At 58.0% G+C, this 922,746-nt stretch carries 797 protein-coding genes, 15 tRNA genes, 3 other RNA genes, 16 pseudogenes and 2 CRISPR repeat arrays (2 of these 833 running past the window's edge); of the genes and pseudogenes, 410 read left to right on the forward strand and 421 right to left on the reverse strand.

The window, feature by feature from the left end:
- The 7 genes from LG374_RS08165 to miaA all read left to right on the forward strand — a co-directional run.
- Positions 1-700, forward strand: partial view of a fused MFS/spermidine synthase gene (locus LG374_RS08165; RefSeq protein WP_225757226.1) — the final stretch only. Its footprint begins 3,116 nt before the window's first position; the window shows 700 of its 3,816 coding nt (coding positions 3,117-3,816); its start codon lies beyond the left edge, outside the window; the stop codon is at positions 698-700.
- Between the two features lie 76 nt (positions 701-776).
- Positions 777-1,514 (forward strand): TfpX/TfpZ family type IV pilin accessory protein, encoded by a 738-nt coding sequence (tfpZ, locus tag LG374_RS08170; protein WP_225757227.1) that lies wholly within the window; start codon positions 777-779, stop codon positions 1,512-1,514.
- Between the two features lie 32 nt (positions 1,515-1,546).
- Positions 1,547-5,308 (forward strand): phosphatase PAP2 family protein, encoded by a 3,762-nt coding sequence (locus LG374_RS08175; RefSeq protein WP_225757228.1) that lies wholly within the window; start codon positions 1,547-1,549, stop codon positions 5,306-5,308.
- A 102-nt stretch (positions 5,309-5,410) separates the two neighbouring features.
- Complete coding sequence (locus tag LG374_RS08180; protein WP_225757229.1) at positions 5,411-5,959, forward strand: lytic murein transglycosylase; 549 nt, start codon at positions 5,411-5,413, stop codon at positions 5,957-5,959.
- Positions 5,960-6,110: 151 nt separating this feature from the next.
- A protein-coding gene (locus LG374_RS08185; protein ID WP_225756001.1) for an IS5 family transposase occupies positions 6,111-6,903 on the forward strand; the annotation gives its coding sequence in 2 pieces (ribosomal slippage) (positions 6,111-6,374 and positions 6,376-6,903; 792 coding nt in all).
- Positions 6,900-7,073, forward strand: coding sequence for a hypothetical protein (locus LG374_RS08190; protein ID WP_225757230.1), 174 nt, complete (start codon positions 6,900-6,902; stop codon positions 7,071-7,073). Before LG374_RS08185 ends, LG374_RS08190 begins: the two co-directional genes overlap by 4 nt.
- A gap of 271 nt (positions 7,074-7,344) precedes the next feature.
- Entirely contained in the window at positions 7,345-8,289 is a 945-nt protein-coding gene (miaA, locus tag LG374_RS08195) for a tRNA (adenosine(37)-N6)-dimethylallyltransferase MiaA (protein ID WP_225757231.1), read from the forward strand.
- 30 nt (positions 8,290-8,319) lie between these two features.
- Here the strand turns inward: miaA and LG374_RS08200 are convergent, their stop codons facing one another.
- Positions 8,320-9,486, reverse strand: a complete 1,167-nt coding sequence (locus LG374_RS08200; protein WP_225757232.1) for an NnrS family protein — start codon at positions 9,484-9,486, stop codon at positions 8,320-8,322.
- A gap of 52 nt (positions 9,487-9,538) precedes the next feature.
- Between LG374_RS08200 and LG374_RS08205 the strand changes: the two genes are divergently transcribed.
- From LG374_RS08205 to gltS, 14 genes are all read left to right on the forward strand, one after another.
- Positions 9,539-10,345 carry a hypothetical protein gene (locus tag LG374_RS08205; protein WP_225757233.1) on the forward strand — a complete coding sequence of 269 codons (807 nt, stop codon included), beginning with the start codon at positions 9,539-9,541 and terminating at the stop codon, positions 10,343-10,345.
- On the forward strand, positions 10,342-11,571 hold the full coding sequence (locus tag LG374_RS08210; RefSeq protein ID WP_225757234.1) for a hypothetical protein: 1,230 nt from the start codon (positions 10,342-10,344) through the stop codon (positions 11,569-11,571). The genes LG374_RS08205 and LG374_RS08210 overlap by 4 nt, the downstream gene beginning before the upstream one ends.
- Positions 11,571-12,224: a hypothetical protein gene (locus LG374_RS08215; RefSeq protein ID WP_225757235.1), complete on the forward strand. Its 654-nt coding sequence runs from the start codon at positions 11,571-11,573 to the stop codon at positions 12,222-12,224. The genes LG374_RS08210 and LG374_RS08215 overlap by 1 nt, the downstream gene beginning before the upstream one ends.
- 12 nt (positions 12,225-12,236) lie before the next feature.
- A complete protein-coding gene (locus LG374_RS08220) occupies positions 12,237-12,863 on the forward strand; it encodes a hypothetical protein (protein WP_225757236.1) in 627 nt (208 codons plus the stop codon).
- Between the two features lie 134 nt (positions 12,864-12,997).
- A complete protein-coding gene (locus LG374_RS08225) occupies positions 12,998-13,696 on the forward strand; it encodes a hypothetical protein (RefSeq protein ID WP_225757237.1) in 699 nt (232 codons plus the stop codon).
- Positions 13,697-13,932: 236 nt separating this feature from the next.
- The gene (locus tag LG374_RS08230; RefSeq protein ID WP_225757238.1) at positions 13,933-14,091 is read left to right on the forward strand and encodes a hypothetical protein; all 159 of its coding nucleotides are present in this window, start codon (positions 13,933-13,935) and stop codon (positions 14,089-14,091) included.
- Between the two features lie 18 nt (positions 14,092-14,109).
- Positions 14,110-14,646, forward strand: coding sequence for an AAA family ATPase (locus LG374_RS08235; RefSeq protein WP_225757239.1), 537 nt, complete (start codon positions 14,110-14,112; stop codon positions 14,644-14,646).
- A gap of 147 nt (positions 14,647-14,793) precedes the next feature.
- Complete coding sequence (locus tag LG374_RS08240; RefSeq protein WP_225757240.1) at positions 14,794-14,985, forward strand: hypothetical protein; 192 nt, start codon at positions 14,794-14,796, stop codon at positions 14,983-14,985.
- Positions 14,982-16,388 (forward strand): hypothetical protein, encoded by a 1,407-nt coding sequence (locus tag LG374_RS08245; RefSeq protein WP_225757241.1) that lies wholly within the window; start codon positions 14,982-14,984, stop codon positions 16,386-16,388. The genes LG374_RS08240 and LG374_RS08245 overlap by 4 nt, the downstream gene beginning before the upstream one ends.
- Positions 16,385-17,791, forward strand: coding sequence for a PA14 domain-containing protein (locus LG374_RS08250; RefSeq protein ID WP_225757242.1), 1,407 nt, complete (start codon positions 16,385-16,387; stop codon positions 17,789-17,791). Before LG374_RS08245 ends, LG374_RS08250 begins: the two co-directional genes overlap by 4 nt.
- Entirely contained in the window at positions 17,788-19,194 is a 1,407-nt protein-coding gene (locus LG374_RS08255) for a hypothetical protein (protein ID WP_225757243.1), read from the forward strand. The genes LG374_RS08250 and LG374_RS08255 overlap by 4 nt, the downstream gene beginning before the upstream one ends.
- Positions 19,194-19,853: a hypothetical protein gene (locus LG374_RS08260; protein WP_225757244.1), complete on the forward strand. Its 660-nt coding sequence runs from the start codon at positions 19,194-19,196 to the stop codon at positions 19,851-19,853. Before LG374_RS08255 ends, LG374_RS08260 begins: the two co-directional genes overlap by 1 nt.
- A gap of 394 nt (positions 19,854-20,247) precedes the next feature.
- Positions 20,248-21,633 (forward strand): anaerobic C4-dicarboxylate transporter family protein, encoded by a 1,386-nt coding sequence (locus LG374_RS08265; RefSeq protein ID WP_225757245.1) that lies wholly within the window; start codon positions 20,248-20,250, stop codon positions 21,631-21,633.
- Positions 21,634-21,839: 206 nt separating this feature from the next.
- Positions 21,840-23,090, forward strand: a complete 1,251-nt coding sequence (gene gltS, locus LG374_RS08270; protein ID WP_225757246.1) for a sodium/glutamate symporter — start codon at positions 21,840-21,842, stop codon at positions 23,088-23,090.
- Positions 23,091-23,146: 56 nt separating this feature from the next.
- Here gltS and LG374_RS08275 read toward each other — a convergent pair whose 3' ends face one another.
- The 20 genes from LG374_RS08275 to pheA form a co-directional block, all read right to left on the reverse strand.
- Positions 23,147-24,847 carry an Hsp70 family protein gene (locus LG374_RS08275; protein ID WP_225757247.1) on the reverse strand — a complete coding sequence of 567 codons (1,701 nt, stop codon included), beginning with the start codon at positions 24,845-24,847 and terminating at the stop codon, positions 23,147-23,149.
- Positions 24,848-24,918: 71 nt separating this feature from the next.
- Positions 24,919-27,396 carry a heavy metal translocating P-type ATPase gene (locus LG374_RS08280; protein ID WP_225757248.1) on the reverse strand — a complete coding sequence of 826 codons (2,478 nt, stop codon included), beginning with the start codon at positions 27,394-27,396 and terminating at the stop codon, positions 24,919-24,921.
- 264 nt (positions 27,397-27,660) lie between these two features.
- On the reverse strand, positions 27,661-27,996 hold the full coding sequence (gene rsfS / locus LG374_RS08285) for a ribosome silencing factor (protein WP_225757249.1): 336 nt from the start codon (positions 27,994-27,996) through the stop codon (positions 27,661-27,663).
- Positions 27,997-28,008: 12 nt separating this feature from the next.
- Positions 28,009-28,689 (reverse strand): cold shock and DUF1294 domain-containing protein, encoded by a 681-nt coding sequence (locus tag LG374_RS08290; RefSeq protein WP_225757250.1) that lies wholly within the window; start codon positions 28,687-28,689, stop codon positions 28,009-28,011.
- Entirely contained in the window at positions 28,686-29,702 is a 1,017-nt protein-coding gene (gene holA / locus LG374_RS08295; protein ID WP_225757251.1) for a DNA polymerase III subunit delta, read from the reverse strand. Before holA ends, LG374_RS08290 begins: the two co-directional genes overlap by 4 nt.
- Positions 29,699-30,169: an LPS assembly lipoprotein LptE gene (lptE, locus tag LG374_RS08300; RefSeq protein ID WP_225757252.1), complete on the reverse strand. Its 471-nt coding sequence runs from the start codon at positions 30,167-30,169 to the stop codon at positions 29,699-29,701. Before lptE ends, holA begins: the two co-directional genes overlap by 4 nt.
- A gap of 119 nt (positions 30,170-30,288) precedes the next feature.
- A complete protein-coding gene (locus LG374_RS08305) occupies positions 30,289-32,073 on the reverse strand; it encodes an alpha/beta hydrolase (protein WP_225757253.1) in 1,785 nt (594 codons plus the stop codon).
- Positions 32,070-32,765, reverse strand: coding sequence for a cyclase family protein (locus LG374_RS08310; RefSeq protein ID WP_225757254.1), 696 nt, complete (start codon positions 32,763-32,765; stop codon positions 32,070-32,072). Before LG374_RS08310 ends, LG374_RS08305 begins: the two co-directional genes overlap by 4 nt.
- A gap of 9 nt (positions 32,766-32,774) precedes the next feature.
- Positions 32,775-33,848, reverse strand: coding sequence for an alpha/beta fold hydrolase (locus tag LG374_RS08315; RefSeq protein ID WP_225757255.1), 1,074 nt, complete (start codon positions 33,846-33,848; stop codon positions 32,775-32,777).
- A 57-nt stretch (positions 33,849-33,905) separates the two neighbouring features.
- Positions 33,906-35,402 carry a GntP family permease gene (locus LG374_RS08320; RefSeq protein ID WP_370639335.1) on the reverse strand — a complete coding sequence of 499 codons (1,497 nt, stop codon included), beginning with the start codon at positions 35,400-35,402 and terminating at the stop codon, positions 33,906-33,908.
- Positions 35,403-35,435: 33 nt separating this feature from the next.
- Positions 35,436-36,389 carry a D-erythronate dehydrogenase gene (gene denD, locus LG374_RS08325; RefSeq protein WP_225757257.1) on the reverse strand — a complete coding sequence of 318 codons (954 nt, stop codon included), beginning with the start codon at positions 36,387-36,389 and terminating at the stop codon, positions 35,436-35,438.
- A 508-nt stretch (positions 36,390-36,897) separates the two neighbouring features.
- Complete coding sequence (gene otnI / locus LG374_RS08330; protein ID WP_225757258.1) at positions 36,898-37,674, reverse strand: 2-oxo-tetronate isomerase; 777 nt, start codon at positions 37,672-37,674, stop codon at positions 36,898-36,900.
- 2 nt (positions 37,675-37,676) lie between these two features.
- Complete coding sequence (locus tag LG374_RS08335) at positions 37,677-38,309, reverse strand: aldolase (RefSeq protein ID WP_225757259.1); 633 nt, start codon at positions 38,307-38,309, stop codon at positions 37,677-37,679.
- Positions 38,306-39,556: a 3-oxo-tetronate kinase gene (gene otnK, locus LG374_RS08340; protein WP_225757260.1), complete on the reverse strand. Its 1,251-nt coding sequence runs from the start codon at positions 39,554-39,556 to the stop codon at positions 38,306-38,308. The genes LG374_RS08335 and otnK overlap by 4 nt, the downstream gene beginning before the upstream one ends.
- Position 39,557: 1 nt before the next feature.
- Complete coding sequence (ltnD, locus tag LG374_RS08345; protein ID WP_225757261.1) at positions 39,558-40,454, reverse strand: L-threonate dehydrogenase; 897 nt, start codon at positions 40,452-40,454, stop codon at positions 39,558-39,560.
- Positions 40,455-40,746: 292 nt separating this feature from the next.
- Positions 40,747-41,205: a PTS sugar transporter subunit IIA gene (locus LG374_RS08350; RefSeq protein ID WP_225757262.1), complete on the reverse strand. Its 459-nt coding sequence runs from the start codon at positions 41,203-41,205 to the stop codon at positions 40,747-40,749.
- Positions 41,206-41,517: 312 nt separating this feature from the next.
- Positions 41,518-41,781, reverse strand: coding sequence for a chaperone modulator CbpM (locus LG374_RS08355; protein WP_006987027.1), 264 nt, complete (start codon positions 41,779-41,781; stop codon positions 41,518-41,520).
- A 3-nt stretch (positions 41,782-41,784) separates the two neighbouring features.
- A complete protein-coding gene (locus LG374_RS08360; protein ID WP_225757263.1) occupies positions 41,785-42,744 on the reverse strand; it encodes a DnaJ C-terminal domain-containing protein in 960 nt (319 codons plus the stop codon).
- Positions 42,745-42,775: 31 nt separating this feature from the next.
- Positions 42,776-43,837, reverse strand: a complete 1,062-nt coding sequence (locus tag LG374_RS08365; RefSeq protein WP_225757264.1) for a hypothetical protein — start codon at positions 43,835-43,837, stop codon at positions 42,776-42,778.
- Positions 43,834-44,916, reverse strand: coding sequence for a prephenate dehydratase (gene pheA / locus LG374_RS08370; RefSeq protein ID WP_225757265.1), 1,083 nt, complete (start codon positions 44,914-44,916; stop codon positions 43,834-43,836). Before pheA ends, LG374_RS08365 begins: the two co-directional genes overlap by 4 nt.
- A gap of 148 nt (positions 44,917-45,064) precedes the next feature.
- On the opposite strand from pheA, the gene LG374_RS08375 reads away from it, so the two are divergent.
- The 5 genes from LG374_RS08375 (at position 45,065) to dhaL (ending at position 49,615) form a co-directional block, all read left to right on the forward strand.
- Entirely contained in the window at positions 45,065-45,679 is a 615-nt protein-coding gene (locus LG374_RS08375) for an L-threonylcarbamoyladenylate synthase (protein ID WP_225757266.1), read from the forward strand.
- 239 nt (positions 45,680-45,918) lie between these two features.
- Positions 45,919-46,344 (forward strand): hypothetical protein, encoded by a 426-nt coding sequence (locus LG374_RS08380; RefSeq protein ID WP_225757267.1) that lies wholly within the window; start codon positions 45,919-45,921, stop codon positions 46,342-46,344.
- A 158-nt stretch (positions 46,345-46,502) separates the two neighbouring features.
- Positions 46,503-47,843 carry a dihydroxyacetone kinase phosphoryl donor subunit DhaM gene (gene dhaM / locus LG374_RS08385; RefSeq protein WP_225757268.1) on the forward strand — a complete coding sequence of 447 codons (1,341 nt, stop codon included), beginning with the start codon at positions 46,503-46,505 and terminating at the stop codon, positions 47,841-47,843.
- Positions 47,840-48,904, forward strand: coding sequence for a dihydroxyacetone kinase subunit DhaK (gene dhaK, locus LG374_RS08390; RefSeq protein ID WP_225757269.1), 1,065 nt, complete (start codon positions 47,840-47,842; stop codon positions 48,902-48,904). The genes dhaM and dhaK overlap by 4 nt, the downstream gene beginning before the upstream one ends.
- Positions 48,905-48,991: 87 nt before the next feature.
- Complete coding sequence (dhaL, locus tag LG374_RS08395) at positions 48,992-49,615, forward strand: dihydroxyacetone kinase subunit DhaL (protein WP_225757270.1); 624 nt, start codon at positions 48,992-48,994, stop codon at positions 49,613-49,615.
- 106 nt (positions 49,616-49,721) lie between these two features.
- On the opposite strand, the gene LG374_RS08400 is transcribed toward dhaL, so the two are convergent.
- The 7 genes from LG374_RS08400 to LG374_RS08430 form a co-directional block, all read right to left on the reverse strand.
- The gene (locus LG374_RS08400; protein ID WP_225757271.1) at positions 49,722-50,507 is read right to left on the reverse strand and encodes a ScpA family protein; all 786 of its coding nucleotides are present in this window, start codon (positions 50,505-50,507) and stop codon (positions 49,722-49,724) included.
- 23 nt (positions 50,508-50,530) lie between these two features.
- Entirely contained in the window at positions 50,531-51,439 is a 909-nt protein-coding gene (locus tag LG374_RS08405; protein ID WP_225757272.1) for a hypothetical protein, read from the reverse strand.
- A 1-nt stretch (position 51,440) separates the two neighbouring features.
- Positions 51,441-52,706 carry a hypothetical protein gene (locus LG374_RS08410; RefSeq protein WP_225757273.1) on the reverse strand — a complete coding sequence of 422 codons (1,266 nt, stop codon included), beginning with the start codon at positions 52,704-52,706 and terminating at the stop codon, positions 51,441-51,443.
- A gap of 33 nt (positions 52,707-52,739) precedes the next feature.
- The gene (locus LG374_RS08415; protein ID WP_225757274.1) at positions 52,740-54,647 is read right to left on the reverse strand and encodes an ATP-binding cassette domain-containing protein; all 1,908 of its coding nucleotides are present in this window, start codon (positions 54,645-54,647) and stop codon (positions 52,740-52,742) included.
- A 9-nt stretch (positions 54,648-54,656) separates the two neighbouring features.
- Positions 54,657-55,688 (reverse strand): tetratricopeptide repeat protein, encoded by a 1,032-nt coding sequence (locus LG374_RS08420; RefSeq protein ID WP_225757275.1) that lies wholly within the window; start codon positions 55,686-55,688, stop codon positions 54,657-54,659.
- A 44-nt stretch (positions 55,689-55,732) separates the two neighbouring features.
- Positions 55,733-56,464, reverse strand: a complete 732-nt coding sequence (locus tag LG374_RS08425) for a glutamine amidotransferase (RefSeq protein ID WP_225757276.1) — start codon at positions 56,462-56,464, stop codon at positions 55,733-55,735.
- 123 nt (positions 56,465-56,587) lie between these two features.
- The gene (locus LG374_RS08430; RefSeq protein WP_225757277.1) at positions 56,588-57,190 is read right to left on the reverse strand and encodes an OmpA family protein; all 603 of its coding nucleotides are present in this window, start codon (positions 57,188-57,190) and stop codon (positions 56,588-56,590) included.
- A gap of 289 nt (positions 57,191-57,479) precedes the next feature.
- Here LG374_RS08430 and gyrA point away from each other — a divergent pair, with 289 nt between their 5' ends.
- Together gyrA and LG374_RS08440 are read left to right on the forward strand one after the other, a co-directional pair.
- Positions 57,480-60,056: a DNA gyrase subunit A gene (gene gyrA / locus LG374_RS08435; protein ID WP_225757278.1), complete on the forward strand. Its 2,577-nt coding sequence runs from the start codon at positions 57,480-57,482 to the stop codon at positions 60,054-60,056.
- A 209-nt stretch (positions 60,057-60,265) separates the two neighbouring features.
- Positions 60,266-61,009: a hypothetical protein gene (locus LG374_RS08440; RefSeq protein WP_225757279.1), complete on the forward strand. Its 744-nt coding sequence runs from the start codon at positions 60,266-60,268 to the stop codon at positions 61,007-61,009.
- Between the two features lie 402 nt (positions 61,010-61,411).
- Here LG374_RS08440 and LG374_RS08445 read toward each other — a convergent pair whose 3' ends face one another.
- The 7 genes from LG374_RS08445 to citD form a co-directional block, all read right to left on the reverse strand.
- Positions 61,412-62,872 (reverse strand): anion permease, encoded by a 1,461-nt coding sequence (locus LG374_RS08445; protein ID WP_225757280.1) that lies wholly within the window; start codon positions 62,870-62,872, stop codon positions 61,412-61,414.
- Complete coding sequence (citX, locus tag LG374_RS08450; protein WP_225757281.1) at positions 62,869-64,344, reverse strand: citrate lyase holo-[acyl-carrier protein] synthase; 1,476 nt, start codon at positions 64,342-64,344, stop codon at positions 62,869-62,871. The genes LG374_RS08445 and citX overlap by 4 nt, the downstream gene beginning before the upstream one ends.
- A 179-nt stretch (positions 64,345-64,523) precedes the next feature.
- A complete protein-coding gene (locus LG374_RS08455) occupies positions 64,524-64,925 on the reverse strand; it encodes a VOC family protein (protein ID WP_006986998.1) in 402 nt (133 codons plus the stop codon).
- Between the two features lie 10 nt (positions 64,926-64,935).
- Positions 64,936-65,337: a hypothetical protein gene (locus LG374_RS08460; RefSeq protein WP_225757282.1), complete on the reverse strand. Its 402-nt coding sequence runs from the start codon at positions 65,335-65,337 to the stop codon at positions 64,936-64,938.
- Between the two features lie 131 nt (positions 65,338-65,468).
- Positions 65,469-66,974, reverse strand: coding sequence for a citrate lyase subunit alpha (citF, locus tag LG374_RS08465; RefSeq protein ID WP_225757283.1), 1,506 nt, complete (start codon positions 66,972-66,974; stop codon positions 65,469-65,471).
- Between the two features lie 6 nt (positions 66,975-66,980).
- On the reverse strand, positions 66,981-67,859 hold the full coding sequence (gene citE, locus LG374_RS08470) for a citrate (pro-3S)-lyase subunit beta (protein ID WP_006986995.1): 879 nt from the start codon (positions 67,857-67,859) through the stop codon (positions 66,981-66,983).
- Positions 67,856-68,146, reverse strand: coding sequence for a citrate lyase acyl carrier protein (gene citD, locus LG374_RS08475; RefSeq protein WP_225757284.1), 291 nt, complete (start codon positions 68,144-68,146; stop codon positions 67,856-67,858). Before citD ends, citE begins: the two co-directional genes overlap by 4 nt.
- 259 nt (positions 68,147-68,405) lie before the next feature.
- On the opposite strand from citD, the gene LG374_RS08480 reads away from it, so the two are divergent.
- The 6 genes from LG374_RS08480 (at position 68,406) to LG374_RS08505 (ending at position 74,069) form a co-directional block, all read left to right on the forward strand.
- Positions 68,406-69,356: a factor H binding family protein gene (locus LG374_RS08480; protein WP_225757285.1), complete on the forward strand. Its 951-nt coding sequence runs from the start codon at positions 68,406-68,408 to the stop codon at positions 69,354-69,356.
- Positions 69,357-69,523: 167 nt separating this feature from the next.
- A complete protein-coding gene (locus LG374_RS08485; protein ID WP_225757286.1) occupies positions 69,524-70,687 on the forward strand; it encodes an amino acid ABC transporter permease in 1,164 nt (387 codons plus the stop codon).
- Positions 70,684-71,781, forward strand: a complete 1,098-nt coding sequence (locus LG374_RS08490; protein ID WP_225757287.1) for an amino acid ABC transporter permease — start codon at positions 70,684-70,686, stop codon at positions 71,779-71,781. Before LG374_RS08485 ends, LG374_RS08490 begins: the two co-directional genes overlap by 4 nt.
- On the forward strand, positions 71,778-72,524 hold the full coding sequence (locus LG374_RS08495) for an amino acid ABC transporter ATP-binding protein (RefSeq protein WP_225757288.1): 747 nt from the start codon (positions 71,778-71,780) through the stop codon (positions 72,522-72,524). The genes LG374_RS08490 and LG374_RS08495 overlap by 4 nt, the downstream gene beginning before the upstream one ends.
- A gap of 136 nt (positions 72,525-72,660) precedes the next feature.
- Positions 72,661-73,614, forward strand: a complete 954-nt coding sequence (locus LG374_RS08500; protein ID WP_225757289.1) for a nucleotidyltransferase domain-containing protein — start codon at positions 72,661-72,663, stop codon at positions 73,612-73,614.
- A gap of 8 nt (positions 73,615-73,622) precedes the next feature.
- A complete protein-coding gene (locus LG374_RS08505; protein WP_225757290.1) occupies positions 73,623-74,069 on the forward strand; it encodes a hypothetical protein in 447 nt (148 codons plus the stop codon).
- Positions 74,070-74,429: 360 nt separating this feature from the next.
- Here LG374_RS08505 and LG374_RS08510 read toward each other — a convergent pair whose 3' ends face one another.
- Positions 74,430-76,181: a choline/carnitine O-acyltransferase gene (locus tag LG374_RS08510; protein WP_225757291.1), complete on the reverse strand. Its 1,752-nt coding sequence runs from the start codon at positions 76,179-76,181 to the stop codon at positions 74,430-74,432.
- Positions 76,182-76,347: 166 nt separating this feature from the next.
- On the opposite strand from LG374_RS08510, the gene LG374_RS08515 reads away from it, so the two are divergent.
- Together LG374_RS08515 and LG374_RS08520 are read left to right on the forward strand one after the other, a co-directional pair.
- Positions 76,348-81,423, forward strand: coding sequence for an alpha-2-macroglobulin (locus tag LG374_RS08515; RefSeq protein WP_225757292.1), 5,076 nt, complete (start codon positions 76,348-76,350; stop codon positions 81,421-81,423).
- Between the two features lie 502 nt (positions 81,424-81,925).
- Complete coding sequence (locus LG374_RS08520; RefSeq protein WP_225757293.1) at positions 81,926-83,194, forward strand: O-acetylhomoserine aminocarboxypropyltransferase/cysteine synthase family protein; 1,269 nt, start codon at positions 81,926-81,928, stop codon at positions 83,192-83,194.
- 75 nt (positions 83,195-83,269) lie between these two features.
- On the opposite strand, the gene LG374_RS08525 is transcribed toward LG374_RS08520, so the two are convergent.
- The 4 genes from LG374_RS08525 to LG374_RS08540 form a co-directional block, all read right to left on the reverse strand.
- The gene (locus LG374_RS08525; protein ID WP_225757294.1) at positions 83,270-84,025 is read right to left on the reverse strand and encodes an FKBP-type peptidyl-prolyl cis-trans isomerase; all 756 of its coding nucleotides are present in this window, start codon (positions 84,023-84,025) and stop codon (positions 83,270-83,272) included.
- Positions 84,026-84,096: 71 nt separating this feature from the next.
- The gene (locus LG374_RS08530) at positions 84,097-84,591 is read right to left on the reverse strand and encodes a hypothetical protein (RefSeq protein WP_225757295.1); all 495 of its coding nucleotides are present in this window, start codon (positions 84,589-84,591) and stop codon (positions 84,097-84,099) included.
- Positions 84,588-85,034 (reverse strand): universal stress protein, encoded by a 447-nt coding sequence (locus LG374_RS08535; protein WP_225757296.1) that lies wholly within the window; start codon positions 85,032-85,034, stop codon positions 84,588-84,590. Before LG374_RS08535 ends, LG374_RS08530 begins: the two co-directional genes overlap by 4 nt.
- Before the next feature lie 87 nt (positions 85,035-85,121).
- On the reverse strand, positions 85,122-85,718 hold the full coding sequence (locus tag LG374_RS08540) for a TetR/AcrR family transcriptional regulator (protein WP_225757297.1): 597 nt from the start codon (positions 85,716-85,718) through the stop codon (positions 85,122-85,124).
- Positions 85,719-85,864: 146 nt separating this feature from the next.
- On the opposite strand from LG374_RS08540, the gene LG374_RS08545 reads away from it, so the two are divergent.
- The 3 genes from LG374_RS08545 to LG374_RS08555 are packed head-to-tail and all read left to right on the forward strand — an operon-like array spanning position 85,865 to position 91,804.
- Positions 85,865-87,106, forward strand: a complete 1,242-nt coding sequence (locus tag LG374_RS08545) for an efflux RND transporter periplasmic adaptor subunit (RefSeq protein WP_225757298.1) — start codon at positions 85,865-85,867, stop codon at positions 87,104-87,106.
- Between the two features lie 10 nt (positions 87,107-87,116).
- Positions 87,117-90,296, forward strand: coding sequence for an efflux RND transporter permease subunit (locus tag LG374_RS08550; protein ID WP_225757299.1), 3,180 nt, complete (start codon positions 87,117-87,119; stop codon positions 90,294-90,296).
- A gap of 17 nt (positions 90,297-90,313) precedes the next feature.
- Complete coding sequence (locus tag LG374_RS08555) at positions 90,314-91,804, forward strand: efflux transporter outer membrane subunit (RefSeq protein WP_225757300.1); 1,491 nt, start codon at positions 90,314-90,316, stop codon at positions 91,802-91,804.
- A 120-nt stretch (positions 91,805-91,924) separates the two neighbouring features.
- On the opposite strand, the gene LG374_RS08560 is transcribed toward LG374_RS08555, so the two are convergent.
- The 12 genes from LG374_RS08560 to LG374_RS08615 all read right to left on the reverse strand — a co-directional run bounded on the left by LG374_RS08560 (position 91,925) and on the right by LG374_RS08615 (position 101,897).
- Complete coding sequence (locus LG374_RS08560) at positions 91,925-92,446, reverse strand: hypothetical protein (protein WP_225757301.1); 522 nt, start codon at positions 92,444-92,446, stop codon at positions 91,925-91,927.
- A gap of 271 nt (positions 92,447-92,717) precedes the next feature.
- Positions 92,718-93,164: a thioesterase family protein gene (locus LG374_RS08565; RefSeq protein WP_225757302.1), complete on the reverse strand. Its 447-nt coding sequence runs from the start codon at positions 93,162-93,164 to the stop codon at positions 92,718-92,720.
- Complete coding sequence (locus tag LG374_RS08570; RefSeq protein WP_225757303.1) at positions 93,139-94,083, reverse strand: glycosyl transferase family 2; 945 nt, start codon at positions 94,081-94,083, stop codon at positions 93,139-93,141. Before LG374_RS08570 ends, LG374_RS08565 begins: the two co-directional genes overlap by 26 nt.
- On the reverse strand, positions 94,080-94,808 hold the full coding sequence (locus tag LG374_RS08575) for a glycosyltransferase family 2 protein (protein WP_225757304.1): 729 nt from the start codon (positions 94,806-94,808) through the stop codon (positions 94,080-94,082). The genes LG374_RS08570 and LG374_RS08575 overlap by 4 nt, the downstream gene beginning before the upstream one ends.
- A gap of 45 nt (positions 94,809-94,853) precedes the next feature.
- Entirely contained in the window at positions 94,854-96,428 is a 1,575-nt protein-coding gene (locus LG374_RS08580) for an AMP-binding protein (protein WP_225757305.1), read from the reverse strand.
- Positions 96,425-96,961 carry a hypothetical protein gene (locus LG374_RS08585; RefSeq protein ID WP_225757306.1) on the reverse strand — a complete coding sequence of 179 codons (537 nt, stop codon included), beginning with the start codon at positions 96,959-96,961 and terminating at the stop codon, positions 96,425-96,427. Before LG374_RS08585 ends, LG374_RS08580 begins: the two co-directional genes overlap by 4 nt.
- Before the next feature lie 55 nt (positions 96,962-97,016).
- A complete protein-coding gene (locus LG374_RS08590; protein ID WP_225757307.1) occupies positions 97,017-97,553 on the reverse strand; it encodes a transposase in 537 nt (178 codons plus the stop codon).
- A gap of 100 nt (positions 97,554-97,653) precedes the next feature.
- On the reverse strand, positions 97,654-97,908 hold the full coding sequence (locus tag LG374_RS08595; protein WP_370639336.1) for an acyl carrier protein: 255 nt from the start codon (positions 97,906-97,908) through the stop codon (positions 97,654-97,656).
- Positions 97,901-98,179 (reverse strand): phosphopantetheine-binding protein, encoded by a 279-nt coding sequence (locus LG374_RS08600; protein WP_115610850.1) that lies wholly within the window; start codon positions 98,177-98,179, stop codon positions 97,901-97,903. The genes LG374_RS08595 and LG374_RS08600 overlap by 8 nt, the downstream gene beginning before the upstream one ends.
- The gene (locus LG374_RS08605) at positions 98,176-98,931 is read right to left on the reverse strand and encodes a lysophospholipid acyltransferase family protein (RefSeq protein ID WP_225757308.1); all 756 of its coding nucleotides are present in this window, start codon (positions 98,929-98,931) and stop codon (positions 98,176-98,178) included. Before LG374_RS08605 ends, LG374_RS08600 begins: the two co-directional genes overlap by 4 nt.
- The gene (locus tag LG374_RS08610; RefSeq protein WP_225757309.1) at positions 98,928-99,710 is read right to left on the reverse strand and encodes a beta-ketoacyl synthase chain length factor; all 783 of its coding nucleotides are present in this window, start codon (positions 99,708-99,710) and stop codon (positions 98,928-98,930) included. The genes LG374_RS08605 and LG374_RS08610 overlap by 4 nt, the downstream gene beginning before the upstream one ends.
- A 180-nt stretch (positions 99,711-99,890) precedes the next feature.
- Entirely contained in the window at positions 99,891-101,897 is a 2,007-nt protein-coding gene (locus LG374_RS08615; protein WP_225757310.1) for a site-specific recombinase, read from the reverse strand.
- Between the two features lie 178 nt (positions 101,898-102,075).
- Here LG374_RS08615 and nirK point away from each other — a divergent pair, with 178 nt between their 5' ends.
- From nirK to LG374_RS08630, 3 genes are all read left to right on the forward strand, one after another.
- Entirely contained in the window at positions 102,076-103,251 is a 1,176-nt protein-coding gene (nirK, locus tag LG374_RS08620; protein WP_225757311.1) for a copper-containing nitrite reductase, read from the forward strand.
- 675 nt (positions 103,252-103,926) lie between these two features.
- A complete protein-coding gene (ccoG, locus tag LG374_RS08625; protein ID WP_225757312.1) occupies positions 103,927-105,297 on the forward strand; it encodes a cytochrome c oxidase accessory protein CcoG in 1,371 nt (456 codons plus the stop codon).
- Entirely contained in the window at positions 105,294-105,794 is a 501-nt protein-coding gene (locus tag LG374_RS08630) for a FixH family protein (RefSeq protein WP_225757313.1), read from the forward strand. Before ccoG ends, LG374_RS08630 begins: the two co-directional genes overlap by 4 nt.
- A 163-nt stretch (positions 105,795-105,957) precedes the next feature.
- Here LG374_RS08630 and LG374_RS08635 read toward each other — a convergent pair whose 3' ends face one another.
- The 3 genes from LG374_RS08635 to LG374_RS08645 form a co-directional block, all read right to left on the reverse strand.
- Positions 105,958-108,474 carry a DUF1963 domain-containing protein gene (locus tag LG374_RS08635; protein WP_225757314.1) on the reverse strand — a complete coding sequence of 839 codons (2,517 nt, stop codon included), beginning with the start codon at positions 108,472-108,474 and terminating at the stop codon, positions 105,958-105,960.
- Positions 108,475-108,535: 61 nt separating this feature from the next.
- Positions 108,536-109,624, reverse strand: a complete 1,089-nt coding sequence (locus tag LG374_RS08640) for an anhydro-N-acetylmuramic acid kinase (RefSeq protein ID WP_225757315.1) — start codon at positions 109,622-109,624, stop codon at positions 108,536-108,538.
- Between the two features lie 66 nt (positions 109,625-109,690).
- On the reverse strand, positions 109,691-110,095 hold the full coding sequence (locus tag LG374_RS08645; RefSeq protein ID WP_225757316.1) for a hypothetical protein: 405 nt from the start codon (positions 110,093-110,095) through the stop codon (positions 109,691-109,693).
- Between the two features lie 188 nt (positions 110,096-110,283).
- Here LG374_RS08645 and LG374_RS08650 point away from each other — a divergent pair, with 188 nt between their 5' ends.
- The 4 genes from LG374_RS08650 to LG374_RS08665 all read left to right on the forward strand — a co-directional run bounded on the left by LG374_RS08650 (position 110,284) and on the right by LG374_RS08665 (position 115,943).
- Entirely contained in the window at positions 110,284-112,746 is a 2,463-nt protein-coding gene (locus tag LG374_RS08650) for a PEP/pyruvate-binding domain-containing protein (protein ID WP_225757317.1), read from the forward strand.
- A gap of 143 nt (positions 112,747-112,889) precedes the next feature.
- Positions 112,890-113,072: non-coding RNA, 6S RNA (gene ssrS / locus LG374_RS08655), on the forward strand.
- A 372-nt stretch (positions 113,073-113,444) separates the two neighbouring features.
- Positions 113,445-114,776 carry a hypothetical protein gene (locus LG374_RS08660; protein WP_225757318.1) on the forward strand — a complete coding sequence of 444 codons (1,332 nt, stop codon included), beginning with the start codon at positions 113,445-113,447 and terminating at the stop codon, positions 114,774-114,776.
- 102 nt (positions 114,777-114,878) lie between these two features.
- A complete protein-coding gene (locus LG374_RS08665) occupies positions 114,879-115,943 on the forward strand; it encodes a hypothetical protein (protein ID WP_225757319.1) in 1,065 nt (354 codons plus the stop codon).
- A 156-nt stretch (positions 115,944-116,099) separates the two neighbouring features.
- Here LG374_RS08665 and LG374_RS08670 read toward each other — a convergent pair whose 3' ends face one another.
- Positions 116,100-116,870: a formate/nitrite transporter family protein gene (locus LG374_RS08670; protein WP_225757320.1), complete on the reverse strand. Its 771-nt coding sequence runs from the start codon at positions 116,868-116,870 to the stop codon at positions 116,100-116,102.
- A 24-nt stretch (positions 116,871-116,894) separates the two neighbouring features.
- On the opposite strand from LG374_RS08670, the gene LG374_RS08675 reads away from it, so the two are divergent.
- Complete coding sequence (locus LG374_RS08675; protein ID WP_225757321.1) at positions 116,895-117,125, forward strand: hypothetical protein; 231 nt, start codon at positions 116,895-116,897, stop codon at positions 117,123-117,125.
- Here LG374_RS08675 and LG374_RS08680 read toward each other — a convergent pair.
- The 4 genes from LG374_RS08680 to LG374_RS08695 all read right to left on the reverse strand — a co-directional run bounded on the left by LG374_RS08680 (position 117,115) and on the right by LG374_RS08695 (position 120,060).
- Positions 117,115-117,504, reverse strand: coding sequence for a RidA family protein (locus LG374_RS08680; RefSeq protein WP_225757322.1), 390 nt, complete (start codon positions 117,502-117,504; stop codon positions 117,115-117,117). The genes LG374_RS08675 and LG374_RS08680 overlap by 11 nt on opposite strands.
- A gap of 149 nt (positions 117,505-117,653) precedes the next feature.
- A complete protein-coding gene (locus LG374_RS08685) occupies positions 117,654-118,820 on the reverse strand; it encodes a YncE family protein (RefSeq protein ID WP_225757323.1) in 1,167 nt (388 codons plus the stop codon).
- Entirely contained in the window at positions 118,817-119,359 is a 543-nt protein-coding gene (locus LG374_RS08690; RefSeq protein ID WP_225757324.1) for a TlpA disulfide reductase family protein, read from the reverse strand. Before LG374_RS08690 ends, LG374_RS08685 begins: the two co-directional genes overlap by 4 nt.
- The gene (locus LG374_RS08695; protein ID WP_225757325.1) at positions 119,356-120,060 is read right to left on the reverse strand and encodes an SCO family protein; all 705 of its coding nucleotides are present in this window, start codon (positions 120,058-120,060) and stop codon (positions 119,356-119,358) included. The genes LG374_RS08690 and LG374_RS08695 overlap by 4 nt, the downstream gene beginning before the upstream one ends.
- A 222-nt stretch (positions 120,061-120,282) precedes the next feature.
- Here LG374_RS08695 and LG374_RS08700 point away from each other — a divergent pair, with 222 nt between their 5' ends.
- The 6 genes from LG374_RS08700 to hemN all read left to right on the forward strand — a co-directional run bounded on the left by LG374_RS08700 (position 120,283) and on the right by hemN (position 127,789).
- Entirely contained in the window at positions 120,283-120,672 is a 390-nt protein-coding gene (locus tag LG374_RS08700) for a hypothetical protein (protein WP_225757326.1), read from the forward strand.
- Positions 120,673-120,733: 61 nt separating this feature from the next.
- Entirely contained in the window at positions 120,734-122,011 is a 1,278-nt protein-coding gene (locus LG374_RS08705) for a tetratricopeptide repeat protein (RefSeq protein WP_225757327.1), read from the forward strand.
- An 87-nt stretch (positions 122,012-122,098) separates the two neighbouring features.
- A complete protein-coding gene (locus LG374_RS08710) occupies positions 122,099-122,278 on the forward strand; it encodes a hypothetical protein (RefSeq protein ID WP_225757328.1) in 180 nt (59 codons plus the stop codon).
- A gap of 454 nt (positions 122,279-122,732) precedes the next feature.
- Positions 122,733-125,999 (forward strand): transcription-repair coupling factor, encoded by a 3,267-nt coding sequence (gene mfd, locus LG374_RS08715; protein WP_225757329.1) that lies wholly within the window; start codon positions 122,733-122,735, stop codon positions 125,997-125,999.
- A gap of 207 nt (positions 126,000-126,206) precedes the next feature.
- Entirely contained in the window at positions 126,207-126,410 is a 204-nt protein-coding gene (locus LG374_RS08720; RefSeq protein WP_225757330.1) for a hypothetical protein, read from the forward strand.
- The gene (gene hemN, locus LG374_RS08725) at positions 126,407-127,789 is read left to right on the forward strand and encodes an oxygen-independent coproporphyrinogen III oxidase (RefSeq protein WP_225757331.1); all 1,383 of its coding nucleotides are present in this window, start codon (positions 126,407-126,409) and stop codon (positions 127,787-127,789) included. Before LG374_RS08720 ends, hemN begins: the two co-directional genes overlap by 4 nt.
- A 109-nt stretch (positions 127,790-127,898) precedes the next feature.
- Here hemN and LG374_RS08730 read toward each other — a convergent pair whose 3' ends face one another.
- The 13 genes from LG374_RS08730 to argS all read right to left on the reverse strand — a co-directional run bounded on the left by LG374_RS08730 (position 127,899) and on the right by argS (position 140,232).
- Positions 127,899-129,080, reverse strand: coding sequence for an O-succinylhomoserine sulfhydrylase (locus LG374_RS08730; protein ID WP_225757332.1), 1,182 nt, complete (start codon positions 129,078-129,080; stop codon positions 127,899-127,901).
- Between the two features lie 72 nt (positions 129,081-129,152).
- Positions 129,153-129,878 carry a CvpA family protein gene (locus LG374_RS08735; RefSeq protein WP_225757333.1) on the reverse strand — a complete coding sequence of 242 codons (726 nt, stop codon included), beginning with the start codon at positions 129,876-129,878 and terminating at the stop codon, positions 129,153-129,155.
- A 69-nt stretch (positions 129,879-129,947) separates the two neighbouring features.
- Complete coding sequence (locus LG374_RS08740; protein WP_225757334.1) at positions 129,948-130,613, reverse strand: SPOR domain-containing protein; 666 nt, start codon at positions 130,611-130,613, stop codon at positions 129,948-129,950.
- Positions 130,610-131,869, reverse strand: a complete 1,260-nt coding sequence (locus LG374_RS08745; protein ID WP_225757335.1) for a folylpolyglutamate synthase/dihydrofolate synthase family protein — start codon at positions 131,867-131,869, stop codon at positions 130,610-130,612. Before LG374_RS08745 ends, LG374_RS08740 begins: the two co-directional genes overlap by 4 nt.
- A complete protein-coding gene (accD, locus tag LG374_RS08750; protein ID WP_225757336.1) occupies positions 131,866-132,852 on the reverse strand; it encodes an acetyl-CoA carboxylase, carboxyltransferase subunit beta in 987 nt (328 codons plus the stop codon). The genes LG374_RS08745 and accD overlap by 4 nt, the downstream gene beginning before the upstream one ends.
- A gap of 3 nt (positions 132,853-132,855) precedes the next feature.
- A complete protein-coding gene (gene trpA / locus LG374_RS08755) occupies positions 132,856-133,665 on the reverse strand; it encodes a tryptophan synthase subunit alpha (RefSeq protein WP_225757337.1) in 810 nt (269 codons plus the stop codon).
- 7 nt (positions 133,666-133,672) lie between these two features.
- Positions 133,673-134,875, reverse strand: coding sequence for a tryptophan synthase subunit beta (gene trpB / locus LG374_RS08760; RefSeq protein ID WP_225757338.1), 1,203 nt, complete (start codon positions 134,873-134,875; stop codon positions 133,673-133,675).
- Positions 134,865-135,497, reverse strand: coding sequence for a phosphoribosylanthranilate isomerase (locus LG374_RS08765; protein ID WP_225757339.1), 633 nt, complete (start codon positions 135,495-135,497; stop codon positions 134,865-134,867). Before LG374_RS08765 ends, trpB begins: the two co-directional genes overlap by 11 nt.
- Positions 135,498-135,500: 3 nt before the next feature.
- A complete protein-coding gene (locus LG374_RS08770; protein WP_225757340.1) occupies positions 135,501-135,833 on the reverse strand; it encodes a hypothetical protein in 333 nt (110 codons plus the stop codon).
- Between the two features lie 11 nt (positions 135,834-135,844).
- Positions 135,845-136,621, reverse strand: a complete 777-nt coding sequence (locus tag LG374_RS08775) for an L-threonylcarbamoyladenylate synthase (protein WP_225757341.1) — start codon at positions 136,619-136,621, stop codon at positions 135,845-135,847.
- Between the two features lie 25 nt (positions 136,622-136,646).
- Positions 136,647-137,411, reverse strand: a complete 765-nt coding sequence (locus LG374_RS08780; protein WP_225757342.1) for a sulfite exporter TauE/SafE family protein — start codon at positions 137,409-137,411, stop codon at positions 136,647-136,649.
- 2 nt (positions 137,412-137,413) lie between these two features.
- Entirely contained in the window at positions 137,414-138,454 is a 1,041-nt protein-coding gene (locus LG374_RS08785) for an SPOR domain-containing protein (RefSeq protein WP_225757343.1), read from the reverse strand.
- Positions 138,454-140,232, reverse strand: a complete 1,779-nt coding sequence (argS, locus tag LG374_RS08790) for an arginine--tRNA ligase (protein ID WP_225757344.1) — start codon at positions 140,230-140,232, stop codon at positions 138,454-138,456. Before argS ends, LG374_RS08785 begins: the two co-directional genes overlap by 1 nt.
- Positions 140,233-140,507: 275 nt before the next feature.
- Here argS and glgB point away from each other — a divergent pair, with 275 nt between their 5' ends.
- From glgB to glgA, 5 genes are all read left to right on the forward strand, one after another.
- A complete protein-coding gene (gene glgB, locus LG374_RS12530; protein ID WP_225757345.1) occupies positions 140,508-144,854 on the forward strand; it encodes a 1,4-alpha-glucan branching protein GlgB in 4,347 nt (1,448 codons plus the stop codon).
- On the forward strand, positions 144,851-146,857 hold the full coding sequence (gene glgX, locus LG374_RS08800; RefSeq protein WP_225757346.1) for a glycogen debranching protein GlgX: 2,007 nt from the start codon (positions 144,851-144,853) through the stop codon (positions 146,855-146,857). Before glgB ends, glgX begins: the two co-directional genes overlap by 4 nt.
- Before the next feature lie 11 nt (positions 146,858-146,868).
- Positions 146,869-148,233, forward strand: a complete 1,365-nt coding sequence (gene glgC / locus LG374_RS08805; protein ID WP_225757347.1) for a glucose-1-phosphate adenylyltransferase — start codon at positions 146,869-146,871, stop codon at positions 148,231-148,233.
- 138 nt (positions 148,234-148,371) lie between these two features.
- Positions 148,372-148,890, forward strand: a complete 519-nt coding sequence (locus LG374_RS08810) for a YfbM family protein (protein WP_225757348.1) — start codon at positions 148,372-148,374, stop codon at positions 148,888-148,890.
- 106 nt (positions 148,891-148,996) lie between these two features.
- Complete coding sequence (gene glgA, locus LG374_RS08815) at positions 148,997-150,427, forward strand: glycogen synthase GlgA (RefSeq protein WP_225757349.1); 1,431 nt, start codon at positions 148,997-148,999, stop codon at positions 150,425-150,427.
- Positions 150,428-150,651: 224 nt separating this feature from the next.
- Here the strand turns inward: glgA and LG374_RS08820 are convergent.
- A pseudogene (locus LG374_RS08820) lies at positions 150,652-151,056 on the reverse strand (IS5 family transposase); the annotation flags it as partial.
- A 42-nt stretch (positions 151,057-151,098) separates the two neighbouring features.
- Between LG374_RS08820 and LG374_RS08825 the strand changes: the two are divergent.
- The 3 genes and pseudogenes from LG374_RS08825 (at position 151,099) to LG374_RS08835 (ending at position 152,214) form a co-directional block, all read left to right on the forward strand.
- A pseudogene (locus LG374_RS08825) lies at positions 151,099-151,882 on the forward strand (IS5 family transposase).
- A gap of 143 nt (positions 151,883-152,025) precedes the next feature.
- A tRNA-Gly gene (locus LG374_RS08830) sits at positions 152,026-152,100 on the forward strand.
- A 40-nt stretch (positions 152,101-152,140) separates the two neighbouring features.
- Positions 152,141-152,214 (forward strand) — tRNA-Cys (locus LG374_RS08835).
- Positions 152,215-152,682: 468 nt separating this feature from the next.
- Here the strand turns inward: LG374_RS08835 and ppc are convergent.
- The gene (gene ppc, locus LG374_RS08840; RefSeq protein ID WP_225757350.1) at positions 152,683-155,454 is read right to left on the reverse strand and encodes a phosphoenolpyruvate carboxylase; all 2,772 of its coding nucleotides are present in this window, start codon (positions 155,452-155,454) and stop codon (positions 152,683-152,685) included.
- Positions 155,455-155,602: 148 nt separating this feature from the next.
- Here ppc and deoC point away from each other — a divergent pair, with 148 nt between their 5' ends.
- Positions 155,603-156,286, forward strand: a complete 684-nt coding sequence (gene deoC, locus LG374_RS08845) for a deoxyribose-phosphate aldolase (protein WP_370639337.1) — start codon at positions 155,603-155,605, stop codon at positions 156,284-156,286.
- A gap of 3 nt (positions 156,287-156,289) precedes the next feature.
- Positions 156,290-157,216 carry a ribokinase gene (rbsK, locus tag LG374_RS08850; RefSeq protein ID WP_225757352.1) on the forward strand — a complete coding sequence of 309 codons (927 nt, stop codon included), beginning with the start codon at positions 156,290-156,292 and terminating at the stop codon, positions 157,214-157,216.
- Between the two features lie 202 nt (positions 157,217-157,418).
- On the opposite strand, the gene ccoP is transcribed toward rbsK, so the two are convergent.
- From ccoP to LG374_RS08880, 6 genes are all read right to left on the reverse strand, one after another.
- Entirely contained in the window at positions 157,419-158,567 is a 1,149-nt protein-coding gene (gene ccoP, locus LG374_RS08855) for a cytochrome-c oxidase, cbb3-type subunit III (RefSeq protein ID WP_225757353.1), read from the reverse strand.
- Positions 158,564-158,767: a cbb3-type cytochrome c oxidase subunit 3 gene (locus tag LG374_RS08860; RefSeq protein ID WP_225757354.1), complete on the reverse strand. Its 204-nt coding sequence runs from the start codon at positions 158,765-158,767 to the stop codon at positions 158,564-158,566. Before LG374_RS08860 ends, ccoP begins: the two co-directional genes overlap by 4 nt.
- A gap of 6 nt (positions 158,768-158,773) precedes the next feature.
- On the reverse strand, positions 158,774-159,385 hold the full coding sequence (gene ccoO, locus LG374_RS08865) for a cytochrome-c oxidase, cbb3-type subunit II (protein ID WP_225758014.1): 612 nt from the start codon (positions 159,383-159,385) through the stop codon (positions 158,774-158,776).
- A 23-nt stretch (positions 159,386-159,408) separates the two neighbouring features.
- A complete protein-coding gene (gene ccoN / locus LG374_RS08870; RefSeq protein ID WP_225757355.1) occupies positions 159,409-160,830 on the reverse strand; it encodes a cytochrome-c oxidase, cbb3-type subunit I in 1,422 nt (473 codons plus the stop codon).
- A 313-nt stretch (positions 160,831-161,143) separates the two neighbouring features.
- A protein-coding gene (locus LG374_RS08875) for an IS5 family transposase (RefSeq protein ID WP_225756001.1) occupies positions 161,144-161,936 on the reverse strand; the annotation gives its coding sequence in 2 pieces (ribosomal slippage) (positions 161,144-161,671 and positions 161,673-161,936; 792 coding nt in all).
- Positions 161,937-162,093: 157 nt separating this feature from the next.
- A complete protein-coding gene (locus LG374_RS08880) occupies positions 162,094-162,747 on the reverse strand; it encodes an alpha/beta hydrolase (protein ID WP_225757356.1) in 654 nt (217 codons plus the stop codon).
- A gap of 31 nt (positions 162,748-162,778) precedes the next feature.
- Here LG374_RS08880 and LG374_RS12535 point away from each other — a divergent pair, with 31 nt between their 5' ends.
- The 11 genes and pseudogenes from LG374_RS12535 to LG374_RS08935 all read left to right on the forward strand — a co-directional run bounded on the left by LG374_RS12535 (position 162,779) and on the right by LG374_RS08935 (position 174,913).
- Positions 162,779-162,886, forward strand: coding sequence for a lipoprotein (locus tag LG374_RS12535; protein WP_115612824.1), 108 nt, complete (start codon positions 162,779-162,781; stop codon positions 162,884-162,886).
- Complete coding sequence (gene lysA / locus LG374_RS08890) at positions 162,876-164,123, forward strand: diaminopimelate decarboxylase (RefSeq protein ID WP_225757357.1); 1,248 nt, start codon at positions 162,876-162,878, stop codon at positions 164,121-164,123. The genes LG374_RS12535 and lysA overlap by 11 nt, the downstream gene beginning before the upstream one ends.
- A 114-nt stretch (positions 164,124-164,237) precedes the next feature.
- The gene (leuC, locus tag LG374_RS08895; RefSeq protein ID WP_225757358.1) at positions 164,238-165,641 is read left to right on the forward strand and encodes a 3-isopropylmalate dehydratase large subunit; all 1,404 of its coding nucleotides are present in this window, start codon (positions 164,238-164,240) and stop codon (positions 165,639-165,641) included.
- A complete protein-coding gene (gene leuD / locus LG374_RS08900; protein WP_225757359.1) occupies positions 165,638-166,264 on the forward strand; it encodes a 3-isopropylmalate dehydratase small subunit in 627 nt (208 codons plus the stop codon). Before leuC ends, leuD begins: the two co-directional genes overlap by 4 nt.
- An 11-nt stretch (positions 166,265-166,275) precedes the next feature.
- Positions 166,276-167,361 (forward strand): 3-isopropylmalate dehydrogenase, encoded by a 1,086-nt coding sequence (gene leuB / locus LG374_RS08905; protein ID WP_370639310.1) that lies wholly within the window; start codon positions 166,276-166,278, stop codon positions 167,359-167,361.
- A 102-nt stretch (positions 167,362-167,463) separates the two neighbouring features.
- Complete coding sequence (locus LG374_RS08910) at positions 167,464-170,691, forward strand: FimV/HubP family polar landmark protein (protein WP_225757360.1); 3,228 nt, start codon at positions 167,464-167,466, stop codon at positions 170,689-170,691.
- 8 nt (positions 170,692-170,699) lie between these two features.
- Complete coding sequence (gene truA / locus LG374_RS08915) at positions 170,700-171,497, forward strand: tRNA pseudouridine(38-40) synthase TruA (RefSeq protein WP_225757361.1); 798 nt, start codon at positions 170,700-170,702, stop codon at positions 171,495-171,497.
- On the forward strand, positions 171,484-172,995 hold the full coding sequence (locus LG374_RS08920; RefSeq protein WP_225757362.1) for an NAD(P)H-hydrate dehydratase: 1,512 nt from the start codon (positions 171,484-171,486) through the stop codon (positions 172,993-172,995). The genes truA and LG374_RS08920 overlap by 14 nt, the downstream gene beginning before the upstream one ends.
- 110 nt (positions 172,996-173,105) lie before the next feature.
- Positions 173,106-173,898, forward strand: a pseudogene (locus LG374_RS08925) (IS5 family transposase).
- A 104-nt stretch (positions 173,899-174,002) separates the two neighbouring features.
- Positions 174,003-174,590, forward strand: a complete 588-nt coding sequence (locus tag LG374_RS08930) for a hypothetical protein (RefSeq protein WP_225757363.1) — start codon at positions 174,003-174,005, stop codon at positions 174,588-174,590.
- 47 nt (positions 174,591-174,637) lie between these two features.
- Positions 174,638-174,913, forward strand: a complete 276-nt coding sequence (locus LG374_RS08935) for a hypothetical protein (protein ID WP_225757364.1) — start codon at positions 174,638-174,640, stop codon at positions 174,911-174,913.
- Positions 174,914-175,063: 150 nt separating this feature from the next.
- Here LG374_RS08935 and LG374_RS08940 read toward each other — a convergent pair whose 3' ends face one another.
- The 7 genes from LG374_RS08940 to LG374_RS08970 all read right to left on the reverse strand — a co-directional run bounded on the left by LG374_RS08940 (position 175,064) and on the right by LG374_RS08970 (position 183,833).
- On the reverse strand, positions 175,064-176,155 hold the full coding sequence (locus LG374_RS08940; protein ID WP_225757365.1) for a tol-pal system YbgF family protein: 1,092 nt from the start codon (positions 176,153-176,155) through the stop codon (positions 175,064-175,066).
- 9 nt (positions 176,156-176,164) lie between these two features.
- Positions 176,165-177,718, reverse strand: coding sequence for a tol-pal system YbgF family protein (locus LG374_RS08945; protein ID WP_225757366.1), 1,554 nt, complete (start codon positions 177,716-177,718; stop codon positions 176,165-176,167).
- Positions 177,715-179,283 (reverse strand): tol-pal system YbgF family protein, encoded by a 1,569-nt coding sequence (locus LG374_RS08950; protein WP_225757367.1) that lies wholly within the window; start codon positions 179,281-179,283, stop codon positions 177,715-177,717. Before LG374_RS08950 ends, LG374_RS08945 begins: the two co-directional genes overlap by 4 nt.
- Positions 179,284-179,322: 39 nt before the next feature.
- A complete protein-coding gene (locus LG374_RS08955) occupies positions 179,323-181,134 on the reverse strand; it encodes a tol-pal system YbgF family protein (RefSeq protein ID WP_225757368.1) in 1,812 nt (603 codons plus the stop codon).
- 74 nt (positions 181,135-181,208) lie between these two features.
- A complete protein-coding gene (locus tag LG374_RS08960) occupies positions 181,209-182,045 on the reverse strand; it encodes a PTS system mannose/fructose/sorbose family transporter subunit IID (RefSeq protein WP_225757369.1) in 837 nt (278 codons plus the stop codon).
- A gap of 11 nt (positions 182,046-182,056) precedes the next feature.
- Positions 182,057-182,857, reverse strand: coding sequence for a PTS mannose/fructose/sorbose transporter subunit IIC (locus LG374_RS08965; RefSeq protein WP_225757370.1), 801 nt, complete (start codon positions 182,855-182,857; stop codon positions 182,057-182,059).
- Between the two features lie 10 nt (positions 182,858-182,867).
- Positions 182,868-183,833 (reverse strand): mannose/fructose/sorbose PTS transporter subunit IIB, encoded by a 966-nt coding sequence (locus tag LG374_RS08970; RefSeq protein ID WP_225757371.1) that lies wholly within the window; start codon positions 183,831-183,833, stop codon positions 182,868-182,870.
- Between the two features lie 191 nt (positions 183,834-184,024).
- On the opposite strand from LG374_RS08970, the gene LG374_RS08975 reads away from it, so the two are divergent.
- From LG374_RS08975 to LG374_RS09000, 6 genes are all read left to right on the forward strand, one after another.
- Positions 184,025-184,726, forward strand: coding sequence for a 5'-methylthioadenosine/adenosylhomocysteine nucleosidase (locus LG374_RS08975; RefSeq protein ID WP_225757372.1), 702 nt, complete (start codon positions 184,025-184,027; stop codon positions 184,724-184,726).
- Positions 184,727-184,928: 202 nt separating this feature from the next.
- Positions 184,929-185,213, forward strand: a complete 285-nt coding sequence (locus tag LG374_RS08980; protein ID WP_225757373.1) for a co-chaperone GroES — start codon at positions 184,929-184,931, stop codon at positions 185,211-185,213.
- 37 nt (positions 185,214-185,250) lie between these two features.
- Positions 185,251-186,894, forward strand: coding sequence for a chaperonin GroEL (gene groL / locus LG374_RS08985; RefSeq protein ID WP_225757374.1), 1,644 nt, complete (start codon positions 185,251-185,253; stop codon positions 186,892-186,894).
- A 73-nt stretch (positions 186,895-186,967) separates the two neighbouring features.
- Positions 186,968-188,446, forward strand: coding sequence for a DUF945 family protein (locus LG374_RS08990; RefSeq protein WP_225757375.1), 1,479 nt, complete (start codon positions 186,968-186,970; stop codon positions 188,444-188,446).
- Positions 188,447-188,546: 100 nt separating this feature from the next.
- The gene (locus tag LG374_RS08995; RefSeq protein WP_225757376.1) at positions 188,547-189,173 is read left to right on the forward strand and encodes a DUF6683 family protein; all 627 of its coding nucleotides are present in this window, start codon (positions 188,547-188,549) and stop codon (positions 189,171-189,173) included.
- Between the two features lie 167 nt (positions 189,174-189,340).
- Positions 189,341-190,111, forward strand: a complete 771-nt coding sequence (locus LG374_RS09000; protein ID WP_225757377.1) for an ankyrin repeat domain-containing protein — start codon at positions 189,341-189,343, stop codon at positions 190,109-190,111.
- A 51-nt stretch (positions 190,112-190,162) separates the two neighbouring features.
- Here the strand turns inward: LG374_RS09000 and LG374_RS09005 are convergent, their stop codons facing one another.
- Positions 190,163-191,752: an ABC transporter substrate-binding protein gene (locus LG374_RS09005; RefSeq protein WP_225757378.1), complete on the reverse strand. Its 1,590-nt coding sequence runs from the start codon at positions 191,750-191,752 to the stop codon at positions 190,163-190,165.
- Positions 191,753-191,890: 138 nt separating this feature from the next.
- On the opposite strand from LG374_RS09005, the gene oppB reads away from it, so the two are divergent.
- Genes oppB through LG374_RS09020 form a run of 3 tightly spaced genes read left to right on the forward strand, consistent with a single transcriptional unit; the run spans position 191,891 to position 195,360 of the window.
- On the forward strand, positions 191,891-192,853 hold the full coding sequence (oppB, locus tag LG374_RS09010; RefSeq protein ID WP_225757379.1) for an oligopeptide ABC transporter permease OppB: 963 nt from the start codon (positions 191,891-191,893) through the stop codon (positions 192,851-192,853).
- Positions 192,850-193,737: an ABC transporter permease subunit gene (locus LG374_RS09015; RefSeq protein ID WP_225757380.1), complete on the forward strand. Its 888-nt coding sequence runs from the start codon at positions 192,850-192,852 to the stop codon at positions 193,735-193,737. Before oppB ends, LG374_RS09015 begins: the two co-directional genes overlap by 4 nt.
- A gap of 6 nt (positions 193,738-193,743) precedes the next feature.
- A complete protein-coding gene (locus tag LG374_RS09020; RefSeq protein ID WP_225757381.1) occupies positions 193,744-195,360 on the forward strand; it encodes an ABC transporter ATP-binding protein in 1,617 nt (538 codons plus the stop codon).
- A gap of 52 nt (positions 195,361-195,412) precedes the next feature.
- Here LG374_RS09020 and LG374_RS09025 read toward each other — a convergent pair whose 3' ends face one another.
- Positions 195,413-196,474: a 4-oxalomesaconate tautomerase gene (locus LG374_RS09025; protein ID WP_225757382.1), complete on the reverse strand. Its 1,062-nt coding sequence runs from the start codon at positions 196,472-196,474 to the stop codon at positions 195,413-195,415.
- A 164-nt stretch (positions 196,475-196,638) separates the two neighbouring features.
- Here LG374_RS09025 and LG374_RS09030 point away from each other — a divergent pair, with 164 nt between their 5' ends.
- From LG374_RS09030 to menA, 6 genes are all read left to right on the forward strand, one after another.
- A complete protein-coding gene (locus LG374_RS09030) occupies positions 196,639-197,154 on the forward strand; it encodes a hypothetical protein (protein WP_225757383.1) in 516 nt (171 codons plus the stop codon).
- 604 nt (positions 197,155-197,758) lie between these two features.
- Positions 197,759-198,115 (forward strand): hypothetical protein, encoded by a 357-nt coding sequence (locus LG374_RS09035; protein ID WP_225757384.1) that lies wholly within the window; start codon positions 197,759-197,761, stop codon positions 198,113-198,115.
- A gap of 768 nt (positions 198,116-198,883) precedes the next feature.
- Positions 198,884-199,648, forward strand: a complete 765-nt coding sequence (locus LG374_RS09040) for a DUF815 domain-containing protein (protein ID WP_225757385.1) — start codon at positions 198,884-198,886, stop codon at positions 199,646-199,648.
- Positions 199,645-200,976 carry an MATE family efflux transporter gene (locus LG374_RS09045; RefSeq protein WP_225757386.1) on the forward strand — a complete coding sequence of 444 codons (1,332 nt, stop codon included), beginning with the start codon at positions 199,645-199,647 and terminating at the stop codon, positions 200,974-200,976. The genes LG374_RS09040 and LG374_RS09045 overlap by 4 nt, the downstream gene beginning before the upstream one ends.
- Before the next feature lie 3 nt (positions 200,977-200,979).
- The gene (locus tag LG374_RS09050) at positions 200,980-201,453 is read left to right on the forward strand and encodes a tRNA (cytidine(34)-2'-O)-methyltransferase (protein ID WP_225757387.1); all 474 of its coding nucleotides are present in this window, start codon (positions 200,980-200,982) and stop codon (positions 201,451-201,453) included.
- 16 nt (positions 201,454-201,469) lie between these two features.
- On the forward strand, positions 201,470-202,357 hold the full coding sequence (gene menA / locus LG374_RS09055) for a 1,4-dihydroxy-2-naphthoate octaprenyltransferase (protein ID WP_225757388.1): 888 nt from the start codon (positions 201,470-201,472) through the stop codon (positions 202,355-202,357).
- A gap of 287 nt (positions 202,358-202,644) precedes the next feature.
- Here menA and LG374_RS09060 read toward each other — a convergent pair whose 3' ends face one another.
- The 3 genes from LG374_RS09060 to gdhA all read right to left on the reverse strand — a co-directional run bounded on the left by LG374_RS09060 (position 202,645) and on the right by gdhA (position 204,985).
- On the reverse strand, positions 202,645-203,175 hold the full coding sequence (locus LG374_RS09060) for an IS630 family transposase (RefSeq protein WP_370639325.1): 531 nt from the start codon (positions 203,173-203,175) through the stop codon (positions 202,645-202,647).
- On the reverse strand, positions 203,169-203,477 hold the full coding sequence (locus tag LG374_RS09065) for an IS630 transposase-related protein (RefSeq protein WP_225757389.1): 309 nt from the start codon (positions 203,475-203,477) through the stop codon (positions 203,169-203,171). The genes LG374_RS09060 and LG374_RS09065 overlap by 7 nt, the downstream gene beginning before the upstream one ends.
- Positions 203,478-203,647: 170 nt before the next feature.
- Positions 203,648-204,985: an NADP-specific glutamate dehydrogenase gene (gene gdhA / locus LG374_RS09070; protein WP_225757390.1), complete on the reverse strand. Its 1,338-nt coding sequence runs from the start codon at positions 204,983-204,985 to the stop codon at positions 203,648-203,650.
- A 274-nt stretch (positions 204,986-205,259) separates the two neighbouring features.
- Between gdhA and LG374_RS09075 the strand changes: the two genes are divergently transcribed.
- The 4 genes from LG374_RS09075 to LG374_RS09090 are packed head-to-tail and all read left to right on the forward strand — an operon-like array spanning position 205,260 to position 208,173.
- Positions 205,260-205,532 carry an ACT domain-containing protein gene (locus tag LG374_RS09075; protein WP_225757391.1) on the forward strand — a complete coding sequence of 91 codons (273 nt, stop codon included), beginning with the start codon at positions 205,260-205,262 and terminating at the stop codon, positions 205,530-205,532.
- 31 nt (positions 205,533-205,563) lie between these two features.
- On the forward strand, positions 205,564-206,163 hold the full coding sequence (locus tag LG374_RS09080; protein ID WP_225757392.1) for a hypothetical protein: 600 nt from the start codon (positions 205,564-205,566) through the stop codon (positions 206,161-206,163).
- A complete protein-coding gene (locus tag LG374_RS09085; protein ID WP_225757393.1) occupies positions 206,160-206,756 on the forward strand; it encodes a hypothetical protein in 597 nt (198 codons plus the stop codon). The genes LG374_RS09080 and LG374_RS09085 overlap by 4 nt, the downstream gene beginning before the upstream one ends.
- A gap of 58 nt (positions 206,757-206,814) precedes the next feature.
- Positions 206,815-208,173, forward strand: a complete 1,359-nt coding sequence (locus LG374_RS09090) for a PFL family protein (RefSeq protein WP_225757394.1) — start codon at positions 206,815-206,817, stop codon at positions 208,171-208,173.
- 307 nt (positions 208,174-208,480) lie between these two features.
- Here LG374_RS09090 and LG374_RS09095 read toward each other — a convergent pair whose 3' ends face one another.
- Positions 208,481-209,803, reverse strand: a complete 1,323-nt coding sequence (locus LG374_RS09095) for an MFS transporter (RefSeq protein WP_225757395.1) — start codon at positions 209,801-209,803, stop codon at positions 208,481-208,483.
- 247 nt (positions 209,804-210,050) lie between these two features.
- Here LG374_RS09095 and truB point away from each other — a divergent pair, with 247 nt between their 5' ends.
- Positions 210,051-210,956: a tRNA pseudouridine(55) synthase TruB gene (gene truB / locus LG374_RS09100; protein ID WP_225757396.1), complete on the forward strand. Its 906-nt coding sequence runs from the start codon at positions 210,051-210,053 to the stop codon at positions 210,954-210,956.
- A 103-nt stretch (positions 210,957-211,059) separates the two neighbouring features.
- Here truB and LG374_RS09105 read toward each other — a convergent pair whose 3' ends face one another.
- From LG374_RS09105 to LG374_RS09125, 5 genes are all read right to left on the reverse strand, one after another.
- Positions 211,060-215,034 (reverse strand): glycosyl hydrolase, encoded by a 3,975-nt coding sequence (locus LG374_RS09105; RefSeq protein WP_225757397.1) that lies wholly within the window; start codon positions 215,032-215,034, stop codon positions 211,060-211,062.
- A 262-nt stretch (positions 215,035-215,296) separates the two neighbouring features.
- The gene (locus LG374_RS09110) at positions 215,297-216,235 is read right to left on the reverse strand and encodes an AEC family transporter (protein WP_225757398.1); all 939 of its coding nucleotides are present in this window, start codon (positions 216,233-216,235) and stop codon (positions 215,297-215,299) included.
- 128 nt (positions 216,236-216,363) lie between these two features.
- The gene (locus LG374_RS09115; protein WP_225757399.1) at positions 216,364-216,888 is read right to left on the reverse strand and encodes an HXXEE domain-containing protein; all 525 of its coding nucleotides are present in this window, start codon (positions 216,886-216,888) and stop codon (positions 216,364-216,366) included.
- Positions 216,889-217,057: 169 nt separating this feature from the next.
- Positions 217,058-217,483 (reverse strand): Sbal_3080 family lipoprotein, encoded by a 426-nt coding sequence (locus LG374_RS09120; RefSeq protein WP_225757400.1) that lies wholly within the window; start codon positions 217,481-217,483, stop codon positions 217,058-217,060.
- Entirely contained in the window at positions 217,480-218,667 is a 1,188-nt protein-coding gene (locus tag LG374_RS09125) for a saccharopine dehydrogenase family protein (RefSeq protein WP_225757401.1), read from the reverse strand. Before LG374_RS09125 ends, LG374_RS09120 begins: the two co-directional genes overlap by 4 nt.
- 182 nt (positions 218,668-218,849) lie before the next feature.
- Between LG374_RS09125 and LG374_RS09130 the strand changes: the two genes are divergently transcribed.
- From LG374_RS09130 to LG374_RS09165, 9 genes and pseudogenes are all read left to right on the forward strand, one after another.
- Positions 218,850-220,151: a TolC family outer membrane protein gene (locus tag LG374_RS09130; protein WP_225757402.1), complete on the forward strand. Its 1,302-nt coding sequence runs from the start codon at positions 218,850-218,852 to the stop codon at positions 220,149-220,151.
- 458 nt (positions 220,152-220,609) lie between these two features.
- On the forward strand, positions 220,610-221,314 hold the full coding sequence (locus LG374_RS09135; protein WP_225757403.1) for a hypothetical protein: 705 nt from the start codon (positions 220,610-220,612) through the stop codon (positions 221,312-221,314).
- Between the two features lie 51 nt (positions 221,315-221,365).
- Positions 221,366-222,334 carry a hypothetical protein gene (locus LG374_RS09140; RefSeq protein ID WP_225757404.1) on the forward strand — a complete coding sequence of 323 codons (969 nt, stop codon included), beginning with the start codon at positions 221,366-221,368 and terminating at the stop codon, positions 222,332-222,334.
- Positions 222,316-222,492: pseudogene (locus tag LG374_RS12540) on the forward strand (calcium-binding protein); the annotation flags it as partial. The gene LG374_RS09140 and the pseudogene LG374_RS12540, both read left to right, overlap by 19 nt.
- A gap of 78 nt (positions 222,493-222,570) precedes the next feature.
- A complete protein-coding gene (locus LG374_RS09145) occupies positions 222,571-223,284 on the forward strand; it encodes a hypothetical protein (RefSeq protein WP_255594488.1) in 714 nt (237 codons plus the stop codon).
- Positions 223,185-226,925, forward strand: coding sequence for a putative Ig domain-containing protein (locus LG374_RS09150; RefSeq protein WP_225757405.1), 3,741 nt, complete (start codon positions 223,185-223,187; stop codon positions 226,923-226,925). Before LG374_RS09145 ends, LG374_RS09150 begins: the two co-directional genes overlap by 100 nt.
- Before the next feature lie 347 nt (positions 226,926-227,272).
- Positions 227,273-229,390, forward strand: coding sequence for a type I secretion system permease/ATPase (locus LG374_RS09155; protein ID WP_225758017.1), 2,118 nt, complete (start codon positions 227,273-227,275; stop codon positions 229,388-229,390).
- Positions 229,383-229,916, forward strand: coding sequence for a hypothetical protein (locus LG374_RS09160; protein WP_225757406.1), 534 nt, complete (start codon positions 229,383-229,385; stop codon positions 229,914-229,916). Before LG374_RS09155 ends, LG374_RS09160 begins: the two co-directional genes overlap by 8 nt.
- Before the next feature lie 9 nt (positions 229,917-229,925).
- Positions 229,926-231,359: an HlyD family type I secretion periplasmic adaptor subunit gene (locus LG374_RS09165; protein ID WP_225757407.1), complete on the forward strand. Its 1,434-nt coding sequence runs from the start codon at positions 229,926-229,928 to the stop codon at positions 231,357-231,359.
- A gap of 159 nt (positions 231,360-231,518) precedes the next feature.
- Here the strand turns inward: LG374_RS09165 and speA are convergent, their stop codons facing one another.
- Positions 231,519-233,429: a biosynthetic arginine decarboxylase gene (gene speA / locus LG374_RS09170; RefSeq protein WP_225757408.1), complete on the reverse strand. Its 1,911-nt coding sequence runs from the start codon at positions 233,427-233,429 to the stop codon at positions 231,519-231,521.
- A gap of 253 nt (positions 233,430-233,682) precedes the next feature.
- On the opposite strand from speA, the gene LG374_RS09175 reads away from it, so the two are divergent.
- Both LG374_RS09175 and LG374_RS09180 read left to right on the forward strand, forming a co-directional pair.
- Positions 233,683-233,883, forward strand: a complete 201-nt coding sequence (locus LG374_RS09175; RefSeq protein WP_225757409.1) for a type II toxin-antitoxin system HicA family toxin — start codon at positions 233,683-233,685, stop codon at positions 233,881-233,883.
- A gap of 2 nt (positions 233,884-233,885) precedes the next feature.
- Entirely contained in the window at positions 233,886-234,281 is a 396-nt protein-coding gene (locus LG374_RS09180; RefSeq protein ID WP_225757410.1) for a type II toxin-antitoxin system HicB family antitoxin, read from the forward strand.
- A gap of 102 nt (positions 234,282-234,383) precedes the next feature.
- On the opposite strand, the gene grxB is transcribed toward LG374_RS09180, so the two are convergent.
- From grxB to rapZ, 3 genes are all read right to left on the reverse strand, one after another.
- On the reverse strand, positions 234,384-235,031 hold the full coding sequence (gene grxB, locus LG374_RS09185) for a glutaredoxin 2 (RefSeq protein WP_225757411.1): 648 nt from the start codon (positions 235,029-235,031) through the stop codon (positions 234,384-234,386).
- Positions 235,032-235,475: 444 nt separating this feature from the next.
- Entirely contained in the window at positions 235,476-236,486 is a 1,011-nt protein-coding gene (locus LG374_RS09190) for a hypothetical protein (protein WP_225757412.1), read from the reverse strand.
- Positions 236,487-236,514: 28 nt separating this feature from the next.
- Positions 236,515-237,384: an RNase adapter RapZ gene (gene rapZ, locus LG374_RS09195; protein ID WP_255594492.1), complete on the reverse strand. Its 870-nt coding sequence runs from the start codon at positions 237,382-237,384 to the stop codon at positions 236,515-236,517.
- A gap of 108 nt (positions 237,385-237,492) precedes the next feature.
- Here rapZ and fumC point away from each other — a divergent pair, with 108 nt between their 5' ends.
- Positions 237,493-238,881 (forward strand): class II fumarate hydratase, encoded by a 1,389-nt coding sequence (gene fumC, locus LG374_RS09200; protein WP_225757414.1) that lies wholly within the window; start codon positions 237,493-237,495, stop codon positions 238,879-238,881.
- 75 nt (positions 238,882-238,956) lie between these two features.
- Here the strand turns inward: fumC and LG374_RS09205 are convergent, their stop codons facing one another.
- Positions 238,957-239,112, reverse strand: a complete 156-nt coding sequence (locus LG374_RS09205) for a hypothetical protein (RefSeq protein ID WP_225757415.1) — start codon at positions 239,110-239,112, stop codon at positions 238,957-238,959.
- Between LG374_RS09205 and LG374_RS09210 the strand changes: the two genes are divergently transcribed.
- Positions 239,111-240,484: an anaerobic C4-dicarboxylate transporter gene (locus LG374_RS09210; RefSeq protein ID WP_225757416.1), complete on the forward strand. Its 1,374-nt coding sequence runs from the start codon at positions 239,111-239,113 to the stop codon at positions 240,482-240,484. The genes LG374_RS09205 and LG374_RS09210 overlap by 2 nt on opposite strands.
- A gap of 64 nt (positions 240,485-240,548) precedes the next feature.
- Here LG374_RS09210 and ccmA read toward each other — a convergent pair whose 3' ends face one another.
- The gene (gene ccmA / locus LG374_RS09215) at positions 240,549-241,139 is read right to left on the reverse strand and encodes a heme ABC exporter ATP-binding protein CcmA (RefSeq protein ID WP_225757417.1); all 591 of its coding nucleotides are present in this window, start codon (positions 241,137-241,139) and stop codon (positions 240,549-240,551) included.
- A 397-nt stretch (positions 241,140-241,536) separates the two neighbouring features.
- Entirely contained in the window at positions 241,537-242,676 is a 1,140-nt protein-coding gene (locus tag LG374_RS09220) for a hemagglutinin repeat-containing protein (RefSeq protein ID WP_225757418.1), read from the reverse strand.
- 10 nt (positions 242,677-242,686) lie between these two features.
- Between LG374_RS09220 and LG374_RS09225 the strand changes: the two genes are divergently transcribed.
- Entirely contained in the window at positions 242,687-242,917 is a 231-nt protein-coding gene (locus LG374_RS09225) for a hypothetical protein (protein WP_225757419.1), read from the forward strand.
- A 2-nt stretch (positions 242,918-242,919) separates the two neighbouring features.
- On the opposite strand, the gene LG374_RS09230 is transcribed toward LG374_RS09225, so the two are convergent.
- From LG374_RS09230 to LG374_RS09275, 10 genes are all read right to left on the reverse strand, one after another.
- On the reverse strand, positions 242,920-243,690 hold the full coding sequence (locus LG374_RS09230) for a hypothetical protein (protein WP_225757420.1): 771 nt from the start codon (positions 243,688-243,690) through the stop codon (positions 242,920-242,922).
- A gap of 81 nt (positions 243,691-243,771) precedes the next feature.
- Positions 243,772-244,527 (reverse strand): hypothetical protein, encoded by a 756-nt coding sequence (locus LG374_RS09235; RefSeq protein WP_225757421.1) that lies wholly within the window; start codon positions 244,525-244,527, stop codon positions 243,772-243,774.
- A 363-nt stretch (positions 244,528-244,890) separates the two neighbouring features.
- The gene (locus tag LG374_RS09240; protein ID WP_225757422.1) at positions 244,891-245,253 is read right to left on the reverse strand and encodes a hypothetical protein; all 363 of its coding nucleotides are present in this window, start codon (positions 245,251-245,253) and stop codon (positions 244,891-244,893) included.
- 129 nt (positions 245,254-245,382) lie between these two features.
- Positions 245,383-245,703 (reverse strand): hypothetical protein, encoded by a 321-nt coding sequence (locus tag LG374_RS09245; RefSeq protein WP_225757423.1) that lies wholly within the window; start codon positions 245,701-245,703, stop codon positions 245,383-245,385.
- Positions 245,704-245,706: 3 nt separating this feature from the next.
- Positions 245,707-246,465: a hypothetical protein gene (locus LG374_RS09250; RefSeq protein WP_225757424.1), complete on the reverse strand. Its 759-nt coding sequence runs from the start codon at positions 246,463-246,465 to the stop codon at positions 245,707-245,709.
- A gap of 86 nt (positions 246,466-246,551) precedes the next feature.
- Positions 246,552-247,151, reverse strand: coding sequence for a hypothetical protein (locus tag LG374_RS09255; RefSeq protein ID WP_225757425.1), 600 nt, complete (start codon positions 247,149-247,151; stop codon positions 246,552-246,554).
- 227 nt (positions 247,152-247,378) lie between these two features.
- Positions 247,379-247,660, reverse strand: coding sequence for a hypothetical protein (locus LG374_RS09260; RefSeq protein ID WP_225757426.1), 282 nt, complete (start codon positions 247,658-247,660; stop codon positions 247,379-247,381).
- Positions 247,657-248,850, reverse strand: coding sequence for a hypothetical protein (locus LG374_RS09265; RefSeq protein WP_225758032.1), 1,194 nt, complete (start codon positions 248,848-248,850; stop codon positions 247,657-247,659). The genes LG374_RS09260 and LG374_RS09265 overlap by 4 nt, the downstream gene beginning before the upstream one ends.
- A 787-nt stretch (positions 248,851-249,637) precedes the next feature.
- Entirely contained in the window at positions 249,638-259,015 is a 9,378-nt protein-coding gene (locus LG374_RS09270) for a filamentous hemagglutinin N-terminal domain-containing protein (protein WP_225757427.1), read from the reverse strand.
- Positions 259,016-259,092: 77 nt separating this feature from the next.
- Complete coding sequence (locus LG374_RS09275; RefSeq protein ID WP_225757428.1) at positions 259,093-260,832, reverse strand: ShlB/FhaC/HecB family hemolysin secretion/activation protein; 1,740 nt, start codon at positions 260,830-260,832, stop codon at positions 259,093-259,095.
- Between the two features lie 856 nt (positions 260,833-261,688).
- Here LG374_RS09275 and LG374_RS09280 point away from each other — a divergent pair.
- A protein-coding gene (locus LG374_RS09280) for an IS5 family transposase (protein WP_225757429.1) occupies positions 261,689-262,481 on the forward strand; the annotation gives its coding sequence in 2 pieces (ribosomal slippage) (positions 261,689-261,952 and positions 261,954-262,481; 792 coding nt in all).
- 141 nt (positions 262,482-262,622) lie between these two features.
- On the opposite strand, the gene LG374_RS09285 is transcribed toward LG374_RS09280, so the two are convergent.
- The 7 genes from LG374_RS09285 to def all read right to left on the reverse strand — a co-directional run bounded on the left by LG374_RS09285 (position 262,623) and on the right by def (position 270,407).
- Positions 262,623-264,236, reverse strand: coding sequence for a DUF927 domain-containing protein (locus LG374_RS09285; RefSeq protein WP_225757430.1), 1,614 nt, complete (start codon positions 264,234-264,236; stop codon positions 262,623-262,625).
- Positions 264,237-264,781: 545 nt separating this feature from the next.
- A complete protein-coding gene (locus LG374_RS09290; protein WP_225757431.1) occupies positions 264,782-265,051 on the reverse strand; it encodes an AlpA family transcriptional regulator in 270 nt (89 codons plus the stop codon).
- Positions 265,052-266,100: 1,049 nt separating this feature from the next.
- The gene (locus LG374_RS09300; protein WP_225757432.1) at positions 266,101-267,273 is read right to left on the reverse strand and encodes an integrase arm-type DNA-binding domain-containing protein; all 1,173 of its coding nucleotides are present in this window, start codon (positions 267,271-267,273) and stop codon (positions 266,101-266,103) included.
- Positions 267,274-267,494: 221 nt separating this feature from the next.
- A tRNA-Ser gene (locus LG374_RS09305) sits at positions 267,495-267,584 on the reverse strand.
- Positions 267,585-267,658: 74 nt separating this feature from the next.
- On the reverse strand, positions 267,659-268,918 hold the full coding sequence (gene rsmB, locus LG374_RS09310) for a 16S rRNA (cytosine(967)-C(5))-methyltransferase RsmB (protein ID WP_225757433.1): 1,260 nt from the start codon (positions 268,916-268,918) through the stop codon (positions 267,659-267,661).
- Entirely contained in the window at positions 268,915-269,850 is a 936-nt protein-coding gene (gene fmt, locus LG374_RS09315; protein ID WP_225757434.1) for a methionyl-tRNA formyltransferase, read from the reverse strand. Before fmt ends, rsmB begins: the two co-directional genes overlap by 4 nt.
- On the reverse strand, positions 269,847-270,407 hold the full coding sequence (def, locus tag LG374_RS09320) for a peptide deformylase (protein WP_225757435.1): 561 nt from the start codon (positions 270,405-270,407) through the stop codon (positions 269,847-269,849). Before def ends, fmt begins: the two co-directional genes overlap by 4 nt.
- A gap of 133 nt (positions 270,408-270,540) precedes the next feature.
- Between def and LG374_RS09325 the strand changes: the two genes are divergently transcribed.
- Genes LG374_RS09325 through LG374_RS09340 form a run of 4 tightly spaced genes read left to right on the forward strand, consistent with a single transcriptional unit; the run spans position 270,541 to position 275,691 of the window.
- Positions 270,541-271,719: a LysM peptidoglycan-binding domain-containing protein gene (locus tag LG374_RS09325; RefSeq protein WP_225757436.1), complete on the forward strand. Its 1,179-nt coding sequence runs from the start codon at positions 270,541-270,543 to the stop codon at positions 271,717-271,719.
- Complete coding sequence (gene dprA, locus LG374_RS09330; RefSeq protein ID WP_225757437.1) at positions 271,719-272,840, forward strand: DNA-processing protein DprA; 1,122 nt, start codon at positions 271,719-271,721, stop codon at positions 272,838-272,840. The genes LG374_RS09325 and dprA overlap by 1 nt, the downstream gene beginning before the upstream one ends.
- Positions 272,841-272,863: 23 nt before the next feature.
- Positions 272,864-275,245, forward strand: coding sequence for a type I DNA topoisomerase (gene topA, locus LG374_RS09335; protein WP_225757438.1), 2,382 nt, complete (start codon positions 272,864-272,866; stop codon positions 275,243-275,245).
- Entirely contained in the window at positions 275,242-275,691 is a 450-nt protein-coding gene (locus tag LG374_RS09340) for a MarR family winged helix-turn-helix transcriptional regulator (RefSeq protein WP_225757439.1), read from the forward strand. Before topA ends, LG374_RS09340 begins: the two co-directional genes overlap by 4 nt.
- 137 nt (positions 275,692-275,828) lie before the next feature.
- Here LG374_RS09340 and LG374_RS09345 read toward each other — a convergent pair whose 3' ends face one another.
- Together LG374_RS09345 and LG374_RS09350 are read right to left on the reverse strand one after the other, a co-directional pair.
- Complete coding sequence (locus LG374_RS09345) at positions 275,829-276,974, reverse strand: disulfide isomerase DsbC N-terminal domain-containing protein (RefSeq protein ID WP_225757440.1); 1,146 nt, start codon at positions 276,972-276,974, stop codon at positions 275,829-275,831.
- Between the two features lie 142 nt (positions 276,975-277,116).
- Positions 277,117-279,618: a tetratricopeptide repeat protein gene (locus LG374_RS09350; RefSeq protein ID WP_225757441.1), complete on the reverse strand. Its 2,502-nt coding sequence runs from the start codon at positions 279,616-279,618 to the stop codon at positions 277,117-277,119.
- Positions 279,619-279,734: 116 nt separating this feature from the next.
- On the opposite strand from LG374_RS09350, the gene LG374_RS09355 reads away from it, so the two are divergent.
- Positions 279,735-280,259, forward strand: coding sequence for a hypothetical protein (locus LG374_RS09355; RefSeq protein ID WP_225757442.1), 525 nt, complete (start codon positions 279,735-279,737; stop codon positions 280,257-280,259).
- A gap of 77 nt (positions 280,260-280,336) precedes the next feature.
- On the opposite strand, the gene LG374_RS09360 is transcribed toward LG374_RS09355, so the two are convergent.
- Positions 280,337-280,603, reverse strand: coding sequence for a hypothetical protein (locus tag LG374_RS09360; RefSeq protein WP_225757443.1), 267 nt, complete (start codon positions 280,601-280,603; stop codon positions 280,337-280,339).
- Here LG374_RS09360 and LG374_RS09365 point away from each other — a divergent pair.
- On the forward strand, positions 280,548-281,402 hold the full coding sequence (locus LG374_RS09365) for an EamA/RhaT family transporter (RefSeq protein ID WP_370639311.1): 855 nt from the start codon (positions 280,548-280,550) through the stop codon (positions 281,400-281,402). The two genes, LG374_RS09360 and LG374_RS09365, sit on opposite strands and share 56 nt — an antisense overlap.
- A 7-nt stretch (positions 281,403-281,409) precedes the next feature.
- On the opposite strand, the gene LG374_RS09370 is transcribed toward LG374_RS09365, so the two are convergent.
- The gene (locus tag LG374_RS09370) at positions 281,410-282,153 is read right to left on the reverse strand and encodes a phosphatase PAP2 family protein (RefSeq protein WP_225757445.1); all 744 of its coding nucleotides are present in this window, start codon (positions 282,151-282,153) and stop codon (positions 281,410-281,412) included.
- On the reverse strand, positions 282,150-282,725 hold the full coding sequence (locus tag LG374_RS09375) for a DUF1287 domain-containing protein (RefSeq protein ID WP_370639338.1): 576 nt from the start codon (positions 282,723-282,725) through the stop codon (positions 282,150-282,152). The genes LG374_RS09370 and LG374_RS09375 overlap by 4 nt, the downstream gene beginning before the upstream one ends.
- Positions 282,726-283,102: 377 nt before the next feature.
- Here LG374_RS09375 and LG374_RS09380 point away from each other — a divergent pair, with 377 nt between their 5' ends.
- Complete coding sequence (locus LG374_RS09380; protein ID WP_225757447.1) at positions 283,103-299,164, forward strand: Ig-like domain-containing protein; 16,062 nt, start codon at positions 283,103-283,105, stop codon at positions 299,162-299,164.
- A 132-nt stretch (positions 299,165-299,296) separates the two neighbouring features.
- On the opposite strand, the gene LG374_RS09385 is transcribed toward LG374_RS09380, so the two are convergent.
- Positions 299,297-300,586, reverse strand: a complete 1,290-nt coding sequence (locus LG374_RS09385) for a leucine-rich repeat domain-containing protein (RefSeq protein ID WP_225757448.1) — start codon at positions 300,584-300,586, stop codon at positions 299,297-299,299.
- 201 nt (positions 300,587-300,787) lie between these two features.
- Here LG374_RS09385 and LG374_RS09390 point away from each other — a divergent pair.
- The 5 genes from LG374_RS09390 (at position 300,788) to rbfA (ending at position 305,994) form a co-directional block, all read left to right on the forward strand.
- Positions 300,788-300,864 (forward strand) — tRNA-Met (locus LG374_RS09390).
- A 68-nt stretch (positions 300,865-300,932) separates the two neighbouring features.
- Positions 300,933-301,406 (forward strand): ribosome maturation factor RimP, encoded by a 474-nt coding sequence (gene rimP / locus LG374_RS09395; RefSeq protein ID WP_225757449.1) that lies wholly within the window; start codon positions 300,933-300,935, stop codon positions 301,404-301,406.
- A gap of 11 nt (positions 301,407-301,417) precedes the next feature.
- On the forward strand, positions 301,418-302,908 hold the full coding sequence (gene nusA / locus LG374_RS09400; protein ID WP_225757450.1) for a transcription termination factor NusA: 1,491 nt from the start codon (positions 301,418-301,420) through the stop codon (positions 302,906-302,908).
- A gap of 18 nt (positions 302,909-302,926) precedes the next feature.
- A complete protein-coding gene (infB, locus tag LG374_RS09405; protein ID WP_225757451.1) occupies positions 302,927-305,593 on the forward strand; it encodes a translation initiation factor IF-2 in 2,667 nt (888 codons plus the stop codon).
- Positions 305,593-305,994, forward strand: coding sequence for a 30S ribosome-binding factor RbfA (rbfA, locus tag LG374_RS09410; RefSeq protein WP_225757452.1), 402 nt, complete (start codon positions 305,593-305,595; stop codon positions 305,992-305,994). Before infB ends, rbfA begins: the two co-directional genes overlap by 1 nt.
- Before the next feature lie 60 nt (positions 305,995-306,054).
- On the opposite strand, the gene lpxA is transcribed toward rbfA, so the two are convergent.
- Genes lpxA through bamA form a run of 5 tightly spaced genes read right to left on the reverse strand, consistent with a single transcriptional unit; the run spans position 306,055 to position 311,368 of the window.
- Positions 306,055-306,831 (reverse strand): acyl-ACP--UDP-N-acetylglucosamine O-acyltransferase, encoded by a 777-nt coding sequence (gene lpxA, locus LG374_RS09415; protein WP_225757453.1) that lies wholly within the window; start codon positions 306,829-306,831, stop codon positions 306,055-306,057.
- 2 nt (positions 306,832-306,833) lie between these two features.
- A complete protein-coding gene (fabZ, locus tag LG374_RS09420; RefSeq protein WP_366144689.1) occupies positions 306,834-307,307 on the reverse strand; it encodes a 3-hydroxyacyl-ACP dehydratase FabZ in 474 nt (157 codons plus the stop codon).
- A gap of 7 nt (positions 307,308-307,314) precedes the next feature.
- Positions 307,315-308,289 (reverse strand): UDP-3-O-(3-hydroxymyristoyl)glucosamine N-acyltransferase, encoded by a 975-nt coding sequence (gene lpxD, locus LG374_RS09425; protein WP_225757454.1) that lies wholly within the window; start codon positions 308,287-308,289, stop codon positions 307,315-307,317.
- Complete coding sequence (locus LG374_RS09430; RefSeq protein ID WP_225757455.1) at positions 308,286-309,023, reverse strand: OmpH family outer membrane protein; 738 nt, start codon at positions 309,021-309,023, stop codon at positions 308,286-308,288. Before LG374_RS09430 ends, lpxD begins: the two co-directional genes overlap by 4 nt.
- A gap of 50 nt (positions 309,024-309,073) precedes the next feature.
- Positions 309,074-311,368: an outer membrane protein assembly factor BamA gene (gene bamA, locus LG374_RS09435; protein ID WP_225757456.1), complete on the reverse strand. Its 2,295-nt coding sequence runs from the start codon at positions 311,366-311,368 to the stop codon at positions 309,074-309,076.
- Between the two features lie 138 nt (positions 311,369-311,506).
- Between bamA and LG374_RS09440 the strand changes: the two genes are divergently transcribed.
- Positions 311,507-311,878: a VOC family protein gene (locus tag LG374_RS09440; RefSeq protein ID WP_225758020.1), complete on the forward strand. Its 372-nt coding sequence runs from the start codon at positions 311,507-311,509 to the stop codon at positions 311,876-311,878.
- 6 nt (positions 311,879-311,884) lie between these two features.
- Here the strand turns inward: LG374_RS09440 and LG374_RS09445 are convergent, their stop codons facing one another.
- From LG374_RS09445 to LG374_RS09540, 20 genes are all read right to left on the reverse strand, one after another.
- On the reverse strand, positions 311,885-312,643 hold the full coding sequence (locus LG374_RS09445) for a DUF4261 domain-containing protein (protein ID WP_225757457.1): 759 nt from the start codon (positions 312,641-312,643) through the stop codon (positions 311,885-311,887).
- 18 nt (positions 312,644-312,661) lie between these two features.
- Positions 312,662-313,453 carry a pseudouridine synthase gene (locus LG374_RS09450; RefSeq protein WP_225757458.1) on the reverse strand — a complete coding sequence of 264 codons (792 nt, stop codon included), beginning with the start codon at positions 313,451-313,453 and terminating at the stop codon, positions 312,662-312,664.
- Positions 313,450-313,962 (reverse strand): SMC-Scp complex subunit ScpB, encoded by a 513-nt coding sequence (scpB, locus tag LG374_RS09455; protein WP_225757459.1) that lies wholly within the window; start codon positions 313,960-313,962, stop codon positions 313,450-313,452. Before scpB ends, LG374_RS09450 begins: the two co-directional genes overlap by 4 nt.
- A gap of 129 nt (positions 313,963-314,091) precedes the next feature.
- A complete protein-coding gene (gene gyrB / locus LG374_RS09460) occupies positions 314,092-316,494 on the reverse strand; it encodes a DNA topoisomerase (ATP-hydrolyzing) subunit B (RefSeq protein ID WP_225757460.1) in 2,403 nt (800 codons plus the stop codon).
- 100 nt (positions 316,495-316,594) lie between these two features.
- A complete protein-coding gene (locus tag LG374_RS09465) occupies positions 316,595-317,824 on the reverse strand; it encodes an aromatic amino acid transport family protein (RefSeq protein WP_225757461.1) in 1,230 nt (409 codons plus the stop codon).
- 773 nt (positions 317,825-318,597) lie between these two features.
- Positions 318,598-320,787, reverse strand: coding sequence for a TonB-dependent siderophore receptor (locus LG374_RS09470; protein ID WP_225757462.1), 2,190 nt, complete (start codon positions 320,785-320,787; stop codon positions 318,598-318,600).
- 446 nt (positions 320,788-321,233) lie between these two features.
- Positions 321,234-321,836 carry a tyrosine-protein phosphatase gene (locus LG374_RS09475; protein WP_225757463.1) on the reverse strand — a complete coding sequence of 201 codons (603 nt, stop codon included), beginning with the start codon at positions 321,834-321,836 and terminating at the stop codon, positions 321,234-321,236.
- Positions 321,823-322,239 carry a F0F1 ATP synthase subunit epsilon gene (locus tag LG374_RS09480; RefSeq protein ID WP_225757464.1) on the reverse strand — a complete coding sequence of 139 codons (417 nt, stop codon included), beginning with the start codon at positions 322,237-322,239 and terminating at the stop codon, positions 321,823-321,825. The genes LG374_RS09475 and LG374_RS09480 overlap by 14 nt, the downstream gene beginning before the upstream one ends.
- Positions 322,240-322,256: 17 nt before the next feature.
- The gene (gene atpD / locus LG374_RS09485) at positions 322,257-323,636 is read right to left on the reverse strand and encodes a F0F1 ATP synthase subunit beta (RefSeq protein WP_225757465.1); all 1,380 of its coding nucleotides are present in this window, start codon (positions 323,634-323,636) and stop codon (positions 322,257-322,259) included.
- 32 nt (positions 323,637-323,668) lie between these two features.
- Positions 323,669-324,541 carry a F0F1 ATP synthase subunit gamma gene (gene atpG / locus LG374_RS09490; RefSeq protein WP_225757466.1) on the reverse strand — a complete coding sequence of 291 codons (873 nt, stop codon included), beginning with the start codon at positions 324,539-324,541 and terminating at the stop codon, positions 323,669-323,671.
- Between the two features lie 10 nt (positions 324,542-324,551).
- A complete protein-coding gene (gene atpA / locus LG374_RS09495) occupies positions 324,552-326,093 on the reverse strand; it encodes a F0F1 ATP synthase subunit alpha (RefSeq protein WP_225757467.1) in 1,542 nt (513 codons plus the stop codon).
- A 12-nt stretch (positions 326,094-326,105) separates the two neighbouring features.
- Positions 326,106-326,651, reverse strand: coding sequence for a F0F1 ATP synthase subunit delta (locus LG374_RS09500; protein ID WP_225757468.1), 546 nt, complete (start codon positions 326,649-326,651; stop codon positions 326,106-326,108).
- A 3-nt stretch (positions 326,652-326,654) separates the two neighbouring features.
- Positions 326,655-327,146 (reverse strand): F0F1 ATP synthase subunit B, encoded by a 492-nt coding sequence (locus LG374_RS09505; protein ID WP_225757469.1) that lies wholly within the window; start codon positions 327,144-327,146, stop codon positions 326,655-326,657.
- A 10-nt stretch (positions 327,147-327,156) separates the two neighbouring features.
- Complete coding sequence (atpE, locus tag LG374_RS09510) at positions 327,157-327,432, reverse strand: F0F1 ATP synthase subunit C (RefSeq protein ID WP_006984347.1); 276 nt, start codon at positions 327,430-327,432, stop codon at positions 327,157-327,159.
- A gap of 35 nt (positions 327,433-327,467) precedes the next feature.
- Positions 327,468-328,265, reverse strand: a complete 798-nt coding sequence (locus LG374_RS09515) for a FoF1 ATP synthase subunit a (protein WP_225757470.1) — start codon at positions 328,263-328,265, stop codon at positions 327,468-327,470.
- Between the two features lie 8 nt (positions 328,266-328,273).
- Entirely contained in the window at positions 328,274-328,621 is a 348-nt protein-coding gene (locus tag LG374_RS09520; protein ID WP_225757471.1) for an adenosylcobinamide-GDP ribazoletransferase, read from the reverse strand.
- A 159-nt stretch (positions 328,622-328,780) separates the two neighbouring features.
- On the reverse strand, positions 328,781-329,656 hold the full coding sequence (locus LG374_RS09525; protein WP_225757472.1) for a ParB/RepB/Spo0J family partition protein: 876 nt from the start codon (positions 329,654-329,656) through the stop codon (positions 328,781-328,783).
- A gap of 9 nt (positions 329,657-329,665) precedes the next feature.
- Positions 329,666-330,433, reverse strand: coding sequence for a ParA family protein (locus LG374_RS09530; RefSeq protein ID WP_225757473.1), 768 nt, complete (start codon positions 330,431-330,433; stop codon positions 329,666-329,668).
- Positions 330,430-331,059 (reverse strand): 16S rRNA (guanine(527)-N(7))-methyltransferase RsmG, encoded by a 630-nt coding sequence (rsmG, locus tag LG374_RS09535; RefSeq protein ID WP_225757474.1) that lies wholly within the window; start codon positions 331,057-331,059, stop codon positions 330,430-330,432. Before rsmG ends, LG374_RS09530 begins: the two co-directional genes overlap by 4 nt.
- Positions 331,059-332,510, reverse strand: a complete 1,452-nt coding sequence (locus LG374_RS09540; RefSeq protein ID WP_225757475.1) for a leucyl aminopeptidase — start codon at positions 332,508-332,510, stop codon at positions 331,059-331,061. The genes rsmG and LG374_RS09540 overlap by 1 nt, the downstream gene beginning before the upstream one ends.
- A gap of 84 nt (positions 332,511-332,594) precedes the next feature.
- On the opposite strand from LG374_RS09540, the gene lptF reads away from it, so the two are divergent.
- The 3 genes from lptF to LG374_RS09555 are packed head-to-tail and all read left to right on the forward strand — an operon-like array spanning position 332,595 to position 335,144.
- The gene (gene lptF / locus LG374_RS09545; protein WP_225757476.1) at positions 332,595-333,647 is read left to right on the forward strand and encodes an LPS export ABC transporter permease LptF; all 1,053 of its coding nucleotides are present in this window, start codon (positions 332,595-332,597) and stop codon (positions 333,645-333,647) included.
- Complete coding sequence (gene lptG, locus LG374_RS09550) at positions 333,647-334,702, forward strand: LPS export ABC transporter permease LptG (RefSeq protein ID WP_225757477.1); 1,056 nt, start codon at positions 333,647-333,649, stop codon at positions 334,700-334,702. The genes lptF and lptG overlap by 1 nt, the downstream gene beginning before the upstream one ends.
- A 19-nt stretch (positions 334,703-334,721) precedes the next feature.
- Entirely contained in the window at positions 334,722-335,144 is a 423-nt protein-coding gene (locus LG374_RS09555) for a DUF192 domain-containing protein (RefSeq protein WP_225757478.1), read from the forward strand.
- Between the two features lie 147 nt (positions 335,145-335,291).
- Here LG374_RS09555 and phnE (LG374_RS09560) read toward each other — a convergent pair whose 3' ends face one another.
- The 5 genes from phnE (LG374_RS09560) to LG374_RS09580 all read right to left on the reverse strand — a co-directional run bounded on the left by phnE (LG374_RS09560) (position 335,292) and on the right by LG374_RS09580 (position 339,956).
- The gene (phnE, locus tag LG374_RS09560) at positions 335,292-336,113 is read right to left on the reverse strand and encodes a phosphonate ABC transporter, permease protein PhnE (protein ID WP_225757479.1); all 822 of its coding nucleotides are present in this window, start codon (positions 336,111-336,113) and stop codon (positions 335,292-335,294) included.
- Positions 336,106-336,918, reverse strand: a complete 813-nt coding sequence (gene phnE / locus LG374_RS09565) for a phosphonate ABC transporter, permease protein PhnE (protein WP_115612178.1) — start codon at positions 336,916-336,918, stop codon at positions 336,106-336,108. The genes phnE (LG374_RS09560) and phnE (LG374_RS09565) overlap by 8 nt, the downstream gene beginning before the upstream one ends.
- A complete protein-coding gene (gene phnC / locus LG374_RS09570; protein ID WP_225757480.1) occupies positions 336,915-337,673 on the reverse strand; it encodes a phosphonate ABC transporter ATP-binding protein in 759 nt (252 codons plus the stop codon). The genes phnE (LG374_RS09565) and phnC overlap by 4 nt, the downstream gene beginning before the upstream one ends.
- A 39-nt stretch (positions 337,674-337,712) precedes the next feature.
- Positions 337,713-338,732 carry a phosphate/phosphite/phosphonate ABC transporter substrate-binding protein gene (phnD, locus tag LG374_RS09575; RefSeq protein WP_370639312.1) on the reverse strand — a complete coding sequence of 340 codons (1,020 nt, stop codon included), beginning with the start codon at positions 338,730-338,732 and terminating at the stop codon, positions 337,713-337,715.
- A 454-nt stretch (positions 338,733-339,186) separates the two neighbouring features.
- A CRISPR array of direct repeats spans positions 339,187-339,495; the repeat unit is 35 nt; unit sequence GTCTTAATCCCTTTGAATCAGGGTCTGTTTTTAAA.
- Positions 339,496-339,698: 203 nt separating this feature from the next.
- Positions 339,699-339,956 carry an SWEET family sugar transporter gene (locus tag LG374_RS09580; RefSeq protein WP_225757482.1) on the reverse strand — a complete coding sequence of 86 codons (258 nt, stop codon included), beginning with the start codon at positions 339,954-339,956 and terminating at the stop codon, positions 339,699-339,701.
- 192 nt (positions 339,957-340,148) lie between these two features.
- On the opposite strand from LG374_RS09580, the gene LG374_RS09585 reads away from it, so the two are divergent.
- From LG374_RS09585 to LG374_RS09595, 3 genes are all read left to right on the forward strand, one after another.
- The gene (locus LG374_RS09585) at positions 340,149-340,652 is read left to right on the forward strand and encodes an SMI1/KNR4 family protein (RefSeq protein WP_225757483.1); all 504 of its coding nucleotides are present in this window, start codon (positions 340,149-340,151) and stop codon (positions 340,650-340,652) included.
- Between the two features lie 26 nt (positions 340,653-340,678).
- On the forward strand, positions 340,679-344,203 hold the full coding sequence (gene dnaE / locus LG374_RS09590) for a DNA polymerase III subunit alpha (protein ID WP_225757484.1): 3,525 nt from the start codon (positions 340,679-340,681) through the stop codon (positions 344,201-344,203).
- 637 nt (positions 344,204-344,840) lie between these two features.
- Positions 344,841-345,455: a hypothetical protein gene (locus tag LG374_RS09595; RefSeq protein ID WP_225757485.1), complete on the forward strand. Its 615-nt coding sequence runs from the start codon at positions 344,841-344,843 to the stop codon at positions 345,453-345,455.
- Between the two features lie 76 nt (positions 345,456-345,531).
- On the opposite strand, the gene LG374_RS09600 is transcribed toward LG374_RS09595, so the two are convergent.
- Positions 345,532-345,969, reverse strand: coding sequence for a CopD family protein (locus tag LG374_RS09600; protein WP_225757486.1), 438 nt, complete (start codon positions 345,967-345,969; stop codon positions 345,532-345,534).
- A gap of 105 nt (positions 345,970-346,074) precedes the next feature.
- On the opposite strand from LG374_RS09600, the gene mnmA reads away from it, so the two are divergent.
- Together mnmA and hflD are read left to right on the forward strand one after the other, a co-directional pair.
- Positions 346,075-347,193 carry a tRNA 2-thiouridine(34) synthase MnmA gene (gene mnmA, locus LG374_RS09605; protein ID WP_225757487.1) on the forward strand — a complete coding sequence of 373 codons (1,119 nt, stop codon included), beginning with the start codon at positions 346,075-346,077 and terminating at the stop codon, positions 347,191-347,193.
- The gene (gene hflD, locus LG374_RS09610; RefSeq protein WP_225757488.1) at positions 347,190-347,804 is read left to right on the forward strand and encodes a high frequency lysogenization protein HflD; all 615 of its coding nucleotides are present in this window, start codon (positions 347,190-347,192) and stop codon (positions 347,802-347,804) included. Before mnmA ends, hflD begins: the two co-directional genes overlap by 4 nt.
- Before the next feature lie 66 nt (positions 347,805-347,870).
- Here hflD and LG374_RS09615 read toward each other — a convergent pair whose 3' ends face one another.
- The 8 genes and pseudogenes from LG374_RS09615 to LG374_RS09650 form a co-directional block, all read right to left on the reverse strand.
- Entirely contained in the window at positions 347,871-348,977 is a 1,107-nt protein-coding gene (locus LG374_RS09615) for an alpha/beta fold hydrolase (protein WP_225757489.1), read from the reverse strand.
- 13 nt (positions 348,978-348,990) lie between these two features.
- Positions 348,991-350,628, reverse strand: a complete 1,638-nt coding sequence (locus LG374_RS09620) for a carboxylesterase/lipase family protein (RefSeq protein WP_225757490.1) — start codon at positions 350,626-350,628, stop codon at positions 348,991-348,993.
- Positions 350,629-350,739: 111 nt separating this feature from the next.
- Positions 350,740-351,345: a flavodoxin gene (locus LG374_RS09625; protein ID WP_115612166.1), complete on the reverse strand. Its 606-nt coding sequence runs from the start codon at positions 351,343-351,345 to the stop codon at positions 350,740-350,742.
- A 42-nt stretch (positions 351,346-351,387) separates the two neighbouring features.
- A complete protein-coding gene (locus LG374_RS09630) occupies positions 351,388-352,383 on the reverse strand; it encodes an alpha/beta hydrolase (RefSeq protein WP_115612165.1) in 996 nt (331 codons plus the stop codon).
- A 67-nt stretch (positions 352,384-352,450) separates the two neighbouring features.
- Positions 352,451-352,810, reverse strand: coding sequence for a nuclear transport factor 2 family protein (locus tag LG374_RS09635; protein ID WP_225757491.1), 360 nt, complete (start codon positions 352,808-352,810; stop codon positions 352,451-352,453).
- 24 nt (positions 352,811-352,834) lie between these two features.
- Positions 352,835-353,794 carry an alpha/beta hydrolase gene (locus tag LG374_RS09640; RefSeq protein ID WP_225757492.1) on the reverse strand — a complete coding sequence of 320 codons (960 nt, stop codon included), beginning with the start codon at positions 353,792-353,794 and terminating at the stop codon, positions 352,835-352,837.
- 163 nt (positions 353,795-353,957) lie between these two features.
- On the reverse strand, positions 353,958-354,806 hold the full coding sequence (locus LG374_RS09645; RefSeq protein WP_225757493.1) for an aldo/keto reductase: 849 nt from the start codon (positions 354,804-354,806) through the stop codon (positions 353,958-353,960).
- Positions 354,807-354,831: 25 nt separating this feature from the next.
- Positions 354,832-355,813, reverse strand: a pseudogene (locus tag LG374_RS09650) (aldo/keto reductase).
- Positions 355,814-355,945: 132 nt separating this feature from the next.
- On the opposite strand from LG374_RS09650, the gene LG374_RS09655 reads away from it, so the two are divergent.
- On the forward strand, positions 355,946-356,821 hold the full coding sequence (locus tag LG374_RS09655; protein WP_225757495.1) for a LysR family transcriptional regulator: 876 nt from the start codon (positions 355,946-355,948) through the stop codon (positions 356,819-356,821).
- Between the two features lie 393 nt (positions 356,822-357,214).
- Here the strand turns inward: LG374_RS09655 and LG374_RS09660 are convergent, their stop codons facing one another.
- A complete protein-coding gene (locus LG374_RS09660; protein ID WP_225757496.1) occupies positions 357,215-357,871 on the reverse strand; it encodes an ABC transporter ATP-binding protein in 657 nt (218 codons plus the stop codon).
- Positions 357,872-358,059: 188 nt separating this feature from the next.
- Between LG374_RS09660 and LG374_RS09665 the strand changes: the two genes are divergently transcribed.
- From LG374_RS09665 to LG374_RS09695, 7 genes are all read left to right on the forward strand, one after another.
- Positions 358,060-358,503: a PepSY domain-containing protein gene (locus tag LG374_RS09665; RefSeq protein WP_225757497.1), complete on the forward strand. Its 444-nt coding sequence runs from the start codon at positions 358,060-358,062 to the stop codon at positions 358,501-358,503.
- Positions 358,504-358,575: 72 nt separating this feature from the next.
- Positions 358,576-358,652, forward strand: a tRNA-Ile gene (locus LG374_RS09670).
- Between the two features lie 139 nt (positions 358,653-358,791).
- On the forward strand, positions 358,792-359,163 hold the full coding sequence (locus LG374_RS09675; RefSeq protein WP_225757498.1) for a DUF6394 family protein: 372 nt from the start codon (positions 358,792-358,794) through the stop codon (positions 359,161-359,163).
- 6 nt (positions 359,164-359,169) lie between these two features.
- Positions 359,170-360,870, forward strand: coding sequence for an NAD-binding protein (locus LG374_RS09680; protein WP_225757499.1), 1,701 nt, complete (start codon positions 359,170-359,172; stop codon positions 360,868-360,870).
- The gene (locus tag LG374_RS09685; protein ID WP_225757500.1) at positions 360,867-361,622 is read left to right on the forward strand and encodes an alpha/beta fold hydrolase; all 756 of its coding nucleotides are present in this window, start codon (positions 360,867-360,869) and stop codon (positions 361,620-361,622) included. The genes LG374_RS09680 and LG374_RS09685 overlap by 4 nt, the downstream gene beginning before the upstream one ends.
- Positions 361,623-361,785: 163 nt before the next feature.
- Positions 361,786-362,739 (forward strand): 1-phosphofructokinase, encoded by a 954-nt coding sequence (gene pfkB, locus LG374_RS09690; RefSeq protein ID WP_225757501.1) that lies wholly within the window; start codon positions 361,786-361,788, stop codon positions 362,737-362,739.
- Positions 362,736-363,530: a hypothetical protein gene (locus LG374_RS09695; protein WP_225757502.1), complete on the forward strand. Its 795-nt coding sequence runs from the start codon at positions 362,736-362,738 to the stop codon at positions 363,528-363,530. The genes pfkB and LG374_RS09695 overlap by 4 nt, the downstream gene beginning before the upstream one ends.
- Before the next feature lie 178 nt (positions 363,531-363,708).
- Here the strand turns inward: LG374_RS09695 and LG374_RS09700 are convergent, their stop codons facing one another.
- The 6 genes and pseudogenes from LG374_RS09700 to cls all read right to left on the reverse strand — a co-directional run bounded on the left by LG374_RS09700 (position 363,709) and on the right by cls (position 369,552).
- Complete coding sequence (locus tag LG374_RS09700) at positions 363,709-365,676, reverse strand: sucrose-specific PTS transporter subunit IIBC (protein WP_225757503.1); 1,968 nt, start codon at positions 365,674-365,676, stop codon at positions 363,709-363,711.
- Entirely contained in the window at positions 365,669-366,415 is a 747-nt protein-coding gene (locus LG374_RS09705) for a hypothetical protein (RefSeq protein ID WP_225757504.1), read from the reverse strand. Before LG374_RS09705 ends, LG374_RS09700 begins: the two co-directional genes overlap by 8 nt.
- Entirely contained in the window at positions 366,412-367,380 is a 969-nt protein-coding gene (locus tag LG374_RS09710) for a carbohydrate kinase (RefSeq protein ID WP_225757505.1), read from the reverse strand. Before LG374_RS09710 ends, LG374_RS09705 begins: the two co-directional genes overlap by 4 nt.
- A 102-nt stretch (positions 367,381-367,482) precedes the next feature.
- Positions 367,483-367,752: pseudogene (locus tag LG374_RS09715) on the reverse strand (type II toxin-antitoxin system YafQ family toxin).
- Positions 367,739-368,023 carry a type II toxin-antitoxin system RelB/DinJ family antitoxin gene (locus LG374_RS09720; RefSeq protein ID WP_006985989.1) on the reverse strand — a complete coding sequence of 95 codons (285 nt, stop codon included), beginning with the start codon at positions 368,021-368,023 and terminating at the stop codon, positions 367,739-367,741. The pseudogene LG374_RS09715 and the gene LG374_RS09720 overlap by 14 nt, the downstream one beginning before the upstream one ends.
- A 62-nt stretch (positions 368,024-368,085) precedes the next feature.
- The gene (gene cls / locus LG374_RS09725) at positions 368,086-369,552 is read right to left on the reverse strand and encodes a cardiolipin synthase (protein WP_225757506.1); all 1,467 of its coding nucleotides are present in this window, start codon (positions 369,550-369,552) and stop codon (positions 368,086-368,088) included.
- 73 nt (positions 369,553-369,625) lie between these two features.
- Between cls and LG374_RS09730 the strand changes: the two genes are divergently transcribed.
- Complete coding sequence (locus tag LG374_RS09730; RefSeq protein ID WP_225757507.1) at positions 369,626-370,342, forward strand: endonuclease/exonuclease/phosphatase family protein; 717 nt, start codon at positions 369,626-369,628, stop codon at positions 370,340-370,342.
- A gap of 66 nt (positions 370,343-370,408) precedes the next feature.
- Here LG374_RS09730 and LG374_RS09735 read toward each other — a convergent pair whose 3' ends face one another.
- The 3 genes from LG374_RS09735 to gatC are packed head-to-tail and all read right to left on the reverse strand — an operon-like array spanning position 370,409 to position 373,068.
- Positions 370,409-371,272 carry an endonuclease/exonuclease/phosphatase family protein gene (locus LG374_RS09735; RefSeq protein ID WP_225757508.1) on the reverse strand — a complete coding sequence of 288 codons (864 nt, stop codon included), beginning with the start codon at positions 371,270-371,272 and terminating at the stop codon, positions 370,409-370,411.
- Between the two features lie 47 nt (positions 371,273-371,319).
- Entirely contained in the window at positions 371,320-372,774 is a 1,455-nt protein-coding gene (gene gatA / locus LG374_RS09740) for an Asp-tRNA(Asn)/Glu-tRNA(Gln) amidotransferase subunit GatA (protein ID WP_225757509.1), read from the reverse strand.
- A 3-nt stretch (positions 372,775-372,777) separates the two neighbouring features.
- The gene (gatC, locus tag LG374_RS09745) at positions 372,778-373,068 is read right to left on the reverse strand and encodes an Asp-tRNA(Asn)/Glu-tRNA(Gln) amidotransferase subunit GatC (RefSeq protein WP_115610913.1); all 291 of its coding nucleotides are present in this window, start codon (positions 373,066-373,068) and stop codon (positions 372,778-372,780) included.
- Positions 373,069-373,171: 103 nt separating this feature from the next.
- On the opposite strand from gatC, the gene LG374_RS09750 reads away from it, so the two are divergent.
- The 10 genes from LG374_RS09750 (at position 373,172) to LG374_RS09795 (ending at position 382,556) form a co-directional block, all read left to right on the forward strand.
- Positions 373,172-374,221, forward strand: a complete 1,050-nt coding sequence (locus tag LG374_RS09750; protein ID WP_225758021.1) for a rod shape-determining protein — start codon at positions 373,172-373,174, stop codon at positions 374,219-374,221.
- A gap of 7 nt (positions 374,222-374,228) precedes the next feature.
- A complete protein-coding gene (gene mreC, locus LG374_RS09755; RefSeq protein ID WP_225757510.1) occupies positions 374,229-375,191 on the forward strand; it encodes a rod shape-determining protein MreC in 963 nt (320 codons plus the stop codon).
- On the forward strand, positions 375,175-375,660 hold the full coding sequence (locus LG374_RS09760) for a rod shape-determining protein MreD (RefSeq protein WP_225757511.1): 486 nt from the start codon (positions 375,175-375,177) through the stop codon (positions 375,658-375,660). Before mreC ends, LG374_RS09760 begins: the two co-directional genes overlap by 17 nt.
- On the forward strand, positions 375,657-377,549 hold the full coding sequence (mrdA, locus tag LG374_RS09765; protein ID WP_225757512.1) for a penicillin-binding protein 2: 1,893 nt from the start codon (positions 375,657-375,659) through the stop codon (positions 377,547-377,549). The genes LG374_RS09760 and mrdA overlap by 4 nt, the downstream gene beginning before the upstream one ends.
- On the forward strand, positions 377,542-378,672 hold the full coding sequence (gene rodA, locus LG374_RS09770; RefSeq protein ID WP_370639339.1) for a rod shape-determining protein RodA: 1,131 nt from the start codon (positions 377,542-377,544) through the stop codon (positions 378,670-378,672). The genes mrdA and rodA overlap by 8 nt, the downstream gene beginning before the upstream one ends.
- Positions 378,669-379,682 (forward strand): lytic murein transglycosylase B, encoded by a 1,014-nt coding sequence (mltB, locus tag LG374_RS09775; RefSeq protein WP_225757514.1) that lies wholly within the window; start codon positions 378,669-378,671, stop codon positions 379,680-379,682. Before rodA ends, mltB begins: the two co-directional genes overlap by 4 nt.
- On the forward strand, positions 379,682-380,338 hold the full coding sequence (locus LG374_RS09780; RefSeq protein ID WP_225757515.1) for a septal ring lytic transglycosylase RlpA family protein: 657 nt from the start codon (positions 379,682-379,684) through the stop codon (positions 380,336-380,338). The genes mltB and LG374_RS09780 overlap by 1 nt, the downstream gene beginning before the upstream one ends.
- Positions 380,339-380,346: 8 nt before the next feature.
- Positions 380,347-381,471 (forward strand): D-alanyl-D-alanine carboxypeptidase family protein, encoded by a 1,125-nt coding sequence (locus LG374_RS09785; RefSeq protein ID WP_225757516.1) that lies wholly within the window; start codon positions 380,347-380,349, stop codon positions 381,469-381,471.
- A gap of 5 nt (positions 381,472-381,476) precedes the next feature.
- Positions 381,477-382,088, forward strand: a complete 612-nt coding sequence (gene lipB, locus LG374_RS09790; RefSeq protein WP_225757517.1) for a lipoyl(octanoyl) transferase LipB — start codon at positions 381,477-381,479, stop codon at positions 382,086-382,088.
- A gap of 222 nt (positions 382,089-382,310) precedes the next feature.
- A complete protein-coding gene (locus LG374_RS09795; RefSeq protein ID WP_006985974.1) occupies positions 382,311-382,556 on the forward strand; it encodes a type B 50S ribosomal protein L31 in 246 nt (81 codons plus the stop codon).
- Positions 382,557-382,665: 109 nt separating this feature from the next.
- Here LG374_RS09795 and pgmB read toward each other — a convergent pair whose 3' ends face one another.
- The 7 genes from pgmB to LG374_RS09830 form a co-directional block, all read right to left on the reverse strand.
- Complete coding sequence (gene pgmB, locus LG374_RS09800; protein WP_006985973.1) at positions 382,666-383,328, reverse strand: beta-phosphoglucomutase; 663 nt, start codon at positions 383,326-383,328, stop codon at positions 382,666-382,668.
- Between the two features lie 143 nt (positions 383,329-383,471).
- Positions 383,472-385,736, reverse strand: a complete 2,265-nt coding sequence (locus tag LG374_RS09805; RefSeq protein ID WP_225757518.1) for a glycoside hydrolase family 65 protein — start codon at positions 385,734-385,736, stop codon at positions 383,472-383,474.
- Position 385,737: 1 nt separating this feature from the next.
- Positions 385,738-386,715 (reverse strand): galactose mutarotase, encoded by a 978-nt coding sequence (locus LG374_RS09810; protein ID WP_225757519.1) that lies wholly within the window; start codon positions 386,713-386,715, stop codon positions 385,738-385,740.
- Positions 386,715-388,073 (reverse strand): SLC45 family MFS transporter, encoded by a 1,359-nt coding sequence (locus tag LG374_RS09815; RefSeq protein ID WP_225757520.1) that lies wholly within the window; start codon positions 388,071-388,073, stop codon positions 386,715-386,717. The genes LG374_RS09810 and LG374_RS09815 overlap by 1 nt, the downstream gene beginning before the upstream one ends.
- A gap of 342 nt (positions 388,074-388,415) precedes the next feature.
- On the reverse strand, positions 388,416-389,060 hold the full coding sequence (locus LG374_RS09820) for a hypothetical protein (RefSeq protein ID WP_225757521.1): 645 nt from the start codon (positions 389,058-389,060) through the stop codon (positions 388,416-388,418).
- The gene (gene dnaQ, locus LG374_RS09825; RefSeq protein WP_225757522.1) at positions 389,041-389,736 is read right to left on the reverse strand and encodes a DNA polymerase III subunit epsilon; all 696 of its coding nucleotides are present in this window, start codon (positions 389,734-389,736) and stop codon (positions 389,041-389,043) included. Before dnaQ ends, LG374_RS09820 begins: the two co-directional genes overlap by 20 nt.
- Before the next feature lie 9 nt (positions 389,737-389,745).
- A complete protein-coding gene (locus LG374_RS09830) occupies positions 389,746-390,159 on the reverse strand; it encodes a tol-pal system YbgF family protein (protein ID WP_225757523.1) in 414 nt (137 codons plus the stop codon).
- Between the two features lie 564 nt (positions 390,160-390,723).
- On the opposite strand from LG374_RS09830, the gene LG374_RS09835 reads away from it, so the two are divergent.
- The 6 genes from LG374_RS09835 (at position 390,724) to LG374_RS09860 (ending at position 395,964) form a co-directional block, all read left to right on the forward strand.
- Positions 390,724-392,103, forward strand: a complete 1,380-nt coding sequence (locus LG374_RS09835) for a Na+/H+ antiporter family protein (protein WP_225757524.1) — start codon at positions 390,724-390,726, stop codon at positions 392,101-392,103.
- Between the two features lie 84 nt (positions 392,104-392,187).
- A complete protein-coding gene (locus tag LG374_RS09840) occupies positions 392,188-393,570 on the forward strand; it encodes a M48 family metalloprotease (protein ID WP_225757525.1) in 1,383 nt (460 codons plus the stop codon).
- Between the two features lie 158 nt (positions 393,571-393,728).
- Positions 393,729-394,040, forward strand: a complete 312-nt coding sequence (locus tag LG374_RS09845; RefSeq protein WP_225757526.1) for an H-NS family nucleoid-associated regulatory protein — start codon at positions 393,729-393,731, stop codon at positions 394,038-394,040.
- 85 nt (positions 394,041-394,125) lie between these two features.
- Positions 394,126-394,539 (forward strand): HIT family protein, encoded by a 414-nt coding sequence (locus LG374_RS09850; RefSeq protein ID WP_225757527.1) that lies wholly within the window; start codon positions 394,126-394,128, stop codon positions 394,537-394,539.
- 17 nt (positions 394,540-394,556) lie between these two features.
- Positions 394,557-395,426: a bifunctional methylenetetrahydrofolate dehydrogenase/methenyltetrahydrofolate cyclohydrolase FolD gene (gene folD / locus LG374_RS09855; RefSeq protein WP_225757528.1), complete on the forward strand. Its 870-nt coding sequence runs from the start codon at positions 394,557-394,559 to the stop codon at positions 395,424-395,426.
- Positions 395,427-395,436: 10 nt separating this feature from the next.
- Positions 395,437-395,964 (forward strand): flavodoxin, encoded by a 528-nt coding sequence (locus LG374_RS09860; RefSeq protein ID WP_225757529.1) that lies wholly within the window; start codon positions 395,437-395,439, stop codon positions 395,962-395,964.
- An 88-nt stretch (positions 395,965-396,052) separates the two neighbouring features.
- On the opposite strand, the gene LG374_RS09865 is transcribed toward LG374_RS09860, so the two are convergent.
- Together LG374_RS09865 and LG374_RS09870 are read right to left on the reverse strand one after the other, a co-directional pair.
- Complete coding sequence (locus tag LG374_RS09865) at positions 396,053-396,514, reverse strand: antibiotic biosynthesis monooxygenase (RefSeq protein ID WP_225757530.1); 462 nt, start codon at positions 396,512-396,514, stop codon at positions 396,053-396,055.
- A 35-nt stretch (positions 396,515-396,549) separates the two neighbouring features.
- Positions 396,550-396,999: a hypothetical protein gene (locus tag LG374_RS09870; RefSeq protein ID WP_225757531.1), complete on the reverse strand. Its 450-nt coding sequence runs from the start codon at positions 396,997-396,999 to the stop codon at positions 396,550-396,552.
- Positions 397,000-397,138: 139 nt separating this feature from the next.
- Here LG374_RS09870 and LG374_RS09875 point away from each other — a divergent pair, with 139 nt between their 5' ends.
- On the forward strand, positions 397,139-397,600 hold the full coding sequence (locus tag LG374_RS09875) for a MarR family winged helix-turn-helix transcriptional regulator (protein WP_225757532.1): 462 nt from the start codon (positions 397,139-397,141) through the stop codon (positions 397,598-397,600).
- A gap of 329 nt (positions 397,601-397,929) precedes the next feature.
- Here the strand turns inward: LG374_RS09875 and cmoB are convergent, their stop codons facing one another.
- From cmoB to LG374_RS09905, 6 genes are all read right to left on the reverse strand, one after another.
- A complete protein-coding gene (cmoB, locus tag LG374_RS09880; RefSeq protein ID WP_225758022.1) occupies positions 397,930-398,871 on the reverse strand; it encodes a tRNA 5-methoxyuridine(34)/uridine 5-oxyacetic acid(34) synthase CmoB in 942 nt (313 codons plus the stop codon).
- 104 nt (positions 398,872-398,975) lie between these two features.
- Positions 398,976-399,884 carry a GyrI-like domain-containing protein gene (locus LG374_RS09885; protein ID WP_225757533.1) on the reverse strand — a complete coding sequence of 303 codons (909 nt, stop codon included), beginning with the start codon at positions 399,882-399,884 and terminating at the stop codon, positions 398,976-398,978.
- Positions 399,881-401,116, reverse strand: a complete 1,236-nt coding sequence (locus LG374_RS09890; RefSeq protein WP_225757534.1) for a DUF819 domain-containing protein — start codon at positions 401,114-401,116, stop codon at positions 399,881-399,883. Before LG374_RS09890 ends, LG374_RS09885 begins: the two co-directional genes overlap by 4 nt.
- Positions 401,117-401,321: 205 nt before the next feature.
- Positions 401,322-402,719 carry an MFS transporter gene (locus LG374_RS09895; RefSeq protein ID WP_225757535.1) on the reverse strand — a complete coding sequence of 466 codons (1,398 nt, stop codon included), beginning with the start codon at positions 402,717-402,719 and terminating at the stop codon, positions 401,322-401,324.
- A gap of 2 nt (positions 402,720-402,721) precedes the next feature.
- Complete coding sequence (locus LG374_RS09900; protein WP_225757536.1) at positions 402,722-402,922, reverse strand: type II toxin-antitoxin system HicA family toxin; 201 nt, start codon at positions 402,920-402,922, stop codon at positions 402,722-402,724.
- Positions 402,922-403,146, reverse strand: coding sequence for a DUF1902 domain-containing protein (locus tag LG374_RS09905; RefSeq protein ID WP_225757537.1), 225 nt, complete (start codon positions 403,144-403,146; stop codon positions 402,922-402,924). The genes LG374_RS09900 and LG374_RS09905 overlap by 1 nt, the downstream gene beginning before the upstream one ends.
- A 164-nt stretch (positions 403,147-403,310) precedes the next feature.
- Here LG374_RS09905 and LG374_RS09910 point away from each other — a divergent pair, with 164 nt between their 5' ends.
- The 3 genes from LG374_RS09910 to LG374_RS09920 are packed head-to-tail and all read left to right on the forward strand — an operon-like array spanning position 403,311 to position 405,842.
- Positions 403,311-404,837: an inorganic phosphate transporter gene (locus tag LG374_RS09910; RefSeq protein WP_225757538.1), complete on the forward strand. Its 1,527-nt coding sequence runs from the start codon at positions 403,311-403,313 to the stop codon at positions 404,835-404,837.
- Between the two features lie 49 nt (positions 404,838-404,886).
- Positions 404,887-405,087: a hypothetical protein gene (locus LG374_RS09915; RefSeq protein WP_115610940.1), complete on the forward strand. Its 201-nt coding sequence runs from the start codon at positions 404,887-404,889 to the stop codon at positions 405,085-405,087.
- A gap of 2 nt (positions 405,088-405,089) precedes the next feature.
- Positions 405,090-405,842 (forward strand): DUF4336 domain-containing protein, encoded by a 753-nt coding sequence (locus LG374_RS09920; RefSeq protein ID WP_225757539.1) that lies wholly within the window; start codon positions 405,090-405,092, stop codon positions 405,840-405,842.
- A gap of 113 nt (positions 405,843-405,955) precedes the next feature.
- Here the strand turns inward: LG374_RS09920 and lnt are convergent, their stop codons facing one another.
- A complete protein-coding gene (gene lnt, locus LG374_RS09925; protein ID WP_225757540.1) occupies positions 405,956-407,413 on the reverse strand; it encodes an apolipoprotein N-acyltransferase in 1,458 nt (485 codons plus the stop codon).
- A gap of 201 nt (positions 407,414-407,614) precedes the next feature.
- On the opposite strand from lnt, the gene LG374_RS09930 reads away from it, so the two are divergent.
- The gene (locus LG374_RS09930; protein ID WP_225757541.1) at positions 407,615-408,559 is read left to right on the forward strand and encodes an AEC family transporter; all 945 of its coding nucleotides are present in this window, start codon (positions 407,615-407,617) and stop codon (positions 408,557-408,559) included.
- Positions 408,560-408,642: 83 nt separating this feature from the next.
- Positions 408,643-409,062: a DUF4878 domain-containing protein gene (locus LG374_RS09935; protein ID WP_225757542.1), complete on the forward strand. Its 420-nt coding sequence runs from the start codon at positions 408,643-408,645 to the stop codon at positions 409,060-409,062.
- Between the two features lie 89 nt (positions 409,063-409,151).
- Here the strand turns inward: LG374_RS09935 and LG374_RS09940 are convergent, their stop codons facing one another.
- The 9 genes from LG374_RS09940 to LG374_RS09980 all read right to left on the reverse strand — a co-directional run bounded on the left by LG374_RS09940 (position 409,152) and on the right by LG374_RS09980 (position 414,053).
- A complete protein-coding gene (locus LG374_RS09940) occupies positions 409,152-409,619 on the reverse strand; it encodes a cytochrome b (RefSeq protein ID WP_225757543.1) in 468 nt (155 codons plus the stop codon).
- A 144-nt stretch (positions 409,620-409,763) separates the two neighbouring features.
- The gene (locus LG374_RS09945; protein WP_370639340.1) at positions 409,764-410,369 is read right to left on the reverse strand and encodes a sugar O-acetyltransferase; all 606 of its coding nucleotides are present in this window, start codon (positions 410,367-410,369) and stop codon (positions 409,764-409,766) included.
- Positions 410,366-410,563, reverse strand: coding sequence for a DUF1737 domain-containing protein (locus LG374_RS09950; protein ID WP_006985404.1), 198 nt, complete (start codon positions 410,561-410,563; stop codon positions 410,366-410,368). Before LG374_RS09950 ends, LG374_RS09945 begins: the two co-directional genes overlap by 4 nt.
- A 75-nt stretch (positions 410,564-410,638) precedes the next feature.
- A complete protein-coding gene (locus LG374_RS09955) occupies positions 410,639-411,817 on the reverse strand; it encodes an aminoacetone oxidase family FAD-binding enzyme (protein ID WP_225757545.1) in 1,179 nt (392 codons plus the stop codon).
- A gap of 85 nt (positions 411,818-411,902) precedes the next feature.
- Positions 411,903-412,175 (reverse strand): hypothetical protein, encoded by a 273-nt coding sequence (locus LG374_RS09960; RefSeq protein ID WP_225757546.1) that lies wholly within the window; start codon positions 412,173-412,175, stop codon positions 411,903-411,905.
- Positions 412,175-412,807, reverse strand: a complete 633-nt coding sequence (nth, locus tag LG374_RS09965) for an endonuclease III (RefSeq protein ID WP_225757547.1) — start codon at positions 412,805-412,807, stop codon at positions 412,175-412,177. Before nth ends, LG374_RS09960 begins: the two co-directional genes overlap by 1 nt.
- A gap of 33 nt (positions 412,808-412,840) precedes the next feature.
- Complete coding sequence (locus tag LG374_RS09970) at positions 412,841-413,086, reverse strand: recombinase RecA (RefSeq protein WP_225757548.1); 246 nt, start codon at positions 413,084-413,086, stop codon at positions 412,841-412,843.
- Complete coding sequence (locus tag LG374_RS09975; protein ID WP_225757549.1) at positions 413,086-413,868, reverse strand: TatD family hydrolase; 783 nt, start codon at positions 413,866-413,868, stop codon at positions 413,086-413,088. The genes LG374_RS09970 and LG374_RS09975 overlap by 1 nt, the downstream gene beginning before the upstream one ends.
- Positions 413,865-414,053 (reverse strand): hypothetical protein, encoded by a 189-nt coding sequence (locus tag LG374_RS09980; RefSeq protein WP_225757550.1) that lies wholly within the window; start codon positions 414,051-414,053, stop codon positions 413,865-413,867. The genes LG374_RS09975 and LG374_RS09980 overlap by 4 nt, the downstream gene beginning before the upstream one ends.
- 92 nt (positions 414,054-414,145) lie before the next feature.
- Between LG374_RS09980 and LG374_RS09985 the strand changes: the two genes are divergently transcribed.
- From LG374_RS09985 to LG374_RS10000, 4 genes are all read left to right on the forward strand, one after another.
- Positions 414,146-414,487, forward strand: coding sequence for a hypothetical protein (locus LG374_RS09985; protein ID WP_225757551.1), 342 nt, complete (start codon positions 414,146-414,148; stop codon positions 414,485-414,487).
- A 2-nt stretch (positions 414,488-414,489) separates the two neighbouring features.
- Positions 414,490-415,641, forward strand: a complete 1,152-nt coding sequence (locus tag LG374_RS09990; RefSeq protein WP_225757552.1) for an MFS transporter — start codon at positions 414,490-414,492, stop codon at positions 415,639-415,641.
- A gap of 28 nt (positions 415,642-415,669) precedes the next feature.
- A complete protein-coding gene (ssb, locus tag LG374_RS09995; RefSeq protein ID WP_225757553.1) occupies positions 415,670-416,263 on the forward strand; it encodes a single-stranded DNA-binding protein in 594 nt (197 codons plus the stop codon).
- 198 nt (positions 416,264-416,461) lie between these two features.
- Complete coding sequence (locus tag LG374_RS10000) at positions 416,462-417,136, forward strand: HAD family hydrolase (RefSeq protein ID WP_225757554.1); 675 nt, start codon at positions 416,462-416,464, stop codon at positions 417,134-417,136.
- A gap of 196 nt (positions 417,137-417,332) precedes the next feature.
- Here the strand turns inward: LG374_RS10000 and LG374_RS10005 are convergent.
- Positions 417,333-417,408, reverse strand: a tRNA-Arg gene (locus LG374_RS10005).
- Between the two features lie 262 nt (positions 417,409-417,670).
- On the opposite strand from LG374_RS10005, the gene LG374_RS10010 reads away from it, so the two are divergent.
- The 6 genes from LG374_RS10010 to ilvC are packed head-to-tail and all read left to right on the forward strand — an operon-like array spanning position 417,671 to position 421,993.
- Positions 417,671-417,829 carry a hypothetical protein gene (locus LG374_RS10010; protein WP_225757555.1) on the forward strand — a complete coding sequence of 53 codons (159 nt, stop codon included), beginning with the start codon at positions 417,671-417,673 and terminating at the stop codon, positions 417,827-417,829.
- Positions 417,830-417,844: 15 nt separating this feature from the next.
- Complete coding sequence (ilvB, locus tag LG374_RS10015; RefSeq protein WP_225757556.1) at positions 417,845-419,611, forward strand: biosynthetic-type acetolactate synthase large subunit; 1,767 nt, start codon at positions 417,845-417,847, stop codon at positions 419,609-419,611.
- Positions 419,608-420,114 carry an acetolactate synthase small subunit gene (gene ilvN, locus LG374_RS10020; protein WP_225757557.1) on the forward strand — a complete coding sequence of 169 codons (507 nt, stop codon included), beginning with the start codon at positions 419,608-419,610 and terminating at the stop codon, positions 420,112-420,114. The genes ilvB and ilvN overlap by 4 nt, the downstream gene beginning before the upstream one ends.
- Positions 420,115-420,132: 18 nt before the next feature.
- Positions 420,133-420,552: a hypothetical protein gene (locus tag LG374_RS10025; RefSeq protein WP_225757558.1), complete on the forward strand. Its 420-nt coding sequence runs from the start codon at positions 420,133-420,135 to the stop codon at positions 420,550-420,552.
- Positions 420,553-420,582: 30 nt separating this feature from the next.
- Positions 420,583-420,927: a hypothetical protein gene (locus LG374_RS10030; RefSeq protein WP_225757559.1), complete on the forward strand. Its 345-nt coding sequence runs from the start codon at positions 420,583-420,585 to the stop codon at positions 420,925-420,927.
- A gap of 52 nt (positions 420,928-420,979) precedes the next feature.
- Entirely contained in the window at positions 420,980-421,993 is a 1,014-nt protein-coding gene (ilvC, locus tag LG374_RS10035) for a ketol-acid reductoisomerase (protein ID WP_225757560.1), read from the forward strand.
- 309 nt (positions 421,994-422,302) lie between these two features.
- Here ilvC and LG374_RS10040 read toward each other — a convergent pair whose 3' ends face one another.
- Genes LG374_RS10040 through LG374_RS10075 form a run of 8 tightly spaced genes read right to left on the reverse strand, consistent with a single transcriptional unit; the run spans position 422,303 to position 428,670 of the window.
- Positions 422,303-422,728 carry a hypothetical protein gene (locus LG374_RS10040; RefSeq protein WP_225757561.1) on the reverse strand — a complete coding sequence of 142 codons (426 nt, stop codon included), beginning with the start codon at positions 422,726-422,728 and terminating at the stop codon, positions 422,303-422,305.
- Positions 422,729-422,755: 27 nt separating this feature from the next.
- Positions 422,756-424,186: an undecaprenyl-phosphate glucose phosphotransferase gene (locus tag LG374_RS10045; protein WP_225757562.1), complete on the reverse strand. Its 1,431-nt coding sequence runs from the start codon at positions 424,184-424,186 to the stop codon at positions 422,756-422,758.
- Entirely contained in the window at positions 424,131-425,099 is a 969-nt protein-coding gene (locus LG374_RS10050) for a glycosyltransferase (protein ID WP_225757563.1), read from the reverse strand. Before LG374_RS10050 ends, LG374_RS10045 begins: the two co-directional genes overlap by 56 nt.
- 12 nt (positions 425,100-425,111) lie before the next feature.
- A complete protein-coding gene (locus LG374_RS10055; RefSeq protein ID WP_225757564.1) occupies positions 425,112-425,678 on the reverse strand; it encodes a DUF4240 domain-containing protein in 567 nt (188 codons plus the stop codon).
- Positions 425,675-426,037, reverse strand: coding sequence for a TfoX/Sxy family protein (locus tag LG374_RS10060; RefSeq protein WP_225757565.1), 363 nt, complete (start codon positions 426,035-426,037; stop codon positions 425,675-425,677). Before LG374_RS10060 ends, LG374_RS10055 begins: the two co-directional genes overlap by 4 nt.
- Positions 426,030-427,178: a UDP-galactopyranose mutase gene (gene glf / locus LG374_RS10065; RefSeq protein ID WP_225757566.1), complete on the reverse strand. Its 1,149-nt coding sequence runs from the start codon at positions 427,176-427,178 to the stop codon at positions 426,030-426,032. Before glf ends, LG374_RS10060 begins: the two co-directional genes overlap by 8 nt.
- Positions 427,168-427,896 carry an ABC transporter ATP-binding protein gene (locus tag LG374_RS10070; protein WP_225757567.1) on the reverse strand — a complete coding sequence of 243 codons (729 nt, stop codon included), beginning with the start codon at positions 427,894-427,896 and terminating at the stop codon, positions 427,168-427,170. Before LG374_RS10070 ends, glf begins: the two co-directional genes overlap by 11 nt.
- 3 nt (positions 427,897-427,899) lie before the next feature.
- Positions 427,900-428,670: an ABC transporter permease gene (locus LG374_RS10075; RefSeq protein ID WP_225757568.1), complete on the reverse strand. Its 771-nt coding sequence runs from the start codon at positions 428,668-428,670 to the stop codon at positions 427,900-427,902.
- A gap of 149 nt (positions 428,671-428,819) precedes the next feature.
- On the opposite strand from LG374_RS10075, the gene LG374_RS10080 reads away from it, so the two are divergent.
- From LG374_RS10080 to guaB, 12 genes are all read left to right on the forward strand, one after another.
- A tRNA-Leu gene (locus tag LG374_RS10080) sits at positions 428,820-428,904 on the forward strand.
- 48 nt (positions 428,905-428,952) lie between these two features.
- Complete coding sequence (gene tig / locus LG374_RS10085; protein ID WP_225757569.1) at positions 428,953-430,269, forward strand: trigger factor; 1,317 nt, start codon at positions 428,953-428,955, stop codon at positions 430,267-430,269.
- A 219-nt stretch (positions 430,270-430,488) separates the two neighbouring features.
- On the forward strand, positions 430,489-431,109 hold the full coding sequence (gene clpP / locus LG374_RS10090; protein WP_225757570.1) for an ATP-dependent Clp endopeptidase proteolytic subunit ClpP: 621 nt from the start codon (positions 430,489-430,491) through the stop codon (positions 431,107-431,109).
- A 28-nt stretch (positions 431,110-431,137) separates the two neighbouring features.
- Positions 431,138-432,385, forward strand: coding sequence for an ATP-dependent Clp protease ATP-binding subunit ClpX (gene clpX, locus LG374_RS10095; RefSeq protein WP_225757571.1), 1,248 nt, complete (start codon positions 431,138-431,140; stop codon positions 432,383-432,385).
- A 14-nt stretch (positions 432,386-432,399) separates the two neighbouring features.
- Entirely contained in the window at positions 432,400-434,796 is a 2,397-nt protein-coding gene (lon, locus tag LG374_RS10100; RefSeq protein ID WP_225757572.1) for an endopeptidase La, read from the forward strand.
- A gap of 220 nt (positions 434,797-435,016) precedes the next feature.
- Entirely contained in the window at positions 435,017-435,322 is a 306-nt protein-coding gene (locus LG374_RS10105; RefSeq protein ID WP_006985371.1) for an HU family DNA-binding protein, read from the forward strand.
- A gap of 103 nt (positions 435,323-435,425) precedes the next feature.
- A tRNA-Leu gene (locus LG374_RS10110) sits at positions 435,426-435,512 on the forward strand.
- Positions 435,513-435,595: 83 nt separating this feature from the next.
- Positions 435,596-435,904 carry a PTS sugar transporter subunit IIB gene (locus tag LG374_RS10115; protein WP_225757573.1) on the forward strand — a complete coding sequence of 103 codons (309 nt, stop codon included), beginning with the start codon at positions 435,596-435,598 and terminating at the stop codon, positions 435,902-435,904.
- A 342-nt stretch (positions 435,905-436,246) separates the two neighbouring features.
- Positions 436,247-436,864 (forward strand): hypothetical protein, encoded by a 618-nt coding sequence (locus LG374_RS10120; RefSeq protein WP_225757574.1) that lies wholly within the window; start codon positions 436,247-436,249, stop codon positions 436,862-436,864.
- The gene (locus LG374_RS10125) at positions 436,861-437,442 is read left to right on the forward strand and encodes a GrpB family protein (protein ID WP_370639313.1); all 582 of its coding nucleotides are present in this window, start codon (positions 436,861-436,863) and stop codon (positions 437,440-437,442) included. The genes LG374_RS10120 and LG374_RS10125 overlap by 4 nt, the downstream gene beginning before the upstream one ends.
- Positions 437,439-438,575, forward strand: coding sequence for a VWA domain-containing protein (locus LG374_RS10130; protein ID WP_225757576.1), 1,137 nt, complete (start codon positions 437,439-437,441; stop codon positions 438,573-438,575). The genes LG374_RS10125 and LG374_RS10130 overlap by 4 nt, the downstream gene beginning before the upstream one ends.
- A 196-nt stretch (positions 438,576-438,771) precedes the next feature.
- Positions 438,772-440,223 carry an IMP dehydrogenase gene (guaB, locus tag LG374_RS10135; protein ID WP_225757577.1) on the forward strand — a complete coding sequence of 484 codons (1,452 nt, stop codon included), beginning with the start codon at positions 438,772-438,774 and terminating at the stop codon, positions 440,221-440,223.
- Between the two features lie 144 nt (positions 440,224-440,367).
- Here guaB and gloA read toward each other — a convergent pair whose 3' ends face one another.
- Positions 440,368-440,880 carry a lactoylglutathione lyase gene (gene gloA, locus LG374_RS10140; RefSeq protein WP_255594502.1) on the reverse strand — a complete coding sequence of 171 codons (513 nt, stop codon included), beginning with the start codon at positions 440,878-440,880 and terminating at the stop codon, positions 440,368-440,370.
- A gap of 54 nt (positions 440,881-440,934) precedes the next feature.
- Here gloA and LG374_RS10145 point away from each other — a divergent pair, with 54 nt between their 5' ends.
- Both LG374_RS10145 and LG374_RS10150 read left to right on the forward strand, forming a co-directional pair.
- Positions 440,935-442,020 carry a metallophosphoesterase gene (locus tag LG374_RS10145; RefSeq protein ID WP_225757578.1) on the forward strand — a complete coding sequence of 362 codons (1,086 nt, stop codon included), beginning with the start codon at positions 440,935-440,937 and terminating at the stop codon, positions 442,018-442,020.
- A gap of 216 nt (positions 442,021-442,236) precedes the next feature.
- Positions 442,237-442,830, forward strand: a complete 594-nt coding sequence (locus tag LG374_RS10150; RefSeq protein WP_225757579.1) for a DJ-1/PfpI family protein — start codon at positions 442,237-442,239, stop codon at positions 442,828-442,830.
- 66 nt (positions 442,831-442,896) lie between these two features.
- Here LG374_RS10150 and upp read toward each other — a convergent pair whose 3' ends face one another.
- On the reverse strand, positions 442,897-443,532 hold the full coding sequence (gene upp / locus LG374_RS10155; RefSeq protein ID WP_225757580.1) for a uracil phosphoribosyltransferase: 636 nt from the start codon (positions 443,530-443,532) through the stop codon (positions 442,897-442,899).
- A 119-nt stretch (positions 443,533-443,651) separates the two neighbouring features.
- Between upp and LG374_RS10160 the strand changes: the two genes are divergently transcribed.
- The 14 genes and pseudogenes from LG374_RS10160 to LG374_RS10220 all read left to right on the forward strand — a co-directional run bounded on the left by LG374_RS10160 (position 443,652) and on the right by LG374_RS10220 (position 457,473).
- Positions 443,652-444,956 carry a J domain-containing protein gene (locus tag LG374_RS10160; protein WP_225757581.1) on the forward strand — a complete coding sequence of 435 codons (1,305 nt, stop codon included), beginning with the start codon at positions 443,652-443,654 and terminating at the stop codon, positions 444,954-444,956.
- Positions 444,953-445,402, forward strand: a complete 450-nt coding sequence (locus LG374_RS10165) for a DNA polymerase III subunit chi (RefSeq protein ID WP_225757582.1) — start codon at positions 444,953-444,955, stop codon at positions 445,400-445,402. Before LG374_RS10160 ends, LG374_RS10165 begins: the two co-directional genes overlap by 4 nt.
- Before the next feature lie 151 nt (positions 445,403-445,553).
- Positions 445,554-446,567 (forward strand): UDP-glucose 4-epimerase GalE, encoded by a 1,014-nt coding sequence (gene galE / locus LG374_RS10170; RefSeq protein WP_225757583.1) that lies wholly within the window; start codon positions 445,554-445,556, stop codon positions 446,565-446,567.
- Between the two features lie 230 nt (positions 446,568-446,797).
- Positions 446,798-447,763, forward strand: coding sequence for a tetratricopeptide repeat protein (locus LG374_RS10175; RefSeq protein ID WP_225757584.1), 966 nt, complete (start codon positions 446,798-446,800; stop codon positions 447,761-447,763).
- A 1-nt stretch (position 447,764) separates the two neighbouring features.
- The gene (locus tag LG374_RS10180; protein WP_225757585.1) at positions 447,765-449,843 is read left to right on the forward strand and encodes an ATP-dependent DNA helicase; all 2,079 of its coding nucleotides are present in this window, start codon (positions 447,765-447,767) and stop codon (positions 449,841-449,843) included.
- The gene (gene tsaB / locus LG374_RS10185) at positions 449,803-450,465 is read left to right on the forward strand and encodes a tRNA (adenosine(37)-N6)-threonylcarbamoyltransferase complex dimerization subunit type 1 TsaB (protein WP_225757586.1); all 663 of its coding nucleotides are present in this window, start codon (positions 449,803-449,805) and stop codon (positions 450,463-450,465) included. The genes LG374_RS10180 and tsaB overlap by 41 nt, the downstream gene beginning before the upstream one ends.
- Positions 450,462-450,890: a thioesterase family protein gene (locus LG374_RS10190; RefSeq protein WP_225757587.1), complete on the forward strand. Its 429-nt coding sequence runs from the start codon at positions 450,462-450,464 to the stop codon at positions 450,888-450,890. The genes tsaB and LG374_RS10190 overlap by 4 nt, the downstream gene beginning before the upstream one ends.
- Positions 450,880-452,376, forward strand: a complete 1,497-nt coding sequence (locus tag LG374_RS10195; protein ID WP_225757588.1) for a GTPase — start codon at positions 450,880-450,882, stop codon at positions 452,374-452,376. The genes LG374_RS10190 and LG374_RS10195 overlap by 11 nt, the downstream gene beginning before the upstream one ends.
- Positions 452,312-453,655, forward strand: a complete 1,344-nt coding sequence (locus LG374_RS10200; protein WP_225757589.1) for a GTP-binding protein — start codon at positions 452,312-452,314, stop codon at positions 453,653-453,655. Before LG374_RS10195 ends, LG374_RS10200 begins: the two co-directional genes overlap by 65 nt.
- A 235-nt stretch (positions 453,656-453,890) precedes the next feature.
- A pseudogene (locus LG374_RS12545) lies at positions 453,891-454,079 on the forward strand (helix-turn-helix domain-containing protein); the annotation flags it as partial.
- Between the two features lie 57 nt (positions 454,080-454,136).
- Positions 454,137-454,667: a DUF664 domain-containing protein gene (locus LG374_RS10205; RefSeq protein ID WP_370639341.1), complete on the forward strand. Its 531-nt coding sequence runs from the start codon at positions 454,137-454,139 to the stop codon at positions 454,665-454,667.
- 3 nt (positions 454,668-454,670) lie between these two features.
- Positions 454,671-455,177, forward strand: a complete 507-nt coding sequence (locus LG374_RS10210) for a 3'-5' exonuclease (RefSeq protein ID WP_225757591.1) — start codon at positions 454,671-454,673, stop codon at positions 455,175-455,177.
- A 4-nt stretch (positions 455,178-455,181) separates the two neighbouring features.
- Positions 455,182-456,501, forward strand: coding sequence for a replication-associated recombination protein A (locus LG374_RS10215; protein ID WP_225757592.1), 1,320 nt, complete (start codon positions 455,182-455,184; stop codon positions 456,499-456,501).
- Positions 456,502-456,618: 117 nt separating this feature from the next.
- Positions 456,619-457,473, forward strand: a complete 855-nt coding sequence (locus LG374_RS10220) for an EamA family transporter (protein ID WP_225757593.1) — start codon at positions 456,619-456,621, stop codon at positions 457,471-457,473.
- A gap of 47 nt (positions 457,474-457,520) precedes the next feature.
- On the opposite strand, the gene LG374_RS10225 is transcribed toward LG374_RS10220, so the two are convergent.
- Positions 457,521-458,474, reverse strand: coding sequence for a LysR family transcriptional regulator (locus LG374_RS10225; RefSeq protein WP_370639314.1), 954 nt, complete (start codon positions 458,472-458,474; stop codon positions 457,521-457,523).
- Positions 458,475-458,540: 66 nt separating this feature from the next.
- Between LG374_RS10225 and metE the strand changes: the two genes are divergently transcribed.
- The 8 genes from metE (at position 458,541) to prfH (ending at position 471,603) form a co-directional block, all read left to right on the forward strand.
- Positions 458,541-460,820, forward strand: a complete 2,280-nt coding sequence (metE, locus tag LG374_RS10230; protein WP_225757595.1) for a 5-methyltetrahydropteroyltriglutamate--homocysteine S-methyltransferase — start codon at positions 458,541-458,543, stop codon at positions 460,818-460,820.
- A 67-nt stretch (positions 460,821-460,887) separates the two neighbouring features.
- On the forward strand, positions 460,888-461,679 hold the full coding sequence (locus tag LG374_RS10235; protein WP_225757596.1) for a transferrin-binding protein-like solute binding protein: 792 nt from the start codon (positions 460,888-460,890) through the stop codon (positions 461,677-461,679).
- A gap of 177 nt (positions 461,680-461,856) precedes the next feature.
- Positions 461,857-463,479, forward strand: a complete 1,623-nt coding sequence (locus LG374_RS10240) for an alpha-D-glucose phosphate-specific phosphoglucomutase (protein WP_225757597.1) — start codon at positions 461,857-461,859, stop codon at positions 463,477-463,479.
- A 20-nt stretch (positions 463,480-463,499) separates the two neighbouring features.
- On the forward strand, positions 463,500-465,077 hold the full coding sequence (gene pgi, locus LG374_RS10245; protein ID WP_225757598.1) for a glucose-6-phosphate isomerase: 1,578 nt from the start codon (positions 463,500-463,502) through the stop codon (positions 465,075-465,077).
- A 276-nt stretch (positions 465,078-465,353) separates the two neighbouring features.
- A complete protein-coding gene (gene pflB, locus LG374_RS10250; RefSeq protein ID WP_225757599.1) occupies positions 465,354-467,636 on the forward strand; it encodes a formate C-acetyltransferase in 2,283 nt (760 codons plus the stop codon).
- Positions 467,637-467,876: 240 nt separating this feature from the next.
- The gene (locus LG374_RS10255) at positions 467,877-469,469 is read left to right on the forward strand and encodes a peptide chain release factor 3 (RefSeq protein ID WP_225757600.1); all 1,593 of its coding nucleotides are present in this window, start codon (positions 467,877-467,879) and stop codon (positions 469,467-469,469) included.
- A 404-nt stretch (positions 469,470-469,873) separates the two neighbouring features.
- The gene (locus LG374_RS10260) at positions 469,874-470,998 is read left to right on the forward strand and encodes an RNA ligase RtcB family protein (RefSeq protein WP_225757601.1); all 1,125 of its coding nucleotides are present in this window, start codon (positions 469,874-469,876) and stop codon (positions 470,996-470,998) included.
- A complete protein-coding gene (prfH, locus tag LG374_RS10265) occupies positions 470,995-471,603 on the forward strand; it encodes a peptide chain release factor H (protein WP_225757602.1) in 609 nt (202 codons plus the stop codon). The genes LG374_RS10260 and prfH overlap by 4 nt, the downstream gene beginning before the upstream one ends.
- 114 nt (positions 471,604-471,717) lie before the next feature.
- Here prfH and LG374_RS10270 read toward each other — a convergent pair whose 3' ends face one another.
- Positions 471,718-473,661: a hypothetical protein gene (locus tag LG374_RS10270; protein ID WP_225757603.1), complete on the reverse strand. Its 1,944-nt coding sequence runs from the start codon at positions 473,659-473,661 to the stop codon at positions 471,718-471,720.
- 302 nt (positions 473,662-473,963) lie between these two features.
- Here LG374_RS10270 and LG374_RS10275 point away from each other — a divergent pair, with 302 nt between their 5' ends.
- Both LG374_RS10275 and LG374_RS10280 read left to right on the forward strand, forming a co-directional pair.
- On the forward strand, positions 473,964-474,449 hold the full coding sequence (locus tag LG374_RS10275) for a copper resistance protein NlpE (RefSeq protein ID WP_225757604.1): 486 nt from the start codon (positions 473,964-473,966) through the stop codon (positions 474,447-474,449).
- 355 nt (positions 474,450-474,804) lie between these two features.
- Positions 474,805-475,597, forward strand: a protein-coding gene (locus LG374_RS10280) for an IS5 family transposase (RefSeq protein WP_225756001.1) whose coding sequence is annotated in 2 segments (ribosomal slippage) — positions 474,805-475,068 and positions 475,070-475,597 — 792 coding nt in all. Because the reading frame shifts where the segments join, the coding sequence is not laid out codon by codon here.
- Between the two features lie 145 nt (positions 475,598-475,742).
- On the opposite strand, the gene LG374_RS10285 is transcribed toward LG374_RS10280, so the two are convergent.
- The 8 genes from LG374_RS10285 to LG374_RS10320 form a co-directional block, all read right to left on the reverse strand.
- Positions 475,743-476,519 carry a MetQ/NlpA family ABC transporter substrate-binding protein gene (locus LG374_RS10285; protein WP_225757605.1) on the reverse strand — a complete coding sequence of 259 codons (777 nt, stop codon included), beginning with the start codon at positions 476,517-476,519 and terminating at the stop codon, positions 475,743-475,745.
- A 24-nt stretch (positions 476,520-476,543) separates the two neighbouring features.
- Positions 476,544-477,272 carry a methionine ABC transporter permease gene (locus LG374_RS10290; protein ID WP_225757606.1) on the reverse strand — a complete coding sequence of 243 codons (729 nt, stop codon included), beginning with the start codon at positions 477,270-477,272 and terminating at the stop codon, positions 476,544-476,546.
- The gene (locus tag LG374_RS10295) at positions 477,262-478,290 is read right to left on the reverse strand and encodes a methionine ABC transporter ATP-binding protein (RefSeq protein ID WP_225757607.1); all 1,029 of its coding nucleotides are present in this window, start codon (positions 478,288-478,290) and stop codon (positions 477,262-477,264) included. Before LG374_RS10295 ends, LG374_RS10290 begins: the two co-directional genes overlap by 11 nt.
- 156 nt (positions 478,291-478,446) lie before the next feature.
- The gene (locus LG374_RS10300; RefSeq protein ID WP_225757608.1) at positions 478,447-479,061 is read right to left on the reverse strand and encodes a uracil-DNA glycosylase family protein; all 615 of its coding nucleotides are present in this window, start codon (positions 479,059-479,061) and stop codon (positions 478,447-478,449) included.
- Positions 479,058-479,570, reverse strand: coding sequence for a 5-(carboxyamino)imidazole ribonucleotide mutase (gene purE, locus LG374_RS10305; RefSeq protein WP_225757609.1), 513 nt, complete (start codon positions 479,568-479,570; stop codon positions 479,058-479,060). The genes LG374_RS10300 and purE overlap by 4 nt, the downstream gene beginning before the upstream one ends.
- Positions 479,571-479,596: 26 nt before the next feature.
- Complete coding sequence (locus LG374_RS10310) at positions 479,597-480,721, reverse strand: 5-(carboxyamino)imidazole ribonucleotide synthase (protein ID WP_225757610.1); 1,125 nt, start codon at positions 480,719-480,721, stop codon at positions 479,597-479,599.
- Between the two features lie 15 nt (positions 480,722-480,736).
- Entirely contained in the window at positions 480,737-481,297 is a 561-nt protein-coding gene (locus LG374_RS10315) for an L-threonylcarbamoyladenylate synthase (protein WP_225757611.1), read from the reverse strand.
- Positions 481,297-481,995, reverse strand: coding sequence for a transglycosylase SLT domain-containing protein (locus LG374_RS10320; protein ID WP_315177901.1), 699 nt, complete (start codon positions 481,993-481,995; stop codon positions 481,297-481,299). The genes LG374_RS10315 and LG374_RS10320 overlap by 1 nt, the downstream gene beginning before the upstream one ends.
- A 47-nt stretch (positions 481,996-482,042) precedes the next feature.
- Here LG374_RS10320 and LG374_RS10325 point away from each other — a divergent pair, with 47 nt between their 5' ends.
- From LG374_RS10325 to LG374_RS10340, 4 genes are all read left to right on the forward strand, one after another.
- Positions 482,043-483,689: a glutamine--tRNA ligase/YqeY domain fusion protein gene (locus tag LG374_RS10325; RefSeq protein WP_225757613.1), complete on the forward strand. Its 1,647-nt coding sequence runs from the start codon at positions 482,043-482,045 to the stop codon at positions 483,687-483,689.
- 75 nt (positions 483,690-483,764) lie between these two features.
- Positions 483,765-484,124, forward strand: a complete 360-nt coding sequence (locus tag LG374_RS10330; RefSeq protein ID WP_225757614.1) for a DUF6463 family protein — start codon at positions 483,765-483,767, stop codon at positions 484,122-484,124.
- 41 nt (positions 484,125-484,165) lie between these two features.
- Complete coding sequence (gene nfsA, locus LG374_RS10335) at positions 484,166-484,888, forward strand: oxygen-insensitive NADPH nitroreductase (protein ID WP_370639342.1); 723 nt, start codon at positions 484,166-484,168, stop codon at positions 484,886-484,888.
- Positions 484,885-485,157 carry an alkaline protease gene (locus LG374_RS10340; protein ID WP_225757616.1) on the forward strand — a complete coding sequence of 91 codons (273 nt, stop codon included), beginning with the start codon at positions 484,885-484,887 and terminating at the stop codon, positions 485,155-485,157. The genes nfsA and LG374_RS10340 overlap by 4 nt, the downstream gene beginning before the upstream one ends.
- On the opposite strand, the gene LG374_RS10345 is transcribed toward LG374_RS10340, so the two are convergent.
- From LG374_RS10345 to LG374_RS10395, 12 genes and pseudogenes are all read right to left on the reverse strand, one after another.
- Positions 485,154-486,023, reverse strand: coding sequence for a DMT family transporter (locus tag LG374_RS10345; protein WP_225757617.1), 870 nt, complete (start codon positions 486,021-486,023; stop codon positions 485,154-485,156). The genes LG374_RS10340 and LG374_RS10345 overlap by 4 nt on opposite strands.
- 380 nt (positions 486,024-486,403) lie before the next feature.
- Positions 486,404-487,882, reverse strand: coding sequence for an Lsa family ABC-F type ribosomal protection protein (locus LG374_RS10350; protein ID WP_225757618.1), 1,479 nt, complete (start codon positions 487,880-487,882; stop codon positions 486,404-486,406).
- 37 nt (positions 487,883-487,919) lie between these two features.
- Positions 487,920-488,015: pseudogene (locus LG374_RS12550) on the reverse strand (recombinase); the annotation flags it as partial.
- 14 nt (positions 488,016-488,029) lie between these two features.
- Complete coding sequence (locus LG374_RS10355; RefSeq protein WP_225757619.1) at positions 488,030-488,230, reverse strand: hypothetical protein; 201 nt, start codon at positions 488,228-488,230, stop codon at positions 488,030-488,032.
- A gap of 286 nt (positions 488,231-488,516) precedes the next feature.
- The gene (locus LG374_RS10360) at positions 488,517-489,623 is read right to left on the reverse strand and encodes an MBL fold metallo-hydrolase (RefSeq protein WP_225757620.1); all 1,107 of its coding nucleotides are present in this window, start codon (positions 489,621-489,623) and stop codon (positions 488,517-488,519) included.
- 99 nt (positions 489,624-489,722) lie between these two features.
- Positions 489,723-490,379 (reverse strand): DNA alkylation repair protein, encoded by a 657-nt coding sequence (locus LG374_RS10365; RefSeq protein WP_225757621.1) that lies wholly within the window; start codon positions 490,377-490,379, stop codon positions 489,723-489,725.
- A gap of 4 nt (positions 490,380-490,383) precedes the next feature.
- Complete coding sequence (locus tag LG374_RS10370; protein WP_225757622.1) at positions 490,384-490,707, reverse strand: hypothetical protein; 324 nt, start codon at positions 490,705-490,707, stop codon at positions 490,384-490,386.
- An 83-nt stretch (positions 490,708-490,790) separates the two neighbouring features.
- A complete protein-coding gene (locus LG374_RS10375) occupies positions 490,791-491,957 on the reverse strand; it encodes a phosphoglycerate kinase (protein ID WP_225757623.1) in 1,167 nt (388 codons plus the stop codon).
- A 32-nt stretch (positions 491,958-491,989) separates the two neighbouring features.
- Entirely contained in the window at positions 491,990-493,978 is a 1,989-nt protein-coding gene (gene tkt / locus LG374_RS10380; protein WP_225757624.1) for a transketolase, read from the reverse strand.
- A gap of 27 nt (positions 493,979-494,005) precedes the next feature.
- A complete protein-coding gene (locus LG374_RS10385; protein WP_225757625.1) occupies positions 494,006-496,147 on the reverse strand; it encodes a carboxy terminal-processing peptidase in 2,142 nt (713 codons plus the stop codon).
- Positions 496,148-496,179: 32 nt separating this feature from the next.
- Positions 496,180-496,887: a Sir2 family NAD+-dependent deacetylase gene (gene cobB / locus LG374_RS10390; RefSeq protein WP_225757626.1), complete on the reverse strand. Its 708-nt coding sequence runs from the start codon at positions 496,885-496,887 to the stop codon at positions 496,180-496,182.
- Positions 496,884-497,333, reverse strand: coding sequence for a DUF423 domain-containing protein (locus LG374_RS10395; RefSeq protein WP_225757627.1), 450 nt, complete (start codon positions 497,331-497,333; stop codon positions 496,884-496,886). Before LG374_RS10395 ends, cobB begins: the two co-directional genes overlap by 4 nt.
- A 169-nt stretch (positions 497,334-497,502) precedes the next feature.
- Between LG374_RS10395 and ftsY the strand changes: the two genes are divergently transcribed.
- From ftsY to LG374_RS10475, 15 genes and pseudogenes are all read left to right on the forward strand, one after another.
- Positions 497,503-498,831: a signal recognition particle-docking protein FtsY gene (gene ftsY, locus LG374_RS10400; protein ID WP_225757628.1), complete on the forward strand. Its 1,329-nt coding sequence runs from the start codon at positions 497,503-497,505 to the stop codon at positions 498,829-498,831.
- A gap of 51 nt (positions 498,832-498,882) precedes the next feature.
- Entirely contained in the window at positions 498,883-499,746 is an 864-nt protein-coding gene (rpoH, locus tag LG374_RS10405; RefSeq protein WP_225757629.1) for an RNA polymerase sigma factor RpoH, read from the forward strand.
- A 147-nt stretch (positions 499,747-499,893) separates the two neighbouring features.
- Positions 499,894-500,313 carry a ferric iron uptake transcriptional regulator gene (gene fur / locus LG374_RS10410; RefSeq protein WP_255594514.1) on the forward strand — a complete coding sequence of 140 codons (420 nt, stop codon included), beginning with the start codon at positions 499,894-499,896 and terminating at the stop codon, positions 500,311-500,313.
- Between the two features lie 516 nt (positions 500,314-500,829).
- Positions 500,830-501,497: pseudogene (locus LG374_RS10420) on the forward strand (IS1595 family transposase).
- A gap of 21 nt (positions 501,498-501,518) precedes the next feature.
- Positions 501,519-502,076: pseudogene (locus tag LG374_RS10425) on the forward strand (IS1595 family transposase); the annotation flags it as partial.
- A gap of 56 nt (positions 502,077-502,132) precedes the next feature.
- Positions 502,133-503,428: a phosphatase PAP2/dual specificity phosphatase family protein gene (locus tag LG374_RS10430; RefSeq protein ID WP_225757631.1), complete on the forward strand. Its 1,296-nt coding sequence runs from the start codon at positions 502,133-502,135 to the stop codon at positions 503,426-503,428.
- Positions 503,421-503,801 (forward strand): hypothetical protein, encoded by a 381-nt coding sequence (locus tag LG374_RS10435; RefSeq protein WP_225757632.1) that lies wholly within the window; start codon positions 503,421-503,423, stop codon positions 503,799-503,801. The genes LG374_RS10430 and LG374_RS10435 overlap by 8 nt, the downstream gene beginning before the upstream one ends.
- Before the next feature lie 206 nt (positions 503,802-504,007).
- Positions 504,008-504,463, forward strand: coding sequence for a type II 3-dehydroquinate dehydratase (gene aroQ, locus LG374_RS10440; RefSeq protein ID WP_225757633.1), 456 nt, complete (start codon positions 504,008-504,010; stop codon positions 504,461-504,463).
- A 3-nt stretch (positions 504,464-504,466) separates the two neighbouring features.
- The gene (gene accB / locus LG374_RS10445; protein WP_225757634.1) at positions 504,467-504,934 is read left to right on the forward strand and encodes an acetyl-CoA carboxylase biotin carboxyl carrier protein; all 468 of its coding nucleotides are present in this window, start codon (positions 504,467-504,469) and stop codon (positions 504,932-504,934) included.
- 18 nt (positions 504,935-504,952) lie between these two features.
- Positions 504,953-506,296 carry an acetyl-CoA carboxylase biotin carboxylase subunit gene (accC, locus tag LG374_RS10450; RefSeq protein WP_225757635.1) on the forward strand — a complete coding sequence of 448 codons (1,344 nt, stop codon included), beginning with the start codon at positions 504,953-504,955 and terminating at the stop codon, positions 506,294-506,296.
- Between the two features lie 48 nt (positions 506,297-506,344).
- The gene (locus tag LG374_RS10455; RefSeq protein WP_225757636.1) at positions 506,345-506,896 is read left to right on the forward strand and encodes a toxin-antitoxin system YwqK family antitoxin; all 552 of its coding nucleotides are present in this window, start codon (positions 506,345-506,347) and stop codon (positions 506,894-506,896) included.
- A 16-nt stretch (positions 506,897-506,912) separates the two neighbouring features.
- Positions 506,913-507,794, forward strand: a complete 882-nt coding sequence (gene prmA / locus LG374_RS10460) for a 50S ribosomal protein L11 methyltransferase (protein ID WP_225757637.1) — start codon at positions 506,913-506,915, stop codon at positions 507,792-507,794.
- A complete protein-coding gene (gene dusB / locus LG374_RS10465) occupies positions 507,795-508,745 on the forward strand; it encodes a tRNA dihydrouridine synthase DusB (protein WP_225757638.1) in 951 nt (316 codons plus the stop codon).
- A 116-nt stretch (positions 508,746-508,861) separates the two neighbouring features.
- On the forward strand, positions 508,862-509,122 hold the full coding sequence (locus LG374_RS10470) for a helix-turn-helix domain-containing protein (protein WP_225757639.1): 261 nt from the start codon (positions 508,862-508,864) through the stop codon (positions 509,120-509,122).
- A gap of 12 nt (positions 509,123-509,134) precedes the next feature.
- Positions 509,135-509,548 carry an SMI1/KNR4 family protein gene (locus LG374_RS10475; RefSeq protein ID WP_225757640.1) on the forward strand — a complete coding sequence of 138 codons (414 nt, stop codon included), beginning with the start codon at positions 509,135-509,137 and terminating at the stop codon, positions 509,546-509,548.
- 112 nt (positions 509,549-509,660) lie between these two features.
- Here LG374_RS10475 and LG374_RS10480 read toward each other — a convergent pair whose 3' ends face one another.
- Entirely contained in the window at positions 509,661-511,655 is a 1,995-nt protein-coding gene (locus tag LG374_RS10480) for a hypothetical protein (protein WP_225757641.1), read from the reverse strand.
- Between the two features lie 182 nt (positions 511,656-511,837).
- On the opposite strand from LG374_RS10480, the gene LG374_RS10485 reads away from it, so the two are divergent.
- The 4 genes from LG374_RS10485 to LG374_RS10500 all read left to right on the forward strand — a co-directional run bounded on the left by LG374_RS10485 (position 511,838) and on the right by LG374_RS10500 (position 514,890).
- Complete coding sequence (locus LG374_RS10485; protein WP_225757642.1) at positions 511,838-512,296, forward strand: hypothetical protein; 459 nt, start codon at positions 511,838-511,840, stop codon at positions 512,294-512,296.
- Positions 512,293-513,210, forward strand: coding sequence for an oxygen-dependent coproporphyrinogen oxidase (gene hemF, locus LG374_RS10490; RefSeq protein ID WP_225757643.1), 918 nt, complete (start codon positions 512,293-512,295; stop codon positions 513,208-513,210). The genes LG374_RS10485 and hemF overlap by 4 nt, the downstream gene beginning before the upstream one ends.
- Positions 513,211-513,678, forward strand: coding sequence for a hypothetical protein (locus LG374_RS10495; protein WP_225757644.1), 468 nt, complete (start codon positions 513,211-513,213; stop codon positions 513,676-513,678).
- 243 nt (positions 513,679-513,921) lie between these two features.
- The gene (locus LG374_RS10500; protein ID WP_225757645.1) at positions 513,922-514,890 is read left to right on the forward strand and encodes a dipeptidase; all 969 of its coding nucleotides are present in this window, start codon (positions 513,922-513,924) and stop codon (positions 514,888-514,890) included.
- A gap of 622 nt (positions 514,891-515,512) precedes the next feature.
- Here the strand turns inward: LG374_RS10500 and LG374_RS10505 are convergent.
- The 17 genes from LG374_RS10505 to LG374_RS10585 all read right to left on the reverse strand — a co-directional run bounded on the left by LG374_RS10505 (position 515,513) and on the right by LG374_RS10585 (position 532,076).
- A protein-coding gene (locus LG374_RS10505; protein ID WP_225756001.1) for an IS5 family transposase occupies positions 515,513-516,305 on the reverse strand; the annotation gives its coding sequence in 2 pieces (ribosomal slippage) (positions 515,513-516,040 and positions 516,042-516,305; 792 coding nt in all).
- A 262-nt stretch (positions 516,306-516,567) separates the two neighbouring features.
- Complete coding sequence (locus tag LG374_RS10510) at positions 516,568-517,860, reverse strand: adenylosuccinate synthase (protein ID WP_225757646.1); 1,293 nt, start codon at positions 517,858-517,860, stop codon at positions 516,568-516,570.
- A 65-nt stretch (positions 517,861-517,925) separates the two neighbouring features.
- On the reverse strand, positions 517,926-518,126 hold the full coding sequence (locus LG374_RS10515) for a DUF2065 domain-containing protein (protein ID WP_225757647.1): 201 nt from the start codon (positions 518,124-518,126) through the stop codon (positions 517,926-517,928).
- Positions 518,123-519,142, reverse strand: a complete 1,020-nt coding sequence (gene hflC, locus LG374_RS10520) for a protease modulator HflC (protein ID WP_225757648.1) — start codon at positions 519,140-519,142, stop codon at positions 518,123-518,125. The genes LG374_RS10515 and hflC overlap by 4 nt, the downstream gene beginning before the upstream one ends.
- A 9-nt stretch (positions 519,143-519,151) precedes the next feature.
- Complete coding sequence (gene hflK / locus LG374_RS10525; protein WP_225757649.1) at positions 519,152-520,414, reverse strand: FtsH protease activity modulator HflK; 1,263 nt, start codon at positions 520,412-520,414, stop codon at positions 519,152-519,154.
- A 6-nt stretch (positions 520,415-520,420) separates the two neighbouring features.
- Positions 520,421-521,716, reverse strand: coding sequence for a ribosome rescue GTPase HflX (gene hflX, locus LG374_RS10530; protein WP_225757650.1), 1,296 nt, complete (start codon positions 521,714-521,716; stop codon positions 520,421-520,423).
- 51 nt (positions 521,717-521,767) lie between these two features.
- On the reverse strand, positions 521,768-522,076 hold the full coding sequence (gene hfq / locus LG374_RS10535) for an RNA chaperone Hfq (RefSeq protein ID WP_225757651.1): 309 nt from the start codon (positions 522,074-522,076) through the stop codon (positions 521,768-521,770).
- 112 nt (positions 522,077-522,188) lie between these two features.
- Positions 522,189-522,548, reverse strand: a complete 360-nt coding sequence (locus LG374_RS10540; protein WP_225757652.1) for an iron-sulfur cluster assembly protein — start codon at positions 522,546-522,548, stop codon at positions 522,189-522,191.
- A 67-nt stretch (positions 522,549-522,615) separates the two neighbouring features.
- Entirely contained in the window at positions 522,616-523,056 is a 441-nt protein-coding gene (gene sufU / locus LG374_RS10545; RefSeq protein ID WP_225757653.1) for a Fe-S cluster assembly sulfur transfer protein SufU, read from the reverse strand.
- On the reverse strand, positions 523,056-524,252 hold the full coding sequence (locus LG374_RS10550) for a SufS family cysteine desulfurase (protein ID WP_225757654.1): 1,197 nt from the start codon (positions 524,250-524,252) through the stop codon (positions 523,056-523,058). Before LG374_RS10550 ends, sufU begins: the two co-directional genes overlap by 1 nt.
- The gene (sufD, locus tag LG374_RS10555; RefSeq protein ID WP_225757655.1) at positions 524,242-525,354 is read right to left on the reverse strand and encodes a Fe-S cluster assembly protein SufD; all 1,113 of its coding nucleotides are present in this window, start codon (positions 525,352-525,354) and stop codon (positions 524,242-524,244) included. Before sufD ends, LG374_RS10550 begins: the two co-directional genes overlap by 11 nt.
- Positions 525,354-526,124 (reverse strand): Fe-S cluster assembly ATPase SufC, encoded by a 771-nt coding sequence (gene sufC / locus LG374_RS10560; RefSeq protein WP_225757656.1) that lies wholly within the window; start codon positions 526,122-526,124, stop codon positions 525,354-525,356. The genes sufD and sufC overlap by 1 nt, the downstream gene beginning before the upstream one ends.
- A gap of 103 nt (positions 526,125-526,227) precedes the next feature.
- Positions 526,228-527,670, reverse strand: a complete 1,443-nt coding sequence (gene sufB, locus LG374_RS10565) for a Fe-S cluster assembly protein SufB (protein WP_225757657.1) — start codon at positions 527,668-527,670, stop codon at positions 526,228-526,230.
- Complete coding sequence (locus tag LG374_RS10570; RefSeq protein ID WP_225757658.1) at positions 527,667-528,107, reverse strand: SUF system Fe-S cluster assembly regulator; 441 nt, start codon at positions 528,105-528,107, stop codon at positions 527,667-527,669. Before LG374_RS10570 ends, sufB begins: the two co-directional genes overlap by 4 nt.
- An 86-nt stretch (positions 528,108-528,193) precedes the next feature.
- On the reverse strand, positions 528,194-530,185 hold the full coding sequence (locus tag LG374_RS10575; protein ID WP_225757659.1) for a DUF3488 and transglutaminase-like domain-containing protein: 1,992 nt from the start codon (positions 530,183-530,185) through the stop codon (positions 528,194-528,196).
- On the reverse strand, positions 530,182-531,132 hold the full coding sequence (locus LG374_RS10580; protein ID WP_225757660.1) for a DUF58 domain-containing protein: 951 nt from the start codon (positions 531,130-531,132) through the stop codon (positions 530,182-530,184). Before LG374_RS10580 ends, LG374_RS10575 begins: the two co-directional genes overlap by 4 nt.
- Entirely contained in the window at positions 531,132-532,076 is a 945-nt protein-coding gene (locus LG374_RS10585; RefSeq protein WP_370639343.1) for an AAA family ATPase, read from the reverse strand. Before LG374_RS10585 ends, LG374_RS10580 begins: the two co-directional genes overlap by 1 nt.
- Positions 532,077-532,222: 146 nt before the next feature.
- Between LG374_RS10585 and ubiG the strand changes: the two genes are divergently transcribed.
- The 11 genes from ubiG (at position 532,223) to LG374_RS10640 (ending at position 542,259) form a co-directional block, all read left to right on the forward strand.
- On the forward strand, positions 532,223-532,918 hold the full coding sequence (gene ubiG / locus LG374_RS10590; protein WP_225757662.1) for a bifunctional 2-polyprenyl-6-hydroxyphenol methylase/3-demethylubiquinol 3-O-methyltransferase UbiG: 696 nt from the start codon (positions 532,223-532,225) through the stop codon (positions 532,916-532,918).
- Entirely contained in the window at positions 532,915-533,586 is a 672-nt protein-coding gene (locus tag LG374_RS10595; RefSeq protein ID WP_225757663.1) for an HAD family hydrolase, read from the forward strand. The genes ubiG and LG374_RS10595 overlap by 4 nt, the downstream gene beginning before the upstream one ends.
- Positions 533,583-534,260 carry an SDR family oxidoreductase gene (locus LG374_RS10600; protein WP_225757664.1) on the forward strand — a complete coding sequence of 226 codons (678 nt, stop codon included), beginning with the start codon at positions 533,583-533,585 and terminating at the stop codon, positions 534,258-534,260. Before LG374_RS10595 ends, LG374_RS10600 begins: the two co-directional genes overlap by 4 nt.
- Positions 534,257-535,219: an SIS domain-containing protein gene (locus LG374_RS10605; RefSeq protein ID WP_225757665.1), complete on the forward strand. Its 963-nt coding sequence runs from the start codon at positions 534,257-534,259 to the stop codon at positions 535,217-535,219. Before LG374_RS10600 ends, LG374_RS10605 begins: the two co-directional genes overlap by 4 nt.
- Complete coding sequence (lptC, locus tag LG374_RS10610) at positions 535,219-535,770, forward strand: LPS export ABC transporter periplasmic protein LptC (RefSeq protein WP_225757666.1); 552 nt, start codon at positions 535,219-535,221, stop codon at positions 535,768-535,770. The genes LG374_RS10605 and lptC overlap by 1 nt, the downstream gene beginning before the upstream one ends.
- Positions 535,754-536,395, forward strand: a complete 642-nt coding sequence (gene lptA / locus LG374_RS10615; RefSeq protein ID WP_225757667.1) for a lipopolysaccharide transport periplasmic protein LptA — start codon at positions 535,754-535,756, stop codon at positions 536,393-536,395. The genes lptC and lptA overlap by 17 nt, the downstream gene beginning before the upstream one ends.
- 15 nt (positions 536,396-536,410) lie before the next feature.
- Entirely contained in the window at positions 536,411-537,133 is a 723-nt protein-coding gene (lptB, locus tag LG374_RS10620) for an LPS export ABC transporter ATP-binding protein (RefSeq protein ID WP_225757668.1), read from the forward strand.
- Between the two features lie 8 nt (positions 537,134-537,141).
- Positions 537,142-538,590, forward strand: coding sequence for an RNA polymerase factor sigma-54 (gene rpoN / locus LG374_RS10625; protein ID WP_225757669.1), 1,449 nt, complete (start codon positions 537,142-537,144; stop codon positions 538,588-538,590).
- A gap of 93 nt (positions 538,591-538,683) precedes the next feature.
- Positions 538,684-539,214 (forward strand): inorganic diphosphatase, encoded by a 531-nt coding sequence (locus LG374_RS10630; RefSeq protein WP_225757670.1) that lies wholly within the window; start codon positions 538,684-538,686, stop codon positions 539,212-539,214.
- 99 nt (positions 539,215-539,313) lie between these two features.
- Positions 539,314-541,407: a prolyl oligopeptidase family protein gene (locus LG374_RS10635; RefSeq protein ID WP_225757671.1), complete on the forward strand. Its 2,094-nt coding sequence runs from the start codon at positions 539,314-539,316 to the stop codon at positions 541,405-541,407.
- A gap of 270 nt (positions 541,408-541,677) precedes the next feature.
- Complete coding sequence (locus LG374_RS10640; protein ID WP_225757672.1) at positions 541,678-542,259, forward strand: hypothetical protein; 582 nt, start codon at positions 541,678-541,680, stop codon at positions 542,257-542,259.
- Between the two features lie 128 nt (positions 542,260-542,387).
- On the opposite strand, the gene LG374_RS10645 is transcribed toward LG374_RS10640, so the two are convergent.
- From LG374_RS10645 to LG374_RS10670, 6 genes are all read right to left on the reverse strand, one after another.
- Positions 542,388-543,260 (reverse strand): alpha/beta fold hydrolase, encoded by an 873-nt coding sequence (locus LG374_RS10645; RefSeq protein ID WP_225757673.1) that lies wholly within the window; start codon positions 543,258-543,260, stop codon positions 542,388-542,390.
- Between the two features lie 18 nt (positions 543,261-543,278).
- A complete protein-coding gene (locus LG374_RS10650; protein ID WP_225757674.1) occupies positions 543,279-543,470 on the reverse strand; it encodes a type II toxin-antitoxin system RelB/DinJ family antitoxin in 192 nt (63 codons plus the stop codon).
- Between the two features lie 10 nt (positions 543,471-543,480).
- The gene (locus LG374_RS10655) at positions 543,481-544,530 is read right to left on the reverse strand and encodes an aldo/keto reductase (RefSeq protein ID WP_225757675.1); all 1,050 of its coding nucleotides are present in this window, start codon (positions 544,528-544,530) and stop codon (positions 543,481-543,483) included.
- A gap of 70 nt (positions 544,531-544,600) precedes the next feature.
- The gene (dinB, locus tag LG374_RS10660; protein ID WP_225757676.1) at positions 544,601-545,665 is read right to left on the reverse strand and encodes a DNA polymerase IV; all 1,065 of its coding nucleotides are present in this window, start codon (positions 545,663-545,665) and stop codon (positions 544,601-544,603) included.
- Between the two features lie 24 nt (positions 545,666-545,689).
- The gene (locus LG374_RS10665; RefSeq protein WP_225757677.1) at positions 545,690-546,415 is read right to left on the reverse strand and encodes an HAD family hydrolase; all 726 of its coding nucleotides are present in this window, start codon (positions 546,413-546,415) and stop codon (positions 545,690-545,692) included.
- 16 nt (positions 546,416-546,431) lie between these two features.
- Positions 546,432-547,895: a tol-pal system YbgF family protein gene (locus LG374_RS10670; RefSeq protein WP_225757678.1), complete on the reverse strand. Its 1,464-nt coding sequence runs from the start codon at positions 547,893-547,895 to the stop codon at positions 546,432-546,434.
- Between the two features lie 135 nt (positions 547,896-548,030).
- On the opposite strand from LG374_RS10670, the gene yccS reads away from it, so the two are divergent.
- A complete protein-coding gene (yccS, locus tag LG374_RS10675; protein WP_225757679.1) occupies positions 548,031-550,181 on the forward strand; it encodes a YccS family putative transporter in 2,151 nt (716 codons plus the stop codon).
- Positions 550,182-550,672: 491 nt separating this feature from the next.
- Here the strand turns inward: yccS and LG374_RS10680 are convergent, their stop codons facing one another.
- A complete protein-coding gene (locus LG374_RS10680; protein WP_225757680.1) occupies positions 550,673-554,083 on the reverse strand; it encodes an AAA family ATPase in 3,411 nt (1,136 codons plus the stop codon).
- Positions 554,084-554,103: 20 nt separating this feature from the next.
- Entirely contained in the window at positions 554,104-555,330 is a 1,227-nt protein-coding gene (locus LG374_RS10685) for an exonuclease SbcCD subunit D C-terminal domain-containing protein (protein WP_225757681.1), read from the reverse strand.
- 316 nt (positions 555,331-555,646) lie between these two features.
- On the opposite strand from LG374_RS10685, the gene LG374_RS10690 reads away from it, so the two are divergent.
- On the forward strand, positions 555,647-556,087 hold the full coding sequence (locus LG374_RS10690) for an EVE domain-containing protein (RefSeq protein WP_225757682.1): 441 nt from the start codon (positions 555,647-555,649) through the stop codon (positions 556,085-556,087).
- Here the strand turns inward: LG374_RS10690 and LG374_RS10695 are convergent.
- The 7 genes from LG374_RS10695 to LG374_RS10725 all read right to left on the reverse strand — a co-directional run bounded on the left by LG374_RS10695 (position 556,084) and on the right by LG374_RS10725 (position 564,779).
- Positions 556,084-556,827 carry a class I SAM-dependent methyltransferase gene (locus tag LG374_RS10695; protein WP_225757683.1) on the reverse strand — a complete coding sequence of 248 codons (744 nt, stop codon included), beginning with the start codon at positions 556,825-556,827 and terminating at the stop codon, positions 556,084-556,086. The two genes, LG374_RS10690 and LG374_RS10695, sit on opposite strands and share 4 nt — an antisense overlap.
- 219 nt (positions 556,828-557,046) lie before the next feature.
- Positions 557,047-557,994 (reverse strand): aminoglycoside phosphotransferase family protein, encoded by a 948-nt coding sequence (locus tag LG374_RS10700; protein ID WP_225757684.1) that lies wholly within the window; start codon positions 557,992-557,994, stop codon positions 557,047-557,049.
- Positions 557,991-559,127, reverse strand: a complete 1,137-nt coding sequence (locus tag LG374_RS10705) for a phosphotransferase family protein (protein WP_225757685.1) — start codon at positions 559,125-559,127, stop codon at positions 557,991-557,993. The genes LG374_RS10700 and LG374_RS10705 overlap by 4 nt, the downstream gene beginning before the upstream one ends.
- Before the next feature lie 31 nt (positions 559,128-559,158).
- Positions 559,159-560,973, reverse strand: coding sequence for an ABC transporter ATP-binding protein (locus LG374_RS10710; protein ID WP_225757686.1), 1,815 nt, complete (start codon positions 560,971-560,973; stop codon positions 559,159-559,161).
- A gap of 248 nt (positions 560,974-561,221) precedes the next feature.
- Positions 561,222-562,373 (reverse strand): glycosyltransferase family 4 protein, encoded by a 1,152-nt coding sequence (locus LG374_RS10715; RefSeq protein WP_225757687.1) that lies wholly within the window; start codon positions 562,371-562,373, stop codon positions 561,222-561,224.
- A gap of 64 nt (positions 562,374-562,437) precedes the next feature.
- The gene (locus LG374_RS10720) at positions 562,438-563,622 is read right to left on the reverse strand and encodes a glycosyltransferase (RefSeq protein WP_225757688.1); all 1,185 of its coding nucleotides are present in this window, start codon (positions 563,620-563,622) and stop codon (positions 562,438-562,440) included.
- Complete coding sequence (locus tag LG374_RS10725) at positions 563,619-564,779, reverse strand: glycosyltransferase family protein (RefSeq protein ID WP_225757689.1); 1,161 nt, start codon at positions 564,777-564,779, stop codon at positions 563,619-563,621. The genes LG374_RS10720 and LG374_RS10725 overlap by 4 nt, the downstream gene beginning before the upstream one ends.
- A gap of 121 nt (positions 564,780-564,900) precedes the next feature.
- Here LG374_RS10725 and LG374_RS10730 point away from each other — a divergent pair, with 121 nt between their 5' ends.
- From LG374_RS10730 to LG374_RS10745, 4 genes are read left to right on the forward strand one after another with little or no spacing between them, the layout of a single operon-like run.
- Positions 564,901-565,596, forward strand: coding sequence for a PepSY domain-containing protein (locus LG374_RS10730; RefSeq protein WP_225757690.1), 696 nt, complete (start codon positions 564,901-564,903; stop codon positions 565,594-565,596).
- The gene (locus LG374_RS10735) at positions 565,596-566,285 is read left to right on the forward strand and encodes a response regulator transcription factor (RefSeq protein ID WP_225757691.1); all 690 of its coding nucleotides are present in this window, start codon (positions 565,596-565,598) and stop codon (positions 566,283-566,285) included. The genes LG374_RS10730 and LG374_RS10735 overlap by 1 nt, the downstream gene beginning before the upstream one ends.
- On the forward strand, positions 566,282-567,613 hold the full coding sequence (locus LG374_RS10740; protein ID WP_225757692.1) for a HAMP domain-containing sensor histidine kinase: 1,332 nt from the start codon (positions 566,282-566,284) through the stop codon (positions 567,611-567,613). Before LG374_RS10735 ends, LG374_RS10740 begins: the two co-directional genes overlap by 4 nt.
- Positions 567,614-567,661: 48 nt before the next feature.
- Complete coding sequence (locus LG374_RS10745) at positions 567,662-569,008, forward strand: UDP-glucose/GDP-mannose dehydrogenase family protein (RefSeq protein ID WP_225757693.1); 1,347 nt, start codon at positions 567,662-567,664, stop codon at positions 569,006-569,008.
- 171 nt (positions 569,009-569,179) lie between these two features.
- Here the strand turns inward: LG374_RS10745 and rdgB are convergent, their stop codons facing one another.
- From rdgB to LG374_RS10780, 7 genes are all read right to left on the reverse strand, one after another.
- The gene (rdgB, locus tag LG374_RS10750; protein ID WP_225757694.1) at positions 569,180-569,776 is read right to left on the reverse strand and encodes an RdgB/HAM1 family non-canonical purine NTP pyrophosphatase; all 597 of its coding nucleotides are present in this window, start codon (positions 569,774-569,776) and stop codon (positions 569,180-569,182) included.
- The gene (gene rph / locus LG374_RS10755; RefSeq protein ID WP_225757695.1) at positions 569,773-570,489 is read right to left on the reverse strand and encodes a ribonuclease PH; all 717 of its coding nucleotides are present in this window, start codon (positions 570,487-570,489) and stop codon (positions 569,773-569,775) included. The genes rdgB and rph overlap by 4 nt, the downstream gene beginning before the upstream one ends.
- Positions 570,490-570,576: 87 nt before the next feature.
- The gene (lpdA, locus tag LG374_RS10760; protein WP_225757696.1) at positions 570,577-572,001 is read right to left on the reverse strand and encodes a dihydrolipoyl dehydrogenase; all 1,425 of its coding nucleotides are present in this window, start codon (positions 571,999-572,001) and stop codon (positions 570,577-570,579) included.
- A 78-nt stretch (positions 572,002-572,079) separates the two neighbouring features.
- Positions 572,080-572,916, reverse strand: a complete 837-nt coding sequence (locus tag LG374_RS10765; protein ID WP_225757697.1) for a YwqG family protein — start codon at positions 572,914-572,916, stop codon at positions 572,080-572,082.
- 92 nt (positions 572,917-573,008) lie between these two features.
- Positions 573,009-573,302, reverse strand: a complete 294-nt coding sequence (locus LG374_RS10770) for a YciI family protein (RefSeq protein WP_225757698.1) — start codon at positions 573,300-573,302, stop codon at positions 573,009-573,011.
- Between the two features lie 139 nt (positions 573,303-573,441).
- Positions 573,442-574,596, reverse strand: a complete 1,155-nt coding sequence (gene odhB / locus LG374_RS10775) for a 2-oxoglutarate dehydrogenase complex dihydrolipoyllysine-residue succinyltransferase (RefSeq protein WP_225757699.1) — start codon at positions 574,594-574,596, stop codon at positions 573,442-573,444.
- 8 nt (positions 574,597-574,604) lie between these two features.
- A complete protein-coding gene (locus tag LG374_RS10780; protein WP_225757700.1) occupies positions 574,605-577,433 on the reverse strand; it encodes a 2-oxoglutarate dehydrogenase E1 component in 2,829 nt (942 codons plus the stop codon).
- A gap of 148 nt (positions 577,434-577,581) precedes the next feature.
- Between LG374_RS10780 and rlmB the strand changes: the two genes are divergently transcribed.
- Positions 577,582-578,316, forward strand: a complete 735-nt coding sequence (gene rlmB, locus LG374_RS10785) for a 23S rRNA (guanosine(2251)-2'-O)-methyltransferase RlmB (RefSeq protein WP_225757701.1) — start codon at positions 577,582-577,584, stop codon at positions 578,314-578,316.
- A gap of 313 nt (positions 578,317-578,629) precedes the next feature.
- Here rlmB and LG374_RS10790 read toward each other — a convergent pair whose 3' ends face one another.
- Positions 578,630-578,842: a helix-turn-helix domain-containing protein gene (locus LG374_RS10790; RefSeq protein WP_225757702.1), complete on the reverse strand. Its 213-nt coding sequence runs from the start codon at positions 578,840-578,842 to the stop codon at positions 578,630-578,632.
- Between the two features lie 689 nt (positions 578,843-579,531).
- Between LG374_RS10790 and LG374_RS10795 the strand changes: the two genes are divergently transcribed.
- From LG374_RS10795 to LG374_RS10810, 4 genes and pseudogenes are all read left to right on the forward strand, one after another.
- Positions 579,532-579,891, forward strand: coding sequence for a hypothetical protein (locus tag LG374_RS10795; RefSeq protein WP_225757703.1), 360 nt, complete (start codon positions 579,532-579,534; stop codon positions 579,889-579,891).
- Positions 579,892-579,967: 76 nt separating this feature from the next.
- Positions 579,968-580,306 (forward strand): annotated as a pseudogene (locus LG374_RS10800) (cysteine peptidase family C39 domain-containing protein); the annotation flags it as partial.
- Positions 580,307-580,869: 563 nt separating this feature from the next.
- Entirely contained in the window at positions 580,870-581,283 is a 414-nt protein-coding gene (locus LG374_RS10805) for a hypothetical protein (protein ID WP_225757705.1), read from the forward strand.
- Positions 581,284-581,379: 96 nt separating this feature from the next.
- Positions 581,380-583,485, forward strand: coding sequence for a peptidase domain-containing ABC transporter (locus LG374_RS10810; RefSeq protein ID WP_225757706.1), 2,106 nt, complete (start codon positions 581,380-581,382; stop codon positions 583,483-583,485).
- Positions 583,486-583,903: 418 nt separating this feature from the next.
- Here LG374_RS10810 and LG374_RS10815 read toward each other — a convergent pair whose 3' ends face one another.
- Positions 583,904-585,166 (reverse strand): HlyD family secretion protein, encoded by a 1,263-nt coding sequence (locus LG374_RS10815; RefSeq protein WP_225757707.1) that lies wholly within the window; start codon positions 585,164-585,166, stop codon positions 583,904-583,906.
- A gap of 188 nt (positions 585,167-585,354) precedes the next feature.
- Here LG374_RS10815 and LG374_RS10820 point away from each other — a divergent pair, with 188 nt between their 5' ends.
- From LG374_RS10820 to LG374_RS10830, 3 genes are read left to right on the forward strand one after another with little or no spacing between them, the layout of a single operon-like run.
- Positions 585,355-587,640 carry an NADP-dependent malic enzyme gene (locus tag LG374_RS10820; RefSeq protein ID WP_225757708.1) on the forward strand — a complete coding sequence of 762 codons (2,286 nt, stop codon included), beginning with the start codon at positions 585,355-585,357 and terminating at the stop codon, positions 587,638-587,640.
- A 25-nt stretch (positions 587,641-587,665) separates the two neighbouring features.
- A complete protein-coding gene (pepN, locus tag LG374_RS10825; protein WP_225757709.1) occupies positions 587,666-590,314 on the forward strand; it encodes an aminopeptidase N in 2,649 nt (882 codons plus the stop codon).
- Positions 590,311-592,464 (forward strand): bifunctional (p)ppGpp synthetase/guanosine-3',5'-bis(diphosphate) 3'-pyrophosphohydrolase, encoded by a 2,154-nt coding sequence (locus LG374_RS10830; RefSeq protein ID WP_225757710.1) that lies wholly within the window; start codon positions 590,311-590,313, stop codon positions 592,462-592,464. The genes pepN and LG374_RS10830 overlap by 4 nt, the downstream gene beginning before the upstream one ends.
- A gap of 305 nt (positions 592,465-592,769) precedes the next feature.
- Here the strand turns inward: LG374_RS10830 and LG374_RS10835 are convergent, their stop codons facing one another.
- The 3 genes from LG374_RS10835 to LG374_RS10845 all read right to left on the reverse strand — a co-directional run bounded on the left by LG374_RS10835 (position 592,770) and on the right by LG374_RS10845 (position 595,530).
- A complete protein-coding gene (locus LG374_RS10835) occupies positions 592,770-593,438 on the reverse strand; it encodes an HAD-IB family phosphatase (RefSeq protein WP_225757711.1) in 669 nt (222 codons plus the stop codon).
- A gap of 230 nt (positions 593,439-593,668) precedes the next feature.
- Positions 593,669-594,019 (reverse strand): VOC family protein, encoded by a 351-nt coding sequence (locus tag LG374_RS10840; protein WP_225757712.1) that lies wholly within the window; start codon positions 594,017-594,019, stop codon positions 593,669-593,671.
- 47 nt (positions 594,020-594,066) lie between these two features.
- Positions 594,067-595,530: an efflux transporter outer membrane subunit gene (locus LG374_RS10845; RefSeq protein WP_225757713.1), complete on the reverse strand. Its 1,464-nt coding sequence runs from the start codon at positions 595,528-595,530 to the stop codon at positions 594,067-594,069.
- 174 nt (positions 595,531-595,704) lie between these two features.
- On the opposite strand from LG374_RS10845, the gene LG374_RS10850 reads away from it, so the two are divergent.
- Positions 595,705-595,995, forward strand: coding sequence for a DUF1330 domain-containing protein (locus LG374_RS10850; RefSeq protein ID WP_225757714.1), 291 nt, complete (start codon positions 595,705-595,707; stop codon positions 595,993-595,995).
- Between the two features lie 102 nt (positions 595,996-596,097).
- On the opposite strand, the gene LG374_RS10855 is transcribed toward LG374_RS10850, so the two are convergent.
- The 4 genes and pseudogenes from LG374_RS10855 to glnE form a co-directional block, all read right to left on the reverse strand.
- A complete protein-coding gene (locus LG374_RS10855; RefSeq protein ID WP_225757715.1) occupies positions 596,098-597,219 on the reverse strand; it encodes an ABC transporter permease in 1,122 nt (373 codons plus the stop codon).
- Between the two features lie 2 nt (positions 597,220-597,221).
- Positions 597,222-598,532 carry an ABC transporter permease gene (locus LG374_RS10860; protein WP_225758024.1) on the reverse strand — a complete coding sequence of 437 codons (1,311 nt, stop codon included), beginning with the start codon at positions 598,530-598,532 and terminating at the stop codon, positions 597,222-597,224.
- Positions 598,533-599,291: 759 nt separating this feature from the next.
- Positions 599,292-600,807, reverse strand: a pseudogene (locus LG374_RS10865) (ATP-binding cassette domain-containing protein); the annotation flags it as partial.
- A gap of 650 nt (positions 600,808-601,457) precedes the next feature.
- Positions 601,458-604,199 (reverse strand): bifunctional [glutamate--ammonia ligase]-adenylyl-L-tyrosine phosphorylase/[glutamate--ammonia-ligase] adenylyltransferase, encoded by a 2,742-nt coding sequence (gene glnE / locus LG374_RS10870; RefSeq protein WP_225757716.1) that lies wholly within the window; start codon positions 604,197-604,199, stop codon positions 601,458-601,460.
- A gap of 36 nt (positions 604,200-604,235) precedes the next feature.
- Here glnE and LG374_RS10875 point away from each other — a divergent pair, with 36 nt between their 5' ends.
- Both LG374_RS10875 and LG374_RS10880 read left to right on the forward strand, forming a co-directional pair.
- On the forward strand, positions 604,236-604,394 hold the full coding sequence (locus tag LG374_RS10875) for a hypothetical protein (RefSeq protein WP_225757717.1): 159 nt from the start codon (positions 604,236-604,238) through the stop codon (positions 604,392-604,394).
- 110 nt (positions 604,395-604,504) lie between these two features.
- Positions 604,505-605,110: an apolipoprotein A1/A4/E family protein gene (locus tag LG374_RS10880; RefSeq protein WP_225757718.1), complete on the forward strand. Its 606-nt coding sequence runs from the start codon at positions 604,505-604,507 to the stop codon at positions 605,108-605,110.
- 109 nt (positions 605,111-605,219) lie between these two features.
- On the opposite strand, the gene aat is transcribed toward LG374_RS10880, so the two are convergent.
- The 5 genes from aat to lipA all read right to left on the reverse strand — a co-directional run bounded on the left by aat (position 605,220) and on the right by lipA (position 608,306).
- The gene (gene aat / locus LG374_RS10885; RefSeq protein WP_225757719.1) at positions 605,220-605,876 is read right to left on the reverse strand and encodes a leucyl/phenylalanyl-tRNA--protein transferase; all 657 of its coding nucleotides are present in this window, start codon (positions 605,874-605,876) and stop codon (positions 605,220-605,222) included.
- A 2-nt stretch (positions 605,877-605,878) separates the two neighbouring features.
- On the reverse strand, positions 605,879-606,238 hold the full coding sequence (locus LG374_RS10890; protein WP_225757720.1) for a YbaN family protein: 360 nt from the start codon (positions 606,236-606,238) through the stop codon (positions 605,879-605,881).
- Positions 606,239-606,417: 179 nt separating this feature from the next.
- Positions 606,418-606,564: a hypothetical protein gene (locus tag LG374_RS10895; RefSeq protein WP_225757721.1), complete on the reverse strand. Its 147-nt coding sequence runs from the start codon at positions 606,562-606,564 to the stop codon at positions 606,418-606,420.
- Between the two features lie 48 nt (positions 606,565-606,612).
- Positions 606,613-607,326, reverse strand: a complete 714-nt coding sequence (gene cmoA, locus LG374_RS10900) for a carboxy-S-adenosyl-L-methionine synthase CmoA (protein ID WP_225757722.1) — start codon at positions 607,324-607,326, stop codon at positions 606,613-606,615.
- Positions 607,326-608,306 (reverse strand): lipoyl synthase, encoded by a 981-nt coding sequence (lipA, locus tag LG374_RS10905; RefSeq protein ID WP_225757723.1) that lies wholly within the window; start codon positions 608,304-608,306, stop codon positions 607,326-607,328. Before lipA ends, cmoA begins: the two co-directional genes overlap by 1 nt.
- Before the next feature lie 218 nt (positions 608,307-608,524).
- On the opposite strand from lipA, the gene ggt reads away from it, so the two are divergent.
- Together ggt and azu are read left to right on the forward strand one after the other, a co-directional pair.
- Complete coding sequence (gene ggt / locus LG374_RS10910) at positions 608,525-610,279, forward strand: gamma-glutamyltransferase (protein WP_225757724.1); 1,755 nt, start codon at positions 608,525-608,527, stop codon at positions 610,277-610,279.
- 151 nt (positions 610,280-610,430) lie between these two features.
- Positions 610,431-610,928, forward strand: coding sequence for an azurin (gene azu, locus LG374_RS10915; protein ID WP_225757725.1), 498 nt, complete (start codon positions 610,431-610,433; stop codon positions 610,926-610,928).
- A 64-nt stretch (positions 610,929-610,992) separates the two neighbouring features.
- On the opposite strand, the gene LG374_RS10920 is transcribed toward azu, so the two are convergent.
- From LG374_RS10920 to tsaE, 3 genes are all read right to left on the reverse strand, one after another.
- A complete protein-coding gene (locus LG374_RS10920; protein ID WP_225757726.1) occupies positions 610,993-611,532 on the reverse strand; it encodes a shikimate kinase in 540 nt (179 codons plus the stop codon).
- A gap of 9 nt (positions 611,533-611,541) precedes the next feature.
- Positions 611,542-613,143 carry an N-acetylmuramoyl-L-alanine amidase gene (locus tag LG374_RS10925; RefSeq protein WP_225757727.1) on the reverse strand — a complete coding sequence of 534 codons (1,602 nt, stop codon included), beginning with the start codon at positions 613,141-613,143 and terminating at the stop codon, positions 611,542-611,544.
- A gap of 100 nt (positions 613,144-613,243) precedes the next feature.
- Entirely contained in the window at positions 613,244-613,681 is a 438-nt protein-coding gene (tsaE, locus tag LG374_RS10930) for a tRNA (adenosine(37)-N6)-threonylcarbamoyltransferase complex ATPase subunit type 1 TsaE (RefSeq protein ID WP_225757728.1), read from the reverse strand.
- A gap of 199 nt (positions 613,682-613,880) precedes the next feature.
- Between tsaE and LG374_RS10935 the strand changes: the two genes are divergently transcribed.
- The 6 genes from LG374_RS10935 to LG374_RS10960 all read left to right on the forward strand — a co-directional run bounded on the left by LG374_RS10935 (position 613,881) and on the right by LG374_RS10960 (position 617,877).
- Complete coding sequence (locus LG374_RS10935; protein ID WP_225757729.1) at positions 613,881-614,237, forward strand: roadblock/LC7 domain-containing protein; 357 nt, start codon at positions 613,881-613,883, stop codon at positions 614,235-614,237.
- Positions 614,238-614,320: 83 nt separating this feature from the next.
- Positions 614,321-615,316, forward strand: a complete 996-nt coding sequence (locus tag LG374_RS10940; RefSeq protein WP_225757730.1) for a hypothetical protein — start codon at positions 614,321-614,323, stop codon at positions 615,314-615,316.
- A gap of 24 nt (positions 615,317-615,340) precedes the next feature.
- Entirely contained in the window at positions 615,341-615,874 is a 534-nt protein-coding gene (locus LG374_RS10945) for an ATP/GTP-binding protein (RefSeq protein WP_006985051.1), read from the forward strand.
- Between the two features lie 9 nt (positions 615,875-615,883).
- Complete coding sequence (locus tag LG374_RS10950) at positions 615,884-616,300, forward strand: roadblock/LC7 domain-containing protein (RefSeq protein ID WP_225757731.1); 417 nt, start codon at positions 615,884-615,886, stop codon at positions 616,298-616,300.
- A gap of 63 nt (positions 616,301-616,363) precedes the next feature.
- Positions 616,364-617,401, forward strand: coding sequence for a tRNA (adenosine(37)-N6)-threonylcarbamoyltransferase complex transferase subunit TsaD (gene tsaD, locus LG374_RS10955; protein ID WP_225757732.1), 1,038 nt, complete (start codon positions 616,364-616,366; stop codon positions 617,399-617,401).
- Positions 617,398-617,877 carry a hypothetical protein gene (locus LG374_RS10960; RefSeq protein ID WP_225757733.1) on the forward strand — a complete coding sequence of 160 codons (480 nt, stop codon included), beginning with the start codon at positions 617,398-617,400 and terminating at the stop codon, positions 617,875-617,877. Before tsaD ends, LG374_RS10960 begins: the two co-directional genes overlap by 4 nt.
- A gap of 199 nt (positions 617,878-618,076) precedes the next feature.
- Here LG374_RS10960 and LG374_RS10965 read toward each other — a convergent pair whose 3' ends face one another.
- Positions 618,077-620,104: an OPT family oligopeptide transporter gene (locus tag LG374_RS10965; RefSeq protein WP_225757734.1), complete on the reverse strand. Its 2,028-nt coding sequence runs from the start codon at positions 620,102-620,104 to the stop codon at positions 618,077-618,079.
- 131 nt (positions 620,105-620,235) lie between these two features.
- On the opposite strand from LG374_RS10965, the gene LG374_RS10970 reads away from it, so the two are divergent.
- Complete coding sequence (locus LG374_RS10970; RefSeq protein WP_225757735.1) at positions 620,236-621,024, forward strand: M48 family metallopeptidase; 789 nt, start codon at positions 620,236-620,238, stop codon at positions 621,022-621,024.
- A 126-nt stretch (positions 621,025-621,150) separates the two neighbouring features.
- Here LG374_RS10970 and LG374_RS10975 read toward each other — a convergent pair whose 3' ends face one another.
- From LG374_RS10975 to LG374_RS10995, 5 genes are all read right to left on the reverse strand, one after another.
- The gene (locus LG374_RS10975) at positions 621,151-621,957 is read right to left on the reverse strand and encodes an alpha/beta hydrolase (protein WP_225757736.1); all 807 of its coding nucleotides are present in this window, start codon (positions 621,955-621,957) and stop codon (positions 621,151-621,153) included.
- Entirely contained in the window at positions 621,954-623,075 is a 1,122-nt protein-coding gene (locus tag LG374_RS10980; RefSeq protein ID WP_225757737.1) for an AI-2E family transporter, read from the reverse strand. The genes LG374_RS10975 and LG374_RS10980 overlap by 4 nt, the downstream gene beginning before the upstream one ends.
- 512 nt (positions 623,076-623,587) lie before the next feature.
- Complete coding sequence (locus LG374_RS10985; RefSeq protein WP_225757738.1) at positions 623,588-624,736, reverse strand: mannitol-1-phosphate 5-dehydrogenase; 1,149 nt, start codon at positions 624,734-624,736, stop codon at positions 623,588-623,590.
- A gap of 9 nt (positions 624,737-624,745) precedes the next feature.
- On the reverse strand, positions 624,746-626,749 hold the full coding sequence (locus LG374_RS10990) for a PTS mannitol transporter subunit IICBA (protein ID WP_225757739.1): 2,004 nt from the start codon (positions 626,747-626,749) through the stop codon (positions 624,746-624,748).
- A gap of 116 nt (positions 626,750-626,865) precedes the next feature.
- The gene (locus LG374_RS10995) at positions 626,866-627,246 is read right to left on the reverse strand and encodes a MerR family transcriptional regulator (protein WP_225757740.1); all 381 of its coding nucleotides are present in this window, start codon (positions 627,244-627,246) and stop codon (positions 626,866-626,868) included.
- A gap of 74 nt (positions 627,247-627,320) precedes the next feature.
- On the opposite strand from LG374_RS10995, the gene LG374_RS11000 reads away from it, so the two are divergent.
- Complete coding sequence (locus tag LG374_RS11000) at positions 627,321-627,950, forward strand: cation diffusion facilitator family transporter (protein WP_370639344.1); 630 nt, start codon at positions 627,321-627,323, stop codon at positions 627,948-627,950.
- A gap of 269 nt (positions 627,951-628,219) precedes the next feature.
- Here LG374_RS11000 and LG374_RS11005 read toward each other — a convergent pair whose 3' ends face one another.
- Together LG374_RS11005 and LG374_RS11010 are read right to left on the reverse strand one after the other, a co-directional pair.
- Positions 628,220-628,798 (reverse strand): flavin reductase family protein, encoded by a 579-nt coding sequence (locus LG374_RS11005; protein WP_225757742.1) that lies wholly within the window; start codon positions 628,796-628,798, stop codon positions 628,220-628,222.
- Positions 628,795-629,448 carry an NAD(P)H-binding protein gene (locus LG374_RS11010; RefSeq protein WP_225757743.1) on the reverse strand — a complete coding sequence of 218 codons (654 nt, stop codon included), beginning with the start codon at positions 629,446-629,448 and terminating at the stop codon, positions 628,795-628,797. Before LG374_RS11010 ends, LG374_RS11005 begins: the two co-directional genes overlap by 4 nt.
- 202 nt (positions 629,449-629,650) lie before the next feature.
- Here LG374_RS11010 and glmS point away from each other — a divergent pair, with 202 nt between their 5' ends.
- Positions 629,651-631,468: a glutamine--fructose-6-phosphate transaminase (isomerizing) gene (glmS, locus tag LG374_RS11015; protein WP_225757744.1), complete on the forward strand. Its 1,818-nt coding sequence runs from the start codon at positions 629,651-629,653 to the stop codon at positions 631,466-631,468.
- A 217-nt stretch (positions 631,469-631,685) separates the two neighbouring features.
- On the opposite strand, the gene metK is transcribed toward glmS, so the two are convergent.
- Together metK and LG374_RS11025 are read right to left on the reverse strand one after the other, a co-directional pair.
- Complete coding sequence (gene metK, locus LG374_RS11020) at positions 631,686-632,831, reverse strand: methionine adenosyltransferase (RefSeq protein WP_225757745.1); 1,146 nt, start codon at positions 632,829-632,831, stop codon at positions 631,686-631,688.
- 129 nt (positions 632,832-632,960) lie between these two features.
- Entirely contained in the window at positions 632,961-633,308 is a 348-nt protein-coding gene (locus tag LG374_RS11025; protein ID WP_225757746.1) for a hypothetical protein, read from the reverse strand.
- Between the two features lie 119 nt (positions 633,309-633,427).
- Between LG374_RS11025 and LG374_RS11030 the strand changes: the two genes are divergently transcribed.
- The 6 genes from LG374_RS11030 (at position 633,428) to fbpC (ending at position 641,442) form a co-directional block, all read left to right on the forward strand.
- Positions 633,428-634,624 (forward strand): glycerophosphodiester phosphodiesterase family protein, encoded by a 1,197-nt coding sequence (locus LG374_RS11030; RefSeq protein WP_225757747.1) that lies wholly within the window; start codon positions 633,428-633,430, stop codon positions 634,622-634,624.
- Positions 634,625-634,681: 57 nt separating this feature from the next.
- On the forward strand, positions 634,682-635,704 hold the full coding sequence (locus LG374_RS11035; RefSeq protein ID WP_225757748.1) for an oxidoreductase: 1,023 nt from the start codon (positions 634,682-634,684) through the stop codon (positions 635,702-635,704).
- A gap of 168 nt (positions 635,705-635,872) precedes the next feature.
- The gene (locus tag LG374_RS11040) at positions 635,873-636,907 is read left to right on the forward strand and encodes an ABC transporter substrate-binding protein (RefSeq protein ID WP_225757749.1); all 1,035 of its coding nucleotides are present in this window, start codon (positions 635,873-635,875) and stop codon (positions 636,905-636,907) included.
- Positions 636,908-636,966: 59 nt separating this feature from the next.
- The gene (locus LG374_RS11045; RefSeq protein WP_225757750.1) at positions 636,967-637,992 is read left to right on the forward strand and encodes an ABC transporter substrate-binding protein; all 1,026 of its coding nucleotides are present in this window, start codon (positions 636,967-636,969) and stop codon (positions 637,990-637,992) included.
- Positions 637,993-638,316: 324 nt separating this feature from the next.
- Complete coding sequence (locus tag LG374_RS11050; protein ID WP_225757751.1) at positions 638,317-640,374, forward strand: iron ABC transporter permease; 2,058 nt, start codon at positions 638,317-638,319, stop codon at positions 640,372-640,374.
- A gap of 9 nt (positions 640,375-640,383) precedes the next feature.
- A complete protein-coding gene (gene fbpC / locus LG374_RS11055) occupies positions 640,384-641,442 on the forward strand; it encodes a ferric ABC transporter ATP-binding protein (protein WP_225757752.1) in 1,059 nt (352 codons plus the stop codon).
- 229 nt (positions 641,443-641,671) lie between these two features.
- On the opposite strand, the gene bfr (LG374_RS11060) is transcribed toward fbpC, so the two are convergent.
- The 4 genes from bfr (LG374_RS11060) to LG374_RS11075 form a co-directional block, all read right to left on the reverse strand.
- Entirely contained in the window at positions 641,672-642,154 is a 483-nt protein-coding gene (bfr, locus tag LG374_RS11060; protein WP_225757753.1) for a bacterioferritin, read from the reverse strand.
- 9 nt (positions 642,155-642,163) lie between these two features.
- Positions 642,164-642,628 carry a bacterioferritin gene (bfr, locus tag LG374_RS11065; RefSeq protein WP_006984372.1) on the reverse strand — a complete coding sequence of 155 codons (465 nt, stop codon included), beginning with the start codon at positions 642,626-642,628 and terminating at the stop codon, positions 642,164-642,166.
- A gap of 425 nt (positions 642,629-643,053) precedes the next feature.
- Entirely contained in the window at positions 643,054-644,043 is a 990-nt protein-coding gene (gene lpxK / locus LG374_RS11070) for a tetraacyldisaccharide 4'-kinase (RefSeq protein WP_225757754.1), read from the reverse strand.
- A 299-nt stretch (positions 644,044-644,342) separates the two neighbouring features.
- Positions 644,343-645,566, reverse strand: coding sequence for a cytochrome c5 family protein (locus tag LG374_RS11075; RefSeq protein ID WP_225757755.1), 1,224 nt, complete (start codon positions 645,564-645,566; stop codon positions 644,343-644,345).
- A gap of 151 nt (positions 645,567-645,717) precedes the next feature.
- On the opposite strand from LG374_RS11075, the gene LG374_RS11080 reads away from it, so the two are divergent.
- Together LG374_RS11080 and sppA are read left to right on the forward strand one after the other, a co-directional pair.
- Complete coding sequence (locus LG374_RS11080; RefSeq protein ID WP_225757756.1) at positions 645,718-646,668, forward strand: RluA family pseudouridine synthase; 951 nt, start codon at positions 645,718-645,720, stop codon at positions 646,666-646,668.
- Entirely contained in the window at positions 646,665-647,624 is a 960-nt protein-coding gene (gene sppA / locus LG374_RS11085) for a signal peptide peptidase SppA (RefSeq protein WP_225757757.1), read from the forward strand. The genes LG374_RS11080 and sppA overlap by 4 nt, the downstream gene beginning before the upstream one ends.
- On the opposite strand, the gene LG374_RS11090 is transcribed toward sppA, so the two are convergent.
- Positions 647,562-648,158 (reverse strand): nucleoside triphosphate pyrophosphatase, encoded by a 597-nt coding sequence (locus LG374_RS11090; RefSeq protein WP_225757758.1) that lies wholly within the window; start codon positions 648,156-648,158, stop codon positions 647,562-647,564. The two genes, sppA and LG374_RS11090, sit on opposite strands and share 63 nt — an antisense overlap.
- 142 nt (positions 648,159-648,300) lie before the next feature.
- Between LG374_RS11090 and LG374_RS11095 the strand changes: the two genes are divergently transcribed.
- The 8 genes from LG374_RS11095 to LG374_RS12455 all read left to right on the forward strand — a co-directional run bounded on the left by LG374_RS11095 (position 648,301) and on the right by LG374_RS12455 (position 661,029).
- Positions 648,301-649,227 carry a lysophospholipid acyltransferase family protein gene (locus tag LG374_RS11095; RefSeq protein ID WP_225757759.1) on the forward strand — a complete coding sequence of 309 codons (927 nt, stop codon included), beginning with the start codon at positions 648,301-648,303 and terminating at the stop codon, positions 649,225-649,227.
- Positions 649,228-649,275: 48 nt separating this feature from the next.
- The gene (locus LG374_RS11100) at positions 649,276-650,367 is read left to right on the forward strand and encodes an AI-2E family transporter (RefSeq protein ID WP_225757760.1); all 1,092 of its coding nucleotides are present in this window, start codon (positions 649,276-649,278) and stop codon (positions 650,365-650,367) included.
- Positions 650,368-650,446: 79 nt separating this feature from the next.
- Positions 650,447-651,256 carry a hypothetical protein gene (locus LG374_RS11105; protein ID WP_225757761.1) on the forward strand — a complete coding sequence of 270 codons (810 nt, stop codon included), beginning with the start codon at positions 650,447-650,449 and terminating at the stop codon, positions 651,254-651,256.
- Between the two features lie 673 nt (positions 651,257-651,929).
- Positions 651,930-652,844: a hypothetical protein gene (locus LG374_RS11110; RefSeq protein WP_225757762.1), complete on the forward strand. Its 915-nt coding sequence runs from the start codon at positions 651,930-651,932 to the stop codon at positions 652,842-652,844.
- Positions 652,841-653,407, forward strand: a complete 567-nt coding sequence (locus LG374_RS11115) for a hypothetical protein (protein ID WP_225757763.1) — start codon at positions 652,841-652,843, stop codon at positions 653,405-653,407. Before LG374_RS11110 ends, LG374_RS11115 begins: the two co-directional genes overlap by 4 nt.
- Entirely contained in the window at positions 653,404-654,135 is a 732-nt protein-coding gene (locus tag LG374_RS11120) for a hypothetical protein (RefSeq protein ID WP_225757764.1), read from the forward strand. The genes LG374_RS11115 and LG374_RS11120 overlap by 4 nt, the downstream gene beginning before the upstream one ends.
- A gap of 6 nt (positions 654,136-654,141) precedes the next feature.
- A complete protein-coding gene (locus LG374_RS11125) occupies positions 654,142-655,803 on the forward strand; it encodes a calcium-binding protein (protein WP_225757765.1) in 1,662 nt (553 codons plus the stop codon).
- Between the two features lie 111 nt (positions 655,804-655,914).
- A complete protein-coding gene (locus LG374_RS12455) occupies positions 655,915-661,029 on the forward strand; it encodes a calcium-binding protein (protein ID WP_304518579.1) in 5,115 nt (1,704 codons plus the stop codon).
- A gap of 64 nt (positions 661,030-661,093) precedes the next feature.
- Here LG374_RS12455 and LG374_RS11145 read toward each other — a convergent pair whose 3' ends face one another.
- The 5 genes from LG374_RS11145 to LG374_RS11165 form a co-directional block, all read right to left on the reverse strand.
- Positions 661,094-661,993, reverse strand: a complete 900-nt coding sequence (locus LG374_RS11145; RefSeq protein ID WP_225757766.1) for an AraC family transcriptional regulator — start codon at positions 661,991-661,993, stop codon at positions 661,094-661,096.
- A 539-nt stretch (positions 661,994-662,532) separates the two neighbouring features.
- Positions 662,533-662,847 (reverse strand): hypothetical protein, encoded by a 315-nt coding sequence (locus tag LG374_RS11150; RefSeq protein WP_225757767.1) that lies wholly within the window; start codon positions 662,845-662,847, stop codon positions 662,533-662,535.
- A 2-nt stretch (positions 662,848-662,849) separates the two neighbouring features.
- Positions 662,850-663,686, reverse strand: a complete 837-nt coding sequence (locus LG374_RS11155; RefSeq protein WP_225757768.1) for a hypothetical protein — start codon at positions 663,684-663,686, stop codon at positions 662,850-662,852.
- Positions 663,683-664,528 carry a penicillin-insensitive murein endopeptidase gene (locus tag LG374_RS11160; protein ID WP_225757769.1) on the reverse strand — a complete coding sequence of 282 codons (846 nt, stop codon included), beginning with the start codon at positions 664,526-664,528 and terminating at the stop codon, positions 663,683-663,685. The genes LG374_RS11155 and LG374_RS11160 overlap by 4 nt, the downstream gene beginning before the upstream one ends.
- Positions 664,529-664,541: 13 nt before the next feature.
- Positions 664,542-665,207 carry a thiamine diphosphokinase gene (locus tag LG374_RS11165; RefSeq protein ID WP_225757770.1) on the reverse strand — a complete coding sequence of 222 codons (666 nt, stop codon included), beginning with the start codon at positions 665,205-665,207 and terminating at the stop codon, positions 664,542-664,544.
- Between the two features lie 145 nt (positions 665,208-665,352).
- Between LG374_RS11165 and LG374_RS11170 the strand changes: the two genes are divergently transcribed.
- Positions 665,353-666,042, forward strand: a complete 690-nt coding sequence (locus tag LG374_RS11170) for a class I SAM-dependent methyltransferase (protein ID WP_225757771.1) — start codon at positions 665,353-665,355, stop codon at positions 666,040-666,042.
- Between the two features lie 133 nt (positions 666,043-666,175).
- Here the strand turns inward: LG374_RS11170 and LG374_RS11175 are convergent.
- Positions 666,176-666,969, reverse strand: a protein-coding gene (locus LG374_RS11175) for an IS5 family transposase (protein WP_225757772.1) whose coding sequence is annotated in 2 segments (ribosomal slippage) — positions 666,176-666,703 and positions 666,706-666,969 — 792 coding nt in all. Because the reading frame shifts where the segments join, the coding sequence is not laid out codon by codon here.
- A 518-nt stretch (positions 666,970-667,487) separates the two neighbouring features.
- On the opposite strand from LG374_RS11175, the gene LG374_RS11180 reads away from it, so the two are divergent.
- The 7 genes from LG374_RS11180 to LG374_RS11210 all read left to right on the forward strand — a co-directional run bounded on the left by LG374_RS11180 (position 667,488) and on the right by LG374_RS11210 (position 677,961).
- Positions 667,488-670,370 carry an SNF2-related protein gene (locus LG374_RS11180; RefSeq protein WP_225757773.1) on the forward strand — a complete coding sequence of 961 codons (2,883 nt, stop codon included), beginning with the start codon at positions 667,488-667,490 and terminating at the stop codon, positions 670,368-670,370.
- Positions 670,370-671,380 carry a nucleoid-associated protein gene (locus LG374_RS11185; protein ID WP_225757774.1) on the forward strand — a complete coding sequence of 337 codons (1,011 nt, stop codon included), beginning with the start codon at positions 670,370-670,372 and terminating at the stop codon, positions 671,378-671,380. Before LG374_RS11180 ends, LG374_RS11185 begins: the two co-directional genes overlap by 1 nt.
- A gap of 2 nt (positions 671,381-671,382) precedes the next feature.
- Complete coding sequence (locus LG374_RS11190; protein ID WP_225757775.1) at positions 671,383-672,312, forward strand: hypothetical protein; 930 nt, start codon at positions 671,383-671,385, stop codon at positions 672,310-672,312.
- A gap of 8 nt (positions 672,313-672,320) precedes the next feature.
- Positions 672,321-673,460, forward strand: coding sequence for a hypothetical protein (locus LG374_RS11195; RefSeq protein ID WP_225757776.1), 1,140 nt, complete (start codon positions 672,321-672,323; stop codon positions 673,458-673,460).
- 324 nt (positions 673,461-673,784) lie between these two features.
- Positions 673,785-674,216: a DNA methyltransferase gene (locus LG374_RS11200; protein WP_225757777.1), complete on the forward strand. Its 432-nt coding sequence runs from the start codon at positions 673,785-673,787 to the stop codon at positions 674,214-674,216.
- A gap of 38 nt (positions 674,217-674,254) precedes the next feature.
- Positions 674,255-675,274 carry a YhcG family protein gene (locus LG374_RS11205; RefSeq protein WP_225757778.1) on the forward strand — a complete coding sequence of 340 codons (1,020 nt, stop codon included), beginning with the start codon at positions 674,255-674,257 and terminating at the stop codon, positions 675,272-675,274.
- Positions 675,275-675,303: 29 nt separating this feature from the next.
- On the forward strand, positions 675,304-677,961 hold the full coding sequence (locus tag LG374_RS11210) for a DEAD/DEAH box helicase (protein WP_225757779.1): 2,658 nt from the start codon (positions 675,304-675,306) through the stop codon (positions 677,959-677,961).
- Positions 677,962-678,009: 48 nt separating this feature from the next.
- Here LG374_RS11210 and LG374_RS11215 read toward each other — a convergent pair whose 3' ends face one another.
- From LG374_RS11215 to LG374_RS11260, 10 genes are all read right to left on the reverse strand, one after another.
- Entirely contained in the window at positions 678,010-678,711 is a 702-nt protein-coding gene (locus LG374_RS11215) for an ABC transporter ATP-binding protein (protein ID WP_225757780.1), read from the reverse strand.
- On the reverse strand, positions 678,711-679,472 hold the full coding sequence (livG, locus tag LG374_RS11220) for a high-affinity branched-chain amino acid ABC transporter ATP-binding protein LivG (protein WP_225757781.1): 762 nt from the start codon (positions 679,470-679,472) through the stop codon (positions 678,711-678,713). The genes LG374_RS11215 and livG overlap by 1 nt, the downstream gene beginning before the upstream one ends.
- On the reverse strand, positions 679,469-680,707 hold the full coding sequence (gene livM, locus LG374_RS11225; RefSeq protein ID WP_225757782.1) for a high-affinity branched-chain amino acid ABC transporter permease LivM: 1,239 nt from the start codon (positions 680,705-680,707) through the stop codon (positions 679,469-679,471). The genes livG and livM overlap by 4 nt, the downstream gene beginning before the upstream one ends.
- A complete protein-coding gene (gene livH / locus LG374_RS11230) occupies positions 680,707-681,621 on the reverse strand; it encodes a high-affinity branched-chain amino acid ABC transporter permease LivH (RefSeq protein WP_225757783.1) in 915 nt (304 codons plus the stop codon). Before livH ends, livM begins: the two co-directional genes overlap by 1 nt.
- 57 nt (positions 681,622-681,678) lie before the next feature.
- The gene (locus LG374_RS11235) at positions 681,679-682,782 is read right to left on the reverse strand and encodes a high-affinity branched-chain amino acid ABC transporter substrate-binding protein (protein ID WP_225757784.1); all 1,104 of its coding nucleotides are present in this window, start codon (positions 682,780-682,782) and stop codon (positions 681,679-681,681) included.
- Between the two features lie 367 nt (positions 682,783-683,149).
- Positions 683,150-683,731, reverse strand: coding sequence for a YigZ family protein (locus LG374_RS11240; RefSeq protein ID WP_225757785.1), 582 nt, complete (start codon positions 683,729-683,731; stop codon positions 683,150-683,152).
- A 255-nt stretch (positions 683,732-683,986) separates the two neighbouring features.
- Positions 683,987-684,502 carry a protein disulfide oxidoreductase gene (locus LG374_RS11245; RefSeq protein ID WP_225757786.1) on the reverse strand — a complete coding sequence of 172 codons (516 nt, stop codon included), beginning with the start codon at positions 684,500-684,502 and terminating at the stop codon, positions 683,987-683,989.
- On the reverse strand, positions 684,499-684,996 hold the full coding sequence (locus LG374_RS11250) for a cytochrome b (RefSeq protein WP_225757787.1): 498 nt from the start codon (positions 684,994-684,996) through the stop codon (positions 684,499-684,501). Before LG374_RS11250 ends, LG374_RS11245 begins: the two co-directional genes overlap by 4 nt.
- The gene (locus tag LG374_RS11255) at positions 684,993-686,054 is read right to left on the reverse strand and encodes an FRG domain-containing protein (RefSeq protein WP_225757788.1); all 1,062 of its coding nucleotides are present in this window, start codon (positions 686,052-686,054) and stop codon (positions 684,993-684,995) included. The genes LG374_RS11250 and LG374_RS11255 overlap by 4 nt, the downstream gene beginning before the upstream one ends.
- Entirely contained in the window at positions 686,051-687,376 is a 1,326-nt protein-coding gene (locus tag LG374_RS11260; protein WP_225757789.1) for a replication-associated recombination protein A, read from the reverse strand. The genes LG374_RS11255 and LG374_RS11260 overlap by 4 nt, the downstream gene beginning before the upstream one ends.
- A gap of 171 nt (positions 687,377-687,547) precedes the next feature.
- Here LG374_RS11260 and LG374_RS11265 point away from each other — a divergent pair, with 171 nt between their 5' ends.
- Entirely contained in the window at positions 687,548-687,856 is a 309-nt protein-coding gene (locus tag LG374_RS11265; RefSeq protein WP_225756322.1) for an IS630 transposase-related protein, read from the forward strand.
- 20 nt (positions 687,857-687,876) lie between these two features.
- On the forward strand, positions 687,877-688,380 hold the full coding sequence (locus tag LG374_RS11270) for an IS630 family transposase (protein WP_225758026.1): 504 nt from the start codon (positions 687,877-687,879) through the stop codon (positions 688,378-688,380).
- Positions 688,381-688,464: 84 nt separating this feature from the next.
- On the opposite strand, the gene LG374_RS11275 is transcribed toward LG374_RS11270, so the two are convergent.
- The 3 genes from LG374_RS11275 to LG374_RS11285 form a co-directional block, all read right to left on the reverse strand.
- Entirely contained in the window at positions 688,465-689,265 is an 801-nt protein-coding gene (locus tag LG374_RS11275) for an outer-membrane lipoprotein carrier protein LolA (protein WP_225757790.1), read from the reverse strand.
- A gap of 80 nt (positions 689,266-689,345) precedes the next feature.
- A complete protein-coding gene (locus tag LG374_RS11280; RefSeq protein ID WP_225757791.1) occupies positions 689,346-692,228 on the reverse strand; it encodes a DNA translocase FtsK in 2,883 nt (960 codons plus the stop codon).
- A gap of 122 nt (positions 692,229-692,350) precedes the next feature.
- Entirely contained in the window at positions 692,351-692,803 is a 453-nt protein-coding gene (locus tag LG374_RS11285) for a copper resistance protein NlpE (protein WP_225757792.1), read from the reverse strand.
- Positions 692,804-692,959: 156 nt separating this feature from the next.
- Between LG374_RS11285 and LG374_RS11290 the strand changes: the two genes are divergently transcribed.
- The 7 genes from LG374_RS11290 (at position 692,960) to LG374_RS11320 (ending at position 702,622) form a co-directional block, all read left to right on the forward strand.
- Positions 692,960-696,331 (forward strand): chromosome segregation SMC family protein, encoded by a 3,372-nt coding sequence (locus LG374_RS11290; protein WP_225757793.1) that lies wholly within the window; start codon positions 692,960-692,962, stop codon positions 696,329-696,331.
- Positions 696,332-696,484: 153 nt separating this feature from the next.
- A protein-coding gene (locus tag LG374_RS11295; protein ID WP_225757794.1) for an IS5 family transposase occupies positions 696,485-697,277 on the forward strand; the annotation gives its coding sequence in 2 pieces (ribosomal slippage) (positions 696,485-696,748 and positions 696,750-697,277; 792 coding nt in all).
- A 365-nt stretch (positions 697,278-697,642) separates the two neighbouring features.
- Positions 697,643-698,170, forward strand: a complete 528-nt coding sequence (locus LG374_RS11300; protein ID WP_225757795.1) for a GNAT family N-acetyltransferase — start codon at positions 697,643-697,645, stop codon at positions 698,168-698,170.
- 282 nt (positions 698,171-698,452) lie between these two features.
- Positions 698,453-699,292, forward strand: a complete 840-nt coding sequence (locus LG374_RS11305; RefSeq protein ID WP_225757796.1) for a ferritin-like domain-containing protein — start codon at positions 698,453-698,455, stop codon at positions 699,290-699,292.
- Between the two features lie 817 nt (positions 699,293-700,109).
- Positions 700,110-700,902, forward strand: a protein-coding gene (locus LG374_RS11310; protein WP_225756001.1) for an IS5 family transposase whose coding sequence is annotated in 2 segments (ribosomal slippage) — positions 700,110-700,373 and positions 700,375-700,902 — 792 coding nt in all. Because the reading frame shifts where the segments join, the coding sequence is not laid out codon by codon here.
- Positions 700,903-701,320: 418 nt separating this feature from the next.
- Positions 701,321-702,178, forward strand: coding sequence for a hypothetical protein (locus LG374_RS11315; RefSeq protein WP_225757797.1), 858 nt, complete (start codon positions 701,321-701,323; stop codon positions 702,176-702,178).
- A 120-nt stretch (positions 702,179-702,298) separates the two neighbouring features.
- Entirely contained in the window at positions 702,299-702,622 is a 324-nt protein-coding gene (locus LG374_RS11320; protein ID WP_225757798.1) for a hypothetical protein, read from the forward strand.
- Between the two features lie 295 nt (positions 702,623-702,917).
- On the opposite strand, the gene thrC is transcribed toward LG374_RS11320, so the two are convergent.
- The 4 genes from thrC to rlmH all read right to left on the reverse strand — a co-directional run bounded on the left by thrC (position 702,918) and on the right by rlmH (position 712,818).
- The gene (thrC, locus tag LG374_RS11325) at positions 702,918-704,330 is read right to left on the reverse strand and encodes a threonine synthase (protein ID WP_225757799.1); all 1,413 of its coding nucleotides are present in this window, start codon (positions 704,328-704,330) and stop codon (positions 702,918-702,920) included.
- Between the two features lie 95 nt (positions 704,331-704,425).
- Positions 704,426-707,026 (reverse strand): DNA mismatch repair protein MutS, encoded by a 2,601-nt coding sequence (mutS, locus tag LG374_RS11330; RefSeq protein WP_225757800.1) that lies wholly within the window; start codon positions 707,024-707,026, stop codon positions 704,426-704,428.
- Between the two features lie 132 nt (positions 707,027-707,158).
- The gene (locus LG374_RS11335) at positions 707,159-712,285 is read right to left on the reverse strand and encodes an alpha-2-macroglobulin (RefSeq protein ID WP_225757801.1); all 5,127 of its coding nucleotides are present in this window, start codon (positions 712,283-712,285) and stop codon (positions 707,159-707,161) included.
- A gap of 62 nt (positions 712,286-712,347) precedes the next feature.
- Positions 712,348-712,818 carry a 23S rRNA (pseudouridine(1915)-N(3))-methyltransferase RlmH gene (rlmH, locus tag LG374_RS11340; protein WP_225757802.1) on the reverse strand — a complete coding sequence of 157 codons (471 nt, stop codon included), beginning with the start codon at positions 712,816-712,818 and terminating at the stop codon, positions 712,348-712,350.
- Positions 712,819-712,951: 133 nt separating this feature from the next.
- Here rlmH and LG374_RS11345 point away from each other — a divergent pair, with 133 nt between their 5' ends.
- The 9 genes from LG374_RS11345 to LG374_RS11385 all read left to right on the forward strand — a co-directional run bounded on the left by LG374_RS11345 (position 712,952) and on the right by LG374_RS11385 (position 719,010).
- Positions 712,952-713,644, forward strand: a complete 693-nt coding sequence (locus tag LG374_RS11345; protein ID WP_225757803.1) for a hypothetical protein — start codon at positions 712,952-712,954, stop codon at positions 713,642-713,644.
- Positions 713,645-713,744: 100 nt separating this feature from the next.
- Positions 713,745-714,155 carry a DUF4878 domain-containing protein gene (locus LG374_RS11350; RefSeq protein WP_225757804.1) on the forward strand — a complete coding sequence of 137 codons (411 nt, stop codon included), beginning with the start codon at positions 713,745-713,747 and terminating at the stop codon, positions 714,153-714,155.
- A 44-nt stretch (positions 714,156-714,199) separates the two neighbouring features.
- Positions 714,200-714,622: a DUF4878 domain-containing protein gene (locus LG374_RS11355; protein ID WP_225757805.1), complete on the forward strand. Its 423-nt coding sequence runs from the start codon at positions 714,200-714,202 to the stop codon at positions 714,620-714,622.
- A 48-nt stretch (positions 714,623-714,670) separates the two neighbouring features.
- Positions 714,671-715,090: a DUF4878 domain-containing protein gene (locus LG374_RS11360; protein ID WP_225757806.1), complete on the forward strand. Its 420-nt coding sequence runs from the start codon at positions 714,671-714,673 to the stop codon at positions 715,088-715,090.
- 15 nt (positions 715,091-715,105) lie between these two features.
- Positions 715,106-715,546, forward strand: coding sequence for a DUF4878 domain-containing protein (locus LG374_RS11365; RefSeq protein WP_225757807.1), 441 nt, complete (start codon positions 715,106-715,108; stop codon positions 715,544-715,546).
- Positions 715,547-715,584: 38 nt separating this feature from the next.
- Positions 715,585-716,007 carry a DUF4878 domain-containing protein gene (locus tag LG374_RS11370; RefSeq protein WP_225757808.1) on the forward strand — a complete coding sequence of 141 codons (423 nt, stop codon included), beginning with the start codon at positions 715,585-715,587 and terminating at the stop codon, positions 716,005-716,007.
- Positions 716,008-716,046: 39 nt separating this feature from the next.
- Entirely contained in the window at positions 716,047-716,520 is a 474-nt protein-coding gene (locus LG374_RS11375; protein ID WP_225757809.1) for a hypothetical protein, read from the forward strand.
- 37 nt (positions 716,521-716,557) lie between these two features.
- Complete coding sequence (locus LG374_RS11380; protein ID WP_225757810.1) at positions 716,558-717,115, forward strand: YiiX/YebB-like N1pC/P60 family cysteine hydrolase; 558 nt, start codon at positions 716,558-716,560, stop codon at positions 717,113-717,115.
- Positions 717,112-719,010 (forward strand): ABC-F family ATP-binding cassette domain-containing protein, encoded by a 1,899-nt coding sequence (locus LG374_RS11385; protein WP_370639345.1) that lies wholly within the window; start codon positions 717,112-717,114, stop codon positions 719,008-719,010. The genes LG374_RS11380 and LG374_RS11385 overlap by 4 nt, the downstream gene beginning before the upstream one ends.
- Positions 719,011-719,206: 196 nt before the next feature.
- On the opposite strand, the gene LG374_RS11390 is transcribed toward LG374_RS11385, so the two are convergent.
- Together LG374_RS11390 and LG374_RS11395 are read right to left on the reverse strand one after the other, a co-directional pair.
- Positions 719,207-720,508: a TonB-dependent receptor domain-containing protein gene (locus tag LG374_RS11390; protein ID WP_370639346.1), complete on the reverse strand. Its 1,302-nt coding sequence runs from the start codon at positions 720,506-720,508 to the stop codon at positions 719,207-719,209.
- 15 nt (positions 720,509-720,523) lie between these two features.
- Positions 720,524-721,078, reverse strand: a complete 555-nt coding sequence (locus LG374_RS11395) for a hypothetical protein (RefSeq protein WP_225757812.1) — start codon at positions 721,076-721,078, stop codon at positions 720,524-720,526.
- 175 nt (positions 721,079-721,253) lie between these two features.
- On the opposite strand from LG374_RS11395, the gene LG374_RS11400 reads away from it, so the two are divergent.
- Both LG374_RS11400 and LG374_RS11405 read left to right on the forward strand, forming a co-directional pair.
- Positions 721,254-723,884, forward strand: a complete 2,631-nt coding sequence (locus LG374_RS11400) for a WG repeat-containing protein (protein ID WP_225757813.1) — start codon at positions 721,254-721,256, stop codon at positions 723,882-723,884.
- Positions 723,885-724,041: 157 nt separating this feature from the next.
- Positions 724,042-726,666 carry a WG repeat-containing protein gene (locus LG374_RS11405; protein ID WP_225757814.1) on the forward strand — a complete coding sequence of 875 codons (2,625 nt, stop codon included), beginning with the start codon at positions 724,042-724,044 and terminating at the stop codon, positions 726,664-726,666.
- A 130-nt stretch (positions 726,667-726,796) separates the two neighbouring features.
- Here the strand turns inward: LG374_RS11405 and LG374_RS11410 are convergent, their stop codons facing one another.
- Entirely contained in the window at positions 726,797-727,495 is a 699-nt protein-coding gene (locus tag LG374_RS11410; protein ID WP_225757815.1) for an MBL fold metallo-hydrolase, read from the reverse strand.
- An 8-nt stretch (positions 727,496-727,503) separates the two neighbouring features.
- Positions 727,504-727,974 (reverse strand): SsrA-binding protein SmpB, encoded by a 471-nt coding sequence (smpB, locus tag LG374_RS11415; protein ID WP_006986951.1) that lies wholly within the window; start codon positions 727,972-727,974, stop codon positions 727,504-727,506.
- 40 nt (positions 727,975-728,014) lie between these two features.
- On the opposite strand from smpB, the gene LG374_RS11420 reads away from it, so the two are divergent.
- On the forward strand, positions 728,015-728,455 hold the full coding sequence (locus LG374_RS11420) for a type II toxin-antitoxin system RatA family toxin (RefSeq protein WP_225757816.1): 441 nt from the start codon (positions 728,015-728,017) through the stop codon (positions 728,453-728,455).
- Positions 728,436-728,714: an RnfH family protein gene (locus LG374_RS11425; RefSeq protein ID WP_115611802.1), complete on the forward strand. Its 279-nt coding sequence runs from the start codon at positions 728,436-728,438 to the stop codon at positions 728,712-728,714. The genes LG374_RS11420 and LG374_RS11425 overlap by 20 nt, the downstream gene beginning before the upstream one ends.
- 299 nt (positions 728,715-729,013) lie before the next feature.
- Here the strand turns inward: LG374_RS11425 and LG374_RS11430 are convergent, their stop codons facing one another.
- The 3 genes from LG374_RS11430 to LG374_RS11440 all read right to left on the reverse strand — a co-directional run bounded on the left by LG374_RS11430 (position 729,014) and on the right by LG374_RS11440 (position 730,989).
- On the reverse strand, positions 729,014-729,928 hold the full coding sequence (locus tag LG374_RS11430) for an OmpA family protein (RefSeq protein WP_225757817.1): 915 nt from the start codon (positions 729,926-729,928) through the stop codon (positions 729,014-729,016).
- A 146-nt stretch (positions 729,929-730,074) separates the two neighbouring features.
- Positions 730,075-730,848, reverse strand: coding sequence for a methyltransferase domain-containing protein (locus tag LG374_RS11435; protein WP_225757818.1), 774 nt, complete (start codon positions 730,846-730,848; stop codon positions 730,075-730,077).
- Between the two features lie 64 nt (positions 730,849-730,912).
- A tRNA-Pro gene (locus tag LG374_RS11440) sits at positions 730,913-730,989 on the reverse strand.
- Between the two features lie 179 nt (positions 730,990-731,168).
- Between LG374_RS11440 and LG374_RS11445 the strand changes: the two genes are divergently transcribed.
- Together LG374_RS11445 and LG374_RS11450 are read left to right on the forward strand one after the other, a co-directional pair.
- The gene (locus LG374_RS11445) at positions 731,169-731,840 is read left to right on the forward strand and encodes a hypothetical protein (RefSeq protein ID WP_225757819.1); all 672 of its coding nucleotides are present in this window, start codon (positions 731,169-731,171) and stop codon (positions 731,838-731,840) included.
- Positions 731,819-732,313: a hypothetical protein gene (locus LG374_RS11450; RefSeq protein ID WP_225757820.1), complete on the forward strand. Its 495-nt coding sequence runs from the start codon at positions 731,819-731,821 to the stop codon at positions 732,311-732,313. Before LG374_RS11445 ends, LG374_RS11450 begins: the two co-directional genes overlap by 22 nt.
- Before the next feature lie 247 nt (positions 732,314-732,560).
- On the opposite strand, the gene LG374_RS11455 is transcribed toward LG374_RS11450, so the two are convergent.
- Together LG374_RS11455 and LG374_RS11460 are read right to left on the reverse strand one after the other, a co-directional pair.
- Positions 732,561-733,229, reverse strand: coding sequence for a hypothetical protein (locus LG374_RS11455; protein WP_225757821.1), 669 nt, complete (start codon positions 733,227-733,229; stop codon positions 732,561-732,563).
- Positions 733,230-733,336: 107 nt separating this feature from the next.
- Positions 733,337-733,456: pseudogene (locus LG374_RS11460) on the reverse strand (carbamoyl-phosphate synthase domain-containing protein); the annotation flags it as partial.
- Positions 733,457-733,560: 104 nt separating this feature from the next.
- Between LG374_RS11460 and LG374_RS11465 the strand changes: the two are divergent.
- Both LG374_RS11465 and LG374_RS11470 read left to right on the forward strand, forming a co-directional pair.
- Complete coding sequence (locus LG374_RS11465) at positions 733,561-735,066, forward strand: S41 family peptidase (protein ID WP_225757823.1); 1,506 nt, start codon at positions 733,561-733,563, stop codon at positions 735,064-735,066.
- A gap of 300 nt (positions 735,067-735,366) precedes the next feature.
- Positions 735,367-735,891, forward strand: a complete 525-nt coding sequence (locus tag LG374_RS11470; RefSeq protein WP_225757824.1) for an O-acetyl-ADP-ribose deacetylase — start codon at positions 735,367-735,369, stop codon at positions 735,889-735,891.
- Positions 735,892-735,930: 39 nt separating this feature from the next.
- On the opposite strand, the gene LG374_RS11475 is transcribed toward LG374_RS11470, so the two are convergent.
- The 4 genes from LG374_RS11475 to LG374_RS11490 all read right to left on the reverse strand — a co-directional run bounded on the left by LG374_RS11475 (position 735,931) and on the right by LG374_RS11490 (position 739,100).
- Entirely contained in the window at positions 735,931-736,770 is an 840-nt protein-coding gene (locus LG374_RS11475; RefSeq protein WP_225757825.1) for an ABC transporter ATP-binding protein, read from the reverse strand.
- Positions 736,760-737,620 carry an SDR family oxidoreductase gene (locus LG374_RS11480; RefSeq protein WP_225757826.1) on the reverse strand — a complete coding sequence of 287 codons (861 nt, stop codon included), beginning with the start codon at positions 737,618-737,620 and terminating at the stop codon, positions 736,760-736,762. Before LG374_RS11480 ends, LG374_RS11475 begins: the two co-directional genes overlap by 11 nt.
- A gap of 21 nt (positions 737,621-737,641) precedes the next feature.
- Complete coding sequence (locus tag LG374_RS11485; protein ID WP_225757827.1) at positions 737,642-738,115, reverse strand: OsmC family protein; 474 nt, start codon at positions 738,113-738,115, stop codon at positions 737,642-737,644.
- Between the two features lie 64 nt (positions 738,116-738,179).
- Entirely contained in the window at positions 738,180-739,100 is a 921-nt protein-coding gene (locus tag LG374_RS11490; RefSeq protein ID WP_370639347.1) for a LysR substrate-binding domain-containing protein, read from the reverse strand.
- 128 nt (positions 739,101-739,228) lie between these two features.
- On the opposite strand from LG374_RS11490, the gene LG374_RS11495 reads away from it, so the two are divergent.
- Positions 739,229-739,624 carry a hypothetical protein gene (locus tag LG374_RS11495; RefSeq protein WP_225757829.1) on the forward strand — a complete coding sequence of 132 codons (396 nt, stop codon included), beginning with the start codon at positions 739,229-739,231 and terminating at the stop codon, positions 739,622-739,624.
- Positions 739,625-740,086: 462 nt separating this feature from the next.
- Here the strand turns inward: LG374_RS11495 and LG374_RS11500 are convergent, their stop codons facing one another.
- The 10 genes and pseudogenes from LG374_RS11500 to hemB form a co-directional block, all read right to left on the reverse strand.
- Positions 740,087-741,262 (reverse strand): AAA family ATPase, encoded by a 1,176-nt coding sequence (locus LG374_RS11500; RefSeq protein ID WP_225757830.1) that lies wholly within the window; start codon positions 741,260-741,262, stop codon positions 740,087-740,089.
- A 224-nt stretch (positions 741,263-741,486) separates the two neighbouring features.
- A complete protein-coding gene (locus LG374_RS11505; protein WP_225757831.1) occupies positions 741,487-741,714 on the reverse strand; it encodes an ATP-binding cassette domain-containing protein in 228 nt (75 codons plus the stop codon).
- Positions 741,715-741,795: 81 nt separating this feature from the next.
- A pseudogene (locus LG374_RS12555) lies at positions 741,796-741,891 on the reverse strand (DUF4143 domain-containing protein); the annotation flags it as partial.
- A 93-nt stretch (positions 741,892-741,984) separates the two neighbouring features.
- Positions 741,985-743,066, reverse strand: a pseudogene (locus LG374_RS11515) (ATP-binding cassette domain-containing protein); the annotation flags it as partial.
- A 14-nt stretch (positions 743,067-743,080) separates the two neighbouring features.
- Complete coding sequence (locus LG374_RS11520; RefSeq protein ID WP_225757833.1) at positions 743,081-744,034, reverse strand: zinc-binding dehydrogenase; 954 nt, start codon at positions 744,032-744,034, stop codon at positions 743,081-743,083.
- 1 nt (position 744,035) lies between these two features.
- Positions 744,036-745,550 carry an ABC transporter permease/substrate-binding protein gene (locus LG374_RS11525; RefSeq protein ID WP_225757834.1) on the reverse strand — a complete coding sequence of 505 codons (1,515 nt, stop codon included), beginning with the start codon at positions 745,548-745,550 and terminating at the stop codon, positions 744,036-744,038.
- Between the two features lie 561 nt (positions 745,551-746,111).
- Positions 746,112-747,146, reverse strand: coding sequence for an iron-sulfur cluster carrier protein ApbC (gene apbC / locus LG374_RS11530; protein WP_225757835.1), 1,035 nt, complete (start codon positions 747,144-747,146; stop codon positions 746,112-746,114).
- Positions 747,143-747,940, reverse strand: coding sequence for a shikimate dehydrogenase (gene aroE, locus LG374_RS11535; RefSeq protein WP_225757836.1), 798 nt, complete (start codon positions 747,938-747,940; stop codon positions 747,143-747,145). The genes apbC and aroE overlap by 4 nt, the downstream gene beginning before the upstream one ends.
- Positions 747,937-748,425, reverse strand: a complete 489-nt coding sequence (locus LG374_RS11540; RefSeq protein WP_225757837.1) for a GNAT family N-acetyltransferase — start codon at positions 748,423-748,425, stop codon at positions 747,937-747,939. Before LG374_RS11540 ends, aroE begins: the two co-directional genes overlap by 4 nt.
- A 63-nt stretch (positions 748,426-748,488) precedes the next feature.
- Positions 748,489-749,493: a porphobilinogen synthase gene (gene hemB, locus LG374_RS11545; RefSeq protein WP_225757838.1), complete on the reverse strand. Its 1,005-nt coding sequence runs from the start codon at positions 749,491-749,493 to the stop codon at positions 748,489-748,491.
- A gap of 246 nt (positions 749,494-749,739) precedes the next feature.
- Between hemB and LG374_RS11550 the strand changes: the two genes are divergently transcribed.
- On the forward strand, positions 749,740-750,366 hold the full coding sequence (locus LG374_RS11550) for a PH domain-containing protein (protein ID WP_225757839.1): 627 nt from the start codon (positions 749,740-749,742) through the stop codon (positions 750,364-750,366).
- Positions 750,367-750,915: 549 nt separating this feature from the next.
- Here the strand turns inward: LG374_RS11550 and LG374_RS11555 are convergent.
- Positions 750,916-752,103, reverse strand: a complete 1,188-nt coding sequence (locus LG374_RS11555) for a DUF819 domain-containing protein (RefSeq protein ID WP_370639348.1) — start codon at positions 752,101-752,103, stop codon at positions 750,916-750,918.
- A 373-nt stretch (positions 752,104-752,476) separates the two neighbouring features.
- Here LG374_RS11555 and LG374_RS11560 point away from each other — a divergent pair, with 373 nt between their 5' ends.
- The 11 genes from LG374_RS11560 to der all read left to right on the forward strand — a co-directional run bounded on the left by LG374_RS11560 (position 752,477) and on the right by der (position 762,748).
- The gene (locus LG374_RS11560; RefSeq protein ID WP_225757841.1) at positions 752,477-753,223 is read left to right on the forward strand and encodes a thiol:disulfide interchange protein DsbA/DsbL; all 747 of its coding nucleotides are present in this window, start codon (positions 752,477-752,479) and stop codon (positions 753,221-753,223) included.
- 3 nt (positions 753,224-753,226) lie between these two features.
- The gene (locus LG374_RS11565) at positions 753,227-754,201 is read left to right on the forward strand and encodes an aminoglycoside phosphotransferase family protein (protein ID WP_225757842.1); all 975 of its coding nucleotides are present in this window, start codon (positions 753,227-753,229) and stop codon (positions 754,199-754,201) included.
- The gene (murU, locus tag LG374_RS11570) at positions 754,198-754,857 is read left to right on the forward strand and encodes an N-acetylmuramate alpha-1-phosphate uridylyltransferase MurU (protein ID WP_225757843.1); all 660 of its coding nucleotides are present in this window, start codon (positions 754,198-754,200) and stop codon (positions 754,855-754,857) included. The genes LG374_RS11565 and murU overlap by 4 nt, the downstream gene beginning before the upstream one ends.
- Positions 754,858-754,983: 126 nt before the next feature.
- Entirely contained in the window at positions 754,984-755,406 is a 423-nt protein-coding gene (gene ndk / locus LG374_RS11575) for a nucleoside-diphosphate kinase (protein WP_225757844.1), read from the forward strand.
- A complete protein-coding gene (gene rlmN, locus LG374_RS11580) occupies positions 755,406-756,509 on the forward strand; it encodes a 23S rRNA (adenine(2503)-C(2))-methyltransferase RlmN (RefSeq protein ID WP_225757845.1) in 1,104 nt (367 codons plus the stop codon). The genes ndk and rlmN overlap by 1 nt, the downstream gene beginning before the upstream one ends.
- Positions 756,506-757,294, forward strand: coding sequence for a tetratricopeptide repeat protein (locus LG374_RS11585; RefSeq protein WP_225757846.1), 789 nt, complete (start codon positions 756,506-756,508; stop codon positions 757,292-757,294). The genes rlmN and LG374_RS11585 overlap by 4 nt, the downstream gene beginning before the upstream one ends.
- 2 nt (positions 757,295-757,296) lie before the next feature.
- On the forward strand, positions 757,297-758,235 hold the full coding sequence (locus LG374_RS11590; RefSeq protein WP_225757847.1) for a RodZ domain-containing protein: 939 nt from the start codon (positions 757,297-757,299) through the stop codon (positions 758,233-758,235).
- Positions 758,228-759,499: a histidine--tRNA ligase gene (hisS, locus tag LG374_RS11595; protein WP_225757848.1), complete on the forward strand. Its 1,272-nt coding sequence runs from the start codon at positions 758,228-758,230 to the stop codon at positions 759,497-759,499. Before LG374_RS11590 ends, hisS begins: the two co-directional genes overlap by 8 nt.
- Positions 759,496-760,125 carry a tetratricopeptide repeat protein gene (locus LG374_RS11600; protein ID WP_225757849.1) on the forward strand — a complete coding sequence of 210 codons (630 nt, stop codon included), beginning with the start codon at positions 759,496-759,498 and terminating at the stop codon, positions 760,123-760,125. Before hisS ends, LG374_RS11600 begins: the two co-directional genes overlap by 4 nt.
- Positions 760,122-761,288, forward strand: coding sequence for an outer membrane protein assembly factor BamB (gene bamB / locus LG374_RS11605; RefSeq protein ID WP_225757850.1), 1,167 nt, complete (start codon positions 760,122-760,124; stop codon positions 761,286-761,288). The genes LG374_RS11600 and bamB overlap by 4 nt, the downstream gene beginning before the upstream one ends.
- A gap of 92 nt (positions 761,289-761,380) precedes the next feature.
- A complete protein-coding gene (gene der, locus LG374_RS11610) occupies positions 761,381-762,748 on the forward strand; it encodes a ribosome biogenesis GTPase Der (protein WP_225757851.1) in 1,368 nt (455 codons plus the stop codon).
- A gap of 64 nt (positions 762,749-762,812) precedes the next feature.
- Here der and LG374_RS11615 read toward each other — a convergent pair.
- From LG374_RS11615 to LG374_RS11630, 4 genes and pseudogenes are all read right to left on the reverse strand, one after another.
- A pseudogene (locus LG374_RS11615) lies at positions 762,813-763,595 on the reverse strand (IS5 family transposase).
- A 69-nt stretch (positions 763,596-763,664) separates the two neighbouring features.
- Positions 763,665-764,177, reverse strand: coding sequence for a hypothetical protein (locus LG374_RS11620; RefSeq protein WP_225757852.1), 513 nt, complete (start codon positions 764,175-764,177; stop codon positions 763,665-763,667).
- 36 nt (positions 764,178-764,213) lie between these two features.
- Positions 764,214-765,203 carry an SPFH domain-containing protein gene (locus tag LG374_RS11625; protein ID WP_225757853.1) on the reverse strand — a complete coding sequence of 330 codons (990 nt, stop codon included), beginning with the start codon at positions 765,201-765,203 and terminating at the stop codon, positions 764,214-764,216.
- A 10-nt stretch (positions 765,204-765,213) separates the two neighbouring features.
- Positions 765,214-765,615: a DUF350 domain-containing protein gene (locus LG374_RS11630; protein WP_225757854.1), complete on the reverse strand. Its 402-nt coding sequence runs from the start codon at positions 765,613-765,615 to the stop codon at positions 765,214-765,216.
- 158 nt (positions 765,616-765,773) lie between these two features.
- Between LG374_RS11630 and rsxA the strand changes: the two genes are divergently transcribed.
- The 12 genes from rsxA to LG374_RS11690 all read left to right on the forward strand — a co-directional run bounded on the left by rsxA (position 765,774) and on the right by LG374_RS11690 (position 775,539).
- Positions 765,774-766,349, forward strand: a complete 576-nt coding sequence (gene rsxA, locus LG374_RS11635) for an electron transport complex subunit RsxA (RefSeq protein WP_115611701.1) — start codon at positions 765,774-765,776, stop codon at positions 766,347-766,349.
- A 3-nt stretch (positions 766,350-766,352) separates the two neighbouring features.
- A complete protein-coding gene (gene rsxB / locus LG374_RS11640) occupies positions 766,353-766,913 on the forward strand; it encodes an electron transport complex subunit RsxB (RefSeq protein ID WP_225757855.1) in 561 nt (186 codons plus the stop codon).
- Positions 766,914-766,933: 20 nt separating this feature from the next.
- Positions 766,934-769,435: an electron transport complex subunit RsxC gene (rsxC, locus tag LG374_RS11645; protein ID WP_225757856.1), complete on the forward strand. Its 2,502-nt coding sequence runs from the start codon at positions 766,934-766,936 to the stop codon at positions 769,433-769,435.
- On the forward strand, positions 769,432-770,793 hold the full coding sequence (locus tag LG374_RS11650; RefSeq protein WP_225757857.1) for a DUF6882 domain-containing protein: 1,362 nt from the start codon (positions 769,432-769,434) through the stop codon (positions 770,791-770,793). Before rsxC ends, LG374_RS11650 begins: the two co-directional genes overlap by 4 nt.
- A gap of 18 nt (positions 770,794-770,811) precedes the next feature.
- Entirely contained in the window at positions 770,812-770,961 is a 150-nt protein-coding gene (locus tag LG374_RS11655) for a hypothetical protein (RefSeq protein WP_225757858.1), read from the forward strand.
- Complete coding sequence (locus LG374_RS11660; RefSeq protein ID WP_225757859.1) at positions 770,958-771,878, forward strand: RnfABCDGE type electron transport complex subunit D; 921 nt, start codon at positions 770,958-770,960, stop codon at positions 771,876-771,878. The genes LG374_RS11655 and LG374_RS11660 overlap by 4 nt, the downstream gene beginning before the upstream one ends.
- On the forward strand, positions 771,875-772,471 hold the full coding sequence (locus tag LG374_RS11665) for an RnfABCDGE type electron transport complex subunit G (RefSeq protein ID WP_225757860.1): 597 nt from the start codon (positions 771,875-771,877) through the stop codon (positions 772,469-772,471). Before LG374_RS11660 ends, LG374_RS11665 begins: the two co-directional genes overlap by 4 nt.
- Complete coding sequence (locus LG374_RS11670; RefSeq protein WP_225757861.1) at positions 772,468-773,745, forward strand: hypothetical protein; 1,278 nt, start codon at positions 772,468-772,470, stop codon at positions 773,743-773,745. The genes LG374_RS11665 and LG374_RS11670 overlap by 4 nt, the downstream gene beginning before the upstream one ends.
- Positions 773,742-774,410 (forward strand): electron transport complex subunit E, encoded by a 669-nt coding sequence (locus LG374_RS11675; RefSeq protein ID WP_225757862.1) that lies wholly within the window; start codon positions 773,742-773,744, stop codon positions 774,408-774,410. Before LG374_RS11670 ends, LG374_RS11675 begins: the two co-directional genes overlap by 4 nt.
- An 83-nt stretch (positions 774,411-774,493) precedes the next feature.
- Positions 774,494-774,570: transfer RNA gene (locus tag LG374_RS11680), tRNA-Arg, on the forward strand.
- Between the two features lie 24 nt (positions 774,571-774,594).
- Positions 774,595-774,671: transfer RNA gene (locus LG374_RS11685), tRNA-Arg, on the forward strand.
- Positions 774,672-774,726: 55 nt separating this feature from the next.
- Positions 774,727-775,539, forward strand: coding sequence for a RimK family alpha-L-glutamate ligase (locus tag LG374_RS11690; RefSeq protein ID WP_225757863.1), 813 nt, complete (start codon positions 774,727-774,729; stop codon positions 775,537-775,539).
- A gap of 59 nt (positions 775,540-775,598) precedes the next feature.
- Here the strand turns inward: LG374_RS11690 and LG374_RS11695 are convergent, their stop codons facing one another.
- From LG374_RS11695 to LG374_RS11730, 8 genes are all read right to left on the reverse strand, one after another.
- Complete coding sequence (locus LG374_RS11695; protein WP_225757864.1) at positions 775,599-775,964, reverse strand: VOC family protein; 366 nt, start codon at positions 775,962-775,964, stop codon at positions 775,599-775,601.
- Between the two features lie 57 nt (positions 775,965-776,021).
- Positions 776,022-778,082, reverse strand: coding sequence for a protein-disulfide reductase DsbD (dsbD, locus tag LG374_RS11700; RefSeq protein WP_225757865.1), 2,061 nt, complete (start codon positions 778,080-778,082; stop codon positions 776,022-776,024).
- A gap of 261 nt (positions 778,083-778,343) precedes the next feature.
- The gene (locus LG374_RS11705) at positions 778,344-778,757 is read right to left on the reverse strand and encodes a type II toxin-antitoxin system HicB family antitoxin (RefSeq protein ID WP_225757866.1); all 414 of its coding nucleotides are present in this window, start codon (positions 778,755-778,757) and stop codon (positions 778,344-778,346) included.
- 31 nt (positions 778,758-778,788) lie between these two features.
- Complete coding sequence (locus LG374_RS11710; protein ID WP_255594554.1) at positions 778,789-778,944, reverse strand: type II toxin-antitoxin system HicA family toxin; 156 nt, start codon at positions 778,942-778,944, stop codon at positions 778,789-778,791.
- Between the two features lie 25 nt (positions 778,945-778,969).
- A complete protein-coding gene (locus LG374_RS11715) occupies positions 778,970-779,437 on the reverse strand; it encodes a nitrous oxide reductase accessory protein NosL (protein ID WP_225757868.1) in 468 nt (155 codons plus the stop codon).
- The gene (locus LG374_RS11720) at positions 779,434-780,225 is read right to left on the reverse strand and encodes a Cof-type HAD-IIB family hydrolase (RefSeq protein ID WP_225757869.1); all 792 of its coding nucleotides are present in this window, start codon (positions 780,223-780,225) and stop codon (positions 779,434-779,436) included. The genes LG374_RS11715 and LG374_RS11720 overlap by 4 nt, the downstream gene beginning before the upstream one ends.
- Positions 780,222-781,037: a Cof-type HAD-IIB family hydrolase gene (locus LG374_RS11725; RefSeq protein WP_225757870.1), complete on the reverse strand. Its 816-nt coding sequence runs from the start codon at positions 781,035-781,037 to the stop codon at positions 780,222-780,224. The genes LG374_RS11720 and LG374_RS11725 overlap by 4 nt, the downstream gene beginning before the upstream one ends.
- A 231-nt stretch (positions 781,038-781,268) precedes the next feature.
- Positions 781,269-782,087, reverse strand: a complete 819-nt coding sequence (locus tag LG374_RS11730) for a Slam-dependent surface lipoprotein (protein WP_225757871.1) — start codon at positions 782,085-782,087, stop codon at positions 781,269-781,271.
- 152 nt (positions 782,088-782,239) lie between these two features.
- On the opposite strand from LG374_RS11730, the gene LG374_RS11735 reads away from it, so the two are divergent.
- The 11 genes from LG374_RS11735 to LG374_RS11785 all read left to right on the forward strand — a co-directional run bounded on the left by LG374_RS11735 (position 782,240) and on the right by LG374_RS11785 (position 790,526).
- A complete protein-coding gene (locus tag LG374_RS11735; protein ID WP_225757872.1) occupies positions 782,240-782,902 on the forward strand; it encodes a heme exporter protein CcmB in 663 nt (220 codons plus the stop codon).
- Between the two features lie 3 nt (positions 782,903-782,905).
- Positions 782,906-783,469 (forward strand): DUF2726 domain-containing protein, encoded by a 564-nt coding sequence (locus tag LG374_RS11740; RefSeq protein WP_225757873.1) that lies wholly within the window; start codon positions 782,906-782,908, stop codon positions 783,467-783,469.
- Between the two features lie 71 nt (positions 783,470-783,540).
- Positions 783,541-784,650: an aspartate-semialdehyde dehydrogenase gene (gene asd, locus LG374_RS11745; protein ID WP_225757874.1), complete on the forward strand. Its 1,110-nt coding sequence runs from the start codon at positions 783,541-783,543 to the stop codon at positions 784,648-784,650.
- A 506-nt stretch (positions 784,651-785,156) separates the two neighbouring features.
- The gene (locus LG374_RS11750) at positions 785,157-786,761 is read left to right on the forward strand and encodes an MFS transporter (protein ID WP_225757875.1); all 1,605 of its coding nucleotides are present in this window, start codon (positions 785,157-785,159) and stop codon (positions 786,759-786,761) included.
- Between the two features lie 63 nt (positions 786,762-786,824).
- Complete coding sequence (locus LG374_RS11755) at positions 786,825-787,796, forward strand: bile acid:sodium symporter family protein (protein ID WP_225757876.1); 972 nt, start codon at positions 786,825-786,827, stop codon at positions 787,794-787,796.
- Position 787,797: 1 nt separating this feature from the next.
- The gene (locus LG374_RS11760) at positions 787,798-788,664 is read left to right on the forward strand and encodes an NUDIX hydrolase family protein (protein WP_225757877.1); all 867 of its coding nucleotides are present in this window, start codon (positions 787,798-787,800) and stop codon (positions 788,662-788,664) included.
- A gap of 4 nt (positions 788,665-788,668) precedes the next feature.
- Positions 788,669-789,196 (forward strand): GNAT family N-acetyltransferase, encoded by a 528-nt coding sequence (locus LG374_RS11765; RefSeq protein ID WP_225757878.1) that lies wholly within the window; start codon positions 788,669-788,671, stop codon positions 789,194-789,196.
- Between the two features lie 100 nt (positions 789,197-789,296).
- Positions 789,297-789,371, forward strand: a tRNA-Lys gene (locus LG374_RS11770).
- 37 nt (positions 789,372-789,408) lie between these two features.
- Positions 789,409-789,483, forward strand: a tRNA-Lys gene (locus LG374_RS11775).
- Positions 789,484-789,495: 12 nt separating this feature from the next.
- Positions 789,496-789,571 (forward strand) — tRNA-Lys (locus tag LG374_RS11780).
- A gap of 162 nt (positions 789,572-789,733) precedes the next feature.
- A protein-coding gene (locus LG374_RS11785; protein ID WP_225756219.1) for an IS5 family transposase occupies positions 789,734-790,526 on the forward strand; the annotation gives its coding sequence in 2 pieces (ribosomal slippage) (positions 789,734-789,997 and positions 789,999-790,526; 792 coding nt in all).
- Between the two features lie 72 nt (positions 790,527-790,598).
- On the opposite strand, the gene LG374_RS11790 is transcribed toward LG374_RS11785, so the two are convergent.
- The 10 genes from LG374_RS11790 to dacB all read right to left on the reverse strand — a co-directional run bounded on the left by LG374_RS11790 (position 790,599) and on the right by dacB (position 802,223).
- On the reverse strand, positions 790,599-791,129 hold the full coding sequence (locus LG374_RS11790; RefSeq protein ID WP_370639349.1) for an IS630 family transposase: 531 nt from the start codon (positions 791,127-791,129) through the stop codon (positions 790,599-790,601).
- Positions 791,123-791,431, reverse strand: a complete 309-nt coding sequence (locus LG374_RS11795) for an IS630 transposase-related protein (RefSeq protein ID WP_225756274.1) — start codon at positions 791,429-791,431, stop codon at positions 791,123-791,125. Before LG374_RS11795 ends, LG374_RS11790 begins: the two co-directional genes overlap by 7 nt.
- A gap of 563 nt (positions 791,432-791,994) precedes the next feature.
- On the reverse strand, positions 791,995-792,924 hold the full coding sequence (locus LG374_RS11800; RefSeq protein WP_225757879.1) for a hypothetical protein: 930 nt from the start codon (positions 792,922-792,924) through the stop codon (positions 791,995-791,997).
- Between the two features lie 97 nt (positions 792,925-793,021).
- Positions 793,022-794,050 carry an SPFH domain-containing protein gene (locus LG374_RS11805; RefSeq protein ID WP_225757880.1) on the reverse strand — a complete coding sequence of 343 codons (1,029 nt, stop codon included), beginning with the start codon at positions 794,048-794,050 and terminating at the stop codon, positions 793,022-793,024.
- A 395-nt stretch (positions 794,051-794,445) separates the two neighbouring features.
- Entirely contained in the window at positions 794,446-794,955 is a 510-nt protein-coding gene (locus LG374_RS11810) for a hypothetical protein (RefSeq protein ID WP_225757881.1), read from the reverse strand.
- 123 nt (positions 794,956-795,078) lie between these two features.
- The gene (locus tag LG374_RS11815) at positions 795,079-797,226 is read right to left on the reverse strand and encodes a S9 family peptidase (protein WP_370639315.1); all 2,148 of its coding nucleotides are present in this window, start codon (positions 797,224-797,226) and stop codon (positions 795,079-795,081) included.
- Between the two features lie 6 nt (positions 797,227-797,232).
- Positions 797,233-798,114 (reverse strand): hypothetical protein, encoded by an 882-nt coding sequence (locus tag LG374_RS11820; protein WP_225757883.1) that lies wholly within the window; start codon positions 798,112-798,114, stop codon positions 797,233-797,235.
- Positions 798,115-798,244: 130 nt separating this feature from the next.
- Positions 798,245-799,447, reverse strand: coding sequence for a hypothetical protein (locus tag LG374_RS11825; protein WP_225757884.1), 1,203 nt, complete (start codon positions 799,445-799,447; stop codon positions 798,245-798,247).
- A 25-nt stretch (positions 799,448-799,472) separates the two neighbouring features.
- Positions 799,473-800,798 (reverse strand): murein L,D-transpeptidase family protein, encoded by a 1,326-nt coding sequence (locus LG374_RS11830; protein WP_225757885.1) that lies wholly within the window; start codon positions 800,796-800,798, stop codon positions 799,473-799,475.
- 12 nt (positions 800,799-800,810) lie between these two features.
- A complete protein-coding gene (gene dacB / locus LG374_RS11835; RefSeq protein ID WP_225757886.1) occupies positions 800,811-802,223 on the reverse strand; it encodes a D-alanyl-D-alanine carboxypeptidase/D-alanyl-D-alanine-endopeptidase in 1,413 nt (470 codons plus the stop codon).
- 59 nt (positions 802,224-802,282) lie between these two features.
- On the opposite strand from dacB, the gene yjgA reads away from it, so the two are divergent.
- From yjgA to era, 19 genes are all read left to right on the forward strand, one after another.
- Complete coding sequence (gene yjgA, locus LG374_RS11840) at positions 802,283-802,855, forward strand: ribosome biogenesis factor YjgA (protein WP_225757887.1); 573 nt, start codon at positions 802,283-802,285, stop codon at positions 802,853-802,855.
- A 112-nt stretch (positions 802,856-802,967) separates the two neighbouring features.
- Positions 802,968-804,473 carry a Fe-S-containing protein gene (locus LG374_RS12460; RefSeq protein ID WP_304518582.1) on the forward strand — a complete coding sequence of 502 codons (1,506 nt, stop codon included), beginning with the start codon at positions 802,968-802,970 and terminating at the stop codon, positions 804,471-804,473.
- A gap of 4 nt (positions 804,474-804,477) precedes the next feature.
- The gene (locus LG374_RS11850; protein ID WP_225757888.1) at positions 804,478-805,764 is read left to right on the forward strand and encodes an ABC transporter permease; all 1,287 of its coding nucleotides are present in this window, start codon (positions 804,478-804,480) and stop codon (positions 805,762-805,764) included.
- 4 nt (positions 805,765-805,768) lie between these two features.
- Positions 805,769-806,884, forward strand: coding sequence for an ABC transporter permease (locus LG374_RS11855; RefSeq protein ID WP_370639350.1), 1,116 nt, complete (start codon positions 805,769-805,771; stop codon positions 806,882-806,884).
- Positions 806,885-806,957: 73 nt separating this feature from the next.
- A complete protein-coding gene (cas3, locus tag LG374_RS11860; protein ID WP_225757890.1) occupies positions 806,958-809,228 on the forward strand; it encodes a CRISPR-associated helicase Cas3' in 2,271 nt (756 codons plus the stop codon).
- An 85-nt stretch (positions 809,229-809,313) separates the two neighbouring features.
- On the forward strand, positions 809,314-809,544 hold the full coding sequence (locus tag LG374_RS11865) for a DUF2188 domain-containing protein (protein ID WP_370639316.1): 231 nt from the start codon (positions 809,314-809,316) through the stop codon (positions 809,542-809,544).
- Positions 809,545-809,920: 376 nt separating this feature from the next.
- On the forward strand, positions 809,921-810,595 hold the full coding sequence (gene cas5c, locus LG374_RS11870) for a type I-C CRISPR-associated protein Cas5c (protein ID WP_225757891.1): 675 nt from the start codon (positions 809,921-809,923) through the stop codon (positions 810,593-810,595).
- Positions 810,592-812,487: a type I-C CRISPR-associated protein Cas8c/Csd1 gene (gene cas8c, locus LG374_RS11875; RefSeq protein WP_225757892.1), complete on the forward strand. Its 1,896-nt coding sequence runs from the start codon at positions 810,592-810,594 to the stop codon at positions 812,485-812,487. The genes cas5c and cas8c overlap by 4 nt, the downstream gene beginning before the upstream one ends.
- 10 nt (positions 812,488-812,497) lie before the next feature.
- A complete protein-coding gene (gene cas7c / locus LG374_RS11880; protein ID WP_049254123.1) occupies positions 812,498-813,364 on the forward strand; it encodes a type I-C CRISPR-associated protein Cas7/Csd2 in 867 nt (288 codons plus the stop codon).
- A gap of 13 nt (positions 813,365-813,377) precedes the next feature.
- Positions 813,378-814,025 (forward strand): CRISPR-associated protein Cas4, encoded by a 648-nt coding sequence (cas4, locus tag LG374_RS11885; protein ID WP_225757893.1) that lies wholly within the window; start codon positions 813,378-813,380, stop codon positions 814,023-814,025.
- Between the two features lie 30 nt (positions 814,026-814,055).
- Entirely contained in the window at positions 814,056-816,005 is a 1,950-nt protein-coding gene (locus LG374_RS11890) for a DUF2075 domain-containing protein (protein WP_225757894.1), read from the forward strand.
- Between the two features lie 32 nt (positions 816,006-816,037).
- A complete protein-coding gene (gene cas1c / locus LG374_RS11895; RefSeq protein ID WP_225757895.1) occupies positions 816,038-817,051 on the forward strand; it encodes a type I-C CRISPR-associated endonuclease Cas1c in 1,014 nt (337 codons plus the stop codon).
- 16 nt (positions 817,052-817,067) lie between these two features.
- Entirely contained in the window at positions 817,068-817,361 is a 294-nt protein-coding gene (gene cas2, locus LG374_RS11900) for a CRISPR-associated endonuclease Cas2 (protein ID WP_225757896.1), read from the forward strand.
- A gap of 191 nt (positions 817,362-817,552) precedes the next feature.
- Positions 817,553-828,052: direct repeats of the CRISPR family, unit length 32 nt; unit sequence GCAGCCGCCTTCGGGCGGCTGTGAGTTGAAAC.
- A gap of 282 nt (positions 828,053-828,334) precedes the next feature.
- Positions 828,335-830,140 (forward strand): translation elongation factor 4, encoded by a 1,806-nt coding sequence (gene lepA / locus LG374_RS11905; RefSeq protein ID WP_225757897.1) that lies wholly within the window; start codon positions 828,335-828,337, stop codon positions 830,138-830,140.
- A 14-nt stretch (positions 830,141-830,154) separates the two neighbouring features.
- Positions 830,155-831,177 (forward strand): signal peptidase I, encoded by a 1,023-nt coding sequence (gene lepB / locus LG374_RS11910; protein ID WP_225757898.1) that lies wholly within the window; start codon positions 830,155-830,157, stop codon positions 831,175-831,177.
- 50 nt (positions 831,178-831,227) lie between these two features.
- The gene (locus tag LG374_RS11915; protein WP_225757899.1) at positions 831,228-831,890 is read left to right on the forward strand and encodes a DUF4272 domain-containing protein; all 663 of its coding nucleotides are present in this window, start codon (positions 831,228-831,230) and stop codon (positions 831,888-831,890) included.
- A gap of 117 nt (positions 831,891-832,007) precedes the next feature.
- Positions 832,008-832,676: a ribonuclease III gene (gene rnc / locus LG374_RS11920; protein ID WP_225757900.1), complete on the forward strand. Its 669-nt coding sequence runs from the start codon at positions 832,008-832,010 to the stop codon at positions 832,674-832,676.
- Positions 832,673-833,191, forward strand: coding sequence for a hypothetical protein (locus LG374_RS11925; RefSeq protein ID WP_225757901.1), 519 nt, complete (start codon positions 832,673-832,675; stop codon positions 833,189-833,191). Before rnc ends, LG374_RS11925 begins: the two co-directional genes overlap by 4 nt.
- A 2-nt stretch (positions 833,192-833,193) precedes the next feature.
- The gene (gene era / locus LG374_RS11930; RefSeq protein ID WP_225757902.1) at positions 833,194-834,096 is read left to right on the forward strand and encodes a GTPase Era; all 903 of its coding nucleotides are present in this window, start codon (positions 833,194-833,196) and stop codon (positions 834,094-834,096) included.
- A gap of 1,151 nt (positions 834,097-835,247) precedes the next feature.
- On the opposite strand, the gene LG374_RS11935 is transcribed toward era, so the two are convergent.
- The 5 genes from LG374_RS11935 to LG374_RS11955 form a co-directional block, all read right to left on the reverse strand.
- Positions 835,248-835,622: a YqcC family protein gene (locus tag LG374_RS11935; RefSeq protein WP_225757903.1), complete on the reverse strand. Its 375-nt coding sequence runs from the start codon at positions 835,620-835,622 to the stop codon at positions 835,248-835,250.
- 108 nt (positions 835,623-835,730) lie between these two features.
- Complete coding sequence (locus LG374_RS11940) at positions 835,731-837,221, reverse strand: NCS1 family nucleobase:cation symporter-1 (protein ID WP_225757904.1); 1,491 nt, start codon at positions 837,219-837,221, stop codon at positions 835,731-835,733.
- A gap of 190 nt (positions 837,222-837,411) precedes the next feature.
- Positions 837,412-839,982: a WG repeat-containing protein gene (locus tag LG374_RS11945; RefSeq protein ID WP_225757905.1), complete on the reverse strand. Its 2,571-nt coding sequence runs from the start codon at positions 839,980-839,982 to the stop codon at positions 837,412-837,414.
- Between the two features lie 164 nt (positions 839,983-840,146).
- A complete protein-coding gene (locus tag LG374_RS11950; RefSeq protein WP_225757906.1) occupies positions 840,147-841,205 on the reverse strand; it encodes an HlyD family secretion protein in 1,059 nt (352 codons plus the stop codon).
- A 10-nt stretch (positions 841,206-841,215) separates the two neighbouring features.
- Positions 841,216-841,839, reverse strand: a complete 624-nt coding sequence (locus tag LG374_RS11955) for a TetR/AcrR family transcriptional regulator (RefSeq protein ID WP_225757907.1) — start codon at positions 841,837-841,839, stop codon at positions 841,216-841,218.
- 107 nt (positions 841,840-841,946) lie between these two features.
- On the opposite strand from LG374_RS11955, the gene LG374_RS11960 reads away from it, so the two are divergent.
- From LG374_RS11960 to LG374_RS11985, 6 genes are all read left to right on the forward strand, one after another.
- A complete protein-coding gene (locus LG374_RS11960; RefSeq protein WP_225757908.1) occupies positions 841,947-842,774 on the forward strand; it encodes a YwqG family protein in 828 nt (275 codons plus the stop codon).
- A 97-nt stretch (positions 842,775-842,871) separates the two neighbouring features.
- On the forward strand, positions 842,872-844,083 hold the full coding sequence (gene serA / locus LG374_RS11965; RefSeq protein ID WP_225757909.1) for a phosphoglycerate dehydrogenase: 1,212 nt from the start codon (positions 842,872-842,874) through the stop codon (positions 844,081-844,083).
- A gap of 70 nt (positions 844,084-844,153) precedes the next feature.
- Positions 844,154-846,229 carry an EAL domain-containing protein gene (locus LG374_RS11970; protein ID WP_225757910.1) on the forward strand — a complete coding sequence of 692 codons (2,076 nt, stop codon included), beginning with the start codon at positions 844,154-844,156 and terminating at the stop codon, positions 846,227-846,229.
- A gap of 57 nt (positions 846,230-846,286) precedes the next feature.
- A complete protein-coding gene (locus tag LG374_RS11975) occupies positions 846,287-846,703 on the forward strand; it encodes a hypothetical protein (protein WP_225757911.1) in 417 nt (138 codons plus the stop codon).
- A 14-nt stretch (positions 846,704-846,717) separates the two neighbouring features.
- The gene (locus LG374_RS11980; protein WP_225757912.1) at positions 846,718-847,209 is read left to right on the forward strand and encodes an SMI1/KNR4 family protein; all 492 of its coding nucleotides are present in this window, start codon (positions 846,718-846,720) and stop codon (positions 847,207-847,209) included.
- Between the two features lie 31 nt (positions 847,210-847,240).
- Positions 847,241-848,773: a DUF945 family protein gene (locus LG374_RS11985; RefSeq protein ID WP_225757913.1), complete on the forward strand. Its 1,533-nt coding sequence runs from the start codon at positions 847,241-847,243 to the stop codon at positions 848,771-848,773.
- Positions 848,774-849,265: 492 nt separating this feature from the next.
- On the opposite strand, the gene LG374_RS11990 is transcribed toward LG374_RS11985, so the two are convergent.
- The 3 genes from LG374_RS11990 to pckA form a co-directional block, all read right to left on the reverse strand.
- Complete coding sequence (locus tag LG374_RS11990) at positions 849,266-850,015, reverse strand: MIP/aquaporin family protein (RefSeq protein WP_225757914.1); 750 nt, start codon at positions 850,013-850,015, stop codon at positions 849,266-849,268.
- Between the two features lie 11 nt (positions 850,016-850,026).
- Positions 850,027-851,517 carry a glycerol kinase GlpK gene (gene glpK, locus LG374_RS11995; RefSeq protein WP_225757915.1) on the reverse strand — a complete coding sequence of 497 codons (1,491 nt, stop codon included), beginning with the start codon at positions 851,515-851,517 and terminating at the stop codon, positions 850,027-850,029.
- Positions 851,518-851,811: 294 nt separating this feature from the next.
- On the reverse strand, positions 851,812-853,407 hold the full coding sequence (gene pckA / locus LG374_RS12000; protein ID WP_225757916.1) for a phosphoenolpyruvate carboxykinase (ATP): 1,596 nt from the start codon (positions 853,405-853,407) through the stop codon (positions 851,812-851,814).
- A gap of 421 nt (positions 853,408-853,828) precedes the next feature.
- Between pckA and LG374_RS12005 the strand changes: the two genes are divergently transcribed.
- The 6 genes from LG374_RS12005 to LG374_RS12035 all read left to right on the forward strand — a co-directional run bounded on the left by LG374_RS12005 (position 853,829) and on the right by LG374_RS12035 (position 862,328).
- The gene (locus LG374_RS12005; protein ID WP_225757917.1) at positions 853,829-854,254 is read left to right on the forward strand and encodes a TIGR01244 family sulfur transferase; all 426 of its coding nucleotides are present in this window, start codon (positions 853,829-853,831) and stop codon (positions 854,252-854,254) included.
- Between the two features lie 24 nt (positions 854,255-854,278).
- Positions 854,279-855,214 (forward strand): riboflavin biosynthesis protein RibF, encoded by a 936-nt coding sequence (gene ribF, locus LG374_RS12010; protein WP_225757918.1) that lies wholly within the window; start codon positions 854,279-854,281, stop codon positions 855,212-855,214.
- Positions 855,207-857,981 carry an isoleucine--tRNA ligase gene (gene ileS / locus LG374_RS12015; protein WP_225757919.1) on the forward strand — a complete coding sequence of 925 codons (2,775 nt, stop codon included), beginning with the start codon at positions 855,207-855,209 and terminating at the stop codon, positions 857,979-857,981. The genes ribF and ileS overlap by 8 nt, the downstream gene beginning before the upstream one ends.
- A 154-nt stretch (positions 857,982-858,135) precedes the next feature.
- Positions 858,136-859,176, forward strand: coding sequence for a hypothetical protein (locus tag LG374_RS12020; protein WP_225757920.1), 1,041 nt, complete (start codon positions 858,136-858,138; stop codon positions 859,174-859,176).
- A complete protein-coding gene (creC, locus tag LG374_RS12465; RefSeq protein ID WP_304518583.1) occupies positions 859,173-860,774 on the forward strand; it encodes a two-component system sensor histidine kinase CreC in 1,602 nt (533 codons plus the stop codon). Before LG374_RS12020 ends, creC begins: the two co-directional genes overlap by 4 nt.
- A gap of 282 nt (positions 860,775-861,056) precedes the next feature.
- On the forward strand, positions 861,057-862,328 hold the full coding sequence (locus LG374_RS12035; protein ID WP_225757921.1) for a hypothetical protein: 1,272 nt from the start codon (positions 861,057-861,059) through the stop codon (positions 862,326-862,328).
- 290 nt (positions 862,329-862,618) lie between these two features.
- On the opposite strand, the gene arcC is transcribed toward LG374_RS12035, so the two are convergent.
- The 9 genes from arcC to LG374_RS12075 form a co-directional block, all read right to left on the reverse strand.
- Positions 862,619-863,548 (reverse strand): carbamate kinase, encoded by a 930-nt coding sequence (gene arcC, locus LG374_RS12040; RefSeq protein ID WP_225757922.1) that lies wholly within the window; start codon positions 863,546-863,548, stop codon positions 862,619-862,621.
- A 30-nt stretch (positions 863,549-863,578) separates the two neighbouring features.
- Entirely contained in the window at positions 863,579-864,937 is a 1,359-nt protein-coding gene (allB, locus tag LG374_RS12045) for an allantoinase AllB (protein WP_225757923.1), read from the reverse strand.
- A gap of 18 nt (positions 864,938-864,955) precedes the next feature.
- Positions 864,956-865,078, reverse strand: coding sequence for a hypothetical protein (locus LG374_RS12440; protein ID WP_255594566.1), 123 nt, complete (start codon positions 865,076-865,078; stop codon positions 864,956-864,958).
- Between the two features lie 145 nt (positions 865,079-865,223).
- A complete protein-coding gene (locus tag LG374_RS12050) occupies positions 865,224-866,654 on the reverse strand; it encodes a YfcC family protein (protein WP_225757924.1) in 1,431 nt (476 codons plus the stop codon).
- 78 nt (positions 866,655-866,732) lie between these two features.
- Positions 866,733-867,761, reverse strand: a complete 1,029-nt coding sequence (locus LG374_RS12055) for an aspartate carbamoyltransferase (RefSeq protein ID WP_370639351.1) — start codon at positions 867,759-867,761, stop codon at positions 866,733-866,735.
- A gap of 46 nt (positions 867,762-867,807) precedes the next feature.
- Positions 867,808-868,584: a (S)-ureidoglycine aminohydrolase gene (gene allE, locus LG374_RS12060; protein ID WP_225757926.1), complete on the reverse strand. Its 777-nt coding sequence runs from the start codon at positions 868,582-868,584 to the stop codon at positions 867,808-867,810.
- A gap of 149 nt (positions 868,585-868,733) precedes the next feature.
- Entirely contained in the window at positions 868,734-869,630 is an 897-nt protein-coding gene (locus LG374_RS12065) for a peptidylprolyl isomerase (RefSeq protein ID WP_225757927.1), read from the reverse strand.
- Positions 869,631-869,746: 116 nt separating this feature from the next.
- A complete protein-coding gene (locus LG374_RS12070) occupies positions 869,747-871,312 on the reverse strand; it encodes a peptide ABC transporter substrate-binding protein (RefSeq protein WP_225757928.1) in 1,566 nt (521 codons plus the stop codon).
- 20 nt (positions 871,313-871,332) lie between these two features.
- On the reverse strand, positions 871,333-872,904 hold the full coding sequence (locus tag LG374_RS12075) for a peptide ABC transporter substrate-binding protein (RefSeq protein ID WP_225757929.1): 1,572 nt from the start codon (positions 872,902-872,904) through the stop codon (positions 871,333-871,335).
- A 131-nt stretch (positions 872,905-873,035) separates the two neighbouring features.
- Here LG374_RS12075 and ccoS point away from each other — a divergent pair, with 131 nt between their 5' ends.
- From ccoS to LG374_RS12095, 4 genes are read left to right on the forward strand one after another with little or no spacing between them, the layout of a single operon-like run.
- Positions 873,036-873,209: a cbb3-type cytochrome oxidase assembly protein CcoS gene (ccoS, locus tag LG374_RS12080; protein WP_225757930.1), complete on the forward strand. Its 174-nt coding sequence runs from the start codon at positions 873,036-873,038 to the stop codon at positions 873,207-873,209.
- A complete protein-coding gene (locus tag LG374_RS12085) occupies positions 873,206-873,868 on the forward strand; it encodes a sulfite exporter TauE/SafE family protein (protein WP_225757931.1) in 663 nt (220 codons plus the stop codon). The genes ccoS and LG374_RS12085 overlap by 4 nt, the downstream gene beginning before the upstream one ends.
- Before the next feature lie 41 nt (positions 873,869-873,909).
- Positions 873,910-874,887 (forward strand): biotin--[acetyl-CoA-carboxylase] ligase, encoded by a 978-nt coding sequence (locus tag LG374_RS12090; RefSeq protein ID WP_225757932.1) that lies wholly within the window; start codon positions 873,910-873,912, stop codon positions 874,885-874,887.
- Entirely contained in the window at positions 874,884-875,633 is a 750-nt protein-coding gene (locus tag LG374_RS12095; RefSeq protein WP_225757933.1) for an SDR family oxidoreductase, read from the forward strand. The genes LG374_RS12090 and LG374_RS12095 overlap by 4 nt, the downstream gene beginning before the upstream one ends.
- A 174-nt stretch (positions 875,634-875,807) precedes the next feature.
- Here LG374_RS12095 and LG374_RS12100 read toward each other — a convergent pair whose 3' ends face one another.
- Positions 875,808-877,364, reverse strand: a complete 1,557-nt coding sequence (locus LG374_RS12100) for a glycerol-3-phosphate dehydrogenase/oxidase (RefSeq protein ID WP_225757934.1) — start codon at positions 877,362-877,364, stop codon at positions 875,808-875,810.
- A 175-nt stretch (positions 877,365-877,539) separates the two neighbouring features.
- Between LG374_RS12100 and glmU the strand changes: the two genes are divergently transcribed.
- From glmU to recR, 5 genes are all read left to right on the forward strand, one after another.
- Positions 877,540-878,913 carry a bifunctional UDP-N-acetylglucosamine diphosphorylase/glucosamine-1-phosphate N-acetyltransferase GlmU gene (gene glmU / locus LG374_RS12105; protein ID WP_225757935.1) on the forward strand — a complete coding sequence of 458 codons (1,374 nt, stop codon included), beginning with the start codon at positions 877,540-877,542 and terminating at the stop codon, positions 878,911-878,913.
- A gap of 73 nt (positions 878,914-878,986) precedes the next feature.
- An RNA gene (ffs, locus tag LG374_RS12110) (signal recognition particle sRNA small type) lies at positions 878,987-879,083 on the forward strand.
- Between the two features lie 31 nt (positions 879,084-879,114).
- Positions 879,115-881,049, forward strand: a complete 1,935-nt coding sequence (dnaX, locus tag LG374_RS12115) for a DNA polymerase III subunit gamma/tau (protein WP_225757936.1) — start codon at positions 879,115-879,117, stop codon at positions 881,047-881,049.
- Between the two features lie 9 nt (positions 881,050-881,058).
- A complete protein-coding gene (locus LG374_RS12120; protein WP_006986546.1) occupies positions 881,059-881,385 on the forward strand; it encodes a YbaB/EbfC family nucleoid-associated protein in 327 nt (108 codons plus the stop codon).
- Positions 881,385-881,990: a recombination mediator RecR gene (recR, locus tag LG374_RS12125; RefSeq protein ID WP_225757937.1), complete on the forward strand. Its 606-nt coding sequence runs from the start codon at positions 881,385-881,387 to the stop codon at positions 881,988-881,990. Before LG374_RS12120 ends, recR begins: the two co-directional genes overlap by 1 nt.
- An 85-nt stretch (positions 881,991-882,075) precedes the next feature.
- On the opposite strand, the gene LG374_RS12130 is transcribed toward recR, so the two are convergent.
- Positions 882,076-882,660, reverse strand: coding sequence for an NAD(P)H-dependent oxidoreductase (locus tag LG374_RS12130; protein ID WP_225757938.1), 585 nt, complete (start codon positions 882,658-882,660; stop codon positions 882,076-882,078).
- A gap of 97 nt (positions 882,661-882,757) precedes the next feature.
- On the opposite strand from LG374_RS12130, the gene LG374_RS12135 reads away from it, so the two are divergent.
- The 3 genes from LG374_RS12135 (at position 882,758) to LG374_RS12145 (ending at position 885,492) form a co-directional block, all read left to right on the forward strand.
- Positions 882,758-883,681 (forward strand): LysR family transcriptional regulator, encoded by a 924-nt coding sequence (locus LG374_RS12135; protein WP_225757939.1) that lies wholly within the window; start codon positions 882,758-882,760, stop codon positions 883,679-883,681.
- Between the two features lie 86 nt (positions 883,682-883,767).
- Positions 883,768-884,952, forward strand: a complete 1,185-nt coding sequence (ubiM, locus tag LG374_RS12140) for a 5-demethoxyubiquinol-8 5-hydroxylase UbiM (RefSeq protein ID WP_225757940.1) — start codon at positions 883,768-883,770, stop codon at positions 884,950-884,952.
- A gap of 69 nt (positions 884,953-885,021) precedes the next feature.
- Positions 885,022-885,492 (forward strand): invasion associated locus B family protein, encoded by a 471-nt coding sequence (locus LG374_RS12145; RefSeq protein ID WP_225757941.1) that lies wholly within the window; start codon positions 885,022-885,024, stop codon positions 885,490-885,492.
- Here LG374_RS12145 and LG374_RS12150 read toward each other — a convergent pair.
- Positions 885,479-886,153 carry a transposase gene (locus LG374_RS12150; RefSeq protein ID WP_225757942.1) on the reverse strand — a complete coding sequence of 225 codons (675 nt, stop codon included), beginning with the start codon at positions 886,151-886,153 and terminating at the stop codon, positions 885,479-885,481. The genes LG374_RS12145 and LG374_RS12150 overlap by 14 nt on opposite strands.
- Before the next feature lie 105 nt (positions 886,154-886,258).
- Here LG374_RS12150 and LG374_RS12155 point away from each other — a divergent pair, with 105 nt between their 5' ends.
- From LG374_RS12155 to LG374_RS12165, 3 genes are all read left to right on the forward strand, one after another.
- On the forward strand, positions 886,259-886,942 hold the full coding sequence (locus tag LG374_RS12155) for a hypothetical protein (protein ID WP_225757943.1): 684 nt from the start codon (positions 886,259-886,261) through the stop codon (positions 886,940-886,942).
- Between the two features lie 16 nt (positions 886,943-886,958).
- Positions 886,959-887,366: a hypothetical protein gene (locus tag LG374_RS12160; RefSeq protein ID WP_225757944.1), complete on the forward strand. Its 408-nt coding sequence runs from the start codon at positions 886,959-886,961 to the stop codon at positions 887,364-887,366.
- A gap of 116 nt (positions 887,367-887,482) precedes the next feature.
- Positions 887,483-887,893 (forward strand): hypothetical protein, encoded by a 411-nt coding sequence (locus LG374_RS12165; RefSeq protein ID WP_225757945.1) that lies wholly within the window; start codon positions 887,483-887,485, stop codon positions 887,891-887,893.
- 341 nt (positions 887,894-888,234) lie between these two features.
- On the opposite strand, the gene LG374_RS12170 is transcribed toward LG374_RS12165, so the two are convergent.
- Positions 888,235-888,492, reverse strand: a complete 258-nt coding sequence (locus LG374_RS12170) for a hypothetical protein (RefSeq protein WP_225757946.1) — start codon at positions 888,490-888,492, stop codon at positions 888,235-888,237.
- Between the two features lie 195 nt (positions 888,493-888,687).
- Between LG374_RS12170 and LG374_RS12175 the strand changes: the two genes are divergently transcribed.
- Positions 888,688-893,871: an immunoglobulin-like domain-containing protein gene (locus LG374_RS12175; protein WP_225757947.1), complete on the forward strand. Its 5,184-nt coding sequence runs from the start codon at positions 888,688-888,690 to the stop codon at positions 893,869-893,871.
- Here LG374_RS12175 and LG374_RS12180 read toward each other — a convergent pair.
- The 11 genes from LG374_RS12180 to rnpB form a co-directional block, all read right to left on the reverse strand.
- On the reverse strand, positions 893,775-894,662 hold the full coding sequence (locus LG374_RS12180; protein ID WP_225757948.1) for a hypothetical protein: 888 nt from the start codon (positions 894,660-894,662) through the stop codon (positions 893,775-893,777). The two genes, LG374_RS12175 and LG374_RS12180, sit on opposite strands and share 97 nt — an antisense overlap.
- A 132-nt stretch (positions 894,663-894,794) precedes the next feature.
- The gene (locus tag LG374_RS12185; protein ID WP_225757949.1) at positions 894,795-896,999 is read right to left on the reverse strand and encodes a DUF5682 family protein; all 2,205 of its coding nucleotides are present in this window, start codon (positions 896,997-896,999) and stop codon (positions 894,795-894,797) included.
- A 174-nt stretch (positions 897,000-897,173) separates the two neighbouring features.
- Complete coding sequence (gene mrcB / locus LG374_RS12190) at positions 897,174-899,597, reverse strand: penicillin-binding protein 1B (RefSeq protein ID WP_225757950.1); 2,424 nt, start codon at positions 899,595-899,597, stop codon at positions 897,174-897,176.
- Positions 899,598-899,615: 18 nt separating this feature from the next.
- Positions 899,616-900,392 (reverse strand): thymidylate synthase, encoded by a 777-nt coding sequence (locus tag LG374_RS12195; RefSeq protein WP_225757951.1) that lies wholly within the window; start codon positions 900,390-900,392, stop codon positions 899,616-899,618.
- On the reverse strand, positions 900,376-901,161 hold the full coding sequence (gene lgt, locus LG374_RS12200; RefSeq protein WP_225757952.1) for a prolipoprotein diacylglyceryl transferase: 786 nt from the start codon (positions 901,159-901,161) through the stop codon (positions 900,376-900,378). Before lgt ends, LG374_RS12195 begins: the two co-directional genes overlap by 17 nt.
- A gap of 106 nt (positions 901,162-901,267) precedes the next feature.
- Positions 901,268-902,173 carry a hypothetical protein gene (locus LG374_RS12205; protein ID WP_225757953.1) on the reverse strand — a complete coding sequence of 302 codons (906 nt, stop codon included), beginning with the start codon at positions 902,171-902,173 and terminating at the stop codon, positions 901,268-901,270.
- A gap of 32 nt (positions 902,174-902,205) precedes the next feature.
- A complete protein-coding gene (locus tag LG374_RS12210) occupies positions 902,206-902,844 on the reverse strand; it encodes an endonuclease III domain-containing protein (RefSeq protein WP_225757954.1) in 639 nt (212 codons plus the stop codon).
- Positions 902,845-902,877: 33 nt separating this feature from the next.
- Complete coding sequence (locus LG374_RS12215) at positions 902,878-903,453, reverse strand: rhomboid family intramembrane serine protease (RefSeq protein WP_225757955.1); 576 nt, start codon at positions 903,451-903,453, stop codon at positions 902,878-902,880.
- A 74-nt stretch (positions 903,454-903,527) separates the two neighbouring features.
- Positions 903,528-904,163, reverse strand: coding sequence for a hypothetical protein (locus LG374_RS12220; protein ID WP_225757956.1), 636 nt, complete (start codon positions 904,161-904,163; stop codon positions 903,528-903,530).
- A 109-nt stretch (positions 904,164-904,272) separates the two neighbouring features.
- Positions 904,273-904,349, reverse strand: a tRNA-Arg gene (locus LG374_RS12225).
- 22 nt (positions 904,350-904,371) lie between these two features.
- Positions 904,372-904,708: RNase P RNA component class A (rnpB, locus tag LG374_RS12230), an RNA gene on the reverse strand.
- 102 nt (positions 904,709-904,810) lie between these two features.
- Between rnpB and LG374_RS12235 the strand changes: the two genes are divergently transcribed.
- The 3 genes from LG374_RS12235 (at position 904,811) to LG374_RS12245 (ending at position 908,438) form a co-directional block, all read left to right on the forward strand.
- Positions 904,811-905,392 carry a LemA family protein gene (locus LG374_RS12235; RefSeq protein WP_225757957.1) on the forward strand — a complete coding sequence of 194 codons (582 nt, stop codon included), beginning with the start codon at positions 904,811-904,813 and terminating at the stop codon, positions 905,390-905,392.
- Positions 905,392-907,278 carry a M48 family metalloprotease gene (locus tag LG374_RS12240; protein ID WP_225757958.1) on the forward strand — a complete coding sequence of 629 codons (1,887 nt, stop codon included), beginning with the start codon at positions 905,392-905,394 and terminating at the stop codon, positions 907,276-907,278. Before LG374_RS12235 ends, LG374_RS12240 begins: the two co-directional genes overlap by 1 nt.
- 65 nt (positions 907,279-907,343) lie before the next feature.
- Positions 907,344-908,438 (forward strand): threonine synthase, encoded by a 1,095-nt coding sequence (locus tag LG374_RS12245; RefSeq protein ID WP_225757959.1) that lies wholly within the window; start codon positions 907,344-907,346, stop codon positions 908,436-908,438.
- A 56-nt stretch (positions 908,439-908,494) separates the two neighbouring features.
- Here LG374_RS12245 and clpB read toward each other — a convergent pair whose 3' ends face one another.
- Together clpB and rsmI are read right to left on the reverse strand one after the other, a co-directional pair.
- Positions 908,495-911,068 (reverse strand): ATP-dependent chaperone ClpB, encoded by a 2,574-nt coding sequence (gene clpB, locus LG374_RS12250; protein WP_225757960.1) that lies wholly within the window; start codon positions 911,066-911,068, stop codon positions 908,495-908,497.
- Positions 911,069-911,536: 468 nt separating this feature from the next.
- Positions 911,537-912,364, reverse strand: a complete 828-nt coding sequence (rsmI, locus tag LG374_RS12255; protein ID WP_225757961.1) for a 16S rRNA (cytidine(1402)-2'-O)-methyltransferase — start codon at positions 912,362-912,364, stop codon at positions 911,537-911,539.
- A 12-nt stretch (positions 912,365-912,376) separates the two neighbouring features.
- Between rsmI and LG374_RS12260 the strand changes: the two genes are divergently transcribed.
- Positions 912,377-912,733: a YraN family protein gene (locus tag LG374_RS12260; RefSeq protein WP_225757962.1), complete on the forward strand. Its 357-nt coding sequence runs from the start codon at positions 912,377-912,379 to the stop codon at positions 912,731-912,733.
- 78 nt (positions 912,734-912,811) lie between these two features.
- Positions 912,812-913,102, forward strand: a complete 291-nt coding sequence (gene hpf / locus LG374_RS12265) for a ribosome hibernation-promoting factor, HPF/YfiA family (protein ID WP_363324275.1) — start codon at positions 912,812-912,814, stop codon at positions 913,100-913,102.
- A gap of 57 nt (positions 913,103-913,159) precedes the next feature.
- On the opposite strand, the gene LG374_RS12270 is transcribed toward hpf, so the two are convergent.
- From LG374_RS12270 to LG374_RS12280, 3 genes are all read right to left on the reverse strand, one after another.
- Positions 913,160-913,672, reverse strand: a complete 513-nt coding sequence (locus LG374_RS12270; RefSeq protein WP_225757964.1) for a disulfide bond formation protein B — start codon at positions 913,670-913,672, stop codon at positions 913,160-913,162.
- A gap of 79 nt (positions 913,673-913,751) precedes the next feature.
- A complete protein-coding gene (locus tag LG374_RS12275; RefSeq protein ID WP_225757965.1) occupies positions 913,752-914,903 on the reverse strand; it encodes a hypothetical protein in 1,152 nt (383 codons plus the stop codon).
- A 210-nt stretch (positions 914,904-915,113) separates the two neighbouring features.
- On the reverse strand, positions 915,114-915,644 hold the full coding sequence (locus LG374_RS12280; protein WP_225757966.1) for a copper chaperone PCu(A)C: 531 nt from the start codon (positions 915,642-915,644) through the stop codon (positions 915,114-915,116).
- 278 nt (positions 915,645-915,922) lie between these two features.
- On the opposite strand from LG374_RS12280, the gene LG374_RS12285 reads away from it, so the two are divergent.
- A complete protein-coding gene (locus LG374_RS12285; protein WP_225757967.1) occupies positions 915,923-917,392 on the forward strand; it encodes a DUF4139 domain-containing protein in 1,470 nt (489 codons plus the stop codon).
- 89 nt (positions 917,393-917,481) lie between these two features.
- On the opposite strand, the gene fbaA is transcribed toward LG374_RS12285, so the two are convergent.
- The 7 genes in view from fbaA to LG374_RS12320 are tightly spaced (at most 26 nt apart) and all read right to left on the reverse strand, a layout consistent with a single transcriptional unit that may run on beyond the window.
- On the reverse strand, positions 917,482-918,561 hold the full coding sequence (gene fbaA, locus LG374_RS12290) for a class II fructose-bisphosphate aldolase (protein WP_225757968.1): 1,080 nt from the start codon (positions 918,559-918,561) through the stop codon (positions 917,482-917,484).
- Positions 918,562-918,587: 26 nt separating this feature from the next.
- Entirely contained in the window at positions 918,588-919,253 is a 666-nt protein-coding gene (locus LG374_RS12295; protein ID WP_225757969.1) for a TIGR04211 family SH3 domain-containing protein, read from the reverse strand.
- A complete protein-coding gene (locus tag LG374_RS12300; RefSeq protein WP_225757970.1) occupies positions 919,250-919,906 on the reverse strand; it encodes a hypothetical protein in 657 nt (218 codons plus the stop codon). Before LG374_RS12300 ends, LG374_RS12295 begins: the two co-directional genes overlap by 4 nt.
- Positions 919,906-920,658: a CDP-diacylglycerol--serine O-phosphatidyltransferase gene (gene pssA / locus LG374_RS12305; protein WP_225757971.1), complete on the reverse strand. Its 753-nt coding sequence runs from the start codon at positions 920,656-920,658 to the stop codon at positions 919,906-919,908. Before pssA ends, LG374_RS12300 begins: the two co-directional genes overlap by 1 nt.
- Positions 920,659-920,673: 15 nt before the next feature.
- Positions 920,674-921,372, reverse strand: coding sequence for an orotidine-5'-phosphate decarboxylase (pyrF, locus tag LG374_RS12310; protein ID WP_225757972.1), 699 nt, complete (start codon positions 921,370-921,372; stop codon positions 920,674-920,676).
- The gene (locus LG374_RS12315) at positions 921,369-922,508 is read right to left on the reverse strand and encodes a lipopolysaccharide assembly protein LapB (RefSeq protein ID WP_225757973.1); all 1,140 of its coding nucleotides are present in this window, start codon (positions 922,506-922,508) and stop codon (positions 921,369-921,371) included. The genes pyrF and LG374_RS12315 overlap by 4 nt, the downstream gene beginning before the upstream one ends.
- Positions 922,508-922,746, reverse strand: the 3' portion of a protein-coding gene (locus tag LG374_RS12320; RefSeq protein ID WP_006986687.1) for a lipopolysaccharide assembly LapA domain-containing protein. The gene runs 64 nt beyond the window's last position; only the last 239 of its 303 coding nucleotides appear in the window; its start codon lies beyond the right edge, outside the window — the gene reads right to left on this strand; the stop codon is at positions 922,508-922,510. Before LG374_RS12320 ends, LG374_RS12315 begins: the two co-directional genes overlap by 1 nt.

The raw sequence follows: 922,746 nt of genomic DNA on the forward strand, positions 1-922,746 counted from the left end.
CGACATTGTGGCCTTAGCGAATAAACACTTTGGCGATATTAACGGACTTGTCTCACAGAAAGACAATGTAGATATGTACTACACCGACGGTCGTAATTATCTACTGACGCAGAGCAAGCGTTATGACCTGATTAGTATGGAACTCACCAGTATCTGGTTTGCCGGTGCAGCCAATTTATACAACCGTGAGTTTTACCAACTGGTGAAGACTCGTTTGCATGATGACGGCATTTTGCAGCAATGGGTGCAAATACACCATATGCGCCCGATGGATCTGCTCTATCTTATCAATACCTTGCATCAAGAATTTCGTTACGTCTGGCTCTATGTTATTGGTGGGCAGGGGGTATTAGTCGCAAGTAACGCAGATAGCGCAACTAATTTGTATCACCTTGATGGTACGGCCGTAGCAGGTGACACAATGCTGACAGAAACAGAAAAACGGTTACAAGAAGGTGTACTTCTTGCTCCGGAAGGCGTTGATTATTTGGCGCAAACGCTGCGTAATCCGGCATTCTTTGTCTCAACTGACAACAATCTCTACTTGGAGTACGCAACACCTAAAGGCAACGCAGTATCTTACGATGCTTTTGCTATTAACATCGGGATGTTGGAAAAATTGCAAAATGAGGCAAAAGCCACTCTGATGGGTGACAGTGAAGGACAAATAATGCCTGAGTCCATAACTGCGCCACGTTGATAATGGCGTTATCCCGGTAGTTTGTTGTGTTTCAGTAAATTACCGGGCTTTATTTATTTGTATAGAAGGGAAAGTTATGTTTTTTAAGAATCATTCTTTTCGTGCCCGTTATTTCCTGAATCACCTCTGTTTGTCCTTTGCGATTGGTAGTCTGACTGCATTTACGGTCTATGCTGTATGGTATCCCGGTCTTTTAGCTAAAGCTGTTGGTGTTTCGCATGTTTTTTTATTATTGCTATGTATTGATGTTATTGCGGGTCCCCTAATGACACTATTCCTCGCTAAAGAAGGGAAGAAAGGAGTGTGGTTTGATTTGACTGCTGTCATTATCATTCAATTTATTGCGTTGATATATGGCATTTGGCATATTGCCGAAGGGCGCCCCGCTTGGCAGGTCATCAATATTTATCGGGTCGAACTGGTTTCTGCGCTTGATATGCAGTATGACCATGCCAAGCCGCCTTTCTCCGGCAATTCATGGGGAAGCCCGGGATGGGCATTGGTACGGCCAGCGAAAGATAAGGTGGAGCAATCAGACTGGTTATGGCAAGAACTGGAAGGGCATGGCTCACCTGCGCAGCGAGCCGAGCTATTTATCCCGCTTGATGGGAATTGGCAGCATATTGATAAGGAAGTTAAGCCGCTGGATGAGTTGGAACGTTACAATACGGCGGCAGCCATTGCAGCCATGAAACGTGAATATCCCGATGCAGACGGCTTCATACCGATGATAGGAAGCGATATGGATATGACAGTACTTGTGTCGCGTAAAAAGCAAAAAATTCTGGCTATCGCTGATTTGCGTCCATGGTAGCAACTATTTTTATATAATTTAATAGATAGTTTATGAAAAGCCTAAAATTCTGGTCAATACTATCATTTATTACATTGTTACTCACTGAATATGTATTTTATTCTTTCTATGGTGGTGCATTTCATCTGAGTTTCCCTGAATTAGATATCTCTTGGTTCATATATTTGGGGATGTACTTTGGCCTTCCCGGGATAATTTTATGGATAGGGCGGCAGCATCTGCTATCTGACAGGGTTATGTGGATTGCGCTGGGTATTGGTGTTATTACCTTGCTAATGCAGCAAATTATGGCTCCAATCAATAGTGTGGAAAATATTCTCTTTGCAACAGTATTATGGGCAGTTGGGGTTTTATCGCTCGGCGCATTCCTGTATCACGGTAAAACGCTTTTTCGGCACAATGTCGATATGTTTAGCGCACACCGTTATTGTATTGCTTTTTTGTCTTTGGCTGTTCTACTTGCTGCCTTGGGACTTATCCGCATTAATATGCTATCGGTAACCCATGTGTTGTTGCCAGAAACGCTGGATGTTGATTTATACAAAATGGATGAAGCCTTTTATGAGTTTGCCGCCTCTCTTTACGTGATATTCCGTGACAATGCCCATCCGTTGTGGCAAACGCTTATACTCACGGTGTATGGCTTGCTTATGATGGCGTTGTTCCTTTTGCTGGGTATCGTGTTGCGTGAAGGACGTGCCACACAATTACATATTTTCCGGGTGTTAATCGTCCCTTTCATCCTTGCTTTTGCGCTCTATATGTTTAACCCAGTCGCAGGGCCGCCTGCTTTTGGCGCACATTATCCTGACGATATGCATTGGGTGCTGGAAGCGCAAAGAGGGTGGGTGCAGGTCGTGCCGATGGTGCGTAACGGTATGCCTTCCATGCACTTCACTGGCGCCATGTTGCTGGTACTGGTCACTGCCTGCTTGACGCGCAAGTTGTATTTTTATCTTGCCTGCATTTTCGCGGCGATTACCTTTATTGCTACGATGGCGTTGGGTGAACACTACCTGCTTGACCTGATTGTTGCCATGCCGTTTTGCGTCGCTCTTGGAACGGCGCTGCTTAATCCGCCGCAATGGCTTTTTTATCGGCGCCGTGCGTGGTGGCTGTGTGCCGCACTTTTTGTTATGTGGGAATTGCTGCTGCATATCAATCTGACGCGTTTTGTCCTGATTGACAACCTTTGGCTGGTGCGCCTCTTGGCGCTTGCCAGCGTTGCGGCGTTTGCCTGGTGCCTTGCCATCTTCCTGCGTGCGGTCTGGCGCTTGCCCGCTCCAACAGCGGAAGAATGGCAGGTCGATTTGGTGGAACTCGAACAGCCGCAGCAGCTGGGGCAGGCATCCATACGCTGGGTGTTCGGCCTCTTCATTTGCTCCGGTTTTGCGGGACTGCTTTACGAAGTTGTCTTTGCCAAGCATTTGGGCGTGGTATTTGGCGGTACTTCGCTGGCAGCTTATACGGTCATGGCAACCTATATGGGCGGTATGGCGCTTGGTGCGTGGCTAGGTGGCCTTATTGCTGACCGTGTGCGCTTACCGCTGCGCTGGTATGCCCTGTTTGAAGGGGCCATTGGTCTGTACGCGCTGGCGACCCCGATGCTGTTCAAGCTGATTACACATATTTATGTCGCGCTGGCAACGGATATACGTCCCGATGCGGCGGTATTGACGCTGTGGCGTGTCGCGCTTGGTGCTATCGTCCTTGGGATTCCGACTGTCCTGATGGGAACGACGTTGCCCATCATGTTCAAGTTCCTGCGTGGCTATCTACCGGAGCGTGGCAACATCATCGCCCGTCTGTACACAGCGAATATTATTGGTGCGGCATTTGGCGCCTTGGTCGGCGCTTACCTTATCCTGCCCGCATCTGGATTGTCCGGTGCGACCCATCTGGCTGCCTTATTCAGCTTGATGATTGCTCTGTATGCACTGGTTCGCCTGAAGAACCTGCCGGAAAAGGAGCAATCCGCTGTAGAAACAGGCACAGATGACAGCGCAAACTATGCCTCTTTACCCGCGCTAGACGACGTACAACGCCGTCGCCTCGGTATTGCAGCACTGCTGGTGGTCAGCATCGGCGGTATCGTCACACTGGCGCTGGAAATCGTCAATATGCATATGTTGGCCATTATTGCCGGCAATAGCGTCTATGCCTTTGGCCTGATGCTGGCCACCTTCCTATTTGGTCTTGGCCTGGGCTCGGCCAGTTACGACAAACTGCGCCGTGTGTTGACTGACCCTGCAGTCGCTGCGGTGGCGCAACTGGGCATCTTTTTCAGCATCATCATTTCTGCTTTTCAATGGGATGGCTTGAGTGGCTACTTCGCCAGTTTCGGCTTTATGGAGGCGTATCATCACTTCGGCTTTGCAGCGCGTGAGCTGATTCGTGGCAGCGTATGCGCCGTTATCATGATGCCGCCGGCATTCTTTATCGGTCTGGGTTACCCGGCAACGATGGCGCTAGCTTCCGATTGGCTGAAAAACCGAGGAGAAGCAGCAGGGCTAGGCATTGCCAGCCTGTGCAACACATTGGGCAATATTGCTGGTGTACTTCTTGCCGGATTCCTTTTCCTCAACTGGTGGGGCTCAAACCGCCTGCTGCTAGCGCTGGCTGTGCTTTCATTGCTGCTTGCCTGCTATATGCTCTATGCCGGACGCTTCACCTTTACAAACCGCCGCATGCGGCGTTTCGCCACAACTGGTGTCGCCTTGGCGGTGTTCTTTGCGTTGCTTGGCTACCCGGCACAATGGAATCTGAGTCAAATTGCTACAGGTGCAAACGTATATTTTCATCTATCTCCGCATGGTGATGTTATTGACTCCTTAGAAAGTATCCAGGGAGGGCTTATCACGGTAAACGAGCAGACGGTGGAAGATGATGGCAAGCCGGTCACGATTTTGACCTTGTTAACGAACGGTAAATTCCAGGGTAATAATTCCCGTGAAGTCATTGCGCAAGTCGGCGTCGCTCTGACCCCGCTGCTGCACACGTCGCATCGGGACGATGTGCTGGTGATTGGCTATGGCACGGGCAACTCGGCGCACGTTCTGCATCAAGAAAACTTTGCCCGGGTAGATATTGCAGAACTGGCGCCGGACATGGTTGCTATGGCCGACCGCCACTTCGCGAACATTAACGGCTTAGTATCGCAACAGCCAAATGTCACCCTGTATTACACCGACGGGCGTAATCTCCTGCTGACGCAGAACAAGCGTTACGACCTCATCAGCATGGAGATCAATAGCATCTGGTTCGCTGGCGCGGCAAATCTCTATAACCGTGAGTTTTACCAGCTGGTGGCCACGCGTTTGCAAGAGGATGGCGTTTTGCAGCAGTGGATACAGTTGCACCATATCCGCCCGATAGACCTCATCTATGTGTTAAATACCCTGCATCAGGAATTCCGCTACGTCTGGCTATATGTGGTTGGTGGTCAGGGTGTGCTGGTTGCGACCAATTCTGCGGCTGCAGCACAATTGCATCATATAGATGGCCAGTTGGTAGTTGATGAAAATGCGCTGACGGCGCAAGAGAAAGCCTTGCAGGCAAGTATGATGCTAGAGCCGGAGGATGTAGATTACCTGTCGCGCACTCTGCGTCTGCCGCAAAACTATGTCTCAACTGACAACAACCTCTACCTCGAATACTCAACGCCCAAGGGTAATGCCATTGTTGACGACGTGCAGCAACAAAACATCGAGATGTTCCGCAACTTGCGTCAAGAACGCATGGTGCTGGAAGCCGAAGCCTCGCGCCGGACTGAGGATACCCCGCAACAACCCTAACGCACAGGCGGCCATTGGCCGCCTTTTTATGGACCTGCCTGGAAGCAATCATTACGCCGCTTGGCGGAAGGCAGTGTTTGTCCCACAGTGTGGGATCGGTATTTGCAATGTAATGAATTACCGCCCCGTCTGTCTGCCATTATCCTAACTACTTATTCATTTGCGCCGGATTGCCGTCATGACCCTGTTCCGTTCTATCCTAGTTTTCGCCATTGCCTACCTGCTCACCGCCTGCGGCACGCGTCTGGCGGTAGTGCTCGTCGAACCCGAACACCACCATCGCTTGAGCCGGAAACCCCGCCGCCGCTGGCGCAGCCTGCGAACTTCGCCGAATGGCAGCAGGCATTTGCCCAGCGCGCCGCTGCCGGTATTGCCGATAACGACATCCAGCAACTGCTTGCCCGTACTCATTACGAAGAAAAAGTGGTCAGTGCCGACCGAAAACAGCCGGAGCTGAACAAAATGGTCTGGGCGTACCTCGACAATGCCGTCTCCAATGACCGCATCCAGAAAGGCTGCGCCCAACTTGCCCGCTACCGTAGCCTCTTGCAGCAGATTGAGGCGCAGACGGGCGTCGGCGCGTCCTACATCGTCACCTTCTGGGGCATGGTGCGCCCCGCCAAGGACAAGCAGAGCAGTCGGACTGGTTAATGCTGGAGCTGGAAAAAGGCAAATCTCCTGTGCGGAGAGCCGAGCTTTATCAACCGATAGCAGGGCACTGGCAGGATTTCGCCAAAGAGGTTCTGCCGCTCAGCGACTTAGAACGTGTTCATTGTCTCAGCCTCTGCTGTAAACTATCGGCATGAACAGAAAAACCTACCCAAGCGATATCAGTCGCGAGCAATTTGCGCCTCTCCTCCCCCTGCTGGAAAGTGCCCGTAAACGCACAGCGCCACGTCAGGTGGACTTGTACGATGTCTTTTGTGCCATTCTCTACCTGCAACGCACTGGCTGCTCCTGGCGCGCTTTGCCGGGCGATTTCCCCAAATGGCGCACCGTGCATTCCTACTTCCAGAGATGGACTGAGCCACGCGAGAGTGGCATCAGCATCCTTGAGGAAGCATTAAAAAAATCAGGTAGTTGCGGAGCGCCGCAAGCAGGGGCATCATGAAGCAACCACTTTCCTGATTATTGATGCGCAGAGTGTGAAGAACACGGATACCGCCATGGAAAAAGGCTACGATGCGGGCAAGAAGGTTAGCGGTATCAAGCGGCATATAGCGGTTGACACGCAGGGTTTGCCGCATGCGCTTGCGGTAACGACGGCGGATGTTACGGATAGAAAAGGCTGCCTGCTAGCATTGGAACGTGGGCGGGATAATCTTGGGGCGGTACAAAAAATCCTTGCTGACGGTGGTTACACGGGTAAGGCATTTGCTTCGTCAGTACAGGAGTTGATTGGTGCGGAGGTAGAGATTGCCAAACGAAACGAATTACACCGCTTTGCGGTATTGCCAAAGCGATGGGTAGTCGAGCGCAGTTTTTCCTGGTTGGAAAAGAACAGACGGCTTTGGAAAAACTGCGAGCGTAAGTTGAGTACCAGTCTGCAAATGGTAGCTTTGGCTTTCTTGGGAGTCCTGCTACGAAGACTATGAACACGCTCTTAGGCAAGCACAACCCGCAGGCGGCGGTGGACGAGATCTTGCATCAATATCCGCAGGCCGATGGCTTCCTGCCAATGATGGGCGGCGACTTGGATATGACGGTGCTGGTCTCAAACAAAGAGCAGAAAATCCTGGCGACCGTGGATTTGCGTCCGTGGTAAAAACGCTTTTTTATGGACAAGCGGCGTCAAAACCTCGTCAAGCCGTTAAAAAAACCTTGCTTTCCTGACCATCCTGCTAGCTATCGCTGTTGATACGCAACCCTCTCCGCCTCCGCCGCAACAGCAGCAAGGTTGAGCATCACACATAGTTTCATTGCACGGAATGGCTCTGCCATTCCGTTTCTGTATCCGCATTCTCGCGAAGTCCGGCATAGCTTTCAGGGGAAGCCCGCTATACCATGGCGCACCGCTCTTATCATCCACTGCCCACATGCCTCCCGTTATCTGCATCCTCGGCCCGACCGCGTCCGGCAAGACCGACCTTGCCTTTGCCCTTGCTGACCGTCAGCCCGTGCATCTTATCAGCGTCGATTCCGCGCAAATCTATCGCGGCATGGATATCGGCACCGCCAAACCTGATGCCGCAACCCTCGTTCGTTATCCGCACGCCCTCATTGACATTCTCGATCCGGAAGAAACCTATTCTGCTGCCCGTTTTGCCGCCGATGCGACGCATGAAATCCAGGCAGCTCACCAAGCGGGACAAATTCCCATCCTCGTCGGCGGTACCATGCTCTATTACTACACCCTCTATGCTGGCATGGACGGCCTGCCTGCCGCCGACCCGCATAATCGTGCCGCTATCGAAGCGCGCCTGGACAGTGAAGGTGCCGCCGCCCTGCACGCCGAACTCGCCCGCCTCGATCCGGCCAGCGCGGCGCGTATCATGCCGAACGACCACCAACGCCTCATCCGCGCCCTCGAACTTATCATAACCAGCGGTAAAACCCCGAGCGCACACTACGCCGCACAGCAGCGTGCCGCGCCACCGTGGCAGACTCTCGCCATTGCCTTGAATCCGCCGCGTGCCGAACTGCACCGCCGCATCGCCATACGCTTTCAGCACATGATAGAGGCAGGCTTCATTGACGAAGTGGCCGCACTCAAAGCCCGCCCGCGCCTTAGCGCCGATAGCCCTGCCATGCGCAGCGTCGGCTACCGGCAAATCTGGCAATACCTGGACGGCGTGACCGACCGCACCACCGCCATCGAACAGGGCATCATCGCCAGCCGCCAGTTAGCCAAGCGGCAAATCACCTGGATAAACAACCGCCTCGCCGACGTTCTCGAACTGCACCACTACGATCCGCTGCAAGGGCTGGATGCCGCACTTGGTGCCATCACTGCCTTCATAAACGAAAAGCCCCTGCCGTAGCAGGGGTTTCTTCATACCAGCAGGCAAACATTAGCCCGGCTTGCCATCAATGCGCGGCGAAAACCAGATGCGCGTGTAGCCGTGCAGCAGCAAACAGAAGGCGATGACCCACAACACCTGCGCCAGCGCAATCCACAGCATCATCTGCGCGGGAGCGGCAAGCGGCAGCACAACACGGCAGATAAACGCCAGCGACAGCAGCCATAACCCGATCACCAGCAGACGCGGCGGCTCGTGAATATTACGCCCGGAATGGCCTAGGCTGACCCGCCCCATCATTGAGAGCGTGAGCAGGCCGACGCCGGAGAGCGTCAGCGCGTGCATCGCCAGCGAATCGCTAATAGGCCAAAAAAGCTGGCAGAAGAAGAGGAAGAAGCCAAAAATCATCCCGGCGAAGGACAAAAACATCGACCACAACAGCGGTCGCCGCCAGATACCGAAGGTGTACCAGCCGACGAGGCGCCAGCCGTTAGTAAACGCGGTTGCCAAGGCGAAGACGGATGCCGCCGCTTGCCACGGCGTAAATACCTTCAACGCAAAAAAGACGGTAAACGACACCAAACAGAGACGATCCAGCAGGATGCTGTTCTTCGGCGTGAAGGGATAGCCGACGCCGCGTTCCGTGAAAAACGGCGTGACCCGCCGCCCGATAGTCAGCACGATGGCGAGGATGGTGAACACGCCGAGATACAGACTCCAATAGAGCCCGTGGGCGAAGCCGAGCAGCCCGGCGATAAAGAGCAACTGACCGATGACCAGCAATCCCAGTTTCGATACCAGCCCCATTTGCCGCCACTGCTTGACCGCCAAGACTGGCTTGGCGACGCCATACAGACTGCCGAGAGCAAAGAGCACATCAAAACAAGCAGCGACGAGCTGCCAGCCGGGGGCAAAGGCAAACAGCAGACGGGCGACGAACCACGGCAGCCAATAACAAAACAGCGGCCAGCCATGCGGCAGCGGCAGCCCCGTCCAGTTCTGCACAGCGGTGAAAAGAAAACCGGTGACGACGGCAGCGGCATAGCCATAGACCATCTCGTGCCCGTGCCAGTACGAGGGCGGCAGCGTGCCGCTAAACGCTGTTACCTGAAACTGGTACACCGCCAGCCAGGCAAGCATGGTAAGCACGGCAAAAGCGGACGCGGTGAAGAAAAACAGGCGGAAACCCAGATTGAGAATGGCAGGATAGCGGTGCATAAAACCTCCGGAAAAACGGCACGCAGGATAGCACCGCCACGCGCCGACACCGATGATGGAAATCAACAATGGCGCGGGGCAGGGTAGGGCGCAACTGCTAAAATGCAAAGGCGAGTCTTGGTTTCTTTGCGGGTTGGGATATGGGAAATGGCGTTTTGGTCAAATACGTGGTAACACGAAAAAGGTGCAGCGAATGGTACAAGCGGATGCAACCATGAACCGTCTGCCTGTGATCAGCCGCTTTGCTGCCCTGTGTCTGCTGGTTATTTTTGTCGTCTGCGGCGGTTATGGCCTGAATACTCTGTTCGCACCGCACCTGATTCGTGCCGCCGGTGATCATCTCAGTATCGCCAAGGTTGCGCAAAGGCAGGCGGATTTCGCCGCCACGCCGCTGCTTGTGGTGTCAGGCATGGATAGTGAGCGGGAGTTCAAGTTCATCACGCACCTCAATGCGCCCTGGCGGGGCCTGATGGCGGAAAGTTTCGCCAACGGGTTTCCAGTTGAGGCGATTGTCGGCCTGAAATTGTGGGACGATGCCGCCGCCGATGGCGATATGGTGCAAATCCGTTCGGCGGGCTACACCGAGACCCTGCTGCTTAGTGATGTGCCGCGCAATGTTTATATCCCTATCATCCTCGGTGTGCCGGTCGTCATTCGCGGCGTGCATGCCGGGCGCGGGGGCGGAATTACGGTATCGGTGGCGGCACAGCGCGCCCTGACGGCTGATGAGGCGCTGTGGCAGAATTATCCACGCAAGGGGTTTGTGGGGCAGGAGGGGAAGTCGCTTGCCCTGCCGCTGTTGCGGGAGGGGCAAACGGTGGAATTGCTACTGCGCCCGCAAGGCAAGGAGGATTTATGACAGGCAGACAGGGTGGGTTCGCTTTTTGGCGACATTCGGCGATGTTTCGTCGCTTGGCATATGTGGTCTCGTTGCTGGTTCTGCTGCTGATGGCAGCGGCGCTGTTCATGCCGCGTCCAGCGACGCTGTCGTCGCTGCCCAAGGCAACGGTCAGCAGTATCACCGTGGTGGCGAAGCTCGATAGTTTCCCGCTTGCCGCGAATGCCTGGCGGGATGAACTCGACCTTGATGGTGAAGTCCCCGCCAGTGGCTATGCTGCGTATTATCTTGAGCGTTACCGCCTGGATGACAACAAGCGCCGCCGGATCATCGCCCGTGAACAGGTGCCGCGTGTCGATATTCACTATACCTATGATGGTTTTCACGATATTCCCTCCGAGCAGTTTGATGGCTACTGGGTTAGGCGCTTGCAGGTGCCGCAGCGTGCCGTGTACTCGCTGTTCATGTCGGGTGTTTCAAGCTCAACCGGCCACGTCCGCCTGATTATCGACGGCAGGCAGATTGTGGCGGGCGTGAGCGAGGATCTGCCGGACAATCTGCTGCTGGAAGCGGGCGAGCATATCGTCGAAGTCGAATATAGCAATCTGTGGCACACCACCGATTTCGGCTTCAACATCCGCCCGAGCGTGCCCGTGATGCCGTCGCCGGATGTGCTGGCGCCTTCCCTGCAAGCCTTGCAGCTGCCCGCTGATACGGTTGTCTTCTTGGTATTCGCCTCGCATAACGACGCTAATTATACGGTTCCTCTCTACATCAACGAGACGCGCCCCTATATCCTGCTCTTGCAGGGCGGCGGCCTGAGCTGGGAAATCCACGGCACACCGCTGGCTATCGTCAGCAACAGTATCCATAGCGATTTTTACGCATCGGGCAGCCCGCCGGTGTTCTTCTGGCAGAAATATTTGGAGATGCCCATCGAGCCGTTTTATGCCAGCAATTGCCGCTGCCAAGGTAGTGATCTGGATTGCCCAGACAACTTCGATAAGATAACAGCCATCGTCACCCAGGTGCAGCAGTGGACGGGTTACCCGCTGGCAGGAGCAGGCTTCACCGCTGACAATCGTGTGCCCCATATCCATACCGACAAGGCCTCCCTACAACAACAGCGGGAGGCATTTGCACGCTTTCAGGCGGAAGAAAGCCGCAAGTGCGCCGCCATATATCAGGAGCAGCGCAAGGGTATGCAGCGCCGTTTTGATGATGTGATGCCTCGGGAGGCGCACTGATGGCCAGGGATGAGCTCTACCACCGTTTTGCCGGGCGCAGCGACTGGCAGCGTAATAACGATGGACGTTTTCGTACCCTGTGGAGGCATTGCCGCGCTCTGCGTCGTCACTGTTATTACACCCTACTACTCGCCTGCTTGTGCGCCATTGGCATTGGCTGTGTTTGGTACCCGGATAGTGGCGGTGCCGATTTTAATTTGGATGATGTTGGCCGACCGCCGCGTCATTTCCCGTTGCAATGGTTTCCGCTGGCGGATAATCCTTGGGGCAGGCAGTTCAACCCGCAGCAGCGGGCGCCAGCAAAAGGTTTTGATGCGTACTATTTTGATCTGAAGGCGCCGACCCGTCTTGTCGCCCGCGAACGGGTACAGCAGATTTTTATGGAAGGGGAAGCCGTTCGACACGGCATTGCCCCCAACGATTTTGCTGCTTACTGGGCAGGCACTCTGCATGTTCCTGTTGCTGCCACGTATACGTTCAACCTCCAGGCGCGGGAAGCACGCGTCCTTTTGGACGGACATGTGGTTTACCTCAGTGAAAGCGGAGCTTTCTATAGGCAAAACCGTTCCGTTACCCTGGCAGCGGGCGATTATCTGCTGGAAGTCGAATCCGGTGGCAATGAGACTTTTGCCTTGACCTGGCAAAGCGAATAAGGGGTTAGCACCATGCTGCGTCTTCCCACCCTCTGCTATCCTCTCCTCTTTATCCTCTTCGGTGGTTTCAGCCTGAACCAGTTGCTGGCGCCGGGATGGGTACGCGCCGGCGGCGATCACCTCACGCCGGCGCAAATCGCGCAGCGGCAGGCAGATTTTGTTGCCACCCCGCTACTGCCGGGGGAAAACAATTACCGGGAAGGGGTCCTTAATACTCTTGTTCTGATGAAATTTGCCGCCTCCCGCCTGAGTAGCAAAGAGAGGCGGGCGCTGATTGAGGCATCCTGGCATCACCAGTTTCTTGCCACCGCCGGGCTGAAAATCTGGGACGATAGCAGTGCCGATGGCGATGTCGTGCGCATCAGCTCAATGGGTTTTCACGTCAACGTCCTCCTCAGCTCTACCCCGCAAGACGTGTTTCTGCCGGTAACGCCTGGCGTCCCGATCACCATCACCGCCCTGAGTGATGGGGCGGGCGGCGGTATCACCGCCGCCGTGGTCGGTATTCACTTTCCGGCAGATGACGACGCGTACCGTGACCGTTATCTGCGCCGCGATATGCGTAACGCGCTGGGCAAGCCACTCGTCCTGCCGTTGCTGCGCCCCGGTGAGAACGTGTCCATCCTCCTTAAATACTAAAGTGCGGGAATGCCGCTGTATGCGGACAGCAAGTGTATGTTCTTGCTGACGTAAACAAAGGCAGTGAATGAAAAAGAACCGCCGCTTTACCGCTATAATTACCGTCACATGACCAATAACTTAAAGGAACCACCATGCAACCCGAACGCTTGCCACCATTGCCCGAAGAAGAACGCCGTCTGCGTAAAAAGAACAACCTGCCGGTCTTCTTGCTGGCAGGCGTGGTTATCGGACTGCTCGGCTTTGGCATGAACCGGTTAATGACCTCCCCAGACAGCAGTGGCGCAGGAAATACAGCGGCTGTGGTCGCCCCTGCTACTACTGATCACCTGACACAGTCGCAAATCCATGCCCGTGCGGAACAATTTGCACGGCAGGCCGTGTATGCAGTTCGCAGCGTGCCACCGGAGGAGGTACAGCAGCGAGTTGAGGCTATGCCGCTGGATGCAGCTGCCAAATGGCAGTTGCAAAATCAGCTTTTGCAGCCTGTTTCCGCTACAGAAAATATCGTACCGCAGACAGGTGCTGCACCCGCAACAGCAGCTACGATACCGGCAGGTGCGGGCGCCCGCCTAGTCGAACTCACCCTGTGGGACGACGTGGCGCAGGATGGTGATGTCGTCATGGTGACGAGCGCCGGCTACAGCCAGCAAGTCAACCTCATGCATGCGCCTCAAACCCTCGCTTTTCCCACCATCACCGGCAGCCCCGTCACCATCACCGGGGTTCACGATGGCGGTGGCGGCATTACTCTCGGCTTTACTGGTAGCGGGGTGCCGGTTGCCCTGCCGGTACTGGCGGAAGGACAAAGCATCGACCTCTACCTGCAATAAGCGACCACCATGAACGTCATCTACCGTCTCCTGCCCATCCTGATGTTTGCCTGCATGTGCATCATGCTGTGGCAGTTTCTTTCCGGTGCCTGGGCGCCCCTGCGTGCTTTCTTGAACGCGGCAAGCGGCTACCTGCTGGCACTGCTCTTCGTCATGATTGGCATCATGTGGGCGGCATGGCGGCATGGCGGCACTGGCGTGGTGATGCACCCAACTGGATTTACAGGCTCATTCCCATGGACATACTCGACAGACTCAGCAACCTTGATTACATCGAAAAAGCCGCAGAGCGGCTCGATAAAGAAGCCGTCCTGCTGGACGCAGACAAACTCAGCCAGGACTTGCAGGCTAAAGTCGTCGGTCAGGCGCAGGTCTGTCAGGATCTCGCCCAGTAATTGCGCCGCCGCCTGGCCATGACCCAGCGCAATCGCCCGGTCGGCGTCTTCCTCTTCGCCGGTCCGCCCGGCACCGGCAAAACCTTCCTCGCCAAAGTGCTTGCAGAAACCATGCAGCGCAAACTGCTGCACTTCGACATGACTCAATATGCCGCCGGCGCCTTCAGCGCGGCGCAACTCTTCGGCATGACGCGTGGCTACGTCGGCTCGACCAGCTACGGCGCACTCACCGCCGGTCTGCGCGATCACCCCAACGCCATCGTCCTCCTCGATGAAATCGAGAAAGCCCACCGCGATGTCCTCAAAAACTTCCTCACCGCCTGGAACGACGGATTCGTCACCGAAGCCTCCGACAGCAAGCAGATTGACAGCAGCCACGCTATCTTCATCCTGACCTCGAATGCCGCGACCGACGCACTTCGCCCAGTTGCAAAAAGACTTTGCCGACGATCCGGATGCGCTGCGCAGTGCCTCCGTCGCTACTCTGCGCGAACAGGGCTTTGCCCCGGAAGTGCTGAACCGCATCGACCGCATCTTTGTCTTTGCGCCGTTTAGCGGACTCGACATCGCCCGCGTCTGCGCCCTGGAAATGGAGCGGATGATCAACAGCTACGGCCTGAAAGTTGCAGGTAAAGGCATCGATCCGCAAATCATCGTGCAGCTGATGGAGCGCTACAAAAAACTCGGCCTCGCCGCGATCTGGTGCGGGCGCTGGAAGAATCCATCGCCGATTCGCTCATCCAGGCCCGTGAGCGCGACTACGACACCATCGAACTGCACCTTGAAGATGGCAAAGTCCGGGCGCGGGTCAGCCGGCAGACACCGCCGGGCGGTTACAACAGCGGTACGCCGCCTCACAGCGGCAATACCGGCGGTGGGAACCCGCAGCCATGAGTGGTCGCGCCCGCCGCAACGGTTCTATCCCTGCCCTGTGGCGGCACTCGCGCAATTACCGCCGCTTCGGCTACATCATCCTCACCTTCGCCTTCCTTCTCCTCCTGCTTCACTACGACAAGCCGGCGACGCAAACCGCGGCAGCGGGCAACCCGCAAACGACCACCGCCCATTATCAGCCACCCGCCGCCGTGCCACCTGTCGCCCGTGCCGCCCCCTTGCCTGCGGCGACCCATATCGCCTCTGCTGCGACGCTAACCGCCATGCCGCCGCCAACGGGCACTGCGACCACGGCGGCGGCAGCGGGCAACAACGCCGCGCAGCCCCCGAAAGCGTTGGTCGCGCCGGAGCTGGGCGAACTAGCGAAATATCGTCCCCTGCACGATTCCTGGGGTGAACGACTTAATCCTGATGGCACTATTCCGGCGGATGGTTTCGATGCCTACTACATCGATACCAACGAACCTTCCCGGGTCCATTTCCGCAGCCACAGCAGCTATCCCGCCACTTGGGGGGGGAGCAGCGGCCAGGGTCTGCCTAGCGAGCGCCTCGGCATCTATTGGGTCGGACAACTGCATGTGCCGAAGACGGCGCGTTACCAATTCGCCCTGCACCAGACCGAGCGTGGCCGGGTACGCATCAGCATTGATCACCGCATCATCAAAGAAGGCGAGGGTACGGCAATGCCGGAGATTGAATTGCGCCAGGGGGTGCATATCGTGGAAGTCGAATACCTCAACAACCATGCCGATGGCTACACCTTCTACCTCGCCCTGCAAAAGAAAACCCCTGTTTATAGCGTCGACAACCTCGCCACCGCGCTGAAGGCCCTGCACCTGCCGGCCAATACCGTGGCATATGTGGCGACGACCCGGCGAGCCAAATCCGACCGCAGTGCCGAGCTGTTCATCAAGGACGACAGCCGTCCCTATATCCTGATTCTGCCCACTGGCTGGCGCGCCTGGAACATCCACGCCGGCAACAACCCGCCCCGCGCCATCGTCCGTTACCAGGAAGCGGGCGATGTCTGGGTGGAAGGCGGCGACCCACCGGTGCTGTTGTGGCAACAATTCATCTCTATGGACAAACTGCGCGACGGCGAACCGGACTGCTACTGCGCGGCAGAAAGTCGTACCCTCCAATGCGGGAACAATGGCAACGACGATCTCGGTCTCTTTGCCGAAAATATCCGCCGCTGGACCGGCTATCCGCTGGCCGGCATTAGCTTCGGGGCGCAGGATACCCGCACTACCGTGCCCGAAATCAGCGTGACCCCCGCCACCATCATGACAAACAGGCGGCAGCTCAAAGAAAAAACTGCTGACATGCGCCGCGCTTGCAGCCTTGTGCGCAGCAAAGGGCGGCTGGATTTCAACACCCTGATGAAAGGAGACAAGACATGAAACGCGACAACCCAGGCTCGCTGTGGCAACAGTCGCGCAATTTCCGCCGCTTGGGCTATATCGTCTTCTGTCTCGCTTTGCTCCTCCTGAGCAGCCGATTTTTTACGTCGGGACAACATGCGCCTGTATCTTCTACTTCGCCGCCGGCCCAATACCAAGCTGCTGCTGGCAATTTGGCACCAGCAGCTGTGCCGCCTGCCAGCGTACCGCTGGCGGCTGCGACCATCAGCGAACAGCCTTTGGAACTGCCTCCGAATGCGAAAGGGTTGGGCACGGCGGAGACAGGAAACGTCCCGCCCCATCTGCCCACCCTGCAAAACATCGTCGCCAGCGCAGATCTGGGCGAGCTGGCGCAATACCCCCCGCTGCAAGACCCCTGGGGCGACACACTCAACCCCGGTGGAGGCGTGCCGGACCGGGGGTATGACACCTACTACCTCGATGCCAACGAACCGGCCCGACCATACCTGCGGCGCAACCACCCGTTTCCGGCCATCTGGCACAACCAATCCAGCTACCTCAACATCCCCAGCGAAAACTTCGCCGTTTATTGGATCGGGCGGCTGGAAGTGCCGCAAACAGCCCGCTACCAGTTCGGCGTGGTGCAACGCGGCCAGGGACAGGCACGTGTCAGCATTGACCGCCGCGTCATCAAAAAAAGCGACGATGCCGGCATCCCGGACATCGAACTGCGCCGGGGTTCCCACATCGTCGAAATCGAATTCCTGAACAACGAAGCGGCGCAAATCGGTTTCTACCTGACCACCCGCCCGACCATGCCGCTTTACACCGCGCAAAACCTCGCCGATGCGCTGAAGGCCCTCAATCTGCCCGCCGACACCGTGGTATATGCCGCCATCACCGAATACGTGGACATCAACAGCCGCAGCGAACTGCACATCAGCGCTGACCAGCGGCCCTACATCCTGTTCTTGCCTGTCGGCCCGCGCAACTGGGATATCCGCACGGATAACAACCCGCCGCAAGCCGTTATCCTCTATCACAAACCCTCCACGATCCAGATAGACGGCAAAGAACCGCCGCTGCTGCAATGGGACCAAGGCATCCCTTACGCGGCATTGGCGCGTCTGCACGACGGCACCCCCGATTGCTACTGCACGGCCACAAGCGGCACGTTCAAATGCAACCGCGGCGGCTTTGACGATCTCGGCACCTTTGCCGCCCAAGTCAGGACATGGACGGGCTACCCGCTGGCCGGCATCAGTTTCGGCCGCAGTCACTACCACACCACCGTTCCCGAAATCGCCGTAACCCGCACCAACATAGAGAAAAGCCGCCGCCTGAGCGCACAGCAAATGGCGGAGATGCGCGAAGCCTGCCGCAGTACCGGCAGCAAAGGGCAGCGGGACGTCAACACCCTGATGAAAGGAAGCAAGTCATGAGCCGTAACGACCTGCGCACCCTGTGGCAACAGTCGCGCAATTTCCGCCGCCTGGGCGGGGTGATCGCCCTGCTGTTTTTGCTCTACCTCCTCGGCAAAAGCGCCCCTGTGGCCACCCCGCCGCAGACACCACCGCAGACACCACCGCAGACACCGCCGCAGACACCACCGCAGACACCACCGCAGACACCACCGCAGACACCACCGCAGACACCACCGCAGACACCACCGCAGACACCACCGCAGACACCACCGCAGACACCACCGTCGGCAACGGTGCAGGTCAGCAAACCCTACCAGACGCTTGCCGCTTACCCGCAGGATAACGCCTCTTGGGGCAAGATTCTCAATCCCGACAATCACATATCGGGGCAGGGTTTTGATGCCTATTACCTCAACGCCGACGTCGCCGATAAAACCGTGCACCGTGAAAACAGTCCCTACATAGATCTTAACCTGCGTGGCCGGACAGAACTCCACGGCATCCCTGCCGATAGAGTCGCCGTTTACTGGGTCGGCTACCTTGATATCCCCACCGATGCCCGCTACAAGGCATGGTTCGATGCTGGACACGGCAGCGTCAAAGTCCGCCTGAACGGCCATCTTATCTACAACGACAACTACGAAGACCTGTACAACCCCACCAACAAACAATTCCTCAGACGGGTCAAAGTGAACTACCTCTACGACGACATCTTCCTACCGCGTGGCCGCTATCTGCTCGAAGCCGAATTCATTGCTCAGGCGAGTGGGAACGGCAAATTTCACCTGAACTTTGCCCCCGCCCTGCCGGAAACCGATGTGGAGGACGGTCTGGCTACCATCCTGCAAACCTTGCACCTGCCCGCCAATACCGTCGTCTTTGCCGCCGTTACCAACAAACTCGACGAACAGAACCGCGTCCGCGTGCGGGTAGAGTCCGGTAATCGTCCTTACCTTCTGCTGCTTGATGGTGACGAATACCGAAACTGGGAAATTGACGGCGACCAGCCGCCGCGCGCCGTTGTCGTCAAAAATGCGAGCAATACCGTGCACGCTGTCGGCAGTCCACCCGTCGTCTATGCCCGACGCATGAACCTGGCTGCCCGAGGCATAGAAGGCATCTCTACCCGCCACTGTCATTGCAGCGATACCAGCTTTACCTGCGATGATCGCGATGACTACGACTTTGCTGCGTTCGATATTGATGTTCGCCGTTGGACAGGCTATCCGCTGGCAGGTGTCGGTCTCACAGCGGATAACCGTATCCCGCAACTGCAAGTCACGACGAAAACCCTCCAGCAGAAACAATGGGAGAAAGAACAAAAAATAGCGCAGGAAAGAGCTGATTGCTGGCGTCGCCAGCGACAAAGGGGCGTTGACATGAATAACTTCGATACGGCGATACCCCAGGTAGCGCCCTAATGGCTGAGGATAGACTCTACCGTCGTTTTCCGGGGCGTAGCGACTGGCAGCGCAACAACGATGGCCGCTTCCGCACGCTGTGGCGGCATTGCCGTGCTTTGCGTTACCACGCTTACCATACCCTGCTGCTTGCCTGCCTCTGTTTTATCGCCTTACATAGTGGCTGGAATCCCGGCATCCTCACCGCACACTACAAGACACCGCGGGAAGCGCCCACGCCCACATTCCCCCTGGACTGGTTTCCCTTGGCCGAAAATCCCTGGGGCAGATACTTTAACCCGCAGCGGCAGGCGCCCACCACCGGCTTCACTGCCTACTATTTCAACCTCAAACAGCCGAACCGTGTCATCGCCAGCGAAAACGTCCCCATTGTGAATAGTCGTGGTGTGCCGGAAGCACATAACATCATCCCGGAAGCCTTTGGTGCCTACTGGGTCGGCAGACTGCATATCACTCAAACGCGTCATTATTCTCCACCGCAAAATAGTGACGGCGTCAATATGCGTATCCTGCTCAATGGGCACGTCATCCATCAAACCAGGCGTAGCGATGGCAGCCTGAAAAAACCGCTGCCTGTCTATCTGCAACCCGGCGATTATCTGCTGGAAATTGAACTCGGTGGCTTGCCACCAAGAACCGATTTCTTCCCGTACGAATAACGGCAGGGTAAGCGCTACGCAGAAATTCCCATCAATTCCATGATAATCCACAAGTAATGAAGTGAATATCACGGCAAAATGCACGGATGAGAAGATAAAAAGTTACGAAACCGGTTCTGTATGGAATGTTATCTATTTGAACTGAAACGGTAAATTGTGATGACGTCTTAGTTGTGGTTATGTGGAAACAGGCTTTATCGCCTGCGGTATCTGTACTACAATTCGCGGCGAAGGTTAACGGATTCACATTTTCCGGCAACGCCGGAAGTTTGGCGCGCAATCCGCTGACTTCACCACCGTGCGGCAAGAATCCGCCTCAAAGCGCATCATCCGTGCGCTTTGCTGCGTGTTCTCCGCCGCATGGTCGTCCTTTTAGCTTTTATCGGAGCGCATCATGTCCACAATATTTTACGTGCAGTTTGCCATCGTGCTGCTGTGTATTCTGGTCGGTGCCCGCGTCGGCGGCATCGGCCTCGGTGTTTTCGGCGGCTTGGGTCTCGCCATCCTGACCTTTGGTTTTGGCTTGCAGCCGACCAGCCCGCCGATTGACGTCATGCTGATGATCATGGCAGTCGTCGCCGCTGCTGCTGCGATGCAGGCTTCCGGCGGTCTCGATTTGATGATCCGCGCTGCCACCCGCATCCTGCGCAAGAATCCGAAGTACATCACCTTCATGGCGCCGGTCGTCACCTATGTCTTCACCATCTTCGCCGGTACCGGCCACGTCGCTTATTCCGTACTGCCAGTCATCGCCGAAGTCTCGCGTCGTAACGGTATCCGCCCGGAACGCCCGCTTTCCATGGCGGTCATCGCTTCGCAGTTTTCTATCGTTGCCAGCCCGATTGCCGCTGCCGTCGTCTCTGCGGTCGGTTATCTCGCGGATTATCACATCAGCATCTTCGATATCCTGAAGGTCACCATTCCGTCCACCGTGCTCGGTATCGGTATCACCTGTATCTTTATCAACAAGATGGGCAAGGAGCTGAAGGACGATCCGGAATATCAACGCCGCCTGCAAGATCCCGCTTATCAGGAAATTTTTGCTGCCCAGGAAGTTTCATCCGGCACCGAATCCCTGACCAATGAAAGAAGCGCCAAAATCTCGCTCACCATCTTCCTCTCCGCTGCTTTGCTGGTTGTCCTCCTCGGTTCTATGGAAAAGCTGGGGCAGTATTTGCCGCAAGCTCTGGTTGAACACCTGCGTCCGTCTTTCCCCAATGCTGACGGCAAGATGAAAATGCTCGGCATGGCGCACACCATCGAAATTGTCATGCTCACTGCTGGCGCGCTCATCATCCTGTTCTGCAAACCAGACGGCACCGCTATTACCCGTGGCTCTGTCTTCCATGCCGGGATGCGCGCGGTTATCGCTATTTTCGGTATCGCCTGGCTCGGTGACACTTTGATGCACGCTCACTTGGGCGATTTGCAGGAAGTCGTCAAAGGCCTTGTGCAAAGCGCGCCATGGACCTTCGCTTTCGCCCTCTTCGGCCTGTCGATACTGGTTAACAGCCAGGGTGCAACGGTGGCTACCCTCTTCCCGGTCGGGATTGGCCTCGGTATTCCGCCGGAAATTATGGTCGGTACCTTCGTCGCGGTGAACGGCTACTTCTTCATTCCGAACTATGGCCCGATCATTGCCTCTATCGACTTCGATACCACCGGCACGACCCGCATTGGTCGCTATATTCTGAACCACAGCTTCATGCTGCCCGGCCTGCTCAGTATGGCGTTCAGCCTCGTGTTCAGCCTCACGCTCGCCAAACTGCTGCTGGCCTAAAACGGTTTGTTAGCGCTATGGCATAGCAACAAGGGCGGCCAAACGGTCGCCCTTTTCTTTGGGCCACAGCAATCCTCAAAACATGAGGAAATTAACCATAAGATGAACTGCTCTTTGACAAAGATTAACTTTTGGTCTTAGTATTTGGCCTTCGGGCGTGTCACGACCCGCCTGATTTCTTCCTGCAACTTTGAGAGAGGCCTTCTATGGAACAACCTGTCTTTACCACGGTAACCGTCAACGGTTATTACACCCTGCTTATCGCCTGCATCGTGCTGCTTTTCGGGCGGCAGTTAGTGCGAAAAATCCGTTTCTTGCGTGACTTCAACATCCCCGAACCGGTCGCGGGCGGTCTGGTCGCGGCGGCCATTATCTATATCCTCTATGGCTTCGGCAGCTACATCTTCAAATTTGATGCCGGGCTGAAGAATGCCTTCATGCTCATCTTTTTCACCTCTATCGGGCTCAGTGCCGATTTTTCCCGCCTGAAAGCGGGCGGTAAACCGCTGGTCTATTTCACCGTTATCGTCGGCGTGTTCATCATCGTGCAGGACGCCGTCGGCGTGCTGCTGGCGACAATGCTGGGACAAAACCCGCTCATCGGCTTGGTGGCAGGTTCCATCACCATGACCGGCGGCCACGGCACAGCTGGCGGTTGGGGACCGGAGCTGGAAAAACTCGGCCTGGTCGGTGCGACCGGTCTTGGCATGGCCTGCGCCACTTACGGTTTGGTTGCTGGCGGCCTTATCGGCGGCCCGACGGCACGCCGCCTCATCAACAAAATGGGGCGCAAGCCGGTAGAAACGGCGGAGACCATCGCCAGTGATGACCTCGATAAACCTGAGGAAATTTTTGAACGACCAGGGCGGATGCGCCTCATCACCGCTTCTTCAGCAGTAGATACGCTGGCGATGTTTGCCGTCTGTCTGGTTTTTTCCGAAATCATGAACGATGTGGATACCCGCTATCTGAAAAATATCCTCGCCATCCTTGATTTGCCGCAATTCGTCTGGGCGCTGGGCTGTGGCGTCATCCTGCGCAATATCCTCACTGGTGCCTTCAAGTTCAATATGTTTGACCGCGCCATTGATGTCTTCGGCAATGCCTCGCTCTCCATCTTCCTTGCCATTGCCCTGCTCGATCTGAAGTTGTGGGAGCTGACTGCGCTGGCGCTGCCTGTCACCGTTATCCTGCTGACGCAAACGGTGGTGATGTTCCTCTATGCCACCTATGTCACCTACGCCTTTATGGGCCGTGACTATGATGCAGCGGTTCTTGCCGCCGGGCATTGTGGCTTCGGTCTTGGCGCGACACCGACGGCGGTTGCCAATATGCAATCTGTGACTGAACGCTTTGGTGCTTCGCATAAGGCCTTCCTCATCGTGCCGATGGTGGGCGCCTTCTTTGTTGACCTTATCAACAGTGCTGTGTTGCAGAGCTTCGTCAAGTATCTGTAAAACCGATGAAATATAAAAAACCACCGCTCGCGCGGTGGTTTTTTTGACGACTGCCGTTATTGCCAGAAATCGTCATCCATATGCTGCAAGAACTCCTGCATTTCTTGCGCGGCTTCGCGGATGAGGCGTTCGTCCTGGCTGTTAAGGGCGGCGGTGAAGATGGCGATGCGCTGCCCGATGTATTGGCGGTCTTCGCCGAGGCGCTGGGTATAGAGGCGTTCGGCGCGCGCCAGCAGGGTGCGGTTTTCCGCCTGGTCGCGCGGGTGGATTTTCAGTTTCGCCAGTTTTTCGTGTGCCGCCTGCAAGGCTGCGGCATCGAGGTTGACACCGCTGTTGTGGATGGTGAGCTGGTGGGTGCTGCCGTCAGCGGGCAGGTGCACATCCACTTCGAGCAGGCCGCTGACGTCGTAGGTAAAGCGCACTTCAGCGGGCATTTGTTCGGGGTCGCGGTAGTCTGGCAGCGGGATGTTGATTTCGCCGAGGTAGATGTTGTCGCGCACGAGCCGCGCCTCGCCCTGGTAGATTTTGAAGAGCAGCGCTTCCTGGTTGTTCTGGATGGGGTAGTAGGTTTCCATGCGGCTGACGGGGATGACGGTATTGCGCTCGATGATGGGGCTGAACACGCCGCTTTCGTAGTGCTGCTCGCTGGTCTGGATGCTGGTTTCGACGCCAAGCGAGTAGGGGGCAACATCAGTCATGACCACTTCTTCCAGCGCCTGGTCTTGCGCGACCAACCCCGCCTGGATGGCGGCACCAATAGCGATGGTTTCGTCCGGGTTGAGGCCGGTGGTCGGGAAGCGGCCAAAGAGTCGCGCCATCGCTTTGCGCAAAATGCCCATCCGCGTCGCCCCGCCGACGAGGATGATGTCATCGAGGCTGGCGGCGCGCACCCCAGCGTCGCGCAGGGTCTGTTCGATGGGGGTGCGGCAGCGTTCGAGCAGTGGCGCGCAGCGTTGTTCCCAGTCAGCACCCGTGATGTGCCAGTTGAGTGTCTCACCGCCCACGGTGAGCTGCATGTCGGCGTCGCCGCTGTTTAGCGCCTGTTTGGCGCGCTCGGCGGCGGCGTAGAGTGGTCCTTGCACGCCGGCAAGGTCAGCCTTGGGATGTGCGCTGCCAAAGCCCCGGATGAGCAATTCGGTAAAGTCTTCGCCGCCGAGCATGTTATCGCCCGCACTCGCCCGCACTTCCATGATGCCGCTGAACATATCGAGCAGGGTGACGTCGAAGGTGCCACCGCCGAGGTCAAGGACGAGGAATTTGCGGTCGCCATCGCCCTGGTGCAGGCCGTAGGCCATTGCCGCAGCGGTGGGTTCGTTGAGCAGGCGGCGCACGTTCAGTCCGGCCAGCTCGGCGGCGTGGCGAGTGGCTTTGCGCTGGGTGTCGTTGAAGTAAGCGGGGACGGTGATAACAGCGTCCGTGACGCGCGCGCCAAAGGCAGCTTCGGCATCGGCCTTGAGTGAGCCGAGGACGAGCGCTGAGAGTTCTTCTGGTGAGAATTCGTGGCGGCGGCCAAGACGGTAACGTTTGCTGCTACCCATGTAGCGCTTGAAGGAAGCAGCGGTCGCCTGCGGGTGCGAGATGAGGCGTTCGCGCGCGGCGGCGCCGACGAGGATGCTGCCGTCGTCATCAACGCTGACCACGGACGGGGTGAGGACGCTGCCGAGGGCGTTTTTGACGAGTTGTGCCTTGCCGTCTTGCCAGTAGGCAACGAGGCTGTTGGTGGTGCCGAGGTCAATGCCGAGGATAGGGGTGTCCATATTGTGTGCTCCAAGCGGAAAAATGGCGCGGATTATATAGCGGGTGGTTATTGCCCGCTCTCCCGGCGTTTTTACGCACCGGGCGGTGGGGCGGTGCGCTGGATACGCAGGGCGTTAGCGGTGACGAGCAGTGAGCTGGTGCTCATGCCGAGCGCAGCGATCCACGGGGTGAGGTAGCCGCAGAGTGCAAGCGGCAGGATAAGCAGGTTGTAGGCGGCCGCCCAGGCGAGATTCTGGCGGATGATACGTTGGGTGCGCGTGGCCAGGTCGAAGAGGTAGGGCAGGGCGTCGGGGCCGTTTTTCATGAAAACGATATCGGCGTGGGTCTGCGACAGCGGGTTGGCGCGACCAACGGCGACGGAGACGGCGGCGCGGGCGAGGACGGGCGCGTCGTTGATGCCGTCGCCAATCATCAGGGTATGCGCGGGGTCGTGCGCTTCGAGCAGGGCGAGTTTGTCGCTTGGGCGCAGGTCACCGTGGTAGTCAGTGATGTGGTAGCGCGTGGCGAGGCGGGCGACGTTGGCACTGCGGTCGCCACTGGCGATAGCGAGGTGGTAGCGGGTAGCGAGCGTGGTCAGGGTTGCGGCGAGGTCGGGGCGTTCGGGGTCACCCAGGCGGTAGTGCGCGCGCAGGGTGGTGTTTTCGGCGAGGTAAACGTGGGTGGTGTTGGCGTCGTCGATTGGGTTTTCCTCAGCATCAGTGGCGGTGTTTCCCCCCCTCCGTCGCTGCGCGACATCTCCCCCCGCAAGCGGGGGGAGGGATTTTATGTCGGTGGTTTCGAGGGTGACGACGCCGTTTTCCTGCATGTAGGCGGCGCTGCCGATATGCCAGCGGCTGTCCTGCCAGTCGCCGCTGACGCCTTTGCCGCTGTGCTGGCTGATGTTCGTCATGGGCAGGGTGGCGGTTTCCTGGCGGCTGAAGTACCAGGCGACGGGGTGGGTGCTATTGGTTTCGAGGCTTTTGGCGATGGCGAGCAGGGTATGCGGATCGGCATAGCCGTAGGTTTCGCCTGCGCGCAGTTGGTATTTGCCGGCGGTCAGGGTGCCGGTTTTGTCGAAGAGGATGCGCTTGATGCGGGTGAGGCGGTCGAGGGTGTCGCTGTTTTTGATGAGGATGGCATGTTTGTGTGCGTGGTTGAGCGCGGCGGTAAGCACGGTCGGCGTCGCCAGCGATAGTGCGCAGGGGCAGGTGGCGACGAGTACGGCGAGGGCGATGTCGAAGGCGCGCGCGGGCGCTATCCACTGCCAGATGAGGTAACCGGCGGCGGCGAGGATGAGCACGGCAAGGATGGTGTGGCGGGCGAGGGTTTCGTTGCGGTCTATCTGCGGCGAGCGGTGCTGTTCGGCGCGGGCGCTGATGCGGCGGATGGCGGCGAGGGTGGTTTGTTGTCCGGTTTGGGTGACGCGGATGTCGAGCGGGCTTTCCAGATTGGTGCTGCCGGCGAGGACGATGTCGCCCGTCTGTTTGTACTGCGGGGTGCTTTCGCCGCTGAGCATGCTTTCGTCTACGCGGCTGGTGCCCGCTTCGATGCGTCCGTCCACGGGGATAGTGTGCGTCGGCAGGACGCGGATGTGGTCATCCACGCGGATCGCAGGCAGCGGCACGAGGCGGTATTCACCGTCCGCTGCGCGTTGGTACACGGCGTCAGGCAGGAGGCGGGCGAAGTGGTGCTGGTTGTGGCGGGCGCGGCGGCGGGTGTGCGCTTCAAGGGTGCGGCTGATGGTGATGAAGAAGATGAACATGGTGACGCCGTCGTAGTAGATTTCGCCGTGGCCGAGGATGGTGTGGTAGAGGCTGGCGAGCCACGCCCCCGCGCAGGCGATGGCGATGGGTACGTCCATGTTGAGGCGGCGCTGTTTGAGGGCGAGCCAGGTGCTTTTCAGGAAGGGGTAGCCGGCGTAGAGCATGATCGGGGCGCTGGTAAGCGCGCTGATCCAGCGCAGCAGTTGTTCGTATTCGCGCTCGATGCCGAGCCAGGCGCCGGTGTAGAGGCCGGTCGCGAACATCATCACCTGCATCATGCCGAGGCCGGCAACGATGAGGCGCAGCAGGTCGTGGTTGCGGCGGCGGTGGTCGCGGCGCTCTTCCTGGTCGGGCGTGGTGAGGTTCGGGGTGTAGCCGAGGTCGGCGATGGTGGCGAGGATGGCCGAGAGCGGGGTGTCGCGCCAGCGAATTTCGGCGCGGCCTGTCGTCAGGTTGATGTGGGTGTGCGTGATGCCGTGTGCGCGTTCGAGGGCGCGGCTGATGAGCCAGGTGCAGGCGGCGCAGTGCAGGCCGTCGATGTAGAGGTGGATTTCGTTATTTTCGCCGTCGCGATAGGTGTACTGGGCGGCGATGTCGGGCAGGTCGTAGGCCTGCCAGTGGCTGTGGTCGTAGGCGGTATCAGGTCGCGGTGCGGGGCGGTCGCGCACGGTATAGTACTGGTCGAGGTGGTGCGCGCTGATGATGGCGGCGACGGCACGGCAGGCGGTGCAGCAGTAGGCGTGGCCGGCGTCGTCATGAATGTCAGTGCCGGCAAGGATGGGCTGGTGGCAGTGGTAGCAGGTCATGGGGGTGTGGGGTTTATGGTCGTTTCTTCCGGACGCGACAAGATTTCGTCAAGCGGCGCAAATACGGGGGTTTTGTAGAGACGTCGCCTGCAACGTCTCAAAAACAAAAAACTACGTAGCTATCAAGCGGCATGCCGGTGGGGATAAGGCAAAGGCGGGTTTGCACCCGCCCCCTGCTATAGTCGTTTCAACTGGAACGGATACGGCGAGGCTCGCCGCCTTGTCTCAGTCCTATTGGAAACGGCTATGTCTTGCCGCCTGCGCTCAGCTGCGTGTCGGCGGCAGCGACCACAGTTTTTCCAGCGCGTAGAGTTCGCGCGTCTCCGGGCGCATGAGGTGGACGATGATGTCGCCGAGATCCACCAGCACCCAGTCGCGGCTGTCTTCGCCTTCCATGCCGAGCGGCGGATGGCCGGCGGCTTTGCTGTCGTCATGGACTTTGTCGGCGAGTGCGTGCAGGTGGCGGTCGGAGGTGCCGCTGGCCACGATCATGTAGTCGGCGATGTCGGTTTTGCCGGCGAGATCAATGGTTTCGATGTTGACGGCTTTGAGTTCGGCGAGGCTGTGCTCGACCAGGGTTTTGAGTTCGTTGGCGTTCATGGGGTTCCTTGTTCAGAAGTTGGTCAGCGGGTTGTAGGGCGGCAGGTAGGCAATGAGCAGGTAGAGGATGCCGAAGTTGGCAACGATGCTTGCCCAGAAGAAGCCGCGAAAGCGTTTTTGGTTGAGTTTGTGCCGCAGGAGCGGACGGGCGATGAGCGCGCCCGGCCAGCCGCCGAGAAGGCTGGCAAGGTGCAGGGTGGTGTTGGGGATGCGCTGCCCGCCCTGTTCGGCGGCGCGTTTGTCATAACGGTAGAGAATGACGGTCAGCACGCTCATGATGGCGCTGGTGATGCCGAGCGGCAGCGAGATGAGGGTCAGGCCGAGGAAGTAGAGGATATCGAGCACGGCATAGACGTAGCCTTCGATGCGCTTGGGTTTATTTTTATCGGCGATGTCGTAGGGGTCGCTTTCCATGATGGCGTGCTCGTGCTCGCGCAGGAGGACGCGGCTTGCCTGCCAGCCGCCTTTTTGGGCCGGGGTGGCGAGGAAGGTGACGGCGATGTCCGCCGATGGACGACGGTGGTGGTAGGCGAAGTTGCTGATGTGGAAGAAGAGGTTTTCGTAGCCGGGCTGGATCTGGATGAAGCCGTAGCCTTTTTCGTCGTTCCAGTTGATGACGCGGCCTTGGTAGGCGCGGCCTTCTTCGAGTTTCAGCGGGAGGCGGCGGTTTTTACGGGGTGGTGCGTAAGTCATGTGAGCTGTCGTTGTTGTTGGGCGCGGAGGAGCAGGTGCTGTTTCAGGGTGTGCCAGTAATCGCCGTGTTCTGCGCCTTTGGTGATGCGGTCGAGTCTGGCAGCGAGTTTGAGCAGGGTGCGCTGGGCGGCGCGGCTGTGTTTGCCAAGTGCCGCCTGATAGCGGCGCTGCTGACCGGCAAAGATGTTGTATTGCTGGTAGTGGGCGGCGTGTTCGCCCGGGTTCAGGTTGGCAAGGCCGATGAGAACGCTCATGTCGCGCTGGATGAGCCAGGTGACGAGGGTGGTGTCACGCGGGTTTTCCGCTTCGAGGCGGGCGGCGATACGCCAGGCGTCCAGCCAGTCAGCGCCGAGGATGGCGTCGCTGAGGGCAAAGGTGTTGAATTGCGAGAAGTCGTCCAGCAGTTCGGTGAGCAGGGTTTCGTCGATGATGTTGTGTGCCTGCGGGTGAATGGTGAGGCGTTCGATGGCCTGTTTGGCGGCAAAGAGGTTGCCCTGACAGTTGGCCAGCAGCAGTTCGTAGGCGGCCTCGGTGAGGCGCAGTTTGGCGGCATTCAGGCGGGCGCGGATTTGTTTGGCGAATTGTTCGGGGTAGAGCGTCTGGCTGGCGATGGCGAGGTTGCCTTTACTGAACAGCGCTTTGTACCACGCGGTGGTGTGCGGTTTTTCCAGGTTCGGCGCGTAGATGATGAGACGGGTGTTATCGAGCGGCAGGTCGGCGAGGCGGGTGAGGGTGTCGGCGGTCGCCTTGTCCGCTTTTTTCTGGTCGAGATAGAGTTCGAGCAGGCGGCGCGGTGCAAAGAGCGAGGGGGTTTCGAGTTCGGCGATAAGGGTGTCGATGCGGGTGTCGCCGTAGAGGCGCTGGCGTTCGCTGAAACCGTCGGCGGTGGCACGTGCGCGCAGGGCGTCCAGCGCTTCGGCGTTCAACAGCGCTTCGCTACCGTAGATGAGGCTGATGGCCGGCAGCGGGTGCGCTTTCAGGTGGTGAGCGGTGTCTTGCGCGGCGAGGTTCATCGGATGGTGGCGTTGAGATAGCGGATGAGTTTGTCGGCGTTGTCGCGCGCGAGTTGCTGGTGCGCTTCGGCTTCTTCAGCACGGCTGCCGAGGTAAGCGTTGCTGCGGTAGAGGACGTTGCTGCGTGCGGTGAAGGTCTGGCTACCGCGCGTCTCGCCGTTTTCGCTGATGGTGGCGCGGAAGCTGTCGAAGAGTTCGATTTCCTGGGTGTCGCCGGTGCTGCCGGTCGTGGTGCGCACGCGCTGGTGGTCGATGTCGCTGATGGTGACGCGCACGGCAGCTTCCGCACTTTCGATGATGCCTTGCTGGCGCAGGGCGGCACGAATGGCATCGGCCAGTTCGTCGTTGCCGCCGGGCAGGTCGAGGTAGATGCTGTGGACGTGGTTCGCTTGCTGCGCGCCTTTGAGGTGGAAACCGCAGGCGGCAAGGGCAAAGGGGAGGGTGGCGAGGAGGAGGCGTCTTTTCATGCGGGAAGATGGGCGTTAGGTGTGTGGATTGTAACAGTTTTCCGGGGCAGTGGCGGGCGGCGGCGGGTTACATAAAAAATCCCGCCGGAGCGGGATTTTGCTTGGGCGCGTGGCATGTCTCAAGCCATGAAACGGCCAATGACTTGTCCGCCGACCATCATCCACGCCATCAGGAGTGAGGTGAGGGTGACGCCGAGCCAGATGTAGCCGGTTTTCAGGTAGCACCAGTGGTTGATGATGAGCATTGCGCTGTATTGCGCCATGATGACCGGCAGCATCATCATCCAGCGTCCGCCGTATTGCGGCAGGCCGATGACGTCGAATCCCGGGCCGATTTGCAGGTAGGCAGGAATGAAGTGCAGGCACCACAGCAGGAACAGGCCGCCGACGGCAGCAAGGATGCTGCCTGCGCTCCAGCGCAGCAGGTTGCCGGTGAAGCTGTAGCCGATGGGCTGTTTGAGCTGAACGGTGAGGATGAGGCCGTTCACGGCGGTGAAGGCGATGAGGATAAGCAGCCAGTAGAGCGGGTAGAGCTGCCAGCGTTCGGCGGTCATCGGTTTCAGGAGCGGCCAGAGGAAGCGCAGTTCCTGGGCGAAGAGGTTGTGGATGAGCAGGGTGAGGGCGTAGAGGTAGCCCATCAGCAGCAGGGCCAGGAGCAGGCTGCGGCGGATGACGACGGCGCTGTCGCGGGTCGGCGGAGCGAATACGCCCAGGTATTGCAGCGGCACGCCTTGACGGCGGTACCACAGGCTGAACAGGGCGATGCTCACGGCGGCGCTGACGAGGAGCCAGGTGATGATGCCGTTGCCCATTTCCAGCGGCATCGCGGGCAGGAGTGCGGCGATGGGTTCGTTGGCGCCGCCCCAGCGGGTGAAGAGCGGGTAGAGCAGCAGGGTGAGCAGGACGTTGATGAGGGCGAATAGCCGCCATTGGCCACGTTCCAGACGGTTGTCGTTGTTGAGCGGCTGGCGGGCGGCGGCGAAGTATGGGGTGTCCAGCAGCAATGCAGCCAGGCAGAGGGTGGAGAGCACGGCGGCGATGAGGGCGACGAGGCCGCTGCTTTCTTTGTACCAGTAGGTGAAGCCTTGTGCTTCCTGCGGCTGGCCGAGGGTTTGCGCGAACCAGTCGATGGCGCTTTGGTTGGTCGCGGTGGCAATCATTACGCCGAGGTGGCTGCCCTGTACCAGGTCAGCGCGGCGGGCGCTGCCGTCGGCGATATTGCCGTAGGTGTGGTTCCATTCGAGGGTGCTGTCAGCGGGCAGGCCGAAGGCTTGCAGGCGCGCGGCGTTGTGAACGAGGTTTTTGACGGGGTAGGTTTTTTCGCGGTAGCCGCCGATTTCTTCGTAGAGGCCCTGGGTGAGCAAGTAGTTGTGCAGTCCGTCCATTTCGCCGCCGTTGCTGCTTTGTCCGTTCACCGCGCGGTGATCGGGGTTGGCTTTGGCGACGCGGATGGCGTTCAGGGCGCCGGTGGAGTGGCCGAAGATGCCGAGACGGGTGTTATCCACGAACGGCAGGCTTTTCAGGTACTGGTAGCCGTTGTTGGCGCCGCTCATGTTTTTGTTGGCAGCCGGGGCTTTGGTCGAGTAGCCGTGCCCGAAGTGGTCGATGGCGAGGACGACGTAACCACGCCGCGCCAGTTCGAGGGCGCCGAAGGTGTTGGTGGCTTCTTTGTCGCTCTGGTAGCCGTGCAGGGCCAGCAGTCCCGGTGCGGGCTGTGCGGCGGTTGCGGTTTTCGGGCGGTAGAGTTTGGCCACCATCGGCTGCATTTCTTCGGTCATGAAGGTGATGGTGTTGACGTCGATGCGGCCAAAGTCGCGTTCGATGCGGTTGCCTGTCCAGGCGGCAATCAGGGCGATGAGGGCAAAGATGGCTGCCCACAGGGCATAGCAGCGGCAGGTTTTCATGATCGTTCTCCCGTTGTTTCGCCGACTTCGGCAAGGATGCTCACTTGTGCGCTGTCCACGCCCTGCACGCGCAATGGCATGGCGATGACGCGTTGCAGGCGGTAGGCGTCGATATGGGCGAGCGCCATGTCCTCGATGATGCAGATGTAGTGTTTGCTGTACATGCCGAGCAGGATTTGGTGCGCTTTGACGCCGTGGTCGGGATGCGACGGCGAGGCCAGCGAGATGAAGTCGAAGCCGACGGCTTTGAGGTGTGGGGCGTGATCCAGCAGGTACTGGGCGGCGTTGATGCTGAAGGCGCAGCCGCGCGCGGCATAGGTTTGCGGGTCGCGTTTGCGCAAGGCTTCGAGTCCGGTGCGCAGGATGAGGCAGTCGGCCTTGGCAGCACGCGCCATGTAGGGCGCGAGGTCGGCGGGCTCAATCAGCGAGGCTTCACCTTTGGGCAGGTCGATGAGGAGCGGGTGTTCGTAGATGAAGTGCTCGATCGGCAGTTCGCTGATGGTCGGGCCGTTCGGGTTGAAGTGGGCCGGGGCGTCGTAGTGGGTGCCGAAATGGTTGAAGAGGTGCAGGATGGAGCTGTTGTAGGCGTCGCCGTCGGCGATGCGTGTGCTTTTTTCGATGCGCAGCGTCGGTTCGCCGGGGAATCCGGAATCGGCGACGTTCAGCGGATGGGAGAGAAAGTGGTATTGCATGGTCGTGCCTCAAGGCTGTTGTTTCGGGGCGGTTTGCAGGAGTTGTTGCAGTTCGGCTTTCCAGTGTTTGGCCTGCATCACGGTGCCGTGGCCACGGGTGTTTTCGCTGGCGGGGATGAGGTATTCGCGCCCGTGCGGGATGCGCGGGATTTCCCGTTCCATGATGCCGAGGACACGCGGGTTGCGTTCGTCGTCGGCGGAGTTGATGGCGAGCAGGTGAGCGCGGATGTTTTCGAGATGAGCTGAGGCGTTGTAGTCGTGTGAGGATTCCCACTGGTAGATGAAGTCGTTGGCGTCGCCGTTGAAGGGGGTGGCGAGGCGTTCTTGCAGCCAGGCGTCGCCTGCCGCGCTGCTGCTGCCCGCTTTGTACAGCGCCTGTTCGCCGCCGTTGGTGGCGGTGGTGAAAAAGAGATAGGTGCGGCGGAAATTTTGCGGCTGTTCGCGGTAGTCGCCGTTCTGCCAGCTGGGGTCGCTTTTGATGGCATCGACCAGCAGGCGGCGCATCATCCAGTTGCGCCCCGCCATTTCAGTCGGGTAGGACGCCATCGGCACAGCGATGTCCATCATCTCCGGATAGCGGGTCGCCCACAGCCAGGTGTGCATGCCGCCCATGGAGTTGCCTAGGACGAGGCGCAGGTGCTTGATGCCCAGGTGCTCGGTAATGAGGCGGTACTGGGCATCGACCATGTCGTCGTAGGTGTAGCGCGGGAATTTCATACGCAGGCCGTCTGAGGGTTTGCTGCTTTTGCCGGTGCCGATGGCGTCCGGCAGGATGATGCGGTATTGGGCGGCATCCAGCGGTGCGCCGGCGCTGAAGAGTTCGTCAGCAAAGCCCTTTTTGAGCATGCTGCGTGCGGAGCCGGTGGTGCCGTGCAGGATGAGGACGGGTTCGCCGTCGGGGTTGCCGAGGGTAGTGTAGTGCAGGCGCAGTTCGGGCAGGATCTCGCCGCTGGTGAAGCGGTAGTTCGGGATGACCCATTCGTGCTCTTCCTGGTTCGGGTAGGTGGTTTCTGCCTGGGCGAAGGTGGTGAGGCCGAGTACGCAGAAGGCGGTTTGGAGGAGGCGGCGTAGTGTCAGGTGCATGGTGTTCCCCTGTTTTCTAAAGCGAAAGGGCCCGCAGTAGCGGGCCCTGTGTCGTCGTTAAGCGGTGATTTTCCGGTTCATGTGCATGACGTAGGCCATGACCAGACCGAGGATGACGAGCGGCAGGATCGGGTCGAGGATGGAGCCGCCGTGACCGAAGACGAGGTTGGCAACGGCAACCAGCGCGCCGCCGATACCCCAGGCGATGGTGGTCGGGATAGACCAGACGATCATCTGGGTTTTCACGTCGGCGATGCCCATCATGCGGTTGACCACCCAGTAGAGGCTGTCGTTGAAGTAGCCGAAGAAGAGCGAGCCCATGGTGGCGGCGTTGGCGGCCATCAGCATGTTGATACCTTCGATTTCGGCGAGTATCGGCATGGAGATGGAGGCGCCGGTGACCATGGCGACGGTGCCCGAACCCTGGATGAAGCGCATCAGGGTGGCGATGATGAAGGGGATCATGATCGGCGAGAAGGGCAGGTGCTGGGCGATGTGCTGGGCCATTTCTTTGCCCGCGCCGCTGTCGCGCAGGATGGCGCCGAGTGCGCCGCCGGCACCGGTCACGAGCAGGATGATGCCTGCGCTGGTCACGCCTTCTTCGAGGTATTTTGCGGTGTCATGCACGCTTGTCCGTGGTAGCAGGGTATAGACAGCGACCAGCACGCTGATGGCGAGCGCGATGATGGGGTTACCGACAAAAGCAATGGTTTGGTAGAAGGCTCCGGCCTGGAAGGCTTTCAGGGCTTCTTCGGTCGGGAAGCTGTATTTGCCGACGAGATCAACGATGGCTTTGGCGAAGATGAGGACGATCGGCAGGACGATGGGCAGCATGGAGAGGAACAGGCTGGGCAGGGATTTGGTCTGTTGTTTTTCGATGTAGCCGTCGAGTTTGTCGCGCAGTTCGTCTTCGCTGAAGGCTTGCTGGTTGAACTCGGGGAAGCGTTTGTCCAGCCATTTGGCGTAGTACACCATGCCGATGACGCAGGGCACGGCGAAGCACATGCCGGAGAGCAGCATGGCGCCCAAATCCACGCCGAAGATGCCGGCGACACCGAGCGGGCCGGGGGTCGGCGGTACGGTGTGGTGGGTGACGACCAGGCCGCCAGCGAGGGCGACGCCGAGGGTGAGCAGCGAGCGTTTGCTGTTTTTGGCGAGTGCTTTGGCGACGGGGTAGAGGACAACGAAGGCGGAATCAACGAAGATCGGGATACTGACGATGTAGCCGGTGATTGCCAGCGCCCATTCTTCTTTTTTCTCGCCGAGGAACTTGATGAAGCTGAACGCCATTTTTTCGGCGGCGCCGGAGACTTCAAGGATGCGCCCCATCATCACGCCGAGGCCGATGACGATACCGATGCTGCCGAGGGTGCTGCCGAAGCCTTTGCTGATGGCGCTGATGGTTTCAGTCGCGCTCAGACCGCCGCAGATACCGGCGATGGACGCGGCGATAAGCATGGCGATGAAGGCGTGCACGCGGGTGCGCAGCACGAGGTAGATCAGGACGAAGATGGCAATCAGGAGACCGATGATGGGCAGGGGCATGCCGAGCACGGTGGTCACGGCTTTTTCAGTGGTTTCCATGATTTATCCCCCTTGCAGGTCTTTGTCGATGAATTGGCGGATGACGCTCTGGAAGTCGCTGTCGCAGATGAAACCGCGCGCGAGAGCGCTGGTGTTGTCGATCGCGGCCGGCCAGCTGGCGACGATGGCGTTGATGCCTTCATCGAGTTGCGGCTTGATGTGTTGCAGGATCTCTTTGCCCTTGATCGCGGCGAGGTCGTCGAGCATTTGCTGCACGCTGATGGTGAAGCCGGGCAGGTTGATGACGTGCCAGTCGCGCGGTGGCAGGGAAGGCATATCGAGCGCGTGGATGAAGTTGGCGACGACGGTATCGGGGCTGGACAGCCACAGGCGCAGCGCAGGGCTGACCGGCAGCACGGCGTCTTCGCCTTGCAGCGGTTCGCGCATGATGCCGCTCACGAAAGACGAGGCAGCCTTGTTCGGTTTGCCGGGGCGGATGCAGACGGTAGGCAGGCGCAGGGCGAGGCCGTCGGCGAAGCCTTTGCGGGTGTAGTCGTTAATCAGCAGTTCGCACATGCCTTTTTGTGTGCCATAAGTGGACTGCGGGGTGACAGCGGTGTCGTCGCGGATGACATCGGGCAGTTTGCCGCCGAAGACGGCGAGCGAGCTGGAAAAGATGATGCGGATGGACGGTTTGGTGTGGCGGATGGCTTCCAGCAGGTTGCGCGTGGCCAGGAAGTTGATTTCGTAGCCAAGGTCGGGTTCGGCTTCGGCGTGGCTGCTGACGATGGCGGCGAGATGGAAGACGGCATCGGTCGCCGGCGTGATGACGCTGCCGAGGTGGGCGGGATCGCGCAGATCCATTTCCACGCAGGTTACGCGCGGATCGTTGCCGGGGGCGGTCGGCTTGATGACATCCACCAGGGTGAGGTGGACATCCTGCCGCTTGGCTAGCAGGGTCTTGGCAAGCCGCTGGCCGAGAAAGCCGGCGCCGCCAGTAATGACGATGTTTTTCATGGGTTGCCTCTGTTGTGTGAATGAAAGTGTGTGAAATGACGGGTAAAGCGGGAAGTCAGGTTTTATCCCGCTTGGCGGGTAATCCCCTTCTCCCGCTGGGGGAAGGCTGGGATGGGGGTTGGGCAAATTGCGTTAGCAACAAGCCCTGTCCCGCAAGGCTAGGTTTTATCCCGCTTGGCAGGGTTTTGTCGGGCTTCGCCCGCTTTCTCTAACCCCCACCCCAACCCCTCACCCACCGGGTGAGGGGCTTTTTCCGTCCCGTAAAGCCCTGGTTTTATCTCGCTTGACGGTTTGTTTTCCCCTTCCCCCGCAAGCGGGAGAAGGGATTTTGGGGTTCCGCTTGGCGGCGATGCGAATCGTAGGGTGGTTTTAGCCCACCAAACATCAGCAAGGCTATTGTTCATGGTGGGCCAAGGCCCACCCTACACGACCCCAAGTTTTATCCCGCTTGGCGGTTTGTTCCCCTTCCCGCTGGGGAAGGGATTTGGGGTTCCGCTTGGCGACCTGTTTAACGGTAAGCCGCGAACCAACCCAGCCCATCTTCGGTTTTGCCACGCGGGTTGTATTCGCAGCCGATGTAGCCCGCGTAACCGAGTTCGTCGAGCAGGGCGAAGATGTAGGGGTAGTTCACTTCGCCTTCGTCCGGTTCGTGGCGGTCGGGGACGGAGGCAATCTGGATGTGGCCAATGCGCGCAAACATCGCTTTGGTCATCGCGCTCAACTGCCCGTCCACGTTCTGCGCGTGGTAATAGTCGAACTGGATCCGCACGTTGTCGCGGCCAATGGCTTCGACGGCGGCGAGCGTGTCGTACTGGCTTTTCAGCAGGTAATTGGGTTTGACCTGCGGGCTGAGGGCTTCCAGCACGATGTGGATGCCGTGCGGGCGGAAGCGTTCGCTGGCGTAGCGCACGTTGTCGATGTAGGTGTTGAGATAGGCGTTGCGGTCGGCGCCGGCGGGGACAACGCCCGCCATGATGTGCACGGTCGGGCATTCCAGGGCAATGGCGTATTCCAGCGCCTGGTCAATGTCGCGCCGTGCCTCGCTTTCGCGCCCCGGCAGGGCAGTCAGCCCCCATTCGCCGTTTTTGGTATCGCCCGCCGCGCTGTTAAAAAGCACCTGCTTCAAGCCGTGCTTGTCCAGCAGCGCTTTCAGCTCGGCGGCGGGATAGTCGTAGGGCCACAGGTATTCGACGTAGCGGAAGCCCGCGTCCGCCGCCGCCTTGAAGCGTTCGAGGAAGGGGCGGTCGGCAAACATCATGGTCAGGTTGGCAGCAAATTTGGGCATGGTTATTTCCCCCGGTTTTTCAGATCGTTAACTTCGTCATCCGTCAGATAGCGGATGTTTTCGCCGCGCAGGATGAAATGCAGTCTGGCGGTTTCTTCCAGTTCTTCGGTGTTATCCACTGCGTCGGTGAGATCGCTGCCCGTGACCACCACGCCGTGATTGGCGAGCAGGAAGGCGCGGCCAGTGAGCGCCCGCGCTTCCAGTTTACGCGCAATGTCGGGGTGGCCGGGGCGGTAATACGGGATGACCGGCAGTGCGCCGACGCGCATGACGTAATACGGCGTGAATGCTTTGAGCGCGTTCGCAGGGTCCAGTCCTTGCAGGCAGGATAGCGCGGTGAGGTAGGTGGAATGCAGGTGGACGATGGCGTTGCAGGCCGGGTTCTTGCGGTACAGCGCGAGGTGGAAGACGGACTCCTTGCTCGGCTTGTCGCCGGCGAGCAGATTGCCATCGCCATCCAGCACCGACAGCCGTTCCGCCGTCAGTCGCCCCAGCGAGGAACCGGTGGGGGTGACGAGGAAACGCCCGCCGTCCAGGCGGCAGGACAGGTTGCCCGCCCCGCCGACGCTGTAACCCCGGTTAAACAGCGACGCCGCCAGCGCCACCATCTGGTTTTTTTGCTCAAGTTCGGTCATGCGAACATCCCCTGCGCGTAAGCGAAGAAATCCTCAGTGCCGAAGTTGCCGGATTTCAGCGCGAGATAGACTTCGCCATCGAGTACGCGCAGCCATGGCACGCCGGGGGCAATCTGCTTGCCGATGTGGAAGCCGTCCACGCCGAGACGCTGCACGACGATACTGGACGTTTCCCCGCCCGCGCAGATGAAATTCACCACACCCTGCACGCGCAGCTTTTCCGCGACGGCGGCAAACACCTGCTCAATGGCATGGCTGGATTTCTCCACGCCGAAGCGTTGCTGAATGGCTTTGAGTTCATCCGGTGGCACGGTAGCGTAGAGCAGCGGTGCGTGTTTATCGTCCAAATGGCTGACGACCCAGGCAGCGAGTTCAGCGGCATAGTCCGCGCCCCGCTCGATGCAGGCCTGCGCCTCGACGAAGCGGTGCGGCGCGACGGCCTTATAGGTAGCGACCTGCTTGTTGGTCATCACCGAACACGAGCCGGAGAGCACCACCGTCGCCCCTTTCTTCGGCACAAAAGCGTTATCGCCCTTCTTGCCGCCGGAAAGCAGCGCCGCCAGATACGCGCCCAACCCCGAACCGCCGGTAACCAGGCGCAAATCGCGGCAGGCCTCGGCCAGCACCGCCAGTTGCGCGTTATCGACACTGTCGGCGACCGCATAGCGGTAGCCGTCTGCGCGCAGACGGGCGAAGCAGTCCCTGACGTGCGCCGCGCCCTGCACCATGTCCGGATAGGCGACCAGCCCTGTCTTGCCGCGCGCCTGCGCGTCCATCAGGCGCGGCAGACTGGCGTCGCGCATCGGCGTAATCGGGTGATTCTGCATCCCCGATTCATTGAGTAGCACCTGGCCGACGAACAGATAGCCGTTAAAAATCGTCCGCCCGTTGACCGGCAGCGCGGGGGAAATCACCGTGAAATCCTCGCCCAGCGCATCGAGCAGCGCATCCGTCACCGGGCCTATATTGCCGGCGGCGGTGCTGTCAAACGTCGAACAATACTTGAAGAAAAACTGCTTGCAGCCCGCCGCTTGCAACCACTGCAACGCCGAGAGCGACTGCGCTATCGCCTCTTGCGCGGCAATCGAGCGCGATTTCAGGCTGATCACCACTGCATCGACGCCGTCCGGCAGGGCGCGCGCCGGGATGCCGTTCATCTGCACTGTGCGCAGACCGTTCTCCGTCAAAAAACTGGCGATGTCGCTTGCGCCGGTGAAATCGTCGGCAATTACCCCTAACTGCAACATCTCAGCCCCCTTTTTTCGGCAATTCGATGCCGCTGAAAATCTTGATTACCGCGCTGTCGTCTTCCTTGCCGTGCCCGGCATTACTCGCCTCGGTGAACATATTGAACGCCGTGGAGGCAAGCGGCAGCGGGAAACGCAGCGCCTTGCCCGTATCCGTCACCAAGCCCAAATCCTTGACGAAAATATCGACCATCGATAGCGGTGTGTAGTCGCCATCGACAACGTGCTTCATGCGGTTCTCAAACATCCACGAATTGCCGGCGGCGTGCGTGACCACGTCGTACATCAAATCGAGCGGAATCCCGGCCTTGGCGGCCAGCGCCATCGCTTCCGCCCCGGCGGCAATATGCACCCCAGCGAGCAGTTGGTGAATGATCTTGACCGTCGCACCCTGACCGATGTCTTGGCCGCAGCGGTACACCTTGCCCGCGACCGCATCCAGCACCGGCTGCAACTTGGCGAACGCAGCGTCATCACCGGCTGCCATCACCGTCATCTCGCCCGCTGCCGCTTTCGCCGCACCGCCGGAAACCGGCGCATCCAGCATCAGCAGGCCGCGCGCGGCGAGCGCCTCGCCAAAACGGCGGGCATCCTGAGCAGCAATCGTCGAAGAAACCATCACCGCCGTGCCGGGCTTGAGCTTGTCAGCGAGCTTGCTTTCGCCGAAAAGCACGGCCTCCACCTGCGCGGCATTGACCACGAGCAGCAGCACCGCATCGAGCTTGTCGGCAAAACCATCCGCCGATGCCGCGACCGCTTTCGCGCCGGCGGCTTGCAAAACGTCGCGCGCCTGCGCAGACAAATCCACGCCATACGTATCAAGACCGGCGCGCACAGAGGACTGCGCCGCCCCCATACCCATCGCACCCAAACCGATTACCGCAACTGCATACGACATGATGAACCTCTCGTTATGTGAAAAACGGGTGGATATTAGAGCGGCATTTTGTGTAAAGCAATAGGTTTATTGTGGAGTTTTGGGAAAAATCGTGAGATTGCTAAAAATTGTCAGCGTAGCAATACGTTAAAAAGGCAAAAAAATAGCCGCTCTAAGCGGCAAACAAGGATTTCGGGAGCAGAGGAATGCGGATATGCATGACTCGCCTTCAGATGAGGAATTCCCCAAATGATGTGTTGAATATCTTATAAATGAAGGGTGAGAAGGCACAGCGGAAGGGGCGTACCCCTGCCTAAATCCCGTATTTAGCAGCGATATTGCGCAGGTCATCGTTGCTTTGCGCCGTGAGCAGCTCGGCAATCAGTGCCTCGTTATCCAGCATCGTCGCCAGCATCGACATATTTTCCAGATGCTGCTCGTGATTCTGCGAGGCGAGGGTGAAGAATAAGCGCGCATCCTTGTCGCGGTCATCGGCAGCAAAGGCGACTGCTTCATGCACTTTCATGAAGGACACCGCTGTCTGATGAACACTGGCGGTATTTCCCTGCGCGTGCGGCATGGCAATATCGGGGGCGATGACGATATACGGCCCGTATTGCTCAACGCTGGCAATGATTTCATCTGCATAAGCGGCATCCACTGCGCCGCTTGCGACCAGCGGTTCACATCCGGCGCGGATGGCGCTTCGCCAGTCGGCACAGCGTTCCTTGAAATTGACGTGTCCGGTGTCAAGCATTTGTGTCAGTAACATGGCGTCCTCCGCTTAATACGCAACAAAACCGACAGCACGCAGTGCCTGCCGACCTGCTTCATACCGCCGCTTACCCCATGCAGAATAAGCACCCAAGCGCCTCATTTCACTGACTTTACTCATTTAAAGACTCCAGTAACAACAGAAAAAAACGGCAAACGGAACCCTCCATTTACCTCCACGTAGTGTGCGCTACAACCCCGCATAAAGCGAGGATTGGTTGCCGTACAAACAGCACGCAAGGGTAGGGTGGCTGCCAAGCGGTGTGATGATTGTCGGATAAAAAGAGCGGGCTGTGTTGCCCGCCCGTTCTTATTGTCCCTTGCGCAGCGTGTCGAGTTCGTCGAGGAGTTGCAGGATGAGTGCGGTCGCGGGGGCACTGGCTTCAAAGTCGCGGCTGATGCGGTGAGCGCGGCGAATGCGCGCCAGCTGGTAGCCATCGTAGGTGGCTTGCTGCGGGTCGCCGCTGACGTGGATGATGTCTGCTTCGATGATGCTGGTAAACCAGTTATCGTCGCTGTCGCAGGCGCGGATGATTTCGCGGTAGCTCAGTTGGATGTCGTGTTCGTCGTGCATGGTTCAGCCTCTTGCGCCGTAATGTGCCGCCAGTTGCTCCCAGGCGGCGCGGTCGGCGTCGCTGTTCGCTTGCGGCAGGTCGATGTGGATGGTGAGGTACAGGTCGCCCGGTTCTTTGGCGGGGATGCCTTTGCCTTTGAGGCGCAGGTTCTGCCCGCTTTTGCTGTTCGCGGGGATGGTGACGTGCAGTTTGCCCGCAGGGGTCATGACTTCCAGGCTGCCGCCAAGCGCCGCCGTCCACGGCATGACGCGGATATGCTGGTACACGTCTTTGCGGTCTTTGATGTAGTGCGCCGGGTTTTCATGGAAGCGGATTTTCAGGTAGAGGTCGCCGTTTTCGCCGCCGTTCCAGCCGGGCAGCCCCTGGCCGCGCAGGCGGATTTGCTGGCCTTCGAGGATGCCTTTGGGGATTTTGACGTGCAGGGTTTTGCGGGTGTAGGTCATTTCGCCCTGCGCGGTGAGGGTCGGCATATCGAGGCTGAAGCTGCGCTCGCTGCCCTGGTAGGCGGCGGCGATGTCGATGGCGAGTTCGGCGTGCTGGTCTTCGCCCTTGACCGGGCCGCTAGGGCGCTGGGAACGTCCGCCATGTGCGTGGCCAAAGGCGGAGAAGATGTCGTCGAAGCGGAAATCACCGCTGCCGAAGGGCTGGCCGTCGCCGAAGCGGCTGTCGTCGAAGTGGTATTCGCGGTAGCCGCCCGCCTGACGCGGGTCGAAGCCGCCAAAGCCTGCGCTACCCGCCTGTCCGGCGAAGGGGTTAGCGAGCGCGGCGTCGTAGGCGGCGCGTTTTTCCGGGTCTTTCAGGGTGTTGTAGGCCTGGTTGATTTCGCTGGTTTTTTTGTCGGCATCAGGGTCTTTGCTGATGTCGGGGTGGTACTGCCGCACCAGGCGGTGATACGCCTTTTTGATGTCGGCAGCGCTGGCGTCTTGGGCAACGCCGAGGATGTCGTAGTAGGTCTTGGCCATAGAGGGGTCTCGTTTGGGGTGTAGGGCTATTTTAGCGCGCGGGGTTGCTATGGCGCAGGATGTAGGCGCCGCGTTCGGCGACGCTGGGATTGGGGTCGACGGCGAGTCGGGTGGCGAGGTGTTGTTCGCTGGGGCCAAGGTGGGGCAGGGCGGCGATGATGGCGTCAGCGGCGACGCGGCGGACGATGGGCGAACGGTCGGCAGCGGCCTGTTGCAGGGTGTGGTTGTGCTCAACGGTGATGGTCAGCGGGCGGCTGGCAAGAATGGTGTGCCAGCGGTAGATGTTGTAGCGCTGTTCTATCCACTCTTTTTCTTTGCCGCTGGCCCAGGTGGCTTTGCCGCTTAGCAGGCTTTGGTAGGCCTTGGCGCGCAGGCCAGGCTGGATGGCGTGCGCGGCGATATGGGGCAGATGGCGGTCGATGGTCGCAACTTGGCCGAGTTGGGCGAGGAGGGTGGTCATCGGTCCAGCCGGGCTCCGTGCAAGAGCGGTAGCGAGTTGGGCGGCGACGGCATCGCTGAGGAGCACGGCAAGCGCGTCTTGTTTGCTGGCGGGACTCATCCGCCCCCAGCTCGTCCAATAGCGCAGGATATAGCCAAGGGCGGTCGCGAGGTGCTGCGGCGCGGTCGCGGCGGCAAATGCGGTGAGGCGGCGGCGGGCAGCGTCACGCACCGGTGCCGCCCAGTCATTCAGGCGCAAGAGGACGAGGATGACGCAGGCAGTGCTGGGAATGCGTGCGGGCAGGGCGTGGAGCGCCTGTTCGCGGATGTAGCCATCGGGGTGGCAGAGGTTAAGCCATGTGCGCCATATTGGTGCGGCATTAGGCTCCTGTGGGTGAAAGAGGTTTTTGCCAGCAATCTTTTCAAGGTCCAGAAGGGCGCGGATAAATTCGTCCATATCCGCATAGGGCAGCGGTAAATCCACACGCGGGTTGGGGTCGCTCAAAGCGTGCAGGACCGCTTCTGCGACGAGATAGCGTTCTTTCAGGTATTTGTTTTTGAACCATTGCGAGCGGTTCAGCCACTGCTCCGCCCAGTTCATGGCATCGCTGTTTGCGGGGGCGGACGGCTTCAGCCATTTTTTCAGCCAGTTCACTGCAACACCGACTGCGGATAGCTGCCGAGGATGCGAAACAGGCTGGCGCGGTCGCGGATTTCGTCCAGGAGGACGCGCATTTGCGGTTCGTCGCGGTGGCCTTCGAGGTCGATGAAGAACACGTATTCCCACATGCCCCGGCGGCTGGGGCGGGATTCGATGCGGGTCATGTTGATGCCATGACGGCCGATGGGTTCGAGCAGCTGGTAGAGCAGGCCGGGGCGGTTCTGCGAGGAGACGAGGATGGTGGTTTTGTCGCAGCCGCTGATGCCGCTTGCCTGTTGACCGATGACGAGGAAGCGCGTGGTGTTGTTGCCGTCATCTTCGATATGTGGGAAGCGCACCGGCACGCCGTAGAGTTCTGCCGCCATTTTTCCGGCAATCGCCGCCGCGTCCGCTTCTTCGGAGGCAAGTCTGGCCGCTTCGCCGTTGCTGCCGACCATGATGATGTCCGCATGTGGCAGGTTTTCCGCCAGCCAGCTGCGGCATTGCGCCAGCGACTGGCTGTGCGAATAGACGCGGCGGATGTCCGCCAGCATGGTGGCGTGGGTCATGAGATTCTGCCCGATGCGCAGTAGCACTTCGCCGCAGATGTTGAGGCTGGAGGTGACGAAGCTGTCCAGGGTATGCGTGACCATGCCTTCGGTCGAGTTCTCGACCGGCACCACGCCGTAGCTGCACACGCCGCTTTCCACCGCCTTGAAGATGTCGGGGATGGAGCGCAGCGGGCGGGTGGTGACGGAATGGCCGAACTGTTTCAGCGCGGCGGCCTGGGTGAAGGTGCCTTCCGGGCCGAGGTAGGCGATTTCCAGCGGCAGTTCGAGGGCGAGGCAGGCGGACATGATTTCGCGGAAAAGGCGCATGATTTCCTGATCTGACAGCGGGCCGTCGTTTAACGCGGCGACGCGTTCCAGCACCTGCCGTTCGCGTTCCGGACGGTAGTAAGCGATGTTTTTGCTGCCTTCGGCCTTCTTGATGGCGCCGACTTCGCGGGCGCAGCGGGCGCGTTCCGAGAGGCGGGCGAGAATGTCGGCATCCAGCGCATCAATTTGCGCGCGCAGTTCGTTCAGAGTGGGCATGGGGGTGGACTCCGGTAGGGGCGGGACGTGCTATATTCTCGCACACTCGCCCGCCGCCGCGCGGCGGACGCCATAGTCGTCCCAAATAGAACCCGGTGTTGGCGAGCCTCAGTCCTATCTGAAACGACTATAAACATAGGAACCTGCCATGAGCGATATACTCGAAATTCACCCCGAACGCATCAAGCCGCGCGACATCGACCGCGTTGCCGACATCATCAGAAGCGGCGCCGTGGTCGTCGTGCCAAGCGATTCCGGCTATGCCCTGCTTTGCCGCCTGGACGACAAGGCGGCAGCGGACAAAATCCGCCACATCCGCGAACTGGATCGCGACCACCCCTTCACCATTCTCTGCGCCGATCTCACCGATCTTGGCCGCTACGCGCGGGTGGACAACGTGCAATACCGCCTGCTGAAAACCCTTTTCCCCGGCGCCTACACCTGCATCCTGCCCGCCAGCCGCGAAGTGCCGCGCCGCGTGCAGAACGACAAGCGCAAAACCATCGGCATCCGTGTGCCCGATCATCCCATCATGCAGGCGCTGCTCGCTGCGCACGGCGAAGCGCTGATGGGGGTATCGCTCTTTGACAGCGACGATTACAGCGGCGACATCCACGACCTGCCCGCTTCAGTCACCGGCCTCATCGACCTCATCGTGGACGCGGGCGACCTGCCGCTGCGCCCGACCACCGTCCTTGACCTCACCGAAATGCCGCCGGTTGTATTGCGGCAAGGGGCAGGGGACGTGGATTTTGGGCGGTAGAACATAGACGATAGCGACGCTTCCGCTTGTGGCTGTAGAAAATCGCCTATTTAGCGCGGAACCAAAGCTGAACCTGCGTGGGGCAAAAAGGATTCCTCATTGAGGTTGGATAAATCGTAATCACAGCAAAAATTGGTACTTATCCGCCCATTCCTTCTACAATGCCGTTGCCGCTACGCGGCAACTATCGGCACACCGCTAAATGGTGTGTTAAATACACAAGGAACACAGGAGTTAATATGAGTGTAGCCATCTGTCCCCATTGCGCTGCTGTCCAACGACAACCTGCTGAAGCGGGTAGTGTCGTGCAATGCGAGGCTTGTCATAAATCGTTCACCGTTGGCGAGTCCGTCAATCCAGCAGTGACTCAGCCCCCAGTATCCGCACCAGCCGCGCCAGTTAAGCACATACCGACCGGATACGGCGGCGGCATACTGATCGCCAAAATTGTTGCTGCCATGGGCTGGCTGTTTGCTGCAGCAGGTATCTTTATCATGCTTTCCAGCATTGGAGCCCGATATGGGACGGCAATGCTGGTCTTTTTCTATGGTGCAGGTACGCTGCTGGCTGGCATGATGACAGTGCTACTGGCGCAGACTTGCCAGGCGGTCATGCGTAATACGGATTACACCCGCACACTACTGGAACGCAATCAGAACCGCTAAAAAAGAGGCGCTAACAGGCGCCTTTTTTATGACCGTTCCGCCTTGGCGAGGATAGTCTGCGAGCGCATCATCAAGCTGTGATTAAACACAGCTTTATGCGTGGATAACTGTGGTTTTGCGCGTATAATCCCCACAGAAAACACAGACCCGGAGACATCATGGTCCATCTCATCCTCGTCTCGCACCATCCCGCACTCGCGCAAGCGCTGGCCGAACTCGCGGCGCAAGTGAGCGCCGATCCCGCCACCATTCACACCGCCGCCGGTATCGACGATGCCGATAACCCCATCGGCACCGACGCCGTGCGCATCATGAACGCCATCGACGCTGCCGATAACCCCGACGGCATCCTCATCCTCGTTGACCTCGGCAGCGCCATATTGAGCGCGCAGACGGCGCTGGATCTTGTTGATCCCGACGTGGCGGCGCGCTGCCGCATCGCTGCCGCGTCCTTCGTCGAAGGGGCGCTGAGTGCCGCCGTGGCAGCGGCGAGCGGGGCGGATTTGGCGACCGTCGCCCGCGAAGCCGAAGGCGCATTACTCGCCAAACAACTGGCGCTGGGCGTGACCACGCCCGTCCTCGCTACCGCCGCCGTTCCCGCAGGCGAAGCGGCGACCATTACCCTCACCAACCCGCACGGCCTGCACGCCCGCCCCGCCGCACGTCTTGTCGCCGCGCTGGCGCCCTTCGCGGCCAGCCTTACCCTCGTCAAAGACGGGCAAAGCGCCGATCCGCGCAGCCTGAACCAGCTCACCGCCCTGCAAGCACGGCAGGGCGACAGCCTCACCCTCTACGCCGATGGCGCCGACAGTGCCGCCGCACTTGCCGCCTTCCGCGACCTTGCCGCCGCCAACTTCGGCGATAGCACGACCGAGACGCTAAACCTGCCGACGGCGCCCATCAGCGCTGCCCTCTACCACGACCATCCGCCCGTCATTCCCGCCGACCTGCGCGCCGACCGCGCTGCCTTCACCGCTGCTGTGGACGCCTGGCGCGCCCACCTCGGCGACCTGCGCAAATACACCAGCGCCCGCTACGGCGACGACGTTGGCGACATCTTCGCCGCGCAACAACAACTGCTGGACGAACTCGCGGCCAACACCCTCGCCCGCGCGGAGAACGAAACCGTTGCCGCCTGGCGCGCCGAAACCGCTGCTGCCATTACGCAGTTCGCCGCCATCCGCGACCCCTACCTGCGCGCGCGCGTCCTCGATTTCGCCGACATCGCCGATGGCGTCCTCGCCGCCCTGGCGCACCTGCCCCCGCCCCCTTATCCCGAAGACAGCCCCTTCATCCTCGCCACCGCGCGCCTCTATCCCAGCGCTGCCGCCGTCCTGCCGGATAACTGCGTCGCCGTTATCCTTGACGAAGACGACAGCCACAGCCACAGCGCCATCCTCTGCCGCCATGCCGCGCGTCCGCTACTCTCCGGCATCGACACCAGCGTGCCAGACGGCACCGTGCTCACCCTCAACCCCCAACCCCAGGAACAGCCATGAAAAAACTCATCAACCGTGTGGACACCATCCTCGACGAACAACTGCAAGGCTTCGTCGCCGCCCACCCCGGCCTCACCCTGCACCGTGACCCCACCTACATCACTCGCGCAGACGCGCCCGTTGCCGGCAAAGTCGGCCTCATCTGCGGCGGCGGCAGCGGCCACGAACCCATGCACAGCGGCTACATCGGCGACGGCATGCTCGACGGCGCCGTGCCGGGCGAAATCTTCACCTCGCCCACGCCGGATCAAGTCCTCGCCTGCGCCGAAGCGGTGGATAGCGGGCGCGGCGTGCTGCTCATCATCAAAAACTACACCGGCGACGTCCTGAACTTCGAAACCGCTACCGAACTCCTGCACGACATGGGCCACCCCGTCGCCGTCGTCCTCACCGATGACGATGTGGCCGTCAAAGACAGCCTCTACACCGCCGGACGCCGTGGCGTCGCCGGCACCGTCCTCATCGAAAAACTGCTCGGTGTCGCTGCCCGCCGGGGCGATGACCTAGACAGCCTCGCTGCCCTTGGCCGCAAACTCAACAACCACTGCCACAGCATCGGCATCGCCCTCGGTGCCTGCACCGTGCCGGCAGCAGGCAAACCCTCCTTTACCCTCGCTGACAACGAAATCGAATACGGCGTCGGCATCCACGGCGAACCCGGTATCGAACGCCGTCCCTACACCGACCTCGATACCGTGGTCGGGCAAATGTTCGGCACCCTCATCGAACACGGCGCTTACAGCCGCCCCCTGCGCCAATGGAACCGCGACACCGCCAGCTGGGATGAAGAAACCGTCGCCAAAACCCCGCTGCAAGCGGGCGACCGCGTCATCGCCATGGTGAACAACCTCGGCAGCGTACCGCTCTCCGAATGCTACGGCGTCTATCACCGCCTGGCGCAAGCTTGCGCGGCGAACGGCATCACCATCGCGCGCAGCCTCGTTGGCAGTTACTGCACCTCGCTTGACATGCAGGGCGTCTCCATCACCCTGCTCGCCGTTGATGACGACACCCTCGCCCTCTACGACGCCCCGGTACACACCCCGGCGCTTAACTGGTAACAAAAAAATGGCCGGACAGTCACCCGCCTCGCGCAAACCCAGTTATTACCTCGCTTGGCGGCTGTCCGGAAAGCATAAGGAACCCCTATGAACAGCAGCCAATACCTCGCCTGGATCGAACAAAGCGCCGCCGCCCTCAGCGCCGCACAAGACGAACTCACTGCCCTCGACACCGCCATCGGCGACGGCGATCACGGCCTCAACATCCAGCGCGGCTTCCACAAAGCCGTCGAAAAACTGCACGGCCAAGAAGGACAAGACCTCGGCAGCCTCGCCAAAACCACCGGTATGACCCTGCTGTCCTCCGTCGGCGGCGCCAGTGGCCCGCTCTACGGCACCCTCTTTCTCAAAGCCGCACCCGCACTGAACGGCAAAACCGACCTCGACACCGCCACCCTCGCCCAAGCCATCGCCGATGGCGTCGCCGGCCTGGCCGCGCGCGGTCAGGCGGTAGTGGGCGACAAAACCATGATCGACGTGTGGCAGCCCGCCGCCGCCGCCCTGCAACAAGCGGCAGCAGACGGTGCAGATCTGGCAACGGCTAGCGCCAAAGCCGCCGCCGTCGCGCAGGAAGCGGCAGAAAGCACCATCCCGCTTGTCGCCAAAAAAGGCCGCGCCAGCTACCTCGGCGAACGCAGTGCTGGCCACAAAGACCCCGGCGCGGCATCGAGCGCCATCATCCTGCACGTGCTGGCCGAGGTGCTGGCCTGAAAGGCTACTGACGTGTTTTGCCAGCTACGGCCATAGATAGATGGATAACGCGGCGAATACTGCGCCGCCGCCTGCCCCAGCGGATGGAGCCATGTTTATCGTTTGCTTATGACGACTGGCGCAGGCGCAGGTTGACCGGGGCAAACAGCGCCGCCTGTTGCCATTCGAGTAATTGTGAGCGGTCGAGTTCGAGCATCGCCATCAGGCTGACCACAAAACCTTCACGTCCTTCGCCCGTACCGTAGAAAGCGGTGAGCGGCTGCCAGTCGGGGTGGTTCCTGAGACGCGCCTGCATGCTGTCCATGCGCTCGGCGAGCGAGTAACTTTCGTTTTCGACTTCGTGCGCGCGGCGCAGGTCGTGGCGCAGCCAGAGTTTGCGCAGCACATCGGCCAGTTTGTGCGCGTCCGCCGGTGGTTTGATAACGGGCTGCGCACCCGCCGGCGGCAGGTGGGCCGAGAGGGCCGTGCCGGCGCCGACGCGGGGCAGGGCGGCGAGGTTTTCTGCCGCTTTCCCGGTCTGGATGTAGGCCAGTATCTGTTCGGCGAGCCGGGCGCGCGGATCGGTTTCGGGTTCGTCGTCGTCGCTCTGTGGTGGGCGCGGCAGCATCATGCGCGCTTTGATTTCCGCCAGCGTCGCGGCCATCAGCAGGTATTCCGCCGCCAATACCATGTCCATTTCTTCCATCAGCTCGAGGTAGGCGAGGTATTGCTCGGTGATGAGGGTGACGGGGATATCAAGAATGTCGATGTTTTGCTTGCGGATGAGGTAGATGAGCAGATCAAGCGGGCCGCTGAAGGTATCGAGCAGGACGCGCAGGGCATCGGGCGGGATGTAAAGGTCTTGCGGCAGTTGGGTGACGGGTTCGCCGAAGAGGAGGACGGTCTGTTCCATGCGGCTGTGCTTATGCGGATTAATTACGGGGCGGCGTGGACGGCGCTGTCTGCCGCCGGCAGCGGAGCGGTATTTTTCGGAGCGAGCCACCAGTGCGGGTGGCCGTCAGGCGGGGGAACGGGCTGCTCTTCGCTGCTGATGTGTTCAAGCGAGCGGCTATCGGCGGCGAGCGCCCAGTCGCAGAGGCGTTGCGCGACGGCGAGGCGGGTTTTGGCAGCGATGTCGAGGGTGATGCTGCCGTCGCTGTTAGCAGGGCGCGCTTCGATGCAGGCGATGTCACCGCTTGCGCCGTCATCAAGCAGGGGTTGCAGCTCGGTAGCGTCGGTGCAGCGGACGCGCGCGGTGTAGGTGGGATACGGCGAGGGTTTCAGGCGGGCGAGTTCGCTGTATTCGGGGATTTCCATGCCGTTGTGCTGGCGGTAGCCGGTCGGCACGCTGTCGTGCAGGATGATGTCGCCAAAGCGGTGCCCGCTTGCGGGATGCGGCACGCCGAGCAGGCGGGCGCGCACGGGGTCGATGCGCCGCGCCAGCACGGTTTCGCTGGTTGCTGCCCAGGGGTGCAGACGGATGGCGGCGATGCCGTAGTTACCGCTGATGGGGCCGGTGCCCTCAGGGACGGCGATGCCGCAGGCGCGCCACAGGCGGCGCGCTTTTGCCCAGTCTTCCAGAGCGGTAGCGGCGATGCCCGCGTTCCAGTAGGGGGCGTCGTCGTGTTCGGCAGCGAGTGCGATGGCGCGCAGGTTGTGGGTGAGCGCGCCCGTCCAGTCGCTCCGGTATTTGCTGGCCAGCGCGTACATGTAGTGGTAGTGGCGGTTCTGCGGGGTTTCGCGAATGAGTTTGCTGAAGTAGCGCTGCGCAGCAGCAAGGTCGCCACGATCCATGGCAGCGTAGGCACGGGTGTAGAGGGGGTTGTCGGCGCGGGCTTGGGTCATGTCAGTTGTTTTGTTTTTGACGGTAGTTCCATTCGCTCAGGCTGATAAGGTAGGCCAGGATGAGGTAGCCATAGGCGAGTGGCAGTATGGTTTTATTACCGATTATACAGGTGTTCAGGTACAGGCAACTGCCGATAGTGAGGGTGATGGCGGCGGCAAGCAGGACATGGCACCAGAAGAAAGAGCGCATGGCGGGCGTTGTTGTGGTATAGACGGGGCGGTTGCGGCTGGGCAGCGACGGTAGCGGACGTTGCTGGATAACGGCGGTAACGGCAGCGGCGATTTCCCGGCAGGCGTGTTCGGGTGTTTGCAGATGGTTGGCGCTTATTGTGTAGTGGTTGCTGAGGCGGTCAGTGATGAGCAGGTCGTTTCGGGTGCCATGTCCGGATTTTATTTGCACTTTGATATGGGCAATATCCGCCCAGGGCAGGGTAAATAGCTCGTCGATGATGCCTCCGTCGTTGCTGGTGAGGCTGTGCAGGCCGGTGGCATCGATGGTGATTTGCGAGCGGGTACCGTCGTCGCGGTAGTTGGTGATGAGAAGGGGCAGGAGGATGGGTATCGGGAGGCAGAAAGCGAACAGGGCTTTGCCGAGTTGCACACCATGGCCATAGCGCAAGAGGCCGGGACCGAGGATGCAGAGCACCAGCAGGAGCAGCAGGAAGTTGATGCAGGACAAGAAGTTGGTGTTCTGCGTCTCGTACCAGGTGTAATCGAGGCCGGCGGGTGGGGCAGGCGGCAGGGGTGGTGCTTTACCGTTCAGATAATCGCTGGCGACGGCGATGATGTCGCCATAGTCCGCGTCGCTGATGTGGTGTGGGCCGTATTCCACCGTACCGCCGCGCCGCAGGGTGATGAGGAGGACATCGCCATCGTAGAGGACGCTGTCGAGTTCGCGCCAGCGCCACTGGAATCTGATGCGGCGGTCATCGTAGATGGTCATCCCCTGCGGGTCGCAGACGATAGTGGGCGCGCGCGGGTCGTAGTCTTCCGGGGTGTCATCATTACGTTTCTTGCGGGTTAAGTAGTTGTAGAGCGGCATGATGACGATGTGCAGCGTCAGCAGCAGGCAGATGCCAAAGTAGAAGCGCCATACGCCGCTGTCGCTTTGTATATAGAACCCGATGAAGATGGGGGGTAGGAAATAAATAAAAAACCAGGAGAGGAAGGAAAAGCCGTCGTCAGCGTCCCGGCTGTGGAGCGAGTAAGCGTGCCCGCCCCAGCCACGGGTACGCGGGTCGTCAAGGTCGGGGGCGAAGTCGGACATACGGGCTCCTGTGCTTATTGTGCCGGGCGGCGCTCACACCTCGCCATCTTCAAGCTGCATCCAGCGTTCCACCAGCGCATCAAGCTGCTGCTGCGCCGCTTCCAGCGCGGCAAAGCCCGCCTGTTGTGCTTCCTGCGGTTGCTGGTAAAAATCCGCTTCCTGCACGACGGCGGTGAGGCGGGCGACTTCGGCTTCCGCCGCCTCAATCTGCGCGGGCAGGGCTTCGAGTTCGCGCTGGTATTTGTAGGACAGCTTGTTGCCGCGCTTTTCGGCGGGCGGGGCGGCAGGGGCAGCGGGTTTTTCTGCTGTTTTCGCAGCGGGCGCAGCGGCCTCTTCCAGTTGGGCGATGTCGCCGCCCTGTTGCAGCCAGTCGCTGACGCCGCCGACGATTTGCTCGATTTTGCCTTTGTGACGGTTGAATACCCACAGGCGGGTGACGACGGCATCAAGGAAGGCGCGGTCGTGGCTGACCAGCAGCACTGTGCCGGGGTAGTCCGCCAGCACTTCTTCCAGCAGTTCCAGGGTTTCGATGTCAAGGTCGTTGGTCGGTTCGTCCAGCACGAGGACGTTTGCCGGCTGCGCGAAAAGACGCGCCAGCAGGAGGCGGGCTCGTTCGCCGCCGGAGAGCGCGCCGACCGGAGTACGCCAGCGTTCGGGTGGAAAGAGGAAATCTTGCAGGTAGGCGGCGATGTGCTTGCGCTGGCCGTTCGTTTCGATGTAGTCCCGCCCCGCGCCGACGCTGTCGCGCAGGGTTTCTTCAGGATCAAGCTGGGCGCGCAACTGGTCAAAGTAGGCAACTTCCAGTTTCGTGCCGTGTTTGAGACGGCCTGCCGTCGGCGGCAATTCGCCAAGGAGCAGGCGCAGCAGGGTGGTTTTGCCCGCGCCGTTCGCGCCGACCAGGCCGATTTTCTCGCCGCGCTCGATGATGTCGCTGAAATCCTGCACCAGCGGCGCGCCGCCTGCGTGGGCGAAGCTGATGTTTTCGGCGACGATCACCTGCCGCCCGCTGCGCTCGCCTGCGTCCAGTTGCAGATTTGCCTTGCCCTGCCGCTCGATGCGCGCGGCGCGTTCGGCGCGCATCGCTTTCAGCGCGCGCACGCGGCCTTCGTTGCGGGTGCGCCGCGCCTTGATGCCCTGACGTATCCAGATTTCTTCTTCGGCGAGTTTTTTGTCGAAACGCGCCTGTGCTTCGGCTTCGGCGTGTTGCGCTTCCTCGCGGGTGCGCAGGAAGCGGCGGTAGTCGCTTTTCACGTCGAGCAGGCGGCCACGATCCAGTTCCCAAATGCGGTTCGCGACTTTTTCGAGGAAGGCGCGGTCGTGGGTGACGAAAACGACAGCACCGGCAAAATTGTTGAGCAGGTTTTCCAGCCAGATGATGGCGCCCATATCGAGGTGGTTGGTCGGTTCGTCGAGCAGCAGCACGTCGGGACGGGCAACCAGCACCCGCGCCAGCCAGACGCGCCGCCGCCAGCCGCCGGACAAATCCGCCATCTGCGCCGCGCCGTCGAGGTCGAAGCGTTGCAGGATGCCGTCGATGCGGTTATCCAGCTGCCAGCCATCTGCCGCTGCTACCGCCGCTTCGAGGCGGGCGAGTTCATCGGCATCATGCGCGTCATGGGCGGCAAGCAGGGTTTGGTAACGCTCGACTAATGCAGCAGTTTCAGCCAGCCCGTCGCGCACGACTTCGCGCACCGTGCGCGCGTCCGCAGCGGGCGGGTCTTGCGGCAGATAGGCGATGCGCACGCCTTCGCTGATGCGCAGGCTGCCGTCATCCGGCATCTGCGCCCCGCGCAATACATTGAGCAGAGTGGATTTGCCCTCGCCGTTGCGACCCAGCAGGGCGACGCGCTCGCCGCTTTCCAGCGAGAAGTTGACGTGATCGAGCAAGGGCCGCCAGCCGAAGGCAAGCGAGAGGTCTTGGGCAGTGAGGAGGAGGGGCATGGGGGTTCCTTATTTATTTTCGGGGAGTTCGTCCAATAGGCTTCGTGCGATCTTGTTGCCCTGTGCGGCGGCCTTTTCCAACCATAACCGCGCTTTCTCCGGGTCAGCGGGAAGCCCTTCACCTTTCAGGTAGCTTCTGCCAAGCGTCGTTTGCGCCGCTATATCGTCCTGTGCAGCTGCTTTTTCCAGCCATTCCTGAGCTTTTTCAGGGTTGACGGCAAGCCCTTCACCTTTTAGGTAACTTCTACCAAGAAGGAATTGTGCACCAACATTGCCCTGCTCAGCGGATTTTTCCAGTGTGGGAATGACCCGCCGATACCATTCATCTGCTTTTGCCTGGTCCTTGCTGACACCGTAATAGCCTCCTGTATAAGCACTTGCCAAGTTTAATTGTGCTCCTATATCCCCTTGTGCAGCGGCCTTTTCCCACCATGTCAGCAGTCCTGCCGTATCTTCGTTTTCATCGTACAGAAAATGACCATAAGCGACCTGAGCAGACGGATACCCTTTTTCAGCGGCTTTTTGCAGCCACTGACCACTTTCCTTCTTGCTTTCTACAACATTGATGCCGTCGCGATACATGATGCCCAAAAGATATTGCGCTTCGGCATCTTGGCGGAGTGCGGCCTTGCGCAGATTTTCTTCTGCCTTGGCAAACCAGCGGCCGGATTCTGTATCGTGTTTCTCAACCCCCATGCCATTACGAAAGGCAACTCCCAATAAAAATTGGGCGTAACCATCACCGGCTTCCGCCGCTTTGTCGTAATGAGCAATAGCCTCAGCCATGTCGCGTTTACCGAGTTCGCCAGTGGCATACATCATGCCAATCTTGGCTTCGGCACGAGCGTTGCCCTGGTCAGCAAGAGTTTTATAAATCGCATAGGCCTCCTTGAAATCGGCGTTGCTGCGGGCGGCATCGGCTTTTTGCAGGGCGGCGGCAGTGGCAGCGGTGGCAGAGACTTCCGGCACGGCGGTATCGGCGGCAAGTGCCAGGTCGGCACCCAGTAATGCAGCGGCGAGGAAGAGGGAACGGATAGGCATGATGGACTCCTTGTGGGTGATGAAAAACGGGTGTGGTGTGCCGCTTAAATGATACCGTCGCGGACAGCGGCGTAGCGGGCGAAGCGGCATAGCAGGGCGGCGGCGTCGGGGGTGTCAGCGCGGACGGCGGCACGGATGGCATCCGGGTCGTGGCCGGCAGCGGTGATGGCGTCACGTTTGCCGTCAATATGGGCGCGGATGGCGGCAGCGTCAAATTCGGGGTGGAATTGTACGCCCCAGGCGTGGGCGCCGATGCGGTAGGCCTGATGCGGGTCGTGTTCGTTGGCAGCGAGGAGGGTTGCACCAGCGGGCAAGCGCAGCACGGATTGGTAATGGGTGACGTTGGCGGTGAAGTGCGTCGGCAGGGCGGCAAAGATGGGGTCATCGTCGCAGGCTGGCAGACGGGTGATGGTCGTGCTGCCGATTTCTAGGCCGCGCGGGTTGTCGCCGACTGCGCCGCCGCAGGCATCCGCCAGCAGTTGATGGCCGTAGCAAATGGCAAACACGGGCAGCCTGGCGGGAACGGCTTGTTGCAGCCAGACGCGGGTGGCTTCACTCCAAAGTTGGCGCTCCGGCACCATATGCGCCGAGCCGGTGAGGATGACACCGGCGGCGCTATCCAGTGCAGGCAGAGCCTCACCGCCGATGATGTCGAGCACGCGCATGGGGTGTTGCACCGGCGCGATGGTGCGCGCGATCCAGTCGCTGTACTCGCCGAGGCGGGCGATGATATCGGCTTTGGGGGCACCGAGTTTAAGGATAAGGAGTGGTTTCATACGGCTTCTTTCATATAGTTAACCATCTCAAAAATCGTAACGGCGTTGCGCTTTTTATCTATTCAACGACATATAAAAAACCCCCGTTAGACGGGGGTGGATTAGGCGGCGATAGGGTTGTGCTTATTGGGCAGCAGGTTGAGCTACTTCACGCTCAACGAGACCGTCAACCGTGACGTCTACACGACGGTTTTGTGCACGGCCTTCAGCGGTTTTGTTGGTGGCAACCGGGTTGCGTTCACCGTTACCGTAGGCTTCGATCAAAGACTGCGGTACGCCGTTTTCTACGAGGTAGTTAGCAACGGTGTTGGCACGACGCTCAGACAGTTTTTGGTTGTAGGCGTCAGAACCTTTGGAGTCGGTGTTACCAACGACGGTAATTTTCTGAATGTTCGCACCACGTTGGTTCAGATCGCCTGCGAGTTGTTGCAGGGCTTCTTTACCAGCCGGTTTCAGGTTGTACTTGTCGAAATCGAAGTAGGTATCGGCAGCCAAAGTAATGGTTTCGGTACGTTTTTCCATAACCGGAGGCGGAGCCGGCGGTGCTTCTTGTACGCCGCAACCAGTCAGGCCTTTGTTGGCATTGACGGTAACGCATTCGCCCCAACGGTTTTTGACCAGATCTCCACCAGCGGAAGTCAGGTCTTCATTTGCAGGCAGATCTGCAAATGCCGGAGCTGCACTAGCAGCAAGTACGGCAACTGCAATCAGTTTTTTAAGTTTCATATTTACTTCTCCCATAACAAAACTTGCAAGTTAATGTTAAGAACTTGTGGACGGCTGCCCGTCCAAGATTGACGGCACCCTTGCCCACGAACAGGCAAGAGGTACCCATCCGCGCGGCATGATACGAGTTTTGTTGCAAAAATGCAAAGATAAATGCGGTAAAAGCGACATGTTGGACAGCGTTTTGTTGTGCGAATGACACAAACTGGGGCGACCCCGCATTCATGTTAAAATATGCGCCGTTTGCCCCGTCGTGCGGGCGTTTTTACGCTACAAGGTAGAGAAATACATGAGCGAATTTGCCAAAGAAGTGTTGCCGGTCAATCTGGTGGATGAAATGCGCAGCTCCTATCTGGACTACGCGATGAGCGTCATCGTCGGGCGCGCCCTGCCGGATGCGCGCGACGGCCTGAAACCGGTGCACCGCCGCGTCCTCTTTTCCATGCACAAACAGGGCAACGCCTGGAACAAAAAATACGTCAAATCCGCGACTATCGTCGGTGACGTGATGGGGAAATACCACCCGCACGGCGACAGTGCCATCTACGACACCCTGGTGCGCATGGCGCAACCCTTCTCGCTGCGCTATCCGCTGGTGGATGGTCAGGGCAACTTCGGCTCGATGGACGGCGACCCGCCCGCCGCCTACCGCTACACCGAAGCGCGCATGGCAAAAATCGCGCACAGCCTGCTAACCGATATTGAAAAAGAAACCGTCGATTTCGCACCGAACTACGACGGTAGCCAGCAAGAACCCGTCGTCCTGCCCGCCCGCCTGCCGCATCTGCTGATAAACGGCAGCTCCGGTATCGCTGTCGGCATGGCGACCAACATTCCGCCGCACCACCTCGGCGAAACCCTCGACGCCTGCCTTTACCTGCTTGACCACCCCGAAGCCGACACCGCTGCGCTGATGCGCTACATCCCCGGTCCCGACTTCCCCACCGGGGCGCTCATCAACGGCGCGCGCGGCATCCGCGAGGCCTACGAAACCGGCCGTGGCCGCATTTACATCCGCGCCAAAACCCACATTGAGACCGACGAGCACAGTGGTAAACAGACCATCGTCGTGGACGAACTACCCTACCAGGTCAACAAGGCCAACCTGCTGGGCAAAATTGCCGAACTCGTCAAAGAAAAGAAAATCGACGGCATCACTGCGCTGCGCGACGAATCGGACAAAGACGGCATCCGCATGGTGATCGAACTGCGCCGGGGCGAAGTCGCCGAAGTCATCCTTAACAACCTCTTCCAGCTTACCCAGCTGCAAATCGTCTTCGGCATCAACATGATGGCGCTGGTTGGTGGCCAACCACGCTTGCTCTCGCTCAAAGAAGCGCTGCAAGTCTTCCTGGCGCACCGTCGCGAAGTCGTCACCCGCCGCACCATCTACGAACTGCGCAAAGCCCGCGAACGTGCCCACATCCTCGAAGGCCTGTCCATCGCCCTTGCCAACATTGACGAAGTCATCGAACTTATCAAACAATCCAGCGGCCCTAGCGAGGCGAAAGAAGCCCTGCTTGGCAAAAGCTGGGCGGCAGGGCAAGTCGTGGACATGCTCGCCCGCGCTGGCGCTGAAAACTCACGCCCCGAAGGCCTTGCCAAACAATACGGCCTGCATAATGGCCGCTACCACCTCTCACCCGAACAGGCACAAGCCATCCTTGACCTGCGCCTGCACCGCCTGACCGGCCTCGAACAAGAAAAAATCCTCGACGAATACCAGCAAATCATCCACGAAATCGAAGGCCTGCTCGACATCCTGCAAATCCCCGAACGCCTGCTTGAAGTCATCAAAGAAGAACTGCGCGACATCAAAAACCAATACAACGACGTGCGCCGCACCCAAATCCTCGACACCCATCTCAACCTCTCGCTCGAAGACCTCATCGCCGAAGAAGACCGCGTCATCACCCTCTCGCATGAAGGCTACATCAAAGCGCAGCCGCTCTCGGACTATGAAGCACAAAAACGCGGCGGCAAAGGCAAATCGGCGACCGCCGTCAAAGACGAAGACTTCGTCGAACAACTCATCATCGCCAACACCCACGACACCATGCTCTGCTTCACCAACCGGGGCAAAGTGTACTGGCTGAAAGTGTACGAACTGCCGCAAGCGGGGCGTAACGCCAAAGGCAAACCCATCGTCAACCTGCTGCCCTTCGAGCCGGGCGAGCGCCTGAACGCCGTGCTCACCACCCGCGAATACCCCGAAGACCGCTACCTCATCTTCGCCACCAAAAGCGGCACCGTCAAAAAAACCCCGCTGTCCGACTACTCACGCCCGCGCAGCATCGGCATCATCGCCATCAACCTTCGTGAAGACGACGAACTCGTGGACGTCGCCCTCACCGATGGCAGCCGCGACATCATGCTCTTTTCCGACGCCGGCAAAGCCGTGCGCTTCCCCGAAACGAGCGTGCGCAGCATGGGGCGCGACGCGACCGGCGTGCGCGGCATGAACCTTGACGACGGCCAGCGCGTCATCGCCCTCTGCGTTGTCGCCGACAATGGAGACATCCTCACCGTCACCGAAAACGGCTACGGCAAACGCACCCCGATCGCCGACTACCCGCAAAAAGGACGCGGCACCAAAGGCGTCATCTCCATCGCGTGCAGCGAACGCAACGGCCGCGCCGTCAGCGCCCTGCAAGTCCAGGAAGACGAACACATCATGCTTGTCACCGATAACGGCACCCTGGTCCGCACCCGCGTTGCCGAAATCAGCACCAGCGGCCGCAACACCCAGGGCGTGCGCCTCATCCGCACCAGCGACAGCGAAAAACTGATTGCCGTCGCGCAAATCGTCGCCGACAGCGAAGACGATAGCGGCGAGCCCGTCAATACGGACGATAACGCGGAATAAACAAGGCGGGCGCAAGCCCGCCTTATTCATATGCAAAACAAGAAAATACGGCCATAAAAGCCCCGTTATTGTCCCATTGGGAGAAGACTTTTGTGTGCTAAATTCCAGTTTAGATGGCTGTCAAGCGGGATAAACGCTGGCCCCACCAAGCGGGATAAAATCCACGTTCCGTCTTCACTTACCACAGCAGCACCTCACCGGGAAACGCCATGACACCATTCCAACAGCAATACACGGAGCTTGCCGCCCGCTTCCGCAAGCAGCCGAATCAACATAATCATGCCGCTATTGGCGCGTTATACGACTTGAAAGCCGCATTGGAACGGGCAGAAGCAACACGGGAAACCGCCGATCTCCTCACGTCGGTGAACAGCCTGCTCTGCCTGCACGCATCCGCCCTGCAAACGTTTGCGCCTTTTGCCGATACAGGCGAGCGCAAAGACATCATCCGCCTGCACAAACTGCGTGATCAGGCCGCATGGAAAGGCGACAGATTTGCCCTGAAAAACATCCGTACTTTGCGGGCGACGCTACCGCCCATTCATCTCAGTCCTGCCGATATCACGCCTGATGGTGAAGGTGGCTATTGCCTGCGATGCGGCGTTGTCATCCTCAACAAAACAGTGGCCGATGGTAGCAATATCCGCATCACGCTGGCGGACGGCGCAATAGACGATTACGCCCCCCGTATTATCGCCATCCTCGAAACATTGGCGCAGTATCCCGCCGCCGCACTTATCGACTACTACAATCGTGAATGCAGCGCCTATGTCGAACGCGATGCCGATCAAGATTGGTTCGACACGCTGGAAATCTATTCCGTCAGCATCCACGGTCGCGACGGCGTGTTGTACAGCAACATCAACAGCGGCGACACTTATTTTCTTGATGCTTATCTCACCATTCAGTTTGAGGACGATAAGCTCCGCACCATGCGCTTTGGTATGACATGAATGCCACAAATCCTTTGTTTTTCCGGCACGCGCCAAGCGTGCGTGAATACTGGCCCCACCAGGCGGCGTTGTTACTGGGCTCGCAGGTGGTGTAAATGCGGGTTTTTGAGATTTTTGTTGGAGACGTTGCAGGCAACGTCTCTACATTGTTCTTCTGCCGTGGTGTGTGCTATCCCCATAGCTGCCAAGCGGCGTATAGTTAAACATCTAAAAAATCGTAACGGCGTTGCGCCGCCTTGCCGTACTACCTGTACTGTCTGCAGCGGCGCGCCTTGTTACGCTTTTTTATCTATTCAACTATAAACACTGGGTTCTCGGATGCTCACCAAGCGAATCATCCATACCCAGCCCACAAAAAAAGCCGAACCCGCAGGTTCGGCTTTTTCGTAACAGCGATGCTGTTTAGAAGACGCCCATACCGGAGAGGGCTTGCCACCAGGCGAAGCCGACGGTGACGTGGATGAGCAGGCTGCCGAAGCCGACCACAGCGCCGACGATCCACCAGGATTTGGTGTCGTGGTAGCCGGCGCCGAAGATGACCGGAGCCGGGCCAGAGCCGTAGTGGGTAAGCGCGCCGCCGTAGGAGTTGGAGAAGAGCAGGCCGAGAGCGAGCAGGGTTGGTGAGGCGCCTGCCGCCATACCGACGGCGGAGAATACCGGCACCATCGCTGCCACATAGGCACCACCGGAGGCGAAGAGGTAACGTACACCGACGCTGACGGCAAGAATGGCGATGGTGGCGACGGTGGCGTGTCCTTCCCCGAAGTTCATCACTTGCTTGAGCGTTTCAGACAGCCAGGTGAAGAAGTGTGCCTTGTCGAGCACGGAGGAGAGACCGAGGATGCCGCCGTACCAGATGAAGGTGTTCCAGGCGCCTTTGTTTTTCAACAGGTCTTCCCAGTTGATGACAGCGAGGATGACGAGCAGCGCCATGACGGAGATGGCAATGGTTGAGGAAGATACGTGCAGTTGGTCGGAGAAAATCCAGGCAAGGACGGCGACAACGAAGAGACCGAGCAGGGTTTTTTCCTGTTTGCTGATCGGGCCGATTTCTTCCAGGCCTTTTTTGGCGATGGCGGCGTTATCGACTTTTTTCAGTTCCGGCGGGTAGAGGACGTACACGACCAGCGGGGTAAGCAGCAGGCAGAGCAGGCCCGGCACGCTCGCGGCGAGGAACCATTGCGGCCAGTTGAAGGTGATGCCGGTGATCGGTTTCATCAGTTCAAGGGCAACGGCGTTCGGCGCCATCGCGGTCAGGAACATGTAACCGGTGGTTTTCACGATCATGTAGGTGTTGAGCAGCAGGTAATGGCCGGCTTTGCGCGGGCTTTTTTCCGGATCAGAACCCAGCGAGACGGTGACGGAGTTCATGATCGGGAACATGATGCCGCCAGCGCGTGCGGTGGTGGAAGGCATCGCCGGCGAGAGCAGCAGGTCAAGGCAGGCGTTGACGTAGCCAAGACGCAGGGTGGTGCCGCCGAAGGCACGGATCATCAGGTAGGCGATGCGTTTGCCAAGGCCGGTGGTGACGAAGGCGGTGCTCATCGCGAAGGCGGCGAAGACCAGCCAGGTGGTACCGGATTTGTAGCCATTCAATACGTCGTTTTCTTTGAGAGCTAGTTTGGTGCCGTCTGCCAGTGTCTCGGCGGGCGTCGTGCCGACAACGATGGAAGCCAGCGCCACACCGGCAAGCAGGACGATCGGCAGCGGGAAGGGCTTGAACATGATGGCAAGGATGGTGCCGACATATACGCCGAAGAGGTGCCAGCCGAGGATGGGCAGGCCTTCCGGTGCAGGGAAGAGGTAGGTCAGGATGGGACACGCCAGGATGATAGCGTAGTGGATGAGTTTTTTGGTATTCATGCGGTACCTTTCTGGTTATGCATTAGAGGGACGGCGGGGATGCCGTTGGGGTTGTCCGCCGTGTGAGCGGCGGGTCTTGCTTCTTTGGTGGGAAGCGAAGTCGGGAAATGGCGGCTGAAGTAGGCGGTGAGCGCCAAAAGGTCGGCACTGCCGCCGGCGCTCAGGCGGCGCGCAGTGCAGTCGTAATCGTAGGCGGCGATGGCGGCGCTGAGGCGGTTCTCGTCCATGAGGGTGGTTTCATCTGCAAGCAGCCGTTTGGCCCATTCCTGGTGGGTGCGCAGGCCGTCCAGGCCGACGCGGGCAATGGTGGTGGTGTCGTCGTTTGCGGCGTAGAGGGTGACGAGGGCGGCAAGCAGGGCGTGGCGTTCGCTGCCGCTGGCGCTGAGGATGCGTTGGTAAGCGGGCAGGGCGTGGGCGGTGATGAGGCGGTAGCCGTCTGCCGCTGCGCCGCGCGCGCCGGTGATGTGGTGTTGGCGGTAAGCGCGTTGTCCGGCGCTGTCGCCTGTACCCTGTTCGGCGGCAAGGTTGGCGCTGATGGCGCGGATGTCAGCCAGCGTTTGCGCGAGGGTGGCGCTGCCGCTCGCTGCGAGATTTTTGCCGAGGGCGGCGGCGGTAAGGCCGAAAGCAAAGATGGCGCCCTTGTGGGTATTAACGCCGCCGGTTGCGGCCAGCATGGCGGCTTCGGCCTGGATGCCGATGGGACGGATGGCAGCGAGGATGGCGGGGCTGGCGGCATCAGCGGCGAAGGTCATGCCGCGCGCGGCGCAGGCGGCGAGGTAGGGGGCGATGGCGTCGGCACTGGCGAGGAAGTGGGCGAGGGTCATGTCGTGATGGCCACCGTTGCTGCTGGCGTCCACCAGTCCCGCTTTCGGGGTCAGCGTCGCTTCGGTGATGAGCGCTTGACGCATGGCCGCGCCGATGTGCTCGGCCTGCTGGTGCAGGTGGTAGCGGCGGGCGATGTCGGCGTTGAGGTCGTCGATGCTATGGCGGCGGGCGCGGGCGCAGGTTTTGGCGTCGTCGTCGCAGAGGAGGCAGCGGCGCGGTGGTAGGCCGCAATCGGCGCGGCTGATGGGGCGGCCATTGGCGGCGATGATGTCGATGTCCCACAGGCGGGCGAGCGGTGAGGCCGCTTCCAGCGCGAGCATGGCGCGTTTCCACTCGTGCGCGTCGCCGTCCACACGGTAGAGGGCGTGATGGCCGCAGTCGTCAATGTGGATGTTGACTGCTTGCGGGGTGGGGATGGTGTTTTCGACCGCTTGTTGCGCCGCCTGGAAGACGGCATCCAGCAGCGGGCTGCGTTTGACGGCACCCGGCGCAGCAAGGGTGAGCGAGATGAGGACGCCGCCTGCGGCCTGCATCATCTGCTGCCGCGCGGCACGGGCATCGCGCGCGGCGAGGATGTCATCCAGCGCAACCGCCCGGCCTTCGTAGCTGGGTAGTGGGGGCAGGGTGGCGGTATAGGTGGCGGTCATAGGGGCGGTGGTTGTTTTTTCTTGGGGCGGGAAGCCCCGTGTTGCCTCGCTTGGCGAATGCTGCGGTTTTTTCCACCCCGGTCTTTCCCCGCTTGTGGGGGATGGGACGGTTCGGGGCAGGTATGGCCGGTCTGGGTTGGGTTATATGGATATTTGCGTGGTTGTCTCGCTTGGCGGGATCAGGCGACGTTCCAGGCCATGGCTTCTATTTTGTGGCCGTCCAGGTCGCGGACGAAGCAGCCGTAGTATTCGGGGCCATAGTGTGGACGGCCACCCGGTGCGCCATCGTCCGTCGCGCCGGCGGCGATAGCGGCGGCGTAGAAGGCGTCCACTTGCGCGGGGTTTTCCGCCAGGAAGGCGACATGGGTGCCGTTGGCGGTTTGCGCGGGCTGGCCGTTGATCGGGCTTTGTATCCAGAATTCGGGATAGGCGCGGCCATAGGCGATGGCGTTGTGCTCGCTGAGATCCATGGTGCGTTTGATGCCGAGGGTGGCCAGCACTTTGTCGTAGAAGGCGGCGGCTGCGGCGAAGTTATTGGTGCCAAGCGAGACGTGGGACAGGGCGCTTTGTAATTCAGTCATGGTGTTTCCTTTATGCGGTGATGAAGTAGAGTTGTTGGCCATTTTCGATACGGCGGGCAAGTGCGCAGAGGTTTTCGATGATGGACAACAGGTCTGCGGCATCGCAGTCCAGTTCTTCGCTGGCCGCCCATGCTGCGGCGCAGCGGGCGATATCGGCGGCATTCAGCCTCGCGAAGATGCGGGTGTAGCGCTCGGGGATGGGGTAGATGTCGGCGTTGTCGTCGTCGGTATCATCCAGTGGCAGTAATTCGTGTGCGTCGAAGTCAAAGGTTTCTGTGGCAGCAATGGCAAGCAGGGTGCTGATATCGAGGTCGGTGATGCCGCCAAAGTCGTAATGTGGGCTGTTTTCCGCTTCGCGGTAAGCGCGGACAGTGGCAGGGGTGGCAAGGATGAGGCGGTTGGCGATGCTCAAGGGGTCTTCCGGTTGTTGTTTTTGTATTGCTTTGCAGCGGGGATAGCTCTGTTGGCGAGCAATGGTTATCTCCCTTCGCCGCTTCGCACGCTTCCCCCCGCTTGCGGGGGGAAGATGTGTGCGGAAATGCCTCAGTCAGCGACTTGATAGACGGTGTCGATGACGCTGCCGTCGCGGTAGCGCACGACGGCAACCGGTTTGTCGGTAAAGCGGATTTTTTCCGGTTTGCCGGTCAGCGCGATGGCGCGTTCGTGCAAGGCTTCGATGGTGGTCAGCTCGACTCCGGCCTCGCGCAGGCGTTTGGCCAGTTGCGGGCGACGCGGGTTGACGGCAACGCCGTGGTCGGTGATGAGCACGTCGATGTGTTCGCCGGGGGTGATGCAAGTGATGACTTCATCTACCACGGTTGGGATACGGCCACGCACCAGCGGGGCGACGATGATAGCGAGGCGGGCATTGGCAGCGGTATCGCAGTGGCCGCCGGATGCGCCGCGCAGGACGCCGTCCGAGCCGGTGAGGACGTTGACGTTGAAGCCGGTGTCGATTTCGAGCGCGCTCAGGACGACGATGTCGAGTTGTTCGACGGAAGCGCCTTTTGAGCTGTAATTGGCGTACTGGTTGGCGCTGATTTCGATGTGGTTCGGGTTACGCGCCAGCGATTTGGCGGCGTCGGCATCGAAGCTCTGCACGTCGAGTAGTTTTTTGATGAGGCCTTTTTCGTGCAGGGCGACCATGGTTGCGGTGATGCCGCCGAGGCCGAAGGCAGCGGTGATGTTGTCGCGGCGCATTTTGTCTTCAAGGAAGCGGGTCACGGCCAGCGAGGCGCCGCCGGTGCCGGTTTGCAGCGAGAAACCGTCGTAGAAGTAGCCGGATTTGGCGATGACGTCGGCGCAGTGGCGGGCGATAAGCAGTTCGCGCGGGTTGGTGGTCATGCGGGTGGCGTCTGCGCCGATTTTGGCCGGATCGCCGACGGCATCGACTTGCACGATGTAGTCCACCTGGTCTTGCGCGATGCTGTGCGGTGCGGTTGGGAAGTCTTCGATGGCTTCGGTCAAGAGGACGACTTTGTCGGCGTATTCGGCGTCGGTCATGGCGTAGCCGAGCGAGCCGCAGACGCTTTGTCCGTGCTGGCCGTTGGCGTTGCCGAAGTGGTCGCAGACGGGGACGCCGAGGAAGGCAACGTCAATATGCAGTTCGCCGCTTTTCACGAGGTGGACACGACCACCGTGCGAGTGGATTTGCACGGGTTCTTTGAGGATGCCCGCCGAGATGGCGTCGGCGAGTTTGCCGCGCAGGCCGGAGGAGTAGAGTTTGCTGACCACGCCGTTTTTGATGTGCTCAACCAGGGGTGCATGTACGCCGGTGAGCGAGCTGGAAGCGACGGTGAGGTTTTTGAAGCCCATTTTGGCGAGGATGTCCATCACCATGTTGACGGTGTAGTCGCCGCCCCGGAAGCCGTGGTGGAAGGAGACGGTCATGCCGTCTTTGAGGCCACAGGCGCGCACGGCGTCTTCGATGCTAGCCAAGAGTTTGCGCGGGGCGCGTTCGCCGAAGGTGACTTTTTTCTCACTGGCGGCGAAGGGTTTGAGGCCGGCTGCCACAGCGAGGCCGCCTTTGACGCGTTGTTCTCTGTTCATATTCGTTTATTCCTCTCTGATGCCGGATGCGGCTGCGCGTTGCAGAACCAGTTTGGCGCGTTCGATGATGGGCGTATCCACCATTTTGCCGTTGAGCGAGACAACGCCGGAACCGTTGCGTTCGGCTTCTTCGGCAGCGGCGATGACGCGCGTAGCGTGATCGACTTCTTTCTGCGTCGGCGCGAACAGGTTGTGGATAAGGGTGATCTGGTTCGGGTTGATAAGCGATTTGCCGTCGAAACCAAGCTGCTTGATGAGCGCGGCCTCGCGCAGAAAGCCTTCTTCGTTGCGCGCGTCGGAATAGACGGTGTCGAACGCCATCAGGCCGTTGGCTCGGGCGGCGTGCAGGATGCTGCTGCGGGCAAAGAGCAGCTCAATGCCGTCCGGCGAACGCTCTGTTTTCATGTTGCGCACATAGTCTTCCGCGCCAAGCGCGATACCCATCAGGCGTGGCGAGGCTTTGGCGATGTCGTTCACCGCGAGGATGCCCTGCGCGGATTCAATCGCGGCGAGCAGTTGCGTACTGCCGACTTCGCGACCGCAAGCCTTTTCAATCTCGGTGATAGCCTTGTCCATATCGACGATGTCCTGGGCGCTGTCGGTCTTCGGCAGACGGACGATGTCGGTACCGGCGCGCACGACGGCGTTCAAATCCAGCAGGCCAAATTCGGAAGCAAGCGGGTTGACGCGTACCACGGTTTCCATCTCGCGGTAGAGCGGGTGTTGCAGGGCATGGGCGACCAACATCCGCGCGGTGTCCTTCTCGGCCAGCGCCACGGAATCTTCCAGGTCAAACATGATGGAATCGGGTTTGTAAATAAAGGTGTTGCTGATCATGCCCGCATTCGAGCCGGGGACGAACAGCATGCTGCGGCGAAGTTTCATAATACTTTCCCCCAATCGACAGGTTCATCGGTAGCGCGCAGCAGTGCCGCTTTCAGACGGGCACGCAGGACGCAATCCAGCGCGCCGCGATCATCCAGACGCAGGGCGACCGCATCCACGCCGAGCTGTTTCAACACATCATCCACCGTGGCGCGGATTTGCGCGTCGAACTGCTTGCCGACACTGCTGGTCAGATCCAGCGACACGCCGCCACCGGATGGCGCGACATAAACCATCACGTCGCTGGACTCGACCGTCCCGGCGACACTCTCTTTCGTGATTCGCATACAAATCTCCTCGTTGGACAGGAAAGCAGGCGGGGCATACCCCACCAAGTATGGGGCATCTTAGAGAAATTAAAAAATGATGACAATCTTGTTTTTTTTGCAATTTTTACGGCACCGTTGCAAAGTTTTCATCACCACAACACCTCTTTCTAAGTCTTGGAATACGTTACCATAATCACGATTTTGCGAGGTCAACCACCGTTTGTCGGCAGGGATGCGACAAAATCATCATCTATTCATCTTTTCAGGAGTATGCAAAATGCAGAAAAAACTCGTCCTTTCCGTTCTTATCGCCAGTCTGCTCACCGCTTGTGGTGGCAGCAGCGACAACAGCAACAGCAACCCGCAAATTACACCGCCGCCGCCGAGTGACAATAACAATACGCCGCAGCAGCCGGGCGACAACCAGCAACAGCCGAACAATCCGCAAAACCCACAGCAGCCGGGTAATCCGCAAAACCCGCCGCAACAACCGGAGCCTGTCAAAAGCCTGACTGCCGACTATAGTACCGACACGGATTACGACTGGGATGATGACGTTTACAAGGGCTATGACACCTTTACCCTGACAGTTGGCGGCAAAACCCTGGTAAAAGAAGTACGAGGCGAGAAAAAACAGACCTTTGACCTTACCGCCGTACCGCTGAACACGCAGAACATTCAAACGCTCACTGCGGAAAACAAATACACCGGTAGCAACAATGCCGAATACAAATCGGATGTGACCCTGCGCTCCTATCGCGGCTTCTATGCCGGTGCTCTTGCCTACGGGAAAGACAGCAGAGCCAATCCGCTGGATGATGATTACACCCCCTTCTACTCACCGACAGTAACACTACCTAACAGCGGTACGGCCATCTATGCAGGCAAAGTTTTCAATGATCGTGAAGCCAATGACGCTGATCTCACCTACACCATCCATTTCGGGCAGAAAAAAGGTTCCGGTACGGTCGCAGCGGCGAATGGTCGCCCGGAACTGACCTTGCAGGAAAAGGCGATCACTCAGTTTGCCAGTCCTTTTGGCAAGACGCATGGGGTTGATGATGGTGACGTGAGAAACGCTGATGGCAAGATCACCGGCTCCTATAACCTTTATATTGCCGGACCGAATGCGGAAGAAATTGTCGGCGACCTCAATTATGGGCCCTCTGGCAATAAGCACGAAACCGAACAAGTCTTCTACGGCAAACGCGGTGACATCACTCCCTGATGATTGCTTCCCACGGCCAAGAAAAAACCGGCGTTCGCGCCGGTTTTTTATTATCGCCGGGTGGGGACGGGAAGCCGTTGCGGTTATCACCGCCGCACTTTTCCTTATTGGCATTTCTGCCGGGGGCAGTGTAAGGTTTTGCCCCTTCTTTTCTTGCGGAGGTTTTGATGGATATCGCTGGTCGCCTGCGGCGCTGGTCTGTTCAGGGGCTGCTGCTTTTGGCGGTGGCGGATGTCGCCTGGCTGCTGTGGCGCAACACGGCGGCGAATATGGCAGCACACGGCATGTCGCTCAGTTTTGCGTTTCTCGACAACCCCGCCGGTTTTGCCGTCAGCCAGCATTTGCTGCCTTATCAGGAAAGCGACAGTTATGCCCGTGTGTTTGTCGTCGGGCTGCTGAACACGCTGCTGGTGTCGGCGCTTGCGATTGTCGCCGCCACCATCCTCGGCACGGTCGTCGGTGTGCTGCGCGTGTCGCGTAACTGGCTGATGCGCCAACTCGCCGCTGTGTATGTCGAGCTGTTCCGCAATGTGCCGCTACTGTTGCAGCTTTTTTTCTGGTACTTCGCCGTGCTCGCCGTCCTGCCCGCGCCGCGCGCCAGCACACTGCGCTGGGGCTGCGAGGAAGCGGGCTGTCTCGCTGCGCTCAGTAATCGCGGCCTCGTCCTCGCCGCACCGCTGTGGCAGGCAGCGCTGCAATGGGCGGTTGCCGCCTTTGTGAGCGGCGTCATTGCCGCCTTTCTGCTGCGCGCCTGGAACCGTCGCCGTCAACGGCGAAGCGGGCAGGTGCTGCGCCTGTGGTGGGCGTATGCGCTGCTTGTCGTCGTGTTGCCGCTTGCGGTGTTTTTCACGCTGGTCGAGCCGGCGCAGGTTAGCCGCCCGCTATTGCAGGGTTTTAACTTTCGCGGCGGTCTGACGCTGCTGCCGGAGCTGCTGGCGCTGTGGCTGGCGCTATCGCTGTATAGCGCCTCGTATGTGGCGGAATATGTGCGCAGTGGTATCGCCTCGGTACCGCGCGGGCAGTATGAGGCGGCGGAGTCGCTCGGTCTGCCGCCGGCGCGGGTGATGCGCCTCGTTGTGCTGCCGCAGGCGCTGCGGGTAATGGTGCCGCCGCTGACCAGCCAGTTTGCCAATGTGGTGAAAAATTCGTCGCTGGCAACCGCGATTGCTTACCCCGACCTGGTCTCAGTCTTTACCGGCACGGCGCTCAATCAGACGGGGCGCGCGGTCGAGATTATTGTGATGACGATGGCGGTTTATCTCGTCATCAGTCTGGTGATTTCTTTATTGATGAACGGCTATAACCGCCGTGTCCGCCTGGTGGAACGATGAGTGATTTTTCTTATTTGCCCGACCGCGCCCCGCCCGCGTCCGAATTTGGCCTGTGGTGCTGGCTGCGCCGTAACCTGTTCGCCTCGCCGCTGCACGTCTGCCTGACCCTGCTGGCGCTGTATCTGCTTTACCGCATCCTGCCGCCGCTCTTTCTCTGGGCGGTGTGGCATGCCGATTTTCGCGGCACGACCGCTGCCGATTGCGCCTCCGGCGGTGCTTGCTGGGTCTTCATCAAAATGCGCCTGGCGCAATTCCTCTACGGCTTTTACCCCGAAGCGGAACGCTGGCGGGTGTGGCTGCTTTTCCTCGGCATCGTCCCCGCCACCTTCGCCGCATTGTGGTTTGGGCGCGGGCGGATGCGGCTGTGGACACTGGCCTTCACCCTCTTCATCCTGCCGCCGCTATCGTGGTTCCTGCTGCGCGGTGGCATCCTCGGTCTGCCGCTGGTGCGCAGCAACCAATGGGGCGGGATGATGCTGACCTTCGTCGTCGCCTCTGCCGGGCTGGTCTTCGCCCTGCCGCTTGGCATCCTGCTTGCGCTGGGGCGCACCTCGCGCCTGCCAGTGCTGCGCCTCTGCTGCACTGTTTTCATCGAACTGTGGCGCGGTGTGCCGCTTATTACCGTCCTCTTCATGGCGAACGTCATGCTGCCGCTCTTCCTGCCGCCGCATATCCACGTCGATAACCTCCTGCGCGCGCTGATAGGCGTGGCGCTGTTCGCCTCGGCCTACATGGCGGAAGTGGTGCGCGGCGGCTTGCAGGCCATCCCGCGCGGCCAGTACGAAGCGGCGGACAGCCTCGGCCTCGGCTACATCGCGAAAATGCGCCTCGTCATCCTGCCGCAGGCGCTGGTAACCGTTATCCCCGGTATCACCAACACCTTCGTCGGCCTCTTCAAAGACACCACCCTGGTCTCCATCATCGGCCTCTTTGACTTCCTCGGCATCGTCCACTCGGCGGGGCAAGATCCCGCCTGGCTCGGCCACGGCATGGAAGGCTACGCCTTCTGCGCCCTCGTTTACTTCCTGCTCTGCTACGGCATGAGCCACACCAGCTACCGCATCGAACGCCACTTCACCCCGGAACGCCCATGACAGACGCCATCAACATCCACCACCTCAACAAGTGGTACGGCAAATACCACGCCCTGAAAAACATCGACCTGAACGTGAAAAAAGGCGAGCGCCTCGTCATCTGCGGCCCGTCCGGTTCGGGCAAATCGACGCTGATCCGCTGCATCAACCGCCTGGAAAACTATCAAGAAGGCGAAATCTGCCTGGACGGCGAACTCCTCACCGGTAGCGCCAAACAGACGCGCGATCTCAGGCGCAAAGTCGGCATGGTCTTCCAGCAGTTCAACCTCTTCCCGCACCTCACCATCCTCGACAACCTCACCCTCGGCCCGATCTGGGTGAACAAACAGCCGCGCGCCCAGGCGGAAGCGACGGCGCGGCAATACCTGGAACGCGTCGGTATCCGCGAACAGGCGGACAAATACCCCGGCCAACTCTCCGGCGGACAACAACAACGCGTCGCCATCGCCCGTGCCCTATGCATGGACTGCGAAGTGCTGCTCTTCGACGAACCGACCTCGGCGCTCGACCCGGAAATGATCAAAGAAGTGCTGGACGTGATGATCGAACTCGCAGAAAACAGCCGCATCACCATGCTGGTGGTCACGCACGAAATGGGCTTCGCGCGCACCGTCGCCGACCGCATCGTCTTCATGGACAAAGGGGAAATCCTCGAAACCGCGCCGCCGGAAGCATTTTTCACCAACGCCCGCCACCCGCGCGCGCAGGAGTTTCTCAGTCAAATACTGCAACAGCCGGGGTAGGGGGATGGGTGGATGATGGAAGCAGGATTTTCGCTGCTTGGCGGGTTCCCAATAGTAGGAATTATTAAGGCTAGTTATGCTGGCTAATATTTGAAATTTATCTTAAAATCAAACTTTGACTAGAAAGAGGTTAGTTATGACAATCTTAGAAGAAAGAAAAATTTTTTCGGAAACTAAGCTAAATAAAATTAAAGAGGAAATAAAATTAGATGCTATTTTTCCACCAGATAATAATAGAAGAAGTAATTTGTGTATTTATACAACTGGTTCTCTTGCGCGCCATGAAGCAAATAAAGGATCTGATTTAGATATTTTTGTCATTGGAGATGATGATGAATATTGTTATGGAAAACTTGATGAAATACAGATCTTTTCTACCCTAATAGGAATTAATGGAAGCTTAGGATTTCCACCGTTTAGTAATGATGGGGAGTTTCTTAAAATATTTAATTATAGAGAAGTTGAGAGAATAATTGGCTCACCATCTGATGATCATCATAACTGGTTTACTGCTAGAATGCTTCTTATTTTAGAAAGTAAATGTATCTACAATCAAGATAAATACAATGAAATTATTGAAAAAATCATTGGAGTTTATTTGAGAGACGAGAGACATAATGATTTCAAATTATATTTCTTATTAAATGATATATTAAGATTTTGGAGAACATTATGCTTAAATTACGAATCTAGTAGGATGAATCAAAAAAAATGGGAGAAGAAAAATATTAGTCTAAAATTTAGTAGAAGATTAACAGTTTTTGCTACTATTATATATATTCTAACTTTCAATATTAATTCAAAGGATGAATTAGTGAAAATGGTTAAAAAGACGCCGTGGGAAAGGTTAGAAGATTCTGTTGAATTGTTTAATGGTGATGTGAACATCGGAAATGAATATAAAAAATTCACAGAAGAATATATGAAATTTTTAAGGTTAAAAGAAAGATATGATCTGAATCATGATGATGAAAATCTTAAAGACGAGATTAAGCAGCTAGGAAACAGTCAAGTTTTTAAGAGATTGATTTCAAACATATTATTGCATGATAGAATTAAGGAAGATCTTCGGTTTTTTTTGATTTCTTAGGAGGGCATATGAAGAAACAGGTGCTTGTTCTAGATATAAAAAATGATGAAATAAATTCCTTATTTGAAGGATTGCGAGAAGGTTATTCTAACGCTATACCAAGTTCTCCCCATATTACAATACAAGGGCCTAGAAACAAATTTAAGAAATCAATTATTTATAAAGCTAAGAAAATTATTCGAGGAATATCAATAAAGATTAATGATTTAGATATAATTGAATATAAAAATCTATACTTTTGTATCCTTAAAGTTAATGCCCCCGCGTTAGAAAAAGTTTGGGATAAACCCGATTTTCCCAAAAAAATATTCGGATTCAATCCCCATATAACTTTATATAAAGGGGATAAAGTAATTGCTGAAGAGGTTAAAAAATTAATTAAATCAAAAAATAAACTCGAAGACTTGGTGATAACATCAAAGGATATTGAAGTTAAGAAAAGTATTATTGGGTAGTGAGACTTATCTATTTAATAGCTTATGGCAAGCGAAAGTTGGATAATTCGTTATCTGCTCGGTTTGCGATAAATGTCAATGACCGCCAAGCGGGATAACATTGGCTTTGGACACTTGCGTTTATCCATGTAACGAGGCTGGTACCAATGCCAACAACCAACACCTTTCACCTTAGCGAAAACAAAAAATCCGCCGCTTGTGGCGGTTTTTTTTGGCGAGCACGATAATGACGCCACCAAGCGGGATAAGTCGTTTCAACGAGAACGGATACCGTGTTGGCGAACCTCGCTGTACTCGTTGCACTGTCTTTGGCTCGCCGTCTTGTTTCAGTCCTATTCGAAACGGCTATAAAACCCTGCTCTACACCTCATCCTGCGGCTCACTCAGCGCCAGGATACGCAGCAGTTGTTTGATACCCGCCTGCACTGCCGTGGCGAATTTCTGCATTTCCCGCGTGCGGTTGCGCAGATGGGTGAGGACGAGGTTGATGTTATTGCGGTTGTAGGTGTAGTTGATGGCGATGTTTTCCGCTTTGCCAGCGGTGAAGGCGATGTAGCTGAGGATGCCGTGGCAGCCGAGGCTGATGGTCGAGATGTAGTTTTGTGTGAGGGTGAGGTAGCCAGGGTCGGTAAAGAAGGCGGGGATATCCTGTTTTTGTTCGCGGGCGATGCTTTCCAGGCCGAGCAGGTGGCCGTACACGTCTTCGCCGTGCAGGCAGTGCGCTTTGCGCATCAGGTGTTCTTCGTTGTATGCCTCGATAAGCGGCAGGATGCTACTGCCGTCGGCAAGGCTGTAGATGGCGGTGGCAGCGGCTTTTGAGGTGGCGGTGACGGTCTGCATGTAGCATTTGCGCCCGTTGGTGTAGTGGCGCATGTCGATGTTTTCGCGGCTGCTGCGTATGGTTTTGTGCACTTTGTATTGGGCATATTGCAGAGCGATTTGCATCAGCGCGTCGGGGTCGTTGTGTTTGAGCAGGTGTTGTTCCTGGTCGTTGAGGTAGAGGTCGTAGATGCCGGTGGTGTAGCTTTCGGCGTGGTGGCGGTATTCGGCCAGCGCTTCTTTGATGAGTTTGTAGGTGCCGCTGTCCTGTTCTTTGGTTTCGTGTTTGTCAATTTGCCAGTCCAGCGGGGCGAGGTTGAGGTCGTCCGGCAGGGTGTTTTTGCGCTGGATTTTGCCGTCGTGCTGGTTTTTTTGCGCAAGGGCAAGGATGTCGGCAAGGGTGGCGGCGTCAATCCAGCTGCTTTCGCTGTGCAGGAAATAGCGGTCATCAATGAGGTTGCAGCGGTAGTTGAGCGGTTTGTAGGCCCAGAAGGCGCTGCCGTCGGAAAAGGCGGCATCGTTCAGCGCGTCTTCGTCATCGATGATGTGCGCATCGTCGAGGCTCAGGATAAAGAGGGATTTTTCGATGCTCTGCCAGATGGCGGCGTTTTCGCTGCGGCTGTTGAGCTGGGCGCGGATTTCGCGTGCCTGTTCGTTCGGGAAGACGCTCGGCGCGGCAAAGGGCAGGTCAGGTGCTTCCGCGTCGTCGTGGATGAGGCGGTAGAGGGTATTTTCGATTTGTGCCGGGCTCGCGATGCCGCCTTTGCTGTCAAGGATGTCCATCGTCCAGCCGCGCCCTTTGTAGAGGATGTTGATGTGGCGGGCGGGGCTGTCGTCTTCGTTGAAAAGGTACTGGTCGCACTCCGGCATCGGGCGGCGGCAGGCACCGAGTAGGATGCGCCATTGTTCGCGGCAGGTGTCGCCGCCGCTTGTTATCTCGCCGCGCAGGTAGTCGCGGTGTACTCGTGCAAGGGCATGGACGAAATGGGAGACGCGCTTCAGCCCGCTTTGCGGCGCTTTCCATTCGATTTTCATGGTCTGGTTGCCGGCAAGCGGCAGGCTGCCCCGGTTGGCAAGGCGCAGGTTGCGCCAGTAGTCGATAAGCCAGGAATCGGGGGCGGCCAGCGCAGCGCGTTGTTCGAGCAGGCGTTGCAGTTTGGGGGCTTCGAGGTGGCGGAAGTCGGCGAGGGCTTTTTCGCTGTTGTGGTAGGTCTTGTCGTCCACCAGCGGGCGTAGCCATTGCTGGTAGGTGATGAGGGTGTCGCCGAGGTCGGGCAGGGGTAGGGTGTTCACGGGATGTGGTGGGAAGGGTGATTGTGTCTAAGGCATAGTCTAGCAGGCTTCAAACGGTGCGGATTTTCCGCCATGCCACCGGGGCTCACTTCACGAGATATCCCGAAAAATCAATACATATTTGCTAAAATGCACACCATTTTCCACACACCCAACGGGATGCCCCATGAACTTCAAAAACCACCTCGCTGCCGCTATCGCCGCAGCCCTCGTTTTCACCGCCCACGCTGCGCCGCGTTGGGACGATAAAACCCTCGCTGCCGCCCGCGCCAAAGCCGAAGCTGACATTGACCAATACCTGCAAAAAGGCAGTGGCCCCGTCGCCAAATTCGCCAACGAAGACATCCGCGCCTGGCTGGCCAATGCCAAATACAGCAAAGCCAAAAAAGGAGCACCTGAGATCAAGAGTTATGCCCGCTTGCAAAACAGGGCGGAGTTACTGGGCAAACTTATCAACCGCATCAGCTACAACGATAACGCACAAGAAACTGCCTACCGCGCCCTGCTTGCCGCTTCGCCTGATGTGCGTGGCTCGCAAAGCGCCTATATTGACGACACCCTCGCCCTCTACGAAACCATCATGCGCGACGACAGCGACAGCATCCCCTTTGCCATTGCTGCTCTCGATAAACTGAGCGGCCAGTACAGCGAAGAACAGCGCAAACAATATTCCTATCTGCGCGAGCGTTTTGCCTTCAACCTGAGCAGCATCGACAGCGACAACAACCAGGACAAACCGCGTATCTGCCTTGAATTTAATAACCCCGTCCTCGCCGAGCCGCTGCAAAACTGGAAACAGTACATCAGCGTCACCCCCGCGCCCGAAGGCGAAGGCCGCTATGCTGGCGATAAACTCTGCTATACCGGCCAGTGGCAGACCGAATACACCTTCAAAATCGATCCCAAACTCGCCGCCCAGAACCACATGGAACTCGGCATGGCGATTGAGCGCACCGTCGACACCGGCGACCGCGCGCCGCTGGTACGCTTCGCTACCCGTGGCAAAACCCTCGAACTCACCCCGGACGCCGCGCTGACCATCGAAACCGCGAACACCGGCGGCAAAATCAACGTCGAACTGTGGCAAATTCCCGGTAACAACCTCGCCGGCGACGCGCACAACGCCATTGATAACCCCGACAGCTTCGAAAAATACGACCTTAACGACAACGCCAGCCTTATCTGGCAAGGCAGCTTCGAACCGGAAAAAAGCGAGCGCAACGCCATCACGCAGAGCCGCCTCGCTTTCAAAGACATGGCGGGGGATGATGCCCGCGCAGGCGTGTACGTCCTCAGCGTACGTGACGAAGACAGCTATCAGAGCACCCTGCTTGGCTTCACCGTCACTGACCAGGGCCTGACCGCCTACCAGACCCGCGACGGCATCCTTGCCGAACTGCGCGACCTGAAGACCAGCGCCCCCGTCGCCCATCAGAAAGTCACCCTCTACGCCCAAAACAACCGTATCCTCGGCGAAGCCGAAACCGACGGCCAGGGCATCGCCCGCTTCACCCGCGCGCAAACCAGTGGCAAAGACGCGGACGCCCCCAGCCACATCATCAGCCAAAAAGAACACCACCTCGCCTACCTGCGCGTTGCCGGACAAGGCATCGACCTCTCGGACAAAGGCGCGAATGGCGACAAGCAAGCCAATCCGACCCTCGACCACTGGACCTGGCACGATCGCGGTGCCTACCGCCCGAAAGACACCCTCAACGCCCTGTGGCTCTTCAAAACCCCGGACGGCAAAGCCTTCAGCGACACCCCGCTGTGGCTGGACATCTACCGTCCGGACGGCACCCTCGTGCACAGCCAACTGCTGGAAGCTGACGCGAGCGGCGCCTACCGCTACAGCGCCGAAATCCCCGCCACCGCGCGCCTGGGTAACTGGAACATCCGCATCAGCCTCGGCAAAGGCGGCACCATTGTTGTGGATGAAACCTACCTCGTGGATAGCATCGTCCCGCAACAAATCGAAAACAAACTCGCCGTCAAAGCCGAAGAAAACAAAGCCGAACTCGCTTACAGCGCCGACTGGCTCTACGGGGCGCCTGCCGCCAACCTCCTGACCGACGGCCAATGGAACATCACCAACGACGACTTCGCGAAAACCCACGACGAATGGACAGGCTGGCAGATTGGCCGTCACGACGAAGCCGAGCTCAGTGGCAATAAGCAGAAAATCGAAAACGGCGACACCGACAAAGACGGCAAACGCCGTATCACCATCGGGGCACTGGACCGCCCCGCCGGTACCCGCCCGCAAGCCCTCTACGCCGAGGTTCGCCTCACCGCGCCGGATGGCAGCACCATCAGCGCCAACCAAACCGCGCCGTTGCCGCGCACCGCTCCTTACATTGCCCTCAAAGCAGGCGAAAACGGCGCACAAATCGCCGCCATCGACGACAAAGGTGCCCAACAAGCTGACACCCTCGAATGGACGCTCTACCGCGTCGAACGCAACTGGTACTGGTACAACAGCGAAGGCGAGTGGAAATACGAAAACAACGACAGCCGCGAACCGCTGAAAAAAGGCAGCATCAACACCGACGGCAAAACCCCGGCCAACCTGGACCTGCCCTTTGACGGCGACGGCATCTACGTCCTCGAAGTGCGCGGCAAAACCCCGGCCAGCGCCGCCAGCCTTGAAATTGCGCGCGGCTGGTATGGCGACCCCAACCAGAACAGCCCAGCGACCATCACGCTTGCCACCAACCAGCCGACCTACAAAAAAGGCGACACCCTCACCGTCAACGTACAAGCGCCGTTTGACGGCAAAGCTACCGTCAAAGTCGCCAGCCGTGACAGCATCGCCGAAAACCACGAACTCGAACTTAAAAACGGCAAAGGCCAAATCCAGATCCCATGGCAAGACAAGTGGGAACAAGGCGTCTGGCTGCTGGCGAACGCCTGGAACGACAACGCCAACGATCACAACCGTCGCGCCGTCGGCCTCTACTGGGTCGGTGCCGACCTGGCTGACCGTCGCCTCGTGCCGCAACTCAAACTGCCGGAAAACCCGCTGCCAGAACAACCCTACACCGTTGGCGTCCACGTCCCCGAAGCGGGCGACAACACCTGGGTCAACCTCGCCATCATTGACGACGGCCTCTACCAAATCGCCGCGCCGAGCTTCACCGACCCGCTCGAAGCCTTCTTCGGCAAAAAACAACCCACCCTTGCCCTCTACGACACCTTCGGCAGCATCATCCGCCAGACCGACGCCCGCCTTGCCGCCCTGCGCAGCGGTGCTGACGGTGCTGCCGCCAGTGAACGCGCGGCTCTTGCCGACCTGCCTGATCTCGATATCGACCTCATCAGCGCGTGGAGCGGGCCGCTCAAAGTCGATGCCGACGGCAACGTGAACTACACCATGCCTGTGCCGCACTACAACGGCCGCCTGCGCGTCATGGCCGCCGCCTACAACGCAGACAAAGCCGGTACCGTCGAAGAAACCGCTATCATCAAAGCGCCGGTCGTCGCCGAACTGCACACCCCGCGCTTCCTGAGCGCGGACGACAGCGGCACCTTCACCCTGCGCCTGCACAACACCACCGACAAAGCGCAGAACCTCAAAATCAACCTGACTGCCGATAACCTCGAACTCGCGGGCGAAGCCATTCCGGAAACTACCCTCGAGCCCGACCAGACCGTCACCCTCAGCTACCCCTACCGCGTTACCGCGAGCGGCGATGCCCACATCAAGGCAGAAATCAGCGGAGACAACACCCAGAGCCTCGAACGGCGCATCCCCATCCGTGCAGCTGCCCTGCCGCAAGTGCGTACCCAGTACCAACGCCTGGATGGTGGCGCCACCCTCGAATACAGCGACCTGCGTGACGCCCGCCTCAGTCTGAACAGCGGCATCCCTTACAACCCGACGCCGTACCAGCAACAACTCGCCGACTACCCGCTGGGTTGCAGCGAACAAACCACCGGCAAATTGTGGGGACTCATCGGCGCCGAAAAAGCCGATCGTGACGCCATCCACGCCGCTGAAAACCGCCTGGCCAACCTTGCACACTGGGACGGCAGCTACAGCCTGTGGGGCTACGGCAAAGAAAACCGCTGGCTCACCGCCTACATCGGCGAAGCCCTCATCCAGCTGCAAAAACGCCAGGAACTGCTGAACCCGTCACAACTCACCCGCCTGCTCGGCCAATTGCGCAGCGGCAACGACGGCAGCTATCGCCCCGAAACCGCGCATGAAGACAGCTACGCCTACTACACCCTGGCGTATGCCGAAGAACCCATACGCGGCAACCTCCTGCGTTACCACCGTGAAGCTGGCGACCAACTCAGCCTCAGCGACAGCCTCGACATCGCGACCGCCCTCGCCCTGCTCGGCGAATACCAGACCGCGAGCGAACGCCTGGCTGGCGGCAGCACGGACGATGATGCGACGAGCTATGCCTACGGCAGCGCGACCAGCCTCGCCGCACACAACCTCGTTCGCCTGAAACAACTCGAAATCCTGTGGCAAAACATCAGCAACGACCCGCAGCAAACCCAAGAAACCATCAGCCGCCTGCGCGACATCGAGCGTGACAAACTCGCTACTGCGCTCGCGCATGACCGCTACCACAGCACCCAGGAACTCGCCTGGCTGGTGCGCCTCGCCGCTCTCGCGCCCAAACTTGCCGCTGACACCCCGATCGAAATCAACGGCAAAAAAGCAACTCTCGCCGACCTCGAAAAAGGCGAATACAACGGCGCGGTGCGCATCACCAATCCGGGTAAAGACGCCCTGTGGCTGGATGCACAAGACCTGCACACCCCGCCTGCGGACAAAGCGGACAACAACGGCTGGGAAATCACCCTGCGCTACGAAGATGCAAACGGCACCGTGCTCGATCCGGCCAAACTGCCGAACAACACCGACATCAGCATCACCGCGACCTTCACCCCGAAACTCGCGGATAACAGCGGCAGCCAGAGCGACCTCATCTACACCTACCCCGTTCCGGCAGGCATCAAACTGAGCGCCCTGCGCGATAACCCGAACGACGCCGGTGGGGATGACGAAGACGACAGCGTCATGCGCTACCAGTACCGGGAAAACCGCGACGACCGCCACATTGCCGCCTTTACCGCCTACGGCAAACCGCAACCGTTCAGCTACACCATCTACGGCAGAACGACCGGCGCCGGCACCTGGCACGCCCCTGGCGCGTCCCTGGAAAACATGTACCGCCCGGAAGAACACGCCCGTCAGGCGGCACAAACCATCAACATCCAGTAAGCAGCCGCTTAACAACCCACAAAAAAACCGCCCTCCGGGGCGGTTTTTCCATATCTCACAAACCCGGCAACCACGCCGCTTGACGAGGCCAGTAATGACGCCGCTTGGCGGGCCCAGCAACCGTGCCGCTTGGCGGGCCCAGTAATGACGCCGCTTGGCAAACCCAGTCACCACGCCGCTTGACGGACCCAGTAATGACACCGCTTGACGGACCCAGTAATCACGCCGCTTGACGGACCCAGTAATCACGCCGCTTGGCGATCCCAGTAACGACGCCGCTTGGCGGGGCCAGTACACGTCGCTTGGCAAGCCCAGTAATGATGCCGCTTGGTAGGTTCAGCATTTACGTCGCTTGGCGGGCCCAGTAATGACGCCGCTTGGCGAGGCCAGTATTTATGCCGCTTGGCGGGCTTTTTCCTCCTGCCATGCACTCCCTTTTGACTTGCCCCAGCCGGACGCGTACATTCCCGCTACTTAACATCCCTCGCAACAGGAGCCGTCTATGCACCTCGAAACCCTGGCCATCCATGCCGGTTATCAGCCCGACCCGACCACCAAAGCCGCTGCCGTGCCGGTCTATCAGACCACCAGCTACGCCTTCGACGACACGCAGCATGGTGCCGATCTCTTCAATCTGAACGTGCCGGGCAACATCTACACCCGCATCATGAACCCCACCACCGATGTGCTGGAGCAGCGGCTTGCCGCCATCGAGGGCGGCATCGGCGCGCTGGTTGTGGCAAGCGGCATGGCGGCGGTGACCTATGCGATACAGACTATCGCCGAGGCGGGCGACAATATTCTCGCCGCGAAAACACTCTACGGCGGCACCTTCAACCTGTTCGCGCACGCCCTGCCGCGTCAGGGCATTGACGTGCGTTTCTTTGATCCCGACCACCCCGAAGAAATAACCGCGCTCGCGGATGGGCGCAGCAAGCTGGTCTATTGCGAAAGCATCGGCAATCCGGCGGTGAATGTGGTCGATATCCCGGCGCTGGCCGCTGCCGCGCACGCGCAGAGCTTGCCGCTGGTGGTGGACAACACGGTCGCTTCGCCTGCCTTGTGCCGCCCGCTGGCGTTGGGCGCGGATATCGTGGTCGAATCGTTGACGAAATATATCGGCGGGCACGGCACATCGTTGGGTGGCGCAATTATCGATGGCGGCCACTTCGACTGGTCGGCTGATCCGCGCTTTGCCATTCTGAATACGCCTGACCCTTCATATCACGGCGTGAATTACCGCGAACATTTCGGCGCTGCCGCCTACATCGCCCGTGCCCGTGTCGCCCCGCTGCGCAACATGGGAGCCGCCATCAGCCCGTTCAACGCCTTCCTGATTTTGCAGGGGCTGGAAACGCTGGCATTGCGCATGGAACGGCACAGCAGCAACGCCTTGCAGGTGGCCCGTTTCCTGCAAAATCATCCGCAGGTCGCCTGGGTGAAATATCCGGGGCTGGACGACAGTCCATACAAGCGTTTGATCATGCGCGATTTCCACGGGCAGGCATCCGGTCTGCTCAGTTTCGGCATCCGGGGTGGCAGCGCAGCGGGCGGACGTTTTATTGATGCGTTGCAACTCTTCACCCGTCTGGTCAACATCGGTGATGCGAAATCACTCGCCACCCATCCCGCCAGCACGACACACCGCCAGCTGGGCGAGCATGAACTGGCTGCCGCCGGCGTCAGCGCCGATATGGTGCGCCTCTCGATCGGTATCGAACATATTGACGACCTGCTCGCCGATTTGCAGCAGGCGCTGGCAGCGGCGTGATGATGTTCTGACCGCACCCTGTGGGTATAAAAAAACGGCACCCGTGGATGCCGTTTTTTATGTGCCGGAAGCGGCTTATTTTTTCGCTTCGTCTTTCTTTTCTTCCGCAGGCTTGCCTTCTTCAGCTGCCGCTTTGGCATCAGCGGCGCCAACTTTCAGCAGTTCGACGTCGAAGGTGAGGACGGCATTCGGCGGGATGGTCGGCGGGGCACCGGTTTCGCCATAGGCAAGGTTAGAGGGGATGTAGAAGGTGTATTTGCTGCCTTCGGTCATCAGTTGCAGGCCTTCAACCCAGCCGGGAATAACGTCGGTCACGCTGAAGGTGACGGGTTCTTTGCGCTCCAGCGAGCTGTCGAAGACGGTACCATCGAGCAGGCGGCCTTCGTAGTGCACGGTGACGCTGTCTTTGTCGGTCGGTTTGGCACCTTTGCCTTCTTTTTCGACTTTGTATTGCAGGCCGCTCTTGGTGGTTTTCACGCCATCTTTCTTGCCGTTTTCATCGAGGAATTTTTTGCCCGCTTCGGCATTGGCGGCGATTTCTTTTTCGTATTGGGCCTGCATATCTTTCATGCGGGCTTCAGCGAAGGTTTTCATGGTTTTGTCCATGTCTTCGGCGCTCATCGCTGGCTCTTTGCCGTCGTAAGCATCTTTCAGGCCGGCAATGAGGGCGTCGATGTTGACGTTTTGCCCGCCGATGTCTTTGACGGTGCTGCCCATGTCCACGCCGATGGCGTAGCCAACTTTGTCGGCGTCGGTTTTGAGTTCGATGGCTTGCGCACTGCCGATGACGGCACCGAGTGCGGCTGCCAGCAGGATTTTTTGGTTTGTCATGTCGTTCTCTCCTTGGGAAGATTGGTGAAAAAACGGCGCGCAGTATGCCACAATCGGCGTTACTGTGCGGTTTAAGGTTGGGTAATTCTTTGTCGCGCCGCGTCGATGAGGTGATGTTCTTGCAGCCAACGGATGGCATCGATGGCGTCGCCGTCGAGCCAGGCGTACACGCTGCCTTCGCGGTAGTTGTAGCCCCAGGCGGTCATGTCGGCGAGCATTTGCGCGCGGCCGACGTCGGGTAGGGCTTCGGCAAGCAGGATTTGCAGGTAGTTCACTGCGCATTCTTCTAGCACGGTGCCGCCGGCGTCGGTGTGCAGGTTGGCACGGCGCGCGTCGTCCATGCAGATCCAGTGGCCGGCTTCGTGCAGGGCGGAATGGGTGGGGGTGTCAGGGCGGATGTAGAGGGTGTCTTTGACGAGGCCGGCTTCCGGCGCCCCCCAGTAGCTGCCGGGAATGTCGGCATCCTCGGGCAGCAGTTCGACTTTCAGGCCGTATTCGCCCAGTAATGAGGAAAGCGCCGACAGGTTAATGTCGGCGCACAGTTGGACGTTAGGGGATTGGCTCATACGGGTTCGCCGAGTTTGACGACGAGGACGTCGCAGTTGACGCCGGGCAAGATGTCGTCAGCGGTGGCGCCCAGTAATGAGGCGAGGCCGGTACGGACGTGGCGACCGATGACGATGAGGTCGGGTTTGGTTTTGTTGCAGTAATCAAGGATGCCGCGTCGGGTGGAGAGGGCGGTTTCGACGTGGGCGTCGTCGGCGATGATGTTGTGCCGCGCCAGGAGTTCCTGCATTTTGGCGCGCGCGCCGGAGATGATTTCGTCTTCGTTGTTGTTCAGCGGAATGATGGGGACAATTTCGTAGCCGGCGGTGAGGACGGTTTCTTCCATAACGTGCAGGACGCGCAGTTTGGCATCAGGGCTGTCCAGCATGCATTTGGCACGGCTGGCAACGATGTCGCTGTCTTCACGCAGGTCGGTGACGAGTAGTACTTTTTTGTAGCGCATGACGTTCTCCTGTTGGGTTGATGGGTGTGGCTTTTTGCTGTTTCCACGCTTTTATTTTAACACGTTTCCTCATGGGCGGCGTGAGGTTCACAGGGTTTGCAGCATGGCGGTGGTATTTTTCAGGGTGCGTTCGATGTAGGCGGCAAGCGAGGGGTTGTCGGGCTCTTCGAGGCACATTTCCACCAAGCCCCTGAAGATGACGCCCATGTGGAAAAAGAGGTAGTCGGGATCGGTGTTAGTGCGGAAGCGGCCTTCGGCTTTGCCGCGTTCGACGATTTCGCGGCATTGCTGCTGCCAGATGAGTTTGTAGTCGCGGTGTAGCTGGGCGAGCGGCTGGGTGCAGCCGTGCTGGTTGAAGACGCGGAAGAAGCGCAGACGGGCGGGATGGTGGATGAGGGTTTGGAAGAAGATGATGAGGTTGTCGCAGATGGTCTCCCAGCTGTTCGGTCTGCGCACGGCATCGGCGTTTTGCTGCATCAGGTCGTGGAATTGTGCCTGGGCGAGGGCAATGAGGATTTCGTCTTTGTTTTCAAAATGCCAGTAAATCGCCCCGCGCGTCACCCCGGCCTGGCGGGCGACGCTGCTCAGGGTGGTCTGGGTGTAGCCCTGTTCGTCGAAGAGGGTCAGGGCGGCGTCAAGAATGGAGTTGCGGGTTTGTTCTGCTTCGCTTTTGGTCCAGCGCATGGGAGTGGTGGTGTGGTGGATGCCAGCCGCGCAGTATAGCCAAGCTTGCTGGTTTTACATACAAGCTTGTATATAATACGCCGCTTGCTTTTTCTTAATGGCGCTGCCATGTTGACGCCGTTTTTAAACTTTTACCGGAGGAACTTATGGAGATTCGTTTGAAACACGCGCTTGCTGCTGTCGCTGTCGCCGCCAGCTTGCAATCCGCGCTGGCGCAACAGGGACCGGACGGCGGTGAGCAGAAGCCGCCACAAGCGGGGGTCATTATCGTCAAGCCACAAACGGTGGTGCAGACGAAGAACCTGCCGGCTCGCCTCGAAGCCTCGCGTGAGGCGGTAATCCAGCCGCAGGTGAGCGGCATCGTGCAGAAACGTCTCTTTGAAGAGGGCGCGATGGTGCGCGCCGGGCAGCAGCTCTACCAGATTGATGACGCGGTTTATCTCGCCAATTTGCAAGCGGCCAAAGCGCAACTGGCGCAAGCCGAGGCGAACAAGGCGCTGGCGCAAAGCACCGCCAACCGCTACGCTCCGCTGGTCAAGGAAAAGGCCGTGTCGCGCCAGACCTATGATCAGGCGTTAGCCGAGGTCAAGGTGGCTTCCGCCAATATCATGGCGGCGGAAGCAGGCATCAAGCAGGCGGAAATCAATGTGCAGTACGCCAAGGTGATGGCGCCGATTTCCGGCGTGATTGGCAAGTCCAATGTGTCCGAAGGTTCGCTGGTGTCGCCGAATGGCACAGTGAGCATGGCCAAGATTCAGCAGCTTGACCCGATGTACGTCAACATCACCCAGACTGCCGCCGATTTGCGCCGTATCAAGAAGGAATTTCAGTCCGGCGCGATGAAGGGCGTGGATTTTTCCGTGCAGATTACGTTTGATGACGGCACGCCTTATCCGCACAAAGGCCGCCTGCTCTTCGCTGATCAGACGGTTGATCCCGGCACCGGCGAACTCTTGCTGCGTGCCGAAGTTCCCAACCCCGACGGTGAATTGTTACCCGGGCTGTATGTACGCGCCGATATTCCGCAAAGCCAACTGCAAAATGTTTATGTCGTGCCGCAAAGTGCGGTCACGCGGGGCACGAAAGACACGCTGCGCGTCGTGGCCGAAGACGGCTCTTTTGCCTCGCGTGAGGTGAAAGTTATCGGCGAGCGCAAGAATCAGTGGATTATCGGCGAGGGTCTGAAACCGAATGAAATGGTGATGGTCGACACCCTGTCGCAACTGATGGCAGGTGCGACCCACATTACGCCGGTCATCTACGGTGACGACGGCAAACCGCTGCCGCAGCAGCCCACCGCCAGCCAACCAGTCACGCAGCAATCTGCCGACGGCAAACCTGAGGCCAAGCCCGCCACACCGGTAGGCGAAAAACCGGCTGCGCAGTAACGGGGGGAATATGTCCAAGTTTTTCATTAACCGCCCTGTTTTCGCCTGGGTTGTCGCGATATTTATCGTTATCGCCGGCCTGCTTGCCCTGCAACGTTTGCCGGTCGAGCAGTATCCGAATGTCAGCGCGCCGAAAATCACCGTTAGCATCCGCTATCCGGGTGCGAGTGCCGCCGAAATTGAAGAATCCGTGCTCTCCATCATGGAACGCGAGATGAACGGCATCGACGGCCTCGACTACATGGAAGCCACCGCCGATGCCAGCGGCAGCGGCTCGCTGTCGCTGACCTTCGTCTCCGGCACCGATGAAGACATTGCCCAGGTCAACGTGCAAAACGCCGTGTCGCAGGTGACGTCCCGCCTGCCCGGCACGGTGACGCAAAACGGCATCACCGTCGGCAAACAGAGTGCCAACTTCCTCATGGTCGTTGCCCTGCAACGCAGCGATAATTCCAGCCTGACCGTGCGCGAAATGAGCGACTACGCCCAGCGCAATATCATTCCGGAACTGCAACGGATCGACGGTGTTGGCGGCGTCCGCCTTTTCGGCGCGGAAACCGCGATGCGCATCTGGCTCAATCCGGAAAAGCTGCGCGGCTATAACCTTTCTGCCGCCGATGTATCCGCCGCGATTGCCGCGCAAAACCGCTCCATCCCGACCGGCAGCCTTGGCTCGCTGCCCGCTTTACCAGGACAAAGTTTTTCGGCAGTCATCAACGTCCCCGGCCAACTGCGCAACGTCGCCGAATTTGAAAATATCGTCCTGAAGAGTACCGAAGGCGGCGCTACCGTGCGCCTGAAAGATGTCGCCCGTGTCGAACTTGGTCAGGAATCCTACATGGCGTCTGCCCGCCTGAACGGTGAATCCACTACCGGTATGGCCGTGCAACTGTCGAACAGCGGTAACGCGGTGGCAGTAGCGAAAGCGGTCAAAGCACGCATGGCGGAACTGCAACAATACTTCCCGGAAGGCATGAGCTGGTCAGCGCCGTATGACACCTCGCTCTTCGTCAGCCTCTCCATCGAACAAGTGCTGCACACCCTGGTGGAAGCGATGGTGCTGGTCTTCATCGTCATGTTCCTCTTCCTGCAAAACCTCCGCTACACCCTTATCCCCGCCATTGTCGTGCCGATTTCCCTGATGGGAGCGGTAGCCTTGATGGCGCCGCTGGGGCTATCCATCAACGTGCTCACCATGTTTGCAATGGTGCTTGTCATCGGGATTGTGGTGGATGACGCCATCGTGGTGGTGGAAAACGTCGAACGCCTCATGGCGGAAGAAAAACTCACTCCCTATCAGGCGACGCGCAAAAGCATGGGGCAGATTTCCGGCGCCATCGTCGGTATCACCCTGGTCAACATCGTCGTCTTCCTGCCGATGGCTTTCATGTCCGGCTCGACCGGTGCCATCTACCGCCAGTTCTCGCTGGTCATGGCTGGCTCTATCGGCTTCTCTGGCTTCCTGGCGTTGACCCTCACCCCGGCCCTCTGCGCCACCATGCTCAAGCCCGTGCGTGATGATCACCACGAAAAACGCGGCTTCTTCGGCTGGTTCAACCGCGCAGTCAAAGCCGCCACCCATGCCTATGAAGCGACCGTGGCCAAGTGCATCCGTATCAGCTACCTGATGTTTGTCATCTATCTGGGCGTTGGCGCCGGCGCCGCTTTCCTCTTCCTGCGCCTGCCCACCTCGTTCCTGCCGAACGAAGACCAGGGTTTCGTCATCGCCAGCCTGCAACTGCCGACCGGCGCCACCGCCGAGCGCACCATCGAGAAGCTCAAAGAAATGGAGAACGTCGCTAAAGGCATTCCGGAAATCAAGAACATGTTTGCTGTGCAGGGCTTCAGCTTCAGTGGCTCGGGGCAAAACATGGGGATGTCCTTTATCATCCTCAAAGACTGGAAAGAGCGCACCCGCCCCGATCAGTCCGCCGTCGCCATTTCCGGCAAACTAATGGGCGGTTTCATGAATATTCGGGATGCCACCATCTTTGCCCTCAGCCCGCCCGCCATTCCTTCACTCGGTACATCCAGCGGTTTTGATTTGATGCTGGAAGACCGTGGCGGACAGGGACACGCAGCACTGCTTGCCGCGCGTAACCAGTTAGTTAACATGGCGAGGAAAAATCCCATCATCGGGCAAATCCGCCCCAGTGGTCTGGAAGACGCGCCGCAACTGCGCATCGACATCAACCGTGACGCCGCCTACGCGCAAAACGTCACCATCAGCAGCATCGCCAATATCCTCGGCACCAACTTCGGCTCCGCCTACATCAACGACTTCCCCAACAACGGCCGCCTGCAACGCGTGACCGTGCAGGCCGATGCCGGGACGCGGATGCAGGAAGAAGGGCTGAAATCGCTGGACATCCCCAACACCAAGGGGGGACAGGTTCCGCTGGGTGCCATTGCCAACTTCACCTGGGAACAGGGGCAGATGCAGGCGACCCGCTACAACGGCTACCCGGCGATGCAACTCTCCGGCTCCGCTGCCCAGGGGCAAAGCTCCGGCGACGCCATGAACACCATGGTTGAGCTGACCAAAGCCCTGCCACCCGGCTTCGCCCTCGAATGGACGGGGCTGGCACTGGAAGAACAACGTGCGGGCGACCAGCAAATGTACGTCCTCGGCTTCAGTCTGCTCGCCGTCTTCCTCTGCCTTGCAGCGCTGTACGAAAGCTGGTCTATTCCGTTTGCCGTTATCCTCGTCGTGCCGCTCGGCGTCCTCGGTGCCACCGGTGGTATCTTCGGTCGCAACTGGTTCAATACCGTGATGGCCGGACAAAACGCCGAACTCTTTGCCAACGACGTGTACCTCAAAGTCGGCCTCATCACCATCATCGGCCTGACCGTGAAAAACGCCATCCTCATCATCGAGTTCGCCAAAGACCTGCAAGAAGGCGGCAAAACCCGCATCCAGGCGGCATTACAAGCGGCGCACCTGCGCTTCCGCCCCATCGTGATGACCTCGCTCGCCTTCATCCTCGGCGTCGTCCCGCTCTACTTCGCCAGCGGCGCCAGCTCGGCGAGCCAGCGCGCCATCGGCACCAGCGTTTTCTGGGGAATGAGCATCGGCACCTTCCTCGGTCTCGTCATGATTCCGATCTTTTTCGTCCTCGTTCGCAAACTCTTCCCGGGCAAACTCGGCGTCCACGACAAATACGCCACCCGCGAAGACCAGCCCTACTGATGCACAAGGAACGCACTATGAAAACCCTGCTAAAACCCATCCCGCTGGCCTTGTGGCTGGCGGGCTGCTCCCTTGCCCCCAACTACGAACAGCCTGATGTCGCCCTGCCGCAAAGCTGGATGGAAGTCGCCATCAGCGAACAGGGCAATGCTGCCGCCCCCACCGCCGACACCCTCGGCTGGCGCGAATACTTCCGCGATCCGCAGCTGCAACAACTCATCAGCGAAGCGCTGGCGCATAACCACGACCTGAAAAACGCCGCACTCAGCATCGAAATTGCCGAAGCCCAGTACGGCATCCAGCGCACTGACTACCTGCCTTCGGTGAACGCCCAGGGCGCACGCGCGCGCAGCCGCACCCCGGCTGACCTCACCGGCACCGGCCAGGCGCGCATTGGCGAAACCTGGACCGTAGGACTTGCCACCAGTGCCTACGAACTCGACCTCTACGGACGGGTCAAATCGCTGAACGAAAAAGCCCTGCAAACCTACCTCGCCACCCGTGAAGCCCGCGATGCCGCACAACTGAGCATCATCGGTGCGGTCGCCAAAACCTACTACCAGACCCGCATCAGCGAAGCACAAATGGCACTCGCCAAAGACGTGCTGCAAAGCCGCCAGGAAACCTACCGCCTCTCCAAACTGCAATTCGATGCCGGGCTGATGACGGCGGGCGACCTGCGCGGTGTCGAAGCGCAAATCGAAAGCGCGCGCAGTAGTTACAGCGAGGCTGAACGTAGCCACCAGCAGGCGCTGAATGCCCTGTCGAAACTCGTCGGCAAACCCGTCAGCCAAATCCAGCTGCCGCCGGCGGGCGATTTGCGCAACCAGTTTGCCGACATCCGCCTGCCGTCCGGTATCCCGTCCGCCGCGCTGCAACATCGCCCGGATATTCGCGAAGCCGAATACAAAATCAAAGCGGCGAACGGCGACATCGGCGCAGCACGTGCGGCGCTATACCCCAGCATCGCGCTCACCGGCAACCTCGGCTTCGGCAGCACCGAGCTTGACCGCCTCATCAAAGCGCCGAATCTCAGCTGGAGCTTCACTCCCAGCATCAACATCCCCATCTTCAACCGCGGCAAGCTCAACCGCGCCGTGACAATCAGCGAAGCCCAGCAAAAAATCCTCGTTGAGACCTACCAGAAGGCCGTACAAACCGCCTTCTACGAAATCGCCGACGCGCTCACTGCGCGGCAAACGCTGGCGGAACAATACGAAGCCCAACAACGCGGCAACAGCGCCGTTTCCGACCGCCTGCGTTTGGAAAACCTGCGCTTTGAAGCGGGCATCAGCACCGCGCTGGACCGCCTCGATGCACAGCGGGAAAGCTATGCAAGCGATCAAGGATTGCTCGCCACCGAGCTGCAAATGCTGACCAACAACGTGGACCTCTACATCGCCATGGGCGGCGGCCTGCACGAATACGGCGTGACGGCGCCTGATGTCGCCAAGGACACCACGCCGGCGAAGGCCAATAAAGCCGCTCCCCGGACCAAAAAACGCTGACACGCAGCCATAAAAAGACCCGCCTTCCGGCGGGTTTTTATATGCTTGCCGCCACACAGCGGCATAGGGCGGCTTCAGCCCTCAATCAGGCAAGCGGCGGGATGAACCGCCGCTGTATCGTCAGGCAGCCGGCGGAGCAACCGTTACCAGTGCCAGCAGGCTTTCCCGTCCGCCGCTCATCGGGCGTGGGGCTTTGCCGCTGCTGGCAGCTTTGGCAAGGCCGCTACGCTGTTCGCGCAATTCGCGGATGATGGCCGGGTAGGGATTGTCATCGCCGTCGGTTGTGCTTTCATTGAAGTAGTCGAGGCGGTAGTCCAACGCCTGTTCGGCGTGGCGCAGGGCGCGATCACCGCCGTAGAGGATGTCGCGGCAGAGGCTTTCCACAGCGGAGAGTAGTTCAAGCGCACCTTGCTCGCCGTTATCGTCGCCGCTGTCATGCCAGAGGTAGTCAATCAGGCGGTCGTACAGGGCGGCGGCCTGTTCTTGTGCGTTTTGTCCCTGGGCGAGCCGTTCCAGCAGGGCGCGCACCTGGGCGTGGATGTCGCCGCCCTCGTGGGTGGTGAGGAAGGCGGCGACGCGGTAGTCGTCGCTGAGGGCTTGCAGGTTCCAGGCGGCTAGCGCCAGTTGGTTTTTATGTTTCATCGGTCTTGGGTGTCGTGTTTGCGGAGTGCGCATTGTATAGCCGTTCCCCAGAGAACCAATACGGTATAGTTAAACATCTAAAAAATCGTAACGGCGTTGCGTCGCCTTGCCGTACTATCTGTACTGTCTTCGGCGACGCGCCTTGTTACGCTTTTTTATCTATTCAACTATGTTGGCTTGTCTCGCCGTGCTCATCTCATCTGTACGGTTTTCGGCGCGCTGCCTGGTTTCGATCCTATTGGAAACGGCTATGGCGGAATGCGCCCGTTTTCTACCACTGCCCGTCCGCTGCCTCACGCGCCAGCGCCGCGTGGATGCGGGCCTGCCAGTCGGCGGGGGTTTGGTACTGGGTTTCGCCGTTATCAAGGCGCACCGCGATTTGCATGGTGGACGCTTTGGTGAGCAATTCGCCGCTGTCGCGGTCGTGGATGGTGTAGTCGAGTTTCAGGCAGCTTTCGTATTCGCGCAGGCCGGTGCGGATGATGATGTGGTGGCCGAAGCGTGCCGGGCGGACGTATTTGAGGTTGAGCTGGGCGACGGGCCAGCCGTAGCCTGCTGCCGCCATTTGCGCATAGCCGTAATCCAGGCGGTCGAGCCAGGCGCAGCGCGCCAGTTCGAGGTATTTGATGTAGTGACCGTGCCAGACGATATGCATGCTGTCCACGTCGAAGAAGGGGATTTGGTGCGGGTATTCAAGGATGAGGCGGGCGTTTTTCATCGTCGTTCCAGAAGTCGTAGAAGTTGAACCATTGCAGCGGTGCGCGGCGGCATTCGTCTTCGAGCAGGCGGGCGTAGCGCGCAGCTGCGTCGCGGATGACGGCGTGGCGGGTGCTTTTATGCCAGGTGATGCTTGTGGCGAAGTTGGCGAGATGCAGGTGGTAGCGGCCATGCTCTTTGCGGCAGAATAGGGTGTTGAGGCGGGTGTGCAGCAGTCCGGCGAGCAGCCACGGCCCCTGCGCGAAGGCAGCATCGTCGCCGAGGAAGGGGACGCGCACGGTTTTTTCGCCGCGCAGCGGCACGCGGTCGGCAGCGATTGCCAGCCATTCGCCGCGCTCCACGCGTTGTTGCAGTTCAAGCATGATGGCGGCGTCGAGTTCGCTCACCTGAATCATGCGGATGTCGTCGGCGCCCGCTTTTTGCAGGGCGCGGTTGTAGGCGGGGGCGTGCTTGTTGTGGACGAGGATGTTTAGCGCGAAATGTTGGTGATGGGCGACCAGCGCGCGGCAGATTTCCATGTTGCCGTGGTGGCTGCACAGCAGGATTTCACCGCGCGCCCCAGCGGCGGGGTGATCCATGCGGTGGTAGATGTTGTCCGGGTCGGAGACAGTGAGGTCACGGTAGGTGAGGCGGCGTTGCCACACGGCGAAGCGGTCGGCAATCGCTTCGGCGAAGCTGCGGATTTGCCGGTAGGCGGCAAATCGCGGCAGGTGCAGGCCGGGGGTGCTGGCGACGAGGCGACGCTGGTAGCGGGCGATGTTGCGCCGCGCACGCGGGCTGGTGCCGTAGTAGTAGCCGCTGATGATGGCGACGGCAAGCGGCAGCAGCCAGGCGGGGAAGTGGCGCACGATTTGCGTGGTTAGCCACAGGGCGATCGGGTTACCGCGTTCGTGCTGCGCGGCCCAGTGGTTGTCGTTCATGCTTTGTGCCATAGCTTTTGCAGCCGCCACAGGATACCGCTGAAAAAGAGGCGGGCGTGCATGGCGCTGATGCGCAGATTGTCGCGCCAGAGGTGGAAATGCGAGATACCGTCCGCCTGGTAGCGGACATGGGTATCGAGCCAGACAAGCGGCGTGCCGTGGCGGTAGTGGTGAACGAGGATTTCGATGTCGAAATCCATGCGGTCGCCGCAGCGGTGTCGTTGCAGGAGAGCGGCGGTGCTGGCCACGGGATAGAGGCGGTAGCCGCACATGCCGTCGTGGATGGCGCGACTGCCGGTGTTGACCCACAGCCAGAAGTTGGTGATTTTGCGCCCATAAAGACGGCTTTTCGGTGCATCGTCGCCGTAGGCGGGGCGGCCGCAGACGAGCGCCTGCGGGTTGGTGCGTCCGGCGGCAAGGAAGCGGGCGACGTCGGCGAGGTCGTGCTGGCCGTCGGCGTCCACCTGCAAGGCGTGGCTGTAGCCGTGTGCCGCCGCCCAGCGGATGCCGTCCTTGACGGCGGCGCCTTTGCCGCCGTTTTTGGCGCGGGCGAGGAGGTGGACGGCGGGATTGCCGGTGGCGAGGGCTTGCGCGGCGGCCAGATCGGCAGCGCTTGAGCCGTCATCAACGATGAGGACGGGCAGGTCGAGCGCGCGCAGGGCGGCAGTGACGGCAGCAAGGGTGCCGCCGTGGTTGTAATGGGGGATGAGGGCGATGGGGTGCATGGCGGGAATCACAGTAGTAGCAGGGTCGTGTCAGCGGGAATGCCATCAGGCAGGGGTGTCGTTCAGGCGGTAAACGATGCGGCCGGAGGCGCATTTGCCGTGGCCGTTGTCGCAGGTGAAGTGCAGTTTGCCGCGTGCTGCGTCGTAGCGCAGGGTGAGGGTCAGGAGGTCGTAGGGGCGCAGGAATTGTTGGTATTTGAGTTGTTCGATGGCGCTGATGGTAGCGGTAAGGCCGAGGTCGCGAGCGGCCAGCGCCAGCGCCCAGCGGCATTGCACCACGCCCGGTACGAGGGCGATCCGGTCGAAGTGCCCTTTGCAGTAGTGCAGGTCAAGCGGGACGCGGGCGCGGTAGGTGTGGGTGTCGCCGTCGGTTTCGCCCGGTTGCCAAGCGGGGGCAAGGATGGGTTCGCGCAGGGCGCGTTCCCAGTCGGCGCGGGCGATTTTGCCCTGACTGTTGCGCGGCAGGCGGTCGGTGACGCGGATATGCCTCGGCACGGCGAGGCGGTCGTGCTGTTGCAGGAGCAGGGCGCGCCAGCGGGCGAGCAGGGCAGGGCGGCCTTCGTCACGCCAGGCGCGGATGCCGTCGTCGCTAAGGGCGATCCAGGCGCAGAGGTGGCCGCTGTCGGGGTGCAGGGCGCAGTGGCTGTCGGCGATGGTCGGGTCGCTGTTCAGGCTGTGTTCGAGGGCATTCAGGGCGATGCGTTTGTCGCCGCGCTTGATGATGCGGTCACTTCTGCCGAGGAGGTTGTGCGCTTCGTCCACAAGGTCGCCGGTGGCAATCCAGCCGTGGGTCCACGGGCTTTTGACGTGTAGCGCGCCGTCGGGATCGCGACGGGTGGTAACGCCGGGCAGCGGACGGCGGCCCGTGCCGTCGTCGATGCTGATGACGCCGCTTTCGGTGCTGCCGTAGATGTCGAGCACGGCACAGCCGAGTTGGGCGCGCAGAGTGGCGGCAACGGCGGGGTCGAGCGCGCCGCCCGCACTGGTGATGCAGGCAACGCGGCCGCGCCACGAGGTAAGATCGTGTCCGGCGACGAGGGTATGCAGCAGTGCCGGGGTACTGATCCAGATTTGTGGAGTGGTGCTGCGACGGCTGGCGTCAAGCAGCAGTTCGGGGTAGCGGTGTTGGGCGGGGTCGATGTGCCAACCGGCGAGGAGGCTGTGAATGGTGCGGAAGGTGAGGCCGTAGAGGTGCTGCGGGTGGACGCTGCCGAGGGCGGTGGCGCTGCGGGGCCAGTGCGGCAGGGTGAGCAGGGCCGCGCTTTCGCGCAGCATCGCGCCGAGGGTTTTGGGGACGCGGCTGCCGGTGCCGGTGGTGCCGGAGGTGGAGAGGGTGAGGGGGATGTCATGCAAGGGTGGCAGGGGGGGCGCGCTGTGGGTAGCGGACGTCAGAGGAATGTCGCTGTCGCGCAGGGTATCGGGTGCACCGTCGTCGCGTGGCAGGAGTTCGGCGGGCTCGCCGGCGATGGCGCAAGCGATGAGGGCAGCAGCAAGGGTGAGCGGATTTTCGCAGGCGAGGCGTTGCGGGTGGCGGAGGCGTGGGGCGAGGGCGCAGGCGACAGCGCTGATGGTTGCACCATGCGGGCTGCGGGCGAGGGCTTCTGTGAGGATGATGTTCATGTTTTGAGTCGGTAGCGGCGGTAGAGCCATTCGCCGGCGAGGAGGAGGCCCATGAGAATGTAGGAGATGACGCCGGTGTAGAGCGCCCAGGCGCGTTCGGCGCCGATGAGGCTGAGGGTGGCGATGATGCCGCCGTTCACGATGAAGAAACCGCACCAGATTTGTGTGACGCGGCGGGTGTAGGCGACGCCTGCCGGCGGCAGATCGGGGTGTTGCAGGCGGGCGAGGCGCTCGATGGCGCTCGGCGGGTGGATAAGGCTGGCGGTGAAGGCGATGAGCAGGGTGATGTTGATGATGAGCGGGTAGAGGGTCAGCGCGTTTTTGTTGTCAAGCAAGGTGGTGGCGGTGAAGTAGGCGGCGAGCGCCAGTGCGCCGAGACGGACGGCGCGACGTGGCGCAAGTATGGCGCGCAGCAGCCAGGCAGCGGCCATGAGGAGGGCAAGGGCGCGTGCGCCGCGACCGTAGTACCACAGCCACGGGTAGGCGAGGGTGAGCAGCCAGATGGCGGGGCGGATGAGGCGGCGGATGGGCATGGATGGTATTTGCGGACGTAGGGTGGGCCTTGGCCCACCATGCGGTTGGGAAGGGTTAGTCGTCATAGAGGTTTTGGTTTGACGAGGCGATGGCTTCGCCCCAATCCGGCAGGAAAAGGCCGTTTTTGACGTCGCGGTGGAAGGAGGTGTAAGGCCAGTCGGCAACTCGCCGGACGTAGCCGTGTTTTACTGGGTTGTAGTAGGTGTAGTGGATGTGCCGTTCGAGATCGTGGCGGTCACGGATGCGGTGTTCCCAGAAGCGGCGTTGCCAGATACCGCTTTCCCGCTTGTTTTGTTTGCTGGCGTTTGTTTGACGGCATGTCGGCGGGATGCTGCGGCTGAACAGGCTTTTTAGTGCGCCCAGACGTCGGGAGTAGTCGTGGTCGTTTTCCGGTAGTGTCAGGACGGCATGGAAGTGTTCTGGCAGGATGGTGACGGCGATAGTGGTGAACGGATAGTGCACGGCGACTGCCCGCCAAGTGGCGCGGAAGGCATCTATGTAGCGGATGAGCCAGTCTGCCCGCCGGTCTTGCAGGACGACGGTGAAGAAGTAGCACCCGCCCAAGGTGTAATCTCTGCGGTAGTTGGGCATACGGTGGGGTTTTTATGCTTCGGGTTAGCGGTGGGCCAAGGCCCACCCTACGCCGGAGGTTGTTCTAGGGAGTGGGCCAAGATTCGCCCTGTGCGGGTTGTTACGTTTTGTCCTGCTCTTGTTTGCGCAACACGGCGGCAATGACGTCGCCGATGGTGCGCACGTGGCGGAAGTCTTCGGCGACGAGGCGGTAGCCGGTTTTGCGTTTGACGTGGTCGATGAGGTCGATGGCGTCAATGCTGTCGATTTCGAGGTCTTCGTAGAGGTTGGCATCTTTGTGGATGCGCGCCGGCTCGATTTCGAAGAGTTCGGTCAGGGTGGTTTTCAGGATGTCGTAGATTTGGGCTTCATCCAGCATGGGCTTGTCCTTGTTTGGTTTCGATCCAGGCGGCGAGGGTGTTGACGCTGTAGAAGTGATCGCGCAGGGTTTGGGCGTCGTTTTCCATCGGGAAGTTGTAGGCTTTCTGGATGGCGAGGCCGAGTTCGAGGGCATCGACGGAGTCGAGACCGAGGCCGTCGTCGGCGAAGAGCGCGGTGTCGTCGCCGATGTCGGCCGGGGTGATGTCTTCCAGCCCCAGTTTGTCGATGATGAGGGCTTTGAGCTGTTGTTTGAGGTTGTCTGTCATGTGGTTTCCTTTTGGAAGTAGTGGGTAAGGTCGTCGTTCAAGAGGCGCGCTGCGAGTGGCAGCGGTTTGCGCCGCAGGTAGTCCTCAGGATCAATGTCGTCGCCGACGCGGATGTCGTAGTGATAGGGGCGTGGCGGGATTTTGTACCACGGGTCGCCGCGTTTGAGGCCGGGCGGCGTCATGCGGATAATGACCGGGGTGATGACGCGTGCACCGCGCAGGCCGATGGAGACGGCACCGCGATTTAAGCGGATGATGCCGTCGTAGCCGGTGCGTGTGCCTTCGGGGAAGAGGATGAGGGTCTGGCCTTCGGCAAGCACGGCGGCGGTTTTTTCGATGAGTTCGAGTGAGGCGTCGTTCGGGATATAGCCGCAGGCGCGGATGGCTGGGCGCATGCTGGGGTTCGTGAGCAGTGAGGCTTTGACGACGCAGTTGCCTTCCGGCACGGCGCTGATCATGAAGAGCACATCCATCAGCGAGGGATGGTTGACGAGGATGAGCTGGCCGGGACGGCCAAGGCGTTCGCGGCCATGCCAGGTGACGCGGTAGATGCCGCCCCAGCGCATGGCAGTGAGGTAGCCCGTCCAGATGCGGGCGACGATGCGGCGGGCACGGCGCTGGCCGGCAAGTCCCTCAGGCAGGCGGCGCAGGGCAAACGGCAGGATGAGGGCGAAACTTGCGCCGACCAGGCCAAAGGCGAGGTAGGCGATGAGGGTGCTGATGAGGCGCAAGGTACGGCTGAGCATACTCATAGGCGCTCCCACTGCCAGCATACGCTCTGGCAGGTGACAGTTTGCGCGGCGTCATGGCGGATTTCAGCGCGTATCCAGTTCAGGGCCGTCCAGTATTTGCCTTCGCGTGATGCCAATTCCAGGGAATTATCCGGCTGCATTGGCGCGTCGCCTTGCCAGTCTGTTTTCTGGGATTGGTATAAGTCAGTAGTGTTGCGGTGCAGACGGTGGCTATCGCCGGGGGCGATCAGCAGGGCGAGGGCGAAGGGGAAGGGGGCGCTGCCTGCAAGCGGGTGGGCAGCGTCAGGCGGGTTTTCGACGACGGCGATGCGTACTTGCGGCGCACCATCGGCGAGGGTGGCGCAGGCTTCAATGATGGCGGTTTCCATGCAGGCTTCACGTGCACAGAGGGCGGTTTGTTCGCTCGTGTCGTCGTGCAGGATGGAGTATTGCCCAGGAAGCGCGTTGTGCACGGAGAGGCCGAAGGAGAGCGGCGAGACGGTGTCTGCACGGATGAGTTCGTCCCAAAGGGCGAAGCTGCGGTTGATTTCGCCGTCGTGCGAGATGTAGATAAGCGGAGCGGGGCCGTAGGCGGTAAGCGGTTGCAGGGCGGCGGTCATCAGGCGTGCAGCGGGGGCGAGCCGGCGGCGTTGCAGGGCGGGAATGTGGGTGAGGTCTGGGGCGCGCTCGGGGAGGTCGGCCAGGCTTTCCGGGTGTTCCGCCCACTGCTGCCAGTCGGCAAGGGTATGCAGGCGCGGGGCGACGGCGTGCCACGCGATGAGGCGGAAGGAATATGCCATGAGACGGTGCGGTTAATGCCTGTTAATGATGGGTTTATGCTAGCGGTTTTGCCTTATGGCGGCAAGGCGGGGCGGTGCCCGCTGCCCTTGCTGCCGCGCTCAAGACAATGTTACCGCAGACATAAACGCACCATTGCCCCGTCTGGCGCAGGGTCAGTGTTTATCCCGCTGGACGGGTTTTTAGACTCCCTTGCGTTCCGCCGGAAAGATGAGGCTTTTCGGGTCGCGGCGGATTTCTTCTTTGAGAACGCCGTAGAACTGGCGTAGTTCGGGAAAGCGGCTGTCGCGGGCGCGCAGGGCGATGCGCAGCGCCAGGTAGAAGCTGACCCAGAGGTTGACGAGGCCGATGGCGATGACGGCGATGAGTCCCTGCATGAAGGCCCAAAAGCCAAGCGGTTGACTGGCGGCGGCGTAGGCGAGGTTTGCCGAGGAGAAGGCAATGTGGCGGATGTCCAGCGGTAACTCGAGGATTTTGCCGATCCACGGGGTGATGCCGAGCAACAGGCCAAAGATGAAGTTACTGGCCAACGCGCCCAGGTTATCGTGGATGAAATCGGCGATGCGCGCGCGTATGTTTGCTGTGGTGATGCGGCGCAGTAGCGGGTTGACACGCAGGCGTTCGCGCAGACGCAGGTATTGGGCGCGGTTATCGTAATAGCCGGCGATGATGCCGGAGCAGAAGAGCCACACGGCGGCGATGGCAGCGTAGAAAAGCGCCGCAGGCAGGTTGAGGGCATGCAGTTGTTTGGCGGCAGTCGTGCTGCCAAGCAGGGCGGTACCGTGTCTGGCGGCATACGTCCAGCTGATGAGCGCGGCGACGCTCATGGCGACGGTGATGTTGCCGAGCACGGCGGCGGTCTGCGAGCGGTTCACGTCGATGAGCAGTTGGGCAATTTTCCGCGCCGCCGCCCGTCCGCCGCTGCTTTTTTCCACGGCTTCGGCCATGCGCGCGGCCGTCATTGCCGGCTGTTTGGTGGCGACGGTGCAGTGGCAGAGGTAGATGAGGACGAAGCCAATGCCGTAGTCCAGGCTAGAAAGCATGATGTAGGTGTTGTAGCTGATATTGAGGGTGCCAAGATAGATTTTCAGCCCGGCCATCAGGGCAATGATAATCCCCGCGCCTGCCGCGCTGGCGAAGAGGCGGCCAAGGCTGCGCCAGTCGCGGGCGATGTAGTGTTCGCCGTGTGCGCTTTTGTGCTGGGTGATGGACTGGCTGAGGAGGTAGGCACTGCTGCGCCACAGGTGGCGGATGTTGCGGCGGCGCAGGCCGCTGTCGATGAGCTGTTTGATGAGTTCCAGCCAGCGTCGCGCTTCGTTTTCGCTGCTTTCGGCGGTAAGCACGGCCAGCAGGGCTTCGAGGCGATCAAGGCTTTGTTTGAGGCGTTCTAACAGGTACGCGGTCGCCAGTGAGCTGCCAGAGGCAATGGCACGGCTGCTCAGGTGATGCAGTTGTTGCCGCGCCTGGTCGATGAGGACGTCCGCCTGGGCAAGGATGTCGGCGTCGGGCTGGCTGTCCGGTTCGTTGCGCCAGTTGTCGATAAGCCGTGCCAGTTCGCGTTCAAGCGAGACGAAGGGGGAATCGATGTCGAGCAGGCGTTTTTCGAGACGGATAAGGTCAGGCGCAAGGTCTTCGGCGCTAAGACGGATGGCGAGCATTTCCAGCGCATAGGTGAGTTCGTCGCGCATAAGCAGGCGGGTACGCCGGCTTTGTTCGGCGTCGGGGCTGAGGCGGGTGTAGAGGCCAACCCAATGCAGCGGGCTGATGGTGGCAAGCCATTCGAGGTCTTTGCTGCCGTTGAAGACGCTATCGAGTACGTCTTGCAGCTGGCTTTCGTCAACCGGCAGCGGATTGATGCGGTCATAGAGTAGGGTGCGGGTTTCATGCAGGAAGCCGGTGCGCGCGAAGATGCCGACGTTGACGAAGCTGGCATAGACGTGCATTGCTTGCAGCCATTGATGCAGGGCGCGGCCAATGTGCTCACGCGGGGCGTCGCGTTTTTCGAGGGCGCGGTTGAAGGCAAGCAGGCGGTCGTTGGCTTGTGCCACACCCCCCTGACGCAGCCATTCGGCGAGGTAGCGCAGCATGGTCAGGGCTTTTTCCTCGGCGGCAAGCAGGATGATGAGGCCGTCAGCATCGCAGGCGGTGATGGCACGGCGTTCGCGCAGGGTGAGGGTTTTATCGGGCATGTCCTTGGTCCTCCTTCTATTTTTTGGGGCGGCAATCTTAATGGAAGACCGCGTGGTTGTCAGGTGCGGCTATATTTTCTTCTTATTGATGCAGGTCAATCTCTGTATTTCGATACTTCTCTACAATTTTAAAAAAATTTCACTTTTTATCCACAACAAGCAAGAACAGGAGCGCATTATGCGAAAAACTTGGCTATCCCTCTCCGTCGTAGCATCCATGCTGGCTGCTGCCCCTCTCAGCTATGCCGCAGAAGGCGCCCCGCACACTGGTGGCCTGGAAGGCTATAAAGTCGGCGTACAAGCCGAAGGCCTCGACAAGCTGGAACGCGTCAAGCAGAAACTCGTTGCCCCGCCTGGCGTACCAGAGCACACCCTCGAAGCACCGGCTAAACCACGCATCGTCGAAGTGGAAATGACCATCCAGGAAAAAGAAATTGAGGTCGAGCCGGGCGTGTTCATGTGGGCATTTGCGTTCGATGGCCATGTACCGGGTCCGATGATTGTCGTTCACCAAGATGATTACGTCGAACTCACCCTGAAAAACGACGCCAAGAACCAGCTCATCCACAATATTGACTTCCACGCCTCAACCGGCGCCCTCGGTGCAGGTGATTTGACTCACGTTGCACCGGGTCAGGAAGTTGTGCTGCGCTTCAAGGCAACCAAACCGGGCGTGTTCATCTACCACTGCGCACCGGGCGGCGCGATGATTCCGTGGCACCTGGTGCACGGCATGAACGGCGCGATTCTTGTCATTCCGAAAGAAGGTATCAAGGATAAGAACGGCAACAAGCTGACCTACGACAAGGCCTACTATATCGGCGAGCAGGATTTCTACATCCCGAAAGACGAAAAAGGCAACTACAAACGCTATGACAACCCGTCCGCCTCCTTTGCTGATGACAAGGCCGTAATGGATGGTCTGGTGCCGACCCATATCGTCTTCGGCGAAAGCAAAGGCTCGTTGGTTGGTGATAACGCCATGACCGCCAAAGTCGGCGAGACCGTGATGTTCTACCACTCACAAGCGAACCGTTACACCTACCCGCACATCATTGGCGGCCACGGTGAATACGTCTGGGAACGCGGCAACCTCGCTGACCCGCCGGCACAAGATCTGGAAACCTGGTCTATCGCCGCAGGTTCTGCCGGGGCAGCGATGTATACCTTCAAGCAGCCAGGTACCTATGCCTACGTTAACCACAACCTAATTGAAGCGTTCAACCTCGGCGCCGCTGGTCATGTCCGCGTTGATGGCGAATGGAACAACGACCTGATGGAGCAAGTCAAAGCGCCAGGCCCGATGGCGGGTGGCGAAGAGGCCAAAGCTCCTGCTGAACCGGCGAAACAATAAGCCGCTCACAGCAAGCGAAAAGGAAGGCGTAAGCCTTCCTTTTTTGTTTAGGTGTGATCAGTAGAAAGCGTGTGGTTGGCGTGGCAGCGGGAAGCCGCTAGCTCATACCAAATGCCGCCCGATTTGTGGCTATACAACAACCCTGTTGTACACGCGCAAAAAAATCCCCCTGCCACAGCAGGGGGGAATAACTCACACATTCAGGCGTCTTGCCCCTTCCTCGCAATGCATCCTGCACAAGGTCGTGACCGTAACATTCTCGACCAAAGAATGTGCGCTTGTCCTAAGCTTACTGTCACATCTATATAAATGCGTAAACTGTGCCAACGTCAAAAATATAAATAAAAACAGCGGATAATGTAAAAAATAGTGTTTGCTGTATATTCCTAGACTATCCGCCGTCTGACGGCAGTGGTAAGCGTTATTGTGGTTAAAAACACGCAGTTTCTCCCTGAAAACGTTGCAAAAAAACTACATACCGACAGAAAGGGGAAATATTACGGGTGCCGTAAAAAGTCATTAACTGACGTTAATGAAGCGGATACCTGCCCTTTCCTGTCTCTGTAAAAAAACCGAACAAAAAAATCGGAAAAAAACGCCGCAAAAACAACGACCAACACCCAGTCCGCCACTATAATGCCGCATAAATATACAAAAACAACGGCAGGCAACATCATGAGCACCGCAACAACTGAGGAAACCCTCTACGAAAGACACGTCAAAATCCGCCCGCGTCCCGTCAAGGGACGTTTTGCCAGCTTGCGCAAAACCGCCCTGCTGGTGCTGCTCGGCATCTTCCACATCTTGCCCTTCTTCCAGTGGAACGGGCGTCAGGCCATTTTCTTCGATATGCCGCACCGCCGTTTCTACATCTTCGGCCTCAATATCTGGCCGCAAGATTTCATTCTGCTTACCTTCATCCTGCTTGGCCTTGCGCTGTTGCTTTTCTTTGCGACCGCCCTCTTGGGGCGCGTGTGGTGCGGTTATGCCTGTCCGCACACCGTTTACACCGAAGTCTTCCTCTGGATTGAGCAAAAAATTGAAGGTAACCGTTCCGAGCAGCTCAAACTTGCGCGCGAGCCGTGGCGCGGCAGAAAAGGGCGCAAACGCATCCTTAAATATAGCCTGTGGGCAGGGGTGGCGCTTGCCGCCGGTATCGGTTTCGTCGGCTATTTCACCCCTATCCGCCAGCTTATCCCCGACTTCTTCACCCTGCGCGCCAACCCGCAGGCCTATCTGTGGGTCGCCCTCTACGGCGGCTTCTGCTACCTGCAAGCGGGCATCGTGCGTGAACAATTCTGCAAATACCTCTGCCCCTATGCCCGTTTCCAGGGGGCAATGTTTGACCGCGACACCCTCATCATTGCCTACGACGCCAAACGCGGCGAGCCACGCCGTCGCCTGAAAAAACAGGATCGTGAGCACCCTGAAACGCTCGGTTTCTGTGTGGATTGCACCATGTGTGTGCAAGTCTGCCCGACCGGTATAGACATCCGTGACGGCCTGCAACTCGAATGCATCGCCTGTGCCGCCTGTATTGATGCCTGCGACAACATGATGGATCAGCTCAAGGCGCCGCGCGGTCTCATCCGCTACACCTCGACCAACCGCCTCGCCGGGCTGAAAACGCGTCTGCTGCGCCCGAAAACCCTCGCTTACGGTGCCGTACTCTGCGTTGCTGCCCTCCTCTTTGCCTTGAGCATTACCGGCAAAAGCGACCTCGATGTAAACATCTTGCGCGACCGTAACGTGCTGGCGCGCAAAATTAGCGGCGGCCGCATCCAGAACATCTACACCGTGAAAATCCTCAATAAAACCGAGCACCCGCGCCGCTATACCCTCAGCGTGGCCGGCATTGCAGGTGCGGAAATTGACGGCAAAACCCACCTCAGCGTTGATACCGGCGCCGTGTCCGAAACCGTGCTGCGCGTCAACGTCCCGCGTAGAAACCTGACCAGCACCAACATGAACCTCGAATTTATCGTCACCCCCGACGACAACCCCGCCGCCGCCCACCGCGAAACCAGCAAATTCCTCAGCAAATGAATACTGACAACCGTCCTTGGTACAAAAACCACATCCTGCTGCTCATCATTGCCATCCCGCTTGCGACCGTCTGCGGCAGCATGTACACCATCTACCTTGCGGTGAGCAGCAAAGAAGCACCCGTACTGCCGGATTACTACAAAACCGGCCTCTCGCCACAAAAGCGCGACATGGGGCACACCGCTATCACCGCTACGCTGGACATTGACGGCGGCACGATTACCCTTGAGCGCGAACCGCCGTCAATAGAGCCGCTGACCCTCAGCCTGCAACATGCCAGCAAGGCCGAATACGACCAAAGCCTCACCCTGACGGCCACCGCGCCGAATCATTATCCGCTGCCGTCCGCCGTCCGCGACACGTTAAAACAGGCAACGTGGTACCTCACCCTTGCTCCCGCCGATAAAAGCTGGCAAATCAAGGGCAAACGCCGCCACCCCAAACACGGCGAACCCGCGCCCGCTAGTGAGCCGCTTATCCGCCTCGATAATCCCTGAGCAATCCCGGCAGCGTTATTCCCCGCCTTCTTGCTTGCTCTGCATCGGTGGCTTTCGTCTTATCACGATGGCATATAAAGAAATGTTGCAAACGGCGTCTTTACTTGTTTCCGCTATCGTAGCGATGCCATAGCTATGCCCAGCGGTTGACGCGTACGGTTTTTCAGTAGCAATCCCAGTAGAACCACGCTTTGTCGAAGCGGCGGGCGGCGAGGTCGGCGCGGTCAATGAAGAAGGCGCCGACGCCGTTGTCGCCCCATACTACGTTGACGCAGTTGCCTTCTTCGGAGCTGTCAAGCTGGAAGAGCAGTACGCTGTCGGTGAGTGTGGGGTCATCCAGGCGTGGGTCGCGCTGGGTAAAGAAGGGGTAGCCGCCGAGGTGGTTGCCGTCCTGCGCGCGGCTGATGGCAGCGTGCCATTCGTCGTCATCCGGATCGATACCGTGTGCGGCCGCCCAGTCGTCGCGCGACATGCCGTAGTGGGCGGCGAAATCGGCGCTGTCGTCAAGAAGGTAGTGTTCAGCGGGCGGGCGGAAGGTCATGGCGTATTCGCCGTCGTAGATGGGGAAGTTCCATGTTCTGCCCGTAGCGTATTCGCCGCCGTGGATGGGGAAGTACCATGTTCTGTCCGCAACGTCTGCGGGCACGTTGTTGAGCGCGCGCATCACCGCCAGCAGTACCGGGTTGGCTTCGTGGTAGTGTGCGAGGTGGTGGGCGTTGCTGCCTTGTTGCAGGCTGAAGTTGAGCAGCAGGCTAAGCTGGGCGCGGTTGTCAATGTCGGCAGCGAGCAGTGCGGCGCGGTCTTCTGCCCAGAGGCGGCTGTATTCGTCGTCGTGCAGCGAGGCCACGTAGCGGTCGTTGTCGGCGATGTAGAGGTCGCGGTATTGCTGCGAAGTTTCCCGCTCGGCGGCGGTTTCTTCAGGGGATTCGCCGTCGTGCAGGGTTTGCGCGAGGAGGTCAAGGGCGGTTTGCAGCGGGTCGCTTTCGTCGCCGCTGATGTAGCGCCGGATGGCTGCTTGCGCGGCGGGGTCGTCGCCCAGTTGTTCGCCGAATGCGGCAGCGAACAGGTCGATAGCGGCGTGATCGGGGGCAGGCTGCGCGTCCGGATCGGCATGGAAGCCGAGAGTAGCGAAGTGTGCGGCGAGGCGTTCCATGCGGCCAGCGAGCATGGTTTGTTCCAGGGCGCTGCGGTGCGCCTGGGTCGCGGGGTCGGCGGCGCGAAAGCTGGTGCGGAGAGCGGCGAGCGTGCGCGGGATATGGGTTTCGAGGATGGCATCGAGTTCGGAGGCGTCGTGAACCTGCTCTTCCTGCGCGGCAGCGATGATGGCGGCGGCGTTGTCCCGCATGGCGCGCCACTCCTCCTGCCAGATGGCGCTGAGAGCAGGGTTGTGGTAATGGGCGATGAGTTCGTCCTGCATCGCCCAGTCAACGGTGAGGACGGCCTGCGGGTCATGCCGCCAGTATTGTCGCCAAAGGTTTTGCACGGCGGGGGCGTTGTCAACGGCGTGGCTGTGCAGGTAGCCGAGGACGCGGTTGAGCTCGGCGTACTGACGCGGGTAGTAGGCGGCAGGCATGGCATCAAGATCGTCCCAGCAACTGGCGCGGCTGATCCGGTTGGTGGCGGCGGCGCTGCCGATGATGTCGCGCACGCGTGCCTCGCTGCCACTGAAATGGTCCTGCACGAGGGCGGAGCCGAGGTCAGTGAGGCTGTCCATGCGCAGGCGGCGGTGGTAGCGGTGCGCGCAGCCGCCCTCAAAGCCGCGCAGGGCCTCGCGTTCCTGCTGCCAGAGGTGGCTGAGGGCGGCATCATCAATGTAGGCGACGAGTTTGTCGCGGCGCGTGAGCCAGGCGGTAATTTCGGCGAGGGGGTCATGCTGCCAGCGCGCGGCAAAGGCGGCATCCATGTCGGCAAGCAGGGCATCATCCGTCCATTGGGTGGCGCGTGCGTCATTCAGCGCGGTGATGCGGGCGTGAGTCCTGGGACAGGCGGCACGCAGCGCGGCATGGCAGGCAGCGCGGTCGGTGAAATCACGGTGTGCGGCAAGCCAGGCACTGCTGTTGTTGTAGAGGGCGGTACTTTCGGTGTCCCAGGCGGCGTTCAGCGCGGGGTCATTGAGGGCGCTGACGAGCAAACCGACAGCTTGCAGCCAGCCGTTGAGGCAGGTTTGCGGGTCTTCCTGCCAGTTTTCGGCCCAGTAATCTTCATCATCGGTGTCGTTATCTGCCGTACCGTCGCCGTCATCTTGGTAGGCGGCGGGGTTTTGCGCGCGCCAGTGATCGCGGCTGTGCGGGACTGCGGTGGTGTCAGCGAAGTAGGCGCAGCGATAGCCGCGATGGTTACGCAGGTCGGCGTCGTTCATGCCGAAGGTATCGTCATAACCATCAATGTAGAAAGCAAGCAGACCGTGTTCCGGCAGGCCGATAGCAACGGCGGCTCCGGCGGGCAGTTCGCCAAGGTTGATTTGCGCGAGCAGGGCCAGCGGCTGACCGTGGGCGTTGACCGGCAGCGGCAGGTGCTGTGGCCAGTAGCCGATGCCGCCGACGCGCGAGGCAGTGAGCGGCAGGTCGGCGACGGCCGGGGCGAGGCGGTAAGGCAGGGAGGGGATAGCGCTATCCAGAATTTGCGCAACGGCAGCGGCGGGCAGGCGGCGTTCGAGCAGCGTAAGTAAGGCAGGGGGCATGGTGGTCTCCGTTGAGTAGGGGCGCCATTATGCCTTGGCCTATTGTTTTTATGGACGTTGTTTATGCCGGATAGAGGGCACCGAGGATGCGCGGTTGGCCGCCGGTGGTCGCAGCGAGGGCCAGCGGGCGGCGTTGGACGAATTGTGCGGCGAGCCAGGCAAAGCCCGCTGCTTCCAGTGCTTGGGTCGGGATAGGGCAGGGGGTGCAGCGGTAGCCGTGCGCGGCAAGGTGGGCGTTGATGCGTTCGACCAAAAAGGCATTCTTGGCGCCGCCGCCGGCGAGGATGATTTCTCCGCCCGTCGGCTGGGCAAGGATGGCATCGCTGATGCTGCGCGCGGTGAGTTCGAGCAGGGTACGCTGCACGTCTGCCGCCGCTTCAATGCCAAGCAGGTGGCGATTGAGCCAGTCGTGATGGAAATGGTCGCGGCCGCTGCTTTTCGGCGGTGGGCGGTGGAAATACGGGTCGGCGAGGAAGCGGGCGAGCAGATCGGGCAAGAGTGTGCCGCTGCGTGCCCAGCCACCGTCGGCATCAAAGGGCAGGTCGCGATGAGCCTGTATCCAGCCGTCCATGAGACCGTTACCGGGGCCGGTATCGTAGCCGCTGCTGCCTTGTGCGGTGAGCAGGCTGATATTGGCGATGCCGCCGATATTGATGATGGTGCCGCGTTCCAGGCCGAGCAGGCCGCGCTGGAAGAACGGCGCAAGCGGCGCACCCTGACCGCCGGCGGCGATGTCGCGGCTGCGGAAATCGGCGATGATGTCGATACCGCTCAGTTCGGCGAGGCGGGCGGGATTTTGCAGCTGGATGGTGTAGGGCGGCTCGTGATCGGGTTCGTGGCGCAGGGTTTGGCCGTGGGCACCGATGGCGGTGATGGCAGCAGCATCCAGGCCGGTTTCCCGGAGCAGGGCAGCGACGGCGGCGGCACTTGCGGCGGCGTGTTCCCAGGCGGCGACAGCAGCGCGGTGCAGTTCGTTGTCGCCCGGCTGATAGAGGGCGTAGAGTGCGGCGCGCAGGGCAGGCGGCATGGGCAGCTCGCTATGGGCGAGGTAGGTATAGCGGTCGCCGTCGGCGCGGATGAGCGCGGCATCGATACCGTCGAGACTGGTACCGGTCATGATGCCGATATAGTAGTGGAGTGTCGTGGTCATAAGCGTGAAAAAAGCCCGCAGCGTGAAAAAAGCCCGCTTGCGCGGGCTTTTGGTAGTGATAGCGGATTATTTGCCGCTTTCTGCCGGAGCAGCTTCGGCAGGTTTTTCCGTCTCAGCCGGTGCGGTGGCTTCGTGAACGTGTGCCTTGGCGGCATCAACAGCTTCACCCGCTTTTTCTTTCACAGCTTCACCGGCGGCAGCTGCTTTATCGGCGGCTTCGGCGGCGACTTCTTTCGCTTTGTCGACAGCTTCACCGGCTTTTTCTTTCACGGCTTCACCGGCAGCAGCAGCTTTGTCGGCAGCTTCGCTGGCAACTTCTTTTGCTTTGTCGGTTGCGGCAGCGGCGGTTTCTTTCACGTCTTTGGCTGCAGAAGCGGCGGCTTCTTTGCTCTTGTCTTTGGTTTCATCCGAGCAGGCGGTCAAAACACCGGCGGCGGTCAGAGCAGCCAAAAGGAGTACACGCATTGTCATAAGTACCTCGTTTGTTTAGGGAAGGAATCGGAGCGCAGTATAGCTGTCTGTTGTAATGGCACAACATACGTTCAGGTAATGTTTGTCCCCCATCCTGCATACGCTCGGCAAACTCGCCTGATCGCACGGCTTTCCTGGCGCACCGCTATATAATCCCCGCTTCATCCGCAACCCATAAGGATATCCCCATGCTGCTCGCATTCACCGCCCCCGAAGCGCTTGATGTCGCCCGTGTCGGCGGTAAAGGCTTTGGCCTTGCCCGCGCCACTCAGGCCGGACTGCCCGTACCTGACGGCGTCATCCTACCGACCGACACCTACCGCGCCTGGTTTGCGCCGCATCAGGCGCACATTGCCGCCCTGCTCGCCGAAAACGGCGACGCGCAGGCACAAAGCGCCGCCATCACCGCCTACCTTGCCACCCAACCCCTGCCGGACGTGCTCACCGCGCAACTCAACGTCCTGCAAATCGCCCATCCTGAACGCTATTTTGCGGTGCGCTCCTCCGGCAGCGCTGAAGACCTGCCCGGCGCCGCCTTTGCCGGCCTGCACGACACCCTGCTCAACGTGCATGGCGTGGATGCCCTTGCTGCCGCCGTCAAACAATGCTGGCTCAGCCTGTGGAATGCCGAAGTCCTGCCCTACCGTGAGCGCCTCGGTGTGGCACATGAAAGCGCGGCAATGGCGGTTGTCATCCAGCAAATGGTCGATGTGGCGGCAGACGGTGCAGCAGGCGTTGCCTTCTCCATTGACCCCGTGCGCGGCGAAGTTGACACCGTCCTCATCAACGCCGCCTTCGGCCTCGGCGAAACCGTTGTTGCCGGCGAAGCACCGGTGGACGAATACCGCGTGGATAAAAACGGCAGCGTCAGCGGCCAGAGCATTGCCGCCAAACCGCAGGCGCTAACCCGGGCCGGTACCATCGACCTGCCACCCGCACAGCAAACCCGACCCGCCATCAAACCCGCGCAGGCGGCGCAAATCGCCGCACTGGCGCGTCAGGCTGAAGCCCATTTTGGCTTCCCACAAGACATCGAATGGGCCTACGAAGGGAGCGCGCTCTACCTCCTGCAATCGCGCCCCATCACCCGCTTCGCGCCGAGCTGGACGCGGGACGAATCCGCCGAACGCTTCCCCAACCCCGTCACCCCGCTCACTTGGGGACTCTGCGAAGCGGGCTTCCACCAATCACTTAATTACTCCTTCGCGCTGATGGGGCTGCCGCCGCTGCATGACCCGTGGTTCAGCAAAAAAGACGGCTACATCTACGGCAACCAGAACGCCGTGCGCGTCTATGCCGGACGCCTGCCGCTGGCACCGCTGCGCAACACCGCCAGCCTCAACACCTTCATCGAAAACGGCGGCCTTGCGCGCTACACCTGGATCAGCGAACTGCCGACCCGCTGGATGAACGACCTTGACCACTACCTGCTCGAACTTGGCCGCTATAACGCCATCGACTACACCGGCAAAACCCTCGCCGAAAGCTGGCGCATCCTGCAAGACATTAACGACCTCGGCACCGCCTACTTCCTGCCGAACATCGCCATCTCGCTCACGCAAACCCTGCTCTACCGCGTCCTGCGTCACGTCCTTGACCTGCTTGACCCCGCCAGAGCCCAGGACACCTTCGACCGCCTCATCAGCGTCGTTGAGACTAAAACCGGTGCCGTCAACCGCGCCATGTGGCAACTCTCACGCCGCCTGCGCGCCCACCCCGAACTCATCAATACGCGCTACCACGACGCCGAAAGCCTGAACAACGCGCTTGACGCCTACCCCGACATACGCGATGACTTTGCCCACTTCCTCGCCCAGCACGGCCACCGCGAAGTCGATTTCGACGCCTACCACCCCACCTGGCTGGAAACGCCGCAAACCGTCTTCACCCAAATCCAGATGATGGCAAGCCAGGACGACAGCGCCCGCGACGACCAATACTGGGACAAAAAAAGCGCCATGTACGCCAGCGAACGCGAACTGCTGGCGCGCGCGCCGGCCGGACTGCGCTTCTTCCTGCAAGAACTCATCCGCCTTGCGCGCACCTACACCGCACTGGATGACATCGAACACTACCAGACTACCCGCCTCACCCTGCCATTCCGCCGTGCCGCCCGTGCCATCGGCGAGCACCTTGTCCAACAAGGCGCGCTGGACGAGGCAATGGACATCTACTTCCTACCGCCTGCCGAGCTCGAACACGCCATAACAAGCGGTGATTACCACGACCTCCGCGCCACCGCTGTGCGTGAAAAAACCGCTTATCAGGACGCCTGCGCCCGCGCCCCGGTCTGGGAATACGGCACGGACAGCGCACCTGCGACAGATGGCGCGAACAGCTGGCAGGGACTGGGCGGCAGCCCCGGTAGCATCAGCGGTGAAGTCTTCATCATCACCGACCCGGCGCAATTCGCCGACTTCCCGCAGGGCGCCATCCTTGTCGCCCGTACCACCAATCCCGCCTGGACACCGCTTTTCTACCACGCCGCCGGCGTCATCACCGAAAGCGGCGGCCCACTCTCGCACGGTGCCGTGACCGCGCGCGAACTCGGCATCCCGGCGGTGATGGGCATCCGCGATGCCTGCCACCGCCTGACGAACGGCCAGCGGGTGAAAATCGATGGCAGCCTGGGACGGGTCATCATCCTGTAAAAACAGTGGCAATATTGACAATGCGGAATTGGATAAAAAAATCCTTTTCCGCAATATATTGATAAATTGCCTTTTTTACAGCCGATTATTCCAGATAAAACGGCTTTACAGCGTGAAAACCTCGCGCTATAGTAGCCCGCAAAGCATAACTGCGAAGTTTGCGTTTCCTACAAACCCCTTGACCCTAATTACATCTCGCCTTGGGGGTCAGACGCAACTGGGTGAGCAAGCTTGTTTTCAAGCAAGAAGCCCGAAAGTTTGTTAAGACCCCCACTTGAACCCTGCGGTTCAAGGGCATAAGGTTAAGCGGCTATCGCGGTTATGCTTTCTTTTTTTCTGCAATTCCCTGCAATAGAATTGGCAACGAATCGGACAATACATTTTTTTGCCAATGATCCTCTCCGGATTCCAATAAGTTTCCGCTATCTGCAAAGCGCTTCCCGCTATCAATAAAAACATTGCCAGCCTGCCGAAAATAAAAAGAGCGGCATGGGGGCTTGCCATACCCTTTCCCCATTTCCCGCCACGCGGCACACCTCTTTTTCGTGATCAATTGCTGTCGTGCATTGCTGCAACCGTTTGAAAAAATTATTTTTCTGACGAATTTTCCGTGTGGCTTTCCTGAAAGCCCCCTTATATGATATTCAGATTAAAAAGATTGGGTTTGCGCATTCACATCACTGAGGAGGTTCCTGCATATGAACAGGCAATTACAGCGGCTGGCCTGCGCGGTCGCCATCGGTATCGGCATTTTGAGCTCTGCCCCGGCACTGGCAGCGAGCAAAGAACAGCTGATTGGGCAGGCCGAATACTATTTGAGTGAATTTGAGAAAGAAGTGGCTCGCCAACGCGGCGGCGAAAAAGCGGTATGGCGCAGCAAGCAGGATGCACTCAGCCGCGTGCAGGCGCTCAAAGAGCAATACCCTGACGATGCCAAAGTGGAAGAAATGTTCCAGCGCACCAAGGCCGCGCTGATGAAAAGCAAAGGGGATTTCATCGAAATTACGCCGGAGATGACCGCCTACCTGCAAGCGGAGGACAAATTGCGACAGGAAATCGCGGCGCTGGGCAAAAAAACCTGGGATGACAAACTTGCCGAATATCGCGACAAACTGCTGGAAAAACCCTTCCCCACGCCCGATTACAAGCAGGTCGGGCTCGAAGAGCTGACGGATAAATACGTCGTGCTGGATGATATCCAGTATCCGCAAAAGCAGTTCTACGGCATCACCGGCGAATACGTGGCAACGGGCAAGCCCTCAACGGGCTACTACTTCGTCAATATCGATGGTCGGGACTGGCTGGGGCCCTATGAGGCCGTGAAGCGCTTCCGCCGCCAGGTCGATACTGGTTTGGATGAAGTAAAAAGCTGGTCGGTACTGGCGCGAATCAGCAACATCACCAGCGAGAACCCGGATCCAAGCGAGAAAAAAGTCGGCACCTTCCACTTCGGCTGGGTGGTCACGCCGGTGGCGCTGTACGTGCCTGGGCACGTCATGGCTTACGCCACACCCGACGGCGACCATACCGGGGCCTTTGTCGGCGAAGACGAGGTGGCACGCATCAAAAACAGCCAATACAGCGTGAGCAGCGTGCCGGATAACGCTACGCCCGAACAGCTGATGAACATCTTTGTGACCGCCATCAAGGAGAAAAACTACGCCCTCTATCAGGCCTGCATCTATCCCGAACGCTACAAAGAAGACATAGGCCAGGATGAACTGCGCTATCACTGGGATTTACACCAGGGGCGCTTCCACGGCGAATACGTCCACGTCACCATCGAACAGCCGGCGAAAATCAGCGTCGTCAAAGGGTTTGACGACAAGAACGATGCCGAAAACTTCTTCCTGGATGACAAGCAAAAGGCGGCGCTGAACCAGATCAGCGGTCCGAAAATCGAAGAAGCCGTGGTGGAGACCCGTGCCTGGAACCAATACGGCAAATCCGTCGGTTCACCGAAGCAGCACCGCCTGCGCCGCGAAAATGGCGGCCGTTGGTACATCTATGACTACGCCCCGCGTTTCTAAACCAAGGAGAGCAACATGAAATCACCCGTCCGCAACCCCCTGGTCGCCCTTACCCTTGCCCTGCTGGTTGCCCTGCCCGCCACCGCCCAAGACGAGCCTCTCGTGCCGCAATCCGAGGCAGAACAGCAGCTGCGGGATATGCGCCGCCAACAAAGAGCGCTGGATTTGGACGCTTGCAAACAAGCGCTTGCCTGGGAACTTGATGTCCGCAAGCCGCTGTTGAGCGACAATTGGACCGATGATCCCGTCGGCAGGCGGATGCGGGAATTCGTCAGTTACCTGTATGCGGACAGCCCTTTCCTTGAGGCGACAGAATTTAGCGGCGCCCCGGAAGGAGTCCGGCAATGCAAAGACATGCAGGCCTCGCTCCTTGCTTACAAAGCAGCCCTTCCCGCGCAAGAAATGACGGATCCGTTCTTTATCGCCTACACCAATAGCCTCGGCATCCGGCACAAAAAACTGCGGGATGCCGTGGAATGGTGCAACTCGACCGGCTTAGGCACCAGGTATATCAAGCAACTTGAGGGCTACAACAAAAAATACCTTGAATTCATGGCCATCACCGAGCGGCTGGCGGCCCACCAACCCCTGCCGGGCGTCAAAGCGAAGAGCGAAAAATACCCATGGAATGTGGAGTTTATCGATGTGCTCAAACACACCGAGCTGCTCCCATACTTCACAGAAGAATTCAACAACCAGATGCTGGATTTGAATGACAAAATCGTCGCCATCGACGGGCTTATGAACCATCAGAAAGAGATTATCGAAATTGTGCGGGAACGCTGGACAAAAACCAATGTCCGGCTGACAAACGTGGCGGAAATGATGGAGAAAAGGCGCGACTACGAATACATCGCCCCGCTGATAGCGGCAGACAAGCAGATCCTGCAACACTTCGAAGAGATGCTCAAAGAAGCCGAGGCCGTCCAGAAAGAATTTGAAGATACCGGCACACCGGCTGGCCGACTGCGCACGAGCGAAGGTTTGGCGCCTGATGCGCTGAAAGGCTTGGCGCGCGACTCCAGCAGGCCCCCCGTTTATAGCCGCCTGCTACTCCACAGCAGACACAGGCTGGAAGACGCCTGGAACAAAGCCGCTAAAAAACTGGATAGCGAACATGAGGGCGACCCGGATTGGCATCGCATGACCGTCAATTTCAAGCGATAAAGCGGACGGATGGCGGCTTGCCCGCCACATCGCTTCAAAAAAGACGGGGCGGACTCTCCGGTCCGCCCCGTTTCTTATCGTTGACAAGTCGTACGGCAAGATGACGCAGCGTCGTTACGATTTTTTAGATGTTTAACGCTATCAGCCGACCGCTGCTCAATCGCGATAAGCAAGATGGTACAAAGCGCCGACCATGACCGCGCCGCCCAGGACATTGCCGAGATAGACGGAGACCATGTTCTCCGCGAACTGCGCCCAGGTGATGTCGCCGCCACCCCAAATTGCCGCCGGGATGACAAACATATTGGCCACGACGTGCTGGAAACCGATGGCAACGAACACCATCACCGGGAACCAGCAGCCGAGAATTTTGCCGCTGAACGTGTCCGCGCCGTAGCACAGCCACAGCCCCATGCACACCAGCCAGTTGCAGCCGATACCCGATACCACCGCCTGACCGAAGCTGACGTCCGTTTTGCCGTGAGCGACGGCGACGGTTTCCGCCAGCGCCGCGCCTTCAGTCAGGCCGACATAGTGGCCGAAAAACCAGGCGACGAAGAAGGCGCCCAGGACGTTGGTCGCGGTGACGATGAGCCAGTTGCGTGCCCACTGTCGCAGTTTGATGCGCTTTTGCAGCCAGGCGACGGGCAGCGCCATCATGTTGCCGGTGATGAGTTCGCCGCCGCCGAGGAGGATGCAGACGAGGCCGACGGGGAAAACGGCAGCACCGAGCAATTTGCCGAGGCCGGCGAGTTCGTGCGGCATGGCGGCAACGATGCGGATATAGGCGAGATAGCCCACGGAAATAAAGGCGCCGCCGAGAAAGCCGAGGACGGCAAGACGGTCACAGCGGTTTTCGGCTTTCGCTGTGCCCTTGTCGGCGCTGTACGCAAGGATTTGTTTGGGTTCGAGGCTGGCGCCGGCCATGAGAATCTCCTTTATCGGTTGAAAATGAATGAAAAAATGGTTTTCCATCTGGAAAGCGCCGCCTATTTTACAAGAGCGCCTGGCCGGGAAGCCGCAAGCGATAAAAAGATGGGGGAGCATCCCCTTTGTGCACGGCAGCTTTCGTCAAGCGGCGTCAATGCTGGGCTCGTCAAGCGGCGTCAATACTGGATCCGCCACGATGCGGGCAGCAAAAAGGGCGGGAAAACCCGCCCTGTCGTTGTCGTTATGGTCTGACCGCCATCACTTCAATTTCGACTCCCGCATCTTTCGGCAGGCGGGCGACTTCCACGCAGGAGCGCGCCGGGAAGGCGCCACCGCCAAATTCGGTGAAAAAGGCTTCATAGACGCTGTTCACGTCGGCGAAGTGGTTGAGATCTTTCACGAAGACGGTGGTTTTCACGATGTTGCTCACCTGCAAACCGGCCTGCTCAATGATGGCTTTGATGTTATCCAGCGATTGGCGGGTTTGCGCCTTGATGTCGGCGGGCATTTCGCCGGTTGCCGGGTTGACGGGGATTTGTCCTGAGGTGATGACGAGGTTGCCCAAATCCATCGCTTGCACGTAGGGGCCGATAGCGGCGGGGGCTTTGTCGGTGTGAATGACTTTGTACATGAGTGAACTCCGAATGTTGGAAGGTAAGGCATGGCAGGGGAATTGCCGCGCGGCATGGTAGCACGCGTGAAATCAGGAGGCTTCGTCCGTCATTTTGTACGAAGTCAAAGCCCTTCCGTGCGGAAGGGCTTGATGCGGTGGCGTCGCAATCAGTAGCAGACGTTGTTGGTGCTGCCCATGCGGATGAAGATCGGCTGGGAAATGCCGCTGAGCGGGATGTCCGGCAGGGGTTGCATATGTTGCAGGTCGTATCTGCCAAGCAGCGGTTTGTATTGCCGCCCGTAGATGACGGTTTTGCTATCGCCGCTGATCCACATATCGAGCACGTCTTCGTCGTAGCCGAAATCGAGCTGGGTGCGTTGGCTGAGGTCGGCGAAGGGGTGGATGCTGAGGTGGCGGTCGCCGCCGACGACAAGGTAGCGGTCCAGCCAGCCGGTGCGGAAGACGCGTGGGCGGTAGCCGAGGTCGAGGCGCTGCGGTTCGTCACTCTTGTCAGGTTCGTAGATGAGCAGGCGCCCGCTGGTATCGCCGAAGATGACGTGGCGCATGCCGTTGTCGATAAAGGGCTCCAGCAGCGGTTCGTTTAGTTTGCGCGATTTGTACATCGGCCCGGTTTTGATGATTTTGCCGCTGTCGGCGAAGTAGATGATGCCTTCGTCGGCGTAGTAGGTGTTAAAGGCAATGAGGCGGTCTTCAAAGCTTGGCGCGCCACGCCCCAGGCCACGTGTTTCGCCGATGTCGATGGTTTGCCAGCCCGCCTCCGGGTTTAGGAAGCTGTATTGGTAAATCAGCGGGGTGTTTTCTTGCAGCACCCAAAAGGTCTGGCTATACACGCTGAAGATGGTCGAGAAACGGGTGTAGAGGTTCTGGAAGGTTTTTTCCGGCAAGCTCACTTCGCCGCTGCGGTAATCGACCATGCCGACGCGGTCTTCGAAAACGACGGCGAGTTTGCTGCTTTCCGGCACGAAGATCATGCGCATGGCGCGGCTGGGGATGGGGATTTCCCGCATCTCGCGGTTTTCAAGGTCGTAGAGGACGATGGCGTAGCGACGGCGGTCGCTGACGGCAAGGTAGGGTTTGTCGGTGCTGGACGAGAGAACGCGGATGGCGACCGGCATACGGATTTTGTCGATTTGCCGCCCTTCTTCGAGGTCAACAACAAGGATTTGCGCCACGCCTTCGTCGGCGGCGAAGACGTAGCGGGTCGGGTCATAGAGACTTTCCGGCGTGGCAGCGGGCGTTTCAGGCGCATCTTGCGCCCAGAGTGGGCGGGTAAGCAGCGCCGCACCGCCGAGGACGAGGTGACGGCGCTTCATGGCGTATCTCCTGCCTGCTTGGCGAGGCACTGTGCATAGGCGAGAAGTGCATCACCGTCATGCAGGGCGCCGGTGGATTTAGCGACCATTTTGCCGTCCACATACCAGGCGGAGAGCGGCAGGCCGACGCCGCCGAGTTTTTTCAGGAGGCCGCTGTCACCGCTATTGTCGCGCGGCAGTTTGTGGATTTTCAGGTCGGCGAAGAGATTGTCGATTTGCGCGGCATCATCGCCGAGGTTGAGGGTGATGATGTCAAACGGCGCGTCTTCACGTTGCGCGAGCTGGTCGAGCAGCGGCAGTTCCGCGCGGCAGGGCGCGCACCACAGTGCCCAGACGTTAAGCAGCGCCACTTTGTGCTTGCCGTCGTGTTTGACCAGTTCGTTGAGCGGGGTCGCGGCGGAGGCAGGCAGGAAGCCTTCCGGCGGGATGCATTCCGCCTTGGGCGGCTCCGGCGGGTTAATGGGCAGGATAACTGCCGGCCCTGCTAGCGCCGCCGTGGCGGCGAGCAGCAGGGCGGCAAGGGCGTGACGGGTTTTCATGCCTTGTCTCCCCGGTCTTTGGCGATGGCTTTTTCAATGTCGCGCGCGAGTTTGTCTGCACCGCTTTGGTAGTCGAAGACGTCGATCATTTCGCGCTTCGGCGAGAGCAGGTAAATCATGGTGCTGTGATAGACGGTATAGCCTTCGGGCAGGTCGGGCGGGGTCACTTTTTTGCCTTGGTGGCGGTAGCCGAAGGTGGCGTTGAAGCGCTTGGCGGTCGCCTCGATGGTTGGCATATCGCCGGTGAGGCCGATGATGCGCGGGCTGAAATAATTGGTGTACTGGTTGAGCACTTTTGAATTGTCGCGCAGCGGGTCAATGCTGATGAACACGGGCTGGATGACGTCCGGCTCTTTCACCTTCTTCAGCATTTCGCCGAATTCGTAAAGGGTCGTCGGGCAGACGTCCGGGCAGGAAGTGAAGCCGAAGGCGACCAGCAGGTATTTGTCGGCGAAGGGGGCATCGGCATCTGTCACGGGTTTGTCTTCCGGGCCGGTCAGGGCGAAGTGGTAGGTATCGCCGATGACGGGCGGCGCGGTCGGCACAGCGGTACCGGTCGGCACCGCATCGGCAGTGGGGGCAGCGGCAGGAGCGGTAGTTTCCGAGGCGGCGGCAGGGGCAACCTGTTCCGCCAGTGCGACAGGGGTAGTGAGGGCGGTGAAGAGGGTAGCGGCAAGGAGGGAACGAAGCGGGTGGGTCATGGCTGTCTCCGGTTGAAAAACTGCCTGCATTATAGCGGGATGGGCGCACACTTTGCCGCCTGCGCGGGCAATCCTGCTGCTTTGTCATGCTGCGGTGAAAGCACGCGGTTAACCCGGCGGATGAACGTGAAATGGAACGAATCCTAACCAAGCGTAAAGAACGCCCCGGCGCGAATCCGCTAAGATGCGCCGCCTCAATCCCCACCCGCTAAGGAGACAACCATGAGAAAAACTCTGCTCACGACGCTTGCTGCCGCCCTCGCTGCCAGCGCCGCTTTCGCCGAAGTGCCACTGAAAGCGCTGAAAGACCTGCCAAAAGACGCCTATATCCCTGCCGACGTGACCTTCATCGAAGGCGCGGATGACGAAACCGGCGGCGTCGATTTCACCGTACAAAGCAGTGGCAAACTCGCCGACATCGCCGCCGATATTCAGGCCAAGGCACAGGAACGCGGCTGGACCGAAGCAGCGAATGAAGTCGGCGAAGACAGCGCCAAATTCGAATACAAGAAAATGAACGGCGACGAGCTAGAATACAGCGTCAATTACGTTCTCTTGCCGGAAGGCGGCAAGACGCAGATTGAAGTCGTCTTTCTGGATGAACGGAAATAACCGCTCACGAGCAAAGCCCCACCTGTCGGGGCTTTTTTATATCAACGGCAAACCCGCTGCCATGCCCTTCCTGCCCATCCTGCTCGCCTTCTTCATCGCCATCGCATCCGTCAATGCCAAGGAAGTCCAGCCATCCCCTGCCGATGTCGCACGTCATCAGGCAGAACTGGCGCTGGCCGCCGGTCGCACTGCTGAGGCGCGTTACTGGTATCAGGAGGCGATTGGCTACAACGATGAGTCTGCCAGCATCGGCGGCGACCCCGCCCTCGTGTATAACCTCGCCGTCCTCAACTACGGCGATGGCGTGACCCGTAACCTGCACGAATTGCTAGACTACGCCGCCGCAAGCGGCATCAGCGCTGCCGACGTCCTGCTGGGCGATTTGTACGAGAGCGGACGCAGCGGCTTTCCGCATGACCCCAGCCGTGCCCGCGAGCATTGGCAGCGCGCTGCCGCCGTTGGCGACAATCGCGCCCGTCTACGCCTCGCTGTTGATGACCCCGCTATGCTGGATGCTGCTGCCGCTGCGGGCGATCCCACTGCCTTATGGCTGCTCGCCTCGCAGGAAGAACAGACAGGCGACGCTGCCCGTGCGCTGGCGGATTACCGTCGGGCGGCAGCAAACGGCAGTACCGCCGCGATGACCCGCCTCGGCCTGCACTACCTCAGTCTCAGCCGGCCGCACACTTTTGCTGCGCGGTACTGGCTGGAAAAAGCTGCTGCGCGCGGCGATAGCATTGCGGAAAACTATCTGCGCTACCTCTATCTGCAACAATCGTCTGACAGCCCCGCCGCACGCACCACCGCCCGCTGGCTCGCCCGCCTCGCCGTTGCACAGGCAAAGACGGATGACGACCCCACCCCGCCACGCGCAAACCTGATTAGACATTGCGAGATCTGGGGCGGCCCAAGCTGCATCAAAACCGGCGACTGGTACTACCGGCAGGGGCGTTACGCCGCTGTCCGCTACTACTGGGAAAAATCCGTCAAGGCTGACTACGACGATACCGTCCGGATGCTGCTTGGCAGCATGGATTACGACGCTGGCAACCATGCCGCCGCCTACCGCCATTGGGACAATGCTATCCGCCACCGGATGGCAAATGAATATCTTGCCCGCGCGTGGACGGCATGGCCCTGCTACCCCTACAACGTCCCCGCCCACGATAAAGTGCGCCGCGAATGGTGCCGCCTCGCCGAGCCACTTCTGGATGACGGCACCCGCCCCCGCTATTGGAAAGCTTGCGAAGAGTCGCCCATGGCATCGCGCCTATACATCTCACTCCCTCCGATACCGGCAGGATGCCGGGAATGGGTCCTCCCCAATTCCCACAAATAGGCACTGGTTGCCCGCCAAGCGGCGTAAATCCGGGCTTAGCGGGCAAGCGCCATAATCCCGGCATCACTTCCAGCGCGGATAACGACCATGCCCCACATCACCCTGCCCCTCGACGACGCCACGCAGCAACTGCTCGAACAGGCTGCGCACGCCAGCGGGCAAAGCCCCGCCTGCCGGGGCTTTTTAATGCACAGCCCTTCGTATTCGTACACGACAAAAAGCCTCGCAACGACGCCGCTCGGCGAGCCCAGTATTTATACCGCCTGACGGGCCCAGTAACGACGCCGCTTGGCAGATTTTTGTCGTGTACGAAGGCACAGCCAATACAAACCCCGCCAAGCGGGATAAATGCCGGCTTATCTATTTGAGGTGTTGTCGGCAACGTCTCTACATTTTCCGCGCTGTCGTAGTGCTGCCGTGCTATCCAGAACACTATATCCGCCGGCGGGCTATGAATCGTGTTGCCGCCGCTCTGCGCGGATTTCCGCTGCCGATAACGGTACCAATGGCCGCAAACAGGCAGCATCAAAATCCCACATCATCTTTTTGCTGATGATGCGTGTGCAAACAGATTGACCGCCGTTTCGTGAATGGTGGCGAACGCATCGCTCCTAAATTGCATACAGTTTCCGCCAATGGACAGCCTGTTACGGTAAACCGCCGCCCAGCCCCCACAGGCGCAAGCGCTATAATTGCGCGTCCCACGAACGCTGCACGAACCATGAACCCCCTTTACCTGCCTTACAACCTGCACCGCCACCTCTCCGGCAAACACGTCCACCTCCTCATCGCCGCCGATGCCCGCCAGGCCGAATACTGGTACCAGAACCTCAAATACTGGACGAATGACGCCGCGCACCTCTACTGGTTCAGCGACTGGGAAACCCTGCCTTATGACCAATACACCCCGCATCCCGACCTCATTGCCGAGCGCCTGCGCGTGCTTGCCGAACTGCCGACGCGCGAACGCGGCGTTGTCGTCACCAGTGCCGCCGCACTCAGCCAGCGCCTCTGCCCGCAGACCCACCTCGACCGCTACGGCATCCACCTCAGCGTCGGCGACCGCCTCAAACGCGACGACCTCATCCACCGTCTCGAACAGGCGGGCTACCAGCACACCGTCCACATCACCAGCAAAGGCGAATATGCTGCACGCGGCAGCATCATCGACCTCTACCCGATGAACGCGCCTGATCCCATCCGCCTTGAATGGTTCGACGACGACATTGACAGCATCCGCACCTTCGCGGTCGACAGTCAGCTCACCCTCGAAAAACACCCGCACATCAGCATCCTGCCGCGCAGCGAAATCGACCTCTCCGACGCTGGCCGCGTCTGCTACCGCCAGAACGCCCGCCTGCACTACGGCGAAAAAATCACCAACAGCCCGCTCTACCGGCAAATCAGCGACGGCCAGACCCCGCAAGGCCTCGAATACTACCTGCCACTTTTCTACGACGAAACCGCGACCCTCTTCGACTACCTGCCCGCGCACAGCCGCCACATCGCCTGCGATAACCTCGCAGACACCCTCGCCCAACATGCCGCCTGGTGCGAAAAACGCTACCAGCGCACCAACCCGTTGCGCGAAAACCAACTCCTGCCGCCTGCCGCGCTGTGGCTGCAACCGGACGAAGTCCTTGCCAGACTCGCGCGCATCCCCACCCACCCCTACCCCGAAAAAGCCACGCCCATTGACATCCACGGCAGCGCCGCCGAACGGGAAAAAGCGTGGCTTGCCCTCGCCAAACACAGCAACAACATCACCATCCACTACCCGACGAATGGCGTGCGCGAACAATGGCAAGAACGCCTCGGCGCCTACCCCGCCATCACCCACACCGTCAGCCCGAACCGCCACAGCTTCCGGGACGGCGACACCATCCACCTCGCCGAAGCCGACCTGCACACTAGCCCGCCCGCCACCGACTACCGCCGCCCGCCCGGTCGCGATCCGGCCAGCCTCATCCACAACCTGCACAACCTCACCCCCGGTACCGCCGTCGTCCATGCTGACTACGGCGTTGGCCGCTACCAGGGTCTCACTACCCTCGAAGAAGGCGGTGACGAACTCATCCAGATCGACTACGCCAAAGGCGCCAAACTCTACGTCCCCACCACCGACATTGACCTCATCAGCCGTTACGGCGGCGCCGATCCGGACAACGCCCCGCTGCACGAACTCGGTGGCAAACAATGGCAAACCACCCGCCGCAAAATCCGCGACAACCTGCACGACACCGCCGCCGAACTCCTCGCCCTCTACGCCAAACGCGAAGCAACAAGCGGCATCATCATCCCCCATGACCCTGCCGCACAAGCCGCGCTTGCCGCCGAATTCCCCTACACCGCCACCCCCGACCAGCAGCACGCCATCGACGCCGTCCTCGCCGACCTCGCCAAAACACAGCCGATGGACCGCATCATCTGCGGCGACGTCGGCTTCGGCAAAACCGAAGTCGCCGTGCGCGCCATCCACGCCGTTGCCAGTGCCGGCTACCAGACCGCCCTCATCGCCCCGACCACCCTGCTCGCCGAACAGCACTACCACAACCTGCAAGACCGCTTCGCCAACCACCCCATCACCATCGACAACATCAGCCGCTTCAAAAGCGCTAGCGAGGCCAAAAAAGCCATCGAGCGCCTCAAAGCGGGCCAAACCGACCTCATCATCGGCACCCACCGCCTCCTGCAAAAAGACGTGGCCTTCCACAACCTCGGCCTCGTCATCATCGACGAAGAACAACGCTTCGGCGTTCGCCACAAAGAAAAACTCAAAAGCCTCAGAAGCGACACCAACCTGCTCACCCTCACCGCCACCCCCATCCCGCGCACCCTCAACCTCGCCCTCAGCGGCCTGCGCGACATCAGCATCATCGCCACCCCGCCCGCCGGACGGCAAAACATCCAGACCATCCTCAGCGAATGGGATATCGATACCATCACCGACGCCTGCGAACGCGAACACCGCCGGGGCGGGCAAACCTACATCCTGCACAACGACATCGACAGCATCGAACGCATCGCCCGCCTCATCCAGGAACACCTGCCCGAGCAACGCATCGCCATCGCCCACGGGCAAATGCGCGAACGCGAACTCGAACACATCATGCAGAACTTCCAGAACCGCCACCACGACATCCTCATCGCCACCACCATCATCGAATCCGGAATCGACATCCCCAACGCCAACACCATCATCATCAACCGCGCCGACAAACTCGGCCTCTCCCAACTGCACCAACTGCGCGGACGGGTCGGGCGCAGCCACCACCAGGCCTACGCCTACCTCATCATCCCCAACTGGAACACCCTCGGCAAAGACGCCCAACGCCGCCTTGACGCCTTCACCACCCTCGACAGCCTCGGCGCCGGCTTCCTGCTCGCCAGCCAGGACCTCGAAATCCGGGGCGCAGGTGAAATCCTCGGCGACGAACAATCCGGACAAATCCAGCAAATCGGCATCAGCTACTACCTCGACCTGCTGGAGCGCAGCATCGCCGCCCTCAAAAACGGCAGCGGCGACATCGAGCTGGACGCGCCGCGCATCACCATCGAACTCGGCGCGCCCGCACTCCTGCCCGCTGACTACATCTACGACCCGCAAGAACGCCTCGACCTCTACCAGCGCCTTGCGCAGACAAAAGACGAAGCGGGACTTGCCGCCATCAGCGCCGAACTCACCGACCGCTTCGGCAAACAGCCGGAAGCGGCGAAAAACCTCATCAACCGCACACGCCTGCGCCTGCAAGCCGAACCGCTCGGCGTCGAGCACATCAGCCTGAGTGAAACCGAAACCCGCATCCGCTTTGCCGACCCGACCCGCATCAACCCCGAACCGCTGCTCACGCGCCTGCAAACCGAACCGCACCGCTACCGCCTGAATGGCAACACCGCCGTCACCATCCACCACCCCGACAGCCCCGACCTCACGCACCGCCTCGCCGAACTCGAACAACTGCTCACCGACATCACGCCGAAAAACTGAGGCCAGGAAGAAACCCGCTTGACGCGAGTCGAGAATTTATCCCGCTTAGCGGCGTTTATCTCCTTGCCATTGTGGGAAGGCTGGGATGGGGGTAGCAAACAAGTCGCGCAGAGATAAAACCAGTATTTATACCGCTTGGCGCGCTACCCAAGCCCAAAATTTGCACGGAAAAAATCCCTTCCCCCGCTTGCGGGGGACGGGGCTCCCATGAAAAAAATACTCGCATTTTTTTCATGGGTACCCGGGAAGGTGGCCGAAGGCCGGAAGGGGGGAATAAAAACCCAAGATTTATTCCGCTTGGCGAGTCCAGCATTTATCCCGTTTGCCGTCCTCCTGCCTGAAGTCAACGCCGCGCCGTCTGCCGCTTGCTACAATCGCGCCACTTTTCATCCGACACCCAAATCACCATGAGCCAATACTTTGACGCCGCGCTGATCCAGAAATACAGCCAAAGCGGCCCGCGCTACACCTCCTACCCGACCGCCGTCGAATTTCACGACCGCTTCACCGCCGCTGATTACACCCGCCACCTTGATGCCAGCAACGCGAGCAAACGCGACCTCTCACTCTACGTCCACATCCCCTTCTGCGAACACGTCTGCTACTACTGCGGCTGCAACAAAATCATCACCCACAACCACGGCCAGTCCGACGATTACCTCGATTACCTCGAACGCGACATCGCCCGTCAGGCAGCGCATATCGACAAAACCCGCCGCGTCATCCAGCTGCACCTCGGCGGCGGCACGCCCACCTTCCTTGACCACACGCAGATGCAGCGCCTGCTTGCCATGCTGCACGCGCATTTCCCGCATTTCGCTGCGGATAACGAAGGCGAATTCAGCATCGAAATCGACCCGCGCACCGTCACCCCGGCGGACCTCGGTTTCCTGCGCGGACTGGGCTTCAACCGCGTCAGCTTCGGCGTGCAGGACTTCGACCCGCGTGTGCAGAAAGCGGTAAACCGCATCCAGTCCTTCGAACACGTCCGCGACACCATCATCGCGGCGCGCGAAGCGGGATACCACAGCATCAGCGCCGACCTCATCTACGGCCTGCCGCTGCAAACCGTGGCGAGCTTCCGCCGCACCCTGGAACAAATCGGCGAACTGGCGCCCGACCGCCTCGCTGTTTTTAACTACGCGCACATGCCGCACATCTTTGGCGCGCAGAAACAAATCAACGCCGCCGACCTGCCCGACGCCGCTGGCAAATTACAACTACTGCAAACCACCATCGAACAGCTCACCACGGGCGGCTACGAATTTATCGGCCTCGACCACTTTGCCCGCCCGGAAGACAGCCTCGTCCGCCACCAGCGCGAAGGCACGCTTTACCGCAACTTTCAGGGCTACTCGACCTTCTCCGACTGCGACCTGCTCGGCTTCGGCATCAGCGCCATCAGTATGCTCGGCAGTTGCTACAGCCAGCACGAAAAAGCGCGCAGCCGCTACTACAAAGCGCTGGACGGCGGCGGAATCCCCGTCTTGCGCGGCATTGAACTCAGCATGGACGACCACATCCGCCAGCACGTCATCACCGACATCATGTGCAACTTGCGCCTTGATCTCGATGCCGTCAGCGCACGCTGGCACATCGACGCCCCGGCTTACTTCGCCCGCGAATGGCAGGCGCTGCAACCGCTCGCTGCCGACGGCCTGGTGCAACTGGACGGGCAGCGCCTCAACGTCCTCCCGCTTGGCCGCCTGCTCATCCGCAACATCGCCATGATCTTCGACGCTTACCTGCACAAGGCGGAAAATGCCAAGCGCTTCTCTAAAGTTATTTGACGGGGTAGGTCGCCAAGCGGGATAAACACGGAGCTTGCGGCAAGCACAGGTTCAGCAGGCATGCAAAAACGGCGGGTGTGCCCCGCCGCTTTTTTGTTGTGAAGGTCGTTTAGCGCAGGCCTTTGGCGAGCGCGTTGCAGATGTCGGTGGCGTCTTCCAGGCCGACGGAGAGGCGGATGGCGCCTTCGCCGAGACCGATGCGGGCTTTTTCTTCCGGCGCAACGCGGGCATGGGTGGTGCTATCCGGATGGGTAATGATGGTGCGGGCGTCGCCGAGGTTGCCGGTGACGCTCAGCCAGTCGCAGTTGTCGATGAGGTGCCAGGCCGCCTGTTTGCCGCCTTTGACGTCGAAGCTGACCATGCCGCCGAAGCCGCCGTGCATTTGTTTTTGCGCGAGGGCGTGTTGCGGATGGCTTTCGAGGCCGGGGTAGTACACGCGCGCGATTTCGGGTTGTTGTTCGAGCCAGCGCGCGACGTGCAGGGCGTTTTCGCTGTGACGCTGCGCGCGCACGTGCAGGGTTTCCAGGCTTTTCGCGTAGATCCAGCCTTCAAAGGCGTTCATGGTGGTGCCGATGCCGCGCATGAGTTGGTAGATTTTTTCGCCGTCTTCCGCGCTTTTGCTGATGATGATGCCGCCGAGGGTGCGTCCCTGGCCGTCAAGGTATTTGGTGGCGGAATGGACGCTGTAATCGGCGCCGAGGTCGAGCGGGCGTTGCAGGTAGGGGGTGGCGAAGCAGTTATCTACGGCGAGTTTGGCGCCTGCCTGGTGGGCGATGTCGGCGATGGCCGCGATGTCGCCGATGGCGAGCAGCGGATTGGATGGAGTTTCAAGGAAGAGGAGTTTGGTGTTCGGGCGGACGGCGTTTTTCCATGCGTCAAGGTCGGTCACTTCGACAAGGGTGGTTTCGATGCCGTATTTGGCGAAGGTTTTGCTGAACATGTTGAGGATGGAGCCGAAGCAGTTGCGCGCGCAGATGATGTGGTCGCCCGCTTCGAGTTCGGCAAGGCCGAGGGTGAGGACGGCGCCCATGCCGCTCGCGGTCGCGGTGCCGCGCGCGCCGCCTTCAAGCGCCGCCATGCGCGCTTCGAAGAGTTGCACGGTGGGGTTGCCGAAGCGGCTGTATTGGTAGGCGGCTTCGCGTTCGGCGAAGATGTCGGCGGCTTGTTGGGCGCTTGTGAAGGTGAAGGATGAGGTGAGGTAGAGCGCGGGCGAGTGTTCGCGGTTTGCGCTTTGTTGTTCGTGGGCGCGGATGGCGCGGGTGGCGAAGGCTTTGTCGTTGTGGTCGGTCATGGTGGGTTCCCGGCTGGGATGGCAGGTAGAAACGCCGCCGTTTGACGGGCGGCGTTTTGGCTATGGATTCAGTTATTGCGCGGATTCGAGGCCGTGCAGGGTCGGTTCTTCCGGTTGGGGCACGGCAGGGGCGGTGGCCGGTGGGCTTTTCAGGATGCCGACGTCTTCGCCGCTGGGGCGCAGGGTGGCGGCAGGCGCAGGGTTAGCGCCGTTATCGGCGTTCGCTGTTTCGGGCTTTTTTGGGTCACGACCTTGTTTTTTCAGTTTGTCTTGTATCCAGCTGTCCACGGTCGGGGCGATTTGGTCGTATCCCCATTGGGCGGCGCTTTTGTAATAGGGTGCAAGAACCGAGCTGCCCCATTGTTGGTTAAGCGGGCTGGGCAGTTCATTTTCAGGGTGGCCGTCGCTAAAGAGCAGGGCGGCAAAGGTGATGAGCGCGCCGATGAGGACGCCGCGCACGGTCCCGAGGATGAGGCCGAGCAGACGGTCAAGGAAGCCGAGGCCGGTCATTTTCAGCACTTGTGAGATGAGCAGGTTGACGACGCCGATGAGGAAGAGGGTACCGATGAAGATGGCGCCGAGAGCGGCGATATAGGCGATTTTTTCGTCGTTGAAGACGCGGCTGACGTAGTCTTTGGCTACGGGTTCGGCCAGCATCCAGGCGGCGTAGGCGGCAACGCCCCAGGCGATGAGCGAGAGGATTTCTTTGACGAAACCGCGCATCAGGCCGATGAGCGCCGAGATGATGAGGATGCCGCCGAGGGCAACGTCTATCCAGTTGAGGGTGTCGAGGTTCATAGTGTGGTTTTTCTCCGGTTGGTTTTGGGGTTAGGGGGAGCGAAAGCCCGTGGTTGTCCCGCTTGGCGGTCAGCGGTTGACTTGGCGGGCGTTGGTGCCTTCTTTACCGAGGATGTCGATGTAGGTGCTGGCGTCAGCCGCCGAGAGCGGGCCGATAAAGACGCGGTGCATGTCTTTTCCGTTGATGTTGGCGATTTCGGTGTCAATCGGCCAGCCGCGTTTTTTCAGTTGCGCGATCATTTTGTCCGCGTTTTCTTTGCTGCTGAAGGAGCCGGCTTGGACCCAGGAGCCGCCGCGTCGCGGTTTGGGCTTTTCGGCCGTTTTTTCGACGGCGGGGGCGGCTTCTGCACTGTTTTCGACGAGGGCGTTATTGGCGGGTTTTTCTTGGCTGGCGGCTTTTTGGTTGGCTGCCGCTTGTTCGGCTTCGCGGGCTTTGGCTTTGTCGCTGCCGTTCGGGTTGCTGAGGATGGGCTGGGGTTCGCTGCTGTCTTCGTCGAGTGAAGCGAGGGTGAAGGCGGGCTGTGGCGGCGGCGAGGGGGGCCGGGGATTCCCCCTGTCGTTGTTAGCCGCGGGTGGTGGCGGGCTGATGGTGTGGGTTTCGCCGCCACGCACGCTGAGTTCGATGCTTTGCTGGATGATGGGCGGGATGTCCGGGGTAAACCAGCGGTCGAAGAGGATGAGGGCGGCGGCAAAGAGGATGGCGATGCCGATGAGGCGGACGGTCCATTTGTTCATGGCTGTTGTTCTTTTTGTACGGCGGCGACGGTGACGAAGGAGCCGAAAACGGCGATGGTGTCGGCCGGGGTTGCCAGGGCGCGGGCGCGCTGGCAGGCGGCGGGGATGTCGTCGCAGGGGTGGATATGTTCGCGTGGGATGCCGGCTTCGACGGCATGCGCGGTGAGGGTGGCGCTGTCGCTGCCGCGTGCGCCGGGCAGGCCAGCTAGCACCCATTCGTCGATTTCCGGCGCGAGGTGGCGGTAGATGGCGTGCTGGTCTTTGTCGCGCAGGATGCTGCACAGGGCGATGGTGCGCCCGCCCCGGCGCGGCAGTTCGTGCAGGTAATGGGCGAGGATTTCGGCGCTGTCGGCGTTGTGCGCGACGTCGTAGAGCCAGCGTGGTTCGCCGTCAATCAGGGTGAGGCGGGCGGGGTTTTGCGCGCTTTCGCAGGCAGCGGCGAGTTTGGCGGTATCAAGTGCCAGCCATGGTGCAAGGGCGGTAATGGCGGCGGCGAGGTGGCCGTATTGGTGCGCGCCGTGCATATGGGTTGGGTAGGGCAGAGTGCCGTGGTAGCCGGGCAGGTCGAGGTGCAGGCCGTCTGCCTGGGCGTCCACACGCAGTTCTTGGCCGTAGCGGTATGCGCTTGCTCCCAATGCAGCGGCATGTTCGCAGAGGACGGCAGGCGGGTGGGCATCAGGCAGGTAAACGCGTTGACCGGGGCGCAGGATGCCTGCTTTTTCGACGGCGATGGTGGGTATGTCATGGCCCAGCCAGTCTTGGTGATCAAGGCCGATGCGGGTGATGATCGCCGCGTCGGCGTCGATGATGTTGGTGGCGTCCAAGCGACCGCCAAGGCCGACTTCAAGGACGGCAACGGCGGGTTGCCGTTGGGCGGTGAGCCAGAAGGCGGCGAGTGCTGACCATTCGAAGTAGCTGAGCGAGATGTCGCCACGCGCGGCATCAATAGTTTCAAAGGCGGCGACGAGGGCGTCCGCCGTGACCCATTCGCCGTCAAAGCGGATGCGTTCGCGGTAGTCGTGCAGGTGCGGCGAGGTGAAGCTGGCGACGCTGACGCCATGCGCGCGGCAGATGGCTTCAATCCAGCAGACGCAGGAACCTTTGCCGTTGGTGCCGGCGACGGTGATGATATGCGTGGCGAGGCGCGGCGCACCGAGCGCCTGCCAGACGGTGCTGACGCGTTTGAGGCCGAGATCCCAGGCTTTGTCGTGTGCGATTTCTTGCCAGTCCAGCCACTCGCTCAGGGTGCGTTTCATGGGGTTTCTGTGTTTTCTGCGCTGTGGGCTGTATCGGGAGAGGCGTCTGCGGGGACGTTGGTAACAGCCTCAGGCGCTGTGCTGACCTCGCTTGGCAGGCTTTCTTCGTCTTCTGCGGTGCGCGGCAGCGGGGGTTCTTGCATGAGCATGCCGAGCAGGGTAGCGAGTTCTTCGCGCATGTGGCGGCGGTCCACAATCATGTCGATGGCGCCTTTTTCGAGCAGGAATTCGCTGCGCTGGAAGCCGTCCGGCAGTTTTTCACGCACGGTTTGTTCGATGACGCGCGGGCCGGCAAAGCCGATGAGGGCGCCGGGTTCGGCGATGTTGATGTCGCCGAGCATGGCCAGCGAGGCGGATACGCCGCCCATGGTTGGGTCGGTCAGCACCGAGATGAAGGGCAGGCCGGCGTCGCCCAGGCGGGTGAGGATGGCGCTGGTTTTCGCCATTTGCATGAGCGAGGTCAGGCCTTCTTGCATCCGCGCGCCGCCGCTGGCGCTGAAGCAGACAAAGGGGGTACGTTCGGCCAAAGCATATTCGGCCGCCAGGGCGAAGCGCTCGCCGACGACGGAACCCATCGAGCCGCCCATGTAGTCGAATTCAAAGGCGGCAGCGGTGAGTGGGCGGTCATAGAGCAGGCCACTCATGGCAACGAGGGCGTCATGTTCGCCGGTTTTTTTCTGCGCCTGGGTGATGCGGTCGCGGTAGCGTTTGCTGTCTTTGAATTTGAGGAAGTCGGCGGGTTGCAGGCCGAGGCCGATTTCGGTCGGCATGCAGCCTTCGTCAAAGAGTTGTTCGAGGCGTTTGCGCGCGCTGATGCGCATGTGGTAGCCGCATTTGGGGCAGACTTGCTGGTTGTAGTCGAGGTCTTGCGCGTAGAGGACTTCGTTGCAGCCGTCGCATTTTTTCCACAGGCCGTCCGGCACTTGTTGGTTTTTGTTTTTGGTTTTGATGCGCGAGGGCATCAGGTTATCGAACCAGCTCATGGGTTAGTCCTTTTGGTCAAGGTGGGCGCGGATGTCGGCGGTGAAGGCGCGCGCGGTGTCGGCCAGGTTTTGCCCGTTTTCTGCCGCCTGGTGCAGGCGGGCGACGAGCGCGCTGCCGATGACGACGCCGTCGGCGAGTTCAGCCATACGGCGGGCGGTCACACCGTCGCGGATACCGAAGCCGATGCAGACGGGCAGGTCGGTATCGGCTTTAAGTGCCCGGATGTCGGCAGCGATAGCATCGGCGTCAGCCTGCTGGGTGCCGGTTACGCCGCGCAGGGAGACGAAGTAGAGGAAGCCGCCTGCATGGGCAACGATGGCACGGCGACGCTCAGGGTTGGTGGTCGGGGTGACGAGCAGGATGGGGGTGATGCCGCTGTGTTGCAGGTCAGTGGCGTAGTCCGGCAGGGCTTCAACCGGGCAGTCCACGAGGATGACGGCATCACCGCCTGCGGCGCTGAGTTCGGTCATGACGTGTGCGAAACCGGCACGCTCGAAGCTGTTGAGGTAGCCCATCAGGATGAGTGGGGTGGTCGTGTCGCTGCGGCGGAATTCACGCACGATGGCGAGGGTTTGTTGCAGGGTGACGCCGCGCGCCAGTGCCCGTTCGTTGGCCTGCTGGATGGTTTCGCCGTCGGCAGCAGGGTCGGAAAAAGGGATGCCGAGTTCGAGGGCATCGGCGCCGCCGGCGACGAGGCCATGCAGGATGGCGGCAGTCTGCGCCGGGTCGGGGTCGCCCGCGCTGATGTAGGGGATGAGTGCTTTGCGTTGTTGCGCGCGCAGGGCGGCGAAGCGGTCTGAGAGTCGGGTCATGGCTGCCTCACAGGGTGATGCCGTCGCGTGTGGCGATGGTATTGATGTCTTTGTCGCCGCGCCCGGACAGGCTGACGATGATGCGTTTGCCTTTGCCCAGTTCTCGCGCCAGTTTTTGTGCGTAGGCGACGGCGTGTGCGGATTCGAGCGCGGGGATGATCCCTTCGAGCAGGCAGAGGTCGTGGAAGGCGGCCAGGGCTTCATCGTCGTTGATGGCGACGTAGTGGGCGCGGCCCGTGTCTTTCAGCCAGGCGTGTTCGGGTCCAACGCCAGGGTAATCAAGGCCGGCCGAGACGGAATGGGTTTCGGCGATTTGTCCGTCGGCGTTGCACATGACGTAGGTGCGGTTGCCGTGCAGGACGCCGACCGGTGTGGTGCTGTCGCTTAAAGGAGCGGCGTGTTCACCGCTGGCGAGGCCGTGTCCGCCCGCTTCCACGCCGTAGAGGACGACGGGATCGTTGTAGAAGGGGTAAAAGAGGCCGATGGCATTTGAGCCGCCGCCGACGCAGGCAACAACGGCATCGGGCAGGGCGCCGAAGTGGGCCTGCGCCTGTGCTTTGGCTTCTTCGCCGATGATTTTCTGGAAGTCGCGCACCAGCATGGGATAGGGGTGCGGACCGGCGGCGGTGCCGATGATGTAGAAGGTGTTATCGACGTTGGCCGCCCAGTCGCGCAGGGCTTCGTTCAGCGCGTCTTTCAGGGTACGGCTGCCCGCAGTCACGGGAACGACGGTCGCGCCGAGCAGTTTCATGCGGTACACGTTCGGCGCCTGACGGATGACGTCATCGGCACCCATGTACACGATGCATTCCATACCGAGGCGGGCGGCGATAGTGGCACTGGCCACGCCGTGTTGTCCGGCGCCGGTTTCGGCAATGACGCGGCGCTTGCCGAGGCGCTCGGCGAGCAGGGCCTGACCAATGGTGTTATTGATTTTGTGTGCGCCGGTGTGGTTCAGGTCTTCGCGTTTCAGCCAAATTTCCGCGCCACCGTTTTTATCGCTGAGGCGTTTGGCATGGTAAAGGGGGGAAGGGCGACCGACATAGTCGGCAAGTTCTTGGCGGAAGCGCGCCCAGAAGGCGGGGTCATTTTGCGCGGCGCTGTAAGCGTCTTGTAGTTGCAGGACGGCCTGCATCAGGGTTTCGGCGACGAATTGGCCGCCATAGCGGCCGAAGTAACCGCGCGCGTCTGGGTAGGTGTTAGTCGTCATAGGCGTTATGTACTGCATTAATGAAGCGCTGCATTTTAGCAGAGGACTTTATGCCGGGCGCGCTTTCCACGCCGCTGGATACGTCCACGGCAAAGGGATGGCAGGCCCGGATAGCGGCGGCGACATTGTCGGGGTTCAGGCCGCCGGCGAGGAGGCGAGGTGCGCAATGGGCGGGCAATTTGCCCCAATCAAAGGCCGTACCGCTGCCACCGCTGTGGCTTTTGCCGTAAGTGTCATAAAGGAAACCGCTGCTGTCGGGGTAGGCTGCGAGCCAGTCCGTGACCGCTTGCGCATCGCCAAGGTCGCGCATCGGTACGGCTTTGTACCAGCGACGACCAAATTGGCGGCAGTAGGCGGCGGTTTCAAAACCGTGAAATTGCAGCTGGTCCAGCGGCAGCGCGGCGCAGGTGGCGCGCACGGTATCGGCATCGGCATCAGCGAAGAGGCCGACGACGCTGACCAGCGGTGGTACGGCGGCGATAAGACGCTCTGCCTGGGCGAGGTCGAGGTGGCGTGGCGAGCGTGGATGGAAGACGAAACCGAGCGCGTCCGCACCTGCGTCCACTGCCGCCTGCACATCTTCAAGACGGGTCAGACCGCAGATTTTGACGCGCACCCGCATCGCTCAGTCCTCGAATTCGTCGCTGACGTCTTCCCAGCCATCGGCGGCAAAGGGTTCGTCACGGTAGAACTGCGCGAAGTAGGGCAGGGCTTCCGTCGCGTTCGCGCTGAAGCGGCGATAGTGCCGCCAGCTGCCGTCGCTCTCGTAGCGGCGGGTTTCGATCAGGAAGCAGCTGTTTTCGTCCTGCTCAGGGTTTGCCAGTGTCGCCTGAATGAAGCTATCGTTTTCGTTGTGCCGGTCAAGGATGACGAATTGGGCTTCGCTGTGTGGCAGTTCTTGCAGCAGATCGACGATGTGGGCAAATTCAGGGGCGAGGAAGTCGTCCCATGCAGTCATGACACGTTTCATCAGTAGTATTCACCGTGGCGGTAGTCCCAGGTGTTAAAGCCGTCGGCGAGGTGCATCATGATGCGGTCGATGGCGAGGCCTTTGCGGATGACAACCGGGCAGGGATGCACGCTGCGTTCGCCTTTCTGTTCGGGGACGAGTTTGCCGTCTTTATCGACCATTGACACCATCACGCCCTGCTCGTAGCGGGTTTCCACGGTTTTATCCGGCTGGATGGAAGCAACGTAGTCGTCGGCCTCTATTACTAGATCCACTTTACTCTCGATGCGCTCGCCGATGCCTTCAACTTTGCCGCGATTGCCCTTGCCGGACGGGTTGGCGGATGAGGCGTAGATCATCTTGCCTTCGCTGCGCCACAGGTGTTCGGCCAGTTGTTCGCCCGGCACACCAAATTTGATGACAAAGCAGCTGGTGCCGCGTTTGTCCATCATCAACTCTTCGCGTCCGTCTTTGGTCAACGCCGCTTTGGCGTCTTCCCGCCACGGCAGGATGCAGCCGAGCAGAATGTCTTCGTCCCAGTGTTTTTGGTAGAAGGCTTCGATTTCAGGATTGAGCTGGGCTAGCGCACGCAGTTGCTCCATGCTGCCGCATAGGACGACGCCGGGTTTGTTACGCTTGCGCTCTTTGGCGTCGAATTTACGTTCCAGGCCCGCCTTGTCGGTCGCCATGATGATGTAGCCGACTTTGGTCGGGCAGACGATGACGCCACCCGGTTGTTGCAAGGCGGCAAGGCCTTCGGCGGACAGGGTTTTGTTCCATTGGATGTGCTGGGTCATGGGGACTCCTTGGGTAGGGTTGACGTTATTTTTTCAGGAAAGCGGCAACGACTGCCACGAGGGTCATCAGGAACATGACCCATTTGAGGGTTTTTGGCTGGACTTTGACGGCAAGGCGCACGCCGTAATGGGCGCCAATCATGTTGCCGGCAGCGAGGACGATGCCCGGCAGCCATTCGACTTGACCGCGCGCGACGAAGATGACGAGGGCGGGCAGGGTGAAGAAGAGGGTACAGGCGAGTTTCAGGGCGCTGGAACGGACGATGTCGTAACGCAGGCAGCCGGCAATGGCGGTAATCAGCACGAAGCCGACGCCTGCTTGCACGAAACCACCATAGACGCCGCCGAGCCACAACCAGAACCAGGCGCGCGGGCCGCTTTCTTTGACGGTGAGCGGTACGGTACCGGCCGGCGGCATGACCACGGATGGCACGAAAAGCATGATGCCGGCCATGGCCAGCATGGTGCCGAGCAGGAGCGGCTTGATCAGGTCGTGCGGGGCAAAGGCGGCAATGATGGAGCCGCAGATACCACCAATGATGGTTGGGGCAAGGATACCAGGCAGGTCGTGCGTCGGCAGTTTGCCTGCGCGGTAAAAGCCACGCACGCCAATGATGCTTTGCAGGATGATACCGATGCGGTTGGTAGCATTCGCCACTTGCGGCGGGAAGCCCATCATCATCATGGCCGGCAGGATGATATTGGAGCCGCCGCCCGCCATGACGTTGATAACACCGCAGATAACGCCGAGAACGGCAAGCAGCAGGTAATGCCAGAGTTCCAGTGTCATCGTTATTTGCCGTCGGTGCCGCTGTTAAAGGTTTTCAGTTGGGCGGCCTGTCCGTCCGCTTTCAGTTTGGCCTGGATGTTGGTAGCCTGGCTTTCGCTGGCGTAAGGGCCGATTTGTACGAGGTAGAGCTTGTTGCTGTCGCTTGGCGGACGGATGTCCACCGGTAAGCCACGTTGAGCCATTTTGGCGCGCAGTTGTTCCGCTTGTGCCTTGTTTTTAAAAGCGCCGACCTGGATGCGATAATTTGTCCGCTTGCCGGTAACAGGCTGGGCTTTTTTAGCGTCTTTGTCTTTGCTGTTTGTGGCGGTTTCCTTGCTGTCCTTGGCGACAGGTTTGCCGTCTGTTTTCGCACTGGTTTTGCCGACGGGTTCTGGCGGAGCAGTCAGACGACTGTTGGCGGGTTGTTTGTTCTCCGTTTTGGCTATTTTGGCTGCCGGTTCGGCTTTTGCCGGTTTGGCGTCTGTTTTAGCAGCGGTGTCGGTTTTGCCGGACTTGCTGTCCGCTTTAGCAGTGGCTTTGCCGCCAGGCTCTGGCGGTGCGGTCAGGCGTTCAGCGGCGGTTTTTTTTACCGGTTTTGCGGGTTCTGTCAGTGTTTTCGCCACTTTGCCTGCTGCTGCGGGCTTGGCGGCAGGTGCTTCGGTCAGTTTTTCGGCAGCGGTCTTTTTCGTCGGTTTGGTTTTAGTGACGGTTTCCGGTTGTGTCTTGACCGGTCTGAGGCTAACGGCTTCCGGCACAGGGAGCGGCGGTGGCGGAGGAGCCAAGCGAACTTCGTTGCTACGTTTTTGCAGTTCGTCGTAGAAGGAATATTTGGGCTCGCCGCTGCGGTTGACGGGACGGGCGGCACCGATGGATGGGCGCGGTTGGGTGGCTTTGCCCAGTGGCGATTGGGCACGCGCAGTGGTAGTGTCGTGGCCGTCTTTTTGTCCAAACATGTTGCCAAGGACGAAGCCGAAGACGATGAGCACGACGGCCATCATCGATCCACCGAGCAGGCGGGCAGCGATATAGTTGTCCTTGGTTTGGTTTTTGCGCTTTCTGGCCATTACATCCTTTCCTTGGCGGCAACGCCGATGATGTCGAGACCGTTACGCAGCACTTGGCGCACGGCGTGGGTGAGCAGCAGGCGGGCGTCGCGTACGGCAGGGTCGTCGTGCAGGACTTTGTGCCCGGCGTCGTAGTATTGGTGCCAAGCTCCTGCGAGTTCTTTCAGGTAGTTGACGACGAGATGCCCTGCCATTTGGCTGCCGGCAGCAGCGATGGTGTCCGGGTAGCGGGCGAGTTCGCGCAACAGCGCTTTTTCGGCCGGCTCAGCGAGGCGTTCCCGCTCGGCAAGTGCTGCCTGCGGATCGAAGGTGAGCCCCGCTTCTGCGGCGCGTTCGAGGACGCGGCTGGTGCGCGCATGCGCGTACTGGACGTAGTAGTAGGGGTTATCCTTGCTGTGCGAGACGGCGAGGTCAAGATCGAAATCCAGATGTTGTTCCGGGCGGCGCATGACGTAGAAGAAGCGCGCAGCGTCCGAACCGACTTGTGCACGCAGGTCGCGCAAGGTGACGAACTGTCCGCTGCGGGTGGACATCTGCATTTTTGCCCCGTCTTTGTAGAGCACGGCAAACTGCACCAGGGCGATGGTGAGTTTGTCCGGTTCCAAACCGAGGGCAGCAAGCGAGGCACGGACACGCGCCATGTAACCATGGTGATCGGCGCCGAAGATATCGATCATGTGGTCATAGCCGCGCTCGTATTTATCGTAGTGGTAGGCGATATCGGACGCGAAGTAGGTGGTTACGCCGTTCTCACGACGCACGACGCGGTCTTTTTCGTCGCCGAAGTCGCTGGCACGGAACCACAGGGCGCCGTCTTTTTCGTAGAGGTAGCCACGTGCGCGCAGCACGTCCAGCATTTCCGCGATGCGTCCGCTGGTGACGAGGGAATGTTCGGAAAACCAGCGGTCAAAGCGTACGCCGAATTGCAGCAGGTCTTCGCGGATGTCGGCAACTTCGGCATCAAGTCCGGCTTCGAACACGATGCGGTAATCCGTTTCGCCCAATGTTGCTTTCAGCGCGGCAATGGCGGCGTCAATCCAGGCGTCGCGTTCGCCGTTGTCCACCGCTTCTGCCGTCCATGTATCAGGGTGTGGCGGCACCCAATTTTCCGGGGTGCGGTAGAGCGCTTCGCCCTGTTGAGCGTAGAGTTCGCGGGCGATGTCGATAACGTAGTCGCCCTGGTAGATGCCCTGTGGCAGGGCATAGTTGCCACCGCAGTGCTGCATGTAGCGCCAATAGACAGACAGGGCGAGGATATCCATCTGCCGCCCGGCGTCGTTGACGTAGTATTCGTTGTCCACCTGATGCCCGTTGGCACGCAGGATGTTGGCCAGCGTCGCGCCATAAGCAGCACCGCGTCCGTGGCCGACGTGCAATGGTCCGGTCGGGTTGGCCGAGACGAATTCCAGCAGGATTTTTTGCGGGTTTTCCGCCTGATGGCGGCCGAAGTTTTCGCCTTCTTTGACGATGTTGACCAACACGGCGCTGTCATGACCGCCGCCGAGACGTATGTTAATGAATCCCGGTCCGGCGACTTCCAGTGCAGCGATGCCCGCGTCCTGTGGCATGGCGGCAACGATGGCGTCTGCGAGTTGACGCGGGTTGCTCTTGAAAATTTTGGCGTTTTGCAGGGCAACGTTGCTGGCAAAATCCCCATGATCAGGATTTTTGCAGCGTTCCAGTTCCTTTGGTAAATCAAGTAGTTCTGCGTCAATGGCGCGCTCATGCGCAACCGCTTGCAGGGCGCTGGTCAGTCCCGACAGGATGAGGTCTTTCACGGTATTTCTCTTCTCGCGATGGGTGAGTTGGACATTATGAGGGCAATTATTCTAGCGGCTTAACATTTCATTGCCAAATGCTTTTGCTGGTGTACATGTTCTTAAATAACAGGCGGGTAGCAGTGTTTTCGCACAAAAAAACACGTTAGCTTGGGGATTTAATTGTTGATAAAACAATGTCGTGTGTTTTTTTGTTAGACATTGCATACGGATGTGTTATTTTTACATTATGTGAAATTAACACGACCGTTAGAGAAGACGGCCAGGAGCGCGTCATGAACAGCGAACAGTTCAGGTTGCTGGGAATTGAAACGGATTACTTTGCCGCAGACGGCAGTTTTGTGCGCGTTTCTGATGAAGTGTTGTCCTCGCTGGCAGCTATCCTTACCGCTCCCGGACAGCACCTCTCCACGAGTGTGCATTTCGACGAAGTATTCACGGTGTTGCCAGAAATGGTGGCATTGCTACCGATTGGCGGGCTGTTGCCACGCGTGGCAGCGGTCTTCCTTTTGAATGAACACGGGCAGAGTATTCCCTGTTCGTCCATCATGATGGAGGGTGGACGCATTGAGCTGCCGCCACTGCCCAGCGGCTATTACTCGCTGGAACTGCACAGCGCACACCAAATGCGGCGTTGCCTGCTGATCGTTGCTCCGCATTCCGTGTACCAGCCGGCGGCATTACGGCGCGGCGAGCGGTTGAGTGGAATCAATGTGCAGCTGTACAGTCTGCGTTCACAGCACAACTGGGGCATTGGAGATTTCGGGGATTTACGCCGCTTGGTGGCCGATTTCACCACCGATGGCATCGATTTCATCGGTATCAACCCGCTGCATGCCCTCTTTACCACCCATCCTAATTGGGCGAGCCCATACAGCCCCTCTTCACGGCGTTGGCTGAACCCTATCTATCTCGACATTGACGACATGCGGCTCTTCCACATCTCGCCTTCGGCGCAGGCGTGGTACAACGAAGCTGCGACACAGAAGCAACTAGCCGAACTACGGGCCGCCGAATGGGTGGATTATGCGCAGGTGTTGCCTTTCAAGCTGCGCGCGCTATATCTCGTCTTCCGCGACTTCTGTGATAGCGATGACCCTATCTTTGCCGCCGCACGCGAAGCTTTTGCCAAATTCGTCGAAGAACAGGGGCGCGAGTTGCGTCTCTACGGCACCTTTGAAGCGCTGGATCACTACTTCTACGCGCAGAACGCCACCGTGCCGTTCAGTGAAGACAGTGTCGGCTGGCTGGGCTGGCCGGAGGCTTACCGCTATCCCGATAGTGCCGCGGTCCTCGCTTTCTCCGCTGCGCATGAGGCAGACATCCGTTATTACATGTGGTTGCAATGGCTTTTGGCCGATCAGCTCGACAACCTGCGTCATTACTGCGGTGAACAGGGCATGATTCTCGGCCTCTATGGCGATTTGGCCGTCGGCGTCTCGCGCGGCGGGGCGGATACCTGGATGCACCGCGATATGTACTGCCTACAAGTCTCGGTCGGTGCGCCGCCGGACGAATTCGGTCCCGCCGGGCAGAATTGGGGGCTGCCGCCGCTGCATCCGCAACGCCTGAAACGCAGCGGCTATCAAATCTTCATCAATATGCTGCGCGCCAACATGCGCTATTACGGCGTCCTGCGTATCGACCACGTCATGGCGCTGCACCGCCTATGGTGGATTGCCTACGGCAACAGCGCCAATCTCGGTGCTTACGTGCGCTACCCGCTGGCTGAACTGATGGCCATCCTTGCCCTCGAAAGTCGCCGCGCCCGCTGCGTCATCGTCGGCGAAGACCTCGGTATCGTGCCGGACGAAATGCGCGTCGCTCTCGGTGAATACGGCGTCTATTCCTACGGCGTGATGTACTTCAACCATAACGGCGCGCGCTATCTGTTGCCGGAAGAATATCCGGAACACGCCTTGGCCGTCGTCAGCACACACGATCTCGCGCCGCTCGCCGGTTACTGGGAAAAGAACGATCTCGACACCATGCAGCGTCTTGGCGTCTTCACCAGCGATGCCCAATACCAGAACCTGCTCGCCCAGCGCGAAAGCCGCAAAGGGCAAATCATCGCTGCGCTACACCAGACCGAACTGCTGAATGAAAGTGAAGACGGCGGCAAACTTGATGACACCATCACCCTGGCGCTGCACCGCTTCGTGGCGATGAGTCGCAGTCGCCTTTTTGCCATCCAGCCGGAAAACCTCTTGGGCGTCACCGCCTCCTTCAACATCCCCGGCATCGCCAATACCTATCCCAATTGGCGCTACCGCCTGCCGGAAGACACCGCTGCCATGGGCAAAAACCCCCAACTGCATGACATGCTGCGGCAAATCGTCGCCACTCGTGCCCAACCACGCGAGCCGCTCCCTATCACGGCCGCTACCACCGCCATCACTACTACTACCGGAGGAATCGAAGTGACATCCGTCGATAAATACCTAATAGATCAACTGTTTTCTGGCACCTTTGCTGACCCCTTCTCTTATTTGGGGCCGCATGAAAACAGCAATGGCACTGCCCTGCGCGTCCTCCTGCCCGGTGCCGAGGCCGTGCGCGTGCTTGATCATGACAACCCGAAAAAAGTGCTGGCCGACATGAGCCTCCTGGATGAGCGGGGTTTCTTTATAGCCCGCCTCGAAGCGGATGTGCGCCGTTACCTCCTGCAAGTCCGCTACGGCGACAAAAACACCGTCATCATTGAAGACCCCTACCGCTTCGGCACTACCCTGCACGACTACGACAACTGGCTGCTCGCCGAAGGCACCCACCTACGGCCTTACGAACAATTCGGTTCGCACCTCGTTGAAATCGATGGTGTCGCGGGGGTCAGCTTCAGTGTCTGGGCGCCGAATGCGCGGCGCGTCTCCGTCGTCGGCGACTTCAACCTGTGGGATGGCCGCCGCCACGTCATGCGTTTTCACCCGCAAAGCGGCATTTGGGACATCTTCATCCCCGGCATCGGCGAGCACGCGCTCTACAAATACGAAATCCTGGATGTGAACGGTAACATCCGCCTGAAATCCGACCCCTACGCCTTCGGCGCGCAACTGCGACCGGATACCGCATCCGTCGTTACCCGCCTGCCGGAACGCCAGCCCTATGACCCTGAACGCATCACCGCGAACAGCATTGATGCGCCGATCAGCATCTATGAAGTCCACCTCGGCTCCTGGCGCCGAAACCCCGAAAACAACTTCTGGCTCAGCTACGCCCAGCTTGCCGACGAACTCATCCCCTACGTCAAAGAGATGGGCTTTACCCACATCGAACTGTTACCCGTTGCTGAATTCCCGTTTGACGGCTCCTGGGGCTACCAACCGATCGGACTCTATGCGCCGACCAGCCGCTTCGGTACTCCGCAAGAATTGTGCGACTTCATCGAAAAAGCCCACGATGCGGGCATCCATGTCCTCCTTGACTGGGTTGTTGGCCACTTCCCGACTGACGAATACGGTCTTAACCGCTTCGACGGCACCCCGCTTTACGAGCACGCCGATCCGCGCGAAGGCTACCATCAGGACTGGAACACCCTCATCTACAACTTTGGCCGCCACGAAGTGCGCAACTTCTTGACCGGCAACGCCCTCTACTGGATCGAACACTACGGTGTGGACGGCCTGCGTGTGGACGCCGTCGCCTCCATGATCTACCGCGATTACTCGCGTAAAGAAGGCGAATGGATCCCGAACCGCTACGGCGGGCGCGAAAACCTCGAAGCCATCAACTTCCTGCAACGCACCAACGCCATCCTGCAAAACGAACAGCGCGGCGTTGCCTCTATTGCCGAAGAAAGCACAGCTTTCACCGGTGTCAGCCATCCGACCGAAAGTGGCGGCCTTGGCTTCCAGTACAAATGGAACATGGGCTGGATGAACGACACCCTGCGTTACATGCAAGAAGACCCGGTGCACCGCAAATACCACCACAACCTGCTCACCTTCGGCATGATTTACCAGTACAGCGAACACTTCGTGCTACCGCTCTCGCATGACGAAGTCGTGCACGGCAAAGGCTCGCTGCTCTCGAAAATGCCGGGCGACTGCTGGCAGCAATTCGCTAACCTGCGCGCCTACTACGGCTATATGTGGGGTTATCCGGGCAAAAAACTGCTCTTCATGGGCGGCGAATTTGCCCAGGGTCGCGAATGGAACTACCAGGAAAGCCTTGACTGGTTCCTGCTTGAGCCCCAATACGGCGGCTGGCACGAAGGCGTACAAAAATGGGTGCGCGATCTTAACCACGCCTATCAGGAACACCCGGCATTGTGGAAACAAGACTGCAATCCGGAAGGCTTCGAATGGCTGGTGGTGGATGACGCCGAACAATCCGTCATCGCCTTTGCCCGCCACGGTGGCGACGGCAAACCCGTCATCATCGTCAGTAACTTCACCCCAGTGCCGCGTGAAAACTACCGCATCGGCGTCAGCCAGGCGGGACACTACCGCGAAATCCTCAACTCCGATGACACCCAGTACAACGGCAGTGGCGTCAGCGGCGGCAAACACCTTGTGACGGACGATATTCCCAGCCACGGCAGGGGCCAATCGCTCAACCTCACCCTGCCGCCGCTCGGTACCATCTTCCTGGCCTACGAAGGTGAAAACGGAGCAGAAGCATGAAAATAGAACGCCCGCCGCTGCTCTGCCATCGCGGGCAACCCTATCCGCTCGGCAGCCATCTCACCACCGTTGACGGCAAAAGCGGGGTGAACTTCGCGCTGGTCAGTCGCCATGCCAGCGCCGTGACCCTCTGCCTCTATGGCCGGGATGGGGTGGAGACCCGCATTGACGTGCAGAACCGCAGCGACGACATCTGGCACATCTTCGTGGCAGGTATCAAAGCGGGGCAGCGTTACGGCTGGCGTGTGGACGGTCCGATGGAAGCGGGCAATTGCTACAACCCGCAGAAACTCCTGCTGGATCCCTACGCCCGCGCGCTGAACCACCTGCCCGAATACCGCACGGCGGACGAACTCGCGCTCTATCACCATACGGACCCGCGCGATAACGCGGCGGTAGCGGCGAAAAGCATCGTCGTCGCTCCCAGCGACTACGACTGGGAAGGCGACGTTCCGCTGCGCACCCCGTGGCGCGACACCATCATTTACGAACTGCACGTCAAAGGCTACAGCCAGCGTAACCCCGCTATCCCGCCAGCCATACGCGGTACCTTCGCCGGACTTGCGCACGAAGCCAGCATCCGCCACCTCAAAGAACTCGGCATTACCGCCGTTGAGCTCCTGCCCATCAGCCAGCACCTTGACGAAGTCCACCTGCAACGGCGCGGCATGAGCAACTACTGGGGCTACAACGTTTACGCGCACAACATCCCTGACCGCCGCTACGGCAGCCACGATGACCTGCGCGACATGGTCAAAACCCTGCACCGTGCAGGCATCGAAGTCATCCTCGACGTCGTTTACAACCACACCGCCGAGCAGGATATCCACGGCCCCATGCTCTGCCAGCGCGGCATCGACAACCGCCTCTACTACTGGCAGAACGCGCATGGCGACTACATCAACAACACCGGCTGCGGCAACACCCTAAATGCCAGCGAACCGCACGTCCTGCGCTGGATGCTCGACAGCCTGCGCTACTGGGTCGAAGAATTCCACATTGACGGCTTCCGCTACGACCTTGGCGCCACCCTGGGGCGGAAACCGACCTTCGACCCTTACGCCGCTTTTTTCACCGCCATCCGCCAGGATCCCGTGCTCTCGCGCTGCAAACACATCGCCGAACCCTGGGATACCGGTTCCGACGGCTACAACCTCGGCGGCTTCCCGCAGGGATTTTCCGAATGGAATGGCCGCTATCGTGACGATATGCGCGGCTTCTGGTTGTGGGAAAACGGTTGGCTTGGCGCGCTGGCGCAGCGCCTCTCCGGTAGTGACGACATCTACCGCCACGACTGGCGCGGCGTGTACAGCTCCATCAACTTCAACACCGCCCACGACGGCTTCACCCTGCGCGATCTCACCAGTTACAGCTACAAACACAACGAAGCAAACGGCGAAGACAACCGCGACGGCGACAGCCACAACTTCTCCTGGAACCACGGCATCGAAGGCGAAAGCGACGACCCCGCCATCAACCTCGCCCGCTACCACAGCCAAAAAGCCCTGTTGAGCAGTCTGTTACTTGCCAACGGCGTTCCTATGCTGCTCGCCGGCGACGAACTCGGTCACACCCAGCACGGCAACAACAACAGCTACTGCCAGGACAACGAAACCACTTGGCTGGACTGGGAAAAACCGGCTCCCCTGGTGCCATACGTCCGCACCCTTATCACCCTGCGCCGCGAGCTGGCGCAAGCAGGTGTGTATGACAGCTGGTGGCACCACGACAACGCCCGTTGGTACACCGCAGACGGACAACCGATGCAAGATGCCGACTGGCACAACGAAGCGAGCAAAGCGCTGGTGCTGGCGTTGCAGGACAACTACCTGCTGCTTATCAATGCCAACCGCTGCCCGCAAACCTACTGCCTACCCGAAGGCTCGTGGCAACCGCTGCTCGCTGACGACGGCTATACCCAAGAAAACGACCGCGCTACCCTTGCCCACAAAGGAATCACCATCCTGCGCAAAAACAACGCGAAAACACAACCGGCAACATAACGGAGACAAACATGAGTGCCAAAGAAAATACCCTGCCTTCCACCGAAGAAATCGCCAACCAAACCCTGGTTCTGATCCTGGCCGGCGGACGCGGCTCACGCCTCTACGAGCTGACCGATCAGCGTGCCAAACCGGCCGTGTACTTTGGCGGTGGTCACCGCATCATCGACTTTGCGCTATCTAACTGCATCAACTCGGGTCTCCTCAAAATCGGCGTCATCACCCAATACGAAGCGCACTCACTCTTGCGCCACCTGCAACACGGCTGGTCCTTCCTGCCGCGCGAACGCGACCAGTTCGTCGATATGCTGCCGGCGCGTCAGCAGCTCAATGACCAAACCTGGTACCGGGGCACCGCCGATGCCGTGTGGCAAAACGTGCACATCATGAAAGAACACTACCGGCCCAAATACGTCCTCATACTTGCTGGTGATCACATCTACAAAATGGACTACATGCAAATGCTGCGTGACCACATCGCCTCGGGCGCCAAAGCCACCGTCGGCTGCATCGAAGTCCCGCGCGAACAAGCCGTCGCCTTCGGCGTCATGGCGGTGAACGAAAAACTCAAAGTCAAAGCCTTCGTTGAAAAACCCGAAGACCCACCCGCCATGCCCGACCGCCCCGGCTCATCACTGGCCTCAATGGGCATCTACGTCTTCGATGCCGACTACCTCTACGAAGTCCTCGAACGCGAAGCGACGAGCCCCGACACCTCGCACGACTTCGGTAACGACGTCATCCCGGCCGCCGTGCGCGAAGGTGTGCTCTACGCCCACCCCTTCGAAAAATCTAGCAAGGGCCGCAACACCCAGGGCACCATCTACTGGCGCGACGTGGGTACCATCGACAGCTACTGGAGCGCGAACATTGACCTCGTCAGCGAATACCCGCAACTCGACATGTTCGACGAAAGCTGGCCGATCCGTACCGTGCCGAAACAAACCGCACCGACCAAATTCTTCTACAAGCACAACCATACCCGCACCATCGACAACTCGCTGATTGGCGGCAGCGGCGTGATTACCGATGCGGAAATCAGTAACTCCGTCATCTTTGACCGCGTCCAGGTCGCCGAAGGCAGCCACATCGAATACGCCGTCGTCCTGCCACAAGTGCGCATTGGCAAAAATTGCGTACTGCGCCGCTGCATCATCGACCGCAACTGCGGCATCCCGGATGGCATGCAAATCGGCGTTGATGCCGAGCTGGACAAACAGCGCTTCCGCGTCAGCAAAGGCGGCGTCGTCCTCGTCACCAAAACCATGCTGGCTGCCCTTGCCGCTAAACAAAAACAAGCGGAGGAAGCCGCTAAACAAAAACAAGCGGAGGAAGCCGCCGAACAAAAACAAGCGGAGGAAGCCGCCGAACAATAACTCACCACGCGGCTTCTCGCTGATATAGAAAAACCCCTCCTCCATTGGGGGAGGGGATAGGTAAGAGAACCGCGTAGAGACAACCCCACCAAGCGGAACAACCACACAATTTGAACAAAAACCAATTGGAGATAGACCATGAGCTGCTTAGGTGTACATTTCGCACTCAATGCCGACGACATGGCCGAACTGCGCCAAACGGACTTGCACGACGAAGAAGCACTACAAAACTACCTCGCTAACCTCGAAGCGCGTTACCTCGGCGAAGAAGGCGGGGAACACAGCGCAGAAAGCGCTAAAGCCTGGGACGCCATGCACCGCCTTCTGACGGATGGGCGACTGGAATACCAAAATGGCGAATACCCGCTCAACCACACCGTGATAGGCGGTGAAATCCTTATCGGTGGGGGGGAAGACGACACCTACATCATCAGCCTGAAAACACCGGCACAAGTACAGGACATCGCCCAAGCCCTGATGACCATAGACGAAGAAACCTTCCGCCGCCGCTATTTTGCTCTCGACGAGAAAGCATACGGCTACCCCCTGAGTGAAGATGACTGCGACTATGTCTGGGACTGGTTTCAAAACGTCCGCGACTTCTACCAACGCGCAGCGGCAGCAAATCGCCACGTCATCTTTACCGTTGACCAATAGCCACGCCAAGCGGAACAACCACGCGGATTACCCGTTAATCCCCAGAACAACACAATCCGAACCACCAACCCCACCAACCAAAACCACCTGACAAGAGGAGCCCATCATGAAAATCCTGCATGTATGTTCAGAACTCTACCCGCTCATCAAAACCGGCGGCCTCGCCGACGTTTTGGGCGCCCTGCCTTTTGCCCAACATGCTGCGGGACAAGACGTGCGCGTCGTTCTGCCGCTCTACCCGCAAGTTGCGGAAAAAATCGGCGAAACCGGCCATGTTGGCTACTACCACACCTTCGCGGGCGACATCGAACTGCGCTACGTCAACTACAACGGCGTCGGCATCTACCTTATAGACTGCCCGCACCTCTACCAGCGTCCGGGCAACCCCTACCACGACCAGCACTACGCCGACTACGGCGACAACTACCTGCGCTTCGGCCTCCTCGGCTGGGTCGGTGCCTCACTTGCCGCCGGAGCCGATAGCTGGTGGCGCCCCGACGTCCTGCACTGCCACGACTGGCAGGCCGGACTTTCCCCCGCCTACCTCGCCGCTTGGGAAGTGCCGGTCAAAACCGTCTTCACCATCCACAACCTCGCCTATGCGGGCATCTTCAACAGCCGTCACATGATTGAGCTGGGCCTGCCGCAAAACATGTACGGTCCCTACGGCTTCGAATTCTACGGGCAAATGTCCTACCTCAAAGCAGGCCTCTACTACGCCGACCACATCACGACCGTCAGCCCAACCTACGCGCGCGAAATCACCGTGCCGGAACACGGCTATGGCCTGCACGGCCTGCTCGGCGAACGTGCCGCACAAGGCCGGCTCACCGGCATCCTGAACGGCGTGGACAATACCACCTGGAACCCCGGCACCGACCCGCATATTGATAAGCCCTACACCATGGATTACATGCAGGGCAAACGCACCAACAAACACACCCTGCAACAAACCTTCAACCTGCCGACGGATGACAGCGTGCCGCTGCTGGTGATGATTACCCGCCTCACCGAACAAAAAGGCGCGGACATCCTCCTGGGCGCCGCCGAAAGCCTGCTCTCACGCCCGCTGCAACTCGCCATCCTCGGTACCGGTGCGCCCGATCTCGAAGCTGCCTTCCGTGACCTCGCGGGTCGCCATCCGGAAAAAGTCGGTGTGCGCATTACCTACAACGAAGCCCTCTCGCACCAAATGATCGCCGGTGGCGACGTCATCCTCGTGCCAAGCCGCTTCGAACCCTGCGGCCTCACCCAACTTTACGGCCTCAAATACGGCACCTTGCCGCTGGTGCGGGCGACGGGCGGCCTCGCCGATACCGTCGTTGATGCCAGCGAAGACAGCATCGCCAACCACAGTGCAACCGGCTTTGTCTTCCATCAGCCGACCCCGGATGCCCTGCTTGGTGCCGCTGGCCGGATGCTGGAAAAATGGCAGAGCGCCAAAGAATGGGCGGGCATCCAGCACAACGCCATGCACGCCGATTTCGGCTGGCATAAAGCCGCCAAGGCCTATGATGCGCTTTATGGCACCCTGTGAACTGGCGAACAACATAGCCGCTCCATGAACCCAAGCCCCTCGCCCCGCGTGAGGGGCTTTTTTTGTGCGTGCAAAGACTCCACCTCTTGAAAGGTGGGGTGCCAAGCTAATCAGCTTTTTGTGTGGAGGTAATGGACAAATTCCATGCTGAAAATCTCGGGAGACCTTACGCTGCAAGGATTTCAGGGGTTAAAAACTTTTCAGAGTGAGGTCTTAGAACGTGTTCATAGTCTTCGTAGCAAGATTCCCAAGAAAGCCAAAACTACCATTTGCAAACTGGTACTCAACTTACGCTCGCAGTTTTGCCAAAGCCGCCTATTCTTTTCCAACCAGGAAAAACTGCGCTCTACTACCCATCGCTTTGGCAATACCGCAAAGCGGTGTAATTCGTTTCGTTTGGCAATCTCTACCTCCGCACCCATCAACTCCTGTACTGACGAAGCAAATGCCTTACCCATGTAACTACCGTCAGCAAGGACTTTTTGTACCACACCAAGATTATCCCGCCCACGTTCCAAGGCTAGCAGGCAGCCTTTTCTATCCGTAACATCCGCCGTCGTTACCGCAAGCGCATGCGGCAAACCCTGCGTGTCAACCGTTATATGTCGCTTGATGCCGTTCACTGTCTTAGAACGTGTTTATAGTCTTCGCCTCTGCTGTAAACTATCGGCATGAACAGAAAAACCTACCCAAGCGATATCAGTCGCGAGCAATTTGCGCCTCTCCTTCCCCTGCTGGAAAGTGCCCGTAAACGCACAGCGCCACGTCAGGTGGACTTGTACGATGTCTTTTGTGCCATTCTCTATCTGCAACGCACCGGCTGCTCCTGGCGCGCTTTGCCGGGCGATTTCCCCAAATGGCGCACCGTGCATTCCTACTTCCAGAGATGGACTGAGCCACGCGAGAGTGGCATCAGCATCCTTGAGGAAGCATTAAAAAAAACAGGTAGTTGCGGAGCGCCGCAAGCAGGGGCGCCATGAAGCAACCACTTTCCTGATTATTGATGCGTAGAGTGTGAAGAACACGGATACGGCCATGGAAAAAGGCTACGATGCGAGCAAAAAGGTTAGCGGTATCAAGCGGCATATAGCGGTTGACACGCAGGGTTTGCCGCATGCCATTGCGGTAACGACGGCGGATATTACGGATAGAAAAGGCTGTCTGCTGGCATTGGAACGTGACAAGGATAATCTTGGGGCGGTACAAAAAGTCCTTGCTGACGGTGGTTACACGGGTAAGGCATTTGCTTCGTCGGTACAAGCGTTGATTGGTGCGGAGGTAGAGATTGCCAAACGAAACGAATTGCACCGTTTTGCAGTATTGCCGAAGCGATGGGTAGTAGAGCGCAGCTTTTCCTGGTTGGAAAAGAATAGGCGGTTTTGGAAAAACTGCGAGCGTAAGTTGAGTACCAGTTTGCAAATGGTAGTTTTGGCTTTCTTGGGAGCCCTGCTATGAAGACTATACACATGCCCTAAGAAATCGCTCTATGTGCACACGCGTCTGATAATATGAAAGTTTTTAAAAAACAGCATATTAAAAGAATAATTTAAACATCGCTTGACCCGGTAAAGAATCCCACTATAATGCGCGCCCACAACGCGGGAATAGCTCAGTGGTAGAGCACAACCTTGCCAAGGTTGGGGTCGCGAGTTCGAGCCTCGTTTCCCGCTCCAAATTCCTTCTGAGCCTCAATATAGAGGCTCTTTTAATTCAGGCTGGGTAGCAAAGTGGTTATGCAGCGGATTGCAAATCCGTGGACGCCGGTTCGATTCCGACCCCAGCCTCCACACCTACTTATCAGCCCCTATCAGGGGCTTTCTTTTTGTCTGTAAAAAAACGGCGCTTATCAAAATATTTCCCCTTCGCGGACTATCAGGGAATACCCCCAATCCTAGAAATTAAGGTGAAAAAGCGGTGTACTGCATAGTTACAACGACAATAACCTTGAACGCGAAGGCTCGCACCTACCGCGTTATCGCCGCGGCTGTGCAAGACCAACTACGCAGTATCACATCACCCACCCTGCCTGTTTCGACCGCCTTACTGGATACTGCTGCGACCTCGAACGCGAGCCAGGTAGCTTCATCGGACAGCTACTGACCCCATACCTGCCATTCGGGCCCTGTTGCTCTTGCTGAGCTTTCTCAATCCATTGCAGAACGATCACTATGCACTGTATAAATCCTGACGTCCTCCGTCCGGCGCATGAAAAAGCAGGCTTACGCCTGCTTTTTTCTTGGTGTGTGTGGAGTATTTCAACCCGTGTTGCGTAATCCTGCGGCGAGTGCGTTGATGGAGCGGATGAGCGGGTCGTTCACGTCCGCATCTTCGCCGTTTTTCGCGCGGCTGCGGCGCAAGAGCTCGATCTGGATGTGGTTAATCGGGTCGAGGTAGGGATCGCGCCAGCGCAGGGAGGCGGCAAGGCGCGGCTGGTGTTCGAGCAGGTGCTGCTGTTTGAGTACACCATTCAGGCCGTCCAGGGTTTTTTGGTATTCGTCTTTGACGGCCTGCATCACGGTGGCACGCAGGGCATCGTCCGGGCAGAGCTGGCTGTAGTTTTCCGCAGTTGCCAGTTCGGTTTTGGCGAAGGCCATTTCGATGTTGCTGATGAAGGCGTCGATGAACGGCCATTGTTCGCGCATTTCGTCCATCAGCGGGCGGTCTTCGGCGCGGATGGCGGCGAGTGCGCTGCCGACGCCGTACCAGGCAGGCAGCATGAAGCGCGCCAGCGACCAGCCAAAGACCCACGGGATGGCGCGGATGGTTTCTTTGGTCGGTGTGCCTTTGCGGCGGTGTGCCGGGCGTGAGCCGATGTTGAGCAGGCTCAGTTCGCGTACCGGGGTGGCGTCCACGAAGAATTGGTAGATGCCGTCGGTGCGGTCGGTGAGGTCGCGGTAGCTTTTTTCGCTGGCGTCCGCCATGCGCCCGATGAGGGTTTCGTACTCTGCGAGCCGGGGCGGGGTTTTGGCGAAGCGGGTGCTACTTGCTTTGAGTGCGCCGGTGATGCCCATGGTGAGTTCGTACACGGCGGTTTCGGGGTTGGCGTATTTGGCGTAGAGGACTTCGCCCTGTTCGGTGAATTTGATTTCGCCTTGCAGGGTGCCGGGCGGCTGGGCAGCGATGGCGTGGTGGGTGGAACCGCCGCCCCGGCTGACGGAGCCGCCGCGTCCGTGGAAGAGGCGGGTTTTGATGTGGTATTTGCGCGCGATGGCGAGGATGTTTTGCTGGGCGCGGTAGAGTTGCCAGGCGCTGGTGAGGATGCCGCCGTCTTTGCTGCTGTCGGAGTAGCCGAGCATGATTTCTTGGGTGTCGCCCTGGTTGGCGAGGAGGGCGCGGTAGTCGGGGTTGTCGAGGAGGACGGGCAGGATGTCGTCAATGGCTTTCAGGTCTTCGATGGTTTCGAAGAGCGGCGCGATGGGCAGCGCGGCGTAGGGACGGCCTTCGCTGTCTTGGCCGGAAAGGCCGGCGAAGCGCATCAGGAAGAGGACTTCGAGGATGTGGCTCGCGTGGTGGGTCATGGAGATGATGTAGCTGCCGAAGGTGTGCGGGCCGACCAGGTCGCGCAGGCGGGCGATGGTACGCATCAGCGCGAGTTGTTCGCGGGTCTCGGCGCTGAGGTTGTTCTCGAAGATGAGCGGCACACCGGGGGCGGCAAGCAGCCGGTTCAGGATGTCGAGGCGTGCGGCTTCGTCGAGGCTGTGGTAGTCCGGCAGGTTGGGCGCATGCGCGAAGATGTCGGCGACGACGTTGGTGTGATAGACGGATTCTTGGCGGATGTCGAGCGAGGCCATGTGGAAGCCGCAGCTGCGCACGAGGCGGATGAGGTCCTGGATGTCGCCATCGGCCTGTTCGGGATCGTGCTGTTTGAGCGCGTCGCGGATGAGGATGAGGTCGTCGAGGAAGTCTTTCGGGCTGTGGTAGGCGTGTTCAGCGGCGGCTTTATCCGCGCCCATGCTCTGGATGTAGCGGTTGGTGTGCTGGATTTTGGCGCGCATCAGCACGAGCAGGCGGCGGTAGGGTTCGTTGCTGTAGTCTTCGGGGTTGTATTCGAAGACGGTAACGCCGAGGCGGGCGTAGTGTTCGTTGCGCGCGTTTACGGCAGGGTCTATGGCGGTGATGCTGGCGCAGTGCAAGAGGCGGTTGCGCAGGTGTTTGAGCTGTTTGCTGTAATAGCGCAGGACGTTGTCGGCGTGCATCAGCACGGCCTGTTCGGTGGTTTCAAAGGTGACGAAGGGGTTGCCGTCGCGGTCGCCGCCAATCCATGAGCCAAAGCGCAGGAGCGGCGGCAGCACGGTGTTTTTGAGTTCGGGGTAGATGCGGTTCAGTGCTTCGCGCAGGTTGCGGTAGGTCTGCGGGATGGCCTGAAAGAGGCTGGCGTTGAAGTAGTGCAGGCCGTTGTTGATTTCGTCATAGACGAGGGTTTTACGGGTGCGGATTTCGTCAGACGCCCAAAGCAGGTCGATGAGATCCGCCGCTTCTTTAAGAATGCGTTCGCGCGCGGCGCTGTTTTCGGTAGTGTGGTCGAGGCGGTCGCAGAGGCGGTAGAGGTTTTGTAGGATGCTCATGGTGGTGCGCCGCCGTGCTTCGGTGGGGTGCGCGGTGAAGACGGGGATGAAACGCAGCTGGGTGATGAGTTCGGCGACTTGTTCCGGGGAGAGATCGTTGTCGCGGCATTGTTGCAGGGTGTGGTGGAAGGAGCCTTCCCACAGGCTGCCACTCTCGCGCGCGGCGGCACGTTCCTGGCGCAGGAGGTCTTCTTCGGCGAGGTTGGCAAGGGCAAAGTAGAGGCTGAAGCCACGGATGACGTTTTTCAGGCGGTCGTCATCCAGCGCGGCGATGGTGCGTTTCAGGGCGGCGCGGCGTTCCGGGTTGGGGTTTTGCCGTTCTTCAATGTAGCCCTGGCGCAGGTATTCGATGGTTTGCAGGGTGTCGCTGCCTGCCTGACGTTCAATGGTTTTGCCAAGCAGGTTGGCAAGCAGGCGGATTCTGGCGCGGAGCTGGTCAGCGTTGGGGGCGGTCGGCATCATGATGATGTTTTCTCCTGTTGTTGGATTGATGTCGGGTCGCGATAGTAAACTTTTTTTATTTTTATCGTGCGGGTTTTTGCCTGTGCGCCGCTTGGCGTCGTCTTTGGTGCTATGGTGGTGCCATTATCAGTCCACAATGGAGGTTGCCATGAAGCTGTCCCGCTATATTGACCACACCCTGCTTGCGCCGCAGGCAACAGCGGCGCAGATTACGCAGCTATGCGACGAGGCACGTGAGCATGATTTTTTTGCGGTATGCGTCAACCCGGCTCGCGTCCGACACGCCAAAGCGGTGCTGGCTGATACTGCGGTCAAGGTCTGCACGGTCATCGGCTTCCCGCTGGGAGCCGACACATCCGCCGTCAAGGCTTTTGCGGCAAGGGATGCGGTGGAGAACGGCGCCGATGAGCTGGACGTGGTGATAAACATCGGGCTTGCAAAAGACGGCGACTGGGCGGCAGTGCAGGCCGATATTGCCGCCGTGGTGCAGGCGGCTGCCGGGCGGGCACTGGTCAAGGTCATTCTGGAAACCTGCCTGCTGACGGCGGATGACATTCGCCATGCCTGTGCCGCTGCCATGCAGGCGGGCGCGGATTTCGTCAAAACGTCCACCGGCTTTTCCAGCGGCGGCGCGACGATAGAAGCCGTCCGCCTGATGCGCGCCTGCGTCGGTCCGGATTTCGGCGTAAAAGCGGCGGGCGGTATCCGTACACCCGGAGATTTCCAAGCGATGCTCGCTGCCGGGGCAAACCGCATCGGCTCCTCTGTCGGCTGCAAATTATTAGCGGAACAAGCAAACACTTCTTCTCCCACCCCTTCCATCCAGGAGTAACCCATGGACATCGCCGTCATCGGATCCAACATGGTCGATCTCATCGCCTACATCACCCGTATGCCCGCCGAAGGCGAAACCGTCGAAGCGCCCGATTTCAAAATGGGCTGCGGCGGCAAGGGCGCCAACCAGGCAATTGCCGTCGCCCGTCTCGGCGCGGAGGTACTGATGTTGAGCCGCGTCGGCAACGACATCTTTGCCGACAACACTATCGCCAACTTTCGCGCAAACGGCATCGACACCCGCTACATCCTGAAAAGCCCGGCGGCCAGCGGCGTCGCACCCATTTTCGTTGATCCCGAAGGACACAATGCCATCATCATCGTCAAGGGCGCGAACAAGCTACTGTCTGCCGATGATATTGCCCGTGCCGCCGCCGACATCCGCCAATGCAAGCTCATCGTGTTGCAACTGGAAATCCCGACGGAGACGGTCTATGCCGCCGTGCGCTTTGGCGTGGCTAACGGCATCCCGGTTCTACTCAATCCCGCCCCCGCCCAACCCGATCTCGTACTGGAAAACGTCAAAGCCTGCGAATTCATCGTGCCGAATGAAACGGAGCTGTCGCTGCTGACCGGAATGCCGGTGGACAGCGCAGACGACATCCGCACCGCAGCAGCGGCACTGCGCGATACGGGGGTGAAGAACGTCATCGTCACCCTCGGTAAACGCGGCGCCCTGTGGCTGGCCGCAGACGGTACGGAACAACACTTCCCGCCGGTCAATGTCACTGCCAAAGATACGACCGGCGCCGGCGACGCCTTTATCGGCTGCTTCGCCACCGTGTACGTTAAAACCGGCGACGTGGCACGCGCGATTACCGCCGCTAACCATTACGCCGCCGATTCTGTTACCCGTCTCGGTACGCAGACGTCCTATGCAGGCCGTGAGGCGTTTATTCGTTTTTATCCTGATTTCGCAGAAATGTAGGAACCTTTCTCTGATCAATCCTAGTTGTAAGCTGAAAAGACAACACGGCGAAAACAGCACAGGTGTACGGCGCGATTTTTAGAGCCCTGTGGGAACCCGACGAGGCTCGCCGATACCATATCGGTTCTACCCGGTATAGCTATAAAAAATCCGCTACCTCGCAGTAGCGGATTCCGGGTTTCGTTCTGCTGATACAGAGATTTCAGTTTGCAGGCGGCGCGGCGGTCGGTGCTGTTTCAGCAGTGGGCTGCACACCAGTTTCGGCGGTTACGGGCTCGGTCGTTGCCGGGGTTTCTGTCGCCGGGGTGGTTCCTGTGGCTGGTGCAGGTTCGGTGGTGCTTTCCGCTGCTGGGGTTGCTTCGGTCGCAGGTGCTTTGTTTTCCGCAGCTATTTCTGCTTCGTCTGCCTCGTGGCTGAGGGAATAGACGTAGGCGGCGACAACTTTGATTTTGGCGTCTCCCAGCGTGTCTTTCCAGGCGGGCATCACGTTGTTGCGCGGATGCAGAATTTGCTGCTCGATGAAGGTTTTGAGGGCGGCGGGTTCGTCGTCTTCGGCATAGAGCCAGATTTGGTCGGCCAGTTTCGGGGCACCAAGGATGGGGTTGCCTTCACCTTGGCCACCGTGACAGGCAACGCAGCTGGTGCCATACAGGGCTTTGCCTTTTTCGGCGGCAGCGCTGTCGTGCGTGTAACCACCCAGGGCGAGAACGTAGTTGGCGACTTCATCCAGTTTGCTCTGGTCTTCGCTGCTCGGTGCCCAGGCGGGGTTATTCGGATCAATGGCGACCAGTGCACCGCCGGGCGGCATGGCCCCCGCGTGGCCGTTGGTAATAGTGTTAATGATGGCTTCCGGTGTGCCGCCCCAAATCCAGTCGTTATCGGTGAGGTTGGGGTAGCTACCGGCGACACCGCCGGCGTCACCGGCGTGGCAGACGGCGCAGTTCTGCGCAAAGATGCGGCGGCCTGTCGCAAGAGCTTCCGGGTCTTTCGCCAGTTCTTCGGTGCTTTTGCCGGCGTAGTGGCGGAAGTAGTCGGCGGATTGGGCGTCAATACTGCGGCTTTCTTGCTGGTATTGGCTGATTTGTGTCCAGTTTTTGACGCCTTTAAAGACGCCCGGGTAAAGGACGAGGTAGAGGATGGCGAAGGCAATCATCAGGTAGAAGAGCGACAGCCACCAACCCGGCATGGGGTTGTTCATTTCTTTGAGGTCGCCGTCCCAGGTGTGATCGATGATTTCGCCTTCTTTGGCGTCGCCGCCCGCTTTGATGTGGGTTGTCCAGTAAACGAGGGCGATGTAGCCCAATATGTGCAGGATAGTGACTGCCGCGATGAAGATGCTGACTGTTGTCATGATTCTTGCCTCTTGTGTTCTTCTTGTTCCGGGTAGCGTGGGGTAACAGGCGCGTCGCCATCATCTTTCAGTGCCAGTTTTTCTGCGCCCTGATAGGGTTTGTGGCGCTGTGGCAGGTAGAGCAGGATGACCATCAGGATGAAGGAGATGAAGAGTACGACGGTCGTGAATTTGACCCATGCGATGCTGCCGGCTGTCATGTTCTGTTACCGATTATGTTCTTTGAAGGCGATGCCGAGCCCTTGCAGGTAGGCAACGAGCGCGTCCATTTCGGTTTTGTCTTTGAGTGCTTCGTCCACGCTGTCAATGTCCGCCTGGGTGTAGGGTTCGCCCAGTTTGATTTTGGTGCGGATACTCGCCTTGGTAAGTTCGACGTTGGCCGGACGCTTGTTCAGCCACGGGTAGGCGGGCATATTGGATTCAAGCACAACGCTGCGCGGATCGGTGAGGTGTTTGTGGTGCCAGTCATCGCCATATTTACCGCCAACGCGGGCGAGATCCGGGCCGGTGCGTTTGCTGCCCCACTGGAAGGGGCGGTCGTACATGCTTTCTTCGGCGACGGAGTAGTGACCGTAGCGCTCAGTTTCCCAGCGGAAGGGACGGATCATCTGCGAGTGGCAACCGTAGCAGCCTTCGCGCACGTAGATATTGAAACCGGCAAGGCGCAGCGGTTCATAGGGTTTGACGTAGCCGTCTTTAGGATGCATCTGGTCGTCAAAGAACAACGGCACGATTTGCACCAAGCCGCCCCAGATGACGGCAAAGAAGGTGAGGAGGCCGAGGATGACGACGCTTTTTTCGACGCGTTCGTGGCTCATGATGTTCATGTGGTGTTCCTTCCTTATGCGGGTTGGGCTTCGAGGGTGGTAACGGGCTGGGTTTTCGCACCGAAGGCGGTTTTCCAGCAGTTATAGGCCATCAGGCAGACGCCGCTCAGGAAGAAGCAGCCACCGAGGAAGCGGACAAAGAAGAAGATGTATTTTTTGCTGAGGATTTCCACAAAGGTGTAGGTGAGGGTACCGTCGGGGTAGGTCTCGCGCCACAGGAGTCCTTCCATGATGCCCGCGACCCACATGGAGGTGACATAGAGCACGATGCCGATGGTCGCCAGCCAGAAGTGAATGAAGATGAGGCGGGTAGAGTGCATCTCGGTCTTGCCGTAGAGACGCGGCAGCATGTGGTAGATGGAGCCGATGGTGATCATCGCCACCCAGCCGAGCGCACCGGAGTGGACGTGGCCGACGGTCCATTCGGTGTAGTGCGACAGTGCATTCACTTCTTTGATGGCCATCATCGGGCCTTCAAAGGTGCTCATGCCATAGAAGGACAGAGCAACAAAGAGGAAGCGGATGATGGGGTCGGTGACGAGTTTGTTCCAGGCGCCGGAGAGGGTCATGATGCCGTTGATCATGCCGCCCCAAGAGGGTACCCAGAGGATGACGGAGAAGGCCATGCCCAGCGATTGCGTCCAGTCCGGCAGGGCGGTGTAGTGCAGGTGGTGCGGGCCAGCCCACATATAGATGGAGATAAGTGCCCAGAAGTGGACGATGGAGAGACGGTAGGAGTAAATCGGGCGTCCCGCCTGTTTGGGCACGAAGTAGTACATCATGCCGAGGAAGGCGGCAGTGAGGAAGAAGCCAACGGCATTGTGACCGTACCACCATTGCGCCATGGCATCAACCGCGCCGGAATAGACCGGGTAGGAATGCAGCCAGTCAATCGGCAGGGCGAGGTTGTTGAAGATGTGCAACACGGCGACGGCGATGATGTAAGCGCCATAGAACCACAAGCCGACGTAGATATGTTTTTCCTTACGCTTGCCGATGGTGCAGAAGAAGACATAACCGTAAACGACCCAGACAACGGCGAGGAGAACGTCCAGCAACCAAGGCAGCTCGGCGTATTCCTTGCTTTGCGAATAACCGAACATATAGCTGAGGACACCCAGTACCAAGACTGCCTGGTAGCCGTAGAAGGTGAAGGCGGCGAGCTTGTCGGAGATGAGGCGTACACCGCAGGTGCGCTGCACGATGTAGTAGGAGGTGGCAAAAAGCGCGTTACCACCGAAGGCGAAAATAACGCCGCTGGTGTGCACCGGGCGCAGTCGGCCATAGGACAGGATGTCGATGCCGCCGAAGAGTGTCGGCCAGCGTAATTGTGCAGCAATGATTACACCTACCAGCATACCGATGATGGCAAAGAGGATTGCCGCCCAGGTAAATTGCCGTACCACACGGTAGTTATAGGTTGTATCCGTAGTCATCAGGATTACCTCATCTCGATTATTCAATTACCAATAATTAGAAATCCGGCAAGCCGGATATTGGGTATCAGAATAGCATTCCGGCGCAATATTAACAATCGTCAAGACGGATTTTTTCGGTGCTAACCTGCGGTTATTTAAAGAATAAAGACAGGTAGAGTTCTATTTAGGATTTCTTTTTTAGATATGCTGAAATCAAGAATGACGATGATGAATTTAATATCACCTTATATGCGCTTTTGTTGCATATATGGATTCTTTATGCCATTTCGGATAATTCCGCCATTTTTTGCGGACATGTCTTAGAGCGTGTTCATAGTCTTCGTAGCAGGACTCCCAAGAAAGCCAAAGCTACCATTTGCAGACTGGTACTCAACTTACGCTCGCAGTTTTTCCAAAGCCGTCTGTTCTTTTCCAACCAGGAAAAACTGCGCTCGACTACCCATCGCTTTGGCAATACCGCAAAGCGGTGTAATTCGTTTCGTTTGGCAATCTCTACCTCCGCACCAATCAACTCCTGTACTGACGAAGCAAATGCCTTACCCGTGTAACCACCGTCAGCAAGGATTTTTTGTACCGCCCCAAGATTATCCCGCCCACGTTCCAATGCTAGCAGGCAGCCTTTTCTATCCGTAACATCCGCCGTCGTTACCGCAAGCGCATGCGGCAAACCCTGCGTGTCAACCGCTATATGCCGCTTGATACCGCTAACCTTCTTGCCCGCATCGTAGCCTTTTTCCATGGCGGTATCCGTGTTCTTCACACTCTGCGCATCAATAATCAGGAAAGTGGTTGCTTCATGATGCCCCTGCTTGCGGCGCTCCGCAACTACCTGATTTTTTTAATGCTTCCTCAAGGATGCTGATGCCACTCTCGCGTGGCTCAGTCCATCTCTGGAAGTAGGAATGCACGGTGCGCCATTTGGGGAAATCGCCCGGCAAAGCGCGCCAGGAGCAGCCAGTGCGTTGCAGGTAGAGAATGGCACAAAAGACATCGTACAAGTCCACCTGACGTGGCGCTGTGCGTTTACGGGCACTTTCCAGCAGGGGGAGGAGAGGCGCAAATTGCTCGCGACTGATATCGCTTGGGTAGGTTTTTCTGTTCATGCCGATAGTTTACAGCAGAGGCTGAGACAATGAACACGTTCTTATGCTGCTTCTCCGGCAGTAACACCCTATCGCCGGCACTGCCGTCTGCCGGAAGACGTAAAAAAAGCAGACGCCCGGTCTGCCTTTTAAATAAAGATGGATACCGCCTGGTGGTTCAGTAACCCCGCTCGTGCAGCCATTCGGCGATATCGGCGATTTGTGGCGGGCAGACTTGGTGCTGCATCGGGTAGTCGTGCCACTGCGGCGCGTAGCCTTTGTGTTTCAGTTGTTCGTGCGCGAGTCTGCCGAGGCGGTAGGGGACGACGGGGTCTTGCGTACCGTGCATTTGCAGGATAGGCGGGCAGTGGTCACAGTCAGCGGCCGGAGTGTTGGCGGCGTCGGCAAGGTAGGTGGAAAGGGCGAGGATGCCGCCGCAAGGGTGACGCAGGCCGTGATAGAGCGCGATGACGCCGCCCTGCGAGAAGCCCGCGTAGAGGATGTGGTCGGCGGGAATGCCTTGCGCCTGTTCTTCAGCGGCGATCGCGGCAATGGCAGCGGCACTGTCTTTGATGGCGGCGAGATCTTCGTCGGCGGGGTTGAAGTCGAAACTTTTGATGTCGTACCAGCCGCGCATGTTCATGCTGTTGTTGACGGTGATCGGGCGCACGGGCGCATGTGGCAGGATGACGCGCGTGGTCGGGCGCAGTTCGAGTAGCGGGATGACGGGGGCAAAGTCGTTGCCGTCCGCGCCGAGGCCGTGCAACCAGATAATGCTGTGTGTAGCGGTTTTTGCGGCGGGCAGCGTGATTCGGTCCGGGGCCTGTGTCATAATTTTTTTCCTTTTTTCTGGATGTTTAGTGATGCGCAGAGTGTGTTTTTTGGTCATTGTAGCGATTTTGTTTGCGGGTTGCGGGCAGAAGGGGCCGCTTTATTTGCCTGAACAGCAGGAGGCGTCTGATGCGCGCTGAGTTTTTCTCCGGGGTGGACGAGCGCGGCTGTGTGGACGGGGTGTCGCTCGCGTCTTTGGCAGACGCCTTCGGCACGCCGCTGTATGTGTACCGCGCGGCGGCGATGCGTGCGGCATTGCGCGCCTATCACGCGCACGGTCTTGAGCGGCAGGTGGCGCTGTATTATGCGGTGAAGGCCAACAGCAATCTGGCTTTGCTGCGCCTCTTTGCTGAAGCGGGCACGGGTTTTGATATTGTCTCCGGCGGCGAGTTGGAACGCGTCCTGCGCGCCGGTGGTGCACCGTCCAGCGTGGTTTTTTCCGGCGTCGCCAAGTCGGATGCGGAAATCTCGCGCGCGCTCGCGGTCGGCATCGGCTGTTTTAATGTGGAATCGCCCGCCGAGTTGCGGCGTCTGGCGGAGCTTGCCGCGTCTGCGGGCGTGATCGCGCCGGTGGCGTTGCGGGTGAATCCCGATGTGGATGCCGGGACGCATCCGTATATTTCGACTGGCCTGCGCGGCAACAAGTTCGGCGTGGCGATTGCGGATGCACCTGCGCTGTACCGCGAGGCGTTGCAACTGCCGTCGCTGAAAGTGGTCGGCGTCGGTGGTCATATCGGTTCGCAGATTCGCTCGATTGCGCCGTTCCTGGCGGCGATAGATTCGTTACTGCCGCTGGTGGACGCGCTGCTTGCCGAAGGGGCGCCGCTTGATCATCTCGATATGGGCGGTGGTCTGGGCATTGCCACGGAGGATGCGCCGGAGGTGCCATCAGCAGCGGATTTGTCGCGCGCGTTGTTGTCCCGCTTGGGCGATCGCCCGCTGCGCCTGTGTTTGCAGCCGGGGCGCTCGCTGGTTGGCAATGCGGGGCTGCTGCTGTCGCGGGTAGTGTTCACCAAAGCGCAGTCGGAGCGGCGCTTTTTGATGCTGGATGCAGCGATGAATGACTATATCCGTCCGGCGCTGTACCAGGTGCGGCCGACGATGCTGAATGTCAGCCGTCCATACGATGGGGCGGGGTTGATGGATGTGGTCGGACCGGTGTGCGAGACGGGCGACACCTTCGCGCGCGATTTTCCGATTAACGGCGAACGCGGCGATTTGGTGGCAATTTGCGGCACGGGTGCCTACGGGTTTTCGATGGCGAGTTCTTATAATTCGCGCCCGCGTCCGGCAGAGGTGCTGATTGAGAACGGCAAGGCGCGCCTGATTCGCCGCCGTGAGTCGCTTGAGGATTTGTGGGCGCAGGAGATGTTATGACGGCCGCCAAGCGGGATAAATACTGGGCTCGCCAAGCGGGGTAAAGACTGGGCTCGCCAAGCGGGATAAATACAGGGTTCTTCCCATTAGATAACAAGATAAGAAGGCTTTTTCATGTCAGGGCAAACGTTATACGACAAGATTTGGCAGGCGCATGTGGTGCGCGAGGACGCAGGGCAGGTGCTGCTGTATATCGACCGGCATCTGATACACGAGGTGACCTCGCCGCAGCCGTTCGACGGTCTGCGCAAGGCAAAGCGCGCGCCGTGGCGTACCGCGTCGATTCAGGCGGTGCCGGATCATAATGTGCCGACGCTGCACCCGGAACGCGGCATTGCCGACCCTGTCGCCCGCGCGCAGGTAGAAGCGCTGGAAAGGAATTGTGCCGAGTTTGGGGTGCGCCTGTTTGACCGCCTCGACAAGCGGCAGGGGATTGTCCATGTGGTCGGGCCGGAGCAGGGCCTGACCTTGCCTGGTATGACGTTGGTCTGCGGCGATTCGCATACCTCCACGCATGGCGCGTTCGCCGCGCTGGCCTTCGGCATCGGCACGAGCGAAGTGGAACACGTCCTCGCCACGCAATGTCTGCCGCAGAAAAAGACGAAGGCGATGCGTATCCGCATCGAAGGCAAAATGCCCGCCGGCGTGTTCGCCAAGGATTTGATGCTGGCGGTCATCCGCACCATCGGCGCAGCGGGCGGCACGGGCTACACGCTGGAATTTGCCGGCAGTGCGGTACGGGCGCTGTCCATGGAAGGACGGATGACGATGTGCAACATGTCGATTGAGGCGGGTGCGCGCGCCGGACTGGTCGCGGTCGATGACACGACGGTGGACTTTCTGCGCGGGCGGCCTTTTGCGCCGCAGGGCGCGTTGTGGGATCAGGCGGAAGCATACTGGCGCACCCTGGTCAGCGACGCCGATGCCGTGTTCGACCGCGAAGTGCTGCTGGATGCGGCGGCGATTGCGCCGCAGGTGAGCTGGGGCACCTCGCCGGAAATGGTCATCGATGTCGGCGGCCATGTGCCACATCTTGATGACGCGCGCGACGCCAACCAGCGCGATGCCTACGCGCGCGCACTGGCCTACATGGGGCTGCGCGAGGGGCAGGCGATTGACGACGTACCGCTGGATGCCGTCTTCATCGGCTCCTGCACCAATGCGCGCATTGAAGATTTGCGCGTTGCGGCGCAGATCGTCGCCGGCAAACGCGTGGCCAGCGGCATTGAAACGGCGCTGGTCGTGCCGGGTTCCGGGTTGGTAAAAGCACAAGCGGAAGCAGAAGGGTTGGATCGCATTTTTATGGAAGCAGGCTTTGAATGGCGTTCGCCCGGCTGCTCAATGTGCCTCGCCATGAACGCCGACCGCCTCAGTGCGGGTAAACGTTGCGCCTCCACCTCGAACCGCAACTTTGAAGGGCGGCAGGGACAGGGTGCGCGCACCCATCTGGTCAGCCCGGCGATGGCGGCAGCAGCAGCCGTGGCGGGGCATTTTGTTGATGTCAGGGAACTACTATGAAAGCATTCACCACCGAAAGCGGCATACTCGCTCCGCTCTACCGCAGCAATATCGACACCGACGCGATCTTGCCGAAGCAATACCTGAAACTCATCACAAAAAGCGGCTTCGGCCAGTACCTCTTTGACGACTGGCGCTATCTGCCTGACCGTGCACCCAACCCCGCCTTCGTGCTGAACGAAACGCGCTACCAGGGCGCAAAATTCCTGCTTGCCGGGGCAAATTTCGGCTGCGGCTCCTCGCGCGAACACGCGGTATGGGCGCTGGACGAATACGGCTTCCGCGCGGTGATTGCGCCATCATTCGGCGACATCTTTTACAGCAACTGCTTCAAAAACGGCGTCCTGCCCGCGCAAGTGGAAGAAGCCACCGCCGAAGCACTGTTTGCCGCGACGCAGGCGGCGGAAGCGGTAGAAATTACCGTCGATCTGGACGCACAGCGGATACACTGCGGCGCGAACAGCTACCTGTTCACCGTGGACGATTTCCGCAAACACGCGCTCTACTACGGGTTAGATGACATCGGCCAGACCCTGCAACACGCCGCCGACATCCGTGCATTTGAAGAGCGGCATAAACAGCGGTTTCCGTGGTTATACGCGGGTCATTCTGAGGAAAATTGAGGATATATATTATGAAGAACATCTTGTTACTCCCTGGCGACGGCATCGGCCCGGAAATCATGGCAGAAGCGGAAAAAGTGCTGCGCCTCTTGCAAGAACGCGCCGGGCTGGCTGTAACCCTCGATACCGCCCTGCTTGGCGGCTGCGCGGTGGATGCCAGCGGCGAACCGTATCCGCCGGAAACCCGCGCCAAAGCGCGCGCGGCTGATGCCGTACTGCTCGCCTGCGTCGGCGGGCCAAAATGGGACAACCTGCCGCGTTCTCAACGACCGGAAACCGGACTGCTCGCCATCCGTGCCGACCTCGGCCTGTTTGCCAACCTGCGTCCGGCACGGGTACTGGACACCCTCGTCGAACGTTCCTCACTCAAAGCCGAACTCGTGCGCGGGCTGGACATCCTCATCGTGCGCGAACTCACCGGCGGCATCTACTTCGGGCAGCCGCGCGGCCTGGGGCAAAACGACGCCGGCGAACGCGAGGGTTACAACACCCTGCGTTACAGCGAAAGCGAAGTGCGCCGCATCGCGCGCGTCGCCTTCACCGCCGCCCAGGGACGGCAAAAACGCCTCTGTTCCATCGATAAAATGAACGTGCTGGAAAGCTCGCAACTATGGCGCGACATCGTTACCGAAACCGCTGCCGACTTCCCTGATGTGACCCTCACGCATTTACTCGTGGATAACGCCGCCATGCAACTGGTGCGCAACCCGCAACAATTCGATGTTATCGTCACCGGCAATCTTTTCGGCGACATCCTTTCCGACGAAGCCTCGCAACTGACCGGCTCTATCGGCCTCTTGCCATCCGCCTCCCTGCGCGAAGACGGCGTCGGCCTGTTTGAGCCCGTGCACGGTTCCGCGCCCGATATTGCTGGGAAAGGCATTGCTAACCCGTATGCCATGCTGCTTTCGCTCGCCATGCTCTTGCGTCACAGCCTGCACGACGAAAAACACGCCCGCCTGATTGAGGCAGCTGTAGAAAACAGCATCGCTGCCGGGGTGCGCAGCGCCGATCTTGTTGCAGCCGGGCAACAATCTTCCGGCACCGCCGCTATCGGTGATGCCGTGTGTCGCTATCTTGCGACAGAATTGCCATGAACTGTGGAAAAGATTACTTGCTTGTAAAGCTACGGCTGCATATAATTTCATTGTTGTTTTTATGATACCGCCGTAGTACCCATACGGCCGAAGGAGCACAGTATGAACAGGAAACAAACGCCTGCACGTTTGCGCCATGCCGTTGCATTGGCAGTTGGGTTGGGATGCAGCAGTGTCGCCGCATCCATCGGATTAGGGCCTATCCAAGTCAATTCCAGCATCGGCCAGCCCATGAGCGCCACCATCCGCGTGGACGGCCTGGACGCCGCCACCGCCAAAGGTGCCACCGTACAACTTGCCAGCGCGGCAGCGTACCGCGCGCGCGGCATCGAACTCTTGCCCATCCACCAGAAGCTGCGCTTCAGCTTGGTGCCATCGGGCAAAGGCTACGTTATCCGCGTCACCAGCACCACGGGCATCCGCGAACCCTTCCTCAACTTCCTGCTGACCATCAACAGCAATGGCAGCACCATCACCCGCGAATACGCCGCCTTCTTCAATCAGGACCCGCTCAACCCGGGCTTGGGTAGCGCCCCGACTTTGGCAGAAGTGCCGAAAGGTGAGGCAACGTCGCCTGCAACAAAAGCCAAGTGCAAAAAAGGCAAAAAGTGCAAAGAAACGGCGCAGGAACCGGAACAAATTGCTGCCGTACAGCCCGCAAAATCCAAACTCGATTTCAGCGCGTCCAACCTGAACAACCGGCAAGTAGCGTCCGTTGAAGACGAAACTGTCCGTAACGACCGTATCGCAGCGGAAAAAGAAGCTGCCAAAGCCAAGGCAAAAGAAGCACGGGAAGCGAAAGAACTTGCTGCTCGCAAAGCAAAAGAAAAAGAGCGTCTTGCTCAAAACAGGAAACCGACCCCGCTGCGTGCTGCCAATCCAAACAGCGAAGGCTGGGGCGGGTATGACGTCCTTGCCGGGGGGGCAAAACAGACCCCGCCGCCAAGCAAGCGAAGCGAAGATGGCCGTTATTCCTATTACTCGGCTGACGTCAAACCGGGCAGCATCGCGGTTGGCAGTACCTACGGTCCGGTGCGCGACAACGAAACCCTCTTTTCCATTGCCAACGCCGCGCGTCCGTCCGAGGACGTATCCATCCAGCAGATGATGCGTGCTATCTACAACGCCAACCGGGGTTCCTTTGCCCATAACAACATGGGCAACTTGATGGTCGGCAGTACCTTGGTTATCCCTGATCCGGGTGCGGCAACCGCACCTGCTCCGGTCAAAGCGGCGAAAAATACCGATATCGCGGCGAACGACAAACCGGCGAAAAAAGAGAAAAAAGCTGACAGCGCGCCTGGCAAAACAGGAATTGCCAAAGCAGATATTCCAGCCAAAGCGGAAGAGACTATTGCTGCTGTAACGCCCGGCGCAGAAAACAACATTGCCGCGAATGATGCACAAAACCCGCCCGTCGCTCTCGTACAGAACGACGCCCCGGCTGAGATCGCGACCCCGCCGGAAAACAACGTACAAATGGATGGCAACCAGCTCACCCTGGATAACAGCGAAACCTTGGTCGCCGATAGCGGCAAAGCTGCCGAAAGCCCGGCAGCACCCGCTGCAGAACAAAATCCGGAAGAACAAAGCGCTGCCTTGCCTGCACAGGCAGAAAAAACCATCGAAGTGGCTGCTGCCAACGAACCGGCTGCACCGCCAGCCATCCCGGCAATGGAATCCAAACCTGTGGTTGCCGTCGTCGAAGAACAGCCAACCGACAAAGTCTCAACCGGTATGCCGCTACCGCTCCTGGCCGCTGCCGGTGTGGGCGTGCTCGGCTTAGGAGGCGCTGCTGCCTACTTCATCACCCATCGCCGCCGCCGCGACGACGACAGCATGGAAGAATTCTCGCAAGAAGAAATCGACCAAATGGTGTCGGAAATGGAAGCTCGCGAAGGCATCAAGGCTGGACACGATATGGAAGCGGGCGATCCCAAACCGCGCCGCAAAGCCGAACCCGTGGCGGGGCATGACCCAGTTGCTGACTTGGAAGGCCTGCAACAACTCAACAGCCAGCTCTCCGAACTGGAAAAGCTGAACGAGCAAATCGGTATCCCGAGATTCGTGGACGACGGCGAACCCCATTCCGCCGACGAACTACCGGACGACTTCTTCAAAGATCTCGAACTGCCGGGCGACGAAGAAACCGTCCCTGTTGCAGCTGCACCACAACCTGCGGCTGCCGAGGAAGAACACGATTTCTTCAGCGATCTCGAAGCCTTTGCCGCCGAAGAACCGGCATCGGCTCCCACAAGTCACAGTGCCGCAACCACAGACGACACCGACTTTGACTTGCCTGATTTCGGTCTGGATGAAGCCCCGGCTGCCGCAGCTTCCGCTGCCAAACCCAGTTTGGCTAAAGCCGAGCCCGCCGCACAACCAGCTGCCGCTGAAGCAGACGACTTTGATTTCCTCAACTTCGCCGCCGACGAGCCGGCTGTCAAGGCAGAACCAGCATCGCAACCTGCCGCTGCTGCAGATGATGACCTCGACTTCCTCAGCTTCGCTGCTGACGAACCGGTTGCCAAAGAAGAACCAGCGCCACAGATTGCTGCCACTGATGATAGCGACGATTTCGACTTCATTAGCTTTGCCGCTGAAGAACCCGCAGCCAGCGAACCGGTCGCGGCTGCCAAAGCAGAACCCGCTGCACAGCCAGTAGCCGATGATGGCGACGATTTCGACTTCATCAGCTTTGCCACAGAAGAACCGGCAGCCCCCGCCGTAGAAGAAAAGACTGCCACGGCCAGCGCCAGCACGGGCGATGATGATCTCGACTTTTTCAACAGCCTCAGCCTGGCCGACGATAGCAGCGCGAGCACACCTGACGCCGCAGCCGAGCCGGAGATTGTCGATGAAGATCACAACGTCCTTGATTTCTTCGGCAGTGATGAAGAACCTGCGCCTGTCGTGGCAGAAGAAGCCCCGGTTGCTGCTGAAAAACCGGCTGTCGCACACACTCACAGCGTCGTCAGCGATGCCGTGGTTGTCGCCGCCCCGGCCGCTACCGAAAAAGCCGAGAGCGAAGCCCTCGACTTCTTCTCCTTGCAAGACGAACCGGCTGCCCAACCCGCTGCCGCCGCCCAACCGGCACCTGCTGCCGCACCGCAAGCAGCACCGGTACGCCCTGTTATCACGACCATCGCTCCGGCTTCATCCGACATCGATATCGAAGCGATGGAAATCAACCTCGACATGGCTACCTCCTTCATCGTCATGGGCAAAGCCGAAAAAGCCCGCTCCTGGCTTGATGAAGTGCTGGTATCCGGCAGCGAAGCGCAAAAAATCCGCGCCCGCAGCATGCTAGAACAACTCGAAAAAGCCTGAGGGGCACGATGACCACACGCTACGCCGTCGGCGTCGAATACGACGGCACCCATTACGCGGGCTGGCAGCGCCAGCCCTTTTTTGCGTCCACCATTCAGGAACATATCGAACGTGCCCTGAGCCAGGTCGCCGCCGAAACCATTACCACCACCTGCGCCGGACGCACCGATGCTGGTGTGCACGCCACCGCACAAGTGCTGCATTTCGACACCCGTGCCGAACGCAGTCCCTTCGCCTGGCTGGCTGGTACAAACCGCTACCTGCCCACCGACATCCGCCTGCAATGGATCACCGCCGTTGCTGACGACTTCCATGCGCGTTACAGCGCCACCGCCCGCCATTACCGCTACCTCATCCGCCACCGCGCCCAACCGAGCGCGCTTTGGGCACAACGCTGCCACTGGCACAAAAAGCCACTCGACTCCCTGCTCATGCACCAGGCCGCGCAGCCGCTCGTTGGCGAACACGACTTCAGCGCCTTCCGCGCCGCCGAATGCCAGTCCAAAACCCCGTGGCGCTGCATTCACCGCATCGATATCCGCGAAACGCACGGCTGGATCGCGGTGGACATCAGCGGCAACGCCTTTTTGCACCACATGGTGCGCAACATCGTCGGCACCCTGCTTGCCGTCGGCGATGGCCGCGAAAGCGGCGACTGGCCTGCCGCCGTCCTCGTTGCCCGCGACCGCAAACAGGCCGGCATGACCGCCCCGGCACAAGGCCTCTACCTCAGCGGCGTTACCTACCCGCCCGCCTACCTCCTGCCGCCCACCCCGCACGCCTGGATACCTGATGACTTCCCCTGACCTCATTCCATTGGCCGATGCCGAGAGCATCCGCCGCCTTGACCACCTCACCTGCGAGCGCCAGCACATCAGCTCGCTAGCACTCATGGAGCGCGCCGCCAGCCGCTGCACCGAACGCCTACTCGCCCACTACCCTGATAATCGCCATTGGACCATCGTTGCCGGCGCAGGCAATAACGGCGGCGACGGCCTCGCTATCGCCCGCCAACTGCAACTACGTGGCCACCACATCACCGCCTACCACCCACAACACCGCCCGACCAGCCCCAACCACACCGCAAACGCCGCCCGTCTCAAGCGCCTCATCCCCACGCATGACCTCGCCGCTTACATCCCACCCACACGCGGCATCCAGATTGACGCCCTCTATGGCGTCGGCCTGAACCGCCCGCTTGCTGCTGCCGACACCGACCTCATCCGCGCCATGAATCGTGCTCCGGTGCCAACCGTCGCCATTGACCTGCCTTCCGGCCTGCGCGCCGATGATGACAGCCCCGCCCCCATCATCCGTGCTGCACGCACCCTCTGCCTCGGCTGCCCCAAAGCCGCACTACTCTGGCAAGAAAACGAAGAATACGTCGGCACCTTGGAACTCGTCCCCATCGACCTTGACCGCGACGCCCTCGCCGATACCCCCGCCGCCGCGCGTTGGCTCACTGCCGCCTGGCTGCGTGACCAATACCGCCCCCGCCGGCGCTTTGCGCACAAAGGCGACGCCGGACGTCTGCTCATCGTCGCCGCTAGCCGGGGCATGACCGGCGCAGCCATCATGGCCGCACAAGCCGCACTGCGCGGTGGCTGCGGCCTGCTCACCGCCCATTTGCCCGCCGTGTGCTGCAGCGCCTACCATGCCGCCGTCCCCGAATCCATGACGGATGCCGACGCACACCCCGATCACAACACCCGCCTTGACCACGACATCCCTGCCGATGCCCTGCTCGTCGGCTGCGGCCTCGGCACTCACCCCGACAGCGCTGCCCTCATTGCCGACCTCAACACGCGCTACCACGACCGCGCCATCCTTTGGGACGCCGACGCCCTCAACCTCATCGCCCGTGATTCCGCCTTGCAACAACTACCGCCGCGCAGCATTCTCACCCCGCACCCCGGCGAATTTGCCCGCCTGTATGGCAAAGCACTCACCCACGACCGCGAACGCATCCCCGCCGCACAAGCACTGGCCGCACGCATGGGCGCCGTCATCGTTCTCAAAGGCAAATACAGCATCATCAGCGCGCCGGACGGCACCACCGTCATCAACCCGACCGGCAATGCTGGTATGGCCAAAGGCGGCAGCGGCGACGTCCTCGCCGGCCTCATCGCCGCCCTGCTCGCCCAGGGCTATGCGTCTTTTCCCGCTGCCTGCCTGGGCACCTACCTGCACGGCCTCGCCGCCGACCTCGCTCTGGAAACAAGCGCTATCAACAGCCTGACCGCCAGCGATATCATCGCCGCTATCCCCACCGCCTGGCGCAGTATTGCTTGTACGCCCGCTTGATATAGTTCAATAGATAAAAACGTGCTACCACAGGTAGTACGGCAAGACGCAGCGTTGCCACGTTTTTTAGAACGAGTTCATAGTCTCCGCCCCTGCTATAAACTATCGGTATGAACAGAAAAGACTACCCAAGCGATATAAGTCGCACACAATTTGCTTTTCTTCTTCCTCTTTTGGAAAGTGCCCGCAGACGCACAGCACCGCGCAAAGTGGATTTGTACGATGTCTTTTGTGCCATTCTCTATCTGCAACGCACTGGCTGCTCCTGGCGCGCTTTGCCGGGCGATTTCCCCAAATGGCGCACCGTGCATTCCTACTTCCAGAGATGGACTGAGCCACGCGAGAGTGGCATCAGCATCCTTGAGGAAGCATTAAAAAAATCAGGTAGTTGCGGAGCGCCGCAAGCAGGGGCATCATGAAGCAACCACTTTCCTGATTATTGATGCGCAGAGTGTGAAGAACACGGATACCGCCATGGAAAAAGGCTACGATGCGGGCAAGAAGGTTAGCGGTATCAAGCGGCATATAGCGGTTGACACGCAGGGTTTGCCGCATGCGCTTGCGGTAACGACGGCGGATGTTACGGATAGAAAAGGCTGCCTGCTAGCATTGGAACGTGGGCGGGATAATCTTGGGGCGGTACAAAAAATCCTTGCTGACGGTGGTTACACGGGTAAGGCATTTGCTTCGTCAGTATAGGAGTTGATTGGTGCGGAGGTAGAGATTGCCAAGCGAAACGAATTACACCGCTTTGCGGTATTGCCAAAGCGATGGGTAGTAGAGCGCAGTTTTTCCTAGTTGGAAAAGAATAGGCAGTTTTGGAAAAACTGCGAGCGTAAGTTGAGTACCAGTCTGCAAATGGTAGCTTTGGCTTTCTTGGGAGTCCTGCTACGAAGACTATGAACACGTTATTAGAGTAGTGAACAAAATGGGGGTTAAAAAAAGCGTAATGGACAAAACGGGTACTAAAAAACGCCGCAGCCCTTACGCTGTAAGGCTTTCGGGAGTTGAAAGCCTTTGAACACAAAAAATGCCTTTTTTGCGGCTCCAAACAGGTCAAGAAGAACGGTACCCGTGATGGCAAACAACGCTACAAATGCACCGCTTGCAACAAGCGTTCCAGCGGTGGCGGCAGACTTGACCCTGACACCCTCTGGCAGCTTTACAGCGACGGCAAGCAAAGCGCCGCACAGTACGGATGCAGCCTCAAAACTATCCGCCGCCATCTTGCCAAAGCAGTCACGAAAGCGCCCGGCGTGACCCCGCAGGCGGCAGTTAACCTCATCGTGGACACCACCTACTTCGGGCGGAAATGGGGCGTCATGGCGCTGTATGACGCGATCAGCAAGCGGGCGCTGTCGGTGCTCGAAGTCAAGAATGAGACGATTGAGCACTACCGACAAGAGGTCGCAGCGCTGCAAGAAAGAGGCGTTGTGATACAAAGCATTATCTGCGACGGACGCAGCGGGCTGCTGCAAGCCTTCCCCGGTATTCCGGTGCAGATGTGCCAGTTTCACCAGATCAAGATCATCGTCCGCTACCTGAGCAAAAAGCCGAAAAGTGAGGCGGCACGCGGGTTGCGGGGCTTGCGCTGACGGGTAGCAGCAAAGACCGCTTTATCGAGAACCTGCATGACTGGCTGATGCGGCACGAAGCCTTCCTGAATGAATGCAGCGTGAATGCAGAAACAGGCAGATCGCACTACACGCATAAGAAGCTGCGCAGCGTCTACCATAGCCTGAAGCGATATTTACCATGGCAGTTTACCTTTGAGGATTTCCCTGCGTTGAGCATCCCAAACACAACCCATCTGCTGGAAGGAAAATTCGGCGACATGAAGCGGCTTTTGAAGTGCCATCACGGGCTGAAGAAAGCGAATAAGATACTGTTTATAAATGATTATTTTGCGAAGGGATAGCCTCAAAAGCACCCGTTTTGTCCATTACGCCTTCTTTTAACCCTTTTCGTTGCATGAGCGCTATGAGTCCCTCAAATTCCCCACCGGATATCCGGTGGGGTGTTTTTTTTATTTCCGCACGACACCGCTTGGCGGTACCGTGAGGCGGGTTCATGTCTGCCTGCTACCTTGCAGACGGGCGATGGCCTGCGCAATGATGGCGGCACGCGGGTGATCGGGATAGCGCGTGTGCAGTTGTTGCAGGAGTGGCAGGGCTTTGTCCACCGCACCGGTTTTGGCTAGCGCTAGTGCCGCGAGGTAGTAGTTTTCGACGAGGTGCGGGTGATTGGGGTGGTTTTTCGCGAAGTTGCGGGTGAGTTCCAGCACGCGCTGGTATTGCTCGGCTTTTATCGCTTGTAGTGCCAGCGGCAGGATGCGGTCCGGTGTTATCGATTCTGGTGTGGGGGTATAGGAGCTTTCGTTATCATCGTCTACGGTATGCGGGTAGTACCACGCCATGTAGGTGAGGCCGAATGTGAGGAGCAGTTTGGAGCATATTAGTAACAGGATGATAGTCAGATCAGTGTAGAGAGGCAGGTGTTCGGCGGCACCCGGAATGGTAGCGGTGAAGGCGAGCAGGATTGTGAGGAAAATGGAAAGTAGTACGGAAAAGAAGAGGGGGCCGAGAAGCAGCATCAGGATGGTGATGAGGGTAATGCACAGGTAGCGATGGATACCGATGCTGCTGATGGCGCGAGCGATGCTTACCGGGTTGAAAAAGGCTAGTGGGGTGGGACAGCGCAGGTAGTTTAGGGTCATAGCGGGCACGAGTATCAGCAGGACGGCATCTTGCAGGTAGCTGGTGATGCTACCCAGTCCGACATGATTTAGGGCGCTTTCGGCCAGGTCGGTGAGGTAAGCGAGGGCCACAAAGCAGGCAGCATAGAGCAGGGCAGTCTTGTTACTGATGATGCTGGTGAAGGTAGCGGGGATAGGGGTATCGCCCAGTCCGGCATGGATGCGCGCCATGTTGTCGCAGGTTTTGCCGGCAAGGATAAACACGGATAGCAGGATGAGAGCTTGGGTGATGACGGTTTCTTCCAGGAGGGAGGGATGCTGGTAGTTAGTGAGGCGGGTGAGGAAGGGGAGTATTGCGAGCAGCAACAGGATACTGCTCGCCAGGACATAAAGAAGGTTCCCTGCGCTGAACAGGATGCGCAGGGTGGCCTTAAAGGCTTTGCCGTAGGTGGGCTGGCCGTGCATGGGGTGCGCTTATGGCTTGCTTTGCAGGCGGGCGATGGCCTGCGCAATGATGGCGGCACGCGGGTGGTCGGGGTAGCGGGTGTGCAGTTGTTGCAGGAGCGGCAGGGCTTTATCCACCGCACCGGTTTTGGCTAGCGCTAGCGCTGCGAGGTAGTAGTTTTCGACGAGATGCGGGTGATTGGGGTGGTTTTTCGCGAAGTTGCGGGTGAGGTTGAGCACGGTGCGGTAGTGCTGCTGTTTGCCCGCCTGTTGCGCGAGCGGCAGGATGCTATCAGCGGGAAGTGAGGCGGGATCGCTGTGCTCGAGGGTGTCGTGGATGAGGTCGTAGCTCGGGCGGTGTCCGGTAGCGGCACTATGGATGAGGCGGTGCAGCAGGGCGGGTTGCGGGTCGAGGCGGTAGAGGCGCGCGTAGGCGGGGAAGTAGGCAGCGACATCGCGCTGTTCGTTGGCGTAGGTTTTGAGGAGGGCGATAGCGCTCAGGTTGTCGCCACGGCGGATGAGGGCATCGGCACGGGCAAGGGCGAGGGCAAAGGCTTTTTGCGTTTCGATACCCATGTCGCGGGTGTCAGCATCGGCGAGCAGGCGGAAGTCCGGTTCGGCAGCAGCGGGCTGTGTCGGCGGGGTTTTGTGCAGGCTGGCGGCGGGTTGGGCCGGTGGGGTTTGTTGCTGACGGGAAGCGGCGGGTGATACAGGCTGCGGGCGGGGATTGGTCACTGTATGGAGGGAGGCGGCTATGCGGTCATCCTGGGCGGGGCTTTCGTCGTCTTCGTTAGTGCGCGGATAGAACCAAGCGGGTAGCAAGCCGTTGAAGGTCATGACTAGTGCGGTGAGGAAACCGGTAATACCGCCGTAGAGATAGACGATGGCGGGAATGGTCATTTGTTGTTTGCCGGAGAAGGCCTGCTGCAGCAAATCCCCCACGAGTCTTTTCGCCAGCATGGGGCGGAGGACTTCTGTCTCAATGTAAGAGTAAGTAAAGGCGATGATGACGATGGTAACGAGGAGCAGCAGATAACGTCCTCCGCCTATGTCACTGATGGCTTCGCGGAGATTAGCCGCATTGAACATGGATGCCCCCGTACCGTGATCGAGATAACTGAGGATCATGGCAGGAGCGATAGCGGTGATGATGCAGAGGATGAGTAGAATGATGCCGTCCAGGTATTCTTTTGCCAAGCCCAGCGCGCCAAAGATGAAACCCACAGCAGCGGTGAGCAAAAAGAGGCGCAGCAATCCTGACAGAAATCCTTTGATGCTGTCCAGTTCGCTGAGTAGTGCCAGCGGGACGGTTTCATCACCCCGTCCGGCGCGGATGCGGGCGGCGGTGTCCACAATTTTGCAACCAATCACGATGATAATGGGCAAGAGGATCAGATCGCCCATAGGGGAGGGTGAGGGTGCACCATCGCCTCCTACCTGCGCCATCATGGAGTTGACCCTGATGGCAACCGCCATCAGGTTGAAGATGGCAAATAGGGCGGCGTAGGCAAGCAGGCCCGGGCTGAAAATCAGGCGCAGGGTGCGGAGCATGGCTTCGGGTAGTGTGGGGTTGGAGCGGTTCATGGAGTAGTTTCCTTAGGATTGTTGGGGAGGGATGTTTTCAGTTCTTCAATGAGGCGGGCGATTTGTGGGGCGCGGTTGTGCTGCGGGTAGTGGGTGTACAGTTCTTCCAGCAGCGGCAGGGCTTGCTCGGTTTCGCCGCTGTGGGCGTGTGCCAGTGCCGCCAGATATTGGTTATCCACGAGGTGCGGGTGGGCAGGGTATTTGGCGGCGAAGTCGCGGGTGAGGTTGGCCACGGTGCGGTATTGTTGGCGGCGAGCGGCGATTTGCGCCAGCGGGCGGATGCTGCCGGCGAGGAGTTCGCCGGGGTCGATTTGTTCGAGTTCGGGCTGGATCAGGTCGTAGCAGGCTTCGTCACCACGAGCCGCTGCCTGGGCGATGCGGCGTAGCAGGTCACCGTCGGGTTGCAGGGCGTAATGGCGTTGGTAGGCGGGGAAGTAGGTGATGGGGTCGTGGTCGGCGTCGGTGTAGGGCTTGAGCAGGGCGATGCCGGTTTTGATGTCGCCTTGGCGCAGGTGGTCATCGGCGCGCGCCAGGTCGTGGGCAAAGGTTTCTTGCGGGCCGGCATCGTCGGCAGCGGCAGTGTCAGCGGCGGTTTCTGTCGTTTCCACTGCTTCATCGTCTGCCGCAGGAGCGGTATCCGGCTGGTTTTCTGTGTCTGCGGCGGTTACTGGTGCCGTCGTCGTTAGCGGTGTTGTTTCAGTGGCGGCAAGCGGGGCGATGTCTTTTTCTGCTTCGTCGTCTTCTTCGTCGCGCGGGTAGTTCCAGGCGGCAAGGCTGTAGGTGGCGGTGATGAGCCAGGCGAGGAGGACATTCATCAGGCCGGTGTAGAGGTAGTAGTCAGGCGGGAGGCGGCGGTAGTTGTAATGTTCTTGCAGGCTGAGCTGTTCGATGGCAGTCATGATCTGTGCCAGCGTGTATTGTTGCCAGAGGTAGGTTTCGGCGTAGGAGAAGCCGGTGATCAGCAGGGCGATGAGCGCCAGCAGGAGGAGGTAGCGGAAGAAGCCGATGTCGGCCACGGCGCTGTACAGGGCACTGGTATCCAGCATGGATTCGGTGCCGCTGCCATCAATGTAGGCAAGGGTGATGGCCGGGGCGAGAAGGTAGGCGAGGAGGGCGGCACCGCGATCGGCGTACCAGGTGATGCGCTCGTCCACGTCGAGGTTGGCGCAGATGAAGGGCGCGGCACTGAGCAGTACGCCCCACAGTGCCAGCCCGGTGAGGTACTGGATGAGCTGGTTAAGGTCGGTGTCGCGGAGCAGGGCGAAGCTGCCGCGCTGGTGGCCGTTATAGAGACGGGTGGCGTTGTCGAGGTTTTTAGCGAGCAGGAGGAGCAGGGCAGCCAGGCAGATGGCAATGGTGCTGGGAGCCGGGAGGAGGCGGGGCAGGGGGTAGATGGGCTGCGGTGTTGCGGATTCGTAGTAGATATGGGTGGTGAGGTGGCCGAGGTGGAGGGTGGCAGCCAGGGTGAGGAGGGCGGCGGCGAGCAGGATGTAGAGGAGGTTGCTCGGGCGGAAGGGATGGAGCAGGCCGCGCAGGGTGTTGCCGATGATGGTGCCTGGGTTCATGGGTCGTCCTCTACGGTTGTGTGTGGGTGCCGGTTTGGATCATGGTGTCTGTCCATCTTGCAGTTGGGCAGCGGCGCGGCGGAAGAGGTCGCGATGCGGGTGGTCGGGGTAGCGCGTCAGCAGTTGTTGCAGGATGGTCAGGGCTTTATCCGTTTGGCCGTTGTGAGCGAGGGCGAGGGCGGCGAGGTAGTAGTTGTCGGCGAGGTGCGGGTGTTCGGGGTTGTTTTTGGCGAAGTGGCGGGTGAGGGCGAGGACGGTCAGGTATTGTTGCTGTTTGGCCGCTTGCTGGGCGAGCGGGCGGATAATGTCGGCGGGCAATTCGGCAGGATGGATGCGTTCGAGTTCGGGCTGGATGAGGTCATAACAATGGGTGCTGCCGCGTGCGGCGGCCACCATCAGGCGGTGCAGCAATGTGTCCTGCGGTTGCAGGGCGTAGCGGCGCTGGTAGGCGGGGAAATAGATGGCGGGATCGTGCTGGGTGTCAGTGTAAGGGGCAAGCAGGGCGAGTCCCGCGTCAATCTGGCCGTGCTTGAAGTGTTCGTCCGCTTCTGCCAGGGCGCGGGCGAAGGTTTGCTGTTCTTCGAGGCGCATACGGGTGACGTCGGCTTCTTTGAGCAGTTCGAGTTCGGGCGGGATGAGGTGTGGTTCGCTTTTGTCGGCCACGGCGGCGATGTTGGCTTTGGGGGTACGCAGGAGGCGCGGCGGGGCATCGGGATTGCTGAGTTGCGGCTCTTGTTTGTCGGTAGCCGTGGGTTTTTCGGCGGCGGGAATGTCGCTCAAGCTGGTGCCGCGCAGTAGGGGCGGCGGTGCATCGGGGTCGGTGAGCTGCGGTTCTTGTTTGCCTGGCGGGGCTGTTTTGTGTGCTGCGCGGGCAGCGGCAATGGCGCGGCGCAGGCGGGAAGGTGAGGTTTCTGCGGCTGGGGCGGGGGCTTCTTGTGGGGCGTTGTCGCTAGGAGGCTCCGCTGTGGCAGGCGATGCGGCGGGATGGCCGCTCGCAATGGCGAGGCGGGTGCGTTCGTTCAGGCTCATGGCGGGTTCGTCGTCTTCGTCTTCACGCGGATAGGTCCAGGCGGCGGCGCTGTAAATATAGGTGATGAGCCAGCAGGCGAGGGCGGCGATGATGGCGGCGTTTTGGTAATAGTTGAGCGGAATTTTGCTGTAGTCGTAGCCGTTGGCGGCGATGCTGTCCATGGTGGCGAGGAGTTGTCCGCCGAGGTGCTGTTGCCAGAAGTGTGCGATGGCGTAGCCGACGCCCGCAGTGGCGCCGCTGATGAGGATGAGCAGGATGAGATAGCGCACGATGCCGATGCTACCGATGGCGGCGGCAAGGCTGGGAAAATCGAGCATGGTACTCGCATTGCGTTCGTTCAGGTAGCTGAGGGGGAGCGCGGGCAGGAGGAGGCAGGCGATGAGGGCACAGGCGCCGTTGAGATAGGGGGCGATATTTTTGCCGATGCCGAGGTTGTAGCAGATAAAGGGAGCAGCGCCGAGGAGGATGGCAAAGAAGAACAGGCCGATGAGGTAATGGAACAGGTCGCCGGCGGTGGCTTCGCTGAGTGGCAGAAAGCTGGCGCTTTTGTGTCCGGCGCAAATGCGGGCGGCGTTATCCAGGGTTTTAGCGATAAACAGCAGGAAGATAACGGCCAGGATGCCCCACACACGCGGCGTGGGCGGTATCCAGGTGAAGGTGTCGGTTTCTGCCCGCGCCAGGAAATGGGCGGTGAGGTCACCGAGGTAGAGGGTCCCCGCAACGACGATGAGGGCGGCAGTGAGCAGGATGTAGAACAGGTTGCCCGGGCGCAGGGTATAGAAGAGGCCGCGCAGGGTGTTGCCGATGATGGTGCCGTTCATGGGTATTCCTTTACTGTTGCGTGGGGTGGGGGGAAATGCGGCACCGGAGCGCAAGCGCTCCGGTGCGGGTGGGGTTAAAGACCGAGGACGCCGGCGTAACGTCCAAGGATGCCGAGGGCAAACATCGCAATGATGATGACGATGGCACTGACTTTGCGCTTCAGCAGGTACATGCAGAGGAAGGTCAGGAGCAGCGGCACAAGGTTGGGCAGGAGGCTGTCCAATACCGATTGCACGGTAACGACCACTTCTTCGTTCTTCTGGTTGGTGTAGCGGGCAATTTCCAGCGGGATGTTGAGGCTGGCCCAACGCGCCACCAGTCCGCCCATCACGAAGAGACCAAGAATGGAAGCGCCGGTGGTCAGTTTTTGCAACTGGCCGCCTTCCATGTCGCTCACGATTTCCGTGCCTTTTTCGTAGCCGTATTTCATGCTGTACCAGCGGGTGAGGATACGGATGATGTTGATGCCGATGAAGAAGAGCAGCGGGCCGATGATGCTGCCTGTCGCGGCGAGTGAGGCGCCGAGGGCGGCAAGGATGATGCGCGCGGTACCCCAGTAAATCGGGTCACCGACGCCGGCCAGCGGCCCCATCAGACCGACTTTCACACCGCTGATGGCACCATCGTCAATCGCGGCACCGTTGGCACGCTGTTCTTCCATCGCGGCCGTCACACCCATGATGGCGGAGCCAATCCACGGTTGGGTGTTGAAGAATTCGAGGTGGCGTTTCAGGGCGGCAGCACGTTCTTCTTTGGTGCTGTACAGGCGTTTGATGGCCGGCATCATGGTGACGCAGAAGCCCATCGACTGCATCCGCTCGAAGTTAAACGAGCCAAGGAGGAAGGTCGAGCGGGCGTACATGCGGTAGAGATCGCCCTTGGTCAGTTTTTTAGTTTGGTTTTCGCTCATGGTGGTTCTCCTTATAGTCCTTCGAGTTCGTCATCGGCCAGCGGGGCTTGGCGCGCGACAGGGCCGCTTGCAGCAGCGGATTTGTTGAAGCGCGGGCTGAGCTGGATGTAGAGGATGGCCAGCACGGTGCCGATGATGCCGAGGGCGATGAGGTTGTAGCTGGAGAAAACGGCGACGACGAAGCCGAGGAAGAAGAACGGCATCAGCGCGCGCACGCTCATCATGTTGATAACCATCGCATAACCGACGACGACGATGGCGCCACCGGCGATACGCAGACCTTCGGTCACTTCGACCGGGATTTTGCCGAGGATGGCTTGCACGTTGTCAACGCTGGCGGTGGCAGCAACCAGCGCGGCCGGAATGGCAACACGCAGGCCTTGCAGCAGCATGGCGCCAAAGTGGCAGAATTCGATGCCCCGGAAATTGGCGTCTTTGGCAAATTGGTCTGCCTGGTGCTGGAAGAATACGGCGATGGTACGCACGAAGATGGTCAGCATCTGTCCGGCGACGGCGACAGGGATGGCGACGGAGATACTTTCCGTGACCGGCAGGCCGCCCTTGATGACCAGGATGGCGGAAACGACACTGGCGAGTGCCGCATCCGGCGCCATGGCCGCGCCAACGTTCATCCAGCCGAGGGCGACGAGTTCGAGCGCGCCACCGACCATGACGCCGGTGCTCAAGTCACCGAGGACGAGGCCGACGAGGGTGCAGGCGACGAGCGGGCGGTGCGTTTGCCGTTCATCAACAACGGAACCGATACCGCAGATAAGTCCCACCAGGGAGACGAGGATAATGTCTAAGCCCATGTTTGTTCTCCTAGAATTGAATGTTTGCCAGTTTCGGCATGACGTCTTCTTCGGCGTTAGTCGGCAGCTGTTGCAGCGTCATCTTCACGCCCATCTCGTTCAGTTTCTTGAACGCGGCCAGGTCATCGGCATCAATGGCGACCGCCTGGCTGATGAGTTTGCAGCCTTCGCGGTGCGTCATCCCGCCGACGTTGACCTTCTTGATGTCCACGCCGCCTTCGATGAGGCGGACGATGTCGCCGGGTTTCGTCACCAGCCACAGCACCTTGCGGTCGGCATACATCGGGTTGTGCCAGACCTTGATCGCTTTATCGACCGAAATGACATAAGCCTGCAAATGCGCGGGCGCGACCTGCAACAACAGCTTGGCGCGCAGTTCGTCTTTGGCGACATCGTCGCTGATGGCAAAAATGGCATCGCATTTCACTATCTTGGCCCAGCTGGAGGCGACCTGACCGTGAATCAGGCGGTTATCAATGCGCAGCAGCGGGATTTCCATATGGCCGGAAGTCGGGCGGCCAGCGCGGCGGTCCACCGCAGGTGCGGCAGCGGCGGGCGCAGTGGGGGCGGTAGCGGCAGCAAGCGGGGTGCGGAAGGCCTTGGTGCCTTCGCGCGAGGCGTTATAAGCGCTTTCAACCAGTTGCGGCACCGTGCTGTTTTCATCGCGGCTATCCAGCAGTTCCAGCAGCATCGGCAGGTTGACGCCGGACAGCACGTCCATGCCTTCATGCGCAGAAGCGAGACGTACCGCCGCGTTGTATGGGCTGCCGCCGAACAAATCGACCAGCAACAACACCGCCTCAGGCGAGCCTTCGGCGGCGACAATCTCTTCATATTTGCGCAGCAGGTCATCCGGCCCTTCCCCGGGCATGAACGTTACCGCATGCACGCTCTCCGCTTCGCCGTACACCATCGCAGCGGATTTGACGAGTTCGTCGGCAAACCGCCCGTGGCAGGCAACAATCAATGGAATCATTGTGTTACTACTCTCTTTTTATAGTTACGGATGATAAAAAAGCGGGGTATCGCCCCGCCGCATACCGGCAGACATCCGGCTGTCGCACAGCGCGGAAATCATATAAAAACTTTAATAAACTATCAATGAAACCGCATGGTACGGGCATTCATCGTACAATGCCCGCACAAAGAAACACGGAGACCACAAACATGAACAACGCCCCCATCGCCATCATCGGCGCGATGCAACAGGAAGTGGCCCTGCTGCAAAGCCGCATCAGCCAGGCAAAAACCGATACTGTCGCCCACATCGCCATCACGCGCGGCATGCTCGCCGGTAAACCCGTCCTGCTCGCGCAAAGCGGCATCGGCAAAGTGAATGCCGCCATCACCACCGCGATTCTGCTCGACAAATACAATGCCGCCTACATTATCAATACCGGCAGCGCCGGCGGCCTGCAAAGCGGCATGAAACAGGGCGATGTCGTCATCGGCGTGCAGACCGCACACCACGACGCCGACGCCACGGCTTTCGGCTACGCCATCGGGCAAATCCCGCAAATGCCGCCGCGTTTTGACAGCGACGCGACCCTCATCGAGCACGCTGAACATGCGGCGACCGCCTTCGACGGCGCCGCCGTGCACCACGGCCTTATCGTCAGTGGCGACCAGTTCATCAACAGCGCCGACAAAATCGCGACCATCCGCACCCATTTCCCCGATGCCATGGCGGTCGAAATGGAAGCCGCCGCCATCGCCCAGACCAGCTACCACTTCAGCCGCCCCTGCGTCATCATCCGTGCCCTTTCCGATCTGGCTGACGGCGAAGCCGAATACAGCTTCGAGCAATTCCTGCAAACCGCCTCGGTACATTCCGCCGAGATGGTGGAAAACATCGTGCGGCGGATTTGATCGTTCCTTCATCCGCGCAGAAAAGACGGCAAATGCCGTCTTTTTTTGTGGCTTGTGCGGCTTCCATCGCAATAAAAACAATATCCTACAAAAAAAAATCATCGAATCCTTGAAAGCGGAAACCCCCAACCCTATCTAGGGCCTTGTGTGATTAACACCCCCGCTTCCTAGCGGGCTTTCATTTTTACATTAGGAGAAAAACATGAACCTTCGACCCTTGCACGACCGCGTCATCGTCAAACGTCAGGAAAAAGAAACCACCACCGCTGGCGGTATCGTCCTCGCCAGCAGCGCCGCTGAAAAACCCTCTGAAGGCGTTGTCGTCGCCGTTGGCCCGGGCAAAGTCGTAGACGGCGCCCTCCGCCCGCTGGATGTCAAAGCTGGCGACCGCGTCCTCTTCGGCAAATACACCGGTTCCGAAGTCAAAGTAGATGGCGAAGACTACGTCATCATGCGCGAAGAAGAAATTTTCGCCGTCATCCAGTAACCATCCGATTTCAATAAAATTTTAGGAGTTTAAGCATATGTCAGCCAAAGAAGTCCGCTTCGGTGAAAACGCCCGCAAAGAAATGCTCAAAGGCGTGAACATCCTCGCTAACGCCGTAAAAGTCACCCTCGGTCCGAAAGGCCGCAACGTCATCCTCGACAAAGCCTACGGAGCCCCGACCATCACCAAAGACGGCGTTTCTGTCGCCAAAGAAATCGAGCTGGAAGACAAATTCCAGAACATGGGCGCGCAAATGGTGAAGGAAGTCGCTTCCAAGACCAACGACGTTGCCGGTGACGGCACCACCACGGCGACCGTCCTCGCCCAAGCCATCGTCAGCGAAGGTCTGAAAGCCATCGCTGCCGGCATGAACCCGATGGATGTCAAACGCGGCATCGACAAAGCCGTTGCTGGTGCTGTCAAAGCGCTGCACGACATGTCCAAACCGTGCGAAACCCACGAACAAATCGCCCAGGTCGGCACCATCTCTGCCAACTCCGATAACACCGTTGGCGAAAAAATCGCCGAAGCGATGGAAAAAGTGGGTAAAGAAGGCGTCATCACCGTTGAAGAAGGCCAAGGCCTCGAAGACTCGCTCGAAGTCGTCGAAGGTATGCAGTTCGATCGCGGCTACCTCTCGCCCTACTTCATCAACAACGCGCAGAACCAAAGCGTTGAATTGGATGCACCCTACATCCTCCTGCACGACAAAAAAATCAGCAACATCCGTGATTTGCTGCCGATCCTCGAAGGCGTCGCCAAAGCCGGCAAACCGCTCCTCATCGTCGCTGAAGACGTCGAAGGCGAAGCGCTCGCTACCCTCGTCATCAACAGCATGCGCGGCATCGTCAAAGTCGCCGCTGTCAAAGCGCCGGGCTTCGGTGACCGCCGTAAAGCCATGCTCGAAGACATCGCCATCCTCACCAACGGTCAGGTCATCTCCGAAGAACTCGGCATGACCCTGGAAAGCTCCGACATGACCGTGCTCGGCACCGCCAAACGCGTTGTCGTCGCCAAAGAAAACACCACCATCATCGGCGGTAATGGCGATGCACAAAAAATCGAAGCCCGCGTTGCCAGCATCCGTGCGCAAATCGAAGAATCCACCTCCGATTACGACCGTGAAAAACTGCAAGAACGCGTTGCCAAACTGGCCGGCGGTGTTGCTGTCATCAAAGTGGGCGCAGCAACCGAAGTCGAAATGAAAGAGAAAAAAGACCGCGTGGAAGACGCACTGCACGCTACCCGTGCTGCCGTGGAAGAAGGCATCGTGCCGGGCGGCGGTGTTGCCCTCATCCGCGCCGTCAGCGCCATCGAAAGCCTGAAAGGCGATAACGACGATCAGCAAGTCGGTATCGACCTCGTCCGCCGCGCAATGGAATACCCGCTGCGCACCATCGTCGCCAACGCGGGTGGCGAAGCCGCTGTGGTCGTTGACCGCGTCAAGAGCGGCAAAGGTAACGACGGCTACGACGCCGCGACCGACAAATACGTCGACATGCTCGCCGCCGGTATCATCGACCCGACCAAAGTGACCCGTTTTGCCCTGCAAAACGCCGCTTCTATCGCGGGCCTGATGATCACCACCGAAGCGATGGTCGCCGAAATCCCGAAGAAAGAAGAAGCTGCCGCTCCGGGCATGGACGGTATGGGAGGCATGGGCGGCATGGGCATGATGTAAGCCCCGCTTGAGCCAAGCACTAGCCGGATTCCCACGGGAATCCGGCTTTTTCATAAACAATTCCCTAAAAAACATGAAAAAAATCCTCACTCTCGCCGTCATCCTCGGCATTACCGCCGCCGGTGCCCCCTATCTCGCCGGTCAGCTCACCGAACAACGCCTGTACGACAAAGTTGATGGTTCGCTTGGCGAACAGGCTGCCAAACACCTGGGACTCAAACTTGGTCTGGAAAACTACCAGCGAGGCTACGCATCATCGACTGCTACCCTCACTATCAGCACAGGTGACACCATCCGCCGTTACCCGCTCGACATCCGCCACGCGCCGCTGACCCTCACCGGCTTCGACATCACCCGCATCACCATCAAGCACCCCGCAGAGGCGCAATTACCCGACGGAGATTTGCGCGTCAACCTGCTGCGTAACCTCACCTACACCCAACACATTCCCGCCGAAGAAAAAAACGGCAATACCTTCAAGGGGGCGGACATCACCATCCAAGGCCCGGAGAAAGGCTTCCCGCTCAACAACACCCTCACCCTCGACATGCACGGCGTCCAGCAGGACAAAAGCACCTTCGAACCGGCGCAAATCACCTTCAACTACACCGACAGCGGCCTGACCCTGAACAGCCCGGTCATCAACTACCGCGATGACGACATCCAGGCCATCCTGCGCAACCCGCAAGTCAGCCTGCCTTTCATCACCGTGGATGGCAAACAGCTGCCTGCTCGCGTCGAATACCGCCTTGGCGAAAGCAGCTTCAAAACTGACGACGGCGATATTGACCTGAGCCTGCGCGACAACAGCCTCCTCCTCGGCATCGAAGAAGAAAACAGCACCTACAACCTCATCGCCCGTCTCGACAGCCAGTTCACCATCGCTGGCGAGACCGCAAGCCAAATCAAAATGCTGCTGCCCGTTGTTCCCGACCAGTTTCACTTCGACTACACCCTGAAAAACCTCAGCCCGCAAAGCGTACAAGCCGCTGCCGACCTCTTCCAGCAAGCCAAACCGCTACGTGGCGACAACAGCGCCGCCGCACTCGCGACGGACAGCATTAGCCAGCTCACGCAAAACCTGCCGTCCAACACCCTGGATGCCATGGTGGACAGCAAAGAACGCAGCGAAGTGCTGGTTGACCAACTACAACGCGACCTGCTTGCGCGCGACCTCGGCCTGCACCTCGCCTTCGCCCTGAATGGCGCAGGTAAAGGCATCGGCGTTGACATCACCCTCGCCGAACACATCAAGAGCGAAGCCGACCTCGAAACCTTCAAAAATGGCAGCAAACCGCCGCTCGCACAATACCTGCACGGCAGCCGCCTGCATGCCCACATTGACCGCGCCGTACTCGGCGGCCTGCTCGGTCAGTTCCTCAGCGCGGACGAACTGGCAAGAATGCACTTCGTCGCTGCTGACGACCGCTACACCCTCGATTTTGCGATCAACGCCGACGGCTACCAACTCAACGGCAAACCCCTGAGCGACGACGAACTTGCCGACTTCATGCGCGACCTGTTCGGCGCTGCATTGGGTGCGGAATACTGAATATTGCGGGGAAACCACGCGGTCAGCCCGCTTGGCTGCCCCGCAAACCCAGTAACCGTCCCGCTTGGCAGTCGCCGCAAACCTATAACGGAGAAACCTCATGAAAAAACAATTTCTTACCCTCGCCATCCTCGCCACCCCGCTTGTTGCCAATGCGGATAATGAAGCCGTCGGCACCCCGCTTACTGCGCCGCCGGAGATTGCCGCCGTCTTCGCTGGTTCCGCCGGTACTGCGCGGACAGCCGAAGCCTACGATGTCAGCCCGGCAGAACTGGACCGCGCCATTGCCACCTTCACCAACGGTATGCCGGGCGACAGCGCGCAATGGGCCGTTGCGCTGAAAAAGAGCTTTACTGCCTTCGAAGCCAATCATCCGCATACTTTCGGTGCGGCGCTCGGTGCCTTCCTTTTCAACAATTACCTCGTCTATCACGACTTGCCTCTGGATGACGCCGCAGATGCCGGTATGAAAAGCGTCATCGCCCAGTACGACCGCCTTGTGCGCGAACATCCGGAGGACTATGCCGCCGCTGACAAAGAGAAATACATCAGTATGATCATGGCAGGTTCCTACGCCGCGATGGTGCTGCACGGTCACCATCAGGACAAAAGCCTCGCAGGACAGTACGCCTTCCTGAAAAGTGCCGCCGGGTCCGCCCTCGAAAACTACTTCAAGGTCCCCGTTGACCGCGTTGTCCTCGAAAACGGTCAACTGATTGCCCGCTGACCGTCCCCCCTTTCGCCCTTTGGCGAAAGGGGGCAATTGGAATACGCATGAAGCTGCCTTGGCTCCACCCTTCCGGTTTGGACGCCCTGCGGAAAATACCGAAGGCAGCGATTCTGACATCATCAATGCCTCGCCTCGCACCGCCCTTTGTCCATCAAGGAAACCCCATGAAAAGACCCTCGCTCATCCTCGCCCTCCTTGCCGCCCCGCTTGCTGCAACGGCAGATAACGAAGCTGTCGGCACCCCGCTCACTGCGCCGCCGGAGATTGCCGCCGTCCTCGCCCGTCCCGTGAATCCCACCCCTCAAGCCGAAGCATCCGCACAGGATCAGGCGTTGTTTACTGCTGCCAAAGCGGGCGACAGCGCGCGCTGCCGCGAACTCATCAAGCAGGGCGCAAACCCGAACGCTATCCACAAAGAACTGTCCCTGCTGGACTGGGCGATCAAAGGAGGCAACAAACGTGCCGTGACCACCCTGCTGGAAGTCGGCGCCGACCCCAACTTCCTCGGCCCGATGCGCGATACCCCGATGCACCTCGGTGCTATCGTCCACGACCCGTGGTATCTGAAAACCCTGCTGGCACACGGCGGCGACCCGAACGTACGCAACGTCCTCGGCGAAACCCCGCTCTTTCGCGCCATCGACTGGGGGGAAACCAGCAAAAACATCGACCTGCTGCTCAAAGCCGGGGCAGACATCCACGCCAAGGCGAAAGACGGCCGTACCCTGCTGCACCAGGCCGCACTCGTCCACGCGCATGACGACTTGTGGCGCTTCCTGCAAATGGGCGTTGACCCGCGCGCCAGAGACGACCTAGGCAACACCTTCCAGCGCGACTTTTTCCCCTACCCGCACAAAGAAGCGTTCGGTAAAAAAGTGCGTGCCTGGCTGGAGAAAAACGGCATTCCTGTCGAGAGCGAAGCAGACTGGAAATAGGAAAGAAAAAAAGCCGCCCGCAGGCGGCTTTTTTTATTCACGCAAGGCGCGTTATTTTTCGATCCGCAGGAAGCGGGACGGGTTCAGGTTCATGACGTTGGCGGTATAGCCTTTGACGTAGGGTTTGACCAGGCGTTTGCTGACGTAGCTGTAAATCGGCGCGATGACGTAATCGTCCACCAGTTGTTTTTCAGCAGCTTGCAGCAGTGCAGCGCGTTTGCCTGCATCCTGTTCCTGACTCGCTTGTTGCAGCAGTTCGTCGTATTTGGCGTTGCTGTAGCCGGAGTCGTTTAGCCCCGCCTTGCTGGTGTAGAGTTCGAGGAAGGTGTTGGCATCGTTGTAATCGCCGATCCAGCCCGCGCGGAAGATTTGGGTTTGCTGTTTTTCCTGGCGGGTGGCGAGGAAGACTTTCCATTCCTGGTTGGTCATCTCGGTTTCGACGCCCAGGGTCTTTTTCCACATGGCGGCAATGGCAACGGCGATTTTTTTGTGGTTCACGTCGGTGTTGTAAAGCAGTTCGACGTGCAGCGGTTTGTCTTTGCTATAGCCCGCTTCGGCGTAGAGTTTTTGCGCCCGCTCGTTGCGCTCTTGCTGGCTGAGGTCGGCGTAGGCAGGGTGGTAGTTGTCGTAGCCGTTGATGCCCGGCGGCACCATGCCGTAGGCGGGTTTTTCGCCGACGCCGGTGATTTTGCCGGTGATGATGTCGCGGTCGATGGCAAGCGACAGGGCTTCGCGCAGTTTCGGGTTGTCCTTGAAGGGCGGACGGGTGAGGTTGAAGCCGTAGAAGTAGGTGCCGAGGTAGGTGCCAATGACGAGTTCGTCTTTCAGGTTTTCCCGCAGCCATTTGATCTGGTCGTCGGGGATTTCGTAGGTCATGTCGAGTTCGCCCGCCCGGTAACGCTTGATTTCGGTGTTTTTGTCTTCGGTCGGGTAGTAGATGACCTGGTCGATTTTGACGGTGTCTTTATCCCAATAGGTGTCGGATTTGGCCAGGGTGATGTGCGCGTTCGGCTGCCAGGCGGTCATTTTGTAGGCACCGTTGCTGACGATGTTTTCCGGGCGGATCCAGGCTTTGCCGTGTTTTTCCACGATGTGTTGCGGCACGGGTGCGGTGCTGGCGTGGGTGAGCATGTCAAGGAAGTAGGGGGTGCTGGCTTCGAGTTCGACTTGCACGGTGTATTCGTCCAGCGCTTTGATGCCAAGCTGGCTGAGGTCTTTGATTTCGCCTTCGGCGATGGCCTGGGCGTTTTTCACCGGGTAGAGGAGGAAGCCGTATTTGCCGCCGGCGGCGGGGTCAACGTCGCGCTGCCAGGCATAGACAACGTCGGCAGCGGTCAGCGGGGTGCCGTCTGACCAGGTGGTGTGGCGCAGGTGGAAGGTGTAGGTTTTGCCGTCTGCCGAGATGTCCCATTTTTCGGCGACGCCGGGGATGATGTTGGCGGCACCGTCGCGCGTGGTCAGACCTTCGAAGAGATCCAGCATGATGTTCGCTTCTGGCATGCCTTCGGCGATTTGCGGGTCGATGGTCTTCGGCTCGGAGCCGTTGCCCCGGCGCAGCACGGTTTCGGCATGGGCGCTCTGCATAATGCCGCTTATGGCTACGGCAAGCAGGGTTAGTAGTGTTTTTTGTCGGGTTTTCATGGTTTTGCTCCGGTTTTGCGTCTGTAAGGAGGTTTTTCAGCCTACCACAATCATTTTTCATGCGTTATTATCCGGCGACGCCTGTCGGCGCTTTATTTTTTATCATCATGATTTTGCAAGACTTATGGGAGTCTGCTTATGTTCCGTTATGTGTTGCGCCGCTTGCTGGTGGCGATTCCGACGCTGCTGGTGATTATTTCTCTGGCGTTTTTTATGGTGCGTGCCGCGCCCGGTGGGCCGTTTGATCTGGAGCGTAAGCTGCCGCCGGAGATTGAGGCGAACCTGAACCGCGTCTATCATCTCGACGAGCCGCTTTATCAGCAGTATTTCCGCTATATGGGCAATGTGCTGCGCGGCGATCTGGGGCCGTCGTTCCAGTATCCCGACCGTACGGTGAACGAGATGATCAGCGACGGTTTTGCCGTGTCCTTCCAGCTGGGCATGACGGCGATCGTGATCGCCGTGCTGCTGGGTTCGCTGCTCGGCATCAGCGCCGCCATCCGCCAAAATAGCAACGCCGATTACGGCATCATGAGCTTTGCCATGATCGGTATCACCATTCCGAATTTTGTCATGGCGCCGCTGCTCACGTTGCTGTTCGCAGTTGATCTGCGTGCCTGGTTTTTGCAGCACGGCTGGAATGATGCCTGGCTGCCGCGCGCCGGCGGCTGGGGCGAATACGGCATCACTCAGGCGATCCTGCCCGTGACTTGCCTTGCCCTGCCGCAGATTGCCTATGTTGCCCGTCTGATGCGCGGCTCAATGATCGAGGTGCTGCATACCAATCATGTGCGCACCGCCCGCGCCAAGGGATTGACAGAATGGCAGGTGATTGTCCGCCACTGCCTGAAACCGGCGTTGCTGCCGGTGGTCAGCTATCTCGGCCCGGCCTGCGCGGCGGTGATGACCGGTTCGGTCGTCATCGAGCAGATTTTCGGCATCCCCGGCATTGGCCGCTATTTTGTCCAGGGGGCGCTGAACCGCGATTACACCCTCGTTCTCGGCGTAGTCGTGTTCTATGGCGCGCTGATCATGCTGTTCAACCTGCTGGTTGACCTCGCCTATGCCTATCTTGATCCGAAAGTGAGACTGCAATCATGAGCCAAGCTGTTTCTTTGACCAAATCCGCCACCCCACAAGGGCAGAGCCTGTGGAAACTGGCCCGACGTCGCCTGCTGCGCAACAAGGCGGCGATGATTTCCTTCGCCATTCTCTTTCTTCTCACCGTTCTTGCTCTGATTACGCCGTATCTGCGCCCATTTGCCATTGATGAAGTCTTCTGGGACGACATGGGCACGGCGCCCAGTCTGGAAAACGGCCACTGGTTCGGTACCGACGTCAACGGCCGCGATCTCTTCATCCGTACCATGTTCGGCATCCGTATCTCCTTGCTCGTCGGCCTGTGCGCGACAGTGGTCAGCCTCATCATCGGCGTTACCTACGGTGCCATCGCCGGCTACGCTGGTGGTCGTCTCGACAGTGTGATGATGCGCGTGGTGGATGTGCTCTACGCCATGCCGTTCATGTTTTTCGTCATCCTGCTGATGGTCTTTTTCGGCAAGAACATCTATCTGATGTTTGCCGCCATCGGCGCCATCGAATGGCTGACCATGGCGCGCATCGTGCGCGGCCAGGCGATGAGCCTGCGCCACAAGGAATTTATTGCCGCTGCTGATGCGCTTGGTGTCTTGAGCGAGAGCATCATCAAGCGGCATATCGTGCCGAATACGCTGGGCACGGTGATTGTGTACGTGACGCTCACCATCCCCGCCGTCATCCTCACCGAGAGTTTCTTGAGCTTCCTCGGCCTCGGCGTGCAGGAACCGATGACCAGCCTCGGTGTACTGATTTCCGAAGGGGCGAAACAAATGGAAAGCGCGCCGTGGCTGCTGCTGTTCCCGGCGCTTATCCTCGCCACCATCCTTTTCTGCTTCAACTTTATCGGCGACGGCCTGCGCGACGCCCTCGACCCGAAAGACCGGTGAGTAGCCATGAATAACCCTGCCAATCCCCTCTTGCTGCGGATCACCGATCTCGACGTCAGCTTCCACATCAACGACGATACCGTCCACGCCGTGCGCGGCGTCAGCCTCGACCTGCACAAAGGCGAAACGCTGGCGCTGGTCGGCGAATCCGGTTCGGGCAAATCCGTGACCGCGATGAGCATCGTCCGCCTGCATCCGCCGCATATCACCGCCTATGGCAGCAACTCGCGCATCGAATTCGACGGCGTCTCCGTGCTTGATGCCGACGAAAAGACCCTGCGCCGCCTACGGGGCAACCGCATCGGCATGATTTTCCAGGAGCCGATGACCTCGCTGAACCCGTACATGCGCATCGGCGAACAGCTTGGCGAAGCGATCAGCGCGCACCACCCTGAAACTGCCGCCGCTGACATCCACACCCGCTGCAAAACCCTGCTCGAACGCGTCGGCATCAACGACGTCGAACGCCGCCTGCAACAATACCCGCACGAATTTTCCGGCGGACAGTTGCAGCGCATCATGATCGCGATGGCGCTGATCAACGAACCCGACCTGCTTATCGCCGACGAGCCGACCACTGCGCTGGATGTCACCATCCAGGCGGAAATCCTTGACCTCCTGCACGACCTGCAACGGCAGATGGGCATGGCCATCATCTTCATCACCCACGACCTCGGCCTCGCCCACCACTACGCGGAAAACGTCTGCGTCATGCGTCTTGGGGAAATCGTCGAACAGGGCAGCATCAAGCAGGTCTTCGCCGCGCCGCAGCACGCCTACACCATCGAACTCATCAACGCCAAGCCGGAAGGCATGAAAACGCCGGTCGCGGCAGATGCACCGCTCCTGCTCTCCGCCAAAAACGTGCACGTCGAATTCGTCACCGAACGCAGCTTCTTCGGCAAACCGCGCAAAACCTTCCACGCGGTGAAAGGCATCGATCTCGACCTGCACCGGGGGCAGACCGTCGGCATCGTCGGTGAATCCGGTTCGGGCAAAAGCACCTTCGGCAAAGCGCTCCTGCACATGCTGCCGTACCGGGGCGACATCCGCTTTGAAACGCATGACCTCGGCAACGTCGGCGGCAAAGACCTGCAAAAACTCAAGGCGGATATGCAAATCGTCTTCCAGGATCCCTACGGCTCTCTCTCGCCGCGCCTGACCATCGGCGAAATCATCGGCGAAGGCCTGCTTGTGCACCAGCCGCAGCTCAGCAGCAAACAGCGGCAGGAAAAAGTGGCGGCGATGCTGGAAGAAGTCTCGCTGTCGCCGGCGATGATCAACCGCTACCCGCACGAATTTTCCGGTGGGCAGCGGCAGCGCATCGCCATCGCCCGCGCCGTCATCCTTGAACCCAAATTCATCCTCCTTGACGAACCGACCTCGGCGCTCGACCGCTCGATACAAGTGAAAGTCGTCGAACTCCTGCGCGACCTGCAACAAAAATACCGCCTCTCCTACGTCTTCATCAGCCACGACCTCTCGGTGGTGCGCGCCATGAGCGACGACGTCCTCGTGATGAAACAGGGCGAAGTGGTCGAACGCGGTAGCGCCGAACAAATCTTCAACGCGCCGCAGACAGAATATGCGCAGCGTCTGATGCGCGCGGCGTTTGAACTGTAAAACAGAAGCCGTATAACGAAAAAGCCGCCCGCAGGCGGCTTTTTTTATGACATCATTCCGCCTCGTAATAGGCAAAGCCGGTCATCAGCGGCTTGGCGGTGCGCACCAGCGCGGCGCGGGTGAAGCGGTAACTGTCACCATCCGGCTCGCAGACCATGTCCACACTGATAAAACCGGAGGGATGCTCGATGGTGACGACGCTGCCGCTCGCGCGGTAACAATCATGGGCGACAGTGCCGGGAATATTCGCCGCCGCTGCGACGCAAATGGCGCCGGTAACGGCATGGGCGGCGTGGCACTTATCCGGCACAAAATAGCGCGACGTGATGCTGCCTGCGCCGCGCGGTGCGGAGAGCACGCCCATTTTCGGCACGACGCTACCGCGCACATCGCCCAGCCCCATCAACTCGCCCGCTTGTAACCGCATCGCTTCCATACGCGCAATCAGCCCGCCTTGCGCGTCCAGCTCGGCCTTGCTTTCATCGCCGCGCAGGCCGAGTTCGGCGGCGCTGAACAGCACCATCGGCATGGCGACGTCGATGCAGGTCACGTTCAGACCATCGATGCAGTCGCGCTTGTGGCCAGTCGGGAAAATTTTGCCCGTCTTCGCGCCTTCAATCTGGCTGAAATTGAGCCGCACCGGCGAACCGCTGCCGGCCACACCGGAAATCACCGTGTCGCCGTCATATTTCAGCACCCCGTTCGGCGTTTCGGCGGAGACCTCGATGATGCTGTCGGTATTGACGTTATAAACCTTGACCGTCGTCACGCCGTCTTCCAGGGCAATCAGGCCGCATTCGCTGGCGTAGCAGATGATGCCGGAGAGAATATTGCCGCAGGAAGGGCGGGTGTCGATAGTCTTCTGCTCGATGCCCGCCTGGGCAAAGAGATAATCGAGATCGATGCCGGGGCGCGCCGATTTACTGATGATGCCGATCTTGCTGGTGAGGCTGGTCGCGCCGCCGAGGCCGTTGATTTGCGAAGCCTCGCCGGAACCCATGATGGCGAGCAGCACGCGGTCGCGTGCGGTGGGGTCAGCAGGCAGATCGTCCTGGCGGAAATAGACACCTTTGGAAGTGCCGCCGCGAATAATCATGCAGGGGATTTTTTTCATATATGCCTCTCGGTGGGTGGGGAAGCGGTATTTTCGTATAAAAATGCCCCGGCGTGGCAGCATCACTCGCTGGCGGAAAAACAGAAAATGGCGGACGAATCCCTTACAATCCGCGCCGTCTTGCCGAAAGACAAATTCCCTTTTCCTTTACTTTGGAGCCCTTTATGAAAACCCTGATGAAAAACACCCTCGCCGCCGTCATGCTTGCCGGTCTGGCTGTGAGCGCGTCCGCGCAGAACTTTGCCGGAAAAACCTCGCAAGAACTCGGGCAGAAAATCGCTAACGAAGTCATGATGGAAATCATGACCGAAGTGCAGAAAGCCGGCGATAAACAGCCTTCCCAAGAAGAAATCGGCAAAATGCTGGGCAAAAAAATGGCCGACAAAATGCGTGCCAACCTCGCTGAATTGAAAAAAGGCGCGACGGAAGACTGCACGAACCTCTACGGCCAGGACAAAGCCAGTAACTGTGCCTGCGTGACCGACAAAACCGATTACGAAGGCATGTTCGTCCTCATCGAAAAACAAATGGCTAATCCGCAAACCGAGATGACCGCCGAAATGACCGCGCAGGAAAAGAAAAACGAAGAAGCCTACAAAGCCTGCGACCTTGATATCGCCGTGATGAAAAAAGCATCTGAAGCGATGGCTCAAGAAGCTGCTAAAGCGATGGCGAAATAATCCCCCGCTGCAAATAACAAGAAACCCCGCTGCGGCGGGGTTTCTTGTATGCGGCGTGTAAAAATGGCCTCATCAAACGGCATAAAGACTGGATGCACGTAGGCGAGCCTTGGCTCACCGGGCAGGCGCAACCCGCTTCATCATCTTTCGTCAGGACGACTGGCCGCCAAGCGAGATGACTATGCGGCTTTTTCCATGCCTATCCTGCTCAGTGCTGTTAAATCTCCCGAACACGCGCATATCGCGCCCTGCCCGACAATCGGCGTTGAGCAGAGAGAATCCGGGGTTTTCCTTGTCTGACCGTCGTCGCAAAATGCCAGATAACCCCGTCCGCTGATGGCGATGGGATATAGTTGAATAGATAAAAAAGCGTAACAAGGCGCGTCGCCGCAGACAGTACAGGTAGTACGGCGGGTTCCCATAAAAATCGCGTAGCGATTTTTATGGGGCCCGGTCAGGCGACGCAACGCCGTTACGATTTTTTAGATGTTTAACTATATGACCCGTACGATGGCATGACTTGACCATTTCCTTCATCCTCTCCTACCATGCGCGCCCCCGCCTTCGGGCGGTGTTTTCATCAAAAAATACAAGGAACACCAATATGACCGATACCTGCACCCTGCCACATCACGCCGACCATGCGCATCAGCACGGCGCAAACTGCGGCCACACCGCCATTAAACATGATGGCCACGTTGATTACTTGCACGACGGCCATCTGCACCACCCGCACGAAGGGCATGTGGATGAACACCGCATTGCCGTTAGCGCGGTCAATCCTGATGTCTGCACCCCGGATCACCACTGCAACGGCCATGAAGCAGGCCACGTTCACGGCCCCGGCTGCGGTCACGAAGCCGTGCCACATGGCGACCACGTCGATTATCTTGTGGACGGCCATCTGCACCATCCGCACGATGGCCATTGTGATAACCACGGCCCGATTGAACTCGCTTGAATCGTAGGGAAATAAGGAAGACGGCAACCGCCGTCTTTTTTTATCCGCGACGGAAGGTGGCGGATTCCCGTCAAGCGGGACAAACACTGGCTTTGCTACCAAACGGACATAGGTATCTACCCATCTCGGTAGTTGAAAAGATATCTGAAAAAACAAAGGGAAATCCCTGCCCGCTTGCGGGACTGGAACAGCTCGCGTAGCGAGAAAGGGGTAGGGGTGAGGGCGTTCGTCCGCAGGACGAATCTCGTCAAGCGGGACAGATAGACATTTTTTGCCCTCCTCCGTCGCTTCGCGACACCTCCTCCCGCAAGCGGGAGGAGGGATTATCCACTGTTTTTAAAAAGTTTTTCTCTTGTTGCGAGATGGGTAGATACTTATGGCCAAGTGAGATAAATGCTGGGTTCGCGCCAAGTGGATAAACGCTGGGCTCGTGGCGAACCGCCAAGCGGGATAAATGCTGGGTTAGTGACGGTCGCCAAGGGGAGAAATCCTGGTTTTTATTCCCCCCTTCCGGCCTGCGGCCACCTTCCCCCACAAGCGGAGGAAGGGATTTTTTCGTGCAATGTTCGAACTTGGGCGCACGCCAAGCCGGATAAATACTGGGTTAGTGGACAGCCGCCAAACGGGATAAACACTTGTCTTGCCGCCAAGCGGGATAAATCCTGGGCTGGCAGGGCAGGGCGGTTGTTCTCGCTATCTCACCCAGCCGCAGCCTTCCCCCGCTGATGCGGTATGATTCGCGCCTTTCGTTCCCACCTTCTTATCACTATGTCCGTTTCCCATCCCGTCGCTGCCCGTCTGCTCGATATTTTTGCCGCTGGCGATATGTTTGTCCGTATGCGCTATCAGGGTGAGGCGCATGTGGTGCCGGCTGCCCTGCGCGGCGATGTCGCCCTTGATGACCTGCTCGGTATCGAGACGCAGAAGGCGGCGTTTCTCGCCAATATCGAGCGTTTTCTCAGCGGCGCGCCGTATCAGCACACGCTGCTCTGGGGCGCGCGCGGCACGGGGAAGTCGTCGCTGGTGCGTGCCGCGCTGCGCTTTTTCCGCCCGCGCGGGCTGAAGTGTTTGCAGGTCGCCTGCGATGATTTGCCGGATTTGCCGTTTTTGTTGTGGACGCTGGCGCAGGCGCCCTCACCGTTTGTGGTCTTTATTGATGATTTGTCCTTCGGCGCGGATGACGGCAGTTATCGTGCGCTGAAAGCGGTGCTGGATGGCGCGCTTGGCGGCGTCGCGGCGAATGTGCTGATTTGTCTGACGTCGAACCGTCGTCATTTGCTTGCCGAGTTTCACCGCGATGACCGCGCCCTGCACCCGCAGGAGGATGTGGAGGAGCAGGTGTCGCTGGCGGAACGCTTCGGGCTGCGTCTGGCCTTTCATCCGCTCGATCAGGTACAGTTTCTGGTGACGGTTGCGCACTGGCTGGGGCGCGATTTGTCGCCGGACGAACGCCAGCGTGCGTTGCAGTTTGCCCTCGCCCAGGGCTCGCGCAGTGCCCGCGTCGCCGCGCAGTGCGCACAGGCGCTGTTGTGAAGGCGGTTTTTGCCGAAGGCGGCTTGTGGCGGCATTTGCTGTCAATGACCGCCGCGCGCAGTGTCGGCATCATGGCGACGTTTGTTGTCGATTTTGTTGATGTGCTGTTCATCAGCCGCCTGGGCGATACCAGACTGGTGGCGGCAGTCGGCTTTTCCGCCGCCGCGCTCTTTTTTATCCGCGCGATTGCGATAGCCCTCGGCATTGCCACCACGGCGCTGGTCGCGCAGGCCGTTGGCAGTGGCAACGAGCAGCGCGCGGCGCGTTATGCCTTTAATCTGTCGCTGTTGTCGTTTGTGCTGATGGCGACGATTGCCGCCACAGTGTGGCTGGGGCGGGGCACGGTGCTGTCCTGGGTCGGGGCGTCGGGCGAGACGCTACACTTTGCCAGCGGTTATCTCGGCATCGTCCTGATCGGTCTGCCGCTCCTGGCACTCGGCAACTGCGGCACGGCGACGCTGTTCGCTCTCGGCAGCGCGCGGCTCGCCATGCTGGTCAGCCTGAGTGCGACGCTGACGCAGGCGGCGCTTGACCCTGTCTTCATCTTCGTCCTGGGCTGGGGACTGCACGGGGCAGCGCTTGCGGCGGTGTGTGCGCAGGCGGTGATGGCGGCGGTCGCCTGGTACTGCCTGCTCTGCCGCTACCGCTTGCGCGCGCCGCTAGCGCCACATCTGCTCGCTGCCGATATTCCCGCCATTACCGCCATTGCCTTTCCGGCGATGCTGACCAACCTCACCAGCCCTATCGCTACCGCTTATGCCGCGCGCAGCATGGCGCAGTTCGGCGACGCCGCCGCTTCCGCCTTCGCCGTCATCATGCGCCTGGTGCCGCTTGGCTTTGCCCTGCTGTTCTCGCTGTCTGCCGCTGTCGCGCCAATTGTCGGCCAGAACGCGGGGGCAGCCCGCTTCGACCGCGTGCGCGAGACCTTATATAACGCGCTCGTCTTCAATTTCGCCGTGACCGCCACCGTCTGCCTGCTGCTCTTCGCCGCGCGCGACATTTTGCCGGGCTGGTTCACCCTCAGCGGCGAAGCGGCGGCGCTGCTGTGCTACTTTTGCAGCGGCATTGCCCTGCTCTACGGCTGCAAGGGCATGATTTTCTTCATGAATGCCGCGTACAACAACCTGGGCCGCCCGTTTTACGCCACCGCCGCCAACCTCGCCTGCCTCACCTGCGGCTCCCTGCCGCTGATTAGCCTCGGCGGCCACTACTTCGGCGCGCGCGGCGTCATCAGTGGACAGATGGCCGAAGCGGTGCTGGTCGCGCCCGTCTGCTGGCTTATCGTCCTGCGCCTCACCGCCCGCTGTGCCGCCGTCCAACCCCGCTAAACCATGCCACACATCGCCCTCTACCAACCGCAAATCGCGCCGAACACCGGCAACATCATCCGCCTCTGCGCCAACACCGGCGCCACCCTGCACCTTATCCACCCGCTCGGCTTTGTCTGGGACGACCGCCGCCTGCGCCGCGCCGGCCTCGATTACGCCGAATACGCCCACATCCGCCACCACGACGACTGGGCCGCCTTTTGCGCCGCGACCGCCGGGCAAACCCTGTGGGCGCTCACCACCAAAGGCAGGCGCGGCCTCTACAACGCCCGCTTCGGCGCGGACGACATCCTCCTCTTTGGCAGCGAAACAGCGGGCTTGCCGGAAAACGTTCACGCCGCGCTTGATCCCGCACAAAAACTGCGCCTGCCCATGCAGGAAACCTCGCGCAGCCTCAACCTCTCAAACACCGTCGCGATTGTGCTTTACGAGGCGATAAGGCAGAATCTGCCCGCCGATACCGCTACAAATTTATAAAACGCAAGAAAATCACATGAGCCCACTAATCCAACTGGCCCGCCCGCGCACCCTGCCGCTCGCCTTCGCCGTCATCTGCTGCGGCAACGCGCTCGCCTACCACGATGGCAGCTGGCATCCCCTCGTCTTCATCCTCGCGTTGCTGACCGCCCTCTCCCTGCAAATCCTCTCCAACATCGCCAACGATTACGGCGACGGCATACGCGGCACCGACCGTGCCCGTCCCGCCAGCGCCCCGCTCCGTCTCACTGCCAACGGCAGCGTCAGCCCCGCTTACATGCGCCGCCTGCTCGTTGTCTGCACCCTCGCCAGCCTCGCTCTCGGTATTACGCTACTCAGCGTCAGCGCGCTTGACTGGCGCGGTTTCCTTGTCTTTCTCGGCCTCGGCGCGCTTGCCATCACCGCCGCCATCACCTACACCGTTGGCCGCTGCGCCTACGGTTACCACGCCCTCGGCGAAATCAGCGTCTTCACCTTCTTCGGCCTGCTTGGCGTCCTCGGCAGCTACTACCTGCAAAGCGGCGGCTGGCACCCGACCCTGCTCCTGCCCGCCGCCGGCAGCGGTCTGCTCGCCGCCGCCGTGCTTAACATCAACAACATCCGCGACATCACCAGCGACCGCGCCGCCGACAAACAGACCCTTGCCGTCAAACTCGGCTTCGAGCGCGCCAAACAGTTCCAATACATCCTGTTAAGCGCGGCCAGCTGCTGCTACCTCATTTACGCCCTGCTTAACCAGGCCTACACCAGCCTGCTATGGCTGCTGCTCCTGCCACTCGTGAGCACACACGCCCGCGCCCTGCACCGCGCCGCCGACCAGATGAGCGCCGGCTGTGAACTGAAACGCATCGTCGGCTGCGCCTGCGGGGTAAACCTGCTGTTCAGCCTGGGGCTGTGCTTATAAAAGTCCGCTTACTACCTGCCAAGCGGCCATAGGTATCTATACTTCTCGCAGCGAGAAAAATCCCTTTAGGAAACAGAGGACAATCCCTCCTCCCGCCTGCGGGAGGAGGTGTCGCGAAGCGACGGAGGAGGGCAAAAAAATGCCTGTCTGTCCCGCTCGATAAGGTTTGTCCTACGGACGAATGCCCTCACTTTGTCCCTATCCCGCAAGCGAGCGTGGGGTTTTCCTTTGTTTTCTCGGCTATTTTTGCGACTGCTGAGATAGGTAGATATCTATGGCTAATATACTTAATTATTCACACATATATTAAATAATAGGTCAATATTATTTAATCGAAGTTTATTGCGAATAGATTTAATCCATGCCCATTTATGCTCGATTGGGTTTAAGTTAGGGCTATAAGGTGGAAGCCATAATATCCTATGCCCATTCTTCTTTAATAAATCAGCTATCTCGCTGCTTTTATGAAAAGCTGCATTATCCATCACAACTACACTGTTTTTTGGCAGTTCAGGTAACAAGGTTTGCTCCACCCACGCCTTAAAAATATCAGTATTAATGCTATGCTCGAACAAGCCAACAGCAAATAGCTTGTTCTCATATACCGCACCTATAGCATTAACTTGATTTTTACCATGCCAATCATGCTCAGCGTAACAACGCTGTCCTCTAAGTGAATAACCATATCGCCTGATCCAGTCTTTGCGGAAGCCACTCTCGTCAATATATACCAAAGGTAGTTTGCGCTTACGGAAGCAGGTCTGAAAACGTTGGAACCAATTCCGTTTAATCGGACAAGCCTTGGGGTGTTTCAGTATCGTCTTTTTTTACTAAATTTATTGCGTAGCATAGCCTTTCTGATAGCAGCGGGTGTGCATTTGAATCGTTTGGCACGTTCGCTTAGATAATCTGTTGGATACATCTCAATATCAGCCAGGAGTTCTTCTGTGCGGATCTTTTTCGGTGGTCGTTTTTGTGGTGTTTTGGCTTTTTCAGGATGTTTCTTCCAATTTTGAATGGTTGTGAAATGGATCCCAAATAGTGCAGCAGTAGTTCGAACCGATAATCCACGACTTAATGTTTCCAGGACTTTTTTACGAAAGTCGAGAGAGTAGGCCATAATCATTCTCCTGTATGAAAAAATAAGCATCTTAGCTATATGGTCAAGCGGCGTAAACACTGACCCCGTCAAGCGACACCGTTACCGGGCCTATCAAGGAGAAGAGACCGTCCACAAAAAAACCGCCTGTACGATGCAGGCGGTTTTTTGCAAGCGTTGCGCGCCGGGATTTACACAATCCCCTGCGCCAGCATCGCATCGGCTACTTTCTTGAAACCGGCGATATTCGCGCCGTTCACATAGTTGGTGTAGTTGCCTTCCGTGCCGTTCGCCAGGCAGTTTTCGTGAATGTTCGCCATGATGTCGAAGAGGCGTTTGTCCACTTCTTCACGCGGCCATGACAAGCGGATGTGGTTCTGGCTCATTTCCAGTCCTGAGGTGGCGACCCCGCCCGCGTTCGAGGCCTTGCCCGGCGCGTAGAGGATTTTTGCCTGACGGAAGGCTTCGACCGCTTCCAGGGTGGAGGGCATGTTCGCCCCTTCGGCAACGCAGAACACGCCGTTTTTCAGCAAGGTAGCGGCGTCGTTGCCATCCAGCTCGTTTTGCGTTGCGCACGGCAGGGCGATATCGCAGGCGACGCCCCAAGGCCGTTGCCCGGCGAAATAGGCCAGCCCCTGCTCTTTGGCGTACACCGCGAGACGTTCGCGCCGCCCTTCTTTTAATTCCATCAGCGCGACGAGTTGTGCCTCGCTCATGCCGCTATCGGCAAACTGCACAAAGCCGCCGGAATCAGAAACCGTCAGCACCTTCGCGCCGACCTGAATGGCCTTCTCGCAGGCGTATTGCGCGACGTTGCCCGCGCCGGAAACCAGCACGCGCTTGCCTTCAATGCTGTGCCCCTTCGTGCGCAGCATGGACTGCACGAAATAGATGAGGCCATAACCCGTCGCTTCCGGACGGATCAGACTGCCGCCCCAGGAAAGCCCCTTGCCGGTGAGGACAGAGGTGAACTCGTTGTGCAGCCGCTTGTACTGACCGAAAAGATAGCCGATTTCGCGCCCGCCGACGCCGATGTCGCCTGCCGGCACGTCGGTATCCGCGCCGATGTGGCGGTAGAGCTCGCTCATGAAAGCCTGGCAGAAACGCATCACCTCAGCATCGGATTTGCCTTTCGGATCGAAATCCGCGCCGCCCTTGCCACCACCCATCGGCAACGTGGTCAGCGCGTTCTTGAACGTCTGCTCAAAGGCGAGGAATTTCAGCAGGCCCAAATCCACGGTCGGGTGGAAGCGCAGTCCGCCCTTATAGGGGCCGATGGCGGATGACATCTGCACGCGGTAGCCCCGGTTGACCTGCACCTGCCCTTTGTCATCGACCCAAGAGACGCGGAACATGATGACGCGCTCCGGCTCGACGATGCGTTCCAGCAGACCGTTTCTGGTGTACTGCGGATGCTTGGCGAGAAACGGTTGCAGGCTCATGAAAACCTCTTCCACCGCTTGATGGAAGGGCGCTTGATTCGGATCGCGCTGTTTGATGGATTGAAAAAGCGCAGATAAATCGCTCATTGGTGTTTCCTCTATATGTTATGGATGGGAAGCGCTGAATCTACACCTATTGCAACGCATCGTAAAATATTTCTTTTATTGTTATTTTTCACAGACTTTTCCACGATATAAACCAGGCTGTAACGGGATATGAACATCATCAGGTAAAGACCCAACCGCCATAACATTTCGGTTTGACAGGATGCAGTAGAGGCGATACATTCCACTTCCCGATTTTATGCCTTCCTTCATGCAAGAAGGGGATAAAACCATTCACCGTTTAATGGGGGAAACTATGAGCCATTCCGTTATCTCCGTCGTCGGCAAAGACCGTATCGGTATTGTGTACGACGTATCCAAAATCCTGACTGAAAACCGCATCAGCATTATCAATATCAGCCAGCAACTGATGGGCGAATTCTTTACCATGATTATTCTGGTTGATACCGCGCAATGCCCGAAATCGCGGCAGGAAATGCTCGACATCTTCGCACAGGCCAGCCAGGCACTTGCGCTGGACATCCGCATGCAGAATGAGGAGCTGTTCAACGCCATGCACCGGATTTGATTTTCAAGCTTCTTAAAACAGTAAAATAGTCATGAACAAAATCACGTTATTAATCACCATTTTCTTGCTTTCAGCTTGTACTACCCCCGTATCAGAACAGCAGGATTGCACAGGGTTAACTGCCCTGAATGTCTTGCAGTTCAACAAAGAAAGCCATTTATTTATGAAGCATGATGCCAAATTCTATCGGCGATACGGTATGGAAACTGCTTCAATGCCAACAACAATATTGGTACAGGCATGTCAAAATATACACGATGGCAGTAAAAATATTGTGATGTATAGCAACTTATGGGGCAGAGTTATCTATTGTACCCAATCTGTTTCCGATAGTCTGAAAACGTATGACGCATTTCTACATTGGGCAAAGCAGCCAGCAACAGACCGACAGAAAACCTTGCCTCAAATAAATCAGCAACTTTCAGCTACTCAATGCACGGATTCCACCGCACCGAAATCTGACGCTCCGTGGTATGCGGATATTGAGTGGTCAACACAAGAACCACTGCTGATTTCGAATGCTAGAAATCCCAGTTTGCATGGAATGTTCAGCAATCAAACTGTCGCTTTTACAGCGGACGAAATCGAACATCTGCGTAACCAAATTTTCAAGTATGGAGAACAGAAATGAAGTATGACCAAACCCTTATTATTAGTTTTCTGTGTCTACATCTAGGTGCTTGTGTAGAGGGCGGAGGATATATGGCCTCGCGTATATTCAATAAAAATTCAACGCTTACCTTTCCATCTTTTCAAGACACCCAACTTTCAGAGGATGGTAATGCATTGCTAAAACAATATCTTGGAGATTATCAGGTCAAAAAATCCTGGGGTAATATTGTGGATAACACACAGTTAGTTAAGATCAGATTTGATAATAATAAAGTTAGCCTGTCCGTTTACCCGGAAAATTGGACAGTCCCTCATTACAAGATGGAATTTGAGACCTGTGATATTGTAAAAAAATTGAGCAAATATCACCGACTGCAAAAAGTCAACCAACATTTGGAATGCTACGGAAGAGCCTCAGATGGCTTGATTACTTCAATGGAGCTCGGCAGGCCTACAGCAGATAGCACGGGATTTTCTCCCAATCTTGAATTTCTTACGTCTATATTGATAGACGGCAGGCAAGTTCCTATCAACCAATTCGATTATGTGTTGTCTTATCTAACATGGATAGATGCACCTGAACCGTTGCTGGGGTTGGAAAAAATCCGATAACCCCTGTTTTCAGGCTGCCTTAACTCGATTTTTCACACCCATCCCCACAATAATTCCCATGACGCAAATTCATTCCACCGAAATCCTCGAAACCATCCGCATGGTGTCCGAGCAAAACTTTGATGTGCGCACCATCACCATCGGCATTGACCTGCACGACTGCATCTCGCCCGACATCGATACGCTCAACCGCAACATCTACAACAAAATCACCCGTATCGGCAAAGATCTGGTCGCGACTGCTACGGCACTCTCCGCCAAATACGGGGTGCCCATCGTCAACCAGCGCATTGCCGTCACACCGATCGCGCAAATCGCTGCCGCGACCGGGGCGGACAGCTATGTGAGCGTGGCAGAGACGCTGGACAAAGCCGCCAAAGCCATCGGCGTCTCCTTCATCGGTGGCTTCTCCGCCCTGGTGCACAAAGGCCTCTCACCTGCCGATTGCGTCCTGATCGCCAGCATCCCGGAAGCGATGCGCACGACCGACATCGTCTGCGCCTCGATCAACATCGGCAGCACCCGCGCCGGCATCAATATGGACGCGGTCAAGCTCGCAGCGGACACCATCAAGCACACTGCCGCCATCACCCCAGAAGGCTTCGGCTGCGCCAAAATCGTCGTCTTCTGCAACGCCGTCGAGGACAACCCCTTCATGGCGGGCGCCTTCCACGGCGCGGGCGAAGCGGACGCCGTCATCAACGTCGGCGTCTCCGGCCCAGGTGTAGTGCAAGCGGCGCTGCAACACTGCGACGGCAAGAACCTCACTGAAATCGCCGAAGTCGTCAAAAAAACCGCCTTCAAAATTACCCGCGTCGGCGAACTCATCGGCCAGGAAGCGGCGCGACTCCTCGGCATCCCCTTCGGCATCCTCGACCTCTCGCTTGCGCCCACCCCGGCCGTCGGCGACAGCGTTGCCCGCATTCTCGAAGCGATGGGCCTCAGCGTCTGCGGTACGCACGGCACCACCGCCGCCCTTGCCCTGCTGAACGACGCGGTGAAAAAAGGCGGGATGATGGCCTCATCCGCCGTTGGCGGCCTGAGCGGCGCCTTCATCCCCGTCTCCGAAGACGAAGGCATGATTGCTGCCGCTGCCAGCGGCGTCCTCACCCTGGACAAACTCGAAGCGATGACGGCAGTGTGCTCCGTTGGTCTCGACATGGTTGCCGTGCCGGGCGACACCCCGGCGGCGACCATTGCGGGCATCATCGCCGACGAAGCCGCCATCGGCATGATCAACAGCAAAACCACCGCCGTGCGCATCATCCCCGTACCGGGCAAAGGCGTGGGCGAACGCGTCGAATTCGGCGGCCTACTCGGCTACGCGCCGATTATGCCGGTCAAGACGGGCTCGTGTGCGGACTTCATCGCGCGCGGTGGCCGCATCCCCGCATCGGTACAGTCGATGAAAAACTGATGGAAATCATCCTCTTCGTCGGTGAGTAGGCGGATATAGTCGAATAAATAAAAAAAGCAGCACAAGGTGCGTTACCGCAGGCGGTACGGGCAGTACGGCGGGTTCCCATAAAAATAGCGTAGCGATTTTTTTATGGGGCCCGGTCAGGCGGTGCAACGCCTAGATGTTTAACTATAAAGAAACCGCTGCCCGTGCAGCGGTTTCTTTATGTGCCAAGCGTGATAAACACCGGTTTCCCGGGCGCCCGTCAAGCGGAATAAGCACCGGCTTTGCAGCGATTACCAAAAATGATGCAAGCAGCGGCAACCTACCCCGCGCTGATTTCTTCCAGCGTCCGCCCTTTGGTTTCCTCGCCGAGGACGACAATCACCACGACCACCGCCGCCAGCACAAGGGCAAACATCACAAAAATCCGCGCGAAGCCCGCGCTGCTGCCGCTCATCCCCGCCACCACCAGCGGCGCGATAATGCCGCCGATACGGCCAATTGCACCGGCCCACCCCGCGCCGAAAGCACGGCAACGCACCGGATAGAGTTCCGGCGTATAGGTATAGAGCACCCCCCAGGCACCGAGGTTAAAGAAGGACATCAGACTGCCCCAGAGCATGATGTCGTTCGTGCTCGTGCTGTGTCCGAAGCAGTAGGCGCAGAGCGCGCAGGCGCCGAGAAAACCGGCCAGAGTCGCCTTGCGCCCAATGATTTCCACCAGCACGGCGGCGGCGAAGTAGCCGGGCAGTTGCGCAAGAATCATCACCAGCACATAGCGGAAAGTTTTCACCACGACAAAGCCTTGTTCCGCCAGCAGTTTGGGCAGCCAGGTAAAAATACCGTAGTAAGAAAAAACAATGCCGAACCAGATCAGCCACAGCATCAGCGTGCGTCTGGCAAACGGCGCCTGCCACAGCTCAATAAGGCGGTTACGCGTTTTCGCTGGGGCGGACGGGGCGATTGCGGTCGCGGTAGGTGTTAGCCCCGCCTGGCTTTCGAGGCGGCAGAGCAGGGTGTGCGCTTCATCCAGACGGTTCGCCGCCAGCAAATAAGCCACGGATTCAGGCAGGCGTTTCCACACGGCGAAAGCATAGAACAGCGGCACGGCGCCAGCGAAGAAAGCGCTACGCCAGCCGTAGTGCGGGATGAGGTAGTAGGAAACAAGGGCAGCGGCGAGCCAGCCCAATCCCCAAAAACTTTCCAGCAGGACGATGAAACGGCCACGCAGGCGGGGCGGTGCATATTCGCTCACCAGCGACACCGCAACCGGCAATTGCCCGCCGAGGCCGAAGCCGACCCAGAAGCGGCAGATAAGCAAAAACGGCAGATTGGGCGCCAGCGCGCAAAGACCGGTAGCAGCGCCATAGAGCACCATGGTGACAGCGAAAACATTGCGGCGGCCGAAGCGGTCAGCCGCCCAGCCACTCAATACCGCACCAAGCGCCATGCCGATGAAGCCGACGCTGACAATCCAGCCGGATTGCTGCGCGTCAAGCTGCCATTCACTTGCCAGGGTAACGAGGACAAAGGACACCATGCCGGTATCCATCGCATCGAACAGCCAACCCAGACCAATGAGACCGAGCAGGCGGAAATGGAAGCGGGATAGTGGCAAGGCGTGCAGCCGGCTAAGAATATCCATGAGGAACTCCTTGGGTTTAGTGTGTTTTTACTGATAAGGTGCATAAATTATAACGCAGGCTGAATATTGCTGATGCTGCATGAGAACGTGGCGGTGAATGACAGGGTGGCAGTGGCCCTGTGGCCGGTAAGCGGGAAGATGTTTTTGCCATCCGTTGGTGGCGGAATTTGACCCGAACGAAGATAGACTATCCCGGACGGTAACCATACCGCTTGATGACTCATCCCAACCACAACAACGACAATCTATGGCACGTAAAAAAATCCACGGCGTCCTCCTGCTCGACAAACCCGTCGGCATCAGCAGCAACAGCGCCCTGCAACAAGTCCGCTGGCTTTACCAGGCCGAAAAAGCCGGGCACGGCGGCACCCTCGACCCCTTCGCCAGCGGTCTCTTGCCTGTCCTCTTCGGTGAAGCGGCTAAATTTGGCCGCTACTACCTTGACGGCGACAAAACCTACGAAGCTACCCTTGCCTTCGGTTACGAGACGGACAGCGGCGATCTTACCGGCACGCCTACCCGCCATGCGCCTGTGCCCAATCTTGACTGCGTGGACTGGGCTGCCCTTTGCGCCTGCTTCAGCGGCGCGCAACAACAAACTCCGCCCGCTTACTCCGCGCTGAAAATCGGCGGCGAACGCGCTTACGATCTCGCCCGACGCGGCGAAACCCCAGAACTCGCCGCCCGCCCCATCACCATCCACGAACTGCACTATCTCGGCCCCGATCTCGCCGTGGCGGATAGCGCCCGTTTTCGCGTGCGGTGCAGCAAAGGCACCTACATTCGCAGCCTGCTGCAAGACCTCGCTGCTGCCCTGGATAGCGCTGGGCACACCGCCGCGCTGCGCCGCCTTGCTGTCGCCCAGCACCACGACATGACCCCGCTCGCCACCCTGCGCGATTGGCAGGAAAACGGCGACGAGGCCGCCATGCAGCGCATCCTGCTTCCGCTGGATACTTGCACCGCCCACTTGCCGCGTCTCGACATCCCCGCTGCCAAACAGCGCTTCATCCGTAACGGCAACGACATCGCCTGCGCCAACGCCGGCGGCGAATACGCCCTCTATGCCGACGGCACCTTCATCGGCGTCGGCCTCGGCAAAGACGACCGCATCTATCCCGTGCGTCTCTGTGCCCTACTGCCCATAGGGTAAGTGGCTCGCGGCCAGACGGGATAAAACCCGGTTTGGGAGACAGCAGGCAGCGGTACATAAAAAATCCGACGCCGGGGCGTCGGATTTTGATTTGCTGATGGCATCACATGAGCTGAATATGGTTTTGTTCCAGTTCGCTATTGATGCCGAAGCGGGCGATGCTCACCGCTGCGCTGCTACTATCCGCATCATAGGCGGGTTCGCCTGTCGCCTGGTCGTAAATAAGGCGCTCGTTGGCGTCTTTCGCTTCCGCCTCTTGCACCATGTGTTCCGCACTCGGGTTGTTTTTTAGCAGTTCGCTAAAAGTGTTGTGTTCAAGCTGGATGTGGTTGCCTGTGCCGGCATTAAAGTCGAGCAGGGTATCGAGTGTGCCGTCAAACGGGCTGTGGAAGAGAGAGGGGTCTGCATTTGTGCCGTCGTAATGCTGGGTGGCAGATGCGTTATCGGTATGCCCGGCCGCACTGAGATCCAGGTTGAGGGTTTGTTCGTGTGGGGCGATAGTTCCGAGGTTAACACCTTCACCGCTTGGGTTATATTCACCGTCGCTATTATGGGGTAAGAGTGTGGGGAAAGCGGGCGTCGTGTCTATGACTTGGACTGGATGGGTGAGGTCGCCATTTTCCGGATTTGCAGCGGCTGAGAAGTAAGTGACTGCTCCGGTAGCATTGCTGAGAACGACTTCTTCATGCCCCGCGTTATCGTAGTAATACGCCTGCACGCTGATGACTTTGCCAACATCGGCGGCGGTGATGGTATAGCTGCTACTATTTGCGCCCTCAATGGCCTTGCCGTCTGCCATCCAGGTGTACTGGATAATCTCAGGCATGCCATCGGCATCGCTGACGGTGGTGGTCAGGGTTTCACCGATTGCCGCCCTGCCGTGCAGGGTAACCTGTCCCGGATGGTTCTCGCCGCCATCATTGCCGCTGTCCACGACGGCTGTCGGCGGGCTGATGACGCTTTCTACTTTGCCGGTGTTGTCGGTGTAGGTGATGCGCACCGTGATGCTTTTGCCACTGTTCTCCGGCGTAATCGCATAGTTTGCGCCTGTTGCGCCGGGGATTTCTTTTCCTGCGACCATCCATTGGTAGCTGATATTGCCTTGCACACCGTCGTTATCGTGGATGGCTGCCTGCAAGACTGCACCCGTCGCCGCTGTGCCGCTGATGGCGGCAATGCCGCCGTGATTGGCCGTGCCGGTGATATTGGCGGTCGGGGTCAGGTGGATGTCATCGGCGATGATACGGGCATCTTCGGTATAGAGGCCGATGCTGCCGCCGGTGTAGGGTCTTTCGTCATCGGTAAAGGTGGTGATGACTTTGCCGTTGATGCTGATTTCTACGGTATTGCCGTGTTTGCTGATGACAAAATCCTTGGCCTCCGCTAATGGCCAACTCTCGCTACCGGTTGCCATAAAACGCTGGCCGCCTTTGTAAGCAGGGTCGCGTTTGCCCAGTTCCCAGCCATTGGCACGGGGGACGAAGTAGTAATAGTGGTCGTTGTCGGTGTAATTCCACACCAGCCAGGCGGTTTCCCACGCATGGGGAGGGGCGTTTTGGCGCAGTTGTTCAGGAGTAGCGATGGTGCCGCTGTAGGTGAAGGTATCACCCGTCTGTACGGTGCTAACCACCATGCTGGAAGAGGTGTCTGTCTCGCCGCTGCGTACCATGGGCCCTATTTGCAAGGCCTGGTTACCGCCGCCGTTGTCGATGATTTCAACTTTTCCATAACCGGCATGTGCCACTTTCCAGTCGCCAAAGGTTTCTTGATCGCTATAGGTGCTGTGCAGCTTGTGCGAAGAAAAATCGTCATATAGCAGGTAGCCGCTGTTTCCCACTTTTGTGCTTGGCGCACTGACGGGGGTTTCGGTTACGCCATGCGCATCGGTGTATACCGCCTGCACGGTGATGCTTTTGCCCTGCTGGGCTTTGCCGAGGGTAAGGGTATTGCCGGATACGCCTTCAATGCGGACGTTATCGGCGTACCAGATGTAAAACACATTATCGTGCGCGAAGTTATCGCCGTCGGTAACGTGGGCCGTGAGGGCCTCACCCACTTTGGCCTCACCGCTGATGCTGACATGGCCGACGTGATTATCCGGCAGGCTGTGTTCAGCGACGGTTTTCAGGCTGAGGTCGTCGGCGATGATACGGGCATTGCTGGCTTGCAGGCCGACTTTGCCGCCGATGAAGGGGTTTTGGCTGTCTTCAAAGGTCACGATTTCCTGACCGTTAATCAGCACCCGCATTTTTCCGCCGTTCTGGATGACGGTGAAGTGTTTGTCCGCGCCTGGGGCAAAGCTGGGCTCGCTGCCGGTCGCCAGGTAGCGGACGCCGTCGGGGGCAGTGGCATCGCGTTTGCCCAGCTCCCAGCCATTGGCTTTCGGGATGAAGTAGTAATAGTTATCTACGTCCCGGTAGCCCCACACTGCTCTTGCCGTTTCCCAGGCTTGGGCATTATTGCCGCCCAGCTGTGTGCCGGTGCTGAGAGTGCCGCTGTATTCGAAATTCGCGCCTGCTTCCGGGCCGGTGATAAGCGCCGACACGTTCTTGTCAGAGGTGATTTCCAGCGCTTTGTTGCCGTTACCCCGGTCAATGATTTTCGCGTGGCCGCTGTGGTATGCGTTCTCCCAGCCGCTGTTAGTGTCAGCCGTATAGTCTGAGCCGATGGCACGGTTAGAGAAATCTTCGTGCATGATGTAGTGGCTGTCGGCATCCACGATGGTGGTTTGTACTTCGCCACGACCGATATCAGCCCCCTGCACTTTACTGATTTTGACGGTGTAATTTTCATTACCTTCCGCTTTACCGTCTTTGAGGGCATCAATGGTGAAATCTGCGCCACTCTCGCCTTTGCGGATGGTGACTTGCTGAGTGCTGATATTGAGGTCAGCGCTGTCGCTTGAGCCGTGTTCGATGGTTACGGTGACGGTCACATCTTCGTTGGCGGGATTGGCAAGTGTCAGACGGTTGGCGAAGTTTTTGAAATCCGCTTCCATTTCGTGCCCCGGCCACGGCGTGTAGGACTGGAATTTGCCATCATCCGTGTTATCGCCCCAGTTGGCCCAGGTCATCATGTAGGTAAATTTTGCCGCTTCAGGATTGGCCTGGATGGCATCAAGGAATTGGCTGAAAAAGTGGATATTCTGGTTACCGCTGCGCTGAATAACGCGGTCGTTATTCAGGCCAAATTCGGTGAGCGCGGAGACTTTGCCATGTTCGGCAGCCAGCTGGTTGACCATGACAAGGTCGCGCACAGTATCCTGCATCCAGTCTGCATCGGGCTGATCGTTATCGCTCTGGTAAGCATCGTAGCCCATGATGTCCACATATTTGTCGCCGGGATAAGTGGCAAGGTAATTTTCCTTGCTGCCGTCAAGCGGGTAGTTAGGCGAATAAGCAAAAAGCAGGTTATCCACGCCTTTGGTTTCGGTCAGATAGTCGTGGACGTATTGCCACAGCGCCTTGAAATCATCTGCGCTCATGTGACCTTTGCCCCACCAGAACCAGTCGCCGGTGTTTTCATGCAGCGGGCGGAAGATGATGGGGATTTTGCTGCCGTCGCCACGTACCGAGTTATTGGCTGCCGTCGCAACGGTATCAAGCCAGTCAGTGATTTTGTGGTTCAGGTCGCCACCCGGCAACAGGCGATCAACGGCAACGCTGCTATCAATATCAAAGGCTTCGCCATCGCTAACCGGATTGTGCAAATGCGAGGAAAGGGTCACAACAGAGCCGAGAGAATCCGCTTCGATAAAGGCTTTGGCAAATGCCTTGCCGGTCGCATCCGGGCTGCCGTCGGTTTCTACCGGCGGTTCGTCGGTATCAAAGCCGAATACGGCAGGGTATTTGCCTGTCATGGCATGTACATCTGATCTATGCCCGTGGCTGTCTGCACTGCTGATACCCTCATCAATGGCATGCTGCTGGCCAAATAGGATGCCCTTGCCTTGCAAGTCGGAGAGAGCTTTCAGCAAGGCCGCGCTGCTATTGGCCTTACCGATGGGCGAGAGATCCAGCTCAACGTGATAACGCGCCGCATCACCTTCATGTACCTGTTTGGCACCGCTAAGGTGCACTTTTGTGGTATTGCTGACTGGTGAAGTCGTGGTAGGGACGTATGGCGCGGATGCACTTGGATATTCGCTGTTTGTGCGATTAGTAGGGGTTTTGAACTGTGCCACGGTCGTTGCTCCTTAAAATTTAGGCGGAATTTAAAGGAGTACGATTGTAAAAGGGGTATTGTCGGCAGCATTCTGTCCATTCATTAAGGATTTATCGCCGCTTGAAACAAATTTAGTCTCTCACGGGATCGTCTCTCGCTGGATAGAGCAGCGGTTTTCAGCCGACCAGCCACTGATGCAGCAGGAAGATACCGGAGAGGGTGAAGACGGAAAGAACGTTGGTGGTGATCATGCTGACCGTGCCGCGATGCGGATAGCCGTAGTGCTGCGCGAAGATGGCGACGGTGTTTGCCATGGAGATGCCGCCCATCAGTGCGCCGGCAAAAATCACTTCTTCGCTGCCGCCAAAGAGCCAGATGAAGAGCGTGACTAGCGCCGGCATGAGGAAGAGTTTGCCGATGGTGATTTGCGTGATGGCGATGATGTTGCCCTCGATTCTGATACCGTTCAGACCGCAGCCGATCACGAAGATGGCGACCGGCGCTGCGGCATCGGCGACGAGACTCACCGCGCGGTTGATCGGTGCGGGCAGTTTCCACTGAAACGCCGAGAAGATCATGCCGAGGATGAGTGCCACAATCAGCGGTTTGCGTAGCATATTGAGGAGAATTTTGCCGAGACGCTGGCCGAAGGTGCCTTCTTTGTTGTTACCGTGTGATTCGGCGATAGCGAGAAAGAGCGGGATGAGCATGACGTTCTCGACCAGTGTGTTCAGCGAGAAATAGATGCCCGCGTTGCCGCCGATGACGCTGAGCAGGAGCGGGTAGCCGATGAAGGCACTGTTGGAAAAGGATTGACCAACAGCGCTGACTGCCGCGCCGAGCAGGTTTTGCCCGACCAGGCAGGAAAACACCAGCCCGATAAAGAAGCAGACCAGCGTTGCGGCGGCGTAGCCGAAGAGATAAGAGGGGATGAAAACTTCGCCCAGGCTTTTTTCCGAGAGGGCGCGGAATATCAGGGCGGGCAGGGCGATGCTGATGACGAAGCGCCCCAGCGCGGTCAGCCCTTCGAGCGTGAAGACACCGGCGCGCGTGGCGGCGTAACCGAAGGCGATAACGATAAAAATCGGGATGAGCGAAGTAACGATGTTAAGCATGATGATGGTTGGTTGGTGGATGTGGCTCGCATTCTACGTTCTTTTAAAACGGCTGGCGCAGCGGAGACTGTCAGCGCGCGGGATAAAACCTGGATTTGCGGCAAGCGGTATTGCTTCGCCCGATGATGTCAGCGTTTGCCGGTTTTGTGTATCCAGGCGTCAATATCTCCCGCGCGGCGGTGCAGATAGGCAAGATTGAGCAGGATGGCGGTCAGGAGGAGCAGGGTGAGGGTGAGGAGTAGCGGCCAGGAGAGGGTTTGTTGCTTCAGGTAGGCGGCAAAGAGCCACAGCAACAGGGGGAAAGTGAAGACGGCAGTTATGCCGCCCGGTACAACGCGACGGTAGCGCAGTACTTCGGCAATATGGACGAGTAAATGCAGGGTGTGGCAGATGCCGAAGGCCAGGGCGAGTTCAGGTATGTGCCAGGTGATGGCGATGAGCAATCCGATGGAGGCAAGCAGGTATTCTTCGGCAATCATCACGGCGATGGCTTCGGTGGACGGGTAGTGCGCCTTGCCGGCGATAAAGAACTCTTTCCGGTAGCGCGGGTCATGCTGCTGTTTTTGTATCCAGGGACGAACCAGGATGATTTCGTCGAATTCGTGCAGCATGAAGAGCGACAGGATGATGAGGGAGAGGTGGGCAATGGTCATGGTGGGTGTTAATACGTGCCGGGAATAGCGTTTTCCAGTGGAGGCGCGGCAGGCAATGTCTCTACGTTTTCCTTTTTGCGCAGCACCATCGTGCTAATGGAGACCGCTCAAGCGGCGTAAATACCGGGGTTGCACGCTGGTGCAAAAAGCCCCCTTGCGGGGGCTTGTTTCATTTTTTGCCGAGCAGGGAGTCAATGACCGGGGTCATCTTGGTTTCTGCGGATTGCCACTTGGTGAGCGACAGTCCTCCTTTACCGATCAGTTTGTATTCAGCATCGGCTAGGAGTCCGCCGCCGCTATACAGTTTGAGTTCCGCCCAGGAGAGGTAGGGCGTGACATCCCAAGACTGGCGCGCCGAGTATTCGAGGTAATACGAGCATTGGTCTTTATCCGTTGCTTCTACCATTCGGGTTTCTATGCCATGGTGCCGGAAGCGGTTTTGCAGGACGGTGACGAAGCCCGGCACAATGACTGCCGTGTTGTTCACGATGCAGACCTCTTTCAGTTGCAGGTCATTGGCAACCGGATGGACGTTGACGCTAGTACAGGCGGTGAGCAGCGCCATCGCTGCGGCAAGCGGCAGGAGGCGCTTCATAGTTCTTTCACTTCCCACGGCAGGCCGTAGGCAGCGAGCGCTTCGAGGAACGGGTCGGGGTCGTGCTGTTCCATGTTGCGGACGCCAGCGGTGTGCCAGATTTTTTCCAGCATCATTTTTGCGCCGATCATCGCCGGCACGCCGGTGGTGTAGGAGATCGCCTGCGAGCCGGTTTCTTTGTAGGCTTCTTCGTGGTCGCAGATGTTGTAGATGTACACGGTTTTGTCCTTGCCGTCTTTTTTGCCTTTGGCGACGCAGCCGATGCAGGTTTTGCCTTTGGTGCGCGGGCCGAGCGAGGCAGGGTCGGGCAGGACGGCTTTCAGGAACTGGATAGGGATGATTTCGCGCCCCTCGTACATGACGGGCTCAATCGAGGTCATGCCGACGTTTTCCAGCACTTTGAGGTGGTTCAGGTAATTGTCGGAGAAGGTCATCCAGAAGCGCGCGGTTTTGATTTCCGGGAAGTGTTTGACCAGCGATTCGAGTTCTTCGTGATACATCATGTAGATGTTTTTTTCGCCGATTTGCGGGAAGTCAAAGACGCGTTTGTGCGAAAGCGCCGGGGTGGTCTGCCAGGCGCCGTTTTCCCAGTGGCGGGCGTCAGCGGTGATTTCGCGGATGTTGATTTCAGGGTTGAAGTTGGTGGCAAAGGGCAGGCCGTGGTCGCCGGCGTTGGCGTCGATGATGTCGAGTTCGTGGATTTCATCGAGCAGGTGTTTCTTGATGTAGGCGGTGAAGACGTTAGTAACGCCGGGGTCAAAACCGCTGCCGAGCAGCGCCATGATGCCGCGCTCACGGAAGCGGTCTTCATAGGCCCATTGCCATTTGTATTCGAATTTGGCTTCTTCCGGCGGTTCGTAGTTGGCGGTGTCGAGGTAGTCGATGCCGGCAGCGAGGCAGGCATCCATGATGTGCAAATCCTGGTAGGGCAGGGCGATGTTAAGGACGAGTTGCGGGCGCAGTTCTTCAAGCAGGCGGGTAAGCGCGGGGACGTCGTCGGCATCAATCTGGCGGGTATCAATAGTTACGCCGTGTTTTGCCTTGACGGCAGCGGCGATGGCGTCGCATTTTGCCAGTGTCCGGCTTGCCAGGGTGATTTTGTGGAAGGTGTTTTTGTCTTCGGCGCATTTGTGGGCGACGACGTTGGCGACGCCACCGGCGCCGATGATGAGGACGTGGTTCATGATGGGTTCCTGTGTTGTGTGTAAGCGGTGATTTTAGCGGATTCTGAGGGGCGGGCGTTGCGCGGATTTTGGATTAGATACAGCCAAGGGATAAACAGAATCGTGCCGCTGCTCGACTCACCTATTGGCGTACTTCCTGTTATTACCGACAATAACCACAAACCCCAACAACAGGATCCCATATGTCACCCAAACCCCTGCTCCTCGCCCTGCTCATCAGTCTGCCTGCCCACGCTTACGATCTGAACGAAGCTTGGGCAGCGGCACGCGTCCATTCTGCTCAGTACGATGCCGCCCGCCACGCACGCAATGCTGCCCAAGAGCCGCAAACCCAGGCGAAAGCCCGCCTGCTGCCGCAAGTCTCGGCCAACGCCAACTACAGCGACCGCGCCCAGGACGCCTACGACAAATACCAAAGCCACGGCTGGAACGTACAAATCAGCCAGCCGCTGTATGACCGTGCCCGCTGGGACGCCTGGCGCGCCGAACAAATCACCGCCCGCCTCGGCGATAGCCAGCTTGACAACACCACCAGCGAACTTCTGCTGGATGTTGGCAAAGCTTGCCTCGAAACCCTCACCGCGCGCGACAAACTCACCGCCGTCGCCGCCGAAAAAAATGCCTACCAACTGCAAATCCGCCAGGCCAAAGCGCTTTTTCAATCCGGCGAAGCCACCATCATTGACACCTACGAAGCCCAGGCGGGCTACGACAGCGCCAGCGCCAAAGAAGCCCGCCTGCAAACCGAGCTTGCCGTCGCCGAAAACCGCCTCGCCAACCTCACCGGCCTTGACCCCAGTCGCCTCGAAAGCCTCGCCGGCAAAACATTGCCCGACTACCTCACCGTCGCCGGCCAAAAAGAGTGGGAAGAACAGGCGCTCGCGCACAGCACTGCCGTCCGTGTCCGCACGCAGGAAAGCGAAAAAAGCCACGCCGACATCGCTACCGCCAAAAGCGGTCATCAGCCGCAACTCAGCCTTACCGCCGGTTACCAGGATAACCGCAACGACATCACCTATACCGGCGGTAACAACAGCCGCAGCCGCAACAAAGGCGCTTATATCGGTGTGCAATTCACCATCCCCCTTTACAGCGGTGGCGAAATCGCGAGCCGCGTTCGCCAGCAAGAAGAAACCGCTGCACAAAAAGATGCCGAACTCGAAAACGAAAAAGCCAGCGTGCGCCTGCAAGTGCGCCAGGCTTACGCCACCCTGCGTGGCCAGCAGGCACAAATCAAGGCACAAGAACAACTGCTCGCCACCAGCGACGCCAAACTCGAATCCATCCGCCTGGGCCGCCAAGTCGGCGTGCGCAACAACATGGACGAAATCAAGGCCGAACAAGAAAAAGCCCAGGCGGAAGAACAACTCGCCGAAGCCCGCTACGGCTACATCGAAGCCTACCTGCAACTGTTGCACCTCGCGGGCAAACTGCACGGTGAGGAGGGAAGGGAAGCGGCGCGCAGGCTGTATGGATACCAATGACGAAACCTCTCCGTGGCCGTGTGATAGAGCCAACATTTCCGCTGCTTGGCGGCATTTCCGCCGGCACGGTTATGCCGCGAAATGAGGGAAATGTAGAGACGTTGCCTGCAACGTCTCGAAAGCAAAAGGCACAGCGACAACCCTCTGTATTTATACCGCTTGGCGGGTCTGGTATTTCTGCCGCCTGACGCGAGCCCAACAATCACGCCGCTTGAACGCGAACATAACAACCACACCGCTTGGTAATTTCCATCGCACATGAAGCTTTTTTGATAAAGAAAACCAAATAAAAAAGGAATTTATGCAAGAAAAAACAATTGTACTATCGCCCTGCTGATGGACTACGATGATTTTATGTTGAAGAAGGAATAGTAATCTATGGATAACCTATTGAGACCATACCCATCGAAAGAGATGAAAGTCGCCAGGAAATTATCGGTTCTTATGGAGAAGACCCTATGAAATACGGAAGACACATCGGCGTGTTTATTCTTTTCCTGTTCACGATTTTTACTGCTTCGGCACAAGACGAAGGGAAGGAGGATACTGTGCCTTACAAAGAACTGAAAAAGCATATCCCTGCTGAATGCAGGGGGTTACATAAGGTAAAGGATATTGATGATCTATTGTTGCAAATTTATAACAATATAGATAATCAATGTATGTTTAATATTGCTACAGATAAATTAGAAAAAATCTTAAACATTCCAATAATTATAAGTGTTTGTGGAGAAAATAATAAAAGAAAAGGTTGCAACAACATTAACTCTATAGATAAAATAAATACTCTGTATCTTGTCAAAACTTATGGTTGTAATAATTGCATTTACTTCGAGATAAATTATACTAAAAAATATGAAATATCTCATGATGGATTTGGTTCGTCTATTTCTCTAGGTATTTTTCCTAAAAATTTACCTATGCCTCTTGTTAAAGAGTCCGCAATTTATCCGCAGTTAATTGGTGAGATTCCCAGCTATGTGACTACCGAATTTCTTAAGAGAAAAGATGTGTTTTTTGCATATGGTGACTATATCTGGACTAGTAACTTATGCAAAAAAGATAGGACTGCAATAATCATATCGCCAATCTCTTTTTCTATTAAAAAAGGTAGTATAAAGATATACCGAAATTCAGACAAGTGTAAGATTTTTTGTCACTAAATAAAAATTCTTACAAATATATCAATTACACAATTCAACTTGTGAGGAAAAATGGAAAAGTTATCAAATAATGCTCTAAATCAGTTAGAAGAAGTAATAGCTGAGATGGATTTTTTGAATAAAGACATATATATAAAAGATAAAAAACTAACCGCTCTTGGGATTTCTCAAATTAACAAATCACCAACATTAGTATCTCTTTTGAGTAACTATAAAGGTATATATAAACATGATCCAAGTCATCCAAGTGCGGCTTATAAAGATGGTGTAATTATATTAGGAAATTGTAAGGAGAAGGATTTTTTAGATTTAATAGTAACTATTGGGCATGAACTTGCGCATGCAAATGGTCGTTATCAACATAATCCCGATAAGAATTATTCTGATTATGATAGCGCTGAGTCTTACTCGAGAGCTTATAGGCTAGGAGAAGGAGAGGCTCTTTATGCAGAATATAAAATCACAATTGAACTTTCTATAAATTGGTTAGAAAAATCTAATAATTCTTCCGTATGGGAAGATGGTGCAACGAGCTTTTCTAGTTTTCAAAATAGAGCAGAAGAGTTATCTTTGCTTGCAGATAAAATTGATAACCTGCTAAAAGAACAAGGTGCGGATATACTATCGTATAAGAGTGGAAATAAGAATTTGGAAAATTTATTTGACAGTATTGGAGATATTAATGGAATTATGAAAGCAGGTCCAGACAAAGACTTAGCTTTAACGTATGATGAATTTAATAAAATTCGTTATCTAAACGCTATGACAAATATATATAAAGATTATCAAGATGTTGTAGGCCATTCTTTATATACAAGAAATGAAGTCAGTAAAGAAATAAGTCTACTTCCAGATATTGGAGGGAATGTACTTACTCATACAGATCACATTAAATCTCTTGTGAATAAAGATAATGGTCGCAATGAAAATGGTGATAAAACATTTGGAATGTTTGGAAATGAATTTAATAATATTATAAAAACCATAGGGATAAAAAATACATTACTGGAACACCATTAGCATTACAATTTAATACTCAAGATTTATTATATGGTGGCGAAGGTGATGACTATCTTTATGGAAGTTTTAATAAAGATATTGTCTTAGGGGGATCTGATAGTGACTATTTATATGGAGGAAATGGTGAAGATATTTTAGGTGGTAATTATGGAGATGATTATCTTTATGCTGCGGATAGGGAAGATGGGAAATATCTATTAAATGGTTCTTATAGAGATGATAAAAATAAAAATATTTTGGTAGGTGGTGAAGGCAATGACCATCTATATGGTGGTGCAGGAGAAGATGAGCTTTTTGGAGATGAGAGATTGCCAGAAGGAGAAGAGCTTAAAAGAGAAAGTTATGAATCAGCAGGCGATGATTATTTGCAGGGTAATGCGGGCAATGACAATATGTATGGAGGCAAAGGTCATGATACTTACGTTGTTGAAGATAAAGACACTATTTATGATGTTGATGGGGGTGGTGAAATATGGTTTGTTAAAGAATCGGGCAAAAACATATCTAAAGAAAAAATCTACGGTTACCAAGCTAAAAAATTCATTTCTGATGAAAATAATAAAAATGAGGAGGCATGGATAAGTGCTGATGATAGTGGCAATGCTGATAATATGCTTGTTGCCAAAAGGGTATTTGATGATCTTGTGATAAAATCAAAAATCAGAGAAAACGACATCGCAATTATAAAAGATTATTTTAACAATTATTCGGATGGAAAATTGGGGATAACTTTAGGTAAAAAGAAAGAGCCCCCCCCCCACAATCCGAAGAAACCAAATGGGATTACGACCATAGCAATAAAAATATCGTCTATTCCTACGAAGCAGGCGGGGCAAGTGCCGGAGTGCATGTGCGCGGCAGCGATTTGCGCACATCCCAGTTTCTGGGCAGCCGCTATAACGATACCTTTGTCACGGGTGAAGGGAATTCGCATATCGTCAATACCATGAAGGGCGATGACCTTGTGGTTGGCGGTGGCGGCAATGAATATATCAGGGCCGGTGGGAATAGCTATATACAGCCGGATGCGAAAGGCAAAACCGGCAATGGCGCCACCGTTTCCGGCGGCAGCACTGAATACCTCAGGGCCGGCGGGAATAGCTATATACAGTCGGATGTGGAAGGCAAAACCGGCGATGACGACACCGTTTCCGGCGGCGGCAATACCGACCTTATTGCGGGTGGTGGCGGCAACGATACGCTTTGGGCGGATAAGCGCGATAGTGAAGCCTATAAAACCCCTGTGCGTTTCAACGAGGATGACTGGCGCGGTGACTGGATTAGCGGCGAATACAATAACGACACCATTCATGGCAGCAACAGGGAGGATTTACTCTTTGGCGGTGAGGGTAACGACACCGTTTCCGGCGGCGCTGCCAGTGACATTATCCTGGGTGACGGCAGCTATTTCCCTTCTGTCCGTTCGCGGGTTAATGAAGGCCAGGAAATCAATATTGCCACAGGTGAGACATATAGCTTCGGCGTACCTGTCCCCCTCCCCATCAACTTCAACTGGGAAAAAAGCAGCAGCCACGCCCAGCCGGAAAAAGAAAGGGCGTACATGGATTTTGGTGACCGGCGCATCGTGCTGCAACCGGGTATCCGGCTGTATGACACACATGAACAGACCGCTGCTGGTGGCAGCTACGACGACACCCTTGATGGCGGCGCGGGCAATGACTGGATAGACGGCCAGCGTGGTCATGACACCATTACCGGCGGCACAGGCAGTGACTATATGCGTGGCGGCGAAGGCGCGGATGCCTATTTCATTAGCCGTGCGGACCTGCGCCCCGAAGAAGGCGGCGATGCAGTCCCGACCGATACGATTGATGACGACGGCACGGGCAATATGGGCGAATCGGGCGGTCGTCCGGATGTGATTTATCTGGATCGGCGCAGCATTTCCACGATGCGCTGGATACGCGATGGCAACGATAATATCTGGAATAGCGCCGACGGCTGGCGCATCAGCTACAGCGGCTCAACCCTGCAAATCACGCATAAAGACGAAGTCGGCAAAATCAATGTGCTTAATTACAGCGAGGGCGATTATGGCTTGAAATTGTCGGAGACAGCCGACGATAACACGCAGCCTCAACCACCGCAGCCGGATCCGAATCCCCAGCCGCAACCACCACAACCGGACCCCAATCCGCAACCCGACCCGAACCCACCGAGACCAAATCCGAACCCCAACCCGCCTACTCCGCCCACGCCAGAGGAAAACCACCCGCCGGTCGTCAATGCTGCCATCCCTGCGCAGAAAACGAATGAGAAAGACGAATGGCGCTTCACTATGCCCGAAGATGCCTTCTCGGATCCCGATGGCGACCCACTCGCCTACACCGCTACCCTTGCTGACGGCAAAGTCCTGCCCGAATGGCTGCACTTTGACGCAGAAAAACGCATTTTCAGCGGCACGCCGGGCAATGATGACGTGGGCAACCTTTCCATCCGTGTAACGGCGAACGACGGCAGAGGCGGTAGCGCTACGCAAGACTTCGTGCTGGAAGTGGTGAACGTCAACGATGCGCCGCAGATTGGCACCGCTCTTGCCAATCAGCAGGGTACAGGTGGCAAGCCGTGGCAATACCGCCTGCCGTCGGATGCTTTCCACGATATTGACAAAGGCGACGTGTTAAGCCTTACCGCTGCGCTGGATGATGGGCAACCGCTGCCGTCATGGCTCAAATTTGACGGCAAAACCGGACAATTCAGCGCTACCTTGCCGAAAGAAGCCAAAGCCAGCGCCTACCGCATTACCGTAACGGCAACTGACAAAGCAGGCGCGCAAGCGAAGCAGGTGTTTAACCTCGACATCACCCCGCCTGCCAACACCGCACCGCAGGCAGCGACGACAATCACCGCGCAAAAAGCCAACGAAAAATCCCGCTGGCAGTTCACCTTGCCCGCCAACGCCTTCCGTGACCCTGACGGCGACACACTCACCTACACCGCTAGCCTTGCCGACGGCGAGGCCCTGCCGAAATGGCTGCAATTCGACGCCGCCAAACGCACCTTCAGCGGCACGCCGGGCAACGATGACGTGGGCAATCTCAATATCCGCGTGACAGCGAACGACGGCAGAGGCGGCAGCGCTACGCAAAACTTCGCGCTGGAAGTGGTGAACGTCAATGACGCGCCACAAATCGGCACGACCCTTGTCAATCAGCAGGGTACGGGCGGCAAGCCTTGGCAATATCGCCTGCCGACGAATGCCTTCCGCGATATCGACAAAGGCGACGTACTGACCCTATCCGCCAAGCTGGATAACGGCCAGCCGTTGCCGTCGTGGCTCAAATTCGATGCGAAGAGCGGACAATTCAGCGGCATGCCGCCAAGCAATGAACAAACAAGCGTTTACCGTATCGCCGTCACCGCAGCGGATAAAGCAGGGGCGCAAGCGAAACAGATGTTTAATCTGAGTATTGCCGCTGATATCAGAACTTTTAAAGGCACAGCAGGAAATGATCGGATATCCGGCACTGACGGAAACGATGTGCTAGATGGTGGCGCCGGGAACGACTTTTTATTCCCGCACTTAGGCAAAGATATTATTCGTTTTAGCGGCGATTTTGGACAGGATACCATTTACAATGGTCGCTATAATCATGCGCCAACAGATAATGATTATACCGTTCTGGATTTTACTGATTTAACTTCTGATGATATTATTCTTAAAAATAAAAATGATACGGATTTGGTTATATACACAAAAAATGGAAATAATCAGGTTACTATTGCAAACCATTTCTTTGGTAACGAGATATATGGAACGCGTATTGATGAAATCAGACTTGCTAATGGGGTTAGGCTGGATAGAGCAACTATCAGAAAAATGACCCAGCAAGGCACAAACGATGATGATATCCTTTATGGTCATTCTGATAACGACGCTATTGACGGAGGCTTGGGAAACGATACCATTTGGGCTAAAGATGGTGATGATGTACTGACGGGCGGTTCAGGGAATGACGAGCTTGTTGGTGGGGCAGGCGACGATAAGCTTTTTGGTGGTAAGGATAACGATCATCTCCACGGTAACGAAGGAAATGATTTCCTGGATGGTGGTGAAGGGGATGATAAATTAGAAGGAGGAAAAGGAAACGACATTTATCATTTTAGCGGCGATTTTGGTAGAGATATTATTTACAATAAAGATATCGTTAATTTGCAGCCAAATGAACAGCATGATCGTATTGAGTTCTCTAACTTTCTTTTAAAAGATATTATTCTCCAGCGGAATAATGACAATCTTTATCTGATAAGCAAAAAACAACAGAGCAATACTGTCATCATCTATCATCATTTCGAAAATAACGGTAATACCGCTTATCGCATTGATGAAATCCGCTTTGCCGACGGCAGTAGCCTAGATTACAACGCGATTAACCGATTGGTGCAGCAGCCTACGGGCAACCTACCGCGCGCCAATCTCGTGCAAGACCGCTATGCTGCTGACGCAGCGCGGCAGGCACAGGTGTTGACGCAGGCGATGGCGGCATCCGGTGCACAGCCACTGGATAATCTGATGACGCCGGATAATCCGCCGTTGATGCCGCCGCTTTTGTCCAATCTCAAACCGTAATGGTTAAAAAGCGACCCGCAAGGGTCGCTTCGTTTTGCCGCCAAGTGGGATAAATGCTGGCTTTGCGCTTCAGCGCAACGTCCCTTCCCCGTGGGAAAGGTCAGGATGGGGCAGCAAGGCATAGCCACGACTTCTTGATAAAAGTGAGGGAAAAGCAAGCCCCATCTTGCTACATGGAGTTGTCTCCCCCAGTCCAAACAGCTTATCCCGCCAAGCGGGTCAACCATGCGCTTTTCGCCCTTCCCTTGCCACTTCCCACACTTTCCCCGAAAATCTCACGCTTTCTATCACGTAATAAAAGGATATTTATGAGTCAGCCTCCCGTAACCACGCCGCCCGTGCCTGATATGCCCCATGCCCCGCCACCTGCGCCGGCGCTGAATGCCCTGCTTATCATGGCGCATGTGCACGGTGTGGCGGCAAGCGGCGGCGATTTGCTACACCGCTTTGCCGCCAACGGACGCGATTTGCAGCAAGAGGAGTGGTTGCTTGCCGCCCGTCACCTCGGCCTGAAAGCGCGCCTCGTCTCGCGTGCGGCGTCGCGCTTGCATCTGCTTGCCTTGCCCGCACTGGTGTGGCGTGAGGACGGGCAGCATTTCATCCTGGCACGGATTGAGGGCGAGCAGTTCCTGATTCAGGATTTGGCGACGGGCAAGGCGCTGCATTTGTCAGCAGCAGAATTTGCCGCGCGTTATTCTGGCAAATTGATTCTTGTCGCTTCGCGCGCATCTGTATTGGGTTCGCTCGCCAAATTTGATTTCACCTGGTTTATTCCGGCCGTGATTAAATATCGCCGGATTTTTTTGGAAGTACTGGCAGTTTCAGTCGTCATTCAATTATTTGCCCTGATTACACCGCTCTTTTTTCAGGTGGTAATGGATAAGGTTTTGGTGCATCGCGGTTTCAGTACACTGGACGTGATTACTGTCGCTTTTATTGTAGTTACATTATTTGAGGTGACTCTAAGCGGCCTGCGTACTTATATTTTTGCCCATACCACCAGCCGTATTGATGTGGAATTGGGCGCGCGGCTATACCGCCATTTGCTGCAATTACCAATTGCTTATTTCGAGCAGCGCCGTGTCGGCGATACGGTGGCGCGGGTACGGGAATTGGAGCAAATCCGCAATTTCCTCACCGGGCAAGCGCTGACTTCGGTGCTGGATTTGCTCTTTTCTTTTATTTTTATTGCGGTGATGTGGTTTTACAGCGGTTGGCTGACGTTAATTGTGGTGATCTCCCTGCCGCTATATGCGGCATGGTCGGCGTTTATTACGCCGGTGTTGCGCGCGCGCTTGAATGATAAGTTTGCCCGCTATGCGGATAATCAATCGTTTCTCGTCGAATCCGTGACCGCGCTGGGTACAATTAAATCCATGGCGGTCGAGCCGCAAATGACCCGTCGCTGGGATAAGCAAATGGCCAGCTATGTGCACACCAGTTTCCGCGTGACCAAGTTGGCCACCATCGGCCAGCAGGGTATCCAGCTTATCCAGAAATCCGTAACCATCGCCACACTGTATTTTGGTGCCAAACTCGTCATTGAAGGCAAACTCACCGTTGGCCAGCTTATCGCCTTCAATATGCTGGCGGGGCAGGTTGCCGCGCCGGTCATCCGCCTCGCGCAACTGTGGCAGGACTTCCAGCAGGTCGGTATCTCGGTGGCGCGCCTCGGTGACATTCTCAACACGCCGACGGAAAATCCTTCTTCGCGCCTCAACCTACCGGAGATTCGCGGCGATATCGCCTTCGATCATGTCCATTTCCGCTATCGCCCGGACGCGCAACCGGTGCTGCCCGACCTTAGCCTGAGTATCCGCGCGGGTGAGGTCATCGGTATCGTTGGCCGTTCCGGTTCGGGCAAAAGTACGCTGACCAAGCTGGTGCAGCGTCTTTATGTACCGGAACAGGGGCGGGTACTGATTGACGGCAACGACCTCGCCCTGGCCGACCCCGCCTGGCTGCGGCGGCAAGTCGGCGTCGTTTTGCAGGAAAACGTGCTGATGAACGCCAGCGTGCGCGATAACATCGCGCTCAGTGACCCCGGCATGCCGTTGGAGCACGTCATGCAGGCGGCACGCCTTGCCGGTGCGCACGATTTCATCATGGAACTGCGCGAAGGCTACGACACCATCGTCGGCGAACAGGGCGCGGGACTGTCCGGCGGACAACGGCAGCGCATTGCCATCGCCCGTGCACTGGTCAATAACCCGCGCATCCTGATTCTTGATGAAGCGACCAGCGCGCTGGACTACGAATCCGAGCGCGCCATCATGGAAAACATGGACGCCATCTGTCATAACCGCACCGTGCTCATCATCGCGCACCGCCTCTCAACCGTGCGCCGCGCCCACCGCATTATCGCGATGGACAAGGGGCAAATCATCGAAGAAGGCAGCCATGAGGAACTTTTGCGACGCAAGAATGGTTACTACCGCTATTTGTATCAGTTGCAGAATGGGTAAAATTGAAAGAATGGGGGTATGTATGAATTACTTTTCAAAACTATTTTTAGCAACCACTGCAAGTTATTTAGTGCCGTTAATAATAGCAACTGTGTTATGCAAATTGGCATGTAAAAAATTTAAAAATATTTATATTTATTTTGCCAACACAAGCCAAAAAGATGTAAATTTATTATTCTCTATTGAATTAATTTTGTTAGTAGAAATGGTCATAATAGCTTACGCTGAACAATTTAATATATATCCGATTTGGCAATTCATACTTGCTATTCTTACTTGTGCATCAACTATAAGTATAATGATCTTGTTTGAAAGATATATAGATAAAGAAAATGTAAGAAATACTAAAAATGCAATTATTGCTGTAGCTGTAATTCAAATGTCAATATTTATAACAACCCCCACAGTGAAAGAAATTAATATTTACATAAAGTTTCTAATGAATTGCGGATATTCACTTCCAATATACGTAGCCTATAGAATAGGCGAAGGGAAGAAAAAATGTAATTCTAAGGAAATAATATAAGGAACACACATGGGCATCCACAAACAGGCATGGGGCGACCTGACAAAACGCTACCTCACCGTCTGGCGCAACGTCTGGGCCGTGCGCCACGAACTCGACCCGCCCAACCGCGACCGCGACGAGCGCGACTTTCTGCCTGCGCACCTCGAACTCACTGAAACCCCTGTCAGTCCCGCGCCCAAATGGACGGCGCGGTTCATCATGCTTTTCGCCTTGCTGGCGCTTGCCTGGGCGTGGATCGGGCAACTCGATATCGTCGCCGTCGCCCAAGGCAAAACCGAGCCGGGCGGACAGAGCAAAACCATCCAGCCGCTGGAAAACGCCGAAGTTAAAGCTATCCACGTCAGCGACGGCAAACACGTGCATGCGGGCGACACTCTGCTCGAACTGCGCGCCGTTGGCAGCGACGCCGATGTAACCCAGGCTGAACAGGCCCTGCACGCCGCCCGTCTTGCCAAGTGGCGCAACGAAGCCCTGCTCACCGCGCTCGACAAAAAACAGCCACCGCGCATGGATAAAAAAGCTGCCCTTGCTGCCGGCATTAGCGAGGCCGACTACCTGCAAGCCGAACTGCTGGCAGGCAATCAGTACCGCGCCTGGGCAGCGCAAGACCAGCAAATTCAGGCACGGATCCGCCAGAGCCAGGCCGAAGCGCGCGCCGTGCAGGCTGAAATCGACAAACTTGGCACCCTCGGTAAAATCGAAAAACAGCGCACCGCCGATCTCGACAAACTCGTCAAACAAAATTTCATCGCTAACCACGCCTATCTCGAACAAAAAAGCAAACTCATCGCCAACCAGAATGACCTGAAAAGTCAGCAAAACCGGCGCGAACAAATCCGCGCTGCTATTGACGAAGCGAACGACAGCCGCCAGGTCAACACCCAAACCCTGCGCCGTGACACCCAGGACGCCCTGCGTCAGGCGGACGAACAAATCGCCCAGCTCAGTGCCCAGCTTGACAAGGCTCGGCAGCGGCAACGGCTGATGCGCCTCACCGCACCGGTGGACGGCACCGTGCAACAATTGGCTACCCACACCATCGGTGGCGTTGTTACCGCCGCACAGACGCTGATGGTCATCGTGCCGGATAACTACCAGATGCAGGCCAAAGTCCTCATCCTCAACAAAGACATCGGCTTTATCCGTCAGGGGCAAGAAACCGTCATTAAAATCGAAGCCTTCCCCTACACCCGCTATGGCTACCTCACCGGGCGTGTGCAGACCATCAGCTACGACGCCATCGAACACGAACAACTCGGCCTTGTTTACGCGGCCATCATCGCACTTGACAGCGATACTCTGAATATCGAAGGCCACCCCGTACGCCTGACAGCGGGGATGAACATCACCGCCGAAATTAAAACCGGTAAACGCCGCGTCCTCGACTACCTGCTTAGTCCGCTGCAAACCAAGATCGACGAGAGCCTGCGGCAGCGCTAACGACGGCTTGTCACCATCAAGGGCTCCCACCCGTGTGGGTAACCGTCCGATGGCACCTGCGCCGGGATCCAGGTTTTATCACGCTTGATGGCTGAAAAGCAGGAATAGAAAAAGCCCTTCCAGAGGAAGGGCTTTTGAGATGGGAAAAGGGCTTTCGGCTCACTGTTCGTAGTAGGTATAGCCGCGCAGGCCCGCTTCGAAGGCGTTGACGAGATGCTGGCGTTCAGCGGCGCTGATGGTGCCGTTGCGCACGGCGCGTTCGGCAGTCTGGCGGAATTGCGCGAGCAGGTTATTCGGCTGGTACTCGACGTAGCTGAGCACGTCTGCCACGGAGTCGCCTTCGACTTCGCCGACGAAGTCGTAGCTGCCGTCTTCGTTGATGTAGATGGAGACGACGTGGGTGTCGCCGAGCAGGTTGTGCAGGTCGCCCAGGGTTTCCTGGTAGGCGCCGACGAGGAAGGCACCGAGGTAGTATTCTTCGTCTTCTTTGATGTGGTGCAGCGGCAGGGCGCGGCTGACTTCGCCGTTTTCGGGGAAGCGGTCGATTTTGCCGTCGCTGTCGCAGGTCATGTCGGCGATGATGCTGTTGCGCGTCGGGCGTTCGAGGTGGCGGTGCAGCGGCACGACAGGGAAGATTTGGTCAATCGCCCAGGCGTCCGGCAGGGACTGGAAGACGCTGAAGTTGCCGTAGTAGATGTCGGCGAGCATGGTTTTCAGCACTTCGGGTTCGGAGAGGGCGTCCGGGTTGCGCTCGGCGATTTTCTGCACTTCGGCCATGATGACCATGAAGATTTGTTCGACGCGGGAGCGGGTGCGCAGGTCTAGCTGGCCGCGCATGAAGCCGTCGCGCGCTTCGTCGCGGTAGTACACGGCGTCGTTGAAGCATTCCTGCACGGTTTTGTCCGAAAGCATGCGGTAGCTTTCCATGAGGTTGTGCACGAGTTCGTTGTCTTCGTTGTTGTCGGCGGGCAGGCGGGCGTCGGTGTAGCCGGTCACGTCCAGGATGTTGAACATGAGGACGGTGGAGTAGGCAACGGTGGAACGGCCCGATTCGGTGACGATGGTCGGGTGTTCGATGCCTTTTTCGTCCATCACCGCCTGGATGGTTTCAACCACGTCCACGCAGTATTCTTCGAGGGTGTAGTTGCGCGAGTGGATGGCGGAGGTGCGGCTGCCGTCGTAGTCCACAGCGAGGCCGCCGCCGAGGTCGAGGAAGCGCATCGGTGCGCCTTCTTCGACGAGTTCGACATAGTAGCGACAGGCTTCGCGCACGCCGGTGCGGATGTCGCGGATATTCGGGATTTGCGAGCCGAGGTGGTAGTGCAGGAATTGCAGGCAGTCAAGCATTCCCGCTGCTTTCAGGCCGTCAATGACGCCGACGAGTTGGCTGGCGTTCAGGCCAAACATGGAGCGGTCGCCGCTGGTGGCGTTCCAATGGCCGGAGACGTGCGAGAAGAGTTTGGCGCGCACACCGATAACGGGGCGTACGCCCATCGCCTGCGAGCTTTCGACGATGATGGGCAGTTCTGCCGGGGTTTCGATGACGAAGATGACCTGGAAGCCGAGTTTGGTCATGCCGAGACCGAGTTCGACGAATTCGCGGTCTTTGTAGCCGTTGCAGACGATGAGCGGGCCCGGCTCGGTCAGCATGGAGAGGGCGATCATGAGTTCGGCTTTGGAACCGGCTTCGAGGCCGTGCTGCCAGGGTTTGCCGAAGCGGACGATGTCTTCAATCACTTGCGCCTGCTGGTTCACCTTGATGGGGAAAACGCCCCGGTATTTGCCCCGGTAATGGCTGCTCGCGATGGCGTTGGCGAAGCTTTCGTTGATGAGGCGGATCTGGTTTTCGAGGATGTTTTGCACACGCAGCATCACGGGCATGGTTTTGCCGCGCACTTCCATGCCTTCTATGAGGTCAAGCATGGCAATTTCAGCGCTTTTGCCGCTTGCAAGCGGGGCGTTGATGACGAGGTTGCCGTCGGCGTTCAGGCGGAAGTAGCCCGCGCCCCAGCCGCTGATGCGGTAGAGTTCGTCAGCGTCGGTGATGGTCCAGTCGGTTTGTTGGTTCAATGCGGTTCCTTGGTTGTCAGTGTGAGGAAAAGGGGTGCCATAGATGCGGAGTGCTTTGGCATGGCGCGGCATTTTAAGCCCTTACCCCGTACAAGAAGGGCTTTTTTGTGCGGACGGGGAAACGCGGGTTTATTCCGCTTGAGAGCTACCTGGTAATGCCGGCTTCTTTGTATCCGGCGTCGGCGTAGATACGGCAGGGCGTTTGCTGCGTTTTTCCGTCGTCTAATGTGTAGGACATGTGTATGATGCCGTTATGGACAGCAAGACGCTTATCAAACGATTACAACGGGAGGGCTGGCTATTGGTCGGTGGCCGGGGGGATCACCAGAAATTCAAACATCCCGTTATCCCCGGACAGGTCATCGTGCCTCATCCGCGCAAAGACATGCCGATCGGCACTTTGCGCAGTATTTTCAGACAGGCCGGCTGGCCTTGGCCGCCGGAAGGACGTTAACAATGTTGTATCCCGCTTTTGTGGAATTGGGTGATAAAAACCATGCTTACGGCGTGGTATTGCCGGATTTCCCCGGCTGTTTTTCCGCTGCCGACGAAATGAATGACCTGCCTGCCAGGGTGCAGGAAGCCGTTGAGCTTTATTTTGAGGGGGAGGATTTGCCGCTGCCGCCGCCTTCCGATTTGGCGACTCTACGTACGCGGCCGGAATTTGCCTATGATGGCCTGTGGATGTTATTTGACATTGACACGTCCCGTCTGACTACCCGCGCCAAACGTTTCAATGCCACCCTGCCGGAAAATCTGCTCGCTGCCATTGATGACTATGTCAAAACCCATGGTGGCAGCCGTAGCGGGTTTCTGGCCGAAGCCGCCCGGGAAAAACTGCGCAGCCATTAGGGTGAACCCCGGTATTTATCCCGCTTGGTGCTGGCCCGCGCGACTTGCGCGGGAAGATATGATGACAATGAAAAAGGCGGCTTGAGCCGCCTTTTCGGTTATTCATACCGCCTTGTCGTAATAAAGCGGCACGCCGCTTTGCTTGGCCATGCGCTCAACATAGAAGCGGATTTGCTCCGGATATTGCAGCCCTTTGACCATGGTCAGGTTGCGCAGCAGAGGGAAGGTGATGATGTCTTCATAGCCCAATCTTTCGCCGATGTGTCCCTCGCTGTGGATGAGTGCCGCCAGTTCGGGCAGGTCGGCGTGCAGTTGCGCAAGGTATTCGTCGGTACGGGCGATGTTCTCCGCGAAATCGCCGTAGGCGGCGGTTTTTTTCGCGATGTAATAGGCGCGCGCGGATTCGGTCGCAAATTCCGGCAGACCGATTTGCACGCAGCGTGGTGCGGTCAGGCGGCTGCTGTATTTGCCGACTTTGTCCAGCCAGGCCTGTATTTCTGGACGGATGGTGTCATCCAGGCGTTCTTTGCCGGCGTATTCATCCACGAAGCGCACAATGTCGAGGCTCTCGTCCATCGCCGTGCCGTCCGGCTTGACCAGTATCGGCACTACTTTTTCGCCGATGAGTGCCGTCGGCCCCGCTTCGTCATCGTTGGCAAAGACTTCAAGCTCCACGGGCAGGCCGCGCAAGCCGAAGATCATGCGGGCGCGCACACAGAAAGGGCAGTGGTCATAGATGTAGAGTTTCATGGTTGGCTCCTGGTTTGTGGAATCGGGAAGAATACAGATAATAATCAGGACAATAAAAATAATAACCAAGATAGGGGCACTGGCATAGAGAAATATGCCAACAGCCAGTCCTGTTATTATATCTGTTTTATCATCATTTATAATCCCAAATAAGACTGCCATTGCAAGTATAAAAACAATAAGGCAGCAGCCTGCTCTATCTTTCATGGTTATCCTCTATGTCGCTTCCTGATGGCAGGAAGATTAAAGAAAAGATAAAAACCATAAAGGCGTGATAAGCAGCAGACATTATGTCGTATTTAGAGGGTTCCGAACTAATAATTATATCTAATGCTATAATGCCGACGAAAGGGCATGCTGTCATAATAAATAATCCCTTAATATCTTGATAGGGTTCAATTGCTAAAACAATTATCCCAACAATAAGAAAAAACACTGTATAGATTACAAAAAAGCTATTGGTATTAATGGTGGGATTAAAGAATTTAATATTGAAGTAGAAAAAATAATAGAGGTTATGATAGTTAGTATAATAGGTGCCTTAAATAAAAGATTAAAGAAAGTTTTCCAGTAAATAGGATTGTGAAATTTTTTATACCTTTTATTTGTCATGATAATTTCTTTTTTAGTTTGAATGGTATTCTCGGCCATGCGCTTTTCAGCGGTTGGCAGAAATATGAGTGCAAGAATAAAAGTGGCAAATGTACCAAAAACGATAAATATCGGGGAACCTGTCATAAACGGCAAGCCATAAAAGGTTAGGCCAATACCACCAAACAGATAGGTACTGATGGCGCCTGCGATCGTGCATAGCACTACGCCGACCATATTTTTACGCCAATTCATCATGATGGCGGCAAGCGCAGTCAGTGCTGACGGTATTGCACCCACAATATAATATTCTGCCATAATATAAATAAAAATATCACGACTACCACCTCCCATTCTAAAGAAGAGAAGCAAGGAGATAATTTGCGGCTCAAAAAAAGAAAAAATGAATAAGAGACGCCAGGGACGAGAGAGTTTTTTGCTTATATTATTTGTTGTGGTAATGTTTGTTGGTAAAAGTTTAGAAAGTAAAAAGGCAAAAATTGCGCCATATAAGGCAAAGCATATAATAATGAATATTGAATCCCAGTTTATTTGTGAATAGGGTTTGTAAAAGATAAAAATTACATATATGAAACTAGCGTAAATGCCTACGGTAGATATAATAAAAGTACTTGTCCTATCACGATATAAGCGCATGGCCAAGGCGAAGATTGTAGCAATAATAGTAGTCAACAGGCTGGGCACAATAAGGGTGTAAAAACCAATAATTATGACCAAATTGATTATATCATGGTACTTGAAAAATAAGAGCGCGAACAGCAGTGAGACAAGGACAGGAAAGAGAAATGTCAGTAGTAATGCATTGACAAGAAAGCTCCATTGCCAATAGGTTTGTGGTTTCATCGTCTGTTACCTCGCGGTTTTGATAGCGCTATTCGCCATGCCCCGCTGCGTAGGCTTTTCTGTCGCGGTGCTCGATATGCAGGCCGGGGAAGTCGGGTTTGAGCAGGGCGCCGATTTTTTCAGTGACGTACACGCTGCGGTGCTGGCCGCCGGTGCAACCGATGCCAATGGTGAGGTAAGCGCGGTTGCTGCCCTGGACGAAGGCCGGCAGCCAGTTTTTCAGGTAGGCGGCGGTGTCGGAGACGAAGCGGCGCGGTTCGTCGTAGCGTTCGAGGAATTCGATGATGGGCGTATCGCTGCCGCTGTAGGCACGGATGGCGGGATCCCAGTAGGGGTTCGGCAGGAAGCGCACGTCGAAGAGGAAGTCGGCGTTGACCGGTGTACCGTGTTTGAAGCCGAAGGATTGCAGGGTGATGATGAGCGAGGGGGCAGCGTCGCCGAGGACGGTGCGCAGGCGGTCTTTGAGCTGGTAAACGCTGTAATGGCTGGTGTCGAGGATGATGTCGGCAAGGTTCATCAGCGGGTTTAGGAGGTGTCGCTCGTACTCGATGGCTTCCGGCAGGGCGCGCGGGTTTTCGGCATGGATGTGCAGCGGGTGCGGGCGGCGTGTTTCGCTGTAGCGGCGCACGAGGACATCGGTGTCGGCGGTGAGGAAGAGGATCTGGATGTCCGCCAGCGTGCGCAGGTTGCGGATTTTTTCCGGCAGGGCGGCGAGGTCGGCAGCATTACGCGAGTCCATGGCGACGGCGACGGGCTGCGGCTGTTTGCCGGCGAAGTCGCGCACGAGGCTGTCAAGCAGTGCGCTCGGCAGGTTGTCAATGCAGTAGTAGCCGAGGTCTTCGAGGGTGTCGAGGGCGATGGTTTTGCCCGCCCCGGCCAGTCCGGTGATGATGAGCATTTTGGTGGCCTTTTCTGGTGATTGGTGTGGATATTGTAGGCGCATTGCCGCGACCCTGCACGGCGCAGGTGTTATAATTGTCACACTTTTCAACACGAGGTAAACGCTATGACCACACGCACCGAACACGACACTATGAGTGATGTTCAAGTCCCGTCCGATGCCTACTGGGGCGCGCAAACGCAGCGCAGCTATCAGAACTTCAAAATCGGCGGGGAAACGCTGCCGCAGCCGGTGATTTATGCGATGGCGCTGATCAAGAAGGCCGCCGCGCAGACCAATGCCGGGCTGGGCCGCATCCAGCAGGAACAGGCGGATTTGATTGTCCGCGCCGCCGATGACGTGCTTGCCGGCAAGCTGGATACGCAATTCCCGCTCGTCGTTTGGCAGACGGGTTCTGGTACGCAGTCGAACATGAACATGAACGAGGTGCTTGCCAACCGCGCTAACGAACTCGCCGGTACCGGTCTCGCCGCTTACAAACCCGTGCATCCGAACGATCACGTCAACCACGCGCAATCCACCAACGACAGCTTCCCGACCGCCATTCACGTCGCCGCCGCGCAGGAAATCAACCGCTTGCTGATTCCGGCGGTGAAGAAACTGCGCGACACGCTGGATAAAAAGGCGAAGGAATTTGCCCCTATCGTCAAAATCGGCCGCACCCACCTGCAAGACGCCACCCCACTGACCCTCGGCCAGGAATTTTCCGGCTATGTCAGCCAGCTTGATCATGGCCTCACCCGTCTGCAAGATGCGCTGCAAGGGCTTTATGAACTGCCGCTTGGCGGTACTGCGGTCGGTACTGGCCTGAACAGCCACCCCGACTACGCCGTCAAAGTCGCCAAACAGCTCGCCGACCTGTCCGGCCTGCCGTTTGTCACTGCGCCGAACAAATTCGAAGCGCTCGGCGGTCGTGACGCTGCCGTCTTCGCTTCCGGCGCGCTGAAAACACTCGCCGCCAGCCTGAACAAAATCGCCAACGATGTGCGCTGGCTGGCTTCCGGCCCGCGCTGCGGCCTCGGCGAAATCAAAATTCCGGAAAACGAGCCAGGCTCCTCCATCATGCCGGGCAAAGTTAACCCAACCCAGTGCGAAGCGCTGTCCATGGTCTGCTGCCAGGTCTTCGGCAACGACGTAACTATCAACTTCGCAGGTGCTTCCGGCAACTTCGAGCTGAACGTCTATATGCCGGTCATCGCCTACAACCTGCTGCAATCCATCCGCCTGCTTGGCGACGCTTGCAACAGCTTCAATGACCACTGCGCCGTCGGCATCGAACCGGTGCCGGAAAAGATCGATTACTTCCTGCACCACTCGCTGATGCTGGTCACCGCGCTGAACCGCAAGATTGGCTACGAAAACGCGGCGAAAGTAGCGAAAACCGCCTACAAGAACGACAAATCGCTGCGCGAAACCGCGATTGAACTCGGTCTTCTTTCCGGCGAAGAGTTTGACGAACTGGTCAAGCCGGAAGAAATGGTGCATCCGAAATAAACCTGCACCAACTGAAAAAGCGCTGCCGGAAGGCGGCGCTTTTTTTGTGCTTGCGAGGTGGCGGGGAACAGGCGCTCAAGCGGGATAAATACTGGGTTCGCCAAGCGGGATAAAACCAGGATTTTTGTGAAGATTGCCAGAAGCAAACACAGGAATCCCCAGAAAAGACCTGCATGAACAGATGGCAAGGCGTATCATACGCAAGATTTTTTCATCATCAGGAGGCATCATGTCTTTTTTCCTTGAGCATGCGCTCATTTTTGAGTTCATTCTGCTCATCGGTTTCCTTTACGCGGGCAGCCGTTTCGGCGGCATCGGTCTCGGTGTCGTATCCGGTATCGGTCTGCTTTTTGAAGTGTTGGTACTGCGTATGCCGCCCGGCAAACCGCCGGTCGAGGTTATGCTCGTTATTCTTGCCGTCGTTACCTGTGCCTCTGTGCTCGAAGCTGCCGGTGGCCTGAAATATATGTTGCAGGTTGCCGAAAAAATCCTGCGCAAGAATCCGAAGCGGGTCACCATTTTGGGCCCCATTGTTACCTGGGCAATGACGGTCATGCTTGGCACCGGCCACGCCGTCTATTCCATCATGCCGATCATTGGCGATATCGCCCTGAAGAATAACATCCGCCCAGAACGCCCGATGGCGGCAGCTTCCGTCGCCTCACAGCTGGCGATTACCGCCAGCCCCGTCTCGGCAGTGGTCGCGCTCTATCTGGACGACATCACCAAGATCCACTTCTTTGAAGGCGTGTCGCTGATTCAGATCGTGACCGTCACCATCACCGCCACCTTCTGCGGCACGATTGCCCTCTCGCTGTACAGCCTGCGTCGCGGCAAGGAATTGCAGGATGATCCGGAGTTTCAGCGTCGCATGCAAGATCCGGAATGGCGTGAGCGTATCCAAAACACGACCAGCACCACCCTGAACGAACAGCTGCCGCCTGCTGCGCGTAACTCCGTGCTGCTCTTCATCCTCGCCCTCATCTGCATCGTCTTTGTCGCCATGTACAAACCGATTCGCACCGTGGTCGGCCCCGAAGGCAAGCCGATGCTGATTTCCATGGGCGTGATGATTCAGATGCTGATGCTCGCCTTCGGCGGCGTCATCCTCCTCGCCACCCGCACCAGCGTGTCGAAAGTGCCGAACGGCGTTGTCTTTAAATCGGGCATGGTGGCGACGGTTGCCATCTTCGGTATTGCCTGGATGAGCGACACCTACTTCAACTACGCCATGCCGGTGTTCAAAGAAAGCGTCACGGAAATGGTCAAGAACGCGCCATGGACTTTCGCCTTCGCGCTCTTTGCTGTGTCCGTCCTCATCAACAGCCAGGCGGCAACGGCGAAAATCCTGTTGCCGGTCGGCATTGGTCTCGGCATCCCTGCGCCGACGCTCATCGGTCTCATGCCGGCTACCTACGCCTACTTCTTCATCCCGAACTATCCGTCCGATATTGCGACTATCAACTTCGACGTGACCGGGACGACGAAAATCGGCAAATGGTATTTCAACCACAGCTTCATGGCGCCAGGTTTGGTTGGTGTCGTGACCGCCTGCTTGGTCGGTTTGGCACTGGCCAAAACCCTCATTGTTCCGGGTGCTTAATCTTTCATCCGGCAATGCCACAAAAAAGCCCGCGTAAGCGGGTTTTTTTATTGCGGATGGTGCTTCATTGTCCCACCGCGCATATCGTTAAGCGGGGCAGCGCCAGCGGCTGGTGGCTGGTAATCACCGCTGCACCGCCGCCAGCACGGTGCTGTTCGAGATGTTGCAGCAGGAGGGTGGAGGTCGCTGCATCCAGCGCCGTCAGCGGTTCATCTAGCAGCCACAGCGGCGGCGTATCCAGCCACAGGCGGGCCAGTTGGCAACGCCGCTGCTGTCCTGCCGACAGCAGGCGGCTTTGTCGCCCGTCAAGGTGATCAATGCCGACGGCAGCCAGGGCTGCGTCCAGCCGTGTTTCCAGCCCAGTTCCGCTCATGCCGTGATAGAGGCGGGCGGCATAGCGCAAATTCTCGCGCACGCTCAATGTACCCTTGATACCCGGGCGGTGACCGAGATAGAGCAGCGGTGTATGGCGGTGGATCGTGCCGTATTGCGGCGTGAATAGCCCCGCCAGTGCCTGCAATAGCGTGGTTTTACCGCTGCCGTTCTCGCCGGTAAGGTGGATGATGTCGCCTGCGGCAATGTGCAGATGGTAGCGGCGTAGCAACAGGGTGCTGCCTTTGAGCAAGGTGAGGTTGTCGGCTTCGAGCAGGTTCATGGGCAGATGGAAATGGCGTAAGGCGCGGCATTATCCCTGATTTGGGTGTGTGCCTGGTTTCGTTTGCGCGATTTTGCCGCTGCGGGGAAAGAAATTGACGGATCAGGGAGATAAAAATACGCCGCCGCAACGGGATTTTTTCGGCAATGATGGCGTATGCCTCAAGGGATACGGAGCCCGCCTTGCCAGCGGTACATCAGGCGAAGCGCAGGGGATACTGGGGAGGCAAAAACTGGAGAAATTTGGTGCAAAAAAGTGGCGGAGAGACAGGATGATTTACCATATAGTAATATTAAGTAAAAACATCATGTTACAACGTAGGCAATCTTTCTTTTTACCCCTCTACAAACCCCGTTTTCTCACTTTCGGAGACTTTCTTTCACCTTTGTTTGTTCGATCAAGCACATGCTTGTTGGGCTCGCGAATCCGCCGTACTGCGGCGGATTCTTTTCACTAAGAGCGTGTTCATGGTCCGGACGCGGGCGTTATCGCCATCGCTCAGGGTTTTCATGGTTTGCAAGGCGGTCTGGGCGACGTTGACCACGGCGCCGCCCAGGTTGGCGGTGAAGCCGGTCTGTTTGTAGTGGCTGTGCATTTCGTGGTCTTGGCTGCCGCGCGCCGCGCGCAGACTGCCGCTTTCGGCGCTGAAGTAGATGTTGCCAGCGCGGTTGCGTTCGGCTTCGCTCATCTGCAGCCATTGTTCTTTGGTAAGCGGCCCGCCTTCGCGTCCGGCATGTACCAGGGCGCCCGTGCCATCGTAGTGGCCGCCGGCCTGGATGTGGATGTTGCCGTCGATCGCGCCAACCAGGGTCGGGGCGGGGGCCTTGATATTGAGTTCGGTCTCGCCGCTTTGGCGGCGGCTGCCGAGGAATACGCCCCAGCCGCCGGAACCCATCAGACCGATTTTGTGTTTGCTGTGTTTTTCGACGCTGCGGTAGCTGTTTTTGCCGGCTTTAAGGTTGATGTCGCCTTTGTCAGTATGCAGCATGGTGCCGTGGTCGCTGACGATGTGCATGCCGGTGGCGTTGATGTCGCCTTGTCCCGCCGCAACGACGACGGTATCGCCGGTGATGGTGCCGGCTTTGTTCTGGTGGATTTCGGTTTCGACGTAGTCGCGTGTGTGGGTGCGTTTGAGGAAGCCGCGTTGTTTGCTTTCGCGGGCGCTGATGGTGTGCTCAACGATTTCTCCCGCCTCGGCGTCAACGCCTTTGGCACCGTAGAGGTATACCTGGCTTTTGCCGCTGTCGAGTTCGGTGGCTTTCATGATCAGTTTGCCATCGGTGGCGATGACGGCCAGTTTGCCGTCGCCGCTGGTGTGCACGCCTTTGTGTTCGCCCCGGTAGTGGTAGTCGTAGTTGCCCGCGTCTTTTTTGTCGAGGGTTTGTTCGTAGACAAATTCTGCACCCAGGTCGGTTTTTTTGCCCTGGATGAGGGTGGTGCTGTGGCAACTGGAAAGGCAGGCAAACAAAACCCGCAGCAGCATCGCTATCGCACACAGGCGGTGTTGACGCTGTGTCGGTTCTGCGCTGTTGGTCATGGGAAGAGGAATGAATGCGGGCATTATGCCTGTTATTTCACGTCAAACGGTGTGGTTACGGGGTTTCGCGCAAAAAATTCCGCTGTCTTGCGGCGGATTTTTTTGTTTTCGCCAAGACGAAAGCGTCGGCTTTGGGCATTGTGCTTGCTTCGTCGCATGGGTAAACGGCAAGAAGCCCGTGTTTATCCCGCTTAGCGGGTTTTCCAGCTATCCAAACCGTGTGGATAACACAAATGGCTAATTCTACGCTTGCTCTTCTATATTGAAATTATTTTTAAAAAAATCCAGCCATATTTGTAATGGTTCGGTATTCTCTCGTTCGTTCCAATATAATACTTTTAGCCATGACAATACATATAAAGAACTGCCTGATATTAAGCATCCGTCATTTATATTATGTATCAGTATCTTTTTGGCTGCCAAAAACAATTCTTCTTTATCATATACTCCTTGCTCATTATGCAAGCAATAAGCGTATTCTATTGTCTTCTCATTTTTTGTCCTTTTTATGTTTGGTGTTTGTTTACCATAAGCTCTTTCATAAATCTCTATACCTGTTTTATAGGATTTTGCATGTAAGCAACACAATATAATGTCTTCATTATATAAAGAATTATCATACAAAGGATCAGTATCGGAATCAGGATTATCTAAGAGATCGATCTGATAGAATTCAATTGCCTTATGCCATAAAGAAAAACAGTTTTCTCTATCTCTTATCCAATACGCTAAGGCTAGATTTGCATGTAATTCTTTTTGCTTGAAGCTAATATATTCATCTAGATTAGGCCCCATGCCCTCATTTCTAGCTATGGCAAACTGTAACCAATCTATAACTCTATCTAGCAGAGGTTGATATTCCTGCGCTAGCCCAACTAAGGTCGCTTTTATATAGGCATCAAAATCGTTTATAGCGAAATTACCTATAGGATCATTTTTTAAATCAACCTCTCTATCCATGGCATATTGATAATACCATTCTGCATTATCTTTACTGAGCGGTAACTCAAACATTATTTACTCCTGAAGAACGCCGTTGACAACTTTGTTAATAGTTAGAGTATTTAATTCCACCGCTTGCCGGTGTATATACGGTTACATTTCCTTTATATTGAAATTATTTTTAAAAAAATCCAGCCATATTTGTAATGGTTCGGTATTCTCTCGTTCGTTCCAATATAATACTTTTAGCCATGACAATACATGTAAAGAACTGCCTGATATTAAGCATCCGTCATTTATGTTATGTATCAGCATCTTTTTGGCTGCCAAAAACAATTCTTCTTTATCATATACTCCTTGCTCATTATGCAAGCAATAAGCGTATTCTATTGTCTTCTCATTTTTTGTCCTTTTTATGTTTGGTGTTTTTTTACCGTAAGCTCTTTCATAAATTTCTATACCTGTTTTATAGGATTTTGCATGTAAGCAATACAACATGGCGTCTTCAATGTGTATAAATTTTTTATCGGATAAAGGAGCTCTCTCTAGAAAATCAATTTGATGAAGCTCAACCGCCTTATGCCATAAAGAAAAACAGTTTTCTCTATCTCTTATCCAATACGCCAAGGCTAGATTTGCATGCAATTTCTTTTGCCTGAAGTTAATGTATTCATCTAGATTAGGCCCCATACCCTCATTTCTAGATATGGCAAACTGCAACCAATCTATAACTCTATCTAGCAGAGGTTGATATTCCTGCGCTAGCCCAACTAAGGTCGCTTTTATATAAGCATTAAGATCGCTCATGGCAAAATTGCCTATGGGATCATTTGTCATATCAATCTCTTGATTCATGGTGTATTGGTAATACCATTCTGCATTATCTTTACTGAGCGGTAACTCAAACATTGTTTACTCCTGAAGAACGCCATTGACAACTTTATTAATAGTAGAATATTTAATTCCACCGCTTGCCGGTGTATATACGGTTACATTTCCTTCTTTTATTTCATTCATGGCTTTTGCTTTAAGCGAAGGCGGGAGATTGGAATGCTGAATATAATCTCTTGCTTCTCTCAATGCTGCAGATAAGGTTTTTTGATTACGGAAGGTTGGTGATATTTCACCGGCAGCCGGAGTACTGAGGTAAACCGTTTCGGCGTAGTTGTTTTGGTAGTGTGCTGTAACAGGTTTGTAGGCGGTGTTTTCTATTTTTTCGTCGGCAAATTACAGAAATTCAGTATTTATCCCACTTGGCAGGTTTTCTATTTATCACCAACCGGGTGGGCAATAAGTTGCCCACCCGGTTGGTCTCAGGTTGCATTTTTCGGAGAATCTTGGATCTTCTCTTAATTTATCTAGCACTTCTTTCCAAGGTGATGTTGGTATGCTAGTACTTGTTGATTTTATGAACTTTTCATATGAATAAAAACATGCCAAGTAAAAAGTCATAAAATCTTTATTACTTAGCTCACCTAGATCCATTACATTAAAAGTATCGACATCTGCATATAATTCTTCTATAACTTTATTATCTAAAATTAAATAAGGTTTTATTTTATTTATAATAAGATCAAATGTTAGAGTGCTCATTGAAACGCCACCTGTATCTGATATTGCTATATATCCAGCCATAAAATTACTCACTCCATAATAATAATTCGTGATTTCTGTTCTTTTGTCATTTCTTTATTGATAAAATCTATAACTTTTGTTCTGTATTCAGGTTTTAGATTTCTGAATTCTAAAGGAGCAATATTTGCTTTAGGCTTTATTTTTAGAAAATCTTGGGTCTTTTCTTAATTCTTCTAATACTTCTTCCCAAGATAAATTTCGGCGTTCGTATGATGATCTAAATTCCTCGTATGCCTTATAACAAGCTGAATAAAAACTCATAAAATCATAATCACTTAACTCATCAAGATATAAAGCTGGAATATCACCCTTTTCAAAATCATCATACAAAATATGTATTGTAGATTCGTCAGCAGGTTTAAAATATCGCTTTGTCCATGCTGTAATTATATCAAATGATACTGTACTCATTGATACACCAATCTTTGAGATGCAAATAAAACCGGCCATTATTCACTCCATAATGATAATTCTAGATCTCTGTTCTAATGAAAGATTATTGTAAATAAAGTCTATGATTTTTGCTCTATGCTGCATATCTAAATTTCTTAGGTCTAAAGGAACAATATCAGCCTTCTCGAGATGATAAATAATCTGTTCTTTTGTGCCAGTTTGCCTTCTCCAATTTTTCTCAAAGTGCTTATTAATATAGTAAGAAGCCCCTCTGCTATTACTTGTGAATATAAAATCTATGCTTTTTCCCTTATTAAGGCCATCTTCAATAATAAAGTCAGCTTTTGACATATCGGAATCAGTAACTCTTCTTAATTTACCTCCTAAAATATTCTGTAATTCTGCTGCGGCAGATGCTTCCCCACGATTTTTGCTCAGGCTAGCAATATCTATTGTACCCAATCGTTCAACCTCCGATAAGTTTACAGGCTCTCTTAACTTAACACGAGTTGGCCCATCTACCACAATAGTAGTTGTACCTGCATTCACACCTTTCTGCGGCTGAATCACTATTGGTTTCATGCCGATTTGATAACCGCCAAGCTCATGGGGGGCTGCTATGCCTTTATAAAAATTGACGGGATCGGCTTCTATTTTAGGCGACGCTTTTGTAACAACACTTGTTCCATTTGTCTTACCTACAGAAGAGTTGACAATTTCTTCTACCTGTTTCCAGTTTGATTGTTTGCTAGCAATAGCGGCGGCACCTTGAAAGGATCTAGCCAGATCATCAATGGAAGATCCCCATATTTTGATCAATTCTACGCGGTGTTGCCTGTCTTTTCGTTGGCAAATTATAGAAAAGCCAATGTTTATCCCGCTGGCAGCAGGTTATGACGGATTGATTATTTATAAACCTCTGGGAAATAGGTATTGATTAAATTATTGTCCAATAGCCTGTCCACTTTAAAATCAACAGTTTTAGAAACGGCAACCAGTCCCCTTAATTCTTTGGGAAAATCTTCAATGCTGCCATAAATTGTAGGCTGTAAGAAACGGAAATAATCCCCCATTTTTGACGGACCATCATAGCCGACTGGATAATCATCGCCTTCTTTATAGCCTTCTACGGCTTCGTAAATATAAAACCCTTTGTTTATAGGAATATTTGTATAACTATGTATCCCTAGTTCTTTATAGTCATCCATGATGCCCTTATAAACATCATTTTTTGATGCACCTTTATTAATCCAGAATCCATACATATCTAACAGTACATTACCATTTTTATTAGCTGGAAAATTATTATAATTATTACTTGATTCCCAGATATAGTCACTTATAATATCAAGTTTATCCTCTATGTCATTTATACAAAGTATTACTTTGGGTAAATCACCCCAGTTATTATTGATCATCATTGCAATTTTCCCCTCCTTGTCCATTGCATACCAAGTATATATTAGCCCGAATTCGGGACGCCAGTCTTTGTTTAAATTTACCATATTAATTTACCTCACTTAGGCCATACTACGGAACAATTTTCACATCTAGGAACAATAGCAGTCGGTGGAATTTCTATCTGTTTTCGAATTAATCTGGGGTTCATTGCAGGTGAAAAGTATATATTATTGGGGTCTGACCCATTTCGAATCAGTTTATCTGCCGCAAAATACTCCGCACAGGTTGGTAATTTTTTCAGCTGTCGCGAACTGTATGGACAACAAATTTATCAACTCAACGTTTGTTGACAACATAATTCATATAATTTGGTTCTTAATTCATAAAGTTTATTATTATCATCTTTAGGTATATTACCATCTTTCTGCAAAACAAAATCGTTAAAAGAACCCATTCCACCATATAGATATCTTATATCTCTTATGGTGTTCTTTTGATTTAAATAAAGATTATTCTTTATTCTTTTAAAGACATTAGCCCAGTCATCATCATATTTTTCTAGAATGGCAATAATATCATCTACAGTATTTTGGATTTTATCTAGATAATTCATTTTAATTTCCTCTTAGAAATAATTTCAATTCCTTGTATCTCCCAGGGCTTAACAACAATAATTTGTTGAGTACCGCCTACAAAAGCATGATGTTGACTTCCGACTTCACCAACATATACCTTAGTCCCAGCTGGTACTTTTACAGCAAAAACAGTATCAATTGGTGACTTACCACCATTAGGCCATACAGGCGGAATCGCTTTATCAATTCTACTTTGCATAATGCCCAATGGTTCTTCTAGGCTAAAGTATTGCCCTAAGGGTATTTTATCTGTTCCAGCTCTAAAAAGTATAGTATCTTTGTCTAGAACAACTTCCTTATACCTACTACCAGAAAAAGTCTTTGCCATATCTTCATTTAATGAACCTGGTTTAATAGCAGAATATTCACCAATTACCTTTCCTATCTCTATAGAATGGTTTAAACGAGCTTGAGGATATATTAAATTAACATTTCCTTTCTTTATTGTCCCGTCAGGAAGCGTCGCTTTAAATATATTATCCGATGTAGTGATCACACTGCCTTCGGGTAGCACCTCGCCATTCGCCAATCGCTGCGACTGGTTTAACTGTACTGTAGTTCCAGGCTTTATAACAGAGCTCTGCTCTAAATATGGCTTGCCTACCAATACAAAGTTCGGTGTAGCTAATGCTTGTTCGGCATTACTTGTAACCTTACCCCTTCTTCCATTTCCTACCAATTCCTCTATGGGGTTTCCGTTGGAGTCTGTATATATTTTTTGCGTGGTTACGCCCGTTCCGTTTTTGCCCCCAGCTTTTAGTGATTTGTCAGCAGCACCTGACGATGTCTTACCTACAGAAGAGTTGACAATTTCTTCTACCTGTTTCCAGTTTGATTGTTTGATGGCAATAGTGGCGGCATCATTCGCCGTTTGAGAAATTGGCGCAAGATTGCTGTTTCGCAAGAGATTGGCGGTAGCTTTCTCTTTTATTGCTGCATTAATAATGTCGTTTCCGATGCTTGCATCGGTCGAAACACGCGACCATCTTCCCATTCCTGCCGCAAAGAAATTACCACCGGCCTCTACTGTGGTCTTTTTCCATTGTGGGTCACCTTCCCATGCCTCTTTTATGCCTTTGAGGACACCGCCGATGCCCTGTCCAACCGCAAAGCTACCCGGGGTGGTGTTTCCTTTCCACTGTACCGCGTAGGGTTGGATGAAGACCACAGCCTATCGGGCTGCTGATTTCGTTGCGGGTCAAACGCGATTAGTGAAAAAGCCAGTGTTTATCCCGCTTGGCGGCTCTTCCATCTAGCGTAAGCCACGTGGACAAATAAGTTGCCACCCTACGCTTGCTTAGGATTAAAAAATTAAGACTCCTATAAAAATGATATAGAGAGCTAATCTAGAAAAAAGTAATAAAAATACAAATCCAACCCTTACTATAGAATAAGAAAATACTTTCGATATTCTATTTATACTAAATAAGATAAGTATTACAAAACAAGTGATTAGTATAAATGGAAATATATTACGATTGACGATATCCTAATCTCTTATATTTAAGAAGGAAAAAATTGAGAAGCTAATATATGAATATATATCTATAAGAACAATTAATACTAGAAATTCTTTCTTACTCATTTGTTTTCCTCTCTTTGTCAATTTAGTGTTTACCCCGCTTGGCGACTTTTACCTATTGCAAACCGTGTGGGCAACAAGTTGTCCACTCTACGCATTGCTACGAGATCAATGAAATAATAATGCCTGCACAAAAAAATAAACAATGACTCTGGAAAGAAGTAATAAAAATGCAAATAGCATTCTTACAACAGGATAAGATAATGCTTTGGATGTTTTCTTTATGCTAAACAGGATGATGATTATGAGATATGTAACTATCATAACCGGAATAAAATTATACCTAAAAACATTCCAATAGAAATCTTGAAATAACATACCTGCAAAAAAAATATATGTATATACATCAATCATTATGAACAAACATAAAGTCTCAATCTTTCCCATTTCTTGTTTTCTCCTTATCTATTCTCTGAAATTCATCTATTGCCTTATAATTTGGATCTCCAAACTCACCAAATATATACTTAAGACCACCAGAATTATTTCTTCTACTATCATATGTAGTATTATCTCCTCGTCCACTGCCAAAATCCATCCATGGATCAACGTCATAATCCATATGGTGCATTGAGGCAACTGAAACTTTGGATGCTCCAGGAGGATAATAATTAAATGTTCCTGCATTGGAAGGTAAGCTAACAATTTCACCAGTATCTTTATTAACGATAACTTCGTACTGCCCATTCTTGTGAGAATATTTTGCATTAGGATAGAGTTCTTTTGGAGGAACTGTTGTTCCATCATCACTAAAATTATGGAAAGCGTTTCTATCGTTAGGCTCTAATTTCCAATTGTCTTCTAATTTTCCATTCTTTCTATCCCGCTTAAATTGCTCTATACCAGGTTCGTTTAGCTTATCTCTTAGAGTCACATGCAAGTAATAAAATTGTTCGCAATTAGCATTGTTTCTGCAATTGTCATAGGCTTGATTGAATTCATGGTCTCTCTTTCCACTTAGTTCATCTAAGTCTCTCAGTTCCTTATATGCCTTCAGATATTCATCAGAAGGTAGCTTTCTATTGTAGCTAAAGTTTTCACTGCTCATTTCTTCTATAGTCTTATCAATAAAACTTTGTAGTTCTTTTCTCCGCGCATTCTCTTCCGGTGTTAGCCAGTTATTCTCCACCGCATTCTGTGCGGTTTTCCCTGCGTTGTAAGTCGTGGCGCTGTTGCCGCCCGTCATCGCACCTGCCCCCGTCGTCAGGGCACCGATAGTCTGGCCGAGCGCGCTTTTTTCCGCCACCGTCAGTTGGTCGATGTTTTTACCGTAGAGGAGTTTGGCCAGCTGCGGCGTACTGTATTCGGCGGTACCGGTTATCGCGGCACTGGCCAATACTTCGCCGGTGCTGCCGCCATTCAGCGCAGTCCTCGCCCCTGCCATCACGGCGTGCAGGGCGATGTGCTCCGGTGTGCCTTCTAGTCCGCGTTTTTTGATTTCTTGGCCGATTTTGTGGGTGATGGCCGGCGCCAGGGTGTTGGCTATGCTGCCGGCTACACTGTTCGCCGGCGTCAGTGCGCCGCCGAGCATGTCCACCGCGACGGCCAGTTGTTCTTGTTGCTCGGCGCGTTGCAGTTGGGCAGCCCGCTTTTCCGGGTCTCGTTGGTATATGGATTCTCGGCGATTTTCTTCTGCCCACTTGCGCAGGTCGCCTTTGACGTCTTGTACGGTGCCGGTGAAGGTTTTCATCACTTGTGCGTTGGTGCGCACGCTGTTTTCGACTTTCGCCGCATCAAAGTGGGCATCGGCCGCGCCGCTTTGCTCTTTTGCGGTCGCGAGCGTCATGCCACGGTTGGCGTTACGGATGGTATCGGCCACGCTTTCTCCCGTCAGCGCTTGTTGGCCCGCCGCGTCGTTGATGGTGATGTTCGCGGTGTTGATGCTCGCGTAGGTGGTGCCGCGATCGTTTTTATTGGTGCGGTCATAGCCGAAGCGGCTGCTCATGCCGCTTTCGCCTACGTTGATGGGGCTGAAGTTTTCGCCCAGCCACTGGATTTGTTGTGAGGTGCCGTTGTTTTTGTCGCCACTCAAGACGGCGCTCAGGCCGAGTGCCACGCTTTTGCCTTTGTATTCGCTGTGGTTTTCCAGGTCTTTGCGGATAAGGCGGTCGGTGCTGAAGTGGTTTTTGCCTTCGGCTTCGGCTTTAGCCGTGCTGACAAAGGTCGCGCCTTCGAGGGTGGCAGTGCCGCTGTTTTTGATGCGGAAGCCGTCATCGCCTGCGAAGAAGCCGCTCTGCCCGCCGAGGGTGTCCTGCTGGGCATTGGCGACGGCGTCGTTTTGTTGGACGTCTTTTTTCCAGGCGTTGATGCGCGCGTTGTTGCTGCTGACGCTCGTGATGGCGTCTCTGCCGCCGCTTTCTTTGTTGATGGTTTTTTCGTGGGCGGTTACGCGGGTTTTTTCGTAATCGATGCCAAGGGCGGCGCCGGCGCCGTAGAGGACGAAGCCGGAGAGGGCGAAGTTGTTGCTGTCGTAGTCCATGGTGCCTTGCGGGCTGATGGCGACGAGGTCGCGCGTGTTGCCTTCCAGGCTTTTGCCGAGGATTTGGGCGCCGTTGATCAGGGTTTTGCCGTCGCCGATGTCGGTGTGGCCCTGCAGACCGCCGATGTGGCTCAGGCGGTAGGTGGTGCTGTTGCCGTTGGTTTTGCCTTTACCAATGTTGGCATTGGCGATAACGCCGAGGCCGCCGCCGTTCGAGCCCAGCATGATGGCGATGCCGCCGCCGCCACCGCCGCTGTGCTGGCTGCTTTCGATGGTTTTTTTCACGCTGTCGGCAGCGAAGGTTTTTTTGCCTTCGACGTTGAGGCGGGTGATGGCACTGCCCGCCAGGTCGGAGCTGATCACGTCCAGGGTGCTGCCTTCGCCTTTACCTTTGATGTCGACGTACACGCCGCTGTCGCCGGTCATCTGGCTGGGCAGCAGGGTATCTTCGTGGGCTTTGTGGTGCACGGTGCTGTGCTGGCCGCCCAGGCTGATCTGGATGTTGATGAGATTGCTATCAGGTTTTTCGCTGGTGGAGGTCAGGGCTTTGCGGAGGGCTTCGATGCCTTTGTAGTTGGCCCAGGTGTTGTTGAGCGTGTTCATGGTCCGGACGCGGGCGTTATCGCCATCGCTCAGGGTTTTCATGGTTTGCAAGGCGGTCTGGGCGACGTTGACCACGGCGCCGCCCAGGTTGGCGGTGAAGCCGGTCTGTTTGTAGTGGCTGTGCATTTCGTGGTCTTGGCTGCCGCGCGCCGCGCGCAGACTGCCGCTTTCGGCGCTGAAGTAGATGTTGCCAGCGCGGTTGCGTTCGGCTTCGCTCATCTGCAGCCATTGTTCTTTGGTAAGCGGCCCGCCTTCGCGTCCGGCATGTACCAGGGCACCCGTGCCATCGTAGTGACCGCCCGCCTGGATGTGGATGTTGCCGTCGATCGCGCCAACCAGGGTCGGGGCGGGGGCTTTGATATTGAGTTCGGTCTCGCCGCTCTGGCGGCGGCTGCCGAGGAATACGCCCCAGCCGCCGGAACCCATCAGGCCGGTTTTGTGTTTGCTGTGTTTTTCGACGCTGCGATAGCTGTTTTTGCCGGCTTTAAGGTTGATGTCGCCTTTGTCAGTATGCAGCATGGTGCCGTGGTCGCTGACGATGTGCATGCCGGTGGCGTTGATGTCGCCTTGTCCCGCCGCAACGACGACGGTATCGCCGGTGATGGTGCCGGCTTTGTTCTGATGGATTTCGGTTTCGACGTAGTCGCGTGTGTGGGTGCGTTTGAGGAAGCCGCGTTGTTTGCTTTCGCGGGCGCTGATGGTGTGCTCAACGATTTCTCCCGCCTCGGCGTCAACGCCTTTGGCACCGTAGAGGTATACCTGGCTTTTGCCGCTGTCGAGTTCGGCGGCTTTCATGGTCAGTTTGCCATCGGTGGCGATGACGGCCAGTTTGCCGTCGCCGCTGGTGTGCACGCCTTTGTGTTCGCCCCGGTAGTGGTAGTCGTAGTTGCCCGCGTCCTTTTTGTCGAGGGTTTGCTCGTAGACAAATTCTGCACCCAGGTCGGTTTTTTTGCCCTGGATGAGGGTGGTGCTGGTTTTGTCGCCGAGGTCGAGTGCGGTGGTACCGATGTTGGTTTCATCCGCTTCGCCGAGGATGACGGTGCTGCCTGTGGCGTAGCGTTTGAGCTGGCCTTCGGCAGTGATGGTGTGGCTGTTGTGGTAGCTCTTACCCGCGTCTTTGGCGGCGTTTTCGTTGCGGTCGGCGGTTTTGGGCTGGAAGTTGAACTGTTTGCCGGCAGTGGCTTTGAAGTATTTGCCAGCATTGATGGTGCCCGCGCTGCCGTTGTAGGTGTCGCTGGCATGGACGTCGCCGTGGTTGCTGGTGTATGTACCGCTGTGGTCAATGTTGCGGTAGTAAAGTTTGAGGGCGTCGCGGCCGCCAATGTCGCCGGCGTTGTTGTGGTAGTTACCTTTGAGGGCGATGCGGTTCGCGCCAATGGTTGGGTGGCTGGTGTCGAGGTCGTCCGGTCGTTTTTGTGCATAAACTTGCGGCACCTGGCGCACGATCTGGCGGCCATCGGGCAGGGTGATGGTTTTGTTGACCATCAGCACGACGTCTTCGCTGAGGCTCTTCATGTGCTCGGCTGTCAGGGCAACGCCGGGCGCGAGCTGCAGTTTGGCCCGCAGGCGTTCGCCGGCGTCAACAAGCGCGTTGAATTGGCTGCTGTCATCATGGAAACCTTTGAGATAGCGGTAGCCGGTAAGGCGGGCGATTTGGTTTCTGACGAGCTCCTGGTTGTAGTAGCGGTCGCCGATGCTGCGGCTGAAGTCAATGTAGGGCACGCCCTGCGTGGTACCGCTGTATGCCGCGCCTTTGTCGTTCAGGTCGCTGTAGCGGTCGTAGTGCGGGTTCATCGGCGTGCTTATCAGCTCGCCGTTCTTGAAGAGTTCGGGGCGGTGTTTTTCCAGGATACGGGCAAAGGTCGGATCAAGGGTATAGAGACCCCGGGCCGGGTTGACCGGGATGCCTTCAGGAGCGGCAATGTTGTCCGGGTTGATCTGGTAGAAGCTATCTTGCGGCAGTGTGGGCTGGTAGTCGTTAATGGTTTGGTAGACGACGGTTTTGCCGTTTTTGTCAATGAAGTCCACGATGGTGGTGCCGTTGTTACCACCGCCACCGTTACTGCCGCCGTTACCGCCGGGGAAGGGGATACCGCCACCACCGGTACCGTCGTCGTAGCGGTTGCCATTGTGGTTACCACCGATCTTTAAGTGGCCCAAGGAGATTTGTATTGGTTCAGCAATATTAGGCGGGGTGTAATTGTTAAATAACTGGTAGTCATCGCGAAACCAGCTACCAAATTTGCCATTTACCGCACGGATGGTATGCCACCCGTCCCATAGGCTGCCGTTCAACATGTTTTGCGCTGTGCCGTCAATGCTGCCTGCCGTGATGTGTCCTTCGTTGTTGACACTGTCGGCATTGACGGTGAGGTTGCCACTCACGCTTATGCTGCCGGGGGCAACATTGCGTACTGCACCGCGACTTTCTTCTAATAAATAATGGTATTTGGTGTGGTGTCCACGGGGGGTCTGGCTTCGATATTCTTCCGGAATCCACTCGTTCTTCCTACTTCGGTTGGAATAGAAGGTGACTTCTGTCAAGTTGATAATATCGTTACCGACAAATTTCCGGCTGTCGATGTTTTCGATGCGGGCCGCGTTGATATTGGCATCACCGCCAACCACATTGATTTCACCCTTGTTGTCATTGCGCAGAAGGTCTGCCTGCCCGGTTGCCTGGTGATTGCCATCGAGGGTGCGGCCAACGTGGAGGCCGCCCACGCTTTCGATTCTGGCGCTACCTTCGTTGATGATCTCGCCAGCGGCCAGGTCAATGCGATCGGCGGCAGCGATGGTGGCACCATCGAAGTTTTTCAGGCTTTGCGCCTCCATCGCAACGTGTCCGCCCTGGATTTTTGCCCTGTGTCTGTTTTCGATGGTGGTGCCGGCTTTGAGCAGCAGGGTACCATAGGCGGCAATCTGGCCTTCGTTGCTGATGAAACTGTCACTGGTGATGCTTGCGTTTTCTTTGAATTCAAATTTGGCATCGGGTGTGAAAATCACCTCACTACCACTAATGCGCGCCCAGCCGCCGCTGTAGTGCGGCGCATTGAAGGTGTAGCGTTCCTCGGTCTGGATATCCATGTTGCCGCCGGTGTGCACTTCTTCCAGATCGTCAATACGGCGCGCGCGCATTTGCAGGTCGGCCCAGCTTTCCACTTTACCGCCTTTGACGCTATCGACGTCAACGTTCAGGTTGTTGCCGACGATGTAGCCGCCGCTGCTGTCAATGGTGGTTTTTTTGCCGTCAATGCGCAGTTCGTCCTGGCTGACGATTTGTCCGCCCTGGTTATTCAGTTGTTCGCCGTCGGTCTCTATGTGCAGTTTGTTGCGCCCGATGAGGTGTCCGCCCTGGTTGTTAATGTCGCTGCTTTGCAGGTGGTATTCGCTGCCGTCAATGCTGCCGCCCGTATTATCGAGCTTCGGGGTTTCTATGTGCAGCTTTTTGCCGCTGTGGATGTTACCGCCGTTGTTATTGAGTTGCGGGGTTTTGATGTGCCAGTCTTCTTCGGTGGCCAGCACGCCGCCGCTGTTGTTGATGTTGCCGGCGACATTCAGGGTGAGGCGGCCCCGGCTGGCGATTTGTCCCTGACTGTTATCCAGCTCAGGGGTATTGATGATGACTTCCTGGTCGCTGCCGATGTTGCCGCCTTTGTTCGCAAACTGCGGCGTGTTTACGGTGATACGGGTTTTGCCGGCCAGTTTGCCATTGTTATCCAGCTCGGCGGTATCAATGGTGGTTTCGCCTGAGGCGGCTGCCGTGCCGCTATTTTTGAGGTGGCGGTTGCGCAGGTAGAGTTGTTGTTGGGCGTGGATAAGGCCGCTGTTGTCGAGTTTTTCGCCGCTGATGCGGCTGTTTTGGTTGCTAACGATGCGGCCGCTGTTCGTCGTGCTTTGTGCTTGTAATCCGATGTCACCGCCCGCCTGGAGTTCCCCCCGGTTGTTGACGTTTTGGCTGTTGACGGTGAGTGTCTCTGTCGCGCTGAGCTTGCCGCTGTTTTCGGTGGTATCGCTGTGGATGGTGATGTGCTGCGCACTGGCGGTGGTGCCGCTGTTGCTCAGTGTCTTGCCATGCAGGGCGATGTTGTTGCTGTACAGTTCGCCTTGCTGGTTCAGCTGGGCGAAATTCTGGTATTTCAGTTCGCCGCCCGCCTGGATGCGCCCCCGGTTGTCCAGGGTACCGTCATTTAGGGTCATGTCACCGCCGGCCAGTAGCTGGCCGCTTCCGTTTTCCCAGTGTCCCCGGTTGTAGAGGTGCAGGTTGTTCTGGGCACTGATGCTGCCGCCGTCGTTACTGGTTTTTATGCTGTCAATACGCAGGGTGCCGGCTTTCACCTGGCCGTGACTGTTGTCCCACTGTTTGCTGATGTTGAATTCGGCTTTATCCGCAACTTCTATGCGCCCGAAACGGTTGTCCAGATTTTGGCTTTTCAGGTGTAGGGTGTTGGTTTGCAGGCTGCCGTGCTGGTTGTTAATGTCGCCTGCATCAAAACGCATGCTTTGGCTGCGCAGGGTGCCGTGGCTGTTGTCGAGGTTTGCGCCCTGGGTCAGGGTGAGGCGGGCAAATTCGCTGTCCTGGTGATTGGTGAAACTCTTGCTTGCCGTGACCGAGAGCAGGTTATTGATTTCAAAGACGCCCCGATTGTTGAAGCTGGAGCGGATTTTCAGGCTGCCTTCGGGGCCGGCGGATCCGCCCCCGCTCGTGCCCGTTGCGCTGTTTGCGCCCGCCCCCGGTTTTTGGGTACGGATGCTGTTATACGGGCTGGTCGCAGTGTCGTAGTCGGCGGTATGGATGTTGAGCGAATAGGGGCCGCGCTGGGTGATGGTGCCCCTTTCGCGATTTTCCAGGCTGTCAGCGCTGATATTAAGTAGCTCGCCGGAGATGTTGCCGCTATTGTCAATGGTATTGCCAGCGTTGAGATCGAGGGTGCTGCCCGCATAGAGGGAGCCGCTGTTTTCAATGTTATTGCCGGCATCGAGAGTCAGGGCTTCGCCTGCGCTGATCAAGCCGCTGTTCGTAATATTTTGTCCTGCTTTCAGGTTGGCGCTGCTGCCAGCGCTAATGCTGCCGTCACTCGCGATGTCACGACGGGCGTAGAGACTGAGGGTGGTCGCGCTGCTGATGTTACCCCCTCCAGTGTTGCTGATTTGCCCGGCGCTGATGTCAAGCGGCGCGGTGCTGTTGATGCTACCCCGGTGGTTATCCAGCTGACCCTGAATGATGATGGGTTTTGCGCGTTCGAAGTTGAGGGTGCCGCTACGGTTGTCAAGGTTGCTCGCCCGAATGTCGGCATTTTCAAAGTGGCTTGTGCCGCCGCGATTGTCGAATTTGCCGTCGCGCAGGGTGATTTGGCTGATGGCGACGGTGCCGCTGTTTTGGTAGTCACGAGTATTGAGGTCGATATTGCCACCGCTACTGATGTTGCCCCGGTTATCTATCTTGCCGCTGGCGGTGATGCGGCCAATGGCGTTGCTGTTTTTGTTGTCGGCGTTGTTCGGGGCTTCAGGGGTATTTTTGTTAGCTTGATCTTGTCCAGCTGTGCGCGCTTGCAAGGTGGCTGTGTCACGGTTGCTGAATGCGTTACTGCGCAGGTAGAGGGTGTTGTTGCTGTTGTGCCGCAGTTCGCCGCTGTTTTGCAGGTTTTCCAGCTGGATGTCGAGGGCATTGGCTCTGATGTTGCCGCTGTTTTCCAAGGTGCCGGGTAGCTGGATATTCAGACTCTCTGTCTGGAGGGTGCCGGCATGATGCACGCCGACGCCCTGTTCTGTGCCGATGAGGCGGATGCGGCCTGCGTACATGCCTCCAAGTGCACTGCTGTCCACGGCGAAGCGCGGCGCTGCATGTTGACCGTCCGTATTTTTAGGGGTGATGCTGCCGTCGGCTCCCAGGCTGTTGTTGCCGGTGATGAGATCCACTTGCCCGGCACCTGCCTGGATTTCTCCGTTTAGCTTGATTTGCCGTGCTAGCAGGGTGGTGTAGTCGTGTTGCTGCGCGTTCAGTCCACCGGGGGTGATTTCGATCAGGCCATTCGGCGCACTGTGTTGCACCGGACTGCCCCGTTCGATAGTGACTTGTCCGGCGGTGTATTGCACTTTGCCGGCGTTGATAAATCCTCCGTTCACCATCAGCCCCGCCGGATTCGCTACGATGACGTCGGCTTTTTGTCCGGCAATTTCCACCATGCCCTGCAAGTGGGAGGGGTCTTGGCTGCGTACCTGGTTGACGATAAGCGCCGCTTCGCCCTTGGCCAGATGTGGGTTGCCCGCCACCACGCCGCCACTCAGGGTCGCACTGTCTTTGCGCGCGTTATTCATCACGGCGCCTGCCGCGTCTATGTCAAACCGGCTGTAGCGGTTCATCGAGATGCCGGAGGCGTCCGGAGTCTGGATGTCGATTTGTGGCAGGCCGTTCGCCGTTTTCAGGATGACTGGACGTTCGTGGGCAGGGGCGCGATCATCTTCGCTAATTACGCTTTCTGCCCAGAGTAGTTGTGGGCTGAGGCCACAGGCCAGGGCAATACAGGCCGGTAGCAGACGGATGCGGATTCCTAGCGTCCGTCTGCTATGTCCGCCATGGCTTTTGCCCTTACCGCGTGCGTATTCCCAGGTAACAATAATTTGTTGCAGGGCTGCGCTGTAGATGGTTTTGTAAATTCCTTTGTTCATGGTTGTCCTCTGTGTTCAGGTGGTGCGGGCAAGGCCCGTGGTTGTTGTGCTTGATGGCGGTTATTCAGGCTTCGTCATTACCAGTGGTAGCCGGCGCTGAAGCCAAGTACGAAGCGGTCGGTTTTTTTCCAGTCTCGTGATTTGAGAATCGGGGTACCGATAAAGGCGTCGTATTGCCAGCTCCCGTGGTAATTCACCGCGCCGCGTACGCCCAGTGCCGTACCCATAATGGTTTTGTCTTGCAACCAGGCGGTGTTCTTACCCCATACTTGCCCTATGTCCGCCCCCAGGTAGAGCTGGTGGTTTGGTTGGTAGGCCCAATTCAGGGTGTTGCGCCAGTACCAGCCGCTATCGCCGGAAAGGCTGTTGTTCTCGCTGAAGCCGCGTACGCTGTTGCGCCCACCCAAGGTCAACAGATCCAGGGAGATGAGGCGCCTGTCGCTGTATTGCAGGTGCAGGTCGTTCTGCCAGCTCCAGTTGCGGTTTTTATCCAGCTGAACATGCCAGCTGGAATCCAGCGTCCAGATGCCCGCTTTGGCATTGCCTTCGTTAAAGCCTTCCTCCGGTACAGGGTCGGCACCAAGCATCCGCGTTCCTTTTTTGTAATGGATAGCGCCCTGAAAGACGGCTTGTGGGAAGAGGATGCTCTGCCGTAGGCCCAGCTGCCAGCCAGCCGTGCGTCTTTTTTGCACGTCAATTTCTGCACTGCCGATGTAGTTGCGGTTTTCTCGCCACCACAAGCCGGCATCAAGCGTGGTCTTCTTGTTCTGATCGCGATAAATGGTATTGCTGATGTCGGCGGCAAATTTCTGGTTGTTGCCCTTGTAGTGGTAAACGCGGGCATAGCCGGGGATGACTTGGTCGTAGTGGTAACGGCTCGCACTCAGACCTAGCTGCCAGTCACGGTAGGGGATCGTGTAGTTGAGGTAGTAGTTATCCGTAGAGGTTTTGTGCCGCTTACCCTCGCGGTCGCGCAAGCGTGTACCCGGTTTGAGGGTACGGGTGTAGCTCGCATAAAAACTGTCACTAAAGTTCAGCGGGTTGTCCACCGCAATACTGGCGGTTGCCAGGTATTTGCCCAACGCGTTGCTGCCGCTGTCATCAATGAGGAAACTAAACTGGTAGGGGCGTCCGGTCTTCGTCCAATGCACGATTAGCTCGCTCTCACCTTCACGTGCCGCCGGCGCAATGTCAATGTTGGCGTCCAGACCGCTGAGACGGCGCACGTTATCTAGTGCTTGCTCTAGTTCACGTAGGTTGAGCACTCGTCCGCGCAGGTGAGTAAAGGTTTTTGGTGTCCGCTGTACGCCGTTTTTCTCCTCGCGGATGGCCGTTATTTTTCCCGGTAGTACGGCAAGTTGCAGGATGTCCTGCTGTGCGCCTTGTGTCTGCAAGACAACGCGTGTTGTCACCCAACCGTCGGCAATCAACTGGTTTTGCGCCGCTTTGATGATGTCCATCACTTCCCCGGCGCGGATGCAGCCTTGTGCTTTGCCGTAAGTGTTTGATCCTCTCGCTTGCAGATGCTGGGTGTTCACAGCCCGTTCCAAATAGCGGTAAAAAGCACGACTGGGCGCTTGCAGCGTGAGGTTCTTATAGCTGGTGCAGGCTTCACGTGCTTCTTGCGATAGCGGCGTTTCCTCAGCAGTGGGGGCAGAGAAGTCAAGAGTGGAAAAATCTTGCGGTGTCACGCTTTGGTTGAGGCGCTGCTGTCGTGCCTCGGCACGGCGGTAGATCAGGTCGGGGTCAACGGGAGCGGTTTGTTGTGCCGTGGCAGAAATAGCACCCAGCAGCAAGAAACAGGGGAGGTAGCGCATAGGCCTTCCTTGGATGATGTTCCATCCGTGGTTTGATTGTACGCACGGTATTATACCGTTTTGAACACCCTTGAAAAAATAGGCGATGCCCTGACAAGGGATGCACAATGAATTTGTCAATGGCTTTAGACGGGAAACCCGAGGGAATTTTCCTTGAGTTCAGAGAACGTCCAATACCAAAGAACAATAGGTGGAGAAAGAGGGGAGGGGAGCTTGATAGAAAGAGAAAGCCCCAGTGCCGCTCTGGGTTCTACCGGGCCTTCCACATCACCCGATGCGGGGGTTCCTCGGCCCAGGCGGCACTGGAAGCATTAAACAAACTACGCCAGCGGCTTTGTTCCGTCAAGTTGGGGAAGCGGGGTGGATGACATTCTGAAGCTGGTGAGCGTGGCAGTGGGGAAACATTAACAGCCCAAGCGGTAAACATTACGGTTCATCTTGCGGGGAAGAGCAGGGGGTGATGTAAAAGTGGGCAAAAATCAAAAAACAGCGGGAACCACGGGAACCGCATTGTTTTTTAAAGGAATAGGGTGGGAACGTTGCTGGGAACCTAGCGGGAACCTGCTGGGTGTCATCCGTTTGATCTATATCAAAGTTCCCATCGGGTTCCCGTTAGATTCCCGTTATGGTTCCCGTTGTGCTGGTAATAAAATCAATGGGGTTCCCGTGGTTCCCGCTATCTTTGCCGTTCTCGCATCAGGCGTGCGAGTGCGTGATGCGATCCTTTCTGACTTCTTGCCGTTACCGATTGCCCATATTTTATCCATGTTGACCCGTTTTCCCGGGCAGATTTTGGGGGCATCCTGCGATTCTTAGAACGTGTTCATTATCTCAGCCTCTGCTGTAAACTATCGGTATGAACAGAAAAACCTACCCAAGCGATATCAGTCGCGAGCAATTTGCGCCTTTCCTCCCCCTGCTGGAAAGTGCCCGTAAACGCACAGCGCCACGTCAGGTGGACTTGTACGATGTCTTTTGTGCCATTCTCTACCTGCAACGCACTGGCTGCTCCTGGCGCGCTTTGCCGGGCGATTTCCCCAAATGGCGCACCGTGCATTCCTACTTCCAGAGATGGACTGAGCCACGCGAGAGTGGCATCAGCATCCTTGAGGAAGCATTAAAAAAATCAGGTAGTTGCGGAGCGCCGCAAGCAGGGGCATCATGAAGCAACCACTTTCCTGATTATTGATGCGCAGAGTGTGAAGAACACGGATACGGCCATGGAAAAAGGCTACGATGCGGGCAAGAAGGTTAGCGGTATCAAGCGGCATATAGCGGTTGACACGCAGGGTTTGCCGCATGCCCTTGCGGTAACGACGGCGGATGTTACGGATAGAAAAGGTTGTCTTTTGGCACTAAAACGCGAGCTGGATAATCTTGGTGCGGTACAAAAAATCCTTGCTGACGGTGGTTACACGGGTAAGGCATTTGCTTCGTCGGTACAGGAGTTGATTGGTGCGGAAGTAGAGATTGCCAAACGAAACGAATTGCACCGTTTTGCAGTATTGCCGAAGCGATGGGTAGTCGAGCGCAGCTTTTCCTGGTTGGAAAAGAACAGGCGGCTTTGGAAAAACTGCGAGCGTAAGTTGAGTACCAGTCTGCAAATGGTAGCTTTGGCTTTCTTGGGAGTCCTGCTACGAAGACTATGAACACGCTCTTAATGCTGTCGACCAAGCAGGGGCAATGCTTCTTCCCTGACCTTCCCGCTCGGCTATACCCACCGCTGCCATCGCTATCACCACCGCATAAAAAACCGCCCGAAGGCGGCTTTTTCGGCGTTTTTGGCGGGGTCAGGTGTCCTCCCCTTCCTCCGGCGCTTCGTCGCCTTCTGTGGGCGGCTGGGCGCCTTTGAAGCGGTAAACGCGCAATAAATTGCCCCTGACCTTGCGGCGGTGCTGCCAGCGGCGGTCACCATGGCGGCTGCCTGCCGGGCGCAGCAGCCAGCCCATTTTGTCGCCGAGGATGTCGCAGGCATCGGCGATGCGTTCTTTGTCGCCGTCGCAGAAGTGGGCGACGAAGACGGCGGGCAGCACGTCGTACAGTGCACCGTCTGCCTCGTCCCAGACGTAGCCCGCCCAGTCGTTGGGATAGAACATTTGCCCCTCGCTCAGGCGCACGAAGCGCGGCAACAACAGGGGAAAGCGTTCTGCCGCTTCGCGTATCCGCGCTTCTTCGTAGCTGCCCCGGGGTTGCAAGGCGTACCAGTCGGCGAAAGCTTGCATGACGCCTTCGCGCGCGGCTGCGGCACTGATGCCGCTGATGCCCCACTCACTCGCCTGCATCAACGCGGCGGCGCAGAGGGCGAAGAGACGCGCGCTACGTCCCTGTTGCGCGGTCATGGGGTGACGGTCGTGTGCCTCTCCCAAAAACGCCGTGTACAGCGTTTTCAGCCGTTTTTCCGCCTGGGTAGTGTCCTCCATCAGCTTTTGGATAAAAAGCCGCCCTGCGCAGCCGTAGGTGGTTATGACGGCATGGTTGAGGTGGTCGGTGAAAGCGCGGAAGTCAGGGAAGCCGTGTTTGTCCTCCAACCGGTGCGGGATGGACGGGCAGCGCACCATCTGTCCGGCCATCATCTGCCGCCCCTGTTTGCCGAAGTGGGCTTGCAGGCTGGTTTCACCGCTGGAGATGGCCAGCACGCGGAAGCGCAACTCCGGGCGATTGCCGCCTTCTTTCGCCCCTTGCAGGCGGGCGCGTCCGTTGGCAATGGCGTAGGCGCAGGTTTCTACGGCCTGTTTGCTGTCTTCGCCGATTTCATCGAGGGAGAGCAGGCCGTCGTTGCGCGCGGCGGCGGCGTTGGTCAGAGCATAGCCGGTGGCGTTCCAGCTATGGCCGGCGTCGCGGCCGTGTCCCCACACCGATAGCGCCACGCGTTGCAGGGTGCTTTTGCCACTCGATGACGGGCCGTAGAGGTGCAGGATGCCGCCTTCCAGTCCGAAACGTTGCAACAGCGGGGCGGCAAAGGCGGCGCCCAGCATCAGGCACATGCGGCTGTTGCCGGCGGCGTAACGGCCGATGCTATCGCGCCATTCGGCAAGAGTACCGAGCGGGGTAAAGGCGTCATGACGCGGTGTGGGTTGCTGGAAGAGAATATTGTTCGCGCTACCGAGGGTGTCGCCGTTGGGCAGGATGTAGCCGTGTCCGTGCCAACCGGCGGTATCGGTCAGTGTCCAGCGTTGCGGCAGAGGTTGGGCTTGCAGGTAGTCGGCCAGGCGTTCCTGCTGGCGGCGGGAAGTCGGAATGCGGCGCATGATGCGCCAGCCGTTGCGTTCACCCACTTCCGCCCAGGGTAAGGCAAAGTGCTGACCGTTGTGCTTGAGGATGTAGTGCGGTTCGCCGTTGTCATCGTAGGCATCGCCAACCACCTCGAAGGCATCGCTGATGCGTTGTGGCTCGCCAATTGCCATTGTCGAACCACAAACCGCCGTCGCGGCAGATGAAGCGGGGATCGCTCATGCGGTACCGCCCGCCATTTGGCAGCAAGCGTTGCTTGCGAGAGGTACGCAGACACTAGCGACGGCATTGCTGCGCGGCAGGGGAAAATGGCACGACATGACAGTCTCCTTGCTGATTTCAGAATAACCATTGCCATTGCGGCGAACCCAAAAGGGCGACGGTGTACAGGGAATTTGCATTACCGCTCAACAAGAAAATAGCGTTACCACGCATACCGCCATAAAAACGGGCGCAAGAATAGGGCATTAAAAGAGCGCACATAGCACTCATTACGCTTGTTGAAATTCGGGCTGCACAATTCGATTGCCGTTTCTTACGGCAACGATATTAAATGACACAATCACGATAGCCATGGCAATAATCAAGGGGAAAACATTTATAGTTAAATATCTAAAAAATCGTAACGGCGTTGCGCCGCCTTGCCGTACTACTTGTACTGTCTGCGGCGGCGCGCCTTGTTGCACTTTTTTATCTATTCAACTATATCCTTAATGAATTAACCGGAATGGCCTTGTGCGGTAATAGCAGCAATCCATGCTTGAATATCGCGGCTGTTCCAGGCAATCCGTCGGCTGCCAATACGGATGGGTTTGGGGAAACTCGCATCGTAATAGGGACTATCCGGATTACACCGATGCCAAATTGTGGTGCGCTTCAAGCCCACTATTGCGCTGACTTCATCAACGCGTAACAGGCGCGCTTCACTGTCCTGTGTTGCAAAAGAGGGAGATGGGGGTTCGTTCATGACAGCTTCGCTTTCCTTCATGGCTTCTTCTCGCTGGTTTGGAGGTCAGCGCATCATAGCGGGGTTGCAAAGGGGCGTCGCCCCTTTGGCACGAACGGTTGGGGCAAATCGTCAGATTTGTAAACAACCGCCATCGTGCCTGTCAAAAAACGGTAAATCGGTAATGGCTTGAAAAAGCAGACTTCGAACGCTATTGAAAGAAACAAATAATATAGAATTACCATTTATTCAGAATGGTCAGAAATGGTTTAATTGAACCAATGGCAGCGAAGAATTATTAGCAGAATGGATATAGGGATTGGCACGAAAGTGAGTCAATACTGACGCAAAGTTGAGTCAATACTGACACAGATTTGCGTCAATACTGACACAGATTTGCGTCAATACTGACACAGATTTGCGTCAATACTGACACAGATTTGCGTCAATACTGACACAGATTTGCGTCAATACTGACACAAAGTTGAGTCAATACTGACACAGATTTGCGTCAATACTGACACAGATTTGCGTCAATACTGACACAGATTTACGTCAATACTGACACAGATTTACGTCAATACTGACACAGATTTGCGTCAATATTGACACAGGTTTGCGTCAATACGAATGCAAAATTAGGTCAATTTTGGTACAACACAAGGATAATTAAGGGACTATTGGCACAAAGGAAAAAATATAGGTATGGTGTGTTAATGCTATTTAGCGCGCCGTAATACAGTAGCCAGATGCCAGAATAACTATTGTCATGACATCTGTTCATAACTTGAAGAAAAGGATAGATACGCTGCCAATAGAGAGGATAAAAATAAAACCCGAACGGTTCTTGAAAACCGTTCGGGCTAATCACCGACCGGTGCATAATGACCGGCCCACCGCAGGTTTATACTCCTAAGCGATTAAGTCGCATATTATTCCGCATGATGGCTAAAGGCAATGCGCCTATGGTTTCCACTAGCCCCTACATGGCAAGCGGTAGGCTACTGATGGAAAAGTCATGATATAGGTCGCCATTATCTGTACCAGGATCAACGGAATAACAAATTGGGCAGTTATTATCAATAATCGCTCTATCCCCCGCTGCTAATCTGCGCGCGTAAATAATCGGCATACCATTGCATCATGCGTTGCCGTTCTTCCAGATACTCGGCGCGGTTATAGGCTGCCCTGACCTGATTGCCCTCACGGTGCGCCAGCTGTCGCTCGATGGCATCGGGATTCCATTGCCCGCTTTCGTTGAGGATGCTCGAACCCATCGCGCGAAAACCGTGCGGCACGGCGCGTCCGCCATAGCCCATGCGCTTCATCGCCAGCGACAGGGTTGTGTCGCTAAGGGGCTGGTTGCGGTTGCCGGTGATGAAATAGGGGCTGTTGTAGCGGTTCAGGGCACGCAGTTCGTCCAGCGTTGCCAGTGCCCAATCCGATAGCGGCACCACATGGGCAATGCCCATCTTCATGCGCTCGGCGGGAATATGCCATTGATCGCCGTTCAGTTCCGCCCATTGTCCCAGCCTGACTTCGCCGCTACGGGTCAGGGTCAAGATCAAGAGGCGCAATGCCAACGCCGTTTTACGGTTGGGATAGCGCTCGAGGCGTTGAAAAAATTCGGGGATTTCTGCCGCCGGCAAAGATGGCTGGTGTCGAACCCGGTTTTGCGCGCTGCGTACGGTTTTTGGGGCGGATAAGGCGGGGTTGAGTGTCGCCCTGCCGGTCTGGATGGCGAAGGCGAAAACGGCACTGATGCGCTGTTTGACGCGGGTTCTGGTTTCGGGTCTGTCGGCGAGGCGGTTCAGGATGCTGACGATGACAGGCGGCTGAATCTCGCTGACGGCTTTACTGCCGATATGTGGGAAAACGTACTGCTCCAGGGTGTGGATGACCTGCCAGGCGTGTTTCTCATTCTTCCACGCGGGGCGCTGGTGGGCGTACCACTCGCGTGCGACTTTCTCAAAGTTTTCTTGCTGCTTTTCTGCCTGCTTCCGCTTCTGCTTGTGCCGGTGCGGGTCGGTGTCTTGCGCGAGCAGGCTTTGTGCGTCACGGTGCAGTTGCCGCGCCTGTTTCAGCCTGACTTTTGGATATACACCCAGCGACAGGGTGCAGTCCTGACCGTCGAAGCGGTAACGGTAACGCCAGTATTTGCCGCCGCGTGGGGTAATGAACAGATGCAGCCCGCCACCGTCAAACAGCTTGTAGGGACGTTCGCCTGGCGGGGCATTTTTGATGATTTTTTCGGTCAGTCGCATGGGGTCGGAAGATTGGAGGGTTCGGCGGGATTGTAACCACCGAAAATGAACCCCAAAAGAACCCCATTTTTCTTTCGTTGCGCTTAAACGGACATGAAACTTGACAAACGAAAATAAACAAGAAATTTCTGTTACGGTTTGTTTATCAAGGATTTTTCCCCGAACGCTTGAACGAGCATGGACGAAAAAAAACGCCATGAAACATGGCGTTTTTGAGTAGATGGCGGAGAGACAGGGATTCGAACCCTGGGAGGGCGTGAACCCTCTTCGGCTTTCGAGACCGACGCATTCAACCACTCTGCCATCTCTCCGCGCATTGAGCGGCGGATTATACGCACTTTCTTTTGCCTGACAAGAAAGGCCGCGCCGCTCCGTTATGGCATTTTCAGACGCTTTTATAGAGCAAGGCGTAGTAGAAACCGTCACCGTCGGCATCGGGCAGGTGCAGGCTGCCGTAGCCGGTGTCGCGGCAGGCGGGCAGGTCAAGAGGTTGCAGGCGGGCGTCAGGGTGGGTAGCGAGGAAGGCGCGGATGTTGTCCTGATTTTCTGCCGGCAGGATGCTGCAGGTGGTGTAGAGCAGGCGGCCACCGGGCTTCAGGGTCGGCCAGAGGCAGTTGAGCAGGTGGCGCTGTTGGCCGGGCAGTCGGTGTAAGTCGGCAACGGTGCGCAGCCAGGCGATGTCCGGGTGGCGGCGCAGGACGCCGCTGCCGCTGCATGGGGCATCGAGCAGGATGGCATCAAAGGGGGTGTCGTCCCACCAGGCGGCGGTGTCAGCGGCATCAGCGTGGCTGAGGGTGGCCTGCTGCTGCAGGCGGTCAAGGTTTTCTTTGACGCGGGCGAGACGGGCGTCGTCATGGTCAAGCGCGGTAATGTGCGCATTTGGCGCGAGTTCGAGCAGGTGGCAGGTTTTGCCACCCGGCGCAGCGCAGGCGTCAAGGATGTGTTCGCCGTCACGCGGGGCGAGTATGGTAGCGGCATGTTGGGCAGAGGCATCCTGAACGCTGGTATCGCCGTCGCGAAAGCCGGGGATGTGCGCGACGTTGCTGCCCTGGTGCAGGGTGACGGCTTGCGGGTGCAGCGGGTTGGCGTGGGCCTCGGGGTGTTCGGCCAGCCAGGCGGCGCGGTCATGGCGCGAGTGCAGGCGCAGGGTGAGCGGCGGTGGCAGGGTGTTCACCGCAGCGATGGCGGCGTTTTCGGCAGGGTAATGTGGGCACAGCCAGTGAGGCAGGTTGTGTGTTTGTGCAGCGGTAAGGGCGTGTTGCCAGTGCTCGCGTTCGCGCTGGACGCGGCGCAGGATGGCGTTGATGAGGCCTTTGGCGCGGATTTGGCCGTTATGCGCGGCGAGGTTGACGGTTTCGTTGATAACGCCGTGGTCGCCGAGGTTCATGGTAAGCAGCTGGCAGAGGCCGAGGTTGAGGATGATCGCAAGCGGATGGCCGGGGCGCGCCGGTGGTTTGGTCATCATTTGCGCGCAGAGGTGGCTATAGGCACGGTATTGGCGCAGGGTGCCATAGACCAGAGCCTGGTAGAGGGCTTGGTCGGCGGGTGCGGTGTGGCTTTTGTGCTGGGCGATGAGGGTGTTGAGGGTGCGGTGCTGGTTGATGACGCCGTTGAGGGTGGCGTAGGCGGCTTGGCGGGCTTTCATGTGAGGGTTTTTCCGCTGAGGTTGCGGCCATGACGCAGGGCGGCGGCGTCGGTGGCGGCTTTGCCGGGTAGTTGCAAGCGGGTGACGCGCAGGATGCCGTCAATGCAGGCGATATTGAGGCCGTGTTCGTGGTGGGCGGTGATGGTGCCGGGCGCGGCAGCAGGCGGGGTGGTGCTGTGGATGTGGGCGTCGTAGAGGCGCAGGGGTTCGCCATCCAGGTTTGTATAGGCGATGGGAACGGGGTTGTAGGCACGGATTTTGCGCGCCAGGGTGGCAATGGGTTGTTGCCAGTCGAGTTGGGCTTCGGCTTTGCTCAGTTTGTGTGCGTAGGTGATGCCCTCCGTGGCCTGCGGCGTGGGGACGCGGGTTTGCGTGAGGATGTCGGGCAGGGCGCGCAAGAGGGTGTCAGCACCGAGTTGCATGAGGCGGTCATGCAGGGTAGCGGCGGTGTCGTCCGGCGCGATGGCGAGGCGGCTTTCTTGCCAGACGGCGCCGGTGTCCAGGCCTTCGTCCATTTGCATGATGCCGATGCCGGTTTCTCTGTCGCCCGCTTCGATAGCGCGCTGGATGGGCGCTGCCCCCCGCCAGCGCGGCAGTAGCGAGGCGTGGATGTTGATGCAGCCCAGGCGTGGGTAGGCGAGGAACCACGGCGGTAGCAGCAGGCCGTAGGCGGCGACGATGATGAGGTCAGGGCGCGGCAGTTCGGGAAAGGGCGGCGCGTCGGCGTGCAGCTTTTCTGGCTGGGCGACAGGGATGTGGTGCGCGGTAGCGGTTTGTTTGACGGCGCTGGCAGTGAGTTTGCGACCGCGTCCGGCGGGCCGGTCGGGCTGGGTGAGGACGCCGTCGATGCTGTATCCGGCGTCAATGAGGGCTTGCAGGCTATGCGCGGCGAAGGTGGGGGTGCCGGCGTACCAGAGGCGGGGACTGTTCATGTGTTTTGTTCTTTATGAGCCTGGCTCTTGGCGAGTTTTTTTTCGATGCGTTCGCGTTTCAAGCGGGAGAGGTGGTCAATAAAGAGGACGCCGTCCAGGTGGTCAATTTCGTGCTGGATGCAGACGCCGAGCAAGCCTTCGGCTTCGGCTTCGCAGCGCGCGCCGCCGAGGTCGTAGTAGGCGTAGCGGATGGTTTTCGGGCGTTTGACGTCGGCAAATTGGCCGGGTAGTGACAGGCAGCCTTCTTGCCAAACGGCGGTTTCTGCGCTGTGGCTGATGATTTCCGGGTTGATGAGGACGAGTTTGGTGTGCGGCACCGGGATTTCCGGCGGGGTGTCGTTGTCTTCGTCTTCCTCGCGTTTTTCGGGGACATCCATGACGACGATGCGGCGGTGAATGTTGACTTGTGTTGCCGCAAGACCGATACCGTGCGCTTCGTACATGGTGGCAAACATGTCATCGGTGATAGTTTTCAGGCGGTTGTCAAAGGTGGTGACGGGTTCGGCTATCTGGCGCAGGCGTTGGTCGGGGTGAATGAGGATGTCAAGTAAGGGCATTAGGGCTTCTCTTGATTTTTTTTTACCGAAATATGAAATTTTGGTAGGAAAATAGTTACGAAAAGGCTATTATACGGGAACGGCCCCTTGCGGGTGTAATGGAAACCGATGTGTTCAGATAGGAGTATTTATTGTGTTGAAAACCCATATTACAGGATTGGGCCTTGCCCTTGCCGTCGTCATCGCCGGTTGTTCTTCTGCCCGCGATCCGTTCCAGAACCGGCAGGAGCGCCCGACGGAACTGTGTCTCAACGATGGTAGTTTCCCGAAGGTGCTTGCTAATACGGATGAGGCGTTCCGTCAGGAATCGGAAGTGCCGATGCGTTATGTGGTCAAGAAAGGCGACACGCTGTGGGGTATTTCCAAGCGTTTCCTCGTCCTGCCGTGGTACTGGACCAATATTTGGTATGACAACCCGCAGGTGAAAAACCCGCACATGATTTATCCGGGCGACGTGTTGAGCGTAGTCTCCATCAATGGATCGAAGCGGGTCACCATTGTCGAAGCGAACGAGGAATATCACGGCGTTGAGACCGGTCGCAGAACGCGTGACGGTCTGCCGATTGTCCGCTATTCACCGCATATGCGTGTCGATAATTTCGGTTCACGTCCGGTTTCCATCGCCGCTGATGTGGTACAGGCTCACGCCTTGAAGACACGCATCCTGAGATCAAACGAAATCCAGAATCTGCCGTTCATCCTCGGCGATGCCGGCGATTACCTGACCCTCACCGAGCAGCAGGAAATTTATGCAAGAGGCATAAACAATCCCCAGCAGGATCAGGAATTCGGTGTCTTCCGTGTCGTGGGTGCCCCGATTCTCAAGGATGGCAAGAAAAATCAAGTTGTTGGCTATGAAATGCGCCATATCGGTGACGTTGCCGTTACCGGTTACGACGTGGCAACCGACCTGACCAAGCTGCATATTCTCGAGGCCGTTGAGCCGATGCAGGAAGAAGATGTCATCCTGCCGATCAATGCCCACGAAGAACCTGCCAACTACTTCCCGAAAATGCCGACTGGACAATGCTCGCGCGGTTACATCGTCCGCAGCTCGAACATTTATCCGACCATCAAGGAATTCGATACGGTCATCACCAGCTTCGGCCGTGATAACGGCGCGCAAGTGGGTGATGTCTGGAAGATTGTCCGCGAAGGTCCGGGTCGTGTGATGAAAGGTCAGCCGGTACAAGTGCCGGGTAAAGACATCGGCTATCTGATGATTATCCGTGTGTACGATGATGTCAGTATCGGCTTTGTGCTCGATTCTACCCAGAGCATCTACGAAACCGACACGCTCGTTCATCCCTGATGACGGCGAACCTACGCGCTTGGTGTGCGCTCCTGCGTGCACCAGGCGTCGGCAGCAAGACCTATCAAACGCTTCTGGAAGCTTTTGGCTCGCCGGAAGCGTTTTTTCATGCGCCGACAGCAGAAATCCGCAAACGCCTGCCACAATACCGTGCCGAACAAATCAGCGTCTGGCAGGCGGCAGAACATGATGTAGCGGCGAATGCCGACATGGACTGGCTGGCTGCGGGCAATGATTTGCGTCATATCATTCCTTATGACGATCCCGCTTACCCGCCGCTTTTGCGCGAAATTCCCGACCCGCCGCCGCTACTTTTCGTGCAGGGCAACCCGGCATTGCTCACTACCGCACAAATTGCCATCGTTGGCAGCCGCAACGCCAGCGAACCGGCCTTGCGCACCTGCCACGCCTTCGCCGAAGCCTTTGCACAAGCGGGATTGACTGTCACCAGCGGTCTTGCCCTCGGCATTGACGGTGCTGCGCACGAAGGTGCACTTAGCGGCGGCAATACCATCGCCGTGGTTGGCACCGGCCTCGACCGCGTCTATCCCGCCCGCCATCGTGATCTTGCCCACCGTGTCGCCGCGCATGGCGCTATCGTCTCCGAATATCCTATCGGCACTGGCGTGCGCGCTGGCAATTTTCCGCGTCGCAACCGTATCATCAGCGGCCTTTCGCTCGGTGTCCTCGTTGTCGAAGCCTCGGCGCAAAGCGGTTCGCTCATCACTGCCCGTCTCGCCGCTGAACAGGGGCGGGAAGTCTTCGCCATTCCCGGTTCCATCCACAACCCACTGGTCAAAGGCTGCCACCGCCTCATCCGCGAAGGCGCCAAACTTATCGAAACCGCGCAAGACGTGCTGGAAGAACTCTATCCACTTGCTTGCGCCAACCTGGAATTGCAACAACAACAACCGGAAAACGCTCCGGAGGCTACCGTAGCAGCCGCCGATACTCCCGAAGAACGCCTGCTGCAAGCGATGGGATATGACCCCTGCCGCGTGGACGATCTCGTGCCACGCCTAGAATTGACGAGTGCGGAAATTTCGGCCATGCTGATAATACTTGAGCTGGACGGGCGCGTCGCTGCGCTGCCAGGCGGCATGTTCCAGCGCGTCACCTGAAACCGCAAAAGCGAAAGTATCCCATGAGCAAAAACCTCCTCATCGTCGAATCCCCGGCGAAAGCCAAAACCTTGCACAAATATCTCGGCAAGGACTACGCCGTCATGGCCTCTTACGGCCACGTACGTGACCTTATCCCGAAAAACGGTGCGGTTGATACCGGCGACGATTTCACCATGCACTACGAAATCATCGAGCGCAACGCCCGCCACGTCAACGAAATCACCAAAGCGGCCAAAGCCGCCGAAAACATCTACCTCGCGACTGACCCCGACCGCGAAGGCGAAGCCATCTCCTGGCATCTCAAAGAAATCCTGCACGAACGCGGCGCCCTGCGCGACAAAAACCTCTATCGCGTCGCCTTCCACGAAATCACCAAAAACGCCATCCAGCAGGCCGTTGCCAACCCGCGTCATCTTGAAATGGACCTCGTCAACGCCCAACAAGCGCGGCGTGCGCTGGATTACCTCGTTGGTTTCAACCTCTCACCACTGCTGTGGCGCAAAGTCCGCCCCGGACTCTCCGCCGGCCGCGTCCAATCGCCTGCCCTGCGCATGATCGTCGAACGTGAGCGGGAAATAGAGGCCTTCAACAGCGAAGAATACTGGGACATCGCTGCCGCCCTTAGCCACGCAGGTCAGACCTTCCCCGGCAAACTCACCATTTACAACGGCGAAAAAACCAAAAAATTCAGCTTCACCAACGCCGCCGATACCCAAACCGCCATTGATACCCTGAAAGCTGCCGCCCAGGGCAACCTGCTTGTCGCCGACATCAACAAAAAAGACAGCAAGCGCAACCCCGCGCCGCCCTTTACCACCTCCACCATGCAGCAGGCGGCAGCGAGCAAACTCTACTTTGGTGCCCAAAAAACCATGCGCGTCGCGCAGCGTCTTTACGAAGAAGGCCACATTACCTACATGCGGACCGACTCCGTCAACCTCGCCCAAGAAGCCATCGCCGCCATTCGTGACTGGGTCGCCCAACAATACGGCGCGAACTACCTGCCGGACAAACCCCGCCACTACAAAACCAAATCCAAGAATGCCCAGGAAGCGCACGAAGCCATCCGCCCCACCGACTGCGGCCGGGATGGTGCCTCGCTTGGCCTCAGCGGCGACGAATACAAACTCTACGAACTCATCAGAAAACGCGCCGTCGCCTCACAAATGGCCTCTGCCATCCTCGAAAACATCAGCGCTGAGCTCTACGCCGGCAGCGAGCAACACCAATTCCGTGCCAGCGGCAGCACCGTCAAATTCCCCGGATACATGAGCGTGTACCAGGAAGAACGCGAGGACAACAAAGACGAAGACGACGACAACCGCCTGCTGCCGCCAATGAAAAACGGTGACCGCATCCAGCTGCACGACATCACCGGCAGCCAGCACTTTACCCAGCCGCCGCCGCGCTACTCCGAAGCCGCGCTCATCAAAGAACTCGAAGCCAACGGTATCGGCCGCCCCTCTACCTACGCCAGCATCATCGGCACCTTGCAAGAGCGCGAATACGTCGAACAAGAAAACCGCCGCTTCATCCCGACCACCATCGGCAAAGTCGTCAACGACTTCCTCACCAAACACTTTGAGCGCTACGTGGACTACGACTTTACCGCCCGCCTCGAAGACGACCTTGATGCCGTCTCGCGCGGCGAACGCCAATGGAAACCACTGCTAGGCGACTTCTGGGGCGCCTTCTCCGAACGCCTTGACGAGAAAAAAGACATCTCGCGCGAAGAAGTCATGCAGGCGCGCGAACTCGGCACCGATCCGAAAAGCGGCAAGCCTGTGACCGCCCGCTTCGGCCGCTTTGGGCCCTTCGTGCAAATTGGCAGCAAAGACGACGAAGAAAAACCCCTGTTTGCGAGCATCCCGCCCGAGCGCAGCATGGACACCATCACCCTGGAAGAAGCGCTCGAACTCTTCAAACTGCCGCGCGTCATCGGCATGAGCGAAGAAGACGGCGAACTCGTCGCCAATATTGGCCGCTACGGCCCCTACATCCGCTACGGCAAGCGCTACGTTTCCCTGCCCAAAGACGAAGACCCGTTTACCGTCACCCTCGAACGTGCCCTTGAACTTGTGGCCGCCAAAAAAGAAGCCGATAGCCAAAAATATATAAAAGAGATAAAAAATGGCGAGGAGATATTACAAATATTAAATGGTCGCTTTGGTCCATATGTAACAAATGGTAGTATTAACGCATCTATCCCAAAAACGATAGAACCCGCGACCCTCGAACTGGAAGCCGCGCTCGAACTGCTTGAAAAAGCCAGGGAGCGCAAAGCGAAGCGGGGGGCAACCAACAAGGCGACGGCTGGCAAAACCGCGAAAAAAAGCGGCAGTGCGACAGGGAAAAACAGCCGCAGCAAAGCGACCGCGAAAAAGAAAGAGACCAAAACATGATAGAAGAACAGCACAGCCTGGATGACCTGCGTCACGGCTTCGGCTTCCTGATGCACGATACCACGCGCCTGATGAACCGTTACTACGATCGGCGGGTGCGCAACTACGGCATCACCCGAACCCAATGGACATTGCTCACCTACCTCTCGCGCTACGAAGGTGTCAGCCAGACCAAATTGGCCGAATACATGGACCTTGCGCCGATGACGCTGACGCGGCAAATCGACAAACTTGAAAAAGACGGCCTGCTTGACCGCCGTCAGGACCCGCAAGACCGCCGCACTAACCTCATCTTCCTCACCGAAAAAAGCCAGCCGCTAATGAATCATATGCACGAAATTGCAGTCGAGGCCAAAGAAGCGGCGCTCAAAAATTTCAACGAAGGCGAACGCGAACTCCTGCGCGACTACCTTAGCCGCATGCGGGAAAACATGGCTACCGCTTGAATCCCTAAAAACCCCGCCCCGGCGGGGTTTTTAGGGTCTCTTCTTCCTTGTGTACACGACAAAGCAACCGGCATAAAAAACCCCTTCCTCTGCAAGCAAGGAAGGGTTTTGTTTGTGTTGACAGTCAATCGCACTCTTTACGGACGCGGGCGGATGGGCGGGGCATCAATCTTGACGCGGCCACCGTTTGGATTAGCGGCGGGGGTGCCATTCGGAGCGGGTTGGGCCTGGGCATTGACGGGCTGGTCGGTAGCGGGGGCAGCATCTGCGGCAGGTTCGCGGTCTTCGGCAGTAGGCTGAATATCGGTCGGGGTCGGGTCGCTGTCTTCGCCGCTTGTAGGAGCAGGATTATCGGTAGCGGCTGTCGCGTTGCCGTCCGTGTTTGTTACAGGTTCGGCCTCGGCAGGTTTGTCGTCGCTTTTTGCAGGCTGGTGCATGGTGATCCAGCTGTCGAGTTCTTCGCTGGTAGCGGCGAGGACGCGCGTTTCGTAGCCGTCCGGGAAGGTGAGTACGGGTAGTTCGGCGCGGTCGGCCTCGCCAGTCTCTTCTTTGATTTGTTTGAGTTTCTCGCCTTCGCGCGCGGCGCAGTCTTCTTTCGGCGCTTCTTCACTGTGCAGGCCGTAGAGCAGATGATCACGCAGCGCTTCCGGCGGGTTGTGGTGACAGTTGATGGCCAGCGCACGCTGGCGGGCGGCGTCGCTTGCGGTGTAGAGATAGCGGTAGAGGGTGACGTCGCTGATGCTGCCAAGCTGTTCTTCCAGCGTTTTGCACATGTCGCAGTCGGGCGCGGTGACAATCCACAGGCGACGACTGCCGTCACCTTTTTTCTCTTTTTGCGCGAGTGCGACTGGCAGGGCAGCAAATTGGCCGTCGCCTTTTTGTTTGCCGGCTTTCGGTGGCGGGTCGTCCGGATTTTTCGCGGCGCTTCCTTTTTTATCGTCTTCGCTCGTGATGCCTTTGGCAGCGGCCAGGGTTTCGCGGCGCTCGCGGGTGATGTTCAGCGCGTTCGGTACGGAGATGATGTCGGCCTGGAAGATGTAGCTGCCGTCTTTGTTGACGTAGAGGATTTCGTTGTTTTTGTCTTTGTAGGTGATTTCGTAGATGTCATCTGAGAAGGGGACGCGGTTGATGCTATCGATGTATTCGACCATGGCAGCGGTGTTGCGCCCGTTTTTGAGGTTCTGGATGATGGTGTCAAGGGTTTCCTGCGGCAGCGGCTCGGATTGCTGTGCGGTGGCGAAAGGCGCGGCAAGCAGGGCGAGGGATAAGAGAGTTTTGCGCATGGAGTGTCTTTGGTTGGGGAAAGGCGGACATTGTATAGCGGCGCTGTCGCCAGGGGATTGTGGTTTCGTACGGTGTGGGCGAAAGCCGTGTACTTGATTTGCGTGACAGGCTGTAGCCCGCTCTATATCCGGGGTGATTGTGTTATTCAGCGGCAGCCTGCCCGCACCATCCTTCCGTTATGTACCAGTCAAGCCGCCCCCGCCGCTGTTCGCACCAAATAGCAAGATTTGCTGCCGCATTGCGATGACCTTGTTTTGCAGCGGCTGCCCAGTGGCGGGCGGCGTTGTATTTGTCGCGCGCATTGTCCACCGCGCTTCTTTCGCGTCCGCCCCGTGCGGTGAAGCCTTCGCTGTAAAAATCGAGGTTGCCGACGCTGTATTGTGCTTCCGCCAGTCCCAGGTCGGCAGCCCGTTCCAGCCACCAGCGCGCTTTCACCAGATCGCGCGCCACACCAGCGCCGCTGAGGTAGTGCCAGCCGATGGTGTAGGCGGCGACGGCTTTTTTCTCGTTGTCGTAATCGCGCCCGTCGGATCTTTCTTTATCGTCGAGTATCCGGAGGAGATTTTCTATGATCTGCTTATCCGGTTTTTTGCCGCTTGCCAGCGCATCCACGACGAACAGGGCAGCTCGTGCTTCTTTGACGCCTTGTGCCACCGCCTGTTCGTAGTAGCGGCGCGATTGGGCGAGGTCGCGTGTGTTGCCGCGCCCCCGCGCGTGGAGGCTGGCGAGGTTGTAGGCGGCGATGCCGTCCTGCTGTGCGGCGGCTTTTTCCAGCCAGTAGTGCGCGAGGGCGTAGTTTCGATTGATGTCTGCGATTTCCTGCGCAAGGGCGGTTTTCAGCTGGTTGTCAGGTCGGGAAAAGAGATGCCCCAGGGTGTCTTCGTCTCTCTGCAACTGCGCCATGCGCTCATCCGCTTTTTGGGCGTACAGTGTGCCGAGGTTACCTTGCGCGAGGGTGAAACCCTGTCTAGCGGCTTTTTCATACCACCCTTGCGCGGCTTTTTCGTCTTTTTCACCACCCGCGCCGGTCTGGTAAAGCACGGCGAGGTTGTTTTGCGCTTTGGCGTAACCCTGTTCTGCCGCCCGCTGTAACCATTGCCGCGCGAGGACGCCGTCTTGCGGCAGACCGCGTCCTGCGCGGTAGAAGTCGGCGAAGTTGTTCTGCGCGACGGGATGCCCCGCTTCGGCAGCTTTTTTGTATTGGTACCACGCCCATACATCATGATTTTGCGCTTCTGCCATGATGCCGCTTTGCACCCAGGCGTTCAGGGTAATCTGCGCCGGTTTGTCGTCACTGCGTGGCGGTGCGCAGTCTGCAGTTTGTAGCAAGCCGAACTGTATCAACCCCACAGCGGTTTCTGTTGCCTCTATCTGCCACGGCATACAGCCGCTATCGCCTGCCATGTAATGCAGGCGGGATGGCATCTCTCTTGTTGCGCTGATGTTGCGTGTTTCCCGCGCGATTTCGGCGGCTTTGTCGAACCATTTGGTGGCGGCATCCATATCACCTTGCTTGTGGTGCAGGATGCCGAGGTTGTAGGCAGCGTAGGCGTTGCCGCGTCCTGCGGCGTTTTCCAGCCAAGAGCGGGCTTTTGACTGGCGGAGCTCGTTGGTTTCGTATCTGATGCCGCTCGTTACGGCATTTACCGTCAGATACAGAACGGCAAGATTGTTCATGGCGCCATCATGCCCGTACTCGGCGGCACGCTCGAACCAGCGTTCTGCGGCAGCAGCACTTGCCCCTGTCCCCAGACCGTCACGATAAAAGATGGCGAGGTTGTATTGGCCATCGGGATTATTTGCCGCTGCCAGTCGTGAAAATAGTTCGAAGGCGGTGGCATCATCGCCACGCGTATGTGCTGCCAATCCCGCGCGCAGCAAGGCCTCATGTCCTATAACAAATTGTTGTACTGCCGTGCCGTATCGCGCGGTGAGAGCGGTGGAGATGTCGCCATTTTTTGACGTTGCCGCCTCTTCGAACCAATACTTTGCTTTCCCGCTATCCTGCACTATTCCCCGTCCGTTTTCGTAGAGTACGCCAAGGTTGTACATGGCGTAGGGGTTGCCCTTCGCTGCCGCTTGCTCGAAGTACTGCCGTGCGCGATTGCTGTCCTGCGCGATGCCGAGGCCGTGGTCGTAGAGCACACCGAGGTTGTTCAGCGCGTCGTCGTAGCCCTGTGCGGCAGCGGCCTCGAACCAGCGCCGCGCTGCATCGTAGTCCTGCGCCACGCCGAGACCGTCGCGGTAGTACACGCCGAGGTTGTATTGCCCCAGCGCGTTGCTTGCGGCGGCTAATTGCCGGAACACGCTGAAGGCGGCGGCGTGGTCGCCACGTGTGTAGGCTGCCGAACCTGCGCGCAGCAGGGCGTCGGTTTCTCTTTCACTCAGGGTTAGTGGCGGCAGCATCTCCGGCAAGTGGCGGGCGGTAGTGGGTGGTGGTGCAGCTGTTGTGTCCACCTGTGCCATCAGCGCGGCGGCGTCGGCAGAGGCGGTGCTGATGGGCGGCTGACTGCGGGGGATGAAAGGCTGGCTACGGTCGAAGTTATCCGCCAGGTAACGCAGATAGTAACTGCCGCCCGCCGTGAGGAGGAGCAGGAGGATGAGCAGGAAGAGGATGAAGGGGTTGGCGCGGCGTGATGTCATGACGGTGTCCGATGGTGATGTGCTGCCATTATAAAGGCCGTGTCGCGCAGCCATTTGGACGCACACGCCGGTCAATCGTTACAATCTGCATCTTTTCTATCAATCAAGGAATCTCTATGAAGCCTCGCGCCCTGTTCCCCCTGCTGCTCCTGCTCACCGCCTGCACCGCCATCCACAGCATCGGCACCCAGTTCAAGCCAATGGTTGAGCCGCAGGACGGCGATCGCGCCCGGGTGCGCGTCTCCGCCAATATGCTGGTGCGCGGCTCGCCCAACACCAGCTGCATGGACTGGAACAGCGAGCAGACCGGCACCATCCTCGGCGGCATTGTCGGTAGCAAGGGCTTCCGCGATCGTAATCTCAGTATCCCCGACCCGAATCACAGCAAGGCGCGCGATTACGCCGAGTTTTATGTGCGCGCGGGCGAGCCTTTCACGCTGATGCTGACCAACACGCCGGAAAGCCGCATGTCGTGCGGCGTCGGCGCGACCTTCATTCCGGACAAGGATCATGATTATGAGTTCGTGCTGCTCACCGCAATGCGCGGCAGCCTCTCTTCGCAATGCTCCGTGCAGGCATATGACGTGACCGGCGGACAAAGCACGCCCATCGCCATCAGCGAAGCGCGCAGTTGTCATTAAGCGGGATAGGCACGCGTCTCGCAGTGAGAGGAATTTTTAAGCGGCGATGCTTCGTGCGCGACAAAAATCCCATAACCTTACCGCTTGACGGGCTTAGTGTTTACGCCGCTTGGCGGAGTATCAGTACACGCTTCTTTGGCAAGTGATGATTTTTTGCCGCGTACGAAGGGATAAGCGGGATGGCAGCGGGATTCGTAGAGGAGGGCAGGGCGGTTGCCGGCAAGCGGGAGGGTTGCGCGTTTTGTGGCATGATGCGCCGCCTGTTTTTCTATCCGCTTGGAGATCGTCATGGTTTTTTTGTTGTTGAGTGTCTGTTGCAGTGTCGCGGTGTCGGTATTGCTCAAGGTGGCACGGCGGCGTAGCTGGGAGGTGGCGCTGCTGGTCGCGCTCAATTATCCGACGGCGGCGTTTACGTTATGGCTGGTGGCGCGGCCGTCGTTACCCGATGCTGCTGTTTGGCGGGAAGGGTGGTGGCTGTTTGCCGCGCTCGGTGTGCTCTTGCCGTCGGTGTTTATCGTGATGGGGCGTGCGGTGCAGGCTGCGGGGATTGTCCGTGCCGATGCGGCGCAGCGTCTCGCGCTGGTGATTCCGCTTGTCTCTGCGTTTGTGCTTTTTCGTGAGCAGTTATCGCCGTGGTCGCTCGTCGGGATCGGATTGGTCTTTGCTGCGCTCTTCTGTCTGCTCGCCTATGGTGAGGCAAAGGAAAGTCAGCGCGCGTCATGGCTGCTGGTCGGCGTCTGGGCGGGTTATGGCGTGATTGATGTGTTGTTGAAGGCGTTATCGCAGCAGGCAAAGGTGACTTCGTTGTTGCTGGTCACGTTTGTACTGGCCGGGGCGCTGATGGCGGGTTATGTGTGCTGGCGACGGGTACGGGTATCAGCGGCAGCCTGTGCCGCAGGCGTGTTGCTCGGTGTGCTCAATGTGGGCAATATTGTTTTTTATATCAAGGCGCATACGGCGATGAAGGAGAATCCCAGCGTGGTTTTCGCCGGGATGAATGTGGGGGTAATTGCGCTGGGGACGCTGGTCGGTGCCGGGTTCTTTGGCGAACGTTTGTTGCTGCGTCATGTGGCGGGGCTGGTGCTCGCCGTCGCCGCCATTGGCTGTCTGACGTGGGCGCGTTTGTCAGCGGGGGCCGCATGAAACTCTTTTATAAATTTCGTGGGGAGGCTGTCAGATAACTGAGCAGGCGACGCAGACGTGGCGAGTGATGACGCCGTTGCCAGGCATGCAGCAGCGGTAGGGAGATAGCGCAGGCGAGGAGGATGGCACCTGCGAGGTCGATGGGGTAGTGCAGACCTAGCGTGACGCGGCTCGTCATGACTAGCATCGCCCAAAGAGTGACGGCAGTGCTGACGAGGCGCCGGCGACGGTTGGCGTAGCCGATGATACCGGCGAAGAGTAACGCCCAGCTGGTGGCAAAGAGGCTGTGGCCGGAGGGGAAGCTGTATCCGGTCTCACTGGCGCGGTGTGCGCTGAGATAGGCGGGGGTCGCGCCGTCGGCGTAGTAGTGGGTGACGTAGGCACGACGCTCTGAACGTGGCTGGGCGTAAAAAGCGTGGATGCGGGATGGATCGGCATCCGTCATGGCGACGACGTAGGGACGCGGTTCGGCGATGAGTGGTTTGAGCAGGACTTTGGCGACCTGGGTACTGCCAATGGCAAGGAAGGCAACGAGCAACAGGGCGCGCGCTTCGCCACGGCGGTGCGTCCACCACAGCAAGGCGTAAAGGCCGGCGCTGATAGGGAGAATGCCGTATTTGCCGGCAGTCTGGGTGATGAGGTAGAGCGGGTAGTTGCCGGGGGTGGCTGCCTGCCAGTGCCAGCCGGTAAGCCAAAAGGCAAGCGGAACGGTGAGGAGCAGGGCAGTGGTAGCGAGGAGGCTTTTAGTCATGGTTGGTAGCGGATGTGGGTGGTGATGGGGTAGGCGAAGAGGATGTTTTCTTCCTGGGTGCCACGCCCGATGTTATGGATGATGAGCGGGGTGCCGTCTTCAGCACGGCGGTCGGAAACGATGCCAATGTGTGGCCGGTTACCGGGCAGGCGCCAGGTGACGATGTCGCCCGCTTGGTAACTGTCGCGATCTTCCAGAGACAGGCTTTCGCCGTGGCGGCGCAGGTAGGTTTCCAGGTTGGGGACGCGGCGGTGGTCGATGTTGCGATCGGTGGTTTTTTGACCCCACAGGCGCGGGTAGGCGCTGAAATGCCGCGCCATGTCTTCGTGCACACGCTGTTGCAGGTCGATACCCTGCTGGCGCAGCGCGCGGATAATAACGTCAGTGCAGACGCCGGTTTCAATAGGCACGTCGCCCAGCGGATAGGCTAAATTGCGGTAGCTGCCGTCATAACCAGTGGTAACGCCGATTTGCGCGCGGGCATCCTGTACCAGACGGCTGCTGTCAAGAGGTGCCGCATGGATGGCAAGGGCGAGCGGTAAGGAAAGAAGCAATGTGCAATAGTTACGCATAATCATGGAGATAGCTTTTTTTGGTAAGGTTTTTAGGTAGGCATAATAGCGCTTTTTTCAAGCTATCCTGCGGATTTTGCAAGGAAAGGCAGGGAAGACGGATTGCATAATACTTGATGATTTGTAATAAAGTGGAAAGATAAGGTAGAAATGTAGAACTGCCTAAGTTAAGATTATGGTCACGCCTATCTATAACGCTAAGGAATTTAGCCGTATAGCGTGCGGTATGCCGCAAGGCATAAGTCAAGGAGGTCGGCTTGGCATCGTTTAAGGATGAAGGTCTGGCCGGAATTCAATCAGTCGAATCGCCTGAATCTCAGGGTAGAGATACCCGCCAAAGGGCAATCCCATACAGTTACGTATTTACGAGGTAAATCATGGCTAAACAAATCGTTCTGACACTCGCCAAGGTTAAAGGCAGCAGCAATAGTGCGGACATCGTCGATCAAGTCAACATCAACACCGCCAGCGGCAGCCCCGTACACATCCGAGCAGTGGATAACGTCTACTACCAGCTCACCGACCTCAGCACACAGTACGGGCCGGAAAACATCATGACGCAGCGCGTCGGCAATGATTTGTATATCGCGTTTGAAGGCGAGAGCATTGACAACCCCAGTCTGATTATCGACGGCTACTATAGCCTGAATCCGAACGGTAGCAAGAATCTGCTGGTTGGCCAACACGAAAACGGATCGTTCTATCCCTATATCCCGGAAAGCGCGCAGCAGGCTGATGCGGTGCACATGCTCGCCGATCACGTCGCCGCAGGACAGGCGCTTGGAGGTGAATCGCATTTTGCTGGTATTGTGCCGGTTGGTGCTAGTGGTGGAATAAGCCCATGGGCGATTCTTGGTGGTCTGGTCGCTATAGGGGGGTTAGCAGCTTTAGCCAGCCATAATAGTGATAGCAAGAATGATAATTCCGGCATCCAGCCGGCACCGCCGCCGCCGGTACCTAATCCGCCGAGTGATGACACTAATAACCCTAATAATCCTAATCAACCATCAAACGTTAATCCTGTTGCGAATGCTGATAAGGCGACAGGCGTGAAAGGACAGCCAGTTACGATTGATGTGTTGGCTAATGACACTGATCCGCAAGGTAAAGAAACGCTGAACGCCAAGAGTGTCACTATTTTGAATGCCAGTGGCCAAGGTGTAAAAACTTTGACGGTTGCCGGTGAAGGGACTTGGGTAGTTGGTGAAGACGGCAAGATTACCTTTACACCGGATGCGGGTTTTACCGGTAATCCGACACCAATTAAATATACCGTTGCTGATAAGGATGGTAATGTCAGTCAACCGGCAGAAGTAACACTAACTTATGAGGCTGCACCACAGCCAAATCCTAATCCCAACCCAAATCCTGGGCCGAATCCAAATCCTGGACCCACTCCTGGTCCGGGGAACGGCGTTGTTACCGTCAGCGGTGAACCACAAGTTGGGAAAACCCTGACCGCCAATATTAGCGATGTGGATGGTGTGCCTACCAGTGGTATTTCTTATCAATGGTTTGCTAGCGGAGTAGCCATCCCTGGTGCAACAGGTCCCACTTATACCATTAAGCCGGGTGATAAAGGCAAGAATCTCAGTGTACATGTTGAATACACAGATAATGCCGGTAATCAGGAAAGCACTAATAGCTCTCCGACTTTTGCTGTAACCGATGGTACGACTCCCCCGCAGGGCGCAACGCCTGTCGCTAACCCTGATAGTGTCACTGGTGTTCCAGGTCGCCCAGTAACAGTGGACGTTCTTGCTAACGATACTGATGCCGATGGTAAGAGCACTATTAATCCGGGAGGAGTGCGTTTAGTGGATGCTGCCGGAAATCGAGTACGTTCATTGACAGTTGCAGGCGAAGGTAAGTGGGAAGTTGATACTACGACCGGCAAAGTTACTTTTACTCCTGAGACAGGCTTTACCGGTAATCCAACCCCAGTTAAATACTCCATCACTGACGTTGATGGACACATCAGTCAGCCGGCTACCATCACCATTAATTACAATGGTGTATTCCCACCCGGAGCAGTCAAACCAGTGGCTGCTGACGATGCAGTATCTGCAACAGCAGGCCAGCCAGTTGAAGTGGATGTGCTGGCAAACGACAGCGACCCACAGGGCAACAACACCCTCGACAAGAGCAGCGTCAAACTGCTGGATACGAATAACCGTCCGGTGACCACCCTGACCGTTGCCGGCGAAGGCACCTGGGCAGTCAACCCCACCACCGGCAAAATCACCTTCACCCCGGCTGCGGGCTTCACTGGCAACCCGAAACCAGTCAAATACACCGTGGCCGACGTTGACGGCAACGTCAGCGATCCGGCGAGCGTGACCGTCACCTACGACGGCACCACCCCGCCGCCAACCAACGTCAAACCGGTGGCGGCTGACGACACGGGCAAAGGCACAGCAGGCCAGCCGGTTGAAGTGGACGTGCTTGCGAACGACAGCGACCCGCAGGGCAACCACACCCTCGACAAGAGCAGCGTCAAACTGCTGGATACGAATAACCGTCCGGTGACCACCCTGACCGTTGCCGGCGAAGGTACCTGGGCAGTCAACCCGACCACCGGCAAAATCACCTTTACCCCGGCTGCGGGCTTCACTGGTAACCCGAAACCGGTCAAATACACCGTGGCCGACGTTGACGGCAACGTCAGCGATCCGGCGAGCGTGACCGTCACCTACGACGGTACCACCCCGCCGCCGCCGGCGAACCACGCACCGACCCTAGAAGTCAGCGTGACCCTGCACCCAGAACAAGGACAGGCAACAGAAGGCCAACAAGTCGCGACCAGCCGTGGCGCTGACCAAGATGGCGACAGCCTGACCTACAGCCTGACCCCGAACAGCGACCCGAACGGCTACTACAGCATCGACCCGGCGACGGGCACCGTAAGCCTGACCGCCGCGGGCGCTGCGCACGTCAACGCGGGCGAAGACCTGCCGGCCGTATCCGTGACCGTCAGTGACGGCAAAGAAAGCGTGAACGCGAGCGGCAACGTGGACAAAACCATCGACACCCCGCAAGGCGAGGCGCCGAACGCCAACGACGACAACCTGGACGGCCTCAAAATAGGGGCAACCGCGACGATCAACGTCCTGACGAACGACCGGGATGCCCAGGGCGACATTGACCCGACGACCGTACAACTCCTGGACGGCAGCGGCAACAAAGTGAAGACCCTGGAAGTGAGCGGCGAAGGCACCTGGAAGGTTGCCAACGATGGCACCGTGACCTTCAGCCCGGCTGCTGGCTTTACTGGCAGCCCGACACCGGTCAAATACACCGTAAGCGACAAAGCGGGCCACGAAAGCCAGCCGGCGACCATCACCCTGACCTACGAAAGCGCAGCCGCTGACCCGGCGAAACCCGTCCTGGAAAAAGGCACGGGGGCAGAACAGGGCGGCGTGACCGTCACCCCGGGGGCGAACACCGACAAAGTCGACATCACCTACACCGACGAAGACGACAAAGCGCAGACCATCACCGTGAGCAAAGGCCCGGCGGGCCAATGGCTGGCGACGGGCGTGCCGGAGAACCAGGGCATCACCGTGGATGCCGCCACGGGTGCCGTCAAACTGCCGCCGGATGCGGTGAAAGACAACAGCCCGGTCCAAGCCGTGGCGCACAACGGTGGTAACCCGACGACGGCGAGCGAACAAATAACGTCCGATAACGACGGCATCACCCCGCCGCCGCCGGCGAACCACGCACCGACCCTAGAAGTCAGCGTGACCCTGCACCCAGAACAAGGACAGGCAACAGAAGGCCAACAAGTCGCGACCAGCCGTGGCGCTGACCAAGATGGCGACAGCCTGACCTACAGCCTGACCCCGAACAGCGACCCGAACGGCTACTACAGCATCGACCCGGCGACGGGCACCGTAAGCCTGACCGCCGCGGGCGCTGCGCACGTCAACGCGGGCGAAGACCTGCCGGCCGTATCCGTGACCGTCAGTGACGGCAAAGAAAGCGTGAACGCGAGCGGCAACGTGGACAAAACCATCGACACCCCGCAAGGCGAGGCGCCGAACGCCAACGACGACAACCTGGACGGCCTCAAAATAGGGGCAACCGCGACGATCAACGTCCTGACGAACGACCGGGATGCCCAGGGCGACATTGACCCGACGACCGTACAACTCCTGGACGGCAGCGGCAACAAAGTGAAGACCCTGGAAGTGAGCGGCGAAGGCACCTGGAAGGTTGCCAACGATGGCACCGTAACCTTCAGCCCGGCTGCTGGCTTTACTGGCAGCCCGACACCGGTCAAATACACCGTAAGCGACAAAGCGGGCCACGAAAGCCAGCCGGCGACCATCACCCTGACCTACGAAAGCGCAGCCGCTGACCCGGCGAAACCCGTCCTGGAAAAAGGCACGGGGGCAGAACAGGGCGGCGTGACCGTCACCCCGGGGGCGAACACCGACAAAGTCGACATCACCTACACCGACGAAGACGACAAAGCGCAGACCATCACCGTGAGCAAAGGCCCGGCGGGCCAATGGCTGGCGACGGGCGTGCCGGAGAACCAGGGCATCACCGTGGATGCCGCCACGGGTGCCGTCAAACTGCCGCCGGATGCGGTGAAAGACAACAGCCCGGTCCAAGCCGTGGCGCACAACGGTGGTAACCCGACGACGGCGAGCGAACAAATAACGTCCGATAACGACGGCATCACCCCGCCGCCGCCGGCGAACCACGCACCGACCCTAGAAGTCAGCGTGACCCTGCACCCAGAACAAGGACAGGCAACAGAAGGCCAACAAGTCGCGACCAGCCGTGGCGCTGACCAAGATGGCGACAGCCTGACCTACAGCCTGACCCCGAACAGCGACCCGAACGGCTACTACAGCATCGACCCGGCGACGGGCACCGTAAGCCTGACCGCCGCGGGCGCTGCGCACGTCAACGCGGGCGAAGACCTGCCGGCCGTATCCGTGACCGTCAGTGACGGCAAAGAAAGCGTGAACGCGAGCGGCAACGTGGACAAAACCATCGACACCCCGCAAGGCGAGGCGCCGAACGCCAACGACGACAACCTGGACGGCCTCAAAATAGGGGCAACCGCGACGATCAACGTCCTGACGAACGACCGGGATGCCCAGGGCGACATTGACCCGACGACCGTACAACTCCTGGACGGCAGCGGCAACAAAGTGAAGACCCTGGAAGTGAGCGGCGAAGGCACCTGGAAGGTTGCCAACGATGGCACCGTGACCTTCAGCCCGGCTGCTGGCTTTACTGGCAGCCCGACACCGGTCAAATACACCGTAAGCGACAAAGCGGGCCACGAAAGCCAGCCGGCGACCATCACCCTGACCTACGAAAGCGCAGCCGCTGACCCGGCGAAACCCGTCCTGGAAAAAGGCACGGGGGCAGAACAAGGCGGCGTGACCGTCACCCCGGGGGCGAACACCGACAAAGTCGACATCACCTACACCGACGAAGACGACAAAGCGCAGACCATCACCGTGAGCAAAGGCCCGGCGGGCCAATGGCTGGCGACGGGCGTGCCGGAGAACCAGGGCATCACCGTGGATGCCGCCACGGGTGCCGTCAAACTGCCGCCGGATGCGGTGAAAGACAACAGCCCGGTCCAAGCCGTGGCGCACAACGGTGGTAACCCGACGACGGCGAGCGAACAAATAACGTCCGATAACGACGGCATCACCCCGCCGCCGCCGGCGAACCACGCACCGACCCTAGAAGTCAGCGTGACCCTGCACCCAGAACAAGGACAGGCAACAGAAGGCCAACAAGTCGCGACCAGCCGTGGCGCTGACCAAGATGGCGACAGCCTGACCTACAGCCTGACCCCGAACAGCGACCCGAACGGCTACTACAGCATCGACCCGGCGACGGGCACCGTAAGCCTGACCGCCGCGGGCGCTGCGCACGTCAACGCGGGCGAAGACCTGCCGGCCGTATCCGTGACCGTCAGTGACGGCAAAGAAAGCGTGAACGCGAGCGGCAACGTGGACAAAACCATCGACACCCCGCAAGGCGAGGCGCCGAACGCCAACGACGACAACCTGGACGGCCTCAAAATAGGGGCAACCGCGACGATCAACGTCCTGACGAACGACCGGGATGCCCAGGGCGACATTGACCCGACGACCGTACAACTCCTGGACGGCAGCGGCAACAAAGTGAAGACCCTGGAAGTGAGCGGCGAAGGCACCTGGAAGGTTGCCAACGATGGCACCGTGACCTTCAGCCCGGCTGCTGGCTTTACTGGCAGCCCGACACCGGTCAAATACACCGTAAGCGACAAAGCGGGCCACGAAAGCCAGCCGGCGACCATCACCCTGACCTACGAAAGCGCAGCCGCTGACCCGGCGAAACCCGTCCTGGAAAAAGGCACGGGGGCAGAACAGGGCGGCGTGACCGTCACCCCGGGGGCGAACACCGACAAAGTCGACATCACCTACACCGACGAAGACGACAAAGCGCAGACCATCACCGTGAGCAAAGGCCCGGCGGGCCAATGGCTGGCGACGGGCGTGCCGGAGAACCAGGGCATCACCGTGGATGCCGCCACGGGTGCCGTCAAACTGCCGCCGGATGCGGTGAAAGACAACAGCCCGGTCCAAGCCGTGGCGCACAACGGTGGTAACCCGACGACGGCGAGCGAACAAATAACGTCCGATAACGACGGCATCACCCCGCCGCCGCCGGCGAACCACGCACCGACCCTAGAAGTCAGCGTGACCCTGCACCCAGAACAAGGACAGGCAACAGAAGGCCAACAAGTCGCGACCAGCCGTGGCGCTGACCAAGATGGCGACAGCCTGACCTACAGCCTGACCCCGAACAGCGACCCGAACGGCTACTACAGCATCGACCCGGCGACGGGCACCGTAAGCCTGACCGCCGCGGGCGCTGCGCACGTCAACGCGGGCGAAGACCTGCCGGCCGTATCCGTGACCGTCAGTGACGGCAAAGAAAGCGTGAACGCGAGCGGCAACGTGGACAAAACCATCGACACCCCGCAAGGCGAGGCGCCGAACGCCAACGACGACAACCTGGACGGCCTCAAAATAGGGGCAACCGCGACGATCAACGTCCTGACGAACGACCGGGATGCCCAGGGCGACATTGACCCGACGACCGTACAACTCCTGGACGGCAGCGGCAACAAAGTGAAGACCCTGGAAGTGAGCGGCGAAGGCACCTGGAAGGTTGCCAACGATGGCACCGTGACCTTCAGCCCGGCTGCTGGCTTTACTGGCAGCCCGACACCGGTCAAATACACCGTAAGCGACAAAGCGGGCCACGAAAGCCAGCCGGCGACCATCACCCTGACCTACGAAAGCGCAGCCGCTGACCCGGCGAAACCCGTCCTGGAAAAAGGCACGGGGGCAGAACAGGGCGGCGTGACCGTCACCCCGGGGGCGAACACCGACAAAGTCGACATCACCTACACCGACGAAGACGACAAAGCGCAGACCATCACCGTGAGCAAAGGCCCGGCGGGCCAATGGCTGGCGACGGGCGTGCCGGAGAACCAGGGCATCACCGTGGATGCCGCCACGGGTGCCGTCAAACTGCCGCCGGATGCGGTGAAAGACAACAGCCCGGTCCAAGCCGTGGCGCACAACGGTGGTAACCCGACGACGGCGAGCGAACAAATAACGTCCGATAACGACGGCATCACCCCGCCGCCGCCGGCGAACCACGCACCGACCCTAGAAGTCAGCGTGACCCTGCACCCAGAACAAGGACAGGCAACAGAAGGCCAACAAGTCGCGACCAGCCGTGGCGCTGACCAAGATGGCGACAGCCTGACCTACAGCCTGACCCCGAACAGCGACCCGAACGGCTACTACAGCATCGACCCGGCGACGGGCACCGTAAGCCTGACCGCCGCGGGCGCTGCGCACGTCAACGCGGGCGAAGACCTGCCGGCCGTATCCGTGACCGTCAGTGACGGCAAAGAAAGCGTGAACGCGAGCGGCAACGTGGACAAAACCATCGACACCCCGCAAGGCGAGGCGCCGAACGCCAACGACGACAACCTGGACGGCCTCAAAATAGGGGCAACCGCGACGATCAACGTCCTGACGAACGACCGGGATGCCCAGGGCGACATTGACCCGACGACCGTACAACTCCTGGACGGCAGCGGCAACAAAGTGAAGACCCTGGAAGTGAGCGGCGAAGGCACCTGGAAGGTTGCCAACGATGGCACCGTAACCTTCAGCCCGGCTGCTGGCTTTACTGGCAGCCCGACACCGGTCAAATACACCGTAAGCGACAAAGCGGGCCACGAAAGCCAGCCGGCGACCATCACCCTGACCTACGAAAGCGCAGCCGCTGACCCGGCGAAACCCGTCCTGGAAAAAGGCACGGGGGCAGAACAGGGCGGCGTGACCGTCACCCCGGGGGCGAACACCGACAAAGTCGACATCACCTACACCGACGAAGACGACAAAGCGCAGACCATCACCGTGAGCAAAGGCCCGGCGGGCCAATGGCTGGCGACGGGCGTGCCGGAGAACCAGGGCATCACCGTGGATGCCGCCACGGGTGCCGTCAAACTGCCGCCGGATGCGGTGAAAGACAACAGCCCGGTCCAAGCCGTGGCGCACAACGGTGGTAACCCGACGACGGCGAGCGAACAAATAACGTCCGATAACGACGGCATCACCCCGCCGCCGCCGGCGAACCACGCACCGACCCTAGAAGTCAGCGTGACCCTGCACCCAGAACAAGGACAGGCAACAGAAGGCCAACAAGTCGCGACCAGCCGTGGCGCTGACCAAGATGGCGACAGCCTGACCTACAGCCTGACCCCGAACAGCGACCCGAACGGCTACTACAGCATCGACCCGGCGACGGGCACCGTAAGCCTGACCGCCGCGGGCGCTGCGCACGTCAACGCGGGCGAAGACCTGCCGGCCGTATCCGTGACCGTCAGTGACGGCAAAGAAAGCGTGAACGCGAGCGGCAACGTGGACAAAACCATCGACACCCCGCAAGGCGAGGCGCCGAACGCCAACGACGACAACCTGGACGGCCTCAAAATAGGGGCAACCGCGACGATCAACGTCCTGACGAACGACCGGGATGCCCAGGGCGACATTGACCCGACGACCGTACAACTCCTGGACGGCAGCGGCAACAAAGTGAAGACCCTGGAAGTGAGCGGCGAAGGCACCTGGAAGGTTGCCAACGATGGCACCGTGACCTTCAGCCCGGCTGCTGGCTTTACTGGCAGCCCGACACCGGTCAAATACACCGTAAGCGACAAAGCGGGCCACGAAAGCCAGCCGGCGACCATCACCCTGACCTACGAAAGCGCAGCCGCTGACCCGGCGAAACCCGTCCTGGAAAAAGGCACGGGGGCAGAACAAGGCGGCGTGACCGTCACCCCGGGGGCGAACACCGACAAAGTCGACATCACCTACACCGACGAAGACGACAAAGCGCAGACCATCACCGTGAGCAAAGGCCCGGCGGGCCAATGGCTGGCGACGGGCGTGCCGGAGAACCAGGGCATCACCGTGGATGCCGCCACGGGTGCCGTCAAACTGCCGCCGGATGCGGTGAAAGACAACAGCCCGGTCCAAGCCGTGGCGCACAACGGTGGTAACCCGACGACGGCGAGCGAACAAATAACGTCCGATAACGACGGCATCACCCCGCCGCCGCCGGCGAACCACGCACCGACCCTAGAAGTCAGCGTGACCCTGCACCCAGAACAAGGACAGGCAACAGAAGGCCAACAAGTCGCGACCAGCCGTGGCGCTGACCAAGATGGCGACAGCCTGACCTACAGCCTGACCCCGAACAGCGACCCGAACGGCTACTACAGCATCGACCCGGCGACGGGCACCGTAAGCCTGACCGCCGCGGGCGCTGCGCACGTCAACGCGGGCGAAGACCTGCCGGCCGTATCCGTGACCGTCAGTGACGGCAAAGAAAGCGTGAACGCGAGCGGCAACGTGGACAAAACCATCGACACCCCGCAAGGCGAGGCGCCGAACGCCAACGACGACAACCTGGACGGCCTCAAAATAGGGGCAACCGCGACGATCAACGTCCTGACGAACGACCGGGATGCCCAGGGCGACATTGACCCGACGACCGTACAACTCCTGGACGGCAGCGGCAACAAAGTGAAGACCCTGGAAGTGAGCGGCGAAGGCACCTGGAAGGTTGCCAACGATGGCACCGTGACCTTCAGCCCGGCTGCTGGCTTTACTGGCAGCCCGACACCGGTCAAATACACCGTAAGCGACAAAGCGGGCCACGAAAGCCAGCCGGCGACCATCACCCTGACCTACGAAAGCGCAGCCGCTGACCCGGCGAAACCCGTCCTGGAAAAAGGCACGGGGGCAGAACAGGGCGGCGTGACCGTCACCCCGGGGGCGAACACCGACAAAGTCGACATCACCTACACCGACGAAGACGACAAAGCGCAGACCATCACCGTGAGCAAAGGCCCGGCGGGCCAATGGCTGGCGACGGGCGTGCCGGAGAACCAGGGCATCACCGTGGATGCCGCCACGGGTGCCGTCAAACTGCCGCCGGATGCGGTGAAAGACAACAGCCCGGTCCAAGCCGTGGCGCACAACGGTGGTAACCCGACGACGGCGAGCGAACAAATAACGTCCGATAACGACGGCATCACCCCGCCGCCGCCGGCGAACCACGCACCGACCCTAGAAGTCAGCGTGACCCTGCACCCAGAACAAGGACAGGCAACAGAAGGCCAACAAGTCGCGACCAGCCGTGGCGCTGACCAAGATGGCGACAGCCTGACCTACAGCCTGACCCCGAACAGCGACCCGAACGGCTACTACAGCATCGACCCGGCGACGGGCACCGTAAGCCTGACCGCCGCGGGCGCTGCGCACGTCAACGCGGGCGAAGACCTGCCGGCCGTATCCGTGACCGTCAGTGACGGCAAAGAAAGCGTGAACGCGAGCGGCAACGTGGACAAAACCATCGACACCCCGCAAGGCGAGGCGCCGAACGCCAACGACGACAACCTGGACGGCCTCAAAATAGGGGCAACCGCGACGATCAACGTCCTGACGAACGACCGGGATGCCCAGGGCGACATTGACCCGACGACCGTACAACTCCTGGACGGCAGCGGCAACAAAGTGAAGACCCTGGAAGTGAGCGGCGAAGGCACCTGGAAGGTTGCCAACGATGGCACCGTGACCTTCAGCCCGGCTGCTGGCTTTACTGGCAGCCCGACACCGGTCAAATACACCGTAAGCGACAAAGCGGGCCACGAAAGCCAGCCGGCGACCATCACCCTGACCTACGAAAGCGCAGCCGCTGACCCGGCGAAACCCGTCCTGGACAAAGGCACGGGGGCAGAACAAGGCGGCGTGACCGTCACCCCGGGGGCGAACACCGACAAAGTCGACATCACCTACACCGACGAAGACGACAAAGCGCAGACCATCACCGTGAGCAAAGGCCCGGCGGGCCAATGGCTGGCGACGGGCGTGCCGGAGAACCAGGGCATCACCGTGGATGCCGCCACGGGTGCCGTCAAACTGCCGCCGGATGCGGTGAAAGACAACAGCCCGGTCCAAGCCGTGGCGCACAACGGTGGTAACCCGACGACGGCGAGCGAACAAATAACGTCCGATAACGACGGCATCACCCCGCCGCCGCCGGCGAACCACGCACCGACCCTAGAAGTCAGCGTGACCCTGCACCCAGAACAAGGACAGGCAACAGAAGGCCAACAAGTCGCGACCAGCCGTGGCGCTGACCAAGATGGCGACAGCCTGACCTACAGCCTGACCCCGAACAGCGACCCGAACGGCTACTACAGCATCGACCCGGCGACGGGCACCGTAAGCCTGACCGCCGCGGGCGCTGCGCACGTCAACGCGGGCGAAGACCTGCCGGCCGTATCCGTGACCGTCAGTGACGGCAAAGAAAGCGTGAACGCGAGCGGCAACGTGGACAAAACCATCGACACCCCGCAAGGCGAGGCGCCGAACGCCAACGACGACAACCTGGACGGCCTCAAAATAGGGGCAACCGCGACGATCAACGTCCTGACGAACGACCGGGATGCCCAGGGCGACATTGACCCGACGACCGTACAACTCCTGGACGGCAGCGGCAACAAAGTGAAGACCCTGGAAGTGAGCGGCGAAGGCACCTGGAAGGTTGCCAACGATGGCACCGTAACCTTCAGCCCGGCTGCTGGCTTTACTGGCAGCCCGACACCGGTCAAATACACCGTAAGCGACAAAGCGGGCCACGAAAGCCAGCCGGGTACGATCACGGTGACCTACGACAATGTGACGCCGCCGCAGCCGCAGAAGATAGACCCGCCGACGGTGGCAGCAGATCCGGCACACCAAGGTGGCATGATCGTGACGCCGGTGGACAAGGCGACGACCCTGACGGTGAACTACACCGACGAGAAAGACCAGGCGCAGACCATCACCGTAGTCAAAGATCCGCAAACGGGCGAATGGAAACCGGAAGGCAAGTTGCCGAGCGATGACATCAAAGTTGATCCTGCGACGGGCAAAGTCACCCTGCCGCCGGACGAAGTCAAAGACGGCAGCACCGTGGTTGCGAAGAACGGCGACGGCACCCTGACGAGTGACGAAAAGAGCGGCATAGCACCGAACGATGATGGCAATACGCCGAGCGAAGTCGAGGTAGCGAGCATCACCGGTGACAAGGCAGTGGAAGGCACGGCTCTCACTTACGACGTCACGCTGAACAAAGCGCCGACCGCCGATACCGAAATCACCCTCAAGTTGGCGAACGGTAGTGGCGATGTGGCGACTGACCTTGGCAAAGAAATCGAAGTGAGCGTTGACGGTGGCAACACCTGGACGAAAGTCACGCCAGACGCCGACGGCAACTTCAAAGTCACCGTACCGGCGGGCAGCACGAACGGCATCAAAGTTCAGGTGCCGACGGTTGATGACACGGCAGTGGAAGGTGACGAAACCATCCGCCTCGAGGGCAAGGCAGCCAAACAAGCTGATACCGTCGTCGGCGAAGGCACGATCGTTGACAACGACGTGACCGGTCGCGAACCACCGGCGCCAACTGTGGCCCAAGACCCGGATCACAAAGGCGGCATGGTAATCACCCCGACCGACGGGGCGGACAAACTGGAGGTCAAATACACCGACGAAAGCGACCAGCCGCAGACCATCACCGTGGTCAAAGACCCGGCGACGGGCGAATGGAAGCCGGAAGGCCAGCTGCCGAGCAAAGACATCACCGTTGATCCGGCGACGGGCAAAGTGACCCTGCCGCCGAAAGACGTCAAAGACGGCTCGGATGTGACAGCGACTAACAACGTCGGCCCTGACAGCAGCGTCCCGGCGCACGGCAAGGCTGATAGCAACGACGTCAATCCGAACCCGCCGCAGCCAAACGAGCCGGTCGTTACCATCAGTGGCAGCGACAAAGTCAACGAAGGCGAAACGGCGACCTACACCGTCAAGCTGGACAAACCGGCGGACAAAGACGTCACCGTCACCGTCACCCTGACGCACAAAGGTACAGAAGACGCCGACTTCACCACGGCACCGGATGCGACCAAGACCCTGACCATCAAGGCGGGCGAAACCGAGGCGAAAATCACCCTGGAAGCAGCCAAAGACGGCAAGTTTGAAGGGGCGGAACACTACAACCTCAGCATCAGCAACCCGCAGGGAGCCCAACTGGGTACAGAAACCAGCGTTGATACCCAAATCGTTGATGGCGATACCCCGCCGCCGCCGGCTGTGGCCCAAGACCCGGATCACAAAGGCGGCATGGTAATCACCCCGGCCGACAAGGCGGACAAACTGGAGGTCAAATACACCGACGAAAGCGACCAGCCGCAGACCATCACCGTGGTCAAAGACCCGACGACGGGCGAATGGAAGCCGGAAGGTACCCTGCCGCACAAAGACATCACCGTCGATCCGAAAACGGGCAAAGTGACCCTGCCGCCGGATGCGGTGAAAGACCAGAGCGACGTCATTGCCGAAAACAGCGGCGGTGGCAAGACCTCGGAAGGCAAAGGCACCGCCGGTGAAGACGATGCGAACCAACCGCAGCCGGTCGAGCCGAAAGTCAGCATCAGCGGCGACGAAAACGTCACCGAGGGTGAAAGCGCGACCTACAAAGTCACGCTGGATAAGCCAGCAGACAAAGACATCACCGTCACCGTCACCCTGAAACACGGCGAGACCAGCGATGCCGACTTCAGCCCGGCACCGGAAATCAACAAAACGCTGACCATACCGGCGGGCAAAACCGAAGTAGAGTTCAAGCTGAACACCGTGGATGACAAACAGGCCGAAGGCAAAGAAACCTACAGCCTGACCCTGAGCGAGCCGAAAGGGGCGCAACTGGGCGACCACACCAGCGTGACGACGGCGATCAACGACGCGACCACCCCGCCGCCTGCAACACCGCAAGTGAAGAGCGTGAGTTCGCCGCAGGCGGAAGAAGGCAAGGCGCTGGTCTACGAAGTAGCGCTGGATGCCCCGCAGGCAGACACCCCGGTGGAACTGACCCTGAAAAACGGCACGGCGACCCTGGGTACCGACACCGGCAAACCGGTAGAAATAAGCACCGACGGCGGCAACACCTGGACAGAAGTCACCCCGGGCAGCGACGGTAAATTCAGTGCGACCGTCCCGGCGGGTAGCGACAAAGGCGTACAAGTCAAAGTGCCGACGGTGACCGATACCGACACCGAAGGCGACGAAACCCTGACGCTGGATGCCGCAGCAGCGGATCAAACCACTCCGGCCACAGGCACTGGCACCATCACCGATGTGCCGCCGGTTGCTCCGCAAGCGCCGAATGTTGCCGCAGGAACCGAACAAGGCAGCGTCACCGTGACCCCGTCGACCGGTGCGGACAAACTGACCATCACCTACAAAGACGAAGGCAAGGCAGACCATGAAGTCGTGGTGAACAAAGACCCGGCCAGTGGCGAATGGAAAGGCACCGACCTGCCGGATGGCGTTACCGTAGATGCCAAGACAGGTGTTGTCACCATCGCGGCGAAAGCCGTGCTGGATAACAGCGAAGTCAAGGCTGTGGCCGCGACCGGTACACTCAGCAGCGACGCAGGTAGTGGTACTGCCGGTGAAGATGCCGTCAATAATATGACCGGCAACGCAACCAGCGAAGCCATTGCAGCGGATAAAGTCGGTCTGAGCGGTGAGTATTACGGCTACAATGACAATGGTATTGACCGCTTGGTGCAAAACAATCCAAAAGTCGCCGCTAATGTCCGTTATCACGCTGATGACAAAAAATCCGGTGTCAATATGCCAGGTTTCCCCGCAAATAACCTGTATGATCTTGATTTCACCGAGAAGATGATCAACGGGCGTAATGGCAGCAAGGTTACTGGCGAGATCAAATCTGCAGCCGAAGGCACCCCAGATGCACGCTTCACCGTTACCGATATCAATTATGGTGGTAAAGCAGCGGTGTCCAGCGGTCTCGCCAACAACGAGAAAACCGCTGTGGGTCAAGGCTTAAGCCAAAGCAGTGCACTGCGCAACTTCCTTGACGTCAATGGCGCGGAAGATGCTGATTCCGCCAGAGTCGAAGCGGGCGCGCCATATAATGGTACTTCTGGCCTCGGCTATACCACTGATGCTGCCGTACGGATCGTGGGCCACGTCTATTTCGGTGAAGGCACCTACGACTTCAAGTTTGCACTTGATAACGGAGCAACAGTTCGTATTGATGGCAAAGATATCTACAAAGATTTCTCCATCAGCGAGGCCGATACGCTTGGCAAGCACCCGAATGGTATCCACCTGACTGAAGGTGTACATAGCGTGGAAATTATCTATCTTGAAGAAGGTTCGGTTTCCACCCTGCATATGCAATACAAAGCGCATGGTGCAGCGGATAGCACCTATCAGACTTTGGGGCTGGATAACAATCTCATGCTCAAACCAGAAGCCAGTCTGGATCTAAACCAGTTGCAAGACGTGCACAATACCGGCACGGCAAACAACCCGGCATGGCACGTCCGCACCGGCGCAACGCTGGACGGTAGTGAAGGCAAAGACGATATCACCGGATCCGAAGGTCGCGACTTCATCTATGGCCACGACGGCAACGACAGCCTGACTGGTGGTAAGGGCGGCGATACCTTCATCTACAATACGAAGGCAGCGAATGGCCACGATGTCATCAAGGACTTCAAAATTGGCGAAGACAAAATCTCGCTCACCGATCTATTGGATACCAAGAGCATTGACGCCAAAGCGCCGGGCTGGAAAGGCCTATCGGAAATCCAGAACGCCCAGTGGGACGACAGCGCACACAAACTCAGCTTCGACACCACCGATGGCGTGAAAACCTACCACAACAGCATCACCTTTGAGGGCATGACCCAAAGCTATCACAGCGTGGACGACTTCCTCAGGGAAAATGGCAACGGCATCATCTGATGCGTGCCAGTGGTACAACGACCAAAGCCACCCGTAAGGGTGGCTTTTTTATGGTTGACAGGTTTGCATACAACAAAAAAGCCTCTCCCTGGGGAAGAGGCTTTTATCGCGTATGAAGGTTTTCGGTTAGGGTTATTTGAAATAGCCCGCCATGACTGCGTTACTTTCGATGCGGTTGGCTAGTGCCAGCGGGACTTTCATGCGCGTATTGCGTACATCAAGGATGCATAAATGAGTGAGGTTGGCGATAAATTTTGGCAGGAAGGGGATCTGATTGCCGGAGAGGTTGAGGGTGGTCAGTTTATCGAGTTTGGCCACGCTGTCCGGCAGAGAGCCCAGATCGTTGTTGCTGACGTCGAGAATCTCCAGTTCGCTCAGGTAGCCAATATGCATCGGCAGCATGGTCAGTTCATTGTGTGCCAGATGCAGATTAGTCAAGCGGCTGAAATTGCAGACGAAGTCCGGCAGGGTCATCAGGTTGTTGTGCGAGAGATCAAGGGTACTCAGGCGTAGCAGATGGCTGGTTTGCTCCGGCAGACGGGTCAGTTTGTTATGCGCCAGCGAGAGGCAGCTCAGTCGTTGCAGGTTGCCGATAGATTCCGGCAAGGAAGTCAGGCGGTTGTTGTGTGCGTCAAGGACGTCGAGATTTTCTAAGGCGCCAATGCTTTCCGGAAGGGTAGTAAGCAGGTTACCGCCGATATCCAGGTGATGCAGTTGGTGCAGGTTGCTGATGGATTCCGGCAGGGTGCCAAGCTGGTTGCCGTGAAGTTCGAGCTCGGTCAGGTTGGTGAGTTCGCCGATGAAATCTGGCAGTTGTTTGAGCGGGTTGGCGGAAAGGTTGAGGTGAGTGAGGCGCGTCAACTTGCCGAGGAAGGCGGGTAATTCTTCCAGCTGGTTGCGCGCAAGGTTGAGCTTGGTCAGGTTAGTGAAATTGCTGAGGTAATGCGGCACACGTTCCAAGCGATTATCACCGATGTCCAGTTCGGTGATTTGGGTAAAGCCGGCCAGGGTTTCCGGCAGGCGGGTCAGCCGGTTGTAGCCGAATTCGAGTTTGCTGAGACGGGTAAGGTTTTTCAGGCTATTCGGTAACGCTTCGAGCCGATTCCATTTGAGATCAAGCCGTTTCAGTAGGGTGAGGTTGCCAATGGATTCAGGCAGTGTTTCCAGTTCGTTACCGCGCAGATCGAGTTCGGTCAGATGTATCAGATCGCCAATATTGTCAGGCAGGCTTTGTAAACGGCGAAATGAAAGATCCAGGCGCCCTAATCCGGCAAGTTCTTCGGCATCACGTGGGATGCGGTCTTCACCGATGTTATTTTCTTCCGCCCAGTTGATGATCTCATTGAAGCCTTCCTGTTCTTCATCATCCGGAACGTCATGCCCAGAGAGGCGACGTAAGCCGTTGATTATTCTTCTAATCATGAAAGTTTCCTTGTGTAGAAAAGAGTATGTAACTTTTTTATGGCGTCATTGTAACAATGCCTGTCGCCAAGTTAAATTCAAATACTGTGCCGGAGTTATATATTTATCGTTAAGTCAATGGATTATGTTTTTTGTGGCCATCGTTTTTATGGTGATACTTGCAAGCGGAGCGCTTTTCTCTATAATGGCGCCCCTGTCAGATGCGGGGTGGAGCAGTCTGGTAGCTCGTCGGGCTCATAACCCGAAGGTCGTTGGTTCAAATCCAGCCCCCGCTTCCAAACCGGATTTTTTATCAGGCCCTTTTTTAAGGGCTTTTTTGTTGTATGCGTTTTCATAAGGGGGCGGTATGTCGCGCGAGGAGAAGGTTACGGAGCTGCTAAAACCCGTGGTGGAATCCATGGGTTTTGCGTGGGTGGGGGTGGAATATCACCATAATTCGGTCAATTCGATTTTGCGCATTTATGTGGACCGGCCAGAAGGCGGTATTGATATGGACGGTGTCGTGGCGGTCACGGAAGCGGTGAATCCAATTCTGGATGTAGAAGACCCGATTAATGCGCCATACACGCTGGAAGTGTCGTCGCCCGGTTTGGACCGCCCGCTTTTTGCGTTTGCCGATTTTGTCCGCTTTACCGGGCAGACGGTGAAGCTGAATCTGCACACCCCGCTTGGTAAACGCCGCCGTTTTGAGGGGGTAATTGCTGCGACCGATGAAGCAGTGCAGCGCATCACTTTGCAGATACCAAACGGCAAGGAAACGGAAACGGTGGAAATTGATTTTGCCAATGTGGATAAGGCGCGCTTGGTACCTGTTTTTTGAAGGAGAACATCATGTCCAGAGAATTATTGAACATCGTGGAAGCGGTGGCGAACGAAAAGGAAGTTGATCGCAGCGTCATTATTGAAGCGCTGGAAGCAGCGTTAGCGGCAGCGACGCGCAAACGTTATCCCGATGAGGAAATTGACGCCAAGGTGGTGATTGATCCGCGCAGCGGCGAATACAAGAGTTTTCGTGTGTGGACGATTGTTGATGACGAAGCGATTTTGGAAAATCCCGATGCCGAAATGCGCGAGAGCGTCGCCACTATCGAATATCCTGAACAGAATCTGCATGTTGGGGATGTGCTAGAAATCCCGATTGAGAATGAACCCTTTGGCCGCATTAGTGCGCAGCAGGCGAAGCAAATCATCATTCAGAAACTGCGTGAGGCGGAGCGGCGCAAAGTCTATGACCGCTTTATCGCTGAGGAAGGAACGCTGGTGCACGGCATCGTCCGTCGCCACGAACGTGGCAATGTCATCGTGGATGTGAACGGCGTCGAAGCGACTATCCTGCGTGACGGCATGATCCCGCGTGAAAACCTGCGTGTGGGCGACCGCATTCGTGGTTATCTCGCCAAGGTCAATCTGGAAATGCGCGGGCCGCAGCTGGAAGTCAGCCGCGTTGCCCCGGAAATGCTGAAAGCGCTTTTTACCCTGGAAGTGCCGGAAATCGGCACCGGCATCATCGAAATCATGGGTGTGGCGCGAGATCCCGGCCTGCGTGCCAAAATTGCCGTGCGCACCTTTGACCCGCGCGTGGATCCGGTTGGTGCCTGCGTCGGTATTCGTGGCTCACGTGTGCAGGGCGTGATGAACGAATTGGCGGGCGAGCGTATCGATATCGTGCTGTGGGATGACGATCCGGAGACCTTCGTGCGCAAAGCGATGGCGCCGGCGCAAATCACTGCAACAGCCGCTGATGAAGTGCGCAAAAGTATCGACATCGCCGTACCGGAAAATAAGCTGCCGCAGGCTGTTGGGCGTGGCGGACAAAACGTGCGTCTCGCCAGTGAACTGACTGGCTGGACCATCAACGTGCTGAGCGAAGCCGAATTCCAGGCACGGCAGGAAGCGGCGCAAGATGCGCAAGAGCGCGAGCTGGCCGCTGCACTGGATGTGGATGACGATATCGCCGATATTCTCATCGAAGCTGGTTACAACACGGCGGAAGCCGTCGCCTCGGCCGAACGTGAAGAACTGCTTGCTATCGAAGACTTCGACGAAGAAACCGTTGATGCGTTGATCGAGCGCGCTGCCGATCACCTGCTGCAACAAGCTTTCGTCGAAGAAGTCAAGCCGGAGGAAGAAATGCAGCTGCCGCTTGACAGCGTGGAAGGTCTGGATGAAAGCGTCATCGCTATCTTGCAGGAAAAAGGCCTGCATACCCAGGAAGACTTGGCGGAGCTGTCGGTGGATGAGCTCATGACCTACACCGGCATGAACCAGGAACAGGCCTCAGCGCTCATACTCAAAGCGCGCGAACCATGGTTTCGTGGATAAACACGAGGAACAAAAACAATGACAACAGTCGCAGAAGTAGCCAAACAACTGAAAATACCGGTGGATCGCCTGATGGCGCAGCTTGCCGAAGCGGGCATTAACGTACAAGACACCGGGGATGAACTCAGCCCCGCACAAAAAGTTGCCCTGACCAAACACATGGCGGCAAAAAAAACCGGTGGCAACAAAAAACTCAGCCTGAAAGACAGCAAAGCTGGCAACAAAACCAGCAGTAGCGCCAAACCCGTCGAGAAAAAGAATGCCGCCGAAGGCGCTGCTAAAAAACCGCGTAGTAGCAGTGCGAAAAAAAGTGGCGAGAAAAAACTGAGCCCGCTAGAAATCGCCAAACAAATGGCCGAACAGCAGCGTCTCGCCCAGGGTGAAGCCATGCGTGACAGCGAAACGCGTGCCCGTGAAGAAGCCCAGGCTGCCGAAGCGCGCCGCATCGCCGAAGAAGCGGCACGCAAAGAGCGCAAAGAGCAAGAAGAAAAAGCCGCCATAGCCGCCGAAGAAGCACGCCGCAAGGCCGAAACATCGCTAGCCGCCTCACTCGCCGAGCAAGAAAAGCAGCGGCAACTACGCGAGGCCGAAGAAGCGAAAAAGAACGCCGAAGCGCAGTTGCGCAAGCATGAAGCGCGTGAAAAAGAAGCCGCCAAAGAACACGCCGAGCTCGAACGTCAGCGCCAAGAAGCCCTGCAAGACGTCGCCAAGCGGGAAAACTACGAAGAAGAAGCCGAAAGCCGCTTCCATATTCAGTCGCGCGAACGTGGCGCCAGTAGCAAAAGCAAAACCGAACGCGGTGGCAAACGCGGCGGGCGTGGCGAGGACGAACCGCGCCGTAGCAGCGGTGGTGGGCGCGGCGGACGCGGCAAACCCTCGCGTGAGAACGAGCGCAAAGGCGGCAAATTCGAAAAACCCGTTGCCCCCGTCTCACGTGAAGTGCGTATCCCGGAAACCATCACTGTCGGTGAATTGGCACAGAAAATGAGCGTCAAAGCGGGCGAACTGATCAAAGTCATGATGAAACTGGGTTCGATGGTGACCATCAACCAGTTGCTAGACCAGGAAACCGCTGCGCTTGTCGCCGAAGAAATGGGACACCAGTACATTCTGCTCAAAGAAAACGAACTCGAAGCGCAAGTCATGGCTGAAGCCGACGAAGACGCGGGTAACATCATCCAGCGTGCGCCGGTCGTGACCATCATGGGTCACGTTGACCACGGTAAAACCTCGCTGCTTGACTACATCCGCAAGACCAAAGTCGTCGCCGGCGAAGCGGGTGGTATTACCCAGCACATCGGCGCCTACCGCGTGCAAACCCCGAAGGGCACTATCACCTTCCTTGATACCCCGGGTCACGCCGCCTTTACCGCCATGCGTGCACGTGGTGCGGATGCGACCGATATAGTCATTCTCGTCGTCGCCGCTGACGATGGCGTCATGCCGCAGACCATCGAGGCCATCCAGCACGCGAGTGCCGCCAACGTGCCGCTCATCGTCGCTGTCAACAAAATCGACAAGCCCGATGCCGATCCGGAAAAAGTCAAATCCGAACTGACCCAATACGGCGTTGTCGCCGAAGACTGGGGCGGCGAAAACCTCTTTGCTAACGTTTCGGCGAAAAGCGGCGAAGGCATTGACGACCTGCTCGACAAAGTCCTCATCCAGGCCGAAGTTCTCGAACTCACCGCACCATCGACCGGCATGGGGCGCGGCGTCGTCATCGAGTCCCGCCTTGACCGTGGTCGCGGTAGCGTTGCCACTGTCCTTGTCCAGTCCGGCGTTGTTAAAAAAGGCGACATCATGCTGGCCGGTATGGAATACGGCAAAATCCGCGCCATGCTTGACGAAAACGGCAACGAACTGCAAGAAGCGGGTGCCTCGACGCCGGTGGAAATCCTCGGCCTCTCCGGTACGCCGAACGCGGGGGATGAAGTTGTCATCGTCGAAAACGAACGCAAAGCGCGCGAAATTGCCAACTTCCGCCAGGGCAAATTCAAAGAGATCAAAATTGCCCGTCAGCAAAAGGCCAAACTGGAAAACCTCTTTGCCAACACCAGCAGCGGCGAAGTCCAGAGCGTCAACCTGATGATCAAGGCCGACGTACAAGGCTCGGTGGAAGCGCTGTCCGACTCGTTACTCAAACTTGCAACCGACGAAGTCAAAGTCAACATCATCGCTTCCGGCATCGGCGGTATCACCGAATCCGACGTGCAGCTCGCTATCGCCTCCGAAGCCATCATCATCGCCTTTAACGTCCGCGCCGACGCCAATGCGAAAAAACTGGTCGAAAGCGAAGGGGTGGATCTGCGTTACTACAGCATCATTTACGAGGCTATCGACCAGGTCAAAGCGGCGATGCAAGGCCTGCTCTCACCGGAAGTGCGCGAAGACATCATCGGCCTTGCCGAAGTGCGCGAAGTCTTCCGTTCCTCCAAATTTGGCACAGTGGCCGGCTGTATCGTCGAAGACGGCGTCCTCAAACGCAACAACCCCATCCGCGTCCTGCGCAACAACGTCGTCATCTACGAAGGCGCGCTCGAATCCCTGCGCCGCTTCAAAGACGACGTTAGCGAAGTGCGTGCAGGCACCGAATGCGGCCTCGGCGTGAAAAACTACAACGATGTGCGTATCGGTGACCAAATCGAATGCTACGAACGCGTTTCCGTCGAAAGGACCCTGTGATGCAACACAACAAACACGGCGACCGCACTCGCCGCATCGGCGAACAAATCCGGCGCGACCTCGCGCCGAGCCTCATTGCGCAAATCCTCAATCACCCGCACGCCTCGCTACTGTCGATTACGGCAGTGCGGGTGACGCGTGATCTGTCCTTTGCCAAAGTGTACGTTACTCACGTCATCAGTGATCCGGACGAACGTCAGGATCTCATCCGCGCGCTGAACGAACATGCTGGCCAGTTCCGTCACTATCTCGCGCAAAAGCTCACCACGCGCAAAGTGCCGGAACTCACTTTCGTTTACGACGAATCCGTGGAATACGGCGCGCGCATGGACAATCTTCTGCACGATTTGGTGAAAGACCTGCCACCGGCTGAAGGGGATGATGAAGCCCTGGCGCCATAAGTAATTTTTCCAAGAAAAAAGCCGCAGAGTAACTGCGGCTTTTTTTATCTGACTGACGGTTCAGCGGGTCAGGCCGCGTTTACCGACGATATTGTTGAGGAAGGTGGCGATTTTTTGCGCCGGGGCGGATTCTGCCGCAAGCGCGTTGATTTTGTCGCGTGCTTCGTCCAGCAGCAGGTTTTCCTGATAGAGGTGGTGGTGGCAGCGTTTGATCATGGCGATATCCTCGGCGCTGAAATGATGGCGTTTCAGGCCTTCGAGGTTGATGCCCGCGATGCGCGCCGGGGATTCGACCACAAGCGAGTAGGGCGCGACGTTCTGTTTGACCCCCGCGCAGTAGCCAACCATGGTGTAGGCACCGATGTGCACGAATTGGTACACCAGCGCGAAGCCGCCCATGACGACGTGATCCTCGATGTGGACATGGCCGGCGAGGGTGACGTTGTTGGCGATGGTGGTGTCGTCGCCGATGACGCAGTCATGCGCGAGGTGGACGTAGGCCATGATCCAGTTGTCGTTGCCGAGAATGGTGGTGCCGATGTCCTGCACGGTGCCCCGGTTGAAGGTGGTGTATTCGCGGATGGTGTTGTTGTCGCCGATTTGCAGGGTGGTCGCTTCGCCGCCGTATTTTTTGTCCTGCGGCGCGGCGCCCAGCGAGGCGAAGGGGTAGATGTGGTTGTTTTTGCCGATGCGGGTCGGGCCTTCGATGACGACGTGCGGGGCGATGGTGGTGCCGCTGTCAATGTGCACGTCTGCGCCGATGACGCTGTATGCACCGATGTTGACGTCCGGCGCGAGTTCGGCCTTGGGGTCGATGATGGCGGTTGGGTGGATCATGTTTATCCTCCTCTGCCTGCAGTGGTGCACATGATTTCCGCTTCGCAGACGAGTTTGTCGTCTACGTGCGCTTCGGCGTTGAATGACCAGATGCCGCGCCGTGAGCGGATAATGTTGATGTCGAAATGCAGTTGGTCACCGGGGACGACGGTTTTGCGGAAGCGGGCTTTGTCGATGCCGACGAAGAAGTAGATGTTGTCTTCTTCGGGGATGTCGGGCAGGCCGAGTTCTTTACGGCCGCTTTTTACGCCGAGGATGCCGGCGGCTTGCGCCATGGCCTCGATGACCAGTACGCCGGGCATGACGGCTTTACCGGGGAAGTGTCCCTGAAAGAAGGGTTCGTTAGCACTGACGTTTTTGATGGCTTTGATGTATTTGCCAACTTCGATGTCGGTGACGCGGTCTATCAGCAGGAAGGGGTAGCGGTGCGGCAGGTAGCGGCGGATTTCTTCGATGTCCATGATGGTGGGGTGCATAGGAGGCTCACTTTTCTTTGGCTAGGAGTTTGAGTTTGGCGAAGAATTTTTTCCATTGTAGCGCGGGCATGGCCGGGATACCGGAGGAGTAGGCGCCTGGTTGGTGGATGCTTTTGCTGATGGAGGAGTGTCCGGTGAACTGGGCGCCGTCGCAGATGGTGATGTGGCCAGTGAAGACGCAGGCACCACCGACGACGCAGTATTTGCCGAAGGTGACGGAGCCGGCGATGACGGCGGAGCCGGCGATAACGGTGTGATCGCCGATGTGGACGTTGTGTCCAATCTGGATGTGGTTGTCGAGTTTGACGCCGTTACCGATGATGGTGTCGCTCACCGCGCCCCGGTCAATGGTGGTACAGGCGCCAATTTCGACGTCATCACCGATGCGCACACCGCCGAGCTGGGCGACGGGCAGCCAGCGGCCGTCTTCAAAGTTGTTACCGAAGCCGCGTTCGCCAATGACGGCATTGGCGAGGATATTGGCGCGTGCCCCGATTGTGGTTTTTTCAAGGATGCGCACACCGGAACCGATGTTGCTGTCGCGCCCGATGGTTACGCCGTCCGCGATGTAGGCAAGCGGGGCAATGCGGCAGCCGTCGCCAATGTTTGCGCCTGCACCGATAACGGCACCAGCACCGATGCTGACGTCCGCGCCGAGGATAGCACTGGGATCAATATGTGCCTGCGGCGAGATGGTGGGTGGTGGGAATGGTGGGGCGAAGTCGTCAGCGAGGTGGCGCCAGGCGCGTTTGACGTCTTTGACGATGATTTGGGTTATCGGCGCTTCGGGATAGGCTTCGCTGACGAGAACAGCGGCGAGACGGCTTGTCGGCAGGTATTGGCGGTAGTGCGCGTCGGCAAGGAAGCCGATCTCGCCCGCTTGGCCGTCTTGCAGGGTGCCGACGCCGTGGATGGGGGTAGCGGGGTCGCCGTGGAGAGTGCCGCCAAGCCGGACGGCGATATCGCCTGCGTTGGTCTTCATGGTTTTCCTGCCTTGTTTTGCAGTCGTTTGATGATGAGCGGGCTGAGATCGGCGCGTTCGCTGACGTAGAAGACGCCGATATCGTTCAGGATGATGTCATAGCCCGCTTCTTTGGCGTGGCTGAGGATTTCGTCGCCGATCATTTTTTGCAGTTTAGCCATTTCTTCGTTGCGGCGGACGTTGATGTTGTCGCGGTAGTCGCTGTCGCGGCGGCTGACGTCGCGACGTTTGTTGATGACCTGACGTTCGAGTTCGTTGTAGGCGTCGCCGTGGCGGATGGTTTCCAGACGGCGTTCCATGTCGCGCAGTTCGCTTTGCGCTTGCAGCAGGGCATCCCGCTCAACGCCGAATTCGCGTTCTAGGCGTTCGTTAACTTCGTCACGCTGCGGCGCGGCAGCCATGATGCGGCGGAAATTGACGAAGCCGATGCGCAGGTCGGCGGGGTCAACGCTATCCGTCGCTTGGGCGGAGGGAGTGGGCGGCGTGGCATCGGCGGCGTTGTAGTCACGATTTTTGTCAGCCGGGGCTGCAGCGGCAGGTTGGGTAGGGTGTTCGGGCGGCGTGACATCAGCGGCGTTGTAGTCGCGGTTTTCGCCAGCCGGGGTTGCTGTTGGACTGTCAGCAGTTGGTGTCGCGGGGGCAGGTGTTGCCGCTGAGGCGGTAGATGTATCCGCTTCTTGGGCGTGCAAGGTAGCGGCAAGGACGAGGAGTGCCGCCAGCGGTAGTGTTTTCATGGTGTGGTCGGGTAGGTGGTGCCGCGCCGTCCGTGGCGTGGCAGGATGGTTTAGAAGCCCATGCCGAAGCTGAACTGGAAGGCTTCTTTCTCGTCGCCATCTTTTTTCTTGATGGGTACGGCGTAGCTCAGGTTAAGCGGCCCCAAGGGGGACATCCACTGCACGAAGAGACCGCCGGAATAGCGGAATTCGCCGAGGTCGAAGTCTTTGGGCTTGCTGTACACGTTACCGAAGTCAATGAAGGTGCCGACGCGGACGTTGTTGGATTTTTCGTTGATTTTCCACGGGGTCATCAGCTCAACGCCACCGACGGTACGGAAGTCGCCACCAGAGGTGTCGCCGTTGCTGTAACGCGGGCCGAGCGAGCTGTGCTCGAAGCCACGCACAGTGGTGAGGCCGCCGGCGTAGTAGTGACGGTAGAAGGGCAGGTCATCGGTTTTGCCGTAACCACCACCGTAAGCGATGTCGCCCCGCAGGCCGAGGATGAGGCTTTTATCGTCGTTAAGCGGGAAATAGGTGCGGTTGCGGTAACCGATTTTGTAGTAGGTGTCGTCCGAACCGGGCAGGGTAATTTCGCCGCTGATTTTGTTCAGGCTGCCTTTGGTCGGCAGGTAGGTGTTGTCCTGGGTATCTTTGTTCCAGGCAAGGGTGACGACGCCTTCTTTGTAACGGCGGCCTTTTTTATTGAGGTAATCGGTGATTTCGCTTGCGACGTTATCGCCGGTGTTGATTTTCAGGGTGCGGAAGCCGCCGCCAAAATAGACGCTCTGGTATTCGGTAAGCGGGTAACCGAAGGTGATGGTGGCATCCAGGGTATCCGCCGCCCAGTCGGACAGGCGCTCTTTGCGGTAATTGGTTTTGCTGTAATCAAAGGCGTAGTTGATGCTGACGCCGTCGGCGGTGAAGTACGGATCGGTGAAATCGAAGCCGTAACGCTGTTCGGACGAGCTTTTGCCGAAGTTGATGCCGAGCGAGTTACCGGTGCCGAGGAAGTTGTTGTCGTTGTATTCGAGATTAAACAGCGCACCGCTGCTTTGTCCGTAGCCGACGCCGCCCTGGATACTGCTGGTGCTGCGTTCGGTAATTTTGTATTCGAGGTCAACCTGGTCGGGGGTGCCGGGGACGGGGTGGATGGCTTGTTCGAGGGTTTCCACTTGCGGCAAGCGGCGCAGGCGCTCTTCCGAGCGGGCGACATCAGAACCGGAATAGAGGCTGGCTTCCTGTTGGCGCAGTTCACGACGCAGCACACGGTCGTAGGTTTTGGTGTTGCCGGTGAAGCCGATTTGCCGCACATAGGTCTTGATGCCGGGGGTAACGAGGATGTCAAAGCTCACTTCGCCGCTCAGTTTGTCGGCATTCGGCACGACGTTCACTTGAGCCTGGGCATAGCCTTCGTCAGCCAGGCGGGTGCGCAGGGCGTCGGTGCTCTTGCGTACTTCGCTGCGGTTGTAGCGATCCCCGGGTTTGAAGGTGATGAGCGATTCGAGCTCGGTGCGCGGCACGATGAGATCGCCCTGCAACTGATAACCTTTGACGCGATAGACCTTGCCTTCGTCCACGTTGACAGTGAGGTAAATCCATTTGCGGTCAGGTGAGAGCGAAACCTGGGTCGAAGTCACGGCGAAATCCATGAAGCCCCGGTCGCGGTAGAAGGATTCGAGGCGGTCGATATCCGCTTGCAGCTTGTCGCGGTCGTATTGATCAGACTTGGTCAGCCAGGAATTCCAGCGCGGGGTCGAGGTATCGAAGAGGGAAACGAGCTGTTTGTCGGAATAAATCTTGTTGCCGACGATGTCGATTTGCTTGATGCGGCTGGAACGCCCTTCGCTGATATCGAGATCGATGGCGACACGGCCTCGCGGCAGCTGGCGCACCTTCGGATCAATTTTTACCGCGTATTTGCTGCGTGCCTGATACTGCTCGGTAAGCTCCTGCACCAACTGCTGCAACATCTGCGGATTGTAAGCCTGTCCCTCGCTGATACCGGCGGCGGATAGCGCCTTTTGCAAATCTTCCGATTTCAGGTCGCGGTTGCCTTTGAGATTGACCTCGGCGATGACAGGGAATTCCTCCACCTGCACCACCAGCACATTGCCGTCGCGGGCGAGGCGGACTTGCGAAAAGAGGTTGGATTTATACAGGGCGTCAATGGCCTGGGCGCTGTTTGCCATATCAAACTGCTGGCCAGCGGCGACAGGCAAATAAGTGAAGACCGTGCCGGCGGAAATCCGCTGCAAACCTTCAATACGAATATCGGCGACCCGGAAAGATTCGGCGTGTGCCGAGAGGGAGAAAAAGAGGACTGCGGCACAGGGTAAAACCCGCGTTTTCAGCGTGTTGCGCATAATGAAGAACCATCAAAAAGGGTTGATTTGAAAGGGCGGCATCATAACAAAGGGCAGAAAGGGCGGCAATGGAAGCGCGGCGGGGCAGCGGCTTATAATCGCGGCGTTTTGCCAATCACACAGGGGGAAATTTTGAGGATGCATCATGTGGCGCTGATTGTCGCCGATTACACGCGCAGCAAGCGCTTTTACACCGAAATCCTGGGGCTGGAAATCCTTGCCGAACACTACCGCGCTGCACGCGATTCCTGGAAGCTGGATCTTGGCAGCGATGGGCACTACCTGCTCGAACTTTTTTCCTTTCCTGACCCGCCACCACGCCCGAATAGTCCGGAAGCCTGCGGCTTGCGCCATCTTGCCTTCGTGGTGGACGACGTAGCCGCCCAGCGGGCGGCGTTACAGGCGAAAGGCGTGGATTGCGAAGCGGTACGCATTGATGAATACACCGGCAAGGCCTTTTTCTTCATTAAAGACCCGGACGGGCTGCCGATAGAGTTTTATCAGGGGTAAAGCGGCTTAGTAGGCGATTTTCAGCGTTTCTTCGGCGATGCCAGCGACGCGTGACGAGCGGGTAATCGCCAGTTTTTCATCTTCGCTGAAACCGATGGTCTCGCCGTCGCGCAGGGTTACATCGTTGGCGATGAGGTAATCGCAGATGCCGCATAGGAAAGTGAATAGCTCGTTCGGTTCGTGCCGGCTGGCGAGGATTTCCAGTTCCATTTTGTTGAATTGTTCCAGGCCGATGGTGTAGGCGTTGCTGCCGCCTTCGTCACCATACAGGCCGATGAAAATCCACGCCATGATGGGCAGTTCGCCGTGGCGCAGGGCATTGCACATATCTTGATAGAAGTCCGGTGCGAGAACGGTGCCGGAGGTGTAGATGCCCAGTGCGTTGTCATCGGCAAGACAGGCGCAGACCAGTTTGCTGTACAGACTCATCACGGTGATGGGGGTTGCAGCGTCGTTACCGAGCGGCATGACCACGACCAGCAGATGCGCCTGATGCTGGCGTGCAGCCCCGACAGCATCCCAGCGGAAATAGTGGAAGGCGGCATTCAGTGCGACCCGTTCAGCTTCACCGCCGAGAACGGGCGCGGGCATCAGTGCTACCGAGCAGAGCAGGCCGTTGACGTTAAACATCAGCGAATCTTCCGCGACGGTCGGTGTGTCGCCGCTATCGGGTACGATGCCCCAGTCGCGTTGCAGGGCGTCGAGAATGCGGGCAGGGTCGTAGCGTTTTTCTTTGAGCAGAATGAAGCCTTGGGCGTGTCGCATGGGATTCTCCGCTTGGGTTCAGCGTGGACCGGGGGTGCGGGCCGGGCCTTTTTTGGGGCGGATCGGTTCGAGCAGGGCGTTGGTTTCGCCGGGGGTGAGCAGGCGGTAGCGGCCTTGTGCGAGTTCTTTCGGCAGGGTCACGTTGCCGAAGCGGATACGTTTCAGGCGGCTGACCTGGCAGCCGACGGCTTCCCACAGGCGGCGCACTTCGCGGTTGCGTCCTTCTTTGAGGGTGACGCTGAAGTAGCGGTTGTACTGGCTGTCGTCTTCGTGCAGGGCTTGCAGCGGCATAATGTCGTCGAAGCGGGCGAAGCCGTCATCGAGTTCGATGCCGTGGCGCAGGGCTTCCAGTGTGCTCTCGCTGACGTCGCCGGCGACGCGTACCCAGTATTCGCGCGGGATTTCAGCGCTGGGGTGCATCAGGCGGTGGGCGAGGGCGCCATCGTTGGTGAAGAGCAGGAGGCCGGCGGTGTTGAGGTCGAGGCGGCCGACGCTGACCCAGCGGCCCTGGCGTATTTTCGGCAGGCGGTCGAAGACGCTGGGGCGGCCTTCGGGGTCGTGGCGAGTGCAGATTTCGCCCGGCGGTTTGTGGTACATCAGGATTTGGCGCGGGTTTTTTTGTTCCGGCGAGACACGCAGCGGGCGGCCGTCCAGGCTGAAGCGTTCGTGTCCGCTGACGGCCTGGCCGATTTCGGCGGGTTTGCCGTTCACTTTGAGGCGGCCTGCGCGGATCCAGTCTTCGATTTCGCGGCGCGAGCCGTGGCCACGCGCGGCCAGCCATTTTTGGATGCGTTCTTTGGGTTCTTTCATGCGGGGTCTCCGTCTTCTTCGGGTAGGGCGGGCAGCGCGTCGAGGCTGGCCACGGAAAAGTCGTTCAGGAATTGGGTGGTGGTTGCCAGCAGTTCGGGGCGGCCAGGCACTTCTTTGGTGCCGATGACTTCGATCCATTCGAGGTCGAAGAGTTGGCGGTAGATGCCGCTGCTGGTGGTCACGCCGCGCACGGCGTCGATTTCGGCGCGGGTGACGGGCTGGTGGTAGGCGATGTAGGCGAGGGTTTCCCAGAAAGCGCGCGAGTAGCGCACCGGCTGGGCTTCGGCGAAGGCAGCGACGGCCTCGAAATAGTCGCTGCGCAGTTGCAGGCGCCAGCCGTCTTTGACCTGGACGAGGGTCATTGCCGAGGTTTCGTAACGCGCGGCGAGGTCGTCCAGCGCGGTGCAGACGGCGTCTTCGCTGGTGGCGAGCGCCTGCGCGAGTTGGGCAGTGCTGACGGCCTCGTCACGGGTGAAGAGGATGGCTTCGATGCGGCGGGATAGGTTCAAAAGGATGCCTTAGTGGAAGGTAAATGCGTCAAGCGGGGTAATAGCGCGGTTTATGCGTTGCCGTCGCGCTTGGTAACGGTGGGCTAAAGCCCACCCTACGTTTTTTTTGTGGTACGCGCGCGGTTTGGCTCAGATGTCGATATTGGCACTGTTGGCGTTGTCTTCGATGAAGGCGCGGCGTGGTTCGACTTCTTCGCCCATCAGGGTGGTGAAAATTTCATCCGCGAGGCGCGCGTCTTTGAGCTGGACTTGCAGCATGCGGCGCACGGCGGGGTCGAGCGTGGTTTCCCACAGTTGGTCCGGGTTCATTTCACCGAGGCCTTTGTAGCGCTGGATTTCGTAGGCGCGTTTGCCTTCGGCGAGCAGGGCGGTGATGACCTGGTGGAAGTGTTCGACTTCGATGCGTTCTTTGCTGTTGGTGAAGTAGGCGCCTTCGCCGAGCATGCCGCGCACTTTTTGCCCGAAACTGTTGATGCGGCGGTATTCGTTGCTGTCGGCAAAGTGCGGGTCAATGTAGTTGTGGTGCTGGTTGGCGTGTTGTTCGATGCGGATGTCGATGCGCGGGTTGTCGCCCGGCAGGTAGTCGGCGGTGAGGGTGACGCCGGCCTCAGCGAAGCGGGCAAGTTGCTGGCGGTAGGCGGCAAGCCATGTCTGCATGGCGTCTGCGTCGGCGAAGGTGGCGCGGCTGAGTTCGGGCGCTTCGACGAGCGCACGCAGGACGCGATTATCGTAGCGGTGCGAGAGGCGCTTGATCAGGCCGTCGATCACGGCGTGTTCGCGCGCGAGTGCTTCGAAGGCGCTTTTGCTGATGGCGGGGGCGTCGGCAGAGAGGTGCAGGCTGGCGTCGTCCAGTGCCTGGGTGAGCAGCAGTTCGTTCAGTTCGTGGTCGTCTTTGAGGTATTGTTTGTTGCGGCCTTTGCTGGCGCGGTAGAGCGGCGGCTGGGCGATGTAGATGTGTCCACGCTCAACGAGTTCGGGCATTTGCCGGTAGAAGAAGGTGAGGAGCAGGGTGCGGATGTGCGCGCCGTCCACGTCGGCATCGGTCATGATGATGATGCGGTGGTAGCGCAATTTGGCAGCGTCGAAGTCGTCTTTGCCGATGCCGGTGCCGAGCGCGGTGATCAGGGTGCCGATTTCCGCCGAGCCGAGCATTTTGTCGAAGCGGGCTTTTTCGACGTTGAGGATTTTGCCTTTGAGCGGCAGGATGGCCTGGAATTTGCGGTTACGCCCCTGTTTGGCCGAACCGCCTGCGGAGTCACCTTCCACGATAAAGATTTCGGAGAGGGCAGGGTCTTTTTCCTGGCAGTCGGCGAGTTTGCCGGGTAGGCCTGCGATGTCGAGCACGTCTTTGCGCCGCGTCATTTCGCGGGCTTTGCGCGCGGCTTCGCGGGCGCGGGCGGCGTCGACGATTTTGCCGGCGATGATTTTGGCTTCTTGCGGGTTTTCCAGCAGGTATTCTTTGAGTTTTTCGCCAAGGACGCTTTCCACGGCGCTTTTGACTTCGCTGGAGACGAGTTTGTCTTTGGTTTGCGAGCTGAATTTGGGGTCGTGCACTTTCACGGAGACGATGGCAGTCAGTCCTTCGCGCGCGTCATCGCCGCTGGTCGCGATTTTCGCTTTTTTCAGGAGGCCTTCTTCTTCCATGTAGACGTTCAGGGTGCGGGTCATTGCTGCGCGGAAGCCGGCCAGGTGGGTGCCGCCGTCGCGCTGCGGGATGTTGTTGGTGAAGCAGTAGACGTTTTCCTGGTAGCTGTCATTCCATTGCAGGGAGATTTCGACGTACACACCGTCTTTGTCGGCGCTGCAATAGAAGATGGTGGGGTGGATGGGGGTTTTGTTGCGGTTGAGGTATTCGGTGAAGGCGCGCACGCCGCCTTCGTATTCGTAGGTCTGGGTTTTGTTGGTGCGTTCGTCGCTCAGGGTGATGCGCACGCCCGCGTTCAGGAAGGAGAGTTCTTGCAGGCGTTTGGCAAGGGTGTCGTAGTCGTAAACGACGTTGCCGAAGGTGTCGGAGCTCGCGAGGAAGTTGATTTCGGTGCCGCTCTCTGCCGTGTCGCCGATGACGGCCAGCGGTGCGTCGGGTTCGCCGTGGTGGTAGTGCTGCTGGTGGATATGGCCGTCGCGGCGGATGGTCATGGTCAGGCGTTCGGAGAGGGCGTTGACCACGGAGACGCCGACGCCGTGCAGGCCGCCGGAGACTTTGTAGCTGTTGTCGTCGAATTTGCCGCCTGCGTGCAGCACGGTCATGATAACTTCGGCAGCACTGCGGCCTTCTTCGGGGTGGATGTCCACCGGGATGCCGCGCCCGTTGTCACGCACGGTGATGGATTCGTCCTGGTGGATGATGACGCTGATTTCGCTGCAATAGCCGGCGAGGGCTTCGTCAATGGCGTTATCGACGACTTCAAAGACCATGTGGTGCAGGCCGCTGCCGTCGTCGGTGTTGCCGATGTACATGCCCGGGCGGGTGCGGACGGCTTCGAGGCCTTTCAAAACGCGGATGTTGGAGGAGTCGTATTTTTTTTCGGTCATGGTCGTTCCCGTGGGCTGTACAAAGGCGCGCATTTTAGCATAAACGGCGGTTTTACCGCCGTTTTCTGCTTGCAAATGGGGGGATATTGCCCCCTGTTTTTCAGCCCTGATAGACGGGCAGTTTGTGCAGCATGTTGAGGAAGTGGAAGAGGGCGACGAGGATGCCGTAGAGGAAAACGGCGGCGAGCAGGGCTGATCCGCCCGGCACGGTATAGCCGGTGGTGCCGTGGCGCGCGCGTGTTTTCCACACCAGCGCGGCAGGCACCATACAGGTCCAGATGGTGGCGACTGCGCCGGCGTAGCCTATCGCCATCGTGAAGCCCATCGGCCAGAGCAGCGAGCAGACGAGCGGCGGCAGGAAGGTGGCAAGCCAGGTTTGGCTGCGCCCCAGGCGGTTGTCCGCGAAGTGGAAGGTGTCGGCGAGGTAATCGAAGACGCCGAGGCCGACGCCGATGAAGGAGGAAACGACGGCACCGAGGGCGAAGGCACTGATGATATTGCCCAGTTGGCTGCTGTGCAGGATGGTACCAAGTTTGGCGGTGAGGACATTGACGCTGTCATCGGCGGATGCGATGGGGGCGAGTTCGCTGCGCGGCAGGTTGCCGAAGATGGACAGCGTCCACAGCAGGTAAATGCCCATTGCCAGCAGCGTGCCGTACAGAATGGCGCGCGCCGCCTTTTTCTCTTCGCCGTAATAGGCGCGCATCGAGGTGACGGAGTGGTGGTAGCCAAACGAGGTCAGGCAGACGGGCAGGAAGGCGAGGATGTAGCGGGCATAACTGTCGTCGCTGCCGGCAGGGTGGGGCAGGCGGTTGAGCAGGGTATTCAGATGCACACCGCTGATAAGGCCGTAAATGCTGAACAGGAAGGTCGCGACCATGAAGACGATCAGCAATACCGAAATGCGGTCCACCGCGCGGGTCGAGTGCCAGACGAAAGCGCCACCGACGAGGCAGGCAAGGATGGAGGCGAATTTGCTGTTCAGCGCATTGTCCGTCAATTGTTGCAGCGTACCGCCCATGGTGGTGATGTAGGCATAAAGGAGAATGCCGCCGACAAAATATACGGCGAGGTTGTTGATGATGTTGATCTGTGAGCCAAGCACATCGCGGGTGACGGTGTTAAACGACGCGCGCAGGTCGTAGTGCTTGTAGGCTTCAAGCAACAGCCAGCCGGAGAGCGTCATCATCAGCATGGTGAGGACGATGGCGGCGGTGGCCCACAACGACCAGGCACCGGCTCCGGCAAGCGGCAGGGCAAGCATCCCTGCACCGACGCAGACCCCGGCGATGATGCAGGCACCGCCGATAAGGGAAGGTTGTTTGTTCATGAAGATTCCTGTGGTTGAGAGGGGACGGGGATAATGCCGCGTTGACCGGGGTTGCGCAAGGCGGAACCAGTGTTTGTCCCGCTTGACGGGGGCAAATACGGGCTCGCCAAGCGGCGTCGTTACTGGGCTCGTCAAGCGGCGTCGTTTCTGGGCTCGTCAAGCGGCGTGGTTACTGGGTCCGTCAAGCGGCGTGGTTACTGGGTCCGTCAAGCGGCGTGGTTACTGGCTTCGCCAAGCGGCGTGGTTACTGGGCTCGTCAAGCGGCGTGGTTACTGGGCTCGCCAAGCGGCGTCGTTACTGGGCTCGCCAAGCGGCGTCGTTACTGGGCTCGCCAAGCGGCGTGGTTACTGGGCTCGCCAAGCGGCGTGGTTACTGGGCTCGTCAAGCGGCGTAGTTACTGGGCTCGTCAAGCGGTGTGGTTACTGGGCTCGCCAAGCGGCGTGGTTACTGGGCTCGTCAAGCGGCGTGGTTACTGGGCCCGTCAAGCGGCGGGTTACTAGGTTCGCCAAGCGGTGTGGTTACTGGGTCGGCCAAGCGGCGTCGTTACTGGGCTCGCCAAGCGGCGTGGTTGCTGGGCTCGTCAAGCGGCGTCGTTACTGGGCTCGTCAAGCGGCGTGGTTACTGGGCTCGTCAAGCGGCGTGGTTGCTGGGCTCGTCAAGCGGCGTGGTTGCTGGGCTCGTCAAGCGGCGTGGTTACTGGGCTACGCTCTTGTCTCTAGGAATACGGCTTATGAAAAAGCCCCGCTTGGCGGGGCTTTTGTGGGTGGCGATTCTCAGAGTTCCCAGCGGAAGTTGAGCATGATGTTGCGTGGTTCGCCGAGGTAGTTGTTTGCACCATTCATGCGCGTCGGGTGATTCTCGAAGTAGCGCTTGTTGGTGATGTTTTCCAGGGCAAGGCCAACGTTGAACTGGTCATTGATTTTGTACTGCACGTCCGCATTGAAGAGGGCATAGCCTTTTTGTTCGACGCCCCACAGGCTGCTGGTGCTGCTCTGGTAGTTCATGCCGCCACCGATGGTCCATTTTTCCGCGGCACCCGGCAGGCGGTAGCTGGTGTAGAGGCGCATCTGGTGTTTCGGTGTGTGTTTGCTGGCATTGCCACCTTTCAGGTCGCGGGCGTTTTCGTTTTTCTGGAATTTGCTGCTGTTGTAGGTGTAGCCGGCGTTGATTTTCCAGGCGTCGGTGATGTTGCCGGTGGCTTCGGCATCCAGACCACGGCTGCGGACTTTGCCGTGTGCGGCGGCGTATTCTTGTCCGGAGGCAAGCGCCAGTTGCACGGGGCGGTTTTTTTGTTCGATTTGGTAGAGGGCGATGTTGGTGTTGAGTTTGCCGTCCAGCCATTCGCCTTTCCAGCCCACTTCGTAGCTGTTGCCGGTTACGGGACTCAGGAAGTTGCCTTTGTTGTCGCGGTAGTACTGCGGTTTGAAGATGCTGCTGTAATGGGTGTAGAGGCTGTTGTTGGCGTTTATGTCGTAGGTGATGCCCAGGTAGGGGGTAACGCGGCTGCGGCTTTGTTTGTCATTGCGGTCGGCGGTGTTGTCCGGTTGGTCGTTCCACCAGTTGTAGTCGGTAAATTCGCGTCCGCTCCAGTGGGTGTAACGCGCGCCGCCCAATATGTGCAGGTTGTCAAGCACGTTGACGCGGCTGCCGAGGTTGAAGGCGTGGGTTTTTTGTTTGCTGCCGTAGTAGGTGCGGTCGATGTAATCGCCCCAGCCCGGGTATTGGATTTCGTTACCCTGGAAGGTGTACGGGTCGTAAGCGGTGTTGTTGCGGATGCGTTTCCAGCGGGTGTTGCTGGCTTCTTGTCCGAAGGTGTAGCCGGTGAATACGTCGTGCTCGCGGCCAAAGAGGCGGTATTTGCCATTGAGCGTGATTTGTGCGGCAGCCTGGCGACCTGCGTTGTCGTAGCGGTTCAGATCGTTTATCGGCAGGGTGGCGCCACGGGTAAGACCGCTGTAACCGGGATTTTCGTTGGCCAGTGCACCAAAGGCGCTCATGGAATCGTTACGGGTGTAGCTGACTTTGGTGTTGAGTTTCCAGTCGTCATTGAAGCGGGTTTCCATGCCGGCAAAGACGTTGGCTTTGTTGTAGTCGTCTTTATTCCATTTGAAGCCGAGGCTCTTGTCACGCGGGAAGGCAACGTTGGCTCGCGGCAGGCCGTAGGGATCTGGGTGACCGTGGCTGTTTTGCACCATGCCGCCGAGGGTAACGGTGGTCGTTGCACCAGCATCTTTTTCGGCAACGCCATAGACGAGGTAATGGCTGCCGTCCACGTCGTCCTTGAAGGTTTTGTCTTTGCTGACCACGCTGATGACGCGCGCGCGCAAGGTTTTTTCGGGATCTAGAGCGCCGCTTGCGTCAACGGTGCCATAGACTTTGCCGTAGCGATCCACGCTGATGTCGCCACCGATGCGGCGTTCGGCAGTCGGTTTTTTACGCACAGCGCTGATGGTGCCGCCCGGTTCGGCGTTTGCCTGGGTGAGACCAGTCGCACCACGCACGATTTCTATGCGCTCGTAGATGGCAAGATCGCTCGGGCTTTGTGAATTGTGGTAGGGATTGCCATAGGCGCCGTGCAGGCTGGTAGAGAGACCGTCTTCTTCAATTTGGTCGATATTGAAACCGCGTGTCTGGTAGCGGTAGTGGCCGCCTTCGTCGCGGACAACATTTACACCGCCGGTTTTCAGTGCGCCTGCCATGTCATGGATACCGCGTGCTTTCAGTTCGTCCTGATCAATCACGGTCACGCTTTGCGGGACTTCACGCTGGCGCAGTTCAAGGCCGGTGGTGTTGTGCAGGGCAGAGATGCGGTAGAGGTTGATTCTGCTATCGGTGGAGGTGGTCTTGGGAGCAGCAACATTGACGGCTGCCGGTGCCGTGTTGCCCTGTTGCGCAGCGGCGCAAGTGCAGGCGAGTAACAGGGCAGTGGCCAGGCTGGTACGCGGGAAGGTGCGATGGTTCATGGCAATTCCTTAGTGTTTACGAATGAATAAGGGGTTAACCCGCCGTCATGATAACGGCTTTCCGGCGGGCTTGGAAAGGCTAAGTGTCATTTCTACCACAGTCTTTCCGTCATTTTTTGCCATAAATGGCGTCATTTTCCCGTTAACTAGCTGGAAAAATCGTGAAATCGCCCCGGTCGCCAAACTCACCACATTAGCACGCACCCACAGACAAGAATTGGTGCGAACTGTGTCTCTCGTGTATTACTTGATCAATGACATCGCCAAAAATTTATAGTTAAACATCTAAAAAAATCGTAACGGCGTTGCGTCGCCTGACCGGGCTCCCTGTACTGTCTGTGGCGATTCGCCTTTTACTCTTTTTTATCCATTCAACGATAACCGCCTGCGTTTTACTGGCGGCTGGTGATTTATCCGTGATAGTTGAGGTGGAAGAAAGCGGTAAATTAATCGCTGCGGCGCAGTGCTTCCAGAGCGCGGCGTACGGCGGCGAGTTTTTTCGGTTTGTAGAAGCGGGGGATATTGCGCCAGATGCGGTTATAGCCGTAGCGACGCATTTCTGCTTCTGCGTCTGCGGCGCTCCAGTTCTGGTAAAAGATGCGGTAGAGGCCGATCGTCAAGCCGGTGCGGTCTTCGCCGTGGTAGCAATGCACCAGTACGTTGCCGTATTTTTCGCTTTGTTCGATGGTGTACAGCACTTGCGCCATTTCTTCGGCCTCAATGTCCCAAGTCAGCAGCGGGATGTTGATGATGCGGATGTCGGTATGGCCGAAGTGACGGTGGTCATCGTCGCGGTTGAAGTAGCGCAGGTTGATGATGGTACGGATGTTCAGCGCCTGTAACAGGGCGGTGTCGTCTTGGTCCAGTTGTTCGCTCCGATAGAGGGTCGGCGTGACTTCGTGCAGGTGATTTGTTCTTGCTAAAAGCACCGCACGTTCTTGGGCGGTGATGGCCGGGGATGCCGCGCTTTCCCCATAAGAAACGGTGCTGCTCGCCAGCAGGCAGAGCAGCACCGTGAGGATGGTGGTTAGTCCTTTAATTTTTGGCACGGCGGATGGCGGCAAGTTGGGCCATAGTTTGTGCCAGTTCAGCTTGCGCGCGAGCCAGCTCAAGTTTCGTGCTGGTTTTGTCGCGCATTTTTTCTTCGGCACGCCGACGGGCTTCACGAACGCGTTCTTCGTCGAGCTGTTCGGCACGTTCGGCGTCGTCGGCGAGGATGATGGTCTGTCCTTGCTGTACTTCGATAAAGCCGCCGGAGATGTAGATGACTTCTTCTTTGCCGTCCGGCAGGGTCAGGCGGACTTGCCCTGCTTTAAGAATGGAAAGAAATGGGGCGTGGCCGGCGAGGATGCCCAGTTCGCCGCGTTCAGCGGTCGCGACAAGGCGCTCCGCTTTCCCGCTGTATAGCTGGCGGTCGGCGCTGACCATGCTGACGTGAAAGGTATTCGCCATGTCGGTCCCTCCGCTTTTTATTTTACGGTCTCGGCTTTGGCCAGCACTTCATCAATGGTGCCAACCATGTAGAAGGCTTGCTCCGGGATGTGATCGTATTCGCCGTCAACAATACCTTTGAAGCCACGGATGGTTTCTTTGAGCGGGACGTATTTGCCAGCGGAACCGGTGAATACTTCGGCAACGAAGAAGGGCTGGGACAGGAAACGCTGGATTTTCCGTGCACGATAAACAACTTGCTTGTCTTCTTCTGACAGTTCGTCCATGCCGAGGATGGCGATGATGTCGCGCAGTTCTTTGTAGCGTTGCAGGACTCCTTGGACGCGGCGCGCGGTTTCGTAGTGTTCATCGCCGATAATCAAGGGATCAAGTTGGCGTGAGGTGGAATCCAGTGGGTCAACGGCCGGATAGATACCGAGTTCGGCGATTTGCCGCGACAGTACAACGGTTGCATCCAAGTGGGCAAAGGTAGTCGCTGGTGAGGGGTCAGTCAGGTCGTCCGCCGGGACATACACGGCTTGAATCGAGGTAATGGATCCGGTCTTGGTCGAGGTGATGCGTTCTTGCAGTTTACCCATTTCTTCCGCCAGCGTCGGCTGATAGCCCACCGCCGACGGCATCCGGCCAAGCAATGCGGATACTTCGGTACCGGCCAGGGTGTAGCGGTAGATGTTATCCACGAAGAAGAGAACGTCACGGCCTTCGTCACGGAAGTATTCCGCCATGGTAAGACCAGTCAGGGCGACACGGAAGCGGTTACCGGCCGGCTCGTTCATTTGTCCATAGACCAGCGATACTTTGTCGAGTACGTTGGATTCTTTCATTTCGTAGTAGAAGTCGTTACCTTCACGCGTCCGCTCGCCAACGCCGGCAAAGACGGAATAACCGCTGTGCTCAATAGCAATGTTACGGATCAGCTCCATCATGTTGACGGTCTTGCCGACACCCGCGCCGCCGAAGAGACCGACTTTACCGCCTTTGGCGAAGGGGCAGAGCAGGTCGATAACTTTGATGCCAGTTTCCAGCAACTCGGTAGAGTTGGCCAGTTCGTCATAAGCAGGAGCTTTGCGGTGGATACCCCAATGCGCTTCGGCATCAATCGCTGGACCGTGGTCAATTGCTTCGCCCAAGACGTTCATGATGCGTCCCAAAGTGGCTTTGCCGACAGGCACGGTAATCGGGTTGCCGGTGTTCTTTACTTCCATGCCGCGTGTTAGTCCTTCCGAGGAACCCATGGTAATTGTCCGTACAACACCGTCACCCAATTGTTGCTGCACTTCAAATACGGTGCCGCCTTTTTCTGCAACCAGTGCATCGTTAATTTTCGGCACTGCGTCTTCGGGGAATTCGATATCGACTACCGCGCCGATGACTTGAACGATTTTTCCGGTACTCATCTTCACCTCTTGTTAATTCAATCCGTTTCGTCTTATACGGCTGCTGCGCCGCCGACGATCTCCGTCAGTTCTTGCGTAATCGCGGCCTGACGGGCTTTGTTATATTGCAATTCCAGCTCGCCAATCAGGTTGGCGGCATTGTCGGATGCGTTCTTCATCGCGATCATCCGCGCCGACATTTCACAGGCGATATTCTCCGCTACCGCCTGTTTGACTACGGATTCCAGATAACGCACCGCCAGTTTGTCGAGAATCTGCTCAACACCGGGCTCGTATTCATAAGTCCAAGCGTGTTCGGGCACGTATTTGTCATTAACGACAATGGTCGCTGGCAAGAACTGAACGATGTTTGGCTCTTGCGTCATGGTGTTGACAAAGCGGTTACTGACCAGATAGACGCGGTCAATTTCGCCTGTGCGATAGGCATCAATCATGGAGCTGATGCCGCCAATCAATTCGCGTAACGGCGGGTTATCGCCGTAGGCATCCACACTGGTCATGATATGACCATTTATGCGGTTGATAAAGGCAATACCTTTGCGGCCAAAGACGCTGAAATCTATTTCGCAACCTTTGTTGCTCCATTCCTGCACATGCGCCAGTAAGGCTTTGAACTGGTTAATGTTCAAACCGCCGCACAAGCCACGATCGGTACTGATAACGATATAACCCACTTTTTTGACGTTATCGCGCGTCTCATCAAAAAATGGATGCGGAGTTTCGCCGTGTGCTTTCAGCAAGTGCGCAATAACGCGCAGGATGTTTTCAACATAAGGGCGTCCTTCCAGCATCGCATCCTGCGAACGCCGCATTTTTGATGCCGCGACCATTTGCATGGCTTTGGTAATTTTCTGCGTGCTTTTGATGCTTTTTATCTGCGAGCGGATGTCCTTGGCATTAGACATGGCTGTTTCCTCACCAAGCGCCTTTGTCTTTGAACGCGTTTAACGCAGCGCTAAATCCTTGTTGGATTTCGTCATCATAGACTCCGCGTTCGTTGACTTTATCTAGAAGGGCGCGATGATCGCTATGCATATATTGCAAGAGAGCCTGTTCGTAAGCCTGGATTTTTTCCACTGGGATATCATCCAAGAAACCATTTTCTGCGGCAAACAGCGAGACGCTCATTTCAGCAACGCTCATCGGCGAGAATTGTTTCTGCTTCATCAATTCGGTGACACGTTGGCCGCGTTCGAGCTGTTTGCGGGTGGCATCATCAAGATCGGAAGCGAATTGGGCGAATGCGGCAAGCTCACGGTATTGCGCCAAGGCAAGGCGTACACCACCACCCAGTTTTTTGATAACTTTGGTTTGTGCGGCGCCGCCGACACGCGATACTGAGAGACCGGCGTTGATAGCGGGGCGGATACCAGCGTTGAACAGGTCGGTCTCTAGGAAGATTTGTCCATCCGTGATGGAAATAACGTTGGTTGGCACGAAGGCGGAAACGTCACCCGCTTGAGTTTCGATGATTGGTAGGGCGGTCAGAGAACCCGTTTTACCCTTGACTTCACCTTTGGTCAGGCGCTCGACTTCGTCGGCATTGATGCGTGCCGCGCGTTCTAGCAAGCGGGAATGCAGGTAGAACACGTCGCCTGGATATGCTTCACGACCCGGTGGACGTTTCAGCAGCAAAGAAACTTGACGATAGGCCCATGCCTGCTTGGTCAGATCGTCGTAAACGATCAGCGCGTCTTCGCCACGGTCACGGAAATATTCACCCATGGCGCAACCAGCATAAGGGGCGATATATTGCATCGCGGCGGAATCGGAAGCGGTTGCAGCAACAATGATGGTGTGCTTGAGAGCATCGTGCTCTTCGAGTTTGCGCACGACGGCTGCAATAGAGGAGGCTTTTTGTCCAATGGCAACGTAGATACATTTCACGCCGGTATCACGCTGGTTGATGATGGCGTCAACCGCAATCGCGGTTTTCCCCGTTTGACGGTCGCCAATAATCAGTTCGCGTTGTCCACGTCCGATTGGCACCATAGAGTCAATGGATTTCAAGCCGGTTTGCAACGGTTGGTCAACGGATTGGCGTTCGATGACGCCGGGAGCAATTTTCTCAATGGGCGAGGTCGCATGCGTCTTGATATCGCCTTTACCATCAATAGACTGACCCAAAGCATTGACAACGCGGCCCAAGAGTTCCCGTCCCACCGGGACTTCCAGGATTTTGCCGGTACAGGTGACTTTATCGCCTTCCGACAAATGGTCGTATTCGCCGAGGATAACGACGCCAACACTGTCACGCTCAAGGTTGAGTGCCAGTCCATAAACACCGCCGGGGAATGCAATCATTTCCCCCAACATTGCCTGACGCAGGCCTTGTACACGAGCAACACCGTCATAAAGACTGATGATGGTACCTTCGGCTTTGCTTTCGACTTTGTTGTCGTAGTCGGCTATTTTTTCCTGAATAAAGCCGCTGATTTCAGCAGGATTAAGTTGCATTCTTCGTTTCCCCTAGTCATCGAGTTTCTGGGCAAATTCGGCGATTCTGCCCCGCAGTGTCTGGTCAATGACCAGTCCGTCGTATTCTATTATCACGCCCGCAAGCAATGTGGCGTCTTCATGGATGTCCAATACCACATCGCGCCCGGTCTTTTTCTGCAACAGTATCTGCAAGTTTTTTTCTTCAGCAGACGAGAGCGCCTGCGCGGTCGTGATATGTACCATGCAGACATCGCTTTTGGCGTAGAGCAGTTCGTCGTAGATATCGGCTATTTCCGGCAGTATGGCAATACGGTCGTGTTCTTCCAGTAAACGCAGCAGGTTATTTTCTTCGCTATAAAGGCCATGCCTGCGCTGTTTTTTTAGCAGTTGCTCCAACCAGTCTTGTAACTGGGACAAGAATCCCGGTAGAGCTAAATGTTCCGGTACTTCCGGTGACTGCATAACAGCTTTTGCGGTATGCAGAAATTGTTGCCATTGCTGCTGTGCCTTACCATCGCTTGCGTTAGCAAGAATGGCTTTGGCGTAAGGACGGGCAACGGTTTTTGACTCAGCCATGATTTACAGTTTCTCGCTCAGTTCATTCAGCAGGCGTTTATGGTCATCGGCTTTAACTTCGCGACCAATCACTTTTTCGGTCCCCTGAATCACCAGTTCGGCAACTTGTCCGCGCAGTGCTTCGCGTGCCTTGCGTTTTTCCTGCTCAAAGTTATCGCGTACTGCCGCGATTTCACGTTCACCAGCAGTTTTTGCCTCAATACGCGCATCCACAACCAGTTGTTCTGCCTGTTTTTGTGCACGCCCGACGATTTCGGTCGCCTGTGTCTTGGCCTGCGCGATGATACGGGCAGTTTCTTCTTCGGCGGCGGCAACGCTGTGCTTCGCTTTATCCGCCATACTCAGCCCATCGGCAATCTTTTGGCGGCGTTTTTCCATAGCCTCAGCAAAAAGTGGCCAAATAAATTTGTGGGTAAACCACCACAGAACGAAGAATGTGCCGATCTGGCCAATCAGCGTCAGATTGAGATTCATGTTGCAGACACCTTCCGGCAATTCGCCGTGATTAGCCGTTCAACGCACTCAGCAGCGGGTTGCCGAAAACGAGGATCAATGCGATAACTACACCAATCATGGAAACGGCGTCCAAGAGACCGGCGATGATGAAGAATTTGACTTGCAGCGGGTTCATCATTTCCGGCTGACGGGCGCTGCTTTCGATGTATTTGCCACCAAGCAGACCAAAGCCGAGTGCCGTACCTAAAGCGGCAAGACTGAGGATGATCGCAGCAGCGATAACAGTTGCGCCTTGCAGTTGGGCAATAGCGGCGATTTTTTCCATGGGAACCTCCAGTTAATTAAGTGAAAGGAAAAAAGTTAGTGATGCGGTTCTGTCATCGACAGGTAGACGACAGACAACACCATGGCGACATAGGCTTGCAGCACTACAATCAGAATATGGAAGATTATCCATACTCCGCCAGGGATGAACTGTACAAACCACGGCAGGAAGGCGATCAGGATAAAGACCAGCTCACCAGCAAAGAGGTTGCCGAATAGCCGCAGCGAGAGTGAAATGACCTTGGCCAAATCTTCAACAATTTTCAGCGCCAGGTTGAGCGGATAAAGAATGATTTGTCCTAGAAGGCTTTTTGCTTCAAAAGGATGTCCGCCCAATGCTTTGATGAAGCCAATGGGTTTGTAGTTCTTGAAGAGGTAGATATAGGTCAGGGTAATAACGGTAATGGAAAGCGCGAAGGTAGCATTGGCATCGGTTGAAGGTACGATTTTCAAATGATGGATGCCAAACTGGGCGGCAACACTGGGCAGGAAATCAACTGGAATCATGTCCATCACGTTCCAGAGCAGAACCCAGCAGAAGATAGTGAAAGCGAGTGAGCCGATGTCAGCGCGCGATTTGCCGAAAAAGTCTTTAATGGTGCCGTCAATAAATTCAAAGATTACTTCGGCGACGTTGGCAGCAAAGGATGGTGGTTCGTTATTTTCAACGTGTTGCAGGGAACGCAACGCCATTCTGCGCATCCACCAGCAGAAGAGGCTACCGAGCAGAATGGAAAAGAAGAGAGTGTCGATATGCAGAGAATAGAAACCTTCGCCAATGCTCAGGTTGGTCATATGGTGATTGATGATTTCCGCAGCAGTCTGTCCGGCCATATGTTCCTCTATTTTTTCAAAATCGCCCAAAAATAGGCGGCAGTGTAGGGTATTGCGAAACCGGTGAGTACACCCAATGGTTGCCAGCGTTGCACGAGTATCGTGCCCAAGATGGCAACAATCAGCCATTTCCGTATTTCAGCCTGTTTAACGGCGCGTAGAAACCGTTGTGTGGGCAAGACATCCGGTAATCGGCAAAATATCAGCAGCGCCTGCGCGGTGGTCAATAAGCAAAGTATGCCACCTGATAGTACGGCGGTTACTGCCGTATGCAATGGGCTTAAGAGAACACAAAGTATCAATGCTATCAAGATAATGCTTTGTATTTTCAGAAGATATTTTAGGGTTTCCTTCATTGGTAGGCCGCGGATTATAAGAGCTTGCCCGACAGGGGTCAACGGATTTCCATGTTTTGGTAATGTCTCTAATTTTTTCTTTATTATTTTCTTTATGGCAACCGCCCGGGGCGTTGTATTTCAGCGATAAATTGCGTGGTTATCCCGCTTGGCGGTTATTCAGGGTTGTTTGAACCCCCATTTGGCAAGGATGCCGTCGAGTTCGTCGAGATTGCTGTATTTGAGGGTAACGCTGCCGCGTCCCTGTTTACCATGGCGGATAGCGACCGGGTAGCCGAGGAAATCGCTCAGGCGGTCTTCCAGTGCGTGGATATTGACGTCGCGCGGGGGCGGGTTGGGGGATGCGTCCGGATTTTTCTGTAGTTGTCTGACCCGCGCTTCGATTTGCCGCACGCTGTAGCCGCGTTCCAGAGTTTCTGCCAGCAGGAGTTTCTGCTGGGGCGCTGCCAGGGTCAGCATGGCGCGGGCATGGCCCATTTCGATATCGTTGTTGTAGAGCGCTTCTTTGACCGGTTCGCTCAATTCGAGCAGACGCAGGATGTTGGTCACCGCTGAGCGCGAGCGGCCGACAAGTTCGGCGGCTTTTTCGTGGGTGAGTTTGAAGTCTTGCACGAGTTGTTGCAGGGCGGTGGCAACTTCGAGAATGTTGAGGTCGCTGCGTTGCAGGTTTTCGATCAGGGCGACGGCGAGTGCCTGCTGGTCGGTGTAGTTTTTGACGACGCAGGGGATTTTGGTGAGGCCGGCGATGCGGCTGGCGCGGAAGCGGCGTTCGCCGGCGATGATTTCGTACTGGCCGTCGCTGATGGGACGCACAACGAGCGGTTGCAGGATGCCGTGCTCGGCGATGGATTGGGCAAGTTCTTGCAGGGCGGCATCGTGGAAGACTTTGCGCGGCTGGTACACGCCAGCGCGGATTTTGGCGGCGTCAATTTGTTTCAGGGCTTCGAATTCGGGCTGGGCGATAACGTCGCGGGCGGCTTCGCCCAAGAGGGATTCGAAGCCGCGTCCGAGGCCGCCGCGTTTGGGTTTTTGCATGGTTTTTCCTTATTGTCCGAGGCGTTGTTGGAGTTCGGCGGCAATTTCGCGGTAGGCGACGGCGCCTTTGGCATTGGTGTCGTATTGCACGATGGGCAGGCCGTAGCTGGGCGCTTCTGCGAGACGCACGTTGCGCGGTACCACGGTCGTGAACATCAGGCCTTTCAGGTAGGATTCGAGGCTGTCTGAGACGTCACGGGTGAGGCGCGAGCGGTTGTCGTACATGGTGCGGATGAAGCCGGCAACACGCAGGTCGGGGTTGACGGTTTGGCGCAGTTGGCCGACGGTATCGAGCAGGGCGCTGACGCCTTCGAGCGCAAAGTATTCGCACTGGATGGGGACAAGGACGTAGTGCGCGGCGACGAGGGCGTTCACGGTAAGCAGGTTGAGAGTCGGCGGGCAATCGATGAATACCCAGTCGAAGCGTTCCGCCCAGCCGTGGATGTGTTTTTTCAGCAGGGCGTGGCGCATGTTTTCGCGGAAGAGGGCTTCGTCCGAGCCGGTAAGGTCGGCGTTAGCAGGCATCAGCCAGATGCGCGAGTTTTCGCAGTAGAGACAGGTGTCTTCGACACTGCGTGTGCCGAGCATGACGTCCATCACGCCGTGCTCGACGCCGCGCCGATCCACGCCGCAGGCGACGGTGGCATTGGCCTGCGGATCCATGTCAATCAGTAGCACGTCCGCGCCGCTTTCGGCAAAGACGGCAGCGAGGCTGACAGCGGTAGTGGTTTTGCCGACGCCGCCTTTCTGGTTAGTGATGGCGATGATGCGGCTCATGCATCCCCCCGCCGGATGTCGAGCAGTACCCGTTCGGCGTCAAGATAGGGCACTTGCAGCGGATGGGCGGCGTGCAACGCGAAGCCTGCGGCCTCGACGTTTTCTGCTTCGCGCCCTTTCATCAGTAACCAGCGGCTGTGTGCGCCGCCGAAGTGCGTGGTCATTTGCACAAAGGCGGTTGCCGAGGTGAGGGCGCGGCTGATGATGATGTCTTGTGGTGTGCCTCGCCAGTCTTCGGCCCGCTGAGCAGCGATTTGCACATTCGGCAACTGTAATGCCGTCGCTGCCTGGCGGATGAAGGCGGCTTTTTTGCCGTTGCTTTCGACTGCCAACACGGCAAGCTGCGGCCGCATCACCGCCAGCAGCAGCGCGGGCAGTCCGGCGCCAGAACCAATGTCGGCCAGTGTGTGCGCATCTTCGAGATAGGGAACGACGGCGAGGCAATCCAGCACATGACGCGGCACTTGTTGCAGCGGATCGCGCACGGCGGTGAGGTTATGCACGGCATTCCAGCGGTTAAGCAGGGCCAGGTATTGCGCGAGTTGCGCCCGCTGTTCAGGCGAGACGGCAAACGGTAGTGCGTCCAGCCCGCGTTCCAGCAGTTCCAGGGCAGCTTGTGGCAGCATCAAGCGACCTTGTTGCGGAAGAATTCCAGCAGCAGACCGACGGGGCGACCGGTACCACCTTTCGGCGTGCTGCCCTTGAAGGCACTGCCGGCGATGTCGAGGTGCGCCCAGGGGTAATCCACGAAGGCCGAGAGGAAAGCGGCGGCTGTGACCGCGCCTGCTTCGCGCGAGCCGGAGATGTTTGGCAAGTCGGCAAACGGGCTTTTCAGCATGTCGCGGTAAGCGGGGTCAAGCGGCATTTTCCATGCCAAATCGCGCGCGGCTTCGCCGGCGGCAAAGAGCGCATCGGCAAGCGCGTCATCGTTCGCGAAGAGGCCGCTGCGCACACCGCCGAGGGCGACCACAATCGCGCCGGTCAAGGTCGCCATATCAATCACCGCCTGCGGTTTGTAACGCGCGGCATAGGTCAGGGCGTCGCATAAAATCAGGCGACCTTCGGCGTCGGTATTGAGCACTTCCACCGTCTTGCCGGACATCGAAGTCAGAATGTCGCCGGGGCGGATGGCGTTGCCGTCCGGCATATTTTCAACAGCGGCAACCAGGCCGACCACATACAGCGGCAACTCTGCCTCGCACAGGGCTTTCAACGCGCCAAACACCGCTGCTGCGCCGCCCATGTCGCCTTTCATCTCGTCCATGGCCGCCGACGGCTTGATAGAAATCCCGCCGGTGTCGAAAGTCACGCCCTTGCCAACCAGCACAAACGGCTGCGCGTTCTGCGCATTGGCGGGGCGGTATTCAAAGACGATAAAACGCGGCTCGTTGGCGCTACCCTGTGCCACGCCGAGTAACGCCCCCATACCAAGCGTCTCAATTTCCTTACGTTTCAGCACCTTTGCCGATAGTGGCGCATATGCCTTGGCCAGCGCCTTGGCCTGATCGCCCAGCCATGCCGGGGTGCAGACATTCGGCGGCGTGTTGACCAGATCACGGGTAAACGCGGTGCCCAGCGCCCAGGCATGGGCGAGTTCCAGCGATGCCTGCACCTCAGCCTTTTCCAGACGGTCGCAGACAAACAGCCATTCATGTTTGCGCGCCTTACCTGCATCCGACTTGAACGCATCGAAGCGATACGCCGCGTACGCTGCCGCGCGCGCCATCACATCCACGGCGTGTGCACCATCGCCGAGCAGCAACCCGACCTTGCCCCAGCCGGACTCATCTGCCAGTGCCTGCACGGCAGCCGTTGCGCGTTCCAGCGCCGCATCCGAGCCGTCATGGCGCACCACGATCACACGCGCCGCCGCCACATTGGGCACGTTTACAAACAGACGCGACGTCCCATCCTTGGGCGGGAAATTACCCGCATCACGCTGCGCGGCAAAAAAACCGCCTGACACCGCATCCAGTGCAGCGAGGCGGGCAGAAAACGCACCATCAGCAGCCACAGACACCGCCAACACATCCGCCGCCAACTCGGCAGGCGCACACACCTTCAAAGAAAATTTCATCAACGGAAACCTCGACAATTCGGCTAAACTGCGCGGAAAACGCGCCAAAAAGAGGCGTGAAGCATAGCACAAACCCCGCTCACCATGCCGATACTCTACCGCTACCTCATCCGCGAAACCCTCGCCGTATTCCTCGCTACCAACCTCATCCTCCTCGCCATCCTCCTCAGCTTTCGCCTCTCCTCCCTGCTGGCTGCTGCCGCTGCCGGTAACATGGCACTCAGCGCCGTCTGGCAGCTCGTCGGCCTGCAAGCCGTGCGTTTCCTCGTCGTCCTCATGCCCATCGCCTTCGTCCTCGCTGCCGTGATGACCCTCGGCCGCCTCTACCGCGACCAGGAAATCAGCGCTGTCCTCGCCTGCGGTATTGCCCCCAAACACCAGACCCGCGCCCTCCTCCTGTGTGCCGCTCCCGTCTGTCTGCTGCTGCTCATCCTCAGCCTCACCATCCTCCCCGGTGTCTATCGCGGCCAGGAAGGCCTGCGCCAACAAGCCCAGCAAGAAGCCGGCATGATCCTCTTTACCCCCAACACCTTCCGCCGTCTCGACGACGGCACCGTCGTCCACACCGGCGCCATTGAAAATGGCGAACTGCGCGACTTCTTCATCGCCCACCAAGAACCCGACGGGCACAGCATCATCCTTGCCGACAGCGGCCGACTCGGCGGCAGCGAACAAGAACGCCACCTCTACCTTGAGCATGGCCGCCGTCTTGCCTGGACGGATAACCACAACCCCACCCGCACCACCCTCTTCACCTTCGACAACGCCGACCTGCGCCTACCCGGCGCCAACGCCCTCCCCGGCGAAAACACCCGCCTGCGCAACATCCCGACCAGCGAACTCGGCGCCAGCCCCGAACACCTCAGCGAATGGCAGACGCGCAGCAACCCCGCGCTCGCCCTCATCATCTACACCCTCTGCCTGCCGCTCCTCGCGCGCAGCCAGCCGCGTCAGGGTCGCTATCAGAAAATCCTGCCCGCCTTCATCGGCTTTGCCCTCTATATCAACCTGCTAGACCTCGCGACCGTCGCCATCCGCAAACAGCAACTCGCGCCGCTCCCCGGCAGCTACTGGCTGCACGGTGTCGTCCTCGCCCTCATCATCATCGCCTGGTACCGCCACACAAGGAGAGCCTGATGCTGACCCGCTTCGACCGCTACCTGCTGCGCACCATCCTCATCACCACCCTCATCACCCTCGTCTTCCTCCTCAGCGTTGACCTCATCATCCAAGTCTCGGCTGAAGCGGACGACCTCGGTCGCGGCCACTACACCCTGCGCATCCTCCTCACCCAACAACTTCTCGTCCTGCCGGAAAAACTCATCCTCTTCACCCCGGCCGCTGTCCTCGTCGGCACCATCATGGGCCTCGGCCAACTCGCCGCGCAGAACGAAATCGCCGTCGTCCGCGCCGCGGGCATCTCGCGCCTGCGTCTCGCCCGCGCCGGACTGCTACTCGCCTTCACCATCGGCGTGCTCAACATCATCAACGGCGAAACCCTCGCACCGCAACTCGCCGCGAAAAGCCGCCTCATCCATCACCTCGCCCTCGGCGAAAGCGCAGAAACCACCACCGCCCAAGGCATCTGGCTCAAACAGCGCGACACCATCATCCACATCGGCGCCCTGAACCCCGACGGCAGCCTGCAACACCTGCGTTACTACCAGGCCGATGCCGACCAAATCACCATCACCGAAGCCGAGCGCGCCACCTACGCCGCCCCCGACTGGCAGCACGAAAACCCGCGCCGCTACCGCACCAGTGCGGAAAACACAGAAACCCTGCCTGCGCCTGCGCGCTGGGAAAACGGTGCAACCCCGGCAGACCTCAAAAGCCTTGCCGCCATCGGCTCGGCGGAAACCCTGCGCGAACTGCACACCCTGACCTGCTTCATGGCGGCGAACGGCCTGAACCACCATCAGGAAAGCCTCAAATACTGGCAGCGCCTGCTCACCCCGCTGACCACAGCGGCAATGGTGCTCCTGGCACTGCCCTTCGCTTTTGGCAGCAACCGCAGTGGGCAACAGGGCACCCGCCTCGTCATCGGTATTCTCCTCGGCGTTGCTTACTACGTCACAAGCGGCGTCATCGCCAACCTTGCCCTGCTGCTCCACTGGCCGCCGCTGCTCGGCGCCACCTTGCCTATCCTCCTCTTTACCGTGCCGGCCGTTATCGTGCTGGCGCGACAATAACGCCCCATCCCGACTGCCTATGAAATCTCTCGCCCTCACCGCCCTCACGCTCAGTCTTGCCGCCCACGCCGACCACGTCTGGCTGCACGATGGCGAAGCCATCATCCGTGCCGAAATCGCCGCCGATGACGCCAGCCGCATGCGCGGCTTGATGTACCGCCCCTGGCTGGCGCCGGGAACAGGGATGCTTTTCCTCTTCGACCCGCCGCAGCCTGTTTCCTTCTGGATGAAAAACACCCTGATCCCGCTGGACATCCGCTACTACGATGCGGCGGGCCGCCTCGTCGCCTACCACCTCGCTACGCCTTGCTTAAGCGAACCCTGTGCGCACTACCCAGGACGCGGCCGGGTCGCCTACGTTCTTGAAACTCGCGCCCGCTACCGCCTCATCCCGCCGACTCAACCGTTGCGATTGCTCGCTGTCCCACCCGCACGGCGGTAATACCCATCCCAAGAGCGTTGGCGCGTCTCGCCTCTACTACCCCGTGGATTGGGATAAGCGAGCGGGCCTTGGTCGTCGCTCTGGTGCATAAAAAATCCCTTCCCCCGCTTGCGAGGGAAGGGATTGTTCTTTGTGCCCATTGCTCAATCAGAGCAAGCGGCGGCGGAAGTAGGTGATGACGATTTCGGCGATGACGACGACGGCGAAGATGGTCAGCAGGATGATGGCAACGCGATCCCACTCGAAGAGGTCGATGGCCGAGTTCATGATCATGCCGATGCCGCCAGCGCCGACCAGGCCGAGTACGGAGGATTCGCGCACGTTGATGTCCCAGCGCAGCAGCATGATGGACCAGAAGGCGGGTTTGACGGCGGGCCAGTAGCCGTAAAGGATTTGGCTGCTTTGGGTCGCGCCTGCCGCTTTCAGCGCTTCGATGGCGCCGCGTGGCACTTCTTCCAGCGCTTCGCCGAGCAGTTTGCCGACGAAGCCGACGGAGCGGCAGGCGATAGCGGCGGTACCCGCCAGCGGGCCGGGGCCAAAGACAGCGATGAAAAGTAGCGCCCAGACGAGCGAGTTCACGGAACGGCTGGCGACGAGCAGCGTCTTGGCAAGGAAGTTCAGCCCCCGGTTCGGCGTGAGGTTGTGCGCGGCCAGGATGGAGAGCGGCAGGGCAGCAATCAGGGCGAAGATGGTGCCGAGGGTCGCGATGTGGAAGGTTTCCATCAGCGCCGTGTGCACCGCGACGCGGTAGTAGGCGTAATCCGGCGGGAACATGCGCCGCACCATGTCGAGCATTTGTTCCGGCGCGTCCCAGAGGAATTCCCAGATGACGTTGATGTTACGCAAAGACAGCAGCACAGCGATGCCGATGCCCAGCCAGAAGGCGGTGCGGGCGAGTTTTTGCCCGAGGGTGTGCCGCTGCCACAGGCGTTCGGCAAGCGCGGGGTTGGGGGTGTTCATTTCAGACATTGAAGATCCGTTTTACCGCGTTGGCGGCCAGTTCGCCGAGGAGGACGACCGCGATGATGGTAAGCAATATGGCGAGGACAAAATCGTATTCGAAGCGCTGGAAAGCGGCGAAGAGGGTGCCGCCGATACCACCGGCGCCAACGATGCCGACCATCGTCGAGTTGCGCAGGTTAGCGTCGAGCTGGTAGGTACAGAAGCCGACGAGGCGCGCCATCACTTGCGGCAGCACGCCATAGGTGACGACGGAGATGAAGGGGGCACCGGTCGCGCGCACGGCTTCAATCTGCTTCATCGAAATCTCTTCGATGGTTTCCATGAACAGTTTGCCGACGAAGCCCACGGAGGCAACGATCAGCGCAAGGATACCGGCGAGCGGGCCGAAGCCGACGGCCTTGATGAAGATGATGGCGACGATGACCGGGTTGAAGGCGCGGCAGAAGGTAACGACGAAACGCGCCGGCCAGGTTGCCCAGGCGGGCATCAAGTTGCGCGCGCCGAGGATGGCGATAGGCAGGGAGAGCAGCACGCCGAAGAAGGTCGCCAGCACTGCGATTTGCAGGCTTTCCACCAGACCGGTGAGCAGTTGCTGCCAGTCTTTGAAGTTGGGCGGGAACATGCGCGCGAGGAAGCGGCCACCGTTGTCGATACCCTTAATAAAGCGTTCGGCAGAGAAATCGAGCTGCCCCAGCGCGTAGAAGGCGTAAATGGCAAGTGCCAGCGCAAGCAGGCGCGCGCCCCAGGAGGTGTGGAAGGGGCGAACGCCGGCAGGCGGTGGCGCGTATGTGGGTTTGGCTGGCGCGTTCATTGCAACCAGTCCTTGCCGCCGTAAATCGTGTTCAGGTCGGCCTCGGTCAGGTCGGCGGGAGGACCGTCGAAGACAACTTTACCGCCCGTCATGCCGACGATGCGGTCGGCGTAGCGGCGCGCCAAATTGACATCGTGAATGTTGACCAGCACCGGAATCTGGTTATCAATGCCCTGCGATTTCAGCAACTCCATGATTTCCACCGAAGTTTTCGGGTCAAGCGAAGAAGTCGGCTCGTCGGCGAGCAGGATTTCCGGACGCTGCATCAGGGCGCGGGCGATGCCCACCCGCTGCCGTTGCCCGCCGGAGAGACTGTCGGCGCGCTGGTTGGCAAAAGCCGCCAGCCCGACAATGTCGAGCAGGCGGTAGGCGTAGGCAATATCTTCAGCGGGGAAGCGGCGCAACCAAGCGTTGAGCGGCGATACATAGCCCAAGCGGCCGGTGAGCAGGTTTTCCATGACGGACAGGCGTTCAACGAGGTTATATTCCTGAAAGACCATGCCGATGCGCCGCCGTGCTTCGCGCAGCGCGCGCCCTCTTATATGGGAAAGCTCTTCCCCCTTGAAGAGAATCGAGCCGTCGCTGGGTTCGATCAGGCGGTTGATGATGCGGATCAGCGTCGATTTCCCCGTCCCGGAAGGGCCGATAATCGCTGTCAGGCCGCTGCCCGCAAACGTCAGGTCGATGCCTTTCAGTACCGGCGCACCGGGCTTGTAGGCCTTGGTCAGGCCGCTGATTTGCAACACGGCGCTCATAGTTCTACCCGTTTATTCATAATCCCGTCCGTTTATGGCTTATTTCTTCTTGGCGTTTTCGGCTTCATAGCCGCTGCGGTTCAGGCTCTGCCCAGCGGCAATGGCAACCTTGCGTACCAGTTCCCAGTCTTTCTGATAATTGGCGGGGAGGAAGCGGTCGCCGCCCAAGCCTTTCGCCATTTCCGGCGGAATGCGGTACTCAAAGAAACACTCTTTGATTTTTTCCACCAGTTTCGGATCCAGATCGTGCGCATAAGCATAGGCATCAGTCGGGAAAAGCTCGCTGGTGTAGAGGACATTGAAATCATCAGCACCGACCACGCCGCGTTCCGTCATGTGTTGCAGCACGTCGCTGGCGACCGGAGCAGCGTCATAGTCGCCTGACTTCACGCCGAGAATGGACTGGTCGTGTTTGCCGGAATAGACCACCTTGTAATCCTTGTCCGGCGTAAGGCCGAGCTCTGAAAACAGGGCGCGCGGCGCAAGGTTGCCAGTGTTGGAAGAAGGCGAGGTGTGCGCGATGCGCTTGCCTTTCAGATCGGCCAGCTCTTTATAGGGGCTGTCTTTGCGCACAATCATCTTGATGGCGGCGCCTTCCGGACCATTTTCCGTGCCACGGATGGCAAACGGCACGGCCCCCGCGATATTGACCGCGAAATTGGTCGGGCCCGTTGAAAACGCAGCGATGTGCAGACGGCCGGAACGCATCGCCTCAATTTCTGCCGAGTTCGACTGCACGGCGAAGAACACCGTCTTGCGTCCCACGCATTGCGACAAATGACCCATGAACGGCTGGAAGAGCTTTTCATAAACGGTCGGATCCTCCACCGGCGTGAAAGCAAAAATCAGCGTCTTCGGATCGCGGAATTTCTTCGGATCAGACGGCGGGTCGGCGACCATATCCTTGTCGGCATCGCAATAAATCGCATCGAGATCGCCACGGTGCGGACAGGCGTCTTCTTCTGCCAGCGCGGCGCTGGAAAAAGCCAGCCCTGCAGTCGCTAACAGGCTGAGACGAAACATGGGCAGCACATTTTGCTTGGCATGGAATTGCATCATTAGCTCCAAAAAAGTTGTGGGGATAACCCAAACCTTCAGGATTGCCCGGACAAAAAGTGGCGGCAGGCCCACTTCATGCAAGGCATCTGAAAGGAAGGGGGGGACCGCCTGCAAGACAAACGGCAGTGGTGAAATGTGTGGATACGATTGGTTATTATCAACACATTGCAACACTATATGCACATTATAGCCACAAAGAATTGCAGAAAGGAAGGGGAAAATCCACAGAAAAAGCGCGCCAACCTAACGTCTTGCCACAGCCACACGACAAACACCGCACCAACCCCGCTTGACCGACATCAAAACCGCCGCGTTATTCCGCTTGGCGGGCCCAGTATTTACGTCGCTTAGCGAGGCCAGTATTTACACCGCTTGACGGCTGATGCCTATCCATACCGATGCTCGATACAAATGCCCCACCGCCAAACAAAAAAGACACAGCTTGCGCTGTGTCTGAATTATCCCTTTGCATCAGGGTCTGTTTTTAAACTGCACGATCTGCTCTCTACCGTCGATCCGACGTGTCTTAATCCCTTTGAATCAGGGTCTGTTTTTAAACGCGAATTTAGCCAGGCATGGGAGCCGGATAAGGGGTCTTAATCCCTTTGAATCAGGGTCTGTTTTTAAATAAATTGATCCTGAGAAAGGGATCATCAGATTTGGTCTTAATCCCTTTGAATCAGGGACTGTTTTTAAACAAGAAATTCCCCAAGAAGGCTGGAATGATGTCTTAATCCCTTTGAATCAGGGTCTGTTTTTAAACCTGTGGGGTGCTGGATTTTCTTTTCTTATCAATTCTCTGCAAAACAGCTTTCCAATTTTTTTCTTGTCGCCAAAGCTGTCTCATTTTTTCACTCCTGCCGTATTTTTTATCTTCTGCCGACGCGCCTATGCTACGCCTCTTGTCGGCGGCGTCAATGCGCCGTGTCCTGCCCGACGGTCTTTTCGTCGTTGTCGCTGCGGGGGTTACAGACTGGTGATGCAGGTGATGAGCCCCAATACTACGCCCGGCGAGTTGGCAATGGCGATCGGCCAGTCGCGTTGTTTTTTGAAAAGGCCGTACGCCACCCACAGGGTGCAGTTAATGGCGGCACATAATGGCTGGATCGGATTGCCCTTGTGTCCGGCCAAGTTGGCTTGAATTTGAAAGATATAGGATGTGTACATACAGATGGAAGCGATGGTGGCGACGGTAGCCAAGATACGGATCTGTTTTTCGTTCATAAAGTAGTCCTCAGGTAGTCCTCTAATAGATAGGTGGTAATTTTGGGATGCTCAGTGTAACACTGTGCCCACCCCGTGCAGGGCGTGCCCCGGACGCGTATCATGCCGGCCTTCATTTTCCGGCGGCGACGGTCGCCAAGCGGGATAACTTCGCGCTTTGTTGCCGTCCACAATCCAGTTAAAGAACCCATCATGTTTACAGACATCATCAATGGCCTGTTTGCCGACTATGACGAAAGCTTCCACAGTGCACAGGCGGTGACCCCCGAACGGGTCGCGCAGGTGGAAGCGGCACTCGGCTATCCTCTGCCTGCCAGCTACATCGCCCTTATGACACTGCACAACGGTGGCAGTTTGAGCCGCTATATCTACTGCTACCTTGAAGAAGACGGTAGCGAGAGTGAGCTGCTGGTGCGTGGCATCAGCGGCATCGGTTTCGACGGTAATTCCACCCTGTGTGGCGCCTGCGGCAGCCGCTTTTGGGAAGATCCGGACAACTGGGGCTATCCCCCTATCGGCATTTACTTCGCCGAAGAAGACAGCGGACATGGACTGTTCGCGCTGGATTACCGCAACCTCCCTGCGGATGTTGAACCGCCCGTGGTGAACATCTATCACGGCAGCATGACCATCACCCGGATTGCCGCCAATTTCGCCGAATTCGTGCGCTGCCTGAGCGGCGATGACGATAACTGACACCTGCTAACCGAGACTCCGCCACCATGACCTACACCGCCCTGCACAACCACAGCGAATACTCCCTCACCGACAGCATCCTGCGCATCGAAGACATCGTTGCCTTCGCCAAAGCGCAGGGGGCGGAAGCCGTCGCGCTCACCGACCGCAACAACCTCTACGGCGCGCTCAAACTCTACAAAAAAGCGCGGGCGGCGGGCATCAAGCCTGTCATCGGCTGCGACCTCACCATTCGGGATGCCGACGGCAGCGACAACCAGCTCGTCCTTCTTGCGCAGGATCACGCGGGCTTCATCCACCTCTGCGAACTCGTCAGCGCCGCCTACCAATACGACCAAGATACGCAGGGCATCGCCGTGCACATCGACCGCCTCACCGCCGAACAATGCAGCGGCCTCATCGCGCTTTCCGGCGGCCTTTCCGGCGATCTTGGCCGCTTCCTGCGCCGCAACGATCTCGCCGCTGCCGAAGCCCGCGCCACACACTGGCAGCGCATCTTCCCTGACCGTTACTACCTGCAAATCGCCCGCCACGGCGAAGCGGGCGAGGCGGAATATGAAGAACTCTGCCGGACGCTGGCGGGCAAACTCGGCCTCGCGGCGGTCGCAACCAACCTCGCCTGCTTCGTGAATGCGGACGACTACGACAACCACGACATCCGCGTCTGCATCAGCGGCGGCTGGCAGCGCAGCGACGCCAAACGCCCGCACGACTACAACCGCCGCAACCACCTCAGCACCAACGACGAAATGGCGGAACGCTTTCATGATGCCCCCGAACTGCTCGCCAACAGCAACGCCATCGCCACCAGATGCAACCTCGAACTCACCCTCGGCAAAAACTACCTGCCCGACTTCCCGCTGCCGCAAGGGGTGGCCATTGAAACCCACCTCATCGAACAGGCAAAAAGCGGCCTCGAAGCGCGTCTCGCAAAACTCTTCCCCGACCCTGCCACGCGCGCGGAAAAACGCCCGCCCTACGACGCCCGTCTTGACATCGAACTCGGCGTCATCAACCAAATGGGCTTCCCCGGCTATTTCCTCATCGTCGCCGACTTCATCCAGTGGGCGAAAGACCAGCACATCCCCGTCGGCCCCGGGCGCGGCTCCGGTGCCGGCTCCCTCGTCGCCTACGCCCTGAAAATCACCGACCTCGACCCGCTCGCCTACGACCTCTTCTTCGAACGCTTCCTGAACCCCGAACGCGTCTCCATGCCTGACTTCGACGTGGATTTCTGCATGGAACGCCGCGACGAAGTCATCGAATACGTCTCGAAAAAATACGGTGCACAACGCGTCTCGCAAATCGCCACCCACGGCACCATGGCCGCCAAAGCCGTGCTGCGCGACGTCGGGCGCGTCCTCGGCATCCCCTATCCCACCGTGGACCGCCTTGTCGCCACCGTCCCGCCCGTCCTCGGCGTTACCCTGCCCGATGCCCTCGGCCAGAGCGCCAAAAGCAAAGACAAGCCCGAACTGCGCTCAGACGCCATGCAGGACATCTACAACACAGACGAAGACATGCGCGAAATCATCGACATCAGCCTCGCCCTCGAAGGCCTGACGCGCAACGTCGGCAAACACGCGGGCGGCGTCGTCATCGCCCCAACCAAACTCACCGACTTCTCGGCGCTCTACAGCGAAAGCGCGGGCGCGGCGATCGCCACCCAATTCGACAAAGACGACATCGAAGCCGTCGGCCTCGTCAAATTCGACTTCCTCGGCCTGCGCACCCTTACCGTCATCGACTGGGCGCTTGACCACATCAACCGCCGCCGCGCCCGCGAAGGCGAGCCGCCGCTGGACATCAGCACCCTGCCGCTGGACGACCCCGCTACCTACAAACTGCTGCAATCCACCCACACCACCGCCGTCTTCCAGCTTGAATCCAGCGGCATGAAAGAACTCATCCGCAAACTCAAACCCGACACCTTCGAAGACATCATCGCCCTCGTCGCCCTCTTCCGCCCCGGCCCGCTCGGCTCCGGCATGGTGGACGACTTCATCAACCGCAAACACGGCCTCGCCGAAGTCGAATACCCGCACCCCGACCTCGAAAACATCCTGAAAACCACCTACGGCGTGATGGTTTACCAAGAACAAGTCATGCAAGTCGCGCAAAAACTCGCCAACTACAGCCTCGGCGAAGCGGACAACCTGCGCCGCGCGATGGGCAAAAAGAAAGCCGAAGAAATGGCGCGCAACAAAAACATCTTCGTCAGCCGCGCCGTCGAACGCGGCGTGCCGGAAAAACAGGCGACCGACATCTTCGACCTCATGGCCAAATTCGCCGAATACGGCTTCAACAAATCACACAGCGCCGCCTACGCCCTGCTTTCCTACCAGACCGCCTGGCTCAAAGCACACTACCCCGCCGAACTCATGGCAGCCGTGCTCACCTCCGAAATCGAAAAAATCGACAAAATCGTGCGCTTCACCAACGAAGCGCGCGACATGGGCCTCACCGTCATCCCGCCCTGCATCAACCGCTCCCAATACGCCTTCACCGTCAGCGACAAAGGCGAAATCATCTATGGCCTCGGCGGCGTCAAAGGCGTGGGCGAAGCCGCCATCCACATCCTCCTCGAAGAACGCGAAAAACACGGCGACTACACCTCGCTCGAAGACCTCTGCCGTCGCCTCGATCTCAAAAAACTCAACCGTAAAACCCTGGAAACCCTCATCTGCGCCGGTGCCTTCGACAACATCGAACCCAACCGGGGCGCGCTCTTTGCCGCCGTCGAACAAGCCATCCGCCTTGCCGAACAGCACCACCGCAACCGCGACCAGGGTCAGGGCGACATGTTCGGCCTCTTCGGCAGCGACGACACCCCGCCCGGCCTCATCCTCAACCCCGCCGAACGCTGGGAACTGCGCGACACCCTCACCGCCGAAAAACAAACCCTCGGCCTCTACCTCAGCGCCCACCCCATCGACGAAGCGCGCGACACCCTGCTGCAAATCAGCCGGGGCAAAACCATCGCCGCCCTGCAAGAAAACATGGAAAACTGGCAACGGCCAACCCGACGGGGTGACGCCATCGAAGTCCTGCTCACCGGCGTCGTCATCGAAGCACGACACATGACCAGCAAAAAAAACGGCAGCCCAATGGCGTTCATTACTCTGGACGACCGCAGCGCGCGCCAGGAAATCGGCGTCTTCGGCGAAGCGGCAGAAAAATACCGCGAGCTTTGCCAAAACGACAACATCCTCATCATCCGGGGCAAAGCCGACTACAACCCCTACAAAGAAGAATGGCGCATCAACGCCGACGCCATCTACGACTACTACGAAGCGCGCTACAGCCTGCTGCAAAAACTCGACATCCACCTGAACGCCGCCGACGTCAACCGCGACACCTGGCAACAACTCAAAACCGCGCTCGACCCGCTTGCCGATAAACAGGGCGTGCGCATCAGCATCACCCTGCACGCGGACGACATCCACGCCAAAGGCAGCCTGCACCTGCCCGCGCACTACCGCATCGGCCACGAACAAATGCAGCACCTGAACGCCTTACTGAACCACCCGCCGATGCAGCGGCATTACTGAAACAAGCGCAGGACGAACGCAGGGCGGGCTTCAGCCCGCCAAAAACAAACCCCGCAGCGACAAAATCCCGCAACCATCCCGCTTGGCGGGGTCAGAATTTACCTCGCTTGGCGGCTTTTGCAGACAGCACGGCGACGCAACGACAGCAGAAAAACGTAGAGACGCTGCCTGCAACGTCTCAAAAAACAAGAAGCCCGTGGTTATCCCGCTTGACGGCTGCCCGCGAGGCCAGTGTTCGCCCCGCCTAGCGTGCACCAAATCCTGAACCTTGTACGGAAAGAATCCCTTCCCCCGCTTGCGGGGGAAGGTGGCCGAAGGCCGGAAGGGGGAATACAAACCCAGCGTTTATCCTGCCTGGCGGCCACTCACAAACCCAGCATTTATCCCGCTTGGCGGCCGCCCCAAAACCCAGCATTCATCCCGCTTGGCGGCCATCCACAAACCCAGTAATTATCCCGCTTGGCGGTTTCCACTAGCACGATGATGCTACGCAGAAAGGAAAACGTAGAGACGTTGCCTGCAACGTCTCCAGCCAAAATTTCCGAAGCCCGCATTGATCTCGCTTGACGCGGGTCCAGTATTGACGCCGCTTGGCGGCGATACAATCCCCCTCCTTTTCCATCACCACGGAGCCACCATGACCGAAACCTTCCCCGCCTTCTTCGCTGCCGCCCCGACCCTGCGCGTGCGTGACCCGCTTGCCGCTTTCCTCGGCGCCGCCCAGGACGGTATCCTTGAATACCACTACGCCGATGCAGTGCGTCTTGCCGGGCATTCCTGCCCCACCGTCGCCGGTGCCTATCTGCTCACCCGGCGCGGCCTGCGCGCCCTCTATGGCGACACTTTGCCCGAGCGCGGCGGCATTGCCGTGCAGATGCGCGACAGCCGTGATAGCGGCACAACGGGCGTTATCGCTGCCGTCGCTACCCTGCTCGCCGGTGCGGCAGCGGAAACCGGCTTTGGCGGCATTGGCCCTGCCGCCCGCTTTACCCGTCGCGACCTGCTGGATTACGACGCCCCCATCCGTGGCCTGATGGCCCTGCGCCGCCTTGATAACGGCGCCAGCGTCGAACTCGAACTCAACGCCGCCGTCGTGCCCTTCCCGGCGGAAATGCAAAGCCTGATGCCGAAAGCCGTCAGCGGGCAGGCAACGCCGGACGAACTCGCCCGCTTCGGCGAACTGTGGCAGGGACGCGTGCGTGCCATGCTGCTTGAGCACGCCGATGATCCCGAACTCCTGCAAATCCTCTGAACCTTCGCGCCATCTGCCGCCAGCGCATAAAAAAACGTGCCGGAAATCCGGCACGTTTTTTAACAAGCATCCGTTCTCAAAACGGCTTCAAACTGGCAAGCAGCACAATGCCAATCAGCGCCAGGCTCGGCACCTCGTTGAAATAGCGGTAGAACACATGATTGCGGCGGTTTTGCCCGGCGGCAAACGCGCGGTTCATCCGTCCGCAGACAAATTGATACACGACCAGCCCGGCGACCAGCAGCAACTTCGCATGCAGCCAACCCTGTCCTTTCAGGAAGGCCCAGCCGCCCGCCCACAAGAGCAGACCACCGAAAACCAGCGTAAAGCCCATGCCGATATGGCCGATGATATAAAGCTTGCGCTCCATCACGCAGAAGCGCCGCATCGACGCCGTATCCCCCTCGCTCTGCGCCATCGCGTGATACACATACAGACGCGGCAGATAAAACAGCTCCGCAAACCAGCACACCGCGCCGATAATATGCAGCGCCTTCCAGGTCAAATAAATCATAAAAGCCTCATGGATGAAGTTATAGAAAGGCGCGCAGTGTAACCCTGCCCGTTGCCATAAAGAAGCCGCGTTACAATACCGCCCGTTCCCCTAACCATTACCCCCATGCACCACAACTACCTCCCCCCGAAAACCGCCAAAATCGCCGTCGGCATCTCCGGCGGCGTAGATTCCTCCGTCACCGCTTACCTGCTCAAAGAAGCGGGCTACGACATCTTCGGCATCATCATGAAAAACTGGGAAGAGACATATAGCAGCGGCTACTGCACCCTCGAAGAAGACCTGGAAGACGCCCGCGACATCTGCGAAACCATCGGCATCCCGCTTTACACCGTGAACTTCGTCGCCGAATACCACGAGCGCGTCTTCAAACACTTCCTCGCCGAATACCAGGCCGGGCGCACGCCGAACCCGGACGTCCTCTGCAACCGCGAAATCAAATTCGCCGAACTCGCCCATTATGCCGCTGCTCACGGCGCTGACTACCTCGCGACCGGGCACTACGCGCGGCGCGGCGAACACGCGGGTGCCCCCGCCCTCTACAAAGGCGTAGACGGCAGCAAAGACCAAAGCTACTTCCTGAGCCAAATCACCCCCGGCCAACTCGCGCGCGCCATCTTCCCGCTCGGCGGCCTCGCCAAAAGCGAAGTGCGCCGCATCGCCGAACAAGCCGGACTCGTCACCTACGACAAAAAAGACTCCACCGGCATCTGCTTCATCGGCGAGCGCCCCTTCCGCGACTTCCTCAGCACCTACCTGCCGACCAAGCCCGGCAAAATCATCACCGTACAAGGCGCATGGATCGGCGAACACATCGGCCTGATGTACTACACCATCGGCCAGCGGCAGGGGCTGGGCATCGGCGGCGTCGCTGGCGCCAGCGAAGAACCGTGGTACGTCCTCGACAAAAACCTGGCCGACAACACCCTCATCGTCGGCCAGGGCGAACACCCGCTGCTCTACCACCAGGCACTGACTGCCCGCCAACTCTCCTGGCTGAACGAAGCGCCGCAAGAAAACCACATCTACACCGCCAAAACCCGCTACCGCCAGGAAGACCAACCCTGCCGCATCCAGTGGCGCGGCGACGACGAAATCCACGTCGCCTTCGCCCAGCCACAACGCGCCGTCACCCCCGGCCAATACCTCGTCCTCTATGATGGCGACCGCTGCCTCGGCGGCGGCGTCATCGAAGCCCGCCACCAGACCGCAGAAACCCCATGAAGCACACCGACACCGAAGCCCAGGCCTGGGCACTTGCCGCCCTTTTCCTCGCCATTGACCGCCTGCGTGCCGCTGCCGAGCGTGGCGAGATTGATGACGCTGCCGAACTCACCCTCATCCCCAGCCTGCTGCGCACGAACGCCGCCGACATCGCCGACTACTACGGCGAACCGCATGACCCGCTCACGCGTGGCCGCGACGCCTTCCTGCGCGTCTTTAACGGCAAAAACGACCAGCAGGGCCTGCGCTACAGCGCACAAATCCTGCACGTCGAAAAACGCCTCGCCAAGAATCCCGCCCTGATGGCACTGCTGCAGACCCGCCTGCAAGACGCGCGCCGCCAGGCCGAACACTTCCCGCCGAACCATCCCAACCTCCTCGCCGGCCTCGCCACCACCTATCAGGACACCGCGAGCCAGGCAGCGGGGAAAATCATGGTCATCGGCCGCCCCGAATACCTCCAGCAAACAGAAACCATCAACCGCGTCCGCACCTTGCTCCTCTGCGGCGTCCGCGCCGCCAGCCTGTGGCGCGCCTACGGCGGCAACCGCTGGAACCTCCTCTTCGCGCGGCGCAAACTGGAAGAGGCCCTGCGCGGGCTGGCATTCTGACGGCCTGCACACAGCAAAAGCCCCTCCCCATTATTGGGGAGGGGCTTTTTTATCCCGTCTGGCGGTTTAATCCAGCCCTTTTTCGTGCAGCCAGTGCGCGATGTGGTCGGCGACTTGTGCGTTATTCAGGTCGCTGAACAGGAAGTGGGTGTTGCCCTTGATGCCGACTTTCGGCAGGTGGACGAGTTCGGCCTTGCCGCCGTGTTTGTTGACCGTATCGACGAACTGCTGCGCCATTTTCATGCGGATATGCCATTGCTCGCCGCCCTGCGTGCCGTCGAGGTGGTCGGGAATAAAGTCGCCAAAGTAGATGACGATAGGGATGCGGGTCAGTTTGGCGAATTGTTCCGGTGGCACGGCGAGCGGGGAAACGTCGCCGAATTTACTTTCCAGTTTCGGTGGTGCTTCGCCCTCAGGAAAGTAGAAGGCGCCCGGCTCGATAGCGATGATGCCTTGTACCTTGTCGCTTGCCATTGCCGTCGTCCAGCCGATGATGCCGCCTGCCGAATGGGTCACGAATACGCCGCCGCCGGTTTTGGCGAAGAGTTGGCTCATGCTGTCGGTAATCACGCCAACGTCGAAGCTGCCGGTGTCCGGCGTCATCATGCGGAAGAATTGTGCTTGCGCCGCCGGGTCTTTGGGGAAAGCGACGCCGTCGTTCATGTTGGGGTAGACGCCGATGCGGAATTGCGCGTACCAGAACTGGTCGTCCGGTGTCGCGCTCAGTTCGGCGGCGACGGTGCTTTGTCCCGCCTGCCCGCGTCGCGGCTGATCAACGAGATAGACGGGGTAGTGTTTGCGCAGGAAGAGTTCGTTGAAGCCGGCTCTGCCATCCGGCGTGGTCATCCAGCCGCGTGCCGACTGGCCGTAGCCGTGCAGGAAGACGAGCGGCGTTTTTTTGGCGTCGACCGGGATTTGGTAGAAGACGCTGGCGTGGTCGCCGTGCAGGGTCATGCCGCCGGCGGCCACAGCGGCTTTATGCGCGTCCCAGAATGCCCCGCCGCTGCGCTTGGCAATGCTTTCGGGAATCGGGGTGTAGCTGCCCGGCGAGGTTTTGACGGTGCCGCCAATGGCAAAGCTGCCCTGTTCGGCAAGGGTGAGCGGTGCGGCGGTGGCTTGGATAGCGAAGCCGATAGCGGCAATGGCGGCGAGGAGGGCGGTTTTGGGCTTCATGGTTTTTCCTTGCTTAGAAATTCAGGTTCGGGGCGAGTAAACGCTGCAATTTTTCGTCGTGATGGGCTTTGACTTCCGGCTGGTTATCGAAAATCATCGTTTTGCCGTTTTCGGGTGTGTAGGCGTCCCATTGCGGCAGGCCTTCACCGTTGGGGTTGCCGGTTTTGGCAAAGTTCGTCCACGCACGGCTCATTTTGTCGGCAAGCGCCTGCGCTGCTTGGCCGCCACCGGTGGCTTGTGCCATTTTTTGGATGTTGTTGAACACAAACGCGATTTCCGAGGTGTGGTAGCTCATCGGCACGCCATTGAACACCGGGGTATCCCACGCGAACAGGTAGTTGTATACCGGGGCGCCGAGCTGTTCGGCTTTGATGCGGGCGGTTTTTAATGCAGGGGCACGCAGGAAGCTATCCACATAGAGGGCGTCCGCCTTCAAGCGGTTGGGGTAAGCCGCTTGAAAGGCATTTACGACGGCTTCGGTCTGCTTGCCATATTTGCTTTGCAAACGCTTGTTGACTTCGGCCTCACTCCAGGTGAAGCGGTTGCTTTTTTGTGCGTTTGCCAGATCCAGTTGCAGCGGGAAGCTTTCCCATTCGGCAAAGTTGGAGCCGATGAGCAGCGGTATGTCTTTGGCGATATCGGGATATTTTTCGCCTACCGGTTCTTGCGGAATCAAGCGCCCGTCCAGGCTCGGCGCCCAGGAAAGTCCGTAGCCCCCCGTGCCGCGTACCGGCGTGATTTTTTGTTCTTCGGCGGTTTGTTTCAGGGCTTTGTTGGCCGCATCGTTGATTTGATTCGGGGTAAAGCCATTCAGTTTGGCGAGACTGTTTTTGTCCACGCCCAGGTTTTTCAGCGTCAGCTCGGTTACGCGCTGCGACGTTTTTTGCGGGGTCAGGGTCATCCCTATTTTTTCCACCGCACCGCTTTGCACCACCGCTTTATGGAACAGGCCCTTGGCACTTGGCATGGCCATCAGGGTCAAGACTTTCGCCCCGCCGCCCGATTCGCCGAAGATGGTGACGTTATTCGGGTCGCCGCCGAATTGGTCGATATTGGCTTTTACCCATTCCAGCGCCGCCACCAGGTCTTGCATGCCCACGTTGGTGGAATCTTTGTATGGCCCGCCGTATGCGGATAAATCCAGATAGCCCATCGCGTTCAGGCGGTGATTGACCGATACCACGACCACATCGCCTGTGCGCGCCAGGTTTTCGCCGTCATAGCTGTGCAAGTCGTTGGATGCGCCTGATTGGAAACCGCCGCCGTGAATCCACACCATGACCGCCCGTTTGTCGCCGTCGTTTTTCTTCGGCGCCCAAATGTTCAGGTTCAGGCATTGTTCGCTTTCAGGCATTTCGGAGCCGGCAAAGAAGAAAGAGCGCCCGCCCATCGGCACCTGCGGGCAAACGTCGCCATAGGTCAGGGCCAGTTTTTCGCCCTGCCAGTTCGCCACTTTTTGCGGCGGCATGAAGCGGGCAGCAGTGGCATACGGAATGCCCTTGTAGGTCAGGATGTCGCGGTGGATATAGCCTTGCACCGTGCCGCTTTGGGTTTGCACGACGGCGATGCCGTTGCCGGCCTGTATGGCGTCGGCGTGGGCAAAAGCAGGCAGGGCCAGGGTGATGGCTAGGGTAAGTAGGTGCTTTCTCATAAGCGCTCCTGTCATGGGTAAAGGGTGGAAGCGGCGGGTAGTGCGTGGCAACAGTGGCGGGCCAAGCGCTTTTTCCAGCACGTCGCTGTTTCAGGCAGCCTGGTGAACGTGTCAGGGGGCGGCGAGCCCTGTTTCCATCAGCCATTTTTGCAAGACGCCCTCCAACTGCCCCGGGGCATGGACGACATTCATGGTCAGCGGCAAACCGCTTGTGAAATGGCCGTTGCGGATTTGCTGCGCCAAGGCGTCGCGCATTTTTTCGTCGTGGTCGTAAAAGGTCCAGAACACATAGACGTTTTTGCCTTGGAAATCCAACTGCGACAGCAGGGTCTGCATCGGGTTGGCGATGGTGCGCCCCCACACCGGAATGCCCAGAATCACCTGCTGGTAACGGTCGATATTCGGTATTTTCGTGATAAGTGGCGGCAGGATGCCTTGTTCCTGCTCGGCTTTCGCCACGTCCCACGCTGCCCACATATCGCGGTCGTAGATGGTTTTCGGCTTGATTTCGTAGGTGTCGGCGCCGGTCATTTTGGCCAGCCGTTGGGCGATGCTGTGCACCGTGCCGGTGTGGGAGTAGTAAACAATCAAAGTTTTGCTCATGGTTTTGTGTCCTGTCGGGGCGGGGCGGTCTGCCGCAGCGGCATTGATGCCGAATGCTGCTGACAACGCTGCAATGCCGCCCGCTGTTATGAGGTTTCTGCGTAATTTGTTCATGTGTGTTCCTTTCCTGTCGTCCGCCAAGAGCGACAGGTTTGTTTACAGGTTCTTGCCGAAAAAGTCCTTCAGCTTGGCGCTGATTTCTTTGACGTATTCCGGTTGCCAGTAGGTCTGGATGTGGCTTGCGCCTTTGACGAGGAAGAGTTCTTTGTTGGCTGTGCCGCTGGCGTTTTTGAAGACTTCTTCGCTCATGTAGAGGCTGTCGGCCTTGTCGCCGGCAATCATCAAGAGCGGCTGGTTAATCAAATCCACATTGGTGTTGACGTCGAAGGTCATCAGGTCTTGCAGGCTGCTCAAGGTGTAGTTGGTCTGCGAGTTCGGGTGGGCGTGCGTCTGCGCGTAATACTCGTAGCCCTCGCGGTACATTTCATAGGGCAGTGCGGCGACTTTTTCCTTGCTCATGCCTGCCGCAAAGGCCGGGGAATACTGCACTTCGCCGCCCGCCACTTCCTGAGCGCGGGCGGCAGCGGCCTGTGCCAGGCGCTCCTGAATGGTGTCGGTTTGTGAGCGCATGAAACCGTTGCGCCGTGCGTCGCCACTGTTGAACATCGACACGGTCGCCACCGCCTTGAAGCGCTTGTCGCTTTGCGCCGCCTTGATGGTGTAGCCCCCGCCGCCGCAGATGCCGAGCACGCCGAGGCGCTTTGCGTCCACGCCCTGGTACTGACTGATGTAGTCGGCAGCGGCGCGGATGTCTTCGATGCGGAACTGTGGTTTGTCGATATAGCGCGGCTTGCCGCCACTCGCGCCCTGATAGGCGGCGTCAAAAGCGATGGTGACGTAGCCTGCCTCCGCCAGTTTTTGTGCGTATAGCCCCGCGACCTGCTCTTTCACGCCGCCGTTGGGGTGGGCAACAACGATGGCGGGGTAGCTTTTTGCCGGGTCGAAGTTGGCGGGCGTATAGACGTTCGCCGCCGCTTCGATGCCGTTGGCTGGGTAATGCACGGTGTGCAGGTTGACTTGGCCCTTGACGTTTTCGCGGATGGCGCCGTCGTAGGTGAGGGTGAAGGGGTTGGCTTTGTAATTAGCGGCCATGGTAGCTCCTGTGGTGGTGAGTAAAACAAGGGAAAGCAGGATGGTGCGTAACTGCACGGGGCAATCCTCAGTAGATGATGCGGGTGTAGGCCATCGCCGCCAGTCGCCAAGCGGTGTCCTGTTGCCCCCAGGTTTCGGTAACAACAAAGGGGTTGGTCACGGTTTCGCCGTTCACCACGGCGGTGAGGCGGATTTTGTTGAGCGGGACGGCGGTCGTGCCGATAAGGCGCACGCTCTGCTCTTCCACGTCCAGCTTTTTGAGCCGAATCAGGCTGCCGATGGCGTCGAGTTCCTGCGTTTTGTCGAGGGTCGCGCCCATGTGGACGAACACGGCGGCATCGTCAATCAGCGGCGCGGCGGCGGCTTTGTCGGCTTGCAACAGGGCGTGCCAGAGGCGGGCGGAGAGGTTGGGGATATCCGGTGGCATAAAGATTCTCCTGAAGGGCGTGGATTAGCGCATCTGTTTTTGCCAAAACGCCAGCGCGTCTTTCTCCCAGCCAGCGGCGGATGTGCCGCTGCCGAGGGCGAAACCGTGGCCGAGGCGGGGGTACTCGTGAAATTCGGTGGGCACGCCCATCGCTTTGAGCTGTTCGATACGGTGGCGCATGACGTGTGGTGCGGCAATGCCGTCGTTTGCGCCCACGGCGGCAAAAGTGGCGGGTTCGCCAGCGCGGTTGATATCGCTGTGCCCCGTGTACAGCATGATGACGCTCAAGGGTTTGGACGGTTCGCGTTCGCCGAAAGCCTGCGTGCTATAAGAGCCAATGGCTGCCGCCATTCGCGCACCGGCGGACGCCCCCCAGACGGAATAGCCGTTTGGATTGACCTTGAGCGCGGCGGCGTTTTCGCGCACAAACGCTACCGCCCGCGCCATATCCTGCGTGGCCGCCTGCCCGCCCGCGCCGGCACGGTATTTCACTACGAAGGCGTTATAGCCCTGTGCCGCCACGCGCTTGGCGATGGGGAAGCCCTCGTGCAGCGAACCGACGTAGGCAAAACCGCCGCCCGGCGCAATTATGGCAAAGGGGGCGTTGTCCCTGCCCTTGAACATGAAGATGCCGGTGTGACGTTTGCCCGGGTCGCGGCGTTTGTCGGCTTCGGCATAAATCTCGTAAAACACCGTCTTGCTCCGCGCCCGCTGCGCCGCCATATGGTTGAGCGTTTCGACGATCTCTGCGGGATGAATGTGGCTGTGATACGGCATCAGCTCCGCCACGCGGTTAAGCGGCAGATCGGGCGGCTCGCGGCCGTCGTCCCACGGCAGCAGGCGCTCGGCAAAACCCTGAAAAGCGGGCTGGGCGAGGACATCGCGGATGGTGCTGTCTGTGCTCAGCGGCTGGGCGTGGAGCGGCGCCATGACCGCACTGCCGCACAGCAGGGTGGCGAGCAGCATTGAACGATTTTGTTGCATATAACCTCGTAAAAACCGCCGGCAAACGATGTAGGAAAATAGATTCGGCAAGGATAACCACCGCGTTTGTGCGGGTAAACCGTCTATTCGTGCATGAAGCGTTAAGCAGCAGCGGACAATTGTTGGGTAAAAATGTCAGGCGGATGAATACTGGCGGTCGAACTTATACGCCAAACACCCATTCCTTGAACTGGCGCACCATCGCCGGGTCGGTGTGGCTGATGATTTGGCTTTTGCCCACATCCAGCGTGGCGATTTGCGCCTTGTCGTCAGCGTCCAAGGTGAAGTCGAAGACGGCAAGGTTCTCCGCCATGCGTGCCGGCTTGGTGGATTTGGCGAGCACGACGATGCCGCGTTCGATCAGCCAGCGGGTGATGATCTGGGCGATGCTTTTACCGTGTTTCTTGGCGATGGCGGCGAGCACCGGGTTTTCAAAGATGCCGAATTTGCCTTCGGCGAACGGCCCCCACGCTTCAGGGACGATGCCTTCGGCGCGGAGCGTGTCCACTTGTGCCGCCTGCTGGTGGAAGGGGTTGATTTCAATCTGGTCGGCGACAGGCATGACTTTGTTGAAGATGCCAAGGTCGATGACACGGTCGGCGGTGAAGTTGCTCACGCCGATAGCGCGGATTTTGCCTGCTGCCTGGTATTCTTCCAGCGCGCGCCAGGCGCCGTAGATGTCGTTGAAGGGCTGGTGCAGCAGCATCAGGTCGATGTGGCCGCAGTCAAGGCGCGAGAGCGTGCGGTCAAGCGAGCCTTTGGCGGCTTCATAGCCGTAGTTTTCTACCCAGACTTTGCTGGTGATGAAGATTTCTTCACGCGCCACGCCGCTTTGTTTGACGCCCTGCCCGACTTCGGCCTCGTTCATGTAGGCCTGAGCGGTGTCGATGTGGCGGTAGCCTGCTTTGATCGCCTCCGCCACTGCCTGCGCGGTTTCTGCGGGCGGAATCTGGAAGACGCCGAAACCGAGGACGGGGATTTGTACGCCGTTGTTCAAGGTAAAGGTTTGCATGGTGGTGTTCCCTATAAATGGTCAATTAACGATTCACCATCCGCTGCGAGGCGGCGGTGTAGCGGTGGCCGACGATTTCAATACGGCGCAGGGCATCGTCCAGTTCGCCCAAATCGGCGGCAGTCAGAGCAATGTTTGCGGCGGTAAGGTTTTCTTCCAGGCGGTGCTGCTTGGTCGTGCCGGGAATCGGCACAATCCACGGCTGCTGCGCCAACACCCAGGCCAGCGCAATTTGCGCCTTGGTCGCCCCGTGGCGGCGGGCGACGGCATCCATTACTTCAAGCAGCGCAGCGTTGTGTCGCATGGCATCTTTCTGAAAACGCGGGAGGTTCTTGCGGAAATCATCGTCGGCAAGCGGTGTGTCTGTGGTCATCGCTCCGGTCAGGAAACCCTTGCCGAGCGGGCTGAACGGCACAAAGCCGATGCCCAGTTCACGCAATACGGGGAAAACCGCCGCTTCCGGCTCGCGCCACCACAGCGAGTACTCACTTTGCAGGGCGGAAACGGGCTGCACCGCGTGGGCACGGCGGATGGCGTCCGCGCCCGCTTCGGACAGGCCGAAATAGCGCACCTTGCCGGCGGCAATCAGGTCTTTCACCGCACCTGCCACCTCTTCCATCGGCACGGCGGGATCGACGCGGTGTTGGTACAACAGGTCGATGTAGTCGGTATTCATGCGGGCAAGCGACTGCTCAACCACGGCACGGATGCGTTCGGGGCGGCTGTCCAGGCCGTCGGCGACGATGCCGTTTTTGAAACCGAATTTGGTGGCGATGACGACTTCCTCGCGAAACGGCGCCACCGCCTTGCCGACCAGGCGCTCGTTCGCTTCGCCGTAGGCTTCGGCGGTATCGAAAAACTGTACGCCCAACTCAAAAGCGCGGCGGATCAGGGCGATGCCGTCCGCTTCGGGGATGGCCTTGCCATAGCCGTAAGTCAATGTTCATGCAGCCGAGGCCGAGAGCGGAAACAGAGAGGCCTTGCGTGCCGAGTGTTCTGGATTGCATAAGAAATTCCCTGTGGTTGAAAGATAGCGCTAGGATAACGGCCACGTTTGTGCAGATAAACTACCTAAACGCGCACGAACCGTTAAGCAAACGCGGACAATCGCCAGCCGTATCATCACTACGAGAACCCCCATGCGCCGCTTCAACGACATCTACCTCTTCCTGCACGTTGCCCGCTGCGGCAGCTTCACCGCCGCCGCGCAGCAACTGGGCCTGTCCAAGTCCGCCCTCAGCCAAAACATCGCTAGCCTCGAACAGGCGCTCGGCATCCGCCTCTTTAACCGCAGCACCCGCAGCATTGCCCTCACCGCCGCGGGGGAACGGCTGCTCGCGGCCAGCGCCGCGCCCTTCGCCGCCATCGAAGCGGGGCTGGACCGTCTGCGCGAAGACAGCGACGGCGGCCTGGTGCGCATCAACGCCCCACAACTCGCCTGCGACTGGATACTGCTGCCAAAACTGCAACCGCTACTCGCTGCCACCCCGCACATCCGCGTGGAAATCACGGTGGATAACCGCTTCGTGGATATCGTCGGCGAAGGCTACGACCTCGGCGTGCGCCTTGGCGACGACGTGGCAAAAGACATGGTGGCACTGCGCATCTCGCCACCGCTCACCATGACGCTGGTCGCTTCGCCGCAATATTTGCGGGACAACCCGCCGCCGCAGACGGTGGACGATTTGCAGCATCACCGCCTGATCGGCCTGCGCCTGCGCCACGACGACGGCACGCTGCTGCCGTGGGAACTGACGGTGGACGGCGAGCGGCGGGAATACCGCCCGGCGGCGCAAGTCGTGGTCAACCAGGGCAGAAAGCAGGCGGCACTGGCGCACCTCGGCATCACCCAAGTCTCGCTGCCGCTGGTCGCGGACGAACTGGCGCGTGGCGCACTAGTGGAAGTGCTGCCTGCCTGCGCCGTGCAGTACCCGCCGCTCTACGCCTACTACCCTAACCGCAAAGGCCACCCGGCAGCGCTCTTGCAAGTGTTGGCGGCGATCAGGGAAGAATGAACTGGCGAAGCCAAAGCAAAATTTCGCACGAAAAAAGCCCCTCGCCCCGTGGGAATGGTGAGGGTTTGGGGTGAGGGCTAGACCAATCGGCGAAGCGACGAAAAACCAGGATTTATCCCGCTTGGCAGCTTCCTCGCCAACCCCGATCTGCCAGAACGCCCCACTGAACACGTCCGAACGTGCCACCATGTTCGGCGGTGGTGAGAAAGGCTAAGACTATCCGATAAACGGCAGTGACAAAACCGCCCGTAGGGGCGACTTTTTATAGTGGCGGGGCTCCCGTCTGACTGTTCTTCTTACCAAAGAACCTGCCTCGCTGGGGAAGGAACTTTATATGACAAAACGCCGGTGCAAAAAAGCAGGCAAGTTGCCTGCTTTTGCCGTAATCCGGCGCTATTCGATGATTTTGCCGTGTTGCAGCTGAATAATGCGGTCGGTCTGTTGGCCGAGGTCGGGGTTGTGCGTCACCATCACGATGGTGCGCCCCTGTGCGTGCAGTTCGGCGAAGATGTTGAGGACGATGCGCTCGTTTTCGGCGTCGAGGTTGCCGGTCGGCTCGTCGGCAAAGAGGATTTCCGGTTCGTTGATGAGTGCGCGGGCGATGCAGACGCGTTGCTGTTCGCCGCCGGAGAGTTGTTTTGGCAGGTGGCTGCTACGGTGGCCAAGGCCGACGCGTTCGAGCGCGGTCAGCGCCGCTGCCTTGTCGGTCACGCTGTGGTAATACTGCGCCAGCATGACGTTTTCGCAGGCGGTGAGGTAGGGCAGAAGGTGGAATTGCTGGAAGACGAGGCCGATAGTGCGGGCGCGGAAAGTACGGCGGGCTTCTTCGTCGAGTGCGGCAGCGTCGGTACCGTTCAGGAGAACCTGTCCCTCGCTAGGGGTATCAAGGCAGGTGAGGATGTTCATCAGGGTGGTTTTGCCCGATCCGCTTGAGCCCATGATGGCGACAAATTCGCCGCGCGCGACGGTGATGTTGACATCATCCAGCGCGGTGATGTCGCCAAAGCGTTTGTAGAGGTGGACGGTCTGGATGACGGGTTGTGATGACATGGCAGGATTCCTTGATATAAGGGGAAAAGGGGGGGGCCGTAATATAAACAGAGATGAGAGAGGGAATGAGAGAGAAGAGCGGCGAGTATATATCACGCCCTAATGATGAGCAGCTCTTCATTTTATCGTCTGCCTCCGCTCATCTATCTGGCGCTACAATGCCCGCACTTCAACAACCGGAGCGTATCATGCTGAAAAAACAATGGCTGCTGGCAGCGCTTGCCACAATGGCGCTGGCTATGACCAGTCCGGCAGCACTGGCCAAGAAACACCGCATCAGCGCAGAAGAAGCGGCATTCATCGCCAATTCGGTCGTGCAGGGGCGCGTGGTGGATGTGGATTATGAGCGCCGTGACGGTCGTGGTTATTATGAAGTCGAAATCCGCAAAGGCGGTCGCAATTATGAGGTTTATGTGGATGCTAAAACCGGCCGGATAATAGACAGGTATAACAACGATGATATCGAGGTATATCCGGATGATAATGGCGATGTCTATCCTCATACCGACGATAATGTACGGGTTTACCCCGATAGTAATTACGATCCGCACGGTTATTACGGCTATCACGGCAAACACAGACATGGTGACGGTTATTATCGTGACCGTGACGACGATGATGATGATGACTGATGCTGTGCGGGATAAAAGTGGCGTACCCCATTCACAACGGGCGGCAAATCCCGTATGATTCGCGCCTCTTTCGGGCCTGTAGCTCAGTCGGTTAGAGCAGGCGACTCATAATCGCTTGGTCGGGGGTTCAAGTCCCTCCGGGCCTACCAAACAATCCGCCGTTTGCATTGTGCAAACGGCTTTTTTATTGCCCGTTCAAGGTGTTATGCGGCAGTTGCTGTCCCTTTGCAATCCTCCTGCCCGTCGCTGCTAGAATACCGCCGCTTTCCTTTTGATTACGGAGTCCTCATGCGCAGTGAACGTGTCTGGTTCGGCTTTTTTGTCCTTTTGGCGTTGACCCTCAATTTCGGGTTCGTCTATGGCGAAATTAGCAACCCTGAGCATCACGACAAGCTCGAACTGTTCTTTGCTTTTATCATCAGCCTGGTCTGCACCATCATGAAATTCGGCGACCGCTCGCATCTCGGTTCGCTCATGCTCGCTGCCAGCCTCGTCGCCGATGTCCAGCTTTTCTGCGCCGTCTGCGCCTGGACGTTTTCCGTCTCGCTGCTCGAATCGAGCACGATGGCGACTATTGTTTCTTTCACCGCTGGCGCGCTCATCGCCAATATTATCTCGGTGGTGCTGGTCGTCATCGAAGCCGCCACCCTGCGCCGCTGACGCGCAATGAACGAAGTCGTTTACCTCATCCTGCGGCAGATGCGCCGCCCGGCGCTGATCCTGCTTGTCGCCTACTCCGTCGCCATGCTCGGCATCTCGTTGATTCCAACGATAAACAGCGAGGGCGAGCCTTCGTATCTCACCCTTTTTCAGGCCTTTTACTGGGTCAGCTATACCGCGACCACCATCGGCTACGGCGAGATGCCGCAGCCGTTTTCCGAGTGGCAGCGGATGTGGGTGGCGCTCAGTATCTATTACACGGTGCCGGCGTGGTTCTACGCCATCGGTAAGGTTATCGCCCTGTTGCAGGATCCGACCTTCCAGCACGCCCTCAGCGAGAGCCGCTTTGCCCGCCAGGTGGCAAAGCAGCGGCACAAATTCTGCATTGTCTGCGGTTTCGGCGAAGCGGGGCAGCGCCTTGTCCATCTGCTGCTGAATGCCGGTTACCAGTGCATCGTCATTGATAAAGATCCCGTGCGCATCAGCCGCATGGCGCTTGATCCCGTAATGCACAGCGTGCTTGCCATCAATGGCGACGCGTTCAGCGTCGAACTCTTGCTCAAATCGGGGATTCAGTCGCCTTACTGCCGCGCCGTCATTGCCATCACCGATTCGGAAGCGGTGAACATCAAAGTGGCGCTGGCTGCCCGCCTGCTCACCACTGACCAGACGCGTTTCCAGATTATCTGCCGCACCTACACCCGCGCCGGCAGCGCCAACGCCAAATCTTTTGATACCGACGCCGTCATCAACACCAACCAGATTTTCGCCCTGCGCCTGATTACCGCGCTGCGCCGCCCGGCAATCGCCGAACTCGTCACCCGCCTGCAAGGCCGTCCCGGTGAGCGCCACGAATCCCCGCCGCAGCCGCCCGGCGGGCACTGGATCATCTGTGGCAACGACGCTCTCGGCAAAACCCTGAAACGTTTCCTCGACTACGAAGGGGTGGACTGCACCATGATTGACCCCGGCCTGCCAAGCGCGCCGGGGCAAGTGCGCGGCCTCGGCACCGAAGCCGTCACCCTGCGCGAAGCGCGTATCGACCGCGCCCAGGCCATCGTCGCTGCCTACAAATCGGACTCGGACAACCTTTCCATCGCCGTTACCGCCAAAGGCATGCACCCCTCGCTCTTCGTCGTCGGCAAACAGAACCACAGCGCCGATCAGCGCCTCTTTGCCGTCGCCGGTTTCGACCGCGTCATGGCCGAGGCTGACCTTATCGTCAGCGAAGTCTTCCCGCGTATCGCCCAATCCCTACTCAGCCGCTTCATGAAAGTTCTTTGGCATCAAGACGACGCCTGGGGCCAGCGCCTATTGCAACGCATAACCCAGCTCACCGGTGAACACAACCCGCATCACTTCGTCCTCAAAGTCGATACGCAGCGCGCGCCTGCCATCATGAACGAAATGCAGAGTGGCCGCCTGCTGCGCCTGCAAAGCCTGTGGATGCTGCCAAACGACCCGCAAACCGCCAACGATGCCATCCCGCTGCTACTGCTGCGCAACCAGCAGGAAATCGTCTTGCCTAACGCTGCCACCTCGCTGCAAGCGGGCGACCAAGTGCTCATCCTTTACCATCGTGAAGAAATCGGCTGGCGAATGCAGCGCGCCGCGCGTGACGAACACGAGCTCTACTACGCCACCCACGGCCGCGACAAACCCATTTCCCACTTTATGAACTACCTGCTGAAAAAACTCGACCCATGATCTACTACCAAACCTACGGCCACGAAGCCTCGCAAGCCGTCGTCCTCCTGCACAGCGGCGGCATGGCCGGCGAAGAATGGCAGCCGCAAATCCCCGCCCTCGCACAGCGCTACCGTGTCCTCGTTCCCGACCTGCCCGGACACGGCAAAAGCCCGCTCGACAGCGAACGCCTCACCATCAGCCTAATGGCCGATGCCGTGCTGGAAATGCTCGACGCCGAAGGCATCCGCGAAGCCAACTTCTGCGGCTCCAGCATGGGCGGCGCTGTCGCCCTGTGGCTGACCCTGAAACACCCCGAACGCGTCAAACGCCTCGCCCTCTACCGCATCAGCTACCGCAGCAATACCGACATCCATGCACAAGTACACAGCATGGCCGACCCCGGCTACTGGGAAAACTTCGGACTCGCCGCCTGGCTATCAAAACTGCACAGCCCGCAAGGCGGAGCGGATGCGTGGAAACAAGTCATTGCCCGCGTCGGCGACGCCCTGCATGCCACCAGCAGCGAACACGCGCACCGCCTGCACGACCTTGCCGCCATCACCTGCCCCGTCCTCATCATCACCGGCGACCGCGACCCCATCGCCCCGCTGACGGACGCCTGCGAGATGTATCACACCATCCCCGATGCCGATTTGTGGATTATCCCGCATGCCGCGCATATCACCGCCAGCAACACCTGGCGCGCCCCGGCCTTTGCCGAAGAATTGCGCCGTTTTTACAGCCGAAGCGCCAAGCACAGCGATGGCTAAAACCGCGTGCTGGCTCCATCTGGCGGGCGTCATGCCGGAAAACGGGCACAAAAAGCGCAGCCCCTATAACGAAACCGTATAATGCGCGCAAATTTTTACTAAATTTACCCTTAACCCGCCGCTTGCGGCGTCTGACATCCCCCCAAAGATCTAAGGAGAACCAATGGAAGTCATCACTATCACCGCCAACCCTGCTATCGATATGACCGTTCACGTGGATGGCTGGCAACGCGATGCCGTTAACCGTGCGCAAGCAGTGGATATCACCGTCGGCGGTAAAGGCCTCACCGTCGCCATCAACCTCGCCGACGCCGGCATCAGCACCAGTGCCACCGGCTTCATGGGCGCCGATAACGAAGAACGTTTCGTGCGTACCTTCAAACAGCACGGCGTTATCGACCACTGCATCCGCATTCCCGGCGAAACCCGCACCTGTATCAAAATCGTTGACGGTAGCAACGGCGAAACCACCGACATCAACCCGGCCGGCCTCTTCGTCCCCGAAGAATACCAGCAACAACTGTGGGACTACATCGAGCAAAACGTCGGTACTGCGCGCGTACTGATGATGGGCGGCAGCCTGCCTGCCGGTGTCGATAAAGACCTCTATGCCCGCATCGTCGCCAAATACCACGGCAAATTCGAATACATCGTGGTTGATAGCAGCGGCAAAGCACTGGCAGAAACCATGAAGGCCGACATCCTGCCTGACATGATCAAGCCCAACATCCACGAACTGCAAGAAATGTGTGGTCGTGAACTCAGCAGCGACGAAGACATCATCCGCGAAGCGCGCGGCTTTATCGAACTCGGCATGAAAATCGTCGTCGTCTCCATGGGCGGCCAAGGTGCCTGGTTCGTCACCAAAAAAGAAGCCGTACACGCCAAACCACCACGCGTACGTGTTGCCAGCACCGTCGGCGCCGGTGATGCCATGGTGGCTGGTACCATCCGTGGCCTCCTCCTCGGCCGCGACATGGCGGAAATGGCCCGCACCGCCACCGCTTATAGCGCCTCCAACATCGAACACGTCGGCACTTATCTCCCCGGCCAGCAACGCATCGAACAGCTCAAAGGCTGGGTCGTCATCACCCGCGAAGGCGAACGCCGCGCATGAAGCGAGCCATCATCCATAATCTGTGGACCGCCAGCATCCCCGTGATGCTGGCGGGGTGCAGCATGATGGCGCCGCCACAGCGTGAACAGCCGCTGACAGCGGAACAGCTCGCCTATATCCGCACCCACAGCATCGTCGTTCAGCCTTTACCCGCCGACTACGACGAACCGCTACGCATCTACACCCGGCGCGGCAAAATCGGTACCGAAATCGGCGCCGGCATCGCTCAGGGCATCCTCACCCACAGTTACAACTACACCCCCGAAAAAGGCGATACCCCGCGTGACCGCCTGAACAGCGAAGGTGCAGGTCTCGGCACCACCCTGAAAAACAAAGTCAGAAGTGAAATATCCGAAGAAATTCACACTAACCTGCCCACCCGCGTCCTCAACCGCCTGCTCGCCGAACGCTACCCGGCGACTGTCGCCCCAACCAAAGACAACCTCACCATCAGCACCAGTCCTGTCGCCTGGCACCTTTACTACGCCACCGGCGACACCTATACGCTTGAATATGCTAGCAACATCACCCTGACCCTGTCGGCGGCTAACATCCGCCACACCCTGCGCTGTGACCGCAAAAGCACGGAGGCGTTGAGCCGCGAACAGTGGCAAGCGGACGACGCTGCCCGCATCCGCGACTACGCCCAGGAGACCGCACTGCAATGCGCGAATCAGGCACTGGACTTCCTGCAACTGCCGCGTCTGCCTACACAACAACCCTTGCCGCAAGCTGCCCCGCCGATAGATACGCTACCAACCCAAGCTGACGCTGCGACCACAAAACAATAAACAGCTAGCAGGCATAAACCACGGCGGGCATTGCCCACCTTTTTCACGCATGACGCCCCCGTTTAGCCTCACTTGGCGGGCCAGTAACGACGCCGCCTAATGCGAAGCCCAGTAACGATGCCGCTTGGCGGCCCGGCATGAAAAACGCCCCTTGCGGGGCGTTTTTGTTGGGCACTCGTCAGGCCTTTGTAATCTGCGGTTTGCCGTCTGCGATGGTGACGGTTTCGCCGTCATCGTAAGCGGTGAAGATGATGGGGGTGACAAGGCTCGGCACTTTGTCGCGGATGGCGTCCAGATCTACTTGCAGGATGGCTTGGCCGGCGCTGACGCGTTCGCCTTCTTTGACGAGGGCGGTGAAGCCCGCGCCGTCCAGTTTGACGGTATCGATGCCGAAGTGGATGAGGATTTCCAGGCCGTTGTCGGCTTCGATGCCGATGGCGTGGCGGGTCGGGAAGACGGTGGCGATTTGGCCGTTCACCGGCGAACGTACGGTGCCGTCCGTCGGGTTGATGGCGAAGCTCGCGCCCAGTGCGCCAGCGGCAAAGGCTGGGTCAGGGATGTCGCTGGCGGCGAGGATGTCGCCCGTCAGTGGCATAACCCATTCAGCGGGGATGGGGTCGGTTTGGGTTTGTTTGCCCTCACCCCCTGCCCCCTCTCCCGCAAGCGGGCGAGGGGGTTCTTGGGTTTCAGGCGCGCTTGTAGCGGCTGCCGGGGCGGTTTGCCGTTCCGGGTTGTAGCGGCTGCGTGAGAAGAGAAGGGTGAGGCTGAAGGTGATGGCGAAGGCAATCGCCATGCCGATGATGTACGGCGTGAGGTATTGCGCGCCGATGGAGATGATGCCGGGGATGCCCGCTGCGCCGAGGGCGACGGCTTTGGTGTGGTAGAGGGTGATGTAGGCGGCGGCGCAGGCGGTGCCGATGAGGGCGGCGTAGAAGGGGTAACGCAGGCGCAGGTTGACGCCGAACATGGCCGGTTCGGTGATGCCGAGCACGGCAGAGATGCCCGATGCCGAGGCGACGCCTTTGAGTTTGGCGTCTTTGGTGGAGAAGAGGGCGCCGAAGGCGGCTGCGCCTTGCGAGATGTTGTTCATCGCTGCGATGGGGAAGATGAAGGTGCCGCCGGTTTTGGCGATGTCAGCGATGAGCTGGGTTTCGACCGGGATAAAGCTGTTGTGCATGCCGGTGATGACCACGGGCGCGTAGAGGGCACCGAGGACAGCGCCACCGATGACACCGGCGGTGTTGTACAGCCATTGCACGGCATCGGTGAAGGCAACACCGGCGTCGCGGGTGAACGGGCCAACGACGGTGAAGGTGAGTAGTGCGGTGATGAAGATAGCGAGCAGCGGGGTGAGCAACAGGTCAACGCTGGCGGGGATGATGCGGCGCAGGCTGGTTTCGAGTTTGGCGAGTATCCAGCTTGAGACGAGGATGGGCAGCACAGTGCCCTGGTAGCCGACGCGGGCGATGTCGTAGCCAAGGATGTTCCAGTGTTGCAGGGTGCCTTCTTCGATGGCTTTGGCCAGTGCGTAGTTGTTGGTGAGGTCGGGGTGCACCATGATCATGCCGAGGACGGCGCCGAGGAAGGGGTTGCCGCCGAAGATGCGTGTCGCCGAGAAGGCGATGAGGATGGGCAGGAAGACGAAGGGGGCGTTGGCGAAGGTGTTGATCATTTCCGCCAGCCCTGCCCATTGCGGGTAGGCCTCAATCAGGGTTTTGCCTTTGATGATGAGGTCGTGTGCGGTGAGGACGTTGTTAAGGCCCATCAGCAAACCGCCGGCGACGATGGCGGGGATGATGGGGACGAAGATGTCCGACAGGGTTTTGACGAAGCGTTGCAGCAGGTTGCCTTTGGCCGCGCCGAGGTCTTTGGCTTCCTGGGTGCTGACTTGTTTGACGCCGGTGATGTCGAGCAGTTCGGCGGTGACTTTGTTCACGGTGCCGGTGCCGAGGATGATCTGGAATTGTCCGGCGGTGAGGAAGTTGCCTTTGGCAAGCGGAACGGTGTCGATGGCGGCCTTGTCGATTTTGTTTTCGTCTTTGAGCACCATGCGCAGGCGGGTGGCGCAGTGCGTCGCGGCGGCGATGTTCTCTTTGCCACCGACGGCCGCGATGATGGCTTCAGCGGTCTGGCGGTATTCATTCATGGGGGTTATCTCCTGGTGATGGGTGATGGGGGCGGAAGGCGGCGGTGGCGCCGCGTTTGGCGAGTGCGGCCAGCAGCGGGGCGGCGAATTTGCGGGCGATGTTGTCGTCGCAGGTGATTTCTGCTTTGCGGCTGAGGGCGAGTGCTGCCGCCGGGCTGAGGTTCAGGTAGTGCGCCAGCCATTGCCGCACGGCGGTGGGGTTGGAACCGATGGCGGTGATGACGAGGCTGCCGCGTTCCCAGTCGTAGGGGTCATAGGGCGGATCGTCTTCTTCTGCGGCGGCGTTGGCGGCGGTTTCGCGCAGTTCGGCGCAGACTTCCTGCCAGTATGGATTGTCCGCTGCGCAGTGCTGTTCGATATAGGCAGCGGCTTGTGCCAGGTCGTCCCCGCAAGCGGCGAGGTGGCGCAGGGTGTCGGTAAAGGCAGCGAGACTGGCGGCAACGGGAAAGGGTTGCCAGCTGCCCTGGCCGTGGTAGGCAAAGGCCACGGGATAGCCTGCTGCCGCTTCGTCGAGGTCGATGATGAACGGATCGGCGAAGTCGTTGGTGCAGATGACGTACTGGCTGGGTTTCAGGTAGCCCGCTGTGCCGTCGTATGCGTCGTCTTTGTAGCCGTCCTGAAAGGCGTCTAGCGCGTCGGCGTCGGCATAGGCCTCCGGCAGGCTGCCGCACAGGACGCCATCCTGCCCAATCCGGGCATTGAGGAAGTCACGCAGTGCGGCGGGGCAAGCGATGGTCATTCCGGCTTTCCGGCGGGGAAGTTTTGCAGGCGGGCGCGGTCGGGCATGCTGTTGATGGCGCCGCGTTGCAGGGTGGTGATGGCGCCGACTTTGGCGGCGTGATCGAGCAGGGCATGGATGTGGGCATCGCTCAGGTCGTCGCGCACGCTCAGGCCGAGGTGCGCGATTTCGGCGAGCAGGCCGCCGATGAAGGCGTCGCCTGCGCCGGTCGCGTCCACGGCGCTCACCCGGTAGGCGTTCGTCCGGCCACGTTCGCCGTACTGGTCGTAGATGGCCGCGCCGTTCGCGCCGCAGGTATAGACGATGTATTTGACGTGCCCCTGGAAGAGCTGCGGGATGCCGCGCGCAGGGTCGCTTTCACCGGTGACGAAGGCGAGTTCGTCGTCGGAGATTTTGATGATGTCGGCCAGCGGCAGAAATTCATGCACGGCGGCGTAGAGGTCAGCCGGGTTTTTCCACAGCGGCAGGCGCAGGTTGATGTCGAAGGAAATGGCGGCACCGGCGGCGCGGAATTTGTCGATGGCAACACGGTGCGCTTCGCGTATCGGGCAGGGAATCAGCGACACCGAGCAGTAATGGAGGATGTCACCCGCTTGCGGGGTGATGGCGGCGAGGTTTTCCGGCGCGTAGAGCATGTCCGCCGAGGGATCGCGGTAGAAGGCAAATTCTCGCTCGCCGCCATCGTGCAGGGTGACGAAGGCCAGCGCGGTTTTCGCTTCGCGCGTGCGTTGCAGGTAGCGAGTGTCCACCCCGGCAGCAGCGGCGGTGGCGGCGATTTGCGCGCCGAAGGCATCGTCGCCGACCTGGCTCAGGATGTAGCTGGTGCCGCCGAGTTTGGCGTAAGCGGCAGCGACATTGAGCGGCGCCCCACCAACGGCGGGGGTGTAGTGCATGTCGGCGTCGGGTTTGCCGCTGCGGCTGGGAACGAAGTCGATGAGAGCCTCACCGATGGCATAAAGCGCCATGTTTCCTCCTGTGGCTGGTTGTGGTTTGCCGTTAATGGTAGCGGCTGGGCCAGGGATTGACAATTGGTAAGAAGCGGCGGTTTTGCAGGCGTTTTTAGGAGCTTAGGTGATGCCGAGTTCACTGTGACTACCAAGGCGTATCAGGGTTACGTTTTCTGCTTCCAGGCGGTAGAGCAAGATAAGGTCGGGCTTGATGTGGCAGTCCCTTATGCCTTTGAGATTGCCCGTCAAGGCATGATCCCGATATTTTGTGGGCAGTGTTAGGCCGCTGGACAGGCAATGCAGGACTTCTGCTCAGGCAGGGGTCAGCAATTCCAGGTATTGTTTTTTGGCGTCCCGCTTGAATTGGCCGGTCAGCTCAATGTTCTTCATGCAGTTCCGCCATGAAGTCGTCGAAGCTGGCGTAGCGGGTTACCTTGCCGTCGCGCGCGTCCTGTACGGCTTGCATGGTGATGGGGTTTTTTTCGTACTCGGCGCTATGGTCCTGGTCATCGAGCGCAAGCGGTACGTTGTCGGTTTCCGCAATTTGGGTTAGAAACAGGCGCACGGCCTGGGTCGGGGTCAGGCCAAAGCGCTCGATAACGGCAAAGGCGCGCTTCTTCAGGTCATCGTCCAAGGGAATATGAAAGGTTGTGGTATTCATGTTTGCTCCGTGGTGGTAGTGGATGTCATGGTAGGAGCGATATGAGACGCAGACAAGCCTCTTTACAGCAACGGGCTCACCAATCTTGCGCAGCGTTCGATGAAGCGTTGCAGGCGGCGGCGCTGTTCCCATTTTTTCAGCTCGACCGCTTCGCTCTGTTCAAGGTAGCCGTCGAGCAGGGTGCGGATAGCGGCGACGGTGTCCGGGGTATAGACAGCGAGGCTGACTTCAAGGTTGAGGTAGAAGCTGCGCATGTCCATGTTGACCGTGCCGAAAAGGGCGAAGCGGTTATCGATGACCACGGCTTTGGTGTGTAAAAGGCCAGCGTCAAAGGTTTTCAGGCACACGCCGGCATCCAGCAGCGGGCGGTAGTAGGCGCGGCTGGCGTAGCGCACCAGTCGCGAATCGACGCGGCGCGGCACGATCAGCGTGACTGCCACGCCACGGCGGGCGGCGATAATCAGCGTGTTCAGCAGGGTTTCGTCCGGCACGAAATACGGCGTGCTGATGATGATGCTTTCTTGCGCGATGTTCAGCGCGTTGACCAGCACGTCGTACACCAGCGCGGTATCGCCGCCCGGATGCGAGGGGATGACTTGCAGCAGGGCACCGCCGGTCGCGCGCGGTAGGGTCGCACGGTCGGGCATTTCGTCGGCGTAGCGGTTCAGGCGTTCGAGGGTGGCGCTGAGGTTGTGTTCGTTCTCAACCGCCCAGTCGCCGTAGAACACGGCCGCCAGTTCCTGCGCCACCGCACCTTCGCAGCGCATGACGGCATCGACCCATTCGCCCACGCCCGCGTCTTGCTTGAAAAGGCGTGGGTCAACGAGGTTGTAGCTGCCGGTGTAGGCGATGCGGTAGTCCACGACGAGGATTTTGCGGTGGTTGCGCAAATCGCCGCGTACCCACGGCGCATGCCACAGGCTGAAGGGCAGAGCTTCAGTGAGTTCAACCCCGGCTGTGCGCAGCTTGTCCGGCCAGGCCGAGCGCCAGAAGCCCTGACTGCCGAGTGCGTCGGCAAGCAGCTGGCAGCGTACCCCGCGCCCTGCCGCCCGTATCAGCGCTTCCAATACGGCATCCACGCGGCCGCCGTCTGCGATGATGTAAAACTCCAGCAGGCAGCAGTGTTGCGCGGCGTCAATATCGGCGGTGAAGGCTTGCAGGATGGCGTCGGTGTCGGCGAGCAGACGGGTGTCGTTGCCGCCGGTCGCGACGTAGCCCGCTTCCACCTGCACCAAGCGGGCAATCTGGCGGAAGCGCGTTTCGCACAGCGGCACGGCTTGCGGTGGAAGAAAACGGTCGGCAAAGGCGTCGTGAAAGGCGTGCAATTCCGCCTGCCGCTTGGCGCGCGCCCGCCCCAGTTTCGGCTCGCCAATCAACAGGTATAACAGAAGGCCAAAATAGGGGAAGGCAAAGAGCACCGCCAGCCACGCCAGCGCCGCGCTACTGGAACGGCGCGCGTAAATGACGCGCAGGGCAATGGAAATCGTCAGCATAAAGTGGCAGAGGAAAAAGAGTTCGAGCCAGTGCATAGGCGCCTCGTGGTGGAAAAGAGACGGCAAGTATAGCCGCTATAATGGCCGCATCCCCCCAGTCTCACCGACTATGCGCATCCTCAGCTACAACATCCAGGCCGCCATCAACGCCCGCAGCTACCTCAGCTACACCTACCAATGGCACCGCCAATTCCTGCCCGGCCCGGCCAAGCGCAAAACCCTGGCCCGCATCGCCGCCTACATCCGCGATTTCGACCTCGTCTGCCTGCAAGAAATCGACCTCGGCGGCCTGCGCAACGGCTTCAAGAACCACGTCGAACAGCTGCGCGAGCTGACCGGCTTCCACTACCACCTCGCGCAAGTGAACCGCCGCCTCGGCAAACTCTCGCTGCATGGCAACCTGATTCTCAGCAAGCGACCGCTGCGCGAAGTGCTGAATGTGCCGCTGCCCTCGCGCATCCCCGGCCGCGGCGTGCTGGCGGCAGCAGTCGCCTGCGACGACGGCGAACTCGTCGTTGCCAACGTCCACCTCAGCCTCGGCGCGCTTGACCAGCACAAACAACTGCGCTTTATCAGGAACCGCCTCAGCGCCTATCCGGACGTGCTGATCACGGGTGACTTCAACTGCACCCCGGACGCGCCGCAACTGCAAATCCTCACCCGCCACGGCTACCGCCGCCTCGGCGACGACGCCCCGACTTTCCCCAGCTGGAAACCGCACAAAGCGCTGGATCACGCCCTACTCAAAGGCGCCTTTGCCGGCGACTGCCAGGTCAGCCATCATGCAGACAGCGACCATCTGCCGCTTTTGGTGGAAGTGGAATAGGGCATCGCCAGCGACTGTGCCAAGCGGCGAAAATGCTGGGCCCGTCAAGCGGGGAAATACCCTGGTTCAGCGGTAATCCACGCGCAGCGGACGATGATCGGAATGTTGCCACGGCAGCGGTGTGGTGTCGGCAGTCAGGTTTTTCACGAGGGCATGATCCAGGTTGAGAAAGAGCGGGCGCCAGGTCGGGGTGAGATAACGGGTGGTCGCCGTAGTGCCGCTTGTGTGCAGGAAATCGCGGTAATGTGGGGAATAGGGGCTGCTGTTGAGGTCGCCAACTGCCAAGGCGCGCGGTTCGATGGCGATGCGCGCGGCGGTGTCGTGCAGATAGGTGATGCGGGCTGCGGCGAGGGCGCTGCTGATGGGCGGCGGCGGATGCAGCGCGTAGAGGGCGATGCCGTCGGTAGTCGTGGCGCGGATGTAGGGAAAATTGTCGCTATAGGCGATGTCGCAGCTGGCAAGCGGCTCGGCGCTCCACAGGGCAAGGGCGAACGGGCTGGCTTCCTGATGTTGGCAGCCGTGCGGATAGTGCGCGCGCAGGCGTTGCCAGCCGGGGTTATCTAGATCGATTTCCGCCAGGGCGAGGATGTCGGCTTTTTCTGCCAACAGGGCAGGGCTTTCACCGGCAGCGTCGGGGTTGTTGAGGTGGACGTTGTACCAGATGAGGCGTTCTCCCGTTGGGGGCGCGTTTGCCAGGGAAAGAGGATGCAGCAGCCACAGGATAGAGGCGAGAGTAGCGACCGTCCAAAATCCGCACCAATACTTGCCGCGCGGCAGGCAGGCGGCGAGGAGGAAGACGGCGGCGTAATAGGGCAGGAAATGGCTGAACAGTTCGGCGAACCAGTGCAGACGGCCGAGTTGGCCACAGATAAGCGCGGCGAGACTGAGCAGGGCGAAGGTATGCAGGGTGCGGGTCATAAAGGTTTTCATGGCGGTTTTGCGATATAAAAAAACCGCCTAAGGGCGGTTTTTGTAGTTTAACGGTAAGCAGCGGGGATTTGCCGGTGATGGTCGGTCTGCTGCTGGTACTGGTGTACGCAGTTGAGCAGGCGCGGTTCGGCAAAGTGCGGGCCGATGAGCTGGCAGCCGACCGGCAGGCCGTCAATATTGCCCGCCGGATGGCTGATGGCGGGAAGCCCTGCAAGGTTAACCGGCACGGTGTAGAGGTCGCCGAGGTACATCGCCACCGGGTCATTGAGCCGGCTGCCGAGTTTGAAGGCAGGGTACGGCGTGGTCGGGGTGAGGATGATGTCCACTTCGGCAAAGGCAGCTTTGAAGCCGTTCAGGATGGCGTGACGGGCGCGGCGGGCCTGCTCGTAGTAGGCGTCGTAGTAACCGGCGGAAAGGGCGTAGGTGCCGATGAGGATGCGGCGCTGTACTTCGGCACCGAAGGCTTCGCTGCGGCTGCGGTGGTACATGTCTCGCAGGTCTGCGGGGTCGGCGCAGCGGTGACCGTAGCGCACGCCATCATAACGCGAGAGGTTCGAAGAGGCTTCCGCACAGGCAATGATGTAGTAGCTGGCGATAGCGGCGTCGCTGTTCGCGAGATCGATGTCCACCAGGGTCGCGCCGAGGCTTTCGTAGGTCTTGGCGGCGGCGTGGATGATGTCGGCCATCGGCGATTTGAGGTCGCGGTAGTAGGCTCGCGGCAGGCCGATGCGGATGCCGGTGAGCGGGCGGTCGAGTTCCTGGTCGAAGATGGTGCGAGTTTGCGGGCTGGAGGTGGAATCGCGCGCATCGTGCCCAGCCATGCCGTTCAGGACGAGGGCGAGGTCATCGGCGCTCGCGGCGAAGGCGCCCGCTTGGTCAAGGCTAGAGGCGTAGGCAATCATGCCCCAGCGCGACAGGGTGCCGTAGGTCGGCTTGATGCCGGTAATGCCACACCAAGCGGCAGGCTGGCGGATGGAACCGCCGGTGTCGCTGCCGGTGGTATAGGGCACGAGACGGGCGGCGACGGCAGCGGCGGATGCGCCGGATGAACCGCCAGGGACGTATTCGTGTTGCCACGGGTTTTTCACGGCACCAAAGGCGCTGCGCTCGTTGGACGAGCCCATGGCAAATTCATCCATCGAGAGTTTGCCGGTCATGACGGCGCCGGCGTTGGCAAGGTTTTCGACGATGCCGGCATCGTAGGACGGGATGAAGTTGGCGAGCATTTTGCTGCCGGCGGTGGTGCGGATGCCGTTGGTGCAGAAGATGTCTTTGTGCGCCATTGGAATGCCGTCCAGCGGGCTGAGGGTCTCGCCTTTGGCGCGGCGGGCATCGCTGGCATCAGCGGCGGCGCGGGCATGGGCAAAGGTCGGGGTAAGGTAGGCGTTGAGCGTCGGGTTGTGTTGTTCGATGCGCGCGATGTGGTAGTCGCAGAGTTCGCGCGCGCTGATGTCGCGGGCGGCGAGTTTGGCGGCGAGTTGGCGTAGGCTGAGGGTGTGCATGGGTTATTCGATGACTTTGGGAACGGTAATGTAGCGGTTTTCAGCGGCAGGCGCGTTTTCTTCGATGCTCGGCATCATGTCACGCGCGATGGCAGTGTCGGCACGCAGGCGCTGGGTTTCACCAAGCGGGTGGGAGAGCGGGGTGGTGGCGCTGATTTCCGGGGTGTTGATGGTGTTGAAGAGTTCGAAGATTTGGCCGAGTTCTTGCGCGAGTCGCGGCAGGTCTGTTTCGCTGATTTCGAGCTGGGCAAGTGCGGCTGTTTTCGCGATGGTTGCGGGGTCCAATTGGCTCATGGCGGTTAAAAAATCCTTCAAAAAAACGCTTGGGAAGGTATCATACCGCGCTTTGGTTTGCACCGTTTTCGGTGGTTTTCTATTCGCAAGCAGAGGCTTTTTTATGGGTTTTAATTTGTTTCGCGGGATGTTCTCCAGTGATTTGTCGATTGACTTAGGGACGGCTAACACGCTGATTTATGTGCGTGGCGAAGGACTGGTACTGGACGAGCCTTCGGTGGTCGCTATTGCCGAGGATCCGCAGGACGGGCGCAAGAAGATTGTCGCTTATGGTTCGCAAGCGAAGCAGATGCTGGGGCGGACGCCGGGAAATCTCACCACGGTACGGCCGATGCAGGATGGGGTTATCGCTGATTTCAAGATTACGTCGATGATGTTGAAGCATTTTATTCACCGTGTGCACCGCCGGAAGGGCTTTTTCCGCCCGGCACCGCGCATTTTGGTGTGTGTGCCGTCCGGAGCGACTCAGGTGGAGAAACGCGCGATTCGCGATGCGGCAGAGGGTGCCGGCGGCAGCGAGGTGTTTTTGATTCAGGAGCCGATGGCGGCCGCGATTGGCGCCGGGATTCCGGTTGACGAAGCCTACGGTTCTATGGTCGTCGATATTGGCGGCGGCACGTCGGAAGTGGCGGTGATTTCGCTGAACGGGATTGTGTATTCGACGTCGGTGCGTATCGGCGGCGACCGTTTCGATGGCGCCATTATTGATTATGTGCGCCGCAATTTTGGCATTGTCATCGGCGTGCCGACGGCAGAGCGGATCAAGAAGGAAATTGGCTGTGCTTATCCGTCTTCAGAAATTCGCGAACTGGAAGTACGCGGTACAAACCAGCAGGAGGGCGCGCCGCGCAGCTTCAGCATTAATTCGAATGAGGTGCTGGAAGCATTACAGGAACCGCTGGGCGGGATTGTGCGCGCAATCAAACAGGCGTTGGAGTTGACGCCGCCGGAGTTGGCCGCGGACGTAGCCGATCGCGGTATTGTCTTGACTGGCGGCGGGGCACTACTGCGTGATCTGGATCGTTTGTTGATGGAAGAGACCCGCTTGAAGGTGATTATTGCCGAGGATCCGTTGACGTGCGTTGCGCGCGGTGGCGGCAAGGTATTGGAATTGTTAGATCAGCGTGGCGTGGCATCGTTTTTGATGTCCTGATTGCACGATGTGGTTTGATTTTTCGCCGGATGCGCCGCAGGAATTGCGGCTGCGTCCTGTGTTTGGGGCGCTGTTTGTTGCGGTCTTTTTGTTGGTGCTCTCTCAGCGTGGCTGGTTGACGTATCCCTACGCCTGGTTGCATGACGGGGTTTATGCCCCGGTGCGCACGGTGCTGCACACGCCAATGCGCTGGTCGCAGGCGGGGTGGCAGCAGTTGGCAGCGCATCAGGATGAACACGCGTTGTTGTTGCAGGTGCAGCAGGAAAATCAGGAATTGCGCGCACAGGTGCAACTACTGGGGCATTTTCAAGCGGAAAACCGCCGCTTGCGCATGTTGATGGACTCGCTGCTGGATGTGACGGATCCGGTGCTGATTGCCGAGTTGAGCGATACGTCCATTGACGGCTATCGTGAGCTGGTCACGCTGAACAAGGGCACGCAGGATGGCGTGTATGTCAATCAGGCGGTAATTGATCCGTATGGCCTGGTCGGACAGGTGGTCGAGGTCTTCGCGCATGAATCGCGGGTAATGCTGATCACCGATACGCGTAGCCGGGTGCCAGTCTATGTGGCGCGCACGCAGCAGCGCACGCTGGTCTTCGGCAGTACCGGTTATGGCTCGCTGGAAATGCCCACTCTGCGCGCCGACAGCGATATCAAGGTCGGCGATCGCTTGGTCAGTTCAGGTTTGGGCGGGATTTATCCGCGTGGTTATCCAGTCGCTGAGGTTACCGCCGTTGAGCGGGACAGTCGTTCATCATCCATGACGGTGCGCTTGCGGCCGCTGGCGCATTTGCAATCCATGCTGGAAGTGCTGCTGCTTGACCAGCGGCATATTGCCTATCAGCCGCAGATGGTTGTGCCGGTCGGGCCGCCGCTGCCGGAGACGGTGGCCGCAAAGGAAGAGGCTGGCGAAGGTGATAAGAACGGGAATGTGCCCGAAGGGGGATCCCATGCGAATGCGCAGTAGTTATCCGGTTGGTCTGCTGTTTGTGTTGTTGTGGGCATTGATGGTGGGGGCAGATTTTTATGCGTCCTGGTTTGTCCTGCCGGATGTCGTTGTGATTGTCGCCCTGTATTTCTTTTTGTTTGTGCCGCAGCTACCACTGTGGCGCTGGCTGCTGCCGATCAGTCTGTTGATGGATGTGGCTTCCACCGCGCCTTTTGGTTTTCACGCCCTGTTCTATGCACTGGCGGCATTGATGTCGCTGCCGTTTCCCGGGGTATGGCGTATGGCTGCACCGGCGGTGAGTGTGCTGGTGCTGTGTCTGCTTGCGTTTGCCTTGCAGGTACTGCGTTGCCTGATGCTCTTTGCCTGGCAGGGCGTGCCTGCACCGCCCGGCTGGCTATGGGGTGGGGCGCTGGCGCTGTTCTGTCTGCCTTTTTTACGTTGGCTGGCTGACCGCGCTGTGCGTCGTGTGCTGGGGGATTATGTGTGAAGCCGCAAGATTGGCGCGCCGACCCGCTTAGCGGTGGCGAGCAGGGCGATGAGGAAACCCGCCTGCATCAGTCGTTTTCGCGCCGTATTGTCCTCTCCGCCCTGCTGGTGTTTGCCGGTTTTCTCGGCCTTTTTGCCCGCATGGGGTATTTGCAGGTGCTGCGTTATGATTATTTCCGCACCCGCTCGCAGAGTAACCGGATGCGTCTTAAGGCGATTGTGCCGGAACGCGGCACGATTTTTGACCGCAAGGGACGGGCGCTGACCGAGAATATTCTGCGCTACCGCGTCATCATCAGTCCGTCACAAACGGTGAATGTACGCGAAACGGTGGATGCGGTGGACGAAATCCTGCCGCTCTTGCCGGAAGAACGTGAGCGCTTTTTCCGCTTGTACAAGCAGACACGGCGCTATGAAGCGGCAGTACTGAAAGCCTCTATCAGCGAGCAGGATTACTACCGCCTGGCTGTGCAGCTTTACCGCTTGCCGGGGGTGTCGGTCGAGGAATATTACGAGCGCTATTACCCCTATGGCGAAATCGCCTCGCATGTTATCGGTTACACCAACCGCATTAGCGAGGAAGACTTGGAAACGCTGGATCCTGAGGCATATCGCGGTCTGCAATATATCGGCCGCTCCGGGATTGAGCAACAGTATGAAGACCGTTTACGCGGCATGCCCGGTTATCAGCAGGTTGAGACGGACGCCAACGGCAATATTGTCCGCCTGATGCACGAGCAGCCTGCCGTGCGCGGGCAGGATATTTATCTCAGCCTCGACATTGAGTTGCAGGATTTTATTTACCGCATTCTCGGTGATTATCGCGGCTCGTCGGTGCTGATTGACCCGCAGAGCGGCGAAGTGCTGGCGATGGTGAGCAAGCCCGGTTTTGATGCCAACCTGTTCGCGCGTGGTATTACCCAGCGGCAGTACCAGCGCTTGCTGGACGACCCGCACGGGCCGATGTATGACCGCGCCCTGAAAGGACGCTATCCGCCCGGTTCGGTTATCAAGCCGTTCATGAGCCTCGCCGGCTATCATTATGGCGTGTTTACCCCTTATACCCGCGTGAACTGCCCCGGTTATTTTCGTGTGCCCGGTGCGGCACGGCGCTTTCACTGCTGGAACCGGCGTGGACATGGTTCGGTGAACGCCGACCGCGCCATGGCACAATCCTGCGATGTGTATTACTACACCCTCGGCTACCAGCTCGGTATTGACCGTATCGCCGAGTTTGCCAGCCATTTCCGTCTCGGTATCCCGACCGGTATTGATATGCCGGATGAAGGCAGCGGCATCGTGCCGACGCGCGAGTGGAAGCAAAAGCGTTTCAAAGTGCCGTGGTTTATCGGCGATACCATCAATTGCAGCATCGGTCAGGGCTTTTTTACCACCACGCCGCTGCAACTCGCTTATATGACGGCGCTGATTGCCCGCGACGGCAGCGAATTCACGCCGCGCCTGTTGCAGCGCTATTACGACCCGGAAACGGCAACGTTTACTGCCGTCAAAGCACCGCTCGATACCGGGAAAGTAGCCGTCTATGAATCCGGCATCTGGAACACGGTGCGCCAGGATATGGTCAACGTCATCCACAGTGCCTACGGCACCGCACGCAATATTTCGCGCGGGCTGACTTACCGCATGGCAGGCAAATCGGGCACGGTGCAGGTAGTATCGTTCAAAACCGAGCGGCGGGTACACGCACACGAACTCGGCGCAGAAGAGCAGGATAACGCCATGTTTATTGCCTTCGCTCCCGCCGACAAACCGCGCGTTGCCATCAGCATGGTCGTTGAGCGTGGCGGCGGCGGCAGTTCTACCGCCGCGCCGCTGGTGCGGCAAATTACCGATTACTACCTCAAGGGGCAGAACGATGCTAATGCATGACGTGCGCAAAAAAAACGTCCGGCAACTGGTCGGCGAATGGCTGCGCCGTATCGATATCCCGATGTTGTTCGGCCTGCTGGTATTGATGGCGGCAAGCCTGCTGATTCTGCGTAGTGCGGGCAGTGGCGATGAAGACATCCTGATGCGGCAAACCCTGCGCTTCGCTGCTGCTATCGGTGTCTTGCTGGCCATTGTCGCCGTGCCGCCGCGTTACATCCGCCGCCTCACCGCTCCCGCGTATTGGTTGACCCTGATATTGCTGTTGCTGGTGTTGATCATTGGTACCCGTAGCAACGGCGCGCAGCGCTGGCTCAACTTCGGTATCGTCCGCATCCAGCCGTCCGAACTTGCCAAGCTGACTATCCCGCTGATGGTCGCCTGGCTTGTTACCATTCGCGCCGCTATTCCCAGTATTGGCAGCGTCATTCTCGCGCTCCTTGTTATTGCCGTGCCGGTCGTTCTGATCTTTATGGAGCCTGACCTCGGTACTGCGTTACTGGTCAGTGCCTCCGGCTTTGTCACCCTTTTCCTCGCAGGACTGCCCGGCTGGATTATTGCCCTCAGTGGGGTGCTGGCCGCCATCGGTTTGCCGCTCTTCTGGATGTTTGGTATTAAAGAATATCAGCGTGACCGTGTCCTCACCCTGTTTAACCCCGAAGCGGATCCCTTTGGCAACGGTTACCACATCATTCAGTCGAAAATCGCCATTGGCTCCGGCGGTCTGTCCGGTAAAGGCTATATGCAGGGCACCCAATCCCAGCTCGAATTCCTGCCTGAATCCAGCACCGACTTCATCTTCGCCGTCATCGCTGAAGAAACTGGCCTTATTGGCGTCGGCCTGTTACTGCTTTGCTACGGCCTGATTATTGCGCGCGGGCTCTACCTCGCCCTGCATCTCACGGATCGCTTCGCTCGCATCATGGTGGCCAGCATCCTCCTGACCTTATTTATTAATGTCTTCGTCAACATCGGCATGGTCAGCGGTATCCTGCCGGTGGTTGGGTTGCCATTGGCGATGATCAGTTACGGCGGCAGCTCCATCCTGTCGCTGATGGCGGGTTTTGCCTTGGCGATGAATCTTGCCGGTGGCTTCCGCGAAAAAAAAGATGAGGAACACCTATGACCATACGCCGATTGCTCACACTACTCACTGCCTGCATCCTCAGCAGTCATGCCATAGCCGACAACAGCTACGGCACCAACCCCGCCGCCATCAAAATGATGCAGGAACTCGCTGCCCGCGACGGCTATGACGCCGACTACCTGCAAGCATTGCTATTGGCCGTCGGACGCGATGACGGTGTCCTTGCCAAAATCAGCAAACCGGCAGAAAAAACCAAGCCGTGGTACGAATACCGCAAAATTTTCGAAGATCAGGCGCGCACTGATGACGGCGTCGCCTTTTGGGATGCTAATGCGGCTACTCTGGCACGCGCCGAAGCACAATACGGTGTTGATCCCGCCATCATCGTTGCCATCCTCGGCGTAGAAACCCGCTATGGAAAAGTCACGGGCACCACTCCCGTATGGCAATCGCTACTGACCCTGTGTATTGATTACCCACCGCGCGCTCCGTTTTTCTGCGAACAAACCGATTACTTCCTCCGCCTCGCCAAGCGGGAAAACCGTAACCCGCTTGCCATCAAAGGTTCATACGCCGGAGCGATGGGCATGGCGCAGTTCATGCCAAGCAGCTACTACAACGATGCAGTGGATTTTGATGGGGACGGACGTATTGACCTTTGGTACAGCCCAGCCGATGCCATCGGCAGTATCGCCAATTACCTGCAAGTACGCGGCTGGCAGAAGGGTGGACGCTACAAATATCGCCTGTCCACGGAACCCTCGCTCCCCGCTTTCGACAATAACCACAAACCGCATTACCAAATCCATACACTTTTGACAGATTCCAATTTAAAAAATGACATAGATTTAATAAAAGAAATCGGTGATAATGGCACGGAAACAGTCGGAAGCCTTGTCGTTGACGCATCAGAGCAGGAAAAAGCATGGTGGATAACCTATAACAACTTCTACGTTGTCACCCGCTATAATGCGTCCCCGCTTTATGCCATGGCGGTCGGCGATCTTGCCGACCGAATCAGACACAAAAGAGAGAGCAAATTGAGATAATGAACGTAAAACAACTTCTGGTTCTAACTATCGCAGCGGCTGCACTTACCGCACAAGCGGAAGAAACAGCGGCGGATAAAGCCGAACCCACGTCGGCTACAGCAGAACAGCAGGTGAATATCGTTAAAGTAATCGATTTTACCCAACCGCAAAAAACCCTCGCTTCGCAAGAAGCCAAAACCAAAGCGCTGCTTGCCGGTGAAGACAGAAAAGCCCTGCGCAATATTGACTTTACCCGCCCAAACCTGCGCAACCTCGTAGATAACAACGCCAAAGGTGATGTCATTACCAAAAGCAGTGGTCGCAAAAGCTACAGCTATACCGTTCTTGGTAAACGCTACCAAACCTTGGCTGACAGCAAAGGTTTCGAACAACAAGGTCCCGCTTCTTGGTACGGCAACCCCTTCCATGGTCGCAAAACTGCCAACGGCGAAACCTACAATATGAATGAAATGACAGCAGCACACAAAGAATTACCCCTGGGTACACGTGTTGAAGTCACCAACCTGTCCAACGGACGCAAAGTCGTCGTTCGTATCAACGATCGTGGACCTTTCCACGGCAATCGCGTCCTTGACTTGTCCCGGGCTGCCGCACAAGAACTCGGTACCCTCAATGCAGGTGTTGCCCAGGTTCAAATCCGCGCACTACAATAGGAAACGTGATGCGACAGCTGTTCCGTCAACTTATCCTGATCATTGCCGCTGTTTACAGCGGCTTTGTCTTAGCACAAGGCGCTCCTGAGCTGCCAGTCAAAAGTTACATCCTGACCGATGCGGCAAGCGGGCAAATACTGCTCAGCAAAAATCCCAACGAAAAACTGCCGCCGGCGAGCATTACCAAGCTGATGACAGCTTATCTTGTGGTCGAAGCGCTGGAAAACGGCAAATTGACCCCGGATACGCCGATTACCGTGAGCCAAAACGCCTACAAACAGGAAGGCTCACGCATGTTTATCGAAGTGAACAAACAAGTTCTTGTGCAGGATTTGCTGCAAGGGCTGATTATCCAGTCCGGCAACGATGCGGCTGTCGCCTTGGCGGAATATCTTGGCGGCTCAATGGATGGTTTTACCGAGATGATGAACCGCAAGGCGGCACAGCTTGGTATGAAGGACACCCACTACACCAATCCGACTGGCCTGCCCGACCCCAAGAATTACACTACAGCGGAAGACATTGCCATCCTCTCGCGCCATATCATCAACGACCATCCGCAGTACTACCATCTCTACGGACAAAAAAACTACACCTATAACAAAATCAAGCAGGACAACCGTAACCGTCTGCTGTGGCGTAACTCCAGTATTGATGGCTTGAAAACCGGGCATACCAAAGAAGCGGGTTATTGCCTCGCTAGCTCGGAAAAACGCGGTAACATCCGCTTCATTGCTGTTGTTCTTGGTGCTGACAAAGAGAGTGATCGTTACGATGCATCTCAGGCACTCTTCAACTACGGTTTCGCCCAATTTGAAGAAACCGTTGTCATCAAAGAAGGGCAGAATCTGTCCGCTGTTCCCGTTTACAAAGGCACAGTGAATGAAATCAACGTCCGCCCACAGCACGATGTCAAACTCATGCTGCCGGTGAGCGATAAAAGCAAAGTCGTAGTCTCGCTTGACCTGAATAAGCCCATCATTGCCCCGCTTACTGCCGGGCAAGAAATTGGTACCATCCGCGTCAAAATTGGGGACAAAGTCTATGCCACCCTGCCCGCAGTTGCAGGTGAAGCCGTAGATAAAGCGGGTTTCTTCAAACGTTCTTGGCATAGCATCAAACTGCTTTTCTAAACCCCATGCATATCCGCCATCTTGGTCTGCGCCCATATTTGGAAACATGGGACGCGATGCGGACTTACACCGCTGCGCGCGACACAAACAGTGCGGATGAACTGTGGCTGGTGCAGCATCCACCGGTGTTTACGCAAGGACAGGCGGGTAAGACTGAGCACCTGCTCGCCCCCGGCGATATTCCTGTCATTCACATAGACCGGGGGGGACAAATCACCTACCACGGACCCGGACAAATCATCATGTACCTGCTGCTTGACATCCGCCGTAGCAATATTGGTATCCGTTCCCTGGTCAGCATGATTGAAAACAGCGTCATCACCCTTTTGCAGACGCACGGTATTAACGCTGCAGCTCGTCCCGATGCCCCTGGTGTATACGTTGCAGGCGATAAAATTGCCTCGCTCGGCCTGAAAGTAAGTAACGGTCGTACCTATCACGGTGTTGCCCTGAACGTGGATATGGATCTTGAGCCCTTCACCCGTATCAACCCTTGCGGTCTCGTTGGGATGCACATGACCCAATTGCGTGATCTTGGCATTCCTCTCAGCCCAACAGCAGCGGGCGATGCGCTTGCCGCCGTGTTTACGCAGCAATGGCAGGCTAGAGCCTGCTGATTGCGACTTGCACAGCGGCTTTTTGTAGCAAAAACAGCAGATGCAAGGCAAAAAGTGCAGTAAGGTGTACACGCTTACGAATATTTTTAACGCAGCAGATACCGAATCTAGACTTGAAAAATCACGCGATGGTGGGAGTCGGCAGGTCCTCCTTGCAACAGTAACCGTAAACCGATAAAATCGCGCGGTTTTTTCCATAGCAAACCGAATTTAGGAGATTTCATGAAACCCGATATTCATCCGAACTACCGTCCGGTCGTCTTCAAAGACAACAGCGCCGACTTCGCCATCCTGACCCGTTCCACCGTCGAGACCAAAGAAACAATCACTTGGACCGATGGTAAAGAATATCCGCTGGTGCGCGTTGATATCAGCAGCCAATCCCACCCGTTCTATACCGGCAAACAGAGCATTGTTGATACCGCCGGTCGTGTGGATCGCTTCAAACGCAAATACGGCAAGAAATAAGCCGCTTTCTGCGATAAACAACCGGCGTCAAGCCGGTTTTTTATCGCAAGTTTGGTAGAAGAAAAAGCTCCATCATGGGGCTTTTTATTTTGTTTGCCGCATTGATGCTTCAATGCAGCGCCGCCCAAACTTCATCTAGATAGGCGAGAGTCAGGTGGGCAGTATCGGGGACGAGGGCGATGTCACTGCCCAAGTCTTCTGCTTTGCCCACGCCGACAGGCAGCGCACCGGCGGCTTTGATGGCGGTGATGCCGGCGGCGGCGTCTTCGATGCCGATGCAGTCGCGGATATCCACCCCCACGCCTTGTGCGGCGGCGAGGAAAATGTCCGGTGCCGGTTTGGAGTGGGCGACGGCGGCAGGGTCGGCAATGGCGTCGAAGTAGGCGGTGAGCTGCATTTTTTCGAGCAGGAAGGGGCCGTTTTTGCTTGCCGAGGCCAGCGCGATTTTTTTGCCCGCCGCGCGCAGGGCTTGCAGCAGGGCGAGGATGCCCGGGTACACGTCTTCAGGACGGACGGCCTGAATCATTTCGACGTAGTTGTCGTTTTTGCGCGTGGTCAGGCGGGCAAATTCGGCATCATCCACGCTTTTGCCGCCGTGGGCGAGAATGCGGCGCAAGGAATCGTCACGCGAGACGCCTTTGAGTTGTTCGTTGAAGGCGCGGTCGATGTGGATGCCCTGTTCTTCGGCGAGTTTTTTCCAGGCCAGGTAGTGGTATTCGGCGGTGTCGGTGATGACGCCGTCAAGGTCGAAGAGGACGGCTTGGTAGGTCATGGTTGTTCTCCTGTGTTGTTTTTTGTACGCGACAGAGATTCGTCAAGCGGCGTACGCGGGGTTTGCGCATAGTCTTCCCCCCTTGCGTCGCTGTGCGACACCTTCCCCCGCAAGCGGGGGAAAGGATTTGTCTCTGTGGTTTTTTACCCGTTCTTTTGCAGCGGCGCGCTGTGGCTGTCTTTCAAAGTCAGGGTTTCGCCGTAGAGTTTGAGCGGCAGGGCGTCGCCTTTGAGCAGGCGCAGGGTGACGTTTTTGCCATCCACTTCTATTTTTATCAGGCGGCCACGGTAGTTGATATGGAAGGTGTAGCCCGTCCAGTCTGATGGCAGGAAGGGCGCGAAGCTGAGGGTACCACCCCAGGTTTTCATTTGTGCAAAGCCCTGGACGATGGCCAGCCATGAACCGGTCATGGAGGTGATGTGCAGGCCGTCTTCGGTGTCGTTGTTGTAGTTGTCGAGGTCGAGGCGGGCGGTGCGCTGGTACATTTCCACGGCTTTGGCTTCTTTGCCGAGTTCGGCGGCGAGGATGGCGTGGATGGAGGGCGACAGCGAGCTTTCGTGCACAGTCATCGGTTCGTAGTAGTCGAAGTTGCGCCGTTTTTCGTCGAGGGTGTAGCGGTCGCCGAAGAAGTAGATGCCTTGCAGGACGTCGGCCTGTTTGATGAAGGGCGAGCGCAGGATTTTGTCCCACGACCATTTCTGGTTCAGCGGCAGGTCGTCCGGCGAGAGGGCGGAGACGGGGCGGATGTCTTTGTCGAGGAAGCCGTCGTGCTGGACGAAGATGCCCTGTTCTTCGTCTTCGGGATAGTACATGTTCGCGATGATGTCCTGCCATTTGCCGCGCTCGGCGTCGCTGACGTTGAGGTCGGGACGCGGGTGTTTTTGCAGGGCCTCCAGGGTGTATTGCAGTACCCAGGCGGCGAGGGTGTTGGTGTACCAGTTGTTGTTGATGTTGTTTTCGTATTCGTTCGGCCCGGTCACGCCGTGGATCATGTATTTGCCGTGGCGTTTGGAGTAGTGGACGCGGTCCGCCCAGAAGCGCGAGACTTCGACCAGCACTTCCAGACCTTCTTTGGCGAGGTAACTGTCGTCGCCGGTGTAGTTGGTGTAGTTGTAGATGGCGTAAGGGATGGCACCGTTACGGTGGATTTCTTCGAAGGTGATTTCCCATTCGTTGTGGCATTCGACGCCGGTGAAGGTCACCATCGGGTAGAGCGCGCCGGCGAGGCCTTGCTGTCGGGCGTTGTGCTGGGCCTGCGGCAACTGGTTATGGCGGTATTTAAGCAGGTTGCGGGTGACGTTCGGCTCGGCCAGGGCGAGGTAGAGTGGTACGGCGTAGGCTTCGGTGTCCCAGTAGGTGGCGCCGCCGTATTTTTCGCCGGTGAAGCCTTTCGGGCCGATGTTGAGGCGGGCGTCTTCGCCGTAGTAGGTGGCGAATAGCTGGAAGAGGTTGAAGCGGATGCCTTGTTGGGCTTCGTCGTTGCCGCTGATGACGACGTCGGCGATATCCCAGCGCTGTTTCCAGCCCGCTTCGTGGGCGGCGAGGAGGTCGGCGTGGTTTTGTCCGCTGATGTTCGCGGAGAGGTCGCGTCCGGCTTTTTGTACGGCGGCGAGACCGTCGTAGTCGCGGCTGGTGGTGATAATGACGCGTTTTTCAAAGGTTCTCGGCGTCGCGCCCACTTCGGCTTCGAAGCGGTTGGTCACGCGCCAGTCGCTGCTGTCATGGCCGGTAGCGGTGAAGTCGCCGGCGAAGGTTTGTTCGGCGTTGACGATGAATTGGTCAACGCCGAAGGGGTTGGCGACGGTTTGGGTGGCGATGCTGCCACGGTCGGCGGCAACGTCGCGCGCCAGTACTTGCCAGAATTTTTCTTCGTAGTTGGCGTCTTCGTTTTTCACGTCGGCGTCAATGACGGCGTCAATGCGTACTTTGTGGGTTTTGCCGTCGGTGGCGGTGATGTCCCAGCGGATGAGCGCCAGTTCTTTTTGCGCGACGGAGAGGAATTTGCTGATGCGGAACTGGACGCCGAAGAGGGTGAACTGGCGGTGCAGGACGCCGCTGTGCATGTCGAGTTCAAGGACGAAGTCGGTGGGGGCGTGTTTGCCGAGGTCAACTTCCTGGCCGTCAACGTAGATGGCGACTTTGCTGTAATTCAAGGCATTGATGGCTTTACCGAAGTATTTGGGGTAGCCGTTTTTCCACCAGCCGACGCGGGTTTTGTCCGGGAACCACACGCCGCCGATGTAGGTGCCGAGGTGGCTGTCGCCGGTGTAGGTTTCTTCGAAGTTGCCGCGCATGCCCATATAGCCGTTGCCGAGGCTGGTCAGGCTTTCTTGCAGGCGCTTGTGTTCTTTTTCCAGTTTGGTGCTGCGGATGCTCCAGGGGTGGATTTCCATGATTCTCAGGTACATATCAGTGTCCTCTTTCGGGTTGGAAGATGATGGTGGATTGGTGGCGCGCGCCGTCTTTGAGGCGGATGTCGCCGTATTCGGGACGGTGCAGGCTGTTGGGCAGGGTTTGCAGTTCGGTGGCGAGTGCGTCGTAAGTGCCCGCGTCATGCGCGGTGCCGTCCTGTGGCGCAGCGGTGAAGATAATCAGGCCGTTGCGGTCGCCATAGAGGCGGACGCGGTAGTCGGGGGTGCTCAGGATGGCTGCTGCCTGGCGGATGTCAGCGGGGACGCGGTAGATGTCGTCAAAGCCCCCGCTCGCGCGCACGGCATCATCCAGCGGACGCGCGTGGCGGAAGTCGTAAGCGGGGTTGTCGTCTGCATTGAGCGGCAGTTTTTCCGCATCAACGACGATATGTTCGCCCTGCGGGATGTGCAGGGTGCAGCCATGCAGGCCGCGTGGCAGGCGCCAGTAGATATGCAGGGTCGGGTCAAACACGGTGTCGCCGTGTGCTGTCGCTTCGTAGCGGAGGATGAGGCGATCGTCCGCGTCCAGCTGGTAATCAATGCTGAGTTCAAGGTCGCCGGGGTAGCCGTCCTGCACCGCAGTCACGGTCGTGCTGAGGCGCAGTAACTGCACATCCAGACGCTGCACGGTGAAGAGCCTCCCCGCCAGCCCGTGCGAACCGCCGTGCAGGGCGTTACGCCCTTCGTTCGCCTCCACGCGGCAGGGTTTGCCGAAGAGGTCGAATGCGGCCCCGGCGATGCGTCCGGCGACGCGGCCAATCTGCTTGTTAATCTGAAACGGGTTCTGCACATAATCGGCGGCGTTGTCGTAGCCGATGACCAGCGGCAGGCGGCCATTATCTGTGCGCAGCGAGTAATCCTGGACGATACCGCCAAGATTGAGCACGCACACCCGTGTGCCGCGCGCGTTTTCCAGGTAATAACCGACGACCGGCACCCCGTGCAGGGTGCCGAACGGTTTGGACAGCGCATCCATCAGGCGTGATCCGTCTTGGCGTGCGTTTCCTTAATCAGGAACACCGAAAACGCGCCGGCAAGCAGGATGATCCCGGCGGCAATAAACATATTGGCCTGTGTGCCGCCCAATAACGGGTAGAGGCCGAAACTCATAAGCGAAGCGACAATCTGCGGCAGGCAAATCGAGCCGTTAAAGAGGCCGAGATAGGTGCCCATATGTTTGCCGGAAAGAGCATTGGTCACGATTGTCAGCGGGTAAGTGATAATCCCCGCCCAGGCAATGCCGACCAGGATAAAGGACAGAATCAGCACATATTTATTGCCGACATAGGCGATGGAGAGGAAACCCAGTGCACCCAGCGCCAGACAGGCGAAATAACCGTGCTTATGGAACTGGTTCGGCACCTTCGCCAGCACATACGAGCACGCGACTGCCGCGATGGACTGCACCGCCGCCAGCATCCCGTACCAGTTGCCCGCTTCTTGGTAACCGGCAGAAGCGGCGTCTGTGGTCTGCCAGACATTGGCGGCAATCGCGCCTGCGGAATACGTCCACAAATACTGGAAGGCAAACCAGCAGAAAAACTGCGTCAATGACACCGTCCAAAAGGCCTTGGGCGCGGTTTTCAGCAGCGTCAGCCAGCTCACCTTGTCCTGATTGTCCTGCACCGAAATACCGTGATAACGCGCATAAGTGGCAGGGTCGTACTCCTTCACCTTGAAAATCGTGAAGGCGCTGGTGATGACGAGCAGCGCCGCGCCGACATAAAACGCGACCACCACCGTCTGCGGCACCACGCCCGCCGGTGCCGTGTTGGCGAGACCAACATAAGCGAACACGAACGGCAACACGGCGGCAATCACCGAACCGGCATTGGCGAGAAAACTCTGAATACCGTAGGCATAGCTCTTCTGCTCGTCGTTAACCATATCGCCGACCATCATCTTGAACGGCTGCATTGCCATGTTGGACGACACATCCAGCAGGGCAATCATCAGCGCGCCAAATACCAGTGCGGCAAGCGGGCCAAAGCCGAAACTGCCGGAGTTCGGCATCAAAATCATCACCAGCACGGCAATCAGCGCGCCATAAAGCAGATACGGCAGGCGACGGCCACCGAGACGTGGCGCCCAAGTGCGGTCCGAATAATGGCCGACGATGGGCTGTACCAAAAGACCCGCCAGCGGCGGCAGGATAAAGAACCAGCCGAGACTGTGCGGGTCAGCGCCGAGTGTTTGGAAAATGCGGCTCATCTGCGAGCTTTGCAGGGTGAAGGCCGTCTGCACGCCGAGAAAGCCGAAGCTGATCATCCAGATAGTACTTTGGGGCAGCGTGGGCAGGCCTTGCTGCGCCGTTTGTGGGGTGGGTTCCGACATAAGAAAACTCCTCTGATGGGCGGAATGCCCCTGATTGCGGCATTCCGGTGATTAATCATTCCGTGGGAAAACGCTTTAATAATTCGCAAATTAAAGTTCCGGTAAAAACAAGATTCTCCACCCCCTACGATTGATAAATCTTGAATAAGATTAACGGGAATAGTAAAAAAAATCTAGAAATTCCACGGTTATTTTCACAAAGACAGGAGTGATGCTTATCAGGGGATAACATCTGCATACGTGGCAACAGGCAGGACTAACGCCGCTTGATAGATCCAGTATTTACGCCGCTTGGCGGGATTTTGCAGTCAGGCAGAAAGCCAGAGAGATGACCGGGACGGCTCAGGGCTCGCGTGTGCCGAGGCGTTCGCGCAGCACTTCCATACGGGTTTCAAGGTCGTGCAGGGTGCGGGCGCGCATCCCGGCGTGGCCGTTGCGGATGAGGTCGTGGGTGTCGCTGATCAGTTGTAGCAGTTGACGGCGGTTATGTTCGCCGAGTTCGGCGGCGGGCAGTTGCAGGTAGAGCAGGCTGATATGCGCCAGTTCGGGCAGATAGACGGTGAGCAGCGGGCGGTTGGCGCGGATTTTATCGTCATCATCGCCGAGACCACGCAGGTAGATTTCGCTGTGGTTGCAGAGTTGTTCGAGGAGGAGGCCGATGCGTTCGCCATCGGCACGGCAGCGGTATTGCGCCGCGTTATCGCGCAGGGCAGCGAGGTCGGCCATCGCCCGCGCTAGCAGTTGTTCGCGGATGCTCGGTGGTTTGGCGGCAGGTTGGGGGCGGTAGTGGTGCAGGTAAACCGTCCACAGCCAGGGTAGGGCGGCCAGCGTCAGGCTGGTGATGAGCGCCAGCAGCCATGCACCAACAGGGGCACCGCCGCGCCAGATAACGCCATGCACAAAGGCCGTGCCGAAGTAGAGGCTGATGAGGCTGGCGACGGCGTAGCAGAGCAGACGGGCGTGCCGCTTATTGACGTATTTTTTCAAGGTAGGCCTGATGAGCAGCGGCTTCTTCGCTGCTGATGTTGATGCGCTGCCAGCTACCGCTGCTCGCGCTGATCGTGGTTATGATGGTTTCAGCAGGTGTAGCGGCGGATTGCACGGTAGCGGCAGCGAAGTCGAAGCCGGATTGTTCGGTGGTCAGGCGTAGATAGACTTCGGCGAGGAGCTGCGAGTCAAGCAGCGCGCCGTGCAGGCTGCGGTTGCTGTTATCGATGCCGTAGTATTTGCAGAGTGCGTCCAGATTGTATTTGGCAATGGGGACTTTGTTTTTGGCGAGTTGCAGGGTATCGGTGAGCGGGAAGCGGTCTTCGAGTTTGAAGCCGGCTTTGGCGAGTTTGAATTCGCGGTTAAGGAAGGATTGGTCGAACGGCATGTTGTGCGCGATGAGCTCGTCCGCGCCGTCAAAATAGGCAAGCAGATCGTTGAGGATAGCGGCAAAGGTCGGCTCACCGGCGACGCGTTCGTTGGTGATGCCGTGCACGCGCACGGCGTCAGGGTCAATGCTTTGTTCGGGGTTGATGTATTGGTGAAAGTAGTTTTCGGTCGGGCGGCGGTCGATGAGTTCGACGCAGCCGATTTCGATGATGCGGTGACCTTCGGATTTGTCACGGCCATTGAAGTTCATGCCGGTGGTTTCGGTATCGAAGATGATTTGGCGCATGGGGTTCCCTTAATGAAGAGCGGCGAGATATTTGGGATCTTCGTCGGCAAAGACGGCCTCGCCACCGAGATTATGCGCCTGTTGTAATGCGGCGGTGGCAGCCGTCTGGCCCAGTTCAAACAGAGCTTGGCCGAGGCGCAGATGGATGAAGGCATTGTCGCTGCCGCCGGGGCAGGGCAGGGCGGCCTGGAATTTGTCGCGGGCGCGGGTGTAGTCGCCGTGCAGAAACCAGGCGTCACCAACAGCGGCGAGTATCCAGGTTGCCGCTTCCCAGCGGGTTTTGGGTTCGGGCAGCAGATTCCAGGCGTACTGGTAGGCTTCGATGGCTTGCGGGTATTCGCCCTGCGCAGCGAAGGTGTCGCCGATTTCGCAGAAGCGGTTGATGCGGGTATGCAGATGCGGGTCGAGAGCGATGTCGGTCATTGGATTCCTTGCTGGTCAAGCGGATGTATCTGGTCGCGTAGTACCTGGCGAACGCCAGGCTGGCGGCGTTGGCGTGCAGGCAGCCAGCGCCGTGCAGAGGGTAACAATCAGGGCGGCTTTCAACATGAATGATGGATGGATGGAAAAACGGCGCGGATTGTACGGGGTTTGCGTGGGTAGTGCCATTGTCTATCCCTCTTATCGCTAAAGACATTTGTGCAGCCATAATATGGTATAAAAACCCATGAAATTCATCCGGATATTCGCTGAGAAGAGTCTTGTTTCCACTCATAATGGCAATAAAACGCTATGGACTCCCTGACAGCAGCCGTATCGGTTTTGTTATGCGAGATATTGCCTGTTGAATTGCGGATAGCGTCATAAAAACCATACCACTGTACCGCTTGTCCATAAACCGCATGAAATTCATGGGAAAGCGGTGATGACTATCTCTTATATCAGCAAAATTATTGGCTATTTATGGCCAGACACTTTGCACTCGTTGTTTTCTTGTTTCATAATGCGCCGCCTGCGCATTTTTCCCGTTTTTATTCGGAGTTACCCATGAATCCAGTCGTCCTTGCCGTGTGTTTGATGCTGATTTTATCGCTGGCACGCGTGCATGTTGTGTTCAGCCTGATTATCAGTGCTTTTGTCGGCGGACTTGTCGCCAATATTCCCGCAGAAACTATTCTTGCCGCTTTTCCGCCGGATAAAGTAGCGGGTGTTACGGAGCCGGATACCATTTTGAAACTGAAATATCTGGTCAAAGTCTTTGAAGAAGGCATTGCCGCAGGTACAGCGACGGCCTTGTCTTATGCGGTGCTCGGTGCCTTCGCCGTCGCCATTTCTTATTCCGGCTTATCGCAGGCAATGGCGAATGTGATTGTCAAACGCGCTGCGCACGGCAGTGGTAGTTATCTGAAATGGCTGCTGATTATTGCACTGCTTGCCATGAGTATCATGAGTCAGAACCTGGTGCCGATTCATATTGCTTTTATTCCGCTGATTATTCCGCCGCTGCTGACGGTTATGAACCGCCTCAATCTTGACCGTCGTATGCTCGCCTGCGTGGTCACATTCGGTTTGGTTTGTACTTATATGTTTGTGCCCTATGGTTTTGGCGATATTTTCTTGAACAAGATCCTGCTCGGCAATATCAGTAAATTCGGCATGGATGTATCTGGCGTCAATATTTATCAGGCAATGGCGATTCCAGCTTTGGGTATGGTTGCAGGGTTGGCAACGGCTATTTTTTACAGCTACCGCAAGCCGCGTCATTATGAAAATCTGCCGGTCGAAGGGGTAGCGGAACAGATTCCCATCAAACCGGGCAATATCATCATCGCCATCATTGCCGTTACTGTCGCTTTTTTGACACAAAAATATACCGGTTCGCTGATTCTCGCCGGCCTGCTGGGTTTTGCCATTTTTATGGTCGCACGCGTCATTCACTGGCAGCAGGCAGATACCGTCTTTAATAGCGGTATCCGCATGATGAGCATGATTGCCTTCATCATGATTGCCGCCAATGGTTTTGCCGCCGTGATGAATGCCACCGGCGGTATCGAACCGCTAGTACGCGATAGCGTCGCCTTTTTCGGCAACAGTAAGGCGCTGGTGTCACTGGCGATGCTGGTGGTCGGGTTATTGGTGACGATGGGCATCGGCAGCTCCTTTTCCACCTTGCCGATTATCGCCGCGATTTATGTGCCGATTTGCGTGCATATGGGCTTTTCGCCGCTAGCGACGGTCGCCATCATTGGTACCGCTGGGGCACTCGGTGACGCCGGTTCGCCCGCTTCCGATTCGACTCTTGGCCCGACGATGGGCTTTAATGCCGACGGACAGCATAATCACATCCGCGACAGCGTGATTCCGACATTCTTGCATTACAACGTACCGTTATTGCTGGCCGGCTGGCTGGCGGCGATGGTGCTGTAATTTCTTAAATATAAAGCGTATCTGCCGCGATTGTCTGAAACGGTAGATACGTTTTTTTGGTTTCTTGTGTTAATGGAGTCTGTGATGCGCAAATCATTCATTATGTTATTGGCTGCTTTGGGAGCGTACAGCGTTCATGCCGCTGATATTGAATTGCCCGATCTCGGTAATCCCGAAAAACGTATATTCAGCGGCGATAAAGCACGCAATATCGGCATGGCGGTTGAAGGCCGCCTGCGGCAAAACGGCGAACTGCTTGAGCAGCCGGAAATTACCCAATATGTGCGCGAATTGGGTAATCGTCTCAGCAAATATGCCCCCGCCGCTTCCGGCTATCATTTCTTTGTGATCGATTCGCCCGCCATCAATGCCTTTGCCACCAGTGGCGGCTATATTGGTATCAATAGCGGCCTGATAGCGATGACGGACAATGAAGATCAGCTGGCCGGGGTCATCGCACACGAAATTGGCCACGTCAGCCAATCGCATATCGCGCGCTCTATTGCCAACGCCGAAAAATATACCTGGATGCAGGCAGTTGGAATGCTGGCCGGTATTGCCGCTGCTGCTGCCGGCGACAGTCCGCAAGGTGCGCGCGCAGCCATTATCGGTTCGCAAGCCTATGTGCGCGAAAAACAATTGGAATATTCACGCGCCCATGAACAACAGGCGGATGATGTCGCCGTTAAAATTCTGCGTAAAGCGGGCTATGACGAATCACAAATGGCGGTATTTTTCGAGAAATTGATGGCGCATGGCAGTCAGCCACCGGAATTCTTATTGACCCACCCCTTGCCGCAAAACCGTATTGAGCGCCAATTGGCAAAAGCCGAAAAAAATAAATCCAGCCGTAATCCGCTGGAATACCAACTCGCCAAAGCGGCTATTGGGCGTTATAGCCGTTATAAACAACGCGATTTCCAACCCACCGATCCGCTTGCCGCCCAATACCGTCAGGCGCTGGATGCCGAGCGGCGCTACGACCGCGCCACGCTGGCGGTATTGTTGCCAAGCCTGCCTGCCGATAAAAACGCCGCTTTTGCCCGCTTGCACGGCGAACAGGCATTGGCGGATGGCGACAATAGCAAAGCAGAAGAAATCCTCAGCAAAGCCTGGCAGCGTTGGCGCAATAATGAAAACCTGATTATTCCCTATGCCCGCAGTTTAATAGCCGTCGGTAAATATCAGGAAGCGGAAAAACTCTTACAGGCACAAATCGCCCGCGATCCCGGCGCGGTGCAATATTACGATGTCTATGGCGGTTTGCTTGATAGGCAGCAGCGTAGCGCCGAACAATTCCTGCTTTCCGCCAAATACTATGCCCTGATTGGCGATTACAAACTGGCAGAAGCACAAGTATCGCGCGCCTTGAAAGATCCAACCCTGCCGGTTAACGAACGGCAGAAAGTCGGTAATTTGCAAAAGCGCTACGAGAGGCTGAAAGAAGAGGCCGAAAACGAAAAATAAGAGATAAAACAGGCAGTATGTAAAGCATTTGTTGGGTATGTAAAAAATAAAACCGCAGGCATTAAAATATTTTGCAATAAAGCGGCGGCAATACTTTACAGATAGGCGAATAGCGCTATATAATTCTCCCGCTTTCTAACAACAAACGAGGACAAACAATGAGCCTAGAAGAACTCTTTAATCAAGTTGACAATCTGAACAACGATGACTTTGAAGCGCTGATCAATCATATTGATCGCCAGAAGAAGAAACGCGCCCGCGATATTCTTTCCGAAGCACAACGACAAGCGGCACGATTCATTACCAGTATGGAAGGCAATAAAGGCCCGGTGCAACGCACCGTAATGCCGCCGCGTTACCGCAATCCTGCCAACCCGAAACAAACCTGGAGCGGCATGGGGCGTAAACCACAATGGTTTATTGACCATCTGCAACACGGCGGCAGCGAACACGATCTGCTGATCCAATAAACAGACCGATTAAATGCCGTAAATAACGGACGAAAGGCACGATTAATTACCGTGCCTTTTTTATTTATCCCGCGAGAAAAAAACCATGAGCGACACCATATTTCACAAAATCCTGGCCGGCGAAATTCCCTGCGCCAAAATCTACGAAGACGACAACCTCTTTTCCTTTATGGATGCCTTCCCGCAAAGCAAAGGGCACAGCCTGATTATCCCGAAACGCTTTGCCACCGACCTGCTTGATGCCGACCCCGCATCGCTGCAACACATCATCACCTTCAGCCAGAAACTCGCGCGCGCGCAGAAACAGGCTCTGCAGGCGGATGGCATCCGCGTGGTGCAATACAACGGTGAGGCGGCGGGACAGTCCGTCTTCTATTACCATATGCACCTGATACCGATGTGGGCGGGCAAAACGCTCGGCTCGCACGGCAAGGGAGCGGCGGATCTGGCCGAATTGCGCGATACCGCAGACGCTATCCGCGCCGCATTAACCAACTGAAATACAAGGGAACCCCAATGAGTGCAGACATCATTGACGGCAAAGCCTTTGCCGCCACTATCCGCGCTGAAGTGGCGCGCGATACCGCTCTTTTCCGCGAGAAGACCGGCATCCAGCCCGGCCTTGCCGTCGTCCTCGTCGGCAATGACCCGGCCAGCGAAGTCTATGTGCGCAACAAAGGCATCCAGGCCAAAGAAGCGGGTTTTGCCAGCCTCGAATACAAACTGCCCGCCGACACCACTCAGGAAGCGCTGCTTGCCAAAGTCGCCGAACTCAACGCCGATCCGCAAGTGCACGGCATCCTCGTGCAACTGCCGCTGCCCAAACACCTTGACGCCGATGCCGTGCTGAATGCCATCACCCCAGACAAAGACGTGGACGGTTTCCATCCCGTTAACGTTGGCCGCCTATGGACGGGCAACCCCGTTTCCATTCCCTGCACCCCGCTCGGTTGCTCGCTCATCCTGCGTGACCGCTTGGGCGATCTCGCCGGCAAACGCGCCATCGTCATCGGCCGCTCCAACATCGTCGGCAAGCCGATGGTGGCGCTCCTGCTCGCCGCGAACGCCACCGTTACCGTCGCCCACTCACGCAGCCCCGACCTGCCCGCACTCTGCCGCGAAGCCGACATTGTCGTCGCTGCCGTCGGCAAGGCACAGCTCGTCAAAGGCGACTGGCTGAAACCCGGCGCCATCGTTCTCGATGTCGGCATCAACCGCATTACCGAAGGCGATAAAACCCGCCTCGTCGGCGACGTGGACTTTGCCAGTGCCGTTGAGACCGCCGGCGCCATTACCCCCGTACCCGGCGGCATCGGGCCGATGACCATCGCCTGCCTGCTGCGCAATACCCTCGCCTGTGCCCAAGCCCTGCACGGCCAACCATAAGGACCCCCCCATGAGTCAAGAAATCGGATTCTTCTACGGCAGCACCACCGGCATGACCGAAGACGTTGCCTACCGCATCGAAGCCTACATCAAAGAAAAACACGGTCTGGAAATCGTGCCGATCAACATCATCGACCTCGACGACCCGAACGATATGTTCCTCTACAAGCGCATCATCCTCGGCATGCCGACCTGGAACTACGGCGAATATCAGGATGACTGGGAACAAGTGGTGGACAAAATCGCCTCGGCCAACCTCGACGGCACGGTGATTGCCATGTTCGGTCTCGGCGACCAGATCGGCTACCCCGAATACTACCTGGATGCCCTGGGGATGATCGGCGAACAACTGAGCGCGCAAGGTGCAACCTTCATCGGCGAATGGCCGACCGACGGCTACAAATTCACCTCTTCCAAGGCGGTGAAGGCAAACGGCAAATTCATCGGCCTCGCGCTGGATGAAGACAGCCAGCCGGAAAAAACCCAAGAGCGGCTGGAGGCGTGGGTGGATCAAGTTCTCCCGCAGCTGCTTGCCTGACAGGAAAAAGCTGCCAAGCGGGGTAAACACTGGCTTCCCGCAGACTATAAAAAACCGCCTCACAGGGCGGTTTTTTAGTAGATAGCGTTTATTTACCCGGTCGGCACCCTCTGCCGAAACCGCCGCCAAAGCCCTTGGGCATATCGCTGTCAATCACCTTGAACAGTCCCGGCTGGGCGATAACACCTTCCACCTGATTATCCGGCAAGGCGGCACGCATCTTTTCCGTGGCGGCCTTGAAATCTTCCTCGCTCTGCCAGCGGGCGACATTCACCAGATGATAAGCACCGTTGGGATCAAGGTTCTGGTGCAGGCGGGTGCCGAGATAGCCGGGTTGGGTTTGCAGAAAATCGCGTGCCTTTTGCCATGAAGCCAGTGCAGCGGCCTCTTTGCCCGTCGGGACAGAGAAAGTGTTAATCAGCACCACGGCGTTTTTCTGGGCAGAAGGCCCATCACAGTGAGGGCGGCGGTCACGACCAAGGGCGACGGCGGTCAAAGTCAGGGCGGCCAGGCCGGCGGTAATCAGGAGAGTCTTTTTCGTGCGGTTCATGGTTGTTCCTGGGTTTAAGGGTTGAGGGAAGGAGATCAGGCGGCGCGCGGGCGACGGATAGCGAGGCCATCGCGCATACTCAGACCGAGGAGCAGCAAGTTAGTCGCCCCGGCCAGCAGTTCCAAGGTCTGCGCGGCGTAGAAGACGGCATCAAACTGCCCAGCCGCCGCGCGGTAATAGAGGAAAAAGGCGCAGGGCAGGAGGATGAACAGGCCGTTAGCGGCGATAAACGGCATGCGGCGGCGCTTGGCGGCGATGCGTGGGTGGTTGCTCTTGCCGCCCATCTTCATGCCCGTCGCCCCGGCCAGCGCCATGCAGAACATCAGGGCGAAGAGGGCATAGACGATGACGTGTTTGACAGTGACGACAGTTGCCTGCGAGCCGAAGAGTTCGCTGATGACGGTGGATGTCCAGAAGGAGGCAATCAGCAGGAAGGCAGCAGCACCGGCAATGGCGTGGATTTTGCGTAAAACAGTGCGGTTCATATCGGGTTCCTTGGTATGGGTGAATGGGAACGTTTATAGCAAGCTATACAACGAGGAGAAGTATAGCAAGCTATGTAATAAGATAGCAAGCTATCTTTATGCTAAGATTTACAACCCATTATTTTTGCAGGAATTAAACATGAGCGAATCTTTCCGCGCCCACTCGGCGGGCTATCTCTTGAACCACATTGCGCGCCAATTCGCCCTGCTACTGCACGAACGCCTGAAACCACTCGGCATTGCCCCGGCACAGTTCCCCATTCTGCTGGAACTCTGGCAGCAGGACGGACAAAGTCAGCAGGCACTGGTGGAGCGCGCCGAACTGAGCCAGGCGACCATTGCCAATACCCTGGCGCGGATGGAACGCGACGGCCTGATCCGCCGCGAACCCAACCCGGATGACGCGCGCAGCCGCCTGATCTACCTCAGCGATAGCGCCCGATCCCTGGAAACAGCGGCGGTAGCGGCGGCGGCAGAAATTAACCGCGAGGCGTTGGCGGCGCTGGATGATGATGAACAGACGGCGTTTCTCGATATGGCGGCGCGGGTGGTGGCACAGCAGCAGCGGATGCTGGGCAAAGCACCGCCGGAAGGGGATTAAGTGAGAAGAAAGGTTTTTCGCTGCCAAGCGGGGGAATGCATGCCGTCTGCGCAGAGGTCAGATAAATCGTGATCGCGGCAAGCCCCTGATTTATCCCGCTTGGCGGGGCGTCGGGCAGGCTGCTACTCGCGTATTTGTCCCTCGCCGCAGACGTGATATTGGGTACCGGTCAGGGCTTCCAACATTATCGGGGCGTGCATTAGATAAAGCCGCCGCTGATGCGATGGAGCGGATTGAGGACGTTGATGTCGTCGGTGGCATGCATCAGCGCTGCGGTCAGGAAGGGGAAGGGCAGTCTGTCACGGGCGGAGGCGGCAACGCATACGGCGTCAGCGTTTTTTGCGGGCGATGAGGATAACGCGTTGCGGCGGCGGCAGGCCTTCGATAGTCGCGCTGAAATCGGGCTGCATGAAGTCGGCGAGCGAGCAGTCGGTGCTCCAGGTGGTTTTGCGCTGTTCCGCGCTACTGGTGGGCACGGGTGTGCCGCTGTATTCGAGGTCGAGGCCGAGGCGGTGCAGCCAGCAGGTGAGCGCCGCTACGCTTGGCAGGAACCAGACGTTGCGCATGCCTGCATAGCGTTCCAGCGGCATGAGCACGGTCGTCGCGTCGCCATCAACTACCAGGGTTTCGAGGATCAGGTGACCATCGGGGCGCAGGGTATCGCGCAGTTGGGCGAGATGTTGCAGCGGTTCACGGCGGTGGTAGAGCACGCCCATGGACAGGGTCAGATCGAAGTCGCGCGGGGCGATGTCGTCAAGGGTCAGCGGCAGGTAGGCGCAGTGCTGCGGGCCGAGCAGTTTTTCCAGGGCGAGGTATTGCGCGAAGTAGTGCCAGGAGGGGTCGAGGCCGAGGGCGAAGCGCGCGCCCGTGCCGAGCATGCGGTAGAGGAAGTAGCCGTTGCCGCAGCCGACGTCGAGGATGTGCTTGCCGGTGAAATCTACACCGGCGGCGAGCAGGCGGGCGAATTTGTCGTCGCTGCGCCATTCGCTGTCGATGTGGACACCGTAGAGGTCAAACGGGCCTTTGCGCCATGGCATCAACGCACGCAGTCCCGCTTCCGGTGAAGGTGCGGTGGTGCTACTGGCGCGGACGGCGGCGGTATTGAGTTCGATGGTGGCTGCGGGGTCGTGCGGCAGGGCATGGACGGCGGCCAGCCAGTCGGTGAACTGGCCGTGTGGTCTGGTGGCGGTGAGGGCGGCGCGGACGGTTTCATCTGCGGCGGCCAGTGCCGGTTTTTCGGCGAGGGCGTGCTGCCACTGGGCGAGGCGGATTGCGGGGGGAGATCTTGGGGCATAGGCGGGATTTCAATGGGAAGTCGCCTCATGATACGCGCCACCGCAAATAAACGGGGCGGCTCGCACCGCCCCGTACGGGTTTACAGTGTGACTGCTACGTAGAAGCTGACATCAGCCGCATAAGGCTGCGGTTTGAAGCTGTGGTAATACTCGAAGCAGGGGCGGTTATCCACTTCCAGTTTGGCGTCCACGACCGCTGTCATCAGCTCCTGCCAATATTGGGCGTATTGCGCAGGTTCGGTCACGGTGCGGCGGATGAACGCGTAGCTGCCGCCGGACAGGGTTTGTTTTTCGATGCCGCCGCTAACGACGGTATCCGGTGGCACGCTCAGGCAGATGTCGGTGCGGCAGCGTTCGACCGGGGTGACTTCGGGGTGGTCGAGGTAGATGAAGATACATTCGCCGTCCGCCAGACCGTGTGCGCCTGCCCATTGGTAGAGGCGCCCGGTCGCTTCTTCGTAGCCGACGCCGTAGGCACCGGTGACGCGGATGTAAGCCAGGGTGCGCGGGGCGAACTGTTCGGTATGCAAGGTTGTCATGTTGCTCTCCTGTTTGGGTTCGCGCGCAGTGTAAGCGGCGGTACTGGCCGCCGCGTGTCCGTTTTTGCGCAGGCCGTGTCCGATTTTGCTGTTTTGCAGGGCGCGCCGGTAGCTGGCGAAATCCTGGCAGGTGCGGAGTTCGCTGGCGGTGATGCCGAAGTGGGCGCGGAAGGCTTTGGCCAGCGCCTGCGAGCTGGCGTAGCCGTGTTCGAGGGCAAGCGTGGTGATATCGGCCTTGCCGTAGAAGAGCTGGCGGGCGATGTTTTCCAGACGCAGGCGGCGCAGGTAGGCAGCCAGCGTCTCGCCGGTGACGGCGGTGAAGATGCGGTGGAAGTGATACGGCGAGAGGGATGCCAGTGCCGCGATGGCGGTGAGGTCGGGCGGGTCGCGGTAGTGCTGTTCAAGGTAGCGGATGACGGGTTGCAGGCGGCGGTGGTAGTCGGTGCTCATGGGGCGACGATGTGGCGCAGGATTTCTGCGGTGAAGTAGCCGCCGATGGTGCCGAGGGTGTAGCCGAGGATGCCGAGCAGCACGCCGACCGGGGCGAGGGCAGGGTGGAAGGCGGTGGCGACGATGGCAGCCGATGAGGCGCCGCCGGTGTTGGCATTTGAACCGACGCAGAGGAAGAAAAGCGGAGCGCGGATGAGGCGGGCGACGGCGAAGACGATGGCGATGTGCACGGCGAGCCACAACGCGGCGACGAGCAGCAGGCGCCACTGGTCAAAAATGCCGTGCAGCTGGATTTGCATGCCGATGGCGGCGATGAGAATGTAGATGAGCGCCGTACCGAGTTTGGAGGCGCCGGCGTGGTCGAGGTGGCGGGCGCGGGTGAAGGAGAGGCAGAAACCGGCGAGGGTGACACTGATGACTTGCCAGAAGAAGGCGCTGTTCAGGCTGTATTCGACGGCCCGGGGGAATTGCGCGAACCACGCCGCGAGTGCGCCGCCCAGCGGATGGGCGAGGCCGACCACGGCGAAGGTGAGGCCGAGCATTTTCATCAGGTCAGGCAGGGTGGTGATGCGGGCGTGTTCGCGTTCGTAACGCTCAACGGTGTCGATAACGGCGTTGATGCCGCTGGTGTCGGCGCGCAGCCAGCGGTCGATGCGTGCGGCGTGGCGCGCCATGGCGAGGATGGCGAAGAGCCAGACGGAGGCGAGGGTGGCGTCGATCAGCAGCATGGTGCCAAAGAGGGCGTCATCCACCTGATAGAGTTCTTTCATCGCCGCCTGGTTTGCCGCACCGCCGATCCAGCTGCCAGCGAGGGTGGAGAAGCCGCGCCAGATGTGTTCGCCGTCCACCCAGTCCGGGGCGATGAAGTGGAAGACGGTGAAGCTGATGATGCCGCCAAGCATGATGGCGAGCGTCGCCGTGAAAAACATCGCCAGCACTTTCCAGCCGAGGCCGATGAGTTTCGGTACGTCCATGGAAAGCGTCATGAGAAAGAGGCTGGCGGGGAGGAGGTAGGTCGCGGCGAAGCCGTAAATCTGTTTGCCGAGGCCGGGGGCGAAGACGCCGGCGCTGTTGAGGCCTGCCGGGACGAAGCAGCAGAGGATGATGCCGGGGATGATGGCGTAGAAGCGGCGCCAGAAGGGGTGGGCGCTGTCGCCGGTAGCGAAGATGAGGCCGACGACGCCCATGATGAGGCCGAAAGCAGCGGGCAGGGTGGTGATAAGCGGGGTCATGTGTGAGGTTCGGGTTATAGAAATGGGGCGGCTATTGTAAGGCAAAGTCCTGATACCGGCTCCGCCAAGTGGCGTGGTTGCTGGGGATGCGTAGGGTGGGCTTCAGCCCACCGAGCAGGCTGTTGCATTTCTTGACGCTGGACAGAAAGGAATGCCATCAAGCGACGTGGCAGGCAAACCGGCGAGGCGCGTCAATGCCCCCGGTTTATCTTCCGGGATGGCTATTGCCTTCGAGCAGGCGCTCGCCGTCCTGACTGTGCAGACGGGCGAAGACGGCAGAGGAGGTGAAGGTGATGAGGCCGACAGCGGCGAAGGTGTAGCGGAAAGCGATGTACAGATCGCCGTGGCTGACGGTGGGCAGGCTGAGGGTTTTGAGCAGGAGCGCGCCGATGGCGATGCCGAAACCGGTCGCCAGTTGCTGGTTGATGGCGAGCAGGCTGTTGCCGGCGCTGTTTTGGTCGGGGCGCAGGTCGGCGATGGCGAGGGTATTCATCGCGGTGAATTGCAGCGAGTTGCCAAAGCCGGTGATAAAGAGCAGCACGACCCACACCCAGGCCGGGGTGCCGGGCGGGGGCAGGGCAACGGCCATCATCATCAGGCCGAGCAGTTGCGTGTTGGTGATGGTGATGCGCCGGTAGCCGTAGCGGGCGATGACGGCTTTGGTAAAGGGCTTGGCGATGATGGTGCCCACGACGGTTGGCACCATCATCCAGCCCGCGCTGCTGGCGTCGTAACCGAGGGCGAGCTGGTAGAAGAGCGGCAGCAGGAAGGGCATGGCGCCGATGCCGAGGCGGCTGACGAGGTTGCCCGCGAGGCCGATGCGGAAGGTGCGCACCAGGATGAGGCTGATGGGGAAGAGCGGATAATCGCAGCGGCGGGGGTGGCGCAGGTAGGCAATCCCGCCGGCAAGCGCGAGGAGGAAGAGGAGGGCGGCAGCGACCGGTTCGCCGTGTGGCGCGATTTCCAGCGCCAGCGTCAATCCGGTCGCCATGCCGGCGATGAGGAGGAAACCGCCGGTATCGAAGCGGGTAATCTTGCCGTACACATCGGGCATGATGGGGATGGCGAAAAGGATGCCGAGGATGCCGAAGGGGATGTTGATGAGGAAAATCCAGTGCCAGCTCGCGTATTGCACGAGGTAGCCGCCGACGAGCGGGCCGAGGATGGGGCCGATAAGCGCCGGGGTGACGGCGTAGTTGATGGCAGTAATCAGCCGCTCTTTTTCATAGACTTTGAGAATGGCGAGACGCGGCACGGGCATGATGATGGCGCCGCCCATGCCCTGGATGATGCGCGCGCCGACGAGCATTGGCAGGTTGGTGGAGACGGCGCAGAGCAGCGAGCCGAGCATGAAAACAACAAGCGCGATGATGAAGGTCTTTTTTGTGCCGAAGCGGTCGGCGAGGTAGCCGCTCGCCGGAATGAGCAGGGCGACGGTGAGGGCGTAGGAGATGACGGCTGACTGCATGTTGAGCGGCGAGACGCCGAGGTCGGCGGCAATCGTCGGTAGGGCGGTGTTGAGGATGGTGGCATCAAGCATCTGCATGAAGATGGAGATGGCCATCAACAGCGGTAGCCAGCGGGACGGGGTGGGGGTGGTCATGATCAGAGGTTTTTGTGATTAATGCCCGCCTGTTTGAGGATGCCTTTGGCGGTATGGCGTGAATCGACGGTATAGGGCAGAACGAACTGCCGGTTGCTGATGGGGCTTTGCCAGATTTCGTGACTGCCTTTGCCTTGACGCACAAAGGTGCAGCCATGCGCCAGCAGCAGTGGTTTGATGATGTCGTAGTACCCTTTTCCCATCAGGCGACAGCGTGTGCTTCCTGAGTGTGCCGGAAGGCGAGACGGAAATTATCTGTCTGCGCACCGAAGCCGTTGGCGGCATACATTTCCGGTGCAACGGCCCAGACACGGCGGGTCAGTGCCTCGTAATCCGCTGCTTCGGTGGCAATGCCCAAAGCGTCGCACTGTGCGACCCAAACATCTGCTTCCGCATCAAAAAGGACATCAACGGTAAAGTGGTTCATCTCTTGCTCCGACAGCTTCGTTACCCACATTGTAGCAGCCTGGCATGGGCAGGGCGGGCGGCGCATTTTCCTTTTGCCGTCTGGGTAAATGTTCTAAAATTGCGCCCGCTTACGAGGACGTCATCATTGCGTCATGTGGGCTTCCCTCATTTCCGGACTCTTATATGCAAAAACCGACAACCGCCGAGAATCCCGCCAAGCGCGGCAGCTTCGGCCTGAGCCAGTTTTTGGTTGCCGTGACGATCACCACGGTGGCTTACTTCGTCTATTGGGGGCTGGGTTACACCGGCTTCAATCACACCCTCCTCTTCCTGCTGGCCGGCACCTTCGGGCTGTTCATGGCCTTTAACATCGGCGGCAATGACGTCGCCAACTCCTTCGGCACCTCTGTCGGTGCCGGCACACTCTCCATCACCCAGGCACTCATCGTCGCTGCTATCTTTGAAGTCAGCGGTGCGCTCATTGCCGGGCGGGAAGTGACCGATACGATCAGCACCGGCATCGTCGATCTCTCCGTTATCGACATCCAGCCGCTGCAATTCGTTTACATCATGATGAGTGCGCTGATCGCCGCTGCGCTGTGGCTGCTCTTTGCCTCCTACAAGGGCCTGCCCGTCTCCACCACCCACTCCATCATCGGCGGCATCGTCGGTGCCTCCATCGCCCTCGGCCTCACCCTGCACAGCGACCAGACTTTCTCGCTGGTGTACTGGCACAAAATCTGGCACATCGTCGCTTCCTGGGTCATCTCGCCGGTGCTTGGCGGCATCATGTCGTGGCTGGTCTATGGGCAGATCAAAAAGCACGTTCTCATGCACGGTTCGGTGGCGGATCACATCACCTACTCGCGCCGCATGAAAAGCCTGCGCCCGCGTATCCACCGGCACCTGACCTCGCGCCTGACCCAGTTCCAGAGCATGATGATGGTCAATCCCGATGACGGCGCGCACGCCCCCGGCACCGAAGCGGAAAAAGTCCTCGCCCGTCGCGCCCTGCGTCTGTGGATTCCGCTGATTGCCACCTTCGGCGCGCTGATGGTTTCCTCCATGCTGCTCTTCAAGGGCCTGAAAAACCTCAATCTCGGCCTGAGCGACTGGCAATACAGTCTCATCATCGGCGTCCTCTGTGCCGCCGTGTGGTTCACCGTGCGCCGCTACGCACGCGGCTTCCGCAGCAGCGAAGTCAGCCGCGCTACCTACATTCTGTTTAGCTGGATGCAGGTCGTGACCGCCTCCGGCTTCGCCTTTAGCCACGGCTCGAACGACATCGCCAACGCCATTGGCCCCTTCACCGCCATCATCGACGTCCTGAAAAACCAGAGCATCAACGACGGCGCCGCGCCCGTGCCGACCGTTGCCATGATTGCCTTTGGCGTCGCCCTCGTCGCCGGGTTGTGGTTTATCGGCCGCGAAGTCATCGCTACCGTCGGTACCCACCTCGCCGAAATGAGCCCGGCAGCGGGATTCACCGCCGAACTCTCGGCGGCCATGGTCGTCATGCTGGCGTCTTCGCTCGGCCTGCCCGTCTCCAGTACGCATATCCTCGTCGGCGCCATCCTCGGCATCGGTCTCGTTAACAGAAACGCCAACTGGCGCCTGATGAAGCCCATCGCGCTCGCCTGGCTGATTACCGTCCCCGCCGCCGGCATCTGCGCCGCTATCGCCTTCCTCTGCTTCAACAGCTTCTCCTGAACAAAACCCCGCAGCAGCGGGGGTTCTTCATTCCACCCGGCACATCCCCATGCAAGACCAGACCCAAGAAACGCTTCGCACCATCCGCAAACTGAAACACACCGAGAGCGCGCAAGAACGCCTGCAAGGCTGGCGCAGCGTCAGCGCCGCGCGCGGCCTGAGCGGCGAATATGCCCTCGCTGCGCGCCTGAACGGCAAAGCCTACACCGAAGAAGAAGCCGACATGGTCGCGGCATTATTTGGGCGCTGAACATGGCTACACCGCTTTACCTCTATCAGCCGCTCAACACCCTGAAGCCCTGGGGCGACAACATCTGGATCGCCGATGGCGGCATCATCCGCATGAAATTCCCGCTGGGCCTCACCATTCCGTTCAGTACGCGCATGACCGTAGTGCGCCTGGCTGACGGCGGCCTGTGGTGCCATTCGCCTATCGCTCCCGATCCGGCACTGCTCGCCGCGATTGACGCACTCGGGCCGGTGCGCCACCTCGTCTCGCCCAACCGTATCCATTACGCCCATATCCCCGCCTGGCAGCGCCACTATCCGCAGGCGAAAGCCTGGGCCAGCGCCGGCGTACGCGAGCGGGCGGCGTCGCAGCGTATCAGCATTAGTTTTGCTGCCGACCTCGGCGTAGAAGCACCGCCGGACTGGGCGGAGGACATCGCGCAACTGCCTTTTCGCGGCAGTCGCGTGATGACCGAAACCGTCTTCTACCACCGCGCAAGCCGCACCCTCATCCTCACCGACCTCATCGAAAACTTCGAGACCGCAAAATTCCCCAGCCGTTTCTGGGCGGGCGTGATGAAACTCAGCGGCATCGCCGATCCGGACGGCAAAACCCCGCCCGACTGGCGCGCCACCTTCAAAGATAAAACCGCCGCCCGTGCCGCGCTGGCGCATATCCTCGCCTGGCAACCGGAACGCATCATCCTCGCGCATGGCCGCTGTTACGACAAAGACGGCGTTGCCGAACTGCGCCGCGCCTTCCGCTGGCTGGATTGATGGCAGCGCGGGAAACGTAGAGACATTGCCTGCAACGTCTCCGCAAAAACACCAGCAACTACGCCGCTTGGCGGTCATGAAAGAAAAACCCCGCTGGTGCGGGGTTTCTTCTTTTAGCGCCAGCGGCGCCGTCCCAGTAATAACGCCACGGCGTATAGCGCGAGCAGGGAGAAAACAATCGCATTGCCAAAGCGTGCATAAGGCGTCAGCCCCGCATACGGCTGCACCTCGCCACTGAGCACGCCGCGCTCGAAACGTGGCAGACGCGCCTTCACCCGCCCCGTCGCATCCAGCAGCACCGTGTAGCCGTCGTTCGTTGCCCGTGCCATCTCGCGTCCCATCTCGCGGCAGCGCATCTGGTTCATCTGCAAATGCTGGTCGGCGGCGATAGAATCCTTGAACCACGCATCGTTACTGACGTTAATCAAATAATCCGCCGTCGGCAGGGCATGGCGCACATCACGGCCAAACGCCGCCTCGAAGCAAATTGACACCCCGGCGCGATGCTTGCCGGTGAAAAGCGGCGTCTGCACCGCATCGCCGCGCGAAAAATTGCTGTACGGGATGTCCACATACTTTTCGAAGATGCTTAACCAGTCGCGCAGCGGGATATATTCGCCAAACGGCAGCAGATGGTGCTTGTAGTAATGCCCCTGCCCGTCGCCGAGCGCCACGACCGCGTTGAAAAAAATATCGTTCGCCAAATCGCCCGCCGGAATGCCGGTGACCAGCGTTTGCCCGCGCGCCTTGAAATAGCGGTCAAGCTGGTCCAAATCCGTGCGAAGCTGCTCCTCCATGAAAGTAAAAGCCGTCTCCGGCAACACCACCACACTCTCCTCGTGGTCAATGGCGGTGGCGATATAGTCCTGCAAATGCCGCTCCATCATCCCTGGGGCGAACTTGGTGGATTGCTCGACATTACCCTGTACCAGGGCGACAGAAAACGCAGACCCCGCCGGCGCGACAAAAGAAAAAAGACTGGTCGAGCTTGCCGCTGCATAGAGCGCAACTGCGGCCGCTGCCACCCGCCACGAACGCGTGAGCCAGGCGCGGGCGAGCAGCGAAGCAATAAACATCAACAGCAGCGACAGCACGAACACACCACCAAGCGGCGCAATACCGTCCAGCGGCGTATGCAGCGCGGAATAACCCACCGCGAGCCACGGAAAACCGGTCAACACATAAGCGCGCAACAATTCCGCCGCGACCCAGACAGGCGGAATCAGCAACACCCGCCGCCAGCCGTCCGGCGCACTGCAACGCCGCAGCAGCCAGCCGACCGCGAGACCGTAGAGCGACATAAACAGCACCAGCAGCACATTGGCGAGAATGGCAAACGGCAACGGCGCATTGCCGTAGTAATAAAGACTGATATAGACCCAATACAGACCGCTGGCGAAGAAGCCGAGGGCGAACAGCCAGCCATAAAGCAGCGGACGCTGCCGCGCCGGCTGCTGCCACAGCCAGCAGAGCACGGTGAGCGGCAGGAGTGCCGCCCAGCCAAGCGGAAACGGCGCGAAAGAAAAAGTGAGAAGCAGGCCGGCTAGCGGCGCAAGCAGCAGATACCACATAGGGAAGTCCCGAAGAAGAAAGGCGCGCATTATAGAGGGCTTTGCGCGGGCGACAGCGGGCTCCGCCAAGCGGCATGGTTACTGGGTTCGCCAAGCGGCGTAACTACGGCCCCGCCCGCTGGTTGCCCTTGCCCACGATATACAAGGCAGAGGCGTCCCTGCGCCTTAAAATAGAGTCACATCCATCACCGGAGGCCCGACATGAACCCGCAATTCTGGCACGGCATCGCTTTTTCCGCCGACACCATCATCCCTATCCTCGCCATCATCGTCATGGGCTGGGTGATGAAGCGGCGCGGCGAGTTGAGCACGGAACTCATCGCCGGCATGAACCACATCGTCTATCGCTACGCCCTGCCGATGCTGCTGTTTGTCAGCGTCGTCAACAGCGACACTTCACCGCTTGCCGCCTGGCGGCTCATCGGCGCGGGCTGGCTCGCCATTTTTGCCCTCTACGTCATCGGTGCCCGCCTGGGGCGGCATCTGCCTGCCGCCGATCGCGGCGTTTTCATCCAGGGCGTTTTTCGCGGCAATATCGGCATCATCGGCCTCTCGCTTACCGCCGGCGTGTACGGCAGCAGCGATACGTTTGCCGCTTCCGCCGTCCTCGTCGGCGCGCTTGCCCTGCAAATGAATATCCTCGCCGTCATCTGCCTGACGCAAGACGAAAATCCCTCGCCGTGGCCGCTGGTGAAAAAAGTGCTGCACAACCCGCTGATCATCGCGCTGCTTCTTGCCATTCTGGTGAAGGCGCTGCACATTCCTGTGCCGAAAATCATCACCAACTTCGCCGGTTACTACAAAAACCTCACCCTGCCGCTGGCCCTGCTCGCCACCGGTGCCAGCTTCGACCTGCGCGGCATTTTCGGCGCAGGGCAAATGGCGCTCTGGGCCAGTGCAGGTCGCTTGCTGCTCTCGCCGCTGGTGTTTCTTGCCTTCGGCCTCGTGTTTGGCCTGCGCGGCGAAGCCCTCGGCATTCTCTATCTCATCGGCGCCACGCCGGCAGCTTCCGCCAGTTACATCATGGCGAAAGCGATGGGCGGCAACGCCACCGCTGCCGCCAATATCATCGCCATCACCACCGCGCTCTCGCTTATTCTGATCGCCCCGATCATCGCGCTGTTTCCGCTGCTCGGCTGGGCGTGATGAAGCATTGGCGAGATGCAGGGAACCTCGTAAACTGCACACGCCTTTCACGGCATTCCTCAATAAATCCACAGGATAACCCCATGAAAACACTGTTCCGTTCCTTGCTCATCACCCTCGCTGCTACCGCCATTGGCATTGCCTATGCGTCCGATGATCCGAAAGATACCGCCCAAACCTTTTTCACCGAGTTATTCAACGGTGATGTCAATAAAGCCATCCCCCTCATGCATGTCCCGCCGGAAACCCTGAAAGATACCGGGGTGGATGAAGCGGTCTTCAAAGGCAAAATCAGCACGGTGGCGACGATGATGCGCGAAGAGGCGAAAAAAGCAGGCAGTGAAATCAGCGTTGATGTCGGCGATGTGACCTACACCAATGACGACAAAACCCAAGCCAAGGTTCACGTCACCATCAAAGGGAAGGAAGGCAAAGACAGCGAAGAAAGCGACGATATTCCGCTTATCAAGACGGAGGATGGTTGGAAAGTCGTGTTTGATTAATGGCACCACCTTACCCGTCGCCGGGCAGAAAACTGCGGGAGGCAAACCCCGCGATTACCCACAAAAAAGCAGCCTTGCGGCTGCTTTTTTCATTCGTGCTTGCCCCAGATGCGCGGCAGCAGGTTGTCGCCTTTTAAGCGGTGAACGACCGCCATGCCGATGTGCCCAATGATGAGGACGAGGAAGACCCAACCCAGCTCGCCATGCCAGTTGTTGCCGAGGTCAATCAGTGTCTGGTTTTGCTGCCCGCGTCCGATTTGCCGCGCAATCGCCAGCGCCGGCACGATAAGCATCAGCGCATAGAGCGCCAAATGCCCCGCTTTGGCGATCCACGCATTGGCGGGGCGTTCTTTTTGCCGCAGCATCCAGATGAAGCGCAGCACGGCCAGCGCCATCAGCACAAAGCCGACCGCCTTATGCGGGCCGATGAGGAATTTCAGTTCGCCGTTCAGGTTCCAGACGATGGCGGTGGCGAACATAAAGAAGAAACAGGCGGCCATAAGCCAGTGCAGCAGACGGGTCACGCTGCCGTAGTATTGGGAATTGTCGGTTTTCATAATGTGTCCTTGATGCCGGATGATGATGGGAATAAAGCGGGGGCGGGTAAAGAACCTGCCCCCGCGCGGGATTGTAGTATTGCCGTTGGCCGCGCCAAGCGGCGGCGGAGGCGCCAATATGTCCGGATGATTTTCCGGGAGGGGTCAATCGGCGCGGATGCCCCAGGCGGCGTACTGCTCACGGTCGGCGTCGCTGATAGCGCGCAGGACGCGGCAGGGGTTGCCGACAGCGATGACGCCGGCGGGGATGTCTTTGGCGACAACGCTGCCCGCACCAATCACACTGCCCGCACCGATAGTCACCCCGGGCAGGACGATAACGCCGCTGCACAACCAGACATCGTCGCCGATGGTGATGGGCAGCGCCTGCTCCCAGGCGGCGCGGCGCAGGTCGGGATGCAGCGGGTGGTTGACCGTGTAGAGACCGACATGCGGGGCAAAGAGGACGTTGTCGCCGATGTGCACCGGGGCGCAGTCGAGGATGGTGCAGCCGACGTTGCTGTAGAAGTGTTTGCCGATGTGGATGTGCCGCCCGTAATCGCAGTAAAACGGCGCGCTGATGTGGATGCCTTCCGGCAGTTCGCCGAGCAGTTCAGTGAGCAGCGCCGCGCGTGCCATCGTGTCATGCGGCGGGGTTTGCGTGTTGTAACGCCAGAGGAGGTCGCGGCAGCGCTGACGCATGGCGGCAAGCGCCGTGTCGTAAGGCTGGTGCGGCGCGCCGGCGAGCATCTTTTCGTGTTCGCTCATCAGTATTCGCCAAGCGGTTTGGCGGGGTCATATTCGCCTTCGACTTCTTTGACGACGGCCTGGCCGCAGAAGCGGCCATGGGCGTCGCCGGTCAGTTGCGGGTTGCCGTAGAGTTCCCAGCCGTTTTGCAGGGCTTCGGTAACGCGGCGGCAGAAGGCGGCGTCATCAGCGCCGGTGAGGAAGCGGTAGATTTTCATGGATGTCTCCTTTGTGGATAGGGAAGCGGATGATGCCGCGTTGGCGGCGGCGGTGCAACGGGCAGGGCAGGGCACTTATGCGGCGTCGCCGAGATGCTGCGCGCAGCACCAGGCGGACGACCACGCCCATTGCAGGTTGTAGCCGCCGAGCCAGCCGGTCACGTCCAGCGCTTCGCCGATGATGAAGAGGCCCGGCTGTTTTTTCACGGCAAAGGTTTTCGGGTCGAGCTCGCGCGTATCCACACCGCCGCTGCTCACTTCCGCCTTGTTCATGCCTTCGCTGCCGCTGATGGCAACGGCCTGATGTTGCAGGGCGTGCATGATGTCGCGCAGGGCGGCATCGCTGTAAGCATGCAGATCGCGGTTGCCGTGCGCGTCTGCGAGGTGGTCGGCGACAGCTTTCGGCAGGTGCGGGCGCAGGGCGTGCGCGAGGTTGTGCTGCGGATGGGCGCGTTTGCGGGTAAGCAGGTAGTCGGCGGGCAGGTCGGGCAGGTGGTTGATGAGGATGGGCGCGTCTTTTTGCCGGTAGCTGGAGATTTGCAGCACGGCGGGGCCGCTGATGCCGCGATGGGTGTAGAGCAGGTCGTCACGGAAGCTGGGCGCGCCGGCGGTCGTGATGCTGACTTCGTGGCTGATGCCGACGAGGCCGGCGGGCGGGGTCGCGAGCGCGAGCGGCACTAGGGCGGGACGGAAGGGGTAGTTGCGGATGCCGTATTGTTTGGCGATGCGCAGGGCGTAGTCGCTGGCGCCCAGTTTGGGATAGCTTGGCCCGCCGCAGGCGATGACGAGTTGCGGTGCGCGGAAATCGCCGTGGCTGGTTTCGACGCAGTAGCGGTCACCGTCGTAGTGTTGGCTGTGGATGGCGATGTGATGGTGTGGGTGAACACCGCTGGCGGTGAGGCCGTCATGCAGGGAAGTGAGGATGCCGCGCGCGCGTTCGGCGGCGAATATTTGCCCCTGGTGTTTTTCTTCGGCGGTGATGCCGCGTGCGGCAAACCAGTCCAGCACCTGCCACTGGTTGTGGCGGGCAAGCGCGGAGCGGACAAAGGCAGGGTTGTGGCCGTGGTAGGCCTCGGCGCTGAGGTGCAGGTTGGTGTAGTTGCATCGGCCACCGCCGGAGACGCGGATTTTCGCGCCGATGTCGCGGTTGTGTTCGAGGAGGCAGACGCGCAGGCCGCGTGCGGCGGCGTGGATGGCGCAGTAGCTGCCGGAAGCGCCGCCGCCGATGATGATGGCGTCGAAGGTGTGGGTCATGAGCGGGTGTGCGGGTAGCGGGAGGGGCGGCAATGATAGCGGAAGCCGCCATACGGGTAGACCGAATCTGCCCATCATCCGGTTGTTATATGCTGCTGTCGTCCGTTTGCATGTGTTGGTGGTAGTAGTCCCGACCCTGGGCGGTGAGGCGTACGGCGTCGCCCCGGATGTGCTCGCGCCGGATGAAGGCCAGCAGACGGTAGCGCAATGGCGGGCGGTTAACCATGACGACTTCCAGCCATCCGTTATTGATCGCTTGCAGGATGTCTTCCAGCTTGACGGATGGCGGCACTTCCACAGCGGGGCGGTTGTTGGTCAGGATAAACTGGTCAAAGAGCGGTTTGAGGGTGGTTTGCATCAGTCGTCCAGCTGCGGGTTGTCGCAGAGGTCGGAAATCAGGCAGGCGGTGCAGCGCGGTTTGCGTGCCACGCAGATGTAGCGTCCGTGCAGGATGAGCCAGTGGTGCGCGTCCAGCAGGTATTCGGGCGGAACGCGCTGCATCAGGCTGTCTTCGACGGCGCGCACGTTTTTGCCCGGCGCGATGCCGGTGCGGTTGGCGACGCGGAAGATGTGGGTATCCACCGCCATCACGGGTTGGCGGTAGGCGGTATTGAGGATGACGTTGGCGGTTTTGCGTCCGACGCCGGGCAGTTTTTCCAGTGCGGCGCGGTCGGCAGGGACTTCACCGTGGTAGTCGTCGATAAGGATTTGGCAGGTTTTGAGGATGTTCGCCGCTTTGCTGTTGTAGAGGCCAATGGTTTTGATGTATTCCTTCAGGCCGTCTTCGCCGAGGGCAAGGATGGCAGCGGGGGTGTTGGCAGCAGGAAAGAGGCGGCGCGTGGCTTTGTTCACGCCTTTGTCGGTCGCCTGTGCCGAGAGGATGACGGCGATGAGCAGTTCGAAGGTGCTGTTGTATTCGAGTTCGGTGGTCGGCTGCGGGTTTTCTGCTTTGAAGCGGCGGAAGCATTCGGCGATAGCGGCGGGGGTCATGGTGTGGTCGTGAGTGGTATGGTGCCAGGCGGGTCAACTGCACGCTTTTTGTCGCTGCGCCCAGGCGATGGCAGTCGTGATGGCGGCGCGGGCTTGCGGGCTGTTTCGCCAGCAGGTGCTGCCGGTGAGGTAGGCGCCGTGGGCGAGGATGTCGTCCACGTCGGCTTCCGCGAGGGCGGGAATGTCGTCCAGCCCCATTTGCGCGAGACGCTGGATGATGGTTTTGCCGATGCCTTTTTCGGCGAGCAGGCTTTTTTCTTGTTCTGGGGTGAAGGGCATCAGGAGACTCCAAAGAAGCGGCGGGTGTTAGCCAGGGTTTGCGCGGCGAGGGCGGCAGGGTCTTCGTCGCGGCAGCGCGCGACTTCGTGCAGGACCGCCGGCAGGTAGCGCGGTTCGTTAACGCGCGGTAGGGGGTTGAGGGTTTTGGGGGTGAGGTAGGGCGCGTCGGTTTCGAGCATGAGACGGTCAGCGGGGATGTGGCGCACGGTGTCGCGTAGTTCGGCGCCGCGTTCGGGGTCGCAGATCCAGCCGGTGATGCCGATGTAGAGGCCGCGCTCTGTCATCGCTTCCATTTGTGCGCGTGTGCCGGTGAAGCAGTGCCAGACGGCGCCGGCGAGTTCGGGCAGGGCGTCGCCGAGGATGGCGGCAAAGTCGGCGTAGGCGGCGCGTTCGTGCAGGAAGACGGGTTTTTGTACGGTTTTGGCGATGGCAAGCTGGTCGGTGAAGCAGCGGCGCTGGTTGTCGCGCCGCGCGAGGTTGCGGTGGTAATCCAGCCCCATTTCGCCAACGGCAACGCAGCGTGTTTCGCGGGCGAGGGTTTGCAGGAGCAGGCGGTGCGCGGGGGCGTGCCAGTCGTCGGCGTGGTGCGGGTGGTAACCGGCGGTAGCGTAGAGTTCGCTGTGGCGGTTGGCGAGTTCGAGCGCGGTCTGGTTGCTGGCGGCGTCGCTGCCGGTGATGATCTGCGCGATGACGCCTGCCTCTTGCGCTTCGGCAAGGATGCGGTCGAGATGCGGCAAGAGGCGTTTGCTGGCGAGGTTGCAGCCGATGTCGATAAGCTTCACAGGCGGATCAGCAGGTAAACGAAGGCGATGACGCAGAGGATGATGATGGCAAAGGTGCCCCAGTGCTGCGGCGCGTTGCGCGAGCGTTCCACCAGGGCGCGGTAGCCGCCGCTTTTCACCATGCGGTAGGCGTAGTAGATGACGGCAGCGGCGACGACGACCAATCCGACTTTGTTCCAGTCCATACGGTATTTCCTCTGTAAAATGGGGCTTTCATTGTATCTGATTGGGGGTTCCCATGCCGTTTGTGGACGCTTCGCCCGTAGGGCAGCATTTTATGAATTTTTCCCGGCCTCTTGCGCTGTCGCTGGTCGCGCGCGAGGGTGATTTATTGTCGTTTTTGCTGGTGTACGGCTTCGGCGAGTACCGCTTTACGGCGGATACGGCGCGCCACGATTGTCTGCGCGATATGCAGGCGATGCTGGATACGCTTGCGGGTGGCGGCGATTGTGCCGAGGCGCTGTTTGTCGATGATGCCGGGCAGGTGCGCCTGCTGGTGCAGGGCGGCGGCGATGTGCTGACCTTTGCCTGCTATGCCGATGGCGAGCTGCTGCCGTGGTTACAGGGCGAGGCCGGGCGCAAGGCGTTTACCGCCATACTGTGTGCGTTGCTGGCGTGAGGATGACGATGGTAACTTCCTGGCAGCGCGGTATCGCGATTCTCACGGGGATTTATGTGTCCCGGATGTTGGGGCTGTTTATGGTCTTCCCCGTCTTTTCCCTCTACGCCAGCGAGCTTGCCGGCGCGAACAAGACCTTGGTCGGCGTCGCGCTCGGCATTTACGGCCTCAGCCAGGGCTTGCTGCAACTGCCCTGCGGCTGGCTATCCGACCGTTTCGGGCGCAAGCCGGTCATTGCCGCTGGATTGCTTTTGTTCGTCGCGGGCAGCCTGCTCGCGGCGACGGCGACGACCATCACCATGATGATTGCCGCCCGCGCAGTGCAGGGCATGGGCGCAATTGCCGCTGTTACCCTGGCCTATGCGACCGACATCACCCCCGGCGAAAAACTCGGCAAAGTGATGGCCATCCTCGGCGGCAGCATCGGCATGGCCTTCGTGCTGTCGCTGATTATCGGGCCGCTGGTTGCCGCGTGGATTGGCGTCGCCGGACTCTTTTACCTGATCGCGCTGATAGCAGGCCTTGCCCTCGTCGCCAGCCTGCGTTTGCCACTTGTCCCCACCCGGCCGCAAACCGCTGCCACAGGGCATTACGACAAACGCCAACTGATGCAGGCCGCTGCCGCCATCTTCTTCCTGCACGGCGTCTTCACCGCCACCTTCCTTGTCCTGCCGCCGCTACTGGTGGACGCGGGCATCGCCAAAGCCAACCACTGGTGGCTGTATCTGCCCGCCAACCTCGTCGCCCTCTGCTTCATGCGCGTCAAAGCGACACCACACCCGCTTAACTTCGGCATCAGCTACCTGCTGCTCGCCGTTGGTACCAGCCTGCTCGCCATGCCGTTTGGCACGTGGTGGCTGCTCTTTGCCCTTAGCATCTACTTCATCGCCTTCTACCGCCTCGAAACCGGCCTGCCGCACTGGGTGGCGCATATCGCCTCGCCCGATGCGCGTGGCCGGGCGATGGGCCTCTATTCCAGTGCCCAATTCCTCGGCAGCTTCTGCGGCGGGGCGGTGGCGGGGCGCCTGTGGCACGACCTGCCGCCGGCGACCGTCCTGCTGCCACTCGTCGCCGCCTGCGCCTGCGCCGCGCTCCTTTTGCTGAAAATAGGCAAAACGACTACACTACGCGCCGCAACGCACAGCGACTCTTAACCTTTAACATATTGAAACAGGACAAAAAATGGCAGGCGTCAACAAAGTCATCATCATCGGAAACCTCGGCAACGACCCGGATATGCGTTACATGCCCAGCGGCGAAGCCGTAGCGAACCTCTCCATCGCGACCTCAGAAACCTGGACCGACCGCAACACCGGCGAAAAACGCGAAAAAACCGAATGGCACCGCGTCGTCGCCTTCCGCAAACTGGCGGAAATCATCGGCCAGTACTGCAAAAAAGGCAGCAAAATCTACATCGAAGGCAAACTGCAAACCCGCAAATGGACCGACCAGAGCGGACAAAACCGCTACACCACCGAAATCATCGCTGACGAAATGCAAATGCTCGACAGCCGTGGCAGCGGTGGCGGCGACTGGGGCAACAACCAGGGGCAAGACTACGGTAACCGTGGCCAGGGCGGCTACAACAACGCTAACCGTGGCGGCGGCTACGGCAACCAGGGCGACGACTACGGCTATAACGACTATGGCAACAGCGGCGGTGGCAATCAGCGCAACAGCATGCCGAACAAACCTGTCCCCCCGCAAAACGACAACGGCGGCTTCGGCGGCCCGACGCTTGATCAAGACACCTTCGACGACGACATACCGTTCTGAGTCACCCACAAAACCGCGCCCGGCGCGGTTTTTTACTACGCAGCCGCCAAGCGGCGTCATTGCTGGGTTTTGTAGAGACGTTGCCTGCAACGTCTCAAAAACAAAAACCGTGTCATTACCCCGCTTGGCGGTCGCGTTTGCCGCAAAGTCGGCAAAATCGCCGACCTGCCCTATGGCCTCTATAACCCTCTCAACCCCATGACCTATCGCATCATCCTCTTCGACTTCGACGGCACCCTTGCCGACAGTGCCCAATGCAGCATCCTTGCCACCCAGGCCGCCTTCGCCGCGCAGCATCTGCCCGCGCCAGATGCCGCTGCCATCGTGCACAGCATGGGCATTCCCATTGAAACCGCCTTCCGCAGCCTCGGCGCGGCAACGCTGAGTGACGCGGCCTATGCCGCGTTGCTGGCCGACTTCCGCCGCTATTACAGCGACTATACCGCCGACCACGTCCGTCTCTTCCCCGGTATCTCCGCCCTGCTCGCCGCCCTCAAAGCGCAGCACAAAACCCTCGCCATCGTCAGCAGCAAACGAAACGCCCGTCTGCGTGACAACAGCGCCCGGCTCGGCATCGACGGCTACATCGACGTCTGCATCGGCTCGGACCAGGTGACGCACTACAAACCGCATCCCGACAGCGTCCACGTTGCCCTTGCCGCCCTCGGTTACCACGGCGCACCCGAAGCCGTCATCACCGTCGGCGACGCGACGGGCGACATCCGCATGGGGCAAGCCGCCGGCATCCGCACCTGTGCCGTCACCTGGGGCGCACATGATGCCGTCGCCCTGCGCGCCGCCGCCCCCGACTATCTCGCCGACAGTGTCGCTGCCCTGCAACACATCCTGCTTGCGGGAGGCACCGCGCGGTAACAGAAGGGAGGGAGACGCCAAGCGGCGTAAATACAGGATTTTGTAGAGACGTTGCCTGCAACGTCTCCATCCCAAACCGTCAGCTTGCACCAAATCCTGCCAAGCGGCGTGGCGGCGGGATGTTGTTGGTCCGGAGACGGGCATAAAAAAAGCGCCAACGATGTTGGCGCAAGGAAAAGGAAAAACAATGAAAAACTGGCCCGCCCGAAGGGATTCGAACCCCTGACCTTTGCCTCCGGAGGGCAACGCTCTATCCACTAAGCTACGGGCGGGAAGGTGGCGCATTGTAGCGGAAGCCTTATCCTTCGGCAATTCTTCCGCAGGGGCGCATTGGCTGCACATTCTCACGCGTTATACTGCTTTTCAGCGTAATTTACTTATTTCCTGTTTTCACCATGAAGTGTCTATTATTAACGGCATTATCCTTTTACATCGGTAAAAGTCGCTCAATTTTTCGCTAAAAGCACAAAAATAACGCGCGCGCATAAAATATTTGCGCATTTATGTTTTTGCATATTTTTGGTGAATATCGCTATGGTGAACCGCTTAACAGGCGATGTCCTCCCGCTTGACACGGTGAATATCATCATTTCTGCCGCCGTCTGCCGTCATCCTGCCGCTTGCTGCCCGCCGGAAGCGGCAAAACGCGGCTTGACGCCCTGCAATGTGATGCGTACTGTTACCCGCCCGTAACGAGAAGAAGCAGCTATGGCGAAGAAAAAACATCACATCAGCGGTGCAGACATCATCATTGAGGCACTGCGCGAGGAGCAGGTTACGCACGTCTTCGGTTATCCGGGCGGCGCGGTGCTGCATATCTATGACGCGATTTACAAGCAGAAGGACATCACCCACATCCTCGCCCGCCACGAGCAGGGCGCGGTGCACGAGGCGGATGGTTACGCGCGCGCGTCCGGCAAAGTCGGCGTGGCGATTGTCACCTCCGGGCCGGGACTGACCAATGCCGTGACCGGCATCGCTACTGCCCACGCCGATTCCATCCCGCTGGTCGTCATTTCCGGGCAGGTGCCGTCGGTATTGATTGGTAACGATGCTTTTCAGGAAGTCGATGCGGTCGGCATCACCCGCCCCTGCGTCAAGCACAGCTTTTTGGTGAAGAATGTGGAAGAACTGGCGCTGACCATCAAAAAGGCTTTCCATATCGCGCGCAGCGGCAGACCGGGTCCGGTGCTGATTGATGTCGCCAAAGACGTGACCGGCGCTTTCACCGATTTCAACTACCCCGATGAAGTCTCGCTGCGCTCTTATCAGCCGACGGTAGAAGGGCACGTCGGGCAGATCAAGCGCGCGCTGAAATCGCTGAAAAAAGCGAAGCGTCCGGTGCTGTACTTCGGTGGCGGCGTCATTCTTGATAATGCCCACGCGGAACTGATTGATGTGGCGCGCCGCCTGCACCTGCCCGTGACGGGGACGTTGATGGGCCTCGGCGGTTATCCCGGTAACGACCCGCAATTCCTGGGGATGCTGGGGATGCACGGCACTTATGAAGCGAACATGGCGATGCACCATGCCGATGTGCTCTTTGCCGTCGGCGCCCGCTTCGATGACCGCGTCACCGGCGATGTGAACAAATTCTGCCCGCATGCGGAAATCATCCACGTCGATATCGATCCCTCTTCCATCTCGAAAAACGTCACCGTGCACATCCCCATCGTCGGCTCGGTGCGCGCCGTGCTCGGCGAGATGCTGCACCAGATGGGCGAAGAAACCGCCGATCCCGCGCACACCGCCGACTGGTGGGCGCAAATCGCCAAATGGCGTGCGGTTGACTCGCTCAAATACGAAACCGATGGCGAACGCATCAAGCCGCAGCAAGTCATCGAAACCCTCTACAAACTCACCGGCGGGCGCGCCATCATCGCGTCCGATGTCGGCCAGCACCAAATGTGGGCGGCGCAATACTTCCCCTTCCATGAACCGCGCCGCTGGATCAATTCCGGCGGCCTCGGCACGATGGGCTTCGGCTATCCGGCGGCGATTGGCGCGAAAATCGCCCGCCCCGAAGAAGACGTGTACTGCATCACCGGCGACGGCTCCATCCAGATGATGATTCAGGAAATGACCACCGCCCTGCAATATCAAGTACCGGTGAAAATCCTCTGCCTGAACAACGGCTACCTCGGCATGGTGCGGCAGTGGCAGGAATTCTTTTATGGCCGCCGCTACTCGATGAGCACCATGGACGTGCAGCCCGATTTCATCAAACTCGCGGCAGCCTACGGCCACAGCGGCGTGCGCATCGAACGCCCCGCCGACCTTGAGTCGGCTCTGCGCGACATCATCGCCCAGAAAGACAAAACCATCTTCGTGGACATCATCACCGACCCCGGCGAAAACGTCTATCCGATGATACCGGCGGGCGGCGGCCAGGCGGAAATGCTGCTCGGCAAAAGTTCGCGCCGCAACAAAGACAACGACCAAGACAGCGACAGCCAGGAAATGGTACTGATATGAGCACAAAACGACACGTCATCTCCCTTCTCATGGAAAACCGCGCGGGCGCGCTCTCGCGCGTCGTCGGCCTCTTCTCGGCGCGTGGCTTCAACATCGAAAACCTCAACGTCGCGCCGACGCAGGACGAAACCATCTCGCGCCTGACGCTGGTCACCTACTGCGACGAAAAACTCATCGAACAAATCAACAAACAGCTCAACAAACTCATCGAAGTCATCAAGCTGGTGAACCTCGGCGATACCGAATTTGTTGACCGCGAAATGCTCTTAATCAAAATTAACGTGGACGCGAAAAACCGCGGCCAATACCTGCAACTGGCGGAAGCCTTCCGCGCGCGCATCATCGCCATCACGCCGAGTACCGTCATCTTCGAAGTGACCGGTTCGCAGCGCAAACTGGATGCCTTCATCGGCGTGCTGGAGCCGGAAATCATCGCCGAAATGGCGCGCACCGGCGTTACCGGCCTTGCTGCCACCGGCACGGGCAAGTGCCTCATCCTCTAACCACAACGGAGAACATCCATGAAAAAAATCGTCCTCCTCATCCTCGGCGCCCTGCTGGCAGGCAATGTCCTCGCGCAGTTCGACTATCCCGGGCGCAAACTCAACAGACTGACCCTTGAAATCATCGAAAAAGCCAAACAGGCAGCGGAAAAAGTGCCGGACGAAGCGGCGAAAATCGAAGCCTTTATCGCCTACCTCGAAACCCGGCGGGAAGAATACAAAGAAACCTCGCTGGAAGCCTGCATCGCCGAGCGGGGTGTGGAAAAAGCCGGGGCGTGCAGCTGTGGCGCGGAAAAATCCGACTACCCGCGCCTCTTCCGTTTCTGGGCGCTGCACAACCTCACCGAGCAAGACACCAGCACCGAACTCGACGCACAGACGACGGCCAACGACGCTGTCGCGCAAGAATGCGGCCTGACGGACGAACAGGCGCAATAACTCATTAAGGTGTAACGCAAAAGGAAAAAAATGACGACAGTGAACACAGTCGAAGAACTTAGAGAAGCGTTAAAAAATGGCGAAGAGACAATAGAAATCGAGGGGAAACTCGCCAAAAAAACCATTCAACTGAGGTCAATAGGCGCCATTGCATGGACAATCTACTATGCTTCTTGCGTATTGGACTGTTACTTGGTTCTGACTATGGCCTTAATAGCCCCGACACCCGCCAGAATCATAATGTTGGTAGTATCCAGCGTCATAGGCGGCATAAGCCTTGTCGTTGCCGGTGGCGATATCTATACCCTCATCAAAATGCGCGCATACGAAGAAATCAGCCGCACAGAAAACACCCTCCTCTTGGAGAAAAAATAGCGCTGCTGCCCCCTAGTTCACCCTTTCACCTATCCACAAAACCGGAGAATCCATGAAAGTCTATTACGACAAAGATGCGGACATGAGCGTCCTGCAAGGCAAAACCGTCGCTATCCTCGGCTACGGTTCACAGGGCCACGCCCATGCCAACAACCTCAAAGAAAGCGGCGTGAACGTCGTCGTCGGCCTGCGCGAAGGCGGCGCAAGCTGGAAAAAAGCCGTAAATGCCGGACTTACCGTCAAACCCGTCAAAGACGCCGTTAAAGGTGCGGACATCGTCATGATCCTGCTGCCGGATGAAAACATCGCCGAGGTTTACCGCGACGTCGAAGCGGACATCAAAAACGGCGCGGCGCTCGCCTTTGCTCACGGCTTCAATATCCACTACGGACAAGTCAGCCCCAGAGCCGATCTGGACGTCATCATGATTGCGCCGAAAGCGCCCGGCCACACCGTGCGCAGCACCTACCAGCAGGGCGGCGGCGTACCGCACCTCATCGCGGTTGAGCAGGACAAAAGCGGCAAAGCGCGCGACCTCGCTCTCGCCTACGCCGTGGCGAACGGCGGCGGCAAAGCGGGCATCATCGAAACCAGCTTCAAAGAAGAAACCGAAACCGACCTTTTCGGCGAACAGGCCGTACTCTGCGGCGGCGTGGTCGAACTCATCAAAGCGGGCTTCGAGACGCTCGTTAATGCGGGCTATGCGCCGGAAATGGCCTACTTCGAATGCCTGCACGAAATGAAGCTCATCGTGGACCTCATCTACGAAGGCGGCATCGCCAACATGAACTACTCCATCTCGAATAACGCCGAATTTGGTGAATACGTCACCGGCCCGGCGGTTATCAACGAGGAAAGCCGTTACGCGATGCAAGAATGCCTCGCCAACATCCAGAACGGCGAATACGCCAAACGCTTCATCACCGAATACAAAGTGGGCGCGCCGTCCATGACTGCCCGCCGCCGCCAGAACGCTGAACACCCTATCGAAATCGTTGGTGCCAAACTGCGCGACATGATGCCGTGGATAAAAGCGAACCGCCTGGTGGATCAGGAAAAGAACTGAGTCCGCTATATCACAAAGCAAAGCCCCTTCAACGAAGGGGCTTTTTTTATGCGGGATTCAAGTCCGAACGTGCGTCAAGCGGGATAAACACAGGGCTCGCGGCCTCCCGCCAAGCGGGACGAATACTAGGCATCCGGGCTCACCAAGCGGGATAAACACAAGGTTTTTATTCCCCCTTCTGCTCTTTGGTCACCTTCCCCTGCAAGCAGGGGGAAGGGATTTTGTGTCAAGCGGCGTCAATACTGGGCTTGCCAAACGGCATCAATCCTGAACCGTCAGGCAGGATAAAGATGCTGCCGGTGGTGGGGATTAGGGGTTTTCTCCGTTCTGCCGGAGTTGTGGCTGGAAGATGCTTTGCCAGTAGGCTTCGTCAAAGGGTTGTGTCTGCATGTAGGCGGCGATTTGCGGGTAGGCGGCGCGTACCTGGCGCACAGTTTTCCAGGTTTGCCAGAGCAGTTCCCGGGTCTTTTTGCCGGAGTAGGTGCAGTAGTAGCCGGTGCTGCCATCCGGGTTGTAGAGGAAGTATTGCTGGTAGGGGTAGATGATGGGGAAGTTGCCGTTATCCATCGAAAGCAGCGGGATTTTACCGTTGCTCAACGCCGCTTTTTTCCACGGGATGATGAGGCGGATGGAGGCCAGCATCATGCCGCCGAAGACCCGCTTGGGCTTGGCGATTTGCGCGATAGCGACGGCGCGGTAGATCATTTCCGGCACGAGCAGGATGTCGTCGTCCATGAAAAGGATGTAGTCGCTTTGTAAGTCTTATTGTGCGTGGCGGTCGTGGAAGACGCGCAGGGCGGTCAAGGCGATGATTTTCAGGTCAAGCGCCAGCGACCAGTTGTTGATGTACCACAGGTCGTAGTTGATGCGCTCTTCGAGGTCGGTGTCGCCGCGCCAGCCGTTTACTTGTGCCCAGCCGGTTATGCCCGCTTTGACCATGTGTTTTTGCATGTAACCGGGGATTTGGCTTTTGAATTGTTCGACGTATTGCGGGCGTTCCGGACGCGGGCCGACTACAGACATTTCGCCTTTGAGGACGTTCCAGAATTGCGGCAGTTCGTCAATGCTCAGACGTCTAAGCCAGCGGCCGAGCGGGATGGTGGGTTTTTCCGCCGCCCCACCCCAGGTACTGCCGCTTTTTTCGTTGTCTACCGGCATGGTGCGGTATTTGATGATATTGAAGGTGTCGCCGTTCCAGCCGACGCGTTCCTGCCGGTAAAAGACGGGGCTGCCACTCGTCACGCGTATCCACAGGGCAACAAGGATGAGTAGCGGCGAAAGCAGGATGAGGGCGAGGATGGCGATGGTTTTGTCTTCCAGCCATTTGGCAAAGCGTTTGCCGCCGTGCATTGGAGAGATGCTGAGATCAAGTGCATAGTGGCCGACGAGGTTGGAGGCACGGTAGTTAATAAGGCGGATGTTACGCAGGTCGGGGATGTAGCGGATGTTGGCAGTGCTGTATTTGAGGGTATCCAGGATTTCGCTGACGGCATTGGCATCTGTCAGCGGCAGGCAGATCCAGATTTCGTCGCAGGGCGGTTCGCCGTCGTGCGTTGGGTCGTAAGCGCGGATATCGTCAATGTCGTTATAGTGAGCGGTATCAGCATCGGTCAGGCGGATTTGCGTGATGCGATAGCCTGAAAGCGGTTCACGGCGCACGGAGCGGTAGATGTCGCGACAGGCGTTCTGGCTACCGATGAGGGCGATGTGGCGGGTGTTATAACCCGCGCCGCGCAGGCGGTTGAGGAGAGCGTAGGCGATGAGGCGAGTGATGATGCAGGCGGCACAGGCGGTACTCAACCAGATGCCGAACCACAGGCGCGAGAAATGGTGGCCCGCTTTGGTGAGGTAGAGGTAGGCGACAATGAGGGCGGCGAGGTAGGTGTAGCCACGCATAAGGCGCAGGAAGAGGCTACCGCGCAGGGCACCACGCCAGGAGCGGTACACGCCACCGGCGCTGAAGAGGTACACGGCGGCAAGCGAGGACAGGGTAGTCATCCACTGATAGCGTTCCCACTGCCAGATGGGGTAGCCGAAGTAAGCCCAGAAGGTAAAGGCACCGGCGAGGTAGATGAGAATGGCGTCAACGGTTTTGGCAAGCCAGTGCATGTAGTGCATGGCACCGTTGCGCGCGGGATTAGCGGGCGGTTGGCGCGTCATCGGGGTAGTCGCGGATGATGGTGGCAGGGTCACGACGCAGGTTGCGGCGCAGGCCGTCACCGACTGCCTGACGCCACAGGCGCAGGTAGCGGCGTTTATGTTGGTAATGGCGCACGGCAGCCAGCCAGAGCAGCGCTTTCAGCAGGGCGACGGGGTAGTACCAGATACCCGCCGCCAGGCGGTAAATGAGCAGGCCGTTGCGGTAGGTGTAATAGGCTTTCCACATGGGGTGGTAACCACGGCGCGTACTCTTGAAGGTGGAGCAGTCGTGGATGAAGCGGACGGTCGGCAGGAAGGCGTGGCGCGCGCCCTGTTTGCGCAGGCTGAGGGTATAGAGGATATCGTCGCCGTAGATAAAAAGGGCGGCATCAGGCACGCCGCAACGCCGCACCCAGTCGGCGCGCACAAAGTAGCCGACGAAGGATGAGCTATCGATGGTGACGGGAGTGTTCTGCGCGTAGGCGGCGTGGTCAAGGTGGAAGGCGGCGCGGGCGCGGCCGGTGATGAGGCCAAGAGCGGTCTGCCACAGTTTGCGCGGGTGCCAGAAGGGGTTGTAGCTGGGGCGGTTCATTTCACAGATACGGCCGTCGGGGTAATACACGGCGGCAGCGGCGCTATCGGTATTGCTGAGGTCAAGGGCAGCGAGTTGTTGCAGGGCATCAGGGGCAGGATAGGCGTCGTCGTCATAGCAGACGAGCCAGTCGGGATCGTAGCTGAGGGCGGCGGTCATGCCCTGGGCGAAGCCGCCCGCACCGCCGCTGTTTTTCTCGCTCAGGATGAGATGCAGGCGCGGGTCGTGTTGCCCTGCGAGCCAGGCGCGGGTGCCGTCGGTTGAGGCGTTATCGACAACGATGACGGCGGAAAAGGGTTGAGCGAGGGTCGCTGCCAGGGTGTGTTGCAGTTTTTGGCAGCGGTTGTGGGTGACGATGACGGCAGCGATATTCATGGGTGGAGCAGGTTATTCCCAGAACATGGCGTACAGGCGGGGGCAGAGGCGCTGCATGGTCGCAGGATCGTCTTCTTCCCAGTCAAAAGTGATGTCGGGATAGCCGCGTTCGTCAGGCGAGAGGTATTCGTAGATTTCTGCGCCGCCGGTTTTTTCGGCGAAGATGTCGCGGGCGATGTAGGCGATGTCTTCGCGTTCGTAGTCGTCATTTTCCGGATCGGCGATAGCGGCGAGGCTGTCAGGGTTACTGACGGCGGCTTTGTACACGGCTTCGCCGCGCGAGATGAGCCAGTAGCGGAAGTAGTCAAAGCCATCATCCGAGCAACCACCGCACATAAGGTAAGCGGCGCACCACAGGTGGCTGGTATAGGAAGCGCGGTGCAGGGCGTTAAAGCGGTTTTCGAAGGCGAGAATGTCCTGCCAGTCAAGCTCGCTGAGGAGGGCGGTAAGCGAGGTGTTTTGTGCTTTGTCCTGGGCGTCAGAGTCGTCGCCTGCGGCGGCGGCAGCAGCAAGGGTGGTGGCAATAATGCCCCAGAAGCGCTCTTCGGGCATGTGTGCAGTGATAGGGTGCAGGTTCATGATTTTCCCCTTTTGCGAGGTATTTTCGGCGGCAGGCTGCGGTTATGGGTGAGCGCGATGTCCAGCCAGCGGTAGAGGTCGGCATCGCTGGTGATGATGCTATGAGCAAGGTTGATCCAGCCTGCCCCCATGCGGCGTCCGGCGCCCATTTCTGCCTGACTGACGCCCGTCTGTTGCAGATAGCGGGCATGGTCAGCGGGGGCGACGCGCAGTAGCAGGGTGTTCTTGGCGATGGCGACGCAAGCAAGGATATGTTCGCGCACCATGAAAGCCAGTCCGCCGAACATGTTAACTTCGCGGATGTCGGTTTCGCCGGCGAGGGCGGTACGGATGCGGTCTATCAGAACGGTATCAGTCATGCAGGAAGACGGGCATGGGGCTGCCGTTTGTTTGGGCAGCGAGGTAGGCGCGCGCAGCGTCCAGTGCCTCGCGGATGGTTATGTCCATGTCGAGGTAACGGTAGGTGGCCAGCCGTCCGATGAAGGTGATGCGCTCAAGGCCGCGCGCCGCTTGCTGGTAGGTATCCAGCAGTGGCTGGGCGGCGGTGAGACGGATGGGGTAGTAGGGCAGGTCGTTTTCACCACAGGCACGGCTGTATTCGCGGTAGCAGACGGTGTTGTCGTGATTTTCCCACGGGGCGAAGTATTTGTGTTCGGTAATGCGGGTATAGGGAACGTCCAAGTCGCCGTAGTTCATCACCGCGGTACCCTGGTAGTCCCCTGTGGCGGTGAAGCACTCGAAATCGAGGGTGCGGTAGTCGAGGCGGCCATGCTGGTAGTCGAAGTAGCCGTCCAGCGGGCCACTGTAAAAGGTATGGGCGTAGGCGGCGCTGTCGCTGCGCTGATAGCGGGTGTTGAGGCGCAGATGGATGTTGGGATGATCCAGCATGGCGGCGACAATGGCGGTGTAGCCGTCTTGCGGCATGCCCTGGTAGCGGTGCGCGAAGTAGTTGTCGTCGTAGTTGAAGCGCACCGGCAGGCGCTTGAGGATGGAAGCGGGCAAGGTGCGCGGATCGAGGCCCCATTGTTTTTGCGTGTAGCCTTTGAAGAAGGCTTCGTAGAGGGCGCGGCCAACGTATTTCAGCGCTTGTTCTTCGAAGTTCTGCGGCTCGACGATACTGTTATCCGCTTGTTCGGCGAGGAAGGCGCGAGCTTCTGCCGGGCGCAGGGTTTTGCCATAGAACTGGTTGATGGTGTGCAGGTTGATCGGCAGGGAATAGACCTGGCCGCCCACGGTGCTTTTGACGCGGTTGGTATAAGGCATCATGGTGCCGTAGCGCCGGATGAAGTCCCAGACTTCGCTGTCATCGGTATGGAAGATGTGCGGGCCGTAGATGTGCACCATCACGCCGGTTTCGGCGTCGCGCGCGCTGTGGCAGTTGCCGGCGAGGTGATCGCGGCTGTCGATGATATCCACTGATAATCCTGCTTCGGCGAGGGTACGGGCGATGGTGGCGCCGGAAAAGCCGGCACCGACGATGAGGATGCTTTTATTGGTCATGAGAGTTCTCCGTGTGTTCTTCGCGCACGATGCGGCCGTGTTCGAGAATGAGCATGCGGTTGCAAAGGCGCTTAGCGAGGTCGAAGTCGTGGGTGGCAAAGACGAGGATGCCCGCGTGTTCGATGAAGCGCATCAGCCGTGCCTCGGCTTTTTGGCGGAACGCTTCATCGCCGACGCTCATCCATTCATCCATCAGGAGGATTTCCGGTTGCAGACTGGTCGAGATGGAAAAGGCCAGACGCAGCACCATGCCGCTGGAATAGGTACGTACCGGCATATTGATGAAGTCACCCAGTTCGCTGAATTCGACGACTTCATCAGTGATGTTTTCGATCTTTTTCGGCGAAAGGCCAAGAAAGAGACCGCGCATGCGGATGTTTTCAAAACCCGTCGCCTCGCCGTCCATGCCGAGCATGGCATCCAGCAGGCTGGTCACTTTGCCTTCGACGGCAATATGACCGCTGGATGGCGCATAGACGCCAGCGAAAACGCGCAGCAGGGTGGTTTTCCCGGAACCGTTATGCCCGACCAGGGCGACGCGTTCACCTTCGCGGATATCAAGGCTGATGTGTTTCAGCGCTTCGATTTCGGCAAAGCCTTTGCGGAAGCTGTTTAGTCCGCCGCCCGCCGCCGCCTTGAAGAAAGTTTTTTTGAAAGAACGCTGATGGGCGTCAAAGACGGGAAAGGTGACGCTGACGTCGTCTGCTGTGATACGCATGATTTATAGCCAGTAGGTGATTTTGCGGCGGGTGAGATTGAATACCCACACCGCGAATAGCGAACCGACGACGGCAAAGACCGCCGCTACCTGCCAATAGAGGGTAGCGGGCCGGTGTCCCAATACGGGATCGCGTAGCAGCGTAATCAGCGAGGTGAACGGGTTGATCTGGGCAATATGCAGGCGCGTGGGCGGCAGCTGTTGCAGCTGCCAGATAATCGGTGTGACGAAAAACAGTAGGGTCACGACACTCTGGATGACCGGCAGCATATCGCGGAAACGGGTGCAGAAAATGGCGATGATCAGCCCCAGCCAAAGGATATTGACCGCAACCAGCAGGAAGGCGGGCAGCAACCAGAAGACATTGCCGTTGACGGGAATACCAAGGAAAAGCATCACCAGCGGGTAAATCAGGAGATTGTGCAGGAGAATCAGTAGTTGCCGGTAAAACACCCGCAGCACCAGTGCCGAAAGCGGCAAGTAGGACTGTTTGAGGATATGTTCGTTTGCGGTGAAAGTCTCGGCATATTCCGTCAGTGACCCAGCAATAAAGGCCCAGAAGATCAGGCCCAGTGCCAAATGCGGAACGAAATTCGACAAATCGATAGCAAACAGCGTCCCATATAAAGGCCCCATAGCCGACACCGTGACCGCCATACTCAATGTAATCCAAAACGGCCCCAGGGTAGAACGGCGGTATTTCAGGCGAATATCCTGTTTCGCCAACGCCTGCCACAGGCGGAAAGCGGCGATACCACGACGGATATCCTCCATTGCATCATTTCTTATCAAGGTATAACGCCTCATTATCAAGACAAAACGTCGCAATTATCCATAATTGCCCCGACAAAGCAATGCAAGGCATGGCAAGGCTTCCTTGCATTTCCCCAGACCCTATGCTTAAATGCGCCGCTTCTTTTACTGCGAGAGTGGCGAAATTGGTAGACGCGCTGGATTTAGGTTCCAGTGGGGCAACCCTTGAGAGTTCGAGTCTCTCCTTTCGCACCAGTTTTCTTACATTTTTGGCAGTTGTTGCCACATTGAATCGAGGACAGCATGCAATCATCCGTTGAACATTTGGAAGGTCTAACGCATAAATTAACGGTTGAGGTTCCGGCGGAACGGCTGGATCAGGAAGTTGAAAAACGCTTGAAGGACATCCGTCCACGTATCCGGATTGACGGTTTTCGTCCCGGTAAAGTGCCGCCTGCTGTCGTGAAGCAAAAATACGGCGACAGTGTCCGTCAGGACGTCCTTGGTGAAATCATTGATGAAACCTACCGCGAAGCCATCAAGGATGGCGGTTACGCTCCGGCGGCATCCCCGCAAATTGAACTGGTTTCTGGTATGGCGGCTAACGAGCCGGTCAAATACATCGCTACTTTCGAGGTTATGCCGGAAGTGAATGTGCAAGGATTAGATAGCATCAGCATTACCCTGCCGCATACCACTATCGGCGATAAAGATGTTGATGACATGATTACTACCTTGCGCCGTCAGCAAGGTACCTTTGTCGAAGCCGATAAGGCTGCAGAAGACGGTGACCGCGTGACCGTAGATTTTGTTGGCAGAATCGATGATGTCGCCTTTGATGGTGGCAGCGGTGAAAACGTGAACTTCATCATCGGTAACGGCCAGATGCTGCCGGATTTCGAACAGGGGCTGCGAGGTGGCAAAGCAGGGGAAGAACGTACTTTTGACGTCCATTTCCCGGAAGATTATCACGGTAAAGATGTGGCTGGTAAAACTGCGCAATTTACCGCAACCGTCAAAAAAGTTGAACAGCTCAATCTTCCTGAAGTGGATGGGACCTTCATCCAAGCCTTCGGTATCAAGGATGGGGATGTTAATGCCTTCCGCAAAGCTATTTATGACAACATGGCACGTGAGCTGAAAAATGCTATGTTGCGTATTCGTCGCGCCTATATGTTTGATGCATTGCTGGAAAAAAATGCCGAACAGCCCATCGCTGAAGGTATGGTTCGCAACGAAATTGCCCGTATGGCGCGTGAAATGCAATTAGAGCGGCAAATACCTGACGCCAAAGCACGTGAAGAACTGGCGACCCGAGTCTTTGATGAAGCAGCGCGTGGCCGTGTACGCCTTAGTTTGCTAATCAATAAACTCTTTGAAGAGCGCAAGCCTGAGCTGGATAAAGCCCGCGTTGAGGAGCGCATCCAGTCCATTGCAACAACCTACGAAGACCCGCAGGAAGTTATCAATTTCTATAATAACGACCGCGATGCGCGGACAAATCTTGAAGCGGCGATTCTTGAAGAACAACTGATTGATCAGCTCTACGAACAGGCGCAGGTCAGCGAGGAAGAAAAAACCTTCCAGGAAGTCATGGCACTTGGCCAGCAGCGCGGTTAAGCATTTCGCACACGCAGGGCAGCCTTAGGCTGCCCTTCATTTATTTCTGCCTGTCATACTTGTCGCGCTAAAAAACAGCGCACTTGTCTCGCTTGGACGGATATCACCTTCATAGAAACCGCCTAGTTGCCTCGCTTCAAAGCGTGCTTTACATCCCAGCCTTGAAATTTTTATCAACCACCCGCACATCGGGGACTAGCCTTTTCCAGGAGAAAACACATGGACATTCAAAATAATCTGCTCATCCCGATGGTCATCGAACAGACTGGTCGTGGTGAACGTTCTTACGACATCTATTCTCGTCTGCTGAAAGAACGGGTCATTTTTCTCGTCGGCCCAGTCAACGATGCCTCGGCCAACCTAGTCGTCGCTCAGTTGCTTTTCCTTGAAGCGGAAAACCCGGATCAGGATATTCACCTTTACATCAACTCACCGGGCGGTTCTGTCACAGCCGGTATGTCCATCTACGACACTATGAACTTCATTAAACCCGATGTTTCTACCCTCTGTCTCGGCCAAGCGGCGAGTATGGGCGCCTTTCTGCTTTCTGCCGGCACCAAGGGGAAGCGCTATGCCCTGCCGCACAGCCGCGTCATGATTCACCAACCGCTGATTAGCGGTGGCTTGGGTGGACAGGCATCCGACATTGAAATCCATGCCCGCGAACTGCTCAAAACCAAAGCCACCTTGAATGAATTACTGGCCAAGCACAGCGGTCAACCACTGGAAAAAATCGAGCGCGATACCGACCGCGATAACTTCCTCTCTGCGGAAGAAGCGGTTAATTACGGCCTGGTGGATCATGTGACCACCTCGCGCACTGATCTTGCCGCTTCCTAAGGCCTTATCCCGAATTCCGGAGCCAATTATGACCGACAAACACCACCGCTGCTCCTTCTGCCACAAACCGGATAGCGAAGTCCGCCGCCTGATTTCTGGGCCGGACGGCATCAATATTTGCGACGAATGTATCACCCTCTGCGGTGATATGCTGAAAGACGGCGCTCCTGCTGCAGAGACCCCGTCCTTATTTGAAGGCAAGCCGTTACCGACCCCGTCGGAAATCAAGGCCTTCCTGGACGACTACATCATCGGCCAGCATCAGGCAAAAAAAGCGCTGGCGGTTGCGGTGTACAACCACTACAAACGCCTGTTGCTTAACCAGCAAAAAGCCGACGATGGTGTGGAAATCGTAAAAAGTAACATCCTGATGATTGGCTCAACCGGCTCAGGCAAGACCCTGCTTGCACAGACCCTAGCCAAGTGCCTTGATGTGCCCTTTGCCATCGCCGATGCCACAGCCTTAACCGAGGCCGGCTACGTTGGTGAAGACGTGGAAACCATCGTGCAAAAACTGCTGATGAACTGCGACAACGACGTGACCCGCGCTGAAAAAGGCATCATCTACATTGACGAAATCGACAAAATTGCGCGCAAGAGTGAGAACCTGTCTATTACCCGTGACGTATCGGGTGAGGGCGTACAACAAGCCCTGCTCAAACTGGTTGAAGGTACGGTTGCTGCCGTGCCGCCGCAAGGCGGACGCAAGCATCCGCAACAAGAACTCATCCACGTCAATACCAGCAACATCCTCTTTATCTGTGGTGGAGCTTTTGCCGGGTTGGAAAAACTAATTGCCAAGCGCACCGAACAGGGCGGTATTGGTTTTGGTGCCCATGTCCATACCAAAGCGGAGGCGGATGAAAACAACAATCGCCTGCTGCAACAAATTGAGCCGGAAGACTTGGTCAAATTTGGTCTGATTCCCGAATTTGTCGGTCGCCTACCCATTATCGCCCTGCTGGATACCCTTGACGAAGACGCGCTGGTGCACATCCTGACTGAGCCGAAAAATGCCATCGTGCGCCAATTCGAGAAAATCTTCGGTTATGAAGACGTAGCGCTCGAATTTACGCCAGAAGCGCTGCAAGCCATTGCGCAAAAAGCCATCAGCCGCAAAACCGGCGCACGCGGCCTACGTTCCATCGTTGAGCAGACCTTGCTGGATACCATGTTCGTCCTGCCTGATCAGAAAGACATTAACAAAGTGACCGTTACCGCTGACACCATCCTGCAAGGCAGCGCCCCCCAGACACACCAAAAAGCCACCGCCTGAACTGAAGAAACCTGATGCAAGAAAACAACCTTCCCGTATTGCCACTGCGCGACGTCGTCGTTTACCCGCACGTTATCGTGCCGCTCTTCGTTGGCAGAGAAAAATCCATTGCCGCCCTGGAAGCTGCTAACAAAGAAAACCAGGAACAACTGCTGCTGGTGCCGCAGAAAGACGCTACTGTGCGCGAACCGGAAATTGCCGATCTGCATCCCATCGGCACGGTTGGCCGTATCGTCCAGATGGCGAAACTGTCTGATGGCACCGTCAAAGTGCTCGTAGAAGGCCTGCGGCGTGTTGAAATAGAGCAATGGCAGGACAATAGCAACTATCTGCAAGCGAGCTATCGCGATTATGGACAGCCGGAAGTGGACAATGTCGCTACCGACGAGCAACGGGCGATGGCCAAAACAGCCGTCGAACAATTTACCCGTTTCCTCAAAGAGAACGATAAAAACGCGGATGACCTGCTGCAAAACCTGCGTCAACTGAATAATCCTGGACGCATTGCCGATACCATTGCAGCACATATGGATCTCACGCTGGAACGGCGTATCGCTATTCTAGACAGCGTGATTCTCAGCGAACGCTTACAGCACATCCTGATTATTCTGGAAGAAGAACTCGAAAAAACTGACCTTGACCGCAAAATCCGCAAGCGGGTCAAGCAGCAAATGGAACGCAACCAGCGCGAGTACTATCTGAACGAACAAATCAAGGCCATCCAGAAAGAATTGGGCGAAATGGAAGACGCCTTAAATGACGTTGAGCAACTGGAAAAATCTATTAAAGATGCCGGCATGTCTGCCGATGCTGAGAAAAAGGCCTTATCCGAGCTGAATAAACTCAAACAAATGTCGCCCATGTCGGCCGAAGCGAACGTCATCCGTAACTACCTTGAATGGATGATTGATTACCCGTGGTCAAAACGCCGCCGCAGTCAGTACGACATTGCCCGCGCCGAAAAAATTCTTGATCGCGATCATTACGGTCTTAAAGACGTCAAAGAACGCATCCTCGATTACCTTGCCGTACAAAAACGCAACAGAAACGGCAAAGGGCCGATTATCTGCCTCGTTGGCCCGCCTGGTGTGGGTAAAACCTCGCTGGGTAAATCTATCGCTGAGGCGACCGGACGCGACTTCGATCGCATCTCGCTCGGTGGCGTACATGATGAAGCCGAAATACGCGGTCACCGCCGTACCTACATAGGTTCCCTGCCCGGCAAAATTGTGCAGAAATTGTGCAAACTCGGCAGCAACAACCCGCTTATCCTGCTGGATGAAATCGATAAAATGGGTATGGATCACCGTGGCGACCCTGCTTCCGCTTTACTTGAAGTCCTTGATCCGGCGCAAAACTCCGCGTTTAGCGACCACTATCTGGAGACCGACGTGGACCTGTCCAGCGTACTCTTCATTGCTACCGCCAACACCCTGAATATTCCAGCCCCGCTGCTGGATCGCATGGAGGTCATTCGTTTGCCTGGCTATACCAGCCGCGAAAAAAACGAAATCGCCACGCGTTACATCCTGCCGCGCCAGATCCGCGAACATGGGCTGCACAAAAACGAATTCCAGCTGGAAGACGGTGTCATCAACGATATCATCGAAGACTATACTCGCGAAGCAGGCGTACGGAATCTTGAGCGGGAAATTGGCAAATTAGCACGGAAAAGTGTGCGCAAACTGCTGACTCCGGAGATCAAGAGCATCACCATAGATCGCGCTAACCTGGAAGATTACCTCGGTGTCGCCAAATACCGCCGTAGTGAAGATGACCTGCGCAACAAAATTGGTTGTGTGACTGGTCTCGCTTGGACATCCGTCGGCGGTGAAACCTTACAAATCGAGGCAACCGTCTTCCGGGGCAAGGGTAAACTTAACCTGACCGGGCAACTCGGCGACGTGATGAAAGAATCCATTCAGGCTGCATCGTCCGTCATTCGCAGCTATCTCGAAACCCATTTGCCCGATCTGCGTTACGACGAATACGATATCCATATGCACCTGCCGGAAGGAGCAACCCCGAAAGATGGCCCCAGCGCCGGAATCGGCATGGCAACCGCATTACTTTCGGCACTGTGCAAAATCCCAGTGCGTGGTGACCTCGCCATGACTGGTGAAATCACTCTACATGGACGCGTGCTGGCCATTGGTGGTTTAAAAGAAAAACTGCTGGCCGCCGTGCGTAGTCACATCACAACCGTACTGATTCCGGAAGAAAACCGCAAAGACCTGCGCGATATCCCTGACGAAGTCAAGGATGCGCTGACCATCATTCCGGTCAACCACATTGAGCAAGTCTTTGAACATGCCTTTGAAGCATCGGAAATTCCCCTTAGCCAGCGGTTGGCCACACATAAACAACCGCCTCCGATTAGCACTGAGGCCGTAAAAAACGTGCGTTGCTAGGCAGAAAAACCAGCAAAGCCCTAAAATAGCCACCTTAGCAGGTGGCTTAATAATGTCCATGAAAACATGTAATTAGCAAAAATACCACGCTAACGTGGTAAAAACGCAACAAAAAAGTGAAAAAAAGATTGCGCCCCGCCACTATGACTGTATAGAATTTCGCCGTCGGCGTAGTAAGAGCGCCGTCTAATCCTGTAAAACTCACAAAAAAGGTAGATTTATGAACAAGACGGAATTAGTTGATGCTATTGCTGCCGCTGCGGATATTACCAAAGCACAAGCTGGTAGAGCACTGGATGCCGTACTCGAAAGCGTGACCGAAACCCTGAAGAAAGGCGAGAAAGTTACATTAATTGGCTTTGGTACATTTGAAACCCGTGAACGTGCAGCCCGTACTGGCCGTAACCCGCAAACGGGCAAAGAAATCCAAATTGCTGCCAGCACAACCCCTGCATTCAAAGCAGGTAAAAAATTGAAAGATGCTCTTAATGCCTCTGCCAAAGGGAAAGGCAAAAAAGGCAAATAAATCATCCTAAAAAAGATGGCAATAAATATGCCCGTCTTTTACAAAATAGGGTGTAAAAACGTTGCAAGCAAAAGAAAAAACTTTATAATGCACGCCCTGCCTAGCCTGAGTGGCGGAATTGGTAGACGCAGCGGATTCAAAATCCGCCGGTGGTAACACCTTGAGAGTTCGAGTCTCTCCTTAGGCACCAATTATAAAAAGCCCCGCTTGCGGGGCTTTTCTTTATGTTGTTGCTATACAACACTCTCGATAGACGAGTATCAAGGAGTTCGCATGAAAATTCTCGTAACTTGCGCACACGGCACCAGTACCGGTCCCATCATGAAAAACAAGGTAGAGTTGGTACTGCAAGAATTCGAAATTCCTTTTGAAAAGATTGATTACTGCGCGATCGTCAAGGCAAAGGATATTGCCGAACAATACGATGTCATTTTCTGTGCCACTAGCTTTGCCAGCCTTTTCAAAAATGCGGCAGCGATGGGGACGGTTGTAATCGGCATGCGCAATATTCTATCGTTAGAAGAAATCCGTCTGCGTCTGCAAAATGCGGGGCTTGCGCCTAATACAACGGGTATGGATTAAACGCGCTAAAACGGGCGGTTATCCGGCCTTTCTCTCTATACAGCATTCAACCAACGCATAAAAACCTTATTTGCATGACGCATACAGCTATGCCGTTCTTTGGGAATATGCTTTGTCAAGAGCCCGCAACGGATTTTGGTGTCCATAATTCATGGGCGTTAGCAGTAATAGCTAGAGTTCTCTTTCCCGTAAAATAAGCGGGGCGAAAATAATAGGACGGCGGATATGTCGCATTGCTTGAAAAAATCTTCTCGCCATATCTGCATGCTTTTCATGCGAATCTCTAGGTAGCGTCTTTTTTCGCAGAGTTGGTGCTCTCTTCTTTTCTCTGTATTTTGAATCATGCAGTACCCACCTATCCGAAAACTCAAGACTATCTCTAAAAATGAAAACCGCCTCTTTAACTGCGTGTTTGCCATTGCCGTCGGTGTCTCTTTGTTTGTCTTTGCCGATGATTTGCTCAATGGTCGCCAGCTGGTTGGCTTTGGCAAGATACTGCTGGTACAGGCGGTTATTGTCATGCCACCGCTATATGTTCTGAGCAAATGGAATGAATACCGCCGCCGACGTCTGATAACACAGGCTATTGCTGAATTGGGATTAACCATCCATATGGCGCATTGGGAAAAAGAACCGTTGAGTTTATTAGCGCTTGATACCGCGCAATGCAAAATCGCGCTGTTGCGTGCCGATAACGATTATGCCCCTATCGTCATCGACAAGGTGGACATTCTGCAGTGCCGGATCGTGACAGACAGCAAGGACCGTACCCGTAGCAGCGGCTTTATCTGGGGTAATTATTTCAGTGAAAGTGTCTCAGTTGAGAGCAAAGAAACCTACACGCTGGAAATTCATTATAAAGAAAGGGACAGGACTGTCCATATTCTGCAATTACCCTTCGGCAAAGATCGCATTGCCGCAGAATCTTTATCGCAAACCATTCATCTTTTCGGCATATGAATAAACCTCTAACGGAAATGACGCTTGCTGAATTATGGCAATTATTCCCCATCGAGCTTACCCCGCATAATCCAGCCTGGGCGGATTGGTATCAGGAAGAAGCGGTATTATTACGGCAATATCTCCATCCGGAACATATCCGCATTCATCATATTGGCAGTACGGCAATTCCTGCTATTTGGGCCAAACCAATTATTGATATTCTGCTGGAAGTTACCGACAGGCAAACCATGCAACGCGTTGCTGCCGTATTGGTAGCGCACGGTTATTTGCAAATGTCTGCCAATGAACAACGCATTTCCCTCAATAAAGGCTACACGCCGCAAGGCTTTGCCGATAAAGTCTTCCATATCCATCTTCGCTTGCCGCAAGACAATGACGAACTTTATTTCCGTGATTATTTGCAAACGCATCCTGCCATTGCGCGGGCATATGAAGCCTTGAAATTGTCGCTGTGGCATCGCTACGAACATGACCGGGATGGCTACACGGCTGCCAAAGGCGATTTCATCCGCCGATACACGCAGGTGGCCAAGTCGCTTTATCATGCGCCTATCAACACGGAGGATTCTGTATGAATGACATTGTGCAACGCTGGCGGCTGGTGCTGGGTACTGAAGCACAGGAAACGACCGGCTGTGTGCTGGGCGAGCGCGAGTTGCGGATGGACAAGGCACTGGCGGCTCTTTATGACGAATCCGACAAACGCGAGCGGCGCGGCGGCTTGGGTGCATCCGCGCCGAAGGTCAGCACCTGGCTGGGCGACATCCGCGAGTTTTTCCCGCAGTCGGTGGTGCAGGTAATGCAGCAGGACGCGGTCGAGCGCCTCAATCTCTCCAGTCTGCTCACGGAAAAGGAAATGCTGGTGAATGTCGTACCGGATGTGCATCTGGTCGCCACCCTGATGAGCCTCAGCCGTGTTATTCCCGAAAAAAACAAGGCACTGGCGCGCGAGGTGGTGCGCAAGGTAGTCGATGAGCTGCTTGCCAAACTTGCCGCGCCGATGCAGCAGGCGGTCACAGGGGCGCTGAACCGCAGTGTGCGCAGCCGCAATCCTCGTTTCCGTGAAATCGACTGGCACCGCACCATTCTGAAAAACCTGAAGCATTATCAGCCGGACTACCGTACTGTTATTCCAGAAACCCGCATCGGTTTTGGCCGTAAGCGCCGTGCCCTGCGCGACATTGTTCTTTGTCTTGATCAAAGTGGTTCAATGGGCACTTCGGTCATCTATTCCGGTATTTTCGCTTCGGTGCTGGCGTCCTTGCCCAGCCTGAGTACACGTCTCGTCGTCTTCGATACGTCAGTGGTGGATTTGACGGACGATATGCAGGATCCGGTTGACCTGCTTTTCGGCGTGCAGCTTGGCGGTGGCACGGACATCAACCGTGCCCTCGCTTTCTGCCAGGAGCGCATCACCCGTCCGGAAGAGACAACGCTCGTTCTCGTCACTGATCTCGAAGAAGGCGGCAACAGCCAAGCGATGCGCCGCCGCATGGTCGAACTGGTGCAAAGCGGGGTGCAGTTCATCGTGCTGCTCGCCCTTAACGATGATGGCGCACCGTTTTACGACAAAAGCCACGCCGCCTTCCTGGCCAGCCTTGGTGTGCCCGTCTTTGCCTGCACGCCCGACCGCTTCCCCGACCTGATGGCCGCCGCGCTGAACCGGCAAGATCTGTCACTTTGGGTGTCGCAGAATATCCAGAGCTGACTACCAAGCGGCATAAATACTGGCCTCGCCAAGCGGTATAAACACTGGCCCCGCCAAGCGGCGTCGTTACTGGGCCCGTCAAGCGACGTGGTTGCGGGTCTTGCTATAGGCACAAAGCCGGAAGAAGACGCTTTTTTGTCGTGAACGAAGTCCCGCCTGTTAAAATACGCCGCCACTGTCATTTCAGAGGCACCCCATGCGTATTATTGAAGAAGCTCTCACATTCGACGACGTCTTGCTCGTCCCTGATTTTTCCGATGTTCTGCCGCGCGACGTAGACTTATCCGTCCGCCTCGCCCGCGACATCCGGCTCAACATCCCCCTCTTTTCCGCCGCGATGGATACCGTTTCCGAAGCCCGCCTCGCCATCGCCCTCGCCCAGCTCGGCGGCATCGCCATCATCCATAAAAACATGACGCCCGCGCAGCAGGCAGCGGAAGTGCGCAAAGTGAAGCGCTTTGAGTCCGGCGTCATCCGCGACCCGCTCACCACCACGCCGCTGGCAACCGTTGGCGAAGTGCGCGAATGTACCCACGAACACAAATTTTCCGGTCTGCCGGTGATTGAGAACGGCAAAGTGGTCGGCATCGTTACCCGCCGCGACCTGCGGTATGCCGAAGACCACGAACTCGTGCGCGACTACATGACCCCGCAGGATAGGCTCGTTACCGCCAAAGAATCGGCAAGCACCAGCGAAATCAAACTGTTGCTGCAAGAACGACGCATCGAAAAAGTGCTGCTTATTGACGACGAATACCGCCTGAAAGGTCTTGTTACTGTGAAAGACCTGCGCAGTGCGCGGGACTACCCCTTCGCCTGCAAGGACAGTAACGAAAGCCTGCGCGTTGGTGCAGCCATTGGCCCCGGCGGCGACAGCGAAGAACGCATTGAACTGCTTACCAAAGCAGGCGTGGACGTGCTGGTGGTGGACACTGCCCACGGCCATTCCAAAGGCGTGCTTGACCGCGTGCGCGAATTGCGCCGTCAATTCCCGGAACTCGTCATCGTCGGCGGCAACATTGCCACCGCTGAAGCCGCCATTGCTTTGGCGGATGCTGGCGCGGATGTGGTTAAAGTTGGCATTGGTCCCGGCTCCATCTGCACCACCCGCATCGTCGCGGGTGTTGGTGTGCCGCAAATCTCGGCCATCAGCAACGTCGCCAAAGCCCTTGCCGGACGTGAAGTCAGCATCATCGCCGACGGCGGTATCCGCTACTCCGGCGACATTGCCAAAGCCATCGCCGCCGGTGCACATGCGGTGATGGTCGGCGGTCTGCTCGCCGGTACTGAAGAATCACCCGGCGAAGTTGAACTCTACGAAGGTCGCTCCTACAAAGCCTATCGCGGCATGGGTTCCATCGGCGCGATGGCGGCAGGCTCCTCCGACCGCTACTTCCAGAGCGGGCAAAAAGCGGAAAAACTCGTGCCGGAAGGGATCGAAGGCCGCGTGCCCTACAAAGGCATGGTCTCCGGTGTTATCGAACAACTGATGGGTGGCCTGCGCGCCTCAATGGGCTATACCGGCTGCCACAATCTCGCGGAAATGCGCAGCAAACCGCGCTTCGTGCGTATCAGCAACGCCGGTATGCAAGAATCGCACGTCCACGACGTGACCATTACCAAAGAACCGCCGAACTACCGCCGCTAGGCAGGGAAATAAAAAGGCAGGCTGAGGCCTGCCTTTTTCATTTTTGCCCATGATGCCTACGCCCGCCAAGCGGGTAGTTGCAGGGTTTTGCCGCTGCGCGGGCCGGAGGACGAGGACTTTTGGCGTGTACGAAGGGGACTGGTATCAGCCTTTGATGATTTCCACCCAGTAGCCGTCCGGGTCCTTGATGAAGGCGATGTCGCGCATCGTCCCTTCTTCCGGGCGCTTTTGGTAGGGGACGTGGTTGGCGTCGAACCAGCGAATCGCGGCGTCGAAGTCCGGCACGCTGATGCAGATATGCCCGTAGCCGCGCGGTTCGCTGTTGCCGTTGTGGTAGCTGAATGTAGGATCACTTTCCGTGCCCCAGTTGTGGGTGAGTTCGAGGACGCCGCTTTGCCGCGCGATCCAGCGGCGGCGTTCTTGTTCGTCAGCGGGAATCTGCTCGTCGCCTCTGAGCATCACGAGGAAGTAGAGGCTGAATTTGCCGCCTTCGTAGTCGCTTTTGCGCACCAGGGTCATGCCGAGAATGCGGGTGTAGAAATCCAGCGATTTGGCCGGGTCTTTCACGCGCAGCATGGTGTGGTTGTAGGTGAAGCCTTGGGTGGCCGGGTCATGGTTGTTGCAGGCGCCGTCGGCGCTGATGCCGGTGAAGGTCATGGTTTTCTCCGTTTCATTTATGATGGCGCGCCATTTTAGCAACTGGATGTGTATATGCCGCGCTGGTTTTTTGTTTTGTTCGTTTTTCTTGTGATGCAATTGCTGCTGTGGATGTTCGCCCGCTCGCTGCGTTTTTTGCTGGGTGACCGCCCCCGCCGCCACCTCACTGCCTCGATTTTTGTCCTCGCTGACGGATTACTGCTGGTCACGATGACCCGCCTGTTTCCCGTGCTTTTTATTGTGCAGGCCTGGATGATAGCGTCGCTATGGCTATGGTTCATGGTGGCAGCGGTTGCTTATCCGCTGTACCGCATCGGCAGACGATTTGCCCCGCAGTGGGCGGCACGGTTGCTGCGCGTGTTTTTGCCGACGGGCTTTGTAGCGCTTTTTGCCTGGGGGTTTTTTAACGCCAATGCGACGGTCGTGCGCCATTATCAGGTGACGTTGCCTAAAGCGATGGCGCCGCTGCGTATCGGCGTCGCTTCCGATATTCATCTCGGTGGCAATTTCTTCTACGGCGCACGCGAACTGGACCGCCTTGCTGCGCTGATGGCGCAGGAAAAGGTGGACATCATCCTGCTGCCGGGGGATGTGATTAATGACAATGTGCGCGCCTTCCGCGCAGAAAATATGCAGCCGCATTTGCAGGCTTTGCGTGCGCCGCTCGGTGTCTATGCCACGCTCGGCAATCATGAATTCTATGGCGATGCTGAAGAAAACGCGCAGGCGTTGCGCGATAGTGGTGTGCGGCTCTTGCGTGATGAAGCGGTGGTGGTTGCTGACCGTTTAGTGCTGGTTGGCCGTGATGACGAAATACATGCCAACCGCCCACCGCTCGCCACCCTGCTTGATGGGGTGCGCCGCGACCTGCCCATTATCGTCCTCGACCACCGCCCCAGCGACATTTCCGCCAACGTGCAAACGGCGATGGATATGCAGGTATCCGGACATGCGCACCGCGGCCAGATTTTCCCCGCCAATTTTATTGTGCAAGCGATGTACCGCCTCGCTTACGGCCATGAAAATATCGAGGGAAAAGAGGTGTTTGTTTCTTCCGGCTATGGTTTTTGGGGCGTGCCGCTGCGTCTCGGCTCGCGTTCCGAAATCTTTGTGATAGAGGTGAATGGCATCGAGTCTTAAAAACTTGTCATCCGGGTTGTTGTATGTATAATACGCGCTATCAGGATGATACATAGGTACCGACTCGCAGGGATGCCAGCTTTATTTTTGCCTGTTTTTCGTAAAAATGTAGGGAAAATCGCTCAAAACAGCGCAATAACCGCTCAAAAAACAGCATAAAGATCTTTTTGTTGCACAATGTTTGTTGTATGCCTACCACGCAACGAGGTGACCTGTATGCACATCTATTGTCTGCTCTTTCCTGACTATGAAGCCCTTGATCTGATGGGGCCGGTTGAATTTCTGCATTTCCTGCCGGATGTCCAGCTGCACTACACCTCGTTGACAGGTGGCAATATCACCGCCCACCAACAATTCAGTGTGGCAACGGTGCCGTTATCCGCTCTGCCTGCCGACAGTCTCCTGCTGCTGCCGGGCGGTATGGGCACGCGCGCCCTGGTGCACGACGCTGCCTTTCTTGCCGCTTTGGCCCGTGCTTGTGCGCAAAGCGCGTGGGTGTTGAGTGTGTGCACTGGTGCGGCGCTTCTGGCGGCGGCGGGCGTGCTGGATGGTCTGTCTGCCACTTCAAACAAGCGCGCATTTGCTTGGGTGCGCAGCGTCAATCCACGTGTGGATTGGTGCAGCGTCGCCCGCTGGGTGCGGGCGGGCAAGTATTACACCGCTTCCGGCATTTCGGCGGGGATGGACATGACGCTCGGCTTCATCGCCGATAAGTACGGCGTGGATACCGCGACTGCCATTGCTAACCGCTGTGAATACCGCTGGCAGGGCAATCCCGCGCAGGATGAATTTGCCGCGTTGTACCGCTGAATATCCGTTGTCGCATAAAAACAAAGCCCCTCACGCGAGGGGCTTTGTTGCAAAAATACCGCCGTATCAAGGGGTCATCACCGTGCCGAAAATCTTGTCGCCCGCATCCCCCAGACCAGGGATGATATAGCCATGTTCATTCAAATGACTGTCCAGCGCGGCGGCAAAAATCTTCACATCGGGGTGGCGCTCGTTCACCAGCTTCACCCCTTCCGGCGCGGCGACCAGCACCAGTGCCTTGATGTCCTTGCAGCCCTTGCTTTTCAGCAAATCAATCGTTGCCGCCAGCGAGCCGCCGGTGGCCAGCATTGGGTCGATAATCCAGGCAGGGCGTTCGTGCATGCGGCTGGTGAACTTCTCGAAGTACGACACCGGTTGCAGCGTCTCCTCATCGCGTTGCAGACCGACCACGCTGATCTTCGCCGTCGGGATCAAATCGAGCACGCCATCCAGCATCCCCAGACCCGCACGCAGAATCGGCACGACCGTCAGCGTCTTGCCGGCAAGCCGTCTTCCCGTTACCTCGCCGCACCAGCCCTGCAACACATATTCCTCACTCGGCAGCTCGCGTCCGGCCTCATAAGCCATCAGCCGTGCCAGCTCGCGCGTCAATGTGCGGAAGCTGTATGTGCTGCAATCCGCCTCGCGCATCAGCGACAACTTGTGCGCCACCAGCGGATGATCAATCACCGTCAGATTCATAAAACACCTCAGTCGTGGAAAAAACGGCCGCATTATAAGCTGCTGCCCCCGCCTCCGCAGCGCCTTGCCCGTCCGCCGGGGGCACACTATCATCACCACTTTTCCGCTTCCCCTGCGACATGAACCACTGGCACACCCTCGGCATCCCGCCCACCCGCGACGAAGCCGCCATCAAGCGCGCCTATGCGCAAAAACTCAAGCAGCACCGTCCCGACCGCGACCCGCAAGGATTCATCGCCCTGCGCGCAGCCTACGAAGAAGCCTTGGCATACAGTGCGGGCGAGGCAGCGCCGGTCTATACCCGCCCCGCAGACGACGTGCCGCTGCTTGATCCGCGTACCCTCAGTCGTAGCTGGCGCAAAGCTAAAAGCGACGAGGCCCTGCTTGCTCTCTTCCAGGAACAAAGCCGCTTGCTGCCGACCATTGATGAGCAGCTTGATTACCGCGATATTCTTTCCAGCTGGATCGAAGCGCGCGACCGTCCGCGCCGCTACCCCAAAAGCCTCATCTGGGCGGTGGACAGATACCGTCTGTTGCACGGTCTTGACCCCAACGATCCGCTGCGCGCCGACTACCTGCGCGCCCTCATCATCTACGGCAGGCGCGATAAAGCCCTGTCCCTCCTCGCCGTCCGCTCGCCGGCGCTGGCCCGCTGGCTGCAACAGCCCTTCCCGCTGCAAATGCTCCTGCTCTTTGTGGTTGACCGCGACCTCGCCGAGCTGCAACACGACCTCGATCTTGATGATGACGCCATCCGTGCCGCCTTTCCGGATGTTGCCATGCTGCTGCCCCGCTTCGGTCTGCCGCAACTCGGCCTTGTCCTCGGGGCTGCCCTCGCCTGGTGGCAGGACTGGCGACAGACCGTGGTCTGCCTCGCTATCCTCCTTGCCTATAGCCAATGGCGACACATCCAGCTGCGCATCGCGCGTGGTGGTGCCAATCTGTCGTTTACCGCCCCGGCGCCACTTTTCGCGGGAGCACTCGCCTGCTACGCCGTCCTCGGCTTCTATGCCCCCGCCGCCTGGCATCTGCCCGTCGCGCTCGTCGGCATCCTTACCGCTGCCCTGGCCTACAGCCGCGTCCCCGCTGATGACATTCCCCGCCGTCACTATCTATACAGCGGCATCACCCTTGGCATTCCGCTCAATCTCATCGCGACTAACCCCCTCTATGTCCTCTACTGGTTCATCCCCTGCCTTGCCGATGGCGCTCGCCGCTACCGCGATTACGACCTGCATTTCCTGCGCTTCTTTGCCAATACCGCCTACCTCGCCGTCCTCATCCAGACCGGTTGGCAACTGTGGCGGCTGCGCAGCGATGCGCCCGTCCCCGCTGTCCTTGCTGCCGCCTGCCTTTTTGCCGCCGTGGGCAGCAGTCTCCGGCTAGCCGGCTGGGACATGCCCGAAGACGAGGAAGCCTCATGACCACCCCCATCATCCGTTTCTACGTCCTGCCCGCTGACAGCGGCCTCGAACACCGCCTTGATCTCGTCTGCAAACTCGCCGAAAAAGCCCAGCAGGAGCAGCTGAAAACCCTCATCCTCTGTGCCGATGACAACATGACGGCACAACTTGATCACGCCCTGTGGCACTACCGCGCCGACAGCTTCCTGCCGCACTGCCGCAGCGGCGATCCGCTGGAAAGCGAAGCTGCCGCCGTTCTCACCGTGCCGCCGGAACGCGCCGCCGCCTGCGACGTGCTCATCAACCTCAGCAACGAAACCATCCCAGACCTGCCGCGCGGTTGCCGTCGCGTCTTTGAAATCGTCAGCCCGCAGGCCGACGTGCTGACGAGTACCCGCCACCGCTACGCCGCCTACCGCGAACGCGGCCTTGAACCGCAAACCCACCGCCTGGACGGCAGCAAATAAAGGCATGGATACCTTGCAGACGAAGCGCATGCACGCCCGTCCCGCTTGACGATTGCCTGACGCAAGGCCTGCCCCCGTTCGGTAGGCGAGACAATCAGGCAGATTGCGGCGACAATACCCCCATCCACACATCCCAACACAAGGAGACACCATGATCCTCGTCACCGGCGGCGCCGGCTACATCGGCTCGCACACCGTCCTCACCCTGTTGCAACACGGCCACGACGTCCTCGTCCTCGACAACCTCTGCAACAGCTCGGCCGAAGCCATCCACCGCGTCAACCGCTTAACCGGCAAAAACGCGCGTCTTATCGAAGGCGACATCCGCGACCGCGCATTGCTTGATCAAATCCTCGGCGAACACCCCATCCGCGCCGTCATCCACTTTGCTGGCCTGAAAGCCGTCGGCGAAAGCGTACAAAAACCGCTTGCCTACTACGACAACAACGTCGGCGGCAGCATCACCCTCATCGAAGCCATGCAGGCGGCGGGCGTGAAAAACCTCGTCTTCAGCTCGTCGGCGACCGTGTATGGCGAACAGGGTGGGGCGCGCGAATACACCGAAACCATGCCGCTTGGCGTGCCAAGTAGCCCTTACGGCAAAACCAAAGTCATGATCGAGACCATCCTCGGCGATACTGCTCACGCCGACCCGACATGGACCATCGCCCTCCTGCGCTACTTCAACCCCGTCGGCGCGCACGAAAGCGGCGACATCGGCGAAGACCCGCAAGGCATCCCGAACAACCTCGTACCTTACATCTCGCAAGTGGCGGTCGGCCGCCTCGAACGCCTCGCCGTCTATGGCGACGACTACGACACCCCGGATGGCACCTGCCTGCGTGACTACATCCATGTCATGGATCTCGCCGCCGGTCACGTCAAAGCGCTGGAACACATTGCGGATAAAACCGGCGTGTACACATGGAACCTCGGCAGCGGCACAGGCAGCTCGGTGCTGGACGTCGTCCGTGCCTACGAAAAAGCCTGCGGCAAAACCATTCCCTACACCATCGCGCCGCGCCGCGCCGGTGACCTGCCTGCCTTCTGGGCCAACCCGGAAAAAGCCGCACGTGAACTCGGCTGGCGCACCGAACGCAGCCTGGATGACATGATGGCCGACACCTGGCGCTGGCAGGCGAAAAACCCGCAGGGTTATCGCTGAAATCCGCCGCCCGCGTATCCGTCGCGTATTCCCTAACCGCTTGAAGAAAATCCTTATTCTTGCGGAATACCGCTATGAAAGGTATGGGTTTCCCGCGACAATTCCCGCCCGCTGCCGGGCGGGAAATTTTCGTGCGCGCAAAGCGCGTCCCCGTCTAAATTCAAGGTAAAATGCGCCCGCTTTTCATCCATTTTTTGTAATCTTGGCAAACGATTAAGAGGATCCGGAACATGAAATACCTATGGCTTGGTATCACCACCGCGCTTTTTTTGAGCGGATGCAGCGTCTATGGCGACGGGCAGGCGCCGGTCGTGAACCGCAACACCCAATACGGACAGCAGCCTGCCTTTGGTGGGCAGATGCCGCCGCAGGACGGCGGTTTTGGTTTTAACAACCAGGGCGGCGGTTTCAACAATATGGCGCTCGGCGGGCAGCCGCCCGTTCATCCGCAGCAGGCGCGGCAGCAGCCGCCGATGCGGGCGCCGGTCAATCAGCCCCCAGTGAATCAGCCCCCGGTAAATCAGCCAATGGTGCAGCAGCCGAATATGCCGGTTAACCCGCCGCAGCCTGCCGGGCAGACACAGGTGCAGTCTGCCAGCCCGTATCAGCCTGCCGCCCCAACCATCAAGGCTGCGGCGAACGCCAATAATCCCGCCACGCCGCCGAAGACGCCGCAGGAACCTGGGGTGGTTGCGGTGCGTGAGGCGGTGAAAGAAGCGCCGAAGACGGCGGCAAATACACCTGCTACGCCGCCCGCTGATAACAAGCGCCAGGCGCTGCGTCCGAATAGCGGCGATGTGAACGTCGGTGCGCCGAGCACCCCGGCGGTTGCTGATAACAAAGCCGTCGCCAGTGCCCAGCCCGCCGCCAAGGCCGAAGGCGAGACCGCCGTATCCGCGCTGTTGAAGAAGGCTTCCGGTGCACTCGGCAAGGGTGATCTGGATGGCGCTGCCGCTTATCTGGAAAACGCGCAGCGGCTTGATCCGAAGAACAGCAAAATCCTCTACGACATCGCCAATATCCGCTACCACCAGGGACGCTACAAAGAAGCGGAAAGCATGGCCAGCCGTGCCGTGCAGACCGGTGGCAATAATGCGATGTTGAAGAAGTCGTGGTCGCTGATTTCCAATTCGCGTAACAAGCTGGGCGACAGTCAGGGCGCGGTACAGGCCGCCACCAAAGCCGCTTCTTACTGATTTGCGCGATATTTCCGCCCTGTTTGCGGCAGGCGGCGCCCTGAGCGGCGCCGTCAGCGGTTATCAACCGCGTCAGGGGCAACAGGAACTGGCCGAAGCCGTCGCCGACAATTTGTCGCGCGACGGCATTTTGTTGGCCGAAGCGGGTACCGGCACGGGCAAGACATTTGCCTATTTGCTGCCGCTTCTGGCCTCCGGCCGCAAGGGGCTGGTGTCCACCGCCACGCGCAATTTGCAGGAACAGATTTACGGCAAGGATTTGCCGCTGGTGCGCAAGGTGCTGGGCAGCGTGTCCCGCGTCGCGCTGCTGAAAGGGCGGCGCAATTACCTCTGCCACCATCACTACCATCAGTATCTCGATGATGACTGCACGACGGCGGCGGACAAGCGGCAGCGCCGCGCCATCGAGCATTTTTTTGATACGACGGCTGACGGCGATCTGGTCGGCCTGAAAGAAGTGGCGGAAGATGCGCCGGTGCTGGCGCGCATCACCTCGACGATTGAGAACTGCCTTGGCCGTGACTGCGCGTTTTACGAAGAATGCTATTTGCAGAAGGCGCGGCAGAAGGCGAAGGAAGCGGATGTGGTGGTTATCAACCATCACCTGCTGCTGGCCGATTTCGCCCTGAAAAGCGAGGGATTTGCGGAAATCCTGCCGGATATTCAGGCATTTGTGATTGACGAGGCGCACCACCTGCCGCAGACCGCCATCCATTTTCTCGGTGACCGTTTTTCGGCGCGGCAACTGCTCGGCTTCATCAACGACGGCGAACACGCCGCCTTGCAGGAAGCGGCGGACGCGCTGGAACTGCGCGAATGCCTGCGTGATTTGAAGCTGCAAAACAGCAAAATCCTGCTGACGGTACGCCAGCCGACGGAAACGCGGCTGGACGAAGAACAACTCGCTGCCCTCCCTGATTTCTGGATGGAACTGCGCCGCCTTGCCGAGCTGCTCGCCCGCTTTCAGAGCCAGCTCAACACGCAGAAGATGCGCGGCAAGTTGCTCGCCCACCTCTACGGACGTGGGCAGGATTTGCAGAAACTGATAGCCGCCTTCCTCGCGCAGGCGCCTGTCGTTGAGGATGAAAACGCCGCCAAGCGGGACAACCACGCGCTTCAGGATGAAGACGCCGTCGGGCAAGACAACGACGCAGCGCAGGACGAATCCCCCGGCAGCGAACCCACCCCCCGCGCTGTCTGGCTGGATGTCGGCCCGCGCCACTACACCCTCTGCTCGGTGCCGGTAAATGCCGCCGGCCGCTTCGCCACCTGGATTGCGAACAGCAACGCCAGCTGGGCGTTTCTCTCGGCGACGCTGGCGGTGAACGGCAGCTTCGCGCATTACGCGCGCGAACTCGGCCTGTGTGACTACCAGTCCCTGCTGCTCGCCAGCCCCTTCGACTTCCGCCATCAGGCATTGCTCTACCATCCCGAAGGCCTGCCCGATCCGAACCATCCGCAATATAACGACGCGCTGATTCAAGCCGTCCTGCCCGTGCTGGCGCGCAGCAAAGGCCGCGCCTTCCTGCTCTTTACCAGCTACCGCGCCATGCACGAAGCCGAACGTGCCCTGCAAGACAGCGGCTATCACCTGCTGGTGCAGGGGCGGGCGGGGAAGAACGCGCTGCTCGCCGATTTCCGCCGCCACGACAATGCCGTATTGCTGGCGACATCGAGCTTCTGGGAAGGCGTGGACGTGCGCGGTGACCGCCTCGTCTGCGTCGTCATCGACAAACTGCCCTTTACCGCGCCGAACGACCCCGTCGCCCGCGCCCGCCACCGCCTGCTCACTGACAAAGGCCTGTCGCCCTTCATCCACGACACCCTGCCGCAGGCCATCATCACCCTCAAACAGGGCGTCGGCCGCCTTATCCGCGACCGGGGTGACTACGGCGTCCTCGTCCTCGCCGACCCGCGCCTGACCCGCAAAAACTACGGCACCACCTTCCTCAACAGCCTGCCGCCCATGACCAAAACGCGTAAAATAGAAGTCATTGACCGCTTCTTCGCTTACCACGAAAACAACAACGGAAAACCGCATGAACCTGCCGACCAGACACAGCACCCTGCTCGCCCTTGATACCTCCGGCCCCGCCTGCTCCGTCGCCGTGCAACACGGTGGCGCGGCCAGCCAGGCCTACGAAATTGAAGCCCAGCAACACACGCGCGAGCTGCTGCCGCTTATCGACAAACTCCTGCAAAAAAACGGCCTGGAAAAAACCGCCATCCAGGGCATCATCCTGAGCGCCGGGCCCGGCGCCTTCACCGGCCTGCGCATCGGCGCGGCAGTCGCTACCGGCCTCGCTACCGCCTGGGGCGTGCCACTCCTGCCCATCTCCTCGCTTGCCCTGCTCGCCGCCACCATCCGTCGCCACAGCGGTGCGGAAAAAATCCTCGCGGTGATGGACGCGCGCATGGGCGAAGTCTATGCCGGCCTGTACGAAAACGGCGTCTGCACCGGTGCTGACCGTGTCTGCCCGCCGCAAGACATCCCCGCCGACTGGTTCGACGGCGCCCTCGTCGCCGGCGCGGGCACCGTCTATGCCGAACACTTCCCGGCTGACGCCAACGTCGCCGAAGACGACTACCTCCCCGAAGCCATCGACGCCTTCAGCCTTATTGACAGCGCCGACTGGCAGCCGCCGCAACAAGGCGTCGAACTCCACTACCTGCGTAACGAAGTCGTCCAGCCCCAGCCATGACCACACCCTTTACCGCCGACCACACCAGCCGCCTCACCGTCCGCATTGGCGACATCAACTACGGCGGCCACCTCGGCCACGACCGCCTCATCACCCTGCTGCACCAGGCGCGCATCGAGCTGCTGCACGCCCTCGGCGCGACGGAAACCGACTGCTTCGGCGCGGGGCTCATCATGCGCCACCTGACCTGCGACTATCGCGGCGAAGCCTTTCTGAACGACACCCTCGACATCGCCATGCGCGTGGACAACCTGCGCAACGCCGCCTACACCCTGCAATACAGCGTAACCTGCCAAGGCCGCCCCATTGCGACCGCTGCCGTCGAAATGGTCGCTTACGACTACCAGCGCCACAAAATCATCGCCCTGCCGCCCGCCTTTGCGGACGCGCTGCACTGCCGCCGCGAGAACCACCATGACCAATAACAACAGCGTTTCCCTCATCCGCAAAGCCATCATCCTGCTGACCGTCCTCATCGTCCTGGTCGTCTTCCTCATCATCTTCCAGTTCACCGACATCGCCTTCCGCGTGTGGGACCGCATCCAGCACACCCCGCCCGCCTTCATCGCCATTTACCTCACCATCGTTGCCCTCATCGCCGCCATCGGCCTCGGCCTCATCTGGAAAATCTGGACCGTTGGTCGCAAGCGGCGCGGGCAGGGCAGCACAACCGCCGCCGAAAAAAAACGCCACACCCTCGAAGAACTGCAAGCGCGTGCCGCCGCCGCCCGCGCCCAGGGGGTGGACGTCTCCGCCATCGAAGCCGAGCTCGCCGCCATCGAAGCCGAGCCGCAAGAACTCGAACTCGCCTTCTTCGGCAAAATCAGCACCGGCAAAAGCTCGCTCATCCAGACCCTGCTGCCGAACGCCAGCGTCGATACCTCCATCATCGGCGGCTCCACCACCGCTATCGAGCGCTACCACTACGAAAACAACCGGGGCCTCAGCCTGACCCTGCTCGACATGCCCGGCACCCACCAGGCGGGGGCGGACGGCACCCTGGACCGCGAAGTCATGAACGCCGCGCGCCGCGTGCACATCGTCGCTTACGTCATCGACCAGGACCTCACCGAGAGCGACATCATCTCCATCCTGCGCCTGCATGCCTTCGACAAACCCATGCTTGTCGTCCTCAACAAAACCAACCTCTACACCGCAGACGAACTCGCCGAACTCAAAACCCGCATCAAAAGCCGCCTGCCCGACGGCGTCAACTACATCGCCTGCGCCAGTGCCTACCGCCAGAAAATCCAGCGCATCGCCGCCGACGGCAGCGCGACCTGGGAAGAAGAATACCGGGGTGGCGACATCGCGCCGCTCCTGCAAGCCATCGCACAAATGACCACCGCGCGTGGCACCCTCACCGCGCGCAACCGCGAAGCCCTCTTGAGCCTCGCCCACGAAAATCTCAACCACCGCCTCAGCCACTACCGCCGCGAACGCGGCGAAGCCCTCGTCAAAAACTACGCGCGCAAAGCCATGCTCGGCGGTGTCGCCGCCGTCGGCCCCGGAACCGACATCCTCATCCAGGGCTACCTCGGCATGGACATGTTGAAACACCTCACCCGCCTCTACGACATCCCCGCGCGCGACATCGACCTGCAAACCCTCGTCGAAGCTGCGAGCAGCAAAGTCAAAACCCAACTCACCATCATCCTCGCGCTCGCCGGCAACGTCTGCAAAGCCTTCCCCGGCATCGGCACCGTCATCGGCGGTGCCTCCCACGCCGTCGCCTACGGCCTCATCTTCGAAAGCCTTGGCCGCGCCACCCTGCAAGCACTCGAAAGCGGCAGCGACAACATCAACACCCAGCACATCATCCAAAACTTCGAGGAACAACTGCACAATGAACTGGAAACGCGGGCGCAAAACCTCGTCCGACTCGCCATCGGCCGCGACAAACAAAGCTGATCAGCACCTCGAAAAAGCCCGCGACAGCCTCACCGCCCTGCTTGAAGACAACCGCCTGCCGGAAGACGCCCGCGCCCGCTTGGGAGAAGACTACCGCCAACTGCAACGTCTGCTCGACAAACTCGAAAAAGGCCACGTCCACGTTGCCGCCTATGGCCGCGTCAGCGTTGGCAAATCCGCCCTCTTAAACGCGCTGGCCGGGCGCGACGTCTTCGCCACCAGCGTCCTGCACGGCAAAACCCGCCACAGCGAACAAACCCTCTGGCAAGAATACGACAGCGGCGGCGTGTACCTCATCGACACCCCCGGCATTGACGAAATCAACGGCCAGGAACGCGCCAAACTCGCCGCTCACGTCGCCCGCCAGGCTGACGCCGTCCTCTTCGTCGTCGATGGCGACATGACCCGTGCCGAATACGAAGCCCTGCTGCAACTGCACGAAAAAACCCAGCCGCTCATCCTCGTCCACAACAAAGCTGACCGCCTGAGCGACGCCGATCGCACCACCCTGCACAAACACCTCATCCGCCGCACCGCCGGCATCATCCCGGCCGAGCGCATCGTCTCCGCCAGCGCCCGCCCCGAAGCCTACCGGCAAATCCGCATGGACGCCGACGGACGCGAAGTTGAGACCACCGTCCGCCCCGAACCCGACATCGCCGCATTAAAAAGCGTCCTCTGGCAACTCCTCGAAGCCGACGGCAAAAGCTACGCCGCGCTGAACGCCAGCGTCTTCGCCGGAAAACTCTCCGAACGCGTCGGCCGCGAAATCGTCGCCGCGCGCAAACACCTCGCCGACCACATCATCCGCCAATACGCGCTCATCAAAGCCGTCGGCGTCGCGGTAAACCCCATCCCCGCCGTGGACCTGCTCGCCCTCGCGGCGGACGCCAGCATGGTCGTGCACCTCTCGCGCACCTACGGCATCGACATCACCCGCCACCAGGCGGGCGAACTCGTGCGCACCATCGCCGTACAAACCGGCGTGCTGATGGGCGCGGTGTACGGTGTGCAGGCACTCTCCTCCCTGCTCAAAGGCCTCACCGCCGGCTTCTCCACCATCCTCACCGCCGGCGCACAAGGCGCGGTGGCCTACTACGGCAGCTACGTCATCGGCAAAGCAGCCGAACACTACTTCGCACAAGGGGCGAGCTGGGGCGAAGCGGGCGCCAAACCCGTCATCGAAGAAATCATGCGCGACCTCGACAAAGACCGCCTGATGCAAGAAGCCAAGCAGAGCATCGCCCAATACCTGGGCAAAAAAACAGAAGAAGAGTAGGGCAGGGTAGGGAAGCCAGGTTTTACCCCGCTTGGCGCTAAAACGCGTGCAAGCGATCCCTTCCCCCGCTTGCGGGGGAAGGTGGCCGAAGGCCGGAAGGGGGGCAAAATAACGGCATTTTTCCCGCTTGGTAGTACCCCAAACCCGAAAAGCGCATGCAAAACCCTCGCCTGCCTGTGACTGTCCGGACACACGACGGGTAACACTTACCCCGCCCTAACCGACGGAGGCTCCCATGCCCTGGAAAACCCAAAGCGCAAAAGAACAACGCATAGAACTCGTTACCCTCGCCCGCAAGCCAGGTGCCAATATCAGCGAACTCGCGCGCCGCTTTGGCGTCAGCCGCAAGACCGTCTACAAATGGCTCAAGCGTGATGACATGGACGATCGTTCCCGCCGCCCAAAGAACAACACCAAACGCGTCCCGCCGCAGCAAGGCGCGATACAATCCCGCCCGCAATCCCCTATCCGGGACAATCCCATGATCCCTCCCTACCTCGACATGCTGCTTGATGCCGTCCGCCGCCCGCAGGAACGCCTGCTGCGCACCATGGACGGCCTCAGCCTCGCCCAACTCAACGCCCTGCCCGTGGCAGCGAGCGCGCCGACCATCAAAAGCATCGGCTGGCTCGTCTGGCATACCGCGCGCGAACAAGACCTGCAAATTGCCGCTTTGGCGGGCATGGAAGCACTGTGGACGCGCGACGGCTGGAACCGCCGCTTCGCCTTTGACCTGCCTGATGATACCGAAGACTGGCGGCACAGCCCGGCGGAAGCGGCGCAAGTCATCATCCGCGATGCCGCGCTGCTGCGTGACTACCTCGCTGCCGCCACCCAGGCGGTCATTGACTACCTGCAACAACTGCCGCCGGACGCCTTGCCCGACATCATCGACCGGCACTGGAACCCGCCTGTCAGCCGCGCCGTGCGCCTCATTTCCATCATCGACGATGCCGCCATGCATTCCGGACAGGCGGTGTATGTGCGCCGCCTGCTGGGACTCACGGATTAACCCATGCAAAACTTCGTCGCCCTTGATTTCGAAACCGCCAACCGCAACCCCAGCAGCGTGTGCAGTATCGGCCTGGTGTTCGTCGCGAACGGCCAGCTCGCGGACAGCTACTACCGCCTGATCAAACCCATCCCCGACTACTACAGCGCCTTCAACACCGGCATCCACGGCATCACCGCCGCCGATACCCGCCGCGCGTCGCGCTTCCCCGACATCTGGCAGGAAGTGCTGCCGAAAATCGCCGGCCTGCCGCTGGTCGCGCACAACAGCCCGTTTGACGCCGGCTGTCTGCGCGCAGTGCTCGCGGCTTACGACCTGCCGCCACAAGAAAACCGCTTCTACTGCACCTGCCGCCAGGCGCGCAAAACCTTCCCCGAACTGCCCAACCACCAACTCGCTACCGTTGCCCGCTACCTCGGCATCCCGCTTGACCGCCACCACCATGCCCTCGCCGATGCCGAAGCTTGCGCCCGCATCGCCCTGCGCGTCTTCGCCGACCACCCCCGCTAAAACCATGGAACAAACCACCCTTTTCACCGCTGCCGACGAAAAAAACCAGCCGCTGGCCGCCCGTCTGCGCCCGCGCAGCCTCGACGACTTTGTCGGGCAGCGGCAACTGCTGGGCGAAGGCAAAATCCTGCAACACATGATCACGCACGACGAACTGAGCTCCATGATCTTCTGGGGGCCATCCGGCGTGGGCAAAACCACCCTGGCGCAAATCATCGCCCACCAGACCCGCTCGCGCTTCATCACCTTCAGCGCCGTCGTGAGCGGCATCAAAGACATCAAAAAAATCATGGAAGACGCCGAAAGCCAGCGGCAGCGCGGCGAAAAAACCATCGTCTTTATCGACGAAATCCACCGCTTCAACAAAGCCCAGCAGGACGCCTTCCTGCCCTACGTCGAAAAAGGCAGCATCATCCTGATCGGCGCGACCACGGAAAATCCCTCCTTTGAAATCAATAGCGCACTGCTCTCGCGCTGCCGCGTCTTCGTCCTCGAAGCCCTGACGAATGCCGAAATCATGCAACTGCTCAACAACGCGCTGCACCATCCGCAGGCCTTCCCGCCCCTGCACATCACCGCCGACGAAGCGGCGCTGGCCGCCATCGCCCATCATGCCAATGGCGACGCCCGTGTCGCGCTGAACACCCTCGAACTGGCCGTCAAAAACAGCACCGCGCGGGACAACCGCCTCCACCTCAACGCCAACACCCTCGCCGACATCCTCAGCCGCCGCCAAATCCACTACGACAAAAACGGCGAAGAACACTACAACATCATCTCGACCCTGCACAAAGCCATGCGCAACAGCGACCCCGATGCGGCAATCTACTGGCTGTCGCGGATGCTCGAAGGCGGCGAAGATCCGGTGTACATCGCCCGCCGCCTCATCCGCTTCGCCGGAGAAGACATCGGCTTGGCGGATACCCACGCGCTGACACTTGCTGTCAGCGTCTTCCAGGCCTGCCGCTACATCGGCATGCCCGAATGCGACGTGCACCTGACCGAAGCCGTGGTGTACCTCGCTCTCGCGCCAAAATCCAACGCCATCTACCGGGCGCGCTGCAAAGTGGCGGAAGACATCAAAAAGACCCGCAACGACCCCGTACCGCTGCACCTGCGCAACGCCGCTACCCGGCTGATGAAAGACCTCGGCTACGGCAAGGGCTACCAGCTTGCGCACTACCACGCGGACAAACTGACCACCATGCAGACCATGCCGGACAACCTCATCGGCCGGGAATACTACTTCCCGACAGAAGAAGGCCACGAACAGCGCTTCAAGGCGCGGCTGGAACAAATCAAGCGCTGGAAGGCAGAACATTAGGACGGGGGCAGCCGTTATCCCGCTTGCGGGGAAGGATGCCGCTGCTTAGTCTGCCATCTAGAATTTGCTCAAAACAAAAGTACGCACCGCCCATCCCAACATGAATAACACCTCACCATGACCCGCCTCAGCATCATCCTCACCACCGCCCTTGCCCCGCTGATCTGGGGCAGCACCTACCTCGTTACCACTGAATTCCTGCCGCCGCAGCGTCCTTTCACCGCTGCCCTTCTCCGCGTCCTGCCCGCCGGGATATTGCTGCTGGCCTACACGCGCGAGCGGCCTGAGCGGCATGATTGGGGGAAAATCCTACTACTCGGCGTGCTCAATATCGGCCTGTTTCAGGCCATGCTGTTCATCGCCGCCTATCGCCTGCCCGGCGGTCTGGCCGCTGTTTTGAGTTCGACGCAAACCCTGATGGTGCTGCTTTTCACCTGGCTTATCGGCAAAACCCTGCCACCGCGCGCCGCCTGGCTGTGGGCGGCGGCAGGCGTCGCCGGTATTGCCCTGCTGGTGCTGTCGCCGCAGGCGCATTACGACGCCTTCGGCATCGTCGCTGCGTTAACGGGCGCAGCGGCAATGGCGCTCGGCGTGTATCTCTCCAAGCACTGGCGCATCGGCCTGAGCGTCCTCGCCTTTACCGGCTGGCAACTGCTGTTCGGCGGCTTGTGCCTGCTGCCCGTCGCCCTGCTGACGGAAACCGTGCCCGATACCCTGAGCGCGGCCAACATCAGCGGTTATCTTTATCTCTGCCTGTTCGGCACGGTACTGGCCTATGTCCTTTTCTTTCGCGGGATCAGCAAACTACCGCCGGCTGTCGTTTCCTCGCTGGGGCTGCTCAGTCCCGTCAGTGCCTTCCTCCTCGGCTGGTGCTTTCTCGGACAAGGCATGGACGGCAAATCGCTGCTCGGCTTCGCGCTGGTCTTGGCCTCCATCTTCGGTGTGCAGCGGGCGATGGGCAAACACCGATAATGCCGCCAAGCGGGATAAAATCTGGGCTCTTGGCTGGTCGCCCTGCATCACCCCTGTAATTCTGCCGCGATGCGCGAGAAGCCGGCGATGTAATCCACTTCGCGTTCGTCTTCACGCACGCCGAGGTAGATGTGTTTGAAGATGCCCGCGTCGCCGAGACGCAGGCAGGTGAGCGGCATTTCCGCTGCCTGCTGTTCGATTAGCCAGCGTGGCAATGCGGTCACGCCGCGTCCCGCCGCGACCATTTGCAGAAGGATTTCCGTGGTTTCGATGGTTTTGTGCGCCGCCACGCCGCGGTTGGCGGGGAGCAGGAAGGCCTGATAGATGTCGAGGCGTTCGGTCGGCACCGGGTAGGTGATCAGGGTTTCTTTTTCCAAATCCGCCGGATAGGCAGCGCGTTGTCGTGCCAGCGGGTGATCGCTGGCGACCACCAGCACTTGTTCGTAGTCAAAGACGGGGGTGAACACCAGGCGTTCGCCGAAGACGGGGTCGGGGGTGATCAGCATGTCGATTTCGTAGGCGTAGAGCGCGGCGACGCCTTTGAACTGGTATTGCTGCTTCACGTCCACGTCCACGCGTGGCCAGGCAGCGAGGTAGGGTTTGACCACGCGCAGCAGCCACTGGTAGCAGGGATGGCATTCCATGCCGATGCGCAGCAGGCCCTGGCCGCCGCTGGCGTAGTGGCGCAGCTGGTTTTCGGCATGCTCGAATTGCGGCAGCAGGTTTTGCGCGAGTTGGTGGAGAAAGCGGCCCGCCTGGGTCAGGCGCAGGCTGCGTCCTTCTTTCACCCACAGCGGTGTGCCGACCTGCTCTTCCAGTTTGCGTGCGGCGTGGCTGAGGGCGGATTGGGAGAGGTAGAGGGCGTCGGCGGCGCGGGTCAGGGTGCCGTGTTCGACGACGGCGCGAATCAGCGCCAGGTGGGAGCGTTCCAGCATGGTGGGGGTTCCTTCGGAAAAAACGGCATCATGAATGACTTTCATGAAGTGATGCAAATTTGCCATTTCCCTTCAACTTTACCAACCGTTATAGTGCGCGCGTTTTTTTCATCCAAAACTCTCGGAGAATGTATGACAACCATCCACAACCTTGGTTTCCCGCGCATCGGCGCCAAACGCGAACTGAAATTTGCCCTCGAAGCCTACTGGAAAGGCGAAAGCACCGCTGCTGAATTGCAAGAGGTGGCAAAAGCCCTGCGCGCGCGCCACTGGCAGAATCAGGCCGGTTTTGACCATGTGCCGGTCGGCGATTTCACCCTGTATGACCACATCCTCGACATGAGCGTCACCCTCGGCAATCTGCCGAAACGCGCTTATGAAGGCGGTGGCGACGAGTTGGATGCGTTCTTCCGTACCGCGCGCGGCCGCAGCCCCATCGACAAGGGCGCTGGTGTGGCCGCCGGCGAGATGACCAAGTGGTTCAACAGCAACTATCACTACATCGTTCCCGAATTCGACAAGGACACCCAGTTCAAGCTCAACCCGCAGCGTCTGCTGGATCAGATTAAGGAAGCGCAAGCACTCGGCGTGAAAGGCGTCAAACCCGTCATCGTCGGCCCCGTCACTTACCTCTGGCTCGGCAAGAGCAAGGATGATTCGAACCGCCTCGACCTGCTCGAACGCCTGCTGCCCGTCTATAAGCAACTGCTGAACGAACTGGCGCAAGCGGGTGCGGAATGGGTGCAGGTGGATGAACCCGCGCTGGTCACCACCCTGGATCAGGATTGGCGTCACGCGGTCAAGACCGCTTATCACGAGCTGAACCGCACCGTGCCGAAAATCCTGCTCACCACTTATTTCGGCGATTTCGGCGACAACCTCAACCTCTTGCACGACCTGCCCGTAGATGGCGTCCACCTCGACACCATCAACGCTGCTGGCGAAATCAACAAACTTGTGGACCTGCTGCCAGCGACCAAAGTCATCTCGCTTGGCGTGGTCGATGGCCGCAACATCTGGAAGGCCGACCTCAACCGCCTGCTCGGCACCCTTGAACCGATCCGTGACCGTCTTGGCGACCGTCTCTGGCTGGCACCGAGCAGCTCGCTTCTGCACGTGCCGGTTGACCTCGCCCAGGAAGATACGCTGGATAGCGAAATCAAAAACTGGCTGGCGTTCGCCCTGCAAAAACTCGACGAACTGCGTGTGCTGAAAAAAGCACTCGACGGTGGCCGCGACAGCGTCAAAGCCGAACTGGATGCCAATGCCGCCGCGCTGGCTGCCCGTCGCGCCTCTACCCGCGTCCACAGCGAAACCGTGAAAGCACGCGTCAAAGCCGTCACCCCAGATATGGGCAACCGTCAATCGCCCTACGCCACACGCGCGCCGAAACAGCACGCCGCCATTCAGCAGCCGCTCTTCCCGACCACCACCATCGGTTCCTTCCCGCAGACTGCCGAAATCCGCAAATCGCGCAGCGACTTCCGTAAAGGCGCCATCAGCGAAGCTCAATACATCGAAGACATGCAGGCCGACATCCGTCAGTGCGTGAAAATCCAGGAAGAACTGGATATCGACGTCCTCGTCCACGGCGAAGCCGAACGTAACGACATGGTCGAATACTTCGGCGAACAGCTTGACGGCTACATCTTCACCCGTTTCGCTTGGGTCCAATCCTTCGGCTCACGCTGCGTCAAACCGCCGGTTATCTACGGCGACATCTCGCGTCCGAAACCGATGACCGTCTTCTGGTCACAATACGCGCAATCGCTGACCAAGCGCCCGATGAAAGCCATGCTCACCGGTCCGGTCACTATCCTCAACTGGTCTTTCGTCCGTGACGACCAGCCGCGTTCCGAAACCTGCCTGCAAATCGCGCTCGCTATCCGCGACGAAGTACTCGACCTCGAAAAAGCCGGCCTTGGCGTCATCCAGATTGACGAACCTGCGCTGCGTGAAGGCCTGCCGCTGAAAAAAGACCAATGGCAAGCTTATCTGGACTGGACCGTCTTCGCCTTCCGCGTCTGCGCCAACGGCGTGGCGGATGAAACCCAAATCCACACTCACATGTGTTACAGCGAATTCAATGACATCATCCAGTCCATCGCCGACCTGGATGCCGACGTCATCACCATCGAAACCTCGCGTTCCGACATGGAGCTGCTCAAAGCCTTCGACGACTTCAACTACCCGAACGAAATCGGCCCCGGCGTGTACGACATCCACTCGCCGAACGTGCCCAGCGTCGAAAGCATGGTGGATCTGATGGACAAAGCCATCGCCCGCATCCCGAAAGAACGCCTCTGGGTCAACCCGGACTGCGGCCTGAAAACCCGCGCCTGGCCGGAAACCAAAGCGGCACTCGCCAACATGGTCGAAGCGGCGAAAATCCTGCGCAAAAAATACGCCTGATAAAGCATGTATAAATAGAGCGGTGCTTCGGCACCGCTTTTCACATCAGCCACAAGAGGAAACACACATGCAACACCGCAATTTGCTTACTGCCGCCATCACCCTGAGCCTGCTCACCGCCTGCGGCGGAGGGGATAATGACAGCGGCGTGACCGCCGACCCGCGCCCCACCTCGCTGAACAGCAGCGGCAACACGCCGACCAAGCAAACCCTGTCGTCCGGTACCGCACGCAACGACGACAAAAAATCCTACGAGAGCTTCGATTTCAACGTCCTTGACCTCGGCGCGGGCAAGCCAAAAATTACCATCCTTCCGCCGGGCAAAGTGCAGGGCGCGGACAAAAACCGTCTGCTCACCCTGACTGACGGCCCCTACAAAAGAATTATCGGTAACAACCTGAGCAAAGCCAGCTACGGGCTGATTGATACGACCAGCTACGACAACAAATACCGAACCTTCTATCAAGGTGCCCGCGCCGATCTCACCTCTTCAGCTTCCTTTTTCGGCATGATGCTTGATGGGGTTACGCCCTTACAAGGCAGCGCGCATTACAAAGGCCTCGCTGTGCAATATTCGGATAGAGATGGCATCGAAGAAGGAACCTCGACTTTCGATGCGAATTTTCAGGATAGGAGACTGTCCGGCCGCATCAACGTCGGGCGGCGGGAAATCACAATTGGTTCAATGCTCATAGGCAATACTTTCTCCGGCTTCGGGAAGGACGCAGATAAAAGCGATGGCCTCCTCAGCTTCGAAGGCGCTTTTTTCGGTAAAGATGCTTCTGAAATTGCGGGGACTTACCAAAAAGCGAGCCTTGATGATGGCTATATCGGAGCCTTCGGCGCTCAAAGACAATAGCGGCGACAATTTTGTAGGCAACAAGGCGGGCTGTGAGCCCGCCTTGTTGCTTCTCCGTACTGCCGGCATGATTGTGAACCTCACCTCTTTTTCACACAAAACCCCGTGTGTTAATACTAAATCCACGATATTGCGTTAAAATACCGTTAGTTTTCCCGCCACCCAAGAGGTAATTCCATGAATATCAAGACGATTAAATTCGCAACGTTCGATGACCAACGTCCCGGGACTTCTGGTCTGCGCAAGACCGTGCCGCATTATCAGCAGCCGCATTACACCGAAAGTTTCATCCAGTCCATTTTTACTTCGCTCGGCGGTGTCGCCGGCAAGACGATAGTGCTGGGCGGCGATGGGCGCTATTACGGCGCGGAAGCTGCCGCCATCGTGCTGAAAATGGCGGTAGCACAAGGTGCGAAGCTGGTGCTGGTCGGTGAGAACGGTCTCCTGTCCACGCCTGCTGCCTCGCACGTCATCCGTCACTATCACGCCGATTTCGGCATTATTTTGTCTGCCAGCCACAACCCGGGCGGCAAGGACGGCGATTTCGGCATCAAGTTCAATCTCGCTGCCGGGCAACCCGCGCCGGAACATGCCACGGAAGCGGCCTTCGCCGTCTCCAAGTCGCTCACGGAATACACCATCGCTGATGTCGAATTACCGTCTTTAGCTACACCGGGCAGTTACCGCTTGGGCGACACGGAAATCCGCGTCATCAGCAGCACTGCCGATTATGCCGACCTGATGGAATCGCTCTTCGATTTTCCCGCCATCAAGGCTCACATTGCCAAGCATCCGTTTGTGTTTGACGCGATGCACGCCGCGACTGGCCCGTATGCGATTGAGGTTTTCAGCAAACGCCTCGGCCTGCCGCAGCAATTTTTGCTGAATACCAAGCCTCTGCCCGATTTCGGCGGTGGTCATCCCGACCCCTCACCCGCGCATATTGATGAATTAAAAGCGGCGATTGCGGCCAATCCGGAAGTGGTGATGGGCGCAGCCAGCGATGGCGACGGCGATCGCAACTTGATTACCGGGCGTAAGCATTTTGTGAATCCTTGCGACAGCCTCGCGGTGATTGCCGATAATCATCAATTCATCCCCTGCCTGCGCACACTAAAAGGCGTAGGGCGGACGATGCCGACCAGCCGCGCCGTAGATGCAGTCTGCACCGCGCGTGGGCTGAACTATTATGAAACGCCGACCGGCTGGAAGTATTTCGCCAACTTGCTGGATGCCGACCTGATTCACCTCTGTGGCGAGGAAAGTTTCGGCACCGGCGGCAACCATATCCGCGAGAAGGACGGCATCTGGGCGGTGCTGTGCTGGCTTAACCTGCAAGCCGCTACGGGCAAAACGCCGGATGACATCATCGAGGCGCACTGGAAGAAATATGGCCGCCACATTTTCAACCGCTTCGATTACACCGCGCTCGACAAGGCCACTGCCGATGAAATGCTGAAACAATTTGAAATCCAGCTGGAAAAACTGCGTGGGCAAACAGTAAGCGGGCTGCTGATCACCGATGCGCAGCAGTTCAATTATGTGGATCCGACCAACGGCGAAACCAGCCCCGGTCAGGGCTTGCAAATCCAGTTCGGCGAGCAGGCGCGCATCATCTGCCGTCTCTCCGGCACCGACAGCCGTGGCACCACCCTGCGCATGTATGTTGAATATTGGCAGTCAGACGTAGATACCCCGCCCGCACTCGCTGGTACCACCTCGACACTCGCTACTATGGCGCAAGGCATGATGAATCTCGAACACTATTGCCAACGCACTCAACCCGACAACATCGTTTAAGGTAAAAGGACATGACGACAATGAGCACATTGCATGAAAAACTGAAGTCCCACAAAGATACCATCCAAAGCAAAACCCTGAGCGAATGGTTCGCCGCCGAGCCGGGTCGTGTGCAGGAATGGACGCTACACCACGCCGGTATTTATCTTGACCTCTCCAAAAACCACATCAACGCGCAAACCAAGGCGCTGTGGCAACAATGGGTGGATAGCGCGGGCGTCGCTGAAGGTATCGCTGCCATCACTCGGGGCGACAACGTCAATACCGGCGAACACCGCCCGGCGCTGCACCACCGTCTGCGCGCACCTGCCGATCAGCCCTTCGTCGTCAACGGCGAAGACGTCAGCCCACATATCCGTGACGTGCGGGCGCGCATGAAAAACATCGCCGAACGCGTGCGCAGCGGCGAATGGAAAGGTTTTGACGGCCAGGCGATTACCGACGTCATCCATATTGGCATCGGCGGCTCCGAACTCGGCCCGCGCCTGCTCTGCACCGCCTTTAAACACCTCGCTGACGATCGCATTCGCGTTCACTTCCTCGCGACCCCTGATCCCGTCAAAATCAGCGAACTCAAGCGCCGTCTCAACCCGGCCACCACCCTGCTGATTGCCGCATCCAAGAGCTTCGGCACCGAAGAAACCCTCTCCAACGCTGGCTACATGCGCGAATGGTTACGCGCGGCAGGCGGAGTGAAAGCGGACGAACAAATGATTGCCCTCTCGGCCAACGTCGAAAAAGCCGCCGCCTTCGGCATTGCCGCCGAACGCGTCCTGCCTTTCTGGGATTGGGTTGGCGGGCGCTTCTCGCTGTGGTCAGCCATCAGCCTGCCGTTCATCCTGCAAAACGGTTACGAAGCCTACGAAGACCTGCTCGCCGGCGCGCACGAAATGGACAAACACTTCCAGACCGCGCCGCTGATGGCAAACATGCCGGTGTGGCTGGCGACGCTTGAAGCGTGGTACAACCACTACTACAACTGGAACAACCGCGCTGTCATCACCTATTGCAACCCGATGGAACCCTTCCCGCAATACCTGCAACAGCTTGATATGGAAAGCCTTGGCAAACGCGCCAACCGCGAAGGCAAACCGCTGACCAAACCGAGCGGCATCATTGTCTGGGGCGGTACCGGCACCGAAGCACAGCACGCCTTCTTCCAGCTCATCCACCAAGGGCAGCGCAATATCCCGATTGACTTCGTTACCGTCAAAACCCCGCCGAAAGGGTACGAAGACGCACAGCGCATCATCCACGGCCACTGCACCGCGCAGGCTGAAGCCTTGATGCGTGGCCGTGACGACAGCGACCTGCAAAACATCCCTGAAAACGAGCGCTACCAGCGCACCTGCCCGGGCAACCGCCCCAGCACCACCATCATCCTGGACGAGCTGACCCCGGCGAAACTTGGCGCGTTTATCGCTCTGTACGAACACAAAGTGACCGTGCAGGCCATTCTCTACGACGTTAACGCCTACGACCAATGGGGCGTCGAACTCGGCAAAGTGCTGGCAAAAGGTACCGAAGCGAGCCTCGCGGGCAAAACCGGCGAACACGATCCTTCCACCACCGCCATCATCAACTACCTCAAAAGCTGATAGGCGCTATCCGCACAAAGCCCCCTGAATGGGGGCTTTGTTTTGCATAATTAAAAGCATCGGAATTCGGCAATTAGTTTCTAATAATTTATATAATCGCATCATATTGTAATAAAGGAAGATTTTATTAAATCATTGTGTTGGCCAATAAGTAAAAAATAAATCAATTTGCTATAAATTTATAAAAAAAATATAATATCCGTAGTCAGAAGGCGGTTGCCATAGCATTCGCAGCCGCAGGTAACAGCTTCATTTTTCATGCACATAGGAGTAATCATGCTAACCAAAACAGAAAATCGCCCTGCTGCTTGGGCTAACTTCATCGCTGGGGATTGGGAAAACAGCGTTAACGTACGCGACTTCATTCAGAAGAACTACACCCCGTATGAAGGTGACGGTAGCTTCCTCGCCCCTGCCACCCCCGCTACCACCAAACTGTGGGACAGCGTGATGGAAGGTGTGAAAGAAGAAAACCGCACCAAAGCCCCGCTGAAAATCGACGCTGATATCGTTTCCGGCATCAACAGCCATGCACCTGGCTATATCGACAAAAACCTTGAAGTCGTTGTCGGCCTGCAAACCGATGAGCCGCTGAAACGCGCCATCATGCCCTACGGCGGCATCAAGATGGTCATGGATTCCTGCAAAATCTATGACACCCCGCTCAACGAGCAAGTGAAAAAAGCCTTCACCGAATACCGCAAAACCCACAACCAGGGTGTGTTCGACGTGTATACCCCGGACATCCGTCGTTGCCGCAAATCCGGTGTTCTGACCGGTCTGCCGGACGCTTATGGTCGTGGCCGCATCATTGGTGACTACCGCCGCGTCGCCCTTTACGGTATCGACTTCCTGATGGCTGACAAAGTCAAACAATTCAACTCCTTCCAGGCTGACCTCGAAGCAGGCAAAGACTTGGAAGAAACCATCCGCCGTCGTGAAGAAATTGCCGAACAGCACCGTGCCCTCGGTCAAATGAAAGAAATGGCCGCTGCTTATGGTTACGACATTTCCGGCCCGGCCACCAACGCCAAAGAAGCGGTACAGTGGACTTACTTCGGCTACCTCGCTGCTGTCAAATCCCAAAACGGCGCCGCCATGAGCTTTGGCCGCGTTTCCACCTTCCTTGATATCTATATTGAACGCGACCTGAAAAACGGCGTCATCACCGAAAGCGAAGCGCAGGAAATGATTGACCACCTCGTCATGAAACTGCGCATGGTTCGCTTCCTGCGTACCCCGGAATACGACCAACTTTTCTCCGGCGACCCGATTTGGGCTACCGAATCCATCGGTGGTATGGGTCTGGACGGTCGTACGCTCGTCACCAAGAACAGCTTCCGCTTCCTGCACACCCTCTACAACATGGGACCGTCGCCGGAACCGAACATGACTATCCTCTGGTCCGAACAACTGCCGATCGGCTTCAAACACTTCTGTGCGAAAGTCTCTATCGATACCTCTTCCGTGCAGTACGAAAACGACGATCTGATGCGTCCGGACTTCAACAGCGACGATTACGCTATCGCCTGCTGCGTCAGCCCGATGGTGGTCGGCAAACAAATGCAGTTCTTCGGTGCCCGCGCCAACCTCGCCAAAACCCTGCTCTATGCAATCAACGGTGGCGTTGACGAAAAATCCAAAGAACAAGTCGGCCCGAAAGTTGCCCCGCTCACCGATGAAGTGCTCAACTACGACACCGTCATCACCCGCATGGACAACTTCATGGATTGGCTGGCTACCCAATACGTCACGGCGCTGAACTGCATCCACTACATGCACGACAAATACAGCTACGAAGCCGCGTTGATGGCTCTGCATGATCGCGACGTTTACCGCACCATGGCTTGCGGTATCGCCGGACTTTCTGTTGCCGCCGACTCACTCTCCGCCATCAAATACGCCAAAGTGCGTCCGGTGCGTGACGAAAACGGCATCGCCGTTGACTTCGAAATCGAAGGCGAATACCCGCAATTCGGCAACAACGACGAACGCGTAGATAGCATCGCTTGCGACCTCGTCGAACGCTTCATGAAGAAAGTCGCCAGCCACCCGATGTATCGTGGTGCTACCCCGACTCAGTCAGTACTCACCATCACTTCCAACGTCGTGTACGGCAAGAAAACCGGTAACACCCCGGATGGCCGTCGCGCAGGTGCACCGTTTGGCCCGGGTGCCAACCCGATGCACGGTCGTGATGTGAACGGTGCGGTTGCTTCCCTGACCTCGGTCGCCAAACTGCCGTTTGCCTACGCCAAAGACGGTATCTCCTATACCTTCTCTATCATTCCGGGCGCTCTCGGCAAAGACGACACCACGCGTCAGGCTAACCTTGCCGGCTTGATGGATGGCTACTTCCACCACGACAACGAAATCGAAGGTGGCCAGCACCTGAACGTCAACGTCCTCAACCGCGAAATGCTGATTGAAGCGATGAACGATCCGGAACTCTACCCGCAGTTGACCATCCGCGTTTCCGGCTATGCCGTCCGCTTCAACTCGCTCACCAAAGAGCAGCAAATGGACGTCATTACCCGTACCTTCACGCAAACCATGTAAGACACTGTCGTGTCAAAAAAGTGCCGGGGTTTCCCCGGCACTTTTTATAGTAGCTTCAAATAGAAACGATACCGTGTTGGCGCGTCTTGCCGTATTTACACATCCTGTTTTCGGCATGCCGCCTTGTCTCCTTCCTATTTGAAGCCACTATTGCCTCACACCAAACCATTACAACGCTTATACTAAACTCGTTTCCGCCGCGCCCCGTGCGCGGTTTCTCTTTCAACCAGCCGAAAAACTATGAGCGACATCCTCTCTAACGACTATCGCGACCGCCGCACCTTTGCCATCATTTCCCACCCCGACGCGGGGAAAACCACCCTCACCGAAAAACTGCTGCTCTTTGGCGGCGCCATTGCGCTCGCTGGTACGGTCAAGGGGCGCAAGGCAGCGCGCCATGCCACCTCTGACTGGATGAAAATGGAACAGGAGCGCGGTATCTCCGTGACCAGCTCGGTGATGCAGTTCCCCTATAACGGTCGCGTCATCAACCTGCTCGATACCCCCGGCCACGAAGACTTTTCCGAAGATACCTACCGTACCCTTACCGCCGTGGACTCGGCGCTGATGGTCATTGACTGTGCCAAGGGCGTCGAAGAACGCACCATCAAGCTGATGGAAGTCTGCCGCCTGCGCGACACCCCCATTTTCACCTTCATCAACAAACTCGACCGCGAAGGGCGTGAGCCGATGAGCTTGCTGGATGAAGTCGAAGACGTGCTGAAAATCCGCTGCGCACCCGTCACCTGGCCGATTGGCATGGGGCGCTCCCTGCGCGGCGTCTATCACCTGCTCGAAGACAAAGTCTATTTCTATGAGGCGGGCAAAGGTGCGTTGGTTAATAACGGCGAAGAAGTGCAGGGCCTCGATAACCCGCGCCTGGACGAACTCCTGCCCGACACCATCGCTGCCTTCCGTGACGAAATAGAGCTGCTACGCGAAGCGGGTAATCCCTTTGATCATGATGCCTACCTGCGCGGCGAATTAACGCCAGTGTACTTCGGTTCGGCGATTGGCAACTTCGGTGTGCGCGAAATGCTGAACGGCTTTGCCGAATACGCTCCCGCACCACGCGCGCGCCAGACCACAGTGCGCGCCGTTGCCCCGCAGGAAGACAAATTCAGCGGCTTCGTCTTCAAAATCCAGGCGAACATGGACCCGAAACACCGCGACCGCATCGCCTTCATGCGCATCAATTCCGGCACCTTCACCCCTGGCATGAAACTACGCCAGGTGCGCCTCGCCCGCGACATCAAAATCCCCGACGCACTTACCTTCCTCGCCGCCGAACGTGAACATATCAGCAGTGCCGTCGCCGGCGACATCATCGGCATCCACAACCACGGCACCATCCGCATTGGCGATACCTTCACCGAAGGCGAAGAGCTGCAATTCACCGGCATCCCCAACTTCGCGCCGGAACTCTTCCGCCGTGTCCGCCTGAAAGACCCGCTGAAAATGAAAGCGCTCCTGAAAGGGCTGGAACAACTCTGCGAAGAAGGGGCGACCCAGTTTTTCAAGCCGCTGATTAGCAACGATCTCATCCTCGGCGCCGTCGGCGTGCTGCAATTCGATGTTGTCAAAGAACGCCTGAAAACCGAATACAACGTCGAGTGCCAGTTTGAGGGGGTGAACGTTGCCACCGCGCGCTGGGTAGAAGCGCCGGATGACAAAGCGCTGAAAGCCTTTACCGACAAAAACCAGGCGAACCTCGCGCATGACCACTATGGGCAACTGGTGTACGTCGCGCCCAGCCGCGTCAACCTGCAACTCACGCAAGAACGCCATCCCGACATCGGCTTTGCCGCTACCCGCGACCACTTGGCGCAATAGTCCCGCCTGCGCAAATGGCGTGACCGGTTGCTTTGTAACCAGAACAAAAACCGCCCATAACGGGCGGTTTTTTTGTGCGGCAGCATCAAGCGGCGTAAATACTGATCTCGTCAAGCAGCGCAAATGCTGGGCCCGCCAAACCGCCTCACGTTTTTCATTTTTACAACTACTGGCATGAAAATCGCCGCCATCTGTTGCTGAAGTGCAACAAAAACCTTGCTCACCCGCCCACGCATCCCTATAATCCGCGCCCGTTTTCTCTTGATTTACTTAACCGCAAGGAGGTTCCCATGATGCGCACCAGCACGACTGACATCACCCCTTGCAATCACAACGCCTGAGCGGCTTCCTATTCTTCCGCCCGCTTGTGATTGCGTCTTTCACCGAACAATCACAGGATTCCTATGGGCAATCAAAAAGCCGTGGTCATCATTGCCGACCACAAAACCACCCCCGAAGGCAGCGCCATTCTGCAACTCAACCGCACTGCCGCCCTTGATCACATTGACGCTGCCGCCGGTATGCCTGACCTGCATCCGGGGCGCGGCTATCCCGTTGGTGCCGCGTTTTACAGCCACAGTCACCTCTATCCCGCCCTCATCGGCGCTGATATCGGCTGCGGCATGAGCCTGTGGCAGAGCGACCTTGCCGCGCGCAAGACCAGTGCGGACAAGCTACTACGCCGCATTGGCGAACTTGAGACCCCGCTCAGCGACGACTGGCTGCCGCATATCGCGGCCACGGGCATCGCCGCTGACCATCCCTACCGTCACGCCCTCGGCACCATCGGCGGCGGCAACCACTTCGCGGAAATCCAGCGCGTGGACGCCGTCCTTGCCCCCGCGCAACTGCCGCCGGATTTCGACGCGGATGCCTTGTGCGTCCTCGTCCACAGCGGTTCACGCGGCTATGGCGGCGCTATCCTGCGCGCGCACATTGAGCAGCACGGCCATGCGCCGCTTGCTGCCACAAGTCCGGATGCCGCCACTTATCTCGCCGCGCATGATGCTGCCGTTGCTTACGCCAAAGCGAACCGCAACCTCATCGCCGCCCGCCTTGCGCAAAACCTCGGCGCCACGCTGCACCCCGTCAGCGACACCGCGCACAACCAACTCGTACACACGCACCTGAACGGCGTGGATGGCTGGCTGCACCGCAAAGGTGCGGCAGCAGCGGATGCCGGCCTCGTCGTCATCGCCGGATCGCGTGGCAGTGCCAGCTACCTTGTCCGCCCGACCGGACGGGATGCGGGCAATCTTGCCAGCCTCGCCCACGGTGCCGGACGCAAATGGCAGCGCGGCGCCTGCAAAGCGCGCCTGTCCGGCAAATACCGTCCGCAAGAACTGCTGCGCAACCCCTACGGCGGCCATATCATCTGCGCCGACAAAACCCTGCTCTACGATGAAGCGCCGCAGGCCTACCGCAACATTGAGCACACCATCGCGGCCCTCACCACCTTCGGCCTTATCGAGCCGGTGCTGCGCCTTACGCCCGTCCTCACCTACAAAACGCGGGGGGATGCCGGATGAAACTGCAAATCAGCGCCGCACACGGCCCCGGCGAATGCGAACGCGCCGCCGCCCTCGCCCTGCAACGTCTCAGCGCCGAAGCCACCGCGCATGGCATCCATGTGGAAATCCACGACGAACGCCGCAGCCGGCACGGCATCCAGTCTGCCGTCATCACGTTAAGCGGCGACGGGGTGGCAGCCTTCGCCGCACGCTGGCAGGGTACCATCCAGTGGATCTGGCAAAGCCGCATCCGCCCCAGGCATCCGCGCAAAAACTGGTACATCGGCATCTACCCGCTGGCAGAGACTGCCCCCGTTGTGCGGGGTGACATCCTCATCCAGAGCTGCAAAGCGGGCGGCAAAGGCGGGCAGCACGTCAACAAAACGCGCAGCGCGGTGTGGGCGACGGACAGCGTGAGCGGCCTGCGCGTCAAAGTGCAGGCGGAACGCTCGCAGCACGCGAACCGCCGCCTCGCGTACCAACAACTGGATGCGCGCCATGCCGCACTGGCGTCGGAACGGGAGGCCGTGCAGCGACACGCACAACACTGCCGCCATTTCCAGATTGAACGCGGCAATCCGGTGCGCATCTTTGTCGGCGACGACTTCCGCGAACGCGATTAACCGCATCATCCAAACGGCAAAGCCCCGCTATCGCGGGGCTTTTTTGAGGACGACCGCCAAGCGGGATAAACACTGAGTCTGTGGGCAGCCAGCGGGGGAGGGCCTTGGTATCTTTTATTTCCTGCTGCAGACTTCGCGGTTCCAGAGGCAGATAGAAACCGGGGTATCTTGAGGTGGTGTCCAGCCCTTGACGGCGGTAATGGTCCACACGTCGTCTTTGTCCGGCTTGATGGTGGCGATGATCTCTTCACCGTCCACACCGGCTTTGAGTTCGCGGCTACTGCTCAACCAGCCGGACTTTCCAATGGTAATAGGCATATCCGAGTCGCAGATGAGTTTGCCGATGCTGACTTCCACTTCGCCGCCCTTGCGCCATGAATAAAGGCGGATGCGGTTTTCCGCGATGTCTTTCGCGCCGGATGCGGCGATAGCCGTTTGGCATTTGGCTTCGGCGACGGCGCTGTTGTGCGCTCTGACGCGTGCTACGCAGCTATCGAAGGCACGCTGGATGGTGTCTGGGACACGGTAGGCATCCGGGCAGGCGTCGCTGCTGAGGGCGCTGTCGGGGGATGCGGCAATTTTGGCGTCAATGTCGCTCAGTATCAGTTTGGCGATGCGTTCGCGGGCGGGTTCGAGCGCGGCTTCTGCTTTGGCGATGGCTTCGTCCGAGGCGTTATTGACACGCGGCAGTTGCAGCCAGTCCGCTTGGCGGGCAGCGGCAATGCTGTTAATGCTGTCCGCATTGGCGATGGCTTTGTTGAGGGCGGCTTGTGCCATGTGTGCCGGGGCGATTTCCGTACACTGCTGGACGAGGTCGCGCATACCGGTTTGTTCAAAAAGTTCTTCGCAGAGTTTGTATTGCGAGCGGTACTCTTGCTCCGCCAGCGCTTTGTCAATAATGGCGGGGATATCACCGCTGATTTTATTTTTGATGGCTTCGCGTTTTTGCCCCAGTGCGCCGCCGCTCATCAGGTCGATATCGTCGTTTTCCAATTTGTATTGTTCGCGCAGCGTTTTGTCTAGCGTCAGGCCGCCGGTTTTGACGAGGGTGTCGTGGTCATCCGGCAGGGCGAGCATTTCCTTGATTTTCGGGATGATAGCCTGGTAGGTGTCGGCTGCCTGGGTGATCGTTGGGAAGTTGTCTACAATCCAGTCAGCAGCATCACCCTGCTTGCAATTGCGCAGTTGATCAATGGTTTCTTGCGCTATGTCGCGGGTCCAGAAGGCAAACGGGATGCCCGTAGCGATTTGCAGGCGTTCGGAGGTATTGGCATACCACCCGCTGAACATGTTGAGGCGGTCGCATAGATCTTTTGTAGAACGGCGGGCCAACATCGGATCAAGACCGGTTATAGCCAGGCGGTAAGCGATAAGGGCGTTTTCATATTTTTGTGCGGCAGCGGCATTATCGTAACGGCGAAAAAGTCCTCTGGGTCCCATGTCGGCATTAAGTAGCGGTTGCACGGTAGATAAGTAGTCTTTACCGTCGCCCGTGATGGGCATGGTAGTGACTTTTTGCCGACGGTCAGCGAAAGCGCGCGCCCAATAATCGCTGCGCGCCTGATCAATAGCCTGCTTGGTGGCGGTTCGATCGAGTTCGGGCAGCATATCCGCCGGTGGCACGGCAGTTTCGGCTTCGGCAACGCTGCGCACACCTGTCGCATCGGTGCCGGCAGTTTTCAGGAGTTCCAGCAGGGCTTGCGCTTCTTCCAGTGGAGGTTTCCTTGCATTGAGGGTGAAGGGGGTGCAGTCTTCATTGACTTTGCCGTCCCAGCCCAACCAGGTGGCTTTGTTGTCTTTGACGCGTAACCCGATACTGCCATCGCGAAATTCACCGCCGTTTTTGCCCCATTCAGCTTCGCCTTTGAGGTGGTAGTAACTGTCTTCTTCAACAAGGTAATAGCGAAGATCAATATTGGCAGGTTTACCCTCGCTGACGGCAAGGTTGAGGTATCCCGGTGATTTGCATTGGTACATGCCGCCGTAGTACTGAGTGGCAGCGAAGCTGGCCCCGCTGGTGAGCAGGGCAGCGGTGAGCAAGGTAATGCGTAATTGCATGGTGTGTTCTCCTGTGAGGTTGAGGGTTTTATAGCAAGTCCCTTGGTACGTATTAATCATGCCGAGAGAAGTCTGTGCCCCATTAAGCAGCGCGAGTATGGGAAGCGACTGGTGAGGGGGCTTTGGGGTTATGTGCGAAGCCTACCGGAGTTAACGGGTTGGCATAGTTAAAGCGCAAAAAAATAGTAATAGCAAAATGAACAAAAAATAAAGCGGAAACGGCGTAATTTTTCACATAACACACCCACAGGCGGGGAAAAAACCGATACAGTAGCCCCCCCTACAACACATGAGGAAAAATCATGCAAAAACTCGCCCTTGCCCTGGCCATCGCCAGCGTCGCTCTCACCGGCTGCGAAGACAAGAAAGCGGCAGAACCCGCCAAACCTGCTGCTGCCAGCACCCCTGCGGCTTCCGCTCCTGCCGCTGCTCCCGCAGAAGCCACCCCGGCTGCCGCCCCTGCTGCAAGCCAAGTGGCATACAGCGGCACTTACAAAGGCGTCCTGCCTTGCGCAAGCTGCCCCGGCATTGATACCACCCTCATCATCAACGATGACGGCAGCTACGAACTGACCACGCTGTTCCTTGAAGAAAAAGACGCCAAACCGGAAACCGTACGCGGCAAATACAGCCTGAACGAAGACAAAACCCTGCTGCGCCTCGACGAAGCGGGCAACGGCTACGTTTATTTCATTGGCGACGGCCTCCTGGAAATGCGTGACGACGACGGCACCACCGGCGAACGCAACGCGGACGAACAAGCCAATTACCGCCTGAAAAAACAATAAACGGCGGATAGCAAAATGAAAGGCAGACTGCGGTCTGCCTTTTTTATGCCCAATTAGCGCGGTAACAGTGAGTGTAGAGAGGCTCTTGCGACCATTCACCTGAATCTCCGCTGGGCGGGCTCAGTATTTATCCCGCTTGGTGGGCTCAGTATTTATCACGCTTGGTGGGATTAGTATTTATAGTTGAATAGACAAAAAAGCATAACAAGGCGCGTCGCCGCAGACAGTACAGGTAGTACGGCGGATTCCCATAAAAATCGCGTAGCGATTTTTTGGGGCTCGATCAGGCGACGAAACGCCGTTACGATTTTTTAGAACGTGTTCATTGTCTCAGCCTCTGCTGTAAACTATCGGCATGAACAGAAAAACCTACCCAAGCGATATCAGTCGCGAGCAATTTGCGCCTCTCCTCCCCCTGCTGGAAAGTGCCCGTAAACGCACAGCGCCACGTCAGGTGGACTTGTACGATGTCTTTTGTGCCATTCTCTACCTGCAACGCACTGGCTGCTCCTGGCGCGCTTTGCCGGGCGATTTCCCCAAATGGCGCACCGTGCATTCCTACTTCCAGAGATGGACTGAGCCACGCGAGAGTGGCATCAGCATCCTTGAGGAAGCATTAAAAAAATCAGGTAGTTGCGGAGCGCCGCAAGCAGGGGCATCATGAAGCAACCACTTTCCTGATTATTGATGCGCAGAGTGTGAAGAACACGGATACCGCCATGGAAAAAGGCTACGATGCGGGCAAGAAGGTTAGCGGTATCAAGCGGCATATAGCGGTTGACACGCAGGGTTTGCCGCATGCGCTTGCGGTAACGACGGCGGATGTTACGGATAGAAAAGGCTGCCTGCTAGCATTGGAACGTGGGCGGGATAATCTTGGGGCGGTACAAAAAATCCTTGCTGACGGTGGTTACACGGGTAAGGCATTTGCTTCGTCAGTACAGGAGTTGATTGGTGCGGAGGTAGAGATTGCCAAACGAAACGAATTACACCGCTTTGCGGTATTGCCAAAGCGATGGGTAGTCGAGCGCAGTTTTTCCTGGTTGGAAAAGAACAGACGGCTTTGGAAAAACTGCGAGCGTAAGTTGAGTACCAGTCTGCAAATGGTAGCTTTGGCTTTCTTGGGAGTCCTGCTACGAAGACTATGAACACGCTCTTAGATGTTTAACTATATCCCGCTTGGCGGGCCCAGTATTTACGCCGCTTGGCAAACCCAGTGTTTGCGCCGCTTGGCGGATGTTGCCGCAAAAAACAGGCATCCTCGTGGATGCCTGTGTGCAGTGGTAAAGGGTTTTACCAGCCTTTGACGGCGGCGCCTTTGAAGGATTTTTCGGCGGCCTCTTCGACTTCTTTGCTTTGGTAGGATTCGACGAATTTTTTGACTTCGTCTTTGTCCTTATCAGCGGTGCGCACGACGATGATGTTGACGTAGGGTGAATTGGCGTCTTCCATGAAGAGGGAATCGCGTTTCGGGATGAGGCCCGCGTTCACGCCGTAGTTGGAGTTTATGATGGCGAGGTCAACGTCGGGCAGCACGCTCGGCACTTGTGAGGCTTCGATTTCGCTGATTTTGTAGTTGTGCGGGTTTTCAGCGATATCCATCACGCTTGCTTCGAGGTTGGTGTTGTCTTTGAGTTTGAGCAGGCCCTGTTTGTCGAGCAGGATGAGGGCGCGTGCGCCGTTGGTGGGGTCGCCCGGGATGGCAATTTTGGCACCGTCTTTGAGTTCTTTGATGTCTTTGATTTTTTTGCTGTAAGCGCCGACGGGATAAACGAAGGTGTTGCCGACAGCGACAAGGTCAAGGCCGCGCTCTTTGGTGATGACGTCGAGGTAGGGTTTGTGCTGGATGGCATTGGCGTCAATGGAGCCGTCTGAGAGGGCGACGTTCGGCATGACGTAGTCTTCGAATTCGATGACTTCTACGTCCATGCCGTGTTTTTCTTTGGCGATTTTGGCGGCGATGTGCACGAGTTCGCCTTCGGGGCCGGTCATCGCGCCGACTTTGAAGGGGGCAGCTTGGGCGACGGCGGCAAGGCCGGCGATGAGGGCGGCAAGGGTCAGTTTTTTCATGGGTTTTCTCCGGTTAGGTTTGGATTAGCGGTGATCGAAGCGGCGGGCGAGGGCGTCCCCCAGCCACTGGATGTTCTGCACCAGCACGACGATGATGCAGACGGTATAGAGCATGATATCCGGGCGGTAGCGCTGGTAGCCGTAGGCGTAGGCGACTTTACCGAGCCCGCCCGCGCCGAGGGCGCCGGCAATGGCGGAATAGCCGATGAGGGCGATGAGGGTGATGGTGAGGGCGTTGATGATGCCAGGCAGGGCTTCGGGCAGCAGCACTTTGCGCATGATTTGTGTAGGGCTTGCCCCCATGGCCTGCGCTGCTTCGATGAGGCCGCCGGGGACTTCGTTCAGCATGTTTTCCACCATGCGGGCGATGAAAGGGACGGCGGAGAGGGTGAGCGGGACGATGGCGGCGGTGTTGCCAATGGAGACGCCGACGATGAAGCGGGTGAAGGGCACGATCCACAAGGCGAGGATGATGTAGGGGATGGAGCGGCCAATGTTGACGATGATGCCAAGCGGGTAATAGACGTAGGGGTTCGCCAGAAAGCGGCCACGTCGCGTCGCGTAGAGGATGAGACCGAGCAGGGTACCGAAGATGGCGGCGATGAGGGTCGCGCTCAGGGTCATGTAGAGGGTTTCGCAGGCGCTGACGAGCATGAGCCAGGCGGTGTCGCCGATGAGGGCGTGTAGCCAGGTGGTGAAGGATTCCCACCATCCGCTGATGGCATGCCAGAGTTTGAGGAGGTTATTCAACATAGCCGAGGATTTCCGTGCTGACGGGTTGGGTGGTGAGGTAGGCGAGGGCGTCGCGGGTCTGCCCCGGTTCGCCGATGATTTCGGCGACGAGCAGGCCATGGCGGGTGCTGCTGCCGATGTGTTCGATTTTGGCCTGGATGATGCTGATGTTGACGCCGAAACGTTTGGTCAGCGAGGAGAGGACGGGTTCGTCGATGTGGTGGCCGAGGAAGCCGATTTTGACGACGGGGTGCGTGCCAGCCGCTTTGAGGCGCCTCTGGTAGTCCTCCGGCAGGTCGAAGCGCTGGGTTTGCGCAACGAATTGTTTGCCAAGCGCCGAGGCAGGCGCGGTGAAGAAGGTGCTGACGTCGGCGGTTTCGACCAGTTGTCCGCCGTCAATAAGGGCGACTTTATCGCAGATCTGTTTGACGACTTCCATTTCGTGGGTAATCATCAGGATGGTCAGCCCCAATTTTTCATTGATGTTTTTCAACAGGTTAAGGATGTCTTCGGTAGTTTTCGGGTCAAGCGCCGAGGTGGCTTCGTCCGAAAGCAGCACTTGCGGCTCGGCGGCAAGCGCACGGGCGATGGCGACGCGCTGTTTTTGGCCGCCGGAGAGTTGCGCGGGGTAGTGCCCGGCTTTGTCTTCAAGACCGGTCAGCGCCAGCAGCGGTTGCACTTTGGCGGCGATGGTTTTTTTGTCCGCGCCGATGAGTTCCAGCGGCAGGGCGATGTTGGCATAAACGGTACGGCTGGAAAGCAGGTTGAAGTGCTGGAAGATCATGCCGATTTTGTGACGCGCGCGCAGCAGTCCGGCGGGATCGAGCGCGGTGAGGTCTTCGCCGGCAACGATGACGCGGCCGCTATCGGGGCGTTCGAGCAGGTTGACGCAGCGGATAAGGGTGCTTTTTCCGGCGCCGCTTTGTCCGACGACGCCGTAGATTTCGCCTGCGGCGACGTGCAGGTTGACGTCGCGCAGGGCGTGGATGTCCTGGCCTTTATGGCGATAGGTTTTTTGCAGGTATTGCAGGGTAATCATGGTTCTGTGAATGGGGAAAGGCGGGCGATTATGTGCGCTTGCTATGGGGTGGTCAAGCGGGGAGGGGCGGCGGGGTGAGTGCTATTTGGCATGGGGTGATACGCTTTCGGCATATCGTCGTTCCAAATAAACGACGATATCTTGATGCCGGTGTGTTCAGGCGAGCAATCCCTCTGCGGCGAAGCAGTCGCGGTAGGCCGCCGCTTTTTGTGCCAGCGGCAGCGGGTAGGCGCGCGAGGATGAGGGCAGGCGGTACAGGTGCAGGGGGCGGGCGGCGAAGGTGGTGCTGGCCGGTGCGCCGATACGCGGGGCAGCGGTCGTGGCCGGCAGTTGCGTGAGCAGGGTGGCGGTCGCGAGTGCACCGGTGGTGATGATGGCACGGCAGGCGGGAAGGCGGTCAAGCAGTGCCGCAAGGTTCAGGGGCTCAAGGATGTGCAGCGATTGGTCGGCGGCGTTGCCGCGCAGGCGTTCGACGCGTTGCGCGGTGTCGCTGATGGCGATACCTGTCGCTGCTAGGAAGGTGCGCAGTTCGGCTTCGCGGAAGCCTTTGCCGTCGGCGGTGAGGAAGTGATCGCGGTCGGCAAAGAAGATGAGGCCGAAGATGCGCCACATGTCGTTTTGCAGGTTCGGATAGTAGAACGGCATTTTCCAGCGCGTCTGCGGCGGCGGGAAACTGCCCAGCATGAGCAGGCGGGCCGCAGGCGGCAGGAAGGGGTCAAGCGGGTGGGTTTCGATAACGGCGGGCATATCGGCGAGGGAAGTGTCCGTCATGCACCCTGGTAATCGCAGGGGTATTCGCTTTTTAGTGCCGCTGCTTTGTCGAGCACGCTACGGCGCATTTCGTCCTGGTAGGCGGCGATGCGCTCGCGCAGGGCAGGGTCGTGGCTGGCGCAGATGCGCAGGGCGAGCAGGGCGGCGTTTTTTGCGCCGTTCAGCGCTACGGTGGCGACCGGTACGCCCGCCGGCATTTGCAGGATGGAGAGGATGCTGTCCCAGCCGTCGATGGAGTTGCTGGAATGTATCGGCACGCCGATGACCGGCAGCGGGGTGATGGCGGCGACCATGCCGGGCAGGTGTGCTGCGCCGCCCGCACCGGCGATGATGACGTTGAGTCCGCGTCCGGCGGCGGTTTTGCCGTAGTCAAGCAGGCGTTCCGGGGTGCGGTGTGCCGAGACGATGGTGAGTTCGTAGGCGGTATGGAATTGTTCGCAGGTGCGGGCAGCGTCCTGCATGACGCGGAGGTCGCTGTCGCTGCCCATGATGATGCCGATTTTGTGCATATGCTTCTCTGATGTTTCAGGTAGGGTTATCGGTAGCTCACCACCCGCACGGCTTTGCGGATTTTGTCGATTTTGGCTTTGAGTGCGGGTTCGTGGTCGGCCAGCACGGTGATGTGCCCCATTTTCCGCCCCGGGCGGGTTTCGGCTTTGCCGTACCAGTGGATGAAGGTTTCATCCAGCGCCAAGACTTCGTCCAGGCCTTCGAGGACGGCGGGGCCGCTGTGTCCGTAGGCGCCGATGAGGTTCACCATTGCGGCGAGGCGGTACTGTTGCACGGAGGCGAGCGGCATGCCGGCGAGCAGGCGCCACATTTGTTCGAACTGGGAGTTGGCGCAGGCTTCGATGGTGAGGTGGCCGCTGTTGTGTACGCGCGGCGCGGTTTCGTTGATCCAGATGTCGCCGCTCTGGGTGACGAACATTTCCACGGCGTAGAGGCCCGCCGCGCCGAAGGCCTGCACGAGTTCGACGGCGAGTGCCTGGGCGCGTTTGCGGATGTCGGCGTTGAGGAAGGTCGGCATTTGTACGTAGTCCACGAGGTTGAGGACTTTGTCGAAGATCATTTCCACAACGGGGTAAACGGCGGTTTTGCCGTCGTCATCAGCGGCGACAATGACCGCGATTTCGTGCGCGATGGGGCAGAGGGTTTCGATGACAGACGGGACGTCGCGCAGTTTCGGCAGGTCTTCTTCGGTGACGATGACCTGCACGCCCTTGCCGTCGTAGCCGCCGGTGCGGTTTTTTTGCACGAAGGGCAGCGGGATGCGTTCGAGGTCAACGTCGGCGAGGCTGTCGGCGAGGTAGAACGGCGCGGTGGGCAGTTTGTGGTCGGCATAGAATTGTTTTTGCAGGCCTTTGTCCTGGATGATGCGCAGGACGCGCGGCGCGGGGATGACGCGTTTGCCCGCCGCTTCGAGTTCTTCCAGGGCCTCCACCGAGACGTGCTCGATTTCGATGCCGACGGCGGTGGCGTCCTGGGCGAAATTGAGCACGGTCTGTTTGTCGTTGAAGTCGCCCTGTTTGAAGAGGCCGGTCATGGCGGCGCAGGGCGCGCGCGGGTCGGGATCGAGTACGGCGACCGGCATGGGGTAGTCCGTCGCTTCTTGCAGGAACATTTTGCCGAGCTGGCCGCCGCCGAGGATGGCGAGTTTCATGGTTCTCTCCTTGTATCAGTCGCGTATGAGGGTGGCGTTTGCCACGTCGAGCAGGCGGCTGGGTTTGTCCTCGCCGCCGAGTGCGCCCGCTATGACCGGCAGGGCGGGGAAGTAGTGTTGCACTTCCGCCGCGCTGCGCGCCGGTGGCGCACCGCTGGGGTTGGCAGAGGTGGAGATAAGCGGGCTGTCCGCCCAGGCGCAGAGTTGGCAGACGAGCGGGTGACGCGAGACGCGGATGGCGATGCGCCCTGTGGCTTCGTCGCGCAGCCAGGCGGGGACGTTATCGGTAGCGGGCAGGATGAAAGTGGTGGCGCGGTCGGCGGCTTCCTGTTCGAGACGGGCGATGAGCGCAGTATCCAATCCTGCCACCCAGTCGTGGCATTGCGCCCAGTCGGCGGCGACCAGCAGCATGCCCTGTCCGGGGCGGCGTCCGCCTTTCAGGCGCAGGATTTGCGCGAAGGTGTCGGCATCCTGCGGATCGCCGCCGAGGCCATACACCGCTTCGGTCGGATAAGCAAAAACCTGCCGCGAGTGCAGCAGGTCGAGGAAGACAGTTTTGTCCGGCGCGAGCAGCATCAGTAGGTGCGCATGATCGGGCAGTCGAGCAACTGCGCCTGATAGAGGGCGGCGCGGTCGGCGACTTTGTCGCTGATAGTCATCAGCCAGGGTTTGGCGAGGAAACTGCGGTTCTCGTACCCCCCCAGGCCTTCGTGATAGGCGAGGTACTGGTTTTTTACGTCGTTCAGGTCAACGCCGTTCCTGATAACATTCTGGTTGGCATACCAGCCGATGAAATCCACCGCATCGTCGAAGCGCTCGCGCGAGACGTTCTGCCGGCCACGTTTCAGCTGATACCACTCCCAGGTCGGCTGCTTCACCTGCGCATAGCCATATGCCTGCGATTTGCTCATCGCCGTTGGGTTGAAGCGGGATTCCTGGTGCATGAAGGCGAGCACATACCACGGCTCGATATGCCAGCGCATCCGCGTTGCATCCAGCGCTTCCGCCCAGTGCGGACGCTGATCCAGCAAGACGCAGGCGTTTTCCATGGAAGCCGTGGCAGGTTGCGGTTCATTCTGATAACGCGGGTCGCGCGGCGCGAAATTGTCCCAGGGATCTTGCCCCATATCGGCGCTTGCCGGCTGATGACGCGGCGGGTGGTGATGATGTTGCCGCTGATACGATGAACACGCCGTCAAAACCAGCAAACCAAGAACACATAACAGTCCGTGCAAACGCATTGATGCCCCATATAACCTGATAAAATGCCACATTCTACACCGCCCTATGGCGAACCCAAACAGCAACGCACGAGGACATCATGAGCCAAACTCCGGAAGCCGCCAACTTCATCAAAAACATCATCGAAGAAGACCTGAAAAACGGCAAAAACGATGGCCGCATCGTTACCCGCTTTCCCCCTGAGCCCAACGGCTACCTGCACCTCGGCCACGTCAAATCCATCTGCCTCAACTTCGACATGGCGCAGCGCTTCGGCGGTTACTGCAACCTGCGTTACGACGACACCAACCCCGAAAAAGAAAACGAAGAATACATGGCGAGCATCCAGCGTGACGTGCACTGGCTCGGCTTTGACTGGAAACACCTTAACCATGCCAGCGACTACTTCCCGCAACTGCTGGATTATGCCTTCCAGCTTATCGACAAAGGCCTCGCCTATGTGGACAGCCAGAACGCCGAAGCAATCCGCGAAAATCGCGGCACCCTGACCGAACCCGGCCGCAACAGCCCCTACCGTGAACGCAGCATCGAAGAAAACCGCGCCCTCTTTCAGGAAATGGTGGATGGCAAACACCCGGACGGCAGCCACGTCCTGCGCGCCAAAATCGACATGGCCTCGCCCAACATCAACATGCGCGACCCTGTCATCTACCGCATCCGCCACATGGCGCACTTCCACGCCGGTGACTCGTGGAAAGTCTATCCGATGTACGACTACACCCACTGCCTCTCGGATATGCTCGAAGGCATCACCCACAGCCTCTGCACCCTCGAATTTGAAGACCACCGCCCGCTCTACGACTGGGTGCTGGACGTGCTCGACACCCCCTGCCACCCGCAGCAAATCGAATTTGCCCGTCTCTCGCTCGAATACACCGTCCTTTCCAAACGCCGCCTCATCCAGCTCGTGCAAGAAAAGCACGTGAGCGGCTGGGACGACCCGCGTATGCCGACCATCGCCGGTATGCGGCGGCGTGGTATCCCCGCCGGGGCATTGCGCGACTTCTGCCGCAAAATCGGCATCAGCAAAGCTGACGGCACCATCGCCATCGACTACTTCGAAAGCACCATCCGCGACTACCTGAACGAACACGCTGCGCGCCGCATGACCGTCGTCCGCCCGCTCAAACTGACCATCACCAGCCTGCCGGACGACCATGAAGAAACCTATCAGCTGCCGAACCATCCGCAGGACGACAGCCAGGGCAGCCGCGCCGTACCGTTTGGCAACATTCTCTACATCGAGCAGGACGACTTCGCCGAAGAACCGCCGAAAAAATGGAAACGCCTCGCGCCCGGTCAGGCGGTGCGTCTGCGCGGCAGCTACGTCATCACCTGTGACGAAGTCATCAAAGATGCCGCGGGCAACATCATCGAACTGCGCTGCCACCACGACCCGGATACCCTCGGTAAAAACCCCGAAGGCTACAAAGCGAACGGCGTCATCCATTGGGTTAGCGCCCGCCACGCGCGCGACTGCGAAATCCGCAACTACGAGCGCCTCTTCAGCCAGCCCGACCCGATGGCAGCGGATCACTTCCTCGATACCATCAACCCGCATTCGCTCACCATCATCACCGGCGCCAAAACCGAACCGGCCTCACCGGCGGAAGCAGGCACCGTGTACCAGTTCGAACGTCTTGGCTACTATGCCGTTGATCCGGACAGCACAGCGGACAACCCCATCTTCAACCGCACCGTCGAACTGCGCGACGGCTTCAAATAAAACTCGCCAAACGCTGCCGCCGGCAGCGTTTTTTACATCCATGAACCCACATTCCCACCACGACAGAGGCTCCCTATGCTGAAATGGCTTTCCTTGGCACTGGTCGCAACCGGCATCCTGCACAACGCTCTGGCATTCATCCTGATGGGCGATACCCTGCGGCGGCTGTGGCGCAGCGGCCTGATGGCCGCCGTGCGTGCCGATGACGCCGCTGCGTTCGCCCTGCTGTGGTTCATCGTGGCTGGTTTTGTCCTGATGCTGATTGGCGCGGCATTCTGGCAACTGGCGGATGCAGGTCGCCTTGGCTGGTCGCTAATCCTGGGACTGTGGGCGCTGGCGGCCAGTATTTGCCTGCTCTTCCCGCAGCCGGGGCCGTTTTTGCTGCTCGCGCTTGCCTGCGCCTTCGTGCTTGCGAAGGCGGGCGGGGCGGGATAGGCTGCCATTTCCTTTCTTCCTATTGTGAGGTCATCATGTCCATAAAAAGCCTGCCTGCCCTGGAAACCGCGCTGGCGCACCGCTCCATCCGCAAATTCAGTGACAAACCCGTGCCGCCGGAGATACTGGCTGCGTTAATGGATGCCGGACGGATGGCATCCACCTCAAATCATCTGCAATGTGTGTCCGTCATCCGTATCACGGATGCGGCTATTCGTGCCGGCATCCGCCGCGCGGCGTCGGACATGGCCTATGTGACGGAATGCCCGGAGTTTCTGCTTTTCTGCGTCGATTTCCACAAACACCACCTGCTCCTGCCAGAAGCGCAGACCGATTGGGCAGAAGCGCTGCTGATCGGTGCGGTGGATACCGGCATCATGGCGCAGAACGTGCTCTTGGTCGCAGAATCGCTCGGCCTCGGCGGCGTCTATATCGGCGCGCTACGTAACGATATTGCAGCGGTGGCGGAACTGGTCGGGCTGCCCGCGCATTGCCTGCCGCTGGTCGGCCTCTGCCTCGGCTATCCGGCGCAGGATCCGCCCGTCAAGCCGCGTCTGCCGCAGGAGGTGGTGCTGCATGAGAACCGCTATCGCGAGCCCGACCCGCAGGCGTTCGCCGCTTACGATGAAGAACTGCGCGCGTATTACACGGCGCGGACGGGCGAGGCGCGGGATTGGCTGGATGCGGTGCAAAACACACTGGGCCAGCCACTGCGCCCGCATGTGTTGGCGTTTTTGCAGGCGCAGGGATTTATACGGCGATGAAAACGTGGTGGATGATGGCGGCGCTGCTACTGCTCGCCGCCTGTCAGCGGGAACGCCGACCGTTCGACGGACCGTTGGTCATGGCGGCAAAAACGCCGCTGGAAAGCCCCGGTTGCGCGGCGCGCAGTTGCCCTGAGGGGCATGATCCCGTCTGCGTGACCTTCGATGCAGGCGGGCGGCGGCAGAGACTGACGTTCGTTAATGCCTGCCATATGTGCATTGCGCCCGAACATATCGTCAGCATGCAGGCAGGAGAATGCCCGCGTTAATGAGGATTGCGGGTGATGCTGATGAGTCCGGCGGCGATAATGATGGCGATGCCCGCCATTTCCTGCCAGCCTAGCGTTTCGCGGAAGAGATAGTGGCCGAAAACGACGGAATAGACGACGGTCAAATAAGAAAGCGCGGCGACGGTGAATTTCTGCCCGACGGCATAGGCGCGGGTGAGCGCCAGTTGCGCGGTGAGACCGCTCACTCCGATGCCGAGCAGATAGGGCAGAGAGGCAAGCGGCGGTGCGTGCCAGCCTTGAACGGTAGCCAGCATGGCGCTCATCAGGGTGCTGACCAGCGAAAAATAAAAAACGATGCGCCAGGCGGGTTCGCCGGTGGCGCTCATCTCGCGTAACTGCAAATGGGCGAGACCGGTCGCCGCCGCGCCGAAAAGACCGCAGGAAAGCCCCCAAGCCTGCCCGGCGGAAAAGCCCGGTCGCAGCAGCACGACGACACCCATCAGACCAATGATTAGCACGGCAACAGTGCGGTGGGTGATGTGTTCATGCAGGAGGATGAAAGACAGCAGGGCGAGGAAAATGGCCGAGCTGTAGCCGAGCGTGACGGCGGTGGCCAGCGGCAACAGCGTGAGCGTGTAGAAATAAATGAGGGTGGAGGTACCGCCAGAAACACTGCGGATGACGTGCGCGCGCAGATGCTGGGTGGCAAAACGCTGCCCGCGCAGCAGGGCAAAACCGCCCAGGGCAAGCGTGGCGGGCAGATTGCGCCAGGTGGCGAGTTCGTTGGAAGAAAAAGGAAAATGCTGCGCGCTGGCTTTGGTGATGACGCCCATCAGGGCAAAATTCAGGGAAGAAAACAGCGACCAAAGCACCCCGCGCCAGGCGGGGGAAAGAAAGCGGGACATGACGGCGTGACGGAAGCAAAGAGGCGGGCATTATAGCGGCGCGGTTGCCGGACAGCGGCGGGAAGCACCGCTTGGCGGGGCCGGTATTGATGCGCTTGACGGAGCCAGTAATGACGCCGCTTGGCGTCTCAATACCAGTCATCGTCGCGCCATACCGTTCCTTCGTCATCCACCGTAACATCGGGCGCTTGCAGGCGCTGCAACAGTGCCGCGCTGAATGCGCTGAAGGAGTCGGCGAGCACACCGTCCCGGCAGCTCCAAACCCTGCGGGATTGGTGCGGAATTTAGGGCGAATCTACGTCAGCCCCAAGAAAAAACAGTAAACCTTTTTTTGATTTACTGTTTCTGTGTTAGTCTTTTTCTAAAATTGTTTATTTTATTTATAATTGTATGATTTTATTGACTATATTTTCTACAAATCGCTTATCGTGTTCCACAAATATAAGTGTAGGCTTTGCTTCTTTTATGATTTCCTCAATCTGTATTCTTGATATTATATCTATATAATTTAATGGTTCGTCCCAAATAAATAAATGGGCTGGCTTTGACAAACTTACGGCAATTAAAACTTTCTTTTTTTGTCCATCACTATAATTCTTCATATCCATTTCAAATAATTCTCTTGAAAAATCTAATTTTCTAAGAATTGTTTTACACAATGTTTCATCAACATCTTGCTTATGAATATACTCATTTAGGCTACCCGTTACATCAGATGTATCTTGAGGAATATACGATATTTTCAAATTACTTGCTAATTTTATCTCACCTGTATACTCGTGATTTAGACCTAATAAAATTTTAATCAAGGTCGATTTTCCACTTCCATTACTACCATATATAGCCACTATATCGCCTTGTTTTATCTCAAATCTCACATTACTTAATATCTGTTTTTCTCCATAGTATGATGATAAATCACTAACCGATATTAAAGGATTTTTGCGATGATGTAACGGATGCAATAATAGAATTTCCTTTGTTTCAATATCTTTTAGTAAATTCTTTTTTTCTTCTATTGCCTTATTTTGTCTATTCTCCAAATTCTTAGATCTTTTCATCATCTTGGCTGCCTGATGACCTATACGTCCTTTGTCTGGTTTTATACCTGATACTTTCACACCATTTTTAGTATTTTCAATTTTATCAGACCAAATTTTACTTTGCCTTGCAGCTTCTTTTAATCGTTTAATATCTCTTCTTAATTTCTCGTTTTTACTAATTTCAAATTGGTCTTTCATCAATTTGTTTTCATACCATGATGTAAAATTTCCTGATTGAACATCAATAGAATTCCTGTTAATAGAAATAACATGGTTAATGCAGCCATCTAAAAAATCTCTATCATGAGATATGAGCAAAAACCCTTTTTTACTTTTCAGATATTCACTTACAATTTTTCTTCCATACATATCTAAATGGTTTGTTGGTTCATCAATAAGTAAAAAACCATCTTCTCTTGTAAACAAAATAGCTAAAAGTATTTTTGTTTGTTCTCCTTTAGAAAGCGTTTCAAATTCCCTATAAACAAGGTTCTCATCTACATTTAGCAAATTAAGTTCTCTAAATAATTTCCATTCTTCCTCATCTGATATTAGTTCTTTATATAGCTCAATTCCTAATTTTGAAGTGTCAATTATATTTGGTGGAAATTTAATAAATTCAACATCCTTACTTATTTTACCTTGATAAGTTTCTTGATTTAAAAGTAACTTAAATAGAGTTGATTTACCAATTCCATTTCTTCCTATCAATCCTATTTTCCAGCTTGTATCAAAGGAAAACGATACATTTTTAAATATAGGTTTTACATATCCATAATATGAGAAATTGAGGTTTTCAATTTTAATTGTCGACATAAAAACATCCCCTTATTTATTTAATATTATACCATTTTTAAGCCATTTTTTCTATATCAGCTTTCTGTGGCACTTGACAGTTACCTATAAAATTAAAATATACATCAACTTGTTGTTTTCTTTCTTTACCTTTAGGGCTAATCTACGTCAGCCCCTTTTGTTTTCGCGGAAGCCGGCAAATGCCGCGTCATCGCTGAGTAGATCACGCAATGCCTGGTTGGTGGTGATGATTTCTTCGATCGGCAGCAGTGCCGGGTAGCCGTAGAAACCCCGCGTGAAGTTGCCATGTCGCTGGCCGTTAAAGGTCAGCAGGTAGGCGCAAAAGTCCGGCGGCAGGGTGAGGCGCAAAAGTCCGGCGGCAGGGTGAGGTGGAGCGCCGTCTGTAAGCGGGCAATATAGTTAAACATCTAAAAAATCGTAACGGCGTTGCGTCGCCTTGCCGTACTACCTGTACTGTCTGCGGCGACGCGCCTTGTTACGCTTTTTTATCTATTCAACTATATCCTGCGCAGTCGCAGGCGGATTGAGACTGGCGGCGATGTCGGGCGCCAGCCGCGCCATGTGTTGCTGTATGGCAAACCATTGGGGGGACCTGGTTTTCTCCGCTGAGAAATTGGTGTTACGGCACGTCCTGTCACCACGTCCGCTGCGGCGGTTCGCGGTAGTCGAAGACTTCGCCGATATAGGGCGTTGCCACGGTGAGCGGGGTCTTGGCAGCGGCTTTACGGAAGCGTTCGATCGGTTCTTGCCAGGTGTGGCTGGAGAGATCGAATTTTGCCCAGTGAATCGGCAGCACGGTTTGCGCGCCTACGTCCACGGCCGCCTGCACGGATTGTTCCGGCTTCATGTGGATATTCGCCCAGTGGCTGTTATAGGCACCGTTTTCCATCAGCACGATGTCAAACGGCCCGAAGCGTTTGCCGATGTCGGCGAAGTGCGCACCGTAGCCGCTGTCGCCGTTGTAGAAGAGGCGGTAAGCGGGCGATTGCACCACCCATGAGCCCCACAGGGTTCTGTTGCGGTTGATGAAGTTGCGGCCGCTGAAATGGCGTGCGGGAGCGAGGATCAGGCGGATCTCGCCCAAGGTTGCTGCTTCGAACCAGTCCATTTCGGTGATTTTCTCGTCGGCGATGCCCCAGCGTTGCAGGTGCGCCTTAACGCCAAGCGGAACGTAGTAATGCCCCACTTTTTCGTCCAGTTCGCGGATGGCGCGGTAGTCGAGGTGGTCGTAGTGGTCATGCGAGATGAGGACGGCATCGAGCGGCGGCAAGTCGGCGGGCAGGGTAGGGTGGCTTTGCGGGAATGGTTTGCCGCCGAAGGGCAGGGGCGTGGCGCGGTAGAAAACGGGGTCGGTGATGAGGCGCTTGCCCGCCATCTGGAAGAGTACGGTGGAATGGCCGAACCAGACGAGGCGACCGTCTTCGAGTTTATCCACGCGCAGTGGTTCGCTTGGCAGCGGTGCGGCCGGGTTCTTGCCTTCCGGTGGGGTGAAATAGCCGAGGAGCCAGGCAAGGGTGGAATAGTTTTTGCCTTCCGGTGTGATGAGCTCGGTCGGTTCGAGGTTTTGGAAGAGGGTGCCGTTGTAGTGCTCGGAAGCCCGGATTTTGGCGAGACTGGCCGCATCCGGTTTGCCGCCAAAGGTTGGGTGGAAATGGATATAGGCGGTGACGGTAAGCGTCAGCAGCACGGTGAGGATGAGGAGCCATTTCAGGGTTTTCAGGGCAAGGAACAGGAGGTTCATGAGGATTTTGTTGGCAAAGGGCGGCAATCGCCGCTCGGAGCAGCAGGTTGAGGTGGGCAGGACCAAGGGCTTCGCGCAGGAGATGCGCAGAGGGCGGCTTTAATCCAGGTATTTGCTCGCTTCGCGGATGCTGAGTGTACTCAGGCCGTCCCGGTGCGCGGCGATGTAGTGCCGCACCCAGGCAGCGTCGGTTTTGCTGTATTGACGCAGCGCCCAGCCGATGGCTTTGTTGATGAAGAATTCGCGCTGGTTAAGGTTGTTGTTGATGACGGTTGCGAGCAGGGCGGTGTCGGTTTTGTCTTTGGCGAGCAGTTGGGCGGTGATGGCGGCGCGGCGCAGCCAGTAGTCGTCAGCGCGGCTCATGGCTTCTATGGGCGCCCGCGCTTCCGGACAGCGGCGCAGGATGTCGCCAAGCGGGCGGATGAAGCTGTCCACGCTGTCCCACCAGGCGTTGCGGCTGATGAGGGTTTGCAAGTGAGGGATATCCGCCGCCGTGAGTTGCTTTTGTTTGGCATGCAGGTAGTCCGCCGCGATGTAGTGCATTTCGCGGTAAGGGCTGGCCCAGCAGGTGTCGATAAAGGCCCAGTCCACCGCCCGCCCTTTATTCGCCCGGAGATACGGCTTGCCTATCTGGCGCCGCTCCGGCGTGGCGACGCCGAGAAAGGTGAAGCGATTTTTCATGTAGGCGGCCATTTGTGCCGCTTTCTCAGGTACGGCAATGGCACGCAGGGCGGTGAGGATGGCTGGGGCGTCCATGGTTTTATTCGAGTACGCGTGTTTCGCCGCTGACCGGATCATCGACGCTGACTTTGCCGTCGGCTTTGGCGACCGTCAGGGTGAAGAGGCGCGGCGCAGTGTTCGGGTCGCCGCCGCAGCTGGCGTCATGTTTTTCATGGACGTTGATTTGGTAGTTATCGCCTTCTTCAGCGGCATCGAAGAACAGGCACTCGGTTTTCAGCGAGGTCAGCTGGTGTTTTTCCAGCGCGGCGAGGGCGGCGGCGAAAGCAGCATCTTCGCTGTTAACGGGCGCGGCAAACGCGCTGAAGCTGGCGGCGAACAGGGCAGTGAGCAGGATTTTTTGCATGGTGTTGTCCTCGTGGTGTGGGGAGAGCGGAAGGTTTAATAAAAAACCGCAGACCCGCTGCGGTTTTTGTTGAGAAGCGCGGTTTAGTAGGCGCGGAGAATATCCAGTCCGGGCAGTTTTTTGCCTTCGAGGTATTCGAGCATGGAACCGCCACCGGTGGAAATGTAGTCCACTTTGTCTTCGATGCCGAACTGGCCGATGGCCGCGATGGTGTCGCCACCGCCGGCGAAGGTGAAGCCGGGGCAGGCAGCGATGGCTTCGGACAGCGCTTTGGTGCCTGCGGCAAACGGTGCCATTTCAAAGACGCCGACCGGGCCGTTCCAAACGACGGTTTTCATTTCAGCGATGATACGCGCGTAGTTTTCAGCGGTTTTCGGACCGATGTCCAGGATCATTTCGTTGTCGGCAACGTCTTCGACTTTTTTGGTAATCGCTTTGGCATCCGCCGAGAATTCGGTGGCAACAACGACGTCCACGGGCAGCGGGATGTTGACGCCACGGTCGCGGGCTTTGCTCAACATGGCTCTGGCGTCGTTGAGCAGGTCAGGTTCGTAGAGGGAGGCGCCGACGTTGATGCCTTCGGCGGCAAGGAAGGTGTTGGCGATGCCGCCGCCCGGGATGAGGGTGTCCACTTTTTCCAGGAGGGATTGCAGCACCAGCAGTTTGGTGGAAACTTTGGAGCCGCCAACGATGGCGAGCAGCGGACGGGCCGGGTTTTTGACGATTTTTTCCAGCGCTTCGACTTCTTGCTGGACGAGCAGGCCGGCAACGGCGGTTTTGGCTTTTTCGGCAACGCCGTAGGTGGAGGCTTGGGCACGGTGGACGACGCCGAAACCGTCGCTGACGAAGACGTCGCACAGGGCGGCGTATTTTTCGGCCAGCGCCGCTTCGTTTTTCTTCTCGCCTTTGTTGAAGCGGCAGTTTTCCAGCATGACGATATCACCGGCGGCGACTTGCGGGGCTTTGTCGAGGTAGTCTTTGACAAGCGGGACGTTTTTGCCGAGCAGGTTACCGAGGTAGGCGGCCACCGGGGCGAGCGAGAAGGCTTCGTCGTATTCGCCTTCGGTCGGGCGGCCAAGGTGCGCCATGATCATCACGGCGGCGCCGTGATCCAGGGCGTAGCGGATGGTCGGCAGGGCTGCCTGGATGCGGGCGTCGCTGGTGATTTTGCCGTCTTTGAGCGGGACGTTGAGGTCGAGCCGCATCAGGACGCGTTTGCCGTTGACGTCGATTTCGCTGAGTTTGCGCATGGTTTTTTCCTCTTTTTCAGGGGTTGGGGTGTTCAGAGTAAGGCCTTGCTTTGGGCGACGATGTTTTCCACCGTCAGGCCGTAGAGCGGGAAGAGTTCGTCGGCAGGAGCCGAGGCGCCGAAGGTGTCGATACCGATGACGGTGCCGCGATCGCCGCTGATGCCGCGCCACGGCAGGGTAACGCCGGCTTCGACAACGACGGTCGGCACGCCTTTGGGCAGGACGGCGGCACGGTAGGCGGCATCCTGCTGCTGGTAGAGGTCAAGGCAGGGCATGGAGACGACTTGCACGCGCAGGCCTTCTTCGCGTAGCTTGGCAGCGGCGGCAACGATGAGCGCGACTTCGGAGCCTGTAGCGACGAGGACGAGGTTGGGGTGTTCCGCCGCTTCGAGGATGTAACCGCCTTTGGCGATGGCTTTGCGCGTGGTTTCGTCGCGTTTTTGTTCGGGCAGCCCCTGACGGCTGAGGGCGAGTGCGGTCGGGGTGGTCGGATTCAGGGCACTGCGCCAGGCGACGAGGGTTTCTTGCTGGTCGCAGGGACGCCAGACGTTGAGGTTGGGGATGAGGCGCAGCGAGGCGATGTGTTCAACGGGTTGGTGCGTCGGGCCGTCTTCACCGAGTCCGATAGAGTCGTGGGTGAGGACGTAGGTGACGGGCAGTTTCATCAGCGCGGAGAGGCGTATGCCGTTACGCATGTAGTCCGAGAAGACAAGGAAGGTGCCGCCGTAAGCGCGCAGGCCGCCGTGCAGGGCGATGCCGTTCATGATGGTGCTCATGGCAAATTCGCGCACGCCGTAGTGGAGGTAGTTGCCGCTGAAATCGCCGGGCTTGATGCTTTTTGAAGCGGCCTTGCTCCAGGTGAGGTTGCTGCCGGTGAGGTCAGCCGAGCCGCCGATGAGTTCGGGCAGGTGCGGCAGGAGGAGGTTGATGGCGTTTTCGGAGGCTTTGCGGGTGGCGATATTGCCGCCGGCTTCGTTGTACTGGGTGAGGGTGTTGTCAACAACGCGGTCGAGGTTTTCTGGCAGTTTGCCGCTCATGACGCGGGCAAATTCCTGAGCCTCAGCTGGGTATTGGTCTTGGTATTGTTGCCAGATACGTTCCCAGGCGTCTTGCAGTTTGGCGCCTTTTTCGCGCAGGCTGGCCGCTTGGTAGGCACCCTCAGGCAGTTCAAAATCGCCTTCTGGCAGACCGAGCGCTTTTTTGGTCAGCGCGATTTCTTCTTTGCCAAGCGGGGCGCCGTGGGTTTTTTCGGTGCCTTCGAGGTTGGGCGAGCCGTAGCCGATTTTGGTGCGGCAGATGATGAGCGAGGGTTTGCCGGTTTCGGCTTTGGCGGTGTTGATGGCGGTGTTGATGGCATCGGTGTCATGACCGTCAATGTCGCGGATGACGTGCCAGCCGTAGGCTTCGTAGCGCGCGGCGACGTCTTCACCAAACCACGGTGCGATTTCACCGTCAATGGAGATGCCGTTGCTGTCGTAGAGGCAGATGAGTTTGCCGAGACCAAGAGTGCCGGCCAGCGAGCAGGCTTCGGCAGATACGCCTTCCATCAGGCAGCCGTCGCCGAGGAAGACGTAGGTGTAGTGGTCTATTAGCGGCAGGTTGTCGCGGTTGTAGCGCGCAGCCAGGTGGCGTTCAGCGATGGCCATCCCGACGGCGGTAGCGATACCCTGACCAAGCGGGCCGGTAGTGATTTCGACTCCGGGGGTGTCGCGGTATTCGGGGTGGCCGGGGGTTTTGCTGTGCAGTTGGCGGAAGTTTTTGATGTCATCCAGCGAGACGTCAAAGCCGGTGAGATGCAGCAGGGCGTATTGCAGCATGGAGGCGTGGCCGTTTGAGAGAATGAAACGGTCGCGGTTGTACCATTGGGTGTCGGCCGGGTTGACGCGCAGATGTTCGTGCCACAGGACAGCGGCCATGTCCGCCATGCCCATCGGGGCACCCGGATGTCCCGAGTTAGCTTTTTGCACGGCATCCATGCTGAGGATGCGGATCGATGCGGCGAAGGTTTGAATAGGATTCATACGGGACTCCGGTTGTGGTGAGATGGGTCAGGCGGCGTCTGCGACGGCGTTTTGTTGCGGGGTCAGCAGTTGCAGGTAGTCGAAGAAGATGTGCAGGGTTTCGAACAGGGCAACGTCAGGGACGAAACTTTCTTTTTCGTCTTCGTCATCAACGACGGCGTTGCGTTCTTCGATTTCTTTCAGGGTCTTTTTGTCGGCATTCAGCGAGGGGATGGCTTTTCGCTGCGCCGCTTCGTAGTCGTCTTGGTATTTTTTCCAGTCGGCGTGTTCGTTTTTGCGGGTTTCCAGGTTGAGCGGCCAGGTGCGCTGCCGGTTTTTTTCGAGGACTTTGTCGATGTATTCCTGGTAACGGCGCAGTTCGGGTTTGCCGAGCATACGGGTTTCGTGCAGTTGGCGCAGGGTGCCGAGGGTGCTGTCAGAGATTCTGCCCGCCGGTTTGATTTTTGCCGCTGCAATGGATTTCCACGGCAAGGCGTATTCTTCGGCTTGCTCGCCGACTTCGTCCGCCGAGAAGAGAGCAGGCAAAAGGATGTCGGGCGATACGCCCCGGAATTGGGTGCTGCTGCCGTTGACGCGGTGGAACATGGAAATGGTGAATTTCATCGCGCCGAGGTTGGGGGTGTTGTTGACGACGAAGTCGTTGAGGTTAACCATGGTTTGCACGGTGCCTTTGCCGAAGCTGTTGCTGCCGATGATGAGACCGCGTCCGTAGTCCTGGATGGCGGCGGCAAAGATTTCCGAGGCGGAGGCCGCGTAGCGATCGATGAGGACAGCAAGCGGGCCGTCGTAGGCAGTGCCGGCGTCGTCGTCACTTTCGTTGCGCACACCGCCTTTGGCATCGGAGACGATGACAACGGGGCCTTTATCGATGAAAAGGCCGACGGTTTTTACCGCTTCGTAGAGCGAACCGCCGCCGTTACCGCGCAGGTCAACGACCACGCCATCCACTTTGGCGTTGCGGAATTCTTTGAGCAGACGCTCAACGTCGCGCGAGGTGCTACGGTAGTCGCTTTTTTCTTGTTGTGCACCTTCGAAGTCCATGTAGAAGGACGGCAGTTTGATAACGCCGATGCGGCGGGTGATACCGTCTTCGCTGACTTCTTCGATGGTGGATTGCGCGGCTTGTTCTTCGAGTTTGACTTCGTCGCGTTCGAGGGTGATTTCGCGCACGCCTTTGGCAGCGTTGGCGGGGTCAATCAGGAGGCGCACGAGGGTGCCTTTTTTGCCCCGGATAAGGTCAACGACTTTATCAAGCCGCCAGCCGGTCACATCCACAAACTCGCCGTCATGCCCTTGGGCGATGCCGATGATTTCGTCTTTGACGCTGAGTTTGCCGCTTTTGTAGGCGGGGCCGCCCGGCACAAGTTCGCGGATGGTTACGCGGTCTTCTTCCAGCGAGAGGATGGCGCCGATGCCTTCCAGCGAGAGGCGCATATTGATATTGAAGTCTTCGTTGGTGCGCGGCGAGAGGTAGTTGCTGTGCGGGTCGAAGCGGTTGCTGACGACATTCATGTAGATGTCAAAGACGTCGTTCATGCTGATCTGGTTGAGGCGGCGCAGGGCACCGGTATAGCGGCCGCGCAGCAGTTTCAGGGCTTTTTCTTCGCTTTTGCCGGAAATGCGCAGACGGATCAGCTGGTCTTCGATGCGTTTTTCCTGCTCGGCCTGGGCGACGGCAACGTCCGCCGGCCACGGCTGTTTTTTGCCGGCTTTGGTTTCCGGATAGGTGATAGTGCTGTCGCCGCCAAGGTCAAACGGGCGGGACAGACGCTCCAGCGACCAGCGGTTGAGCGCGTTCGCCCGCTCGCTGTAACGCTGATAGATGGCAAGCAGCGCACTCAGGTCTCCTTTGTTTGCCTGCAACAGGGCGTCGCCGTAGTGCTTGAATTCGTCAATGTCGCTTTGTAGGAAATAAATGTGTGACGGATCCAGCGCTTGCAGGTAGTCCAGGTGGACGTCACTGGCGATGGCAGAGAGTTTTTGTTTGCGGTAGTGGTGGTTGACCAGCAGATTGGTGCCGAGACGGAAGGCTCTTTTATGTTCATTGCTGATAATCAGCGGTTCCGGGGCATAATCAGGGACGGCCTCAGCGGCAGTCTGGCCTGCGTTGCTGTGCACACAGGCAGAAAGCAGGATGGCAAAGAAAATGATGGGCAGTCGTTTCATCATGGAAGTTTCGTATTTGAGATAGTAAGACTACGTTAGTTTAACATGCTTTCCACCCAGCGCGGGACCTCGACCGTCGCCTTGCCACTGTATATATGCTGGAATTTACTGGCGCCGTGACTGGGTTCCAGGTTGATTTCATATGTCTCTGCCCCCCACTCGCGCGCGAGGGCGACGAAGCCGGCTGCCGGGTAAACCTGCCCCGATGTGCCAATGGCGGCGAAGTGGGTGCAGTTGGCGAGGCGCTTTTCAATAATATTCATGTAATAAGGCATCTCGCCGAACCAGACGATATCCGGCCGCATCCCATGCGCACGCTTGCAGACCGGGCAGAGTGTTTCCGTTGAGCAGTCGTCGTGCCAGTTATCCTGCACACTGTCGCAGTAGAGGCAGCGCACACTGAGCAGGCTGCCGTGCATATGCAGCACTTCCGTGGCACCGCCGCGTTCATGGAGATCATCTACATTCTGCGTAATCAGCGTCACCTTGCCGGGCAGCGCCTGTTGCAGACGGGCCAGGGCGATATGGGCGGCATTCGGCTGTACATCGGCATCATGCAGGCGGGCGCGGCGGGCGTTATAAAAATCCTGCACCAGCTTGGGGTTGCGTGCGAAGCCTTCCGGCGTGGCGACATCTTCCACGCGGTGGTTTTCCCACAAACCGTCACTGGCGCGGAACGTTGCAATCCCGGATTCGGCGGAAATCCCCGCTCCAGTCAGCACCACAATTCGCTTTTCCGTCATGACCGTTCTCCTACGCAAGCGGCGATAAACAGCATCGCCCAACCCACTAAAAATGCCACCCCGCCTACCGGCACCAGATAACGTACCTCTTCTGTGCCCAAGAACGCCATCACATACAAGCTGCCACAAAAACAGCACAAACCCAGCAACCAGCACAAACCGGCGGCACGGCAAAACGACAGCGGAAGACGCAAAGGCAAAGTCGCAAGCAGCATTAACGCCAGCGTGTGCACAATCTGATAACGGTGAGCCTTGTCAAAAAAAGACGCATGCAGCCCGCTGAACACCTCATGCCCGGCGATAGCGCCGAGCGAGACCCACAAAAACCCGCTCAACGCGGCGACAAGCAAAAACAGACGTGCCGTGCGGCTATGCGGATACACCGGCGCCGCTTTCGGCATGGCAGGCGGTATCTCACCGCTTGGCGACTTAACCTGATTGACCATAAAAACCTCACAATAACAGCGGGAAACCGCCGCTTGAACCACAAATCACTGCTATAATCCCGCGCCTTCGGCAGGCGCAGACACGCATCTTACCACCGCCCGCAAGACCTTTCGCCGTACCCCAAACAGTGCGGCCATCCCGCCCAACCCCTCACGGAACATCGCCAACATGGTATTCAACTGGTTCAAGAAACGAAATAAAGCCCAAACCACTACTCCGCAAGAACAAGAAAATAACGCCGCCATCACCGAACAACCCGCACCCTCCCCCGAAGAAAGCCCCGCTAGCGATAGCCCAAGCGAGACAACGGCGGCGTCTGTCGTCAGCGAAGAATCAACAACCGTTACCGCAGAAACCGCGTCAAGCGACACAACTACGGCGTTTGCGGCAGAGGAAACGCCCACAAACGACACTGACGAAACTACACCGAGCGAGGAGGTGGCGGTACCTGTCGTCAACGAAGCACCTGCAGCCATTGCCGCTGAAACCGCATCAAGCGACACAACTACGGTGTTTGCGGCAGACCTAATAAGCGAAATCGCCACCGAACACGACAACACACCCCAGCCGCAGGCAAAACCGAAAAGCGAGGGGGGCTACTTTGCCCGCATCCGTCAGGGACTCGCCAAAACCCGGCACGGCTTTGCCAACCTTTTCCTCGGCAAAAAAACACTCGACCAGGACCTTATTGACGACCTCGAAGCGCAACTGCTCACTGCAGACGTCGGCATCGAAGTCACCACCAAAATCATCGACACCGTCACCCAGCAAATCGACCGCAAAGAACTCAAAGACGTGGATGCCGTCAAAGCCGCCGTGCGCGATCACATGCAGCAACTGCTCGCCCCCTTTGCCCAGCCGCTTGATACCAGCAGCGCCAAACCCTACGTCATCCTCATGACCGGCATTAACGGTGCCGGCAAAACCACCACCATCGGCAAACTGGCACGCCACTTCCAGCAAGAAGGCAAAAAAGTCATGCTTGCCGCCGGCGACACCTTCCGTGCCGCTGCTGTCGAACAACTACAAACCTGGGGGGCGCGCCACAACGTCCCTGTCATCGCCCAAGGCACAGGCGCCGATGCCGCATCTGTCGCCTACGACGCCCTGCAATCCGCGACCGCTCGCGGCGTGGATGTCCTTATTATTGACACCGCCGGTCGCTTGCATACCCAGGACCATCTCATGGCCGAACTGCAAAAAATCAAACGCGTCATCGGCAAACTCAACCCCGATGCCCCGCACGAAACCATGCTCATTATTGATGCCGGCAATGGCCAGAACGCCTTGCGCCAGGCCGAACAATTCCATAAAGCCATGCAACTCGACAGCATTACCGTCACCAAACTCGATGGCACAGCCAAAGGCGGCATCCTCTTTGCCATCAGCGAAAAACTGGGCATTCCCATCCGCTACATTGGCGTTGGCGAGCAGCCGGAAGACTTACGACCCTTTAATGCAAACGAATTTGTGCGCGCACTACTATATGCAGAATAAAACGTAAACGTAAAATTGAACAGAAAAATCAAATATAGGAGCCTTGACATAATGACGACAACAGCACTAACCCTCAGCCACCAAAACTGGTTAACCCCCAGCACCGACATCGACCAATACATCGCCAAAGTCCGGCAAATTCCGGCTCTGGATGCCGACGAAGAACGCCGCTTGGCCATTGCCCTGCAAGAAACCAACGATATCAACGCCGCGCAAACCCTCATCGTCCACCACCTCAAATTCGTCGTCCATATCGCACGCGGCTTTACCGGCTACGGCCTGCCGCTCGGCGACCTCATCCAGGAAGGCAACATCGGTCTGATGAAAGCCGTCAAACGCTTCGAGCCGCAACGCGGTGTGCGCCTCGTATCCTTCGCCGTGCACTGGATCAAAAGCGAAATCCACGAATACGTCATCCGCAACTGGCGTATGGTCAAAATCGCCACCACCAAAGCGCAGCGCAAACTCTTCTTCAACCTGCGCAGCATGAAAAAAAGCATCGGCTGGCTCAACGAAGAAGAAGCGCGCGTGATCGCCGACGAACTCAACGTCAGCACCAAAGACGTCTTCGAAATGGAAAGCCGCATCCACGGCCAGGATATCGCTTTCGAACTTGGCGATGACGACGAAGACAACGACCACTTCAGCCCCTCACAATGGCTGGCGGACAGCAGTGTGGACCCGGCAGAAAGCGCGGAAAACGCCGAACACGACAACCTGATGCAGCGCAAACTTGCCAGAGGCCTGCAATCACTGGATGACCGCAGCCGCGCCATCGTCCAGGCCCGCTGGCTGAACGAAGACAACAAAGCGACCCTGCAAACCCTTGCCGATGAATACAAAGTCTCGGCAGAGCGCATTCGGCAAATCGAACAACAGGCCATGCACCAACTGCGTTCGCACATCGAAGCCTGAGTATTTCGGGAAAGCGGGACAACCGCTTTCCCCCTTCACCTCTAATCACACAAAAAATAACAAAACCCGATCATCTACCGGCAAAGCTGCCGAGAGGCAATCCCCAAATAAAAGAACATGACAACATTACACGGAGACGAAAACGACATGAGTTCTCAAATAAAAAAAGCCGGACTGAAAGTGACCGGGCCGAGGATGAAAATCCTTGAAATCATGGAACGCGAGACTACGGACAACGATCGCCACCTCAGCGCGGAAGACGTGTATAAAATCCTGCTCAAAGCGGATGAAGACATCGGCCTCGCCACCGTGTACCGCGTTCTCACCCAATTCGAACAGGCGGGCATCCTCAAGCGGCACAACTTTGAAGGCAACCACAGCGTCTTTGAAATCGACAACGGCGACCATCACAATCACCTCATCTGTGTGAAAACCGGTAAAGTCGTTGAATTCTATGACAAAGCCATTGCCGAACGCCTCAAAGAAGTCGCACGTGAATACGGCTACGAACTCGAAGACCACAGCCTTATCCTCTACGGCGTTTACAACGAAGATCTCGCCAAATAGTTGCAAACCCGGATGACCAAACCAGCGCTTACCCACAAGACGCTTCCGTAAGGAAGCGTTTTTCACGAATAAACGGCGAAAAATGAATAAAGAATCTGCGGCAACCCGCAGGCTTTGTTCTGCATCAACCTTATGCTGCGTTTCCATACCATTCGTGCTCAAGACAAGAGGGAGGGTGGCCGTGTCATCCGCAAAGCCCATCAGGCGACACTTATAGTTGAATAGATAAAAAAGCGTAACAAGGCGCGCCGCCGTAGACAGTACAGATAGTACGGCAAGGCGGTGCAACGCCGTTACGATTTTTTAGATGTTTAACTATACCGCCTATCAGGTTTCCTTCGCAAAAATTTGGGGGCTGTACTAGATTAGCAGATATGTTACCCTCCAAAGATGAAGATAACACACTGCAAATTAAAGAAAAAAGTACAGAAAGAACTACTCCGTTTTTTTGTGCTAGAAGTTACTGCACGTTCCGCCGCCGATATTTTGGGTAGGGGCTGTACTAGATTAGCAGATATGTTACCCTCGAAATATGAAGATAACACACTGCAAATTAAAGGAAAAAGTACAGAAAGAACTACTCCGTTTTTTGTGCTAGAAGTTACTCACGTTCCGCCGCTGATATTTTGGGTATCCATCCCAATTCGGCAGTCCTGTTCTACCGCAAAATCCGTATAGTCATCAGCCATCGTTTGACCTTGGCTGCCGATGAAGTTTTTGATGGTTCTGTCGAATTGGACGAAAGCTATTTCGGCGGACGTCGCAAGGGCAGGCGTGGTCGCGGTGCGGCAGGAAAGGTTGTTGTCTTCGGCATTCTGAAACGCAACGGACGGGTCTATACAGTTGTGGTAGATAATGCCAAATCTTAAAACTTACTACCTGTTATCAAGAAGAAAATTATGCCTGATAGTATTGTTTATACAGACAGCCTGAGCAGTTATGACAAACTGGATGTGAGCGGTTTTATCCATCACCGCATCAACCATTGTAAAGCGTTTGCCAAGCGCCAGAATCATATCAACGGCATTGAAAATTTTTGGAACCAAGCGAAGCGTGTACTGCGCAAATACAACGGCATTGACCGCAAATCTTTCCCGCTGTTTTTGAAAGAATACGAATTTCGGTTTAACTTCGGTACACCGTCCCCGCAGTTTAGAATCCTGCGGGATTGGTGTGCAATTTAGGGCTAATCTAGTACAGCCCCTTTGGGTATCCATCCCAATTCGGCAGCCCTGTTCTACCGCAAAATCCGTATGGTCATCAGCCATCGTTTGACCTTGGCTGCCGATGAAGTTTTCGATGGTTCTGTCGAATTGGACGAAAGCTATTTCGGCGGACGTCGCAAGGGCAGACGTGGTCGCGGTGCGGCAGGAAAGGTTGTTGTCTTCGGCATTCTGAAACGCAACGGACGGGTCTATACAGTTGTGGTAGATAATGCCAAATCTGAGAGCTTACTACCTGTTATCAAGAAGAAAATTATGCCTGACAGTATTGTTTATACAGACAGCCTGAGCAGTTATGACAAACTGGATGTGAGCGGTTTTATCCATCACCGCATCGACCATTGCAAAGCGTTTGCCGATCGCCAGAATCATATCAACGGCATTGAAAATTTTTGGAACCAAGCGAAGCGTGTACTGCGCAAATACAACGGCATTGACCGCAGATCTTTCCCGCTGTTCTTGAAAGAATGTGAATTTCGGTTTAACTTCGGTACGCCGTCCCAACAGCTAAAAACGCTGCGTGATTGGTGTGAAATTTAGGGCTAATCTAGTACAGCCCCTAAATTTGAGTGCGCTATCGTAAAAGACGACATCCCGTGAACAAACCCGCCTTCATTCCCACCCTGCTCAAACTCGCTGCCGTCGCTGCTATCTTCTACCTCAGCTACGGCCTCACCAACCATTACACCGCGAGCCGCGCCAACGTCCCCGAAATTGCCTACGCCTGGGAACACCACATCCCCTTCCTGTCGTGGACCATCATCCCCTACTGGTCGCTCAACCTCTTCTACGGCCTCGGTTTCTTCCTCTGCGCGAGCACGCGCGAACAACACCGCTACATTGCACAACTGCTCGCCGCACAAGCCATCGCTATCAGCGGTTTTCTGCTTTTTCCGTTGCAAATCAGCTGGGCGAAAGACATCGGCGATGGCCTCTTTGCCGCGCTTTTCCGCTCGCTTGCCGCTTTCGATCAGGCTTACAACGAAATGCCCTCGCTGCACATCATCCTCACCCTTATTGTTGGCCGCTTCTACTGGCCGAAACTGCCGCCGTGCTTGCGCCCGCTGTGGTTTGCCTGGTGCCTGCTCATCGGCGCCTCGGTGCTCACTACCTACCAGCATCACTTCATTGACATCCCAACCGCGCTGCTCGCCGGTGCCCTCATTCTCTGGGCACTGCCGTGGCAGGGTACCTCACCGCTACGGGCGCACGAGCCCATGACCCCGCGCCGTCGCCGCTTTGCCCTGCTTTATCTCGCCCTCGCTATCCTCATCGCCCTGCCGGCGCGTTGGGGCGGTGCCTGGCTGTGGCTACTCTGGCCTGCGACCTCCTGCATTATCCTTGCCGCCGGACACGCGCGCCTCGGTGCCGCCATTTGGCAAAAACGGGCGGACGGGCGTCCGACACTCGCCGCCCGCCTGCTACTCACGCCCCTACATCTCGCTTACCGCCTCAACCAGTACGCCTGGTTACGCGGCCATGCACGTGACACCGCCGCCCTCACCCCACGCCTGCACCTCGGCAGCATCCTCGCCGCCGATCAATACCATGCCGTGGTGGATACCTGCGCCGAATGCAGTCCGCGCCACCGCCCTACCCATTATCACAGCGAACCCATGCTGGACATGACTGCGCCTGACCCCGCCGCCCTCAACCGTGCCGCTACGGCCATCGAAGCCTTCCTCAACGCGCAACCTGACCCCGTCCTGATCTGCTGCGCCCTCGGCTATGGTCGTAGTGTCGCTGCTGCCCTTGTTTGGCTGGTGCGCTACGGCGGGGAAAACGATGTGGACAGCGCCTTGCGCCACATTCGCCGTGTCCGTCCACTCGCCCGTCTGCCGGAGGAAACCCGCATAGCCGTCGTACAAGCGCTGGAAGATGCCAATGAATGACCTGCTGTACACCACGACGGCGCTGCTGGATGCGACGCGCCGCCTGCTACCGTTCAATCTGCTCCTGGCCGCACTAAACGGCTGGCGTGCGGATAGCATGCTGACGCTAATCGTGTGGGCACTGCTGACCTTGGCAGCGCTATGGCTGCATTGGCGTATTGCCTTCGATGTTGCCGTCTTTCGCCGCTGGATGAATGAAAACGCTGATGACATTTCCGCCTTTGATACTGCGCTTGCCGACCTGGGTCTGCGTCGTACCCGTCCCCATGTTCCGTTGGCAGAGCGCTGCCGTGGTGCCGCGCGTCTATGCAAGCGACTGCTGCTGCTCACACTGTTGCAAACCGTGGCAACCGTCATTACCGCTTGTACCTGAAAACAGCTGATCGGCCTACGTTTGCAACTGTCACCACAGCAACAGAAACTGCCTGCTACGGTGCTTAAGCGAGCCGTCAAAACAGTACGGCTTTCCCGATGAAGCCGCTATAATGCCCGCCTTTCAAGCGACGCCTGCGGCCTAACCCAAAGCCCCCTTTTCGCAGGCGATACCGCGACCATCCCACCCTGAGAACCCAACACCCTATGGCGCTAATATTTGTCATTAACGGCCCCAACCTGAACCTGCTCGGCAGCCGCGAGCCAAAACACTACGGCAATAACACCTTGGAAGACATCGAACTCCGTCTGAAAGGCATGGCGCAAGACCTCGGCCACCAGCTCGAACACATCCAGCACAATCATGAAGGCACCCTTATCGACCTTATCCACGAAGCGGGTAAACACGAAGTCGATTTCATCATCATCAACCCCGCCGCCTATACCCACACCAGCGTCGCCATACGCGACGCACTGGCTGCTGTTGCCATCCCCTTCATTGAAGTGCATCTTTCGAACATCTACCGCCGCGAAGCTTTTCGCCAACATTCCTATTTCAGCGACCTCGCCCTCGGCGTCATCAGCGGCCTCGGCGCGACCGGTTACGAACTGGCGCTCACCGCCGCCCACCACTACCTAACCCAACCCAAACAAGAGACCTGACCCATGGACATCCGCAAAATCAAAAAACTCATCGAAATGCTCGAAGCGAGCGGCATTGCCGAACTCGAAATCACCGAAGGTGAAGAATCCGTGCGTATCAACCGCTACGGGCAAATGCCGCCGATGATACCGCCGCCTGCGCCTTACCCCATGCCCTATCCGGCCGCGCCGCAAGCGCCCGCCGCGACCCCTGCGCCTGCTGCCGAGGCCGCCCCTGCCGGCAAGCCTGCACCGGATGGCAAACTCATCCGCTCACCGATGGTCGGCACCTTCTACAACGCCCCCGCGCCCGATGCCGACCCCTTCATCAAACTCGGCGACGACATCAAGGCGGGCGACACCGTCTGCATCATCGAAGCCATGAAAATGTTCAACCGCATCGAAGCCGACTTCGGCGGTAAAGTCGTGGAAATCCTCGTCGAGAACGGACAGCCGGTCGAATACGACGAACCCCTCTTCGTCGTCAAATAAGCCCCGGGGGAAACCGCCATGTTCCAGAAAGTGCTGATTGCCAACCGTGGGGAGATCGCGCTGCGTATCCTGCGCGCCTGCCGCGAAATGGGCATCGAAACCGTCGCCGTGCATTCCAAGGCCGATGCCGACCTGAAGCACGTCGTCCTCGCCGACGAATCCGTGTGTATCGGTCCGGCGCCCTCGTCCGAAAGCTACCTCAACATGCCCGCCATTATCGCCGCCGCCGAAGTGACGAATGCCGACGCCATCCACCCCGGCTACGGCTTCCTCTCGGAAAATGCCGACTTCGCCGAGCGCGTCGAACAATCCGGCTTCACCTTCATCGGGCCGCGCGCAGAAACCATCCGCATGATGGGCGACAAAGTCGAAGCCATCAAAGCGATGAAAGCCGCCGGAATCCCCTGCGTGCCCGGCTCGGACGGCCCGCTTAGCACTGATCCGGACGAGATCCGCGCGACCGCCGAACGCATCGGCTACCCCGTCATCATCAAGGCGGCGGGCGGTGGTGGCGGACGCGGCATGCGCGTCGTCAAAAACGCCGACGAAGTCGTTGATGCCGTACGCCTCACCAAAACCGAAGCGCGTCAGGCCTTTGGCAACGACATGGTGTACATGGAAAAATTCCTTGAAACCCCGCGCCACATCGAAATCCAGGTGCTCTCTGACAAACACGGCAACGCTATCCATCTCGGCGAACGCGACTGCTCCCTGCAACGCCGCCACCAGAAAGTCATGGAAGAAGCGCCCGCTCCCGGCATCACCCCCGAACAACGCGCCAAAATTGGCGGCATCTGCGTCGAAGCCTGCAAACGCATCGGTTACCACGGCGCCGGCACCTTCGAATTCCTCTACCAGGACGGCGAGTTCTACTTCATCGAAATGAACACCCGCGTCCAGGTCGAACACCCCGTCACCGAAATGATCACCAGCGTGGACATCGTGCGTGAACAAATCCGCATCGCCGCCGGATTGCCGCTTGCCTACACTCAGGACGACATCCACATCCGGGGGCACGCCATCGAATGCCGCATCAACGCCGAAAACGCCAAAACCTTCATCCCCTCGCCGGGTAAAGTCAGCGAATTTCACGCACCGGGCGGACTTGGCGTACGCGTCGAATCCCACCTCTACGACGGCTACACCGTGCCGCCGCACTACGATTCCATGATCGGCAAACTCATCACCTGGGGCGACACGCGCGAAACCGCCATCGCCCGCGCCAAAATGGCGCTGCGTGAACTCGTCATCGAAGGCATCAACACCAACATCGAACTGCATCAGGATTTGCTGGACGACCCCACCGTCAACCACGGCGGCATGGACATCCACTACCTCGAACACAAACTCGGCCTCGCCTGACAGCACACAGCACTGCCCCCGCTTGCGGGGGCAAAACACATCTGCACCATGAAAACTATCCTGACCATACTTGCCCTGTTCAGTCTCACTGCCTGCGAGAATCTGGATACTGTTCTTGATACCTACGAAGGCATGTACGCCAACGCCCAAATGACCCGTGACATCCGGCAGGCTGAAAAACAGCAACAGGAAATGCAACAAAAAGCCCGGCAAGCCAAAACCCCCGCCGATTGGGCAGCACTCTTACCGCCAAAATCGGCGGTCAATGCTGCTATAAAAAACAAACCTGCCGTACCGGTATGGCATGACAAAGATCTGAAGCTTGGCGAAGGCGAACAGACTATTCACACCAGCTATGGCCGCTACATGAAAACCGTTATCCGTAACGGCATCATGGATAACTACGCCGATGTGTACGAAGCCGACGGCACACTGCAATCGCACACCCCGTTAGTCAATGGTATCCCGCAAGGCTGGTCGGATGGTTATATCGCAACCACCGGTGTCCGCACTCGTCTCTACTATCAAGATGGCAAAATTACCCGCTGGCAGCGCTACGCACCCGACGGACAACTTATCGACGAAGATACTGTCCCATAACTCTAAGGAAAATCCCATGCCCCACCAAACCTGGCTTGAACTCACCCTTACCGCCCATAGCGACGCCGAAGCTGAGCAGCTCGAAGCCGCGCTGGAAGCAAGTGGCGCCATTGCCGTTACCTACACCGCCTCCGACGACGAAGAAATCTTCGAACCCCCTATCGGCACCACCCCGCTGTGGCAGACCACGCGTGTGACCGGCCTTTATCCACTAGACAGCGACCGTGACGCCATCCTCACCGTCCTGCGCGCCGCTCTCGGCGACGACTACCCCATCGCTGAACACCTCCTGCACGACAACGACTGGGTGCGCGCCTGGCTTGACCACTTCCAGCCTATCCCCTTTGGCAACGGCTTTTGGGTGGCCGCGACCGAACACACCATCCCCGAAGCGGATGCCACCGTGTTGCGTCTTGATCCCGGCCTTGCCTTCGGCACCGGTACCCATCCCTCCACCGCCATGTGCCTCAACTGGCTGGTGCATCACGACCTGCACGGCAAAACCGCCTACGACTACGGCTGCGGCAGCGGCATCCTCGGCATCGCCGCCGCCCTGCTGGGTGCAACGCACATCTGGCAGACCGACATCGATCCGCAGGCGCTCACCGCCAGCCACGACAATGCCGAAAAAAACAACGTCGCCGCGCGCATCACCCTCTGTGCCAATCCGGATGATGCGCCACAAGTGGACCTCATCATCGCCAACATCCTCCTCGAACCGCTGTGCGCCCTGCGCCCGCAATTCGAAAAACACCTGCATGCCGCAAGCCGCCTCATCTTTGCCGGTCTGCTCGAACGCCAGGAAGAACGCATCCACGCCGCTTACGCCGACGCCTACCACATCCGCCGTGCCGACGAACGCGACGGCTGGATACTGCTCGAACTCCAGCGCAAATAAATGCTCAGCCTTGGCCGCTTCAGCTACCCCTGCCCCGTCATCCTCCTTGCGCCGATGGCCGGCGTCAGCGACCTGCCTTTTCGCCGCCTCTGCCAGGCGAACGGCGCCGATTACAGCACCGCCGAAATGGTCAGCGCCAAGCCTGACCTGCTGCACACCGACCTTGCGCAAAACCGCCTGCAATTCGATCCCGACCCGCACTACCCAAAAATCGTCCAGCTTGTCGGCGGCGACCCGGCACTGATGGCGGAAGCGGCGCTCCTCATGCAGGCCAAAGGCGCGGACATCATCGATATCAACCTCGGCTGCCCGGCGAAAACCGTCGCCCGCCAGCAGGCAGGCTCGGCGTTGCTCGCTGATCTCGGCCAAGTCGCGAAAATCCTTGCTGCCGTCAGCCGCGCCGTATCCATCCCCATCACCGTCAAAACCCGCCTCGGCTACCACGATGACCAGCCGACCCTGTTTGAACTCGCCGCCATCGCGGAAGATAACGGCGTCGCCGCCCTTGCCGTGCATGGCCGCAGCCGCGCGCAGAAATACAACGGCACCGCCGACCATGCCGCCATCGCCGCCCTAAAAAATCGTACCCGCCTGCCCATCATCGCTAACGGCGACATCCGCGATGCCGCGCAAGCGAAAACCCTTATCGACCGCTACGGCTTCGACGGTCTCATGATCGGTCGCGCCGCCCTCGGCGATCCGTGGCTCTTCGCCCGTTGCCAAGCGGCGGTGAACGGCATCCCTACGCCCGCTGCCGACAAAAATGCGCAAATCCGCACCCATCTGCACGACCTGCACCAGCACTACGGCGCGCAAGCGACACGCATCGCGCGCAAACACCTGCACGCCTACCTGCGGGATCATCCTGCCTATGCCGCGCTGCGCGACGCTATCAATCACGCCGCCGATCTCGCCGCTCAACACGCTGTCCTCAATAGCGCCGCGATATAGCAAGCGCTGGATAGCCATTCCGGAAATCCAGCTGGCAAGATGCACCAACACCGTCAGATTATTTTCCGGGATTGGTTATATACTGCGCGCCCCATGCCGCCCCTTACCCCCTCCCCATGAAAGCAACCACTATCCGTGCTGCCATCGAGCACAGCATTGAGCAGTATTACGCCATGCTCGAAGAAGACGAACACCCGCGCGAAGCCAGCGGTCTCTACCACCTCATCATTCACGAAGCCGAACACGCCGTGATCAGCCATATCATGCTGCGCTGCGAGCACAATCAGAGCCAGGCGGCGAAAATCCTCGGTATCACGCGCAACACCCTCAAGAAAAAGCTCGACGAGCACCGCATTCCCTATCCCAAGCTCAAATAACAAGGCATCCTGATGAACCTCGACACCTACGACCTGCCCGACAGCTATCGCGCCTATATGGCGACGCGTGACCCGGCCGTTGACGCCTACTACACCTTCCGCGAGCGCAAACGCCCGCAGAAAGACATCCGGACCTACTGCCTGTGGTCGCTGCGCACCCTCGAAGAAAAACAGCCCGTTATCCGCACACCCCTCTATCAGGAGTACTGGGTGCAACGGCAGCAGGCCAAACACCTGCGCAGCAAAACCGCGTTTGCCTTCGGTCATGCCACAGACGGCGACGGCATCCTTTTCTTCCATCCTGAAAACCACGGCGTATGGGAAATCGCGACGAACGATAGCGCCCGCTTGCTCGCCGCTACCTTTGCCGATTTCTTTGAGCGGGCGGTGTTTGACCGCGAAGTTGATCTGCGCAATTTCTTCTGAATCCGCCTGCGTTATCCGGCGACCGATTCACCACGGTCGCTTTTTTTTGTTCTTATTGCGAGCACAAGCGGATGCGTAGGGCCTAGGCAGGACAAGCGTCCTGCGCCCGCCGTCAATCTCCCCCTGCTTCCGTCTCCAGCGGCGGCAGGCCGAATACCGCCCGGTAGTAATCCTCGATGGTTGCAGTGGCATCCAGGGTGATATCGCTACCGTGGCGCAAATAATCGTCCGCCGCGCGGCGTGATTGCGCGCCAAAGTGCCCGTCCACGGTGAGCTGGTAGCCCTGGCGGGCGAGGAATTGCTGAATCCGTCGTGCTTTTTCCCGCTCGTCCATAACGGTCGCTTGTGTTGTCGCCGCCTGCGGCCGCACCGTCACTTCCGCTGCCGTCTCTGTCGTTGCCGGTTCCGGTACCGTTTCCGGCTGTGGCGGCGGTTCCGGCGGCAGGCGGAACAGGTTTTCGCAGATCCGCGTCGGCATGTAGGGGCAGATGTCTTCACTCATGGTGCGGCGGATGTTGTTCAGCCACACGCTATCCGTACGCGGCACGAGATCATGCGCTGCCAGCGCGCCATAGAGCGCGGCAGCGATGCCCAGATTGCGCGCCGTGCGCAGCAGGCGGCGCATGATGATGCCGTTGCGCAACTCCTGCCAGTATTCGCGAGGCACTTTGCTGCGCCGATACAGGGTGAGCAGCGTGCTGCTCAGCCAGGCGATGCCGAGCGGTATGACCACCATCAAGACAACGCGCACGGCGGTATCGAATACGGCAAAGAAGGGCCGGTCGGCGAAGTGGGTTTCCATCTGCGCTTCCGCGTACAGGGTCGCGTAAAGCAGGGTAGGCGCGGCAAACAGCCACCAGACTCCGGCGGCATGGGTCGGCGAAACTTTATCGAGAATGCGGTTCAGGTAGGACGCCAGTTCTTCGGCCATTTCCGTGCTGATGAAGCCCTGGCAGGCTTTTTTCATGGCGGCGGCCAGCGCGGCGGCGGAATGATCCGGCGTTCTCGCCATGTCGCGCAGGACGCTGTCCAGCACCGGCTGTCCGGCGTGGCGGTAGAAGAAGGCGACGGCTTTGCTGCGCTTGACGATGCCCGTCAGCGGCACAGCATCCGCCAGCCAGTCCAGTTCCAGGGCAAAGAGGTCGTCGAAAAAGGCGGGGCGCACATAGGGATGGGGCGGGTTGGCGAAGGCGTAGCAGGTGTAGGTGTTGCCCTTCATCAGGGCGCGGTTCAGGGTGAAATCAAGGCGCAGCGCGATGCTTCTGCCCGAATAGGCAAAGAGGTGGCTGCTGACGCCGTTCGGACAATGGCTGGTGAGGTCAAGCGGGATTTTCTGGCGGCAAAAATCCGGCCCTTCCTGCATGAGCAGCGCATCCAGCACATCATGCGCGAAGCGGGTTGTGGTGCCGATGGTGTATTCCGGCGCCGCCCGCGCCGCGATGTCGCGCGTCAGCATGAAAAAACCATGTCCGCCGCAGTGCTCGCAGCGCACCGCACCTGCGCCAACGCAATCGGCACAAGTCATCTGGCCGCTGCCGCTGCATGTCTCGCAGACGTGCTGCACCGTGCGGCTACCGCTGTATTGCCCGTCACGGTATTCCGGCACCTGCTCGCTGTGCTGCCCGGCACCGCCGCAGGTGGTGCAGGTTTGGCGACCGATACCGCCGCAACGGCGGCAGGTCGTCCGTCCCTTGCCCTGACACAGCGGGCAGTCTTCCCGCACGGAAAGCGGCGCGAAGCGGTGAAAGACGGTTTCCTGCAACGACTGCGCCAGCCCCTGCCGCCCCGCCTCGCTGAGGCTATTGATAAACGGTTGGCGCAGCGCAGTGCCCGTCTGCGCCTGGTGCAGCAGCGCCGCCGTTTCCCGCTCGAAAGCCTCCATGTCCTCACCGCAATGCCGCGCGGCCATTTCGCCACCGGCAATGCGCCGCTCCTCGACATCACCGCTGAAACGCCACACCACGTTCAGCTCGACGGTGAACGCCTCGGCCTCATGCGCCACCTCTTGCACCTCCTGCGCATCCACCTGGTTGCCATGCGCCAGATTCTTGAGCTGGCGCAGCAAGGTGGCGGCCAAATCCTCCGAGTCATAACCCTCAATCAACATGCAGAAAATCCCTGAAAAACAAGGCGGCAAGTATAGTCGTTCCGAATGGAACTGATGCGGCGTTGGTGAGCCTGTTTGAAACGACCCTATGGAAACCCCGCCGCCGGGCGATACCCAAGCGGTGTCTGCGTCGATGGCAGTAATGCCACTATAATTCGGCTCTGTCTCCACCGGTCCCGCTCATGTCGCACAAAACCTTCATCCTTCACTTTGCCGTCGCTACCGCCACGCTCATCGCCGCGATTATCGGCGGCGAGTTCTACCTCAGCACCCTGCTTATCGCCAGCCCCGTTTACTTCGTCCTCTACGGTCTCACCCTCGTCATCCGTTACCGCCGCGCGCCGTTTCGCAAAGCCTGGCTGCATTACCCGCTCCTGAGCCTGCTGCTCTACCTGCTGACTTTCGCCTTCGCCTGGCGCATTTATCACGCCATCGACAGTCTCACCGCCGCGCAGATCGCTGCCTTCCCTGTCTGCCCTGCTGGTGAGACCTGTGTGCCGCAGGTTATCCAATACCGCCGTTACCTCGACAGACACTACCTCTACGAACGCGATAGCCGCTGCGTCAGCCTGCGCAGCCCCGGCTACGCCCTGGTAAAGGCCGACATCCGCCATTGCCATCAGACCCCGGAGCAACCATGAACCCCAGCAACGCCGACATCAGCGCCTTCGCTGCCTACCTTGACGACCTGCAACAACGCATCACCACCGCCCTGACCGCGACAGACGGCAGCCCCTTCCGCCGCGATGCCTGGCAGCGCGACGAATCCCGCCTGCGCGGGCACGGGCTGACGATGGTGCTGCAAGATGGCGCCGTCTTCGAGCAGGGCGGCGTCAATGTCTCGCACATCGCCGGCGAAAAACTGCCGGCGGCGGCGACGGAAAAACGCCCCGAACTCGCAGATTGCGCCTACACCGCGCACGGCCTGTCGCTGGTCATCCACCCGCGCAACCCCTACGTCCCGACCAGCCACGCCAACATCCGCCTTTTCACCGCACATGACGGCGAGCGCGTCCGCGCTTGGTGGTTCGGTGGCGGCATCGACCTCACCCCGTATTACCCGTTTGATGACGACTGCCGCGCCTGGCACCGCACCGCCCATGATGCCTGCGCCCCCTTCGGTGCCGATCTCTACCCGCGCTACAAAGCCTGGTGCGACCGCTACTTCTACCTGCCGCATCGCGGTGAAACGCGCGGCATCGGCGGTCTTTTCTATGACGACTACCAGCCCGCCGACTTTGCAGCAGGCGCTGCCTTCACCCGTGCCGTTGGCGAAAGCTGGCTTGCCGCTTACCTGCCCATCGTCGAGAAGCGCAAAGACACCGCTTACGGCGAGGGCGAACGCGCCTTCCAGCTCTACCGGCGCGGCCGCTACGTCGAATTCAACTTGCTCTACGACCGGGGCACCCACTTCGGCCTGCAAAGCGGCGGCCGCACCGAATCCATCCTGATGAGCCTGCCGCCGCTGGTGCGCTTCGCTTACGACTACCAGCCGGCAGCCGGCAGTGCCGAAGCCCGTCTCGCCGATTACCTCAAACCGCGCGAGTGGCTGTAAATGAGGCCCCTTACCCCGCGCCAGGCAGAACGGCGCCGCCGCCGCGCCATCAAAGACGCCTACAAATGGCAACAATACGAGGACGCACGTTTGCAGGAAGAAAAAACCGAAGCCTTCCTGCGCGAACTGGCGGAAAACGAACGTCGCTGGCAGGCGGTCAGCGAAGAACTGGAAAAATACTTTCTTGACGTTGAGTTACGCGAGCAAGAGAGAAACAATGGGCTGGCAGGTTGTGCTGCCCTCAATCTGATTATCGCGACCCTCTACTATCTCGGGAACCCGGGAAAAACCTTCTCCGCTCCCGCCTGCTACTTCTACCTCTCGCTGATCGTCATGCTGGGCTTGGGATACCGCTGCGCGACGGACCAACAACCGCCATTGTCAACGTGGGGAAACCTGTTTTTTGCCGCATTCCTCACCCTATTTTTCCTGCTAATCGCCTATGGCCTGTACCGCCTGTTCACATAGTGTGCAGTCTTGCGATGCAAGGCGGCTGAACAGTGATTGAATGATCGGGCTGATGCACGGTTAGCCGCAAAATATAGTTAAACATCTAAAAAATCGTAACGGCGTTGCGTCGCCTTGCCGTACTACCTGTACTGTCTGCGGCGACGCGCCTTGTTACGCTTTTTTATCTATTCAACTATACATTCCGGCAGCCCGCCCGAAAACATGGCAATATCGCCGCTGAACCCAATCCTGGAGCCCCATATGAATCACTACTGGTACGCCGACGCTCACAGTTGCCTGCCGCTGCACGGCGACACCGACATCAACCAGCTGCGCCTGCACTACGACGCCGGCGTGCGCTACCTCTCCGTCAACGTCGGCATGGATATGAATCCGCTCACGCAAATCATGACCACCATCGCCGGTTACCGTCGCCAGATAGCCGAAGCGGATTGGCTCGAACTTGCCGACACTGCCGCCGACATCGAACGCATCACCGCGAGCGGCAAACTTGCCCTCAGCTTCGACCTTGAAGGCGCGTTGCCGCTTTTGGAAACCCCGGACATGGTCGCGCTCTACCACCGCCTCGGTGTGCGGCAAATCCACCTCGCCTACAACCGCAGCAACAGCGTCGCTGGTGGTGCTCACGACGAAGGCGGCCTGACCCCGCTGGGCGAGCGTATCGTGGACGCCATCCATGCCGCCGGTATCCTTATGGATCTCAGCCACAGTAACGAACAGACCGCGCTCGACATCTGCGCTTACAGCGGCGACCGCCCCGTGCTGTACAGCCACGCCAACCCGCGCGCCCTCGTGCCGCATGGGCGCAATATCACCGATCGCGCCATTCGTGCCGTGGCGGCCACGGGCGGCCTCATCGCCCTGAACGGTGTCGGCAGCTTCATCGGCGATCTTGAGCTCAAACCCGCTTCGCTCATCCCGCACATCGACTACGTCGCCCAACTCGTCGGCGTGGCACACACCGCTATCGGTCTGGATTACTGCTACGATGACGGTGTACCGGACATTCCTGCCGAGGTGAACCGCCAGTACTGGTGGCCGCCGAGCGCGGGTTACGACCCGAAAAAAGGTCTGAGCGGCAAATACATCAGCCCCGCTGCGCTTGATGACATCCGCGATGGCCTCGCCCAACGCGGTTACAGCGATGCGGATATCCGCGCTATCATGCGCGACAACCTGCTGGCGCTCATCAAGCGGGTATGGCTTTAGGCACGTTAGTTACTCTCACCAAGCAGGATAAGCACGAAACCCGCCTGCTAATAGCGTCATACAGCACCATAACACCTCGTTTCTGGCAAAAGTAAATTGTATCTATGATGAATTGCCTACGGCTGTAGGGTTGCATAATGGGCGTCGATGGTGGATTTGTGACGCTATTCCTCTTGACTAACTCTAAGCTACAAAAAGGACACAACGTTTTTTAACAACTATTTTATTCATTATTTTAAGAATAATTTTGTAAAATTATCCTGCGCATTGAGCGCTTATTTATTAACAGGCGATATGGAGAAAATGATGAATTATTGGCATATGCAAATGTTTCCTGGTAATGCACCTGAATTGGATAAGAATGTACCTTGGATTATCCAAAATCGGAAATTTATAGGTTTAGGTGACTGGGATGAAAAGAGAAATCAGATTGGTGATTTTTGTGAAAGAATGCAAGTAAATGATATTGTTGCCATAAAGAATGGTGCTGAATTTATTGCTTTAGTTCAGATTATTGGTGGAGTTTATTCTATTAAAGATGATGAAGATGAGCGGACTTCATGGATTGTTTATCGTCGGCCTGTTAGGGTACTGGATTGGGAGATTGACGGTAAGAGCGTGTTCATAGTCTTCGTAGCAGGACTCCCAAGAAAGCCAAAGCTACCATTTGCAGACTGGTACTCAACTTACGCTCGCAGTTTTTCCAAAGCCGTCTGTTCTTTTCCAACCAGGAAAAACTGCGCTCGACTACCCATCGCTTTGGCAATACCGCAAAGCGGTGTAATTCGTTTCGTTTGGCAATCTCTACCTCCGCACCAATCAACTCCTGTACTGACGAAGCAAATGCCTTACCCGTGTAACCACCGTCAGCAAGGATTTTTTGTACCGCCCCAAGATTATCCCGCCCACGTTCCAATGCTAGCAGGCAGCCTTTTCTATCCGTAACATCCGCCGTCGTTACCGCAAGCGCATGCGGCAAACCCTGCGTGTCAACCGCTATATGCCGCTTGATACCGCTAACCTTCTTGCCCGCATCGTAGCCTTTTTCCATGGCGGTATCCGTGTTCTTCACACTCTGCGCATCAATAATCAGGAAAGTGGTTGCTTCATGATGCCCCTGCTTGCGGCGCTCCGCAACTACCTGATTTTTTTAATGCTTCCTCAAGGATGCTGATGCCACTCTCGCGTGGCTCAGTCCATCTCTGGAAGTAGGAATGCACGGTGCGCCATTTGGGGAAATCGCCCGGCAAAGCGCGCCAGGAGCAGCCAGTGCGTTGCAGGTAGAGAATGGCACAAAAGACATCGTACAAGTCCACCTGACGTGGCGCTGTGCGTTTACGGGCACTTTCCAGCAGGGGGAGGAGAGGCGCAAATTGCTCGCGACTGATATCGCTTGGGTAGGTTTTTCTGTTCATGCCGATAGTTTACAGCAGAGGCTGAGACAATGAACACGTTCTAAGGAAATAAGGGAATGTCCACAACCACGCGGTACACTCAATATCTGCCAGAATGAAGATGTTGAGACCAGTAAAGTTATTAAGAACTGGCATGAGAGAGTTTGTAGTTCGTTTAAAAAACGTGGTATCAATTTAACCGTTTGATGCTAAAAAACTGCCAAACCTCTGAAATTTATCATAACGTCATTGTAAAAAAACCGCCCCGAAGGGCGGTTTTTCATCATACCAGCAGGGTTTGCCGCTGGATGGTATGGGCGCGGTCAGGGCCGGTCGAGATGATGGCGATGGGTATGCCCAATTGTTGTTCGAGGTAAGCGATGTAGGCGCGCGCTTTTTCCGGTAGCTGGTCGTAGGCGGTGATACCGACGGTGTCGCTTTGCCAGCCGGGCAGGGTGTCGTATACCGGGGTGCAGCGGGCCAGTTCATCCGCGCCAACGGGGGCAATGTCAAGGCGGCTGCCATCCATGTCGTAGGCGGTGCAGACTTTGATTTCCGCCAGGGCGTCCAGTACGTCCGGCTTGGTCAGGCACAGGCCGCTGATGCTGGAATTGATGATAGCGCGGCGCAGGGCGGGCAGGTCAATCCAGCCGCAGCGGCGCGCGCGGCCAGTGGTCGCGCCGTATTCGTTGCCGACTTTGGCCAGGTGTGCGCCGGTGTCATCGGTCAGTTCTGTCGGGAAGGGGCCGCCGCCAACGCGGGTACTGTACGCTTTGGCAATGCCGAGGATGTAGTCCAGCGCGCGCGGGCCGATGCCGCTGCCGGTCGCCGCGCCACCGGCGGCGGTGCTGGACGAGGTAACGAAGGGGTAGGTGCCGTGGTCGATGTCGAGCATCGCGCCTTGTGCGCCTTCGAAGATGATGTGCTCACCTTTTGCGCTGTGGCGGGTGATGGCGAGGGTAACGTCGGTGATAAGCGGGCGGACGTGTTCGCCGTAGGCCAGCCATTCGTCACAGACAGCAGCGTAGTCCAGCGGCTCTTGATGGTAGTAGTGCTTGAGCTGGAAGTTGTGGAAATCCATCAGTTCGCGCAGGCGCTCGCGGAAGGTGTCGGGGTGTTGCAGGTCGGCGAGGCGCAGGCCGCGTCGCGCGATTTTGTCTTCGTAGGCGGGGCCGATGCCGCGTCCGGTGGTGCCGATTTTGTTTGCGCCGCGTGCTGCTTCGCGTGCCTGATCCAGCGCGCTGTGCGTCGGCAGGATGAGGGCGCAGGCGGGCGAGATGTGCAGGCGTTCGCGCACGGGAACACCGGCGGCTTCAAGGGCATCGCTTTCTTTTTTGAGGGCACGCAGGCAGAGGACGACGCCGTTGCCGATGTAGCTTTGTACGCCTGCATGCAGGATGCCGGCGGGGATGAGGTGCAGGACGGTTTTTTTGCCGTCGATGACGAGGGTATGGCCGGCGTTGTGGCCGCCCTGGTAACGCACGACGGCGCCCGCTTTTTCGGTGAGCAGGTCGACGACTTTGCCTTTGCCTTCGTCGCCCCATTGGGCGCCGATAACGACGAGTTTGGTGCTCATGTGTTGGTTCCTCGGTTTGTTGGGATGTTAAGGCGTGGGGTTGCGGGGTGGTGTGCGTGATTTTTTTATGGGGTCGCCCAGTAGAGCAGGGCGACGATGAGCAGGGCAACGGTCGCCATGCCCAGCCCGATGCGGCGCAGGGTCTGATCGGGCAGGGCGCTGATTTGTTTGATGGTGCGCCGCCAGGCGGCAGGCGCGATGCCGATGAGCGCGCCTTCGCAGAGCAGCATGAGTGCCAGCGACAGCCACCAGATGGTCATGTTCATGGCAGGGCCGGCTCGTTTTTGGGAGCCGTTGCGGCTGCTTCCGGCGGGATGACGGGTTCGGCAACGGGATTCAGGGGGGGCGGCGGCAGTTGTTCTTGCAGCGGTGCTTGTTCCAGCGGGGCCGCAGGCGCGTTTTCGGCGTCAAGCGGCGGGGTGCTGTCGTTATTGTTGAGGTAGTGGAAGTAGCGGCTGTGCGGGTTGACGATGAGGGTACTGCCGCCGAGGCTGTCGCGGTAGGCGCTGAGGCTGCGCCAGTAGCGGTAGAAGTCGAGGTCGGCACCGTAGGCGGCGGCGTATTGTTTGGCGGCGGTAGCATCCGCCTCGCCGCGCATGATGTCGGCTTCTTCGCGGGCGTGGGCAAGAAGTTCGGCGGCTTCGCGTTCGGCGGTAGCACGGATAACGGAGGATTTTTCCTGGCCGCGCGCGCGGAAGTCTTTGCTGACGCGTTCGCGTTCGGCGCGCATGCGGTCGAAGACACGGTCGCGGATTTCGTCGGAGAAATCCACACGCTTCAGGCGTACACCGAGAACTTCGATGCCGTAGCGGGCTTCTGCCTGACGCGAGATGCGTTCGCTGGCGGCGCCCATGATGGTGCCGCGATCTTGCGAGATGGCTTCTTTGACGGAGCGTTGCACGAATTCGCCGCGCAGGGTTTCTTTGACCATGTTGTCAAGCAGGCGGCTAGCCTGGTCGAAGTTGCCCTGAACGCTGGTGTAGAAGGTGCGGATGTCTTTGATACGCCATTCGACGAAGTAATCGACGATGAGCCATTTTTTTTCGTTGGTCATGAAGCGTTCGGGTTCGACGTCCAGGCGCTGGATGCGCGCGTCAAAGAATTCGACGTTTTGCACGAAGGGGACTTTGAATTTGAGGCCGGCTTCGTCGTCAGTGCTGATGAGGCGCGAGAATTGGGTGACGACGGCGATTTGCCGTTCGTTGATGATGTAGGCGCTGCTGACGAGCAGGACGAGGGCGACGGCGATAGCAGCGATGAGGGTGTTGAGTTTGTGGTTCATGCGGTTTCCTTAGCGGCTGCGGCTGCGTTCGTTGCTGCGGCTGTTCGCCGGGGTGGCGGCAGCAGGGGTTTTGCTGGTCGTGCTGTTGCCGTTTGTCGGGGTGGGCGCGGTCGTGGCGCTGTCTTCTTGTGCGGCGAGTTGTGGCGGAGTGACGGTGGCAGATGTGCCGCTGAGGTTTATGATGGGGCGGCTGTTGTCGGCATCAATCAGCACTTTGTTGCTCTGCGCGTAGATGTTCGCCATGGTGTCAAGGTAGAGGCGCTCGCGCATGACGGCGGGATTTTCGCGGTAGGCAGCGAGCAGGTTGTTGAAGCGGCTGCTGTCGGCGGTAGCGCGGGCAAGGGTTTCGGCTTTGTAGGCTTGCGCTGCCTGAATGAGGCGTTTGGCTTCGCCGCGCGCAACCGGGATGCGTTCGCGGGCGTAGGCTTCGGCTTCGAGGCCGAGGCGTTCTTCGTCTTCACGGGCACGGACGGCATCTTCGAAAGCATCCTGCACTTCAACCGGCGCACGCGCGTCTTGCAGTTCGAAGGCGACGATTTCAAAGCCGAGGTTGTACTGGATGAGGGTTTTTTCGATGATTTGTTTGGCTTCTTGTGGCCACTCGCCGCGTTTGTCGATGAGGATGTCATCGACGGTATTGCTGCCAACGACTTCGCGGATAGCCGAGATGACGATATCGCGCAGCACTTCTTCGGGCTGGTTCGCCTGGAAGAGGTAGTTTTTCGCGTCACGGATGCGGTATTGCACGGCGGCGCCGATTTCGACGATGTTTTCGTCGCTGGTCAGCATTTGTCCGTTGCGCTGGTTGCTGGTGCTGATGCGGCCACTTTGGCTTTTGAGTTCGCCGACTTTCATTGACGAGATGGAGGTCACGTCCACTTTGGTAACTTGGCCGAAGGGGATGGGGAAGTGCCAATTGAGGCCGGATTTGGTGGTGCGGGTGTAGCGGCCAAGGAAGGTTTCTACGCCGTTTTCGCGTTCGCGCACGGTATAGACGCCACTAGCCAGCCAGATGCAGAGGAAGGCGGCAATGACGAGGGTGATGAGTTTGCCGGGCAGATGCAGCGGGGCGCGGCTATTGCCGCCGTTGTCGCTGCTATTGTTATTGCCCCGGTTTGGTCGACGGCCGATGAGCCTGCTGAAAAATTCGTCAAGATCCGGCGGCTGGTCGTTGTTTTTTTTGTCCGGTTCGTTGTTGTTGCCCCAAGGGTCTTGCGCCATGGCGAGGGGGCGGGTGTGTTTTTTGAGCAGGCTGCTGATGAGGATGAACATGTGGTGTTATTCCTGGTCGTCTGTCTGGGTTTGTAGGTCAAGGCGGCGATTATACTGTGATTGTATTTGCTGATAGCGCTTTTCCCGCAGGCTGATACGCAGCCATTGGCTGCCGTCGGCGGCGATGCGCTCCTCGCTGACGGCGTGTTCGGCGTAGAGGGTGGCACGCAGGGCGCCTTCGTGCGGGGCGAGGTGCAGCCAGCCGTTTTTCTGGTCGCGGTTGAAGTAGGCGACGATGGCGTCAGTTAGCAAATCTACGCCTGCGCCAGTGAGCGCCGAGACGAAAACGGCTTCCGCCATGCCGTCGGCGCCGGTTTTGACGTAGGGTGCTTCGCCGCGCAGGTCGATTTTGTTGTACACACGCAGGGTCGGTACGTCGTCCGCTTCGATGCTTTTCAGAACTTCCATCACCACTTCTTCGCGCTCGAGATGGTGCGGATCGGCTACGTCAATAACGTGCAGCAGCAAGTCAGCGCGCGCGGTTTCTTCCAGGGTGGCCGAGAAGGCGGCGACGAGTTCGTGCGGCAGGTCGCTGACAAAGCCGACGGTGTCGGCCATGAGGATGGTCTGTCCGCCCGCCTGTTTGAGGCGGCGCCAAGTCGGATCCAGGGTGGCAAAGAGCTGGTCCTGCGCGTACACATCCGCTTCGGTCAGCATATTAAAAAGGGTGGATTTGCCGGAGTTGGTGTAGCCCGCGAGTGCCACGGTCGGCATGTCACGGCGGATGCGCGCCTTGCGGTTTTCTTCGCGCTGTTTTTGCACTTTGTCGAGGCGGCGTTGTAATTGTTTGATGCGGGCGGCGAGCAGGCGGCGGTCGGTTTCGAGCTGGGTTTCACCAGGGCCGCGCAGGCCGATACCGCCTTTTTGCCGCTCCAAGTGCGTCCAGCCGCGCACTAGGCGGGTGGCAAGGTGGTTCAGCTGGGCGAGTTCGACTTGCAGTTTGCCTTCGTGGCTGCGGGCGCGCTGCGCGAAGATGTCGAGCACCAGGCCGCTGCGGTCAAGCACACGCGTGTTGCACAGTTTTTCGAGATTACGTTCCTGCGAGGGGGAAAGCGGGGCGTTGACGATGATAAGTTCGATGTCGTGCGCTTTTACCGCTGCGGCCAGGGCTTCCGCCTGACCACGGCCGATGTAGTAGCGCGGCTCAACTTCGCCCCGGCTGAAGCGCTCGGCAAGAATAATTTGCGCGCCGGCAGAGAGGGCGAGTTGGTGAAATTCTTCTTCGACGGCGGCATCGGGGATGCAGTTGATGTCCACTTGGACGAGGGCGGCGCGTTCGCCGCTTTTTGGTCGTTCAAACAAAACGCGCCTCCCGTGGGACGGAAAGCGCGGTGCTGTGCGGTTGATGCATTATTAATACAGCGGATCGGTACTCGGACGGGCAGCTTCTGCCGGGGCAGCGGCGTGTTCGCCGTCTTGTTGTTCTTCTTCACCTTCTTCGCCTTCGCCGGGGATGCGCACGTTGCGTGCCGGGACGATAGTTGAGATGGCGTGTTTGTAAACCATCTGCGAGATGTTGTTACGCAGCAGAAGGACGAAGGCGTCAAACGATTCGATTTGTCCCTGAAGTTTGATGCCATTGACCAGATATACGGATACCGGGATGCGTTCTTTGCGCAGGGCATTGAGGTAAGGGTCTTGCAGGGATTGGGATTTACTCATTGTTGTTGTGCTCCGAAAGGTTTGTAGAAACACCGGCTGGCGGTGCGCGCGCAATGTATCACACTTCGCCCGCCACCCGCGCTTTTTGTCGCTTATGTGATACGTCGGCGCTTCAGATCATGTTCAGTTCGATTTTGGCGCGCAGGGTCATCATGTCCATACCCCACGGTGGATCCCATTCCATGTGTACTTCGCATTCTTCGACGCCATCCACTTGTTCGACGCCATCTTTGACCCAGTCCGGCATGACGCCTGCTACCGGGCAGCCGGGCGCGGTGAGGGTCATGTGGATGTCGGCTTTACCGGTTTTTTTGTTGTAGTCGATGTTGTAGATGAGGCCGAGTTCGTAGATGTCCACCGGGATTTCCGGGTCGTAGATGCCTTTCAATGCGAGGATGATGTCTTTTTCGACCGGGCTCAGGGTGGGGTCTTCGGGGTCTTTTTGGTAGGGGACGTTTTCCGGGTCGTACATGGGGAATCCTGTATTTTCTCAATGGTTCGTTATCGGCTTGTTCGCGCGGTTATCCCGCTTGGCGGCTTTATTCGGTCTTCGCTTCGTTTTTGCCGTGCAGCGCGGCATCGAGGGTGTGCCAGGCGAGAGTGGCGCATTTGACGCGTGAGGGGTATTCGCGCACACCGGCCAGCACTTTGAGTTTGCCGACGCTGTCCGGGATGGGGTCTTGCGTGGTCGCGATGTGGTGGAAGTCGTGGTAGAGGTGCGCGAATTCGGCAAGGGTTTTGCCGCGCGCGAGGTCGGTCATCAGTGAGGCGCTGGCTTTGGAGATGGCGCAGCCGTCGCCGACGAAGCTAATGTCGGCGATGGTATCGCCGTCCATGCGCACGAATATTTTCAGGTTGTCGCCGCAGAGCGGGTTGTAGCCGGTGGCGCTGTGGTCGCAGGGGGCAAGCGCGTGGAAGTGGCGCGGGTGTTTACTGTGATCGAGGATGACTTCCTGGTAGAGGTTTTTGAGGTCGTTCATTACTGGAAGAGTTGTTGGGTGGCTTGGACGGCGGCGACGAGGCGTTCGATGTCGTCGTGGTTGTTGTAGGCAGCGAAGGAGGCGCGGATGGTGGCAGGGATGCCGAAGCGGCGCATGACGGGTTCGGCGCAGTGCTGACCGACGCGGACGGCGACGCCGTGCTGGTCGAGAACGGTGCCGGCGTCGTGCGGGTGGATGCCGTCCAGGGTGAAGGAGATGACGGCGGCTTTGTGGCGGGCGGTGCCGATGATGCGCAGGCCGGGCAGGGCGCCGAGGGCGGCTTCGGCGGCGGCACGCAGGGTTTCTTCGTGCGCGGCGAGGTTGGCGAGGCCTTTATCGGTAACCCAGTCCAGCGCAGCGCCGAGGCCGATCACTTCGACGATAGGCGGGGTGCCGGCCTCGAATTTTTGCGGGGCGGCGGCGTAGTGGGTGTGCTCGAAGCTGACGCTCAGGATCATGTCGCCGCCGGTCTGGTAGGGCGGCATGGCATCCAGCAGGTCGTATCTGCCATAGAGAACGCCGATGCCGGTCGGGCCGTAGATTTTGTGTGCGGAGAAGACGAGAAAGTCGCAGCCGAGGGCTTGGACATCGCAAGGCAGATGGGCGACGGCCTGGGCGGCGTCCACGATGGTGTGGATGCCGCGCGCTTTGGCCTCGGCGATGAGCGGGGCGAGGTCGTTGATAGTGCCGAGGGCGTTGGAGACGAGGGTGGCGGAGAAGATTTTGACGCCGTCGAGGTAACGCGTAAAGTTGCTGCTGTCGAGTTCGCCCGCGTCGTTGATGGGCAGCACGACGAGTTCGGCGCCGAAGCGCTGGCAGGCGCGTTGCCACGGCACGATGTTGGCGTGGTGTTCGAGGGCGGTGAGGAGGATTTTGTCGCCGGGTTTCAAGACAAGTTCGCCCAGCGAGCTGGCAAGCAGGTTCAGGCCTTCGGTGGTGCTTTTGGTAAAGACGATTTCTTCGGGGCGGGCGGCATTGAGGAAGTGTGCGGTTTTTTCGCGCACGGTGTCGTAGCGGGCGCTGAGACGCTGCGACAGGGTATGCACCCCCCGGTGGATGTTGCTGTATTCGTGGCGATAGCAGTGATCCATCGCCTCGATGACGGCCAGCGGTTTTTGTGTGCTGGCAGCGTTGTCGAGGTAGGTCAGCGGCTGGCCGTGGATAGTCTGCGCAAGGATGGGGAATTCATGCCGCATCGGGGGCGTCCTCGTTGTTGTCGCCGAGCCAGTCGCGGCTGATGGAGTCGTGGACGGCGTCAAGGATAGCCGGATGCTCGATGACGACGGCTTCGTGCAGGAAGCTGAGGATGAGCATTTTCCGCGCGTTTTCGAGGCTGATGCCCCGGCTTTGCAGGTAGAACAGGGCGTCGGGATCGAGGCGACCAGTGGTGGAGCCGTGCGCGCATTGCACGTCGTCGGCGTAGATTTCGAGGCGCGGCACGCTCTGTGAGCGGGCGTTGTCGTGCAGGAGGATGTAGCGGCTGTTTTGTCGTGCGTCGGTTTTTTGCGCGCCGTGAGCGACGTAGATTGTGCCGTCGAAGTAGCCCTGGGCGCTGTCATCCAGCGCACCGCGCACGATTTGGTGGCTTTCGCTGTTTTCGGTGTGGTGGCGCACGTTGAGGTGGTAGTCGGCGATCTGGCTGCCGCGCAGGTGCTGGATGCCGCCGAAGGCGAAGTGGCTGCCTTCGCCGCGCAGTTCGCTATGCACGTCGAGACGGTGCAGGCTGCCGCCCGCTTGCAGGGCGTTGATGCGGATGCGGCTGTTGGCGGCCTGCTGGCTCGCGATATGCATGAGTTGGGCGGTGTGTTCTGTGCCATGAAACCACAAGGCAAGGTCGAGTTCCGCACCTTCGGCAGCGTCGATACTGAGGACGGGCAGTTGTGCCCCGGCGCGGCCCGCCTGGTAGTCAATCCAGCAGGCGGTGCGGCTGTTTTTGCCGAGGCGCAGGTGGATGCGGCTGTGTTGCAGTCGCGGTGCGGCGAGGTCGATGTTGAGCACGAGCGGGGCGTCAAGCGAGGTATTTTCAGGCACGGTGAGCAGCAGGGCGTCGCGCTGTTCGGCGAGGTTTTGCGCGAGGTAGGGCGCATCCGGCAGGTCGAGCAGGCGGCGGTCAGCATCGGCAAAGTCGCCGTAGTCTTCACCGACGGCGTCCGGCAGGTCATATTGGTAGTCGCTGCCTTCGCTTTTGCGCTCGCGCGCGGTCAGGGTGTCAAGCGGGGTCCAGCGCCAGGCTTCGTGGCGGCGCGGTTCGCCGTAGTTCTCGCGGTAGGCGCGGGCTTGTTCCTGGATGTTGTTCATTATGCGCTCCGTGCTGCGCCGGTTTCTTCGCCCCGGAAGTCGGCATAGCCTTTGGCTTCGAGTTCGAGGGCGAGGTTTTTGTCGCCGCTTTCGACGATTTCGCCGTTGACGAGGACGTGGACGTAATCGGGCACGATGTAGTCAAGCAGGCGCTGGTAGTGGGTGATGACGAGAAAGGAACGCGCCGGGTCGCGCAGGGCGTTGACGCCGTCAGAGACGACGCGCAGGGCGTCGATGTCGAGGCCGGAATCGGTTTCATCCAGCACGGCGAGGCGCGGTTCAAGGACGGACATTTGCATGATTTCGTTGCGCTTTTTCTCGCCGCCGGAGAAGCCGACGTTGACCGGGCGCGAGAGGAAGCTGTCGTTCATTTTTACGGTCTTCATGCGCTGTTGCAGCAGTTCGTAGAATTCCATCGCGTCCATTTCGCCTTTGCCTTCGTAGGCGCGCTTGGCGTTGACCGCGGCTTTGAGGAAGTAGAGGTTGCTGACGCCAGGGATTTCCACCGGATACTGGAAGGCGAGAAAGATGCCGGCGCAGGCGCGTTCGTCCGGCTCCATGTCGAGCAGGTTTTTACCGTTGTAGGTGATGCTGCCTGCGGTAATTTCGTAGTTTTCCTGTCCGGCGATGACGTTGGCGAGGGTGGATTTGCCGGAGCCGTTCGGTCCCATGATGGCGTGGACTTCGCCCGCGCCGATATGGAGGTTGACGCCGTTTAATATTTTTTTGCCGTCGAGGGTGGCGACGTGCAGGTTTTCGATGTTGAGCATGGTGTTTCCTTTTGTTGTTCTGTAATGCAGTGGGGCGTGTGGTTATCTCGCTTGACGCGTCTGGAGGGCGTAAAGCCAGATTTCGCCTCGCTTGGCGGGTGTTTTAGCCGACACTGCCTTCGAGTTTGAGTTCGATCAGGCGTTGTGCTTCAACGGCAAATTCCATCGGCAGTTCCTGGAAGATTTCTTTGCAGAAGCCATTGACGATGAGGCTGACCGCGTCTTCTTCGGACAGGCCGCGCTGCATGCAGTAGAAGATTTGGTCTTCGCCGATTTTGGCGGTGGTCGCTTCGTGTTCGACTTGCGCCGTCGGGTTTTGCACCATCAGGTACGGAAAGGTGTGCGCGCCGCAGTTGCTGCCGATGAGCAGGGAGTCGCATTGTGAGAAGTTGCGCGCGCCGTCGGCTTTCGGCAGGATTTTGACCAGGCCGCGATAAGCGTTCTGCGCGTGGCCGAGCGAGATGCCTTTGGAGATGATGGTCGATTTGGTGTTTTTGCCGATGTGGATCATTTTTGAGCCGGAATCGATCTGCTGGTAGTCGCGGGCGAGGGCGACGGAGTAGAACTCGCCGATGCTGTCATCGCCTTTCAGGACGACGCCGGGGTATTTCCAGGTGATGGCTGAGCCGGTTTCGACTTGTGTCCACGAGATTTTGCTGCGCGCGCCTTCGCACAGGCCGCGTTTGGTAACGAAGTTGTAGATGCCGCCGTTGCCGTCTTTGTCGCCGGGAAACCAGTTCTGCACGGTGGAGTATTTCACTTCGGCGTTTTCGTGGGCGATGATTTCGACGACAGCGGCATGCAGCTGGTGTTCTTCCCGCTTCGGCGCGGTGCAGCCTTCAAGGTAGGACACGTATGCGCCTTTGTCGGCGATGATGAGTGTGCGCTCAAACTGGCCGGTGTTGGCGGCGTTGATGCGGAAGTAGGTAGAGAGTTCCATCGGGCAACGCACGCCGGGCGGGATGTAGCAGAAGGAGCCGTCGGTGAAGACGGCGGAGTTGAGTGCGCTGAAGTAGTTATCGTCCATGCGCACGACGGAGCCGAGGTATTTGCGCACGAGGTCGGGGTGCTCTTTGACCGCTTCGCTGAAGGAGCAGAAGATGATGCCTTCTTTGCCGAGACGCTCTTTGAAGCTGGTCGCGACCGAGACGGAGTCGAAGACGGCATCGACCGCCACGCCCGCCAGCATTTCCCGCTCTTGCAGCGGGATGCCGAGCTTTTCGTAGGTGCGCAGCAGTTCGGGATCGACTTCATCCAGCGACTTGGGGCCGTCTTTCTGGGTTTTCGGCGCGGAGTAGTAGGAAATCGCCTGGTAGTCGATGGGCTTGATGTTGAGATGTCCCCAGTCGGGCTGTTCCAGGGTCAGCCAGTGGCGGTAGGCAGCGAGGCGGAATTCACGCAGCCAGTCCGGCTCGTTTTTCATGCGCGAGATGTGCGCGATGACGCTTTCGTCAAGGCCGGGCGGTAGGGTTTCTTGTTCGATGTGGGTTTCAAAGCCGTACTGGTATTCGGTTTCGGCGATTTTTTTCAGTTCTTCGTTGCTCATGAGGCTTTACTTTGGGTTTGTGCGGGGTGCAGGCGTTCGTAGCGCTGCATATCGGCCAGGGTTTTATCGGCAAGCAGGGCACGGATGTCGTTGTTCAGGGTCAGCCAGAAGGGGCTGAGCTGGCAGTGTTCGGCCAGCGCACAGTTGTTCTCGCTTGCCGCGCATTCGACCAGTTCCGGCGTGCCTTCCATCGCTTCCACCACGTCTAGCGCGGTGATGTCGGCTGCGTCACGGGCAAGCTGGTAACCGCCGTAGGCACCACGGGTGGATTCGAGGATGCCCCGCTGGGTCAGGCGTTTCAGCACTTTGCCGGACATTGGCACGGCAATGCGGGTACGGCCTGCAAGGTAAGCGGTGTTTTTGGCGGTGCCGTCGGCAGCCAGCACCGCACCGAGCAGCATGAAGGCGTATTCGGTTTCTTTGGTGATGCGCAGCATGGGAAAGGGTTTCTGAATCAGGACAGGAAATGTACTTTATCGGGTTCGCGCAGGGCGTGCAAGCCGCACGTTCTACTTTTCTGTTCTTAAAGCCGGATTCGTTTGATTAAATCAATCAGTTGCGAAGCGTTACCATTTTCGCGGTAACGCAAGGCTTCGTAGCCCGCCGCTGCGGCCTGCAACTGCGCCGCTTGCGGCGGCGCGGCGTTCTGCGCGAGGCGGCGGAAGAAGACGGCGACGGATTCGTTGTCGTCTTTTACATAACCGCGCTTCGCCCAGCGCGCGAGACGGCGGCGCAGCAGGCGGGCGACGGCGTCTTCGTCGTGACGCGGGCGGTTGTGCCAGAACCAGTAGAGCAGCGCCGCGCCGATGAGCAGGGCGGGGACGAGGATGAAAAGGAGGCCGATGGCACCAAGGTTTTGCAGGCCGAGGCCGCGCAGGATGCTTTGCTGCTGGTCGCGGTCGAGCTCGATAACCCAGTCCTGCCAGAAGGCCTGTGTCGCTTCCAGGGCGTCGCGCAGCCAGGCGACGGCGCCGAGGGTTTCGGCGATGCGCGAGGTGAGCGAGCGGCTGTCTTCGCCTTCAAGACCGCCACCGGAGATGCGCCCTTGCAGGATGCGTTCCGGGGCGACGGCGGCGGTCGGGTCGAAACGCGCCCAGCCTTCGCCGTCAATCCACAGTTCCGCCCAGGCGTGCGCCGCTTCTTCACGCACTGCCCAGTCGCCGCTGACCGAGTTCGGTTCGCCGCCCTGATAGCCGATGACGACCCGCGCCGGAATGCCGACACTGCGCGCGGCCAGCACCATCGCGTTGGTGTAGTGTTCGCAGAAGCCCATGCGGTTGCCAAAGAGGAAGGATTCCGGGTTGCCCGCACCGGGCGGCGGTTCCAGGGTGTAGTAGAACTCGTTGTTGCGCAGATAGGTGAGAAAGGCATTGGCAAAGCCGCGCGTGTCGCCGCCGGTTTCTTGAAACAGCCGCCGCGCCAGCCCTTCCGTTTGCGGCATCGGATAATTGCGTGGCAGTTGCAGGGCGTCTTTGCGGTCGCGCGCCGGCAGGGCGTCTTCCATACGGTAACTGAGCGCCGAGGACACCTCGAAGCGGTTGGCCGTGACCCCGCGCGGCGATATCGGCATTTGTACCTGCCAGGCATAGCCGGCGCGCGCTTCCGTCGGCAGATTGAGCGGCAAATCCAGCACCGTCAGCCAGCGCAGGGATTTCTTCACCGGCGTCAATTCATAGCGCACCACGCTGTTTTCCCGATAACCGAAACGCGGCGGGCGGTTAAACACCTCGCCCGGACGCTGATGCCACTGAATGCCGTCGAAAAACCACAGCACTGGCCCGCGCCAGTAGAGCTGGTTCAAATCCGGGCGCGAATCGCCGAGGAAGCGGACGCGGAAGGCGATCTCGTTTGACTGCGCCAGCGACGACAAATCGCCCATATGCATCTCTTCCGGCAGGCCCGTCTTTGCGCCGCCCTGCTGCGGCATGCCCCACAGCGGCTGCACGCGCGGGAAGAGGAAAAACATCGCGGCGGCGAACGGCAGGGCGATGGCAAACATCCGCACCACATCACGCCAGCGGGCGAACTGCACCCGCGCCCGCCCCAACTGCTCGAAGCGCAGCAACCCGCGCAGACTGATCACCAGCGTAAAGAGCAGATAGACAAACATCGGAATCGACTGCGAATACATCAAAAACGCCAGCATCAGTAGCATCTGCAACAAAAACAGCACATGCACATCGCGGCGGTTGCGCGCTTCCAGCAACTTGCACACGCTCATCGTCACCAGCATTGCCACAAACGACATCGTCATCCCCACCGAATGCAGACGCGAATACACCAAAGAGCAGCCGGCAAACATCAGCACCAGCGCCGCGCCGAGGGCAAAACGCTCGCTTTTCAGCGCGAGCGCGACAAACTTCAATACCACTCCGGCAGCGAGCAGCATCCCCAGTTCCGACGGCAAAAAGAAAAACAGCGGCAGGGCGACAAACAAAAATGTCGCCGCCACCCGCCGCCACTCGCCCGCATCCAGGCGGTTATGAAAATCCTCGGCACTCACCCAGCGGATCATGCCCCACCTCCAAACAGCGCCAAGGCGCGCAAACAAGCCTCGCGGTGCTCGCGGCCATGGCCAAAATCGAAAAACACATCCGGCGGCAGGCGCAGCGCATACAGCAGCCCCTGCCTGTCGGCATCCATCACCCACTTGGCGAGCTGCGACAAGCGCTGCTCCGTGCCACCTTTGGCGGCAGCAAAATCCAGCAACAAACGCGGCGCGCCCTCACCGGCAAACTGCTTCAACAACAACTCGCCCCGGCCAAAACGCTTCCAGGCGACGCGGGAGAGCGCATCGCCGAGCACATACGGCCGTAATCCGGATAACTCATCATCACCCGCCGCCGCGCCGACCACCTTGCCCTCGCCCGCCATCGACACCCAGGGCAACGGCTGCTCGCCGACCGGACGCGGATACACCAGCACCCGCGCTTCCAGCCGCAACCACGCCCACGTCACAAACGCGCCGAGCGGGTGCAGACAAAACGCCTCAAGCGGCGCCATATACTGCCAGCCGCGCCGCTGCGCCGGTTCACGCAACACCACCTGCGCCGTCGCGCGCGGCAGCACATCCTCACAGCGCGTCTCATGCCACGCATTGCGCAGCGTGAGCAGGCCGCGCAGGCGCCCATCACGTTCCGTGACCGACACCACAAACGCTGCCTCATCGCCCGCCCACACCGGTGCACCGCCGCGCGCAGAAAACGACAAACCGGCGAGCTGCCCTGCCGTAATCGTGCCGCCCAACAAAAACACCGTGAACGCCAAAAACGTCAGGGCATAACCCAAATTGAGCTGATGATTGGCCGACCACAAAAACATCACCGCCAGCACGGCAAAAAACGCCAAACCAAAATACGACGGCACGACCGGCATCCTTAGCGCCGAAGGCAAATCCCGCTGCGCCACCGCCGCATCCAGCCGCGCCATCCAGCGTACGCGCAAACGTTTGACCAGCGCCATCAGAGCGGCACCGCCACCTGCGCCAGCACCCGCGCCAGCGCCGCCGCGTGACCATCACTATCCGCATGCACCGAATGCAGACGGTGCCAGGCCACCGCCGGAAACACCGCCTGCACAAACTCCGGCAGCACCGCCGACTCACCGCGCAGCAGCGCATACGCCTGCGCCGCGCGCACCAGCGACAACCCGGCCCGCGTTGACAACCCGTGGACAAAATCGCCGCACGAACGTGAAAACGCCAGCAAATGCTGCACATACAGCGCCAATGCCTCCGAGACTGCCACCTGCGCCGCCGCTTGCTGCAACGCCAGCACATCCTCGCGCGACAACAGCGGACGGGCAGAAGCGAGCAACTCACTGCGGTCACGCCCGCGCAGCACCTCCACCTCGCTGGCCGCATCCGGATAACCGAGCGAGAGACGCATCAAAAAACGGTCCACCTGCGCTTCCGGCAGGGCAAACGTGCCAATCTGTTCCAGCGGATTCTGCGTGGCAATCACAAAAAACGGCGACGGCAGCGGATGCGTGCGGTGATCCACCGACACCTGCCGCTCCTCCATCGCCTCCAGCAGTGCAGACTGACTCTTCGGCGACGCACGGTTCACCTCATCGGCAAGCAACAACTGCGTGAACACCGGCCCCTGATGAAAGATCAACGCCTGCGACTGCGGGTCTAGCGTCGAAAAACCGACCACATCGGCCGGCAACAAATCGGACGTGAACTGAATACGGCGGAAATCCAGCCCAAGCGTGGCGGCAAACGCCTTGGCAAGCGTCGTCTTGCCCGCCCCCGGTAAATCCTCCAGCAACAAATGCCCGCGCGCGAGCAAACACGCCGCCGCCAGCGAAATCACCTCTTCCTTGCCGACAATAATCGAACCCAACTGGGCAAGCGCCTGCTGCAAACGCTGGCGGACATCGGCGGATAACGGGGACAGCGACATAAAAACCTCCATGAACGAACGTAAAGAAAACGGGCGCGAATAGTAGCAAAAAAGCGGGCTGGACAGCGGTGGCGTCCCGGCCGTCCGCCCCGCCTGCGGCGGCAACATGCTAAAATCCGCGCACTTTTCCTCATGAGAGACCAGTCATGCACACCATTCCGCATTCCGCCGATATTCACAGTTTCGAGCAACACGGCAGCGCGTTTTGGGACAAGAACGGCCCTTACCGCACCCTGCACCACATCAATCCCGCCCGTCTGCAATTCATCACCCAGTACACGGATTTGCAGGATAAGCGCGTCCTTGATTTCGGCTGCGGCGGCGGGATTTTGAGCGAGGTGCTGGCGGATAGTGGTGCGCAGGTGGTCGGCATTGACCTCGCCGCTGCCGTGCTGGAAGCGGCCCGCGCCCATCGTGGCGACAAGACGATCGACTATATTCATGCCTCCGGCGCTGATCTGGTCGCGCGTGGTGAGTCGTTTGATGTCATCACCTGCATGGAAATGCTGGAACACGTTGCCGATCCTGCCGCCATTCTGCGCGATATTCATGCCCTGCTGCGTCCGGGTGGTCTTGTTTTCCTGTCGACGGTGAACCGCACCCTGCCAGCGCGTCTTGGTGCTATCTGCGCCGCTGAGTATCTACTGAATCTCGTCCCCAAAGGCACGCATCAATATGACTGGTTTATCCGCCCGGCCGAGTTGACGCGTATGGTGCGCCGCGCCGGGTTGACGCCGCTGGCCATCAGCGGCATGTCGTATAACCCGCTCACGCGCAGCGCCTGCCTGTCGCGCCGTACGGCGATAAATTATCTGATGGTTGCCCGCCGGGATGCTGTATGAAAGCTCGTTATAAAGCTGTATGGTTCGATCTTGACGGCACCCTGTTTGACACCGCCCCTGATCTCATCGCCACCGTTAACCGTACTCTGGCGGAACATGGTTATCCGCCAGCCCCCGCCGGGGTCATCCTGCCTTACACCGGCCACGGTTCGCGGCAGATGCTGCAACACGCGCTCTCAACCACGGCGGATGACCCGCGTCTGCCTGCCTTGCAGGAAGCGTTTTATGCGCATTATCTGCGCCATGTTGCCGAGGAAACGCGCTGGTTCCCCGGGATGGCGGTGATTGTGGACGATCTTGATGCCTGCGGCGTGCCCTGGGGCATCATCACCAACAAGCTGGAACGCTTTACTTACGCGTTGGCGCGCCATTTTCAGCTGGAACAGCGCGTGGCCGCCATCGTCTGCGGCGATACGCTCGCTACCGCCAAGCCCGATCCCGCGCCGCTTGCCTATGCCTGTGCGCTGGCGGGAGTGCGGCCTGAACAAGCGGTGATGATTGGCGATAGCGCTGCCGATATTCGCGCGGCCGCCCGCGCCGGAATGCCGTCTATTTATTGTGATTACGGCTACACCAGCCGCGCCGATCTCGCAGAAGATGACTGCCCCATCGCTTTTGTTGATAGCCCTGCCGCCCTCGCGCCGCTGCTGTTTGGAGATACGCCATGAAGACCGTCCTGCTCACCGGCGCCTGCGGCGGTATTGGTAGCGCCGTCGCCCGTGCCCTCGATGCGGCGGGGCATCACCTGCTCTTGCTCGACCTCGACCCGCTGGCGCTGGAAGCGCTGGATGACGGTTTGCAGGGCGACCATACCCTTGTCCCTTTCGATTTGTGGCGCAGCGGTTTTGATGCCTACGTCCGCCTTGCCGGGCTGATTCAAGAAGACCACGGCAAACTGGATGCCGTCATCAATCTCGCCGCCGTCTGCGGTGGCCTGCGTCCGCTGGCCCATGCCGACCCGACAGGCTGGCTGCAAGGATTGCAAGTGAACCTTACCGCACCGCTGTGGCTCTTCCAGACCTTGTTGCCGCTGATGCAGGCTGCTACCGCACCGCGTTTTATCGTCAGCCTGCACCGCGAACACCGCACACAAAGCGCCTACTGGCACAGCTACGGCATTGCGCAAGCGGCGCTCACCCAGCTCGTCCACGACCTCTATCAGGAGAAACACGCCTACCCGAACCTCGGCTTTGCCATTGTGGACCCCGGCTGGGTTGATACCCCGCTCAGCCGCAGCGTCTTCCCCGCCGGGCAACCGCACTGGCAGAGCGCTGACGCTGTCGCCCCGTACTATCTCGCTGCCCTCACCGGCGATCCCGACCAACTGGAACACTACCCATGACCGATTCCCGTCTTGCCCACGCCCGTGCCGTCCTTGAGCAGGAAGCCGAAGCCGTGCGCGCGCAAATCGACCACCTCGGCGCTGCCTTCCTCACCGCTTGTGACTGCATCCTCGCGACACGCGGCCACGTCATCGTGACCGGTCTTGGCAAATCGGGACACATTGGCGAAAAAATCGCGGCGACGCTGGCCAGCACCGGCACCCCCGCCTTCTTCGTCCACGCTGCCGAAGCGGGGCATGGCGACCTCGGTATGATTACCGCCGACGACACCCTGCTCGCCATCAGCTATTCCGGCGAAAGCGCGGAAATCCTGATGATGCTGCCCATTGTGCGCGCCCTCGGCGTGAAAACCATCGCCATCACTGGCCGTCCCGCTTCGCACCTCGCGCAAGAAGCCGACATTCATCTGCCTATCCACATCGACAAAGAAGCCTGCCCGCTCGGCCTCGCCCCGACTACCAGTACCACCGCCACCCTCGCCCTCGGCGACGCCCTCGCCATCGCCCTTATGCAGAGCCGCAACTTCGGCGAACAGGATTTTGCCCGCTCGCACCCCTATGGTCGCCTTGGCCGCCGCCTGATGACAAAAAATCGTGACGTGATGCGCAGCGGTGCCGATATTCCCGTCGTCGCCAGTGACGCCAGTGTGCAAACCGCGCTGTTCCAGATTACCGACAAAGGCCTTGGCGTCACCCTCGTCGCGGATAACGATCTACTGCTTGGCATCTTCACCGACGGTGACCTGCGCCGCGCCCTGGAAAAATATCCCGACGCGCTCAACCGCCCGATTAGCGACGTGATGACCCGCTCACCGCAGACCACCACGGCAGACGAACGCGCCGCCGAAGCCCTGCAACACATGGAAAAACGCCACATCACCGCCCTGCCCGTCGTCGCAGATGACCGCATCGTCGGCATCCTGCACATCCATGACCTCTTGCGCGCCGGAGTCGCCTGATGAGTCGATCCCGCCAACTGCGCCTCGCCTGCTGGTTGCTTGCCGCCGTCGCCGTTACCTTGTGGTGGTGGCAGCGCGAAGCGGGCGCAATCAGCCAACAGGTTGCTGCTGACCCCGTCCGCCTCTCGCTCACGGGCGGCGTGCTCTACCAGTACGATGCCGAGGGCAAACGCAGTACCACCGTGCGCGCGCCCTACGCCGAACACCGCAAAGACGGCGAAAACCACCTCGACCACCCTGAGGTACAAACCCTGCTGACAAACGGCGAACGCCGCCTGCGCGCTGATCACGCCATGCGCAACAGCGAAAAAAACCGCATCACCCTGACGGGCAACGTGCGCGGCGAACAGGACGACGGCGGCCACCACTACCGCCTCCGCACCACCCGCCTCGATTACTACCCTGAGCACCGCTACGCCGCAACCGATGCCGCCATTACCTTGGAAAGCGACGACAGCCGCACCGACGCGGACGGCGCACACTGGGACATGAACAACAACCACATCACACTCAAAAACAACGTAAGGAGCAGCTATGACCCGGCAAACTAAAACCCTCATCGCCGCCACCATCCTGCTGGCGCTAATCAGCAGCGGCCATGCCGAAACCCGCAAAAAAACGACGCGTGCCCAAAACAAACCGGCTCCTGTCGTCGTCCAAAGCGGTACAGACAACAAAACCGTGGACAGCAACACCGCCTTCGGCTGGGACGAAAGCGACGCCACCAAAAAAGCCGCCGACAGCGCAGAAAAAAGCGGCAACAAAAAAACCAACAACCCGCAACAACTGCCGATCAACCTCAAAGCCGACAGCGGCGAATACGACGCCAACACCGGCGTTGCCACCTACACCGGCCACGTCGTCATCACCCAGGGCGAAATGAACCTCAAAGGCGACCGCGTCACCATCCGCCTGCAAGACGGAAAAATCCACACCATCGAAAGCTGGGGCAAGCCGACTACCTTCCACTACGTTCCGGCCAGCGAACCGCCGATTGACGGCAGCGGCAACCACATGAAATACACCGTGCCGACCTCAACCGTCGAAATCAACAAAAATGCCCACGTCAAGCAGGACAAAAACGAAACCCGTGCCGACCACCTCACCTATAACCTGAAAAGCGAAAGCGTCAAAGGCCGAGGTGTGAATATGACCTTCCAGCCGAAGACCAAATAAAAGCCGGGATGCGCCATGCTCATCGCCGAAAAACTACAAAAAACCTACCGCAAACGGCGCGTCGTCAATGACGCCAGCTTCCAGGTGGATGCCGCCAAAGTCGTCGGCCTGCTCGGGCCGAACGGCGCGGGCAAAACCACCAGCTTCTACATGACCATCGGTCTGGTGCGCCCCGACCAGGGCCGCATCCTCCTGGACGGCACCGACATCACCCGCCTGCCCGTACACCGCCGCGCCCAGCTCGGCCTGTCCTACCTGCCGCAAGAAGCTAGCGTCTTCCGCAAACTCAGTGTGCGCGACAACATCCTCGCCATCCTCGAACTCGCTACCAACCTCGGCAAACGCGAGCGCGAAGCCCGCGCGCAAGAACTCATGCAAGACCTCGGCATCGCCGACCGCGCGGACATCCCCGGACAAAGCCTCTCCGGCGGGGAAAGACGCCGCTGCGAAATCGCGCGGACGCTTGCCTGCAACCCGCGCTTCATTCTGCTCGATGAACCCTTTGCCGGGGTGGATCCCATCGCCGTCGGCGACATCCGAAACATCATCACCCACCTCACCGATCGCGGCATCGGCGTCCTCATTACCGACCACAACGTGCGCGAGACCCTGAAAAGCTGCGATTACGCCTACATCCTCTCCGAAGGCAGCGTTATCGCCGCAGGCAGCCCGGCAGAAATCGTCGCCAACGAAGAAGCCCGCCGCGTTTACCTTGGCGAAGACTTTGAACTCCACTAAGGACGACCATGAGCAAAGCCAGCAAAGTCGCCCCGGGTACAAGCCAAAGCCTTGACCTCGCCCTCAAACAGACCCTCACCCTCACCCCGCAGTTACAACAGGCGATCAAACTGCTCAACATGGGCAACCTGGATCTGAACGTCGAAATCAGCAACATGCTGGCGCAGAACATCATGCTGGAGCGCAAGGGCGACATCCTCTACGAAAGTCCGGGAAGCGAGAGCGACGGCGGCGACAGCGGCGAAGACGCTGACGGCCTGCTGCAACACCTGAGCGGCGAACTCGAATACGACAGCACCTGGGAAGAACACTACGACCACGACTGGAAAGACCACGCGCCCTACCGCGAAGAAGACGACAACCCCGAACTTTACCTCAGCGCCAGACCAACCCTGGCCGCCTACCTCGAAGAACAAATCAACCAGATGCCGCTGGATGACACACGGCGCCGCGCGGCACTCGCCGTTGCCTTCGAACTGGATGACGACGGCTACTTCCGCAGTGAGACGGAAGCCGTCGCCGCCCAACAACAACTCCGCGTGGCCGACATCGAAGACGGCATCCGCATTGTGCAACAATGCCAGCCGGGCGGGGTCGGTGCACGCGATCTCGAAGAATGCCTGAACCTGCAACTCGCTGCCCTGCCACCGCACACCCCCTACCTGGATGCGCTGCAACTCATCATGAAGCGCTACTACGGCTTCATCGCGCGCAGCCCGCAAATGATCCGGCAGCGTCTGGATATGGACATCGCCACCTACAACCACGCCATGGCGCTCCTGCGCAGCCTTGATCCCCGTCCCGGACAAAAATACAACGCCGGTAGAGTGCAGCACGTCGAGCCGGAAATCATCGTGCGCGAAAAAAACGGCATCAGCTACATCGAAACCACCGATAGCGTCCATCCCGACCTCACTATTAACCAGGCCTACGCCGCGCTGGCGGAAGCGGCAAAAGGCGCGGACAAAACCCTCCTGCAAGCGCAACTGCAAGAAGCACGCTGGTTCCTGACCGCTATCGACAAACGCGCCGACACCATCCGCCGCGTGGCGGGCGTCATCGTTGCCCTGCAACAAGACTTCTTCCAGGAAGGCGAAAGCGCAATGCGGCCGCTGACGCGGCAAAAAGTGGCGGAAATCCTCGACATCCACGAAAGCACCGTCAGCCGCGCGGTCAACGACAAATACCTGCAATGCAAACGCGGCATCTACGAACTGCGCTACTTCTTCTCCGCCCAGTTTGAGAATACCGACGGCGATGACCAGTCGGTCGTCGCCATCAAGGCGCTGATCACCGAAGTGATCGGCGAAGAAAACCCGGATAAACCCTATTCCGACCAAAAAATCACCGACATCCTCGCCGAACGCGGCCACAAAATCGCCCGCCGCACCGTGACCAAATACCGCGAAAGCCTCGGCATCCCTGTTACCACCCTGCGCCGCCACCGCAAGCGCTGATGAAGTACCTGCGGAAAAGGGCAGGGCGACTAAAACCGCCCGGACTTCCCGCTTGCTATAATCCCGCTCCCTTTCAACCAAACAGGAGCCCTTATGGCAGACTTCAACAAAATCCTCGACGCAGGCGACGTGGACGGCGGCATCATCAACGTCGTTATCGAAATTCCGGCCGGCTCGAACCACAAAATCGAGTGGAAACGCAAAATCGGCGCGCTGATGCTCGACCGCGTTGAGCCGCTCATCTTTGCCAAGCCCACCAACTACGGCTTCATCCCGCAAACCCTCGACGAAGACGGCGACGAACTCGACGCCCTCATCATCACCGACACCCCGCTGCCGACCGGCATCTACATGCAGGCGCGCGTTATCGGCGTGATGAAATTCGTGGATGACGGCGAAGTGGATGACAAAATCGTTGTCGTCCCTGCTGACGACCGCCAAACCGGCGATGCCATCAAAACTCTCGCTGACCTGCCTGCGCAGCTCATCAAACAAATCGAATTCCACTTCAACCACTACAAAGCGCTGAAAAAACCCGGCTCGACCAAAGTCGATCACTGGGGCGACATCGAAGAAGCCAAACAAGTCATCCGCGACTCACAACAACGCTGGAAACAGCAATAAACCTGCCGTTCCCGCTTGCGGCACAACCGTAGGGCGGGCTTCAGCCCGCCATTACCATCAAGTGGCGGGCTGAAGCCCGCCCTACATCACATCAACCCCATGAAAAAACTCACCCTCGCCCTCCTTACCCTCATCCACACGAGCACCGCTATGACCGCAACCCAAGACCCCAATCTCTGGCTGGAAGACATTGACAGCGAAAAATCCCTCACCTGGGTACGTGCGCAAAACGCCACCAGCGAGAAAGCCCTCACGCAAAGCCCCGCCTTCAAAACCATCGAGGCCGATCTGCTCGCCATCCTCGATTCCGACGACAAAATCCCCTACGTCGTGAAGCGTGGCGACTACTACTACAACTACTGGCAGGACAAAGACCACCCGCGCGGCATCTGGCGGCGCACCACCTGGGACGAATACCAGAAAACCGAGCCCAAATGGGACACCCTCATTGACCTCGATGCCCTCAACAAAAGCGAAAACGCCACCTGGGTGTGGCACGGCGCGGACTGCCTGCGCCCCGACTACCGCCACTGCCTCATCAGCCTCTCGCGCGGCGGCGCGGATGCGGACGAAACCCGAGAATACGACCTGGAAACCCGCGAGTTCATCAAAGACGGCTTCTACCGCCCCGAAGCCAAAGGCTCAATGGGCTGGATAGACAAAGACCACGTCTTCGTGCAGACCGATTTCGGCGCGGGCAGCATGACCGCCTCCGGTTACCCGCGCGAAGCCCGCCTGTGGCAACGCGGCACACCGCTTGCCGACGCCAAAACCGTCTATCGTGGCGAAGAAAACGACATGCTCATCACCGCCGCTCACGACGACACCCCTGGCTACCACCGCGACTTTGTCAGCCGCGTTATCGACTTCTACCACAACGAGCTCTACGAACGCGCACCGGACGGCACACTGCACAAAATCGACGTCCCCGACACCGCCGACAAAGGCGTCTATCGCGACTGGCTCAACATCACCCTGCGCGAAGACTGGACACTGAACGGCAAAACCTACCCGTCCGGCAGCTACCTCGTCGCCAGCTACGCCGACTGGCAGGCGGGCAAACGCGAACTCACCGCGCTCTTCACTCCCGATGCGCACACCTCGCTGGCGGGCATCACCTGGACCAAAAACTACCTCATCCTCAACAAACTCGAAGACGTGAAAACCCGCCTCGTCGTCCTGGATCCCGCCAAAAACTGGGCGGAAAAACCGCTGGAAGGCGTACCGGCGAACAGCACCGCCAGCGCCGCCGCCGTGGATCCCGACGAAAACGACGACCTGTGGCTGACTGCAAACGACTACACCCTGCCGACCACCCTCTACCACACCCGCGTCGGCGGCACGCCCACCGCGCTCAAATCCCTGCCCGCCTTCTACGACGCGAGCGACATCACCGTCGCCCAGCACTTCGCGAAAAGCGATGACGGCACCGAAATCCCCTACTTCATCGTCCACCACAAAAACATCACCCTCGATGGTAAAAACCCAACCCTGCTTTACGGCTACGGCGGCTTTGAAATCTCGCTCACCCCCGGCTACGCGGCAGGCGTGGGCAAAGCCTGGCTGAACCGCCGCACCCAGGACGGACGGGGCGGCGTGTACGTCGTTGCCAACATCCGCGGCGGCGGCGAATACGGCCCGCGCTGGCACCAGGTAGCCCTGAAAGAACACCGCCACAAAGCCTACGAAGACTTTGCCGCCGTCGCGCGCGACCTCACCCAACGCGGCATCGCCGACCCGGCGCACCTCGGCATCCAGGGCGGCAGCAACGGCGGCCTGCTGATGGGCAACATGCTGACCAAATACCCGGAACTCTTCGGCGCCATCGTCATCCAGGTGCCGCTGCTCGACATGCAGCGCTACAACAAACTGCTGGCGGGCGCCTCGTGGATGGCCGAATACGGCGACCCGGACAACCCCGCCGAATGGGCTTACCTGGAAAAATACTCGCCTTACCATCAGTTTGATGCGGCAAAAACCTACCCGCCGGTGCTCTTCACCACCTCAACCCGCGACGACCGCGTCCACCCCGGCCACGCGCGGAAAATGATGGCGAAAATGCAGGCAGCGGGCAAAAACGCCCTCTACTACGAAAACATCGAAGGCGGCCACGGCGGCGCGGCAGACAACAAACAACGCGCCTACATGAGCGCGCTGGCCTACACCTTCCTCTGGGAACAGCTCGCCAAATAAACACGAAAAGCCCGCTGCTGCGGGCTTTTTTGCGCGTGCCGCCAAGCGGGATATAGTTGGATAGATAAAAAAGCGTAACAAGGCGCGTCGCCGCAGACAGTACAGGTAGTACGGCAAGGTGACGCAACGCCGTTACGATTTTTTAGATGTTTAACTATAAATACTGGCTTCGTGCATGAAGGCAACAAACCCTGGTATGGAATTGCCAGAGCGATGTGGGAAAATAGCCGCGCTGCCTTTGGGCAGCTTCTTTTATTACCAGGAGAAACCATGAAAAGAACCCTCACATTCACCTGCGCCTTGCTGTTAGCACACACCGTTAGCGCGGCAACGGATGCCGGCAAAATTGCCATCGGCGGTATCAAATTGGGCATGACACGTGCGCAAGTAACAAAAACGCTGGATAAAAGCTGCCCCGGCTATCAAGAAGAAAAAAATGCGCAGGCAGCGCAATCCGCCACCTTTAACTGCGCACCGGCGAGCAAACAGCCGCTGTCCGTCAGACTGGATAACACCGTCATTAGCGCAGGCTACCAGCAGCAAGAATCTCTGCCGAAAGGTGCCGATCAAGCTGCCGTGAGCAAGGCGATACAGGCACAGGTGGATAAATTGAGCAAAGAATATGGCAAACCGGATCTCGTCGCCGACAACAGCAGCGTGAAAATGGGCGGCGCAGAGCTCGGCAAAGTCAACAAAGTGCTGTGCTGGGGACAATGCGGCAAAGCCAAAGACGGCGCCATACATCCGGATGGCAAAGTGCTGGTGGTAGGCATTGTTGCCTTGCCGGAAGCGCTGATTATTTCACGCGGTGTCGTGGATGCCGTTGCGTTCGGCAAAGTTGCCACAAAATAAAACCGCAACGCTGAATACAGAAACAGGCTGACCATGTGTCGGCCTGTTTTTTTTTGCGCCGTGCCTTCTTATGCCGTCCCTTTCGCCAAGCGAAATAAAGCCCGCCGAAGCGGGCAGGCACGCGCGTATTACAGCGGTTTTTCCGCCCAGAATTGTTTGATGACGTCTGCGACGGCAGCGGGTTCGTCCATATGCAAATGGTGGCCGCCGTCCAGGCGGACGACGCGGATATCCTGGGTCAGGCGGTAGCGGTCGGGCAGGTAATGCCAGTGCGCGGTAAAGCCGCTGTGGCCTTCGATCATCAAGACCGGCGCGGTGATGCGCGGGATGAATTCTTGCACTTGTTCTTCAGAGAGCATCATCGGCTGCCACACGGTGAGGCGTTTGTCGCTGATGAAGCGGTAGCCGGCGGCCTCGTGGTTGAGGTTGCGCCGCACCAGGCGTTCGGCACTCTCCGGCTTCATCTCCCCGGCCTTGATGCGCGCGGCGATGAGCGGGACAAGATCCTGGTAGTAGCGGTTGCTGCGCGGGTTCATGTAGTCCATGGTCAGCAGGCGTTCGCGCATCCGCTCCGGCAGGTCGTTGTGGTTGGAGACGTAGGGTGTGCCGTAGCATTCGATGCAGACGAGGCGGCTGATGCGGTCGTAGAAGGTGCCGGCCACCATGCTCGCGACTGCCGCGCCGAGGGAATGGCAGACGAAGTCGATTTTGTCGATGCCGAGGGCGTCAGCGGCAAACATGGCGTCGCGCATATGGTCGGTGAAGTGGTAGCCCGCGCCGAGCGGGCGGTGCGCGCTGCGGCCATGGCCGGCAAATTCAAGCGCGATGAGCGAGGTGTTATTGTCGATGAGGTAGGGCGCGAGCGGGGCAAAGCTGGCGGCGTTATCAAGCCAGCCGTGCAGGGCGAGGACGATGTGTTCGCCTTCGCCCCAGCGCTGGCCGGCGAGGCGGATGTGGGGCAGGTCGATGCAGATTTCGCGGGGGGTGATGGGGTGGGTCATGGGGGATGTGGGCAGGTTTCAGGGGTTGCGGTGTTCTTCGTACCGGGCTTCCGGCTGTTCGTCCGCCTCCGGCAACTGGCCGCTGTCGGCGATTTGTTGCAGCAGATGATTGAGTATTTGCGCCGGAGTTTTGCCGTGCTGGCGGATGATGGTGAAGGCTTTGTTTTTGGTTTGGGTCGGGATGTGGAAGGTGTAGGCGGTGCTGTGCATGGCGGGCTCCTTACGGGCAGGGGTTGCTGATTTCCGCATGGATGGCGTTGATCGCAGCGAGGGTGTCATCGCTGAGGGTGATGTCGGCGCTGGCGATGTTTTCCGCGAGTTGTTCCAGGCTGGTCGCGCCGATGATGTTGCTGGTGACGAAGGGGCGACTGGTGACAAAAGCCAGCGCGAGTTGAGCGAGGCTGATGCCGGCAGCTTCTGCCACGGCGGCGTAGCGTTCGACAGCGGCAAAGCCCTGCGGCTTGGTGTAACGGGTGAAGCGGCTGTATTTGGCGATGCGCCAGTCCTGATGCCAGGGCAGGCGGCGGTATTTGCCGGAGAGCAGGCCGAAGGCCAGCGGCGAGTAGGCGAGCAGACCGATGTGTTCGCGCAGCGATATTTCGGCGAGGCCGACTTCATAGCTGCGGTTTAGAAGGTTGTAGGGGTTTTGCACGGAGACGGCGCGGGTTTTGCCGCTGAGGGCAGATTCGTGCAGATGCGTCATCACGCCCCACGGGGTTTCGTTGGAGAGGCCGTAGCTGCGGATTTTTCCCGCTTGCACGAGTTCGTCCAGCGCAGCGACGGTTTCGGCGATGGGCGTCAGGTCGGTAGGGTCGTCAAGGTTATTGAGGCCGAGGGTGCCGAAGTAGTTGACGCGGCGTTCCGGCCAGTGCAGCTGGTAGAGGTCGAGGTAGTCAGTGTGCAGGCGAGCAAGCGAGGCGTCGCAGGCGGCGTGAATTTGCGCACGGGTGAAGCGTGAGCCGCCGCGTATGTAGTCCTGGCCGTCGTTGCCGCGCGAGGGGCCGGCGATTTTGCTGGCGAGGATGATGTCGTCGCGTTTGCCGCGTTTGGCGAGCCAGCTGCCGATGTATTGTTCGGTGCGGGTATAGGTTTCGCGGCAGGGCGGCACGGGGTACATTTCGGCGGTGTCGATGAAGTTCACGCCGTGCGCGCTGGCGTAGTCGAGCTGGGCGTGGGCTTCGGCTTCCGTGTTCTGTTCGCCGAAGGTCATGGTGCCGAGGCAGATGGCGCTGACGCGGATGTCGGTGTTGCCGAGCGGGCGGTATTCCATGGGGTACTCCTGTTGGGATGGGAAAGGGCGCTACTTTACTCCTGTTTGTGCGGGTAGCGCAGGCGGGTGGTTACAGTGGCAGTGCAGCCTGCCGCGTTTCCACCGCTTCTTGCAGGCCGGAATAGGTGACGCCGACGAGGCGCACGGGTTTTGTCGGCGCGATGTCGTGCAGCAGGCGCGCGATCCAGTAGTGCGCGTCGTTTTCCCGGGTGAACGGGGTGGAGACGCTGCGGCTGCGGGTGATTTGCGAGAAGTCGTGGTATTTCAGCTTGATGGTCAGGGTATGCGGATGCAGGTGGCGTTTTTGTACGTCGGCGAAGGCATCCTGGTTTTGCGCGAGGAGCGCCTGATAGAGGGCGGGGATGCCTTCGAGGTCGTGGATGAAGGTGGTTTCGCTGCCGATGGATTTGCGCTCGCGCGTGGGTTCGACGGGGCGCAGGTCGATGCCGCGCGCCATGTGGTAGTAGAAGTCGCCGTGTTTGCCGAAGGCCTGACGCAGGCTTTCCGCCGAGAAACGCAGCAGGTCGGCGCCGGTTTTGATGCCAAGCGCGTGCATATGGGCGGCGGTCGCCTTGCCGATGCCGTGAAAGCGCTCGATTGGTAATGAAGCGGCGAAGGCCGGGCCTTCGGCGGGGGTGATAACGGCGAGGCCGTCCGGTTTGTTCAGGTCGGAGGCGATTTTCGCCAGCATTTTGTTGTAGGAAACGCCCGCCGAGGCGGTAAGCCCGGTTGCAGCGCGGATTTCCGCGCGCAGGCGTTCAGCGATGCGTGTTGCCGAGCCGCGCTCGTGCGGGCTGTCGCTCACGTCCAGATAGGCTTCATCCAGCGAGAGCGGTTCGACCAGGTCGGTGATGGCGAGCATCAGCGCGCGGATTTGCAGGCTGACGGCGCGATAGGTCTCAAAACTCGGCGGCACGAGGATGACGTGCGGGCAGAGTTGCAGGGCGCGGTGCGAGGACATCGCCGAATGCAGGCCATAGCGCCGTGCTTCGTAGCTGGCCGCTGCCACCACACCGCGTTCCTGCGGCGGCCGCGCGACGATAAGCGGTTTGCCGCGCCAGGCAGGGTTGTCGCGCTGCTCGACGGAGGCAAAGAAGGCATCCATGTCGATGTGGATGATTTTGCGGTTGCTCATGACCCGCCCCGGCTGCGCGTTTGTTCAGGCGAAATGGCGGCGGTAGATGTCGAGCACGCCGTAGATTTCCGCTTCCGGGCTGACGTAGTGGCAGAGGTCTTTGATGACGTCAACGGCGTTGGCGGGGCAGGCGGCGAAATCGACCTGGCTGAGGATGGGCAGGTCGCCCTGGGAATCGCCGATGGCGGCGAGGCGGAGCGATGCCGCTTCGCGCCCGGTGTGGTGCAGGAAATGCTGCACGCCCGTCCATTTGTTGACACCGTGCGGGGCGATATCGAGGGCGCGCCCGGAGCAGTGCAGGTCGAAGCCGTCGGTATTCAGGTTGGCCGTAACCACGGCATACACGTCTTCCGCCGTTTTGCCTTTTTCGGCGACAAGCGACACGCAGGCTTCTTTGCCGTGGCTCATTTCCCAGTGTACGTCCAGGCTGTTTTTGTGCGCAGCGAGGTATTGCGCCATCTCCTGTATGCGCAGGCGTACAGCAGGCGTCATTTGCGGCGCGGGGATAACGTCGTCGTTGAGATAGTCGTAGAGCAGTGCGCCGTGGTCGGTGATGGCGTAGCGGCCGAAGCGGACGATTTGTGCCAGCGTTTCGATGTAGGAAAGCGAGCGGCCGGTGCAGAGGACGACTTCGGTCGGCGATTGCTGCACGAGCTGTTCCAGCGTTTGCAGAGCGGCGAGGTCGTAGCGGGCAAATTTGCCACGGGTCAGGCAGCCGTCGATGTCGAGAAAGAGGATGGTAGCGGGCATGGTGTTCTCCTGCGGGTTATTTGCCCTGTTCCGGCTTTTTATTGAGCGAAACGTACCCATCTGCCTGTTTTTGCAGCAGTTCGTAGCTGTGGCGGATTTGCGCGGTTTTCGGGTGGTCGGGGTAGTGGCTGATGAGCTGTGCAAGCAGGTGCAGGGCCTGGTCGCGTTTGCCGGTTTTGTCCAGCGCACGGGCGGCGAAGTAGTAGTTTTCAAGGATGTCTTTGTGCCCCTTGTGACGCTGCGCGAAATTGCGGGTCAGTGCCAGCACAGTGTTGTAATCGTGATGCTCGCCGGCCATACGCGCAAGCGGCTTGATCCAGTCGGCGGGCAAACGGGCGATGTCGTCCAGGGCGATGTTTTCCACCGCTTTGCGCACACAGAGGTAGCAGCGTTCGTTGCCATGCACGGCGGCTTCAATCAGGCGCTGTTCGAGGGCGGGCAGTTCTTCATAGCGGTGATGCACCTGGTAGAACTCGTAAAGAATGCGGTAAGCGGGGAAATACTGGCCGATGTCGCGGTGCATGCTGGTGTAATTGAGCAGCAGCGTCTCGGCCTCGCGGAAGCCGCCTTCCTGCATCAGCACGTCAACAGCGAGCAGGTCTTGCGCAAACTGTTTTTTCTCCTCCTCGTCCATGCGGTAGGTATCGGCTTCGTAGAGCGCGCGCTGCTCGGCTTCGCTCAGTTCCTGCGACTCCTTTTCGCGCATGAAGTAGCCGATGTAGAGATAGGTAAGTGCGGTGGCAAAGGCCTGGATGATGGCGATCATGAACACGACCAGCATGGGGGAATGGGTGATGCCGGCGATGATGCCGACGATGAAACCCAGTACGAAGCCGATACCGATAAGCGTGATGAGCGGAAAGAGCAGGATGGACAGATAATTCCCGATGCCCATGTTGCGGATGACCTGAATCCAGCCGCCGGGGCTAATCATGCTGCCGATGCTGTCATTACCGATGAGGTTCATGATCATCGCCGGAGCGAAGAACCAGGTGACGAGCAAGAAGGGATACAGCCAAGCATGAGGGCCGCCCAGCAGCCCTAGCGGGAGGAGGGTAATGCCGATGATGATCATGCCGACGAGGTATTTAAGCGGCGTCAGGAAGGGGACAAGCGTGACCGGCGCATAGGGCACGGGCTCCTCTTCCAGTCCCTCGGAAATGCGCATGATGCCGTCGAACATCTTGCAGGCAAGGAGGAAACCGGCGGCCATTTGCAGCAGGAAGAAGCCGATATTACCCGAAGTGGCTTTGCTGACATCCAGCATGGCGTCGAAACATTTGGGATCGGTGATGCTGCAATCCGGCGATACCCCCGCGTCAGCAAAAATTTTGTGCGCAATTTCCGCCTGCTGATAGTCGTGGAAACCGTTGATGCAAAGGACAACGGCCAGCAGCCCCCAATAAAGCAGATTGCCTCCCTTGAAAAGATAGCGGATGGCGCGCAGCAGCTTGTCAAAATTGTCTTTGATGTCGTTCATGAAAAATCCCTGTGGTGTTAACAGCGCCGCATTGTATAGCGGGGCCGGGGAATAGGCACGCTTCCCCGGAGCGGTAGCCAACCTGCCGACGCGCTTATACAATCCTGCGCCCAATCACCACCACCGCCCCACCCTGTGAAAATCCCCCTGCCCAACGCCAACCTCATCTCGACCCTGCCCATCATCCTCAGCATCAGCGCTGCCGCCCTCATCATCTGGACGCTCAACATCCCGCATTACGCCATGCCGCTCATCCTCGGCGTTATCGCCGGCGGCCTTGCCGACCTCGACAATCGCCTGCGCGGGCGCATCAAAGACCTCGGCATCGTCCTCGCCGCCTTTGCTGCCACCTCGCTCACCGTGCAGCTTACCCTCGACCACACCGTCGCCTACATCATCGCCATGCTGCTGATGACCTTCACCCTCACCTACATGGGGGCCGCCGGGCTGCGTTACCGCACCATCGCCTTCGGTGGGCTGACCGTCGCCATCTACACCACGCTCGCCTACAACGCCGCCCAGCCGTGGTACGTCAACCCGCTCTTCATCCTCGCCGGTGCCCTCATTTACGGCGGCGGCGCGCTCATCGTGCAACTCGTCTTCCCGCACCGCCAGGTGCAGGAAAACATGGCTGCCGCCTACGCTGCACTTGCCGACTACATCGACGCCAAAGCCTGCTACTTCGACCCGGACGACCACGACTACGGCGGGCGGCAAACCCAACTCTCGCGCGCGAACACCGCCCTCATCCAGGCCTTCAACCAGTGCCGCAGCACCCTTTACTACCGGATGCGCGGCCAGCACCGCCACCCGCGCACCGCACGGATGCTGCGCTACTACTTCGCCGCCCAGGACATCCACGAACGCATCAGCTCGGCGCACATCGACTACCGCGAACTCGCGGAAAAACACAAACACAGCGACCTGCCTTACCGACTCTGGCACCTCATCGAACGCCAGGCACAAGCCTGTCGCGACATCGCAACCGCCTTGCACCAAAACAGCGCCTACCACAGTGACGCCCGCCTCGAACGCGACAGCGACGGCCTAAGCCAGTCCCTGCAATACCACCTCGCACAAGACCCCGCGCGCCGCCCGCTTACCCGCCTGCTCGATAACCTGCGCAGCATCAACTACCAGCTCGCCCACCTCGACACCGCGCAAGAAGACAACGCCGACAGCACCATCGCCGCCCGCCAGGAACCCGGCCTGCGCGAAATCCTGCCCGCCCTGCGCCACCACCTCAGCTTCCGCTCGCCTGCCTACCGCCACGCCGTGCGCCTCAGCCTCGTCGTCCTCACCTGCTGCACCATCGTCGCCGCGCTGCACCTCGAACTCGGCTACTGGATCCTGCTCACCGCCATCTTCGTCTGCCAGCCGAACTACTCGGCGACCAAAAGCCGCGTCAACCAGCGCGTCCTCGGCACCATCCTTGGCGTCATCATCGGCTCCGTTGCGCCGCTCTTCACCCCAACGGTCGCCACCAAACTGTGGCTCATCATCGCGAGCACCACCCTCTTCTTCTACTACCGCAACCGCAAATACAGCATCTCCACCCTCTTCATCACCATCCAGGCCTTCACCAGCTTCTCGCTGGCAGGCTACGACCTCACCGCCGCCATCCCGCTGCGCATCATCGACACCCTCATCGGCGTCGCCATCTCCTGGACCGCCGTCACCTACCTCTGGCCGGACTGGCGCTACCTGACCCTGGACAACACCGCGCGCACCGCCATCAAAAGCGACGCCGCCTACCTGCGCCACATCCTCGGCCAACTGCAAGCGGGCGGCAGCGACGACGTTGCCTACCGCAGCATCCGCCGTGTTGCGCACGAAAACGCCGCCCAGCTCGGCAGCACCGTCTCCGACATCAGCAGCGAACCGCGCAAATACGCAAACCAGCTCGATAACGCCTTCAACCTGCTTAACCTCAACTACACCCTCCTCGCCTACATCTCGGCGCTCGGCGCCTACCGCAAACCCAAAACCTCCCCGTCGGCAGAAGAGAAAGAACGGGAGCCGCAACCAAACGACGCGGATAGCGCCTCCCTGCTGACCGCCTACTACCACCTGGGCGAAAACATCGCCGACCTGCTCGAACAACTCGACACCCTCACTGCCGCCGACTACCAGCAGCGGCACGAGCACATCCGCGCCGAACTTGACCGCCTGCGCCCGGACGAAAACGACCCGCAAGAACAACACAGCCACCTCTGGCAACAACTGCTGATGATCAGCCGCACCATCGAACCCTGCTACCGCGCCCTGCATTCGCAGCAGGCCTGAAAACCGCTCGCCTGAACGACCTGACGATGGCCCAAGGATCTAGCGTTTATCCCGCTTGACCATAGGTATCTACCCATCTCGTAGCGAGAGAAAATCTTTTTGAAAACAGCGGATAATCCCTTCTCCCGCTTGCGGGAGGAAGGGTACCCATGAAAAAAATGCCTGCATTTTTTTCATGGGTACCCGGGAGGTGTCGCGAAGCGACGGAGGAGGGCAAAAAACGCCTGACGGTCCCGCTTGACGAGATTCATCCTGCGGACGAACACCCTCACCCCGCCCCCTCTCCCGCAAGCGGGCGAGGGGTTTTTCTTTGTTTTTTCAGCTATTTTTGCAGTTATTGAGATGGGTATAGTTGAATAGATAAAAAAGCGTAACAAGGCGCGTCGACGCAGACAGTACAGGTAGTACGGCAAGGCGACGCAACGCCGTTACGATTTCTTAGATGTTTAACTATAGATACCTATGTTCACTTGGTGGGTATTGACAGGCGGTCAGTTGCCACGACGGCAGCCGGGGCCGTCGATGCGGCTTCTGCCGCCCTGTTCGGGGGTGATGCGGATTTGTGTCGGGATGCGTTCGGTCAGCGCCGCGATGTGCGAGATGACGCCGATGTGTTTGCCGTCCGCGCGCAGCGCGCTCAGCGTGTCGAGGGCGCTTTCCAGGGTTTCTTCGTCGAGGGTGCCGAAGCCTTCGTCAAGGAAGAGGGTGTCGATGCGGATGTTTTCCCCCGCCATGTGCGAGAGGCCGAGGGCGAGGGCGAGGCTGACGAGGAAGGTTTCGCCGCCGGAGAGGTTTTTGGTGGTGCGGGTTTCGCCGCCCTGGTAGTTGTCGATGATGTCGAGTTCGAGCGGGCGCGCGGGGTCGTGGGTGAGCAGGTAGCGGTCGTTCATCCGCGCCAGTTGGCGGTTGGCGTGGGCGATGACGCTGGCGAAGGTGAGGCCTTGCGCGAAGTTGCGGTATTTTTTGCCGTCTGCCGAGCCGATGAGGTCGTGCAGCGCCTGCCAGCGGCGGGTTTCGGTCTGTTGGGCGGCGATGGCCGCCTGTTTGTCGCGCAGGGCGGCGTGGGCTTTGTCGTTTTCTGCAAGGCGGTAGTTGATGGTGGCGATGGTCTGGTCGTGGGTCTGTTGTTGGGCGCGTTCGGTTTCCTGGCGTTCGCGCAGGGTGGTTTCGTCTTCGTCGGTCAGGGCCTGGGCAAGGGTAGCGTCAAGGCGGGCGGCGCGGTCGTGCAGGCGGCTGTGGTTGTCTTGTTGGCGGCGATCGAGGTCGGCGGCGCGGGCGGCGAGTTGGGCGCGGGCAGCGGCGGGCAGGCGGGCGGCGAGGTAGGCGATTTCGGCGGGAGAGGGCTGGGTCTCGCTGCGCGAGATGCCCTCACCCCCGCCCTCTCCCGCAAGCGGGAGAGGGGGTTTTTCTGTGCGAGCGTCGCTTGGTGTGGCTTCTGTTTGCTGGGCTAAAGCCCACCCTACGTTTTGTGCGCTGGTATCTGCGATGATTCCCGCCGCTTCGCTGTCTTTTTGGAATTGGGCGGCGGCTTTGCTGATGGCGGCGCGGTTTTGGGCGAGGCGTTGGCGCAGGTCGTGGAGGCGGGTTTCGCTGTCGCGCAGGGTGTCGTGCGCTTGCTGGCGGGCGGTTTGGGCGCGTTGGGCGTTGTGTTCGCTGCGGGTTATGGTGTGTTGTGCGGCGCGGGCTTCGGCGTCGGGGTCGCGTGTGCCGTAGTGGGCGCGGCGTTCGTTTTGGGTGTGCTGCCAGGTGGCGAGGGCGGTGTTGTGTTGGGCGACAGCTTGGGTGTGGGCGCTTTGGCAGGCGTCCAGGGTGGCCCGGCTGCCGGCAAGGGCGGTGGTGGTGATGCTGTGTTGTTGCTGGATGTCGCGTTGGCGCTGTTCGTGGTGTTGCCAGTCGTGCAGGCGTTGGCGCAGGGTTTTCAGGATGGCGGCGGGGCCGTCGGGATCGTACGGTGTTGCCGCCGTGGTGGGGGTGTAGGGCGCGAGTTGGCGGGCAAGGGCAGCGTGGGCGGCAGCGAGGGCGTCGTCGCTTTGTTTTTGTTGTTGGCGGGCGGCGGCGTAGTTGGCGCGGCTGTTGGTGTGGTTTTGCGCGGCGAGGTCGCGGTTGTGCGCGGCAGCGGTGGCGTTTTGTGCGGCGGTCCGGGCAGCGCTGGCGGCGTTGTGTTCTTCGTTTTCGCAGGTTTCTGCCTCGGTGATGTAGCGGTTGAGCGCGTCGTATTGGGCGCGGAGGCTGTCCGGCAGCGGGGTCTGGCCGTGGGTGTAGGGGTGTTCGGTCGCGCCGCACAGCGGGCAGGGTTCGCCGTCGTGCAGTTGGGCGCGACGGGTGGCGAGGTCGGCGATGTTTTGCGCGGCGGCGAGTTGGGCGGCAAGCCGGTCTTTGTCGGCGCGGTAGTCGCGCAGGCTGCGTCCGGCGAGGTGTTGCGCGAGGCGTTGGTTGGCGCGGTCGTGGGCAGCGGCGAGGCTGGCGGCGTGGGCGGCGGTTTTTTGGTAGGCGGTTTCAGCGGCGGCGAGGGCGCGTTCGTTTTCTTGGTGTCGGGCAAGGGTGGCGCGGGTGTGGGCAGCGGTTTCGTCGTTTTGTTTTTGTTGGGCGGCGAGGTCCTGGACGCGCAGGGTGATGGTGTCGAGGTCGCGGGCGAGGGCGGCGTCAGCAGCGTGGGCATCAAGCCAGGCGGCGATGGCGGTGAGCTGCCGGGTTTCGTCGTCGTGCTGTTGTTGCAGGGCGCTGTGGCGCGCGGCAGCGTCGGTGAGGGCGGCTTGGGTTGTGGCGACGCGCTGTTCGTGTTCGCGCAGGGTGTGTTGTTGGTCGGCGAGGCGCTGGTCGTAGGCGCGCATGGCCTGCCAGTGTGGCTGGTTGGCGTCGTGTTGTTGTTTCGCGGCGGCAAGGGCGGCCTGGGCGCTGGCCAGGGCAGTGTCGGCGGCGGCAAGCGCGCTTTGTTGGCCGGGCAGGGCAGCGCTGAGGGTGGCGAGGCTGTGTTCGTCGTCGTGTTGTTGTTGGCGCAGGGTGTTGAGGTGGGTGTAGGCAGCGTCGAGGGTGGCGGCGCGATTGGCGCGTTCGAGGCGGGCACGTTCGGGGGCGAAGGCGGCGGCTTCTGCGGCGAGTTGGCCGGCCTGCTCGCGCAGGGCGCTGTGTTCGGCGCGCAAGCGGGCGATGTCGGCCAGCCAGGCGAGGGCGGCGGCGGTTTGTTGTTGTGTCGTGGCGAGGGTGGCGGCTGCGTGTCGGGCGGCGTCCCGCTCGGCTTCGAGGGCGGCGGTTTTGTCGGCAGTGAGCAGGGTGATGCCGGCGGTTTCGGCTTGCAGGGCGTTCAGGGTGTCGCGCGCGGCTTTGTAGTTTTCGTGGGCGCGGATGGAGAGTTGGCTGTAGATGGCGGTGCCGGTGATTTGTTCGAGCAGCGGCGCGCGTTCGTCCGGTGTGGCTTGCAGGTAGGCGGCAAATTCGCCCTGGGCGAGGAGCATGGCACGGGTGAAGCGGCTGTAGTCCATGCCGGTGAGTTGTTCGATGGTGGCGGCGGTGGTTTTGAGGCTGCTGGCGAGGAGTTGGCCGCTCGTGGCGTCGGCGATTTCGTGTTTGGGGTTTTGCAGTTCGCCGTCGGCGCGGCGGCGGGCGCGGTGCTGGCTCCAGTAGCAGCGGTAGCGGCGGCCATGCACGGCGATGGTGGCTTCGGCGAAGCAGGTGCCGGTGTGGCGGCTCATGATGTCGTTCGTGTTTTTGTTGATGCGGGCGAGGCGTGGGGTGCGGCCATAGAGGGCGAGGCAGATGGCGTCAAGGATGGTGCTTTTGCCCGCGCCGGTCGGGCCGGTGATGGCGTAGAGGTTGTCGTCGCGGTAGGCGGGGGCGGTGAGATCGATTTGCCAGGTGCCGACGAGGGAGTTGAGGTTGTGTAGGCGGATGTGTTCGATGCGCATGGGGTAGTTTTGGAGAAGGGTTATTCGGCGTTGTTGTCGGCTTCCTGGATGTCGGTAAGGATTTGCCGGTAGGCGGCGTGCAGGTCGGGGCGCTGTTCTGCGGGGATGTTGTGGGCGTCGAGGCAGCGGCTGAAGACGTCGTTGGGGTCGAGGTCGTCGAGGCGTTCGGCGGCGTGGTCCTGGGCAAGGACGCGTGCGGTGATGCGGTTGTTTTTGATGCGCAGGATGTCGAGCAGGGTGCCCTCGGTTTGTTGTTGCAGGCGTTCGCGCAGGTCGGCGATGTGTTCGGTGCCGTCGTATTCGATTTCCAGCCAGACGGGGGTGGTGCTGGCGGCAAGGTCGTGCAGGCGGTTTTCGATGGTCGGCCAGTCGCCGTGGATGCGGGCTAGGGTTTGCCAGCAGGGGATGGCGAGGGTGTCGATGTGCGGGCGACGGCCGGCAAAGGTGACGAGGGTGAGGCTTTTTTCTTGTCCGGCTTCGCCGAAGCCGAAGGCTAGCGGTGCGCCGCTGTAACGGCGGCTCGGGTCGCCACCGACGGTTTGCGGGCGGTGCAGGTGGCCGAGGGCGAGGTAGTCGATAGCGGCGGGGAAGGCATCGGCGGGGATGTGGGCGAGGCTGCCGATGTAGAGGTCGCGCGTGCCGTCGCCGTCGGTGGTGCTGCCGCCAGCGGCAAAGAGGTGGCCGGTTGCGATAAGCGGGATGTCCGCGCCGTGGGTGGCGCGCAGGGTTTCGGCGTGGGCTATGGTCGCCGCGTAGTGGGCGCGGATGCCTTCGAGCAGTTTGCGCGCTTTGTCGTCGCTGCTTTCGCCAGCGTCAACGCTGCGGATGTCGCGTTCGCGCAGGTAGGGCACGGCGCAGCAGATGGCTTCAACGCTGCCGTCAGGGGCACGCAGCAGCAGGGTTTCGTCCGCCGGGCTGCCTGCGCTGCCGATGATATGGATGTTGAGGGCGCGCAGGAGTTCGCGCGGGGCGTCGAGGAAGGTGGGGGAGTCGTGGTTGCCGGCGGTGATGATGATGTGGCGGCAGGTTGTGGCGGCGGCGCGGCAGAGGAAGTCGTAGTAGAGCGCTTGGGCGCGGTTCGGCGGGTTGCTGCTGTCGAAGATGTCGCCAGCGATGATGAGGGCGTCGGCGTGTTCTGCGCGGAGGGTGGCGAGTAGCCAGTCGAGGAAGGCGCTCTGTTCGTCGTAGCGTTTGCGGCCGTAGAGGGCGCGGCCGAGGTGCCAGTCGGCGGTGTGGATGAGTTTCAAGGGGGATGGGGGGATGGGTGGGGATGGCTATTTTACAGTCGCCCCCAATGGGTCTGATACGGCGTTGTTTCAGGGTTTATCTACTGGAAAATACCTGTTTTCATCATAATGTTATGGAAGAAAGGCTAGGGTCTGTTAACTTTGAATGGAGGCTTTTGCAAAAGCAGGCTTTTGGCGCCAGCTGCATGCAGCTCTGGATAAACAGGTTTTTTCACGATTCACCCGCTTTACGAGCATTTATGAATAAAGATCACCGCACTGAAATTATCACCAGCGTCCCCGTGGACGGCAAAAGGGCGCGCAAGGAAATCTTCTTATGAAATACTGGATCGGCACGGTTTCTCAAGAACACGTCCTGCGCGGCGTGGCAGGCGGATTTTGCCAGGTGTGCCACGGCAAAGCCGCACCTCTCAACCGCATGAAGCGCGGCGACTGGCTGCTCTATTACAGCCCCAAGATCAGTCTGCATGGTCATGAAAAATGGCAAGCCTTCACCGCTTGCGGGCAAATCGCGGACGATACCGCTTACCCGTTCCGCATGAGTGAAGACTTTATCCCCTTCCGCCGTAATGTGGTTTACAGCCCCATCCAGCGTGATTGCCCGCTGGACATTGCCCGCACGCATCCCGAATGGAAAATGTACGCCAGCCAGCTGCGCTACGGACATTTTGAAATCAGCGAAGATTTTTTCTCCTTTGTGCAGGGCTATATGCTCGCGCCGTCTGAAAACGGGCCGCGACAGGAAAGTCTGTTTTAGCAGGGTTTGCGGAAAGTGATGCAGTAGAAGCGGTTATCCCACAGCAGCTGGGTGCGTCGCTCGACCACATCAGCTGGGATGCTGTTTTCTATTTCGCCTAGATCAAAGTGGGTATCAGCAAAGTAGCGGCGGGTGAAGCCGCTTTTTTTATATTGCTGGTCGATGAAATCGCTGGTTTCGTCAGCAATCATGATTTTGCTGCCGGGCTTGGCGACGCGCAGCATTTCCCGGATGGCGCGCGCTTTGTCGTTGAAAAAGTTGATGCCGCCAACGTGAAAGACGATGTCGAAACCGTTATCCAGGAAGGGAAGGGTTTCAGCATTGGCATGCACTAAATCCAGTCTTGGGGCTTTTTTCTGCCAGACCCGCTGACAACGGCGCAGCATGCCGAGCGACAGGTCAAGGCCGGTAATGTCCAGGGTGGCAACGTCGATATCCGCAGGCAGGTAATTCAGGTCGATACCGGTGCCGATGGAAACGTAAAGGGCAGCGGCGTCCTGCTGCCATTCCAGTTCGCGCATCAGGGCACGGCGCGTGGTGATGACGCTGTTGCCGTATTTAATCCGCCCTATCCATTGTTCGCCGAAGTCGTACCAGCGGCCCATCCAGTCGTACATTTTCATGTATTTGGCATTTTCGCCGCTGATTTCAGCAGGTTGCAGGCAACGCAGGATTCCGTTTTGCAGCGGCAAATCCTGATAGGCGGGTTGCAGTTTGGCGCGTAATTTAGGGGATGGCATGGGGTTGTCTCTTTTTTGTTTGGGGAAATGCGGTGTGTTTAACAGTCAGGGTGATTGGCTTAATCAAGGTATTGTATTCCCGTCATCTCGCCAAGCGGGATAAATACTGGGCCCGTCAAGCGGCGTAAATACTGGGCCCGCCAAGCGGGATAAACACTGGGCGCACGGGCAGCCACCAAACGGGATGAAACCTGGGTTCCCGGATGTTCATCACATGGGTTATTGGGCTTGTAATCGGCTTTCACAGGCGGCGAGGAGGGGGGCGGTGGTGTGGTGGCGGTCAGGGAATTGGGTGCTGAGGTAGATGTGGCGGGCGAGGGACAGGGTCGTCCAGGCGGCGATGGCGGCGGGGGCCGCAGCTGTCGGGTTTGCGCTCAGGTAGGCGTCGTGCAGGGCGCGCTCTTGTGTGGCGCAGGCGGCGAGGTCGCCGTGGTGGCGCAGGGCGTGTTCCTGGATGTGGGCGAGGTAGTTGCCTACGTCCAGCGCCGGGTCGCCTTCGCTGTAGAGGTCGAGGTCGAGCCAGTAGAGGTGTGCGCCGTCCACGAGGTTTTGGTCGGGGTAGCAGTCGCGGTGGATGCCGCAAACCGGGCGGTGGTGCAGGGTTTCGGCCAGGGCAGTGGTCGGGGCGATGAGGGCATGGATGCGCGCGGCAAGTTCGGGATGGATGGCGGCGGCTTTGTGCAGGCGGTCGTGCAGCAGGGTGAGTTCGTCTTCGATGTTCCAGCGGCGTGTGGTCGGGATGTGGCTGTGGTGCAGGGCGGCGATGGCGCGGCCGATATCTGCCCACAGGGTGGGCGGGCTATGCGGGCTGAGCAGTTCGGTGGCGGGGCGGCCCGGTACTTGGCGTTGTAGCCACAGGCGTTCGGCGGGCAGGATGGCCAGCGGTTCGGGAACGCTGAGGTTGGGCAGGGTGAAGCCTTGTTGCCACAGGGCGCGCTGGATGGTGTAGCCGTGTTTGTCCACGCTTTTGACGCGCAGTTTGCCGAGGATGGTTTGTGGCGGTGCTTGCGGGGTTTCCAGGGTGTAGGCGATGAGGGCGCGGCGGCCGGGTTTGTGGCGCAGGATGCGCAGGGCGCTGATGTGGCCTGCGGGGGTGTTGAGGGCGGCGAGGATGCGGGGCGCGATGGTCGCGAGGTGGTTGGCGGGGTGAAGTTCGTCGTGGGTCATGGTTGGGCGGCGATTTGGGCGGTTTGTTCGAGGCGCGCGCGCATGGTGTCCGGCCAGGCGGGGTCGCGGCGGCGGTAGGGTTCGGGGATGAGGCGGATGAGGGCGGCGATGGTGCGCCAGTGCAGGCTGTGGCGGTTGATAGGGCGGGCGTAGCCGTCGAGGAGGGCGTCGCGCAGGGTGTGGGCGTCAGCCGTTGGGGTGTGGGCGAGGGTTTTGCCGATGAGGGTGGCGAGGTCGGCGTCCGGCGTGGCGCGGCAGGCGTTGTCCCAGTCGATGAGGTGGTAGGTGCCGTCCGGGCTGTGGATGATTTGGTCCAGCGATAGGTCGCCGTGGCTGAGGCAGGGCGCGGGGTTGTCGTGGGCAAGGGCACGTCCGGTTTGCTGGATGAGTGCGGCCACCGCCGGGGTCAGCTCGGGGTAGATATGGTCGATGGTGGCGAGGGTTTGCGCGAGGCTGTGCTGTTCGCCGGCGGGGGTGGTGTGCGGCAGGTGGTCGGCCGGGCTTTGCTGGATACGGGCGATGCAGGCGCCGATGTGGGCGGCAGTCGCGGCATCGGCATGGTGCAGGGTGTCGCCTTCCAGCCAGGCGGTGGTGATGTTGGCGTGGCTGGCGTCGGTGCTGTGGATGGGCGCGCCGCCGAGGGCGGCGCCGGTGCTGGCTGCACGCAGGATAGCGGGGTAGTCGGCGGCGGTGTGGTAGCGCAGGAGGTGCGCGCCCAGGCGGGCGACGAGGCGGCGTTCGGGTTTGTAGCGCAGGATGGTCGCTTCCGGCGGCAGGTCGGGGTTGAGGCGGCGGTCGTGTTCGGGGCTGGCGATGAGGAGGTGGTGCGCGGCAAGGGCGAGGCGGATGCCGCCGTGGCGTTTGTGCAGGCGGCGCTGTTGCCAGTCCCAGTCGTGGCTGGCGCGCGGCAGGGCTTTGGCGTAGGCGTGGCTTTGTTTGCCGTCGTGGTGTTCGAGGTGCAGGGCGGCGAGGCAGTGGGTGTGCGGTTTGTAGCGCAGGTAGTGGACGCGGGCGCGGTGTATGGTGGGATCGTGGGCGCGCAGTACAGCGCTCAGTGCGTCGTCGTCATGCAGGAGGACCAGGCCGGGCAGCTCGGGGTCTTGGGCGATGAGGCGGTGTTCGAGGGGGTGCATGGTGTGTCGGGTCGCGGTAACGGGGGCTGCTTTATGGTTCTTCGTCCGTCGGCGAGGTGTCGTCGCCGGTGCGTTCGACAGCGGCACGGTGCATGCGCCACAGGGAGGCGTAGAGGCCGTTTTTGGCAAGGAGTTCTTCGTGGCTGCCGCTTTCGCCGATTTTGCCTTGTTCGATGTAGATGATGCGGTCGGCACTGGCGGCGAGGTCGAGGTCGTGGGTGATCATCAGCGCGGTGCGGCCTTTGATGAGGCGCTCGATGGCGTGGCGGACGATGGTTTCGCTGTGGCGGTCGAGACCGGTGGTGGGTTCGTCCAGGACGATGATGGGGCTTTGGCGCAGGGCGGCGCGGGCGACGGCGATGCGTTGTCGCTGGCCACCGGAGAGGGTTGAGCCGCGTTCGCCGATTTGGGTGTCGTAGCCTTCCGGCTGTTTTTGGATGAAGTCGTGCGCATTCGCGAGTTTGGCGGCAGCGGTGATTTCGGCGTCCGTCACGTCTCGCCCTGCCGCGCAGGCGATGTTGTCGCGGATGCTGGTGGCGAAGAGCAGGGCGTCTTGCGGCAGCAGGGCGATGTGGCTGCGCAGGTCGGCGAGGCGGTAGTTGCGGATGTCGCGTCCGTCGATTTCGATGCGGCCAAGATGGGGGTCGTAGAGGCGCAGGAGTAGTGCGGCGAGGGTGCTTTTGCCGATGCCGGAGGGGCCGACGATGGCGGTGTGTTCGCCGGGGGCGAGTTCGAGGTCGAGGCCGTCGAGGATTTTCGGGCCGTCCAGGGTGTAGGCGAAGTGGATGTTGCGGTAGTGGATGCGGCCTTGCGGTTTGGGCAGGGGTTCGCTGTAGGGGGTGTCGGCGATGGCGGGGGTTTCGTCGAGGATGTCGGCGATGCGTTCGGCCGAGGCGAGGGCTTTGGAGAGGCGGCCCGCGTATTTGGCGTATTCGCGCACGGGGCGCATGCTGTTTTTGAGGTAGCTGATGAAGACGAGGAGGTCGCCGGTGCTGATGGCGCCAGCGATGACTTGGCGCGCGCCCTGCCAGAGGACGAGGGCGGTGGCGCAGGCGACGAGGAGGTCGGTGGTGCGTTCGAGGCCGGCGGAGAGGCGTTTGGTGCTGAGGTCGGCGTGCATGGCGCTGCCGTCGCTGCCGCTGAATTGGCGGCGGAAATTCTCTTCGAGGGTGAGGGACTGGACGGTGCGGATGGCGTTCATGCTTTCGGCGGCGGTCGCGGCCAGGCTGCCTTCGCGTTTGCGGGTGCGGCGGCTGGCTTCGTGGATGAGACGGCTGCTGCGCCGCGCGCTGTACCACATGACGGGCAGCGGCAGGAGGGCGATGAGGGCGAGTTGCCAGTTGATGACGATCATGACGCCGAGCATGCCCAGCAGGATGAAGATGTTGGCCAGCATGGGCAGGAGGGCGCTGACGGTGATTTCTTTGAGCTGGTTGATGTCGTTGACGAGGCGCAGGGTGAGGTCGCCGGGGCGCATTTTTTGGTGGTAGGCGAGCGGGAGTTGCAGGAGTTGGTCGTAGAGGTCGCGGCGGACGCGGCTGAGGACTTGGGTGCCGATGCGGGCGAAGCCGATGGTGGAGAGGTAGCCCGCCAGCGCGCGCAGGGCGGCGATGAGGATGACGGCTGCGGCGGCGAGGAGGATGGCGGTGTGCGGGGTGAGGCTGCCGTGCTGGTGTTGTTTGAGGATGTGGTCGACGAGGTAGGCAAGCGGCCAGGGTTCGAGCAGGCGCATCAGGGTGGTGATGAGCAGGGCGGCGAGGGCGCCGATGAGGAGCGGCGCCTGGCCGTGCAGGTAGGGGGCAAAGCGGTGGGCGATGCGGGTGATGGGGCGGTCTTCTTCGGTCATAGTGTGGGTTCGGGTTTTGTTTTGGTTTGTAGGGTGGTGGTTTTTTGTGCTGCAAGCGGGAGAATTCATGGTTGTCCCGCTTGGCGGTTGTTATAGTTAAACATCTAAAAAATCGTAACGGCGTTGCGTCGCCTTGCCGTACTACCTGTACTGTCTGCGGCGACGCGCCTTGTTACGCTTTTTTATCTATTCAACTATATTTTTCTCTTCCGTTACTTTGCGAGCGCTTGCGGGAAAGGGGGTTCCGCTCAGGCGTCGGCGAGGGCGAGGATTTGTTGGGCGACGGCGTCCCAGCTGTGTTCGCGGGCGACGCGTGTCTGGCCGTTTTGTCCCATGCGGCTGCGGCGGGCGGGGTCGCGGGCGAGTTCGAGGAGGGCTTGCGCGAAGGCGGCGGGGTCGTCCGGCGGTACGAGCAGACCGTCTTCGCCGTGGTGGACGACTTCGTGCAGGTGGCCGACACGGGTGGTGACCACGGGCAGGCCGGCGGCGAGGTATTCGTAGATTTTCAGCGGCGAGAAGTAGAAGTTCTCTTGTTGGGGGTAGGGGGCGGTCGCGATGTCGAGCGCGGCTAGGTGCGCCGGTACGTCGCTGGCGGCAATGGCGCCGTGCAGGGTGGCGCAGGCGCTAAGGCCGCGCGCGGCAAGGTCTTGTTCGAGGTCGGCCCGGCCCGGCCCGTCGCCGATGATGTGCAGGCGAGCGCGCGGTTCTGCGGCGTGGACGCGGGCGAAGCTGTCCACGAGTAGCGGCAGGCCGTGCCAGGGTTTGAGGGTGCCAAGGAAGCCGATGTGGATGTGGTCGTCGTGTCGCGTGGCGCTTTCGCGCGCTGCGGCGAAGGGGGCGGGGTCGACGCCGTTGGCGATGGTGGCGATGTGTTGGTGCGGCCACTGCGCGAGGTAGGCGGCGACGCCGGGCGAGACGGCGATGATGCTTTTGGCGAGGGCGAAGTTGTTGGCGGCGATGGCGGCGGCTTGTTCGGGCAGGACGAGTTCGCGGTGGGTGCGTTGTTCTTCGATGAGCGGGGCGTTGGCTTCGAGGATGCCGGGGGTATGGGTGGCGGCGGCGTAGGCCATGCCCGCGTCGCTCCATAGGGAGTAGCGTTCGTAGATGAGGTCGTAGGGGCCGTGCGCGGCGAGCAGGCGCTGTGTTTCGGCACGGGCGGCAAGGGCGGCTTCGGCGCGTTCGAGGGTGCTGCCTTTGGGCGGGGCGGGCAGGGGTACGGTGCGGATGTGTTCGAGGCCGGGCGGGGTCGGGCCGTCGTAGCGGCTGGCGAAGAGGGTGACGCGGTGTCCGGCGCGCAGGTAGGCGCGGGTGATGGCCTGAACGTGGATGGAGGCGCCTTTGTTGCCATAGACGGGGATGCCGCTGTCGGCGCAGATGTAGGCGATGTGTTTGTTTGTCATGGTTTGTTATGGATTCGGGTTTGTTTGGTGTGAGCCCAGTATTTGTCCCGCCTGGCGGGTTTTGTCAGCCGCCGCGCGTGATGTGTTCGCGCAGTTCGGCGGTGTTTTGGTGGATGTCGTAGTGTTGTTCGATGTGGGCGCGGGCGTTGGCGGCGAGGTGTTCGCCGTAAGCGGGTTTTTCGAGCAGGCGGGTGATGGCTGCGGCGAGGGCGTCCGGGTCGTGCGGCGGCACAAGCAGGCCGGTTTCGCCGTCGTGGATGAGTTCGGGGATGCCGACGATGTTGGTCGAGATGCACGGGGTGCCGAGCGCCATGGCTTCGACAAGGATGGTCGGCAGGCCGTCGCGGTCGCCGTCGGCGCTGATGATGCAGGGGGCGACGAGCATGGCGGCTTGGTGCAGGTAGGCTTTGACTTCGGCCTGGGTGCGGTTGCCGATGAGGTGGACTTGGTCGTCAAGGCCGAGGGCGGTGATTTGGGCGGCGAGTTCACTGCGTTTGCCGCCCTCGCCGATGATGGTGCATTCGCAGGCGATGCCGTCACGGCGCAGGCGGGCGATGGCGTCGATGAGGTGGTTGAAGCCTTTTTTTTCGACGAGGCGGCCGACAGCGAGGATGTGCGGCGGGCGGTCGCGCGGGATCTGGTAGGGGAATTGGTCGAGGTCGAGGCCGTTGTAGATGCGGTAGATGGGGGCGCTGCTGTGGTATTCGGTGCGCAGGTGGGCGAGGTTGTAGTCGCTCACGGTGATGGTGAAGGCGGCGTCCTGGATTTTGGTGGCGAGGTTTACGGGTTCGGCGTAGTGGTGGTAGATGTCTTTGGCGTGAGCGGTGAAGCTGTACGGGATGGCGGCGAAGTGGCCGGCAAGGCGGGCAATGGTCGCCGCCTGGGTGCCGAAGTGGGCGTGCAGGTGGGTGATGCCGTGTTCGCGCGCGGTGAGGGCGAGGGTGATAGCCTGGCCGATGGTGGCGGCGTCGTGCTCTTCGCTGAGGGCGAGTTCGGTGTCGAAGTTGGGCAGTTGGGCGTGGGCTTTGCGCAGGTGTTGCCAGTAGAGCAGGGTGTCATGGTATTGGTGGCGGATGCGGTGCACGGGCGCGCGCACGCGGGCGATGGCTTCCTGGAAGTGGGTTTCCTGGACGGGGCCCAAGGCGTAGATGCGGATTTTCGCGCCGGCTTTTTCGTGAGCGAGGATTTCGTTGACGATGAAGGTTTCAGAGAAGCGCGGGTAGCGTTTGAGGACGTAGCCGATGGTCATGGGGTTTCCTTATGGGTGAGGGTGATGGCGGCTTGCACGAGGTTGGCGAGGCCGTGGTAGTCGAGGTGGTCGCGCGCGTCGGGTAGCGGCGGATGGTCGGCGGCAAGCCAGGCGGCAAGGGTGTCGGGGTTGAGTTCGTCCGGATGCAGGCAGGCAGCGAGTCCCATCTCGGCGAGGCGGCTGGCGCGTAGCCATTGTTCCTGGCGCGGGCGGATGCGCGGCACGAGCAGGGTGCGTTTGTGCAGGGCGAGGGTTTCAAGGGTGGTGTTGTAGCCCGCCATGCTGATGATGGCGGCCGCCCCCTGCATGAGGGCGAGCGGTTCGGGGGTGAAGTCGCGGGTTTCGCAAGCGGGGTTTTGTGCAAGCAGTTCGGCGAGGTGGGCGCGTTCTGCCGCCGGCATCATGGCACCGGTAAGGATGATGCCGCGCCAGCCGTCTGGCAGGCGGGTGCGGGCGAAGGTTTCGGCGAGGGTGTAGCCGTCTTGGCCGCCGCCGAGCAGGCAGAGGGCATAGGGGGGCTCGTTCTGTTCGCCGGATGGGCTGGTTTCCTGGCGCGTGAGCGGGTCGGGGTAGCCGAGGTAGGTGATGGCGGTGTTGTCGAGGGTGTCGAGGTGATAGGCGGCAGCGGTGTTGTAGTAGCGCGGGTCGCCGTAGATCCAGACGGCATCGTAGTAGCGGCGGATGGTGTCGAGGGTCGCGAGTTTGTCCCACTGGCGGGCGACGGTTGCGGGCTCGTCGATGATGTCGCGCAAGCCGAGGGCGATGCGGCAGCCGCGCGCGCGTTGGGCGGCAAGCGCTGCGTCGAGTTCGTTCTGCGCGCCGCGTGCGACGTTATCGACGATCAGCAGGTCGGGCGCGAAGGCGTCCAGCGCGGCGGCAATGGTGTGGCTGCGCAGGGCGGTAAGGTCGGCGATGGGGATGTTGAGGTGGCGGGCGCGGTAGTGGCCGTCTGTCTGTTTGTGGTAAGCGGGCAGGGTCAGACTGTCGATGCCGGGCGGCAGCGGGTAGGCACCGCTTTCACGGATGCCGGAGATGAGCAGGACGGTCGCCGCAAGCGGCGGCTGACTGAGGGCGCGGGCAAGCAGGCTGGTGCGGCGGATGTGGCCGAGGCCCATGGTGTCGTGTGAGTAGAGGGCGATGCGGGGGGCTTGGTTCATTGTGTTTTGGCAGGCGTGTTTTTTCGCAGCGCGGATTATGGCAGATGTTCGGTGAATGGTTTTTGACGGTGCGGTTCATCTTCGGTTTAATCGGGTTTCGCTACGATTAGGAGGTATGAATATGAAGTTTTTGTTGTTTCCCGCCGCCGGTTTCGGCCTCGCCATTTGCGCTGCTTTTGCCGCCGATCATGATACGGCGCGCCAGGCGGTGATGGCAGGGCGTTTCAAGCCGCTGGCCGAGATTCTTGCCGCCGTGCAAACGCGTTATGCCGGGCGGGTGCTCGATGTTGAGCTCGACCGCGATCAGGCCGGGCGCAATGTGTATGAAGTGAAGCTGCTCGCCGCTGACGGTTCGCGCCGCGAGATTCATATTGACGCGGTCACGGGCAAGGAAGTTTCGCCTACGGCACCGCCACAGTTTTTGTCGATGCCGGTGCTGCTGCGCCAGGTGTTGCTTGACCATCCGGGGCGGGTCATCGACGTGGATTTGCGCCATCATCAGAACCGCTTTTTTTATCAGGTGCGGGTGATGGACAAGGACGGCCAGAGCGGCGATGTATTCGTCGATGCGGTAACGGGGGCGCCTGTCGCCGAAACCGGTTTCCTGCGCGACGACATGATACCGCTGGCCGATTTGCTGGAAACGCTGCTCAAGCGTTATCACGGCAACGTGCAGGAAGTGGAATTGAAATACGACCGTGACGCCCGTCCGTTCTACGAAGTGGATTTGCAACTCGACAGCGGTATGCTGGTTGAAGTGTCGCTTGACCCGTTCAACGGCCACATCCTCAGCGAAGACGAAATCGAGGTGCGCTGATGCGGGTGCTGATAGTCGAAGACGATCGCGAACTGGCGCAGAGCCTTGCTTCGCACCTGCGCGAGTCCGGCATGATTGTCGAACTCGCGCACGAGGGCAACGATGCCGCCTTCCTCGGCTGTACCGAAGACTACGATGCCGCCGTGCTTGACCTCGGTCTGCCCGGCATGGACGGCGTGTCGCTGCTCACCCACTGGCGCGAAGAAGGGCGCCGTTTCCCCGTGCTTATCCTTACCGGACGCAGCCGCTGGAGCGACAAACTCGCCGGATTCAGCGCCGGCGCAGACGACTTCCTCACCAAACCCTTCCTCTTTGAAGAAGTCGTACTGCGCCTGCGCGCCCTGCTGCGCCGCGCCCACGGTCACGCCGACCCCGTGCTGCAAGTCGGTGCGCTGGCCTACGATACCTTGCAGGGACGCTTTCTCTACGAAGGCCGCCGCCTCGCGCTCACCGCCCAGGAAGAACGCATCCTCGCCTACCTCATGCACCGGCCCGGCGTCGTCATCAGCCGCAGCGAAATTCTCGAACACGTCTATGCCCGCGACAGCGACCCCGATTCCAACGCGCTGGACGTCCTCATTGGCCGCATCCGCCGCAAACTGGGCGCGCCGCTCCTGCAAACCGTGCGCGGACGCGGCTTCCTGCTTGCCGATCCGGCCGACAACCCCGGCGAAGGCGAAGAACCATGAACCCCCGCTTTGGCCTCGCCCAGCGCCTGCTCTGGCTGGGCGTTATCACCACCGTGCTTGTCCTTGGCGTGAGCGGCTTCGTCCTGCGTGACCGCCTGCATGACACCATCCTGCGCAGCCTCGCTGCCTCGCTCAACGAACGCGCCGACCGCATCAGCGCCAGCATGCGCCTTGGCGACAGCGGCCACATCTTCCAGGACGCCGACCTCGTGCCGGACGAATTCCGCACCATCTTCTCCGGCTGGTACTGGCAACTCGAAGCCGGCAAAAACAACAAACACTCGCGCTCCCTGTGGGACAGCAGCCTGCCGCTTGCCCAGGCAAAGGCTTGCAGCGACGACCCCGAACTCTACCGTCTTACCGGCCCCACCGGTGAAGCCCTGCTCGGCATTCGCCGCCCCCTGGACATAGGCGGACAAACCCCAACGCTCTACCTCTTTGGCCCGGCAGACGCCACCCTGGACGAACTCAAACGCATCGACCGCGTCCTCCTCATCAGCCTCGGCATCCTCGCGCTGACCCTGCTCGTCTCCCTGTGGCTGCAAGTGCGCCTCGGCCTGCGCCCGCTGCGCCGCTTGTATCGCGCCCTGCGCGACGTCCAAAACGGCGACGCCAGCCGCGTCGGCAGCGGCTACAGCCCCGACCTTGACCCGCTTGCCGCCGAAATGGACGAAGTATTAGAACGCAACGCCCGCATCGTCGAACGCGCGCGCGGACACGCCGCCGACCTCAGCCACGCCCTGAAAAAACCGCTGGCGCTGCTCACCGCCGAAAGCGGCAACGGCCAAGTTGATGGCGAGAAAATCCGCAACCAGACCGACACCATGCTGCGCCTCATCGAACGCCACCTGGCGCGCGCAGGCAGCGGCGCGGGCGACGTGCGCCGCATCGACACCGCCGCCTGCGTCAAAAACCTCCTCACCCTCATGCGCCAACTGCACGGCGCGCGCAACCTTACCTGGCACATGGACGTGCGCGGCGACACCCACATCCGCGCCGAACAAACCGACATCGAAGAAGTCCTCGGCAACATCCTCGACAACGCCGGCAAATGGGCAAAAAACCGCATCAACATCCATATCCAACACCACGGCGCAGAAAAAGGACGCGGCAGCGTCGAAATCCGCGTCGAAGACGACGGCTGCGGCCTCAGTGACGAAGACATGGCCCGCGCCACACGGCGTGGCTCCCGCTTCGACGAAGGCACAGCGGGCAGCGGCCTCGGCCTTGCTATCGCCGCTGACATCACCGACACCTACGGCGGCAGCCTGGAACTCGCGCGCAGCCCGCTCGGCGGCCTGCAAATCACCCTGCACCTGCCCTGCTGACGGACGCGCACCCCACCAGAATCCCTCACACAACAAAAAGGAACCCACATGAACATAGTCATCATCGGAACCGGATACGTTGGCCTCGTCGCTGGCGGCTGCTTCGCCGAAATCGGCCACCACGTCACCTGCGTGGACATCTGTCCGAAGAAAATCAACGGCCTCAAACAAGGCCAACTGCCCATCTACGAACCTGGCCTGGATGAAATCGTCGCCAGAAACACCGCCGCCGGACGCCTGCACTTCACCACCAACCTCGCTGACGCCGCCCCGGATGCTGACGCCTACTGCATCGCCGTCGGCACCCCGCCGGACGAAGACGGCTCGGCCGACCTGCAATACGTCCTCGCTGCCGCCAGAGAAATCGGCCAGCACCTCGCCCGCCCCGCCGTCATCATCAACAAATCCACCGTTCCCGTCGGCACCGCCGAAAAAGTGCGCGCGGCCGTCAGCGAAAGCCTCACGGCGCGCGGCGCGGACATCCCCTACCACGTCGCCTCCAACCCCGAATTCCTCAAAGAAGGCGTAGCCATCGGCGACTTCATGCAGCCTGACCGCATCATCATCGGCGCAGACAGCGAAGAAGCCCTCAACCAGCTACAAACCCTCTACGCCCCGCTGACCGAACGCGGCGCCCGCCTCATCCACATGGCCGTGCGCGACGCCGAAATGACCAAATACGCAGCCAACGCCATGCTCGCCACCCGCATCTCCTTCATGAACGAAATCGCCGGACTCTGCGAAAAACTTGGCGTGGACGTCGAAAACGTCCGCCTCGGCATCGGCAGCGACAGCCGCATCGGCCACCGCTTCATCGCGCCGGGCGCGGGCTACGGCGGCTCCTGCTTCCCCAAAGACGTGCGCGCGCTGGTCAACATGGCCGAAAACGCAGGTTACGACCCGCACGTCCTGCACGCCGTCGAAACCCGCAACCACCAACAAAAAAACCGCCTCTACCAAAAACTCTGCGCCGAACTGGGCGACGACCTCAGCGGCAAAACCATCGCCGTGTGGGGGCTGGCCTTCAAACCCGGCACCGACGACATGCGCGAAGCACCCAGCCTCGCCCTCATCCACGCCCTGCTTGATGCCGGGGCCAAAGTGCGCGCCTACGACCCCGTCGCCCTGCACACCGCCAGCCGCGCCCTGCCACATGCCGCCCAGGAAAACGGCGACCTGTTGCTACTTGACGACCAATACAGCGCCGTGGATGGCGCCGACGCCCTCATCCTCGTCACCGAATGGGAACACTTCCGCGAACCGGACTTCAACACCCTGCGCGCCCGTATGCACCGCGCGCTCTTCATCGACGGCCGCAACCAGTTCCATCCGGACGACATGCACCGCCACGGCTTCCGCTACATCGGCGTAGGACGCGGCCACGCCATCGCCTGAACCTTGTAACCCTTTCCTGTCACCTCTGCCCTGCAGGCAGCTGCCCCTTCCTCGCGAAGGGGATTTTTTTGCCTGAAACCCACCAAGCGGGATAAACACTGGCCTCGCCAAGCGGCGTAAATATGGGGTTTTCAGGAAAGGGCAGGGCGGCTTGAAAGCTGCCCTGTGTCGTTATTTTTCTTCAGCGATACGCCGATAAGCGGCAGCAAAGGCGGCAAGCGCCTGCGCACGGTGGCTGAGGCGGTTTTTTTCGTCCGTTGTCAGTTCGGCGGCGGTTTGCGTGTAGCCGTCCGGGATGAAGAGCGGGTCATAGCCGAAGCCGCCGTCGCCGCGCGGGGTGTCGGTGATGTGTCCGTGCCACAGCCCTTCTGCGATGAGCGGCAGAGGGTCGTCGGCGTGGCGCAGGTAAACGATGAGGCAGACGTAGTAAGCACGGCGGTCGCTGTGATTGGCAAGGGCGGCGAGCAGTTTGCGGTTGTTGCCGGCGTCGCCTTCGTCGCTGTAGCGCGCCGAGTAGATGCCGGGCGCGCCGCCGAGTGCCGGCACGCACAGGCCGGAGTCGTCGGCAATGGCGGGCAGGCCGCTGATGGCGGCGGCATGGCGTGCCTTGATGAGCGCGTTTTCGATAAAGGTCGTGCCGGTTTCCGCGACCTCTCCGATACCAAAATCGCTTTGCGGCTGGATATGAATGTCGCTGGCGGCGAGGATGGCACCGAGTTCGCGGATTTTTTTGCCGTTGTTGCTGGCCAGCACGATGCGGTTCTTCATAGTCCCAGCGCCTGTTTTTGTATGTCCATAATCTCGCGGATGCCTTGCTGGGCGAGCTGCATCATCGCCTGCATTTCTTCGGGGCGGAAGGCATGGCCTTCGGCGGTGCCCTGCACTTCGATGAAGCCACCGCCGTCGTTCATGACGATGTTCATGTCCGTCTCGGCTTCGCTGTCCTCACTGTATTCGAGGTCGAGCAGCGGCGTGCCGCGATAGATACCGACCGAAACGGCGGCAATCTGGCCGTGCAACGGGTTTTGTTTGAGTTTGCCGCGCTGGATGAGGGTGCGGATGGCGTCAGCAAGTGCCACGAAGCCGCCGCTGATGGCGGCGGTGCGGGTGCCGCCGTCGGCTTGCAGCACGTCGCAGTCGATGGTGATGGCGCGTTCGCCGAGAGCAGTGAGATCCACGGCGGCACGCAGTGAGCGGCCGATAAGGCGCTGGATTTCCACGGTGCGTCCTTGCTGTTTGCCGCGAGCGGCTTCGCGTACGGTGCGTTCATGGGTGGCGCGCGGCAGCATGCCGTATTCGGCGGTGACCCAGCCCTGGTTTTTGCCGCGCAGGAAGGGCGGGAGTTTTTCATCCACGCTGGCGGTGCAGAGGACGTGGGTGTCGCCGCAGCGGATGAGCGCCGAGCCTTCGGCGTGTTTGTTTACGCCGCGCTCGATGATGATGGGGCGGAGTTGGTCGGGGCGACGGTTGCTTGCGCGCATGATGATTCCTTGGTTTTGTTAGCAGGCGGGCATTATGCGGTGCGGCTACTGATGTGAGAAGCCCCCGGCGGAGCGGGGGCCTGGTTTTCAGGAGCGTTTTTTCGGGTTGGCCTTGTGTATCGCGCGGCCGTCCACGGCAAGGGCGGCTTCGTGGATGGCTTCGGCCAGCGTTGGGTGGGCGTGCATGGTGCGGGCGATGTCTTCGCTTGCTGCGTAGTATTCCATCGCCACGGCGAGTTCGTGGATGAGTTCGGAGGCGTTCGGGCCGATGATGTGTGCGCCGAGGATTTCATCCGTGTTGCTGTCGCAGAGGATTTTCACGAAGCCTTCCGCTGCGCCGAGGGCTTTGGCGCGGCCGTTCGCAGCGAAGGGGAAGTCGCCTTTTTGGTAGTCGATACCTGCCGCTTTGAGTTGTTCTTCATTTTGTCCCAGCCACGCCATTTCCGGGTGGGTGTAGATGATGGCGGGGATGAGGTCGTATCTGACATGTCCCGCCTGGCCGTCGATGATTTCGGCGACCATCACGCCTTCTTCGCTGGCTTTGTGCGCGAGCATGGCGCCGCGCACGCAGTCGCCGATGGCGTACACGCCGGGTTCGGCGGTGGCGCAGTGTTCATCCACTTCGATGTAGCCGCGTGCATCCAGGGTGACTTTGCAGCCTGCACCGATGACGCCGACGGTATTGGGTTTGCGGCCGACGGCAACGAGCAGTTTGTTCACGCTGAGTTGTTGTTCGCCGTTTTTGTCCTGGTAGGTGACGGTCACTTGGCCGCCCTGCACTTCGGCTTTGCTGACTTTGGCGCCGAGGCGGATGTCGAGGCCCTGTTTTTTGAGGTGTTTTTGCGCTTCGCGTGCGAGTTGGCGGTCGGCCATTGGCAGGAGGTCGTCCACGGCTTCGAGGATGGTGACTTCGGCACCGGCGGCACGCCAGACGCTGCCAAGTTCGAGGCCGATGACGCCTGCTCCAATGATGCCGAGATGTTCGGGCACGGCGGTGAGCGACAGGGCTTCGTTGGAGCTGATGATGTGGGTGCCGTCCATTTTGGCGACGGGGATGTCCACCGGCACGGAGCCGACGGCGAGGATGACGGCTTTTGTCGCCTGGGTTTGGCTGACGCTGCCGTCCGCGGCGGTGATGGCGACGGTTTTGTTGGCGAGGAGTTGTCCGCGTCCTTGCAGCCAGTCGATGCCGTTTGCTTTGAAGAGTTGGGCGATGCCGCCGGTGAGTTGTTTGACGATGTCGTCTTTGCGGGCAATCATCGTGGCCACATCGAGGGTGGCAGTGCCGGTGCCGATGCCGTGTGCGGCGCTGTCGTACTGGATTTTTTCGTAGAAGGCGGTGCTTTCAAGCAGGGCTTTGGACGGGATGCAGCCGACGTTCAGGCAGGTGCCGCCGAGGGTCGCAGCGGCTTCGACGCAGGCGGTTTTGTAGCCAAGCTGGGCGGCGCGGATGGCGGCAACGTAGCCACCGGGGCCGCCGCCGATGACGATGATGTCGTAGGTTGGGTTCATGGGTGTTGTCCTTAGGTTTTGAGTGATGGGGTGATTGCCGCAAGTCCAGGTTTTATCCCGCTTGGCGGGTGGTTGGTATCAGTAGCATTGCAAGACCAGCCAGCTTTTGTCGAAGGTGCGGGCGGCGAGGTCGTTTTTGCGTATCCACAGGTAGAGGCGGCCGCTGTCGCCCCACATCATGTTGCAGTTGTCTTCGTCGGAATCGATTTGCAGCAGCAATATCCAGTCGGCAGCGCCGGGCGCCAGCGCTTTGCCGCGTTCGCTTTCGTAGGCGTCGCTGTCGCCGCAGTATTCGCCGTGGCTGACCAGTTGGCATTCGAGTTCCATATCGCCCTGGATGTTGTCGGAATGGCCGAGCAGTTTGTGGCGGATGTCTTCGTTCCAGGTTTCCCAGTATTCCCACCAGGCGTCGCTTTCTTCGTCTGTCCAGTTGTAATCGCGCACCAGCCAGCTTGACCAGTTGGGTATTTCCGTCCGGCTGTCGAAGTTGAGGCTGGCGGCGGGGAAGGTGTAATCGCTGTTGGGAACAGGGCGCGGTTGCAGGGCGGCGGGATCGCCGTCGTAGTAGAGGACTTTGAAGCCGCTTTTGTCTTTGGGATCGAAGCCCCAGTTTTCGGCCTCGCAGTCGTAGAAGAGGTAGAGGATGCCGCTGGCAGGCAGGCGGTCGTCATGGTCATGGGGTTTGCTGTCGGCAAAGTTGATTTGCGCGATGAAACTGAGCGGGGTTTTGCCGTTGTAGGGCCAGTCGATGTGCGGCGGTAGGTCGGGGTCGCCACCGAGGCGGGAGGCGCCAAGCGGGATGTGCCCGGCCTTGTGGGTGGTGAGGGTGATGGCGTTGCGCACCAGCGGTTTGACGGTTTGCCAGTAGTGGTGCAGGCCGTGGGCGCTGAGGGTTTGTTCGAGGGTTGTGGTCATGGAGGTTCCTCTTTTTGGACGCGCTTCGCTTAATAAATGGTGGGCTAAAGCCCACCCTGCGGGAAGCCGGTATTTATCCCGCTTGGCGGGTTTCAGGGGATTTCGCGGTAGGCTTCGAGAGCAGGGGCGGTTTTGGTCGGCACGAAGCGGGTGATGTGGTATTCGGCCACGCCCGCCTGATGAAATGGGTCTTCGGCGATGATGGCCTGTACTTCGGCGTCATCGGTGGCGCACAGCAGGATAATGCCGCCGGTGCGCGGTTCTTTGCGACCAGACATAAGGAATTTGCCTGCCGCGTAGTAGCGGTCAAGGTAGGCAATGTGGGCGGGCAAATGTTGTTCGATGTCGCTTAGGGGCTTTATGTAGTGCAGTGAGAGAATGTACATGGTTGGTTTTGGCGAGGTCAGTATTTATCCCGCTTGGCGGTTTTTTTGTTTTTCATCCCCTTTCACCGCAACCCACAAAAACGCAAGCGTTTTTGCGGGTTGCGGTCCCCCGTTTACGGGGGAAGGAATTTCTTGTGTTTTATAGTCCCAACACGAGGCGGGTCGGGTCTTCGATGTGCTGTTTGATTTCGACAAGGAAGCCGACGGCTTCGCGGCCATCGATGATGCGGTGGTCGTAGGACAGCGCGATGTACATCATCGGCGCGATGACGACCTGGCCGTTTTCGGCGATGGGGCGTTCGACGATGTTGTGCATGCCGAGGATGCCGCTTTGTGGCGGGTTGATGATGGGGGTGGACATCATCGAGCCGAAGGTGCCGCCGTTGGTGATGGTGAAGGTGCCGCCGGTCATTTCTTCGATGGTGAGGCTGCCGTCTTTGGCTTTGCCCGCGTAGTCGATGATTTGTTGTTCGATGTCGGCAAAGCCCATGTGTTCGGCGTTTCTCAGGATGGGGACGACGAGGCCGCGCGGTGAGGAGACGGCGATGCCGATGTCGCAGTAGTTGTGGTAGATGATGTCGTCGCCGTCGATGGAGGCGTTCACCGCCGGGTATTTTTTCAGTGCGGCAACGGCGGCTTTGACGAAGAAGGACATGAAGCCGAGTTTGGTGCCGTTTTTGGCGACGAAGGCGTCCTGGTGTTTTTTGCGCAGTTTCATGACGGCGGCCATGTTCACTTCGTTGAAGGTGGTGAGCATGGCGGCGTTATGCTGGGCGTCGAGCAGGCGTTCGGCGATGCGTTTGCGCAGGCGGGTCATCGGTACGCGTTCTTCGTGACGGCGACTGCCGCCGGCGAGGTGCTGGCGGATGTCGGCTTTGGTGATGCGGCCTCCTTTGCCGCTGCCTGCCACATCGCCTGCGGCCACGCTGTTTTCAGCAGCGATTTTGCGCGCAGCGGGGCTCAGGGCTTTGTCGTCGGCGGGAGCGGCGGCTTTGGCAGCAGCCGGGGCGCTGGCAGCGGCTGCTGGAGCGGCTGCAGCGGGGGCATCGGCTATTTCGCCTTCTTCGATGTAGGCGATGGTGTCGCCGCTGGTAACGGTGGTGCCGTCCTGGGCGAGGATTTGTTTGAGGATACCGCTTACCGGTGCGGGCAGTTCGAGGACGACTTTGTCGGTTTCGAGGTCAACGAGATTTTCGCCGGCGCGCACGGGGTCGCCGGGTTTTTTGGTCCAGTTGATAAGGGTGGCGTCGGCGACGGATTCGGGCAGGGCGGGTACGGTTATGGCTGTGGTCATGGGGTTCCTCACGGGGTTTCGGGGATATCGAGGGCTTCGCGCACGAGCGCGGCTTGTTCGGCGTTGTGCATTTTCAGGTAGCCGGCAGCGGTCGAGGCAGAGGCGGCACGGCCGACGTATTGCGGTTTTTTGCCGGCTGGCAGGGCAGGGGCAAGCCATTCGTAGATTTGCCGCCACGCGCCCTGGTTACGCGGTTCTTCCTGGCACCAGATAATTTCGGCGTTGGTGTAGGGGGCCAGCTGTGCGGCGAGTTCTGCCTCCGGGAAGGGGTAGAGTTGTTCGAGACGCAGGATGGCGATGTCGTCGATATTTTCGTCGCGGCGTTTTTGCAGGAGGTCGTAATAGACTTTGCCGCTGCACAGGATGACGCGACGGATTTTGTCTGCCGGTTTGAGGGTGTCCTGTTCGCCGATGACGGGCTGGAAGTGGCCTTCGGCCAGTTCGCTCAGGTCGCTCACGGCGAGTTTGTGCCGCAGTAGCGATTTGGGCGAGATGGCGATGAGCGGCTTGCGGAAGCGGCGCAGGACTTGGCGGCGCAGCAGGTGGAAGATTTGCGCAGGCGTGGTCGGTACGCAGACTTGCACGTTATCTTCAGCGCAGAGTTGCAGGTAGCGCTCGATACGGGCGGAGGAGTGTTCCGGGCCTTGTCCTTCGTAGCCGTGCGGCAGCAGCATGGTGAGGCCGCTGTAGCGTCCCCATTTGGTTTCGCCGGAGGTGATGAACTGGTCGATGATGACTTGTGCACCGTTGGCAAAGTCGCCGAATTGGGCTTCCCAGATGGTGAGGCCTTGTGGCTCGGCAGTGCTGTAGCCGTATTCGAAGCCGAGCACGGCGCATTCGGAGAGGATGGAGTCGATGATGCGCACGTTCGGCTGGCCGTCGTAGAGGTGGGCGAGCGGGGTGTAGCTGTCGCCGGTGGTTTGGTCGTGGATGACGGCGTGGCGGTGCGAGAAGGTGCCGCGTCCGCAGTCTTCACCGGAAACGCGCACGCTGTAACGCTGTTCGAGCAGGCTGGCGTAAGCGAGATTTTCGGCAGCGCCCCAGTCAAGCGGCTGTTTACCATGCGCCATTTCAAGGCGGGCTGCCATGAGTTTTTCGACGATGGGGTGCGGCACGAAGTCGCCGGGCAGGGTGTAGATTTTTTCGCCGAGTCGGGTCAGCGCTTCTCGCGGATAAGCGGTGTTGACGGGTGCGTTCCAGTCCTGGTTGGCAAGGGCTTTCCAGGCGAGGCGTAGCGGGTCGTCGGCGCGGCGCGGCAGGCTGCGGGTGACGGCTTCGCCTGCTTCAAGGCGCGCGCGGTAGTCGTCTTGCAGTTTTTCGTAATCGCCCGCCGCAATCACGCCTGCGGCGACGAGGCGGTCGGCATAGACTTTGGCCGGCACGTCGTGGGCGCGGATTTTTTTGTACATCATCGGCTGGGTGGCGGATGGTTCGTCCGCTTCGTTGTGGCCGAGGCGGCGGTAGCAGACGATGTCGATAAAGATGTCTTTGTGGAAGGTGCGCAGGTAGTCCACGGCGATTTCGCCGGCAAACGCCAGCGCTTCGGGATCGTCACCGTTGACGTGCAGCACGGGTGCCTGGATGAGTTTGGCGGCATCCGAGCAGTACATGGCCGAGCGGGTGTCGAGCGGGTTCGAGGTGGTGAAGCCGATCTGGTTGTTGACGATGACGTGCAGGGTGCCGCCGACGCGGTAGCCGCGCACTTGCGAGAGTTGCAGGGTTTCGAGGTTCACGCCCTGCCCGGCAAAGGCGGCGTCGCCGTGAATCTGGATAGGGACGGCGTAGTTGTCGGCGAAGAGGTGATCCGCGTGGCGCTCTTCCTGGGCGCGCTCAATGCGGGCGCGCATGGAGCCCTGCATGACGGGGTTCACGAATTCGAGATGCGAGGGGTTGTAGGCGAGGGTCAGGTCAACAAGGCCGCCAGCGGTTTCGACGCTGGACGAGAAGCCCATGTGGTATTTGACGTCGCCGCTGCGTCCGCCCTGCGGGGTGTATTTGCCTTCGAATTCGTCGAAAAGGTCGGCGGGGCGTTTGCCGAGGATGTTGATCAGCATGTTGAGGCGGCCACGGTGTGCCATTGCGATGCCGATTTCTTTGCTGCCGCTGGCGCCAAGACGGTTTATCAGGGTTTCGGTAAGCGGGATGAGGCCGTCGCCCCCTTCCAGCGAGAAGCGTTTTTGCCCGACGAAACGTTTGTGCAGGTATTTTTCCAGACCGTCGGCGGCGACGAGTTGTTGCAGGAAGGCGCGTTTTTCTTCGTCGCTGTAGCCGTAGCCGTTTGCCGCTTTTTCCAGGCGCTCTTGCAGCCAGCGGCGCTCTTCGGTGGTGTGGATGTGCAATATCTCCGCACCGATGTGGTGTTTATACGTTTTATCAAGGTAGGCGATGATGTCGCGCAGGGTCATATCGCCGCTGAACATCGTGCCGGTATTAAAGGTGCGGTCAAGGTCGGCGTCGGTCAGGCCGTGCCAGCGGTAATCAATATCCGGCACTTCGCGGCGCGGGCGCAGGTGAATCGGGCAGAGGTCGGCGGCTTGGTGGCCACGAGTGCGGTAGCCGGAAATCAGCCCCAGCACGGCAACCTGTTTCGCAATCGCCTCAGGATCAGCTTCACCGCCCGGCAGGTCGGGCAAATCGGCCATCGCCTCAAAGCGCTCTTGCACCGGCAGGCGCGGTTTCTCGTTGCTGGCACCGGCGCGGATGCCGTCAAAATACGCACGCCACTCGGCAGCAACGCTGTCCGGCGCGTCCAGATATTGCTCGTACAGCGCCTCAATATAAGCGGCATTACCGCCACTAAGCTGACTTGTGGCACGTTGTGTCTGGTAATTTCCCATGTGGTGTCCCCCGTGTAATCTGAATATCAGGCAGGCGTTATAATACGCACTGTTATGGTTAATAACAACGTCAACTCACAGCAAAACCACACAAAGCCACAGAAATATCCCGGCAGCGGGTGGTGCTTTTTTCACAGGATTCAGCTTTATGTCTCGCGAAAAATACACCGGCGGCGTACACGCCGTGCGGCAACTACTCGATGATGGCGCAGTGCGCCGCCTTTTCGTCGCCGATAACAAGAAATCGAAAAACGTCGCCGCGCTGGTCGCCGACGCCCGGGCGCGCCACGTGCCGGTGGAAACCGTCGCCCTCTACGAAATTGACATGATGCTGCCCGGCGTGCGCCATCAGGGTATTGCCGCCCTCAGCGAAAGCCAGGCGCAGGCAGCAAGCTGGCAGGATGCGGTAGCGGGCATCGATAAGCCGCTTATCCTCGTGCTGGACAGCATCCAGGACCCGCACAACCTCGGCGCCTGCCTGCGTAGCGCGCTCGCCGCCGGAGTGCACGCGGTGCTGATTCCGAACAACCGTGCCGCTGACATCACCCCGGCAGTGGCAAAAGTCTCCTGCGGCGCGGCGGATGTGCTGCCCATATATAAAGTCAGCAACCTGCGCCGCGAAGTCGAAGCGATGCAGCGGCAAGGCATTTGGATAGTCGGCGGTGCGGGCGAAGCGGCGCAGACCATTTATGCCACCGACCTCAACCTGCCGCTCGCCATCATCGTCGGCAATGAAGCAGAAGGCATCCGCCACGGTCTGCGCGAACAGTGCGATTTCCTCGCGCGTATCCCGATTGATGCGGCGATGGAAAGCCTGAATGTTTCCGTTGCTTGCGGCGTAATGCTGTTTGAAGCGCGCCGCCAGCGGCTGTTTGCCGGATGAGGATTTGACCTTAAATAAAAGCCCCGCTTGTGCGGGGCTTTTTTATCTAATTCACGAATGCTATTTGCCTTTGCAAATAAAAAATTGACCTAATATGGGAAAGAGAACTGCATAATGAATAATTAAATTTACAACATGTGTAAAACTTTTCCCATATTCCATTTTTATATCTATCGGAATAAAAAACCGATAGAATAAGGCAGCTTCAATAGAAACGAGGAAGATAATTACCCACCATTGTCCATCAGGGCTTAGTTTATTCCATCGCTCCTTAAATATCTTAAACACAAGATCTCCTCTGCAAATAGCGACGTCAATCTAATCCGCTGTCCTGTTGTGCCAATAACGCGGCAACTTCGGTTTGCAGGACTTGGGCAAGCTGCTGCAAGCGGTCAATTCTCGGCGGCACCTGGCCGCGTTCCATGCGGGCATAGGTGGAAGAAGCAATGCCGAGCTTCTCGGCCATGTCTTCCTGCGTGAGATGACGGGCCTTGCGCAAATTTTGGAGGAGGGTGGTATTGATCATGGTGTCTCCTTACTCTGTCGGTTGTTGAAAAAGCCGGTGCTAATGGGGAAAAACGAGAGGAAACAACATCCCTGTCTTCACCCTGTCCAGATGGATGCATGGTAAGCAGAAGCCCCTTTGCGGGGCAAGCGTCAGATGCACTGAGTCGCGCAGTGCAAACTGTTGGGTCGGTAAATATTCTTTTATTATCAGTGGATTGACGATGATCCTGTGAAAAATGGATTTTTGCCCCGCCGCTTTTCTTGCGGTTTTTTAATCCTGCCTACGGCAAGACTGATCAACCGGCAAACAGACGGTTTTCTGTGGAGATTGGATGAAACAGGATGAAAAAAGTGGAAATCGGTCATTTTCGCCCTGTTCTAACCCTGAATTTTTGCCTATGCTAAACCCGTCTTAAACATAATGCTGCTTGGAGTACAAACAAGGCTTGCGGTAGCTTGTATGCGGTAAGATTGGGTTGGATTGTGGGGAGATATTATGTTTAGGATAGTTAAGGGAATATGGATTGAGTTAAATGATAAGGTAAAATTCTTTATCATTATGTGCTTTATGATAGCTGTGATTACTTTTATAGTTGGGTATTCAATGCTGATTATTAGCCCAAACTGGCAGTATGCTAGTATTGTTATTTATACTGCTAATTTTATTTCAATCTATGTTTTTTATTTTTATTTCTGGAGAAAGTAATAATGCGTGAATTATCTATACATGAACAGGATATTGTGTCAGGCGGTAGTGGTAATTTGGCTGGCAATGTTATCGCTCAAAATGCTTTTGCAGGTATGGTAATTTATTCCATTGGTGCTGCCGTTAGTCCATATAACAAAATAACAGGTGAGGGATTATTAGCTGCAGCCACTGCTGGTGCTGCTTTTGGTGCTGTTGGAAAGGTTATCCCTAAATCTTTCCAAGCTAGTCATCCTCAAACCACAGCCTTGGCTCAAGGATCTGCCGCAGCAGCGGCAGGTGGCCTAACAGATCAGGCTACTAACTGGATGAACAACTTAGCTCAAATTCGACAGAAACAACTTGCAGATTTGGGTGAGTAAATCTAATTTTTGATGTAAGGAAGGCTGCCCATCCGGGCAGCCTTCCTTATTTTTATCCCCCAGCAAGGAATCCTTTATGTCCGATTATCTCGCCCGCCTTTCTTTCGGCTTTACCTGCAAGTTGCCCGTCGTCCTGCAAACCGAGGCGGCGGAATGCGGTCTGGCCTGTATTGCCTCCGTCCTCGGTTTCCACGGTTTTCACACCGATTTGCGGCGGCTGCGGGCGCGCTACAACGTCTCGCTGAAAGGGGTAACGCTGGGCGACATGGTGCGTTTTGCCGGTGGGATGAACTTGACCGCGCGAGCGTTGCGGCTAGAGCTGGACGAGCTGGCGAACCTGCGCCTGCCCTGCATCCTGCACTGGGATTTGAATCATTTTGTGGTGTTGCAGGCAGTCAGGCGGGGCGGGATTGTCACCATCATCTGCGTACGGGTGCTTGCGCTGACTAGCCCTTTTTTCACACAGTGGGGGTGATTGAACACGTGATTGTCCAGGATTTTTATTCCACCGTTTTTCTTGCTGTTTTTTAATCCTGCCTACGGCAAGACTAATCAACCGGCAAACACGCGGTTTTCTGTGGGGATTGGATGAAACAGGATGAAAAAAGTGGAAATCGGTCATTTTCGTCCTGTTCTAACCCTGAATTTTTGCCTATGCTGAACCCGTCTTAAACATAACGCTGCTTGGAGTACAAACAAGGCTTGCGGTAGCTTGTATGCAGTAAGATTTGTTTTATTTTTGAGGAAATATTATGTTTGGGATAATCAAAAAATGGTGGGATAAATTAGGCGAAATAAGTCAGTATAACATTATATCTTTTCTAATTATCATAGAAGCTTCACTATGTTATCGATTTTTTATGCCAATGTCTTTAAGAGGCGATCGATATGAATATCTTATCTATATTAATGCGCTTGCTCATTACATTATATTATTTCCTGTTTTAATCAAATTGTTTATGCGTAAAAGGAAATAGCATGAGAGAATTAAACTTAAATGAATTAGAATCCGTTACTGGCGGAGTTGGTCTATCCGTCATTGGCGCTGGCTTGGCCGCAACTGGCCGCGTATTAGCCGCTGTTGCAAGAAGCCCAATTACCCATAGAGTCGCTAGTGATGCTGCATTAGGTGCAGGTATGGGGGCAGCGACTTCTTGGCTAAGCTCAGGAGAAGTATCTGCAGAAGCAGCAGCCGGTGGCGCCCTCGGTGGTGTGGCTGGTGGTGCTATCGGTAGAGGATTGGCGACGGTATTAGGTGTTGGTAAAGCAAGAGCAGCAACTATAGGTTCCAATATGGGTGGATTAACAGGAGCCGCATATACGGGCGTGTTTACTGGGCAAGGCCCATTGTCGCGGACAGAAATAGCCATGCTGGAATCGGGTGGTTGGTAAAAGTATCAACCAAACATACCGTGTTCTATAATTAAATTATCAGGCTGTCCATCCGGGCAGCCTTCTTTATTTTTATCCCCCAGCAAGGAATCCTTTATGTCCGATTATCTCGCCCGCCTTTCTTTCGGCTTTACCTGCAAGTTACCCGTCGTCCTGCAAACCGAGGCGGCGGAATGCGGCCTGGCCTGTCTTGCCTCCGTCCTTGGTTTCCACGGTTTTCACACCGATTTACGGCGGCTGCGGGCGCGCTACAACGTCTCGCTGAAAGGGGTAACGCTGGGCGATATGGTGCGTTTTGCCGGCGGGATGAACTTGACCGCGCGGGCGCTGCGCCTAGAGCTGGACGAGCTGGCAAATCTGCGTCTGCCCTGCATTCTGCATTGGGATTTGAATCATTTTGTGGTGTTGCAGGCGGTCAGGCGGGGCGGGATTGTCATCATGGATCCGGCGGCGGGGCTGCGCTATATCCGTATGGAGGAGGTGTCGCGCCGTTTTACTGGCGTGGCGCTGGAATTGTGGCCGGATACGCGGTTTGAGGAGAAGCGGGAGGCGAGGAAAATCCGCATCCTGCCGCTGTTGCGCGGGGTGGTGGGGCTGAAGCGCTCGCTGGCACAGTTGTTGTTGCTGGCGGCAGCGTTGCAGGTGTTTGCGCTGGCCAGCCCTTTTTTCACGCAGTGGGTGATTGACCGCGCGATTGTCTCTGCCGACCGCGATTTGCTCCTCACGCTGGCGCTGGGCTTCGGCCTCTTGATGCTGGTGCAGCAGCTGGTGTCGCTGTTGCAGGCGTGGGCGGGGATGTTTCTGGCGACGACGCTCAATGTGCAGTGGAAGGCCAATGTGTTCCGCCATTTGCTGGATTTGCCGGCGGCGTATTTCGTCAAGCGGCACCTGGGCGATGTGATGTCGCGTTTCGGTGAGGTGGACAGTATTCAGGGCACGCTGACTTCGACGTTTTTTGTACTGGTGCTGAACAGCCTGATGGCGGTGTTCACGCTGGCGCTGATGCTGCTGTACAGCCCGAAGCTGTCGGCGGTGGTGCTGGTGATGTTGCTGGTGTATTCCGCCATCCGCTGGGTGGCGTATTACCCGCTGCGGCGCGCGACGGAGGAAAACATTGTCCATGCGGCGAAGCAGAGCAGTTATTTCATGGAGACGGTGCGCGGTATCCAGACGGTGAAGCTGTTTGAAAAGGGCGCACAGCGGCATGGCACCTGGATGAACCTTTTTGTGGATACGGTGAATACCGGGCTGACGACGCAGAAGCTGGCGATGCTGTTCGAGTTCGCCAACAGCCTGCTCTTTGGCGTGGCAAATATTCTGATTGTGTACTGGGGCGCGGTGTCGGTGCTGGACGGCGCGTTTACGGTGGGGGCGCTGATGGCGTTCATGTCGTACAAGTCGCAGTTCGAGGGCAAGGTCGGCTCGCTGATTGACCAGTTCGTGCAAATCAAGATGCTCGGCCTGCATGCGGAGCGGCTGGCGGATATTGTGCTGGAAGAGACGGAAAGCGGGCACACGGGCAGCCCGCTTTTGCCGGAGGCGCCGGAACGTTTTGATATTACGGTGGAAAACGTGTCCTTCCGCTATGCGGACAACGAGCCGTATGTGCTGGAAAATTTCAGCCTGCATATTGCGCAGGGAGAGGCGCTGGCGCTGGCTGGGCCTTCAGGCTGCGGCAAATCGACGCTGATTCAGCTATTGACCGGCAACCTGAAACCGGAAACGGGCAAGGTGCTGCTGGGCGGGCACGATATTCACGCCCTGCCGCCTGCTTTTATCCGCCGTTATAGCGCGACGGTGATGCAGGATGATGTGCTCTTTGCGGGCTCGATTGCGGAAAATATCTGCTTTTTTGATGATGCGCCTGATATGGCGAAGATTGAGCAGTGTGCGCGAATGGCGAATATTCATCAGGAAATTGCCGCCATGCCGATGGGCTATGAAACGCTCATTGGCGACATGGGTAGCGCGCTCTCGGGCGGGCAGAAACAGCGGCTGATTCTCGCCCGCGCGCTGTACCGCGAGCCGAAAATCCTGTTTTTGGACGAAGCAAGCAGCCATCTGGATGTGGCGAATGAACGCGTCATCAATGACAACCTGCGCCGCCTGAATATCACCAAGATTATGGTTGCACACCGCCGCGAGACGCTGGATGCGGCAGATCGGGTGGTGTCTTTCGGTGCTACTGCTGTTCCGGCGTGAGCCGCCAAGCGGGATAAATGCTGGGTTCACGCCAAGCGGGGTAAATACTGGGCTCGCCAAGCGGGATAAATACCGGGTTCGCGCTAAGCGGGATAAATGCTGGGTTCGCGCCAGGCGGGATAAAACCTGGGTTTGCGCCAAGCGGGATAAATGCTGGACCCGCCAAGCGGGATAAATGCTGGGCCCGCCAAGCGGGATAAATGCTGGGTTCTTACCAAGCGGGATAAATGCTGGGTTCTTGCCAAGCGGGATAAATGCTGGGTTCGCCAAGCGGGATAAATGCTGGTTTTGTATTCCCCCCTTCCGGCCTGCGGCCACCTTCCCCCGCAAGCGGGGAAAGGGATTCTTTCCGTACAAGGTTCAGGATTTTGCGCGCGCCAAGCGGTGTAAATACGGGCTATGCCGGGTAGCGCGGCATTCACTGCCATTTATCGGCAATGCCGTACAGCGGCTCCAGTATCCATTCATACAGCCGCTTGCGCTCGTGCAGGATGTCTGCTTCTACCACCATGCCGATGTGCAGCGGCTGTTCTTTACCGTAAACTTTGATGGTGGCTTTATCCGGCTTGACGCGCACCAGATAGGCAGGCTCGTTCAGCAGTGCGGGGTTGCTGAATACCACGCCCAGTCCGCTCAATTCCTGCTTGCCCAGCGCCGTCTCTGCAATAGAGAGAATCCGTCCTTCCGCGTGGCCGAATTTTTGATAGGGATAAGCCTGATAGCGCAGGATAACCCTGTCTTCCGGGGCGATAAAACCAATGGCGCGGCTCGGCACATAAAGCTGCACCACCAGCTCTGCGTCTTGCGGCACGATACTCAGCAACAGGCGCGCGGGATCAACCTGCTGCCCTGCTTCGGCATTGAGCGCGTTTACCCTGCCGGACGCTGCCGCGCGGATGGTCTGCTCGCCGCGCAGGCTGTAATCCAGTACCTCCTGCTTGTATGCCGCCGCTGCCCGTTCCAGCTGACTGATTTCCGTTTGCTGCCGCGCAGGCAGGTTGGCCAGGGTGCTTTGCTGCTCACCGATGTCGCGGGCAAGTGCCGCTTCCTCGCGTTTGAAAGTCTCCAAATCGGTACGCAATTCCAGAAGTGCTCCTTCGCTGCGCATCTTCTCAACCTCCGATACCGCCTTTTCCCGCACCAGGCGGCGCTGTTTCGCGACAATCTGCTCTGCCAGCGTCACCCGCTGCGCCTGCGCAGCAATTTTCTGCTTGACGTGTTTACGCTGCTCTTGCAAGCGGGCAAGACTGCCTTGCAGCACTTGGCGCTCGTTCTCATGAATACGCTGCTGCTGCTGGATTTCCTGTTCCGCCAGGGTTTTCTTCAACTCTGCTTCGGCAGCCAGCCGTGCCTGCACATTGCCGCTGCCGTCGTAGCGGGAAGTGGACAGGGTAAAGAGCGCATCGCCTGCATTGACCATATCCCCATCCGCAACATGCACAGCGGTAATGATGCCTGCCTCCGGCGGATAGACGCGTGCCACGCCGAGGCGCGGTAAAAGCTGCCCTTCAACGGAGGTTTTATCGGTATAGCTGCCAAAAATAGTGAATAACACTAGGGCTAACGCCAGCAGCGCGGCGCAAATGGTGAGAAAGGTGAAGGAGAACGGACTCGTCAGGACGATCCGCCCCGTCCAGCGGTTTTGTCTGGCCTGATAGACTTCGGCACGGAAAAGGGACATAAAAACAATGCGGTGGAAAAACTGCATTGTAATGTGGTGCTGCTACGGGTTACAGGGCGGAAAAAGATTATTCCGCTTACAGACTTCCCAACTAGACAGCGGTTGTTTGCCTGAATTGGCACGCCACCCCTGTGGCATTCTGTTAAACTGCCGCAACTTTTCCTCAACCTTAATCGGAGTATTCAGTCATGAGCGATTCGCTAAAAGAAGAAGCACTGCGTTATCACAGTTTCCCCACCGCCGGTAAGGTGTCGGTAACCCCGACCAAGGCCCTCGATAACCAGCGCGACTTGTCGCTCGCTTACTCCCCCGGTGTCGCCTACGCCTGTCAGGCCATCGAAGCCGACCCGCTGCAAGCGGATTTCCTCACTTCGCGCGCCAATCTGGTTGCCGTCATTTCCAACGGCACCGCTGTGCTCGGTCTTGGCAATATCGGCGCGCTCGCCGGCAAGCCGGTCATGGAAGGCAAGGGCGTGCTTTTCAAGAAGTTTGCTGGCATTGATGTGTTTGACATTGAAGTCGATCAGGCCGATCCGGAAAAATTCATCGAAGCCGTCGCTGCGCTGGAACCGACCTTCGGCGGCATCAACCTGGAAGATATCAAGGCGCCGGAATGTTTTGAAATCGAGAACCGCCTGAAAGAGCGGATGAATATCCCCGTTTTCCACGATGACCAGCATGGCACCGCCATCATTGCTTCTGCCGCGTTGTTAAACGCCCTGAACCTGCAAGGCAAGGACATCAGCAAGGTACGTGTGGTTGCCTCTGGAGCGGGGGCAGCGGGCATGGCCTGTCTGGATCTTTTCGTCAACCTCGGCGTGAAGAAGGAAAACATCATCGTCTGCGATTCCAAGGGGCCGATTTATGAAGGTCGCCCCGGCAAGCTGGATGGGCGCAAGGCGGAATTTGTCGCCAAGACGGAAGCGCGTTCGCTTGCTGAAGCACTGGTTGGCGCAGATGTGTTCCTCGGTGTCTCGCAAGCGGGGCTGCTCAGCGGCGAGATGGTGAAGACGATGGCAGACAATCCGTTAGTGCTGGCGCTGGCCAATCCCGTGCCGGAAATCATGCCGGAAGAGGTACACGCCGCGCGCAATGACGCCATTGTCGCTACCGGTCGTTCCGATTTCCCGAATCAGGTGAATAACGTTCTCTGTTTCCCCTATCTTTTCCGGGGGGCGCTGGATGTGGGGGCGACCAGCATCAATGAAGCGATGAAAATGGCCGCCGTGCGCGCCATCGCGGATCTGGCTAAATCCCCGGCGGGTGAAGAAGTTATGGCTGCTTACGGCGGACAATCGCTGGTGTACGGCAAGGATTACGTCATTCCCAAACCGTTCGATCCACGCCTGATTTCCACCATTCCGGTTGCCGTCGCCCAAGCGGCCATGGAAAGCGGCGTTGCCCGCCGTCCGATTGCGGACCTGAAAGCCTATCGTGACAAGCTGGCTGGTCTCTTTAACAAGAGCGGCTTCGTGATGAAGCCCATCATTGAACGCGCCCGCGCCAATCCGCTCAAAGTTATCTTCGCCGAAGGGGAAGACATCCGCGTCATTCGCGCCGCTACCGCCTGCGTACAGGAAGGTATCGCCAAACCGATTCTGATTGGTCGCCGTAAACGTATCGAAGAGCGCCTGGCGGAAAATCAGCAGCAACTTGATCCGGGTGTGGAAATCATCGAACCGATGAACAACCCGTATTACGAAGAATGCTGGCGTGCTTATCATGAACTGCGCGCACGCGAAGGTATTGATCCTGCCGAAGCCCGCCTGCAAATGAACACCAGCACCACCGCGCTGGCTTCCATGCTGGTCAAACTTGGCCATGCCGACACTATGCTTTGCGGTGTTCTCGGCCAGTATCACCGTCACCTGCGCCGTGTGTGCGGCGTCTTTGATATGCAGCCGGACATGAAGCAAGCGGCGGCACTCAGCCTGATGCTGACCCCGAAAGGTCCGATTTTTATCACTGACACCCAGGTGCATGAACACCCGACGGCTGACGAACTCGTTGCGATTACCCTGCGTGCCGCCCGCGCTGTCGAACTCTTCGGCATTACCCCGAAAATTGCGCTGCTGTCAGCCTCCAACTTCGGGACCCGTATGGATCTGCCCAGCTCCACCAATATGCGCGAAGCGCTGGCGAAAATCCGAGCCTCGCACCCCGAACTCGAAATCGAGGGCGAAATGAAGGCAGACTACGCGCTGATTCCACAGTTGCGCGACGAAGTCTTCCCCGGCAACCGTCTGAGCGGTATGGCCAACCTGCTCATCATGCCCGACGTGGAAGCAGGTAACATCAGCCTCAACGTACTGAAAGCCGCCACTGACGCCACCATGATCGGACCGATGCTGCTTGGTGTGGATGCGCCGGTGCATGTACTGACCAACAACTCGACCACCCGCCGTATCCTCAATATGGCGGCGATTGCCGTGGTCGAAGCACAAATGGTAAAAAGCGGAATCAAATCCCTGTAACCCCTCTAAACACGGACGGCACGAGATGACGGCTGCACTCAACACTACCCGACTGGCGGACTACCGTCCGCCGGCTTTTACAGTCAAACACCACGAACTCAAATTTGACCTGCAAAACAACGGCGAAGTGCTGGTCAGCCACGTCCAAAAGATCGTGCGCTGCCAGCCCAGTCACGACGAAAACGGCTGGGAACTGCCGCAAGACAAGCACGTTGTCCTGCATGCCGAACATCTCGCGCTGGAAAATATCGAAATCGACGGCAAACCGCTTGCCGCCGAGCAATACGAGTACGACGGCCTGCTGCTGCACCTGAAAAACGTCAGCAGCAACTTCAACCTGCGTACCGTCGTGCGCCTGAAACCGGACGAAAACAAAGAACTCTCCGGCCTGTACCGCTCAAATGGCATCTATTGCACCCAATGCGAGGCTGAGGGCTTCCGTCGTATCACCCCGACGCTTGACCGTCCCGACGTGCTCGCCACCTATCGGGTACGCATCGAAGCGGATCAAAAAAACTATCCCGTCCTGCTTTCGAACGGCAACCGCGAGGCGCAGGGCGAACTGTCCGGCGGACGGCACTACGCGCAGTGGTATGACCCGCATCCCAAGCCGAGCTACCTTTTTGCTCTCGTCGCCGGCAACCTCGCCAATGTCAACCGCCGCATCACCACCCCGAAAGGGCGGAAAATCAGCCTTGGCATCTACACCGAGCCGGCCTTTATCAACCAGACGGCGTTTGCCTTGCAATCGCTGATTGACGCCATTCACTGGGACGAAGAACGCTTCGGCCTCAGTTACGACCTCAAACAATTCAATATCGTCGCCATCAGCGACTTCAACATGGGGGCGATGGAAAACAAATCGCTCAATATCTTCAATACCCGCTTTGTCCTGGCCGATACCGACACCGCTACCGACGAAGACTATCACGGCATCCGCGCCGTCATCGGCCACGAATACTTCCACAACTGGACCGGCAACCGCATCACCTGCCGCGACTGGTTCCAGCTCTCGCTCAAAGAAGGCCTGACCGTCTTCCGCGATCAGGAATTTTCTGCCGACATGGGTGAACGCTCGCTGGAGCGCATCGGCGATGTCATCCGCCTGCGCAACCTGCAATTCCCTGAAGACGCCGGGCCGATGTCGCACCCCGTGCAGCCGCAAGAGTACGCGGCTATTGACAACTTCTACACCGCTACCGTGTATGAAAAAGGCGCGGAAATCATCCGCATGTATCACACCATCCTTGGCGAAAAAGCCTTCCAGGCTGGCATGAAACGCTACATCGAGCGTCACGACGGTCAGGCCGTGCGTATCGAAGACTTCGCGCAGGCGATGAGCAACGGCGGAGACTACGACTTTACCGGTCAGTTCTTCCAGTGGTACACCACCAAAGGAACGCCGAAAATCACCTTCACCTCCTCCTGGAACCAGCGCGAGCGCAGCATCACCATTGCCGCGATGCAGGACATCAGCGCCGTCACCCCGCCGCGTCCGCTCGTCATCCCCATCCGCTTTGCCCTTATCAGCAAAAACGGCCGCCCCTACCGCTTCCCCGATGGCAGCCACGAGCAAACCCTGCTCCTGCACAAACCCAGTGCCACCTGGACCTTTGAACGCGCCGAAGCCGACCTCATCCCCGTGCTGATGGCGAACTTCTCGGCGCCCGTGTACTACCAACACCGCTACGACAACGACGAACTCGCTGCCATCGTTGCCCACGCGCCGGACGGCTTCGCCCGCTTCGAAGCCATGCAGATCCTCTATCGCCGCCTTTTCGAACAGGCGCTGTACAAACCGCGCGAACTGCGCGAAAACAGCGGCGCGGTGAGCGACATCATGCAGACCGTCCTTAACCACGACAAACGTAGCGAAGCCGAAAAAGCGCTGCTGTTGGAAATCCCGGCACTTGCCACCCTGCTCAACAACCTGCCCGATCCCATCGACATGACGGCCGCTATCGCCGCCTATGACCGCATCACCCGCATCCTTGCCCTGAAATTGCGCCGTAACTGGCTGGACTGGCTCGAAGCCGCGTCCCAACCCGGTTCGCCGAAATACAGCGTCAAAGACGCCGGCATTCGCCGCTTGCGCGGACTGGCAGCCAAAACCCTCGCGCTCTTCGAAGACGACGCCTACCGCCAACAGCTGCTGGAAAAACACAACAACGCCGACAACATGACCGTGCGCATCAACGTCCTGCACGCGCTCAACACCCGTCACGACCAATACCGCGAAGCCGCGCTGGCTGCCTACTACGAACGCTATCGCGCCCAGCCGCTTGTTGTGGACAAATGGTTCGCCATCCAGGCCAAAGACGAAAGCGAAGGGGCACTGGAACGCATCACCGCGCTTGCCGAACACCCCGACTTCCACGTGGACAACCCCAACCGCTTCCGCGCCCTCGTTGGTACCCTGATGCAGGCCAACCCCACCATCTTCCATGCCGCCGATGGCAGCGGCTACCGCTTCGTCGCCGGGCAAATCCGCCGCGTCCTCCTCAGCAACCCGCAAATCGCAGCGCGGATGCTCAACGGCTACGCTATCGTCAGCCGCATGGACAGTGCCCGTAAAGCACTGGTGAAAACCGAACTTGAGGCCCTCGCCGCCGTCGAAAACATCAGCATTGACGTGCGCGAAGTCCTCGAACGCCTGCAACGTGGATTGACATGAATACCACCCAGCAACCCGCATGGTTGCGGGAAGCCGAAGAACACTACACCGACAACGCCGCTCGCGAACAACTCAGCGCCGCCTACGCCATCGCGGCGGCTACGCCCACCCCACCTGACGAACGCAGCCGTACCCTCGTCAAACTCCTGCTCAACCTGCGCAGCGACGCCACCATGCTTGCCGCCGGTCTCCTCGTCGAACCGTGGCGCAAAAAACAACTCGACCTGGAAGCCCTTGCTGCCAGTCCCTGCCACGGCGTCATCGGCCTCCTGCAAGCCCTTGATGACCTCGCCCTTATCGACCAGCTGCACGAACAAGAACAAAGCGACATTGAGCGCTTGCGCAAAATGCTCCTCGCCATGGCCAGCGACATGCGCGCCGTCATCCTCAAACTGGCGCTGCAAGTTGTCCTTATGCGCAACCTCAGCGCTTACAGTGCACAAGAACAACAACGCTTCGCCCTGCAAACCCGCGACCTGCTCGCCCCGCTGGCGAACCGCCTCGGTATCGCCCAACTCAAAAGCGAACTCGAAGACCGCGCCCTGCGCGCCCTCGAACCCGATATCTACCAAGAAATCGCCGGCGAACTCGAAGGCAAACGCGTGGACCGCGAGCGCTACATCAACCGCATCATCGACCTGCTGCGCTACAAACTGACCGACGCCGGTGTACACGTCAAACGCCTCTATGGCCGCGTCAAACACATCAACAGCATCTACCTGAAAATGAAGCGCAAGGGCCTGCGCTTTGAACAGCTCAACGACATCCGCGCCGTGCGCGTTGAAGTCGAAACCGAAGCGGACTGCTACCGCGTCCTCTCCGTCGTCAACGACCTGTGGCAGCCGATCGCCGCCGAATTTGACGACTACATCGCCCACCCCAAAGCGAACGGCTACCAATCCCTGCACACCTCGCTCATCGGCCCGGAAAACCGCGTCATCGAAGTGCAAATCCGTACCAGCAAAATGCACGAACACGCCGAACTTGGCGTCGCCGCGCACTGGCTCTACAAAGAAAAAGGCATCCGCCACAGCAAACAATTCGAACAACAAATCGAGTGGCTGCGCCGCATGATCGAAGGCGGCGACCACAGTCGGGGCGATATCGTCTTTGACCAGTTCAAAAACGAAGCCTTCCGCGACCGTGTTTACGTCGTCTCGCCGCAAGGTCGCGTTGTGGATCTGCCCGAAGGTGCGACCCCGCTGGATTTCGCCTACCACATCCACACCCAGCTTGGTCACCGCTGCCGGGGCGCCAAAATCAACGGTCAAATCGTGCCGCTCACTACCGCGCTGAAAAACGGCGACAGCGTCGAAATCCTCGCCCAAAAAGAAGCCAACCCCAGCCGCGACTGGCTGAACGACCACCTCGGCTACCTGCAAAGTGGTCGTGCCAAAGCCAAAGTGCGCAGCTACTTCAAAAAGCTCGAAAAAGAAAAAAGCGTCCAGGCCGGACAAGAAATGCTTGAGCGGGAAAGCCGCCGCCTCGGCATCACCCTCGACAACAAAATGCTGGAAGACATCGCGCGACAAAGCAACGTCCACAGCATCACCGATCTCTACGCTGGTATCGGCTTCGGCGACATCGGCGTCCTTAACATCATCCACGAACTTAGCGCCCGCCAGCAGAAAAGCGCCGAACAGCCGACCCTGGACGAACGTCTGGCGCGCATCCCGGTCAAAGCGCCGCGCAAACAGAGCCGGCAAAAGATTGATATCGACGGCGTGGACAACCTCCTCGTCAACTACGCCACCTGCTGCCAGCCCGTGCCGCCCGTCGCCATACGCGGCTTCATCAGCCAGGGACGGGGCGTGAACATCCACCGTGCCGACTGCCCCAACCTGCAGCACCTCGCCAAAGCTCATCCCGAACGCATCCTCGACGTACACTGGAACGCCGGCGCAAGCGGCCTCTTCACCGTGGTTATTGCCATCGAAGCCTTCGACCGCCCGCACCTCCTGCGCGACATCAGTCAAATACTGGCCAACGAAAAAATTGCCATCCTCGACGTCAAAATGCAGCAGGACAACCGCAACCGCATCTACGGCACCTTCACCCTCGAAATCACCGACATGGAACAACTCTCGCGTGTCATCGACCGCATCGCGCAAGTCAAAGACGTGGCAAGCGTCCGCCGCAAACAAAAATAGCGGGATTTCCTATTTCCTCCAGCCCGTGCCATAAGCGTGCACCGCCTGTCACCACACGAGGCCATCATGCCCCAGTGCCTGCAATTCTGGGATGAACCCAGCACCGCCGCCAAACACAGCGCCATCCGTAAGAGCGTCGGCTATCGGAAACAGCGATGGAAGCACGGGAAAAACAGGGTGTTTCTGAGCAACTTTGATAGTTGTGCAACGCCATCTTTAGCGTCCATGACACTACTTTGATGAAGAAGGCGGGCATTTAGCCCGCCTTCTTCCTCTCTTCATTCCATGATATGCGCTACTGCCTGCTATGCATCATCCAGGATAAGCGGCAAGAGTTCACGCAGATCGCGGGCGGTGCTGTATTGATCGGCAGCGGCGCGTACGGCGGCGCGTTCGACCACACCGCCGTAACCGATGATGCGGTCGGCAGCGTTTGGGGTGCGGGCGGCAACATCGCTCATGCCGTCACCGACCATCACCACGTGTTTGAGGCCATGCTGCTTTTTCCAGGCAGCGACAACCTCCGCCTTGCCACCAGCGGTGGTGAGCGGGTTATCGAGGTAGCGCAGATAGTTGCCGGCGTCGTCGAATTGCAGGCTGACCGCGAAAGTATCTGCCGCTGCCACGCCAACGGCAGCCGCCAGTGGCAGTACCGCGTCAAGCAGGCCACCGCTGACGATGGCGGTTTTGATGCCGCGTGCCTGCAAGGCGGCGATGATTTCGCGCGCTCCGGGGACGATGGATTCCTGATAGCGGCGGGCGATAGCGGCAAGAGAGGCGCGCGGTGGGCGGATGAGGGCGAGACGTTCGCCATAGATGGCTTCCAGCGGGATGTCACCATTCATAGCACGGTGGGTGAGGGTGCTGACTTCTGCAGCGACGCCCGCTTGTGCGGCAAGTTCGTCGATGCCTTCAAGGGCGGAGAGGGTGGCGTCGCAATCGAAGACGACGCCGTCGGGAGCGGGATAGGGCATGGTTTGTCCTGTTAGTGGGTGTCAGGGCGGGCATTGTATAGTTGTTTTAAATGGAGAGGACACAAGGGAAACGGTATGTGTGATGCTGAGGGTTTCCCAAGAATCGCTGTGCGTTTTTAGGGGGCTTGGGAAATGTCGTGCAGTGGCGGAAGCGGTTGCATTCTGCGGGACTTGCTGTTTCAGACCGTCTTACAGCACAAAAACGCGTAAGCAGCGAGTCCCCCCTGCGTTTATTCATGCTGCAAAATATTCACTAGCCGCCCGAACGGGTCACGCACGAAAAAACGGCGGACACCCCACGGTTCGGTAACGGGGCCGTATTCGGGCGGGAAACCCGCGCTCTTCATGCGTGCCAATAGTTCGTCAAAATTGTCCACTTCAATAGACAGGTCGGGCACGGGCGTACCAGAACCGCCTTCACTGGCAAAACTGATCTGCACCGGCATGGCTGCGTCTTGCCCGTAGGTCTGTATCCAGCCGTGGTTCATCACCAACTCCAGTCCGAGCAAGTCGTGGTAGAAAGCCTTTGCAGCAGCGGGTTGGGGCGCTTTGATATTTGCCACGATACGTTTAACGCTCATTTTTCTCCTTGTCATGAAGCTATTTTCTATAGCCCGCTTGGTGGCGGTTATGGGTTGGGGGTGCTGTCTGCCGTCCAGCCGCCACCGAGGGCTTTGTAGAGGGCGGTGAGCATTTGCGCGTGGGCGAGGCGGTTCTGGATGAGGGCTTCTTCGGTCTGCACGGCATTCAGGCGGGCGGTCAGCGCTTCGGCGAGGGTTTTGTTGCCGTAGCGGTAGAGTTTTTCGGCATCCGCCGCCTGTTGTTCGGCGTTTGCGAGTGCTTCGCTGAGGTGCTGCGCTTGTTCGGCGAGGGCGGCTTCGCCCTGGTAGGCGTTATCGACGTCGGCCAGCGCTTGTAGCAGGGTGCGGTCGTATTGCAGCAGCGCGGTTTTGAGGCGGGCGTCGGCAGCGTCGATGTTGGCCTGGATTCTGCCGTGGGTGTAGATCGGGACCTGGATACCGGCGGTGAGCAGGCTCATCCAGCCTTTGAGGGCGTGGTCGCCGTCAATGTTGAGGATGCCCTGGCCGAGGAAGTCGAGTTTGATGCGCGGCAGGAGGTCGGCTTTGGCGCTGGCGAGTTTCGCGGCGTAGGCCTGGGTTTCGGCGGCACGGGCACGCAGGTCGGGGCGGCGTTCGATGAGGCCTTGCGGGGTTTGGCCACGCGGGGCGGCAGGCGGGTGGGCAAGGGTGTCACGCGGGCTGTCCGGCAGGCGGTAGTGTTGCGGGGTGTCGCCGCAGAGGATGGCGATGGCGCGCACGGCGGCGTTTTTTTCGGCATCCAGGGTGCTGCGTTTGGCTTTGGCAGCGTTGAGGCGGCTCTGGATTTCGTCTTTTTCGTAGGCGGTGGTGTGCCCGGCCTGGTAGCGTGCTTCGATGTAGCGCGCGAGTTGTTCGAGGGTGGTAATGGTGATGTCGGCAGCGCGTTTGCGGGCTTCGGTGGCGCGGGCGCGGTGGTATTGGTCGGCGATTTCGGCGCTGATGAGCAGTTGCGCGGCGTGGGTTTGTTCGGCGGTCGCGAGGGCGGCGTGGCGGGCGGCATCGGCGTCGCTTTGTTTTTGTCCGAAGAGGTCGGGTTCCCAGCTGGCGCTGAGGCCGAGACTGAGGATGTCGGCGTGTTTTTGCAGGCGGTTGTCGCGGATGCTGCCCGCAAGCGGGTTTTGCGCGAGGAGGGCGCGGGTGTCGGCGCTGATGGGGTTTTGCAGGTTGGTGTCGAGGCGGTAGGCGTTTGCGCCGAGGCCGGCGGTCGGGCCGAGGTCGGCGCCGGCGAGACGGGCGATGGCGCGCGCTTCTTGCAGGCGGCTGCGGGCAATGGCGATGTCGGGGTTGTGGGCGAGGGCGCGGGCGATGAGGCGGTCAAGGACGGGGTCTTGCCACTGCTGCCACCAGCGGCTGATGTCGTCGGTTTGGGCGGCTACCGGGGCGCTGTCGTAGGCGGTGGGCAGGGGGACGCGGCTCGCGGTGGTGATGGTGGTGGTTTGGCAGGCGGCAAGCAGCGCGGCGGTGAGGGTGAGGAGGAGGGGGCGAGGGGTCATGGTTGGTTCCTTTTGTGTTGTTTGTTTGTTTTCAGGCGGGTTTTCAGCGGGGTTTTATCCCCTTTCTGTTACCGCGCGACGTAAATGGGGGATGGTTTTGGGGGTTCCCGCATCGGGTCCTGCTGTTGTGCCGCTTTGCGGTAAGATGCGGCTTCCACAAATACGAGGAAATTTATGTCTGCTTACGTTGTTTTTATCCGCGATGAAATGAAAGATCAGGCCGCCTATGACCGCTATCTGCAATTGGGTGTGCCCACTCTCGCCCCGTTCGGCGGCGAAATTCTGGTTGCCAATGGTGCGCACGAGGCTTTGGAAGGTGCCGACTTCGACGGTTCGGTGGTATTGCGTTTTCCCGATATGGCATCGGCAAAGGCGTGGTACGGCAGCCCGGAGTACGGGCAGTTCAAATCTATCCGCCTGAGGGCAACGCTTGGCCGCGCGGTGTTGCTGGAAGGGGTGGATTAAAGCCCGGCAGTTTTCTTCCTGCCATTTGGATCCCTTCCCCTGCTTGCGGAGGAAGGGATTTTTTGTGTACCCGGTTTGGAGGGGGCGTGCGGTGGTCATGGTTCAGTTCTGTTGTTCGAGCATTTTGCGGAAGCGCAGCAGGGCGTAGCCGAGGAAGAGTACGCCGACGACGCCCATGGCGAGGAGTTGCGGCCAGAGGGTGTCGAGGCCTGCGCCGCGAAAGATGAGGCTTTGGCTGAAGAGGGTGTATTGGGTGTGCGGCCAGTATTCGCTGATGATGCGGGTGAAGTCCGGCATGTTGACGCGCGAGGTCACGGCGCCGGAGAAGAGGTTCATGATGATGAAGACGGGCAGCATGAGCAGGCTGTATTGCTGCATGGTGGGGGTGAGGGTGGCGAGCATGATGGCAAGCGAGGCGATGGAGAAGAGGTACACGGCGCTGCCGGCGATGTAGAGCGGGATGCTGCCGTTGATGGGGATGCCGAGGGTGATGTGGACGATGAACCACAGGGAGGCGGTCGAGGTGGTGAGGATGAAGACGCCGTTGGCGAGGATTTTGGCGAGCATGATTTCCGGCGGGGTAACGGGCATGACGAGGAGGTGTTCGAGGGTGCCGTGTTCGCGCTCGCGGATGACGGCGGCGCCGATGAGGAGGAGGAAAAGAAGCAGGGTGGCGGTGCCGAGGGCGGCGACGGGCATTTGGTAGGCGTTTTCGCTGTTGGGGTTGTAGTGGGTGCGCAGGACGGGGCGGATGGGCAGGAGGCTGGCGTCGTCCGGGCGGCCGAGGAAGCGGTTCACTTCGCGGTTGTGGATTTGGCTGAGGTAGGCAGCGCCGACGCCGCCTTGGCTCATACGGGTGGCATCGATGGTGAGTTGTGCCTGCGGGCTGCGGTTTTGCAGGATGTCGCGCTCGTAGTTGGGCGGGATGTCGATGATGAAGGTGTAGTCGCCTTTGTCCATGTGGCTGTCGGCGCTGTCGCGCGTGATTTCCACGGGAGACTGGAAGTAGGGCGGCAGGATGGCGTCGCGGATGCGGTAGGAGAGGGTGCTGTGGTCTTCGTCGATGACGGCGACGGCGGCGTGTTTGAGGTCGGTGTTGCTCTGGCTCATGGCAATGACGACGCCGGTGTACATGTAGAGGGTGAGGATGATAAGGATGGGGTCACCGAGCAGGCTGCGCAGTTCTTTGCCGGCGAGGGTGAGGATGTTTTTCAGGGTGTTCATGGTCATTTTTCCTGCTTTTTCAGGTTGAGGCAGGCGGCGGTGAGGAAGAGGGCGTAGTAGAGCGCGAGCAGCAGGATTTCCCGGTGCAGTTCATGGACGCCGAGGCCTTTGCTGAAGGTGCCGGTGGTGGTCACGGCGTACCAGGTGGAGGGGATGATTTTGCCGAAGATATGCGCGCCGCCTTCAAGCGCCGAGACGGGGACGAGGAAGCCGGAGAAGTTCAGCGCCGGCATGATGGTGGCGATGGCGGTGAGGAAGATGGCGGCGACTTGCGAGCGGGTGAAGGTGGAGAAGAGCAGGCCGATGGCAGTCGAGGTGCAGCTCATCAGCAGGGTGGCGAGGGTGAGGGCGGCGAGCGAGCCTTTCATCGGCAGGCCGAACCAGTAGCGCATCATCAGGTAGAGGATGGCGAAACTCAGCATGGCGGTGGCGATGTAGGGGAGTTGTTTGCCGACGAGGTATTGCAGGCGGCTGGCGGGCGAGGTGTAGTAGTTGGCGATGCTGCCGATTTCGCGTTCGCGGACGACGCCGACAGCGGCCATCATCGCCGGAAAGAGGGTGAGGGCGAGCATGAGGACGCCGGGGGCGATGGCGTTCACGCTTTTGAAGTCCTGGTTGTAGGCGTAGCGGGGTTCGAGCGAGGCAGCGGGCGGCGGCAGGGCGATGCCGCGCGCGCGCGTCTGTTCGTGGGTGTAAGCGGCGAGGATGGCGGGGATGTAGGCGTTGATATTGGCGGCGTTGAAGGATTCGGCGCCGTCGATGTGGTAGTGGATTTCTGGCCGCCGCTCGCGTAGCAGGTCGCGACCAAAGTTGGGCGGGATGTCGATGGTGAGTTTGGCTTCGCGGCTGGCGAGGCGGTCGAGTAGTTGGCTTTCGTCGGTCAGCGGCGACAGTTCGTTGAAGTAACGCGAACCGGCGAGTGGCTCGATGATGGCGCGGCTTTCGGCGCTGTGGTCGTGGTCGAGGACGGCGTAGGTGAGGTTTTTGATATCGAAGGAGACGCCCCAGGTGATGGCGGTCATAAGGATAATCGGGCCAAAGAGGGCAAAGAAGGTGCGGACGTGGTCGCGCAGCAGTTCTGTGCCTTCGCGGCGGGCAAAGGTCCAGGTGGTGGCGAACCAGTAGCGCAGGGTGGAGGTGGAAAGCGGGGTTGCTGGGTTTGCGGCGTCAGGCGGGGTGGTTGCTGGGTTCGCGCCGTCAAGTGAGGTATTTACTGGGTTTGCAGCGTCAAGCGGGGTGTTCGCTGGGTTCGCGCCGTTAAGCGGGATAGTTGAAGCGTTTGTTACGGCGGCGGGATTGTCTGTTACCCCCACCCCACCCCCTCCCTCGTAGGGGAGGGGCTTTTCTGTGTCAGCGGTTGGCTTAGTGGCGGCATCAGGCGGGATGTTTGCCGGGTTTGCTGTTTCCCCCCTTCCGGCCTCCGGCCACCTTCCCCCGCAAGCGGGGGAAGGGATGGTTTCTGTGTCGGCGGCTGGTGCGGTGGCGTTGAGCGGTGTATTTATCGGGTTTGTGCCGTCAAGCGGGATGGTTGTTGAGTTTGCTGTTTCCCCCCTTCCGGCCTCCGGCCACCTTCCTCCGCAAGCGGGGGAAGGGATGGTTTCTGTGTCGGCGGCTGGTGCGGTGGCATTGAGCGGCGTATTTACCGGGTTTGCAGCGTCAAGCGGGGTAGTTACTGGGTTTTCCGCGTGGGCAATATTCTCAACGAAGGTTGCTCCCCCTACGGTTTCTATGGATGGGGTGCCAAGCGGGGTTCTATCTGCTCCCTCCCCCGCTGGCGGGGGAAGGTTGGGGTGGGGGTGTTTTAGACTGGTGGCAGCGATGTCCTGCGGATGCGGGATAGGGTCAGCGGCGTGGATAAAGGCCGTGGTGGTATCAAGCGGGATGTTTGCAGGGTTTGCGGCATCAAGCGGGGTATTTGCCGGGTTTGTGGCATCAAGCGGGGTATTGGCGGGCTTTTCTGGGCTATTGCTGCTTGGTGTGGCGTCTGCGGGATTTGTCTGGTGGGCTGAAGCCCACCCTACGGTTTCGGTGGATGGGGTGCCAAGCGACGTATTTATCGGGTTCTGCTGTTTTTCATCCGCTATCAGGTAGGCGATGAAGGCTTCTTCGAGGTTGGGCGCGCCGCTTTGTGCGGTGAGGGCGGCGGGGCTGCCCACGGCCAGCACGCGGCCCTGGTGCATGAAGGAGATGCGGTCGCACCTAGCCGCTTCGTTCATGAAGTGGGTGGAGACGAAGATGGTGATTTTGTCTTCACGCGACATGCGCAGTAGGTGTCGCCAGAACATGTCGCGCGCGGCAGGATCCACGCCGGAAGTGGGTTCGTCGAGGATGAGCACTTCAGGGCGGTGCAGGCAGGCAGCGGCGAGTTGCAGGCGCTGGCGGATGCCAAGCGGCAGGGCAGCGGGTTTTTGTTCGGCGACGGTGGCGAGGTCGTATTGGGTGAGTGCTTCGCTGATGGCGGCTTTGCTGCCCGCGCCCAAGCGGTAGAGGCGGGCGTGCAGTTCGAGGTTTTGCCGCACGGTGAGTTCTTCGTAAAGGCTGAAGGCTTGCGACATGTAGCCGACGCGCATCCGGGTGGCGACGCTGCCTGCGTCCACCGGTGCACCGAGGAGTTCGGCGCTGCCACTGCTGGCCTGCAAGAGGCCAGTGAGCATTTTCATGGTGGTGGTTTTGCCGCAGCCGTTGCTGCCGAGGAAGCCGAAGATTTCGCCTTTTTCGATGGTGAAGCTGACGTGATCCACGGCGGTGAAGTCGCCAAAGGTTTTGGTGAGGCTGTGTGCTTCGATGGCGGGCGGGGCGTGGATCGGGAACGAAGGGGGTGGGGTTGAGGCCGCCGGTGCCTTGTTGTTTTTCCGGCGGCAGCAGTTTGATGTAGGTTTCTTCGAGGGTGGCGCAGCCGTAGTCGCGCATGGTGGCAGCGGTCGGCGCGTTGATGAGCAGTTTGCCCGCGTCCATCGCCAGCAGTTGCCGGAATTGTTCGGCTTCTTCGATGTAGGCGGTGGCGACGAGGGTGGTCATGCCCGTGGTTTCTTGTTGCAGGTCGTGCACCAGCGCCCAGAACTGGCGGCGCGACAGGGGATCAACGCCGGTGGTGGGTTCGTCAAGGATGAGCAGGTCGGGCGAGTGGACGAGGGCGCAGCAGAGGCTGACTTTTTGTTTCATCCCGCCGGAGAGTTTGCCGGCGGCGCGGTCGGGGAAGGGGGCGAGGCCGGTCGCGTCCAGGAGGCGCTGGATGCGCGCACGGCGTTCGCGGCGTTCAAGGCCGAAGAGGCGGGCGTGGAAGTCGATGTTTTCGTAAACGCTGAGGGTGGGGTAGAGATTGCGCCCCAGTCCTTGCGGCATGTAGGCGATGCGGTGCGAGAGGGCAAGGCGGTCGCGCGCGCGGGTCATGTCGCCGTCAAGGACGCGCACTTGCCCGCTCTGGATGCGGCGCACGCCGGCGATGATGCCGAGCAGGGTGCTTTTGCCGACGCCGTCCGGGCCGATGAGGCCGACGGTCGCCCCGCGCGGCAGGGTGAGGCTGATGTTGTCCAGTGCGGTGGTTTTGCCGTAGCGGTGGGTGAGGTGGTTAATGGTGATGGCGGTCATGGTCAGGTCGTTTGGACAATTGTCCAAGAGTATAGTGCGGCATTGGACGGTTGTCCAACGACGCTTGGACGGTTATTTGCTGTGATGGAGGATGCTTCATGCGGATGGTGGGCTAAAGTCCGCCAAGCGAGGTAATTGCTGGCTCCGCCGAGCGGGATAGATGCTGGGCTCATGGTAGACCACCAAGCGGGATAAAGCTTGGGTTTTGTCGCTGCGCAGTTTGTCTAACCCTCTCCCCAACCTCTCTCCCACGGGGCGAGGGGCTTGTTGGCGCGGTTTTCTGGTTTGTGGACACACGTCAAGCGGGATAGATACTGGGCTCGTGGCAGGCCGCCAAGCGGGATAGATCCTGGGTTTTGTCGCTGCGCAGTTTGTCTAACCCTCTCCCCAACCTCTTTCCCACGGGGCAAGGGCTTGTTGGTGCAGCTTTCTGGCTTCTGGGCTCGTGGCAGGCCGCCGAGCGGGATAGATGCTGGGTTCGTGGTAGACCACCAAACGGGATAAAGCCTGGGTTTTGTTGCTGCGCAGTTTGTCTAACCCTCTCCCCAACCCCTCTCCCACGGGGCAAGGGCTTGTTGGTGCAGCTTTCTGGTTTGAGCGGGATAGATACTGGGTTTGCGGGCGGCCGCCAAGCGGCGTAATACCCGTTTTCAGTTGAGGGCGAAGATGTCGCGCCAGATGGCGCAGATGTGGTCGCGCAGTGCTTGCCAGGGGGCGGCGGGAACGCGTTTGTCGCGGTCGTTCAGCTGGCGGTGGTGGGCTTCCGCGCGTAGTTTGCGGTAGGCGTCACGCAGGGTCATGGCCTGCGATGAGGTGAGGATGCCGGTGGCTTCCAGTGCGGCGAGTTGGCGGATGTTGTCGCTCATGCGGCTGAGGATGGGTTCTGCCTCGCCGTGGGCGAGCAGCAGGTATTGGACGATGAATTCGATGTCGATGAGGCCGCCCGCGCTTTGTTTGAGGTGGAAGGTGTCCGGCGGCAGTGGCGCGGCGTTGTCGTGCATTTTTTGCCGCATGGCGAGGATGTCTTCGCGCAGGGTCGCTTTGGCCGGACGGGTGAGCAGTTCGTGGCGCAGGCGGGTGTAACGTTCACCAAGGGCAGGGCTCCCCGCCACGGCGCGGCTGCGGGTGAGTGCCTGGTGTTCCCAGGTCCAGGCGTTTTCGCGCTGGTAGCGGGCGAATCCCTGGATGCTGACGGCGGGCAGGCCGCTTGCCCCGCCGGGACGCAGGCGAGTATCGATGGTGTAGATGGTGCCGTTGCTGCTAGCGGCGCCGAGCAGGTTGCTGGTGCGTTGGGCGAGGCGGGTGTAGTAGCGCTGGTTGTCGATGGGTTTTTCGCCGTCGGTCATGCCGTCCGTGTCGCCGTCGTCGTAGAGGTAGATGATGTCGAGGTCTGAGCCGTAGCCGAGTTCGAGGCCGCCCAGTTTGCCGTAGCCGATGATGGCGATTTCGGCCGGGCTGCCGTCGGCTTTGCGCGGGATGCCGTGTTTTTCGCGCAGGGTGTGTTCGGCGTGTTCGAGCGCGGCTTGCAGGGTGGTTTCGGCGATGTGGCTGAGTTGGTCGCTCACTTGCATCAGCGGCAGGTGACCGTGGATGTCCGCCCAGGCGGTTTTGAAGGTCTGGACGTGTTTGTAGTCGCGCAGGGCGTGTTGCCAGGTTTCTTCGTCGTCGATGTTTTGCAGGCGCGCGGTGAGGTCTTGTTGCAGGGCGGTGCGGCCCGGCGGCAGGCGGCGTTCGTTGTTGAGGTCGTCGAGGACAAGCGGGTGCGCGGCGATGTAGTGGATGAGCCAGGCGGCGTTGGCGGCGATGTTGAGCAGGTGGTTGGTGAGCGCGGGTTGTTCGGTGAGCAGGGTGATGTAGTTGTTGCGGCCGCTGACGGCGGTGATGAGGTCGAGGATGCCGGCGAGGCCGTCAAGCTGGGCGTTTTGTACGGCCTGGCTGAGGACAGCGGGGATGAGGCGGTGCAGGCGGTTGTTGGTTTGCTGTGGCAGGCGGTGCCAGTTGTTGGCACGGGTGTAGGCGGCGAGGGCGGCGGCGATTTGGGTGCGGCTGTTGTTGTCGCGGATGTTGTCGTCAAGCCAGCGCGCGAGGTGGGCGTCGTCCGGGTCGGCCCAATCCACGGCGGCGAGGTCGTCAGCGATGGGGTCGGGCGCGGGGGTGTCTTCGTCGGCGATGGTTGCAGTGTAGTGCTGGTGGATGGTGTCGCGCGCCTGCTGGATGCGCGTTTGCAGGGCGGGGATGTTTTCGGCGTGGCAGGCGGTGGCGAGGCGCTGCCAGGTGTTGTCGTCATCGTTGTCCGGCAGGCTGTGGGTTTGTTGGTCGTCGCGGTATTGCAGGGCGTTTTCGACGCTGCGCAGGGTGAGGTAGGCGTCTTGCAGGGCCTGTGTGTCGGCGGCGGACATGAGGCCGCGCGCGCGGATGTGGTCGAGGGCGGTGAGGAGTGACGGGGTTTGTAGTGCCGGGTATTGGCCGCCGTAGATCATCTGGATGGCCTGCACGGTGAATTCGGCTTCGCGGATGCCGCCCGCGCCGAGTTTGATGTGGCGTTCCATGCCTTCTTCGCGGATTTGCCGGTTGATGCTTTGTTTCATGTCGGCCAGGGCGTTCAGGGCGGCGTAGTCGAGGTAGCGGCGGTAGGTGAAGGGGCGCAGGGTGGCGAGCAGTTCGCGGCCGCCGTCGATGTCGCCGGCGACGGGGCGGGCTTTCATCAGGGCGTAGCGTTCCCAGTCGCGGCCGTGGATGAGGTAGTACTGTTCCATCGCGGCGAAAGTCAGGGCGAGCGGGCCGGTCTGGCCGAAGGGGCGCAGGCGCATGTCCACGCGGTAAACGTTGCCGTCTTCTGTCACGGCGTCGAGGGTGTGGATGAGGCGCTGCGCGAGTTTGCGGTACCAGGTTTCGTGTTCTTCGGGTTTGCGTCCGCCGCTTGTTGTGCCGTTTGCGCGGTAGGCGTAGATGAGGTCGATGTCGGAGGAGAAGTTGAGTTCGCCTCCGCCGAGTTTGCCCATGCCGAGGATGAGCATGGGCATGGGTTTGCCGTCGCTATCCAGCGGGGTGCCGTAACGGGCGCAGTGGGCGGCGAATTGCCAGTCGTGCGCGGCGGCAATCAGGGTTTCGGCGAGCGCGCTGGTGCGGGCGAGGAAGGTGGGTTCGTCGATGTGGCCATTCACGATGGCGTGGATGTGGCGGATTTGCCGGCGGTGTTTGTACTGGCGCAGTTGCCGCATCAGCGTCGCTTCGTCTTCCGGCGGCGGGTTTTCGGCGGCGTAAGTGGCGCGGTAGTCTTCGCCGGGACTGGCAGCGAGGTCAAGGTCGGCCAGCCAGTCAGGGTGGCGTTCGAGTTGGGCGGCGGCGTAGGGGCTGGCTTGGTAGAGGCGGGCGAGGTCGGGGCGGGTCATGGGCGGCGAGTGGGTTAGAAAAGAGGGGATAGTGTAGTGCGCGCCCGCCTTGTTTGGGCAGGTATTTGGGTCACAGATTTTGTCTATCCTGGCGACAAACCTGGGTTTTATCTCGCTTGGCAGGCGGTTTTCGTGGCTTTTTGTGAAAATGGATATGATATTTCACAAAAAAAAAGAAAAAACATGGAAATTTAACAAAAATATTGGTATATTCAAATTTATCGACAGCGTAATCATCTTAAGTCGATAAATGTGTGCTGAAAGCAAAGCATCAAAAAATAATATGCAAACATTAGGAGCCTACTATGGAAAATAAACACTCTGCCAATACAAACGTTGGTAATAATTCCTCAACCGATAATGTTTCAAAAGTAAGTGAAACTATTTCTGATACTTTTACAGATGTAAAAGACGCTACTGTAGAAAAACTGTCAGATGTGAAAGATGCCGTGGTAGATAAATTCACCGACATCAAAGATGCGGTAGCAGATAAATTGTCTGATGTGAAAGATGCCGTGGTAGATAAATTCACCGACATCAAAGATGCGGCAGCAGATAAGTTATCTGATGCTGCAGATAAGCTGTCTGATGCTAAAGATGCGGCTGCAGATAAGCTGTCTGATGCTAAAGATGCCGTGGTAGATAAATTCACCGACATCAAAGATGCGGCTGCAGATAAGTTGTCTGACGCTAAAGATGCTGTGGTAGATAAATTTACCGACATCAAAGATGCGGCTGCAGATAAGCTGTCTGATGCTAAAGATGCCGTGGTAGATAAATTTACCGACACCAAAGATGCAGCAGCCGATAAGCTGTCTGACGCTAAAGATGCGGCAGCCGATAAGTTGTCTGATGCTAAAGAGGCTGTCGCAGATAAATGGTCTGATATAAAAGATGCCGTAAAAAAATAGTCTCAGATTTATCTCTTATTCTGCAAATTCGTAATACTCAACTGCAAAAGGCCACTTTTTTAGGTGGCCTTTTTATTATGAACTTCTTGAAGAGCGACAAAACCGGTATTTATCCCGTTTCCTGCCACTGCCAGCGGCCACGGTGGGCGTCGGGGTTGTCGGTGAGGCGGGCGAGGTAGTCGCGGCGCGGGATATGGATGCCGCCCATGCTGATGAGGTGCGGCGTGAGGAATTGGGTATCGAGGGTGTCGATGCCGAGGCGGGCGAGGTATTGGCAGAGGCGGACAAGGACGATTTTTGACGCCGACGGACGCAGGCTGAACATGGATTCGCCGCAGAAGATGCGCTCCAGGCCGACGCCGTACATGCCGCCGATGAGGGAATCGCCGTGCCAGAGTTCGCAGCTGTGCGCGCGGCCCTGGCGGTAGAGTTCGGTGTAGCAGCGGCGGATGTCGACGGTGATCCAGCTGTCGCCGTGGACGTTGGCGCAGTAGTCGATGACGCGGACAAAGGCGGTATCGAGGGTCAGGTGGTACGGCATGGTGCGCAGCTGTTTGCGCAGGCTGCGGCTCACGTGCACGCCATCGGTCGGGATGATGCCGCGCGGGTCAGGACTCCACCACAGGACGGGGTCGCCGCTGTCATACCAGGGAAAAACGCCTTCGCTGTGCGCAGAAAAGACGAGTCCGGCGTCAATGCTGTCGCTGTGGGCGAGCAGGCCGTGGTGGTCAGCGCGCTCGGGGTTGGGGAAGCGGTGTTCTGTCATGGTTATGCCTCCGGCAGGCGGCGCACCCACAGCATCAGGGCCAGGATGATGAGGGCGAACGCCAGTTTTAGGTGGTCGTTGTTATTGAGCAGGTAGATGCCGCCGCTGAGTGAGGCAGCGAGCATGAGGATGGCAAGGGTTTTAGCGCGGTAAGGCACGACGCGGCGGGTACGCCAGGCGGCAATCGGCGGGCCGAGGTGAGGATGGGTGGTGAGCCAGTGGTGAAAACGCGGGCTGCCTTTTGCCCAGCACCATGCGGCGAGGATGAGGAAGGGGACGGTCGGCAGGAAGGGGAGCGGGATGCCGATGAGTCCGAGGATGAAGGCGAGACAGCCCGCAAGTGTCCAGAGGTGGCGTTGCATGGTGCAGTTGGCTGGTGGCTTGGCTGCATTTTACGCGCCATATCGGTGATTTTGGAAATTTATTTTTGTTTTTCAAAAGGTTGTGGTTTTTTGATAGGTGATGGGGAAAAGGCCCCGCTGCTGGTGATTTTTTGGGTTTTATCGCGTGTATATGTGCGCCGCTGTTGATACGCCTTGATTTAGTTGCCAAACAGCCAATTGATGATGCCGCCGAGGATGTCGTCCCAAATGAAGCGGAAGATGGCACGGAAAAGGCGCCAGATGCCTTTGAGAACGGCGAGGATGGCGGCGATGAGGAAGGCGAGGATTCGGCGAATGGTTTTCATGGGGTCTCCCTGCGCGTAGGTGGGTGGCAAGGATACGCCTCATCCCGCTTATGCCATAGCCACCCAGGCGCAGAAGGGCAGGGCGCGGAAGCACGGCGTAATGTCGCTGAAGCCGGCGCGGTGCAGGCGCTCTTCTACTGTGGCGTAGCGGTCGGTCTGCATGACGTGTTCCAGCGATTCGCGTTTTTGCGCGATGGCCAGTTGTGAGTAGCCCTGTGAGGCTTTGAAGGCTTCGTGCCAGAGTCGCAGGCGGTCATCATCCGGGCGGGTTTTTTCTGCAAGCAGCAGTGCGCCGCCGGGGCGCAGGGCGCGATGGATGCGGGCAAGGAGGGCGTCGCGTGCTTGCGGCGGGATAAATTGCAGGGTGAAGGTCATGAGGACGAGGTCGGCGGGGGCGAGTTCAAGTGTGGTGATGTCCGCCTGTTCGACGCAGATGTTGGCGATGCCGGCGCCGGCAACGTAGGCAGTGAGGCGGTCGGTCATTGCCGCTGAATTGTCCACGGCGATGATGGTGGCGTCTGCCGTCATCTGCTGTTGCAGGGCAATGCTGGCACCGCCGAGGGCGCAGCCGAGGTCGTACACCCGCCCACCCGGCGGTACGATGCTCGCGCCGATGACGGCAAAGAGTTGCAGCAGCGTCGCATAACCCGGCACGGAGCGGTGGATCATGTCGGGGAAGACGGCGGCGGTGCGTTCGTCAAAGCGGAAATCGACGACTGCCTGTGGGCGATCGTAGAGGTCGTCGCGGTTGTAGCCGCTCATCAGAGGACGGCCTTCGCCGACATGTCGGCATGGAAGGAGGAACGCACCATCGGCCCGGAGGCGACGTGGGTAAAGCCCATTTTCAGGCCTTCGTCGGTGAAGATCTGGAATTCTTCCGGCGTGTAGTAGCGCTTGACCGGCAGGTGGTGTACCGAGGGTTGCAGGTACTGGCCGACGGTCAGCATCTGCACGTCGTGGCGGCGCAGGTCTTCCATCACGGCGAGGATTTCCTCCACTTCTTCGCCAAGGCCGACCATCAGCCCCGATTTGGTGATGACGGGTTTGTTGCTCACTTTTTTGTATGCGCGCAAAAGTTCCAGTGAGTGCTCGTAATTCGCACCGGGGCGCACTTCTTCGTACAGCCGTTTAACGGTTTCGAGGTTGTGATTGAAGATGTCGGGCGGGGTGTGACGCAGGATTTCGAGGGCTTTTTCCATGCGGCCGCGAAAGTCGGGGGTGAGGATTTCCACGGTCATGCGTGGTGCCTGACGGCGGATTTCGCGCACGCAGGCGGCAAAGTGTGCCGCGCCGCCGTCAAGCAGGTCATCGCGGTCCACCGAGGTGATGACGACGTGGTGCAGACCGAGGTTGCGCACGGTTTCGGCGAGGTGGATGGGTTCCATCGCATCCAGCGGGTTGGGGCGGCCATGACCCACATCGCAGAACGGGCAGCGGCGTGTGCAGATGTCGCCCATGATCATGAACGAGGCCGTGCTGTGGCGGAAGCATTCGCCGATGTTCGGGCAGGAGGCTTCTTCGCAGACGCTGTGCAGTTTCTGCTCGCGCATCAGCGCCTTCATCCGCTGCACTTCTTCGCCGCCGGGGAATTGGGCGCGTATCCAGCGCGGCTTGCGCAGGCGTTCTTCGCCGACGTGGTCGGTGTTTTCCGCAATCTGGCGAATCTTTTCCGCGCCTTTTTTCTTGACGCCCATGGCCTTCGGTTTGAAGACGACCGGTTCTGTCTGCTCGTTGTCGCTCATGATGGTTATCCTTGGAAACTGGTTTATGTCGCTTATTTTAACGCAGCCTGTGTATCGCCGTGGGGGATGGCTTGATGTCACGCAAGCGGCTCTGGCAAAAACCACAAGAGGGAAAACGGAACCTGTCGCCTCGCCCGGCGGTGCTTGCCCACGGCGGGTTCACGTCGTAATCTGCTTTGGCCGGGATTGTCCGGCCATCCACCACGAGGAACTGTTTTATGTCTTCTACCCGTATGTTGAAACTGGCCGCGCTGGTCGCGGCGATGTCGCTCTCGCTGCATGTTACGGCACTGCAAGGCCCCGCGCCTGCGTCGCAGGCCAGTGAGGCGATTTTTTCGGAAAACGCCATCCAGCACCCCGTCTGGGCAAAAAATGGCATGGTCGCTTCGCAAGAGGCGCTGGCTTCCGTCGTTGGCCGCGATATTTTGCAGCAGGGCGGTAATGCCGTGGATGCTGCCGTCGGCGTCGGTTTTGCGCTGGCCGTCACTTTGCCGCGTGCCGGTAATATCGGCGGTGGCGGTTTCATGCTTATTCACGATGCGCAGAAGCAGGAAACGGTTGCCATCGATTATCGCGAAAAGGCGCCGCAGGCGGCATTCCGTGACATGTATCTGGACGAAAAGGGCGAAGCGGTTGAGGAACGCTCGCGTTATCACGGTCTTGCTGTCGGCGTGCCGGGTACGGTGGACGGGCTGCTGCTCGCGCTGGAAAAGCACGGCACAATGTCGCGCGAGCAGGTACTGGCCCCGGCCATTCGTCTGGCTGAGGAAGGGTTTGTGGTGACGCCGGGCTTGTCCACCTCGCTCACGGGATTGTCCGAGCGGATGCGCCGCTGGCCTTCCACCGCCAAGATTTTCTTCCACCCCGACGGCAGCGCCTTGCAGCCCGGTGAGGTGCTGAAACAGCCGGAACTTGCCGCTGCCCTGCGCCGCATCGCCAAAGACGGACGCGACGGCTTTTATCAGGGGGAGACGGCCGAGAAGATTGTCGCTGCCGTGCAGGGCGCGGGCGGTAGCATGACCGCCGCTGATTTGCGCGATTACAAAGCGGTGGAACGCGTGCCGGTACGTGGCACCTATCGCGGCTATGAGGTGGTTTCCATGCCGCCGCCGTCATCGGGCGGGATTCACATCATCCAGATTCTGAATATTCTCGAAGGTTATGACCTGCGCGCTTCCGGCGCCAATACCGCACAGACGATCCACCGCCTTGCCGAAGCGATGAAGCCCGCCTATGCCGACCGCGCGGAGTATCTCGGCGATCCGGATTTCGTCAAGGTGCCGGTCGCCGGGCTGATCAACAAGGACTATGCTGCTACATTGCGTCAGCAGATTGACGACAAGAAGGCGCGCCCCGGGGCGGAGATCCGCCACGGCAATCCGCTACCGTACGAAAGCGATCAGACCACGCATTACTCCGTCGTTGATAAAAACGGCAATGCAGTTTCCAACACCTACACCCTGAATTTCAGCTACGGCACGGGGCTGGTTGCGGAAGGCACAGGTATCCTGCTCAATAACGAAATGGACGATTTCTCCGCCAAACCCGGCGTGCCGAACGGTTACGGCCTGATCGGCGGCGATGCCAATGCGGTGCAGGCGGGCAAGCGGCCGCTGTCGTCGATGAGCCCAACCATCGTCTTCAAGGACGGCAAGCCCTTCCTCGTTACCGGCAGCCCGGGCGGTAGCCGCATCATCTCAACCGTGCTGCAAATCATCAGCAACGTCATTGATCACGACATGAATATCGCCGAAGCGACTAACGCGCCGCGCATGCATGATCAGTGGACGCCGGATGAAATCCGCGTCGAACATGCGCTGAACGACGATACCATCCGTTTGCTGGAAGGCATGGGGCATACCGTGGTGCGCAAGGCAACGATGGGGTCAACGCAATCCATCATGGTGACGCCGGAAGGGTTGTACGGTGCCTCCGACCCGCGTATTCAGGATGCAGCCACGCTCGGTTATTAAATGGAAACGCGGCTGTGACAGTGTGTGAACAACGTTGTGCAAAAGTGTGACATTCACGCAATACAAGCGCGAACGGATTGCATTTTGCCGGGTGCCCTCCTACCATGCGCCGCGAATTTTCCTTCCCCCTTCAACTCAAGAGGTACACACCATGAAAAAACTGATGATCCCCGCTATTGTCGCCCTGATGAGCGTCGGCGCTCTCGCTGAAGACGCTGCCAAACCTACCGAAGGCGCTGCTGCTCCGGCCGCTGCCGGTGGTGATTGCAAAGTCGTGCTGAAGGCCGACGATGCGATGAAATTCGACCTGAAAGAATTCAAGATCAACAAAGCCGCCTGCCCGGAATTCACCGTAGAGCTTGACCACGTTGGCAAGCTGCCTGCCGCTGCAATGGGCCACAACGTCGTTATCACCAAAACCGCCGATGTGGATGCTGCCGCACAAGCAGGCATTAAAGCCGGCCCGAGCAAAAACTACGTGGATGAAGAAGGCGGCAAAGTAATCGCTCACACCAAGCTCATTGGCGGTGGCGAAAAAACCGATGTCACCTTCAAGACTGACGTGTTTGAAGCCAAAGGCGACTATGACTTCTTCTGCTCTTTCCCGGGGCACTACGCCGTCATGCGCGGTAAAGTCATCGTCGAATAAATCGGCTTGATGTAAAAAAGCGCCCTGCGGGGCGCTTTTTTATTTAGGGGAGAAGGCGGCAGGTTCAGCGTTCGTGGCGCAGACGGCTTTCCACTTCGTGCAGCAACTGTTTGAAGGAATTGGTGAAGTGGTTGTTGTCGGTATCGATACGGATATCAGCCAAGCCCTCGTAGAGACCAAGGCGTTCGTCGCGCAGTTGCTCAAGTTTGGCTTGCAGATTGTCCGTGTTTTGCACCAGCGGGCGGTTGCGGTCGCGACCGATGCGTAGAATTTGCCGGTGCACGGACACGTCAATAAAGACCACCAAAAATTGTCCGGCGATCAGGCGGCGATTATCGGCATTGATGACGATGCCGCCGCCGCAGGCAACGACGCGTTCACGCGGGTCGGCAAGTTCGGCGGCAAGGGTGGCGTGTTCGCGTTTGCGGAAGCCCGCTTCGCCTTCTTGCGCGAAAATGGTCGGAATGTCCACACCGGTGCGTGCGCACAAGGCATGGTCGGTATCAACAAAATCCCAGCGCAGGCGCGCGGCAAGTCGTTTGCCCAGTGAGGTTTTCCCCGCACCCATTGGGCCAATGAGGACGATTTTGCGGCCTGTCGTCATGTAATTTCCTTATTTTCCCAGCAGCATGTGCTGCGGCAGGTGTTCTTTGTAGTAACTGACCACGCCGTTTGCAATGCCTTGTGCCAGTTGTTCCTGATAGGTGGGCGAGGCGAGTTTGCGCGCTTCGTCGGGATTGGAGATGAAGGCGGTTTCGACCAGCATCGAAGGGATATCCGGCGAGCGCAACACCACGAAGTTGGCACGCTGCACTTGCCCTTTGTGGACTTTACCGATGCGGCCCAGTTCATTCAGGGTTTTTTGCGCAAGGATGTAGCTGGATTCGATGGTCGCTTCTTGCTGCATACCGAGCAGTGCCTGCTGGATGTCGTCATCGTATTTGCTGACGTCCACACCCCAGCGCAGGTCCACCGAATTTTCAGTGCGTTCGAGGTATTTGCCGATGGCGGTGGTCGCGCCCTTGGTGGAGAGGATGTACACCGATGAACCGCTGGGTGCGCTGTTTTCCACGGCATCGGCGTGGATGGAGATGAAGAGGTCTGCGCCACGGCGACGGGCGCTGCCGGGGCGTTCGGGCAACGGGATGTAGGTATCGTCGCTGCGGGTGAGGAAGGCGCTGAAGCCTTTTTTGCTGTTGATGTGTTGTTTCAGGCGGTGTGCGATTTGCAGGACGACGTCTTTTTCGCGCAGGCCGCTGCCGGGGTTGACCGCGCCGGTATCTTTGCCGCCGTGGCCAGGGTCAATGGCGACGACAATGGTTTTCTTCGAGATGGAAGCGGGTGCAATGATGTTGCTCTGTTTTTCGACTTTTCCGGTCGCCGAGATTTTGCGCTCAACGGTAACGGTAGCGGGGCGACTTTCTGGCGGACGCGGTGGCGGGGCCTGGGTGACGATTTTGCTGCTGGCTATGCGGTCTTGCGGGAAAGTGGGCAGCGGAGCGTTTTGCAGGAAGGGTGGTGGTGCGCTGTTACGTGGCGGTGCATCGATAGCGACGGGTACACCCGTGCTACGCGGCGGTGCGTTGATGGCGACGGGAACACCGTTGCTGCGTGGTGGCGCATCGATAGCAACAGGGACACCGCTGCTGCGCGGTGGTGGGGGAGGCTGAATGGCAACTTGTCCGCCGCCGGAAGAAGGAGGGACGTTGCCGATAGACATACTATTGTTAATGCTGATGCCGTTGTCGTGCATATTCTCCAGTGCTGCACCGGCAAAGACGACGTAGGGCGGCTGCGCTTCGCTTTCGAGCGATTCCAAGGTCAGCGCCGGGGCTGCGAGGTTATCGTAGATATCAATCACGATGCGGTTACCGCGACTGCCTTCCGGCGGCATAGTGTAAATATTGGCCTTGGCTGTGTAGCGCAGATCAATAACGACGCGCAGGGTGGTCTCGTTGCTGAAGCCTGTGCGGATGCTGTTTACCGCACCGGCGCCGATGGTAATACCCGCCCGCCCACTGCGGCTGGCATCAGGAATGTCAAGGACGATACGCGGCGGCCCGGCGAGGCTGAATTGCTGAAAGATTGTTGGGCGGTCAAGATCAAGAACGAGCTGGATTTTATCTGGTAGGCGGTTATAGCGTACGTCTTGTAAAACAACCGCCCAAGCGGACGATGGATAACAAAAAAAACTGCATCCCAGCAGAATAAGCAACAAATTGCGCCATAATCGAATAAACAAGAGTCCTTTTCGCAGCACGGGATTTTCCGTTGAATGTGGTCAAGGCGCTATTATGCCCCATCTGTTTCTGAAATCAGTAGCGGCTTTTGCCGCAGGAAACATCTGTAACCGACAATGTACGGCAGCCGTTTTGGTAGGAGAACTGACAGATTACGTCAGCCTTTGGCAGCAGATCACCGCCATTTTGCGCCCATTCGATAAATATATAGGTCGCTCGCGTTTCCCAGTCACGCACATCAAGGTACAAAAGCTCGTCCGCTGTTGCCAAGCGGTATAAATCTGCATGAATAATAGTGTGTTGCCCTATATAATATTCGTGCATAAGGGCGTAAGTCGGGCTCTGTACGGCACCCGGATAACCCGCCTGTCGCAACCAGCTGCGAACAAAAGCCGTCTTCCCCGCCCCCAGCGGGCCTTCCAGATAATAGACTTTGTTTTTAGTATGTTGCCTGATTTCTGCAACAGCCGCATCCAGTAATTCTAGTGTGGCGATGTCAAAATTTTGTTGCATTGACTTTCAAGAGGTTCAAAACTAGGGCAGCATTACAGCAGTATTGCCCCTATCAGGTAAAGGGATGGGGGCTTTGGGACCCCATTTTTGCATCAATTCATTGTTATCAAATGTTTTTTTGGAATAGGTATGATTGAAGCATAGTGGCAGGTGCCTTAGGCGTTATGCAAAATAGTTATATCACTTGGAGTAAATCACAATGGCTAAAATTGATCTTGGCAGTCTGCAAGATATTGACGGTTTCAAAGCAGCAGCACTGGTAGATTCCGACAGCGGCCTCGCGCTTGCTACTGAAGGTTCAGGTATTGACCTTGAGCTGGCAGCCGCTGGTAACACTGAAGTCCTCAATGCCAAACGTCGTGTATCCAAATCTTTGGGTCTGAACGACGGTATTGAAGATATCCTCATCACCCTCACCAAAAGCTATCACCTGATTCGTCCGCTGGAGCGCAACGAAAAACTGTTCCTCTACCTCGTTTTGGATCGTGCCCGTTCCAATTTGGCTATGGCTCGTCACGAGCTGCGCGGCTTCGAAAAAGAACTCGATTTTTCCTGATCGGGGGAATATTATCGCACGCTCCCTACCGCCAAATAGGGAGCGTTATTTTTATGTAACTCAGTGACATGGAAACTCTCGTCATGCCGGATAACCATAATATCTGCCTGCTCGGGTTCTCTCCTGAATCGGAAACCCGTATTAAGAAACTTATCAACAGCGCGCCGCAAGGCTCATCCATTGTGTGGGTCGCTGCCAACCACAAGGGGCTGAACGGCGTGGTCATTAACGCCAGTTTCCTGCCCACCCCCCAGATTCAGAAATATATTTCTCTGGTGCGTTGTCCCATTGTTTGTGCCTATAACAACGATGACGGTGCCGCTCAGGCCAAACAGCACCGTTTCCCTGCCCTGGATTTGCGTGATACCGACAATGGCAACGCCGTTTCGTGGCTGGATCAACTCTTTGGTGGCCACGGCTTACCTGCGGCGACGACTACGACTGCAGCGTCTGCACCGACCCATCACAGCACTACGGATGCTGCACCAAGCAGTAATACACGCGAACTGCTCAATCATATCCGTCGCCGCGATCACATGGTTATCCGCGCTACGCACGAGCGCAATATTACCTGGATCAAGCCGCGTGAAGGGTTGGTGTACATCAACTACCCGCGCGAAGCCGTACCCGGTTTTGATTCCTGGACCTGGGTTGCGACCGACAGTAACGACATTCCCGATAATGCACGCAAACTGCAATTCGATTTGTGGCTCTTCGAAAGCCTGTGGCAATCGAATATGGATGGTCGCCAGGATATTGACGATCAAGCCTATTACCGCCTGATCCGTTTCCCGCAACCGCTTGGCAGACACGGACGGACCGAAGCCTTGCGCCTCGCCACCTGTGCACAGACCCATCCGGTCAACATCGAAACCCTCTTCGAAAAAACCTCCTATTCCTACGACCGTATTCGCCGCTTCCTCTTCGCTACCCTGATGGCGGGACAAGTGCAGAAGCTCGAACAGGGCAGCTTCGTTGCTGAAGAACAAGTCAAACGTGCATACAGCCCGCAAGAAAAAGAAAAAGTGGAACAAAAGCGCAGCCTGCTGCAACGCCTGCGTGAAAAGCTCGGCCTTTAACATTTATCGGATAACCAACACATCATGCAAGAATTCAAAATTATCTTTGCAGGCAGTATGGGTGCCGGCAAAACCACAGCAATCAAGGCGCTTTCAGATAAAGAAGTTGTTTCAACCGATGTCGTCAATAGCGATAAAAAAGCTCATAACAAACTGCTGACCACAGTTGGCATTGACTACGGGCAAATCATTCTGCCGCCGGACACCAAAGTCGGCCTCTATGGCACACCTGGGCAAGAACGCTTCGAACTGGTCTGGCGTGTCGTTACCGAAGGGGCACTAGGCGCCATCGTCTTGGTGGACAGCTCCATGCCGAAAGCAGTGAAAGAACTGCCGTATTACGTGGACTATTTCCACAAACACAAAATGAACAGTATCGTCGTTGGCATCACCCATTGCGACGTCGAACACAACTATCTGACCCTCGCCGAAAGCTTCAAAATCCTCGAAGCGCGCGATTTCAAATTTCCGATATTCGAAGTGGATGCCCGGAAACGGGATGATGTATTATTGCTGGTCGAAACCCTGATAGCTTCCATCGAAGCAGAGATCAACTAAGGAACGCCCATGGCAACATTAGAAGACTACCGCGAAAGCACCTTTGTCAGTTACTGCATCCGCGCACTGGAAACCTTTGCCGCAGACACGCCGGGCGTTAAAAATGTCCTGCTTGCCACGCCGGACGGCTTCGAAATTGCTGCCCACACCGATGACAACAAACACAGTGCCGACAACCTTGCTGCCGTAGGTAGCTCGCTCTTTGCCCTCGGCTCCTCGCTCATCTCCGAATTTGACCTCGGCAACAGCAAGTCCATCACCATTGACAGCGAAAAAGGCAAAGTCTATATCAGCGCCGTCAGCGTTGACGACAAAGCACTCATCATCCTCATCCAGTCCACCCAAAGCGCCATGCTGGCACACATCCTGCATGGTGCGAACAAACTGGCCGATCAGATTGCCAAACGCCTGATGCTCCTCTCCTGACCATTCTCACGAACACCACGGCAGCCCCGTCCCAGTGCGGGGCTGCCGCTTTTTACACCGACCATGACCACACCGCTCATCCTCGCCGTTGAAAGCTCCTGTGACGAAACCGCCGTTGCCCTATATAGCGCAGACGAAGGTATCCTCGCCAACGAAGTCTATTCCCAAATCGAACTGCACCGCGTCCATGGCGGCGTTGTCCCCGAACTTGCCGCGCGCGACCATCTGCGTCGCCTGCCGCATATCCTGCAACAGGCCCTCGAACGGGCGGGCAAAACGCTCACCGACATCAACCTCATCGCCTATACCGCAGGCCCCGGCCTGCTCGGCGCGCTGATGACCGGAGCGGGATACGCACGCGCACTCGCCTACGGCCTTAACATCCCCGCTATCGCCATCCACCACATGGAAGGCCACCTGCTCTCGCCCCTGCTGGATACTGCCGCCCGGCCACAACTGCCCTATATCGCCCTGCTGGTCTCCGGTGGGCACACCCAGCTCATGGCAGTGGATGCACCAGGCAGCTACCGTCTATTGGGGCAAACCCTGGATGACGCCGTCGGCGAAGCCTTCGATAAAACCGCGAAACTGCTCGGTCTGCCCTATCCCGGCGGCCCCGAACTGGCAGCGCTCGCCGCACAGGGTAATGCCGACCGTTTCCCGCTGCCACGCCCGATGACCAACCGCCCCGGCATGGACTTCAGCTTCAGCGGCCTCAAAACCCAAGTGCGCCTGCTCATCGAAGAACAGGGCAATGACCCGCAAACCCATGCCGACATCGCTGCCGCCTTCCAGCAGGCTGTGGTGGATACCCTCGTCATCAAAAGCCGCCGTGCCTGGCAAGAAACCGGTTACCGCGACCTCGTCGTTGCCGGTGGCGTCAGTGCCAACCGCGCCCTGCGTCACGCCCTGCAACAAGAAGCCGATAAGCGTGGCAAACGCGTGTACTTCCCGCCGCTTGCGCTCTGCGGCGATAACGCCCTGATGATCGCCTACGCCGCCGCACAACGCTACGACGGCCACGACAGCCCGCTCAATATCACCGTCAAAGCCCGCTGGGACCTTACCGACCTGCCTCCTCACCCCATTCGTCAACCATGAAAAAAATCCAGCACCGTCCCGTTCTCGAAACCTACCTGCTCGCTGCCGTAAGCGGCATTCTTGCCCTGTGGATGCTGAAACGCCTTTTCGGTAGTGGCCTCAATCTCGCTGCTGCCGGTTGCGCATACGACGCCTCCCTGCCGTACAAAATTGCCTGCGCCACCCTGCACAACAGCGGTTACAGCGGTTTTGCCGCCCTCATTGCGCTTGCGACAGCCATCGCCGGTATCTACGGCGCCGTACAAATCATCCGGGGACAAAAAAGCGGTTACCTCACCCTTATTGTCCTCTACGCCCTGCAAACCGTCCGCTTCGAATACGGCGCTTTCAGCTACTACCTGCCGACTGCACTCAACTTCTACTACCAGCATCCCATTCCGCACGCTGGCGGGATCTTGCTGCTGAACATCAATTTTCTGACCTTCCTCCTTCTCCTCTTCAGCGTAGGCAGATACCGCAATGACTACAATGGCTGACAGTAGGCACAGCCCTTAACTGTTACCGATTCAGCAGCAAAGGGACTTAAGATTGTCTGCGGTAGCCCGCCTTGTTACGCTTTTTATCTATTCAAGCATAGTAATGGGCACGGTGAGGTGCACCAACACAGCCCTGTTTCTTTTCAGACCACTATAAAAAAACGCCCCCGCAGGGGCGTTTTTCATTAATGCCGCGTCATCAGCGCTTGGCAGCGGCGAGGGTGCGGCGGGCGAAGATGAGCATGCCGCCAATAAAGAAGGCGAGACCCAGCCAGGCGGCGGTGGTGCCCCAATTTTCTAGCGGAATCGCGAGTGGTGCGTCCGATCCGCCGTTAGTCACAGATACGACGATGATGAAGGCGAGGATGACGCCAATCAGGCTTTCCCCGACGATAAGTCCGGCAGCGAAGAGTGTGCCGATGCGGTCGGCGGCGGCGACGTGTTTTTCGCTGTCCGCGCCATAGCGGCTGCGGATACGGCTGCGCAGGAAGGCGGCGAGGAAGGCACCGATGATAATCGGCATGTTGATGGACGGCGGCAGATAGATGCCCATGCCGACCGCCAGCACCGGCAGTGCTTTACGGCCACCGCTGCCCTTGCGCAGGAGGACATCAACGACAATCAGTGCCACGCCGATGGCGACGCCGCTCAGGATGTACTGCCATTGCAGGTCGTGCTTGAAGATACCCGTAGTAATGCTTTTCATCAGCGTCGCCTGCGGCGCGGACATCGCCTGAGCGGGATTCATGCCCGCACGCGGCATGGCATCCGGGAAGCCATAGGCCTGATAGAGCAGTTGCAAGACGGGGGCGACGACAATGGCACCGACCACCACACCGATGATGAGCGCGACCTGTTGCCGCCACGGCGTCGCTTGCAGCAGGTAGCCGGTTTTCAGGTCTTGCAAGTTATCGTTGGAGATGGATGCAACGGAAACGACCGCCGTGCCGCAGAAGAGGGTGAGCGCCAGCAGGAATTGGCGGTTGGCCGCGTCGGCGAAGAGGCCGCCAGATTCGCCGATCAGGAGCAGCACTAGCGAGATGATGATGATGGAGATGATGCCGATACCGGAAATCGGGCTGGAGGAGGAACCGACCAACCCTGCCATATAACCGCAGGCGGCGGCGACGAGGAAGCCGATGATGACGGTGAGCAGCACGCAGACGACGACCAGCAACCAGGCGATACCGCTGGGGATCGTTGCCGCATCAATGAAGTGGTAGAAGCTGAAGCCGAGCAGCACCATCATGCCGAGGGTGATGAGGATCATCGCTTGCGGCGAGAGATCCTGCTCAATGCGCGCGGTCGAGACGGTGGCGTTGCCGCTCAGGGTGCGGAAGGACTGCTTCATCCCTTCAATGGTTGGTTTCAGCAGGGTAATCAACGTCCAAATAGCGGCAATACCGATGGTGCCTGCGCCGATGAAGCGCACTTTGTTTTTCCACAGGCTCATGGCAAAGGATGTCATATCCATACCGTCCGGCATCGGCGTAGTCGCGGTAAACCACGGCACCGCACCGCCCCAGGCAAAGGCAATGCCGATGAGGATGGCGATACCGCCGGTCAGGCCGACCAGATAGCCGGCACCGAGCAGCGCCAGCGAATAGCCCATCGGCAACTGGAACACGGCGTTGCCGCTTTTGAACCAGTAACTGGCGCTGTCGCTGATGACGCGCAGGCCGTTGCTCAACAGGCCGAACAGCCCGGCGAGCAGGCCGCCAGCGACGATTTCGCGGATACCGCTGCCTTCACCGCCTGCTGTTTCGCTATGGCTGCCGACCTTGAGGATTTCCGCCGCTGCGACCCCTTCCGGGTAGGGCAAATCACTCTTCACCACCATCGCATAGCGCAGCGGGATGGTGAAAATCACGCCGAGGATACCGCCGGCGGTGCAGAGCAGCGTCGTCTGCCAAAAAGGAAAACCTGCCCAGTAGCCCGCCATTAGCAGGCCGGGCAGGACAAAAATCACGCTGGAAATGGTGCCGGCAGCGGAGGCCTGTGTCTGCACCATGTTGTTTTCCAGAATATTGCTGCCGCTGGCGAATTTCAGCACCGCCATGGAAATGACCGCCGCCGGAATGGAGGAGGCGAAGGTCAGACCGACTTTCAGACCGAGATAAACGTTGGACGCGGTGAACACCACCGTAATCAGCGCACCAAGCACCATCCCGCGCAGGGTCAGCTCGCGCACATTGGCAAGAGGGTCAGAGAGAGTGTGAGTGGACATATAAAACCTCATGAAGAAAGGAAGGCCGAATGTTGAAATTTAGTTAATGAAAAGTCAAGAAACTGCGCAGAAAAAACAGCAGATTCTATGGAAAAATAGTCAATCTCACCCCTCTATCCATTGGAAAACGCATGAAATTCAAAAAAATCCTGTTCATCAGCGCTATCACCGTCATTGCCGGTTGCGAATCCATGGCCGATCTCGCCGGCTACAACTCACAGGCGCTAAATCTCAAAGCCGCACAGAGCTACAACACCCTGCTCTCCGAAGCGCAAAGCGAAAACGCGCTGGATACCCGCTCGCCGACCGCACAGCGCGTACACCAAGTCTTCAACCGCATGGTGCCAATCGCCGACGCTGACAATCGCACCGGCGTTCCCTTCCAGTGGCAGATGAACGTTATTCGCTCAAGCGAGCTCAATGCCTGGGCGATGCCGGGTGGGAAAATGGCGGTGTACAGCGGTCTTGTTGAAAAACTGCATCTCACGGACGATGAACTTGCCGCCGTTATCGGTCACGAAATGACCCATGCCCTGCGCGAGCACACCAAGGCGCAAGTCGGCCAGCAATTGCTGACCGGCCTCGGCATGCAAATCGGCGGCGCGGTGCTGGCCAGCCAGGGCGGCATCGACCCGAACATGATTGATTTAGGCTCAGGTCTGCTCGCCGAATACGGCATTAACAAACCGTTCAGCCGCCAGCATGAAACCGAAGCGGATATCGGCGGGTTGATGCTGATGGCGCGTGCCGGCTATAACCCGCAGGCGGCTATCAGCGTCTGGCAGAAAATGGCGCAGGCAGGTGGCGGCAGCACGCCGACCTTCCTCTCCACTCACCCCAGCGGTGCTGACCGCATCGCCGTTTTGCAGCAATATCTGCCGGAAGCGATGGGTCTCTATCAGCAAAGCGGGGGCCGATAAACATCCCAGTCGCCATTGCCAAAATCCCCCGCTTGCGGGGGATTTTTTATGGCACAAGGTCGGGATTTATCCCGCTTGGCCGAAAAGCATTTCTCTGCGGGAAGACAGCCGCCCGTCATTCAGCGCTTATTGGCGCAGCGTCTCGCCAATGACCTTCCATATCGCCGGATCATTCCAGATATCGCCATGTCCCGCGTCCAGTTCATGCAGAGTGGAGCGGTCAGGGAATTCTTCGCACAGGCGGTAGCTGTGCGCTAGCGGAATCAGGGTGTCGCGTCTGCCGTGGATAAGCAGCAGCGGCGTCTTTGCGGATTGCGTCAAGTATTCGGCGCTGGGCAACGGGTATTTGATGAGCGGCGCGGGCACGATGGGGTATTTTTCCTGAATCAACCCGCGCAGGGTGTAAAAGGGCGAGACCAGGATAAGGCGCTCGACGGGATGATGTGCGGCGGCATAGGCCGCCATGCCGCTGCCGAGGGAGTAACCGATGAGCGTCAGCGGTTTGTCGCCGCTGTCGTGGCGGATGTAGGCCATCATCGACTCCACGTCTGCCAGCATTTGCGCCTCACTGCGGAGGTTGCCGCTGCTTTTGCCGTAGCCGCGATAGTCAAAGAGGTAACAGTCGTAGCCAAGCGCGGCAAGCCGTGCGCCGATATTGCCCCAATGGGCGAGCGAGCCGGCATTGCCGTGGAAGAAGACGATGGCGCCCTGAGGATTTTCGTGGCGGAAATGCAGGCCGTGCAGTTCTGCGCCCGCAACCGGCAGGCGGATTTCCCGGTAAGGCGCGGGGAAATGGAAAACGTAGTCGGCGGCGAGGACTTGCGGGCGGAAAAGCAGGGTTTCCTGCGCAAAGTAGAGCGCGCCCAGTGTCGCGGCATAGAGGGTGGCGAGGATTAGGGCAGCGCGGAGGAGGTGCTTTTTGAGACGCTTCATGGCAGGAACGGTTCATCGGGCGCTGCGGTTTCTGCATGGCTGGCCGTGTCCGTGACAAATTCATCGACGTTTTCGGCGAGCAGCACCGCCAGCGGGCGGGTGGGAGCAAAGGCGGCGAGGATGATGGTGATGATGGAGGTGAGCGGGATAGCCAGCACCGCCCCGGCCACGCCCCACAGCGATGTCCACAGCGACAACGCTACCAGCACCACGAAGGGGGAAAGGTTAACCTGCTTGCCGATCATTTTCGGTTCGAGGACATTGCCGACGTACATCTGCGCCGCAGTGAGCAAAATCAGCACCAGCAGCATCATGTGCAGTGAACCGAATTGCGCCAGCGCGAGCACGACCGGGAAGAGCACGCCGAGGAAGGAGCCAACGTAAGGGATATAGTTCAAGAGGCCGATGACCACCGCCCAGAACAGCGCAAAATCCACACCGCATAGCCAGAGAATGATGAAGGACAGTGCGGCGAGGATGACGTTCACCAGCGTCTTCACCGCCAGATAATCGCCGATGCGGCGGTTGATGTCGCCGATGAGTTTGCGGGTTTGCGCCGCGCTTTCGCCCGGCATGGCAACTTCCAGTTTGTGCGCGAAGTCGTCACGCTCGCCGAGGAGGAACATGGCGTAAACCGCCACCATGATGACGATGCCGAGCAGCGAGCCGACCGAGCCCAGCACCGTCCCCAGCAGCGCGGCAAGATCGATGTTATCGATGGTGGCGGCGCGGATGCTTTGCCAGTCGGGACTTTGCGCCATGCCCAGCCAAGCAGTCACACCGTCCAGCAGACGCTTCAGATTCTCCTGATAGGTTGGTGCGGTGGCGATCATTTTCTCGCCGGTGCTGATGACAATCCCCGTCAGCAACAGCAATACGCCGACGAAACCGCATAGCACCAGCAAGCGCCGCAGCCAGGCGGGGGCGTTGCCGAGACGCGGCACCTTGCGCAGCCAGTCGGCCAGCGCCACCAGCACATAGACGGAAATCAGCGCCATAAAAACGGGCAGCAACAAATTCTTGCCGACCTGCAACAGCCAGCCGCTGAGGATGGCCAAGAGCAGCGACAGTACCAGGGTGTGCAGGGGATGCAGGCGGCGCGGGCGGGATTCGTTCATCGGGACCTCTCTGTGACGGGGCTTGTCATGATAGCGGCTTCACCGGGTGATGTGTCGCTTGCAGGGGGGATTGATGCCGCTTGGCGAGTCCGGTATTGATGCTGCTTGTCGGCTTCCATTAGCAGGATGCTGCTACAAAGAAAGGAAAACGTAGAGACGTTGCCTGCAACGTCTCTATCGTGCTATCCGTTTGCGCCAACGCCGCCAAGCGATATAAACACTGGCCTCACGTAGGATGGGCTGAAGCCCATCAAGCAGGCTGCGCCCGCTTTTTGCATTCTGGGTAAGAACGACGCCAAGCGACATAAACACTGCACCCGCCCAGCGGGATAGATGCCGGGTTTATTGAGACGTTGCAGGCAACGTCTCTACGTTTTTCTTTCTACCGTAGCACCGTCGTGCTATTTAAAACTACGCCAAGCGACATCAATACTGCCCCCCGTCAAGCGGGATAAATACTGGGGTATCCACAAAAAATCCCGCCGGAGCGGGATTTTTGCTTGGGAAACGCCTCAGGCAAGCGCCTGGTAGGCGGCTTCGATTTCTGCTACCACGGCGGCATCGGTGAAGTCGCTGTATTTGGCGAGTGTCGCGGCGATGCCGTGCGCGTGGCGGTAGTACTGCATTTCCACCGCCTGCGGGTCGTCCGGGTTGTGGTAATGCAGGGCGGCGGCGATGGCGCGCACGGTGGCATCATGCGGCAGGCTGTATTCGAGCATGCCGTTAAGCGGCTTGATAAAGCGTTCTTGCGCGCCGAGTTTGCGTAGCGGCTGGCGGCCAACGCGGTCTACGTCGTCGTGCAGGTAGGGGTTGGCGAAGCGTTTGAGGATTTTTTCGATGTAGGCGCGGTGGGTCGCCGGGTCGAAGTTGTAGCGGCGGATGAGCACGGCGCCGCTTTCTTTCATCACCGCTTCGGCTGCCGCACGGATGGCACTGTCCTGCATGGCTGCGCCGACGGTGGCTTTGCCTGCCAGTTTGCCGAGGTAGGCGAGCGCGGCGTGGCCGGTGTTCAGGGTGAAGAGTTTGCGCTCGATGAAGGCCATGAGTTTGTCGGTCGGCAGCATGCCGGCGATGGCGGGCAGCGCGCCTTTGAATTGGGTGCTGTCCACAATCCATTCGCTGAAGACTTCGACGGTAACGGCGAGCGGGTCGTCGCTGCCGCCGGTGACGGGCGGGACGATGCGGTCCACGGCGCAATCGACAAAGCCGGTGTTGGCGTCGATGAGGGCGGCATCCTCGCCTGCGGCGACGAGGACTTTTTCTTTGAGGTAGCTGCTGCCGCGCACCATGTTTTCGCAGGCGATGATGTTGAGCGGCGCGCCGCCTGCACGGTAGCGGGCGGCGAGGGTTTGCGCGAGTTGCGGCGCGATGATTTCCAGCACGGTCGGGCCGACGGCGGTAGTGACGAGGTCGGCTGCCGCGATTTCGGCGGTCATCACGGCAGCGTCGCCGGAGTTGACACCGCGCACGTGGTTGACGGTCTGGTATTCGTCCACGCCGTCGCCGACGACGTGGACGCGGTAGGTGTGATCGCGGTTCAGGCGGTCAATGACGGCGGTGTTGATGTCGGCGAAGGCGACTTCGTAACCTGCATCGGCAAGGATTTTGCCGATGAAGCCGCGCCCGATGTTGCCACCGCCGAAGTGTAGTGCTTTTGGCATGTGTCCCCCTTAGTTGCGGCTGAGGATGTCCAGCACCGCTTGCGGGTCGCTGGTGGTTTTCAGCATGTCGATGTCGTCTTCGCTGTCAAGCGCGTTGGTGAGCGCGGCGATGACGCCGATGTGCTCGTTGTTCTGCGCGGCGATGCCGATGACGAGGTAGGCTTTGTCGCTGTCGTTCGTGCCGAAGCTGACGCCTTCCGGGTATTGGCAGAAGACGATGCCGGTTTTCAGCACGGCGTCTTTGGCGACGAGGGTACCGTGCGGGATGGCAATGCCTTCGCCGAGGTAGGTCGAGCTGTCGTTTTCGCGGGTGATCATCGCTTCGACGTAGTCGGGGGTGACGAAGCCGCCTTCGACAAGTTTGCGTCCGGCGAAGCGGATGGCTTCTTCTTTGCTGAGGGCGCGGCGGCCAAGGAAGATTTGTTCCGGGCCAAAGGCGTAGCGCGGGCTGCCGCCTTTGTTGCCGCGGCTGTCTGCGGCGGCGGTCGGGTGGTGGCCGACTTTCAGTTTGGCGACGACCTGGTCGTAGAAAGCGCGGTCAAGGAAGTTGGTGAGCGAGAGGTGCTCGGCCTCGGGGCGCAGGGCTTTGGCGCGCGGGGTGAGATCCTGGTGGGTGATGACGAGGCGGGCATCGGCGGGCAAGTCGTTGATGGCGCAGTTTTTTACGTCAATGGCAAGGCCCGCATCCTGCACTTTTTTGCGCAGCATGCTGGCGCCGGTCGCGCTGGATCCCATGCCGGCGTCGCAGGCGACGTACACGGTTTTCAGGTCGTCGTACTGGTGCGTGTCGGTGCCAGCGCCCAGTTTCAAGGTCTGCATTTTGTCGCGCGCGGCGGAGAGTTCTTCGTCCCCGCTCGCCGGCATACGGCGCACGAAGAAGCTGGCGACGAGGAAGGACACCGCACAGGCGGCGGCAACGGAACACAGCACACCGAGATAGGTATCTTTCGGGGTCATGGCCATGACGGCGATGATGGAGCCGGGCGAGGCGGGCGAGACGAGGCCGGCATGCATGACGGTGAGGGTGAAGACGCCGGTCATGCCGCCTGCAATCACGGCGAGCAGGAGGCGCGGGTTCATCAGCACGTAGGGGAAGTAGATTTCGTGGATGCCGCCGAAGAAGTGGATGATGGCGGCGCCGCCTGAGGTCTGCCGTGCCGAGCCTTTGCCGAACAGCATGTAGGCGAGCAGTACACCGAGGCCGGGGCCGGGGTTGGCTTCTATCAGGAAGAAGATGGATTTGCCAACGTCGTGCGATTGCTGGATGCCGAGCGGCGAGAAGATGCCGTGGTTGATGGCGTTGTTGAGGAACAGCACTTTGGCGGGCTCAACGAAAATGGAGGTCAGCGGTAGTAGTTCATTTTTGACGAGCACGTCCACCCCCGCCGCGAGCAGGCCAGACAGCCCTTTCACCGCCGGACCGATGGCGAAGAAGGCGAGCAGGGCGAGAATCATGCCGATGATACCGGCGGAGAAGTTGTTGACCAGCATCTCGAAGCCGCTCTTGATTTTGCCGTCCACAGCGCGGTCGAAGGTTTTGATCGCCCAGCCGCCGAGCGGTCCGACGATCATCGCGCCGAGGAACATCGGGATGTCTGAACCGACGATGACGCCCATCGTCGTAATCGCGCCAACCACCGCGCCGCGATCACCGCCGGCGAGTTTGCCGCCGGTGTAGCCGATGAGCAGCGGCAGCAGGTAGGTAATCATCGGGCCGACGATGCCTTTGCCGAGATACTGATCGTAAGTCGTTACGACATGCAGGAACGTTGCCGATATTTGTTGGTAATTAATCAGATTGCCGGAAATATCCTGCACGAATCTGGCTATTGCCTGCTGCAACGCGGCGTCATCACTGAACCCACCGAGCGCAGCCACCGGAAACCAGCCGGTTTTGATAAACAGGGCCGTAATGAAGCCCCAAGCGATAAATGCGCCGATATTCGGCATCACCATATTGGAAAGGAAGCGGCCAAATTGCTGCACCTTCAACTTCGTGGATTCAGAAAACATCAAGCCTCCGCAGGTTATTTTGCATAAATGAACTGAACGTTACGTTCTACCGTCGCGCATCATAGGTTATTTCCCAAAGTGGTTAAACACCTGCCGGGCGTGCTGTGCGCAGCGGCTTACCCGCCCAGGCTACCCAACGCCGGACAATCGGCGGCGTCATGCACCCCAGCGTGTGCGATCGTCTGCAAAAAGGCGCGGATTTCCATGAGCTGCGCAATTTTCTCTTCCACCTGCTGCAACTGCGCCGCCACCAGCGCGTCGGCGCGGTCATGCTCCGCCGGATGACTCTTCAGCCGCTGCAACAGGCGGATGTCGTCCAGCGTGAAGCCCAGCGCACGGCAGGATTTGATGAACGCCAGCGCGTGCAACGTCGCCTCGTCATAAATGCGGTAGCCGTTGGCGGCGCGCTGCGGCGGCGGTAACAGCCCGCTCTTTTCATAAAAGCGCACCGTCTCGGCATTCACCCCGCTGCGCGCGCTCAGTTCGCGGATTTTCATATTACTTGTTACTTGACCTCGTAGTGACTACGGACTTTACCATGCCCATCACAAACCACCACGAGGAAATCACCATGAAAGAGGACACCCTGACCCTGCCCGCCGCGCATGAACATCACCATGCCCATGTGCACAGCCACATCCCGCAGAACCGCAGAATCCTGGCGCTGAGTTTCGCCATCATCACCGCTTACATGGGCGTGGAATTGCTCGGCGGCTGGCTCTTCCATAGCCTAACACTGCTCGCCGACGCCGGGCATATGGCGAACGACAGCTTCTCGCTCTTCCTCGCCCTGCTCGCTCTTTTCCTCCCACCGCGCGGGCAGAAAGGGTTTGCCCTGCTTAACGGCGCCTCGTTGCTGCTGGTGGCCGTGCTAATCCTGCATGAAGCATGGGAACGCTGGACGGCCCCCACGCCCATGCTGGCCGGGCCGATGCTGGCGGTGGCATTCGCCGGCCTGCTGGTCAACCTCATCGTCGCCCGCCTGATGCTGCACGGCGATCATAGCAACCTCAACGTCAAAGCCGCCTACCTGCACGTGCTGGCCGACCTGCTCGGCTCGGTGGTCGCCATCGTCGCGGGCCTTGCCGCCTGGCTGCTCGGCTGGCAGTGGGTGGATACCGTCGCCAGCGCCCTGCTTGCCCTCTTTATCCTGAAAAGTGGCTGGCAGATCAGCCATCAAGCCTGGCAGGAATGGCGCTGAAAAAGAATCGTCGTGTGTATGGCGGATGGTCGGCCGCCAAGCGGGACAAACACGGGCTCCTTGTCTTTTGAGACGTTGCAGGCAACGTCTCTACGTTTTTCTTTCTGCGTAGCATCATCGTGCGAGTGGAAGCCGCCAAGCGGGATAAATACTGGACTCGCAAACCGCCGCCAAGCGGGATAAACACTGGGCTCACAAACCGCAGCCAAGCGGAATAAATACAGGGACGCCACACAACCCAAAACCGCCCCGAAGGGCGGTTTTTGGTATCAGCCTGAACTATGGCCGACATTCAAGCCGCTGCCGATGCGGTAGAACTGCCCGCCAGCGACGTAGTGCAGGGTTTTGAGTTCGTCGCCGACATCATCGAAGTGCCAGTGCCCGTCGCGGAAGACGCGTGCATCCGCCCAGGCGGCGACGGCTTCGGCGAGGAAAAGGTCGTAGTTTTCCTGGTTATGCGGTTCGGGGATGAGGCGGCAGATGAGGTAGGCGGCGCAACCTTTAATGAGCGGGGTGCGGTGCCCTTCCGGATAGAAGGTTTTGATGCTGCAATCTGCCAGTTTGTGCGGATTATCGCGGCCGCTCGTGCTGCCGAGGGCAACGACTTGTGCGACCTGCGCCGCAAACGGCACTTGCACGCCGAGGTAACCGCTTTCTTCGATGAGGCGGCGGGTATAGGCGGCGCGGTCAATGATGGCGGTGATTTTGGCTGGATCGAAGTCAAAGAGGCCAACCCAGGATGCGCTCATGGCACTCTCGCGACCACCGTGGGCGGCAGAAAGGATGACCGTCGGGCCGTGATTGAGGAGGCGGTAGGCTTTGTCGAGGGGAACGGGCTGGAGGTTCATGGATTTTCCTGCAAGTGTTGGCGGATGTCTGCGGGGGAATAGGTTTTCACGCCGTCCTGCGGGTCAAGAGCGGCGACGAGCAGGGCGCGGGCGAGTTCGGCGACGGGTAGCGGGCGCTGGCTGCGCAACAGGCCGATAGCGTTCAGGGCGTGCAGGATGCGGGCGCTGATTTTTTCGCCGGGGCGGTCGCTGTCCGGGCGGATAAGCAATGGCGGACGGAAGATGCGCAGGCGTGGGTAGCCGAGCGCGGTGATCGCTTCTTCCAGCGCGCCTTTCATGCGCGGATAAAAGAAGGGCGAGCGGGCATTGGCACCGGCGGCAGAAACCAGCACCAGTGTGCCCGCACCGTTTTTCCGCGCAGCACGGGCGAAATCGAGCGCGGCCTGGTAGTCGATTTGCCATTGTGCGTCTTTGCTGCCTGCTACTTTCAGGGTTGTGCCGAGGCAGATGAAGACGGTATCGCCGCGCACTTCATCAACCCATTGCTGCGGCTGGCTGAAATCAATAGCGTGGTTATGCAGTTTTTCGTGGCTAAAGGCGGGTTCACGGCGACCGTAGCTGTCGATGCGTTCTACCGCCGGAGCAGCGGCAAGCAGCGGCAGTAGCGCGCGGCCAGTAGCGCCCGTCGCGCCGATGATGAGGGTTTTCATAAATAACCTTGCAGGGTGATGAGGAAGGCGCTGTAATTGGGGCAGCGGCGGGGTTTTCAATTACCAGGGTTAGCCGTCGCGCCCGCCAAGCGGGGGAACGGGTTATTCCGTTACCCGCTTCTTTGTCGCAACGCTTTGGCTTTTGCGATCAAGCGGCTATATTGCGCGCCCTTCATAACTCACACACCCAAGGAGAGAACCCATGTGCGGAATCGTCGCCGGCGTCGCCGAACGCAATATCACCCCCATCCTGCTTGAAGGCCTGAAACGCCTCGAATATCGCGGCTATGACTCGGCCGGACTCGCCGTCTGTCACAGTGGCCGCATCGAGCGCTGCCGTGCCGTCGGCAAAGTGGCGAGCCTCGTCGCCAAAGTGCAGGAAGAACAACTCAGCGGCACGAGCGGCATCGCCCACACCCGCTGGGCGACGCACGGCGTGCCAAGCGAACGCAATGCCCACCCGCATATGAGCGGCGAACGCATCGCCGTCGTCCACAACGGCATCATCGAAAACTACCAGGAAATCCGCGACGAACTGCGCGCGCGCGGCTACACCTTCCACAGCGACACCGACACCGAAGTCATCGCCCACCTCATCGACAGCCATTACCGCGACGACTTGCACGCCGCTGTCCTCACCGCCACTGCCCGTCTGCGCGGCGCTTATGCCATCGCCGTGCTCGCCGCCGACCGCCCCGACGAAATCATCGCTGCCCGCCACGGCTCGCCGATGGTCATCGGCCTCGGTATCGGCGAACACTTCGCCGCCTCCGACATCTACGCCCTCCTGCCCGTCACCCGCCGCTTCATCTCCATGCAGGAAAACGACAGCGCGCGCATCACGAAAGACGGCTACCAGATTTACGACGCGAGCGGCGCCCCCGTCGTCCGCGCCGAAAGCGAAAGCGAACAAAGCGCCGACCTCACCGGCAAAGGCGGCTACAAACACTACATGCAAAAAGAAATCTTCGAACAGCCGACCGCGATTGCCGACACCCTCGAAGGCCGCCTCGCTCACGGCGAACTGCATCTCACCAGCCTGCGCCCGGAACTGCTCGCCAGCCTCGCGCGCACGCGGCAAATCCACGTTATCGCCTGCGGCACCAGCTACCACGCGGGGCTGGTCATGAAATACCACTTCGAAGAAAACGGCATCCCGACCAGCGTCGAATACGCCAGCGAATACCTCTACCGCCCCATCGCCGTACCGGCAGACACCCTGCTCATCACCCTCTCCCAATCCGGCGAAACCGCTGACACCCTCGCCGCCCTGGAAAAAGGCAAACAGGACGGGCGCTACCTCGATAACCTCGCCATCTGCAACGTTCCCGAAAGCGCGCTGACCCGCGCCGCCGCGCACACCATCCTCACCCGCGCCGGGCGGGAAATCGGCGTCGCCTCCACCAAAGCCTTCGTCACCCAGCTTGCCGTGCTTCATCTCGTCAACGCCATCATCGCCGAACTGCAAGGCCGCGCCTACAGCCGCGAACGGCTTGCCGCTTTCGACCGCCTGCCGCGCGAACTGCACGACATCCTCGCCCTCGAACCCGCCATCGCCCAAGCAGCGAAAAGCCTCGAACACCGCCACGGCTGCCTCTACCTGGGGCGCGGCGAAAACTACCCGCTCGCCGCCGAAGGTGCGCTCAAACTGAAAGAACTCGCCTACATCCACGCCGAAGCCCACCCCGCCGGCGAACTCAAACACGGCCCGCTGGCGCTGGTGGACGAACACATGCCCGTCATCGCCCTCATCAAGCACGACGCATTGGCCGAAAAAGTCATCAGCAACCTTGAAGTCGTGCAGGCGCGCGGCGGCCGCCTCATCCTCTTTGCCGACGACCGTGTTGCCCTCGAAGGCTTCCCCGGCGCGCAAATCATCCGCCTCGGCCAGCTCGACGACCTCACTGCCGCCATCGCCAGCATCATCCCGCTGCAACTTTTTGCCTACCACGTCGCCCTGCTGAAAGGCACGGACGTGGATCAGCCGCGCAACCTTGCCAAATCGGTGACGGTGGAATAAGGGCACGCAAAGACCGCCCGGTTAGTAAAACCGGGCGTATTCCACCGTAGCTGGGAGCGAAAAAGGCGACAGCTGCATTCTATGGTTGAATAGATAAAAAATTGTAACGGCGTCGCCTTGTCTCTTTCCTATTGAAGCCACTATAGGAAAGGCGATAGCCGTCAATGAAAACGCCGAATGCTTGCGGCATTCGGCGTTTTGCAATGGAGGGAAATTCTTACCGTTTCAGCGCGTCGGCGCGGTCGGTTTTTTCCCAGGTGAAGTCCGGTAACTCGCGGCCAAAGTGACCGTAAGCGGCGGTTTGACGGTAAATCGGGCGGATGAGGTCAAGCATTTCGATGATGCCGTAGGGGGTGAGGTCAAACACCGCGCGAACGCGTTTGATGATCTCATCGTCCGGGATGGTGCCGGTGCCGAAGGTGTTGACCATGACGGAGGTCGGCTCGGCGACGCCGATGGCGTAAGAGACTTGCACTTCGCAGCGTTTGGCGAGCCCGGCGGCGACGATGTTCTTCGCCACATAGCGACCCGCATAAGCGGCGCTACGATCCACTTTGGAGGGGTCTTTGCCGGAGAAAGCACCGCCGCCGTGGTGCGCGGAGCCGCCGTAGGTATCGACGATAATTTTGCGCCCGGTCAGGCCGCAGTCGCCCACCGGCCCGCCGATAACAAATTTGCCGGTCGGGTTGATGTGGTATTTGGTGTCCTTGTCAAGCCATTCGGCGGGCAGGACTTTGTCGATGATGAGTTCGCGCACTGCTTCTTGCAGGTCTTTTTGCGAGATGTCCGGATCGTGCTGGGTGGAGAGGACGACGGCGTCGATACCGGTGATTTTGTCGTCTTCGTAGCGGAAGGTGACTTGCGATTTGGCATCAGGACGCAGCCACGGCAGCACACCGTCGCGGCGCACTTTCGATTGCCGCTCAACCAGACGGTGCGCGTAGGTAATCGGCGCAGGCATCAGGGTCGGTGTTTCGTCGCAGGCATAGCCGAACATCAGGCCCTGGTCGCCAGCACCTTGTTTGCGTTTTTCTTCGCGATCCACGCCTTGGGCGATGTCGGAAGATTGCTTGCCGATGACGTTCAGCACGGCACAGGTTGCACCATCGAAGCCAACGTCGGAGCTGTTGTAGCCGATGTCGGTGATGGTCTTGCGCACGATGCTCTCCAAATCCACCCAGGCGGAGGTGGTGACTTCGCCGGCGACCATCGCCATGCCGGTTTTGATGAGGGTTTCGCAGGCGACACGGGCATTCGGATCTTGCGCGATGATGGCGTCTAGCACCGCATCGGAAATCTGGTCGGCGATTTTGTCGGGATGTCCTTCGGACACGGATTCGGAAGTAAACAGGTAATGGCTCATGCCGTTCTCCTAGGTGAAAAGAGTGAATGAAATACCGCTGCTCAACCCTCTGCGGCGGACGGTGTTATCGTATCAAAATTAACTGATGGCGATGATAACGGCTGCGCATAACGCTATATCAAGCGGCTCTCAGTGCAATATCCGCTTGATACAGGCACTGACTGTCTTCACGGCAACATTGGCGACCGCCTGATCTCGCGTCGCAGGATTGATGACCTGCAATATCTCCTGATTCGTCATATTCGCGGGCGCTTCCTCGCTGACGCAGCCGCAGATCTTGTTTTCCCACTGTTTTTTTACCTCACTGCCCATTAAGGCGGAGGCGATCTGCCATTCCTGGCGCTTGTTGAGCTGGGTGCGGCATTGCTGGTCAACCAGCGGCGAGACAATTTCCCGCGCCACATTTTCCGAGACACGGCCATCAGCAGCACAACCGGCGAGCAGGACGGCGAAAGAGAACAGCAGCGTTTTTTGCATAAAAATTTCCGATAGATAAGAAGGATGAGCATTATAGCGGCGAAAAGGTGTGAAAAATCTGTGGACATTGTGTGAAATAAGCCTAAAATGCGCGCGGATTTACACATCGGAGTAACAAAATGACACGTTCCCTCACCCTGGCCGTCTGTGCCGCCCTCGCTACTGCCGCTTACGCCGCAGAACCCCTGACCTACGGCGTACGCCCGTTCTACCTCATCGATAACCTCGAAGACGGCGCGCTGAAAGATGAACTCAAAGCCTGCGCCCAGCAGACCCCGAAGAAAAGCGAATTCAGCATCGCCCACCGGGGCGCAGCGCTGCAATTCCCGGAACACACCCGCGATTCCTACCTCGCCGGTGCGCGTGAAGGGGCAGGCATCCTCGAATGCGACGTTGCCTTTACCAAAGATAAAGAACTCGTCTGCCGCCACGCGCAAAACGACCTGCACAACACCACGAACATCCTCGCCACCCCGCTGGCCGCCAAATGTAGCGTACCGTTCAAACCTGCCGAATACGATGCTGACGGCAAACTGGTGAAAGAAGCCGAAGTTGAATGCCGCACCTCGGATATCACCCTCGCCGAATTCAAAACGCTCAAAGGCAAAATGGACGGCGGCAACAAAGGTGCGCGCAGCGTTGAAGAATATATGCAGGGTACCCCCGCCTGGCGCACCGAAATGTATGCGCAAAACGGCGAACTGATGACGCACAAAGAAAGTATCGAACTCTTCAAAAGCCTCGGCGTGAAAATGACCCCGGAACTGAAAGAGCCGGTTGTCGCCATGCCGTATGAAGGCTTCACCCTTGAACAGTACGCACAAAAAATGCTTGACGAGTACGCTGAAGCCGGCGTTGCCCCCAGCGACGTATTCCCGCAATCCTTCCAGCCGGAAGTCATCCGCTACTGGCTAGCCAAAGGCGGCGACTATGGCAAACAGGCCGTCTTCCTTGACGAAACCCTGGATACCGCGCCGCGTATCAAAGAAATGCCTGAATGGCGCAAACTCGGCCTGCAATACCTCTCACCGGCAATGCCGATGCTCGTCAAAAATGACGGCGGCAAATTCGGCGTCTCTGACTACGCCAAAGCCGCGAAAGACAACGGCCTCAAACTCATCACCTGGACACTGGAACGCTCCGGCCCGATTGCCAAAGGCGGCGGCTGGTACTTCACCGGTGTGGAAGACCTCGGCAAAAAAGATGGCGACATCTACAACTACCTCGACGTGCTCGCCAAAGATGTCGGCATCGTCGGCATCTTCAGCGACTGGCCGGCGACCGTTACCTACTACGCCAACTGCAAAGGGCTATAAACCACCCACCCACAAGGCGCTGCACCGGCAGCGCCTTTTCATATCCGGATAACCAACATGATCAACACCGCCATCATCGGCTGCGGCATGTCCGCCCGCACCTTCCATCTGCCGCTCATCGCCGCCAATCCTGCCTACCGCTTGACTGCGCTGATCAGCAGCCGCGAGCAGCCTGATCTCGCCATCCCGCGTTACGCCGATGCTGGCACCATGCTGGCAGAAAGTGACGCCGAACTGGTCATCATCACCGCGCCGAACAGCGTCCACTACGAGCTTGCCGCAGAGTGCCTTGCCGCAGGCCGTCACGTCGTCCTCGAAAAACCGATGGTGAACACCTTTGCCGAAGGGCAAGCGCTCATCCGACTTGCCGCTGAAAACCGGCGCCTACTCAGTGTCTTCCACAACCGCCGCTGGGACAGTGACTACCTCACCCTGAAACAGCTCCTCGCTGACGGCGTTCTTGGCGCCCCGCGCCTTCTTATCTCCCGCTGGGATCGCTACCGCCCGCAAGTGCGCGACCGCTGGCGCGAAAACCCCGGCGCGGGCGCCGGCGTATGGTACGACCTCGGCGCGCACCTGCTCGATCAGGCGATTGACCTCTTCGGCCTGCCACAAGCCGTAACCGGCCACTGCCGCGCCCTGCGTCCCGGTAGCCAGACCGTAGATTACGCCCACGTTCAGCTGCACTACGCCACGCACGAAGTCGTTCTGCATACCGCCCCTTACTGCAACGCGCCAGTCGCCCGCTTCCATCTCGAAGGCGAATGCGCCACCTACGTCAAATACGGCCTTGACCCGCAAGAAGCCCAACTCAAAGCGGGTATGCACCCTGCTGATCCCGCTTACGGCGTAGAACCCGCTGACCAGCACGGCACTCTTTACACCGAAAACGATAGTCGCTGCATCATCACTCTGCGCGGCAATTTCCCCGCTTACTACGCAAATATTGCTGCCGCCATCCGTGGCGAAGCGCCGCTGACTGTTACCGCCGAGCAGGCCCTGCACGTCATCTACCTCACCGAACTGGCGCAGCAGAGCAGTGACGAAGGACGGCGCCTGCCGGTTGCTTTGCCGGCGTGAAAATCACGGTGATTGTGAATTTTTCCCTTCCTTTCCCCAATCACGTGTGGCTATAATGTGCATACGGTGTTGGAATGTGTTGATTCCGCCTAATCCTGTCCACATATTTCACCGCCACCGCTTGTGTTGCAGGCGGTTGTCCCTTCCCACCCATCAGGAGTCAATGTTATGAAATGGTCTCGCTTCACCAAACTTGCCGCCGCAGTTGCCGCCGGTTCCCTCTTGGCCGTCCATGCCCATGCTGCCGGGCGGCTTGTTGTCTATTGCAGCGCAACGAATGCCATGTGTGAAAATGCGGTGAAGGAATTCGGCAAGAAGCACGACGTGAAGGCTTCGTTTATCCGCAACGGCTCTGGCAGTACCTTTGCCAAGGTGGAAGCGGAGAAAAACAATCCGCAGGCCGATGTTTGGTACGGCGGTACGTTTGACCCGCAGTCGCAGGCTGGTGAACTGGGTCTGCTTGAAGCCTATCAGTCGCCCAATCTACCGCAGATTATCGAGCGTTTCCGCGATCCGGGTAAGGTGAAGGGTAACTACACCTCGGCGATTTATATGGGCATCCTCGGCTTTGGTGTGAATACTGACCGCCTGAACAAGCTTGGTATCAAAGAAGTGCCGAAGTGCTGGAAAGACCTGACTAAACCGGAATACAAGGGTGAGGTGCAAATCGCCGACCCGCAAAGTGCCGGTACGGCCTACACCGCGCTCGCTACCTTTGTGCAACTCTGGGGTGAGGACGAGGCTTTCAATTATTTCCGCCAGTTGCACCCGAATATTTCGCAGTACACCAAATCCGGCGTGACCCCGTCGCGCAATGCCGCACGCGGTGAAACGGCCATCGGTATCGGCTTCCTGCACGATTACACTCTGGAGAAGAATAAAGGTGCGCCGCTGGAACTGGTCGTGCCGTGTGAAGGTACGGGCTACGAACTGGGCGGTGTCAGCATCCTGAAAGGGGCGCGCAACATGGATAACGCCAAGCTGTTCGTGGATTGGGCCCTCTCAAAAGAAGGACAGGAATCCGCCTGGAAACAAGGCGAGTCTTTGCAGATTCTGACCAATACCACCGCCGAACAGGCGCCAAATACGCCGGATCCCGCGCAACTGAAATTGATTGACTACGATTTTGCGAAATATGGTTCTGCCGATGAGCGCAAGCGGTTAATCGATAAATGGGTAGAAACGGTCAAGATGGGTAAATAACAGTTTTAAGTACGGTCTGTGTGTCAGGCCGTACTTTTTATTATATTGAGGAGGCGACTATGAAGATTTCTCGAATTGCGCTCGCTATATCGGGCCTTGTATTAAGCAGTGCGGTTTTTGCAGCGGCAGAAAGTCGCCTGGTGGTGTATTGCAGCGCGCAAAATACGATGTGCGAGCAGGAAGTGCTGGCATTCGAGCAGAAGTACAAAATCAAGACGAATTCTATTCGTGGCAGCACCGGCAGTATTTTTGCGCGGATAGAAGCGGAAAAAGCTAATCCGCAAGGCGATGTCTGGTATGGCGGTACATTGGATCCGCATTCACAGGCGGGCGAAATGGGATTGCTTGAAGCCTATAAATCGCCCAATTTGCAATACATCCCCGATGCGCTGAAAGATCCGGCCAAAGTGAAAGGCAATTATTCTTCAGCAATTTATCTGGGTATTCTCGGTTTTGGCGTGAATACGGAACGCCTGCAAAAGTTGAATCTGCCGGTGCCGAAATGCTGGAAGGATTTGACTGACCCGAAATACAAAAATGAAATCCAGGCTGCCGACCCGCAAAGTTCCGGTACGGCTTATACGCAGATTGCCACTTTTGTGCAGCTCTGGGGCGAGGAAGAGGCTTTCAAATTCTTGAAGGAACTCAATAAAAACGTCTCGCAATATACGAAATCCGGCAATACTGCTACTCGCAATACCGCGCGCGGGGAAGCGGCGATTGGTATCGGCTTTTTGCATGAGCACTCCATTGAGAAGGAAAAGGGTGCACCGGTGGAATTAATCGTGCCGTGTGAAGGTACGGGTTATGAAATTGGTGGCGTCAGCATTATCAAGGGTGCAAGAAATCCTGAAAACGCGAAATTGTTTGTTGATTGGGCGTTATCCAAAGAGGCTCAGGAATTGTCGTGGAAGAAAGGGGAATCGCACCAAATCCTGACGAATAGTGAGGCGGAAATGTCGCCCTATTCGCTGGATTTCAAGTCCATCAATTTGATTAACTACGATTTTGATAAATACGGTGCCAGTGATTTGCGCAAACGTTTGATTAAACGCTGGGTCGATGAGGTCAAATTGGGGAAATAGGAGCGCAGTTGTCCCGCTTGGCGGGCCCAGTGTTTATCCCGCTTGGCCCGTACCCCCAGTAAGGAGTTAGATGAAAAAAGCCCTTCCCCCGTGAGGTGAAGGGCGGGATAGGGGCAGCAGATAAATCGCTCCGCGATAAATCCAGTATTTATCCCGCTTGGCGGGCCGGTATTTACGCCGCTTGACGAGCCCAGTGTTTACGTCGCTTGGCGAGCCCAGTGTTTACGCCGCTTGACGAACCCAGTATTTATCCCGCTTGGCGGGCGTTAACAACGTTAAATTGTTTTACCGGTGGGCGTCATCCCACCCTGCAATCGAGGTTTTATGAATCTGTTTTCACGTTTTTTGCAGCGGCCCGTATTTTGGGTCGTGCTGGCATTTGCGGCATTCTTGCTGCTGCCGTCTTTTGCCCTCGATTATGGGCTGTTTGAGGCGACGCGCGATGAGCGCCTCGCCGCGATGGGCTGGCATTCGCTCAATATAAGCTGGCTGTGGTTCGCACCGCTCGTCGGTTTCCTGCTTTTGCCCGCGCTCAAGCTCGCGCCTGCGGTGCAGGCCAAGAGTGAGCTGGCGCTTGCCGCTGTTATCACCGCGCTGGTCGTCATCAGTGCCGAGCTGCGCCATGTCTCGCTTGGCTATGCGGTGATTGGCCTCGCCTTGGCGCTGATTGCGCTGGCAACCCTCGCGCTTGCCCGCTTGAAGGTGTTGCAAGGCGACAAATTCATCATCGCGTCGCTGCTCTTAATCATCTTGCTCATCGCGCTTTTCATCGTCTTCCCGACGATCGCCATTTTCAAGGCGATGTTTTATGACGAAAGCGGCGCGTTCGTGCCCGGTCAGGTGCTCGATATTCTGGGCCGCAGCTACATCGTGCGCGTCATTGGTAATTCGCTGATGCTCTCCGGCTTTGTCGGCCTGATGTCCACGTTGTTCGGTCTCGCTTTTGCGCTGTACACCACCCGTATTGCCCGCCGCACCGCATTTGTCGGCAAGATTTTTTCGATTCTGCCGATTGTCACGCCGCCGTTTGTGGTCGGCCTCGGTGTGACGCTGATGCTGGGCCGTTCCGGTTATGTCACGGAATGGCTGATGCACCTCGGCTTCACCAATACCAACTGGCTCTACGGTTTCAACGGTATCGCCATCGCGCAAATCCTCGCGTTTACCCCGCTTGCCTTCATGATTCTTGACGGTGCGCTGAAATCCATTCACCCGTCCATCGAGGAAGCGTCCTACACGCTGCGCGCCAACCGTTATCAGACGTTCTTCCAGATTATTTTCCCGCTGCTGCGTCCGGCGTTGGCCAACGCTTTCTTGCTGGTCTTCATACAGTCGCTCGCCGATTTCAGTAACCCCCTGGTGCTCGGCGGCAGCTTCGACGTCATCGCCACGCAGATTTATTTCTACATCGCCGGTTCCCAGCTGGATTACGCCTCGGCCAGTACCCTCGGCACCATCCTGCTTCTGTTCTCGCTCGGTATTTTCATCGTGCAGTATTTGTGGATTGGCAACCGCTCCTACATCACCGTTTCCGGCAAGTCCTATCGCGGTGAGGTGCAGGAACTGCCGCGCGGCCTGAAGAACGCGATTACTGCGCTGCTCGCAGTGTGGGTTGTCTTCAACATCGCCCTCTACGGCAGCATTTTCTACGGCAGCTTCACCGTGAACTGGGGTGTGGATTACACGCTCACTGCGAAGAACTACGCCATGCTCTTCGGGCAGGGGCTGAATGATGGTGCCTGGCCGTCCTTGATTAACACCCTGATTTACGCCGGCATCGCCGCTGTGCTCACCGCCCTGCTCGGCCTGCTGATTGCCTACATCGTGGTGCGCAAACAGTTTCGCGGCAAGAAAGCGCTGGAATTCCTCACCATGCTCTGCTTCGCCATCCCCGGCACAGCAGCGGGCGTGTCCTACATCCTCGCCTTCAATAACGCCCCGCTTTATCTCACCGGCACCGGCATCATCGTCATCATCTCGATGGTCATGCGTGACCTGCCGGTAGGGATGCGCGCCGCTATCGCTGGTCTTGGCCAGCTCGACAAATCGCTGGATGAAGCCTCGCTCTCGCTCAAAGGCAGCTCCTTCAAGACCATCATTTACATCATTCTGCCGCTCTTGAAGCCTGCGCTGCTCTCGGCGCTCGTGACCAGTTTCGTGAAAGCCATGACCACCGTCAGCGCCATCATCTTCCTGGTGACTGCCGACACGCGCGTCGCGACGGCCTACATCCTGAACCGCGTCGAAGACGGCGAATACGGCATTGCCATCGCCTACGGCTCGATCCTGATCGTCGTCATGATGAGCATCATCCTCTTCTTCGACTGGATCATCGGCGACACCCGCATCGCCCGCTCGAAAGCCCGCCAACCCGCACAATAAGAGATTCCCATGAGTACAGAAAACAACGCCTTTCTCGTTCTGAAAAACGTCAGCAAGCGCTTCGGCAAGGCCGTCGTCATCGACAACCTCGACCTCAACATCGAGCGCGGCACCATGACCACCCTGCTCGGTCCCTCCGGTTGCGGCAAAACCACCATCCTGCGCCTCGTTGCCGGTCTCGAAAGCCCGACCTCCGGGCAAATCTACATCGACGGCGAAGACGTAACCAAGGCCTCCATCCAGCATCGTGACATCTGTATTGTCTTCCAGTCCTACGCGCTCTTCCCGCACATGAGCATCGCCGATAACGTCGGCTACGGCCTGAAAATGCTGAACGTCGGCAAAGACGAACGCAAACGTCGCATCGAAGAAGCCTTGGCGCTCGTGGATTTGGCCGGATTCGGCGAACGCTACGTCGACCAAATCTCCGGCGGCCAACAACAACGCGTGGCCCTCGCCCGTGCCCTCGTCCTCAAGCCGAAAGTGCTGCTCTTCGACGAACCGCTCTCCAACCTCGACGCTAACCTGCGCCGCAGCATGCGCGAAAAAATCCGCGAACTGCAACAAAGCCTTGGCATTACCTCACTCTACGTCACCCACGACCAAAGCGAAGCCTTTGCCGTCTCGGATCAGGTCATCGTCATGGACAAAGGCCGCATCATGCAAAAAGCGAGCTCGCGCGAACTCTACCAGCGCCCCAACTCGCTTTTCCTCGCCAACTTCATGGGCGAATCCAGCATCTTCGCTGCCGAACTCGCCGGCAACCGCCTCACCGTGAACGGCTACAGCTTCGACCTGCCGGACGCCGCCGCCTTTGGCATTAAAGATGGTGCCTGCCTCGTTGGCATCCGCCCCGAAGCCGTCACCCTCAAAGACACGGGCGAAGCGGCACAGCACTGCACCATCCAGAGCGCGGTGTACATGGGCAACCACTGGGAAATCGTCGCCGACTGGCAGGGCAAACCGCTGCTGGTGAACCTGAAGCCGGAAGAATTTAGCGAAGGCAGCCGCGAAGGCTACGTCCACCTTGCCCGCACGGGGGTGTTCCTATTGCCGCCGCAGGATTGATGACGGTTGCCTTAGGCAACCAGAAAAGTGGGGCAGTGCCTCCTTGCAGGTGCGGCAGGGTAGGGCGGGATTAACTTCCCACGATGCCCTCCGCTCCCTCTTGGTGGGTTTGCAGCCTACCTGACAAACCCCAGCGTTTATCCCGCTTGGTATGCTCTCAACCAAAAATTTGCACAAAAATAAAACCCCTCCGGCAAAGGAGGGGTTTTTACTGCATGATTCACTGAAATCAGTGCGCGTCGTTGTCGCCGACCGCCTGTTGCAGATAATTCGCCTCGCCGATCTCGGCGATCAAATCCTGCTGCGTTTCCAGCCAGTCAATATATTCCTCGACATCATCCAGCAGCTCTTCCACCAGCGTACGCGAGACGAAATCGCGCGCCCCGCCGAGCAGTTTCACCGCATCCCGCAAGTCACCATGCTGGGCGTAGGCCGCTTGCAGGTCGCAGGCAATCGCTTCCGCCACCGTTTCACCGATGAAGAGCTTGCCGAGGTCTTGCAGATTCGGCAGCCCTTCCAGCAGGAAAATGCGGGCAATGAGCTTGTCAGCGTTTTTCATGGCGCGGATGGATTGCTTGTACATGGTATGCCCGACGCTGTCGTAGCCCCAGTTGTTCAGCATCCGCGCGTGCAGGAAATACTGGTTGATGACGGTCAGCTCGTGCCTGAGCAGCTTGTTCAGGCAGGTGAGCACTTCGGGGGCAATCTGCATGATGCCTCCTTAGAGCTGGCTTTGCAGGTAGTTCTGCAAGCCCATCTGCTCGATCTGGCGCAGTTGCTGTTCCAGCCAGTGCGCGTGGTCTTCCTCCGTATCTTTCAGCTGCTCAATCAGCATGTTGCGGGTGACATAATCGTGATGCTGCTCGCAGAGGGCGATACCGGTCTTCAGATTGTCACGCACTGAATATTCCGCTTGCAGGTCGTTTTCCATCATCGATTTCACGTCGCTGCCAACGTTCAGCGGCGCCGGCACCATGTTCGGCGTGCCACCCAGCATCAGTACACGCTTGATCATCTGCGTGGCATGCTCGGTTTCGTGCTCCATTTCGTGATGGTTAGCATCAAACAGCTTGGTGTAGCCCCATTCGTCGTACATGCGGGCGTGGATGAAATACTGGTCGCGTGCGCCGAGTTCGCCGGCAATCAGTTTGTTCAGATAAGCGATAACTTCTGGATTTCCTTGCATGGGATTTCTCCGGTAAATGGTTTAAAGGGATGGTGAGTATTACGGGTGTGACGAAGTACGTCAAAAAATTTTTTGCCGTCATCTGTCGATTTTAGCCAATGAAGCACAACACATTGAAAAACAAACACTATTTAACGTTGAAAAGAACTTTTCCCATTTGAATTCCAAATCATGATACGGGCAAACAAATAAAAATACTTATCGACGGCGGCTTGGTAATACCAAGTCCGGCGTCAGTCAGGTTTTATCTATTCAGCCTTCATACACGACAAAAAACTTCCCGTGGCCACTTGAAGGGCCCAGTATTTACGCCGCTTGGCACAGATAAATCCCTTCTCCCTGGGGAAAAATTGGGATGAGGCGGCAGACAATCTGCGCAGGAACAAACGGTGGAAAGGGCTTTGGCATGCGAAGGAAACCGATGGTTATGCCAGCCCCAGGCGGTGCAGGAGCAGCGGCAGCAGTTCGGGCGGCAGTTCGGCGCGATAATCGGCGATGTAGGTGCGCTGTTTGAGTGTTTCCGGCCAGGCGGTGGTTTTCACTGCATCTTTGCTGCTGATGATGAGGCTACCTTTGGCGGCAAAGTCGGCCGCTGTCGCTGGCAGGGCGGCGTGGTCGGGAAAGCTGCGGCAGGCGGCGAGGTTTGCGCCTTGCGCACGCAGGCTGGCGAAGAAGCGTTCCGGGCGGGCGATGGCGGTTAGCGCGTACAGCGGTGCGGCGAGAGCCGTTAGCGGGCGTCGTTCGCCACCACCAAGTGGGCGCACACCGTCGCTGGTGTAGTGCAGCGGATAACTGTGTGGATGCGGGTAACGCGCCGGGTTGCCGCTCAGTACGATGTCGGCACGGCGCAAGCGGGCGGATGTTTCGCGCATGGGGCCGGCGGGCAGGAGGAAGCCGTTGCCCAGACCAAGATCGGCGGCGATGACGACGATTTCCGCGTCGCGGGCGAGGGCATAGTGTTGCAGGCCGTCATCGGCGATGAGCAGGCGAGTCGCCGGATAGTCGTGCAGGAGTTTTTGCGCGGCGGTGGCGCGTTTTCTGGCGACGACGACGGGCGCGCCGGTTGTCTGCCACAGCAGCAGCGGTTCGTCGCCGACCACAGCCGCATCCGGGCAGGTGGCGACATCGGTAGCGGTTTGCGCACTGCCGCCGTAGCCACGGCTGATGATGCCGACGTTAATACCGCGTGTTTGCAACTCTCGTGTGAGTGCCTGCACCAGCGGGGTTTTGCCGCTGCCGCCGACGGTGAGGTTGCCGACGATGAGGACGGGCACGGGCGACCGCCAACTTTTCAGGACGCCGCAGCGGTAGAGCATGCGGCGGACGGTACTGATCGCAGCAAATAGGGCAGCAAACGGCAGGAGGAGGAGGCTGATGGGGTTACGGCTGCGCCAGAAGCGGGGGATGTCGCTCATGGAGGGAGTCCTGTTGTTGGGGGATACGCAAAAGGGCGGAAACCCGCCCTTTTGTTGTTTAATCAAGCCATTCGGCTTTTGCCGCACGCTCGCAACTCATATTAAAGCTGATACGGCATTGGCGAGCCTCGCCGGACTAATTGGCACGGTCTTCGGTTCGCCACTTTATAGTTAAACATCTAAAAAATCGTAACGGCGTTGCGCCGCCTTGCCGTACTATCTGTACTGTCTACGGCGGCGCGCCTTGTTACGCTTTTTTATCTATTCAACTATATCTCTCTTAGTTGCCTGGAAGGTTTTTAGTGAGCGACTTTGGCGTGGTCCAGCATATAGACGACCATGTCGTGGAATTGCGCATCGTTAAGCGCTGAACCGCCTCTGGGTGGCATGCCGCCTGCCGTGCCCTGGATACCGTTCTTGACCAGAGCATCCAGGCTGCCTGCTTTGTCGAGACGGGCTTGCCAGCCGGCGGTGTCGCTTGGTTTTGGCGCGTTCGGCAGGTTGTCGTGGCAGGCAGCGCAGCTGGCTTTGTAGGCGCCTGCCGCATCAAAGGCAGGGGCAGCGGCCACTGCGGGAGTGCTGTCGGCAGGGGCAGGAGCGGCGGCGTTATCAGCGGGAGCGGCAGCACTATCGGCAGGTGCAGCTGCGTTATCAGCAGCAGCGGGGGCGGCACCGTGTGCGACTTTGGCGTGGTCGAGCATATAGATGACCATGTCGTGGAATTGCGCGTCGTCAAGCGCTGAACCGCCTTTGGGTGGCATGCCGCCCGCTGTACCCTGGATACCGCTCTTGACCAGGGCATCCAGGCTGCCTGCTTTGTCGAGGCGTGCTTGCCAGCCGGCGGTGTCGCTCGGTTTTGGCGCGTTCGGCAAGTTGTCATGACAGGCAGCGCAGCTGGCTTTGTAGGTGCCTGCTGCATCAAAGGCAGGGGCAGCTGCTACTGCGGGAGCGCTGTCAGCAGGGGTGGGAGCGGCGGCGTTATCAGCGGGAGCGGCAGCACTATCGGCAGGGGCAGGAGCAGCGGCATTATCAGCAGGAGCGGGGGCGGCACCGTGCGCGACTTTGGCGTGATCGAGCATATAGACGACCATGTCGTGGAATTGCCCGTCGTCAAGCGCTGAACCGCCTTTGGGCGGCATGCCGCCCGCTGTGCCCTGCATACCGCTCTTGACCAGGGCATCCAGGCTGCCAGCTTTGTCGAGGCGGGCTTGCCAAGCGGCGGTATCGTTGGGTTTTGGCGCATTTGGCAGGTTGTCGTGGCAAGCTGCGCAGACGGTTTTGTAGGTGCCTGCTGCATCAAAGGCAGGGGCATTGTCGGCGGCAGCCACAGCGGTATCACTCGCAGGTTTGCCCACGGTCAGTTCGCCGACGGGGGCAAGTCGCGCCGCTTGCAGGTCTTTGTTAATAGCAGGCGGTGCGGTGTCGCCGCCCCATATCACCAGCGGCAGGACGAGGAAGGCCGGCATAAAGAGGGCCAGGATGACCATGATGAGTTTGGTCTTTTGCGGGATGTTTTGCGTCATGATGGGGTCCTTATGTGTTTGGTTTGCGTCTGCGGCATGCCGCGTCGCTCTTATTTTATAGGAGCGCTGCTGTCTGTGTGCGGTTTATCTGTACATGATGTGGCTTTTTCGCTTGTCGCCTATACTTTGCGCTTTTTCAGTGGAGATTGTGATGGTGGATGCAACGAAGGTGCATTTTGTAACGGTATCGGCGGCGGATAGCGGCCAGCGGCTCGATAATTTTTTGCGCAAGCTGTATCCGGCGCTGCCGAAGAGCCGCATTTATCAGATGCTGCGCCGGGGTGAGGTGCGTCTGAATGGCGGTCGGGTCAAACCGGAATCGCGTGTCGGCGCGGGCGATACGCTGCGTTTGCCGCCGATTGCCGCCGGGCAGCGCGAGGTGCAGACGGTGCCAGCGTTTTGGTGCGAGCGGGTGCAGGCGGCGGTGCTGTTTGAAGACGCGGATTTTCTGATTTTGAATAAGCCTGCCGGGCTGCCGGTGCATGGCGGCAGCGGGCAGGAGTTTGGCCTGATTGATGCGGTGCGGCAGGTGTGGGGTGTGGGTTATGCCGAGCTCGCGCACCGCCTTGATCGCGATACTTCCGGCGTATTGGTTTTAGGCAAGCATCGGCAGGCGCTATCAGGCTTTCAGGCGCTGATGCAGGCAGGCGGGGTGGAAAAACGCTATCTCTGCCTGGTGGACGGCGCCTGGGACGACAAGGTGCGCGAGGTGCGGCTGCGTATGGAGAAGGGGCAGTTGCGCGGCGGCGAGCGCATGGTGGTCAGCGCGGCAACGGGGCAGGAGGCGCGCACGTTGTTTCGCGTCGAGCGGCGTTTTGCTCAGGCAACGCTCCTGGAAGCGCGGCTGGATACGGGGCGTACGCATCAAATTCGCGTCGCCGTGCAGTCGCGTGGACACGGCATCGCCGGCGACGACAAATACGGCAAGCGCGACTTTAACCGCGCCATCCGCCGTCTCGGTTTCAAGGGGATGTTTCTGCACGCGGCCTCAACCCGTTTCGTTTATGATGACCGCCCCGTTGCGGTCAGCGCCCCGCTGCCTGCGGCGGCATCCCAGTTATTAACCACGCTTGATAGTTTCAACACAAAGGAATCTGTATGAATTTTGATGAAGAACGCGCCCTTGCGATTGTCGCCCACGAAGCCATTGTCGAGACCCGCCGCCGTCGCCGCTGGCAAATCTTTTTCCGCTTCTTCTGGATGGGCTATTTCCTGTTGCTCCTGCTGATTTTGCTCGGTTTGGGCAAAAGCGACCGCGACAATACATCCAGCAGCGGACCTTCCAGCAAGCACATCGCCGTCGTGCCGATTCAGGGATTGATCTCTGCCGACAGCGACGCCAACGCTGACGACACCATCCGCAGTCTGGAAAAAGCCTTCAAGAACCCGCACGCCGAAGCCGTCTTCCTCGACATCAACTCTGGCGGCGGCTCACCCGTACAATCCGGCGAAATCTACCGCGCGGTGATGCGCCTCAAAGGCGAACGCAAACTGCCCGTCTATGCCGTGATTGCCGATGCGGGGGCATCGGGTGCGTACTTTATCGCCGCTTCAGCGGATGAAATCTACGCCGACCCGGCCAGCATCGTCGGCTCCATTGGCGTCATCAGCCACAACTTCGGCTACCGCGAACTACTCGGCAAGCTCGGCCTCGACCCGCGCACCTTCACCGCCGGGGAACACAAAAACTTCCTCGCCGGCGACCAGCCGCTCAAACCCGAAGAAGTTGCGCATATGCAGGGACTTCTCGACAACATCCACCAGCAATTCATCAAGGCCGTGCGCGACGGACGCGGCAGCCGCCTGAAAGAAACGCCGGAGATGTTCAGCGGTCTCTTCTGGACGGGCGAACAGGCGTTACCGCTTGGCCTTATTGATGCCCTTGGCGACAAAAACACCCTGCGCGACGCCAAATACAAAGACCTGAAAATGATCGAATACAAACGCGACCGCAACGCCTTCGAGCGCCTGATGCGCGACGTGGGCAGCGAAACCTCAGCCAGCTTGCGTCGTGCGCTCGATCTCAGCGAGCAGGTCAACCCCATGCAGCTCAAATAACCCGCGCAGCGCAATCAGCGGCAAACCAATCAGGGCATTCGGATCGCGCCCCAGCAAAGCGTCGAAAAGCAGAATGCCCAACCCTTCCGACTTGAAACTGCCCGCGCAGTTGAGCGGCGATTCCAGCGCCACATAAGCGCGCACCGCCGCCTCACTGAGCGGGCGAAACTGCACCTCGAAACGCTCCACCACACTGTGCACCACCTCGCCCCGGCGCAGGCACAGCCCCGTCAAAAACAGCACACGCCGCCCGCTGAAGCGCATAAGCTGTGCCACAGCGCGTTCAACCGTATGCGGCTTGCCGAGAATATCACCATCAATCGTCGCCACCTGATCCGAACCAATCACAAACGTCCCGGCATCGGCGGCAACCGCCTGGGCTTTCGCCACAGCCAGCCGCTCGACCAACTGCGCGGGCTCCTCCCCGGCCAGCGGCGATTCATCCACCTCTGGTCGCGCCGTCGTAAAGGGCAGACGTAAAGTCTGTAAAATAGCCGCGCGAAACGGCGACGTACTCGCTAAAAGCAACTGCATAAAACCTCCAAAAAGCACTAGTCGTTTCAAATAGGGCTGAAACAAGTCGGCGAGCCGAAGACAGTACAAACGAGTACGGCGAGGCGGGCCAACACCGTATCAGACCTATTTGAAACGATTAACACATCATAAAGGAAGCCCCTTGCAAGAAGAACACACCCCGCCCCTGGCCCGCCCGCGCTACCTCGGCCACTGGCTGCTCTGCGGCCTGCTGTGGCTTATCGTGCAACTGCCGCAGCCGCTGCGCATGACCCTCGGTGGCTGGCTTGGCCGCCTGTTCTTCCGCCTCACCCCCTATCGTCGCGCCATCAGCGCCGCCAACCTCGCCATCGCCTTCCCCGCGCTTGACGATGCAGCGCGGCAAAAACTGCTGCGCGCCCACGCCGAAAGCATCGGCCGCGGCATCATCGAAACCGGCATGGCCTGGTTTCTCAGCGAAAAACGCCTCCTTGCCCTGTCCCGCTTTGAGGCAGACCCCGCCGCGCTCGCCCTCCTGCGTGACCCGCACACGCCGGTTGTCCTCATCGGCTCGCACAGCACCCTGATGGAACTCGGCGTGCGCCTGCTCGGCCTCTACGTCAAAGCCGGCGGCATGTACCGCCCGTTGAACGACCCCTTCTTCCACCACTGGATCCGCCACCACCGCGCCCGCGCCGCCACCGAACTCATCCACTACAAAGACATGCGCCACACCCTGCGCTTCCTGCAAGCGGGCGGCAACCTCTGGTACGCGCTCGATCAGGACATGGGGCCGCGCGTCAGCGTCTTCGCGCCGTTCTTCGGCCTGGATGCGGCCAGCGTCAACATCCTGCCGAAACTGCGCGAACGCACCGGCGCGCACTGGGTGCCGGTGTACATGTGGCGCGAAGGAAACTGCTACATCGTGCGCGTCGCCGCCGAAATCAAGCCGGAAGAAGGCGAGACGGATACTGACGTCATGCGCCGCGTCAACGCCGACTACGAAGCAGAAATCCGCCGCTACCCCGAACAGTACTACTGGCTGCATCGCCGCTACAAAAACCGTCCGGACGGCAGCCGCTACCCCTATCCGGAACGGCGACGACGCTGAATCCACCCCACCTCCGCTCCTTTCCCCCTCGCAGCCCACCCGAAGACCATGCACACCACCCCTACCTCCCTCTGGGCCCCCTTCCTCCGCTTCCTCAACAACCCGCCGCTAGTCGCCCTCGTCGCCTTCGGTATCAGCCTTCTCGCCATCTTCTACTTCCTCGGCGAATGGCTTTTCCCGGTCATCGTCTCCATTGCGCTGGCCTACCTGCTCGAAGGTATCATCGGCAAACTCGAACGCTACGGCATGCGCCGCATGTTTGCCGTCACCTTCGTTTACGCCCTCTTTATCGCCGCCATCCTCTACCTCAGCATCATCCTCCTCCCGGATATCGTCGCTCAGGCCAAACTATTCATCACCGCCCTGCCGGACTACTTCCGTCTCGCCCAGGAAAAACTGCTACTGCTGCCGCAAAAATTCCCCAACACCTTCAGCGAAACCGACATCAAAAACCTGCTGGACAGCATCAACGGCGAAATCGGCAACTACAGCAAGGCGCTCTCCGGCAAAATCTTCAACTCCCTCTTCGTCGTCATCAAGGCGCTGGTGTACATCATCCTCGTGCCGCTGCTCATCTTCTTCTTCCTCAAAGATAAAGCGCTCATCCTCCGCTGGCTGGGGGGGCGCTTCCTGCCCAAACACGGACAAATCATCCGCGACATCTGGGCGGAAGTGGACATCCAGATCGGCAACTACATCCGGGGCAAATTCAGCGAAATCCTCGTCGTCTGGCTTATCACCTACATCCCCTTCCACATCTTCGACCTGCAATACGGCCTGCTCCTGAGCTTCATGGTCGGCCTCTCCGTACTTATCCCCTACATCGGCGCGACCATCGTCACCATCCCCGTGCTGGTCGTCGCCTACGTACAATACGGCCTGACCCAAGACTTCTACTGGGTGAGCGCACTCTACTTCGTGGTGCAAATCCTCGATGGCAACGTCATCGTGCCGCTCATCTTCTCGGAAGCGGTGAACATCCACCCCATCGGCATCATCATCGCCGTGCTCATCTTCGGCGGCCTATGGGGCTTCTGGGGCATCTTCTTCGCCATCCCGCTCGCCACTGTGGTCAAAGCCTGCATGGAAGCCTGGCGCCGCTACCAGATCAAAGGCGAAGAAAACGGCGAGGCGGCCTGAGCATTTACCAACCCTTGCATCCGTCTTGCCGGAGGACTACTGTCCGCTCAACACCAAGACATCACCGCGAGGAGGAAACATGGCCCGGCTGCAAAAACGGCGGACATTCCTAATGGCCCAACAACAAAGCACCATCACGCACAGCAGTGCTATGGGCGGTGGTAACGCTTTGCTTTTTTTCCGCTACCTACGCTGCTTGAGCATATTGCTTTCCTTGTTGGCCGCGACAAGTGCTTTAACAGTTCATGCGGCGGATGCGGGGAATGAATCGCTCTATCAGCGGATATCCATTCCGGCGGAATGCAGGAATCTGCATAAAGTAACCGATATAGATGACTTGATCCGGCAACTGTACGACAACATTGATAGCTACTGCCTCTTTGACATTGCGCCTGATGCTTTGGAAAAAATTTGGGGATTGCCTGTTTTTGATTTTATTAACAAGGAGTGGAAAGAAATGGATAGATTAAATCTACAGGTGCAAAAACTCTATGCAGAAAATGATAGTCTATTTATAAAAAGACGTATTGATAATATTAATAAGGTCGCCGTCTTAAATATTGCTATGACAGAAAGCTACAATATCAGGAATGATGGCTATGGCGGCAATATTAGTGAAGGAAAATTTCCAGACATACCTCTGGCGCCGGGTATCGTGCGACCAGATACGTTGCCACCACCCCACTCACCACCCATAGCCCGTCCTGATGAGCCTCTCGTCTATATTCCTGAAAATACCGTTTATAAAATTTTCACGACATACTACTGGCTTAATCATGATGGTGATAAAGAGAAACCCGTTCTGATTTTGGATACTTTATATATCCCAAGTCCAGATATTAGATTTTACAAAACGGCAAGGCCATTAGTGGATCTGTTGACAAAATAAATCATATCTGGGATTCAGCAGAATATTCAACAGGAATTAAGGATTTTGCTTTTGCTGATTGCAATAAGGAAAGGGAAATTTAGGTCATGCCAGACTAAAGCTCTCAACAATCCCATCATCATATTCATTCCAAATAGAACGAACGGATACGGTGTTGCCTCGCCTTGCTGTGCGATAAAAAACATAACATGGCGCATTGCCGCAGATAGTACAGGTAGTACGGCAAGACGGCGCAACGCTGTTACGATTTTTTAGATGTTTAACTATACTCGCCGCTGGAAAAATCTTTTCTAAACAGCGGATAATCCCTTACCCCCGCTTGCGGGGAAACCGCTCCCATGAAAACGCAAGGATTTTCACGGGAACCCGTAAGGGGCAAAAGACGCTTACTCACCTTGACTCGCCCCGAATCCGTAGAAAAAACTGCATGAATATCAGCACTCAACGAAAACTAAGAACAACGCAACGATAAAACCCAAACAAAATCTTGCATCTGCCTGACCGCAATGCTACTGTCCTGCCATCGTCAACCGCTTCGCAAGGAGGCAACATGACCCGGCAACGACGGCAGCGGTCGTCCACGGTGACCAAGCAACAAAGAGCACCATCACGTACAGCAGCGCTGTGCGTTGATGGTGCTCTTTTTGCATCCGCGCCGTGAAGGAGGGGTACGGTGTTCACCCTGTCCGACCTTGCCATGCTGCTCTTCATCGCTGCATGGGGCATCATCATTCTGACCATCGTCATATTGATCTGGCTCTTTCGCAAAATGCGCGGCCTGCCCCTGTGGGTCAGGCTGATTCCCACCGCGCTTGTCTTGAGCTTCTTCGTCCTGCCTGCCATTTGGGAAGACTACAAAGAACACCTAGACGAAGAAAAAGACTGGGCGGAATACCGCGAATACCGTGCCGTATTCGACGAACGCTGCAAAAATGCCGGCGAAACCATCTATCAAACCGTGCAAGATGTGGAAGGCATTACCCTGCTTAAAGTATGGGGCGATTCACCTTATAACAATTCGCATACCCAAGGAACCAAACAATGGGAATTTGCGGGATTGCCTAATGAAATGGGTGAAGAAGGATATATTGAAAGCTTCCTATATTGGTGGGTAACCTCGCATATTAATAATGAAGTATTTGTATCCGGCTATCATCCTTTGGTAGATAAGAAACGTATGGACGAATATAAGAAAACACGTTCTGTAAACATGGGTTATTCTTTTGTAGATGTATTGCAACACAATGGAAGTTATCTGCGTTATCGCGTAACAGACGATGAATGGCAAATGAGTAAAGAAACAGTTAATAAGCCTGCCCGCTATGCGGTAACTTTTGATAACCCCATTATTCAAGAAGACCGTAATCGCTGGATTGCGACAACAATCGTCACCATCCTGGATGCCGAAACCAACACCATCCTGGCAAAAAAACAGTGGTATGCTTTCGAAGAAAGCCGAGGACAACGTCCCTTGGAGTCAAGACAGTGGAGTGACTCTATAGTTTGCCCTAAGACTGAGCGAGGATATAATGCGATACCTATTTTTGTGCAACGTATCCTTATTCCTAAACAAGGAGAAATACAATGACCGATACGCAAAAAACTTCAACACAAAATGAGATTAGCACATATTTGGAATATGCTCATTTGCAGATTGCAGCAGAGGCTTTTATCAAAGGCTCAAGAGGAGAAACTTTTGAAATTGGCAAGAATGAAAATAAAGAAGAACGCAAGGGTGAAGATCTAGCTAAAGACCTTATTAAAGGCAACTGGCATTCAAGCAAATTCTCCAAAACGTTGGCTGACGAATTTGTCAAGCGCTGGAAAGTTGTGCGCCATATCGGCAATACCGGTACAGGATTTTCAGGGACACTGTTTGAAGCCATTGCCGACAATCCGGCGGCAGGAATCAAGGAAGGGCAACAAGTACTGTCTTTCCGCAGTACCGAGTTTGTGGATGATGCCGTGCGCGACAGCCGTGCCACCAATGAACTGGAAATTGCAGATAAAGGCTTTGCCTTTGGACAAATATCGGATATGAAAGAATGGATTGACGAACTGCGCAAGGACGGTGTGATGAAGAATGACATAACTGTCACCGGATACAGCCTCGGCGGGCATTTGGCTATTCACGGCAAGGAGGCCGTATGAGCAAAGAACGACTGCAACAAATTCCCTATTTGTTCCGCTTGGGCATATGGCTTGCCCTGCTGGTGTCCGGCGTTTTATCCGCTCATGCTGCGGATGCAGGGAATCCATCGCTCTATCAGCGGCTATCCATTCCTGCGGAATGCAGAAACCTACATAAAGTAACCGATATAGATGACCTGATCCGGCAACTGTACGACAACATCGACAGCTATTGCCTCTTTGACATTGCGCCTGATGCCTTGGAAAAAATTTGGGGATTGCCCGTTTTTGATTTTATTGGCAAGAATGGAAAAGAACTGGATAGATTAAATTTGCAGGTACGAAAATTCCATACAGAAAATGATAGCCTGTTTATAAAAAGACGTATTGATAATATTTATGATATTCCTATTTTAGGTATTGCGATGACAGAAAGCTACAATATCAGGAATGATGGCTTTGGCGGCAATATTAGTGAAGGAAAGTTTCCAGATTTACCTTTGGCGCCGGGTATCGTGCAACCGGATCCGTTGCCACCACCCCACTCACCACGCATAGCCCGTCCTGATGAGCCTCTCGTCTATATTCCTGAAAATACCGTTTATAAAAATTTCACGACATACTACTGGCTTAATCATGACGGCGATAAAGAGAAACCCGTTCTAATTTTGGACACCTTATATATTCCAAGACCAGCTATCAGTTTTTACAAAACAGCAAAACCATTAGGCGACTTATTAACGAGGTAACATACCATGAACAAGATCAATGAAAATTCCCGGCAACAATTAACAAAGATTGGTTTTTCTGATAGAGAAATCAATATTATGGAACTTTCACCCCGAATGGTGAGGCTGATAAATGAATATAAAGGAGAATTTAAAATAAGAGATGATGGATTATCAGGTGCATATTATAGTAAAGGGGAAATACCGGAAGATGACAAGATAGCATTTAGCAATGAATATAGAAAAATTAGCACAATAGCTCATGAATTGGGCCATGCTACAAGAGAATATCAGCATCCAGCTTACCCAAAAGATTATGATACTGCACAAGCATATTCTGAGGCCTATATGTTGGAGGAAGGCAAAGCTTATTATATAGAATGCAAAGTAATGCTTGAATTAAGGCGCGCTGGAGTAAATCTACTTGACATTGATCCTTCTCTTAAGACAAAGGATGGAGAGCAAGTTGTCATTGATGGAGGAATATGGGAAGATAATGAAATATATTCATCACAGTTAAGTAGCTATTCAAAACAAATTGGAAAAACATACTCAAAAGAGATTGAAGACATCGTAAATAACAATGATGAAGGCAAATCTGCCTTTGAAAAAATTTCTAAAATAAATGCCATTATGATTCCCTCGGGGCAGGATATAAAGAAAGAAGGAAAAAATGATAATTCATGGGGTTCATTAGTTCCAACTCCGGACGATCCGCCGCAACTAACGTATGACGAAAAGAACAAATGGAATTATTTAGCCGAAAATGTCTATAAAAAGTCAAATTTAGGTGATTTAAAAGAAGACTATAAGAATGTCATGGGAAAAGAACTTAAAAAGAATTCATTTCATGTAAAATCTCTAATGAACAAGGCTAATAATTTTTATGGGGAGAATGGTAATGATTGGATATCCAAACAAATCGGCATTACGCCTTTGGCAGAATGGAGTAAGCAAGGTGATTTGCTTTATGGTGGTAAAGGGGATGATATTATTATAGGAAACTCAGGAAGGGATATTTTGATTGGAGGTGACGATAATGATACTTTATCTGGAGAAAGTGGTGATGATATCTTAGGCGGCAATAATGGGAAAGATACTCTATACGGAGGTATTGGTGATGATGCCTATGTAGCTGATTATGAAGACACTATTTATGATAGTGATGGAGTGGGAAAAGTTTTCTTGGATGGTGATATAAATAGCCAGCAACTTTTTGGTGGTGTTCGTAGAAATGGACAGGATTTTTATGACGATGGAACACATGAATATTTATGGTCAGGTAATGGTTCAGATTTAATTATTCGGCGTAAAGGTGAAAAAGGCCAAAATGGATTAAAAATTGAAAAATTTGAGAATAAGCAATTAGGTATCACGCTTCGTGAAGAAGGAGAACTTCCTCCATCAGAACCCCCTCCAACTTCACAACGCCCTAAGGACCCCCTTTCTCTGGATTTGGATAGAAATGGCAAGATCGATACCCTCCCGCGTAGTGCCGGTGTACATTTTGATTTGGATAACAGCGGTTTTGCCGAACAGACGTCTTGGCTTGCACCCGGTGACGGTTTCTTGGTGCTTGATCGCAATAATAACGGTCATATTGATGGCGGTGCAGAACTCTTTGGTTCGGAAACGACGCTGAACAGCGGTAAGGTTGCTGAAAATGGTTTTGAGGCATTGGCGGAATAGGATAGCAATACCGACGGCAAAATCACCGCGGAAGACGCGATTTATCACCGCCTGCGTATTTGGCAGGATAAGAACAGCAACGGCATTGTTAATTCCGGGGAATTAAATACCTTGCAAGCGCACGGTGTTGCGGAAATCCATCTAGATTACAAAGAGGGCTTCCTCAATGATTGGAACAATGTCAGACATCGCGAAATCGGGCATTTCATCCGCGCAGACGGCACATCTGGTGAGTTGCATACGCTGTGGTTTGACAACAATACGATTCATAGTGTGCCGGTAGATATTCAGCAGGGGAAAACTATAGAAATTTCGGCAGAAATTGCCGCTCTGCCCGATGCCAAAGGGTTCGGCAATATCTATTCCCTGCATCATGCTATGGCGCTGGATACATCGGGAACACTGCAAAAACTGGTTACGCAATTCGTGCAGGAAAAAAATCCCGCTTCCCGTCATGCGCTAACGGATAAAATCATGGCTCGCTGGGCGGGAAAAGAAGACATTACACCGGGCAGTCGCGGCGAGCTGGTGGATGCCCGACATCTGGCCTTGCTCGAGGCTTTTTGGGGCACGGTTGTCGATAAGGAAAATCCCAATCAGTGGCGTGCTGACTGGCTGAAACTCGCTTACAAACAGCTACACAATATGGTTTACCGCCAGCTTGCTGGCCAGACGCACTATAAAACGCTTTATGGCGTAGTGGATTTTTATAAAGATAAAAATATATGGCGTGCAAATATGGCCAAAGTAAATCAGCAATTATTGCAAGCCTTTGTCAGCGGTATGATGTCGGCAGAAGAAATTCATGATTTTCTAATTAATACGGTTGGTGGCTCTGTTATTGATAATGAAACTTTGCTACATGATATTAAGCAAAGTATTATAAATGATGCAAAAATGTTACCAGATACAAAAATGAATTCATTACTTAACGTAGTGATGCATGATGACGATATAATTACTGGAAATGATGAAGATAACCATATTGCCACTTATGGGGGGGATGATGAAGTTAAGGGTATGGCTGGTAATGACACCATTAATACAGGCAGCGGTAATGACAAGGCGTATGGTGGCCTCGGAAACGATACGCTATATGGCGGCGATGGCGATGATCATCTTGAAGGAGGAAAAGGCAATGATGTGGTAAATGGCGGTGATGGTAATGACACTATAGAAGATGATGGTTCTGATAATGCCGATGATGATGTTTTTAATGGTGATGCCGGAAATGATACGATTATCAGTGCTAGTGGCAATGATATTTTGAATGGTGGCGAAGGTAATGATTACTTATCCGGTGGCTATTATGCCTCTACCAAACATACGATTATGAATGGCGGATCAGGTAATGATACTTTGATAAGTGGACGTGGTTCCAATACGTTTATATTTGGCCGAAATTTTGGGAAAGATTATATTTCTTCCAATCTTATAGCCCCTGTTCATTATTCAAAATCTATACAATCGGTTAATACAATCCGGTTTGACGATGATCAGAAATTATCTGATTTTATATTCAGACGAAAATATGATTCTTTAATTATCTCCGCCAGAGAAAGTGATGATGAAATTATAATATCTGATCAATTTATTGATCATCAATGGAATACCCTTAGTAAGCATACCCAATATCATATTGATCGCATTATATTCAGCGATGGCACTGAGCTGGATCATGCAGCAATCGTCAAATTGATTCGGCAAGGTACCGAAGGGGATGACAAGCTGTATGCCGCAGATGACGGCAATACCTTATCCGGTATGGCGGGAAATGATGTTCTGTATGGCGGTGTCGGTGCAGATGTGCTTGATGGAGGCGCCGGTAACGATACTCTTATAGGCGATGACGGCGATGATATTTTGGATGGTGGTGAAGGTGACGATATTCTCAGTGGTTGGGACGGCGCGGATGTTTATATCTTTAAAGGTAGCTGGGGTAAAGATATAATTTATGATGACCAATCGGAAAACCGTATTCACTTGGAGGATTGCTCTTTAGAAGATATCCGCTTTTCCAGAATAAACGGCAAGGATTTGCTGGTGCGTAAATTGGGCACAGAAAATGAAATCCTAATTCAAGCGCAGTTTTCCGATGAAGGCGTATTGGATGCGTGCTCCATTACGCAATGGGAATTTGCCGATGGTCGTGTGCTGTCCTCCACAGAGGTTAATAAATTACTGCATCAGGGCACGGATGGTGATGATGTTATGGAAGGTGACGCCTATGACAACATTCTTGCGGGCAAGGCCGGGAATGACTCTCTTCATGGCAATGATGGCAATGATGAAATAGACGGTGGTGATGGCGACGATCATCTGCATGGCGATGGAGGCGATGACCGGTTGGACGGCGGTAATGGCAACGACACACTGGATGGTGGTGATGGTGCCGATATTCTTGCCGGCGGCAAAGGTGACGACTCCTATATTATCGGTGATAACGATACGGTTATTCTTGGTGAAAGTATGGGTTCTGATCATCTGCATATAGCCAAGGGTAAGTATGCGCCGCTGAAAAATGTCACCATTCAACTGGATATACCGATCACTCCAGAACAGGTACAAGTTATCCGCAAGGACTTTAATGATGCGGTTACAGGTGCTGATGATTATTCTCTCTTTAATCCAGAGATGCCTCTTTCTACACCGAAAGGAACGTTGAAAGATACATTCAGCGAAATCCGTTATATGTTATCGGCCCACCTTCCTTCTCTTGAAAAAGGAAGGGATTATCTTGTTGGTTCTCTTGGGGATGCTCAAGATTGGAAGCTACCAAAAGATAGAGCTTTTGTTTTGAATGTGGATAGAGGTATTCCGTTTGATAATGCGTTTTCTCAATGGACAAGGCAGGATCAATATTATTTGAAATTTGATACGGTCAGTAAACATTATTTCACCATTACGCCCAAGCCCGGTATCTCGGATGATTTGCTATTAAATTTTGGCAATGCCGGGAAATTAACAATTGATAATGGATTAAGTAGAAACCTGTATGGTGACATTACGCTTTCTTTCAAGAATGGTAGCAAGATGAGCATTTCTGAGTTGTTGCAACGCCAACTAGATGCCGCTCAAACGGATGGGAATGATATGATTCGCGGTTTTGCCGGCAATGATTATCTGCGCGGCGGTGCGGGGAATGACATCCTTCAGGGGGGGGAAGGAGACGATTCTCTGGAAGGCGGTGTGGGTGATGATATTCTTTCTGGCGGTTATTACAGCCTGTACTGGAACACACCGGAAAGTATCTATAAAGGGCACTACCAATACCAATATCAGGCCAGTAAATCTGATAGGAACCTGATATCCGGTCCTGATAAATATTCTTCAACACCTTCTCCCGGTTTAGGCAATGATACCTATATTTTCTCTGGTGCTTTCGGACATGATACGGTTATTGATTGCGATGAAACCAAAGGTAATATTGATACGCTGTGGTTTAAAGACATTGCAAGTCTTGAAGAGTTGAATTTCCGCAAGGTGGAAAATAATTTGGTTATTGCGACCAAAGATAATCGTTCGTCAGTCACAGTCATTAATCAATTCTCCAAGGAACAGCCTCATTGGGGGGTGGAATCCATTCAATTGGGCAATGGGCAGGCCATGAAACTAGACGATGTTTTTTTGGCGCCCCTGATGACCAAAGGCAGCGAACACGATGATGTGCTGGTGAATACGAGTAATCAGGATATTAGGATAGATGGTTATGCTGGGAACGACACTATTACTAGCGGCACAGGGAATGACACGATTAATGGCGGCGATGGTAATGACACGATTGATGCTGGCGGCGGTGACGATATCATTGATGGCGGCAACGGCGATGACAGCATTGACGGCGGAGCTGGCAATGACATCATTACGGGTGGCAGCGGAAATGACAATATGACAGGTGGTGATGGTGACGATGAGTTTATTTTCTCTAAAGGTTGGGGTCAGGATTATATTTGGAGTACATGGACTAGAGATTTGAGTAATGACGTAATCCGCTTTACAGATGTTACCCCTGATGAAATCAGCCTGCGTCAGCAGATGGGCAATATAATTCTTTCACGTAAAGGTAGTAATGATTTTATTAGTCTCCGCGGTAATACAGGCATTATCAGTAAAGTAATTTTTGCAGATGGTAGTGAATGGGATACCACAAAGCTGCTTGAGTTGTCTCTGTCTTCAACGGAGGACGCAGATACCATAGAGACTGACAGCCCTGATGTCACCATTCACGGCGGTGGTGGTGATGACGTCATCATCGCAAGAAATGGGACAAATAATCGCTTATATGGTGACACGGGTAATGACACTATTAGTGGAAATGGCGAGTTGTACGGTGGTGATGGTAATGACAAATTATTTGGCATAGGCAAACTTTATGGTGAAGCCGGAGATGATTCCTTGAGGGGAGGTAGCGCACTCTATGGTGGTGATGGCAATGATTTCCTGTTTTTGTATAGAAAAGAGCCGGGAGATACCCGTCCGCTGTATGGTGATGGTGGCGACGGTGATGACATTCTGCGTACAAGTGGCGACCCGAGCGCTTACGGAGAAGGTGTGGGTACAGTTGCGCCGTCGAAAGGGGAGTCCGTGGTTACCTTACGCGGCGGCAAGGGCAATGACACCATCTATGGTTCTTATGACAACGAAGTTTATGAATTTTCCTTGGGGGATGGCCATGACGTTATCATTGAGAGTGAAGCAGGATTAGAATGGTATTACTCTAATCTTAAGGCTTCTTGGGATGTCCTCCGCTTTGGATCTGACATCAAAGCAGGAGATATTCGCTACCTGCGCCAAGGCAGAGATTTGTTGATTCGCCACAAAAACGGCACCGACAGCATCACCGTGCAGAACTTTTTCTATACCGAAAATGCTGCTTACCATCACTACCGCATCAATGAGGTGCAATTTGCTGATGGCACCACGCATACTGATAGCGACATTGATCGCTTCGTCACGCAAGGGAGCCATCAAGGTAATAACAAAAACAGCAAAATGGCGGCGAATGTTGCCGACTTTTCCGGAGGGCAACATAGCAGACCGATGGCAAACAACGTCGCACCAGCCGGTGTATCGGCGGATGTTATTGATCAAACGGCTTTGCACCATGCGCAGAACCTAGTTCAGGCTATGAGCACGTTTGATCAGCGCGGTATCAATACGAATAGCCTGAACGGCCCGGACGACAGCAACTTGGTCAACAAAATGCCGCTGGCACCGTCTCTTTGAGAAAGGAGCGTTGCCATATAGCGACATGATATAAAGAAACCCCCGCCACAGCGGGGGTTCTTTTTTATGCCGCAGCGTTTTCCTGCCGCCGGTAACCGGCGGGCGTAACTCCGAATTGTGCCTTGAAGGCATTGTTGAAGGCCGCCTCCGATTGGTAACCCGTTTCTTCTGCGACGCGGGCGACCGCTAGGTTGCTGTCGCGCAGCATTTTCGCTGCTGCCGACATTTTCAGCGTCCGGATGAAGGTCTGCACGCCGCAGCCCGCCGCCGCCTGAAATTTACGCGCAAAGGTCGCGCGTGACATGCAGGCGGTTTCAGCCAGTTCTTCCGTGGTGCAGGGGGTGAACGGCGCGGCGAGGATTCGTGCCAGTACCCGAGCCAGCCCTGCATCGGCAAAGAGCGCGGTCAGGCGGTGCTGCTGTGGCAGTTCGCCGGCGCGGCGCAAGGCAAGGAGCAGCAATACTTCGCTCAGGGCGCGCACGATGCCGACGCTGCCCGTATGCCGCGCCAGCGCCTCGTCGTGAATCAGCGCGCACAGCGCCCGCAGTTGCGGCACGTCGCCGAGTGGGACGATCAGCGGTTCAGGCAGTATCCGCCACAGTCCGGCGGCGGCACGGTTGCGCGCCACAAAGGCACCGCACAGCATCCTGAGCGGTTCGCCGTCGCCGTCGTTACGCAGGTGCAGCAGGCCGTTTTCCCGCGCTTCTGTCAGTTTGGAAACGCCTTCTCCGGCGTTAATGCTGTGCGCGCTGCCGTTCGTCCACAGGCAGAAATCCCCGGCATGCAGTGCGTACTGTGTGGCTGCGTGCTGCATGGTGCATTGGCCGTCCAGCAGCAGGTGAAACCATGCGGTGCCGGGAGCATCGGCCTCGTGTTGCAGGCGGAAGGGCGCTTGCAGGTGGCAATAGAGGTCGATGCCGGTTTGTAGGTCGAGCAGGGCGACAAGGCGGTCGATGCTGTCCATATCTATCTCCGAAGGTGTGAGGACGGCATTATCGCCGCGCGGGGAAAAGGCGGGCAAGCGGGCGCGCAATACTGGGTTTACGGCAAAGAGTGAGAGATAACGCAAGAAGCAGGCGATGCCTGTCCGGCGGGCTAAAGCCACTCTACGATGCGGAATGCCGCCAAGCGGGATAATCGCTGGGTTTACGGCGGTGAGTGAGAGATAACGCAAGAAGCAGACGGTGCCTGCCCGGTAGGCTAAAGCCCACCCTACGCCGCCAAGCGGGATAATCGCTGGGTTTACGGCGGTGAGTGAGAGATAACGCAAGAAGCAGACGGTGCCTGCCCGGTGGGCTAAAGCCCACCCTACGATGCGGAACGCCGCCAAGCGGGATAAATGCTGGGTTTACGTTACGGTGGTTAGTGAGAGATAACGCAAGAAGCGGGCGGTGCCTGTCCGGTGGGCTAAAGCCCACCCTACGATGCGGAACGCCGCCAAGCGGGATAATTGCTGGGTTCGCTGCCGGGCTTTCATTAGAAAGCCGCCCGCAGGCGGCTTTTTTATGGCGTGTCCGCAAGCGGCACGATATTGAAGTAGGTGTAGAGGTAACCGCCGGCGCGGTTTTCGCGGAAGGTCAGTTCGGCGTCTTCGGCGACGTAGCCGGAGGCGAGGACGAGGTTCAGCAGTTCTTGCGTGTTCTGTCCCGCTGCTTCTTCGAGGCTGACGGTGATGCTTTCCACGGTAACGCCCGCCGCAGGCACGCGCAGTTTCTGGTAGAGGCCGGTGAGGCCGTAGAGCGGGAAGCGGTGTTCTTCGAGGATTTCTGCGCTATCCGGCAGGCGGATGCGGGTGAAGAGGTCGTCGGCTGGGGTCATGGTCAGAGCTCGGTATTGGCGCGGTAGAGGTGCAGTTGGCCGTCCTGCCAGCGGTAGAGGTGCGGGCTGACGGGGTGGGCGGTTTTGGTGCTGACTTCGTTGACCAGCGTTTGCAGTTCTTGCAGGTTGGCGGGGCTGTCGTCTTTGGCGAAGAGCAGTTCACCGCGCGAGGGCGCGGCAAAGACGGCGCTGTGCAGCCAGCCCGGCGGCAGGATTTCGTCGATGATGAGCAGCAATGAAGCATCGTACACGCCGTCCAGCACGAGGCTGTAAGCGCCGCCTTCGAGGCGGTAGAGTTTGCTGCGGTGTTTGCGTTTGCGCAGGTTTTTGATGGCGCGGGTGCGCAGCAGCAGCGGGTTGCCGTAGCCCAGAGCTTCGCTTTCTGCCTGCGAGAGGTAGCGCAGCCCGGCCGGGCATTCGTACACGTAGCAGATGAAGAGGTCGGCGAGATAGGGCTGGGCGGTGATGAGGTCTTTCAGTTCTTTTTCCGGCTGGCGCTCGGCGAGTTGTTTTTGTAGTTCTTGCAGCCAGCCCGCACTTTTGATTTGCGGCAGGATGGCTTCGGGGTCGTCCGCCGGGGTCTGGCGGATGGTGTGCTCGCTGATGCGTTGCAGTTCGAAGGCGATGAGTTTTTGCAGTTCTTCCGGGTGTTCCTGGTAGCGCCGGTAGAGGTGTTGCAGCGGCAGGGTCAGCGGCTGGGCGAGGTGGACGTGCAGATGGGTGTGCTCAGGCTGGTGGCGGTTGAGCTGGATGGAGACACGCGTCTGGAATTGGCGGCTGATGGTTTCGGCGAGGTCGCGCGCGAATTGTTCGGGGGTGAGCAGGGTGTTGTCGGTCATGGTGTGCTTCCTTGTAGCAGTGTTATGCAGGTGTCAGGTGGGGTTTTTGGCGGTTTGGGCGGGCGCGGCGGTTGCGGTCTGGGGTTCAGGACGGCATCGCTCTGGTCGGCCACCCATTTGCGTAGGTCGGCATCGCAGCCATCGCCTGCCGGAATGGCGGGCTGGGTGATGCATTCGGGGCTGCCGGGCGGGCAGTTCAGGCGGACGTGGAAATGGGCGTCGTGTCCTATCCACGGGCGGATTTTGCGCAGCCAGCGGGTATCGGACTCGCTGTCGCAGAGGTGTTGTTTGATAACGGGATTGACGAAGATACGGTTGGTTTCCGGGAAGGTGGCGGCAGCGTGCAGGGCGTCGCGGTAGGCGGTTTGCCATTGGCCGGGGGCGAGGGTACCGGCGGCGGCGTCCACCATCGACGGCGGCTCGATTTCCGGATCAGGCTGGTGACCGCGCGGCACGGTGTAGAACCAGATATCTACGTCGAGGCCGTTGCGGTGGCTGCCGTGGCCGAAGGGCATTTCCCCGCCGGCGGGCTGGCTGAGGTCGCCGATGAGGATGGATGACTGGTGCAGGCTGGCGATTTCATGGCCGACGTGGCGCACCAGGCGCAGGGTGATGGGCTGGCTGTAATAGCGGTTGCGCCAGCGGCGGATGCTGATGAAGCCTTCGCCTTGTGCTTCCAGGGTCTGCGCACCGAGCTGGCAGCCGTTTGCGGCGCCGCCGATGGCCTGCGGGGTATGGCCGATGGGGGCGGGGATGCGGCTCCATTCGTTGCTTTTGTCGGGGTCTTTGGCGGCGACGGTTGCGCCGAGCAGGGTAATCAACAGGAGGGGCAGGTATTTCATTTGTTGTGCGTTATCAGGTGAATGAAGGGGAAATGATACATGAATGTAATGTGCCGCTTGCGGCGGTGGGGGCGATGACCAGCCCGGCGCCGCTTTGCCAGCGGATGGTGGCACGCGCAGCGCAGAGTTCGTTACGCGCACCGTGGGCACGAAACGGCGTCAGATGGAGGTCTTCCGCTGCCCAGCGCAGGCCGCTGTTGGCAAGGCCTTCTATGGCTGTCAGCGCGAAGACGCTCACCTTGTCGCCCGCCTGGCCGTGTATGTCCCAGGACACGGGGCCATGCGCGAAGGCGTATGTCGCCGTGCGCCCGTAGAGCAAGGTTGGCAGGGCAAAGCGCGGCAGCACCCACAGGTTGGCAAAAGCATGATCCGCCTCGCCGCCCGCTGCACCGATGATTTGCACGGTGCGCGCCTGCGGGTAATGACTGGTAACGTAGGCAAGGGCAAGCTCGGCATCCGTTTCGTCCTTGTCGGCGGGAAAAGCGAGACGCGGCACGGCGGCATATTGCGCAGCAAGCGCGGCATCGCTGCTGTCGAAATCGCCCAGCCACAGCGACGGCACGACGCCAAGCGCGGCGGCATGACGCATCCCGCCATCAACCGCCACGACCACATCCCCCGCCTGCGGCAGATGCGGCGGCGGGGCAAATTCCCCGGCCAGCAGCAACCAGACATTCATCTCGTATCCCTCCGAAAAACCGCTATTTTGCCCGCTTGGCGTCGCGGGCGGCAGTCCAAAAAACGCTATCGGAAAAATTGAAGGAATTTTGACAGTATCCGCCAAACGTCTGACAATCCGTGCAACTCCACCTTGCCAGAACACCATGCCCCTCTACCTGCTCGGCGATCCGCCCGACCCGCCGCCCATTGCCTGCCGCATCCATCACCCCAATGACGCCGCAGGCGGCTATTACCTGCACTGGCGGGATGGCCGCTACCATCTCTGCGACCGCGAGCAGCGCCACCCGCCGTTGACGCTTGATTTCAGCAGTTACCTCAAACGCAGCGGCAGCGAAAACCTGCCAAAAACCCTGCGCGGCATGGCAGGCGCGCAGATGGCAGACGCTACTGCCGGCTGGGGCAAAGATGCCTGGCTGCTCGCCTCACGCGGTTTCTCCCTTACCCTCTACGAGCAAAATCCCTATCTGCACACGCTGCTTGCCGCCGCTCTCGCGGAGGCCCGCGACAACCCTAAAACGGCCGCCATCGCTGCCCGTTTGACGCTTGTCCACGCCGACGCCGCAACCGCCCTGCCGCCGCAAGGTTTTGACGCGGTATATCTTGACCCGATGTACCCCGAGCGGCGCAAAAGCGCGAAAGTCAAAAAGCATATGCAGGCGCTGCAACAGCTTATCGGCCACGACGGCGACGATGCAGCGCTTCTCGCCCGCGCCCGTCTCGCTGCTACCCGCCGCGTCATCGTCAAGCGCCCGCAACATGCGCCGCCGTTGGCGGGCGTCGCGCCGGATTATCGTATTGATGGCCCCAATACCCGCTACGACATTTATAGCTAAACCTCTAAAAAAGCGTAACGGCGTGCGTTGCCTGACTGGGTTCTCATAAAAATCGCTACACGATTTTTATAGGCTGCCGTACTATCTGTACTGTCTGCGGCGACGCGCCTTGTTACGCTTTTTTAGAACGTGTTCACAGTCTTCGTAGCAGGACTCCCAAGAAAGCCAAAGCTACCATTTGCAGACTGGTACTCAACTTACGCTCGCAGTTTTTCCAAAGCCGCCTGTTCTTTTCCAACCAGGAAAAACTGCGCTCTACTACCCATCGCTTCGGCAATACTGCAAAACGGTGCAATTCGTTTCGTTTGGCAATCTCTACCTCCGCACCAATCAACGCCTGTACCGACGAAGCAAATGCCTTACCCGTGTAACCACCGTCAGCAAGGACTTTTTGTACCGCACCAAGATTATTCCGCCCACGTTCCAAGGCTAGCAGGCAGCCTTTTCTATCCGTAACATCCGCCGTCGTTACCGCAAGCGCATGCGGCAAACCCTGCGTGTCAACCGCTATATGTCGCTTGATACCGCGAACCTTCTTGCCCGCATCGTAGCCTTTTTCCATGGCGGTATCCGTGTTCCTCACACTCTGCGCGTCAATAATCAGGAAGGTGGTTTCTTCATGGCGTCCTTGCTTGCGACGTGCTGCTGCCACCTGATTTTTTTTAACGCTTCTTCAAGGAGGCTGATGCCGTTTTCGCGGGGCTCGCTCCATCTCTGGAAGTAGGAATGAACAGTGCGCCATTTGGGAAAATTGCCCGGTAAGGCACGCCAGGCACAACCGCTGCGTAGGAGGTAGAGAATGGCACAAAAGACATCGTACAAATCCACTTTGCGCGGTGCTGTGCGTTTACGGGCACTTTCCAAAAGAGGGAGAAGGGAGGCAAATTGCGTGCGACTGATATCGCTTGGGTAGGTTTTTCTGTTCATGCCGATAGTTTATAGCAGAGGCTGAGACAATGAACACGTTCTAATAATAGGGCTATTTATAGGACTGTATGGCGCAAAAGCGGGCGCTATACTTTCCAAACTCTTTGACGTCGGAATGAGTTAGCGAAAGGATATTGGTAATTAACTGATTTTTCGCGGATTTTGAGGCAGAGAGCAGCCGCCTTCGAGCGGCTGTGAGTTGAAACCGAAAGAAGAGCGTAAACCGCGTGATAACACTCAGGCAGCCGCCTTCGAGCGGCTGTGAGTTGAAACACTGCTCTAGCGTCAGTATTAAGCGGCTATCTGGCAGCCGACTTTGGGCGTTTATGTGTTAAAACAACTAGTGGATCGTTATCACTCCTCTTGAAACCAGACAACCATTCGGTAGATTGCAATATCCAAAACTTATGTCTCTGCCATAGCGAAGAAGCAGCGGTTCTGCGTGACGCTGAGTCTTTTTCCCGACAGCGCATACAGTGCTATAACGGCACCTACCGCATCCAAAATCAGGAAGACCCATGCCTCAATACCCGCTCACCCCACAGCAGGCCCGTTACCACGCCTGGCTGCTCACCCGTCAGGCACGACGCGGCAGCATCGAATCCCTGGCAGGCCCTTTGCTGGACGCGCAAGTTGACCTCAACCCGCATCAAGTCGAAGCCGCCCTCTTTGCCTGCAAAAACCCGCTTGAGCGCGGCGTCATCCTTGCTGACGAAGTAGGGCTGGGCAAAACCATCGAAGCCGGGCTGGTCATCCTGCAACACTGGGCAGAGCGCAAACGCCGCATTCTTATCATCACCCCTGCCAACCTGCGCAAACAGTGGCATCAGGAAATACAAGAAAAATTCGGCCTGGATAGCACCATCCTCGAAAACAAAAACCACACCGCCCTGCGCAAAGCCGGCGAAGACCCGTGGAATCAAGAAGGACCCATCATCTGTTCCTACCAGTTCGCCAAAACCAAAGCGGCCGATATCAAACGCATCCCCTGGGAACTTGTCGTATTCGACGAAGCGCACCGCCTGCGCAACGTCTATAAAAAAGGCAACATCATCGCCAAAACCCTGCAAGACGCGTTGGCTCACGTCGGCGCGAAAATCCTGCTCACTGCCACCCCGCTGCAAAACAGCCTGCTCGAACTCTATGGCCTCGTCAGCATCATTGATGACCGCGTCTTCGGCAGCCTCGACAGCTTCCGCATCCAGTACGGCGGCAAAGCAGAAAAAAGCGCGCTGGAACACCTGCGCCGTCGTCTGTTGCCACTGTGCAAACGCACCCTGCGCAGCCAGGTGCAGCCGTACGTCCCCTACACCGCGCGCCGCCCTATCGTGCAAGAATTCACCCCGTCCGCCCAGGAAAAAGAACTCGCCGCGCTGGTTGCCGACTACCTGCACCGTCCCAGCGTTCTGGCCCTGCCTGCCGGACAGCGGCAACTCATCTCGCTGGTTCTGTGGAAACTGCTGGCATCCAGCAGCCGCGCCATCGCCGGGGCACTGCGCACCATGCAGGCGCGCCTGCAAGGCGAACTTGCCAAAGCCGCCAAACCCGACCTTGCTGCTGCATTGAACGAAGACTACGAAAACCTCGATGAAACCGCCGAAGAATGGGGAGACGCCGATGACGACAGCATCAGCCTCACCCCTGCCGAATACCAGGCCATCGCCAGCGAAGCCGACGAACTCAGGCGCTACTGCGAACTCGCCGAAAACATCCGCGAAGACGAAAAAAGCCGCGCCCTGCTGAAAGCGCTGGAACAAGCCTTCAAAGAACTCAACGAACTGGGCGCGCCGCGCAAAGCCATCATCTTCACCGAATCCCGCCGCACCCAGGACTATCTGCAAGAAACCCTGGCGAACACCGCCTACGCAGGCGAAAACGGCGACGGCATCATCCTCTTCAACGGCAGCAACAGCGACGCCCAGGCACAAAAAATCTACAAAAACTGGCTCAAACGCCACGAAGGCAGCGACAAAATCACCGGATCCAAAACCGCCGACACCCGCGCCGCCCTCGTCGAACACTTCAAAGAGAACGGCACCATCATGATTGCCACCGAAGCGGGCGCAGAAGGCATCAACCTGCAATTCTGCCCGCTCGTCATCAACTACGACCTGCCGTGGAATCCGCAGCGCATCGAACAGCGCATAGGCCGCTGTCACCGCTACGGACAAAAACACGACGTCGTCGTCGTCAACTTCGTTGACCGCAGCAACGAAGCCGACGCCCGCGTTTACGAACTGCTCGACCAAAAATTCCAGCTCTTCAGCGGCGTCTTCGGCGCCAGCGACGAAGTCCTGGGCGCCATTGGCAGCGGTGTGGACATCGAACGCCGCATTGCCGACATCTACCGCCACTGCCGCCTGCCTGCCGACATCAAAGCCGCCTTCGCCGCCCTGCAACAAGAACTGGCGGATGAAATCAACCAGGCCATGCTCAACACCCGCCGCGCCGTGCTGGAAAACTTCGACGAAAGCGTGCAGAAAAAACTTGGCATTGCCGCACAAGACGCGCGCAGCACCTGCGAACGCACCCTGATGCAACTCACCGCCAGCGAACTCGGCCCCCATGCCAAACACCACGCGCACGGCTTCACCCTGCACCACCTGCCCGCCGGCCTCGAATACAGCGGCATCCCGCTTGGCCGCTACGCCCTGCCACAATACAGCGCGGGCGACAAAAACAGCCGCACCTACCGCCTCACGCACCCGCTCGCCCAATGGGTACTCAAACAGGCCAAACAGCGCGCCTGCCCACCCGCGCGCCTCACCTTCGACTACGCCGCCTACGGCAACAAAATCAGCAGCCTCGAACCCTGGCGCGGACAAAGCGGCTACCTCACCGCCCACCTGCTCGACATCACTACCCTCGGCAAGCGCGAACAACACCTGCTCATCGCCGCCTGCACCACGGACGGCACCCCGCTCATCGAGGACGACCCCGAAAAACTGCTGAAAATCCCCGCCCGCAGCAGCGACGACTACACTGCGCCCACCGCCCGGCAGAACGCCGCCCTGCACGACGACCTTGACCGCCGCCGCGCAGCACTGCTCGCCACCCTCAAACAACAAGACCTCGCGCACATCGACCAGGAAGCACAAAAACTGGACGACTGGGCAGACGACCTCAAACAAAACCTCGAACAAGCCATCAAAGAAACCGACCGCGAAATCAAAGAAGTCCGCCGTACAGCCGCCAGCGCTGTAACACTCGACGAAAAACTGCACTGGCAAAAGAAAAAACAAGAACTGGAAAACAAACGCCGCCGCCAGCGCCGCGAACTGTTTGACAGACAGGATGAAATCGATGCACAACGTAATATACTGATCGCACAACTGGAAGCTCAAATGAAGCAGAAAGTGAAAGAGGAAGAGTTATTTATTATTGAATCGGAGATAGTGTGATGAATACCGTGTTAGATTTAGATGCGGCGAAAGTAAAAAAATTAATAGTACACTATGTGGGAAATAAGTTTAGAGATGAGGGAGTGATGCTGTCTGATGCGGAATCAGAGCATGACGCAGTTTTAGATGATCTTTTACTTAAATTCTTCTTATCGCCTGTTGTAAATAGTGAGAATGAATATTTATTAAGTCATGAGTCTGATATTAACCTGAATTTGATTAAACATTATTCATCTTTAATATTTAAAAATGAAAATGAATTTGTTGCCGCTTCATCTGCTATAGCGAAGCATTTATATATATCTTCAACGCATCCTAATATTGGTGGAGGTGAATTTATTGAAATATTGTATGATGGAATAAAGATAAATGATTTAGAGATTCAAGCAATTGGATTATTCAGAATTGAAGCAAAAAGTAGTTATTTAGATATTGAAAATAATCACCATATAATTAATATTGTGGAAAAGAAAGGTATTTCTGTTGAACATATCCAAAAAGGAGCAGTAGTTTTATCGGTTGATAATACGGTATTCATCTTAGATAATCTTGGAAAGAAAACAAAGTATTGGCTAGATAGCTTTATAAAAGCCACTCCTAAAAATACAACAAAAAATTATGTTCAAATTTTAGGTTCTATTACTAAGGTAATATCAAGTAAGATAAATTCACCACAAGAGTATTTAAGTTTTTCTGAAGCGTTAGCTAATGAAGATGTTTTATCCATTAATAAGTTAAGAGAGATATCTAGACCATTTATAAAAAAAAATAACTTTGATTCTATCGTGGATGGTATAGGTGTTAAACGTGGCTTAGTACTTAATACTGATTTTCCGGTTGAAATTCAGAAGTTATCAAAGCAAGTTAGAGAAGTGGTATCTAAGACAAGCATATTTAAAGGCGTAAATATTGTATTATCAGAGCCGGACTTGAAAATATCATCTATTGATGTACAAGATACTGAATTTGGTTTAAGAGCTATCATTGATATTAATAGAAAAGGAGTGTAAATATGTCAGGTGAAAATTCTAAAAATTCTGGAGAAATCGGGGAAAAAATTGCATCTACTCTGTTAGAGAAGGTTGGCTGGGAACATCAGATTCAAAATATTTCTATCAGCTGCAATAATAGTAATCATATAAACGATTCAGGTAACCAAAAGAAAAGTCATGGGGACGATATTGTCTATATATATGACAATCCATTTCATGATGAAACCACAATAGTTGCCCATATTTCAGTTAAACATAATTGGGATGGATACTCTGATTTAGAATCAGTTATTAGAAGAAAATTTAATAATGATATTAAAGAGCTGGAACAAATTATCCAGTGTGCACAATATAACTCGGAAATAAATTCTCTTATTGAATCATATGAAGCAAAGATTAATGTAAAGCACATTGGTGTTCTAGTTTGGCTGCATAATGACAAAGACAATATCGATAGAAATATTTTACCAATTATTGCGAAATCCAAACCGAGTTTAGATGGAGATACTCCGTATTATGTAATAGATAGTGGTAGAGCCAGTTTTCTTTTAAGAGTTATAAATGATTTGTCAAATAAATCAAATGGAAATTATCAATTCTATTACCCTAAAATTGGAACATCTATTTTGGTTGATTCGGATAGAAAGGGAAAATTTTTACCTATTGAACTAATATCATCAGACATTATTACTGCTGTTGTTAACGTTGATGGGAAAAATAAATTCTATCTATATAGTCGGGAAGTTTTTAATGAATTGACTTGTAAGAACATGATGGCTTATACATTAAACTTTTCGGCAGGATTGGTTAATGAGATTTGTATTGGCTTTCCTGATTATAACCCAACGCAGGACAGTAATATTGTCAATAGAGTAAATCTTTCTTTCAAGGAAAGAAGTGAAAGAATTCGAGTTTTTTCTTATAAAGAATCAATATTAGATTTATTTTAGGAGTAAATATGACCAAGCAAATTGACTTGAAAGGATTGATACCTTCAGGGACTGAACTTCGCATTCTCCTGAATAGTAATCACATTTCCTATGGAGACATCAGTTCTACGTTAAAGGAGAAAGGGATATTTTGTGGAAATAGCGATAAGATTATTTCTGTACCGCTACTTACAGCAACGCTTTTAACATCGGACCAATATTCAAAAATAATAGATAACTCAATTTCGAGAAGTTCTAAGCCTAAAAATAAAATATCTAGCTTGGAATTAGTAGACTCAGGTGTTGATTTAAACACACCACTTAAAAATTTATTTTCTTCAGATTTTAATCTATTTGAAGGCATACCAAATATTGAGATAACCAAAAAGCCAAATCCAATATTTGACAAAAATAATATTGCAAGAATTAGATATGAAATAAAAAGAATAGATTTCAGTAAAGATTTTTTAAAACGAGAAATTTCTTTTGAGGGGGAAATTTTAGTACAAAAGAAAGATATTGATCTTAAAATAGAATTTCTATCTACCCATACATCAAAAGAAACTGAAACTATAAATCAAAGAATTTGTGTTGCCATTGCAAAAAAGCTGAAAAACTCTGGAATTGTTAAGAGTGATGTTGAATCAAAAATCACTTTTAATTCCTTTGAGGAAATAGAAAGGGTGAGATTTTTTAAAAGGTTGACAGTTGGGAAGGAAGCATTTTTAATATTAGAAGATGTAAATGAAATAGTTATTAACAGAGAAGCTTCAACAAAGCCATTACCTAATGATCCAGAGGTATCATGGATGAATCAGACTGTAAAGCATATGACTATAGATGGCGATCGGTTACATAATATATTTCTAATATCTGATGAAAAATACTATCAATATTACTTCATTGATGACATGACATTAACATATAAGTATGAATTCGGTATTAACAAAGGCCAAGTTATAATTAATTTTTTCTTTAGTTCTTCGTCAACAAGAAAAAAAGGTTTTGATATAAATTCTGAACTCGTTTTTGAAATTATCAGCATTAAAACTGAAAATGATACTCCGGTCAATATCAAAAAAAATATTGAGAATGATATATTGGAAAAAGTTAGAATATTGATAAAAAGTGAATATGAAAAAATTATTGAAGGACGCAACCAAAAATGATAATTTCTTGAAAGTAATGAAAAATTATCCAAGGAAAAACAAAAATAACCAGATTTATTTGTAGAGAGCAAAAATGACTAAATAAAAATCTAGAACTCACCTGGATAGGCAAACACAAACGCCCGAAGCTGGAAGCTCGGATTTTGCTGGAGGATGCGCATAAAGTCGTATCATGCCGAAGTGCGGTCGGAATCGGCAGCGTTTGGTAACCGATTGATTTTCGGTGATAACCTGCTCGCACCTAAAGCTTTGGAGCAGGAATTCACGGGGCAGGTATTTGAACATTACAATGATGGGATCGAACATTCTATTTAGCTTTCTTTAATGAAAGAGCGTTTTGAAATTTTACGCCGATTACTTAGAACGGATGGAGTGTTTTTCTGTCAGCTTAATGAGGATAAAGCAGCTTATTGCAAAGTGTTGATTGATGAAATATTTAGTAGGAATAATTTTATTAGTCACGTTAGTGTAAAAATGAAGCAAATAGCAGGCACCTCTGGCGGAAGTGAGGATAAAAGACTAAAGAAAAATATTGAATATATACTTATTTATGCTCGAGATAAAGATAATCTATTAAGTTTCCAAAAGTTTAATGATGTTTATAATGAAGAAAATCTATTTTATATTATTGATGAAATGGAGAGTGAGGAAAAAAGCTGGAAATATACAAATATACTACTTAGCATAGGAGATTTTGTCGAAGAAAAAATAGTCTTAGATGGCTCTGGTGGTAAAATAAAAATATTAAATGGGTAGTGAGGGCAAAAATAAATACATTAATAGAGGAAACCCTGATGATGCCCACTGACTATGGGCAATGGCTGGCAGACATTAAAAACCGGGTGCTGACCGCACGGCAGAGGGCAGCACTGGCGGTGAATGCCGAGCTGGTATCGCTTTACTGGCATATCGAGCGGGATATTTTGCAACGGCAGGCAGCGCAAGGCTGGGGCAGCAAAGTGATTGACCGTCTGGGGCGGGATTTGCGCGAGGCGTTTCCTGAAATGAAGGGGCTTTCTACCCGTAATCTGATGTATATGCGGACATTTGCAGAGGCCTGGCCAGATTTTGAAATTGTGCAACAGCCTGTTGCACAATTGCCGTGGGGGCATAACCAATTGTTACTTAATCGGATTAAAACGCCGAAGGCCCGCTTGTTCTATGCAGAGAAAGCGCTGGCTGAAAGCTGGTCGCGTACCACGCTGGAAATCCATATCAAAAATGGTCTGCACGAGCGGCAAGGGAAAGCGGTAACCAATTTCGCCGCCCGTTTACCTGCGCCGACTTCTGCGCTGGCGCAAGAAACCTTAAAAGATCCTTATTTGTTTGACTTTTTGAGCCTGAGCGAGGATGCGCAAGAGCGGGAAATGGAAAACGCGCTGGTGCAACATATCGCCCGCTTTCTGCTGGAATTGGGCAGTGGTTTTGCATTTGTCGGGCGACAATACCGCCTGGAAGTGAACGGCGACGAGTTTTTTATTGATTTGCTGTTTTATCACATCCGCCTGAAATGCTATGTAGTGGTGGAACTGAAAGCCACGGCATTTAAACCCGAACACGCAGGGCAACTGAATTTTTATTTGGCGGCAATCGATGCGCAGGTGAAAGCCCCTGACGATAATCCGACTATTGGCCGGCTGCTGTGTAAAACACAAAACCGCCTGGTGGCAGAATATGCCTTATTGGGTATCGATAAGCCGATAGGCATTGCAGAATACGAATTGGTGCGCGTCCTTCCCGAGCCTTTGCTAACTAATCTGCCAACAGTCGAACAGTTAGAAAACGAATTGTCGGATTGGCAGGAAAGCCAATAATTAAAGAATAAGAGAAAAGAGATAAAACCATGACCACAAGCATTCAAAACCACATTAATGGTCGCCTGTCCTTGCGCCCGCCGCAGGCGGAAAGTCTGGCGCGGTTAAGGCAGGCACTCACCGCCGCGCCGGAAATGCTGAAGAAAAAGCGGGATGTCGCGGCGGTGCTGGCAAAACTCAAAGCGGTATTTCCGGACTTGCGCGATTTCGAGCGGGAATTTCCGTCCCTGTGTTTTGCCCTGGCGACCGGCGTCGGCAAAACCCGCTTGATGGGCGCTTTCATCGCTTATCTGCATTTGGCGCATGGCATCAGCAATTTCTTTGTTCTTGCGCCGAATCTCACTATCTATAATAAATTAATTGCCGATTTCACCCCGAATACACCGAAATATGTATTCAAGGGCATCAGTGAATTTTCTCTGAATAGGCCTATCGTCATTACTGGTGATACTTACGAGAATGAAGGTGCGGCATTAACAGACAGTTTGCCGCAAGGATTTTTGCATGACATTCGCATCAATGTTTTTAATATATCCAAAATTAACAGTGAAGTACGCGGCGGCAAGGAACCTCGCATCAAGCGGATGCGCGAGGTGCTGGGCGACAGTTATTTCAACCATTTGGCGAACCTGCCCGATTTGGTGCTGCTGATGGATGAGTCGCACCGCTACCGCGCGCAAGCCGGGATGCGCGCCATTAACGAACTCAAGCCGTTGTTCGGGCTGGAGCTGACGGCGACGCCGTTCGTGGAAGCGGGCAAGGCGCAGGTTGCGTTCCGCAATGTCATCATGGATTATCCGCTGGCGCGGGCAATGGACGATGGTTTTGTCAAAGAGCCTGCCGTTGCTACCCGCCGCCATTTCCAGGCGGGCGAGCATTCGCCGGAGGAAATCGAGCAAATCAAGCTGGAAGATGGCGTGCGCCTGCATGAAACGACCAAAATCGAGCTGCTTACCTATGCGCGCGAAAACGGCGTCGCAGCGGTCAAGCCGTTCATGCTGGTAATTGCCCGCGACACCACGCACGCGGCGCAGCTCAAGGCGCTGCTGGAGTCGCCGCAGTTTTTTGCCGGGCGCTATGCGGGCAAGGTGATTCAGGTTGATTCAAGCAAGAGCGGCAAGGACGAGGAGGAAATGGTCGCCCGCCTGCTCGCGGTGGAAAGCCGCGACGAGCCGACGGAAATCGTCATTCACGTCAATATGCTCAAAGAAGGCTGGGACGTCACCAATCTCTACACCATCGTGCCATTGCGCGCCGCCAATGCCCGCACCCTGATAGAGCAATCCATCGGGCGCGGCCTGCGCCTGCCTTATGGCAAACGTACCGGTGTGGAAGCGGTGGACTTGCTGAGTATCGTCGCGCATGACCGCTTTCAGGAAATTATTGACGAGGCCAACCGGGGCGATTCCGTCTTGCAACTGAAACAGATCATCCTCGATGCCCCCGGCACCAATGAGCATAAAGCCAGTGTGCAAGTCACCAGCAATGCCGAAACTCTGCTCACCGGGAAAGATGGGGCAATGACGGGTGATGCGTTACCGGTTGCCCGTGCCGTAATGGAAGCTATAGGCCAATATGAATACAGGCCGCAAGAAGTGCCGACATCCCAAGCTTTGCTCAAGCCCGAAATTCAGGCGCAAATCACCGCGAATGTGCAGCAAAGCCTGCAAGCCGCGCAGGGCGAATTATTACCCGCTGACCCGCCGGATATTGCCGCTCTCGTCGCGCAGGCGACGCAAATCCTGGTCGATAACACCATCGACATCCCGCGCATTACCGTGCAGCCCGGCGGTGAAGTCAGCAGCGGATTCCATCCCTTCACCCTCGATACCAGCGGCCTGCATCTGCTACCGGGCGAGCGGGAAATCCTAATTCAGAATCTGCATACCAACGCGCAAAGCAGCCTCTCTGCCGGATTAGGAATCAAAGAAAATCGCCCTGAAGACTATATCGTCCATGCCCTGATGGATTTTGACGATATCGATTATTTCAGCCAGTCCGAACTGCTTTATGACCTGGCCGGACAAATGGTGGCGCATTTGCACAGCTATCTATCCGCAGACGAGGCGCTCGACGTGCTCGATAAAAACCGCCGCCTGATTGCCAAACATATCCACGCACAAATGATGGCGCATTTCTGGGAAAAGGCGACGGCTTATGAAGTGAAAGTCAGCCGGGGATTTAGCGCCTTGAAACCCTGCCATTACACCGTGAATGCCGGTGAGCCCGTCCATCCTGTGCGGGAAACGCCGAAAGACGTGAACCGCATCCGGCAAATGCTATTCGGCAATTTCCAAAAATGCCTGTACCCCCGGCAGAAATTCGATTCCGATACCGAACGCCGCTTCGCCGTTATTTTGGAACGCGATGCCGAAAAATGGTTCAAACCCGCCAAAGGACAATTCCAGATCTATTACCAGCTCGGCACGGAAAACCGCGAATACATTCCCGATTTCGTTGTGGAAACCGCTGATGCTGTCTGGCTCGCAGAAATCAAAGCGCGCGCGGATATGGAAACGCCGGAAGTGCGGGCGAAAAGCGCCGCTGCCGTCGAATGGTGCAAACACGCCGCTGCATACGCCCAGACACACGGCGGCAAACCGTGGCGCTATCTCCTGATTGCGCATGATGAAGTCAACGAAGCGAAAAAACTGGCGGATTTTTCCCGCTTTGTGGTGAATGACTAGGTGGCCGCCAAGCGGGATAGATTCTGGGCTCTCCAACGGCAGCCTGTCTCAGCCGCCGAGGTAGGCTTTGCGGATGGCGTCGCTGCCGAGCAGGTTCGCGCCGGTGTCGCTGTGGGTGATTTTGCCGAGTTCGAGGATGTAGCCCCGGTCGGCGATTTGCAGCGCTTTGTGTGCGTTTTGTTCGACGAGGAAGATGGTGATGCCCTGGGCGCGGATGTCTTTGATGATGTCGAAGATCTGCGCAATGATGATCGGAGCAAGGCCAAGCGAGGGTTCGTCCAGCAGCAGGACTTTCGGCTGCATCATCAGGCCACGACCGATGGCAAGCATTTGCTGTTCGCCGCCGGAGAGTGTGCCCGCGCGCTGGCGGCTGCGTTCTTTGAGGCGCGGAAAGAGGTCGTAGATGTGGGCGAGGTTTTTCTGGTTGGCTTCTTTGCTGTGGTGGAAACCGCCGAGTTCGAGGTTTTCTTCGATGGTGAGCGCCGGGAAGATGCGGCGTCCTTCCGGAACGAGCGCGATGCCGCTTCTGCTGATTTTGTGGGTGGGGGTGTGGGTGATGTCCGCGCCGAGGTAGGTGATTTTGCCGCTGCTGGCGCGCGGGCTGCCGCAGATGGTGTTGAGCAGGGTGGATTTGCCCGCGCCATTCGCGCCGATGAGGGTGACGATTTCGCCTTGTTCGACGCTGAGCGAGACGCCTTTCAGCGCTTCTATCTGGCCGTAGTGGGTGTGCAGGTCGGTGAGGGTGAGCATCAGGATTCTCCGAGGTAGGCGCGCACGACTTCGGGGTTGTTGCGGATGTCGTCCGGACTGCCGTAAGCGATGGGGCGGCCGTATTCCATCACCATGATGTGTTCGGAGACGCGCATGATGAGGCTCATGTCGTGTTCGATGAGCAGCACGCTGATGCCGTGGCGGTCGCGCAGGGTTTCGATGAGGGTGACGAGGGCGGCGGTTTCTTGCGGGTTCAGGCCGGCGGCGGGTTCGTCGAGGATGAGGACGCGCGGCTCGGTCATCATGCAGCGCGCGATTTCAAGGCGGCGTTGCTGGCCGTAAGCGAGGCTGCCCGCTTCGTGGTTGGCAAAGGCGCGCAGTTCGAAGGTGTCGAGCCAGGTCGCCGCGCGTTCTTTGGCGGCCCGCTCGCTGGCACGATAGGCCCGGCTGTGCAGGATGCCGCTGAGGTATCCGGTGTTCAGGCGGTTGTGCCGCGCGATGAGCAGGTTTTCCAGCACGGTCATGTCGCGGAAGAGGCGGATGTTCTGGAAGGTGCGGGTCAGGCCTTTTTGGGCGATGTGGTGGCTGGGCAGGCCGGTGATGTCTTCGCCAGCCAGGGTAACGCGTCCGGCGCTGGGGCGGTAGAAGCCGCTGATGCAGTTGAAGACGGTCGTCTTGCCAGCGCCGTTCGGCCCGATGATGGCGGCGATTTCTTTTTCGCCAAGCGAGAAGTTGACGTTATCGACGGCGACGAGGCCGCCGAATTGCATACGCAGGTTTTCGACGGTAAGCAGGCTCATTCGGGCAGCTCCATTTTCGGGCGTTGCGCGGGGATGAGTCCCTGGGGTCGCCAGATCATCATCAGCACCATGACGAGGCCGAAGATGATCATGCGGTATTGGGAAAATTCACGCGCGATTTCGGGAATGACGGTGAGGGCGACGGCAGCGAGGATGACGCCGGTCTGCGAGCCCATGCCGCCGAGGACAACGATGGCAAGCATGATGGCGGATTCCCAGAAGGTGAAGGATTCGGGACTGACGCCGCCCTGGAAGGCGGCGTAAAAGGCGCCCGCGAGTCCGGCAAAGGCGGCGCCGATGGCAAAGGCCGAGAGTTTGATGGCGGTGGTGTTGATGCCAAGCGAGCGGCAGGCAATTTCGTCTTCCCGCAATGCCTCCCAGGCGCGGCCGATGGGCATGCGCAGCAGGCGGTTGATGACCCACAGGGTGAGCAGGCAGAGGGCGAGGATGATGAGGTAGAGGTAGATGCCGCGCTGTTCGGTATTGAAGGGGATGCCGACGAGTTCGTGGAAGGCAGTCTGGCCTTCAGCGGCTTTTTTGACGAAGACGATGTGAAAGAAGCCGGGTTTGGGGATGTTGTTGATGCCTTGCGGCCCGTTGGTGAGGCTGTCCCAGTTGTTGAGCAGGATGCGGATGATTTCGCCGAAGCCAAGGGTGACAATGGCGAGGTAGTCGCCGCGCAGGCGCAAGACGGGGAAGCCGAGGAGGAGGCCGAAGGCGCCGGCGATGAGGGCGGCAAGCGGTAATACGGTCCAGAAGCCGAAGCCGTGCTGGGCGAGGATGGCGTAGGTATAGGCGCCGATGGCGTAGAAGGCGACGTGGCCGAGGTCAAGCAGTCCCGCGTAGCCGACGACGATGTTCAGGCTGAGGCCGAGCAGGACGTAGATAAGCGCGAGGGTCATGACGTTGACCGCGCCGCGCGAGCCAAAAATGGGGACGAGGAAGGCAGCCACGATCAAGAGCGCCAGCACCCAGCCGCGATGGTTTTCGATAAATTCCGCCGGGCGGAAGGCGCCGGGGCGCGGCGTGCTGCCGCGCAGGCGGTGTTTCATCTGGATGGCGAGCGGCAATAGCAGTTGCAGGATGAAGACGACGACGGCGGCATAGACGCTGTATTGCCACTGTCCGCTCAGGCTGAGGCCCTGCGCACTCTGGTGCAGATGCACGCCGAGAATGGGCAGGGTGATGAAGCAGGTGAGTACAGCGGCAATGACCGCATAGAGCAGGTAGCGCATCAGACTTTCTCCACTTCGGGTTTGCCGAGGATGCCGGACGGACGGATGAGCAGGACGACAATCAGCAGGGAAAAGGCGACCAGGTCTTTGTATTCGCTGGCGAGGTAAGCCGAGGCAAAGCTTTCCGAGAGGCCGAGGATGAAGCCGCCGAGCATGGCGCCGGGGATTGAGCCGATGCCGCCCAGAACAGCGGCAGTGAAGGCTTTCATGCCGGCGACGAAGCCCATGTACGGGGTGATGGTGCCGTAGTAAAGCGCGACCAGGACGCCCGCAATCGCGGCGAGTGCAGCACCGATGACGAAGGTCAGGGCGATGATTTTGTCAGCGTCGATACCGAGCAGTTTGGCCATGCCGATGTCGGAGGCGCAGGCGCGGCAGGCTTTGCCCATTTTCGAGCGCTTGATGAAGTAGTTGAGGCCAATCATGGTGGCGAGCGTGGTCACAAAGATGATGACCTGCAAGGCGGACAGACTGATGCTTTTACCGTCGGCACTGGCGAGCAGCGTCCAGCGCACCGTCAGCACCGGTTGCAGGGCGATGTCTTTGTTGCTTTGTCCGAGGGCGACAAAATTTTGCAGGAAGATGGACATACCAATGGCGGAGATGAGCGGCACCAGGCGCGGGCTGTTGCGCAGCGGCTTATAGGCGATTTTTTCCACGGCAAAGCCGTAGCCGCCGGTAAGCACCACCGCAATCAGTAGGGCGAGGATGATGACCAGCGTCAGCGGCAGGCCGAACGTCGGCAGACCGACCAGGGACACCACGCCGATATAGGCGCCAATCATGTAAATCTCGCCGTGGGCGAAGTTAATCAGGCCGATGATGCCGTACACCATGGTGTAGCCGATGGCGATCAGCGCATAAATGCTGCCGAGGGTCAGGCCGTTAATAATCTGTTGCAAAAAATTGTACATAGTCAACACACGAAAAAGCGGTGCGCCACCATCGGCGCACCGCAAAAGATTAGAGAATTACTGGCTTTTCAGAATCTTGCGCCCGTCGGCGTGCAATTCATAGACGACGGAATGGAAGTCCTTCAAATCGCCGTTTTCTTCAAAGGCAATCTTGCCGATGGCCGTTTCATATTCACCCTTGCGCAATTCCTTGGCGACCGTGTCGGGGTCGTCGCTCTTGCTGCGGTTTGCCGCTTCAGCCAGCACCTGCACGGCGGAATAGGCGGGCATGACGAACGGGCCGTTCGGGTCTTGCTTCTTCGCCTTGATGGCTTCAACAATCGCGGCGTTTTTCGGATCGGCAGAAAAATCCATCGGCACGGTCGCGAGTACACCTTCTGCGGCATCGCCAGCGATGGCGAACAAATCGGCGTTATCAACACCGTCCGCGCCCATGAAGACCGGCTTGAAGCCCTGATCCGCACCCTGACGCAGAATCGCGCCCGCTTCCGGGTGGAAACCGCCCCAATAGACGAAATCGACATTGGCATTCTTCAGCTTGGTAATCAGCGCAGAAAAATCACTTTGCCCCTTGTTCACGCCTTCGATGATGACCGGAGTGATGCCGCGTTTTTTCAGGTCGGCGGCGACCGCATCCACCAGCCCTTGCCCGTAAGCCTGCTTGTCGTGCAAGAGGGCGATAGCCTTCGGCTTGATGACATCGGCGATATAAGCGGCGCTGACCGGCGCGCTCTGCAAGTCCGTACCAATCGTGCGCAGGATGGTGGTGTAACCCTTCTGCGACATTTCCGGCGAGGTGGACGCCGCGGTAATCATCACGATGCCTTCCTCGTTATAAATCTCGGCGGCAGGCATGGTGGAAGCGGAACAGAGGTGGCCGATGACAAATTTCACCCCGTCGGCGACGATTTTGTTGGCAACCGTGACCGCCTGTTTCGGTTCGCAGGCATCGTCGTAGGATTTGGCGACAATCTTCTTGCCGTTCATGCCGCCGTTGGCGTTGATGAAATCAATCGCGGCTTCCGCACCGATCTTCTGAATCGTGCCGTATTGCGTGACCGGGCCGGTTTCGGGACCGGCGAGCGCGACGGTGATGGTGTCATCAGCGGCGTGGGCGGCAGAGGCTGCAGCCAAAGCGAGGACTAACAGGGATTTTTTCATGACAACTCCGTAGGGTTCAGGGGAAAAGGCGGGCAGTTTCAAGAAAGCCCCGGGGCTTGTCAAGCTGCCGGATGGGCGAAAAAGCAGGGAAAAACCGGGGGCAGGATGCGCAAGTGGCATTGAAGGCGTAATTCACTAATCGTTACCGCTTAAGGGTGATGGGAATCGCAGATAAACGATATTTATCGCCAATAACGACCAAAAATAAAAACAGCGTCGCCATAAGTGTAAACAAAGCTCGCTTCACAGCGGAGTCAATGCTTAGGACTTGTTGACGATGAACCTTATGGTGCTGCTCGGCAGTAGCCGTTTTACCGCAAAAATCGGCTGCGCAAGTCAAACGGCGACAGGCTCAAACGCCGTGCTTTCATTCTTCCGCTTGCACTTGAATCTGGTGCTGCACCAACAGGCTTTGCAGTTGGGTAAAGTGTTCCTGCGCCACGCTTGCCCGCAGCCGGCACTGCCAGTCCACCTCCTGTTCCAGAATCTGTGCCCCGGCGCGCTGGCAGTAGTTATAGAGGGTGCTCATCTGAGCGTAGTCAGCGGTGGCGCGGAAGATAATCTGGGGAATCAGTGCTTCCAGTTCGGCCGTCTGCAAGGCGGCGCGGGTGCTTTCTTTATAGGCTTTGATGAGACCGCCGGTGCCAAGCAGAATCCCGCCGAAGTAGCGCACCACAACCGCCAGGGAATTGCTCACGTCAAAGGAGAGTAATTGTTGGTAAATGGGCAGCCCGGCGGTGCCTGAGGGTTCGCCGTCGTCATTGCAGCGGTATTCTTCTGCGCCGAGACGGTAGGCGTAGCACCAATGGCGCGCTTTGGGATGTTCGCGTTTGACTTGAGCCAGCAGGATTTCTGCTTCGGTAACGTCCGCAATAGGGAAGAGGTAGGCGATGAATTTGCTGTTTTTTATGCTGATTTCTGCGGAATGGGGCGCTTTGATACGGTTCATGGGCGATGTCTGGTTGGACGCGGTGGTTTAGGGTGATGAACGCTACTACGGTTTTGGCGTGATGCGAAGGGTAATCCAAAGCTTGTCTCGTTTGACGATGATTCAAGCATCCAGGTTTTATCCCGCTTGATGTTTATCCCTCCTTCCGGTCTGCGGCCAGCTTCCCCCGCAAGCGGGGGAAGGGGTTTCTCCCTCGCTTCGCAACCGCCTGAGAATTTGATGTTTATCCCGCTTGGCGGCGCTTTATTCCTGCCGTTATCCGCTGATTTCCGCCCACCACAGGCGCAGTTTCAGGCCGGTCGCGCTCGTCCAGCCGCTGGTTGAGAGGCGCAGGCGGCCATTTTTGATGATGGCGATGGTCGGCGTGGCGCGGACGTGCAGGGCGGCGCTGATGTGGCCGTCGGCGTCGTTGACCACCGAGAATTGCCAGCCGTGTTCGCGCAGGTAGGCGGCGATGTGGGCATCGTCACCGGATTTGAGGGCGATGCTGACAACGCGGTAGCCGTCGCGGGCGAGGCGGTCGATGGCAGGCGAGGTGTGGCGGCAGTAGATGCACCAGTCGCCCCAGATGTAGAGCAGGGTAGGGCGGTTGTCGTCGAGGTGGAAGGTTTTGCCGTCACTGCTGGTGAGTGCGGGCAGGTTGGCGATGGCGATGCTGTCCGGTGCGCGGTACCAATCAAGCGCCAGGATGGCAGCGAGGATGATGAGCAGATTCAGCAGGATGCTGCGCAGGGTGCGCCACAGGCGGCGCGGGGGGGTGTTCTCGGTCATGGTGTGTTTTCGGGGTGGGCGCGGCGGCCTGCCATACGTTGCAGGATTTTTTCGCCACGATACTGGTGGATGGCGGTCATCAGGATGTGTCCGGCGATGAGCAGGAGCAGCAGCCAGGCGGCGCGGCTGTGCCAAAGATCGCCGAAGCGGGTCGCCACGTTTTCGGCGCTGCCGTCACGACCAGCGGCGGCATCGCGGATGAGGGCGATGGTCGGCACGGTGAGCATGAGGAGGTAAAGCGCAAGATGCCCCAGGCGGGCGGCAAGGCTGGTGGCGCGCGGGCGCTGCTCGGCGGCGACTGCCCATAAGATGCGGGCGAAGACGAGTATGAGGAGCAGGGTGCCGAGGGCTTTGTGCACGGGAATGAGGGTTTCTGTGTGGCCGAAGAGGCGCCAGGCAAGTGCGAGGAGGTACATGCAGGCGATGGCAATGGCCATGCTCCAGTGCAGAGCGCGGCTGATAGTGCCGTAGTGGCTGGGGGTGTCGGGGGTCATTTTTGTCCTTTGTAGTAGTCCATAATTTCTTTCGCTTGTGCTTCCAGTTCGGGGAAGAGGGTGCGTTTGCTGATGCCGAAGGATTCGAGTTCTTGCTTGATGTCGGCTTTGCTTTCCGCTTTGACGAGGATTTTTTGGTTATTTGAGGCGAGGCGTTGCCATTCATCAGGGATGACAGCGGCTTCTGTTTTATTGTCTTTGATGCCGAATATTAGAAAGCAACCTTGTTGCCGTGAAATACGGGCGTTATTGAGTTTGGCACGGACGCAGAGGACGCGATTAAAGTCACTAGGGTTGATAACTGGGCGGAAATGTGGCTTATCTGTACGAATAGTGTGAAGCAACGAAATTATTTCTTTTTCTGCATTAAAAATCGATATGAATTCATCTTCATAATGTACCTCCATACCGTTCATGTAGTGACTAAGTAAGGTGCCTACTTCAGGTTTATTTTCTAGTAACGCCTTATGTAAATCTCCTAGATTTGATAATTCCTTTATAGAGAGAAGAATCTTTCTATCCACACTGCCTTTTGCATTTTTTTCAGATTTTTCTTGTAGTTGAGAGTAATTGAATAAATAAGATTGAAGAGAAATTGCGGATAAGATAGAAATTGTATCGCTATCCCCATATTTAATCTGTTCATCCGGTATATCCAAAATTATCAGCTCGCCATCTTTATCATAGTGTTGTTCATTCCAGGCAGAAAAATACAAAGCGACCAATGCATTTGTCGTTAAATCGAGCAAGCGGGTGCTGTATCCGTAATGCTGCAATTTCACCAGTTTTTCAAAGAGGGTATCGCTGGGTAAAAAATCATCGGGGCAGTAGGTCAAGGCATCTTTGATGATTTTGTCTTCGTTTTCTATCAGATAGGTCTCCCGATAGATACTGGGCAGTAATTTCCAGCTTTCATCGCCATGACCGCGAAAGAAGCGGGTATGTCCTTTTTCAGGTTCGCCAAGTGTTTGCAGGATTTGGGACAGGTCGCTGATGCTGTTGATTTCGTGCGGGATTTCCTTGCTCTCAGATACTTCATTTTGTTTTTTATCCGTCATGGTTTTTCTCCAGTTTTATTTATGGTTGCCGCCACGTCCAGCGCGCGCAGTTGTTCGAGTTTGTCGGCAAGTTTGATTTCAAAGCCGCGCCGGTTTGGCTGATAGAAGCGAATGCCCGCTTGCAGCATGGCGTCCGGCAGGTAGGTTTGGCCGGCGGCGTAGGCTTGCGGTTCGTCGTGGGCGTAGCGGTAGTGTGTGCCGTAGCCTTCGTTTTTGTGCACAGCGGTCGGGGCGTTGCGCAGGTGCAGCGGCACGGGGTGGGCGGGGTTCGCGCGGACGTAGGCGAAGGCGGCTTTCATCGCTTTGTAGCTGGCGTTGCTTTTCGGCGCGAGGGCGAGGTAGGTGATGGTCTGGGCGAGGGCGAGATAGCCTTCAGGGGCGCCGAGGCGTTCGTAGGTCTGGTAGGCGTTCAGGGCGAGGTTAAGCGCGTTCGGATCGGCATTGCCGATGTCTTCGCTGGCGACGCACAGCATCCGCCGCGCGATAATCAGCGGGTCGGCGCCGCCGTCCACCATGCGCGCGAACCAGTACATGGCGCCGTCCGGATTCGAGCCGCGCAGGGATTTGTGGAAGGCGGAAAGGAGTTCGTAGAACCAGTCACCCTGTTTGTCCAGCGCTTTCGGCTGGTCGGCGAGTGCTTGCGCGAGGGCGTCTTCGTCGCTTGCGCCCTGGCTGCGCAGCAGTGCCCATTCTTCGAGCCAGCCGATGGCTTTTCGCGCGTCGCCGCCGGACTGGTAGGCGATGGTGGCGAGGACGCTGTCGGCTGTGTCGTTGAGGTTGAGCGCGGCCACGCCCCGGCGCAGTTTTTCGATGAGTTCGTCTTCGCTGAGCGGTTGCAGGTGGAAGACGCGCAGGCGGGAGAGCAGGGCGTTGTTGAGATGGAAGGCGGGGTTTTCGGTGGTGGCGCCGATGAGGATGAGGGTGCCGTCTTCGACGTAGGGCAGGAAGGCGTCTTGCTGGGCTTTGTTAAAGCGGTGGATTTCGTCGATAAAGAGGATGGTTTTGCGGCCCAGGCGGCGTTCTTGCTGGGCCTCAAGGACGGCTTCGCGCACTTCTTTGACGCCGGAGAAGACGGCGGAGAGGCGGATGAAGCGCGCGGCGAAGCGGTCGGCAAGCAGCAGGGCAAGGGTGGTTTTGCCGCAGCCGGGCGCGCCCCAGAGCAGCATGGAGAAGGGTTTTTGCTGGGCGATGGCGACGGTGAGCGGCATGCCGGAGCCGAGGATGTGTTTTTGCCCGATGTAGTTGGCAAGGGTTTTGGGGCGCAGGCGTTCGGCAAGGGGAACGTCGCCGCTGCGGCTGAAGAGGGAGGGTTGGCCGGTCATGATGGGATGGTGGGTGATAGGATGTCCGCGTGATTGTACGCAAGTTTGCGGGCAGGTTTGGCAAGAGGGCAGGGCGGTTGTTTGGCGGCATAGGTGCCGGATTCATCAAGCGGGGTTGCCGCGCGCTGTTTTATAGCTAAGATGCTTATTTTTTCATACAGGAGAATGATTATGGCCTACTCTCCCGACTTTCGTAAAAAAGTCCTGGAAACATTAAGTCGTGGATTATCGGTTCGAACTACTGCTGCACTATTTGGGATCCATTTCACGACCATTCAAAATTGGAAGAAACATCCTGAAAAAGCCAAAACACCACAAAAACGACCACCGAAAAAGATCCGCACAGAAGAACTCCTGGCTGATATTGAGATGTATCCAACAGATTACCTAAGCGAACGTGCCAAACGATTCAAATGCACACCCGCTGCTATCAGAAAGACTATGCTACGCAATAAATTTAGTAAAAAAAGACGATACTGAAACACCCCAAGGCTTGTCCGATTAAACGGAATTGGTTCCAACGTTTTCAGACCTGCTTCCGTAAGCGCAAACTACCTTTGGTATATATTGACGAGAGTGGCTTCCGCAAAGACTGGATCAGGCGATATGGTTATTCACTTAGAGGACAGCGTTGTTACGCTGAGCATGATTGGCATGGTAAAAATCAAGTTAATGCTATAGGTGCGGTATATGAGAACAAGCTATTTGCTGTTGGCTTGTTCGAGCATAGCATTAATACTGATATTTTTAAGGCGTGGGTGGAGCAAACCTTGTTACCTGAACTGCCAAAAAACAGTGTAGTTGTGATGGATAATGCAGCTTTTCATAAAAGCAGCGAGATAGCTGATTTATTAAAGAAGAATGGGCATAGGATATTATGGCTTCCACCTTATAGCCCTGACTTAAACCCAATCGAGCATAAATGGGCATGGATTAAATCTATTCGCAATAAACTTCGATTAAATAATATTGACCTATTATTTAATATCTGTATGAATAATTAAGTACATTAGCCATAGGTCATCGTCGGGATAAAAAAAGTGGGCACGATGCCCACTTATTTTGTTATCCAGGGTGTCCGCCCATGTTCATTTGCCGACGACGTCCACGCCTTTGGGTGGGGTGAACTCAAATTGGCTGGCGGGGATACCGACGTTGCGCTTCATGTTGGTGAAGTTGAGGATGGTCTGGCTGCTGCCGCCGTCAATCATCACGGCGCTGATGCTGTTGCCGTCAAGGATGACCCAGAGGGCATCGTATTCTTCCTGGCGGGTTTTCGGTTTCAGGCGGTAGGTGACGCCGTTACCCACCCATTTTTGCAGGCGCGGCGGGGTGAGGTTTTTGACGACGCGGTCGATGTTGTAATTGCGCGAGATGTTGTCTTCGCCGTTCAGGAGTTCGACAGCGACGTCGCCGACGAGTTCGTCACGACCACGGATGCTGATTTGTTCGAGGTCGATGTCGTAGTGGTACACCTTTTTGCCGTTACTGATGATTTTTTGCGGGTTCGGGCTTTGGTAGTCCCAGTAGAATTTACCGGGTTTGGCGACCCACATCTGGCCTTTGCTGGTTTCTTCGCCGCGCTTGTTGTACACGGTTTGGGTGAAGCTCGCTTGCAGGTCTTTGGTGCCTTTCATGAAGGTATCCAGCGCGTTACCGCCGGCGGCGCCGGCAGCAGCGGGTTTGTCAGCAGGTTTTTCTGCATTTGCCGCCGGTTGTTCTGTGCTTGCTGCTGGTTTTTTGTCGGCAGCGGGGCGACGCTGGTAGAGGGAATTGGTGGCGGCCTGTTTGGCAGCGGCAGCATTATCAGCGGGTTTTGTCGCCGCTTGCTGGCTGTATGCGGGCAGGGCGAGGGCTATGCTGAGGCTGATGAGCAGGGTCTTTTTCATGTGGGTTCCTTGTGGTTTGGCGGAGGCGGGATTATGCGGGGCTATGGCTTGCCGCCGCTTTGGCGGCAGGTGACGGGCTTTTAATAGTTGTCACCCATGCCGCCGCCGGTGAGGACTTTGCGCACGCCTTTGTGGTCAGGTGGGGAAACAAGGCCGGCGCGTTCCATGACGTCCACCATGCGCGCGGCGCGGTTGTAGCCGATGCTGAGGTGGCGTTGCAGGCCGGAGATGGAGGCTCTGCCGGATTCGATGACGACTTGCACGGCCTGGTCGTAGAGTGGGTCGAGTTCGGCATCGTCGCTGTCTTTGCCGCCGCCGTTGCCATTACCGTTATTCGTGGCGGCAGGGGCGAGGATGGCGTCTTCGTAGTCGGGCTCGCCCTGGGTTTTGAGGTAGGTGGTGAGGCGGTCCACTTCCTGATCGTCAATGTAGGCACCATGAACGCGGCGCGCGCCGCCCACGCCGGGCGAAAGGAAGAGCATGTCACCATTGCCGAGCAGGGTTTCCGCGCCCTGGCCGTTCAGAATGGTGCGCGAGTCGATTTTGGAGGAAACCTGGAAGGCGATGCGCGTCGGGATGTTGGATTTGATAAGGCCGGTGATGACGTCCACAGAGGGGCGCTGGGTAGCGAGGATGAGGTGGATGCCCGCCGCACGTGCTTTTTGCGCGATGCGCGCGATGAGTTGTTCGACGTTTTTGCCGGCGACCATCATCAGGTCGGCGAGTTCGTCAATAACGATGACGATGTAGGGCAGGGTTTTCAGTACGGGCGGCTGGTTAGCGAGGCCGATATAGAGAGCGGGGTCAACTGTCGGATCGGTGATGCGTTCGCCGCGCGCTTCGGCTTCGCGGATGACTTTGTTGAATTCGTCCATTTTGCGCACTTTCAAGGCGACCATGAGCTGGTAGCGGCGTTCCATTTCGGCCACTGCCCAGCGCAGGGCGTTTTCGGCGTCGCTCATATCGGTGACAACCGGGGTGAGCAGGTGCGGGATGTCGCGGTACATGGCGAGTTCGACGGTTTTCGGATCCACCAGGATGAGTTTGAGTTCGTCCGGCTTGGACTTGTATAGCATGCTGGCGAGGATGACGTTGATACCGACGGATTTGCCCGAACCAGTGGTGCCGGCAACGAGCAGGTGCGGCATTTTGCCGAGATTGGTGATGACGGGTTTGCCGCTGATGTCCGCGCCGAGGACGACGGTGAGCGGGGAGGTCTCTTTTTGGTATTGCGGGGATTCAAGAACGCCGCGCAGCGGCACCATTTCCCGCTTGCGGTTCGGGATTTCAAGGCCGATGAAGGGGCGACCGGGGATGACTTCAACAACGCGCACACTAGGCACAGAGAGGAGGCGGGCGATGTCACGGTCAAGGTTGGTGATGGAGCTGACTTTGATGCCGGGGGCGAGCGAGAGTTCGATGCAGGTAACGACCGGGCCGACGGTGATGTTTTCGACGCGCACGCTGAGTTTGTAGTTTTTCAGCGCCTGTTCGACTTGCATCGCCATTTCGTCCAGTTCTTCGTCGCTGTAATCGGCGACGGCGGTGGTGCCCGGATTGAGGAGGTTCAGGTCGGGCAGCCGATAGGAATTGTTTTGCGCAGTGGCGATGGGAGCGGATACCGCGCGAGTGGCAGTCAGGGTGATGGCGCCGCCGTTGCTGCCGGTGGCGACGTTATTCAGGCGGACACGCAGTTGCGGTTCGTGGCGACCGTCTGTGTTTTCTTCGGCTGCATTGTCGGCGGTGTTATCACCGTCGTTATCCAGCGCGGTGAAGTCTTCTTCGTCCATTTCCTCCAGTGCTTCGTCGTTTACCGGGTCGTTGATAGCGGGCGGGTAAGCCTCGTTTTCGTCGCCACGCAGTGGCAGTCCAGCGTTCTGGCGGCGGGCGAAATAGTCGCTTTTCGGGCGGTATTCTTCTTCGTCGCTAGGTTCGGTAGAGGTTTCTGCGGTGACATTCTGCGCTTTGTAATGCGCCCAGCTGATGTTTGGCTCGCTGCGCTGCGGCGTCGCCGAGGCATCATCTTCCGGCGGGGTGTAACGCGGAGGTGCGCGGAATGGCGGCGGTTCGTCGCCATCCAGTTCGGTCATGCCGCTCAGGCCGAAGGGATTGTTGTTTTGCGGCGGGCGCGGCGGCACGGTCTGCATTACCGGCGTGTGCGGCGCGCGCGCGCTACGGCGCTGTTTGCTCTTGTTGACGAGGTTCAGCAGTCGGTCGCGCAGATTGGGGAAGATAGCGGCAGCCGAGGCCATCGCGCCGCCAGTGCCCGCGTTGCTCGCTCCTGCGTCATCGGAGGAAGCAAATACACTGGGACGGCGGGTCGCATCCGCCGTTGCTATCTTGCGCGTATGGAGGAAGTGATGGATTTTGCCATGTACCCAGTTGTAGAGATTGATACCCCATTGCCCGACGGTATCCAGTATTTTTGCCCAGTTCAGTTCCGCGAGCAGGGTGATGCCGATGAGGAACAGCAGGGTGTAGATGCTCATCACCAGCTGCACCGGCCACATTTTCAGCAGTTCAATGGAAATTTTTAGCCCGACCACGCCACCGCCGGTGACAGCAAGCGAGTTGATTTTGACGTCGCAATGCAGCGACAGGATGCCGCACAGCGAGATGATGGCAATTACCAGGGCAAAGCATTTCCAGATCATCAATTCGGCGTCAATTTGCGCACGACACACGCTTTGCCAGCCTATAGTTGCTACGCCAAAAGGCAGCAGATAAGCAGCATAACCGAGCAGGGAAAAGAGCAGGTCTGCGGTATAAGCACCGAGCGTACCGAGGAAATGACGGGTTTCCTGCGCTTCGCCAGATGTACTCCAGCCCGGGTCAGTGTTGTGATAACCGAATAGAACCAAGAGCAGCACAAAGGCGGCGGCAATAGAGAGAATGAACCATAAATCGGAAATGCCACGGCGCAAATGATAACGCCAGCTATCAATCGGGGAGGGAGGGGACATAAGGCGAGTTATTTTGCTAAGACGTAATTAAAGAGCGGCATTGTAAAAAAATACCGGCGGGTTTACCACAGAAAAACCCGCCCGGCAGGCGCGCGGGGCGGGCGGAAAACATGGAAGGAATCTCACATCATCGCATCTTTCATCAGCTGAAACGCTTCCGGATTAGCGGTAGGAATCTGCTCGCCATTGGGCAGACGCATTTCCAGATGATCAGGGTGCACGCGGAATATCTTGCGCTGCCCCTCGCTGTCGATGGCGATATGACTGCCGTCCGGCAACCACTCAAAGCGTCCTTTGCTGGTGCGGTCCTTGTCGTCAATGCCGAGCATCCGGGTGCGCGTCTGATAAGTCATATCCGGCTTGAGGACGATCATCGTAGCCACGCCCTCGCAGGTCGAACACGGCAGAATTCCCTGATACGTCCCCGGCCATTGCACCGTCTGCCGGGCATTATCGACTACCGCTGTATCCCCGCGCATGACCGGGCGCACCACCACATCATCTCCTTTCTTGCCGGAAGATGAACAGCCGCTGAGTACAGCGAGCAGACACAACAGAAAAAAACGATTCAGCATGATGAAAAATCCGAAAAAACAACGGCGGCACATAATAGGAAAAAACCACTGCCGTGCAAGTATCAAAAAGGTCACATCCTGTTGTAAACGCGAAACAAAACCAGCGGAACGGGACGCGTATAATACGCGCCCTTTGACCACGGAAAGCAGACCACCATGCGCCTCACCGCCATCCGCCTCGCCGGATTCAAATCCTTTGCTGATAACACCACCTTTCCGGTAGATGCCCCCGTCACCGGCATTATCGGCCCGAACGGCTGCGGCAAATCCAACATCATCGACGCCGTGCGCTGGGTACTGGGCGAGACCGCTGCCAAACAACTGCGCGGCCAGGCGATGACTGACATCATCTTTGCCGGCGCGGCGAACCGGCGGGCAGCGGGCATGGCGAGCGTCGCCCTGCACTTCGACAACAGCGACGGCAGCGCGGGCGGTGCGTTTGCTGACTACGCCGAGCTCATCATCGCGCGCAAAGTCGGCAGCGACGGCCAATCCCAATACAGCATCAATAACAAACGCGTGCGGCGGCGCGACATCGTCGAACTCCTGCAAGGCACCGGCGTGGGCGCGCGCAGCTACGCCGTCATCGAACAAGGCATGATCAGCCGCATTATCGAAGCCAAACCCGAAGAACTGCGCAGCTACATTGAAGAAGCGGCGGGCATCGCCCACTACAAAACGCGGCGTAAAGAAAGCGAAGCGCGCATGACCGACGTGCGCGAACACCTCACCCGCCACGACGACCGCCTGCAACAACTCGGTAAACAGCGCGACAAACTCGCCCAGGAAGCCGCTACCGCCCGGCAGTGGCGCGAACTCAACCAAAAACAACAACACCTCGCACACCGCCTGCAAAGCTGGCAATACCACCAAACCCAACGCCAGGTGGACGCCGCCCAAAGCCAATACCAGGAAGACCGCGCCGCCCTTGAAGACCTCTTTGCCCACAGCGGCATCGACGAAGCCCAACTCGCCGCCCTCGCCGAACAACACACTGCCGCCAAAGAAGCGCACAAAAACGCTGAAAACCAGACCCTGCAAAGCGCCGCCCAACTGGCCCAACTGCGCCGCGCCCTCGAAAAAGACCGCCAGAGCCAACAACACCTCGCGCAAAACGCGCGCGACCACGAAGCCCGCCTTGCCCGCCTGCGCCAACAAAACGGCGAAGACGACGGCCAGCAACAACAACACCGCGTCGAAATCGGGCGTCTTGAACAACAACTCACCGCCGAACGCCCCGCTCTCGACAAAGCCCGCGCCGCCAGTGACGCCGCCCGCGCCGCCGCCGAAACCCTGCGCCACAAACTCGACGCCAACCGCGAAACCCGTCACCACGCCGAAAACCGCCTCTACACCGCCACCCACCGCTTAAACGACGCCCAAGCCCAATACCAGCGTCTTGAACAGCGCCGCGCCGAACCCATCGGCCAAGAAGATGAAGAAGACGACGACACACTCGAAACCCTCGCTCTCGAACAAGAAACCCTCGCCATCGCTCTGGAAACCGCCGCCGAAACCCTCGCCGCCGCCGAAGAGGCCGTGCAGACCGCCCAAGAACAACACCACGCCAGCGAAAACCGCCTGCGCCAACAACACACCCAGCGCGAACGCCAACAAACCGAACTTGACACCCTGCGCCGCCTGCAACCCCCGCCTGCCGCTGATAGTGCCCAGCCTGATGTTCCCCGCCTCAGCGAACACCTGCGCGTGGACCCCGTCTGGCAAACCGCCATTGGCCGACACCTCGGCGAACGCCTGCACGCCAGCATCGGCGCCGCTCACTGGCAACACGCCCTCACTCACGGCCATCCCCAACTGAGCGGTGGTGGCGTACCGGCGGCCTGGCAACCCTACCTCGCCAGCGACGCCGACCTGCACCCCTGGCTTGGTCACCTACAACCTCTCGCCAAACACGACCACGACATCCGCCCGGACGACCTCGCCGACGGCGTCCAATACCTCACCCTCGATGGCAGCAGCATCAGCCGTAGCAGCGTCCAGCCTGCCCCCGCCGCCGACGACCAACTCGCCCGACAAAGCCGCATCGCCACCCTCGAAGCCGCCCTCGCCGCAGGCGAAACCGCCCTACGCGCCCTCGAAGCCGAACACCAGACGCAGCAAGAAACCCTTGCTGGCGCCATCGCCCAACGCGACAACGCCCGCCGCCAGCACGAACAGCACGAACAACAACAACGCGAACATAGCCACCGCCTCGCCCTCAGCCGCCAACAACAACAACACCGCGCCACCCTGCGCGCCCAACAACAACGCGCCGCAGCCACCCTCGCCGAAGACATCGCTGCCGCCGCGCGCCACCTCGAACAAGCCAGACAAGAACAAACCCAGGCCGAACAAGCGCTTGCCACCCTGCCGCCCATCCAGGCCCTCGAATACGAATACCAGGCACAACACGCCCACTACCAGGAAACCGCGCGCATCACCCAACAACACGAAGAACACATCCGCGCCGCCGAAACCGCCCTCGAACAACATCGCGCCCACCTCGCCGCCGGCGAAAAACAACAAACCCGTCTCGCCGAAGACATCGCCGCCACCGAAACCGCCCTCGCCACGCTACACGAACAACTCGAAACCCTCGCCCTCACCCTCGAAGAAAACCACCTCAGCTTCGAAACCCACGAACAAACCCACGCCGAAAACGAACAACACCGCGCCCTGAGTGCACAAACCCTCGAAAAAATTGCCCACGAACTGCACCGTGAACAAGAAGCCCAGCGTGAACGCGCGCACCGCCGCCAACTCGCTGAAGAACGCCTGCAACACCACCAACAACAAATCGAACAACTGCACCAGCAACAACAGCGCATCATCGCCGAACTTCTCAGCGACAACCACGAACCCCTGCCGGAAGCCGCCGAAGACGAAGCCGCGCTCAGCGCCGACATCCGCACCCTCAAACAACAAAAAGAAGCACTCGGCGCCGTCAACCTCGCCGCCATCACCGACTACGACAGCGCCGAAAACGAATACAGCGCGCTGGAAACCCAATGCCGCGACCTGCGCGACACCCTGGCGCTGCTCGAAGAAGCCATCAACAAACTTGACGACGAAACCCGCAGCCGCCTGCAAGAAACCCTGGACATCGTCAACCGCCACTTCGCCAACCTCTTTCCCATCCTCTTTCGCGGCGGCGAAGCCGAACTCGCCTGGACGGAAGGCGACATACTGGATGCCGGCATCACCATCGCCGTGCGCCCGCCCGGCAAAAAAGTCAAAAACCTGAGCGTCCTCTCCGGCGGCGAAAAAGCGCTGACCGCGCTTGCCCTCGTCTTCGCTCTTTTCCGCCTGAACCCCGCGCCCTTCTGCCTCTTGGACGAAGTGGACGCGCCGCTGGATGACGCGAACGTTGGCCGCCTCAGCAACCTCCTGCGCGACATGGCGACACAAACCCAATTCATCGTCATTACCCACCGCAAACGCACCATGCAAACCTGCGACCACCTCATCGGCGTCACCATGAGCGAACCGGGCGTCTCCCGCCTCGTTGCCGTGCAGTTCGCCGAATGACCCGACACAACCTTGCCGGACAGCGTCAGCAACCACGCCGCTTGATGGCCTCCATTAGCACGATGGTGCGACGGAGAAAGAAAAACGTAGAGACGTTGCCTGCAATGTCTCAGAACGTGTTCATTGTTTCAGCCTCTGCTGTAAACTATCGGCATGAACAGAAAAACCTACCCAAGCGATATCAGTCGCGAGCAATTTGCGCCTCTCCTTCCCCTGCTGGAAAGTGCCCGTAAACGCACAGCGCCACGCCAGGTGGACTTGTACGATGTCTTTTGTGCCATTCTCTATCTGCAACGCACTGGCTGCTCCTGGCGCGCTTTGCCGGGCGATTTTCCCAAATGGCGCACCGTGCATTCCTACTTCCAGAGATGGACTGAGCCACGCGAGAGTGGCATCAGCATCCTTGAGGAAGCATTAAAAAAATCAGGTAGTTGCGGAGCGCCGCAAGCAGGGACGCCATGAAGCAACCACTTTCCTGATTATTGATGCGCAGAGTGTGAAGAACACGGATACCGCCATAGAAAAAGGCTACGATGCGGGCAAGAAGGTTAGCGGTATCAAGCGGCATATAGCGGTTGACACGCAGGGTTTGCCGCATGCCCTTGCGGTAACGACGGCGGATATTACGGATAGAAAAGGCTGTCTGCTGGCATTGGAACGTGACAAGGATAATCTTGGGGCGGTACAAAAAATCCTTGCTGACGGTGGTTACACGGGTAAGGCATTTGCTTCGTCGGTACAAGCGTTGATTGGTGCGGAGGTAGAGATTGCCAAACGAAACGAATTGCACCGTTTTGCAGTATTGCCGAAGCGATGGGTAGTAGAGCGCAGCTTTTCCTGGTTGGAAAAGAATAGGCGGCTTTGGAAAAACTGCGAGCGTAAGTTGAGTGCCAGTCTGCAGATGGTCGTTTTGACTTTCTTGGGAATCCTGCTACGAAGACTATGAACACGTTCTCAGAAAACCAGCAATGACGCCCCTTGGTAAGCTCAGTAACGACGTCGCTTGATGGCCTCCATTAGCGCGATAGCGCGACGAAGAAAGAAAAACGTAGAGACGTTGCCTGCAACGTCTCACAAACCCAGCATTGGTGCCGCTTGGCGGGGTCAGTATTTACGCCGCCTGGCGGCATCCCTGCACACGATGGCGCGACGAAGAAAGAAAAATGTAGAGACATTGCCTGCAACGTCTCACAAAACCAGCAATGACGCCGCTTGGCGGAGCATCCGTATGCCACCTTTGCAAGCAGCGACCATCTGTCGCGTACAAAAGCAAAACACACAGCCCAATTCAAAACCCAACCCGGAAACCCTATGAAAACACCTGCCGCAAACCTCACCCTGAACCACCCGACCGCCGCCGACCTGCCGCACATCATGCAAATCGAGCGGGCAGGCTTTACCGCAGCCGAAGCCGCTAGCGAAGCGGCGATGGCCGAGCGCATCCGCATTATCAACGACACCTTCATCGTCGCTCGCGACGCAAGCGGTACCGTCATCGGCTTTATCGTTGCGGCCATCATCAACGAGCGCTACCTGCACGACGAACTCTTTGCCAAAAGCGTGCCGAACCCGCCGCACGGCGGCTATTGCGCCATCCTCAGTCTCGCTGTCGCTCCGGAACAGCGGGGGCAGGGCATCGCCGGACAACTGCTGCAAGCGCTGATTGCCGCCTGCCGCATCGCCCGTCGCGACGGCGTTACCCTCACCTGTCTGGATGCGCTGATCCCGTTCTACGAAAAAAACGGCTTCACCAACGAAGGCATCTCCGCCTCGCAACACGCGGGCGAACAGTGGTTCAATCTGGTACAGGATTTACCGGCGGCGGAAGCGCACGATTGAACCGCCTGACGGCGGGGTTTTCTGCGGCGTGGTTACTGGGCCCGCTAAGCGGGATATAGTTGAATAGATAAAAAAGCGTAACAAGGCGCGTCGCCGCAGACAGTACAGGTAGTACGGCAAGGCGACGCAACGCCGTTACGATTTTTTAGATGTTTAACTATAAATACCGGGGTTGCGTAGAGTGGGCCTTGGCCCACGCAAAACCATTGCAATGTAAAGGCCGCCCTACGGTTCAAATCACCATCAAGCGGGACAAACACGGGCAAGCCATACATCGTTATCATGCACACCTCCCTTAACCCCAAAGCCATAACCATGACCTGCGAAAACCTCTATCCCGCCCTTTACCGCGCCCTGATGGAAAACGACCCGGCGCGCAAAATCCAGGAAACCTATGCCATTTACTACGGACTGCGCGACGGACTCTATTACCGCGAGCCGACGGAAGTCCTGAGCGTACCCGATGCGGGGCGACCGGCAGCGCCCGCACTGGTTGCGCCCAAAGAAGTGCCACGCCGCCGCCTCGGCACGCGTGAAGGCGTCTGCGCCATGCTGCATGCCATCGCGCACATCGAATTTAACGCCATCAACCTCTCGCTGGATGCCGCCTACCGTTTCCAGCAAATGCCGGAAGCGTACTACCGCGACTGGATCCGGGTCGCCAAAGAAGAGGCCTACCATTTCAGCCTGATCGCCGGACGGCTCGAACAACTCGGCAGCCATTACGGCGCCTTCACCGCACACGGCGGCCTGTGGCAGGCCTGCGTGGATACCGAATACGACGTCATGGTGCGCATGGCGCTGGTGCCGCGCGTCATGGAAGCGCGCGGGCTGGACGTTACACCGCTGATACAGGAAAAACTGCGCCATCACGGCGAGACACACACCGCGCGCCTGCTGGACATCATTTACTGCGACGAACAGGGGCACGTCGCCATCGGCTCGCACTGGTTCAAACATTGCTGCGCCGAACGCAACCTGCCCTATCGCGAAACCTTTGCCGAACTGCTCTCTGGCTACCTCAAAGCGACCATCAAAGGGCCATTTAACGTCGAAGCCCGCCTGCAAGCGGGGTTTGATGACCTGGAAATCGCCATGCTGGAAGAAATCGCCGAACAATAAACAGACTGCCCAACAAGAAACCCCAATAGCGCCTGTTACAGAAAACCTGCCCTGCACACCAGTCACAAGCCTTCCTAAAAGAAGGCTTACGGATCAAGCGACGGCACCCCACCAGCAGGGCAGCGCGGCAGAAACATGCCGCGCACGCAGAACGCGAGAAAACCCTTCGCCGCTTGCGAACAAAGCATCGCTCCCGCAGGAAAAAAACATAACAAATCGGCCTAAAACGTCACCCTATGGCATTCATCAAAAAACAGCCATAGAATGCCCAAAAACCGATCTCTAACAACCGATAACCCCTGCATAAAGATAGACCGGGCGCATAACACCTTGAATGCCCATCCGGATAAAACAAAATACCCCATGCAGATATAGGCCTGACAAAACCCTTGCCTGCCCAGAGACGCTCCCGCTCACAGCAAATAGCCCGGAAACCATCTGTGTGGCAGCAAGACAACAGCTTTCCTGCGTTACAAAAACTTGGAAAGTATCACTCCAACCTATTGAAACAAAGGAGGAAAAACAATAGCCACGGAATAAAAAACGTCCCTGAACCAAAGGGATTAAGACGTTTCAAAATGATTTCTTTCATGACTTTTTCTCGAATAAAAAACGTCCCTGAACCAAAGGGATTAAGACCACCGAACCGTTGCCCGTAGCCGTGTTGTAGTCCGAATAAAAACGTCCCTGAACCAAAGGGATTAAGACCACAGCCGCGCGGCCTTTGGCATTAAGAGCCAGATGAATAAAAAATGTCCCTGAACCAAAGGGATTAAGAACGTGTTCATTGTCTCAGCCTCTGCTGTAAACTATCGGCATGAACAGAAAAACCTACCCAAGCGATATCAGTCGCGAGCAATTTGCGCCTCTCCTCCCCCTGCTGGAAAGTGCCCGTAAACGCACAGCGCCACGTCAGGTGGACTTGTACGATGTCTTTTGTGCCATTCTCTACCTGCAACGCACTGGCTGCTCCTGGCGCGCTTTGCCGGGCGATTTCCCCAAATGGCGCACCGTGCATTCCTACTTCCAGAGATGGACTGAGCCACGCGAGAGTGGCATCAGCATCCTTGAGGAAGCATTAAAAAAATCAGGTAGTTGCGGAGCGCCGCAAGCAGGGGCATCATGAAGCAACCACTTTCCTGATTATTGATGCGCAGAGTGTGAAGAACACGGATACCGCCATGGAAAAAGGCTACGATGCGGGCAAGAAGGTTAGCGGTATCAAGCGGCATATAGCGGTTGACACGCAGGGTTTGCCGCATGCGCTTGCGGTAACGACGGCGGATGTTACGGATAGAAAAGGCTGCCTGCTAGCATTGGAACGTGGGCGGGATAATCTTGGGGCGGTACAAAAAATCCTTGCTGACGGTGGTTACACGGGTAAGGCATTTGCTTCGTCAGTACAGGAGTTGATTGGTGCGGAGGTAGAGATTGCCAAACGAAACGAATTACACCGCTTTGCGGTATTGCCAAAGCGATGGGTAGTCGAGCGCAGTTTTTCCTGGTTGGAAAAGAACAGACGGCTTTGGAAAAACTGCGAGCGTAAGTTGAGTACCAGTCTGCAAATGGTAGCTTTGGCTTTCTTGGGAGTCCTGCTACGAAGACTATGAACACGCTCTAAGACAATAGTCTCTAAACCATCATCGGTTATGTCTTCGGAATAAAAAACGTCCCTGAACCAAAGGGATTAAGACATAATACTGGCGATATTCATAGGTAACTCCGTAGGAATAAAAAACGTCCCTGAACCAAAGGGATTAAGACCCCTGCCGATTGAGGTGTCTATCTTGTAGGGATGAATAAAAAACGTCCCTGAATCAAAGGGATTAAGACTCATCGCATTCCATCGCCACCGCTACCGCCTGCAACAATATCCGCTGGTGACTCAGGCAAGGAGCCACAAGCTTCCTTTTTGTATCCGGCCATCCGCCATACCATGCGGCATGGATACCGATACATCCAACTTCCTTGCTCTACCCAAGACTACGCGCTAGCATCAGGGAAAGTAGCGAAAAACGCGGAGGCATCATGCGATCACCCATCACCCCAACAATCCTGTTCGTCGCACTGCTCTTGGGCGGTTGCGAAGGAAACGGCATGCAGCTCATCGGCAGTGAGAACTGCATCATTTGCATCCGCGATGCGTCAAAACCGCGCGACAAAACCAAGGCAACGGCTAAAAAGCCGCAACAAATGCCACAAGACGGCAGCATGGATGACGACGATGTTTTCGGCTTGGCCGATGTGCCGCAATCCCGCTACGGCACATTCAGCAAGCGGATGAATCCCGGCAATGACGGACAGGTGCTGTTCTTCAACGACAAACTCATCACCGATTCTATGGCACCCAGCGGCTATCAGCACCTGGAAGACAGTCCCTATGGCGGCGTTGGCAGCTACATCCACTTTGACGACAAAGCACCCCGCCAACTCGGCACCTACGACATCTACTCCATCTTCATCTCCAACGGCGGCAACATCCAGCGTCGCTATCCCTACATCCTGCTGGCCATCGGCCCGGATAAAGTGCCGCGCACCATGGGAGGCGGTTTGATGGAATCCCACGAAGCCCACTACCGCATTGAAGGCAATCGCTTTATCGCCGAATACGATGACATCACCGTGACTTTTGCCGACGGGCGATTCATCGACAAGAAAAAAGACCTGTGGAATATCCCCGATAATCTCTGCCGGGAAATGTACGACAACCGCAAAAAACTGGCCGGACTCATCAAAAACAACGAAGATTTGGAAGGTATCGGCTATGTTGCCAAGCGCTATGTCGCTTTCAGCCTCGCTCGCCTCTATCGTGCGGCAAGCCAAAAAAACATCAGCTACTCGGCATTCCAGCAAGAAGCGTGCAGAGAAAGGGTGCACTTAAAATAAATGCAGGAAGAGTAGTGCCGCAAAGCCGTACTTCCCGGCAAATGAGTCGCGATATTTGACTATGTCTCGCAATAGGCATATAACCCATTCACAAGAAAGAAGATTTAAGAGGTGTCTGCCATGACAGAAAAGGTCGTACAAGAAAAAAACATCAGCCTTTGGCAAGTATTGGTCGCACTGATTACCGACCCCGGCAGCCGTGCCGCTTTCAGAGAAGGCTGGAAAAGAGGCACCACTATGTGGGAAGCAGAGCAACAAGCCAAAGCAGCAGAAACTGAGAAACTTCGTTTGCAGAAAGCGGCAGAAACTCGGGATAAAGGCGATGACTCGGATGGGCGCATTAGATGTATTGTGCCTAATGCGATGCTGGAAGATACATGTTATGACAATCCATACACTAATCCCGAAATAGAGCAAAATCCATATGGACTTACCGAACTCTGATACTTCATCTGACCAACATAAGAAAGGGGCTTTACAGCCCCTTAAATTATTCCTTATTCCGCAAACTGACTATTCTGTTTTTATAGTTAAACATCTAAAAAAGCGTAACCGCGTTGCATCGCCTGACCGGGCCACATAAAAATCGCTACGCGATTTTTATGGAAACCCGCGGTACTACTGGTACTGTCTGCGGCGGCACGCCTTGTTACGCTTTTTTATCTATTCAACAAATACCGATCCCGTCAATGCAAGAGACGCCGCAAGCGGCGTCTCTGTGTATGGAGGATGGCGCGTCTCAGGCGAGGGCGGCCGTGATGTAGTCTTTCAGTGCGCTAACGTCGTTCGCCATGACGGTAACACGGCGTGGCGCTTCTTCGATCTCTTCGAATTGTGCGGGGCGCGGGGCGCGCAGGCCGGTCGCTTCGCGCACGGTCGCCTCGAATTTGGCCGGCAGCGCGGTTTCCAGGCAGATGAGCGGACGTTCGCTTTTGTTTTCCGCGCGCCAGTGTTTGGCGACGTACACGCCGTCGGCGGTGTGCGGGTCGATGAGGCGGTTGTAGGCTTGATAGGTCTCGCGGATGGTGGCGAGGCGGGCGGCATGATCACTGCGGCCGGCGGTGAAGCCGGAGGCGCGGATGGCGTCCATGAGCGGTTGCAGGTCAATGGCACCGTCCGCTGCCAGGGCTTTCCAGCGGGCGGCGGTTTGTGCGGCGTTGTTGCCGCTCAGGTTGTAGAGGTAGCGCTCGAAGTTGCTCGCTTTGCCGATGTCCATCGAGGGGCTGCTGGTTTTTTCGACTTCTATCGCCGGACGGGCACGGTAGTGGCCGGTTTGCAGGGCTTCGTAGAGGACGTCGTTTTCGTTGGTGGCGATGATGAGGTGGGCGATAGGCAGCCCCATTTGTTTGGCGAGGTAGCCGGCGTAGATGTTGCCGAAGTTGCCGGAGGGCACGCAGAAATCCACCGCGCTGCCGGCGGGCAGGTCGAGGGCGAGCCAGGCTTTGAAGTAGTACACGCTTTGTGCGAGTACGCGCGCCCAGTTGATGGAGTTGACTGCGCCGATGTGGTGCGCGGCTTTGTAGGCGGCGTCGCTGTTCACCGCTTTAACGAGGTCCTGGCAGTCGTCGAAGACGCCTTCGATGGCGATGTTGTGGATGTTTTTGTCTTGCAGGCTATACATCTGCGCCTGCTGGAAGAGGCTCATGCGGCCGTGCGGCGAGAGCATGAAGACGTTGATGCGCTCTTTGCCGCGCATGGCGTATTCGGCGGCGGAGCCGGTGTCGCCGGAGGTGGCGCCGAGGATGTTGAGGCGCGCGTCGCGGGTTTCGAGGACGTAGGCCATGGCGTTGCCGAGGAATTGCATGGCGATGTCTTTGAAGGCGAGCGAGGGGCCGTTTGAGAGTTCGAGCAGGTAGGTGTTGCTGTCGCCGAGGCGGGTCAGCGGGGTGATGTCTGCGCTGCCGAAGGCGTCTCTGGTGTAGGTACGGCGCAGGATGGCGCGCAGGTCGTCTTCCGGGATGTCGCCGATGAAGGGGTGCATGACGGCGTAGGCGAGATCGGCGTAGTCGAGTTCGCGCCAGCTTTCGAGGGTTTTGCCGCTGATGTGCGGAATTTTGCTCGGCATGGCCAGACCGCCATCGGGCGCAAGGCCTTGCAGGAGGATGTCGCAGAAGCCGCCGAGTTTGGCGCCACGGGTGGATTGGTATTGCATGGGGTTCTCCTTGTGTGTTGTTTGGGTCCGACACGGTACGCCGGTTTCTTGGCGACATTGTCCTCTGCCCCCGTTTGTCCTGCAAGGCAACGGGCTCAGTCTTGCAATTGTTTTTTCCAGCGGTAGATGAGTTCGTGCGCGGCGCGTGGGGTGAGGTCGTCCGGGTTGGTGAGGGCGATTTCGTCCGCGAGTGCCTGCAAACGCGGGTCGGTAGGGGGGGCGGCGGGGGGATTGTCGGCGACGGGTGGGGCGAGAGGCAACAGTTCATGCTGTTGCATTTGCGGGCTGCCGTGGTCGCGCCGGGTTTCGAGTTGGCGCAGTTTGGCGGTTGCGGCGTGGATGGTGTCCAGCGGCACGCCGGCTAGCCGTGCGACTTGCAGGCCGTAGCTTTTGCTCGCCGCCCCTTCTTCGACGTGGTGCAGGAAGACGATGTTGTCGTGGTGTTCGACGGCGGCGAGGTGGATGTTTTTGATGTTTTTGTGCGTTTCGGCAAGTTCGGTCAGTTCGAAGTAGTGGGTGGCGAACAGGGTAAGGGCGCGGTTGTCGCGCGCCAGGCGTTCGGCGGCGGCCCAGGCGAGGGAGAGGCCGTCGTAGGTACCGGTGCCGCGTCCGACTTCGTCCATGATGACGAGGCTGTGCGCGTCGGCGTTGTTGAGGATGTTGGCGGTTTCGGTCATTTCGACCATGAAAGTGCTGCGGCCGCCGGCGAGATCGTCGCTGGCGCCGATGCGGGTGTAGATGCGGTGCAGGCTGCCGATGCGCGCGCTTTTGGCGGGGACGTAGCTGCCGGCACAGGCGAGGATGGTGATGAGGGCGGCCTGGCGCATGTAGGTGCTTTTGCCGCCCATGTTCGGGCCGGTGATGATGAGGACTTGGCGACGTTTGCCGAGTTCGAGGTCGTTGGCGATGAAGGGTTCGCTGTTGTGTTGTTCGACGACGGGGTGGCGGCCTTGTTCGATGGTGAGGATGGGTTCGGGATCGAGGGTCGGGCGGTGGTAGTGATGTTTGTCGGCGAGGTGGGCGAAGGCGGCAAGGGTGTCGGTCTCGGCAAGCGCGCGGGCGCAGGCGTAGAGGGCGTCGCGTTCGCCGTTAAGCGCGGCGAGCAGGGCGTCGTAGTGCTGTTTTTCGAGGGCGAGCGCCTGGTCACGCGCGTTCAGCACTTGGTCTTCGAGGGTTTTGAGTTCGTCGGTGATGTAGCGTTCGCTGTTTTTCAGGGTTTGGCGGCGTATCCAGTGCGCGGGCGCGGTGTCGCTCTGGCTGCGCGGGATTTCAATATAGTAGCCGTGGATGTTGTTGTAGCCCATGCGCAGGTTGGGGATGCCGCTTTTGGTTTTTTCGGCAGCTTCGAGTTCGGCGAGGATGTTTTCGCTGTCGCGGGCGAGGTGGTTCAAGCGGTCAAGTTCGGGGTCGTAGCCTTGAGCGATGATGCCGCCGTCTTTGAGGGTGAGCGGTGGCGCTTCAACCAGTGCTTTTTCGAGGTGTGCGGTCGCGGCGGTGAGTGCGCTCAAGGCCGGGATGTAGGCAGCGAGCAGGCTGCTCTCCCCGGCGGGCGCTTGCAGTTGGGCGGCGATATGGGGGCAGCGTTGCAGGGTGTCGCGCAGTTGCGCGAGTTCACGCGGGCGGGCGCTGCCGAGGGCGATGCGGGTGGTGATGCGTTCGATGTCGGCGCTGTGGTGCAGCAGGCTGCGCAGTTGTTCGCGCGCGTTGTTGTCGGCAAGCAGGGCGGCGACGGCGTCATGGCGGGCGCTGATAGCGTTGTGGTCGCGCAGGGGGCGGTTGATCCAGCGTTTGAGGTTGCGGCTGCCCGCCGGGGTCTGGCAGTGGTTGATGCTGCCGGTGAGGCTGCGTTTGTGGTCGCCGCCCAGGGTGTAGTCGATTTCGAGGTTGCGGCGGCTGGCGGCGTCGATGGTGAGGCTGTCGTCGCCGCTTTCGCGCAGGAGCGGGGCGAGCGGTGGCAGGGTTTGTTTGTGGGTGTCGTAGAGGTATTGCAGGAGGCAGCCTGCCGCGCCGAGGGCGGGGTCGTCGTCGCGGATGCCGTAGCCGCTGAGGGTTTTGATTTGGTAGTGCTGCAGGATGAGGTTCAGCGCGCTGTCGTGGTCGTAGTACCAGTCCGGCTGGCGGCGCGGGCGTTTTTGTCCGGCGAGGGCGGCAGGCAGGCGGGCGCTGTCCGGGATGAGGATTTCCGCCGGTTGCAGGCGTTCGAGTTCGCTTTTCAGCGCGTTTTCATCGAGCGGTTCGCTGATGCGGTAGCGCGCGCTGCTGATGTCTGCCCAGGCGAGGTGGTAGTGCTCTTTGCCGGGGGCGATGCTGGCAAGGATGTTGTCGCGGTTTTCGTCCAGGAGGGCTTCGTCGGTGAGGGTGCCGGGGGTGATGATGCGGGTCACAGCGCGCTCGACTGGCCCTTTGGCGAGCGCCGGATCGCCGATTTGTTCGCAGATGACGGCGCTCTGCCCCTGTTTGATGAGTTTGGCGATGTAGGTATCAATGGCATGCACGGGGACGCCCGCCATCGGGATGGGTTTGCCCGCCGACTGCCCGCGCGTGGTGACGCTGATGCCGAGCAGTTCGCCGGCGCGGCGCGCGTCGTCGTAGAAGAGTTCGTAGAAGTCGCCCATGCGGTAGAGGACGAGGGTGTCGGGGTAGTCTTTTTTGATGCCGAGGTATTGCTGCATCATCGGCGTGTGGGCGCTGTGCATGGTCTTGGACTGGAGGTTGGGATGTGGGCGCGAAGTGTAGCAAGTGATGGGGGTGCCATGTTGGCGTGCTGGGCAATGCTCTTCGCTGTAATCATTAAACCGCCCCGGAGGGCGGTTTGTTTTGGAGAAGGTTTAACGGATATGGATGGTTTGTGCCGCTTGCTGCGCATGTTCTTCGGGGTGGTACATGTTTTCGATGCTCGCCCCCGGCGCATGCCAGGTACCGGCGCGGGTGGTGCGGGCATTGATGGTGTACTTGAAGGAGCCTCTGTCGCGGTATTCGTCGCGGCGGTTGTAGTCAATGGTGAAGGCGGCAATGTGACGGTCGTCGCGGTTTTCGTGATAGCGGTATTGGACGCGGTCGTCTTGTTCGTCCTGTTCCGGGCTTTTGCCGCGTAGCGGGGTAAGGATGATACCTGCCGGGACGGGGTACATGTAGATGAGTTCGCTGTGGTAGTCCGCGTAGTCGCCTTTTTGGGTGAAGGTGGCGGTGATGCGGATATCGGTGTTGTTCGGCAGGGCATCCGGGTCAAGGATGTTGCCTTCGCGGTCTTCGTAGCGGATAGCGATATCCCAGCCGTTGCTGCTCGCCGCTTCTGCCGGCGGGTTATGCAGGTCGTAGCTGTTTAGCCACAGGGACTGTTTGCCGGGATTGGTGATGCGCACGTTGCCGTTGTACTCGCCTTTTTTCATTTCGCCGAGGGTAGCGTTTTTGCCGTCAATCTGGATAAGGGTGTCATCCGGCAACTGGCTGGCAAGGCTGGAGAGCCGCGCCAGCCAGGCGAGTTCCTGGGTGCTGAGGTAATCGTCGCTAGCAAGGACGGTGCGCAGTTTTTCGCTTTCTTCGTCGTGCATCTTTTGAATAAGGCTCATGGTGTTGCGCGGGTCATCCGCCACGCTTTGCCATTGTGTTTGCAGTTGTTTGAGGCGGGTCAGGTTGTGCGCGGCAAGGCTGGTTGGGCTACCGTAGTGGTAGTCGCTGTCGTCTGCTTTTCCGGCGGTATCCGCGAGGCGTCCACTCGCTGCCTGGTATTCACCGAGCAACGCCAAGGCGGCCGCGATATCGAGGCTGTCGGCGCGGTTGAGCTGGTTACCTGCCTGGTGGTGATAGCGCAGGACGAGGCCACGCACGCTTTCGCCAGCGTAGGCGAGAGTGTAGTAGGCGTAGCTATCGGCGTGGGCATGGTCGCTGTTGTAGTCGCCGTTGCTGTTGTTGCGCAGGTAGGTCAGTGTCCGGCCCAGTGCTTCAGGGTTTTTCAGCTGTTTGTTGTGCCGCATTTGGGTGAGGGCTTCGCCAGCGTAGGCGGTGAGCCAGCGGTCTTTTTTACCACTCCACCACAGGGTATAGCTGCCGTCGTAATGGGCACTGATAGCGAGTGTTCTTTCGAGGTCGTGCAGGGCTTTCAGGTCGGTCTTTTTCTGGCTGAGTCGTCCCCACAGTTTGCTGGTGGTTTGTTCGTTACACCAGTAGGGGTAGGCGGCAAGTTGTTCGCCGAAACGATGAGCGTTGTTGGGGAGACCCTGGTCAAGGTTGAGGTGCGCTGCGTTAAGCCCGCTGAGTTCGAGGGTGGCGCCACTGTCGAGGCGTTGGTACTGGCTGCGGATTTGCGGCAGTGTCGGTGCACGCACGGGGATGCGGCGTTCAAGGGTTTCGCTGTAATCGCCGCTGATGCTTGCTTTGATGTGTGCGTCGCCCGCTTTGCCGGCGCGGTAGGGGTAGCGCAGGGTGATGTTTTGCTTGGGAGCGAGGGTTTCCGGCAGGGTGGGAGTATCGGCGAGGGTCAGGCCTTCGCTGCGTAAATCCAGGCGGAGACGCTGAGCGCGGTCTGTGGTGTTGTGCAGGCTCAGGCTGAAGACGCCATCGTCATCTTGGCTGAGGTAGCGCGGGCTGTTGAGTTCGGCGACGACGGGCGCTTTGATGACGGCGGTCTTTTCGGCGGCGCCGATTTGATCGGTGTTGTAGGCGGCAGTCATGATGCGCAGTCTGCCGTTGTAGTGCGGGATGGGGATGGTGTAGCGCACGTTGCCGTCTGCATCGACTTTGAGCGGTCCGCTCCAATGGGCAATGAGGGTAAGGTCGAGGTCGGGCAGAGACGCCAGCGATGCTCGCTCGCTTTCGCTGACGCTGTCGGCACCGCTGCGTAGGGCGGCGAGTTGGGCATCGGTCTGGCGGATGATGCTGCCGAAGGTATCGTAGAGGCTGATATCAGGCTGTTTTTTGCCGAAGAAGGCGGCAAGTGGTTCGGTGAAGCTCGGCGCGGCGAGTTGGTAGAGGCCGTCATCAACGATGGCGAAATTGACCCAAGTGTCGGGGGTGGCATTGGGTACGTGGACGGCAACGGTGTAGGGCGCGTTTTGTTGCGGGTTTTCCGGCAGGGTGAGGTTGGGGTTGAGGCGGCGCGCGCTGAGATCAGCACCGAGCCAGCGCAGGCCGACGGCGCGGCGGTTGCGTGCTTCGCCGTCTTTGTTCCAGGCGTTCGCCATGAGCCAGATGCCGTGCTCCCAGTTTTCTTGCCACGGGATTTGCAGTTGTGCCTGTCCGTCTTTGAGGGTGGTTTGGTAGTTGGCGATGATGTGGTCGCGATTTGCGACTTTGATGGTGGCCTGGCCGTCAAAGGGTGCACGCAGGTTGAGCATGATGGTGTCGCCGGCTTTGTATTCGGCGCGGTCGGCGGTAAGGGTGAGGGCAGACGGGTCGTTTTTACTGTTGCTGCTGTCATCGTTGTACCACCACCAGCCGTTGTTGATGGCGATACTGGCAGCGGTCGCCGGGTCTTCACCTTGTACGGCTAGGATGTAGCGCCCGCTTTCTTGTGGCAGGTCGAGGTTGGCAGGGTTTTTGCCGTCAGTGGTGAGGCTGCCGCTGTCAATGGTTTCGCGCTGTTCTTCTCTTATCCAGCGCCAGTATCCTTCTTTGTCGTAGTTGTAATAGCCGTCGTAGTGGACCCGGTAGAGCGTCCAGTCCAGCGGGGCGCTTTGCTGCTCGCCACGGTCGTCGATGACGGCAATATGTACGCCGCTTTCGCTGCGTTTCAGGGCCGCGTAGGGGATGGCTCGCGGCAGAAGAACGGTGTCACTGGCGGAGATGGTGCTGCCATCCGGCGCGGTCACAATGGTGTCTGTTCGCAATGCTTGCGGGCGGGTATCTAAGGGGCGTTCGAGGTTATCGAGGGTGATGCGGCGTTTGCCTTCAGCATTGGTTTCGGCGTTGGGGATTTTTTGTTCACCACCTGCTACGGCGGCGTCAAAGTAGCCGATTTGCCAGCCCGCCCAGTCCGGATGGGTCTTGCCAAAGTCGCCGGCAATGATGCGCCATTGGCCGCTACTGAGCAGACCGCCCGCCGGAGCGCCGTAGAGCCAGTCGGCTTTAAGCTCAATGTCGGCACGGTCGGCATCGGCTTTTATACGCAGGCTGCTTTCGATTTGCCGGGGAATGATGCTGTCCACGGTGTAGCTTTCATCAACGATGGTCGCGCCGCCTTTGCCGAGACTGAGGCGGATGTTCCAATCGCCTTGTCGGGCGTTGGCGGGGATATCCGTGCTGTAGCGGTAGGCACCGCTGGCGTCTGCTTCAAGTAGCTGGCTATGCATCAGTGCGCCGTCCGGGCGGCGGATTTCCAGCCACAGCGGGTTTTTGCGGAAGGCTTTGCCGTCCGGGGTTTTGACGAGCCAGAGGGCGTTCAGGGTATCTTTCGGACGGTAGATACCGCGATCATGCCACGACCAGTGGGCAAGAGTCGGGTTGGCATAGCCGCTGCCGTTGGCGCCTTTGTTCGAGAGATCGATGCCCTGACCTTCGATGCGAAGGTAAGCAAGATGATGGTCTTTTTCGCTGATGAGGTGGCTGGGGGCATCGCCGTCTTTGCCGTTTGTCTGCGCGGTAGTGAAATGGGCGATACCCTGGCTGTCGGTCTCGATTTCGCCAAGGATGCGGTTATTCCGCGCGTAGAGGGTGACTTTCTGTTTGGCAATCGGTGCGCTGCTACGCAGGTCGCGCAGTTCGGCGAGGATGCCGTGCGGAGTGCGGTAGGCGGTCAGCCCCTGGTCGGTGACGGTGAAGGTCTGGGTGAGGTTATTGTCGAAGCGGTTTTCTTCGTCATCCTCTTTGCCTTGCCGGTCGCCATTTTTGAGGACGAGGACGTACACACCGCTGCGCGCGTCATCACCCGCCATGTCGCGAAAGGCAAGGCGGTTTTGCACTCGGGTATTCGGGCTTTTTTGCTGCGGGGTGAAGCTGCCTTTCCAGATGAGGCTGGTGTCGCTTTTGAGGTAGTAATCGGGAAAGCGGGTGCTATCGATGAGGTCCCGCATATTGTCAACGAGGTTATTGCCCGGTACTTGCCACAACTCGGCCTGCACGGTGTTGATGTTGCTGGTTTCCACGGTGAGCGCAGCTTCAGAGTCAAGCATGAGGGTCTTGCCGCTCGTCGCAAAGCGCATCAGCGGCGGACGGCTGCCGGTGTCGATGTCGCGGATTTGTGCTTCGTAGAGTTCCAGTCCGCCGGTTGTGGCGAGACGCGGGTCGATATGGATGGTGTATTGCTGCTCCCAACGGGCGGCGTAGCACAGTTGGTCATTGGCGTAGCGGCCATTGTTCTCGGCGGCGGGCTCGAAACGGATGAGCTGGCGCCAGTCCTGCTGAGGTTCGGCGGTGATGGAGCGGTTGAATTGCAGGCAGACTTCGGGGGTGTCGCGGCTTTTAACGGTTTCGACGGCTTTGAGATAGAAGCCGTATTCTTTTAATAGACTCTCATAGTCGTAATTATCTTCTTCCATATTCGGCAGGGATTTTATCTGGGCAAGCGCGAAATTGGCGCTTCCGGCATCATCGAAGATAACGTCACGATAAAGCTTGAGCCCTTCTCTCTGATAACCAGATGGATTGACTTCTTTATCAAAATCGAAGACGTGCAAATGCAGCACACCAAACCTAATACGGCGCGCATAATTTTTATCGTCTTCGCCGAATTGTTCAAAAATCTTATCCAGCAAATAGATTTGGTTTTGGTGTTTCAAATGGGCAAAATCTTTCTCTACGGGTGATCCATCCGTGTTTTCAAGGAAGGCATCCCCATCCTGCCATTCTTCATTTGACATCAGATCGGCTACCGGCCCCGTTCCCTTTTGCAGATATTCGTTGATTTCCGCTTCCGCCTGCGCAGCGGCGGCATTGAGGGATTGTTCGTTCCAGCGCGGTTCGGCGTGGACGGTGGCCGCGAAGGCAGCAGCAAGCGCGGCGGCGATGAGCGTTCTTTTCATGGGGACTTCCTTGATGGTTATAGAGAGTGAGGTATAGCCAAATGCCGTGTGTCGGCGGCATTTCAGGCGCGGTGATAGGGATGGTTACGATTGATGCTCCAGGCGCGGTACAGCGCTTCAACGACGATGATACGCACCAGCGGGTGTGGCAGGGTCAGCTTGCCGAGCGACCAGCTTTCATCGGCCAACGCCTTGATTTCCGATGTGATTCCTTCCGGGCCGCCGATGATGAGCGCAATGCGGCGGCTGTTTTCCTGCCAGTGTTGCAGGCGGGCGGCTAGCGCCTCGCTCGTGTATTCGCGGCCGGGAATATCGAGGGTGATGATGCGGTCGCTGCCTTGTAAGGCGGTCTTGATCTGTGCCGCTTCTTTTTGCTGCGCGGCGGCAAGCTGGCCGGCACTGCCACGTTTTTGCAGGGGGATTTCGCTGAGTCCGAGGGAGAGATCGCCGGCGAAGCGGGCGGCATAGTCGGCAAAGCCGTGGTTGACCCAGTCCGGCATTTTCTGCCCGACGGCGATAAGTTCGATGTGCATAAGTGGCTCTCCAACGCGGTAATGCTTGCAGTCATGCCGGTTTTCCTGTGCGGCGGGAAGCGGAAAAACGGCATAAGCGATGATAAACAATGGCGCTACAATAGCGCGCTTTCTTTTTCGGAGCATATTGATAATGAAGAAATTATGGCTTTTGTCCACATGCTTTGCGGCGTGCCTTCCCGCCTTTGCCGCCGACGACAGCCTGAGGGTGGATGCGCAGTCGCGTCTGGAAAACATCCGCCGTAAGGCGCCAGAACTGGCGCGGGGTAGCCGTCAGGTGGTGACGCATGTCAGTGCGTCGTTGCAGGTCAACGATGCCACGGTGCTGGAACTCCTCTGCGAGAAGCCGGAAAGTGACGGACGGACGCTGCGTTTGTGGAGCGGGGCATTGCTGCGCGAAGGCAATGTGCTGCCACCGGCGCGGATACTGGCGCATCTGCTGCTAGGTATGGACGGCAGGCAGGATGCCGCCGCTTATTTCAATACGGCGGACGGGGATTACCGCCGGGCGCGCACGCTGGGCTGCTACCTCGGCATCTTGCAGGCGGCATTGCCGGATGCGGGTGATGCGGCGGCGCAGCGGATGGTGCTGACGCAGTTGCTGCACGAAACCGCCCGGCAGGCGGGGGTAGCAGATGTGTACGCCGTTGCCGATGATAGCCGGGCGGGTGGGCGCTGGGCGCAGGCGCGTCTCAAACCGCTGTTGCAGAGCAGCGATAATCCCGCCGACTGGCCGGAGGCGTTGATTCCACCGGCAGATGCGGCGGATGCGGCAGCATTGCAGTCGTTTCGCCGGGGATTAGAGCAGGGCAGGGCGGTGCGTTGAGCAAGAGCCGCTTGCCACCGGAAAAAATCGGGCAGCCTTTCGGTCAAATCCGTACACTTCGCGTGCCACACGGCATCTCTTTAACTCAATTGGAGAACCCATGAAAAAATTCATCCAGACTCTTACCCTCGTCTTCTTCGCTGCCATTCTTACTGCCTGCGGCGACGGCCCGGACAAAACCGCCAAGACCTTCTTTGAAGAACTGTTCAGCGGCGATGCCAGCAAAGCCGCTGAACTCGTCTATCTGCCGCCAGAAGCTGCGCAAGCCGGCATGAACGAAGAGGCCATGAAAGGCAAGCTCTCCATGGCAGCGGCAGAAATGCAGCAGCAGATTAAAAAGTCAGACGGCAAAATCAGCGTCAGCACCGGTGAAGTCACCTACCTGAACGCCGACAAGACTGAAGCCAGCGTTACCGTCACCCTCAAAGGCAAACAAGGCGACAAAGACCAGGAACAAAGCAACAAAGTCAATCTGATCAAGACCGATAAAGGTTGGAAAATCAAAATGTAACCTGTGGCGCGCAAGCGCCACTTCTCTTGCAACAAGGAATCCACATGAAAAAACTCATTCAGACCCTCACCCTCGTCTTCTTCGCCGCCATTCTTACCGCCTGCGGCGATGGTCCGGAGAAAACCGCCAAGACCTTCTTCAGCGAAATGATCGACGGTGATGTTAACAAGGCCGCTGAACTCGTCTATCTCCCGCCGGAAACCATGAAAAGAATCTCGCAAAAAGACATGAGCGAAGAAGCCGCCAAAAGCAAACTCAGCATGATGATCATCGCGGCGCGAGACAAAATGAAGAAAGAAGGCGGCGTACTCAAAGCCGAAATCGGTGAAGTCAGCTATACCAATGCCGATAAAACCGAGGCCAAGATTGCCGTTATCCTGAAAACACAAAAAGATGGCCAAGAAAGCGCCAGAAAACAGGACTTTGTGCTCATCAAGACGGATAAAGGCTGGAAAATCAAGCTGTAAGCCGTGGCGCGTCAGCGCCCCCTTTTTTTTTCATTTAAGGAATCCGTTATGAAAAAGCTCCTCCTCGCCTTTACGGCCCTCCTCGCCAGCATCGCTCATGCCGCCGACGGCCCGAAAGAAACTGCGCAGACCTTCTTCCACGAACTCTTTGCTGGCGATGCCGATAAGGCGGCTGAACTCATCTACCTCTCACCGGAAGTCATCCAGGAATCCGCACAACAAGGCATCGATGAAGCCATGCTCAAGAACCAGATTATTGAGCTCATCACGATGAGGAGAGAACAGGCGGTAAAAGAAGGCGGCATCCCTACTGCCGAAGTCGGCGATATCACCTACACCAGCAGCGACAAAACAGCGGCCAAAGTCGCCATTACCCTAAAAAAGCCGAAAAGCGGTAAAAGTGGGGGAGAAAGCGACACATTAGACCTGATCAAGACCGATAACGGCTGGAAAATAAACCTGCAATAACCGCAAGGAATCACGATGCAAAAAATCATCCGCGCCCTGGCTCTCATCCTCTTTACCGCTTTGCTCACCGCTTGTGGCGAAAAAATCGACAAAGAGGCCGAAGCCGCGCAAAAAATCACCCAAACCTTCTTCGACGAACTCTTCCAGGGCGATCCTGCCAAAGCCGCCGAATACCTCGCCATCCCGCCCGAAGCCAAACAGGCAGGAATCAACGAAGACACCGCCCGCAAAACTATGGCCATGCTTATGACTCAAGTACGGCAAGAGGCCCAAAAAGAAGGCGAAATCCCCACTGCCCAAGTTGGTAAAGTCACCTACACCAATGCTGCCAAGAGCGAAGCCAAAATTGCCGTTACCCTCTACAAGCACATCAGCGGCAAAAAAGCCCGCCGTGACGCCGAAATCCTGCTCATCAAAGAAGACGGCACGTGGAAAGTGCTGAAACCCGACACCTAACCCCGTTAACCATCCCTTCATTTACCAGGAGTAATCCCATGAAAAACCGCATCCGCACCCTACTGCTTGGTCTTACCGCCGCTGCTGCAACGATCGCCTACGCCGCCGCCGGCCCGAAAGAAACTGCGCAAACCTTCTTCGAATCCCTCATTAACGGTGATGCAAGCAAGGCTGCCTCCCTCGTCTATCTGCCGCCCGAAGCCGAACAGCAGGGCGTCACCGAACAAGTCATGCGAGGTAAACTTGGTGTGATATCGATGGAATTGCGTGAAGAAATCAAAAAAGAAGGCGGCAGCATCACTGTTGTCAGCGGTGAACCCACCTATACCAATGCTGCCAAGACTGAAGCGAAAATCCCTGTCACCCTCAAGATGCGCGATAAAAGCGGCAAAACTGAAGAAGATAAGGAGACGCTCGACCTCATCAAGACAGACAAAGGCTGGAAAATACAACTGCACTAAACCTCAAGACACTATCCCATCCCAAACCTAGGAATCCCCATGAAAAACACCATCCGCAGCCTCTTCCTTGGCCTTGCCGCCCTCATCACCTTCGCCCACGCCGCAGCAAACGACGACCCGGGCGCAGTTGCCGCCGCCTTCGGTTCCGCCCTGCTGAACGGTGATGCCGATACTGCCATCAGCCACATGCAAATCATCACCCCCGAAGAAAGCGAGCAGCTTAAAAAAGAAATGGGCGAAGCCGAATACCAAAAAACCGTCAATCAACTGACACAAGAGCTGAAAAACATGATTGTCAGCGAAGCCGCCAACATACAGAAAACGCTCAAAGAAAAGGGCGGTAAAATCCACGTTAGTGCGGGTAACGTCACCTATACCAACGCCAAGAAAACCGAGGCTAAAGTCGTTGTCACCGTAACAGGTGAAAGAAAAGACGGTGCCACCGCAGGCCTCAACAGCCAAACCTTCTCACTCCGCAAAACCCCACAAGGCTGGAAAGTCACCCCCAACTGACACAATAACGGGCGGCGCAAGCCGCCCAAAACACACTATGCCCCGTCTCCTCCTGCTCCTCCTCCTGCCGCTCGCCGCCCTTGCCGCCGACCCCCCGCCTGACATCGCCGTGGGCGACTGGGTTTTCCGCGCCGGCACGGGCCGCGAAAGTGCCATCATCCGCGAGATCGACCACAGCGAATACTCCCATATCGGCATCGTGACCGCCGTTGAACCGACAGTCCGCATCACCCACGCCACCACCGACGACGACCCTGCCCACCCGAACCAAATCATCGAAAGCGATTACGCCGCCTACACCGCACCGGCAATCGCCGACAAAACCGCTGTCGCTCGCCCCGCCTTTTTGAGTGCAGATGAACGCCGTGCCATCGCCGCCCAGGCCGCAGCACGTCTCGGCGAACCCTTCCGCCTCGTTCCCCGCGAAAAGAACCCCAACTATTGCACCACCCTCATCCACGACGCCCTCACCATCCTGCGTCCCGATCTCCACGCGCGCTGGCGCCACATCGACTTGCCGCTCCTCGGCGGTGACTACCTCTTCCCGCAAGCGCTCGGTGAACTGCCGGGCATACAATGGCTGACCGCACCATGATCGAACTCAACCACCTCACCCTGTCGCGCAATGGCAAAAACCTCATCGAAGACGCCGATGCCCGCATTCACCCCGGCCAGCGCGTCGGCCTCACCGGCCGCAACGGCAGCGGCAAAAGTACCCTGCTCGCCCTCCTGCGCCATGACCTCGAACCCGACAGCGGCGACTACCGCCTGCCGCCCGACTGGCGCATCGCCAGCGTCGCCCAGGAAACCCCGGCGCTGCCCGACAGCGCCCATGACTACGTCCTCGCCGGACACGCGCCCTACCAGGCTACCCTTGCCGCCATCGCTGCCGCCGAAGCGAGCGGCGACGGTCACGCCATTGCCAAAGCGCACGAACAACTCGCCGCTTGCGACGGCTACGCCCAACCCGCGCGTGCCAGCGAACTCCTCGCCGGTCTTGGTTTCCCGCCGGACGAACAGCAACGCCCCGTCGCCAGCTACTCCGGCGGCTGGCGGATGCGCCTCAACCTCGCCCGCGCCCTCATCGCCCCGGCTGAACTCTTACTACTCGACGAACCCACCAACCACCTCGACCTTGACGCCATCATCTGGTTGCAGGACTACCTCAAAACCCTGCCCGTCACCCAAATCATCATCGCTCACGACCGCGAATTCCTCGATGCCCTCTGCACCCGCATCCTCAACATCGAAAACCAGCGCCTCACTGCCTACACCGGCAATTACAGCGACTTCGAACGCCTGCGCCACGAACAACGCCTGCAAGCCGACGCCGAATACCAAAAACAGGCACGCAGCCGTGCTCACCTGCAAGCCTACATTGACCGCTTTCGCGCCAAAGCGACCAAAGCGCGGCAAGCACAAAGCCGCCTCAAAGCCCTCGAAAAACTCGACGCTGCCCCGCCCCCGCCGCCGGAAGCCGATTACCGTCTGCAATTCCAGAGCGCCGAACACCACCCCAACCCCGTGCTGAACGCAGACGCTCTCGCCCTCGGCTACGGCGACCACACCATCCTCAGCGGCATCCGCCTGCGCATCGCCGCCGACGCGCGCATCGGCATCCTCGGGCGCAACGGCGCGGGCAAAAGTACCCTGATGAAAGGGCTTGCCGGCGTCCTGCCGCCGCTTGCCGGGAGTATCGACACCCACAAAAACACCCGCATCGGCTACTTCACCCAGCACCAAATCGACGCCTTGCGCAGCGAAAACAGCGCCCTCTGGCACCTGCAACAAATCCAGCCGGATAAAACCGAACAAGAACACCGCAACTACCTCGGCGGCTACGGTTACCACGGCGACAAAGCCGATGCCCCGGTCGGGCGCAACTCAGGCGGCGAAAAAGCGCGCCTTGCCCTCGCCCTCATCATCGCGCAGCGCCCGAACCTGCTGCTGCTTGACGAACCCACCAACCACCTCGACCTCGCCATGCGTGATGCCCTCACCCTGGCGCTGCAAAACTACGACGGCGCCATGCTCATCATCTCGCACGACCGCAGCCTGCTGCGCGCCACCTGTGACGAATTTCGCCTTGTCGCTGACGGCAAACTGCAACCTTTCGACGGCGACCTCGACGACTATCACCGCTACCTCAACGAACAAAACAGCGCCGCTACCAAAAACACCACAAATACCGACAGCACCCCCAACCGCCAGGAACAAAAACGCCTTGATGCCGAGCGCCGCAGCCGCCTGCGCCCGCTCAAACAGGCGCTCGAAGCCGCTGAAAAAGCCGTCGCGGCTGCTGAAAAAGCCTTGGCAAAACATAAAATCGCCCTCGCTGACGCTGCGCTTTACGACGCTGCCAACAAAGACCGCCTGAAAGAAACCCTTGCCGCCGAAAGTGCGGCACAACAAACCCTCGCCCAGGCCGAAGCCGACTGGCTGGAAGCCGCAGAAGCCCTGCAAGCGGCAGAAGCGGCGGAAGACGCCTGACGCATGATCATCCGTTTAGCGAGATCCCGGCATTTATCCGCTTATATATCCCACATCGCAATGCCAGAATCAGATTGCGCCTGCCCGGTCGCCTGTAACCGCTGGATTCCTCAAGCGGACAAACGACGCTCTTGCCAAGCGGGAGCTCATGAAAAAATCCCGCCACAGCGGGATTTTTTGCGAGGCCATGCAGCGCTCAGAAGTTGTAGTTGAAGCCCAGCCACACGCTGCGTTCGGGGGCGGCGACGGGATTTGGATTGATGGCCGCCGTGTGCGGCTGCTCGTTGTAGGCGAAGTAGCGGCGGTTGAAAAGGTTGTTGACGCCGAGGGTGATGGCGAAGCGGTCGCGCGTTTGCAGGCTGCCGTAGAGGTTCACGGTGGCGTAGCCCGCTGTCGGGTAGTCAAGGCCGAGGCCGGTTGCCTTGTTGCTGTCGCGGCGGCTGTTTTTGTGCGCGTAGTGCAGGTTCACGCCGAGGTTATAGCTGCCGAAAGGGGCGTAGTCGCGCCAGTCAAGGGCGATGTCGGCTGTGAGCGGGCGGACGTGGTAGAGTGCACGGTTGTCGCTGTCGTTTTCGCCGTACTGGTAGCGGATTTTGCTGCGTGCGGCGAGGTTCGTGCTCAGGCTTTTCGCCGCGCCGATTTCCGCACCGATAAGGGTGGCATCGACGTTGCGGCTGATCACGCTGCCATCGTCCTGACGAATGCCTTTTTGCCCGCGCGCGCGATCGAGGGTGATGAAGTTGCTGACTTTGTCGTAGTCGGCTTTGGCTTCGATTTGCCAGGCGCCGCCGAGGTCGCCGTTCGCCACTTTGCCGTATTCGCGCCAGCCCGCGCCCTGCCAGGTAGCGGCGAGGCTGATGCGGTTGTGGCGTTCGGGTTTGAGGTGGGGGTTGCCGATCCAGCCCATGCCGTTTTGTCCGGGCAGGGCGTGGAAGCGTTCGGTGTTATCGGGTTGGCGGATGAGACTGTCCACGGCGAAGCGGTAGGTGTGGTGTTCGTTTGGCCGGAATTCGTAGGCGAGCGCCGCGCCGACGCCGTCGGTTTTTGCTTTGCGGTTGAGCCCCTGGCCGTAGTAACGCTGCCAGAGTTGGTTCGGCGCCGGGATGGTTTGCCCGCCGATGCTGGCACCACGGTTTTTGGCGCGCGGTTCGGCGGTGAGGTGGTCGTAGCTCAGGCCACCGCTCAGTTGGTGCTGCGGGGTGATATCCCAGTAGTGGTCGTAGTAGAGGTGCCAGCGGTCGCTGTGCACGTCCGGGAAGCGGTAGGCGTTGCGCAGCAGGCCTTGCGGGGTGTTGAGGTAGCGCTCGGCGTTGTGGTTGTCGTGGACGTAGGTGAGGCCGATATGGCTGCGCTGGTCGCCGTATTGCAGGCGGTAATCGGCGCTGAGGTCGTAGAGGTTGCGATCCACTTTCATGTTGACACGCTGCGGCCCGGAACGGCGCAGGCTGTAGTTGTCGGCGCGGCGATCGAGGTGGATGTTGCGCGCGCTGAGGTTCAGGGTGTTGCTCTGATCCTAGGCACCGAGGCGGGCCATGCCGTTGACGACGACACGGCGGGTGCGCAGGGCATCCATCTGATCGCCCGGCTGTTTGTCGTTATTGATGCTATCGCGTACGACGCCGAGACGGTATTCCTGTACGCCGTTTGGCACGATACCGGCGACTAATGCTTCGCCGTCGCGGGTGTAACCGGCGTTGACGCGTGCGCCGCTACCGTCTTTGTAGTCGCCGAGATGCTGGCGGTAGGCGTTACCGATGAGGTAGCTGTTGCTGCCGCGCAGCCGCAAGAGAGCGCGTTCGCTGTCGCCGTGGCTGCCGATTTGGGCGCCGAGTTGCAGTGGACGGATGGTGCTGCCGGCGACGTCATTGGCGACGTTCGGGTCAAGCCACGGACGGGCGTAGTCAAACTGGTTTTCCAGCGGGGCGTTGATGTCGGTCTGTGGGGTGATGACGGGTGGTGGACCGAAGTTGTATTGCATGTGGTAGGCGTCGGCGGTGGCGAGGTCAGTCGCTTTTTCAGCATGGGCGCCCGCAATCGCAAGAGCGGGCAGGAGGTAGCGCAGGTGCATGGAGAGATTCCGGTTGAGGTTTAAGTAATGATAGGAATTATTCTTAATAATTAGTATGATTTTTGTCATGTTGTTCTTATAACAATTTGTTTTTGCGTGGTTTGTTTCTTCATGATGCAGGCGTGTTACACTGCGCTTTACTGTTTTTTTGTTAATGTTTATGAGGGAATCGAACATGCTCCGCTCTTCCGCCGCCTTGCTGGCCGTAGCGCTTGCTTTGCCGCAGACGTACGCTGCTGTGAATCACAAGTATCAGCCGATTGATACGAATTATCCCGTCCCGGCTGAAAACGTCCTCTGGGTTGCCGCTGATGCCCCGGCTGGTGGTGATGGCAGTCGCGACAAGCCGCTCGGTTCTATTCGCACCGCCGTGCAGCGGGCGACGGATGGCACGACCATCGTTCTGAAGAGCGGGGCATACCGCGAGCCGCATTTTTTTGTGGACAAGAACCACATCACCCTGCAAGCCGAACCGCATGGTGATGTCTGGCTGAAAGGCAGCACCGTTGTCCCTGCCGAGCGCTTTGAGAAGGAGGGCAATCTCTGGAAGGTGACGGGGGATTTCCAGAATTTCTGCCACGTCTGCACACTTTCTGCAGATCCGGCGCTTGCCAAAATGTCGGCCTATCCGGAGCAGGTGTTTATCAACGATGAGCCGCTGCGCCAGGTACTCAGCAAGAATGAAGTGACGGCGGGGACGTTTTATGTGGAAGACAAAACGCCGACCACACTGAAAGACCCGAAGAATAATCGCGCCGGCTACAACATCGGCGAGCAGGACGAGATTACTTATTACCTCGGCAGCGATCCCGCTTCCGGCACGGTGGAAATCAGTGAACGCAGCCGCGCCTTTAGCACTTATGGTCGCAAGCATCACTTCACCATGCGCGGCATCAACATCTCGCAGTTTTCGCCGAACCATGTCTGGAATTTCAAGGATCCGCGCCTTGATGATAAGAGCGGCCCGGCGGCGTTGGTGGTGGCCAGCAGCAACTCGTTGGTGGAAAACGGCATCTTCGCGCAGAACACCAGCTCTGCCCTTGCCATCATTGAGAATAACGGCTCACGTGTGGCAGGCAACCGCTTCGTCGATAACGGCGGCGCGGGCACTGGCGGCAACTATGCGCACAATGTCATCTTTGAAAACAACTACTTCGCCAATAACAACCTTGACGGTTACCCGACCAACGGCACCATCTGCCAAGCTTACTGCGGCTTCGCCCACCTGAAAATCACCCACGTCGTGAACACGGTTTTCCGTAACAACATCATTGACGACAGCATGCGTCCGCCCACGACCGATCCTGCCAACCGTGACGAACAGTTACCCGGCTTCTGGTGCGATGAAGGCTGCATCGACGCAAAAATCACCAACAACTTCTTCACCAACGTGCCGCTGGCTATCTTCTACGAAGTCTCCGATCGCGGCATCATCGCCTCGAACATCATCGAAAACGGCGCGGTCGGTATCTCACTTTCCGGCTCCAGCAACACCCGCGTGTACAACAACACCATCTCGCGCACCTTCCACCCCATCCGTTTGCGCGAAGACGACCGTCTCGGCGGCTGTAACCGGTTCAGACACGGCAAATGCGAAATCGAAGAAAAATGGTCGAAAGGCAAAAATCTCAGTTGGGCGCAAACCGGCACGGAAATCTACAACAACATCCTCTCCTCGCGCGCCTTCCATCCGCAGGACAGTGGCGGCCCGCACTATGCCTACCCGCTGCGCACCGTCGGCGGCATAGATCAGGATGGGCAGCGCAAAACCTTCACCAACGATATGTTCAAAGGGTTGGACTACAACGCCTATTACCGCAGCAGCCTGGAGAACGAGCCCTACGTCATCACCTGGGATCTGCCCGAAGTGGATAACCCGCTCAACCTGCTCTTTGTGCGCACCGCCGACCTCGCCACGCACGGCAAAGTCAACAAAAAAATCAACGGACTGGAACGCCATGCGCTTGATCTTTTCGGCAGCCGCGCGGAAAACCCCTTCTTTATCCGCGAAGCCGCAGGCAATCAGGACTACAAACAAAGTAACTACCACCTGCGTGCCGACAGTCCGGCCAAAGGCAGCGGTAAAGCCCTGCCGCTTGATATTGCCCGCGCCATCGACCCCAGCGGCAGCATCAAATCGGGCGTGGCAGTAGATAGAGGCGCACTGATGAACATCATGATGGACGCTACCGGCGGTGCAGCCGCCCCTGAGCGGACAACTGCTGCCCATAATCAGCGTCGGCATAGCGCCGCGCCGGCAGCCGCGCATCGCGTAGCGCAGAGCACAACGGTAAACACCGACAGCGGCATTGCCAACGTAGACAGCCGGACGATCAGCGACAATCCCGCGCTTTCCTACTACGGCATGACCGGCAATGCGGGCGATGGCACCGGCAGGCAACGCTTCACTATCAACGTCAGTGACAATGCGTCTGCTATCGTCGCCGCTACGCGCAGCAATATGGGCGTTTTGCCGGACAGCCGCCTGCCACATTACCGCTATGACCGCATCCGCCCGTACAGCGAAGGCATGGCTGCGGTGGAGAAAAATGGCCGCTGGGGTTTCATTGATCAAAAAGGACGGGAGATTGTCAGGCCGCAGTATCAGGACGTGCTGCCCTATGGCGAGTCGCGCGCGGCGGTAAAAAAAGGCAATCAGTGGGGCTTCATCGACAAACGCGGCAAAGAGACCATCAAACCGCAGTACGACACCGTCTGGTCATACAAAGATGGCCGTGCCACTGTGGAAAAAGACGGCAAACGCCACGCCCTTGACATTAACGGCAACCCCATCAATACCCCTTAAAAACTGTTAACGACCTCAGCCTGCCAGGAATTTTGCCCGGCGGGCTATCGTCGTTAACATAACCACGGGCGTGTATACCACGTCTGCATTTGTCAAAACTGTAACTCGGGAGCAATCCATGAAAGGTCGTCTATTATTTCGACGCGTTCTACTATCCATGACGCTGATATCAGCGGCATCACAGGTAGCGCATGCCCGGCTGAATCATCAGTACCAGGCAGCAGATACCAATTACCCCGTCCCCGCACAAAACGTCTTGTGGGTCGCACCAAGCGAGAATCCCAATCTCTGGCGGCCGAAAGGGAAAGGAACACGTAACGAACCATTCGACTCCATCAAGGCAGCCATATCTAGAGCTAGTGATGGCACAACCATCATCCTGAAAAGTGGTATCTATCGCGAACCGCACTTCTTCATCACCAAAAACAACATCACCCTGCAAGCTGAGCCGCATGGTGAAGTGTGGCTGAAAGGCAGCAGGGTTGTACCCAGCAAAAATTGGCAAAAAGAAGGGGGCGTCTGGAAAGTCACCGGCGACTTCCAAAATTTCTGCCACGTCTGCACCCTTTCCGCCGATCCGGCGCTGGCCAAAATGTCCGCCTATCCCGAACAGGTCTTTATCAACGACCGTCCCCTGCGCCAGGTCTTGCGCAGACAGGACGTCGTTGCCGGTACCTTCTACGTGGAAGATAAAACGCCGACTACCCTGAAAAACCCCAAAAACAACCGCTTTGGCTACAACATCGGTGCACAGGACAACATCACCTACTACATCGGCAGCAATCCGGCTTCCGGTACCGTGGAAATATCCGACCGCTCCCGTGCCTTTACCACCGTCGGCAAACATTTCATCATGCGCGGCATCAACGTTTCGCAGTATTCGCCGAATCAGGTCTGGGCCTTCAATGACCCGCGTATGGGCGACATCAGCGGACCTATTGCCGTCAGCATCAATGGCGATAACAGCGTGGTGGAAAACGGCATCTTTGCACAAAATACCAGCTCTGCCCTGGCCGTCTTCCAAAACAGCAATACCCGAATCGTGAACAACCGCTTCGTGGATAACGGCGGCTCCGGTAGCGGTGGCAACTACGCGCATAACGTCGTCTTTGAAAATAACCATTTCGCCAACAACAACCTGGACGGTTACCCGACCCGGGGCTCAGAATGCGGTGCTTACTGCGGCCTTGCACACATCAAAATTACCCACTCGCTCAACGTCGTCTTCCGCAACAACGTCATAGATGACAGCGCCCAATCGCCCGCTATTGAGCCGAACAACCTGCGCAACAACCATCTGCCCGGTTTCTGGTGCGATGAAGGTTGCATCAACGCCCAAATCACCAATAACTTCTTCACCAATGTGCCGACCGGTATCTTCTACGAAGTCTCTGACAGCGGCATCATCGCCTCCAACATTATCGAAGGCGGCGGCATCGGCATCAGCCTCTCCGGCTCCAGCAACACCCGCGTGTACAACAACACCATCTCACGCACCTTCCATCCTATCCGTCTGCGTGAAGATGACCGCATCGGTGGCTGCAACCATTACAAACACGGCAAATGCCTGTCCGAAGAAAAATGGTCGAAAGGCAAAAACCTCAGTTGGGCACAGACCGGCACGGAAATCTACAACAACATCATCTCCTCCCGCCCCTTCATGCCCAATGACGGCTCTGGCCCGTACTACGCCTACCCGCTGCGTACCGAAGGCGGTGTTGACCAGGACGGCAAGCGGAAAACCCACACCAATGACATGTTCAAGGGGCTGGACTACAACGCCTACTACCGTAGCAGTCCGCAGAACGAGCCTCACCTCATCACCTGGGATCTGCCCGAAATGGATTACCCGCTCAACCTGCTCTTCAAACGTGCCGCTGATCTCGCCAAGCACCCGAAAGTAAATCAGAACATCGTTGGCTTGGAGCGTCACGCACTGGATCTCTTTGGTAGCCGGGCGCAAAACCCCTACTTTATCCACGAAGCCCAGGACAACCGGGCCTACAAACAAAGCGACTATCGCCTGCGTGACAACAGCCCGGCACGCCGTAGCGGCAGAATGCTGCCATACAGCGTTGCCCGTGCTATCGATCCCAGTGGCAAAACCGTCAAACCCTGGGAAATCGTGGATCGCGGTGCGCTTATGAACATCAAAAAGAGCGCGATCCCCAGAGCAGCGCTGCAACACCCAGGTATCGCTGCCGCACCGCGTGCATTAAAAGCCACACCGCATAACGCCCGAAATGCTGTAGCGGCAAACAGCGCGATGGATAACGCTGCCCGTGGCAACAGCGCAAGCCTCAAAAGCACGCCAAACCAGCCTTACAGCCTGAGCGGTAGTGGCAAAAATGGCGACGTTAACGGCAATACAGGCGGACAAAATCTCGCCGTCAATAGCACTAACAACGCGCCAGCTATCGCCGCCGCTAATCGCGGCAATATGGGCGTTTTGCCAGACAGCAATCTGCCACATTCCCGCTATAACCGTATCCGCCCGTATAGTGAAGGTATGGCTGCCGTGGAAAAAAATGGCCGCTGGGGCTTTATTGATCAGAAAGGTCGGGAGATCGTTAGACCGCAGTATCAAGATGTGTTGTCCTATGGCGAATCCCGCGCGGCGGTGAAAAAAGATGGTCAGTGGGGTTTTGTCGATAAACGCGGTAAAGAGACTGTCAAACCGCAGTACGACAACGTCTGGTCATACAAAGACGGTCGCGCTACCGTAGAAAAAGACGGCAAACGCCGCGCACTGGATCTCAATGGCAACGAAGTCTCGCCATAAAGTTTGAACCGCTTGACGGCAACCCATGGCAGGGGTTGCCGTCTGGCATCAGTGCTATACGATTTCGCCCCGCTATGCATTTGCTTGGCGGGGCGAATTTTTGTGGCGCGGCATTAACCGCTGATGCTAATTAACTGTGCAACACAGCATCAAGTTCGGCGCGGCTGATCGGGCCGTAGGGCGTGTGGCGGGTTTTGCCCGCAATTTCCATGCGGTAGCGGACAAAATCGGCCTCGTTGTCGATCATCAGGAAGGGGTTACCCGCAAGCTGTTCGCCAAGGGTGCTTGTTTCCGCAATGCCGTAGTTATGGCCGACGTACAGGGTGGTTTCGGGCGGCAGCGTCTTCAGTTTTTGCAAGCTGTGGAAGAGCGCATGCGGGTCACTACCTTTGAGGTCGGCACGGCCGCAGCCGTAGATAAAGAGGGTGTCGCCGGTGATGAGATCGCCGCCAATGTGGTAGCAGCAACCACCGGGGGTGTGGCCGGGGGTTTTGATGATGCCGATGCTGGTGTTGGCAAAGGCGATTTCGTCACCGTCGGTGAGGAGGATGGCATCTTCAGGGCAATCCGGCCAGTGCGGGTGTTCATCCTCGCTGATGAAGAGGCTGACGCGCTCGCCATAGAGTTCGGATACGGCATTGACGTGGTCGTGGTGACTGTGGGTGATGAGGATGCCGGTCAGCGTCAGGCCTTCTTCAGCCAGCACTTCATGGATGCCTTCCGCGTCCCAGGCGGGATCGACCACAAAGGCTTCGTTGCGCTTGCGGTCGGCGAGGATGTGAATGAAGTTGTCATGGTCTTCGACGATGAGGGTGATGATGTCGTACATGGTGGTTCTCAATGGATTTTCATGAGGCGTTCTTTCTGTCGTGACCAGTCGCGGTCTTTCTCGCTGGCGCGTTTGTCGAAGGCTTTTTTACCTTTGGCAATGGCAAGGTTCACCTTGACGTAGCCGTTTTTCCAGTAGAGGTTGACGGGGACAAGGGTGTAGCCGTCGCGCTGCGCCGCGCCGATGAGTTTGGCGATTTCACGGCCATGCAAGAGCAGCTTGCGGGTGCGCGAGGGATCAGCGATAACGTGGGTGGAAGCGGCTGGCAGCGGGGTGATGTAGGCGCCGAAGAGGTAGATTTCCCGATCCTTGACGAGGATGTGGCTTTCCTTGATTTGCACGCGCCCGGCGCGTAGGGCTTTCACTTCCCAGCCCATCAGCGATATGCCGGCTTCGAAATGTTCTTCGAGAAAGTAGTCGTGGAAGGCTTTGCGGTTGGTGATGATGTTGTTGTCGGTCTCTTTGCTTTTCTTGCTCATGGGGTAGAATGCCGCGCAGTTATTGAGATGGGGGCGTATTGTGCCACAAATACACAAGTCAAAAAGACTGCCATACTCGCCCGCCCAGATGTTTGATTTGGTGGCGGATGTTGCACGTTATCCGGAATTTTTGCCGTGGTGTGCCGAAGGGCGGCAGGTCAGTCGCACGGAAAACGAGCTGGTCGGCAAAATTACCGCGCAGAAGGGCGCTTTCCGTAAGTCGTTCACGACGCGCAACCCATTCGATTACCCCCACTGGATGAACATTACTTTGGTTGAAGGCCCCTTCCGCCATCTGCGCGGGCGCTGGGAATTCCGCCCGCTGGATGATGGCGGCTGCGAGGTGCATTACTCAATGGATTTTGAAGTGCCGCTGCTGCTTGCGCCGATTTTTGGTGGCCTGATGGAATATATGACGAACACAATGGTGGACGCTTTCGCCCGCCGCGCGGAAGCGATGTATGGCCACCATCCGCGTTGAAGTCGCTTATGCCGAGTCCGAGCGGCAGAAAATCATCACTCTGACCATGAACGAGGGTGCGACGTTGCAACAGGCGGTAGAGCGCTCTGGTATGGTGCGTTTCTTCCCGCATCTGGATGTGTCAAAAGCGGATTTCGGTGTGTTCAGTCTGCCGCGCTCGCGTGATTATGTGCTGCGCGACGGCGACCGCGTTGAGATTTACCGCCCGCTGATTGCTGATCCAAAGGAGATGCGGCGGCAGCGAGCAAGGAAGCATTAAAAAAGCCGGGGAATCCCCGGCTTTTTTGTGAGCAGAAGAACGTTTCGGGTACATTGCTGCTCGCGTCGGTTCTCTATTCATATAGTTAAACATCTAAAAAATCGTAACGGCGTTGCGCCGCCTGACCGGGCCCCATAAAAATCGCGTAGCGATTTTTATGGGAACCCGCCGTACTACCTGTATTGTCTGCGGCGGCGTGCCTTGTTACGCTTTTTTATCTATTCAACTATACACATGGGCTGCTGTGGAGAAACAGCATCAAAAAAGCGCCCCAGTGGGGCGCTTTTGCAGGCGGCAACTCAGTGCATATTTTTGCCGTACAGTTTGATTTCGACGCGGCGGTTCGGCTGGTCGCAGGCGGCACGGGCCTTGGCGTTACGCGGATAACGGGCGCGGCAGTCGCTGACGACGAGACCGGTTTCGCCGTGACCACGTGCTTTGAGCGAGGAAGGACTGAAACCGTTTTCGACCAGCACGCGTTTGACGGTCTGCGCGCGGCGTTGCGAGAGACGCTGGTTGTAAGCAGGTTTGCCTTCGGGGTCAGCGTAGCCGTCAATGTAGATAACGCTGGTCGCATCGCGATATTGATAGGAGTCAGCGGCGATTTCTTTCAGGCGCTGCTTGCCTTCGGGCAACATGTTGGCGTAGTCGTAGCGGTCGAATTTGAACAGGGTGGAGATGTCGATGTTGTATTGCTGCACGAGTTCCGGCGCACAACTGCGGTTCTGCTCAAGGCGCGGCAGGGTATGAGTCTGTTCGCGCAGTTGGCCAAGTTCTTGACTGGCAGTAGCACGGTTCACCGCTTGCAGGGTCGGCCCCATGCCGCCGTCAATGACGCGGAAGAAGCTGACGTAGCCTTGTGGCAGGTCGTAAAACTCGCCTGCACCCGCTTTGATGTTGTAGGCGGTATCCTGCCCGGTATAGGCCGAGGCCAGACGCTGGTTGTAGGGGCAGAGTTCAGCATAGCGGTAGCCGCCCGGCAGCAGTGAAGCAAGGTATTCGCCGTTGACGTACACGTTCGCCGCCGGACCGCCGGCTCCGGCGGGGCGGTAGAACATGGCGCCCGCCCAGCCGGGGTTGACTGCTTCGTTGGCCGGAGCCGGTGCGCCGAAGGTTTGCCATTGTTCGGCCAGTTCCGGCATCTGCGCTCCGCTTTGAGCGGCAAACAGCCCGGTTATCAGGACGGCGGAGAATATCTTTGCGTTTTTTTTCATCGCGTTTTTCCTTTGTAAACTTTTGTGTCCGTACCGCGGCAGCGGTAATTATTTATTCATGACTATGCAACGTGGCAATACTAAAACTTTCACTACAGCTTGTCAAAAACCCTTTGCAGGCAAATACTTGGGCGGCGGCAAGTCATTCAACCCGTCGTGTTTTTACAGCGTAGTTCATGAATATAGCGGGCGACATTCAGGTAATGCGGCTCTGTGGACAGGGCAAGTTCGCGGGCGGTAATTTCATCTGCGCTGTGGCGGGCGCGATCATGCGGTTTCATATAATCATAAAAACAGCGGATAGCCGAGCGACGGACAGGATACAGCGAAAGATTATCCAATGCCGCCCCAACTTCTTCCGGGGAACGCGGATGCGTGGGCGTCAGTTTCGCTGTTTTCCGGTAAGGTCGAAGATCGCGATCCAGATAGGCAAAGTTGCCGAAAACATGCTGGGCGAAGCGCAGGGCATATGCGTTGTAGTACATCAGCGAAAAATACCCGCCCGGGCGAATGCGGGCGGCGCAGGAAGCAAGCAGTTCTGCACCGTTTTCGACCCATTCCAGCACAGCGTGACAGCAGACAAGATCGTATTGAGCTCCACCCAGTGCCGCTTCCAGAGCGAAAGCATCCGCTTGAACGAAGGTGGCGGACACATTCAGTGCCTGCGCAGCAGCGCGCCCTTCATCCAGCAGCACTTGCGAAACATCGACGACGGTCACGTCGTGTCCCAATTCCGCATACCACAGCGCCATGTGCCCCGCGCCGCCGCCGATGTCGAGGATACGCAACGGTTCTGCCGTCAGCAGCGGTTGCAGGTCGCGTTGCAGTACGGCCAGACGGATACGCCCCTTGACGGTGGCGTAGATGTTTTTCAGGAAATGTGCGCCGATACGGTCAAAAAGCGCGTCGTTTGTCGTCATCTTTCACGTGGCATATCAGGCATAAAAAAATCGGGCCTAAGCCCGATGAGAGAGGAATAAATAGTGGTCGGGGAGACAGGATTTGAACCTGCGACCTCTTCGTCCCGAACGAAGCGCGCTACCAGACTGCGCTACACCCCGAAAGAAGGCGCGGATTATACACGCAAAGAGAGGCATTGCAAGCCGTGATTCGAGGGAAAACGAATCCCCTTGAAAAACCGCATACTGACGCGGGAAAAGCACAAAATGTCGTAAAAACGATACTTGACCACCCACAAAGCAGACGCTACTTTGTGCGCCCCTTCCCGCAGAGCGCATTGATGCAAACAGCCTTTCGATACGGACTCCTCGCCCTCGGCATGTGGCTGTTGGGCGGGTGTAGCAGTTCCCCCGCGCCTTACCAATACGAACACAACAACACCATCGCTCTTGAGTCTATCAGCGGAGACGATAACGTTGACGATTACTACGAATACCCCGCACTTATCAGCATGGAAAATGATGACGCGGGTGCGGCCTTGCCGGTAGAACGCCTGTCGCCACCGCCTGTGCCGGATATCGTTGACCATGACTACGGCAGCGACATCGTCCTGCGCGAAATTCCACGTCCAACTGTCAGTGCCAGCGCATACAGTGGCAGCATCGAGGGTGGTAACGACATCAGCAGCATTGCCCATGCCTACCTCAGCGCCCTTTATCGTGGCGACGGTGAAACTGCCTGGCGCTATGCCTTCGTTCCCTACAATCCCAAGCAAAGCTGGTGGGACGAGAAGACCGCCAAAGGGGCACTCCTGATGAAAGCAGGCAGTAGCGAATACTTCGCTGCCGAAAAACAAGGCGTGCGCGACATTGAAATCACCCCGCAAAGCATCCGCCAGGAAGGTAACGACGCTAGTGTCAACGCCCGCATCCGTTATGGCAATGGCAGCAGCAGCGATCTCAAACTGAAAATGACGAACCAGGGGGGCAAATGGCTCGTTCCACAAGAATAAAAGCACTCATCTGCGCCTGCGCCCTGAGCCTTGCCGCTTGTGCCACCTTGCCGGGCGGTTCGGAAAAAGAAGTTGGCAAAACCGCCGAGCACTTCATGCAAACCCTTGTCCACAGCGCCAAAGGCCTGGAAAAACAGACCATCGCCGATATCGCCTTTCTTGATAACCACACAGCAAACAGCGAAGAAGGCCAAAAACGCCTGCGCCGTGCCTTGCAAATGATGGGGCAATACCTGCGTCAAGCCTTCACCGAAGCAGGGATTGACAGCGACAAAGCCGTGTTCACCGCAAAAAAAATGGATGTTGAAAACAAAGAGGATGACGAACAGGCGCTCGTCATCCTCTACGCCTATCAGCCGGACAAAAGCAAAGTGGTGGATGGCACTGCGCTTATCACCCGCTGGCGCAAAACTGCCGACGGCTGGAAACTGGACATGAACCCCTATCTCGATAACTTCCGCAGCAGTAAATAACTGGGAAGGGTGATGGCGGAAGGTGGGCAGCCGCCACGCAGGAATGATGTCATAACTATTCCCCACATTGCCGACTGGCTGGGGTGCTGATGCGGTGCTGCCAATCTAGCCCATTCAGGTCAGTGGAGAAATCTTTAATGGTCAAAGAAAAATCTCCTCCCTCGCAAGTGGGGAATACTCCCTTTGATTATCAAGGATTTTTTTGCGTACCAAGACAGTTGGATGCCTATGCTTATTGAGCAGGCATTCAAGTATGTTGTCGAATTTCCATTATTTGCTGGCAATCACTATCGCTTGATGTAATGCGGATGGTGCCTGTTCGCCGACATATGGCCAAGTTTAGGTCGCAATGCCACTGCGGCACGCTACAAGGGGTAAATTCTTCAAGGTCAACGTGCAGGTGCAGAATGGCTATATCTTCTGCGGGGAGAGTAATCGCTTGTACATGGATGATTTCATCCGTGCAGCCCGCCTCACGGCAGTATTGCCATGGTTGCAGGAAATATGTCGCGCAATAGTCAGCAATGTGCTGCTTGATGATGGAAGTCGCAGCGTAGATTTCTGTAATCCAACTCATGTAGGGCGTAAATTCGCCGTTCACGGTACTTGGGCAGTAGATCAATACCCTATCCACTTGATGTTCGGTGATACCTGCTATGTCGGACAAGGCGGCGATTTGGGTGGATGCTGCCATGGGTGGCAGAAACCGATCGTGTGATGACAAGGATATGCCCAGCAGATTTTCAGCTGCTGCTATCGCATGCTCGTGTGTTGTCGCACAGGCAAGAGCGATGATGTGGTCGTCGTAGTGCCCTTGCAGTAGTTGTTCATCTGCCCAGTCAATCAGATATGAATAGGGCAGTGTATTTCGCACTGCGCCAATGTAGTGCCGTAGCAGCGGTAGGCGGTTTTTCATTTCTCCTACTTCTCTTTTATCGCCATCACAAAGCGGCCAAACGGGTTTTTCATATCATGCAGGTTGGGGCTCGCTTCGGAAAGCGAAGACAGGGCGGTGAAGATTTACTGGTATCCGGTCACAGCGGTATGGAAGATGAGTTCGTTGCAACGACTGCGGGTAGCAGCGATGGCGTATCCGCGAAATACACTGTTGTCGGCGAGGGCGAGAATAGCGTTGAGTTGCATAATCAGCAGCTCCAGTCGGCGTAATAACGTGCAGATTATACTGCCATGACATTTAGGGGCGACGCTGCTATGCTGACCGCCCATTTTTTCCGAACTGCCGCACTATGTTCCGTTATCTTCCGCTGGCCGCTGTTTTATTGTCCGCATCTACCTTCGCGCAAAATACCCCGGTAACGGCCAATCCCAACCCGAACAACGGTAACGCATTTGACCTCACCCTCACCTCGCTCGACAGCAGCAAGCCCGATGATGAGATCCCCTTTGAAGCGCTGAAAACCTTTGTTGATGTCTTCGATACCGTGAAAGGCAACTACATCGAAACCATCAGCAACGAAGCGCTGATGGAAAAAGCTATACGCGGAATGCTCGTCCGCCTCGACCCGCACTCGGTCTATATGAATGACAAGGAATACCAGGACTTTGAGCAGCAGAGCGACGGTCAGTACGCCGGCATCGGTGTTGTTCTCGACATCAAGGCGGGTTCAATGCGCGTCGTTTCGGCCATCGAAGGCTCACCTGCCGCCCGTGCCGGTATCCAGAGCGGCGACATCATTGCTCAGGTAAACGGACAAAACGTCGCTGATCTCACCCTGAATGAAACTGCCAAACTGCTCAACGGCGAGGCGGGCACCGAAGTCAAAATCATCGTGCAGCGTGGCGATAGCATTATCGAATACAGCCTGCTGCGCGAAATCATCGCCACCAGCAGCGTCAGCTCGCGCATACTGAACGACGAATACGCCTACCTGCGTATCAGCCAATTCCAGGATGACACCACCGAAGCGCTGGAAAAAGAAGTCGCGGCGCTGCGCGTCAAACACACGCTGCGCGGCGCTATCATCGATCTGCGCAACAACCCCGGCGGCTACCTCGACAGCGCCGTAGCCACCGCTGATCTTTTCCTCAATAACGGTCCCATCCTCTACGTGCGCGGCCGTGATCCCGACCAGGAAGAACAATACCTCGCCAGTGATGGTGACATTCTCGCAGGACTACCCATCGTTGTCTTGGTGGACGAGGGCTCGGCATCCGGCTCGGAAATCGTCGCCGGTGCCCTGCAAGATCAGCGTCGCGCCGTCATCGTTGGCCAGCCGACCTTCGGTAAAGGCAGCGTGCAGACCGTCATCCCGCTCTACCACGGCGGGGCCGTCAAACTTACCACCGCGCACTACTACACCCCGTCCGGCAATTCCATCCAGGCAAAAGGCATCACCCCGCAAGTCATCCTCACCCCGCTACGCGTGCAACCGGCAGAAAACGAAGACATTAGCGAGCGGGAAAGCTCGCTGCCTAACCATCTCGTCAACCCCACCGGACAGACGACCGCTCAAAATCCGCAAAATCCTGATCTCGCCAAACAGGATTTCGCCCTCTACGAAGCGCTGAACGTGCTGAAAACCATGGCTATCCTGCAAGCCACCATTGCCCCGGAAACCCAGCTACCCGACAACGCTGTGCCGCCTGCGGAAGGACAAGCGGCGGATAGTGCCCCCACAACACAGGCTGCAAAGACTGCGGATAATGCCACTAATAAAAACACCGGGAAGACGGAAACAAAACCTGCGGATAAAACAGAAGCGCAGAAAATCCCGGCCGGATTTGGTCGCTGATACGGATCCCGGGAATAAAGCTGAGAAGGCAGCGCAGCGAAAACAGCACAGGTAGTACGACGCGGCTTTCCCATACAAATGGCTGCGCGATTTGTATGGGTGCTCGGCGAGGTACACCAACACTCCCGGATTATTTTCAGGATTGGTATGTAGAGACAGGATGAGGCGTTGGTTCACTTAACGCACAATAAAAAGGATGCTTAGGCATCCTTTTTATATATTAAATATCTAAAAATCGTAACGGACGAGACACGCCAATACATCCGGATGATTTCCGGGACTGGTCTAATAGGAGAATCCATGAACAACACCCACCACAATATCACCATCATCGTCGCTGACATCACCACCCTGCATGTGGATGCCATCGTCAATGCCGCCAACGAAACCCTGCTCGGTGGTGGCGGCGTGGATGGAGCCATCCATCGCGCCGCTGGTCCGGAATTGCTCGAAGAATGCCGTGGGCTCGGTGGCTGCGCGACGGGCGAAGCAAAAATCACCGCCGGTTGCCGCCTGCCTGCCCGCTACATCATCCACACCGTCGGCCCCGTTTGGCACGGCGGCGGACGTCACGAAGCAGCACGCCTTGCCGCAGCTTACGCCAATTCCCTGCGTCTTGCCGCAGCACACCACGTGCGCAGCATCGCCTTTCCCTGTATCAGTACCGGCATCTACGGCTATCCGGCAAAAGAAGCGGCAACCATCGCGCTAAATACCGTGCGCGATACCCTGCCGCAATGCCCGTCTATTGAAACCGTAATTTTCTGCTGTTTTAGTGAAGAAGATGCAGAGATATACCGCGGCATGTGTAGTTGGACGGCTTGATATCCCTCTATCTATAAGCAGCTCTAACGCGCCTCGTATTTATCCCGCTTGCCGGGCGCAGTAAGCCCGTATTTTTGCCCGTTCGGCGCTGCTTAACTGCTCAATCATGGCGATAACGCTGGCAGCGTTGTCGTTCGTCTGCGTCGCGCTAAAGAGTGAGCGCACATAGTCATCTGCCGGATGATTCTGGATGTCCTGCGGTGTTGCGACTTGCACCAGCCGCCCCTGGTGCATCACGCCGATGCGGCAGGCGAGTTTCAGCGCTTCCGCCATGTCGTGGGTGACGAAAACGATGGTGGTGCCGAGTTTTTTATGGATCAACGACACGGCTTCTTGCAGGGAGACGCGAGCGAGCGGGTCGAGAGCGGAAAAGGGTTCGTCCATCAGCAGGATGTCGGGTTTGGCGGCAATGGCGCGCAGGATGCCGACGCGCTGTTGCTCGCCGCCGGAGAGTTCGTGCGGATAGCGGTTTTGGTATTGCGCGGGCGAGAGGCCGACGAGTTCGAGCAGTTCGCTGGCGCGCGCTTTGCGTTGCGCCTTGTCCCAGCCGAGGATGTCGGGCATCAATTCGATGTTCTGCGCAACGGTCATGGTGGGGAAGAGGGCGATTTGTTGCAGCACGTAGCCAATGCGGTGGCGTAGCGGGCGGATGTCGTAGTCCTTGATGCGCCGACCGTTGAAGTACACGTTGCCGTCGGTCGGCTCGGTGAGCGCGTTAATCATGCGCAAGGTGGTGGATTTGCCGCTGCCCGAACCGCCCACCAACACGAAAAACTCGCCTTGATAAATGGTGAGGTTCAGTCCGCTCACGGCGGTATGATTGTCGTAGCGTTTGCTGACGTTTTTGAATTTGATCAGCGGGATGTGTTCAGGCTGCATAAATATCGCTCACGACTTCGGCAAAACGGCGTGGTGCGCGACCCAATAGTTGCGGCAGGTCGTCTGAAACAGTGGCGAGTTCGCCGCCCGCGATCGCGGTGTAGGTGGATACCCACGCTTCGATTTGCCAGGCGGGCGTGTCGGAGTAGTCGCGCTCGCGGCTGGCATAGGCCTCACGAAGGGTTTGGTTGTGGTAGCGGTGCGGTTTGCCGGTGACGTCGCTGAGAATGACGGCGACATCGGTGAAGGTCAGCGCTTCGCTGCCGGTGAGGGTGTAGCTGCGATTGTGGTGGCGGTCGTCGCCAGAAGCGGTGGCGGTGAGGATGTTGGCCGCCGCTTGCGCTACATCCTGCTGCGAGACGCAGGCAACGCGGCCATCGCCCGCAGGGCCGGCGATGATGCCGTCGGCGTTGGCAATCGTCGCTATCATTTCGCTGTAGAAGTTGTCGCGCAGGAAGGTGTAGCGCATGGCAGTTTGCTGGATGGCAGCTTCGGTCGCGGCGTGGGTGCGCGCCAAGGTGAAAGTGCTGCTGGCGCTGGCACCAGCGAAGGACAGATACACCAAATGCTGCACACCCGCCGCTGCTGCCGCGCGTACCAGAGTCAGGTGCTCCTGCTCGCGTGTTGGGCTTTCGGCGGCGGACACCATAAAGAGCACATCCACGCCGCTTAACGCCTGCCGGGCCAGTTCGAAATCGCCGTAGGTAAAGGGGCGTGCTTCGCTAGCGGGCAGATCGGGTGCTTTGGCGGGGTTGCGCAGCGGCAAAATCAGCGGCAAACCGCGTGCGCTGAGGTGGCGGGCGACCATGCCGCCGATGTGGCCGCTTGAACCTGTAATGGCAATTTTCATCGGAACTCCTTCTGCTACATCCTATTTAACGGCAATCTCACATTCGCATTCCACTTCAAAATTCAAAGAATTGGCAATGAAACACAAACGATGGGCTTCGTGGTGCAGGGCTTTAGCTTGTTCAATGTGCTGCGCTTGGGTGATAGTTACCTGTGGCCGCAAGGTGGCTTTGATAAACCTGCCCGGCTGGGTGCTGTCGCCTTCGTCCATCACGGCTTCGGCGTTATCGGTGTAGGCGGTTACGGTAATACCTGCGGCGCTGCACAGGTGCAGATACCAGAGCTTGTGGCAGGCGGAAATGGCCGCAAGCAGCATGTCTTCGGGATTGTGGCGGTTTTTGTCGCCGCGAAAGGCGGGGTCTGACGAGCCCAACAGGTCGGGTTTGCCGGCGATTTTGACGGTGTAATTGCGTGAATAGGCGGTGTAGGACGCAGTGCCTTTACCCAAATTGCCCGTCCATTCCACGGTGGTGCGGTAGGTGTGGTGTTTGCTCATGGGGGTCTCCTTGTTGCTTGGTGATGGGTTTCAATTTATTCGAGTGCAGGCTGCTTTTGGCGTTTCAGGTAGCATTTGGACGATTTTCAAACACCGTATCCGGTCCCCATTCCTCCGCCAAAAAATCCACAAATGCCCGGATTTTCGGGCTGACGGCACGTCCTGCGTAATAGACAGCGTTGAACGGGGTCGGCACGGCAAGTCGGCGGTCGGGAAAGAGTTCCGTCAGTCGTCCTGCTGCCAAATCCGCGTCCACCGTGAAATCGGGCAGGCTGGCGATACCTTGCCCGGACAGGCAGAGCCGTTTGACCGTCTCGCAACTGTCGGCGCAGAGTTTCGGGAGGGCGGTGTATGCCTGTCCGTCGTCGCAGGCGATGTCCCACACGTTCAGCACGCTCGGCTCGCAATAGCCCAGGCAGCAGTGCCGTTCCAATTCGGAAGGGTTCTGCGGCATGCCGTGTTGCGCCAGATAATCGGGCGCGGCGACCACTTTGCGGTAGCTGTCGAAAAGGGGGCGCACGCGCAGGGACGAATCGTCCAGCCGCCCCGCGCGGATGGCGACATCGACCCTGCGTTCAATCAGGTCGATGCGGTTTTCAGACGAGGTCAGCGACACGTCCACCTGCGGATAACGGCGGCAAAACGCCCCGATGAGCGGCACAAGGCGGTTCAACACCAGCGCGGTGGCGGCATCGACACGCAGCAAACCCTGCGGCACGCCGCTTGCCGCGCGGATTTCCGCTTCCGCCTGCGCCATGTCTTCCAGAATCTTTTTGGCGCGGCGGAAATACTGCGCGCCTTCTTCGGTGGTGCTGATTTGTCGCGTGGTGCGGTTGAGCAGAGTAACGCCGAGCTTGGCTTCCAGCCGCTTCACACTGCGGCTGACGGCAGAATTGTCGGTTTCCAGCACTGCCGCCGCGCGGGTAAAGCCACCGTTTTCCACCACGGCAACAAAAAAACGGAGGTCGTCTGAATGGGTTTGCAGAGTCATGAAAGCTGCCTGAAATAACGATATTGTTGTGATTTTAGCAGAAGTGTTTTGTATATTGATGGATTTATCGTCAATAAAAAACCGCCGATAATCCTGTTTTCACACCGCAACAGGAGCAAGAAATGACCTTGAACCAAGATTTGATGAACGCCGTCCGCACCTTGAGCGATGCAGGCTGCCATTACCGTTTGGACGAATTGGCGGGCTGTTACGAGCCTGATTTGCAAATCTTTATTATCCAGCCGGACGGCAATGTGCTGTCGTTCGACTACGAACAGAACATGGCATTTTTCCGCGAACGCCGCGATGCGGGCGCGCCGCCGATTAACACGTCCATTCATTTCAATATCGCCGAAGTGCAGGGCGGCACAGGTTTTGTTACCGCCACCCGCCGCATGGACTTGGGCTCCGGCACGGGCGAGCAGGAAATCGTGTTTACCTTGATGCTGCGTATCGGCAACGACGGCAAATGGCGCGTGTTCCGCGAACACGCGGTGATGACTCTGGGGCGGGGGTAGCTTTGTTTTCCCGCATTTTCAGGTAGCCTTTCAGACGGCCTATCAGGCTACCTGAAAGCGCAGCTTCAACGGCGTTAAAACGGATTTATGCTTCGCCTTCCCAGCCGCCGCGCGTATCTACGCCGGTTTCTTCCGCCAAGCGTTCGATTTTAGCCGTTTGTTCGGCGGTCAGTACCAGTTTGGCGGCATTGTCGATGATGTACATAATCTTTCTTTGCGTTACTGTTGATGGATGAACGTATTATTGCGGCTGGGATTTGGTTGAGTAGGCTGTAAATGGCAAAAGGTTTTTTAGGGAAGGCTAATCATCAGGATAAAAAATGTCGGGCTGGAATGCCTGACAGTGTTGTTCGCTATAAGCAAGTCTGAAAAGTGGACATCAACGAAATCGTCTTCCGCTCGATTTATCAGGAAAGTAGAAAGGCCGTCTGAAATATTGAGTTTCAGACGACTTTTAAACTATTAACTTAATTCAGGTAAAACGGCTTTAATAGCTTGTAATAGGCTACTGTTGGGTACTTTCAGCTGTCGCATTAACCAGTTTTCAAAATCAGGTTTACGAGTACTTTTTAATATTAAAGCTGTTTCGTTCAATAAACCTTTATTTTCATAAATATATAGTAATCTGTCTATGTCCTGATTATTAATATATCCTTGAATTTCATCTTTCATTTCAGAAATCCATTCATTGATTTTAGAATCTGTTAAAGTTAGCACTTCTGAAGTAAGTTTATCTTTCATTTCATTGCTATTCTGTGTATTTGATAAATCGATATTTTTTAGATAATTATCAATTCGCCTATGGATTCTCTTAACAATAAACTTCTCAAACTTATCATCAGATAACTCTTTTTTTATATAGTCAAGTAATCTACCTTTAAATTCTTCTTTTTTATTAATTAAGTCATCACCATCAAAACCTTCTATTTTTAATACTTCATTTGCCACAGAGGGAAGGCTAAATATATTTTCAATTTCAGAATATAGTAGTACTTTGATTCCTTCTCCTTCCAACTTTTGTATTTGAGAGTTATCACGCGTATCTCTATCTACAATCCCTGCACACTTTATATTTAATATAGGCATACCTTTATTTAATTTTCGTAATGCTGAAACAGCCTGAATGACATCTTTGCAAGATCCTTTAGGTATAACTGTCCATTCAGGATAACAAAGGCGATAGGTTTCCATATCTAAACTTGTTTTTTCACCCTCTACAAATAAAATGGGTTTTCTGCTACCTAAAATCAAAGTGATCGTTTGCTCATCAAGCTCGCTATCTGGAATTTCTGAAATATCCCAAGCAGGATCAGAATAATAATTACGAATCACATATTTTTTCGCGACTCTCGTTGCTGCAAATTCAATATCATGCGTAATCATCAAAAAAGAGCAATCAGGACGTAATTTTTCAATTTCATCCCATAAATTAGAAATGATTGATTTGTGAATATGCAATTCTGGTTCATCAAAAATTAAAATAGAACCTTCATTAGCAGAAAGTACTTGCCCTAAAATATAAAAAACAGCACGCTCTCCATCGCTCATTTCTGAAGCAGAATAATCAGCACTTTCAATACCGATAGAAGATACTCTTATATCATCTGACGTTATATGTAATTTTTTAAGCGGTAACAATCGTTCCCATACTTCTTGTAAAATGTCTAATTTAGTTTTGCTATTGGTAATTTCTTCACCACGATTGCGTTTTTGGTGATTTTCAACAGCAAGATTATTTTGTTGAGCAAATAAATATTGGAGAAGATAGTCAAAATCATTAAGCAGGCTAGTAGGGGCTTTACCCTCCCATCTTCGACTTGCCCTATGATAAATTGATATATCATCCCATGCGTCACCATAAGTTAAATATTTCTTAGCTTTTGATTCGGGGATTTTTTTACATCAGGATTTAAGTTTAACGCTCTATGCGCCGCAATTCGATGCGCTTTTTCGCCTAACTGTTCTTCTAAATATACAGCAAGCCGAGTTTTGCCTGAACCGTTTGCGCCAATAATAATTGCTGTTTTTCCAGTTTTTAGAGTTAATTCTAAATTTGAATTGTCTTTTCTGGGGATATTTACATTACACATCATTTTTCCTTTTTTAAATAAGATGGAATCTATGATTAGATTTGTTTAAATAGAACAAGCATACAACGGCACATTCACAAGTCAATCCTGTTCCCGATAATCCGCCATCGAAAACCGCACCGCCTGTTCGGGTTCAAACTGTTCTACATAAATTTTCAAGCTCTTCGCTTTCTCCCGAACCTTTTCCGCAGGAGAGGGGATTGGGTGCAGGCTGCTTTGTATTTTTCAGGTAGCCTCCCAAACGCCTTCTCAGGCTACCTGAAACCTAAATCACCCCCCGTTCTGCTTCGCTTCCAGCATTTCCCACCGCTCCAATTTCTCCAGCAGCAGCGTTTCGATTTTTTCCGCACGCGCTTGCAGGCTGCCGGCTTTTTCGTAGTCTTTGAAGATTTCGGGGTCGGAAAGCTGGGCGTTCAAATCGGCCTGTTCGGCTTCCAGCGCGGCGATTTCGTCGGGCAGGGCGTCGAGTTCGCGCTGTTCTTAGTACGACAGCTTGGCCGTGCGGTTGGGCTTGGGTTTGTCTTTTTCAGACGGCCTTCGCCTTCAAATACAATGCTCTGCGTAATCACGTTGTCCAAAAACATACGGTCGTGGCTGACGAGGAACACGGTGCCGGCGTAGTCGCGCAACAGCTCTTCCAGCAATTCCTGCGTGTCGATGTCCAAATCGTTGGTCGGCTCGTCCAGCACCAAAATGTTGGCGAGGCGGGTGAATAGTTTGGCCAGCAGCAGGCGGTTGCGTTCGCCGCCGGAAAGCGACGACACGGGCGACTGGGCGCGGGCGGGGTGGAACAGGAAGTCTTCCAGATAGCCCATCACGTGCCGCTTTTTGCCGCCGATTTCCACATAATCGTTACCCTGGCCGAGCGTGTAAAACACGGTGTCGTTTTCGTTCAGCGCGCTGCGGAATTGGTCGAAATACGCCACTTCCTGCTTGCTGCCGAGGCGGATTTTGCCGCCGGTGGGCGCGAGTTCGCCCAAAATCAGCTTCAAAAACGTGGTTTTGCCGATGCCGTTCGCGCCAATCAGGCCGATTTTGTCGCCGCGCTGAATCACAGCGGAAAAATCGTTCATAATCAGTTTGTTGCCGTACGCAAACGAGGCGTGTTCCAACTCGGCGACGATTTTGCCGCTTTTCTCGCCCGAATCGAGCTTGAACGACACCTGCCCCTGCCGTTCGCGCCGCTCCCCGTCCAGGAGGGCGGTCACCCAGCCCAGTTGATAAGCGAGGTGTTCCGAGGGCGTCTTGCCGCTGTCCGTCGCGCGGGTGTGCCTGGCTGCTTCGGGGATGTCGGCAAATTCGGCGAGGTATTTGTCCAGCGCCGTCTGTATCGCGGCGGTCAGTTCCGCTTTGCTCTGGTAGTGCTTCATTCATTCACCACCACGACTTTGCCGAAGCTGCCCGCGCTTTGCAGGAAGCGGTGCGCGTCGGGCACCTGTTCGAGGGTGTAGCGGCGTTCGATGGGAACGGGCACGTTGTGCGCGTCAATGTCGCGGAACAGTGCCGCCATCCGTTCGCCCGACACCAAGGCGGAATGGAAGGTGGTGAGATAGCTGTTGTGCTTGAGTTCGACGATGGGGTCGAAGTCGTTGAGGTACCACTGGTTGCCGAGTTGCCCCGTTTGGCAGACGATGCCGCCTTCGTTGATATGCGCCAGGCTGTCGCGCAGGGTGGCGGGGCCGACCAGTTCAAGGATTTTGTCGTAGCGCTCATCGGTTTGCAGCACGCCGTTGCTGTCAGCGATGACGGCATCGAAGCCCACCGCCCGAAGGCGTTCCGCTTTCTCCAATTTGCGGCAGGCGCCGTGCAGGGTGATGTGCGGCAGGCGTGCTTTCAGCAGCAGGGCAAAGGCAACGCCAACACCGCTGGCCGCCGCCCGTACCAGCACGCGGTCATCTGGCGCAATGCGCAGTTGTTGCAGTGAGCCAAAGGCGGTGTAGTAGGTTTCGGGGATGGCGGCGAGGGTCGCCCAGTTGCGGTCGCTTTCGATGGGGTAAATCTGTGCGTTCGGCAGCAGGACGTATTCGGCATAGCTGCCGTCGAACGCCCGCCCCATCTCGCCCATGATGGAGACAACTTTCTGTCCCGCCCGCAGGGCGGGTGTGCTGCTTTCTGCAACTTCGCCAACGCACTCGATGCCGAGGATGCGCGGGAACTGCACGCTGGGGCTTTTCCCTTCGCGGGTGAAGATTTCGGAATGGTTGATGCCGAAGCCTTTGACTTTGACCAGCGACCAGCCTTCTTTAACCTGCGGCGTCGGCACGTCTTGGTAAATCAACTTGTCCGGGCCGCCGGGCTCGTAGATAACGATGGCTTTCATGCTATTTCCCCTGTGTTAACCAGCCTTTTTGCTGCAAATACTCTTTGGCGACCGCTGCCGCGCTTTCGCCCTGCGCCTTGACGCGGTAGTTCAGTTCGCTCATTTCTTCCGCGCTGATCTGCCCGGCCAGCACGTTCAGCGCCTGCACGATGCCAGGGTGCGCTTCGGCGAAGGCCGCCTTCATCAGCGGCGCGCCCTGGTAGTGGGGGAAGAGGGCGATGTCGTCCTGCAACACGGTGAGGTGGTATTGGCGCAGCTCGCTGTCGGTAGAGAAGGCTTCGAGCAGGTCGATTTGGCCGCTGTCCAGCGCGGTGTAGCGTAGCGCCGGTTCAAGGCTGACGACGTGGGCGAAGCGGATGCCATGCCGCTGCAAGCCGAGGTAGCCGTCCTGCCGGTTCATGAATTCCAGGGTAAAGCCAGCGCGGACGCTGTTTTGCACGCGCGCCAGATCAGATATGCGTTGTAAGCGGTGCGCGGCGGCGTAGGTTTGCGGCACGGCGAGGGCGTAGGTGTTTTCGTAAGCCATCGGCGGCAGCAGGCGCAGGCCGAATTGTTCATTGAGCAGGCGCGCGCCCAGTTGATAGGTCTCGTCCTGGCTTAATGCACGGCTGTTTTCGCTGGGCGGCATCTGCACCAGTGTTTCCAGCACCGTGCCGGTAAATTCGGGGTAAATGTCGATGTCGCCGCTTTTCAGGGCGTTGAAGAGGAAGGCCGTCTTGCCGAAATTGGGCTTGACCTCAACGCGCAGCTGCGGATCGTGCTGCTCAATCAAGAGCTTGTACATATGAATCAGCAGCTCAGGCTCGCTGCCCATTTTGCCCGCGACCACTACCGTCTGCCGCGTTGGCGCGGCGGCGAATTGCGCCAGCCCGACCGCGCCCAGCCCCAAGAGCAGCGCGCCCAGCAATGCCGCCTTGTGGCGGGATGCTTGCAGCCAAGCGAAGAACGCGCTCATCAGCACCGCCAGCACAGCGGCCAGCGCCGCGCCGGTAAAGGTCAGCACCATGTCGTTGCGGTCGATGCCAAGCAGAATCAGGTTGCCCAGGCCGCCTGCGCCAATCAGCGCTGCCAGCGTCGCCGTGCCAATGACCAGCACGGCAGCGGTGCGGATGCCGGAAATAATCGCCGGCAACGCCATCGGCAGCTCAATCCGCGCCAGCGCCTGCGCGCGAGATAGGCCGAAGGCGGTGTGCGCTTCCTTGATGGCAGGGTCAATCTGGCGCAGGCCCAGCAGGGTGTTCTGGAAAATCGGCAACAGGGCGTAAAGCGTGAGCGCAATCAAGACCGGCGGCGAGCCGATGCCGACCAGCGGAATCAACAACCCCAGCAGGGCCAGCGACGGAATCGTCTGCAACACGCCGGTGCCCTGCAACACCAGCTCGGCCGGGCGGCGCTTCTCGGCCAGCCACACGGCAAGCGGCACGGCAATGACAATCGCCGCCGCCAGCGACAGCGCCGACAGCCACAGGTGTTCCAGCACCGCCTGCCACAGATAAGCAAAAGAAAGAGAGTCCATCGGCCTGCCCCCGTGAGAAGAAAAGGGCATCGTACCGTGCCGCCCGGCGCTTGATAATCCCCGCTAGCGGGAAAACAGTTTGCAGTGGAGCTTCATCATGGCAATCGGCAAATCCGTCATGTATTTACTGCTGGTGCGCCAAGCGGGATAGATGCTGGGCTCTTGGGCGGCCGTCAAGCGGGATGAAACCTAAGTTTTGTCGCCGCGTAGTTTGTCTAACCCTCTCCCCAACCCCTCTCCCACGGGGCGAGGGGCTTGTTGGTGCGGCTTTTTGGTTTTTGGACACACGTCAAGTGGGATGAATGCTGAGCTCGTGGTAAGTCGCCAAGCGGGATAAAGCTAGGGTTTTGTTGCTGCGCAGTTTGTCTAACCCTCTCCCCAACCCCTCTCCCTCGGGGCGAGGGGCTTGTTGGTGCGGCTTTTTGGTTTTTGGACACACGTCAAGCGGGATGAATGCCGAGCTCGTGGTAAGTCGCCAAGCGGGATAAAGCCGGATTTATAGCGGCGGATTAGTCCACCCGATGGGCCGAGGCCCACCGGGCGTGAGGGGTGACGTCCCGTTTATTTTTCGACGACGATGTTGGGGAAGGTCTGCGCGGCGCTTTCTCTTGCGGCGAGTTGCGCCATGGTACGCAGGGCGATGCGGCGGTAGCGGCGGGCGATGTCGCTATCCGGTTCGGCGGCGGTGGTCGGGTTGCCGTTATCGGTTTCTTCGCGGATGCGGATGTCGAGCGGCACGTCACCGAGGTAGGGCATGTGATGGCTGACGGCGAGCAGTTTGCCGCCGTCTTTGCCGAAGATGTGCGCTTCATGGCCGCAGTTCGGGCAGATGTACACGCTCATGTTTTCGACGAGACCAAGGATGGGGATGTTCACTTTGTCGAACATGGTTTTGGCTTTTTTGGCGTCGAGCAGGGCGATGTCCTGCGGGGTGGTGATGATGACGGCACCCGCGACCGGGATTTGCTGGGCGAGGGTAAGCTGGGTGTCGCCGGTGCCGGGCGGCAGGTCGATGATGAGGTAGTCGAGGTTGTGCCAGCGGGTTTCGCGGTAGAGTTGCAGCAGGGTCTGGTTGATCATCGGGCCGCGCCAGATCATGGCGGTGTCTTCGTCCACGAGGTCGCCGATGGAGAGGGTCTGGATGCCGTGGCGGTTGACGGGCTGCATGGTTTTGCCGTCTTCGCTGGTCGGGCGGGTCGCGCCGCCGAGCATTCGCGCCTGGCTGGGGCCGTAGATGTCGGCATCCAGCAGGCCGGTGCGCGCACCAATTTGGTGCAGGGCGATGGCGAGGTTGACGGAGAGGGTGGATTTGCCGACGCCGCCTTTGCCGGAGGCGACGGCGATGATGTTTTTGATTTGCGGGTGGGCTTTGATGCCGCTTGCGTGAGCGCGTACGCGGTAATCGAAGCGGATACGGGCGGTGTCGATGCCGAGCGCGGCTAGTGCGTCGCGCCAGCGGGGTTCTTCTTGTTGCGCGGGAAAGCCGGGGGCGAGGGTGAGGCTGCCGTCGTCGTTCGTCTGGATGGCCCCGGCAGCGGCGAAGGGAGCGAGGTCGAGTTCGGGATCGTGGTAGTTTTTGATGAGGTCGGTATTCATGTGGGGAACCATTGTTGGAAGGAGAGCCAGGCTTGTGCTTGCAGCATGGTGCTGCCGTCGTGGGCGGTGAGGTGGCGTTTGCGCGCCCAGTCGAGGAAGGGGGTGTCGCGGCCGTAGGTCATGTCGTAGGCGCGGGTCTGCGGGTGTGCGATGTTGTCCGGCAGGGTGAAGGCGGTGTTGTTGAACGCCGCCGAGGTGGCGTTGATGATGAGGTCGTAAGCGGGAGCGGCAGCGAGGTCTTCGAGGCTGCCCGCTGTGAGCGGCACGGTGGTGTGCGGTTGTTGTGCGGCGATGATAGCAGCAGCTTTGGCGGCGGTGCGGTTGGCGATGTGCAGGCTGGCCGGGCGGGCGGCGCAGAGGGGGGCGATGACGCCGCGCGCTGCGCCACCTGCGCCGAGGATGAGGATGTGTTTGCCGGCGAGCGGGTAGGCGTGCTTGTGTTCGAGGGCGTGGCGCAAGCCGCGGCCGTCGGTGTTGTCGCCGCAGAGTTTGCCGTTTTCTTGCCACAGGGTGTTGACGGCTTCGGCGAGGCGCGCGTCGGCGCTGGTTTGTTCGCAGAGGCGGTAGGCGGTTTCTTTGTAGGGCAGGGTGATGTTGAGGCCGCGCCCGCCGTCGGCAAAGAATTGGGCAACGATGGCGGCAAAGTTTTCTGCTTCGGCAAGGATGCGGTCGTATTGCAGGTTGATGCCGCGCGCCTGCGCGAAGGCGGCGTGGATGTCCGGCGAGCGGGAATGGGCGATGGGGTTGCCGATTACGGCGCAGCGGTAGGCTGTGGTTGGGGGGGTGTCGGTCATTTCAGCGGTGCGGTTTTTGCGATTTCGATGTCGAAAGTCAAGATGTTTTCGGGGTTGCTTGACTGGCGGTATAGCGCTACGGCGGCGTGATCTTCGGGATGCGCCTGCACGATGATGCTATAAGCACCCATGTTTTGGGCAATGCTTTTGATGTTTTCTATCAACTGGCTGGCGATGCCACGGCGACGCCATTTTTCATGTACGGCAAGGTCATAGATGTAGATTTCCTGGCGCGCCTGTTCGTATTTGCGCCACACGTAGGCCGTCAAGCCGCCAATGGTCGTTTTCCCAGCGCTGGCCGCGAGGGCAATGAAGGTGTCATTGGCGAGCAGTGCGCGCAAATAGGTGTCATCCGGCTGTGCGGCGCAGTAGGTCGGGATGTCTTCAAATACGTGGCCGAAGAGATGCAGCATGTCACGCATGGCAGCGATGTCTTCACCGCGCAGCCGGCGGATTTTTATTTGAGCGGGTGCTTGTGCTTCCATGGATGATGGGATGTTGGTCTCGTTATCTGGATAAACGCTTGATGGCGGCGATGTTTTTTAGCGTTATTTTTGCAGCATCCGCGCCGCTTCTTTGGCGAAGTAGGTAATGATGATGTCGGCGCCGGCGCGTTTGAAGCCGAGCAGGGTTTCCATGATGATGGCTTCGCGCGTGAGCCAGCCGTTGGCGAAGGCGGCGTTGAGCATGGCGTATTCGCCGCTGACCTGGTACACGGCAAGCGGGAAGGCGAATTGCTCTTTGGCGCGGCGGACGATGTCGAGGTAGGGCATGCCGGGTTTGACCATGACGTAATCCGCGCCTTCGCTGATGTCGAGGGCGATTTCGTGCAGGGCTTCGTCGCTGTTCGCGGGATCCATCTGGTAGGTGCGTTTGTCGGCTTTGCCGAGGTTGGCCGCCGAGCCGACAGCATCGCGGAAGGGACCGTAGTAGGCGCTGGCGTATTTGGCGGAATAGGCCATGATGCGCACGTTGTCGTGGCCGTGCTGTTCGAGCGCCTGGCGGATGGCGCCGATGCGGCCGTCCATCATGTCGGACGGGGCGACGATATCCACGCCTGCGTCCGCGTGGCAGAGCGCCTGTTTGATGAGAGTGGCGACGGTGATGTCGTTCAGGATGTAGCCGTCGGCATCGGTGATGCCGTCCTGTCCGTGAATGGTGTAGGGGTCAAGCGCGACGTCCGTCATGATGCCGAGTTCCGGAAACGCCGCTTTCACGGCGCGCACGGCACGAGGAATGAGGCCGTCCGGGTCGTAAGCGGCGGCGGCATCGGCGCTCTTGTGTTCCTGGCCGATGACGGGGAAAGGGGCAATGGCGGGGACGCCGAGGGCGACCAGTTCGCGGCATTCTTCCAGGAGGAGGTCGATGGAAAGGCGGGCAATGCCGGGCATGGACGGAATGGCTTCCCGCTTCTGCTCGCCTTCGCAGATGAAGACGGGCTGGATGAGGTCGTCAACGGTCAGGGTGTGTTCGCGGGTGAGGCGGCGGCTGAAATCGTCCTTGCGGTTGCGGCGTTTGCGGGTGAGCGGGTAGGTTTGAGCGGGGATGTGCATGATGAGAGTATCCGTGGAAAAGGGCGGCTATCTTACTACCCGCCCGGCTTTTTTACAGGGCAGGCTTGACTCGTTACTGAGGGCGGTTGAGGGGGAGAAGACGAGGAGGGCGCCAGATTTCAGCAGAGACGCGGCACTTAACCCGCGATAGCAGTCAGTTGCGTTTGACGCCAGTGTTTGGGCTGTCTGGATATAAAAATGACGAGAGATTATGCAAGAAGAAGCTATGCCGCCAGGAATATTTGCATGAAATTGAAAGGTTTTGGTTTAATGATGCAATCATTATGTTCCATCGTCTGTCAGGAGGGGAAAATGCTCAAAAATCTCATCGATCCAAACGAAACTATCTTGTGGCAGGGTAAACCGCACCATTTTTTATATACACTGGGTAATCCGCTCATTTATCCTTTTGCTCTGTGTTGGGGGATTTTTGACTTGTTTTTTATGACAAAGTTCAATGCCGCATCGCACGGAATCTTCCCGTTTATGAATTTCTTTATGTTTCTTCACCTGACCCCGGTGTGGTACGCGCTGTTTTCGCCTGTTTATCGTTTTTTTAATTGGTACCGCATTGATTATGCACTTACCGATAAACGCCTGTATTTCACCGCTGGGCTTATCGGGCTGGATATCACCAGTGCCGAACTGCCCGAAGTGCAGAATTTGCGCGTGTATGTGGGCGTGATGGAAACCCTGTTCAAGCGGGGGACCATTCGTTTTGGTAATACAAATGCCCTACGTTTCGTGGAAAAGCCTTACGAGGTTTATAAGCAGATTCAGCAAACCGCGATGGATATCACCACAGACCGTCAATTTCCCAACCAATTGCGTCCCCAAGAAAATCCGGGCTATCAAACCCGGTATAAGCCTTAATATTTTTGAGCTACTTAAAACAGGTCGTCTGAAAGTAGGTTTTGCTACTTTCAGGCGGCCTTTAATTTATTAGATCCGCTACAAAACACAGTTAATTAAGCGGGAGGCACGGCGTTAGTAGTATCTATCCCGCTTGGCGGGGGAGATGTCCGATATATAGCTAATGCTCTTAATTCTTCATACAAATCTTCCCTGAATGCTGCGTAAATGCGGTAAGTCTGGCCTTAATGTTGTATGAAAAAATAAGCTAATTAGCTATATCCCGTGCATTCATGAATAACGGAATAAGAATCCTGCTATCTGGATTAGAGCGATTTAGAAATAGAGTCCCCCCGTTTTCTGCGCTTGGCAGTAGTTGCTTCTTGCGGTGATGCTGGTTAGAGGCGTTGCAGGTGGCTGTCGTTAAAAGATGTGGCGATCTGGATGCTGGTGCTACAGCGCCACAGTTCTTTATCGCTGCTGCGCAGGATGTTGCGGGGGCTTTCAGATATGGCTGCATTGCTCGCTTAATGCCGTAAAAAACCGCCCCGTAGGGCGGCATGTTGACGATTAACCGCCGACTATCAGGCGCATCATTTCGCCAGTGAGATAACCGCCGGCGGTACCGATGGCATAGCCCAAGATGGCGAGCAATACACCAACAGGTGCCAGTGAGGGATGGAATGCGGCAGCGACGACCGGCGCTGAGGCTGCACCGCCAATATTCGCTTTGGAACCGACAGCGAGAAAGAAACTCGGAGCACGGATGAGCTTGGCGACTATAAAAATGAAGATGATATGGAACAGCATCCAGACAACACCGACCATGATGACGCCGATATGCTCGAAAATCTTGTCCAGCTCCATCTGCATGCCGATAGAGCCGACCAATATATAAATAAACACCGAGCCGAGCTTTGCCCCACCGGCGTGTTCCAGTTCACGGGCGCGGGTAAAGGAAAACACGATGCCAAACACTGTCGCCAACATCACCAGCCAGAGGAAGGCGCTGTTCAGGCTGTAGCTCTTGGCCCACGGGAACTGCTTGAACCAGGCGGCGATGTGATCGCCAAAGAGATGGCTCACGCCGACGATGGCAAAGGTAAGGCCAAGAATAACCATGAAATCAGAGAGTTGTGCAATGCGCTCATTCTCGCGTACATACTTTTCGACGGTATGCTTGAGCGTATCAATAGCGCTGGTGTCCGCTTTCAACCAGCGGTCAACGCTGTCGGATTTCTTCGCCATGAACAGCAGGCCGATCATCCACAGCTCCGCAACCACCACATCAACCACAACCATCGTGCCGAAGAGCGTGTCATTGACATGATAGAGCTCCTTCATCGCGGTCTGGTTCGCACCACCGCCGATCCAGCTGCCGGCGACCGTGGAAAAGCCTTTCCACAAATCACCCGCCACCCATTCTGGGTTAATCATATGGAACAGCCAGACAGCAAACGGGCCGCCGAGAACCACACCGACGGTTGCGGCGAAAAACATGGCAAGTGCCTTCCAGCCCAGGCCGATAATTTTTTGTAAATCAATAGAAAGCGTCAACAAGAATAAGGCGGCAGGCAACAGATAGCGCGAGGCGATGTGATAAATATGCTTGCTGCTTTCCGGGCTGACAATATGAAACGTGCTGAGCAGGCCGGGAATGAAATAACACAGCAGCAGCATGGGGATATGGGTATAAAACTTTGCCCAAAAACCGCTCTTGCGCGAGCCGGTATAAAAAATCAGCCCCAGCACCCCCATCAGCACACCGAAGGCAACCGCGTCGCTGGTAATCAGCGGCGTAGGCGGCGGGGAATAATCGGCTAATTGCGCCGCAACACGGCGGGCTTCGGCAAGATAAATTGCGAGGATCTCGTTCATGCAAGGCTCTCCAGATAATTGATATAAGTGACGATGTTGGGGATTTATATTAAGTGAAGTTAAGCATTTTGTTAACCGCTGTGCAAGACGGTGAAAGAAAAGGGAATGCTGTGGAAAATGGCAAAGACACGGCCGGTTTCCCCTGCTGCCAAATTGCCTGCGTTACGGTTCAGATAGGCAGCGTGGCGTGGTGAGGCGGATGCGTATAATGCGCGCCTCATTTTTCCCTACTTTCTTAGTTCATGGAGTTTTTATGTTGAAGAAATCTGTTATCGCCATGCTACTCGCTGCCGCTTTCGCCGGAGGGGCGCAGGCGCAGTTGAAATATGTGGAAGGCGCGGATTACACCACACTGGCGACGCCGGTTGCCGAAGCCAAGGCTGGGCAGGTGATCAATTTCTTCTGGTATGGCTGCGGGCACTGTTATGCCATGGAGCCGTCTTTGCAGAAATGGTTGGGCGACGGTAAGGACGCTTCCATCGACTTCATCCGCATCCCAGCGTTTACGGGCAACTGGGAAGGTGGTGCGCGCCTATTCTATGTAGTGCGTGAACTCGGTATGGCCGTCCCGGAAATGGACGAAAAAATATTTGATGCGGTTCACAAGGACGGCAAACGCGGCATCATCTTTGACAAGGGGGCGGCGATGAAATTCCTCGTCGAAAACGGCGCCAAGCAGGAAGACGTGGAAAAAGCCTGGAAGTCGCTTGCGGTGCAGCAGAAGCTCAATCAGGCACGCGATTCGTTCAATGCCTCGCAACTGGATGGCGTGCCGGGCTTTATTGTGGACGGCAAATACGTCATCGGTGCCGATAACAACTATCCGCGCCTATTCGACAAGTTAAACACGCTGGCAACCAAAAACGCTGCCAAGACTGAAGAAGCCAAACCGGCTGATACTGACAAAGCCGAAGAAGCCAAACCGGCTGACGCCAGCAAAGCCGAAGAAGCCAAACCGGCTGCTGAGGAAAAACCGGCAGAAACCAAACCCGCCGCCTGATTTATGACGCAGCCAACCGACCGCGAAAGTGCCCGCCGTGCTTTCGCGGTTTCTTATATCGGAGAGGCGGCAACTCTCACTCCGCTTGGCGGCGATGCCAGCTACCGCAGCTACTACCGCTGCCAGATAAATGGCGCCAGCTACATCCTCATGGATGCGCCTGTGGCCGCAGGCGGCATTGACCTCTTCGTGCAACATGCGCGGCAATTCGCTGCTTGCGGCCTGCCTGTGCCGTATATCCACGCCGCCGACAGCGTGCAGGGTTTCCTGCTGCTGGACGACTTCGGCGACCGCTGGCTCTGGCAAGACCTGCGGGAAAACGCTGCCGCAACCCTGCCGCAGGCGCTGACACTCCTGGGGCAATGGCAGCAGGTGACCGCGACCTTGCAAGCGGACATCCCGCCCTACGAACCCTCCCGCCTGCATACCGAAGTGGCGCTCACCCGCGAATGGTTCCTGCCGTGGCTGGATATCGCGGTGGACACAGCGCGTTGGCAGGAAAGCGAAAACTGGCTGGTCAAGCGGGCAGGACAGGGCAGGGCGCTGTGCGTACACCGTGACTACCATTGCCGCAACCTGATGCGCCGCGCCGACGGCAGCATTGGCATCCTCGACTTTCAGGATGCGCTATGGGGTAGCCCCGCCTACGACCTTGTCTCACTCACCCGCGACTGCTACATCCGCTATCCACAAGCGGACGTACGCCGCTGGGAAGCCAACTTCCGTGCCCGCTACCTGCCGCAGGAATCTGCCGAAGACTGGGCACAGACCTGCGATGCCGTCTCCCTGCAACGCCACCTCAAAGTGCTGGGACTGTTCGTCCGCCTCGCCGAACGCGATGGCAAGCGCGGCTATCTCGCCGATCTGCCGCTGGTGCTCGCCTACGCCTGCGACGAAGCGGCGGCATTACCGCACACTGTCTGGATGGCGGACGAACTGCGCCGCGCTATCCCCCGATTACAAGAGAAACTGACATGAAAGCGATGATCCTCGCCGCCGGACGCGGCAAACGCATGGGGGCGCTCACCGACGACTGCCCGAAACCGCTCTTGCGCGTTGGCGACGACACCTTAATCGGCTGGCAACTGCGCCGCCTGGCGCGCGCCGGCTTCCGGGAAGTCGTCATCAACCTTGGCTATCGCGGCGCGATGATAGAAAGCGCACTCGGCGACGGCAGCGCTTATGGCCTGCACATCATCTATTCACGCGAGCCGGAAGAAGGGCTGGAAACCGCGGGCGGTATCGTCCAGGCCCTGCCGCTGCTGGAAGACGCGCCGTTTCTCGTGGTCAACGCCGACGTGTGGTGCGATGTGGATTTACGCCGCTTCAGCGAAAGCCACCCCGCTGACAGCCTCGCCCACCTGTTGCTCACTGCTACACCCGCCTGGAAAGCGCGCGGTGACTTTTCACTGGCGGGCAATATCCTGATTGCGGGCGAAACCCTGACTTACACCGGCATCGCCGTGCTGCATCCACGTCTCTTTGCGGACGTTCTGCCCGGCTTCCGCCCGCTGGCACCCATCCTGCGTGCCCACCTGCCGCGCGGCGAACTGAGCGGCGAAGAATACGGTGGCGAATGGCGCGACATCGGCACACCGGAACGCCTCGCTGCCCTGCGCGCGCTATATGATTAAATCGCTTGCGCGAGACAACCACACGTCTTCTTCCTTGACAGCAGCGGTGTTTGATTTCAATCACTATTGCCTTATGTGCTACCATACCGCCCGCTTTTACCCTCACACATTCTTCACGGAGCATCCATGTCTGTGCAATTGACGCTATCCATCGTTAAGCCCGACGCCGTGCGCAATCACCATACCGGGGCTATTCTCGCCCGCATCGAACAACAGGGACTTGATATCGTTGCGGCAAAAATGTTGCGCCTCAGCCACGATGACGCCGCGCGCTTTTATGACGTTCACCGTGAACGTCCTTTTTTTGCCGAACTGGTCGCCTTCATGACCTCTGGCCCCGTCCTAGTGCAGGTGCTGCGCGGCGATAACGCCGTCGCCCGTTACCGTGAACTGATGGGCGCGACCGATCCCGCCGAAGCCGCTCCTGGTACCTTGCGCGCTGAATTTGCCGGCAGCAAAAGCGAGAATGCCGTGCACGGTTCGGATAGTGCAGAAAATGCCGCCCGCGAAATCGCCTTCTTCTTTGCCGAACGCGAGCTGTGCTGCTGATGAGCGACAAAGTCAACCTTTTCGACTTTGACCGCGAAGCGTTGACGGCGTGGTTCGCCGAACAGGGAGAAAAGCCCTTCCGTGCGCGGCAGCTGATGAAATGGATTTACCACGAACGCGTCACGGATTTCGACGCGATGACCGATCTCAGCAAATCGCTGCGCGAGAAACTGAAAGCTACCGCCGAATTGCGTTTTCCTACCGTCATCGCCGACCGTCTTGCCAGCGATGGTACGCGCAAATGGGTCTTCCGCTACGACTGCGGCAATAGCATTGAGACCGTCTTCATCCCCGAAGACGATCGCGGCACCCTCTGCATCTCTTCACAAGCGGGCTGTGCGCTGGCCTGCCCGTTCTGCTCAACCGCTCACGAAGGTTTTAACCGCAACCTGACCAGCGGTGAAATCATCGTACAAGTCTGGCTCGCCAAAGAAATGCTTAACTGCGACCGTCACGGCAACAACCGCGTCGTCACCAATGTCGTACTGATGGGTATGGGCGAACCTTTGGTCAACTTCAATAACGTCCTGCCCGCTACCCGCCTGATGATGGATGACTACGCCTTCGGCCTCTCAAAACGGCGTGTCACCCTCAGCACTTCCGGCATTGTCCCTGCCATTCACACTTTGCGCGAAGTGACTGATCTCAGCCTCGCCGTTTCGCTGCATGCACCAAACGACGAACTACGCAATCAGATCGTGCCGGTCAACGCCCGCTACGGACTGGATGCCCTGCTTGATGCCTGTCATCAATACGTGCAGCATAACGGTCAGCACGGTGGTGTGACTTGGGAATACGTCATGCTGCGTGGTGTCAACGACAGCCTCGAACACGCGCAACAGCTGGTTGAACTGCTGCGGGGCATCCCGGGAAAAATCAACCTCATCCCCTTCAATGCCTTTCCAGGCAGCCGCTTTGAATGCTCGAAACGCGGCGACATCCTTGCATTCCAACGCTATCTGACCGAAAACGGTTACGTGGCAACCATCCGCAAAACACGCGGAGAAGACATAGATGCTGCCTGTGGGCAGCTGGTGGGACAGGTCAAAGACCGCAGCCGCCGTGAACGCAAACTTTCCAGAAAAGAGGTGGAAACCCTATGAAAACAAAGACCATCACACGATTCAGCGCCTTGGCTGCCGCTGTCATGCTGGGTGGCTGCAGCAGCTTCGGCTTTGGCAGCAAAAGCGACGATAGCAATGACCTGCCCACCCGCATCGAAAAGAAAACCGACTACAAACAGGCGTATCAGGATTACGTCGAACTGGGTGCCAAATACGTGCAGATGGGGCGTTACGACCTCGCCGAGCCCAAGCTGAAACGCGCCATTGAAATCGACTCGCACCCGCCGGATGCCTGGAACATCTTGGCCGTGCTTTACGAAGAAGCACGTGACATTTCCTCTGGCAACCAGATTTACCAAAAACTCATTCGCAGCCATCCTGAGTACCTGCTTGGTCACGTCAACTACGCGACCTTCCTCTGCAAGTTTGACCGCGACAGCGAAATGCAGACACTGTTGAACCAGATGCGTGCCCGCAACGCCGAATTCAAGGCAGCGGCCTACATCGCCGAAGGCAACTGCATGGCAGCCCGTAGCCAGACCGGGCAGGCGGAAAATGCCTACAAACAGGCCATTGCCGTCAACCCGCAGGCCGAAGGCGCTCTCTTGCCACTGGCGGAAATCTCCCTGCAAAAAGGCGATGCTGCAGGCGCTCTGCGTTACCTGAAAGTGGTACACACCTATGTTGGCTACAGCCCGCAAAGCGTGAAAATTGGCATCGAAGCGGCGCGTAAAGGCGGCGATAGTCGCATGGAAGAAGAATTGGTGCGCGTCATGCGGGCCAATTACAAGAACACACCGCAGGCACAATCGCTGGGGATCTGACCATGAGCGAAAAAACCACCACAACAGGCACTCTTGACATTGGCGCTGTCCTCTCTGCAGCACGGATGAAACGCGAACTGTCCATCGCCACCGCCGCCATGCAGTCCAACCTTAGTCAGGAAATCATTGAAAAACTCGAACAGAACCGTTTTGGTGAAATCGGTGCACCGGTTTTCACTCGCGGCTACCTCAGCCTCTATGCCCGCTTTCTCGGCCTGAATGAGGCTGCTGTCGGTCAGGCATTCAACAAAATTGGGCGTGAACCGCCGCCGGAACTGCGCCTGAGCGCTGCCAACGTTGAAAGCCAAAGCCGCTCCTATCGCCGCAGCTATCTTGGTTCATGGTTGCTTTTGATCCCGGTTGTGCTGGTCGGTGGCTTTCTGCTCTACCAGCTCTTTGATAACAATTCATGGTTGATGAAGCAAATTAACGGCGCCTTTAATCAGCCGACACAACAAGAAGGCGAAGTCCTGACCCCGCCAGGCGGTAACAATAGCGAAGACATCGTGCTAGAAGTCGGCGGTAACCCGCAAGTCCCGCCGACCACTCCGGAAGGCGTACCCGTTAATCCTGAAGTTATCAACGGCATTACCCCGCCTGCCAACACCGCGACAACGGCAGGCAGCAGCGAAACCCCGCCTGCTACCGATAACAGTGCCACACAAGCCCCGACAACGAGCGAGGGCTCACGCGGCATCCAGCTCACCTTCTCGACCGAAAGCTGGGTACAAATCCAGGATAGCAAACGCAAATCCGTGGTCTCACGCATTATCAAACCGGGTGAAAAAGTCGAGCTGCCTGCGGATGGCGCGCCGTACAGCTTCAATATTGGCCGTCCGGACGGCGTTGTCATGCTCATCAACGGTCAGGAACAACCGCTGGATAACTATCGGCAGAAAAATTCCGGCCGCCGCTTCAACGTAGATATCCCCAATGGCTAAACCACAAATCCAGTCCCTGCGCGGGATGAACGACATCTTCCCGCCGGAAGCCGATTACCTGCAACAACTGCACGACTGCATTCACGGTGTTCTCGCCTGCTATGGCTATCACCCGCTGCAACTGCCGCTGCTTGAACAAACCGGCCTGTTCAAACGCGCCGTTGGTGAAGAAACCGACGTGGTCAGCAAAGAGATGTACACCTTCGCTGATCGCAACGACGAGAGCATCACCCTGCGTCCAGAAGCGACTGCTGGCGTGGTGCGGGCAATGATCCAGCACGGCAAGCTGCAACAGCCGCAGCGTGTATACGCCGAAGGGCCGATGTTCCGTTACGAACGCCCGCAAAAAGGGCGCAGCCGTCAATTCTCACAAGTGAGTGTTGAAGCACTGGGCATTGCCGGCGCGGCACAAGACGCCGAACTCATCAGCCTTTGCGCCGACCTTTTCCGCCGCCTGAACATCCTTGACCTGCTGACGCTCGAAATCAACACCATTGGCCTTGCTGAAGAACGCCACGCCTTCCAGCAGGCACTCGTTGCCTATCTGCAACAGCATACCGACGCCCTGGATGAAGACAGCCGCCGTCGCCTCACCACGAATCCACTGCGTATCCTCGACAGCAAAAACGCGGGTGTGCAGCAAGTGCTAGATGGCGCCCCTATCCTTGATGACTATCTCGGCGAAGCCAGCCGTAACCACTTCGCGCAACTCTGCACACTGCTGGATGCCCTCGGTATCGCCTGGCAGCGCAATCCGCGCCTGGTACGCGGTCTTGACTATTACTGCCACACCGTCTTTGAGTGGACGACCGATGCCCTTGGTGCCCAAGGCACCGTTACCGCCGGTGGCCGCTACGACGGTCTCATTGAACAACTCGGTGGCAAACCAACCCCGGCAGCCGGTTTCGCCTTCGGCATCGAGCGCATCATGCTGCTCGCACAACAGCGCGACATCTTCCATATGCCGCAACCGCTGGTGTACGCCATTGCTACTGCTGATGCCCACTTCAGCTTGCTGCTGCCGCTGGTGCAAACCCTGCGCGCGCGCGGTATCAGCGTTGTCGCCCACAACCAAATCCAGCCGCTGAAAACGCAAATCCGCAAAGCCGACCAGGAAGGAGCGCACTACGCACTCATCATCGGCGACGATGAAGCGGCCACGCACAGCGCCGCCCTGAAAAACTTGCGCGACGGCAGTCAGCAGATCCTGCCGCTTGCCGACCTGCCCGCCTACCTCGAAGCACGCAACAAGGAAATCCCATGAGCGACAGAACCGACGAAGAAACCCTCGAACTTATCCGCGAATGGCTGCAACAATACGGCCTGACCATCATCATTGGTCTGGTCCTCGGACTCAGCGCTATCGGCGGCTACCGTTACTGGCAAGGCAAACAGGCGGAGCAACGCAACAACGAATCGGCCCAGCTGGACACTATCCTGCAAGCTCTCGAACAAAACAAACCGCAAGACGCCGCGAGCGCTTACGACAGCCTGCTTAAAGAAGGTGGGGAAATCGCCGAACTGGCCGCATTGAACATGGCCGGAGCCTACCGCAAAGAAAACAAAAACGATGATGCGATAGCCGCGCTGAAACTGGCGGCCGCCAGCAAAGACGAACTACTGGCGCAAAGCGCCCGCTGGCAGCTGGCCCTCACGCTTGCCGCCCAAGGCAACTACGACGAAGCCCTGCAACAAAGCGAACAACTGCGCGACAGCGCCTATGCCGCCCAAGCAGCAGCGCTGCAAGGCTATATCCACGACAAACAGGGCAAAAGCAAAGATGCGCTGGCCGATTACGAACGCAGCCAGCAACTTGCTCCTGCCCCGGCGACCGCCCTGCAAATCAACGCCCTGCAAGCCCGCCTGGCACTGGAAGGAAACGGCCAATGAACACCACCCGCCGCAGCGCCCTGCTGCTCGCCGGCGTCTTCGTCCTGAGCGCCTGCTCTTCCACCTCTGATTTTTTCCTCGGCAAGGACAACCGTCCCGCGCCCAAACCCCTGCCTGCCGCCAGCGGCAGCGCAGGTGCCACCCTGTTGTGGAAACACAAACTCGGCAGCGGCGGCGCAGACGAAGGCCTTGCCCTCAAACCCGCCATCTGGGGCGGGCGCATCTACGCGGTCTCCGCCAATGGCCGCCTCTATGCCTACAACAGCGATGGCAGCACCGCCTGGCAACAAAAGCTTGGCAACAACATCAGTGCTGGCGTCGCTGTAGATCGCCGCAACGTTTACCTCGGCACCAGCAATGGCGACCTGCTGGCGCTCTCCGCCGCAGACGGTGAAACCGAATGGCGCGCACCGCTATCCAGCCTGATGCTGGCCGCTCCAGTTGTTGCTGACGGTCTCGTCTTTGCGCGCAGCATTGATGGCGTTCTCACCGCCTTCGACGCTGCCAATGGCAGCGAACTGTGGCGCTACCGCATCAAAGAACCGGTTCTCAGCGTGCGCGGTAATGCCGAACCCGTAGTAGGCGGCGGAGTCGTCATCCTCACCACCGACAACGGCTACTTTGTCGTCCTTGACCAACGCTCTGGCCTGCCTGTCGTTGAACAGCGCATCGCCAACAGCGCCGGCAGCAACCCCGTTGCCCGCCTGGTGGACATGGACAGCACCCCGCAAGTTGCAGACGGCGTCCTCTACGGCGCCGCCTACCAGTCCATGCTCTTTGCCGTTGACCTGCAACAAGGCCAACCGCTGTGGCGACAAGAACAAGCCTCTACACAAAAAGACATCGCCCTCAGCCGCGATGGTGTGTACCTCGTCAGTGACATTGACCACGTCATCGCCCTGAACCGCCGCGACGGCAGCATCCGCTGGAAAAACGACCGCCTCGAAGGGCGCTACCTCTCACCCCCCTTCACACTGCCGGACGGACGCGTTGGCGTTATCGACTACCAGGGCTGGCTGCACTGGCTGGATGGCGCCAGCGGCAACATCGTCGGACAGCAGCGTCTTGCCTCCAGCACCGCCGACGTTCCCGCCCTCGTCCAGCGCGACAGCATCGTCTGGCAACTCAAAGACGGCAACCTCATCAACTTCCGGCCCGAATAACCATTCCCCACACGGCGCGGTAAAACCGCGCCGATTTTCACTTGGCGCGTCCATTCGCCTCAACACAGCATACAAAATCACAAGGACACCCCATGAACACCCTGCGCAAACCGCTGGTGGCGCTGGTCGGTCGCCCCAACGTCGGCAAATCGACCCTGTTTAACACCCTGACCCGCAGCCGCGACAGCCTCGTCTCCGACACGCCCGGCCTCACCCGTGACCGCAACTATGGCGAAGCGCGCCTCATGGATATGCCCTGCCGCATTATCGATACCGGCGGCCTCCTGCGCGAAGAAGAAGCGCAAATCGACTACCGCGTGGATCAACAGGCGCGCGCTGCCGTTAACGAAGCCGATGTCGTCGTCTTCCTCGTGGACGGACGCGACGGCCTCACCGCTGTGGACGAACAAATTGCGCAAGAACTGCGGCGCAGCCACAAGCCCGTTATCCTCGCCGTTAACAAAACCGATTTCGCTGATCCTAACCTCATCCTTGCCGACTTTTTCGCCCTTGGCATCGCCGATACCCTCGCGATTGCGGCAGAACACCGTCGTGGCATCAACCGCCTGGCAGAGCGCATTATTGCCCGCCTGCACGAACTGCCTGATGCCGAACAATTCGGTGAACCGGACGACGTTGGCGAGAACACAGACAACAGCATCGCCCTTGCCGTCATCGGTCGCCCCAACACCGGCAAATCCACCCTGCTCAACCGTCTCATCGGCGAAGAACGCCTCGTCGCCAGCCCCGTCGCCGGTACCACCCGCGACGCCATCGCTATCCCCTACGAAGACGACACTGGTGACCGTTTCACCCTCATCGACACCGCCGGTATCCGCCGCAAAGCGCGGGTCAACGACAAAATTGAAAAATTCTCCATCGTCAAAACCCTGGATGCCATCGAACGCGCCAACGTCGTCATCCTCATGCTGGATGCGCACGAAGGCGTGAGCGAACAGGACGCGCATCTTCTCGGCGAAATCACCCGCCGCGGACGCGGTCTCATCATCGCTATCAACAAATGGGACCACCTCGACGCCGAACAGCGCGAAACCATCTGCCAGCAATTCACGCGCAAACTGCACTTTGTGGACTACGCCGAAGTCTTCTACATCTCGGCGCTGCACGGCAGCAACATCCGCAAACTGCTGCCAGCGGTGAAAAAAGTCTATCGCTCGGCAATGGCCGAACTCTCTACCAACAAACTCACCGAAGCGCTGGAAACTGCCTACCACCGCCATCAGCCACCGCTGGTACAGGGCCGCTCCATCAAACTGCAATACGCGCACCAGGGTGGGCGCAACCCGCCGCACATCATCATTCACGGCACGCGCACCACGAACGTTCCCGACAGCTATACCACCTACCTCAGCAAATTCTTCCGCAAACAGTTCAAACTGCACGGCACGCCGATCCGCATCAGCTACCGCGACAAGGCGAACCCCTACGCCAACGAGTAATGCAGGACCATAAAAAAAGCCGGACAACGTCCGGCTTTTTATAGTTAAACATCTAAGAACGTGTTCACAGTCTTCGTAGCAGGACGCCCAAGAAAGCCAAAACGACCATTTGCAGACTGGTACTCAACTTACGCTCGCAGTTTTTCCAAAGCCGCCTGTTCTTTTCCAACCAGGAAAAGCTACGCTCTACTACCCATCGCTTTGGCAATACCGCAAAACGGTGCAATTCGTTTCGTTTGGCAATCTCTACCTCCGCACCAATCAACTCCTGTACCAACGAAGCAAATGCTTTACCTGTGTAACCACCGTCAGCAAGGATTTTTTGTATCGCACCAAGATTATCCAGTTCGCGTTTTAATGCCAAAAGACAACCTTTTCTATCCGTAACATCCGCCGTCGTTACCGCAAGGGCATGCGGCAAACCTTGCGTGTCAACCGCTATATACCGCTAACCTTCTTGTCGGCATCGTAGCCTTTTTCCATGGCCGTATCCGTGTTCCTCACACTCTGCGCATTAATAATCAGGAAGGTGGTTTCTTCATGGCGCCCCTGCTTGCGACGCTCCGCAACTACCTGATTTTTTTAATGCTTCCTCAAGGATGCTGATGCCACTCTCGCGTGGCTCAGTCCATCTCTGGAAGTAGGAATGCACGGTGCGCCATTTGGGGAAATCGCCCGGCAAAGCACGCCAGGAGCAGCCAGTGCGTTGCAGATAGAGAATGGCACAAAAAACATCGTACAAGTCCACCTGGCGTGGCGCTGTGCGTTTACGGGCACTTTCCAGCAGGGGAAGGAGAGGCGCAAATTGCTCGCGACTGATATCGCTTGGGTAGGTTTTTCTGTTCATGCCGATAGTTTACAGCAGAGACTGAGACTATGAACACGTTCTAAGGGCAAAGACTTTTTCGATGTTTTTTCAGCCTCGATAGGTAGAAAAACCTACTATAAACATGATGATGATGATAGCAACGTAGGACAGAGCAAACCCAATAAGCGAAAAAATGACAGTGAAAAATTTTTTGTCGTCGGAAGCGTTGCCGGCCAGCATGTCATATGCGGCAATGGGTAAGACCAGTTTGGGGACGTAATTTAAATGGCTGATTTCTGCTAAGTCTGCTGTGGTGGACATCAGGATGGGAGGCACCAATAAAAACATCAGGATGCCGAACAAAGACCAGGAATGATGACGGATAAGCCAAAGCAGGCTATCTAGAATAGCCGCGCCAATCGCAAAGATACAGACCCACTTCCAACTAAGATTTGCGATGATAATGTCATCCCACATTTGTTCTATTTGCGGATTTTTGGGCGGAAATATCAGCACGATAGTCACCAATATATAGATAAAAGCCAACAGACCCCGCCATGCGGCAAGTCGAGGCCTTGGCGGCGTGGTAGCGGGTGTTTTTCTTGCATGGTTTTGCTCCAAACAATACGCCCCTCCGGCGGGAGGGGCGTGCTACGTTTAGCTGGTCAGTTTCTTGAGGACTTCCGCCTTGGCTTTTTCGTAGTCATCGGCGCTGATGAGTCCCTGATCGTGCAGGGTTTTGAGTTGGGTGAGGCGCGCCTGGATGTCGTTCGCGGCGTTTGCGTTGTTCAGGCCGGTGCTCATGGCGGCTGCCATGTTCTGCCCGATGCCGGCGCCGACGCCGATGCCCGCACCGAGTCCGGCGAGTCCGCCTTCGTTCTGCGCGGCAAGCGGGATGGCTTGTGCGGTCTGGTATTGGGTGTAGCGGTTCAAATCGCCGATGACGCCCATGCTGATGCGCTCGTCCAGCGCTTTCTGGATAGCCTCCGGCAGGGTGATGCTTTCGACGGTGATGCTTTCGAGGGTGAGGCCCAGGGCGGCAAAGGCGGGGGCGACGTGTTCGGCGAGTTTTTGCGCGAGCAGGGGCTGGTTCGCCGCCATGTCAAGGAAGGGGATACCTGAGGTGCCGAAGAGGCCGGCGAGCTGGCTGGTGATGGTGTTGCGCAGCGGATCGTCAAGCTGGCCGGCGCGATATTCGCCGACAACGCCGCTGACTTCGTTGAAGAATTTGGCGGGGTCGCTCAGGCGGTAGGCGTACATACCGAAGGCGCGCAGTTGTACGGCGCCAAATTCGCTGTCGCGGACGGTTACGGGCTGGGCGGTACCCCAGCGGCGGCCAAGTTGCTGACGGGTGCCGAAGTAGTACACGTCGCTCTTGAAGGGCGAGGCAAAGGCTTTGTCCCAGTTTTTCAGGTTGGTGAGGATGGGCAGCGTCTGGGTGCTGAGGGTGTGGGTGCCGGCGGCGAAGATGTCCGCCGTTTTGCCCTCGTCCACGAACATGGCGAGCTGGCTTTCGCGCACGATAAGGGTGGCGCCGGTCTGGATTTCACGGTCGATGGCGGGATAGCGCCAAATGAGCTGGTCGTCTTCCGGATCCGGCCATTCGATGACGTCGATGAACTGTTTGCGGATAAAGCTTCCGAACATAGGGGTCTCCTTAGCTGAGGCAGGCGGCGTTGAGCAGGCCAATGCTGATGGACAGCGCGGCGAGCAGGGTGCCGACGGCGGTGTTGTTATTGGCGAGTTCGCGGCTGGCGTTTCTGATGATGAGGCGGGTGGCGATGTGATAGAGCGCTATCTGGATGACAGCGGCGACGACGCCCCAGAGGATAAAATCCACCAGCTGCACGCTTTGCCGGATGCTGGCGGCAAGCGGCAGGCTAAAACCGATGAGCGCACCGCCAAACGACAGGGCGCAGGCGGTATTGCCCTCGCGGGTGAGGCGCAGCTCGGCGTTGGGGGTGCTGTGCAGATAAGCGGCGGCGAAGACGGCTTCCAGCACGATGGCAAGACCGAGGTATTGCAGGTAGAGCAGGTATTCTTGGGGGGAAATATGCATGGGAGAAACCTCATAAATAAAGGGTTTGGCGAATTATAACGACTTATCCCCCCTGAAAAAATCAGCGGGAATGCAGGATTGACCCTTTGCGTTTATCAACCGTCACCCGGTGACCGTTGCGCTAGAATGCGCGCAGCTTTTTACTGCCGCCACACCCCATGCACAGCTACTTCTATATCGTGTTGAGCACCGTTTTGGTGAACAACTTCGTCCTCTCGCAATTCCTCGGTCTTTGCCCCTTCATGGGCGTCTCGCGCAAAATCGATACCGCCCTCGGCATGGGCTTTGCCACCGCCTTCGTCCTCACCCTCTCCGCCGTCAGCGCCTACCTGCTCGACACCTATCTGCTCACCCCCTTCGGTATCACCTACCTGCGCACCATCGGCTTCATCGTCGCTATCGCCGTCCTCGTCGGCCTGACTGAAATGTACATCGCCAAAACCAGCCCCGTGCTGCACCGCCTGCTCGGCGTGTATCTGCCGCTGATTACCACCAACTGTGCCGTGCTCGGCGTCGCCCTCCTGAACGCCAACCAGCAGCATAATCTGCTGCAATCCGCGCTGTACGGCTTCGGTGCGGCGGTCGGCTTCACCCTCGTCCTCGTCATCTTCGCTGCCATCCGCGAACGCATCGACGCTGCCGACGTGCCCGCACCCTTCAAAGGCACCCCGGCGGCACTGATGACGGCGGGCATTCTCGCTATCGCCTTCATGGGCTTCGGCGGCTGGGTGTAAACCATGATTTGGCTCGCCATCCTCCTCCTGCTCGCCGTCATCGCCCTGTGCGGCCTGCTGCTCGGCGTCTTCGCGCAAAAATACAAAGTCGAAGGCGATCCGCTTGCCGAAAAAATCGACGCGATTCTGCCGCAGACCCAGTGCGGCCAGTGCGGCTTCCCCGGTTGCAAACCCTACGCCGAAGCCATCGCCAAAGGTGAGGCGGACATCAACCGTTGCCCGCCTGGCGGACAGGAAGGCGTGGACAAACTCGCCGAACTGCTCGGCGTGGAAAGCAAACCACTCAACGCCGAAAACGGCGCAGAGACCGCGCCGCAAGTCGCCTTTATCATTGAAGACTGGTGCATCGGCTGCACCAAATGCATCAAAGCCTGCCCGGTGGATGCCATCCTCGGCAGCAACCAGAAAATGCATACCATCATCAGCGACGAATGCACTGGTTGCCGCCTCTGCGTGGACCCCTGCCCGGTCAACTGCATCATCATGAAGCCGCGCGACGAACCCTGGAACTGGGACAAACCGCAGAACCCGCAACAACCGCAAACTCCGCCACCGGCACCGTAGCCGCCGCAACCCACCGAATCATGATCAAACAACTCCTCGCCCGCCTCCTTTCCGGCAAAACCACCTTCCACGGCGGCATCCACATCACCCCGCCCGGGCACAAAACCATGAGCACCGCCCGCCCCTCGCGGGAAGCCGCCCTTTGCGACGAATACGCCATCAGCCTCATCCAGCACGACGGCACCCCGTTCATCGCCCAAGTTGCCGTCGGTGACCGCGTCCTGCGCGGCCAGCTCCTCGCCGCGCCAGCGAATCACAGGGACGCCCCCGTCCACGCCCCCACCTCCGGCACCATCCGCGCCATCGAGCCGCGCCCGGATATGCACCCGTCCAACCGCCCCGTGCCGCACCTCATCCTCGCGAGCGACGGTGAAGACCAAAGCGTGCCGCTGCTGCCCGCTCTCGATATCGAGACCGCCACGCCGGACGAACTGCGCGCGCGCATCCACGACTGCGGCATCGTCGGCCTCGGTGGGGCAGGTTTCCCCACCGCGCGCAAACTCGGCCATCCCGCCAACACCCTCGTCATCAACGCCGCCGAATGCGAGCCCTACATCACCTGCGACGACCTGCAAATCCGCGAAAACGCCGCCGCCATCATCAAAGGCGCACAAATCACCGCGCGCATCCTCGGCGCAGACAACATCCACTTCGGCATCGAAGACGACAAATCCGAAGCCATCGCCGCCCTGCACGCTGCGCTCGACGCCGCCGCTGACCCGCGCATCCGCATCAGCAGCGTCCCCGTGCGTTACCCCAGCGGCAACGCCCGCCAACTCTTCGAACTGCTGCTCGGCATCCGCGTCCCCGCCGACGCCCACGCCAGCGACTACGGCCTCATCTGCCACAACAGCGGCACCATGAAAGCCGTGTACGACGCTGTCAGCCTCGGCCTGCCGCTCACCGAACGCTACACCACCATCAGCGGCGAAGGCATCCGCGAGCCGCAAGTCCTGCGCATCCGTATCGGCACCGCCGCGCGCGACCTCATCCAGCAGAGCGGCGGCGAACGGCACGAACACAGCGCGGAAAATCGCCACATCATCGGCGGCCCGATGATGGGCTACGAAATCGCCTCCCTCGACACCCCACTACAAAAAACCGGCAACTGCCTGCTCATCCTGCCTGCCGCCCCCGCCCCCGAAGAAACCCCGTGCATCCGCTGCTCGCGCTGCGCCGACGCCTGCCCGATGGAACTCCTGCCGCAACAACTCCTTTGGTACAGCCAGAGCAACCAGCACAACCGCCTCAAACAATACCGCCTGTTTGACTGCATCGAATGCGGCATCTGCGCGGCCGTCTGCCCGTCCGGCATCCCGCTCGTCCAATACTACCGCCACAGCAAAGGCGACATCCGCGCCGCCGACAAAAAAACACAAGACGCCGAACACGCCCGCGCCCGCCACGAAGCGCGTACCGCCCGCCTCGAACGCGAAGCCGCCGAAAGACAAGCGCAAATGGACGCCCGCCGCGCCAAACTGCGCGAAGCCGCCGCGAACCCGGCCCCTGCTGCGCCACCATCACCTATTACCCGCCAAGACCCCAACCCGCCGGAAAAATACACCCCGAACCGCCCGCCAAGCGGGATAACCACGGCCTCCAACGACAAAACCGCTGCCATCGAAGCGGCGAAAGCCCGCGCTGCTGCGCGCCGTGCCGAACGTCTCGCCGCTAGCGGAAAAACTACCGAACCCGCGCCAAGCGGGACAACCACGGCCTCCGACGACAAAACTGCTGCTATCGAAACGGCCAAAGCTCGTGCTGCTGCACGTAAAGCCGCCCGCCTCGCCGCCAGCGGCAACAGCGCTGAAGTATCCGCAGCCGAAGAAAAAGGCCCTTCCCCCTATGGGGGAAGGGATGGGATGGGGGTTGAGCAAACAGACCACCCAAGCGAGACAAACACGGCAGAGCCCCCGCCCTTCGCCCAAGCCACCGATCCTGCAAAATCAGCCGCCATCGAAGCGGCAAAAGCCCGCGCTGCCGCGCGTAAAGCCGCCCGCCTCGCTGCCAGTGACAAAATCACAGAACCAACCGTCAGCGAAGAAACCATCCCTTCCCCCGCGAGCGGTCGCGAAGCGACGGAAGGGGGGACACAACCCCCTGAAGCCGCCACCAGCACCATCCGACCTGCAACCACGGAAAACGTAGAGACGTTGCCTGCAACGTCTCAAACCCCGCCAAGCGAGACAATCACGGTCTCCGCCGACAAAACCGCCGCTATCGAAGCGGCGAAAGCCCGTGCCGCTGCGCGCAAAGCTGCCCGCCTCGCTGCCAGCGACAAAACCACAGAACCAACCGTCAGCGAAGAAACCAACCCTTCCCCCGCTTGCGGGGGAAGGTGGCCGGAGGCCGGAAGGGGGGAACAAACCACAGAACCTCTACCAAGCGAGACAAACACGGCAGAGGCCCCGCCCTTCGCCCAGCCCACCGATCCTGCAAAATCAGCCGCCATCGAAGCCGCAAAGGCCCGCGCTGCTGCACGTAAAGCCGCCCGCCTTGCCAACAAGGACAAGCCATCATGACCCTTTACGACAACCCCTTGCCCGTTGCCGACTACCCCGCCTACCTCGCCCTGCGCGACGACATGCTCGCCGCCGCCTTGCCCTACCTCGGTCTGGCGCAAGAACGGCAAAAACAACTGCAACGCTGGGCGAACGACAGCAAATACCTGAGCGACGTTGAGCGCAGCACCGCCACCGCCCTGCTCGGCAAACACCCCTGCCGCCTGCAATACATCGGGCGCAGCGAAAACAACCGCTGGCGCTGGGCTTGGGATGACCCCGCTGATTACTACCCGCCGGAAGCCCTGCGTGATGCCCTGCGCCTCAAACAATACGGCGAAGCACACAACATCGAATGGCTGACCCGTAGTGGCTGGCCGGCCGACCTGCCCGGACAATACCAAGCCCTGTGCGCACTGGCAGTAATGCTGAATGACGCCCCCGGCCACGGCTTCGAAAACCCCGCTTACCTCTTGCGCGACCTGAACCCGCCGCCGGATAAAGGCATTGGCCGGATGCTGATGACCGTGTACCCCGAAGCCGCCGTTACCCACAACATCCCCCGCCCCGACCTCGTCCCACGCGTCGTCAACGACCTTGCTTACGCTTACGGCCCCAACAGCCTCGGTGCGGCGACACGCCCCGCCATCGAAGCCTACCTCGCCACCCTGCCGTCGCAAGAACGCATCCCCGTCCCCGCCGACATCCGCTCAGAACGTCGCCCCGCACATATCGACTACTTCCCCGACTCTGCCACCGTCTTCACCACCGCCCAACCCTGGCTTGCCGACCACTTCCTGCCGCTTGCCACCTTCGACCTCGCCTCGCTCGATCCCGCCCTCGGCGACGTCCGCCTGCACCTCGTCAAACCGCTCGAACCCTACGAAGGCTACATCGGTATGGAAACCACCGCCGTGCACACCGACTACTGCGGCACCAACTGGATTGCCTTCCATCTCGAAGATGACGGCACCTACCGCTTCCTCGCCGACCAAAACTACTTCCTCGGCGACAACGACGACCCGGAAGCCGAAGCATACTTCACCGAAATGCGCGACAGCTACGCCGCGCGCAAACAACACTACCGCGACAGCGGCTTCCTCGGCGATGTGGATGACACCGGCCTGCCCTGCTTCGGAGAAGAACCCGAATACCTGCCCTACCTCGGCGGCGGCAACTGGACCAGCGAAGCCCCGCCACCCGCCTTCACCATGAAAGACAGCGCCGATAGCGCCGTGGACATCCGCTACCAAAACCACCGCTTCACCTGCATTGCCATGACCGCAGGCTACGACTGGGGCGAAGGCGGCGCGGATACCATGATCCTGCTCTACGAACCCGTGAACCGTATTGCCCTGATGACCTTTGACTACACCTGAACCCGCAACCCAAACACCATGACAGACCACAACCCCGACCCCCGCGCTACGCGCCTCGCCGCTGCCCGCGCCAAGACCGAAGAACGCCGTATCGCCCGCGCCAAACTCAAACAGCACCTGCGCGATACCGCCGTGCCCATCCGTAAACCCGACGACGACACACCATGACCCCATCCACCTCGCCCTACTTGCACACCGCGCCGCCGCTGCGCCGCGTCATGCTGCAAGTCGCCGCCGCGCTCATCCCCGGCGTCCTCGTCCTCATCTGGTGGCAGGGCAGCCGCTGGCTGGGGCAACTCGCCGTCGCCGTTGCGGCCGCCTACGCCTGCGAGACCGCCGTACTGCTCATGCGCAAAAAACCGCTTGCGCCACTGCGCGACGGCAGCGTCCTCATCACCGCGCTGCTGCTCGCCCTGTCGCTGCCCGTCCTTGCGCCGTGGTGGCTGGTGGTGCTTGGCACCGCCTTCGCCGTCCTCCTCGGCAAACACCTCTACGGCGGCCTTGGACAAAACCCCTTCAACCCCGCCATGGTCGGTTTCGCCATCCTCCTCATCAGCTTTCCGGCATTGATGGGCGGCATGCCCGCCGCACCAGTCGTCCTCGGCAGCGTGGATGCCACCAGCGCCGCCACCCTGCTTGACCACAGCCGCACCCTGCGCATCGCCGGCGAATCACTGCACGCCCTTTACCCGCCCTGGCAACAACAACTCCTCGCCGCCACCTGGCTTGCGGGCGGTATCTGGCTCACCACCACCCGCGCCGCCGACTACCGCCTGCTCGCCTCAACCCTCATCGGCGCGACCCTCTGCGCACTCGCCTTCTGGCTGGGCGGCGCCACCACCCTCAATCCCTACGCCCAACTTGGCAGCGGCGCCATCATCTTCGGCGCCTGCTTCATCGCCACCGACCCCGTGACTGCCGCTACCACCCCACTGGGGCGCTGGCTCTACGGCATCCTCGTCGGCGCGCTTGCCATCGCCATCCGTAACCTCGGCAACTTCCCCGACGGCGTCGCCTTCGCCATCCTCATTGGCAACGCCCTCGTCCCCCTCATCGACCCCCTCACCCAGCCCCGCTACCGATGAAAGCCCCGCACAACGCCGCCCTACGCCTCCTCACCTACGCCGCCATCACCATCAGCGCCGTCAGCATCACCTGGCTGGCCGCCAAAAACCGCATCGAAGCACAACAAACCGCCGCCTTCCTGAGCACCTTCCGCGCCATCTCGCCCACCCTGGATGCCGACGACGCCTTCCGTGCCAGCCGCGAAGCCGTCACCATCGCCGGCAGCCCAGGCGAACGCTACACCGCCAAAGACGGCAGCACCTACTATCGCAGCCATACCGACAAAGGCTACAACGGCAACATCACCCTGCTCATCGGCATTGCCCCCGACCAGCGCACCCTGCTCGGCGTACGCGTCCTCGAACACAAAGAAACCCCTGGCCTCGGCGACAAAATCGACACCCGCATCAGCCCGTGGATACACACCTTCGCCGGGAAAAGCCTGGATAACAGCCGCCTGGCGGTGAAAAAAGATGGCGGCGACATCGACAGCTTCACCGGCGCGACCATCACCCCGCGCGCCGTCACCAACCAGGTCAATACTGTCCTGCACGCTGTGCGGGATGGGGCTATCGCTAGTCCGCTGCCAAGCGAGAGAAAAGAAATACCATGACCGACTTCATCCCCGACCTTGACGACCCGCGCACCCGTGGTTGGGGTGGTAGCACACTCAACGAAGAAAGCGGCAATTGGCGGCATACCCGAAACTGGTTGAGCAGCACCCTCCTTGGCTTCCTGCCCATCGCCTATGTGGCGAGCTTCGCGCTGACTATCGCCATTCCGCTATGGTTGGCGTTCGGCCTCTACCAGCTCTACCGCGATTACCGTATCTTCCGCATGAACAATGACCCGCGCACTCCTGCCGTTGTCTGCGAACCGCAAGGGCTGACCATACACGACGAGCAGCGCCGTATCGAATGGCAATGGCAGTGGCGCGACCTTGATAGCGTCCTTTACGACGGCGACTACCTCCTCATCAGCCTGCGGGGTGGCGGCACAGTGGAATATCACAAACGCCACCTCACTGACGCCGATTATTACGACATCGCTGCCGCCGCTAGCGCCTACCTAAACGGCAACCCACCGCCCGCCCGTCCGTTCCTACCGCCCCAGATCAACCATACCTGGTACGAGCCACACAACCCTTTCGACCGTGCTCTCATCCATTTTGGGCCACTGTTGCTGGCGTTGACTATCCTTTGGCCTGCCATCCTCTCGCCGTCCACTTCCTGGCCAAGGATCATGGCCTTAGAATCTCCCTATGGCACTAGGTTGCTTGTCTTAATCATAGCCGTTAGCGCCAGCTTGACGTTAATCTCCCTGTATATCCTTGCCAACAACTATCGCGAACACTACTACCACGGCGGTATCAGCAAAGGACTCGGCATGGACGACAACGGCCTGCACATCTTCATCACCAGCGGACAAGGCATCGTCAGTACACCTTTCAGCCTGTCCTGGGCAGATATCGCCCGCAGCAACATAGAAACAAAAACCTATCGCGGCATCACCCACTACTCCCTGCACATCACCGATCGCCTCAGCAACCGCTGCACCCTTATCCCTGATTATCTGCGCGGTGGTGAAAACACGATCCGGGAAATCGCCGCCGCTATTGATGCCATCATCCAGCAACGCCCACTGCCGCCGCTTGCCGCAGACAGCAACACCTTCATTTCCATCCCGCCCGTCATCCGCTGCCTCTTCTGGCTCAATGCCCTGTGTACCGCTGCTGCCATCGTCGTTGCTGCCAGATGCCTGTATCTGAACGTTTGTATAATCCCTAAAGAACAGCTGCCCCTGCTCGCCTATGCCTGCGCCGCCCTAGCCGTTGCGGCCTTCCTCATCGACCTCACCTACCGCCTCAGCAAAGGTCAACGCCTATGACCCCCGAAACCCGCAAAACCCTCGCCAACGGCCTGTGGCATAACAATCCCGCCCTGGTACAAATCCTCGGCCTATGCCCGCTGCTCGCCACCTCGACTGACACCGTGAACGCCATCGGCCTCGGCCTTGCCACCATCTTCGTCCTTACCCTCTCCAACACCCTTGTCGCCGCTACCCGCCGCTGGCTGCGTCCGGAAATCCGTATCCCCGTTTTCGTCCTGCTCATCGCGGGCGCAGTGACCGTGGTCGAAATCCTCATCCAGGCGCTGGCCTACCCGCTTTACCAGTCGCTCGGCATCTACCTCGCGCTCATCGTCACCAACTGCGTCATCATCGCCCGCGCCGAAGCCTATGCCGCGAAAAACCGCGTTTTGCCCGCCGCTATCGACGGTGCAGCGATGGGCACGGGCTTCGCCTTTGTCCTCATCCTCCTCGGCGGCCTGCGGGAAATCCTCGCAACCGGCACCCTGCTCGCCGGCGCGGACCGTATCTTCGGCGCTGGTACCGATTGGACCATCCGCCTCTATGACAGCGAGCATCACCTCATCCTCGCCGCCCTGCCACCCGGCGCCTTCCTCTGCTACGGGCTACTGATTGCAGGAAAAAACGTTATCAACGAACGATACGAGCGCCGCCGCAAGAAGCACACTGTCTCTGGCAGTTGAAGCGGAGAAAACGGAGGCAAAAAGCCCGAAAAATACTTGACGCCCATGCTGCTCCTATGGATAATGCGCGACCTCGCAAAGACGCGCCCGTAGCTCAGTTGGATAGAGTACCTGGCTACGAACCAGGCGGTCGGAGGTTCGAATCCTTCCGGGCGCGCCATCTTTCTTTCTCCTTTGCGTTTGCGCGCCCGTAGCTCAGTTGGATAGAGTACCTGGCTACGAACCAGGCGGTCGGAGGTTCGAATCCTTCCGGGCGCGCCATTTTTTCTTATGCGGCGAAAAGCCGCATTTTTTGTGCCTTTTTTCGGGGAATATCATGCAGACGATCATCGCCACTTGTCCCGCCTGGCCGCAGGGCAATGCGGATCTGCGTGCTTTGGCTGCCGCTCTTGATGCCGCGCTCATCCCTTGGCCGGAGATTCCTCCCGGCCCCGCCATCATCCTGCCGCTCGCGGTGTGGGATTACAGCACGGATCCGGCGGCGTATCGCCGCTGGCTGCGTGAGCAGGTGCAGGCCGGGACACGCTTCATCAATTCGCCGGCGCTGCAAATATGGAATATGGATAAACGCTATTTGTGTGATCTCGCCGCGCAGGGATTAGCGGTAACGCCGGGAATGGCGCTTGTGCCTGGCGACGACTGGGCGGCGCGTATTGCGGCAAGCGGCTGGGACAATCCAGTTATCAAACCGCTCATTGGGCAAAGTGGCCGTGGCGTGCGCCGCCTTGCCGCCGGCTTGCCGCATCTCGCTGATTATCCGCAGGGTATGCTGGTTCAGCCCTTTGTTGATGCGCCTTTTGGCGAGGTCTGCCTGGTGTATCTTGACGGACACTATTCTCATGCCGCGCACCGTCGCCCCGCAGCGGGGGAATGGCGCGCCAATTCCGCCTACGGCGTCGATATTTTGCCGATTGAACCCGAAGCTGCCTGGCGTGCGCGGGCGCAAGCGGCGCTTGCTGCCTTGCCCGAACATCCCGCTTATGCGCGGGTGGACGGTCTCATCACGGCGGACGGCGACTATCTCATCAATGAAATCGAGCTGATTGAACCCGCGCTGTATCTTGCGCAGAATCCTGCGGCTATTACCACATTCGCTCGCCTGATTCAGAAGATAGGGTTAAATATCTAATAAATCGTAACGACGTTGCGCTTCAACTATATAGGCGAGGCATGGAATCTCGCTCTTTCTCAGGCCACAGCGGATTGAGCTGCCTTATCCGACCACACCGCGAGGATGTTGCCCGCCGGATCGCGGAAATGGAAACGGCGACCGCCGGGGAAGCTGAAGATTTCCTGGACGATATCGCCGCCTGCCGCAATGACGGCGTTGTAGGCGGCTTCCAACTGCGCGCAGTAAATCACCGCCAGCGGCGGCGTGACGGTCTCGTTGACGCAAAGGCCGCTGCCGACGCCGCTGTCGCCGGTATCAAGGTAGTCGTCGCCCCAGCTTTGGTACTGCCAACCGAAGACGGCGCCGTAGAATCGTTGCGCGGTGTGCAGTTGTTCGCGGTCAGCGGCGGTGAATTCGAGATAGGTGATGGTGTTGTCGTTCATGTTACGGTTCCTTGTGTGTAAGCAAACGGGCGCTTCCGCCCGTTTTTCTTTTCCCGCTCAGTTGCCCCAGCTTTGCAGTTTGGCGGTAAAGGCTTCCGGCGCCATTTCGCCGATGAGGGTTTCTTTTGGCGCATTCAGCGTGCCGTGCGGCGGGTAATAAAGCACAGCGGGCGGGCCGACGAGGTTGAGCTGGTTGAACATCGCCTTGTGCTCGGCGGTGAAGTCGGTGACGTCGATTTTCAGCAGGGTGTAGGGCGCAAGTCGCGCGGCGAAGTCGGGGTTGTTCCAGATATGGGCTTCCCATTTTTTGCAGGCGACGCACCAGTCGGCGTAGAAGTCGAGCAGTACGGGTTTGTCGCTGGCAGCAATGGCGGCTTCCAGCGCAGCGACGCTATCTACGTGGCGGAAGGCGCTGTGTGTTTGCGGTGCAGCGTGGGCGGTGGGGGCGCCGAGGTGCAGGTTGGCGCTCTGTATGCCGAGGGCGAGGGCGGCGATGAAGGCACTGCCGGCGAGGAAGCGGCGGGTTTTGCTGTCGCCGTAAAGGTAGGCAGCGGCGAACATGGCGTACAGCGCCCAGGCGGTGAGTGCCCAGGCCAGCGGCAGGATGCGGGCAATCAGCCACACCCCGATGGCAAGCAGGGCGAAGGCAAAGATTTTTTTGACGTTATCCATCCACGCGCCTGCCTTCGGCATGAAGCGGCGGAAGGCGCCGGCAAAGAGTAGGAGCGGCAGGCCGGTGCCGAGGCCGAAGGTGAAGAGGGCAGTTGCGCCTTTGAGCGGGCTGGTCTGGGTGGTGAAGAGGAGGAGGGCGGTCAGGACCGGCGTGGCGCAGGGGCTGACGACGAGGATGGAGAGCGCGCCCATCACCGCCGCGCCGCCGTAAGAGCCGCTTTGTTGCTGGCGGTTGAGTTTATCGACGGGTTTTTGCAGCCAGCGCGGGGTTTGTAGGGTGTACACGTCAAAAAGCGACAGCGACAGGGCAACGAAGAGCAGCGCGACCAGCACGGTTATCCACGGTTTTTGCAGGATGACTTGCAGGTTGATCTGGAAGATGCCGAAGACGGCGCCGAGCAGCCCCATCGCCGCGCCCATGGCCAGCACGTAAACACCGATGAGGCGGTAGGCGCGGCCACTGCTGGTGTTTTGCCCGACGACGAGGCTGGTGACGATGGGCACCAGCGGGTAGATGCAGGCGGTGAAGCTGACGCCGATGCCGAGGAGGAGGACGAAGGGCAGGGCGATGAAGAAGTTGTCGTTCAGGCGGTGGATGAGGCGGTCAATGGTGCTTTCCGGGGCGTCAGCCTGAGCGATGGCGGCCGCCTGCGCCGGGGTTTTTTCCGCTGCTGCGGCGGGCAGTGCGGCAGTGAGCGGGAAGTCTCGCGTCATCGGCGGGTAGCAGATGCGGCCTTCGGCGCAGCCTTGCAGATGCAGGGTCAGCTTGCCGCCCGTCGCCGGACGCGGCAGGCTGAGGTTGAGTTCGCCCCGGTAAATCTGCTGTTCGCCGAGAAATTCGTCCTGATGCGTTTCGCCCGCCGGCAGCGGCAAGTCAAGCGACTTGCCGTCAACTTCGGCGCGCAGACTGTGGCGGTAGAGGTAGTAGCCGTCCGGCATACGGTAATGCAGGGCAAGTTCGCTGCCTGTTTCCGTCGCGCTCACGGCAAAGGCCTCGTCTTCCGGCAACACTTCCTGTTTGCCCGCCTTGAAAAGCTGCGGCTTGGCCGTAGCGGCGGGCTCGGCGTGCAGCGTCCAGGTCGTCGGCGGATAGCAGAGGACGTTTTCCTGACAGCCTTGCGTGGTCAGGGTGAAGGTGTGCGCGGCGTCGTGATGGCGCAGGGTAATGGTCGGCGGGGTGTGCCAGACCATCACCTGCCCCAGATAGGGATCGTCCTTGGCTTCTGCGGGTGTGCGTTCTTCCATGCCCGCTGCGCCTTCCAGGGTGGTTTTATCGGCATAGAGGTAATAACCTGCGGGGAAGTCGATGGTGATTTTGGTGAGGTAGCCGTCGCCGTCATCCAGCTGATGAATGGTGGGCTTGAAGACTTCTTCAGCGGGTAGTGGCTCGGCGGCGTGAACGAAGAGCGGGAACAGGGTGGCAAATAACCACAGCAGACGGGTCATGAGAATTTCCTTGATAAGCGAAAACGGCGCGATTGTAGTGAATGAATGGGGGTGCTCGGTTGATTTTTAGCAACAATAGACGGGGCAGTAAGGGCTTGCGACGGCAAAGGGGGAAAGACGGCATTTTGGGGGGTGGCAACAGCAGTGTTTCCTGTGTTGCGCTTCTTTGTACGCGATAAAAAACCGCCGCTTACCGAACGCGGCGTAGTTATGGGATTTGTCGCTACCGGATCCTGCATAAGCAGGGTAAAGCACGATGATTCAAGCTGTTACCGCCAGATCGACATGGGTATTGAGAGCCGCTAGCGCCTGTTCCAGCATCGCCGGTTGGGTGTTGTGCCGCACCCGCAGAATACGCCGGATTTCCTGTGGCGTGGTATCCAGCAAGCGGGCGAGTTGGGCTTTGCTGATGTGCTGCTTGAGCATTTCATTGTGCAGCAGCACTTTCATGCGCACGAGTAGCGACAGGCGGACGTAATGATCGCCCCGTGCGACGGCATCCGGCACGGCTTCATCCATGTCGAAAAAATCTTCGATGTTGCAGAGCAGCATGTCTTCCGCCATGTCCAGCGCTTCTGCCAGGGTTTCTCCCTGGGTAACGCCTGTCAGGGCGCTATCCATGAAGGTGGCGATGTAGTGTGAGCCTTCTTGTTCGATATGAACGGCGTATTGCATGGTTTCTCCGTTTTTGTTGGTGGGTGCGGGTTTATAAACCAAGCTGTTTTTTGATTTCCCGCATGGTGCCGTTGGCCAGTTCCTGATTGGGGTGATTGGGCATGTGGCTGCGTTTGCCGTTGTAGTACAGCTTTAAATGTTTACCGCCCGGCTCTATGCGGACGCCTTGTGCATGCAGCCAGCGCACAAATTCGCTTTGCTTTATGAGCGCTTCACAGCCCCAAATCCGTCGCACTGATATCTTTGCCGCGCAGCACTTTGCCCTGATGGACGTTGGCAAAGGCCTGCGCCGCTTCTTCGCTGGGGAAGGGGAAGTAGTCTTCTTTGCCGATGAGTTCGGCGGATTGCGGGGTCTGCACGAACCAGGCATCTTCCACCGGCAGCCAGTGCGCGGGCGGCTCGAAGGTGCTGATGTAGGCGGTGAGCGGCTGGTTGGCGGTTTCCGGCAGGCGCAGATAGGTGAGCAGGGTGCGGGCGCTGTCGAACCACACGGTTTCGCCGCTTTCGCTCAGGCGCACCTGGCCCTTGCTGCCGCGTGTGTCGTGCAGGCCCATGTGGTTGAAGTAGTCGTGTGCGTCGGCGGGGATGGTCGCCTCTGCTTCGAGGCGGACAGCGGGTTTGTCGTCACCGCAGGCGGTGAGCAGGCTGGCGGCAAGGATGAGGGCGAGGATGTTTTTCATGGGATGATTTCCAGTTTTTTCAGGGCGTTGTAGATGCCGTCTTCTTCGACGGTGCCGGTTTGCATTTGGGCAACGGCGCGCAGTTCCGGCACAGCGTCGCCCATTGCCACACCAAAACCGACGGTTTTGAACATTTCCACGTCGTTCAGGCCGTCGCCGAAGGCCATCGTCTCGGCAAGCGGCACGCCCAGCGCAGCGCAGACGCTGCGGATGCCGCGCGCCTTGCTGCCTTCGGCGTGCAGGAGGTCCACAGAAAACGGATGCCAGCGCATGGCGTGATATTCGCGGCCCAGCTCGCCGCTGTCATTCAGCGTCGTTTCTTCGGCGGGGTCAATGTAGAGCAGGAATTGGTACACCGGTTGGTGCCGGTAGTAATCGGGGTCAACGATATACGGGCCGATACCCGCCAGTGCTTCATTGACGCGCGGATTGCTGCTGGATGACGCCATTTTTTCTGCGCCGACGAAGGTGTAATCCCAGCCGTGGCGGCGGAAAAGCGCAGTGAAGCGCTCGATTTCGGCAAGGCTCATCGGGTTGCAGGCGATGGGTTCGCCGCGAAAGGCGTTGTACTGGCCATTGATGGTGACGAAAAGCTCGATACCTTCGGCGTCTGCCAGGGTGCGCACCTTGTCCGGCAGCGCAGCGAGCGTGCGGCCTGTGGCGATTGCCGGGATGATGCCGCGTGCTTTCAGGGCACGGATGGCGCGGGCGGTGGATTCCGGCAGGTAATTCGTCGCCTTGCGGTAGAGCGTCTCATCGATGTCAAAGAAGATAATTTTGGGTGTCATGCGGCCCCCCAGGGCTTGCGGTCAATCACGCCGAGCTGCACCAGCGCGTTAAAGACGCCGTGTTCTTCCAGCGGGGTGGTCACGTATTTAGCCAGCGCCTTCAATTCTTCGCGTCCGTCGCCCATCGCCACGCCGAAGCCGACGGTTTTGAACATTTCCAGGTCGTTCAGTTCATCGCCGAAGGCCATCACCTGCGCCAGCGGTATATCAAGCACTGCACAGACTTCGCGGATGCCGCGCGCCTTGCTGCCGTCTGCATGCAATAAATCAACGGCGAGCGGATGCCAGCGAATCATCTGATAACCGCGCTGCAAGATGCCGCCAGCGGCGAATGCAGCTTCTTCCTCGGCGGTGATAAAGACGTTCATCTGATAGATGGGGTGGCGCTGCCAATAATCCGGGTCGGTCTCATACGGCACTGTGCCGTAGAGCGAATCGTGCACGCGCTGGCGGTCGGAGGAGAGCGCCATTTTTTCTTCCGAGATAAAGCCGTAGTCCCAATCATGGGCGCGGCAGATGCGGATGACCTCGGCAATATCGGCGGGATCGATGGGATGCGAGGCGATGGTCTCACCGCGAAAACGGTTGAACTGACCATTGATGGACACCAGCACGTCAAGGCCGACCGCCTCTATCACCGCCTGCACCTTGGTAGGGATGGCACAGGGGCTGCGGCCGGTGGCGATCGCCACCATCACGCCTGCTTCATGCAGCGCCTGAAAGGCGGGTAGCACCGATTCGGGCAGGAAGTTTTCCCACTTGCGGAACAGGGTGTCGTCAATATCAAAAAAGACCAGTTGCGGCTTGAACATAAATATCTCCTCAAAAAAGCCGCGTCATCATAGCAAAACGCGGGGGCAGGGTAGGGCGGTGGTGCAGCGTCCTGCCAATGAAAAAGGGCTGCAATGCAGCCCTTTTTGCCGTTACGCGGTGAGCGCGTATGCCAATCCCGGAAATAAGGTGAGAAGGCGGCGCGGCGAAGGCGGTACAACTAGTACGGCGAGACGCGCCAACACTCTCAGATTATTTTCTGGGGGGTGGTATTAATTGCTGCGGATGGCGCCGAAGCTACCCACCAGCGATTGGCTGCTGTCATGGAAGACACCGCCGACTTCGCGGGCGTTATCGCCGTAGAAGTGCCCAGTGCTTCTGACAGTGGCGTTATCCGCCGTGCTGAAAGCGTTGCCGTTGATGGTGGCGTTGATGTTAACCGGTTGGAACTGCACATCGCTCCTCGCTGCCTGCGTGATGCTGCCGGTGAGGGTTTTTTTACCAAAATCAGCCGTGAAATTGGAAACAGCGGTATTGGCGACAGCGGAGCGACCGACGGCGGCATCCCCTTGGTAGGTAACCGTGCCGCTGGTCGGCATATTGGTGGTATAGGCACCTTGGCTGAAGATGTAGTCTTCGTTGCCGTTGTTGATATAGCCGAATTTACTGTTGGCATAGCGGCTGCCACTGGCGATGAAGAGCTTGTAGCTTTGGCCGTTGATGGTGGCGCCTTTCATACTGGTCATGCCGCCGGAAAAGATACCGGGCAGTTGCAGGGCAATCTGTTTGCCATTGGCGTTCAGGACAGCGAGATTGTTGCTGCCGGTCGCTTTGGCATCGGCGAGGCTGCCCGGCATGGAGCCGACCGGCACCACGAAGACGTTACCTTTATACGCGCCGCTGACGTTATTGTCGCCCGGTGGTGGGGTGGTAGGCTTTTGCGGAGTAGAGGGCTTTTGTGGGTTGGAGGGCTTTTGTGGGTTGGAGGGCTTTTGCGGGTCAGCCGGGGTGTTGTTGTCGCTGCTGCTGCCGCCGCAAGCAGCCAGCAAGAGGGCGGTGGTGATACTCAGGCCGAGGGTTTGCAATTTCATCCGTTAACTCCTTGATGTTTATGGATTGAGCGACAAAGTCGCGGCGACATTATGCCGCGAAATGGCGCGATAACAAACCGGCGGCAAAAAGCGTATGACACATACCGTGCGCTGGGTATATCCTTGCGCGCCCCGTTATCACCGCCTGCCTCATGCTAGCCACCCTTATCCGCCGCGAACTGCACACCAGCCTGCGCAATCCGCAGACCATCCTGCAACCGCTCCTTTTCTACACCCTCACCATCATCCTCTTCCCACTCGCAAGCGGTGCGGATAACGACACTCTGCTGCGCATCGCTCCTGCCGCGCTGTGGATTGCGCTCCTGCTCGCTGCCCTGCTTGCCGGCGAACAACTCTTCGCCGCCGATTACGCCGACGGCACCCTCAGTCAGGATCGCCTTCACCTGCCCGACCTGTGGCTGCTCCTGCCCGCCAAACTCGCCGCCGCCTGGCTGCGTTTCACCCTGCCGCTCCTTGCTATCCTGCCGCTACTCGCGCTGATGCTGCACATCCCCGCCGCAAATATCCCCGCCACCGCCGCACTGCTCGCCCTCGGCAGCTTGCCGCTGCTGCTCATCGGCGCGCTCGGCGCCGTGCTGACGCTTGCGCAAACGCACGGTACCTTCCTGCGCTTCCTTATCGTCGTGCCGCTCTACATTCCCATCCTCATCATCGGCGTCACCGCCGGGCACGACAACCTGCTCGGCCTCGCTATCGGCGGCCATTACGCCCTGCTCGGCGCCTTCAGCCTCTTTGCCCTCATCACCATCATCCCCTTCGCCACCCTCGCCCTCAAAGCGCAGCATCTGCCCTGAACCATGCCGCATAACCGTCTTATCGGCGTCGCCCTTTTTATCATCGTGGCGCTGCTCATCCTCGGCATCATTCGCCTGCGTCGCCGTCAGCGGCAAAAAAGCGACAAGAACAACCCCATCCTGCAACGCGCCCGCGAGCACCTGCAAGCGGTGCGCGGTGCGCCCTTTCAGGCGAAGCCGCTCGCCAACCGTCTCGAAAAAGCCGCCTACCAGACCGCTGTCGACATCGTGCAAAAGCGCCGCCGCAACGAACAAGTCCTCCTGCAAGTCAGCCTCGGCGAAATCCTGCAAAGCAAAGACCGTCGTGCCTATTGGGCGGTGAATAGCAAGCGGGTGGATCTGCTCGTCATCGACCACGAACTGCGCCCGCTGGTAGTCATCGAAATCGACGGCAGCGGCCACGGCCTCAGCCGCGACATCGCCCGCATCAACGACAAAATCAAGGACATCGTCCTGGCGGCGGCGGGTATCCCGCTTATCCGCATTCCCGCGCCGGATGACAACCTCGGTGCTATCCGTGCCCTGGTGCAGCAACAGCTCACCGCCTGCCTCAAGCGGCTCGCCTGAATCCCCGCTTGCCTGCCCGTAGGCAAAAGTGTTAAAACCCCGCTCCCATTCAAAATTTAGAGGAACACCCCATGAAAAAACTCGGCATCGTCGGCTGGCGCGGCATGGTCGGCTCCGTACTCGTAGAGCGGATGCAGGCAGAAGGCGACTTCGCTCACGTCGAAACCACCCTCTTTTCCACCTCGCAAGCAGGCGAAGCAGCCCCCGCCTTTGCCGGTAGTGGCAAAACCCTGCAAGACGCGCACAACCTCGACGCGCTCGCGGCGATGGACATCATCCTCACCTGCCAGGGCGGCGATTACAGCAAGGCCATCCACCCACAACTGCGCGCGCGCGGCTGGGACGGCTACTGGATTGATGCCGCCTCTGCCCTGCGCATGGACGATCGCGCCGTCATCATCCTTGACCCGGTCAACCGTCACGTCATCGACGCCGCCATCCGCGACGGCAAAAAAGACTTCATCGGCGGCAACTGCACCGTCTCCCTGATGCTGATGGCGCTCGGCGGCCTCTTTGAAAACGACCTCGTCGAATGGGCAACCAGCATGACCTATCAGGCAGCCTCTGGCGCGGGCGCGAAAAACATGCGCGAACTGCTCGCCGGCATGGGCTACCTACACGCACAAGTGGCGGGCGAACTCGCTGACGCGCACAGCGCCATCCTCGACATCGACCGCAAAGTCAGCGCCGCCCTGCGAAGCGACGACTACCCCAAAGCCAACTTTGGCGTGCCGCTCGCTGGCAGCCTCATCCCGTGGATTGACGCCGACCTCGGCAACGGCCAATCCAAAGAAGAATGGAAAGGCGGGGTGGAAAGCAACAAAATCCTGGGCCGCAGCGCCAACCCCATTCCGGTGGACGGCCTCTGCATCCGCGTCGGCGCGATGCGTTGCCACAGCCAGGCGCTGACCCTGAAACTGAAAAAAGACCTGCCGATTGCCGAAATCGAACAACTGCTCGCCAAACACAACGACTGGGTGAAAGTCGTCCCCAACGAAAAAGAAGCGAGCATGCAGGAACTCAGCCCGGCCAAAGTCAGCGGTACCCTGAGCGTACCGGTCGGTCGCCTGCGCAAACTGGCAATGGGCGGGGAATACATCAGCGCCTTCACCGTTGGCGACCAGCTGTTATGGGGCGCGGCAGAACCGCTGCGCCGCATACTGCGCATCCTGGTGGACTGATTGGCCGCTTGATGCAGCAAAAACGGCGGGCAACCGCCGTTTTTTATTTTCTGTTTAGCATTTATCCCGCTTGGCGGGGCCAGTGTTTGTGCCGCTTGGCGGGCGTAGGGCGGGCTTCAGCCCGCCGCAACAGCACCGCTTCATCTTCATCATGATGGGCTGAAGCCCATCATGTGCGAAACCCAGTAATCACGTCGCTTGACGGGTCCAGTAATGACACCGCTTGGCGGACTCAGCATTGACGTCGCTTGGTGGCATTTTCGCTGGCACCATCATGCTACGAAGAAAGAATAAGGTAGAGACGTTGCCTGCAACATCTCAAAAAAAAAGTGAAGCGACAGAATCCAGCAAACACGCCGCTTGGCGGCATTCCGCGTCGCAGGGCGGCTTTTTTGTCGAAGCGGGTAGGGCGCGGGGTAGGGGACAGTAACGCCGAGACCCCTCAGCAGGTGAACCCAGCGGCGGGAAGGTCTATGATTGCCACCTTTTCCGACCGACCGCTTCCCATGACCACTCCCCGCTTCTTCCAGTCTGCCGCCATTTACACCGACCGCCGCGCCATCAGCCTCTTTTTCCTCGGCTTTGCCGCTGGCCTCCCGTTTCTTCTCATCTTTTCCAGCCTCTCTATCTGGCTGAATGAAGCGGGCGTCGAGCGTGGCACGGTGACCCGTTTCAGCTGGGCGGCGCTCGCTTATTCCTGCAAGTTCATCTGGTCGCCGCTGGTCGATACCTTGCCGCTACCGCTCTTGACCCGCCGTCTCGGGCGGCGCCGGGCCTGGCTTGCCGCCGCACAGTGCGTCGTCATCGCTGCCATCTGCCTGATGGCGCTCATCAATCCCGCCGATGGCGAAGCGCTGTCGCTGATGGCGCTCGCCGCTGTCCTCCTCGGTTTTTCAGCAGCGACGCAGGATATTGTGATTGACGCCTACCGCATCGAAGCGGCGGCGGGCGACAGCGCGATGCAGGCGGCGATGGCGGCGACCTACACGGCGGGCTACCGCTGCGGCATGATTGTTTCCGGTGCGGGGGCGTTGTTGCTGGCGACCTGGTTCGGCTCGACCATGCAGCATTATGATTACGCCGCCTGGCGGGCGACCTATTTCTGCATGGCGGCGGTGATGGGCATCGGCCTCGCCACGACGTTGATATTGCGTGAACCGCCGACCTCCGGCGGTGTGAACACGCTGCGTCCCGTCGCCGATAATCTGCGCCTGCTTGCGCTCTTTGCCGTTGCTGTCGTCGTGCTGATCGCCGTTTACCGCCTGCTCAGTGGTCTGCCCGCCGCCAGCAGCGTCCTTGGCGGTTTTCTGCGCGAGAGTCTGCGTCTTACCGGCGGACTGGCGGCAGCGGCTTTGGTCGGTACGGTGTGCGTGCGTGCGGGGCTGGTCAGTCGTGAGCTGGCGTGGCAGACGTGGCTGGAACCGGTCGCCGACTTTTTCCGCCGCTACGGGCGCGTGGCGGTGTTGCTCCTGGCGCTCATCGGCCTTTACCGCAGCACGGATATTGTTTCCGGTGCCATCAGCAACGTGTTCTATCAGGACTTGGGCTACAGCAAGACGGAAATCGCCAGTGCGGTGAAGGTTTTTGGCGTGGTGATGACGCTGGTAGGCGGTTTCCTCGGCGGGATGCTGGCGCAGCGCTACGCGCTGATGCGGATGATGATGCTCGGCGCGCTACTCACCGTCGGCACCAATCTGCTTTTCATTCTGCTGGCTTGGTACGGCGACAAATCGCTGCTTGCCACCGTGCAGGGTTTGCCCGTATTGCCGCCGCTGGAAGGGGTGATCCACGCCGTGCAGGCGGGTGTCGCCACCGCTTTCCGCAGTCATAACTGGCTGCTCTACGGCGTGGTCGGTTTCGACAATCTTGCGGCGGGGCTGGCCAGCTCGGTCTTCGTCGCCTTTCTGTCGTCGCTGACCAGCATCCGCTTTACCGCCGTGCAGTACGCCATTTTCAGTTCGCTGATGACGCTCCTGCCGAAAACGCTTGGCGGCTACTCCGGCAGCATTGTCACCGCTGTCGGCTATCCCGCCTTTTTCATGATTACCTCGCTGATCGGCGTGCCGGTGCTGCTGCTCGTGTACTGGGCGGAGCGGCGCCTGCGCCCGTGATGCGTATGGGTTTCGGCGGGGCGCGGCTATACAATAGCCGCCCCCTTTATTCTTTCGCTTGCCATGAATCCCATTCGCCGTCTGCGGCTTGACCCTTTCCTCATGATGATCCTGCTGATGGTGCTCGCAGCGACCATCGTCCCCGCACAAGGCATCGGCAAGACCTTCTTCAAGCACCTCACCACCGCTGCCATCGCACTGCTGTTTTTCATGCACGGCGCCAAGCTCTCGCGCGAGGCCATTCTTGCCGGCGTCGGCCACTGGCGGCTGCACAGTCTGGTGCTGGCGACGACGTTCATCCTCTTTCCGCTGCTCGGCCTTGCCTTGTACCCACTGACGCCGTCGCTCATCCCGCCTGATATTTACCAGGGTTTCCTCTATCTCTGCGCCCTGCCCGCCACGGTGCAATCCGCTATCGCCTTCACCTCAGTGGCGCGCGGCAACATCGCCGCCGCCGTGTGCAGCGCCGCACTATCCAGCCTGCTGGGCGTCTTCCTCTCGCCCATCCTCGTCGGCCTGCTCCTCAGTGCGCAGGGGCAGACAGATCTGTTCCATTCGGTGCAGGCGGTCATGCTGCAACTGCTGCTGCCTTTCGTCCTCGGTCATCTCGCGCGGCCATGGCTTGCCAACTGGATCAGCAGGAACCGCCGCCTGATCAAAATTACCGACCAGTCTTCCATCCTGCTCGTCGTCTATACCGCGTTCAGTGAGGCGGTACTGGAAGGCATCTGGGGTAAAGTGAGCGTGGCGACGCTGATTCTCATCGCTGTCGTTTCCTGCCTGCTGCTCGCCGTCGTCCTCGTCTTCACCACTTACAGCGCCCGCGCCCTCGGTTTCAGCAAGGAAGATGAAATCACCATTGTCTTCTGCGGCTCGAAGAAAAGCCTCGCCAACGGAATCCCGATGGCGAACATCCTCTTTCCGCCTGCGACCGTCGGCATTCTGGTGTTGCCACTGATGCTCTTCCACCAGATTCAGCTGATGGTCTGCGCCGTCCTCGCACAGCGCTATGCCCGCCGTCCACAAGAGAACTGACATGACCTACCTCATCCGCATTCAACAACTCAACAACGCCAACCTCGCCGAATATCGCCCGCTCATTCTGGACGGCGACGCCGTCGGCCTCATCTGGGAACACAACCTTGCCCGCCTGCGCGCGCACGGTATCGTTCTGCGAGAAGAGGGCGCGCGCTACATCTGGGACGCCCCCGCCGATTTCGCCGCCCGCAACCGTCTGCTCGCCAATCTCGCCGCTGCGCTCTATCGTAGTGGCTACATCAGCGGCTGGCGCGACGAAAAACTGCCGCTGCTTGCCAGCCTGCATCATCCCGCCCGCGCCCTGATCGAACGTGCCGCCGCGCCGGTGCTGGGTGTTTGCGGTTACGGCGTACATGCAAACGGCATCACCGAACGTGATGGCGTGCCGCATATGTGGATTGCCCGCCGCGCGGCAAGCAAATCCGTCGAACCGGGCAAACTCGACCAGATTGCCGCCGGCGGCATCCCGCACGGCATCGGTATCCTTGCCAACCTCATCAAAGAAAGCGGCGAAGAGGCGGCTATTCCTGAAGCCCTGGCGCGGCAGGCGCGGCCTGTTGGCACCATCAGCTACACCGCGCAAACCGAAAACGGCATCCGTGCTGATCTGCTCTACCTCTACGATCTGCATCTGCCAGCGGATTTCCGCCCCGTAAACAGCGACGGCGAAGTCGCTGAATTCCTCTGCCTGCCGCTGGATGAGGTCGCCCGCCTTGTACGCGAAACGGAAGAATTCAAGCTGAATTCCGCCGTGGTCGTCATCGACTACCTCATTCGCCACGGTTACCTCACGCCGGACGACATTCCCGAGTATCCCGACCTCTGCCGCGACATCCGCCGCATTCACCCGCTGTTAGGACAATAAGCCCATGCACATTCGCATCATTACCCCGACCCTTGCCCATGAAGCTGCCTTGCTTGCCTACCAGCAGGCATTGGCTGCGGCTGATATTCCCGTGCACGGTGCCTATTTCGACCTCTTTCCGGACATTCCGTCCTGGCTTGCCGCCTGCGCCGCCCCGGCGGGAACACGGCTGCCAAATGGCATCATCAAAGTGGTGGACAGCAACTGGATTGCCTGGGACGACGACAGCGCTCGCGTGGTTGGCGTGATTAACCTGCGTCACACGCTGAACGATTACCTGCGTGCCTACGGCGGCCATATCGGCTACGGTGTCCATCCTGCTTGTTGGAATCAGGGTATCGCTACCCGGATGCTGACGCACGCGTTGCAATACAGCGACTCGCTCGGTCTCCGTGAATTACTGCTGGTGTGCGCGGTGGATAATCCCGCTTCGGCACGAGTCATCGAAAAAAACGGCGGCGAACGGCTGGATACCGTCGACCATGAAGGTGAGCGCCTCTACCGCTACCGCATCCGCCGCAACGATGTATAGCCCCGTGTCAGCAAAAACAAAAACCTAGCAAAAGATTGCCGCAAATGCCTTGCATCGAAAAAATAATTTGGCATAATGCGCGCCCTCAAACGGACAACACGGGTCGTTAGCTCAGTGGTAGAGCAGTTGGCTTTTAACCAATTGGTCGAAGGTTCGAATCCTTCACGACCCACCATTTAACCTTCCGTTTGCCCTTTTCCTTTATACATTGCGGGTCGTTAGCTCAGTGGTAGAGCAGTTGGCTTTTAACCAATTGGTCGAAGGTTCGAATCCTTCACGACCCACCACCGCTTTCACATGGGCCGTTAGCTCAGTTGGTAGAGCAGTTGACTCTTAATCAATTGGTCAAAGGTTCGAGCCCTTTACGGCCCACCAGATTCTTCTTTAATTATAATCTCCTTGTTGAGGTGCCGCGTAGATATCGCGGCTTTTTTATATCCGTTTGCCGGATATTACGTTTTCTCCGCTCTCGTGCAGGATATAGTTAAACATCTAAGAACGTGTTCATAATCTCAGCCTCTGCTGTAAACTATCGGCATGAACAGAAAAACCTACCCAAGCGATATCAGTCGCGAGCAATTTGCGCCTCTCCTCCCCCTGCTGGAAAGTGCCCGTAAACGCACAGCGCCACGCCAGGTGGACTTGTACGATGTCTTTTGTGCCATTCTCTACCTGCAACGCACTGGCTGCTCCTGGCGCGCTTTGCCGGGCGATTTCCCCAAATGGCGCACCGTGCATTCCTACTTCCAGAGATGGACTGAGCCACGCGAGAGTGGCATCAGCATCCTTGAGGAAGCATTAAAAAAATCAGGTAGTTGCGGAGCGTCGCAAGCAGGGGCGCCATGAAGCAACCACTTTCCTGATTATTGATGCGCAGAGTGTGAAGAACACGGATACCGCCATGGAAAAAGGCTACGATGCGGGCAAGAAGGTTAGCGGTATCAAGCGGCATATAGCGGTTGACACGCAGGGTTTGCCGCATGCCCTTGCGGTGACGACGGCGGATGTTACGGATAGAAAAGGTTGTCTTTTGGCATTAAAACGCGAGCTGGATAATCTTGGTGCGATACAAAAAATCCTTGCTGACGGTGGTTACACAGGTAAAGCATTTGCTTCGTCGGTACAGGAGTTGATGGGTGCGGAGGTAGAGATTGCCAAACGAAACGAATTGCACCGTTTTGCAGTATTGCCGAAGCGATGGGTAGTAGAGCGCAGTTTTTCCTGGTTGGAAAAGAATAGGCGGCTTTGGAAAAACTGCGAGCGTAAGTTGAGTACCAGTCTGCAAATGGTAGCTTTGGCTTTCTTGGGAGTCCTGCTACGAAGACTATGAACACGTTCTAAAAAATCGTAATGGTGTGCGTCGCCTGGCCGGGCCCTATAAAAATCGCTATGGCTAATATGCTTAATTATTCATACAGATATTAAATAATAGGTCAATATTATTTAATCGAAGTTTATTGCGAATAGATTTAATCCATGCCCATTTATGCTCGATTGGGTTTAAGTCAGGACTATAAGGTGGAAGCCATAATATCCTATGCCCATTCTTCTTTAATAAATCAGCTATCTCGCTGCTTTTATGAAAAGCTGCATTATCCATCACAACTACACTGTTTTTTGGCAGTTCAGGTAACAAGGTTTGCTCCACCCACGCCTTAAAAATATCAGTATTAATGCTATGCTCGAACAAGCCAACAGCAAATAGCTTGTTCTCATATACCGCACCTATAGCATTAACTTGATTTTTACCATGCCAATCATGCTCAGCGTAACAACGCTGTCCTCTAAGTGAATAACCATATCGCCTGATCCAGTCTTTGCGGAAGCCACTCTCGTCAATATATACCAAAGGTAGATTGCGCTTACGGAAGCAGGTCTGAAAACGTTGGAACCAATTCCGTTTAATCGGACAAGCCTTGGGGTGTTTCAGTATCGTCTTTTTTTACTAAATTTATTGCGTAGCATAGCCTTTCTGATAGCAGCGGGTGTGCATTTGAATCGTTTGGCACGTTCGCTTAGGTAATCTGTTGGATACATCTCAATATCAGCCAGGAGTTCTTCTGTGCGGATCTTTTTCGGTGGTCGTTTTTGTGGTGTTTTGGCTTTTTCAGGATGTTTCTTCCAATTTTGAATGGTCGTGAAATGGATCCCAAATAGTGCAGCAGTAGTTCGAACCGATAATCCACGACTTAATGTTTCCAGGACTTTTTTACGAAAGTCGGGAGAGTAGGCCATAATCATTCTCCTGTATGAAAAAATAAGAATTTTAGCTATACACGATTTTTATAGGAACCCACCGTACTACCTGTACTGTCTGCGGCGACGCGCCTTGTTACACTTTTTTGTCTATTCAACATAAAAGTCTGTTGCTGAATCAAGTAACATCGGAAAATTACAATAAATAGCTATGATCAGCCATGAATTGATAGGATTTTGGGGAGTGCTGGAATTTCGCACTCTGAAATTTTAATCGACTGATATTGCTGATATTTTTACTTAATTTTATTCCGTAGTTATTGGGTTTTGTCCTTATCTTGGTTAGCAGAGATAGAGAAGTAATATAACTATATAAATTCTAATTAAATATAATCTTTGCCTTTACGATATTCGGCAAAGGTTGATCATGAAAGAGAAACTCGATTCGCCCACTCATACCAATCCTAGAAAGTAGTTAGTGTGTCTAACTGGATACCCATAAAAATCGTACGGCAATTTTTATGGGAAACCTGCGCCGTATTACCGGTGCTGCCTTCTTACCTCTCAGCCGGGAGGGGTATCGGCACGCTGCTTTTGTGTCTTCACTGCACCAGCATGCCGTGCGTTGATGCGAGGGTGATGCTGGCTTCGATACCGGCCTCGAAACGCAGGTAGTCACTTTCGATGCCGTCTGAGAAGATAATACCGTCTTCCGCCATCAGTGAACGTAGGCGCAGCGGGCGGTCGCGCTGGATGTGACCATAGACGATGCTGGCACTGCTATGGCGACTGGGGAAGGGCTCGCGCACGGCAAAGCGTAGTTTTTTGCTGTCCCAGGGCAGTGGCTGGTAGGGAGAAGAAGATTTACCGCCGTTTGCCGCCGCGATAGCTTGCGCACCAGTGATGATGCTTTTCAGCCAGGCAGTCGAGCCGAGACCGGTGCTGATGATGAGGCCGGATGAGCTTTGTTGTTCGCACTGCCCGCCGTAGCTGATTTCGTAACGTGCCGAGGTGTGGCTGCGCACGCCGATGTAGAGATCGTTCACTGCGCGCAGGCTCTGCCCGTCGCTGAGGCGGGCTTCGGCGAGGGTGATGGTTTTGTGCGGGCGTTTGTCTGCGGCGGTTTGCGCGAGTACGTCCGGCAGTGCGGCGGCTTCGAAAGGTAGCAGGATGCCATCGTAACGCGCCGGTTCAGGGTTGATGCCGATAAGCGGCTGACCGCTGAGATATTTGAGGGTGTTGGCGACGAGTCCGTCCTGACCAAGGGCGATAACGATGTCATCGGCGGCGAAGGCGTAGTTCGGAAGCAGGCTGCGGTCAATGTGCTGATAGCGCCCCCATTGTTGCAGGGTGGCGGTCACGCTATGCAGTGCTATGGTGTAGGCACGGTCTTCGCGCAGGTAGTCGGCGAAGTCGGCACCCAGGTGTTCGAGATAGAACTGTGCCTGGGCATAGGTGTTATGGCGGGTGATGAGTTCGGCGAGACGGGTGCGACGGGTAATGAGGACGACGCGGCGGGGCTGATTATTCATGGTGATGGATGCGGGTTGATGACTTGTCAGGCGGGACGAGTCAAATGGTTTCCCCCAATCCCTTATCTGGCGATCGGGGGGCTGTTGACCTAGCGACTCAATTGCGCTTTTTCTCCGGTTTCGGCTGTAACAGGCCTTGCAACAATTCCGGGCTGATGCTGAGCTGGCCGATTTTCTCGGCGCGCGCGGCAAGATCGCCGAAGGCTTGGGCGATAAGCTGATCCGGATTCATGCCGCTCTCGGTGAGCAGCTGGATCGTTTTTGGCTCGACCTTTTCCAGTGCCCGCATAAACGCGTGCAAGCGGTAGGCATCGGCATCGGCGCGGGTACGAAGATTTTCCGAACGGACGGCGAAGTAAGTGCGCCGCTCTTCCTCGAGGATAATTTCCGCCGTTATATGTGCCTTATCCACTTCGTGCTGACGACGGGCGAGCGCGGCCTTCGCCTCAAGTTTAGTCTCTTCAATCTGGCGGCGTTTCTCTTCCACGGCGACTTCAGTGTCGAGTTCGTTTTGGCGGATAGCGCGTTCATTCTGCACGGCGGCCATGCGGCGCTGATAGACGGCGTCATCCGCCGCTTGCAGGTTGGCTTCGCGCGCCTCGGCTTCCAGCGCACGGGCAATATCTTTGGTCGGATGGATGGCGATGATGGATACGCCTAGAATGGCGAGGCCGAGAGCTTGTATTTCTGCCTGTTCACCTAACTTGGTATGCACGGTGTGGGCGATGTCAGACGGTGCACGCAGGGCATCGCGCAGGTTGAGGCGTTGGATGGCCTGCTGGATGATGACTTTGGCCTGCACGACGACACGCTCCGGCAGGCGGCGCGGATCTTGACTGTTGTAAGCACCCTGCGCGTTCAGCGAGTAATCAAGCAGGGCAGCGGCACGCTGCGGTGCATCAATGCGAAAGGAAATCTCGCCCTGCACGCTGACAGTTTGGAAATCGGCAGTAACGAGTTCGAGCATGAAGCCAGTGTCCCGACTGGCAATCGGTACGGCGGCGAGAGTGGAAAACGGTGCGTAGTAATAAAAGGCTAGCCCGGCGCCCTCGCGGACGAGTTTGCCACGACGGTATTGCAGCAGGTAGGTGGTCGGTTGGACTTTGATGTAGCGGATGCCAAGCATGGGGTGTTCCTCTAAGTTGTGCTGAAGGGATGATGTTGATCCGGAGGATCTTAATAGTTGTGGTGCGCTGTACAACTATTAAGGTTGTATCATACAACTTAAACTACAGCCGTCAAGAGAGCCATAAGAGGAGGGGAGCCAAGTGGGAGATAGACACAGGGAAGAGATGAAAGAGGAAGATGGGGCAGTTGAACACTTGGCGGACCGAGCATTGATTCCGCTCGCGGATATCAGCATTCATCACAATCTGTGTAGGCAAAAAGTTACCTACCTACACTACATACCCATGATTTCCTTATATCCTTTAACAGTAAAAATTCTATTCATTTTTCTGATGAAAATTGGTATTATCTTTTAAAAATTAATCTTGATTATATCTTCTCCAAGATTAATGACTATAATATTCTGTCTACCATATCTTTTAATTGGATATTGGATGGTAATTTAAATATTATTGATTCTACTGTTCCTTTAGGGAAACGGATTTCTCTATAACTATTACCATGATCGAAACTATAGAATAATCTTTCTTGAGTGCCGGAATATCCCATCTCTAATAATAGAGAGTCTAAACTATAATCGTGATTATTACCTACCTTCATTCCCATTTCTGATGTTTCAATGGAAAATATATTGTTTATTTTTAGTTTATTATATTTTTTAGCACTAAATTTTCTTTCTCCAAAATCCTTCCCGTTACTACCGCCAGGATAGCAAGATTCTTTAAATGACCATTTAAGATTATCAAACACTATTGATATGGAATAGTGATCTTTAGGACATAACTTTGGATATAATTCCTCACCTATCAGGATCTGAATTTTTCCAAAGTAATGCTCTGATGAAAAAGAATTTATTTCCCATATGAACCCAAATGTTTTTTCGTGATTCATCATTACATCCATAAATATGATTTCCTTTTGTCTTTCTTAGAGGACTGCTGCGCTATTTTTTAGTTAATTTTAATAGTGTTTTCCCCACCTGTCTTCACTACAAACACAAAAAAAGCGGGGCATTGCCCCGCTTCCTTATTTTGCGACCCCCAGCTGATCCAGCATGAAGGCGTACATTTCCGCCGTTTCGCGATAGCGGCGGAAGCGGCCGGATTTACCGCCGTGTCCCGCTTCCATATTGGTGCGGAAGAGGATGGGGTGGTTGCCGGTGTTCACGTCACGCAGGCGGGCGACGTATTTCGCCGGTTCCCAGTATTGCACCTGCGAGTCCCATAGACCGGTGCCGACGAACATCGCCGGATAGGCTTGCGCTTTCAGGTTGTCGTAGGGCGAGTATGAAAGCATGTAGGCATAACTTTCAGCGCTCGCTTCCGGGTTGCCCCATTCATCGTATTCGTTGGTGGTGAGCGGGATACTCGGATCCAGCATGGTGGTGACCACGTCAACGAAGGGCACTTGCGAGAGGATGACGCGGTAGTCTTCCGGCGCCATGTTGCTGATGGCCCCCATCAGCAGGCCGCCGGCGCTGCCACCCAGCGCCGCAACACGGTCTTTCGCAGCGTATTGGTGTTCAACAAGGTAACGCGTGATGTCGATGAAGTCGGTAAAGGTGTTCTTTTTATGGAGCAGTTTGCCGTTTTCATACCATTCACGCCCCATTTCCTGGCCGCCACGTATGTGCGCCAGCGCATAGACCATGCCACGGTCAAGCAGGCTGACGGTGCTGGCGCTAAAGCCCGGATCCATCGAGAGGCCATAGCTGCCGTAGCCGTATTGCAGGAGTGCCGCCGTGCCGTCGCGCTTGAAATCCTTGCGGTACACCAGCGTGACCGGCACTTTCGTGCCATCACGCACCGGTACCCATAGCCGCTCGGTGGTGTACTGGTGACGGTCGTAACCCGGCACCGGCTGCTGTTTCAGCTCGCGCTGCTCGCCCGTCGCCATGTTCATTTCATAGACAATCGCGGGCGTGGTCATCGAGGTGTAGCTGTAGCGCAGCCAGGGCGTGTCCGCTTCGGGATTGGCGGAAAGCCCCATCGAATAGGCGGGTTCGTCCGCCTTCACATACTCGCTCGTGCCGTCTTTTTTCAGGATGCGGATACGTTCCAAGCCTTCGGAACGCTCGCCAATGACGCTGAAATCGTCGAAAAGTTCGACATCTTCGATAAGAATAGCGGGATCGTGCGCGATCCACTCCTGCCAGTCCTTGCGCGCGGTGGCGTTATCGGCGGCGGTCATCACTTTGAAATTGCGCGCACCGTCGGCGTTGGTGCGGATGACCCAGCGCCCGCCGAAGTGGTCGGCGCCGTATTCCACGTCGCGCTCGCGTGGGGCGAATACCTTAAATTCGCCGGGATTCTTCGCATCGGCATAGCGCATTTCATCGGAAACGGTGCTGCTGGCTTGAATCAGCAGGTAGGTCTCGTCTCGGGTACGGCCCAGGCTGAGATAGAAACTGTCGTCCGCTTCCTCATAGACCACTACATCATCCTTGCTGTCCGTGCCGAGAACGTGCTTCTTCACCCGCTTGCTGAGCAGCGTTTCCGGGTCATTCTCGATATAAAACAGCGTCTTGCCATCATCCGCCCACAGCGCGCTGCCGTTTGTGCCGCTGATGGTGTCAGGCAAGAGCTTGCCGCCCGCCAAATCGGTAACGCGCAACGTGTACTGGCGGCGGCCATTGGTGTCTTCCGCCCAGACCATTTTCTGATTATCGAGCGTAATATCCACCGGCGCGGCGCTGAAATAATCATGCCCTTCGGCGAGCTTGTTTACATCGAGCAAGACTTCTTCGCTAGCAAAATCGCCTGCCTCATTCGCCTTGCGGATAGACAGGGCATCCACGCCATCGCCCGCCGCGCGGCGTGCGTACACCGGATAATCCTTGCCGTTTTCAAAGCGCGTGTAATACCAGAAACCATGCTCGCGATATGGCACAGAACTGTCATCCTGCTTGATGCGGCTGACAATCTCATCGAACAACTTGTCTTCAAGCGGCTTTAATGGCTTCAATAACGCATCGGCATAATCATTTTCCGCCTGCAAATACGCGAGCATCTTGGCATCCTTGCGTGCATCATCGCGCAGCCAGTAATACTCATCCTGCCGCTCGCCATGCGGCGATTTCACGGTGTGCGGACGCTTTTCAACATCAGGCGGGGTTTGGGCTTGGACCATATTCATCGCAAATACCAAGGGTAACAAAAGAGAATAACCTTTCATGCCGGATTATTCCTCGGACATTTTGGGAAAACCTTTCGGCTCGACATAAGTGTGCTTATCGGCATCAAATTGCCAGATAAATTTCTCACCTTTCAATGTCTTGACAGGTTTTGGCTTGGCATTCTTACCCTTGCCGGATTTAGCCATACCGATAAAACCATCCAGCGATAATTCCAGCGGATAAACATTACCAACAGCAGGCAAATCCTCGCGCACCGCGTATTTCACCTGCACATCCGCGCACTGTGACAAATCTTCCGGCTCGCAGCCGTCTTCCTCGCTGAAATTACTAAAACCGGACGGCACGAACGCGGCATGTATTGCCTTGCCATCATCCAGCAAAATCACCTGCGACGACCACGAACCGCCCCAAGCGGCATCGCCGGTAAACGTCGTCGCGCCCCACACATCCTTGCCAAAAAGCTGCCATTGCCACTCAGTCGGGGCAATGCCGTACTTACCAAAACCCTCTCCCTGATACTGCACCGCAGGCTGCCAGTCCTTGCCGTCTGCAGATGAAAACGCAAACAGTGCGACCATGCCCGGTGCGCTGTGCGGCGTGTGCAGATTATCGCCGGCAAACAGCAAATAACGGCGTTTGCCAGCGGCAACATCCACCACCTTCTCGCTGACCAGACGCAGACAGTAGCCTTCCAAACCGCCATCGCTGTCGGCATTCTCAACTTCCTTCATCGGCGCAAAATGGCAACCCTTGAGCTTATCCTCGGCAGCAAGGTGATTAGCGTCATCATTGAAGACCTTTAACGCCTCGGCATTCTCCGGAAAATGCTTGTCCAGCGTATCCTGCACTAATGAATCGGCATCAGCGGCCAGTGCCTGTACCGTGGCGAAAGCAGATAAAACCAGTAAAGAACGGGGGAATGACATACAAACCTCTCAAATTAAAGAAAAACAAATTAAAAATACAAAGGGCGGACAATCATCCGCCAGCAAAACCATCATAACGTAAAAGGCGGGACAACTTCCCGCCTATACAAGATGTAAATATTACAGCTTTTTATTGATTACCGGCATTTTCCACATCATCCAAAAATCTGAGTGACTTGGGATAATCAGCAGGCATCACATATTCATGCTTATCCGGATTATAGGGGAAGAGAAATTTTTTATTTTTATATTCTTTAATGGGTTTTAGCACAGCTTTTTTGCCTTTTGCTTTAATTAGCTTTAATCCATCATAGCCATTAACACTCACTTGTAAAGAATAAATTCCACTCGTTGCAGGCAAATCATGACGAATCTTGATTTTTGCTTCCAATTCGGCGCAGTCCGGCAATTTCTCTTTATCTGCATTCTTAGCACTAACATCGCCATCACCGCAGCCGCCTGCAGCGCCATTAGCAAAAGCCACGGGAATAACAGACTTGTGAATTTCTTTACCATCATAAAGTAAAATGTGATGGATGCTTTGTTCTATACCCATAGTACTAAAACCGCCTTCACTCACTATTCCCCATAAACCAGGGCCAAATTCCATCCACTTAGCCTCGGTGGTTCCTGCCCCCCAGCTATTAGCAGCATTTGTTTCCTTGCGTGATAATAGTTTCCAGTTTTTACCGTCACCTTCCGCAGAAAAAATAAATAAGCTATCCAAACCAGATTCTGAATGTCCTGTTGCAATGGAATTGCCAGAGAATAATATATATCTGAGTTTACCTTGTGGCGTATCTACAGTTTTTTCGCTAACGAAATACATACAGGCCCCATATATGAAACCTTCTTCGTTGCCAGCAGTCTCTTTATCCTCAGAAAAATAGCATTTCTTAATAGTATCTACTTTTTCGCGAGATTCATTATAGGCCTTGCGTGCCTTTTCATTAGCTGGGTAATATTGTTCCAATATTTGCTGCACAAACGCATCCGGTTTTTTCGCTTGCGCAGTTGTCAATTGCGTGGCAGAAAAAATGGATATTACCAAAAGGGTACGGATGAATTTCATATAAAAATCCTTGGTCAGTTTGGTGAATGCGCGAAATGCGCGAAAAGATTTTACGTTTATCGCCAGATGGCGGTCAATCAGTGGCGGCTTCAAGGGAATATTGCCGCCAAGCGGGATAAATGCCGGTTTTGCCATCAAGCGGCGTAAATACTGACCCCGTCCAGCGGCGTAATTATTGGGTTCGTCAAGCCGCGTAAATTTGTAGGCGGATGATTTTTTGATTTTGGCAGCGGCGATAAAAATATCCCGCATGGCTGTCATGCGGGATGCTGTGTATTTATTGTTCTCAGAGTTCAAAGTCATAGCTTTGCGGCAAGTCGCCGCCGGGAGGAATGATTTCCGGCCCCCAGTCAGCAGGCAGGGGGGGCGCAGCAGCGGTTGGCGGGATGTTATTAGGTGCCGGGGAGGCGAGGGCAGGGCGACGCTGCGGCATGGGCGCATCGTTGCTGCTGTCGAGGCTGGTGATGCTCAGGCTGCTGCCGGCGACGGTGGGGGGAGAGGACAGGTTGTCCGGCGGAGCGACTGTGCGCAAGCCGCTGGCGGGGAGCGGGGTGTTTGCTGGGGTGCGGACGGGTGGGATGGCACTGCCGCTTGATATGTGGTTGGCCAAGCCGGTATCAGGCCGACTACTGTTGCCGGTCAGGTTGCTGCTGCTCAGGCTATCCGTGGACATTGATCCACCGGAGATAAGCGGCGGGGTGTTGTTGGCCAGTAATGGATTGGTCGGAGTCGGGCTGCGTGCGGCGAGCAGGGCGCTGCTGGGCACGGGGTTGTTGCCGGCGATTTGCAGCGGTGTGCCGCTGAGCGGGTTGGTGTTCAGGTTGTCGTCGGGGATGACGGGGTTGGAGCGCATGGGCGGCAAAGGGCTGCCCGGCAGCGGGGCGCGGTGCGGGTTGCGCTCGCTCAGGGCGTATTGGCCGCCGATGACGTCGATTTCTGGCGGCTGGTGGTAGGTCTCGAAGTAGTCGTAGCCGGGTTTGAGCATGCGCCAGAAGTCGTACCAGCGGTGGTCGCTGTAAGCGGCGAGGTTGGCTTCTGTCAGGCGGAAGGGGAAGGCGTGTACGCGCACGAAGGGCTGACCGCGTTGCAGGGCAGCACCGACGAGGCTGTAGATTTCTTCGATTTGCCGATCGCCCATGGCGTAGCAGCCGATGGAGACGCATTTGCCGTGCACCATTAGCATGCTGCCGGTGTAGCCGTGGCTACGGTCGTAGGCGTTGGGGTAGCCGAGGTTGAAGGAGAGGTGGTAGTTGCTGTTCGGGTTCATCGCTTCGCGGCCGACGGCATAGAAGCCTTCCGGTGATTGTTTGTCACCTTCGCGGGTTTTGGGGCCAAGTTCGCCGGAGTAAATGCAGATGGGGTAATCGAGGAAGAGGGCATATTCGCCGCTGTCTTTTTGCATCCAGACTTCTAGTTTTTCTTCTTTTTTGAAGATGCGGATGAAGGTGGGCGCACCGAAGCGGAAACCTTTGGCTTCGAGGCGGTCTTGCAGGGTCAGTTGCTGCGGACGGCGGATGAGGCGGCTGTCGCGCTGGCTGTCTTTCGGGGCGTGGCTGCTGCACGCGCTGAGGATGAGGGCAATGAGGATAAGGAGGTGGGTACGGATGTTCATGGTGGTGGTGGGTTATTGTTTGTAAAGCCAGCGGAAGAGTTCGTCTTGCACGGTGCGGCTGCGCACGGCGCTTTTGCCGTTGCCGATGACGACGACGACGTAGTTGCGCCCGCTTTCGGCGCGGACGTAGCCGGCGAAGCTGCGCACGTTGTCAATGGTGCCGGTTTTGCCGATGACGCGACCGGCGAGCACTTCGCCCCGGTAGCGTTTGCGCAGGGTGCCGCTTTCGCCGGCGACGGCGAGTGAGGCGAGGAAGGTTTCGCCCTGGTCGGAGAGGTAGATGTCGCGCAGCAGGGTCGCGAGTTGTTTGACGCTGACGAGTTCGAGGCGCGAGAGTCCTGAGCCGTTGTCGATAATCATGCCGTCGGTGTTGATGCCGAAGGCTTCAAGGGTGACACGCACGGCGTTTCTGCCTTTTTCCAGGCTGCCGGGCGGATCGAAGGTCTTGGCGCCGAGGGTAAGCATGAGTTGGCGGGTCATAACATTATTGCTTTCCTGGTTCATGCGCTGGATTTGCAGGGCAAGCGGGTCGGAGTAGCCGGTGAAGATGTGTTTGGCGGTGGACGGAGTTTTGGCGACTTTGCCAGCGCCGTCGAAGCTGCCGCCCAGGCGGTACCAGAGGTCGCGAAAGAGATAGTAGAACTGTTCGCTCGCTTCACCAAGGACGAGTTGCACGTCTTGTGCGCCGCAGCCGGTGGCGTAAGTGCCGGCGACATGCATGACGGCATAGCCTTTGTCGTCGCGTTCGAGCACGGCGGACGGGGTGAAGCCGTCACCGCTGCATTGGCCTTTTTTGACTTTGAGCTGGTTGTCGATTTTCCAGTTGACGATTTCCGGCACGAGGGTGAGTTGCGGTTTGCCCGCCTGCGGGGTGACTTGCATTTTCACGGTGCGGAAGTTGACCATCAGTGGGTGCGGGATAGCATTGTAGGCTGCCCAGGGTTTGCCGTCGAACGAAGCGGAATCGCGCTCTTCCGGGGTGAGGCGGTAGAGGGAATCATCGAGGACGATGTCGCCGGTGATGTGGCGCACGCCCACCTGTTGCAAGGCTTGCAGCATGGTGAGCAGCTGTTCTTCGACGAGGAAGGGGTCGCCGCCGCCGACAACGTAGAGGTTGCCTTCGACGATGCCGTTCACATCAGGCAAGGTGTCCACATAGAAATTGGTCTCCCAGCGGTAGTCCTTGCCGAGGCGCAAGAGACCGGCGGCGGTGGTGAGGACTTTAGCCACAGAGGCGGGATGGCGCAGGGTGGTACCGTTCAGATCGACCAGCGGTTCTTCGGCTTCGATGGCCTGCACCCAGATGCTGATGTCGGCGCTGGCGACGTTGTTCTTTTGCAGCATTTCCGCCACGGCTGCAGGCACCTGCTCTGCCTGCACCGCCAGACTAATCCATATTGTTAGCACGATGAGCCAGCCGCGCATCCGTTCCCCTCCAAAAAAGGTTGCTATTATAGGTGCCCCGCTGAAAAACGAAACCGGACATGACTGAGAACTTTGACAGCCCAGAACAGGAAAAACAGTACGACGAGGAAGGCCGCGTCATCCGCGCCAATCGCACGCAGGCCAAGCGCGAACGCGAGCCGATAAAAGCCTTTGCCAGTGAGCTGCTGAAACTGCCCGCGCATCAGTATCCGCTGTTGCCGATTGATGACACCCTTATCGCCGCCTTGCGGGAAGGCAAACGCCTGAGCGGCAACGCGCTGTCGCGCCATCTGAATTATCTCATCCGCCTGCTGGATGAGCAGGATTATCCGGCGATTCTCGCTGCGCATGAACACATCAACCATCCCTATTTGCACAGTCCGGGCAAGCAGCAGCGCATCCGCCGCGAGATGGAACGGCTACTTGCGGACGATGCCGAGATTTATGGCGAACTGCTGGGGCGCTATGCCGACCTAGACGTGCAGCATGTGCGGCAACTGGTGCGCGAGGCGAAAAAACAGCTGGCGGCCGTGCCACCGGTCACGGAAGCGGATACACCCGCACCGCCGAACAAGTATCAGCGCCGCTTGCAGAAGTATTTGCAGGGATTGGCGCTTTATTATGAGGAATGAAGCAGACGGCTCCGACAAGGAGCCGTTTTTTTCGTGCTTTTCCCATTAGGTAAGCGGTAGAATTGCGAACCTTTCTTATCCCGTATTTTCCTTACGTTTTCACGGATTCACCATGAGCCTGTTCTTTTCGTTATTTGTCCGCTGTTTCTGGCTGCCGCTCTTTTGGGCGACGGCGTTATCTGCCGCGCAGCCGCCGCGTCCGCAGCGGATGTTTATCGCGTTTGTGTGCGGGCTGCTTGCAGCGGGGGTGACGGTTGCCGCCTTGCCGTTGCAGAATGCGGCGGCGATGTTTTGGTTTGCGCCGCTGCAATTGGCGCTGCTGACGATCGTGTGGCTGTGGGCGCTCATCAAACCCGCCGCTGCCCGTGACGGCTTATGGTTTACCGCCGGTTTTCTCGGTGCGGTACCGTTTTTTTCGGCGCCGGTGATGAGCGCGTTTTCTTCTACCAGTGTAGTGAATTCGACGTTTATTTTGCATTTGGCGGCGGTACTGGCGGCGGCGGGTTTATCGGTGCTGCTGGTGTTGTGGCTGTTTGTGCTGCGCTCGCTGGTCGCACCCAAGGTGTGGCTGGGGCTCGCGGTGTTGATGGTCGCGGTGATGGTGTTGCTGTGGACGGTGTGGCTGGGGGCGGATTTCGGCCTCGCCGCCATCAAGTTGCAGAAGGCTGAGGTCACGGCTTTCCGTCTGCGCTGGCTGGCGCGGGCGGAGTTTGCACGGAATTGGTTCGCTTATGTGGCGCTGTTATTGCCTGCGCTTGCGACGGTTGCCGCGCTGTTTTCTGCCTGGTTGCCGGCGCGACGGCGTTTGCAGGCGGCGGATAGCAGGGCGGACGTGCCGCTTGTCCAACCTGACTCTGTCCCGCAAGCAAGAGAGGGGATTGCTTCTGTGCCAGCGGACGAGAAAGCGATCGCGACCGGCGGCGCATATGACCGCTCTGCCGCCGTACACCGCCGCCTGCTGCTCGCCGGGGTGCGGCGGGCGCAGCGCGCGTATGTGCAGGGTTTCGCAGCCTGTGCGCTGGCGCTCGGGGTTTGTTTGTTCTGGGATTTGGTTGCGTCCAGGCCGCCGTCGCTCTCGAAGGCGACACCGGTCGTGGTTGCTGCTGATGATATGGTGCATTTGCCGATTGTCGCGGATGAGCTGAAAGATGGCGATTTGCACCGCTACGCCTGGGTATCGTCCGAGGGCAAGGTGGTGCGCTTTTTTGTGATTGACCGCTTCCCCGGCGAGTGGTCGCCGGCGGTGGTGTTTGATGCCTGTATGCTCTGCGGCGATACGGGTTATGCGATGCAGGGCGATCAGGTGATGTGCATCGGTTGTGGCGTGCGCCTGTTCCGCCCCAGTGTCGGCAAGAGTGGCGGTTGTAATCCGGTGCCGATTGAGGATTGGGCGATGGATGCCGATGAAATCCGCATTCCGCGCAAGTCGCTGGAAGCAGGCTTGCAGTTCTTCAAGGCGGTGGTTGAGCTGGAGGTGATTGATCCGGTGGACGGTAGCCGCTTGAAGAACACTACCGCGCCGCATCGTTATAGTTATGGCACGAAGACGTATTTTTTCGCGAATGAAGCGAATTATCAGCGCTTCGTGGATAACCCTGAGTTATTTATCAAGGATTAAGGTTATGTTTTGGCGCATGATTTTCCAGCTTTGGCATCACGATTTGCCGCGCAAGGCTCTCGCGTTTGCCACGATTTTTCTCGCTTCCAGCCTGATTGCCGGGCTATTGGCGGTGTCTATCGACATCGGCGACAAGATGTCGCGCGAGTTGAAGTCTTATGGCGCGAATATTTTGATTGAGCCGGCGGGCGGCGCGCTGTTGCCCGATGATGTTGCCGGGCAGCCCTATTATCTGGAAGAGAAGGTGCTGCCGTCGGTGATGGATATTTTCTGGCGGAACAACATCTACGGTTTCGCGCCGCTCTTGAACGGCCATGTGCGCGCGGGTGGGGTGGAAGTCGCGGCGCTGGGTACGTTTTTTGACCACCCGCTGGATGTCGCCGACGAATCGAATTATCACACCGGGCAGAAGACGGTCAGCCCGTTCTGGCAGGTCGCGGGCGACTGGCCGGATGACAGCAAGCCGCTTGCCGCCGACGCGCCCATTCCCGTGCTGGTCGGGGTCAAACTTGCTGCCGCGCAGGGTTGGCAGACGGGCGACGTGTTGCCGCTTGCGGCCACCACAGCCAATGCGCCGGAAACATCCGCGCGCATCAGCGGCATCCTCACCAGCGGTGCGGCGCAGGACGAGCAAATGGTTCTGCCGCTTGCCGCGTTGCAAGAAGTGCTTGGTTTGCAAGGCAAGATCAGCGCCATTCAGGTGGCAGCGATGACCGTGCCGGAAAACGATTTATCGCGCAAGGCGCACGAAAACCCTTCGGCGCTGAATGCCAAGCAATATGACCAGTGGTACTGCACCGCCTACGTTTCTACCATCGCCCACCAGCTAGAAGAGACGGTGAGCGGCTCGGTCGTGCACCCTGTGTGGCAGGTTGCCGCGTCCGAAGGCGTCATCATCGGCAAAATCCAGCTGCTGCTGATTGTATGCAGCCTCGCCGCCCTGATTTCCGCTGGCATGGGCATCGCCTCGCTCACCAGCAGCGGCATCATGGCGCGCGCCAAAGAAATCGGCCTGATGCGCGCCCTTGGCGCAAAGCCGTGGCAAATCGCTCTGCTTTACTACGCGGAAGCCATCCTCGTCGGCGCGCTCGGCGGCCTGACCGGCTGCATGGGCGGCGCCGTCCTCGGCTGGGGCATCGGCCAGGCGCTCTTTGGCGCAACGCTGGGCTTCACCTGGATCGTCGTCCCCGTTGTCGTCTGCGCCGCCATCCTGATAGCCCTCACCGGCACCTGGTTCCCGGTGCGCAGCATTGCCCGTCAAGTTCCTATCGAGGTGCTCTATGAAAGATAACCACATGCGCTGGCTGCTGCCCGGCAAAGCCCTGCGCCACAAATGGCGGCGCACCCTCACCATCATCGCCGCGCTCGCCATCGGTGCCGCCATCGTCACCGCCATGGCGGCCATCTACTTTGACATCAACGAAAAAATGAGCCGCGAGCTGCGCTCCTTCGGGGCCAACTTCTACCTCGGCGGCAAAAACGAACAGCCCTTCACCCTCACCGAATACCGCCGCATCACCGCTGCCATGCCGTCCACGCTCTACCACGCTTCCAGCCCCTACTTCTACACCGTGGCGCGCAGCGAACGTGAGCCGGTGGCGCTGGTCGGCGTTGATTTCCCCGCACTGCCCGCGCTTGTCCCCTACTGGCAAGTGCAGGGCAGCTGGATTGGCGTTGATTTCGACGACCGGAACACCATGCTCGGCAAAACCCTTGCCCGCCAGCTCGAACTCAATCTCGGCGACGACATCACCCTGGTGAAAGACAACGGCGAAAGAAAAACCTTCCGCATCAAAGGTATCATCGAAAGCGGCGATGCGATGGATAACGTCATGCTGCTCAACATCGGCGTCGTGCAGGCGTGGACGGATAACCACGACCGCATCAGCTACGCACTCGCCAGCCTCGCCAACGACAACGACGCCGTTACTGCCTACGCCGAACGCTTAAGCGCGGAAAACCCGCAACTCGACATCCACCCCATCCGCAAAGTCAGTGCCGCTGAAGGACAAATCCTGCACAAAATCAAAGGCCTGATGGGTCTCGTCTGCATCATCATCCTGCTGCTTTCCAGCCTGTGCGTCAACACCTCGCTTACCGCCATGACCCACGAACGCCGCCGTGAATTTGCCCTGCAAAGCGCGCTTGGCGCGTCCGACCGGCAAATCACCGCACAAATCGTGCGCGAAACCCTGACCATGACCACGCTTGCCATCGGCATCGGCCTCGTCCTCGGCCTCATCCTTGCGCAAATCCTCGGCCACGTCGTCTTCCACGCCGGTATCACCCTGCGCTGGCCGGTGCTGCCGCTCGCCGCCGTGCTATCGCTTACCGTCGCTGCCGTTGCCGTCGCCCTGCCGCTCAAACGCGTGCTGGCGTTACAAGCGGCGGTCGTCCTCAAAGGCGCGTGAGTCCACCAAACCGTCAACAACAAACCGCCCCACGGGGCGGTTTTCCGTATCCGCACCCTATCCGGAGAAAACCATGCCCACAACCTACTACGCCCATTCCGCCGAAAACCAACCCCATGCCCGCTGGCAAACCCTCACCGACCACGCGCATAAAGTCGGCGAAATGGCAGCCGCCTTTGCTGCCGCCTTCGGTGCGGCGGAAATCGCTCGCTACACCGGCGAGCTGCACGACCTTGGCAAATACAGCCCGGCCTTTCAAGAGCGCCTGCACGGCAGCAGCAAACCTGTCGATCATGCTACTGCCGGCGCAAAAATTGCAGTCGAACGCTGGGGAAATGTGATTGGCAAGCTGATGGCATTTTGCATTGCGGGGCATCATGCAGGGCTGGCAAATGGCAGCGATGAAGGCAAAAACCGCCGCTCCCTTAAAGAACGTCTGGCTCTGCAATTCGGCGCGGACATCCAGCCGCTGGACGACATCTGGCAACAAGAAATCCGCCTGCCGCCCACCCTGGCCGTGCCGCCGCTTAAAGCTGATATCCATCACTGCGGATTTTCCCGCGCCTTCTTTATCCGTATGCTCTACTCCTGCCTGGTCGATGCCGATTATCTCGACACCGAAGCCTTTTACGCCGCCATAGAAAACAAAACGATCGAGCGCGGCAACTATCCTGCCTTAAGCAACCTGCAAACGAACCTCTGCCATTACCTTGCCGCGCTCTGCAATAGCGCTGCGCAACAAAGCGGGGAAGACCCTGCCCATGCCGCCTTGAACCGCCTGCGCAGCGACATCCTGCATCACGCCACCGCTCAAGCGGCAGAACCGCCCGGCCTCTTCCGCCTCACCGTACCCACCGGCGGCGGCAAAACCTTCACCTCCATGGCGTTCGCGCTGGAACACGCCAAACAGCACAATATGCGCCGCATCATCTACGTCATCCCCTTCACCAGCATCATCGAACAAAACGCCGCCGAGTTCCGCAAAGCCTTTGGCGAATTGAGCGAACAAGCCGTACTGGAACACCACAGCACCTTCGACGACAGCAAACTGAAAGACCAGGACAGCAAAGACAAACTGCGCCGCGCCTCAGAAAACTGGGATGCGCCTGTCGTCGTCACCACCGCCGTGCAATTCTTCGAATCCCTCTTTGCCGACCGCTCCACGCGCTGCCGCAAACTGCACAACATCGCCGGCAGCGTCATCATCCTCGACGAAGCGCAAATGCTGCCGCCCGATTTCCTCCTGCCCATCATGCAGGCCATCAAAGAACTGGCGCAGAACTACCGCTGCAGCGTCGTAATGTGCACCGCTACCCAGCCCGCCGTGCAAGCGGCAGACGGCTTCTATCGCGGCTTTGAAAACGTGCGCGAAATCGCGCCTGAACCAGAAGCCCTATTCGCACAACTGCGCCGCACCACCGTGCAACATATTGGGCAGCAAAGCGATGCCGACCTGCTCGCCAAACTCGGCGAATACCCGCAAATGCTCGTCATCGTTAACAATCGCCGCCAGGCTCGCAGCCTCTACGACGCAGTGGCAAAACTTGCCCTGGACGGCGTTTTTCACCTCAGCACCCTGATGTGCGCCGTCCACCGCAGTCAAACATTGGACGAGATTCGCACCCGCCTGCGCAGCGGCGCACCTTGTCGCGTCATCGCCACTTCGCTTATTGAGGCCGGTGTGGATGTGGATTTCCCGCTAGTGATGCGCGCCGAAGCGGGGCTGGACAGCGTCGCCCAGGCCGCCGGACGCTGCAACCGCGAAGGCAAACAGGCGCCGGAAAACAGCCATGTGTGGATATTTGCTCCCGAAGATGGCTGGAAAAATCCGTCCGAACTCGCCTTTCAGGCGGGCGTGATGCGCGCCATCGTCCGCCACCATACGGACGACCTCCTCTCTACCGCTGCCATCACCGCCTACTTTCGCGAACTCTACGCCTTAAAAAGCCGCGAACTGGATAAAGAAAATATCCTGCAAAAGCACAGCAAAGCCGCAAAAAGCCTTGATTTTCCCTTCCAGACCATCGCCGATAAATTCCGCATGATTAAAAGCCCGATGCTGCCGCTCATCATCCCGTTCGACCGCAAAGCGGAGAAGCTCATTGACGCCCTGCGCCACGCCGACCACATCGGCGGACTGTTGCGCGCACTGCAACCTTACACCGTGCAGATTTATGAAAAAGACCTGGCAGCGCTCTACAAAGATCGATTGATTGAGCAGGTCAACGAGCAGACATTCGGCAAGCAGTTCCATGCCCTGAGTGGCAAGTTGAATGTATATGACGAAGCGGGATTGAAGATGAAAAATGCGGGAAATATGCAGGCAGAAAACTGCACATGGTAAAACACATTAAATTGAAATGAAATATTGCGCAAAGTTGGCTGAACAGCTAAATTATGTCTAAATCTCAACGATATAGGAGAGAAATGTGACTAGGAAAAACCAGCACGTGGTTCCTCATGCGGATGGTTGGGCCGTAAAAGGTGAGGGCAATGGCAAAGCGACAGCCGTTTTCCGGACGCAGAAAGAAGCCACCGCTCGCGCGGAAGAAATCGCCAGACATCAAGGGGCGGACACCAAAATACACGGCAGGGACGGGCGCATTCGTGCCGGCAACAGCTACGGTCATGATCCTTGCCCGCCGAAGGACAAAAAATGATGCCTTTGGTATTTGGGATTAACAGCGATGAAGGCTGTGAGTTGAAACATGTTGGATTGGGAGTAAAAGTCTTGCGCGGTCTGCAGCCGTCTTCGAGCGGCTGTGAGTTGAAACAACGGCAAGGTATCCAACGACAAACGCCTTGCCTAGCAGCTACATTCGGGCGGCTGTGAGTTGAAACATTGTGCCCTCCCCTCGCCATACTCGGCGTCAAGCGCAGCCGCCTTCGAGCGGGTGTGAGTTGAAACACCCATTGCTGGATTTCACTTTTGAACTGGCTGACGCAGCCGCCTTCGGGCGGCTGAGGATTGAAACAATTTTATGTGCTTGAAAAATCGCCCGCTGGGGCATGTATAGATGAATACAGGAGAGTTAAATGAACCAAATCCGCCTACACGTTTGGGGTGATTACGCCTGTTTTACCCGCCCGGAGATGAAGGTGGAGCGGGTGTCTTACGATGTGATGACGCCGTCGGCGGCGCGTGGGATTTTGTCAGCGGTACACTGGAAACCCGCCATGCGCTGGGTGGTGGATAAGATCCATGTGCTGAAGCCGATTCGTTTTGAGTCGGTGCGGCGCAATGAATTGGGCGACAAGATTTTAGTAAGCAAGGTCAACGGCGCGATGAAGCGCAACAGCGTCGCCGGTTTCTATACGCTGATTGAAGAAGACCGCCAGCAACGCGCGGCGACGGTGCTGAAAAATGTCGCTTATGTGATCGAAGCCCATATCGCGCTGACGGCACGGGCGGGCAAGGATGAGACGGTTACAAAGCATATCGAGATGTTCACACGCCGCGCGCGCAAGGGGCAGTGTTTCCAGCAGCCTTGCTTGGGCGTGCGTGAGTTCCCCGCCAATTTTGCGTTGATTGACGAGGGCGAGCCGCTGCCGCCGTCCGATTTATCGGCAAGCGAGGCAAACCGAGATTTGGGCTGGATGCTGCACGATATAGATTTTGACCACGGCAACACGCCGCATTTCTTCCGCGCGGAAATGAAAGAGGGCGTCATTCTTGTGCCGCCGTTTTATGCCGAGGAGGTGAAAGCATGATTCTTGCGTCCCTTGCCCGCTATTACTACCGCTTGGCGGCGGAAAACGATGAAATGGGCAATCCGAAGGTGCCGCCTTATGGCTTTAGCGAGGAGAAAATCAGCTGGATATTGGTGCTGGATAGCGAAGGGAATCTGCAAAACGCAGTATCAAATCTCAGCGCAGATATAAAACCGCGGCCAAAATTAATGAGCGTGCCGCAATCTTTCAAACGTCCCGGCACTACGCCAAAACCATTTTTCTTGTGGGATAAAACGGCTTATGCGCTCGGTGTGGAAGCCAATAAAAACAAAGCCGAGGCAAAGAAAAAACCGTTTATCCCGGCAGAAAAAACCTTTGCCGCTTTCAAGCAATATCATCTCGAATTATTGCAAGACAGTGCGGATGAAGGTCTGCTGGCCATATACCGCTTCTTGCAAAATTGGCAGCCCGAACATTTCGCGGCGCAGCATTTGCCGCTGGAAATGCTTGATACCAATATCGTTTTTTCCCTGGAAATGCCAAGTGCCTTTATCCATGAACGTGAAGCGGCGCAAACCCTGTGGTTAAACCTATTGAAAAACAATGAAGGTGACGAAGGCTTATGCTTAGTCAGTGGCGAAACGGCCCCGATTGCACGGCTGCACCCGGCTATTAAAGGCGTATTGGGTGGGCAAAGTTCCGGCGGCTCGATTGTGGCATTTAATAAGGAACATCTGGCATTTACGTCTTTCGGCAAAGAGCAGGGCGCAAACGCCCCTATTTCTGAACAATCCGCCTTCGCCTACACCACAGCGCTCAATTATCTATTGCGCTTGGAAAATGGGCATTCTTTAGTAATAGGGCTAGGCAGAATCCGGGCAGCGCTTCAGGCGGCAAAGAATCAGGACAAATCACAAGATATTGATAAAAGACCAAGCGTTGCCGATACCAGCACCATTTTCTGGGCGGAAGCTGCCGATCGCGCCTCCGCGAAAGCTGCCGAAGCATTCTTTGCAGAAACAGCATCACCCAGTGACGATGAAGAAAGCGCCAAGGTCTTTGAAGTGCTAGAGCAACTTGCCAAAGGCCGGCCACTGCAAGAAGTGGCGCCCGAACTCTCGCCGGATACCCGCTTTTATATCTTGGGCCTTGCTCCTAACGCTTCGCGGCTCTCTATCCGCTTCTGGCTAGATACCACCTTCGGGCAGTTGGTGCAAAATCTAGCGCAGCATTGGCAGGATTTGTCCCTTGAGCCTCGCGCGTGGAGAACGCCGCCTTCAATCTTCAAATTATTATTAGAAACAGCCATTAAATTTAAGAATAGTGAAGGGCGTTATGAAAAACCTAAGGCAGAAACCATTTCATCCGTGCTGGCGGGAGAAATGGTCCGCGCCGTTATTAGCGGCACGCCGTATCCACTGAGTTTGCTGTCACAACTGATTGCCCGTATCCGTGCTGATGGTGATGTGAACGGCTTGCGCGTGGCAATGATAAAAGCCGTATTACAGCGGCGTTTTAGAAAAGGTTTCATTCAAGAAGGAGTCCCCATGAGCTTACATACTGAAAGTAAAAACCCCGCCTATTTATTGGGGCGGCTATTTGCCGTATTGGAACGCATCCAGCATCAGGCACTTGGTGAATTAAATGCCGGTATTGCCGATCGTTACTATGGATCAGCTTCCGCCATGCCATATTTTGTCTTCCCCCGTTTATTAGTAGGCGTCAGGAATCACTTATCACGTCTGCGCAAAGATAAAGCTGGGATGGCGGTCAACCTGGATAAAGACTTAGGTGTAATCATTAAAGCTTTACCGGAGGTATTCCCCCGTCATTTAAGCATTGAAGAACAAGGCCGCTTTGCCATCGGCTATTACCAGCAAAAGCAAAGTTATTTCGAAAAGAAAGACTCTGCTGAAACCATTGACGATTAAGGAGCTAAAAATGTCTGTCATTCAAAACCGCTATGAATTTGTTTACTTTTTTGATGTAACCAACGGCAACCCCAACGGTGATCCCGATGCGGGCAATATGCCACGCCTCGATCCCGAATCCAGCAAAGGCTTGGTAACCGATGTCTGCCTGAAACGGAAAATCCGCAACTTCATCGAAATCAGCGCAGAAAACCAAGCAGGCTATGAAATCTACGTCAAAGAAAAAAGCGTGCTGAACCTGCAAAATAAACGCGCTTATGAAGCATTGGATATTGAACCCGAAGCCAAGAAATTACCCAAGGACGAAAAAAAAGCGCGTGACATTACCGCCTGGATGTGCAAAAACTTCTTCGATATCCGCACGTTCGGCGCCGTGATGACCACCGAAGTCAACAGCGGACAAGTGCGCGGTCCGGTGCAACTGGCATTCGCCCAATCCATCGACCCCATCGTGCCGCTAGAAATTTCCATCACCCGCATGGCAGTCACCAATGAAAAAGACTTGGAAAAAGAACGCACCATGGGGCGCAAATACATCGTCCCTTATGCGCTCTACCGCGTGCACGGTTTTATCTCCGCCAACCTTGCCGCCAAAACCGGTTTTTCAGACGACGACTTAGCCAAACTCTGGCAAGCCCTGACGTTGATGTTTGAACACGACCGCTCTGCCGCCCGTGGCGAAATGGCAGCGCGCAAACTGATTGTCTTCAAACACGACAGCGCGCTCGGCAGCCAGCCTGCACATAAACTGTTTGACGCCGTGAAAGTCGAACGCGTAAACGGTGAATCAGGTACGCCCGCAAGCAGTTTTGGCGATTACAAAATCAGCGTGGTTTCAGACGGCTTAAATGGCGTGAGTGTGGAAGAATTGCTTTAAAACACTTAAAAAAATGACCGCACTTTTAACCGAAACCCAAGGGGAAAATCAGGATACGCGCCTGATTCCCCTTTCCGCCCTGCAACACTACGCCTTCTGCCCGCGTCAATGCGCGTTGATTCACAACGAGCAGGCGTGGGCGGAGAACTATTTAACCGCGCAGGGCAAGGCGCTGCATGAGCGGGTGGATTCGGGTGAGCCGGAAACGCGCAAGGGCGTGCGTTTTGAGCGGACGGTGCATGTGTCAGCGGAGAAACTGGGCATCAGCGGCGTGTTGGATTTGGTGGAAGTAGAAATGAAAACAGGCCGTCTGAAACCCGTGGAATACAAACGCGGCAAACCCAAACCCGACCCAATGGACGAAATCCAGCTTTGCGCCCAAGGCTTGTGCTTGGAAGAAATGACAGGGCAAACCATCTCTGAGGGCGCGTTGTGGTATATGCAAACCCGCCACCGCGTCCCCATTGTGTTTTCAGACGACCTGCGCGCCCACACACTCGCCATCATCACCGCTGTGCGCGAACTCTTAAATAGCGGACACACCCCGTCGCCCGGCTACGGCAAACGCTGCAAAGCCTGCTCACTGGTGGAGATTTGCCAGCCGGAGTTGTTGGGGAAACGGGATAGGTCAAAGGATTATATTGAAGAACTATTTTTATAAGAAATACAATTAATATTAGGTAGATAAATTATGTTAAGAGCTTATTATGGTAAAAGTATTGCTGATTTTATCCAAGAAGATGATTTAAATATTCTGGGTACATTAGCTAAAAATCATGGTTATCAAACACTAGAAAAATCGCAACAAAATGCATGGGAACGGCAAATTACTATTTTAAAGTCACAATTAGCAGAACTAACTGGTTATATTTATTTTGAATTTTCAATTCCAAGAATGGGGAAGCGTGTTGATAATATTGTAATTCTTGGAGATAAGATTTTTTTGCTAGAGTTTAAAATTGGCAGCGAACAATATGATAAGTATGCCATTGACCAAGTGATTGACTATGCGCTTGATTTACGAAATTTTCATGAAGGTAGTCATTATGCAAATTTAATTCCTATATTGATTGCAGAGAAAGCGCCAATTTTTGAAAATAATTTTCAGACTGTACAAAATCTAGATCATGCAATTTTATTAAATGCACATAATTTGCATGAGTTTTTCAAGCCTTATGATTCAAATAGTCTGATGGATGTTGCAGCTTGGGAGCAATCTTCATACAAACCAACCCCTACTATCATTGAAGCAGCACAAGCGCTTTATCAAAACCATGATATTGAGGAAATCACGCGCTCAGATGCTGGAGCGAAAAATTTGTCAGCTACGGCTAATTGCATTAGCAACATTATTGAGCAAGCTAAACAAGGGAATAAAAAAGCTATTTGTTTTGTTACTGGTGTTCCAGGTGCAGGGAAGACATTGGCTGGACTCAATATTGCTAATCAGCGTTTAAAAGTAGCAGAAGATGAGCATGCTGTTTTCTTATCAGGAAATGGCCCGTTGGTGCAAGTTTTACAAGAAGCTTTGGCAAGAAATAGAGCCATTAAAAATAAAATCAAAAAAGAAACCGCACTAAAAGAAACCAGGGCATTCATTCAAAATATTCATCATTTTAGAGATGAATATTTGAAAAATTCACAAGCACCAACTGAAAAAGTTGTGGTATTTGATGAAGCGCAGCGTGCGTGGAATCAACATCAAACCAGTAAATTTATGAGTCAAAAACGCGGACAGTCAGATTTTAATCAGTCTGAGCCAGAATTTTTGATTGAGGTAATGAATCGTCATCAAAATTGGTGTGTGATTGTTTGCTTGATTGGAGAAGGGCAAGAAATCAACACGGGAGAGGCAGGTCTTGTTGCCTGGATGCAAGCTTTGCAATCTTCTTACCCAGATTGGCAGGTGCATTATTCTAATTTGATTGTTAATCAAGACAATTATTTGCAAGATGCTGCAATAAAAAACTGGTTATCTACGACAGGCGTTGAGCAAAACCATTTACATCTGGCTACTTCAGTGCGCTCATTTCGGTCAGAAAAAGTTTCGGCATGGGTACACGCGTTATTAGATATGGATGAGCAAGCTAAGTCACTTTGGAAAGAAATTCAAAGCAATTATCCTATTGTACTTACAAGGGATTTGCAAAAGGCTAAAGCATGGGTGAAGGCGCAGGCCAAAGGAAGTGAGCGTTATGGCTTGGTGGCCTCATCGGGGGCACGTCGTCTGAAAGCATTGGGAGTGCATGTCAAAAATGAAATCGACGTGGCCAATTGGTTTTTAAATCCTAAATATGATGTGCGTTCCTCTTATTTTTTAGAAGATGTGGCAACAGAGTTTGATGTTCAAGGACTTGAGCTTGATTGGGTATGTCTAGCTTGGGGAGAAAATTTTTATTATCAGGATAACCAGTGGCACTACCAATCCTTTAAAGGGTGCAAATGGCAAAATATCAATAAAGAAGAAGATAAACAGTTTACCAAGAATGCTTATCGAGTTTTATTGACTAGAGCGAGGCAGGGCATGGTAATCTGGATTCCAGAAGGCAGTGAAAGTGATAACACACGTCAAAAAGAATTTTATGATGGAACATATCAATATTTAAAATCTATAGGTATAAATGAATTGGTTGAGCTGTAAATACAGTGCGGTCAAAATCCAAGGAGTTCCCCATGCGCAAACTGCAAAATACGCTCTACATCACCACGCAAGGCAGCTATCTGCATAAGGAGCGGGAGACGCTGGTGGTGGAGCAGGAGCGTAAGAAGGTGGCGCAGTTGCCGGTGCATTCCATCGGGCATATTTTCTGTTTTGGGAATGTGCTGGTGTCGCCGTTTTTGCTGGGGTTTTGCGGTGAAAATAATGTGAATTTGGCGTTTTTTACGGAAAACGGGCGTTTCTTGGGGCGGCTTCAGGGACGGCAGAGCGGCAATGTGCTGTTGCGTCGGGCGCAGTATCGGGTGTCGGAGCAAAATCCCGTGCCGATTGCGCGCAATATCATTGCGGCGAAGATTCAGGCGAGTAAACGGGTGCTTCAGCGGCAGATTCGCAATTACGGCGAGAATGCGGCGATTCAAAGTGCGGTCGATGCTTTGAATATTTCGCTGCGGCAGTTGAAGGGCGCGGCGGAGCTGGACGTGGTGCGCGGTATTGAAGGCGATGCGGCGGCGCGTTATTTCGGCGTGTTCGGGCAGCTTTTGAGCGAAAAAAGTAGCTTTACTTTTGACGGGCGAAACCGCCGTCCGCCCAGAGACGGGGTGAATGCGCTGTTGTCGTTTGTGTACAGCATTTTGGGCAAGGACATCAGCGGCGCGCTGCAAGGCGTGGGGTTGGACCCGCAGGTGGGTTTTCTACACGCCGACCGACCGGGTCGCGACAGTTTGGCGCAGGATATTTTGGAAGAATTCCGCGCATGGTGGGCAGACAGGCTGGTGTTGTCGCTGATTAACCGCGGGCAAATCAAACCGCAGGATTTTGTTACCGAGGCAAGCGGCGCAGTAAGCTTGAAAGTCGATGCGCGTAAACTCTTGTTCCAAGCCTTGCAGACGAAGAAGCAGGAGAAAATCGTTCATCCGTTTTTAGGCGAGGAAGTAGAAATCGGGCTGCTGCCGTATATTCAGGCGATGCTGTTGGCGCGGCACTTGCGTGGAGATTTGGCGGAATATCCGCCGTTTTTAATGCGCTGATGTACGGGAGACGGTCATGATGATGCTGATTACTTACGACATTTCGCTCGAAGATCCGGAAGGCCCGGCGCGATTGCGACGTGTGGCAAAACTTTGTCAGGATTATGGCGTGCGTGTGCAATTTTCCGTTTTTGAATGCGACATCGCGCCTGATCAGTGGGTAAAGCTGAAAGCCGGGCTGCTTGATATTTTTAAACCCGAGACGGACAGCCTGCGCTTCTATCATCTCGGCAGCAAATGGCGGGGCAAAGTGGAACATCATGGCGCGAAGCCGGCCGTGGATGTATTTAAGGATACGCTGATTATTTAGCGCGCTAACCATTGGTTCTCATGAAAAAGTGGGCAAGTTAGCGAATGCGGCAGTTCTTTAATAACAGGGTTATTTATAGGGCTGTATGGCGCAAAAGCGGGCGCTATACTTTCCAAACTCTTTGACGTCGGAATGAGTTAGCGAAAGGCTATTGGTAATTAACTGATTTTTCGCGGATTTTGATGCAGAGAGCAGCCGCCTTCGGGCGGCTGTGAGTTGAAACCTTGCAAGCCACCGAAAACCCCGTGGGGCACCTTGCAGCCGCCTTCGGGCGGCTGTGAGTTGAAACCCATACGCTCCAATCGCTTGATGAAGGCACGACGGCAGCCGCCTTCGGGCGGCTGTGAGTTGAAACGTTGTAAATCTGTTGCCGCCTCTCATCCTGCACGCAGCCGCCTTCGGGCGGCTGTGAGTTGAAACTTACTGAATCTATGAAGGTTTGGTCGTCTTCTACGCAGCCGCCTTCGGGCGGCTGTGAGTTGAAACAATTGATGGTGTTGAAGAATGTATTTTTTGGTCGGCAGCCGCCTTCGGGCGGCTGTGAGTTGAAACCCGGTAACGGGTCGAATGGCACGCATAATATCGGGCAGCCGCCTTCGGGCGGCTGTGAGTTGAAACTGGTTATCCTTGCCGTCTCCTTTGTCGCCGTCCTGCAGCCGCCTTCGGGCGGCTGTGAGTTGAAACAGCGTAAAATCACTGACCGACTGGAAAAAAGTCGCAGCCGCCTTCGGGCGGCTGTGAGTTGAAACCGCATTCCGAAGGCACACCATCCGCCGAAAAGGCGCAGCCGCCTTCGGGCGGCTGTGAGTTGAAACGAGGTTATCTCGTCAACCTCAACCATTGGATCGTAAGCAGCCGCCTTCGGGCGGCTGTGAGTTGAAACACGAAAACATATTTCTTATTTACTCCAATAAAAAGCAGCCGCCTTCGGGCGGCTGTGAGTTGAAACCGGGATTGGCTGATGCAGCCGCCACCGGCGCGACGCAGCCGCCTTCGGGCGGCTGTGAGTTGAAACTTGCTATGCCGCACTTTTTGTTTGGCATGGAGGCGCAGCCGCCTTCGGGCGGCTGTGAGTTGAAACCGACCCTGCTTGTCCGCAGTGTCGGGAGGTCATCGCAGCCGCCTTCGGGCGGCTGTGAGTTGAAACTAATGTGCGTACATTGTAGTGCAAAAAATGCATTGCAGCCGCCTTCGGGCGGCTGTGAGTTGAAACCACCCCTTGCGCGTATAGCCACAAGCCTTGCGTGCGCAGCCGCCTTCGGGCGGCTGTGAGTTGAAACGTTTGTGACGGCGGTCACGTCCCAAGTATCGGCTGCAGCCGCCTTCGGGCGGCTGTGAGTTGAAACGTAACGACTGTTAGGATCATTGACAGCGTGTTGCGCAGCCGCCTTCGGGCGGCTGTGAGTTGAAACGCGCCAGTCATCGCGACTGCTCCGTGCCTACGAGAGCAGCCGCCTTCGGGCGGCTGTGAGTTGAAACCGACTTGTCCTTGTCGCCGTGGTTGCCACCACCACCGCGCAGCCGCCTTCGGGCGGCTGTGAGTTGAAACCGACCCCGCTTGTCCGCAGTGTCGGGAGGTCATCCGCAGCCGCCTTCGGGCGGCTGTGAGTTGAAACTGCCGGTAACTGTACGCAGTTTGTCGGCAATCCCTGCAGCCGCCTTCGGGCGGCTGTGAGTTGAAACCGTGGTGGGGATAATGCCCGTCGAGATGTACACGTGCAGCCGCCTTCGGGCGGCTGTGAGTTGAAACTTTTGGAACGACCCGGGGCGGGAAACGGGCACAGGCAGCCGCCTTCGGGCGGCTGTGAGTTGAAACCTTTTTTTGGGGAAGGGAGGATGGTGATTTGCGTTAGCAGCCGCCTTCGGGCGGCTGTGAGTTGAAACTTTTGTGGCGCATCGGCATCAACCCTAAATACACGCAGCCGCCTTCGGGCGGCTGTGAGTTGAAACAATTCCGCTGGAAATGCCGAAGAAAGATAACGTGGCAGCCGCCTTCGGGCGGCTGTGAGTTGAAACGTTGCAGCGCCAGCGCCACAGTCACAGCATCAAAAGCAGCCGCCTTCGGGCGGCTGTGAGTTGAAACAGTGTTTCCACCGGGAAGCGCATATCCGGCAATAGCAGCCGCCTTCGGGCGGCTGTGAGTTGAAACGACAAATTGCGCAAATACGCGCCGATGAAACCCTGCAGCCGCCTTCGGGCGGCTGTGAGTTGAAACACCGACCATATATATCCTGTCCCCGCTTGAGCCGCAGCCGCCTTCGGGCGGCTGTGAGTTGAAACGGAAAATCCCGGTAAAGATAAACCGCCGTTTACGCAGCCGCCTTCGGGCGGCTGTGAGTTGAAACTTTATATCCACTATGATTGACTGGCTGAACATTGGCAGCCGCCTTCGGGCGGCTGTGAGTTGAAACTTGCAGTATGTCGGCCACTTCCTCACCGCCATGGGGCAGCCGCCTTCGGGCGGCTGTGAGTTGAAACAAGAGTGCGTCAAGTTGGGTTTGCAATTTCTGGGCAGCCGCCTTCGGGCGGCTGTGAGTTGAAACGACAAATTGCGCAAATACGCGCCGATGAAACCCTGCAGCCGCCTTCGGGCGGCTGTGAGTTGAAACAAAATGGCCGAAATGCTAGGAGTATCACCAGAAGGCAGCCGCCTTCGGGCGGCTGTGAGTTGAAACCGGGGTAGGCAGTTATCCGCTTGGTGGTACACCGGCAGCCGCCTTCGGGCGGCTGTGAGTTGAAACGTCTGCCGCCGTCCACGCCTGTTTGCGTACTTGGCAGCCGCCTTCGGGCGGCTGTGAGTTGAAACGCGCCATAGCCGGTGACCAGGCAGGCTTTGAGGAGCAGCCGCCTTCGGGCGGCTGTGAGTTGAAACACGATGATGACCGCATCCGCGAGCAGATTGAGGCCGCAGCCGCCTTCGGGCGGCTGTGAGTTGAAACTGCTATAAAACCGGCAATTACAAAGCCTGCCTTGGGCAGCCGCCTTCGGGCGGCTGTGAGTTGAAACGTCTGCGCTGCCACTATCTCGAGGACTATCCGCGCAGCCGCCTTCGGGCGGCTGTGAGTTGAAACTGCTATGAAACCGGCAATTACAAAGCCTGCCTTGGCAGCCGCCTTCGGGCGGCTGTGAGTTGAAACGCTTTACGCGGGTCGATGTGGCGCGAGATTTCATGCAGCCGCCTTCGGGCGGCTGTGAGTTGAAACCCTACCTGCATCCGCCGATGGCTGGGATGTATCCGCAGCCGCCTTCGGGCGGCTGTGAGTTGAAACTGGCCGTAGTTACCACCACCACGGCCACCTTTACGCAGCCGCCTTCGGGCGGCTGTGAGTTGAAACTGCTATGAAACCGGCAATTACAAAGCCTGCCTTGCAGCCGCCTTCGGGCGGCTGTGAGTTGAAACCTCGATATATCGCTCAATCAGCTTGCGCACTATCGCAGCCGCCTTCGGGCGGCTGTGAGTTGAAACTGGCGACATTCGAATGTTAAGATTAACGTCCTTTGCAGCCGCCTTCGGGCGGCTGTGAGTTGAAACAGGGTTTTTCCCGCGCCGGGTGTCCCAGTAACCAGGCAGCCGCCTTCGGGCGGCTGTGAGTTGAAACTACGTCATCCAGCGGCTGGATACCGGCGAGTTTGTGCAGCCGCCTTCGGGCGGCTGTGAGTTGAAACTGCTATGAAACCGGCAATTACAAAGCCTGCTTTGGCAGGCCGCCTTCGGGCGGCTGTGAGTTGAAACATGTTAAAGCTGCTGGTCCAAACAGAACCTCTGTTGCAGCCGCCTTCGGGCGGCTGTGAGTTGAAACATAGATGTGGCCATAAGCCATTTGGTAATGCAGGATGCAGCCGCCTTCGGGCGGCTGTGAGTTGAAACCGGCGTGGCGTGATATTTATCCACACAAATCTGACGCAGCCGCCTTCGGGCGGCTGTGAGTTGAAACTGCGCAGGCTGCGCGAGCACTACGGCATCACACGCAGCCGCCTTCGGGCGGCTGTGAGTTGAAACCTGTTACTTCACGCGGGATTAAATGCTTAATCAGGCAGCCGCCTTCGGGCGGCTGTGAGTTGAAACGGGAGGGTTTGACAAATGATATTCGCACCGGCTCGCAGCCGCCTTCGGGCGGCTGTGAGTTGAAACCCTGTTTTTCGCGGTCATTTGAGGGAGTCACTGTGCAGCCGCCTTCGGGCGGCTGTGAGTTGAAACAGGGTGCCGTCTTTGTTGTAGAAATTGAATTTGACGCAGCCGCCTTCGGGCGGCTGTGAGTTGAAACGGGAAGCTCTCCAATACTTTCGGCTGGGCGCGGTGGCAGCCGCCTTCGGGCGGCTGTGAGTTGAAACGCCTCATCGCGATGCGCAGCGCTCGCAACTGGCGCAGCCGCCTTCGGGCGGCTGTGAGTTGAAACGCAGCCCTCGACGTCGATGCCGCTAATGTTGGTATAGCAGCCGCCTTCGGGCGGCTGTGAGTTGAAACGAGTGGGGCAGTCATGGCGTCAGGGTAGGCGGGGCAGCCGCCTTCGGGCGGCTGTGAGTTGAAACGTTGGTGTAGCGATAGGTCTTGTTGCCCCCGAAGGCAGCCGCCTTCGGGCGGCTGTGAGTTGAAACCACCTCGCAGTTATTAATACAGCGGCGTACCATAGCAGCCGCCTTCGGGCGGCTGTGAGTTGAAACAAGTCAAAGGATGAGCAACCGGAGACGAATCTGCTGCAGCCGCCTTCGGGCGGCTGTGAGTTGAAACGCCCCGGCGCGAAACGCGGTGTCGTGTACGAATTGCAGCCGCCTTCGGGCGGCTGTGAGTTGAAACCGGTGATGGCTCAAACGGCACGCATGATTTGAATGCAGCCGCCTTCGGGCGGCTGTGAGTTGAAACAAATCAACATACTATGCTGACTCCTCGCGATGCGCAGCCGCCTTCGGGCGGCTGTGAGTTGAAACGCTACGCGTGAGCAGGTGACCGACACCAATGGTCGCAGCCGCCTTCGGGCGGCTGTGAGTTGAAACGTCTCCTATCTAGGCCTCTCGCCTTATCGGCGCGGCAGCCGCCTTCGGGCGGCTGTGAGTTGAAACGGACTGCCGTTCGCTTTGTCCTTGCCGTCCTTGCGCAGCCGCCTTCGGGCGGCTGTGAGTTGAAACCCGGTGATGGCTCAAACGGCACGCATGATTTGAAGCAGCCGCCTTCGGGCGGCTGTGAGTTGAAACATCCCCTTTGCATTCGGGCGGGATGTTCTTGGCGCAGCCGCCTTCGGGCGGCTGTGAGTTGAAACACAACAAAGAAACCCGCCGCCGCAGCGATTACCGGCAGCCGCCTTCGGGCGGCTGTGAGTTGAAACAGCGTTTTGGACGCACCGGGGTGTCCAGTGACCAGCAGCCGCCTTCGGGCGGCTGTGAGTTGAAACGACAACGATATAGCGCCCCTGCTCTATTGGCAGATGCAGCCGCCTTCGGGCGGCTGTGAGTTGAAACGTCTCATTTTTGAGACTAAGTCGGGTACTACTAGGCAGCCGCCTTCGGGCGGCTGTGAGTTGAAACAATCGCAACTAAACAACGCGCGGTGTCAAATGCTGCAGCCGCCTTCGGGCGGCTGTGAGTTGAAACCATCCGTTGCCCCGGTGGAAAATGGCAGGTTGGCGCAGCCGCCTTCGGGCGGCTGTGAGTTGAAACAACCCAAAATACACAATCGCGCACGAAACCTACGCAGCCGCCTTCGGGCGGCTGTGAGTTGAAACACCCTCTTTACCCTTGCCGTAGTCCTCAAGCTCTTGCAGCCGCCTTCGGGCGGCTGTGAGTTGAAACTATAGTAGTTATAGAGATACCAAAGGCTGCCCGGTGCAGCCGCCTTCGGGCGGCTGTGAGTTGAAACAACCATTACGCCACCATCCTTTCTTCCAACGACCGCAGCCGCCTTCGGGCGGCTGTGAGTTGAAACGGCTTGACCCAAGAGGAGGGCATACGGGTCGGCTCCGCAGCCGCCTTCGGGCGGCTGTGAGTTGAAACGGGATCGGGATCTCGTTTGGCCAAATACTCGTCAGCAGCCGCCTTCGGGCGGCTGTGAGTTGAAACGGCTGGCTGGCCTTTGCCCTACCCGCATCCGCCGCAGCCGCCTTCGGGCGGCTGTGAGTTGAAACATCACTGTGGTCGGGGTCAAGCCGCTGCTCAATTGCAGCCGCCTTCGGGCGGCTGTGAGTTGAAACGGGTTAAACCCCGTCCGCCACATCAGATAGGTTGGCAGCCGCCTTCGGGCGGCTGTGAGTTGAAACGGGGCAGCGGTAGCGCTGGTCGAAGCCGGTTATCGCAGCCGCCTTCGGGCGGCTGTGAGTTGAAACGAGCAGTACTGGTATCCGTGGGACCCTGACAAGCGCAGCCGCCTTCGGGCGGCTGTGAGTTGAAACAAGGAGCAGGGCGGCACAGAAATCCTCACCCTGCGCAGCCGCCTTCGGGCGGCTGTGAGTTGAAACGCCGCGGCCAATGTGGGCGCGATGACGCTAGCGCGCAGCCGCCTTCGGGCGGCTGTGAGTTGAAACAGGCCTGTCCGCAACGCCCCCTGAACCTGGCTCTTGCAGCCGCCTTCGGGCGGCTGTGAGTTGAAACTGCCAACAACGCGGGGGGCTTGCCCGATTGACACGCAGCCGCCTTCGGGCGGCTGTGAGTTGAAACATCATCGCTTAATTTACGAGTTTTTATATAAGTCGCAGCCGCCTTCGGGCGGCTGTGAGTTGAAACTTCGACTGAGCCGCGCAGGTCGCCTCAAACTGCATGCAGCCGCCTTCGGGCGGCTGTGAGTTGAAACCAGCCGCGCCTCGCGGATGAGGGCGCGCTGGTAGGCAGCCGCCTTCGGGCGGCTGTGAGTTGAAACGGCGTACTGTGATAGTGCTCACCACACGACAAGGCAGCCGCCTTCGGGCGGCTGTGAGTTGAAACGAGTCTTGGCAATGGTTGCGAGTGGTTGCGATCAAGCAGCCGCCTTCGGGCGGCTGTGAGTTGAAACTCTTTGCAACTCCCACCTTTGACCGTACCGCCACGCAGCCGCCTTCGGGCGGCTGTGAGTTGAAACAGCGTTTTGGACGCACCGGGGTGTCCGGTAACAAGGCAGCCGCCTTCGGGCGGCTGTGAGTTGAAACTCAGTGAGCGGTGCGTGGACAATCCCCGCGCTAAGCAGCCGCCTTCGGGCGGCTGTGAGTTGAAACAGCATGCTCTTGACCATCTTAAAGCCGAAGGTCGCAGCCGCCTTCGGGCGGCTGTGAGTTGAAACTTATCCGGCCATCTCGGCCACAGCCAAACAGCCGGAGCAGCCGCCTTCGGGCGGCTGTGAGTTGAAACACAGCATCATGATGCGTAAATTGGCGACTTACGCCGCAGCCGCCTTCGGGCGGCTGTGAGTTGAAACATGGCGGGTGAAATGACGGTTGAGGAAGTGCTTGGCAGCCGCCTTCGGGCGGCTGTGAGTTGAAACACGTGTTTACACGTTTACAGACAGCGGCATAAAGGCAGCCGCCTTCGGGCGGCTGTGAGTTGAAACTGGACTGTACGCATTGAGGACGGGGGAAGTCTTGCGCAGCCGCCTTCGGGCGGCTGTGAGTTGAAACCTTCTTTACGCGACGGTCCTCCATTTCACAATTAGCAGCCGCCTTCGGGCGGCTGTGAGTTGAAACATGACAGATTAGGTGAATTAGAGGATGCGTTATCGCAGCCGCCTTCGGGCGGCTGTGAGTTGAAACCATCCGTTGCCCCGGTGGAAAATGGCAGGTTGGCGCAGCCGCCTTCGGGCGGCTGTGAGTTGAAACCCTGTCAAGATAACCACAAGCTTTGGCAGCAGATGCAGCCGCCTTCGGGCGGCTGTGAGTTGAAACTTGCATTTAACTGAGCACAGGTGCGTCAGTCTCGCAGCCGCCTTCGGGCGGCTGTGAGTTGAAACTGCGTCCCTGCATACCAAGAATACGCGTGTTCCGGCAGCCGCCTTCGGGCGGCTGTGAGTTGAAACTTGATTTAGATGTGAGTGGCAGAAACGTAAAGGCGCAGCCGCCTTCGGGCGGCTGTGAGTTGAAACTGCACGCGCTCAATCGTTGACAATGTTTTGAAGCTGCAGCCGCCTTCGGGCGGCTGTGAGTTGAAACGGCGCTCACATAATAATCGTAGTAATGTCTGGGAAGCAGCCGCCTTCGGGCGGCTGTGAGTTGAAACTGACCATGACCCATGAAGAGGAACAGCAGCGCTTGGCGGCAGCCGCCTTCGGGCGGCTGTGAGTTGAAACACGCATGGGGACCTCCTAGATCCGTTTGAGTGATGCAGCCGCCTTCGGGCGGCTGTGAGTTGAAACACTTTGTAAATTTACCTATGATCGACTGGCTGAAGCAGCCGCCTTCGGGCGGCTGTGAGTTGAAACAACCATTCGCATCTGTCACTTGCTTCCGACAAAGGCAGCCGCCTTCGGGCGGCTGTGAGTTGAAACATTTATCGAACATGCGGGGAAAATCGATATGACGAGCAGCCGCCTTCGGGCGGCTGTGAGTTGAAACGTAGTCAATGCTGCCCTCGATATTGCTGCCCTCAAGCAGCCGCCTTCGGGCGGCTGTGAGTTGAAACACTTTGCAGCGCCTCAAGAGCGACGCGTCCTCATGCAGCCGCCTTCGGGCGGCTGTGAGTTGAAACGGTTTATAAATTTGTGATTTATGAACCGTAAACGCAGCCGCCTTCGGGCGGCTGTGAGTTGAAACAGGCTGCGTAGGATTGTGAGGTCGTGGGCAGTTGGCAGCCGCCTTCGGGCGGCTGTGAGTTGAAACGCGGTTGCGTGGAGTATCTGAGTGGATGTCTCGCGCAGCCGCCTTCGGGCGGCTGTGAGTTGAAACCCGGCTTGCGCGGATAAAGCAAATGGCAATAACAGGCAGCCGCCTTCGGGCGGCTGTGAGTTGAAACGTGATGGACATCTACGACCATCTGCGCGGCGTCCGCAGCCGCCTTCGGGCGGCTGTGAGTTGAAACGTCCTTGCGGATGTGCCCCTGCATCTCCTTGATCGCAGCCGCCTTCGGGCGGCTGTGAGTTGAAACGGCCGCCGCCGCCACCCCCCCGCTTGCGCGTGTCGCAGCCGCCTTCGGGCGGCTGTGAGTTGAAACTGTCAACAATTTCTTTTTTATTGGAGTAGATAAGCAGCCGCCTTCGGGCGGCTGTGAGTTGAAACTGAAGAACTGACGGATGCTCAAAACACGATTGAGGCAGCCGCCTTCGGGCGGCTGTGAGTTGAAACAGACTGGGTACGGCTCGAATTACAAGCCCGCCCAAGCAGCCGCCTTCGGGCGGCTGTGAGTTGAAACCACCTCGCAGTTATTAATACAACGGCGCACCATAGCAGCCGCCTTCGGGCGGCTGTGAGTTGAAACCAACAAATTTTTGGAGCTGACGTCCAATTCCAAGCAGCCGCCTTCGGGCGGCTGTGAGTTGAAACAACATCATCATCACTGACAACCGCATCCCCCGAAGCAGCCGCCTTCGGGCGGCTGTGAGTTGAAACAACATCATCATCACTGACAACCGCATCCCCCGAAGCAGCCGCCTTCGGGCGGCTGTGAGTTGAAACTTTTTGCTTAGGTGGTAACTGCTACCACCTTTCCGCAGCCGCCTTCGGGCGGCTGTGAGTTGAAACAATACCACAATTCCTCAACTCTTCCGGCAGACCGCAGCCGCCTTCGGGCGGCTGTGAGTTGAAACGATTACTTGTCGCGGCACCAAATGCTTGACAATAGCAGCCGCCTTCGGGCGGCTGTGAGTTGAAACAACGCGTAGGCGCTAATGATGATAGAAAGGAAAAGCAGCCGCCTTCGGGCGGCTGTGAGTTGAAACAGCCTTGACGTTGATACAAGCGGCAAGGCCCCGAAAGCAGCCGCCTTCGGGCGGCTGTGAGTTGAAACTTTATAGGCGGTTACTGCCTGATAAGCGCATCATGCAGCCGCCTTCGGGCGGCTGTGAGTTGAAACCCTATCTAGGTCTCTCGCCTTATCGGCGCGAGTCAGGCAGCCGCCTTCGGGCGGCTGTGAGTTGAAACTTCCATAAATGTTACTTTTTCAGCAGTCATAATCAGCAGCCGCCTTCGGGCGGCTGTGAGTTGAAACGACGGCTGGCACAAAATGGACGATATCGAAGGCGCGCAGCCGCCTTCGGGCGGCTGTGAGTTGAAACAATCCGCCCGAGGAGTTTGCCGACTACAGCATTAGCAGCCGCCTTCGGGCGGCTGTGAGTTGAAACTTCAGCAGTCATATCAGCTCCTAGTGCTGTTGTGCAGCCGCCTTCGGGCGGCTGTGAGTTGAAACTTTATAGGCGGTTACTGCCTGATAAGCGCATCATGCAGCCGCCTTCGGGCGGCTGTGAGTTGAAACCCTATCTAGGTCTCTCGCCTTATCGGCGCGAGTCAGGCAGCCGCCTTCGGGCGGCTGTGAGTTGAAACTTCCATAAATGTTACTTTTTCAGCAGTCATAATCAGCAGCCGCCTTCGGGCGGCTGTGAGTTGAAACTCCGAGTCCCGGCACCGGGGCTTTGACATCTACCTGGCAGCCGCCTTCGGGCGGCTGTGAGTTGAAACGCGCGGTGTACGGTTGGCGAGGTGGTGTAACTGGCAGCCGCCTTCGAGCGGCTGTGAGTTGAAACCCGAACAACATCTGCATCATCAACGGCACGGACATGCAGCCGCTTTCGGGCGGTTGTGGGCTGAAACAGATACCATTTGAGAACAGGCATTGTCCGATTTTGCGGTGAATGATTAGCGTCGCTAAGCGGGGAAACATCGGGTTTACGAAACGCTGCGGGCAACTTCTCCTGTAGTGCATCCGGCTGTCGCCGAGGTTGCACATCGTCATAGTGCCGAAAGTGCTTTCCGCCCGTGCCGTGCAAAACAGCGTATGGGGCAGCATAGGAAACGAGAGCCGCCGCCTGCTGTGGCTTCACTTGACCCCCGCTGTATAATGCCGCCCCTTCCCATTACCCAGACACTACGCCCATGCTTGAGCGCATTCGCAATTTTTCCATCATCGCCCATATCGATCACGGCAAATCCACCCTTTCCGACCGCTTTATCCAGATGTGCGGCGGCCTGTCCGAGCGCGAAATGGAAGCGCAAGTCCTTGATTCCATGGATTTGGAACGGGAACGCGGCATTACCATCAAGGCGCAAAGCGTCTCGCTCAATTACACTTCGAAGAAGGACGGGCAGACGTATCAGTTCAACTTCATTGACACCCCCGGCCACGTGGATTTTTCTTATGAGGTCTCGCGTTCGCTCTATGCCTGCGAGGGCGCGCTGTTGGTGGTGGACGCGGCGCAAGGCGTCGAGGCGCAGTCGGTCGCCAACTGTTACACCGCCATTGAGCAGAATCTAGAAGTGCTGCCCGTCCTTAACAAGATTGACCTGCCCAGCGCCGAGCCGGAACGCGTCATGGAAGAGATTGAGGAAATCATCGGCCTGGATACGTCGGAGACGCTGAAAGTCAGCGCGAAAACGGGTGTGGGCATTGAGGAACTGCTGGAACAGATCATCGAGAAAATCCCCGCACCGCAGGGCGATCCCGATGCGCCGGTGAAGGCGCTCATCATCGATTCGTGGTTCGATAGTTATGTCGGCGTGGTGTCGCTGGTGCGTGTGTTTGATGGCACGCTGAAAGTGCGGCAGAAGATGCGCGTGATGAGCAGCGGCGACGAGCACCTCATCACCAAACTCGGCATTTTTACCCCGAAGGCGCAGGATCGCAGCGAACTGCGCGCTGGCGAAGTCGGCTTCGTCATCGCCGGTATCAAGGACATCAACGGCGCGCCCGTTGGCGATACCCTGACCGACGCTGCCCGCCCCACTGCTGAACGCCTGCCCGGTTTCCAGAAGGTGCAGCCGCGCGTTTTTGCCGGTCTCTTTCCGGTCGAATCGGATGATTATGAAGATCTGCGTGAGGCGCTGGCCAAACTGCGCTTGAACGATGCTTCGCTCTTCTACGAACCAGAAACTTCGCAGGCGCTCGGCTTCGGCTTCCGTTGCGGTTTCCTGGGGATGCTGCACATGGAAATTGTGCAGGAGCGTCTCGAACGCGAATACGACCTTGACCTCATTACCACCGCGCCGACGGTCGTTTATGAAGTCGAAACCACCGCCGGGGAAACCATCCACATCGACAACCCCAGCAAACTGCCGCCAATCAACCACATCGCTGAAATCCGTGAGCCGATTATCATCGCCAACATCCTCGTGCCGAAAGACTATCTCGGTGCGGTCATTGGCCTGTGCATCGAAAAACGCGGCGTGCAGAAGGATATGCAGTTCGCCGGGCAGCAGGTGCAGCTGCACTTTGAAATGCCGATGAGCGAAGTGGTGCTTGATTTCTTCGACCGTCTCAAATCCGTCTCGCGCGGTTTTGCTTCCTTTGACTACGAATTCCGCCGCTTCGAGCCGGCCAACCTCGTCCGCCTCGACGTGCTGATTAACGGCGACAAAGTCGATTCCCTCTCCATCATCATCCACCGCGAACATGCACAGATGCGTGGTCGCGAACTGGTGGAACGCATGCGCGATCTCATCCCCCGGCAAATGTTCGAAGTCGCCATCCAGGCGGCCATCGGTAACCAGATTATTGCCCGCTCGACCGTGAAAGCGCTGCGCAAAAACGTACTGGCGAAATGCTACGGCGGCGACGTGACCCGCAAACGCAAACTGCTGGAAAAACAAAAAGCGGGCAAAAAACGGATGAAACAGGTCGGCAGCGTGGAAATCCCGCAAGAAGCCTTCCTCGCCGTCCTCAAAGTCGATACCAACAGCAACTAAACAAGGAAACACACATGAACTATTTGCAGCAGATACTGGGCGCCTTCATGACCCACTTCGAGCTGATCCTCACCATCACCGTCCTCGTCTGCTTCATCTTCTACCTCATCGACGGCCACAGCTACCGCAAAACGCGCAAACGCCTCTATCGCGCCTTCAAGCGGGATAACTTCAGCCCCGAAGACCGCCTTGCCTACGCCATCCGCCTCGCCACCGTGCTGCAAAGCCGTCGCGGTGTGTCGCGCAAACACCAAAAAGCCTTCGACAGCGCGCAAAACAAACTCACGAACGGCGAGCCGCTCAGCGGCGGCGAACTCTACTGGCTGAAACACCCCGTTTACCCGCAGGAAAAATTCATCGAATTCTTCGGCGGCATGTTCTGGGTACTCTTCGCCGTGTGGTTCATCCGCTCCTTCCTCTGGGAGCCCTTCCGCATCCCCTCCGGCTCGATGGAGCCGAACCTCTACGACGGCGACTTTATCCTCACCAGCAAATACAGCTACGGCATCAAACTGCCCGTACTGCGCAGCACCATCATCCCGACCGGCAGCGTGCAGCGTGGCGACGTCATCGTCTTCCGCTACCCGCAAAATCCCTCGTTGCACTACATCAAACGCGTCATCGGCCTGCCCGGCGACCACATCCGCTACGATCACGACCAAGTCTGGATCAACGGCGAAGCCCAACCGCTCGAACCCGTCGGCGAAACCCGCGAAATCACCCGCGAATACGAAGGCGGCCTGAAAATCACCATCCCTGCCGTCACCTACAAAGAAACCCTTGGCGGCCGCGAACACCTCGCCCAACTCTACCCGCAGCACCCGAACACCCGCCCCGGCATGGTCGAAGGCAGTCTCACCGTCCCCGAAGGCCACTACTTCGTCATGGGCGACAACCGTGACGACAGCGAAGACAGCCGCGCCTGGGGCTTTGTCCCCGAAGCCAACCTCGTCGGCAAAGCGACCATTATCTGGATGAACAGCAACTGCCTGCTTGGCAAGGGCGAGTGCGACCACATCGGCAAAAGCATTCACTAGACCCTAAAAGGCGCCAAGCGAGACAACCACGCGGATTCCGCCACAACAACATGAAAACCCCCGAACAACGCAAACAAGCCTCCATCGCCATCCTGCAAGAACACGGCGTTCCCTACATCGACTGGCTACCCGTCATCGAAGACGCCAGCGAGGCGCGCGTGCGCAGCGCCGAAGAAATCGCCCGACGCGCCATCGCCTGCCTCATTACCATCCAGGCCGCCTTCGACCGCTACAACGGTGAGTACACCCCGTCCGTTGCCGACAAATACCAACACATACTGGCCCGTTACCAACTCAACGATGCCCTGACCGCCGAGGAAAACGCCATCTACAACGGCGCTGGCGGCGAAGCCGAAATCACCAAAATGACCTGGAAATACGAAGCCTACTGGACACTCCTCTGGGCGCTGGGCATCATCCCCGAACTCGACTACCCCGCTCACACCATAGACTGCGAAGCCGCCTGCCAAGCCGTTTTCGATCACCAGGACTTCGCTTCCTTCATGACAACCGTCCGCCTGCGGCCTATCGAAGACATCCTTGACCAGGCCGACCTCATCTACCGCTACCACTGGGCGACCCGCGATGCCTACCTGAACGGCAGAGAAGCACCCGCAGGCCTTGACGACGACGTCATCGTCGAACGGCACGCCGCCCTGAACTGGCTCATCGGCGTTGATGACGACTGGGACAACCCCGACACCAGCACCTGATAACAAACCTGGGCATTGAGCCGGGAAAACAGCGCGCCGAAGACAGATAGCACGACGGGGCGCGCCAACACAGATTCCCTCCCGGATACAAGCCCCTAAACGAGACAACCACACACCATGCACCCTATCGAAAAAGCGCTCGGCTACACCTTCCGCGACCCTGACCACCTCACCCGCGCCCTGACCCACCGCAGCCACAGCGCCAAACACAACGAACGCCTCGAATACCTCGGCGACGCCCTGCTGGAAACCATCAGCAGCATCTGGATCTACAACAACCGCCCCGCCGTTCCCGAAGGCGACCTCACCCGCCTGCGCGCCACCATTGTCAAAGAAGACAGCCTGGTCGGCGTTGCCCGCCGCCTCAACCTCGGCGAACACCTGCGCCTTGGCTCAGGCGAACTCAAAACCGGCGGCGCACGGCGCGCCTCCATCCTCGCTGACGCCGTCGAAGCGCTCATCGCCGCCGTGTATCTTGATAGCGACTACCCCACCTGCGAAAGCGTCACCCTCGCGCTGATTGCCCCGGAACTCGTCGCCCTGCCGCAGACCGCCACCCCGCTCAAAGACCCCAAGACCCAACTGCAAGAACACCTGCAAGGCCGAGGCCTGCCGCTGCCGGACTACCAAATTATCAGCGAAAGCGGTCCCGAACACGCGCGCGAATTCCAAATCCGTGCCACCAGCGGCGAATACATTGCCGAAGCACATGGCAGCAGCCGCAAAAAAGCCGAACAGCAGGCTGCAGCCGAACTTTTGAAGAGATATAAGGAAGAAAAGAAATGATAGATTGGAATATTGTAGTTAGCCTGCTAAGTTTTATAGTGAGTGCAGCAAGCGTTTTTGTAGCTTATTTAGCTATTCGTGAAAGTAAAAAAACAACTCTAGGTACTACAATTTCAGGCAGTAGACAAGATTGGATAAATAGCTTACGGAATGAAATTGTGGAATTTTTAAATATTATTTATATTGTTCCAGGTCTGTATCATAGAAAACAAATTAGTGATGGAGAGGCAATAGCTGAAAATAGAAATTTATTATATAAAGTTCAAAATATAGAACTGCTTATTAATCCAAAAGAGGATAAGCATAACAGATTAATCAGTCTTTTGTATAAATCTCGCTCTATGTTTATTAACTGTATTAATGATCTTAAGCAAAATCAAGATGATAATATCGATATAGACCAAGATGAATTTGAAATATCTGAAACCCACCTTAGAGAAAAAGTTAAAGAAATTGTTGAATTGGCCCAAGATATTTTTAAAGAAGAGTGGGAACGAGTAAAGAAAGGAGAGTAACCATGACCCAACGCGCCGGATACATCGCCGTCGTCGGCCGCCCCAACGTCGGCAAATCCACCCTCATCAACCACCTCCTCGGCCAGAAAATCGCCATCACCAGCCGCAAGCCGCAAACCACGCGGCATGCCCTGCTCGGCATCCACAGCAGCGGCGACAACCAGCTCATCTTCGTCGATACCCCCGGCATCCATCAGAACCGCGACAAAGCCATCAACCGCCACATGAACCGCACCGCCTGGCAAAGCATGGACTACGTTGACCTCATCCTGCACGTCAGCGAAGCGGGAAACTGGACGGACGAAGACGACCGTATCGCCGAGGCCCTGCAAAAACAAAACAAACCCGTACTGCAAATCCTCAACAAAATCGACCGCCTGCGCGACAAAAGCGCGCTGATGCCCGAACTCGCCCGCATCCATGAACGCGGCAACTGGCAGGCCATCATCCCCGTCTCCGCCCTGCACGAACAAAACCTCGCCGATCTCGAAAAAACGCTCATCCCGCTCCTGCCCGAACAGCCGTGGATCTACCCCGAAGACCACATCACCACAGCGGGGATGCGCTTCATGGCGGCGGAAATCATCCGCGAAAAAATCTTCCGCTACCTGCACCAGGAAATCCCCTACGCCCTCGGCGTCATCATCGACCAATACCAGGAAAGCGAACGCCTGGTGGACATTGACGCCACTATCCTCGTCGAACGCGCCAGCCAGAAAGGCATCGTTATCGGCAAAGGCGGCCAGACCCTGCGCCTCATCGGCCAGCGTGCGCGCGAAGAACTCGAACAAATGCTGGAAAAAAAAGTGATGCTGCGCAACCACGTCAAAGTTAAAGACAACTGGCGTGACAACGATGCCATTGTGCACAGCATGGGCAGTGGTAGCGGGACGGAAGATGCCTGAATATCACCCAAAATACAATATCTATAAAGGCTATATTTTTATAGCTAATGCTAGCTATTAATTTAACTACTGTCGTATCAAAGAAGGATAATTGCGCTATACGTTGAGCCATATACTGGCATCAATTAATCTTACTTTCTATAGATAAGGAGATTTAAAACAATGTCTCAAACAAATCATAAAATTATCACCTGCCCTCATTGCTTCGGTGAAGTACCTTATGGTGCAAAAGTCTGCCGAGGTTGCCAAGCAGAAATTGAATATGGCATACCCGATTGGTTGTTCCTTATTTTTTTAATTTTTGGCATATGGGTAGGATGGCATTCTTCCGGAATATTAGCTTGGATTATAGGCATCGCAGCATTTTTTGTATGTTGCATTATTTCAGAGAGATATTTGTTCAAAAATCGCATCGTCTTTAAACGCAAATATCACAAATGATATTTACGCAGATAAGGCCTATTAATTTGTCTTATTCGACGGCAGGCGCAGCCTGCTTTTTGCGTTTCGGGCAAGCGCAACCGCCAAGCGAGCGGGGGAGACTACGTATTTTTTGATTTTGAGGCGTTGTAGACAACATTTATACGAAATTCGGTAACCACGCTGCTTGGCAAAGCCAGTATTTGCGCCATTTGACGCGAACCTAGTAACGACACCGCCTGGCGGAGTCAGTATTTACGTCGCTTGGCACGAAATATTCCTTCCCCCACCTGCGGGGGCAGGTGCCTGGAGGGCGGAAGGGGGGATGAAAATCCAGCATTTACGCTGCTTGAAGCGAACCCAGTAACGACGCCGCCTGGCGGAGTCAGCATTTACGCCGCTTGGCACGAAATATTCCTTCCCCCCGCTTGCGGGGGAAGGTGCCCGGAGGGCGGAAGGGGGGATAGAAATCCAGCATTTACGCCGCTTGAACGCGAAGCCCCGCAACCATGCCGCTTGATGAGCCCAGTATTTACGTCGCTTGGCGCGTGTCAAACCCAAAATGCGCACAAAAAAGCCCCTCCCCCAGTGGGGGAGGGGTTTGGGGAGAGGGTTGAGAAAAACCGCGCAGTGGCAAATATCCCGCTTGGCAGGCGGGCCCAGTCTTTACGCCGCCTAGCGCCTTTTTTTCCTGTCATCGCCCGCGCCCTCAGGGTAACGTGCCGCCGTTTTTAATGGCGGCGGTAACGTCGCTCAACCAGCGCGAGGTGTTGTGCGTAGTCGGCATCGCCGTTGACCAGGGCATCCAGCGCGCGCATCACCAGCAGCAGTCCGCCGCTGGTATGCGCATCGCTTTTCCAGGCTTCTTCCGCCATCGGCAGCAGTCCGCTGCGCTCAGGCAAGGCGGCATGGGCAGCGATAAAGGCGCGCATCTTCGGGATATACACCCATTGCAGCCATTCGTGGAAGTGCAGGGTGTCAACGCAGAAGGGTTCGGTGCTGGCCAGGGCCGTGTCGCTGGGGCTTTCTTCGCTCCAGCGGCCACTTTCCAGCAGGGCGAGTTCGAGGGCGGCCAGCAGTTCGTGCATATGCTCGGTCGGGTGCATGGGATTCCTGTAGTTTTCAATAAAACAGGCAATCATTGTATCGCCGCTTTCCGGCACGATGCCGTCCGGCAAATGGAAAACCGCCCGCATAGGACGGGCGGTGAGCGGTCAGCGACGGGACGTTGGCCGGGTCGAGTGGTAGTAATACAGCCAGCCGCTGGCGACCATGGCAATCAGCAACGAGAAGTTGCTGATCATTTTCAGGGCTTCGATGCCGGGCATGGCGGCGAGGATGTTCAGGCCGGGGATGATGACGCAGCAGATACTGAGCAGCGAGGCCGGGATGAGCGCCTTGACTGCCGCCGGATTGACGCCGCCGCGATACCAGTATTGACCTTCCGGGGTGTCGCGGAAGAGATCGGGCACGTGGATTTCCTGTTTTTTCAGCAGGTAATAATCCACGAGGAAGATGCCGTACATCGGGCCGACGGTCGCCGCCAGCATGTCAATGGTGTAGTGGATGATTTCCGGCGAGTTGTAGAGGTTCCAGGGGGTAATGAGGGTGGAGACGACGGCCGCGATCATGCCGCCCTTGCGCCAGCTGATTTTGCCGGGGTAGAGGTTGGAGATGTCGTTGGCGGCGGAGACGAAATTGGCGACGATGTTGATGCCGACGGTGGCGGTGACGAAGGTGAAGGTGAGGAGCAGGGCGATGGTGACGTTATCGATATGGGCGACGATTTCCAGCGGATCTTCGATGACTTTGCCGAAAACCAGCGGCGTGCCGCTGATGGTGATGACGGCGATCATCGAGAAGAAGGTGAAGTTCACCGGCAGTCCCCAGAAATTGCCCCGGCGCACCTCTTTCATGTTTTTGCAGTAGCGCGAGAAATCGCCGAAGTTGAGGGTGGGGCCGGCGAAGTAGTTGATGATGAGCGACATGCCGACCAGCATGGCGACGATGGTTTGGCCGAAGTTGAGCCGATGGGTGGAGAGGTTGAAGTTGATGTTTTCCCAGCCGGCGCGGTGCACAATCCAGGCCATCAGCAGGAACATCACCACATATACCGCCGGCCCCGCCCAGTCGAGGAAGACCTTGATGGCCTGCATCTTCATCAGGAACAGCGCCGTCTGCATGCTCCACATGATGGCGAAACTGAGCCAGCCGAGATAGGAAAGATTGAGGAAGCGATCTTCTTGCAGGGAAGCGAGTCCGGGGAAGAATTTGAGCAGGATGATGGCGAGGGCGACCGAGGCAAGATACGTCTGGATGCCGTACCAGACGATGGCGATGATGCCGCGCAGCATGGCGGGGATATTGGCACCGTACACGCCGAAAGGCATCCGCGAGACGACGGGGTAGGGCACGCCGCTTAACTGGCTGGGGCGGGCGATGAGGTTGGCGAGCAGCATCACCACCCAGATGCCGCCGATGAGGACGAGGAAGATTTGCCAGGAGGTGAGGCCGAGCGAGAACAGGGTGCCGGCGAAGATGTAGCCGCCGACGCTGTGCACGTCGGACATCCAGAAGGCGAAGATGTTGTACCACGTCCATTGTTGCTGGGCGGGAATCAGGTCGGCATTGGCCAGCCGCTTGCTCAGGGCGCGATAAATGCGGCGTCGGCGACTGAAGCTGAAACTGATGTTGGACCTTGGCATGGCAACCTCCGTTCATTGCGGTTTGCCATGACTTTACCGAGCGGACAACGCCTCTGCCTGTGTGCGCGTGACAAGCAACATTCTTTTCGCGACAGCGGGCGGAGCGGTCTGGTAAGAAGCCCGTTTTTACCCCGCTTGGGGCGAAGCGGCGTTTACCGTTGAGTGCTTCGCCACAGGGCAGGGCGGTGGCTTACGGTGCCAGCGGGCGTCCGTTGGGGTCGAGGGTGTAACGCTCACCGTCTTTTTCTACGGTGGCGCGGCCGTCTTTGTATGACCAGACGGTATCGTACTGCGGTTTGACGGTTTCTTTGCCTGTGGTGTCGATAAAGCCCCAACGGCCATTTCTTTTCACCGCTGCGCGGGATTCGCCGTAGGCGAGGACGTCCTGATACTGCGGTCTGACGGTCTCGCGTCCTTTGCGGTCGATGAAGCCCCAGCGGCCATTTTTCTCGACGGCGGCAAAGCCTTCGCTGTAAGGGCGGATGCGGTCGTATCGCGGCAGGGTCGTATCCGGCAGATGTCCCCTCGTGCCGCTTGCGGCAGTCGTGGTCGTGGCGTCGTCATTGCGGCCATTGATGGTGAGCGCCTGTCCACCCGTCTTATCGCTGCTGCCGTCGTGGTCGCTGCCGACGAGGGGATTGTTATCGCTGAGGCGGTAGGGCAGCGGGGCAGTGCTGCTGTCTGCGGTGTTAGCGCCGGAGGTGCCATATGCGGTGTGTTGGGCGGTATTCCGGGGGCTATCCGGCGGCAACGGGGCGACGGCGCCGCCTGCGGGGGCAGCAGCACCGCCGGCATCCATCAGTACGTTCAGCAGGGCGCCGCGATCCACCGCCACGCCGGATTTGATTTGTCTGCCGCTGGGGTCGATGGCGCGGGCGATGTCAAGCGGCAGGGCTTTGCCGCTGCCTTTGGCGGGGCTGTCGCCGCGCAGGCGGTAGTTGCTTTGCCGGCTCTGGTTATCCGCCGCTTCGTGGATGAAGTAGGGGTTCTCCGCCGTGCTGCCGAAAAGGTCGAGAGCGTGCCGCTCCAGGCCTTGGATTTTTTTGTTGACGCGTGCCTGGACGGCGATGTCGCTCGCGCGCATGAAGCGGAGGTTGTTAGCGCCCGGCACGTCTGCGAGGTCCCAGTTCATCAGGTAGGGTTCGCGGGCGAGGTCGCTGCGGTAGTAGGCGTTGTAGTCCATTCCCCTGAACATGTCGTTGCTGTAAATGCGGCCACCGTCCGGATCGTCGTAGCCTTCGGTGCGTACCGGGATGGCGCGATAGCCGTCGGTTCCCTGCATTTTGCGCGAGGAGAGGATGTTGTTATAGACCTGCAAGTCGGTGGTGTCCCAGCTCAGACCCTGTTCTTTCGACCAGGGTTCTTCGCTCAGGCAGCGTCCGTTTTTGTAGTAGTTGCAGCCGCCAATGCGCGGTTCTTCTTTGAGATTGAGCGGGTTGAAGACGCGCGAGAAGGTGTTGTTGTAGATGCGGCTGTTGCTGGAACCAGCGAGGTAGATACCGCTGTCGCTGTTTTCGACGATATTGGAAGCGAGGATGCCGCTGTCGCAGACTTCGTACATCATCGCGGTCGAGACGCCGGTGAAGAAGTTGTTGGTGATTTTGGTGTTGATGCAGCCTTCGTCGCACCAGTAAGCGGGCGGGCGATAGGCGATGTCGCCGCTGTCGTCAACAATGTTGCCCCGGAAGATAGTGTCGCGGGCGTGGGTGATTTTGGCGTGGCCGATGGTGCAGTAGGCGCCGCAATCGGCCATGAGGTTGCCGGCGGTGTTGTTGTTGCGGAAGTAGCTGTCTTCAATGCTACTACCGTGAGCGCGGTTCATGCCGATGGCGGTCGCGCCGTTGTCGATGGCGCGGAGATTTTTAAGGCGGACGCGGCGCGCTTTGTCCACGAAGACGGCGGTGTTGCTGTTTTGCGCGATGATGCCGTCCTGCATGATGCTGTCGTCGCCGTTGATGCTGAGGGTGACGGGGCCGCTGAAATCGCCGAGACGCGGATCGCCTTTGAGCGCCCAAGACTGGTGTGGCGCGTAGTGGGCGATATTGATGCCGCGAATGGTGAGGCGTTTACCGGTGGCGGTGAAGGCGCGGGCGCGTTCGCTGATTTCCACGGTGCCCTGGTTGGGATCGCTGCCAAGGTAGTAAGTGATGGCGTCCTGCGCGCCGAGGCGGTAGCCGCTCAGATTGTTGTCGGGTTCGAGGGTGGTGGTTGGGGTCTGGTCTTCAACGTAGAAGGTGCCGGCTTTGACTTCAGCTTTGCTGCCAACCTGGATTAGCGGACGGTCGTTGATGAAAACTTGCTCGGGATAGGCAGCGACGCCTTCTTTGGACGGGTTGGCATTGACGGTGCAGACATGGCAGAAGTTCTGGAAGTCGCCCGTGACTTTCCACAAGCCGCCTTCTTTTTCGAAGCGGGCAGCGGGAACGATGTCGCTGCCTTTCAGCCACACTTCGCCGTGCGGCTCTGCTTGCAAGGTGATGCGGTTGCGGGTGATGAAGAAGTGGGGCTCGCGGTAGATACCGCTTTTCAGGATGATGGTCGTGCCGTCGCGTGCCTTGCCGAGAGCGGCATTGATGGTGTTGTACGGTTTGTTGCGGCTGCCGTCACCATCGGCGGCGGCATCCGGCGCGACCCAAAGGACGTTTTCCGCTGGGACGGGATAATTGTGATCAGCGACGTCGTATTGCTTGTGCAAGCGGGCTTGCGCGGCAAACGGCAGAGCGGCGATGAGCAGCAGCGGCAGGCGGGTATGGTGGTGCATGATGTTCTCCCGGTTACGGTTTATTCACGCCAGTGTATAGCGAGGGGATGGGGAAATCCACGCGGGGGCTTTGCTATCGCCGTATCCAGCGGCTACGCACGTAACAAAAAGCCTCCCCGCTGGGGAGGCTTTTTCTGCACCTGCGCGCAAAGACTGTTCAGCACTTATTGCGGCGGCAGGTGGGTATCGAGGGCGATCGGCCACGGTTGGCTGCGGTCGGTGCGGACGTAGCCGTTGCCGGTCATGCCGCCTTTGAGCAGGCGGTTGTAGTGTTTGGCAATGTCGGGCGGGATTTTCAGCTTGATTTTGTACATGAGTTTTTCCCGCTCGTTCGGGGTTTCCACGGCTTTCGGGGTGAATTGGGCGTCGCTCGCGATGTAGCTGATGGTGGCGGGGAAGACGGCGTTGATGCCGTCCAGCACGATGCGCGCTTCGTCGCCGGTTTGCAGCGGTGCCATGGCGGCGCTTGGCAGGAAAAGGTTCATGCTGATGTCGCCGGGGTCAAGCAGGCTGATAACGCGGCTGCCCGCGCCGACGACGTTGCCCGGCTCGACCAGGCGGTACTCGACGCGCGCGGTGAGCGGGCTGCGCACGGTCATGTCGGCATTGGCGGCGGCGGCGGTGTCGGCGGTCGCTTTGGCACGGCGCACGCCGGCGGCGGCTTCTTTGGCTTGTGCTTCGACCTGGGCGACAGCGGCTTGCGCTTCGGCGCGTGCGGCTTCGGCGGCTTTGACGCTGGCAACGGCGCGCTGGTAGTCGGCTTCGCGTTTGCTGTATTCGGAGGCGGAGATGAGGTTGTCACGGCGCATTTGCCGGGCGTTGTCGAGTTCGAGTTTGGCGACTTTTTGTTGCTGACGGTAGGCGGCGATTTCCGCTTCGGCACGGGCGACGGTTTGTTTGGCCTGTTTGATGCCCGCTTGCGCGCGCTGCACGGTATCTTCCGCGCCTTCGGTCGCGGCGCGGGCAGCGGTGAGTTGTCCCGCACTCTGGTCGCTGGAGAGTTCGACGAGGACGGCGTCTTTGGCGACTTCGTCACCTTCGTTCACGTGTACGGTCTTGATGCGGCCCGGGTAGAGGGTGGCGACGTCGATGCGGTTCATTTCCAGGCGGCCATTGGAGGCGGCGATGTAGTCGGGCAGGGCGGCGGCTTCTTGCTGGCGCCACGCCCACCAGCCACCAGCGGCAAGGGCGACGACGAGCAGCAGATAGGCGAGTTTTCTCATGGGGTTCTCCTTAGATGAAAAGGGCGGTGAGCGCCCAGTCGATGCGTTCGGCGATGGCGGCGTCGCTCATCACGGCAGGGGCAAAATCGGCGGCGATGATGTCCGGCAGGATGCCCGCCGCCTGCATGCGGCTGCCGATGAGCAGCGGCGCAGCGATCGCCCCCATCAGGAAGCCGCTGCGCTGTACGGTGGCGGCAGGTTTGAGCAAGCCGCGCCGTGCGGCGTTGTCGAGCAGGTTATAGAGCAGTTCAAGGTGGCGTGTGGCGTGCAAGCGGATGAAGTCGCGGATGCCCGGCACTTCGGCGGCATCGGCGAAGATGTGCGAAACCCAGTCGATGTTTTCCCGCACGAAGACGGCGAGGTAGGTGAGCATGGCTTGCAGGTTGTCGCGTTCACTACGGCCTGGGCGGATGTGCAGACTGAGCTGGGCGAAGGCTTCGTCGTATTTGTGTTGCAGGACTTCGGCGATGTAGGCCTCTTTGTCGGCAAAGAGGTGATGGAACATGCCCGGACTGAGTCCCGCCTCAGCGGCGAGCAGGCGCACGGAAAGCTGGCGGTAGCCGTAGCGGGGGTAGAGGGTTTTGCCAGCGGCGATGAAAGCGTCACGCGGGTGAGTTTTGGCAGGGGTGGTCATGGTGGTAAGGGTTGGACAGTTGTCCAAGAGTATAAACAGGCGCTGGACGCTTGTCCAATCCGCTATAATCCGCTTGTGTACCGTCATCCGAATCTCCGGAGGTGTTTATGACAAAGAGTGCACTGGAAGCGGAGCTGCTGCGCTGCGGGCTGCGCCGCTACTGGCAGGCGGCACAGGTGTATGTGCGCAACGCGGTCACGCTCACGGCACAGGTGGTAGAAGAGGTGCCCTTCGGCCGCTCGCATCTCGGCGGCGCGGCGGATTTGCCGCTTGACTGGGCATGGCCGATGCGTGGTGACACGCCGCTGTCGCTGGTCGCGCAGATCAATTTCGCCGATTGTCAGGGTTTCGATATGAATAGCGTGCTGCCGGAGCGCGGCATGCTCTATTTTTTCTACGACTGCGTGGATGGCGGCTGGGGGAGCGAGCCGCAAGACCGCGACGGTTTCCGCGTGTGGTTCTACGACGGCGACCGCGCTTTCCTGCTCAGGCGTTATGCGCCGGAAGGCTGGAATTTCTCGGCAGCGGCACTGCAATGCGGCAGACGCTGGGAAATCCCCGACCGCGAATGCTGGCTGATGCGTGATTACTGGTGGGAAGATTTCGAGAACGTTGCCTGGTGGGAGCGCTGGGACAAATTCACTGGCGAAAAACGGCACAAACTGCTCGGCCATTCCGACAATATTCAGGGAGCGATGGAGCTGCAATGCCAGCTTGCCAGTCACGGTATTCCCTACCGCGCGGCGACGGCGTCACAGCTGGAAGAAAGCTTCACGGCGGGTGCAGCAGATTGGCTGCTGCTGTTGCAGATTGACAGCGATGACCGCTGCGCCATGCACTGGCATGGCAATGGCCGCCTCTATGTGTGGATTCGCCGCCAGGATCTCGCCGCACGCGATTTCAGCCGCTGCTGGGTGGTTTTGCAGAGTGCCTGAGAGTCGCTCAAGCGGACGGGAGCGGGTTTGTCGCTGCACAGGCGGGAACGAGGGTCTATAATCCGCTTCAAGCTTCATTAAAAAACGGATACAAACCATGCCACACCAAGATACCCGCTTCCTGCTGCTGGAAGGCGTCCACCAAAATGCTGTTACTACCCTGAAACAGGCGGGATTTGCCCGCGTCGAACTGCTGCCGGGCGCGCTTGAAGGCGACGCGCTGGCAGACGCCCTGCAACGCGCCGACGTGGTCGGCATCCGCTCGCGTACACAGTTGAGCGATGCCGTATTGCAAACTGCGCCGCATTTGCAGGCCATCGGCTGTTTCTGCATCGGCACCAATCAGGTGGCATTGGAGCGCGCCCAGGCATTGGGCATTCCGGTGTTCAACGCGCCTTATTCCAACACGCGCTCGGTCGCCGAGCTGGTGATTGCCAACATTCTCTGTCTGCTGCGTGGCCTGACCTGGCGCAATCAGGGGGTACATGAAGGGCACTGGCCGAAGGATTCCAAAGCCAACGAGGCGCGTGGCAAGACGCTCGGCATCGTCGGTTACGGCAATATCGGCGCGCAGTTGTCGGTGCTGGCGGAAAGCCTGGGGATGCGCGTGCTGTTCTACGATTTCCGCCCGCGCCTGCCGCTGGGTAATGCCGAAGCGGCGCCGTCGCTGGATGCACTTCTCGCTCAAGCGGACATTGTCAGCCTGCATGTGCCGGAAACGCCGGCGACGCGCAACTTCATCAGCGCACGCGAACTGTACTTGATGAAGAAAGGGGCGATGCTGATCAATGTCTCGCGTGGGCGTTGCGTGGCGGCTGACGACCTCGCTGAAGCTATACAAAGCGGGCATCTCGCTGGCGCTGCGCTGGATGTGTTCCCGGTTGAGCCGAAATCTGCCGATGACGCCCTGGAATCACCGCTGCGCGGCCTCAAAAACGTTATTCTCACCCCGCATATCGGCGGCTCTACCATCGAAGCGCAGGCTAATATCGGCCTGGAAGTGGCGGGGCGCTTCATTCAGTATCTGAAAAATGGGGCGACCGTCGGCGCGGTGAATTTCCCCGAAGTATCGCTACCGCTGCGCGAAGACACGCACCGCCTGCTGCATATCCACGAAAACCGCCCCGGGGTGCTCTCCGCCGTCAACCGCCTCTTTGCCGAACACAACATCAATATCGCCGCACAAACGCTTTCTACCAAGGATAGTGTGGGCTATCTGGTAATGGACGTAGCGCATAGCGATTCGGAAGTCGCTCTGGAACAGCTGCAAGGCGTGGACGGCACCATCCGCAGCCGCCGCATTTATTAACCTTTGGCAAGGGACGCCGCTATAATGCGGCACTTTTTCACCTACGAAACCTCAAAAGGGAAGTCCAGTCATGGCAGAAACAGAAGAAACCGTAAAAGAATCCTGCTCGATCCTGATGATCAGCAAGGATATGGAATGGATGCTGGCATTTGGCAAAGGCGTGCAGCGTTTTTACCTCCTGAACGAACGTCGCGCAGAAACCCTGGAAACAGCGGAATCGCGCATGCTGGAAAGCCGCCCCGACCTCGTCATTCTCGCCGTGCAGGACGGCCTGCCGTCGATGGATAAACTGCGCCCCATCGTGCGGGAAAAAATGCATCCGCCGGTGCCGGTCATCGTTATTGACAGCAAACCGGAAGGGCTGGACCAATGGATCAAGCAGGGCGCTGAATACGCCTGCGCCCGCCGCGATTTATTAAGCGCCGTCAAGCACGTGCAGCAAATCATGCGTGCCGCCCGTTTCGACAGTGTCCTGCACGCGGTCGAAAAAAATGCCAAAGCCGTCGCTGACCGTTACGAACGTATCTATCACGATCTGCCCGACCCGGTCGCCTATGTGCAAGATGGTCTCTTTATCGACGCTAACCCCGCCTTCCTACGCACCTTCGGCGTCAAAAACCGCGCTGCCCTGGATGAATTGACCCTGATGAGCTTCGTGCCGCACAAAAGCGAAAAAGGGCTGAAACTGCTCTTGAAAAAGGCGACGGAAAAAGAAGTGGTGCCGAGCGAACGCTTTGAATTGCAGACCATCGACGGCGGCAAAGTGGACATGAACGTCAGCGTTTCCGGCATCATCATTGACGGCGAACCCGGCCTGCAAATGTATCTGCGCAGCACCGATGCGGGCGGCGGCAGCATCGGCACCGGTATTGATCCGACCACCGGTCTTGCCGGTCCCCGTGTCCTCGCCGCCTCCATCAAGCAGACGCAGGAACGCAGCGAAGCGAAAGCCGTGCTCGGCTACTGGGTCTATGCCTGGGTCGAAAACTACCGTGAACTCTGGCAGCGCGACGGTTACAAGGCAGCGGAAATCCTCATCGCCTCCGTGGTGGAAAATACCAAACGCCTTCTGCCGCCGAGCACGGAAATCGTCCGCTTCACCGATGACGGCCTGGCGCTGTGGCTTACCGGCAACAAAGAAGAAACCATCAAGCGGGTCAACGGCCTGATCACCCACCTGGACGAAGTGGTGCCGGAAAACATCGGCCGCCTCGTGCACCCGAAACTCTTTGCCGGCATCAACGAAATCACCACCGAAAGCACCTGGGAAGACCTCGTCAGTAAGGGCTTCCGCTCCGTGCGCAGCCTTGCCGCCAGCCAGAGCAGCGATCGCGTTGCCGAACCGATGAGCGGCGACATCTCGCGCAAAGACGAACGCCGCGTCAACGCCATCCAGAGCATCCTCGACGAACAGCGCATTCGTATCCTCTACCAGCCGATCAGCGCCCTGGAAGTCGATGGTGTGCCGCGTTATGCCGACCGCCTGCAAGTCTTGCAGGACGAAAGCGAAGGCAGTAACGCCGAGATTATGGAAGTCGACAAACTGATCCAGGTCGCCGAGCGTTTTGGCCTCGCGCGCCAGTTCGATCGCATCAAGATCAACACCATGTTGCAGGACATCCTCTCTTACAACGGCGACCAGCGCGCCCTGCAATGCTTCGTCTCACTCAGCACCGATACCCTGCTGGATGAAACCTTCCCGGACTGGATCGACAGCCAGCTGCGTGCAACCGGGATTGCGCCTGCGCAAATCGTCTTCGAACTGCGCCTCGATAACCTCGCCAGCGGCTTTACCGGTGCGATCCACATCATCAATAAAATGCGCCCGCAGGGCAGCCGCTTCGCGCTGACCGACATTGGTCGCCTCGACACCAACGTGCGCGAAATGCTGGAACGGGTCAAACCGGAAGTCATCAAACTCGATATGCGCGAAATCGACACCTTCGAAGACAAAGAAGAAGAAGACTTCATGAGAGAAATCAAGGCTTATGCGGAGGCGAACCACGCCATGCTCATTGCTGATCACATGGAATCGCCGGCACAGCTGTCGCGTGTCTGGCCGCACGATATCCAGTACATCCAGGGCGATGGCATCGTGCCGCCGATGGAAAAATTCGCCTTCGACTTCAACGAACCGCTGTTCTAAGCCAGCTTTCCCGCCGCTCCCCCGGCGGGAAAACTTTATCAACCGGCAGGAAAAAGCATGAAAAAAGCCCTGATTGCCGCACTGCTTCTTAGCGGCTGCGCCAGCACCGCCAACTACGAAGCATCTCTGCAACAATGGGTCGGGCGGCCGCTGGATGATCTCGTTCTCGCCTGGGGGCCGCCGCAAAGCAGCTATACCCTGCGGGACGGACGCCAAGTCGTCGAATACCTGCGTCAGCGCATCATCCACACCCCAGGCTTCACCTGGCACCACCCGCATACCATTTACCAAGAAGGGCGAACCTACAACGCCGACGGCAGTCCTAGCGGCGAGTACCACGGCAGCAGTACCATTTTCCTGCCAGAAGAAACGCCCGGCGACAGCCGCTACCTCGAATGCCGCACCCGCTTCATCGTGAGCCAACAGGGCGACATTCAGCAATGGAAGTGGGAAGGCAACGACTGCCGCAAATAACAGAACCGCGATCCATGGATATCCACGACCTTATCAACGAAATCAAGGCCGATCCGCGCTGCGAAGTCTATCCCGCCGAGCCGGATATCCCGCTGCCCGAAGCGGAATTGCCGCTCGACCTCGCCCGCTTCTATGCTGAAACCGACGGCATGCTCCTCTACAAAGACGATCCTGAGCAGCACATCGAAATCGTTGGCCGACGCGATTTCATCCCGACTAACCGCAGCCTTTATCCAGACGAATGGGCGGAAACGATTGGTGATATCCGTCGCCACTGGTACCTCATTGCTCGCGCTGCACAAGGGCAGTACATCAACATTGACCTTACCGAAGCACGACACGGCGAGTGCTACGACAACCGTCATAATGACCGCTACGCCCCGGCCATCGCACATAATTTCACCGAACTCCTCGCATTGCTTTACCACCGTCAGGGGGACATCTGGTACTGGCTATACAAAACCTACCGCCCGAACGGTGACCCGCACGATATGCCCCTCATCTGAACCCTATCCATCCACAAACCAAGGAAACCCCATGCAATACAAACTGCTCCTCAGCACCGCCATTACTGCTGCCCTGCTTGCCGCCTGTTCGGACGACAAGCCAGCGGAGAAAAAAAGCGAACCGGTCAAACTCGCTGCGGTCTCCACCGAGCAAATGGCGGACGAAGCCGAAGCGCGCTACAAAAGCAGCAGTGAAGCCATTGAAGATAGCGAATACCGTCGTGAAGGCAGCGGTGCGATTGCGACTATCACCCGTCCCCTGCCGCTGCAAGAAAGTGCAGAACCCGTCACCCTGACCGTTACTGACACCATCACCTATGGACAAGAACTACGCGACCAGGGCGTTATCGCACGCGTTGAGCGCCGTATTACCCCGCATGATGCCCTGGTTAGCACCATGAAAGCCCTGGCACCGGTGCCCGTAACGGATGAAAACATGGTCAACGGCATCGCCGGCCACCTGCAACTGCGCAACGACCTTCTTGCCGACAACAATATCCGCAGTACCTTCGCCGTTACCCCATTCCAGACTCAGGACGACGGTAACAGCTTTGATTTCAAGGGGATGCAATACGAAACATACTACAACGAAAAAAGCGCGGACATCTTTGATGGCCAGCTTAACGTCGAACCTATCACCATGACCAGCAGCGGTAAAGAAGGCAAAGGCGGTACCGCCACCCTCACTGCTTTCAAGGGCAACTGGGGTAACAAAGCCGACGGCAGCGCCTACCTCAGCGTCGATCCCATTAAAATCGAAGCTACCGATATCAACGGTCTGAGTGCGCTTGAAATCGCCGGTATCAAAGGCAGTGGCAGCGGGGTCGCCTACGACGATACTTTTGGTGCCTTCCTCGGTAAAGGCGACATCAGCATCAACAATATCCGCTACACCAACAATGGTCGCGTCACCAACATCGGCGACATTATCTTCGACCTCGATAACAACAAAACTGCTGCCGGTAACTACAACAGCACCTTCGGCCTCACCTTCAAACTTGACGGTGCCTCGCTGCAACAAAGCATCCCCATGCTGCCCGTCGCCCCAAAAAACCTGCGCCTGAACGTGACCGTCAACGATATCAGTGCCCGCGCCAACACCAACCTCAGCGAAGCGATGCAGCTGATTGGCGAACAGGCACAACAAGGCAGCAACAATATGCCGGCAGCGGCGCAGGACAAACTGAATGCCGCTCTCGCCGACCTCATCCGTGACAAAACCCGCCTCACTGCCGACCTCCTCGCTGAAACCGATAGCGGCAGCGCCAGCGTGAACGCGCACCTCGGTATCCGCAAAGACAGCAGCGACAGTGCCGAAACCTGGCAGGCGGCGCTGAATGAGGCCAAAGAAAACCCGGCCACCCTGCAAAACCTGCTGAAGAACAACCTTGACCTGAATATCGACGCCCGCATCAGCAAAAGCCTCACTGACAAAATCGGTTTAACCCCGATGATCGAAGGCCGAGGCGCGATGTTTGTCACCCTCAGCGACGGCGAATACCGCCTCAAAATTGAAAACAGCGACGGCAAAATCAAGCTGAACGGTATGCCGCTGCCATTCTGAATGCGCTAACGCATGACCCACGCTAAAACCCCGCATCAGCGGGGTTTTTAGTGTCGGGTGCCATGCGCGTGTGGAGGTCTCAATGCTTGTACATTTTGGCCATGTCGGTATCCAGCCACACGGTGAAGCGGTAGCGAATACCAGCCACATCACCACGCCCCAAATGATAGCGGTGCGCGGGAGCGGATCGGCTGCGTAATAGAGGAGGTACATGGCTTGGGCAATGCCGATGGTAATGCCGGTATATAGTTAAACATCTAAAAAATCGTAACAGCGTTGCGTCGCCTTGCCGTACTACCTGTACTGTCTGCGGCGACGCGCCTTGTTACGCTTTTTTATCTATTCAACTATAGATGGCGGCTTTCGCCCAAAGCGGGGACACTGCATAGAAAAGGATAAAGAGCGGGAAATTAGCCAGCATGGTCATGTGGCATGGATAAAGAAAATCCCGCCAACGTTGCCACAGGCGGGATGCATTCAGGCAGATCAGGTTCAGGCGGTTAGCCGTTGCAGCGTCTGGAAGACGACAGCGGCGAGAACGCCACCGGCGCAGGGGCCGAGAACGGGTACCCAGCTGTATGCCCAGTCGGGGTCGGTACGCAGCGGTACGCAGGCGAGCACGATACGCGGGCCAAGGTCCCGTGCCGGGTTGATGGCGTAACCGGTGGTTGCGCCGAGGCTGAGGCCGATGGCCCACACGGTGATGGCAACCGGCAGGGCACCGATGGAGCCGAGGCCGACCGGGGTGGCAGCAGTTTCGCCGGGCAGGGTGAGGCTCGCGCCGGCAATATAGAAGATAGTGAGCATGAGCACGAAGGTACCAACCAGCTCGTTAATGAAGTTGATCGGATAGTTACGCATGGCGGGGTAGGTGCAGAAGCAGGCGCGTTTGGCGTCTTCGTCAAGGGTGACGGCGAAGTGGTCAAGGTAGTGTATCCACACGAGCAGTGCGCCGATGATGGCACCGAGGAACTGGCCGCCGATGTAGGGGGCGACGAGATCCCAGCCGATGTTGCCGTTCACGGCAAAGGCGAGAGTAACGGCGGGGTTGATGTGCGCGCCGCTGCCAAGTGCGGTTGCAGCGATGACACCGACGTACACGGCGAATGCCCAAGCGGTGGTGATGACCATCCAGCCTGCCGGGCCGGATTTGGTGTTTTTCAGACAGCAGGCAGCGACGACGCCGTTACCGAGCAGGATGAGCAGCGCGGTGCCAATGGTTTCTGCAATAAAGATATTCATATTTAGGTCTCCTATTCTTCAATCCAGTTACGGGCGGCTTTCACCGCTTTGTGCCAATAGTGCAGCTTTTCTTTGACGCGTTCCGGCTCAAGCTGCGGGGTGAAAGTTCTATCGATTTTCCATTGTTTGCGGATGTTGTCGATATCCGCCCAGTAGCCGACGGCAAGCCCCGCGAGGTAGGCCGCGCCAAGGGCGGTGGTTTCGACAGTTTTCGGGCGAACGATGTTGAAGCCGAAAATATCCGCCTGGGTCTGCATGAGGTAGTCGCTCTTGCTCGCGCCGCCGTCCACGCGCAGTTCCCGGGTTTTTTCGCCGGCGTCCGCTTCCATTGCTTTCACGATGTCGTACACCTGGAAGGCAATACCTTCGAGGGTGGCACGGGCGATGTGGCCGTCGGTGGTGCCCCGCGTGATGCCGAAAATAGTGCCGCGCGCGTAGGAATCCCAGTAGGGCGCGCCGAGGCCGGTCAGCGCCGGGACGAAGTAAACACCGCCGTTGTCTTCAACTGTCTCGGCCAGCGTGTTGATGTCCGCCGAGGTGCGGATGATGCGCGCGCCGTCACGCAGCCATTGTATGGCTGCGCCACCGACGAAAACGCCACCTTCGAGGGCGTAGGTAGCTTTGTCGCCGATTTTCCAGGCGATGGTGGTGAGCAGATTGTTTTTACTGGTAACCGCCTGTTCGCCAGTGTTCATCAAGAGGAAGCAGCCGGTGCCGTAGGTGTTTTTCAGCATCCCTTTTTCGGTGCAGAGCTGGCCAAAGAGCGCCGCCTGCTGGTCACCTGCAATACCGGCAACGGGTACGGGGTGATCGAGGTAGCGGCTGGACACGGCGCCATAGACTTCGCTGCTGGCGCGTACGGCGGGCAGCATGCTGCGCGGGATATCGAAAAGGGCAAGCAGTTCGTCATCCCAGTCCAGGGTATGGATGTTGTAGAGCATGGTGCGGCTGGCGTTACTGGGGTCAGTGACGAAGGTTTCGCCCTTGGTCAGGTTCCAGATGAGCCAGGTATCTACCGTGCCGAAGCAGAGTTCGCCCGCTTCCGCCCGCTTGCGCGCGTTCTCAACGTTGTCGAGAATCCATTTGACTTTGGTGGCGGAAAAATAGGCGTCAATGATGAGGCCAGTCTTGCTGCGGATCCAGTCGCTACGGTCGCGCAAGGAGTCGCAGTATTTGGCGGTGCGGCGATCCTGCCAGACGATGGCGTTATGGACGGGTTCGCCGGTGGCACGATCCCAGACGATAGTAGTTTCACGCTGGTTGGTGACGCCGATAGCGGCGATGTCTTTCGCTTCCAGGCCGGATTTAGCCAGTGCTTCGGTCAGCACCGCGATTTGCGAGCCCCAAATTTCCTTGGCGTCGTGCTCAACCCAGCCTGGTTTGGGGAAGTATTGGGTAAACGGCTTTTGTGCGACGCTGATGGTCTCGCCGTGACGGTTGAAGATAATGGCGCGCGACGAAGTGGTACCTTGGTCAAGCGACATGATGAACTGGTTTTGCATACACATTCCTCATCAAGTGAATGGGGTGCTAAAAAATCCACAAAACGTGCGGTTTTTTTAACGCGGAAAATATAGTTTTTTTCACAGAATATGCGCAAGAGCAACAGCGTCCGTTTTTGTTATCTATTTGATGGATAATAGGTAATTTCTACGTCAGGGAGAGCAGGTCACAATTTTTATTGCAGGATTTATACGGAATTTTTATAACGATCGCATATATTCCATGTAGTGCAAGTTTTCTGCATATATAACGAAACACCGCCCAGAAGGACGGTGTTTCGTTGGTAAGACGTCTTAGCCTTTCGGCGCAGCGGCTTTGACTTCCGCGCTTGCGCCATCGGCGAACTGGACGAAGTTGTCGTTAAACATTTTCGCCAGTTTTTTCGCTTGGGCGTCATAGGCAGCTTTGTCTGCCCATGCGTTACGCGGCTTGAGGATTTCTGACGGCACGTTCGGGCATTCGGTGACGACGTCGAAGCCAAAGACCGGATCGGCCTCGGTCGGCATTTTTGCCAGTTCGCCGCTATTAATAGCGTCGATGATGGCGCGGCTGTATTTCAGCTTGATGCGTTCGCCGACGCCGTAGGCACCGCCTGCCCAGCCGGTGTTGATGAGCCAGACGTTGGTGTTGTGTTTTTTCATTTTTTCAGCCAAAAGTTCGGCGTATTTAGCCGGGTGCCAAACCATAAACGGTGCGCCGAAGCAGGCGGAGAAGGTGGCTTCCGGCTCGGTAACGCCAACTTCGGTACCAGCTACTTTCGCGGTGTAGCCGCTGATGAAGTGGTACATCGCTTGTGCCGGATTGAGGCGGGATACCGGCGGCAGGACGCCAAAGGCATCGCAGGTGAGGAAGACGATGTCAGTCGGCTGACCGGCTTTGCAGGGGATGCGCGCATTGCTGATGAATTCGATCGGGTAGCTGGCGCGGGTGTTGCTGGTCAGCGGGGTGTAGTCGTATTTCACTTCGTAGTGTTCGTCGTAAGCGACGTTTTCCAGCACGGTGCCGAATTTGATGGCGCCGAAGATTTCCGGTTCTTTTTCAGCGGAAAGGTCGATAACTTTGGCGTAGCAGCCGCCTTCGATGTTGAAGATGCCGTCTTCGGTCCAGACGTGTTCGTCGTCGCCGATGAGGTTGCGGTTCGGGTCGGCAGAGAGGGTGGTTTTGCCGGTGCCGGAGAGGCCAAAAAGCACGGCAGAGCGCTCACCGCCTTGTTCAGCGGTGGCGGAGCAGTGCATGGAGAGCTCGCCTTGTTTCGGCATGAGGTAGTTCATGATGGTGAACACGCCTTTTTTCATTTCGCCCGCGTATTCGGTGCCAAGGATGACCATGTCGCGTTCCTCAAAGGAGAGGGAGACGGAGGTGGTGCTGGTCACGCCGACAACGGTGCGGTCAGCCGGTTTATGCCCGGCGTTGAAGATGACGTAATCCGGTTCGCCGAAAGCGGCCAGTTCGGCATCGGTCGGGCGGATGAGCATGTTGTGCATGAAAAGCGCGTGATACGGGCGGGTGGTAATAACGCGGATTTTCAGGCGGTATTTTTCGTCCCAGCCGGCATAGCCGTCGAGGACGTATACGCTTTCAGCTTCATTGAGGAAACGTACAGCGCGGCTGCGGTTGGCAGCGTGGGATTCCGGCGGGAAAGGAATATTAATTTTGCCCCACCAGATGTCGTTTTCGGAGGCGGGGTTTTTCACGATGCGTTTATCTTTGGGTGAACGGCCGGTTTTTGCGCCGGAGAAGGCAATCAGTGCACCGGTGGAGGAAATTACGGATTCGTCGCCCGCTTGCAACGCTGCTTTGTAGAGCGCGGAAGGCGAGAGGTTACGGTAAGCCTGTTTGTGAATACCGTAGGAGGAAAGATCAAGGAAATTGGGGGTTTGGATTGCCATGGATGTTCACCTTAGTTGGATGGATGTTTACTTTCAGGCCGAAAACGTGTGTTTTTTCGTTTGTTGGCTGGGGAATTATAGCGGGATAACGCAGGTAAAAATAGTCATAACGATCGATATAGTAAAATTTTGCCGTTATTTTTGTTATGGTCGGCACGTAAATAGGAGATTTTGCGAAGTCTTCAAACGCCGTTGCTGCCGCTTAAACACGCAATTCAAGGCGCACCGTCGCAGACAGCTTCCTCGCAGCGCTCTTGCTGCTTGCTGCTGGACGTTTGGCGATGCTTCTCTTTGATTTCGTGACGCAGACGGCAGTATCCGTTGCGCGATAGCGATGGATTGATCGTGCAGTTTTTCTATCCTGACAGGCACCAGGCAAGGCGTTATCATCCCGTCTTCTTTTATATAACCGAGAAATCCCATGCAGCACCTGCACAATCATCTTTATATCAGCGAGCAAATCCAGCCCGGCGATCTTCCCGCCCTGCGCGCACAGGGCATCACGCAGATTATCTGCCACCGTCCCGACGGTGAAGGTACGTTGCAACCCGCGTTTGCCGACATCGCCGCTGCTGCTGCCGCAGAGGGCATCCGCACACTGCATCTGCCAGTAAAGGGCGGGTTGTTCCCGCCGGAAGTGATTGAAGCCACCCGCAAGGCGCTTGCAAGCGGTGAAACGACGCTGATGTTCTGCAAGAGCGGGATGCGCAGCACGCTCGCCTGGGCTCTGGGTGAAGCGGCAGCCGGTACGCCGGTTGATGAACTCGTCGCCCGCGCGGCTGTTTGCGGTTATGACCTGGAACCGCACCGCGCAATGCTGGTCGCGGCGGCAGGCAAGTCTTTATAATGCGCGCTTTTTGCGCGAGGCCCCATGCTCATTCACCGTTGGCAGCGTCATCCGGCGTTGCCGCATCCGGTCGCCCTTGCCATCGGTAATTTTGATGGCGTTCACCGTGGCCATCAGGCCATTTTGCGTACGCTCGCAGCGGAAGCAGCGGCGGATAATCTCAGCACCACCCTGCTCAGTTTTTTTCCGCATCCGAAGTCGCTGGTCAGCGGTGAACCGCCCGCACTGCTTACGCCGCTGCGTGATCGTGCCTACTGGCTCGCGCAGTGTGGTTTAGAACACTGGCTGCTGCTGTCGTTTACACACGCCCTGATGCGCAAGGAGCCGGAAGACTTTATCCGCGAGTATTTGCTACCGCTGCGGCTGCGTTTTTTGCTGGTGGGCGACGATTTCCGCTTCGGCTTTCGCGGGCGCGGTGATTTTGCCCTGCTGACGCGTTTTGCGGCTCAAGCGGGTTTCCGTTTGCAGGCTTTGCCGACGGTGCAGGCAGATGGCACACGCATTTCCAGTTCGCGAATTCGGGCAGCGCTGGCTGCGCATGACATCGCTCATGCCCGCGATCTGCTCGGTCACGATGTGACGTTTACCGGCAAGGTGCGGCACGGCGCGGGGCGCGGTCATGCACTCAGCACACCGACGGCCAATGTGCATTTGCCCGCTAACTGGTGCCTGCCGGACGGGGTGTATGTGGTGCAGGTGGCTATTGCTCCCGATGACGCGCGGCATTGGGGTGTCGCCAATGTCGGTACGACCCCGACGTTTGGCGGCAGGCAGCGCAAGCTGGAAGTGCATTTGCTTGACCATAGCGCCGCCCTCTATGGTGCAACGCTGCGCGTTCACATCCGCCATTTTTTGCGCAGCACCCGCCGCTTTGCCGACGCCGCCGCACTGCAAGCGCAAATCCGGCAGGATATCGCCGATACCCGATTTTTTATTCAACAGGAACAACAACATGGCTGACTATAAAGACACTCTGAATCTGCCCACTACCGATTTCCCGATGCGCGGCAATTTGCCGCAACGTGAGCCGGAAATCCTCGCGTTCTGGCAGGACAACGATATTTACGGCAAGCAGCGCGCGGCGTTCGCGGGCAGCCCGAAATTCATCCTGCACGACGGCCCACCCTACGCCAACGGTGCGATTCACGTCGGCCATGCCCTCAATAAAATCCTGAAAGATATCGTCACCAAATCGCGCCAGATGCTCGGTTTCGATTGCCCCTACGTCCCCGGCTGGGACTGCCACGGCCTGCCGATTGAGCAGAAGGTCGAGCAGAAAATCGGCAAGCCGGGCGCGAAGGTGAGTGCGACGGAATTCCGCGCTGCCTGCCGCAGTTATGCCGCAAGCCAGGTCGAGTTGCAAAAGGCCGATTTCATCCGCCTCGGCGTCTTTGGCGACTGGGCACACCCCTATCTCACCATGCAGCCGCAGACGGAAGCGGGCATCGTTCGCGCCCTGCGCGAGATTGTCGCCAATGGCCATGTGGTGCGTGGTTTCAAGCCGGTCAACTGGTGTCTGGACTGCCGCTCCTCGCTGGCCGAAGCAGAAGTTGAATACGAAGACAAAACCTCGGAATCCATTGACGTGCGCTTTGCCGTGCGCGAAACCGCCGACCTCGCCCGCCGCATGAATCTCGCCACTGCGCCTGACGCCGTGGATGTCATCATCTGGACCACCACACCGTGGACTCTGCCCGCGAACCTTGCCGTCGCCCTGCACCCCGAACTCGAATACGCCCTCATCCATGACGGCAGCCGCCACTTCATCATCGCCCAAGATCTCATCGACAGCGTGCGCGAGCGCTGGGGCGTGGAAACCCCGTGGCAAACGGTCGCCACCGCCAGCGGTAAAGCGCTGGATCGCCTCGTCCTGGCCCACCCCTTTATCGAGCGCGACAGTTTGCTCATCAACGGTGAGCACGTCACCCTCGATGCCGGTACCGGCAGCGTCCACAGTGCCCCCGCGCACGGTGTCGAAGACTTTGAAGTCTGCCGCCACTACGGTATCGGCGTGGATGTGAACCCCGTCCTTGCCGATGGCCGCTTTGCCGACGATACCCCCTATTTCGCTGGCGAAAACGTCTTCAAGGCCAACCCCAAAGTCGTCGAACTGCTCAAAGAAAAAGACCGCCTTGCCCACTATGCCCCCATCCGCCACAGCTATCCGCACTGCTGGCGACACCACAGCCCGACCATCTACCGTGCCACCGCACAATGGTTCATCAGCATGGACAAAAATGGCCTGCGCAAAACCGCGCTGGATGGCCTGCAAAACGTCCGTTTCACCCCCGAATGGGGTCGCAGCCGCCTGACCAACATGATCGCCACGCGCCCGGATTGGGGCATCACCCGCCAGCGCTATTGGGGTGTGCCGCTGTGCTTCGTGCAGCATAAAGACACCGGCGAACTGCATCCGGACATCCTCTCCATCATGGACAAAGCCGCTGCCGTCATCGCCAAAGACGGCATCGAAGCATGGTTTACCCTCGCCCTCGAAGACCTCATTCCCGCTACCGACTGCGATAAATACGAAAAACTCAATGACGTGCTGGATGTGTGGTTTGATTCCGGCAGCACCCACTACGCCGTCCTGCGCGGACGCGACGACATCGGCTACCCTGCCGACCTCTACCTCGAAGGCTCGGACCAACACCGCGGCTGGTTCCATTCCTCGCTGCTCACCGGCTGCGCCATCGACGGCAAACCGCCGTATCGCGGCCTCCTCACCCACGGCTTCACCGTGGACGAAAGCGGGCGGAAAATGAGCAAATCGCTGGGCAACGTCGTCGAGCCGCAAAAAGTCATCAACAGCCTTGGGGCAGACATCCTGCGACTCTGGGTATCCTCTGCCGATTACAGCGCCGAAGTCAGCCTCTCGGACAACATCCTCAAACAGCGCGCCGATGCCTACCGCCGCATCCGCAACACCTGCCGCTTCCTGCTCGCCAACCTGCACGACTTTGACCCCGCGCGCCACGCCGTGCCGCTGGAACAACTGTTGGCACTGGACCGCTACGCCCTCGCTCGCGCCAACGAACTGCACCGCAATATCATCACCGCTTACCAAAACTACGAGTTCCACCTCATCTACCAGCAACTCTTCAACTTCTGCGCGGTGGACATGGGCGGTTTCTACCTCGACATCATCAAAGACCGCCAATACACCGTCGCCACCGACAACATCGCTCGCCGCAGCGCGCAAACCGCCATCTGGCACATCCTCGAAGCGATGGTGCGCTGGCTCGCGCCGATCCTGAGCTACACCGCCGAAGAAATCTGGCGGCATATGCCGGGCGAACGCGCCGAATCCGTCTTCCTCACCCGTTTCTACGACGACCTCGCTGATTACGACCCGCAGTATGACGCTGCCTTCTGGGCGGAAATCATCCGCGTGCGTGAAGAAGTGAACACCGCACTGGAAGCCACGCGCAAAAACGGCGATATTGGCGGCTCGCTCGAAGCCGAACTCGACATCACCGCACCGGCGGCGACGCTTGCCACCCTTGAACGCCTCGAAGACGAACTGCGCTACGTGTACATCGTCTCCAAAGTCACCCTGCGTGCCGGCGACGCACTCGCGATCACCGTGAAAAAAGCACAGGGCGAAAAATGCGAACGCTGCTGGCACATCCTGCCAACCGTGAACCAGAACGCCGCCTACCCCGGCCTTTGCCCGCGCTGCATCGACAACGTCGCCCACGGCGGAGAACACCGGAAATACGTTTAATACAAAACCTGAAATCATCTGTCATAAGGCGGGCTTCGGCCCGCCATTACCATAACGTGCGACGGGACAAAACCCGCCTGCAAACTATCCCGTCTCCCGCCAAGCGGGACAAACACTGGGCTTACGCCGCTTAATCCATCACCACGAATACACCATGACCGACATCAGCCAACTGCGCGAACAACTCGCCGCCCTCGATAACAACGAACAACGCCAGCAAACCGTCATCGCCGCCTTCAATGAAGCCGAAAAAGCCGGCGACAACGACACCTGCGCCGCCATTGCCGAACACATCATCGGTGAAGAAATCCTGGATGAACGCTTCAGCCCCGGCCTGCAAATGTACTGCCTGCAATGGCTGACGGATTACCACGCCGAACAATTCGTCGCCTGTTACAACGACGAAAACGCGAGCGAAGACGAAAAAAATACCGCCTGGCAGCCGCTGATGCTCAACCTGTGGCAGCACAAATGGGTCATCGCCAAACTGGCACAAGACCTCGGCGTCGAAAAAGAACGCCTGACCCTAGCCGGCGAAATCATGCGCGACCGCTACGACTGGGCGGGCCTCAGCCAGTCCGCCGTACACAAAACCCAAATGCTCATGAGCATGGATATGGGCGACATCGATGGAGCGAAAGCGCACTACACCGCCTGGCAGGAAACCGAGGCCGATTACAGCGCCGACTGCCCCGCCTGCGAACAGACCGAACTCGTCAACTACCACCACTTCATCGGTCAGTACCAAAAAGCCGTCGAACTCGCCGCACCGATCCTCGCCGGCGAACTCACCTGCGCCGAAGTGCCGCATATCACCTACTATCCCGCCATCAGCAGCATGATCCACACCGGCGACTGGGCACGCGCCGCCGAAACCCTGAACGACGCCGTAAAACTCATCGAAAACGCCGGTGACGAACACATCCACATCATGCCGCGCCTCATCCAGCTAAAAAACCGCTTGGGCGAGCACAGCGACGCCCGCGCGCTCTTTGACAAACACAGCGACGCCATCTACGCCTCCTGTGCCAACAACAGCTTCACCTACCTGCAATACCTGACCGCCGCCGCACCCTACTATCCGGACGCCGCCGAACACGCCCGCACCCTCGCCGAACAGTACGACAACCGCAACGGCAACCACTACTTCCGTAACCAAATAGAGTCGCTGCTCACCCCGCCCACCTTGCAATGACCATCTTTGTCCGCCTCTTCCTCGTCTATGGGCTTGTTCTGACCCTGGGCGGGGCACTGCTCATGCGCGACGTGCAGCAACAACTGCGCCCCGGCATGCGGCAAGTGCTGGAAGACACCCTCGCTGACAACGCACAAATCCTCGCCGCCAGCCTCGCTCCCGCCCTGCAAAACGGCGACATCCGCGACCCCGCCTGGCAGGCCGCCCTGCGCGCCGACCTTGCCCGCCCACGCGATATCCACATCTACCAAAACCACAAAACCGCGAACCACCAACAACTCATCATCACCGATGCACGCGGCATCGTCCTCTACCACAGCAACCCGCTTGAAACAGGCAAAGACTACAGCCGCTGGAACGACATCCTGCGCACCCTGCGCGGCGAATACGGTGCACGCAGCAGCCACGGTGCAGACGGCAGCACCATGTACGTCGCTGCCCCCATCCGTGACAGCGACGGCCGCTTGCTCGGCGTCGTCAGCCTCGGCAAACCCAGCGCCGACATCCAGCCCTACCAGACACAAACCCAGCACGAATTGCGCCGCAGCGGTGCGCTCTACCTCACCGCCAGCCTCGCCCTCATCGCCCTGCTTACCCTGTGGATACGGCGCAGCATCAACCTTGTCCGCCGCTACGCCACCGCCCACGCGCCTATCCCGCCTGCGCCGCGCTTTCACCTCGCCTCCGAACTGAACCGCCTGACGGACGCCATCGGCAATATGCGGCGCGAACTCGAAGACCGCGACTACGTCACCCGCTACATCGAAACCCTCACCCACGAACTGAAAAGCCCGCTCACCGCCATCACCACCAGCGCCGAACTCCTGCAAGACGACCTGCCCGCCGCCGACCGCGCCCGCTTTGCGGCAAACATCGCCCAACAAAGCAACCGCCTGCACGAACTTGTGCGCCGCCTGCTCGAACTCTCACGCCTTGAAAAAGACCCGCTCAACAAACAACCGCTTGATATCGCCGCCCTTTGGCACAAACTTGTGCACGCCCAACAAGCGCGACTCGCACAAAAACGCCTTAGCCTCCACGAAAACATCACGGAAGAAAAAGCCCCTTCCTCGTGGCCGCTTCCCACGCGGGTATCCGGCGGGAAGAACTGGGGTGGGGGCAGCAAAAAAGAGGCTGTTGATGCGCCAATGCACAACGCAGACACGGCGGGAAAAGCCACTTTTCCAGAAGAAGACGGGAGGGGACTGGAACAGCCCGCGACAGCGAATCAACCCATCACTGCCAATGCTCCCTTCAAACCACCGCTTACCCTCCGCGCTGACCCCTTCTGGCTCGAACAAACCCTCGCCAACCTGCTGGAAAACGCCATCCGCGCCGCCCCGGAAGGCAGCACCCTCACCTTCACCGTCGCACAAAGCCGCAGCCATACCACCCTCAGCCTGCACAACCGCACCGCAGCACCCATCCCCGACTACGCCCTGCCGCGCCTCTTTGAGCGCTACTACACCCTGAACCGCAAAGAAAACAGCGGCCTCGGCCTGACACTGGTCGCCGAAACGATGCACCGCCACGGCGGCAGCGCCACCGCTGAAAATCACGCCGACGGCCTGCGCATCACCCTGCGCTTCCCGCGCTGAAACATCTCTGGCTCCGCCCCCGCCAAGCGGGATAAATACTGGCCCCGTCAAGCGGCGTAAATACTGGCTCCGTCAAGCGACGTAAATACCGGACTCTCATTAAGCGGCGTAAATACTGGCCTCACCATTAAACCTATTGTCTTCGCTGCGCCAAAACAGAAATCAAAACAAGGCAACATGAACTTGCAACATCAAACAAAAATACGTAATTTCCTGTCTTTAAAGAACTGACGGGGAATATCCCGTGTTACTTGAAAAAATCATCTGCTACGGAATACCCCCATGCCCCGTTCTACCATTCACCATTTCCCGCTCAATTTTGCCGATCCGCGAACGCGTGGCTGGGGAGGTATGACGCTGGGGTATAAATATACGAATATGATTGGCTGTATTATCGTCGGTTTTCTCCTCTTTATCTTTATGTACGATAATCGTCTGGGACCATTTTTTACAGCAATCTGGGGAATCTGGATACCCTTATGGTTATTCACTATATTCTACTTTTTAAGACGTGACGCCTATATTGGCATTCATCGTTCCCCTAAATCTCGCGTTATCTGTGATCCACGCGGCATTACCTGTCATAATATTTTTGACCGTATTCAATATCAATGGCGCTGGAACGAACTTAAAGCCGTTGAATATCAAAGACAGCCGCAGCGTGCTTTGCGCATTACACCACTGCGCGGAACTGTCGTTATCTATCGCAGTGGACGCTTGGACTATGCAGACTATCGCGCCATTGTAGAAACCGCACAGCAATATCTAAGCGGAAAAATTCCTGCTTTCCCGGAGACGCCGTCCGTTACGGTTAATCATATTTGGTACGAGAGATGGGATATGCTTAGCGATAAAGGAATAAACGTAATCTATTGGGGAGTAATGCTATTTGTTTTTTGTTCTCAGCCGGCTACATTACGTGCTATCCATTATTGGCCGGAGAAATGGGAGAACCCACCACCTGCTATGCTGAATAATTTATATCCTTTTTTAGTCATAGGTTTTATATTGCTTGACTTATTCCTTGTCTATCACATCATTCGGCGCTTTTGTCTCCTGTGTGCGGCAACGGCACATCCTTATGCAGCTATTGATAAGGAAGGATTGTATTTCTATCATTCAGGAGGCAAGGTACTTAAATTACTATGGCAGGATATCCGTTCCATAGATACAGAACATGTCAAATATACATATGATCGGTTTGATATGAAGGTTATAGATCGACTTGGCCACATTCGATATATTGGCGGTGATAGTGGAGAACGTGAATCAGAAATTGTAGATAATATTAATAGCCTCTTAGGCGGAGGAGAATTAAAAATTCAGAAAGAGTCCGGCAAAAATACCACTTATGTGAGTGATATTTTTCTATTTTTTCTTACTACGTTGTTAGGTTTCGCCCTTACTTTAGAAGAGTTTTTTTATACTTTTGAAATTAACAATATTCTAATACTTTATCGCGATTCTATTTTTAATCTTTTTGTGTTCTTAATGCTGGGTCTTAATCTTTTAACCCCTGGTTTTGGAAATATTGGGAATTTTAGAAGGAAATAAATATTTTCTGATGCAACAGCAGCCGCAGCGGACAGCACGGTGAAACCGTTGTTGCCGTAAGCGGTGTGCTAACCCGCAACCCTTCTCCGGTAACGGAGAAGGGTTTTTTATCGGCAGACTCGTTAGTAAAAAACGCCTTTCCCTGCGGAAAGGCGTTGTCTGCGGGAGATGTGTTCGTCAGGGCTCAAGCGTAGGTATAGTTAAACATCTAAAAAATCGTAACGGCGTTGCGTCGCCTTGCCGTACTACTTGTACTGTCTGCGGCGACGCGCCTTGTTACGCTTTTTTATCTATTCAACTATAACGCCTTCGGCTTTGCCGCTGATGCGGGTGCCCGCTTTGCCGGCGACGATTTGTTCGATATCGGCGAGTGCACCGATGACGGCATCTTTGCCGGTCGCTTTGGCGAAGTTTGCCGCCGCTTCGATTTTCGGCCCCATTGAGCCGCTGGCGAAGCCGAAGGCAAGGGCGGCATCCGGCGCAGCCAGGGCGATGCGTTTTTGTTCGGGTTTGCCCCAGTCGAGGTAGGCACCGTCCACGTCGGTAGCGATGACGAAGAGGTCGGCGTCAATCAGGGTGGCGAGCAGGGCGGTGGCGAGGTCTTTGTCGATGACGGCTTCGGCACCGTGCTGTTTGCCTTTGTCATCGACCCAGGTCGGGATGCCGCCGCCGCCGCCGCAGACAACGATGTATTTATTATCGATGAGGGTTTTCAGCGGTTCCAGGCCGAAGATGTTGACGGGTTTGGGGCTGGCGACAACGCGGCGGTATTTGTCGTTGTCCGGCGCCATCGTCCAGCCTTTTTCAACGGCGATTTTGTCCGCTTCTTCTTTGCTGTACACCGGGCCGACCGGTTTGCTGGGTTTTTGGAAGGCAGGGTCTTTCGGATCTACCTGGATTTGCGTCAGCACGGTGGCAATGGAGGCGCTGCCCGGCACGGTGTTGGAGAGTTCTTGTTGGATCATGTAGCCGATCATGCCGGCGGTTTCGGCACCGAGAACGTCAAGCGGGTACATCGGCACTTCTTTGTAGGCGTTGTTTTGCAGCGCCAGCAGGCCGACTTGCGGGCCGTTGCCATGGGTGATGATGAGCTGGTTGCCGTCGTAAACGCGGGCGATCTGGGCACAGGCGGTTTTGACGTTTTCCCGCTGGTTTTCTGCGGTCATGGGTTCGCCGCGTTTCAAGAGGGCGTTGCCGCCGAGGGCAATGACGATTTTCATGGTGTGTCCTTAGGTTAGGAGTGGGAGCATTTATTTGGCGATGTACATCCGCTTGCCCTGCGGTTTGCCGACGATGCCGTCCGCGAGGGTGTAAACGGTTTGGCCGCGCAGCAGGGTGCGGGTGATGCGGCAGCCGATGTCGAAGCCCTCGTAGGCGCTGAATGGGTTTTTGTAGTAGAGGTCTTCAGCGCGCAGGGTGTAGCGCTGGTTCGGGTCAAGAATGACGATGTCGGCGTCTTTACCGAGGGCCAGCGCGCCTTTGTCGGCGAGGCGGAAGCGGGCGGCAGGCTGGGTAGCAAGCGCTTGCATGAGGGTGACCGGGCTAATGTTACGTTTTTTCACTGCTGCGTCAAACATCATGTCCACGCTGTTTTGGGTGCCGCTGATGCCGCCCCAGGCTTTGAAGGCGTCGTCGCCCGCTTTGAGGTCGGGGGTACAGGGCGAGTGGTCGGATCCGATGATGTTGAGGATGCCGTTTTCCAGCAGTTCCCACATGCGTACCTGGTTTTTGCGGTCGCGGATGGGCGGGGAGCATTTGGCTTTGTTGCCGATGGCGTCGAGGTCTTCGGTCGCGAGCAGGAAGTAGTGCGGGCAGGATTCGCAGCTGGCGTCCACGCCTTCGGCCTGGGCTTCGAGAACGGCGGCGACGGCTTCCGGGCAGCTGCAATGGGCGATATGGATGCGGCAGCCGGTTTCTTTGGCGAGCAGCAGGACGCGGCGCACGGCTTCGACTTCGGTGAAGACGGGGCGGGTGGCGACGTAGTCGGAGAGCAGTTTTTTCCCTTCTTGTTGGGCTTTTTCGCCGAGTTTATCGGTAATGGAGGCGTTTTCGCAGTGGACGATGAGCAGGTCGCCGGTTTCGGCCAGCACTTGCATGCCGGCGTAGAGTTCGTAGTCGGTCACGTCTTTGAAGTCGCCGGGTTTGCCGCTACCGCAGGTGGCGACGAAGGCTTTGAAGGCGGCCACGCCCGCTTCTGACAGCGGTTTGAGGTCATTGAGGTTCCAGGGCAGGAGGCCGCCCATCGGCGCGTAGTCCGCATAGCACTGGTCTTTGGCGGCTTCCAGTTTGAGGTTGAGGCTGGCTATGTCCATCGTCGCCGGGATGGTGTTCAGCGGCATTTCGACGAAGGCGGTGGTGCCGCCGGCGACCATGGCTTTGGTGCCGGTGAGGTAGCCTTCCCATTCGGTGCGTCCTGGTTCGGAGACGTGCATGTGCACGTCCACCATGCCGGGCAGGATGTAGTTGCCGGCAGCATCGATGGTTTCCGCCGCTGCTGCGTCTATTTGCGGTGCGATGCGGGCGATTTTGCCGTCCTTGATGGCGATGTCGCCATTCATGCAGCGTTCGGGCAGGACGAGTAAGCCGTTTTTGATGAGGGTGTCGTACATGATGTGCTCCCGGTTGGTTCAGAAGGTGATGGTAAGGATCTGCATGAGGTTGAGCGCAATGCTGGTGAGGAGGGTGAAGGTGCGCATCAGCGGGTTGTGGAAGCGGATCCATTTGCCGAATTCGATTGACGTGGGTGGCAATGAAGAAGCCGGTGGTGGGGAAGAAGATGTCGGTAAGCTGGCCGCTCCAAGCGTTGGCAGAGATGATGGTCTGACGCGAGATATGGGGCAGGGCGGCAAGCTGGGGTTACGGCGTGCCGGTGAGCGGCACGCCGTAGGGGCTGGGTCATCGGCCTGCGAAGGTCTGCATGAGGTAGAGGGCGACACAGGCGACGCCGCCCAGCATAAACATCAGCGGGGTGTAAAAGCGCAGCCATTTGCCGTATTCCACTTTGGCGATCACCAGGGTGGCGACGAAGAAGCCGGAGGTGGGGAAGAAGATGTCGGTAAGCTGGCCGCCCCAGGCGTTGGCCGAGACTACGGTCTGCTGGTCGATATTGAGCAGTTCTGCCAGCGGCGAGAGAATCGGCATGGTGAGCAGGGTCAGGGCGGTAGCACCAGGGATGAGGAAGTTAAACAGCGACTGTTCCCAGAAGATGGTGATAGCGGTGACTTCCTGCGGCACGGAGCGGGTCGCGCTTTCCAGCCAATACACGATGGTGTCGGTAATCATGCCCTTGTCCATGACGACGGCGATAGCGCTGGCGACACCGCAGAGCAGGGCAGCGACCATCATGTCGCGCATGCCGGCGTTGACGTCGTCGCAGATTTCTTGCGGTTTCTTGCCCGCAATCGCAGCGGCGGCGATACCGATCAGCAGGAACAGCCCGCCGATGGCTTCAAAGCCGAGGTTTTTGATGAGGATCATCGCGATGGCGATGGGGAACATGATGAAGCAGGCGATACCGGCGTATTTCTGCCGCTTGCTGAAGGTCATTTCGCCTTTGGCGGCATCTTCGGCGGCGATAGCCTCGCGCATGGCGCGGTCGGTTTCGAGCGTCAGGCTTTTTTGCGGGTCCGCCTTGACCTTCGCGGCATAGCGCATCACGTAGATGATGGTGATGACGAGCACGGTGAGCAGCACCAGGGCGCGCATGCCCGAGCCGGAGAACATTGGCAACTGGGCAATCTGCTGGCCGACGCCAACTGAACCTGGGATGGTGAGGCCGAAGGTGAAGCCCATGCAGGGGCCGAGCAGCGACACGGCGGTAGCGGTCATGCCGTCATAGCCCAAGCGGTAGAAGAGCGGCAGGAGCACCGGCAGGTAGGCCAGCGACAGTTCCGGCACGCCGATGAAGGCGGCAAGACTGGTGAAGACGCTGATAAGGATGGGAATGACCAGATAGCCTTTGTCGCCGACGGCGCGGTTCAGGTTCTGCACGCCCATATCGATCAGGCCGGCACGTTTGATGAGACCCATGCAGCCGCCGACCATAAAGGTGAGGAAGACAATACCGGCGGCGCGTTTCAGACCGTCCGGAATGGCGGTAACCAGATCCATGAAGCCGACGGGATGCTGCTCGATGGTGTGGTAGGTATCCTTCACCACCATCGTCTGCGTGCCGTGCGCCGTCTGGATGGTTTCGCGTTCGTACTGCCCCGCAGGGATGATGTAAGTGAAGGCGGCGACCAACAGGATGAAGATCACCAGCACGATATAAATATCGGGCATCTTGAATTTCTTTTTGGCCGGAGCTTCCGGCGGTTGCGCTGACATGAAGGTTCTCCTGCAAAATGGTGGGGGGTGTTGCCACCGGGCGGCGGCAACGGTTCGGGAGGAAAGACGGGGCTGACTTTAATTGACGCCGACGACGGCGGAGAGCAGCGCCATGCGCACGGCGATTGAGAAGCCGATGCCACGAAAATAGAGCTGGTGCTCGGTGTTGTCGATGCCGAAGTCGAACTCGCCCGGGTTGCGCGGCAGCGAATGGTGCACGCCGACAACCTTGCCGGTCTTCTTCTTGATGTTTTGCAGCATCTCCAGCGAGACGTAGTACTGCGCCATCGTCTTCATGAAGTCCTCGCGGTTCGGGTCATCTTTCTTCAGCGAGCTGCCCGGCAGATAAATCACGTCCACGCCCTTGTCGGCATAGAGTTCCTCGTTCTGCTTCATGGTGAGGTCGAAATGCTCTTCGAAGTCGGCCCCCATCGCGACCAGCTTATTACGCACGATTTCCGGGGTGCGCAGCTCGCTGGTGCCGGTGTAAATGATCTTCGCGCCCATGGCCGCCAGTGCCAGCGCGAAAGATTGTCCGGAACGGGCACGGGACAAATCCGGCGTGGCAATCGCCACCGTCGTGTTGGTGAGATCACCGAAAGCGCGCCAGCAGGTGTAGCAGTCCAGCAGGCCCTGGGTCGGGTGGGTCACGTGGCCGTAACCGCCGGAGATCACCGGAGAGACATACGGGCCGAGCTCTGCCAATGCGCCCAGCGCTTCCTTGTCATCCGGGTGACGCATGACAATGACGTCGGCATATTCCGAAGTTACCCGCAGCGAGTCATAAAGGCTCTCATTCTTGGCGACGGCGGAATTGTGCGTCGGGTCAGATTCCGTGATCACATTGCCGCCGAGACGCAGCATGGCGTTTTCATGGCTGCAACGGGTGCGGGTGGAAGGCTGGAAGAACAGGGTGTAAAGCACCTTGCCTTGCAGCAGATTGAGGCCGGTACGCAGGAAAGGTTCCAGCATTTCGGCGGCACGGAAAAGGGCAAGCAGCTCATCGCGGCTGAAATCATCGAGGAAAGTAATATTTTTCCCCTTCATATGGGTTTCAGCCAATACCTCGCGAATATCGAGCGTTTTGAATTGACTATTAAGTGCCATAACGGATACCTCTTGTAAAACGAGTAGAAAAAACAGGAATAAAAAATCAGATTTCCACGTCGCGGTTGCAATCTTTAGAATAAATGTAGCTGAATGGGCCACGGCCAGCGGCATAAGATGCCTGCTTGCAATACGGGCCAAACCAGATGAAATCCTCTTCCTGAATCAAATACCAGTCTTCATCCAGCAAATAGCAGCCTTGGCCTTCATACACATAAGCGCCATGTTCCTGCACATGCGTTTCGATAATATTGTGGCTGGCGCCGGGATCGAAACTGAGAATATGCATATTCATATCGAAGGCTTCTTCTACCGGCAGCAAATCCTTAATATGGACATTGGCCATACCATCATAATCCGTCCATTGAATGGCATTGACATTGCCAAATACGGCATAGGGAGCCAGACCGCCCGGATGCGGCACATAACGCTGCTTGTAGAGCAGGATACGGCCTTCCTTGTGGTTTGCGTTTTCAAAATCGATGCCGACACCGGGCGGGGCATAAGCATAGCCACCCTGTTTTAATACTTCGCTTTTATCGCCGACCTTGACCTTTAATTCTGCCGGGCCTTCGAGCAAATAAATAAACGATTCCTCATGCGCCTTGGCGCCGTAAGTAATCGTGCTTTTCGCATTCGGGCCAAGCGTGCCAATGAGCTGAATAAAGCTGGCGCCCATTTTTGGCGTGGCAAGAATCGTCATTTTGCAATCCGTCAGACCGGGAACCGTATTGATAACCCGTCCTTCCGGAGTAATTACGGCATAATTACCATGTTTGACGACTGAGCGGTTTCTTAACAAACCTGCGGGATAACCTGGCATTTTTCTCTCCTATTTGGCGACAAAACAACTTGTCGAAAAAGAATATACGCCCGCCAACAATCCATCCCGATAGCCGCCGGTGACAAGCAAGTGTCTTTGCATGCCATAAAAAATCCCGCCGGATGGCGGGATTTTTATAGGCCGGACGTTTATCGCTGCACGCGTGATGGCACGCTGATATTGCACACATCGGTGTAACCGGCGGTGCGCATGAACCAGTCGCCGCTGCGGTTGCGCCGCGATTCCACCATCTCGGCGAAGGCCGGGCTATCGGTCTTCATGATTTGCAGCGCCAGGCGTTCGCTTTCCGGCACTTCGCTGCCGAGGCGGATATTCTTGATTGGGGTGTATTCCGCCGGGCTGTTGTAGTAGCCGGCATAACCTGCGTTGTTATTGGTGCCGCGCGGCAGGCTGCTGAGTAGTTCCATGCCGTGCACGACGCGGCCGACCAGGGTGATGTTGCGGTCGAGGTAGCGCGGCGACTGGCCGATGACGACATAGAGTTCGGCGCCGTTGCTGCTATCCGGCGGATCGTTACGTCCGGAACCGAGCACGCCGTAGCAGTGGGTCAGCCAGGCATCTTTGTCATCGTTCGCTACGGCAAAGCCGTCGGCAAATCCGACCTGCTTGGCCCAGCCGTCTTTATCCGGCAGGGCGGTAAACGCCAGTCCGGCCAGCGGGCGGGTAAATTCGGCGGGCAGCGCCTTGCTTTCCGGCGGCAGCGGTTTTGCCTTGGCTTTGTCCTCGGCATCGGGATCGCCAAACTGGGCGACGTAGTTGTCCTGCACGCGATACACGCTCAGGCCGTCCCAAAAGTGTTGCTGCGCCAGCAGTTTGATTTGCGCGACATGCTCCGGAGCGAAGTCCGGCGCCAGTTCGAAGACCACCGTGCCCTTATCAAGCTGCATATAGAGCAGGTTGGCGGGATCCGGTGTGCGCCAGGCATCGGCCGGCGCGGTGTCGATAATCTCCTGGGTGGAGCGGCCCGGGGTGGCGAGTACCGGCAGGGCGCAACACAGGACGGCGGCAAGCAGGGTTCTTTTCATGTCTTTTCTCCAGGGAAAGCCAGCGGATTGTGGCAGGGCCAAACTACCCGCATGGCGCGGCAGCGTCAATTCTGCCGCTAAAAAAACCGCCACAGGGGCGGTTTTGGGGGGGCGGCTTATTTTTCGATGCGGATGTATTTGCTCGGCCAGTGGTTCATCACGTTGGCTTCGTAGCCTTTGACGTAGGGCTTCACCAGATGTTTGGAGACGAAGTAATACACCGGGATGAGGCCGTTCTGGTCAATCAGCCGTTTTTCCGCACTCTGTAGCAGGGCGGCGCGTTTTCCGGCATCGGTTTCCGCCGCTGCGGCAGCGAGGATTTTGTCGTATTCGGGGTCGTTCAGGCCGATGGTGTTGCTGCCGCCGCCGCTGATGAAAAGGTCAAGGTAGGTGTTGGCATCATCGTAATCGCCCATCCACGAGCCCCGGAAGATTTGTGTTTTGTATTCGCGGCGGTCGTTGAGGTAGGCCTTCCATTCTTTGTTGGTCAGGGTGGTTTCTACGCCCAAGCCTTCTTTCCACAAGGCAGCGACGGCGATAGCGACTTTTTTGTTGTTGTCGTTGCTGTTGTAGAGCAGCTCGACTTTGAACGGTTTGTCTTTGCTGTAGCCTGCTTCGCTGTAGAGTTTTTTCGCGCGTTCGAGGCGTTTGGCATAGTCCCAGGCGGCGTAGTCGGGGGTGTAGGGGGTGTAGCCGCTCACGCCCGGGGTGACGAAGCCGTAGGCCGGGGTTTCGCCGCTGCCCGCCAGTTTGACGATGCGGTCGCGGTCGAGCGCAAGGTTCAGCGCTTCACGCAGTTTGGGCGCGTCTTTGAACGGTTCTTTGGTCAGGTTGAAGCCGAAGTAGTAGGTGCCGAGGTAGTTGTGGATGCTCAGTTCGTCACCGAGATTTTCGCTCAGCCATTTGATCTGGTCGTTGGGCACGTCCGCCGTCCAGTCAAGTTCGCCGGCACGGTAGCGTTGCAGTTCGGCGTTTTTGTCTTCGCTGACGTAGTAGATGACTTTGTCGAGTACGACTTGGGCGGCGCCGTAGTAGGTAGGCGATTTTTCCAGGGTGATGCTGGCCGATGGTTTCCATTCGCGCATTTTGAAAGCGCCGTTGCCCACGATGTGTTCGGCGCGCGTCCAGTCTTTGCCGTATTTTTCCACGACGTGACGCGGCACGGGGTAGGTGGCGGCGTTGCTGAGCAGGCCGGTGAAGTATGGCGTTGGGTTGTTCAGCTCGACGCGCAGGGTGTGCGCGTCCACGGCGGTGATGCCGAGGCTGTCCACTGCTGCCGTGCCTTCGGCGATTTCTTTGGCGTTTTTGACCGGGTAGAGGAAGAAGGCGTATTTGCTGCCGGTTTCCGGATCGACGGCGCGCCGCCAGGCATAGACGAAGTCGTCAGCGGTGACGGGTTTGCCGTCCGACCAGTTGGCTTCACGCAGATGGAAGGTCCAGGTTTTGCCGTCGCTACTCACGTCCCAGCTGGCAGCGGCGCCGGGGATGGGGCGTGCACCGGCGTCTTCATCGACGAGGCCGACGAACATGTCGCGCAGGATGTGCATTTCTGGCATGCCTTGGGCGAGTTGCGGGTCCATACTGGCGGGTTCGGCGTCGTTGCTGCGGCGGAAGATGATTTCGGCCTGCGCGCCGCCACAAAGGGCAGCGAGCAGGAGGGTGGCGAGCAGGTGTCGTTGCATATGTTCTCCTTCGGGTGGTTTTATTTTTCGATGCGCAGGTACTGGCTGCGGACTTGTCCCATGATGTTCGGCTCGTAGCCTTTGACGTAGGGTTTGAGCAGGCGCACGGTGACGTAGTGATAAATCGGGGCGACGACGTAATTATCGGTGACGATTTTTTCCGCTTCTTGCAACTGCTGGGCGCGCGTTGGCAGGTCGAGCGTGCCAGCAGCGGCTTTAAGGGCGGCGTCATAGGCGGGGTCGGCGAAGCCGGAATGGTTCATGCTGGCGTTTTGCTGGAAGATTTCGAGGAAGGTGTAGGGATCGTTGTAATCGCCGATCCAGGCGTAGCGGTACACTTCGACGTTTTTCTGGTTCAGGTTGGAGAGCATGACTTTCCATTCCTGGTTTTCCAGTTCGGCCTGCACGCCCAGCACCTGCTTCCACATGGCGGCGACGGCAACGGCGATTTTTTTGTGCGCGTCGCTGGTGTTGTAGGTGATGGTGACTTTGAGCGGCTTGTCCTTGCTGTATCCCGCTTCGGCGTACAGCGCGCGGGCGCGCTCGATTTGTGCCTGGCGGTCGAGTTTGGCGTAATCCGGCAGGTAGGGAGCGCTGTTGTTGGTGGCGGGCGGGACGACGCTGTAAGCGGGGATTTGTCCCGCTTTGGTGATTTTGTCCACGATGGCTTGGCGGTCGATGGCGATGGTCAGCGCCTCGCGCAGTTTAAGGTTGTCCTTGAAGGGCGGCTTGGTCAGGTTGAAGCCGTACCAGTAGGTGGAAAGGTAGGGATCAATGTGCAGCTCGGCGGCGTAATCTTTTTTCGCGGTTTCCAGGCTTTCCGGCGAGAGGGATTCGACGTAGTCCACTTCTCCGGCACGGTAGCGGGCAAAGGCGCTGCTTTCAGATTCGATCGGATAGTAGATGACTTTGTCGATGGCGACTTGCTCGTGGTTCCAGTACGTCGGCGATTTTTCCGCCGCCAGTAGCGCTTGCGGTTTCCATTCGCTGACGCGGTAGGCACCGTTGGTGACAATGTTGCCAGGTTGCGTCCATTTATCGCCATGTTGCTCAATGGCTTTCTGTGGCACGGGGTAGCTGGTGTAGTGGGTGAGCAGGCTGATGAAATATGGCGTTGGCGTGTTCAGTTCGACTTGCAGGGTGCGTTCGTCCAGCGCCTTGATGCCGAGTGCGTTCAGGTCTTTTTCCGCACCGGTCGCGATGGCTTCAGCGTTCTTCACGGGATAGAGGATGAAGGCGTATTCGCCGCCGCTGGCGGGGTTGACCGCGCGCTGCCAGGCATAGACGAAATCGGCGGCGGTGACAGGGCTGCCGTCCGACCATTTGGCGTTGTCGCGCAGGTGGAAGGTGTATGTCTTGCCGTCTGCCGACACCTCCCATTTCTCGGCGACACCGGGGATGATGGTGCCGTCGGCAGCGGCGCTGGCGAGGCCCTCGAAGTTGTCATAAATGACCGCTGAGCCGGCGTTCTCGCTGGCGAGCTGCGGATCGATGCTCTTCGGCTCGCTGCCGTTGGCGCGGCGGAAAACGGTCTCGGCCTGGGCGGAGAAGGCGAGGGCGAGCAGGGTGGGTAACAGGAGGCGCTTATTCATTGAGGTTTCCTCATGATGTCGGGTGGGAATACATACTTTACGGCAATTCATATTGAAGGCAAGCGCGCTTTCCCCTGCCAGGCAAGCGGGTTTGCCGCATAATGCACCTTTTCCCTTTCCGCTGGTTTTACATGCAGATTCTCTACCTTCTGATCCCGATGTCCGTCGTCCTTATCGTGGCGGCGGTGCTGGCTTTCTCCTGGGCGGTTAAACACCGCCAGTTCGACGACCTCGAATCGCCCGGCATGATCCCGCTTCTCGACGACACCGACGAAGAACGCCGACACGAGCGGCAAGACCAATGAACGGCGCGGTATTGCTCACCGCCCTCGCCACCGGCCTCGCCGGCAGCGCACATTGCGTGGCGATGTGCGGCGGTATCAGCGCCTCGCTTGGTCTGGGCAGCACACGCAAGCGTTACCTGCTGGTGTATCACGGCGGGCGCCTGCTGAGTTACAGCACCCTGGGGCTGATCTTCGGCTGCCTGCTGCCGCTTTTCGGCTTCCGTCCGCACAATCCCGCTTGGGGGGCCGCGTTGCGAATCGTGGCAGCGCTGGCGATGCTGCTGGTGGGGGTGCAAATCATCCTGGGCGTCAACTGGCTGCGTCGCCTGGAACGCTACGGCATCAAACTGTGGCAGCCGCTGGCTGGATTCGTGCAAACCTTGCTGCCGGTGCGCAGTGCCAGCGATGCGCTGCTGCTCGGCTTCCTCTGGGGACTCTTACCCTGCGGCCTGATTTATAGCGCCCTCGGCCTTGCCCTGATTAGCGGCAACCCGCTGGCGGCGGCGCTGGTGATGCTGACATTTGGTCTGGGAACACTGCCCGCGATGCTGCTGCTCGGCGTCTTCTCCGGCACGCTGCTACAAGCGCTCACTCGGGACGGCAGCCGCCTGCTGCTCGGCGGGCTGGTTATCGCGGCTGCTTTGTGGACGGTATGGCCGTTTCTGGCGCGTCTGGTATAAAAGCGCTACGAACTGGCAAAACCCGGTGCGCGGGACTATCCTTGCTGCACACCCACACATCCCTTCCTGCCATGCCGGAAACCCGCTTGTTTGAAGCCTTTGCTGCCCAACCCGCCTGGGCGGAAAGCGAACTCGCCCAACACCTCGTTACTACCCCTGCCGCACTGCGCATGCTCTTGGCCGATCTGCACACGCGTGGCATCCTGCGCGTCGCGGAAAGCGCAGACGGCTGGCGGCTTGATCCACCGCCCGAACTGCTTGACGCCGCCTACCTGCGCGTCGCCTGCCCGCAGGCTCCCATCCACCTCAATGTCGTAACCGATTCCACCAACAGCGTTCTCGCCCGCTTGCATTCGCCGGCAAACGGCACGGTCGCCCTCGCTGAATACCAAAGCGCCGGACGTGGCCGCCGTGGCCGACACTGGCAATCCCCCTTCGCCGGACAAATTATCCTCAGTCACTACTGGCACTACCCCGAACCTGCTGCCGCTGCCGCCCTTAGCATCGGCCTCGGCCTCGCCGCTGCTGAAGCGTTGCGGCAGGCAGGTTTCCCTGTGCGCCTCAAATGGCCGAACGATCTCTATCTCGACGGACGCAAAGTCGGCGGCATCCTCGTCGAAACCCATAGCAGCGCGCAGGGCATCGCCACCATCGCCGGCATCGGCATCAATCTGCAACCGCTGCCCGGTATCGACCAGCCACACGCGGCTCTGAGCGAAGCGGGGCCCATCGCGCGCAATGCCCTCACTGCTGCGCTCATCAACGCCTGGCGCGCTGCCTGTGCCGCTCACCCTGCTGCCCGCACCGACTATCCCGCCCGTTGGCGTGAGCTTGACCTGTATTACGAACAAAGAGTCTGTCTCAGCCATGCCCAGGGCAATAGTCGCGGCATCAACCGTGGCATTGATGCAGCAGGCCAACTGCTGCTCGAAGATACCGACGGCAACATCCACCCCTGGACGGCAGGCGACATCAGCCTGCGCCCCGCATCCCTTCACAACACAGGAGACAACTCATGAAAGCCCTCGTTACCGGTGCTACCTCCGGATTTGGCGCCGCCATTGCGCGCAAACTTGTCGCTCGCGGTCATCAAGTCATCATCACCGGCCGCCGCGCCGAACGCCTGCAAGCCCTCTGCGACGAACTCGGCGACGCCTGCCTGCCACTCGCCTTCGACATCAGCGACGAAGCGGCGACGCTGGCCGCATTAAAGAGCTTGCCTGCCGCCTGGCAGGACATTGATCTGCTCGTGAATAACGCCGGACTCGCCCTCGGCGCCGATCCCTTCCCTAACTGCAACCTCGCTGACTGGAAACAAATGATCGCGACCAATATCGGCGGCCTCGTTACCGTTACTTATGCCGTACTCGGCGGCATGGTGGCGCGCAATCGCGGCCACATCATCAACCTCGGCTCGACTGCCGGTACCTACCAGTACGCAGGCGGTAACATCTACGGCGCGACCAAGGCTTTCGTCAAACAATTCAGCCTCAACCTGCGCGCCGACCTGCTCGGCACCAACGTGCGCGTCTCCAACGTCGAACCCGGCCTCTGTGGCGGCACCGAATTTTCCAACGTGCGCTACCACGGCGACGATGCCAAAGCCGCCGCGCTCTATGCCAACGTGGACTACCTCACTGCCGACGACATTGCCGACACCGTGCTGTGGATCGCCGAGCGCCCGGCACATGTGAACATCAACCGCGTGGAAATCATGCCGGTCGCGCAAGCCTCCGGCGGCCTCGCGGTGAAAAAGAAAGCGTGAACTGCCGCGTAATGCAAAGAAGCCCGCTACGGCGGGTTTCTTTTTGCCCAGGATTTACCCCGCTAATGACTGACCTGTCCTACCCTATAAACCCCGTGTTTTTCCGTCGGGCATGGCATCAGCCCAATAAAAAACGCTGCCGAAGCAGCGTTTTTTGTCGCGCAAAGCGCAGACTCAGAAGTGGTACTGCTTCGCCAGTTCACGGAAGGAGGCGGTTTGTTCTTTCACCCAGGCCTCATCTTTGCCGAGTTCGGCGGCGATGTAACGGGCGACATCTTCGGCGACTTCAGCGGCAGCACGGGCATCAAGGAAGAGGAAGCGGATGCGGCGTGCCAGCACGTCTTCCAGGGTTTGTGCCATTTCTTCACGCACTGCCCACAGGGCTTCGGCGTAGAGGAAAGGATGATTCGGGTGGATTTTGCTGCCGGCTTTGGCATCGCTTTTTGCCAGAGCTTCGATAGCGGCGCGGTCGCTGCCGTAGAGGCCAAGATGGCTTTTTTCGTCTGCTGGTTGGTGGCCGTGGATTTTCAGGTCAACGGTTTTGCAGTCTTTGGCGGGCAGGACATTTTCTTTGATAGCGGCGTCAACGGCGTCTTCAGCCATTTGCCGGTAGGTTGTCCATTTGCCGCCGATGATGTCCACCATACCGGACGGAGTAACGTGTACTTTGTGGCTGCGCGAGACTTCTTTGGTGCTCTTGCCGCCTTCTTTCGGCGCGGCGAGCGGACGCAGACCGACGAAGACACTCTTGATGTCGGCGCGGGTCGGCGCTTTGACGAGGTAGTCTTTGGCGGTGTTCAGGATGAAGTCGATCTCTTTTTCCAGCGGCTTCGGCTCGTATTCGGCGTCTTTGACGAGGGTATCGGTGGTGCCGACGACGAGTTTGTCATGCCACGGCACGGCGAAGAGAACGCGACCGTCTGAGGTTTTCGGCACCATCAGCGCGCTGTCGCCCGGCAGGAATTCGCGGTCAATAACAATGTGTACGCCCTGGCTGGGAACGACGCCGTCCATGCCTTCCGGATTGTCCATTGCATTGATTTCGTTAGTGAAGACGCCGGTAGCGTTGACGACGCAGTTGGCTTTGATGTCGAAGGTGTCGCCGCTGAGGGTATCTTTGGCTTTGACGCCATTGATTTTACCGGCGTCGTTTTTGCTGAGACCTGTGACTTCGCAGTAGTTAACGACGGTTGCACCGTGATCAACTGCGGTTTGTGCGAGGTTGACGGCGAGACGGGCGTCGTCGAACTGGCCATCGTAGTAACAGACGCCGTTGCGTAATTTTTCGGGCTTGACGCCTTGGAGCAGGCGGTTCGCTTCATCTTTGCCGAGGTAACGGGTCCGGCCGATACCGAGTTTGCCGGCGAGGCGGTCGTAGAGCCACAGGCCGAAGGTGTAGTACGGTGCGGTCCACCATTTTTCGCCGGGGATGATGAAAGCTTCACTTTTGAAGAGGTGCGGTGCGTTTTTGCCGAGGCGGCCGCGTTCGCGCAGGGCTTCACGCACGAGGGCTACGTCGCCCTGGGCGAGATAGCGCACACCACCGTGTACGAGCTTGGTGCTGCGGCTGGATGTGCCTTTGGCGAAGTCCATGCGTTCGAGCAATAAGGTTTTGAAGCCGCGCGTGGTGGCATCAACGGCGATACCAAGGCCGGTTGCACCGCCGCCGATAACGACGACGTCCCATTCTTCCCCGCTTTTGGCACGTTCGAGTTGCTCTTGTCTTTTCATGTGTTTTTTCTCCAATTTTTTTCTGAATTTAACCGGCATCACCGGAAAATATGCGGTATTTTAACACCACATCCTCAAAATCATCACAAAAAATGTAAAAAATTAACGACTAATCCACATCATCAGATGCATTCCGTTAGAATGCTACTCTTTTCACGCTTTTTGAGGATTTATTATGCGTACTCTCGCTTTGATTCTCGCAGCCGGTAAAGGCACGCGAATGCGTTCGGCTCAAGCCAAGGTGCTGCAACCTGTTGGCGGTAAGGCCATGATCGTGCATCTGCTGGAAACGTTGCAGGAGCTCACTCTTGAGCGCACGGCAGTAGTGTTTGGATATCAGGGTGAGCAGTTACGCGCCTGTATTGAACCTGCCTGGCCACAAATACAGTGGATTGCGCAGACCGAGCAGCGCGGCACGGGGCATGCGGTGCAGATGGCTATGGCGGAAATCGCGCAAACCGAGCGGACACTGATTCTTTTCGGTGATACACCGCTGGTGCGCGCGTCAACATTACAGCGCTTGCTGGATGCGTCGCAGGAAAGCGGTTTCGCCCTGCTTTCTGCTGTGGTGGATAATCCTTTCGGTTACGGACGCATCGTGCGTGATGCTGACGGCAGCGTCAGCGCAGTGGTTGAGGAAAAGGACGCTAGCGAGACGCAGCGGGCAATTACCGAAATCAACACCGGTATGATGGTGGTTGCGCGTGACATCCTCACCACGCACTTGCCGCAATTGCAAAACAATAATGCACAAGGCGAATACTATCTGCCTGACCTTGTTGCCCTGCACCGCGCGGCAGGAGGAAGAATCTCCGCCATAATCGCCGACGATGCTGAAGAAACGATGGGTATCAATACCCGCGCGCAGCAGGCGCAGGCGGAAGCGGTGTACCGCCGCCGTCAGGCACAAGCCTTGCTGGATGCTGGTGTCACACTGATTGACCCTGCGCGCATCGACATCCATGGCACAGTCAGCGCCGGACGTGATGTGGTCATTGAGGCAAATGTTGTCATCAAAGGCACGGTCAGCCTCGGCGACAACGTCTATATCGAAAGCGGCTGCGTACTCGATAACTGCACTATCGGCGCGCATGCGCGTGTGTACAGCCACTCGCGCCTTGAGCATTGCAGCGTTGGTGCCAATGCACAAGTCGGTCCCTTTGCCCGTCTACGCCCTAAAACCGTGCTTGATGAAGGAGTGCGCATTGGCAACTTCGTCGAAACCAAAGCAGCAACCATCGGCAAAGGTAGCAAAGTCAATCATCTGAGCTATATCGGTGACGCCGTCATCGGCAGTGCGGTCAACATCGGCGCCGGGACAATTACCTGTAACTACGACGGCGCAAACAAATACCGTACCACCCTAGGCGATCGTGTCTTCATTGGCTCGAACAGCGCTCTCGTCGCTCCGGTCAACATCGGTGACGGTGCAACCATCGGTGCAGGTTCTGTCATCACCAAAGACGTTCCGGCAGAGCAACTTGCGCTCACCCGCAGCGAACAGAAAATCATCAGTGGCTGGCAGCGTCCCGTAAAAAAAGCAAAATAAACAATGTGCTAGCGCACAATGTGAAAAGTGCCTTGCAAACGCATGAAAAATCCCTAAAATGCGCCGCTGGTCTGCATTGGCGCTTCGCAACGATCAGCCGCAAACCCCGTCAGGTCCGGAAGGAAGCAGCGGTAGTGGTGAAATCGGGTGCCGGAGTAAGCTGGTGCAGGCCTTTTTCTATTTATAAGCAGCAAAAATCCCATGTCTGAGGCTTATCAGGTACTCGCCCGCCGCTGGCGCCCGAAAAACTTTCACCAACTGGTTGGCCAGACACATGTAACCCAGGCGCTGACCTACGCGCTTGATCACAACCGCATCCACCACGCCTATCTCTTCACCGGCACACGCGGCGTCGGTAAAACCACCATCGCCCGTATTTTCGCGAAATCCCTCAACTGTAAAACACGCGGTGTCAGCTCCGAGCCCTGCGGTGAATGCGAGCACTGCCGCGAAATTGACGAAGGCCGCTTTCCCGACCTTATCGAAGTGGATGCCGCCTCGCGTTCACGCGTAGAAGAAACCCGCGAGCTTTTGGACAACATCCCCTACGCTCCGGTCAAAGGGAACTACAAAGTCTATCTCATTGACGAAGTGCACATGTTTTCGGCCAGCAGCTTCAACGCCCTGCTGAAGACCCTCGAAGAGCCGCCGGAACACGTCAAATTCATTCTCGCCACCACTGACCCGCAAAAACTGCCCGCGACTATTCTCTCGCGCTGCCTGCAATTTCACCTGAAAAACATGAGCGAGCGGCAAATCACCGACCACCTCGCCCATATTCTTGATAGCGAACATGCCGCCTACGACCGCGACGCCCTGCAACTATTAGCCAACGCCGCTGCTGGCAGCATGCGCGACAGCCTTAGCCTGCTCGACCAGGCGCTTGCCTATGGTCAGGGTGAAGTGCGCAGCCGCGATGTTGCCACCCTGCTCGGCGCCGTGCCTGAACCGCAACTCAACCAGATGCTGCATATGCTGGCTGATGGTAATGCCGCCGGATTGCGGCAAATCCTTGATGCACTGGACGAATACGCACCGGACTACGCCAACCTGCTGCTGCGTCTCTTGCAGCAAATCCAGAAAATCACCATCGTTCGCCTTAACGCCGAGCGTTATCCGGGCGAAATCCCCACTGAACTGCATGCGCTAGCTGCGCGCCTACCCGTCGAACTCGTGCAACTGTGGTATCAAATTGGCGGCGACACCTGGCAAAACCTGCCCTACCAGCCCGACGCGCGTATGGCGCTGGAAATGAGCCTACTGCGCATGATTGCCCTGCAACCGCTGCTGCCGGATGCCGACCCGCAACAGGCACCTATCATCCATGAAGCCGCGCCCGCTGCCGCTACCAATGACCTCACTGCGATTCTGCAAGACACAACGCCAAGCGGGACAACAGCAGCATCCATTAACACGGACAACAGCACACAGACCGAATCGCTCGCGCCATCAGGCGAGATAACAGCGGCATCCATCAACACGGATCACAGCGCACACACCGAATCGCCCGTGCCACCAAGCGGGACGACGGCGCCACCTGTCGCAGCAAACACAGAAGAAGCTCCGCCGCCGTGGGAAGATATGCCCGCCGCTGACGACAATGACATTCCGCCGTGGGTGAGCGAAACCATCCCTGACGAAAGCACCCCCACATCCGCACCATCTGTCACCGCTACCACAGAAAAAAAAACGGTAGCTGACGCACCTGCCAGCGACGACGCGCTAAGTCTTGAACTACTGGTGGACAACCTCGAACGCTGGAGCACCTTCCTCACTACCCTCGACCTGCACGAGTACCCGTTGCTGCTGCTCGAAAACAGTATCCCCGTCGCCTGGCAAGCACCACGCCTCAGCCTGCAAACGGGCACTAGCGGCATCATCTTTGACCAAAAACAGAACCGCGAACAGGCTGCCGCCGCCATCACCGCCAAACTCGGCATCGCTTGCATCATCGACATCCAGCCGGGCGACGCCGTTACTACCCCCATTGACTACCGCCGCCAACAAAGCGCCGCACAACAAAAACAGGCGGAAACCGACTTCCATAACCATCCGCAAGTGCAAGCTGCCCAAGCCGTCTTCGGCGACAGCCTGCGCGTGGACAACATCCAACCCACAAACCCTTCACAAACATAAGGAGACACAATGCTTCCCGGAAAATTGGGCAACATGATGAAAAAAGCGCAGGAAATGCAGGCGAACATGCAGAAAATGCAAGAAGAACTGGCGAACAAACACGTCGTTGGCATCGCCGGTGCGGGTGCCGTCAAAGTGACCCTGAACGGCCACTACGCCTGTCAGCGCGTCGAGCTCGGCGAAGAAGCCCTGAAAGAAGACAAAGAAATGCTGGAAGCCCTCATTGCTGCCGCCATCAGCGATGCCGCCAGCAAAGTTAACCAAATGACCCAGGAAGAAATGGCGGCCATCACCGGCGGCATGGGCCTGCCTGGCGGCTTCAAACTGCCCTTCTGATGAGTTTTTCCCCCGCCTTCGACCGCCTCGTGCAGGCTCTTACCTGCCTGCCGGGCGTCGGCAACAAAACCGCGCAGCGCATGGCGTTGCAACTCCTGCTCAACAAAACCGCACAGGCACAAGAACTGGCGGATGCCACTAACCACGCCCTGCACACCGTGCGCCGCTGCGAACAGTGCCGCAACATCAGCGACGAAGCGCTCTGCCTCATCTGCGCCAACCCGCGCCGAGATGCAGGCACCATCTGCGTCGTCGAAGCCCCCGCTGACGTGCTCGCCATCGAACAATCTACCGACTATCGCGGCCACTACTTCGTTCTCATGGGCCACATCTCGCCGCTGGACGGCATTGGCCCGGAAGAACTCGGTCTCGATATTCTTGACCAGCGCCTAGCCAGCGGCGACATCCACGAACTCGTGCTTGCTACCAACAGCACCATGGAAGGCGAAACCACCGCCTACTTTCTCGCCGAACTGGCGGCCAAACACAACGTCCCCGCCACCCGCCTCGCCCACGGTGTACCGATGGGCGGTGAACTCGCTTACATCGATAAAAGCACCCTCGCACTCGCCTTCAACACCCGCAGCCGCTACCGTAGCGAATAACCACTATCAAGCGGGATAACCACGCGGTTTGTAGAAGAGGGCAGGGCAGCCGTGCAGCGGGTACATACTGGTCTGCCGATAACGTTTACCCCAGCTTCACCCCGTCCTGCGTCATCTGCGCCTGCAACGCCGCGAGGCGTTTCACCGGATCAAGCAGCGGGTCATGCACATACGTCGCCAGCTGCTCCGCCGAAGCAGCGACCGCCTCAGCATCCGCACGCACCGCGCCGTGGAAAATAAACGGCGGCAGGAACGTCATCTGCAACAAATGTGCCGTCTGCACCAGTGGCTTCAAAAACTCGCTCATGGCAAAGCGGTTATAGCCGCCCGCCTGATATGAATCCGCCGGGCCGCCCGTAGAAATCACCGACAGCCATTCCTTGCCCGCCAGCGCCTGCCCACCGCCGTAGGCCCAGCCGTAAACCAGCACATCATCCAGCCATTGCTTCATCAAAGGCGGTGTCGAGTACCAGTAAAACGGATGCTGAAAGACGATGCGCTCATGCGCGAGCAGCGCGGCCTGTTCGGCGGCGACATCAATTTTGCCGTCCGGATACAGCGCATACATATCGCGCAACGTCACGCCTGCGGTGGCGAGACGCGCTACCCAGGCACGGTTGACCGTCGATTGCGCAAGGCGCGGATGAAAAACATTGACCAAAACTTGCATAAAAACCTCGCAGAAAAAAGAGGTCGCTATCATAGGTCGTGCCGCTGCCCGCCATAAGCCACCCGGCATCGCATACCATCATGCAGGAGAGCCACCAATGCGTCCCAACGACTACGCCGAACTCGCCACCTTCGTTGCCATTGCCGAAACTGGCAGCTTCCGCGCCGCTGCCGCCCGTCTAGACCGCAAACCATCCACCATCTCGCATGCCATGCACGCCTTGGAAGAACGCCTCGGCGTGCGCCTGCTGCACCGCACCACCCGCAGCGTAGCCTTGACCGAAGCGGGGCAGGCACTCTTTGCCCAGGTCGCCCCCGCCCTGGGCGCATTAAGCGACGCCCTCGACAGCGTGAATGCACACCGCGCCCAGCCTGCGGGCAACATCCGCCTCAGCGTGCCGCGCTGTGCCGCGACGGCTATCCTGCTGCCGCGCCTGCACGACTTCTGTACCCGCTACCCCGATATCCGCCTCGACATCACCGCCGACAACCGCGCCATCGACATCGTGCGCGACGGCTTCGATGCGGGTATCCGCCTCGGCGAAAACCTCGCGGGCGATATGGTCGCCGTGCCGCTGACCGGCGAACTGCATAGCGTCATCGTCGCCGCACCGGCTTACCTCGCCCGCTACGGTACTCCGCAAACCCCGCAGGAACTGCTGCAACACCGTTGCCTCGGCTTCCGTCAGCCGGGCGGGCAAGACCTCTACCGTTGGGAAATCGAGCATGACGGCGTTGCGCAAAACCTCGCTCTGCCGCATCCGCTTATCTTTGACGACCCCGAACTCATGGCGGAAGCCACGGTGTGCGGCCTCGGCATCAGCTACGGCATGGACATCGTCTGCGCGCCCTATTTGCGTGATGGACGCCTGACGACCATCCTCGATGACTACTGCCCGCGCTACCCCGGCTTCTACCTCTATTACCCTAGCCGCTACACCAGTGCCGCCCTGCGCGCCTTCATTGACAGCCTGCGTATGGCGGAAATACCACTGCCAGGCCGCGTTTCTGCTGATACATGAAAAAACCTAATCACCGCCACAGTGAATGACCAATCAAACAGGCTATAATGCCCGCCCTTTCACAGACATCCACAGCGGAGAACCCCATGCAAGAACAAACCGACATCATCGTCGTTGGCGCCGGCCCCGCCGGACTCGCCTTCTGTCGCTCACTCGCCGGCAGCCAGCTCAACATCAGTGTCGTCGAAATCCACAGCAAAGACGTCCTCGCCGATCCACCTTACGACGGCCGCGAAATCGCCCTGACCCATCCCTCCAAAGCCATCCTTGAAAACCTCGGCATCTGGCAGCGCTTCCCCGCGGATGAAGTCTATAACCTGCGCGAAGCCTCTGTATTAAACGGCAACTCGCCTTACCGCCTGCACTTCCCGCTGCCGCCGTCGGACAGCCATAAACGGCCGATCGATACCCTCGGCTACCTTGTGCCTAACCACATCATCCGTCGCGGTGCCTACGAATCCGTGCAAGAACAGGCCAATATCCGCTGGCATACCGAGCGCCGCGTCGTTGCCTGCGGCAGCGATACCAGTAGCGCTCACGTCACCCTCGATAACGGAGACATCATCAGCGGCAAACTACTGGTCGCCGCCGACAGCCGCTTTTCCTTCATCCGCCGCGCGATGGGCATCGCCGCCGACACCCACGAATTCGGGCGCAACGTCCTCGTCTTCCGCCTCGAACACGAACACACAAACGACCATACCGCGAGTGAATGCTTCTTCTACGGCAGCACCCTTGCCCTCCTGCCGCTCACTGACCACATCACTAACTGCGTCATCACCGTCGACAGCCGCAAAGCCCCGGCACTTATCGCTTTGGGCGACGGCATCGCCGCACACGTCGCCGCTGAAATCGATCACCGCCTCGGCGCGATGAAACTCATCAGCACCATCCACGACTACCCGCTGGTTGGCGTACACGCCCGCCGCTTCCACACCAACCGCTGCGCCCTCATCGGCGATGCCGCTTGCGGCATGCACCCCGTCACCGCGCACGGTTACAACCTCGGCCTGCAAAGTCAGGAAATCCTCTCGCGCCTCATCCTGCGTCAGGCAGGGCAGGGCAAAGACATCGGCGACCCAACCATGCTCGCCGCTTACGGCCGCCGCCACCAGCTGAACACCCGTCCGCTGTATCACGGCACCAATGCCATCGTCAAACTCTTCACCCGCGAGACCCCGTCGGCCCGCATCCTTCGTCACGGTGTCCTGCGCCTGTCCGACCATCTGCCGCCGCTGAAACGCTTGATTACACGGCAGTTAACCGGCTAAAGCTTCCTAGACCCCCCCAGGCAAAGCTGCTACACTTCGCCGCCTTCACCATCCCATACAGGAGAACCCATGAAAAACACAGTAAAAATCGCCGTAGTTGCCGCGCTTGCCGCCGTCAGCCTGACCGCCGCTGCCAAACTGAGCGAAGGCAAAGCCTACGGCGACTGGAAAGGCACCTGCCAAGGCAACGAATGTGGTGCTGTGCAAATCGTCAACAACCCGCAAGGTGAGCCGGTCGGCCGCATCCTGCTGCGCCGTATCCCGGAAGCGCAAAACAGCGTCGTCGCCTTCGTTACCGTGCCGCTTGGCGTTAACCTGCGTGCCGGCATGGCGCTCGCCGTAGATGGCAAAGAACTCGTCGTCACCCCGTACGACTTCTGCGACAACGGCGGCTGTAACGCAGCGATCCCGCTGGAAGGCAACATCGAAGCCAGCGTGAAAAAAGGCAACGTCCTGCAAGTTGCGGCCTTCGTTGGCGACAAACAGCAAACCATGGGCTTCTCGCTGAAAGGCGTCAGCGAAGTCATCAAGAACCTGTAATCCGCAGGGAACATAAAAAAGCCGGACATAAGTCCGGTTTTTTTATATCCGTTCCCCCCCTCGTACACGACAAAATATCCTTTATCCCACACCCTCTTCCCGCTATCTGCGCGTTCTCCTTGCAGCGGATGCAGTAAGAAATTCCCGCTTGACGCAGATACGCCAGCCATTCATTGCCAATGAACTCCCGGTCAGCATAGAGGGTTTCGATATGGACTTCGGGAAAGGTCTCACGGAAAAGTTCCAGCAAACCCATTCGTTCGCCTGTGTTGGAGTTTCCCTTTTTATCCAACGTTTCCCACAGTACCGGGATAGCGACACCACGCCAGACGACGGCGAGCACCAGGATGTTGATACAGGATTTGCCGTATTCCCATGTCGTGCGGTCGAGGGTGAGGCGGACGTTTTGCCAGCCGAAAACCGAGAAGACGAAGCGGGCAACATCGGTTCTGCCGATAAGAGCCCCGGCAAAGAAACGCTGCATACGGCGATAGATAGATTCCGGCTTGGCCTTTGAGGAAAAGGCGTTTTTGAGCGCGGATAGATTGACGGTTTGGCGGACAAACAGTGCGGTGATGATGCTGGCGAGGCAGTCAATTCTTGCTTTGTGCCAGGAAAGGTGATGCTTTAAGATGTCGGAAAACCCGCTGGAATTTGGCATGGTGTGCGTCGTCGTAAAACTTACAATTTGCTATTTTTTCAGCGGGTTTTGTTTTTTTATCGTGTACGAAGGTGATTTTGTACAAAGTTTCGCTGGAAAGAACCTATGGATCACATTGACCCCGCCCTTGAGTCTTTGCGCGCGCAAATTCGCGAGCAAAGTGCCACCGACCCGCATATCGCGGCAAAAATAGCAGCGCAAGCCATTCTGGAAAAAATCTTCGCCGTTTTGAATGACGGCAAAGGGGTACACGCGGAAAGTGCCCTCGCATTGCTTGGCAGCCTTGCCGGGCAAGCCTGCCTGCAAGAAGCATTCGCCCACCTCACGACAGAAGCAGGGCGGGATGTGGTTGGCGCCATCATGACCGTGGCGGATACAGAAGGGCGTACCTATTATTACGGTGACCCGATCAACCGCCCCTTGCTGGAAGACCGCTATTCCGTTTGGTCATTACTCGCTGGCACATTGCAAGCGTATGGCGCAAAACTGCCGGATATCCAGGACATCATCACTCATGTCACCGCAAGCATTGGCAAACCCGCATTTGGCATTCCCCGCCTGCCAGCCAACCGCCAAATCCGCTTTCAGCCGAGAGAATGTCTGCAACTTTGGCAGCCATTGAAAACAGAAATCATCGATATCCTCCCTGTGCCGGCAAATGACTGGCATCTTGCCTATGCGCTCGCGATTCAGAACCTGATAGAGCAGGCAAAAGGCACCTTGCCACCGGCAGAAGCAGGAGCGATTGTAATGGAATGCGCCGTACCCATGAGTAAAATCAGCGAATGAAAGAGAGGAAGATAGAATGTTTGAACTTATGATAATGACTGAAGAGATGAAGAAAAAACTTGATCCTGATGCCTATTCATGCGCAATTGATAAGTCTGCTAATATTATTGTATGGAAATCTCCTACGCGTCGGTCGGATTGTGATGAAGATTTTTATAGTCGTTTTTACATTGCGAAAAACTATATAAAAATAGCTTATTTTAGATTAATTCATAATAGGACATCACCTAATAATAGTGAGTTTATTGTCCCAGGAGATGCAGTTATCTATAACTGGAGTATTATTTCTTTCGAAAAATATGATACCTGTACATATAAATATAGTGAATTATTAGAAATACTCAAAGAAGGTTTAACTACATATGGGCAAGGTGTGTGGATAAATGAATCCCATCCTGACTTTACGGTTACTTTTGATTTTTAATCTTGGAGGAAATTATGGGTAAACTTACCGCTGAAGAAGTCAATAAAGCACTTGAAATACAATAGAACATGCGGAACTAATACGCGAAATTGTCAAATAAATGATAGGAGGATAGAATGTTTGAGCTTATAGAAATGACAGAAGAAATGAAGAAGAAGCTTGATCCTGATGCACATTTATGTGCAATTGACAAGATAAATAATATTATTATATGGAGCGAGTCTGTGCATTGGACAGAGAGAGAGATGGGATTTTATTATGAACGCTTTTATATTGCAAAGGACTATACGAAGATTGCTTTTTTTATCTTATCTTGTGATAAAGAATATCTACCTAATGGGAATGAGCATATTACGCCAGGAGACGAAGTAATATATAATTGGAGTATTATTTCTTTTGAGAGACTTCATGCTTGCGCATATCAGGATGATGAATTGCTAGAAATGCTCAAAGATGGTTTAAGTGTGTATGGAGGTGGTGTTTATAATAAAAGCCATCCTAACTTTGCGGTTACTTTTAATTTTTAATCTTGGAGGAAATTATGGGCAAACTTACCGTTGAAGACGCAAATAAAGAATTAGAAAGACTAAATAGTACATTCTCTAATAAAAATATTTCTTTAAAACTTCGTACACAACAAAGAAATCCATCACCTCACCGCCTGGACTCCAATAGACGGATCCCCTGAATAACACAGAAACTAGCCAGTCCAGTCCCGCGCGGAATATAGTTGCATAGATAAAAAAAGCGTAACAAGGCGCGTTGCCGCAGACAGTGTAGGTAGTACGGCGGGTTCCCATAAAAATCGCGTAACGATTTTTATGGGAACCCGGGCCAGGCGACATAACGCCGTTACGATTTTTTTTATCTATTCAACTATAGCGACACCACGCCAGACGACGGCCAGCACCAGGATGTTGATACAGGATTTGCCGTATTCCCATGTTGTGCGGTCGAGGGTGAAGCGGACGTTTTGCCAGCCGAAAACCGGGAAGACGAAGCGGGCAACATCGGTTCTGCCGATAAGATTCCCGGCAAAGAAACGCTGCATACGGCGATAGATGGATTCCGACTTGGCCTTTAAGGTGTTCTTTAAGATGTCGGAAAACCCGCTGGAATTTGGCATGGTGTGCGTCGTCGTAAAACTTGCACTTTGCTATGTTTTTCAGTGGGTTTTGTTTTTTTGTCGTGTACGAAGATCACCTTACAATAAGGTCAACCAGCTAATAACATTGCGGTAAAAGGCTTACCTTACAGTAAAATGACATTTCCTTAACCGTCCATGGACGAAATTACCCACAACTGCTAAGGAGAACTAACTATGGCAGCACAAACCCTTATCTTGAAGGACAACGCAGGTAACATCTTAGGTGAATTCCGGCTTGGCAGCACAGGTGTGCCGACACAGGTTGAGGCGCTTGAAGGTGTGTACTACCAGCTTTCAGACGCAAACGGACGTGCCCCGGCGAGCGTTAGTGGTGAGCGTCAGGGAAACGACTTGCTGGTTACCATTGACGGTAGTAACAGCCTGATTATCAAGAACTATTACACTAACGGGCAAGGTGCGTTAGTTGGTATTCAGACTGACGGTACACCTTACATGTACACCATTACCGATAATACCCCACAACATGTTCTTGCCACTGAAATGGCATCCAGTAATCCTGGGCAGGAAAACATCATGGCGACGGCAGCGAGTGCAGGTGGTCATGGTAATAGTGGCGCATCACCTGCCGTTATCGGCGGCATAATCGGCGGATTGGCCCTCATCGGCGGTGGCATTGCACTCGCGAGCAATCATAAAAATAAAGATGACGACAAGCCTCACGATAACAATGGCGTGACGCCCAATAACCCGGAACCTGCTCCGCAACCTAGCCCGCAGCCGCAAAAACCCCAACCCGATCCTAACCCTCAACAACCTAACCCAAATCCGGCGCCAAATCCCAGCAATCCCTACGAGCCGATACCGGATCCAGATCCTACCCCGAATCCGCCCTCCACACCTGGCAACAACCAGGCAGGTAGTATAGAAATCAGTGGTGAAGCCAAAATCGGCGAAACACTCAGTGCGAATTTGAATGATGCCGATGGGGTTCCGGCAAGTGGCGTTACCTACCAATGGCTAGCCAATGGTAGCCCGATAAATGGAGCGACGGGGAGTACCTATACCATCCGGCCGGACGACAAGGGGAAAAGCATCAGTGTGCAGGCGGCTTATAAAGACGATGCCGGACATGATGAAAATCCAACCAGTGATCCGACTGCTGCGGTAGCTGATAACGGCCCGCCGCCCAATCAGCGTGGCACAGTCACCATTGCAGGCGAGGCAAAAGTAGGACAAGAGTTAACCTCTACTGTTACGGATGCCGATGGTGTTCCAGATAACGGTGTGCGTTACCAATGGTTTGCCGATGGTGTTGCCATCAATGGCGCCATAGGAGCGACCTACACGCCAACGCCCGCTGATAAAGGTAAAAACATCACTGTCAGCGTCGGCTATACCGATCAGGCTGGACACGCGGAATCTGTGACCAGTACGCCGACCGACCTTGTCAAAGGCAGCACGGGGCAGACTAGCAATGGCACCCTCCTTATCAATGGTGATCCCTACACCGGGCGCACCCTGACTGCAACCATTGACGATGCAGACGGACTGCCTGATAGCGGCATTCGCTACCAGTGGTTTGCCGATGGCGTCCTCATTAACAATGCGACCGGGGCAAACTACACCCTGACTCCGGCTGAACGTGGCAAAAATATCACGGTTACTGCGGGCTACACAGATAAAGCTGGGAATGCCGAATCCATTACGAGCAGTCCGACCGAAGCCGTGAGCGATAAACCACAACCGACGACGCAAAATCACGACCCAACTGGCGAAGTCACCATAAATGGCAACTTGAATGTGGGCGAAACCCTCGTAGCGACCAACACCCTGCAAGATGAAGACGGTATGGGTAGCGTCATCTATCGCTGGTATGCGGGGGGGCGAGAAATCGGCGTAGGGACAACTTACAAACTGACGGCTGCTGAAAAAGGTAAAACCATCACCGCCAAAGCCGAATACGTTGACAGCAAATACCACACCGAAAGCGTAATCAGCCAGGAAACGGCGACGGTAGAAGATGCCTTGCCACCACCGCCCAACCCGAATCCCAATCCGACACCCACACCAACGCCAAATCCGGGGCCAGGGCCGCAGCCTAACCCGGGTGGTGGAAACGGTATTGCTACCCTAAGTGGAGAAGCCAAAGTTGGGCAAACCCTAACCGTCAACATTAACGACATTGATGGAGTGCCGAGTGGCGGCATTGCCTACCAGTGGATGGCTAACGGTAAAGCCATCAACAATGCGACCGCCTCAACCTATACCATCACGCCGAGCGACAAAGGCAAACACATCAGCGTCCACATCGAATATACCGATTTCCTTGGAAACCAGGAAAGCATCAATAGCGACGCAACCGCAGCCATTGGTGATGGCACAACCCCCATCCCGCCGCAACCGCCGGCGCAAAACCATGCCCCAAGCGGCAACCTGACTATCGGTGGCGAAGCCAAAATCGGCCAGACACTCAGCGTACGCAGTACCCTTGCTGACGAAGACGGCATGGGTACAGTCACCTACCGCTGGCTGGCAGATGGTAAAGAAATCGGCGTTGGTGCCAGCTACACCCTGACAGAAGCCGAAAAAGGCAAGACCATCACCGTCAAAGCCGAGTACACCGACGGCAAAGGCACAGCAGAAAGCGTGAGCAGCAGTGCGACCGCCGCTGTGGAGGATACCGCGCCCAGCCCGCAGCCGAATCCCAACCCGCAACCGCCTGCGCAAAACCACATGCCGAGCGGTAGCGTCAGCATCAGTGGAGAAACGAAAGTTGGCGGAACCCTGACCGCGCATAACACCCTGGATGATGCAGACGGCATGGGCACAGTCACCTACCGCTGGCTGGCAGATGGCAAAGAAATCGGCGTTGGTGCCAGCTATACCCTGACAGAAGCCGAAAAAGGCAAGAGCATCACCGTCAAAGCCGAATACACCGACGGCAAAGGCACGGCAGAAAGCGTGAGCAGCAGTGCGACCGCCGCTGTGGAGGATGCCGCGCCCAGTCCGCAGCCGAATCCCAACCCCAACCCGCAACCACCGGCACCATCGCCCAACCAGCAGGGTACAGTCGTGATCAGCGGTGAAGCCAAAGTGGGCGCCACCCTGATCGCCAAAGTGAGCGATGCGGACGGATACAGTGCAGACAAAGTCCATTACCAATGGCTGCGCGACGGCCAACCCATCAAAGAAGCCACGAGCAGCAGCTACACCCTGGGCAAAGACGATGCGGGACACAAAATCAGCGTCCGTGCTACCTACACGGATAACGCTGCGCATGACGAAACCCCGCAGAGCGACGAGACAAATGCCATAGCCACGGACAACCACGCACCGAGCGACATTGCCCTCGATAACAACCAGATTACCGAAGGCAAAGATGGCGTCACAGTAGGTCGCCTTACCACTATCGACCCCGACGCGGGTGACAGCCACACCTATACCGTGAGCGATGCGCGCTTTGAAGTCAGCGCCGATGGCACCCTGAAACTCAAAGCCGGACAGCACCTTGACTATGCAAATGAACAAGAAATCCGCCTGACCGTCAAAGCCACTGACCAGGGCGGTCTCAGTATCGAAAAAAACCTGACCCTGCACGTTGCGGATGACCCGAACTATCCCGCCCCGCAAACCCCGCCGACGGCCACAATCAGTGGTGCAGCGAGCGTCAACGAAGGCGAAGCGGCGGAATACACCGTGACCCTGGACAAAGCGAGCAACCAGCCAGTCACCCTGACGCTGACCCTGCAACATGGGGAGACCACAGAGAGCGACCTCGGCAGCATCAGCAAAACCCTGACCATTCCGGCGGGCGAGACCAGCGCAAAAGTGAGCCTGCAAACCACCGCTGACGGCATCCCGGAAAACACCGAGCATTACAGCCTTGCCATCAGCAAAGCAGAAGGCGCGGAACTTGGCGCAGAAAAAAGCGTGACCACAGCCATTACCGATAGCGATGAAAAAGCCGCCTATCATCAAGGCAGCGTTGCCGACAGCACCTTTGCGGGAGACCGTTCGGCGAACGACTACTACTTCATCAAGGCCATTGATAGCGAATACCGCTCGACCCTTGGCCACCTGCGCGGCTATACCCCGGGTAAAGGGCTCAACATTACCTACAACTTTGCCACCTCAGCCGTAGATAGCGAGGGAGGCGAAACCCTGCCCGGATTCCGAACCTATTCTGAAGCACAAAAAGCAGGCATTCGCAGCGTGCTCAACCACATCGAAGAGCACGTCAACATCAAATTCACGGAGGGCAGCAATGCCACCCTGAACTACTACCTGCACACCATGAAAAACGACAACACCCTGGGTTATGGCACCTATGGTGGAAACGTGTACCTGTCCGGCACGCGCTACGCTGCCGACGACGCCTTCCGTACCGACATCCCTTACCGCCTGGAAGGGAAAAAACTCATCGAATACGATGGCTGGCACGCGGCTCTGCATGAAACCGGGCATAGCATCGGCCTGAACCACCCCTTCGGCAAGACCACCGTCAACCTCAGCAGTGCGGAAGACCGCGACGACCTGAGCGTGATGTCCTATACCGCAGGGCAGATCGTGCCACAAGTGGACGTTGACGAAGACCACTACTATAAAGACGTCGGCATCCCGCAAAACAAACTCGGTATCTACGACCTGGCCGCCCTGCATTACCGCTACGGCGTCAACCCCAACTACCACAGCGGTGATGACACCTACGGCTTCAAACCGTTTAACAAAGATGCCGTCGGCAACGACATCTACATCCACGACGGCGGCGGGCAGGACACCTTTGATGCCAGCGAACAAACGCTGGACCTCAATATCGACCTCACCCCCGGCAGCTGGATCTACGCTGGCAGCAAAGCCGAACACCTGGCACTGGATGACAGCGGCAACCCGACCACCGGACAAGCCTTCATCGGCTACGGCACACAAATAGAGAGCGCGAAAGGCGGCACGGGCAACGACACCATCAAGGGCAACAGCGCGGCCAACTACCTCTTCGGCTTTGACGGCAACGACAACATTGATGGTGGCGCGGGCAACGACCAAATCGAAGGCGGACGTGGCAACGACACCCTGAAAGGCGGCGCAGGCGGAGACACCTTTATCTTCCGCAGCCCGTTTGATGGCACGATAGACACCCTGCTCGACTTTAATGCTGCCGAAGGCGACCGCATCCAGCTTGATCACAACATCTTCACCGGCCTGCAAAAAGGCAGCCTGAGTGCAGAACAAATGGTGAAAGGGACGGAAGCAAAAGACGCCGATGACCGCATCATCTACAACCAGGCGACGGGCGAACTCGCCTACGACGCGGACGGCAACGGCAGCGGCGCAGCGGTAACCATTGCCCGCCTCGGCATCAACACCGAACTGGAACAAAACCACATCCAGATCATCTGAAGCCATGACGGCTCGCCGTTAGACGGCGAGAAAAAATCCGACGCGTCAGCGTCGGATTTTTTATGCCCCCGTCGCTTGAACGAAGCGATAAAACCGTCGCTTGAACGAAGCGATAAAACCGTCGCTTGAACGAAGCGATAAAACCGTCGCTTGAACGAAGCGATAAAACCGTCGCTTGAACGAAGCGATAAAACCGTCGCTTGAACGAAGCGATAAAACCGTCGCTTGAACGAAGCGATAAAACCGTCGCTTGAACGAAGCGATAAAACCGTCGCTTGAACGAAGCGATAAAACCGTCGCTTGAACGAAGCGATAAAACCGTCGCTTGAACGAAGCGATAAAACCGTCGCTTGAACGAAGCGATAAAACCGTCGCTTGAACGAAGCGATAAAACCGTCGCTTGAACGAAGCGATAAAACCGTCGCTTGAACGAAGCGATAAAACCGTCGCTTGAACGAAGCGATAAAACCGTCGCTTGAACGAAGCGATAAAACCGTCGCTTGAACGAAGCGATAAAACCGTCGCTTGAACGAAGCGATAAAACCGTCGCTTGAACGAAGAGATAAAAACGTCGCTTGAACGAAGCGATAAAACCGTCGCTTGAACGAAGCGATAAAACCGTCGCTTGAACGAAGCGATAAAACCGTCGCTTGAACGAAGCGATAAAACCGTCGCTTGAACGAAGCGATAAAACCGTCGCTTGAACGAAGCGATAAAACCGTCGCTTGAACGAAGCGATAAAACCGTCGCTTGAACGAAGCGATAAAACCGTCGCTTGAGCGAAGCGACAAAACCGTCGCTTGTGGTTTTGCCGCTACGCGAATGGGTTTAACCCCACGCCAGTCCCTCGCTCACCAGGTGAGGGGCTTTTTGTTGTGTACGGATGCCGGATTTTGTGCAAAAAGCTGCCGCGCGGCAGTCTGTTAACCCGCTTTCAGTCCCAGCAGGCGGGCGACGGTCTGCATCGCCGCTTGGGCGGCTTCTTCGTTGATGGTGCCGGTGGTGCCCATCGTCATGGTGCGGCTGCCGCTATTTTGTCCTGCCTGCATCCGCGCTTTGTCGCCGAGTTGGCGACGTTCGCCGGCCTCGAATGCGGTGAAGGTGCGGCGCAGGAGCGGCAGCAGTTCGGTGAAGCGCTCTTCCGGCAGGTCGCGCAGCCAGTCGTTGATGATGTGCCACAGAGTGTCGTGCACGAGCAATACGGTGCCACTTTGGTAGAGGAAGCCTTCCAGCCATTGGGCGGCGTCGGCGTAGTTGCCACCGCGCGAGAGTTGGCGGTGCAGTTCGGTGGCGACGGTTTCTGCGTCGGTTTGCTGGCGGTCGTAGTGGTCGCGCCAGGCGTTGCCGGCGAGCAGCGGGTGGATGTGTTGTGAGGTGGTTTGGGCGTGGATGTAGTCGTGCCAGTAGCGGCTAGCGCCCGCATCGTTCAGCGCGGCGAGGGCGGCGCCGGCGCTGCGGGTGAGGCGACAGAGGGTTTGCGCGCTGTCGTTGTCGATGTTCATGCAGCCCTGGACGCCGCCGGCGGCGAGGCGGGCAAGCAGGGTGTCGAGCAGGTGGGCAAGGGCAGCGGTGTCTGTTTGTCGTACGTTGCCGTAGCGCAGGGTTTCGGCGAGGTGGGGCAGGGCGGCGAGGGTGTCGGCGAGGTCACGGTTATCGACGCTGAGGGCGGCGATGGCGGCGGCGAGTGCGGCGACGAGGTCGGGCAGTTCGGCGGGCAGGACGTGTTCGAGGCGTTCGGCGAGCGCGGCGAGGCTTTGGTCTTGGTGCAGGGTGCTGGTGATGTAGGTGGTGACGGCGCTTTCCAGGGTGTTGCCGTACACGGCTTTTTCGGTGAGGCGGATGTGTTGTTCGGGCTGGTATTCGAGGCGCCAGGCTTCTTTGTAGGTGCCTTTGCCGCTGCGCGCCAGCGGGGTGGCCCACAGGCCGCCGTCGAGGAGGTTCAGGCGGTGGATGTATTGGCTGCGCGCAAGGTCGAGCGGTTTGCGCAGGTCGAGGATGATTTCGCGGCTTTCGGCGGTTTGCGGCAGGCGCAGTTGTTTGCGCTGTTTGTCGATGTCGGCGATGAGCGGCAGTTGCGGGGTGTTTTCGGGGACGCTGCCGATGGTGTCGCCGATGAGCCATTCGTGCTGGATGCGGTCGATGATGGCGCTGTCGCCCATGCCGATGGTGCTGGCGAGGGCGTCGGTGTAGTCGGCGAGGGCGACGCGGGTCTGGCCGCGCAGGGCAGCGGTGGTGCGCGCGAGGCGCAGGGTTTCGATGAGGTGCGCCGCCGAGATGTCGTAGTGTTTGTCGCGCAGGTGTTTGGCGGCCTGACTCAGCCAGCGCACGCCGTCGTCGTCCGGATGTTGCCAGAGGTGGGCGTACCAGTTTGGTGCCTGGACGCCTGCGCCGTAGCCGCTTTGGTAGGTGAGGCGGCTGTTGGTCCAGGGGATCCAGGTGCTGTCCACTTTGCTTTTGGCGAGGCCTTTGAGCAGGGCGTTGTCGTCTTTGACGGCAACGGCGCTTTGCAGGGCGGGGATGTGCCAGGCGCCGCAGATGACGGCGAGGCGTTCGCTGTCTTTGGCGGCGGCGCGGATGGTTTTGCGCATCCATGCTTCGCGCTTGTGGTCGCTGGCGCTGGCCGCTTCCGGCAGGGCATCGCGCAGGGCGGCAATGGCTTCGGTAACGGCGGCAAAGAGGTCTTCGCCGTCGCCGCGCTGTTCGACGGTGGCTTCCCACCATTCTTCGCCGTCGCGGTAGCCGGCGATGTCGGCGAGGTAGTCAAAGGGGTGGCGGGCGGTGGCGGGGGTGTCGTCGTTGTCGTTTTCGTCGTCGGCGAGGGTGTAGGCCAGCGGCAGGTCGCAGAAGGTCAGCGGGACGTGATGCGCGATGGCGTATTGCATGGTCTGCCATTCGGGCGACCAGGCGGCGAAGGGGTAGTACACGGCGCGCTGTGGGGCGTCGGGCCGGTAGGCGAGCAGGGCGACGGGCGGCTGCATCCCCGCATCTGCCACGAGCGGCAGCAGGGCATCGGCTTCGGGCGGTCCTTCGAGCAGGATGCGGTCGGGTTGCAGGACGTTGAGCGCGGCGATGAGGTGGCGGGCGGAGCCGGGGCCGTGGTGGCGGATGCCGTAGTAGTAGATGGTCATGGGTCAGACTTTCAGGTGCACGGTGGCGGGGAGTAGGTTGCCGCTTGCTTGGCGGGGTCGCGTTTATACCGCTTGGCGGTGCTTTGCCAACAGCAGAAAAGGCAGGCTGTGCCTGCCCGGTGGGCTGAAGCCCACTCTAGGCGGGCCCAGTATTTATAACGCTTGGCGGTGGGCTCAGTTGCCGGGCCCCCAGCCTTCGACAGGCACTCCGGTGCTGCCGCCACCACCGCCCCAGTTGCCGCCGCCTGCCGGTTGTTCCCATTGCAGGCCGCCACTGTTGTTGTTATCGAAGACGCCAGTGCCGTCTTCGTCGTCGTCACGCTGCACAGGACGCGGCGCGGCGCAAGCCTGGTAGTGGGTCGGCTCGGAGCCGGCGATGAAGGCGAATTCTGCCGCGCGACCACCGCAGCCTTGTCCGGCTAGCGCGCCGCTGTATTTGTCCACCATGCGGGTGACGACACCGTCTGGTTTTTTCAGTTCCAGCGGTTCGTTCGGCAGGTTTTTCATGATGTCCATCCACACCCGCATCGCGCCTTTGCCGCCGGTCAGGCGGGTGATTTTGTTTTCGTCGTTGCCGACCCAGACGACGGTGAGGAGGTTGCCGGTAAAGCCGGCGAACCAGCTGTCGCGGTAGCTGTCGGTGGTGCCGGTTTTGCCCGCGACGTTCAGCGAGGCGCTGACTTTTTCTTTGAGCGCGGTAGCCGTACCCCGGCGCGGGATTTCCTGCATGGTCGAGGTGATGAGGTAGTGCGGGCCTGGCTCAATAGCTTTCACCGCTTTGAGGTCGAAGCGGCTGACGATGGTGCCATCCTGGGTGGTAATTTCGCGGATGGAGCGCAGCGGGATGAGGTAGCCGCCGCTCGCGAAGGTTTCGTAGATTTGCGCGACGTCGATGGCGCTCATGCTGATGGCGCCGAGCGAGACGGAGGGGTTGTTGCGAATGGGGTTTTCCGGGCGCGGTTTGTAGCCGAGGCGTTGCAGGGTGTCGGTGACGTCTTTGATGCCGACATCAAGCGCGATGCGCGCGGTCGGGATGTTGTAGGAGCGGATGAGCGATTCTTGCAGGGTGACTTTGCCGTGGTTGCGCTTGTCGTAGTTTTTCGGCGACCAGGTTTTGCCACCGGTTTTGTAGTTAAGCGGGCTGTCATCGAGTGGGGTGGCGAGGGTGTAGAGCTGCGGGTATTCGAGCGCGGTCAGGTACACCATGGGTTTGACGACGGAGCCGATGTTGCGCAGGGAGTAGAGTGCGCGGTTGTAGCCTTGTTCGTTTGGCACTCGCGAGCCGATGACGGCCAGCACTTCGGCGTTGCCGGTGTTGACGACAACAGCCGAGCTTTGCAGGAAGTCTTTTTTCAGGCCGTTGCGTTTTTCCAGGGTGGGCAGGGCGCCGGTCAGGGCATCCTGGGTTTTTTGCTGGATGAGCGGGTCAAGGGTGGTGAAGATGTTGAGGCCGTCTTTGGTGAGGTCTTCTTCTTTGTAGTGTTCGCCGAGCTGCTGGTAAACGAGGTCAACGAAGGCGGGGAAGCGCACCCGCGCCCGCTGGGCATCGACCGGCACGACGTCAAGCGGCAGCGATTGCGCGAGCTTCATGTCGGTTTCGCTGATGAGGTTGTTCTGCTGCATGAGGCTGAGCATCATGTTGCGCCGTTGCAGGGCGTATTCGGGGTGGCGGCGCGGGTCAGCAAGGCCGGGTTCGCGCACGAGGCCGATGAGCATGGCGATTTCGTGCAGGCCGAGGTCTTTGAGTTCTTTGTCGAAGTAGTATTCGCTGGCAAGGCCAAAGCCGTGGATGGCACGCTGGCCGTCCTGACCGAGGTAGATTTCGTTGAGATAGCCTTCGAGGATGTCTTTTTTGCTGTTGTGGTATTCGAGGACAAGTGCCATCAGCACTTCTTTGAGTTTGCGCGACAGGGTTTGTTCGTTGGTGAGGTAGTGGTTTTTGATGAATTGCTGGGTGAGGGTACTGGCGCCCTGTTTGCCGGATTTCTGGATGTAGGTGACGTAGATGGAGCGAGCGAGGCCGCGCGGGTCAATGCCGGGGTGGCGCCAGAAGTTTTTGTCTTCGACGGCGATCAGGCTGTCAACAAGCACCGGCGGCACGTCTTCGAGGTTGACCAGTACGCGGTCCTGTTTGCTCGCCGGGTAGATGCTGGCGATATGCAGCGGTTCGAGGCGTTCGAGGACTTCTTCTTCGAGGGTGCTGAGGTTTTGCACGCTGCTGACTTTGTTTTTGTCAAATTGCACTTGCATCCGCCGTGCCGGACGCTGGCCGTCCCAGAAGTTGAAGGGTTGGGCGTAGTATTCGACGGTGTTGCCTTCGCGGTGGTACTGCTTGATGTTGTTTGGGCTAGCGACTTCGCGGTAGTCGAGCAGTTTGAGTTCGTTGATGAGGTCTTCGGGGGTGAGCGTCGCACCTTTGTAGAGTTCGAGCGGGCGGGCATACACGCGCGCCGGCATGGACCACAGCGCACCACCCAGTTTGCGGTCATCAAGGTGGTACTCTTTTTCGAGTTTCATCGCGTACATGAAGAGCAGCACGCAGCCGAAGATGCCGAGGATAATCAGGAAGTAGAAGGTGTTACGGATGAGGCGTAGCAAGGGTGTTCTCCGGTTGGGTTAGACGGCCACGGGCGCTTTGATGGGCGGATGGCTGTGGTAGTGCTGTAACTGGATATCGTCGTAGTGGTAGCTGTCGATGCTTGCCGCCTGGCGCAGGGCTAGCGTGGGCAGCGGGTAGGGCGTGCGGCTGAGTTGTTCACGCGCCTGGTCGAAGTGGTTGTTGTAGAGGTGCACGTCGCCGCCCGTCCAGATGAAGTCGCCAACTTGCAGTCCGGCCTGCTGCGCCATCATGTGCGTCAGGAGGGCATAGCTTGCGATGTTAAATGGCACGCCGAGGAAGACGTCCGCCGAGCGCTGGTAGAGTTGGCAGGAAAGGCGGCCACCCGCAACGTAGAACTGGAACAGGGTGTGGCAGGGCATCAGCGCCATGTCCGCCAGTTCGCCGACGTTCCAGGCCGAGACGATCATGCGGCGCGAGTCGGGGTCGGTTTTCAGGAGATGCAGGACGTGGGCAATCTGGTCGTGTCCAGCCCAGTCGCGCCACTGCTTGCCGTAAATCGGGCCGAGGTCGCCGTGCTCGTCCGCCCATTCGTCCCAGATGGTTACACCGTTATCGCGCAGGTAACCGATGTTGGTTTCGCCGCGCAGGAACCACAGCAGTTCATGCACGATGGATTTGAAATGCACACGCTTGGTGGTAAGCAGCGGGAACCCGTCCTGCAAGTTCAGGCGCATCTGGTAGCCGAAAACGGAGCGCGTCCCCGTGCCGGTGCGGTCAGCCTTGGTGCTGCCGTGCTCCAGCACATGGCGCAGAAGGTCAAGATACGCTTGCACGCGGCCCCCGTCGCAACATCAGCCACAGGCCGAAGACAATCATCGGCAGACTGAGCGCCTGCCCCATTGTGATCTCGCCGATAAGGAAATTCACCTGCCCGTCCGGCTGGCGCACCATCTCAACCAGCGAGCGGAAAATGCCGTAGAGGACGAGGAACAGCCCCGCTACTTGCCCGCTGCGGCGCGGCTTGGCGGAATAGAACCAGACAGCGATGAAGAGGACGATGCCTTCCAGCCCCGCTTCATACAGCTGCGAAGGATGGCGCGGGATGCCGTCGCCGGTGCCGGGGAAGACCATGCCCCAGGGCAGGTCGGTCGGTCGGCCCCACAACTCGCCGTTAATAAAATTGCCGATGCGGCCAAAGAACAGTCCCGGCGGAATCATCGGCGCGACATAATCGGCGACCGCCCAAAACGCCTTGCCCTTTTTGCGCCCAAACAGCCAGAGCAGGAATATCACCCCGAGCAGGCCGCCGTGAAAAGACATCCCGCCTTCCCAGATTTTCAGCGGATAAAGCCAGTCACGCGCCCAATAGCCCATGCCGTAGAACAGCACATAGCCAATCCGCCCACCCAGCACCACGCCGAGCATCAAATACGTCATCAAATCGCTGACATCTTCCTTGGTCCAGGCGGGATTCGATTTGGTGCGCCGCACGCCGAGCAGATAGGCGCAGCCGAAACCGATGACATACATCAGGCCGTACCAGGTCGGGTGAATCGGGCCGAGCTTAAAAATATAGGGGTTGAAATTGGGGAATTGCAGCATGAACCTAAAACCTTCTACTGAAAAAACAGCGCATTACAGTCGCATCAAGACATAAAAAAACGCGCGCGATAATAGCACAAAGCCTGTGCACGGCGGGGCGCGGGCATTAACGGATACGGATGCGGCGCGAGGCGAACAGCCCTTCGCACACCCGCTGCGCCCGCCGCCCTAACCATAAAAACAGCAGAATACTGAGCGGCACGGAAACAAAACAAGTCAACCACATCGTGCGCTGAAATTGCCGGTAGCGTGCGCGGAAATAATGCTCGTCATGCAATGACTGGCCATCAATCTCTATCGCATAGACAGCATCGACCCGCCGATTATTCCGGTAATACCACACCTTTATCGGCTTTCCGGCAAAGCGATAGACCTCATCGCAGGCATCGTGCTCAAAATAAAAATCGCAATTCAGATAGACACCATCAATCAGCAGATAAGACCTAGTTGATTGCCTCGTGCTAATACCCCAGGGCGCCGCCGGCGTTTTGCCCTCCACAACCCGCATCTGTGCCAGCGGTATTTCCGGCGTTTTGTCCCGCAAAATCCTGGAAATATCGTTGTAACCTGCCGCAAAAACCACAAGCAGTAACAGTATATTTGTTAAGAACACACCCGAATCCAGATTGGAACGCACATATCGCGTTTCCGTCTGACGCGGCAAAATGCGCAGATGATTTGCTCCATTATCCGCAATAGGCGCAATACGGTGACTGGATATGCCATTATCCGCAGAAAGATGAATGGTCTGTATATCGAGATGCGCATAATTCTGCCAGCCCCAACTCCATACCGTCGGCAATGTGTAAATGGCGGAAGTTAGCACACAAGCCTGAAAATATGTCTCGCGCCACGGCAACGCATACAGCAGCACAAATACCGCCAGCGTTAGCCAGAATAGGTTCCTGGCCGGCGTGCGGTCAGGATAAATCAGCATGGACATGCCGAGGGCATCATCATCTTGCCGCGCCAGCAGCAGTTCAGGGAAAGGGTCGTGATCGGGAGTGGTCATCGCGGTGGGCTGTATGGTGAAGGGCAGGGCGCTCAGGCAGGACTGGCAGGCGGGCACAGCCAGCTTTCATCCAGCTGCGGGTTTTTGCGGAAGGCTTTGCCGTGTTCGTCAATCACCGCATGCCATTCCTGCGCGGTGTGCAGGCTGACGTCATCCAGCAGCAGCATGCACTCGGCACGCAGGGTGGTGTAATCGCCGGCGGTGCTCAATCCCAGGCGCTGAAAGAGGCGCAGGGCGTAACGGTCGGCAATGAAGACTTTGCGCCCGAAGATGTAAAGCAGCATGGCGTCCGCCGTTTCCTGTCCCACGCCTTTGAGGGTCAGCAGTTCCGTGCGCAGCGCGGCGGTTGGCACCTCGGTAAAAGCGGCAAGATCTCCGCCTTTGTCGATAAACCACTGCACCAGTTCCTTGATATACACGCTTTTTTGTTTATAGAACCCGGCGGGGCGGATGCGCGCCTGCAAGGCCTCCAAAGGTAACGCTGCCAGGGCAGCGGGAGTCAGCACGTCTGCCAGTCCCGCCAGCGCTTTCTCGGCATTCTGCTGGGTTGTCTGCTGGATCAGGATCATCGAGACCCAGTCGGCGAGGCGGTTTTCCTGACACCACCAGCGTTGTTCACCGTAATGCCGGCGCAGCCGTTCCAGGGTGGTGATGATGCGGGTGCGGTTCATGCGGGGCTCCGAGATGGCGGGAAAAAGACAGGTTCATACCGCATAGGCGGTCAGCCACCAGGCCGCCAGGATGCCGGCGGCAAAGCCCCAGATATGCGCCGCCCAGGAGATTTGCGGGCGGTATTTGAACAGCGAGAGCAGCAGGCCGCCATAAAGGAGGAAAGCGGCGGCGGCGTAAAAGAGCGCGTGCTTGTCGCGGCTGAACCAGGCGTAGGCGAGCAGGAAGCCGAACAGGGCGAAAACCAGGCCGGAGGCGCCGAGCATGATCGCCCGCCGCCCGAATAGCCAGACGCCCAGCCCGCTGCCGCCAATGGCGATGAAGAGCAGCAGGAAGAGCTGGTGCGGCGGCAGCAAATCCCCGCTGAGGAAACCGAGGATGGCGAGCGGGATGGAGTTGGAGAGCAGATGGGCTAGGTCAACGTGCAGGAGCGGGGCGGTAAAGATGGCGGGCAGGCTGAGGAAGCGGCGCGGATGGATGCCGAATACGGGACGCAGGATTTTGCAGGTCAGGAAATCAAGGATAAACCCCGCCCAGATCAGGGCGAGCAGGGCGAGCAGCGGATAGCGGACGGCGTAGTGCCAGAGGGTTGCGGGATCGGGGAGCATCATCCGGAGAGTAGCAGGTTCGGCGGCATTCTATTGCGCGGCATGGGCGCTTTCGAGGCTTGCGGCGGGCGGGGTGGTCATGTGTTGAGGACTTTGCTCATCGGAATCGCGCATTCCATGACGATGAGCGCCGCTTGCGTCGGCGGCAGGGCGTCTTGCGCCAGCATTTTCTGGATGGCGAGGCCGTAGGCGAGGTGCCAGTCCTGCGGCGGAACATGCAAACGGTCCAGCACGCCGGCTTTGAGCGGTTGCCACAGTTGCAGGCATTCCAGCGGCGCCATGCGGATGTGCAGCCCCAGTGGCAGACGTGGGACACCAAAGAGCGGCGCACCGATGGTTTGCGTCACGTGATAGCGGATGGCTTCAGTGTCCGGCAGGGCGGCGTCTTCATATTTCTGCATGGCGGTAGCGAGCAGTGACCAGACGGAAAGACGGTCTTGCAGGAGCAGGCGGTCAATCGTCTCGCCATAATAATAATGGCGACCGGCCACGTCGCTGACCGTGATGAGGGCGTCGGATTTATCGGCGTGGAGGAAAAGCGCTTCTTGCAGGCAGGCCTGTCCAGCGAGGCTGCCGAGGGCAGCAAAGGCACTGGCGGTTTGCGCGTCTTTCTCTTCGCGCAGAATGGCATTGATATTTTCATAAATTTCGATGGCGGCGATCTTCGCGGCAATATGCGCCGCCTTGCCGGCAGAAGGGGAGGGGGCGTTCATGGGGATTCCGGTGCGGATAAGGTGTCGGTGCATGAATTATATGCAAAAACCGTACCGTTTCGCGGCACCGTGCGGCATTTTTTCGCCGAGAATCAAGCAGAAGAAAAGATGGTGTCCCCGAGAGGAATTGAACCTCCAGCCTTTCCCTTAGGAGGGGAACGCTCTATCCGGTTGAGCTACGGGGACATATTGGGGGACATATTGAAAGAAAAAGAGTTCGCCGATAAGCCGGGTTCTGTCGTGGGCAATCATTCCTCTGCGATACCCGTTACCGGATACCTCTAGCAACCTACCCGGAATCACGGCGGGCCGCCGCATGGATTCCCTATTTGGTCTTGCTCCGGGTGGGGTTTACCCTGCCAAGCCCGTTACCGGCCTTGCGGTGCGCTCTTACCGCACCATTTCACCCTTACCTGCAACGCAGGCGGTATCTTTTCTGTGGCACTTTCCGTCGGCTCACGCCGCCCGGGTGTTACCCGGCACCCTGCCCTGTGGAGCCCGGACTTTCCTCTGCACCGAAGCACAGCGATTGCCTGGCGAACTCAGGGCGCGGATTGTAGGCAGAGCCCGCCTGCCTTGCAAGCAGAAACCGCGAAAATTACAATGCCAGACATCCCTTAACCCCACCAAAAACAAGGAGAAAACCCATGACTGGCTGGATTATCCTCGCTCTCGTCATCATCGCCATTGCCGTTTCCGTCGGCATCTACAACAGCCTTGTCAACAAGCGCAACGAATACAAAAACGCTTTCGCACAAATTGACGTGCAGCTTACCCGCCGTTACGACCTTATCCCTAATCTCGTTGAAGTTGCGCGCAAATACCTGCAACACGAACAAGAAACCCTGACCAGCGTCATCGCCGCGCGTAATCACGCCGCGAATGCCCTGAAAAACACCGGTGGCGGCACGGCGGGCATCGGCGAACTTGCCGCTGCCGAACAAGCCCTTGGCGCGCGCCTCGGCGGCCTTTACGCCACCTTTGAAAACTACCCTGAGCTCAAAGCGGACAACCAGCTTGCCGCCCTGCGCGAAGAAATCGCCTCTACCGAGAACCGCATTGCCTTCGCGCGCCAGTACTACAACGACAGCGTCACCGACTACAACAACGCCGTGCAGCAATTCCCCGCCAACATCATCGCCGGCATCTTTGCCTTCCGCGCTAACAGCCTGCTGGAAATTGACGACATCGACACCAAGCGCGCCCCGGTACAAGTGAAATTCGACTGATGGCGACCCTCTTTCGCGAAGAACACCAGCAGGCGGACGTCGCCAGCCGCCGCCTGCAAATAGCCTTCTGGCTGGGCGCGCTCGCCAGCTACCTTACCTACAGCCTCGCCTGCGCGCTCACGCTCTTCGGCGTGAGCCCCATCATCGCTGCCCTGCGCGACAGCCCGCACACCTTCAGTAGCCTCTACCTCCACATCAGCCTCATCGCCGGCCTCATCCCCACCGCTGCGCTGCTCATCGCTTACACCGACATGCAGCGCAAAATGCGCGCAACGAGCGCCGACGAGCAGGCGCGCGCCCTCGGCGCCGAGCTCGCCTGCTCGGAAAAACACCGCGCCGACCGCCTCTACACCAACCTCGTCGCCGAAATGAGCGCCGCATCCGGCAACGCCGTACCCGCCACCTACATCCAGCGCAACGACGACAGTATCAACGCCTTCATCGTCGGCGGTGCAGACGGCAGCCTCGCCCTCACCGTCAGCCAGGGTGCGATAGACAGCCTCACCCGCGACGAACTGCAAGCCATCATTGGCCACGAATACGGCCACATCGAAAACGGCGACCTCGCCATTTATGCCCGCCTCACTGCGATGGTGCATGGCTACTACATCATCAGCGACTGGCCAAACCGCCAGGAGCGAATCCACACCGCCCCCGAAGCCCAGCTCTTCGACCTGCGCGGCATCATGCGAAACGACGACAGCCCGGATATCAGTATCCCCGCCGCCGCCTTCACCATCCTCGGCTCCATCCTCTACCTCTATGGCCGCCTGCTGCAAGCCGCCTTCTCGCGCCGCCGCGAAGAAATGGCGGACGCCCGCGCCGTGCAATACACCCGCAACCCTGACGCCCTCGTCAGTGCCCTGAAAAAAGCCTGGGCCTTGCAAGAAAACGGCCTCAACCCGCGCCGCCCGCCGCGCGACCGTGCCCACATCTACTTCATCCACTACCAAAGCGGACTGAACCGCCTGCTACGCACCCACCCGCCGCTGGCCGAGCGCATCCGCACCTGGGGCGGAGGCGACATCAGCCCCGAAGAACTTGATGCCATCCTCTTCGACATCCAGGAACACCGCCGCAACCAATACGAAATTGACCCGGCCAAACGCAGCCAGGACGCCCTCGCACTCAACCCCACCTACCCCATCCTCAGCCTTGACCGCAGCCTTGCTGCGGTCCACTACCCTGCACCGGTAGATCCCGCTGCCGCCCTGCTCGCCCTCTACATCTACCACAGCGGCGTCTACTACTACACCCTCGAAGACGAAGGCACCATCCCGCGCGCCACCCTCGATGCCAGCCGCAACGCCTATACCACCATCGAACACAGCGAACCCGTCGCACAAATCGCCCTGCTCGCCCACCTCACACAAGCAACTGCCGCCCTCGGTGAAGAACAAAAAAACACCCTCGAACAACACATCCGCCAGCTCATCAAGCACGACCGCCAACTCAGCCGCTACGAACTCGCCGCCTACATCGTCTGGCGCGCGAGCCGCATCCCCGGTGGCAACGTCGCCGACTACCGCACCCACCGCGACGCCATCACCTACCTCTACACCTACCTGGCGAGCGACAACCCGGACGACGACAACCCCGCTGCAACCTACCAAAAACTGCTGGCGAACGGCCTGCCGCTTACCGATGCCCCCGCCTACGACCCCATTGACACCGCAGCGCACCAAAACGGCCTGCTCCTTTGTCGCCATCTTGAAACCCTGCGCCAACTCGCTCCGAGCTACCGCCAAACCCTGCTCGATAGCATCAACACCTACTACCGCCACAAGCAGCAACTCACCCTCAAACAGGCCTACCTGCGCTTTGCCCTGCAACAGGCCCTTGCTCCCGACCGCCCCACCCAACACACGCACAAGACACGCGCTTGAACTATTTGCCGGTAGCGGCAACGCATGGGCCATCTTCTTCATTTCCGCCCGTGGGAGAAAACGGCATGAAATACGTCTGCTCGCACTGTCACCGTGAAGAAAACATCACCACCCGCCACGCCAAATGTGCTTGCGGCGGGCTGTGGCAGCTGGATTACCGTCCACCTGCCTTCACCGCCGACGGCATTGACCGCGCTGAATGGTCACAATTCCGTTACCACCGCTATATGGCGCTCAATGGCGATGCCTGGCGCGCCGTTTCCATGGGCGAGGGCATGACGCCCGTCATCCGCTTCGATGACGACGTCCTGCTGAAAATGGACTATCTCATGCCGACCCTGTCCTTCAAAGACCGGGGCGCGGCTGTCCTCGTCGCCCACTGCAAAAGCATCGGCGTCGAGAAAGTCGTGCAGGACAGCAGCGGCAACGCCGGCAACAGCGTCGCCGCTTACTGCGCCCGTGCCGGCATCGCCTGCGAAATCTTTGTGCCGGAAGGCACCTCGCCGAAGAAAATCAACATGATTGAAGCGCACGGCGCGATTGCCAACGTTGTGCCCGGCAGTCGCGACCACTGCGCCGACGTCTGCCGCGCCAAAGTCGAAACAGAAGGCGTCTATTACGCCAACCACGTCTATAACCCCTTCTTTTACGAAGGCACCAAAACCTATATCTACGAAGTCTATGAACAACTGGGGCGCATCCCGCAGCACCTGATCATCCCGGTTGGCAACGGCACCCTTTTCCTCGGCGTAATGCAGGCGCTGGAACACCTGCTGGCAAGCGGTGTCATCGCGCAGATGCCGACCATCATTGCCGTGCAGAGCGAATACTGCGACCCGCTGCTGCGCGCGGCGGCGCAACATGCAAGTGAAGCGGCGGCCATCACCCCGCAACCGACCATCGCCGAAGGTATCGCCATCGGCGAGCCGATGCGCGGCGCGACGATTCTCGCTTACGCGGCAAAATACGGCGTGCGCTTCATCCACGCGCCGGAAGAAGACATCCTGCACGCACGCGCGACACTGGCGGCACGCGGCATTTACTGCGAACACACTACCGCTGCAAACTACGCCGCCTACCTGTACTATTGCGCCCAATACGGCGCGACGCCGGATTGCCTGATAACGATGTGCGGCGCAGGGCTGAAATCTGATCACTGAATGACGCCCACAAAAAACCCGCCTTGCGGCGGGTTTTTCTGTGCGTAAAAGCAGCATCAGGCGTGGAAGACGAAGCCTTCGCCGTCTTGGTAGTCCACATGGACGGTACTGCCCGGGAGGAAGTCGCCGGCGAGGATGCGTTGTGCCAGCGGATTTTCCAGATGGGTCTGGATAGCGCGTTTCAACGGACGTGCGCCGAAGGTCGGGTCGTAACCAACTTCCACCAGTTGGTCGAGTGCGGCCGGGCTGATGTCCAGTTTGAGGTCGCGTTCGGCGAGGCGTTTTTCCAGCCGTCCCAGCTGAATTTTGGCGATGCCCGCCATGTGTTCTTTGCCGAGTGAATGGAATACGACGGTTTCGTCGATACGGTTGATGAATTCCGGGCGGAAGTGCGTCGCGACAACTTCCATCACTTTGATTTTCATGGTTTCGTAGTCGTCCTGTGGCGCTTCCTGGATGAGGTGTGAGCCGAGGTTCGAAGTCATGATGATGACAGTGTTGCGGAAATCCACGGTGCGGCCCTGGCCGTCGGTCAGGCGGCCATCGTCCAGCACTTGCAGCAGCACGTTGAACACGTCCGGATGCGCTTTTTCGATTTCGTCGAAGAGGACGACGCTGTACGGGCGACGGCGCACGGCTTCGGTCAGGTAGCCGCCCTGGTCGTAGCCGACGTAGCCGGGCGGTGCGCCGATGAGACGGGCAACGCTGTGTTTTTCCATGTATTCGCTCATGTCGAGGCGGACGATGGCTTCGTCGCTGTCAAAGAGGAAAGCGGCGAGGGTGCGGCACAGTTCGGTTTTGCCGACGCCGGTCGGGCCGAGGAAAAGGAAGGAACCGATGGGGCGGTTCGGGTCGGACAGTCCGGCGCGGTTGCGGCGGATGGCGTTTGCTACCGCTTCGACGGCGGTTTGCTGGCCGACGACGCGGGCGCCAAGCGCGCTTTCCAGTGCCAGCAGTTTTTCTTTTTCGCTTTCGAGCATTTTGGCGACAGGGATGCCGGTCCAGCGCGAGACGATTTGCGCGATTTCTTCTTCGGTGACTTTGCTGCGCATGAGCTGGTGCGGGGTGCTGCTGCTATCGGCAGCGTTCGCGGCGGTCAGTTGTTTTTCCAGGGCTGGGATTTTGCCGTACTGGATTTCGCTCATGGTGGCGAGATCGCCGCGCCGTTTCGCGGCTTCGAGTTCGACGCGCAGGCGGTCGATTTCTTCTTTGATGCCCGCGCTGCCCTGGTTGCTCGCTTTTTCTGCTTGCCAGATTTCGTTCAGGTCGGCGTATTCTTTTTCGAGTTTCTGGATGTCGTCTTCGAGATCGGCGAGGCGTTTTTTCGAGGCGTCGTCATGTTCTTTTTCAAGCGCCAGACGTTCCATTTTCAGCTGGATGAGGCGGCGGTCGATGCGGTCCATCGCCTCCGGCTTGCTGTCGAGTTCCATGCGGATTTGCGCGGCGGCCTCGTCGATGAGGTCGATGGCTTTGTCCGGCAGCTGGCGGTTGCTGATGTAGCGGTTCGAGAGGACAGCGGCGGCGACGAGTGCCGGGTCGGTGATGTCGATGCCGTGGTGCACTTCGTAGCGTTCTTGCAGGCCGCGCAGGATGGCGATGGTGTCTTCCACGCTTGGTTCTTCGACCATCACTTTCTGGAAGCGGCGTTCGAGAGCGGCGTCTTTTTCCATGTACTGGCGGTATTCGTCCAGCGTGGTCGCGCCGATGCAGTGCAGTTCGCCGCGCGCCAGCGCCGGTTTGAGCATGTTGCCGGCATCCATCGAGCCTTCGGTTTTGCCCGCGCCGACCATGGTGTGGATTTCGTCGATGAAGAGGATGATTTGTCCGTTGGCTTTTTCGATGTCGTTGAGGACGGCTTTCAGGCGTTCTTCGAAGTCGCCCCGGTATTTGCTGCCGGCCATCAAGGCGGCAAGATCCAGCGAGAGCAGGCGTTTGCCTTTCAGGCTTTCCGGCACTTCGCCGTTGACGATGCGCTGCGCGAGGCCTTCGACGATAGCGGTTTTGCCCACGCCTGGTTCGCCGATGAGGACGGGGTTGTTTTTGTTGCGGCGTTGCAGGATTTGCATGGCGCGGCGGATTTCTTCGTCGCGGCCGATGACGGGGTCGATTTTGCCCTGCTCGGCGCGGGCGGTCACGTCTATGGTGTATTTCTTCAGCGCCTCGCGTTTGTCTTCGGCGGCTTCGTCGGTAACGGGTTCGCCGCCGCGCAGTTCGTTGATGACGTGCTGCAGTTTGGCTTTTTGTAGGCCTGCCTGTTTTAGCGCCTTGCCGAGCGCGCCGCTGTCTTCGCAGGCGGCGAGGAGGAAAAGTTCGGACGAGAGGTATTGGTCGCCATTTTGCTGCGCGTATTTGTCGCAAAGGTTGAGCAGGCGGCTGGTTTCCGGCGAGACGTTGACTTGTCCGGTGGCATTGCTGACGCGCGGCAGGTCATCCACGATTTTTTCGACTTGCTGGCGCAGGGCGTTCGCATCCACACCCGCCTGACGCAGGATGGAAGCAGCGGCACCGCCTTCCTGCCGCAGCAGGGCGAGATAGACGTGCGCGGGTTCGATGTAATTGCTGTCCTTGCCGACGGCAATGGACTGCGCAGTTTGCAGGGCTTCCTGGAAGCGGCTGGTAAAAGGTTGCATGGTTTTTCCTGTAGTTGGTTAACGATGAGTTCTATTTATGGGACGCGCGGGAATTTTCAAGTTTTTCCAATTAACTTTTGGCAAGCGGGGCCAGACGGGGTGGTTGTTGGCTTTTGTAGAGACGTTGCCTGCAACGTCTCAAAAACGAAAACCGCGTAGTTTCCCCGCTTGGTGGTCACGCTTGCCCGAAATGCAAAAAGCAGGCTGCGCTTGTTCGATGGGCTGAAGCCCATCCTACGCCCGTCAAGCGGCGTAAATACTGGGCTCGCCAAGCGGTGTGGTTGCTGGCTTTTGTAGAGACGTTGCCTGCAACGTCTCAAAAATGAAAACCGCGTAGTTTTCCCGCTTGGTGGTCACGCTTGCCCGAAACGCAAAAAGCAGGTTGCGCTTGCTCGATGGGCTGAAGCCCATCCTACGCCCGTCAAGCGGCATAAACACTGGGCTCGCCAAGCGGTGTGGATACCGATTTTACCCGGCGCGGTCGAGCAGGTACTGATAGACCGATTTCTTGTTCGCCCCGGTGTGTTTGGCGACCAGGGCAGCGGTGGTTTTGGCGGAAAGTCCCGCGTCGCGCAGGTCGTCGGCCAGCGGCTGCCAGTCGGCGGTGGTCTGCGCTACTGCTGCACCGAGGAGCAGCACAAATTCGCCACGCTGGCGGTTGTCATCCTCGGCCAGCCAGGCGGGGGCGGTGTCAACGCTGAGATACGCGATTTGTTCGAACTGTTTGCTCAGTTCGCGGGCGATGACGAGCGGGCGCGCACCGTCAAAGGTTTCGGCCATCGTGGTGAGGGTATCGCTGATACGGTGCGGCGCTTCAAAGAAGATGGTGGTATGGGTAGCAGTGCGGTAGTCGTCAAGAAAACGCTGCCGCTCGCCCGCTTTGGCGGGGATGAAACCGGCGAAGGTGAAGCGGTCGGCGGGCAGGCCGCTGGCGGAAAGGGCGGCGATGACGCTGCTGGCGCCGGGCAAAGGACTGACGCGGATATTCGCTGCGTGCGCGAGACGGGTGAGCAGCGCACCGGGATCGGAGACAAGCGGTGTGCCGGCATCGCTGACAAGGGCGACGTTTTCGCCCGCTTGCAGGCGGCGGATAAGGGTTTCCGCCGCACCGCGTTCGTTGTGCTGGTGCAGCGCGGTGAGCGGACGGTCAATGGCGTAGGTGTCGAGCAGGCGGCGACTGTGGCGCGTATCCTCGCAGGCTATAATGTCTGCCGCTTGCAGGGTCGCCAGCGCGCGCCTGCTGATGTCGTCCAGATTGCCTATCGGCGTGGCGACGATGTACAACGTTCCACTCATCGGGTTTCCTTCATGTTTTTTGCCAGACTTGCTCCCCATCTGCGTCGCGGCCAGGCAGGCGAAAGACGCGCCGCCGCCTATCTGAAAGCGCAGGGGCTCGTCATTGTAACGAACAACTTTCGCTCCCGTTATGGCGAGATTGACCTCATCGCCCGCGATGGCGCGGAGCTGGTTTTTGTTGAGGTGCGCAGTCGCGAGGCGGGGGCGCAGGTCAGTGCCGCCGCCAGTATCAGCGCCGCCAAGCGGGAGAAAATCCGCAAAACGGCGCAGGTGTATTTGCAACAGCACTACCGGACACTGCCGTCATGCCGCTTCGATGCGGTGTGTATTGACGGCGCGGACATCACCTGGCTGCGGGCGGCGTTTTAAGCGTGAAATTGCTTGCGGATTTTTGTTGCTTTTGATACGTTAATCACAAATTTTAACCCAAAGCAACAGAAGGAGTGGATGATGAACTACAACATCACCGGCAAACATCTGGATATCAGTGAGGCGGTCCACAGCTATGTCGAGGACAAACTCGGCGGGCTGGATGCGCAGAATGTCACCAGTGCTCAGGTGACGCTGCGCGCGGAGAATCACCTGAAAATTGCCGAAGCGACTATCCACCTTGCTTCCGGCAAGACTATTCACGGCGATGCCGCGCATGAGGATATGTATGCCGCGATTGACTTGCTCAGTGATGTCCTCGATAAGCAAATCCGCAAACACAAGGAGAAGCTGCAGGAACACCGCTGATGCGCAAATATAGAAAACCCCCGCTGCGGCGGGGGTTTTCTTTGTCTGAAATCTGCTTCAGTGGCTGTCAGCGGTTTTATTGCGCTCACAGATCACGCACACCAGCAGCAGACCGATAAACAGCATCATCGACCATACCGGAATGCGCAGACCGAGGAACAGATCGCGGGCGGCGCAGTCGCCATCACCCTGCATGGCGGTGAGCAGGCCACCCCAGAAACCGTTTTTGTCCAGTGTGGTGTAGAAATCGAAACCGCAGGCGGGGACCTGGTCGGCGGGCAGGCTTTGGATGTAGAGGTGGCGGGCAGCGAGGCCAATGCCGAAGAAGATGGAAAGGTATTTGCCGAGGCGCATGAGGAAGCGCGTCGCGGGTCGGCTCGGCCAGCAGATGGCATCGAGCAGGAAGAAGAAGCCGATAAGGCCGAAGGCGAGACGCTGCATCATGCACAGGTTACACGGCGTCAGCCACAACGTTCTCTCTAGATAAAAGTAAGCGAAGGCGATGGAAGCCCAGGAAGCAAGGCCGCAGATAGCCAGGGCGGCACGGCGGTGAGTGTCGGTAAGGGTCATGAATCCTCGTAGTGTGGTTGGAAACGGCGCGAATGATAGCAGATTGTCACCGTTGCACTCGTGCCGCCTGTGACCGGGTTCAGTGGCAGAGGGTGTTACCCGCGCCCATGATGAGGTTTTCGGGAGCGGTGATGCCGGTGAGCGGCACGCTGCGCAGGCCGCCGTCGTGCAGGTTATAGATGCTGATGTCGTGGCTGCCTTGGTGAACGAGCAACGCGGTCTTGCTGTCGGCGGTGATGAAAAGGGCGCGGGTGCGGCCGGGCAGCGGTTTTTCGTCCATCAGGCGTGGCGGTGCGGCAGGGTCGCTCAGGTCGTAGTTATGCAGTTGGCTGCCGGCAACGATCAGGCGGGTATCGAGCCAGCCCGTGGCATAGCGGTCAGTCGGATCCGGCGCAGTGAAGGACTGGAGGATATTGGGGGCAGTCTGGTTGATAAGGTGACCACCGCCTTTTTGATCAATATAGACGTAGGTCTGGCCACTGTTATCGATATAGGGCTGTACCAGCGGTGCGGTGAGCGGGGTTTGCCGCGCGATTTCGCCTTTGTCGATAGCCCAGTCCACGGCGATAGGTTGGCCGTCGCCGTTTTCGGAGCCGAAGAGCAGGTGCTGATCATCCGGGCTGATAGCGGCAGCACTGAGGTTACGCCAGTCAGCGGGAAGTGGGTAGCGAATCTGGTTTTGGTCGCCGGGATTGTAGCGGTAGAGGGCAGGGGTATCGTCGAGTATCCAGAGTTGCTGCGAGAGCGGGCTGTACAGCCAGGCCTGGATATGGCCGTAGCCTTCGAGCAGGCGTTGTTCGCCGCTGCGGCTGTCAAGCAGGGTCAGGCGGTCATCGCCAGAGGCGAGGAGCCAGGCGCTGTCGGCGTCGTATTGCAGGCGGGTAACGGCGTGGCTGACGCGCTGTGTGCTTTCGCTGTGATCGGCAAGATTGCGGATGGTGATGGTGTCACTACCGTCGCTATAGGCGAGCAGGCCGTCAGTTTTGTGAATAGCGAGGCGGCGTGCCGGGGTCTTGAGGTCAAGCAGGCTAGTTTGTTGCAGGCTGTCCATGTCGATGACGGCCAGTTTTGGCGCAGTTTCGTCGCTGACAAATGCGTAACGCGCAGGTGCGTTCATGTCGAAGAGTTCTTGCATCACCGCTTCGGGGGTGAGGCCTTTGCTGTATTGGTAGGCGATGTAGAGCGCGACAGCGCAGACGAGGGTAGCGAGGATGAGCAGGGGCTTTTTCATGGCAATGGAAGATTTGTGGGAATGGTGTGGCGGTGGTGTATCGTTGTTCCCTATAGAACCGGCATGGTGTTGGCTTGCCTCGCGATATTGCTTTTGGCTTGCCATTTGAAACGGCTACCGCCCGCACGGCGCAATTATTGCAGAAACCGGGCAAAATTTTAGCCCTCTGCCGCTGAACGGCAGAGGGCTTGTCGTCAACGAGACGGGGAATTAGCCTTTGGCTTTGCCGTCTTCTTTGCCGTGACCGTGACCATGATCGTCGGCTTTTTTGTCATGGTCGTGTCCACCTGCTTTCTCGTCATCCAGCTTGAAGTGCTTGATGGTTTCTTCAACGGTGAGAACTTTGGCATCACATTTGAGGGTTTCTTTGTTGTCGAATTTCAGCTCAACCGGATAGGTTTCGCCAGCTTTCGGGAAGTGTTTTACTTCCATGAACATGATGTGGTAGCCACCTTTCTTGAACTGATGCTCACCCGGGGTAACATCGTAGCTCTGAATCTGGCTCATCTCCATTTTTCCGTCTTTATGGATCATTTCGTGCAATTCGACTTTGTCGGTGATTTTTTCCACGGATGCACCGACGAGTTTGACGGTATCCTTGCCGCCGTTCTCCAGGGTGAAGAAGCCGCCGGTCATTTCTTTGCCCGGGACGACTTCCTGAATGAGGCAGTCTTTGACGTTGAGATCAGCCGCCATTGCACTGCCGCTAATGAGTGCGCCGAGGATGAGGATTTTTTTCATGGTAGCTCCTGAGACTTAATTGAAAGGGTACCTTGCGTAGCATTACACGGTTTTTCACACCGTTGCGCAAAGTGACGTGACTATATCACGGTTTTGCACAGTGCATGGGTTGATGCGGGTCAAGTGGTTGCTAAATATTAAAGCTTGACGGCGAGCAATCTATTGCCCGGCAAACAGGCTACGGCATGGGGCCGCAATGACAGCTTGCTCATCACGTCGGCAGCAAATTACCGCTAGATTACATACCGTTTCTCACCCCACACAACACAGGAGACATCATGACTAAAACCGTCCTTGCCACTGCCCTAGCCCTCGCGGCTGCACACACCGCCTTTGCTGCTGACCCTACCGAAACGGCTAGCCAGGGTGCAGACCGTGAAAGCGTCGCTGTCACTATTTATAACGATGATCTCGCCCTCATCCGCGAAACGCGTAAAGTGCCGCTGAATGTCGGCATCAACCGCATCGCCCTGCGCGACGTTTCCGCGCGCATCATGCCGCAGACTGCTAGCTTGGTTGCTCGTGGTGACGCTGTACTGCAACTCCTGGAACAAAACTTCGATTACGACCTGTTGAGCGGTGAAGCGCTGCTTGCGAAAAATGTCGGCAAACGTGTCACCACCGTCCGCACCAATCCCGCGACCGGCGAAGAAACGCGTGAAGAAGCGACGGTCCTTGCCGATAACAACGGCGTCGTCCTGCAATACGCCGATCGCATCGAAACTGGTCTGCCAGCAAACGTTCGCCTTGCTTTCCACGACGTGCCCGCTAACCTGCGCGATCGCCCGACCCTCACTGTTGACCTCACCAGCGACAAAGCGGGCGAGCAGAGCGTAGATCTTGCCTACCTCAGTCAGGGGCTTGGCTGGAAAGCCGATTACGTCGCCAGCCTCGCGGATGATGAAAAAACCCTCAACCTTGCCGGCTGGGTAACGCTGAATAACCAGAGTGGTACCGCTTATGAAAACGCCACCCTGCAACTCGTGGCAGGTGATGTGGCGCGAGCCCAGGAAGAAGACTTCGGTCTTAATTACCATGCGCGCATGGCGCCGATGGCGCTTGAGAAAGCGGCTGCGCCGGTGCGTGAAGAAAACCTCTTTGAATACCACCTCTATACCCTTGATCGTCCGACCACCCTGAAAAATAACCAGAATAAACAGGTAGCGCTGCTCTCTGCCGCACAGGTGCCGGTGCAAAAAGAATACCGCCTGCAAGGTAGTAGCGGCTGGTATTACTACGGCGCGGATACCAGCACGCTGGAAATGGGCGACAAACGTAAAGTGGATGTATTCATGACGTTCAAGAACGATGAAGCGAGCCAACTCGGTATGCCGCTGCCGAAAGGTGTCATCCGTGTCTATAAAAACGACAGCGACAAGCGCACCCAGTTCATTGGCGAAGACCGCATTGACCACACCGCGAAAAATGACGAAGTGCGCCTGAAACTCGGCAGCGCCTTCGATGTGAACGGTGTATGGAAAATGGTGGACGCAAAACGCGTGGACAAAGGCAAGCTGGGCAAACTGCTCGAAAATGACGAATTTGAAGCGACCTACCGCATCGAATTGAATAACGCTAAAAAAGAAGCGGTAACCGTAAAAGTCGTCGAGCCTATTCCAGGTGAGTGGAAGATCATCGAGGAAAGTCTGCCGCATGAAAAAACCAGCGCTAATAGCGCAATGTGGCAAGTAAACATCCCCGCCGATGGTAAAACCGAGCTGCAATACAAGGTACGTATCAAGCTCTGATATATGTGCATCATACAGCGCCCCGTTAAGGGGCGTTGTCGCTATAAAAAATGCAGCCTCGAGGGCTGCATTTTTGTTCGGCGCTATCCTTAAAGGAGATCGCGGCAGTTAAGATCAATGAAGGCTTGCTCCAGACGGGCGGACATGGATTCTTCCATCTTGCGCAGCCAGACACGCGGGTCGTAGTATTTTTTGTTTGGCGCATCCGGGCCTTCCGGGTTGCCGAGCTGGCCTTGCAGGTAGGCTTCGTTCTTCTTGTAGAAGTTAAGGATGCCGTCCCAGGAAGCCCATTGGGTGTCGGTGTCGATGTTCATTTTGATCGCACCGTAGCTGATGGCTTCGCGGATTTCCGCTTGAGAAGAGCCGGAGCCGCCGTGGAAGACGAAATCGATCGGCTTGGCGGAGAGGCCTCGTTCTTTGGCGACGTATTCTTGGGAAGCACCGAGGATGCTCGGTTTGAGTTTGACGTTGCCGGGTTTGTACACGCCGTGGACGTTACCGAAAGCGGCAGCGACAGTGAAACGCGGGCTGACCGGGCTCAGCTGGTCATAAACATAGAGCACATCTTGCGGCTGGGTATAGAGGCGGGATTCATCCACACCGCTGTTATCCACGCCGTCTTCTTCACCACCGGTGATGCCGATCTCGATTTCGAGGGTCATGCCCATCTTGCTCATGCGCTCGAGGTATTTGCGGCAGATTTCCATGTTTTCTTCGATCGGTTCTTCAGAGAGGTCGATCATGTGCGAGGAGAAGAGCGGTTTGCCGGTTTCGGCGAAGTGTTTTTCGCCGGCATCTAGCAGACCGTCAATCCAGGGCAACAGTTTTTTCGCGCAGTGGTCGGTATGCAGGATGACCGGGACGCCATATTCGGCGGCGAGGGTATGGACGTGTTTTGCCCCGGCAATAGCGCCCAAGACGTCGGGGCGGGTGCCGCTGGCCGGTTTGATGCCTTTGCCGGCATAGAAGGAAGCACCGCCGTTGGAAAATTGGATGATAATCGGGGCTTTGACGCGGACAGCGGTTTCCAGCGCAGCGTTGACGGAGTTACTGCCGACGCAGTTCACGGCCGGGATGGCGAATTGTTTTTCTTTGGCGATGGCAAAGATTTTTTGTACGTCATCGCCGGTTACGACGCCCGGTTTTACAATGTCGAGAATTTTCGTCATGGTTTTTTCCTTGGGTTGTTGAGAAATCAGAGGTCATCGTAGCTGCTGCGGCGCCCCGAGCCGAGGCGGAACAGACCGGAGAGCCAGTGCAGGACGAAACCCGCGAAGACAAGGAAGCCGCCAATGTAGAGCTGCTTTTGGTTGAGGCTTTCTTCGAGGCGGGTGTTTTTGTGTTTGAGGCTGAGGTTTTCTTGTTCGAGGGTGACAACGGCAGCTTGCAGTTCGCGGTTGCGCTGGTCGATAGCGATGGCGTTACCGGAGGCGCGTTGCAGGGCGACGAGTTCATCACGCGCCTGCTGTTCGGCATTTTGCAAGGCTTCAACACGGCTTTTCAGAGTGTCGAGGGTTTGGTTCTGGTTGTCGGTAGTACTTTGCAGGCTTTGCGCGCGGCTTTGCAGTTGGTCAAGTTGCTGCTGGGCTTCGGCATAGCGGCTTTGTACGCTGGGGGTATCCATGATGCTATGAGTGGATACCCAGCCGTTGATGCTGTCGGTTTTGACGCGGACGTAATCACCGTTTTTATCGAGAAGCTGCACAGGCTCACCAGAGCGCAGGGTGCCGAGGAATTTAGCATCGCTGCCGGGTTTGTCGTACACGGCGGTGCGCAGTTCGTCGCTGATCCAGGCGTTTTGCGGGGCGGCCATGATGCTTGTGGCGCAAGCGAGGGTCAGCAGGCTGATGATTTTTTTCAAAACAGGTTCCTCTTGATGTGTATCCATTGTCGCCACCAGTCGTCTTTACGGGACGGATCGGCGAGGACGGTGTGTGGGTGCAGGAAATTATAGGCGTTTGCCGGAAGTGTGCCAAACCCAGTGGGAGCAGCGTTCAGCTGTGCGGAGAGGGTGTCGCCGCAGATGAGTAGCGGTTTTATTGCAAGGTCGGCTGGCGCTGCAGCGGTATTTTGCGGCAGGGGCAGAGGGTGACTGCGGGCGAGGGCAAAGAGGGCAGTAAAGGCGCTGTACGCTTCTCGACTGCCGGTGGCCGCGAAAAGCGCGAGCAACAGGCGGCGTTCGTCTTCGGTAGCGAAGAGGGTGGGACGCCCCGCTTCCGACCAGGGAGGTGGCAACAACCAGTTGCAACTGAGGTCATCACCGCTGAGCCAAAGGTAATCACGCCCCCAGTGCAGTTGGGCGGCAAGATCAGGCAACGGCAGGATGAGGGCTTGGGCAGATATCGGTTCGGGGGCGGTAGATTGCGGAGTGAGAGGTAAGGCCGCGTTGGTAGGAGGGGGAGTTGGAGCAGATAGTGCAGTATTGCGCAGGATGGCGAGTTCAGCACGCAGCAGCCACAGTTTGTAACCGAGCAGAGTTAGCGCGGTGCGTTGTTGTGGCCTTAGCGTGAGCATTAGCGACCTTGTCCTTGTTGCCCCTGCCGCCGTTTATATACCCGCAATAGCGACCAGATGGGGCCATGCAGGCCGTAAGCGAGGAAGAGTGCAAAAAGAATGGGGGATGGTTTGAGAAAGATGATGCCAATAACGCAAGCAAGAGCGACAACTTTGCTCAGAGACAGTTTGCTTTGTGGCTTGAACGTTTTGAAGCTGTAATAGGCGATGTTGCTGACCATCGCCAAGGCGGAAAACCAGGTGAGGATAGTGGAGATCAGGACAAGGTTGCTGCCGTCCCAGTGATATTTACTACCGACCCAAACGAAGCCAGCAACAATGGCTGCAGCGGATGGGCTAGGTAGGCCAATGAAAACAGCTTTATCAGTGCTACCAACTTGGACGTTAAAGCGGGCCAGACGTAGTGCGGTGCAGGTAGTATAGATGAAAGCGGTAAGCCAACCGAGTTTGTCAGGATATAAGGGAGCGCTTGCGGCGTAATGTAGCGACCAGCGGTAGATAAGCAAGGCGGGAGCAGCACCGAAGGAAATGAGGTCGGCAAGCGAGTCGTATTGGATGCCAAAGGCGGATTCGGTATGGGTTAGGCGGGCTACGCGGCCGTCACAGCCGTCAAAGATCATAGCGACAAAGATAGCGATAGCAGCATCGGTGAAACTGCCGTTGATGGCAGCAAGAATGGCGTAAAAGCCGCAGAAAAGAGATGCCGTGGTGAAGAGGTTAGGCAGGATATAGATAGTTTTTGAGCCTCGCATGATGTGTCCTTCGTATTAGTCAGGGGTGATGCTGCTGTTGATAGCCGCAAGTGCCGCCGCCGGATCTGTCGCCCGGGTGATGGGGCGACCGATGACAAGGTAATCGCTGCCAGCGGCAATGGCGGCTTCCGGGGTCATGACACGGCTTTGGTCATCGCTGGCTGCCCAAGCGGGACGGATACCAGGGGTGATGGTGAGGAAGGAGTTGCCATGGGTAGCTTTAACGGCAGCGGCTTCCTGAGCAGAACAAACAACGCCGTTCAGGCCACTGTCGGCGGCGAGAGCAGTCAGGCGAGCAACATGCGCTGCAAGCGGTTCTTCCACACCAGTCTCGCGCAGATCGGCGGCATTCATGCTGGTGAGAACCGTGACAGCAATGAGTAGCGGCGGTTTGGGGTAATGCGCCAAGGCATCGGCGGCGGCTTCGAGCATTTTGCGTCCGCCGCTCGCGTGCACGTTGACCATCCACACGCCCATATCGGCGGCAACACGGACCGCAGCAGCGACGGTGTTTGGGATATCGTGGAATTTGAGATCAAGAAAAATGTCGTGCCCTTGTTGGTGCAGGGTTTCCAGCAGTGCTCGCCCTTCGCGGGTATAGAGTTCTTTGCCTATTTTGAGGCGGCATTGCCCGGGAGCCAGTTGTGCGGCAAGACGCAGGGCATCGTCACGGTGATTGACGTCAAGGGCGACAAGAACAGGTCGGCGGCTCATCGGCTTTCTACTTTGAGTTCTAGCAATGGGCGGAAACTGCTCCAGGCGAAGCAGGCAGGGCAATGCCAAATAAGGTTTTGCTGGCGGAAGCCGCATTCGTTGCATTGGTACACGGTGCGCGGACGCACAAATTTGCCCGCACTTTGTGCCAGTGGGGCGTAGGTGTCACGGTAGTCCAGGTAGGCAGCCAGCAGCAGCGGTGTTTGTTTATCAGCCATACGCTGTTGCAGCAGGTCGGCAGCAGCCTCGCGCGAGGTAGTGGCAATGAGTTCGGCCAGCGCCAGAGTCAGGCGTGGATTTTTTTCGCGCACTTCGACGGTTTCGAGCCAGTTACGGTATTCGTCATCGCGAGCGATGGCGTGGTAAGCGTTGGCAATATCTGGCAGCACGTCGGGCAGTAGTTCCGCCGATTGCTCACCAATGGTTTGCAGGGCATGGATGGCATTGACGTATTCGCCGCGTCGCAGGAAGAGTTGGCCGCGCATCCGGTTGGCGCGGACGCAATCGCGGTCAGCAGCAAGTGCCTGAGCGAGTTGGTTGGCGGCTTCATCGTCAGCGCTGCGCGTCAGCGCCTGTTCGGCCAGCTCGCAATGGTAGTGAGACAGGGCCTTGCGACGTATGGCGTTATCTTGCGCGGGAAATTGAGCTGCAAGCGCGATGGCTTGTGACCATTGTTTGGTACGTTCGTAGATATGCGCCAGCGCAGGCAGGATATCGGTCTGGCGGTATTGTGCTTGCAGTAGGGCTTCAAAGAGGCTTTGTGCCTGACTGTACATACCGGCGGCGGTGTAGTCTTCAGCGAGTTCGTAATCGATGGCGAGACGCTGTGTGTCGCTGAGTTGTTCGTGGCTGCGCAGTTGGCGGTGCAGATGCAGGGCACGATCCAGTTCGCCACGTTTACGGAATAGGCTGCCGAGGGTAAGCTGGTTTTCCAGCATTTGCTGATCGAGATCCGCCATGTGGAGAAAAACGTCCACCGCGCGGTCAGTTTGGTCGTTCAGCAAAAAACCCACACCTTCAAAGTAGGCGGCGTGGGTCTTATTGGCGCGCCATTCCCGCGCCTCTTTGCGCATCGCCAGCCACCAGCCGGACCAGGCGGCCAGCGGCAGCAGCAGGATAATCAGCCAGTCCGCCATCAGGCAGCTTTCTGGTCAGCGTGAAATTGTGCCTGAATGGCCGCTTTTTCAGCGGCTGCGTGGTCTTGTTCCAAGCGGTATTGCAGGGATTTGGCACGCTGTTTCCAGTAGAAGGCTTTGAAACCAAAGAGGACAAGAATCATCAGTGCACCGAAAAGGAAAGACAGCAGCATGACAGCCACCAGCGGTAGATCAATACTACCCACGATGTAATTGACAGAAACCTTGCCGCTATTGA

Origin of the sequence: Cardiobacterium sp. Marseille-Q4385 (assembly GCF_916618745.1) — a bacterium.
GTDB lineage: Bacteria > Pseudomonadota > Gammaproteobacteria > Cardiobacteriales > Cardiobacteriaceae > Cardiobacterium.

Bases quoted from the DNA above. Each gene is read 5' to 3' on its own strand.
- tfpZ (WP_225757227.1), top strand. From the start codon at position 777: ATGTTTTTTAAGAATCATTCTTTTCGTGCCCGTTATTTCCTGAATCAC.
- LG374_RS08175 (WP_225757228.1), top strand. From the start codon at position 1,547: ATGAAAAGCCTAAAATTCTGGTCAATACTATCATTTATTACATTGTTA.
- LG374_RS08190 (WP_225757230.1), top strand. From the start codon at position 6,900: ATGAACACGCTCTTAGGCAAGCACAACCCGCAGGCGGCGGTGGACGAG.
- miaA (WP_225757231.1), top strand. From the start codon at position 7,345: ATGCCTCCCGTTATCTGCATCCTCGGCCCGACCGCGTCCGGCAAGACC.
- LG374_RS08200 (WP_225757232.1), bottom strand. From the start codon at position 9,486: ATGCACCGCTATCCTGCCATTCTCAATCTGGGTTTCCGCCTGTTTTTC.
- LG374_RS08205 (WP_225757233.1), top strand. From the start codon at position 9,539: ATGATGGAAATCAACAATGGCGCGGGGCAGGGTAGGGCGCAACTGCTA.
- LG374_RS08210 (WP_225757234.1), top strand. From the start codon at position 10,342: ATGACAGGCAGACAGGGTGGGTTCGCTTTTTGGCGACATTCGGCGATG.
- LG374_RS08215 (WP_225757235.1), top strand. From the start codon at position 11,571: ATGGCCAGGGATGAGCTCTACCACCGTTTTGCCGGGCGCAGCGACTGG.
- LG374_RS08220 (WP_225757236.1), top strand. From the start codon at position 12,237: ATGCTGCGTCTTCCCACCCTCTGCTATCCTCTCCTCTTTATCCTCTTC.
- LG374_RS08225 (WP_225757237.1), top strand. From the start codon at position 12,998: ATGCAACCCGAACGCTTGCCACCATTGCCCGAAGAAGAACGCCGTCTG.
- LG374_RS08230 (WP_225757238.1), top strand. From the start codon at position 13,933: ATGGACATACTCGACAGACTCAGCAACCTTGATTACATCGAAAAAGCC.
- LG374_RS08235 (WP_225757239.1), top strand. From the start codon at position 14,110: ATGACCCAGCGCAATCGCCCGGTCGGCGTCTTCCTCTTCGCCGGTCCG.
- LG374_RS08245 (WP_225757241.1), top strand. From the start codon at position 14,982: ATGAGTGGTCGCGCCCGCCGCAACGGTTCTATCCCTGCCCTGTGGCGG.
- LG374_RS08250 (WP_225757242.1), top strand. From the start codon at position 16,385: ATGAAACGCGACAACCCAGGCTCGCTGTGGCAACAGTCGCGCAATTTC.
- LG374_RS08255 (WP_225757243.1), top strand. From the start codon at position 17,788: ATGAGCCGTAACGACCTGCGCACCCTGTGGCAACAGTCGCGCAATTTC.
- LG374_RS08260 (WP_225757244.1), top strand. From the start codon at position 19,194: ATGGCTGAGGATAGACTCTACCGTCGTTTTCCGGGGCGTAGCGACTGG.
- LG374_RS08265 (WP_225757245.1), top strand. From the start codon at position 20,248: ATGTCCACAATATTTTACGTGCAGTTTGCCATCGTGCTGCTGTGTATT.
- gltS (WP_225757246.1), top strand. From the start codon at position 21,840: ATGGAACAACCTGTCTTTACCACGGTAACCGTCAACGGTTATTACACC.
- LG374_RS08275 (WP_225757247.1), bottom strand. From the start codon at position 24,847: ATGGACACCCCTATCCTCGGCATTGACCTCGGCACCACCAACAGCCTC.
- LG374_RS08280 (WP_225757248.1), bottom strand. From the start codon at position 27,396: ATGACCTGCTACCACTGCCACCAGCCCATCCTTGCCGGCACTGACATT.
- rsfS (WP_225757249.1), bottom strand. From the start codon at position 27,996: ATGAACGCCAACGAACTCAAAACCCTGGTCGAGCACAGCCTCGCCGAA.
- LG374_RS08290 (WP_225757250.1), bottom strand. From the start codon at position 28,689: ATGACTTACGCACCACCCCGTAAAAACCGCCGCCTCCCGCTGAAACTC.
- holA (WP_225757251.1), bottom strand. From the start codon at position 29,702: ATGAACCTCGCCGCGCAAGACACCGCTCACCACCTGAAAGCGCACCCG.
- lptE (WP_225757252.1), bottom strand. From the start codon at position 30,169: ATGAAAAGACGCCTCCTCCTCGCCACCCTCCCCTTTGCCCTTGCCGCC.
- LG374_RS08305 (WP_225757253.1), bottom strand. From the start codon at position 32,073: ATGAAAACCTGCCGCTGCTATGCCCTGTGGGCAGCCATCTTTGCCCTC.
- LG374_RS08310 (WP_225757254.1), bottom strand. From the start codon at position 32,765: ATGCAATACCACTTTCTCTCCCATCCGCTGAACGTCGCCGATTCCGGA.
- LG374_RS08315 (WP_225757255.1), bottom strand. From the start codon at position 33,848: ATGCACCTGACACTACGCCGCCTCCTCCAAACCGCCTTCTGCGTACTC.
- denD (WP_225757257.1), bottom strand. From the start codon at position 36,389: ATGAAAAACATCGTCATTACTGGCGGCGCCGGCTTTCTCGGCCAGCGG.
- otnI (WP_225757258.1), bottom strand. From the start codon at position 37,674: ATGCCCAAATTTGCTGCCAACCTGACCATGATGTTTGCCGACCGCCCC.
- LG374_RS08335 (WP_225757259.1), bottom strand. From the start codon at position 38,309: ATGACCGAACTTGAGCAAAAAAACCAGATGGTGGCGCTGGCGGCGTCG.
- otnK (WP_225757260.1), bottom strand. From the start codon at position 39,556: ATGTTGCAGTTAGGGGTAATTGCCGACGATTTCACCGGCGCAAGCGAC.
- ltnD (WP_225757261.1), bottom strand. From the start codon at position 40,454: ATGTCGTATGCAGTTGCGGTAATCGGTTTGGGTGCGATGGGTATGGGG.
- LG374_RS08350 (WP_225757262.1), bottom strand. From the start codon at position 41,205: ATGTTACTGACACAAATGCTTGACACCGGACACGTCAATTTCAAGGAA.
- LG374_RS08355 (WP_006987027.1), bottom strand. From the start codon at position 41,781: ATGCACGACGAACACGACATCCAACTGAGCTACCGCGAAATCATCCGC.
- LG374_RS08360 (WP_225757263.1), bottom strand. From the start codon at position 42,744: ATGGCCAAGACCTACTACGACATCCTCGGCGTTGCCCAAGACGCCAGC.
- pheA (WP_225757265.1), bottom strand. From the start codon at position 44,916: ATGCCCACTCTGAACGAACTGCGCGCGCAAATTGATGCGCTGGATGCC.
- LG374_RS08375 (WP_225757266.1), top strand. From the start codon at position 45,065: ATGAGCGATATACTCGAAATTCACCCCGAACGCATCAAGCCGCGCGAC.
- LG374_RS08380 (WP_225757267.1), top strand. From the start codon at position 45,919: ATGAGTGTAGCCATCTGTCCCCATTGCGCTGCTGTCCAACGACAACCT.
- dhaM (WP_225757268.1), top strand. From the start codon at position 46,503: ATGGTCCATCTCATCCTCGTCTCGCACCATCCCGCACTCGCGCAAGCG.
- dhaK (WP_225757269.1), top strand. From the start codon at position 47,840: ATGAAAAAACTCATCAACCGTGTGGACACCATCCTCGACGAACAACTG.
- dhaL (WP_225757270.1), top strand. From the start codon at position 48,992: ATGAACAGCAGCCAATACCTCGCCTGGATCGAACAAAGCGCCGCCGCC.
- LG374_RS08400 (WP_225757271.1), bottom strand. From the start codon at position 50,507: ATGGAACAGACCGTCCTCCTCTTCGGCGAACCCGTCACCCAACTGCCG.
- LG374_RS08405 (WP_225757272.1), bottom strand. From the start codon at position 51,439: ATGACCCAAGCCCGCGCCGACAACCCCCTCTACACCCGTGCCTACGCT.
- LG374_RS08410 (WP_225757273.1), bottom strand. From the start codon at position 52,706: ATGTCCGACTTCGCCCCCGACCTTGACGACCCGCGTACCCGTGGCTGG.
- LG374_RS08415 (WP_225757274.1), bottom strand. From the start codon at position 54,647: ATGCCCCTCCTCCTCACTGCCCAAGACCTCTCGCTTGCCTTCGGCTGG.
- LG374_RS08420 (WP_225757275.1), bottom strand. From the start codon at position 55,688: ATGCCTATCCGTTCCCTCTTCCTCGCCGCTGCATTACTGGGTGCCGAC.
- LG374_RS08425 (WP_225757276.1), bottom strand. From the start codon at position 56,464: ATGAAACCACTCCTTATCCTTAAACTCGGTGCCCCCAAAGCCGATATC.
- LG374_RS08430 (WP_225757277.1), bottom strand. From the start codon at position 57,190: ATGAAACTTAAAAAACTGATTGCAGTTGCCGTACTTGCTGCTAGTGCA.
- gyrA (WP_225757278.1), top strand. From the start codon at position 57,480: ATGAGCGAATTTGCCAAAGAAGTGTTGCCGGTCAATCTGGTGGATGAA.
- LG374_RS08440 (WP_225757279.1), top strand. From the start codon at position 60,266: ATGACACCATTCCAACAGCAATACACGGAGCTTGCCGCCCGCTTCCGC.
- LG374_RS08445 (WP_225757280.1), bottom strand. From the start codon at position 62,872: ATGAATACCAAAAAACTCATCCACTACGCTATCATCCTGGCGTGTCCC.
- citX (WP_225757281.1), bottom strand. From the start codon at position 64,344: ATGACCGCCACCTATACCGCCACCCTGCCCCCACTACCCAGCTACGAA.
- LG374_RS08455 (WP_006986998.1), bottom strand. From the start codon at position 64,925: ATGACTGAATTACAAAGCGCCCTGTCCCACGTCTCGCTTGGCACCAAT.
- citF (WP_225757283.1), bottom strand. From the start codon at position 66,974: ATGAACAGAGAACAACGCGTCAAAGGCGGCCTCGCTGTGGCAGCCGGC.
- citE (WP_006986995.1), bottom strand. From the start codon at position 67,859: ATGAAACTTCGCCGCAGCATGCTGTTCGTCCCCGGCTCGAATGCGGGC.
- citD (WP_225757284.1), bottom strand. From the start codon at position 68,146: ATGCGAATCACGAAAGAGAGTGTCGCCGGGACGGTCGAGTCCAGCGAC.
- LG374_RS08480 (WP_225757285.1), top strand. From the start codon at position 68,406: ATGCAGAAAAAACTCGTCCTTTCCGTTCTTATCGCCAGTCTGCTCACC.
- LG374_RS08485 (WP_225757286.1), top strand. From the start codon at position 69,524: ATGGATATCGCTGGTCGCCTGCGGCGCTGGTCTGTTCAGGGGCTGCTG.
- LG374_RS08490 (WP_225757287.1), top strand. From the start codon at position 70,684: ATGAGTGATTTTTCTTATTTGCCCGACCGCGCCCCGCCCGCGTCCGAA.
- LG374_RS08495 (WP_225757288.1), top strand. From the start codon at position 71,778: ATGACAGACGCCATCAACATCCACCACCTCAACAAGTGGTACGGCAAA.
- LG374_RS08500 (WP_225757289.1), top strand. From the start codon at position 72,661: ATGACAATCTTAGAAGAAAGAAAAATTTTTTCGGAAACTAAGCTAAAT.
- LG374_RS08505 (WP_225757290.1), top strand. From the start codon at position 73,623: ATGAAGAAACAGGTGCTTGTTCTAGATATAAAAAATGATGAAATAAAT.
- LG374_RS08515 (WP_225757292.1), top strand. From the start codon at position 76,348: ATGAACTTCAAAAACCACCTCGCTGCCGCTATCGCCGCAGCCCTCGTT.
- LG374_RS08520 (WP_225757293.1), top strand. From the start codon at position 81,926: ATGCACCTCGAAACCCTGGCCATCCATGCCGGTTATCAGCCCGACCCG.
- LG374_RS08525 (WP_225757294.1), bottom strand. From the start codon at position 84,025: ATGACAAACCAAAAAATCCTGCTGGCAGCCGCACTCGGTGCCGTCATC.
- LG374_RS08530 (WP_225757295.1), bottom strand. From the start codon at position 84,591: ATGAGCCAATCCCCTAACGTCCAACTGTGCGCCGACATTAACCTGTCG.
- LG374_RS08535 (WP_225757296.1), bottom strand. From the start codon at position 85,034: ATGCGCTACAAAAAAGTACTACTCGTCACCGACCTGCGTGAAGACAGC.
- LG374_RS08540 (WP_225757297.1), bottom strand. From the start codon at position 85,718: ATGCGCTGGACCAAAAGCGAAGCAGAACAAACCCGCAACTCCATTCTT.
- LG374_RS08545 (WP_225757298.1), top strand. From the start codon at position 85,865: ATGGAGATTCGTTTGAAACACGCGCTTGCTGCTGTCGCTGTCGCCGCC.
- LG374_RS08550 (WP_225757299.1), top strand. From the start codon at position 87,117: ATGTCCAAGTTTTTCATTAACCGCCCTGTTTTCGCCTGGGTTGTCGCG.
- LG374_RS08555 (WP_225757300.1), top strand. From the start codon at position 90,314: ATGAAAACCCTGCTAAAACCCATCCCGCTGGCCTTGTGGCTGGCGGGC.
- LG374_RS08560 (WP_225757301.1), bottom strand. From the start codon at position 92,446: ATGAAACATAAAAACCAACTGGCGCTAGCCGCCTGGAACCTGCAAGCC.
- LG374_RS08565 (WP_225757302.1), bottom strand. From the start codon at position 93,164: ATGAAAAACGCCCGCCTCATCCTTGAATACCCGCACCAAATCCCCTTC.
- LG374_RS08570 (WP_225757303.1), bottom strand. From the start codon at position 94,083: ATGAACGACAACCACTGGGCCGCGCAGCACGAACGCGGTAACCCGATC.
- LG374_RS08575 (WP_225757304.1), bottom strand. From the start codon at position 94,808: ATGCACCCCATCGCCCTCATCCCCCATTACAACCACGGCGGCACCCTT.
- LG374_RS08580 (WP_225757305.1), bottom strand. From the start codon at position 96,428: ATGAACATCATCCTCACAGAAGCCCTCGCCCGCAGCCCGCATGGTGCA.
- LG374_RS08585 (WP_225757306.1), bottom strand. From the start codon at position 96,961: ATGCCCATCCGCCGCCTCATCCGCCCCGCCATCTGGCTGCTCACCCTC.
- LG374_RS08590 (WP_225757307.1), bottom strand. From the start codon at position 97,553: ATGCCCAACTACCGCAGAGATTACACCTTGGGCGGGTGCTACTTCTTC.
- LG374_RS08600 (WP_115610850.1), bottom strand. From the start codon at position 98,179: ATGACAGACAACCTCAAACAACAGCTCAAAGCCCTCATCATCGACAAA.
- LG374_RS08605 (WP_225757308.1), bottom strand. From the start codon at position 98,931: ATGAGTATGCTCAGCCGTACCTTGCGCCTCATCAGCACCCTCATCGCC.
- LG374_RS08610 (WP_225757309.1), bottom strand. From the start codon at position 99,710: ATGGCATATTCCTTCCGCCTCATCGCGTGGCACGCCGTCGCCCCGCGC.
- LG374_RS08615 (WP_225757310.1), bottom strand. From the start codon at position 101,897: ATGCCCGATAAAACCCTCACCCTGCGCGAACGCCGTGCCATCACCGCC.
- nirK (WP_225757311.1), top strand. From the start codon at position 102,076: ATGCGAAAAACTTGGCTATCCCTCTCCGTCGTAGCATCCATGCTGGCT.
- ccoG (WP_225757312.1), top strand. From the start codon at position 103,927: ATGAGCACCGCAACAACTGAGGAAACCCTCTACGAAAGACACGTCAAA.
- LG374_RS08630 (WP_225757313.1), top strand. From the start codon at position 105,294: ATGAATACTGACAACCGTCCTTGGTACAAAAACCACATCCTGCTGCTC.
- LG374_RS08635 (WP_225757314.1), bottom strand. From the start codon at position 108,474: ATGCCCCCTGCCTTACTTACGCTGCTCGAACGCCGCCTGCCCGCCGCT.
- LG374_RS08640 (WP_225757315.1), bottom strand. From the start codon at position 109,624: ATGACCACGACACTCCACTACTATATCGGCATCATGACCGGTACCAGT.
- LG374_RS08645 (WP_225757316.1), bottom strand. From the start codon at position 110,095: ATGACAATGCGTGTACTCCTTTTGGCTGCTCTGACCGCCGCCGGTGTT.
- LG374_RS08650 (WP_225757317.1), top strand. From the start codon at position 110,284: ATGCTGCTCGCATTCACCGCCCCCGAAGCGCTTGATGTCGCCCGTGTC.
- LG374_RS08660 (WP_225757318.1), top strand. From the start codon at position 113,445: ATGAACAGGCAATTACAGCGGCTGGCCTGCGCGGTCGCCATCGGTATC.
- LG374_RS08670 (WP_225757320.1), bottom strand. From the start codon at position 116,870: ATGGCCGGCGCCAGCCTCGAACCCAAACAAATCCTTGCGTACAGCGCC.
- LG374_RS08675 (WP_225757321.1), top strand. From the start codon at position 116,895: ATGAATGAAAAAATGGTTTTCCATCTGGAAAGCGCCGCCTATTTTACA.
- LG374_RS08680 (WP_225757322.1), bottom strand. From the start codon at position 117,504: ATGTACAAAGTCATTCACACCGACAAAGCCCCCGCCGCTATCGGCCCC.
- LG374_RS08685 (WP_225757323.1), bottom strand. From the start codon at position 118,820: ATGAAGCGCCGTCACCTCGTCCTCGGCGGTGCGGCGCTGCTTACCCGC.
- LG374_RS08690 (WP_225757324.1), bottom strand. From the start codon at position 119,359: ATGAAAACCCGTCACGCCCTTGCCGCCCTGCTGCTCGCCGCCACGGCG.
- LG374_RS08695 (WP_225757325.1), bottom strand. From the start codon at position 120,060: ATGACCCACCCGCTTCGTTCCCTCCTTGCCGCTACCCTCTTCACCGCC.
- LG374_RS08700 (WP_225757326.1), top strand. From the start codon at position 120,283: ATGAGAAAAACTCTGCTCACGACGCTTGCTGCCGCCCTCGCTGCCAGC.
- LG374_RS08705 (WP_225757327.1), top strand. From the start codon at position 120,734: ATGCCCTTCCTGCCCATCCTGCTCGCCTTCTTCATCGCCATCGCATCC.
- LG374_RS08710 (WP_225757328.1), top strand. From the start codon at position 122,099: ATGCCCCACATCACCCTGCCCCTCGACGACGCCACGCAGCAACTGCTC.
- mfd (WP_225757329.1), top strand. From the start codon at position 122,733: ATGAACCCCCTTTACCTGCCTTACAACCTGCACCGCCACCTCTCCGGC.
- LG374_RS08720 (WP_225757330.1), top strand. From the start codon at position 126,207: ATGAAAAAAATACTCGCATTTTTTTCATGGGTACCCGGGAAGGTGGCC.
- hemN (WP_225757331.1), top strand. From the start codon at position 126,407: ATGAGCCAATACTTTGACGCCGCGCTGATCCAGAAATACAGCCAAAGC.
- LG374_RS08730 (WP_225757332.1), bottom strand. From the start codon at position 129,080: ATGACCGACCACAACGACAAAGCCTTCGCCACCCGCGCCATCCGCGCC.
- LG374_RS08735 (WP_225757333.1), bottom strand. From the start codon at position 129,878: ATGAACCTCGACACCCTCAACTGGATAGACGTTGCCCTCGGCGGCATC.
- LG374_RS08740 (WP_225757334.1), bottom strand. From the start codon at position 130,613: ATGAACAAATGGACCGTCCGCCTCATCGGCATCGCCATCCTCTTTGCC.
- LG374_RS08745 (WP_225757335.1), bottom strand. From the start codon at position 131,869: ATGAAACGCACCCTGAGCGAGTGGCTGGACTGGCAAGAAATCGCACAC.
- accD (WP_225757336.1), bottom strand. From the start codon at position 132,852: ATGAGCTGGTTCGATAACCTGATGCCCTCGCGCATCAAAACCAAAAAC.
- trpA (WP_225757337.1), bottom strand. From the start codon at position 133,665: ATGACCCGACTCTCAGACCGCTTCGCCGCCCTGCGCGCGCAACAACGC.
- trpB (WP_225757338.1), bottom strand. From the start codon at position 134,875: ATGACGACTAACACCTACCCAGACGCGCGCGGTTACTTCGGCCGCTAT.
- LG374_RS08765 (WP_225757339.1), bottom strand. From the start codon at position 135,497: ATGCGGGTGCGCGTCAAAATCTGCGGTCTGACCCGTCTTGAAGATGTG.
- LG374_RS08770 (WP_225757340.1), bottom strand. From the start codon at position 135,833: ATGACTGCATGGGACGACTTCCTCGCCCCTGAATTTGCCCACATCGTC.
- LG374_RS08775 (WP_225757341.1), bottom strand. From the start codon at position 136,621: ATGACCCAGCACATCCAATGGAACAAAACCCTGTCCGCCGAAGGCCTT.
- LG374_RS08780 (WP_225757342.1), bottom strand. From the start codon at position 137,411: ATGACACTGGAACTCTGGCATTACCTGCTGCTTGCCGTTCTCGGCGTT.
- LG374_RS08785 (WP_225757343.1), bottom strand. From the start codon at position 138,454: ATGGCCAGAAAGCGCAAAAACCAAACCAAGGACAACTATATCGCTGCC.
- glgB (WP_225757345.1), top strand. From the start codon at position 140,508: ATGAACAGCGAACAGTTCAGGTTGCTGGGAATTGAAACGGATTACTTT.
- glgX (WP_225757346.1), top strand. From the start codon at position 144,851: ATGAAAATAGAACGCCCGCCGCTGCTCTGCCATCGCGGGCAACCCTAT.
- glgC (WP_225757347.1), top strand. From the start codon at position 146,869: ATGAGTGCCAAAGAAAATACCCTGCCTTCCACCGAAGAAATCGCCAAC.
- LG374_RS08810 (WP_225757348.1), top strand. From the start codon at position 148,372: ATGAGCTGCTTAGGTGTACATTTCGCACTCAATGCCGACGACATGGCC.
- glgA (WP_225757349.1), top strand. From the start codon at position 148,997: ATGAAAATCCTGCATGTATGTTCAGAACTCTACCCGCTCATCAAAACC.
- ppc (WP_225757350.1), bottom strand. From the start codon at position 155,454: ATGATGCCGACCGCCCCCAACGCTGACCAGCTCCGCGCCAGAATCCGC.
- deoC (WP_370639337.1), top strand. From the start codon at position 155,603: ATGAAGCTGTCCCGCTATATTGACCACACCCTGCTTGCGCCGCAGGCA.
- rbsK (WP_225757352.1), top strand. From the start codon at position 156,290: ATGGACATCGCCGTCATCGGATCCAACATGGTCGATCTCATCGCCTAC.
- ccoP (WP_225757353.1), bottom strand. From the start codon at position 158,567: ATGACAACAGTCAGCATCTTCATCGCGGCAGTCACTATCCTGCACATA.
- LG374_RS08860 (WP_225757354.1), bottom strand. From the start codon at position 158,767: ATGACAGCCGGCAGCATCGCATGGGTCAAATTCACGACCGTCGTACTC.
- ccoO (WP_225758014.1), bottom strand. From the start codon at position 159,385: ATGAGCCACGAACGCGTCGAAAAAAGCGTCGTCATCCTCGGCCTCCTC.
- ccoN (WP_225757355.1), bottom strand. From the start codon at position 160,830: ATGACTACGGATACAACCTATAACTACCGTGTGGTACGGCAATTTACC.
- LG374_RS08880 (WP_225757356.1), bottom strand. From the start codon at position 162,747: ATGACACAGGCCCCGGACCGAATCACGCTGCCCGCCGCAAAAACCGCT.
- LG374_RS12535 (WP_115612824.1), top strand. From the start codon at position 162,779: ATGCGCAGAGTGTGTTTTTTGGTCATTGTAGCGATTTTGTTTGCGGGT.
- lysA (WP_225757357.1), top strand. From the start codon at position 162,876: ATGCGCGCTGAGTTTTTCTCCGGGGTGGACGAGCGCGGCTGTGTGGAC.
- leuC (WP_225757358.1), top strand. From the start codon at position 164,238: ATGTCAGGGCAAACGTTATACGACAAGATTTGGCAGGCGCATGTGGTG.
- leuD (WP_225757359.1), top strand. From the start codon at position 165,638: ATGAAAGCATTCACCACCGAAAGCGGCATACTCGCTCCGCTCTACCGC.
- leuB (WP_370639310.1), top strand. From the start codon at position 166,276: ATGAAGAACATCTTGTTACTCCCTGGCGACGGCATCGGCCCGGAAATC.
- LG374_RS08910 (WP_225757360.1), top strand. From the start codon at position 167,464: ATGAACAGGAAACAAACGCCTGCACGTTTGCGCCATGCCGTTGCATTG.
- truA (WP_225757361.1), top strand. From the start codon at position 170,700: ATGACCACACGCTACGCCGTCGGCGTCGAATACGACGGCACCCATTAC.
- LG374_RS08920 (WP_225757362.1), top strand. From the start codon at position 171,484: ATGACTTCCCCTGACCTCATTCCATTGGCCGATGCCGAGAGCATCCGC.
- LG374_RS08935 (WP_225757364.1), top strand. From the start codon at position 174,638: ATGCGGCACGAAGCCTTCCTGAATGAATGCAGCGTGAATGCAGAAACA.
- LG374_RS08940 (WP_225757365.1), bottom strand. From the start codon at position 176,155: ATGCACGGCCAGCCCACCTACGGCAAAGCCTTTAAGGCCACCCTGCGC.
- LG374_RS08945 (WP_225757366.1), bottom strand. From the start codon at position 177,718: ATGAACCGCTCCAACCCCACACTACCCGAAGCCATGCTCCGCACCCTG.
- LG374_RS08950 (WP_225757367.1), bottom strand. From the start codon at position 179,283: ATGAACCCAGGCACCATCATCGGCAACACCCTGCGCGGCCTGCTCCAT.
- LG374_RS08955 (WP_225757368.1), bottom strand. From the start codon at position 181,134: ATGAACGGCACCATCATCGGCAACACCCTGCGCGGCCTCTTCTATACC.
- LG374_RS08960 (WP_225757369.1), bottom strand. From the start codon at position 182,045: ATGAGCGAAAACCAAACTAAAAAACTGACCAAGGGCGATCTCTACCGC.
- LG374_RS08965 (WP_225757370.1), bottom strand. From the start codon at position 182,857: ATGGGCTTAGACATTATCCTCGTCTCCCTGGTGGGACTTATCTGCGGT.
- LG374_RS08970 (WP_225757371.1), bottom strand. From the start codon at position 183,833: ATGATTCCATTGATTGTTGCCTGCCACGGGCGGTTTGCCGACGAACTC.
- LG374_RS08975 (WP_225757372.1), top strand. From the start codon at position 184,025: ATGAACAACGCCCCCATCGCCATCATCGGCGCGATGCAACAGGAAGTG.
- LG374_RS08980 (WP_225757373.1), top strand. From the start codon at position 184,929: ATGAACCTTCGACCCTTGCACGACCGCGTCATCGTCAAACGTCAGGAA.
- groL (WP_225757374.1), top strand. From the start codon at position 185,251: ATGTCAGCCAAAGAAGTCCGCTTCGGTGAAAACGCCCGCAAAGAAATG.
- LG374_RS08990 (WP_225757375.1), top strand. From the start codon at position 186,968: ATGAAAAAAATCCTCACTCTCGCCGTCATCCTCGGCATTACCGCCGCC.
- LG374_RS08995 (WP_225757376.1), top strand. From the start codon at position 188,547: ATGAAAAAACAATTTCTTACCCTCGCCATCCTCGCCACCCCGCTTGTT.
- LG374_RS09000 (WP_225757377.1), top strand. From the start codon at position 189,341: ATGAAAAGACCCTCGCTCATCCTCGCCCTCCTTGCCGCCCCGCTTGCT.
- LG374_RS09005 (WP_225757378.1), bottom strand. From the start codon at position 191,752: ATGAAAACCCGACAAAAAACACTACTAACCCTGCTTGCCGTAGCCATA.
- oppB (WP_225757379.1), top strand. From the start codon at position 191,891: ATGTTCCGTTATGTGTTGCGCCGCTTGCTGGTGGCGATTCCGACGCTG.
- LG374_RS09015 (WP_225757380.1), top strand. From the start codon at position 192,850: ATGAGCCAAGCTGTTTCTTTGACCAAATCCGCCACCCCACAAGGGCAG.
- LG374_RS09020 (WP_225757381.1), top strand. From the start codon at position 193,744: ATGAATAACCCTGCCAATCCCCTCTTGCTGCGGATCACCGATCTCGAC.
- LG374_RS09025 (WP_225757382.1), bottom strand. From the start codon at position 196,474: ATGAAAAAAATCCCCTGCATGATTATTCGCGGCGGCACTTCCAAAGGT.
- LG374_RS09030 (WP_225757383.1), top strand. From the start codon at position 196,639: ATGAAAACCCTGATGAAAAACACCCTCGCCGCCGTCATGCTTGCCGGT.
- LG374_RS09035 (WP_225757384.1), top strand. From the start codon at position 197,759: ATGACCGATACCTGCACCCTGCCACATCACGCCGACCATGCGCATCAG.
- LG374_RS09040 (WP_225757385.1), top strand. From the start codon at position 198,884: ATGTCCGTTTCCCATCCCGTCGCTGCCCGTCTGCTCGATATTTTTGCC.
- LG374_RS09050 (WP_225757387.1), top strand. From the start codon at position 200,980: ATGCCACACATCGCCCTCTACCAACCGCAAATCGCGCCGAACACCGGC.
- menA (WP_225757388.1), top strand. From the start codon at position 201,470: ATGAGCCCACTAATCCAACTGGCCCGCCCGCGCACCCTGCCGCTCGCC.
- LG374_RS09065 (WP_225757389.1), bottom strand. From the start codon at position 203,477: ATGGCCTACTCTCTCGACTTTCGTAAAAAAGTCCTGGAAACATTAAGT.
- gdhA (WP_225757390.1), bottom strand. From the start codon at position 204,985: ATGAGCGATTTATCTGCGCTTTTTCAATCCATCAAACAGCGCGATCCG.
- LG374_RS09075 (WP_225757391.1), top strand. From the start codon at position 205,260: ATGAGCCATTCCGTTATCTCCGTCGTCGGCAAAGACCGTATCGGTATT.
- LG374_RS09080 (WP_225757392.1), top strand. From the start codon at position 205,564: ATGAACAAAATCACGTTATTAATCACCATTTTCTTGCTTTCAGCTTGT.
- LG374_RS09085 (WP_225757393.1), top strand. From the start codon at position 206,160: ATGAAGTATGACCAAACCCTTATTATTAGTTTTCTGTGTCTACATCTA.
- LG374_RS09090 (WP_225757394.1), top strand. From the start codon at position 206,815: ATGACGCAAATTCATTCCACCGAAATCCTCGAAACCATCCGCATGGTG.
- LG374_RS09095 (WP_225757395.1), bottom strand. From the start codon at position 209,803: ATGGATATTCTTAGCCGGCTGCACGCCTTGCCACTATCCCGCTTCCAT.
- truB (WP_225757396.1), top strand. From the start codon at position 210,051: ATGGCACGTAAAAAAATCCACGGCGTCCTCCTGCTCGACAAACCCGTC.
- LG374_RS09110 (WP_225757398.1), bottom strand. From the start codon at position 216,235: ATGCTTAACATCGTTACTTCGCTCATCCCGATTTTTATCGTTATCGCC.
- LG374_RS09115 (WP_225757399.1), bottom strand. From the start codon at position 216,888: ATGACCATTGCCCACCTCTCCCTCATCATCCTGTCGCTCTTCATGCTG.
- LG374_RS09120 (WP_225757400.1), bottom strand. From the start codon at position 217,483: ATGAAGCGCCTCCTGCCGCTTGCCGCAGCGATGGCGCTGCTCACCGCC.
- LG374_RS09125 (WP_225757401.1), bottom strand. From the start codon at position 218,667: ATGAACCACGTCCTCATCATCGGCGCCGGTGGCGTCGCCAACGTCGTC.
- LG374_RS09130 (WP_225757402.1), top strand. From the start codon at position 218,850: ATGTCACCCAAACCCCTGCTCCTCGCCCTGCTCATCAGTCTGCCTGCC.
- LG374_RS09135 (WP_225757403.1), top strand. From the start codon at position 220,610: ATGAAATACGGAAGACACATCGGCGTGTTTATTCTTTTCCTGTTCACG.
- LG374_RS09140 (WP_225757404.1), top strand. From the start codon at position 221,366: ATGGAAAAGTTATCAAATAATGCTCTAAATCAGTTAGAAGAAGTAATA.
- LG374_RS09155 (WP_225758017.1), top strand. From the start codon at position 227,273: ATGCCCCATGCCCCGCCACCTGCGCCGGCGCTGAATGCCCTGCTTATC.
- LG374_RS09160 (WP_225757406.1), top strand. From the start codon at position 229,383: ATGGGTAAAATTGAAAGAATGGGGGTATGTATGAATTACTTTTCAAAA.
- LG374_RS09165 (WP_225757407.1), top strand. From the start codon at position 229,926: ATGGGCATCCACAAACAGGCATGGGGCGACCTGACAAAACGCTACCTC.
- LG374_RS09175 (WP_225757409.1), top strand. From the start codon at position 233,683: ATGGACAGCAAGACGCTTATCAAACGATTACAACGGGAGGGCTGGCTA.
- LG374_RS09180 (WP_225757410.1), top strand. From the start codon at position 233,886: ATGTTGTATCCCGCTTTTGTGGAATTGGGTGATAAAAACCATGCTTAC.
- grxB (WP_225757411.1), bottom strand. From the start codon at position 235,031: ATGAAACTCTACATCTATGACCACTGCCCTTTCTGTGTGCGCGCCCGC.
- LG374_RS09190 (WP_225757412.1), bottom strand. From the start codon at position 236,486: ATGAAACCACAAACCTATTGGCAATGGAGCTTTCTTGTCAATGCATTA.
- rapZ (WP_255594492.1), bottom strand. From the start codon at position 237,384: ATGCTCATCATCACCGGACTGGCCGGGGCGGGCAAAACCATCGCCCTC.
- fumC (WP_225757414.1), top strand. From the start codon at position 237,493: ATGACCACACGCACCGAACACGACACTATGAGTGATGTTCAAGTCCCG.
- LG374_RS09210 (WP_225757416.1), top strand. From the start codon at position 239,111: ATGTCTTTTTTCCTTGAGCATGCGCTCATTTTTGAGTTCATTCTGCTC.
- LG374_RS09205 (WP_225757415.1), bottom strand. From the start codon at position 239,112: ATGATGCCTCCTGATGATGAAAAAATCTTGCGTATGATACGCCTTGCC.
- ccmA (WP_225757417.1), bottom strand. From the start codon at position 241,139: ATGAACCTGCTCGAAGCCGACAACCTCACCTTGCTCAAAGGCAGCACC.
- LG374_RS09220 (WP_225757418.1), bottom strand. From the start codon at position 242,676: ATGACCAACAGCGCAGAACCGACACAGCGTCAACACCGCCTGTGTGCG.
- LG374_RS09225 (WP_225757419.1), top strand. From the start codon at position 242,687: ATGAATGCGGGCATTATGCCTGTTATTTCACGTCAAACGGTGTGGTTA.
- LG374_RS09230 (WP_225757420.1), bottom strand. From the start codon at position 243,690: ATGTTTGAGTTACCGCTCAGTAAAGATAATGCAGAATGGTATTATCAA.
- LG374_RS09235 (WP_225757421.1), bottom strand. From the start codon at position 244,527: ATGTTTGAGTTACCGCTCAGTAAAGATAATGCAGAATGGTATTACCAA.
- LG374_RS09240 (WP_225757422.1), bottom strand. From the start codon at position 245,253: ATGGCTGGATATATAGCAATATCAGATACAGGTGGCGTTTCAATGAGC.
- LG374_RS09245 (WP_225757423.1), bottom strand. From the start codon at position 245,703: ATGGCCGGTTTTATTTGCATCTCAAAGATTGGTGTATCAATGAGTACA.
- LG374_RS09255 (WP_225757425.1), bottom strand. From the start codon at position 247,151: ATGGTAAATTTAAACAAAGACTGGCGTCCCGAATTCGGGCTAATATAT.
- LG374_RS09260 (WP_225757426.1), bottom strand. From the start codon at position 247,660: ATGAATTATCTAGATAAAATCCAAAATACTGTAGATGATATTATTGCC.
- LG374_RS09270 (WP_225757427.1), bottom strand. From the start codon at position 259,015: ATGAACAAAGGAATTTACAAAACCATCTACAGCGCAGCCCTGCAACAA.
- LG374_RS09275 (WP_225757428.1), bottom strand. From the start codon at position 260,832: ATGCGCTACCTCCCCTGTTTCTTGCTGCTGGGTGCTATTTCTGCCACG.
- LG374_RS09285 (WP_225757430.1), bottom strand. From the start codon at position 264,236: ATGGCAATTGGCGAGCCACAACGCATCAGCGATGCCTTCGAGGTGGTT.
- LG374_RS09290 (WP_225757431.1), bottom strand. From the start codon at position 265,051: ATGAAGGAAAGCGAAGCTGTCATGAACGAACCCCCATCTCCCTCTTTT.
- LG374_RS09300 (WP_225757432.1), bottom strand. From the start codon at position 267,273: ATGCGACTGACCGAAAAAATCATCAAAAATGCCCCGCCAGGCGAACGT.
- rsmB (WP_225757433.1), bottom strand. From the start codon at position 268,918: ATGAAAGCCCGCCAAGCCGCCTACGCCACCCTCAACGGCGTCATCAAC.
- fmt (WP_225757434.1), bottom strand. From the start codon at position 269,850: ATGAACAGTCCCCGCCTCTGGTACGCCGGCACCCCCACCTTCGCCGCG.
- def (WP_225757435.1), bottom strand. From the start codon at position 270,407: ATGCCCTTACTTGACATCCTCATTCACCCCGACCAACGCCTGCGCCAG.
- dprA (WP_225757437.1), top strand. From the start codon at position 271,719: ATGACGGCGAACCTACGCGCTTGGTGTGCGCTCCTGCGTGCACCAGGC.
- topA (WP_225757438.1), top strand. From the start codon at position 272,864: ATGAGCAAAAACCTCCTCATCGTCGAATCCCCGGCGAAAGCCAAAACC.
- LG374_RS09340 (WP_225757439.1), top strand. From the start codon at position 275,242: ATGATAGAAGAACAGCACAGCCTGGATGACCTGCGTCACGGCTTCGGC.
- LG374_RS09345 (WP_225757440.1), bottom strand. From the start codon at position 276,974: ATGCGCAAAACTCTCTTATCCCTCGCCCTGCTTGCCGCGCCTTTCGCC.
- LG374_RS09350 (WP_225757441.1), bottom strand. From the start codon at position 279,618: ATGACATCACGCCGCGCCAACCCCTTCATCCTCTTCCTGCTCATCCTC.
- LG374_RS09355 (WP_225757442.1), top strand. From the start codon at position 279,735: ATGAAGCCTCGCGCCCTGTTCCCCCTGCTGCTCCTGCTCACCGCCTGC.
- LG374_RS09365 (WP_370639311.1), top strand. From the start codon at position 280,548: ATGGTTTTTTTGTTGTTGAGTGTCTGTTGCAGTGTCGCGGTGTCGGTA.
- LG374_RS09370 (WP_225757445.1), bottom strand. From the start codon at position 282,153: ATGACTAAAAGCCTCCTCGCTACCACTGCCCTGCTCCTCACCGTTCCG.
- LG374_RS09375 (WP_370639338.1), bottom strand. From the start codon at position 282,725: ATGCGTAACTATTGCACATTGCTTCTTTCCTTACCGCTCGCCCTTGCC.
- LG374_RS09380 (WP_225757447.1), top strand. From the start codon at position 283,103: ATGGCTAAACAAATCGTTCTGACACTCGCCAAGGTTAAAGGCAGCAGC.
- LG374_RS09385 (WP_225757448.1), bottom strand. From the start codon at position 300,586: ATGATTAGAAGAATAATCAACGGCTTACGTCGCCTCTCTGGGCATGAC.
- rimP (WP_225757449.1), top strand. From the start codon at position 300,933: ATGTCGCGCGAGGAGAAGGTTACGGAGCTGCTAAAACCCGTGGTGGAA.
- nusA (WP_225757450.1), top strand. From the start codon at position 301,418: ATGTCCAGAGAATTATTGAACATCGTGGAAGCGGTGGCGAACGAAAAG.
- infB (WP_225757451.1), top strand. From the start codon at position 302,927: ATGACAACAGTCGCAGAAGTAGCCAAACAACTGAAAATACCGGTGGAT.
- rbfA (WP_225757452.1), top strand. From the start codon at position 305,593: ATGCAACACAACAAACACGGCGACCGCACTCGCCGCATCGGCGAACAA.
- lpxA (WP_225757453.1), bottom strand. From the start codon at position 306,831: ATGATCCACCCAACCGCCATCATCGACCCCAAGGCCGAACTCGCGCCG.
- fabZ (WP_366144689.1), bottom strand. From the start codon at position 307,307: ATGCACCCCACCATCATGGACATCGAAGAAATCCGCCGCTACCTGCCG.
- lpxD (WP_225757454.1), bottom strand. From the start codon at position 308,289: ATGAAGACCAACGCAGGCGATATCGCCGTCCGGCTTGGCGGCACTCTC.
- LG374_RS09430 (WP_225757455.1), bottom strand. From the start codon at position 309,023: ATGAAAACACTACCGCTGGCGGCACTCCTCGTCCTTGCCGCTACCTTG.
- bamA (WP_225757456.1), bottom strand. From the start codon at position 311,368: ATGCGCAACACGCTGAAAACGCGGGTTTTACCCTGTGCCGCAGTCCTC.
- LG374_RS09440 (WP_225758020.1), top strand. From the start codon at position 311,507: ATGCATCATGTGGCGCTGATTGTCGCCGATTACACGCGCAGCAAGCGC.
- LG374_RS09445 (WP_225757457.1), bottom strand. From the start codon at position 312,643: ATGCGACACGCCCAAGGCTTCATTCTGCTCAAAGAAAAACGCTACGAC.
- LG374_RS09450 (WP_225757458.1), bottom strand. From the start codon at position 313,453: ATGAAAGAACCCAAAGAACGCATCCAAAAATGGCTGGCCGCGCGTGGC.
- gyrB (WP_225757460.1), bottom strand. From the start codon at position 316,494: ATGACCGAAAAAAAATACGACTCCTCCAACATCCGCGTTTTGAAAGGC.
- LG374_RS09465 (WP_225757461.1), bottom strand. From the start codon at position 317,824: ATGAACAAACAACCTTCCCTTATCGGCGGTGCCTGCATCATCGCCGGG.
- LG374_RS09470 (WP_225757462.1), bottom strand. From the start codon at position 320,787: ATGAACCATCGCACCTTCCCGCGTACCAGCCTGGCCACTGCCCTGTTA.
- LG374_RS09480 (WP_225757464.1), bottom strand. From the start codon at position 322,239: ATGGCGAATACCTTTCACGTCAGCATGGTCAGCGCCGACCGCCAGCTA.
- atpD (WP_225757465.1), bottom strand. From the start codon at position 323,636: ATGAGTACCGGAAAAATCGTTCAAGTCATCGGCGCGGTAGTCGATATC.
- atpG (WP_225757466.1), bottom strand. From the start codon at position 324,541: ATGTCTAATGCCAAGGACATCCGCTCGCAGATAAAAAGCATCAAAAGC.
- atpA (WP_225757467.1), bottom strand. From the start codon at position 326,093: ATGCAACTTAATCCTGCTGAAATCAGCGGCTTTATTCAGGAAAAAATA.
- LG374_RS09500 (WP_225757468.1), bottom strand. From the start codon at position 326,651: ATGGCTGAGTCAAAAACCGTTGCCCGTCCTTACGCCAAAGCCATTCTT.
- atpE (WP_006984347.1), bottom strand. From the start codon at position 327,432: ATGGAAAAAATCGCCGCTATTGCCCAACTGCAAGGCGCAACTGTTATC.
- LG374_RS09515 (WP_225757470.1), bottom strand. From the start codon at position 328,265: ATGGCCGGACAGACTGCTGCGGAAATCATCAATCACCATATGACCAAC.
- LG374_RS09520 (WP_225757471.1), bottom strand. From the start codon at position 328,621: ATGAAGGAAACCCTAAAATATCTTCTGAAAATACAAAGCATTATCTTG.
- LG374_RS09525 (WP_225757472.1), bottom strand. From the start codon at position 329,656: ATGCAAAAACCCAAACGCGGCGGCCTCGGACGCGGCTTCGAATCCCTC.
- LG374_RS09530 (WP_225757473.1), bottom strand. From the start codon at position 330,433: ATGAGCCGCATCATCGCCATCACTAACCAGAAAGGCGGCGTCGGCAAA.
- rsmG (WP_225757474.1), bottom strand. From the start codon at position 331,059: ATGCTGCCACAAGCTGCCCTGGAACTGCTGGAACGCGGGCTGGACGCA.
- LG374_RS09540 (WP_225757475.1), bottom strand. From the start codon at position 332,510: ATGAAATTTTCTTTGAAGGTGTGTGCGCCTGCCGAGTTGGCGGCGGAT.
- lptF (WP_225757476.1), top strand. From the start codon at position 332,595: ATGCCGATACTCTACCGCTACCTCATCCGCGAAACCCTCGCCGTATTC.
- lptG (WP_225757477.1), top strand. From the start codon at position 333,647: ATGCTGACCCGCTTCGACCGCTACCTGCTGCGCACCATCCTCATCACC.
- LG374_RS09555 (WP_225757478.1), top strand. From the start codon at position 334,722: ATGAAATCTCTCGCCCTCACCGCCCTCACGCTCAGTCTTGCCGCCCAC.
- phnE (WP_225757479.1), bottom strand. From the start codon at position 336,113: ATGTCTGAAATGAACACCCCCAACCCCGCGCTTGCCGAACGCCTGTGG.
- phnE (WP_115612178.1), bottom strand. From the start codon at position 336,918: ATGAACGCGCCAGCCAAACCCACATACGCGCCACCGCCTGCCGGCGTT.
- phnC (WP_225757480.1), bottom strand. From the start codon at position 337,673: ATGAGCGCCGTGTTGCAAATCAGCGGCCTGACCAAGGCCTACAAGCCC.
- phnD (WP_370639312.1), bottom strand. From the start codon at position 338,732: ATGATGCAATTCCATGCCAAGCAAAATGTGCTGCCCATGTTTCGTCTC.
- LG374_RS09580 (WP_225757482.1), bottom strand. From the start codon at position 339,956: ATGAACGAAAAACAGATCCGTATCTTGGCTACCGTCGCCACCATCGCT.
- LG374_RS09585 (WP_225757483.1), top strand. From the start codon at position 340,149: ATGTTTACAGACATCATCAATGGCCTGTTTGCCGACTATGACGAAAGC.
- dnaE (WP_225757484.1), top strand. From the start codon at position 340,679: ATGACCTACACCGCCCTGCACAACCACAGCGAATACTCCCTCACCGAC.
- LG374_RS09595 (WP_225757485.1), top strand. From the start codon at position 344,841: ATGACCGAAACCTTCCCCGCCTTCTTCGCTGCCGCCCCGACCCTGCGC.
- LG374_RS09600 (WP_225757486.1), bottom strand. From the start codon at position 345,969: ATGATTTATTTGACCTGGAAGGCGCTGCATATTATCGGCGCGGTGTGC.
- mnmA (WP_225757487.1), top strand. From the start codon at position 346,075: ATGCACCACAACTACCTCCCCCCGAAAACCGCCAAAATCGCCGTCGGC.
- hflD (WP_225757488.1), top strand. From the start codon at position 347,190: ATGAAGCACACCGACACCGAAGCCCAGGCCTGGGCACTTGCCGCCCTT.
- LG374_RS09615 (WP_225757489.1), bottom strand. From the start codon at position 348,977: ATGAAGCCCAAAACCGCCCTCCTCGCCGCCATTGCCGCTATCGGCTTC.
- LG374_RS09620 (WP_225757490.1), bottom strand. From the start codon at position 350,628: ATGAGAAAGCACCTACTTACCCTAGCCATCACCCTGGCCCTGCCTGCT.
- LG374_RS09625 (WP_115612166.1), bottom strand. From the start codon at position 351,345: ATGAACAAATTACGCAGAAACCTCATAACAGCGGGCGGCATTGCAGCG.
- LG374_RS09630 (WP_115612165.1), bottom strand. From the start codon at position 352,383: ATGGCCGCTAATTACAAAGCCAACCCCTTCACCCTCACCTACGACGGC.
- LG374_RS09635 (WP_225757491.1), bottom strand. From the start codon at position 352,810: ATGCCACCGGATATCCCCAACCTCTCCGCCCGCCTCTGGCACGCCCTG.
- LG374_RS09640 (WP_225757492.1), bottom strand. From the start codon at position 353,794: ATGCAACAAAATCGTTCAATGCTGCTCGCCACCCTGCTGTGCGGCAGT.
- LG374_RS09645 (WP_225757493.1), bottom strand. From the start codon at position 354,806: ATGCAAACCTTTACCTTGAACAACGGCGTACAAATCCCCGTCCTCGGT.
- LG374_RS09655 (WP_225757495.1), top strand. From the start codon at position 355,946: ATGCGCCGCTTCAACGACATCTACCTCTTCCTGCACGTTGCCCGCTGC.
- LG374_RS09660 (WP_225757496.1), bottom strand. From the start codon at position 357,871: ATGTCATCACAACCCGTCATCCAGACCGTCCACCTCTACAAACGCTTT.
- LG374_RS09665 (WP_225757497.1), top strand. From the start codon at position 358,060: ATGCTGAAAAAACAATGGCTGCTGGCAGCGCTTGCCACAATGGCGCTG.
- LG374_RS09675 (WP_225757498.1), top strand. From the start codon at position 358,792: ATGCGCAGTGAACGTGTCTGGTTCGGCTTTTTTGTCCTTTTGGCGTTG.
- LG374_RS09680 (WP_225757499.1), top strand. From the start codon at position 359,170: ATGAACGAAGTCGTTTACCTCATCCTGCGGCAGATGCGCCGCCCGGCG.
- LG374_RS09685 (WP_225757500.1), top strand. From the start codon at position 360,867: ATGATCTACTACCAAACCTACGGCCACGAAGCCTCGCAAGCCGTCGTC.
- pfkB (WP_225757501.1), top strand. From the start codon at position 361,786: ATGGAAGTCATCACTATCACCGCCAACCCTGCTATCGATATGACCGTT.
- LG374_RS09695 (WP_225757502.1), top strand. From the start codon at position 362,736: ATGAAGCGAGCCATCATCCATAATCTGTGGACCGCCAGCATCCCCGTG.
- LG374_RS09700 (WP_225757503.1), bottom strand. From the start codon at position 365,676: ATGAATGAATACCGCCAGACCGCTGAAGCCATCATCGCGGCCGTCGGT.
- LG374_RS09705 (WP_225757504.1), bottom strand. From the start codon at position 366,415: ATGACCATCGCTTGCCCCGCCGCACTGCGTGACTTCCTCAATGCCCGG.
- LG374_RS09710 (WP_225757505.1), bottom strand. From the start codon at position 367,380: ATGGCGCTTTATGCCATCGGTGAGGCTCTCATCGACTTCGTTCCCAGC.
- LG374_RS09720 (WP_006985989.1), bottom strand. From the start codon at position 368,023: ATGAATACCACAACCTTTCATATTCCCTTGGACGATGACCTGAAGAAG.
- cls (WP_225757506.1), bottom strand. From the start codon at position 369,552: ATGCACTGGCTCGAACTCTTTTTCCTCTGCCACTTTATGCTGACGATT.
- LG374_RS09730 (WP_225757507.1), top strand. From the start codon at position 369,626: ATGCGCATCCTCAGCTACAACATCCAGGCCGCCATCAACGCCCGCAGC.
- LG374_RS09735 (WP_225757508.1), bottom strand. From the start codon at position 371,272: ATGAAAACCTTTATGACCCGCACCCTGCATACCTTCGCCCTGCTCAGT.
- gatA (WP_225757509.1), bottom strand. From the start codon at position 372,774: ATGCACACCCTCAGCCTACGCCAACTCGCCGCCAAACTCGCCGCCCGC.
- gatC (WP_115610913.1), bottom strand. From the start codon at position 373,068: ATGAGCCAATTGGACCCCGCAACCATCGCGAAAACAGCCGCACTTGCC.
- LG374_RS09750 (WP_225758021.1), top strand. From the start codon at position 373,172: ATGGGTTTTAATTTGTTTCGCGGGATGTTCTCCAGTGATTTGTCGATT.
- mreC (WP_225757510.1), top strand. From the start codon at position 374,229: ATGTGGTTTGATTTTTCGCCGGATGCGCCGCAGGAATTGCGGCTGCGT.
- LG374_RS09760 (WP_225757511.1), top strand. From the start codon at position 375,175: ATGCGAATGCGCAGTAGTTATCCGGTTGGTCTGCTGTTTGTGTTGTTG.
- rodA (WP_370639339.1), top strand. From the start codon at position 377,542: ATGCATGACGTGCGCAAAAAAAACGTCCGGCAACTGGTCGGCGAATGG.
- mltB (WP_225757514.1), top strand. From the start codon at position 378,669: ATGACCATACGCCGATTGCTCACACTACTCACTGCCTGCATCCTCAGC.
- LG374_RS09780 (WP_225757515.1), top strand. From the start codon at position 379,682: ATGAACGTAAAACAACTTCTGGTTCTAACTATCGCAGCGGCTGCACTT.
- LG374_RS09785 (WP_225757516.1), top strand. From the start codon at position 380,347: ATGCGACAGCTGTTCCGTCAACTTATCCTGATCATTGCCGCTGTTTAC.
- lipB (WP_225757517.1), top strand. From the start codon at position 381,477: ATGCATATCCGCCATCTTGGTCTGCGCCCATATTTGGAAACATGGGAC.
- LG374_RS09795 (WP_006985974.1), top strand. From the start codon at position 382,311: ATGAAACCCGATATTCATCCGAACTACCGTCCGGTCGTCTTCAAAGAC.
- pgmB (WP_006985973.1), bottom strand. From the start codon at position 383,328: ATGACCTACCAAGCCGTCCTCTTCGACCTTGACGGCGTCATCACCGAC.
- LG374_RS09805 (WP_225757518.1), bottom strand. From the start codon at position 385,736: ATGTACCTGAGAATCATGGAAATCCACCCCTGGAGCATCCGCAGCACC.
- LG374_RS09810 (WP_225757519.1), bottom strand. From the start codon at position 386,715: ATGGATGCGCTGTCCAAACCGTTCGGCACCCTGCACGGGGTGCCGGTC.
- LG374_RS09815 (WP_225757520.1), bottom strand. From the start codon at position 388,073: ATGTCGGAACCCACCCCACAAACGGCGCAGCAAGGCCTGCCCACGCTG.
- dnaQ (WP_225757522.1), bottom strand. From the start codon at position 389,736: ATGCGCCAAATCATCTTCGATACCGAAACCACCGGCATGAACTTCAAT.
- LG374_RS09830 (WP_225757523.1), bottom strand. From the start codon at position 390,159: ATGACCGACATCGCTCTCGACCCGCATCTGCATACCCGCATCAACCGC.
- LG374_RS09835 (WP_225757524.1), top strand. From the start codon at position 390,724: ATGAATCCAGTCGTCCTTGCCGTGTGTTTGATGCTGATTTTATCGCTG.
- LG374_RS09840 (WP_225757525.1), top strand. From the start codon at position 392,188: ATGCGCAAATCATTCATTATGTTATTGGCTGCTTTGGGAGCGTACAGC.
- LG374_RS09845 (WP_225757526.1), top strand. From the start codon at position 393,729: ATGAGCCTAGAAGAACTCTTTAATCAAGTTGACAATCTGAACAACGAT.
- LG374_RS09850 (WP_225757527.1), top strand. From the start codon at position 394,126: ATGAGCGACACCATATTTCACAAAATCCTGGCCGGCGAAATTCCCTGC.
- folD (WP_225757528.1), top strand. From the start codon at position 394,557: ATGAGTGCAGACATCATTGACGGCAAAGCCTTTGCCGCCACTATCCGC.
- LG374_RS09860 (WP_225757529.1), top strand. From the start codon at position 395,437: ATGAGTCAAGAAATCGGATTCTTCTACGGCAGCACCACCGGCATGACC.
- LG374_RS09865 (WP_225757530.1), bottom strand. From the start codon at position 396,514: ATGAACCGCACGAAAAAGACTCTCCTGATTACCGCCGGCCTGGCCGCC.
- LG374_RS09870 (WP_225757531.1), bottom strand. From the start codon at position 396,999: ATGAACCGCACTGTTTTACGCAAAATCCACGCCATTGCCGGTGCTGCT.
- LG374_RS09875 (WP_225757532.1), top strand. From the start codon at position 397,139: ATGAGCGAATCTTTCCGCGCCCACTCGGCGGGCTATCTCTTGAACCAC.
- LG374_RS09885 (WP_225757533.1), bottom strand. From the start codon at position 399,884: ATGAGCACCGACTACCACCGCCGCCTGCAACCCGTCATCCGCTACCTT.
- LG374_RS09890 (WP_225757534.1), bottom strand. From the start codon at position 401,116: ATGACCCCGCTTATCACCACCCTGCCCGCTGCTTTCGGCCTCATCATG.
- LG374_RS09895 (WP_225757535.1), bottom strand. From the start codon at position 402,719: ATGACCACCCCCACCCCGTCCCGCTGGCTACCGCTGTTGATGGCCATC.
- LG374_RS09900 (WP_225757536.1), bottom strand. From the start codon at position 402,922: ATGGGAAAAGGGTACTACGACATCATCAAACCACTGCTGCTGGCGCAT.
- LG374_RS09905 (WP_225757537.1), bottom strand. From the start codon at position 403,146: ATGAACCACTTTACCGTTGATGTCCTTTTTGATGCGGAAGCAGATGTT.
- LG374_RS09910 (WP_225757538.1), top strand. From the start codon at position 403,311: ATGCAAAAACCGACAACCGCCGAGAATCCCGCCAAGCGCGGCAGCTTC.
- LG374_RS09915 (WP_115610940.1), top strand. From the start codon at position 404,887: ATGCAAGACCAGACCCAAGAAACGCTTCGCACCATCCGCAAACTGAAA.
- LG374_RS09920 (WP_225757539.1), top strand. From the start codon at position 405,090: ATGGCTACACCGCTTTACCTCTATCAGCCGCTCAACACCCTGAAGCCC.
- lnt (WP_225757540.1), bottom strand. From the start codon at position 407,413: ATGTGGTATCTGCTGCTTGCGCCGCTAGCCGGCCTGCTTCTCACTTTT.
- LG374_RS09930 (WP_225757541.1), top strand. From the start codon at position 407,615: ATGAACCCGCAATTCTGGCACGGCATCGCTTTTTCCGCCGACACCATC.
- LG374_RS09935 (WP_225757542.1), top strand. From the start codon at position 408,643: ATGAAAACACTGTTCCGTTCCTTGCTCATCACCCTCGCTGCTACCGCC.
- LG374_RS09940 (WP_225757543.1), bottom strand. From the start codon at position 409,619: ATGAAAACCGACAATTCCCAATACTACGGCAGCGTGACCCGTCTGCTG.
- LG374_RS09950 (WP_006985404.1), bottom strand. From the start codon at position 410,563: ATGAAAATCTACCGCTTCCTCACCGGCGCTGATGACGCCGCCTTCTGC.
- LG374_RS09955 (WP_225757545.1), bottom strand. From the start codon at position 411,817: ATGACCCACACCTTCGACGCCATCATCATCGGCGGCGGCGCTTCCGGC.
- LG374_RS09960 (WP_225757546.1), bottom strand. From the start codon at position 412,175: ATGCAAACCACCCTCAAACCGCTCTTTGACCAGTTTATCCTGACCAAC.
- nth (WP_225757547.1), bottom strand. From the start codon at position 412,807: ATGACCCCCGCCGCTATCGCCGAATGCTTCCGCCGCTTCAAAGCAGAA.
- LG374_RS09970 (WP_225757548.1), bottom strand. From the start codon at position 413,086: ATGCCCTTCACCCCAGAACAAGAAAAAAGCCTGCTCGCCGAAAAAGGC.
- LG374_RS09980 (WP_225757550.1), bottom strand. From the start codon at position 414,053: ATGGACTGGAACAAAGTCGGATTGGTCGTCGTCGCCGCTGCCGTCATC.
- LG374_RS09985 (WP_225757551.1), top strand. From the start codon at position 414,146: ATGAATTTTTCCCGGCCTCTTGCGCTGTCGCTGGTCGCGCGCGAGGGT.
- LG374_RS09990 (WP_225757552.1), top strand. From the start codon at position 414,490: ATGACGATGGTAACTTCCTGGCAGCGCGGTATCGCGATTCTCACGGGG.
- ssb (WP_225757553.1), top strand. From the start codon at position 415,670: ATGGCAGGCGTCAACAAAGTCATCATCATCGGAAACCTCGGCAACGAC.
- LG374_RS10000 (WP_225757554.1), top strand. From the start codon at position 416,462: ATGACCTATCGCATCATCCTCTTCGACTTCGACGGCACCCTTGCCGAC.
- LG374_RS10010 (WP_225757555.1), top strand. From the start codon at position 417,671: ATGGTGAACCGCTTAACAGGCGATGTCCTCCCGCTTGACACGGTGAAT.
- ilvB (WP_225757556.1), top strand. From the start codon at position 417,845: ATGGCGAAGAAAAAACATCACATCAGCGGTGCAGACATCATCATTGAG.
- ilvN (WP_225757557.1), top strand. From the start codon at position 419,608: ATGAGCACAAAACGACACGTCATCTCCCTTCTCATGGAAAACCGCGCG.
- LG374_RS10025 (WP_225757558.1), top strand. From the start codon at position 420,133: ATGAAAAAAATCGTCCTCCTCATCCTCGGCGCCCTGCTGGCAGGCAAT.
- LG374_RS10030 (WP_225757559.1), top strand. From the start codon at position 420,583: ATGACGACAGTGAACACAGTCGAAGAACTTAGAGAAGCGTTAAAAAAT.
- ilvC (WP_225757560.1), top strand. From the start codon at position 420,980: ATGAAAGTCTATTACGACAAAGATGCGGACATGAGCGTCCTGCAAGGC.
- LG374_RS10040 (WP_225757561.1), bottom strand. From the start codon at position 422,728: ATGGACGACGACATCCTGCTCGTGCCGGAAATGATCTACCGCGCCGTC.
- LG374_RS10050 (WP_225757563.1), bottom strand. From the start codon at position 425,099: ATGAATATCGCTGCCGTCATCGTCACCCACAACCGCTGCCAAAAACTG.
- LG374_RS10055 (WP_225757564.1), bottom strand. From the start codon at position 425,678: ATGAACCTGCACCCTATCACTGCACACATGCCCGAAGAGCGCTTCTGG.
- LG374_RS10060 (WP_225757565.1), bottom strand. From the start codon at position 426,037: ATGACTGATACCGTTCTGATAGACCGCATCCGTACCGCCCTCGCCGGC.
- glf (WP_225757566.1), bottom strand. From the start codon at position 427,178: ATGACCAATAAAAGCATCCTCATCGTCGGTGCCGGCTTTTCCGGCGCC.
- LG374_RS10070 (WP_225757567.1), bottom strand. From the start codon at position 427,896: ATGCGTATCACAGCAGACGACGTCAGCGTCACCTTTCCCGTCTTTGAC.
- LG374_RS10075 (WP_225757568.1), bottom strand. From the start codon at position 428,670: ATGGAGGATATCCGTCGTGGTATCGCCGCTTTCCGCCTGTGGCAGGCG.
- tig (WP_225757569.1), top strand. From the start codon at position 428,953: ATGCAATCATCCGTTGAACATTTGGAAGGTCTAACGCATAAATTAACG.
- clpP (WP_225757570.1), top strand. From the start codon at position 430,489: ATGGACATTCAAAATAATCTGCTCATCCCGATGGTCATCGAACAGACT.
- clpX (WP_225757571.1), top strand. From the start codon at position 431,138: ATGACCGACAAACACCACCGCTGCTCCTTCTGCCACAAACCGGATAGC.
- lon (WP_225757572.1), top strand. From the start codon at position 432,400: ATGCAAGAAAACAACCTTCCCGTATTGCCACTGCGCGACGTCGTCGTT.
- LG374_RS10105 (WP_006985371.1), top strand. From the start codon at position 435,017: ATGAACAAGACGGAATTAGTTGATGCTATTGCTGCCGCTGCGGATATT.
- LG374_RS10115 (WP_225757573.1), top strand. From the start codon at position 435,596: ATGAAAATTCTCGTAACTTGCGCACACGGCACCAGTACCGGTCCCATC.
- LG374_RS10120 (WP_225757574.1), top strand. From the start codon at position 436,247: ATGCAGTACCCACCTATCCGAAAACTCAAGACTATCTCTAAAAATGAA.
- LG374_RS10125 (WP_370639313.1), top strand. From the start codon at position 436,861: ATGAATAAACCTCTAACGGAAATGACGCTTGCTGAATTATGGCAATTA.
- LG374_RS10130 (WP_225757576.1), top strand. From the start codon at position 437,439: ATGAATGACATTGTGCAACGCTGGCGGCTGGTGCTGGGTACTGAAGCA.
- guaB (WP_225757577.1), top strand. From the start codon at position 438,772: ATGCGTATTATTGAAGAAGCTCTCACATTCGACGACGTCTTGCTCGTC.
- gloA (WP_255594502.1), bottom strand. From the start codon at position 440,880: ATGACCTTCACCGGCATCAGCGCCGACGGCGCCTGCAACAACCATGAC.
- LG374_RS10145 (WP_225757578.1), top strand. From the start codon at position 440,935: ATGCCGCGCTGGTTTTTTGTTTTGTTCGTTTTTCTTGTGATGCAATTG.
- LG374_RS10150 (WP_225757579.1), top strand. From the start codon at position 442,237: ATGCACATCTATTGTCTGCTCTTTCCTGACTATGAAGCCCTTGATCTG.
- upp (WP_225757580.1), bottom strand. From the start codon at position 443,532: ATGAATCTGACGGTGATTGATCATCCGCTGGTGGCGCACAAGTTGTCG.
- LG374_RS10160 (WP_225757581.1), top strand. From the start codon at position 443,652: ATGAACCACTGGCACACCCTCGGCATCCCGCCCACCCGCGACGAAGCC.
- LG374_RS10165 (WP_225757582.1), top strand. From the start codon at position 444,953: ATGACCACCCCCATCATCCGTTTCTACGTCCTGCCCGCTGACAGCGGC.
- galE (WP_225757583.1), top strand. From the start codon at position 445,554: ATGATCCTCGTCACCGGCGGCGCCGGCTACATCGGCTCGCACACCGTC.
- LG374_RS10175 (WP_225757584.1), top strand. From the start codon at position 446,798: ATGAAATACCTATGGCTTGGTATCACCACCGCGCTTTTTTTGAGCGGA.
- tsaB (WP_225757586.1), top strand. From the start codon at position 449,803: ATGAACCTGCCGACCAGACACAGCACCCTGCTCGCCCTTGATACCTCC.
- LG374_RS10190 (WP_225757587.1), top strand. From the start codon at position 450,462: ATGACCACACCCTTTACCGCCGACCACACCAGCCGCCTCACCGTCCGC.
- LG374_RS10195 (WP_225757588.1), top strand. From the start codon at position 450,880: ATGACCAATAACAACAGCGTTTCCCTCATCCGCAAAGCCATCATCCTG.
- LG374_RS10200 (WP_225757589.1), top strand. From the start codon at position 452,312: ATGAACTGGAAACGCGGGCGCAAAACCTCGTCCGACTCGCCATCGGCC.
- LG374_RS10205 (WP_370639341.1), top strand. From the start codon at position 454,137: ATGATCCCTCCCTACCTCGACATGCTGCTTGATGCCGTCCGCCGCCCG.
- LG374_RS10210 (WP_225757591.1), top strand. From the start codon at position 454,671: ATGCAAAACTTCGTCGCCCTTGATTTCGAAACCGCCAACCGCAACCCC.
- LG374_RS10215 (WP_225757592.1), top strand. From the start codon at position 455,182: ATGGAACAAACCACCCTTTTCACCGCTGCCGACGAAAAAAACCAGCCG.
- LG374_RS10220 (WP_225757593.1), top strand. From the start codon at position 456,619: ATGACCCGCCTCAGCATCATCCTCACCACCGCCCTTGCCCCGCTGATC.
- LG374_RS10225 (WP_370639314.1), bottom strand. From the start codon at position 458,474: ATGGCAAATTTGCATCACTTCATGAAAGTCATTCATGATGCCGTTTTT.
- metE (WP_225757595.1), top strand. From the start codon at position 458,541: ATGACAACCATCCACAACCTTGGTTTCCCGCGCATCGGCGCCAAACGC.
- LG374_RS10235 (WP_225757596.1), top strand. From the start codon at position 460,888: ATGCAACACCGCAATTTGCTTACTGCCGCCATCACCCTGAGCCTGCTC.
- LG374_RS10240 (WP_225757597.1), top strand. From the start codon at position 461,857: ATGAATATCAAGACGATTAAATTCGCAACGTTCGATGACCAACGTCCC.
- pgi (WP_225757598.1), top strand. From the start codon at position 463,500: ATGAGCACATTGCATGAAAAACTGAAGTCCCACAAAGATACCATCCAA.
- pflB (WP_225757599.1), top strand. From the start codon at position 465,354: ATGCTAACCAAAACAGAAAATCGCCCTGCTGCTTGGGCTAACTTCATC.
- LG374_RS10255 (WP_225757600.1), top strand. From the start codon at position 467,877: ATGAGCGACATCCTCTCTAACGACTATCGCGACCGCCGCACCTTTGCC.
- LG374_RS10260 (WP_225757601.1), top strand. From the start codon at position 469,874: ATGGGCAATCAAAAAGCCGTGGTCATCATTGCCGACCACAAAACCACC.
- prfH (WP_225757602.1), top strand. From the start codon at position 470,995: ATGAAACTGCAAATCAGCGCCGCACACGGCCCCGGCGAATGCGAACGC.
- LG374_RS10270 (WP_225757603.1), bottom strand. From the start codon at position 473,661: ATGCAATTACGCATTACCTTGCTCACCGCTGCCCTGCTCACCAGCGGG.
- LG374_RS10275 (WP_225757604.1), top strand. From the start codon at position 473,964: ATGCAAAAACTCGCCCTTGCCCTGGCCATCGCCAGCGTCGCTCTCACC.
- LG374_RS10285 (WP_225757605.1), bottom strand. From the start codon at position 476,519: ATGAAAAAACTGACCCTTGCCGCCCTCATCGCCGGCCTTGCCGCCGTC.
- LG374_RS10290 (WP_225757606.1), bottom strand. From the start codon at position 477,272: ATGTTGAATAACCTCCTCAAACTCTGGCATGCCATCAGCGGATGGTGG.
- LG374_RS10295 (WP_225757607.1), bottom strand. From the start codon at position 478,290: ATGATTACCCTGCAATACCTGCAAAAAACCTATCGCCATAAAGGCCAG.
- LG374_RS10300 (WP_225757608.1), bottom strand. From the start codon at position 479,061: ATGACGGACACTTCCCTCGCCGATATGCCCGCCGTTATCGAAACCCAC.
- purE (WP_225757609.1), bottom strand. From the start codon at position 479,570: ATGCACAAAATCGGCATCATCATGGGCAGCGACAGCGACCTCCGCGTC.
- LG374_RS10310 (WP_225757610.1), bottom strand. From the start codon at position 480,721: ATGAAACTCGCCATCCTCGGCGGCGGCCAGCTCGGCAAAATGTTCCTG.
- LG374_RS10315 (WP_225757611.1), bottom strand. From the start codon at position 481,297: ATGCTGCTCGCGCCGGACAAAACTGTCTTCCTCGACCTGCTGCACTCG.
- LG374_RS10320 (WP_315177901.1), bottom strand. From the start codon at position 481,995: ATGTGGCATTTTATCAGGTTATATGGGGCATCAATGCGTTTGCACGGA.
- LG374_RS10325 (WP_225757613.1), top strand. From the start codon at position 482,043: ATGAGCCAAACTCCGGAAGCCGCCAACTTCATCAAAAACATCATCGAA.
- LG374_RS10330 (WP_225757614.1), top strand. From the start codon at position 483,765: ATGCTGAAATGGCTTTCCTTGGCACTGGTCGCAACCGGCATCCTGCAC.
- LG374_RS10340 (WP_225757616.1), top strand. From the start codon at position 484,885: ATGAAAACGTGGTGGATGATGGCGGCGCTGCTACTGCTCGCCGCCTGT.
- LG374_RS10345 (WP_225757617.1), bottom strand. From the start codon at position 486,023: ATGTCCCGCTTTCTTTCCCCCGCCTGGCGCGGGGTGCTTTGGTCGCTG.
- LG374_RS10350 (WP_225757618.1), bottom strand. From the start codon at position 487,882: ATGTCGACAATTAAAATTGAAAACCTCAATTTCTCATATTATGGATAT.
- LG374_RS10360 (WP_225757620.1), bottom strand. From the start codon at position 489,623: ATGAACCTCCTGTTCCTTGCCCTGAAAACCCTGAAATGGCTCCTCATC.
- LG374_RS10365 (WP_225757621.1), bottom strand. From the start codon at position 490,379: ATGGACGCCCCAGCCATCCTCACCGCCCTGCGTGCCATTGCCGTACCT.
- LG374_RS10370 (WP_225757622.1), bottom strand. From the start codon at position 490,707: ATGCAAAAAATCCTGCTCACTGCCCTGTTCGCCGCCAGCTTCAGCGCG.
- LG374_RS10375 (WP_225757623.1), bottom strand. From the start codon at position 491,957: ATGCGCAAACTCAGCGAAATCGACGTCAACGGCAAACGCGTCCTGATG.
- tkt (WP_225757624.1), bottom strand. From the start codon at position 493,978: ATGAATCCTATTCAAACCTTCGCCGCATCGATCCGCATCCTCAGCATG.
- LG374_RS10385 (WP_225757625.1), bottom strand. From the start codon at position 496,147: ATGATGAAACGACTGCCCATCATTTTCTTTGCCATCCTGCTTTCTGCC.
- cobB (WP_225757626.1), bottom strand. From the start codon at position 496,887: ATGACGGAAAAGCGAATTGTGGTGCTGACTGGAGCGGGGATTTCCGCC.
- LG374_RS10395 (WP_225757627.1), bottom strand. From the start codon at position 497,333: ATGGTCAATCAGGTTAAGTCGCCAAGCGGTGAGATACCGCCTGCCATG.
- ftsY (WP_225757628.1), top strand. From the start codon at position 497,503: ATGGTATTCAACTGGTTCAAGAAACGAAATAAAGCCCAAACCACTACT.
- rpoH (WP_225757629.1), top strand. From the start codon at position 498,883: ATGACGACAACAGCACTAACCCTCAGCCACCAAAACTGGTTAACCCCC.
- fur (WP_255594514.1), top strand. From the start codon at position 499,894: ATGAGTTCTCAAATAAAAAAAGCCGGACTGAAAGTGACCGGGCCGAGG.
- LG374_RS10435 (WP_225757632.1), top strand. From the start codon at position 503,421: ATGAATGACCTGCTGTACACCACGACGGCGCTGCTGGATGCGACGCGC.
- aroQ (WP_225757633.1), top strand. From the start codon at position 504,008: ATGGCGCTAATATTTGTCATTAACGGCCCCAACCTGAACCTGCTCGGC.
- accB (WP_225757634.1), top strand. From the start codon at position 504,467: ATGGACATCCGCAAAATCAAAAAACTCATCGAAATGCTCGAAGCGAGC.
- accC (WP_225757635.1), top strand. From the start codon at position 504,953: ATGTTCCAGAAAGTGCTGATTGCCAACCGTGGGGAGATCGCGCTGCGT.
- LG374_RS10455 (WP_225757636.1), top strand. From the start codon at position 506,345: ATGAAAACTATCCTGACCATACTTGCCCTGTTCAGTCTCACTGCCTGC.
- prmA (WP_225757637.1), top strand. From the start codon at position 506,913: ATGCCCCACCAAACCTGGCTTGAACTCACCCTTACCGCCCATAGCGAC.
- dusB (WP_225757638.1), top strand. From the start codon at position 507,795: ATGCTCAGCCTTGGCCGCTTCAGCTACCCCTGCCCCGTCATCCTCCTT.
- LG374_RS10470 (WP_225757639.1), top strand. From the start codon at position 508,862: ATGAAAGCAACCACTATCCGTGCTGCCATCGAGCACAGCATTGAGCAG.
- LG374_RS10475 (WP_225757640.1), top strand. From the start codon at position 509,135: ATGAACCTCGACACCTACGACCTGCCCGACAGCTATCGCGCCTATATG.
- LG374_RS10480 (WP_225757641.1), bottom strand. From the start codon at position 511,655: ATGTTGATTGAGGGTTATGACTCGGAGGATTTGGCCGCCACCTTGCTG.
- LG374_RS10485 (WP_225757642.1), top strand. From the start codon at position 511,838: ATGTCGCACAAAACCTTCATCCTTCACTTTGCCGTCGCTACCGCCACG.
- hemF (WP_225757643.1), top strand. From the start codon at position 512,293: ATGAACCCCAGCAACGCCGACATCAGCGCCTTCGCTGCCTACCTTGAC.
- LG374_RS10495 (WP_225757644.1), top strand. From the start codon at position 513,211: ATGAGGCCCCTTACCCCGCGCCAGGCAGAACGGCGCCGCCGCCGCGCC.
- LG374_RS10500 (WP_225757645.1), top strand. From the start codon at position 513,922: ATGAATCACTACTGGTACGCCGACGCTCACAGTTGCCTGCCGCTGCAC.
- LG374_RS10510 (WP_225757646.1), bottom strand. From the start codon at position 517,860: ATGAGCACCAAACTCGTCGTTATCGGCGCCCAATGGGGCGACGAAGGC.
- LG374_RS10515 (WP_225757647.1), bottom strand. From the start codon at position 518,126: ATGAACATGACCATCTGGTGGCTGTCGCTGGCACTCATGCTGCTCTGC.
- hflC (WP_225757648.1), bottom strand. From the start codon at position 519,142: ATGAACCACAAACTCAACACCCTCATCGCTGCTATCGCCGTCGCCCTC.
- hflK (WP_225757649.1), bottom strand. From the start codon at position 520,414: ATGTTCATCCTCATCAGCAGCCTGCTCAAAAAACACACCCGCCCCCTC.
- hfq (WP_225757651.1), bottom strand. From the start codon at position 522,076: ATGAGTAAATCCCAATCCCTGCAAGACCCTTACCTCAATGCCCTGCGC.
- LG374_RS10540 (WP_225757652.1), bottom strand. From the start codon at position 522,548: ATGTACGACCCGGAAAACGTCCCCTACCAAAAAGACCCCGAAGACCCC.
- sufU (WP_225757653.1), bottom strand. From the start codon at position 523,056: ATGAACGACCTCAAAAACCTCTACCAGGAAGTCATCCTCGATCACAGT.
- LG374_RS10550 (WP_225757654.1), bottom strand. From the start codon at position 524,252: ATGCGGCATGAATTCCCCATCCTTGCGCAGACTATCCACGGCCAGCCG.
- sufD (WP_225757655.1), bottom strand. From the start codon at position 525,354: ATGAACAACATCCAGGAACAAGCCCGCGCCTACCGCGAGAACTACGGC.
- sufC (WP_225757656.1), bottom strand. From the start codon at position 526,124: ATGCTCAACATCGAAAACCTGCACGTCGCCACCCTCGACGGCAAAAAA.
- sufB (WP_225757657.1), bottom strand. From the start codon at position 527,670: ATGAGCAACGAAGAACTGAAAAAAATCGCCGAAACCGAATACCAGTAC.
- LG374_RS10570 (WP_225757658.1), bottom strand. From the start codon at position 528,107: ATGCTGCGCATCACCAAAGAAACCGAATACGCCTTCATGCTGCTCGGT.
- LG374_RS10575 (WP_225757659.1), bottom strand. From the start codon at position 530,185: ATGATCCGCTGGGTGAGTGCCGAGGATTTTCATAACCGCCTGGATGCG.
- LG374_RS10580 (WP_225757660.1), bottom strand. From the start codon at position 531,132: ATGGCGCTGGTCAAACGTTTGCGCGTACGCTGGATGGCGCGGCTGGAT.
- LG374_RS10585 (WP_370639343.1), bottom strand. From the start codon at position 532,076: ATGTCGCTGTCCCCGTTATCCGCCGATGTCCGCCAGCGTTTGCAGCAG.
- ubiG (WP_225757662.1), top strand. From the start codon at position 532,223: ATGCACACCATTCCGCATTCCGCCGATATTCACAGTTTCGAGCAACAC.
- LG374_RS10595 (WP_225757663.1), top strand. From the start codon at position 532,915: ATGAAAGCTCGTTATAAAGCTGTATGGTTCGATCTTGACGGCACCCTG.
- LG374_RS10600 (WP_225757664.1), top strand. From the start codon at position 533,583: ATGAAGACCGTCCTGCTCACCGGCGCCTGCGGCGGTATTGGTAGCGCC.
- LG374_RS10605 (WP_225757665.1), top strand. From the start codon at position 534,257: ATGACCGATTCCCGTCTTGCCCACGCCCGTGCCGTCCTTGAGCAGGAA.
- lptC (WP_225757666.1), top strand. From the start codon at position 535,219: ATGAGTCGATCCCGCCAACTGCGCCTCGCCTGCTGGTTGCTTGCCGCC.
- lptA (WP_225757667.1), top strand. From the start codon at position 535,754: ATGACCCGGCAAACTAAAACCCTCATCGCCGCCACCATCCTGCTGGCG.
- lptB (WP_225757668.1), top strand. From the start codon at position 536,411: ATGCTCATCGCCGAAAAACTACAAAAAACCTACCGCAAACGGCGCGTC.
- rpoN (WP_225757669.1), top strand. From the start codon at position 537,142: ATGAGCAAAGCCAGCAAAGTCGCCCCGGGTACAAGCCAAAGCCTTGAC.
- LG374_RS10630 (WP_225757670.1), top strand. From the start codon at position 538,684: ATGGCAGACTTCAACAAAATCCTCGACGCAGGCGACGTGGACGGCGGC.
- LG374_RS10635 (WP_225757671.1), top strand. From the start codon at position 539,314: ATGAAAAAACTCACCCTCGCCCTCCTTACCCTCATCCACACGAGCACC.
- LG374_RS10640 (WP_225757672.1), top strand. From the start codon at position 541,678: ATGAAAAGAACCCTCACATTCACCTGCGCCTTGCTGTTAGCACACACC.
- LG374_RS10645 (WP_225757673.1), bottom strand. From the start codon at position 543,260: ATGACCCACCCCATCACCCCCCGCGAAATCTGCATCGACCTGCCCCAC.
- LG374_RS10650 (WP_225757674.1), bottom strand. From the start codon at position 543,470: ATGCACAGCACCGCCTACACCTTCCACATCCCGACCCAAACCAAAAAC.
- LG374_RS10655 (WP_225757675.1), bottom strand. From the start codon at position 544,530: ATGGAATACCGCCCGCTCGGCAACACCGACATCCGCGTCAGCGCCATC.
- dinB (WP_225757676.1), bottom strand. From the start codon at position 545,665: ATGAGCAACCGCAAAATCATCCACATCGACATGGATGCCTTCTTTGCC.
- LG374_RS10665 (WP_225757677.1), bottom strand. From the start codon at position 546,415: ATGCCCGCTACCATCCTCTTTCTCGACATCGACGGCTGCCTGACCCGT.
- LG374_RS10670 (WP_225757678.1), bottom strand. From the start codon at position 547,895: ATGAACGACATCAAAGACAATTTTGACAAGCTGCTGCGCGCCATCCGC.
- LG374_RS10680 (WP_225757680.1), bottom strand. From the start codon at position 554,083: ATGCGCATCGAACACATCCGCCTACACAACCTCAACTCCCTCGTCGGC.
- LG374_RS10690 (WP_225757682.1), top strand. From the start codon at position 555,647: ATGAAATACTGGATCGGCACGGTTTCTCAAGAACACGTCCTGCGCGGC.
- LG374_RS10695 (WP_225757683.1), bottom strand. From the start codon at position 556,827: ATGCCATCCCCTAAATTACGCGCCAAACTGCAACCCGCCTATCAGGAT.
- LG374_RS10700 (WP_225757684.1), bottom strand. From the start codon at position 557,994: ATGACCCACGACGAACTTCACCCCGCCAACCACCTCGCGACCATCGCG.
- LG374_RS10705 (WP_225757685.1), bottom strand. From the start codon at position 559,127: ATGCACCCCCTCGAACACCGCCTCATCGCCCAAGACCCCGAGCTGCCC.
- LG374_RS10710 (WP_225757686.1), bottom strand. From the start codon at position 560,973: ATGACCGAAGAAGACCGCCCCATCACCCGCATCGCCCACCGCTTTGCC.
- LG374_RS10715 (WP_225757687.1), bottom strand. From the start codon at position 562,373: ATGACAAACAAACACATCGCCTACATCTGCGCCGACAGCGGCATCCCC.
- LG374_RS10720 (WP_225757688.1), bottom strand. From the start codon at position 563,622: ATGACCATCGGCTACGTCCTCAAACGCTACCCGCGCTTCTCTGAAACC.
- LG374_RS10725 (WP_225757689.1), bottom strand. From the start codon at position 564,779: ATGAACCAAGCCCCCCGCATCGCCCTCTACTCACACGACACCATGGGC.
- LG374_RS10730 (WP_225757690.1), top strand. From the start codon at position 564,901: ATGAAGTTTTTGTTGTTTCCCGCCGCCGGTTTCGGCCTCGCCATTTGC.
- LG374_RS10735 (WP_225757691.1), top strand. From the start codon at position 565,596: ATGCGGGTGCTGATAGTCGAAGACGATCGCGAACTGGCGCAGAGCCTT.
- LG374_RS10740 (WP_225757692.1), top strand. From the start codon at position 566,282: ATGAACCCCCGCTTTGGCCTCGCCCAGCGCCTGCTCTGGCTGGGCGTT.
- LG374_RS10745 (WP_225757693.1), top strand. From the start codon at position 567,662: ATGAACATAGTCATCATCGGAACCGGATACGTTGGCCTCGTCGCTGGC.
- rdgB (WP_225757694.1), bottom strand. From the start codon at position 569,776: ATGAAGAACCGCATCGTGCTGGCCAGCAACAACGGCAAAAAAATCCGC.
- rph (WP_225757695.1), bottom strand. From the start codon at position 570,489: ATGCGCGCAAGCAACCGTCGCCCCGACCAACTCCGCCCCATCATCATC.
- lpdA (WP_225757696.1), bottom strand. From the start codon at position 572,001: ATGAACCCAACCTACGACATCATCGTCATCGGCGGCGGCCCCGGTGGC.
- LG374_RS10765 (WP_225757697.1), bottom strand. From the start codon at position 572,916: ATGACCACAACCCTCGAACAAACCCTCAGCGCCCACGGCCTGCACCAC.
- LG374_RS10770 (WP_225757698.1), bottom strand. From the start codon at position 573,302: ATGTACATTCTCTCACTGCACTACATAAAGCCCCTAAGCGACATCGAA.
- odhB (WP_225757699.1), bottom strand. From the start codon at position 574,596: ATGACCACAGCCATAACCGTACCCGCCCTGCCCGAATCCGTCGCCGAC.
- LG374_RS10780 (WP_225757700.1), bottom strand. From the start codon at position 577,433: ATGGGAAATTACCAGACACAACGTGCCACAAGTCAGCTTAGTGGCGGT.
- rlmB (WP_225757701.1), top strand. From the start codon at position 577,582: ATGTCTCGCGAAAAATACACCGGCGGCGTACACGCCGTGCGGCAACTA.
- LG374_RS10790 (WP_225757702.1), bottom strand. From the start codon at position 578,842: ATGATCAATACCACCCTCCTCCAAAATTTGCGCAAGGCCCGTCATCTC.
- LG374_RS10795 (WP_225757703.1), top strand. From the start codon at position 579,532: ATGCGTGAATTATCTATACATGAACAGGATATTGTGTCAGGCGGTAGT.
- LG374_RS10805 (WP_225757705.1), top strand. From the start codon at position 580,870: ATGAGAGAATTAAACTTAAATGAATTAGAATCCGTTACTGGCGGAGTT.
- LG374_RS10810 (WP_225757706.1), top strand. From the start codon at position 581,380: ATGTCCGATTATCTCGCCCGCCTTTCTTTCGGCTTTACCTGCAAGTTA.
- LG374_RS10815 (WP_225757707.1), bottom strand. From the start codon at position 585,166: ATGTCCCTTTTCCGTGCCGAAGTCTATCAGGCCAGACAAAACCGCTGG.
- LG374_RS10820 (WP_225757708.1), top strand. From the start codon at position 585,355: ATGAGCGATTCGCTAAAAGAAGAAGCACTGCGTTATCACAGTTTCCCC.
- pepN (WP_225757709.1), top strand. From the start codon at position 587,666: ATGACGGCTGCACTCAACACTACCCGACTGGCGGACTACCGTCCGCCG.
- LG374_RS10830 (WP_225757710.1), top strand. From the start codon at position 590,311: ATGAATACCACCCAGCAACCCGCATGGTTGCGGGAAGCCGAAGAACAC.
- LG374_RS10835 (WP_225757711.1), bottom strand. From the start codon at position 593,438: ATGCCCTATCCCGCTCCCGACGGCGTCGTCTTCGATTGCGACGCCACC.
- LG374_RS10840 (WP_225757712.1), bottom strand. From the start codon at position 594,019: ATGAGCGTTAAACGTATCGTGGCAAATATCAAAGCGCCCCAACCCGCT.
- LG374_RS10845 (WP_225757713.1), bottom strand. From the start codon at position 595,530: ATGACCCCTCGCCCCCTCCTCCTCACCCTCACCGCCGCGCTGCTTGCC.
- LG374_RS10850 (WP_225757714.1), top strand. From the start codon at position 595,705: ATGTCTGCTTACGTTGTTTTTATCCGCGATGAAATGAAAGATCAGGCC.
- LG374_RS10855 (WP_225757715.1), bottom strand. From the start codon at position 597,219: ATGAACACCCTGAAAAACATCCTCACCCTCGCCGGCAAAGAACTGCGC.
- glnE (WP_225757716.1), bottom strand. From the start codon at position 604,199: ATGACCCGCCCCGACCTCGCCCGCCTCTACCAAGCCAGCCCCTACGCC.
- LG374_RS10880 (WP_225757718.1), top strand. From the start codon at position 604,505: ATGGAAAATAAACACTCTGCCAATACAAACGTTGGTAATAATTCCTCA.
- aat (WP_225757719.1), bottom strand. From the start codon at position 605,876: ATGACAGAACACCGCTTCCCCAACCCCGAGCGCGCTGACCACCACGGC.
- LG374_RS10890 (WP_225757720.1), bottom strand. From the start codon at position 606,238: ATGCAACGCCACCTCTGGACACTTGCGGGCTGTCTCGCCTTCATCCTC.
- LG374_RS10895 (WP_225757721.1), bottom strand. From the start codon at position 606,564: ATGAAAACCATTCGCCGAATCCTCGCCTTCCTCATCGCCGCCATCCTC.
- cmoA (WP_225757722.1), bottom strand. From the start codon at position 607,326: ATGAGCGGCTACAACCGCGACGACCTCTACGATCGCCCACAGGCAGTC.
- lipA (WP_225757723.1), bottom strand. From the start codon at position 608,306: ATGAGCGACAACGAGCAGACAGAACCGGTCGTCTTCAAACCGAAGGCC.
- ggt (WP_225757724.1), top strand. From the start codon at position 608,525: ATGTCTTCTACCCGTATGTTGAAACTGGCCGCGCTGGTCGCGGCGATG.
- azu (WP_225757725.1), top strand. From the start codon at position 610,431: ATGAAAAAACTGATGATCCCCGCTATTGTCGCCCTGATGAGCGTCGGC.
- LG374_RS10920 (WP_225757726.1), bottom strand. From the start codon at position 611,532: ATGACGACAGGCCGCAAAATCGTCCTCATTGGCCCAATGGGTGCGGGG.
- tsaE (WP_225757728.1), bottom strand. From the start codon at position 613,681: ATGCAACAAAATTTTGACATCGCCACACTAGAATTACTGGATGCGGCT.
- LG374_RS10935 (WP_225757729.1), top strand. From the start codon at position 613,881: ATGGCTAAAATTGATCTTGGCAGTCTGCAAGATATTGACGGTTTCAAA.
- LG374_RS10940 (WP_225757730.1), top strand. From the start codon at position 614,321: ATGCCGGATAACCATAATATCTGCCTGCTCGGGTTCTCTCCTGAATCG.
- LG374_RS10945 (WP_006985051.1), top strand. From the start codon at position 615,341: ATGCAAGAATTCAAAATTATCTTTGCAGGCAGTATGGGTGCCGGCAAA.
- LG374_RS10950 (WP_225757731.1), top strand. From the start codon at position 615,884: ATGGCAACATTAGAAGACTACCGCGAAAGCACCTTTGTCAGTTACTGC.
- tsaD (WP_225757732.1), top strand. From the start codon at position 616,364: ATGACCACACCGCTCATCCTCGCCGTTGAAAGCTCCTGTGACGAAACC.
- LG374_RS10960 (WP_225757733.1), top strand. From the start codon at position 617,398: ATGAAAAAAATCCAGCACCGTCCCGTTCTCGAAACCTACCTGCTCGCT.
- LG374_RS10965 (WP_225757734.1), bottom strand. From the start codon at position 620,104: ATGTCCACTCACACTCTCTCTGACCCTCTTGCCAATGTGCGCGAGCTG.
- LG374_RS10970 (WP_225757735.1), top strand. From the start codon at position 620,236: ATGAAATTCAAAAAAATCCTGTTCATCAGCGCTATCACCGTCATTGCC.
- LG374_RS10975 (WP_225757736.1), bottom strand. From the start codon at position 621,957: ATGAAGCGTCTCAAAAAGCACCTCCTCCGCGCTGCCCTAATCCTCGCC.
- LG374_RS10980 (WP_225757737.1), bottom strand. From the start codon at position 623,075: ATGAACGAATCCCGCCCGCGCCGCCTGCATCCCCTGCACACCCTGGTA.
- LG374_RS10985 (WP_225757738.1), bottom strand. From the start codon at position 624,736: ATGCCAAAAGCACTACACTTCGGCGGTGGCAACATCGGGCGCGGCTTC.
- LG374_RS10990 (WP_225757739.1), bottom strand. From the start codon at position 626,749: ATGTTTTCTGAATCCACGAAGTTGAAGGTGCAGCAATTTGGCCGCTTC.
- LG374_RS10995 (WP_225757740.1), bottom strand. From the start codon at position 627,246: ATGAAAATCCGCGAACTGAGCGCGCGCAGCGGGGTGAATGCCGAGACG.
- LG374_RS11000 (WP_370639344.1), top strand. From the start codon at position 627,321: ATGAAAGAGGACACCCTGACCCTGCCCGCCGCGCATGAACATCACCAT.
- LG374_RS11005 (WP_225757742.1), bottom strand. From the start codon at position 628,798: ATGAACCTCCAGCCCGTTCCCCTCGACAAAGCCTACCGCCTCCTCAAT.
- LG374_RS11010 (WP_225757743.1), bottom strand. From the start codon at position 629,448: ATGAAAACCCTCATCATCGGCGCGACGGGCGCTACTGGCCGCGCGCTA.
- glmS (WP_225757744.1), top strand. From the start codon at position 629,651: ATGTGCGGAATCGTCGCCGGCGTCGCCGAACGCAATATCACCCCCATC.
- metK (WP_225757745.1), bottom strand. From the start codon at position 632,831: ATGAGCCATTACCTGTTTACTTCCGAATCCGTGTCCGAAGGACATCCC.
- LG374_RS11025 (WP_225757746.1), bottom strand. From the start codon at position 633,308: ATGCAAAAAACGCTGCTGTTCTCTTTCGCCGTCCTGCTCGCCGGTTGT.
- LG374_RS11030 (WP_225757747.1), top strand. From the start codon at position 633,428: ATGACACGTTCCCTCACCCTGGCCGTCTGTGCCGCCCTCGCTACTGCC.
- LG374_RS11035 (WP_225757748.1), top strand. From the start codon at position 634,682: ATGATCAACACCGCCATCATCGGCTGCGGCATGTCCGCCCGCACCTTC.
- LG374_RS11040 (WP_225757749.1), top strand. From the start codon at position 635,873: ATGAAATGGTCTCGCTTCACCAAACTTGCCGCCGCAGTTGCCGCCGGT.
- LG374_RS11045 (WP_225757750.1), top strand. From the start codon at position 636,967: ATGAAGATTTCTCGAATTGCGCTCGCTATATCGGGCCTTGTATTAAGC.
- LG374_RS11050 (WP_225757751.1), top strand. From the start codon at position 638,317: ATGAATCTGTTTTCACGTTTTTTGCAGCGGCCCGTATTTTGGGTCGTG.
- fbpC (WP_225757752.1), top strand. From the start codon at position 640,384: ATGAGTACAGAAAACAACGCCTTTCTCGTTCTGAAAAACGTCAGCAAG.
- bfr (WP_225757753.1), bottom strand. From the start codon at position 642,154: ATGCAGATTGCCCCCGAAGTGCTCACCTGCCTGAACAAGCTGCTCAGG.
- bfr (WP_006984372.1), bottom strand. From the start codon at position 642,628: ATGCAAGGAAATCCAGAAGTTATCGCTTATCTGAACAAACTGATTGCC.
- lpxK (WP_225757754.1), bottom strand. From the start codon at position 644,043: ATGAGCGACATCCCCCGCTTCTGGCGCAGCCGTAACCCCATCAGCCTC.
- LG374_RS11075 (WP_225757755.1), bottom strand. From the start codon at position 645,566: ATGACGCAAAACATCCCGCAAAAGACCAAACTCATCATGGTCATCCTG.
- LG374_RS11080 (WP_225757756.1), top strand. From the start codon at position 645,718: ATGGTGGATGCAACGAAGGTGCATTTTGTAACGGTATCGGCGGCGGAT.
- sppA (WP_225757757.1), top strand. From the start codon at position 646,665: ATGAATTTTGATGAAGAACGCGCCCTTGCGATTGTCGCCCACGAAGCC.
- LG374_RS11090 (WP_225757758.1), bottom strand. From the start codon at position 648,158: ATGCAGTTGCTTTTAGCGAGTACGTCGCCGTTTCGCGCGGCTATTTTA.
- LG374_RS11100 (WP_225757760.1), top strand. From the start codon at position 649,276: ATGCACACCACCCCTACCTCCCTCTGGGCCCCCTTCCTCCGCTTCCTC.
- LG374_RS11105 (WP_225757761.1), top strand. From the start codon at position 650,447: ATGGCCCGGCTGCAAAAACGGCGGACATTCCTAATGGCCCAACAACAA.
- LG374_RS11115 (WP_225757763.1), top strand. From the start codon at position 652,841: ATGACCGATACGCAAAAAACTTCAACACAAAATGAGATTAGCACATAT.
- LG374_RS11120 (WP_225757764.1), top strand. From the start codon at position 653,404: ATGAGCAAAGAACGACTGCAACAAATTCCCTATTTGTTCCGCTTGGGC.
- LG374_RS11125 (WP_225757765.1), top strand. From the start codon at position 654,142: ATGAACAAGATCAATGAAAATTCCCGGCAACAATTAACAAAGATTGGT.
- LG374_RS11145 (WP_225757766.1), bottom strand. From the start codon at position 661,993: ATGGACAGCATCGACCGCCTTGTCGCCCTGCTCGACCTACAAACCGGC.
- LG374_RS11150 (WP_225757767.1), bottom strand. From the start codon at position 662,847: ATGACCCCAGCCGACGACCTCTTCACCCGCATCCGCCTGCCGGATAGC.
- LG374_RS11155 (WP_225757768.1), bottom strand. From the start codon at position 663,686: ATGACCGACAACACCCTGCTCACCCCCGAACAATTCGCGCGCGACCTC.
- LG374_RS11160 (WP_225757769.1), bottom strand. From the start codon at position 664,528: ATGAAATACCTGCCCCTCCTGTTGATTACCCTGCTCGGCGCAACCGTC.
- LG374_RS11165 (WP_225757770.1), bottom strand. From the start codon at position 665,207: ATGAATGTCTGGTTGCTGCTGGCCGGGGAATTTGCCCCGCCGCCGCAT.
- LG374_RS11170 (WP_225757771.1), top strand. From the start codon at position 665,353: ATGCCCCTCTACCTGCTCGGCGATCCGCCCGACCCGCCGCCCATTGCC.
- LG374_RS11180 (WP_225757773.1), top strand. From the start codon at position 667,488: ATGCCTCAATACCCGCTCACCCCACAGCAGGCCCGTTACCACGCCTGG.
- LG374_RS11185 (WP_225757774.1), top strand. From the start codon at position 670,370: ATGAATACCGTGTTAGATTTAGATGCGGCGAAAGTAAAAAAATTAATA.
- LG374_RS11190 (WP_225757775.1), top strand. From the start codon at position 671,383: ATGTCAGGTGAAAATTCTAAAAATTCTGGAGAAATCGGGGAAAAAATT.
- LG374_RS11195 (WP_225757776.1), top strand. From the start codon at position 672,321: ATGACCAAGCAAATTGACTTGAAAGGATTGATACCTTCAGGGACTGAA.
- LG374_RS11200 (WP_225757777.1), top strand. From the start codon at position 673,785: ATGAAAGAGCGTTTTGAAATTTTACGCCGATTACTTAGAACGGATGGA.
- LG374_RS11205 (WP_225757778.1), top strand. From the start codon at position 674,255: ATGATGCCCACTGACTATGGGCAATGGCTGGCAGACATTAAAAACCGG.
- LG374_RS11210 (WP_225757779.1), top strand. From the start codon at position 675,304: ATGACCACAAGCATTCAAAACCACATTAATGGTCGCCTGTCCTTGCGC.
- LG374_RS11215 (WP_225757780.1), bottom strand. From the start codon at position 678,711: ATGCTCACCCTCACCGACCTGCACACCCACTACGGCCAGATAGAAGCG.
- livG (WP_225757781.1), bottom strand. From the start codon at position 679,472: ATGAGCCTGCTTACCGTCGAAAACCTGCGTATGCAATTCGGCGGCCTC.
- livM (WP_225757782.1), bottom strand. From the start codon at position 680,707: ATGCGCTACCTGCTCTATGCGGTCATTGCCGCTGTACTCACCTGCTTC.
- livH (WP_225757783.1), bottom strand. From the start codon at position 681,621: ATGTACAATTTTTTGCAACAGATTATTAACGGCCTGACCCTCGGCAGC.
- LG374_RS11235 (WP_225757784.1), bottom strand. From the start codon at position 682,782: ATGAAAAAATCCCTGTTAGTCCTCGCTTTGGCTGCAGCCTCTGCCGCC.
- LG374_RS11240 (WP_225757785.1), bottom strand. From the start codon at position 683,731: ATGAACCGTATCAAAGCGCCCCATTCCGCAGAAATCAGCATAAAAAAC.
- LG374_RS11245 (WP_225757786.1), bottom strand. From the start codon at position 684,502: ATGACCGAGAACACCCCCCCGCGCCGCCTGTGGCGCACCCTGCGCAGC.
- LG374_RS11250 (WP_225757787.1), bottom strand. From the start codon at position 684,996: ATGACCCCCGACACCCCCAGCCACTACGGCACTATCAGCCGCGCTCTG.
- LG374_RS11255 (WP_225757788.1), bottom strand. From the start codon at position 686,054: ATGACGGATAAAAAACAAAATGAAGTATCTGAGAGCAAGGAAATCCCG.
- LG374_RS11260 (WP_225757789.1), bottom strand. From the start codon at position 687,376: ATGACCGGCCAACCCTCCCTCTTCAGCCGCAGCGGCGACGTTCCCCTT.
- LG374_RS11265 (WP_225756322.1), top strand. From the start codon at position 687,548: ATGGCCTACTCTCCCGACTTTCGTAAAAAAGTCCTGGAAACATTAAGT.
- LG374_RS11275 (WP_225757790.1), bottom strand. From the start codon at position 689,265: ATGAAAAAGACCCTGCTCATCAGCCTCAGCATAGCCCTCGCCCTGCCC.
- LG374_RS11280 (WP_225757791.1), bottom strand. From the start codon at position 692,228: ATGTCCCCTCCCTCCCCGATTGATAGCTGGCGTTATCATTTGCGCCGT.
- LG374_RS11285 (WP_225757792.1), bottom strand. From the start codon at position 692,803: ATGCTGAATCGTTTTTTTCTGTTGTGTCTGCTCGCTGTACTCAGCGGC.
- LG374_RS11290 (WP_225757793.1), top strand. From the start codon at position 692,960: ATGCGCCTCACCGCCATCCGCCTCGCCGGATTCAAATCCTTTGCTGAT.
- LG374_RS11300 (WP_225757795.1), top strand. From the start codon at position 697,643: ATGAAAACACCTGCCGCAAACCTCACCCTGAACCACCCGACCGCCGCC.
- LG374_RS11305 (WP_225757796.1), top strand. From the start codon at position 698,453: ATGCACACCTCCCTTAACCCCAAAGCCATAACCATGACCTGCGAAAAC.
- LG374_RS11315 (WP_225757797.1), top strand. From the start codon at position 701,321: ATGCGATCACCCATCACCCCAACAATCCTGTTCGTCGCACTGCTCTTG.
- LG374_RS11320 (WP_225757798.1), top strand. From the start codon at position 702,299: ATGACAGAAAAGGTCGTACAAGAAAAAAACATCAGCCTTTGGCAAGTA.
- thrC (WP_225757799.1), bottom strand. From the start codon at position 704,330: ATGCAATACCAATCCACCCGTGGCGCCAAACTCGGCGGCTTCTGCGAC.
- mutS (WP_225757800.1), bottom strand. From the start codon at position 707,026: ATGCACAGCGCCCACACGCCGATGATGCAGCAATACCTCGGCATCAAA.
- LG374_RS11335 (WP_225757801.1), bottom strand. From the start codon at position 712,285: ATGAAAAGAACGCTCATCGCCGCCGCGCTTGCTGCTGCCTTCGCGGCC.
- rlmH (WP_225757802.1), bottom strand. From the start codon at position 712,818: ATGCACATCGAACTTATCGCCGTCGGGCAGAAAATGCCGGACTGGGTC.
- LG374_RS11345 (WP_225757803.1), top strand. From the start codon at position 712,952: ATGAAGAAATTATGGCTTTTGTCCACATGCTTTGCGGCGTGCCTTCCC.
- LG374_RS11350 (WP_225757804.1), top strand. From the start codon at position 713,745: ATGAAAAAATTCATCCAGACTCTTACCCTCGTCTTCTTCGCTGCCATT.
- LG374_RS11355 (WP_225757805.1), top strand. From the start codon at position 714,200: ATGAAAAAACTCATTCAGACCCTCACCCTCGTCTTCTTCGCCGCCATT.
- LG374_RS11360 (WP_225757806.1), top strand. From the start codon at position 714,671: ATGAAAAAGCTCCTCCTCGCCTTTACGGCCCTCCTCGCCAGCATCGCT.
- LG374_RS11365 (WP_225757807.1), top strand. From the start codon at position 715,106: ATGCAAAAAATCATCCGCGCCCTGGCTCTCATCCTCTTTACCGCTTTG.
- LG374_RS11370 (WP_225757808.1), top strand. From the start codon at position 715,585: ATGAAAAACCGCATCCGCACCCTACTGCTTGGTCTTACCGCCGCTGCT.
- LG374_RS11375 (WP_225757809.1), top strand. From the start codon at position 716,047: ATGAAAAACACCATCCGCAGCCTCTTCCTTGGCCTTGCCGCCCTCATC.
- LG374_RS11380 (WP_225757810.1), top strand. From the start codon at position 716,558: ATGCCCCGTCTCCTCCTGCTCCTCCTCCTGCCGCTCGCCGCCCTTGCC.
- LG374_RS11385 (WP_370639345.1), top strand. From the start codon at position 717,112: ATGATCGAACTCAACCACCTCACCCTGTCGCGCAATGGCAAAAACCTC.
- LG374_RS11395 (WP_225757812.1), bottom strand. From the start codon at position 721,078: ATGCACCTGCGCTACCTCCTGCCCGCTCTTGCGATTGCGGGCGCCCAT.
- LG374_RS11400 (WP_225757813.1), top strand. From the start codon at position 721,254: ATGCTCCGCTCTTCCGCCGCCTTGCTGGCCGTAGCGCTTGCTTTGCCG.
- LG374_RS11405 (WP_225757814.1), top strand. From the start codon at position 724,042: ATGACGCTGATATCAGCGGCATCACAGGTAGCGCATGCCCGGCTGAAT.
- LG374_RS11410 (WP_225757815.1), bottom strand. From the start codon at position 727,495: ATGTACGACATCATCACCCTCATCGTCGAAGACCATGACAACTTCATT.
- smpB (WP_006986951.1), bottom strand. From the start codon at position 727,974: ATGAGCAAGAAAAGCAAAGAGACCGACAACAACATCATCACCAACCGC.
- LG374_RS11425 (WP_115611802.1), top strand. From the start codon at position 728,436: ATGGCCACCATCCGCGTTGAAGTCGCTTATGCCGAGTCCGAGCGGCAG.
- LG374_RS11430 (WP_225757817.1), bottom strand. From the start codon at position 729,928: ATGAAAAAAAACGCAAAGATATTCTCCGCCGTCCTGATAACCGGGCTG.
- LG374_RS11435 (WP_225757818.1), bottom strand. From the start codon at position 730,848: ATGACGACAAACGACGCGCTTTTTGACCGTATCGGCGCACATTTCCTG.
- LG374_RS11445 (WP_225757819.1), top strand. From the start codon at position 731,169: ATGCAAACAGCCTTTCGATACGGACTCCTCGCCCTCGGCATGTGGCTG.
- LG374_RS11450 (WP_225757820.1), top strand. From the start codon at position 731,819: ATGGCTCGTTCCACAAGAATAAAAGCACTCATCTGCGCCTGCGCCCTG.
- LG374_RS11455 (WP_225757821.1), bottom strand. From the start codon at position 733,229: ATGAAAAACCGCCTACCGCTGCTACGGCACTACATTGGCGCAGTGCGA.
- LG374_RS11465 (WP_225757823.1), top strand. From the start codon at position 733,561: ATGTTCCGTTATCTTCCGCTGGCCGCTGTTTTATTGTCCGCATCTACC.
- LG374_RS11470 (WP_225757824.1), top strand. From the start codon at position 735,367: ATGAACAACACCCACCACAATATCACCATCATCGTCGCTGACATCACC.
- LG374_RS11475 (WP_225757825.1), bottom strand. From the start codon at position 736,770: ATGCAGCCTGAACACATCCCGCTGATCAAATTCAAAAACGTCAGCAAA.
- LG374_RS11480 (WP_225757826.1), bottom strand. From the start codon at position 737,620: ATGAAAATTGCCATTACAGGTTCAAGCGGCCACATCGGCGGCATGGTC.
- LG374_RS11485 (WP_225757827.1), bottom strand. From the start codon at position 738,115: ATGAGCAAACACCACACCTACCGCACCACCGTGGAATGGACGGGCAAT.
- LG374_RS11495 (WP_225757829.1), top strand. From the start codon at position 739,229: ATGACCTTGAACCAAGATTTGATGAACGCCGTCCGCACCTTGAGCGAT.
- LG374_RS11505 (WP_225757831.1), bottom strand. From the start codon at position 741,714: ATGTGTAATGTAAATATCCCCAGAAAAGACAATTCAAATTTAGAATTA.
- LG374_RS11520 (WP_225757833.1), bottom strand. From the start codon at position 744,034: ATGAAAGCCATCGTTATCTACGAGCCCGGCGGCCCGGACAAGTTGATT.
- LG374_RS11525 (WP_225757834.1), bottom strand. From the start codon at position 745,550: ATGGACTCTCTTTCTTTTGCTTATCTGTGGCAGGCGGTGCTGGAACAC.
- apbC (WP_225757835.1), bottom strand. From the start codon at position 747,146: ATGAATACCGACCTCATCAAAAACTACCACGATCCCGAACTCGACCTC.
- aroE (WP_225757836.1), bottom strand. From the start codon at position 747,940: ATGACCGACACCCCCCCAACCACAGCCTACCGCTGCGCCGTAATCGGC.
- LG374_RS11540 (WP_225757837.1), bottom strand. From the start codon at position 748,425: ATGGAAGCACAAGCACCCGCTCAAATAAAAATCCGCCGGCTGCGCGGT.
- hemB (WP_225757838.1), bottom strand. From the start codon at position 749,493: ATGCACATCCCCGCTCAAACCTACCCGCTCACCCGCAAACGCCGCAAC.
- LG374_RS11550 (WP_225757839.1), top strand. From the start codon at position 749,740: ATGAAATTGAAAGGTTTTGGTTTAATGATGCAATCATTATGTTCCATC.
- LG374_RS11555 (WP_370639348.1), bottom strand. From the start codon at position 752,103: ATGGGGGTGCTGGGGCTGATTTTTTATACCGGCTCGCGCAAGAGCGGT.
- LG374_RS11560 (WP_225757841.1), top strand. From the start codon at position 752,477: ATGTTGAAGAAATCTGTTATCGCCATGCTACTCGCTGCCGCTTTCGCC.
- LG374_RS11565 (WP_225757842.1), top strand. From the start codon at position 753,227: ATGACGCAGCCAACCGACCGCGAAAGTGCCCGCCGTGCTTTCGCGGTT.
- murU (WP_225757843.1), top strand. From the start codon at position 754,198: ATGAAAGCGATGATCCTCGCCGCCGGACGCGGCAAACGCATGGGGGCG.
- ndk (WP_225757844.1), top strand. From the start codon at position 754,984: ATGTCTGTGCAATTGACGCTATCCATCGTTAAGCCCGACGCCGTGCGC.
- rlmN (WP_225757845.1), top strand. From the start codon at position 755,406: ATGAGCGACAAAGTCAACCTTTTCGACTTTGACCGCGAAGCGTTGACG.
- LG374_RS11585 (WP_225757846.1), top strand. From the start codon at position 756,506: ATGAAAACAAAGACCATCACACGATTCAGCGCCTTGGCTGCCGCTGTC.
- LG374_RS11590 (WP_225757847.1), top strand. From the start codon at position 757,297: ATGAGCGAAAAAACCACCACAACAGGCACTCTTGACATTGGCGCTGTC.
- hisS (WP_225757848.1), top strand. From the start codon at position 758,228: ATGGCTAAACCACAAATCCAGTCCCTGCGCGGGATGAACGACATCTTC.
- LG374_RS11600 (WP_225757849.1), top strand. From the start codon at position 759,496: ATGAGCGACAGAACCGACGAAGAAACCCTCGAACTTATCCGCGAATGG.
- bamB (WP_225757850.1), top strand. From the start codon at position 760,122: ATGAACACCACCCGCCGCAGCGCCCTGCTGCTCGCCGGCGTCTTCGTC.
- der (WP_225757851.1), top strand. From the start codon at position 761,381: ATGAACACCCTGCGCAAACCGCTGGTGGCGCTGGTCGGTCGCCCCAAC.
- LG374_RS11625 (WP_225757853.1), bottom strand. From the start codon at position 765,203: ATGTTCGGAAGCTTTATCCGCAAACAGTTCATCGACGTCATCGAATGG.
- LG374_RS11630 (WP_225757854.1), bottom strand. From the start codon at position 765,615: ATGCATATTTCCCCCCAAGAATACCTGCTCTACCTGCAATACCTCGGT.
- rsxA (WP_115611701.1), top strand. From the start codon at position 765,774: ATGCACAGCTACTTCTATATCGTGTTGAGCACCGTTTTGGTGAACAAC.
- rsxB (WP_225757855.1), top strand. From the start codon at position 766,353: ATGATTTGGCTCGCCATCCTCCTCCTGCTCGCCGTCATCGCCCTGTGC.
- rsxC (WP_225757856.1), top strand. From the start codon at position 766,934: ATGATCAAACAACTCCTCGCCCGCCTCCTTTCCGGCAAAACCACCTTC.
- LG374_RS11650 (WP_225757857.1), top strand. From the start codon at position 769,432: ATGACCCTTTACGACAACCCCTTGCCCGTTGCCGACTACCCCGCCTAC.
- LG374_RS11655 (WP_225757858.1), top strand. From the start codon at position 770,812: ATGACAGACCACAACCCCGACCCCCGCGCTACGCGCCTCGCCGCTGCC.
- LG374_RS11660 (WP_225757859.1), top strand. From the start codon at position 770,958: ATGACCCCATCCACCTCGCCCTACTTGCACACCGCGCCGCCGCTGCGC.
- LG374_RS11665 (WP_225757860.1), top strand. From the start codon at position 771,875: ATGAAAGCCCCGCACAACGCCGCCCTACGCCTCCTCACCTACGCCGCC.
- LG374_RS11670 (WP_225757861.1), top strand. From the start codon at position 772,468: ATGACCGACTTCATCCCCGACCTTGACGACCCGCGCACCCGTGGTTGG.
- LG374_RS11675 (WP_225757862.1), top strand. From the start codon at position 773,742: ATGACCCCCGAAACCCGCAAAACCCTCGCCAACGGCCTGTGGCATAAC.
- LG374_RS11690 (WP_225757863.1), top strand. From the start codon at position 774,727: ATGCAGACGATCATCGCCACTTGTCCCGCCTGGCCGCAGGGCAATGCG.
- LG374_RS11695 (WP_225757864.1), bottom strand. From the start codon at position 775,964: ATGAACGACAACACCATCACCTATCTCGAATTCACCGCCGCTGACCGC.
- dsbD (WP_225757865.1), bottom strand. From the start codon at position 778,082: ATGACCCGTCTGCTGTGGTTATTTGCCACCCTGTTCCCGCTCTTCGTT.
- LG374_RS11705 (WP_225757866.1), bottom strand. From the start codon at position 778,757: ATGCAATACGCCGTTCATATCGAACAAGAAGGCTCACACTACATCGCC.
- LG374_RS11715 (WP_225757868.1), bottom strand. From the start codon at position 779,437: ATGAAAAACATCCTCGCCCTCATCCTTGCCGCCAGCCTGCTCACCGCC.
- LG374_RS11720 (WP_225757869.1), bottom strand. From the start codon at position 780,225: ATGACACCCAAAATTATCTTCTTTGACATCGATGAGACGCTCTACCGC.
- LG374_RS11725 (WP_225757870.1), bottom strand. From the start codon at position 781,037: ATGTTCAAGCCGCAACTGGTCTTTTTTGATATTGACGACACCCTGTTC.
- LG374_RS11730 (WP_225757871.1), bottom strand. From the start codon at position 782,087: ATGAAATTGCAAACCCTCGGCCTGAGTATCACCACCGCCCTCTTGCTG.
- LG374_RS11735 (WP_225757872.1), top strand. From the start codon at position 782,240: ATGCTAGCCACCCTTATCCGCCGCGAACTGCACACCAGCCTGCGCAAT.
- LG374_RS11740 (WP_225757873.1), top strand. From the start codon at position 782,906: ATGCCGCATAACCGTCTTATCGGCGTCGCCCTTTTTATCATCGTGGCG.
- asd (WP_225757874.1), top strand. From the start codon at position 783,541: ATGAAAAAACTCGGCATCGTCGGCTGGCGCGGCATGGTCGGCTCCGTA.
- LG374_RS11750 (WP_225757875.1), top strand. From the start codon at position 785,157: ATGACCACTCCCCGCTTCTTCCAGTCTGCCGCCATTTACACCGACCGC.
- LG374_RS11755 (WP_225757876.1), top strand. From the start codon at position 786,825: ATGAATCCCATTCGCCGTCTGCGGCTTGACCCTTTCCTCATGATGATC.
- LG374_RS11760 (WP_225757877.1), top strand. From the start codon at position 787,798: ATGACCTACCTCATCCGCATTCAACAACTCAACAACGCCAACCTCGCC.
- LG374_RS11765 (WP_225757878.1), top strand. From the start codon at position 788,669: ATGCACATTCGCATCATTACCCCGACCCTTGCCCATGAAGCTGCCTTG.
- LG374_RS11795 (WP_225756274.1), bottom strand. From the start codon at position 791,431: ATGGCCTACTCTCCCGACTTTCGTAAAAAAGTCCTGGAAACATTAAGT.
- LG374_RS11800 (WP_225757879.1), bottom strand. From the start codon at position 792,924: ATGAATAATCAGCCCCGCCGCGTCGTCCTCATTACCCGTCGCACCCGT.
- LG374_RS11805 (WP_225757880.1), bottom strand. From the start codon at position 794,050: ATGCTTGGCATCCGCTACATCAAAGTCCAACCGACCACCTACCTGCTG.
- LG374_RS11810 (WP_225757881.1), bottom strand. From the start codon at position 794,955: ATGGATGTAATGATGAATCACGAAAAAACATTTGGGTTCATATGGGAA.
- LG374_RS11815 (WP_370639315.1), bottom strand. From the start codon at position 797,226: ATGAAAGGTTATTCTCTTTTGTTACCCTTGGTATTTGCGATGAATATG.
- LG374_RS11820 (WP_225757883.1), bottom strand. From the start codon at position 798,114: ATGTCATTCCCCCGTTCTTTACTGGTTTTATCTGCTTTCGCCACGGTA.
- LG374_RS11825 (WP_225757884.1), bottom strand. From the start codon at position 799,447: ATGACAGCCATGCGGGATATTTTTATCGCCGCTGCCAAAATCAAAAAA.
- LG374_RS11830 (WP_225757885.1), bottom strand. From the start codon at position 800,798: ATGAACATCCGTACCCACCTCCTTATCCTCATTGCCCTCATCCTCAGC.
- dacB (WP_225757886.1), bottom strand. From the start codon at position 802,223: ATGCGCGGCTGGCTCATCGTGCTAACAATATGGATTAGTCTGGCGGTG.
- yjgA (WP_225757887.1), top strand. From the start codon at position 802,283: ATGACTGAGAACTTTGACAGCCCAGAACAGGAAAAACAGTACGACGAG.
- LG374_RS12460 (WP_304518582.1), top strand. From the start codon at position 802,968: ATGAGCCTGTTCTTTTCGTTATTTGTCCGCTGTTTCTGGCTGCCGCTC.
- LG374_RS11850 (WP_225757888.1), top strand. From the start codon at position 804,478: ATGTTTTGGCGCATGATTTTCCAGCTTTGGCATCACGATTTGCCGCGC.
- LG374_RS11855 (WP_370639350.1), top strand. From the start codon at position 805,769: ATGCGCTGGCTGCTGCCCGGCAAAGCCCTGCGCCACAAATGGCGGCGC.
- cas3 (WP_225757890.1), top strand. From the start codon at position 806,958: ATGCCCACAACCTACTACGCCCATTCCGCCGAAAACCAACCCCATGCC.
- cas5c (WP_225757891.1), top strand. From the start codon at position 809,921: ATGAACCAAATCCGCCTACACGTTTGGGGTGATTACGCCTGTTTTACC.
- cas8c (WP_225757892.1), top strand. From the start codon at position 810,592: ATGATTCTTGCGTCCCTTGCCCGCTATTACTACCGCTTGGCGGCGGAA.
- cas7c (WP_049254123.1), top strand. From the start codon at position 812,498: ATGTCTGTCATTCAAAACCGCTATGAATTTGTTTACTTTTTTGATGTA.
- cas4 (WP_225757893.1), top strand. From the start codon at position 813,378: ATGACCGCACTTTTAACCGAAACCCAAGGGGAAAATCAGGATACGCGC.
- LG374_RS11890 (WP_225757894.1), top strand. From the start codon at position 814,056: ATGTTAAGAGCTTATTATGGTAAAAGTATTGCTGATTTTATCCAAGAA.
- cas1c (WP_225757895.1), top strand. From the start codon at position 816,038: ATGCGCAAACTGCAAAATACGCTCTACATCACCACGCAAGGCAGCTAT.
- cas2 (WP_225757896.1), top strand. From the start codon at position 817,068: ATGATGATGCTGATTACTTACGACATTTCGCTCGAAGATCCGGAAGGC.
- lepA (WP_225757897.1), top strand. From the start codon at position 828,335: ATGCTTGAGCGCATTCGCAATTTTTCCATCATCGCCCATATCGATCAC.
- lepB (WP_225757898.1), top strand. From the start codon at position 830,155: ATGAACTATTTGCAGCAGATACTGGGCGCCTTCATGACCCACTTCGAG.
- LG374_RS11915 (WP_225757899.1), top strand. From the start codon at position 831,228: ATGAAAACCCCCGAACAACGCAAACAAGCCTCCATCGCCATCCTGCAA.
- rnc (WP_225757900.1), top strand. From the start codon at position 832,008: ATGCACCCTATCGAAAAAGCGCTCGGCTACACCTTCCGCGACCCTGAC.
- LG374_RS11925 (WP_225757901.1), top strand. From the start codon at position 832,673: ATGATAGATTGGAATATTGTAGTTAGCCTGCTAAGTTTTATAGTGAGT.
- era (WP_225757902.1), top strand. From the start codon at position 833,194: ATGACCCAACGCGCCGGATACATCGCCGTCGTCGGCCGCCCCAACGTC.
- LG374_RS11935 (WP_225757903.1), bottom strand. From the start codon at position 835,622: ATGCACCCGACCGAGCATATGCACGAACTGCTGGCCGCCCTCGAACTC.
- LG374_RS11940 (WP_225757904.1), bottom strand. From the start codon at position 837,221: ATGCCAAGGTCCAACATCAGTTTCAGCTTCAGTCGCCGACGCCGCATT.
- LG374_RS11945 (WP_225757905.1), bottom strand. From the start codon at position 839,982: ATGCACCACCATACCCGCCTGCCGCTGCTGCTCATCGCCGCTCTGCCG.
- LG374_RS11950 (WP_225757906.1), bottom strand. From the start codon at position 841,205: ATGAGAAAACTCGCCTATCTGCTGCTCGTCGTCGCCCTTGCCGCTGGT.
- LG374_RS11955 (WP_225757907.1), bottom strand. From the start codon at position 841,839: ATGACCACCCCTGCCAAAACTCACCCGCGTGACGCTTTCATCGCCGCT.
- LG374_RS11960 (WP_225757908.1), top strand. From the start codon at position 841,947: ATGACAAAGAGTGCACTGGAAGCGGAGCTGCTGCGCTGCGGGCTGCGC.
- serA (WP_225757909.1), top strand. From the start codon at position 842,872: ATGCCACACCAAGATACCCGCTTCCTGCTGCTGGAAGGCGTCCACCAA.
- LG374_RS11970 (WP_225757910.1), top strand. From the start codon at position 844,154: ATGGCAGAAACAGAAGAAACCGTAAAAGAATCCTGCTCGATCCTGATG.
- LG374_RS11975 (WP_225757911.1), top strand. From the start codon at position 846,287: ATGAAAAAAGCCCTGATTGCCGCACTGCTTCTTAGCGGCTGCGCCAGC.
- LG374_RS11980 (WP_225757912.1), top strand. From the start codon at position 846,718: ATGGATATCCACGACCTTATCAACGAAATCAAGGCCGATCCGCGCTGC.
- LG374_RS11985 (WP_225757913.1), top strand. From the start codon at position 847,241: ATGCAATACAAACTGCTCCTCAGCACCGCCATTACTGCTGCCCTGCTT.
- LG374_RS11990 (WP_225757914.1), bottom strand. From the start codon at position 850,015: ATGAATATCTTTATTGCAGAAACCATTGGCACCGCGCTGCTCATCCTG.
- glpK (WP_225757915.1), bottom strand. From the start codon at position 851,517: ATGCAAAACCAGTTCATCATGTCGCTTGACCAAGGTACCACTTCGTCG.
- pckA (WP_225757916.1), bottom strand. From the start codon at position 853,407: ATGGCAATCCAAACCCCCAATTTCCTTGATCTTTCCTCCTACGGTATT.
- LG374_RS12005 (WP_225757917.1), top strand. From the start codon at position 853,829: ATGCAGCACCTGCACAATCATCTTTATATCAGCGAGCAAATCCAGCCC.
- ribF (WP_225757918.1), top strand. From the start codon at position 854,279: ATGCTCATTCACCGTTGGCAGCGTCATCCGGCGTTGCCGCATCCGGTC.
- ileS (WP_225757919.1), top strand. From the start codon at position 855,207: ATGGCTGACTATAAAGACACTCTGAATCTGCCCACTACCGATTTCCCG.
- LG374_RS12020 (WP_225757920.1), top strand. From the start codon at position 858,136: ATGACCGACATCAGCCAACTGCGCGAACAACTCGCCGCCCTCGATAAC.
- creC (WP_304518583.1), top strand. From the start codon at position 859,173: ATGACCATCTTTGTCCGCCTCTTCCTCGTCTATGGGCTTGTTCTGACC.
- LG374_RS12035 (WP_225757921.1), top strand. From the start codon at position 861,057: ATGCCCCGTTCTACCATTCACCATTTCCCGCTCAATTTTGCCGATCCG.
- arcC (WP_225757922.1), bottom strand. From the start codon at position 863,548: ATGAAAATCGTCATTGCCCTCGGCGGCAACGCCCTCTTGAAACGCGGC.
- allB (WP_225757923.1), bottom strand. From the start codon at position 864,937: ATGTACGACACCCTCATCAAAAACGGCTTACTCGTCCTGCCCGAACGC.
- LG374_RS12050 (WP_225757924.1), bottom strand. From the start codon at position 866,654: ATGTCAGCGCAACCGCCGGAAGCTCCGGCCAAAAAGAAATTCAAGATG.
- LG374_RS12055 (WP_370639351.1), bottom strand. From the start codon at position 867,761: ATGGCACTTAATAGTCAATTCAAAACGCTCGATATTCGCGAGGTATTG.
- allE (WP_225757926.1), bottom strand. From the start codon at position 868,584: ATGCCAGGTTATCCCGCAGGTTTGTTAAGAAACCGCTCAGTCGTCAAA.
- LG374_RS12065 (WP_225757927.1), bottom strand. From the start codon at position 869,630: ATGAAAAGAACCCTGCTTGCCGCCGTCCTGTGTTGCGCCCTGCCGGTA.
- LG374_RS12070 (WP_225757928.1), bottom strand. From the start codon at position 871,312: ATGCAACGACACCTGCTCGCCACCCTCCTGCTCGCTGCCCTTTGTGGC.
- LG374_RS12075 (WP_225757929.1), bottom strand. From the start codon at position 872,904: ATGAATAAGCGCCTCCTGTTACCCACCCTGCTCGCCCTCGCCTTCTCC.
- ccoS (WP_225757930.1), top strand. From the start codon at position 873,036: ATGCAGATTCTCTACCTTCTGATCCCGATGTCCGTCGTCCTTATCGTG.
- LG374_RS12085 (WP_225757931.1), top strand. From the start codon at position 873,206: ATGAACGGCGCGGTATTGCTCACCGCCCTCGCCACCGGCCTCGCCGGC.
- LG374_RS12095 (WP_225757933.1), top strand. From the start codon at position 874,884: ATGAAAGCCCTCGTTACCGGTGCTACCTCCGGATTTGGCGCCGCCATT.
- LG374_RS12100 (WP_225757934.1), bottom strand. From the start codon at position 877,364: ATGAAAAGACAAGAGCAACTCGAACGTGCCAAAAGCGGGGAAGAATGG.
- glmU (WP_225757935.1), top strand. From the start codon at position 877,540: ATGCGTACTCTCGCTTTGATTCTCGCAGCCGGTAAAGGCACGCGAATG.
- dnaX (WP_225757936.1), top strand. From the start codon at position 879,115: ATGTCTGAGGCTTATCAGGTACTCGCCCGCCGCTGGCGCCCGAAAAAC.
- LG374_RS12120 (WP_006986546.1), top strand. From the start codon at position 881,059: ATGCTTCCCGGAAAATTGGGCAACATGATGAAAAAAGCGCAGGAAATG.
- recR (WP_225757937.1), top strand. From the start codon at position 881,385: ATGAGTTTTTCCCCCGCCTTCGACCGCCTCGTGCAGGCTCTTACCTGC.
- LG374_RS12130 (WP_225757938.1), bottom strand. From the start codon at position 882,660: ATGCAAGTTTTGGTCAATGTTTTTCATCCGCGCCTTGCGCAATCGACG.
- LG374_RS12135 (WP_225757939.1), top strand. From the start codon at position 882,758: ATGCGTCCCAACGACTACGCCGAACTCGCCACCTTCGTTGCCATTGCC.
- ubiM (WP_225757940.1), top strand. From the start codon at position 883,768: ATGCAAGAACAAACCGACATCATCGTCGTTGGCGCCGGCCCCGCCGGA.
- LG374_RS12145 (WP_225757941.1), top strand. From the start codon at position 885,022: ATGAAAAACACAGTAAAAATCGCCGTAGTTGCCGCGCTTGCCGCCGTC.
- LG374_RS12150 (WP_225757942.1), bottom strand. From the start codon at position 886,153: ATGCCAAATTCCAGCGGGTTTTCCGACATCTTAAAGCATCACCTTTCC.
- LG374_RS12155 (WP_225757943.1), top strand. From the start codon at position 886,259: ATGGATCACATTGACCCCGCCCTTGAGTCTTTGCGCGCGCAAATTCGC.
- LG374_RS12160 (WP_225757944.1), top strand. From the start codon at position 886,959: ATGTTTGAACTTATGATAATGACTGAAGAGATGAAGAAAAAACTTGAT.
- LG374_RS12165 (WP_225757945.1), top strand. From the start codon at position 887,483: ATGTTTGAGCTTATAGAAATGACAGAAGAAATGAAGAAGAAGCTTGAT.
- LG374_RS12170 (WP_225757946.1), bottom strand. From the start codon at position 888,492: ATGCCAAATTCCAGCGGGTTTTCCGACATCTTAAAGAACACCTTAAAG.
- LG374_RS12175 (WP_225757947.1), top strand. From the start codon at position 888,688: ATGGCAGCACAAACCCTTATCTTGAAGGACAACGCAGGTAACATCTTA.
- LG374_RS12185 (WP_225757949.1), bottom strand. From the start codon at position 896,999: ATGACCATCTACTACTACGGCATCCGCCACCACGGCCCCGGCTCCGCC.
- lgt (WP_225757952.1), bottom strand. From the start codon at position 901,161: ATGCTGCAATTCCCCAATTTCAACCCCTATATTTTTAAGCTCGGCCCG.
- LG374_RS12205 (WP_225757953.1), bottom strand. From the start codon at position 902,173: ATGACCACTCCCGATCACGACCCTTTCCCTGAACTGCTGCTGGCGCGG.
- LG374_RS12210 (WP_225757954.1), bottom strand. From the start codon at position 902,844: ATGAACCGCACCCGCATCATCACCACCCTGGAACGGCTGCGCCGGCAT.
- LG374_RS12215 (WP_225757955.1), bottom strand. From the start codon at position 903,453: ATGATGCTCCCCGATCCCGCAACCCTCTGGCACTACGCCGTCCGCTAT.
- LG374_RS12220 (WP_225757956.1), bottom strand. From the start codon at position 904,163: ATGAACGCCCCCTCCCCTTCTGCCGGCAAGGCGGCGCATATTGCCGCG.
- LG374_RS12235 (WP_225757957.1), top strand. From the start codon at position 904,811: ATGACTGGCTGGATTATCCTCGCTCTCGTCATCATCGCCATTGCCGTT.
- LG374_RS12240 (WP_225757958.1), top strand. From the start codon at position 905,392: ATGGCGACCCTCTTTCGCGAAGAACACCAGCAGGCGGACGTCGCCAGC.
- LG374_RS12245 (WP_225757959.1), top strand. From the start codon at position 907,344: ATGAAATACGTCTGCTCGCACTGTCACCGTGAAGAAAACATCACCACC.
- clpB (WP_225757960.1), bottom strand. From the start codon at position 911,068: ATGCAACCTTTTACCAGCCGCTTCCAGGAAGCCCTGCAAACTGCGCAG.
- rsmI (WP_225757961.1), bottom strand. From the start codon at position 912,364: ATGAGTGGAACGTTGTACATCGTCGCCACGCCGATAGGCAATCTGGAC.
- LG374_RS12260 (WP_225757962.1), top strand. From the start codon at position 912,377: ATGTTTTTTGCCAGACTTGCTCCCCATCTGCGTCGCGGCCAGGCAGGC.
- hpf (WP_363324275.1), top strand. From the start codon at position 912,812: ATGATGAACTACAACATCACCGGCAAACATCTGGATATCAGTGAGGCG.
- LG374_RS12270 (WP_225757964.1), bottom strand. From the start codon at position 913,672: ATGACCCTTACCGACACTCACCGCCGTGCCGCCCTGGCTATCTGCGGC.
- LG374_RS12275 (WP_225757965.1), bottom strand. From the start codon at position 914,903: ATGAAAAAGCCCCTGCTCATCCTCGCTACCCTCGTCTGCGCTGTCGCG.
- LG374_RS12280 (WP_225757966.1), bottom strand. From the start codon at position 915,644: ATGAAAAAAATCCTCATCCTCGGCGCACTCATTAGCGGCAGTGCAATG.
- LG374_RS12285 (WP_225757967.1), top strand. From the start codon at position 915,923: ATGACTAAAACCGTCCTTGCCACTGCCCTAGCCCTCGCGGCTGCACAC.
- fbaA (WP_225757968.1), bottom strand. From the start codon at position 918,561: ATGACGAAAATTCTCGACATTGTAAAACCGGGCGTCGTAACCGGCGAT.
- LG374_RS12300 (WP_225757970.1), bottom strand. From the start codon at position 919,906: ATGCTCACGCTAAGGCCACAACAACGCACCGCGCTAACTCTGCTCGGT.
- pssA (WP_225757971.1), bottom strand. From the start codon at position 920,658: ATGCGAGGCTCAAAAACTATCTATATCCTGCCTAACCTCTTCACCACG.
- pyrF (WP_225757972.1), bottom strand. From the start codon at position 921,372: ATGAGCCGCCGACCTGTTCTTGTCGCCCTTGACGTCAATCACCGTGAC.
- LG374_RS12315 (WP_225757973.1), bottom strand. From the start codon at position 922,508: ATGGCGGACTGGCTGATTATCCTGCTGCTGCCGCTGGCCGCCTGGTCC.